At 71.7% G+C, this 805,634-nt stretch carries 735 protein-coding genes, 2 tRNA genes, 3 rRNA genes, 14 pseudogenes and 3 riboswitches (1 of these 757 running past the window's edge); of the genes and pseudogenes, 428 read left to right on the top strand and 326 right to left on the bottom strand.

The annotated features are described in order from the left end of the window. The 6 genes and pseudogenes from J2S55_RS47095 to J2S55_RS47070 all read right to left on the bottom strand — a co-directional run. A pseudogene (locus tag J2S55_RS47095) lies at positions 1-393 on the bottom strand (cytochrome P450); the annotation flags it as partial. A gap of 187 nt (positions 394-580) precedes the next feature. Next, complete coding sequence (locus J2S55_RS47090) at positions 581-2,818, bottom strand: heavy metal translocating P-type ATPase (RefSeq protein ID WP_306875267.1); 2,238 nt, start codon at positions 2,816-2,818, stop codon at positions 581-583. 31 nt (positions 2,819-2,849) lie between these two features. Further along, positions 2,850-3,317 (bottom strand): annotated as a pseudogene (locus J2S55_RS47085) (DUF8832 domain-containing protein); the annotation flags it as partial. A gap of 63 nt (positions 3,318-3,380) precedes the next feature. Continuing rightward, positions 3,381-3,593, bottom strand: a complete 213-nt coding sequence (locus tag J2S55_RS47080) for a heavy-metal-associated domain-containing protein (protein ID WP_306875265.1) — start codon at positions 3,591-3,593, stop codon at positions 3,381-3,383. Between the two features lie 110 nt (positions 3,594-3,703). Then, complete coding sequence (locus J2S55_RS47075) at positions 3,704-5,137, bottom strand: MFS transporter (protein WP_306875264.1); 1,434 nt, start codon at positions 5,135-5,137, stop codon at positions 3,704-3,706. Positions 5,138-5,306: 169 nt separating this feature from the next. Beyond that, positions 5,307-5,594: a heavy-metal-associated domain-containing protein gene (locus J2S55_RS47070; RefSeq protein ID WP_306875261.1), complete on the bottom strand. Its 288-nt coding sequence runs from the start codon at positions 5,592-5,594 to the stop codon at positions 5,307-5,309. 418 nt (positions 5,595-6,012) lie between these two features. Between J2S55_RS47070 and J2S55_RS47065 the strand changes: the two genes are divergently transcribed. Beyond that, complete coding sequence (locus J2S55_RS47065) at positions 6,013-7,686, top strand: heparinase II/III family protein (protein WP_306875259.1); 1,674 nt, start codon at positions 6,013-6,015, stop codon at positions 7,684-7,686. Positions 7,687-7,747: 61 nt separating this feature from the next. Here J2S55_RS47065 and J2S55_RS47060 read toward each other — a convergent pair whose 3' ends face one another. After that, a complete protein-coding gene (locus J2S55_RS47060) occupies positions 7,748-9,187 on the bottom strand; it encodes an amino acid permease (RefSeq protein ID WP_306875258.1) in 1,440 nt (479 codons plus the stop codon). A gap of 286 nt (positions 9,188-9,473) precedes the next feature. Between J2S55_RS47060 and J2S55_RS47055 the strand changes: the two genes are divergently transcribed. Further along, on the top strand, positions 9,474-11,192 hold the full coding sequence (locus tag J2S55_RS47055; protein WP_306875256.1) for a RyR domain-containing protein: 1,719 nt from the start codon (positions 9,474-9,476) through the stop codon (positions 11,190-11,192). Between the two features lie 28 nt (positions 11,193-11,220). Here J2S55_RS47055 and J2S55_RS47050 read toward each other — a convergent pair whose 3' ends face one another. Continuing rightward, entirely contained in the window at positions 11,221-12,276 is a 1,056-nt protein-coding gene (locus tag J2S55_RS47050; RefSeq protein ID WP_306875253.1) for an LLM class flavin-dependent oxidoreductase, read from the bottom strand. Between the two features lie 635 nt (positions 12,277-12,911). On the opposite strand from J2S55_RS47050, the gene J2S55_RS47045 reads away from it, so the two are divergent. Continuing rightward, the gene (locus J2S55_RS47045; protein WP_306875252.1) at positions 12,912-13,604 is read left to right on the top strand and encodes a hypothetical protein; all 693 of its coding nucleotides are present in this window, start codon (positions 12,912-12,914) and stop codon (positions 13,602-13,604) included. A gap of 359 nt (positions 13,605-13,963) precedes the next feature. On the opposite strand, the gene J2S55_RS47040 is transcribed toward J2S55_RS47045, so the two are convergent. Both J2S55_RS47040 and J2S55_RS47035 read right to left on the bottom strand, forming a co-directional pair. Beyond that, positions 13,964-15,034 (bottom strand): transposase domain-containing protein, encoded by a 1,071-nt coding sequence (locus J2S55_RS47040; protein ID WP_306875249.1) that lies wholly within the window; start codon positions 15,032-15,034, stop codon positions 13,964-13,966. 138 nt (positions 15,035-15,172) lie between these two features. After that, the gene (locus tag J2S55_RS47035) at positions 15,173-16,081 is read right to left on the bottom strand and encodes a helix-turn-helix transcriptional regulator (protein WP_306875247.1); all 909 of its coding nucleotides are present in this window, start codon (positions 16,079-16,081) and stop codon (positions 15,173-15,175) included. Positions 16,082-16,234: 153 nt separating this feature from the next. On the opposite strand from J2S55_RS47035, the gene J2S55_RS47030 reads away from it, so the two are divergent. Next, complete coding sequence (locus J2S55_RS47030; protein WP_306875243.1) at positions 16,235-16,648, top strand: hypothetical protein; 414 nt, start codon at positions 16,235-16,237, stop codon at positions 16,646-16,648. A gap of 196 nt (positions 16,649-16,844) precedes the next feature. On the opposite strand, the gene J2S55_RS47025 is transcribed toward J2S55_RS47030, so the two are convergent. Continuing rightward, positions 16,845-17,900, bottom strand: a complete 1,056-nt coding sequence (locus J2S55_RS47025) for an LLM class flavin-dependent oxidoreductase (protein WP_306875241.1) — start codon at positions 17,898-17,900, stop codon at positions 16,845-16,847. Between the two features lie 38 nt (positions 17,901-17,938). After that, positions 17,939-18,166, bottom strand: coding sequence for an ROK family protein (locus tag J2S55_RS47020; RefSeq protein ID WP_306875238.1), 228 nt, complete (start codon positions 18,164-18,166; stop codon positions 17,939-17,941). Between J2S55_RS47020 and fdh the strand changes: the two genes are divergently transcribed. From fdh to nrfD, 3 genes are read left to right on the top strand one after another with little or no spacing between them, the layout of a single operon-like run. Then, positions 18,160-21,351: a formate dehydrogenase gene (fdh, locus tag J2S55_RS47015; RefSeq protein ID WP_306875235.1), complete on the top strand. Its 3,192-nt coding sequence runs from the start codon at positions 18,160-18,162 to the stop codon at positions 21,349-21,351. The two genes, J2S55_RS47020 and fdh, sit on opposite strands and share 7 nt — an antisense overlap. After that, complete coding sequence (locus J2S55_RS47010; protein WP_306875232.1) at positions 21,344-22,144, top strand: 4Fe-4S dicluster domain-containing protein; 801 nt, start codon at positions 21,344-21,346, stop codon at positions 22,142-22,144. Before fdh ends, J2S55_RS47010 begins: the two co-directional genes overlap by 8 nt. A gap of 43 nt (positions 22,145-22,187) precedes the next feature. Further along, positions 22,188-23,267, top strand: a complete 1,080-nt coding sequence (nrfD, locus tag J2S55_RS47005) for an NrfD/PsrC family molybdoenzyme membrane anchor subunit (protein WP_306875229.1) — start codon at positions 22,188-22,190, stop codon at positions 23,265-23,267. Between the two features lie 146 nt (positions 23,268-23,413). On the opposite strand, the gene selD is transcribed toward nrfD, so the two are convergent. Then, on the bottom strand, positions 23,414-24,484 hold the full coding sequence (gene selD / locus J2S55_RS47000) for a selenide, water dikinase SelD (RefSeq protein WP_306875227.1): 1,071 nt from the start codon (positions 24,482-24,484) through the stop codon (positions 23,414-23,416). Positions 24,485-24,589: 105 nt separating this feature from the next. Between selD and J2S55_RS46995 the strand changes: the two genes are divergently transcribed. Beyond that, positions 24,590-24,685 (top strand) — tRNA-Sec (locus J2S55_RS46995). 50 nt (positions 24,686-24,735) lie between these two features. On the opposite strand, the gene J2S55_RS46990 is transcribed toward J2S55_RS46995, so the two are convergent. After that, the gene (locus J2S55_RS46990) at positions 24,736-25,410 is read right to left on the bottom strand and encodes a phosphonatase-like hydrolase (RefSeq protein WP_306875225.1); all 675 of its coding nucleotides are present in this window, start codon (positions 25,408-25,410) and stop codon (positions 24,736-24,738) included. 34 nt (positions 25,411-25,444) lie between these two features. After that, positions 25,445-26,242, bottom strand: a complete 798-nt coding sequence (locus J2S55_RS46985) for a GntR family transcriptional regulator (RefSeq protein WP_306875223.1) — start codon at positions 26,240-26,242, stop codon at positions 25,445-25,447. Positions 26,243-26,397: 155 nt separating this feature from the next. Between J2S55_RS46985 and J2S55_RS46980 the strand changes: the two genes are divergently transcribed. From J2S55_RS46980 to phnE, 4 genes are all read left to right on the top strand, one after another. After that, positions 26,398-27,531 (top strand): TIGR03364 family FAD-dependent oxidoreductase, encoded by a 1,134-nt coding sequence (locus tag J2S55_RS46980; RefSeq protein ID WP_306875220.1) that lies wholly within the window; start codon positions 26,398-26,400, stop codon positions 27,529-27,531. Between the two features lie 182 nt (positions 27,532-27,713). After that, positions 27,714-28,643, top strand: coding sequence for a phosphate/phosphite/phosphonate ABC transporter substrate-binding protein (locus J2S55_RS46975; protein ID WP_306875218.1), 930 nt, complete (start codon positions 27,714-27,716; stop codon positions 28,641-28,643). A 2-nt stretch (positions 28,644-28,645) separates the two neighbouring features. Continuing rightward, a complete protein-coding gene (locus tag J2S55_RS46970) occupies positions 28,646-29,569 on the top strand; it encodes a phosphonate ABC transporter ATP-binding protein (protein ID WP_306875216.1) in 924 nt (307 codons plus the stop codon). A gap of 2 nt (positions 29,570-29,571) precedes the next feature. After that, the gene (gene phnE / locus J2S55_RS46965; protein ID WP_306875214.1) at positions 29,572-30,390 is read left to right on the top strand and encodes a phosphonate ABC transporter, permease protein PhnE; all 819 of its coding nucleotides are present in this window, start codon (positions 29,572-29,574) and stop codon (positions 30,388-30,390) included. A gap of 145 nt (positions 30,391-30,535) precedes the next feature. On the opposite strand, the gene J2S55_RS46960 is transcribed toward phnE, so the two are convergent. Beyond that, positions 30,536-31,549 (bottom strand): LacI family DNA-binding transcriptional regulator, encoded by a 1,014-nt coding sequence (locus J2S55_RS46960; protein ID WP_306875212.1) that lies wholly within the window; start codon positions 31,547-31,549, stop codon positions 30,536-30,538. 61 nt (positions 31,550-31,610) lie between these two features. Between J2S55_RS46960 and J2S55_RS46955 the strand changes: the two genes are divergently transcribed. The 5 genes from J2S55_RS46955 to J2S55_RS46935 all read left to right on the top strand — a co-directional run bounded on the left by J2S55_RS46955 (position 31,611) and on the right by J2S55_RS46935 (position 36,904). Beyond that, a complete protein-coding gene (locus J2S55_RS46955; RefSeq protein ID WP_306875210.1) occupies positions 31,611-32,780 on the top strand; it encodes a trans-sulfuration enzyme family protein in 1,170 nt (389 codons plus the stop codon). A gap of 81 nt (positions 32,781-32,861) precedes the next feature. Further along, positions 32,862-34,151, top strand: coding sequence for an ABC transporter substrate-binding protein (locus J2S55_RS46950; protein ID WP_306875206.1), 1,290 nt, complete (start codon positions 32,862-32,864; stop codon positions 34,149-34,151). Beyond that, positions 34,148-35,089, top strand: a complete 942-nt coding sequence (locus J2S55_RS46945) for a carbohydrate ABC transporter permease (RefSeq protein ID WP_306875204.1) — start codon at positions 34,148-34,150, stop codon at positions 35,087-35,089. Before J2S55_RS46950 ends, J2S55_RS46945 begins: the two co-directional genes overlap by 4 nt. Positions 35,090-35,092: 3 nt before the next feature. Beyond that, a complete protein-coding gene (locus J2S55_RS46940) occupies positions 35,093-35,929 on the top strand; it encodes a carbohydrate ABC transporter permease (protein ID WP_306875201.1) in 837 nt (278 codons plus the stop codon). A gap of 264 nt (positions 35,930-36,193) precedes the next feature. After that, positions 36,194-36,904, top strand: a complete 711-nt coding sequence (locus tag J2S55_RS46935; protein ID WP_306875198.1) for an MBL fold metallo-hydrolase — start codon at positions 36,194-36,196, stop codon at positions 36,902-36,904. 584 nt (positions 36,905-37,488) lie between these two features. On the opposite strand, the gene tgmC is transcribed toward J2S55_RS46935, so the two are convergent. The 3 genes from tgmC to tgmA are packed head-to-tail and all read right to left on the bottom strand — an operon-like array spanning position 37,489 to position 39,851. Next, complete coding sequence (gene tgmC, locus J2S55_RS46930) at positions 37,489-38,619, bottom strand: ATP-grasp peptide maturase system methyltransferase (protein ID WP_306875196.1); 1,131 nt, start codon at positions 38,617-38,619, stop codon at positions 37,489-37,491. Continuing rightward, on the bottom strand, positions 38,616-39,566 hold the full coding sequence (tgmB, locus tag J2S55_RS46925) for an ATP-grasp ribosomal peptide maturase (protein ID WP_306875193.1): 951 nt from the start codon (positions 39,564-39,566) through the stop codon (positions 38,616-38,618). Before tgmB ends, tgmC begins: the two co-directional genes overlap by 4 nt. A gap of 27 nt (positions 39,567-39,593) precedes the next feature. Further along, the gene (gene tgmA / locus J2S55_RS46920; RefSeq protein ID WP_306875191.1) at positions 39,594-39,851 is read right to left on the bottom strand and encodes a putative ATP-grasp-modified RiPP; all 258 of its coding nucleotides are present in this window, start codon (positions 39,849-39,851) and stop codon (positions 39,594-39,596) included. A gap of 195 nt (positions 39,852-40,046) precedes the next feature. Here tgmA and J2S55_RS46915 point away from each other — a divergent pair, with 195 nt between their 5' ends. Next, complete coding sequence (locus J2S55_RS46915) at positions 40,047-41,423, top strand: helix-turn-helix domain-containing protein (protein ID WP_306875189.1); 1,377 nt, start codon at positions 40,047-40,049, stop codon at positions 41,421-41,423. 92 nt (positions 41,424-41,515) lie between these two features. Here J2S55_RS46915 and J2S55_RS46910 read toward each other — a convergent pair whose 3' ends face one another. Both J2S55_RS46910 and J2S55_RS46905 read right to left on the bottom strand, forming a co-directional pair. Further along, positions 41,516-41,656, bottom strand: a complete 141-nt coding sequence (locus tag J2S55_RS46910; protein WP_306875186.1) for a hypothetical protein — start codon at positions 41,654-41,656, stop codon at positions 41,516-41,518. Further along, positions 41,653-42,069: a DUF6221 family protein gene (locus J2S55_RS46905; protein WP_306875182.1), complete on the bottom strand. Its 417-nt coding sequence runs from the start codon at positions 42,067-42,069 to the stop codon at positions 41,653-41,655. Before J2S55_RS46905 ends, J2S55_RS46910 begins: the two co-directional genes overlap by 4 nt. Positions 42,070-42,347: 278 nt before the next feature. On the opposite strand from J2S55_RS46905, the gene J2S55_RS46900 reads away from it, so the two are divergent. The 3 genes from J2S55_RS46900 (at position 42,348) to J2S55_RS46890 (ending at position 47,711) form a co-directional block, all read left to right on the top strand. Beyond that, the gene (locus tag J2S55_RS46900) at positions 42,348-42,704 is read left to right on the top strand and encodes a hypothetical protein (RefSeq protein ID WP_306875180.1); all 357 of its coding nucleotides are present in this window, start codon (positions 42,348-42,350) and stop codon (positions 42,702-42,704) included. Continuing rightward, positions 42,646-46,551 carry a LamG-like jellyroll fold domain-containing protein gene (locus J2S55_RS46895; RefSeq protein WP_306875177.1) on the top strand — a complete coding sequence of 1,302 codons (3,906 nt, stop codon included), beginning with the start codon at positions 42,646-42,648 and terminating at the stop codon, positions 46,549-46,551. Before J2S55_RS46900 ends, J2S55_RS46895 begins: the two co-directional genes overlap by 59 nt. Before the next feature lie 92 nt (positions 46,552-46,643). Continuing rightward, a complete protein-coding gene (locus tag J2S55_RS46890) occupies positions 46,644-47,711 on the top strand; it encodes a DUF6461 domain-containing protein (protein ID WP_306875175.1) in 1,068 nt (355 codons plus the stop codon). Between the two features lie 441 nt (positions 47,712-48,152). On the opposite strand, the gene J2S55_RS46885 is transcribed toward J2S55_RS46890, so the two are convergent. Both J2S55_RS46885 and J2S55_RS46880 read right to left on the bottom strand, forming a co-directional pair. After that, positions 48,153-48,560: a PASTA domain-containing protein gene (locus tag J2S55_RS46885; RefSeq protein WP_306875172.1), complete on the bottom strand. Its 408-nt coding sequence runs from the start codon at positions 48,558-48,560 to the stop codon at positions 48,153-48,155. Between the two features lie 164 nt (positions 48,561-48,724). Beyond that, positions 48,725-48,955, bottom strand: a pseudogene (locus tag J2S55_RS46880) (WhiB family transcriptional regulator); the annotation flags it as partial. A gap of 73 nt (positions 48,956-49,028) precedes the next feature. On the opposite strand from J2S55_RS46880, the gene J2S55_RS46875 reads away from it, so the two are divergent. The 5 genes from J2S55_RS46875 (at position 49,029) to fdhA (ending at position 54,780) form a co-directional block, all read left to right on the top strand. Then, positions 49,029-49,120: transfer RNA gene (locus J2S55_RS46875), tRNA-OTHER, on the top strand. A 279-nt stretch (positions 49,121-49,399) separates the two neighbouring features. Then, a complete protein-coding gene (locus J2S55_RS46870) occupies positions 49,400-49,735 on the top strand; it encodes a hypothetical protein (RefSeq protein ID WP_306875170.1) in 336 nt (111 codons plus the stop codon). Between the two features lie 166 nt (positions 49,736-49,901). Next, complete coding sequence (gene selA / locus J2S55_RS46865; RefSeq protein ID WP_306875168.1) at positions 49,902-51,191, top strand: L-seryl-tRNA(Sec) selenium transferase; 1,290 nt, start codon at positions 49,902-49,904, stop codon at positions 51,189-51,191. Then, a complete protein-coding gene (locus J2S55_RS46860) occupies positions 51,191-53,047 on the top strand; it encodes a SelB domain-containing protein (protein WP_306875166.1) in 1,857 nt (618 codons plus the stop codon). Before selA ends, J2S55_RS46860 begins: the two co-directional genes overlap by 1 nt. 509 nt (positions 53,048-53,556) lie before the next feature. Continuing rightward, positions 53,557-54,780 carry a formaldehyde dehydrogenase, glutathione-independent gene (fdhA, locus tag J2S55_RS46855; RefSeq protein ID WP_306875163.1) on the top strand — a complete coding sequence of 408 codons (1,224 nt, stop codon included), beginning with the start codon at positions 53,557-53,559 and terminating at the stop codon, positions 54,778-54,780. A 177-nt stretch (positions 54,781-54,957) separates the two neighbouring features. Here fdhA and J2S55_RS46850 read toward each other — a convergent pair whose 3' ends face one another. Genes J2S55_RS46850 through J2S55_RS46840 form a run of 3 tightly spaced genes read right to left on the bottom strand, consistent with a single transcriptional unit; the run spans position 54,958 to position 58,573 of the window. Next, positions 54,958-57,045: a xanthine dehydrogenase family protein molybdopterin-binding subunit gene (locus J2S55_RS46850; RefSeq protein ID WP_306875160.1), complete on the bottom strand. Its 2,088-nt coding sequence runs from the start codon at positions 57,043-57,045 to the stop codon at positions 54,958-54,960. Then, on the bottom strand, positions 57,042-58,028 hold the full coding sequence (locus tag J2S55_RS46845; RefSeq protein WP_306875156.1) for an FAD binding domain-containing protein: 987 nt from the start codon (positions 58,026-58,028) through the stop codon (positions 57,042-57,044). The genes J2S55_RS46850 and J2S55_RS46845 overlap by 4 nt, the downstream gene beginning before the upstream one ends. After that, positions 58,025-58,573, bottom strand: a complete 549-nt coding sequence (locus J2S55_RS46840; protein ID WP_370879769.1) for a 2Fe-2S iron-sulfur cluster-binding protein — start codon at positions 58,571-58,573, stop codon at positions 58,025-58,027. The genes J2S55_RS46845 and J2S55_RS46840 overlap by 4 nt, the downstream gene beginning before the upstream one ends. Positions 58,574-58,738: 165 nt before the next feature. Between J2S55_RS46840 and J2S55_RS46835 the strand changes: the two genes are divergently transcribed. Both J2S55_RS46835 and J2S55_RS46830 read left to right on the top strand, forming a co-directional pair. Beyond that, positions 58,739-59,440 carry a phosphoribosyltransferase gene (locus J2S55_RS46835; RefSeq protein WP_306875153.1) on the top strand — a complete coding sequence of 234 codons (702 nt, stop codon included), beginning with the start codon at positions 58,739-58,741 and terminating at the stop codon, positions 59,438-59,440. Between the two features lie 109 nt (positions 59,441-59,549). Further along, positions 59,550-59,990 carry a DUF2267 domain-containing protein gene (locus J2S55_RS46830; RefSeq protein WP_306875151.1) on the top strand — a complete coding sequence of 147 codons (441 nt, stop codon included), beginning with the start codon at positions 59,550-59,552 and terminating at the stop codon, positions 59,988-59,990. On the opposite strand, the gene J2S55_RS46825 is transcribed toward J2S55_RS46830, so the two are convergent. The 4 genes from J2S55_RS46825 to J2S55_RS46810 are packed head-to-tail and all read right to left on the bottom strand — an operon-like array spanning position 59,982 to position 64,300. Further along, positions 59,982-61,052, bottom strand: a complete 1,071-nt coding sequence (locus tag J2S55_RS46825) for a PLP-dependent cysteine synthase family protein (RefSeq protein ID WP_306875150.1) — start codon at positions 61,050-61,052, stop codon at positions 59,982-59,984. The two genes, J2S55_RS46830 and J2S55_RS46825, sit on opposite strands and share 9 nt — an antisense overlap. 31 nt (positions 61,053-61,083) lie before the next feature. Beyond that, complete coding sequence (locus tag J2S55_RS46820) at positions 61,084-62,394, bottom strand: alanine racemase (protein WP_306875147.1); 1,311 nt, start codon at positions 62,392-62,394, stop codon at positions 61,084-61,086. Beyond that, positions 62,385-63,329, bottom strand: a complete 945-nt coding sequence (locus tag J2S55_RS46815; protein WP_306875145.1) for an ornithine cyclodeaminase family protein — start codon at positions 63,327-63,329, stop codon at positions 62,385-62,387. The genes J2S55_RS46820 and J2S55_RS46815 overlap by 10 nt, the downstream gene beginning before the upstream one ends. Continuing rightward, the gene (locus tag J2S55_RS46810; protein ID WP_306875142.1) at positions 63,329-64,300 is read right to left on the bottom strand and encodes a TauD/TfdA family dioxygenase; all 972 of its coding nucleotides are present in this window, start codon (positions 64,298-64,300) and stop codon (positions 63,329-63,331) included. Before J2S55_RS46810 ends, J2S55_RS46815 begins: the two co-directional genes overlap by 1 nt. 250 nt (positions 64,301-64,550) lie before the next feature. On the opposite strand from J2S55_RS46810, the gene J2S55_RS46805 reads away from it, so the two are divergent. The 5 genes from J2S55_RS46805 to J2S55_RS46785 all read left to right on the top strand — a co-directional run bounded on the left by J2S55_RS46805 (position 64,551) and on the right by J2S55_RS46785 (position 70,189). After that, a complete protein-coding gene (locus J2S55_RS46805; RefSeq protein WP_306875141.1) occupies positions 64,551-66,095 on the top strand; it encodes an ABC transporter substrate-binding protein in 1,545 nt (514 codons plus the stop codon). Beyond that, positions 66,080-67,102 carry an ABC transporter permease gene (locus J2S55_RS46800; RefSeq protein ID WP_306875139.1) on the top strand — a complete coding sequence of 341 codons (1,023 nt, stop codon included), beginning with the start codon at positions 66,080-66,082 and terminating at the stop codon, positions 67,100-67,102. The genes J2S55_RS46805 and J2S55_RS46800 overlap by 16 nt, the downstream gene beginning before the upstream one ends. Next, positions 67,099-67,899 (top strand): ABC transporter permease subunit, encoded by an 801-nt coding sequence (locus J2S55_RS46795; RefSeq protein WP_306875136.1) that lies wholly within the window; start codon positions 67,099-67,101, stop codon positions 67,897-67,899. The genes J2S55_RS46800 and J2S55_RS46795 overlap by 4 nt, the downstream gene beginning before the upstream one ends. Beyond that, the gene (locus tag J2S55_RS46790; protein ID WP_306875134.1) at positions 67,896-69,362 is read left to right on the top strand and encodes an ABC transporter ATP-binding protein; all 1,467 of its coding nucleotides are present in this window, start codon (positions 67,896-67,898) and stop codon (positions 69,360-69,362) included. The genes J2S55_RS46795 and J2S55_RS46790 overlap by 4 nt, the downstream gene beginning before the upstream one ends. A gap of 95 nt (positions 69,363-69,457) precedes the next feature. Then, entirely contained in the window at positions 69,458-70,189 is a 732-nt protein-coding gene (locus tag J2S55_RS46785) for a response regulator transcription factor (protein ID WP_306875131.1), read from the top strand. Here J2S55_RS46785 and pabB read toward each other — a convergent pair. From pabB to J2S55_RS46765, 4 genes are read right to left on the bottom strand one after another with little or no spacing between them, the layout of a single operon-like run. Then, positions 70,143-72,263, bottom strand: a complete 2,121-nt coding sequence (pabB, locus tag J2S55_RS46780; RefSeq protein ID WP_306875129.1) for an aminodeoxychorismate synthase component I — start codon at positions 72,261-72,263, stop codon at positions 70,143-70,145. The genes J2S55_RS46785 and pabB overlap by 47 nt on opposite strands. A gap of 54 nt (positions 72,264-72,317) precedes the next feature. Then, the gene (locus J2S55_RS46775) at positions 72,318-73,898 is read right to left on the bottom strand and encodes an AMP-binding protein (protein ID WP_306875126.1); all 1,581 of its coding nucleotides are present in this window, start codon (positions 73,896-73,898) and stop codon (positions 72,318-72,320) included. Next, the gene (locus tag J2S55_RS46770; protein ID WP_306875123.1) at positions 73,891-74,469 is read right to left on the bottom strand and encodes a hypothetical protein; all 579 of its coding nucleotides are present in this window, start codon (positions 74,467-74,469) and stop codon (positions 73,891-73,893) included. Before J2S55_RS46770 ends, J2S55_RS46775 begins: the two co-directional genes overlap by 8 nt. Then, complete coding sequence (locus J2S55_RS46765; RefSeq protein ID WP_306875121.1) at positions 74,448-75,176, bottom strand: Phenylacetic acid catabolic protein; 729 nt, start codon at positions 75,174-75,176, stop codon at positions 74,448-74,450. Before J2S55_RS46765 ends, J2S55_RS46770 begins: the two co-directional genes overlap by 22 nt. 297 nt (positions 75,177-75,473) lie before the next feature. On the opposite strand from J2S55_RS46765, the gene J2S55_RS46760 reads away from it, so the two are divergent. Genes J2S55_RS46760 through J2S55_RS46735 form a run of 6 tightly spaced genes read left to right on the top strand, consistent with a single transcriptional unit; the run spans position 75,474 to position 91,528 of the window. Then, positions 75,474-82,391, top strand: a complete 6,918-nt coding sequence (locus J2S55_RS46760; RefSeq protein WP_306875120.1) for a non-ribosomal peptide synthetase — start codon at positions 75,474-75,476, stop codon at positions 82,389-82,391. Further along, positions 82,388-88,033, top strand: coding sequence for a non-ribosomal peptide synthetase (locus J2S55_RS46755; RefSeq protein ID WP_306875119.1), 5,646 nt, complete (start codon positions 82,388-82,390; stop codon positions 88,031-88,033). The genes J2S55_RS46760 and J2S55_RS46755 overlap by 4 nt, the downstream gene beginning before the upstream one ends. Next, a complete protein-coding gene (locus J2S55_RS46750) occupies positions 88,030-89,208 on the top strand; it encodes a saccharopine dehydrogenase NADP-binding domain-containing protein (RefSeq protein ID WP_306875117.1) in 1,179 nt (392 codons plus the stop codon). Before J2S55_RS46755 ends, J2S55_RS46750 begins: the two co-directional genes overlap by 4 nt. After that, the gene (locus tag J2S55_RS46745) at positions 89,205-90,332 is read left to right on the top strand and encodes a Gfo/Idh/MocA family oxidoreductase (RefSeq protein WP_306875114.1); all 1,128 of its coding nucleotides are present in this window, start codon (positions 89,205-89,207) and stop codon (positions 90,330-90,332) included. Before J2S55_RS46750 ends, J2S55_RS46745 begins: the two co-directional genes overlap by 4 nt. Next, positions 90,329-91,108: a thioesterase II family protein gene (locus tag J2S55_RS46740; RefSeq protein WP_306875113.1), complete on the top strand. Its 780-nt coding sequence runs from the start codon at positions 90,329-90,331 to the stop codon at positions 91,106-91,108. The genes J2S55_RS46745 and J2S55_RS46740 overlap by 4 nt, the downstream gene beginning before the upstream one ends. A 39-nt stretch (positions 91,109-91,147) precedes the next feature. After that, positions 91,148-91,528, top strand: coding sequence for a nuclear transport factor 2 family protein (locus J2S55_RS46735; protein ID WP_306875111.1), 381 nt, complete (start codon positions 91,148-91,150; stop codon positions 91,526-91,528). Positions 91,529-91,746: 218 nt separating this feature from the next. On the opposite strand, the gene J2S55_RS46730 is transcribed toward J2S55_RS46735, so the two are convergent. After that, positions 91,747-92,463, bottom strand: coding sequence for a methyltransferase (locus J2S55_RS46730; protein ID WP_306875108.1), 717 nt, complete (start codon positions 92,461-92,463; stop codon positions 91,747-91,749). A gap of 83 nt (positions 92,464-92,546) precedes the next feature. Here J2S55_RS46730 and pdxH point away from each other — a divergent pair, with 83 nt between their 5' ends. The 4 genes from pdxH (at position 92,547) to J2S55_RS46710 (ending at position 96,723) form a co-directional block, all read left to right on the top strand. Next, a complete protein-coding gene (pdxH, locus tag J2S55_RS46725; RefSeq protein ID WP_306875106.1) occupies positions 92,547-93,197 on the top strand; it encodes a pyridoxamine 5'-phosphate oxidase in 651 nt (216 codons plus the stop codon). Positions 93,198-93,219: 22 nt separating this feature from the next. Next, positions 93,220-94,833, top strand: a complete 1,614-nt coding sequence (locus tag J2S55_RS46720) for a (2,3-dihydroxybenzoyl)adenylate synthase (protein WP_306875104.1) — start codon at positions 93,220-93,222, stop codon at positions 94,831-94,833. Further along, on the top strand, positions 94,830-95,996 hold the full coding sequence (locus J2S55_RS46715; RefSeq protein ID WP_306875102.1) for a 3-deoxy-7-phosphoheptulonate synthase: 1,167 nt from the start codon (positions 94,830-94,832) through the stop codon (positions 95,994-95,996). Before J2S55_RS46720 ends, J2S55_RS46715 begins: the two co-directional genes overlap by 4 nt. A gap of 94 nt (positions 95,997-96,090) precedes the next feature. Beyond that, complete coding sequence (locus J2S55_RS46710) at positions 96,091-96,723, top strand: DUF2461 domain-containing protein (RefSeq protein WP_306875100.1); 633 nt, start codon at positions 96,091-96,093, stop codon at positions 96,721-96,723. A 3-nt stretch (positions 96,724-96,726) separates the two neighbouring features. Here J2S55_RS46710 and J2S55_RS46705 read toward each other — a convergent pair whose 3' ends face one another. Then, the gene (locus tag J2S55_RS46705) at positions 96,727-97,713 is read right to left on the bottom strand and encodes a helix-turn-helix transcriptional regulator (protein WP_306875099.1); all 987 of its coding nucleotides are present in this window, start codon (positions 97,711-97,713) and stop codon (positions 96,727-96,729) included. Positions 97,714-97,944: 231 nt separating this feature from the next. On the opposite strand from J2S55_RS46705, the gene J2S55_RS46700 reads away from it, so the two are divergent. The 3 genes from J2S55_RS46700 to J2S55_RS46690 all read left to right on the top strand — a co-directional run bounded on the left by J2S55_RS46700 (position 97,945) and on the right by J2S55_RS46690 (position 99,932). Further along, positions 97,945-98,370 (top strand): VOC family protein, encoded by a 426-nt coding sequence (locus J2S55_RS46700; RefSeq protein ID WP_306875098.1) that lies wholly within the window; start codon positions 97,945-97,947, stop codon positions 98,368-98,370. A gap of 159 nt (positions 98,371-98,529) precedes the next feature. Further along, positions 98,530-98,826, top strand: a complete 297-nt coding sequence (locus J2S55_RS46695) for an aldo-keto reductase family protein (RefSeq protein ID WP_306875097.1) — start codon at positions 98,530-98,532, stop codon at positions 98,824-98,826. 5 nt (positions 98,827-98,831) lie between these two features. Further along, entirely contained in the window at positions 98,832-99,932 is a 1,101-nt protein-coding gene (locus J2S55_RS46690; RefSeq protein WP_306875096.1) for a winged helix DNA-binding domain-containing protein, read from the top strand. Positions 99,933-100,093: 161 nt separating this feature from the next. Here the strand turns inward: J2S55_RS46690 and J2S55_RS46685 are convergent, their stop codons facing one another. After that, a complete protein-coding gene (locus tag J2S55_RS46685) occupies positions 100,094-101,500 on the bottom strand; it encodes an alpha/beta fold hydrolase (protein ID WP_306875093.1) in 1,407 nt (468 codons plus the stop codon). A gap of 450 nt (positions 101,501-101,950) precedes the next feature. Between J2S55_RS46685 and J2S55_RS46680 the strand changes: the two genes are divergently transcribed. The 10 genes from J2S55_RS46680 (at position 101,951) to J2S55_RS46635 (ending at position 111,340) form a co-directional block, all read left to right on the top strand. Continuing rightward, complete coding sequence (locus J2S55_RS46680) at positions 101,951-102,850, top strand: inositol-3-phosphate synthase (protein WP_306875090.1); 900 nt, start codon at positions 101,951-101,953, stop codon at positions 102,848-102,850. Continuing rightward, positions 102,754-103,107, top strand: a complete 354-nt coding sequence (locus J2S55_RS46675) for an inositol-3-phosphate synthase (RefSeq protein ID WP_306875087.1) — start codon at positions 102,754-102,756, stop codon at positions 103,105-103,107. Before J2S55_RS46680 ends, J2S55_RS46675 begins: the two co-directional genes overlap by 97 nt. Next, on the top strand, positions 103,107-104,174 hold the full coding sequence (locus tag J2S55_RS46670; protein WP_306875084.1) for an SCO3242 family prenyltransferase: 1,068 nt from the start codon (positions 103,107-103,109) through the stop codon (positions 104,172-104,174). The genes J2S55_RS46675 and J2S55_RS46670 overlap by 1 nt, the downstream gene beginning before the upstream one ends. Then, complete coding sequence (locus tag J2S55_RS46665; RefSeq protein WP_306875081.1) at positions 104,171-105,076, top strand: sugar phosphate isomerase/epimerase family protein; 906 nt, start codon at positions 104,171-104,173, stop codon at positions 105,074-105,076. The genes J2S55_RS46670 and J2S55_RS46665 overlap by 4 nt, the downstream gene beginning before the upstream one ends. Next, a complete protein-coding gene (locus tag J2S55_RS46660; RefSeq protein WP_306875080.1) occupies positions 105,076-105,681 on the top strand; it encodes an EboA domain-containing protein in 606 nt (201 codons plus the stop codon). Before J2S55_RS46665 ends, J2S55_RS46660 begins: the two co-directional genes overlap by 1 nt. Further along, positions 105,681-106,532: a TatD family hydrolase gene (locus tag J2S55_RS46655; protein ID WP_306875078.1), complete on the top strand. Its 852-nt coding sequence runs from the start codon at positions 105,681-105,683 to the stop codon at positions 106,530-106,532. The genes J2S55_RS46660 and J2S55_RS46655 overlap by 1 nt, the downstream gene beginning before the upstream one ends. After that, positions 106,532-107,659 carry a metabolite traffic protein EboE gene (eboE, locus tag J2S55_RS46650; protein WP_306875075.1) on the top strand — a complete coding sequence of 376 codons (1,128 nt, stop codon included), beginning with the start codon at positions 106,532-106,534 and terminating at the stop codon, positions 107,657-107,659. Before J2S55_RS46655 ends, eboE begins: the two co-directional genes overlap by 1 nt. After that, positions 107,656-109,038, top strand: coding sequence for an alkaline phosphatase family protein (locus tag J2S55_RS46645; protein ID WP_306875073.1), 1,383 nt, complete (start codon positions 107,656-107,658; stop codon positions 109,036-109,038). Before eboE ends, J2S55_RS46645 begins: the two co-directional genes overlap by 4 nt. Positions 109,039-109,337: 299 nt before the next feature. Beyond that, entirely contained in the window at positions 109,338-109,535 is a 198-nt protein-coding gene (locus J2S55_RS46640; RefSeq protein ID WP_306875070.1) for a hypothetical protein, read from the top strand. Next, complete coding sequence (locus tag J2S55_RS46635) at positions 109,532-111,340, top strand: serine/threonine protein kinase (protein WP_306875069.1); 1,809 nt, start codon at positions 109,532-109,534, stop codon at positions 111,338-111,340. The genes J2S55_RS46640 and J2S55_RS46635 overlap by 4 nt, the downstream gene beginning before the upstream one ends. Positions 111,341-111,369: 29 nt before the next feature. Here J2S55_RS46635 and J2S55_RS46630 read toward each other — a convergent pair whose 3' ends face one another. After that, positions 111,370-114,438 (bottom strand): AfsR/SARP family transcriptional regulator, encoded by a 3,069-nt coding sequence (locus J2S55_RS46630; protein ID WP_306875067.1) that lies wholly within the window; start codon positions 114,436-114,438, stop codon positions 111,370-111,372. 420 nt (positions 114,439-114,858) lie between these two features. After that, the gene (locus J2S55_RS46625) at positions 114,859-115,077 is read right to left on the bottom strand and encodes a hypothetical protein (protein ID WP_306875065.1); all 219 of its coding nucleotides are present in this window, start codon (positions 115,075-115,077) and stop codon (positions 114,859-114,861) included. Positions 115,078-115,578: 501 nt separating this feature from the next. Between J2S55_RS46625 and J2S55_RS46620 the strand changes: the two genes are divergently transcribed. The 4 genes from J2S55_RS46620 to J2S55_RS46605 all read left to right on the top strand — a co-directional run bounded on the left by J2S55_RS46620 (position 115,579) and on the right by J2S55_RS46605 (position 122,897). Beyond that, the gene (locus J2S55_RS46620) at positions 115,579-115,917 is read left to right on the top strand and encodes a hydroxyisourate hydrolase (RefSeq protein ID WP_306875063.1); all 339 of its coding nucleotides are present in this window, start codon (positions 115,579-115,581) and stop codon (positions 115,915-115,917) included. Between the two features lie 43 nt (positions 115,918-115,960). Continuing rightward, positions 115,961-117,691 (top strand): 2-isopropylmalate synthase, encoded by a 1,731-nt coding sequence (gene leuA, locus J2S55_RS46615; protein ID WP_370879768.1) that lies wholly within the window; start codon positions 115,961-115,963, stop codon positions 117,689-117,691. Between the two features lie 268 nt (positions 117,692-117,959). Further along, positions 117,960-120,752 (top strand): helix-turn-helix transcriptional regulator, encoded by a 2,793-nt coding sequence (locus tag J2S55_RS46610; protein ID WP_306875057.1) that lies wholly within the window; start codon positions 117,960-117,962, stop codon positions 120,750-120,752. A gap of 375 nt (positions 120,753-121,127) precedes the next feature. Next, the gene (locus J2S55_RS46605) at positions 121,128-122,897 is read left to right on the top strand and encodes an acetyl/propionyl/methylcrotonyl-CoA carboxylase subunit alpha (protein ID WP_306875054.1); all 1,770 of its coding nucleotides are present in this window, start codon (positions 121,128-121,130) and stop codon (positions 122,895-122,897) included. A gap of 53 nt (positions 122,898-122,950) precedes the next feature. Here J2S55_RS46605 and J2S55_RS46600 read toward each other — a convergent pair whose 3' ends face one another. From J2S55_RS46600 to J2S55_RS46590, 3 genes are all read right to left on the bottom strand, one after another. Then, positions 122,951-124,618 (bottom strand): phospholipase D family protein, encoded by a 1,668-nt coding sequence (locus tag J2S55_RS46600; protein WP_306875051.1) that lies wholly within the window; start codon positions 124,616-124,618, stop codon positions 122,951-122,953. Between the two features lie 148 nt (positions 124,619-124,766). Further along, positions 124,767-126,614: an ABC transporter ATP-binding protein gene (locus J2S55_RS46595; RefSeq protein ID WP_306875048.1), complete on the bottom strand. Its 1,848-nt coding sequence runs from the start codon at positions 126,612-126,614 to the stop codon at positions 124,767-124,769. Next, positions 126,611-128,455, bottom strand: a complete 1,845-nt coding sequence (locus J2S55_RS46590) for an ABC transporter ATP-binding protein (protein WP_306875046.1) — start codon at positions 128,453-128,455, stop codon at positions 126,611-126,613. Before J2S55_RS46590 ends, J2S55_RS46595 begins: the two co-directional genes overlap by 4 nt. A gap of 548 nt (positions 128,456-129,003) precedes the next feature. Between J2S55_RS46590 and J2S55_RS46585 the strand changes: the two genes are divergently transcribed. From J2S55_RS46585 to J2S55_RS46540, 10 genes are all read left to right on the top strand, one after another. Continuing rightward, positions 129,004-130,173, top strand: a complete 1,170-nt coding sequence (locus tag J2S55_RS46585) for a globin domain-containing protein (RefSeq protein ID WP_306875043.1) — start codon at positions 129,004-129,006, stop codon at positions 130,171-130,173. A gap of 132 nt (positions 130,174-130,305) precedes the next feature. Then, on the top strand, positions 130,306-133,938 hold the full coding sequence (locus tag J2S55_RS46580; protein ID WP_306875913.1) for a nitrate reductase subunit alpha: 3,633 nt from the start codon (positions 130,306-130,308) through the stop codon (positions 133,936-133,938). After that, the gene (narH, locus tag J2S55_RS46575; RefSeq protein WP_306875040.1) at positions 133,938-135,488 is read left to right on the top strand and encodes a nitrate reductase subunit beta; all 1,551 of its coding nucleotides are present in this window, start codon (positions 133,938-133,940) and stop codon (positions 135,486-135,488) included. The genes J2S55_RS46580 and narH overlap by 1 nt, the downstream gene beginning before the upstream one ends. Further along, complete coding sequence (narJ, locus tag J2S55_RS46570; protein ID WP_306875037.1) at positions 135,485-136,207, top strand: nitrate reductase molybdenum cofactor assembly chaperone; 723 nt, start codon at positions 135,485-135,487, stop codon at positions 136,205-136,207. Before narH ends, narJ begins: the two co-directional genes overlap by 4 nt. Continuing rightward, on the top strand, positions 136,204-136,893 hold the full coding sequence (narI, locus tag J2S55_RS46565; RefSeq protein ID WP_306875034.1) for a respiratory nitrate reductase subunit gamma: 690 nt from the start codon (positions 136,204-136,206) through the stop codon (positions 136,891-136,893). The genes narJ and narI overlap by 4 nt, the downstream gene beginning before the upstream one ends. A gap of 34 nt (positions 136,894-136,927) precedes the next feature. After that, on the top strand, positions 136,928-137,542 hold the full coding sequence (locus J2S55_RS46560) for a hemerythrin domain-containing protein (protein WP_306875031.1): 615 nt from the start codon (positions 136,928-136,930) through the stop codon (positions 137,540-137,542). Further along, positions 137,535-138,956 (top strand): nitronate monooxygenase, encoded by a 1,422-nt coding sequence (locus J2S55_RS46555; protein WP_306875028.1) that lies wholly within the window; start codon positions 137,535-137,537, stop codon positions 138,954-138,956. The genes J2S55_RS46560 and J2S55_RS46555 overlap by 8 nt, the downstream gene beginning before the upstream one ends. A 103-nt stretch (positions 138,957-139,059) precedes the next feature. Continuing rightward, the gene (locus J2S55_RS46550) at positions 139,060-140,283 is read left to right on the top strand and encodes an MFS transporter (RefSeq protein ID WP_306875024.1); all 1,224 of its coding nucleotides are present in this window, start codon (positions 139,060-139,062) and stop codon (positions 140,281-140,283) included. Positions 140,284-140,475: 192 nt separating this feature from the next. Then, positions 140,476-143,016: a sensor histidine kinase gene (locus J2S55_RS46545; protein WP_306875021.1), complete on the top strand. Its 2,541-nt coding sequence runs from the start codon at positions 140,476-140,478 to the stop codon at positions 143,014-143,016. Next, entirely contained in the window at positions 143,013-143,681 is a 669-nt protein-coding gene (locus tag J2S55_RS46540) for a response regulator (protein ID WP_306875018.1), read from the top strand. The genes J2S55_RS46545 and J2S55_RS46540 overlap by 4 nt, the downstream gene beginning before the upstream one ends. 80 nt (positions 143,682-143,761) lie before the next feature. On the opposite strand, the gene J2S55_RS46535 is transcribed toward J2S55_RS46540, so the two are convergent. The 4 genes from J2S55_RS46535 to J2S55_RS46520 form a co-directional block, all read right to left on the bottom strand. Beyond that, the gene (locus J2S55_RS46535) at positions 143,762-144,403 is read right to left on the bottom strand and encodes a 4'-phosphopantetheinyl transferase family protein (RefSeq protein WP_306875015.1); all 642 of its coding nucleotides are present in this window, start codon (positions 144,401-144,403) and stop codon (positions 143,762-143,764) included. After that, a complete protein-coding gene (locus J2S55_RS46530) occupies positions 144,400-145,239 on the bottom strand; it encodes a metallophosphoesterase family protein (protein WP_306875012.1) in 840 nt (279 codons plus the stop codon). The genes J2S55_RS46535 and J2S55_RS46530 overlap by 4 nt, the downstream gene beginning before the upstream one ends. A 353-nt stretch (positions 145,240-145,592) precedes the next feature. Beyond that, a complete protein-coding gene (locus J2S55_RS46525; protein ID WP_306875009.1) occupies positions 145,593-145,730 on the bottom strand; it encodes a hypothetical protein in 138 nt (45 codons plus the stop codon). Then, positions 145,727-146,746 (bottom strand): LacI family DNA-binding transcriptional regulator, encoded by a 1,020-nt coding sequence (locus tag J2S55_RS46520; RefSeq protein WP_306875909.1) that lies wholly within the window; start codon positions 146,744-146,746, stop codon positions 145,727-145,729. The genes J2S55_RS46525 and J2S55_RS46520 overlap by 4 nt, the downstream gene beginning before the upstream one ends. Positions 146,747-146,810: 64 nt before the next feature. On the opposite strand from J2S55_RS46520, the pseudogene J2S55_RS46515 reads away from it, so the two are divergent. Then, positions 146,811-147,893, top strand: a pseudogene (locus tag J2S55_RS46515) (MFS transporter); the annotation flags it as partial. Positions 147,894-148,121: 228 nt separating this feature from the next. Here J2S55_RS46515 and hypF read toward each other — a convergent pair. Beyond that, the gene (gene hypF, locus J2S55_RS46510) at positions 148,122-150,488 is read right to left on the bottom strand and encodes a carbamoyltransferase HypF (protein WP_306875006.1); all 2,367 of its coding nucleotides are present in this window, start codon (positions 150,486-150,488) and stop codon (positions 148,122-148,124) included. A 169-nt stretch (positions 150,489-150,657) separates the two neighbouring features. On the opposite strand from hypF, the gene J2S55_RS46505 reads away from it, so the two are divergent. The 16 genes from J2S55_RS46505 (at position 150,658) to J2S55_RS46435 (ending at position 162,540) form a co-directional block, all read left to right on the top strand. Next, positions 150,658-151,290, top strand: a complete 633-nt coding sequence (locus J2S55_RS46505; RefSeq protein ID WP_306875004.1) for a D-sedoheptulose-7-phosphate isomerase — start codon at positions 150,658-150,660, stop codon at positions 151,288-151,290. After that, a complete protein-coding gene (locus J2S55_RS46500; RefSeq protein ID WP_306875002.1) occupies positions 151,287-151,520 on the top strand; it encodes a HypC/HybG/HupF family hydrogenase formation chaperone in 234 nt (77 codons plus the stop codon). The genes J2S55_RS46505 and J2S55_RS46500 overlap by 4 nt, the downstream gene beginning before the upstream one ends. Beyond that, positions 151,507-152,184: a D-sedoheptulose-7-phosphate isomerase gene (locus J2S55_RS46495; RefSeq protein ID WP_306874999.1), complete on the top strand. Its 678-nt coding sequence runs from the start codon at positions 151,507-151,509 to the stop codon at positions 152,182-152,184. The genes J2S55_RS46500 and J2S55_RS46495 overlap by 14 nt, the downstream gene beginning before the upstream one ends. A 124-nt stretch (positions 152,185-152,308) precedes the next feature. Next, on the top strand, positions 152,309-153,385 hold the full coding sequence (locus J2S55_RS46490) for an NADH-quinone oxidoreductase subunit B family protein (protein WP_306874997.1): 1,077 nt from the start codon (positions 152,309-152,311) through the stop codon (positions 153,383-153,385). A 1-nt stretch (position 153,386) separates the two neighbouring features. Beyond that, on the top strand, positions 153,387-155,195 hold the full coding sequence (locus tag J2S55_RS46485; RefSeq protein ID WP_306874995.1) for a nickel-dependent hydrogenase large subunit: 1,809 nt from the start codon (positions 153,387-153,389) through the stop codon (positions 155,193-155,195). 66 nt (positions 155,196-155,261) lie between these two features. Continuing rightward, positions 155,262-155,822 carry a NifU family protein gene (locus J2S55_RS46480; protein ID WP_306874992.1) on the top strand — a complete coding sequence of 187 codons (561 nt, stop codon included), beginning with the start codon at positions 155,262-155,264 and terminating at the stop codon, positions 155,820-155,822. Next, a complete protein-coding gene (locus tag J2S55_RS46475) occupies positions 155,819-156,460 on the top strand; it encodes a DUF5947 family protein (RefSeq protein WP_306874989.1) in 642 nt (213 codons plus the stop codon). The genes J2S55_RS46480 and J2S55_RS46475 overlap by 4 nt, the downstream gene beginning before the upstream one ends. After that, on the top strand, positions 156,450-157,085 hold the full coding sequence (locus J2S55_RS46470; RefSeq protein ID WP_306874986.1) for a DUF6084 family protein: 636 nt from the start codon (positions 156,450-156,452) through the stop codon (positions 157,083-157,085). Before J2S55_RS46475 ends, J2S55_RS46470 begins: the two co-directional genes overlap by 11 nt. Beyond that, a complete protein-coding gene (locus J2S55_RS46465; RefSeq protein WP_306874982.1) occupies positions 157,082-158,428 on the top strand; it encodes a hypothetical protein in 1,347 nt (448 codons plus the stop codon). The genes J2S55_RS46470 and J2S55_RS46465 overlap by 4 nt, the downstream gene beginning before the upstream one ends. Further along, on the top strand, positions 158,425-158,940 hold the full coding sequence (locus J2S55_RS46460) for a hydrogenase maturation protease (RefSeq protein ID WP_306874980.1): 516 nt from the start codon (positions 158,425-158,427) through the stop codon (positions 158,938-158,940). Before J2S55_RS46465 ends, J2S55_RS46460 begins: the two co-directional genes overlap by 4 nt. Further along, positions 158,934-159,038, top strand: a complete 105-nt coding sequence (locus J2S55_RS48600) for a DUF6893 family small protein (protein ID WP_370879767.1) — start codon at positions 158,934-158,936, stop codon at positions 159,036-159,038. Before J2S55_RS46460 ends, J2S55_RS48600 begins: the two co-directional genes overlap by 7 nt. Positions 159,039-159,129: 91 nt before the next feature. Further along, positions 159,130-159,522 (top strand): hydrogenase maturation nickel metallochaperone HypA/HybF, encoded by a 393-nt coding sequence (locus J2S55_RS46455; protein WP_306874979.1) that lies wholly within the window; start codon positions 159,130-159,132, stop codon positions 159,520-159,522. After that, positions 159,497-159,748, top strand: a complete 252-nt coding sequence (locus tag J2S55_RS46450; protein WP_306874975.1) for a HypC/HybG/HupF family hydrogenase formation chaperone — start codon at positions 159,497-159,499, stop codon at positions 159,746-159,748. Before J2S55_RS46455 ends, J2S55_RS46450 begins: the two co-directional genes overlap by 26 nt. Before the next feature lie 6 nt (positions 159,749-159,754). Continuing rightward, entirely contained in the window at positions 159,755-160,879 is a 1,125-nt protein-coding gene (gene hypD / locus J2S55_RS46445) for a hydrogenase formation protein HypD (RefSeq protein ID WP_306874972.1), read from the top strand. After that, positions 160,879-162,102: a hydrogenase expression/formation protein HypE gene (hypE, locus tag J2S55_RS46440; RefSeq protein WP_306874969.1), complete on the top strand. Its 1,224-nt coding sequence runs from the start codon at positions 160,879-160,881 to the stop codon at positions 162,100-162,102. Before hypD ends, hypE begins: the two co-directional genes overlap by 1 nt. 27 nt (positions 162,103-162,129) lie before the next feature. Beyond that, a complete protein-coding gene (locus tag J2S55_RS46435; RefSeq protein WP_306874967.1) occupies positions 162,130-162,540 on the top strand; it encodes a hypothetical protein in 411 nt (136 codons plus the stop codon). 204 nt (positions 162,541-162,744) lie between these two features. Here the strand turns inward: J2S55_RS46435 and J2S55_RS46430 are convergent, their stop codons facing one another. Beyond that, positions 162,745-166,188 carry an ATP-binding protein gene (locus J2S55_RS46430; RefSeq protein WP_306874964.1) on the bottom strand — a complete coding sequence of 1,148 codons (3,444 nt, stop codon included), beginning with the start codon at positions 166,186-166,188 and terminating at the stop codon, positions 162,745-162,747. Between the two features lie 354 nt (positions 166,189-166,542). Here J2S55_RS46430 and crtI point away from each other — a divergent pair, with 354 nt between their 5' ends. Genes crtI through plsX form a run of 3 tightly spaced genes read left to right on the top strand, consistent with a single transcriptional unit; the run spans position 166,543 to position 169,960 of the window. Then, positions 166,543-168,048 carry a phytoene desaturase family protein gene (gene crtI / locus J2S55_RS46425; protein WP_306874961.1) on the top strand — a complete coding sequence of 502 codons (1,506 nt, stop codon included), beginning with the start codon at positions 166,543-166,545 and terminating at the stop codon, positions 168,046-168,048. Beyond that, positions 168,045-168,944 carry a phytoene/squalene synthase family protein gene (locus J2S55_RS46420; RefSeq protein WP_306874958.1) on the top strand — a complete coding sequence of 300 codons (900 nt, stop codon included), beginning with the start codon at positions 168,045-168,047 and terminating at the stop codon, positions 168,942-168,944. The genes crtI and J2S55_RS46420 overlap by 4 nt, the downstream gene beginning before the upstream one ends. A 44-nt stretch (positions 168,945-168,988) precedes the next feature. After that, entirely contained in the window at positions 168,989-169,960 is a 972-nt protein-coding gene (gene plsX / locus J2S55_RS46415; protein ID WP_306874955.1) for a phosphate acyltransferase PlsX, read from the top strand. Between the two features lie 175 nt (positions 169,961-170,135). On the opposite strand, the gene J2S55_RS46410 is transcribed toward plsX, so the two are convergent. After that, positions 170,136-170,798, bottom strand: coding sequence for a spheroidene monooxygenase (locus tag J2S55_RS46410; protein WP_306874952.1), 663 nt, complete (start codon positions 170,796-170,798; stop codon positions 170,136-170,138). A 40-nt stretch (positions 170,799-170,838) separates the two neighbouring features. Between J2S55_RS46410 and J2S55_RS46405 the strand changes: the two genes are divergently transcribed. After that, positions 170,839-171,444, top strand: coding sequence for a glycerol-3-phosphate acyltransferase (locus tag J2S55_RS46405; RefSeq protein ID WP_306874950.1), 606 nt, complete (start codon positions 170,839-170,841; stop codon positions 171,442-171,444). Here J2S55_RS46405 and J2S55_RS46400 read toward each other — a convergent pair. The 5 genes from J2S55_RS46400 to J2S55_RS46380 form a co-directional block, all read right to left on the bottom strand. Beyond that, positions 171,374-172,522 carry a glycosyltransferase family 2 protein gene (locus J2S55_RS46400; protein WP_306874946.1) on the bottom strand — a complete coding sequence of 383 codons (1,149 nt, stop codon included), beginning with the start codon at positions 172,520-172,522 and terminating at the stop codon, positions 171,374-171,376. The genes J2S55_RS46405 and J2S55_RS46400 overlap by 71 nt on opposite strands. Further along, positions 172,519-173,949, bottom strand: coding sequence for a phytoene desaturase family protein (locus J2S55_RS46395; RefSeq protein ID WP_306874943.1), 1,431 nt, complete (start codon positions 173,947-173,949; stop codon positions 172,519-172,521). Before J2S55_RS46395 ends, J2S55_RS46400 begins: the two co-directional genes overlap by 4 nt. Continuing rightward, positions 173,937-174,740: a carotenoid biosynthesis protein gene (locus J2S55_RS46390; RefSeq protein ID WP_306874940.1), complete on the bottom strand. Its 804-nt coding sequence runs from the start codon at positions 174,738-174,740 to the stop codon at positions 173,937-173,939. The genes J2S55_RS46395 and J2S55_RS46390 overlap by 13 nt, the downstream gene beginning before the upstream one ends. 86 nt (positions 174,741-174,826) lie before the next feature. Next, positions 174,827-175,348 (bottom strand): shikimate kinase, encoded by a 522-nt coding sequence (locus tag J2S55_RS46385; protein ID WP_306874937.1) that lies wholly within the window; start codon positions 175,346-175,348, stop codon positions 174,827-174,829. 96 nt (positions 175,349-175,444) lie between these two features. Next, positions 175,445-176,023: a TetR/AcrR family transcriptional regulator gene (locus tag J2S55_RS46380; RefSeq protein ID WP_306874934.1), complete on the bottom strand. Its 579-nt coding sequence runs from the start codon at positions 176,021-176,023 to the stop codon at positions 175,445-175,447. A 90-nt stretch (positions 176,024-176,113) separates the two neighbouring features. On the opposite strand from J2S55_RS46380, the gene J2S55_RS46375 reads away from it, so the two are divergent. Together J2S55_RS46375 and J2S55_RS46370 are read left to right on the top strand one after the other, a co-directional pair. Next, the gene (locus J2S55_RS46375; RefSeq protein ID WP_306874931.1) at positions 176,114-176,632 is read left to right on the top strand and encodes a carboxymuconolactone decarboxylase family protein; all 519 of its coding nucleotides are present in this window, start codon (positions 176,114-176,116) and stop codon (positions 176,630-176,632) included. Next, positions 176,629-176,832 carry a hypothetical protein gene (locus tag J2S55_RS46370; RefSeq protein WP_306874928.1) on the top strand — a complete coding sequence of 68 codons (204 nt, stop codon included), beginning with the start codon at positions 176,629-176,631 and terminating at the stop codon, positions 176,830-176,832. Before J2S55_RS46375 ends, J2S55_RS46370 begins: the two co-directional genes overlap by 4 nt. 187 nt (positions 176,833-177,019) lie before the next feature. Here the strand turns inward: J2S55_RS46370 and J2S55_RS46365 are convergent, their stop codons facing one another. Continuing rightward, complete coding sequence (locus tag J2S55_RS46365) at positions 177,020-177,706, bottom strand: TenA family protein (RefSeq protein ID WP_306874924.1); 687 nt, start codon at positions 177,704-177,706, stop codon at positions 177,020-177,022. After that, positions 177,694-177,792, bottom strand: a riboswitch (TPP riboswitch). (Overlaps the previous gene by 13 nt.) Positions 177,793-178,199: 407 nt before the next feature. On the opposite strand from J2S55_RS46365, the gene J2S55_RS46360 reads away from it, so the two are divergent. After that, positions 178,200-179,330 carry an aromatic ring-hydroxylating oxygenase subunit alpha gene (locus J2S55_RS46360; RefSeq protein ID WP_306874921.1) on the top strand — a complete coding sequence of 377 codons (1,131 nt, stop codon included), beginning with the start codon at positions 178,200-178,202 and terminating at the stop codon, positions 179,328-179,330. Positions 179,331-179,409: 79 nt separating this feature from the next. Then, a complete protein-coding gene (locus J2S55_RS46355; protein ID WP_306874918.1) occupies positions 179,410-181,698 on the top strand; it encodes an FdhF/YdeP family oxidoreductase in 2,289 nt (762 codons plus the stop codon). Here the strand turns inward: J2S55_RS46355 and J2S55_RS46350 are convergent. After that, the gene (locus tag J2S55_RS46350) at positions 181,664-182,458 is read right to left on the bottom strand and encodes an IclR family transcriptional regulator (RefSeq protein ID WP_306874915.1); all 795 of its coding nucleotides are present in this window, start codon (positions 182,456-182,458) and stop codon (positions 181,664-181,666) included. The two genes, J2S55_RS46355 and J2S55_RS46350, sit on opposite strands and share 35 nt — an antisense overlap. Before the next feature lie 132 nt (positions 182,459-182,590). Here J2S55_RS46350 and betA point away from each other — a divergent pair, with 132 nt between their 5' ends. The 6 genes from betA (at position 182,591) to J2S55_RS46320 (ending at position 191,724) form a co-directional block, all read left to right on the top strand. Then, complete coding sequence (betA, locus tag J2S55_RS46345; protein WP_306874913.1) at positions 182,591-184,231, top strand: choline dehydrogenase; 1,641 nt, start codon at positions 182,591-182,593, stop codon at positions 184,229-184,231. 99 nt (positions 184,232-184,330) lie between these two features. Further along, the gene (locus J2S55_RS46340) at positions 184,331-186,757 is read left to right on the top strand and encodes a GcvT family protein (RefSeq protein WP_306874910.1); all 2,427 of its coding nucleotides are present in this window, start codon (positions 184,331-184,333) and stop codon (positions 186,755-186,757) included. A 30-nt stretch (positions 186,758-186,787) separates the two neighbouring features. Beyond that, positions 186,788-188,020, top strand: coding sequence for a sarcosine oxidase subunit beta family protein (locus J2S55_RS46335; RefSeq protein ID WP_306874907.1), 1,233 nt, complete (start codon positions 186,788-186,790; stop codon positions 188,018-188,020). Between the two features lie 14 nt (positions 188,021-188,034). Beyond that, positions 188,035-188,313, top strand: a complete 279-nt coding sequence (locus J2S55_RS46330) for a sarcosine oxidase subunit delta (RefSeq protein ID WP_306874904.1) — start codon at positions 188,035-188,037, stop codon at positions 188,311-188,313. Then, positions 188,310-191,162 (top strand): 2Fe-2S iron-sulfur cluster-binding protein, encoded by a 2,853-nt coding sequence (locus tag J2S55_RS46325; protein WP_306874901.1) that lies wholly within the window; start codon positions 188,310-188,312, stop codon positions 191,160-191,162. The genes J2S55_RS46330 and J2S55_RS46325 overlap by 4 nt, the downstream gene beginning before the upstream one ends. Beyond that, the gene (locus J2S55_RS46320; protein ID WP_306874898.1) at positions 191,155-191,724 is read left to right on the top strand and encodes a sarcosine oxidase subunit gamma; all 570 of its coding nucleotides are present in this window, start codon (positions 191,155-191,157) and stop codon (positions 191,722-191,724) included. Before J2S55_RS46325 ends, J2S55_RS46320 begins: the two co-directional genes overlap by 8 nt. 237 nt (positions 191,725-191,961) lie before the next feature. On the opposite strand, the gene J2S55_RS46315 is transcribed toward J2S55_RS46320, so the two are convergent. Beyond that, a complete protein-coding gene (locus J2S55_RS46315) occupies positions 191,962-192,156 on the bottom strand; it encodes a DUF5302 domain-containing protein (RefSeq protein ID WP_306874895.1) in 195 nt (64 codons plus the stop codon). 157 nt (positions 192,157-192,313) lie between these two features. Between J2S55_RS46315 and J2S55_RS46310 the strand changes: the two genes are divergently transcribed. Continuing rightward, on the top strand, positions 192,314-193,444 hold the full coding sequence (locus J2S55_RS46310; RefSeq protein ID WP_306874892.1) for an ROK family protein: 1,131 nt from the start codon (positions 192,314-192,316) through the stop codon (positions 193,442-193,444). Positions 193,445-193,685: 241 nt separating this feature from the next. On the opposite strand, the gene J2S55_RS46305 is transcribed toward J2S55_RS46310, so the two are convergent. Beyond that, entirely contained in the window at positions 193,686-194,858 is a 1,173-nt protein-coding gene (locus J2S55_RS46305; RefSeq protein WP_306874889.1) for a Gfo/Idh/MocA family protein, read from the bottom strand. 115 nt (positions 194,859-194,973) lie between these two features. On the opposite strand from J2S55_RS46305, the gene J2S55_RS46300 reads away from it, so the two are divergent. The 3 genes from J2S55_RS46300 to J2S55_RS46290 are packed head-to-tail and all read left to right on the top strand — an operon-like array spanning position 194,974 to position 197,970. Next, positions 194,974-196,230 (top strand): ABC transporter substrate-binding protein, encoded by a 1,257-nt coding sequence (locus J2S55_RS46300; RefSeq protein WP_306874885.1) that lies wholly within the window; start codon positions 194,974-194,976, stop codon positions 196,228-196,230. 5 nt (positions 196,231-196,235) lie between these two features. Beyond that, positions 196,236-197,165 (top strand): carbohydrate ABC transporter permease, encoded by a 930-nt coding sequence (locus J2S55_RS46295; protein WP_306874882.1) that lies wholly within the window; start codon positions 196,236-196,238, stop codon positions 197,163-197,165. After that, on the top strand, positions 197,158-197,970 hold the full coding sequence (locus tag J2S55_RS46290) for a carbohydrate ABC transporter permease (protein ID WP_306874879.1): 813 nt from the start codon (positions 197,158-197,160) through the stop codon (positions 197,968-197,970). The genes J2S55_RS46295 and J2S55_RS46290 overlap by 8 nt, the downstream gene beginning before the upstream one ends. 18 nt (positions 197,971-197,988) lie before the next feature. On the opposite strand, the gene J2S55_RS46285 is transcribed toward J2S55_RS46290, so the two are convergent. Then, a complete protein-coding gene (locus tag J2S55_RS46285) occupies positions 197,989-198,171 on the bottom strand; it encodes a hypothetical protein (RefSeq protein WP_306874876.1) in 183 nt (60 codons plus the stop codon). 81 nt (positions 198,172-198,252) lie between these two features. On the opposite strand from J2S55_RS46285, the gene J2S55_RS46280 reads away from it, so the two are divergent. Further along, positions 198,253-198,699 carry a MarR family winged helix-turn-helix transcriptional regulator gene (locus J2S55_RS46280; protein WP_306874873.1) on the top strand — a complete coding sequence of 149 codons (447 nt, stop codon included), beginning with the start codon at positions 198,253-198,255 and terminating at the stop codon, positions 198,697-198,699. A gap of 27 nt (positions 198,700-198,726) precedes the next feature. Beyond that, a complete protein-coding gene (locus tag J2S55_RS46275) occupies positions 198,727-198,951 on the top strand; it encodes an HGxxPAAW family protein (protein ID WP_306874870.1) in 225 nt (74 codons plus the stop codon). On the opposite strand, the gene J2S55_RS46270 is transcribed toward J2S55_RS46275, so the two are convergent. The 3 genes from J2S55_RS46270 to J2S55_RS46260 all read right to left on the bottom strand — a co-directional run bounded on the left by J2S55_RS46270 (position 198,952) and on the right by J2S55_RS46260 (position 201,628). After that, positions 198,952-199,296, bottom strand: a complete 345-nt coding sequence (locus J2S55_RS46270; protein WP_306874867.1) for an STAS domain-containing protein — start codon at positions 199,294-199,296, stop codon at positions 198,952-198,954. Between the two features lie 80 nt (positions 199,297-199,376). Then, positions 199,377-200,048 carry a response regulator gene (locus J2S55_RS46265; RefSeq protein ID WP_306874864.1) on the bottom strand — a complete coding sequence of 224 codons (672 nt, stop codon included), beginning with the start codon at positions 200,046-200,048 and terminating at the stop codon, positions 199,377-199,379. Beyond that, entirely contained in the window at positions 200,045-201,628 is a 1,584-nt protein-coding gene (locus J2S55_RS46260) for a sensor histidine kinase (RefSeq protein WP_306875907.1), read from the bottom strand. The genes J2S55_RS46265 and J2S55_RS46260 overlap by 4 nt, the downstream gene beginning before the upstream one ends. 132 nt (positions 201,629-201,760) lie before the next feature. Between J2S55_RS46260 and J2S55_RS46255 the strand changes: the two genes are divergently transcribed. Together J2S55_RS46255 and J2S55_RS46250 are read left to right on the top strand one after the other, a co-directional pair. After that, positions 201,761-203,155 carry a cation:dicarboxylate symporter family transporter gene (locus J2S55_RS46255; RefSeq protein ID WP_306874861.1) on the top strand — a complete coding sequence of 465 codons (1,395 nt, stop codon included), beginning with the start codon at positions 201,761-201,763 and terminating at the stop codon, positions 203,153-203,155. Between the two features lie 208 nt (positions 203,156-203,363). Then, entirely contained in the window at positions 203,364-203,732 is a 369-nt protein-coding gene (locus tag J2S55_RS46250) for a DUF2203 domain-containing protein (RefSeq protein ID WP_306874858.1), read from the top strand. 3 nt (positions 203,733-203,735) lie between these two features. On the opposite strand, the gene J2S55_RS46245 is transcribed toward J2S55_RS46250, so the two are convergent. Continuing rightward, positions 203,736-204,146 carry an organic hydroperoxide resistance protein gene (locus J2S55_RS46245; protein WP_306874854.1) on the bottom strand — a complete coding sequence of 137 codons (411 nt, stop codon included), beginning with the start codon at positions 204,144-204,146 and terminating at the stop codon, positions 203,736-203,738. 99 nt (positions 204,147-204,245) lie between these two features. On the opposite strand from J2S55_RS46245, the gene J2S55_RS46240 reads away from it, so the two are divergent. Continuing rightward, positions 204,246-204,674, top strand: coding sequence for a MarR family winged helix-turn-helix transcriptional regulator (locus J2S55_RS46240; protein ID WP_306875904.1), 429 nt, complete (start codon positions 204,246-204,248; stop codon positions 204,672-204,674). Further along, a complete protein-coding gene (locus J2S55_RS46235) occupies positions 204,671-205,018 on the top strand; it encodes an MmcQ/YjbR family DNA-binding protein (RefSeq protein WP_306874851.1) in 348 nt (115 codons plus the stop codon). Before J2S55_RS46240 ends, J2S55_RS46235 begins: the two co-directional genes overlap by 4 nt. A 74-nt stretch (positions 205,019-205,092) precedes the next feature. On the opposite strand, the gene J2S55_RS46230 is transcribed toward J2S55_RS46235, so the two are convergent. The 3 genes from J2S55_RS46230 to J2S55_RS46220 all read right to left on the bottom strand — a co-directional run bounded on the left by J2S55_RS46230 (position 205,093) and on the right by J2S55_RS46220 (position 208,282). Beyond that, positions 205,093-206,505, bottom strand: a complete 1,413-nt coding sequence (locus tag J2S55_RS46230) for a serine hydrolase domain-containing protein (RefSeq protein WP_306874848.1) — start codon at positions 206,503-206,505, stop codon at positions 205,093-205,095. A gap of 140 nt (positions 206,506-206,645) precedes the next feature. Further along, the gene (locus J2S55_RS46225; protein ID WP_306874845.1) at positions 206,646-207,632 is read right to left on the bottom strand and encodes a D-alanyl-D-alanine carboxypeptidase family protein; all 987 of its coding nucleotides are present in this window, start codon (positions 207,630-207,632) and stop codon (positions 206,646-206,648) included. A gap of 92 nt (positions 207,633-207,724) precedes the next feature. Continuing rightward, positions 207,725-208,282: a carboxymuconolactone decarboxylase family protein gene (locus tag J2S55_RS46220; RefSeq protein ID WP_306874842.1), complete on the bottom strand. Its 558-nt coding sequence runs from the start codon at positions 208,280-208,282 to the stop codon at positions 207,725-207,727. A gap of 118 nt (positions 208,283-208,400) precedes the next feature. On the opposite strand from J2S55_RS46220, the gene J2S55_RS46215 reads away from it, so the two are divergent. The 4 genes from J2S55_RS46215 to J2S55_RS46200 are packed head-to-tail and all read left to right on the top strand — an operon-like array spanning position 208,401 to position 213,074. Further along, positions 208,401-209,579, top strand: coding sequence for an LLM class flavin-dependent oxidoreductase (locus tag J2S55_RS46215; RefSeq protein WP_306874839.1), 1,179 nt, complete (start codon positions 208,401-208,403; stop codon positions 209,577-209,579). After that, on the top strand, positions 209,576-210,901 hold the full coding sequence (locus J2S55_RS46210) for an NtaA/DmoA family FMN-dependent monooxygenase (RefSeq protein ID WP_306874836.1): 1,326 nt from the start codon (positions 209,576-209,578) through the stop codon (positions 210,899-210,901). Before J2S55_RS46215 ends, J2S55_RS46210 begins: the two co-directional genes overlap by 4 nt. After that, on the top strand, positions 210,898-211,956 hold the full coding sequence (locus tag J2S55_RS46205) for an LLM class flavin-dependent oxidoreductase (protein ID WP_306874833.1): 1,059 nt from the start codon (positions 210,898-210,900) through the stop codon (positions 211,954-211,956). Before J2S55_RS46210 ends, J2S55_RS46205 begins: the two co-directional genes overlap by 4 nt. Next, complete coding sequence (locus J2S55_RS46200; protein ID WP_306874829.1) at positions 211,953-213,074, top strand: MsnO8 family LLM class oxidoreductase; 1,122 nt, start codon at positions 211,953-211,955, stop codon at positions 213,072-213,074. Before J2S55_RS46205 ends, J2S55_RS46200 begins: the two co-directional genes overlap by 4 nt. A 131-nt stretch (positions 213,075-213,205) precedes the next feature. On the opposite strand, the gene J2S55_RS46195 is transcribed toward J2S55_RS46200, so the two are convergent. Both J2S55_RS46195 and J2S55_RS46190 read right to left on the bottom strand, forming a co-directional pair. Continuing rightward, a complete protein-coding gene (locus J2S55_RS46195; RefSeq protein WP_306874827.1) occupies positions 213,206-214,366 on the bottom strand; it encodes a cation:proton antiporter in 1,161 nt (386 codons plus the stop codon). Positions 214,367-214,374: 8 nt separating this feature from the next. After that, positions 214,375-214,857 carry a cation:proton antiporter regulatory subunit gene (locus tag J2S55_RS46190; RefSeq protein WP_306875901.1) on the bottom strand — a complete coding sequence of 161 codons (483 nt, stop codon included), beginning with the start codon at positions 214,855-214,857 and terminating at the stop codon, positions 214,375-214,377. A gap of 134 nt (positions 214,858-214,991) precedes the next feature. Here J2S55_RS46190 and J2S55_RS46185 point away from each other — a divergent pair. The 3 genes and pseudogenes from J2S55_RS46185 to J2S55_RS46175 form a co-directional block, all read left to right on the top strand. After that, a pseudogene (locus J2S55_RS46185) lies at positions 214,992-215,135 on the top strand (alkanesulfonate monooxygenase); the annotation flags it as partial. A gap of 61 nt (positions 215,136-215,196) precedes the next feature. Continuing rightward, on the top strand, positions 215,197-216,357 hold the full coding sequence (locus J2S55_RS46180) for a saccharopine dehydrogenase family protein (protein ID WP_306874824.1): 1,161 nt from the start codon (positions 215,197-215,199) through the stop codon (positions 216,355-216,357). A 112-nt stretch (positions 216,358-216,469) separates the two neighbouring features. Beyond that, the gene (locus J2S55_RS46175) at positions 216,470-217,273 is read left to right on the top strand and encodes an SAM-dependent methyltransferase (RefSeq protein ID WP_306874821.1); all 804 of its coding nucleotides are present in this window, start codon (positions 216,470-216,472) and stop codon (positions 217,271-217,273) included. A 192-nt stretch (positions 217,274-217,465) separates the two neighbouring features. Here J2S55_RS46175 and J2S55_RS46170 read toward each other — a convergent pair whose 3' ends face one another. The 6 genes from J2S55_RS46170 to J2S55_RS46145 all read right to left on the bottom strand — a co-directional run bounded on the left by J2S55_RS46170 (position 217,466) and on the right by J2S55_RS46145 (position 226,026). Then, positions 217,466-218,974 carry an MFS transporter gene (locus tag J2S55_RS46170; RefSeq protein ID WP_306874818.1) on the bottom strand — a complete coding sequence of 503 codons (1,509 nt, stop codon included), beginning with the start codon at positions 218,972-218,974 and terminating at the stop codon, positions 217,466-217,468. A gap of 263 nt (positions 218,975-219,237) precedes the next feature. Beyond that, the gene (locus tag J2S55_RS46165) at positions 219,238-222,474 is read right to left on the bottom strand and encodes a M28 family peptidase (protein ID WP_306874815.1); all 3,237 of its coding nucleotides are present in this window, start codon (positions 222,472-222,474) and stop codon (positions 219,238-219,240) included. A gap of 138 nt (positions 222,475-222,612) precedes the next feature. Continuing rightward, the gene (locus tag J2S55_RS46160; RefSeq protein WP_306875898.1) at positions 222,613-223,563 is read right to left on the bottom strand and encodes a LysR family transcriptional regulator; all 951 of its coding nucleotides are present in this window, start codon (positions 223,561-223,563) and stop codon (positions 222,613-222,615) included. 211 nt (positions 223,564-223,774) lie between these two features. After that, a complete protein-coding gene (locus J2S55_RS46155) occupies positions 223,775-224,323 on the bottom strand; it encodes a hypothetical protein (RefSeq protein WP_306874812.1) in 549 nt (182 codons plus the stop codon). Between the two features lie 12 nt (positions 224,324-224,335). Further along, positions 224,336-225,325 carry an ankyrin repeat domain-containing protein gene (locus J2S55_RS46150; protein WP_306874810.1) on the bottom strand — a complete coding sequence of 330 codons (990 nt, stop codon included), beginning with the start codon at positions 225,323-225,325 and terminating at the stop codon, positions 224,336-224,338. A gap of 29 nt (positions 225,326-225,354) precedes the next feature. Beyond that, positions 225,355-226,026 carry an endonuclease V gene (locus J2S55_RS46145; RefSeq protein WP_306874807.1) on the bottom strand — a complete coding sequence of 224 codons (672 nt, stop codon included), beginning with the start codon at positions 226,024-226,026 and terminating at the stop codon, positions 225,355-225,357. 26 nt (positions 226,027-226,052) lie between these two features. Here J2S55_RS46145 and J2S55_RS46140 point away from each other — a divergent pair, with 26 nt between their 5' ends. The 3 genes from J2S55_RS46140 to J2S55_RS46130 all read left to right on the top strand — a co-directional run bounded on the left by J2S55_RS46140 (position 226,053) and on the right by J2S55_RS46130 (position 228,506). Beyond that, the gene (locus J2S55_RS46140) at positions 226,053-226,778 is read left to right on the top strand and encodes an MOSC domain-containing protein (protein ID WP_306874804.1); all 726 of its coding nucleotides are present in this window, start codon (positions 226,053-226,055) and stop codon (positions 226,776-226,778) included. A 187-nt stretch (positions 226,779-226,965) separates the two neighbouring features. Beyond that, on the top strand, positions 226,966-227,265 hold the full coding sequence (locus J2S55_RS46135; RefSeq protein WP_306874801.1) for an MTH1187 family thiamine-binding protein: 300 nt from the start codon (positions 226,966-226,968) through the stop codon (positions 227,263-227,265). A gap of 122 nt (positions 227,266-227,387) precedes the next feature. Continuing rightward, entirely contained in the window at positions 227,388-228,506 is a 1,119-nt protein-coding gene (locus J2S55_RS46130; protein ID WP_306874798.1) for an MBL fold metallo-hydrolase, read from the top strand. A 43-nt stretch (positions 228,507-228,549) separates the two neighbouring features. Here the strand turns inward: J2S55_RS46130 and J2S55_RS46125 are convergent, their stop codons facing one another. After that, a complete protein-coding gene (locus J2S55_RS46125; RefSeq protein WP_306874795.1) occupies positions 228,550-229,200 on the bottom strand; it encodes a nucleotidyltransferase domain-containing protein in 651 nt (216 codons plus the stop codon). A 314-nt stretch (positions 229,201-229,514) separates the two neighbouring features. On the opposite strand from J2S55_RS46125, the gene J2S55_RS46120 reads away from it, so the two are divergent. The 5 genes from J2S55_RS46120 to J2S55_RS46100 all read left to right on the top strand — a co-directional run bounded on the left by J2S55_RS46120 (position 229,515) and on the right by J2S55_RS46100 (position 236,539). After that, positions 229,515-231,227: a glycosyltransferase family 2 protein gene (locus tag J2S55_RS46120; protein ID WP_306874792.1), complete on the top strand. Its 1,713-nt coding sequence runs from the start codon at positions 229,515-229,517 to the stop codon at positions 231,225-231,227. Continuing rightward, on the top strand, positions 231,224-233,239 hold the full coding sequence (glxA, locus tag J2S55_RS46115) for a radical copper oxidase GlxA (protein WP_306874789.1): 2,016 nt from the start codon (positions 231,224-231,226) through the stop codon (positions 233,237-233,239). Before J2S55_RS46120 ends, glxA begins: the two co-directional genes overlap by 4 nt. Continuing rightward, positions 233,236-234,201: a glycoside hydrolase family 6 protein gene (locus J2S55_RS46110; RefSeq protein WP_306874786.1), complete on the top strand. Its 966-nt coding sequence runs from the start codon at positions 233,236-233,238 to the stop codon at positions 234,199-234,201. The genes glxA and J2S55_RS46110 overlap by 4 nt, the downstream gene beginning before the upstream one ends. Positions 234,202-234,303: 102 nt before the next feature. Beyond that, positions 234,304-236,259, top strand: a complete 1,956-nt coding sequence (locus J2S55_RS46105; RefSeq protein ID WP_306874783.1) for a Xaa-Pro dipeptidyl-peptidase — start codon at positions 234,304-234,306, stop codon at positions 236,257-236,259. Between the two features lie 109 nt (positions 236,260-236,368). Next, on the top strand, positions 236,369-236,539 hold the full coding sequence (locus J2S55_RS46100; RefSeq protein WP_306874780.1) for a hypothetical protein: 171 nt from the start codon (positions 236,369-236,371) through the stop codon (positions 236,537-236,539). Between the two features lie 62 nt (positions 236,540-236,601). On the opposite strand, the gene J2S55_RS46095 is transcribed toward J2S55_RS46100, so the two are convergent. The 4 genes from J2S55_RS46095 to J2S55_RS46080 form a co-directional block, all read right to left on the bottom strand. Further along, positions 236,602-238,128 carry an ABC transporter ATP-binding protein gene (locus tag J2S55_RS46095; protein ID WP_306874775.1) on the bottom strand — a complete coding sequence of 509 codons (1,527 nt, stop codon included), beginning with the start codon at positions 238,126-238,128 and terminating at the stop codon, positions 236,602-236,604. Beyond that, complete coding sequence (locus J2S55_RS46090) at positions 238,125-238,985, bottom strand: ABC transporter permease (RefSeq protein ID WP_306874772.1); 861 nt, start codon at positions 238,983-238,985, stop codon at positions 238,125-238,127. Before J2S55_RS46090 ends, J2S55_RS46095 begins: the two co-directional genes overlap by 4 nt. Before the next feature lie 113 nt (positions 238,986-239,098). Next, positions 239,099-240,040, bottom strand: a complete 942-nt coding sequence (locus J2S55_RS46085; protein ID WP_306874769.1) for an ABC transporter permease — start codon at positions 240,038-240,040, stop codon at positions 239,099-239,101. Next, the gene (locus J2S55_RS46080; protein WP_306874766.1) at positions 240,025-241,593 is read right to left on the bottom strand and encodes an ABC transporter substrate-binding protein; all 1,569 of its coding nucleotides are present in this window, start codon (positions 241,591-241,593) and stop codon (positions 240,025-240,027) included. Before J2S55_RS46080 ends, J2S55_RS46085 begins: the two co-directional genes overlap by 16 nt. An 81-nt stretch (positions 241,594-241,674) precedes the next feature. On the opposite strand from J2S55_RS46080, the gene J2S55_RS46075 reads away from it, so the two are divergent. Then, positions 241,675-243,009, top strand: coding sequence for an MATE family efflux transporter (locus J2S55_RS46075; protein WP_306874763.1), 1,335 nt, complete (start codon positions 241,675-241,677; stop codon positions 243,007-243,009). A 123-nt stretch (positions 243,010-243,132) separates the two neighbouring features. Here the strand turns inward: J2S55_RS46075 and J2S55_RS46070 are convergent, their stop codons facing one another. Further along, positions 243,133-243,549 (bottom strand): DUF2795 domain-containing protein, encoded by a 417-nt coding sequence (locus J2S55_RS46070; RefSeq protein WP_306874760.1) that lies wholly within the window; start codon positions 243,547-243,549, stop codon positions 243,133-243,135. Between the two features lie 159 nt (positions 243,550-243,708). Between J2S55_RS46070 and J2S55_RS46065 the strand changes: the two genes are divergently transcribed. Next, positions 243,709-245,082 (top strand): NADP-dependent succinic semialdehyde dehydrogenase, encoded by a 1,374-nt coding sequence (locus J2S55_RS46065; protein WP_306874757.1) that lies wholly within the window; start codon positions 243,709-243,711, stop codon positions 245,080-245,082. A 91-nt stretch (positions 245,083-245,173) separates the two neighbouring features. On the opposite strand, the gene glyA is transcribed toward J2S55_RS46065, so the two are convergent. Beyond that, positions 245,174-246,484: a serine hydroxymethyltransferase gene (gene glyA, locus J2S55_RS46060; protein WP_306874753.1), complete on the bottom strand. Its 1,311-nt coding sequence runs from the start codon at positions 246,482-246,484 to the stop codon at positions 245,174-245,176. Between the two features lie 104 nt (positions 246,485-246,588). Between glyA and J2S55_RS46055 the strand changes: the two genes are divergently transcribed. From J2S55_RS46055 to J2S55_RS46045, 3 genes are read left to right on the top strand one after another with little or no spacing between them, the layout of a single operon-like run. After that, positions 246,589-247,653, top strand: coding sequence for a PucR family transcriptional regulator (locus J2S55_RS46055; RefSeq protein WP_306874750.1), 1,065 nt, complete (start codon positions 246,589-246,591; stop codon positions 247,651-247,653). Positions 247,654-247,682: 29 nt separating this feature from the next. After that, complete coding sequence (locus J2S55_RS46050) at positions 247,683-247,826, top strand: hypothetical protein (protein WP_306874747.1); 144 nt, start codon at positions 247,683-247,685, stop codon at positions 247,824-247,826. A 19-nt stretch (positions 247,827-247,845) separates the two neighbouring features. Further along, complete coding sequence (locus J2S55_RS46045; protein ID WP_306874744.1) at positions 247,846-249,285, top strand: WS/DGAT/MGAT family O-acyltransferase; 1,440 nt, start codon at positions 247,846-247,848, stop codon at positions 249,283-249,285. On the opposite strand, the gene J2S55_RS46040 is transcribed toward J2S55_RS46045, so the two are convergent. Then, positions 249,169-249,699: an ATP-binding protein gene (locus J2S55_RS46040; RefSeq protein ID WP_306874741.1), complete on the bottom strand. Its 531-nt coding sequence runs from the start codon at positions 249,697-249,699 to the stop codon at positions 249,169-249,171. The genes J2S55_RS46045 and J2S55_RS46040 overlap by 117 nt on opposite strands. A 169-nt stretch (positions 249,700-249,868) precedes the next feature. On the opposite strand from J2S55_RS46040, the pseudogene J2S55_RS48710 reads away from it, so the two are divergent. From J2S55_RS48710 to J2S55_RS46030, 3 genes and pseudogenes are all read left to right on the top strand, one after another. Further along, positions 249,869-250,033 (top strand): annotated as a pseudogene (locus J2S55_RS48710) (IS701 family transposase); the annotation flags it as partial. 210 nt (positions 250,034-250,243) lie between these two features. After that, the gene (locus J2S55_RS46035) at positions 250,244-250,825 is read left to right on the top strand and encodes a helix-turn-helix domain-containing protein (protein WP_306871840.1); all 582 of its coding nucleotides are present in this window, start codon (positions 250,244-250,246) and stop codon (positions 250,823-250,825) included. Continuing rightward, positions 250,822-251,376: a transposase gene (locus J2S55_RS46030; protein WP_306871839.1), complete on the top strand. Its 555-nt coding sequence runs from the start codon at positions 250,822-250,824 to the stop codon at positions 251,374-251,376. Before J2S55_RS46035 ends, J2S55_RS46030 begins: the two co-directional genes overlap by 4 nt. Positions 251,377-251,387: 11 nt before the next feature. Here the strand turns inward: J2S55_RS46030 and J2S55_RS46025 are convergent, their stop codons facing one another. From J2S55_RS46025 to J2S55_RS46015, 3 genes are all read right to left on the bottom strand, one after another. Further along, on the bottom strand, positions 251,388-251,933 hold the full coding sequence (locus tag J2S55_RS46025; RefSeq protein WP_306874738.1) for a type 1 glutamine amidotransferase domain-containing protein: 546 nt from the start codon (positions 251,931-251,933) through the stop codon (positions 251,388-251,390). A 111-nt stretch (positions 251,934-252,044) separates the two neighbouring features. Next, positions 252,045-252,311, bottom strand: a complete 267-nt coding sequence (locus J2S55_RS46020) for a DUF4031 domain-containing protein (protein ID WP_306874735.1) — start codon at positions 252,309-252,311, stop codon at positions 252,045-252,047. After that, positions 252,308-252,856, bottom strand: coding sequence for a TetR/AcrR family transcriptional regulator (locus J2S55_RS46015; RefSeq protein ID WP_306874733.1), 549 nt, complete (start codon positions 252,854-252,856; stop codon positions 252,308-252,310). The genes J2S55_RS46020 and J2S55_RS46015 overlap by 4 nt, the downstream gene beginning before the upstream one ends. Before the next feature lie 162 nt (positions 252,857-253,018). Here J2S55_RS46015 and J2S55_RS46010 point away from each other — a divergent pair, with 162 nt between their 5' ends. Beyond that, a complete protein-coding gene (locus J2S55_RS46010; protein ID WP_306874731.1) occupies positions 253,019-254,557 on the top strand; it encodes an MDR family MFS transporter in 1,539 nt (512 codons plus the stop codon). A gap of 64 nt (positions 254,558-254,621) precedes the next feature. After that, complete coding sequence (locus tag J2S55_RS46005; protein WP_306874727.1) at positions 254,622-255,575, top strand: GNAT family N-acetyltransferase; 954 nt, start codon at positions 254,622-254,624, stop codon at positions 255,573-255,575. 38 nt (positions 255,576-255,613) lie between these two features. Here J2S55_RS46005 and J2S55_RS46000 read toward each other — a convergent pair whose 3' ends face one another. Beyond that, on the bottom strand, positions 255,614-256,975 hold the full coding sequence (locus J2S55_RS46000; protein WP_306874724.1) for an MFS transporter: 1,362 nt from the start codon (positions 256,973-256,975) through the stop codon (positions 255,614-255,616). Between the two features lie 108 nt (positions 256,976-257,083). On the opposite strand from J2S55_RS46000, the gene J2S55_RS45995 reads away from it, so the two are divergent. Then, positions 257,084-257,944: a helix-turn-helix transcriptional regulator gene (locus tag J2S55_RS45995; RefSeq protein ID WP_306874723.1), complete on the top strand. Its 861-nt coding sequence runs from the start codon at positions 257,084-257,086 to the stop codon at positions 257,942-257,944. A gap of 150 nt (positions 257,945-258,094) precedes the next feature. Here the strand turns inward: J2S55_RS45995 and J2S55_RS45990 are convergent, their stop codons facing one another. From J2S55_RS45990 to J2S55_RS45975, 4 genes are all read right to left on the bottom strand, one after another. Further along, positions 258,095-259,387 (bottom strand): AAA family ATPase, encoded by a 1,293-nt coding sequence (locus J2S55_RS45990; RefSeq protein WP_306874719.1) that lies wholly within the window; start codon positions 259,385-259,387, stop codon positions 258,095-258,097. A 22-nt stretch (positions 259,388-259,409) separates the two neighbouring features. After that, a complete protein-coding gene (locus tag J2S55_RS45985) occupies positions 259,410-260,879 on the bottom strand; it encodes a hypothetical protein (protein ID WP_306874716.1) in 1,470 nt (489 codons plus the stop codon). A gap of 183 nt (positions 260,880-261,062) precedes the next feature. After that, on the bottom strand, positions 261,063-262,163 hold the full coding sequence (locus tag J2S55_RS45980) for a hypothetical protein (RefSeq protein ID WP_306874713.1): 1,101 nt from the start codon (positions 262,161-262,163) through the stop codon (positions 261,063-261,065). Between the two features lie 133 nt (positions 262,164-262,296). Further along, positions 262,297-263,076, bottom strand: a complete 780-nt coding sequence (locus J2S55_RS45975) for a hypothetical protein (RefSeq protein WP_306874711.1) — start codon at positions 263,074-263,076, stop codon at positions 262,297-262,299. 129 nt (positions 263,077-263,205) lie between these two features. Here J2S55_RS45975 and J2S55_RS45970 point away from each other — a divergent pair, with 129 nt between their 5' ends. The 3 genes from J2S55_RS45970 (at position 263,206) to J2S55_RS45960 (ending at position 265,643) form a co-directional block, all read left to right on the top strand. Then, on the top strand, positions 263,206-263,652 hold the full coding sequence (locus tag J2S55_RS45970) for a PIN domain-containing protein (RefSeq protein ID WP_306874708.1): 447 nt from the start codon (positions 263,206-263,208) through the stop codon (positions 263,650-263,652). Positions 263,653-263,928: 276 nt separating this feature from the next. Then, complete coding sequence (locus J2S55_RS45965; RefSeq protein WP_306874706.1) at positions 263,929-264,603, top strand: hypothetical protein; 675 nt, start codon at positions 263,929-263,931, stop codon at positions 264,601-264,603. 179 nt (positions 264,604-264,782) lie between these two features. Next, entirely contained in the window at positions 264,783-265,643 is an 861-nt protein-coding gene (locus tag J2S55_RS45960) for a hypothetical protein (protein WP_306874703.1), read from the top strand. Positions 265,644-265,728: 85 nt separating this feature from the next. Here the strand turns inward: J2S55_RS45960 and gnd are convergent, their stop codons facing one another. The 3 genes from gnd to J2S55_RS45945 all read right to left on the bottom strand — a co-directional run bounded on the left by gnd (position 265,729) and on the right by J2S55_RS45945 (position 270,398). Then, positions 265,729-267,159, bottom strand: a complete 1,431-nt coding sequence (gene gnd / locus J2S55_RS45955; RefSeq protein WP_306874700.1) for an NADP-dependent phosphogluconate dehydrogenase — start codon at positions 267,157-267,159, stop codon at positions 265,729-265,731. Between the two features lie 206 nt (positions 267,160-267,365). Further along, on the bottom strand, positions 267,366-269,045 hold the full coding sequence (locus tag J2S55_RS45950; protein ID WP_306874699.1) for a serine/threonine-protein kinase: 1,680 nt from the start codon (positions 269,043-269,045) through the stop codon (positions 267,366-267,368). Between the two features lie 45 nt (positions 269,046-269,090). Next, entirely contained in the window at positions 269,091-270,398 is a 1,308-nt protein-coding gene (locus tag J2S55_RS45945) for a glycosyltransferase family 4 protein (protein ID WP_306874697.1), read from the bottom strand. A gap of 291 nt (positions 270,399-270,689) precedes the next feature. On the opposite strand from J2S55_RS45945, the gene J2S55_RS45940 reads away from it, so the two are divergent. From J2S55_RS45940 to rrf, 4 genes are all read left to right on the top strand, one after another. Continuing rightward, complete coding sequence (locus J2S55_RS45940; protein ID WP_306874694.1) at positions 270,690-271,274, top strand: TetR/AcrR family transcriptional regulator; 585 nt, start codon at positions 270,690-270,692, stop codon at positions 271,272-271,274. A 532-nt stretch (positions 271,275-271,806) separates the two neighbouring features. Further along, positions 271,807-273,329: ribosomal RNA gene (locus J2S55_RS45935) — 16S ribosomal RNA — on the top strand. Positions 273,330-273,743: 414 nt separating this feature from the next. Further along, positions 273,744-276,867, top strand: a 23S ribosomal RNA gene (locus J2S55_RS45930). A gap of 144 nt (positions 276,868-277,011) precedes the next feature. Next, positions 277,012-277,128 (top strand): 5S ribosomal RNA (gene rrf / locus J2S55_RS45925). Together the 16S, 23S and 5S rRNA genes form the textbook arrangement of a ribosomal RNA operon. A gap of 122 nt (positions 277,129-277,250) precedes the next feature. Here the strand turns inward: rrf and J2S55_RS45920 are convergent. The 7 genes from J2S55_RS45920 to J2S55_RS45890 all read right to left on the bottom strand — a co-directional run bounded on the left by J2S55_RS45920 (position 277,251) and on the right by J2S55_RS45890 (position 283,252). Further along, positions 277,251-277,934, bottom strand: a complete 684-nt coding sequence (locus J2S55_RS45920; protein ID WP_306874691.1) for a TauD/TfdA dioxygenase family protein — start codon at positions 277,932-277,934, stop codon at positions 277,251-277,253. 119 nt (positions 277,935-278,053) lie between these two features. Further along, positions 278,054-279,649: a monocarboxylate uptake permease MctP gene (gene mctP, locus J2S55_RS45915; RefSeq protein WP_306874687.1), complete on the bottom strand. Its 1,596-nt coding sequence runs from the start codon at positions 279,647-279,649 to the stop codon at positions 278,054-278,056. Positions 279,650-279,653: 4 nt separating this feature from the next. Beyond that, positions 279,654-279,869: a DUF3311 domain-containing protein gene (locus J2S55_RS45910; RefSeq protein ID WP_306874685.1), complete on the bottom strand. Its 216-nt coding sequence runs from the start codon at positions 279,867-279,869 to the stop codon at positions 279,654-279,656. 130 nt (positions 279,870-279,999) lie between these two features. Then, positions 280,000-280,641: a carboxymuconolactone decarboxylase family protein gene (locus J2S55_RS45905; RefSeq protein ID WP_306874682.1), complete on the bottom strand. Its 642-nt coding sequence runs from the start codon at positions 280,639-280,641 to the stop codon at positions 280,000-280,002. Then, positions 280,641-281,195, bottom strand: a complete 555-nt coding sequence (locus J2S55_RS45900; RefSeq protein WP_306874680.1) for a VOC family protein — start codon at positions 281,193-281,195, stop codon at positions 280,641-280,643. The genes J2S55_RS45905 and J2S55_RS45900 overlap by 1 nt, the downstream gene beginning before the upstream one ends. 117 nt (positions 281,196-281,312) lie before the next feature. After that, positions 281,313-282,530, bottom strand: coding sequence for an acyltransferase family protein (locus J2S55_RS45895; protein ID WP_306874678.1), 1,218 nt, complete (start codon positions 282,528-282,530; stop codon positions 281,313-281,315). A gap of 266 nt (positions 282,531-282,796) precedes the next feature. Next, positions 282,797-283,252: a MarR family winged helix-turn-helix transcriptional regulator gene (locus J2S55_RS45890; RefSeq protein WP_306874675.1), complete on the bottom strand. Its 456-nt coding sequence runs from the start codon at positions 283,250-283,252 to the stop codon at positions 282,797-282,799. A 92-nt stretch (positions 283,253-283,344) separates the two neighbouring features. Between J2S55_RS45890 and J2S55_RS45885 the strand changes: the two genes are divergently transcribed. Next, on the top strand, positions 283,345-283,803 hold the full coding sequence (locus J2S55_RS45885) for an SgcJ/EcaC family oxidoreductase (protein WP_306874672.1): 459 nt from the start codon (positions 283,345-283,347) through the stop codon (positions 283,801-283,803). A gap of 44 nt (positions 283,804-283,847) precedes the next feature. Here J2S55_RS45885 and J2S55_RS45880 read toward each other — a convergent pair whose 3' ends face one another. Further along, the gene (locus tag J2S55_RS45880; RefSeq protein WP_306874669.1) at positions 283,848-284,579 is read right to left on the bottom strand and encodes a FadR/GntR family transcriptional regulator; all 732 of its coding nucleotides are present in this window, start codon (positions 284,577-284,579) and stop codon (positions 283,848-283,850) included. Between the two features lie 117 nt (positions 284,580-284,696). Between J2S55_RS45880 and J2S55_RS45875 the strand changes: the two genes are divergently transcribed. Next, positions 284,697-285,431, top strand: coding sequence for a gluconokinase (locus J2S55_RS45875; protein WP_306874667.1), 735 nt, complete (start codon positions 284,697-284,699; stop codon positions 285,429-285,431). Position 285,432: 1 nt separating this feature from the next. After that, entirely contained in the window at positions 285,433-286,806 is a 1,374-nt protein-coding gene (locus J2S55_RS45870) for a GntP family permease (RefSeq protein WP_306874664.1), read from the top strand. Positions 286,807-287,110: 304 nt separating this feature from the next. Here the strand turns inward: J2S55_RS45870 and J2S55_RS45865 are convergent, their stop codons facing one another. Next, positions 287,111-288,370, bottom strand: coding sequence for an arginine deiminase (locus tag J2S55_RS45865; RefSeq protein ID WP_306874661.1), 1,260 nt, complete (start codon positions 288,368-288,370; stop codon positions 287,111-287,113). Between the two features lie 293 nt (positions 288,371-288,663). Between J2S55_RS45865 and J2S55_RS45860 the strand changes: the two genes are divergently transcribed. Further along, positions 288,664-289,584 (top strand): SDR family oxidoreductase, encoded by a 921-nt coding sequence (locus J2S55_RS45860; RefSeq protein WP_306874658.1) that lies wholly within the window; start codon positions 288,664-288,666, stop codon positions 289,582-289,584. 13 nt (positions 289,585-289,597) lie between these two features. Here the strand turns inward: J2S55_RS45860 and J2S55_RS45855 are convergent, their stop codons facing one another. Both J2S55_RS45855 and J2S55_RS45850 read right to left on the bottom strand, forming a co-directional pair. After that, positions 289,598-290,551: a helix-turn-helix transcriptional regulator gene (locus tag J2S55_RS45855; RefSeq protein WP_306874656.1), complete on the bottom strand. Its 954-nt coding sequence runs from the start codon at positions 290,549-290,551 to the stop codon at positions 289,598-289,600. 95 nt (positions 290,552-290,646) lie between these two features. Then, positions 290,647-292,236, bottom strand: coding sequence for a CocE/NonD family hydrolase (locus J2S55_RS45850; protein WP_306874653.1), 1,590 nt, complete (start codon positions 292,234-292,236; stop codon positions 290,647-290,649). Positions 292,237-292,575: 339 nt separating this feature from the next. Between J2S55_RS45850 and J2S55_RS45845 the strand changes: the two genes are divergently transcribed. The 3 genes from J2S55_RS45845 (at position 292,576) to thyX (ending at position 296,903) form a co-directional block, all read left to right on the top strand. Next, positions 292,576-294,717 (top strand): anthranilate synthase component I, encoded by a 2,142-nt coding sequence (locus tag J2S55_RS45845; RefSeq protein ID WP_306874651.1) that lies wholly within the window; start codon positions 292,576-292,578, stop codon positions 294,715-294,717. A 117-nt stretch (positions 294,718-294,834) separates the two neighbouring features. Beyond that, the gene (locus J2S55_RS45840; protein WP_306874648.1) at positions 294,835-295,995 is read left to right on the top strand and encodes an amidohydrolase family protein; all 1,161 of its coding nucleotides are present in this window, start codon (positions 294,835-294,837) and stop codon (positions 295,993-295,995) included. A 182-nt stretch (positions 295,996-296,177) separates the two neighbouring features. After that, positions 296,178-296,903, top strand: coding sequence for an FAD-dependent thymidylate synthase (gene thyX, locus J2S55_RS45835; protein ID WP_306874645.1), 726 nt, complete (start codon positions 296,178-296,180; stop codon positions 296,901-296,903). Between the two features lie 142 nt (positions 296,904-297,045). Here thyX and J2S55_RS45830 read toward each other — a convergent pair whose 3' ends face one another. Both J2S55_RS45830 and J2S55_RS45825 read right to left on the bottom strand, forming a co-directional pair. Further along, on the bottom strand, positions 297,046-298,125 hold the full coding sequence (locus J2S55_RS45830) for a WD40/YVTN/BNR-like repeat-containing protein (protein ID WP_306874642.1): 1,080 nt from the start codon (positions 298,123-298,125) through the stop codon (positions 297,046-297,048). 109 nt (positions 298,126-298,234) lie between these two features. Next, positions 298,235-299,350 (bottom strand): globin domain-containing protein, encoded by a 1,116-nt coding sequence (locus J2S55_RS45825; RefSeq protein ID WP_306874640.1) that lies wholly within the window; start codon positions 299,348-299,350, stop codon positions 298,235-298,237. Between the two features lie 497 nt (positions 299,351-299,847). On the opposite strand from J2S55_RS45825, the gene J2S55_RS45820 reads away from it, so the two are divergent. After that, a complete protein-coding gene (locus J2S55_RS45820) occupies positions 299,848-300,381 on the top strand; it encodes a MarR family winged helix-turn-helix transcriptional regulator (RefSeq protein WP_306874638.1) in 534 nt (177 codons plus the stop codon). A 514-nt stretch (positions 300,382-300,895) separates the two neighbouring features. On the opposite strand, the gene J2S55_RS45815 is transcribed toward J2S55_RS45820, so the two are convergent. From J2S55_RS45815 to J2S55_RS45795, 5 genes are all read right to left on the bottom strand, one after another. After that, positions 300,896-301,498: a class I SAM-dependent methyltransferase gene (locus J2S55_RS45815; protein ID WP_306874635.1), complete on the bottom strand. Its 603-nt coding sequence runs from the start codon at positions 301,496-301,498 to the stop codon at positions 300,896-300,898. 93 nt (positions 301,499-301,591) lie between these two features. Further along, complete coding sequence (locus tag J2S55_RS45810; protein WP_306874634.1) at positions 301,592-302,128, bottom strand: P-loop nucleotide/nucleoside kinase family protein; 537 nt, start codon at positions 302,126-302,128, stop codon at positions 301,592-301,594. A gap of 496 nt (positions 302,129-302,624) precedes the next feature. After that, positions 302,625-304,862 carry an Orn/Lys/Arg family decarboxylase gene (locus J2S55_RS45805; protein ID WP_306874631.1) on the bottom strand — a complete coding sequence of 746 codons (2,238 nt, stop codon included), beginning with the start codon at positions 304,860-304,862 and terminating at the stop codon, positions 302,625-302,627. Between the two features lie 14 nt (positions 304,863-304,876). Continuing rightward, entirely contained in the window at positions 304,877-306,271 is a 1,395-nt protein-coding gene (locus J2S55_RS45800) for a VOC family protein (protein WP_306874627.1), read from the bottom strand. Positions 306,272-306,332: 61 nt separating this feature from the next. After that, positions 306,333-306,773 (bottom strand): DoxX family protein, encoded by a 441-nt coding sequence (locus J2S55_RS45795; RefSeq protein ID WP_306874624.1) that lies wholly within the window; start codon positions 306,771-306,773, stop codon positions 306,333-306,335. Between the two features lie 100 nt (positions 306,774-306,873). On the opposite strand from J2S55_RS45795, the gene J2S55_RS45790 reads away from it, so the two are divergent. From J2S55_RS45790 to J2S55_RS45770, 5 genes are all read left to right on the top strand, one after another. Beyond that, a complete protein-coding gene (locus J2S55_RS45790) occupies positions 306,874-307,440 on the top strand; it encodes a TetR/AcrR family transcriptional regulator (RefSeq protein WP_306874622.1) in 567 nt (188 codons plus the stop codon). Between the two features lie 223 nt (positions 307,441-307,663). After that, positions 307,664-308,350: a gamma-glutamyl-gamma-aminobutyrate hydrolase family protein gene (locus J2S55_RS45785; protein ID WP_306874620.1), complete on the top strand. Its 687-nt coding sequence runs from the start codon at positions 307,664-307,666 to the stop codon at positions 308,348-308,350. Between the two features lie 69 nt (positions 308,351-308,419). Further along, the gene (locus J2S55_RS45780; protein WP_306874618.1) at positions 308,420-309,334 is read left to right on the top strand and encodes an alpha/beta hydrolase; all 915 of its coding nucleotides are present in this window, start codon (positions 308,420-308,422) and stop codon (positions 309,332-309,334) included. After that, entirely contained in the window at positions 309,331-310,113 is a 783-nt protein-coding gene (locus tag J2S55_RS45775; protein WP_306874613.1) for an enoyl-CoA hydratase/isomerase family protein, read from the top strand. Before J2S55_RS45780 ends, J2S55_RS45775 begins: the two co-directional genes overlap by 4 nt. A gap of 334 nt (positions 310,114-310,447) precedes the next feature. Then, a complete protein-coding gene (locus J2S55_RS45770) occupies positions 310,448-311,803 on the top strand; it encodes an APC family permease (RefSeq protein WP_306874611.1) in 1,356 nt (451 codons plus the stop codon). Here the strand turns inward: J2S55_RS45770 and J2S55_RS45765 are convergent. The 3 genes from J2S55_RS45765 to J2S55_RS45755 all read right to left on the bottom strand — a co-directional run bounded on the left by J2S55_RS45765 (position 311,745) and on the right by J2S55_RS45755 (position 314,142). Beyond that, positions 311,745-312,167, bottom strand: coding sequence for an SRPBCC family protein (locus J2S55_RS45765; RefSeq protein ID WP_306874609.1), 423 nt, complete (start codon positions 312,165-312,167; stop codon positions 311,745-311,747). The genes J2S55_RS45770 and J2S55_RS45765 overlap by 59 nt on opposite strands. 68 nt (positions 312,168-312,235) lie before the next feature. Then, on the bottom strand, positions 312,236-313,417 hold the full coding sequence (locus tag J2S55_RS45760) for an acyl-CoA dehydrogenase family protein (RefSeq protein ID WP_306874606.1): 1,182 nt from the start codon (positions 313,415-313,417) through the stop codon (positions 312,236-312,238). A 116-nt stretch (positions 313,418-313,533) separates the two neighbouring features. Further along, positions 313,534-314,142, bottom strand: a complete 609-nt coding sequence (locus J2S55_RS45755) for a class I SAM-dependent methyltransferase (protein ID WP_306874603.1) — start codon at positions 314,140-314,142, stop codon at positions 313,534-313,536. A 328-nt stretch (positions 314,143-314,470) separates the two neighbouring features. Between J2S55_RS45755 and J2S55_RS45750 the strand changes: the two genes are divergently transcribed. The 9 genes from J2S55_RS45750 (at position 314,471) to J2S55_RS45710 (ending at position 325,095) form a co-directional block, all read left to right on the top strand. Beyond that, positions 314,471-314,890, top strand: a complete 420-nt coding sequence (locus J2S55_RS45750) for a hypothetical protein (protein WP_306874601.1) — start codon at positions 314,471-314,473, stop codon at positions 314,888-314,890. Between the two features lie 252 nt (positions 314,891-315,142). Next, positions 315,143-315,739, top strand: coding sequence for a cardiolipin synthase ClsA (gene clsA, locus J2S55_RS45745; RefSeq protein ID WP_306874598.1), 597 nt, complete (start codon positions 315,143-315,145; stop codon positions 315,737-315,739). Between the two features lie 3 nt (positions 315,740-315,742). Next, positions 315,743-318,244, top strand: coding sequence for a mannose-1-phosphate guanyltransferase (locus J2S55_RS45740; protein WP_306874596.1), 2,502 nt, complete (start codon positions 315,743-315,745; stop codon positions 318,242-318,244). 324 nt (positions 318,245-318,568) lie between these two features. Continuing rightward, entirely contained in the window at positions 318,569-319,081 is a 513-nt protein-coding gene (locus J2S55_RS45735) for a double zinc ribbon and FHA domain-containing protein (protein ID WP_271217508.1), read from the top strand. Between the two features lie 26 nt (positions 319,082-319,107). Further along, positions 319,108-319,758, top strand: coding sequence for a transcriptional regulator FtsR (ftsR, locus tag J2S55_RS45730; protein ID WP_306874591.1), 651 nt, complete (start codon positions 319,108-319,110; stop codon positions 319,756-319,758). A gap of 79 nt (positions 319,759-319,837) precedes the next feature. Then, positions 319,838-320,308 (top strand): bifunctional nuclease family protein, encoded by a 471-nt coding sequence (locus tag J2S55_RS45725; protein WP_086012361.1) that lies wholly within the window; start codon positions 319,838-319,840, stop codon positions 320,306-320,308. 144 nt (positions 320,309-320,452) lie between these two features. Continuing rightward, entirely contained in the window at positions 320,453-321,073 is a 621-nt protein-coding gene (locus J2S55_RS45720) for a MerR family transcriptional regulator (RefSeq protein ID WP_306874588.1), read from the top strand. Between the two features lie 15 nt (positions 321,074-321,088). Beyond that, a riboswitch (glycine riboswitch) is annotated at positions 321,089-321,180 on the top strand. A 157-nt stretch (positions 321,181-321,337) separates the two neighbouring features. After that, the gene (gene gcvP, locus J2S55_RS45715; RefSeq protein ID WP_306874585.1) at positions 321,338-324,193 is read left to right on the top strand and encodes an aminomethyl-transferring glycine dehydrogenase; all 2,856 of its coding nucleotides are present in this window, start codon (positions 321,338-321,340) and stop codon (positions 324,191-324,193) included. A gap of 119 nt (positions 324,194-324,312) precedes the next feature. Continuing rightward, a complete protein-coding gene (locus J2S55_RS45710) occupies positions 324,313-325,095 on the top strand; it encodes a YfgM family protein (protein WP_306874582.1) in 783 nt (260 codons plus the stop codon). Positions 325,096-325,142: 47 nt separating this feature from the next. On the opposite strand, the gene J2S55_RS45705 is transcribed toward J2S55_RS45710, so the two are convergent. Further along, positions 325,143-325,502 carry a hypothetical protein gene (locus J2S55_RS45705; protein ID WP_306874579.1) on the bottom strand — a complete coding sequence of 120 codons (360 nt, stop codon included), beginning with the start codon at positions 325,500-325,502 and terminating at the stop codon, positions 325,143-325,145. A gap of 112 nt (positions 325,503-325,614) precedes the next feature. On the opposite strand from J2S55_RS45705, the gene J2S55_RS45700 reads away from it, so the two are divergent. Beyond that, positions 325,615-326,223 carry an alpha/beta hydrolase family protein gene (locus tag J2S55_RS45700; RefSeq protein ID WP_306874576.1) on the top strand — a complete coding sequence of 203 codons (609 nt, stop codon included), beginning with the start codon at positions 325,615-325,617 and terminating at the stop codon, positions 326,221-326,223. Here the strand turns inward: J2S55_RS45700 and J2S55_RS45695 are convergent, their stop codons facing one another. Then, entirely contained in the window at positions 326,224-326,415 is a 192-nt protein-coding gene (locus J2S55_RS45695; protein ID WP_012890661.1) for a DUF5999 family protein, read from the bottom strand. A gap of 387 nt (positions 326,416-326,802) precedes the next feature. Further along, on the bottom strand, positions 326,803-327,408 hold the full coding sequence (locus tag J2S55_RS45690; RefSeq protein ID WP_306874569.1) for a TetR/AcrR family transcriptional regulator C-terminal domain-containing protein: 606 nt from the start codon (positions 327,406-327,408) through the stop codon (positions 326,803-326,805). Between the two features lie 150 nt (positions 327,409-327,558). Between J2S55_RS45690 and J2S55_RS45685 the strand changes: the two genes are divergently transcribed. The 7 genes from J2S55_RS45685 to J2S55_RS45655 all read left to right on the top strand — a co-directional run bounded on the left by J2S55_RS45685 (position 327,559) and on the right by J2S55_RS45655 (position 334,157). After that, positions 327,559-327,960 (top strand): hypothetical protein, encoded by a 402-nt coding sequence (locus tag J2S55_RS45685; RefSeq protein WP_306874566.1) that lies wholly within the window; start codon positions 327,559-327,561, stop codon positions 327,958-327,960. A 447-nt stretch (positions 327,961-328,407) separates the two neighbouring features. Beyond that, positions 328,408-329,124: an urease subunit gamma gene (locus J2S55_RS45680; RefSeq protein ID WP_370879765.1), complete on the top strand. Its 717-nt coding sequence runs from the start codon at positions 328,408-328,410 to the stop codon at positions 329,122-329,124. A gap of 127 nt (positions 329,125-329,251) precedes the next feature. Next, a complete protein-coding gene (locus J2S55_RS45675; protein ID WP_370879820.1) occupies positions 329,252-331,063 on the top strand; it encodes an urease subunit alpha in 1,812 nt (603 codons plus the stop codon). 82 nt (positions 331,064-331,145) lie between these two features. Then, positions 331,146-331,820 (top strand): urease accessory protein UreF, encoded by a 675-nt coding sequence (locus J2S55_RS45670; RefSeq protein WP_306874561.1) that lies wholly within the window; start codon positions 331,146-331,148, stop codon positions 331,818-331,820. Positions 331,821-331,850: 30 nt separating this feature from the next. Beyond that, positions 331,851-332,546 (top strand): urease accessory protein UreG, encoded by a 696-nt coding sequence (ureG, locus tag J2S55_RS45665; RefSeq protein WP_306874559.1) that lies wholly within the window; start codon positions 331,851-331,853, stop codon positions 332,544-332,546. After that, on the top strand, positions 332,543-333,379 hold the full coding sequence (locus J2S55_RS45660; protein ID WP_306874556.1) for an urease accessory protein UreD: 837 nt from the start codon (positions 332,543-332,545) through the stop codon (positions 333,377-333,379). The genes ureG and J2S55_RS45660 overlap by 4 nt, the downstream gene beginning before the upstream one ends. A gap of 241 nt (positions 333,380-333,620) precedes the next feature. Beyond that, positions 333,621-334,157, top strand: coding sequence for a TetR/AcrR family transcriptional regulator (locus J2S55_RS45655; protein ID WP_306874554.1), 537 nt, complete (start codon positions 333,621-333,623; stop codon positions 334,155-334,157). On the opposite strand, the gene J2S55_RS45650 is transcribed toward J2S55_RS45655, so the two are convergent. Both J2S55_RS45650 and J2S55_RS45645 read right to left on the bottom strand, forming a co-directional pair. Then, positions 334,154-335,680 (bottom strand): MFS transporter, encoded by a 1,527-nt coding sequence (locus J2S55_RS45650; protein ID WP_306874550.1) that lies wholly within the window; start codon positions 335,678-335,680, stop codon positions 334,154-334,156. The genes J2S55_RS45655 and J2S55_RS45650 overlap by 4 nt on opposite strands. After that, positions 335,677-336,705 carry a fatty acid desaturase family protein gene (locus J2S55_RS45645; RefSeq protein ID WP_306874548.1) on the bottom strand — a complete coding sequence of 343 codons (1,029 nt, stop codon included), beginning with the start codon at positions 336,703-336,705 and terminating at the stop codon, positions 335,677-335,679. Before J2S55_RS45645 ends, J2S55_RS45650 begins: the two co-directional genes overlap by 4 nt. Positions 336,706-337,076: 371 nt before the next feature. Between J2S55_RS45645 and J2S55_RS45640 the strand changes: the two genes are divergently transcribed. Both J2S55_RS45640 and J2S55_RS45635 read left to right on the top strand, forming a co-directional pair. Continuing rightward, the gene (locus tag J2S55_RS45640) at positions 337,077-337,733 is read left to right on the top strand and encodes an FMN-dependent NADH-azoreductase (RefSeq protein ID WP_306874544.1); all 657 of its coding nucleotides are present in this window, start codon (positions 337,077-337,079) and stop codon (positions 337,731-337,733) included. Next, positions 337,730-338,044, top strand: a complete 315-nt coding sequence (locus J2S55_RS45635) for a DMT family transporter (protein ID WP_306874542.1) — start codon at positions 337,730-337,732, stop codon at positions 338,042-338,044. Before J2S55_RS45640 ends, J2S55_RS45635 begins: the two co-directional genes overlap by 4 nt. Positions 338,045-338,380: 336 nt before the next feature. Here the strand turns inward: J2S55_RS45635 and J2S55_RS45630 are convergent, their stop codons facing one another. From J2S55_RS45630 to J2S55_RS45620, 3 genes are all read right to left on the bottom strand, one after another. Beyond that, entirely contained in the window at positions 338,381-339,736 is a 1,356-nt protein-coding gene (locus J2S55_RS45630) for an RNA polymerase sigma factor (protein WP_306874540.1), read from the bottom strand. A gap of 185 nt (positions 339,737-339,921) precedes the next feature. Then, positions 339,922-340,269: a hypothetical protein gene (locus J2S55_RS45625; protein WP_306874537.1), complete on the bottom strand. Its 348-nt coding sequence runs from the start codon at positions 340,267-340,269 to the stop codon at positions 339,922-339,924. 50 nt (positions 340,270-340,319) lie between these two features. After that, on the bottom strand, positions 340,320-341,495 hold the full coding sequence (locus J2S55_RS45620; RefSeq protein WP_306875893.1) for an AMP-binding protein: 1,176 nt from the start codon (positions 341,493-341,495) through the stop codon (positions 340,320-340,322). 156 nt (positions 341,496-341,651) lie between these two features. Between J2S55_RS45620 and menB the strand changes: the two genes are divergently transcribed. The 11 genes from menB to J2S55_RS45565 all read left to right on the top strand — a co-directional run bounded on the left by menB (position 341,652) and on the right by J2S55_RS45565 (position 354,307). Further along, on the top strand, positions 341,652-342,479 hold the full coding sequence (gene menB, locus J2S55_RS45615) for a 1,4-dihydroxy-2-naphthoyl-CoA synthase (RefSeq protein ID WP_306875891.1): 828 nt from the start codon (positions 341,652-341,654) through the stop codon (positions 342,477-342,479). 129 nt (positions 342,480-342,608) lie between these two features. Next, positions 342,609-344,264, top strand: a complete 1,656-nt coding sequence (menD, locus tag J2S55_RS45610) for a 2-succinyl-5-enolpyruvyl-6-hydroxy-3-cyclohexene-1-carboxylic-acid synthase (RefSeq protein WP_306874534.1) — start codon at positions 342,609-342,611, stop codon at positions 344,262-344,264. A 118-nt stretch (positions 344,265-344,382) separates the two neighbouring features. Then, positions 344,383-345,018, top strand: coding sequence for a DedA family protein (locus J2S55_RS45605; RefSeq protein ID WP_306874531.1), 636 nt, complete (start codon positions 344,383-344,385; stop codon positions 345,016-345,018). A gap of 78 nt (positions 345,019-345,096) precedes the next feature. Continuing rightward, complete coding sequence (locus J2S55_RS45600; protein ID WP_306874528.1) at positions 345,097-345,600, top strand: YflT domain-containing protein; 504 nt, start codon at positions 345,097-345,099, stop codon at positions 345,598-345,600. A gap of 210 nt (positions 345,601-345,810) precedes the next feature. Next, positions 345,811-347,721: a molecular chaperone DnaK gene (dnaK, locus tag J2S55_RS45595; RefSeq protein ID WP_306874525.1), complete on the top strand. Its 1,911-nt coding sequence runs from the start codon at positions 345,811-345,813 to the stop codon at positions 347,719-347,721. Continuing rightward, positions 347,714-348,235: a nucleotide exchange factor GrpE gene (locus J2S55_RS45590; RefSeq protein ID WP_306874523.1), complete on the top strand. Its 522-nt coding sequence runs from the start codon at positions 347,714-347,716 to the stop codon at positions 348,233-348,235. The genes dnaK and J2S55_RS45590 overlap by 8 nt, the downstream gene beginning before the upstream one ends. Next, the gene (locus J2S55_RS45585) at positions 348,232-349,188 is read left to right on the top strand and encodes a DnaJ C-terminal domain-containing protein (RefSeq protein ID WP_306874520.1); all 957 of its coding nucleotides are present in this window, start codon (positions 348,232-348,234) and stop codon (positions 349,186-349,188) included. Before J2S55_RS45590 ends, J2S55_RS45585 begins: the two co-directional genes overlap by 4 nt. 94 nt (positions 349,189-349,282) lie before the next feature. Further along, positions 349,283-349,603, top strand: coding sequence for a chaperone modulator CbpM (locus tag J2S55_RS45580; protein WP_306874518.1), 321 nt, complete (start codon positions 349,283-349,285; stop codon positions 349,601-349,603). Further along, entirely contained in the window at positions 349,594-352,200 is a 2,607-nt protein-coding gene (gene clpB, locus J2S55_RS45575) for an ATP-dependent chaperone ClpB (protein WP_306874515.1), read from the top strand. Before J2S55_RS45580 ends, clpB begins: the two co-directional genes overlap by 10 nt. Positions 352,201-352,212: 12 nt before the next feature. Further along, positions 352,213-352,659, top strand: a complete 447-nt coding sequence (gene trxA, locus J2S55_RS45570) for a thioredoxin (RefSeq protein WP_306874512.1) — start codon at positions 352,213-352,215, stop codon at positions 352,657-352,659. Between the two features lies 1 nt (position 352,660). Then, the gene (locus J2S55_RS45565) at positions 352,661-354,307 is read left to right on the top strand and encodes an FAD-dependent oxidoreductase (protein ID WP_306874509.1); all 1,647 of its coding nucleotides are present in this window, start codon (positions 352,661-352,663) and stop codon (positions 354,305-354,307) included. Positions 354,308-354,396: 89 nt separating this feature from the next. Here J2S55_RS45565 and J2S55_RS45560 read toward each other — a convergent pair whose 3' ends face one another. Together J2S55_RS45560 and J2S55_RS45555 are read right to left on the bottom strand one after the other, a co-directional pair. Further along, on the bottom strand, positions 354,397-356,685 hold the full coding sequence (locus J2S55_RS45560) for a helix-turn-helix transcriptional regulator (protein ID WP_306874506.1): 2,289 nt from the start codon (positions 356,683-356,685) through the stop codon (positions 354,397-354,399). Positions 356,686-356,862: 177 nt separating this feature from the next. Then, positions 356,863-357,603 (bottom strand): GntR family transcriptional regulator, encoded by a 741-nt coding sequence (locus J2S55_RS45555; protein WP_306874503.1) that lies wholly within the window; start codon positions 357,601-357,603, stop codon positions 356,863-356,865. Positions 357,604-357,832: 229 nt separating this feature from the next. Here J2S55_RS45555 and J2S55_RS45550 point away from each other — a divergent pair, with 229 nt between their 5' ends. Together J2S55_RS45550 and J2S55_RS45545 are read left to right on the top strand one after the other, a co-directional pair. Then, a complete protein-coding gene (locus J2S55_RS45550; protein WP_306874501.1) occupies positions 357,833-359,155 on the top strand; it encodes a lanthionine synthetase LanC family protein in 1,323 nt (440 codons plus the stop codon). Between the two features lie 162 nt (positions 359,156-359,317). Then, on the top strand, positions 359,318-360,211 hold the full coding sequence (locus J2S55_RS45545; protein ID WP_306874499.1) for a hypothetical protein: 894 nt from the start codon (positions 359,318-359,320) through the stop codon (positions 360,209-360,211). A 127-nt stretch (positions 360,212-360,338) separates the two neighbouring features. Here J2S55_RS45545 and J2S55_RS45540 read toward each other — a convergent pair whose 3' ends face one another. Further along, a complete protein-coding gene (locus tag J2S55_RS45540; RefSeq protein WP_306874496.1) occupies positions 360,339-361,325 on the bottom strand; it encodes a sulfotransferase family protein in 987 nt (328 codons plus the stop codon). A gap of 403 nt (positions 361,326-361,728) precedes the next feature. Here J2S55_RS45540 and J2S55_RS45535 point away from each other — a divergent pair, with 403 nt between their 5' ends. The 4 genes from J2S55_RS45535 (at position 361,729) to J2S55_RS45520 (ending at position 365,183) form a co-directional block, all read left to right on the top strand. Next, a complete protein-coding gene (locus J2S55_RS45535) occupies positions 361,729-362,715 on the top strand; it encodes a sugar ABC transporter substrate-binding protein (protein WP_306874493.1) in 987 nt (328 codons plus the stop codon). Then, entirely contained in the window at positions 362,712-363,740 is a 1,029-nt protein-coding gene (locus J2S55_RS45530) for an ABC transporter permease (RefSeq protein WP_306874490.1), read from the top strand. Before J2S55_RS45535 ends, J2S55_RS45530 begins: the two co-directional genes overlap by 4 nt. Positions 363,741-363,871: 131 nt before the next feature. Beyond that, the gene (locus J2S55_RS45525; RefSeq protein WP_306875890.1) at positions 363,872-364,651 is read left to right on the top strand and encodes an ATP-binding cassette domain-containing protein; all 780 of its coding nucleotides are present in this window, start codon (positions 363,872-363,874) and stop codon (positions 364,649-364,651) included. A gap of 130 nt (positions 364,652-364,781) precedes the next feature. Continuing rightward, complete coding sequence (locus tag J2S55_RS45520; RefSeq protein WP_306874487.1) at positions 364,782-365,183, top strand: DUF6355 family natural product biosynthesis protein; 402 nt, start codon at positions 364,782-364,784, stop codon at positions 365,181-365,183. 220 nt (positions 365,184-365,403) lie between these two features. Here J2S55_RS45520 and J2S55_RS45515 read toward each other — a convergent pair whose 3' ends face one another. The 3 genes from J2S55_RS45515 to J2S55_RS45505 all read right to left on the bottom strand — a co-directional run bounded on the left by J2S55_RS45515 (position 365,404) and on the right by J2S55_RS45505 (position 367,874). Further along, complete coding sequence (locus J2S55_RS45515; RefSeq protein WP_306874483.1) at positions 365,404-366,981, bottom strand: lectin; 1,578 nt, start codon at positions 366,979-366,981, stop codon at positions 365,404-365,406. 164 nt (positions 366,982-367,145) lie between these two features. Continuing rightward, positions 367,146-367,457 (bottom strand): OmpA family protein, encoded by a 312-nt coding sequence (locus J2S55_RS45510; protein ID WP_306874480.1) that lies wholly within the window; start codon positions 367,455-367,457, stop codon positions 367,146-367,148. Between the two features lie 3 nt (positions 367,458-367,460). Beyond that, positions 367,461-367,874 (bottom strand): RidA family protein, encoded by a 414-nt coding sequence (locus J2S55_RS45505; protein WP_306874477.1) that lies wholly within the window; start codon positions 367,872-367,874, stop codon positions 367,461-367,463. A gap of 51 nt (positions 367,875-367,925) precedes the next feature. Here J2S55_RS45505 and J2S55_RS45500 point away from each other — a divergent pair, with 51 nt between their 5' ends. Continuing rightward, positions 367,926-368,375, top strand: a complete 450-nt coding sequence (locus tag J2S55_RS45500; RefSeq protein WP_306874474.1) for a MarR family winged helix-turn-helix transcriptional regulator — start codon at positions 367,926-367,928, stop codon at positions 368,373-368,375. Here the strand turns inward: J2S55_RS45500 and J2S55_RS45495 are convergent. Together J2S55_RS45495 and wrbA (J2S55_RS45490) are read right to left on the bottom strand one after the other, a co-directional pair. Then, positions 368,372-369,799: an MFS transporter gene (locus J2S55_RS45495; protein WP_306874471.1), complete on the bottom strand. Its 1,428-nt coding sequence runs from the start codon at positions 369,797-369,799 to the stop codon at positions 368,372-368,374. The genes J2S55_RS45500 and J2S55_RS45495 overlap by 4 nt on opposite strands. Before the next feature lie 25 nt (positions 369,800-369,824). Further along, complete coding sequence (gene wrbA / locus J2S55_RS45490; protein WP_306874470.1) at positions 369,825-370,496, bottom strand: NAD(P)H:quinone oxidoreductase; 672 nt, start codon at positions 370,494-370,496, stop codon at positions 369,825-369,827. 79 nt (positions 370,497-370,575) lie between these two features. On the opposite strand from wrbA (J2S55_RS45490), the gene J2S55_RS45485 reads away from it, so the two are divergent. From J2S55_RS45485 to J2S55_RS45460, 6 genes are all read left to right on the top strand, one after another. Next, positions 370,576-371,055, top strand: a complete 480-nt coding sequence (locus J2S55_RS45485; protein WP_306874467.1) for a MarR family winged helix-turn-helix transcriptional regulator — start codon at positions 370,576-370,578, stop codon at positions 371,053-371,055. A gap of 197 nt (positions 371,056-371,252) precedes the next feature. Further along, entirely contained in the window at positions 371,253-371,621 is a 369-nt protein-coding gene (locus J2S55_RS45480) for a nuclear transport factor 2 family protein (protein WP_306874464.1), read from the top strand. A gap of 134 nt (positions 371,622-371,755) precedes the next feature. Beyond that, a complete protein-coding gene (locus J2S55_RS45475; RefSeq protein ID WP_306874461.1) occupies positions 371,756-373,063 on the top strand; it encodes an MFS transporter in 1,308 nt (435 codons plus the stop codon). Continuing rightward, complete coding sequence (locus J2S55_RS45470) at positions 373,060-374,184, top strand: hydantoinase/oxoprolinase family protein (RefSeq protein WP_306874459.1); 1,125 nt, start codon at positions 373,060-373,062, stop codon at positions 374,182-374,184. The genes J2S55_RS45475 and J2S55_RS45470 overlap by 4 nt, the downstream gene beginning before the upstream one ends. 58 nt (positions 374,185-374,242) lie before the next feature. Next, positions 374,243-375,268 carry a DUF917 domain-containing protein gene (locus J2S55_RS45465; RefSeq protein ID WP_306874456.1) on the top strand — a complete coding sequence of 342 codons (1,026 nt, stop codon included), beginning with the start codon at positions 374,243-374,245 and terminating at the stop codon, positions 375,266-375,268. Positions 375,269-375,296: 28 nt separating this feature from the next. After that, a complete protein-coding gene (locus J2S55_RS45460; RefSeq protein ID WP_306874453.1) occupies positions 375,297-376,919 on the top strand; it encodes a PucR family transcriptional regulator in 1,623 nt (540 codons plus the stop codon). Here J2S55_RS45460 and J2S55_RS45455 read toward each other — a convergent pair. Together J2S55_RS45455 and J2S55_RS45450 are read right to left on the bottom strand one after the other, a co-directional pair. Beyond that, positions 376,892-378,565 carry a hydantoinase B/oxoprolinase family protein gene (locus tag J2S55_RS45455; RefSeq protein ID WP_306874450.1) on the bottom strand — a complete coding sequence of 558 codons (1,674 nt, stop codon included), beginning with the start codon at positions 378,563-378,565 and terminating at the stop codon, positions 376,892-376,894. The genes J2S55_RS45460 and J2S55_RS45455 overlap by 28 nt on opposite strands. After that, entirely contained in the window at positions 378,562-380,592 is a 2,031-nt protein-coding gene (locus tag J2S55_RS45450) for a hydantoinase/oxoprolinase family protein (RefSeq protein WP_306874448.1), read from the bottom strand. The genes J2S55_RS45455 and J2S55_RS45450 overlap by 4 nt, the downstream gene beginning before the upstream one ends. 98 nt (positions 380,593-380,690) lie before the next feature. On the opposite strand from J2S55_RS45450, the gene J2S55_RS45445 reads away from it, so the two are divergent. The 4 genes from J2S55_RS45445 to J2S55_RS45430 all read left to right on the top strand — a co-directional run bounded on the left by J2S55_RS45445 (position 380,691) and on the right by J2S55_RS45430 (position 384,606). Further along, complete coding sequence (locus J2S55_RS45445) at positions 380,691-381,320, top strand: YigZ family protein (protein ID WP_306874446.1); 630 nt, start codon at positions 380,691-380,693, stop codon at positions 381,318-381,320. A gap of 374 nt (positions 381,321-381,694) precedes the next feature. Then, positions 381,695-382,330, top strand: coding sequence for a DedA family protein (locus J2S55_RS45440; protein ID WP_306874444.1), 636 nt, complete (start codon positions 381,695-381,697; stop codon positions 382,328-382,330). A gap of 163 nt (positions 382,331-382,493) precedes the next feature. Beyond that, complete coding sequence (locus tag J2S55_RS45435) at positions 382,494-383,132, top strand: MerR family transcriptional regulator (RefSeq protein WP_306874441.1); 639 nt, start codon at positions 382,494-382,496, stop codon at positions 383,130-383,132. A 214-nt stretch (positions 383,133-383,346) separates the two neighbouring features. Beyond that, complete coding sequence (locus J2S55_RS45430) at positions 383,347-384,606, top strand: trypsin-like peptidase domain-containing protein (RefSeq protein WP_306874438.1); 1,260 nt, start codon at positions 383,347-383,349, stop codon at positions 384,604-384,606. A gap of 79 nt (positions 384,607-384,685) precedes the next feature. Here the strand turns inward: J2S55_RS45430 and J2S55_RS45425 are convergent, their stop codons facing one another. Further along, positions 384,686-385,915, bottom strand: a complete 1,230-nt coding sequence (locus J2S55_RS45425; protein WP_370879764.1) for an isochorismate synthase — start codon at positions 385,913-385,915, stop codon at positions 384,686-384,688. Positions 385,916-386,095: 180 nt separating this feature from the next. On the opposite strand from J2S55_RS45425, the gene J2S55_RS45420 reads away from it, so the two are divergent. After that, positions 386,096-386,944, top strand: coding sequence for an SGNH/GDSL hydrolase family protein (locus J2S55_RS45420; RefSeq protein ID WP_306874435.1), 849 nt, complete (start codon positions 386,096-386,098; stop codon positions 386,942-386,944). A 28-nt stretch (positions 386,945-386,972) separates the two neighbouring features. Here the strand turns inward: J2S55_RS45420 and J2S55_RS45415 are convergent, their stop codons facing one another. The 3 genes from J2S55_RS45415 to J2S55_RS45405 all read right to left on the bottom strand — a co-directional run bounded on the left by J2S55_RS45415 (position 386,973) and on the right by J2S55_RS45405 (position 389,491). Continuing rightward, on the bottom strand, positions 386,973-387,578 hold the full coding sequence (locus J2S55_RS45415; RefSeq protein WP_306874432.1) for a response regulator transcription factor: 606 nt from the start codon (positions 387,576-387,578) through the stop codon (positions 386,973-386,975). Continuing rightward, positions 387,575-388,627 (bottom strand): sensor histidine kinase, encoded by a 1,053-nt coding sequence (locus tag J2S55_RS45410; RefSeq protein WP_306874429.1) that lies wholly within the window; start codon positions 388,625-388,627, stop codon positions 387,575-387,577. The genes J2S55_RS45415 and J2S55_RS45410 overlap by 4 nt, the downstream gene beginning before the upstream one ends. 96 nt (positions 388,628-388,723) lie before the next feature. Beyond that, positions 388,724-389,491 (bottom strand): SGNH/GDSL hydrolase family protein, encoded by a 768-nt coding sequence (locus J2S55_RS45405; RefSeq protein WP_306874426.1) that lies wholly within the window; start codon positions 389,489-389,491, stop codon positions 388,724-388,726. Between the two features lie 171 nt (positions 389,492-389,662). Between J2S55_RS45405 and J2S55_RS45400 the strand changes: the two genes are divergently transcribed. After that, a complete protein-coding gene (locus tag J2S55_RS45400) occupies positions 389,663-390,178 on the top strand; it encodes a Pycsar system effector family protein (protein WP_306874424.1) in 516 nt (171 codons plus the stop codon). Between the two features lie 105 nt (positions 390,179-390,283). On the opposite strand, the gene J2S55_RS45395 is transcribed toward J2S55_RS45400, so the two are convergent. Continuing rightward, positions 390,284-391,003, bottom strand: coding sequence for a Crp/Fnr family transcriptional regulator (locus tag J2S55_RS45395; RefSeq protein ID WP_306874419.1), 720 nt, complete (start codon positions 391,001-391,003; stop codon positions 390,284-390,286). 261 nt (positions 391,004-391,264) lie between these two features. Between J2S55_RS45395 and J2S55_RS45390 the strand changes: the two genes are divergently transcribed. Further along, positions 391,265-393,436, top strand: coding sequence for a WD40 repeat domain-containing serine/threonine protein kinase (locus J2S55_RS45390; RefSeq protein ID WP_306874414.1), 2,172 nt, complete (start codon positions 391,265-391,267; stop codon positions 393,434-393,436). A gap of 585 nt (positions 393,437-394,021) precedes the next feature. Next, a complete protein-coding gene (locus tag J2S55_RS45385; protein ID WP_306874411.1) occupies positions 394,022-394,594 on the top strand; it encodes an AAA family ATPase in 573 nt (190 codons plus the stop codon). Positions 394,595-394,599: 5 nt separating this feature from the next. On the opposite strand, the gene J2S55_RS45380 is transcribed toward J2S55_RS45385, so the two are convergent. Continuing rightward, positions 394,600-395,127, bottom strand: coding sequence for an NADPH-dependent FMN reductase (locus J2S55_RS45380; RefSeq protein ID WP_306874408.1), 528 nt, complete (start codon positions 395,125-395,127; stop codon positions 394,600-394,602). 88 nt (positions 395,128-395,215) lie between these two features. Between J2S55_RS45380 and J2S55_RS45375 the strand changes: the two genes are divergently transcribed. From J2S55_RS45375 to J2S55_RS45355, 5 genes are all read left to right on the top strand, one after another. Next, on the top strand, positions 395,216-396,136 hold the full coding sequence (locus J2S55_RS45375; protein WP_306874405.1) for an AfsR/SARP family transcriptional regulator: 921 nt from the start codon (positions 395,216-395,218) through the stop codon (positions 396,134-396,136). Positions 396,137-396,139: 3 nt separating this feature from the next. Further along, the gene (locus J2S55_RS45370) at positions 396,140-398,107 is read left to right on the top strand and encodes an ATP-binding protein (protein WP_306874402.1); all 1,968 of its coding nucleotides are present in this window, start codon (positions 396,140-396,142) and stop codon (positions 398,105-398,107) included. Positions 398,108-398,153: 46 nt separating this feature from the next. Beyond that, positions 398,154-398,342, top strand: a complete 189-nt coding sequence (locus J2S55_RS45365; protein WP_306874399.1) for a hypothetical protein — start codon at positions 398,154-398,156, stop codon at positions 398,340-398,342. Positions 398,343-398,420: 78 nt separating this feature from the next. After that, positions 398,421-399,065: a TetR/AcrR family transcriptional regulator gene (locus J2S55_RS45360; RefSeq protein WP_306874396.1), complete on the top strand. Its 645-nt coding sequence runs from the start codon at positions 398,421-398,423 to the stop codon at positions 399,063-399,065. Positions 399,066-399,069: 4 nt separating this feature from the next. Then, on the top strand, positions 399,070-399,891 hold the full coding sequence (locus J2S55_RS45355) for a class I SAM-dependent methyltransferase (protein WP_306874393.1): 822 nt from the start codon (positions 399,070-399,072) through the stop codon (positions 399,889-399,891). A gap of 192 nt (positions 399,892-400,083) precedes the next feature. On the opposite strand, the gene J2S55_RS45350 is transcribed toward J2S55_RS45355, so the two are convergent. From J2S55_RS45350 to J2S55_RS45340, 3 genes are read right to left on the bottom strand one after another with little or no spacing between them, the layout of a single operon-like run. Then, positions 400,084-400,677 (bottom strand): GNAT family N-acetyltransferase, encoded by a 594-nt coding sequence (locus tag J2S55_RS45350; RefSeq protein WP_306874391.1) that lies wholly within the window; start codon positions 400,675-400,677, stop codon positions 400,084-400,086. Further along, the gene (locus J2S55_RS45345; RefSeq protein WP_306874388.1) at positions 400,674-402,146 is read right to left on the bottom strand and encodes an APC family permease; all 1,473 of its coding nucleotides are present in this window, start codon (positions 402,144-402,146) and stop codon (positions 400,674-400,676) included. The genes J2S55_RS45350 and J2S55_RS45345 overlap by 4 nt, the downstream gene beginning before the upstream one ends. A 28-nt stretch (positions 402,147-402,174) precedes the next feature. Further along, entirely contained in the window at positions 402,175-402,810 is a 636-nt protein-coding gene (locus tag J2S55_RS45340; protein ID WP_306874386.1) for a GOLPH3/VPS74 family protein, read from the bottom strand. Positions 402,811-403,322: 512 nt separating this feature from the next. Here J2S55_RS45340 and J2S55_RS45335 point away from each other — a divergent pair. The 3 genes from J2S55_RS45335 to J2S55_RS45325 all read left to right on the top strand — a co-directional run bounded on the left by J2S55_RS45335 (position 403,323) and on the right by J2S55_RS45325 (position 405,564). Further along, positions 403,323-403,601 carry a hypothetical protein gene (locus J2S55_RS45335; protein WP_306874383.1) on the top strand — a complete coding sequence of 93 codons (279 nt, stop codon included), beginning with the start codon at positions 403,323-403,325 and terminating at the stop codon, positions 403,599-403,601. Between the two features lie 145 nt (positions 403,602-403,746). Continuing rightward, positions 403,747-405,180: a hypothetical protein gene (locus J2S55_RS45330; protein WP_306874381.1), complete on the top strand. Its 1,434-nt coding sequence runs from the start codon at positions 403,747-403,749 to the stop codon at positions 405,178-405,180. An 87-nt stretch (positions 405,181-405,267) separates the two neighbouring features. Continuing rightward, complete coding sequence (locus J2S55_RS45325) at positions 405,268-405,564, top strand: hypothetical protein (RefSeq protein ID WP_306874378.1); 297 nt, start codon at positions 405,268-405,270, stop codon at positions 405,562-405,564. A gap of 27 nt (positions 405,565-405,591) precedes the next feature. On the opposite strand, the gene J2S55_RS45320 is transcribed toward J2S55_RS45325, so the two are convergent. The 4 genes from J2S55_RS45320 to J2S55_RS45305 all read right to left on the bottom strand — a co-directional run bounded on the left by J2S55_RS45320 (position 405,592) and on the right by J2S55_RS45305 (position 407,714). Further along, positions 405,592-405,768 (bottom strand): hypothetical protein, encoded by a 177-nt coding sequence (locus J2S55_RS45320; RefSeq protein WP_306874375.1) that lies wholly within the window; start codon positions 405,766-405,768, stop codon positions 405,592-405,594. Positions 405,769-405,817: 49 nt separating this feature from the next. Continuing rightward, positions 405,818-406,093, bottom strand: a complete 276-nt coding sequence (locus J2S55_RS45315; RefSeq protein WP_306875884.1) for a DUF1684 domain-containing protein — start codon at positions 406,091-406,093, stop codon at positions 405,818-405,820. A gap of 3 nt (positions 406,094-406,096) precedes the next feature. Then, on the bottom strand, positions 406,097-406,990 hold the full coding sequence (locus tag J2S55_RS45310) for a class I SAM-dependent methyltransferase (RefSeq protein ID WP_306874372.1): 894 nt from the start codon (positions 406,988-406,990) through the stop codon (positions 406,097-406,099). Between the two features lie 118 nt (positions 406,991-407,108). Beyond that, a complete protein-coding gene (locus J2S55_RS45305) occupies positions 407,109-407,714 on the bottom strand; it encodes an XRE family transcriptional regulator (RefSeq protein ID WP_306874369.1) in 606 nt (201 codons plus the stop codon). A 92-nt stretch (positions 407,715-407,806) separates the two neighbouring features. On the opposite strand from J2S55_RS45305, the gene J2S55_RS45300 reads away from it, so the two are divergent. From J2S55_RS45300 to J2S55_RS45290, 3 genes are all read left to right on the top strand, one after another. Next, on the top strand, positions 407,807-408,151 hold the full coding sequence (locus J2S55_RS45300) for an FAD-binding protein (RefSeq protein WP_306874365.1): 345 nt from the start codon (positions 407,807-407,809) through the stop codon (positions 408,149-408,151). Beyond that, positions 408,076-408,579 carry an FAD-dependent oxidoreductase gene (locus J2S55_RS45295; protein ID WP_306874362.1) on the top strand — a complete coding sequence of 168 codons (504 nt, stop codon included), beginning with the start codon at positions 408,076-408,078 and terminating at the stop codon, positions 408,577-408,579. Before J2S55_RS45300 ends, J2S55_RS45295 begins: the two co-directional genes overlap by 76 nt. A 134-nt stretch (positions 408,580-408,713) precedes the next feature. After that, positions 408,714-410,477, top strand: a complete 1,764-nt coding sequence (locus J2S55_RS45290) for an MFS transporter (RefSeq protein ID WP_306874358.1) — start codon at positions 408,714-408,716, stop codon at positions 410,475-410,477. A gap of 132 nt (positions 410,478-410,609) precedes the next feature. Here J2S55_RS45290 and J2S55_RS45285 read toward each other — a convergent pair whose 3' ends face one another. Next, positions 410,610-411,533, bottom strand: coding sequence for an NADP-dependent oxidoreductase (locus J2S55_RS45285; protein ID WP_306874355.1), 924 nt, complete (start codon positions 411,531-411,533; stop codon positions 410,610-410,612). Positions 411,534-411,538: 5 nt separating this feature from the next. Continuing rightward, on the bottom strand, positions 411,539-412,024 hold the full coding sequence (locus tag J2S55_RS45280) for a luciferase domain-containing protein (RefSeq protein WP_306874352.1): 486 nt from the start codon (positions 412,022-412,024) through the stop codon (positions 411,539-411,541). A gap of 85 nt (positions 412,025-412,109) precedes the next feature. Here J2S55_RS45280 and J2S55_RS45275 point away from each other — a divergent pair, with 85 nt between their 5' ends. From J2S55_RS45275 to J2S55_RS45265, 3 genes are all read left to right on the top strand, one after another. Then, complete coding sequence (locus J2S55_RS45275) at positions 412,110-412,493, top strand: winged helix-turn-helix transcriptional regulator (protein WP_306874350.1); 384 nt, start codon at positions 412,110-412,112, stop codon at positions 412,491-412,493. A gap of 450 nt (positions 412,494-412,943) precedes the next feature. Next, positions 412,944-414,179 carry a hypothetical protein gene (locus J2S55_RS45270; RefSeq protein WP_306874347.1) on the top strand — a complete coding sequence of 412 codons (1,236 nt, stop codon included), beginning with the start codon at positions 412,944-412,946 and terminating at the stop codon, positions 414,177-414,179. 852 nt (positions 414,180-415,031) lie between these two features. Next, positions 415,032-415,853: a nitroreductase/quinone reductase family protein gene (locus J2S55_RS45265; protein WP_306874344.1), complete on the top strand. Its 822-nt coding sequence runs from the start codon at positions 415,032-415,034 to the stop codon at positions 415,851-415,853. A 204-nt stretch (positions 415,854-416,057) separates the two neighbouring features. On the opposite strand, the gene J2S55_RS45260 is transcribed toward J2S55_RS45265, so the two are convergent. Then, positions 416,058-417,050 carry a hypothetical protein gene (locus J2S55_RS45260; protein WP_306874342.1) on the bottom strand — a complete coding sequence of 331 codons (993 nt, stop codon included), beginning with the start codon at positions 417,048-417,050 and terminating at the stop codon, positions 416,058-416,060. A gap of 126 nt (positions 417,051-417,176) precedes the next feature. Here J2S55_RS45260 and J2S55_RS45255 point away from each other — a divergent pair, with 126 nt between their 5' ends. Then, positions 417,177-418,277 carry a tyrosine-type recombinase/integrase gene (locus tag J2S55_RS45255; protein WP_306874339.1) on the top strand — a complete coding sequence of 367 codons (1,101 nt, stop codon included), beginning with the start codon at positions 417,177-417,179 and terminating at the stop codon, positions 418,275-418,277. Between the two features lie 692 nt (positions 418,278-418,969). Here J2S55_RS45255 and J2S55_RS45250 read toward each other — a convergent pair. From J2S55_RS45250 to J2S55_RS45220, 7 genes are all read right to left on the bottom strand, one after another. Further along, entirely contained in the window at positions 418,970-419,170 is a 201-nt protein-coding gene (locus J2S55_RS45250) for a hypothetical protein (RefSeq protein ID WP_306874337.1), read from the bottom strand. Continuing rightward, a complete protein-coding gene (locus tag J2S55_RS45245; RefSeq protein ID WP_306874334.1) occupies positions 419,170-420,624 on the bottom strand; it encodes a multicopper oxidase family protein in 1,455 nt (484 codons plus the stop codon). The genes J2S55_RS45250 and J2S55_RS45245 overlap by 1 nt, the downstream gene beginning before the upstream one ends. Positions 420,625-420,635: 11 nt before the next feature. After that, positions 420,636-420,983: a hypothetical protein gene (locus tag J2S55_RS45240; protein WP_306874331.1), complete on the bottom strand. Its 348-nt coding sequence runs from the start codon at positions 420,981-420,983 to the stop codon at positions 420,636-420,638. A gap of 9 nt (positions 420,984-420,992) precedes the next feature. Then, positions 420,993-421,196: a hypothetical protein gene (locus J2S55_RS45235; protein WP_306874329.1), complete on the bottom strand. Its 204-nt coding sequence runs from the start codon at positions 421,194-421,196 to the stop codon at positions 420,993-420,995. Positions 421,197-421,231: 35 nt separating this feature from the next. Beyond that, positions 421,232-423,409, bottom strand: coding sequence for an MMPL family transporter (locus tag J2S55_RS45230; protein ID WP_306874327.1), 2,178 nt, complete (start codon positions 423,407-423,409; stop codon positions 421,232-421,234). Between the two features lie 387 nt (positions 423,410-423,796). Then, positions 423,797-424,756, bottom strand: coding sequence for a Rieske 2Fe-2S domain-containing protein (locus J2S55_RS45225; protein WP_306874325.1), 960 nt, complete (start codon positions 424,754-424,756; stop codon positions 423,797-423,799). A gap of 2 nt (positions 424,757-424,758) precedes the next feature. Next, complete coding sequence (locus J2S55_RS45220) at positions 424,759-425,922, bottom strand: monooxygenase (protein WP_306874322.1); 1,164 nt, start codon at positions 425,920-425,922, stop codon at positions 424,759-424,761. A 403-nt stretch (positions 425,923-426,325) separates the two neighbouring features. On the opposite strand from J2S55_RS45220, the gene J2S55_RS45215 reads away from it, so the two are divergent. After that, a complete protein-coding gene (locus tag J2S55_RS45215; RefSeq protein ID WP_306872924.1) occupies positions 426,326-427,576 on the top strand; it encodes a sensor histidine kinase in 1,251 nt (416 codons plus the stop codon). Continuing rightward, on the top strand, positions 427,573-428,271 hold the full coding sequence (locus J2S55_RS45210; protein WP_306874318.1) for a response regulator transcription factor: 699 nt from the start codon (positions 427,573-427,575) through the stop codon (positions 428,269-428,271). The genes J2S55_RS45215 and J2S55_RS45210 overlap by 4 nt, the downstream gene beginning before the upstream one ends. Here the strand turns inward: J2S55_RS45210 and J2S55_RS45205 are convergent. Both J2S55_RS45205 and J2S55_RS45200 read right to left on the bottom strand, forming a co-directional pair. Then, entirely contained in the window at positions 428,238-428,894 is a 657-nt protein-coding gene (locus J2S55_RS45205; protein ID WP_306874316.1) for a DUF4158 domain-containing protein, read from the bottom strand. The two genes, J2S55_RS45210 and J2S55_RS45205, sit on opposite strands and share 34 nt — an antisense overlap. Beyond that, positions 428,895-429,278 carry a DUF4158 domain-containing protein gene (locus tag J2S55_RS45200; protein WP_306874313.1) on the bottom strand — a complete coding sequence of 128 codons (384 nt, stop codon included), beginning with the start codon at positions 429,276-429,278 and terminating at the stop codon, positions 428,895-428,897. 519 nt (positions 429,279-429,797) lie between these two features. Between J2S55_RS45200 and J2S55_RS45195 the strand changes: the two genes are divergently transcribed. Beyond that, positions 429,798-430,664 (top strand): phosphatase PAP2 family protein, encoded by an 867-nt coding sequence (locus J2S55_RS45195; protein WP_306874310.1) that lies wholly within the window; start codon positions 429,798-429,800, stop codon positions 430,662-430,664. 212 nt (positions 430,665-430,876) lie between these two features. Here the strand turns inward: J2S55_RS45195 and J2S55_RS45190 are convergent, their stop codons facing one another. Both J2S55_RS45190 and J2S55_RS45185 read right to left on the bottom strand, forming a co-directional pair. Further along, complete coding sequence (locus J2S55_RS45190; protein WP_306874307.1) at positions 430,877-431,200, bottom strand: hypothetical protein; 324 nt, start codon at positions 431,198-431,200, stop codon at positions 430,877-430,879. Positions 431,201-431,596: 396 nt separating this feature from the next. Continuing rightward, complete coding sequence (locus tag J2S55_RS45185) at positions 431,597-432,535, bottom strand: alpha/beta fold hydrolase (protein ID WP_306874304.1); 939 nt, start codon at positions 432,533-432,535, stop codon at positions 431,597-431,599. A gap of 88 nt (positions 432,536-432,623) precedes the next feature. Here J2S55_RS45185 and J2S55_RS45180 point away from each other — a divergent pair, with 88 nt between their 5' ends. From J2S55_RS45180 to J2S55_RS45165, 4 genes are read left to right on the top strand one after another with little or no spacing between them, the layout of a single operon-like run. Next, on the top strand, positions 432,624-433,214 hold the full coding sequence (locus J2S55_RS45180; protein ID WP_306874300.1) for a TetR/AcrR family transcriptional regulator: 591 nt from the start codon (positions 432,624-432,626) through the stop codon (positions 433,212-433,214). Positions 433,215-433,223: 9 nt separating this feature from the next. Further along, positions 433,224-433,586 (top strand): NAD(P)-dependent oxidoreductase, encoded by a 363-nt coding sequence (locus J2S55_RS45175; RefSeq protein WP_306875882.1) that lies wholly within the window; start codon positions 433,224-433,226, stop codon positions 433,584-433,586. After that, entirely contained in the window at positions 433,583-434,554 is a 972-nt protein-coding gene (locus J2S55_RS45170) for a DMT family transporter (protein ID WP_306874298.1), read from the top strand. The genes J2S55_RS45175 and J2S55_RS45170 overlap by 4 nt, the downstream gene beginning before the upstream one ends. Then, positions 434,547-435,191, top strand: a complete 645-nt coding sequence (locus tag J2S55_RS45165; protein WP_306874297.1) for an FAD-dependent monooxygenase — start codon at positions 434,547-434,549, stop codon at positions 435,189-435,191. Before J2S55_RS45170 ends, J2S55_RS45165 begins: the two co-directional genes overlap by 8 nt. A gap of 389 nt (positions 435,192-435,580) precedes the next feature. Here J2S55_RS45165 and J2S55_RS45160 read toward each other — a convergent pair whose 3' ends face one another. Next, positions 435,581-436,249, bottom strand: coding sequence for a TetR/AcrR family transcriptional regulator C-terminal domain-containing protein (locus J2S55_RS45160; protein WP_306874295.1), 669 nt, complete (start codon positions 436,247-436,249; stop codon positions 435,581-435,583). A gap of 88 nt (positions 436,250-436,337) precedes the next feature. Between J2S55_RS45160 and J2S55_RS45155 the strand changes: the two genes are divergently transcribed. Beyond that, positions 436,338-436,835, top strand: coding sequence for a hypothetical protein (locus J2S55_RS45155; RefSeq protein WP_306874293.1), 498 nt, complete (start codon positions 436,338-436,340; stop codon positions 436,833-436,835). Between the two features lie 411 nt (positions 436,836-437,246). Here J2S55_RS45155 and J2S55_RS45150 read toward each other — a convergent pair. The 4 genes and pseudogenes from J2S55_RS45150 to J2S55_RS45135 all read right to left on the bottom strand — a co-directional run. Next, a pseudogene (locus J2S55_RS45150) lies at positions 437,247-437,730 on the bottom strand (helix-turn-helix domain-containing protein); the annotation flags it as partial. Positions 437,731-437,899: 169 nt separating this feature from the next. Further along, on the bottom strand, positions 437,900-438,031 hold the full coding sequence (locus tag J2S55_RS45145; protein ID WP_306874290.1) for a zinc-binding dehydrogenase: 132 nt from the start codon (positions 438,029-438,031) through the stop codon (positions 437,900-437,902). After that, positions 438,019-438,399 carry an alcohol dehydrogenase catalytic domain-containing protein gene (locus J2S55_RS45140; protein WP_306874287.1) on the bottom strand — a complete coding sequence of 127 codons (381 nt, stop codon included), beginning with the start codon at positions 438,397-438,399 and terminating at the stop codon, positions 438,019-438,021. Before J2S55_RS45140 ends, J2S55_RS45145 begins: the two co-directional genes overlap by 13 nt. Before the next feature lie 73 nt (positions 438,400-438,472). Continuing rightward, a complete protein-coding gene (locus J2S55_RS45135) occupies positions 438,473-439,210 on the bottom strand; it encodes an SDR family NAD(P)-dependent oxidoreductase (RefSeq protein WP_306874284.1) in 738 nt (245 codons plus the stop codon). A gap of 93 nt (positions 439,211-439,303) precedes the next feature. Between J2S55_RS45135 and J2S55_RS45130 the strand changes: the two genes are divergently transcribed. Next, the gene (locus tag J2S55_RS45130) at positions 439,304-440,143 is read left to right on the top strand and encodes a LysR family transcriptional regulator (protein ID WP_306874281.1); all 840 of its coding nucleotides are present in this window, start codon (positions 439,304-439,306) and stop codon (positions 440,141-440,143) included. Positions 440,144-440,528: 385 nt separating this feature from the next. On the opposite strand, the gene J2S55_RS45125 is transcribed toward J2S55_RS45130, so the two are convergent. Next, complete coding sequence (locus J2S55_RS45125; RefSeq protein ID WP_306874278.1) at positions 440,529-441,650, bottom strand: FAD-dependent oxidoreductase; 1,122 nt, start codon at positions 441,648-441,650, stop codon at positions 440,529-440,531. A 63-nt stretch (positions 441,651-441,713) separates the two neighbouring features. Here J2S55_RS45125 and J2S55_RS45120 point away from each other — a divergent pair, with 63 nt between their 5' ends. Further along, entirely contained in the window at positions 441,714-442,166 is a 453-nt protein-coding gene (locus J2S55_RS45120; RefSeq protein ID WP_306874275.1) for a MarR family winged helix-turn-helix transcriptional regulator, read from the top strand. 369 nt (positions 442,167-442,535) lie between these two features. Here the strand turns inward: J2S55_RS45120 and J2S55_RS45115 are convergent, their stop codons facing one another. Further along, complete coding sequence (locus tag J2S55_RS45115; protein WP_306874272.1) at positions 442,536-442,727, bottom strand: hypothetical protein; 192 nt, start codon at positions 442,725-442,727, stop codon at positions 442,536-442,538. Between the two features lie 338 nt (positions 442,728-443,065). On the opposite strand from J2S55_RS45115, the gene J2S55_RS45110 reads away from it, so the two are divergent. Continuing rightward, entirely contained in the window at positions 443,066-444,082 is a 1,017-nt protein-coding gene (locus J2S55_RS45110; RefSeq protein WP_306874270.1) for a phenylacetate--CoA ligase family protein, read from the top strand. Positions 444,083-444,227: 145 nt separating this feature from the next. Next, entirely contained in the window at positions 444,228-444,818 is a 591-nt protein-coding gene (locus J2S55_RS45105) for a hypothetical protein (RefSeq protein ID WP_306874268.1), read from the top strand. Here J2S55_RS45105 and J2S55_RS45100 read toward each other — a convergent pair. Then, on the bottom strand, positions 444,796-445,467 hold the full coding sequence (locus J2S55_RS45100; RefSeq protein ID WP_306874265.1) for a TetR/AcrR family transcriptional regulator: 672 nt from the start codon (positions 445,465-445,467) through the stop codon (positions 444,796-444,798). The genes J2S55_RS45105 and J2S55_RS45100 overlap by 23 nt on opposite strands. A gap of 64 nt (positions 445,468-445,531) precedes the next feature. Here J2S55_RS45100 and J2S55_RS45095 point away from each other — a divergent pair, with 64 nt between their 5' ends. The 4 genes from J2S55_RS45095 (at position 445,532) to J2S55_RS45080 (ending at position 448,763) form a co-directional block, all read left to right on the top strand. Beyond that, positions 445,532-446,989: an FAD-dependent monooxygenase gene (locus J2S55_RS45095; protein ID WP_306874262.1), complete on the top strand. Its 1,458-nt coding sequence runs from the start codon at positions 445,532-445,534 to the stop codon at positions 446,987-446,989. A gap of 578 nt (positions 446,990-447,567) precedes the next feature. Then, positions 447,568-447,813 (top strand): hypothetical protein, encoded by a 246-nt coding sequence (locus tag J2S55_RS45090; protein WP_306874261.1) that lies wholly within the window; start codon positions 447,568-447,570, stop codon positions 447,811-447,813. Positions 447,814-447,951: 138 nt separating this feature from the next. After that, positions 447,952-448,311: a hypothetical protein gene (locus J2S55_RS45085; protein ID WP_306874259.1), complete on the top strand. Its 360-nt coding sequence runs from the start codon at positions 447,952-447,954 to the stop codon at positions 448,309-448,311. Further along, on the top strand, positions 448,308-448,763 hold the full coding sequence (locus J2S55_RS45080) for a MerR family transcriptional regulator (protein ID WP_306874257.1): 456 nt from the start codon (positions 448,308-448,310) through the stop codon (positions 448,761-448,763). Before J2S55_RS45085 ends, J2S55_RS45080 begins: the two co-directional genes overlap by 4 nt. Before the next feature lie 67 nt (positions 448,764-448,830). Here J2S55_RS45080 and J2S55_RS45075 read toward each other — a convergent pair whose 3' ends face one another. Beyond that, positions 448,831-448,962 carry a hypothetical protein gene (locus J2S55_RS45075; RefSeq protein WP_306874254.1) on the bottom strand — a complete coding sequence of 44 codons (132 nt, stop codon included), beginning with the start codon at positions 448,960-448,962 and terminating at the stop codon, positions 448,831-448,833. 66 nt (positions 448,963-449,028) lie between these two features. Between J2S55_RS45075 and J2S55_RS45070 the strand changes: the two genes are divergently transcribed. Further along, positions 449,029-449,529 (top strand): hypothetical protein, encoded by a 501-nt coding sequence (locus J2S55_RS45070; RefSeq protein WP_306874251.1) that lies wholly within the window; start codon positions 449,029-449,031, stop codon positions 449,527-449,529. A 22-nt stretch (positions 449,530-449,551) separates the two neighbouring features. On the opposite strand, the gene J2S55_RS45065 is transcribed toward J2S55_RS45070, so the two are convergent. Further along, a complete protein-coding gene (locus J2S55_RS45065; RefSeq protein ID WP_306874249.1) occupies positions 449,552-449,791 on the bottom strand; it encodes a hypothetical protein in 240 nt (79 codons plus the stop codon). Between the two features lie 169 nt (positions 449,792-449,960). Here J2S55_RS45065 and J2S55_RS45060 point away from each other — a divergent pair, with 169 nt between their 5' ends. Further along, positions 449,961-450,536 carry a hypothetical protein gene (locus J2S55_RS45060; RefSeq protein WP_306874246.1) on the top strand — a complete coding sequence of 192 codons (576 nt, stop codon included), beginning with the start codon at positions 449,961-449,963 and terminating at the stop codon, positions 450,534-450,536. A gap of 513 nt (positions 450,537-451,049) precedes the next feature. On the opposite strand, the gene J2S55_RS48595 is transcribed toward J2S55_RS45060, so the two are convergent. Continuing rightward, positions 451,050-451,364: an AbfB domain-containing protein gene (locus J2S55_RS48595; protein WP_370879763.1), complete on the bottom strand. Its 315-nt coding sequence runs from the start codon at positions 451,362-451,364 to the stop codon at positions 451,050-451,052. Continuing rightward, positions 451,274-452,020: an alpha/beta fold hydrolase gene (locus J2S55_RS45055; RefSeq protein ID WP_306874244.1), complete on the bottom strand. Its 747-nt coding sequence runs from the start codon at positions 452,018-452,020 to the stop codon at positions 451,274-451,276. The genes J2S55_RS48595 and J2S55_RS45055 overlap by 91 nt, the downstream gene beginning before the upstream one ends. An 80-nt stretch (positions 452,021-452,100) precedes the next feature. On the opposite strand from J2S55_RS45055, the gene J2S55_RS45050 reads away from it, so the two are divergent. Continuing rightward, positions 452,101-453,054 carry a helix-turn-helix transcriptional regulator gene (locus J2S55_RS45050; protein ID WP_306874240.1) on the top strand — a complete coding sequence of 318 codons (954 nt, stop codon included), beginning with the start codon at positions 452,101-452,103 and terminating at the stop codon, positions 453,052-453,054. On the opposite strand, the gene J2S55_RS45045 is transcribed toward J2S55_RS45050, so the two are convergent. Beyond that, entirely contained in the window at positions 453,026-456,184 is a 3,159-nt protein-coding gene (locus J2S55_RS45045) for a S41 family peptidase (protein ID WP_306874238.1), read from the bottom strand. The genes J2S55_RS45050 and J2S55_RS45045 overlap by 29 nt on opposite strands. 479 nt (positions 456,185-456,663) lie before the next feature. Between J2S55_RS45045 and J2S55_RS45040 the strand changes: the two genes are divergently transcribed. The 3 genes from J2S55_RS45040 (at position 456,664) to J2S55_RS45030 (ending at position 458,659) form a co-directional block, all read left to right on the top strand. Beyond that, entirely contained in the window at positions 456,664-457,098 is a 435-nt protein-coding gene (locus tag J2S55_RS45040) for a hypothetical protein (protein WP_306874235.1), read from the top strand. After that, positions 457,062-458,060, top strand: a complete 999-nt coding sequence (locus tag J2S55_RS45035) for a sensor histidine kinase (RefSeq protein ID WP_306874233.1) — start codon at positions 457,062-457,064, stop codon at positions 458,058-458,060. Before J2S55_RS45040 ends, J2S55_RS45035 begins: the two co-directional genes overlap by 37 nt. A 317-nt stretch (positions 458,061-458,377) precedes the next feature. Further along, positions 458,378-458,659, top strand: coding sequence for a DUF3040 domain-containing protein (locus tag J2S55_RS45030; RefSeq protein ID WP_306874230.1), 282 nt, complete (start codon positions 458,378-458,380; stop codon positions 458,657-458,659). Positions 458,660-458,705: 46 nt separating this feature from the next. On the opposite strand, the gene J2S55_RS45025 is transcribed toward J2S55_RS45030, so the two are convergent. Next, entirely contained in the window at positions 458,706-460,337 is a 1,632-nt protein-coding gene (locus J2S55_RS45025) for a penicillin-binding transpeptidase domain-containing protein (RefSeq protein ID WP_306874227.1), read from the bottom strand. Between the two features lie 70 nt (positions 460,338-460,407). Next, a complete protein-coding gene (locus tag J2S55_RS45020; RefSeq protein WP_306874225.1) occupies positions 460,408-461,058 on the bottom strand; it encodes a lysophospholipid acyltransferase family protein in 651 nt (216 codons plus the stop codon). A 493-nt stretch (positions 461,059-461,551) separates the two neighbouring features. Here J2S55_RS45020 and J2S55_RS45015 point away from each other — a divergent pair, with 493 nt between their 5' ends. Further along, positions 461,552-462,088, top strand: coding sequence for a GNAT family N-acetyltransferase (locus J2S55_RS45015; RefSeq protein ID WP_306874222.1), 537 nt, complete (start codon positions 461,552-461,554; stop codon positions 462,086-462,088). On the opposite strand, the gene J2S55_RS45010 is transcribed toward J2S55_RS45015, so the two are convergent. Next, positions 462,066-462,827 (bottom strand): TetR/AcrR family transcriptional regulator, encoded by a 762-nt coding sequence (locus J2S55_RS45010; RefSeq protein WP_306874219.1) that lies wholly within the window; start codon positions 462,825-462,827, stop codon positions 462,066-462,068. The genes J2S55_RS45015 and J2S55_RS45010 overlap by 23 nt on opposite strands. Before the next feature lie 118 nt (positions 462,828-462,945). Between J2S55_RS45010 and J2S55_RS45005 the strand changes: the two genes are divergently transcribed. The 4 genes from J2S55_RS45005 (at position 462,946) to erm (ending at position 466,728) form a co-directional block, all read left to right on the top strand. After that, positions 462,946-463,491 (top strand): MOSC domain-containing protein, encoded by a 546-nt coding sequence (locus tag J2S55_RS45005; protein WP_306874216.1) that lies wholly within the window; start codon positions 462,946-462,948, stop codon positions 463,489-463,491. A gap of 52 nt (positions 463,492-463,543) precedes the next feature. Beyond that, positions 463,544-464,341 carry a GNAT family N-acetyltransferase gene (locus J2S55_RS45000; RefSeq protein ID WP_306874214.1) on the top strand — a complete coding sequence of 266 codons (798 nt, stop codon included), beginning with the start codon at positions 463,544-463,546 and terminating at the stop codon, positions 464,339-464,341. Between the two features lie 133 nt (positions 464,342-464,474). Beyond that, on the top strand, positions 464,475-465,569 hold the full coding sequence (locus J2S55_RS44995) for a winged helix DNA-binding domain-containing protein (protein WP_306874210.1): 1,095 nt from the start codon (positions 464,475-464,477) through the stop codon (positions 465,567-465,569). 319 nt (positions 465,570-465,888) lie between these two features. Next, complete coding sequence (gene erm / locus J2S55_RS44990) at positions 465,889-466,728, top strand: ErmE/ErmH/ErmO/ErmR family 23S rRNA (adenine(2058)-N(6))-methyltransferase (protein WP_306874207.1); 840 nt, start codon at positions 465,889-465,891, stop codon at positions 466,726-466,728. Positions 466,729-466,794: 66 nt separating this feature from the next. Here erm and J2S55_RS44985 read toward each other — a convergent pair whose 3' ends face one another. Then, the gene (locus tag J2S55_RS44985; protein ID WP_306874205.1) at positions 466,795-467,259 is read right to left on the bottom strand and encodes an Lrp/AsnC family transcriptional regulator; all 465 of its coding nucleotides are present in this window, start codon (positions 467,257-467,259) and stop codon (positions 466,795-466,797) included. Between the two features lie 339 nt (positions 467,260-467,598). On the opposite strand from J2S55_RS44985, the gene J2S55_RS44980 reads away from it, so the two are divergent. Next, positions 467,599-468,249, top strand: a complete 651-nt coding sequence (locus tag J2S55_RS44980; protein ID WP_306874202.1) for a LysE family translocator — start codon at positions 467,599-467,601, stop codon at positions 468,247-468,249. A gap of 18 nt (positions 468,250-468,267) precedes the next feature. On the opposite strand, the gene J2S55_RS44975 is transcribed toward J2S55_RS44980, so the two are convergent. Both J2S55_RS44975 and J2S55_RS44970 read right to left on the bottom strand, forming a co-directional pair. Further along, the gene (locus J2S55_RS44975) at positions 468,268-468,855 is read right to left on the bottom strand and encodes a DUF4865 family protein (RefSeq protein ID WP_306874199.1); all 588 of its coding nucleotides are present in this window, start codon (positions 468,853-468,855) and stop codon (positions 468,268-468,270) included. A gap of 26 nt (positions 468,856-468,881) precedes the next feature. Next, positions 468,882-469,451, bottom strand: a complete 570-nt coding sequence (locus tag J2S55_RS44970) for a TetR/AcrR family transcriptional regulator (RefSeq protein ID WP_306874196.1) — start codon at positions 469,449-469,451, stop codon at positions 468,882-468,884. 169 nt (positions 469,452-469,620) lie between these two features. Between J2S55_RS44970 and J2S55_RS44965 the strand changes: the two genes are divergently transcribed. Further along, entirely contained in the window at positions 469,621-469,851 is a 231-nt protein-coding gene (locus J2S55_RS44965) for a hypothetical protein (RefSeq protein WP_306874194.1), read from the top strand. Between the two features lie 107 nt (positions 469,852-469,958). On the opposite strand, the gene J2S55_RS44960 is transcribed toward J2S55_RS44965, so the two are convergent. Continuing rightward, complete coding sequence (locus J2S55_RS44960) at positions 469,959-470,378, bottom strand: hypothetical protein (RefSeq protein ID WP_306874191.1); 420 nt, start codon at positions 470,376-470,378, stop codon at positions 469,959-469,961. Between the two features lie 408 nt (positions 470,379-470,786). Between J2S55_RS44960 and J2S55_RS44955 the strand changes: the two genes are divergently transcribed. Together J2S55_RS44955 and J2S55_RS44950 are read left to right on the top strand one after the other, a co-directional pair. Continuing rightward, positions 470,787-471,392, top strand: a complete 606-nt coding sequence (locus J2S55_RS44955) for a winged helix-turn-helix domain-containing protein (RefSeq protein ID WP_306874188.1) — start codon at positions 470,787-470,789, stop codon at positions 471,390-471,392. Then, positions 471,389-472,732, top strand: coding sequence for an MFS transporter (locus tag J2S55_RS44950; RefSeq protein WP_306874185.1), 1,344 nt, complete (start codon positions 471,389-471,391; stop codon positions 472,730-472,732). The genes J2S55_RS44955 and J2S55_RS44950 overlap by 4 nt, the downstream gene beginning before the upstream one ends. 147 nt (positions 472,733-472,879) lie before the next feature. Here the strand turns inward: J2S55_RS44950 and J2S55_RS44945 are convergent, their stop codons facing one another. Continuing rightward, positions 472,880-474,883 (bottom strand): HelD family protein, encoded by a 2,004-nt coding sequence (locus J2S55_RS44945; protein ID WP_306874183.1) that lies wholly within the window; start codon positions 474,881-474,883, stop codon positions 472,880-472,882. 73 nt (positions 474,884-474,956) lie between these two features. On the opposite strand from J2S55_RS44945, the gene J2S55_RS44940 reads away from it, so the two are divergent. Beyond that, positions 474,957-475,571 carry a TetR/AcrR family transcriptional regulator gene (locus J2S55_RS44940; protein WP_306874180.1) on the top strand — a complete coding sequence of 205 codons (615 nt, stop codon included), beginning with the start codon at positions 474,957-474,959 and terminating at the stop codon, positions 475,569-475,571. Between the two features lie 40 nt (positions 475,572-475,611). On the opposite strand, the gene J2S55_RS44935 is transcribed toward J2S55_RS44940, so the two are convergent. Together J2S55_RS44935 and J2S55_RS44930 are read right to left on the bottom strand one after the other, a co-directional pair. Beyond that, entirely contained in the window at positions 475,612-476,175 is a 564-nt protein-coding gene (locus J2S55_RS44935; RefSeq protein WP_306874178.1) for a carboxymuconolactone decarboxylase family protein, read from the bottom strand. Positions 476,176-476,300: 125 nt separating this feature from the next. After that, positions 476,301-477,470, bottom strand: coding sequence for a winged helix DNA-binding domain-containing protein (locus J2S55_RS44930; RefSeq protein ID WP_306874175.1), 1,170 nt, complete (start codon positions 477,468-477,470; stop codon positions 476,301-476,303). 180 nt (positions 477,471-477,650) lie between these two features. On the opposite strand from J2S55_RS44930, the gene J2S55_RS44925 reads away from it, so the two are divergent. Further along, entirely contained in the window at positions 477,651-478,616 is a 966-nt protein-coding gene (locus J2S55_RS44925; protein ID WP_306874171.1) for a helix-turn-helix transcriptional regulator, read from the top strand. A gap of 147 nt (positions 478,617-478,763) precedes the next feature. Here J2S55_RS44925 and J2S55_RS44920 read toward each other — a convergent pair whose 3' ends face one another. The 3 genes from J2S55_RS44920 to J2S55_RS44910 form a co-directional block, all read right to left on the bottom strand. Continuing rightward, the gene (locus J2S55_RS44920) at positions 478,764-479,456 is read right to left on the bottom strand and encodes a formylglycine-generating enzyme family protein (RefSeq protein WP_306874169.1); all 693 of its coding nucleotides are present in this window, start codon (positions 479,454-479,456) and stop codon (positions 478,764-478,766) included. A gap of 145 nt (positions 479,457-479,601) precedes the next feature. Next, positions 479,602-480,441, bottom strand: coding sequence for an SMI1/KNR4 family protein (locus J2S55_RS44915; RefSeq protein WP_306874167.1), 840 nt, complete (start codon positions 480,439-480,441; stop codon positions 479,602-479,604). Between the two features lie 191 nt (positions 480,442-480,632). After that, positions 480,633-481,592 (bottom strand): DUF5996 family protein, encoded by a 960-nt coding sequence (locus J2S55_RS44910; protein WP_306874165.1) that lies wholly within the window; start codon positions 481,590-481,592, stop codon positions 480,633-480,635. Positions 481,593-481,971: 379 nt separating this feature from the next. Between J2S55_RS44910 and J2S55_RS44905 the strand changes: the two genes are divergently transcribed. Next, the gene (locus J2S55_RS44905; protein ID WP_306874162.1) at positions 481,972-483,933 is read left to right on the top strand and encodes a right-handed parallel beta-helix repeat-containing protein; all 1,962 of its coding nucleotides are present in this window, start codon (positions 481,972-481,974) and stop codon (positions 483,931-483,933) included. 73 nt (positions 483,934-484,006) lie between these two features. Here the strand turns inward: J2S55_RS44905 and J2S55_RS44900 are convergent, their stop codons facing one another. After that, positions 484,007-484,555: a universal stress protein gene (locus J2S55_RS44900; RefSeq protein WP_306874159.1), complete on the bottom strand. Its 549-nt coding sequence runs from the start codon at positions 484,553-484,555 to the stop codon at positions 484,007-484,009. Between the two features lie 344 nt (positions 484,556-484,899). On the opposite strand from J2S55_RS44900, the gene J2S55_RS44895 reads away from it, so the two are divergent. Both J2S55_RS44895 and J2S55_RS44890 read left to right on the top strand, forming a co-directional pair. Then, positions 484,900-485,478: an Rv1733c family protein gene (locus tag J2S55_RS44895; protein ID WP_306874156.1), complete on the top strand. Its 579-nt coding sequence runs from the start codon at positions 484,900-484,902 to the stop codon at positions 485,476-485,478. Between the two features lie 135 nt (positions 485,479-485,613). Further along, complete coding sequence (locus J2S55_RS44890; RefSeq protein ID WP_306874153.1) at positions 485,614-485,817, top strand: DUF1918 domain-containing protein; 204 nt, start codon at positions 485,614-485,616, stop codon at positions 485,815-485,817. Positions 485,818-485,870: 53 nt separating this feature from the next. Here J2S55_RS44890 and J2S55_RS44885 read toward each other — a convergent pair whose 3' ends face one another. Next, positions 485,871-486,869: a zinc-dependent alcohol dehydrogenase family protein gene (locus J2S55_RS44885; RefSeq protein WP_306875879.1), complete on the bottom strand. Its 999-nt coding sequence runs from the start codon at positions 486,867-486,869 to the stop codon at positions 485,871-485,873. Between the two features lie 582 nt (positions 486,870-487,451). On the opposite strand from J2S55_RS44885, the gene J2S55_RS44880 reads away from it, so the two are divergent. From J2S55_RS44880 to J2S55_RS44865, 4 genes are all read left to right on the top strand, one after another. Further along, positions 487,452-488,774, top strand: a complete 1,323-nt coding sequence (locus tag J2S55_RS44880) for an ABC transporter substrate-binding protein (RefSeq protein WP_306874151.1) — start codon at positions 487,452-487,454, stop codon at positions 488,772-488,774. Positions 488,775-488,937: 163 nt separating this feature from the next. After that, positions 488,938-489,882 carry a carbohydrate ABC transporter permease gene (locus J2S55_RS44875; RefSeq protein ID WP_306874149.1) on the top strand — a complete coding sequence of 315 codons (945 nt, stop codon included), beginning with the start codon at positions 488,938-488,940 and terminating at the stop codon, positions 489,880-489,882. Then, the gene (locus tag J2S55_RS44870; protein WP_306874147.1) at positions 489,879-490,715 is read left to right on the top strand and encodes a carbohydrate ABC transporter permease; all 837 of its coding nucleotides are present in this window, start codon (positions 489,879-489,881) and stop codon (positions 490,713-490,715) included. Before J2S55_RS44875 ends, J2S55_RS44870 begins: the two co-directional genes overlap by 4 nt. Before the next feature lie 167 nt (positions 490,716-490,882). Then, positions 490,883-491,446 carry a PepSY domain-containing protein gene (locus J2S55_RS44865; protein ID WP_306874145.1) on the top strand — a complete coding sequence of 188 codons (564 nt, stop codon included), beginning with the start codon at positions 490,883-490,885 and terminating at the stop codon, positions 491,444-491,446. Between the two features lie 182 nt (positions 491,447-491,628). Here J2S55_RS44865 and J2S55_RS44860 read toward each other — a convergent pair whose 3' ends face one another. The 4 genes from J2S55_RS44860 to J2S55_RS44845 are packed head-to-tail and all read right to left on the bottom strand — an operon-like array spanning position 491,629 to position 495,056. After that, positions 491,629-492,423, bottom strand: a complete 795-nt coding sequence (locus J2S55_RS44860) for an ABC transporter ATP-binding protein (protein WP_306874143.1) — start codon at positions 492,421-492,423, stop codon at positions 491,629-491,631. Continuing rightward, positions 492,420-493,418: a FecCD family ABC transporter permease gene (locus J2S55_RS44855; protein WP_306874141.1), complete on the bottom strand. Its 999-nt coding sequence runs from the start codon at positions 493,416-493,418 to the stop codon at positions 492,420-492,422. Before J2S55_RS44855 ends, J2S55_RS44860 begins: the two co-directional genes overlap by 4 nt. Further along, the gene (locus tag J2S55_RS44850) at positions 493,418-494,443 is read right to left on the bottom strand and encodes an ABC transporter substrate-binding protein (protein ID WP_306874140.1); all 1,026 of its coding nucleotides are present in this window, start codon (positions 494,441-494,443) and stop codon (positions 493,418-493,420) included. The genes J2S55_RS44855 and J2S55_RS44850 overlap by 1 nt, the downstream gene beginning before the upstream one ends. Positions 494,444-494,498: 55 nt before the next feature. Next, entirely contained in the window at positions 494,499-495,056 is a 558-nt protein-coding gene (locus tag J2S55_RS44845; protein WP_306874136.1) for an MFS transporter, read from the bottom strand. Between the two features lie 279 nt (positions 495,057-495,335). Between J2S55_RS44845 and J2S55_RS44840 the strand changes: the two genes are divergently transcribed. After that, a complete protein-coding gene (locus tag J2S55_RS44840) occupies positions 495,336-495,914 on the top strand; it encodes a hypothetical protein (RefSeq protein ID WP_306874134.1) in 579 nt (192 codons plus the stop codon). Between the two features lie 130 nt (positions 495,915-496,044). Here J2S55_RS44840 and J2S55_RS44835 read toward each other — a convergent pair whose 3' ends face one another. Further along, entirely contained in the window at positions 496,045-497,040 is a 996-nt protein-coding gene (locus J2S55_RS44835; RefSeq protein WP_306874132.1) for an aminoglycoside phosphotransferase family protein, read from the bottom strand. Between the two features lie 135 nt (positions 497,041-497,175). Between J2S55_RS44835 and J2S55_RS44830 the strand changes: the two genes are divergently transcribed. Next, on the top strand, positions 497,176-498,045 hold the full coding sequence (locus J2S55_RS44830; protein ID WP_306874131.1) for a GNAT family N-acetyltransferase: 870 nt from the start codon (positions 497,176-497,178) through the stop codon (positions 498,043-498,045). 132 nt (positions 498,046-498,177) lie between these two features. On the opposite strand, the gene J2S55_RS44825 is transcribed toward J2S55_RS44830, so the two are convergent. Both J2S55_RS44825 and J2S55_RS44820 read right to left on the bottom strand, forming a co-directional pair. Next, the gene (locus J2S55_RS44825) at positions 498,178-498,825 is read right to left on the bottom strand and encodes a response regulator transcription factor (RefSeq protein ID WP_306874129.1); all 648 of its coding nucleotides are present in this window, start codon (positions 498,823-498,825) and stop codon (positions 498,178-498,180) included. After that, positions 498,810-500,069, bottom strand: a complete 1,260-nt coding sequence (locus tag J2S55_RS44820) for a sensor histidine kinase (RefSeq protein WP_306874126.1) — start codon at positions 500,067-500,069, stop codon at positions 498,810-498,812. Before J2S55_RS44820 ends, J2S55_RS44825 begins: the two co-directional genes overlap by 16 nt. A gap of 235 nt (positions 500,070-500,304) precedes the next feature. On the opposite strand from J2S55_RS44820, the gene J2S55_RS44815 reads away from it, so the two are divergent. Continuing rightward, the gene (locus J2S55_RS44815; RefSeq protein WP_306874124.1) at positions 500,305-500,745 is read left to right on the top strand and encodes a hypothetical protein; all 441 of its coding nucleotides are present in this window, start codon (positions 500,305-500,307) and stop codon (positions 500,743-500,745) included. Here J2S55_RS44815 and J2S55_RS44810 read toward each other — a convergent pair. Both J2S55_RS44810 and J2S55_RS44805 read right to left on the bottom strand, forming a co-directional pair. Then, entirely contained in the window at positions 500,737-501,147 is a 411-nt protein-coding gene (locus J2S55_RS44810) for a Tn3 family transposase (RefSeq protein WP_306874122.1), read from the bottom strand. The two genes, J2S55_RS44815 and J2S55_RS44810, sit on opposite strands and share 9 nt — an antisense overlap. A 444-nt stretch (positions 501,148-501,591) precedes the next feature. Next, complete coding sequence (locus tag J2S55_RS44805) at positions 501,592-502,389, bottom strand: NAD(P)H-binding protein (protein ID WP_306874121.1); 798 nt, start codon at positions 502,387-502,389, stop codon at positions 501,592-501,594. 76 nt (positions 502,390-502,465) lie between these two features. Between J2S55_RS44805 and J2S55_RS44800 the strand changes: the two genes are divergently transcribed. The 4 genes from J2S55_RS44800 (at position 502,466) to J2S55_RS44785 (ending at position 505,418) form a co-directional block, all read left to right on the top strand. Beyond that, positions 502,466-502,975: a TetR/AcrR family transcriptional regulator gene (locus tag J2S55_RS44800; protein ID WP_306874120.1), complete on the top strand. Its 510-nt coding sequence runs from the start codon at positions 502,466-502,468 to the stop codon at positions 502,973-502,975. 388 nt (positions 502,976-503,363) lie between these two features. Next, entirely contained in the window at positions 503,364-503,924 is a 561-nt protein-coding gene (locus J2S55_RS44795) for a cysteine hydrolase family protein (protein WP_306874118.1), read from the top strand. 420 nt (positions 503,925-504,344) lie between these two features. After that, positions 504,345-504,716, top strand: coding sequence for a hypothetical protein (locus tag J2S55_RS44790; RefSeq protein ID WP_306874116.1), 372 nt, complete (start codon positions 504,345-504,347; stop codon positions 504,714-504,716). Positions 504,717-504,860: 144 nt separating this feature from the next. Then, positions 504,861-505,418, top strand: coding sequence for an SET domain-containing protein (locus tag J2S55_RS44785; protein ID WP_306874114.1), 558 nt, complete (start codon positions 504,861-504,863; stop codon positions 505,416-505,418). Between the two features lie 62 nt (positions 505,419-505,480). Here J2S55_RS44785 and J2S55_RS44780 read toward each other — a convergent pair whose 3' ends face one another. The 3 genes from J2S55_RS44780 to J2S55_RS44770 form a co-directional block, all read right to left on the bottom strand. Continuing rightward, on the bottom strand, positions 505,481-506,707 hold the full coding sequence (locus J2S55_RS44780) for an MFS transporter (protein WP_306874112.1): 1,227 nt from the start codon (positions 506,705-506,707) through the stop codon (positions 505,481-505,483). Positions 506,708-506,885: 178 nt separating this feature from the next. Continuing rightward, positions 506,886-507,725 carry an IS5 family transposase gene (locus tag J2S55_RS44775; RefSeq protein ID WP_306858579.1) on the bottom strand — a complete coding sequence of 280 codons (840 nt, stop codon included), beginning with the start codon at positions 507,723-507,725 and terminating at the stop codon, positions 506,886-506,888. A 260-nt stretch (positions 507,726-507,985) separates the two neighbouring features. Further along, positions 507,986-508,366, bottom strand: a complete 381-nt coding sequence (locus tag J2S55_RS44770) for a winged helix-turn-helix transcriptional regulator (protein WP_306874110.1) — start codon at positions 508,364-508,366, stop codon at positions 507,986-507,988. Between the two features lie 142 nt (positions 508,367-508,508). Here J2S55_RS44770 and J2S55_RS44765 point away from each other — a divergent pair, with 142 nt between their 5' ends. Continuing rightward, complete coding sequence (locus J2S55_RS44765) at positions 508,509-508,916, top strand: RidA family protein (RefSeq protein WP_306874107.1); 408 nt, start codon at positions 508,509-508,511, stop codon at positions 508,914-508,916. A gap of 284 nt (positions 508,917-509,200) precedes the next feature. Beyond that, entirely contained in the window at positions 509,201-509,899 is a 699-nt protein-coding gene (locus J2S55_RS44760) for an SDR family oxidoreductase (RefSeq protein WP_306874105.1), read from the top strand. A 104-nt stretch (positions 509,900-510,003) separates the two neighbouring features. Here J2S55_RS44760 and J2S55_RS44755 read toward each other — a convergent pair whose 3' ends face one another. Next, a complete protein-coding gene (locus J2S55_RS44755; RefSeq protein WP_306874102.1) occupies positions 510,004-510,777 on the bottom strand; it encodes a GbsR/MarR family transcriptional regulator in 774 nt (257 codons plus the stop codon). A gap of 377 nt (positions 510,778-511,154) precedes the next feature. On the opposite strand from J2S55_RS44755, the gene J2S55_RS44750 reads away from it, so the two are divergent. Further along, complete coding sequence (locus J2S55_RS44750) at positions 511,155-512,384, top strand: serine hydrolase domain-containing protein (protein WP_306875877.1); 1,230 nt, start codon at positions 511,155-511,157, stop codon at positions 512,382-512,384. A gap of 114 nt (positions 512,385-512,498) precedes the next feature. Then, positions 512,499-513,227, top strand: a complete 729-nt coding sequence (locus tag J2S55_RS44745; RefSeq protein WP_306874100.1) for a carboxylesterase family protein — start codon at positions 512,499-512,501, stop codon at positions 513,225-513,227. Positions 513,228-513,477: 250 nt separating this feature from the next. Here J2S55_RS44745 and J2S55_RS44740 read toward each other — a convergent pair whose 3' ends face one another. After that, the gene (locus J2S55_RS44740) at positions 513,478-515,427 is read right to left on the bottom strand and encodes a serine hydrolase domain-containing protein (RefSeq protein ID WP_306874098.1); all 1,950 of its coding nucleotides are present in this window, start codon (positions 515,425-515,427) and stop codon (positions 513,478-513,480) included. Between the two features lie 102 nt (positions 515,428-515,529). On the opposite strand from J2S55_RS44740, the gene J2S55_RS44735 reads away from it, so the two are divergent. Further along, positions 515,530-517,227, top strand: coding sequence for a sensor histidine kinase (locus J2S55_RS44735; RefSeq protein ID WP_306874096.1), 1,698 nt, complete (start codon positions 515,530-515,532; stop codon positions 517,225-517,227). On the opposite strand, the gene J2S55_RS44730 is transcribed toward J2S55_RS44735, so the two are convergent. Together J2S55_RS44730 and J2S55_RS44725 are read right to left on the bottom strand one after the other, a co-directional pair. Next, positions 517,168-517,776, bottom strand: coding sequence for a response regulator transcription factor (locus J2S55_RS44730; protein WP_306874093.1), 609 nt, complete (start codon positions 517,774-517,776; stop codon positions 517,168-517,170). The two genes, J2S55_RS44735 and J2S55_RS44730, sit on opposite strands and share 60 nt — an antisense overlap. 303 nt (positions 517,777-518,079) lie before the next feature. Further along, the gene (locus tag J2S55_RS44725; RefSeq protein ID WP_306874090.1) at positions 518,080-519,807 is read right to left on the bottom strand and encodes a glycoside hydrolase family 35 protein; all 1,728 of its coding nucleotides are present in this window, start codon (positions 519,805-519,807) and stop codon (positions 518,080-518,082) included. Positions 519,808-519,905: 98 nt separating this feature from the next. Here J2S55_RS44725 and J2S55_RS44720 point away from each other — a divergent pair, with 98 nt between their 5' ends. Continuing rightward, complete coding sequence (locus J2S55_RS44720) at positions 519,906-520,784, top strand: helix-turn-helix transcriptional regulator (RefSeq protein ID WP_306874087.1); 879 nt, start codon at positions 519,906-519,908, stop codon at positions 520,782-520,784. Between the two features lie 48 nt (positions 520,785-520,832). Here J2S55_RS44720 and J2S55_RS44715 read toward each other — a convergent pair whose 3' ends face one another. Further along, positions 520,833-521,462, bottom strand: coding sequence for a TetR/AcrR family transcriptional regulator (locus J2S55_RS44715; RefSeq protein ID WP_306874084.1), 630 nt, complete (start codon positions 521,460-521,462; stop codon positions 520,833-520,835). Between the two features lie 57 nt (positions 521,463-521,519). On the opposite strand from J2S55_RS44715, the gene J2S55_RS44710 reads away from it, so the two are divergent. Beyond that, on the top strand, positions 521,520-522,257 hold the full coding sequence (locus J2S55_RS44710) for an SDR family oxidoreductase (RefSeq protein WP_306874083.1): 738 nt from the start codon (positions 521,520-521,522) through the stop codon (positions 522,255-522,257). A 28-nt stretch (positions 522,258-522,285) separates the two neighbouring features. Here the strand turns inward: J2S55_RS44710 and J2S55_RS44705 are convergent, their stop codons facing one another. Both J2S55_RS44705 and J2S55_RS44700 read right to left on the bottom strand, forming a co-directional pair. Continuing rightward, positions 522,286-523,683, bottom strand: coding sequence for an NAD(P)/FAD-dependent oxidoreductase (locus tag J2S55_RS44705; protein ID WP_306874081.1), 1,398 nt, complete (start codon positions 523,681-523,683; stop codon positions 522,286-522,288). A gap of 150 nt (positions 523,684-523,833) precedes the next feature. Then, the gene (locus J2S55_RS44700; RefSeq protein ID WP_306874080.1) at positions 523,834-524,475 is read right to left on the bottom strand and encodes a response regulator; all 642 of its coding nucleotides are present in this window, start codon (positions 524,473-524,475) and stop codon (positions 523,834-523,836) included. A 390-nt stretch (positions 524,476-524,865) separates the two neighbouring features. Here J2S55_RS44700 and J2S55_RS44695 point away from each other — a divergent pair, with 390 nt between their 5' ends. The 4 genes from J2S55_RS44695 to J2S55_RS44680 all read left to right on the top strand — a co-directional run bounded on the left by J2S55_RS44695 (position 524,866) and on the right by J2S55_RS44680 (position 528,891). Then, the gene (locus J2S55_RS44695) at positions 524,866-525,843 is read left to right on the top strand and encodes an oxidoreductase (protein WP_306874077.1); all 978 of its coding nucleotides are present in this window, start codon (positions 524,866-524,868) and stop codon (positions 525,841-525,843) included. A 97-nt stretch (positions 525,844-525,940) separates the two neighbouring features. Beyond that, a complete protein-coding gene (locus tag J2S55_RS44690) occupies positions 525,941-526,747 on the top strand; it encodes a hypothetical protein (protein ID WP_306874074.1) in 807 nt (268 codons plus the stop codon). 169 nt (positions 526,748-526,916) lie between these two features. After that, positions 526,917-527,759 (top strand): TetR/AcrR family transcriptional regulator, encoded by an 843-nt coding sequence (locus J2S55_RS44685; protein ID WP_306874071.1) that lies wholly within the window; start codon positions 526,917-526,919, stop codon positions 527,757-527,759. Between the two features lie 109 nt (positions 527,760-527,868). Beyond that, on the top strand, positions 527,869-528,891 hold the full coding sequence (locus J2S55_RS44680) for a hypothetical protein (RefSeq protein WP_306874069.1): 1,023 nt from the start codon (positions 527,869-527,871) through the stop codon (positions 528,889-528,891). Between the two features lie 16 nt (positions 528,892-528,907). Here the strand turns inward: J2S55_RS44680 and J2S55_RS44675 are convergent, their stop codons facing one another. The 3 genes from J2S55_RS44675 to J2S55_RS44665 form a co-directional block, all read right to left on the bottom strand. Continuing rightward, the gene (locus tag J2S55_RS44675) at positions 528,908-529,807 is read right to left on the bottom strand and encodes a GNAT family N-acetyltransferase (protein WP_306874066.1); all 900 of its coding nucleotides are present in this window, start codon (positions 529,805-529,807) and stop codon (positions 528,908-528,910) included. Positions 529,808-529,968: 161 nt separating this feature from the next. After that, complete coding sequence (locus J2S55_RS44670) at positions 529,969-531,225, bottom strand: relaxase domain-containing protein (RefSeq protein ID WP_306874063.1); 1,257 nt, start codon at positions 531,223-531,225, stop codon at positions 529,969-529,971. A gap of 228 nt (positions 531,226-531,453) precedes the next feature. Next, complete coding sequence (locus J2S55_RS44665; protein WP_306874059.1) at positions 531,454-531,936, bottom strand: nucleoside deaminase; 483 nt, start codon at positions 531,934-531,936, stop codon at positions 531,454-531,456. A 268-nt stretch (positions 531,937-532,204) separates the two neighbouring features. On the opposite strand from J2S55_RS44665, the gene atpB reads away from it, so the two are divergent. Together atpB and J2S55_RS44655 are read left to right on the top strand one after the other, a co-directional pair. After that, a complete protein-coding gene (atpB, locus tag J2S55_RS44660) occupies positions 532,205-532,978 on the top strand; it encodes a F0F1 ATP synthase subunit A (protein WP_306874055.1) in 774 nt (257 codons plus the stop codon). Between the two features lie 265 nt (positions 532,979-533,243). Then, entirely contained in the window at positions 533,244-534,062 is an 819-nt protein-coding gene (locus J2S55_RS44655) for a putative protein N(5)-glutamine methyltransferase (protein ID WP_306874052.1), read from the top strand. Positions 534,063-534,281: 219 nt separating this feature from the next. Here J2S55_RS44655 and J2S55_RS44650 read toward each other — a convergent pair whose 3' ends face one another. Then, a complete protein-coding gene (locus J2S55_RS44650) occupies positions 534,282-534,647 on the bottom strand; it encodes a hypothetical protein (protein ID WP_306874049.1) in 366 nt (121 codons plus the stop codon). Between the two features lie 79 nt (positions 534,648-534,726). On the opposite strand from J2S55_RS44650, the pseudogene J2S55_RS44645 reads away from it, so the two are divergent. Beyond that, positions 534,727-535,200: pseudogene (locus J2S55_RS44645) on the top strand (recombinase family protein); the annotation flags it as partial. Positions 535,201-535,366: 166 nt separating this feature from the next. On the opposite strand, the gene J2S55_RS44640 reads toward J2S55_RS44645, so the two are convergent. After that, entirely contained in the window at positions 535,367-536,713 is a 1,347-nt protein-coding gene (locus J2S55_RS44640; protein ID WP_306874047.1) for a serine hydrolase domain-containing protein, read from the bottom strand. Further along, complete coding sequence (locus tag J2S55_RS44635; protein WP_306874046.1) at positions 536,710-536,958, bottom strand: hypothetical protein; 249 nt, start codon at positions 536,956-536,958, stop codon at positions 536,710-536,712. Before J2S55_RS44635 ends, J2S55_RS44640 begins: the two co-directional genes overlap by 4 nt. Before the next feature lie 171 nt (positions 536,959-537,129). Between J2S55_RS44635 and J2S55_RS44630 the strand changes: the two genes are divergently transcribed. Next, the gene (locus J2S55_RS44630; protein ID WP_306874045.1) at positions 537,130-538,065 is read left to right on the top strand and encodes a GbsR/MarR family transcriptional regulator; all 936 of its coding nucleotides are present in this window, start codon (positions 537,130-537,132) and stop codon (positions 538,063-538,065) included. 483 nt (positions 538,066-538,548) lie between these two features. Here J2S55_RS44630 and J2S55_RS44625 read toward each other — a convergent pair whose 3' ends face one another. Beyond that, positions 538,549-539,202, bottom strand: coding sequence for a hypothetical protein (locus J2S55_RS44625; protein WP_306874043.1), 654 nt, complete (start codon positions 539,200-539,202; stop codon positions 538,549-538,551). 88 nt (positions 539,203-539,290) lie between these two features. After that, a pseudogene (locus tag J2S55_RS48590) lies at positions 539,291-539,488 on the bottom strand (DUF4158 domain-containing protein); the annotation flags it as partial. 253 nt (positions 539,489-539,741) lie between these two features. Between J2S55_RS48590 and J2S55_RS44620 the strand changes: the two are divergent. After that, on the top strand, positions 539,742-540,779 hold the full coding sequence (locus J2S55_RS44620) for an ASCH domain-containing protein (RefSeq protein WP_306874040.1): 1,038 nt from the start codon (positions 539,742-539,744) through the stop codon (positions 540,777-540,779). Between the two features lie 184 nt (positions 540,780-540,963). On the opposite strand, the gene J2S55_RS44615 is transcribed toward J2S55_RS44620, so the two are convergent. From J2S55_RS44615 to J2S55_RS44605, 3 genes are all read right to left on the bottom strand, one after another. Next, on the bottom strand, positions 540,964-541,953 hold the full coding sequence (locus J2S55_RS44615) for an IS481 family transposase (RefSeq protein ID WP_306874038.1): 990 nt from the start codon (positions 541,951-541,953) through the stop codon (positions 540,964-540,966). A gap of 119 nt (positions 541,954-542,072) precedes the next feature. Further along, positions 542,073-542,993: an alpha/beta fold hydrolase gene (locus J2S55_RS44610; protein WP_306874035.1), complete on the bottom strand. Its 921-nt coding sequence runs from the start codon at positions 542,991-542,993 to the stop codon at positions 542,073-542,075. Positions 542,994-543,223: 230 nt separating this feature from the next. Continuing rightward, the gene (locus J2S55_RS44605) at positions 543,224-544,102 is read right to left on the bottom strand and encodes an alpha/beta fold hydrolase (protein WP_306874032.1); all 879 of its coding nucleotides are present in this window, start codon (positions 544,100-544,102) and stop codon (positions 543,224-543,226) included. 124 nt (positions 544,103-544,226) lie between these two features. Between J2S55_RS44605 and J2S55_RS44600 the strand changes: the two genes are divergently transcribed. Both J2S55_RS44600 and J2S55_RS44595 read left to right on the top strand, forming a co-directional pair. Further along, a complete protein-coding gene (locus J2S55_RS44600; RefSeq protein WP_306874029.1) occupies positions 544,227-547,532 on the top strand; it encodes an ATP-binding protein in 3,306 nt (1,101 codons plus the stop codon). Between the two features lie 418 nt (positions 547,533-547,950). Next, entirely contained in the window at positions 547,951-548,214 is a 264-nt protein-coding gene (locus tag J2S55_RS44595) for a hypothetical protein (protein ID WP_306874027.1), read from the top strand. 366 nt (positions 548,215-548,580) lie between these two features. On the opposite strand, the gene metH is transcribed toward J2S55_RS44595, so the two are convergent. The 3 genes from metH to J2S55_RS44580 all read right to left on the bottom strand — a co-directional run bounded on the left by metH (position 548,581) and on the right by J2S55_RS44580 (position 553,773). Next, positions 548,581-552,321: a methionine synthase gene (gene metH / locus J2S55_RS44590; protein WP_306874025.1), complete on the bottom strand. Its 3,741-nt coding sequence runs from the start codon at positions 552,319-552,321 to the stop codon at positions 548,581-548,583. A gap of 14 nt (positions 552,322-552,335) precedes the next feature. Beyond that, positions 552,336-552,410: riboswitch (S-adenosyl-L-homocysteine riboswitch) on the bottom strand. A 138-nt stretch (positions 552,411-552,548) separates the two neighbouring features. Beyond that, a complete protein-coding gene (locus J2S55_RS44585) occupies positions 552,549-552,971 on the bottom strand; it encodes a DoxX family protein (protein WP_306874024.1) in 423 nt (140 codons plus the stop codon). A gap of 355 nt (positions 552,972-553,326) precedes the next feature. Beyond that, entirely contained in the window at positions 553,327-553,773 is a 447-nt protein-coding gene (locus J2S55_RS44580) for an Lrp/AsnC family transcriptional regulator (RefSeq protein WP_306874022.1), read from the bottom strand. Positions 553,774-553,866: 93 nt separating this feature from the next. Here J2S55_RS44580 and J2S55_RS44575 point away from each other — a divergent pair, with 93 nt between their 5' ends. Further along, entirely contained in the window at positions 553,867-554,736 is an 870-nt protein-coding gene (locus J2S55_RS44575; protein ID WP_306874020.1) for an LLM class flavin-dependent oxidoreductase, read from the top strand. Then, a complete protein-coding gene (locus J2S55_RS44570; protein ID WP_306874018.1) occupies positions 554,733-555,158 on the top strand; it encodes a nucleoside deaminase in 426 nt (141 codons plus the stop codon). Before J2S55_RS44575 ends, J2S55_RS44570 begins: the two co-directional genes overlap by 4 nt. A gap of 159 nt (positions 555,159-555,317) precedes the next feature. Here the strand turns inward: J2S55_RS44570 and J2S55_RS44565 are convergent, their stop codons facing one another. Further along, complete coding sequence (locus J2S55_RS44565; RefSeq protein WP_306874017.1) at positions 555,318-555,914, bottom strand: TIGR03086 family metal-binding protein; 597 nt, start codon at positions 555,912-555,914, stop codon at positions 555,318-555,320. A gap of 259 nt (positions 555,915-556,173) precedes the next feature. Here J2S55_RS44565 and J2S55_RS44560 point away from each other — a divergent pair, with 259 nt between their 5' ends. From J2S55_RS44560 to J2S55_RS44545, 4 genes are all read left to right on the top strand, one after another. Beyond that, entirely contained in the window at positions 556,174-556,731 is a 558-nt protein-coding gene (locus J2S55_RS44560) for a winged helix-turn-helix domain-containing protein (protein WP_306874014.1), read from the top strand. Positions 556,732-556,891: 160 nt separating this feature from the next. Continuing rightward, positions 556,892-558,106, top strand: coding sequence for an MFS transporter (locus J2S55_RS44555; protein WP_306874012.1), 1,215 nt, complete (start codon positions 556,892-556,894; stop codon positions 558,104-558,106). 241 nt (positions 558,107-558,347) lie between these two features. Then, positions 558,348-558,884: a hypothetical protein gene (locus tag J2S55_RS44550; RefSeq protein WP_306874011.1), complete on the top strand. Its 537-nt coding sequence runs from the start codon at positions 558,348-558,350 to the stop codon at positions 558,882-558,884. Positions 558,885-559,199: 315 nt separating this feature from the next. Then, positions 559,200-559,967, top strand: a complete 768-nt coding sequence (locus J2S55_RS44545; protein ID WP_306874009.1) for a hypothetical protein — start codon at positions 559,200-559,202, stop codon at positions 559,965-559,967. A 287-nt stretch (positions 559,968-560,254) separates the two neighbouring features. Here J2S55_RS44545 and J2S55_RS44540 read toward each other — a convergent pair whose 3' ends face one another. After that, positions 560,255-561,142: a hypothetical protein gene (locus J2S55_RS44540; protein WP_306874008.1), complete on the bottom strand. Its 888-nt coding sequence runs from the start codon at positions 561,140-561,142 to the stop codon at positions 560,255-560,257. 308 nt (positions 561,143-561,450) lie between these two features. Here J2S55_RS44540 and J2S55_RS44535 point away from each other — a divergent pair, with 308 nt between their 5' ends. Next, the gene (locus J2S55_RS44535; protein ID WP_306874006.1) at positions 561,451-561,819 is read left to right on the top strand and encodes a nuclear transport factor 2 family protein; all 369 of its coding nucleotides are present in this window, start codon (positions 561,451-561,453) and stop codon (positions 561,817-561,819) included. A gap of 311 nt (positions 561,820-562,130) precedes the next feature. Here the strand turns inward: J2S55_RS44535 and J2S55_RS44530 are convergent, their stop codons facing one another. Together J2S55_RS44530 and J2S55_RS44525 are read right to left on the bottom strand one after the other, a co-directional pair. Beyond that, on the bottom strand, positions 562,131-562,325 hold the full coding sequence (locus tag J2S55_RS44530; RefSeq protein WP_306874003.1) for a hypothetical protein: 195 nt from the start codon (positions 562,323-562,325) through the stop codon (positions 562,131-562,133). Between the two features lie 144 nt (positions 562,326-562,469). Then, positions 562,470-562,811 carry a hypothetical protein gene (locus J2S55_RS44525; protein WP_306874001.1) on the bottom strand — a complete coding sequence of 114 codons (342 nt, stop codon included), beginning with the start codon at positions 562,809-562,811 and terminating at the stop codon, positions 562,470-562,472. A 278-nt stretch (positions 562,812-563,089) separates the two neighbouring features. Here J2S55_RS44525 and J2S55_RS44520 point away from each other — a divergent pair, with 278 nt between their 5' ends. Further along, complete coding sequence (locus J2S55_RS44520) at positions 563,090-563,854, top strand: hypothetical protein (protein ID WP_306873999.1); 765 nt, start codon at positions 563,090-563,092, stop codon at positions 563,852-563,854. Between the two features lie 311 nt (positions 563,855-564,165). Here J2S55_RS44520 and J2S55_RS44515 read toward each other — a convergent pair whose 3' ends face one another. After that, the gene (locus J2S55_RS44515) at positions 564,166-565,542 is read right to left on the bottom strand and encodes an alpha/beta hydrolase family protein (protein ID WP_306873997.1); all 1,377 of its coding nucleotides are present in this window, start codon (positions 565,540-565,542) and stop codon (positions 564,166-564,168) included. A gap of 239 nt (positions 565,543-565,781) precedes the next feature. Between J2S55_RS44515 and J2S55_RS44510 the strand changes: the two genes are divergently transcribed. Continuing rightward, positions 565,782-567,170: a sensor histidine kinase gene (locus tag J2S55_RS44510; RefSeq protein WP_306873995.1), complete on the top strand. Its 1,389-nt coding sequence runs from the start codon at positions 565,782-565,784 to the stop codon at positions 567,168-567,170. Positions 567,171-567,341: 171 nt separating this feature from the next. On the opposite strand, the gene J2S55_RS44505 is transcribed toward J2S55_RS44510, so the two are convergent. Continuing rightward, on the bottom strand, positions 567,342-568,946 hold the full coding sequence (locus J2S55_RS44505; protein ID WP_306873993.1) for a fatty acyl-CoA synthetase: 1,605 nt from the start codon (positions 568,944-568,946) through the stop codon (positions 567,342-567,344). A gap of 214 nt (positions 568,947-569,160) precedes the next feature. After that, positions 569,161-570,861: a right-handed parallel beta-helix repeat-containing protein gene (locus tag J2S55_RS44500; protein WP_306873991.1), complete on the bottom strand. Its 1,701-nt coding sequence runs from the start codon at positions 570,859-570,861 to the stop codon at positions 569,161-569,163. A gap of 67 nt (positions 570,862-570,928) precedes the next feature. Here J2S55_RS44500 and J2S55_RS44495 point away from each other — a divergent pair, with 67 nt between their 5' ends. Next, positions 570,929-571,759 (top strand): TetR/AcrR family transcriptional regulator, encoded by an 831-nt coding sequence (locus J2S55_RS44495; protein WP_306873988.1) that lies wholly within the window; start codon positions 570,929-570,931, stop codon positions 571,757-571,759. Between the two features lie 145 nt (positions 571,760-571,904). Here J2S55_RS44495 and J2S55_RS44490 read toward each other — a convergent pair whose 3' ends face one another. Next, positions 571,905-572,837: a phosphotransferase enzyme family protein gene (locus J2S55_RS44490; RefSeq protein ID WP_306873986.1), complete on the bottom strand. Its 933-nt coding sequence runs from the start codon at positions 572,835-572,837 to the stop codon at positions 571,905-571,907. Between the two features lie 162 nt (positions 572,838-572,999). On the opposite strand from J2S55_RS44490, the gene J2S55_RS44485 reads away from it, so the two are divergent. Beyond that, positions 573,000-574,199, top strand: a complete 1,200-nt coding sequence (locus J2S55_RS44485; RefSeq protein ID WP_306873984.1) for an MFS transporter — start codon at positions 573,000-573,002, stop codon at positions 574,197-574,199. A gap of 6 nt (positions 574,200-574,205) precedes the next feature. Here the strand turns inward: J2S55_RS44485 and J2S55_RS44480 are convergent, their stop codons facing one another. Next, entirely contained in the window at positions 574,206-576,677 is a 2,472-nt protein-coding gene (locus J2S55_RS44480) for a family 20 glycosylhydrolase (protein WP_306873983.1), read from the bottom strand. A gap of 316 nt (positions 576,678-576,993) precedes the next feature. On the opposite strand from J2S55_RS44480, the gene J2S55_RS44475 reads away from it, so the two are divergent. The 6 genes from J2S55_RS44475 to J2S55_RS44450 all read left to right on the top strand — a co-directional run bounded on the left by J2S55_RS44475 (position 576,994) and on the right by J2S55_RS44450 (position 583,518). Continuing rightward, positions 576,994-578,181: an ROK family transcriptional regulator gene (locus J2S55_RS44475; protein WP_306873981.1), complete on the top strand. Its 1,188-nt coding sequence runs from the start codon at positions 576,994-576,996 to the stop codon at positions 578,179-578,181. A gap of 174 nt (positions 578,182-578,355) precedes the next feature. Next, positions 578,356-579,861, top strand: a complete 1,506-nt coding sequence (locus J2S55_RS44470) for a sulfatase family protein (RefSeq protein WP_306873979.1) — start codon at positions 578,356-578,358, stop codon at positions 579,859-579,861. 1 nt (position 579,862) lies between these two features. Next, the gene (locus J2S55_RS44465; RefSeq protein WP_306873977.1) at positions 579,863-580,672 is read left to right on the top strand and encodes an ABC transporter permease; all 810 of its coding nucleotides are present in this window, start codon (positions 579,863-579,865) and stop codon (positions 580,670-580,672) included. Between the two features lie 5 nt (positions 580,673-580,677). Continuing rightward, complete coding sequence (locus J2S55_RS44460) at positions 580,678-581,463, top strand: ABC transporter ATP-binding protein (protein WP_306873974.1); 786 nt, start codon at positions 580,678-580,680, stop codon at positions 581,461-581,463. After that, positions 581,460-582,461, top strand: coding sequence for an aliphatic sulfonate ABC transporter substrate-binding protein (locus tag J2S55_RS44455; protein ID WP_306873971.1), 1,002 nt, complete (start codon positions 581,460-581,462; stop codon positions 582,459-582,461). Before J2S55_RS44460 ends, J2S55_RS44455 begins: the two co-directional genes overlap by 4 nt. Positions 582,462-582,594: 133 nt before the next feature. Further along, a complete protein-coding gene (locus J2S55_RS44450) occupies positions 582,595-583,518 on the top strand; it encodes a formylglycine-generating enzyme family protein (RefSeq protein WP_306873968.1) in 924 nt (307 codons plus the stop codon). A 101-nt stretch (positions 583,519-583,619) separates the two neighbouring features. Here the strand turns inward: J2S55_RS44450 and J2S55_RS44445 are convergent, their stop codons facing one another. Continuing rightward, complete coding sequence (locus J2S55_RS44445; protein WP_306873966.1) at positions 583,620-583,901, bottom strand: hypothetical protein; 282 nt, start codon at positions 583,899-583,901, stop codon at positions 583,620-583,622. 189 nt (positions 583,902-584,090) lie between these two features. Between J2S55_RS44445 and J2S55_RS44440 the strand changes: the two genes are divergently transcribed. Next, on the top strand, positions 584,091-584,888 hold the full coding sequence (locus tag J2S55_RS44440; RefSeq protein WP_306873963.1) for an IucA/IucC family C-terminal-domain containing protein: 798 nt from the start codon (positions 584,091-584,093) through the stop codon (positions 584,886-584,888). Between the two features lie 194 nt (positions 584,889-585,082). Here J2S55_RS44440 and J2S55_RS44435 read toward each other — a convergent pair whose 3' ends face one another. Then, the gene (locus tag J2S55_RS44435) at positions 585,083-585,967 is read right to left on the bottom strand and encodes a F510_1955 family glycosylhydrolase (RefSeq protein WP_306873960.1); all 885 of its coding nucleotides are present in this window, start codon (positions 585,965-585,967) and stop codon (positions 585,083-585,085) included. Positions 585,968-586,391: 424 nt separating this feature from the next. Between J2S55_RS44435 and J2S55_RS44430 the strand changes: the two genes are divergently transcribed. After that, entirely contained in the window at positions 586,392-586,826 is a 435-nt protein-coding gene (locus tag J2S55_RS44430; RefSeq protein WP_306873958.1) for a DUF4396 domain-containing protein, read from the top strand. Positions 586,827-587,047: 221 nt separating this feature from the next. Here J2S55_RS44430 and J2S55_RS44425 read toward each other — a convergent pair whose 3' ends face one another. Beyond that, a complete protein-coding gene (locus J2S55_RS44425; RefSeq protein ID WP_306873957.1) occupies positions 587,048-587,680 on the bottom strand; it encodes a hypothetical protein in 633 nt (210 codons plus the stop codon). 150 nt (positions 587,681-587,830) lie between these two features. Between J2S55_RS44425 and J2S55_RS44420 the strand changes: the two genes are divergently transcribed. From J2S55_RS44420 to J2S55_RS44410, 3 genes are all read left to right on the top strand, one after another. Continuing rightward, positions 587,831-588,340, top strand: coding sequence for a sigma-70 family RNA polymerase sigma factor (locus J2S55_RS44420; RefSeq protein ID WP_306873955.1), 510 nt, complete (start codon positions 587,831-587,833; stop codon positions 588,338-588,340). Continuing rightward, positions 588,333-588,968 (top strand): anti-sigma factor family protein, encoded by a 636-nt coding sequence (locus tag J2S55_RS44415; RefSeq protein ID WP_306873954.1) that lies wholly within the window; start codon positions 588,333-588,335, stop codon positions 588,966-588,968. Before J2S55_RS44420 ends, J2S55_RS44415 begins: the two co-directional genes overlap by 8 nt. 136 nt (positions 588,969-589,104) lie before the next feature. Next, complete coding sequence (locus J2S55_RS44410) at positions 589,105-589,698, top strand: hypothetical protein (protein ID WP_306873952.1); 594 nt, start codon at positions 589,105-589,107, stop codon at positions 589,696-589,698. 204 nt (positions 589,699-589,902) lie between these two features. On the opposite strand, the gene J2S55_RS44405 is transcribed toward J2S55_RS44410, so the two are convergent. Beyond that, positions 589,903-590,238 (bottom strand): hypothetical protein, encoded by a 336-nt coding sequence (locus J2S55_RS44405; RefSeq protein ID WP_306873951.1) that lies wholly within the window; start codon positions 590,236-590,238, stop codon positions 589,903-589,905. Between the two features lie 118 nt (positions 590,239-590,356). Between J2S55_RS44405 and J2S55_RS44400 the strand changes: the two genes are divergently transcribed. The 5 genes from J2S55_RS44400 to J2S55_RS44380 all read left to right on the top strand — a co-directional run bounded on the left by J2S55_RS44400 (position 590,357) and on the right by J2S55_RS44380 (position 592,930). Further along, positions 590,357-590,650: a type II toxin-antitoxin system Phd/YefM family antitoxin gene (locus tag J2S55_RS44400; RefSeq protein ID WP_306873949.1), complete on the top strand. Its 294-nt coding sequence runs from the start codon at positions 590,357-590,359 to the stop codon at positions 590,648-590,650. A 59-nt stretch (positions 590,651-590,709) separates the two neighbouring features. Then, on the top strand, positions 590,710-590,886 hold the full coding sequence (locus tag J2S55_RS44395) for a hypothetical protein (RefSeq protein ID WP_306873946.1): 177 nt from the start codon (positions 590,710-590,712) through the stop codon (positions 590,884-590,886). A 203-nt stretch (positions 590,887-591,089) separates the two neighbouring features. Next, the gene (locus tag J2S55_RS44390; protein WP_306873944.1) at positions 591,090-591,359 is read left to right on the top strand and encodes a hypothetical protein; all 270 of its coding nucleotides are present in this window, start codon (positions 591,090-591,092) and stop codon (positions 591,357-591,359) included. Positions 591,360-591,587: 228 nt separating this feature from the next. Continuing rightward, positions 591,588-592,175: a TetR/AcrR family transcriptional regulator gene (locus tag J2S55_RS44385; protein ID WP_306873942.1), complete on the top strand. Its 588-nt coding sequence runs from the start codon at positions 591,588-591,590 to the stop codon at positions 592,173-592,175. After that, positions 592,169-592,930, top strand: a complete 762-nt coding sequence (locus tag J2S55_RS44380) for an alpha/beta fold hydrolase (protein WP_306873940.1) — start codon at positions 592,169-592,171, stop codon at positions 592,928-592,930. Before J2S55_RS44385 ends, J2S55_RS44380 begins: the two co-directional genes overlap by 7 nt. A gap of 94 nt (positions 592,931-593,024) precedes the next feature. On the opposite strand, the gene J2S55_RS44375 is transcribed toward J2S55_RS44380, so the two are convergent. The 5 genes from J2S55_RS44375 to J2S55_RS44355 are packed head-to-tail and all read right to left on the bottom strand — an operon-like array spanning position 593,025 to position 597,788. Next, entirely contained in the window at positions 593,025-593,840 is an 816-nt protein-coding gene (locus J2S55_RS44375) for a carbohydrate ABC transporter permease (protein WP_306873938.1), read from the bottom strand. Next, positions 593,833-594,711, bottom strand: coding sequence for a carbohydrate ABC transporter permease (locus J2S55_RS44370; protein ID WP_306873935.1), 879 nt, complete (start codon positions 594,709-594,711; stop codon positions 593,833-593,835). The genes J2S55_RS44375 and J2S55_RS44370 overlap by 8 nt, the downstream gene beginning before the upstream one ends. 3 nt (positions 594,712-594,714) lie before the next feature. Continuing rightward, a complete protein-coding gene (locus tag J2S55_RS44365; RefSeq protein WP_306873932.1) occupies positions 594,715-595,959 on the bottom strand; it encodes an ABC transporter substrate-binding protein in 1,245 nt (414 codons plus the stop codon). Positions 595,960-595,986: 27 nt separating this feature from the next. Continuing rightward, positions 595,987-597,591 carry a beta-N-acetylhexosaminidase gene (locus J2S55_RS44360; protein WP_306873929.1) on the bottom strand — a complete coding sequence of 535 codons (1,605 nt, stop codon included), beginning with the start codon at positions 597,589-597,591 and terminating at the stop codon, positions 595,987-595,989. Beyond that, the gene (locus J2S55_RS44355) at positions 597,588-597,788 is read right to left on the bottom strand and encodes a hypothetical protein (RefSeq protein WP_306873926.1); all 201 of its coding nucleotides are present in this window, start codon (positions 597,786-597,788) and stop codon (positions 597,588-597,590) included. The genes J2S55_RS44360 and J2S55_RS44355 overlap by 4 nt, the downstream gene beginning before the upstream one ends. Positions 597,789-597,922: 134 nt before the next feature. Here J2S55_RS44355 and J2S55_RS44350 point away from each other — a divergent pair, with 134 nt between their 5' ends. Next, complete coding sequence (locus J2S55_RS44350) at positions 597,923-599,089, top strand: ROK family protein (RefSeq protein ID WP_306873924.1); 1,167 nt, start codon at positions 597,923-597,925, stop codon at positions 599,087-599,089. A 60-nt stretch (positions 599,090-599,149) separates the two neighbouring features. On the opposite strand, the gene J2S55_RS44345 is transcribed toward J2S55_RS44350, so the two are convergent. Beyond that, on the bottom strand, positions 599,150-600,943 hold the full coding sequence (locus J2S55_RS44345; RefSeq protein WP_306873921.1) for a discoidin domain-containing protein: 1,794 nt from the start codon (positions 600,941-600,943) through the stop codon (positions 599,150-599,152). A 572-nt stretch (positions 600,944-601,515) separates the two neighbouring features. Between J2S55_RS44345 and soxR the strand changes: the two genes are divergently transcribed. Then, positions 601,516-601,983, top strand: a complete 468-nt coding sequence (soxR, locus tag J2S55_RS44340) for a redox-sensitive transcriptional activator SoxR (protein ID WP_306873918.1) — start codon at positions 601,516-601,518, stop codon at positions 601,981-601,983. Positions 601,984-602,055: 72 nt separating this feature from the next. Here the strand turns inward: soxR and J2S55_RS48705 are convergent. Next, positions 602,056-602,217: pseudogene (locus J2S55_RS48705) on the bottom strand (transposase); the annotation flags it as partial. A gap of 66 nt (positions 602,218-602,283) precedes the next feature. Between J2S55_RS48705 and J2S55_RS44335 the strand changes: the two are divergent. After that, positions 602,284-602,727, top strand: coding sequence for an HAD-IC family P-type ATPase (locus tag J2S55_RS44335; protein ID WP_442480501.1), 444 nt, complete (start codon positions 602,284-602,286; stop codon positions 602,725-602,727). Here J2S55_RS44335 and J2S55_RS44330 read toward each other — a convergent pair whose 3' ends face one another. Both J2S55_RS44330 and J2S55_RS44325 read right to left on the bottom strand, forming a co-directional pair. Next, complete coding sequence (locus J2S55_RS44330; RefSeq protein ID WP_306873913.1) at positions 602,728-604,836, bottom strand: glycoside hydrolase family 65 protein; 2,109 nt, start codon at positions 604,834-604,836, stop codon at positions 602,728-602,730. Continuing rightward, positions 604,811-605,569, bottom strand: coding sequence for an HAD family hydrolase (locus tag J2S55_RS44325; RefSeq protein WP_306873911.1), 759 nt, complete (start codon positions 605,567-605,569; stop codon positions 604,811-604,813). Before J2S55_RS44325 ends, J2S55_RS44330 begins: the two co-directional genes overlap by 26 nt. Positions 605,570-605,764: 195 nt before the next feature. On the opposite strand from J2S55_RS44325, the gene J2S55_RS44320 reads away from it, so the two are divergent. The 6 genes and pseudogenes from J2S55_RS44320 (at position 605,765) to J2S55_RS44295 (ending at position 609,631) form a co-directional block, all read left to right on the top strand. Then, entirely contained in the window at positions 605,765-606,616 is an 852-nt protein-coding gene (locus J2S55_RS44320; RefSeq protein WP_306873909.1) for a universal stress protein, read from the top strand. Positions 606,617-606,703: 87 nt separating this feature from the next. After that, positions 606,704-607,138 (top strand): hypothetical protein, encoded by a 435-nt coding sequence (locus tag J2S55_RS44315; RefSeq protein ID WP_306875936.1) that lies wholly within the window; start codon positions 606,704-606,706, stop codon positions 607,136-607,138. Next, positions 607,020-607,361 (top strand): annotated as a pseudogene (locus J2S55_RS44310) (HAD family hydrolase); the annotation flags it as partial. The gene J2S55_RS44315 and the pseudogene J2S55_RS44310, both read left to right, overlap by 119 nt. 97 nt (positions 607,362-607,458) lie before the next feature. Next, positions 607,459-607,839: a hemerythrin domain-containing protein gene (locus J2S55_RS44305; protein WP_306875873.1), complete on the top strand. Its 381-nt coding sequence runs from the start codon at positions 607,459-607,461 to the stop codon at positions 607,837-607,839. A gap of 117 nt (positions 607,840-607,956) precedes the next feature. Continuing rightward, positions 607,957-608,616 carry a CBS domain-containing protein gene (locus J2S55_RS44300; protein ID WP_306873908.1) on the top strand — a complete coding sequence of 220 codons (660 nt, stop codon included), beginning with the start codon at positions 607,957-607,959 and terminating at the stop codon, positions 608,614-608,616. A gap of 13 nt (positions 608,617-608,629) precedes the next feature. Beyond that, the gene (locus J2S55_RS44295; RefSeq protein ID WP_306873905.1) at positions 608,630-609,631 is read left to right on the top strand and encodes an Acg family FMN-binding oxidoreductase; all 1,002 of its coding nucleotides are present in this window, start codon (positions 608,630-608,632) and stop codon (positions 609,629-609,631) included. Between the two features lie 260 nt (positions 609,632-609,891). Here J2S55_RS44295 and J2S55_RS44290 read toward each other — a convergent pair whose 3' ends face one another. Further along, positions 609,892-610,566 carry a pyridoxamine 5'-phosphate oxidase family protein gene (locus J2S55_RS44290; RefSeq protein WP_306873902.1) on the bottom strand — a complete coding sequence of 225 codons (675 nt, stop codon included), beginning with the start codon at positions 610,564-610,566 and terminating at the stop codon, positions 609,892-609,894. A 635-nt stretch (positions 610,567-611,201) separates the two neighbouring features. Between J2S55_RS44290 and J2S55_RS44285 the strand changes: the two genes are divergently transcribed. The 3 genes from J2S55_RS44285 (at position 611,202) to J2S55_RS44275 (ending at position 615,800) form a co-directional block, all read left to right on the top strand. Next, entirely contained in the window at positions 611,202-613,646 is a 2,445-nt protein-coding gene (locus J2S55_RS44285; RefSeq protein WP_306873899.1) for a cation-translocating P-type ATPase, read from the top strand. Between the two features lie 196 nt (positions 613,647-613,842). Continuing rightward, complete coding sequence (locus J2S55_RS44280; protein ID WP_306873897.1) at positions 613,843-614,709, top strand: universal stress protein; 867 nt, start codon at positions 613,843-613,845, stop codon at positions 614,707-614,709. 344 nt (positions 614,710-615,053) lie between these two features. Then, positions 615,054-615,800: an IclR family transcriptional regulator gene (locus J2S55_RS44275; protein ID WP_306873894.1), complete on the top strand. Its 747-nt coding sequence runs from the start codon at positions 615,054-615,056 to the stop codon at positions 615,798-615,800. Here the strand turns inward: J2S55_RS44275 and J2S55_RS44270 are convergent. After that, complete coding sequence (locus J2S55_RS44270; RefSeq protein ID WP_306875870.1) at positions 615,751-616,689, bottom strand: IclR family transcriptional regulator; 939 nt, start codon at positions 616,687-616,689, stop codon at positions 615,751-615,753. The genes J2S55_RS44275 and J2S55_RS44270 overlap by 50 nt on opposite strands. Before the next feature lie 641 nt (positions 616,690-617,330). Between J2S55_RS44270 and J2S55_RS44265 the strand changes: the two genes are divergently transcribed. The 3 genes from J2S55_RS44265 to J2S55_RS44255 all read left to right on the top strand — a co-directional run bounded on the left by J2S55_RS44265 (position 617,331) and on the right by J2S55_RS44255 (position 618,922). Continuing rightward, entirely contained in the window at positions 617,331-617,633 is a 303-nt protein-coding gene (locus J2S55_RS44265) for a putative quinol monooxygenase (protein WP_306873892.1), read from the top strand. A gap of 85 nt (positions 617,634-617,718) precedes the next feature. Further along, a complete protein-coding gene (locus tag J2S55_RS44260; RefSeq protein WP_306873889.1) occupies positions 617,719-618,471 on the top strand; it encodes an AraC family transcriptional regulator in 753 nt (250 codons plus the stop codon). Positions 618,472-618,577: 106 nt separating this feature from the next. Next, positions 618,578-618,922, top strand: coding sequence for a hypothetical protein (locus J2S55_RS44255; protein ID WP_306873886.1), 345 nt, complete (start codon positions 618,578-618,580; stop codon positions 618,920-618,922). 237 nt (positions 618,923-619,159) lie between these two features. Here J2S55_RS44255 and J2S55_RS44250 read toward each other — a convergent pair whose 3' ends face one another. Both J2S55_RS44250 and J2S55_RS44245 read right to left on the bottom strand, forming a co-directional pair. Continuing rightward, positions 619,160-619,909, bottom strand: coding sequence for a phosphotransferase (locus J2S55_RS44250; protein WP_306873883.1), 750 nt, complete (start codon positions 619,907-619,909; stop codon positions 619,160-619,162). 180 nt (positions 619,910-620,089) lie between these two features. Next, complete coding sequence (locus J2S55_RS44245; RefSeq protein ID WP_306873881.1) at positions 620,090-620,614, bottom strand: hypothetical protein; 525 nt, start codon at positions 620,612-620,614, stop codon at positions 620,090-620,092. 207 nt (positions 620,615-620,821) lie between these two features. On the opposite strand from J2S55_RS44245, the gene J2S55_RS44240 reads away from it, so the two are divergent. From J2S55_RS44240 to coaD, 3 genes are all read left to right on the top strand, one after another. After that, positions 620,822-621,379: a transposase family protein gene (locus tag J2S55_RS44240; RefSeq protein WP_306873879.1), complete on the top strand. Its 558-nt coding sequence runs from the start codon at positions 620,822-620,824 to the stop codon at positions 621,377-621,379. Further along, positions 621,360-621,569, top strand: a complete 210-nt coding sequence (locus tag J2S55_RS44235) for a hypothetical protein (protein ID WP_306873877.1) — start codon at positions 621,360-621,362, stop codon at positions 621,567-621,569. Before J2S55_RS44240 ends, J2S55_RS44235 begins: the two co-directional genes overlap by 20 nt. Positions 621,570-621,771: 202 nt before the next feature. Further along, a complete protein-coding gene (gene coaD, locus J2S55_RS44230) occupies positions 621,772-622,206 on the top strand; it encodes a pantetheine-phosphate adenylyltransferase (protein WP_306873874.1) in 435 nt (144 codons plus the stop codon). A 74-nt stretch (positions 622,207-622,280) separates the two neighbouring features. Here coaD and J2S55_RS44225 read toward each other — a convergent pair whose 3' ends face one another. Further along, entirely contained in the window at positions 622,281-622,571 is a 291-nt protein-coding gene (locus J2S55_RS44225; protein ID WP_306873871.1) for a transposase, read from the bottom strand. A gap of 202 nt (positions 622,572-622,773) precedes the next feature. Here J2S55_RS44225 and J2S55_RS44220 point away from each other — a divergent pair, with 202 nt between their 5' ends. Both J2S55_RS44220 and J2S55_RS48580 read left to right on the top strand, forming a co-directional pair. Then, positions 622,774-623,682 (top strand): universal stress protein, encoded by a 909-nt coding sequence (locus tag J2S55_RS44220; protein WP_306873868.1) that lies wholly within the window; start codon positions 622,774-622,776, stop codon positions 623,680-623,682. 12 nt (positions 623,683-623,694) lie between these two features. Further along, positions 623,695-623,814 carry a CBS domain-containing protein gene (locus J2S55_RS48580; protein ID WP_370879762.1) on the top strand — a complete coding sequence of 40 codons (120 nt, stop codon included), beginning with the start codon at positions 623,695-623,697 and terminating at the stop codon, positions 623,812-623,814. On the opposite strand, the gene J2S55_RS44215 is transcribed toward J2S55_RS48580, so the two are convergent. Next, entirely contained in the window at positions 623,815-625,179 is a 1,365-nt protein-coding gene (locus J2S55_RS44215) for a bifunctional aminoglycoside phosphotransferase/ATP-binding protein (RefSeq protein ID WP_306873863.1), read from the bottom strand. Between the two features lie 116 nt (positions 625,180-625,295). Between J2S55_RS44215 and J2S55_RS44210 the strand changes: the two genes are divergently transcribed. The 4 genes from J2S55_RS44210 (at position 625,296) to J2S55_RS44195 (ending at position 630,291) form a co-directional block, all read left to right on the top strand. Beyond that, positions 625,296-626,246 (top strand): ATP-dependent metallopeptidase FtsH/Yme1/Tma family protein, encoded by a 951-nt coding sequence (locus J2S55_RS44210; RefSeq protein ID WP_442480497.1) that lies wholly within the window; start codon positions 625,296-625,298, stop codon positions 626,244-626,246. Positions 626,247-626,885: 639 nt separating this feature from the next. After that, positions 626,886-627,764 (top strand): universal stress protein, encoded by an 879-nt coding sequence (locus J2S55_RS44205; RefSeq protein ID WP_306873857.1) that lies wholly within the window; start codon positions 626,886-626,888, stop codon positions 627,762-627,764. A gap of 217 nt (positions 627,765-627,981) precedes the next feature. After that, positions 627,982-628,833, top strand: coding sequence for a universal stress protein (locus tag J2S55_RS44200; RefSeq protein ID WP_306873855.1), 852 nt, complete (start codon positions 627,982-627,984; stop codon positions 628,831-628,833). Positions 628,834-629,484: 651 nt separating this feature from the next. Next, positions 629,485-630,291, top strand: coding sequence for a hypothetical protein (locus J2S55_RS44195; protein WP_306873852.1), 807 nt, complete (start codon positions 629,485-629,487; stop codon positions 630,289-630,291). 215 nt (positions 630,292-630,506) lie between these two features. Here J2S55_RS44195 and J2S55_RS44190 read toward each other — a convergent pair whose 3' ends face one another. The 4 genes from J2S55_RS44190 to J2S55_RS44175 form a co-directional block, all read right to left on the bottom strand. Continuing rightward, positions 630,507-630,923 carry a hypothetical protein gene (locus J2S55_RS44190; RefSeq protein WP_306873849.1) on the bottom strand — a complete coding sequence of 139 codons (417 nt, stop codon included), beginning with the start codon at positions 630,921-630,923 and terminating at the stop codon, positions 630,507-630,509. A 36-nt stretch (positions 630,924-630,959) separates the two neighbouring features. After that, on the bottom strand, positions 630,960-631,406 hold the full coding sequence (locus tag J2S55_RS44185) for a hypothetical protein (RefSeq protein WP_306873846.1): 447 nt from the start codon (positions 631,404-631,406) through the stop codon (positions 630,960-630,962). A 361-nt stretch (positions 631,407-631,767) separates the two neighbouring features. Further along, entirely contained in the window at positions 631,768-632,913 is a 1,146-nt protein-coding gene (locus J2S55_RS44180; RefSeq protein WP_306873844.1) for an FAD-dependent monooxygenase, read from the bottom strand. A gap of 17 nt (positions 632,914-632,930) precedes the next feature. Continuing rightward, entirely contained in the window at positions 632,931-634,382 is a 1,452-nt protein-coding gene (locus tag J2S55_RS44175; RefSeq protein ID WP_306873841.1) for a CocE/NonD family hydrolase C-terminal non-catalytic domain-containing protein, read from the bottom strand. 162 nt (positions 634,383-634,544) lie between these two features. Here J2S55_RS44175 and J2S55_RS44170 point away from each other — a divergent pair, with 162 nt between their 5' ends. After that, positions 634,545-635,003 (top strand): GbsR/MarR family transcriptional regulator, encoded by a 459-nt coding sequence (locus J2S55_RS44170; RefSeq protein WP_306873839.1) that lies wholly within the window; start codon positions 634,545-634,547, stop codon positions 635,001-635,003. A gap of 125 nt (positions 635,004-635,128) precedes the next feature. Here the strand turns inward: J2S55_RS44170 and J2S55_RS44165 are convergent, their stop codons facing one another. Next, positions 635,129-636,340: an ROK family transcriptional regulator gene (locus J2S55_RS44165; protein WP_306873837.1), complete on the bottom strand. Its 1,212-nt coding sequence runs from the start codon at positions 636,338-636,340 to the stop codon at positions 635,129-635,131. A gap of 130 nt (positions 636,341-636,470) precedes the next feature. On the opposite strand from J2S55_RS44165, the gene J2S55_RS44160 reads away from it, so the two are divergent. Genes J2S55_RS44160 through J2S55_RS44140 form a run of 5 tightly spaced genes read left to right on the top strand, consistent with a single transcriptional unit; the run spans position 636,471 to position 640,900 of the window. Beyond that, positions 636,471-637,523, top strand: coding sequence for a sugar ABC transporter substrate-binding protein (locus J2S55_RS44160; protein WP_306873835.1), 1,053 nt, complete (start codon positions 636,471-636,473; stop codon positions 637,521-637,523). Between the two features lie 37 nt (positions 637,524-637,560). Beyond that, a complete protein-coding gene (locus J2S55_RS44155; protein ID WP_306873834.1) occupies positions 637,561-638,535 on the top strand; it encodes an ABC transporter permease in 975 nt (324 codons plus the stop codon). 8 nt (positions 638,536-638,543) lie between these two features. Further along, the gene (locus J2S55_RS44150) at positions 638,544-639,320 is read left to right on the top strand and encodes an ATP-binding cassette domain-containing protein (protein WP_306873831.1); all 777 of its coding nucleotides are present in this window, start codon (positions 638,544-638,546) and stop codon (positions 639,318-639,320) included. A gap of 30 nt (positions 639,321-639,350) precedes the next feature. Continuing rightward, on the top strand, positions 639,351-640,232 hold the full coding sequence (locus tag J2S55_RS44145; RefSeq protein WP_306873829.1) for a sugar phosphate isomerase/epimerase family protein: 882 nt from the start codon (positions 639,351-639,353) through the stop codon (positions 640,230-640,232). Continuing rightward, complete coding sequence (locus tag J2S55_RS44140) at positions 640,229-640,900, top strand: nucleoside/nucleotide kinase family protein (RefSeq protein WP_306873826.1); 672 nt, start codon at positions 640,229-640,231, stop codon at positions 640,898-640,900. The genes J2S55_RS44145 and J2S55_RS44140 overlap by 4 nt, the downstream gene beginning before the upstream one ends. A 201-nt stretch (positions 640,901-641,101) precedes the next feature. On the opposite strand, the gene J2S55_RS44135 is transcribed toward J2S55_RS44140, so the two are convergent. The 4 genes from J2S55_RS44135 to J2S55_RS44120 form a co-directional block, all read right to left on the bottom strand. Further along, positions 641,102-642,016 carry an LLM class flavin-dependent oxidoreductase gene (locus J2S55_RS44135; protein ID WP_306873823.1) on the bottom strand — a complete coding sequence of 305 codons (915 nt, stop codon included), beginning with the start codon at positions 642,014-642,016 and terminating at the stop codon, positions 641,102-641,104. 132 nt (positions 642,017-642,148) lie between these two features. Next, a complete protein-coding gene (locus J2S55_RS44130) occupies positions 642,149-643,141 on the bottom strand; it encodes an aldo/keto reductase (protein ID WP_306873821.1) in 993 nt (330 codons plus the stop codon). A gap of 13 nt (positions 643,142-643,154) precedes the next feature. Then, complete coding sequence (locus J2S55_RS44125; RefSeq protein ID WP_306873818.1) at positions 643,155-644,246, bottom strand: NAD(P)/FAD-dependent oxidoreductase; 1,092 nt, start codon at positions 644,244-644,246, stop codon at positions 643,155-643,157. A 99-nt stretch (positions 644,247-644,345) separates the two neighbouring features. Next, positions 644,346-644,828, bottom strand: coding sequence for a MarR family winged helix-turn-helix transcriptional regulator (locus tag J2S55_RS44120; protein WP_306873815.1), 483 nt, complete (start codon positions 644,826-644,828; stop codon positions 644,346-644,348). Between the two features lie 307 nt (positions 644,829-645,135). Between J2S55_RS44120 and J2S55_RS44115 the strand changes: the two genes are divergently transcribed. Then, positions 645,136-648,690, top strand: a complete 3,555-nt coding sequence (locus tag J2S55_RS44115) for a WD40 repeat domain-containing serine/threonine protein kinase (RefSeq protein ID WP_306873812.1) — start codon at positions 645,136-645,138, stop codon at positions 648,688-648,690. Between the two features lie 138 nt (positions 648,691-648,828). Here J2S55_RS44115 and J2S55_RS44110 read toward each other — a convergent pair whose 3' ends face one another. The 3 genes from J2S55_RS44110 to J2S55_RS44100 form a co-directional block, all read right to left on the bottom strand. Next, the gene (locus J2S55_RS44110) at positions 648,829-648,975 is read right to left on the bottom strand and encodes a hypothetical protein (RefSeq protein ID WP_306873809.1); all 147 of its coding nucleotides are present in this window, start codon (positions 648,973-648,975) and stop codon (positions 648,829-648,831) included. Between the two features lie 51 nt (positions 648,976-649,026). Beyond that, positions 649,027-650,265, bottom strand: coding sequence for a GNAT family N-acetyltransferase (locus J2S55_RS44105; protein WP_306873808.1), 1,239 nt, complete (start codon positions 650,263-650,265; stop codon positions 649,027-649,029). Positions 650,266-650,437: 172 nt separating this feature from the next. Next, positions 650,438-653,503, bottom strand: a complete 3,066-nt coding sequence (locus tag J2S55_RS44100) for an AfsR/SARP family transcriptional regulator (protein WP_306873805.1) — start codon at positions 653,501-653,503, stop codon at positions 650,438-650,440. Positions 653,504-653,597: 94 nt separating this feature from the next. Here J2S55_RS44100 and J2S55_RS44095 point away from each other — a divergent pair, with 94 nt between their 5' ends. After that, a complete protein-coding gene (locus tag J2S55_RS44095) occupies positions 653,598-654,458 on the top strand; it encodes an NAD(P)-dependent oxidoreductase (RefSeq protein WP_306873802.1) in 861 nt (286 codons plus the stop codon). Positions 654,459-654,605: 147 nt separating this feature from the next. Here J2S55_RS44095 and J2S55_RS44090 read toward each other — a convergent pair whose 3' ends face one another. Continuing rightward, positions 654,606-655,559 (bottom strand): S41 family peptidase, encoded by a 954-nt coding sequence (locus J2S55_RS44090; protein WP_306873800.1) that lies wholly within the window; start codon positions 655,557-655,559, stop codon positions 654,606-654,608. Between the two features lie 112 nt (positions 655,560-655,671). On the opposite strand from J2S55_RS44090, the gene J2S55_RS44085 reads away from it, so the two are divergent. Beyond that, positions 655,672-656,913, top strand: a complete 1,242-nt coding sequence (locus J2S55_RS44085) for an aminotransferase class V-fold PLP-dependent enzyme (RefSeq protein WP_306873798.1) — start codon at positions 655,672-655,674, stop codon at positions 656,911-656,913. A gap of 58 nt (positions 656,914-656,971) precedes the next feature. Here the strand turns inward: J2S55_RS44085 and J2S55_RS44080 are convergent, their stop codons facing one another. Beyond that, positions 656,972-657,754, bottom strand: a complete 783-nt coding sequence (locus tag J2S55_RS44080; protein WP_306873795.1) for an alpha/beta fold hydrolase — start codon at positions 657,752-657,754, stop codon at positions 656,972-656,974. A 395-nt stretch (positions 657,755-658,149) separates the two neighbouring features. Here J2S55_RS44080 and J2S55_RS44075 point away from each other — a divergent pair, with 395 nt between their 5' ends. The 3 genes from J2S55_RS44075 (at position 658,150) to J2S55_RS44065 (ending at position 660,324) form a co-directional block, all read left to right on the top strand. Then, on the top strand, positions 658,150-659,250 hold the full coding sequence (locus J2S55_RS44075) for a winged helix DNA-binding domain-containing protein (protein ID WP_306873794.1): 1,101 nt from the start codon (positions 658,150-658,152) through the stop codon (positions 659,248-659,250). A 93-nt stretch (positions 659,251-659,343) separates the two neighbouring features. Continuing rightward, entirely contained in the window at positions 659,344-659,832 is a 489-nt protein-coding gene (locus J2S55_RS44070; RefSeq protein ID WP_306873792.1) for a hypothetical protein, read from the top strand. 87 nt (positions 659,833-659,919) lie between these two features. Then, positions 659,920-660,324, top strand: a complete 405-nt coding sequence (locus J2S55_RS44065) for a nuclear transport factor 2 family protein (RefSeq protein ID WP_306873790.1) — start codon at positions 659,920-659,922, stop codon at positions 660,322-660,324. Positions 660,325-660,422: 98 nt separating this feature from the next. On the opposite strand, the gene J2S55_RS44060 is transcribed toward J2S55_RS44065, so the two are convergent. The 3 genes from J2S55_RS44060 to J2S55_RS44050 form a co-directional block, all read right to left on the bottom strand. After that, a complete protein-coding gene (locus J2S55_RS44060) occupies positions 660,423-660,959 on the bottom strand; it encodes an NUDIX hydrolase family protein (RefSeq protein ID WP_306873788.1) in 537 nt (178 codons plus the stop codon). 164 nt (positions 660,960-661,123) lie between these two features. After that, the gene (locus J2S55_RS44055) at positions 661,124-661,711 is read right to left on the bottom strand and encodes a glycerophosphodiester phosphodiesterase family protein (protein WP_306873786.1); all 588 of its coding nucleotides are present in this window, start codon (positions 661,709-661,711) and stop codon (positions 661,124-661,126) included. A gap of 232 nt (positions 661,712-661,943) precedes the next feature. Further along, positions 661,944-663,095, bottom strand: a complete 1,152-nt coding sequence (locus J2S55_RS44050) for an IS630 family transposase (protein ID WP_306863766.1) — start codon at positions 663,093-663,095, stop codon at positions 661,944-661,946. 42 nt (positions 663,096-663,137) lie between these two features. Here J2S55_RS44050 and J2S55_RS44045 point away from each other — a divergent pair, with 42 nt between their 5' ends. Together J2S55_RS44045 and J2S55_RS44040 are read left to right on the top strand one after the other, a co-directional pair. After that, complete coding sequence (locus tag J2S55_RS44045) at positions 663,138-663,491, top strand: hypothetical protein (protein WP_306863763.1); 354 nt, start codon at positions 663,138-663,140, stop codon at positions 663,489-663,491. Between the two features lie 25 nt (positions 663,492-663,516). After that, the gene (locus tag J2S55_RS44040) at positions 663,517-664,941 is read left to right on the top strand and encodes a serine hydrolase domain-containing protein (protein WP_306873783.1); all 1,425 of its coding nucleotides are present in this window, start codon (positions 663,517-663,519) and stop codon (positions 664,939-664,941) included. A 150-nt stretch (positions 664,942-665,091) separates the two neighbouring features. Here J2S55_RS44040 and J2S55_RS44035 read toward each other — a convergent pair whose 3' ends face one another. Then, on the bottom strand, positions 665,092-665,757 hold the full coding sequence (locus J2S55_RS44035) for an SDR family NAD(P)-dependent oxidoreductase (RefSeq protein ID WP_306873780.1): 666 nt from the start codon (positions 665,755-665,757) through the stop codon (positions 665,092-665,094). An 87-nt stretch (positions 665,758-665,844) separates the two neighbouring features. Here J2S55_RS44035 and J2S55_RS44030 point away from each other — a divergent pair, with 87 nt between their 5' ends. Continuing rightward, complete coding sequence (locus J2S55_RS44030; protein WP_306873778.1) at positions 665,845-666,342, top strand: MerR family transcriptional regulator; 498 nt, start codon at positions 665,845-665,847, stop codon at positions 666,340-666,342. 187 nt (positions 666,343-666,529) lie between these two features. Here J2S55_RS44030 and J2S55_RS44025 read toward each other — a convergent pair whose 3' ends face one another. The 7 genes from J2S55_RS44025 to J2S55_RS43995 all read right to left on the bottom strand — a co-directional run bounded on the left by J2S55_RS44025 (position 666,530) and on the right by J2S55_RS43995 (position 673,259). After that, complete coding sequence (locus J2S55_RS44025) at positions 666,530-667,528, bottom strand: hypothetical protein (RefSeq protein ID WP_306873776.1); 999 nt, start codon at positions 667,526-667,528, stop codon at positions 666,530-666,532. A 259-nt stretch (positions 667,529-667,787) separates the two neighbouring features. Continuing rightward, the gene (locus J2S55_RS44020; protein ID WP_306873774.1) at positions 667,788-668,336 is read right to left on the bottom strand and encodes a hemerythrin domain-containing protein; all 549 of its coding nucleotides are present in this window, start codon (positions 668,334-668,336) and stop codon (positions 667,788-667,790) included. After that, positions 668,336-669,241 carry an alpha/beta hydrolase gene (locus J2S55_RS44015; RefSeq protein ID WP_306873773.1) on the bottom strand — a complete coding sequence of 302 codons (906 nt, stop codon included), beginning with the start codon at positions 669,239-669,241 and terminating at the stop codon, positions 668,336-668,338. The genes J2S55_RS44020 and J2S55_RS44015 overlap by 1 nt, the downstream gene beginning before the upstream one ends. Before the next feature lie 608 nt (positions 669,242-669,849). Next, entirely contained in the window at positions 669,850-671,067 is a 1,218-nt protein-coding gene (locus tag J2S55_RS44010; RefSeq protein WP_306873771.1) for an MFS transporter, read from the bottom strand. Positions 671,068-671,209: 142 nt separating this feature from the next. After that, the gene (locus tag J2S55_RS44005) at positions 671,210-671,860 is read right to left on the bottom strand and encodes a TetR/AcrR family transcriptional regulator (RefSeq protein ID WP_306873769.1); all 651 of its coding nucleotides are present in this window, start codon (positions 671,858-671,860) and stop codon (positions 671,210-671,212) included. A gap of 129 nt (positions 671,861-671,989) precedes the next feature. Continuing rightward, complete coding sequence (locus J2S55_RS44000; RefSeq protein WP_306873766.1) at positions 671,990-672,826, bottom strand: nucleotidyltransferase domain-containing protein; 837 nt, start codon at positions 672,824-672,826, stop codon at positions 671,990-671,992. A 67-nt stretch (positions 672,827-672,893) separates the two neighbouring features. After that, entirely contained in the window at positions 672,894-673,259 is a 366-nt protein-coding gene (locus J2S55_RS43995; protein WP_306873764.1) for a YybH family protein, read from the bottom strand. A gap of 96 nt (positions 673,260-673,355) precedes the next feature. Here J2S55_RS43995 and J2S55_RS43990 point away from each other — a divergent pair, with 96 nt between their 5' ends. Then, a complete protein-coding gene (locus tag J2S55_RS43990; RefSeq protein WP_306873762.1) occupies positions 673,356-674,261 on the top strand; it encodes a LysR family transcriptional regulator in 906 nt (301 codons plus the stop codon). Between the two features lie 27 nt (positions 674,262-674,288). Here the strand turns inward: J2S55_RS43990 and J2S55_RS43985 are convergent, their stop codons facing one another. Further along, positions 674,289-674,858 carry a dihydrofolate reductase family protein gene (locus J2S55_RS43985; RefSeq protein ID WP_306873759.1) on the bottom strand — a complete coding sequence of 190 codons (570 nt, stop codon included), beginning with the start codon at positions 674,856-674,858 and terminating at the stop codon, positions 674,289-674,291. A 357-nt stretch (positions 674,859-675,215) separates the two neighbouring features. Between J2S55_RS43985 and J2S55_RS43980 the strand changes: the two genes are divergently transcribed. After that, on the top strand, positions 675,216-675,704 hold the full coding sequence (locus J2S55_RS43980; protein WP_306873756.1) for a hypothetical protein: 489 nt from the start codon (positions 675,216-675,218) through the stop codon (positions 675,702-675,704). A 76-nt stretch (positions 675,705-675,780) separates the two neighbouring features. Here J2S55_RS43980 and J2S55_RS43975 read toward each other — a convergent pair whose 3' ends face one another. Beyond that, positions 675,781-676,794 (bottom strand): ArsR/SmtB family transcription factor, encoded by a 1,014-nt coding sequence (locus J2S55_RS43975; protein ID WP_306873754.1) that lies wholly within the window; start codon positions 676,792-676,794, stop codon positions 675,781-675,783. A gap of 94 nt (positions 676,795-676,888) precedes the next feature. After that, a complete protein-coding gene (locus J2S55_RS43970; RefSeq protein WP_306873753.1) occupies positions 676,889-677,011 on the bottom strand; it encodes a hypothetical protein in 123 nt (40 codons plus the stop codon). A 351-nt stretch (positions 677,012-677,362) separates the two neighbouring features. Between J2S55_RS43970 and J2S55_RS43965 the strand changes: the two genes are divergently transcribed. Then, positions 677,363-677,734 carry a DUF4267 domain-containing protein gene (locus J2S55_RS43965; protein WP_306873751.1) on the top strand — a complete coding sequence of 124 codons (372 nt, stop codon included), beginning with the start codon at positions 677,363-677,365 and terminating at the stop codon, positions 677,732-677,734. Between the two features lie 33 nt (positions 677,735-677,767). On the opposite strand, the gene J2S55_RS43960 is transcribed toward J2S55_RS43965, so the two are convergent. From J2S55_RS43960 to J2S55_RS43945, 4 genes are all read right to left on the bottom strand, one after another. Beyond that, complete coding sequence (locus J2S55_RS43960) at positions 677,768-678,181, bottom strand: peptidase inhibitor family I36 protein (RefSeq protein WP_306873748.1); 414 nt, start codon at positions 678,179-678,181, stop codon at positions 677,768-677,770. Positions 678,182-678,343: 162 nt separating this feature from the next. Further along, entirely contained in the window at positions 678,344-679,120 is a 777-nt protein-coding gene (locus J2S55_RS43955) for an ABC-2 transporter permease (RefSeq protein WP_306873746.1), read from the bottom strand. Next, on the bottom strand, positions 679,117-680,694 hold the full coding sequence (locus J2S55_RS43950) for an ABC transporter permease subunit (protein WP_306873743.1): 1,578 nt from the start codon (positions 680,692-680,694) through the stop codon (positions 679,117-679,119). Before J2S55_RS43950 ends, J2S55_RS43955 begins: the two co-directional genes overlap by 4 nt. Further along, positions 680,691-681,623 carry an ATP-binding cassette domain-containing protein gene (locus tag J2S55_RS43945; RefSeq protein ID WP_306873742.1) on the bottom strand — a complete coding sequence of 311 codons (933 nt, stop codon included), beginning with the start codon at positions 681,621-681,623 and terminating at the stop codon, positions 680,691-680,693. The genes J2S55_RS43950 and J2S55_RS43945 overlap by 4 nt, the downstream gene beginning before the upstream one ends. Positions 681,624-681,758: 135 nt before the next feature. Between J2S55_RS43945 and J2S55_RS43940 the strand changes: the two genes are divergently transcribed. Then, entirely contained in the window at positions 681,759-683,042 is a 1,284-nt protein-coding gene (locus J2S55_RS43940) for a sensor histidine kinase (protein ID WP_306873739.1), read from the top strand. Then, positions 683,039-683,728 carry a response regulator gene (locus tag J2S55_RS43935; protein ID WP_306873736.1) on the top strand — a complete coding sequence of 230 codons (690 nt, stop codon included), beginning with the start codon at positions 683,039-683,041 and terminating at the stop codon, positions 683,726-683,728. The genes J2S55_RS43940 and J2S55_RS43935 overlap by 4 nt, the downstream gene beginning before the upstream one ends. A gap of 259 nt (positions 683,729-683,987) precedes the next feature. Here J2S55_RS43935 and J2S55_RS43930 read toward each other — a convergent pair whose 3' ends face one another. Further along, complete coding sequence (locus J2S55_RS43930) at positions 683,988-684,590, bottom strand: TetR/AcrR family transcriptional regulator (RefSeq protein ID WP_306873734.1); 603 nt, start codon at positions 684,588-684,590, stop codon at positions 683,988-683,990. 100 nt (positions 684,591-684,690) lie between these two features. Here J2S55_RS43930 and J2S55_RS43925 point away from each other — a divergent pair, with 100 nt between their 5' ends. Beyond that, entirely contained in the window at positions 684,691-685,641 is a 951-nt protein-coding gene (locus J2S55_RS43925) for an NAD-dependent epimerase/dehydratase family protein (protein ID WP_306873731.1), read from the top strand. A 100-nt stretch (positions 685,642-685,741) separates the two neighbouring features. Here the strand turns inward: J2S55_RS43925 and J2S55_RS43920 are convergent, their stop codons facing one another. The 3 genes from J2S55_RS43920 to J2S55_RS43910 all read right to left on the bottom strand — a co-directional run bounded on the left by J2S55_RS43920 (position 685,742) and on the right by J2S55_RS43910 (position 689,194). Further along, positions 685,742-687,214: a serine hydrolase domain-containing protein gene (locus J2S55_RS43920; protein ID WP_306873728.1), complete on the bottom strand. Its 1,473-nt coding sequence runs from the start codon at positions 687,212-687,214 to the stop codon at positions 685,742-685,744. A 78-nt stretch (positions 687,215-687,292) separates the two neighbouring features. Continuing rightward, positions 687,293-687,955, bottom strand: coding sequence for a response regulator (locus tag J2S55_RS43915; RefSeq protein WP_306873726.1), 663 nt, complete (start codon positions 687,953-687,955; stop codon positions 687,293-687,295). Positions 687,956-688,006: 51 nt separating this feature from the next. Continuing rightward, positions 688,007-689,194, bottom strand: a complete 1,188-nt coding sequence (locus tag J2S55_RS43910; RefSeq protein ID WP_306873723.1) for a sensor histidine kinase — start codon at positions 689,192-689,194, stop codon at positions 688,007-688,009. 332 nt (positions 689,195-689,526) lie between these two features. Here J2S55_RS43910 and J2S55_RS43905 point away from each other — a divergent pair, with 332 nt between their 5' ends. Beyond that, a complete protein-coding gene (locus J2S55_RS43905) occupies positions 689,527-690,447 on the top strand; it encodes an aminoglycoside phosphotransferase family protein (protein ID WP_306873720.1) in 921 nt (306 codons plus the stop codon). Positions 690,448-690,570: 123 nt separating this feature from the next. Here J2S55_RS43905 and J2S55_RS43900 read toward each other — a convergent pair whose 3' ends face one another. Both J2S55_RS43900 and J2S55_RS43895 read right to left on the bottom strand, forming a co-directional pair. Further along, entirely contained in the window at positions 690,571-691,389 is an 819-nt protein-coding gene (locus J2S55_RS43900) for an MOSC domain-containing protein (protein ID WP_306873716.1), read from the bottom strand. A gap of 293 nt (positions 691,390-691,682) precedes the next feature. Beyond that, positions 691,683-693,626: a glycoside hydrolase family 71 protein gene (locus J2S55_RS43895; protein ID WP_306873713.1), complete on the bottom strand. Its 1,944-nt coding sequence runs from the start codon at positions 693,624-693,626 to the stop codon at positions 691,683-691,685. Positions 693,627-694,026: 400 nt separating this feature from the next. On the opposite strand from J2S55_RS43895, the gene bioB reads away from it, so the two are divergent. Both bioB and J2S55_RS43885 read left to right on the top strand, forming a co-directional pair. Next, complete coding sequence (gene bioB / locus J2S55_RS43890) at positions 694,027-695,151, top strand: biotin synthase BioB (RefSeq protein WP_306873712.1); 1,125 nt, start codon at positions 694,027-694,029, stop codon at positions 695,149-695,151. After that, positions 695,144-696,439, top strand: coding sequence for an adenosylmethionine--8-amino-7-oxononanoate transaminase (locus tag J2S55_RS43885; RefSeq protein ID WP_306873710.1), 1,296 nt, complete (start codon positions 695,144-695,146; stop codon positions 696,437-696,439). Before bioB ends, J2S55_RS43885 begins: the two co-directional genes overlap by 8 nt. Before the next feature lie 308 nt (positions 696,440-696,747). On the opposite strand, the gene J2S55_RS43880 is transcribed toward J2S55_RS43885, so the two are convergent. After that, positions 696,748-698,865, bottom strand: coding sequence for a TerD family protein (locus J2S55_RS43880; RefSeq protein ID WP_306873709.1), 2,118 nt, complete (start codon positions 698,863-698,865; stop codon positions 696,748-696,750). Between the two features lie 155 nt (positions 698,866-699,020). Next, positions 699,021-701,105, bottom strand: coding sequence for a DUF4132 domain-containing protein (locus J2S55_RS43875; RefSeq protein WP_306873706.1), 2,085 nt, complete (start codon positions 701,103-701,105; stop codon positions 699,021-699,023). A 575-nt stretch (positions 701,106-701,680) separates the two neighbouring features. Here J2S55_RS43875 and J2S55_RS43870 point away from each other — a divergent pair. Next, positions 701,681-702,148, top strand: a complete 468-nt coding sequence (locus J2S55_RS43870) for a hypothetical protein (RefSeq protein WP_306873703.1) — start codon at positions 701,681-701,683, stop codon at positions 702,146-702,148. On the opposite strand, the gene J2S55_RS43865 is transcribed toward J2S55_RS43870, so the two are convergent. From J2S55_RS43865 to J2S55_RS43855, 3 genes are all read right to left on the bottom strand, one after another. Then, positions 702,135-702,269, bottom strand: a complete 135-nt coding sequence (locus tag J2S55_RS43865) for a hypothetical protein (RefSeq protein ID WP_306873701.1) — start codon at positions 702,267-702,269, stop codon at positions 702,135-702,137. The genes J2S55_RS43870 and J2S55_RS43865 overlap by 14 nt on opposite strands. 71 nt (positions 702,270-702,340) lie before the next feature. Beyond that, positions 702,341-703,219, bottom strand: coding sequence for an MFS transporter (locus J2S55_RS43860; protein WP_306873700.1), 879 nt, complete (start codon positions 703,217-703,219; stop codon positions 702,341-702,343). Then, positions 703,216-704,280 (bottom strand): alkene reductase, encoded by a 1,065-nt coding sequence (locus J2S55_RS43855; RefSeq protein ID WP_306873698.1) that lies wholly within the window; start codon positions 704,278-704,280, stop codon positions 703,216-703,218. Before J2S55_RS43855 ends, J2S55_RS43860 begins: the two co-directional genes overlap by 4 nt. A gap of 74 nt (positions 704,281-704,354) precedes the next feature. Between J2S55_RS43855 and J2S55_RS43850 the strand changes: the two genes are divergently transcribed. After that, on the top strand, positions 704,355-707,000 hold the full coding sequence (locus J2S55_RS43850; RefSeq protein ID WP_306873696.1) for a helix-turn-helix transcriptional regulator: 2,646 nt from the start codon (positions 704,355-704,357) through the stop codon (positions 706,998-707,000). 82 nt (positions 707,001-707,082) lie between these two features. On the opposite strand, the gene J2S55_RS43845 is transcribed toward J2S55_RS43850, so the two are convergent. The 3 genes from J2S55_RS43845 to J2S55_RS43835 all read right to left on the bottom strand — a co-directional run bounded on the left by J2S55_RS43845 (position 707,083) and on the right by J2S55_RS43835 (position 709,436). Next, a complete protein-coding gene (locus J2S55_RS43845; protein ID WP_306873694.1) occupies positions 707,083-708,048 on the bottom strand; it encodes an NAD(P)-dependent alcohol dehydrogenase in 966 nt (321 codons plus the stop codon). Between the two features lie 105 nt (positions 708,049-708,153). Beyond that, positions 708,154-709,104 carry a permease prefix domain 1-containing protein gene (locus J2S55_RS43840; RefSeq protein ID WP_306873693.1) on the bottom strand — a complete coding sequence of 317 codons (951 nt, stop codon included), beginning with the start codon at positions 709,102-709,104 and terminating at the stop codon, positions 708,154-708,156. After that, a complete protein-coding gene (locus J2S55_RS43835) occupies positions 709,101-709,436 on the bottom strand; it encodes a PadR family transcriptional regulator (protein WP_306873691.1) in 336 nt (111 codons plus the stop codon). The genes J2S55_RS43840 and J2S55_RS43835 overlap by 4 nt, the downstream gene beginning before the upstream one ends. A 342-nt stretch (positions 709,437-709,778) precedes the next feature. Here J2S55_RS43835 and J2S55_RS43830 point away from each other — a divergent pair, with 342 nt between their 5' ends. The 3 genes from J2S55_RS43830 (at position 709,779) to J2S55_RS43820 (ending at position 713,463) form a co-directional block, all read left to right on the top strand. Next, positions 709,779-711,203, top strand: a complete 1,425-nt coding sequence (locus tag J2S55_RS43830) for an FAD-binding oxidoreductase (protein ID WP_306873689.1) — start codon at positions 709,779-709,781, stop codon at positions 711,201-711,203. Between the two features lie 181 nt (positions 711,204-711,384). Then, entirely contained in the window at positions 711,385-712,503 is a 1,119-nt protein-coding gene (locus J2S55_RS43825; RefSeq protein ID WP_306873686.1) for an alkaline phosphatase PhoX, read from the top strand. Between the two features lie 114 nt (positions 712,504-712,617). Next, positions 712,618-713,463, top strand: coding sequence for an SGNH/GDSL hydrolase family protein (locus J2S55_RS43820; RefSeq protein ID WP_306873685.1), 846 nt, complete (start codon positions 712,618-712,620; stop codon positions 713,461-713,463). Here the strand turns inward: J2S55_RS43820 and J2S55_RS43815 are convergent. Together J2S55_RS43815 and J2S55_RS43810 are read right to left on the bottom strand one after the other, a co-directional pair. After that, positions 713,450-714,637 carry a PucR family transcriptional regulator gene (locus tag J2S55_RS43815; protein WP_306873682.1) on the bottom strand — a complete coding sequence of 396 codons (1,188 nt, stop codon included), beginning with the start codon at positions 714,635-714,637 and terminating at the stop codon, positions 713,450-713,452. The two genes, J2S55_RS43820 and J2S55_RS43815, sit on opposite strands and share 14 nt — an antisense overlap. A 145-nt stretch (positions 714,638-714,782) precedes the next feature. Continuing rightward, positions 714,783-715,643 (bottom strand): NAD(P)-dependent oxidoreductase, encoded by an 861-nt coding sequence (locus tag J2S55_RS43810; RefSeq protein WP_306873679.1) that lies wholly within the window; start codon positions 715,641-715,643, stop codon positions 714,783-714,785. Positions 715,644-715,736: 93 nt separating this feature from the next. Here J2S55_RS43810 and J2S55_RS43805 point away from each other — a divergent pair, with 93 nt between their 5' ends. Continuing rightward, the gene (locus J2S55_RS43805) at positions 715,737-716,318 is read left to right on the top strand and encodes a TetR/AcrR family transcriptional regulator (protein WP_306873676.1); all 582 of its coding nucleotides are present in this window, start codon (positions 715,737-715,739) and stop codon (positions 716,316-716,318) included. A gap of 72 nt (positions 716,319-716,390) precedes the next feature. Here the strand turns inward: J2S55_RS43805 and J2S55_RS43800 are convergent, their stop codons facing one another. Beyond that, a complete protein-coding gene (locus J2S55_RS43800) occupies positions 716,391-717,281 on the bottom strand; it encodes an NAD(P)-dependent oxidoreductase (RefSeq protein ID WP_306873673.1) in 891 nt (296 codons plus the stop codon). Positions 717,282-717,445: 164 nt separating this feature from the next. Here J2S55_RS43800 and J2S55_RS43795 point away from each other — a divergent pair, with 164 nt between their 5' ends. Then, positions 717,446-717,799: a winged helix-turn-helix transcriptional regulator gene (locus J2S55_RS43795; RefSeq protein ID WP_306873671.1), complete on the top strand. Its 354-nt coding sequence runs from the start codon at positions 717,446-717,448 to the stop codon at positions 717,797-717,799. Positions 717,800-717,901: 102 nt separating this feature from the next. Here the strand turns inward: J2S55_RS43795 and J2S55_RS43790 are convergent, their stop codons facing one another. Both J2S55_RS43790 and J2S55_RS43785 read right to left on the bottom strand, forming a co-directional pair. Then, positions 717,902-718,189 (bottom strand): hypothetical protein, encoded by a 288-nt coding sequence (locus J2S55_RS43790; RefSeq protein ID WP_306873668.1) that lies wholly within the window; start codon positions 718,187-718,189, stop codon positions 717,902-717,904. Positions 718,190-718,472: 283 nt separating this feature from the next. Beyond that, positions 718,473-718,676, bottom strand: a complete 204-nt coding sequence (locus J2S55_RS43785; RefSeq protein WP_306873666.1) for a YciI family protein — start codon at positions 718,674-718,676, stop codon at positions 718,473-718,475. Positions 718,677-719,189: 513 nt separating this feature from the next. On the opposite strand from J2S55_RS43785, the gene J2S55_RS43780 reads away from it, so the two are divergent. From J2S55_RS43780 to J2S55_RS43745, 8 genes are all read left to right on the top strand, one after another. Further along, positions 719,190-720,008 carry an endo alpha-1,4 polygalactosaminidase gene (locus J2S55_RS43780; protein WP_306873663.1) on the top strand — a complete coding sequence of 273 codons (819 nt, stop codon included), beginning with the start codon at positions 719,190-719,192 and terminating at the stop codon, positions 720,006-720,008. 32 nt (positions 720,009-720,040) lie between these two features. After that, the gene (locus J2S55_RS43775) at positions 720,041-721,372 is read left to right on the top strand and encodes an extracellular solute-binding protein (RefSeq protein ID WP_306873660.1); all 1,332 of its coding nucleotides are present in this window, start codon (positions 720,041-720,043) and stop codon (positions 721,370-721,372) included. Positions 721,373-721,383: 11 nt separating this feature from the next. Then, entirely contained in the window at positions 721,384-722,334 is a 951-nt protein-coding gene (locus tag J2S55_RS43770; RefSeq protein ID WP_306873657.1) for a carbohydrate ABC transporter permease, read from the top strand. Continuing rightward, positions 722,331-723,209, top strand: a complete 879-nt coding sequence (locus tag J2S55_RS43765; RefSeq protein WP_306873653.1) for a carbohydrate ABC transporter permease — start codon at positions 722,331-722,333, stop codon at positions 723,207-723,209. Before J2S55_RS43770 ends, J2S55_RS43765 begins: the two co-directional genes overlap by 4 nt. A 24-nt stretch (positions 723,210-723,233) precedes the next feature. Then, entirely contained in the window at positions 723,234-724,190 is a 957-nt protein-coding gene (locus tag J2S55_RS43760) for a carbohydrate kinase family protein (protein ID WP_306873650.1), read from the top strand. Next, positions 724,187-725,497: an alpha-glucosidase/alpha-galactosidase gene (locus J2S55_RS43755; protein WP_306873647.1), complete on the top strand. Its 1,311-nt coding sequence runs from the start codon at positions 724,187-724,189 to the stop codon at positions 725,495-725,497. Before J2S55_RS43760 ends, J2S55_RS43755 begins: the two co-directional genes overlap by 4 nt. A 136-nt stretch (positions 725,498-725,633) precedes the next feature. Beyond that, a complete protein-coding gene (locus J2S55_RS43750) occupies positions 725,634-726,524 on the top strand; it encodes an SDR family NAD(P)-dependent oxidoreductase (RefSeq protein WP_306873644.1) in 891 nt (296 codons plus the stop codon). Then, a complete protein-coding gene (locus J2S55_RS43745) occupies positions 726,514-727,137 on the top strand; it encodes a TetR/AcrR family transcriptional regulator (protein ID WP_306873642.1) in 624 nt (207 codons plus the stop codon). The genes J2S55_RS43750 and J2S55_RS43745 overlap by 11 nt, the downstream gene beginning before the upstream one ends. A 124-nt stretch (positions 727,138-727,261) precedes the next feature. Here the strand turns inward: J2S55_RS43745 and J2S55_RS43740 are convergent, their stop codons facing one another. Then, positions 727,262-728,824, bottom strand: a complete 1,563-nt coding sequence (locus J2S55_RS43740; protein WP_306873640.1) for an alkaline phosphatase family protein — start codon at positions 728,822-728,824, stop codon at positions 727,262-727,264. Between the two features lie 209 nt (positions 728,825-729,033). Here J2S55_RS43740 and J2S55_RS43735 point away from each other — a divergent pair, with 209 nt between their 5' ends. Next, positions 729,034-729,570 carry a DUF3841 domain-containing protein gene (locus tag J2S55_RS43735; protein ID WP_306873638.1) on the top strand — a complete coding sequence of 179 codons (537 nt, stop codon included), beginning with the start codon at positions 729,034-729,036 and terminating at the stop codon, positions 729,568-729,570. 158 nt (positions 729,571-729,728) lie between these two features. Next, positions 729,729-730,619, top strand: a complete 891-nt coding sequence (locus J2S55_RS43730; protein ID WP_306873636.1) for an HIT family protein — start codon at positions 729,729-729,731, stop codon at positions 730,617-730,619. Positions 730,620-730,763: 144 nt separating this feature from the next. Here J2S55_RS43730 and J2S55_RS43725 read toward each other — a convergent pair whose 3' ends face one another. After that, entirely contained in the window at positions 730,764-732,281 is a 1,518-nt protein-coding gene (locus J2S55_RS43725) for an alpha/beta hydrolase (protein ID WP_306873634.1), read from the bottom strand. 135 nt (positions 732,282-732,416) lie between these two features. On the opposite strand from J2S55_RS43725, the gene J2S55_RS43720 reads away from it, so the two are divergent. From J2S55_RS43720 to J2S55_RS43700, 5 genes are all read left to right on the top strand, one after another. Beyond that, positions 732,417-733,544, top strand: a complete 1,128-nt coding sequence (locus J2S55_RS43720) for a sensor histidine kinase (protein ID WP_306873632.1) — start codon at positions 732,417-732,419, stop codon at positions 733,542-733,544. A gap of 19 nt (positions 733,545-733,563) precedes the next feature. Then, a complete protein-coding gene (locus tag J2S55_RS43715) occupies positions 733,564-734,250 on the top strand; it encodes a response regulator transcription factor (protein ID WP_306873631.1) in 687 nt (228 codons plus the stop codon). Between the two features lie 3 nt (positions 734,251-734,253). Beyond that, entirely contained in the window at positions 734,254-734,436 is a 183-nt protein-coding gene (locus J2S55_RS43710) for a hypothetical protein (protein WP_306873630.1), read from the top strand. 162 nt (positions 734,437-734,598) lie between these two features. After that, a complete protein-coding gene (locus J2S55_RS43705) occupies positions 734,599-735,006 on the top strand; it encodes a YciI family protein (RefSeq protein WP_306875867.1) in 408 nt (135 codons plus the stop codon). Beyond that, the gene (locus J2S55_RS43700) at positions 735,003-736,148 is read left to right on the top strand and encodes an RNA polymerase sigma factor (RefSeq protein WP_306873628.1); all 1,146 of its coding nucleotides are present in this window, start codon (positions 735,003-735,005) and stop codon (positions 736,146-736,148) included. The genes J2S55_RS43705 and J2S55_RS43700 overlap by 4 nt, the downstream gene beginning before the upstream one ends. 509 nt (positions 736,149-736,657) lie before the next feature. Here J2S55_RS43700 and J2S55_RS43695 read toward each other — a convergent pair. The 3 genes and pseudogenes from J2S55_RS43695 to J2S55_RS43690 form a co-directional block, all read right to left on the bottom strand. After that, positions 736,658-737,671, bottom strand: coding sequence for a WD40 repeat domain-containing protein (locus J2S55_RS43695; RefSeq protein ID WP_306873627.1), 1,014 nt, complete (start codon positions 737,669-737,671; stop codon positions 736,658-736,660). A 191-nt stretch (positions 737,672-737,862) separates the two neighbouring features. Beyond that, positions 737,863-738,267: pseudogene (locus tag J2S55_RS48700) on the bottom strand (transposase); the annotation flags it as partial. Positions 738,268-738,867: 600 nt separating this feature from the next. Continuing rightward, entirely contained in the window at positions 738,868-739,476 is a 609-nt protein-coding gene (locus J2S55_RS43690; RefSeq protein WP_306873625.1) for a cupredoxin domain-containing protein, read from the bottom strand. Positions 739,477-739,786: 310 nt separating this feature from the next. Here J2S55_RS43690 and J2S55_RS43685 point away from each other — a divergent pair, with 310 nt between their 5' ends. Together J2S55_RS43685 and J2S55_RS43680 are read left to right on the top strand one after the other, a co-directional pair. Then, positions 739,787-740,515 carry a ChbG/HpnK family deacetylase gene (locus J2S55_RS43685; RefSeq protein ID WP_306873624.1) on the top strand — a complete coding sequence of 243 codons (729 nt, stop codon included), beginning with the start codon at positions 739,787-739,789 and terminating at the stop codon, positions 740,513-740,515. Between the two features lie 126 nt (positions 740,516-740,641). After that, positions 740,642-741,094 (top strand): hypothetical protein, encoded by a 453-nt coding sequence (locus J2S55_RS43680; protein WP_306873623.1) that lies wholly within the window; start codon positions 740,642-740,644, stop codon positions 741,092-741,094. A gap of 73 nt (positions 741,095-741,167) precedes the next feature. Here the strand turns inward: J2S55_RS43680 and wrbA (J2S55_RS43675) are convergent, their stop codons facing one another. Then, entirely contained in the window at positions 741,168-741,776 is a 609-nt protein-coding gene (gene wrbA / locus J2S55_RS43675) for an NAD(P)H:quinone oxidoreductase (protein ID WP_306873621.1), read from the bottom strand. Between the two features lie 208 nt (positions 741,777-741,984). On the opposite strand from wrbA (J2S55_RS43675), the pseudogene J2S55_RS43670 reads away from it, so the two are divergent. Beyond that, positions 741,985-742,098, top strand: a pseudogene (locus J2S55_RS43670) (IS5/IS1182 family transposase); the annotation flags it as partial. 4 nt (positions 742,099-742,102) lie between these two features. On the opposite strand, the gene J2S55_RS43665 reads toward J2S55_RS43670, so the two are convergent. Further along, positions 742,103-742,753 carry a TetR/AcrR family transcriptional regulator gene (locus J2S55_RS43665; RefSeq protein ID WP_306873619.1) on the bottom strand — a complete coding sequence of 217 codons (651 nt, stop codon included), beginning with the start codon at positions 742,751-742,753 and terminating at the stop codon, positions 742,103-742,105. Between the two features lie 107 nt (positions 742,754-742,860). Between J2S55_RS43665 and J2S55_RS43660 the strand changes: the two genes are divergently transcribed. After that, on the top strand, positions 742,861-743,478 hold the full coding sequence (locus J2S55_RS43660) for a TIGR03086 family metal-binding protein (protein ID WP_306873616.1): 618 nt from the start codon (positions 742,861-742,863) through the stop codon (positions 743,476-743,478). Continuing rightward, on the top strand, positions 743,472-743,876 hold the full coding sequence (locus J2S55_RS43655; RefSeq protein ID WP_306873614.1) for a hypothetical protein: 405 nt from the start codon (positions 743,472-743,474) through the stop codon (positions 743,874-743,876). The genes J2S55_RS43660 and J2S55_RS43655 overlap by 7 nt, the downstream gene beginning before the upstream one ends. A gap of 268 nt (positions 743,877-744,144) precedes the next feature. Here J2S55_RS43655 and J2S55_RS43650 read toward each other — a convergent pair whose 3' ends face one another. Together J2S55_RS43650 and J2S55_RS43645 are read right to left on the bottom strand one after the other, a co-directional pair. Beyond that, entirely contained in the window at positions 744,145-748,311 is a 4,167-nt protein-coding gene (locus tag J2S55_RS43650; protein ID WP_306873612.1) for a WGR domain-containing protein, read from the bottom strand. Between the two features lie 401 nt (positions 748,312-748,712). After that, positions 748,713-749,165, bottom strand: coding sequence for a hypothetical protein (locus J2S55_RS43645; protein WP_306873609.1), 453 nt, complete (start codon positions 749,163-749,165; stop codon positions 748,713-748,715). Between the two features lie 95 nt (positions 749,166-749,260). Between J2S55_RS43645 and J2S55_RS43640 the strand changes: the two genes are divergently transcribed. The 5 genes from J2S55_RS43640 to J2S55_RS43620 all read left to right on the top strand — a co-directional run bounded on the left by J2S55_RS43640 (position 749,261) and on the right by J2S55_RS43620 (position 753,693). Further along, on the top strand, positions 749,261-749,947 hold the full coding sequence (locus J2S55_RS43640) for a response regulator transcription factor (RefSeq protein WP_306873607.1): 687 nt from the start codon (positions 749,261-749,263) through the stop codon (positions 749,945-749,947). A gap of 10 nt (positions 749,948-749,957) precedes the next feature. After that, a complete protein-coding gene (locus J2S55_RS43635) occupies positions 749,958-751,235 on the top strand; it encodes a HAMP domain-containing sensor histidine kinase (protein ID WP_306873604.1) in 1,278 nt (425 codons plus the stop codon). A gap of 110 nt (positions 751,236-751,345) precedes the next feature. Beyond that, entirely contained in the window at positions 751,346-751,768 is a 423-nt protein-coding gene (locus J2S55_RS43630) for a PepSY domain-containing protein (protein ID WP_306873602.1), read from the top strand. Between the two features lie 124 nt (positions 751,769-751,892). Continuing rightward, positions 751,893-752,930, top strand: coding sequence for a serine hydrolase domain-containing protein (locus J2S55_RS43625; RefSeq protein WP_306873599.1), 1,038 nt, complete (start codon positions 751,893-751,895; stop codon positions 752,928-752,930). 253 nt (positions 752,931-753,183) lie between these two features. Continuing rightward, positions 753,184-753,693, top strand: coding sequence for a GNAT family N-acetyltransferase (locus J2S55_RS43620; protein WP_306873597.1), 510 nt, complete (start codon positions 753,184-753,186; stop codon positions 753,691-753,693). Positions 753,694-753,829: 136 nt separating this feature from the next. Here the strand turns inward: J2S55_RS43620 and J2S55_RS43615 are convergent, their stop codons facing one another. Next, positions 753,830-754,414 (bottom strand): TetR/AcrR family transcriptional regulator, encoded by a 585-nt coding sequence (locus tag J2S55_RS43615; protein ID WP_306873594.1) that lies wholly within the window; start codon positions 754,412-754,414, stop codon positions 753,830-753,832. Between the two features lie 66 nt (positions 754,415-754,480). Between J2S55_RS43615 and J2S55_RS43610 the strand changes: the two genes are divergently transcribed. The 7 genes from J2S55_RS43610 to J2S55_RS43580 all read left to right on the top strand — a co-directional run bounded on the left by J2S55_RS43610 (position 754,481) and on the right by J2S55_RS43580 (position 761,959). Further along, positions 754,481-755,326, top strand: a complete 846-nt coding sequence (locus tag J2S55_RS43610) for a class I SAM-dependent methyltransferase (protein WP_306873591.1) — start codon at positions 754,481-754,483, stop codon at positions 755,324-755,326. A gap of 308 nt (positions 755,327-755,634) precedes the next feature. Next, positions 755,635-756,429 carry a hypothetical protein gene (locus tag J2S55_RS43605; protein WP_306873589.1) on the top strand — a complete coding sequence of 265 codons (795 nt, stop codon included), beginning with the start codon at positions 755,635-755,637 and terminating at the stop codon, positions 756,427-756,429. Next, on the top strand, positions 756,429-758,126 hold the full coding sequence (locus tag J2S55_RS43600; RefSeq protein WP_306873587.1) for a peptidoglycan-binding protein: 1,698 nt from the start codon (positions 756,429-756,431) through the stop codon (positions 758,124-758,126). The genes J2S55_RS43605 and J2S55_RS43600 overlap by 1 nt, the downstream gene beginning before the upstream one ends. Then, positions 758,119-758,793 carry an ABC transporter ATP-binding protein gene (locus J2S55_RS43595; protein WP_306873584.1) on the top strand — a complete coding sequence of 225 codons (675 nt, stop codon included), beginning with the start codon at positions 758,119-758,121 and terminating at the stop codon, positions 758,791-758,793. The genes J2S55_RS43600 and J2S55_RS43595 overlap by 8 nt, the downstream gene beginning before the upstream one ends. Positions 758,794-758,795: 2 nt before the next feature. Next, the gene (locus J2S55_RS43590) at positions 758,796-759,971 is read left to right on the top strand and encodes an ABC transporter permease (RefSeq protein ID WP_306873581.1); all 1,176 of its coding nucleotides are present in this window, start codon (positions 758,796-758,798) and stop codon (positions 759,969-759,971) included. A 15-nt stretch (positions 759,972-759,986) separates the two neighbouring features. Continuing rightward, positions 759,987-760,676, top strand: coding sequence for a two-component system response regulator CseB (gene cseB / locus J2S55_RS43585; protein WP_306873578.1), 690 nt, complete (start codon positions 759,987-759,989; stop codon positions 760,674-760,676). A 41-nt stretch (positions 760,677-760,717) separates the two neighbouring features. Continuing rightward, on the top strand, positions 760,718-761,959 hold the full coding sequence (locus J2S55_RS43580; protein ID WP_306873576.1) for a sensor histidine kinase: 1,242 nt from the start codon (positions 760,718-760,720) through the stop codon (positions 761,957-761,959). A 147-nt stretch (positions 761,960-762,106) separates the two neighbouring features. On the opposite strand, the gene J2S55_RS43575 is transcribed toward J2S55_RS43580, so the two are convergent. Further along, a complete protein-coding gene (locus J2S55_RS43575) occupies positions 762,107-762,901 on the bottom strand; it encodes a patatin-like phospholipase family protein (RefSeq protein ID WP_306873574.1) in 795 nt (264 codons plus the stop codon). A 205-nt stretch (positions 762,902-763,106) separates the two neighbouring features. Continuing rightward, positions 763,107-763,706 (bottom strand): helix-turn-helix domain-containing protein, encoded by a 600-nt coding sequence (locus J2S55_RS43570; RefSeq protein WP_306873572.1) that lies wholly within the window; start codon positions 763,704-763,706, stop codon positions 763,107-763,109. A gap of 168 nt (positions 763,707-763,874) precedes the next feature. Between J2S55_RS43570 and J2S55_RS43565 the strand changes: the two genes are divergently transcribed. The 4 genes from J2S55_RS43565 (at position 763,875) to J2S55_RS43550 (ending at position 767,858) form a co-directional block, all read left to right on the top strand. Beyond that, a complete protein-coding gene (locus J2S55_RS43565; RefSeq protein WP_306873570.1) occupies positions 763,875-765,326 on the top strand; it encodes an MFS transporter in 1,452 nt (483 codons plus the stop codon). 132 nt (positions 765,327-765,458) lie between these two features. Continuing rightward, entirely contained in the window at positions 765,459-766,427 is a 969-nt protein-coding gene (locus tag J2S55_RS43560) for a phosphotransferase family protein (RefSeq protein ID WP_306873568.1), read from the top strand. Between the two features lie 284 nt (positions 766,428-766,711). Then, a complete protein-coding gene (locus J2S55_RS43555; RefSeq protein WP_306873567.1) occupies positions 766,712-766,927 on the top strand; it encodes a zinc-binding dehydrogenase in 216 nt (71 codons plus the stop codon). A gap of 172 nt (positions 766,928-767,099) precedes the next feature. Continuing rightward, positions 767,100-767,858, top strand: coding sequence for a peptidylprolyl isomerase (locus J2S55_RS43550; RefSeq protein WP_306873565.1), 759 nt, complete (start codon positions 767,100-767,102; stop codon positions 767,856-767,858). Between the two features lie 161 nt (positions 767,859-768,019). Here J2S55_RS43550 and J2S55_RS43545 read toward each other — a convergent pair whose 3' ends face one another. The 5 genes and pseudogenes from J2S55_RS43545 to J2S55_RS43525 form a co-directional block, all read right to left on the bottom strand. Then, positions 768,020-768,178, bottom strand: a complete 159-nt coding sequence (locus tag J2S55_RS43545; protein WP_306873563.1) for a hypothetical protein — start codon at positions 768,176-768,178, stop codon at positions 768,020-768,022. Positions 768,179-768,266: 88 nt separating this feature from the next. Beyond that, positions 768,267-769,280, bottom strand: a pseudogene (locus J2S55_RS43540) (RNA polymerase sigma factor); the annotation flags it as partial. A gap of 256 nt (positions 769,281-769,536) precedes the next feature. Continuing rightward, positions 769,537-769,950 (bottom strand): nuclear transport factor 2 family protein, encoded by a 414-nt coding sequence (locus J2S55_RS43535; protein ID WP_306873561.1) that lies wholly within the window; start codon positions 769,948-769,950, stop codon positions 769,537-769,539. A 290-nt stretch (positions 769,951-770,240) separates the two neighbouring features. After that, positions 770,241-770,693, bottom strand: coding sequence for a type II 3-dehydroquinate dehydratase (gene aroQ, locus J2S55_RS43530; RefSeq protein WP_306873559.1), 453 nt, complete (start codon positions 770,691-770,693; stop codon positions 770,241-770,243). A 253-nt stretch (positions 770,694-770,946) separates the two neighbouring features. After that, positions 770,947-771,690, bottom strand: coding sequence for an SDR family oxidoreductase (locus tag J2S55_RS43525; RefSeq protein WP_306873557.1), 744 nt, complete (start codon positions 771,688-771,690; stop codon positions 770,947-770,949). 81 nt (positions 771,691-771,771) lie between these two features. Between J2S55_RS43525 and J2S55_RS43520 the strand changes: the two genes are divergently transcribed. The 3 genes from J2S55_RS43520 (at position 771,772) to J2S55_RS43510 (ending at position 774,811) form a co-directional block, all read left to right on the top strand. Next, positions 771,772-772,245: an RrF2 family transcriptional regulator gene (locus tag J2S55_RS43520; RefSeq protein ID WP_306873556.1), complete on the top strand. Its 474-nt coding sequence runs from the start codon at positions 771,772-771,774 to the stop codon at positions 772,243-772,245. A 377-nt stretch (positions 772,246-772,622) separates the two neighbouring features. Continuing rightward, on the top strand, positions 772,623-773,837 hold the full coding sequence (locus tag J2S55_RS43515) for a cytochrome P450 (protein WP_306873554.1): 1,215 nt from the start codon (positions 772,623-772,625) through the stop codon (positions 773,835-773,837). 194 nt (positions 773,838-774,031) lie between these two features. Further along, positions 774,032-774,811 carry a class I SAM-dependent DNA methyltransferase gene (locus J2S55_RS43510; RefSeq protein WP_306873552.1) on the top strand — a complete coding sequence of 260 codons (780 nt, stop codon included), beginning with the start codon at positions 774,032-774,034 and terminating at the stop codon, positions 774,809-774,811. A 186-nt stretch (positions 774,812-774,997) separates the two neighbouring features. Here the strand turns inward: J2S55_RS43510 and J2S55_RS43505 are convergent, their stop codons facing one another. Next, positions 774,998-776,155 carry a cytochrome P450 gene (locus J2S55_RS43505; RefSeq protein WP_306873550.1) on the bottom strand — a complete coding sequence of 386 codons (1,158 nt, stop codon included), beginning with the start codon at positions 776,153-776,155 and terminating at the stop codon, positions 774,998-775,000. A gap of 201 nt (positions 776,156-776,356) precedes the next feature. Between J2S55_RS43505 and J2S55_RS43500 the strand changes: the two genes are divergently transcribed. After that, positions 776,357-776,845: a MarR family winged helix-turn-helix transcriptional regulator gene (locus J2S55_RS43500; RefSeq protein WP_306873548.1), complete on the top strand. Its 489-nt coding sequence runs from the start codon at positions 776,357-776,359 to the stop codon at positions 776,843-776,845. A 228-nt stretch (positions 776,846-777,073) separates the two neighbouring features. After that, complete coding sequence (locus tag J2S55_RS43495) at positions 777,074-777,649, top strand: hypothetical protein (RefSeq protein WP_306873546.1); 576 nt, start codon at positions 777,074-777,076, stop codon at positions 777,647-777,649. Between the two features lie 116 nt (positions 777,650-777,765). Here J2S55_RS43495 and cuyB read toward each other — a convergent pair whose 3' ends face one another. After that, the gene (gene cuyB / locus J2S55_RS43490) at positions 777,766-778,641 is read right to left on the bottom strand and encodes a cysteate racemase (protein WP_306873544.1); all 876 of its coding nucleotides are present in this window, start codon (positions 778,639-778,641) and stop codon (positions 777,766-777,768) included. Between the two features lie 132 nt (positions 778,642-778,773). Here cuyB and J2S55_RS43485 point away from each other — a divergent pair, with 132 nt between their 5' ends. Continuing rightward, positions 778,774-779,814, top strand: a complete 1,041-nt coding sequence (locus J2S55_RS43485) for an Lrp/AsnC family transcriptional regulator (protein WP_306873541.1) — start codon at positions 778,774-778,776, stop codon at positions 779,812-779,814. Between the two features lie 3 nt (positions 779,815-779,817). Here the strand turns inward: J2S55_RS43485 and J2S55_RS43480 are convergent, their stop codons facing one another. Then, positions 779,818-780,999 carry an amidase gene (locus tag J2S55_RS43480; protein WP_306873538.1) on the bottom strand — a complete coding sequence of 394 codons (1,182 nt, stop codon included), beginning with the start codon at positions 780,997-780,999 and terminating at the stop codon, positions 779,818-779,820. 168 nt (positions 781,000-781,167) lie between these two features. Continuing rightward, positions 781,168-782,043, bottom strand: a complete 876-nt coding sequence (locus tag J2S55_RS43475) for a LysR family transcriptional regulator (RefSeq protein ID WP_306873536.1) — start codon at positions 782,041-782,043, stop codon at positions 781,168-781,170. A 109-nt stretch (positions 782,044-782,152) separates the two neighbouring features. On the opposite strand from J2S55_RS43475, the gene J2S55_RS43470 reads away from it, so the two are divergent. From J2S55_RS43470 to J2S55_RS43445, 6 genes are all read left to right on the top strand, one after another. Then, positions 782,153-783,721 carry an amidohydrolase gene (locus J2S55_RS43470; RefSeq protein ID WP_306873532.1) on the top strand — a complete coding sequence of 523 codons (1,569 nt, stop codon included), beginning with the start codon at positions 782,153-782,155 and terminating at the stop codon, positions 783,719-783,721. A gap of 14 nt (positions 783,722-783,735) precedes the next feature. Continuing rightward, entirely contained in the window at positions 783,736-784,692 is a 957-nt protein-coding gene (locus tag J2S55_RS43465; protein WP_306873531.1) for an ABC transporter substrate-binding protein, read from the top strand. Positions 784,693-784,694: 2 nt separating this feature from the next. Continuing rightward, a complete protein-coding gene (locus J2S55_RS43460) occupies positions 784,695-785,603 on the top strand; it encodes an amino acid ABC transporter permease (protein WP_306873528.1) in 909 nt (302 codons plus the stop codon). Beyond that, on the top strand, positions 785,600-786,397 hold the full coding sequence (locus J2S55_RS43455; RefSeq protein WP_306873524.1) for an amino acid ABC transporter ATP-binding protein: 798 nt from the start codon (positions 785,600-785,602) through the stop codon (positions 786,395-786,397). Before J2S55_RS43460 ends, J2S55_RS43455 begins: the two co-directional genes overlap by 4 nt. Positions 786,398-786,419: 22 nt before the next feature. After that, positions 786,420-786,851 carry a Clp protease N-terminal domain-containing protein gene (locus tag J2S55_RS43450; RefSeq protein ID WP_306873521.1) on the top strand — a complete coding sequence of 144 codons (432 nt, stop codon included), beginning with the start codon at positions 786,420-786,422 and terminating at the stop codon, positions 786,849-786,851. Positions 786,852-787,083: 232 nt separating this feature from the next. Next, entirely contained in the window at positions 787,084-787,602 is a 519-nt protein-coding gene (locus J2S55_RS43445) for a serine hydrolase domain-containing protein (RefSeq protein WP_306873520.1), read from the top strand. Between the two features lie 305 nt (positions 787,603-787,907). Here J2S55_RS43445 and J2S55_RS43440 read toward each other — a convergent pair whose 3' ends face one another. Further along, entirely contained in the window at positions 787,908-789,161 is a 1,254-nt protein-coding gene (locus J2S55_RS43440) for an SMI1/KNR4 family protein (protein ID WP_306873517.1), read from the bottom strand. 501 nt (positions 789,162-789,662) lie between these two features. On the opposite strand from J2S55_RS43440, the gene J2S55_RS43435 reads away from it, so the two are divergent. The 4 genes from J2S55_RS43435 to J2S55_RS43425 all read left to right on the top strand — a co-directional run bounded on the left by J2S55_RS43435 (position 789,663) and on the right by J2S55_RS43425 (position 794,259). Then, positions 789,663-791,912 carry a metallophosphoesterase gene (locus J2S55_RS43435; protein ID WP_306873516.1) on the top strand — a complete coding sequence of 750 codons (2,250 nt, stop codon included), beginning with the start codon at positions 789,663-789,665 and terminating at the stop codon, positions 791,910-791,912. Continuing rightward, positions 791,864-791,968 carry a proprotein convertase P-domain-containing protein gene (locus J2S55_RS48575; RefSeq protein ID WP_370879761.1) on the top strand — a complete coding sequence of 35 codons (105 nt, stop codon included), beginning with the start codon at positions 791,864-791,866 and terminating at the stop codon, positions 791,966-791,968. Before J2S55_RS43435 ends, J2S55_RS48575 begins: the two co-directional genes overlap by 49 nt. 93 nt (positions 791,969-792,061) lie before the next feature. After that, the gene (locus tag J2S55_RS43430; protein WP_306873514.1) at positions 792,062-793,306 is read left to right on the top strand and encodes an MFS transporter; all 1,245 of its coding nucleotides are present in this window, start codon (positions 792,062-792,064) and stop codon (positions 793,304-793,306) included. Continuing rightward, positions 793,303-794,259: a TolB-like translocation protein gene (locus tag J2S55_RS43425; RefSeq protein WP_306873511.1), complete on the top strand. Its 957-nt coding sequence runs from the start codon at positions 793,303-793,305 to the stop codon at positions 794,257-794,259. The genes J2S55_RS43430 and J2S55_RS43425 overlap by 4 nt, the downstream gene beginning before the upstream one ends. Positions 794,260-794,262: 3 nt before the next feature. On the opposite strand, the gene J2S55_RS43420 is transcribed toward J2S55_RS43425, so the two are convergent. From J2S55_RS43420 to J2S55_RS43410, 3 genes are all read right to left on the bottom strand, one after another. After that, complete coding sequence (locus J2S55_RS43420) at positions 794,263-795,216, bottom strand: hypothetical protein (protein WP_306873508.1); 954 nt, start codon at positions 795,214-795,216, stop codon at positions 794,263-794,265. A 27-nt stretch (positions 795,217-795,243) separates the two neighbouring features. After that, positions 795,244-796,128 (bottom strand): helix-turn-helix domain-containing protein, encoded by an 885-nt coding sequence (locus J2S55_RS43415; RefSeq protein ID WP_306873506.1) that lies wholly within the window; start codon positions 796,126-796,128, stop codon positions 795,244-795,246. Between the two features lie 124 nt (positions 796,129-796,252). Then, positions 796,253-797,389, bottom strand: coding sequence for an ROK family transcriptional regulator (locus J2S55_RS43410; protein WP_306873503.1), 1,137 nt, complete (start codon positions 797,387-797,389; stop codon positions 796,253-796,255). A gap of 111 nt (positions 797,390-797,500) precedes the next feature. Here J2S55_RS43410 and J2S55_RS43405 point away from each other — a divergent pair, with 111 nt between their 5' ends. The 4 genes from J2S55_RS43405 to J2S55_RS43390 are packed head-to-tail and all read left to right on the top strand — an operon-like array spanning position 797,501 to position 801,793. After that, positions 797,501-798,775, top strand: a complete 1,275-nt coding sequence (locus J2S55_RS43405; protein WP_306873501.1) for an ABC transporter substrate-binding protein — start codon at positions 797,501-797,503, stop codon at positions 798,773-798,775. Further along, positions 798,772-799,614, top strand: coding sequence for a carbohydrate ABC transporter permease (locus tag J2S55_RS43400; RefSeq protein ID WP_306873499.1), 843 nt, complete (start codon positions 798,772-798,774; stop codon positions 799,612-799,614). The genes J2S55_RS43405 and J2S55_RS43400 overlap by 4 nt, the downstream gene beginning before the upstream one ends. Beyond that, a complete protein-coding gene (locus tag J2S55_RS43395) occupies positions 799,604-800,425 on the top strand; it encodes a carbohydrate ABC transporter permease (RefSeq protein ID WP_306873497.1) in 822 nt (273 codons plus the stop codon). Before J2S55_RS43400 ends, J2S55_RS43395 begins: the two co-directional genes overlap by 11 nt. Before the next feature lie 9 nt (positions 800,426-800,434). Beyond that, the gene (locus J2S55_RS43390; RefSeq protein WP_306873493.1) at positions 800,435-801,793 is read left to right on the top strand and encodes an alpha-L-fucosidase; all 1,359 of its coding nucleotides are present in this window, start codon (positions 800,435-800,437) and stop codon (positions 801,791-801,793) included. Between the two features lie 72 nt (positions 801,794-801,865). Here J2S55_RS43390 and J2S55_RS43385 read toward each other — a convergent pair whose 3' ends face one another. Both J2S55_RS43385 and J2S55_RS43380 read right to left on the bottom strand, forming a co-directional pair. After that, positions 801,866-803,077, bottom strand: coding sequence for an RNA polymerase sigma factor (locus J2S55_RS43385; protein ID WP_306873490.1), 1,212 nt, complete (start codon positions 803,075-803,077; stop codon positions 801,866-801,868). After that, complete coding sequence (locus J2S55_RS43380) at positions 803,074-803,445, bottom strand: YciI family protein (RefSeq protein ID WP_306873488.1); 372 nt, start codon at positions 803,443-803,445, stop codon at positions 803,074-803,076. The genes J2S55_RS43385 and J2S55_RS43380 overlap by 4 nt, the downstream gene beginning before the upstream one ends. Before the next feature lie 256 nt (positions 803,446-803,701). On the opposite strand from J2S55_RS43380, the gene J2S55_RS43375 reads away from it, so the two are divergent. Both J2S55_RS43375 and J2S55_RS43370 read left to right on the top strand, forming a co-directional pair. Beyond that, positions 803,702-805,195, top strand: a complete 1,494-nt coding sequence (locus J2S55_RS43375; RefSeq protein ID WP_306873485.1) for an MFS transporter — start codon at positions 803,702-803,704, stop codon at positions 805,193-805,195. A gap of 66 nt (positions 805,196-805,261) precedes the next feature. Then, on the top strand, positions 805,262-805,634 hold the 5' portion of the coding sequence (locus J2S55_RS43370; RefSeq protein ID WP_306873483.1) for a maleylpyruvate isomerase N-terminal domain-containing protein. Its footprint extends 284 nt past the window's final position; the window shows 373 of its 657 coding nt (coding positions 1-373); its start codon is at positions 805,262-805,264; its stop codon lies beyond the right edge, outside the window.

The raw sequence follows: 805,634 nt of genomic DNA, 5'->3' as shown, positions 1-805,634 counted from the left end.
TCCCATGTTTGATAGTACGACGATGCGCCTGATCCGCGGTTCCAGCCGCCGCATCCGGCGGATGGTGAACTCCGGCGTCAGGATCCGGCGCAGCCGGGTGTGCTCGGGAGGGTCGAACGCGAGCAGGTTGCCCGCCCGCATCGCGGCGATCTCCTCCGGGCTCAGCTTCGGCGCGTCCGGCATGCGGATGGCGCTCTGCTGGGCGATGCCGAACCGCTCGGCGTCGCCCAACACCGCGCGCACGTCCGCGTAGCGGGTGACCAGCCAGGCGTCGACGCCGAACGGCGTGCTGACGCGCCTGACCCCCTCCCCGTCGCGCAGCGCCGCCAGTTCCGGATCAGGATCGAACCCTGCCCGCCGCATGTGCAGCGGCAGAGTCGGAGACTCGCTCATGCAACCCCCTGGATGACTCGCCGTCCAGACCGCTCTCGCACAAAACGGTAGCAACCTATCGTTTATCTGCAAGGGATCTCCGCGAATTGGGAGGGTCGCCGCCTGCCCATACCCCGGACAGCGGCGTGACGGCCCCCGGCGTCAGGCTGGAGGCCGTCACGGCGCCTTGCTCGTTTGAACCGGCGGCTTACTTGAAGCCGCGCAGCCGCAGGCTGTTGGTCACCACGAAGACCGAGGAGAAGGCCATCGCGGCTCCGGCGATCATCGGGTTGAGCAGGCCGAGGGCGGCCAGCGGGAGGGCGGCCACGTTGTAGGCGAAGGCCCAGAACAGGTTGCCCTTGATGGTGCGCAGGGTGCGGCGGGACAGGCGGATCGCGTCGGCGGCCACCCGCAGGTCGCCGCGGACCAGGGTGAGGTCGGAGGCCTCGATGGCCGCGTCGGTGCCGGTGCCCATGGCCAGGCCGAGGTCGGCCTGGGCGAGCGCGGCGGCGTCGTTGACGCCGTCGCCGACCATGGCCACCGACCGGCCCTCGGCCTGCAGGCGCTTGACCACGTCGACCTTGTCGGCGGGCAGCACCTCGGCGATCACCTCGTCGATGCCCACCTCGGCCGCCACGGACCGGGCGACGGCCTCGTTGTCGCCGGTGAGCAGGACCGGGGTCAGTCCCAGGCCGCGCAGCTGCCTGATCGCCTCCGCCGAGGTCGGCTTGACGGTGTCGGCGACGGTGAGGACCGCGCGGGCCCGGCCGTCCCAGCCGACCGCGACGGCGGTACGGCCGGCCGCCTGGGCCTCGGCCAGCTTGCGCTCCAGCTCGGCGGGCAGGTGCTGGGACCACTCGGCCAGCAGGCGGGGGCGGCCGACGAGGACGGCGTGCCCGTCGACGGTGCCCTGGACGCCGAGCCCTTCGACGTTGGCGAAGTCCTCCGGCGCGGGCAGCTCGCCCACCTGGTCGGCGGCGCCCCGGGCGATGGCCTGGGCGATGGGGTGCTCGGAGGCGTGCTCCAGGGCGCCGGCCAGGCGCAGCACCTCGGCGCGGTCCTCGCCGTCGGCGAGGTGCACCTCGGCCAGGGTCATCCGGCCCTCGGTGACGGTGCCGGTCTTGTCGAGCACGACGGTGTCGATGGCGCGGGTGGACTCCAGCACCTCGGGTCCCTTGATCAGGATGCCGAGCTGGGCGCCGCGGCCGGTGCCCACCAGCAGCGCGGTGGGGGTGGCCAGGCCCAGGGCGCAGGGGCAGGCGATGATCAGCACGGCCACCGCCGCGGTGAAGGCGGCGCCGGCGCCGCCGCCGGTGCCGAGCCAGAAGCCGAGGGTGCCGAGAGCCAGCGCGATCACGATCGGGACGAAGATCCCGGAGATGCGGTCGGCCAGCCGTTGCACGGCGGCCTTGCCGGTCTGGGCCTCCTCCACCAGGCGGGCCATCTGGGCGAGCTGGGTGTCGGAGCCGACCCGGGTGGCGCGGACGACCAGGCGTCCGCCGGCGTTGACGGTCGCGCCGGTCACGGTGTCGCCGGGCCGTACCTCCACCGGCACCGACTCGCCGGTCAGCATGGAGGCGTCGACGGCGGAGGAGCCCTCCTCGACCACGCCGTCGGTGGCGATCTTCTCGCCGGGCCGGACCACGAACCTGTCGCCGACCTTGAGCTGGTCGGAGGGGATCCGGATCTCGCGGCCGTCACGCAGTACGGCGACGTCCTTGGCGCCGAGCTCCAGCAGGGCGCGCAGGGCCGCTCCCGCCCGCCGCTTGGAGCGGGCCTCGAAGTAACGTCCGGCCAGGATGAAGGCCGTCACGCCCGCGGCGGCCTCAAGATAGATGTTGCCGGAGCCGTCGGTGCGCTCGATGGTGAAGGCGAACGGGTGCGTCATGCCGGGGGTGCCCGCGCTGCCGAAGAACAGCGCCCACAGCGACCAGCCGAGCGCCGCGACGGTGCCGAGCGAGACCAGGGTGTCCATGGTGGCCGCGCCGTGGCGCAGGTTGGTCCAGGCTGCCCGGTGGAAGGGCCAGCCGGCGTAGACCACGACCGGCGCGGCGAGGGTCAGCGACAGCCACTGCCAGTTGGTGAACTGCAGGGCCGGGATCATCGCCATCGCGATCACCGGTACGGCGAGCACCAGGGAGGTGATCAGCCGGTTGCGCAGCGGCCGGAGCTCGTCCTGGGGCTCGGCCGGCGCGCCTTCGGCGCTGGGCGGAGCGGGCAGCTCGGCGCTGTAGCCGGCCTTCTCCACCTCGGCGACCAGCGCCTGGGGGTCGAGCCCTTCGGGGAAGGTGACCTTGGCCTTCTCGGTGGCGTAGTTGACGGTCGCGGTCACGCCGTCGAGCTTGTTCAGCTTGCGCTCGATCCGGTTGGCGCAGGACGCGCAGGTCATGCCGCCGATCGAAAGTTCGACCGCGCCTTGGGGTCTGTCGTCGGTGAGGGGGGACATCACCTGCTCCTTCCGTCCGTCATGCCAGGTGTCAGTGGTTGTGGCTGCCGTGTTCCGCGGACTCCGTGGGGTCCGGGGCGGGCTTCGGCGTAGCGCTCGGCGTGGGCGTCGCGGTAGCCGCCGTGGACGTCCCCGCGCCGAGGGTGAAGTCCGCGGTGCGCACGGTCCCCTCGTGCTGGAAGTCCAGGAAGAGACGGTAGTCGCCCCTGCTGGGCACCTCGGCGTAGAAGGTGATCTCCGGGCCCGGAGCGGTCCTGCCGTCGCCCGGCTCCCCGTCGGGGTGCACGTGCAGATAGGCCAGGTCTCCGGTGCGCAGCGCGACCAGGTGGCCGTAGGCGCCCAGGTAGGGCTGCAGATCGGTGACCGGCTTGCCGTCCTTGCTCACCTTGAGATTCAGCTTACTGGAGGCGCCGGGGACCAGGTCGCCGTCGAGGGTGACGGTGTGGCCGTCGACCGTGGCCGTACGGCCGGCCGCGGGCAGCGCCTTGGGCGCGTGGTCCCAGGGCTCCGCCGAGGATCACGGCGAGTCCGAGGGCGTAGGCTCCGAGCTTCGCGGGTGTGTTCATGACGGGGTCACCACTCCGTACCCCGCCTCCTCGACGGCGGCGATGATCGCGGAGCCGTCGATCCGGCCCTCGCTGTCGACGGTGAGCAGGCCGGTGGCCAGGTCGACCTCGACGTTGGTGACGCCCGGGACCTCGCTGACCTCTTCGGTGACCGAGCTGACGCAGTGGCCGCAGGTCATGCCCGTGACGGTGTATGTGGTGGTGGTCATGTCGATCACTTCTCCTCTGGGCCTTCGTGGTTCACGTGCTTGGTGTGCTGGTCAGGAGCGGATGAGGCGGGCGATGGCAGGGGTGCGCGCGGTGCGCGCACCCCGGATGACTACACGCCGAGCGAGTCCGCCTGTGTCCCGGCCTCCGCCGGGGCCGCCGACCTGGCTCTGCGCATGAGCAGCAGGGTGAGCGCGGCTCCCGCGGCCGCGACCGCTCCGGCGCCGATGAAGGCACCCTGGAAGCCCTCGGTCAGCCTGGGGAGATCTCCCAGCTCGGCGGCGCCCCGGGAGGTGGCGATCGCGGTCATGACCGCGAGCCCGAGAGCCGAGCCGACCTGGTAGGTGGTGTTGACGATGCCCGAGGCCAGGCCGCTCTCCTCCGGCCGCACCCCCGACATGGCCGACATCATCGCCGGGATGTAGGCCAGCGACATGCCGACCGCCGCGACCAGCGACGCCGGCAGCACGTCGGAGGCGAACGCCCCGTCCGGCCGCACCAGGGACAGTCCCGCCACGCCGGCGGCCAGCACGAGCAGGCCCAGGACGATGAGCGGCTTGGCGCCGAAGCGTCCCAGCAGCCGGGCGGTGATGCCGATCATGAAGATCATGATCGCGATGGTCATCGGCAGCAGCGCGGCCCCGCTGGCGAAGGCGCCGTAGCCCAGGACCTGCTGCAGGTAGAGGTTGAGGAAGTACCACATCGGGATCCACGCCGCGCCGAGCAGCGCCATCGCCAGGTTGGCCGGCGCCAGGCCCGGGGTGCGCCAGATGCCGAGCGGCATGAGCGGCTCTCGGACGGTGCGCTGGATCACCAGGAACAGCGCCAGCAGCGCGATCGCTCCAGCCAGCTCCAGCAGCGTGGCCGGTGAGCTCCAGCCCTGTTCGGGAGCGCGGACGATGGCGTAGACGGCCAGGGCGATCCCCGCGGTGACGGAGACGGCGCCCAGCACGTCGACCGAGCCGCGCCTGCCCTGGACGGCGGGCAGCAGGGCGGGGACGGCGGCCAGGGTGGCCAGACCGATCGGCACGTAGACGATGAAGACCCACGGCCAGCTCAGGTACTGCGTGATCACTCCGCCGAGGAACACTCCGGCGGTGCCGCCGGCCGGCGCGGCGGCGCCGTACAGGGCCATGGCCTTGCCCAGCTCGCGCGGGTTGTGCCCGAAGAGCATCATGAGCAGGGTCATCGAGGCGGGGGCGATGAGCGCGCCGCCGATTCCCTGGACGCCGCGGCCGACGATCTCGACCCAGGCGTTGCCCGCCGCCGCGGCGACGATCGAGCCGGCGATCAGGATGACCCAGCCGACGGTGAAGATCTTGCGGGCGCCGAGCAGGTCCGACAGCCGCCCGCCGAGCAGCAGCAGGCCGCCGAAGGCGATGACGTAGGCGTTGAAGACCCACTGCAGGTCGCCCTGGGAGAAGCCGAGGTCGCGCTGCATGTCCGGCAGCGCGACGCCGATGATGGAGGTGTCCATGATGACCATGAACTGCGCGGCGGCGAGCACGATGAGTGCCTGCCACCTGCGTGGATTGACGGCGTTCATGCCGCACTCCTGATTCCTCGCATCCTCGCCGGGTGGCAGGATGCGTCGTGGGGGTTGGTGTGATCGGAGTCGGACCGGCCCCGCGGGTGGGCGTGCACGCCGATGCGCGCCCACCCCCTGTTCTCCGGGACGCGCGTCCCGGGACGTTCTCCCAGGGACGCGCCTTTCTCTAGAAGGCGCCGACGGGTGCGGCGCCGGTCGGCGTGTAGCCCGCCCGCTCCACCGCCGCGCGGATGTCCTCGTCGGAGAAGCCCGCTCCGCTGACGGAGACCGAGCCGCTCGCCAGGTCGACCTGGACGCCGGTGACGCCGCCGACCTTGCCGATCTCGGAGGAGACCGACGAGACGCAGTGGCCGCAGGTCATCCCGCTGACCGTGTAGACGCTCGCGTCCGCGCCGACCGCCGCCGCCTGCGTGGAGGCGCTGTCCTGGGTGCCGCACGCACATGCCGTGCACATGGGATTCTCCTATCGCCTGTACCCCGGTGGGGTATCGCTGCGGCAGTAACATACCCCTAGGGGGTTTTATTTCTCAAGTCCGGTGCGGGGTGGATCTCCGGCGGGACTCCGCCGGGGTGGATGTCCCGCGGAGCCGTGCGGGCGGGCCGTTCCGGGGATCGGCGGCCCGGGCCGCGTCCGGCCCCGCCGGTCCCGGGGCCGAAAAGACCGTCCGGCGGAGAACAACTCCGGGGGATCGCGCATCTAACGGTTCATGATCAGAACGTCGGCCGGGCGTGCGGCGCACGGCCGTCCGGGGCCCCTCGGGGCTTCCTGAGACACCCGGCGGGGTGAGGGGCCTCGCCTCGCCGGGGATGTCGTCTTCTTTCCATGTCGCGAGCGCGCAGGGGCCGCTCGCGCCTATTAATGGAGCAAACGCTTGCTTGCTATACGACGGGGGACCATCGGCCTGGGTGTCCTCACCCTGGCCTTCCTGACCTTCCTGACCCTCCTGGCCTGCGGGCCGGCCAAGCTCTCCCTGGCCGAGAGCCGGGGCAAGGTCACCTGCCAGGGCGACCAGTTCTCCACCGTGCCGGCGACCGACGCGATGAGCGGACGGCTCGCCTTCGTCGGTCTTCCCCCGGTCGACCTGGGCAGGGACATCGACTGGCGCATCGACCCCTACGGAAACCGCTCGTGGGCGCTGAACCTGCACACGCTGCGCTGGATGGGGCGGCTGGTCGTCGACTACGAGGCCACCGGACGGCGCGACCGCCTCGACCGCGCCGTCGAGATCGCCGAGGACTGGGTGCGCGACAACCCGCGCGGCGGGCCCGGCACCAGCGAGTGGGCCTGGGCCGAGCACCCGGTCGCGCTGCGGGCCCCGGCCCTGGTCTGCCTCAGCGCCCACGTCAAGGATGACTGGCTGGCCGCCACGCTGGCCGAGCACGCCGAGATCCTGGCCGACGCCGCCCTCTACAAGGGTGGCCACAACCATGGACTGGACCAGGACATCGCGCTGCTGGCCATCGGCTGCCGCTTCGGCGAGCAGGACTGGACGGCCCTGGCGCTGCGCCGGATGAGCGCCTCGGCCAGGCTCGCGATCGACGGGCAGGGCGTGCTGCGCGAGCAGGCTCCCCGCTACGGGGTCTACGTCCACCAGCGGCTGGGCGTCGCGATGGAGGAGGCCCGCGACTGCGGGGTGGCGGTCCCCGCCGACCTCATCCGGCGCCGGCGGTCGCTGGAGACCTACGTCGCCCACGCCACCCAGCCCGACGGCCGCCTGGCGCCCATCGGCGACAGCCCCGCCGACCTGCGCCCGAAGGGATTCCCCGCCGAGCGGCAGACCGTGAAGGTCTTCGACGGCGGCTACGTCTTCGGCCGGACCGCCTGGAACGACGCCGGCTCGGCCTACTACTCGATCCGGTTCGGCCCCGGCCGAGTGCTCCACGGTCATGAGGACCACCTCGGCGTGACCTACCACGCACAGCGGCGCGACCTCCTGGTGGAGGCGGGCTTCCACTCCTACGAGAAGACGCCCTACCAGAGGTGGACGCTCTCGCCGCAGGCCCACAACGTCCCCGTCGTGGTCGGCGCCGGCTTCCGGGAGGGCACGGCCGCGCGCCTGCTGCAGGCGGCCACGGGCCCCGGCCGGCAGTCCTTCCGGCTCACCGACGACGCCTACGGCGTCAGCCGTACCCGGTCGGTGCTGGTCGAGCACGGCGGCGACCTGATGGCCGTGCTCGACACGGTGCCGCGGGGACGGCAGGTCCGCCCGCTGTGGCACCTGGGCCCCGGGCTCGACGCGACCGCCGTGGCGGGCGGGAGGGTGGTCCTGGCCGACGGACGGTGGAAGGCGTCGCTGCTCCAGCTCCAGCTGCCCGCGTGCACGCCGATCGGCGGTCAGTCGGTGCGCCCGGAGGAGATCTCCCCCGGCTACCTGAGGAGGGTCTCGAGCACGACGGTGCTCTCCCCGGCCGCGAGGTCCCTGCTGACCGTGATCGTGCCGGGCACCGCCGACCCGGAGATCTCCTGCTCCGGGGGGAGGGTGCGGGTCCGCACCGCCGCGGGCGTGGTCTCCTTCACGGCCGACCCGTCCAGAGGACTCGTCTGAGGCCTCCCCGCGCCTTCCCGGCCGGCCGTCCGCCCGCGTCCGCGGTCCGGCGGCCGGCCGGTCACACCCCGCCCTCGTGCGTCGCGGTCTGCGCCTTGGCCAGCTCGGAGTGGCGGTAGGAGTAGGTGAAGTACACGACCAGGCCGATCAGGAACCACACCGCGAAGCGCACCCACGTCTGCCACTGCAGGTAGGTGATCAGCCAGAGCGAGAAGACGACGCCGATCGCGGGCACCACCGGCATCGCCGGGCAGCGGAAGGTCCGCGGCAGGTCGGGCTGCCGGTAACGCAGCACGATCACCGCCGTGCACACGACCGCGAAGGCGAGCAGGATGCCGATGTTGGTCAGCTCCGCCGCCTCCCTGATGGGCAGGAAGCCGGCGATGAGGGCCGAGGCGATGCCGATGATCCACGTCACGCGCGTCGGCACGTGCCGCGTCGGGTGCGTCTTGGCGAACCACTTGGGCAGGAGCCCGTCGCGGCTCATCGAGAACCAGACGCGGCTCACGCCGAGCATGAACGTGAACATCACGGTGAGGATGCCGATGATCGCCCCGACCGCGATCACGTCGGCCAGGCGGTTCAGGCCCACCGACTGGAACGCCGTGGAGAAGCCGCTCTCCTTGTCGATCTCCGTGTAGTGCTGCATGCCGGTCAGCACCAGGCAGGCCAGCACGTACAGGACCATCGAGATGGCGAGCGAGTAGACGATCGCCTTCGGCATGTGGCGCTGGGCGTCCTTGGACTCCTCCGCCGCCGTGCTCATGGCGTCGTAACCGAAGACGGCGAAGAAGACCGTGGCCGCCCCCGTGATGGCGCCCCCGATGCCGTAGGGGAAGAACGGCGTGTAGTTGTCGGTGTTGATGTAGAAGAAGCCCACGATGATGACCAGCAGCACCACGGCGACCTTCAGCCCGACGACGGTCGTCTCGAACCGGGCGGCGTTCCGCATGCCGAGGTTCAGCAGGTAGGCGATCAGCAGGCACAGTATGGCGGCGAACAGGTCCACCCGGTGCCCCGCGCCCGTCCCCGGGGCCCCCAGCATCCAGGCGGGCAGCTGCGCGCCCAGGTCGCTGATCAGGAACGAGAAGTATCCGGAGATGCCGATGGCGACGACCGCGACGATGGCGGTGTACTCCAGCAGCAGGTCCCAGCCGATGAACCAGCCCGGCAGCTCGCCGAGGACCGCGTAGCCGTAGGTGTAGGCCGACCCCGCCTTCGGGATGAGCCCGGCGAACTCCGCGTAGGAGAGCGCCGCCGCCGCGCTCGCGACCCCGGCGATCAGGAACGACACCACGACGGCGGGACCGGCCGTGCCGTTGGCGACCGTGCCCGCGAGCGCGAAGATGCCCGCGCCGATGATGCCGCCCACCCCGATCGCGGTGAGCTGCCACAGCCCCAGCACACGGGTGAGCTGCTCGGTCTTGTCACCCTCCGGTTCTTCGATGTGCTCGATGGGTTTACGGCGCAGTACGCCTGATCCCGTCTGGAATATGGCCATGAAGCATCCCCCCGCACGGCCGCAGCGGATCATATGGACCGATATCGAACCTGCTGAAGGGCTCTTACCCCGTTTCACCTGCGCCGACGCTGCGCTTACCGGAGCCGGGCGGCCGGGCGGGTCCCTGCGGCCCGGGGGATGGCGTGAGGCCGGGCCGGAGGCCGCTCCTCCGTATCCCGGGCGATCGGCGGATCTGGCCGTTACTGTGGGAGAGCCGTTCCATTTCCGGTCCGGGGGCCATGAACGCGATCACGCAGTCTTCGACACCGTCATGAGCGAGGCATGAGTGAATCCACCGTTCGCCGCCTTCCGGCTCCGGATCGTGTTCGTCCTCCTGGCGGTGGCGGCCTCCGTGCTGGGCTGCGTCGGCATGCGGACCTACCTGCTCTCCAGGCCCGAGTTCGCGCGGTCGCCGCTGGACGTCCTCTACTACGTCCTCCAGCTGTTCGTCCTCGACCCCACCCCTCTCGACGGCACGGCCCCGCTGCCGTGGACGCTGGAGGTGGCCAGGTTCGTCGCGCCCGCTGTGACGATCTACGCCCTGTTCGAGGCGGCCCGGCTCATGCTCGCCGGTGAGATCCGGCGGATCCGGGCGCGGGAGGCGCGGCGGCACGCCGTGATCTGCGGTGAGAGCCCGATGACGCGGGGGTTGGTCGAGCGGCTGCGCGCCGCCGGGCGCGACGTCGTGGTGATCACCTCCACCCCCGTCACCCTCCTGGACGACCCCCGCGTGCTCCACGTGGTCGGAGACGCCCGCAACCCCGCCGTGCTCAAGGCCGCCGGGGTCGCCAGGGCCGAGGTGCTCTACGCCTGCGAGCAGGACAGCTCCACGAACACGGGGATCGCCCTGGCCGCCCACGGTGTCCGGCGGGCCGCGCCCGGCCCGCTGGCGGCCTACGTCCTCATCCCCGACCCCGACCTCTGCACCGCGCTGCGCGCCCGGCGGCTGGGTGTGGCCGATCCGCCCGGCCTCCGGCTCGACTTCTTCAACCGCGACGAGCTCGCCGCCCGGGTGCTGCTGGACCGTGACCCCGTCGGCGAATGCCTGCCGATCATGATCTTCGGCCTCGACGGCTTCGGCCACGCGCTGCTCATCGGGCTGGCCCGCCGGTGGCGGCTGCGCTCGCCGCAGCCGCAGCCGAGACTGCCGGTGACCGTCGTCGACGCCGACGCCGACGCGGCGCTGGCCACCATGCGCCGCAGATACGACTTCATCGACTCCGCCCTCGACCTGACGGCCGTCCACCCCAGCCGGCTCGACGCCGAGGGCTACCGGTTCCCCGGCGTGCCGCAGCGGGTGTACGTGTGCTACCCCGACGAGGACCTGGCCCTGAAGACCGCGCTGACCACGTTGCGGCTGTGGACCGGCACGCCGCGCTCGCTGGTGATCCGGGTCGAACGACAGGGGATGTTCGACCAGGCGTTTCAGGGGGTCAGCCTCCTGGAGAACCTGGCCGGCCTCCTGCAGGTGTTCGCCGTCACCGACGAGGCCGGTGATCCGCGCCTGATCGCCGAGGACCTCATCGAGCAGCTGGCGCGGGCCATCCATGAGAACTACGTCTACGACTGCCTCCAGAACGGCGACTCTCTGGAGACCAACGACTCACTGCTCCCGTGGCCCGAGCTGCCCGAGACCCTCAAGAAGGCCAACCGCAGCCAGGCCCAGGACATCGGCCGCAAGCTCAAGGCCGTCGGCGCCGTCCTCGCCTCGCGGGTCAACCCCGAGCTCGGGTTCACCTTCACCGACGCGGAGATCGAACGGCTGGCGGCCATGGAGCACCGGCGCTGGATGGACGAGCGCGCGGAGGAAGGCTGGACCCACGGCCCCTCCCGTGACACCGTCCGCAAGCGGCACCCCGACATGGAGGACTGGGCGCGCCTGCCCGAGTCGTCCAAGGAGAAGGACCGCAACGTCATACGCCACCTGCCCGCCGTGCTGGCCATGGCCGGCTTCCAGATCGTCCGCATGGAGGGGAGCCCTCAGGAGACCGCGCCCCACCGGTGACGAGGAGGAGGACGCGGCCGGGCCGCCGTCACCGCCGGCCGTCAGAGGCTCCCGCCCCCGCGGCGGCCGGGGTGGGCGCGGTGATGCCCGCCAGGTGGGCCAGGCGGCGATAGGAGTCGAGCCGCTCGCCGTGGTCGAAGGTGTTCATGGTGACGAGCACCTCGTCGGCGCCGCTCCGCGCCACCAGCCCCTCCAGCGCGGGCGCGACCTCCTCCTGCGTGCCGTGGATCTGCCCCCGCAGCGCCTCCTCGAAGAGGGCGCGTTCCCGGGCCGTCATGTCCGAGGAGAGGATCTCCCCGGCCGGGGTGAGCGGAGGGAAGACGCCGCGGGTGCGCGAGACGGCGGTCGCCCATGCCTCGGGCGCCTGCAGCCGCCGGGCCGCCTCGGTGGTCCCGGCGACCGCGATGCCGGCCGCGACGATGACGTACGGCCGCGCCGACCAGGCCGAGGGCCGGAAGCCCGTACGGTAACGGGTGATCGCCTCCAGCATCCGCTCCTGCCCGCCCGCCGCCGCGATCACCAGCGGCAGCCCGTGCCCGGCCGCGATGTCCGCTCCGGTGCCCGTGGCGAGCACGTACGCGGGCACCCGCAGCCCTTCGGACGGGAACGCGTGCACCCCCGGATGCGCCTGCTGGTCGCCGGTGAAGTAGCCGAGCAGCTCGGTGAGCTGGGCCCCGAAGTCCTCCGCGTCGCGCTTGTCGTGGCCCAGCGCGCGCCGTATGCCGCCGGTGAAGCCGACCGACCGGCCCAGGCCCATGTCGATACGGCCCGGGTAGAGCGACTCGAGGACGCCGAACTGCTCGGCCACGACCAGCGGTGGGTGGTTGGGGAGCATCACCCCGCCGGTGCCGATCCGGATGCGGGAGGTCGCGGCGGCGACGGCGGCGGCCAGGACGGTCGGCGCCGAGCCCGCGGCCCCGGGTACCCCGTGATGCTCCGACACCCAGAAGCGGTGGTAGCCGAGGGCCTCGGCCTCCTGGGCGAACCGTACGGTCTCGCGCAGCGCCTGCGCGTGGCCGTGCCCCCGCCGGGCGAGGGAGCGGTCCAGGATCGACAACCGTGTTGCCTGCGATGCTGCGTTCACCCTCACTCCAACACCTTCGCCCCCCGGGGATTCCCCGGCCGCCGTGCGGCCCGACCCGGCGGGTCCCGGGGCCATGGCCCGCACCCGCCCGGCCCGGAAAAGAATCGTTGATTCAAGCGCTTGGTTTTCGCATATGGTCCGACGAGAAATTCCGGCGCGATGGCCGGCGCCCGGACATGGCCGGTGGATATGTCCGCTGGTCGCATTGTTTACTGACTCGCGGAGCGGGTGTTTACGGCCGGAGCCGCAGGTGCCGACGTGACTGGAGAAGGTGTATCGAGCGGGCCGGGGTGCGCCTGTCATGATTTGACATTAACGCAGGACCCCGGGGCCGCGGCGGTCGTGGGCGGGGGGCCGCGATCCGGCCGCCGGTGCCGCAACCACTAGCTGAAAGCCTATCTGAACTGCGGTTTTGGGAGGCCGTGATGGCCTGCGTGCGGCGCTCCGGAAAGTGTGGGATTCCGCTTAATTCGCCGCCCGGCGGTTCCGGAGATGCAGCGCTTATCTCAACAGAATTCCCGTTGATTTGCGGCGCGAGATGGCCGTCTGACCAAAGTATTTGACATGAAGACATTGACTGATGATATGCGGCTATCTACTCTCGCGATGTCCGGTAAATTACAGAGGAGTGGCCGATGAAACGCCTCCGAAATCTCGTCCTCGCCGTGACCGCCGTCGTGCTGGCACTCACCTCCGTCCCGACCTCCGCCTGGGCGGCCACCACCAAGATCCACAGGAACGACCAGTTCGGCGCGCTCTACTCCGGCAAGGTCAGGGCGACGTTGATCGGCAACGTATCGATCAGCACCTCACTCGCCACCGCCACCTGTAACGTCGGCGTCATCGACGGCACCGTGCAGTCGGACGGCACCATGCTGAACGTCCTGGCCTACAACTTCAGCAACAGCCCCGGCCCGCAGTGCCCCAACAGCGCCGGCGGCCAGTCCACCGTGACCGCGGTCGGGCTCCCCTGGAACAACGGCAACGTCACCTACGCCCCGGTGCCCAACGGCCGCGACGGCACCATAGCCCTCAACAGTGTCAAGGTCACCTCGACGAGCACCGGCTGGTTCGGCACCATCAACTGCACCTACAGGGGATCCGGCGCCGGCAACAGCATCGTCCTGGACGCCTTCAACCCCACCAACACCAACCGCCCGCAGCCCGTGGTGCAGGCCCAGGCCAGGGCTGTCAACTACAGCCTCAACAAGGACAGCGGCAGCTTCCTGTGCCCCGGCACGGCCACCTTCAGCGCCACGTTCCAGCTTCTCGGTGAGACCACCGCCAACTCGGGCGTCTACGACCAGAAGCTCCACCTCACCTCCTGAGAACCCCTGAGCGGTCCCGTCCGCCCAGCAGGGCCGGCCCGCCTCTCCCGCACCCGCGCGAGAGGCGGGCCATGCCGTCCGCGTACCGCGCGGCCCGTGCGCACCGCACGGGCCGCCCTCCACCGCCGGGAGCCCCGATGCCACGAGGTCCGATGCCACGAGGTCAGGCGCCGGCAAGCGCGGTGCCGGCAGGCGTGGTGCCGACAAGTTCAGGGCCGGCAGGCGTGGTGCCGGGAAGCTCAGGACCGGCAGGTCTGGTGCAGAGAAGTCCGGTGCCGGCGGACATGATGCCGGGAAGTCCGGCGCCGGCGGACTCGGCGCCCGGCACGGGACGGGGCGCCCGCGGCGCGGGGGCCGGGCTAGACGCGGGCGCACGCGCACAGCGCCTCCGAGTGGCCCGCGGCCTGGCAGCTCAGCGCCCGCGCGGCCTGGTAGACGCAGAGCAGGGCCCAGATCTCCTGGGCCACCATCTCCGGGCTCCGCGAGCGCAACACGGCCGCCGGTCCCCGGCGGCCGGAGCAGAGCCAGGCCAGCGCGCTGTCCAGGACCCACCGCTCGGCATAGCGCGCCGCCAGCTCGGCGGCGGACGCCTGCTCCGGGTCGACCAGCGTGGTGATCAGCCATTCCGTGCCCGGCAGGGGGATGACCCGCAGGGGCGGGCCGCCCAGGCCGACCGGCCGGGACAGGTAGGAGCCGTCCTCGAAACCGCGCCCCACGGGGAGCGCGTCGGCTCCGGTCATCCCCCACAGCAGGTGCGTGCCGGTCTCGACCGCCTGGCACCACAGGTCGAACCCCAGCGAGCCCGAACGGGCGAGCAGCAACATGTCGGACTCCAGGCAGCGCAGCAGCCTCCGGGCCAGGGTGTCCTGCTCCACGGCCGAACCGCCGAACGTCGCGTCGATCAGCGCGTGCGTACCGTTCTCGGCCACGGCCACCACCCGGACGCGGGGGAGGCCGGCCGCCCCGTCAGGATGGCCGAAGGCCGAGTTGTCATGGGTCTCGGGGACGACCAGCGTCGTGCCGTCCATCGTGACCAGCCGGAGGCCGGCCAGCCACGACCTGGGGGCCTGGGGGTGCGCCACCGGGCCGCTCACCCGGTAGAAGAGCACGCGCAGGGGTTCGGCGCCGAGCCGTGCGCGGGCCCGGCTGATGGCCGAGGCGCTGGGCGGCTCCCAGGTGTGGACCCAGCGCGACCGCCACGCCAGGCCGTTCAGCAGCAGGCGCATGACCTGGTCGTAGTTCTTGTCGGAGAACAGGCACAGGGCCAGCACGTAGTAAATCGTCAGACGGGCCGGCAGCGCCCGCCGCCGCCGCTCCGCGCATCCGCAGACCTCTATCACCTCGTCGAGCAGCGATGTCGGAAAGACAGATGTGAGAAAACCGATCGACAGCTGATCTGCCAGCCGACCACCGCCTGACGGAGTCTTCACCTGCGTAACTCTGCCTGAAAGCGCGCCGTGCACGTTATAAGCAAGTGCCTGACTTTTCCGGTGAACCGCGTCGAGATTGACAAGTGACATGCGCTTGAGGAAAGCGCTGTCACAGGCGAAACACCGGCACCCCGCGGGCTACGTCCGGGAGTCCCGGACGGGCGGCCGGAGGCCGGCGGCGGAGGGCCGGACGGCCGGTGGCTGAGGGGCCGTCCAGTCGGCCAGGAGCCGGAGCGCCGTCTCCGAGGGACTGCCGGGTTCGGTGGTGTGGACGCACATGGTCTGGTCGGCGTCGCCGGGGAAGACGACCGACTCGTAGGACAGGACGAGCTCGCCCACGACGGGGTGGTGGTAGCGCCTGGTGCCGTGGGTGCGCTCGCGGAGGTTGCGGTCGGCCCACCAGGTCCGGAACTCCTCACTCTTGACGGCCAGCTCGCCGACGAGCTCGGCGAGCTGCGGGTCGTCGGGGTGGCGGCCGGCGTCCAGGCGGAGGGCGGCGACGGTCTCGGCGGCGACGGTGTCCCAGTCGAGGTAGAGGTCGCGCGCGGCCTCGTCGAGGAACATGTGGCGGGTCAGGTTGCGTTCGCGCTGCGGCAGCGCGTCGAAGTCGGTGATCAGGGCACGGGCGAGGCGGTTGGCGGCCAGCACGTCCGTGCGCCGGCCGAGGATGAGCGCCGGGGCCACGCCGGCGAGGGCCTCCAGTATCCGGTGCAGCCCGGGGCGCACGCGCTGCGGCCGCGCGGGCGTGCGGCGGCGGGTGGGCCGGGGCGCGGACCGGCCGAGCTCGAAGAGGTAGGCGCGCTCCACCCCGTCCAGGCGCAGCGCGCGGGCGACGGCGTCCAGGACGCTCTCCGAGACGTTGACGTGGCGGCCCTGCTCCAGGCGGGTGTAGTAGTCCACGCTGACGCCGGCGAGGCGGGCGAGCTCCTCCCGGCGCAGGCCGGGCACCCGGCGGGTGCCACCGGTGGCGGGCACGCCCGCCTGCTGGGGGCTCAGGCGCGCGCGGCGGCTGCGCAGGAACTCCCTGAGCTCGGCGTTGTGGTCCACGTTCTCCAGTGTGCGCCCGCCGCCGTCACCGGGCCGCCCCGAGGGCGGGCGAGGGGGCATGATCTGCGGCGCCGTACGGCAGGCGGCCCCTCCCCGCCGGGGCGCGGCGAGGTACCGTCGTCTTATCGGAACTCAGCCACCGGGGGAGCCGCTATGCCAAGCGATCCCGACCACGTGCTCGACGCCATCGACGGAGTCGTCGACGAGTGGCTCGCCATGAGCGAGGACTCCATGCGCTGGGCACCACCCGAAAAAGCCCCGCCGAGGCGGCAGCTGGCCTTACCGGCGCCGCCCCTGCCGGGGGTCTCCGCGGAGTTCATGCATGATGTCGGCATCGTGTTCGGCGCCCAGGCGCAGGCCGTGGTGGAAGCGGTGACGGAGGTCTTCCGCCCACTGGGCGAGGGGCTGGCCGGCGCCCTCGCCGCGGTCCTCGACAGCCCCGCCGTACGGCAGCTCGTCGAGCTGGTCGACCCGCCCGAGGAGCGCGCGTTCCCCGACCCTGTCGAGGGCGGCGAGCATCGGGACGGACCGTCGCCCGCGCCGCCGTCGCCGGACGGGTATCCATGACGGGTGGGTGCCCGCTGTACGGACGGGTGTTCATGATGGCCGGGCGTCCGCTGTCCGGGCAGGCATCCACGACGGGCGGGCGCCCGCTGTACGGTCAGGCATCCATGACGGGCGGGCGTCCGCCGTCCGGGTGATCCGTGATCCGTCGGCGGCGCGCCCGGCGCCGTGGCGTGCCCGCCCCGCTCCGCGCGGCCCGTCACAGGCTCCGCGGCAGCTCGTAGGTCTCGGCGATCAGCTCGTAGGAGCGGATCCGGTCCGCGGTGCTGTGGACCAGCGTGGTGATCATCAACTCGTCGGCCTCGGTGCGCTTGCGCAACTCCTCAAGGCCCGCCCGCACCTGGGCGGGGTCCCCGTGCACCACGTTGGACAGGTAGTCGTCCATGATCTGCTGCTCCACCGGGCTGTAAGGGTAGGCCTCGGCCTCCTCGGGGGTGGGGACCGGCTGCGGGGCCCCGCGGCGCAGGCGCAGCATGGACAGCCCGCCCGAGCGGGCCATGCGGAGCGCCTGTTCCGGGGTGTCCGCGGCGACGGCGGAGACGCCGATCATCGCGTACGGCCGGTCGAGCACCGCCGAGGGCTGGAAGGTCGAGCGGTAGAGGTCCAGGGCGGGGATGGTGTTCGCCGAGCTGAAGTGGTGGGCGAACGCGAACGGCAGCCCGAGCAGGCCGGCGAGCTGGGCGCTGAAGCCGCTGGATCCGAGGAGCCAGATCGGCGGCCGGCCCGACTCGGGCGACCGCGGAGTGGCGACGACCTTCTCGAGCGGATGGCCCGCCGGGAACGCGCCGTCCAGGAAGGCGGTCAGCTCGGCGAGCTGCTCGGGGAAGTCGTCGGCGTCCAGGCCGTGGCGGCGCAGCGCCCGGGCCGTGGCGGGGTCGGTGCCCGGAGCCCGGCCGAGCCCGAGGTCGATGCGGCCCGGATGCAGCGCGTGGAGAGTGCCGAACTGCTCGGCGACGATCAGGGGCGCGTGGTTGGGCAGCATCACGCCGCCGGAGCCCAGCCGGATGGTCGTGGTCGCCGCGGCCAGGTGGGCGATCAGTACGGCGGGGGAGGAGCTGGCCACCGAGGGCATCCCGTGATGTTCGGCGACCCAGATCCGGTGGTAGCCCAGCTTCTCCGCCCGCCTGGCCAGCTCGGTGCTCGCCCGCAGGGTCTCGGTGGCGCTCACACCCGAACCGACCGTGGCCAGTTCGAGGATCGACAGGGGGACGTCGGAGGTGCCGCGGGCCACGCCACGGATGTTGTCTTCAACCATGACAGCGGCAACCCCGGCTAAGCGGAGGTTTATTCCGGTTAGCCGGGACGGGCTGAGATCAGACCGCGGCCGCCGCACCGGCAGGGCCGGCCCCCCATAGTGATCTTCGTGTGCCCCCACTCGCCGGCGCTGCTGTTGACGCCGCGACAGGGGATGCCGTCGGTGATGATGCCGGCCCCGACCCCCGAGCCGATCAGCGCGACTGGTCTGTCCCCCGTGAGGCGATTAGACCAGATGGATCGGGGGCAGGAAACGCAACATGGCACAGGGGGGATGGATCTCCCGCTGGCCGGTGATCCGCCAGCTCAGGGGAGAGGACGGCAGGGGCGACGCCGCCCGGTCGGCACGGACCGACGCGCTGCGGCCCCGGACCGAGGAGGCGGACACGGTCGCCAGATCGGTCTGCCCCTACTGCGCGGTCGGCTGCGGCCAGCTCGTCTACGTCAAGGACGGCAGGGTCACCCAGATCGAGGGCGACCCCGACTCGCCGATCTCGCGCGGGCGGCTCTGCCCCAAGGGGTCGGCGAGCAAGCAGCTCGTCACCCACCCGGGCCGGCAGACCCGCGTGCTCTACCGGCGGCCGCACGGCACCGACTGGGAGCCGCTGGACCTCGAGACCGCGATGGACATGATCGCCGACCGGGTGCTGCGGACCCGGCGGGAGACCTGGCAGCAGGAGGAGAAGGGCAAGGTCGTACGGCGCACCATGGGCATCGCCGGCCTGGGCGGGGCGACGCTCGACAACGAAGAGAACTACCTGATGAAGAAGCTGTACACCGCCCTCGGCGCGATCCAGGTGGAGAACCAGGCGCGTATTTGACACTCCTCCACCGTCCCCGGTCTGGGGACCAGCTTCGGGCGTGGTGGCGCGACGGACTTCCAGCAGGATCTGGCCGAATCCGACTGCATCGTCATCCAGGGCTCCAACATGGCCGAATGCCATCCGGTGGGCTTCCAGTGGGTGGTCGAGGCCAGGGCGCGGGGGGCGAAGGTCTTCCACGTCGACCCGCGCTACACCAGGACCAGCGCGCTCGCCGACAAGCACGTGCCGATCCGCGCGGGCAGCGACATCGTCCTGCTCGGCGCGCTGATCAACCACGTGCTCGCCAACGGGCTGGACTTCCGCGAGTACGTCCTGGCCTACACCAACGCCTCGACGATCGTCTCCGAGCGCTTCCAGGACACCGAGGACCTGGACGGGCTGTTCTCCGGCTTCGACCCGGACACGCGCAAGTACGACCCGTCGAGCTGGTCCTACGAGGGCGCGCACGAGGAGGCCGCCGCCGGGCTGCGCGACGAGCAGCTGGAGGGCGGTCCCCGCCATGCCGAGGAGGCGGGGGCCGAGCAGTACGGCTCCGGCGGCGCCGCGATGCGCGCCAGGCCGCCCACCGACCCGACGCTGACCCACCCGCGCTGCGTCTACCAGATCCTCAAACGGCACTTCGCCCGCTACACCCCGGAGACGGTGGCCGAGCTGTGCGGCATCTCCCAGGAGGACTTCGCCGAGCTCGCCGGGGCGGTAACCGCGAACTCCGGCCGGGAGCGGACCACCGCGTGGGTCTACTCGGTCGGCTGGACCCAGCACTCGGTGGGCGTGCAGTACATCCGCACGGCCGCGATCCTGCAGCTGCTGCTGGGCAACATGGGCCGCCCCGGCGGCGGCATCCTGGCGCTGCGCGGCCACGCCAGCATCCAGGGCTCCACCGACATCCCGACGCTGTTCAACATCCTGCCGGGATACCTGCCGATGCCGCACGCCCACTGGCCCGAGGGGCTGGCGGAGTATCTGGCAAGGGTGGGCGCCGACACCGGTTTCTGGGGCCGAAAGCGCTCCTACATGGTGAGCCTGCTCAAGGCGTGGTGGGGCGACGCGGCCACCGAGGACAACGACTTCTGCTTCGGCCACCTGCCGCGCCTGACAGGCGACCACGGCCACTTCACGACCGTGATGAACCAGATCGACGGCACCGTGAAGGGCTACTTCGTGGTGGGGGAGAACCCGGCGGTCGGCTCCTCCGGCGGCAGGGCGCAGCGGCTCGGGCTGGCCAACCTCGACTGGCTGGTGGTGCGCGACCTGACGCTGGTGGAGACGGCCACCTTCTGGAAGGACGGCCCCGAGCTGGAGACCGGGGAGATGCGCACCGAGGACATCGGCACCGAGGTGTTCTTCCTGCCCGCGGCCAGCCACGTGGAGAAGGAGGGCACCTTCACCAACACGCAGCGGCTGCTGCAGTGGCGGGAGAAGGCGCTCGACCCGCCGGGCGACTGCCGTAGCGACCTGTCGTTCTACTACCACCTCGGCAAGCGCATCAGGCAGCGGCTGTCCGACGACGAGATCGACCGGCCGCTGCGCGAGCTGACCTGGGACTACCCGGAGGAGGGCGAGCACCGGGAGCCCTCGGCGGAGGCGGTGCTGCGCGAGATCAACGGCACCGGTCCCGACGGGCGGGCGCTGTCGGCCTACACCGAGCTCAAGCCCGACGGCTCCACCCGGTGCGGCTGCTGGATCTACTGCGGGGTCTACGCCGACGAGGTCAACCAGGCGGCCCGGCGCAGACCGCGCGGCGAGCAGAGCCGGGTCGCGCCCGAATGGGGCTGGGCGTGGCCGGCCAACCGGCGCCTCCTCTACAACCGGGCCTCCGCCGACCCCGAGGGCCGCCCGTGGAGCGAACGCAAGGCCTATGTCTGGTGGGACGCCGCCAGGGGCGAGTGGACCGGGGAGGACGTGCCGGACTTCGAGAAGGACAAGCCGCCGGACTACCTGCCGCCCGAGGGCGCCGAGGCCGAGGACGCGCTGGCCGGGACCGACCCGTTCATCATGCAGGCCGACGGCAAGGGCTGGCTGTTCGCCCCGGCCGGACTGGCCGACGGGCCGCTGCCGGCGCACTACGAGCCGCACGAGTCGCCGGTGCGCAACACGCTGTACGGCCGGCAGGCCAACCCCGCGCGCAAGATCTACCACGGCCCCGAGACGCCCTACAACCCGCCGTTCTCGCCGCGCTTCCCCTACGTGCTCACGACCTACCGGCTCACCGAGCACCACACCGCCGGCGCCATGAGCCGGCCGCTGCCCTACCTGGCCGAGCTCCAGCCCGAACTGTTCTGCGAGGTCTCCCCGCAGCTCGCCGCCGAGGTGGGGCTGGTCAACGGGGGCTGGGCGACGATCGTGACCTCGCGCACCGCGATCGAGGCCCGCGTCCTGGTGACCGAGCGCGTCCGGCCGCTGCGGATCGAGGGCCGGCCGGTCCACCAGGTCGGCCTGCCCTACCACTGGGGCTGGGGCAGCGGCGGCCTGGCCACCGGTGACGTCGCCAACGACCTGCTGCCCATAGTGCTCGACCCGAACGTCTACATCCAGGAGGGCAAGGCCATGACCTGTGACCTGCGGCCCGGTAGGCGCCCCCGGGGAGAGGCCCTGCTCGCCCTGATCGAGGAGTACCGCCATGACTGAGCGGATGGGGTTCTTCACCGACACGAGCGTCTGCATCGGCTGCAAGGCGTGCGAGGTCGCCTGCAAGGAGTGGAACGACGTCCCCGACGACGGCTTCGTCTTCCGGGCCACCTCCTACGACAACACCGGGAGCCTGGGGGCGAGCACCTGGCGCCACGTGGCCTTCATCGAGGAGCTGAGCCGGGTGCCGGCCGGTCCCGGGCAGAGCGGCGACGGCGGGTCCGAGGGGATCGAGGGCTGGCTGATGTCATCGGATGTGTGCAAGCACTGCACGCACGCCGCGTGCCTGGACGTCTGCCCGACCGGGGCGCTGTTCCGCACCGAGTTCGGCACGGTGGTGGTGCAGGCGGACGTCTGCAACGGCTGCGGCTACTGCGTGCCGGCCTGCCCCTACGGCGTGATCGACCGCAGGGAGCGCGACGGCCGGGCGTTCAAGTGCACGATGTGCTACGACCGCCAGCTCGGCGGGCTGGAGCCGGCCTGCGCCAAGGCCTGCCCGACCGACTCCATCCAGTTCGGGCCGCTGGAGGAGCTGCGGACCCGCGCCGAGGAGCGGGTGGAGCGGCTGCACGAGGAGGGCAGGCCGCAGGCCCGGCTGTACGGCGCGAGCCCCGGCGACGGGGTGGGCGGCGCCGGCGCGTTCTTCCTGCTGCTCGCCGACCCCGAGGTGTACGGCCTGCCCCCCGATCCGGTGGTGACCACCAGGGACCTGCCGACGATGTGGCGGTGGGCCGCGGGGGCGGCGCTCTCCCTCGTCGGCGCGGTCGCCGTGTCGTTCCTGGGGAGAGGCTGATGGGCGGGGCCGGCGCCCGCGGGCGCCGCCGGGGGTGGCGGCGGTGACGCGGGAGCGGGAGATGGTGCCGGAGGCGGAGTTCCGGTCCTACTACGGGCAGCCGGTGATCAAGCCCCCGGTCTGGCACGAACCCCACATGCCGACATATCTCTACCTGGGCGGCCTGTCCGGGGCGTCGTCGGTGATGGGGGCGGCGGCCCGGCTCTCCGGGTACGGCCGGCTCGCGCGCACCGCCGGGGTCACCGCGGCGCTCGGAGCCACCGCCGGAGCGGTCTTCCTGGTCGCCGAGCTCGGCAGGCCGGAGCGGTTCCTCAACATGCTGCGCGTTTTCAAGCCCACCTCGCCGATGAGCATGGGCTCCTGGATCCTGGCCGTCCACAGCGGGCTGACGGCGGTCGCCGCCGCCTCCGAGGTCGCCGGCGCGCGGCCCGTCTCCCGGCCCGCCGTAGCCCGGCCCGCTTTCCGGGTCACCGGCGCGCGGCCCGCCTCCCGGCCCGCCGCGCGGCCCGTCTCCCGGGTCGCCGGTTACCTGCCCTCCGCGGTCGCCGCCGTGCTGCCTCTCGCGGGCGGCGCCGCGAGCCTGATCGCCGGGGTGGCCACCGGGCCGCTGATGGCCACCTACACCGCGGTGCTCCTGGCCGACACCGCCGTGCCCGCCTGGCACGAGGCGCACCGGGAGCTGCCGTTCATGTTCGCCGGGAGCGCGCTGGCCAGCGCGGGAGCCGCGGGCATGCTGGCCACGCCCCGCGCGGAGGCGGGCCCGGCCCGTGCCGTGGCCGTGCTCGGCGCCGCCGTGGAGACGGCCGCCGGTGCGGTGCTGGAGCGTCGGCTCGGCCTGGCCGGCGAGCCGTACCACCAGGGGAAGGCGGGCCGCCGGATGCGGGCGGCCCGCGTCCTGACGGCGGGCGGCGGCCTGCTCGCCACGGTCGCCGGCCGCAGCCGCGCCCTCACCGCGCTGTCCGGTCTCGCCCTCACCGCGGGCTCGCTGCTGGTCCGCTTCGGCGTCCTGGAGGCCGGCAGGGCGTCGGCCGCCGACCCGAAGTACACGGTGGTGCCCCAGCGTCGGCGCCTGGCGGCCGGGGAGCCGGCCTCACTCCCGCCGCCGGCCCGGACGTGGCCGTAGCGGCCCGGCAGGCCCGCCCCACCCGGCCGGGTCGCCCCGCCTGCCCCGCCCGCCTGTCCGGCCTGGTCCGGTCGCCCCGCCCGGCTGCCCTGTTCTGCCCGCCCGGCCTGGCAACGGTCCGGCGCGGGTGGGCCCGCCCGGAGGGCTCAGCGCAGCCGCAGGGCCGGGCCGTCGAAGGGGACGAGCTCGCCGATGACCGGGGCGCCGGGGATCTCGCCCGCCACCAGCAGGCCGCCGGAGGTCTGGGCGTCGGCCAGCAGCAGCAGGTCCTCCTCGCCGGTGCGGCCGGGATCGAGGTGGGACTCCACCCAGGCCAGATTGCGCCGGGTGCCGCCGCTGACATAGCCGTCCCGCACCGCCTCGCGGGCCCCCTCCAGGTACGGCACGGCCGCCACGTCGACCACCGCCGTGACGCCGCCCGCCCTGGCCAGCTTGTACAGGTGGCCGAGCAGGCCGAATCCGGTCACGTCCGTGGCGCACCCGGCGCCGGCGGCGAGCGCCGCCCGGGAGGCGTCCCGGTTCAGCGTGGTCATCGCGGCAACCGCCTGCGGGAAGACCTCGCCGGTCGCCTTGTGCCGGGTGTTGAGCACGCCGACGCCGAGCGGCTTGGTGAGGGAGATCGGCAGCCCCGGCCGCCCCGCGTCGATGCGCAGCAGCCGGCCGGGATCGGCCAGGCCGGTGACGGCCATGCCGTACTTCGGCTCCGGGTCGTCGACGCTGTGGCCCCCCGCGACATGACATCCCGCGGCCCCGGCCACGTCCAGGCCGCCGCGCAGCACCTCCTTCGCCAGATCCATCGGCAGCCTCTCGCGTGGCCAGCCGAGCAGGTTGACCGCCACCAGCGGCTCCCCGCCCACCGCGTAGACGTCCGACAGGGCGTTGGCCGCCGCGATCCGCCCCCAGTCGTAGGGGTCGTCCACCACGGGCGTGAAGAAGTCGGCCGTGGCCACGATCGCCCGGCCCCCCTCGATGCGGACCACGGCGGCGTCGTCCCCGTCGTCGAGCCCGATGACCAGCTCTCCGGCGGGGGAGGGGAGGTCCCGGCCGTCCGGCCGTGGGCCGTCGAGCAGGCCCGCGACGACCTCCTCCAGCTCGCCGGGCGGGATCTTGCAGGCGCAGCCGCCCCCGTGGGCGTACCGCGTCAGCCGGACCGCCTCCCCCGCCGGTCCCCGTGAGGCTGGGGGAGCGGGGACCCCCCACTCCGCTGCTCTCGCCATGCGGCACTCCCTGGTAGGCCTGCGACGGTCCACGTGGGGAGCGCGGCGCGCCGTCCCCACACGTGCTGCCTGGGGCTTTACCCACCTGCTGTTAGGTTCTCCCCTGGAGGCGTGTGGGTGCCTGGTGGCCCCCGCGGTCTTCAAAACCGACGAGGCCGAGGTTCTCGGCCTGGCGGGTTCGATTCCCGTCCGCCTCCGCCACCCTGAATTGCCGGACGGGCCTCAGCGCTCCGGCGCGGAGCCCGAGATCGTCAGGCCAGGGAGAGCAGGCCCGGGATGTCGGCCACACCGGGCAGCAGGTGGGTGTGGCGGGCCGCGCCGAGCGCGGTGGCGTCCAGGCCGCCGGTGAGCACCCCGACCACGATGCCCGCGCCCGCGTTGGAGCCGGCTTCGAGGTCACGGACCGTGTCGCCCGCCGTGAGCACCCGGCTGACGTCACGGACGCCGGTCGCCTCCATCGCCCGGAAGATCATGTACGGTGCCGGGCGCCCGGCGGCGACGTCGTCCACGCACACGACCGCGTCGAGGACCCCGTCCCCCCAGCCGATCCGTGCCAGCAGCGCGTCGGTCACGCCCCGGTCGAAACCGGTGGTGAGGGCCACCTTGACACCGGCGGCGCGCAACGTGGCGAGGGCCTCGGGGACACCGGGCAGGGGCGCCGGCGGCCGGTCGGCGTACGCGGCGTCCAGGCGGTCGCGGAAGTCGGCGAAGACGGCGTCGACGGTGCTCCTTCCGGGAGCGCCGCCCGGCTCTCCGGTGAGCAGCGCGGTGATGGCTTCGCGCTTGTCGGCGCCCATCCAGCGCCGGATGTCCGCGGGGGTCGGACGGCCGCCCGCGGCGCGTACGGCCTCCTCAAGAGCGATGTAGACGGCGCCGTGCTCCTCGACGGTGGTGCCGGCGATGTCCAGAACTGCCAGTTCGATCATGACGTGTGTCCTCAGGGGTGTCGGGTGGGGCTGCTCAGCCGGCCGATGCCGGTGTGGGCGGGTCGTCGCGCCGCGAGTGAGGCGGCTCGTGCCGGTTCGAGCTGCGCAGCAGTGCCGGGTGGGCCTGCTGGGAGTTCTCGATGGTGAAGGAGACGATGTCGGGCCGGTAGCGGTCGTCGGAGTACTCGACGGGTTCGCCGGTGGCGGAGGAGGTACGGCGGCGCTCGCGCAGCAGGGGCGCCCCGGGGGAGATCTTCAGGAGCGCGGCGTCGGTGTCGTCGGCGATGATCGCGTCGATGACGTGGCGGGCCACGCTGAGGTCCACGCCATGGCTGCTCAGATAGGCGAAGACCGACCCGGAGTCGCAGTCGTGGTCGAAGAGCAGCCGGCCGACGGGCCAGACGAACGTGGTGCGTTCGATCATCGTGGGCAGCCCGTCCAGCAGTCGCAGCCGCAGGAGCTGGACGACCGGTTCCCCCTCCTCCAGCCCCAGTGCGTCGGCGGCCTCCGGCGACGCCGGCCGCCGGGCGATCTCCAGGGTGCGCTGGCCCGGCGTCCGACCCATCCCTTCGGCCCACCGGGAGAACGACAGGAACGTCTCGAAGGGCTGGGATATCGCCTGGCTGCGCACCACCGGAGGCTTGCCCCGACCGCCGTCGACCAGCCCTTCGGCGCGCAGCGCGGCAAGTGCCTGGCGGACCGGTCCGCGGGAGGCCCCCCACCCCTCGCACAACTGCGACTCGGAGGGCACAGCCGCGCCCACCGGTAGCTCACCGGAGACGATACGGCGGCGCAGATCAGATGCGATGCGCTCGTGCAGGGGTCCGTCCATGCGACTTGACAATACAGGAGCGCGAGCGAGGGCCGGAAGCGTCAGTGTCGAGAAAAAGCGCTTGGAGCTGCTGAAATGAAGTCCAGGCGAACAGCGGGTGACGTGTCTTCCGCCGCTCTTGACGGCGAGCCGCGACGCTGAGCATCTTACTTGTCATGACAAGTTATCTGCTGCGGAACCAGCCACTCGACTCCGCCGACCTCGTCATCGTCGGCGCGGGCATCGTGGGTCTCGCGCACGCCGTGGACGCGGTACGCCGCGGCTTGTCCGTCACCGTCGTCGAACGCGACGAGCGGGCCACCGGCGCCTCGGTGCGCAACTTCGGGCACGGCTGTTTCACAGTCCAGGACGGCGACGCCCTCCGGTACGCGACGACCGCCCGGACCACCTGGCTGCGCCTGGCCAGGGAGGCCGGGTTCTGGCTCCGCGACGGCGGCACCGTCGTCGTCGCGCGGGCCGAGGACGAGTACACGGTCCTGGAGGAGTTCCACGCCGCCCGCGGCGACCAGGTGGTGCTGCTCGACCCGGCCGAGGTGGCCGACAGGGTGCCCACCGGTCCGGGCGTGACCGGTGGCGCCTGGCTGCCGATGGACGTGCGCGTCGACCCGCGGGAGGCCGCGCACGCGATCGCCGGCTGGCTGGCCGCCCAGGGTGTTCGGTTCCACTGGGGCACCACGGTGCACACCGTCGAGCCGGACCTGGTGGGCACCAGCCGGGGGCGGATCCGGGCCGGGCGGGTGGTGGTGGCGGTGGGGCACGATGTGGACCGCCACTTCCCGGAGCTGGCGGAACAGGCCGCGGTGCGCCGCTGCGCCCTGCACATGCTGCGCGTTCACGACCCGCACGGCCGAGCGGTGGACCCCGCGGTGCTCAGCGGCTTCTCGCTCCTGCGCTACGACGGCTTCGCCGCCTGCCCCACCCTGCCGGCGCTCCGCGCGCGGCTGGAGGCGGACCACCCGGCCCTGCTCGCCGCCGGGCTGAACCTGATGTTCACCCAGCGCCCGGACGGCGATCTCGTCATCGGCGACACCCACGCCTACGCCACCACCCTCGAACCGTTCAACGCCGACGAACTCGACCGGCACGTCCTGGCCGAGACGGGACGCCTGCTCGGTGTCGACCGCCTCACGGTGCGCGAGCGCTGGCGCGGCGTGTACGCCTCGGCCGCGCGGCCGTTCCTGGTCGCCACGCCCATGTCCGGCGTCCGGGTGGTCTCCGTCACCTCCGGCATCGGGATGACCACCGCGCTCGGTCTGGCCCCGGAGGTCCTCGACGACCTGCTGGGCTGACCCCGGCCCGCGACCGCGGCCCCCCGCTCACCGTCCCTGCCCCTGTTCCCCGCCCCCCGCCCCTGTTCCCGCCCCCGGCTGTTCCCGCCCCCGGCCCGTCAATCGCGGCCCGCCGGACGTGCGCGGGACCGATCGCACCGTCTCCGCCGGTGAACGACCGACCCTCTAGGAAGAGAGAACCCATGCGTACACGACGTCTCCTGGCCGCCGTGGCGGCGGCCTCGGCCCTGCTCCCCCTCCTCTCCGGCTGTGGCGGCACCGGAGCGTCCGGCACCGCCGGAGCGTCCGGCACCGCCGGTGTGACCTGTCCCGGCGGCAGGGTCCGTTTCGGCATCGAGCCCTATGAGGACCCGGCCAAGCTCAAGCCCGCCTACGAGGTCCTCGCCGCCGCGTTGCAGCGCAAGCTCGGCTGCCCGGTGGAGCTGAAGGTCGTCGAGGACTACTCGGCCGAGGTGCTGGCGATGCGCAACGGCCAGCTGGAGCTGGCCCAGTTCGGGCCGCTCGGCTACGTGTTCGCCAGCCGGATGGCCGACGCGCGGGCCGTCGCCTCGTTCGCCGACGCGAAGGGCGCTCTGACCACCTACACCGGCGGCATCTGGGTGCCGGCGGAGTCGCCGATCACCTCGGTCAAGGACCTCGCCGGCAAGTCCCTCGCCCTGTCCAGCCCCGGCTCGACCTCCGGCGACGCCCTGCCCCGGTATGCGCTCAAGTCCGCGGGCCTCGCCGAGTCCAGCGTGCGGATCAATTACGCGGGCGGGCACCCCGAGGCGCTGCTCGCCCTGGTCAACGGCAAGGCGGACGCGGCTGAGATCAACAGTCAGCAGCTCGCGACCGCGCAGGCCGCCGGTACCTTCGACCCGTCGAAGTACCGCCGGATCTGGAGCTCCGAGCCGGTCCCGAACGACCCGATCACCGTGCACGGCAAGCTCGACCAGCGGTTCCGCGAGGCGGTCGCCAAGGCGCTGCTCGAACTGGACGCCGCCGACGTCGCCAAGGTCGGCGCCTTCCTCGACGTCGATCCGCCCGGTCCGTTGGTCGCCGTGACCACGGAGACCTACAAGCCGCTGTTCGATCTCGCCGCCACGCTCAACCTGACCGAGAAGGACGCCTGACGATGATGCCCACCGAGGAGGTCCGGCAGGTGCCGCCGCCCGCCGGCCGGACGGCACCGGGCGGGAGTGGTCCTCCCGCGCTCCCCTCCAGGAGCGGGGTCGCCGACCTTCCCGCCGCCCCCTCCGCCTCCCCCGTGGAGGGGGCGGCGGACCCGGGCGTCGCGCTCGCGGTCCGGGGACTGCGCAAGTCCTTCTCCGGCAGGACGGTGCTGGACGCGCTGGATCTGCGGCTCCGGTCCGGGGAGTTCCTGGCACTGCTCGGCGCCAACGGCTGCGGCAAGTCCACCGCGCTGCGCTGCGTCGTCGGGCTGGAGACGCCCGACGGCGGCACGATCCACATCCACGGCCGCGAGGTCGGCGCGGCGCGGGACGCCGAGTCGGTACGGCTGCGCCGGCGGACGGCCATGGTCTTCCAGCAGGTTCATCTCGTCCGCCGCCGCAGCGTGCTCGACAACGTCTGCGCCGGGGCGCTCGGACGGCTGCCGCTGCGGCACTCGCTCACGCCGCTGCTGTTCCCCCGCGAGCTCCGGGAGGAGGCCATGGCCTGTCTGGACCGGGTCGGCCTGGCCGACCGCGCGGCCGAACCCGCCGGGCGCCTGTCCGGCGGGCAGCAGCAACGGGTCGCGATCGCCCGCGCCCTGTGCCAGCGGGCGAGCATCGTCCTGGCGGACGAGCCGGTGTCCGCCCTCGATCCGGCGGCCGCCGAACAGGTGGTCGGCCTGCTGGCCGAACTCGCCCGTGACCAGGGCCTCGCCGTCGCCGCCGTGCTCCACCAGCCCCTCCTCGCCCGCCGGCACGCCGACCGCGTCGTCGGTCTGCTGGGCGGGCGGGTCGCCGTCGACGCCCCCGCCGGGGCCCTCACCGAAGCGGATCTGGAGGCCCTCTACGCCCCCGACCGCCGTACCGCCGAGCAGGAGTACCGCTGAGCATGGACGTCCTCACACCGAGTGGACCGCTCGTCCCGCCACGGCGACGCCGGCCCTCGCCGACGATCGGCGTCGTCATCACGGTCCTGGTGGCCGCGCACGTCCTCGCCTGGCAGGGCACCGAGTTCTCCCCGGCGGCGCTCGTGGAGGGCTGGCGGGGAATGGCCGACTTCCTCGGCCAGGCCCTGCCGCCGGACCTGTCGTGGTCGCGGGTGCTCTCTCCCGGCATCCACGCCGCGCTCGTCACGCTCTACATCGGACTGCTCGGCACCACGCTGTCCGTGCCCTTCGCACTCGGGCTCGCGCTTCTCTCGGCGCGGACGACGACGCCGAACCGGTGGGCCTACCAGGTCGGACGGTCGGTCCTGTCGTTCCTGCGGGCGGTGCCCGACGTCGTCTTCGCGCTGGTGTTCGTCACCGCCGTGGGGCTGGGCCCGTTCGCCGGCGTGCTCGCGCTGATCTTCCACAACACGGGGGTGATGGGCAAGCTGTGGGCGGAGGCGATGGAGGAGATCGACCTCGGTCCGCGTGACGCCCTGCGCACCAACGGCGCCTCCGGGCTCCAGGTGGCCCTGCACGCCGTGCTCCCGGCGGTGGTGCCGCAGTTCGTGGGCCTGCTGCTCTACCGGTTCGACGTCAACGTGCGCTCGTCCCTGGTGCTCGGCCTCGTCGGCGCCGGCGGCATCGGTTTCCTCGTCAACCAGTCGATCAAGCTCTTCCGGTTCGACGAGATGGCCACCCACCTCATGGTGGTGATGGTGCTCGTCGTCGCGGTCGACCAGCTCTCGGCCTATGTGCGCCGCCGGATCGGCGCCCAGTAGGGCCTGTTCGGGATTCGGACCCTCAGAGCGTGACTCGTCCGGAGAGCGGTCGCCAGATCATTGCCGTGGTGCCTGCAGGCGTTACCGAACGTAGTCCTCGACGAGGGAGATGACGGTTGCGGGCCGGCCGGCCATCAAGCGTCTCTCACGGCGGTGGCAGCTCTCCCGAGCCTCGGACGACGAGCTCCACCGGGACGGTCACCCGCTGCGGGGGGCGGCCCGGATCCCGCACCCGGGCGAGCAGCAGCTCCACCGCCATGCTGCCGAGGCGGGTGATGTCGTAGCGCACCACGGTGACTCCGGGCGTGAACACCCCCGCCATCTCGAAGTCGTCGAATCCGACGAAGGCCGGGAGCGGCCCCGGGTGGTTGCGCAGGGCCTGTATGAGCCCGATCGCGGCCCTGTTGTTGGTCATGAAGAAAGCGGTCGGCGGGTCGGGCAGCGCGAGCAGCCGCAGCACCTCCTGCTCCACCTGCCAGGGGTCGAACACGCCGGTCAGGCACAGCGCCGGATCAACGGCGACTCCGGCGGCGCGCAGTGCCGTACGGTGTCCCTCGGCCCGGGCGCGCACCGAGCTCAACGGGTCGTTGTCCGAGATGAGGGCGATCCGCCGGTGACCGTAGGCGAGCAGATGCCGGGTGGCGAGCAGGCCACCCGCCTCGGCGTCGAGCAGCACGGCGTCCGTGTCGGGCAGTCCCTCGGGCACGCGGTCGACGAACACCGCGGTGAGCCCGCTCGCGAGATATTCGGCCAGCCAGGTGTGATCCCCGGCGGTGGGGACGATGACCATGGCGTCGACGCCCCTGCCGTACATCGTGTTGATGAGCATGACCTCGCGGTCGGCCCGCTCTTCGTAGCTGCCGAACACCACCAGGGCCTCGTGGGCCGAGGCGGCCGTCTCGATGGCCTTGGCCAGGCGTGAGTAGAACTCGTTGGAGATGTTCTCGATCACCAGGCCCAGGGTGAGGACCGAATCGCCGCGTGCCAGTCGGCTGGCGGCCTCGTTGCGCCGGAAGCCCAGCGCGGTGATCGCGTCCTGGACGCGTCGCACCAGGTCCTGCCGTACGTGAGGTTCCTGATTCACCACCCGGGAGACCGTCTTGAGGCTGACCCCCGCGTGCTGGGCGACGTCAGCCATGGTGGTTCTTCGGCGACTCATCCCCGTCCTCTCCTGAATCGCCCGAGCGGGCTCCCCGGATCATGTTGTACCTTGCGCAGTCATGAACGGACACATCAACGACGACTGGATCTGCGGCCGGTACGGCGAGGACGAGCCCTGGATGCTGGGCGCGGTGAACCCGCCGGTCTTCGAGAACTCCCTGTTCACCTTCCCCACGGTGCAGGCGCTGTCGGAGAGCCTGGCGGACGAGGACGAGAAGTACGTCTACTCGCGCGGCACGAACCCCACCGTGGACCTGCTCCAGCGCAAACTCGCCGCGCTCGAACGGGGAGAGCGGGCCAAGTGTTTCGGGTCGGGGATGGGTGCCATCTCGGCGACGATCTCCTCGCTGGTCTCCGCGGGCGACCACGTGATCGTGGTGGGAGCGATCTACGGCCCGACCACCCAGTTCCTCCGCTACCTGGAGAAGTTCGGGGTGTCGCATACGACGGTGCACACCGATAATCCTGACGTACTTGACAGCGTTGTCAATCCGCGGACCAAAATGATGTACCTGGAGTCGCCGTCGTACATGCGTTTCGGGATCATCGACCTCCGCGCCTTCACCGGGTGGGCGCACGAGCGGGGTCTGACCACGGTGATGGACAACACCTGGGCGACACCGATCTTCCAGAAACCGCTCACCATGGGCGTCGACCTGGTCGTGCACTCGCTGTCGAAATACATCGGCGGCCACAGTGACCTGATCGGTGGCGTCGTGGTGGGCTCCACGCGGCTGATCCGGCCGATCGCGCTGACCGAATACCAGTTGTACGGCGCCGCCCTGTCGGCGCACGAGGCGGCGAAGGCGATCAAGGGGCTCCGCACCCTGCCCGTCCGCATGCCGGCGCACCAGGAGCGTGGCCTGCGGGTGGCGGAGTTCCTCGCCGAGCACCCGGCGGTCCGCGCGGTCAACCATCCTGGACTGCCAGGTCATCCAGGGCACGAGCTCGCCCGTGCGCAGATGACCGGCTTCTCCGGTCTCTTCAGCATCGAACTGGACACCGAGGAGATCGCGGAGGTGACCCGTTTCGTGGACGCCCTGCGCTGCTTCCGCGTCGGCGTCTCGTGGGGCGGATTCGAGAGCCTGGTCATCGCGCCCGCGCTCACCGTGCGGGAGTCCCTGCGGGCCACGATGGGCATTCCGCTGGGGCTGGTCCGGCTCTCGGTAGGGCTGGAGGACGCCGACACGCTGATCGCCGACCTCGCCGAGGCGCTGAAGGCATCTTGACGGATCGCGGACGGTTCCATGTAGCATCCCCGTCATTCAGCGCTGTGACAGCGCTGTCAACGGACCATCTCTGGGGAGACCATGAGAAGACTCCACAGGCTCGCCATCCCGCTGGTCGGTGTGCTGACCATGACACCGGTCGGCTGCGGTTCCGACAACGACGCCGGCACGGTCCGGCTGCGCATGATCGAGAGCCTCACCAGCCCGGACCGCACCAAGCTGATCAGACAACTGCTCTCCGACTTCGAGCGGCAGAACCCGGGGATCAAGGTCGAGCTGGTCTCGCCGCCCCTGGAGAACGCCGACCGGAAGATCACCCAGGTGCTGCAGACCAAGAAGGACCTCGACGTGCTGGAGGTCCGCGACCACACCGCCAAGTCGTTCTCCAACAACGGCTGGCTGGCCGAGATCCCGGTGCAGAGCTGGCCCGGCTGGAGCGGGCTGACCGAACTCGCCAGGAAGAAGGCGGTCGAGGTGGGCGGCAAGCCGTACCTCATCCCCTACGGCTTCTACGAGAAGGTGCTCTTCTACCGGTCGGACTGGCTGCGCGAGGCCGGCGTCGCGCAGCCGCCCACCACGTGGCAGGAGGTCTACGACACCGCCAAGAAGTTGACCGACAAGGGCAGGCGGCGCTACGGCTACTCCTTCCGAGGCGGCAAGGGCGGCTTCGACTACGCCGTCCTGATCGTCAGCGCGTTCAACGGCGACAAGGTGGACCCGGGCAGGTCGTTCTTCCTGAAGGACGGCAGGACGATCTGGTCCACGCCGGAGGCCGCGCAGGCCATGAACCTGTTCCTGAGCCTGTTCAAGGAGGCTTCCCCCGCCGACTCGGTCTCGTGGAGCTTCCCGGAGATGGTGCAGGGCTTCACCGCCAACGTCACCGGCATGCTCATCCAGGACCCCGAAGTGATCAAGACGGTCGAGGAGAGCGGCATCGCGAAGGACGGGTGGAGCACCGTCCCGATCCCCAAGGGGCCTGGCGGGTACGCGCTGCAGCCCGTCGGATACGCCGGCTGGGGCGTGACGTCCTTCAGCACGCACAAGGCCGAGGCGGTCAAACTCGTCGAGTTCCTCAGCGCGGACGCGCAGAGCACGAAGTTCGCCAAGGGCAACTCGCTCATCCCGATCGCCACGGCCGCCCAGCAGGACCCCCAGTTCTCGGGGGGAGCCTGGAAGGCGTACCTGGACGCCCAGCAGGACGACAAGCAGGTGATCACAGTTCGGCCGGTCGACTACCCGGGGTGGAGCGAGTGGCAGCAGGCCGCCGACAAGGACATCCAGTCCCTGCTGACCGGTGACAGGACGGTCGCGGACGTACTGAGCGCCTGGGACGCGTTCTGGACCGATCAGGCGAAGAAGAAGACGTCGTGACAGCGGTCAGGGAGATCGGCTCGCGCGGGCGGTCCGCCGCCCGCGCGGCCCGGCCGGCCTTCGACGGGCGGCGAGCCCGGTTCATCGCGCTCTGTCTGCTGCCCGGGGTCGTGTTCGTCGCCGTGTTCACGTACTACCCCATGATCCGGGGCGGTGTGATCGCGTTCCAGCGCTACAACCTGTTCGACCTGACGGCCACGCCGTTCGCCGGGCTGGAGAACTTCCGCGCGGTCCTCGCCGACGACCGGTTCTGGACCGCGCTCGGCAACACCGGGATCTGGGTGTTCGCGTCCCTGACGTTCCAGTTCGTGCTCGGCTTCGGCCTGGCCCTGCTGCTGCGGCGGCACTTCCGCGGTCGCGGGCTCTACCAGGCGTGGGTGTTCTTCCCCTGGGCCATGTCGGGCTTCCTCATCGGGCTGCTGTGGCGCTGGATGTTCAACGGCGAGTTCGGCGTCGTCAACGACCTGCTGATCAAGGCCGGCCTGGTCGACGAGCCGATCGGCTTCCTCTCCTCACCGGGGTGGGCGATGACCTCGATCATCGTCGCCAACGTCTGGTACGGCGTGACGTTCTTCGCCATCATGATCATCGCGGCCCTTCAGTCCGTGCCACGGGAACTGTACGAGGCGGCGGACGTCGACGGAGCCTCCCGGGTCAAGCAGTTCGTGCACGTGACGCTGCCGGCGATCCGGACCACCCTGGTGCTCATCGTGCTGCTGCGGATCATCTGGATCCTCAACTTCCCCGATCTCATCTACTCGATGACCGGCGGTGGCCCGGCCGGGAGCACGCACATCGCCACGACCTACCTCATCGAGCAGGTGCAGAACGGCGACTACGGGAAGGCGGGCGCGGTCGGCGTCTTCGTGCTCGGGCTGCTGCTGTCGTTCAGCGTCTTCTATCTCAACGCCACCCGATTCGAGAAGGCGAGGGACTGACCCGTGCACCGCCCGACCTCGCTGATCGCCCGGACCGCAAAGGCCGTCGTCCTCGGTATCTGGTTACTGATCACTGTCTTCCCGCTCTACTGGATCCTGGTCACCTCGCTGAAGCCCACCTCGGAGATCTTCGCGGTGCCGTTGCGCTACCTGCCCGGCAGCCCCACGCTGGACCACTACCGCGAGCTGTTCTCCTTCTCCTCGTTCGGCACGTATCTCGTCAACAGCCTGATCGTCTCGCTGGTGTCGGGCGTCGTGGTCACCGTGATCGGCGTGCTCGGCGGCTACGCGCTGGCCCGTTTCCACTTCCCCGGGCGTGGCGCACTCATGCTCGCCTATCTGGTCACCCAGATGATCCCGCTGTTCATCGCGCTGGGCCCGCTGTATCTGATGATGTCCGGCCTCGAACTGCTCAACCGGCTCAGCGGGCTGATGCTGGTCTACGTCGCCATGCTTGTGCCATTTTCGACGATCATCATGCGCGGCTTCTACGAACGCATTCCGACCGCGCTCGAAGAGGCCGCCATGGTCGACGGATGCTCGCGGCTGACGGCGATGGTGCGCGTGGTCGTGCCCGTCATGCTGCCCGGCATCGCCGCCACCTTCATCTTCGGCTCCGTGCAGTGCTGGAACGAACTCTTCCTCGCCATCGCCTTCATCGACAGCGAGGAGACCAAGACCATCCCGGTCGCGATGAACTCGTTCATCACGCAGTACGACATCGACTGGGGCCCGATGGCGGCGGCCACGGTGGTTTCGATCATCCCCACGCTGGTGCTTTTCTCGTTCGCCCGCCGCTACATCGTGGAGGGCCTCACATCCGGCGCGGTCAAGGGCTGAATGATCACCTGCCGGGGGCGCTCGACGCGCGGGTGGCCGCCGTTCAACCGGACCGGATGTGTCTGACTCCGGTCCACGCCCGGCGCAGGCGTCCCCGCAACGCCCCGTCCGTGTCCGGGTGTCACCACGCGTCATGTCCTGTGCTCTATCAGGCTCAGACGGTGCCACGCAGAAGAATCCGCGACTCGATGATCTGAACCCCGGACAGGCCCTAGATCACCACATAATCGGTGTGTGACTGTACATCACGTTAACTGTGGAACCATGCGTCCGCTCGGTGGGCCGGAGATGGTCTGCCACTGCCTGATCGTGCAGACCGGCGACGGTCTCACCCTGGTCGACACCGGGATCGGCGTCGGCGCCTTCCTCGGGTTCACGATGACGACCGGTGCGGCGCTGGATGTGTCAGAGACCATGCCCGCCCGGCTGCGCGCTCTCGGCTACGACCTCGGTGACGTACGCGACATCGTCCTCACCCACCTGGACGTCGACCACGCGGGCGCGCTGCGGCACTTCCCGCGGGCGCGGGTGCACCTGCACGCCGCCGAGCTGGAGGCGGCGCTGCGCCCGCCGTCGGCGGGTGAGCGGAGCCGTTACCGGCCCGTCCAGTGGGAGCACGGCCCGTCCTGGGTGACGTACGGCGAGGCGGGCGAGCCGTGGCTCGGCTTGGAGGCCCGCCCGCTGGACGGGGTCGACGGCGTGGCGCTGGTGCCGCTGGCGGGGCACAGCCGGGGCCATTCCGGAGTGGCGGTCCGTGACGGCGACGGCTGGCTGTTGCACGCCGGTGACGCCTACTACGTGCGGGGAGAGCTGGCCGACCCGCCGCGATGCCCCCCACACCTGCGGCTGGCGCAGTGGTCGGTCGCCACCGACCACCGCTCGCGACTGGCCAACGTGCGGCGGCTGAGCGAGCTGCCGCCCGGCGTCCGCGTCTTCAGCGCCCACGACGCCCAGGAACTGGCGGCCTTCGCCTGACCCGTCCGACCCGGTAGTGGCCCTCGCGACGTGAGCGCCGTCAGGCCGCCCATCGCTGAAAGGTATTACACGATGTTACTTCCATTCTGCGGCCAATACCTGAACGCCAATCCATGATTTCAAGATCGCCGTCGGGCATGTGAATGGCGCACAAAGCTGAGCATCTCTGCTTTGACCCGCGCAATCGCATGCGGTCAATCACTGCCCACGGCAGTCGATCGGCCCGGAAGGGGTCTTCAAAACCGACGAGGCCGAGGTCCTCGGCCTGGCGGGTCCGGTTCCCGTCCGCCTCCATCATCTGGGAAACGCGCGAAAACCGGGGAGAATGCCCCCGCCTATCCAGCCTTAATGATTTTCCTGAGACCCGATGGGAACAAAGTGGGAACAGCGCGTCATGAACGTTCCTGCGTGGACTCCTGCCGCTCCGGAATGAGTGCCACCACCTTCTCCGCCGCGCCGTCCAGCACGGCCTGGCGAACGAGCTGACAGAGGTCCCGGATGCTGCGGACAACTCCGTTCGAGGCCCACCTGTACAGCAGAACGCCCGCTCTCTTCCGGGAGGGCGGGCGTTCTGCTGTCTGGAGTCAGGCCGGCAGGTCCCAGCACAGGCCGCCCGGCTCACCCAGCCACACGTGTTGGCCGTCCCCGGTGACCGTGAGGCCGAATGCCGACTGGTGCGGGGAGCCGGCGTCCTGCCAGAGCAGGATGGCGTCCTCGACGGCGTCCCACAGCCGTAGGGGGCCGTGCTGGTGCACCGTCCACCCCCCGCCGGGGTTCGGCCGGGTGTCGGCGCGGGAGCCGGTGGCGACGTCCAGCAGGATCGTCGTGTCGCCGGCGGATGCCCGCTGGGCGGCCGGTGCGGCGAGCTGGGCGACGAACAGGGCGGCCTCGTCGTCCAGGATCGCCGGGTCGACGCGCGTCTCGCGGGCGTCTCCGACGCCGGTCCTGACCGGCGGCCGGGGCGGCGGCATGTGGGAGCGGGCCCGCATGAAGTACAGGTCATCCGGCAGGAACCGTCCGCTCGCCTCGCCGTCGCCGGTGAGGGTGAGGTGCGCGAACGCTACCCCGCCCATCCACCCCCACGTGGGGGTGGTGATGGTGCCGCCGACGCGGATCTGGTCCATCCACGCCGGCGGGATGGTCCGCACTGAGCAGGTGCCGATCAGCCGGTCGTACGGGGCGCCGTCCGGGTGGCCGCGCAGGCCGTCCCCGACTACGAGGGTCGGGGCGTACCCGGCCGCGGCGATGGCCTTGCGAGCTCGCTCGGCCACGGCGTCGTCGTATTCGATCGACGTCACCGCCTTGTCGTCGAGCCGGTGGCACATCAGCGCGGTGGAGTAGCCGGTGCCGGTGCCGATCTCCAGCACCCGGTCGTCCTCGCCGATCTGAGCGGCTTCCAGCATCCGCACGACCAGGCTCGGAGTGGTGGACGAGGAGCTGGGTGAGCCCGTCGTCGCGTCGGCCGCCTGTTCGGCGAGGACGCCGTCGACCTGGGTCACCCAGGTTCCGTCGGTGTAGACCAGGCGCAGCCATTCGTCCTCGTCCATGTCCGTGCGGCGAGCGGCTGTCCACGGGTCGCCGCGGGCCGCGTCGCCCAGGAGGACGGCGTCGCCGATGAACAGTTCCCGCGGCACCTCCTCCAACGCCGTGCGCCAGCCTGCGGATCCCACAGTGTCCGCCAGTGCGCGGCGGAGCTTCTCGGCGGTGTCGCTCACGACCACCATCCCTCCAAGATCAGCTCGGCGAAGGCGTGCGCCATCGCGTCGGCATCAGGTAACCAGGCCCACTGGCCGTTGGGGTTGCATTCGATGAAGGTCCAGCCGCCGGCGGCGTCGAGGGCGAAGTCGAAACAGCCGAACACCAGGCCGAAGACGGCGAGGTAGGCATGCAATGCACCCTTGATCGACTCGGACACGTCGATGGGCTCGTGGGCGAGCTGCTCCCAGTCGCCGCTACGCCAGTCCAGGCCGCTGCCGGGGGAGGTGATCCGGTGGCCGAACATCTTGCGACCGATCACAGTCACCCGGGCATCCGCGGTCTTGGGTACCTCCTGCTGGAACAGGTGGGCAGTCACCGCCACCGAATCATCCAGCTCGGCTGAGGTGACCTGCTGCGTCCAGATCGCCGACCGGCGGCCATCCGCTCCAGCCGGCACCCCGCGGAAGGACTTGTAGATGATCGGGCCGTGCTCGGCGGCGAACGCGCGGGCATGTTCGACGTCGTTGGTGATCAGAGTGCGGGGGATGGTCAGCCCGAGCTGGGCGGCCATCTGGAGCTGGGCGGGTTTGTAGTCGGCGCGGCTGATCGCCTCGGGGTGGTTGACGTACACCGCGCCGCGCAGGCTGCGCAGGATGCCGCCGAGCCCATGCTGAGCCTCGACGGCGGCGAACGTCTGCTCCACGGCAGGCAGGTGGGCGAACCGCGTGGAGTACGAGGTGGGGCGGCGGTAGTACACCGCTCCGACCTCCTCCAGCGCGATGTCACGGCTCGGTGTGCGGAGCCGGCCAGCCCACTCCTCACGGTCATCGCCGATGGAGGCGCTAAACACCAACCCGGCGCCGATGTCGGCGGGGTCGACCCGGACGACCCGCACCTGATGGTTGTTCAAGACCTCGATCACCAGGTTGGCGGTGACGTCCTCCGCCGAGGTGATGACCAGCACAGTCTGAGGGGAGGGCTGCATGAGCTTCTACCCGTCGGTGTTGGAGTCGTCGGCGACGTTCGAGCTTCCGCTTGAGCCGTCGGAGCCGCCGCCCTTGGACGTGGTGACGGTCGTCTTGGCCATGTCCACGATCAGGTCGGCCTCGTTACGGAAGGTGGTGAGCTGGGACACCGGGTCGAGGTCGACGGTGTCGTACAGCGCCTCGGCCTCCGGGAGAGGGGCGGTCGTCCGGCTTAGTCCCCAGGGGGTCTGGGCGAGGGGCGGGTGTTCTGCGGTGATGGTCATCGCGGTCCCTTCTCTGGTGGTGACGTGGCGCTTGCCTGTGCTCTCACGGTGGCCCTGGCCTTGGGGTGCTGTCATTGCCGGAATGGGGCGCCCAGCATTGAGGGTCGGTGTCAATCACGCTCGGATGGGCTGCACGGTAAGTACTGATGCGGTTACGGTGCTTGTGCTGGCGTTCGCGAGCGCGGAGGTCCCTCCATGGGGCAGATCACTAGATCACGGCGTGCACAGATCCAGCGTGAGGCGGCCATCATCCGCATGCGGGAGCAGCGGAACGGGGTCTCACTGGAGCGGATCGTCACCGTCATGCGCAGCACCCTGCCCGAACTGTCGCCGCTGGAGGCATGGCGGCTGGCCCTGGGCTGGTCCCGCGCCCAGACCGTCGCCCAGGTCGCGGACCTGTACCTCGCCGACGGGCTGAAGCCGCCAGCGTTATCGGAGCCGATGCTGTGCCGGTGGGAGCACGGCCCTGACCGACCGGGCCCGGAGTACACCGAAATGATCGCCCGCGCTTACGGTGCCCGTGTCGATCAGCTCGGGGTGAGGCCGCGGTGCGTGTGCGGCGCGGACCTCGGCGGTTATGGTCAGCAGACGGCCCCGCTGATAGTCCCTGGAGTAGAGATGACCGCAGCAGGACTGCCCGCCGTTCGAGAGTCGCTCCGCCTGGCCCTGCTGGACGCCCCATACGGTGGGCCGGTCGTGGTCGAGCTCGCGGAGGCGGCCGTCGAGCACTACGCGCTCCACTACTCCCGCCACGTCCCGGCTCACCTGTTCGACGAGGTGCACGCGGCCCGCAGCCTGCTCGGCGAAGCCTTGGCCGCACCGGTCAACGCCACGATCGGCGCCGAGCTGCGGCGCGCGGCCGGCTGGTTGTCAGCGCTGCTGGGCAACCTGGCTTTCCACCTGGCCGACCACGCTGGCGCCCGCGCGCACCTGGCCGTCGCCGCATCGTTCGGTGAGCACGTCGGCGACGCACGGCTGACCACGTGGGCCTACGGGGCGCAGAGCATGGTTGCCCGCGCCCGCGGAGACCTCCCCACCGCCCTGCGCCACGCTGAGGCCAGTGCCGCCCATGCTGTCGGACAGCTCGGCCACGCGCAGGCCCTGGGCTGGGCGCTACTACCAACCCTGGCGCGGCTCGGCCGAGCCGCCGATGCTGAGCAGGCCCTGACCGAGGCGACAACCGCACTGGATGCCGACCCCGCCGGCGGGGCGCCGGGCCGGTTCGGATTCGACGTCGCCGAGCTCGCCTTGCATGAGGCTGAGGCGTGGCTGGCGCTCGGCCACTCCGATCGGGCGCTGGTCCGGGCCAGCGCGTCCGCAGCGTCCTGCGTGGCCTACACGCCAGGCTGGGCGGCGGCGACGTTGGTGGTGGCTCAGGCTGAGGTTGGGGTGCAGCCGGGCGATGCAGCCGCCCGGGCGTTGGACGTGCTGGAGCGGGTCCCGGCCGAGCGGCTGCGCTCTACCGCCCGGAGCCGGTTGGGCGTGCTCACTGTGGCTCTGGGCGGCGCGGATGCTGCGTCAGCGCGGGATCTGCGCGAGCGGGTGCGGGATCTGCCGCCGGTCGCCCGGTAGGGCCGGTGGTCTGGCCTCCCCTCGCCGGAGGCGGGATCGGACATGACGAAGCCCCCGCCCGTGCTGGGCGGGGGCTGTCTCGCGTTGTACGGCTACCGCTCCTCGGGGGCCAGCCTGCTCATGATGGCCGCCACGTCCTTCTTCGGCGCTCCTGCGGCCTGTGCGAGCCGCGCTCGGGACGCGTCCAGGTCGAGGCGGGCCAGCGCTGCGAAGAGGCCGTCGTCACCGCTCACGGCTTCCATCTCTCCTGGTAGTCGGAGTAGGGCAGAGCGAGCACTTGCACGACGGCCTTGTGTGCGCCGCGCCGGACCCTCGTGCCGCCTGCGAGGATCGTCCCCTCGGAGACCTGCGCGGAGAGCTGGGCGCCTTCGTACAGGGCGAGGATCTCCCGCTTGGCTTCAATCTCGCGGAGGATGCGGTCGGGGTCGTTGCGGGCGGTGTGCGTGCCGACCTCGCTCCACACCTCAGCGACCGTTTCCTCACCGACAGCGAAGATCGATGTGGCCTCGCTGTCGTCCTGGTCGCCTTGTACCAAGCCGTAGGACGGGTTCCACCACCAGCTCTTGCCGTACACCTCGGAGGCGAGGCGAGCGGCCTGCTCGTCTTCGTCGAGGCGAACGTGTAGGAACGCGATCAGCTCATCCATGCGCTCATGATCGCGCCCTGGGCTGATCGGCCACAGGTGGATACCACAACGTGCGCCATCCACGGCGGTCTTCTCGCCGCTGAACGTCACGCCAAGTGCACCCTTATGTACAGAAAATGATCTTTACTTTTATATCGACCTTATGTAAAGATCACCCGGTTTGCTGCAAACGTTCGAGAAAGGTTGGAGTGAACACACACAGACCGAGATTTGGCGGGTTAGCCCACAGCTACCGCCGTACCTCTCTGATAGCCGTACTCGGGCTATCCACCTCCCTGATGGCAGTACCTGCCATCGCCGAACCCACCCCCACCGCTTCTGTAGCGAAAGCAACCACCACCCCCAACCCGGTGGAGACCGCCAAGCAGGAGGCCAAACGGCAGAACAAGCCGATCGAAATCGAAAGTCTGCACACCGAGAACTCCACCACAATTGCCAATCCTGACGGTAAGACGGTGGGCACCTACGTGTACACCGCGCCCATCCGGGTCAAAAGGGACGGCGCCTGGAAGGCAATCGACACGACCCTGGTGGAGGGACAACGGGGTCATCCGGCCCAGGGTCTCCAAGGCGGACGTGACTCTGTCGGCCGGCGGCAACAGCACCCTGGCCACGGCCAAGACCGAGAAGGGTGAAGCGGCCATCAGCTCCTCGGCCGCGCTGCCTAAGCCGGAGCTGTCGGGCAGCTCGGCCACCTACCGGTCGGCCTACGGCTCCGGTGTCGACCTGGTCGTCACCGCCACCCCCACCGGCCTGCGTCAGGAGATCGTGATCCGCCGGCGCCCCGCCGGCAAGCTGGACCTCCGTCTTCCGGTGAAGCTGCCCGGCAAGGTGAAGTACGGCAAGGACTCCTCGGGAAAACCCACTCTGCCGACCGCTGACGGCGGCAAGGCCATGGCTCTGGCGTCGGCGCTGCTGCTGGACGAGAAAGCCGCGAGCCCGGACGCGGCGCCGGACGCCGGGCGGATGAGCACCGTCCCGGTCACCGTCGAGCAGACCGCCAAGGGGCCGCAGCTGCGCCTGGCGCCGGACCAGGGCCTCCTGGCCGACCCGGAGGTGACCTACCCGGTCCGGCTGCTGATGGACTCCACCCCGTGGTACGGCCCCGGGATGCCCGCCGACACCTTCATCAGCACCACCTGGAAGGTAGGCAGCGCCAACCAGAACATGGACTCGCTGGTGGCCGGCAAGACCAACGACGGCGCGGTCTGGCGCAGCTACATTCGCTTCGACCTGTCCACCGCGCCCTTCTTCGGCAGACCGATCCTCAACGCCGACGTGCGGCCGTGGAACTACATCGCCCACGCCTGCGGAGCAGAGGTCGGTGACATCGCCGTGCGCCGCATCACCAGCGACTGGACGATGGACAGCCTGCGCTGGGACAACCAGCCCTCATTCACCACCACCGGCCAGGGCACCAAGGGCAGCGGCGTGGGCCGCGACGCCTACGGCAACCCCTGCCCGAACCTGCCCGCCCAGGAGGTCTACTACTCCATCGAGGGCATCGTCCAGGCCTGGTCCGACGGCGCCCCCAACTACGGCCTGCAGGTCGGCGCCCTCTACGAAGGCGGCCCGCTCAACTACCGCGAGTACCTCTCGGCGGAATGGGCCGGAACCGGGGGTCGTGGCCCGGTCCTCTTCGTCGAGTATGAGACTCCAGCGCCTGTGCCCGAGCCCATTTCCTGGTTTAAGGCCGGTGAGGGCTTCGCCGATGGCACGACCGATGAGGAGATTCGCGCCACCACTCACTCCTCCGCGTTGTCCATCGAGGCTGACGACATCTCCGATGCGGATGCCGATGCCCTGCAGGCGCAAGCCCCGGAGTTTTTGGAGAATCTGGGACGCGTACTTGTCCGTCCGTCCGATGTGAGCGAGGATCTATGGCACTCACTCAACCCCAACGTTCCTGATCCTGATCCTGACGAGCCGTCGGTAATTAGCACCGTGCCCTATCTGGGAGCGATAGACGTGCGGTCGGATACCCCGGTCCAGGCGCGATTCAGCGAGCTGGTGACTGGGGCGCAGATCACCGTCACCGACGGGTCCGGGCAAGCGGTCCAGGGGACGTCGGCGGTCAATGCTGCGGGCGATACCGTGACCTTCACACCGAGTGCCCCGCTTCCTCTGGACGCAGCCTTCACTGCAGAGGTTGCGGGGGCTCAGGATGCGGACGGCCATGCGATGGTGGCGCCGTACTCGTGGTCGTTCACCACTGCGCCAACGGTTCCTACCCCGACACCGACTCCGACCCCGACGTCTGGTTCAGGGCTGGTGGCGGCCTACGGCATGGACGAGGGCACAGGCAGCAACGTCGGGGACTCCTCCGGGCAGAGCAACACCGGAGCAGCCACCGGCACCAGCTGGGTGGACGGGAAGTTCGGCAAGGCCCTGTCATTCAACGGCAGCAACAGCCAGGTCCTGATCAATGACGCCGCTTCGCTGCGGTTGTCAACTGATATGACGCTTTCGGCCTGGGTCAGACCCAGCACAGCAATCGGGTCACGCGCAGTGATTGCTAAGAGCCTGTGGGCCGGTGAAGGCATCTCTTACGGCCTGAACACCTCTACCGAATACATCACACCATCGGGCCGGCTGCAGATAGGGCAAGGAAGTGCTTCTCGGGTCGACGGGACCACAGCCCTTTCGACCACTACCTGGAGCCATGTAGCTGTCACCTATGACGGCATTATCGCGCGATTGTATGTCAACGGCAACCAGGTCAAAGAGGCCTCGGTCAGTGGTAGCCTGAATGTCGATAGTGGCAAGCTTTATATCGGCAGCAATGAGTTCGGTTCATACTTCAGTGGCCTTATCGACGAGGTTCGCGTCTATAACCTCGCTCAAACCAGCGCAAAAATCCAAGTCGACATGAACACCCCCATCAGCACCACGCCGACGCCGACGCCGACGCCGACGCCGACGCCGACGCCGACGCCGACGCCGACGCCGACGCCCACCCCGACGCCGACGCCCGCGTGTACGTATCCGACGTGGAGTGCCAGCAAGTTCTATTCCTCGGGCAACCGAGTCACCTGGCAGGGACGCTCCTGGGAGGCCACCACCTTCTCGTCCGGGACCGCACCCGGTTCCAACGGAGACTGGCGAGACCTGGGCGCCTGCAGCGGCACACTCACCGCCACCTCCTCCCAGAGTCAGAGCGAACCGCCGGTTCTGAAGGGGGATGAGGCCGGAGAACGAGTCCAACAGGCCGCAGCCGACGACACCTTCACGTATGAACGCATCAATAATCCCGACGAGTGCCGGGCTCTAACCGGGCCGAAGGCGTATGCGGTGAAAAATTCCTACAACTGGTGCTTGTGGGGAGAGATCGGATCTCGAACGAAGTGGTACCAAAACGGGAAATTCGTCGGCTCCATCAAGTACACAGCGCGTATCACTCTAATCGCCCACTCCTTCACCGGAAATTCCAAAGACGATAATGCGCGAGAAGCCAACGCATATAAGAGCCGCCAGTTCAAGGTATTCTTCTACCTGGACAGAATCAACAGAAAGGGCATAGCCCCTCCGGCGTTGCAAGCGGCGGCGCAGGCGGCAGCCGAGGCTTTCCCGTTCACCCTCGGCGTTGGTTTCAAACCGAAGAATTGCTCGGTCCAGCCGGTGGGACTAAACGACTTTGTCTACAAGACCATCGAAAGCTGGAAAGATGAGGGTGGGAACTTTACCTTCACCTCAGAAAAAGCCAATTTCCCTGCCCCGGACCACGTAGGCCGATGCAGCCTGAAACCGCAAATGCACTTCCAAGAGCAGCTCAAGGATCCGTACGGATACCTGACGGAGGAGAACCCAGTCTTCCGGTGTGACAGCTCCCCCGCGATCAAGACGGCGCAGGGCGGCTGCGTGGTCTGGAAGGACGGCCGACCAGTATTCCAGCTAAGCAAGAGCGCACTGATCAGAGGTCCCGGGAACGTCTTGATGGTCAATCCGGTCCGGGAATCAGCACAGCACATCTGGGATGCATGGAACAACCCAGGAGCTACCGAGCCGCTGGACAGCAACAAGAAGATTCCTGGCTTCTCGTTCAGCAACCCGCTGGAGCGCAACACCGACACCTCCAAGCAAGGGTTGGGCGGACAGAACCGGAAGGTCGCCATCAAACAGTGTGACATCTCATTTAGCGATAAAAGGCCACGCCCACCAGGTATACGGTATACTAAAAAGCTCCGCGACCCTCGGGGAGCTATAATCCCGCGATCCTGCGATGAGTTCCCCTTTGCGGCCTCTCACCAAGGAGCTTCCTTGGCGGGCACCAACTACTCAGCGCGCCCGATCCTCGCTACCGACAACTCCACGTCTGGATCCTGGCTGGGGTGGTGGTTCGAGCGTAATCGGGTCTTGGAGAAACAGAAGTTCACGGTTACGATCCTCGATACCCAAACTCCAGGTATAAATGGGTATTATCCACCACCGGAGCCGAACCCTGTGAGCGACGAGTCACTCGTTCCTGACTCCGAAGCTCCGTAGCCAGAGCGAGACTTCGAATGACCAGGTGACTCACGCCGACCTCCGGGATTCTCTGGAGGTCGGCCCACTGAGCGGGTGAGACGGGAGAAGACGTGATAGACGAATTGCCGCACTATCGTTCACTGGTGGACGGTGTGCTCACCATGCCGCTATGCGTCACTTGGGTGGAAGGCCTATCGGTCGAGGAGGCGCTCCTTAGAGTCGGACGGCGGGAAGATGGAATGGCTGAGCGGACTTTCGCCCAGACAGTACGCGCTGCGTATGACGCGATGCCGACATACGCCGGAGCAGCCTTGGTGGGACGTCTGGGCAAGTGGGTTGCACTCATCGAGCCGAATGGCTTCCAAGGATCGCGTCTATCTGTCTTGTCGGAACTGTCGCGTAAAGGGCGAGCGCTGAGCGTGTTCTGGAACGTCAACAGCGAAGCGCAGATCGCCTACGCCGAGTGTGGGCGCGTACTGGCGAATTTCGATCCGTTCACCTTGGAAGACCTAGAGGACCTTCCAGTTGCGCTGTCCGCATGGCAGGATCTAGCCTTTGAAGACGATGTGCGGGTGGCAGGGTTGGCATTAGGCGAGACGTTCAGCGATCAACGCCTGGATGAGGAATGGCTGAGCGCGGAGCACCTGAGTGCGATCCTGGATCCACCGACGGATACGACTGGCGAGGAGCTAACCGATGAGGAAGTAGTCGACCAGCGTGCTTTTCTGGCGGGCGACCCGAAAGTGGCTGCAATCGTCGCCGATCCCTCTCCAGCCCGGCTCCGAGAGATTGCCGTTCTGGTGGCCGAGACCGCCTGCACGGCGTGTGGGCTCAGCGATCCGCTGGTAGAACGTGCTTTCACCGCCCTGTCGGAGCCGGATCCTGCCGTATTCGTCGGCCTCCGCAGTGAGCTGAGTCGCCTCCAGGAGGAACTGTCAAGGCGGGGAACGGCTGCCCGCGAAGCTGGTATGACCAGTCCGTCGGCAGAGCAGCTACACCATCAGTACCTTGCGGCTGGAGTCCTCACTGCAGCATTGGACCAGGATCCTTTTTCTGCGGCGATGAGTGCGATCTGGCAGATCGGCGTAATCCGACTGGACGACATGGGAAGTCGACGCGTGGGAGCACTCTGGTCGAGCTTCACGGAGATCGAGAAACAGATACTGGAAAGCTCCTAGAGGTTTATCAAACTTGACTAACTTTCCATTCTATGAATATCGCCTCGCCTGAAAGTTCTTCAGCTGTCCGCAATGCCTACGCCAAAACGGTAGTACACAGAAACAATGGCCGCCAGCAGTTCAGCATCCATAGGGCGGACAGGTTGGAACTTGGACGATCTTATAGGAGCAATGTTCACAACACCTTTCTATAGAATATAGTTCTACCGTCAGCTCGGACGAGCGCGGTGTCCCCGTTCAGGTGGTTTTATCGATCATGGCGACCGGCGCGTTGCCGTTGGAGTCCACGCACCTGCGGTTCGAGCAGCGCACCCGCCCCTCCCGGCGGCCGACCCGCAAGGAGAACATGCGGCAGTAGAAGTAGGCTGGCGGAAGCTGGCCGGCCCGGGAGGGCAAACGCCCCCACCCGAAGGGCAGGGGTGTGGAGGGATGTCAGCTGAACTATTCGCCGATCTTCTTCGCGTAGAGGGTGACCAGCGTGTCGATCGGCACCTTGCGGCCCGCAGCGGGGGTTTGCCGGGTCACCACCCAGTTACGGTCGAAGACCTGTAAGCGGTTCTGGCCGGTGGCGTCTTTGTCGTTGAGAACGTAGAACCCGGCGGCCTGCATCGTGTCTTGCCCCTTCTGCAGGTTCATCCCGACCACATTCGGCAGCGTCTTCTTCACCGCCTTCTCTACCACGGGGGTGGGCTCCTTGTCTTCCTGCGTGATCGGCTTGCGGGTCGTCTCCGCGGGTGCCGGCCGAGTCGTGGTGACGGTCACTGCTGGCGCCGAGCTGCCCGCGCCCGTGCTGCATCCTGCAAGGGCTGTGACGAACACGGCGGCGATGAAATGACGGGTAGTCCTCACGGTGATCACTCCTAGGATGGCGTGTGGTAAGGGGACGATCGGCGTGGGTGACGGGTTGGCTGGTGAGCTGGGTTCTGTTGGGGCTCCTGATTGCCTGTAGGGCCGAACGGCGTTCAGGGGAGCGCGAAGTCAAGATCGCCTAGACCGGCTGATAATCCGAGCTATCAGTCCGCTTGTAGGTAGCGGGGTAGACATCCGGCCGCCAGGCCGGGGCGCAGTCGGCGGCGCTCCCGCTCTGACCGGTCACCCCATACGCCGAACGCCTCGCCGTTGTCGAGCGCGTAGGCCAGACCGTCGGTCCGTACCTCACACGAGGGGCAGACCTGCTCCGCGTCGCGGACCGAGCCGCCCTTCTCCGGAAAGAACGTCTCTGGATCGGCTCCGGCGCATCGGGCGAAGTCCTACCGATCGTGTCCCCTGGCGGTAGCGGCAACAACGGGAAACTACGGGAGTCGTCGAGAGGTGACGGGAGATGCCCTTGGCGGACCTTTGGCGGACTTCGAAATCGACGCGGCCGAGGTCCTCGGCCTGGCGGGTTGGATTCCCGTCCGTCTCCGCCACCTGGGAAACGCGGGAAAGCCGGAGAGGGCGACCGCGCCGGTTCGACCGCCTGATGCGCATCCTCCGTGTGCCGGGCGGGGGCGTGCGGACAATGCCTCAGGGGCCCGCCTCCTACGGTGAATTGCCTCTTTCTGTCCTGATGGATAGCGGGAGTTCTTTCTGTCCATAAGTGGACAAATATGGATGAATCATTGCCGGTCCCATGGAGTCATATAAGGATGATCTCGACCTGGAGCGCCCATTCGGCGGCGGATCCACGGCAGAAGGGAACCCCCCACATGAGATTCAAAAAGTCCCTGACCATCGCGACGACCCTCGCTCTGTCGTCCGCCCTCACGCTCACCGTCACCGCGACTCCGGCTCAAGCTGTGACCTGCACCAGAGGGTGGTCCCCCGACCTGCACACCGCCTGGATCGACTGCGACAACGGCAACACCACGGGCCGGTTCCGGCTCAAGGCGCTGTTCTGCAGCGGTACCGGATGCGCCTGGAGATACGGGCCCGACAGGTACTACCAGGGGGGAGGCGCGTCCTCGCACACGGACGCCATCTGGGTGGACACGAACAACATCACCTACGAGGACCGCGGGCCGGGCTCGCTCACGTCCGACTGACGGGCTCGCTCACGTCCGACTGACAGGCGCCCCGCCCGTTCTTCTCGCGGGAGAGCGGGCGGGCACCTCGCGGCCGGAGCCGGACGCGTCCCGGGTGAGGGAGACAGGTCGAGGTCCTCGGCCCGGCGGGTTCGATTCCCGTCCGCCTCCGTTCTATTTTCGAACCATGGACTCACGCAGGCGCGTGCCCCGCACCGACCTCGTGCTCGCCGACCCGCGGCTGGCCGCGACGGTGGGGAGGCTGGGCCGGGCGGTCGTCAAGGACGCGGTGGCCCATGCCCAGCGGCGGGCGCGGCAGGGCGAGATCGCGCCCGAGGAGGTCGCGGACGCGGCCGTGGCGGCGCTGCCGCCGTACGCCGCCAGCATGCGGCCGGTGCTCAACATGACCGGCGTGCTGCTCCACACCAATCTCGGCCGCGCGCCCCTGTCGGCCGCGGCGGTCTCCGCGGCGGTCTCCGCCGCCGGCTCCGCCGACGTGGAGTTCGACCTGGCCACCGGCGCCCGTGCCCGTCGCGGGCGGGGCGCGGTGGAGGCGCTCGCCCGGGCCGTGCCCGCGGCCGAGGACGTGCACGTGGTCAACAACAACGCCGCCGCGCTCGTGCTGGTGGCCACCGCGCTCGCCGCCGGGCGGGAGATCGTGGTCAGCCGGGGCGAGCTGGTGGAGATCGGCGACGGGTTCCGCATCCCCGACCTGCTGGTCTCCACCGGTGCCAGGCTGCACGAGGTGGGCACCACCAACCGCACCTCTCACGCCGACTACGCGGCCGCCGTGGGACCGGAGACCGGGTTCGTGCTCAAGGTGCACCCGTCCAACTTCCGGATCGAGGGCTTCACCGGCGCGGTCGAGGTCGCGGAGCTCCGCGACCTCGGCGTGCCCGTCGTGGCCGACATCGGCTCCGGCCTGCTGGCGCACGAGCCGCTGCTGCCCGGGGAGCCCGACGCGGCGGGCGCGCTCAAGGCCGGCGCCGACCTGGTCACCGCCAGCGGCGACAAGCTGCTCGGCGGGCCGCAGGCGGGCCTGCTGCTCGGCCGCCGTGACCTGGTCGAGCGGTGCAGGCGGCACCCGCTCGCCCGTGCCCTGCGGGTGGACAAGCTGACGCTGGCCGCGCTGGAGGCCACCCTGCGCGGCCCGGCCACGCCCGTCCATGAGGCGTTGCACGCCGATCCGGCGGCGCTGGGCCGGCGCGCCGAGGCGCTCGCCGGGGAGCTGGCCGGAGCCGGGGTCGACGCGAGAGCCGTGCCGAGCGAGGCCGCCGTGGGCGGCGGGGGAGCACCGGGGGTGCGGCTGCCGAGCGCCGCGGTGAGCCTGCCCGAGCGGTTCACCGTACCGCTGCGGACCGGCGAGCCCCCGGTCGTCGGCCGGGTGGAGGGCGGCCGGCTCCTGCTCGACCTGCGGGCCCTCCCCCCGGACCGGGACGGCGACGTGGTGCGGGCGGTCCTGAGGGCGCGGGGCTGATGCACGTCGTCGCCACGGCGGGCCACGTCGACCACGGCAAGTCCACGCTGGTGCGGGCGCTCACCGGGATGGAGCCCGACCGGCTGGCCGAGGAGCGGCGGCGGGGACTGACGATCGAGCTCGGCTACGCCTGGACGGCGCTGCCCTCGGGGGAGCGGCTGGCCTTCGTCGACGTCCCCGGGCACGAGCGGTTTCTCGGCACGATGCTGGCCGGGGTGGGGGCGGTGCCCGCCGTCATGTTCGTGGTGGCGGCCGACGAGGGCTGGATGCCGCAGTCCGAGGAGCACCTGGTCGCCCTGGAGGCCCTCGGAGTACGGCACGGCCTGCTCGTGGTGACCCGCTGCGACCTGGCCGACCCCGGGCCGGCGGCCGATCAGGCCCGGGCCCGCCTGGCCGCCGGTGGCCTGGGCGGGGCCGGGACGCTGGCGGTGAGCGGGCGCACCGGGCAGGGCCTCGGCGAGCTGCTGCGGGCGCTGGACCGGCTGGTGGCCGCGCTGCCGGCGGCCGATCCGCGGGCGCCGGTGCGCCTCTGGATCGACCGGGTCTTCAGCGTGCGGGGCAGCGGCACCGTCGTGACCGGGACGCTGCCCGCGGGCACGATCGCGGTCGGGGACGAGCTGGCCCTCCCCGGCGGGCCGGTGCGGGTGCGGGGACTGGAATGCCTGAAGGAGCCGCTGGCCTCGGTGACCGGCGTGGCGCGGGTGGCGGTCAACCTGCGCGGGCAGGGCCTCCCCGGGCGGGGCGAGGCACTGGTCACGCCGGGCGGCTGGACGTGCACCAACCTGGTGGACGTGCGGATCTCCCCGGTGGGAGCGGCCGTGGGAGCCGGCGCGGGCGGAGCGGCCGGCGGCGGCCGGTGGGGGCGGGAGGCCCCGGCCCGGGAGCGCGGGCCGGCCGGCCGGGACGGGGCCGACCTGCCGCGGCGGCTGACCGCGCACATCGGGTCGGCGGCGGTGGTGTGCGCGGTGCGGCCGCTCGGCGGGCGGATCGTACGGCTCCGCCTGGCCCGGCCACTGCCGCTGCACCTGGGCGACGTGCTGCTGCTGCGCGACCCCGGCCGGGACCGCTCCGAGGTGCGGGTCCTCGCCGGGGCGAGCGTGCTCGATGTGCGCCCGCCCGCGCTGCGCCGCAGGGGCGCGGCCCGGGAGCGCGCGGCCCGGCTGGCCGGGGCCCCGCCGGACGCCGCCGCGCTGCCGGTCGGCCACCCGCTGCTGCGCGCGGGTGAGCTGCTGGCCATGGGGTGCGTCCCGGCGGGACGGCCGGTGTGCGGCGACTGGCACGCCGACCCGGCGCACTGGTCGGCGCTGGGGGAGCGGCTCGCCGAGGCGGTACGGCGCTACGCCGCCGGGCATCCGCTGGAGCCGGGTATGCCGGTCGAGGCGGCCCGCCACGGGCTCGGCCTGCCCGACCGGCGGCTGGTCGCGGCGCTCGTGCGGCCCCCGCTCGCCGTCGTCGACGGGCGGATCGTCAGCGGCCCCGCGGGCCTGCCCGCCCCGGTGGCCCGCGCGGTCGAGCGGCTCCGCGCGGAGCTGGCCGCGCGCCCCTTCCGGGCGCCGGAGGCCGGGCGGCTGGCCGAGCTGGGACTGGGGCCCCGGGAGCTGGCGGCGGCCGTGCGGGCGGGAGCCCTGTTCCGAGTGGCCGACGGGATCCTGCTGGCGCCCGGCGCGGAGACGCGGGCGGCGGAGCTGCTCGCCCGGCTGCCGCAGCCGTTCACGGTCAGCCAGGCCAGGCAGGCCCTGGACACCAGCCGCCGGGTCGCGGTGCCGCTGCTGGAGCACCTCGACCGCCGGGGGTTGACCGAGCGGGTGGACGAGGTCCACCGCCGGTGCCCGGCGCCGCACCCGGGCAGGTGCTGAGTGCCGGTGCGCGGAATGTGCCGGGCGGGTGCTGAACGCCGCCGGTGCGCGCCGTACGCCCGAGGAATCCCGGCCCCGACGGAGCCCGACGGAGCCCGACGGGGCCGCCCGCCCGGTCAGCCGGGAGGCCGGTGTCCGGCTCCGTGAGGAGATTGCCCGGTTACTGGAGTAGTCGTCGGGTATGTACTTTGACCTGGGGAAAGAACCACCGTCGTCGGGGGTTGCGATGGCCGGCTACCCGCCGGGAAGGCCGCTCGGAGGCCATGGAGGCCATGGAGGCCATGGAGGCCATGACCTCCCCCGCCCGGGCCCGGCCGCCGCCCCCCTCACGGGAAACGGCACGCCGGACCACGCCGGACTCGGCTCCGTCCCGTCCCCGTCCGCGGCGCCCGTCGCAGCCGCCGGTCACGTGTCCGGGGGTACCGGACGCGGGCAGGCGGCCCGTACGGCCCCGTGACAGCGGCGGACGGCCGTCCGGCCGGCGCTTCCGGCGAAGGAGGGGGAACGTCATGCCGGACAACAGAGGCGTCACCTACCAGGGACCCGGCAAGGTCGAGGTCCAGGAGATCGCCTACCCCGAATTCGAGCTCAAGGACGGCCCGGGGGTCAACCCGGCCAACGTGGGACGCAAGGTCCCGCACGGGGCGATCCTCAAGACCGTCGCGACGAACATCTGCGGCAGCGACCAGCACATGGTCCGCGGCCGCACCACCGCGCCGACAGGTCTGACCCTTGGTCACGAGATCACCGGCGAGATCATCGAGACAGGCCCGGACGTGGAGTTCGTCAAGGTCGGCGATCTCGTCTCCGTACCGTTCAACATCGCCTGCGGCCGCTGCCGCAACTGCAAGGAGGGCAAGACCGGAGTCTGCGAGAACGTCAACCCGGACCGGGCCGGTTCGGCGTACGGCTACGTCGACATGGGCGGCTGGGTCGGCGGGCAGGCCAACTACGTGCTCGTCCCCTACGCCGACTGGAACCTGCTGAAGTTCCCGGACAAGGACAGGGCGATGGAGAAGATCCTCGACCTGGCCATGCTCTCGGACATCTTCCCGACCGGTTTCCACGGCTGCGTCACCGCCGGGGTGAAGCCGGGGTCGACCGTCTACATCGCGGGCGCCGGTCCGGTCGGGCTCGCCGCGGCGACGTCGGCGTTCCTGCTCGGGGCCGCCGTGGTCATCGTCGGCGACCTGAACAAGGAGCGTCTGGCCCAGGCCGGCAGCTTCGGCTGCGAGACCATCGACGTGTCCGAGGGCGAGCCGAAGGACCAGATCGAGCAGATCCTCGGCGAACCCGAGGTGGACTGCGCCGTCGACGCCGTCGGTTTCGAGGCCCGCGGCCACGGTGCCGAGGCGGCCACGGAACACCCCGCCACGGTGCTCAACTCGCTCATGGACCTCACCCGCGCGGGCGGCGCGCTCGGCATCCCCGGCCTGTACGTGACCGGTGACCCGGGGGCCGCGGAAGAGGCGGCCAAGGTGGGATCCCTGTCGATCAGGCTCGGTCTCGGCTGGGCCAAGTCGCTGGCCTTCACCACCGGCCAGTGCCCCGTCATGCGGTACAACCGCCAGCTGATGATGGCGATCCTGCACGACAGGGTACAGATCGCGAAGGCGGTCAACGCCACGCCGATCTCGCTCGACCAGGCCCCGCGGGGCTACGAGGAATTCGACAAGGGCGCGGCGCGCAAGTACGTGCTGGACCCGAACGACATGCTGGCCAAGTCCACCTAGGCCGCGGCCCGTCACGAGGGCGCCGCCACGCGCCCCGACGAGGGAGCGCGTGGCGGCGCGGAGAGGAGTCCCCGGGCCCCCGGAGAGGGGTCCAGGGCGGCGAGGAGAGGAACCCCCGGGCGGCGCGGAGAGCGGAGAGGAGTCCCCGGGCGCGCGGAGATGAGTCCCCGCGCGGCCCTACCCGACCAGCTTGTCGAGGCGGATCGGCAGGTCGCGGATCCGGACGCCGGTGGCGTGGTGGACCGCGTTGGCGACCGCCGCGGCGGTGCCGACGATGCCGATCTCGCCGATGCCCTTGGAACCCATCGGGTTGAGGTGCGGATCGTCCTCCTCGATCCAGAACGCCTCGACGTCGCGCACGTCCGCGCAGGCCGCGATGTGATACTGGGCGAAGTCGTGGTTGAGGTAGTCGCCGAACTCGCGGTCCATGACGCTCTCCTCAAGCAGGGCCATCGACAGCCCCATCGTCATGCCGCCGACGAACTGCGAGCGCGCGGTCTTCGGGTTGACGATCCGCCCGGCGGCGAACACCCCGAGCAGCCGGAGCACCCGCGTCTCCCCAGTGTCGGCGTCCACCCCCACCTCGGCGAACTGGGCGCCGAAGGCGTGCCGCGCGAGCCGCCGCTGTCCGTTGATCTCCTCGGTGGTGTCGGCGTCCGCCTCGACGCCGCCGGCCGGGTCCCCGCCCCGCCGGTCGAGCTCCTCCCGCAGCGCCTCGCAGGCCCGCACCACGGCCGTGCCCCACGAGGCGGTCCCCATCGACCCGCCGGCCAGGGAGGCGGTGGGCAGCGCGCTGTCGCCGATCTCCACCCGGACCCGGTCCGCCGAGGTGCGCAGCGCGTCGGCGGCGATCTGGGTGAGCACCGTCCGGGCGCCGGTGCCGATGTCGGTGGCGGCGATCCGCACGGTGAAGCGGCCGTCCGGCTCGGCGCGGGCGCTCGCCCGGGAGGGGCTCCGGTAGACCGGGTAGGTGGAGGCCGCGACCCCGGTCCCGACCAGCAGCCGGCCCCGGCGCCGGATCCGCGGCGCGGGATCGCGCCCGGCCCACCCGAACCGCCGCGCCCCCTCGCGCAGGCAGGCCACCAGGTTCCGGGAGCTGAAGGGCAGCCCGCTCTCCGGGTCGATCTCCGGCTCGTTGCGGATCCGCAGCTCGACCGGGTCGAGCCCGCAGGCGATCGCCAGCTCGTCCATCGCCGACTCCAGCGCGAACATGCCCGGGGTCTCGCCGGGCGCACGCATCCAGGCCGGGGTGGGGACGTCGAGCCGGACCAGCCGGTGGCTGGTGCGCCGGCCGGGCGCGGCGTACATCATCCGCGTGGGCACGGTGGTCTGCTCGGCGAACTCCCGGATCGTGGAGCTCTGCTCGAACGCCTCGTGCACGATCGCGGTCAGCCGCCCGTCGGTGTCCGCGCCGAGCCGTACCCGCTGGATCGTGGGCGTGCGGTAGCCGGTCACCGCGAACATCTGCTGCCGGGTCACGGTGAGCTTGACCGGGCGGCCGGTCTGCTTGGCGGCGAGCGCGGCGAGGATCACGTGCGGGTGCGGGGCGCCCTTGGACCCGAAGCCGCCGCCCACGTGCGGGGAGATCACCCGGACGTTCGCCGGCGGCATGCCGAACAGCGACGCGACGGTGTCGCGGACCGCCGGCGCCCCCTGGGTGGAGTCGTGGAGCGTCAGCCCGTCGCCGTCCCAGACGGCGACCGTCGCGTGCGGTTCCATCGGGTTGTTGTGCTCGGCCGGGGTGCTGTAGGTCGCCTCCAGCACGATCGGGGCGGCGGCGAGGGCCGCGTCCGGATCACCCTGCTCGGTGTCGGTGGGGAAGGCCGGGTTGACGTGGTCCGGCCGGTACAGCCCCGGGTGGTCGGCGCGCAGCTCGACGTCGTGCGGCTCGACGGCGTACTCCACCCGCACCAGCCCGGCCGCCTCCCTGGCCCCCTGGAGCGTCTCGGCCACCACGACGGCGACGTACTGTCCGCGGTAGGCGACCCGCCGCGACTGGAGCACGGCCAGCTCGGCGTCGTCGGCGGGGGCCAGCCTGGGGGCGTTGCCGTACCAGATGGCGGCGATCACGCCCGGGTATTTGAGGACGGCGTCGACGTCCACGGACCGGATCTCGCCGCGGGCGACGGTGGCCTGCACCGGCACCGCGTAGGCCAGGTCCCGCGGGGAGTGCTCGGCGGCGTACCGGGCACGGCCGGTGACCTTGTCGAGGCCCTCCACCCGGTCCAGTGCCGAGCCGACGTACGACGGGGTCGTGGTGGTCATGGCGTCTCCACGAGTTCGGTGAGGGTGCGGACCAGAACGTTCCGGGCGAGCGGCACCTTGAATCCGTTCTCCCGCAGCGGCCGTGCCCGGGCCAGCTCGGTGTCCGCCGCCCGGGCGAACTCGGCCGCGGTGGCGGGGGCCCCACGCAGCGCCTCCTCGGCGAGCTCGGCCCGCCAGGGCACGTGGGCGATCCCGCCGAAGGCGATCCGGCAGTCGCGGACCGTGCCGTCGGCGACCTCCAGCGCCGCCGCCACCGACACCACCGCGAACGCGAACGAGGCCCGGTCCCGGACCTTGCGGTAGCGCGACCGGGCCGCGGCCGGCAGCGCCGGCAGCTCCACCGCGGTGATCAGGTCGCCCGGATCCAGCACGGTGTCGCGGTCCGGCTCGTCGCCGGGCAGCCGGTGCAGGCCGGGCATCGCCACCCGGTGGGCCCCGCGCCGTCCCTCCACCCGCACGCCCGCGCCGAGCGCGGCCAGCGCCACGGCCATGTCCGAGGGGTGGGTGGCCACGCAGGCGGGGGAGTGGCCGATGATCGCCAGGTTGCGGTGGTCACCCTCGACGGCCGGGCAGCCGGAGCCGGGCCGCCGCTTGTTGCACGGTTTGGAGACGTCCTGGAAGTAGGAGCAGCGGGTGCGCTGCAGCAGGTTGCCGCCGACCGTGGCCATGTTGCGGATCTGCCCCGAAGCCCCGGACAGCACCGCCTCGGCGAGCATCGGGTAGCGCCGCCGCACGGTCGGGTGGGCGGCCAGATCGCTGTTGCGGACGCCCGCGCCGATCAGCAGGCCGCCGTCCGGGGTCTCCTCGACCGTGTCGGGGGCGATCCGGGTGACGTCCACCAACGCCTCGGGCGAGGCGACGCCCAGGCGCATCAGGTCCACCAGGTTCGTGCCGCCGCCCAGGTACATGGCGTTGGGCTGCTCCTCCAGCGCGGCCACGGCCGCCCGCGCGTCCGTGGCCCGCCGGTAGACGAAGGGCCTCACCGCGCCACCTCCCCGATCGCGGTGACGATGTTGACGTAGGCGCCGCAGCGGCAGAGGTTGCCGCTCATCCGCTCGCGGATCTCGTCGTCGTCCAGGCGCGGCGTGGCGTTCAGGTCCGCGGTGACCGCGCTCGGCCATCCCGCCCGGACCTCGGCCAGCATCCCGGCCGCCGAGCAGAGCTGTCCGGGCGTGCAGTATCCGCACTGGAAGGCGTCGTGCTCGATGAACGCCGCCTGCAGCGGGTGCGGCGTGTCTCCCTCGGCCAGCCCCTCGACGGTGGTGATCTCCCGGTCGTCGAGGGTCACCGTCAGCGTCAGGCAGGACTTCACCCGCCGCCCGTCCACCAGCACCGTGCAGGCCCCACACTGCCCGTGGTCGCAGCCCTTCTTCGCCCCGACCAGATCGAGCTGCTCGCGGAGGGTGTCGAGGAGCGTCTCCCGGGTGTCCACGGTGACCGGATAGTCATTACGGTTGACCGAAAGCCGGATGTCCACCATAACCGGAGTCGGGACATCCCATCGTGTCGTATCGGCTTCGTCATTCATGGCGCTTCCCTACCCGATTGTCTGCCTGGGATTTCCCCGATTTCACCAACGGAGGTTTGACCTCTCCGTCGAATGTCCGGAGTGCTCTAATTTAGGATGGCGTTAAAAGTTTAGATTGCCACTAAATGGGAATAAAGGAATGCTCCAAATGGGGAGGCGGTAGCCATGACGGATCGCCTGTTTCAGGATCGCCGGGACGCCGGCCGCGTTCTGGCCGGTCTCCTCGCGCACTACCGGGACCGGCCCGGCGTCGTCGTCCTGGGACTGCCCCGGGGCGGGGTGCCGGTGGCCTACGAGATCGCCAGGGCCCTCGCCGCCCCGCTCGACGTCTTCCTCGTCCACAAGCTCGGCGTCCCGGGCCACGAGGAGCTGGCGATGGGGGCGATCGCCGACGGCGGCGTGATCGTGCTCAACGACGACATCATCGACGGCCGCGGCCTCTCACCGGAGACCGTCGAGAAGGCGGCCGAACGGGAGCGGCGCGCGATGCGCCGGCGGGAGCGGCTCTACCGGGAGGCGAGGACCATGCCCGACCTCGCCGGCAAGACCCTCATCGTGGTCGACGACGGTCTCGCGACCGGTGCGAGCATGCGCGCGGCCATCCACGCCCTGGGCTCGCTGCGGCCGGCGCGGATCGTCGCCGCCGTCCCCGCCGCGCCCGCCTCCACCTGCCGGGAGCTGGCGGAGCTGGTCGACGAGGTGGTCTGCGCCAGCACGCCGTCGCCCTTCTTCGCGGTCGGGCAGGCTTACGTGGACTTCACCCAGACAGGCGACACGGAGGTGCGGGAGCTTCTCCGGGCCGCGTCGGAGGCCGGCGGACCCGGCGCCGGCGCGCAGAGTCCCGGCGGGTCCGGCGCCGGCGCGTAGCGGCCGGGCGGGTCCGGCGCCGGCGCGCGGGGCCCGGCGGGCACCGGGGGAGGGGCCCGGCACCCGCCCGTCCGCCGCCCGAGCAGTTCAAGGGAGGGAGATGAGTCGGATGGTCGAAACGGGTTTCCCGGCCTTCGACACCGCCGTGGACAAGACGAACCGCGTTCTCAAGATGGTCGAGGACGCCTACGGATGGCCGAAGGCGCGCAGGAACCGCTCCTACACCGCGCTCCGGGTGGTCCTGCACACCCTCCGCGACCGCCTCACCGTTGACGAGATCGCCCGCTTCGGCTCCCGGCTGCCGATGCTGACCCGCGGCATCTACTACGGCTCCTGGGATCCCGGCCGCGCCCCGATCAGGATGGACGCCGCGGAGTTCGTCGCCCGGGTGCGCGGCAGGCTCCCGGACAAGATCCTGGAGGAGATCGGCGGCGACGCCGAGCGGCTGATCCACACGGTGGTCCACGCGCTGCGGGAGCACATCGGCGAAGAGGGGTGGGAGGACATCAAGTCGATCGTGCCCAAGGACCTGGCCGCCGTCCTAGCGTAGGCCGGACGGCAGCCCGGACGGCAGCCCGGACGGCAGCTCGGACGGCAGACCGGACGACAGCTCGGCCAGCAGCTCGCCCACCTCGCGCTCCACGCCGGGGTCGAGCAGGTCGTGCCCGGCCATCCACGCGTCGTCGAAGACGGTGTCGAGGTATTTCTCCCCGGTGTCGTTGACCACCGCCACGGCCGTGGATCCCGGCGGCACGGAGGTCATCAGGCGCAGCGCCTCGTGGACCACCCCGCCCGCCGACCCGCCGACCAGCAGGCCGGTACGGCGGGCCAGTGCGCGTGCGGTGCCGAACGCCCGGCGGTCGGAGACCTTGCGCCCCTCGTCGATCAGGTCGAAGTCGACCAGCGCCCCGATCGGCGCGCCCGGCGGGGTGCCGGTGCCCGACTGGTGGTAGGGGCCGCCGGGGCCGCCGAAGGCGATGGAGCCCACCGGCTCCACCCCGACGATCCGCGCGCCGGGCATGGTGCGGCGCAGCTCGCGGCCCGTCCCGCAGAGCGACCCCCCGGTGCCCACCGCGCCGATCAGGTAGTCGACGCCCTCCGGCAGCGCCTCGGCCAGCTCGCGGGCCAGCGCCCGGTAACCCCCGGCGTTGCTGGGATTGTTGTGCTGCTCGGTGAAGACCGCGCCGTCGGTGTCCTTGGCCAGCCGGGCCGCGAGCTCCTCGCGCGCCGCGGTGGCCAGCTCGCCGTCGCCGTCGCCGGTGACGTACACCAGCTCCGCGCCCATCGCCCGCATCGCCCGCAGCTTGTCGGGGCAGGCGTGCCCGTCCACCACGGCGGTGAAGCGGTAGCCGCGCTCGGCGGCCACCAGCGCGAGCCCCAGGCCGGTGTTGCCCGAGGTGGACTCGATGATGTGGCCGCCGGGACGGAGCGCGCCCCGGCGCTCGGCCTCGCGCACCATCTCCAGCGCCATCCGGGTCTTGGCGGTGCCGAGCGGGTTGAACTGCTCCAGCTTCAGCAGCAGCCGGCTGCCGGAGCGGCCCTGGCACAGCGACAGCAGGGGCGTCCGGCCGATCAGGTCGGTGACTTTCCGTACGATCCGCAGTGTGATCACTCCTCTGGTCGGGCTGGTCGGGCAGGTCCGGTCAGGCCGGCGGCCGGTCCAGCCGCCAGCTCCCGTCGGCGTTCACCACGACCTTGGGCGGCAGCGGCAGCCCGTGGAACGGCGACTCGTTGGAGTCCATCTGGTATCCGGCGGTGTTGGGGTAGACGAGCAGGTCCCCGCGCCTCGGCCGGCCGGGCAGGGTGATCCTGCGCCAGGTGAGCATGTCGGACTCCAGGCAGCTCGCCCCGCCCACGCAGGACTCCGACGCCGGCCCCTCCCGCGCCGGGACGGGGACCGGCTCGGGCAGGAACTCGCTGTTGAACCACTGCTCGGACAGGCTCAGGCTGGTGCCGTCCACGGTGACGATCCCGTACTCCCTGCCGTGCCGCGCGTCCTTGACGCCCTGGATCCGGAAGACCGTCAGGCCCGCCTGGTCGAGCAGGGCGCGGCCCGGTTCGAGGATCAGCGTGACCCCGGAGCCGCGCAGCAGGGCCGCCACGTCCGCGCTCCCGCCGCCGGGCCTGGCCGCCAGCACCGCGCGCAGCGCCGCCGCCCCGGCCACCGGCGAGTGGTAGGGGTAGAACCCGTCGAACCGCCTGCCGGCGTGGAAGTGCGCGGGATCGTCGGTGAAGCGCCGCCAGTCCTCGGCCGCAAGGTAGTCCACCGCGAACCCGCCGCCGACACTGATGCGGGTGGCGGGGATGCCCCGGGCCCGCGCCCGCTCGCACCAGCGCAGCAGCAGGGCGGCCATCTCGGCGCGGGGCCCCACCTCGTAGCCGGACAGGTGGCAGCTGAACCCCTCCAGGCGCGGCGGCCCGCACCGCTCCAGCGCCCGCTCCAGCTCCTGCGGCGTCATGCCGAACCGGCTGTGCGGCTGGCTCGGCGGCGTGACGCGCAGCATGATCCGCGCGCCGTCCAGCGCGGCGACCCGGTCCAGCTCGTCGAGGGCGTCCACGGTGATCAGACAGTCGTGCCGTACGGCCAGGCGGAGCAGGTCGTCCGACTTGGCCGGGCCCGTCACCACGATCCGCGTGCCGCGCACGCCGTGGCCCAGCGCGTCCCGCAGCTCCGGCACGCTGGCCACGTCCACCCCCGCGCCGAGCTCCGCGCAGGTCTCGATCCAGCACGCCGCCTTGTTGGCCTTCTTGGCGTAGTGGACCTCGCCGGTGACGCCGGTCTCCTCCAACACCTCCAGGAAGGCGGTCAGGTTGGCCGCGAACCGGTCGGGCAGGAGCACGTGGTAGGGGCCGCGCAGGCCGTAGGCGAGCTCCCGCAGCAGCCCGGATCCCTTGCCGAGCAGGGTGCGCGCCGGCTCCGACAGCCTGGCGGGCAGGGGCGCGCTCAGTCCCACAGGTCGATCACCTGCCCGAGCCCGCGCTCCCCGGCCACCCGCGCGTAGTGGTGGCCGAGCGCGATGTCGGTGATCACCAGGCCGCTGTTGTAGGCGAAGATCCGCTGCCCGCCGCCGGTCCGCGCCTCGGCCCGGCCGGCGAGCACGTCGGGCAGCTCGGCGTCCACCGGGCGCAGCACGCCGTGCTCGTCGGCCAGGTCGGTACCGGTCACCGCCATCTGCGCGGCGCTGGTGGCCAGCACGCGGCCGGCCCGGTGCAGGGTCGAGGGGGCCAGGCCGTACCCGACCAGGACGCACAGCGCGTCCGGCCGGAGCCAGTCCGCCTCCACCGCCGCGGTGGTGGCGGGGCCGGCGACGGCGAGCACCACGTCGGCCTCCGCCGCCGCGGCCCGCAGGTCCGGCACGGCCTCCACCTCGCGCCCGGGCACCGAGTCCCGTACGGCGCGCAGCCCGTCGGGGTGGGTGCCGAAGACCATGAGCCGTTCCAGCTCGGGCATCGCGGCCGTCAGGTACGGCAGGGCCTGCCGCCCCTGCACCCCGGTGCCGATCACCAGGGCGCTGCGGCTGCCGGGGGCGGCGCACTCGCGGGCGAGCAGCGCCGACGCCGCCGGGGTGCGCATCGCGCCGATCCCGCCGCAGTCCATCAGGGCGACGGGCCGCCCGGAGACGTCGTCGTAGAGCGTCAGCGAGGTGTAGTAGCACTCCCGCCGGGGGTGGAACCGGTATGAGGTCTTGAAGGCGACCACCCCGCGGGTGCCGTCCCGGCCGAGCATGGCGTAGGACACCGAGTGCCCGTCGGGCGGCTGCAGCGTCAGCTTGCTCGGATTGGCCGACAGTCCGGCGGCCAGGGCGCGGTAGGCCTCCTCCACCACCGCGATCACCTCGGCCGGCCCGAGCTCCACCTTGGCCAGGTCGCTCCTGCTCAGAACCCGCATCACCGCTCCTGGCAGGGATCGATCGGCCGCTGGCCGTACCCGTGCTCGGTGGCCTCGGCCGGCGGGCGGGCGCGGTCGGGCAGGCGGACGTTGACCCGCTTGAGCCAGCGGTCGGTGCCGTCGTAGCGGGCGCGGAACGGCTCGCGGCCGTGCACGACCGCGTCGTTGTCGATGACGAGCACGTCGCCGGGGTCGAGCCGCACGCCGGTCCTGACCCGCTCCAGCTCGCGGCCGAGCCGCCCGTAGGCGGCCCGGTAGCCGGGGCCCGCCTGCTCCAGCGGCGTGTAGGCGGGGTCGAAGCGCAGGCACAGTCCGTCCTCGCCCTGCCACAGGGTCGGGACCCTGGGGGGCTCGAGGGCGGAGCCCCGGGCCTCGTCGTAGGCGTCGTCGGGGAGGATGGGCAGGACGGGGGCCGACAGCGTCTCGATGTCGGCCCCGTCGAGATCGGTGTGGCGCACGGCCGCGGCGCTGGTCGCCACCCGGTCGGGGTTGCGCAGGCAGCCCAGCAGCATCAGGTGGGCGCGCCCGTGGTGGAAGGCGTCCTCGTTGTGCGCGGCGAGCGTGACCGTGCTGCTCGCGCCGGTCTGCCCGTGCTCGTGGCCGCGGCTCGGCACGATGTCGTGCACCAGCCGCCCGTCCTGCTGTCCCTCCCAGCCGAACGGCCGGCCGGCGGTGGCGGCCAGCAGCAGCATGGCGACGTCCCAGACGGCCGTGCGTTCGGGGGAGGCGTCCGACCAGTGCGGCGGGGTCGCGCCGAGGCCGGCGTCGTCGACGGGCAGGCCGCGCAGGACGTACAGGCCGGTGGCCGGGGCGGGCGGGGGGCAGAGGTCCCCGAGGTCGGCGGCCGCCTCTGGGAGGTGCTGGATCAGTTCAGGGTTCGACGCCGTTTCATACGTCGATACAAGGGCAGTTGCCCGGCTGATGAGCGTGTCAGGTCCGATTTCTCGGACAGGGGTCGGGTTGGAGCACACCTGGATTACCGCCTTGGTCCGTCGAGAGATGACGTTCCGGTCCCGGAGTTCATGGGTGTCGATCGATGGAATGGGACGCTAGTCCACCAAGAATTGATAAGGCAAGCCTTGCCTAAGTTATAAAAATATAATCTCTCCGTCATAAGCTCGTGATCTGCAAATACGCATCGAAACGGACATTTCCGGCCTTGAGTTGGCGAAAAAATTAGGGTAGGCAAACCTTAATGACGCCGTAAGGGAGGAGCCGGAGGTGGAGCTGACGAGGAGACGGATCCTGGCGACCGGAGGAGGACTGGGGGCGGCCTTGCTGCTGTCGGCCTGCGGCTCCGGACCCCGGCGGGCCGCCGCCGGCGCCACGCCCCCGGCCGGTCCGCCCAGACCCGGCGGCACCCTGCGGGTGGGAGCCGTCGGCAAGGCGTCCGCGGTCACCCGCGACCCGCACGGCGTCCAGGTCAACGAGAGCGACTACCTCATCCTCGCGCTGGTCCACGACGCGCTGACGGTCCCCGGGGACCGGCCCAACGTGGCCCCCCGGCTGGCCGCCCGCTGGGAGTCCGACGACCTGAAGCGGTGGCGCTTCACGATCGCCGAGGGCGCGACCTTCCACGACGGGACGCCGGTCACGGGTGCCGACGTGGCCTGGTCGCTGCGGAGGCTGCGCGCCACACCGGCCGGCGCGACCCGGCTGCCCGGCGTCGAGGCCGGCGGGATCAGGGCCGACGGCCGCGACGCCGTGACGCTCACCAGCGCCTACCCCAACAGCGAGGTGCCGCTGCTGCTCCGGCTGACCACCTTCGTCCTGAAGGAGGACACCAAGGACGTGGCGAGGGCGCCGGGCACCGGCCCGTTCCGCCTGGAGTCCTTCCGGAACGGCAGCGCCCGCCTGGTCCGCAACGACTCCTGGCACGGCGGCGAGGTCCCGCTGGACGCCATCGAGGTGCGGATGTTCGAGTCGCCGCAGGCCATGGCCAACGCCATGCTGACCGGCCAGATCGACCTGGCCTCCAACGTGGGCGCGGTCGCCGCCCGCACCGCCGAGGGCAGGGACGGTGTCCAGGTGATCCGCCGCCCCGACGACATGGCCATGCCGATCGTGATGCGCACCGCCGACGGCCCCTTCGCCGACGAGCGCGTACGGCTGGCGCTGCGCCTGGCCGTCGACCGGGAGGCCATGGTCAGGCAGGTGCTGTCCGGCTACGGCGCGGTCGCCAACGACGTCCTCGGCACCGGCGATCCGGCCTACGCCAAGGACATCCCGCAGCGCGCCCGCGACCTGGCACAGGCCGAGCGGCTCCTCGGCCAGGCGGGCCTGGACCTGTCCCAGACCTACGAGCTGTTCACCACCGAGGACATCCCCGGCCTGGCCGAGTCGGCGACCCTGTTCGCCACCCAGGTCCGCGAGGCCGGGCTGAACATCAAGGTCGTCAAGCAGGACCCGAGCGTCTTCTGGGAGAAGACCTGGCTCAAGGCCCCCCTCTACACCACCTACTGGGGCACCAACGACTCGGTGGTCTTCTTCGCCGGCAAGACCCTCAGCTCCGACGCCGCCCAGAACGAGGCCGGCTGGAAGGACCCGGCCTTCGACGCGGCCTACCGCAAGGCCGTCGGCGCCCCGGACGGCGCCCGGCGCGCGGACGCGCTGCGCGAGCTCCAGCGGCTGGAGCACGAGCGCTCCGGCTACCTGCTGTGGGGCATGGCCGACGGCGTCGACCTGGCCGCCGCGGGGGTCGGCGGCCTGCCCAGGCTGCCCGGTTACGGCAGAGTCCAGCTGGAGCGGGCATGGTTGAGCGCCTGACCGCCGGCCGCGCCGTGGCCAGGCCGTCCGCGCGGCGGGCGGCCCGGCCCGCCCCGTCCGGGCCGGCGCCCCTCCTCCTGCGGGGACTGGGCGTGCTGGCCCAGCGGGTCGCGCTGCTGGCCGCCCTGCTCGTCGCGGTCTTCGCGGCGATGGAGTTCCTGCCCGGCGACGCCGCGCGCGCAAGCCTCGGCCGGGGCGCCTCGGCCGAGGCCGTCGCCGCCCGCAGCGCGGAGCTCGGGCTGGACCAGCCCCTCTGGATCCGCTTCCTGCGCTGGATGGCCGGTCTGCCGGCCGGTGACCTGGGCGTGACGTCCCGGGGCGAGCCGGTGGCCGAGGTCCTGGGCCGCCATTTCCCCAACACGCTGCTGCTCGGCGGCCTCGCCTTCGCCGTCACCGTGGCGGCCGCGCTCGCGCTGGCCGGAGCCGCGGCGCTCCGCCCCTCCTCGGCGCTGGACCGCGCGATCTCGGGGACGTCGACGATCGTGGCGGCGCTGCCGGAGTTCGTGGTCGCGAGCGTCCTGGTCCTGGTCCTCGCGCTCTGGGCGGACCTGCTGCCCGCGGTCACCGTCACCGCCGCGGGCGGCGGCGGGCCCGCGTCGGCGGCCATGCTCGTGCTGCCGGTGCTCTCGCTCGCCGTGCCGCAGATCGGGTGGAACACCCGCATCGTCCGCGCCGCGCTGGCCGACGAGTGCACCGCGCCCCACGTCGAGGCGGCCGTCCTGGACGGGCTCCCGCCCCGCCGGGTGCTGCTGCGGCACGTGCTCCCCGGAGCCCTGCCCGCGATCGCCGCCGGCGCGGCGACGTCGGTGGGCATGCTGCTCGGCGGCGCCGTCGTCGTCGAGACGATCTTCAACTACCCGGGCGTCGGCAGCGTCCTCGCCGGAGCGGTCCGCGACCGGGACACCCCCCTGGTGGCGGGCGTGGTGGTGGCGACCAGCGTGGCCGTCCTCGCCGTGCTGCTGGCCGCGGACCTGGTGCGGGGCTGGGCCTCGGTGAGGCGCTCATGAGGACCGTGCTCCGCCTCGTGCCGGCCGGCCTGATCGCGGCGATCGCGCTGGTGGGGCCGCTGCTCGCGCCGCACGCGATCGACGCCCCGGTCGCCGCCCCCTACGCGCTGCCCGGCCCCGGCGTCCCGCTGGGCGCCGACGAGCTCGGCAGGGACGTCCTCAGCCGCCTGCTGGCCGGAGGCCGCGACCTGCTGCTCACCTCGCTCGCCGTGGCGTGCGCGGTCACCGTCGCCGCCGCGGCGCTGGGGACGGCGGCCGCGCTGCGCCCCGCCCTCGGCCGGCTGGTCGAGCGGCTCGCCGACCTCATGATCCTGCTGCCCGCGGTGCTGGCCGTGCTGCTGGTGGTGCTCTCCTGGCGGGGCGGCGGCCGGGTGGCGCTGGTCACCGCGGCCGTCGTGGTCTCCCTGCCGTACGCGGTCCGCATGGTGGCGGGGGCGGCGGCGCCCATAGCCGGGTCGGGGTACGTCGAGGCCGCCGCCGCCGGGGGAGAGCGGCTGCCCCAGCTCATCTGGCGCGAGGTGCTGCCCAACCTCCGTGCCACGCTGCTGGTCCTGCTCGGCCTGCGCTTCGTGGCGGCCGTGTACGTGGTCACCACCGCGGCCTTCCTGGAGGTCGGACCGGAGCCGCCGGCCGCGGACTGGGCCCTGATGGTCCGCGAGAACGCGCCCGGCATCCTGCTCAACCCCTGGGCGGTCGTCGTCCCCAGCCTGGCCATCGGAGTGCTGGCGCTGAGCGTGCAGGCGGCCGCCGAGGTGCTCGCACCGCGGCCCGGACGGCGGGCGGTGACCAGGCTGTGAGCTCCAGGACGGCGGTGGTGGAGATGGACGGCCTCGTCCTGACGGACCCGGCGGGCGGCGTCGTGGTGGACGTGCCCCCGGTGACCGGGGAGCGGGGCGCCGTCGTGGCCCTGACCGGGCCCTCAGGGATCGGCAAGTCCACCGCGCTCCGCGGCATGCTGGGGGCGCTGCCGGAGGGCCTGACCCACCGCTCAGGGCGGGTGCGCGTGCTGGGCCAGGAGGTCCTGGGCCTTGATCCGGTACGGCTGCGCCTGCTCCGCCGCCACCACATCGCCCTGGTGGACCAGGACCCGGCCGCGCGGCTCAACCCCCGCATGCGCGTCCGCCACCTGCTGGCCGAGCTCGCGGTCCGGCCCGGCCTCGACGAGCTCCGCCGGCTGCTGGCGGAGGTGCGCCTGCCCGCCGGGGACGAGCTGCTGGCCCGCCGCCCCCACCAGCTCTCCGGCGGTCAGCAGCGCCGCCTGGCCCTGGCCCGCGCCCTCGCCCGCCGTCCGGACCTGCTGCTCCTCGACGAGCCGACCGCGGGTTTGGACCCGTCGCTGGGAGGGGAGATCGGCCTGCTCGTCCGGGAGCTCGCCGACCGCCACGGCATGGCCGTGATCCTGGCCTCCCACGACAGGGACCTGGTCGGCCGGGTCGCCGACCGGGTGATCGAGCTGGCCCCCCGGACCCCGGCCCCGGCCCCGGGTCCGGCCCCGGTCCCGGGAGTTGGCGCCGGCTCGGGGCGGACGGCTCCGGGGACGGCGCGGAGCTCGCCGGCGCTGGCCATGCGGCGGCTGCGCGCCCGCGCGGGCAGGCGCGGCCGGACCATCCTGCACGACGTCGAGCTGGAGCTGGGCCAGGGGGTCGCGCACGCGGTCATCGGGCCGTCCGGCGCGGGGAAGACCACCCTCGCCAGGGCCATCACCGGCCTGCACCCGCACGCCGAAGGCGTCGCCGAGCTGGCCGGCCGGCCGCTCCCGCTCCGGCTCGCCCGCCGTACCGGGGAGCAGCGCAGGCTGGTCCAGCTCGTGCCGCAGGACCCGCTCGGGGCGCTCAACCCCGTCCGCACGGTCGGCGCGGTCCTCGCTCGCCCGATGCGCCTGCACCGGCGCGCCGATCCCGCCGACGTCCCGGCCCGGGTCGAGCGGCTCCTCGCCGACGTGGCGCTGCCCGCCGAGACCGCCGGCCGCCTGCCGCACGAGCTGTCCGGCGGGCAGCGCCAGCGGGTCGCCCTCGCCCGCGCGCTCGCGGCCGACCCCGCCGTGCTCGTCTGCGACGAGGTGACCTCGGCGCTGGACGCCCGGACCGCGCACGCCCTCATGGAGCTGCTGATGCGCCTGCGCGAGGAGCGCGGCCTGACGGTCGTCCTGGTCAGCCACGATCTCGACCTGGTCGCCCGCCACTGCGACACCGCCTGCGCGATCGACGAGGGGCGGATCAGCTGGGCCGGCCAGGCGGGCGCGGTCGCCGAGCGCCGGTGAGACGCTCCACGATGCCGGTGACACCGGGGAATACTCGGTTCCTCCGTGGGTAGGCGCCCTCGGGTCGGGGGGCCGACTGCGACGACGGGACGAGGATGACTTCACTGCGCCACCTCTCGGATCAGGCTGATCTCCCCGGCAGGGTCGTGCTGGTGGCCATGGGGAACGAGGTGATCCGCTGCGGGCTCTGCACGATGCTCGACGATCTCTCCATGGTCGACGAGACCTGCGCGACCGACGACTTCGACCACGGCGTCGAGCTGCTCCGCTCCCGGCGCCCCGACATCCTGGTGCTGCCCACCCCGGGCGAGCAGCACGTGGCCGAGAAGCTGGCGCGGACCGCGGTCGAGCACGACGTGCGGATCCTGCTGCTGCTCCGCGCGGCCAGCGACGGGGCCCTGGTCGAGGCGGCGGCACTGCCGGCCGACGGCTTCCTGCTCGAGAACGACCTGACGCGCGACTCCCTGGGCAGCGCCCTGGCCGACCTCGACAGCGGCCTCATGCCGATGCCCGGCCCGCTGGCGCGCAAGCTGCTGGCCCGGGTCAGGCGCGCCGAGGCCGCTCGGGAGAGGGAGGCCGAGCGGCACCCCGGGGCCGACCGCGCCGCCTCGCCGCTGACCTCACGCGAGCGGGAGACCCTCTCCCTGATGGCGGAGGGGCTCAGCAACAAGCAGATCGCCCGCCGCCTCGGCATCTCCGAGCACGGCGCCAAACGTCACGTCGCCAACATCCTGGCCAAGCTCAACTGCTCCAACCGGACGCTCGCGACCGCCGTCGCGCTCAACCGCGGGCTGCTCCCCGACCTGGAGCGGGGACCGCGCGACTGACCGGCGCGCCGGGCAGGCCGCTCAGGCCCCGCAGCGGCGCCCTGGCCTTCAGCAGCATCTCCTCGTACTCCTCGACGGGGTCGGAGTCGAGCACGATCGCCCCGCCCGCGCCGACCGTGAGCCTGCCGGAGTGGGCGACCGCGGTCCGTATGACGATGTTGAGGTCCGCGGTGCCGTTGAGCCCGAAGAAGCCGATCGTGCCGGAGTAGAGGCCCCGCGCCCGGCCTTCGAGCCTGTCGATGATCTCCATCGTGCGCAGCTTCGGCGCGCCGGTCATCGACCCGCCGGGGAAACAGGCGCGCGCGGCCGGCACCGCGCTCATGCCCTCGTGCAGCCGGCCGCGCACGGTGGAGACAAGCTGGTGCACCGTGGTGTAGGACTCCACGGCCATGAAGCGCGGCACGTCCACCGTGCCGATGTCGCAGATCCTGCCGAGATCGTTGCGGAGCAGGTCGACGATCATCAGGTTCTCCGCGCGGGTCTTGTCCGACGACGCGAGCCCGTCCCTGAGCGCCTGGTCGCTGCGCGGCTCGGGGTGGCGCGGGGCGGTGCCCTTGATCGGCTTGGACTCCGCGACCCCGTCCCTGCCGACCTTGAGGAAGCGCTCCGGTGACGAGCACAGCACCTCGTGGTCGCCCAGGCGCAGGTAGGCCGCGTACGGGGCGGGGTTGAGGCGGCGCTGGCGCAGGTAGAGCGCGCGCGCGGACCCGTCGAACGGGATCTCCGCCGCGTTGGTCAGGCAGATCTCGTAGCTCTCCCCGGCACGCAGCAGCCGCAGGCACTCCTCGACGTCGGCGAGGTAGTCCGCGCGGGACCGCACGAGCCACGGCTCCGGATCGAACTCCTCCCCGGCCGGCGGCCCCTCCCCGGCCGGCGGCCCCTCCTCCGCCGCGGGACTCCCGGCCGCCCGCCGGCACGCCTCGGCCGCCCCGGCCACCCAGCGCCTGGCCAGGGCCCCGCTGCGGGGCCCGCCGTCGGTGAGCGCCACCGCCCACGTCTGCCCTGCCTCGTGGTCGATCGCGACGAACCGGGTGGCCGACATCCAGACCGCGTCGGGGAGCGGGGAGACGTGCGGCGAGGCCGCGCCGCAGTCGCGCTTCAGCTCGTAGCCGAAGTGCCCCACGTAGCCGCCGTTCAGGTCGAACGGCAGCGCGGGATCGGCGGGTACGGCGCGCGCCCGCACGCGCTCGTCCAGCACGTCGAAGATCGAGCTGTGGATCGCCGTGCCGATCCCCGAGGCGTCGTGGACCTGGACGCTGCCCGCTCCCGGACTGCAGGACAGCACCTCCCCGTGGGGGCCGCCCGCGTCACCGAGGAAGGAGAAACGCGCCAGCCCCTGGCCGGTGCGGCTGCTGTCCAGCCAGAACGCGTACGGCTGCGCGCCGAAGAGCTCGGTGAAGGTCTGCTCGGCGTCGGCGGCGCCGGGGACGCGCTCCACCTCCAGCGACCACCGGGGGCCGTGCGCGCGGCGGGTCCCGCCGTGCTCCCGGCGCCGCGCCGGCAGGGCGAGCTCACGGAAGTTGCGCAGCAGCGCCGGGCCGTACTCCGTCGAGATCGACTCGGGGTGGAACTGCACCCCCCACCACGGCATCGTCCGGTGCCGCAGCCCCATGACGACGGAGTCCCCGGTCCACGCGGTGATCTCCAGGTCGTCCGGGGCTGGGGTGGCCACGCACAGGGAGTGGTAGCGCACGGCGTGGAAGCCCTGCGGCAGGTCGCGGAACAGATCGCGGCCGCAGTGCCGGATCTCCTCGACGTAGCCGTGGATCGGGGCCGGGGCCGGCACCACGTCGGCGCCCGACAGCCAGCCGAGCGCCTGGTGGCCCAGGCACACCCCCAGCACCGGCAGCCCCGACTCGCGGATCACGTCGAGGCAGGCCCCGATGTCGCGCTCCACCTGCGGCCGCCCGGGACCGGGGGAGATGATCAGCGCGTCGAACCGCTCCAGGTCCATCCGGTGCCAGCCGTCGTCGTCGTTGGCCAGGACGACGGGTTCGACCCCGTAGGTCTCCGCGATGAGCTGGAAGAGGTTGTAGGTGTAGGAGTCGTAGTTGTCGATGATCAGAGTGCGCACGGCGGTTCCCCGGGTCGGTCTGCGGGAGGCGGCGGGCTGCCCGCCGTCATGTGGTCACCAATCCCCGTTGCGGACGGCGAAGCGGCGGAGCTTGCCGGTGTGCGTCCGCGGCAGCGCCCGGCACAGCCGCACGCTGCGCGGGACCTTGAACGGGGCCAGCCGGCTGCGGGCCAGCGCGATCAGCTCCTCCTGCAGCCGCGCCGGATCGGGGTCGGCCACGGCCGGGACCACGAAGGCCCGCAGCTTGCTCGCGCCGCGCTCGTCGGCGACGACGGCGACCACCACCTCGGCGACGGCCGGGTGCCCGGCCAGGACCGCCTCCACCTCCACGGGCGACATGGTGATGCCGCCGACCATTTCGAGGTCGTCGCGCCGGCCGCGGTGCACGTAGGCGCCGTCGGGGCGGCGCTCGGCGCGGTCCCCGGTCCGCAGCCAGCCGTCCACCAGCGTCCGGGCGGTCTGCTCGGGCCGGTTGAGGTATCCGCTCATGACGGAGGCGCCGCGGACCCAGAGCTCTCCCACGCCGTCCGCGACGGGCCCGCCGTCGTCGTCGCGGACCTGCAGCTCGTAGCCGGCCAGGGGGCGGCCGATCGTGCCCGCCTCGTCGGAGCGGAAGGTGTTGGAGCAGAACGCGTGCCCCGCCTCGGTCGAGCCGAGCTGGTCGAGGACGGGAGCCGCGAGCAGGTCCCGTGCCCGTGCCGCGAGCGTCTCGTTGAGCGCCTCGCCCGCCGACACCGCGATCCGCACGGAGGCGAAGGACGCGCCGGCGCATTCTGCGGCGAGGTTGGCGTAGGCGGAGGGCACCGCGTACAGCACGGTGACGCCGTGCCGCTCGACGGCCTCCTCGATCTGCCCGGGGCCGGGCCGGTCGGCGAGCAGGACCGCCGACGAACCGGAGAACAGCGGGAACACCAGCGCGTTGCCCAGGCCGTAGGCGAAGAACAGCTTCGACACCGACAGCGTCACGTCGCCGCGCCGGATGTCCACCACCCCCTGCCCGGCCGCGCGGTGGTAGCGGGCGAGGTCGGCGTGGCGGTGCAGCGCGGCCTTGGGTGCCCCGGTCGTGCCGGAGGTGTACTGGGCGTACAGGGCGGTGGCGCCGGTGACCCGCGTGACCGGGCCGGGGGCCGCCCCGTCGGCGAGCGCGAGCAGGCGGTCGCCGGTGAGGCAGGGCAGGCCGTCGAAGTGGCCGGCCACCTCCTCCCCGGCGACGACGAGGGCGGTCTGGCAGTCCTCGGCCATGAAGGCGTGGTCGGCGGCGGTCAGCTCCGGGTTGACCGGCACGACCGTCGCGCCGAGCCGCGCCGCGCCGAGGAAGGCCGCCACCCACGCGATGCCGTCGCCGTGCGCCACCATCACCCGGTCACCCGGCCGCACACCCAGCCCGACCAGGGCCGAGGTGGTCCGGGCGGCCAGGTCGTGGACCTCTCCGTGGCTCCAGACGCGGTCACCGGTGTGGAAGGCGGGCGCCGGGCCCCAGCCGTTGCGCCGCGCGAGCCCGGCGAGCTCGGCCGCGACGTTCGTCCGGCCGGCCGGCGCCCCGTCCGCCGGGGCGGCCCCGTCACCGCCGACCCGGACGCCGGTCGCGAGGCCGTCCCGGCGGACGGCCGGGCGGACGGACGGGAGCTCAGTCACGTGGCTCACCTCGGTCGGCGGTGTAGGGGGTGATCAGGAAGCGGCCGTTCACACGGCCGATCGGCCACCACCCGTCCGTCAGCAGGTCGGTGAGCTCGGCGAGCGTGCCGTCCTCGTCCTCCTCGCCGTCCCCGTCGGCGAGAGCGCCGGCCACGACCGTTCCGATGAGCCACAGCAGGGCGCCGGAGACCGCGCGGGCCCCGGGGTCCGTCTGGTCGGCCGGGTCGAGCCGGGGGGTCGCCACCAGCATGGCCACGTGCTCGGCCAGTTCGAGCTGCTCCTCGCGGCCCGCGTCGAGCAGCCGCGACCGGGCCGCCGCGCGCCGGCGGTCGAGATCGGCGAGCCAGCCGGGGTCGACCAGGTCCATGGCCGCCGTGGCGGTGGCCCGGTCGCGCACGACGGTGAAGCGGGTGGCGGGCCGCGCCGGCGCGGGGGTGGTGAAACCGGGCGCCGTGCTCGGCCGGGTGGCGTCGCAGACGCCGCGCAGGAGCCGCTCGACGCGGTCGCCGCCCGGCCCCAGCTCCGTGGCCAGGCCGGAGGGCGGCGCGCTCAACTCGAAGTGCCGTGCCATCGCACGTCCACTTCCGGGTGATCGAGCTCCAGTTCCTCTTCGAGGAGCGCCCGCGTCCGGCGGACGAACTCCGCGCGGCACTCGTCGTTCGTCATCCGCTTGATGCCCCAGCGGCGGAAGGTCTCGTTGTTCCTGGAGTCGCTGCGGCCGAAGAAGGGGAGCGTCATCGTGATCAGCTCGTGCGCCGCCCGCCGTACCTCGTCGCGTCCGGCGGGGTCGGCCGCCAGCTGCCGCGCGGTCGTGGTGCCGAACCCGACGTGGAAGCGCTCCTCCGGCATCAGCGACCGGCAGAGCTTGCGGAGGGGGAGGTAGGAGCAGTGGGCGAGGTCCTCCATCAGGACGACCTCGGCGAGGTCGACGATCGCCTTGGTCATGACGTATTCGGTCCAGGTGGTCACCTCGTATTCGAATACGGAAAGGGGGGACCGCGCGTGCGGGTCCTCCACGCCGAGCTCGGCGGCGAGTTTGTTGAATTTCAGATGGTGCCCGTATTCCTCCATCGCCATTCTGCAGGCCAGCCACTTCTCCCGGGGCGTCGGCGCGAGCGCGATCGACGGCTCGTCGAATATCGCGGCCCCGGCCGCCTCGTTGCGGACATGGCTGTTGAGAATCTTGCCGACCGCGGTGACGTAATCGTCTCCGAGCGCGCGGGCCTCCTCCGGGCCGGAAACCACCTGGTTCGCGAGAACCCCGAGCGTGTTGGACATCTGTCGCCTCCTCTCCAGAGCCGGCCATGCCGAAGCTAGGACGGTCCGCGGAGGGGGTCAAGTGCCCGATCGGGCACCTCGAAATAGGTGGTGAATTATTTCCGACGGGCCCGTGGATGGGGCCGAACGGATATACCGTTCACATTGTCGCAGGACACGGCGGCGCCTTCCGTGACTTAGGCAAGCCATACTTAATCACATATCGGCTACCCTGCCCGCCCGCTTTCCCCGGCTCAGGTCATTCCGTTGATTGCCTGTTCTCCGAGGCCCGTGTCAGGGTGATTCGCTATGTGGGACATGGCGACGCGGCGACACGATCTGACCGTTCAGGATCGCATTCATCGCCCGGAGGATCTGGAACGCACGCTGGCGGAGGCCACCGGGCGCCCGTGCCGTGTGCTGCAGCCGATCTCCGGCGGCGGCCTGCTGCTGACGGCCGAGACGGAGCGGGATCTCCCGCCTGCTCGGCTGGCCGAGCTCGCCGGCCGGATGCGCGCCGCCGTGGCCGAGGAGCACGAGGTGGTGGCCGAGACCGTCGTGCTTGTCGCCCCCGGGCAGCTCGGCCCGGACACCGGGGACGGGCCAGGACGCGCCGCCCTGCTCAACCGCTACCGCCACGGCGAGATCGAGGTGCTGCGGGCCGACTCTCTCTCCCCCGCGCCCCGGCCCGCCGCGGGGGAGTGGGCGGCGGGCACCCCCGGCCGGACGCCCGCCCCGGCCGGCGCCGGGCCGCTGACGCCCGACGCCGTCCGCCTGACCGTCGCCGCCGTGCTCGGCATGGACCCCGCGGAGCTGGGCGACGACGACGACCTGGTCCGCCACGGCCTCGACTCCATCCGCACGATGCAGCTGGCCGGCGAGTGGCAGCGCGGGGGCGCGGAGGTCAAGTTCGCCGACCTTTTCGACCAGCCCACGCTCGCGGCCTGGTGGGCGCTGCTGTCGGCCCGCACGGGCGGGCAGCGGCCGGCGCCGGAGGCGGTGCCGGAGGTGGACGAGAGCGCCCCGTTCGGACTCACCCCCGTGCAGCACGCCTACTGGATCGGCCGCCAGGACCGCCAGGTGCTCGGCGGCGTCGGCTGCCACTTCTACGCCGAGTTCGACGGCGCCGGCGTGGACGCGCCGGCGCTGGAGGAGGCCGTCCGCGCGCTGCTGCGGCGGCACGCGCTGCTGCGCACGCGCTTCCTCGACGACGGCACCCAGCAGATCCTCGACCGCAGCCCGTGGCCCGGCCTGACCGTGCACGACCTGCGCGAGCAGCCCGCGGAGGCGGTCGCCGGACGGCTCGCCGCGCTCCGGGAGAGGCTCTCCCACCGCCGCCTGGAGGTGGAGCGCGGCGAGGTGTTCGACCTGTGGCTCACCCTGCTGCCCGGCGGCGCCCACCGCCTGCACGCCGGCTTCGACCTGCTCGTCGCCGACGTGCGCAGCATCCAGATCATCCTTGAGGACCTGGCCGCTCTCTACTCCCGGCCCGATGACCCGCTGCCCCCGCTCACCTACGGATTCCCCACCTACCTCGCCGAGCAGGAGGCCCGGCGCCGGCAGGACCGCCGTACGGACCGGGAGTACTGGCAGGAGCGCCTCGCCGACCTGCCGGCCGGTCCCCGGCTCCCGCTGGCCGTCGAGCCGGAGCGGGTCGAGCGGGTGCGCGTGGTCCGCCGCGACCACTGGATGCCGCCCGAGGTGCGGCAGCGGCTGGCCGAGCGGGCCCGCGGGCACGGCCTGACGCTGCCGATGGTCCTGGCGACGGCGCTCGCCGAGGTGGTGGGCGCGTGGAGCGGCCGGCCCCGCTTCCTGCTCAACCTCCCGCTGTTCGACCGGCAGACGCTCCACCCCGACGTGCCGCGGATGGTCGCCGACTTCACCAACCTGCTCCTGCTCCAGGTCGACCTGTCGGAGGAGATGTCCTTCGCGGACCGGGCCAGGACGCTGCAGAGCCGCTTCCAGGCCGACGTCGCGCACTCGGCGTACTCGGGGGTGGAGGTGCTCCGGGACCTCAGCCGCGGCCGCCGCGCCGGCCAGGTGACCGCCCCCGTGGTGTTCACCAGCGCCGTCGGCATGGGCGACCTGGTGGGCGCCGACGTCCAGAAGAGCCTGGGCGACCTCGGCTGGATGCTCTCCCAGACGCCCCAGGTGTGGCTGGACCACCAGGTGGTCGAGGTGGCGGGCGGGCTGCAGTTCAACTGGGACGCCGTCGAGGAACTGTTCCCGGCGGGTGTGCTGGACGGGATGGCCGGAGCCTTCTCCCGCCTGCTCGGCTGGCTGGACGGGGACGGCTGGGACGGGCCCGTCCCCGACCTCCTCCCCCAGGAGCAGCATGCGGTCCGTGGCCGGGTCAACGACACCCGGGGGCCGGTGCCGCCGGGACTGCTGCATTCGCGTTTCTTCGCCCTGGCCGCGGCGGAGCCGGAGCGGACCGCGCTGGTCCGGGACGGCGGCGCCCTGACGTACGGCGAGCTCGCCGGCCGGGCGCTGCGGGTGGCGGCCTCGCTGCGCTCGCGGGGCGTCGGGCCGGGTGACGCCGTGACCGTCTCCCTGCCGAAGGGGGCCGACCAGATCGTCGCCGTGCTCGGCGTGCTGGCGGCCGGCGGCGTCTACGTGCCGGTGGGCGTGGACCAGCCGCGGGCCCGCCGGGAGCGGATCGCCGCGCTGTCGCGGGCGGTGGCCTCCGTCGACGACGTGGCCGCCCTCTGCGGCGACGACCGGCTGGTGGGGCCGGTGGAGGTGGATCCGGGTGCGCCGGCGTATGTGATCTTCACGTCGGGGTCGACGGGTGAGCCGAAGGGTGTGGAGGTGTCGCATCGGGCGGCGTTGAACACCGTGGTGGATGTGGGTGAGCGGTTCGGGGTGGGGGCCGGTGATCGGGTGCTGGCGCTGTCGGCGCTGGACTTCGACCTGTCGGTGTGGGACGTGTTCGGGCCGCTGTCGGCGGGCGGCGCGCTGGTGCCGGTCGCCGAGGACGAGCGGAAGGACGCGGCCCGCTGGGCGGAGCTGGTGGCGGCGCACGGGGTGACGGTGTGGAACACGGTCCCGGCGCTGCTGGACATGCTGCTGGTCGCGGCCGAGACCACGCCGGGAGCGCTGGACGGCCTGCGGCTGGCGATGGTCTCGGGCGACTGGGTCGGGCTGGACCTGCCGGGCAGGCTGGCCGCGGCGGCGCCGGGCTGCCGGCTGGTCGCCCTGGGCGGGGCGACGGAGGCGGCCATCTGGTCCAACTTCTCCGACGTGCCGGTGACGGTGCCGGCGCACTGGACGTCGGTCCCCTACGGCAGGCCGCTGACCAACCAGTGTTTCCGTGTGGTGGACGCCAGGGGGCGGGACTGTCCGGACTGGGTGCCGGGTGAGCTGTGGATCGGCGGGGCGGGGGTGGCGCTGGGCTACCGGGGTGATCCGGAGGTCACGGCGGCCAAGTTCGTCGAGCGTGCGGGGGTGCGCTGGTACCGGACCGGTGATCTGGGCCGTTACTGGCCGGACGGCACGTTGGAGTTCCTCGGCCGGGCCGACCACCAGGTGAAGGTGGGCGGCCACCGGATCGAGCTGGGGGAGGTGGAGAGCGCGCTGGCGGCGCACCCCGAGGTGGGCCACGCGGTGGTCACCACGGTGGGCGGCGCGGCCCGCCGCCTGGCGGCGCTGGTGACGGCGCCCGGCGGCACCGTCCCGGCGGGGCTGCGCGACTGGCTCGCCGGACGCCTGCCGCCCTACATGATCCCCGAACGGTTCGCGGCACTGCCGGAGCTGCCGCTCAGCGCCAACGGCAAGGTCGACCGGGAGGCCGTGCGGGGCATCCTCGACGGGGAGTCCGCCGGGCGCGCCGAGCCGGCCGTGCCGCCGCGCGGCGCGACCGAGACGGCCGTGGCGGAGATCTGGGCCGAGCTGCTCGGACTGCCCGCCGTGGGCCGGGACCAGAACTTCTTCACCCTCGGCGGGGACAGCTTGCTCGCGACGCGGCTGATGACCAGGTTGCGCGCGGCGGGCATCGGGGGCGCGGAGCTCTCCCGGCTGTTCGAGACACCGGTCCTGGCCGACTTCGCGGCCACCCTCGACCCCGGCGGCTCCGCCCCCGCGCAGCGGACGCTGACACCCGACCCCGCGCACCGGCACGACCCGTTCCCGCCGACCGACGTGCAGCGCGCCTACTGGGTCGGGCGGACCGACGACTTCGCGCTGGGCGGCGTGGGCTGCCACTTCTACACCGAGTACGACGTCACCGGGGTCGACCTCGCCCGGCTGGAGGAGGCGTGGAACCTGCTCATCCGGCGCCACGAGATGCTGCGCGCCGAGTTCCTCCCCGACGGCCGCCAGCGCATCCTGCCCGAGGTGCCGAGATTCCCCATCCCGGTCACCGACGTGCCCGGCGCCGACGGCGACCGGGCGGACCAGGCCCTGGCGGAGCTGCGGGAGGCCATGTCGCACCAGCTCATCGACGCCACCCGGTGGCCCCTGTTCGACGTGCGGGCCGTGCGTTACGCCGGGGACCGCACCCGCATCGGGATCAGCTTCGACAACATCATCCTCGACGCGCTGAGCTCGATGACCGTGCTGCGGGAGCTGGAGGCCCTCTACGCCGACCCCGGCGCCGAACTGCCCCCGGTCGACATGTCCTTCCGCGACTACGTGCTCGGCGTCCGGCCCGACCCCGCCTCACTTGAGAAGGCGCGGGCGTACTGGTCCGACCGGGTGGCCGAGCTGCCCCCCGCCCCCCAGCTCCCGCTGGCCGCCGACCCCTCGCGGATCGGCCGTCCCCGCTTCGTGCGGCGCCAGGCCCGCCTGTCGCCCGAGCGGTGGCGGGCCGTCAAGGAGACCGCGAGGAAGCACGCCCTCACCCCCTCCACCGTGCTCGCCACCGCCTTCGCCGAGGTGCTGGGGGCGTGGAGCGCGCGGCAGGACCTGACGATCAACCTCACCCTCTTCGACCGCAGGGAGGTCCACCCCGACATCGGCAACGTCCTGGGCGACTTCACCTCCCTGCTGCTCGTCGCCTACCGGCCCGCCGCCGGGGAGACCTGGCTCGACAGCGCCCGGCGCCTGCAGCGGCAGGTGGTCGCCGATCTGGAGCACAGCGACGCCTCGGCCATCTGGGTCATGCGGGAGCTGGCCAGGCGCACCGGTTCGGCCGAGGTCTCCATGCCGGTGGTGTTCACCAGCACGCTCGGCGTGACGGGCGACGACCCGTGGGACGCCGGCGCGCGGCTGTTCGCCGAGCCCGTCTGGGGCGTCTCCCAGACCCCCCAGGTGTGGCTGGACCACCAGGTTGTGGAGTCGGCGGGCGGGCTGCTGTTCAACTGGGACGCCGTCGAGGAGCTGTTCCCGGCGGGCGTGCTGGACGGGATGTTCGGCGCCTTCGCCGAGATGCTGGAGTGGCTGGCCGGGGGCGCCTGGGACGCGGTGGCGCCCTGCGCGGTGCCGGCGGGTCAGCTCGTGGTCCGCGCCGAGGCGAACGGCACGGCGGGGCCGGTGCCCGAGGGGGCCCTGCATTCGCGTTTCTTCGCCCTGGCCGGGGCGGAGCCGGAGCGGGCCGCGCTGGTCCGGGACGGCGGCGGCCTGTCGTACGGCGAGCTCGCCGGCCGGGCGCTGCGGGTGGCGGGATGGCTGCGCTCGCGGGGCGTGGGTCCGGGCGACACGGTCGCGGTGACGGTGCCCCGGGGCACGGACCAGTACGTGGCGGCGCTGGGCGTGCTGGCCGCCGGGGCGGCCTACGTCCCGGTGGGCGTGGACCAGCCCCCGATCCGCCGGGACCGGATCTACCGGCGGGCCGGCGTGCGGCTGGTGCTGACGGGCGACCCCGGGATCTCCCCGGACGGCGTGGAGCACGCACCGGTGACGGCGGCGGTGGCCGACGGGACTCCCCTGGTGGGGCCGGTGGAGGTGGATCCTGGTGCGCCGGCGTATGTGATCTTCACGTCGGGGTCGACGGGTGAGCCGAAGGGTGTGGAGGTGTCGCATCGGGCGGCGTTGAACACCGTGGTGGATGTGGGTGAGCGGTTCGGGGTGGGGGCCGGTGATCGGGTGCTGGCGCTGTCGGCGTTGGACTTCGACCTGTCGGTGTGGGACGTGTTCGGGCCGCTGTCGGCGGGCGGCGCGCTGGTGCTGGTGGAGGAGGAGGACAGGCGGGAGGCGCACCGGTGGGCGGAGCTGGTGGCGGCGCACGGGGTGACGGTGTGGAACACGGTCCCGGCGCTGCTGGACATGCTGCTGGTCGCGGTGCCCGAGGGGCTGCCGCCGGGTCTGCGGCTGGCGATGGTCTCGGGCGACTGGGTCGGGCTGGACCTGCCGGGCAGGCTGGCCGCGGCGGCGCCGGGCTGCCGGCTGGTCGCCCTGGGCGGGGCGACGGAGGCGGCCATCTGGTCCAACGCGTTCGAGGTCACCGAGGTGGATCCAGGGTGGCGGTCGATCCCCTACGGGTTCCCGCTGCGGAACCAGTGTTTCCGTGTGGTGGACGCCAGGGGGCGGGACTGTCCGGACTGGGTGCCGGGTGAGCTGTGGATCGGCGGGGCGGGGGTGGCGCTGGGCTACCGGGGTGATCCGGAGGTCACGGCGGCCAAGTTCGTCGAGCGTGCGGGGGTGCGCTGGTACCGGACCGGTGATCTGGGCCGTTACTGGCCGGACGGCACGTTGGAGTTCCTCGGCCGGGCCGACCACCAGGTGAAGGTGGGCGGCCACCGGATCGAGCTGGGGGAGGTGGAGAGCGCGCTGGCGGCGCACCCGGGCGTGGAGCACGCGGTGGTGACCGCGGCCGGGCACCCCACCCGCCGACTGGCCGCGCTCGTGGTGGCCGCCGGCACCGGCCCGGAGGAACTGCGCGACTGGCTCGCCGGGCGTCTGCCGCCCTACGCCGTGCCGCCCACCATCACGATGCTCGACCGCCTGCCCCTCAACGCCAACGGCAAGGTGGACCGCGGGGCGCTGGCGGAGCTCGCCGGACGGGACGGGCAGGGGAGTGACGAGGACGCGCCGCCGTCCGGCCCCGTCGAGGAGGCGCTGAGCCGGATCTGGTGCGGGCTGCTCGGCCTGGCCCGGGCCGGCAGGCACCAGAGCTTCGTGGCCCTCGGCGGCGACAGCATTCTGGCGGCCCGCCTCGCCGAGGAGATCCGGGCCGGGTTCGGCGCCGAGCTGGCCCTGCGGGAGATCTTCGCGGGCCCGACCGTCGCCGAGCAGGCGGCCCTGATCGAGCAGCGGACCGAGACCGAGACAGCGGCCTTCGAGGAGGGCGACATATGACCGAGCGGACCGAGCGCACCGACAGAGACGGCGCCGCGGCCGTGCGGCCGGAGGAGCCTGTGCGGGCGGAGGAGCCGGCGCGGCCGGAGGAGACCGCGCGGGTGGAGGAGACCGCGCGGGCCGGAGAGAGCGCGCGGCCGCCGGAGCCGGGCGGGACCGGGGCGGGGCGGGGCGTGAGCGCCGGACGGCTCGTCGCGGAGCTCGAACGCCAGGGGATCCAGCTCTGGGAGGAGTCCGGGCGGCTCCGCTTCCGGGCGCCGCAGGGCGTGATGACCGATGAGCGGCGGGCACTGCTGTCGGCCCACAGGGGCGCCCTGCTCGACCACCTGCGCCGGCCCGGCCCGGAGCTGACCCCCGCACCCGGGGAGCGGCACGAGCCGTTCCCGCTGACCGACGTCCAGGCCGCCTACGTCCTCGGCCGCAGGGACGCCTTCGACTACGGAGGCACGGCCTGCCAGGTCTACGCCGAGCTGGCCTTCCCCGACCTGGACCCGCCCCGGCTGGAGGCCGCCTGGCGCGCCCTGGTCCGCCGCCATGACATGCTGCGGGCGGTCGTCCACGTCGACGGCTACCAGCAGGTGTCGGCCGAGGTCCCGGACTACCGGATCGAGGTGACGGACCTGCGCGGCGAGCCCGCCGGACGGGTGAGCGCGCACGTCGACGGGGTCCGCGCCGAGATGGACCACCGGGTCTACGACGCCGGCGCCTGGCCGCTGTTCGAGCTGCGCGTCACGCGTGCCGACGGACGGGCGCTGCTGCACGTCTCGATCGACTTCCTGATCGCCGACTACCTGAGCATCCAACTGCTGCTGACCGAGCTCAAACGGCTCTACCTCGATCCGGAGCACGTCCTGCCGCCTCTGGAGATCAGCTTCCGCGACTACCTGCTCGCGGCCCGCCGGCTGCGCGACGGCGCCGCCTACGAGCGTGACCGCGACTACTGGGAAGGGCGCGTCGAGGAGCTGCCGGGGCCGCCCGAGCTGCCGGTCCGCGACAACGCCGCCGCCGGGGCCGGCCGGAGCTTCACCCGCCACCGGATGACCCTCGACGCCGGGGAGTGGGACCGGTTCCGGAGCAGGTCGGGCGCCCACGGCGTGACCCCGTCCACAGCGGTGCTGGCCGCCTACGCCGAGGTGGTGGCCAGGTGGAGCCGGCGTCCCCGGTTCTCGCTGAACCTGACCCTCCTCAACCGGCAGCCGCTCCATCCCCAGGTGGGAGGGCTGGTCGGCGACTTCACGACGGTCAGCCTGCTGGCCGTCGACGGCGGTTCGGACGCGACGTTCCACGGGCGGGCCCGCGCGCTGCAGGAGCGGCTCTGGGAGGACCTCGACCACCGGCTCTACTCCGGCGTGGAGGTCATGCGGGAGATCGCCCGCCGCCGCGGCCGGGGCGCCGCGCTGATGCCGGCCGTCTTCACCAGCACGATCGGGCTCAGCGACGAGGCGTCGGGCCACGAGGGCATGCGCGGCCTGGCCGAGGTGGTGTACGGCAGGAGCCAGACGCCGCAGGTGTGGATCGACTGCCAGGCGGTGGTCGAGGGCGGGGCGCTGGAGATCAGGTGGGACGTGCGGGACGGGGTGTTCCACGACGGGGTCGTCGAGGACGCCTTCGGCGCGCTGGAGGGGCTGCTGCGCGCCCTGGCCGCCTCGGACGGGCCGTGGGAGAGCGCCTGCCCGGTCGGGCTGCCCGCCGTACAGGCCGACCGGCGTGAGCGGGTGAACGCGACCGCCGCTCCGTCGCCGCGCGGGCCGCTGCACGGGGAGGTCGTCGCCCAGGCGCGCCGCGCGCCCGGCAGGGCGGCCGTCGTGACGGACGGGCGGACCCTCACCTACGGCGAGCTGCTGGCCAGGGCGGCGGGCGTGGCCCGGACGCTGAGGACCCGGGGGTTCGCGCCGGGCGACCTGGCCGCGGTCATGATGGACAAGGGCTGGGAGCAGGTCGTCGCCGTGCTCGGCACGCTCCTGGCCGGCGGCGCCTACCTGCCGGTCGACACCGGCCAGCCGCCCGCCAGGCGCGCGCGGATCCTCGCCGACGCCGGCGTCCGGCACGTGCTCACCCAGTCGTGGGTCCGCGACCGCCCGGAGGGGGCCCGGCTCGTCGACGTCGACCTCCTCCCGCCGTCGGAGCTCCCGCCCCCGGAGTCGGAGGCGGACCCGGGCGACCTGGCCTACGTGATCTACACCTCGGGCTCGACCGGCGACCCCAAGGGAGTGATGATCTCCCACCAGGCGGCCCTCAACACCGTGGCCGACGTCAACCGGCGCTACGCGGTGACGGAGGAGGACCGCGTCCTCGGCCTGGCGGGGCTGGGCTTCGACCTGTCGGTCTACGACATCTTCGGCCCCCTCTCCCTGGGCGGCGCCCTCGTGCTGCCCGACGCCGCGGGCCGCGGCGACCCCGCGCACTGGGCCCGGCTGATCGCCGAGCACGGCGTCACGGTCTGGAACTCCGTGCCCGCGCAGCTGCAGATGCTCGACCACTACCTGGGCTCCCAGCCGGAGATCGACCTGCCGTCACTGCGGCTGGCGATGCTCAGCGGCGACTGGATCCCCGTCGCGCTGCCCGACCGGGTCCGGGGACGCCTGCCGGGCCTGGAGCTGGTCAGCCTCGGCGGCGCCACCGAGGCGGCGATCTGGTCGATCCACCACCCGATCGGCGAGGTCCGGGACGGCTGGCGGAGCATCCCGTACGGCACGCCGCTGGCCAACCAGACCTTCCACGTCCTCGACGAGGCCCTGCGCCCCTGCCCCGACTGGGTGCCCGGCGAGCTGTACATCGGCGGCGCGGGCCTGGCGCTGGGATATCTCGGCGACGAGGAGAAGACCGCCCAGCGTTTCATCCGCCATCCCGCCACCGGCGAGCGCCTCTACCGCACCGGCGACCTGGGCCGCTACCACGGTGACGGCACGATCGAATTCCTCGGCCGGGCGGACCGGCAGGTCAAGATCCGCGGGCACCGCATCGAGCCGGCCGAGGTGGAGGCGGCGATCCAGTCCCACCCGTCGGTCGCGGCGGCCCACGTCCTGGTCGACGGCACCGGCATGGAGCGCAGGCTGGCCGCCTTCGCGGAGCCGGTACGGCGGGCCGCCGCCGGCGGCGACCCGGCCCCGGAGCTGGCCGCCGCGGCCGCCGCGGCGGCCGGCCCGCACACCGCCCACATCGACCGCGCCGAGCTCATGGAGTTCATCGGCAGGCTCGACCGGGCCGCGGTGCTCGGCATGATGTGGGCGCTGCGGCGGCAGGGCCTGTTCGGCTCCACCGAGGAGACGGTGACCACCGAGGAGGTCCTGACCGCGACCGGGGCGGCGCCCCGCCATCACCGGCTCGTCCGGCGGTGGCTGCGGGTCCTGGAGCGCGAGGGCCTGGTCCAGGACGACGGCGACGGCCTGCGCGCCCTGCGGGTGATCGAGGCCGGCGACCTGGCGCTGGCCTGGCAGGCGGTGGCCGAGCTCCAGCGCGAGGACAGCTACAAGGCCGTGCTCATCGACTATTTCAAGGACAGCACCGAGCGCCTGCCCGAGCTGCTCCGCGACGAGCTGGACCCGCTGCCCCTGCTGTTCCCCGAAGGCCGGCTGGAGATCTCCGAGGCGGCCTACCGGGAGAACATCATCAGCCGCTACGTCAACCACGCCGCCATCGAGGTGCTCCGCGGGATCGCCGCCCGGCACGACGGCCCCCTGCGCGTCATGGAGGTCGGCGCGGGCGTCGGCGGCACCAGCGCCCAGATGATCCCCGCACTGGCCGAGTTCGACGTCGACTACCTGTTCACCGACGTCTCGCCGTTCTTCCTCAACGAGGCCCGTGAGCGGTTCGGTGACCGGCCCTGGGTGCGCTACGGGCTGTTCGACCTCAACGAGGACTACCGCGAGCAGGGCTACGCCCCCAACGACCGCGACGTCATCCTGTGCGCGAACGTGCTGCACAACTCCCGGCACGCGGGCCGGGTGCTGGCCCGGCTCCGCGAGATGCTGCGGCCGGGCGGCTGGCTGGTCTTCATCGAGACCACCAAGGACAGCTACCAGATCATGACCTCGATGGAGTTCATGATGCCGGACAAGGACCCGCGCAAGTGGGACTACGAGGACCTGCGCAGGGGACGCGACCGGACCTTCCTGGACCGCGGGGAGTGGCTGGGGCTCCTCGCCGAGGCCGGTGCCGACACCACCCTGTGCCTGCCGGGGCCGGACGACGTCACCGGCCCGCTCGGCCAGAACGTCTTCGCCGCCCGGTTCAAGAGCGACCGAGCCCCTCTCGACGTGGCCGGCCTCACCGGGCACCTGGCCGACCGGCTGCCCGAACACATGATCCCCGGTCACACGCAGGTCGTGGACGCCCTGCCGCTCACCGCGAACGGCAAGGTCGACCACGCGACGCTGCGCTCCTGGCTGCCCCGCGCGGCGTCCGGGCGCGCCACGGCGGGCGGCAGTCCCCGTGACGACCTCGAACGCCGGCTCGCGGCGGTGTGGGCGGAGGTCCTGGGCCTGGCCGAGGTCAACCGGGAGGAGGACTTCTTCGAGCTCGGCGGGGACTCGCTGGTCGTCGCGAAGCTGGCGGCCCGCCTGCGCGAGGAGGTGGCCGAGACCCGGGAGCTGTTCTGGGACGACCTGGTCCGCCAGATCCTGCACCGGCCCACCGTGGCCGCGCTGGCCGAGCACGTCCGGCAGGCGCACGCCGAGGAGGCTCCCGGCGCCGGCGGCGAGACCTCCCCGCTGATCCCGCTCGGCGGCGCGGAGGACGGGGGCGACGGCGCCCTGCGCGTGCTCGTCCACGAGGGCAGCGGCACCCTGGCGCCCTACCGCGCGCTGGCCCGGCTGATGGCCGCCAAGGGCGGGCCGCTGACCGGCCTGGCGATCACCGAGGTCGAGCGGTATCTCGCCGAGGAGCCCGAGGGCCTGATCGACCGGCGCGCCGCCCGGTACGCCAGGTCGCTGCTCGGCACCGGCTCCACCCGCTTCCACGTCGTGGGCTACTGCATGGGCGGCCTCCTGGCCACCGAGGTCGCCCGCCACCTCACCGAGGCGGGCGCCGCCGTGGAGAGCCTCACCGTGATCAGCAGCTACACCCTGCCGCGGATCATCGAGGACGAGCTGGTCGTCGAGTACGTCTTCGCCCGCGTGATGGGGATCGACCCCGCCGACGCCGGCTACCCGGGTGACGAGGCCGCCATGTCACGGGTGTTCGAGTCCCTGCTCGGCCAGGACCCCGACCGCGTGCCCGCCGGCCTCGTGACCGGGCTCACCGGGGACCCGGCCCTGGAGTCGGCCGCCGCCGCCTTCCGGCGGCTCGCCGGGCGCCCCCAGCGGGAGCGGCTGGCCGCGATCGGCCGCGCCGCCGCCGCGACCCGGTCCGACCCCGAGGTCGAGCGGCATGTGAGCTCCCTTTTCCGGGTGGTACGGCACAGCCTCCTCGCGGTCGGCACGCACACCCCGGAGCCGTACGCCGGGGACATCACCTTCCTGCGGCAGCTCGGCGACACCCGCTTCCTGCCGTGGCTGCGCGACGACATGACCGGTCTCTGGCGCGAGCTGTGCCTGGGCGACCTGGAGGTGGTCGACATCCCCGGCGACCACTTCACCTGCCTGCAGCCGCCCAACGTCGACGAGGTGGCGACCTTCCTGTCCACGGCTCGGGCGGCGCGATGAGCGGCGACCGCCGGGCACCCGTCGTCGGAGTCCTCGGCTGCTACGGGGCCGTGGGCGGGGCGGTCGTCCGCCGCCTCCGGGGAGCCGGGGCGGGCCCGCTGCGCCTGGGCGGCAGGGACCTGGGCCGGGTCCGCGCGCTCGCCGCGGCCCGGACCGGGGCGGACGCGGCCGTCGCCGTCGACATCCGCGACGCCGCGGCGCTCGCCGCGTTCTGCGAGGGCTGCCACGTGGTGGTCAACTGCGCGGGGCCGTCCAGCCGGGTCCTCGACACCGTGGCCCGCGCCGCGCTGGCCGCCGGCGCCCACTACGTCGACGTCGCCGGCGACGCGGCCGTGCGCGACCGTCTGTCGGCGGGCTCCGCGGCCCGCCCGGACCGGGATCAGGCGGGGCGGGAGCGCGGAGGGTGGGAGCGCGCCGGGCGGGTCGTCATCCTCTCGGCCGGGATGATGCCCGGCCTGTCGGCCCTGCTGCCGAGGCATCTCGCCGGGCAGGGATTCGACCGGGTCGACCGCCTGACCGCCCACGTGGGCGGCGTCGACAGGTTCACCCCGGCCGCCGCGCTCGACTACGTGGCCTCGCTGTCCGGCGGGTACGCGACGCCGCTGGCGGTCTGGCGGGGGCACCAGGTGATCCCCGGCGCGTCCAGGCCCCGGCACGGCGTCGAGGTGCCGCACTTCCCCGGCCGGGTCAACGCCTACCCCTACCTCAGCGCGGAGGCCGAACGGCTCGCCCGCTCGCTCGGCATCGCCGAGGTCGAGTGGTCGAGCGTCTTCGACGGGGAGCTGACGCTCGCCGCGCTGGCCCGCCTGCCCGAGCTGGACCCGGACGCCGCGGCCGACGAGCTGGTGCGGGCCTCGCGCCTGGAGTCCCTCGGGCGCACGCCGTACTTCCAGATGGTCTTCGAGATGGCGGGGGAGACGGGAGGCCGGCCGGTCACCCGGACGCTCCTCGCGCGGGCCGCCGACAGCTACGAGCTGAGCGCGGCGGCCGCCGTGCCGGCGGTCGGGGCGGTCCTGCGGGGGCTCGTCCGCCCGGGACTGCACGAGGCGGCCGACGTGCTCGACGCCGGCGCCGTCTTCCAGGCCCTCCTCGACGACCCGGCGGTCACCCGGCTGGAGATCGTCGACGGCGCGGCGCGGGCCGCGGAGATGGAGATGGAGGAGGGAGTCCTGTGAGCCGACGGCCACGTGTCATCGTCTGCGGCACCGGCTTCGGACGGGTGCACCTGGCGGCACTGGCCAGGCCCGGCGTGCCGTTCGAACTGGCGGGGGTACTGGCCAGGGGCGGCGAGCGCTCGCGGCGCTGCGCGCGGCAGGCCGGGGTCCCGCTGTACACGCGGGTGGCGGAGGTGCCGGACGGCGTCGACCTCGCCTGCGTGGTGCTCCTGGGCGAGGTCAACGGCGGCCCGGGCAGCGCCGTCGCGGCCCAGTTCATGTCCCGCGGCGTGCACGTGCTGCAGGAGGGGCCCCTGCTCCACGACGAGCTCGCCGCCTCGCTGCGCGCGGCCCGCCGGGAAGGCGTCTTCTACCAGGTCAACACGCACTACACGCACCTGCCGCCGGTACGCAGGTTCACGGCCGCCGCGCGGGTGCTGCTGGCCCGCCAGCGCCCCCTGTTCGTCGACGCCGTCTGCGGCGTCCAGGTCTCCTACAACCTCTTCGACATCCTGGGTCGGGCCCTGGGCGGGCTGCGGCCGTGGCGGTTCGCCGACCCTCCGGACGTGCCGGAGGAGATCCGCCGGCTGTCCGACGTCGAACCGCCCTTCCGCACCCTCACCGGAGTCCTGGCCGGGGTGCCCCTCACCCTGCGGGTGCAGAACCAGCTGAACCCGGCCGACCCCGACAACCACGCGCACTTCCTGCACCGGATCACCCTGGGGACGGAGGGGGGGACGCTCACGCTGGCCAACACCCACGGGCCGGTGCTGTGGTCCCCCCGCCCGCACCTGCCCGCGCAGGCCAGGCTGCTCGCCACGCTGGACGGCGCGGCCGACGAGCACCTCGACTTCCCCAGCAGTGCGCCGATCGGGCCGGCGCGGGCGCCCAGCTACCGCGAGATCCTCGGCGACATGTGGCCGGCGGGGGTCGAGCGGGCCCTGCGCGCCACCTGGGAGGCGCGGCGCGATGGGGTCGATCCGCTCCGCGACGGCCAGTACCACCTCTCGGTCTGCAAGGTGTGGCAGGCGATGGCGGGGGCACTGGGTTTCCCCGAACGCCTGCTCGGCCCGGCGCCCCGCCCGATCTCCGCCGACGAGCTGATCTCCGCCATGAGATCGCAGCACGAGGAGCTGCTCACATGACGATCATGACGACCGAGATGCGCGACCGGTGGCTGCGGTGCCAGCGCGCCGATCCCGCGCCGAGACTGCGGCTGGTGTGCTTCCCGCACGCGGGCGGCGCGGCCGGCTTCTTCCGGACCTGGGCGGGGCGGCTGCCGTACGGCGTCGAGCTGTACGCGGTGCAGTATCCCGGCCGCCAGGACCGCATCGGGGAGGAGCCCGCCGCGGACATGGACGGGCTCGCCGGCCCGGTCGCGGCGGCGCTGGAGGAGTTGCCGGACGTGCCGATCGCGCTGTTCGGTCACAGCATGGGCGCGGCGGTGGCGCACGAGGTGGCACGGCGGCTCGAAGAGCGCGGGAGGGGTCCCCTGGCCGGCCTCGTCGTCTCCGGACGGCCCGCGCCGGACCGCCTCAGGGCCGCCGGGGTGCACCTCGGCGGTGACGCGGCCCTCCTGGCCGACCTGCGCAGGCTCGGCGGGACGAGCGAGGAGACGCTCGCCGACCCCGCGCTGCGCGCGCTCGTCCTGCCCACGCTCCGCGCCGACTACCGGCTGGTCGAGACCTACGAGCCGCGGCCCGGCGCGCCGATCCGGACGCCGATCTGCGCCTGCCTCGGAGACGCCGACCCCGAGGTCGACGTGGACGAGGCGGCGGCGTGGGCCGACCAGACAGCCGGGGCCTTCGGGCTGCGCGCCTTCCCCGGGGACCACTTCTATCTGGTCGCCCACGAGGGCGAGCTGGTCAGGGAGGTGCTGCGCCACTGCCGCCTGTCCGACCCGTGGCCGTCGGCTCCGTGACACGTCATGACCCGTGACCCCCTACGAGAGGAGACCACAGTGGATGCCAAGGCGATCGAGAGGGAACTGCTCGCCCTTGAGGAGCAGGGCTGGGCGGCGATATCGGTGGGGGACGGCGACTTCTACCGCCGGCTGGTCACCGACCGGACGCTGTGCGTCGAGCCGGACGGCCTGCAGACCGGGGCGGAGCTCGCCGACGACATCGACGCCAGCAAGTCGCCCTTCGACGACTACGCGCTGCACGACGTCAAGGTCGTGCCGCTCACCGACGACAGCGCGGTCATCACCTACCGGGCGGCGGTGAGCCTCAAGGAGGGCGGCGTCGCCTTCCAGCTCTACATGAGCAGCGCCTACGTCCGCCGCGACGGCGCGTGGAAGCTCGCCTTCCACCAGCAGACGCCGGTGAAGCAGGACGGCTGAGCCGCCGGGGCGTCCCCGCCGTCGGCGGCGGGGGCGCCCCGGGGGAATCTCCGTCCCCGGGAATCCGCCGTCCCGGGGAATTGCCGGGGACGTCCCGGAGTTTTCCGCGATCGCGCCTCTCCGGCCGTCCCCGCCGATATTCCGGACGGCGGCGGCGCTTTTCCGTCGCGCCGCCGTCACCGGTCGTTCTCATGGACGGGAAGGAATTCCTCCGGCATTCATCGGTCCCGGAGGAATTCGACGAGCTGGTAATTTATCTCCCCTTCCGGGGCCGCGCAGCGGGCCGCCCGGAGAACGGCCGGCCGCCAGCCGTGCCGGGCGGCGATCTCGCCGATCCGCGCCGGGTTCCCGAGGTCGGTGAAGCCGAGCATCAGGCGCCCGCCGGGGTTCAGATGGCCGCCGGCGTCGCGCAGGAAGGCGTCGTGCGCGACGTAGCCGGGGTCGAAGAACGCCCGCTCCAGGTCGTCGGCCGTGCCCTCGTCCGAGGGCGCCTCGACGAAGTTGGAGTTCCAGTAGATCAGGTCGAAGCGGTCGCCGGCCTCCAGCGGGGCGAACATGTCCCCGCAGGCCACGCGGACGCGGTCGGCGACGCCGTGCCGTACGGCGTTGAGCCGGGTGTTGTCGGCGGCGGCCCGGCTCATGTCGATCGCGGTCACCGCGTCGCATCCGCGCAGGGCGGCGGTGACGGCCACGTAGCCGGTGCCGCTGCCGATCTCGCAGAGGGAGCCGTGCACCGGGTAGGGGATCCACTCGGCGTACAGCGCCGAGGACTGCGACAGGTGCGGGGCGTAGACGCCGGGAAGAAGGTCCCAGTCGAGGCCGAGCAGCCGGAAATTCCGCCGCAGCGTGATTTCCCGGTGGCGGGCGAGAAGATTTCCGGCGGCCTGCCGGGCGCGAGCATTCATCGTCTCTCCGGTCTCTGATCGACGTTGCATTAGATAATTATAGGCATTAGCGTTTAAATCATGCCACGCACGGCATATGACTATAAAATTTGTAATGGTGGATGGAGAGGCCGATGTCGACGACCACCGATCTCATCCGGCTGGGCGCCTCCTGCAGAAGGGACGGGATCGACCCCGAGAGGCTGGAGCGCGACCCGCTGGCCCAGTTCCGGAGCTGGCACGAGGAGTGGCTGGGCACCGGCCCGGCCGCGGGCCGGGCGGCCGTGCTCGCCACGGCGGACATCCACGGCCGTCCGTCGGCGCGCTGGATCGACCTGGCCTACGTCGACCACGGATTCGTGTTCTTCACCAACTACGGCAGCCGCAAGAGCGCCGACCTGGCCGTCAACCCGCAGGCCGCGCTCTGCTTCGGCTGGCTGGAGGTGGGCCGCCAGGTGCGGGCCGAAGGCGGCGTCGCCCGGCTCACCGACGTCGAGTCCGACGCCTTCTTCGCGGGTCTGCCCCGCGGTGTCCAGCTGCTGTCCTGGGCCAGCGACCAGCGCCGGGTGGTGGGGGACCGGAGCGTGCTACAGACGCAGCTGGCCCAGGCCGGCGACCGCTTCTCGGGACAGGAGGTGCCGCGCCCCGTCCACTGGGGCGGCTACCGGCTGACCCCCGAGGAGGTCGAGTTCTGGCAGCGCCGGACCGACGAGGTCCAGGACCGCTTCCGCTACCGCCGGGAGATCGCCGGTGACGGCTGGCGGAGCGTGCGGATAGCCCCATGAGGCCCTGAGGAGGGAGAAGCCGATGATGCCCGGATGTGTGGAGTGGCCGGAAGAGGTGGCCGAGCGTTACCGGAGGGAGGGCTACTGGCGCGGCGAGACGCTCGGCGACCTGCTGCGCCGCCTGGCCGGGACCCACGGCGCGAAGACCGCCCTGGTGTCGGGGGACTCGCGCTGGAGCTACGCCGAGCTCGACGCGCGCGCCGACCGCCTCGCGGCGGGCCTGCGCGAGCTCGGCGTCGGCCGCGGCGACCGCGTGCTGGTCCAGCTGCCCAACATCCCGGAGCTGGTGTTCCTCTGCTTCGCGCTGTTCCGCGTCGGGGCGGCGCCGGTCCTGGCCCTGCCGCCCCACCGGCACAGCGAGATCGGCCCCCTGGCCGAGGCCGCCGGCGCCGTCGCCTACGTCGTCCCCGACACCTGCCAGGGCTTCGACCACCGGGAGCTCGCCCGGCAGGTGCGGGCCTCGACGCCCTCCCTCCTCCACGTCATCGTCGTCGGGGATCCGCAGGAGTTCACGGCCCTGGCCGACGTCGAACGGGATCCCGTGCCACTGGCCCCGCCGGATCCCGGGGACGTCGCGCTGTTCCTGCTGTCGGGCGGGACCACCGGCCGCTCCAAGCTCATCCCGCGCACCCACGACGACTACGTCTGCAACATCCGGGTGAGCGCGGAGAACGCGGGCCTGAACGAGACCTCGGTGTATCTGGCCGCGCTGCCCGTCGCGCACAACTACGCGCTCGGCTGCCCCGGGGTCCTCGGGACGCTGCACGCGGGCGGGACGGTCGTGCTGACGCCGACGCCGAGCCCCGACGACGCCTTCGCGTTGATCGAGCGCGAGCGGGTCACCGTCACCGGTCTGGTCCCCTCACTCGCCCAGCTGTGGGTGGAGGCGGCGGGCTGGTCCCGGCAGGACCTCTCCAGCCTCCGCCTGGTCCAGGTCGGCGGCGCCGCGCTCTCCGGCGAGCTGGCCCACCAGGTGGGCGGGACGCTGGGCCGGCTCCAGCAGTCCTTCGGCATGGCCGAGGGCCTGCTCAGCCAGAGCCGCCCCGACGACCCCAGGGAGGTGCTCGTGTCCACCCAGGGCAGGCCGCTCACCCCCGCCGACGAGGTGCGCGTCGTCGGCAAGGACGGCCGTGACGTCCCCAGGGGGGAGGTCGGCGAGCTCCTGGTCCGCGGCCCCTACACCATCCGCGGCTACTACCGGGCGCCGGAGCACAACGCCGCCGCCTTCACCTCGGACGGGTTCTTCCGCAGCGGCGACCTCGCCCGGCTGACGGACACCGGCCATCTCGTCATCGCCGGCAGGGTCAAGGACGTGATCAACAGGGGCGGCGACAAGGTGCCCGCCGAGGAGGTGGAGGACCACCTCCTCGCCCATCCCGAGGTGCACGCCGTGGCGGTGGTCGCCATGCCCGACCCGCTGCTGGGGGAGCGGACCTGCGCCTACATCGTCCCCCGCGGCGGCGCGCCGAGCCTGAAGACGATCCAGACGTTCCTCCGCAAGCGGGGAGTGGCCGCCTACAAGGTCCCCGACTGGGTCGAGGACGTCTCCGCCCTGCCGTACACCCCGGTGGGCAAGGTCGACAAGGCCCGCCTGCGCGCCGACATCGCCCACCGGCGGGGCGGCAGGCGGCCGTGACGGCGCTGACGCCGGGGCACGCGCCCCAGCAGCCCGACTGGAGCGACCCCGACCTGCTCGACGAGGTCAGGCGGCGGCTGGCCGCGCTGCGGCCGCTGGTCACCGAGGAGGAGTGCGCGCGGCTGGCGGAGTCGATGGGACGCGCCGGCGACGGCCGGGCGCTGGTGCTCCAGGGAGGCGACTGCGCCGAGCGGTTCCGCGAGTCGAACCCGTGCGACGTCGGCAGGAAGCTCGACCAGCTCTACCACCTGGCCCGGGGGCTGGGCGCCGCCGCCGGCGTCCCGGTCGTGCCGATCGGGCGACTCGCCGGCCAGTACGGCAAGCCGCGCTCCGAGGCGTGGGAGCGGGTCCCCGACGGAACGGTCATGCCCGCCTACCGAGGTGACGCGGTCAACAGCCCGGACGCCGACCCCGGCGCCCGCTTCCCCGACCCGCTGCGGCTGCTGCGGGCCTACGAGTGCGCCGAGCGGGTGCTCGCCACCGTGCGGGCCTCCTGGGAGGGGCGGGAGGCCGTCGAGCGGGCGCACGTCTCGCACGAGGCGCTGCTGCTGGACTACGAGCATCCCCTCGCCAGGCAGGGGAGCGCCGGGCGGTTCGCCTCCTCGGCGCACTCGGTCTGGATCGGCGACCGCACCCGCTCCGCCGACGGCCCGCACGTGGCGTTCGCCGCCTCGATCACCAACCCGATCGGACTGAAGATCGGCCCATCGATCCGCCCGGCGGACGCCGTACGGCTCAGCCGCCTGCTCAACCCGGAGGCGGTCCCCGGCCGGCTGACCTTCATCGTGCGGATGGGCAGCGCGCGGATCCGGCGGCTGCTGCCGGAGGTCGTGGGCGAGGTCGCCAGGCGGGGCACCCCGGTGGTGTGGCTGTGCGACCCCATGCACGGCAACACCATGCGGATCGGCACCGGCCGCAAGACCCGGCCCATGGGGGCGGTCCTGGAGGAGGTCGGGGCGTTCGTCCGAGTCCTGCGCTCCCTGCGGCGGCACCCGGCGGGACTGCATCTGGAGATGACGCCCGAGGACGTGACCGAATGCGTGCCGACCCCGCTCCCCTTCTCCGCGCTGCCTCCCCTGTCGCGGTACCGGACCGCGTGCGACCCCCGGCTCAACGCCGAGCAGGCCGCCGAGGTGGTCGAGCGCTTCGTGAGCGTGCTGTGAGGGCGGGCGTGCCGCGGGCGTGACGACGGGCGTGCCGCGGGCGTGACGGGGAAGAGGGGCGGAGAAGAGAAGAAGGGGAAAGGGAAGGAGCGGCATGGGTTTCGACGGCATTCCGGCCAGGGCGTTCGCCTTCTACGAGGGGCTGGCCGCCGACAACTCGCGCGACTACTGGCACGGCCACAAGGAGGTCTACGAGGGCTCCGTCCGGGAGCCGCTGCTCGCGCTGCTCGACGAGCTCGAGGAGGAGTTCGGGCAGGCCAAGCTGTTCCGGCCGCAGCGTGACACCCGGTTCGCCAAGGACAAGTCGCCCTACAAGACCTACCAGGGTGTCACGGTCGGCGCGGGCGGGAGCGTCGGCTACTACCTCCAGCTGGAGGCCGACGGACTGTTCCTCGGCGCGGGCTTCCACGCCTACGACCCCGCCGAGACCGCCCGCTACCGCGCCGCGGTCGACGACGGGCACACCGGCGGCGGGCTCGTCAAGATCACCGACCGTCTGGTCAAGGACGGGTTCGAGCTGGTGGGCGACCGGGTCAAGACCCAGCCCCGCGGCTACCCGGCCGATCACCCGCGCATCGAGCTGCTCCGCCACAGCTCGCTGGGGGCCGAGCGCCGCGTGCCCAGATCGAAGGCGCGGGGGCGCGGGGCGCTCACCGAGGTCCGCGACGGCTGGCGCCACCTCCGCCCGCTCGTCGACTGGCTCCTCGGTCACGTCGCCAAGGGATGAGTCTCAGGCCGCGGCGTCGGCGTAGCGGCGGGCCAGGTGCGCGAAGGCGTCCTTGAGCTCGGCCGGGCCGACGACCTCGATGTCGGCGTCGAACCTGCCGATGGCGGCGGCCAGGCCAGGCCATGACCACGAGCCCAGGACGAGCCGGCAGCGGTCCGGGCCGAGTTCCTCGACGATTCCGTCTCGGGTGTAGCGGGACACGGCGGCGGCGGGCAGGTCGAGGATCACCTCGCCGCGGCAGGGCCAGTCGCCGGAGCCGTCGGAGCCCCGGAACCTGCCGGCCACGAAGGCGGCCACCTCACCTCCGGGCAGCTCGCGCGGAGTGAAGCGGGGACCCGTGGGGGTGCGCGGGGTGATCCGATCGGCACGGAAGGTGCGCCAGTCCTCGCGGTCGAGGTCCCAGGCGACGAGATACCAGCGCCCGCCCCAGGTGACGAGGTGGTGGGGCTGCGCCCGGCGCGGCGGGGCCTGCACGCCGTTGTCGTCCACCTCCGGCGGGGACGCGGGGGCGTAGTCGAAGCGCAGCACCTCGCGGGCGTGGAGGGCGGCGCTGAGCGCCATGAGCACGCCGCTGTCGACCTGTGGGGCCGGCCTGAGGTCGGGCCGTTCGACGGCGGTGACCTGGAAGGTGTCGATCCGGCGGCGCAGCCGTGCGGGCATGACCTGCCGGACGGTGTTCAGCGCGCGCGCCGCGGCCTCCTCGATGCCGGCACCGGTGGTGGCGGCGATCTGGAGCGCGACGGCGAGGGCGACCGCCTGCTCGTCGTCGAACAGCAGCGGGGGCAGTTCCGTGCCGGCGTCGAGCCGGTACCCCCCGTCGGGGCCTTTGGTGGTCAGTATCGGGTAGCCGAGCTCGCGCAGGCGGTCGACATCGCGGCGCACGGTGCGTGGGCTGACCTCCAGCCGCTCGGCCAGTAGCGCCCCCGGCCAGTCCCGGCGCGCCTGGAGCAGGGAGAGCATTGACAGCAGTCGCGCTGATGTCTTCGGCATGACGCCAATCTTGCCCCAAGAAGCGGCCACAACCTGGCCGCTTCTCCTGCGACTGTGGTCACCCGGCAGGGCCGGGCGGGCCGATCCTCGTGACCGTCGTCAGGCGGCGGGGGCACCGAGCTCCCGCTGTCACAGCGGACCGGCCCCGCGGCCGACGCGCCCTGCCGGCCGCCGGACCTGGATGCGCGGGACTGCCCGAACAAGATCGATCGAGAGACGAAGGAGCCGATCATGTCCGTCAACGCCGTGACCCACCTGAACTTCCGAGGTGACGCCCGCGCGGCACTCACGTTCTACCAGTCCGTGTTCGGCGGGGACGTGATCACGATCACGTACGAGGACGCCGGGAACGTCCAGGACCCGTCCGAGGCGGACCAGGTGATGTGGGGCCAGGTGGCCTCCGGCGGCGGTTTTCGCGTGATGGCCTACGACGTGCCCTCGCACCTGCCGTGGAACCAGGGCGAGAACGCGTTCTTCATTTCGCTCCGCGGCGAGACGGCCGAGGAGGTCACCGCGTACTGGGGGAAGCTCTCCGGCGGCGCGACCGTCCTGCGGCCGCTGGGACCCGCGCAGTGGGCGCCCCTCTACGGAATGCTGAAGGACCGGTTCGGCGTCACCTGGGTCGTGGACGTCGTCAGCGGATACGACGCCTCCTGACCACCGGAGCCCGGCCGGCCGGCACCCGCCGCCCGGCCGGCGCTCCGGCGGAGGCGTCCGGCGACGGCCTTTGCCCGCCGGCCGGTGGCAGGCCGCAGCGGCCGGTCCGGCCGGCGCTGCCGGCTCCCACCGGAGCGACACACAACTCGAAGGAAGGACGTGGCAGTGAGGATTCGCGCGCTGGGCCGGACCGGGATCCAGATCGGCCCCCACCGCCCGGGCACCATGATGCCCGGACCGGCCGGTGACACCGGCCGCGACGACCGCGTGCGGATCATCCACCGGGCCCCGGACCCGGGGATCGACCCCGTCGGCACCGCCGACGTGTACGGACCCCACGGGGAGTCGGAGGAAGTCGCGGGCAGGGCCCCGAAGGGCCGACGCGACGACACCGTGCCGGCCGTCACCCGCGCGGCGCCACGCCGACGGTCGGCCGACGAGCGCGCCGCGGCGTGACCCCGATGACTGTTCTCGACACCCGGGCGCTCAACCGCGCGACGCTCGCCCGGCAACTGCTGCTCGACCGCGCCGACATGCCGGTCCTCGACGCCGTCGCGCACCTGTGCGGCCTGCAGGCGCAGGAACCGCAGGAACCGTTCGTCGGGCTCTGGTCCCGGCTGCGCGCGTTCGACCCGGCGGCGCTCTCGGACCTGCTGACCCGGCGGAGCGTGGTGCGGACCCACCTCATGCGCCGCACCGTCCACCTCCTCACCGCCGACGACGCCCTGGCCTGGCGGGCCCGTCACGACACCATGCTGCGCCAGCGGGTGCTCGGGACCTACCGCCGCGAGCTCGCCGGGGTGGATCTCGACGAGCTCGCGACGGCGGGCCGGGCGGTGATGGCCGACGACGAGCCCCGCTCGATGGCCGAGCTCGCGCGGGCGCTGGCCGGGCGCTGGCCGGCGCCGGGCCCGCGGGCGCTGGGCGAAATGCTGGTCGCCGCCCTCGTCCCGATGGCGCAGCTGCCACCGCGCGGGCTGTGGCGCACGAAGGCGGGGGTGCGCAACGTCCTGCTCTCCTCCTGGCTGGGGCGCGAGATCGACCCGCCGGCCCCGGCGGGCTCCGATCCGGTGGGCGGAGCGCTGGTACGGCGCTATCTGGCCGCGTTCGGCCCCGCCGCCGCGGCCGACCTGCGCGCCTGGTGCGGCCTGGCCGGACTGCCGGCCGCGGTGGCCGCGGTACGCGAGGAGCTGGTCACCTTCCGCGACGAGCGAGGCCGGGAACTGCTGGACCTCCCCGACGCGCCGCGCCCGGACCCCGACACACCCGCCCCGGTGCGGTTCCTGCCGGCGTTCGACAACGCGCTCCTCGGTTACCACGACCGCAGCCGGATCGTCGACGACGCCCACCGCGGCCTGTCGGTCGCCGGCGCACGCGTGGTGCTGGTCGACGGCCGGGTGGCCGCGACCTGGGACGTCAGGGCCGGCACCGTGACGGTCACCCCGCTGCGCCGCTTCTCCCGGGCCGACCGCACCACCGTCGCCGAGCAGGGGCGGGCGCTGGCGTCGTTCCTGTCCGACGACGACAGCCACCGCGTACGGATCGCCGCGTCTCCCCACTGAGCGACACACCCGCGGACCGCTTCCCCCGGGCCTGGGCCCGGACGGCGCGCTCCGGCTCACGCTGTGGCAGGGCCCGCACGGTCAGCGGGTCCGGCGCTGCGCGTCGATGCCGTGCCCGGCCCATGCGCGACGTCGGCGGCGAGAGCCGTACGCGCCCGACGTCAGCATGCGGTGCCGGGCGGGGGCAGCGTCCGGTCGGTGAGGTAGCGGTCGATGCGCTCGCGGGCGCAGGGGTTGTCGCCGTAGAGGGTGTGGCCGGGGCCGTCGTGGCGGATGGTGACGCTGCCCGGGACCAAGGCCAGGGCGCGTTGCACCGCGTCCGATTCGCCCCACGCGCCCGCGCCCAGGATGGGGGGCAGGCCCGCGGGAAGGGGGGCGGGCGGGTTGGTCACCGGCACGGGCCAGCCGATGCAGCTCAGGGTCGCCGAGGCCATCGTGTTGGCGCTGCCCGTGAGGGGGGCGATCCGGCGCAGCCGGTCGGTGGCCGCGGTCAGCTCCTTGAGGCCGGCGTAGCGCGGCCAGTCGGCGCATTCCGTGACACCCGTGGCCTGGTCGGGATAGCGGCTGCCGCGAGCGGGCACGAAGTCGGAGGCGTCGCCCTCGGCCGCCTTGCGGATCGCCCGCACCAGCGAGGGCCAGCCCGGCGTGCCCTGCCGGGCCATGGCCAGGGCGAAGGACTGGAGGTCGCGGGCCTTGTAGGCCACGTCGGGGGTCGTCGTGGGAATGGGGGCGCGCTCCGCCCGGTCGATCACCTTGCGCCAGAGGCCGGGCACGTCCCGGCAGTCGTTGGCGGCGCACCAGGTGAAGACGCGTCGCATGAACTCCTCGTTGGACCTGGCCATCTCCTCCAGCTCGCGAGGCCAGTCGGCGGCGCTGTGGTTCCACGTGCCGTCGAGGACCATCGTGCGGACCTGGCCGGGGAAGAGGCGGGCGTAGGCCTGGCCGTAGAAGCCCGCGTAGGAGGCGCCGTAGTAGTTGAGCCTGCCGCCGCCCAGGGCCTCCCTGATCGCCTCCATGTCTCTGGCCTGGTCCGCCGAGGTCATGTGGGCGAACAGCTCGGGATCCTTGAGCCGGCAGGCTTCGGCGTAGCCTCGGTTGGTGTCGGACAGGCGGCCGAAGTCGGCGTCGTCCTCGGGGACGTCCGGAACGGGGACGCGGGTCCAGGCGCACGGCAGGCCGGTGCTGAGGCCCCGGAACTGCTCGCCGTAGCCGCGGGTGTCCCACGTGACGATGTCCATGCGCTCGCGGAGCCCGGTCCACCAGCCGGGGACGGACTGCGTGATGGCGATGCCCGGGCCGCCGGGGCCGCCGTAGGCCACCAGGACGGAGCCCTCTGAGGTGCCGGTGGCCTTCAGCCTGCCCAGCTTCAAGGTGATCTTGCGGCCGCCGGGCTTCTGCCAGTCCACCGGGACCTGGAGGTCGGCGCACTCCATGCCGATCTTGTCGCCGGGGCAGGTCCGCCACTCCTGAAGGGGCGTCCCGGACGCGGCGGCGGGGATGGCCGCCGCGGCGGACGGGCCGCCCACGGCCAGCAGGGTGGCCACGACGGTGGCGAGGGATTTCGACATGGCGTTCACGATCGCGGAGCGGGGGGTGGGAGCGCGTCGGACCGGGGTCTGGTCCTGGGGCGGGAGGTCCTACCAGGGGTCGTCAGACCACGGGCGGTGCTTGGGCTCAGGGACGGTCAGCTCCCTGAGCTCAGGCTCCCGCTCGGATTCGAGTCCTGACTGTTGACATCGGGGTCGGCATGGTGGGTTATGCGTTCATGGGACAACAGGTGTGCTCCCAGGCCCGGCGTGGCGCCGGTGCGCTCGACGACGCCTTCCCAGCCGAGGGGACGCCGCCCTCTCCGACGGCCGGAGGGCGTTCCCCGGATCTCCGCCGTGGCGGGACCGGCCGGGTGACCACGGCAGGAGGAAGATCCCACAACCCGCCCTGACCCCGTCGCCGACCCCGGGCGGCGACCGGGCACCCGCGCCGCCGCTCCCCACAGGAACCGAATCTGACAGGAGGCCCGGATGCGTACAGGAGTGTGGCTGGTGGGAGCGCGGGGATCGGTCGCCGCCACCAGCGTGATCGGGGCCCTCGCGCTGCGCGCGGGCCTGGTCGGTCCGACCGGCTGCGTCACCGAGCTGCCCGGACTGCGCCACCCGGGGATCCCCGGTCCGGGGGATCTCGTCTTCGGCGGGCACGACGTCTCCTCGACGCCCCTGGCCAAGAAGGCCGACGCGCTGGCCGTCGCCGGGGTGGTGCCGGCGTGGCTGGTCAGAGCGCTCCACGACGAGCTGCCGGCGGTCGAGCGGGAGCTGCGGCCGGCGCCCGAGGCCGGCGACCAGGCGGGGACGGCGGAGCTGATAGGCGCCGACCTGACCGATTTCCGGCGGCGGCACGGCCTGGACCGGGTCGTCGTGATCAACGTGTCGACCACCGAGCCGGCGCCCGAGCCGCACCCCGCGCACGCCGACCTGGCGGCGCTGGAGGCCGAGCTGCCCCGCTCGCGGACGCTGCTGCCCGCGAGCGCGCTCTACGCCTACGCCGCCTTCGGCAGCGGCTGCCCCTACGTGGGACTTCACCCCGTCGACCCGGTGGCCCGGCTGCCCGCCCTGGACCAGCTCGCCAGGCGGCAGGGCCTGCCGTACGGCGGGCACGACGGCAAGACCGGTGAGACGCTGGTCAAGTCGGTGCTCGCCCCGATGTTCGCCCTGCGCAACCTGCGGGTGCGGACGTGGTCGGGGATCAACCTGCTGGGCGGCGGGCGGGACGGCGGCCAACCTCGCCGAGCCGGCGCCCAACGCGGCCAAGACCGCCCAGCAAGCAGCGGGTGCTGGCCGAGACGCTCGGCTACACCCCCCAGGGCACCACCCGCATCGAGTATCTGGAGGACATCGGCGACTTCAAGACCGCCTGGGACCTGGTGACCTTCGAGGGGTTCCTCGGCGTGCCGATGCGCATGGAGTTCACCTGGCACGGCTGCGACTCCGCGCTCGCCGCGCCCCTGGTGCTCGACCTGGCACGGCTGACCGCGGCGGCGCACCGGTCCGGGCGGGTCGGCCCGCTCACCGAGCTCGCCTTCTTCTTCAAGGATCCGCTCGGGCCGCAGCCGCACGCCCTGGCCGAGCAGTGGCGGGTGCTGTGCGACTTCGTCGCCGGGCTCGAGCCGCGGGAGCGGTCCTGATGGCGGCGGTACGCGACCTCCTGGAGCTGGTGCGCGGGCCGGCCGTGCTGTCCGTGCCGGGTGACGTCGTGGCCGGCGGCTCGGCCGCCGGGACGCTCGGCCGCCGGACACCGGCACTGGCAGCCGCGTCGGTCTGCCTGTACTGGGCCGGGATGGCGGCCAACGACTGGGCCGACCGCCACCTGGACGCGGTGGAACGCCCGCGGCGGCCGATACCGTCCGGCCGGGTGTCTCCGGGGCTGGCGCTGGCGGCCGCCGCCGGGCTGACCGGCGCGGGCCTGGCGGCGGCCGGGCTCGCCGCCGGCCGCCGGGGGCTCGCCGTGGCCGTGCCGCTCGCCGCCGCCATATGGACCTACGACCTGCTGGCGAAGGACACGCCCGCCGGTCCCGCCGTGATGGCCGCCTGCCGTGCCCTGGACGTGCTGCTCGGCGCGTGTCCCGCCGCCGGCCGTCCGGACTCCAGGGACGGGACGGGCTTCAGGGGCGGGACAGGCTTCCGAGCTGGGACGGACTCCAGGGGCGGGACGGGCTTCAGGGGCGGGACGGGCTTCCGAGCTGGGACGGACCTCAGGGACGGGACGGGCTTCCAAGGCGGGACGGGAGCGCCGCCGGGCGGGGGGCCGCGGGCGTGGCCGCCGCCGCGCACGTTCGCCGCCGCGCTGCCCCCCGCCCTCGCGGTCGCCGCCCACACCTACATGATCACCTCGCTGTCGCGGCGCGAGGTGTCCGGCGCCGACCGCCTGCTGCCCACGGCGACCCTGGCCGCTACGGCGGCGCTGGCCGCGGGGGTCGCCGCCGCCGGACGCGGGCGGGGCGCCGGCCGGGGACCGGCCCTCCAGGCGGCGCTCGCCTCCTGGTATCTCGCGCGGTTCGGATCCGCCCAGGCCAGGGCCGTCGCCGACCCCTCCGCGCCACGGATCCGCGGCGCCGTCGGGACCGGCATCACCGTGCTGCCCGCGCTGCAGGGCGCGCTCGCCGTCCGCGCCGGCGCCGTCCCCGCAGGACTGGCCGTGGCGGTGGCCGCCCCGCTCGGCCGGCGGCTCGCCCGGAAGGTCTCACCGACGTGAGCGCCGCCCTCAGGTTCGGCTACGGGACCAACGGGTTCGCCAACCACCGGCTGGCCGACGCCTGCGAGGTCATCGCTGACCTCGGCTACACCGGCGTGGCCCTGACGCTCGACCACGGCCATCTCGACCCCTACGCCGGCGGGCTGGCCCGGAGGGTGGCGGCGCTGGCCGACCGGCTGCGCGGCCTCGGCCTCGCGGTGGTGATCGAGACCGGCGCGCGCTACCTGCTGGACCCCCGGCGCAAGCACGCTCCCACCCTGCTGCACGACGAGCGGCGGACGCGGCTGGACTTCCTGCGCAGGGCGATCGCGATAGGCGCCGACCTGGGCGCCGAGGCGGTGTCCTTCTGGGCGGGCGTGCGCCCGGCCGGGGTGGCGGAGGGGGTCGCCTGGGAACGCCTCGTGGACGGCTGCGCCCAGCTCGTCGGCCCCGCCGAGGCCGCGGGCCTGCCCCTGGGCTTCGAGCCCGAACCGGGGATGCTCGTCGAGACGGTCGCCGGGTGGCGGCGGCTGCGTGCGGCGCTCGGCGCGCCGGCTGTCTTCGGCCTGACCCTCGACATCGGCCACTGCCGCTGCGTCGAGCCGGAGCCGGTGCCCGCCTGCGTGCGGGCCGTCGCCGACCACCTGGTCAACGTGCAGATCGACGACATGCGCCGGGGCGTGCACGAGCACCTGGAGTTCGGGGAGGGGGAGATCGACTTCCCGCCGGTGCTGCGCGCGCTCGGCGAGATCGGCTACCGCGGGCTGGTCGCGGTCGAGCTCCCCCGCCATTCGCACGCCGCGCCGGCCGTGGCCGCCCGCTCGATCGACTTCCTGCGCGCGGCCGGAGCGCAGGGCGCCGGAGATCGCACCACCGGAGGGGGCGCCGCCGCGAGGACGGCCGCCGGAGGGGAGGAGCCGTGATGGGACCGGAACGACTGCGGGCCGCGCTGCCGGCCGTACCGGCGCGGGGATGGCTGGACGGCGCGCTGGCGCGCCTGGCGGAGCGGCCCGAGACGGTCGGGCGGTCCTTCGCCGCCGCCGGGCGCAACGCCGGGCGGGCGCCGCTGCCGGACGCCCCGGGCTGGACGGCGGACGAGGCCGTCAGGGCGCTGCTGCTGGCCGCGCTGCCGCCGGACCGGGCCGCCGAGGAGGTCACCGCCCTCTACCGGTACGGCGACCCCGACGAGAAGCGCGCGGTGCTCAAGGCGCTGCCGATGCTGGCGGTCGGCCCGGCGGCCCCACCCCTGCTCCACGACGCGATCCGCACCAACGACGCCCGCCTGGTGGCCGCGGCGCTCGGCCCCTGCGCCCGCGACCTCGACCAGGCGGCGTGGCGGCAGGCGGTGCTCAAGTGCGTGTTCATGGGCGTCCCGCTGGCGGCGGTGGACGCCCTGGCCGAGCGGGCGGACCCGGAACTGGCCGTGATGCTGGCCGCGCTGGCCGAGGAGCGCGCCGCCGCCGGGCGCTCGATCCCCGCGGACGCGACCGCCCTGCTCAACCGGCTGACAGCCGAGAAGGAGGCTTGATGCGCATCTTCGACCCCCACATCCACATGACCTCGCGCACCACCGACGACTACACGAGAATGGCGGCCGCCGGAGTCCGCGCGGTCGTCGAACCGGCCTTCTGGCTGGGCCAGCCCCGCACCAACCCCGGCTCCTTCACCGACTACTTCGACTCGCTGATCGGCTGGGAACCGTACCGGGCCGGCAACTTCGGCATCCGCCACCACGCCACGATCGCGCTCAACCCCAAGGAGGCGGGTGACCCGCGCTGCCGGCCGGTGCTCGACCTGCTGCCCCGCTACCTCGACAAGGACGGCGTCGTCGCGGTCGGCGAGATCGGCTACGACTCGATGACCCCGGAGGAGGACGAGGTGTTCGCCGCGCAGCTCGCGCTGGCCGTCGAGCACGACCTGCCCGCGCTGGTGCACACCCCGCACCGGGACAAGGCCCGCGGCACCCGGCGCAGCCTGGAGGTCGTCGCCGAGTCCGGCATCCCGCCGGGGCGCGTCGCCATCGACCACCTCAACGAGGTGACCGTGGACCTCGTGCACGACTCCGGCTGCTGGATGGGGTTCTCCATCTACCCCGGCACCAAGATGTCGCCACCCCGCATGGTGGAGATCATGCGGACCCACGGGCTGGAGCGGATGCTGGTCAACTCGGCCGCCGACTGGGGCGTCTCGGACCCGCTGCTGACCCTGGAGACCGGGAAGGCGATGCTCGCCGCGGGCTACACCGACGACGACGTCGACCGGGTGCTCTGGCGCAACCCGGCGGAGTTCTACGGCCAGTCGGGACGGCTCGACCTGTCCGCCGTCGGCGACGCCGGGCCCGCCTTCGAGGGCAGCTCGATCCTGCGGGGAGGCAGCTGATGCGCCTGCGGCACCCGGGAGGACGCCTGCTCCACCTGAGCTACTGCACCAACGTGCACCCGGCCGAGGACCTCGCCGGCATCGTCGGGCAGCTCGACGAGTACGCGCTGCCGATCCGCGAGCGCCTCGGCAGCGAGGTGCTCGGGCTCGGGCTCTGGCTGGCCGCGCCGGTGGCCGAGGCGATCGCCGTCGACGGCGGCGCGCGCAGGCGCTTCCGCCGCGAGCTGGACGTGCGCGGCCTGGAAGTGGTGACGCTCAACGGCTTCCCCTACCGCTCGTTCCAGGACCCCGTGGTCAAACAGGCGGTCTACCACCCCGACTGGACCACCCCCGAACGCCTGCGCTACACCCTCGACCTGGCGCGCGTCCTGGCCGACCTGCTCCCGGACGACGCGGCGCGGGGATCCATCTCCACGCTGCCGCTGGCGTGGCGGCACCCCTGGGACGGCGCCCGCGCCGCCGCCGCCGCGTTCATGCTCGACGAGCTCGCCGCGGGGCTGGCCGACATCGAGCGCCGGACGGGGCGGGTCATCAGGGTCGCCTTCGAGCCGGAGCCCGGCTGCGTGGTCGAGACCACCGGCCAGGCCGTCGCCGCGCTCTCCGGCGCCGACACCGACCGGCTCGGCGTCTGCCTGGATCTCGCGCACCTCGCGTGCGCGTGGGAGAGGCCCGCCGACGCGCTGCGCGCGCTCGGCCGGGCACGGGTGCCGGTGGTGAAGGTCCAGCTCTCCAACGCGCTGGAGACCGACGACCCCGACGCGCTGCGGGAGTACGCCGAACCGCGTTTCCTGCACCAGACCCGCAACCCCGCGGGAGGCGCCGCCGACGACCTGGACGAGGCCTTCGCGGCGGGACTGCCCGGTCCCTGGCGGGTCCACTACCACGTGCCGCTGCACTCCTCCCCGGCCGCGCCGCTGGCCACGACCGCGCCGCTGCTGCGTGACGCGCTCGGCGAGCTGGTCGGCGCCGCCGACGCGGCCTGCGACCACTTCGACGTGGAGACCTACACCTGGGGTGTGCTCCCCGCGGCGCAGCGCCCGCGCACCCCCGGCCAGCTCGCCGACGGCATCGCCGCCGAGCTGGCCTTCGCCCGTGCCGAACTGTGCGGTCTGGGGATGAGCGCATGACATCACTGCTGGTCCTCGACGTGGTCGGGCTGACCCCGCGGGCGCTGGAGCACATGCCCCGGCTGCGCGCCGTCGCCGACGGCGGCTTCCAGGCGTCGCTCGGGACGGTGCTGCCCGCCGTCACCTGCTCGGTACAGTCGACCTTCCTCACCGGACTGCTCCCGGCCGGCCACGGCATCGTGGGCAACGGCTGGTACTTCCGCGACCTGGGGGAGGTGCTGCTGTGGCGGCAGCACAACGCGCTGGTCGCCGGGGAGAGGCTCTGGGAGGCCGCCCGGAGGGTCCGCCCCGGCTACACGGTGGCCAACGTGTGCTGGTGGTACGCCATGGGCGCCGACGTCGACTGGACCGTCACCCCGCGGCCGATCTACCACGCCGACGGGCGAAAGGACCCCGACTGCTACACCGACCCACCGGAACTGCACGACGCGCTCACCGCCCGGCTGGGGGACTTCCCGCTGTTCAGCTACTGGGGAGCGGGGGCGGGGATCGCCTCGTCGGAGTGGATCTGCCGGGCCACCGAGCAGATCATGAGAACGCACGGTCCCGACCTCACCCTCGCCTACGTGCCGCACCTGGACTACGACCTGCAGCGCCACGGCCCCTCCGATCCGCGCGCGGCCGCCGCGGCCGCCGACCTGGACCGGGTGCTGGCACCACTGCTGGAGGCGGCGGCCGCCCGGGGGAGCACGGTCGTGGCGCTGTCGGAGTACGGCATCACGGAGGTCTCCCGCCCGGTCGACGTCAACCGGCTGCTGCGCGCCGAGGGGCTGCTGCGGGTGCACACCCAGGCGGGTATGGAGTATCTGGACCCGTGGACGTCACGGGCGTTCGCCGTGGCCGACCACCAGGTGGCCCACGTCTACGTGCGCGACCCGGCCGACGTGCCGGCCGTGGCCGAGCTGTGCGCGGCCCTGCCCGGCGTGGCCGAGGTGCTCGACGGCGGGGGCAAGGCCCGGCACGGGCTGGACCACCCCCGCGCCGGGGAGCTCGTCCTGGTCGCCGAGCCCGACGCCTGGTTCACCTACTACTACTGGCTCGACGACGCCCGGGCGCCGGACTTCGCGCGCCTGGTCGACATCCACCGCAAGCCGGGCTACGACCCGGCGGAGCTGTTCTTCGACCCGGCGGGGCCGGGCGCGGCCAAGCGCCGCGCCGCCGCGGCGCTGCTGCGCAAGAAGCTCGGCATGCGCTACATGATGAGCGTGGTCGGGCTCGACGCGGGGGCACGGGCCGTGCGGGGATCCCACGGGCGGCTCCCGGCCGACCCGCGCGACGCGCCGGTCCTGCTCTGCTCCGATCCCGCCGCGGCCAGGGAGCACTTCGCCGCCACCGAGGTCAAGGACCTGCTGCTCGGCCTGGCCGGCGCGGGCGGGTAGCGGCGGCGCGGGCGGGTAGCGGTGGCGCGCCACCCGCGGCCGTCCGCGCCGGACCCGCCGGTGGTCACCGGCGGGGCGGATCGCCCCGCGGCGGGAACGGCCGCGGGGCGATCGCGGTCTCAGTACCGCATCACGCCCGGGACGGTGGGAGGCCGTCCCGGGCCGTCCCGGGTGGTCGCGGTTCCATGCCCGCGGGCGTGGGCCCGACGCCCGGCGACAGGTGCCTCGCGTGGAGTGCCGCGGCCGAGCCGGCGCTGTGCCCAGAAGCGCCAGGCGGCTTTTTGGCTAGAATCCGCAGGGTGAAGAGCGACGCCCCCTGGTGGATTCTGGAGCGGAGAGCCGCTCACGGCGCCGATGTGGAGAGCGTCCCCGGGCGTGGCAGGAGCGCGCCCACTCCGCTCCCGCTGCTGCGCCTGCCCGCCGCCTCGTCCGTCCCGCTCGGGCCGGGCGCGCACGCGCCGCTGTCCTTCCCCGGGCTGCCGGAGGGAGGAGCATGATCCCGCGCGTCTCCGTCCCCTGGGCCCTCACCGGGAAATACCTCATCGAGCGGCTCCTGCTCCAGAACGACGAGTGCGATCTCTATCTGGCGCGTCCCCGCAAGGGTGACGCCACGCCGGTGACGCTCAGGGTCTACCGGCCGGGACTGAGCCTGGACCCGGCCCTGCTGGAACGGCTGAGCGGCCTGATCACGGGGGAGCCGTACACCACGAGGCTGATCGAGCACGACCGGGTGGGGGCGGCGTGGCTGGTCCAGGAGTTCCTCCCGCTGGGGACCCTCCGCGACCTGATGAGCACCGGGCCGCTGCCGGAGGAGCGGTCGCTTGAGATCGTGGCCGCCGTCGCGCGCTGCCTCGACATCTGGCAGGGCGCTCTCGGGCACGTGGTCGGCGACTTCGGCCCCGACGACCTGCTGGTCAGGCAGACCGGCCCGCTGGTGCTGGCGCTGGGCCACCACCGTGCCGCGCAGTGGGCGGCCCTGCCGGCCGGCACGTCCTGGCCGGTGCCGCCCGAGACCGTCGAGGGGGTCCGCGGGGCCCCCGCCGCCTGGTGGACGCTGGGCGTCGTCGTCCACGAGCTCCTGACCGGCCGCCCCCCGGTGTTCGGGCCCGGCGACGCGGCCGTCGACCTCGGAGCCGTCGGCGAGGAGCGCTGGGAGCGGCTGCTGGCCGGACTGCTGAGCGTCGACCCGGCCACGCGCTGGGACGGCGAGGCGGTCCGGTCGTGGCTGGCCGGCGCGGCGCCCGAGGTCGCGCCCGTCCGCCGGTACGCGCCCCTGGAGTTCGCCGACCGCTCCCACGCCACCCCGGCCGCGCTGGCGATCGACCTGACGGCCCGGCCGGGGGCCGCCGAGTCGTGGCTGCGCGAGGGCGGCCGCGCCCGGCTCGCGACCTGGCTGGACCGGGAGGTCCGGGACGGGCGCTTCGACCGCGCGTGGCTTGAGGAGACCACGCCCGGACCCGTGGCCGTCGCCGCCTTCGCCGCGGCCTTCACGGCCGGGCTGCGGCCGAGATACCGGGGGATGGCGATCGACGCCGACGGCCTCCTCGACCTGGCCAGGGGCGGGTCGTCCGGCCACCACGCCGTCGCCGAGACGGTGGCGGCCGGCGCGCTCGCGCACGCGGCCCGGCACCGCTGCGCGCATCCGGAATGCCCGGAGGGTACGGCGGGCGGGTGCGCGCGCCTGCTCAGGGCCGAGACCGAGGTCCCCGTCATCATGGCCGAGGTGCGGGGCGTGCTCGACCGGCTGTACGACGTCGTCGGCGAGGTCTCCGAGGAGACCTGGGAGCGGGGCGTGGCGGCGGCCGTCGAGCTGTGCCTGGTCCCGCAGGCGGCCCGCACGCACCGGTGGCGGCTGCGCGCCGGCGGCCTGCATCCGATGCGGCGGGCCGCGATCGGACGGGTCACCTGGTGGTCGGAGCAGCGCGGGCGCGCCCTGAAGGGCAGGCCCGAGGAGCTGGAGACCCGCGCCGCCATCGTGTCGGTGCTCCTGCTCACCTCGAGCGCCGACGCGGCCGGCCGGCAGCTCGCCGAGGAGAGCCGGGAGGAGCTCCGGCGCCGGCGGCAGGAGCTCGCCGACCAGGGACGCTCGGTCGCGGTGCGGGTCGCCAGGGGCGCCGAGTCCCTCTGGCTGGAGCTGCGGGTGCGCTACCCGTCGATCAGGGCGGCGGTGACACGGACGCTGGTGGACCTGGCCGAGAGCGGGTTCTCCCGCGGTCAGGAGATCTGGCGCGGCGTGCGGGCGCGCCGGCAGCACCGCCGGGCAGCCGGTCAGCAGGAGCGGCGGCGGGTGGGGCGGCCGTAGCTCCGGCGGACGGCTCCCGGCCTCACCGCTCACCCCTCCCGATCACGGGCCTTCTCGGCCAGCTGCGCCCGTATCTGCTCGGCCACCGGGGGATCCAGCTTCTCGGCCAGGGCGTGCGCCTCGGCCAGCGCGTCGTGCGCGGCGGCGCTGTTGCCTGCGGCCAGGTGCGCGTCGCCGAGCATGATCAGAGTGCGGGCCTCGTGGACCGGGACCTGTATCCGGCGGAACAGGGACAGCGCCTGCTGGAAGTAGGGCACGGCCTGGGCCGGTCCGCCGGAGGCGATGGCCAGCTCGCCCAGGCCGACCAGCACCCGGGCCTCCGCCAGCCGCTGGTTGGAGGTGCTGGCCATCATCAGGGCATGGCGCAGCGCCCCCTCCGCCTCGGCGAGCATGCCCTGGCGCAGCCGCGCGGTGCCCAGCCCGTACAGCGCGTACGCCTCACCCGTGGGGTCGCCGATGTCCCTGACGATGGTCAGCGTCTCGTCGAACATGCGCGCCGCGAGAGCGGGCTCGCCCGACTGCAGATGGGCGCGGCCCATCCGGTTGAGGACCTGGGCCTTCATCCTTCTGCTGCCGCCGTTCCCGCTGAGCTGCAGCGCCTCCGACAGCAGCCGCTTGGCGCCGTCGAAGTCGTCGAACTCCAGCCGGAGCTGGGCCAGGTTGTGGAGGGCGTAGGCGGCGGCGACCTGGTCCCCGATGGCGCGGAAGGTCGTCAGCGCCCATTCGTAGTGCGCCTCGGCCTCGTCGAAGCGGCCGTTCATCCGGTCGAGGAAGCCGATGTTGCGGATGGCCATGGCCACCCCGCGGTCGTCGCTGACCTCCCGGAACAGCCGGACCGCCGATTCGAAGTCGCGCTGGGCGTCGTCGAAGCGCTGCTCGGTGATGGCCAGCGAGCCCATCGAGTGGAGCACCGCCGCCTGGCCGCGCTTGTCCCGGGCGTGCCGGGTGGCCGCCAGCGCGATCTCGTGGGTCTCCCGCCAGTCGTCGAGGTAGACCCGCGCCTCGAAGAACGTCACCGCGTTGATCGTCAGGCCCCAGCAGAGCTCGACGAAGCCTGCCTGCGCCGCCTGTCGGATGCCGGAGACCAGGATCATGCGCTCACGCTCGAACCAGGCGAGCGGCACCGCGATCAGCTGGTCGACCAGCTCCCTGGGCAGCGACCAGAGGGAGGCGTCGCTGTGGATCATGACGTCGGGGCCGTACTCACGGCGGCGGGCGGCCTCGGCGAGGAAGAGCAGCCCGCCGAGCACGCGGGCCAGGGCCGCGCTCCGCTCGCCGGCGGACTCCTCCGCGGCCAGCCGCTCCCGGGCGAAGACCCGGATGAGGTCGTGGAAGCGGTACTGGGTGTGCACCCCGCGGCCGACCCCCGTGGTCTCGACGAGCTGCGCGTCGGCCAGGTCGTCCAGCAGGTCCTGCGCGTCGGCGAAGGGCAGGTCGAGCAGTGCCGCGCTGATCCAGGCGGAGAAGAGCTGCGACTCCAGGATCGCCAGCCGGCGGAAGAGCCGCCGGGCGTCCTCGCCGGCGCTGTCATAGGTCAGCGAGATGCTGGCCCTGATCCCCATGTCGCCGTGCTTGAGCTCGTCAAGCCGGCGGGTCTCGTCCTCGAGCCGTCCCACCAGCTGCTCGATGCTCCAGTGGGGGCGTGCCAGCAGCCGCGCGCCGGCGATGCGGAGCGCCAGGGGGAGCTGGCCGCAGAGCTCGGCCAGCGCCGCGGCCGACTCCGGCTCCGACTGCACCCGTTCGACCCCGGCTATCCGGGAGAGCAGGTCCATCGACTGGCTCGAATCGAAGACGTCCACATCGACGTGGATCGCACCGGCCAGTCCGGCGAGCCTGCTCCGGCTGGTGATGATCACGGCGGAGGCGGGATTGCCGGGCAGCAGCGGCAGGACCTGGCTCTCGTTGCCCGCGTCGTCCAGCACGATCAGCATCCTGCGGTCGGCGAGCAGGGCGCGGTACATCTCCGCCCGCTCCTCCAGGCCGTCGGGGAGCGCGGTGCCCGGCACGCCGAGCACGCGCAGGAACCGTTCGAGCACCTGCATCGGGCTGGTCGGACGGGACAGGCCCCCGTGCAGGTCGGCGTAGAGCTGCCCGTCGGGGAAGTGCTCGGCGACGCTGTGCGCCGAGTGCACCGCGACGGTGGTCTTGCCGATCCCCGCCTTCCCGACGATCGCGATGATCGGTACGGCGAAGCGGGACCGGTCGCCGGAGGCGAGCGTCAGCCGCTGGCGGATGTCGTCGATCTGCTTGGTGCGGCCGGTGAAGTCGGCGATGTCGGTGGGGAGCATGCCGGGGACGTGCGGCACGCGGGCCGGCGGCTCCTCGGCGACCTTGACGGGCTGCGCCGGCAGGTCGAGGCTCTCGTCGGAGGTGAGGATCGCGTATTCCAGCTGCTGCAGGCGCTCGTTGGGCTCGATCCCGAGTTCTTCGATCATGGTCTGCCGGGCGAGCCGGTAGACCTGGAGCGCCTCCGCCTGACGTCCCGATCGGTATAGCGCCAGCATCAGCTGGCCGCGGAGCCGCTCACGCAGCGGATACTCCTCCACGAGCTCGCTGAGCTCGCCGACCAGTTCGTGATGCCTGCCCAGATCCAGCTCAAGCTGGAGGCAGTCCTCGTTCGCCGTGATCCGGTGCTCGATGAGCCTGCCCGCCGCCGACTGCACGAGCCTGCTCTCGATGCCGTCGAGGGCGGGGCCGCGCCAGAGCGCGAGCGCCCGGCGGTAGTGCTTGATGGCCTCTTCGGGGCTGCGGTCCTCGCGGGCGCGCCGGGCCTGGAGGAGGAGGTTCTCGAAGCGGTGCGAGTCGATCCGGCTGCTGTCGGCCTGGATCGCGTAGCCCTGGGACTGGGTGGCGATGAGATCGGCGCTGCCCTGGGCGGCGAAAAGGCGCCGGAGGGCGGATATGCAGATCTGCACCTGGGCCCGGGACGTGGTCGGCGGGTCGTCTCCGTAGATCGCCTCCATGAGCCGGCCGGTGGTGACCGCCCGGTTGGCATCGAGGAGGAGGACGGCGAGCACGGTCTGCTGCCTTATGCCTCCAAGGTCCAGCCGTTGGTCGCCGTTGGTCACCTCCAGAGGTCCAAGAACGAGGAAGTCCACCCGCATCTCCTTGAAGAAAACCCGCAACCCCGGCCCATGCGAAAGTCCCTACACTTCCCGATGCGAGAGAAGCGTCGGTTGTACAACCTCATTGTCAGGCGTGCGTCCTCAGGGAGACCAGGAAAGTCTGTCTGTAACGGCAATTGTCGTCGATGTTCGCGATATACGCGGTCGCTGAATCTTACCGATACTAGAGTCACCCCGTGTGCAATGTGTCACTTTGGTGTGGAGTGTACTACTTGGAGTGATGCCTTGCCAGAGTCTGGGCCACCCCGATGAGTTCATCCGCCGTTTGTGGCCGTAAGTCCATTGTCAAGAGAACGGAAAACGGCCGGAGACGTAATGTCTCCGGCCGTCTGGGTGGCCGCTGGCGACCCGCGACACTCAACCCGTGCGTCCGTCTTTCAGGAGTTCACCGGCTCACGAACCGTCCCACGGGTCACCGTCGGTGTGCGGGGGCAGGGTCGGGGTCGGGGTGGGGGTCGGCTGGGTGTCCGAGGCGCTCACCATCGTGACACCGGAAGCGCCCGCGGCCGCCGTGCCCGCGATGGCGACGGTGCCCGTGGCCGCCACCCCCGCGGTGATGACGATGGCGGAGAAAGCAAGGCGGAAGATGCGGCTGCCGGTGTAGTCGCTCATTTTGCTGCCCTTGTCTGTCGCGGTGGCCCGTGGTCGCCGGCCGGTTGGCTGAGGCACTTTCAACGTCGCAGCCGCCGCCATCCGGTCATTATCGGATCGCTTCCGGTATGCCATCAGCGCAGGTCAAAGAGGGTGTTGACGCATTTCTCAGCTCATATCAAGAAGGGTCCGCCAATTGTGAGGCCCATCGCCGCGGCGGACGCCGGCGGATCCGCGGTGTCCGTCCCGCCGGCGCGGTCCGGAGGACGATAGCGGGACGAAGGCGGCCGATAGCCGGACGAAGCCAGAACGATAGCGCGCTCCGGAAGCCTGGTTCGGAGGCCCGGACCGGCCGGTGTCCGTCGTGTGCGGCGGTCAGCCGACACGCGGCGGACCGGGAGCCGGGGCCCTCGTGAGACCGTCCGCGGGCTCGCGAGGGCCCACCCCCGGCGGCCGGGCGTGAACCGCGGAGATAGTCAAGCTGGTCCGCCATGGCGGGCCTTGTAGATAGGTGTCGCTGACATGGGCATTAGTGCACAGGCGCTGGACGGCGTCCATGGGCGGTACGCCGCCGGCGTGCGGGCGCGGCTGGAGCGGGCCGAGGACAGCCAATGGAGCGCCATCGCCGACGCCGAGACCGATGACGAGGGCTGCATCACGGAGTGGTGGGGGCAGAAGTTCGAGCGCGGCCTGTATCGCATCGTCTTCGAGAGCGACTACTACTTCGTCGGCCTCGGCCTCAGTGCCGCATATCCCGAAATAGCCGTCATATTCCGCATGAAGGACGAAACAGATTCATATCAGATAAAAGTAGTTATTTCCCCTTACTCTTACTCGACGTATTTCGGCTCCAACAACTGACGGCGGACGTGCAAGCATAGAAGGGAACCAGCCAGTGAGGAACGTGAGACGACAGGCCGGGCGCTACGGCGCGTTCACACCGGTGGATCTTCCTGGGCGCACGTGGCCGGACAGTGCCATCGTCTCCGCGCCGCGCTGGCTGTCCACCGATCTCCGCGACGGCAACCAGTCACTGGCCAGCCCCATGTCCCCCGACCGCAAGCTGGCGATGTTCGACCTCCTGGTGGGCATGGGCTACAAGGAGATCGAGGTGGGGTTCCCGGTCGCCAGCCAGGACGACCACGACTTCCTGCGCGTGCTGATCGACCAGGACCGGATCCCCGACGACGTGCGGATCTCGGTGCTCGTGCAGGCCCGGGACGAGCTGATCAGGCGCACCGTGGAGAGCCTCGAAGGGGCGCCGCGCGCCACCATCCACCTGTACAACGCGACGTCGCCGCTGTTCAGGCGCGTGGTGTTCGGCATGAGCCGCAACGAGTGCAAGGACCTCGCGGTGCAGGGGACCCGGCTGATGATGAAATACGCCGAGAAGACGCTGGGTGACTGCGACCTCGGCTTCCAATACTCTCCCGAGCTGTTCAGTGACACCGAGCTGGATTTCTCCCTGGAGGTCTGCGAGGCCGTCATGGACGTCTGGCAGCCGGAGCCGGGCCGCGGGATCATCCTCAACTTCCCCACGACCGTCGAGCGCTCCCTGCCCAACGTCTTCGCCGACCAGATCGAATGGCTGAGCCGCAACCTCTCCAGGAGAGAGCACGTCTGCCTGTCCATCCATCCGCACAACGACCGGGGCACGGCCGTCGCCTCCGCCGAGCTGGCCCTCCTGGCGGGCGCGGAGCGGATCGAGGGCTGCCTGTTCGGCAACGGGGAGCGGGCGGGCAACGTCTGCCTGGTCACGCTCGGGCTCAACATGTTCACCCACGGGGTCGATCCCGGCATCGACTTCTCCGACATCAACGAGATCCGCCGCACGGTGGAGCGCTGCAACGGGCTGCCCGTCCATCCGCGGCACCCCTACGGCGGCGACCTCGTCTACACCTCCTTCTCCGGCTCCCACCAGGACGCGATCAAGAAGGGGTTCGACGCCCTGGAGCGCGAGGCCGCCCGGCGGGGGACCGCCGTCGGGGACCTGCCGTGGGAGATGCCGTACCTGCCGCTCGACCCCGAGGACGTGGGCCGCACCTACGAGGCCGTGGTACGGATCAACAGCCAGTCCGGCAAGGGCGGGGTCGCCTACGTCATGAGCGCCTGGCACGGGCTGAACCTGCCGCGCGAGCTGCAGATCGACTTCGCGCACGTGGTCCAGTCGCAGGCCGACGCGGAGGGCGGGGAGATCACGCCGGACCGGGTCGGGCGGCTCTTCGAACGCGAATACCTCCTGAACGCCGAGCTGCCCGTCCCCCTCGCCTCCGGCACCGAGCTGGTGACGACCTCCCTGCACGTCGACGGGGAGAGGTTCGACGTCGGCGCCGGCCGTACGGACGCCGTCCAGGCCGTCCGCGCGGCGCTGTCCCGCTGGGGCTTCGACGTGCGGGCCGTGCACCGGACCGGATTCGCCGGCCAGGACCGGGGGCCGGACGCGGAGGTGGCCGTCTACGCGGAGTGCCGGGTCGACGGCCGGCCCTCCTGGGGGGTGGGCATCGACCGGGACGTCGAGGCGGCCTCACTGGCGGCGGTGCGTTCGGCCGTCATCAGGGCGCGGCTGAAGCACCTGCCCGCCAGGAGCGAGGAGAACGCCGGTGCCGCCGCACCGCTGATCGCCGCGGGCAGGTAGCGGGCGGGCGCCGCGGCCGCCGCGGGCGGGCGATGACCGCACAGCGCGGGGAATAGCCATCCGATAACAGACGGAAACCGGGCAAGCCTAGCGTCGTCATCGTCATCCCATCGGAGAACAGCCGAGATCGAAAGGTACGGCGACCATGCGGAGAGTCCAGCTCAAAAAGCAGAAGGCAAAGACGCCGGGTCCACTGGACCTGCGTACTCCGTCCGGCCGTAAGTTGCGGTTCTGAACCGCCTGATCCATTGCTCGAAGAGGGAGGCTGATGATGAGCTTGGTCGAAAGAGATGAGGCGTTGGCCTCCCTCGAGGGGCTCCTGGCCAACGCGGTGATGGGCAAGGGGAGGGTCGCGCTGGTGAGCGGCACCGTCGCGACCGGCAAGAGCGAGCTGCTGCACCGCTTCGCCGAGCAGGCCCTGGAGCTGGGCGCGCTGCCCGTCACGGCGACCGGGTCGCGGGTCGAGCGCGATCTGCCGCTGGGTGTGCTGCGCCAGCTGATCCAGGACTCGCCGCTGGTGGCGGAGGAGCGCGAGCGGGCCATGGCCCTGCTGGAGGAGGGGGCCCGGACCGTGACGTCGTCCGGCTCCGAGGCGGAGCCCCTCGACCAGGTCGACGCCCAGATCGTCCACGCCCTGTGCACGCTGCTGCTGGAGCTGTCGGAGCGGTATCCGCTGATGATCGTCGTCGACGACGTGCAGCACGCCGACCGCGCCTCCCTGCTCTGCCTGTCCTACCTGTCGCGCCGGGTGAGGTTCGCCAGGATCGTGGCGGTGTTCAGCCACTCCGACCACGGATGGTCCAGCGAGACGTTCTTCCAGACCGAGCTGCTCCGCCAGCCGCACTGCCGCCGCATCCAGCTCGCCCCGCTCTCCCGGGCCGGTGTGATGTCCCTGGTCGCCGAGCGGGTGGGGCGGGAGACGGCCGAGCGGTTCGCCGACGGCTGGTACGCCGTCAGCGGCGGCAACCCGCTGCTGGCCGGGGCGCTGGTGGACGACTACGAGGACTCCGTGCGGACCGCCGGCGGGGAGGCTCCGGCCGAGCTCGTCGTCGGCGACCGGTACGGCCAGGCCGTCCTGTCGTGCCTGCACCGCGGCGAGCCGCAGATGCTCCAGGTGGCACGGGGGCTGGCGATCCTCGGCGGCCCCGACTCCCTGGCCCGGCTGCTCGGAGTCGGTCCCGCCTCCGTGATCCGGTCCCTGCACTTCCTGACCGTCGCCGGCCTGCTCGCCCTGGGCCGCTTCCGGCACGAGGCGGCGCGCACCGCCGTACTGGCCGAGGTGGGGGCGGGGGAGTGGGCGGACCTGCACCGGCGCGCGGCGGAGCTGGCCCACGAGAGCGGCGCCTCCACGACGACGGTCGCCGACCACCTCCTCCAGGCGGGCCGGGCCGACGCCCCCTGGGGGGTCTCCGTCCTGGAGGACGCGGCCAGGAACGCGCTGCGCGAAGGACGCGTGGAGTCCGCCGTCGCCTATCTCCGGCTGGCCTGGCGCGAGTGCGCCGACGAGCAGCGCCGCATGAAGATCACCACGATGCTCGTGCGGGCCGAGTGGCGGATCAATCCGGCCGCGCCCGCCGGGCACCTCGCCGAGCTGGCCGAAGGGATGCAGCGCGGCCATCTCCGGGGGAGCGACGCCGTGGTGCTGGCCCGGGCGCTGCTGTGGCACGGCCGGTTCGAGGACGCGCGCGACGTGCTGGAGCATCTGAACGAGTCGGGCGGCGCGATGGACCCCGAGACGGTCACCGAGCTCGTCATCGCCCGCCCGTGGCTGCGCTCCACCCACCCGCCCTTCCTGGCCCACCTCCAGCGGGCGGCCGGCGGGCGCGACCGCGCCGCCGTCGTGTCGGTGACGGCGAACCGCCGGCTGGACACCGCGCTCGCGCTCGCCGACGTGCTCGCCAGGGGGCCGCGCGCGGAGGTCCTGGACGCGGTCGAGCGGATCCTGCGCGGCTGCCGCCTGGACGAGATGTCGATGGACACCGTGGAGAGCGCCCTGCTGGCGCTCACCTACGCCGGGCGGCCCGACCGGGCCGCGCCCTGGTGCGACCTGTTCAGCGCGGAGGCCTCCTCGCTGCACGCCCCGAGCCGCCAGGCCAGGCTCGCCGCCATCCGGGCCGAGATCGCGATCCGCCAGGGGGACATGCCGGGCGCCGAGCAGCACGCGCGCGCCGCCCTGGAGATCATCCCGCTGAGCAGCTGGGGCGTCGCCGCGGGCGGGCCGCTGAGCAGCCTCATCCTCGCCCTGACGGCGATGGGCAAGTACGACGCCGTTCACGAGCACCTCGACCAGCCCGTGCCCGAGGCCATGTTCCAGACCCGGTACGGCCTGCACTACCTGCACGCCAGGGGCCGCTACAGCCTGGCGACCGGTCACGCCGCCCTGGCGCTGCGCGACTTCCGGCTCTGCGGTGAGCTGATGGGCAGGTGGGACCTGGACGTGCCGGGACTCGTCGCCTGGCGGACCGACGTCGCCGAGTCCTGCCTGAGCCTGGGCCGGCCGGAACAGGCGCGGCAGCTGGTCGAGGAGCAGATCAGGCGCTGCGGCCCCGAGACGCCCCGGGTCCACGGCATCGCCATGCGCCTGCTGGCCGCCACCGGCGAGGTACGGCACCGCCCCATGCTGCTCCGCCAGGCGGTGGAGCTGCTGCAGGCGGCCGGCGACGGGTACGAGATGGCCAGAGCGCTCTTCGACCTCGTCAAGGCATACCAGGAGCTCGGCGAGTACCGGCGCGCGGCGATGATCGCGGGCCGGGCGCAGGCCATGGCCCAGGTGTGCCAGGCCGGGCCGCTGAGCAGGGCGCTGTCCAAGGACGGGGACGGTGACGGGGACGGCGCCGGGATGCGGGTGGCGACGGAGCTGGCCGCCGTCCTGAGCGACGCCGAGCGCAGGGTCGCCGTCCTGGCGGCCGCCGGATACACCAACCGGGAGATCGCCGGCAAGCTCTACATCACGATCAGCACGGTTGAGCAGCACCTGACCCGGACCTATCGCAAGCTGAACATCACCCGGCGCGCCGACCTGCCGTCGAGCCTCGAATTCGGCAGCCCCGTCACCGCCTGAGCCGTCCCGGACGGGTGGTCCCGGGCGGGTTTGTAGGGGTGTCTGGAAAAGGACATCCCTGACTAACCTTGCGGCATCGGTGTATTGCATATCTCTGGAGCGGCGTAACCAGGTAATCCGGTGAGGAGATCGCGTGCACGTACAACAGAAGGCCGGAGACGCTCCGGCGCCGGGGACCGATCCGCCGGGGGAGACGGCGCGCGGTCGGGAGCCGGCCGGGCCGAGCGTCCATCACGGCCCCGCCCCCGAGACGGCGGCCGTCACCCGCGCGGCGGGGGACGCCTCCGGCTCCCGCCCGGAGAGCTCCCGCCGGAGACTGCACGGCCACCGGCCGCCCTGCCCCTGGTCACCACCCTCCACGCTGCGAAGGCCGCTATGAACCGTCGTTTCCACAAGGTCCTGATCGCCAACCGTGGTGAGATCGCCGTGCGGATCGCCCGCGCCTGCAAGGACGCCGGACTGGCCAGCGTCGCCGTCTACGCCGACCAGGACCTCGACGCCCTGCACGTCCGCCTGGCCGACGAGGCCCACGCCCTGACCGGCACCACCCCCGCCGACACCTACCTCGACATCCCCAAACTCCTCGCCGTCGCCACCGCCACCGGCGCCGACGCCGTCCACCCCGGCTACGGCTTCCTCGCCGAGAACGCCACCTTCGCCCAAGCCGTCCTCGACGCCGGCCTGACCTGGATCGGCCCACCCCCGGCCGCGATCACCGCGCTCGGCGACAAGGTCGCCGCCCGCCACATCGCCCACCGCGTCGGCGCCCCGCTCACCCCCGGCACCCCCGACCCGGTCACCGGCACCGAACAGGTCCTCGCCTTCGCCGCCGAACACGGCCTGCCCATCGCGATCAAGGCCGCCTACGGCGGCGGCGGCCGCGGCCTGAAGGTCGCCCGCACCCTGGATGAGATCCCCGACGCCTACGACAGCGCCGTCCGCGAAGCGACCGCCGCCTTCGGCCGCGGCGAATGCTTCGTCGAACGCTACCTCGACCGGCCCCGGCACGTGGAGACCCAGTGCCTGGCCGACGCCCACGGCAACGTCGTGGTGGTCTCCACCCGCGACTGCTCGCTGCAACGCCGCCACCAAAAACTCCTGGAGGAGGCACCCGCCCCCTTCCTGACCCCCGCCCAGCGCGAGCAGCTGTACACCGCCTCCAAGGCGATCCTGCGCGAGGCCGGCTACATCGGCGCCGGCACGTGCGAGTTCCTCATCGGCCACGACGGCACCGTCTCCTTCCTGGAGGTCAACACCCGCCTGCAGGTCGAACACCCCGTCACCGAGGAGGTCACCGGCATCGACCTGGTGGCCGAGATGTTCCGCATCGCCGACGGCCAGCCGCTGGGCTACGACGACCCCGCCCCCCGCGGCCACAGCATCGAGTTCCGCATCAACGCCGAAGACCCCGGCCGCGGCTTCCTGCCCGCCCCCGGCACGCTGACCGCGCTCCGCGCCCCGGCCGGCCCCGGGGTCCGGCTGGACGCCGGCTACGAGGCCGGCATGACCGTGCCGGCCGCCTTCGACTCCCTGATCGCCAAACTCGTCGTGACCGGCGCCGACCGCGCCCAGGCGCTGCGCCGGGCCCGCCGCGCGCTGGCGGAGTTCACCATCGAGGGCATGCCGACCGTGCTGGACTTCCACCGCGCGGTACTGACCGAGCCGGCCTTCACCGCCGAACCGTTCGCGGTGCACACCCGCTGGATCGAGACCGAGTTCGTCAACACCCTGCCCCCCTACCCCACCACCGCCGCCGACGCGGCCGCCGGGGAGGCGGCGGGCCGGGAGCGGATCACCGTCGAGGTGGGCGGCAAACGGCTGGAGGTGGTGCTGCCGGCCGGGTTCGGCGCCGCCGGCGCCCGGCCGGCCGCGGCCCGCCCGCCGCGCCGCGCCGCCACCGCGGCCGGCCGCAGGGCCGCCGCCGGCGGCGACGGCCTGATCAGCCCGATGCAGGGCACGATCGTGAAGGTCGTGGCCGCCGACGGCGACGTGGTGGCCGCCGGCGACGTGATCGTGGTGCTGGAGGCGATGAAGATGGAACAGCCGCTGACCGCGCACAGGGCGGGCACCGTGACCGGGCTACGGGCCGGGGTGGGCGAGAGCGTCACCGCCGGCGCCACCGTCTGCGACATCAAGGACACCTGACCACCCCCCACCTCAACAGCCCCGACGATCGGCGGCCGGGGCGCCGGCGGTGATCAGTAGGTGCCGCTCCGGCGCATGGCGCGGGGCCGCCCGTCGGGGTCGCACACGATCCGGTAGAGCGGGGCGGCCCAGACGGTGGTCAGGGGCGACAGCGGCGACGGCTCGTACAGCCGGAGCCGTCCATCCGGCCGCGGCCCCCGGCGGCCCTCGGCGTGCCACCGTTCGAGGGCCTCGGCGGAGGCGGCGAAGGCGGCGAAGAACGACTCCGGGGCCAGCAGGTCCGCGTCGGGCAGGTCGGGACGGTCGAGGTGCTCGCGCGCGAGGGTCAGCCGCAGGTCGCGGGGGAAGCGGCGAGCGCCGTCCCCGTGGCCCGCCGGGTCGGCGGGCTCCCGGCCGTCCGGGGTCCCGTCGAGCACCGCGCAGGTCAGCTCGGAGTCGTAGGTCCAGGACCGGCGGTTGAAGTTGTCCGAGCCGATCGTCGCCCACACGTCGTCGATCACGCAGACCTTGGCGTGGACGTAGACCGGAGTGCCCTGCCGGTTCTCGAGGCCGTACACCGCGAAGCGGTCTCCGCCCGCCTCCTTGAGGATGGACAGGGCCTGGTTGCGGCCCAGTATCTGGGGGGTGCCGTTGAGCGCGCCGTCCTGGTCGGGGTGGAGCGGGAGGACACTGATCATCAGCAGGTCCGGGTTGACCTTGAGTGCCTCGGCGAAGGACTCGGCGATCTGCGGCGACCACAGATACTGGTCCTCGATGTAGATGAGGGAGCGGGCCCGGCGCAGCGCCTTGAGATAGCCGCGGGCGACGCTGCGTTCTCCCCGCGGGGCGAACGGGTAGCGCGTGCGCCGGTGGGCGTAGGTCCGCAGGAGCTGTACGGCGTGCGGGCCGCAGGCGGGCGGGTCGGGGAACTGCGGCGGCAGCGGATCCGGCCGGGTGTCCTCCCGCCGCACCAGGTCGGCGAGGCGGTGCAGGGGGTTGCGGGTCAGCGGCCCGGGGTCCTCCCAGCGCTCCCGGAACACGGCTTCGACGTCGCCGACGGCCGGTCCCTCGATCGCGGCCTGCACGTCGTGCCAGGGCGGGCGCGCGCCGTACACCTCGGCCATGGGGGCGGCCTGGGTGTCCCCGGCGTGGGAGGCGTCGTCCCGGCGGCTCCAGCACAGGTCGATGCCGCCGACGTAGGCGATGTCGCGCCGGGGGTCGGCGCGGTGCCGCAGCACCACGAGCTTCTGGTGGTGCGAGCCGCCGGGTGGGACGCGCATGTCACGCAGGCACTCCCCGCCGGCGGCCTCGATGGCGTCCCCCAGGTGGCGGTTCTCGGCCTCGCTGAAGAGGAGCCGGTCCCAGTGCGAGCGCCACAGGAGACCCTTCACCACGACACCGCGCCGCGCGGCCGCGGCGAACACCTCGGCGACCTCGGTGCCGGGGCCGTCCAGCCGCTCGCCGGGATCGCCGCGCCAGTCGGTGAACAGCAGCAGGTCTCCGGCCCGCAGCTCGCGGACGCGGGCCAGCAGCTCGGTGAAGTACGGCGCGCCGTGCGGGACGGGGCGTACGGCGTTCCCGCTCGACCAGGCGGTGTCGCCGTCGTGCCGGGCGTCGATCCGGGACGCCGGGTTGCCGCGTTCGGCACCGGTGAGGAACCAGTCATCTGCCTTCATCCGGTGCGGGCTGCGCTTGAAGTCCAGGCTCGCCCGGCTGGTGGACGATGAGTAGTCTGCCTTCATCCGGTGCGGGCTACCCCTTTTTACCTCCGTTTCACGTTGCGCGCCGGCGGGAACGGGCTCCACGCGTGTGGAGCCCGTCCGTATGCCCGTCCGTGCGCCGGGCCGTATGCCCGCGGCCCCGTGCCCGGCCTCTGCCCGGCCGTCCGGTCTAGCCGGGGGTCCTCGGGAGATCCGAGATGCTCTCCAGCCAGGCCCGGTGCAGGCCGGCGAAGCGGCCGTCCCGTGCGACGAGCTGGTCGGGCGGGCCGTCCTCCACGATCCCGCCGCTGTCCATCACGAGCACCCGGTCGGCGATCTCGATGGTCGACAGCCGGTGCGCGATGATCAGGGCGGTCCGTTCCGCCAGGATCGTCCGCATCGCCCGCTGCACCAGCCGCTCACCGGGGACGTCCAGGCTGGAGGTCGCCTCGTCGAGGATCAGCACCGCCGGATCGGCGAGGAAGGCCCGGGCGAACGCCACGAGCTGCCGCTGGCCGGCCGACAGCCGGCCGCCGTGCTTGGCGACCTGGGTGTCGTAGCCCTCGGGAAGCGCCGAGATGAAGTCATGGGCGCCGATGGCCCGGGCGGCCTCGACCACTTCGGCCATGGTCGAGCCGGGCCGGCCGAACCTGATGTTGTCGGCGACCGAGCCGGTGAACAGGAAGTTCTCCTGCGTCACCATGACCACCGCGCCGCGCAGCGAGTCCTCGCCGAGATCGCGCAGGTCCACCCCGTCGAGCAGCACGCGGCCGGCCACCGGGTCGTAGAACCTGGAGACCAGCTTCGCCAGCGTGGTCTTCCCCGCCCCGGTGGTACCGACCACCGCCACGCTCTGGCCCGCCGGGATCACCAGGTCCATCCTGGACAGCACCGGGGTGCCGTCCAGGTAGGAGAACTCCACCTCCTCGAACCGGACCTCCCCGCGTGGCCGCTCCAGCGTCACGGGATCGCGCGGCTCGGCCACCGCGGGCCGTTCCTCCAGCACGCCGGAGAGCTTCTCCAGGGCGGCCCCCGCGGACTGGAAGGTGTTGTAGAACTGCGAGATCTCCTGCATCGGCTCGTAGAACTGGCGCAGGTAGAGCAGGAACGCCGCGAGCACGCCCACCGTGACGTCACCGCCGATGGCCAGCCAGCCGCCGTAGAACAGGACGGCGGCGACCGTGACGTTCCCGATGAGCTTGACTCCCGGCATGAAGACCGAGATCAGGTGCATGCTCCGTACGTTGGCGTCCCGGTAGTCGGCGTTGAGCTGGGCGAAGATCTCCTGGTTGCGCGGCTCCCTGCGGAACGCCTGGACCGCCCGTATGCCGGTCATCGACTCCACGAAGTGGACGATCACCAGCGCCACGGTCTCCCGGGTCCTGCGGTAGGTGATGCTCGACTGCCGCCGGAACCAGCGGGTGAACAGCAGCAGGACCGGCAGCGGCAGCAGCGCGACCACGGCGAGGTGGACGTCGAGGACGAGCAGCACGACCGCGGTGCCGGTCAGCGTCAGCACGGCCGTGACGAGGCCGTCGAAGCCCGACTGCAGCATCTCGGAGATGGCCTCGATGTCGGAGGTGAGCCTGGCGACGACCCGGCCCGAGGTGTAGTCGTCGTGGAAGGACAGCGACAGCCTCTGGAAGTGGCCGAAGACCCGCCGCCGTAGCTCCAGCAGGATGTTCTGGCCGATGCGGCCCGCCATCCGCAGGAACACCTGCCGGGTGGCCGCCTGGATGACCGCCGCGGCCAGCACCGCCACGACGACCGTCACCAGCGTGGCCGGCCCCTGGCCCGCCACCATCGGCGGGATGCCGGTGTCGATACCCACCTTGATCAGATAGGGGATGGCGAGGGCGGCGGCGTTGCAGATCACGATGACCGCGACGAGCAGGACGATCTCCCTGCGGTAGGGCCGCAGCAGCTCGCCGAGCAGCCGCCGTGACCGGGTGCGGAGCAGGAACGACACCTGCTCCGACAGGTCGTCCTGGTTCTCGGCGGCGACGCCGCGCCAGCCCTGTGCCGTGCTCTGGCTCATCGCAGTGCCCCCTCGCTGTCCAGGCCGCCGTCCAGCTCGCCGTCCAGGTCGTCCAGCTCGCCGTCCAGGCCGTCCAGGTCGTCCGGGGCGCCGTCCGGTCCGTCCGGGCGGGACGGCCCCTCCGGGGTGTCGTCCAGGTCCGCCGACAGCAGCGACCGGTACTCCGGCACGCTCGCCATCAGCTCGTGGTGGCGGCCGACGTGCGCGATCGTGCCGTCCAGCAGCAGGGCCACCTTGTCGGCGAGCAGGACGGTGGAGGCGCGGTGCGCGACGACGATCCCGGTGGCGTCCCGCAGGACGTGCCGGAGCGCCTCCTCCACCAGTGCCTCGGTCTCGACGTCCAGCGCCGACAGGGTGTCGTCCAGCACGAGGACCTTCGGCCGGCTGAGGACCGCGCGGGCCAGGGCGAGGCGCTGACGCTGGCCGCCGGACAGGGACATGCCCTGCTCGCCGATCCTGGTCTCCAGCCCCCACGGCAGCTGGTGGACGAACCCGGCCTGGGCCACCCGCAGCGCCTGCTCGATCTCCTCCTCGGTGGCGTCGTGCCGCCCGAGGGTGAGGTTCTCCCTGACGCTCATGGAGAACAGGGTCGGCTCCTCGAAGGCCGTGGCGACCATCGAGCGCAGGGCGGGCAGCGACAGGTCCCGCACGTCGTGCCCGTCGATCGTCACCCGGCCCGCGCTGACGTCGTACAGGCGGGGGACGAGGGCGGTCAGCGTGGTCTTGCCCGAACCCGTCGCGCCCACGATCGCGACCGTTTCTCCCGGCCGCACCTCCAGCCAGACGTCGCGGAGCACCGGCTTCTCGGCGCCCGGGAAGCGGAACTCTACGCCCTCGAAGCGCAGGTGCCCGCGGGGGTGCTCGATCACGTCCGTGCCTCCGGCGATCTCCGGGTCGGTGTCGAGCACCTCCATCACCCGGTCCGCCGAGGTCATCGCCTCCTGGGCCATCACCAGGATGAAGCCGAGGGCCGAGACGGGCCACACCAGCTGCAGCATCAGCGTGGTGAAGGCCACCAGCGTGCCCAGTGTCAGCGACCCCGAGCCGACCGCGAGCGCGCCGAGCAGCAGCACGCTGGCGAGCGTGACGTTCGGGATGACCTCCAGGAAGGTGAAGAACCTGGCCGAGAGCCGTACCTTCTCCATCGAGGTCCGGTAGATCTTGCGGGCCCCGTCGTCGAAGACACCGGAGACGTGGCGGCCGCGGCCGAAGGCCTTGATCGTGCGGATGCCGACGGCGGACTCCTCGATCACGGTGGCGAGGTCGCCCTGCTCGTCCTGGACCTGGCGGGAGACGGTGATGTAGCTCCGCTCGAAGCGCAGCGAGGTGACCACGACCGGGACCGCCGACACGGCGACCAGCAGGCCGAGCGGCCAGTACATCTGCAGCAGCAGCCCCGTCACGGTCACGATCTGGACGATGATCAGGACGAGGAAGAGCAGCCCGAAGCCGAGGAAGCGCCGGATCGCCGACAGGTCGGTGGTGGCGCGGGAGAGCAGTTGGCCGGACTGCCAGGCGCCGTGGAAGCTCATCGGCAGCCGCTGCAGGTGCCGGTAGAGGTCGTCGCGGATCGTGGTCTCCAGGCCGAGGACGGCGTCGGCCAGGAACCATCTGCGCAGGAAGATGAGGAGCGCCTCGATCACGCCCAGCGCCAGGGCGAGCAGTGCCAGGGGGAGGAGCGCTCCGGTGTCACCGCGGGCGACGGGGCCGTCGATGATCTCCTTGCCGATCAGCGGGATGACGATGCCGATGGCGATCCCGGCGAAGGCCGGTATCCAGATGAGCAGCAGGCGGGTGGTGTAGGGGCGGAGGTAGGACTTCATCCGCCACAGCGAGTCCATCCTGCCGCGGTGCGGGCGGGGGGTCGGGGACTGACGGGTTGCGGTATCTCGCCCGGGGGCGTCGGTATCAGGGGGCATCAGCAGGCAGCACACTCCTCACGGGTTCCGTTGAATTGATCACCGTTCCTGGGCAGAAGCCCAATAAGGCTAAGACTCCCGTCAACCGGTTTTCCGCGCCGTGAACATCCGGCGGTGTCGCGCTGAGCGGCGTCCCCCGCCCGGCCGTCCGGCACCGGGTGACGGTCAGAGTCTCCCGAGCGGGCGGGGCGCCGACAATTATCCCCAGAGTGTCCGTTCTGTAACTCATGGTGTCCGCAGGCTGGGGGGCCGGGCCGGACCCCTCCTGTCCCCGCCGTGCCCCGGCCACGCCGTGGCCGCCCACGGCGGCGTGGCGGCCGCGCTCCTCCAGCCGGAGGAGATCTGTGTCTTGCTAGGGACTTTCGGCCCTGGAAGTGCGGACATTCGCCTCGGTGAACGGCCTGCCGGGTCCTTCTAGCCTGGTCCGGGCCGCAGTCGCGCGTCCCCTTCACCGTGCTTCTGGAGGCTTCATGCTGTCCGCGGAATCAGCCGCCATCGTCCGTGCCACGCTGCCGGTTGTCGGCGCCTCGCTCGACGCCATCACCACGCGGTTCTACGAGACGATGTTCAGCGAACGGCCGGAGCTGCTCGACGGCCTGTTCAACCGGGGCAACCAGGCCAACGGCGAGCAGCGCAGGGCGCTGGCCGGCTCCATCGCCTCGTTCGCCACCGTGCTCCTGGACCACCCCGACGAGCGGCCCGACGCCCTGCTCGCCCGCATCGCCCACAAGCACACCGCGGTGGGCGTCACCGACGACCAGTACGTGATCGTTCACAAGTACCTGTTCGGCGCCATCGCCGAGGTGCTGGGCGAGGCCGTCACCGCGGAGGTCGCCGCGGCCTGGGACGAGGTGTACTGGCTGATGGCCGGCGCGCTCATCGCGATGGAGGCCCGCATCTACGCCGAGGCCGGCGCGCGCGGCGGCGACACGTGGCGGCGGTGGCGGGTCGTCGCCCGCCGGGACGAGACCCCGGACGTGGTCTCGTTCCTGCTGCGCCCGGCCGACGACGACCCGGTCCCGCCCGCGCGCCCCGGCCAGTACGTCAGCGTCCGCGTCCGCATGCCCGACGGCGTGCACCAGCTGCGCCAGTACACGCTGTCGAACGCCGGCGAGGACAGGCTGCGCAGGATCACGGTCAAGCGCGTGGACGGCGACCCCGCCGGCGAGGTGTCCACGCTGCTGCACACCACCGTGCGGCCGGGTGACGAGCTCACCCTGTCGGCGCCGTTCGGCGAGGTGACGCTGGAGGACGGAGACGCGCCGCTGGTGCTGGTGTCGGCGGGCATCGGCTGCACGCCCATGGTGGCGATGCTCGATCACCTGGTCGCCACCGGCTCGAACCGCCGCGTCCTGGTGCTGCACGCCGACCGCTCGCCGGCCGAGCACGCGCTGCGCGAGGACATGCTGCGGCCGGCCGTCGAGCGGGTCTTCTGGTACGAGAGCGGCGCGGCCGCCCCCGACCGCGACGGCCTGATGGACCTGGACGGGATCGAGATCCCGGACGGCGCGGTCGCCTATCTGTGCGGTCCGATGCCGTTCATGCGTGACGTGCGCGCCCGGCTGATGCGGGCCGGGGTGGCGGCCCGCGACATCCACTACGAGGTCTTCGGCCCGGATCTGTGGCTGGGGGCGAACTGATGGTCCATCGGGCCGGCGGTCAGGGACTTTGGTCCCTGCCGCAGCCGGGTGGTCAGCCCGAATCATGATCTATGTCCGCTGTTACCCCTGGGGCGAGGAAGACCTGTGACTGATATTGACTCCACCCCCGGCATGGGGCCGTTGCTCGCCGCCCGTGCGTTCTTCACCAAATCGGAGGTGTCGGCCGACGGCCGCACCCTGCATCAGATCAACCCCAGCGGCTGGGACCGCTTCTACCGGGACCGGTGGGCGCACGACAAGGTGGTGCGCTCGACGCATGGCGTGAACTGCACGGGATCGTGCTCGTGGCAGGTGTTCGTCAAGGACGGCCTGATCACGTGGGAGCACCAGGCGACCGACTACCCGTCGGTCGGCCCCGATTCGCCCGAGTACGAGCCGCGCGGCTGCCCCCGCGGCGCGTCCTTCTCCTGGTACACCTACTCCCCCTCGCGGGTGCGCTACCCGTACGTGCGGGGCGTACTGCTGGAGATGTGGCGCGAGGCCAAGGCCAGGCTGGGCGACCCGGTGCTGGCGTGGGCGGAGCTGACCGGCGACCCGGAGCGGGCGCGGGCGTACAAGCGGGCGCGCGGCAAGGGCGGGTTCGTCCGCTCCGACTGGGACGAGGTCCTGGAGCTGATGGCCGCGGCGCACGTGCACACGGTCAAGCAGTACGGCCCCGACCGGGTGGTGGGGTTCTCGCCGATCCCGGCCATGTCGATGGCGTCGTTCGCGGCCGGCACGCGGTTCCTGTCGATGATCGGCGGCACGCTGCTGTCCTTCTACGACTGGTACGCCGACCTGCCGATCGCCTCCCCGCAGGTGTGGGGCGACCAGACGGACGTGCCGGAGTCGGCCGACTGGTGGAATTCCCGCTACCTGATCATGTGGGGTTCCAACATCCCGGTCACCCGCACCCCGGACGCTCACTTCATGACCGAGGCCCGTTACCAGGGCACCAAGGTGGTCGCGGTCAGCCCCGACTACGCCGACAACGTCAAGTTCGCCGACGACTGGCTGGCGCCGCACCCGGGCACGGACGGCGCGCTCGCCATGGCCATGGGGCACGTCACGCTGACGGAGTTCTTCCGCGACCGCCAGGTCCCATACTTCACCGACTACGTCCGGAAATATACGGACCTTCCGTTCCTGGTGACGCTGGAGCCGCGCGGCGACGCGTACGTGCCGCGCCGCTTCCTCACCGCCGCCGACCTGCTTGAGGACGGGGGCGACACCGGCGAGAACGCCGAGTTCAAGACCGTCTTCCTGGACTCCGAGACAGGCGAGGCCGTGGTGCCGAACGGCTCGCTGGGCTTCCGCTGGGGCCAGGAGGGCGAGGGCCGCTGGAACCTCGGCCTGGACGGCGCGATCCCGGAGCTGACGCTGCTGGACCGGTCGGAGCGGGCGGTCGCCGTCGACCTGCCGCGCTTCGACGAGGGCGCCACCGAGGGTGGCTCGATCATGCGCCGTGGCGTGCCGGTCACCGAGGTGGGCGGCAAGCTGGTCACCACGGTCTTCGACCTGCTCATGGCCCAGTACGGCGTCGCCCGCGACCTGCCGGGCGAGTGGCCGCAGTCGTACCTGGACGCGAGCCAGCCGTACACGCCCGCGTGGGCGGAGGAGATCACCTCGGTGCCCGCCGCGACGATCGCCAGGATCGCCCGCGAGTTCGCCCGTAACGCCGAGCGGACCCAGGGCAAGTCGATGATCGCGATGGGCGCGGGCACCAACCACTGGTTCCACTCCGACCAGATCTACCGCTCCTTCCTCACGCTGGTGCTGCTGACCGGCTGCCAGGGCGTCAACGGCGGCGGCTGGGCGCACTACGTCGGCCAGGAGAAGGTCCGCCCGATCACCGGCTTCCAGCACCTCGCCTTCGCCTTCGACTGGCAGCGGCCGACCCGGCACATGGCCGGGACCGCGTTCTGGTACCTGGCCACCGACCAGTGGCGTTACGAGCAGTTCGGGGCGGCCGAACTCGCCAGCCCGCTCGGCTCCGGCACCTTCGACGGCAAGTCGTTCGCCGACTGCAACGCCCAGGCCGCGAGGCTCGGCTGGCTGCCCTCGCACCCGACCTTCAACCGCAATCCGCTCACCCTCGCCGACGAGGCCGACCGGGCCGGCGTCCCGGTGGCCGAGCACGTCGTGAACGAGCTGAAGTCCGGAGGTCTCCGCTTCGCCGCTGAGGACCCGGGCGACCCGGCCAACTTCCCCCGCGTGCTGACCGTGTGGCGGGCCAACCTGCTCGGCTCCTCGGGCAAGGGCAACGAGTACTTCCTGCGGCACCTGCTCGGCACCGACGCCGAGACCCGTAACCAGGAAGGGCTGCACCCGACCGAGGTGACCTGGCGCGAGGAGGCCGCCGAGGGCAAGCTCGACCTGCTCACCGCGATCGACTTCCGGATGACGTCCACGGCGCTGTTCTCCGACGTCGTGCTCCCGGCCGCCACCTGGTACGAGAAGCACGACCTGTCCAGCACGGACATGCACCCGTTCGTGCACGCGTTCAACCCGGCCATCGCCCCGCCGTGGCAGACCCGCAGCGACTACGACGCCTTCCTCGCCCTCGCCGACCGCTTCTCCGAGCTGGCCGCCGATCACCTGGGCAGGCGCACCGACGTGCTGGCCGTTCCGCTCACGCACGACACCCCCGACGAGCTCGCCCAGCCGGGCGGCCGGGTGCGGGACTGGAAATACGGCGAGTGCGAGCCCGTACCCGGCAAGACGATGCCGAAGATCGTGACGATCGAGCGCGACTACGCCGCCATCGGCGAGCGCATGCGCTCCATCGGGCCGCTCTTCGCCGAGTTGGGACTGACGACCAAGGCCGTGACCTACCGGGTCGGTCCGGAGCTCGACTATCTGGCCAGCAAGAACGGCACCACCGGCGAAGGACGCGTCTCGCTGGACACCGCCGACCGGATGTGCGAGGCCATCCTCGCGCTGTCGGGCACCACCAACGGCCGCCTGGCCACCCAGGGCTTCGAGAGCCTGGAGCGGCGCACCGGCACGGAACTGGCCGACCTGTCGGCCGAGCACGAGGGCAAGCGCATCACGTTCGCCGACACGCAGTCCAGGCCGCAGCCGGTGATCACCTCGCCCGAGTGGTCCGGGTCGGAGACCGGCGGGCGCCGCTACTCCGCCTTCGTGATCAACGTCGAGCGGGACAAGCCCTGGCACACCTTGACGGGCCGCCAGCAGTTCTTCCTCGACCACGACTGGATCATCGAGCTGGGCGAGCAGCTGCCCGCCTACCGGCCGCCGCTCAACATGCGCCGCCACTACGGCGACCAGGGCGAGGGCGGGGCGGCCGAGGTCACCGTGCGCTACCTGACCCCGCACTCGAAGTGGTCCATCCACTCCGAATACCAGGACAACGCCTACATGCTCGCCCTCTCGCGAGGCGGACCGACGATCTGGATGAGCGTCGAGGACGCCGCCGCGATCGGGGTCGCCGACAACGACTGGATCGAGGCGTACAACCGCAACGGCGTGGTCGCGGCCAGGGCGGTCGTCTCGCACCGCATGCCGGCCGGGACCGTGTACATGTACCACGCCAAGGACCGCAACGTGAACGTGCCGCTCACCGAGAGATCGGGCCGGCGCGGCGGCGTGCACAACTCCCTCACCCGGCTGCTGCTCAAGCCCAGCCACCTCATCGGCGGGTACGCGCAGTTCACCTATGCCTTCAACTACTACGGGCCGACCGGCAACCAGCGTGACGAGGTCACCGTGATCCGCCGCCGCGGCCAGGAGGTGACCTACTGATGCGCGTCATGGCACAGGTAGCCATGGTGATGAACCTGGACAAGTGCATCGGCTGCCACACCTGCTCGGTCACCTGCAAGCAGACGTGGACCAACCGGGACGGCGTGGAGTACGTCTGGTTCAACAACGTCGAGACCAAGCCGGGTGTCGGCTACCCCAAACGCTACGAGGACCAGGAGCGCTGGCACGGCGGCTGGGAGCTCGACCGGCGCGGGCGGCTCAAGCTCCGCGCCGGCGGCCGGGTCAAGCGGCTGCTCAACCTGTTCGCCAACCCGGACCTGCCGGACCTGGACGACTACTACGAGCCGGCCACCTACGACTACGACACCCTCATCAACGCCCCCGCCGGGCCGCACGTCCCGGTCATCCGCCCCAAGTCGGCCATCACCGGCAAGGACATGAACATCACGTGGGGCGCGAACTGGGAGGACGACCTCGGCGGCGCCCCCGAGCACGCCCACGGCGACCCCAACCTCGCGGCCATGGCCGAGAAGGTGAAGATGGAGTTCGACCAGACCTTCATGTTCCACCTGCCGCGCATCTGCGAGCACTGCCTCAACCCGGCCTGCGTCGCCGCCTGTCCCTCCGGCGCGATGTACAAGCGGGAGGAGGACGGCATCGTCCTGGTGGACCAGGACCGCTGCCGCGGCTGGCGCATGTGCGTCTCGTCCTGCCCGTACAAGAAGGTGTACGTCAACCACAAGACCGGCAAGGCCGAGAAGTGCACGTTCTGCTTCCCCCGCATCGAGGCGGGACAGCCGACCGTGTGCGCCGAGACCTGCGTCGGCCGGCTGCGCTACATCGGCCTCATCCTGTACGACGCCGACGCCGTCCTCGACGCCGCCCGCGTCGCCGACCCGCGCGACCTGCTGGAGGCCCAGCGCCAGGTCTTCCTCGACCCCGACGACCCCGAGGTGGCCGCGGCCGCCCGGGCGGGCGGGATCAGCGAGGACTGGATCGAGGCCGCGCGACGCTCGCCGATCTACCGGCTGGCCATGCGCTACCGGGTGGCGCTGCCGCTGCACCCCGAGTACCGCACGCTGCCCATGGTCTGGTACATCCCGCCGCTGTCGCCGGTGCTCGACGCCGTCACCGGCATGGGCGCCGACGCCGACGACCCGGACAACGTCTTCCACGCCATCACCGACCTGCGCATCCCGCTGGAGTACCTGGCCGGCCTGTTCTCGGCCGGGGACACCGAGGTCGTGGCCGGGGTGCTGATGAAGCTGTCGGCCATGCGCTCGTACATGCGGGCCCGCACCCTCGACGGCAGCGTGGCCTCGGACCTGCTGGAGTCGGCCGGGATGACGGCGGAGGACATGGAGGAGATGTACCGGCTGCTGGCCATCGCCAAGTACGACGAGCGCTACGTCGTGCCCGCCGCCCACCGCGAGGACGCCGCCGCGCTGTCCGCCCAGATGGACGGGTGCAGCCTGGACGGTGACGGCGGGCCCGGGATGAGCGAGTTCCACCCGACCGGCGTGACCGGGCGCCGCGGCGACGGCCGCATGGGGCTCAAGCTCTTCGTCGGCAAGGGAGGCACGGCGTGAAGCTCAGCACCTGGCCCCGCCGCCCCGCGCCCGCCATGCCCGGCCCGCACAGCGAGCCCGCCCGGCGCGCCGGGCGCGCGCTGCCCGAACTCTGCCCGCAGGACCGGGCGACGCTGCTCCGGCTGGTGTCGCTGCTGCTTCAGTATCCCGACTCCGGCCTGATCGCCGCGCGTGAGGAACTGGCCGCGGCCGTGGACCGGTTGCCGGAGTCGGCGGCGCGCGAGTCGCTGACGGGGTTCGTCGAGTGGTTCCGCGCCACCGAGCCGATGGCGCTGGCGCGCGCCTACGTCGAGACGTTCGACCTGCGCCGCAAGTCCAGCCTCTACCTCACCTACTACCTGCACGGCGACACCCGCCGCCGCGGCATGGCCCTGCTGACGATCAAGCAGCGCTACCGGGTGGCCGGGCTCACCCCGCCGGAGGGCGAGCTGCCCGACTTCCTCCCCGTGGTCTGCGAATTCGCCGCCCTGGCCGGGCCCGCCGCCGGCGAGGCGGCGCTGCGCCAGCACCGCAAGGGCCTGGAGCTGATCCGCACCGCGCTGCACGAGGGCGGCTCGCCGTACGCGCGCGTCCTCGACGCGCTCTGCGCCGAGCTGCCCGACCTGTCGGAGGCCGAGCGGGCCGCGGTGGCCGATCTCGCCCTGGCGGGACCGCCCGCCGAGGATGTGGGGCTGGCCCCGTTCGGCCCGCCCCTGAACGGATTGGAGGTGCGGCCGTGAGCGTCGCGCTCTGGGTGGTCGTGCCCTACATCGCTTTGACGATCTTCGTTGTCGGTCACGTCTGGCGCTGGCGCGTCGACCAGTTCGGCTGGACGACGCGTACCACGCAGGTGCTGGAGAGCCGGCTGCTGCGGCTCGGCTCCCCGCTGTTCCACCTCGGCGCGTTCGCCGCCATCGGCGGTCACGTGCTCGGCCTGCTCGTCCCGAAGAGCCTGACCGAGGCGGTCGGCGTCGACGAGCACCTCTACCACCTGGTGTCGGTGAGCGCCGGAACCGTGGCCGGGATCATGGTGGTCGCGGGACTGGGGCTGCTGCTGGCCCGCCGCTTCACCAGCCCGCGGGTGCGCCGCACCACGACCCGCGCGGACAAGGTCCTGTTCACCGTGCTGGCGGCGGTGATCCTGCTCGGCATGACCGCGACCGTGGGCAAGAACCTGCTCGGCGGCGGCTACGACTACCGCGCCACCATCGCCGTCTGGTTCCGCGGCGTCCTGACCTTCCGCCCCGACCCCGACCTGATGGCGGACGTGCCGCTGATCTTCCAGCTGCACGCGCTGTCGGCGTGGGTGCTCACCGCGATCTGGCCGTTCACCAGGCTCGTCCACGTGTGGTCGGCGCCGCTCGCGTACCTGTGGCGGCCCTACGTCGTCTACCGGCGACGCACCCCGCTCGGCGCGCGTCGATGACCGGCATCCAGCGTTTCACGGCAAGGAGCGAGGAATGAGCGTTGTCCAGGTGGCGGTGCCGCCGGACGGCGGACCCATGCGGACCGGCACTCCCGTCACCGCGCGAGCGCCCATCCCACAGCTGGAGGACTGCGTGCTGTCCATCGCCGATCACTTCACCGAAACGTTCCACGCCGAGCATCGCGAGGTCAGGGATCTGCTGCTCGCGCTGATCGACGCCTTCAAGGGCGGTGACTCGGCGCGGATCAGGAAGCTGGTCGAGACACTGTCGGCGGCCATCGGGCCGCACTTCCGCTACGAGGAAGAGGCCATGTACCCGGGCCTGCTGCCCATCTTCGGCGGAGATCACGTGGACAAGCTGCTCAGCGACCACGACGACACGATCCGCAGCATCCGCGAGCTCGCCGAACTGGCGGAGGTGGCGATGCTCAACGACCTGGAGGAGGTCGGCGAGGACCAGGCCGCGCGGGGAATCGAGCTGGTGCGCGCGATCCTGCCGCACGTGAGCGACTGCGACGGCCTGTCGATCATGGTGGAGACGCTGCCGGAGGACGACGTCGTGCACATCCTCGCCACCCGCGACGTGGCCAGGGAGACGGACGCCGACCTGCTGACCTGGGCGCGTACGATGCGGGCGCGTCGTGTCTGAGGCCGCGCTCCCCGTCCTGATCCAGGGTGGCATGGGCGTCGCGGTGTCCGGATGGCGGCTGGCGCGCGCAGTCGCCCGGACCGGGCAGCTCGGCGTGGTGTCGGGCACCGCGCTGGACGTCACCCTGGCCCGCCGGCTGCAGCTCGGCGATCCCGGGGGGCACCTGCGCCGGGCGCTGGCCTGCTTCCCGGTGCCCGCGATCGCCGAGCGGGTGCTGGGCCGCTACTTCGTGCCCGGCGGGACGGAGCCCGGGCAGCCGTACCGGCCGGTGCCCCGGCTCGGGCTGCGGCCCAACCGCGCCCGCGACGAGCTGATCGTGGTCGCCAACTTCGCCGAGGTCTTCCTCGCCCGGCAGGGGCACGACGGCCTGATCGGCGTCAACTACCTGGAGAAGATCCAGCTGGCCACGCCGGCCGCCGTCTACGGGGCGATGCTGGCCGGCGTCGACTACGTGCTGATGGGCGCCGGCATTCCGGCGGAGATCCCGTACCTGCTCGACGAGTTCGCCGCGCACCGCCCGGCCGAGATCACGGTCGCCGTGGCCGGCGCCGACGACACGCGGCACACGATCGGCCTCGACCCGGCCGCGCTGTCGCCCCGCCCGGCCGAGCCGCTGCGGCGGCCGAAGTTGCTGGCGATCGTCTCCTCCCACGTGCTGGCCACCTACCTGGCCCGCTCCCCGCAGGCGCGGCCCGACGGGTTCGTCCTGGAGACGCCGGTGGCCGGTGGGCACAGCGCGCCGCCGCGCGGCCGCCTGCAACTGGACGCGGCCGGCGAACCGCTGTACGGCCCGCGCGACGAGGTCGACACCGACAGGGTCGCGGCGCTCGGGTTGCCGTTCTGGCTGGCCGGCGGCTACGGCACGCCCGACGGGATGGCCCGGGCGCTGGCCGCGGGGGCCACCGGCATCCAGGTCGGCTCGGCGTTCGCGCTGTGCCGCGAATCCGGACTCGACGACGGGCTCAGGCGCCGCCTGCTGCGCGAGGCCGCCGCCGGGACCCTGGAGGTCCGCAACGACCCGCGCGCCTCGCCGACCGGCTTCCCGTTCAAGGTCGCGCAGATGCCCGGGACCCTGTCCGAGCCCGGGGTCCACGAGCAGCGGCCCCGGCTGTGCGACCTGGGCTACCTGCGCACCCCGTACGTCAAGCCCGACGGCGCGATCGGCTACCGCTGCCCCGCCGAACCCGTCGACACCTACGTGCGCAAGGGCAGGCCCGCCGAGGAGGCCGCGGGCCGCCAATGCCTGTGCAACGGTCTGACCGCCGCCATCGGCCTGGGCCAGCACCGCGGCGACGGCTATCGTGAGCCCGCCCTGCTCACCCTGGGCCAGGACGCCGCCTTCCTCGACGGGCTGCCCGAGGACCACTCGGCCGCCGACGTCGTGCACCGCATCCTGCTGGGGGCACCCGCATGACCGGCACCTCACCGAGGGCCCTGGCCGGCACCCCGCACCGGACCCCTGAGCCGGGATGTAACAGACAGCACGCGCTGATGCGTGATGACAGCAATGAGGGAAGATGACGATGACCGACAAGAAGGACCCGGCCGCCGTCGGCGGCAGACCCGCGCTCATGCTCGGCCTGGCGACCCTCGGATTCGCGCTGAACTTCTGGGCCTGGGCGCTGCTCAGCCCGCTGGGGCCGCGGTTCAAGGACCTGCTCGGCCTGTCGGCCGCCCAACAGGCCCTGCTGGTCGCCGTCCCGGTGATCGTCGGCTCGCTGGGCCGTATCCCGGTCGGCGCGCTCACCGACCGTTTCGGCGGCAGGGTGATGTTCCCGCTGATCTCGGCCGCCACCATCGTGCCCGTCGTGTTCATCGGCGTGGCCGGGCAGAACTCGCTGCCGATGCTGCTGGTCGGCGGCTTCTTCCTGGGCATCGGCGGAACGGTGTTCGCGGTGGGCGTGCCGTTCGTCAATGCCTGGTTCCCGCCGCACCGCCGTGGCCTGGCCATCGGCATCTTCGGCGCGGGCATGGGCGGCACCGCGATCAGCGCCCTGACCACGGTCAAGCTCGTCAAGGCCGGCGGCTCGGCCACCCCCTTCCTCATCACCGCGGTCGCGCTGGCTCTCTACGCCGCCGTCGCCTGGCTGGTCATGCGCGACGCGCCAGGCCGCGCCGTCTCGGCGCAGCCGCTGTCGGGACGGCTCGCGGCCACCGCCAAACTGGCGATCACCTGGCAGGCCTGCGTCCTGTACGCCGTGGCGTTCGGCGGCTACGTCGCCTTCTCCGTCTACCTGCCCGCCTACCTGCAGACCGGCTACGGGCTGGAGCAGGCCGACGCCGCCGACCGCATGGCCGGATTCGTGGTCCTCGCGGTCGTGATGCGGCCGATCGGCGGCTGGCTGTCCGACCGGATCGGCCCGATCCCGGTCCTGGCCGGCGTGTTCGCCGTGGTCGCGATCGCGGCGGCGGTCCAGGCCCTCACTCCCGGTCTGATGCCGGTGGGCACGATCGCCTTCCTGACCATGGCCGCCGCGTTGGGCGCGGGCAGCGGCGCCACCTTCGCGCTCGTCGCGCAGGCCGCGCCGGCCGACAGGGTCGGCGCGGTCACCGGGCTGGTCGGCGCCGCGGGCGGGCTGGGCGGGTTCGTGCCGCCGCTGCTGATGGGCTTCCTCTACGGCGAACTCGGCTCCTACGGGTTCGGCCTGGCGCTGCTGGCCGCGACCTCGGCGCTGACCGTGGTGCTGACGATGACCGTGGTCCGCCTGACCGCCTCGCGACGCCTCACCCCGGTGACGTAGCCGTCCGGGTATGTGGAACAGCCGTCGGCGGTGAGAAGATCTCACTTCTCCCTCGGTCCCGCACAGGGCACCAGGCGCCGGAGAGCGGAGGTCCGGCTGCTCACCCCGGCCCCGGACAGGGGATGATCGGAACAGGGGACCGTCCGCCGGGGGCGGGCGGCCCGCGGGGTGAGCGATGCGAAGGGGCGGCCGATGAACAGGGCACGCGGTCGGCTGCGCGTCTATCTGGGCGCGGCCCCCGGTGTCGGCAAGACCTTCGCGATGCTCGACGAGGGGCACCGGAGGCTGTCGCGGGGCACCGACGTGGTCGTGGGCCTCGTCGAGACCCACGGCCGCCCCCGCACCGCCGAGCTGATCGAGGGCATCGAGGTCGTCCCCCGCAGGACCATCCCCTACCGGGGGACGACCTTCACCGAGCTCGACGTCGAGGCAGTCGTCGCGCGCGCGCCGAAGGTGGCGCTGATCGACGAGCTGGCGCACACCAACGTGCCGGGCTCGAAGAACGCCAAGCGCTGGCAGGACGTCGAGGAGATCCTCGACGCCGGCATCGACGTCATCTCCACCGTCAACATCCAGCACCTCGACTCGCTCAACGACGTCGTCCAGCAGATCACCGAGGTGCCGCAGCGCGAGACCGTGCCCGACGAGGTGGTGCGGCGGGCCGACGCGGTGCAGCTGGTGGACATGCCGCCGGACGGGCTGCGCCGCCGGATGGCCCACGGCAACATCTACGCCCCGGAGAAGATCGACGCGGCGCTGTCCAACTACTTCCGGGTGGGCAACCTGACCGCCCTGCGCGAGCTGGCCCTGCTCTGGCTCGCGGGCAAGGTCGACGACCAGCTCGACCAGTACCGCGCCGACCACGGCATCGCCGGGACCTGGGAGGCCCGCGAGCGCGTCGTGGTCGCGCTGACCGGCGGCCCCGAGGGCGACACGCTGGTACGGCGGGCCGCCCGCATCGCGGCCAGGACCAAGGGAGCCGACCTGCTGGCGGTGCACGTCACCCTCTCCGACGGGCTGGGCGGGGGCGACCCGGCGCACCTGGCGCGCCAGCGGGCGCTGGTGGAGAGCCTGGGCGGGACCTACCACCAGGTGATGGGGGAGAACGTGCCACGCGCGCTCCTCGACTTCGCCGGCGGCGTGAACGCCACGCAGCTGGTGCTCGGCGCCTCCCGCAGGGGCCGGTTCGCCCAGCTGTTCTCCCGGGGAGTCGGGGTGACCGCCACCGCGCTGTCCGGCTCCATCGACGTCCACATGATCACCCATGCCGAGGTGGGCAGGGGCGGGCGGGCCGGCCGGCCGAGGGCCGCGCTCACCCGCACCCGCAGGCTCGCCGGCTGGGCCATGGCGCTGCTGGGCATCCCGGCGTTCACCGCCGCGCTGCTCCCCTTCAGGGCCGACCTGACGCTGCCCGGCGCGATCCTGCTGTTCCTGCTCACGGTCGTCGGCGTCGCGCTGGTGGGCGGCATGTGGCCGGCCCTCACCGCCGCCGTGGCCGGCTTCCTCCTGCTCAACTACCACTTCACGCCGCCCTTCGGCCGGTTCACCGTCTCCGACCCGCACAATCTGCTCGCGCTGAGCGTCTACGTCCTGGTGGCCGCCATGGTGAGCGCGGTCGTGGACCTGGCGGCCCGGCGCACGCGGGAGGCGGCGCGGGCGCGGGCGGACGCCGAGGTGCTGTCGACCCTGGCGGGTCACGTGCTGCGCGGCGAGGCGGCGCTGCCGTCCCTGCTGGCGCGGCTGCGCGAGACCTTCACCCTGACCTCGGTGACGCTGCTGGAACGCGCCGGCGAGCCCGCCCCGGACGACCAGTCCGTGCCGGGGGCGTGGCGGATCGTGGCGACCTCGGGCGGGCCGCCCTGCGGCTGCCCGGGGGACGCCGACACCGACGTGGCGATCGACGGGGACCTGGTGCTCGCCGCGCGAGGCCGGCTGCTCGACGCCGCCGACCGGCGGGTGCTGGAGGCGTTCGCCGCGGAGGCGGCGGTGGCGCTGCGCCAGGAGCGCCTGCGCCGGGAGGCGGACCTGGCCGGGCCGCTGGCCGAGGCCGACAAGATGCGCACCGCCCTGCTCGCCGCGGTCAGCCACGACCTGCGCAGCCCGCTCGCCTCGGCCAGGCTCGCCGTCGGGAGCCTGCGCGGCACCGAGATCGAGTGGAGCGCGGAGGACCGCGAGGAACTGCTGGCCACCGCCGAGGAGTCCCTGGTCAAACTCGACCGGCTGGTCGCCAACCTGCTCGACATGAGCCGCCTGCAGGCGGGCGTGCTCGGCCTGACCCTGCAGCCGGTCGCGCTCGAAGAGGTCATCCCGCGCTCGATCGACGACCTCGGCCCGCTCCGCGACCGCGTCGAGGGCGACATCTCCGTGGACCTGCCCGAGATCCTCGCCGACCCCGCGCTGCTGGAGCGGATCCTGGTCAACGTCATGTCCAACGCCGTGCGCTACAGTCCGGCGGGCAGGAAGGTCCTCATCACCGCCAGCCGGCACGGCGACCACGTCGAGATCCGGGTCGTCGACCGCGGCCCCGGCATCCCGCCCGAGGCGCACGACCGCGTCTTCATGCCGTTCCAGCGGCTGGGCGACCGGGACAACCATACGGGCGTCGGGCTGGGGCTGGCCCTGTCCCGGGGGCTGGCGGAGGCGATGGGCGGGATGCTTGTTCCGGAGGAAACGCCAGGGGGAGGTCTCACCATGATCCTTACGCTGTCCGTCCCCTCGCGGGCACGCACATGACGCGCGTCCTCGTCGTCGACGACGAACCGCAGATCCTGCGGGCCATGCGGATCAACCTCCTCGCCCGGCACTTCGAGGTGGCGCTGGCCCCGGACGGGGGATCGGCCCTGCGGCAGGCCGCCGACTGGCACCCCGACCTGATCGTTCTCGACCTCGGGCTGCCCGACATCGACGGCGTGGACGTCATCCACGGGCTGCGCGGCTGGACCGCCGTGCCGATCATCGTGCTCTCCGGGCGGGCCGGGAACCAGGACAAGATCGAGGCCCTGGACGCGGGCGCCGACGACTACGTCACCAAGCCGTTCAACATCGAGGAACTGCTGGCCCGCATGCGGGCGGTGACCCGCCGCACCGCCGTCCAGGACGCCGAGCCCGCCCAGGTCCGGATCGGCGGCCACACGGTGGACCTGGCCAACAAGACGATCTCCGGGGGAGTGCGGCTGACCCCCACCGAGTGGCGCATGCTCGAACTCCTGCTGCGCAACCCGGGCAAACTGATCAGCCAGCGGCAGATGCTCACCCAGGTGTGGGACAGCAGGCACACCACGGAGACCAACTACCTGCGCCAGTACATGGCCCAGCTCCGCCGCAAGCTCGAACCCGACCCCGCGCGCCCGGTCCACCTGCTCACCGAACCGGGGATGGGCTACCGGTTCCAGCCCTGACCCCCGCCGCCCGGCCGTCCTCGCCGGGCCGCCGCCCCCAACCCGGCCGCCGTCACCGGGCCTCCACCGCCCGGCCGCCGTCACCCGGCCGGCAGGGTGACGGCGGTGACGGCCAGGCCGTCGGCGACGAGCCAGCGTCCGGTGAAGCCGGTCAGCCGCCGGCCCGCGACCAGCGGCCCGGGGACGAGAAGGCGGGCGGTGAAGGTGCCGGAGGGCTCGAAGGCGACCAGGGCCTCCTCGAAGTCGAGCCAGCGCCGGGCCAGCGGGAACCACGCCTTGTAGACGCTCTCCTTGGCGCTGAACAGCAGCCGGTCCCAGTGGACCGGGCCGCCGAGCCGTTCCAGCGCGTCCCGCTCCCGGTCGAGGGCGATGGCCTGCAGGACCCCCGGGGGCAGCGGCCCGTGGGGCTCGGCGTCGATGCCGACGGCGACGGCTTTCAGGGAGACGGCCGCCGCCCGGTATCCGGCGCAGTGGGTGATGGCGCCCGCCACCCCGTCGGGCCACATCGGGGCGCCGTCCCCGTCGGCCGGGATCGGCGCCGGTGGCAGTCCGAGCCGGGACAGGGCCTGGCGGGCGCAGTGACGGGCGGTGGTGAACTCGCGCCGCCTCTTGTCCACCGCCCCGGCGACGACGGCCTCCTCCTCGGGGAACAGCGCCGCGCCGGGCGGGTCCCGGAAGGCGTCCGCGCAGGCGACCCAGGACGGCAGGATCCTCTCGATCACGGAACGGCCCGCGGGGCGGGCAGGATCACGCGCGGCCGGCCGGGCGGGGTGGAGCGGGGCCGCCACTCGCGGGGGTAACCCAGCGAGACCTCCTCGAAGCGCACGCCGTCGTGCCAGGTGGTGCGGGGGATGTGCAGGTGTCCGTAGACGACCGCCTGGGCGTTGAAGCGCACGTGCCAGTCGGCCGTCTGCTCGGTGCCGCACCAGATCGCGAACTCCTGGTGGTGCATGACCAGAGTCGGCTCGCGGACCAGCGGATAGTGGTTGACGAGCACGGTCGGCATCCCCGGGGGGCAGGCCGCCAGGCGGCGCTCGGTCTCGGCGACCCTGGCCGAGCACCAGGCCGGGCGGGAGGGATGGGGGTCGGGGTGCAGGAAGACCTCGTCGGTGCAGACCACGCCCTTGTCGTAGGCGAGGGCGAGCGCCTCCTCCGCCGTCGCGACGCCGGGCACGCGGAAGGTGTAGTCGTACAGCACGAACAGCGGGGCGACGGTGACCGGCCCGCCCGGCCCGTCCCAGACCGGGTAGGGGTCCTCGGGGGTCGTCACCCCGAGGTCGCCGCAGATCTTCACCAGGTGCCGGTAGCGTTCCTCGCCGCGCAGCTGGACCGGGTCGGAGGGGTGGGTCCACAGCTCGTGGTTGCCCGGGACCCACACCACCTTGGCGAAGCGCTCGCTGAGCAGGCCCAGCGCCCACTCGACGTCGGAGACCTTCTCGGAGACGTCTCCGGCCACCAGCAGCCAGTCGGAGGCGGAGACGGGCCGCAGCTCCTCGACGATGCGCCGGTTCTCCTGGTAGCCGATGTGCAGGTCGCTGATGGCCAGCAGCGACGTCATGCCCGGACCTCCCCGGCCGCGACGGTCTCCGGGCCGGGTACGGCGAGCGGCCCGGCGGACGGCGGCAGGACCCCGGACGGCGCGGTCCCTCCTGGCCGGGGGAGACGGCCCCCCCGGGCGTCGCTCCGTGGCGCTGGGTGGAAGCGCCGGATCGGGGAACGGGCTGCCGTCAAGGTCCTTCTCCTTCGGTCGGGCCTGTAAGGATGTCGCCGTGCCGCCCCACCTCCGGGGCGGGGGCCAGTTTCTTGCTATGAGCGATGTTTGTCCAGGATCCGCTGGATCGGTGGCGCACGTCCACCGCCGAGCGGGACGAGGGCCCGCGCGGTCCGTGCGGCCCGCGTCCGGGGGTCTCTCTACCAGCGGTGGTGGACCAGGGGCCGCAGGAGCTCGTCGTGGACCTCCCGCACGCCCGCGAGCGTCTCCTCCGTCAGGGGAGCGGACCCGAGGGCGGTGCCGGCCCGCGCCTGGCCGGTGCGCGCCCCGCGGCTCACGGCCGCCGGGTGGAGCCGCGCTGGACCACCCTCCACTCGACCGGCCCGCCACCGCTCTCCTCGTCGAGGACCAGCCGGGCGCACCGGGCGCCCTGGTCGCGCAGGGACTGCGCGACGGTCGTCAGGTCGGCGGCGGCGGCCGCGTCGGTGTCGTCCCAGCCGGTGACGGCGAGGTCGCCGGGCACGGCCAGGCCCATGCGGCCGGCCGTCCGCAGCAGGCCCAGCGCGAGCTCGTCGCTCATCGCCGCGACGGCGTCCGGGACGTCCGGGCCGGCCAGCAGGTCGGCGGCGAGCCGTTCGGCCTCCCGGGCGCTGTTCCTGGAGCAGACGGCCACGCGCACCCGCGACCACGGGCCGCCGGTCTCCGCCCACGCGTCGCGGAACCCCCGCAGGCGCTGGCGGGTCACCCGGAAGCTCGCCGTGGCCGGATCCAGCGCCCGGTGCACGCCGGCGGCCCGCGCGCGGTCGAGGGGGAAGCTGAGCACCATCGGCCGGTGGGCGCCGGCGAAGGCCGCCGAGGCCACCGCGCGGGCCGCCGCCCGGTCGTCGACGGCCACGAACGACAGGTCGTCGCGGCGCGGGCCGCCGTGCACGACGGCGGGGAGACCCGTGGCGGCGACCGCGTCCACCACCGGGTCGTCGTCGGAGGTGGTCCACACCACGAAGCCGTCCACGGCCGCCTCGGCCACCCGGTCGACGTCGCCCGGAGCGCCGGTGACGGGCACGATCGTGAGCCCCAGGCCGTGGCCGGCGCACACTTCGGCGACCCCCGCCAGGAAGCGGGCGGCCTGCGGGTCTTCGAAGGCGTAGGTCAGGTGCTCACCGAGGATCACCCCGAGGCTGCCCGCGCGGCCCCGCCGGAGCGAGCGCGCACCCGGGTGGGGGCCGGGGTATCCCAGCCGCTCGGCGGCCTCGCGGACCCTGGCGCGGGTCTGCTCCGAGACCCGCTCCGGCCGGGCGTAGGTGTAGGAGACGGTCATCACCGACACCTCTGCCGCCCTGGCCACCTCCGCCATCGTCGGCCGCCGACGCGATGCAGCTCTTGTCATCCCTCACTTTAACGTGTGTATCGTTACACACATGTCTCTCCAAGCGGCCGGAGCGCGGGTCAGGGCGGCCTACTGCGGGTTCGCCGTCTTCGGAGCCTTCTGGGGGGTGTGGGGCGCGTCCGTCCCCGCGATCCGGGACCAGGCCGGGCTCACCGACGGGGAGCTGGGCACGGCGCTGCTGTACATCGGCGCCGGGGCGCTGCCGGCGATGCTGACCGCCGGACGGGCCGTCGACCGGTGGGGGCACCGGCTGACCGCGCTCCTGCTCGTCCTGCTCGGCGCCGCCGGCCTCGCGGTGGCCGTCACCGCGAGGGACCTGCCGAGCCTGTCCGTCGGGCTGGCGGTGCTCGGCGCGGTGTCGGGCGCCGCGGACGTGGCCGTCAACGCGGCCGCCGGTTCCGCCGAGAGCGCCGCCGGCCGGCCGGTCATCACCCGGGCGCACGGCGTCTTCTCCACCGCCGTGGTCGTGGCCAGCCTCGCCACCGGCCTGCTCGGCGGCGTCGCGGCGTCCGTGGTGGTGCCGTTCGCACTGGTCACGGCCGCCGCCGTGGGGGCGGGCCCGGTCATCGCCGCCGTCGCCCGCGACCGCTCCGGCGCCCCCGGCCGGTACGGCCGGCCACCGGGGTCCGGTGCCTCCGACGGTCATGGCCGGCGGCCGGGGTCCGCCGCCCGCGGCGGCCCGGCCCTGCGGGCGTATCTGCCGCTCCTGCTGGTCGCCGGCACGCTGGGCGCGCTCGCCTTCGCCGTGGAGAACGCCCACCAGAGCTGGAGCGCGGTCTACCTGGCGGACATGCTGCGCGCCGACCCCGTGCTCGCAGCCGCGGGACCCGCGGTCTTCGCCGCCGTCGTCGCCGCCACCCGGTTCGCCGCCGGCTCCCTGCCGGCCGGCCACGCCATGACCGTCCTGATCCTCGGCGCGGTCACGGCGGCGGCGGGGACGGCCGTGCTGGCCGTCTCCGCGTCCGTCCCGGCGGCGCTGCTCGGCCTCGCCCTGGCCGCCGCCGGCACCGCCGTGCTGTTCCCGACCCTGCTCGGCGTGGCCTCCGCCGGTATCCGGGACTCCGTGCGGGGAGCCGCCACGTCGGTCGTGAGCACCGTGGCCTACCTGGGCTTCCTCGCGGGGCCGGTATACGTGGGCCACTGGGCCCAGGCCGCGGGGCTGCCGGGCGCGATGCTGGCGGTGTCCGTGCTCGCCGGGGCGCTGGCCCTGCTGACGTGGCCGGCGCTGCGGGCCGTCGCCCGGCCGGGGACGGGCGGCGGCCGTCCGGCCGGGGGGCCTCCCGGGAAGGTCGGCGGGTCCCGGCCGGGGTCCTGGGACGGTCGGCCGGCCGGAGCGCCGTCCTCAGCGGAGGTCGCGCGCGGCGGCCACGACGGCCTGGCCGAGGCTGAGACCCCCGTCGTTGGGAGGGACGCGCCGGTGGGTCAGCACCCGGAAGCCGCGCAGCCGGAGCGCCTGGACGAGCCTGCCGAGCAGTAACTGGTTCTGGAAGACGCCGCCGGACAGGGCGACCGTCCCGATGCCGGTGCCGGAGCGGAGCCGGGCGCAGCTCGCCGCGGTGGCCTCGGCGAGCCCGTTGTGGAAGCGGGCGGAGACGGCCGCCGGGCCGGTCCCGGCGCGCAGGTCCTCGACGACGGCCCGGACGAGGTCGCCGGTCCGGATCGTCAGCAGTCCGCCGTCGCCGTGGAGCCGGACCGGGTAGGCGGACTCCTCGCCGGGATCGGCCCGCTGCTCCAGCGCGATCGCGGCCTGTCCCTCGTAGGTGACGGTGTCGCGGAGCCCGAGGATCGCCGCGACGGCGTCGAACAGCCGTCCGGCGCTGGAGGTCAGCGGGGAGTTCACCCCGGACCTGGCCAGCGCCACCACCTCCGCCCAGCCCCGGTGGCGGGAGCTCACCGCCAGACCGTCGGGTGGCGCGCCGTCGTAGGCGTCGTCCAGGTGCGCGGCGGCCATCCGCCAGGGCTGCCTGATCGCCGCCGTGCCGCCGGGCAGCGGCACCGGCGTCAGGCGGCCGGCCCGGGTGAAGCCGGTGAGGTCGGCCACCAGGAGCTCGCCGCCCCACAGGGTGCCGTCGGTGCCGTAGCCGAGGCCGTCGAAGGCCACGCCGATGACGGGCCCGGTCTCCTGGTTGTCGGCCAGGCAGGAGGCGATGTGCGCGTGGTGGTGCTGGACCCCCACCAGGTCGGCCCCGTCCACGTCGTGGGCGTATTTGGTGGACAGGTACTCCGGGTGGAGGTCGTGCGCGACGACCAGCGGCGTGATGCCGAGCAGCCGCCGGAAGTGGTCGATCCCCTCCGTGAACGAGCGGAGCGTCTCGTAGTTCTCCAGGTCGCCGATGTGGTGGGAGACGAAGGCGCGCTCGCCCTCGGCGAGGCAGAAGGTGTTCTTCAGCTCCGCCCCGCACGCCAGCACCGCCCGCCGTACGGGGCACGGGAGCCGCAGGGGCTCGGGGGCGTATCCCCGTGACCTCCGCAGCGGGATCGCGCGCCCTCCGGCCGCGAGGACCACCGAGTCGTCGGCGCGGACGTGGATCGGGCGGTCGTGGATGAGGAAGCGGTCGGCGACGCCGGCGAGCCGGGTGAGCGCCTCGCGGTCCCGGTGGGCGATGGGCTCGTCGGAGAGGTTGCCACTGGTCAGGACGTACGGCCGGCCGACCTCCCTGGCGAGCAGGTGGTGCACGGGCGTGTAGGGCAGCATGAGGCCGAGCCGGCGCTCGCCCGGCGCCACGGCCCCGGCCACCGGGGCGCCGGGGCGGCGGGGCAGCAGCACGATCGGCCGGCGGGGGCCGGCGAGCAGCCGCTCGGCGTCACCGTCCAGCTCGCACAGCGCGCGTGCGGCGTCGAGGTCGGCGACCATGACGGCGAACGGCCTGTCCTCGCGGTGCTTGCGCGAGCGCAGGGCCCGCACCGCGTCCTCATCGGCGGCGTCGGCCGCCAGGTGGTAGCCGCCGAGGCCCTTGACGGCCAGGACGCCGCCGGAGCGCACCAGCTCGGCCGCGAGCCCGACCGGATCGCCGCCACCGCCATCGCCGCCACCGCCATCGCCGCCACCGCCATCGCCACCACCGGCGCCGCCGCCTCCGCCGTCACCGACGACGGGGCGGCCGTCCGCGCCGAGCAGCCGCAGCGCCGGGCCGCAGGCCGGACAGCAGATCGGCTGGGCGTGGAACCTGCGGTCGTGCGGATCGAGGTATTCGGCCGTGCACTCGGCGCACATGGCGAACCCGGCCATCGTCGTGGCCGGCCGGTCGTAGGGGACGTCCCGGACGATGGTGAACCTCGGCCCGCAGTTGGTGCAGTTGATGAAGGGATGGCGGTGGCGGCGGTCGGCCGGGTCGAACAGCTCGGCCAGGCAGTCGGCGCACGTCGCGACGTCGGGGGAGATCAGCGCCGTCCTCCCGCTCCCCGCCCGGCTGGCGGCGATGCGGAAGCCGCGGTCGCCGCGCGCGGGTATGGCGGTGACGGTGACGCGGTGGATCACCGCCAGCGGCGGAGGATGGCCCCGCAGGTCCTCCTGGAAGCGCGCCACGTTCTCGCGCGTCCCCTCCGCCTCGATGAACACGCCCTCGCCGTCGTTGCCCACCCACCCCGACAGGGCCAGCCGCCGGGCCAGGGAGTGGACGTGGGGGCGGAACCCCACCCCCTGCACGATCCCCTCGACCCGGATCCTGATCCGCGTCCGGGACGCGGCCCGGGTCCCTCCGGTGCTCATCCGGCCATCTTCCCGGCCTTCCCCGGGCCGGTGGCGGCGGACGCGCGCGGTCCCGGAGAGAAGGTTGCGCCCATGATCAGACCTTTACTCCGGTTTGTAGCGGTGAAGGTGTCGAGTCCGCGAACACTCACCGTAATCTGACGACTACCGTAAATAACGGAGTGTCTACATGTCAGTGACATCGACCATGCAACTAGCCGTCGGTGAGGCCTTCGCCCGGCGCGAGCGTGCCGGACTCGCCCTCGCCGAGGACTCCGCGCGCATCGCGCGGGCCTGCCAGGACATGGCGGCCCGCTTCCACCGGGGCGGGAAGCTGATCGTCTTCGGCAACGGCGGCGGCGGCACGGACGCGGCCCACATCGCGGTCGAGTTCATGCACCCGGTCATCGTGGGCAAGAGGGCCCTGCCCGCCGTGGCGCTGAGCAACGACGCCGCCACGGTCAGCGGGGTGAGCAGCCGTGAGGGACTGGCCGAGACCTTCGCCCACCAGGTGCACCGCTGGGCGGACCCGGCCGACATGGCGCTGGGCGTCTCCCGCGACGGCCGGTGCGCGAACGTCCTGCGCGGCCTGGAGATGGCCAAGACGCTGGGCCTGTTCACCCTCGCCCTGACCGGCGGAGACGGAGGCCCCATCGGGCGGAGCCCGGCGGCCGACCACGTCCTGACCGTCGCCTCGGACGACCCCGCCGTGGTCAAGGAGATCCACGTCACCGCCTATCACGTGCTGTGGGAGCTGGTCCACGTGTTCTTCGAGCAGTCCGGCCCGCTCGCCGACGGGGCGCGCAGCGGGGCGACCCCATGACCGGCCCCGCTGACTGTCCGGCCGGCACGTGCCTCACCTGCTCCGACGAGGCCGTGCCGATGACGGTGGTCCGGCTGATGGACCCCGACCTGGCGGTGGCCCGCACCGGCGCTGTCACCGAGGAGGTGAGCGTGGCGCTGGTCGACGCGGCGGTGGGCGACACCGTCCTCGTGCACGCCAAGGAGGCCATCGCCGTGATCGCGAAAGGAGACGGCGATGAGCACGCTTGAGGAGCCGCGGGCCGAGGGAGTGCGGGACCTGTACCCCTTCCTCTACGAGAGCCGGGCCGACGTCGAGTCGGTGCTGGCGCAGGCGTGCCGGTCCACCGAGGAGAAGGCGGCCGAGATCGTACGGCTGCGCTGGCAGGTGGCCGAGGCGTCGGCCGACGCCCTCATGGAGTGCGCCGAGGAGATGGCGCTCCGCTTCGCCTCCGGCGGGCGGCTGTTCGCCTTCGGCAACGGCGGCAGCAGCACCGACGCCCAGGAGATGGCCACCGCCTTCCTCCACCCGCCCTACGGACTGTCCCTGCCCGCCCTCTCCCTGACCAGCGACGTCGCCGTGGTCACCGCCCTCTCCAACGACGTGGGGTTCGACGTCGTCTTCGCGCGCCAGCTGGCGGCGCTGGGGCGGCACGGTGACATCGCCGTCGGCCTGTCGACGAGCGGCGGCTCCGCCAACGTCGTCCAGGCGTTCGAGGAGGCCACGCGCAGGGGCATGCTCACCATCGGCCTGACCGGGGAACAGGGGGGCCGACTGGCCGAGCTCGACCTGCTCGACTACCTGTTCGCGGTCCCCTCGTCGTCGGTGCACCGCATCCAGGAGGCCCAGACGACGGTCTACCACGTGCTGTGGGAGCTCACCCAGCACGCGCTGGGGGCGGTCCCCGACTCATAGGCCCGCCGCACCGGCCGATCCGCCGCCGGTGATCCCGGCAGAAGGGACGCGTCATGACCCGTACCGCACAGGCCCCCCGCACCGAGAACGACCGATCGCCATCGACGAGGAGTGGGGAGGCGGGATGACAGCGCCGACGGAATCAGCGGGCGGCAGGCCGCGGGAGCAGGAAGAGCCGGTCGTCCACATTCTCTGGATCAACGCCGGGCTGAGCTGTGACGGCGACTCCGTCGCCCTCACCGCGGCGATGCAGCCGAGCATCGAGGAGATCGTGCTGGGCGCGCTCCCCGGGCTGCCCCGGATCGCGGTGCACTGGCCGCTGATCGACTTCGAGTCCGGCCCGATGCAGGGCGCGGACGTGTTCATCGAGTGGTTCTTCAAGGCCGACCGGGGGGAGCTCGACCCCTTCGTGCTGGTGGTGGAGGGCTCGATCCCGAACGAGTCGATCAAGCAGGAGGGTTACTGGTGCGGGTTCGGCAACAACCCGGAGACCGGCCAGCCCATGACCACCAGCGAGTGGCTGGACCGGCTGGCGCCCAAGGCGACGGCGGTGCTGGCGGCCGGCACCTGCGCGACCTACGGCGGGATCCACGCGATGGCCGGCAACCCCACCGGGGCCATGGGCGTCGCCGACTACCTGGGCTGGGACTGGAGGTCGAAGGCCGGGCTGCCGATCGTCAACGTCCCGGGCTGCCCGATCCAGCCGGACAACCTGTCGGAGACGATCCTCTACCTGCTCTACCAGGTGTCCGGCCAGGCGCCCATGATCCCGCTGGACGACGCGCTCCGCCCGACGTGGCTGTTCGGCCAGACCGTGCACGAGGGCTGTGACCGGGCGGGCTACTACGAGCAGGGGCAGTTCGCCACCGAGTACGGCTCGCCCAAGTGCCTGGTCAAGATCGGCTGCTGGGGGCCGGTGGTCAAGTGCAACGTGCCCAAGCGCGGCTGGATGAACGGCATCGGCGGCTGCCCCAACGTGGGAGGGATCTGCATCGCGTGCACGATGCCCGGGTTCCCGGACAAGTTCATGCCGTTCATGGACGAGCCGCCGGGAGCCCGGGTGTCGTCGACGATCAGCGGCGCCTACGGCGGTGTGATCCGCACCCTGCGCTCGATCACCCTCAAGACAGTCGACAAGGAGCCGAAGTGGCGCAAGAAGGGCCGCGAGCTGCTCACCGGTTACAAGGCGTCCTGGAGATGAAATGAAGACCTCACCGAGACCAGGGCAGCCCGGCCCGCAGGGCCAGCCGCGCGAGCTGGTCGAGATGTCCTGGGATCCCATCACGCGGATCGTCGGGAGCCTGGGCATCTACTGCAAGGTCGACTTCAAGAACCGGCAGGTGGCCGAGTGCTACAGCACCTCGTCGATCTTCCGCGGCTACAGCATCTTCATGAAGGGCAAGGACCCGCGGGACGCGCACTTCATCACCAGCCGGATCTGCGGGATCTGCGGCGACAACCACGCCACCTGCTCGGTCTACGCCCAGAACATGGCCTACGGCGTCCGGCCGCCGGCGCTGGGGGAGTGGATCCTCAACTGCGGTGAGGCCGCCGAATACATGTTCGACCACAACATCTACCAGGAGAACCTGGTGGGGGTCGACTACTGCGAGAAGATGGTGCGCGAGACCAACCCCGGCGTGCTGGCCCAGGCCGAGCGGACCGAGGCCCCGCACGCGGCCGACCACGGCTACCGGACCATCGCCGACATCATGCGCTCGCTGAACCCCCTGGAGGGGGAGTTCTACCGCGAGGCGCTGGCGATGAGCCGCACCACCAGGGAGATGTTCTGCCTGATGGAGGGGCGGCACGTGCACCCCTCCACGCTCTACCCCGGCGGGGTGGGCACGGTCGCGACGGTGCAGCTGTTCACCGACTACCTGAGCCGGCTGACGCGCTACGTGGAGTTCATGAAGCGCGTGGTGCCCATGCACGACGACCTGTTCGACTTCTTCTACGACGCGCTGCCCGGCTACGAGGAGGTCGGGCGCAGGCGCGTGCTGCTGGGGTGCTGGGGCACCTTCCAGGATCCGGCGCACTGCGACTTCACCTACGAGAACATGAGCGCCTGGGGGCGCGAGATGTTCGTCACCCCGGGTGTGATCGTCGACGGCAGGCTCGTCACCAACGACCTGGTGGACATCAACCTCGGCATCCGGATCCTGCTGGGCAGCTCCTACTACGACGACTGGCAGGGGCAGGAGCCGTTCGTCACCCACGACCCGCTGGGCAACCCGGTCGACATCCGCCACCCGTGGAACCAGCACACCATCCCGCGCCCGCAGAAACGCGACTTCAACGACAAATACAGCTGGGTGATGTCGCCCCGCTGGTTCGACGGGCAGGACATGCTCGCCCTGGACACCGGCGGCGGCCCGATCGCCCGGCTCTGGTCGACCGCGCTGTCGGGCAAGGTGGACATCGGCTACGTCAAGGCCACCGGCCACAGCGTGCAGATCAACCTGCCGCGCACGGCCACGCGGCCGGAGAAGACGTTCGAGTGGAAGATCCCCGAGCGCAACGGCGAGCTGCTGTCCAACGCGCTCGAACGCAACCGGGCCCGCACCTACTTCCAGGCCTACGCGGCGGCGTGCGCGCTGCACTTCGCCGAGCAGGGCCTGGCCGAGGTGCGCGCGGGACGCACCCAGACCTGGGCGCCGTTCACCGTCCCCGACGAGGCGATCAGCTGCGGCTTCAGCGAGGCGGTCCGGGGCGTGCTCTCCCACCACATGGTGATCAGGGACGGCCGGATCGCCAACTACCACCCGTACCCGCCGACGCCCTGGAACGCGAGCGTCCGCGACGTCAACGGCGTGCCGGGGCCGTACGAGGACGCGGTTCAGAACACCCCGATCTTCGAGGAGAACCCGCCGGAGAACTTCAAGGGCATCGACATCATGCGCGCCGTGCGCAGCTTCGACCCCTGTCTGCCGTGCGGGGTCCACATGTACCTCGGCGGCGGCAAGGAACTGCGCAAGCTGCACACCCCCCATGCCGCCAGCACCCTGTGATCGATCGGCCGCCGGGGAGCCGTCGGCTCCCCGGCGTGAGGACTGAGGAAAGGTGGCCCGGGCACAATGCTGCAAGCCCATGACGTCCAGGCGGCCGGCGGCCGCGTCGAGGCGCTGATCGCCGAACTCGCCACGCTCAGCGATCCCGCGACACGCGCCAAGGCCGAGGAACTCGTCCGGGTCCTGGTCGAGCTGTACGGCGCCGGTCTGGAACGCGTCGTCGAGATCGTCACCGAGACCGAGGCGGCGGAGGTGCTCCACCGCCTCGCCGGCGACGACCTCGTCTCAAGCCTGCTCGTGCTGCACGACCTGCATCCGCTGAGCACCGCCGAGCGCGTCCGCGAGGCGCTCGACGGCGTCCGGCCCCGCCTCGGGCTGGGCGAGGACGGCATCGAGCTGCTCGGCGTGGACGAGGCCGGGGTCGTCCGGCTGCGGCTGCGGGGCACCGGCCACGGCTGCCCCTCCTCGCGCTCCGCCGTCACCGACGCCATCGAACGCGCCGTCGTCCAGGCCGCGCCGGAGGTGTCCGGGGTGGACGTCGAGGAGCAGGCCGGCGACCGGGCGCCGCTGCTGCAGATCCAGCGGCACCGGCCCGGCCCGTGCCCGGAGCCGGAGAAGATCCCGTGACGGCCACCGGGCTGCGCCGCTTCCGCGGGCCCCGGCAGGCGCGGGTGGCGCGGTGCGAACTGTGCGCCGAGCCGGCCGGCGAGGACCACGGCCACGTGGTGAACCTCGAGAGCCGGGCGCTGCTGTGCGCCTGCCGGGCCTGCCGCCTGCTGTTCGACCACGGCGCGGGCGCCCGCGGGCGCTACCGCGCGGTGCCGGAGCGCTACCTCTACGCCCCGTCGTTCAGCGTCGGCGCGGCCGACTGGGAGGAGCTCCAGATCCCGGTCCGCACGGCGTTCTTCTTCCGCAACTCCGCGCTCGACCAGATGGTCGCCTTCTACCCGAGCCCTGCGGGGGCGACGGAGTCCCTGCTCCCGATGGAGACCTGGGAGCGCGTCATGAAGGCCAACCCGATGCCGGCCGACGTCCTGCCGGACGTCGAGGCGTTCCTGGTGGACCGCCGGCCCGAGGGCGGCACCGCCTGTTACCTGGTGCCGATCTCCGCCTGCTACGAGCTCGTCGGCCTGGTGCGGCTGCACTGGAAGGGCTTCGGCGGCGGCCAGGAGGCGTGGGAGGCCATCGAGGGCTTCTTCGCGGAGCTGCGCGGCCGCAGCCGCGTCGTGCCGGCCGGAGCCGGAGGGCAAGACGATGACCGATGAGCTCCGTTTCGCCTGCGTGGGCGCGAGGGCCGAGCCGCACGCGGCCTTCCCGACGCTGGTCTTCCGGCTGCGGATCACCGAGCCGTCCCCCGGCGGGGTGCACGCCATCGCGCTGCGCTGCCAGATCCGGGTGGAACCGCACCTCAGGCGGTACGTCCCGGCGGAGGCGGAGCTGCTGGAGGACCTCTTCGGAGACCCCTCGCGCTGGGGCGACACGCTGAAACCCCTGCAGTTCGCCAACGTCTCGGTCACCGTCCCCGCCTTCACCGGGACCACCGAGATCGACCTGCCCGTGCCCTGCAGCTACGACCTGGAGGTGGCCGCGGGCAAATACTTCGCCGCGCTGGACGGCGGCGAGGTCCCCCTCCTGCTGCTCTTCAGCGGCACCGTGTTCGCCCGGGCGGAGAACGGTTTCGCCGTGGGACAGGTGCCGTGGCACTGCGAGGCCCGCCACGGGCTGCCGGTGACCGTCTGGCGGGAGCTGATGGACCGCTACTTCCCCGGGACCGGATGGCTGAGGCTGCGCCGGGACACCCTGCGGGCCCTGCACCGCTTCAAGACCGGACGCGCCCTGGCGACGTGGGACGCGGCGGTGGAACAACTACTCAAGGAGACGCCGGGGTGAGCGTGCCGATGGAGATTGCCCGGCGGGTGGCCGACGCGGTGCTGTACGAGGGCTACCTGCTCTACCCCTACCGGGCGTCGGCGGCCAAGAACCGGGTGCGCTGGCAGTTCGGGGTGCTCGTGCCCCCGGGGTTCTCCGCCACCGCCGAACCCTCCTCCAGCGTGACCGAATGCCTCCTCGAACGGGCCGACGACGCCGTGGTCCGCCTGCGCCTGCGGTTCCTGCACGTCAGGACCCGCAGCGTCGAGCGGGCCGAGGACGGCGGCCACCGGCCGGTGGAGGAGCTGACCAGCGGCGGCCGGACCTACCTCACCTTCGAGGAGGCGACCGAGCGCGAGGTGGAGGCCGTACTGCCCGTCGCCGCCCTGCTCGGCGCCGAACGGACGGTCGAGGTGCGCCTCCCCGGAGACCGCTCGGCCGAGCTGATCCTCGCCCCGTCCGGCGAGCGGGAGGGCCGCGTCGTCTCCGAGCACCTGCCGCTGCAGGCGGTGCTCAGAGCCGGGGCCGAGCGGGTGCCGGGCCCGTACGGCCTGATCAGGCTGCGCGTCCGGGTGGAGAACACCTCCGGCTGGACCGGGCCGGACGCGACGCGCGAGCAGGCGCTGCGGCGCTCGCTGATCTCGGCACACCTGCTCGTCGGGGTGACCGGAGGCGCCTTCGTCTCCCTGCTCGATCCGCCGGAGTGGGCCCGGCCGGCCGCGGAGGACTGCCGCAACGAGCACACCTGGCCCGTGCTCGTCGGCGAGCCCGGCCACCGCGACGTGGTGCTGTCCTCGCCGATCATCCTGTACGACTACCCGGACATCGCCCCGGAGAGCCCGGGCGAGCTGTTCGACTCCACCGAGATCGACGAGATGCTCCACCTGCGCACCATCACCCTCACCGAGGAGGAGACGCGGCAGGCCAGGGCGACCGATCCCCGGGCGGCCCGGCTCATCGACATGGTCGGTGACATGCCGCCCGAGATGGTGGAGCGGCTCCACGGCGTGATCCGCTACCTGGGCGCGCCCGCGCGGGAGGCCGGCACGCCCTGGTGGGACCCGGGGGCCGACCAGGGCGTGTCGCCGGACACCGACAGCGTGGTCGTCTCCGGGGTGGAGGTCGCCCGGGGGAGCCGGGTCCGGCTGGTCCCCGGCAGGCGCCGCGCCGACGCCCACGACATGTTCCTGGCCGGCCGGACCGCCCGGGTGGAGGCCGTGCTCCTCGACCTCGACGGGGCCCGGCACCTGGCCGTCACCCTGGAGGGGGACCCGGGCGCGGACCTGCACCGATCCCACGGCCGCTTCCTCTACTTCGCCCCCGACGAGGTCGAGCCGCTGGAGAACGGGGAGGCCATCGCATGAGGATCCTCGTCGCGGGGGTCGGGAACGTGTTTCTCGGCGACGACGGCTTCGGCGTCACGGTGGCCAGGCGGCTGGCGGGCACGGAGCTGCCCGACGGGGTCCTGGTCACCGACTTCGGCATCCGCGGCGTCCACCTCGCCTACGAGCTCACCGGCGGCGGCTACGACGCCACGATCCTCCTCGACGCGGCCTCGCGCGGCAGCCCGCCCGGCACGCTGTACGTGCTGGAGCCGTCGCCCGGCGAGTGCCCGGGGTCCTTCGTCGACGCCCACGCCATGACGCCCGAGTCGGTGCTCGCGCTGGCGGACACGCTCGGCGGCGTGACCGGTCGGGTCCTGCTCGTCGGCTGCGAGCCCGCCGACCTGTCGCCCGGCATGGAGCTGAGCGCCCCGGTCGCCGGCGCCGTCGGCGCGGCGGTGAACCTGGTCCGGGAGCTGCTCCTGGAGCTGGTCGGGCAACAGACCGCGCCGGTGCGCGCCGGCACGGGTCACGAGGAGGAACGGACATGCTGAAACGTCTGATCGTCGGAGCGCTCGTCGCCGGGGTGGCGGTGCTGGTCGTCCAGTCGATCCCCGACATCAAGCGCTATCTGCGGATCAGGAAGATGTGACGGCCCCGACGCCTGCGCATCTGACGGCGGGCCGTGCCACGGCCCGGTGGAACGACAAGTGGGACCGAACGGAACGAGGTGAAGTTCAGCCATGCATGAATTCGGGATCGCGGAGGCGATCCTCGACGCGGTGGAGAGACGGGCGGCCGGCCGGCGGGTGGAGCGGGCGAGGGTGCACGCGGGTGCCCTGCTCCGCATCACGGAGCCGGTGATCAATCAGGCGTTCGCCATGGTCGCGGACGGGTCGCTGGCCGAGGGCGCGAAGGTGGACCTGGTCATCGTCCCGGTGCAGCTGCTGTGCCGCTCCTGCGGGCAGACGGCCGCCTCCGTCGACCCCTTCGCCACCTGCCCCGAATGCGGCGGCACCGATATCGACACCGAGGGCGGCGACGACCTCGTCCTCGAATCCATCCAGATGGCGGAGGCCGCTCATGTGCCTGGGGATCCCCGGCGAGATCGTGGAAATCCTGTCGGACCGTCCTGACCTGGCGATGGTCGACGTCAGCGGGGTACGGCGGGCGATCAACATCGGCCTGCTGGAGGAGGAGTCCCTCATCCCCGGCGACTGGATCCTCATCCACGTCGGGTTCGCGCTGTCGAAGATCGACGAGGAGGAGGCACGGGCCGCGCTCGACTTCCTCGAAAGCATCGGCGAGGCGTACGAGGACGAGATCGCGGCTCTCCGCGAATCCATGATCGAGCAGGGGTGAGGTCGGATGCGCTTCGTCGACGAATACCGCGACGCCGCCAAGGCCCGGGTGCTGGCCGAGCGGATCGCCGCGCTGTGCGAGCCCGGCCGCGCCTACAAGTTCATGGAGGTGTGCGGCGGGCACACCCACACCATCTACAAGCACGGGCTGGAGGACTACCTGCCCGAGGCCGTCACGCTCGTGCACGGCCCGGGCTGCCCCGTCTGCGTCATCCCGATGGGAAGGGTGGACGACGCCATCCACATCGCCGGGCAGCCGGATGTGATCATGACGTCGTTCGGCGACATGATGCGCGTCCCCGGGGGGAAGGGCTCCTTCCTCGATGCCAAGGCGCGGGGGGCCGACATCCGCATGGTCTACTCCCCGCTGGACGCCCTGAAGATCGCGCGGCAGAACCCCGGCAGGCGCGTGGTCTTCATGGCGATCGGATTCGAGACCACCGCCCCCTCGACGGCGATGACCGTCCTGCGCGCGGCCGCCGAGGGGATCGACAACTTCTCGATCTTCTGCAACCACGTGACGATCATCCCGGCGATCAAGGCGATCCTGGACTCGCCCGACCTGCGCCTGGACGGCTTCGTCGGGCCGGGCCACGTCTCGGCCGTCATCGGCTGCCGGCCGTACGGGTTCATCGCGCGCGAGTACGGCAAGCCCCTGGTGGTGGCCGGTTTCGAGCCGCTCGACGTGCTCCACACGGTCTACCGGATCCTCGCGCAGCTCGCCGAGGGCCGGGCGGAGGTGGACAACCAGTACGCCCGGGTGGTGCCGTGGGAGGGCAACCCCAAGGCCCTGGGCGTCATCAACGAGGTGATGGAGCCGCGGCCGTACTTCGAATGGCGGGGACTGGGGTTCATCTCGCACTCGGCGCTCAGGGTGCGGGAGCGGTACGCCGCCTTCGACGCCGAACGGATCTTCCAGATCCCCGGCGGGCGGGTGGCCGACCCCAAGGCATGCCAGTGCGGCGAGGTGCTCAAGGGCGTGCTCAAACCCTGGGAGTGCAAGGTGTTCGGCACCGCCTGCACCCCGGAGACCCCGATCGGCACCTGCATGGTGTCGTCCGAGGGCGCGTGCGCGGCGTACTACAACTTCGGCCGTTTCTCGCGCGAGCGGGTCAAGGAGGCGACCCACTGATGGACACCGAGGAAGGCGCCGCCCTCCGGGCGGAGGGCGCGGCACCCGAGAACGGTCTCGCCGGCCTCACCGGCCTCACCGGCCAGGAGAGGCCGGCCCCTCAGACGCCCACCTGCCCGGCGCCCGGGCAGCGGGTCCGGCGGGGCGGCGCGGCGGTCCCGGGCCGCGAGCAGGAGGTCCTGGACCGGATCGAACGGGTGCGCCGCGGCAGGGCCCGGGTCCGGGAGGACCTGATCACCCTCGCGCACGGCGCCGGCGGCAAGGCCACCCACACCCTGATCGAGGCGGTGTTCCTGGAGGCGTTCCGCAACCGGCTGCTGGAGCCCCTGGAGGACGGCGCGGTCGCCGACGGGCTCGCCTTCACCACCGACTCGTACGTGGTGACGCCGCTGTTCTTCCCGGGTGGGGACATCGGAGACCTGGCCGTCAACGGCACCGTCAACGACCTGGCGATGTGCGGGGCGCGCCCCCGCCACCTGTCGGCCGCCTTCATCATCGAGGAGGGCTTCCCCGTCGCCGACCTGCGGCGCATCACCGCCTCCATGGCGGCGGCGGCGCGGGCGGCGGACGTGTGGATCGTCACCGGCGACACCAAGGTCGTGGAGAAGGGCAAGGCCGACGGCTGCTACATCACCACCTCGGGCGTCGGGACGGTGGAGCGGCCGGTCCGGCTGAGCGCCGCCGCCGCCCGGCCCGGCGACGCGGTCATCGTGTCCGGCCCGATCGGCGAGCACGGCGTCACCGTCATGCTGGCCAGGGGAGAGCTCGACATCCAGGCCGACCTCACCTCCGACACCGCGCCCCTCAACACGCTGACCGCCCGGCTGCTGGACGCCTGCGGCGACGGGCAGGTGCGGTGCCTGCGCGACGCCACCCGCGGCGGGGTGGCGACGGTCGTCAACGAGATCGCCGCGGCCTCCGAGGTCGCGGTCGTGCTCGAAGAGGACGCGATCCCGGTGTGCCCCGCCGTACGCGGGGCATGTGAGCTGCTGGGGATCGACCCGCTCTACGTGGCGTGCGAGGGCCGGATGGTCGCGGTGGTGGCCCAGCGGTCCGCCGAGGCCGCACTGGCCGCCCTGCGCTCCCATCCGCTCGGCTCCGCCGCGGCCGTCATCGGGCGGATCGCCGACGACCCGCCCGGGCTGGTCCTGCTGAAGACCTCCTTCGGTGGCACCCGCATCGTCGACCTGCTGGTCGGTGACCCCCTGCCGAGAATCTGCTGAAAATCCGAAATCCCATGGGGGCTGGACATGAACGAGCCACGTGAATCAGAGGACGCGGGCCGGTTCGAGGGAGAAGAGCACGGTTACTCCCCTGACGTGGGGCACGCGAGCGAAGAGGTGGTGCAGGCGGGCAACCGGGCGTGGGGGCCGCCGCCGGAGGACAAGGGACCCGGCCGTGAGGTGTCGGAGGAGGAGCGCGAAGGGGTCTCCGCCACCGACACCGAGCCCGAGGGCCCTTCCGGCGTCGGCGTCAGCACGTCCCGGCGGGGCGAGGAGATCGCGGCCAAGGAGGGGGAGGAGGGCCGCGGGACGGCCGGTGTCGACGAGAGGACGGGACGCCCCTACGGCGCCTCCGGCCCCGAGGACGCCACCGGCGTCGCCCCCCAGGAGACCGTCGAGGAGGAGAGCCCGCACCTGCCTCCGGGGGACACCTCCTGAACCCGTCCGGATGCCGGACCGAGAGGGACGCCTTCCGAGCCCACCCCGCGTGGCGGGCCGCCGGGCCGCAGAAGGGGCCCGCCGCCCGGCGGGGCGCCGATCAGCCGGTCACCCTCAGCGCCGCCCGGTCACGTCGAAGGGCACCCGGTCGTGTCCGAGGCCGGTCACGTCGAGGGTCGCCCGGTCATCCTCAGCGTCGCCCGGTCATGTTGAGGGTCGCCCGGTCGTGTCCGAGGCCGGGCACGTCGAGGGTCGCCCGGTCGTGTCCGAGGCCGGCCGGTCACGCTGAGGGCCGGTTCCCGATCCCGGACCCGCGGTCATCGCCCGGTCGCGCCAGGCCATCAGCCCGGCCTGGCTGGCCAGCCGCGCCACCGCCGCCAGGTGCCAGGAGGCGGCGGTGTGGTCGCCGACGGCGGAGGCGAGCAGGGCGAGGAACCAGTCGACGGGGCCCACGCAGATCACCGCGGACAGGGCGGCGACGCGTCCGCTGTAGGGCAGCAGCGCCGAGTAGCTCACCTGGCAGGCCGAGACGTCGCCGACGGCCGCCTGGGCCGCCGCCTGCAGGCAGCTCGTGCTCAGCCACGACCAGTCCCGGGGCGGGGGGCACCAGCCCTCCTCCGCCAGCCGCCCGGCCTCCTCGGTGCGGCCCTGGGCACACAGTTGCAGCACCCGGGCGTCGTGATCCAGGGAGGGGTGGATCCCGCTGATGGCGTCGATGAGCGGCCCGGTCCCGGCCATCGTGTCCCGCTGGTAGTTCAGGGCCAGGCGGCCCATGGCCACGAGCCCGCCCGCGTGCCACACCCCGACCCGCTCGGCCTGGCGCCCGGCCTCGCCGAACAGCGTCTCGGCCTCGTCGAACCGGCCGGCCAGGGCCAGCCGGTGGGCCCGCCACATGGTGTGCTGGAAGCGTGGCCAGGGCAGCGGCAGCCGTTCCAGCATGGCCTCGCAGCGCGCGGCGGCCCGGTCCGCCCCCGCGAGGTCGGCCAGCTCCAGCCTGAAGTGCGTGTACAGCATCTGGGCGAGCAGCGTGAAGCCGGGCACCCGGGTGCGCAGCGCCAGATCCTCCAGCTCGTCGGCGATCTCCAGCAGCTCGGGGATGTGCAGCGGCTGGGGCAGCGACAGGTGCCGGGCGTTGAGCATCCGCATCAGCAGCTGCGGGTCGCCCAGCCGGCGGGCCATCTCGACCGCCTCGGCGGAGAGGGAGCGGCAGCGCGGGTCGTCGGTCCCGTCGTAGAGCTCCTGGGCCAGGCCGCCCAGCAGGCGGGCCCGTTCGGGGCTGTCGGTGGCGGGCAGCTCGCGCAGGGCGGCCTCGAAGCGGTGCACGAGCCGCAGCTCCACCGCCTCGTACGGGTTGCGGAGCGTCCAGATCGTGGGGGCGTCCAGCGCCGTCAGCGCGCGTGCGGTCAGCTCGGGGCCCGCCCCGGCGCGGTCGGCGGCCCGTACGGCCTCCGCCCGCGCCTGCCGCGCGCCCAGCGCGTCCCCGGCCTCCAGCAGGGCGCGGACCTGCCGCAGCAGCAGCTCCACGTGGTCGATCGGGTCGCCCGCCGAGGCGCCGTGCGCGGCGACGGCCCGGCCCCACCAGACGGCGGCCTCCTCGTAGGCCAGGCGCAGGCTCGCCTGCTGGGCGGCGGCCACCGCCCAGCGCGCGGCGGCGGTGTGCGCGGCCGGGCCGGCCTCCACCGCGTGATGGGCGATCACGGCCACGTCGGTACCCGGCCGGGTGGCCAGGACGGCCATCGCCTCCCGGTGGACCATCGCCTTGCGCAGCGGCGGGATCCCGCCGACGAGGGTCTCCCTGACCAGGTCGTGGACGAAGGCCATCCGGTTGCCGCGCGGGACCGTCAACCCGGCCCGGGCGGCCCGGTCCAGCGTGTCGTAGACCTTCGCCCGGCACGCCTCGGGCAGGGCGCCGGGACCGGATCCGTCCCGCGGCGATCTTGGGTCGAAGACGGCCTGGCACACCTCGGCGACCACGCCGGGATCGAAGTCCCGGCCGATCACCGCGGCGACCCCGAGCACCCCGCCGGTCCACCACCCCAGCGCGGCCAGCCGGCGGCGGATCAGGTCCGCCACCGCGTCGGGCACCGCCTCCAGGTCCTGGCCCTGGGCCAGCAGCCGGACGCTCTCGCGCACGAAGAACGGGTTGCCGCCGGTCCGCTCGGCCAGCCGCCCGGCGGTGGACTCGTCCACCTCGATGCCCATCCCGGCCGCCAGCTCCCGCACCGGCCCGCCCCCCAGCCCGGCCAGGCCGACCCGGAGCAGGTCGTGGCGGGCCAGCCGACCCAGCACCTCCTGCAACGGGGGCCGCTCCTCGCTGTCGCGGAAGGCGACGACCACGGTCAGCCGGACGCCGCGCGCCGGCCCGGCGGTGAGCGTGGCCACATCGCCCAGCAGCCCGAGCGAGGCCGGGTCGGCCCAGTGCAGGTCGTCCAGGACCACCACCAGCGGCCGGATCCGGGCGGCCTGGACCAGCCAGCGGGCCACCGCCTGATGGCGGCGTAGCAGCGCCGCCTCGGTGGAGCCGGCCGGCGTCTCGTCGTCCAGCAGCCCGGCCAGCGCCCCGCGGTCCGGCGGCGGCACGCTCTCGGCGAGCGCCTGCAGCACCTGCAGCCACGGCCACAGCGGCGGGGCCCCCTCGGCGTCGTGGCAGCGGCCCCACAGCACCAGGTGACCGCGCTCGGCGCAGCGCTCGCCGAACGTCTCCAGCAGCCGGGTCTTGCCGATGCCCGGCTCGCCGCTCACCGCGGCCATGCCCACCGTCCCGCGTCCGGCCAGCGCCTCCAGCTCCGCGAGCTGCCGCTCCCGGCCGGGCAGGGCGTCGCCGCGTGGAGGGGGCGCCGGGCAGGGAGACGGCGCCGGACAGGCGGCGGGCGCGACGGCGGGCGCCGGCACGCGGGGCGAGAGGAGGAGCGAGTCGGCCTGCCGGAGGATGTCGTCCTCCAGCGCCCTCAGCTCGGGCCCGGGGTCCAGGCCGAGCTCCTCGGCGAGCAGCTCCCTGGCATAGCGGAGCGCGGCCAGGGCGTCGGCCTGGCGCCCGGTGCGGTACAGGGCCAGGGTGAGCAGGCACCACAGCCGCTCGCGCAGCGGATGCGCGGCCGTCTCGTCCTCCAGGAAAGTGATCACGGCCTGGGGCCGGTCGCAGGCCAGCAGCGCCTGGGCGCGCCGTTCGATCGCCACCAGGCGCAGCTCCTGGAGGCGGCGGACCTCCATGACGGCCCACGGCTCGTCGGCGAACTCGCCGTAGGGCGGGCCGTGCCAGAGCTCCATCGCCTCGTCCAGGCAGGCCAGCGCCTCGTCGGGGGAGCGGGACTCGGAACGGGCGACCAGTTCGCCGAAGCGGATCGCGTCGACGTCCGTGGCGGCGAGCAGGTAGCCGGGAGGCCGGGCGAGGAGCAGCCGGGCGGGGGTGCGCGGGGCCCGGCCGGGCTCGATGACCCGGCGCAGGTTGGAGACGTAGGACTGCAGCGTGGCGAGCGCGCTCACGGGGGGCGCGCCGCCGTACAGGTCGTCGATCAGGGTGTCCGTGGAGACGACCGCCCCGCGCGCGAGCAGCAGCCGGCTCAGCACCGCACGTTGGCGCGGGCCGCCGAGCTCGACGGGCACCCCGCCGTCACGGACTCCGACCGCACCGAGAACCCGGAACTCCATCCCCACCCTCCCGGTCCCGCCACGGTGACAGGCCGCCGTGGTGGGACGGCTGCCGTATGCGTGACGCGCCACCGTTGTGCGGCGCGCCGGCGCGGGGAGCCCCTTCGGGGCCACTCCGCTCCGGGGCGTCACCCCCCAGCCTGGAACCATAGGTCCGCGTCCCGCCGGACCTCGTCCGCCGCCAGGGTGATCTCACCTCCGCCGACCAGGTGACTGCCCCGTCACCGCGGGCGCGTGAGACAGGTCCGCGGCCTTCCGGGGAGCCGCCTGCCGGTAGATCAACCCGGCCTTTACCTCTTCTTGCAGGCCGGGTTGATTTACCGGCAGGCGGCCCCGGGGATGGATCGCCCAAGCATGTCGATCATCGGCCTGCGTGCGTGCGGCGGCGAGGAGGAGCTCATGAGCCCGATCGTGGTGATCGGAGCGGGGCTCGGCGGCCTGGCCGCGGCGGTCCGGCTGGCCGCGGCCGGACGGGAGGTCACGGTCGTGGAGGCCCGCGAGGTCCCGGGCGGCTGCTGCGGGACGGCGAGCGTGGGGGACTACCGTTTCGACACCGGCCCGTCGGTGCTGACCATGCCGGACGTGCTGGCCGAGGTCTTCGCCGCCGCGGGCGAGGAGATGGCGGACGTCCTCCCGCTACGGCGGCTGGACCCCTACTACCGGCTGCGCTACCACGACGGCTCCCACCTGGACATCGTGCCCGGCGAGGAGGCGATGATCGAGCAGGTGCGCCGGCTGTGCGGCGGCGCCGAGGCGGACAGGTACCGGCGGTTCCGGGCCACGATCGGCGGGCTGTTCGCCTGCGAATGGCCCTCCTTCATCGACCGCGACATGACGCGGCTGCGGAGCCTGGTCCAGCCGGGAGTGCTGGCGCGGCTGGCCGCCCTGGGCGGGTTCCGGCGGCTCGACCGCCTGGTGAGAAGCCACCTCACCGACGCGCGGCTGATCAAGGCGCACACCTTCCAGTCCCTGTATGTGGGGCTGTCCCCCCAGCGGGCGCTCGGCGTCTACGCGGTGATCGCCCACATGGACACGGTCGGCGGGGTCTTCTTCCCCCGCCACGGCGGCATGCACGCCATCCCGCGGGCCATGGCCGCCGTGGCGGAGCGGGCCGGAGCGCGGATCAGGTACGGCGTGCGGGCCGTCGAGGTCGAGACCGGCTCCCACGGAGTCAGCGCGGTCCGGCTCGACACCGGCGAGCGCCTCGCCGCCCGGCACGCCGTGGTCGCCTGCGACCTGCCCCGCGCCCACGCCGGGCTGCTGCCCGCCGGGGCGCGCGACTGGCGGCTGCGCCGCCCCCGGTACTCGCCCTCCTGCCTGGTCCTCCACTTCGGCCTCGACCGGCGGCTCGCCGGGCAGGCGCACCACACCCTGCACTTCGGCCGGGGATGGAGCTCCACCTTCTCCGCCCTGAACGCCGGCCGGCCGCAGCCCGACCCGAGCCTGCTGGTCACCTACCCCGGGTCCGACGCCGGCGCCGCGCCTCCCGGCCACGCCACGCTCACCGTGCTGGAGCCGACCGCCAACCTGAGCGGCGCGGACGGCTGGGACGGGCTCACCTCCCGGCTGGAGGAGCGCCTGCTGGGCAGGCTGGCCGGGCTCGGGTACGGCGACCTGACCTCCGCCCTCCGCCTCACCGTCGACCCGCCCGCCTGGGCGCGGCTCGGACACTCGGCGGGCACCCCGTTCGCGATGGACCACCGCTTCACCCAGACGGCCTGGTTCAGACCGGCCGGGGCGGCCCGGCGCGTCCCCGGCCTCCACTTCGCGGGCATGTACACCGCGCCGGGAGTAGGGGTGCCGCCGGTGCTGATCTCGGGGAAACTCGCGGCCGAACGCATCCTGGAGACCTCCCGATGACGCTGACCGGAAGTTACGAGTGCTGTCGCAGGCTCAACGCCCGCCACGGCCGGTCCTACTACCTGGCGACCCTGCTGCTGCCGGCCTGGAAGCGCCCCCACGTGCACGCCCTGTACGGCTTCGCCCGCTACGCCGACGAGATCGTCGACTCCTTCACGGCGACGGGTGACCGCGTGGCGGCGCTCGACGGACTGGCCGGCCGGACGGCCGGGGCGCTGGCGGGCGGCGCCGTCGACGACCCGGTGCTGCCCGCGTTCGCCCACACCGTGCGCTCGTTCGGCATCGACCGCGCCGACATCGACGACTTCCTCCGGGCGATGCGGGCCGACCTGACCGTCAACCGCTACGCCACCTACGACAGCCTGCTCGGCTACATGGAGGGCTCGGCGGCGGCCATCGGGACGATGACGCTGCCCGTCCTCGAACCGCTGCCCGGCATGGCGGAGGCGGCCCGCGGCCCCGCCCGCGAGCTCGGACTGGCCTTCCAGCTCACCAACTTCCTGCGTGACGTGGCCGAGGACCTGGCGCGCGGCCGGGTGTACCTCCCGCTCGCCGACCTGGACAGGTTCGGCGTGGCCGAGGCCGACCTGGGAGGCGGCCACCCCACCGCCGCCCTGCGCGAGCTGCTGGCCTTCGAGATCGAGCGGGCACGGGGTCACTACCGGCTGGCGCTGGAGGGCGTCGAGCTGCTGACCCCGTCCTCACGGCCGTGCGTCCGCGCGGCCTACGAGCTGTACGGCGGCATCCTCGACCGGATCGAGGCCGCGGGCCACGACGTCCTCGGAGCCCGGGCCACCGTGCCCCGGCGCCGCAGGCTGGCCGTCTTCGCGCGGCACCTGCTCGCGGCGTCGGTGGCCGACCGGGCCGAACGCCGGGTCACGGTCCAGGTGCCCTGAACCGCGCGAGCGCAATCGTCTGTCACTGCCGTCAGGAGGATGTGATGCCGGAGCCGGTGGTCGTCGACGCGATGGGTGGAGACCACGGACCAGCCGAGACGGTCGGCGGAGCCGTCCTGGCCCGGCGGGAGCACGGCGTCCCCGTCGTGCTCGTCGGCCGGGCCGGGGAGATCCGCGCGGAGCTGGCGCGCCACGGCGCGGTGGACGAGATCGACGTGGTGCACGCCGAGGAGGCCGTCCCGATGGGGGAGCGGGGCACGGGGGGCGCCGCCTCCGGAGCCTCCAGCCTCCGGGTGGGCTGCGAGCTCCTGCGGCAGGGGGCCGGCTCGGCGCTCGTGTCGGCCGGCTCCACCGGCGCGGTCGTCTCGTGCGCCATCCGCGGCGTCGGCCGCGCGCCGGCCGTGCTCCGGCCGGCCCTGGCGATCGCCCTGCCCGCGGTGACCGGCGGCGCCACCGTGCTGATCGACGCCGGGGCGACCTCCGACCCCACGCCCGAGATGGTCGCCCAGTTCGCCCTGCTCGGCGCCTCCTACGCCCGTCTCGTGCTCGGCGCGGCCGACCCGTCGGTCGGCCTGCTGTCGATCGGCGCGGAGCCGGGCAAGGGCAACCGGCTGACCCGCAGGGTGGCGGAGCTGCTGCCGTTGCTGCCGTTGCGCTTCCACGGCAACGTCGAGGGCCACGACGTGCTGGCCGGCGCCGTCGATGTGATCGTCACCGACGGGTTCACCGGCAACGTCGTGCTGAAGAACGTCGAGGGAGCCGTCCGGGCCGTGCTGACCCTGGTGGCGCGCTCGGGGACCGCCGCGCCGGAGGCGCTGCGGGAGGTGGCCCGCCGCTACGGGCCGGAGACCCACGGAGGGGCGGTGCTGCTCGGCCTGAGCGGCACCGTCGTCGTCGCGCACGGCTCCTCCCGCGCCGCGACGGTCGCGCGGGCCTGCGCGGTCGCACACGACCTCGCCGGCGGCGGGGTCGCCGCCCGTCTCCGGGACCATCTCACGGCCGAGCCGGTGAATTGAACCGGTGCGCGATGCGCGTGGTGCGCGGTACGCGGTGCGCGTGGTGAGCGCGCACCCGCGCCCGGGACAGGGCCCGGACCCGGCTCCGGAGCGGCGCCCGGACCGACGATCGGCGAGGCCGGCGGCCGCCCGGCCCGCCAGGTCCGCCCGGTCCGCCGGGGCGGCCGGGGACGGGTCACGGACGGTGGCCGCCGTACCTGGCCAGGGGGTCGATCCCGTCCCAGGTCCCCTCGCTGCCGTACGGAACGAACCGGGCGAACAGTTCTTCGGAGTACCAGCCCTCCGCCCGTGTCCGCCCGATCGCCTCCCGGTGCGCCTGCCCCCGGTAGGCGAAGTCCCGCACCGCGCGGGAGTCGCGCCACAGCGAGAACGTGGCCTGCCGGGCCAGCGGCCACTCCCCGACGCCGACCGAGGCCAGGCAGCCGTCCTGCTCCCGCAGCAGGCGCTCCACCTGGGGGACCGACCGGTAGAACGGCACCAGCAGGGAGGGGCGGATCGACGCGCGGGTCAGCACGGCGACCGGCCCGCCCGTGTTCCGCCGGGAGATCTCCTCGATCGGCCCGAACGGCTCCACCCCGCCCCACCGGCCGCGCGAGGCCAGCGGCGCCAGCCGTACCTGCCAGGACTCCTCGGCACGGCCCCGCCAGCGTGCCGCCACGGGGGAGCTCTCCAGGAAGTCCTCCAGCGCCCGCTCTCGGTCCCAGACGGCCAGCAGCGCCCAGCGCCGCAGGTCCGCGCCCAGGCTCATGGAGGCTCCGCGGCCGGAACCCAGCAGCCGCCAGAACAGCAGTCCCGCGGTGCCCGCCAGCACCGGCCGGTCGGCGGCCATGTACCGCATGGCCCCCAGGTCCGCATACCTCGTGAGGTGGAACGAAGCGATGATTCTCCTGCCCGTCGTGGTCATCGGCGGCTACCTTCTCGGGTCCGTGCCGGTCGCGGTGCCGATCGCCCGGACGCACGGCTTCGACCCCCGTGAGGTCGGCGACGGCAACCCCGGCTTCTGGAACGTCAAGGAGCGGCTCGGCTGGCGGGCCGCCGCACCCGTGTTCGCGGGCGACACGCTCAAGGGCGCGCTCGCCGCGCTGCTCGCCCTCGTGGCCGGCGGCCCGCACACCAACGGGCCCGGGGCCGGCGCCGTGCCGGTGTATCTGGCGGTGGCCGCCGCGATGGTCGGGCACGCCTGGCCGCTGTTCGCCGGCTTCCGGGGCGGCCGGTCGGTCCTCGTCTTCGTGGGCGGCTCCGCCGTCATCTGCCCGCCCGGATTCCTGCTCGGCGTCGCGGTCCTGATCGCGGGGGCCATGCTGACGCGCTCCTTCGCCGTCGGCGCGCGGGCGGGCGTGTTCTGCCTGCCGCTGTTCCAACTGCTCTTCGCGCCGGTGGAGCACGTGGCCGGGACGGGAGCGCTGATGTGCCTCATCGGGCTGCGCTTCCGGCAGGCGGCGCGGGCCGGGCGGGCGGGCCGGCCGCTCCCGCGGGAGCCGTGAGCCCGCGGGCCGCGGTGGGATAGGTACGGCCGCGCCAGCCGCGCACCGGGCGGAGCGTCGCCTGCGTCAGCCGTACGGCGGTCAGCGGGTCCAGCAGGGGTGACAGCAGCACGCCGGGGCCGGGCCGGGTGTAGCTGCCGCGCAGCGCGCCGGTCAGCGACAGCCGTACGGCCAGCAGCCCCAGGTCGAGCCGGGTGGGCCGGCCGGCCGCCAGCCGCAGGACGGGCAGCGCGGCGGTCAGCCAGATCACGGCCAGGTCGGCGGCCTGTCGGCCGGGGCCGGTGACGTCGCACAGCGGCAGCGACCGCCCCCACTCCCGCCACACCTCGGCCGCCGACTCGTGCATGTCGACCTCCAGCAGGCCGCCGGAGTCCAGGAAGCCGACCGCCCAGCCCGCGGCGGCCAGGTTCCGGGCCAGCGCCACGTCGTCGGTCATGTGCCCGCGGACCCGCGCGAACCCGTCGGTGGCCAGCATCGCCGTACGGCGGAAGGCCATGCACTGGCCGTTGGCCAGGACCCGGTGCGGAGCCGGGGCGACGGACGGCCCGATGGGGCCGGACCGGTAGACCAGCGTCGCCAGGAACGAGGCGTGCAGCGCCTGCTCGGCGGTCCCGCCGCAGACGAACCTGGGACCGGCGCTGACCAGGTCGTAGCGGTCCAGGGCCGCGGCCAGCGAGCCGAACAGGCCCGGCGCCGGCCGGGTGTCGGCGTCGAGCGTCACCACGATGTCGCCGCGGGCCGCCTCGACCCCCTGTCGCAGCGCCCACTGCTTGCCCACCCAGCCCTCCGGGAGGGGCGCGCCCGCGACGACCCTGGCGCCGAGATCGGCGGCCAGCCGCGCCGTGCCGTCGCCCGACTCGTCGTCGACGACGACGACCTCCGCGACGGCCGGATCGGCGAGCACGGCCGACAGGCAGGGGCCGATGCGGCGCTCCTCGTCGCGGGCCGGGACCACCACCGAGATCCGCCCGGCGGCCGTCTCGACGGGGGCCAGCGGGGGCAGCCGGCCGCGGCCGCGGGCCAGCCGTACCCCCACGGCGAGGGCGGCGGCGGCCTGGAGCGCGGTGAGCGGTCTCATCGGCGGAAGTCCGCTGCCACGAGCGAGGCGACGATGCGGCCGCCCATCGCCACCAGCGGCAGCCCGCCGCCGGGGTGCACGGAGCCGCCCACCAGATACAGGCCCCGCCGGGGCCCTCGGTTGCCGGGGCGGCGGAAAGGGGCGAACGGGCCGGCGTAGGCGCCGCCGTAGATCGCCCCGCCCCACGCGCCGTACCGCTCGCGCAGGTCGGCGGGGGTCAGCAGGTCGACGAAGCGCAGTCGCCCCGACAGGTCGTGGCCCCGGGCGGCCAGCCGCTCCAGCACCAGGTCGCGGTAGGAATCGGGGGAGATCGGCCACCGGCCCGGGTCGCGGGCCGGGACGTTGACCAGCATGACCCAGTTCTCGGCGCCGTCGGGCGCCTGCGACGGGTCGTCGACGGCCGAGCAGCCGACGTAGACGGTCGGGTCCACCGGCGGCCGGCGGCGCTCGAAGATGTCGGCGAACTCCCGCCCGTAGTCGGCGGAGAAGACGACGGAGTGGTGCGCCAGCCCTTCGGTCCGACCCTCCACCCCGGCCAGCAGCAGGAACGCCGAGGAGGAGGCGCCCAGCGCGGCGATGCGCCGCAGCCGCCGCCGGTCCGGCAGCAACCGCCCGTAGAGGGCCGCCGCGTCGGTGTTGGCGATCACGACGTCGGCGCCTTCGCGCTGCCCGCAGGCCAGCCGTACCCCCCGGACGCGGCTGCCGTCGGCGAGCACGTCCGTCACCTCGGCGCCGAGGGCGACCTCCACCCCCGCCTCCTCCAGCAGCAGGGCCAGGGCGTCGGCGACGCGGGGCAGCCCGCCCGGCACGTACCAGCCGCCCTGCCCGTGCTCGATCGCCGGGATGCAGGCCAGGGCCGCCGGCGCCCGGTACGGGCTGGAGCCCGCGTAGGTGGCGTAACGGCCGGCGTACTGGCGCAGGCGCCGGTCGGTGAAGAAGCGCCGGGCCAGGCCGTCGAGGGTCCGGCCGGGCGCGACCGCCAGCAGGTCCGACAGGCGCGCCCGCGCCGGCGGCCGGGTGAGCGGCCCGGCGAAGAACGTGCGGCACGACGCCTCGAAGCAGGCCCGCGCCCACCGGTGGAAGGCCAGCCAGTTGCGGCCCTCGCCCGGCGAGAGCCGGTCCACCTCGGCGGCCATCCTGTCCGGGGCGCGGTGCGCCGTCAGCGTCGAGCCGTCGGCGAAGCGGTAGCGGCACAGCTCCCGCGGCTCGACGAGGCCGAGCTCCAGGCCGAGATCGGCGAAGACGCCGGGCAGGGTCAGCAGGGACGGCCCGACGGAGAAGGTGAAACCGTCGCGCGCGTGCTCGGCGAGCTTGCCACCCAGCCGGTCCCGCCGCTCGTACAGGCGGACCCGGTGCCCCTGGCGGGCCAGCAGCAGGGCGGAGACCATGCCGCCCACGCCGCCGCCGACCACGATCACCTCCGCCACGCACGCCTCCAGGCGAGTACGGAGAACAGGCCCATACAGGCTCCTCCCACGCCGGCGACCAGCGGATCCGGCGGGTCGAAGACGGCCGCGAACCCCAGGGTCTCCATGAACGCCATCGCCGTGTAGATCGCGACCAGCCCGGCGCTCCTGGCGCCCGGGTCGGTCAGGGCCGCCTCGATCACGGCCATGACCAGCAGCGAGACCACCAGCCAGCCGGCGAAGTTGCCGGCCGGCACCCCCCGGTAGAGGCCCGGGTCGTGCCAGGTCCACAGGCCCAGCCGGACCATCTGCGGATCGAGGAACAGGTCCCACGCGGTCAGCGCCAGGGCCCCCAGCCCGATCCGCGCCGCCCGGCTCCCCGGCGCCGCGGCCGCGGCCGTCGCGTGGGCCGCCAGGCCCATGCCGCCCCACGCCAGCGCCACCACCACCGGCACCCCGCCGAGCTGCGGCCGCAGCAGCCCGGTGTAGCCGTAGTCCCCGAAGGGCAGCCCGGTCCTGACGCCGACCCACTCGGCGGCGTACCCGGTCACCGCCGCGGCGCCCAGCGCCGCGGCCGCCCGGGGGAGGGGATGGGCCCGTGCGGCGAAGGCCAGGGCGCTCGCCGTCAGCAGCAGCACGACCACGCCGGCCAGTCCGATCGGCCGAGGCTGCAGCCCCGACGCGACCTGCGCGGCGATCACGGCCAGCAGCAGGCCCCCGCCGAGCACACCGAGGACGTCGAGGCCGCCCGGGGACGGCCCGCGCCGCACCGCGTCCCTCACCGCGCCGGGGGCGGGGCGTCCGCTGTTCACCCCATGGCTGTGCCCTGCCGACGGTCATCGGAGCGGCGGGCCTCGGTCAGATTCGCTTTGACCTCCCGCCGCCGCGGCCGCCCGTCCTACGTGGCCGACGCCTTCAGATGGTCGAGTACGGCCCGCGCCACCTCGTGCTTGGACATCTCGGGCCGTTGGAAGCGCAGGTCGGCCACCTCGGCGAAGGAGGCCGCCCGCCGCTCGTGCAGTTCGGACGCCAGCGCGAGCGGCTCCTTGCCGAAACGCGGCCGGTGGGACCTGGCCTTGATCTTCTCGGCCAGGAACTCGGGTGTGGCGTCCAGCCACACGACCAGGGCCGGCTTCAGCTCGGCCCGGGAGCGCGGGTCGTCGAGCACGCTGGCCGCGGCGGCGATGACCGGCGCGGGCCGTTCGGCGAGAGCCTCCCGCAGGTGGGCCGCCTCCCTGGCGTGGAGCACCTCGGCGCCGTCACCGGCGGCGATCTCGGCGGCCGTGGCGCCGTAGCGCTGTTGGAGATATTCGTCGCTGTCGCGCACGGGCCTGCCGAGGGCCTCGCCGAGCAGCCGTGACACGCTGGTCTTCCCCGCGCCCATCAGACCGATCACGACGATCGGGATGTCGGCCGTCATGCGCGTCACCTCCTGAGGTTCGTGGAACGGAGTGTCCGTCCCCTGCCCGCGAGGATCGGCTCTAGCCCTCCGCTCCAGCCCTCGGAGCCCTCCGCGCTAACCCTCCGCCGCGTCGGCGTTCCGGTTCTCCGCCGCGTCGGCGAGCAGGGCGGCGGCGACGGCGCGGGCCTGCCCGGCCGGGGCGGCCGACCGCTCGCGCAGCGCTGTGACGATCGCGCCGTCCATGAGCATGACGAGCTGCCGGGCGAGCACGGCGGGGTCGTGGTGGCCGGCCGCGACGAGCAGGGACTCGACGTAGCCGATCACCCTGTTCTTGTGGCCGGCCGCGACCCGGTGGGCCGGGCTGTCGGGGTCGGCGCTCTCGACCATCGTGTTGATGAAGGCGCACCCGCGGAAGTCGGCGCGGGCGAACCGTTCGGCCAGCGCGTCGAAGACCGCCAGCGGCCCGCCGCCGTGAGCGGCGACCCGCTCGGCCAGCCACTGGCGCCACCGCAGGTCACGGCGTTCGAGCATGGCCACGACGAGGTCGTCCTTGCTCGGGAAGTGCCGGTAGAAGGAGGCGCGGCCGACTTTGGAGACGGTCAGGATCTGCTCCACGCCGACGGCCCGGACCCCCTCGGCGTAGAAGAGCTCCTCGGCGGTGTCCAGCAGGCGTTCACGGGCTCGGGTCGGCATGCAGGGATTCTATCCATTCTTGACGGAAATGGAACCGATCAGTACCGTTACCGCAGACGGAACCGATCAGTACCATTTTGGGGAGACGCCATGCCTCGGCTGCCGCAGTTGACCGATGACCCCGAGGGCCTGCTGGAGGAGACACAACGCCAGCTCGGCCGGGTGCCCAACCTGTACGCCGCGCTGGCCAACGGCCCCGCCGCGCTCCGCGGTTACCTGGCGATGCGCGACGCGCTCACCCGGGGCGTGCTGCGCGCCAGGCTGCGCGAGCAGATCGCCCTGCTGGTCGCCCAGGAGAACCGCTGCACCTACTGCGTCAGCGCGCACACCATGCGCGGCACCCGTATGGGCCTGAGCGAGGAGGAGCTGAAGCTGACCCGCGACGGCCACGACGCCGACCCGCACGCCGACGCGGTCCTGCAGATCACCCGGGAGGTCGTCCAGGCGGGCGGCAGGGTGGGCGACGAGAGCCTGGCGCGCGCCCGGCAGGCCGGTGTGACCGACGCCGAGCTCGCCGAGATCGTCGCCCACGTCGCGCTCAACACCCTGTCGAACTACTTCAACCACCTGGCCCGGCCCGACCTCGACTTCCCCGAGGTGACCGCGTGAACCTCACCTGGCGCACCGCCTCCGTCGAACTCGTCGAGGGCTACCGGATGACCGGCCCCGACGGCGCCCCCACCGGCCGCGTCGAAGAGGCCCGGGTCGCCTTCGAGGGTGGCTTCGCCCACATCGAGGTGCCGGGCACCGGCCACATCGACGTCGTCTCCGCCCCCGCGGTCCGATTGATCACCTACCGGCCCGCCTGAGGCGCCCGAGCGTCCGCCGGGCCCAGCGGTTCTCCCGCCCGCGCAGACCGCCGTGGGCACACACCTGCGCGAGCGGGAGAACCCTTCCGATCGTGCCCGGTCCCGGCCGGCGCCGACCTGCGTGCCGGCCGCCGCGCCCGGTTCGCTCCGGCCCGACGGGCCGACCGGCCCGGTACGGCGGCGGAGGTCAGCCGCCGGGCCGCCACTGTTGCGTGGGCCACGTCTCCTGCTTCCAGGCGCTGTCCCAGAACATCCACTCGTACTCCGTGGCCTGGACGAACGCCTCGGTCATGGCCGCGCGCGTCTCGCCGTCCGCCCCGGCCGCCAGCCGGTCGGCGATCTCCTTGGCCCGCTCGACCGACTTGGCGAAATCCGGATCGGCGTAGGTGGAGATCCACGCCTGGTAGGGGTGGCCGGCGACGTCGCCCACCTGCTTCACCAGCGCCGCTCCCACGTCCTGGTAGACCCAGAAACACGGCAGGACGGCGGCGACGAGCACCGGGTACGGCGCGGCCAGCGCGACGGCCTGGAGGAAGGAGGAGTAGCCGAGGCAGGTGGGCGAGGTGCGGATGCCCGAGAGGTCGGCCGCGCTCAGACCGTACTCCTCGATGTAGCCCTCGTGCAGGGTCCGCTCGGCGGCCAGCGCGGCGTGCGCGCTGCTCGACCAGAACGCGGCCTCCTCGGAGTCGCCGGCCCGCACCGAGGCGGTGGCGAGCGCCTTGGAGAACGCCTCGAGGTATCTGGCGTCCTGCACGATGTAGAAGGCGAAGCGCCGGCGGTCGAGTGTGCCCTCGCCGAGTGCGGCGTTGAAGGGGTGCTCATGGATGGCCCGTAGCAGTGCGGTGGAGCGTGCCCAGACGTCGTCGCAGAACATGACGTCCCTTCGCTAGTTCGAACTAGATCAGGTTCGACGGGTGTGATCTCAGCCCCGGATCCGCCGGGGCACCCCGCGTCGCGAGTAGGGTAACAGCTCGCCGGGCTCCGTCCCCTGCCGGCCGCCGTCGACCGCCATGGATCACAGGGCACGCCTGTCACGGCCCCGGCCGCCCCGCCACCGGCCGGTCGCCCGGACCCTCGGCGCACGCGGTCCGCGCCTGACCCACCACCACCGGCGACGTCTTGAGAGGGTCAGGGTGGCCCCGCCGGGTCCGCCGGGAGGGACGGGCGGGGATCGGGGGCGGTCCCACGCTCCGTGTCGGCTCTTGACAAGAGAGACTCGCGGGTTCACGTTGTTGCGTATAGCGCTGGCCGTTCCGTTTTGCGAAACCCTGCTGGTCGCGATGGTCCCTGCGCGCTCCTCGCCGCCCTCCCCGGCGGTGAGGCCCGCCGGCTCGGCATCGGACGGCCCGCCGCCAGAAGGAGGCATCGTGACCGCGAGCAGCCCGCCCCCCAGCCTGATCGCCACCCTGCCCGGCGGTCACTACACCGACGAGCGCGTCTTCGCCCTGGAACAGGAGCGCATCTTCGAGTCGATGTGGTTCTGCGCGGTCCGCGCCGCCGACCTGGGCAGGCCCGGCGCCTTCAGGACGGTCCAGGTGGGGCGGGAGAGCGTCCTGGTCACCCGGGCCCGGGACGGCTCCGTCCGCGCCTTCCTCAACGTCTGCCGCCACCGGGGCGCCCGGCTCCGCACCGAGGAGTCCGGCGAGGTGAGGCGGACCTTCCGGTGCCCCTACCACGCCTGGACCTATGACCTCGAAGGCCGGCTGGTCGCCGCCCCGAACCTCGCCGCGATGCCCGACCTCGACCGGGCCGCCTACGGGCTGGTCGGCGTCCACGTGCGGGAGTGGCTCGGCTACGTGTGGCTCTGCCTGGCCGACGATCCACCGCCGTTCGAGGCGGACGTGGTCGGCGCGGTGGTCACCCGGCTGGGCGAGGAGGGACTGATCGAGAACTACGGCGTCGGCGACCTGGAGGTGGGCCGCAGGATCGTCTACGACGTGAAGGCGAACTGGAAGCTCCTGGTGGAGAACTTCATGGAGTGCTACCACTGCGCCACCATCCATCCCGAACTCGTCGGGGTGCTCCCGGAGTTCGCCGGAGGCTACGCGGCGCAGTCCTTCGTGGGGCACGGCGCGCGCTTCGGCGCGGAGGTCCGGGGCTTCACGGTCGACGGGTCCCAGGGCGTGGACCGGATCCCGGGCGTCAGCGAGGACCAGGACCGCCGCTACTACGCGATCACCATCAGGCCGCAGGTGTTCGTCAACCTGGTGCCCGACCACGTGATCATCCACCGGATGTTCCCCCTGTCGGCCGGCCGGACGGTCGTCGAGTGCGACTGGCTCTTCCACCGGGACGTCGTCGAGCGGGGCGCGGATCTGGGCCCGTCCGTCGAGCTCTTCCACCGGGTCAACGCCCAGGACTTCGCGGCCTGCGAGCGGTGCCAGCCGGCGATGGCCTCCCGCGCCTACGCCCGCGGCGGGGTGCTGGTGCCCAGCGAGCACCACATCCGGGCCTTCCACGACTGGGTCCTCGCCCGGCTGGGACCGGCGTCGGCGTAGATTGGGGAGCCGCCCGGCCCGGCCGGGGCACCAGGAAGAGCACCGGGAAGCCGGGGCACCGGGAAGAAGGGAGCGCCGGATGGCCAGGAAGGCCCCGCGCGAGGACGTCACCGAGGAGGGCCTGGAGGTCGGCCCGCCCAAGCAGTGGGCGGCGGGCATGCCGGGAGTGGCCCGGTCGCTGCTGACGTCCTACGCCCAGATGGGCGCCGGCCGCACGCTCCTGACCCTGGCCCAGGTCAACCAGAAGGACGGCTTCGACTGCCCGGGCTGCGCGTGGCCCGAGGGGGAGCACCGCAGCCCGGCGGAGTTCTGCGAGAACGGCGCCAAGGCGGTGGCCGAGGAGGCCACCACCCGCAGGGTCACCCGCGACTTCTTCGCCGCGCACACCGTGGCGGAGCTGGCCGGGCGCACCGACTACTGGCTGGGCCAGCAGGGACGGCTCACCGAGCCGATGCACAGGCCCGCCGGGTCCGACCACTACGTGCCGGTGACGTGGGAGGAGGCGTTCGCCATCGTCGCCCGGGAGCTGCGCGCCCTCGGCGGCCCGGACGAGGCGGTGTTCTACACCTCCGGCCGCACCTCCAACGAGGCCGCGTTCGCCTACCAGCTCCTGGTGCGCCGCTTCGGCACCAACAACCTGCCCGACTGCTCCAACATGTGCCACGAGTCCAGCGGCTCGGCGCTCAACCAGACGCTGGGCATCGGCAAGGGCACGGTGTCGCTGGAGGACCTGCACCACGCCGACCTCGTCCTCGTCGTCGGCCAGAACCCGGGCACCAACCATCCGCGCATGCTGTCGGCGCTGGAGCGGGCCAAGCGGAACGGGGCGCGGATCATCGCGGTCAACCCGCTGCCCGAGGCGGGCCTGCTCCGCTTCAAGAACCCGCAGCGGCCCTCCGGGGTGCTGGGGCGCGGCACGACGCTGGCCGACCGCTTCCTGCAGATCCGGCTCAACGGCGACCTCGCGCTCTTCCAGGGGCTGTCGCGGCTGCTGCTGGAGGCCGAGGACGCCGCCCCCGGCTCGGTGGTCGACCGCGAGTTCGTCGAGGAGCACACCCACGGCTTCGACGGCTGGGCCAAGAGCGTCCGCGACCTCGACTGGGCGGAGGTGGAGGAGGCGACCGGGCTGGACCGCCCGGCCATCGAGGAGACCGCGCGGGAGGTGCTCGGGGCGCGGTCGGTGATCGTGTGCTGGGCGATGGGGCTCACCCAGCACAAGAACTCCGTCGCCACCATCCGGGAGGTGGTCAACTTCCTGCTGCTGCGCGGGAACGTGGGGCGGCCGGGCGCCGGGGTCTGCCCGGTGCGCGGGCACTCCAACGTCCAGGGCGACCGCACCATGGGCATCAACGAGAAGCCGCCGCAGTCCTTCCTCGACGCCCTGCGCGAGGAGTTCGGCTTCGAGCCGCCCCGCCGTCACGGCCTGGACACCGTGGAGGCGATCAGGGCGCTGCGGTCGGGACAGGCCAAGGTGTTCTTCGCGATGGGCGGCAACTTCGTGGCGGCGACCCCAGACACGGCGGTGACGGAGGCGGCGATGCGCCGCGCCCGGCTCACCGTGCAGGTCTCGACGAAGCTGAACCGCTCCCACGCCGTCTGCGGCGAGCAGGCGCTCATCCTGCCGGCGCTGGGGCGCACCGAGCGCGACGGCGACCGGTTCGTCACGGTCGAAGACTCCATGGGCCTGGTGCACGCCTCCCGGGGCCGGCTCCGGCCGGCCTCGGCGGAGCTGCTGCCCGAGGTGGCGATCGTCTGCCGGCTGGCACGGGAGCTCTTCGGCGCCGACCCCCACGTGCCCTGGGCGGAGTTCGAGACCGACTACGACGCGATCCGCGAGCGCATCGCGCGGGTGGTGCCCGGGTTCGGCGACTTCAACGCCCGCGTCCGCGTCCCCGGCGGCTTCGCCCTGCCCAACGCGCCGCGCGACGAGCGGCGCTTCCCGACCGAGACCGGCCGGGCCAACTTCACCGTCAACCCCCTGGAGGTGCTGCGCGTCCCGGCGGGGCGGCTGCTGCTGCAGACGGTCCGCAGCCACGACCAGTACAACACCACGATCTACGGCATGGACGACCGCTACCGCGGCGTGCGCGGCGGCCGCCGCGTCGTCTTCGTCCACCCCGACGACCTGGCCGAGCGGGACCTGGCCGACGGCGACATGGTGGACCTGGTCGGCGAGTGGCCCGACGGGGAGCGCCGGGCCGAGGGGTTCCGCGCGGTCGCCTACCCCACCGCGCGGGGCTGCTGCGCGGCCTACTTCCCCGAGACCAACGTGCTCGTCCCGCTGGACTCGGTCGCGGAGACCTCCAACACCCCGACCTCCAAGAGCGTCGTGGTCAGGATCGAGCGGTGTAGCCCAGCCGGCGGCTGATGTCCTCGGCCCCCGCGGTCAGCACCGGGGCGAGCCCGTGCATCCGCTCCTGGCTGAGGCGGTAGGCGGGTCCGGAGGCGCTGACCGCGGCGACGATCTCGCCGTCGTGGGACCGGACGGGGGCGGCGATGGCGTTCAGCCCGATCTCCAGCTCCTCGACGGTGACCGCGTAACCCCTGCGCAGGGCCTCCTCCAGCTGCTCCTCCAGCACGGCGGCCGAGGTGATCGTGGCGGGGGTGTAGCCCTCCAGCCCGGCGGCGGCGATGAGCCGGGCCCGGTGGCGGCCGTCGAGGTGGGCCAGCAGGACCTTCCCGCTCGACGTGGCGTGCAGGGGGGTGAGCTGCCCGACCCAGTTCTGCGTGGTGACCGCCGACGGCCCGCGCACCTGGTCCAGGTTGACCGCGTAGTGGGAGCGGAGCACGGCGAGGTTCACCGTCTCGCCGATCTCCTCGGCCAGGCGGCGGCAGACGGGACGGCTCTGCTGGGTGAGGTCCAGCCGGGCGGCCACACCGCCCGCCAGGCGGATGATCCCGAAGCTGAGGCGGTATTTGCCGCGGTCCTCGGCCTGCTCGACCAGGCCGCGGGTCTCCAGCGCCCCGAGCAGCCGGAAGGCGGTCGACTTGTGGACGCCGATCTCCCCGGCGACCTCGCTGACCCCCGCCTCCCGGCGCCGGGAGAGGATCTCCAGGATGCTGATGGCCCGGTCGACCGACTGCACCCCGCCGCCGTCGGCCCGGTCACCGGAGGAATCGTTGCCCATAGCGGGACTGTAGGCGCTGCGCGGAACGCGCGTCCAACGCGTCCGGCGGAATTGGTTGCGTATAGTGCGACTTATTGCGCTATTCACTACGATCTCTGCTATCACCCCTGCTGTGAGCGAGACGAGGCAGACATGTACGACTTCGTCATCGTTGGGGGCGGATCGGCCGGGAGCGCGCTGGCGAACCGGCTGTCCGCCGACCCCGCCAACCGAGTGCTGGTGCTGGAGGCCGGCCGCCCGGACTCCCTCTGGGACGTGTTCATCCACATGCCCGCCGCGCTGACCTTCCCCATCGGCAGCCGCTTCTACGACTGGAAGTACGAGTCCGAGCCCGAGCCGCACATGAACGGCCGCCGGATCTACCATGCCCGGGGCAAGGTGCTGGGCGGCTCCAGCAGCATCAACGGGATGATCTTCCAGCGGGGCAACCCCCTGGACTACGAGCGCTGGGGGGCCGACCCGGGCATGGGCACCTGGGACTTCGCGCACTGCCTGCCGTACTTCAAGCGCATGGAGAACTGCCTGGCCGCCGATCCGGACGACCCCCTGCGCGGGCACGACGGGCCGCTGGTGCTCGAACGCGGGCCGGTGCGCAACCCGCTGTTCGCGGCCTTCTTCGAGGCGGTGCAGCAGGCCGGCCACCGGCTGACCGACGACGTCAACGGATACCGGCAGGAGGGATTCGCCCGCTTCGACCGCACCATCCACCGGGGGCGCCGGCTGTCGGCCGCCCGCGCCTACCTGCACCCCGTCAGGCGGCGGCCCAACCTGGAGATCAGGACGCGGGCCTTCGTCACGAGGATCCTGTTCGAGGGCGGGCGCGCCGTCGGCGTGGAGTGCGACGGCCGGACGGTCCGGGCGGGCGAGGTCATCCTCTGCGGCGGCGCGATCAACTCGCCGCAGCTGCTCCAGCTCTCCGGCGTCGGCGCCGCCGCGGAGCTGGGCGCGCTCGGCGTCGAGGTCGTGCACGACCTGCCCGGCGTGGGGGAGAACCTCCAGGACCACCTGGAGGTCTACATCCAGTACGGCTGCAGGCGGCCGGTGTCGATGCAGCCCGCGCTGAAGTGGCGCAACCGGCCGTGGATCGGCGCGCAGTGGCTGTTCCTGCGCAGCGGCCCCGGGGCGACCAACCACTTCGAGGCGGGTGGCTTCGCCCGCGGCAACGACGACGTCGCCTACCCCAACCTGATGTTCCACTTCCTGCCCGTCGCGGTCCGCTACGACGGCTCCGCACCGGTGGGCGGGCACGGCTACCAGGTGCACATCGGGCCGATGTACTCCGACGCGCGCGGCTCGGTGAAGATCAGGAGCACCGATCCCCGGGTCCATCCGGCGCTGCGGTTCAACTACCTGTCCACCGCGCAGGACCGGCGCGAGTGGGTGGAGGCCGTCCGGATCGCCCGCGACATCCTGACCCGGCCCGCCATGGACGACTTCAACGCGGGGGAGCTGTCGCCCGGGCCGGAGGTCCGGACAGACCAGGAGATCCTGGACTGGGTCGCCCGGGACGGCGAGACCGCGCTGCACCCCTCGTGCACCGCGCGGATGGGCACCGACCCCCTCTCCGTCGTCGACCCGCTGTCCATGCGGGTCCACGGCCTCCAGGGGCTCCGCGTCGTGGACGCCTCGGTCATGCCCTACGTGACCAACGGCAACATCTACGCGCCGGTCATGATGGTGGCGGAGAAGGCGGCCGACCTGATCCTGGGCAACACCCCGCTCGCGGCCGAGCACGCCGCCTTCTACCGGCACCGGGAGGATCCGGCCCGCTGACCCGTCCGGCCCGCCCGTTCCTTGACAGTCCTGCCACCCCGGGAGAATCTGTTGCGGGAGGCGCTCCATGTTCTGGATCGCGCAACGGCGGAGGTGGGCATGGCAGGCCGGCGCGTCGTCGTCATCGGAGCCGGAGTCGTCGGGGCGGCCCTCGCCGACGAGCTGTCGGCCAGGGGCTGGAGCGACATCACCGTCGTCGACCAGGGCACCGTGCCGGTCACCGGCGGATCGTCGTCCCACGCGCCGGGGCTGGTCTTCCAGACCAACCCCGCCAAGACCATGACGGAGCTGGCCCGCTACACGGTCGGCAAGCTCGGCGCGCTCGGCTGCTTCCACCAGGTGGGCGGACTGGAGGTGGCCACCACGCCCGGAAGGCTCGCCGAGCTGCGCCGCCGCCACGGCTGGGCCACCGCCTGGGGCGTCGAGGCGCACCTGCTCACCCCCGGGGAGTGCGTGGCACGGCACCGCCTGCTCGATCCCGGCAAGGTGCTGGGCGGGCTCTTCGTGCCCACCGACGGCCTGGCCGACGCCGTGCGCGCGGTCGAGGTCCAGCTCCGGCTGGCGCGGGAGCGGGGCGTGCGCGTGCTGGAACGGCACAAGGTGCTGGAGATCCGCGTCGAGGACGGCCGGGTCGCCGCCGTCGTCACCGACCGGGGTGAGATCCCGGCGGACCTCGTCGTGTGCTGCGCGGGCATCTGGGGGCCGAAGATCGCCGGCATGGTCGGCATGGCCCTTCCGCTGACGCCGCTGGCCCACCAGCTCGCCTGGACCGGCCCCGTCCCCGCGCTGAGCGGGCGGACCGGGGAGGCCGTCCGGCCGATCCTGCGCCACCAGGACGCCGACCTCTACTACCGGGAGCGGGCCGGCCGGCTGGGCATCGGCTACTACGGCCACCGTCCGATGCCGGTCGAGCCCGCAGCGATCCTCCCGCCCGGGGCGGCGGAGGGGATGCCGTCGGTGCTGCCGTTCACCGCCGGCGACTTCGCCCCGGCCTGGGCCGAGACCCGGTCGCTGCTGCCCGCGACCCGGGAGGCGGAGATCGAGGAGGGCATCAACGGCCTGTTCTCCTTCACCACCGACAACATGCCGTTGCTCGGAGAATCATCCCTGGTCAAGGGCTTCTGGGTGGCCGAGGCCGTGTGGGTGACGCATTCGGCGGGCGTGGCCCGGGCCATGGCCGAGTGGCTGACCGACGGCCGCTGCTCCTCCTTCGACCTGCACGAGTGCGACGTCAACCGCTTCGAGCCGCACCAGCTCGCCCCGGAGTACGTGCTCACCCGCGGCTGCCAGAACTTCGCCGAGGTCTACGACATCATCCACCCGCTGCAGCCGCCGGAGAACCTGCGCCCGCTCCGCACCAGCCCCTTCCACCCGCGCCAGCGGGAGCTGGCGGCGTACTTCCTGGAGGCCGGCGGCTGGGAACGCCCCCAGTGGTACGGCGCCAACGAGCCCCTGCTCGCGGGCCGGGACATCCCCGGGCGGGACGGGTGGGCCGCCCGTCACTGGTCGCCGATCGTCGGTGCCGAGGCCCAGCTCTCGCGGGAGTCCGTCGCGCTGTACGACATGAGCGCGCTCAAGCGGATCGAGGTCGCCGGCCGCGGGGCCGCCGCCTTCCTGCGGCGGATCTCGACGGGCGACGTCGGCAGGCCCGTCGGATCGGTGGTCTACTGCCTGCTGCTGGACGAGGGCGCCGGCATCCGCGGCGACATCACCGTCGCCCGGCTCGGCCCGGACCTGTTCCAGGTCGGCGCCAACGGCAACCTCGACCTCGACTGGCTCCACCGCCACCTCCCGGCCGACGGATCGGTCACCGTCCGCGACATCACGGCCGGGACCTGCTGCGTCGGGGTCTGGGGGCCCCGCGCCCGCGACCTCGTGGCGCCGCTGGCCGGCCCCGCCTTCTCCCGCGACGGCTTCGGCTACTTCCGGTGCGGACGCGGCCACGTCGGCACGGTGCCCGTCACCGCGCTCCGGCTGTCCTACATCGGAGAGCTCGGCTGGGAGCTCTACACGACGGCCGACATGGGCGCCAAGCTCTGGGACACCCTCTGGGAGGCGGGACGGCGCCACGGGGTCATCGCGGGCGGCCGTGGAGCCTTCGACAGCCTGCGGCTGGAGAAGGGCTACCGTTCCTTCGGCACCGACATGACCCACGAGCACGACCCCTACGAGGCGGGCCTGGGCTCCGCCGTGCGCGGGGCCGGCCCGGACGACTTCATCGGCCGCGCGGCCCTGGCCGAGCGCCGCGTCTCGGTGCGGCGCCGGCTGACCTGCCTGACGATCGATGGTCCCGCCGCCGTCGTCATGGGCAAGGAGCCCGTCTACGACGGCGACCGCTGCGTCGGATACGTCACCAGCGCCGCCTACGGCTACACGGTCGGCAGGGGCATCGCCTACGCCTGGCTGCCGGCCGCGCTCTCCACCTCCGGGCGGGTGCTCCACATCGGCTACTTCGACCGGCGGATCGCCGCCGTCGTCGCCGAGGAACCGCTCTACGACCCGGAGATGAAACGCCTGCGCGGCTAGCGCCGCGGCCGGACCGAGGAAGGGATCACGGTGAGCACCGAGCAGCCGGGCGCAGTCCCGCCCGAGCACCCCGACCGGCTGTGGGACAGCCCCGAGCCGCGCGGCTCCTACGACGTGGTGATCGTCGGCGGGGGTGGCCATGCCCTGGCCACCGCCTACTACCTGGCCAGGGACCACGGGATCACCGACGTGGCCGTGCTGGAGAAGGGCTGGCTGGCGGGCGGCAACATGGCCCGCAACACCACGATCATCCGCTCCAACTACCTCCTGGAGGAGAGCGCGGGCATCTACGAGCACTCGCTGAAGCTGTGGGAGGGGCTGGAGGAGGATCTGGGCTACCCGATCCTGTTCAGCCAGCGCGGGGTGCTCAACCTCGCCCACAGCCTCCAGGACGTCCGGGACGGCGTGCGCCGGGTCAACGCCAACCGGCTCAACGGCGTCGACGCCGAGTGGCTCGGCCCCGAGGAGGTCAAGGAGGTCTGCCCGATCGTCGAGGTCTCCCCGGACGCGCGCCACCCGGTGCTGGGGGCGACCTACCAGCCGCGGGCCGGCATCGCCAGACACGACCACGTCGCCTGGGGCTTCGCCCGCGCCGCCGCCGCGCTGGGCGTCCACCTGATCGAGCACTGCGAGGTCACCGGGGTCGAGGTCGCCGGCGGGCGGGCGCGGGCCGTACGGACCACCCGGGGGCGCATCTCGGCGGACCGGGTCGCGCTGTGCGCGGCCGGCCACTCCTCCGTCGTGGCCCGGACGGCGGGGCTGGCGCTGCCGCTGCAGAGCCACGCGCTGCAGGCGCTGGTCTCGGACCTGCTGGAGCCCGTGCACCCCACCGTGGTCATGTCCAACGCCGTGCACGTCTACGTCAGCCAGGCCCACAAGGGCGAACTGGTCATGGGCGCGGGCGTCGACGCCTGCAACTCCTACCGCCAGCGCGGCGCCTTCCACGTCATCGAGCGGCAGATGGCGGCGGCGCTGGAGCTGTTCCCCGTCTTCGCGCGGGCCCATGTGCTGCGGACCTGGGCCGGGGTGGTGGACGTCAGCCCCGACGCCTCGCCGGTCGTCGGGCTCACCCCGGTGGACGGGCTGTACGTCAACTGCGGCTGGGGCACCGGCGGGTTCAAGGCCACGCCGGGGGCGGGCTGGTGCTACGCGCACACGATCGCCCACGGCGAGCCGCACCCGCTCAACGCCCCCTTCTCCCTCGAACGCTTCACCACCGGCGCGCTCGTGGACGAGCACGGCGCCGCCGCGGTGGCCCACTAGGAGGAGCCCGACCGATGCTGCTGATCCCCTGCCCGTGGTGCGGGCCACGCGACGAGACCGAGTTCCGCTACGGCGGGCAGGCGCACGTCGCCTACCCCGGCGACCCCGCCGCGCTCTCCGACGAGGAGTGGGCCCGCTACCTGTTCTTCCGCGACAACCCCCGAGGGCCCTTCGCCGAACGGTGGAGCCACGCGGCCGGCTGCCGCCGCTGGTTCAACGCGGTCAGGGACACGGCCAGCGGCGAGATCCACGCCGTCTACCGTCCGGGCGAGCCGCGGCCGGTGACCCCGTGACCTCCCAGCCGTTCCGCAGGCGGGACCACCAGGGCGGCGAGACGCTGCGCTTCCGCTTCGACGGCCGGGACCTCGAAGGGCGCGGCGGCGACACGCTCGCCTCCGCCCTGCTGGCCAACGGCGTCCGCACGGTGGCCAGGAGCGCGCGGCTGGGCCGTCCCCGGGGCGTCTTCGCCGCCTGGACCGAGGAGCCCGGCGCGATCGTCCAGATCGAGCACCCCTTCCCCGAGCCGATGCTGCAGGCCACCACCGTCGAGCTGTACGACGGGCTGGTCGCCCGCGGCCTGCCGGGCAAGGGCCGCCTGGCCACCGGGCCCGACCCGGCGCGCTACGACGGCGTCTACGCCCACTGCGACGTCCTGGTGGTCGGGGCCGGGCCCGCCGGGCTCGCGGCCGCGGTGGCCGCCGCGGACTCGGGCGCCCGGGTCGTCCTGGCCGACGACCGGCCCACGGCCGGCGGCAGCCTGCCCGACACCGCCGAGACCGTCGACGGTGTCCCCGGGGCGCGGTGGGCCGCCGCCGTGTTGGCCGGGCTGGCGGCCCGGCCCGAGGTGCGCGTGCTGGGACGGACCAGCGTGTTCGGCTACTACGACGACAACTACCTGGTCGCCGTGGAGCGCAGGGGGGAGCGGGCCTCCTCCCGCGAGCGCCTCTGGCGCATCCGGGCCCGCCGCGTCGTGCTGGCCACCGGCGCGCACGAGCGGCCGATCGCCTTCGCCGGCAACGACCGGCCCGGTGTGATGCTCGCCGGGGCCGCGCGCGCCTACGTCAACCGGTACGGGGTCCTGCCGGGCCGCCGCGCGGTGGTCTTCACCGCCGACGACAGCGCCTACGCCGCGGCCCGCGACCTGGCGGCCGCCGGTGTCGAGATCGCGGCCGTCGTGGACGCGCGGCGGGACGCGCCGCCGGGCGGCCGGTCGTGGCAGGGCGCCGAGGTGCTGGCCGGGCACCTGGTCACCGGGGTGGGCGGCCGCGACGGCGTCCGCTCGGTGACCGTCTCCGGCGGTCCCTTCCCCGACCCCGGCGGGCGCCCCTCCGGCGATCCTCCCGGCCCCCGCCCCGGCGGACTCCCCGGGGACCGGGAGATCGAGGCGGACCTGCTGCTGGTCTCGGGCGGCTGGAACCCCGTGCTCCACCTGTTCGGCCAGGCGGGCGGGGAGCTCCGCTACGACGGGGCGCTCGGCTGCCACGTCCCCGGCGCCGCCCGCCAGGCGGTGGAGGTCGCCGGGGCGGCCCGGGGGATCGGCACGACGGCCCGCTGCGTCGAGGACGGGGCCGGGGCCGGGGCCCGGGCGGCCGAGGCGGCCGGGTTCCGCGCGGGCCGCCGCAGGCCCCCGCCCCGCACCGAGGACGTCCCGGCGCCCCCCGCCGAGCACGTGTGGCTCGTCCCCGCCGACGACTACCGGACCCACTTCGTCGACCTGCAGCGGGAGGTGACCGTCGCCGACATCATGCGCGCGACCGGGGCGGGGCTCCGCTCGCTCGAGCACGTCAAGCGCTACACCACCGCCGGGACCGCCCACGACCAGGGCAAGACCTCGGGGATGCTGACCGGCGGGGTCGTCGCCCACATCCTCGGGGTCGAGGTGGGCGCGCTCGGCACCACCACCTTCCGCCCGCCGTACACGCCGGTCAGCTTCGCCGCCCTCGCCGGGCGCGACAGGGGGGCGCTGCACGACCCCGTCCGGGTCACCCCGCTGCACGGGTGGCACGTGGCGCGCGGGGCGGTGTTCGAGAACGTCGGCCAGTGGAAGCGGCCCCGCTACTACCCCCGTCCGGGCGAGGACATGGAGGCCGCGGTCCTGCGGGAGTGCGCGGCCGTGCGGCGGGGCGCCGGGGCGATGGACGCCTCCACGCTGGGCAAGATCGACATCCAGGGGCCGGACGCCGCCGAGCTGCTCGACCGCCTCTACGTCAACATGATGAGCACACTCAAGGTCGGCTCGATCCGCTACGGCGTGATGTGCCGCGCCGACGGGACGGTCTTCGACGACGGGACGGTGATCCGCCTGGCGGAGGACCGGTTCCTGGTGACCACGACCACGGGCAACGCCGCCGCCGTCCTGGACTGGATGGAGGAGTGGCTGCAGACCGAGTGGCCGTCCCTGAGGGCCTACTGCACCTCCGTCACCGAGCAGTGGGCGACGGTGGCGCTGGCGGGGCCCGGCGCGCGGGACGTGCTGGCCGGGCTCGCCCCAGACCTGGCCGTGGACAGGGCGGCCTTCCCGTTCATGACCTGGCGGGAGGGCCGGGTGGCGGGCGTCGCGGCGAGGGTGTGCCGGATCAGCTTCTCCGGCGAGCTGGCCTACGAGATCAACGTCGGCGCCTGGGACGGGCCCGCGCTGTGGGAGGCGGTCCAGGGGAGCGGCGCCGTCACCCCGTACGGGACCGAGGCCATGCACGTGCTCCGGGCGGAGAAGGGCTACCCCATCGTCGGCCAGGACACCGACGGCACGGTCACCCCCGCCGACCTCGGCATGGAGCGGCTGATGTCGAAGCGGAGGTCCGACTACGTCGGCAGGCGCTCGCACGCCCGCGCCGGCGACCTCAGGCCCGACCGCAAGCACCTGGTCGGGCTCCTGCCGGTGGACCCGCGCCTGCTGCTGCCCGAGGGCGCCCACCTGGTGGCCGCCGACCGGCTGCCCGAGCCGCCCGTCCCGACACTCGGCCACGTCACCTCCAGCTACCGCAGCGCGGCGCTCGGCCGGACCTTCGCGCTCGCCCTCGTCAGCGGCGGGCGCCGGCGCGCCGGCGAGCGGCTCCACGTGCCCGTCGGGACCGGGCTGGTCCCTGTCACCGTCACCCACCCCGTCCTCTACGACCCCGAGGGAGCGCGCCGCGATGGCTGAGCGACCGGGCCCGCCGCCCCGCTTCGAGCCGGTGCGGGAGGAGTGCCTGCGCATCGCGGAGCTGCCGTTCCTCACCCGGGTCAACCTGCGGGCGGACCCCGGGAGCCGGGCCGCCGGCGACATCGGGGCGGCCCTCGGCGCGTCGCTCCCCACCGAGCCGGGCACATACGTGACCTCCGGCGTCGACGTGCTGTGGCTCGGCCCCGACGAGTGGCTCGTCGTCGGCGAGCCCGGCGCGGAGCGCGACCTGCCGGCCCGCCTGCGGGCCGCGGCCGGGACCGGGCACGTCGCGGTCACCGACGTCTCGGCGCAGTGGACCACGCTGGTCCTGGCCGGACCGAGGGCACGTGACGTGCTGGCCCACGGCTGCTCCCTCGACCTGCACCCGCGGCTGTTCGGCCCCGGTCGGTGCGCCCAGACCATGCTGGCCCGCGCCCAGGTCCTGCTCGCCGCCCACGGCGGCGAGGAGTTCCGGGTGTCCGTGCGGCCGTCGTACGCCGGCTATCTCGCCGACTGGCTGCTCGACGCCGCCGCCGAACACCTCTCCGGACGGCCCGGCTGACCGCCCGGATCCGCCGCCGGACATCTCTCCGGACGGCCGGGCAGGTCCCGCCCGGATCCGCCGGCGCCGGGCGGGACCTGCCCGGGCCGCGCCGAGCATGCGGCGGCCCGCCCGCCGGCCGGGTGGCCGGTGGGCGGGGTGACCCGGACCGGGCGGGACGACCGGCTCAGGCGCGCCCAGCCGGCCGCCCGCTCGGCGGCCGGCACCGGTGTGCGGCCCGGCCGATCCCGGGGGTGCTCAGCCGCCGCTCTTGCGGCGGAAGGAGCGCTTGCCTCCGACCGGGCCGTGCGCACCGTGGATCTTCGAGGCGTTCTTCCCCTTGCCCCCGGTGTTGGCGTCCGTCTGGGCGGTCTTCTTGCGCTCCAGAGCCTCACGGAACTTGCGCTTCAGCTCGTCCTCGGAACTCTCGGGTTCCGGCGTGACGTCAGACATACGGACCTCCTGATCTGGGCGGGCAGTCCAACTCCGGCCAACCGGATCATCATCCTCTCACGTCCGAAATGGGGAGTTGGCTGGCCGGATATATGTAAGACTCTTATGTAAGTAGGATAACCGTCTGAAGTGTCTCCGAGCGAGGTCGAGAGGTGCAATGAGACAGGAGAGCGGCGACGCGTCCCTGCTCCGCAAACTGAACTCGGCGGCGATCCTGCGGATCCTGCGGGACGGGCAGATCGTGACCCTCACCGAGCTCGCCCGGGCCGCACGCGTGTCCCGGCCCACGGCCGAGGGGATCGTCGAGGATCTGCTGGCCAAGGAGTGGGCCGAGGAGTGCGCCGAGGAGCCGGGGGACCGCCAGCGCGGCCGGCCGGCCCGGCGCTTCCGCTTCCACGGGACGGCGGGCCACGTGATCGGCGTGGACGTCGGCGGTTACAAGCTGCTGGCCGTCACCGCCGACCTCAACGGGCAGATCCTCGCCACCCGCAGGGTCGCGGTCTCCCCGGAGCTGCCCGCGGCCGAGCGGATCAAGGCCATCGTCGCGCTCGTCGAGGAGAGCGTCGTCGACCGCGGGAAGCTGACGGCGGTCGCGGTCGGCACCACCGGAGTGGTCGACGAGGCGGGACGGGTGGTCAAGAGCGTGGCCATCCCCGAGTGGAGCGGGGTCGCGCTCCAGGCCGAGCTGGCCGGCCGGATCCCCGTGCCGGTCCTGGTGGAGAACGACATGCGCTTGGCGGTGCTCGCCGAGCACTGGCGGGGCGTCGCCAAGGGCTACCGGGACGTCGTCTACCTGTTCACCGGCAACAGGATCGGCCTGGGTCTGCTGATCGGCGGGGCCCTGCACCGGGGCAGCCACGCCGCCTCCGGGGAGATCGGCGACCAGTCGAGCGGCTACCGGCTCGCCTTCCGCAACGTGATCGACTACGCCATGTCCGCCGACCCCGGGGAGCTGCGCTCGCCCGGGCAGTCGGCCGAGTTCGCCGTCGCCCGGGCGCGCGACGGGGACGAGGCGGCGGCGCGGGCGGTGGAGGCGTTCGCCACCCGCCTGGCCGAGGGGCTGGTCACCATCGTCAACCCGCTCGACCCGGAGCTGGTCGTGGTCGGCGGCGGCCTGTCCCAGGCCGGCTCGCTGCTCGTCGAACCCATCCAGCGGCACCTGAACCGGGTCACGCTCTACCCGCCCGAGGTCGTGGCCTCCCGGCTCGGCAACGAGTCCGTGGCGCTGGGCGCGGTCCGGCTGGCCCTCGACCACCTCGACCGGACGCTGTTCGGCGCGACGTCCTGACCGCCCGGGGAGCCGGACCGTCCACGCCCCGGCTCCCCGCCTGCCGTCCGCCGGTCCGCCTGCCGCCCGGCCGGTCCGCCCGGGGTCCGTGCCGTCCGCCCGGGTCTGTGCCGTCCGCGTCCCGGCTCCCCGCCTGCCGTCCGCCCGGGTCTGTGCTGTCCGCCCGGTGCCCCGGCCCGCGGGACGGCCCGTGCCCGTGGTGCGGGCGACGGGCGCTTTATCCAAACAGGTTCCGAAATTATCAGACCTGGCCGGCGGCGAAGTACGCGGCCAGGTCGGGGGAGACGGGCGGGACGTGGCGGGGCGTCGAGCCGTCCCGCAGGGACTCGGTGGCGTGCAGCCCCGCCGCGATGCTGTCGCGCGCGGCGACAGGGGAGGTGTCGGTCGCTCCCCCTTCGACGGCGAAGCGGACGAACTCGCTGATCAGACCCTCGTCCGCGCCGCCGTGGCCGCCCACGCCCGCCGTGATCGGCACCTGGAGGTCCCCCTCGGGGTCGTAGCCGCGCCGCCCGCTGTTCCAGACCCGCACGACGGCGCCCTCGCCGTGGTCGCCGAAGTTCTCCAGGCGGCCGGCCGTGCCGATGACGGTGTAGTTGCGCCAGTAGTCCGGGGTGAAGTGGCACTGCTCGTAGCTGGCGTGGACGCCGTTCTCCAGGCGCATGTGCACCATGGAGAGGTCCTCGACGTCCACCACCGGGTTCAGGCCGCGCTGGGCGAGCGGCGGCCAGTTGGTCGCCGGGCTGAACCAGTCCGCCGGGAGCCCCTCGGAGCGGTCGGTGACCTGCCCGTAGACCGTCAACCCGCCCATGCCGGTGACCAGGCTGGTCCGCGAGCCCGCCAGCCAGTGGATGACGTCGATGTCGTGGGCGCCCTTCTGCAGCAGCAGCCCGGTGGTGTTGCGCCGGTCGGCGTGCCAGTCCTTGAAGTAGTAGTCGCCGCCGTGCCCGACGAAGTGACGGCACCACACGGCCCTGACCTCGCCGATCGCCCCCTCCATGATCAGTTGCCGCATGGTCCGGACGACCGGCATGTGGCGCATGTTGTGCCCCACGTACAGCCGGGCACGCTGCTCGCGGGCGGTGCGCAGGATCAGGTCGCAGTCCTCGACCGTGATCGCCAGCGGCTTCTCCACCAGGGTCGCCTTGCCCGCCTTCAGCGCCGCGACGGCCAGCTCCACGTGGGTGTGGTCGGGAGTGAGGATCATCACCGCGTCCACGTCGTCGTTCAGCAGCATCCCGAAGTCGGCGGTAACCTGCAGGTCAGAGCCGATCTCGTCGCGGGCCCGCTGCTGGGCGGCGGGATCGGGGTCGCACAGCGCCACCACCCGGCTGCCGTTGCCCGGACGGTGTGCCTCGCGAGCCAGTGACCTCCTCAGGCCGTATCCCGCTACTCCGATGCGGAGGTCGTTCCTCACAGTCGCTCCTGTTCGCCACGCTTCTGCTCACTGTTGCTCCATTTACCCTAGTTATTTTCATAAATGGGCGCTAGCCTCCGTACTCACTCGTACAGCTCGGACAGATAGGGACGACATGAGCAGGAAGGTGTGGGCGCTTCTGTGCGCCGGCGCGATCGTGGCTGGAGCGGCGGCGTGCTCCTCGTCGGAGGGCGAGTCAGCAGGCGGCAAGGTCACCCTCACCTACGGCTACTGGGATGAGAAGAACCAGGGTCAGGCGATGGACAAGATCGCCAAGGAGTTCACCAAGACGCATCCGAACATCGAGGTGAAGATCCAGTTCACCCCGCTGAAGGAGTACTTCACCAAGCTCCAGACCTCCGCGGCCGGCGGCAGCGCCCCCGACGTGTTCTGGATGAACGGCCCCCGGTTCGGCGTCTACGCCTCGCAGGGCGCGCTGCTCCCGATCTCCGACAAGATCGCGGCCGACAAGGTGGACACCGCCAAGTTCCCCAAGTCGCTCAACGACCTCTACACCCTCGACGGCAAGCAGTACGGCCTGCCCAAGGACTACGACACCGTCGGCCTCTGGTACAACAAGGACCTCTTCGACAAGGCCGGGGTGAAGTATCCCGACGCCACCTGGACCTGGGACGACCTCCGCGAGAACGCCAAGAAGCTGTCCGACCCGGCCAAGGGCGTCTACGGCATCGGGGCGGCGCCGTGGGGTCAGGAGGTCTTCTACAACACGATCTTCCAGGCGGGCGGCTACGTGGTCTCCCCGGACGGCAAGAAGTCCGGCTACGACGACCCGGCCACCATCGAGGGCCTGAAGCTCTGGTCGGACCTCATCGAGGAGAAGTCCTCGCCGACGGTGCAGCAGATGACCGACACCTCCCCGGTCGAGCTGTTCCAGAACGGCAAGCTGGCCATGTGGACCGACGGCTCCTACGACGCCACCACCTACAGCGGCACCGAGGGCCTCAACGCCGACGTGGCCCCGCTGCCGGCCGGCCCCAAGCGCAAGGCCACCGTCATCCACGGCCTGGCCAACGTGATCTACGCCAAGACCGAGCACCCGGCCGAGGCGTGGGAGTTCGTGAAGTTCCTCGCCTCCGAGCAGGCCAACCGGATCCAGGCCGAGACCGGCGCGGTGATCCCCGCCTACGAGGGGCTCGCCGACACCTGGGTGAAGTCGATGCCCAAGTTCAACCTGCAGGTCTTCGTGGACCAGGTCGACGACAGCGTGCCGTACCCGATCTCCAAGAACACCGCCGCCTGGTCGACGGCGGAGCTGGACGCGATCACCAAGGCGTTCTCCGGCGGCCAGGACCTCGAAGCCGGGGCAAAGGAGCTCGCCACGGCCATGAACGCCGCGCTGGCCAAGGAGTGAGTGGCGTGGAGGGGGCGGTCGCACGCGCGGCGGCCGCCCGCGCCGAACCCCGCCGGCGGCTGCGGGACCAGGAGTGGTTCTGGGGCTACGCGATGATCGCGCCGCTCGTCCTCGGCCTCGGGGTGTTCTACCTGTGGCCGGTCGTCCAGTCGGTGTACTACAGCTTCACCGAGTGGACCCTGTTCGGGGACAGCACCTGGGTCGGGCTCGCCAACTACCGCGAGCTGTTCACCGGCCCGGAGAACGCCAAGGCGTTGAAGAACACCTTCGTCTACGCCGTCTGGAGCCTGGCCGGGATCCCGCTGTCGATCCTGGTCGCGGCCCTGCTCAACGCCCGGGGCCTGCGCCTGGTGTCGTTCTACCGGACGATCTACTTCCTGCCGGTGGTGACGATGCCCGCGGCGGTGGCGCTGATCTGGCGGTGGCTCTACAACGGCGACTACGGCCTGATCAACTACCTGCTCTCCCTCGTCGGGGTCCAGGGCAAGTCGTGGATCGCCGAGCCGTCCACCGCGCTCTACGCGGTCGTCGTGGTCGGGATCTGGATGTCCGTCGGCTACAACGCGGTGATCTTCATGGCCGGGCTGCAGGGCATCCCGCGCCACCTGTACGAGGCCGCCTCCATCGACGGGGCGGGGCCGGTGCGCCAGTTCTTCCGGATCACGCTGCCGCTGCTGTCGCCGAGCATCTTCTTCGTGTCGGTGCTCACCGTCATCGGCGGCCTGCAGATGTTCGACCTGATCTATCTCATGTTCGGCAAGGCCAACCCCGCCTACGCCGACAACAAGACCGTGGTCCTGCTGTTCTTCAACAAGGCGTTCGAGGAGGGGGCCAAGGGGTACGGCGCGGCCATGGCGGTGGTGCTGATGCTCATCACCCTCGTCCTCACCGTCGTCCAGTTCCGGATGCAGAAGAAGTGGGTGCACTATGCGTAGCGGCCGGCTGTGGCCCGTGCACCTGACGCTCGGGATCGGCGCCGCCGCGATGGTGGCCCCGTTCTTCTGGCAGGTGCTCACCTCGCTGAAGTCCTTCACGGAGTCGACCAGGACCCCGCCGACCTGGATCCCGTCGTGGCAGTGGTCGAACTTCGCCAAGGTCGTCGAGGACACGCCGTTCCTCCAGCAGTTCGGCAACACGGTCGTGATGACCACCGGGCGGACGCTCGCCCAACTGCTGTTCTGCTCGATGGCGGCCTACGCGTTCGCCCGGCTGCGCTTCCCGGGCCGGGACGCGATCTTCATCGTGCTGCTGTCGGTCCTGATGGTGCCCAGCCAGCTCTTCCTGATCCCGCAGTACCAGATCGTCCAGGAGTTGGGCTGGCTGAACAGCCTGCCGGGGCTCATCGTGCCGGGCATGTTCAGCGCGTTCGGCACCTTCATGCTCCGGCAGTTCTTCCTCAACCTGCCGGGGGAGGTCGAGGAGGCGGCCAGGATCGACGGGGCCAGCCCGTTCCGGATCTTCTGGAGCGTGATGCTGCCGCTGGCCAGGCCCGGCCTGCTGGCGCTCGGCGTGCTGACCGTGCTCTGGTCCTGGAACGACCTGATGTGGCCGCTCATCGTCAACACCGATCCGGAACGGATGACCCTGTCGGCGGGCCTCTCGGCCCTGCAGGGCGAGCACTTCACCGAGTATCCGGTCCTGATGGCGGGGTCCCTGCTGGCCAGCGCCCCGATCATCGTGGTCTTCGTCGTGCTGCAGAAGCAGCTGATCCAGGGGATCGCCTTCACCGGGTCCAAGTGACGCCCGGGCGGGCCCGGGTCAGTGCAGGTCCAGGGCCATCAGCAGCAGCAGGCCGGCGAGGTGACCGATCACCACGAACACGATGACGAAGATGAAGATGAACTTCGCCGGCCCGTGCTCGAAGTGTTTGCCCTCCGCGAGCGACGGACGCCGGGCCTCTCGCTCGGCGATCCGTTCCTCGATCGGCTTGCGATGGAACATGAGACTCCTTTTGCGGACCGATGCTTGGCGCCATAATAGTTTGTGCACCAAATATCATACTATGTCGGCTGGGAGGGGTGTGTGAGCGATACGACTGATCTACTTGACCTGGAGCGACAGGTCTGTTTCGCCCTGGCCGTTGCCTCGCGCAGCGTCATCGGGGTCTACCGGCCCCTGCTGGAGCCTCTGGGCCTGACCCATCCGCAGTATCTGGTGATGCTCGCGCTCTGGAAGCAGGCGCCGCTGTCTGTGAAGGAGCTGAGCAAGCTACTGCAACTCGACCCCGGTACGCTGTCCCCGCTCCTCAAACGACTTGAGGCGATCGGCTACATCCGGCGGCAGCGCGACAGCCGGGACGAACGTGTCCTGGCGGTCACGCTCACCTCGGCGGGCCGGGAGCTGAGGAGCGAAGCTGAGAGGATTCCGCCGTCCGTCGTCGAGCGCCTGGGTATAGAACTGGAGGAGCTGCAGGAGCTCCACCGGTCGCTGACCAGGGTGATCGCCGCCGCGAACGGCGCGCATCGCTGATCCACACAGAGAGGACAGGAAAGGCTCATGGCTGGAAGCCACGGAGGAAGCCCCAAGTCTTGGCTTGCGGTGATCGTCATTCTGATCGGGTTCACCATCGGCGGCGTGGCCCTGTGCGTCGGCCCCAACTGGACGCTGTTCTGGGCCGGGGCAGGGGTCGTCGTCGTCGGTGGCGTGATCGCCATGGTGGTCGACATCTTCTCCGACGTGATCGTGGACGCGCCCCGGGTGCCGCTGGACCGCACCAGCTGATCACATCCCCCGCAGGGCTTCCTCGGCTGAGGGGGAGAGCTCGAAGGCGGAGCGCAGACCGGTGATGGTCAGGATCCGTTCCAGGGTGCCGTGAACGCCGGCGAGGACCAGGCGGGTGCCCGCGGCCCGGCTCCGCCGGAGGCTCACGATCAGTTCTGCGACACCGGTGGAGTCGCAGAAGGTCAGCGCCGCGACGTCGATGACGATCGTGGAGGGGGCTTCGGGCTCCCACACCTTGGTCATCTCGTCGCGGAGGACGGAGGCGTTGCCGTAGTCGAGCTCCCCGCTCGCCTGGACGACGCACACCGTGCCGTGCCGGCTTGTCGAAACCGTGAAAAAGGCCATGCTCTGCTCCTCCGCCCGCGGGTGGCAGGGCGGGCTGCCTCTGTCCTATCAGGTCCACGGCCCTGCTGACGCATCGGCGTTCAAACGATTCGATAGAGCAGCTCGGGCCGCCCGACCCCACCGTACTGCGGGATCCTGCGGGCGACGCCACTGTCGGTCAGATGCTCCAGATAGCGGCGGGCGGTCACCCGTGAGATGCCGATCGCGGCCGCCGCCGCCTGCGCCGACATCCCCGCCGGGGCGCCGCGCAACTCCGCCAGCACGGCGTCGAGGGTGGCCGGGGTCATCCCCTTCGGCAGCGGGCTGCGCACCGGGCCGCGCAGGGCGGCCAGCGCGCGGTCGACCTCGCCCTGGCCGCCGGCCTCGCCCGAGCCCTCCACCGACGACCGGAACTCCGCGTAGCGCGTGAGCTTCTCGCTCAGCGAGGCGAAGGTGAAGGGCTTGAGCAGATACTGCGCCACGCCGACGGAGACCGCGGACCTGACGACCGACAGGTCGCGCGCCGAGGTGACCGCGATGACGTCGGACAGGACGCCCGCCGCCCGCAGGGCCCGGCACACCTCCAGCCCGTGCATGTCGGGCAGGTAGAGGTCGAGCAGGATCAGCTCCACCGGACGCCGCCGCAGGTAGCGCAGCGCCTCCCCGCCGGACCTGGCCATCCCCTCCACCCGGAAGCCGGGCACCCGCTCCACGTAGAGGCGGTTGGCCTCGGCGGTGATCTCCTCGTCCTCGACGACCAGCACCGAGATCATGAAAGTCCCTCCGCGCGCAGCGGCAGCCGTACGGTGAACACCGCTCCGGGCCCGCCACCGACGTCGATCGCGCCGCCCAGGCGGCGGACCGCCTGTCCCACCATGGCCAGCCCGAGGCCGCGGCCGTCGCCCTTGGTGGTCCAGCCCCGCCGGAACGCCTCCCGCGCCGTCACCGCGTCCAGCCCCGGGCCGCTGTCGGCCACGCTGATCAGGAAGGTCGTCTCGTCGGCCAGCAGGCGGACGTCCACCCGGGCCGGGGGGACCCCCGACACGGCCGCCTCCACCGCGTTGTCTATCAGGTTGCCGAGGATCGTCACCAGATCCCGGCCGTCCAGGCCGATGTCGTCGAGCCCGGTGTCCGGGCTGATCGCCAGCTCCACGCCGCGCTCGGCCGCCTCGGCGCTCTTGCCCAGCAGCAGCGCCGCGAGGACCGGCTCGCGGACCGCGCCCATCACCCGGTCGGTGAGCTGCTGCGCCGCCCTCAGCTCCGCGGTCGCGAAGGCCACCGCCTGCTCGGTACGGCCCAGCTCGACGAGGGTGATGACGGTGTGCAGCCGGTTGGCCGACTCGTGCGCGGCGGCGCGCAGGGAGTCGGCGAAGCCGCGCTCGGCGTCGAGCTGCCCGGTCAGGGCCTGCAGCTCGGTGTGGTCGCGCAAGGTCACCACGGTGCCGAGCGAGCGGTTGCCGGAGCGGACCACTGCGACGTTCACCACGAGCGTCCGCTCCCCGGTCAGGTGGATCTCGTCGCTCCGGCTCTCCCCGCTCGCCAGCAGCCCGGCGAGGGAGGCGGGCAGGCCCAGCTCGCCGACGTGCCGTCCGTCCGCATCGCCGGGCAGGCCGAGGAGCTCCCGGGCGCCGTCGTTGCACAGCGTCAGCCGGCCCGCGCCGTCGACCAGCAGCAGCCCCTCCCGTACGGCGTGCAGGATCGCGTCGTGGTACTCGTACATCCGGCTGAGCTCGGCGGGGCCCATCCCGTGGGTCTGGCGGCGCAGCCGGCTGCCGACCAGGTAGGCGCCCGCGCCGCCGGCGGACAGGCCGAGCAGCCCGATGAACACGGCGCCGGCGACCTGCCCGCGGAGCCTGACACTGATCTTCTCGACCGTGATTCCCGCGCTGACCAGGGCCCGCACCCCGCCGCCGGCGTCGCGCACCGGGGCGACGGCGCGCACCGAGGAGCCGAGGGTGCCGGTGTAGGTCTCGGTGAAGGTCCGGCCCCGCAGGGCGGGCCCGGTGTTGCCGAGGAAGCGGCGGCCGATCTGGGCCGGATTGGGATGGGTGTAACGGAGCCCGCCGGTGCTCATGATCGTGATGAAGTCGACCCCGGTCTCCCGCCGGACCCGCTCCGCGTACGGCTGGAGCGTGGCGGAGTCGCCGAGGGCGGCCAGGACCGAGGGGGAGTCGGCCACGCTGACGGCCACCGCCTCGGCCCTCCCGGCGGCCTCGTCGGTGAGCAGGTCGCCGGCCTGGAGGGCGGCCAGCGCCGTGCCTCCCGCCGCGGTGATCCCGACGACGACGATCTGCAGTGCCAGCATCTGCCCGGCCAGGCTCCAGCGCCGCATCCGCTCCGGCAGCTCCCTCATGTCCACGACCAAAATGTACGCAATGGTGACCCAGATCACACCGCCGACGCATAGTCGCTCGACCGGAGTTTCCGTCTAGACCGGGAAGACTGAGTGTCCACTATGTCCAGAGATCGCACTAAATATCTCTATATGGCGGTAATTCTTGCCGTGGCCGCCGGGGTCGTCATCGGGCTCGCGGCCCCCGAGCTCGGCAAGGAGCTGAAACCCCTGGGCACGGCGTTCGTCGCCCTGATCAAGATGATGATCAGCCCGATCATCTTCTGCACCATCGTGCTCGGCGTCGGATCGGTCACCCAGGCCGCCAAGGTCGGCCGGGTCGGTGGCCTGGCGCTCGGCTACTTCCTCGTCATGTCGACCGTCGCGCTGGCCATCGGCCTGGTCGTGGGCAACCTGGTCGACCCCGGCCAGGGCCTGCAGCTCACCGACGAGCTGCGCAAGGCCGCCGAGACCGAGGCGGCCAAGGGCGGCGAGAACGACACGGTGACGTTCCTGCTCGGGATGATCCCCACCACGCTGGTGTCGGCGTTCACCGAGGGGCAGGTGCTGCAGACCCTGCTGGTGGCCCTGCTCGCCGGATTCGCCCTGCAGGCCATGGGGGCGCGGGGCGCGCCCGTCCTGGCCGGCGTCGCGCACATCCAGCGGCTCGTCTTCCGGATCCTCGCCATGATCATGTGGGCCGCCCCGGTCGGCGCCTTCGGCGCGATGGCCGCGGTCGTCGGCGCCACCGGCGTGGACGCGCTCAAGAGCCTCGGCGTCATCATGCTCGCCTTCTACACGACCTGCCTGCTGTTCGTGCTGGGCGTGCTCGGGCCGATGCTCCGGCTGGTCGCCGGGGTCAGCCTGGTGTCCCTGTTGCGCTACCTCGGCCGGGAGTTCCTGCTCATCCTGGGCACCTCCTCCTCGGAGTCGGCCCTGCCGCGGCTGATCGCCAAGATGGAGCACCTCGGCGTGAGCCGTCCCGTCGTGGGCATCACCGTGCCGACCGGCTACTCCTTCAACCTCGACGGCACCGCCATCTACCTGACGATGGCGACCCTGTTCATCGCGAGCGCCACCGGCGCCCCGCTCTCGCTCGGCGAGCAGATCTCCCTGCTGCTCTTCATGATCATCGCCTCCAAGGGGGCCGCCGGGGTCACCGGCGCGGGCCTGGCCACCCTCGCCGGCGGCCTGCAGTCCCACCGGCCCGACCTCGTCGACGGCGTCGGCCTGATCGTCGGCATCGACCGCTTCATGTCCGAGGCCCGGGCCCTGACCAACTTCGCCGGAAACGCGGTCGCCACCGTCCTGGTCGGCACCTGGACCGGCGAGTTCGACCGGGAGCGCGCGGCCGAGGTGCTGGCCGGCCGCATCCCCTTCGACGAGACCACCCTGCTGGACGAGGACGCGCCCGGCCGGGACGCATCCGGCCCGTCGGCCGGACGGCCCGATCCGGAGACATCCACCCCGCCGGCCGGGCGTTCCGGCCAGGACGCGTCCGCCGCGCCGGCCGGGCGTTCCGACGACCCGGAGACGTCGCCGGTGTAGCCGTCGCCCTCCGCGCCGGGGTCGCCGGTGCGGGGCGCGGGGGCTCCGGCGGGCCGTGTCGGGCCGGTCGGCGCAGGAAGTCGAGCTCTCCGGCCGGCCGGCACAGGTCGACGCCCAGGCGGGACAGGATCCGGACGGAGGTGTTCGAGCCGGGGCGGGACCGCGCGGCCCGCGGGCCGGACCCGCGGCGAGGCGCTAACGTTCAGGGGTGGACAGGACCTTCACCGTCGAGGAGGCGCGGGCGCTGATGCCGGCGCTGCTGGAGCGGGCCGACGAGTTCGTGAGCCTGCGGGGCGACCTCGCCGTGCTCGCGCGGGACCTGCGCGAGCACGGGGCCTCGGAGTCCGGCGGTCTGCCGGAGGCGAAGGCGCTGGAGGCGCGGCTGGATGAGATCCTCGGCTGGTTCGAGGCGCGGGGGATCGAGATCAAGGGGGTCGCGCCCCTGCTGCTGGACTTCCCCTCGGTGCTCGACGGGGTGCCGGTCCTGCTGTGCTGGCTCGAAGGGGACCGCGACCTGGCCTGGTATCACCGCGAGGATCTCGGCTTCGCCGGCCGCCGCCCCCTCCTCCGGACGTGACCGTCACTCGATCACCAGGTTGACCGGGATGTTGCCCCGGGTGGCGTTGGAGTAGGGGCAGACCTGGTGGGCGGCCTCGACCAGGGCGGTGCCGGCCTCGCCCCGCAGGTCATCGGGGAGCTCCACGCGCAGCGTCACGGTCAGCCCGTAGGCCCTGCCGTCGGGCACCAGGCCCACCTCGGCCGTCACCGAGGCGTCGGAGGCGTCGAGCCTCTCGCGCTTGGCGACCAACTGCAGCGCGCCGGCGAAACAGGCGGCGTAGCCCGCCGCGAACAGCTGCTCGGGGTTGGTGCCCTCGCCGGAGCCGCCGAGCTCCTTCGGTGGGGCGAGCGTCACGTCGAGACGGTTGTCCGAGGACACCGCCCGTCCCTCGCGTCCGGAGGCGGTGGCGGCGGCCGTGTAGAGCGTGCTCATGGGTTCTCCCGGGGGATCGAGGGCATATTGATTGCCTGCAACTGAATTGTGCGCAATCAAATTGGATGCAGTCAAGTTGATATACTGCGTGCCGTGACGATGCTGCTGCTGGAGAACCAGTTCTGCTTCGACGTGCACGCCGCGTCGCGGGCGCTGGACGGTGTCTACCGCAAGGAGCTGCGCGAGCTCGGCCTGACCTATCCGCAGTATCTGGCGATGATGGTGCTCTGGGAGCGCCAGCCGGTGACGGTCAAGGAGCTCGGTACGGCCCTGCGCCTCGACTCGGGCACGCTGTCGCCGCTGCTCAAGAGGCTGGAGGCGGCGGGGCTGGTGCGCCGGGAGCGCAGCGCCGACGACGAGCGCTCCGTGCTGGTACGGCTCACGCCCGAGGGGGCCGGGCTGAGGGAGCCGGCGCTGGAGGTCCCCGGCAGGATCTTCGAGGCCACCGGTCTCGACCTCGCCGAGCTGCTCGATCTGCAGCGCACGCTGCGCCGCCTCACCGCCGCCCTCGACGGGGCGTCCCGATGATCACAGGTGACGACGTCCGCCGCGTGGCCATGGAGCTGCCCCGGACCGAGGAGAGGCTCGTCAGGGACCGGGTGACGTTCCGGGTGGGCAGGATCGTCTACGTCGCGATCTCGCCGGACGAGACCTCCATGGGGTTCGCCTTCCCCAAGGAGGAGAGGGCCGCGCTGATCGCGGCCGAGCCGGGGAAGTTCCACCTGCCCCGGCCCTCCGACGAGCGCTACAACTGGGTCCAGGTGTGGCTGGAGGCGATCGACGGGCCCGAGATGCGGGAGCTGGTCGAGGAGGCGTGGCGGATGGCCGTGCCCAAGCGCATGCATTCACTCCTTGGCCGGCGGACCGCCTGACGGTATGGCTTTCCGGCAGGCCGTGCGACCCGTGATGACCATGTACCACGGCGACGACGGCATGTCGGACCGCATCACCTGGTGGTGGTGGGGGATGGTGCGGGCGACAGCGACAGCCCGACGTAGATCTCGTCGAGAACCGTTGGCAGCAGGGCGTTCGCCGTGGTCCTGCCGTCCGGCGACAGGGTCAGGTTCGTCCAGATCACGAGCGTCACGTCGTTGTCCGCGTCGTAGCCGATGAACGAGTTGAAGCCCGGAAGTTCACCGCCGTGGTAGTACATCGAGGCGTTCGGCCCGAAACGTTGATAGGCGATGCCGTAACCGTATCGCCGCCCATCCGGTGTGCCCGTGTCCTCGGGTTGCAGGCTGTGGAGCCATTGTCGCTGGTATTCGGCGTTCAAGACCTTGCCGGAGACCAGTGCCCGGATCCACGTGGCCAGATTGTCCGCGGTGGAGACGGCGCCACCGGCGGCGGTGGCGTAGGAGGGGTTCTGGTCGGTGTAGTCGACGGGCCGGAGTGTTCCGTTCCGCGCGGCGGTCCGCATGTCGGCGGGGTACCGCTTGTCGACCAGCGCGTAGGAGGACCCGCCGTACATGTAACCGTGCGAGTAGCGATCCGGGATGGAGCTGTCGTCGGCGGCGGGAAGCGAGGTCTGCCGCAGCCCGAGCGGGCCGAACAGTCGGTCCTGCAATTGCTGGGCCAATGAGCGCCCACCGGCCTTCTCGGCTGTCAGACCCAGCAATGCGTAGTCGGTGTTGCTGTAGTCGTAGGACGTGCCGGGCGGGAACCGGGGCGGGTGCCGGAACGCGATGGCCAGCACCTCCTGCGGTGTCCAGACCTTCGTCGGGTCGGCGTCCAGGGCCGCCGCCAACTCGGGCGCGTCCGTGTAGTTGTAAAGCCCGCTCCGCATCTTCAGCAGCTCTGCGATGGTGATGTTCTTGCCGTTGGGCACATCCGGGACGTATTTGGACACCGGATCGTCGAGCCGGAGCTTGCCCTCCTGGGCAAGCAGCACGATCAGCGCCGATGTCATGGTCTTGGTGTTCGAGGCGATCCGGACATGGGTGTCCGCATCCGGCGGCGTCTGCGTGCCCAGCTCCGTGGTGCCGACCATCGCTTCGAAGTTCCCCTGCGGGGTGCGTAGCAGGACCACCGCCCCGGGGACCAGCAGCTTCTTGGCGGCGGCGTCCACGGCGGCCTGGAACGCGGCCGGATCGACGGGCTTCAGCGCCGGCCGCCTCGGTGCGGAGGGGGGTGCGGTCGGCGTGCCGGGCCGTGATGAACGGGCCGGCCCGATCGCCGTGTCCGACAGTGCCGTGGCCGTCGGCCCGGAGGTGAGTGAGCAGCTCGCGATCAAGAGGGCGGCGCAAGGCACGAGCCCGGCGATGCGGGTGAGGCGCGACTTCCGGGGACGACGTCCTCCGTGGCGCGCGCTCGGTCCGTTCTTCGCCTGGGAAACCCTCATCGTCGGCATCACGGCCTTCACCCCAGGAGCTGAGCACCGCGCCGATGAGCGGTACCGGGGGAACCAGCCATTTCAGCATTCTCGCGGTCTCGTGGATCAGGTTCACCGGGGGCGTTGCCAGGCTGGGGGCCGGCCGGCGGGCCGGCCCGGCGACCCCGGGATCACGAGGTCCCGCTGCGATGGACCTCACCGGCCAGCCTGGTCACCTGGCCGGTGGAGCGCTGCCAGGTGGTCCCGGTGGGGTGGGCGGTGAGCAGGACCATGATCCACCGTTCTCCCGGGCCGACGAGCCCGGTGGTGTGCAGCACCGGATGGCCGAAGTCGGGGACCCCGGCGCCCCCGGCCGACGCCGGCGAGGTGGCCGGGGCCTGTGTCGTGCTCCCGGCCTGCGCGGCCGTGATGTGCGCCGAGAACGAGGACGCCCCGGCCGCCGCCGTGGTCTGTGCCGTGTCCGTGTCCGGCGTGTTCTGGGCCGTGCCCGCGGCCGGTACGGATCCGGGAGCGCCGCTCTGCCGGCACCGGACCGGGGGCGTCGAGCCGTACCCCGACCAGCCCTGCTTGACCGCCCACGGGCGGGCGACCCCGCGGGGGATGCCGAAATACTGGTCGAAGCCGTCGGAGCCGCACTGGCCGGCCTTGCGCAGGTGGCCGAGGACGAGGCCGCTGACCTCCGGGTCCGCCTGGTCGAGCAGGTAGCGGTAGGTGCGGACGATGTCCAGCGCGCTGATCGAGGTGTAGCCCCAGAACCCGGGCCAGCCGGCCGGCGGGGGAGTGGTGTCGGTCAGCCGCAGCTTGCGCGCCATCCGCTTGATGATCTGTCCCTTGCCGCCCCGGTCCCAGAAGGAGCTCGCCGCGTCGTCGTCGCTGACCCGCAGCATGACCTTCAGGAGCGCCAGGTCGCTCTTGGGGACGTTCTTGTGCGACTCCAGGTAGTCGATCGCGATCAGGATCTTCACCACCGACGCGGACCGGAACTTCCGGTGCACGTTGCGGTGGGCGGTGACCTTGCCGGCCTGCCGGTCGAAGACCGCGTATCCGGCGGTCATCCCGGCCGGGACGTGCGGCCTGGCGGGGGAGGCGGCGGACACCGGGCCGGTGGCCGCCAGGAGGGGGAGGGCCGTCGCGAGGATTGTCAGGAAACGCGTCACGCGCAAATGCCTACCAGATCCCGGCGGCGGCGCCCCCCTGGTGGCCGGGAGCCCCGCCGCCGGGGCCGTGAGATCGAGGACCGCCGGACCCCTCAGCCGGTGGGGCCGGCGGGTGCGATGGTCATGTATCCCCTGTTCACGATGCGGTCGGCGATCGTCTTGTAGACGGCGGGCTCCTCGGGGGTGAGCGCGGCCAGGCCGTCGACGTAGCGGTTGTACATGCAGAACGCGGCCGCGATCAGCACGGTGTCGTGGATCTCCAGGTCCGTGGCCCCGGACTTCCGCGCGGCCTCGACGTGGTCGGGGGTGACCTCCAGGCCGCCGCGCTGGACGGCGCCGGCGATCTCCAGCAGCGCCTTCAGCTTGTCGGAGACGGGGGCGCCGTCCGGGTCGTCGGCGACCTGGCAGACCAGGTCCATGCCGCCGGGGAGCTGCGCGGCGGCGAACGCCGCGTGCGAGCGGCTGCAGAACCCGCAGTCGTTGAGCGAGGACACGTACGTCGCGATCAGCTCGCGTTCGCCCCGGGACAGGGAGTGCTCGCCGCGCAGCAACACCTCGGCGAGCTGGGACATGGGGAGGGCGGTCTGTGGCCGGTAGCGGAACAGGCCGCCGATTCCGGGGGCGTCGGTGGGCAGGTCGATGTGCGGCATGGGCCTCCTGTCGATCGGCTCAGACGCAGCGTGGGTGAGAGGGGCCCGGTTGGTCAATCCCCTCCACAAATCCAACTAAACATGTAGGAATTTCGGGTTTTAGTGTTATCTTCAGGACATGTCGGCAGCTCCTCTCCATCTCGCCGTCGCACTCGACGGCGCCGGATGGCATCCGGCGGCCTGGCGTGACCCCGCCGCCACCCCGAAAACACTGTTCACTGCCGCCTACTGGGCCGGCCTCGTGGCCGAAGCCGAGCACGGCCTGCTCGACTTCGTCACCATCGAAGACTCCCTGGCCCTGCAGACCACCCGCCTGGACGGCGCCGACGGCCGCACCGACCAGGTGCGGGGCCGGTTCGACGCGGTCCTCGTGGCCTCGCGGGTCGCCCCGCTGACCCGGAGGATCGGGCTGGTGCCCACGGTCACGACGACCCACACCGAGCCCTTCCACGTCGCCAGCGCCCTGTCCACCCTGGACTACGTCAGCGCCGGGCGGGCCGGGTGGCGCGTGCAGATCTCCGGCCGCCGCGCCGAGGCCGCCCACTTCGGCCGCCGCGACATCCCCGAGCTCCGGCCGGACAGCTTCGACCGCCCCGAGAGCGTCCGCCTGATCCAGGAGCTGTTCGACGAGGCCGCCGACGCCGTCGAGGTGGTCCGCCGCCTCTGGGACAGCTGGGAGGACGACGCGGTGATCCGCGACGTGGCCACCGGCCGTTTCGTCGACCGCGACAAGCTGCACCACATCGACTTCGAAGGCCCCCGGTTCAGCGTCAGGGGCCCCTCGATCGTCCCGCGGCCGCCCCAGGGGCAGCCGCCGGTCACCGCGCTGGCCCACTCCCGGATACCGTACGAGTTCGCCGCGCGCAGCACCGACGTCGTCCACGTCACCCCGCACGACGGCGAGCAGGCGCGCGCCGTCGTGCGGGAGATCCGCGGGCTCGCCCCCGGTCCGCTGAAGGTCCTCGCCGACCTGGTCGTCTTCCTGGGACAGGACGCCGGGGAGCGCAGGGCCCGGCTCGACGGGCTCGACGGCGCGGTGCACGCCTCCGACGCCGCGATCTTCGCCGGCACCCCCGAGCAGCTCGCCGACCTGCTCCTGGACTGGCGCCGGGCGGGTCTGGACGGCTTCCGGCTGCGCCCCGCCGTACTGCCGGCCGACCTGAGCGCGATCACCCGGGGCCTGGTCCCGGAGCTGCGGCGGCGCGGCGTCTTCCGGCGCGCCTACGAGGCGGCCACGCTCCGCGGCCACCTCGGCCTGCCACGTCCCGCCGGCCGCTACGCGGGGAGCCGACGATGAAGCAGGTCATCCTCGCCGCCCACTTCCCGGGCGTGAACAACCAGACCGTCTGGAGCGACCCGGCCTCGGGCAGCCAGATCGACTTCGCCTCCTTCGCCCACCTCGCGCGGACGGCCGAGCGCGGCAGGTTCGACTTCTTCTTCCTCGCCGACGGCCAGCGGCTGCGCGAGCAGCGCGGCAGGATCCACGACCTCGACGTGGTCGGCCGCCCGGACTCCCTCACCGTGCTGTCCGCCCTCGCCGCGGTCACCACCCACCTGGGGCTGGCCGGGACGGTCAACGCCACCTTCAACGAGCCCTACGAGCTCGCCCGCAAGCTCGCCAGCCTCGACCACCTGTCCGGCGGCCGGGCCGGATGGAACGTCGTCACCTCCTCCGACGCGTTCACCGGGGAGAACTTCCGGCGGGGCGGCTACCTGGACCACTCCCAGCGCTACGAGCGCGCCGAGGAGTTCGTGCGGACGGTCCGCGAGCTCTGGGACTCCTGGGCCGCCGAGGACCTCGTGGCCGACCCCGCGACCGGCACGTTCGCCGCCGCCGGGGCGGGCGCGTTCGCCCACCGGGGCGCCCACTTCGACATCGGCGGGCACTTCACCGTGCCGCGCAGCCCGCAGCGGCACCCGCTGACCATCCAGGCCGGCGACTCCGAAGGGGGCCGGGAGTTCGCGGCGGCCACCGCCGACGCCATCTTCTCCCGGCACGGCAGGCCGGAGGAGGGGCGGGCCTTCTACCGCGACATCAAGGCCAGGGTCGCCGCGCACGGCAGGGACCCCGGCTCGCTGAAGATCCTGCCCGGCGCGACCTTCGCCCTCGGTGACACCGACGCCGAGGCCCAGGAGAACGCCGACCACATCCGGCGCCAGCAGGTCAGCCCGCAGACGGCGATCCTGCTGCTGGAGCAGCTCTGGAACCGCGACCTGTCGGCCTACGACCCCGAGGGCCCGCTGCCGGAGATCGACCCGGACGTCTCGGAGGAGTCCATCATCAAGGGCCGCACCCGCATGTCCAGGGACCCGCTGAAGACGGCGGCCGAGTGGCGGGCCCTGGCCGAGGCGAAGAAACTCGGCATCCGCGACCTCGTCATCGAGGTCACCGGCAGGCAGTCCTTCATCGGCTCGCCCGCGCGGGTCGCCGAGGAGATCAACGAGTCCGTGCAGAGCGACGCGGCCGACGGCTTCATCCTGGTGCCGCACCTGACGCCCACCGGGCTGGACGAGTTCGTGGACAAGGTCGTCCCGCTGCTGCAGGAGCGCGGGGTGCTGCGCGCCGAATACGGGACGACCACGCTCCGCGGCCATCTCGGACTGGAGGGCGACGTATGAAGTTCCTGGCCATCACCCTGATCGTGCACGGACCGGACCCCATCACCGGCGAGCTGAAGTCCACCGGCGCGCGCCTGCGCGAGGTGGTGGACAACGCGGTCCTCGCTGAGGAGCTCGGCTTCGACGGCTTCGGCGTGGGGGAGCGGCACGAGCGCCCCTTCATCTCCTCCTCCCCGCCGGTCGTGCTCAGCCACATCGCCGCCAGGACCTCCACCATCAAGCTGTTCACCGCGGTGACCACGCTGAGCCTGCTCGACCCGGTCCGGGCCTTCGAGGACTACTCCACCCTCGACCACCTCTCCGGCGGCCGCCTGGAGCTGATCATCGGCAAGGGGAACGGGGCCGCGCAGGCCCAGCTCTTCCACGTGACCGGTGCGGACCAGTGGGACCGCAACCGGGAGAGCTACGAGCTGTTCCGCCGCCTGTGGCGCGAGGACAAGGTCACCTGGTCCGGCCGGTTCCGGCCGCCGCTGGTGGAGGCCGAGACCTGGCCGCGCCCGCTGCAGCGGCCCATCCGCGTCTGGCACGGCAGCGCCACCAGCAGGGAGTCGGTGGACCTCGCCGCGAGCTACGGTGACCCGCTCTTCTCCGCCAACGTCACCAACCCGGTCGAGCCCTACGCCGAGCTGGTCGACCACTACCGGGAACGCTGGGAGTTCCACGGCCACGACCCCGCCGACGCCCTCGTCGGCGCGGGCAGCGCCGGCTACTACGCGGCCAGGAACTCCCAGGACGCGATCGAGACCTACCGGCCGATCTTCAACGCCCGTCTGGCGCTGTTCAAGAAGGTCGGGGTGGACCCGGTCTTCCACACGCTGGAGGACGCGATCGAGCGCAGCTCGATCCTGGTCGGCAGCCCCCAGCAGATCATCGACAAGGTCCACCGCTACCATGAGAGGCTCGGGCACGAGGTCATGCATCTGCACGCCGACGCGGACGGCCTGACCGACAAGCAGCACCGGGCCGCCCTCGAACTCTTCCAGAGCGAGATCGCCCCCGTGCTGCGCAGGGAGATCCCCAGCCGGCCGTTCCCCCGGTACGGAAGGCAGTCATGACCTCCCTGTCGATCCTCGACCTTTCTCCCGTCCCCTCCGGGGGGACGGCCGGCGACGCGCTGCGCAACACACTGGACCTGGCCGGGCGCGCCGAGGAGTTCGGCTACCGCCGCTACTGGCTGGCCGAGCACCACTTCGCGCCCGGCGTCGCGAGCGCCGCCCCCGCCGTGCTCATCGCCCTGGTGGCGGCCGCGACCAGCACGATCAGGGTCGGCTCCGGTGCCGTGCAGCTCGGCCACCAGACGGCCCTCGCCGTGGTCGAGCAGTTCGGCCTGATCGACGCGCTGCATCCGGGCCGCATCGACCTGGGGCTCGGCCGGTCGGGCCGGCGCAAGGCCGAGTTCGCCGAACTCGCCGAGAAGCCCTCGCGGCCGTCCCCGCCCGCCAGGGTCGTCGACGGGCTGCTCATCCCGGAGGGGTTCTCCTTCGCCGCGCTCGCCGCCTCGCCGATCCTCACGCTGTACGGCTCGCTGTTGCAGCAGCCGGGCGCGCGGAGCCCGGACTTCGCCGACCAGGTGGACGACATCATCGCGCTGCTGGCCGGGACCTACCGGTCGGCCGACGGGCTGGCGGCGCACGCCGTACCGGGTGAGGGCGCGGACGTGGAGCTGTGGGTGCTGGGCAGCAGCGGCGGGCAGAGCGCGCAGGTGGCGGGGGAGCGCGGGCTGTCGTTCGCGGCGAACTACCACGTCAGCCCGTCCACCGTGCTGGAGGCGGCCGAGGCCTACCGGGAGGCGTTCAAGCCCTCGGCGACCCTGGCCGCGCCCCGTCTGATCGTCTCCGCCGACGTGGTCGTCGCCGAGGACGACGACACGGCCCGCGAGCTCGCCTCGCCGTACGGGCTGTGGGTGCGCAGCATCCGCACCGGCGCGGGCGCGATCCCGTTCCCGACGCCGGAGGAGGCCGCCGCCCACGAGTGGACCGAGGAGGACCGCGCGCTGGTCGCCGACCGGGTGGCCACCCAGTTCGTCGGCTCGCCGCGGACCGTCGCCGAGCGGCTGCGCGTCCTGCGCGACGTCACCGGCGCCGACGAGCTGCTCGTCACCACCATCACCCACGACCACGCCGACCGGGTCCGCTCCTACGAGCTGCTCGCCGCGGAGTGGGCCACCGGCTGAGCGCGCGGCCGGCCCGGCCTCCTCACACGCCCCTGACAGGCTCCGGAACGCATCCGGCAGGCAGGGCCCCGGGACGCATACGGCGCGTGGCCCGGCGAGGGACCACGCGCCGCAGGCGACCGCCTGACCGGTCAGGTGCGTTTGGCGATGGCGGTGATGAGGGGCTGGACGAGCCGGGCGGCCAGCGGGCCGAACGCGGCGAGGATGAGGACGTAGGCGGCGGCCAGCGGGCCGAGGTCGGGATGGACCCCGGCGGCCACGGCCAGGCCCGCGATCACGATGTTGAACTCGCCGCGGGGGATGAGCGCGATGCCCGCCCGCGCCCGTCCGGCCTTCGCGATCCCCGCCCGGCGGGCGGCGTAGGCGCCGGTGAGCAGCTTGGTGACCATGCTGACCAGGGCGAGCAGCGCGGCCAGCCCGGCCACCGGGCCGATCTTGGTGGGATCGGTCTGCAGGCCGAAGAAGACGAAGAACACCGCGGCGAACAGGTCGCGGAGCGGGGTCAGCAGCGCCTGGGCGTCCTCGGCCAGCTCGCCGGAGACCGCGATGCCGACCAGGAACGCGCCGACCGCGGCCGAGACCTGGAGCTGCTGGGCCACTCCGGCGACCAGCAGCGCGAGCCCGACCAGCTTCAGCAGCAGCACCTCCGAGTTGGGGCTGGAGATGAACGCCTCGATGAGGCGGCCGTAGCGCAGGGCGAGCAGCAGGACGACGCTGACGGTGGCCAGCGCGATGCCCACGGTGACCGCGCCGCCGACGAAGCTCACCCCGGCCAGCATGGCGGTCAGGATCGGCAGGTAGACCGCCATGGTCAGGTCCTCGAAGACCAGCAGGGACAGCACCACCGGGGTCTCCCGGTTACCGATCCATCCCAGGTCGGACAGGACCTTGGCGGTGATGCCCGAGGAGGTGGCGTAGGTGACGCCGGCCATGGCGACCGCGGCCACCGGGCCCCAGCCGAGCAGCAGCGCGGCGACCGCGCCGGGGGCCGCGTTGAGCACCAGGTCGACGACGCCGGCGCGGGCGTTGCCCTTCAGGCTCGTCACCAGCTCGTCGGCGTTGTACTCCAGGCCGAGGGTGAGCAGCAGCAGGATGACGCCGAGCTCGGCGCCGACCGAGATGAACTCCTCGCTGGTGGCCAGGGGCAGGATGCCGCCCTGCCCGAAGGCCAGTCCAGCGACCAGGTAGAGGGGGATGGGGGAGATGCCGACGCGCATGGCGAGGGCCCCGAGAATGCCGAGCCCGAGAAGGACGGCGCCGAACTCCAGGAACAGGATCGCTGTCGAGTGCACCCGCTGCCCTAACCGTTGGTCAGGATGTCGGCGACGGCGGCGGTGCTCTCCGGGCTGCCCACGACGACGACCACGTCGCCGTCGGTGAACACGAAGTCGGGGCCGGGGCTGGCGAAGACCTGGCCGGCGCGGACCACGGCCACGATGGAGGCGCCGGTGCGGGTGCGCACGCGCGCGTCACCCATCGGGCGGCCGGCGTACGGCGTGCCGGACAGGATGGGGAGCTGCAGGCTGACCAGCCCTTCGACCTCGCGGTGCAGGGCGTTGAGACGCTGCACGATGCGCGGGGCGCCGAGGAGCTCGCAGAGCGCGTCGGCCTCCTCGTCGTTCAGTTTTATCGTCTCGCACGCCCGGTCGGGATCGGCAGGGTCGTATATCACTAAGTCGCGGCGGCCGGTCCGGTGGGAGACGATCCCGATGCGCCGGCCCGAGCGGGTGGTGAACTCGTGCCGTAGTCCGATTCCGGGCAGCGCCGTCTGCTCGACCTCCACCGTACGGTCCTCCATCTGGTCATATGTCGGTTGTTTACCTGAACCTACCAATCAGTGCACGGAAGGGCGGGCAAGGAATAACCGCTATTACCGATTGGCTTTATAGGTTATTGGGCCGGCGATGGGTGGGACCCAAGCCCCAGGTCGCCGAGCGGATCGAGGAGTGCGCCGCGCTCGGCATCGAGGAATCCGTGCTGTCCGGCTACCCCCACCTGGAGGAGGCGTACCGGTCCGGCGAGGGCGTCCTTCCCCGGGTGCTCGCTCCTGTGGCAAGGTGAACAGAATCACATTCGGTCCGTACGGCTTGCGCGCGGCCGTGCCGGGGAGGAGTCCCAGCCCATGCCTGACGACCGCCCGTACGACATCGTGCTCTTCGGCGCCACCGGCTTCACCGGCGAGCTGACCGCGCGGTATCTGGCCCGCAGTGCCGGTCCCGGCTGCCGCTGGGCGCTGGCCGGCCGCAACCGGGCCAAGCTCGGAGCGGTCCGGGACCGCATCGGCCTGCCCGAGCTGCCGCTGCTCCACGCGGACGTGACGGACCCGGCCTCGCTGGCGGAGCTGGCCCGCCAGGCCAGGGTCGTCGCCACCACCGTGGGCCCCTACCTCTCCTACGGCGAGCCGCTCGTGGCCGCCTGCGCCGACGCGGGCACCCACTACGCCGACATCACCGGCGAGCCGGAGTTCGTCGACCTGATGTTCACCCGCCACCACCACCGGGCCGAGCGGACCGGGGCGAAGATCGTGCACGCCTGCGGGTTCGACTCCGTCCCGCACGACCTCGGCGCCTACTTCACCGTCAACCGGCTCCCCGAGGGGGTGCCGATCGAGGTGGACGGGTTCGTGCGGGGCAACGGCAAGCCATCGGGCGGCACCGTCCACTCCGCCCTCACGGCGATCTCCCGGCCCCGGCAGACCGCCCGGGCCGCGCTCGCCCGGCGCGCGGCCGAAGGGCGGCCCACCGGCCGCCGCGCGCGCGGCATCGCCGGACCGCCCCGCTACGTGGGAGGCTGGGCCCTGCCCCTGCCCACGATCGACCCGCGGATCGTGGCGCGCTCGGCCCGCGCGCTGGAGCGCTACGGCCCCGACTTCACCTACCGCCACCACGTCGCCGTCAGGCGGCTGCCCGCCGCGCTGGGGCTCGTGGCCGGCACCGGCGCCCTCGTCGCGCTCGCCCAGCTCCCCCCGGTCCGCTCCTGGCTGCTCGGCCGGACCGCCTCCGGCGACGGACCCACCCCCGAACAGCGGGCCAGGAGCTGGTTCAAGGTCACCTTCCTCGGCCGGGGCGGCGGCGAGCGCGTCGTCACCGAGGTGGCGGGCGGCGACCCCGGCTACGACGAGACCGCCAAGATGCTCGCCGAGTCGGCGCTCTGCCTGGCCTTCGACGACCTGCCGCCGGTCAGTGGCCAGGTCACCACGGCCGTGGCGATGGGCGGGGCGCTGATCGAGCGGCTCCAGCGGGCGGGCATCACCTTCACGGTGCTGAGCGGCCCGTCGAAGTAGACCTCGCCGGAGCGAGGAATCGGTCATCCGTTAACCGTCAAATATGCATATCGGAGTCCCTTCACCACTTATGATCATTTGAACTGCCCCGGGATGACGAGGAAGGACCCCTGTGGCCGACAATCGGAGCGAGCGGAACGCCGGCATCGACACGACCCGGCCCAGCATCGCCAGGGCTTACGACGTCGTCCTCAACGGCAAGGACAACTTCGAGGTCGACCGCGCCTTCGTCGCCGAGATCGTGAAGGTCGTCCCGGAGATCTACGACGTGGCGGCCTACAACCGGCAGATCCTCGGCCGGGGGGTGCGCTTCCTGTCCGGCCAGGGCATCACCCAGTTCGTCGACCTCGGCTCGGGGCTGCCGACGGAGGAGAACACCCACCAGGTCGCGCAGCGCGCCAATCCGGAGTCGCGGGTCGTCTACGTCGACAACGACCCGATGGTGCTGGCCCACGGCCGGGCGCTGCTCGCGGAGAACGACCGCACGGCGGTCATCACCTCCGACCTGCGTGACACCGAGGCCATCCTCTCCGACCCGGCCTTCAAGAACCTCATCGACCTCGGCCGCCCGGTGGCCGTGATGCTGGTCGGCATCCTGCACCACCTGCACGACGACGAGGACCCCCGGGCGATCGTCGAGGCCTACATGGCGGCAGTCCCGCCGGGCAGCTATCTGTTCATCACCCACTTCTGCGCCTCCACCCAGGAATCGCGCGACGCCGAGCGGAAGTACCTCGCGCTGCTGGGCACCGGCCGGTTCCGCACGCCGGAGGAGATCACCGCCTTCTTCGACGGCTTCGAGCTCCTCGACCCGGGCGTCGTCCCGCTGCCCCTGTGGCGGCCAGACGGACCCGTCCCCAGGAAGCTCACGGTGGGCCAGCAGCTCATGTACGGCGGCATCGCCTACAAGCGTTGAGGTCCTCCGCCGGACCGCGCCGGACACGCGGTTGATCAACCGGCCGGGTCCGGGGAGCAGGCCCCGCCCGCCCGCCGCCTCGACGGGTGGTACGGCGGGCGGACCCCACAGCCACCCGCCGTACCGGCTCGTCGGCCCGTCCTCCGACGGGTGGTACGGCGGGCAGGCCCCACACCCGCCCGCCGTACCGGCTCACTCGGGCGCCCCCGGAGCCCGCTCCGCCCCGGTGACCCCGCGGGCGCCCGCCCGGCGTCCGGCGCGGCGGGCGGCGACCACGTCGGTGAGGGCCACGGCCAGCGCGACCAGCACGAAGCCGATGGTGACCAGCAGCGCGCGCCGGAACGCCAGGGCGTAGTCGCCGTGCGAGGAGGCGACCTCGGCGAAGAACACCGAGCCGACCACCGCGATGCCGAGGGCGGTGCCGATCCGCTGGCCCGTCTGCAGCACGCCGCCGGCGGTGCCGGCCTCGGCCACCGGGACCTCCGACAGGGTCAGCGTCTGGTTGGGGGAGATCACCAGGCCGCTGCCGAGCCCGGCCACCAGCAGCGGCAGCGCGATCGCCCAGGCAACCTGCTGGCCGGGGACCAGGCGCACGGCGAGCTCCGTGACGGTCAGCCCGACGGCGACCAGTACCAGACCCAGCACCACCAGCGGGCGGCCGAGCCGGGTGACGACCCGGCCCCCCAGCACGGAGGCCGCGGCCGAGCCCGCCGCGAACGGCATGCTCGCCAGGCCCGCTTCCAGGGCGGGGTAGCGCAGGCCGTCCTGCAGGTACAGGGTCAGCACGAAGAAGATCGCGGTGAAGCCCGCGAAGTAGAGCGCCGCGATCAGGGCGCCCAGGGCGTAGGAGCGCCTGCCGAACAGCGACAGGTTGACCACCGGCTCGCGGCGCCGCCCGTACCGGCGCTCCCACTCCACGAAGCCGGCGAGGACGGCGAGCCCGGCGGCCGGCGGCAGCCACCTGTCCCGGCCGTGCCACTGCTGCCCCTCGACGAGCGGCAGCAGCACCAGCACGACGCCGGCGGCCAGCAGCAGCACGCCCACCGGGTCCATGCTCTCCCGCCGCCGTCCGTCCCGCGCCCGGGGCGGGATGTAGCGGTATGCCAGGACCATGGCCAGGACGCCGATCGGCACGTTGACGTAGAAGACGAGGCGCCACCCGTCGTGCCCGCCGCCGAGATGGATGAGCAGCCCGCCGAGCAGCGGGCCGATCGCGGTGGAGATGCCGATGGTGGCGCCCAGCAGCCCGAACGCCCGGCCCCGCTCCGCACCCCGGAAGAGCTGCTGGATCAGGCCGCTGACCTGCGGGTTGATCACCCCGCCCGCCACCCCCTGGACGAGCCGCGCCACGACCAGCCAGGTCGGGTTCTGGGCGACTCCGGCTGCCGCGCTGGCCAGGGTGAACAGGGCGACGCCGGAGACGAAGACGTCGCGTCGGCCCCGCATGTCGCCGAAGCGCCCGGCGGGCACCAGCACCAGCCCGAAGGTGAGCGCGTAACCGGACACCACCCACTGCAGGGCGCTCTGCGGGGAGTCCAGCCCGGTGCGGATGGAGGGCAGCGCCACGTTGACGATGCTGACGTCCAGCAGGGTCATGAAGCCGGCCACCAGGCAGACGGTCAGCGCCTTCCACCGGCGCGGGTCCGTCCCCTCCGGCCGCTGCGCGGTCGACGTCCCGCCCGGCCGGGGTCCGGTGCTCATCCGGCCGGACGCCGTCCGGCACGTCCCCGTCCGGCGTCTCCCACGTCTCCGGGCAGCGCCGGTGGCCGGCTGGTGATCATGATGACCGCCTCGTCCTCGACTCTGGCGAAACTTCCGGTGATTCAGCAGCGCATACCTACCCTTTTCGGATAGTCCAATCACAACGCGCGGAGCGGCCCGTGGAGAAAGGAGCACGGCGGGCGGCCATGCCCGCCCGCCGTGCTCCGTCAGGGGTCGTACTCCGCTGAGCGGTTCTCAGCCGATCAGATCGGCTGCCACAGGGCGGGGACGTTCGGCGGCTCCCAGCCGGGCAGTGAGGTGTGACCCTGCAGGCATCGGTAGCTGACACCGTTGTAGGTCACCGTGTCCCCGGCCGCGTACGGGGTCCAGACCTCCCAGGTCGTGCCGCCCTGCCCGCCGCTGACGGTGAGGCTGAAGGAGGCGGAGCGGTCGGAGCTCGCGCCGTCGGCGTTGAGGTTGATCGTGTAGGTCCCGGCGGGCGTGTTCGCCGAGGTGGCGACCGTGACCGCGGAGGACTGGCCGGAGGTGATGTTCGCCGGGTTGAAGGAGACGGTCGTGCCGGCGGGCAGACCGGTGGCGCTCAGCAGGACGGCCTGCGCGTTACCTGAGGTCACCTGGGTGCTGAGCGTCGCACTGGCCGACTGGCCGGGCTGTACCGAGGCCGAGGACGGGCTCACCGAGACCGAGTAGTCGTCCGTGGGAGGAGGGGTGTTCCCCACGGCGAGCTTCCACAGGGCGTTGGCGATGGCGTCGCTGTTGCGGTCCAGCGCGGTGCTGTTGATGTTGGAGGTGGTGTCGCAGGCGGAGTGGTAGCAGCGGTCGAAGGCCTGGCCGGCGGCGCCGCCCCACTTGGTGGCCTGGGCCGAGCTCTTCACGCTGGAGGCGCCGGTGAAGACGCCGCCCACCTTGACGCCCGCGTTCTTGAACGGGGCGTGGTCGCTGCGGCCGTCACCCTCGGTCTCGATCTCGGTCGGGACACTGAGCGTGGCGTAGTAGTCCTTGAAGATCTTCTCCAGGGCGGTGTCGTCGTCGTAGACGAAGTAGCCCGGGTTCGGCGAGGCGATCATGTCGAAGTTGAGATACGCCTCGACGCCGGCGGCCCCGCCGTTCTGGACGTAGTGGGTCGAGCCGCGCATGCCGAGCTCCTCGGCGCCCCACCAGCCGAAGCGGACGTGCTTGGTCAGCGTGGGGTTGCGGTCGGCCAGGGTCAGCGCGACCTCCAGCAGCGCCGCCGAGCCGGAGCCGTTGTCGTTGATGCCGGGGCCGGCGCTCACGCTGTCGAGGTGGCTGCCGAGCATGACCGTCGGGCCGGTGGGGCCGGCCGGCCAGTTGGCGATCAGGTTGGCGTGGGTCTGGCCGTTGTAGGTGAAGTTCTGCACCGTGGTGGTGTAGCCGGCCGCGTCCAGCTTGCCCTTGATGTAGTTCAGCGAGGCGGTGTAGCCGGAGGTGGCCGAGGCCCGGTTGCCGCCGTTGCCGGAGGCGATCGACTGCAGCTGGTTCAGGTGCGCGCTCACGTTGGCCACCGGGATGTCCGGCGCTCCGGTCGGCGGGTTGCCGGTGCCGACGGTCAGCGAGTAGCTCGCCGTCTTGTCCGCGTCGGCGCCGTCGGCGGTGACCGTCACCGAGGAGGTGCCGGCCGGGGTGTTCCCCGAGGTGGCCAGCGTCAGCGTCGACGTCTGGCCGGCCGTGATGGTGGCCGGGCTGAAGGACGCGGTCGCGCCCGCGGGCAGGCCGGAGGCCCGCAGCGCGATGGACTGGGCGCTGCCGGCGGTCACCGTGGTCCGCACGGTGGTGGTGGCGGACTGGCCGGCCTGCACGCTGCCCGAGGTCGGGCTGAGCGAGAGCGAGAAGTCGTTGCCGGGCGGGTTCACCGTGCAGGTCGGCTCGCCGCTCTGCGCCGGGACGTTGACGGCGGTCCAGGCGGCCTTGGTCGCGTTGATCTCGACGCAGCTGTTGGGGAAGAGCTGCTTGGCCGCGGCCACGGTGGTCGAGCGGGCCTTGGCGTGCGTCCACGGGGTGGTCTTGCTGTTCAGGCCGGACATGAAGATCTGGCCGGCCTTCTGGATGCCGATGCCGGTCAGGCTGGAGGGGCCGGAGCAGACCGGGCTGGTGGGCTTGCCGGGCGGGTTGGTGCCCTCGGCCAGCAGGTAGAACCAGTGGTTCTGCGGGCCGGCCGCGGCGTGCACCTCGGTGTTGGGGATGGAGGAGCTGTAGCAGTTGGGGTCGCCCAGCGCGCCCGGGTTGTACATGTTGCGGATCGGCCCCTGGCCGACCAGGTTGACCTCCTCGCCGACGAGGTAGTCCGGCGGGTCGGAGGCGTTGGCCGCGAAGTGCTCGGTCAGTGCGCCGAAGATGTCGCCGGTCGACTCGTTCAGGCCGCCGGCCTCGTTGCCGCTGCCCGCGCCGCCGGAACCGGAGAACTGGAAGATCGCGTGGCCGTACTCGTGTGCCACCACGTCCATCGGGGTGGCCTGCTGGGTGTTGGCCTGGTTGTGGCCGAAGTTGGTGTAGGAGCCGTTCCAGTAGGCGTTGACGTCGGAGAGGCCGACGCGGGCGGGGAAGGCGCCGCCGGAGCCGTTGAAGCCGTTGCGGCCCAGCCAGTCGCGCAGCATGTTCCACTCCTGCTGGGCGGCGTACAGCGCGTCCACGCAGGCGGTCTCCAGGTTGGTGCCCTGGCCGTTGCCCCAGGAGTCGTCGGTGCCGGTGTAGGCCGAGCCGTTCTGGCCGCCGCAGCGCAGGCCCGACCGGGTGGTGTCCGTCATGGAATACGAACCGCCGGAGCCGGAGGTCTGGATGGTCACCGGGTTGCCGTTGTAGAAGCTGTTGCCGGTACCGGCGCGGACGTCGTCGTAGGAGTCCACGACCGACCCGTCGAGGGCGTCGACGAAGACGTGCAGGACGCTCGGGGCCTCCTTCGTGGCGCCGGTGACGACCACCTCCCAGGCGAGCTTGGCCTGCTTGCCGGCCGCGTGCACGACCAGCCGGGGGGTGCTCACGCTCTCCACGGTCGCCAGCCTGCCGCGGGCGGTGACGGCCGCGGTGGCGGCGTCGATCTTGCTCTTGACGCCCACCTTGATCTCGGCGCGCTGGCCCGAGGCCACCGAGCCGACCTCCTGGCCCGTCCTGTCGGTGGTGACGACCACGTCACCGCCGTAGACGGGCAGCCCGCGGTGGGTCCGCGAGTAGGTCAGGTACTGCAGGCCGCGGGTACCCGCGACGGTGTTCGTCAGCGTGAACTCGTCCTGAGCTCCCTTGAACAGGGCCTCGGACCTGGCGGCGAGGGCGCCGTCGGCGCTGGAGATCGCGCGCTTGCGGGATTCGGGGTCCGGCGGCGCGAACGCCGGCGGATCCAGGGATATGGTGCGGGCGGCGGTGCCCGCGGGGGCTGTGGCGGCGCCGGCGGCGCTCACCACCGAGGTCGCGGTCATGGCGACGGCAGCCAGTGCGGCGACGGCGCCCAGTCTGACCTTGGGATTCACGCGGGGTGACTCCTCTCGGTGTCCCTTGGGGGGTTAGAGGGATGCAAGGAGCCCTGACGGTTTGGGCTGGACCAAAGCTGACACCGTGACTGCGGGGCGAGTACCCCACGAAATTGCATAACTTCGCGATATAGGCGGCTACACAGGTGGTGACAGCGGCAGATGGCGCCTCAGCCATGACGCGTAGACGGGGGCCCGCCGTACCTCGGCCCAGTAGGTCTTGGTGACCGCCTGGACCAGGTCGGGACCGTGCCGGGCGACCGGCCCGTGCTCGGTCCACCCGATCATGTGGCGGAAGCGCAGCGGGGTCCCGGCGAGCGGCCGGATGACGATCCCCGGGTAGCCCTTGCTGGTCGCCTGGAACATGCCCACGCACCGGGCGGAGGAGATGAGGTCGATGGCGAGACTGAGGTCGGCGGAGTAGGCGATCTTCGGGGCGAAGCCCTGCCGGGCGCAGGCGGCCCAGAAGTGTTCGCGGTGCCCGGACTCGGCCAGCGCGTGCAGGCTCCAGTCCTCGTCGGCGAGGTCCCGCAGCTCGATCTCCTCCCGCTGGGCGAGCGGGTGGGACACGGCCAGCCCGACGAAGATCGGCTCTACGGCCACGCCCGCGTAGACCACGCCGGGGGGCGGTGAGAGCTCGTGCCCCGGATAGTCGCCGAGGGTGGCGAGTTCCAGGCGCTCGGACTCCAGCAGTCCGGGCAGCAGGTCCATCGCCTCTTCGGTGCGGACGGTGATGTCGGCGCCGGCCAGCAGCTCGTTAAGGCATTTAATAACATTTATCGCTAGATGGCTGGACATACAGCCCAGCCGAATCCGGAGCTTCTCCGCGGTCTGCTCGGCGTAGCGCATGCCGTCCCGTCGCAGCTCGTCGAAGGCGGGCAGCAGTGACCGAGCCCTGATCAGCACCCAGGTGCCGAGCTGTGTGGGCTGCGCCCCCTGCCGGCCCCGCTCGAACAGTGGCCCGCCGAACATCCGCTCGATGCGGCGCAGCTGCGTGGCGAGCGCGGGCTGCGACATCTTGAGTGCGGTTGCCGCCTTGGAAATGCTGCCCGAGTCGGCGATCGCACAGATTGCTCGTAAATGACGCACTTCTAGGTCCACACCGAAAGGTTAATAGTAAAGAATCTTTCCGGTAAGACCCAAGTTTTGGGATGCCCCCCACGGCCCGGCACCGGTACCCGTGGTCCGTCACCGACGCGGTGAACGTGCCGGGAGCGGAGGCGGGCGACCTGGCCGAGCGGGTGATCCGGGCGCGCGGGATCCTCCGGAGGAGCTCAGGGCCCGTCCGGAAGGGCGTCCCTCACCCGGAGGCGTGCTGCCAGTAGGGGTCGCGGTAGAGCACGACGGTGGTGCCGCGGAGCAGCTCGTCCGGGGCGGAGACCAGGACCAGCTCGCCTGCGGCTTCGAGCTGGCGCAGGACGTCGCGTACGCGGGGGCCCACGGGCAGGCGGCCGACCGGCAGGCCGAGGGCGGCGCGGACCGTGTCGGCGACCCGGGAGAGCTGGAACGGCCCGGTGAAGGGGGCGATCAGCGTGCGGACGAGGTCGACGGTGATCATGGCCTCGGCCTCGACGTAGGCGAGCTCCCAGGTGAGCTGTGCCTTACGGCGGCCGGTCCCGGCGCAGGCCGTGCACTCCTGGGAGAAGCCCGGCACGATCTCCTCGGTGGTCGAGCCCAGGCACGTGGTGCACTGGTTGGTCTCCGCCGCGTGCGACTCCGCGGCCTCCCGGTCCGCCAGATGCTTGCCGCACAGGCACAGGTAGAGACGGAATCCGCCGCGGACCAGGGTGAGATCGTCGGCGTCGTCGGGGATCTCTTCCCACAGCGCGGTGATCGTGTGCTTCATCATGGTTGTGCGACTCTATCCATCCTGGCCGCCGCCGCGCAGTTCGACCGGGACCAGCCGCATCGGAGCGCTCCACAGCCATTCCTCGGTGACGTAGGTGGCGGTCAGGAGCGTCATCAGGGCCAGGATGCGCTCCATGGAGGTCGAGGGGTGCGCGCCGCAGTCGCCGAAACGGCACATCCACAGCTCGAACAGGCTGTCCTCGCTGAGCTGGTCGTAGACCGAGGGGCGGGCGACGCAGAAGCCGTCCCGCCAGATGTCGACCGAGGTGCCGGCGAGCGGGAAGGCGCCGGCCAGGACCCCGCCGCCGGTGGTGGCCAGCCGGGCGACGCCGTCGTGGACCGGTAGGACGCCCTCGGTCTGGATGAGCGCCACCCCGCCCCCGGGCGGGGTGGCGACCCGCAGGAGCTCGACGGGCGAGGCGTGCTCGGCCTCCCGGAGCGCGCCGGCCTCCACCGGCGGGCAGCGCCCGGGGTCGGCCCCCAGGCGGCGGATGACCTCGTCCTCCTCCACCCCGCCGACGAAGGCGATGCAGAACCCCTCGCTGTAGTCCTCGTAGGAGAACATCATCTCGTCGACGGTGTCCTGGAGCTCGCGGAGCCGCGGGCTGACGCGGGGGGCTCCCGGGAGGGGGACGAACAGGTCCGCGAGGTCGGTGAAGAGAGCCTGGAGACCGGCGGAGCGCCCGGCGATGCACGGCCGCCAGGGGTCGGCGCCCGCGGCGAGCAGGAGCCGGACGGCCTCGTCCTGACCGTGGCGCACGGCCTCCCACAGCGGGGTGGCGCCGTAGCTGTCGGCGGGGTCCACCTCGGCACCCGAGGCCAGGAGCAGCTCGATCACCTTGACCGCTCCCTCCTGGGCGGCCTGGTGCAGGGGCGTCGAGCGGAGCCAGAACAGCCGCTGGCCGGGGTCGAACCCGTCGGCCAGCCGTTCCCGGATCTCCGCCAGGTTGGTGTCACTCCAGGCGCCCGTGCCGCCGACCCACTCGTTGTCGCTCACAGTCATCCCAATCTTGTTGTGCTGAGTGGATCAAATCAGTCGAAGGTGACATTTTCGATCAAAGCCATACGTGACAGCCGGTCGGAGACGCGGGTCGTCTCCGGGAGGCGGTAGTGAGGGGTCAGGGCGAGGACGTTGTGGCAGGCCGTGTCGAGGTCGACGCGGTGGCCGACGGAGACGAAGACCGGTTTGACGCCGTGCCGGGTGCGGAGCACGCGGCCGACGACGTCGCCGTCCAGGGTCAGATCGGTCCACGAGCCCCGCTCGGGCGCGGGGTCGGGGTAGGAGCCGACGAAGGCGGTCTTGCCCACGCCGATCGTGGGCAGGCCGGTCAGCACGCCCAGATGGCAGGCCAGGCCGAAGCGGCGGGGGTGGGCCAGGCCGTACCCGTCGCAGACGATCAGGTCGGGGGCGGCGGTCAGGCGTCCGAGGGCTTCGAGGAGGGCGGGGACCTCCCGGAAGGCCAGCAGGCCGGGGACGTAGTCGAAGGCCACCCTCCCGCCGACGGTCACCTGCTCGACGACCTCCAGCGTGGCCCCGTCCAGTACGGCCACCGCCGCCGCGAGCCGTTGCCCGTCGTAGGCCACGTCCACCCCCGCCACCCTGGCCGGCCGGCGGGGACCCGGCCCTGTCAGGTCGAGCAGCGGCCGGAGCTCGTCCTGGATCGCCTCGGCTTCCTGGATGGTGCGGGGAGTTTGTGCCTTCATATACACATGATCGCTATTTTTAGAGCATGACGACACATAGCGGGAGTTTGCGGCGTTTGCTGAGGTGGCCGGTGAAGTCGCTGCGGGGCGAGGAACTCCAGGAGGCGCTGCTGGACCACCGAGGGGTGGCCGGCGACCGGGCCTACGCGCTGATCGACGGGCGGGACAACCACGACGGCAAGGTCCTGACCGTGCGGCAGCGCCCGGAGATGCTCCACTGGCGCGCCGCCTACGGGGCGGACGACGCGCCGGAGCTGACCGCTCCGGACGGGACCGTCTGGCGGTGGCACGATCCCGGGACGGCCGGCGAGCTGGCGCGCTCGCTCGGGACGCCGCTGCGCCTGCGCGCGGCGGACGGGCAGCAGGACCGGGCGCTGACCGTGCTGGTCACGTTCGAGGCGTCCCTCGCGGCGCTGGAGGAGGAGCTCGGTTCCCCGGTCGACCTGCTCAGGTTCCGCCCCAACCTGCACCTCGGACTGGACGCGCCCGCTTTCGCCGAGGAGAGCTGGGGGGCCGGCACCACGATCACCGTGGGCGAGGCCGAGCTCGCGGTGACCGGGGCCCACACGGGCCCGTGCATCCGCTGCGCCGTGCCCAGCTGGGATCCCGACGGCCGGCAGCGCTGGCCCGAGCTGCAGAAATGGTTGATCGGGGAGCACGAGAACAAGTTCGGCATGATCATGCGGGTGACCCGGCCCGGGGCCGTCCGGCCCGGCGACCCGGCGGCTGTCAGCGCGCGGCACGGCTCCTGACCCGGGGGCCGTCCGGTGCGGGCCCCGAGCGGACCGGCCCGCCGTACCCGGCCCGCCGTACCCGGCCCGCGTGCCGGACGCGGCCCGCCGTGCCCGGCCCGCCGCCGCCCGCCCGCATGCCGGGGCTCCGGGGAAACTAGGGTGCGGTGAGCGGAGAGCTTCGGAGATTCGGAGAAAGGGGCCGGACATGTCGGTTCTCGTGGCGTTCAGCGTGACCCCCGTCGGAGTGGGGGAGGACGTCGGTGAGTTCGTCGCCGAGGCGGTGCGGGTGGTGCGCGCCTCGGGGCTGCCGAACCGTACGGATGCGATGTTCACCACGGTCGAGGGTGACGACTGGGATCAGGTGATGAGCGTCGTCAAGGACGCGGTGGCGGCGGTCGAGGCGCGGTGCGGGCGGGTCAGCCTCGTGCTGAAGGCCGATCTGCGCGCCGGTCAGGGCGGCCGGCTGGAGGCCAAGGTGGCCACCGTCGAGCGGCATCTGGCGTAGCCGCCGCGGGGGAGTCCGCCTCCGGCGCGCGGCCCCGGAAGCCCGGTGGTCCACGGGCGGAGGAGGCCGGCGGATCGTGAGTAGTTTGCGCGGATCATCCGACTTTGAAGGAGTATTGCGGGATGGCGGACAAAGGATCGGCGGGACGTCTTCTCGCGGGCGGGCTGGCGCTGGCCGCACTGGGATGGGCGGTGCGGGAGATCCCGGCGGAGCTGGGCGGCCGGGCCGCGGGGGAGCGGCTGGCCCGGATGCGGCGCTCCCCCCGGTTCCGTGACGGCGTCTTCCACAACGCCGTGCCCGGCTCGTACACGCCCCCGGTGGGCAGCCTCCCGGAGATGCTCCGGGAGATGGTCCTCAACCGCGACGGCCGCCGGCCCGTCGGGCCGGTCCCGCTGGTGACCTCCCCGGTCACCCCGCCGTCCGCGGCCGGGCTGAGCGTCGTCTGGTACGGCCACGCCACCACGCTGGTGGAGATCGAGGGGCGGCGCGTCCTGTTCGACCCCGTGTGGAGCGGGCGCGCCTCGCCCTCGCGGCTGGTCGGCCCGCGGCGGCTGCACCCGCTGCCGGTCCCGCTGGCCGACCTTCCGGCGCTCGACGCGATCGTGATCTCCCACGACCACTACGACCACCTCGACCGGGCGACGGTCCGCGCGCTCACCGCCCTGCAGGGCGCGCCCTTCCTGGTCCCCCTGGGCATCGGCGCTCATCTGGAGCGCTGGGGCGTGCCCGCCTCACGGATCGTCGAGCTCGACTGGGAGGAGGAGGCGAGCGTCGCGGGTCTGCGGTTCGTCGCCACCGCCGCCCGGCACTTCTCCGGACGCGCCTTCACCCGCAACGTCACCCTCTGGGGCTCCTGGGTGGTCGCGGGGCGGGCCAAGCGGGTCTTCTACGCGGGAGACTCCGGCTACTTCGACGGATACGCGGGCATCGGCGCCGCCCACGGCCCGTTCGACCTCACCCTGATGCCGATCGGCGCCTACAGCCCCGCCTGGCCCGACATCCACATGGACCCGGAGGAGGCGGTCAACGCCCACCTCGACCTGGGCGGCCGGCTGTTCCTGCCCGTCCACTGGGGGACCTTCACCCTCGCCCCCCACCCGTGGGCCGAGCCCGTCGACCGCCTGTGGCGCGAGGCGAAGGCCCGCGACGTCCGTCTCGCGGTCCCCCGGCCGGGAGACCGGGTCGACGTCGACGACGTGCCCCTGGTGGACAGCTGGTGGGAGCTGTTCGGCGCCCCGTGAGCTCAGGCAGCCCGCCCGGCCGGCCGGGCGGGCGGGGTGAGGGTCAGAGGGCCGCCCTTCTCGTGGCCGCCAGATAGTCGTCGACGCGCCGCCGGTCCGGTCCGGCCGGCAGCGCGTCGGCGGCCTCCAGGCCCGCGGCCAGCTCCGTGCGCCATCTCTGGACCTCGGCCCAGGAGACCTCGCCCCGCCGTACGGCCAGCAGCCGGTCGCGGTGCTCGTCCATCCGGACCAGCGGCTCGCCGTGCCGGGCCAGGTGCAGGCCGCTGATCAGCAGCCGGATCATGTGCATGGCCTGCTTCCAGTTGGGGCGCTCGGGGTCCAGGCGGCGGAACTGGGCCTCGGCGTATCCGGTGAAGCTCTGGCGGGCGCGTCTGGACACGAAGGCGCTCCGGAGCGCGAGCAGGTCCGCCCCGGCGGGGGAGACGTGCTCGACGATCGGCGACCACAGGCATTCCAGGACCGTCGGGTTGGCCTCCAGCGCGAGGCCGCAGAACCGCTCGACCTCCCAGGAGAACTGCTCCGGCAGCGGCCCCTCGACGTGCGTGGGCGGCTTGGCCAGCCGCCAGAACAGCGGGGTCGGCGCCACGAAGACCCCGCGCCGGTCGACGTCGGAGTCCTCGGTCTCCAGCCCGTAGGCACGGGAGCCGACCACGACCGACAGCACCAGGTGATCGGGGACGAACCGTACTTCCATCCGTCAAGCGTGCCAGCCCGGCCCCCGCCCCGGACACGGGTTTTCCGGCGCCCGGTTTAGGGCGATAGTTCGGTTAATTAATGCTTGTCCCTATTTGCCCTTCGATGATTTGGTTGAAAGCTAAATCAAGTCCTCACGAAGTGGTCCCAGGGTGCGAAAGTGATGAGATCCGGCCTACTGCTCCCAATATGATGTTTCCCGGTTTACCGATCCGCGGGCCGGGCTTGACCGTCGCTTTGCGCGGGTGGCCGGGGTGATCCATCTGGGGGGACAGTGCTGGTCTTCGTCGTGCGGGTTGTGAGGTCACCGGGCCCATGAGTTCACCAGCCGACAGCACGAAGATCACCCTCTACGACTACGAACGGTTCAGCCAGCTCGCCGGGCCCATGACCGAACCGGAGCCGGGCCGGCCGTACCGCGTCCAGTACCGCTCCATGCTCGCCAGCGAGCCGCACCGCGTGCGGGCGGTACTGCTGATGGTCGCCGCGCTCGTCGTGGAGTTCACCATGATGGCCTGGCTGTTGATGCCCGGCCACTGGACGGTGCGGGTCGACCCCTACGGCATGCTCCCGTGGTACATCCCGGTCGCCGACAAGGTCATGCTCGTGGCGATCGCCCTGATCGAGATCTTCCGCCTGGTCAGCGTGGTCTCCAACGTGCACGCCATGCTGGCGGCCAGGGACCCGGTCCCGGTCCCGCCCGAGCGCGGCAGCCGGGTGGCCTTCATCACCACCTGCGTGCCCGGCAAGGAACCGCTGGAGATGGTCCGGGAGACCCTGTCGGCGGCCCTGCAGATCCGCCATGACGGCGTGCTCGACGTGTGGCTGCTGGACGAGGGCGACGACCCCGACATCCGCGAGCTCTGCGACTGGCTGGGCGCCCGCCACTTCAGCCGCAAGGGCGTGCCCGAGTGGAACCGGCCCAAGGGCGCCTTCCGGGCCAGGACCAAGCACGGCAACTACAACAGCTGGCTGTCGGCCCACGGCGACGACTACGACTTCTTCGTCTCCGTCGACACCGACCACGTGCCGCTGCCGGAGTTCTGCGAGCGCATGCTCGGATACTTCCGCGACCCGCGGGTGGCCTTCGTGGTCGGCCCCCAGGTCTACGGCAACTACACCGCCGGGGTCACCAAGGCCGCCGAGAGCCAGCAGTTCCTCTTCCACTCCCTGATCCAGCGCGCCGGCAACCTGTACGGGGCGCCGATGTTCGTCGGCACCAACAACGCCGTGCGGATCCGGGCGCTCAAGCAGATCGGCGGCCTGTACGACTCGATCACCGAGGACATGGCCACCGGCATCGAGTTCCACCGCTCCCGCGACCCGCGGACGGGGGAGCGCTGGATGTCGGTCTACACCCCGGACGTGCTCGCCGTGGGCGAGGGGCCGTCGTCGTGGACCGACTTCTTCAGCCAGCAGCTCCGCTGGAGCAGGGGCACCTACGAGACGCTGCTCACCCAGTTCTGGAAGGCGGCGTTCCGGCTGTCGCCCGGACGGCTGTTCAACTACAGCCTGATGGTGACGTTCTATCCGATGTCCGCGCTCAACTGGCTGCTGGCCGGGCTGAGCGCGACCCTCTTCATGGCGGTGGGCGGCTCCGGCGTGACCGTGCCCATGGACGTGTGGCTGATGCTCTACGGCGACGCGGCGCTGCTGCAGGTCATGCTCTACACCTGGAACCGGCGGCACAACGTCAGCCCGCACGAGCCGGAGGGCTCCTCCGGGGTGGCCGGGATGGTCATGTCGGCGCTGTCGGCGCCCATCTACGTGGCCTCGCTGATCGGGGCCGCGCTGCGGCGGCCGAGCAAGTTCGTGGTCACCCCCAAGGGGGACTCGGCCAGCCCCGACCAGCTCGCCACCTTCCGCATCCACCTGTGGTGGGCCGTGATCTTCGGTGGTGGGCTGCTGCTCACCCTCTTCTGGACCGGGCACGTGCACCTGGTCATGACCCTGTGGGTGATTCTCGCCCTTGTGATCTGCCTGGGGCCCCTGGCGACCTGGGCGTGGACCAGCCGAGGTAACCGTTGAGCCGTCTACGCAAGAACCTGATCGCCGCCGCGGTGATCGCCGCGATCGTCGGGGTCAACCTGCCGGCCGTCGCCGGGTTCGCCTCCCGCAAATGGCACGACTACCAGATCAACCGGGACGACTACAAGGCGCGCTACGGCCACTGGAGCTTCCTGAACGTCCCCAACGAGTTCAAGGTCAACGCCATCCACGCGGCCCTGCTGCGCACCGGCAAGGTGCTCATCGTCGCCGGGTCCGGCAACAACGCCGCAAACTTCGCCAAGGGCACCTTCAAGACCGTGCTCTGGGACCCCACCAAGCCGGGACAGGCCGGCGAGTTCAAGATGATCGACACCCCGGTCGACTTCTTCTGCGCCGGCCACGTGCTGCTGCCCAACGGCAACCTTCTCATCGCCGGCGGCACGCTCCGCTTCGAGGTGCTCAAGAGCAAGGTGAAGCGGGCCGGAGGGGCCCTGGTGGTGAAGAACGAGAGCCCGCACATCCGGCGGCAGCTGCACCCCGGCACCCTGATCGCGGCCCCCAACGGGCGGCTCTACCGGACCACCGCGCACATCACGGTGCCGCCCGCCGAGAAGGTCGAGAGCGGCGTGCCGGGCAAGGTCCGGATCAAGCCCAGCGAGACCAAGGTCTTCGCCGAGTCCGTGGTCGAGGGCGCGCCCGGCGTCTTCACCTCGCCGGGCGGCTACGTCAAATACGAGATCCAGGGGCTGACCGGCCGGGACAAGCGCAACCTGTACGCCATGGGCGCGGACATGACGCTGGAGAAGCAGGACTTCCAAGGCATCAAGGACGCCTACGAGTTCGATCCGATCGCCGAGCGCTACATCAAGGTCCAGGACATGGCCGAGGGCCGCTGGTACCCGACGATGACCGCGCTGCCCGACGGCAAGGTGATGACGGTCTCCGGCCTGGACACCGTGGGGCAGATCACCAGGGACAACGAGTTCTACGACCCCGCCACCCGGACCTGGATCCCCGGGCCCAAGCGCTTCTTCCCCAGCTACCCGGCGCTGTTCCTGCTGGACGACGACACCCTCTTCTTCTCCGGCATGAGCGCCGGATACGGTCCCGGCCAGCTCGCGCTCCGCCCCCCGGGCATCTGGGACTACCGCCACGACACCGACCGCCTGGTGAAGTCCCCCGGCGGCGTCGGCGGCGTGGCGCCGGACGAGATGGAGGCCTTCACCCCGGTCCCCGGGCTGCCCGAGCCCGAACTCAACGAGACCGGCGCCTCGGTGCTGCTGCCCCCCGCCCAGGACCAGCGGATCATGGTGATGGGCGGCGGCCCGGTCGGGGAGCGCCAGCCGGGCCTGCCGAACGCCACCGCCCGGACCGCCATCATCGACCTCAAGCAGCCCGCGCCCCGCTACGTCCGGGGTCCGAACCTGTCCGACCCGGTGCGCTACCCGTCGGCGGTGCTGCTCCCCGACGACACCGTGTTCTCCTTCAACGGCTCCAGCGACTACCGCGGCCGGGGCGACAGCGACGTCCTGCGGGCCGAGGTCTACCGCCCGCAGAGCAACAGCTTCCACGAGGCCGCGGCGCCCGCGGTGGGCCGCAACTACCACGCCGAGGGGCTGCTGCTGCCCGACGGCCGGGTGCTCAGCATGGGCTCCGACCCGCTCTTCGCCGACGAGGCGGGCACGGTGCCCGGCACCTTCGACCAGCGGATCGAGATCTACACCCCGACCTACCTGCACAACGGCGAGAAGCGGCCGATGATCACCGACGGCCGGCGGATGCTGACCCTGGGCTCCCGGGCGGGGTTCAAGACCCCCGACGCCGAGCGCATCAAGGAGGTCCGGCTGATGCGGCCGAGCGCCGTCACCCACGTCACGGACGTGGAGCAGCGCTCCATCAAGGTCGACTTCACCCGGGTGCCCACCGGCATCGTCGTGACGGTCCCGACCAACCCCGCGCTGGTGCCGCCCGGCTGGTACATGATGTTCGGGGTCACCGAGAAGGGGACCCCGTCCCCGGCCCGCTGGGTCCACATCGAAGGAGCTCGATGAACAGCTACGGCCGCGCCGCCGCCGCACTCGCCTTCGCCCTCGTGACGGCGGCCTGCGGGGAGGCCCCGGCCGCTCCCGGCGCGGCCGGCTTCTACGTCGACCCCGAGGGCACCGCGGTCAACGAGGTCCGCAGGCTGGAGGCGGAGGGGAAGACCGAGGACGCGGCGCTGATCCGCAGGATCGCCGACAGGCCGAACGCGATCTGGATCGGCGACCAGGAGCCGTACGCCAGGGTCGCCGACATCACCACCAAGGCGCAGGAGGCCGGCCAGGTGCCGGTCCTGGTGGCCTACCACATCCCCGACCGCGACTGCGGCCGGTTCTCGGCGGGCGGCGCCGCGAGCGCCGACGAATACCGCTCCTGGATCGGCCGCTTCGCCGAGGGCATCGGCGACCGGCCCGCCTGGGTCGTCGTCGAGCCCGACGCGATGGCCCACATCCTCGACAGCTGCACCCAGGGCGGCCGGGCGGCCGAACGCCTCGGCCTGCTCCGCGACGCGGTGCGGGCGCTGAAGAAGCAGCCCAACACCAAGGTCTACCTGGACGCCGGGAACGCCGGCTGGATCGCCGACGCCGGGGCCTGGGCCGAGCCGATGCGGCAGGCCGGGGCGACCGAGGCCGACGGCTTCGCCTTCAACGTCAGCAACTTCTTCACCACCGAGGAGAGCGTCGCCGCCGCCCAGCGCCTGTCGGACGTGCTCGGCGGGGCGCACTACGTGATCGACACCTCGCGCAACGGCAACGGCCCGCTCCACGGAGCCCAGGGCGACGACACCTGGTGCAACCCCAAGGGGCGGGCGCTGGGCGCGGAGCCGACCACCCGGACCGGGCACGAGCGGGTGGACGCCTTCCTGTGGATCAAGCGGCCGGGGGAGTCCGACGGCGACTGCCACCGTGGCGAGCCCCGGCCGGGTGAGTGGTTCTCCCACTACGCGCTGGAGCTCGTCCGAAACGCCGGGTGACCGCTTGATTCGTTACATCCTGGATCTTGCATGTGAAGATTGCCACGCAGGAGATTGACCGGAGCAGTCAGATTTTCATCGACCCTCTCGGAGTCCCCCTCGATGAACAGATGGAAGACAGTCCTCATCGCCGTGGCGGTGGCCGTACCCTCCGGCGCCCTGCCCGCCGCGGCCGCGCAACCCGCGCCCGCTCTGATCGAGAACAACGAGACCCAGCCCATCTACTCGCGCGCCGACGCCCTGACCGAGACCGTGTTCGTCGAGGTCGCCGGGGTCGACAGCGACCGTGACGGCCGCCCGGACCGGGTGGCCGTCGACATCATGCGGCCCAAGGAGACCGCGTCCGGGCTGAAGGTCCCCGTCATCATGGAGGCCAGCCCCTACTACGCGGGCGGCAACGACGTGCCCAACCACGTCGTGGACCTCGACGGCTCCGACCCGGCGGGCATGGAGTACCGGCGCAACAAGTTCGACGACCTGCGTGACGAGATGTTCGGCCTCGACGAGAGCGGGCCCACCTCCCGCGCGGTCGCGCCGCCCTTCCGCGGCTACTACGACAACTACTTCGTCCCGCGCGGCTACGCGATCGCGCTGGTGGAGAACCTCGGCTCCGGCCGCGCGACCGGCTGCCCGACGACCGGCCTGGACAACGAGACCGCCGGGCCCAAGGCCGCCATCGACTGGCTCAACGGCCGGGCCCGCGGCTTCGACGCCTCCGGCAACGAGGTCCGGGCCGACTGGTCGACCGGGAACGTCGGCATGACCGGCGTCTCCTACAACGGGACGCTCCCCAACGCCGTCGCCGCCACCGGGGTCAGGGGGCTCAAGACGATCGTGCCGATCGCGGCCATCTCCTCCTGGTACGACTACTACCGGGCCAACGGCGCGGTGCTCGCCCCCGGCGGCTACCAGGGTGAGGACGCCGACGTGCTCGCCCGCTACGTCCTCACCCGCGAGAACGCCGAGCAGGCCTGCGGCGCGCTGGTGGACCAGATCGAGCGCGACCAGGACCGCGTCACCGGCGACTACTCCGCGTTCTGGGACGGGCGCAACTACCTCAACGACGTGAACAAGGTCCGCGCCAGCGTCTTCCTGGTCCACGGCCTCAACGACTGGAACGTCAAGACCAAGCAGGCCGTCCAGTGGTGGGACGCGCTCGCCGAGCGCGGCGTGCCGCGCAAGATCTGGCTCCACCAGGGCGCCCACTTCAACCCCTTCTCCTTCGCCCAGCGCAACGCCGAGTGGCTGCGCCAGCTCCACCGCTGGTTCGACTTCCACCTGTACGGCCTGCGCAACGGCATCATGGACGAGCCGCAGGCGGACGTGGAGTCGGGTCCGGGCCAGTGGGCCCAGCACGCCTCGTGGCCGCTGCCCGGCACCGCCGACGTACGGCTGCGCCTGGCCGCCGGGGCGGACGGCCGCAACGGCACGCTGAGCCGGGAGCGCTCCGGCGGCCGCGCCGTGGAGTCCTTCACCGACCAGAACACCCGCACCGCCGAGCAGCTCGTCGAGAACGTCGCGGCCACCGACCCGAACCGGCTGGCCTACCTGTCGTCCCCGCTGGCCAAGGACGCCCGGCTCTCCGGCACCCCGAGCGTCTCGATCAAGGCGGCCTTCGAAGGCGGGCGCTCGCCGTACCTGACGGCCCTGCTGGTCGACTACGGCACCGACACCCGCGCCTACGGCGGCGTCAGCTACGGCCCCGACCAGGTCTGCTACGGCCAGGGCGTGCCGGGTGACACCGGCTGCACCCGCCTGGCCCAGCACGTCACGGTGACCGCCCCCTACAAGATCATCACCAGGGGCTGGCTCGACGTCCGCAACCGCCACTCCGCCTCCCGGACCGACCTGCTCCGTGAGGGCCGCTTCTACGACTTCGACGTCGACCTCCAGCCCAGCGACTACGTCATCAAGGCCGGTCACCGGATCGGGGTCGTGCTCATCTCCACCGACCGCGACTTCACCCTCCGCCTGCCCGCCGGGACCGCCGTCTCGGTCCAGCCCGGCGCCGGCTCGGTCGAGCTCCCCCTCGTCGGCGGCCGCTCGGCCCTCGGCTGAGCGGTGCCCGCCACCTCACCGGGGTGTCCCTGAGGGATGACCCTGGCTTGTCCCTGACTTCGCCGCCCGGCCCTGCCGCCGGGCGGCGCCGGCGAATAGCGTTGGACACATGGGACGAATTCTGTTGATCGTGGCGGCCGTGGTGCTCGCCTTCATCCTGTTCGGCTGGCTCCTGGGCATCGTCTTCACGCTGCTCAAGTGGGCTCTGATCATCGGCGTGGTCGCCGTGGTGGCCATGTTCGTGGCCAAGCTGTTCCGCTCCTCCCGCGTCCGCGACTGACCGCCGGCCCGGGTCCGCGAGATCCTCGTGGACCCGCGCCGCCCGGGGCCCGGCCGGCCGCCTCAGCAGGGCCTGCTCACCCGCCCCCCGGCGACCACACACGACAGCTCGCAGTGCCGCGCGGCCAGGGCCACGTCATGGCTGATGACGACAAGGGCGAGACCGCGTCCGCGGCGCAGCCCGCTCAGCAGCTCCATGATCGACTCCGCGGTCGCCGGGTCGAGCGCGGACGTCACCTCGTCGCAGATCAGCACGTCCGGGTCGGCGGCGAGTGCGCGGGCGACGGCCACCCGCTGGCGCTGGCCGCCGGAGAGCTCGTGCGGCAGGCGCCGGGCGGTCTCGGCCGGCAGGCCGACGTCCTCCAGCAGCCGGCCGACCCGCGCGGCGCCGCTCTCGGGGCGCCGGTGGAGCCGCAGGGGGCGGGCGATCGCCTCGCCGACCGTGCGGACCGGGTTGAGGGTGCCCAGCGGGTCCTGTGGGACGAGCTGGATCCGGCGGCACTGCTCGCGGTCGCGCCGGGCGGCCCGCAGCGGGAGCGGGCGGCCGTCGAGCTCGACGGCGCCCTCCGCCTGGGAGTGCAGCCCGCTGAGGACCCGGGCCAGGGTGGTCTTGCCCGAGCCGGAGATCCCGCTCACCGCCAGCGCGGCACCCGGGCGCAGGTCGAGGTCCACCCCGGACAGGATCGTCCGTGACCCCGCCCACGCCGACAGACCCCGCACGGTGAGCAGCGGCGGCCGCTCCGGGGACGTCCCGCGGCGCGGGGAGGGCGTGGCGCGGGGCCGCCGGGGCGTGCCGGACTCCACCACCTCGTCGGCGATCCTGGCCACCAGGTCCGGATCGTGGGAGGCCAGCACCACGGCCATGCCGCGCCGGTCGGCCAGCTCCCGGATCAGCTCGCCGACCTCCGCGCACAGCGCCGCGTCCAGCCCGGCCGTCGGCTCGTCCAGCAGCAGCAGGTCGGGGCGGCGGGACAGGGCGCGGGCGATGGCCAGGCGCCGCTGCTGCCCGCCGGACAGCTGGTGCGGGCGGCGGGTGAGCATCTCGCCGGTGCCGGGCAGCCGGACCTCGGTGAGGAGCCGCCGCAGGGCGTCCGGCGACGGACGCGCGGGGGAGAGCTCGCCGAGCAGCCGCCGCACCCGCATCCGGGGATTGAGGCGTGCGGCCGGGTCTTGGTCCACGTAGCCGACGTGGTCACGGCGGACCGCGCGCAGCCGCACCGGGTCCAGCCCGAACATGTCGTGGCCGAGCACCCGCGCCCGCCCGGAGCGCAGGACCAGGCCGCCGGGCAGGGCGCCGAGGAAGGCGCGCAGCAGCGTGCTCTTGCCCGCCCCGGACGGTCCGACGAGCGCCACGACCCGCCCCCGGACGGCGGTGACGGCGGGCCCCGTCACCACGGCCGTGCCCTCGTGGTCGGCCAGCACCAGCGCGTCGAGCTCGGCGACGGTCGCGCCGGCCCGGCCGTCCGGGGAGGCCGGGCCCCGGGACCCGGGGACGCCCGGGACCGCCCCGGCCGGCCCCGGCGGGTCCGGGAGCGGGCCGCCGGGTTCCACGACCTTCGTCGCCGGGGCGCCCGGGTCCGGGATGCTCATCGCCGATCCACCACCTGTCGTCCGGTCCGCGGCGCGAGCGCCGAGGCCGTCACCTGCACCGCGCCGGCCAGCAGGCCGATGGCCAGGCTGGGCGCGATCACCGCCCACGGGTTGAGCATGACGCCCGGGCCGTTCTCCCGGATCATCAGAGCCCAGTCGGCGGCCGGCGGCTCCGGGCCGACCTCCAGGAACGCCGCCGTGGACACCACATAGACCGCCGCCACGAAGCGCAGGCCCAGCAGGGTCAGCAGGGTCGAGCGCAGGTTGGGCAGCACCTCGCGCCAGACCAGCCGGGGCAGCCGTTCGCCCCCCGCCACCGCCGCCTCCACATAGCCCGACCCGGCGATCGGGGCGGCGGCCCCCGCCACGACCCGGACGGCGTACGGCAGGCCGACCGCGGTGGCCGCGGTGACCAGCGCGAGCCGGCCGCCACCGTCCCAGGAGAGGACCACCAGCAGCACGGCGAGCACGGCCGGCAGCAGGATCATCACGTCGCAGGCCCACTCGACGGCCCGCCCGACGGCCGGGCGCAGCGCCGCGACGGTGCCGAGCGCCGCGGCGAGCAGCGTGACGAGACAGGCGACGAGGGCGGAGGTGACCAGCAGCTCGCCGCCCCCGGCCAGCAGGCGGCTCAGCACGTCCCGGCCGAGCTGGTCACCGCCCAGGGGGAGGCCGGGGGCGGGAGAGGCGTAGGGGATGGCGACCGGGGTGTCGACGGGGTGGGGCGCGAGCAGCGGCCCGGCGAGCGCCAGCCCGATGACCGCGATCGAGGGGACGGCCGACACCGCCGCCCGGACGCGGCGCCGCGCGGGCCCCGTCCGGCCCGCCGGGGTTCCGTCCGCCGGGGTTCCGTCCACCGGGGTTCCGTCCACTGCGGTTCCGCCCGCCGGGGTTCTATCCGTGGCCGGTCCGCCCCGGCCGGATCCGCCCGGTGCCGGGTCCTCCGCCGCCGGGGCGGGCCCTCCGGGACTCATGGCCGCCGCACCGAGGTCCGGTCCCGGATCAGGTCCGAGGCGACGAGCACGGCGAGGATCACCGCTCCGGTGACCGCCACGACCCCCGCGACCAGCGGGGTGTCGCGGTCCCGCACGGCTCCGGCGAGGACCGTGCCCAGTCCCGGGTAGTTGAAGATCGTCTCCACCACCACCGCGCCGCCGAGCAGCATGCCGGCCGAGGTGGCGGCGCCCGCGGCGATGGCGGGCAGGGCGCCGGGGAGCACGTGCCACAGGAGCACCCGGGCCGGCGGGAGCCCGTCCAGGGTCGCGGCCTCGACGTGCGGGGCGGCCGCCTCGTCGGCCAGCGAGGCGCGGACGATGCGGGTGTTCCACCCGATCTGCGGCACGGCCAGCGCCAGGACGGGCAGGACGAGCATGTTCCAGGAGGCCGGACGGCCCGTCGTGCCGGTCAGCGTGACCGCCGGCAGCAGGCCGGTCCAGAGGGCGAGGACCAGCACCAGGACGCTCGCGACCACGAACTCCGGAAGCGCCATGACGATCGTCGAGGTCCCGGAGACCGCCCGGTCGAGCCACGACAGGGGCCGCAGCGCGGCGCCGCCGCCCAGGACGAGCGCCGCGGCCATGGTCAGGACCAGGGCGAGGCCGCCGAGCAGCAGTGTGTTGGGGAAGTGGCGGCCGATGACCTCGGAGACCTGTTCCCCGCGTGCCGTCACGCCCAGGTCGCCGGTGGGCAGCGCGGTCATCCAGTCCGTGAAACGGCTCCAGAGCAGCCGGTCGAGCCCGAGCTCGGCCCGCCGCGCCGCGACGTCCGCCGCCGAGGCGCCCCGGTCGACCGTGGACCTGGCCGCGTCGCCCGGCAGGAACTCCACCGCCGCGAAGACCAGGGCGAGCAGCACCGCCAGCAGCGCCACCCGCCCGGCCAGGAACACGGCGAGGCGCCTCAGGTGGCCAGCCACGCGCGCTCGAGCTGGACGCGGCCGTAGCCGGGGAGGGTGGGCAGGTCGTGGACCTTGGGGGAGGCCAGGTCCAGTCCGTCGGCCATACCCCACAGCAGGTAGCCGGAGCGCTCGTGCTCGATCCTCTGCATCTCCCGGAGGAACGGCGCACGTTCGGCGGTGTCCACGGTGCCGACGGCCTTGCGGTAGGCCGCGTCGAAGGCCGGGTCCTTCCAGCCGGCCTCGTTCTGGGCGGCGTCGGAGCCGAGGGTCTTGCCGGCGAAGAAGACCACCGAGTCGTTGGTGCCCCAGTAGGTGGTGTAGAGGGGGGCCTTGAGCCAGGTCTTCTCCCAGAAGACGCTCGGGTCCTGCTTGACGACCTTGACGTTCAGCCCGGCCTCGCGGACCTGGGTGGCGAACAGGGTCGCCGACTCGGCCAGGCCGGGGATGTCCTCGGTGGTGAACAGCTCGTAGGTCTGGGACAGGTCCAGGCCCGCCTGGCCGAGGAGCCGCTCGGCCTGTGCCAGGTCGCGGGCGCGCTGCGGGATGTCCTTGGCGTAGGCCGGATCGCCGGTGCCGAGGACGTCGTTGGCGACCGCGCCGTAGCCGGACAGCACCTGCCTGACCATGGCCTCCCGGTCGACGGCCAGGCGCAGCGCCAGCCGTACGCGCTCGTCGGCGAAGGGGCCGTCGGCGGTGCGCATCACGATCGGCATGGCCATGTCGTCGGGGCGGCGGATCACCTGGACACCGTCCCTGCCCTCGGCGGTGCGGGCGGCGACCGCGCCCACGTTGGAGGCCAGGTCGATCTGGCCGGTCAGCATGGCGTTGGCCATGGCCTGCGGCGACTCGAACATACGCACCTCGATGGCGTCCAGCGGGACCTCGCCGCCGTGCCAGGAGTCGTTGCGGACCAGGCGGGCGCTGCCGTTCCGGAAGGACTCCAGGCGGAACGGGCCGGTGCCCGGCGCCTCCGCCACGTCCTTGGTGTCCTCCTTCAGGACGAAGGTGGTCAGCCGGAGCAGCAGCGGCACCTCGCTGTTGGGGTAGGCGCTGGTGAGCGTCACGGCGTCGCGGCCGTCGGCCCTGATCCCGCCGGCCTCGATGCCGGGCAGCCGGGTCGCGCCGGCCGGTGTGGCGCGCAGCCTCCGCAGCGACCAGACGACGTCCTCGGCGGTGACCGGCGTCCCGTCGTGGAAGGTCGCGCCCTCGGCGATCGTGAAGCGCCACCGCTTCAGGTCGTCGCTGGGCTCCCAGGCGCTGGCCAGGCGCGGGGCCACGTTGGGAGAGGCGCCGGGGACGGTCAGCGCGTCGTGGACCAGGGCGAGGATGAGGTAGTCGCTCTCGTTGACCTGGACGCCGTGCGGGTCGCGGGTGATCGAGGACGCCTTGCCGAGCGCGCCCACCCGCAGGACCCCGCCGCGCACGGGTCCCGCCGCCACGGAGCCGGAGCCCGAGGGCACGGGGGTGGCGGAGGCGGGGGCACCCGACGGGGAGGACCCGCACGCGGCCAGGAGCAGGCCGGCTCCCACTCCCGCGCCGGTCCCGAACAGCTGCCGCCTCGTCAAACTCACGACCATCCCACTTCCGCGTCCGCGATTCAAGGTAAGGTATGCCTATCCTAAAGCTAAAGCCATGGCAAATGGGGAGTAAAGGTGTTTCACGAGAGCCGGAAGCTTGCGGCGCTTGCGCTGCCCCTGGCCCTCACCCAGCTCGCCCAGGTTGCGCTGACGACCACCGACACGGTGATGATGGGCCTGCTCGGCACCGAGGCGCTCGCCGCCGGCGGCCTGGCGATCGTGCTGTTCAACCAGCTCAGGACCATGGGTGTGGGGCTGGTGACGGGTCTGGGCAACCAGGTGGCCGCGGCGGCCGCGCGCGGCGGCCGGCGGTCGGAGCTGCGTGACCTCGTACGGGCGGGCATGGCGCTGGCCACGCTCGCCGGGGTGGCGGGCGCGCTGCTCATGGTGGGTCTGGGGCACCTGCTCGCCTGGCTCGGCCAGGACCCCCGGGTGATCGAGCTCGCCCGGCCGATGCTGCTGGCCCTCGCGCCCGGCCTGGTGCCGTGCCTGTGGTTCCAGGTGATCCGCCAGTTCACCGTCGGCATGCGGCGGCCCAAGGCACTGGTGTGGATCACGGTGGCGTCCATCGCCGTGAACGCCGGCCTCAACTGGACGCTCATCCAGCTGACCGGTCTCGCCGGGGTGGGGCTGGCGACCGCGCTGGTCTACCTGCTGTCCTTCCTGGCGCTCTACGCGATCACCCGGCGGGATCCGGTGCTCGCCCCGATGCTGGCCCTGGACGCCTGGCGGGTCCGCCCCGAACGCCTGCGCGGGCTGACCCGGCTCGGCGTGCCGATCGCGGCGACCTACGGCTCCGAGGCCGGCTTCTTCTCGGTGGTCGCGCTCCTGATGGGCAGCTTCGGCGCCGCCGCGCTCGCCGCCCACACGGCCGTGAACCAGCTCGTCTACATCGTCTTCCAGGTGAGCGTCGGGCTGTCGCACGCCGCCTCGATCAGCGTCAGCGGACAGGTCGCGGTCGGCGAGTACGGCTCCGCCGCGCGGGTCGGCCGGACCGCGCTCGTCCACGGGGCCCTGGCCGTGACCGTCGTCGGCGCCGCCTACCTGCTCCTGCCCGGCGCCGTCCTGGGCCCCTTCCTGGACGGCGACCCCGCGGCGCTCGCCGTGGCCGCCGACCTCCTCGTGGTGGCCGCCGTGCTGCAGTATTTCGACAGCGCCCAGAACATCGGCGTCGGCCTGCTGCGCGGCCTCGACGACACCACGTCGGGCTTCCGGATGACCCTGATCGGCTACTGGGCCGTCGGCCTGCCGGCCGCCTGGCTGCTCGGCCGCGCCGCCGGACTCGGACCGGTCGGCGCCTGGGTGGGCCTGCTGGCCGGGCTGGCCGTCACCGCGCTCCTGCTCCTGACCCGTTTCCGCCGCGCCCTCGGCGGACGCGGCGGCGCGGCCGTGCGCGGCGCGGCCCGCTGACCTCACCCTCCGGTGGCCCGCGGGGTCCCACGGCGCCGGCCGCCGGGCACAGTCCGGCCCGTGTCGGGCACAGTCCGGCCCGTGCCGGGCGCGGTGGAGCGGGTCCGGCCGGGGCGGGGCGCCTTACCAGCGGCGGCGTTCCGCGCCGAGCCCGAGGGCCCTGGCCACCTCGCCGATGTTGTGGAACTCGCCGTCGGGCAGGTCGCGCAGGCTCTCGACGATGGCGTCGGGTGCCAGCTTCGTCTCGGCGTGGGCCAGGAGCTCGTCACGGTCCGACGGCCAGTGGGCGTCGCTCAGCCATTTCGCGAGGGCGCTGCGGCGCTCGACGGCCGTCGGGGTGATCCCCTCGGGGGTGCCGGGGGCGTGCCCCGGTGGATACCTCCTGGGGGCCGCCTCCTCCTCGGGGTCGACCATCCCTCCGGGGTCGGCCCACTCCTCGGCGTGGGTGGGGCCGGTGCCGCGGACGACACCCTCGGTCTCGTGCTTCTGCTCCTCGTCGACGCGCGGGCCGTGCTTGGCGCTGCCACGTTCAGCAATCATTACCTTGACCTCCCGAAACAGGGTCGTCAGGTGTCCCGTACCCATTACCGGCGTCCCCAACATCCCCTGCGCTCCGGCCGGACCCCACCCCTCCGGACGGCCGTGTAAACCACCCGGAAGGGGGCACGTGGCCGGTAAAGGGTTGCCGAGGAGGCATCGATGGCGATCGCAACGGTCAACCCCGCCACGGGGGAGACGCTGAAGACCTTCGAACCGCTGAGCGAGCACGAGGTGGACGAGCGGCTCGCCCTCGCCGCCGCGGAGTTCCGGACCTACCGGGCCACCGACTTCAAGCAGCGGGCGGCGTGGATGCAGAGCGCCGCCGGCCTGCTGGAGTCGGAGCAGGAGGAAGTGGCCCGGCTGATGACCACCGAGATGGGCAAGACGCTGACCGCGGCCCGGAGCGAGGTGGCCAAGTGCGTGAAGGGGATGCGCTACTACGCCGAGCACGCCGAGGAGTTCCTGGCCGACGAGCCGGTGGACGCGCCCGCCGTGGCCGCGCGGCGGGCGTACGCGCGCTACCAGCCGCTGGGGCCGGTGCTCGCGGTGATGCCGTGGAACTTCCCGCTGTGGCAGGCGGTCCGGTTCGCCGCGCCGGCGCTGATGGCCGGCAACGTGGGGCTGCTCAAACACGCCTCGAACGTGCCGCAGACCGCGCTCTACCTGGGCGGGCTGTTCGCCAGGGCGGGCTTCCCCCCGGGCTGCTTCCAGACCTTGCTGATCGGGTCCGGGCAGGTCGAGGCGGTGCTGCGGGACCGCAGGGTGGTGGCGGCCACGCTGACCGGCTCCGAGCCGGCCGGCCGGTCGGTGGCCTCGATCGCGGGGAGCGAGGTCAAGAAGACCGTCCTGGAGCTGGGCGGCTCGGACCCCTACGTCGTGATGCCGTCCGCCGACCTCGACGCCGCCGCCGCCACCGCGGTCACCGCGCGGGTGCAGAACAACGGCCAGTCGTGCATCGCCGCCAAGCGGTTCATCGTGCACACCGAGGTGTACGACGACTTCACCGGCCGGTTCGTGGCGCGGATGGAGGCACTCCGGGTGGGGGACCCGATGGACGACTCGACCGATGTGGGGCCGCTCGCCACCCGGCAGGGACGCGACGACGTGGAGAAGATCGTGGCCGACGCGGCCGGGCGCGGCGCGCGGGTGCTGTGCGGGGGATGGAGCCCCGACCTGCCCGGCTGGTTCTACCAGCCGACCGTGATCGCCGACATCACCCCGGAGATGAGGCTGTTCGGCGAGGAGGTGTTCGGCCCGGTGGCCTCGCTGTACCGGGCCGGCGACATCGACGAGGCCCTCGCCCTGGCCAACGCCACCTCCTTCGGGCTCGGCGCCAACGCCTGGACCACCGACCCCGTCGAGCAGGAGCGCTTCGTCACCGAGCTGGAGGCCGGTCTGGTCTTCGTCAACGGCATGGTCACCTCCTACCCCGAGCTGCCCTTCGGCGGGGTCAGGAACTCCGGGTACGGCCGGGAGCTGTCGGCGCACGGCATCCGCGAGTTCTGCAACCTCAAGGCCGTCTGGATCGGCTGAGCCGCCGGCCGGCCCGGGGGGAGGGCGGAGTTGTCGCGGACCGGCCCGCCAGGGGGCGGGGCCCCAGGGGGTCGAGCGGGCCGGTCCGGGATCAGGGGGTGGTGGAGCGGCGCAGGGCGACGGTGTCCTGGAGGACCTTGACCGGGTCGTGGCCGTCGATCAGCAGGCGGCGCATCAGCACCGCGATCTCGCGCATGGTCTCCGTGCCGAGGCCGCGGCGGGTCACCTCCTGGGTGCCGATCCGCAGGCCCCGCATGGGCTCGCCGGGCGCCTGGTCGGGCAGGCCGATGCCGCTGAGATAGACGCCGCCCTCGGCCAGCAGCCGGGCCGCGTCGTCCCCGCCGCCGAACGCGGCGGCGTCCACCGCCACGTGGTGGGAGACGGTCCAGCCCAGGTGGGAGGCCGCGACGGCGAAACCCTCGCCCTCCAGCGCCGCGGCCAGCGCCTTGGCGTTGGCGATGCAGCGGTCGGCGTAGGCGGGGCCGCCGACGGCGTGCTCGGCGGCGGCGACGGCCAGCGGGGCCAGCCGGGAGGCGTCGTAGTTCGCGGTCAGACCGGGGTAGGCGGCCGTGGAGACCCGGCGCGCGAGGTCCTCCTCGCGGGTCACGATGGCCGCGCCGGGCGGGCCGCCGAAGGACTTGTAGGTCGACATGGTCACCACGTGCGCGCCCTCGTCCAGCGGCCGCTGGAACCGGCGGCCCGCGATCAGGCCGGCCATGTGCGAGGCGTCGTAGACCAGGACCGCGCCCACCTCGTCGCAGGCCGCCCGGACCCGTCCGACGTCGTGCGGGAAGAGCATCAGGCTGGCGCCGACCACCACCAGCGCCGGCCGCTGCTCCCGCAGGAACGCCGGCAGCGCGTCGTAGTCGATGTCGAAGCGCCCGGCGTCGTAGGGCAGGTCGACCACCCGCAGCCCCCGGATCCCGGCCGCGCCCTGGGAGTGGTGGCTGGCGTGGCCCCCGGCGGCCTCCGGCAGCACCGCGACCGTGTCGCCCGGCCGGGCGAAGGCGGTGTAGCAGGCGAGGTTGGCCATCGTCGCGCTCTGCAGCCTGACCTCGGCGAACTCGCCGCCCATCAGGGCCGCGACCTGGAGCGGGGCGAGAACCTCCAGCACGTCCAGCTCGTCCAGGCCGGTCTGGAACTTCTCCCCGGGCCAGCCCATGGACGGGCGGCTGCCCAGCGAGATCTCGTGGGCGGCGCGGGCCCGCTCGCTCATCGTGTTCGTGCCCGCGTACAGGACGATCCCGTCCTCGTCGAGGCGGCCCCGGTGCTCGGCCAGCACCGCGTCGACCAGGCGGCTGACGTCGTGAAGGCCCAGGCCGTCCAGCTCCGACTCCAGCTCCACCAGGCGCCGCTGCGCCCGGGGTGATGCCCAGGGGGCGACTCGGCTGCGCGTTTCCACGGCGGCTCCTTCCGGAAGGGGATTGATGCGACGGTACGGCCCGTGCCGGAAAGCAGTCATCGTCCGGCCGGTGGAGATCATTCCTACATCTGTAGGATTCGCGGGTGATCGCGGATGATGTCCAGGACCTTCTCGACTCCCTGGCCACGGCAGTGGGACGGGGCATGGCCGTGGACGACCCCGAGGGCAGGGTCGTCGCGCACAGCGTCCACCACGGCGAGGTCGACCAGGTGCGGGCCCAGGCCATCCTGTCCAGATCCGTCCCCGCTGAGGTCGGGGCCTGGCAGGAGGCCCACGGGGTGGCCACGACCAGCGAGCCGGTCAGGGTCCCGGCCAACCCGGCGCTGGGCATGGCCGCCCGGCTGTGCGTGCCGCTGCTCCACCACAACAGGCGCGTCGGCTCCCTGTGGGTCATCGAGGGGGAGGGGCCGCTGACCTCGGAGCAGGAGGCCAGGACCGTCCGGGACGCCGCGGCCATCGCCGCCCTGCTCGACGACGGCGGGAGCTCCCACGCCCTGCGCCGGCTGCTCGGCGGGGAGATCACCACGGGGCGGGCGGCCGGGGTGCTCGGCGAGGGGCCGCTGCGCCTGCTGGCCGTACGGGGCGATCAGGCGGGTCTGGGCGAAGCGGTCGGCGACGAGCTCGCACGGATGCGCCGTCCCCCCGCCTTCACCGTCCTCGACCGGCACGCCGTGCTGCTGCTCGGCGGCGGCGAGGACGCCCGGGCGCTGGGGGAGCTGCTGGCCGCCAGGGCGGCCGGCCACGCGGGGGTGAGCGCGCTCCACCCCGGGCTCGAGTCGATCCGCCGGGCACACCGGGAGGCGGCCGCCGCGGCCAGGGCGGCGGCGGCCGAGCCGGCACTCGGTCCGGTCGCCCGCTGGCCGGAGCTGGGCGTCTACCGGCTGCTCGCCGAGCCCGGACCCGAGACCGGTCGGCCCGGCCCGCTCGGCCCGCTGCGCGAGCATCCAGCGCTCGCCGTCACGCTGGAGACGTATCTGGACCACGGGGGGGACGCGCAGGAGACGGCCCGCCTGCTCCACCTCCACCGCACCAGCCTCTACTACCGCCTGGCGAGGATCGAGGAGCTGACCGGGCGGAGCCTGAAGGATGGATCCCACAGGTTAGAACTCCATCTCGCGCTGAAGCTCGCCCGCTGGAATGCGGTGTAGAAGCGGATGAATCCGGGCACAGCTCTGCGGTGCTGCAGTTGATCAGCGAGCTCGTCACCATCGTGGTCGTGCTGGTGCTCGCCTGGCTGGCGATGCTCGCCGTCTCCGTGGTCGTCCTTCTCGCCCTGGCCGCGTTGGCCCTGTCGACCTCCCGGGAGCAGGATGGAGCATAAGACTCCTGGAAGGCGGACGATGCGGCAGCTCAGCGCGGTGGACACCCAGTTCCTGAACTTCGAGACCTCGACGAACGTCGCCAACATCGCCGGGCTGGCCATCCTGTCCGGCGGGCTGACCCGCGGGGACCTGCTCACCCTGCTGGCCAGGCGGCTGCACCTGGCCGCGCCGTTCCGGCGCCGGCTCGCCCCCGTGCCCTTCGGCCTGGACCGCCCCTACTGGACCGAGGAGGGCAGGATCGACCTCGACTACCACGTGCGGGAGATCGCGCTGCCCGCGCCGGGCGGCGACGAGCAGCTCGGCGAGCAGGTGGCGCGGCTGCACGCCCGCCGCCTGGACCGGCGCCACCCGCTCTGGGAGATGTATCTGATCCACGGCCTGAGCGGCGCCAGAACGGCCCTCTACATGAAGGTCCACCACGCCGCGATCGACGGTGTCACCGGCGCCGACGTCCTCGCCGCCCTGCTGGACACCTCTGCCGAACCCGCCGAGATCGCGATGGCACCCGAGCGGGAGCCCGAAGAACGGATCGACACGGGCGAGATGATCATCAGGGGTGTCGCCGGCGCCGTCCTCAACCCGGCGAACACGGTGAGGTTCCTGGTCAACGCGGTCCCTCATCTGGACGAGATCCCGGTGCTCTCCCAGCTTCCCGGGGCCGGGCTGGTCTCCCGGGTCACCCGGGACGTGGCCCAGCGCCTGTCCGGCGGGGCCCCGGTGCCCGCGCTGCCCCGGCTGACCGTCCCCCGCACGCCGTTCAGCGGCCGGATCACCGCCCACCGCCGCTTCGCCTTCACCGCGCTGCCGCTGGAGGACGTCAAGCAGGTCAAGAACGCCTTCGGAGTCACGGTCAACGACGTGGTGATGACCGTGTGCGCGGGGGCGCTGCGGCAGTGGCTGCTCAAGCACGACGCCCTGCCGGACCAGCCGCTCGTCGCGGGGGTGCCGTTCTCGCTGCGCGTCTCCGGCGACGAGGGCGAGGGCAACCAGGTCACCATAATGATCACTACGCTCGCCACGCAGATCGCCGACCCGGTGGAGCGGCTGCTGGCCGTACGGGACGCGATGGCCCTGATCAAGGACCGCTCGTCGCTGGCCCCGGCCCGCTGGATCCAGGAGATCAGCGACATGATGCCCTCGGCGCTGACCGGCCTGGCCGCCCGCGCCGCCTTCAATCTGTTCGCCGAGACCGCCGGGCCGATCAACGTGGTGATCTCCAACGTCCCGGGCCCGCAGCTTCCGCTCTACGTGAGCGGCGTCCGGCTGCTCTCCTACCACCCCGTCTCGGTGATCACCGACGTCAGCGGTGGCCTCAACATCACCGCCTTCTCCTACGACGGCTCACTTGACGTGGGCGTGATCGCCTGTCGGGAGATGGTCCCCGACGTATGGGTCGTCACCGACTATCTCCGGGACGCCCTGTCCGAACTCAAGCTCCTCGTTGAGCAGGAGCGATAGCCCCGGAGCGTCCTTGACGAAGCGCAACTTCTTCTCCAGGCAGACGACCGAGCCCCGCTCCGGCCGGTTGACGAAACGGATGTCGTCGGCCAGGGCCTTCATGATGAGCAGGCCGCGGCCGTGCTCGGAGGTGGGAGGGGGCGCCGGATGCGCTCCGGCGAAGTCGAAACCGTTCCCCGCGTCCACCACCTTGATCACGCAACGGTCACGGTGAAGCTCGGTACTGACCATGTAGTCGTCGCTTGGCGCGGCGTGCTGGATCACATTGGAACACGCCTCCGAGAGCATGAGCTGGATGTCCTCGCGGATGGGCGGCTCCACGCCCAGGGCGCGGAGCGAGGCGTCCAGCAGCTGCCTGATGACGGGAACACTCGCGGCGTCGCGCGGTAGGCGCAACGCGATCGTGGCCTCCACAGTTCCTCCTTCAACAGATGACCTCTAGAGCCTTGCCCCGCCCGACCCGTCCTAATCGAAGGGCGGCGATCGTGTCCGGGCGCCGGACCCCGCCCCGGCACGCTCCGACGATCTCACCCATGTGGTCGCCTCCCCCGGAGGCGCCGTCCGGGTGGTCGGCGGCCACAGCTTGGACCACCACCAGGTCCGCCGCTATGACGCCTGGTACCGGCACATCACCTTGGCGATGCTCGCCCACGCCTGTCTGGCCGCCACCGCGGCAGGCCTCCCAAAAGCCCTGACGGCCTCGTCCCCCTCAGCCCCGGCGAGATCCGCCGTCTGCTGGCACACCTGACCCACGCCCTGACCTTCGCCTGCCCGATCGAGCGCATCCTGGCCTGGTCACAGCGCCGAAGGCGCTACCAGCACCGCGCCCGTACCAGCCACTATCAACGGCGACATCTTCTACACAACGAAATGTTGTTGTAGTACTAATGCTCCATTCCTGAATGGGAGTGGAGATCCCTATCGACCTGGGGTGATGATGGTCTCAGGGGGGATTGCCATGCCGAAACTGCTGTACGCGCGTCCGCCGGTGGACGCCGAGGAGGACCGGCAGATCCGCAAGCTGGCCGGCGCCCGTCATGCCCCGGCCGACTGGATCATGAGAGCGCAGATGATCGTGTTCAGCTGGCAGGGCCTGCGCACCAGCGCCATCGCGGCCAAGCTCGGCTGTCACATGCAGACCGTGCGCGAGCGGATCGAGCGATTCAACGCCGAGGGCCTGGCCGGACTGGGCGACCGGCCCGGGACGGGTCGCAAACCACGGATCACCGAGGTCGAACGCGGACAGCTCATCGCGTTGGCGCGCTCGACCCCGCCCGGACGCCTGACCCGCGACGCGGCCGGCGACCTGGCCGCCACCGACGACAGCGGCCCGGCGCAGTGGACGCTGGACAGCCTGACCGCCGCCGCCCGCGCGCAGGGCATCGTCATCGCGCGCAGCCAGGTCCGCCGGATCCTGCGAGCGGAGAAGGTCCGCTGGCGACACACCCGCTCCTGGACCGAATCGACCGATCCGGACTTCGCCCCAAAAGAGCCACGATCATCGGCCTCTACACCCAGCCGCCGGCCGCGACCACGGTGATCTGCGCCGACGAGCTGGGGCCGGTGACCCCGCGCACCTTCGCACCCGCGCCCGCCTGGTCTCCCGACGGGCACCGGATCAAAGCCAGGTTGGAGTATTCACGCGGCACCGACAAGACCTGGGTCTACGGCGCGCTGCGCATCCGTGACGGCACCGAGCTCACCTTCTGCGCGCCCTCACGCAACAGCGACGGCTGGATCCAGTTGCTGGCCCGCATCGCAAAAGCCAACCGGCGTGGCGCGATCGTCGTCATCACCGACAACCTGTCCAGCCACTTCAGCTGGAAGGTCCGCCAATGGCTGGTCCGTCACCCGCGGATCCGTCAGGTGTTCATCCCGGTCAAGGCGTGCTGGCTGAACCTGGCCGAGGGCTGGTGGCGACTGCTACGCAAGGCGGCGTTCGCCGGGCAGACCTTCGCCGACGCCGTCGAGATCGCCCACGCGGTCGCCCTTGCCACCGCCCAGCTCAACGCCCACGCCCAGCCCTGGATCTGGGGGCGACCACCGCCACGGCCCCGGATCCTGCGCCGCAAGTTCGTCTACCTGCTTTGAGGAACGCAGCACTAACCCGCGAACGCGTCCACGGCGGCCTGGCAGAAGGCCTTGAGGTCGTCCGGCTTGCGGCTGGTCACCAGGGTGTTCGGACCCGCCGTACAGATCACGACCTCGCGGTCCTCCCAGTCCGCCCCGGCGTTGCGCAGGTCGGTCCGGAGGCTGGGCCAGGAGGTGAGCTTGCGGCCCCGCACCACGTCGGCCTCGATCAGGGTCCAGGGCGCGTGGCAGATGGCCGCCACCGGCCTGCCCGTGTCGAAGAAGTCCTTGACGAACTGGACGGCGCTCGGCACGGTCCGCAGGAGGTCGGGGTTGGCGACGCCGCCGGGCAGCACCAGTCCCTCGAAGTCGGCCACCAGCACCTCGTCGACCGTCTCGTCCACCGGGAACCGGTCGGCCTTGTCGAGGTGGTCGAACGCCTGGACCTCGCCCGGCCGCGTGGAGATCAGCCGGGGTGTCGCCCCCGCCTGCTTGACGGCCTGCCACGGCTCGGTGAGCTCGACCTGCTCGATCCCCTCCGGGGCCACGAGGAACGCGATCGTCTTGTCGTTGAGCATGGTTTCCCCTTTGACGTGCGACGATGCCTTTCAAGGGGCGGTCATGCCCGGCACGTCGAGATCCATGCGGAATCTCGCGCATCGGGGACGGGATCCGTGCGGGGCGTCGACTCAGGGACGTCTCTTGCGCCGGCGCAGACCTGAGGCGATGAGCCGGGTGAGCAGCTCGCGCGATGACACGGCCTCCGCCCCCAGTTCGAGCGCCCTGTCGTAGACGGTCTGGGGGACGTCGTAGTGGTCGCGGTCGAACGCCCGGGGCGGCACGCCCAGCAGGGCGGCGAAGGCGTGCAGTTCCTCGGTCGAGCTGTCGCTGACCAGATGCGACCAGAGCATGCCGTGCGGACCCGGCCAGTCCGGCGGGTCGATGAGCACGCTCACCGCTGGAGGAGTTCGAGCGCGACCTCCAGGGCGGCGGCCCTGCGTTCGTCGTCGGAGATGTCGTCCTTGAGGATGAACCAGGCCGCGTGCAGGGCGAACAGGGCCATCGAGTTCTTCAGCCGGACGGCCGTCGGATCGGCGGGGTCGGCCAGGAAGGCGAACAGCTCGAACATCCGGCCGCGGGTCTTCTCCATCACCGGATGGTGTTTCAGCGCGGTCTGGTTGCGCTCGAAGAAGCGCATGATCTCGTGGTGCCGGCCCCGGTGCAGGTCCTCGGAGTAACGGCGGACCAGTTCCCGGCGGGTCTCGTCGGTGCGGGGCTGGGAGGCGGCCCAGGCGGCCAGCTCCTCGACCGCGTGCAGCCGGTTCTCCGCCAGGCTGGTGACGATCTCGTCCTTGCTCTTGAAGTGGTAGTAGAGGGCGGCCTTGGTCACGCCGAGAGCCTCCGCTATCTCGCGGAGCGAGGTCGCCTCGTACCCCTGCTCGACGAAGAGCTTCAGGGCGGTCTCCTGGATCCGGGTGCGCGTATCGGCGTTTTCCCTCATGGTTCCCTTTGCAGCGAAATCGACTTGACGGCCGGTAAGTGATCGGCCTACATTCCCAGCATATCCGACACTAGCCGGTCGGCAAGTAAGTAAGATCATTGTCTTAGGGGGCGACAAGAAGTGAAGGAGACCGCAGCCGCACCAGTGCGGCGGCGTGAGGTCATGGTAGTGCTGCCTGGCCTGATGCTCGCGATGGTCCTGGCCATGCTCGACAACATGATCGTCGGCACCGCCATGCCCCGGATCGTCGGTGAGCTGGGCGGGCTGACCCACCTGTCCTGGGTGGTGACGGCCTACGTGCTCGGCACCACCGTTTCCACCCCCATCTGGGGGAAGATCGGCGACCTGTACGGCAGGAAGAACATCTTCCTCGCCTCGATCGTCATCTTCATGATCGGTTCCGTGCTCTGCGGCATGGCCGGATCCGAGATGCTGGGCGGTCCCGGCGACGGCATGGCCCAGCTCATCGCCTTCCGCGCGCTCCAGGGCCTCGGCGCCGGCGGCCTGATGGTCAACGCGATGGCGATCATCGGTGACCTCGTCCCGCCCCGCGAGCGCGGCCAGTACCAGGGGATCATGGCCGGCGTGATGTCACTGGCGATGATCGCCGGTCCGCTCGTCGGCGGGTTCATCACCGACCATCTCGACTGGCGCTGGGCCTTCTACGTGAACCTGCCCGTCGGGTTCATCGCGCTGGCGCTGCTGGCGACCAAGCTGAAGCTCCCCAAGTATCGCACCGAGCACCGCATCGACTGGCTCGGCGCGGCCCTGCTGTCCATCGGCATCACCGCGCTGGTCCTCATCACCACCTGGGGCGGCAACGACTACGAGTGGGGCTCGCCGCAGATCCTTGGCCTGGCCGCGCTCGCCGTGGTCACGCTGGCGCTGTTCATCCCGGTGGAGCGCCGCGCCGCCGAACCGATCATGCCGCTCAACCTGTTCCGCAACCGCAACTTCACACTGATCTCCCTGGTCGGCTTCCTGCTCGGTTTCGCGATGTTCGGCGCCATCAACTTCCTGCCGCTGTTCCAGCAGACGGTCCAGGGCGCCTCGGCCACCAACTCGGGCCTGCTGCTGCTGCCGATGATGGGCTCGGCCATGGTGGTCTCGCTCTTCGTCGGCCAGGCCATCACCAAGACCGGCAAGTACAAGGTCTACCCGGTCCTCGGCGGCGTCATCATGGCGGTCGCCATGTGGCTGCTGTCGCTGATGGACGTCCACACGCCCGCCTGGCAGACCGGCGTGTTCATCGCGGTGCTCGGCCTCGGCATGGGCTTCCTGATGCAGACCACCATGCTGATCGCGCAGAACAGCGTGGAGCAGAAGGACCTGGGCGTCTCCAGCAGCGCCTCCACCTTCTTCCGCTCCATCGGCGGCTCGTTCGGCGTCTCGCTGTTCGGCGCGGTCTTCAACAACCAGCTCACCTCCAACCTGGAGAGCAAGCTGGGCCCCGTCGGCGACAAGCTCGCCTCCAGCGGCGGCCAGTTCAACCCCGCCGCCCTGCACGAGCTGCCCGCCAACGTCCGGACCGGCTTCCTGGAGTCGCTGGCCGCCTCCATCTCCAGCGTGTTCTGGTGGGCGATCCTGTTCGCCGTCGTGGTGCCGCTGCTGGCCGCCTTCATCAAGGAGATCCCGCTGCGCGGGGCCCCCGAGCAGGGCGCTGACGCCGAGGCCCCGGTCCCGGCCCCGGTCCTCGACTGACGCCGGGCGCCGAGACCAAGCCATGACCCAGCCGGCCCCAAGTCACCCCGGACAGGCTGTGCCCATGGAGACAACCACCACCGCCGCCGGGTACGTCACCCGGCGGCCTCGGGCCGAAGACGCGCACGACATCCACGAGCTGATCTCCCTGTGCGACACGCAGGTGATCGGCAAGGGGGACATGACCTTCGACGACGTCGTCGACCAGTTGAACGACCCTTCCTTCGACAGGGAGACCGACGGCTGGGTCGTCCACGACGGGGCCGGGCGCCTGGTCGCCTGGGCCTGGGCCTGCCGCAAGGGCACAAGTGACAACGTCGACATCGACGTGGCCGTGCATCCCGACGCCCCCGGGCTGACCGGCGGGCTCTGGGACACCGTGACCGAGCGGGCCAGGCAGATCACGGCCGGGCTCGGTCACGACAGGGCCGTGCTGGACATCGGCCTGTACCGGGAGGACAGCGGCAAGCGGGCCATCGCCGCCGCCCGCGGGTTCAGCGCGGCGACCAGCTTCATCCGGCTGCTGGTCGACCACGGGACCTCGGTCCCCGAGCCCGCCCTCCCGCCCGGCCTCTCGGTCCACCAGGGGATCACCGACGAGGTCCGCCGCCAGGGACACGCCGTCCAGCAGGCCGGCTTCGCCGAGCACTTCGGGTTCACCCCCAAGGACTACGACAAGTGGCACGAGGAGCTGGACTCCTCGGCCAGCGGCGACTGGTCGCAGCTGACGGTCGCCCGGATCGACGGCGAGCCGGTGGCGATGCTGCTGGGCACCAACGCCTTCGCCGGTGACGAGAACTGCGGCTACGTGCGCCAACTGGCCGTGCTGCCGGCCTTCCGAGGCCGCGGGCTCGGCCGGTTCATGCTCCGCAGGGCCTTCGCCGACGACGCCCGGCGCGGCCGGGTGGGCACCTATCTCCACGTGGACGCCAACAACAGCACGCCCGCGCTGGAGCTGTACCTGTCGGTGGGCATGCGCCAGGTGCTGGCCATCGACGTCTGGCGGCGGACGGTCTGACCGGTCCGGGTACGGCTGCGCGGGCCGTACCCGGGGACTCACCGCCGCAGCAGCGGCAGCGCGCACACCCCGGTGACCAGCGCCGTGACCGCCAGCGCCACGCCGGTGCCCGGCGCCGAGCCCAGGCTCAGGTACAGCGTGCCGAACGTGGCCACGCCCACGACCTGGCCGAGCTGGGTCATCATGACGAACAGCCCACTGGCGTCGGGGGCGTCCCCCGGGGCGACGTGGGTGAGCGCGAGTGCGAGCACCGGGCTGAACGCCCCGCCCAGACCGGCCCCGACCACCGCCAGGGCCACCCACAGGAGCGGCTCGCCGTGCCCGCCGCCGCCCAGCGCCAGGGACAGCCCCAGATAGCCCAGCGCCGCCACGCCGAAGGAGACGATGATCATACGGCGGTGCAGCCGCTCGGGGACCCGCCGCCAGTTGAGGCTGACCACGGCGAAGGCCGCCGCGCCGGGGACGAACGTCAGGCCGGCCCGGAGCGGGCTGTCGCCCAGGGCTCCCTGCAGGTGCAGGGCGAGGGTGAACAGAAACCCGCCGTAGGTCGCCATCGCCCCGAAGACGGCCAGCGCGGAGACGGCCACCCCGGGGGCCCGCAGCACCCGCGCGGGCACCAGCGGCGCGGGTGCGCCCCGCTCCACCAGCACGAAGAGCCCCGCGGCCGCCACGCTCGCCGCCATCGCGGCCCAGCCCCACAGCGGCCAGTCCTGCTCGTGGCCCAGCACCAGCGGCACCACCAGGAGGCTGACCGCCAGCGAGAGGGTGACCAGGCCGGGCAGGTCCAGGGCGCGGTGGCGCAGCGGGCCGTCGGCCGGCAGCAGCCTCGCGCCCACGGCGAGCAGCCCGATCCCGATCGGCACGTTCACCAGGAAGACCGGCCGCCACGCCGTGCCGTACAGGTCGGCGGAGACCAGCACGCCGCCCAGCACCTGGCCCACCACGGCGGCCCCCGAGATCACCGTCGCGTAGAGGCTGAGCGCGCGGGCCCGCGCGGCCCCCTCGAAGTTCATCTGGATCATGCTCAGCACCTGGGGCACCATCAGGGCCGCCCCCGCGCCCTGAAGCAGCCGGAAGGCGACGAGCTGCCCGGTCGAGACGGCCAGACCGCAGGCGAGGGAGGCGGCGGTGAACCCCGCCAGGCCGTACAGGAACAGCCGGCGCCCGCCGTACCGGCCGCCCAGCCGGGCACCGGTGATCAGCAGCATGGCGTAGGCGATGGTGTAACCCGAGATGACCATCTGTAGTCCCGAGCCGGACGCGCCGAGGTCGGAACGGATCACGGGAGAGGCGACGTTGACGATGGAGACGTCCAGGATCGCCATGAACTGCCCGGTGAGGACCACCGTCAGCAGCCAACGGGTGCGCAGAGCCGGGGCCCTGGTGGATATCGCGGTCATGGGGACGAGCTTGGGGGCGCACCGATACCGGTAACGAGAGCCTGCTGATCCTGGTACTGCCGGTACCTGGCAGCCGGTCCGCCCGTCGGCCAGCATGGGGGAGTGACCATGACCCACCCGCGTGCCCGCCGTGCCGAGCTGGCCTCCTTCCTGCGCAGCCGCCGTGACCGCCTCACCCCGGCCGAGGTGGGGCTGCCACCGGGGCTGCGCCGTCGCACCCCGGGCCTGCGGCGTGAGGAGGTCGCCCTGCTCGCCGGGGTGGGCGTCACCTGGTACACCTGGCTGGAGCAGGGGCGGCCGATCAACGCCAGCGTGCAGGTGCTGGACGCGATCTCCCGGACGCTCCGGCTGGACGACGCCGAGCGCGAGCACCTCTACCGGCTCGCCGACGTGCCGGGCGTGTCCGTCTCCGACGCCGGAGCCGCGCTGGAACCCGAGACCCAGATGATCCTGGACCAGCTCGCCCCGATACCCGCCGCCGTCTACAACGGCCGCTACGACCTGCTGGCCTGGAACCGCGCCTACGCCGCGCTGTTCCCGTCCATGACGGCGCAGTCTCCCGCCACCCGCAACGCGCTCTGGCAGCTCTTCGTCACCAAGCAGTGCTGCACCCCGGTGGTCAACCGGGAGGAGGAACTGCCGCAGATGGTCGCCACGCTCCGCGCGGGCTTCGGCCGGCACCTGCGGGAGCCCGCCTGGACCGGCTTCGTCCGGCGGCTGTCGGCCGCCAGCCCGGAGTTCGCGGCCATGTGGGCCACCCACGACGTGGCCAGGCCGGGGAACCGGATGAAGATCTTCCAGCACTCCGCGGTCGGGCTGGTGCGCACGGTCTCGACGAGCCTGGCGCTGCCGTCGCCGCCGGAGACGCGGATGGTGGTCTACACGCCGATGGACGAGGAGAGCCGCGAGCGCATGGTCTGGGTCACCGCGCACCCGGAGATCGAGCCGGTGCCGGCCCACACCCACTGACCGGCGCCCCCGTCCCGCAGGCACCCGGCCCGCGGGGCGCCAGTTCGAACAGCAGGCTCGGAGGCCCGGCGATCGCCCGCGCGCACCCGGCGGGCGGGGCGTCCGGGGCTCCGGACGGCGCCCGCCCGCACCGGTCCCCGGCGGGGCGGCTCAGTGGGCGGCCACCCGGTGCTTGGCGAGATGGGCCAGCACGGCCTGGTTGGCCTCCCACCCGTCGGGAAACTTCACCGGCACGCCGAGCTGGACCGGCTCGGCCGACGGGTGGGCGTCCAGCAGTTCGGGGATGCCCGCCCGGGCGACCACGACGCAGGCGTGCCGGTGGCGGGAGGTGAGCACGCACAGCCGCCCCGACTCCAGGTGGAAGGCCGTGGCGTCGCGGCGGCCGGAGAGGGGGTGGAGCACGATCGTCACGTCGTACTCGCGCCCCTGGAGGCGGTTGGCGGTGTCCACTGTGATCTCCTCCGGCACCCCGGCCGCGCGGATCGCGGCGACCTGGTCGCGGTGGGCGGCGCCGATGGCGATCCGGTCGGCCGTGACACGGTGGCTGCCGCGCTCGGAGTGGGCGACCGGCGCCCGCTGCAGCAGCCGTACGGCCAGCACCGCCACCGCCTGCACCGCCTCGGCGTCGGTGCGCACGGTATGGCGGCTCGGCAGCTCGTACAGCGCCCAGCCCGAGGCCGCCGCCTCCTCCAGCGCGCGGTCGTAGGAGGTGCGCATGCCGTTGACGGTGAGCTCCAGCGACCGGTCCGCGTGCCCGGTCCCGGCCCGGAACCCGGTGAACGGGTAGAACGCCTCGGAGACCACCGGGGCCGCCGAGGCGGGCAGCCGCCAGGAGACGGGCAGCCGGTGCACCGGCAGGTCGGGATTGTGCCGCAGCAGCACCGAGACCGCGCTCTGCACCGGATCCCACGACAGACCCGCCCAGCGGTCGCCGTCGACGATCGAGAACGGGTCGAGCTGGCCCGGGTCGCCCACGAACAGCGACCGCTCGAACAGCGAGGCGATGCGCAGCAGCTTGTCCGAGCGCATCTGGTACGCCTCGTCCACGATCGCCCAGGGCCAGGTCCGGTCGCCGATCCAGGCCCACTTGTCGGCGGTGGCGACCACCACGGCCGGGTCGCCCAGGTCGGGCAGCTTGCCGGCGACCGAGACGTTGGTGTGGGCGAGGACGCGGCCCGGGGTGACGTAGCCGCCGGCCGACAGGCGGCCGATCGTGAGGTCGGGGTGCTCGGTGGCGAGCCGTTCCACCAGGTCGTCGACCTGCTCGTTGGTCTGGGCGACGATCATCAGCGGCTCGCCGGTCTCGGCGATGTGCCCGGCGGCCCTGACCACCAGGGTGGACTTGCCCGCCCCGGGAGGGGAGTCGACCACCACACCCCGGTTGCGGGGCAGGTCCGCCAGGACCGCCTCGACGACGGCCGCCGCCTCCTGCTGGGGCGTCATGCCGCGCCCGCCTGCTGACCGTTCACGACCATTCCTCCTGCGCGTCGTCGTCGCTGGGCACGTACTCCTCCGGCGGGCCGCCGTGGGTCCACGGCGTCCGCTCGGGGTCGGGGAGCGCCGCCGAAGTCTGGAAGTCGTCGGTCAGCGAGGTGTAGGAGACCCGCTCACCCGGCTCGGGCACCGCGCCGGGGGCGGGCGTCCTGCCCCGGCCCATCCCCTTGGTGATCTTCAGAGTGATCTCGTCGCCGGCGATCTCGACGATCTCGGCGGCGTGGCCGCGCCGGTCGGGGCTGCCGACCGTGGCGCCGGGGGCCAGCCGTACCGGGTCGTCGGTCCGGACCGTGATCAGCGGCCGCAGCTTGCGCGAGCGGCCCTCGCCCTCGGTGTGCTCGGGGTCCGCGTCCGTCACCGTCCCGGCGAACGCCTCACCGGTCAGCCGGTATTCGGCCATGATCAGCGGGTCGTCGTAGGCCCGCTGCACGTCGTAGCTCGCCCGGGCCCGCTCCAGCCCCGCCAGCCGTGCCGCGGCGCCGACCGCGCCGTCCCTGCGCGCCTGCGGCGGCCCGCCTTCGGCCAGCCGCTCGACGAACCTGGTGAACGAGCCGCGGTCGGCGTCCCAACGGTCCTTCACCCGCCCGTCCTCGGGCAGCGCGCGCAGCAGGCCGGCCGCCTGCCACATCAGCCGCCAGGTCGGTTCGAGCTGGGTCCGCAGCGCCTGGGTCAGGCGCTCCACGGCATGGTCGGTCGGGGCCTCCTCGTAGGCCCGCACGGCGGGGCCGAGCACCTCGTTGTCGAAGCCCGGGTCGGTGGCGGGGCCGGCCGGCGGCCAGAGCAGCGGGTCCTCGGCCTCCTCGGCGGCCCGCCGGCCGCTCATCCCCGGGGGAGGGGCGATCCATCCCAGCAGCGCCGCCAGGTTGGCGTCCTCCAGGCCGCTCTGCCCGGTCGCCCAGTGCATGCTCAGCGCCTCGGTGGCCACCAGCAGCAGGCAGGAGCCCGGCTGCCGCGACCGGTCGGCGAAGTAGGTCAGCCACCGCCCCAGCAGCGGCACCGACGGATGCACCGGATAGGGCCCGTCGGCCCTGCGGAAGCGGGTGGAGCGGCCCAGCAGCCCGGTGAAGGCGGCCGCCGGCCGGTTGGGCACCAGGAGCTGCGGCGCGTCCAGGCACCGCTCGTACGGCTCCCCGCCCTTCCTCTCGACCGTCTCGGTGGTCTTCTCGAACCCCTCGACGTACGGCAGGAGCACCTCGGCCAGCTCGGCGGCGAAGGCGAAGCGCAGGTCCCGGTTGCGGGGCTGGGGGACCACCAGCAGCCGGGGGTGGTCCGGATCGGTGCCCACCATGGCGGCCAGCGGCGCGGCGGCCTCGCCGGCGAGCTTGAGCGGGATGAACACCATCGGGTGCGGGGCGATGTGGCAGTGCCGGACTGTGGTGATCGGCTGGGCGGCCCCGTCCCGGATGGCGCGCAGCCGCGCCAGCGCCGTCAGCGTGCTCACGTCGCCTCCTCCGTCGGCTCCGCGAGCGCTGCGCTGCGATGCTTGTCGGTTCGCCCGCTCACGCCGCCTCCTCCCTCGGCCCGGTGGGCGCTGCGCTGCGGTGCTTGTCGGTTCGCCCGCTCACGCCTCCTCCTCCGCCGGCCCGGTGGGCGCCGTGCCCGCCGGGCCGCTCGCTCCGCCGGCTCATCGCAGGCACTCCTCGCGCAGGCGCTCCGCCAGGCGGAGCAGGCGGGCGATCTCCTCCTGGCCCTCGGCGGGCTCGACGGTGCCCTCGGCCAGGCCCAGTGCCTCCGTCATGCCGCAGACTCCGCCGAGCTGGTCGCGGATCTGCCGGCCGAGCAGATCGGTGGAGCCGCTGCCGCGGGCCTCGTCGCGGCAGAACATGCACATGTCGCAGGTGGACAGGCAGTCGGGCGCGTAGCGGGCGGGCACCCGGGCCAGGGCCTGGGCCAGCTCCTCCGCCGAGCGGGTGGGCACGCCGTCCCCGTCGGGGGCCAGGTCGAAGGTGACCCCCTGGGGGAGCCCTTCGAGCAGGCGGTCGACCCTGGTCATCCGGGTGAGCTGCCGTTTGAGGACGGCGAGCTGCTTGCGCACGTCCACCAGCGTCGCGGTCGGCCGGTTGGCGAAGTTCTCCGGGCAGACGAGCACCACGTCGTGGGAGACGCGCTCGGGGTCGTGCCCGAGGTCGGCCAGGAGCGTGCGCATCGCCAGCACGTAGACCGCGGCCTGCCTGGCCGCCGCCGCGACCTTCTCGGGCTCGGCCTGGCCGTCGATCACGCTGAACGACTTGATCTCCACGATGTGGAAGCGCCCGCCGACCTGGAAGGCCACCACGTCGGGCTCCAGGTAGGAGGTGTGTCCGGCGATCTCCAGGCTGAACAGCGGATGGTCGTAGAAGACCGCCGTGTCGCCGTGCTCGCGAGCCGCCCGGTCGACCAGTGTCCGGGTGTGGGAGTGGCGCAGGTGGGAGCCGACGCTCTCCACGTCCTGGTAGCCGACCTGGGCGACGGGCAGGCCGAGCAGCTCGCGCAGGAGCCGTAGCAGCTCGGCGCAGCCGTTCTCCTTCACCAGCGACTCGAACACGTTCCCGCGGGTGATCGCGAACTGGGACTGGCCGAAGGGGGCCGGGAAGCCGAGGTGCCGGGCCGTGCGGTCCTTGTCCACCCCGGCGGCGTCCATCAGCGCCCGGCGGGCGCAGCCCGGGTTGGCGGCCAGAGCCGCGATGGCCCGGGCGTCGTGCGCGCGGGGCGGCACCGGCCCGCGCAGCTCGTCCAGCCGGTTCACCGGCCACCCCCGGTGCCGCCGGCGCGTGCCGTGCCCCGGCCGCCGATCAGCCGGCCGAGGCACGTGGCGCGCCCCGCCCGGCCGGCGGGCGTCTCCGGTGGACCGGCCGTCCACGCCGTGTTCCGCCTGTCCATCAACAGGCCCCTCTCAAGTTGCTCATCGCGGCGGCGCCGAACAGGCGCTCCACGTCCGGTAGTTGCCTGCTCGCCCGCGCCGCCACCTCGGCCCGGTGCGCGGCGTCGGCCGCCCGGTGCACCTCCAGCTCGGCCCGGGCCGCGCGGAGCGCGGTCACGGGGTCGGCCTGGACGGGGCCCTCGACGGCACCGGGGATGTTGTGCGCCATCCGCGACAGCAGCCGCAGCGCCCCCGGCGGCGGCTCGGCCAGCCGGGCGAGGTGCTCGGCGATGCGCATGGTCGAGGTGAGGAAGTCGACGCGGGGGCTCAGCGGTCCCAGCACCCGCAGCTCGGGCGCCCAGGTGCTGTCGGCGAGCAGCCCGCGCGCGGGGGAGAGGCGGTCGGTCAGCGCGGCGCACAGGTAGTAGGGCCGGGCGTAGGGGGCGCTGCGGAAGGAGCGCTCCTCGTCCCTGCGCAGGCTGGTCAGCTGGGGGCCGCGCAGCGCGCCGGAGAAGAACGCGTCGTTCACCGCCACGATCAGCTTGGCCGCGGTGGGCACGCCGAGCAGGGCCAGCGCCTGGTGCACCTGCTCCCGGATCGGCAGCAGCGAGGTCTCGGGCTCGGGGGGCGGCGGCACGGGCTCCTCGGCGCCGACCGCCGCGTCCCACGCCTGTTCGGCCCGGCGGAGGTCACCGCGCAGCGACCGGGCGAGCGAGTTCTCCTTCGCCTTGACCGCCCGCCGCACCTCGGCGCGGAGCTCGGCTATCCGCCGTTCCAGCGCGTCCAGTGATTCACTCACGGCCCGGAGCGTAACAGGAGTTCCACCAGTCTCCCTGGAATTCCAGCGAATCTCCCTTGAGTTCCAGCGAATTCCAGTATTAAAGTGCAGGCCATGGCGCGGTAATACTGGGCCGAAAGGGGGCATTTGGTGCGCAACCTATCGGAAGGTCGGGCCGTCCACCTGCTGGACGTGGAGAACCTCGTGGGAAACGCGCGCCCCGCCACCAGAGACGTCCAGGCCATGATGGACCGCTACCGCGAACGCGTCCCCATCGGCGGGATGGACCAATACGTCGTCGCGGTCAACCACGGCGCCATGCTCCCCGTCGGCCTGGCCCTGGCCGGGATCCAGCTCCTGGTCCGCTCCGGCCCGGACGGGGCCGACGCGGCGCTGGGCGAGGTGATCCGCCTCGACCACCTCGCCGACCGGTTCGAGCGCGTGGTCATCGGCTCCGGCGACGGCGTCTTCGCCGAGTCCGCCGACTGGCTGTCCGGCCGGGGCGTCCTGGTCGTGGTGGTCTCCCGCCCGGGAGCCCTCAACCGCCGCCTGCGCCGTACGGCGGGCCAGGTCATCCCGCTGGACCTGGCCGCCTGACCGCCGGTGGTGCCCGGCGGGCACGCCGCCGGGTGGGACCGGCCCGTCCCGGCGGCCCACGGGCAGGCCCGCCCACCGGCCTCCGCGTCCGCCGGACACGCCGTCCCGATCTTCTTCGCGCCGCTCTTCCCCTTTTCCCCGACACCGGCACGTTTTCCCCGACACCGGCCCGCCGCTCCGGCGGGCGAGATGTGAGTATCCCCCTACTCAACGTGTTCCCGGCGAGATCCTTGTTTGTCATGCTGTGGCCATCACTTCTCTGGAACGGAGAGAACGGTGAATCTCGGCCTCAGAAGACTGCTCCCCGTCTTCGTCGCCCTGACGCTGGTATGCGGCTGCGGCAACAGCGTGCTGGACGGTTCCCCGGATGACGGCGGGCAAGGTCAGGCACAGGAGGAGAAGACGGCGGGAGGTGGGGACGACCCGCACTACGGGCCGCTCGACCTGCCGATAGGCAACACCGGAGTCAACAGCGGTCCCGGCGGCATCTACGACCTCCTGCTGGAAAAGGACTGTTCCGGGGCCCGCGCGCAGCTCGACGAGCGTCAGAGCGACCCCGTGTACGCGATCGACGACAAGAACACGGTCCTGCTGCTCCGCGTCGGCATCGCGCTGTGCGAGGGCAGGGGCGCGGCCGCCAAGAAGGCGTTCGCCGGTGCCGTCAGGACGGACGCGCCTCAGTTCATGTGCTTCCTCTACGTGGCGGAGGCGAGCCTCATCCGGCGGAAGCCCAAGTCCTCCTTCGCCGCCTGCCCGCCTGACGTTTCCGACAGCCCGCCGCCGGCGGACCAGGAGGAAACGGACGATCCGCCGCCGACGGACCAGGGAGAAACCGACGATCCCCCGCCGGTGGACCAGGGAGACGGCGACAACCCGCCGCCCGGCGACCCCACCTCTCCCGACGGCACGTCCTCGGCTCCGGCCGGCGAGCCCACGGGAGAGACCGGTTGACCACACCCGCAGAACCGACGCCGCCGGGGCCGTCAGAACCGGCACCGGCGGACCCGGCACCGATGGACCCGGCACCGGTGGACCCGGTACCGGCGGACCCGGCACCGGTGGACCCGGTACCGGCGGACCCGGCACCGGTGGACCCGGCGCAGTCAGAACCGGCACCGGCGTTTCCGCCGGTGCCGGCGGAACCCGCGGAGGGGCTGCAGGCCGTGGCGGGGAACTCCACCCTGCTGCAGTGGGTCTCGGCCATCCTCGCGAACGCGACGGTCGTCACCGCGCTGCTGGTCTATTTCGGCTGGGAACGTAGCGACGTGATGGCGCGCAGGCTCGGCATCAACGAGAGCATCCTCGGCATGTCCACCAGCGACTACGTGCTGCGCAGCGTCCGCCCGGTCCTGGTGCTCCTCCTGATCGTCGGAGCGGCCGGCTTCGCGTGGCTGTATCTCGACCACTGGCTCACCCGGGTTCTGCGCGCGCCGAACAGGCTCACCACCTACGTCCTGCGGACGCTGTCGCTGGCCTGGCTGGTGCTGCCCGCCCTCGTCTGGCTGCTCGGATACGTCCCCGCGTGGCGCGCGTTCATCTATGTCGCTTTCCCGTTCAGCATCGGCGCGGGTGTTCTGCTGGCGTACTACGCCGCTCATGTCCGCGCCTCACTCCCCGGCGGCGCGCCGCCCGCCCGCGAGACGGCGCTGCGCGCCTTCGTCGCGCTCAGCGTCGGCTTCTCCCTGTTCTGGGGCACCTCCCACTACGCGACGGTCCTCGGCAACACCCTGGCTGACGGAGTCAGGCCCGGCGCCCTCACCAAGGTGACCGTCTACAGCCCGCAGCGGCTCCACCTGACCGCTCCAGGAGTCGTCGAGACACCCCTCCAGGACGACAAGAGCACCTACCGGTACCGGTACACGGGCCTGCGTCTCCTGGACCACACCGGCGGACGCTACTTCCTCATCTCCGACGCCTGGACGCGCACCACGGGTGTCGTCGTCGTTCTCGCCGACAAGGACCCCGTCCGCATGGAGTTCGCCCACGCCTGAGCTCCGCGCATCTGCCTGAGCTCCGCGCATCGCCGGTGGCAGGCGCACGGACGGCGGCTGCCACCGGCACGACGGGAGCGGGTCCTCAGGCCCCGACCTCCGAGCGGTCACCGGACCAGAGGGTGTGGAAGGAGCCCTCCCGGTCCACCCGCTGGTAGGTGTGCGCGCCGAAGAAGTCCCGCTGCCCCTGGATCAGGGCCGCGGGCAGGCGCTCGGCCCGCAGGGAGTCGTAGTAGGCCAGCGCGGTCGAGAAACCGGGCGCCGGGATGCCCAGCTCCGCCGCCTTCGCCACCACCCGCCGCCAGGACTCCTGGGCCAGGCCCAGGGCCTCGGCGAACAGGGGGGCGGTCAGCAGGGTCACCGGCGGGGTCTCCTGCTCGTAGGCCTCGCGGATGCGGTCGAGGAAGACCGCCCGGATGATGCAGCCACCCCGCCAGATCGTGGCCAGCGCGCCCGGGTCGACGTCCCAGCCGTACTCCGCGCTGCCCGCCCTGATCTGGTCGAACCCCTGCGCGTACGCGATGATCTTCGATGCGTACAGCGCCCGCCGCACGTCCTCCGCGAAACCCTCGCCGACCGGCCCGGCCGGCGCCCCCGAGGGGCCGGGCAGGCCGCGCGCGGCCTGCCGCAGCTCCGCGTGACCGGAGACCGAGCGGGCGAACACCGCCTCGGCGATGCCGCTCACCGGGACCCCCAGGTCCAGCGCGATCTGGACGGTCCACCGGCCGGTGCCCTTCTGCTCGGCCCGGTCGGCGATGACGTCCACGAGCGGCCTGCCGGTGGCGGCGTCGACCTGCCTGAGGACCTCGGCGGTGATCTCGATGAGGTAGGAGGACAGCTCCCCCTTGTTCCACTCCTCGAAGACGTCCGCCAGCTCCGCGGGGCTCAGGCCGAGCCCCTGCCTGAGCAGGTCGTAGGCCTCGGCGATGAGCTGCATATCGGCGTACTCGATACCGTTGTGCACCATCTTGACGAAATGTCCGGCGCCGTCGGGGCCGATGTGCGTGCAGCAGGGCACGCCGTCCACCTTCGCGGCGATGTCCTCCAGGAGCGGGCCCAGCGCCTCGTAGGACTCCCGGGAACCGCCCGGCATGATGCTCGGTCCCAGCAGCGCGCCCTCCTCGCCGCCGGACACCCCGGCCCCGACGAAGTGGATGCCCCGCTCGCGCAGTGCCGCCTCCCGCCGGCGGGTGTCGAGGAAGTGCGCGTTCCCGCCGTCCACGAGCATGTCGCCCGGCTCCAGCAGGGGGGCGAACTCCTCGATCACCGCGTCGGTCGGCGCGCCGGCCTTGACCATGATGATGATGCGCCGAGGGCGCTCAAGCGCCGCGACGAACTCCTCCGGAGTCTCGCAGGCGACGAACGCGCCCTCGTCTCCGTGCTCTTCGATCAGTGCCTTGGTCCTGGACTGCGACCTGTTGTGGACGGCTACCGTGTGCCCATGCCTGGCCAGGTTGCGGGCGAGGTTAGCCCCCATTACCGCCAGCCCGGTCACGCCGATCTTTGCCTCAGCCATCGTCTGACACCCCCTTCGTGTCCAAGAATGTCAGTTTGTATCCAGAGATGGTCGTCGGCGGGGTGCGGTGGAGCCGTCTCGCCGGCTCAGAAGGAGAGCGGCTGCGGGGAGAGGGGAGAACTGCGGGGAGAGCGAGGTGAGGGCGGCCCAGGCGGAGACCGGGTCAGAGAGGTCAGGGAGGGGAGGCGGACACCGGGTCAGGAAGGTCAGGGACGGAAGAAGGTGCCGGGAGCCTCCGAACCCAGCACGCCTCCCAGGCAGCGGTAGGTCCGCACGCCCAGGCCGAACTGCTCCTTCGACGGCGGCAGGACCGTGCTCTGCCACTTGCCGGCGGGCGCGGCGGTGCGGGCGTCACCGTGCCGGGAGGCCAGCATCACCTGCGTCGCGCACACCTTCTTCACCGACGGGTGTTTCTCCAGAGCGGAGGTGTCGTAGGTGAGGGAGTCCGTCGGCAGAGGGGCGATCGCGAAGGTCTCCCAGGAATGGGACTCCTCGCAGCCGATCCGCTTGGCCGTCGAGTCGCCCGAGATGCTGACGATCCCGCCCCAGCACTCGGCCTCCTTCACGCAGGCCGCCCGCGCGCCGGGCACCGCCGCGGCCGGGCAGCCGGCTGTGACCGTGGCGACCTGCCCGACTCCCTCCGTGCCGGCCGGTCGGCTGTCGGCGCCGGTCTGCTGACCGGCGGGCGGGTCCGGATCGCGGTTCTCCAGGAACATCAGCCCCACCCCGGCCAGCAGCAGGATCGTGAAGGCCGCGGCCACCGCGGCGAACACCCGGAAGTTCGACCCGCCGGTGGCCGCGCCGCCCACCGCGGCGGGGGCCTGGGTGTCCGTCACACCGCGCAGGCCCGGCGAGGTCAGGTGCGCGCGCACCGGCTCCCCGCCCCGCACGGGCTGGGCGGTCGGCGCGCCGTACGGCGCGGGCGACCCGGTGAAAGGCCCCGAGTGCCCCGAGGCGAAAGGCCCCGAGCGCCCCGAAGGAGGAGTGGGGGAGGGGCCCACGGCGGGGCCGGCGGCGGAGGAGACGGAGGGCGGGGCGACCGGTCGGGGTGCCTGGGCACCGCGGTCCAGACGCAGGTCGGTGAGGGCGTCCCGCAGCGCCGCCACCGAGGGGGTGCGCTGGGCCGGATCGCTGGCCATGGCCTGCCGGAGCAGCGCGGTGAGCTCCAGCGGCACGCCCGGGATGTCCGGGACGGGCAGCCGGTGCAGGGCCATGATGACGGCTATGTTGGCCACGCCGCTCTCCGGGAACCTCGGCGGGCGGCCCGACAGCAGCGCGTAGAGCGTCGCGGCCAGGGAGTAGACGTCTCCGGCGGCGGCGGGCTCGCTCAGCTCGAACGCCTCGGGCGGGGCGTAGGCGGGGGTGAGCGAATCGCGGGTCACCGACGCCTCACCGCCCGCGGACGGCATGGTGGCCAGGCCGAAGTCGGAGAGCACCACGTTGCCGTACCGGTTGATCAGGATGTTGGCGGGCTTGATGTCGCGGTGCAGCACCCCCGCGGCATGCGCGGCCGCCAGCGCGTCCGCGATGCGGATGCCGATGTCGGCCACCTCGGCCGGCGCCAGCCGCCCCTCGGCCCGCATCCGGTCCAGCAGCGACCCGCCGGGGCACAGCTCCAGCACCATGTACGGCCGGCCGTCGGGCAGCACTCCGGCGTCGTAGACGTGGGCGACATGCGGATGCCCGGAGAGGGCGCCCGCCGAGGTGACCTCACGCATGAAGCGGCGCCTGTCCCGCTCCGAGACCAGCACCCGGTTGTCGACCTTGAGCGCGACCTCGCGGTCCACGGCCAGCTGCCGGGCCCGGTAGACGATCCCGAAACCACCTTGACCGAGGACGCCGGACACCTCGTAGCCCGGCACCGCCACGGCACTCGATCCGGCCACCCGTCACCTCCTGGAGATGACGGGCAGATTACCGGATCTTTGCCTTCATCCCGCTTGTATCCGCCCACCCGTGACCGCCCGGGGAAGACCCGCGAACGCCGGGGAGGCCGCCGGGGAAGGAGGACGGGGTGCGACCGTGACGGCCTGCTCCTGCCCGAGGTCGGCCAGGAGCGCGTCCCACCGGGCACCGACGGCGTTCAGGTCGTAGCCGGCGGCCGTGCACACGGCGTTCGCGCCCAGCGTGCCGCGCAGCTCCCGGTCCTCGATCAGGCGGCAGACGGCCCCGGCCAGGTCCTGGGCCTTCTTGGAGCGCACGAGCAGGCCGTCGTGCTCGTGGGTGATGATCTCGCGGGGGCCGTGCGGGCAGTCGAAGCTCACCACTGGCACGCCCTTGCTCATCGCCTCCAGGATCGTCATGCCGAACCCCTCGTAGCGGGAGCTGACCACGTAGACCGACGCCTTGGCCAGCTCCACACCGATCTCCGGGGAACTGCCCATGAGGAACACCTTGTCCTGGAGGCCCGCGTCCTCGATCCTGGCGCGGAGCCTGGCCTCGGCCTTCGCCGCGCCGCGGCCGTAGATGCGCAGCACCCAGTCCGGATGCGCCGCCGCCACGTGTGCCCAGGCCCTGACCAGGCGGTCGAAGCCCTTGGCGTGCACCAGCCTGCCGATGGCGACGACGGCCTTCTCCTCCAGCGGCGAGACGTCACCGGCCAGGTCGGGCACGGCGTTGGGGATGCGCAGCAGCCGTCCCGGCGGATCGGCCCTCAGCGTCTTGGCGTACTGGCGCAGATCGGCTTCGGTGAGGGTGACGAAGGCGTCCAGCCTGCCGTACCGCCGCTTGACGAGCCGCCGGATCTCGGGGGAGTGGACGTCGAGAGCCACGTGCTCCTGGCCGACGGTCAGGACTCCTGGGGGCGCGAACAGCGCGGTGACCAGGTTGAACCCGGGCCGGGTGGAGATCACCACACCGGTGCGCATGGACCGCAGGAAACCGACCAGCCGCAGGTCAGTCCAGAGCGTGACCGAGCGGTAGACGTTCTCCTGCTCCGGGATCAGCACGCTCGGAAAGCGTGACAGCAGCCGGGGGATCCAGCCACGGGGCCTGGTCCTGTCGTCCAGGAACGACACCCGCACGCCGGGCGGGATCGGGAAGAACGGCTCCTCCGCCGTCCGGATCATGCTGACGATCTCCACATCGCGCTCCCGCGCCAGGTATCCCGCGAGGTTGAGCACGGTCCGGATGGTGCCGCCCATCCCGTAGGCATGCTGCAGCAGGATCCGGACCGTCCCCGTGTCCGGCGCGGGCGCGCGGCGGGCCCGTCTCTCGTTGACCCGCCTCAGCAGCCACAACGCCCCGCGTCTGGCTGCTCCGCGCACTGTCCCCGGCAGTTGTCTCCCCTGCCTCTGTCTCCCCTGTCTCCCCGTTGTCTCCGACAATTGAGATCCCCCTGCTCAACTGGTCTCCGGCCGTACGGCGCGCTGCCGGACGGAGCTCTCACCCTGCCCTGAAGCACGTGGGATATGCGTAAATGCGCCGTTATGGCGCTTCTAGTCCTGTCGGCGCACCAGCGGCCCCGTCCGCCTTCACGTCTCTCCGCCGGGCGAGACCTATGCTGTTTCCCTCTGAGAGGGGAAGAGACGGTGAGCGGACGGGATCCCGACAGGCGGCGAGCGCTGCTGGACGCCGCGGACCGGGTGATCCGGCGGGAGGGGCCGGAGGCGTCGATGGCCTCGATCGCCTCCGAGGCCGGGATAACCAAGCCCATCCTCTACAGGCACTTCGGCGACAAGAGCGGGCTGTACCAGGCCCTGGCCAACCGTCACGTCCGCACCGTGGTCAGCCTGCTGCGCCCGGAGTTCGACCGGGACAGGACGGATCTGCGCAGCCGAGCCCGGTCGACCATCACCGCCTACCTCGACATGATCGCCGCCAACCTCAACCTCTACCGCTTCCTGTTCCACCGGGCCGGAGCAGAGGACAGCCGGACCCACTCCCAGATGACCGCCATCGTGCGCAGCCTCGGTGAGGAGCTCGGTGCCGTCATCGCGGCGGAGTCGGCGGTCCCCGACCCGGTCCGGGCCCAGGTGCTGGGACACGCCTTCGTCGGCATGGTCCAGGCCACCGGAGACTGGTGGCTGGAGCACCCCGAGGTGGACCGGGCCGAGGTCGTCGAGGGACTGGTCAGCGTGATCGTGGCGACGATGTCCGCCACGCTGCCCCGCTGACCTGCGGGACAGCGACCTCCACGGCAGGTGGACACGGTTGATTTGACGAGGTGGGGCGCGGTCCATAAAGTTCACCAAGCCCGAGAGAGTCGGCGGCAACGCTGGGACCTCGGGGACCCTCCCTGATGAACTCCACTCATTGAGATCGTTATGTCTCGATGAGGCTCGATTCGACACGAACCGGACAACGGAGTAGGTTAGAAGGGTTGCTCCGGAAACGGGGCGGCCGGAATTCCGGTAGGGCCAGCTAGATCAAGTCAAGCCGCTTCAAGCGGGCGGGTTTGACACGGAAAAGCGGGCCTGAAAGAATAAAGGCACAACGGAACGAACGAAACGCCCCGGAGCCGGGACCATGGTCACGGTGACGGAGAACGCGTCCGTTTCTTGAGAACTCAACAGTGTGTTAAAAGCCAGTGCATGAAGCACAACCCCGTCCCACCCACGTGTGTGGGAGGACGGATTCCTTTGGTTGATGACACCTCCACCTTTGCCGGTGGTGGGTGCTTTCAGCCGGGAGCAACTCTGTAGACATTGTTTGGAGAGTTTGATCCTGGCTCAGGACGAACGCTGGCGGCGTGCTTAACACATGCAAGTCGAGCGGAAAGGCCCTTCGGGGTACTCGAGCGGCGAACGGGTGAGTAACACGTGAGTAACCTGCCCCTGACTCTGGGATAAGCCCGGGAAACTGGGTCTAATACCGGATACGACCACTTCCCGCATGGGATGGTGGTGGAAAGTTTTTTCGGTTGGGGATGGACTCGCGGCCTATCAGCTTGTTGGTGGGGTAACGGCCTACCAAGGCGACGACGGGTAGCCGGCCTGAGAGGGCGACCGGCCACACTGGGACTGAGACACGGCCCAGACTCCTACGGGAGGCAGCAGTGGGGAATATTGCGCAATGGGCGGAAGCCTGACGCAGCGACGCCGCGTGGGGGATGACGGCCTTCGGGTTGTAAACCTCTTTCAGCAGGGACGAAGTTGACGTGTACCTGCAGAAGAAGCGCCGGCTAACTACGTGCCAGCAGCCGCGGTAATACGTAGGGCGCAAGCGTTGTCCGGAATTATTGGGCGTAAAGAGCTCGTAGGTGGCTTGTCACGTCGGGTGTGAAAGCTTGGGGCTTAACTCCAGGTCTGCATTCGATACGGGCTGGCTAGAGGTAGGTAGGGGAGAACGGAATTCCTGGTGTAGCGGTGAAATGCGCAGATATCAGGAGGAACACCGGTGGCGAAGGCGGTTCTCTGGGCCTTACCTGACGCTGAGGAGCGAAAGCGTGGGGAGCGAACAGGATTAGATACCCTGGTAGTCCACGCTGTAAACGTTGGGCGCTAGGTGTGGGGACCTTCCACGGTTTCCGCGCCGTAGCTAACGCATTAAGCGCCCCGCCTGGGGAGTACGGCCGCAAGGCTAAAACTCAAAGGAATTGACGGGGGCCCGCACAAGCGGCGGAGCATGTTGCTTAATTCGACGCAACGCGAAGAACCTTACCAAGGCTTGACATCGCCCGGAAACACTCAGAGATGGGTGCCTCTTCGGATCGGGTGACAGGTGGTGCATGGCTGTCGTCAGCTCGTGTCGTGAGATGTTGGGTTAAGTCCCGCAACGAGCGCAACCCTTGTTCAATGTTGCCAGCACGCTCCCTTGTGGGGTGGTGGGGACTCATTGGAGACTGCCGGGGTCAACTCGGAGGAAGGTGGGGATGACGTCAAGTCATCATGCCCCTTATGTCTTGGGCTGCAAACATGCTACAATGGCCGGTACAGAGGGTTGCGATACCGTGAGGTGGAGCGAATCCCAAAAAGCCGGTCTCAGTTCGGATTGGGGTCTGCAACTCGACCCCATGAAGTCGGAGTCGCTAGTAATCGCAGATCAGCAACGCTGCGGTGAATACGTTCCCGGGCCTTGTACACACCGCCCGTCACGTCACGAAAGTCGGCAACACCCGAAGCCCGTGGCCCAACCACTTGTGGGGGGAGCGGTCGAAGGTGGGGCTGGCGATTGGGACGAAGTCGTAACAAGGTAGCCGTACCGGAAGGTGCGGCTGGATCACCTCCTTTCTAAGGAGCATCGGCCACATCCTCAGCTTGAGGGTCTGGTCCAGGTCATGTCTGCAGGCGCGTGTTCTGCACATGACGCGCTCATTAGTGGAGCACTGGCTAATCGGTTCAGCGGGATCGCTGACCGGCTAGTACCGCCCATCCTCCTCGTGAGGGTCGGGAGTGGGAACGCGGGTCGAGGGGTTCCGGGGTTCCGGACACACTGTTGGGTCCTGAGGAAACGGACCGGATGCGGAGCCTGCCTGTGGCGGGCTTCGTGGTCTGTGTGACCTCGTGCGGGACCGTCCTCCTGTCATACCGGCCTGGCCGGGGTTGGGGTTTTGCCTCAGCTTCTGGTGTGGGTGTTTGGTGGTGGGGTGGGTGCGGTCGCTGTTTGTTGTTTGAGATTTGCATAGTGGACGCGAGCATCTTTGTGGCCAAGTTTTTTAGGGCACACGGTGGATGCCTTGGCATCAGGAGCCGATGAAGGACGTGGGAGGCTGCGTTAAGCCCCGGGGAGTCGCCAACCTGACTTTGATCCGGGGATGTCCGAATGGGGAAACCTAGCACCAGTCATGTGGTGTTGCCTCCGCCTGAATGTATAGGGCGGTTGGTGGTAACGCGGGGAAGTGAAACATCTCAGTACCCGTAGGAAGAGAAAACAAATTAGTGATTCCGTGAGTAGTGGTGAGCGAAAGCGGAAGAGGCTAAACCGTATGCGTGTGATAGCCGGCAGGCGTTGCGTGTGCGGGGTTGTGGGACCCTCTGGGAGGAGCTGCCGCTCCTCCAGGCAGTGAGAAATCGATGGGATAGTCGAAGCTTCTGGGAAGTTGCGCCGGAGACCGTGAGAGCCGGGTAGGCGAAATCTTGTCGACTGTTTGAGGGGATCCCAAGTAGCACGGGGCCCGAGAAATCCTGTGTGAATCTGCCAGGACCACCTGGTAAGCCTAAATACTCCCTGATGACCGATAGTGAACAAGTACCGTGAGGGAAAGGTGAAAAGCGCCCCGGTGAGGGGTCGTGAAATAGTACCTGAAACCGTGTGCCTACAAGCCGTAGGAGCGTAGACGTCTTCGGGCGTCTGTGATGTGACTGCGTGCCTTTTGAAGAATGAGCCTGCGAGTTATGGTGTGTGGCGAGGTTAACCCGTGTGGGGGAGCCGTAGCGAAAGCGAGTCTGAATAGGGCGTTTGAGTCGCATGCTGTAGACCCGAAGCGGAGTGATCTAGGCATGGGCAGGTTGAAGCGCGGGTAAGACCGCGTGGAGGACCGAACCCACCAGGGTTGAAAACCTGGGGGATGACCTGTGTTTAGGGGTGAAAGGCCAATCAAACTCCGTGATAGCTGGTTCTCCCCGAAATGCATTTAGGTGCAGCGTTACGTGTTTCTTGCCGGAGGTAGAGCACTGGATGGCCGATGGGCCCGACAAGGTTACTGACGTCAGCCAAACTCCGAATGCCGGTAAGTGAGAGCGTAGCAGTGAGACTGCGGGGGATAAGCTCCGTAGTCGAGAGGGAAACAGCCCAGACCACCGACTAAGGCCCCTAAGCGTGTGCTAAGTGGGAAAGGATGTGGAGTCGCAGTGACAACCAGGAGGTTGGCTTAGAAGCAGCCACCCTTGAAAGAGTGCGTAATAGCTCACTGGTCAAGTGATTCCGCGCCGACAATGTAGCGGGGCTCAAGTACACCGCCGAAGTCGTGGCATTCACACATGTGTCCGAGCCTTTGTGGTTTAGGTGTGTGGATGGGTAGGGGAGCGTCGTGCGGCCGGCGAAGCAGCAGAGTGATCTAGTTGTGGAGGCCGTGCGAGTGAGAATGCAGGCATGAGTAGCGAATCAGAAGTGAGAAACTTCTGCGCCGGATGACCAAGGGTTCCTGGGGCAGGCTAATCCGCCCAGGGTAAGTCGGGACCTAAGGCGAGGCCGACAGGCGTAGTCGATGGACAACGGGTTGATATTCCCGTACCCGCTACGATGCGCCAATACTGAATCCAGTGATACTAAGGGTCCTTAACTCGGTTGCCCCTTCGGGGGCGGCGTCAGAGTGAACGCCTGGCCTGATCTGGTAGTAGGTAAGCGATGGGGTGACGCAGGAAGGTAGCCCAGCCCAGGCGATGGTAGTCCTGGGGTAAGCATGTAGGGAGGACCGTAGGCAAATCCGCGGTCCATGTATCCTGAGATGTGATGCCGAGCCGATTGTGGCGAAGTGGGTGATCCTATGCTGCCGAGAAAAGCCTCTAGTGAGTGTCGTGGCGGCCCGTACCCGAAACCGACTCAGGTGGTCAGGTAGAGAATACCAAGGCGATCGGGTGAACTGCGGTTAAGGAACTCGGCAAATTGCCCCCGTAACTTCGGGAGAAGGGGGGCCTTCGCTGGTGATGGGACTTGCTCCCTGAGCTGGTGGGGGTCGCAGAGGCCAGGGGGAAGCGACTGTTTACTAAAAACACAGGTCCGTGCGAAGTCGTAAGACGATGTATACGGACTGACGCCTGCCCGGTGCTGGAACGTTAAGGGGACCGGTTAGCTGCAGTAATGTGGCGAAGCTGAGAACTTAAGCGCCAGTAAACGGCGGTGGTAACTATAACCATCCTAAGGTAGCGAAATTCCTTGTCGGGTAAGTTCCGACCTGCACGAATGGCGTAACGACTTCCCCGCTGTCTCAACCGCAGACCCGGCGAAATTGCACTACGAGTAAAGATGCTCGTTACGCGCAGCAGGACGGAAAGACCCCGGGACCTTCACTACAGCTTGACATTGGCGTTTGGAACGGTTTGTGTAGGATAGGTGGGAGACGGTGAAGCTGTCACGCTAGTGATGGTGGAGTCATTGGTGAAATACCACTCTGGTCGTTTTGGACGTCTAACTTCGGTCCGTGATCCGGATCAGGGACAGTGTCTGGTGGGTAGTTTAACTGGGGCGGTTGCCTCCTAAAGAGTAACGGAGGCGCCCAAAGGTTCCCTCAGCCTGGTTGGCAATCAGGTGTCGAGTGTAAGTGCACAAGGGAGCTTGACTGTGAGACCGACGGGTCGAGCAGGAGCGAAAGCTGGGACTAGTGATCCGGCGGTGGCTTGTGGAAGCGCCGTCGCTCAACGGCTAAAAGGTACCCCGGGGATAACAGGCTGATCTTCCCCAAGAGTCCATATCGACGGGATGGTTTGGCACCTCGATGTCGGCTCGTCGCATCCTGGGGCTGGAGTAGGTCCCAAGGGTTGGGCTGTTCGCCCATTAAAGCGGTACGCGAGCTGGGTTTAGAACGTCGCGAGACAGTTCGGTCCCTATCCGCTGCGCGCGCAGGAGACTTGAAAGGAGCTGTCCCTAGTACGAGAGGACCGGGACGGACGAACCTCTGGTGTGCCAGTTGTTCCGCCAGGAGCACGGCTGGTTGGCTACGTTCGGAAGGGATAACCGCTGAAAGCATCTAAGCGGGAAGCTCGCCTTGAGATGAGGTCTCCCACCCGTGAGGGGTAAGGCTCCCAATAGACGATTGGGTTGATAGGCCGGAGGTGGAAGCACAGTAATGTGTGGAGCTGACCGGTACTAATAGGCCGAGGACTTGACCACAAAGCATATTCTTGGTCACTGCAGCGCTTTGGTCCCTTCGCCGGGTCCGGAGCAGCGCGTGATCAGGGTTGTTGCCCGCGTCCACTATGCGATTCTGAAACAGCGAACACCGCGACACGTGTGTGTTTGACAGTTTCATAGTGTTACGGCGGTTATGGCGAAGGGGAAACACCCGGTTACATTCCGAACCCGGAAGTTAAGCTCTTCAGCGCCGATGGTACTGCACCGGGGACGGTGTGGGAGAGTAGGTCGCCGCCGGACAATCATTCAGGAAAGGCCATCCCTTCGGGGGTGGCCTTTCCTGCGTTCCGGGGGCTTTTTGGGCCTTTCCCCGGAAAGCCCGCCCGGCGGAGGAGACCGGGCGGGCTGGATCGGGAGGTCTCTCAGGCGGCGACGAGCGAGGAGTATGACGAGGCGTCGCCGGACAGGGCCGTGCTCGGGCGGCCGTCCACGCCTACCGGGACGTCACCCGCGACGGTGACCCGGTGCAGGCGGCGGGGCCGGCCGTCGAAGTCGTGCACGACCCGGTGCTGGGTCGCCCGGTTGTCCCAGATCGCGACGTCGCCCGGGGACCACCGCCAGCGGACGGTGTTCTCGACCTGGGTGACCTGCTCCTGGATCAGGCGGATCACGGCGGCGGAGATGTCCGTGGGCAGGCCGACGACGCGTTTGGCGAAGTCGCCCAGCAGGATCGACCACTCACCCGTCTCCGGGTGGACCCGGACGACGGGATGCTCGGTCTCGAACACGGTGGAGGCGAAGACCTCGGCGTATTGACGGGTCCGCTCGGGATCGGCGGAGGCGGCGATTCTGGCGTAGTCGAACTGGTTGGTGTGGACGGCGCGCAGGTTCTCGACCAGGTCGGCCAGCTCCCGCGGCAGGTTCTCGTAGGCGGTCACCGTGTTGGCCCACAGGGTGTCGCCGCCGGCCGGAGGGACGGTCACGGCGCGCAGCACCGAGGCCAGCGGCGGGCGGTCGACGAAGGTCACGACGGAAGGACACAGCGCGCTGGCCACGCGGCAGAGGTCCACGTGGTGGCGTGTCGTGAGGTACAGCCGGAGGGTCACGCGTTCAACGTAGGTCTCCCCATCGATAATTGTCAACTAATCAAGTAGGAAATGCATGTTTTGTGGCCGGGCTCTGTACGGCCCGCATCCGTCTACGCGGGTGCGGGCCGTACGGGAGGTCAGGGGGTGGTGAGGTCGAGCTCCTTGATGCGGGGGTCGCCCTCGTCGGCGAGGTAGTGGTCGGCCCGGGTGGCGTCGTCGCCCTCGGCCACCTTGAGGCCGCGGGCGATGAACGTGCCGGCGACGGCGACGATCAGGTTGACGCCCAGGGCGAGGACGCCCGCGTAGATGGTCATCTTGGTGTCCAGGCCGAGCTTCTCCAGCGGGAACGCCGACCCGGCGAAGTGCAGCTTGCCGGTGACCGGGTTGCCGATGTTGTAGAGCAGCAGCACCCCGGCGGCCATGCCCGCGACCCATCCGGCGACGAGGCCGCCGCGGTGGAACCAGCGGGTGTAGAGGCCGAGCGCCACCGCCGGGAGCGTCTGAAGGATGATGACGCCGCCGATGAGCTGGAGGTCGATGGAGAAACCGGTGTCGAGGAACAGGATGCACAGCACCGCGCCGACCTTGACGAGCAGCGAGGTGATCTTCGAGACCCGGGCCTCGTCGGCCTCGTCAGCGTCCGGCTTCAGATACTCCTTGTAGATGTTACGGGTGAACAGGTTCGCCGCGGCGATCGACATGATCGCGGCGGGGACCAGCGCGCCGATGCCGATCGCGGCATAGGCGACGCCGGTGAACCAGTCGGGGAACATCCTGTCGAAGAGCTGGGGCACGATCGTGTTGTTGTCGGTGCCGATGGGCTTGACCCCGGCCGCGATGGCCATGTATCCGAGCAGCGCGATCAGGCCGAGCAGCAGGCTGTAGGCCGGGAGCGCGGACATGTTCCGTTTGATCACGTCACGGTTCTTCGAGGCCAGCACGCCGGTGATGCTGTGCGGGTAGAGGAAGAGGGCCAGCGCCGAGCCCAGGGCCAGGGTGATGTACTGCAGCTGGTTGTTGGCGTTGAGCAGGATGCCGTCACCCGGTGCGGGCGTGGCGTCGAACTTGGCCTGGGCCGCGCTGAAGATCCCCGACCAGCCGCCTTCGATCTGGGCGGGGATCGCGAAGATCGCGACCAGGATCACGATGTAGATCAGCGTGTCCTTGACGAAGGCGATCAGTGCCGGGGCGCGCAGGCCCGACTGGTAGGTGTACGCGGCCAGGATGGCGAACGCGATGATGATCGGCAGATGGCCGGTCACCCCCATCGACTTCAGCACGGCCTCGATGCCGATGAGCTGGAGCGCGATGTAGGGCATCGTCGCGACGATTCCGGTGATCGCGATCAGCAGTGCCAGCGTGGGGGAGCCGAAGCGGGCTCGGACGAAGTCGGCGGGGGTCACGAAGCCGTGGACGTGCGAGACCGACCAGAGCCGCAGCAACACCAGGAACACGATCGGATAGACCACGATCGTGTACGGCACGGCGAAGAAGCCCATCGCGCCCGCGCTCCAGAGCAGGGCGGGCACGGCCACGAAGGTGTAGGCGGTGTAGAGATCGCCGCCGATGAGGAACCAGGTGATCCAGGCGCCGAAGTTCCGGCCGCCCAGCCCCCACTCGTCCAGGGTGGCCAGGTTGTCCGGACGGCGCCAGCGTGCGGCCACGAAGCCCATGCCGCTGACGAGCAGGAACAGCACGGAGAAAATGATGATCTCAGTCAGGTGCTCGCTCACGGGGTCACCGCCTCCGCTTGGTCATCTGGTAGACGACCGTGGTGCACACGACGCCGACCGCGATGAAGGCGAACTGGAGCCAGTAGAACCGTGGGAAACCGAAGATCCGGGGCTCGTCGAAGTTGAAGAGAAAAGGCAGCAAAGGTAGGATGATCGGTAGGATCAGCAGCCAATTCCATGGACTGCGATCGCCCCGGTCCCTGTCGGGAGTGGTCAACACGCTCTCCTCAAGTTGGAGAGAGGGCGGCTGGCTGGAGCCGCCCCCTTAGCTGACCGGCAGCGTAATTATGCGAGTGTCGCATTGCGGTCACCGATCGCCGAGCGGAGTGGTTGGCGCGACGAACGGTAGATCAGCCTCCGACATGGAGGTCGTCCGCGATGTCGCGGGTGCCGTAGCCGTCAGGAGCGTCCACTTCGACGACCTGTTCGGGCCGGTCGTCGAATTCCAGGCGCAGCGCTCTTGACATCGTGGCATGCATTTCATACAGGCACGTGATGTAGGTGAGCTCCAGGATCTGCTGGTCGGACAGGTGGGCCTTGAGCACCGCGAAGATCTCGTCATGCACCCGGCCGCCGTCGAGCACCAGACCGTCGGTGTAGGCCAGCACGGCCCGTTCGATCTCGTTGAAGAGTGGGCTGACCTGCCAGTAGGCCACTGCCTGGACCTTCTCGTCCGGCACCCCGAGCGCCCGCATCTGCTTGCAGTGCTGGGAGAAGACGAACTGGCTCCCCCGCGCCCATCCGGCCCGCGACTGGCCCAGCTCGCGCAGCACGGGGTCGAGCCCGGCCTCCCGGTAGAGCTGGAAGCCCTTCACGCAGTGTTTGAGGATGGCGGGGTCCAGGGCGAAGACCGTCCACCAGTCGCCGGGGGAGCCGGTCGCGGTGCCGGGATCGGCCGCCGGGTCCCGGTCGGGGCCGAACAGGCGGTCGTAGAAGAACAGTGTCAGCGGATCGGTCACCTCGTCGCGGGGGACCTGGCGCAGCCGCGGCATCACACGGTCCTGTCCGCCGCGGTCCTGGGCTCGTGCCGGACGTCGCCGGGCCGGCCGACCTCGCGGGTCCAGGCGGCGAACTCCACCAGGATCCCGTCGGGATCCTTGAAGTAGATCGACCGGACGAACACCCCCTCCTGCATCGTGGGCGCGATGCCGAACTCGCTGTCGTCGTGGTTGAGGAGCACCCCGACGTCGACACCCTTGGCGATCAGCTTGTCGCGGTATTCCTCGATCTTGTCCGGAGCGACGTCGAGGGCGATGTGGTTCATCGAGCCGACCGCCGACAGCAGCTCCCCGCGGTCGGGCAGGTTCTTCGGCGCCGAGACGCCGGGCACCGCCTCCGGGGCGTCGGGGAACCAGAAGAACGCCAGCGCGTTGCCGCCGCCGCAGTCGAAGAAGAAGTGCTGGCCCCAGCCCATCGGCAGCTCGATGGTCTTGATCAGCGGCATGCCCAGGACGCCGGAGTAGAAGTCGACCGTCTGCTTCATGTCCGAGCACACCAGCGCGAGATGGTTGACCCCGCGCAGCTCGAACTCGGTGTTGTCGCCCATGGCCCCTCACTTGTCGAAGTAATGAGTTACTTATCACTCGTGGGGGCACCCGAAACATGGCCGGAAGCGGTAATGCGGCAGCAGGGTCGCGGAGGGGGCGACGCCGGGGCGGCCCGCCTAGCCGCGCATCCCGAACAGGGACCGGGTCACCCTCGTGCGGCGCACCAGCAGGTCGTAGGCGGCCACGGTCAGGGCAAGGGAGGCCGCGACGATCACGGCGTATTTGACCGCCATCGGCGCCTGCCGGCCGACCACGCCGTAGGCGACCCCGACGACGATCGGCTGGTGCAGGATGTACAGCGGCAACGCGGCGAGGGCCAGATAGCCGTACAGCCGCCGGCCCCGGCTCCGTGGCGGGTCCTGCGCCGCGGCCGGCGCCGGCCGTCGGCGGTCGAGGAGTCCCGTGATCGCGACCAGCCAGCACCAGCCCGCCGCGCCGTACAGCGTGCGGACGCCGATGGCGAGCGCGGTCATGTCCGTGAAGGGGTCGCCGCCGGGAATGTCGCTCACGGCCAGGAAGCCCACCATACCGATCAGGAACAGGGCCAGGCCGAGCACGGCGGCCGGCACCGCGTCGCGGCGCACCGCCGCCCGGAGCCGTTCATCGGAGGCGAGCACGAATCCGTACAGGAAGAACAGCAGGTACGCCCATCGGCTCCACCCGGCGTACGCCTCCTCCAGGCCCAGCAGCGCGCTGACGGCCGCGACCGGGGCGGCCGGCAGCAGCGCCGCGCCGCGCCACCGTGCCGCGGTGACCAGCCGGTCGCGGATCCGGCGGCCGCGGTCACGGGGGAGCCGGCCGGCCAGCGGCGCCAGCAGGAGTGAGAACGCCAGCAGCAGCACCACGAACCACAGATGCCCGGTCTCGAAATACCTGCCCTGCACGACGAAGGGGAACTCGGCCGGCTCCAGGTGCACGTCGAAGAACTGTGGCAGGAATCGCAGGTAGGACTCGTGGTATCCGGGGTCGGCCCGCAGCCGCAGCCACTGCGGCACCGGGATGATCGTAAGTGTCGCGAACACCAGCGGCACGCCGAGCCTCCGCAGCCGCTCGGCGGCGAACCCGGCGGGGCCGCGCCGGCGCAGCGAGTGCCAGGAGCCGAGACCGGCGATGAGGAAGAGCATCGGCATCGCCCACACCACGCCGAGACCGGCGACGACCGTGGTCGCCTCGGTGGTCTCGGCGTTCTTCACGTAGAAGTCGTCGCGAGTGTCGAACACCAGCGCCGAATGGAAGAACACCAGCCCGACCACCACCAGGGTGCGGATCGCGTCCAGTTCGGGCCGTCGCCCCGGCCGCGCCGCCTGGGGCTCTTCGATGTGCTCCGTCGTCATCCCGCCTCCGCCGCCTCCGTCGCGTCCGCCCGTCGCCGCGCATGACAGGACCAGTCTCGGCCCGCCCGGCGCCTGGCGCCAGACCGTCCGGCGGTCACGGGCCGGGATCCGCCGGCCGGAGCGCTCGGCCGTGGGACCCGGCCCCACGGACGCGCGCCGGTCTGCCGGCCGGTCCATGATCCTCTGCCGGATCGGGGGCCAGGGGGTGCCGGGGCCAGGTGTCGGGGGACGGGTGCCGGGGTCAGGTGTCGGGGACAGGTGTGGGGTCAGGTGTCGGTGCGCAGGTCGTCGGTGGCCTCATGGTAGGCGTCGGTGGCGCGGGTGAAGTAGTCGAAGAGCACTTCGAGCTGTTCGGGGGAGTAGCCGCGGAGGATCTCGCTGATCCTGTGCCGGGCGGGGGCCATGACCTCGTCCAGCTTGGCGGGCTTGGCGACCGGTTCGACGATCACTTTCCGTCGGTCGTCGGGCGAGGGGGCCCGGTGCACGTATCCGGCCTGTTCCAGCCGGTCGACCAGCCGGGTGGTCGGACCGGTCGTCAATCCGGTGCGCGTGCCCAGCTCGCCGGGCGTCATCGGTCCGGACAGCTCCAGGATGTTGAGCGCGTACAGGTCGGTGGCGCCCAGCTCGCAGGCCTTGGCGCTGGCGTGGCCGTGCAGCATGACCGCGCTCAGGTAGCGCCGGTAGACCGCGCCGGCGTCCGGTCGCATCGCAGATGTTGACATCGGTTGACCCTCTCCCTAATCTCTTCCTTAGAGAAGATAAATCCTCAATGAAGAAGTTTTATTGAGGAAGCTATCATGGAAGGGTTGGGATCATGGACCACATCGCCGGCGTCGAGGCCGACACCGCCGCCATCCGCGCCCTGCTCGAGCGGGCCCGCGACGCCTGGGACCGCGGCGACGGCGCCGCCTACGGCGCGGCCTTCGCCCCTGACGCCACCGACGTCACCTTCGTCGGCACCGTCTACCGCGGCTCCGCCGAGATCGGCCGCGCCCACCAGGTGCTGTTCGACAGCTTCCTCAAGGACACCCGGCTGGCCATGGAGATCGTCGACATCCGCTTCTACGGCGCCGACACCGCCGTCGTGGTCACCCGTGGCGACACCTACAAGGACAGGCCGAAGAAGCTGGGCAAGGTCCAGACCTACACGATCGTCCGTGGCGCCGACGGCGACTGGCGGATCGCCGCCATCCAGAAGACCAAGCGTCAGGGCCTGATGGAGGCCATCTCCTTCAAGTTCCAGCCCGCCACCAAGCCCTCGGCCCGCCACTGAACCCCATCAGTCCGGTCTCCCAGCCCGGACCCGCCGCTCGGGTTTCACTCGGGGGCGTCGCCCAGCATCGCCCGGGTCGCTTCGTCGACGATGTCGCGCATGGCGCGCTCGGCGGCCACGGCGTCTCCTGACTGCACCGCCTGCGCGACCTCCGCGTGCCACCGGATCGCCGCCGGCTCGGGGTGGGCCGGCATCAGGTGATGATGCGTCCGGCCCGACAGCACCTCGGCGACCACGTCGGTGAGCGCGCCCAGCATCTCGTTGCCGGAAGCCTCCAGCAGCGTGCGGTGGAAGAGGATGTCGGCCGCCAGGTAGGCCTCCAGATCGCCGGACCTGCCGTGCACGGCCATCTGCATGACGGCGCCGGTCAGCGCGCCGCACTGTTCGGGGGTGGCGTACCGCGCGGCAAGGGCCGCGGCCACCGGCTCGACGCCGCGGCGCAGCTCGCCGAGGGACCGGAGCTGTTCGGCGCGGCCCTCCCCAGCGAGCCGCCAGCGGATGATCCGTGGGTCGAACAGGTTCCACCGCGCCCGCGGGGCCACGATGACGCCGACACGACGGCGGCTGCTCACCAACCCCATCGATTCGAGAACGCGGATCGTCTCGCGGATCACCGACCGGGACACCCCGAAGCGGAGCTCCAGCTCCTCGATCGTCAGCACCTGGCCGGCGCTGAGGCCGTCTGAGGCGATCAGCATGCCGAGCTTGTCGAGGACGCTCTGGTGCAGCCCCCAACTGGTCTGGTCATTGACGCCCACGGCGACCAATCTTCGCACGACTCTCCATCCACACCTCCATCGAGCGTTAAAGATATGATTTATTGCCGTTAACTCTTGATTGCATATGACTAAACGTGTCACGCTGTCGCAAAGCTCGACACGAGAGGCTTTCCCATGGATCCCGCTCAGAACCCGGCGGATTCACTTTCCGCCCCGTTGCTCGTCGTCATGGGCGTGACCGGTTCGGGCAAGACCACTGTGGGCGCCGCCCTCGCCCAGCGGCTGCGGGTGCCCTTCGCGGACGCCGACGACTTCCACAGCGAGGCCAACGTCGCCAAGATGTCGGCCGGCGTCCCGCTCGACGACGACGACCGGCTGCCGTGGCTGCGGGCGATCGGTTCCTGGCTCGCCGGGCACGCCGCCGGCGGTGGCGTGGTGAGCTGCTCGGCGCTCAGGCGCGGCTACCGCGACGTCCTGCGGCACTCGGCGCCGGCGGTGGGCTTCGTCCATCTCGCCGGCGACATCGAGGTCGTACGCAGGCGGGTGTCCGGCCGGCCGGGGCACTTCATGCCGGCCTCACTGGTCGCCTCGCAGTTCGAGACCCTGGAGCCGCTGGAGCCGGACGAGCACGGGATCGTCCTCGACCTCGACAGGCCCGTCGACGAGCTCGTGGAGGCATATCTCGCCGCGGCCCCGTCCTCCCAGGAGCGGTCGCACACGGCGGCCCCGTCCTCCCAGGAGCGGTCGCACACGGCGGCCCCGTCCTCCCAGGAGCGGTCGCACACGGCGGCCCCGTCCTCCCAGGAGCGGTCGCACACGGCGGCGCCGTCCTCCGGGAGGCGGTCGCGCGCCGCGGACCCCACCGGCCCGCAACCGGACGCCGAAACCCCGGAAAGTCGAGGAGAGTGAAATGAGCACCGCCCTGATCGCCCTCGCCGCCCCCGCCACGGCCTCCCCCGGCCGGCTGCTCCCCGCGGCGCTCGTCGGCATCGCGCTGATCGTCTTGCTGATCACCTATTTCCGGGTGCATCCCTTCCTGAGCCTGACCCTCGGGTCGCTGGCCGTGGGGGCCATCGCGGGGCTGTCGATGGCCGACACCATCACCAGCTTCACCACCGGGTTCGGCAGCACGGCGGCCGGTGTCGGCACGCTCATCGCGCTCGGTGCGATGTTCGGCAAACTGCTCGCCGACTCCGGCGGGGCCGACGAGATCGTCGACACGATCGTCGGCCGGTCGAGCCCCAGATCCCTGCCCTGGGCGATGGCCGCGGTGGGCGCGCTGATCGGCCTGCCGATGTTCTTCGAGATCGGCCTCGTCCTGCTGATGCCGGTCATCTTCCTCGTCGCGCGCCGCTCCGGACTGTCCCTGATCCGGGTGGGGATCCCCGCGCTGGCCGGCCTGTCGGTGATGCACGGGCTCGTGCCTCCCCACCCGGGACCGCTGGTCGCCATCGACGCGCTCAAGGCCGACCTGGGCATCACCCTGGCCCTCGGCGTGCTGGTCGCCATCCCGACGGTGGCGGTCGCCGGGCCGCTGTTCTCCAAGTACGCCGCCCGCTGGGTGGACGTCCCGGCGCCGGACCTCTACACCACCAAGCCCGAGGCGGAGGACGCCCGGCGGCCGTCGTTCCCCGCCACCCTGGCCACCGTGCTGCTGCCGGTCGTGCTGATGATGGGCAAGGCCCTGGCCGCCATCTTCGCCCCCAAGGACAACGCCGCACGCATGGTGCTCGACTTCCTCGGCACCCCGCTGGTGGCCCTGCTGATCGCCGTCATCGTCGCGATGTTCACCCTGGGCGGCGGCGCCGCCATGGACAAGAAGTCGATCGCGAAGTCCCTGGAGCAGTCGCTGCCGCCGATCGCGGGCATCCTGCTGATCGTGGCCGCCGGCGGCGGTTTCAAGCAGACACTGATCGACACCGGTATCGGCGGGCTCATCGCGGGGTGGGTGGAGAGCAGCGGGCTGTCGGTGCTGCTGCTGGCGTGGCTGGTGGCCGTGCTCATCCGGCTCGCCACGGGGTCGGCGACCGTCGCGACCGTCACGGCCTCCGGGATCCTGGCGCCGCTGGTGGCCGACCTCGGCACCGGGGAGACCTCGCTGCTCGTGCTGGCCATCGGGGCGGGCTCGCTGTTCTTCTCGCACGTCAACGACGCGGGTTTCTGGCTGGTCAAGGAGTATTTCGGTCTCACCGTTGGCCAGAACATCAAGACCTGGTCGGTGATGGAGACCGTCATCTCGGTGACCGGCCTGGTGCTGGTCCTGCTGCTGAACCTGGTCGTCTAGGTCGTGTCCGGAAGCGGCGTCCTTTCAGGGCTGTGACCGGGAAGGTTCGCCCGGTCACAGCCCGCGCGCCCTCACAAGCTGCCGCTGCCGACACGGAACGCTCCCTTCAGAACAGAGCGCGTCACGACGGCAGGACAGAACGTGTCACGACGGCAGAAAAGAGCGCGTCACGACGGCAGGACAGAGCGCGTCACGACGGGCCCTGAAACCCCACCGGCGCCGTGCGCCGTGCTCCGCCGAGCTCCCGCGCGGAAGGTCTTCCGCGCTCATCCAGGCGGATCACGCGGTCGCCGGTGGGCGGGCCTCAGATGCCGTCGCGCAGGATGGGGCAGGTCATGCAGTGGGTGCCGCCGCGGCCCTTGCCCAGCTCGAAGCCCTCGATCTCGATGACCTCGACGCCGTGCTGGCGGAGCTTGCGGTTGGTGAACTGGTTCTTGTGGTACCCGACGACGACGCCGGGCTCCAGGGCGAAGAAGTTGTTGCCGGAGTCCCACTGCTCACGGGCCTGCTGGCTGTCGTCCCCGCCGGTGGGGATGATGTTCAGCTCGGGGATGGCCAGCGCATTCTCGACGGCGTCGACGAAGCTCCTCTCGGCGCGGACGTCCAGCGTCCGGGCCCGGTCGCCGGGGCGCAGCGAGTGGGTGGTGGCCGTCTCCAGGAAGGGCAGGTAGGCGGAGGCCTTGTCGACGTCGAGGAAGGTGAACACGGTGTCCAGGTGCATGTAGGAGCGGCGCTTGGGGACGTTCACCGCGATGACGCGCTCGGCCGCGCCGGCGGCGAAGGTCGCCAGGGCGATGTGCTCGATCATCTGCGGGGTGCTGCGCTCGCTGATGCCGATGACCACGGTCTTGTTGCCGATGGGCATCATGTCGCCGCCCTCCAGCGCGGCCTTGCCGTAGTCCTCCTCGTCGAAGTCGGCGTCGTCGCCGCTCGGCGGGTACCAGTAGGAGAAGTCCGCGCCGGTGAACATGGGGTGGTGGTGGTAGATCGTGCTCTGGTTCATGGTCTCCAGCAGCCGCGCGTGCCAGAACATCGGGTTGAGCGAGACGCCGCCGTACAGCCAGGCGGCGGGATCCCTCTGGTAGAGGGAGTTGGGCAGCGGCGGGAGCACGAACTGCTGCAGGCCGGCCGAGGCCGCGACCAGGGAGCGGGTGTCGAAGCCGCGGACGTCGAACTCCTCCTTGGTGAGGCCGCCGATGAGGTGGGCCGCCAGGTCCTTGCCGCTCCAGGTGGACAGCTCCTCGCGGACGGCGTCGACCAGGGCGGGGCCGACGGTCAGATGGGTGACGGCCTGTTCGACGGCCCGCCGCTTCACCTCGGGGGCCGCCTCCAGGGCCTGTGCCAGCAGTTCCTGGTGGAAGAACACCTCGACGCCGCGTTCGCGCATCACGGTGACGAACGCGTCGTGCTCCTTCTGCGCGTGCTCGACCCACAGGATGTCGTCGAAGAGCAGCCTGTCGTTGTTCGTCGGCGTCAGCCGTTTCAGGCTCATGTCGGGCCGGTGGACGATGACTTTGCGGAGTGCGCCGACCTCGGAGTGCACGCCGAAGGCTGGAGTGGTCATGGTGATGTCTCCGTCCGTGTGCGGTGATGCTCCGTTCCATCGAGTCCATCGAGGAGGGGCGACACCTGGGTCGATCGGCCGCTGCCCCGTGGGCCCTGGCGGATGGCCGTCAGCGCGATGGTGGTGATCCTCTCCGCCGGCCGAAGAACATATTGGCGTTTTCCCCTGTATGTGAGCTTTGAACACCCACCGTTCGCGCGTCCCTGGGAAGAAGCGCTCGCGCCGTCCCCGGCGTGAAATGAGCCGCGAAAACATGACATGAGATGTCCTCTTTTCTTGCCAGCATCGTCGGCATGCACACCACACCGAAGTTGAAGGGGAAGGTCGCTCTGGTCGCCGGGGCGACGAGGGGGACGGGACGGGCGATCGCGGTCGCGCTGGGCGGCGCCGGGGCCACGGTCTACTGCACCGGGCGGAGCACCCGGGAGCGGCGCTCGGAGATGAACCGCCCGGAGACCATCGAGGAGACCGCCGAGCTGGTGACGCGCGCGGGCGGGGAGGGGATCGCGATCCAGGTCGACCACCTGGACCCCGAGCAGGTGCGGGAGTTGGTGGAGCGGATCGACCGCGAGCAGGGGAGGCTCGACCTGCTCGTCAACGACATCTGGGGCGGCGAGACGCTGGCGGCGTGGGACACCCCGCTCTGGGAGCACTCGCTGGAGGACGGCCTGCGGCTGCTCCGGCTGGCGATCGACACCCATCTCATCACCAGCCACCACGCCCTGCCCCTGCTGATCAGGAACCCCGGCGGCCTGGTCGTCGAGGTGACCGACGGAACCGCGGAGTACAACGCCGCGAACTACCGGGTCTCGTTCTTCTACGACCTGGCCAAGGTCTCGGTGAACCGCCTGGCGTTCTCCCAGGCTCACGAGCTCCGCCCGCACGGCTGCACCGCGGTCTCGCTGACGCCCGGCTGGCTGCGCTCGGAGGTGATGCTTGAGCTCTTCGGCGTCACGGAGGAGAACTGGCGCGACGCCACCGCCGAGCAGCCGCATTTCGTGATCTCGGAGTCGCCGGCCTACACCGGCCGCGCGGTCGTCGCGCTGGCGGCCGACGAGGACCGGGGCCGCTGGTCGGGGCAGTCCCTCTCCAGCGGGCAACTGGCCCAGGTGTACGGCTTCACCGACGTCGACGGCAGCCGGCCGGACGCCTGGCGCTACATCGTGGAGGTCCAGGACAGGGGCGGGCCCGCCGACGCGACCGGATACCGCTGACGGGCCGGGGCCGTCAGGCCGGGCCGTACAGGGCGTGCAGCCTCGCGGCGGCCCGGGCCAGGGCGGCGCGGAGCTCGGGCGGGTCGAGGACCTCGGCCTCCGGGCCGAACCGGAGGATCTGCGCGTGGGCGACCTCCAGCGACTCCACGGGCAGCGAGAGCGTGACCCAGCCCTGGCCGTCGGGCTCTCCGGCCGAGGCCAGCGCGTCGTCGAGGGCCGCGGGGTCGGCGACGTGGGGGAGCCCGCGACGGCCGGCGGGGCTGAGCCGTACGGTGACATGCATGGTCAGCAGGGAGTGGGCGAACTCGGCGGCGCGCCCACCCCAGAACGCGGCCAGGTCGAAGCCGCGGTCCCGCTCGAAGCGCCGGCCGGAGTGGATCTCGACCCCGGCGAAGCGGTCCACCCGGTAGATCGCCGACCGGGTCGCCAGATACCACACCCCGGCCTTGAGCACGAGCCCGTACGGCTCCAGCGTCCGCTCCGCCCCCCGGTAGAGGGCGGTGACCGGATGGTCGCCCCACACGGCCCTGGCCAGCGGGGCCAGGGCCTCCGGTGGCGGTCTCTCGCTCGCGAACCAGCCGGGGGCGTCGAGATGGAAGCGCTGCGCGGCGGTCGCCGGTGCGTCGCGCAGGCCGGGTGAGAGCGCGGCCGAGGCCTTCAGCCGGGCCGTGGCCGCCACCTCGCTCAGGCCCATCTCCCGCAGGGCCTCCGGCACGCCGGAAAGGAAGAGCGCCTCGGCCTCCGCGCGGTCCAGCCCCGTCAGGCGGGTGCGGTATCCGTCGAGCAGCCGGTATCCCCCGCCCCGGCCGCGGTCGGCGTATACCGGCACCCCGGCCTCCGCCAGGGCCAGCACGTCCCTGTGGACGGTCCGCTCGGAGACCTCCAGCTCCCGCGCCAGCTCCACGGCGGTCATGCCCCCCCTGGCCTGCAGCAGCAGCACCAACGACATCAACCTGGCGGCGCGCATCCCCCGACCCTAACCCGTCCGCCCCGCGGGGCCGGACGCCGCGACGGCCCGGCCCCGGGAGCCGCCCTCGATCGGGCCCCGCCCGCCGGGCCCGCTCATCCGGGGACGAGGGGGAGCACGACCGCGGAGGGACGGGCCGGGTCGTGGAAGACCTCGTGGTCGGCCGCGACCATCGCGCGGCCGGTGCCGAGCGGCTCCCCGGTACCGAGGTTGCGGGCGATGCGGGGATAGGCGCCCCCGGCCACGTGCAGGCGGATCCGGTGACCGCGCCGGAAGCGGTGGCCGATCGGCCACAGGTCCACCCGGACGCGGCGGACCCCGTCGGGACCGGCCGGGGGAGCGCCGGGCGCCAGGCGGCGCACGCCCTCGCACACGTTGTAGGACGCGCCGTCCGGGTGCACGTCGCAGACCCGCACCACCAGGTCGGCGTGCTCGCCGCTGGAGCGGACGTACAGGTCGGCGGAGACCGGGCCGATCATGTCCGTGTCCTCGCGGAGCTCGGGGCCGGTGTAGACCAGCACGTCGCGCCGGGCCTCCAGGCGGCGGTTGTCGCGCGGCTCGGAGTTGCCCAGCAGGACGGGGCCGCCCAGCGCGGGGGTCGGGTGCGCGGGGTCGTAGCGGTAGCGGTCGGGCCCGCAGTCCTGGGGGTTGTCCGGCGAGAGGGCGGAGCCCGGCTGCAGGTGCCAGCGCTGCTCCCGCATGCCCGGCACCGGCCAGTCGGGATAGTCGCGCCACTCGCCGGCGCCGGTGACGTACAGCCTGACCGGCTGCTCCCGCAGCCCCGACGGGTCGCCCAGCAGATGCGCCCTGAACCAGGCCAGCGCGTCGGCGTTGGCCACCCGGCCGTGCCGGACGTCGGCGTGGTACCACGGGCCGATGGTCAGGTACGGCCGCCGCCCGGCGGCCCGCATGGCCGTGTAGTCCTTGACCTGCCACGGCAGGAACACGTCGTACCAGCCGCCGACCATGGTGACCGCCGCCTCCACCCGGCCCACCGCGGCCGAGAAGTCGCGCCTGCCCCAGTAAGGGGCCGGGTCGGCGTGGTGGGTCAGCAGGTCCTGGAAGAACGGCAGGCCCCTGCCGGCCGACAGGACGTCCAGCTCCCCGAGCGGGCGTCCCGACAGCGCCGCGCGGCGGGTCCTGCGGGGGGCCAGCAGCGCGCCCGCCCCGCCGAACCGGGTCTCCAGCGAGGCGGTCAGCGTGGTCCAGATCAGCGAGGACTCCAGGGCGAACGCCCCGCCCACGTAGGCGGCGTCGCGGAACTGGGAGGCGGTGACCGAGGTGGCCATGGCCTTCAGGTCGGGGCCGGCGAACGGGGCGATCGCCCACTGGGTGTAGCCCAGGTAGGAGGGGCCGTGCATCGCCAGGCTCCCGCCGTACCAAGGCTGCCCGCGCAGCCAGGCCAGCGTGGCCAGCCCGTCCTCGTGCTCGTCGCCGAGCGGGTCGAGCAGGCCGCCGGAGCCGAAGCCGCCCCGGCAGCTCTGCAGGAGGACCTGGAAACCCCGCCGGGCGAACGCCCGGCCGAAGGCCAGTCCGAACACGCCGCGCCTGCCGTACGGCGAGCGGACCAGGACCGTGGGCGGCCGCACGGCGCCGACCGGCACGTAGCGGTCGGCCAGCAGCGTGACCCCGTCGCTCATCGGCACCGGCAGGTCACGCTGGACAAGAACGCGATACGGGGGCATCCATCACTCGTAACAGATCACCCCCGGGTGGGCCAGAGGCGGCCGGTGTGAGCCCGGTCATGCGGTCCCCGCCCGGTGGGCCGCGCCGTCCGGCGGGGGCGTCCGGGCCGGTCACGGCGCCGGGCCGCGAATCGCCGTCCTTCCGGTCACGTTGCATGATCACGGTTTCCGCCGGTACTGTGGGCGGTATGCGATACCCCGACACCCTTCAGTGGTGGCGTCGCTTCTAGGCGGCGCAGGTTTCGCATTCGCGAGCACACAGACGGCCGCCCGGACAGGCGGCCCTCTCCATGTCCGCCTCCTCTGGGCACAAGTAACGACTAAGGGGCGAGGCTGCAAGTGGAGACGAGCGGATATACCACCGCCGGTGGCATCAAGGTCGAGGTCACGGTGTCCGATGTGCCCGAGACGGTGCTCGAAGACGTCGTCACGACGCTCGGCGAACGTCGCGGAGGCGTGCTCTCCTCCGGGATGGAGTATCCCGGCCGCTACAGCCGGTGGCACCTGGCCTACGTCGACCCCTGCCTGGAGATCGTGGCCAGGGGCCGCAGGATCGCCGCCCGCGCCCTGAACGCGCGGGGCAGGGTCGTGCTGCCGGCCGTCACGTCCTGCCTGCTGGCCGCGGGCAAGCCCATCGGGGAGGTGAGCGCCGACCACGTCGAGGTCTACGTCGCCGAGTCGGAGGACATCCTCCCCGAGGAGATGCGCAGCCGCCGCCCCACGGTCTTCACCGCGATCCGCGAGGTCATCGCCGCGTTCAAGGGTGAGGACGAGCACCTTGGGCTGTACGGCTCCTTCGGATACGACCTGGCCTTCCAGTTCGAGCCGGTCCGGCAGGTCCTCACCCGGGCGGACGACCAGCGCGACCTCGTGCTGCACCTGCCCGACCGGGTGATGGTGATCGACCGCAAGCGGGAGACCAGCAAGGAATACCGCTACGAGTTCACCGTGGACGGGGCCTCCACGCACGGCCTGACCCGTGAGGGGGAGAGCGTCCCGCTGCCCGCCGCCCCCACCGAGCTGCCCGCCGATCCGGAGAAGGGCGCCTACGCGAAGGTCGTGGCCGCGGCCAAGGAGAAGTTCGTCCGCGGCGACCTGTTCGAGGTCGTCCCCGGCCAGGTCTTCCACGCCCCCTGCACCGACCCCGCCGCCTTCTACCGGGGGCTGCGCCAGGTCAACCCCGCGCCGTACGAGTTCCTGTTCAACCTCGGCGAGGGCGAGCACCTGGTCGGCGCCTCCCCGGAGATGTACGTCCGGGTCAGCGGCGACCGCGTCGAGACCTGCCCGATCTCCGGCACGATCGCCCGCGGCGGCAACCCGATCGAGGACGCCGAGGCGATCCGCACCCTCCTGTCCAGCGTGAAGGAGGAGTCGGAGCTGACCATGTGCACCGACGTGGACCGCAACGACAAGTCCCGCATCTGCGTGCCGGGCAGCGTCCAGGTCATCGGCCGGCGCCAGATCGAGATGTACTCCCGGCTGATCCACACCGTCGACCACATCGAGGGCCGCCTGCGGCCGGAGTTCGACGCGCTGGACGCCTTCCTCACCCACATGTGGGCCGTCACCGTCACCGGCGCCCCCAAGTCCTGGGCGATGCAGTTCATCGAGGACCACGAGGCCACCACCAGGCGCTGGTACGGCGGGGCGGTCGGCTACATCGGCTTCGACGGCTCGATGAACACCGGCCTCACCCTGCGCACCGCGCAGATCCGCGGCGGCGTCGCCACCGTCAGGGCCGGGGCCACGCTGCTGTTCGACTCCGACCCGGAGGCCGAGGAGCGGGAGACCGAGCTCAAGGCCAGCGCCCTGCTCGGCGCCCTGGCCGCGGTCGGCGCGGCCCCGCAGGCGCAGGCCGCGCCGGAACCGGCCCGGGAGCAGCCGGGCGAGGGGATGAAGGTGCTGCTCGTCGACCACGAGGACTCCTTCGTCAACACTCTGGCCGACTACTTCCGTCAGCAGGGGGCGGAGGTCGTCACGCTCCGGCACGGCTTCCCCACCGGCATGATCGACGAGATCGCGCCGTCGCTCGTGGTGCTGTCGCCCGGCCCCGGCTGGCCGTCGGACTTCGGCCTGACGGAGCTGGTCAGGGCGCTCTACGAGCGCGACCTGCCGGTGTTCGGCGTCTGCCTGGGCCTGCAGGGCATGGTCGAGCAGGCGGGCGGCACGCTGGAGCTGCTGTCCCACCCCGAGCACGGCAAGCGCGGGAGGGTGCGCCGGATCGGCGCCAGCGCCCTGCTGGACGGGCTCCCGGAGGAGTTCACCGCCGCCCGCTACCACTCGCTCCACGCCAAGCAGCCGGGGGTCACCGGCTTCACCGCCACCGCACTGACCCCCGACGGCGCGGTGATGGCGATCGAGGACGTGGCGAACAGGCGCTTCGCGGTGCAGTTCCACCCCGAGTCCATTCTCACCGCCGAGGGCGGAGCCGGAGCCAGGATCATCTCCAACGTCCTGCGGCTCTGCCGTACCTCTGCGTAGTGGCACGCGTGCGTAAAGGCACACGAGATCACGCTCGGTAGCCATAGAGTGCTCCTGCCGTAGGACCGCGGGCGGGCCGGCCGAGCCGGCCCGCCCGCAGCCGTGGGAGGAGCCGACATGAGAGCGCGGGACACGCTGCCCGTCGAGCTGCCCGGCCCGGTCCGGGAGGCCCTGCTGGCACCGCTGGTCGACCACCACTGCCGCGGGGTCCGCCGCGACGACCTGACCCGCGCCCGCTTCGAGAGGCTGATCACCGAGGCCGGGACCCCGGCGCCGCCCGGTACCACCCACTTCGACACCCCCGCCGGGGCCGCGGTCCGCCGCTGGTGCGCCCCGGTCCTCGACCTGGACCCGCACGCGCCGCCGGCCGTCTACCTGGCCCGCCGGACCGAGCTGGGGCCCGCCGAGGTGAACCGGCGGCTGCTGCGCGCGGCCGGGATCGTGGCCTTCCTGGTCGACACCGGCCCCGACGGCCCCGAACTGCTCTCGGCGGCCGAGATGGGCCGGCTGGGCGACGCGGCGGCGGACGAGATCATCCGGATCGAGCAGATCGAGCAGGACGTCGCCGAGAAGGCGTCCTCCCCGGTCTCCTACATCTCCGCCCTCGGTCAGGGGCTCGCCGACGGGGCCGCCCGCGCCGTCGGCCTCAAGTCGGCCATCGCCTACCGGCACGGCCTGGACTTCGACCCCGCGCGGCCGGGCCGGGGCTCGGTGATCGCGGCGGCCGGCCGGCGGCTGGCCCGCCCCGGTGCGCGGCTCACCGATCCGGTGCTGCTGCGCCACCTGCTCTGGGCGGCCGTGGACGTGGCCAGGGAGCGCGGCCTGCCGCTGCAGTTCCACACCGGCTATGGTGATCCCGGCCTGGACCTCCACCGCGCCGACCCGGCGCTGATGACGGGCTTCGTCCGGGCGCTGCAGCCGATCGGCGTGCCGGTCGTCCTGCTGCACTGCTACCCCTTCCACCGCCAGGCGGCCTATCTCGCCAACGTCTTCCCGCACGTCTACGTGGACATCGGCCTCGTGCTGACCCGCACCGCCGCGGGGTCTGCCGCGGTCATGGGGGAGCTGCTGGAGCTCGTCCCCTTCCACAAGCAACTGTTCGGCTCCGACGGCCACGGCGTGGCCGAGACCTGCCACCTGGGCGCCCTGTACTACCGGCGGAGCCTGGCCAGGGCGCTGGCCGTACGGCTGGCCGACGACGAGTGGAGCGTCCCGGACGCGGCCCGCGTGGCCCACCTGATCGGCTCCGGCAACGCCCGCCGGCTCTACCGGCTGTAGCCGCGCCACCGTCGCGCGCCGCGTGGATCCGTCCTCCGGCGCCCTCCGTCCCGCCGGACCCGCTCCGCCGTGCCGCGCGCAGCCTCGTCCGGGCCCGCTCCGCCGCGCCGCCCGCGGCCTCCGCCGGGGGCGGCGCTAGGCTTGCCTGGATCCCGTCCCCTTCACCGGAAAGGTCTGCGCCCATGGACCTGAGTCAGCCGCGTTTCCTCGACGACGTAACCGTCGAGCTGGTCAAACACAGCGCCTCGGACTCCGACGTGCTCTGGGCGGCGCGGGTGTCGACCGCGGGGGAGCAGTCCCTGGAGGAGATCCACAAGGACCCCGAGCGGTCCAAGGGGCTGATCAACTTCCTGATGCGCGACCGGCACGGCAGCCCCTTCGAGCACAACTCGATGACCTTCTTCGTCAGCGCCCCGATCTTCGTCTTCCGCGAGTTCCACCGCCACCGGGTCGGCTGGTCCTACAACGAGGAGAGCGGCCGCTACCGGGAGCTGCAGCCCAACTTCTACGTCCCGGGCGCGGAGCGGAAGCTGGTTCAGGAGGGCCGTCCGGGCAAGTACGTCTTCGTCGAGGGCAGCGAGGAGCAGCACAAGATCACGACCGAGGCGATGGAGGCGGCCTACCGGCAGTCCTACGCCGCCTACCAGGAGATGCTGGAGGCCGGGATCGCCCGCGAGGTGGCCAGGGCGGTGCTGCCCGTCGGCCTGTTCTCCTCGATGTACGCCACGTGCAACGCCCGCTCGCTGATGCACTTCCTCTCCCTGCGCACCAAGAACGAGCAGGCCAAGGTGCCCTCGTTCCCGCAGCGGGAGATCGAGATGGTGGCGGAGAAGATGGAGGCCGCCTGGGCGGCGCTCATGCCCCTCACCCACGCGGCCTTCGTCGCCAACGGCCGGAGCGCTCCCTAGCCTTCCCGCCGCCCCCGGCCCTCCCGGCCTCCCGCGGGCGGGGCCGGGAGGCCGGCGCGGGGAGCGCCGAGGGCCGGGGCGGCGGTCTCCCGGCCGGTGCGACCGGCCATCGGGAGACCTCCCCGGCCGGAGCGCGCCCGGCTCAGAGCGCCGCCGCGCGTACGGTCAGCACGTCCGGCAGGTGCCGGGCGACGGAGAACCAGCTCTCCCCGTCGTCGCGCGAGCCGTACACCTCGCCGTCGCGGGTGCCGAAGAAGATCCCCGTCCCCGAGGCGCACATCGCGTCACGCAGCACGGCGGCGTGGACCGGGCCCTCGGGCAGCCCGTCGGCCAGGGCCCGCCACGACGCGCCCGCGTCGTCGCTGCGGAAGACCCGGTAGCGATGGTCGACGGGCGTGCGGTCCACGTCGGCCTGGAGCGGGAAGACATACAGCGTGTCGGGCCGGTCGGGGTGCACGACCAGCGGGAAACCGAAGTCGGAGGGGAGCGGGTCGCCGACGGAGGTCCACGAGCCGCCGAAGTCGTCGCTGCGGTAGACGCCGAAGTGGTGCTGGAGGAAGAGCCGCTCCGGCCGGGACGGATGCATGTCCACCTTGTGCACGCACTGCCCGAACTCGGGGTACTGCGACCCCTCGGGGAGGAATGGGGCGCGGATCCCCCGGTTGGCGGCCTCCCAGGAGACTCCGCCGTCGGTGCTGCGGTAGAAGCCCCCGGAGGAGACCGCGACCGCCATGGTCTTGGGGTCACTCGGGTGGAGGAGCACCGTGTGCAGGCACAGACCGCCGAAACCGGGCGCCCACTGGGGCCGGTGCGGATGGTTCCACAGCCCCTCCACCAGGGAGAAGGTGACGCCGCGGTCATCGGAGCGGAACAGGGCCCCCGGCTCGGCCCCGGCCCACACCACCTCCGGCTCGGACGGGGAGGGCTGGAGCTGCCAGACGCGGGTGAGCGCCGCCCCGGTCTCCTCGGGGAAGGCGATCGGGGCCTTGCCCGCCTCCTGCCAGGTCTCGCCGAGGTCGTCCGACCACATCACCGAGGGGCCGAAGTGGCCGTATTCGATCCCGACGAGAATGCGGGGCACCGGACCGCGGGTGTCGATCGCGACCGAGTGCACGCCGATGGTGGAGAAGCGGACCGGCTCGACCTCGAACGGTCCGCCCCCAGCTGAGCGGGCCAGGAACAGGCCCTTGCGGGTGCCTATGGCGAGGAGCGTGTCGTGCATGACGGGTCTCCCTTCGGATGTGGCCTCATGCTGTCACCTCATGAGGTGCCCCGCCCGGATCTCGGTGGATCTCCGTGGGTTGCGCCCGTCCCCGGGCCGTGGACGCCGTTCAGGGCTCGCCGTGGACGACGTCCCTGCGGATGTCGGCCAGGGGCACCCCGCCCCGCTGCAGCCTGCGGACGGTCTCGTTGACCATGGCCGCCGGGCCGCAGACGTAGACGTCGTGGTCGGTCCAGGAGTGGAAGCGCTCCATCACCTCGGGCACCCGGCCCCGCAGGCCGTCGTAGCCGGGCTCGTCGGAGACCACGGGCAGCACCCTCAGCCAGGGGAAGGACGACTCCATCCGGATCAGGTCGGGCAGGTCGTAGAGCTCCCGTGAGTGCCGCGCGCCGCACAGCAGATGGATGCCGGGCCGCCGCCCCGAGGCGATCACGTGCTCCACGACGGCCTTGAGCGGGGCGAGCCCGGTGCCTCCCGCGACACACAGGATGTCGCGGCCGGAGTCGGCGGGGACCATCGAGCCGACCGCCGGGCCGAGCATCAGGGTGTCGCCGATCCTGGTGTGCTCGACCAGCGCGGTGGAGACCCAGCCACCGGGGACCGCCCGCACGTGCAGGCGGATGGTGTTGTCCTCCCGTGGCGCGTTCGCGATGGAGAACACGCGCCAGACACGCGGCCAGCGTGCGGTCTGCACGTTGACGTACTGGCCCGGCAGGTAGGGCAGGTGCTGGCCGGGACGCAGGGTGATCACCGCGATGTCCGGAGTGCGGAGCTCGTGGTCGATCACCTCGGCCAGCCACCACGCGGGCGAGACCCCCGAGTCGGACTCGGCCGACTCGATCATGAGATCGGCGGCGACGGTGTACGCGGCGACCCACGCCGCCTCGATCTCGGCGGTCCAGATCTCGGCGGCGAAGCGCCTGACCGTGGCAAGCAGCGCGTTGCCGACCGCGGTGTAGTGCTCGGCGATCACCCCGTACTTGCGGTGGTCGCGGCCGAGCTGCCCGAGGAACGACGACAGGCTGCCCGGGCTGTCGAGACTCCAGACGATCCTGGTCAGGGCGCTGAACAGGCGATCGCGCTGGACGTTCATGGCCGGGGGGAACATCCCCCGCAGATGCGGGCTCTCGGCGAACAGGCGGCCGTAGAAGTATGCCGCGGCCTTGTCGGCGACAGGCTCGACGACGGCGAAGCTCTCCTTGACGAGTCGCGGATTCAAAGACATGTGATCGAACCCACCCTAATTGATCGGACCAAAGTCCGATCACGCTGATCCACCTCCCTGACGGCTCCGGGTGACGAGCGTCCAACGGCCCCGGCACACTTGGTCGCTCAAATTTGAGTCTTCCATCACCATGTGCACGTCACAACCGTTTCTCCATAATATAGTGGGAATTGCAACTATCAGTAATTGACTTGTTATTCTCCGTGACTACGCTACTTGCATTCGAAGGGATAAGTGAATAAGAATCGCATTTACCCGAAGTTGACGGTTTACCCGTTCTGTGGATTCCTGTCATGGTCCACACCTCGGGCCTCGGGGGCGGCCTCCGCTGGAGGGGGCGTGCGGCCCCGGCCGGCCGGGTCGCCCGGACCCGGGGCGGGTGTCCCCCGTGGGGGGCAGGCGGTGACCTGTGAAAACGCCGCACTTCGCGACTGGGGCGGCTTCGGGGAAACTGATCTGTGTGAGTGCATTTATATAAGTGCTGTTATATTAGCGCTATGGCATCTTTGGACCCCACCGCGTCGCCCGGGCGATGGCAGGCGCTCCACCTCCTGCTGGCCGCCATGGACGCCCAGATCGAATCCGTATACACCGAGCGGGGCATCGAGGGCGTCCGTCCCCGGTTCGCCTACCCCTTGATCCGCCTCGCGCATACCGGGCCGCTGACGATCCGTGAGCTGGCGGATTCGCTGGACCGCTCGCACTCCGCGATGAGCCAGACGCTCGCAGCGATGCGGCGTGAGGGCCTGGTCGATTCCGAGCTCGGTACCGACGCCCGCACGCGCCGCATCACCCTGACTGACCGTGGCCGAGCCCTCGTCCCCTTCCTCGAGGCCGAGTGGCGCGCGACCGAGGCGGCCGTCGCGGAGCTCGACGACGAGATCCCCCATGCGCTCAGCGCTGTCGTCACCGAGCTGCAGCGCGCCCTGGAGCGGCGGCCCATGCGGGATCGGATCGTCGCCCACCTCGATGAGCCTCATGCCGGCCCGGCGCCCACGGACACGTCCACGCCGACGCAGCCGCGCCCGTGACCTGGCACGGCGCACCTTCCCCGGCCGGTTGCTCCCGGTCGACCAGGTCGCCGCCGGGCTCGCCCCGCAGAACGTCGCCTTTCAGGTCGCCATGCTCGTCGGGTCCGCACTCGCCGGTCTCGTGCTCGCGCAGTGGCACTACCCCGCCGCATACGCGTCCCAAGCCCTTGCCGGCCTCGCCTCGCTGGTCGCCGTCATCCGACTCCCCCCGATGCCCGCCCCGCGCGCCGACGGGGACCGGCGGCCCGTGCGCGGCGCCCGCCGAAGCCGCGGTCCGACTCCGGGGGCCGGCGGATCATCCTTCAGCGCCCCACCCCGTGGGGCTCCTTCGCGACCGATCTCGCCGCCACCGTCCTGGCCATGCCGATCGCGCTCTTCCCTCTGATCGACGAGCTCCGCTTCGGGGGGTGCCCCAGAGCCCGTTGAGCCGCAGACGCCGCTGCCCCATCTCGGGCAACGGCTGCGCGGCGAAGATCAATGAAGTGGACCAGGGCGGGCCCCGCCGTCCCTGGGGTCATCCGACCGGCCTGGTCCAGGTGAGCGAGTAGCGCCAGAGCAGGTGCCGGCGGTAACGACTTCCGGGAAGGATCCGCGCGGCGAGCTCCTTCATCGTGGCGTATGTCACCGGAGGTGACGCCATCGGCGACGGGTGCTCCCAGTGATTCTTGGTCAACCCGTGGAGGCGGTTGGCGGCTATGCCGAGCAGCTCGAAGGGGAGATCATTCGGCAAGCGACTGCGGGCCAACCCGATGATCACCAGATTTCCGCCAGGCCGCAGGAGCTCACGCATCCGCTCCAGACCCATGGCGGCATCCATGTGATGGAGCGTGGCGACCGAGACGATCAGGTCGAACGAGTCTCGTTCGAACGGGTGAGTCAGGAAATCCGCGAGCACGTAGTCGATGTCGGCGCCGTCGTCGTGCGCCCGGGCAAGGTCGATGCTGACCTCGTCGAGGTCGACGGCTACCACGTCCGGCACGACGCGGCGGAGTTTCCTCGCCAGCATGCCCTCGCCGCAGCCGATGTCGAGTGCGTTCTTCGCGCCGCGAGGGACGGCGCCGAGGACCAGCGGATGGTAGTGGATGTTGTGGTTCCACCGATGATCGGTGACCGTCATGTTTGATCCTTCCGCAGTACGGCGGAGCGACGCTTTCCCGACCGCCTTCCGACCGCCTTCTGCCCGAGAGGCGGCGACCGAGCGTCTTCGGAGTCACTGACCGCCTGCGCTCCTCGCCTCGACGCCGGCCGCGACGGCTCGGGCCACCTGTGCCGGCGGGGTCCCGGTCGTGTCGATGATCTCTGCCTCCCGGCTCAGCCAGGACAGGGCGGTGTGATAGTCCGGGACATGGTCGAGCCGCCATTGCCGGGCTCCGGTCTCGACGGTGTCCGTCTCGATCCGGTGAACGAGAGTGTCCTGGTCGGTGTGGAGCAGGAAATGGTGGACGGGGATGCCGGCCTTCTCGAGTCCGGAGTGGATCTCCGCCCAGTACTGCTCGACGAGGACCGTCTGCGGGACGACGAGAACACCGCCGACATAGTCGAGCAGCTGCGAAGCCGTCTCCACGACCAGGCCGCGCCATGGCCGCCAATCCTGGAAGTCGCTGACCTCGGGCAGGCCGGGGACGTGTCGCAGCATGAATCCGACCTCTTCGGGGTCGAAGATCCGTGCTTTCGGGATCAGCCTGACGAGCTCCTTGGCAGTGGTCGTCTTGCCCGCGCCGAAGGTGCCGTTCAACCAGATGATCATGATGGCGAGTGTATCCACGCCGATGAGGTCGCACATATGAATCGATCTCGTTGACCGTCTGGACGCTCGGCCGTACAGCCGCGAGTGGTCACCTCCGCGGTGCACGTGTCCTTGTCGCACCGGATGATCCCGCTCATCCTCGCGTGCCGGATCTCCTGAGTGCGGTCCGCACGGGACGGTCCGGTCTGGGCGGGGTCGCTGGTGACCTGCCCGGCAGTGGACCGCGCGTGAAATCCGGCAGCCGTGAGATCCACGGAGCCGTGCACCGCTCCGCGGCCCGCCCGGTGGCCGCCGCGGGCGGAGACATGCGGGTGGCGGTGTTTCCGGCCGGTGGTCTCTGCGATCGTACGGGCCGGTGGTCTCTGTGACCGGATGAGGGCCGCGTCACCCGGAGCGGCTCAGACGATCGGGGGGCGACCGGCGCGGGTCAGCCGCAGCACGGTGGTCCAGGACATCGGTCGGCGCGGCGCACGAGGGCCGCACATGGGCGCCGAGCTCAGTCCTTGACGACCTCCACCCGGTAGCGGCCGTCGCCGTCACGATGGGCGCCGTGGATGTCGGTGGCCAGATCGGGGAAGGCCCGGTCGAAGTCCTCCAGGGCCTGCAGGTATGCCATCAGCGGGCCGTCGGCCGGGCCGGTCGCCTCGCCGGGCATCAGCATGGGGATCCCGGGTGGGGTGACCACCACCGTGGCCGCGGCGACCCGGCCCGGCAGGTCGGCCAGCGGGACGCGCTCGGTGCGGGCCCGGATCATGGCCTGGTAGCAGTCGGCGGGAGTCGACACCGGCTCGGGCAGGGTGGTGAAGACCTGGTCGAGAAGCTTCCCGACCCCGGAGTCACGCAGTTTCTCGTGGACCAGGGTGCAGAACTTCTGCAGCGAGATCGCGGGCGGTCCGAAGCCGGGCAGCGCCTCCGCCAAGGACAGATCTCCGTCGTAGGCGTTCTTGAAGTCGGTGAGGGCGTCGATCAGCGTGCCCCACTTGCCCTTGGTGATCCCCATGGAGAACAGCACCAGCAGCGTGTGATCGCCGGTCTTCTCCACCACGATGCCACGCCGCTGCAGGTAGGCGGCCACGATGCGGGCCGGGATGCCCCAGTCGAGCGTGCCCGTGGCGGCGTCGGCACCCGGGCAGGTGATCGTCACCTTGACCGGGTCGAGCAGGCAGTAGCCCTCGGACATCCCGTCGAACCCGTGCCACGCGGCCCCCGCCTCCAGGGTCCAGCACCGGGGCTCGGTGCACAGCAGCGCCAGGTCGGCGTCGGCGAACGAGACGGGCTGGCCGGTGCGCGGGTCGGTGACCGTGGAGGGCTGCCAGACGCCGAAGAACCAGTCGGGCCGCAGGCCGTCCTCGCGGATGCGGGCGGCCAGCCGCACCATCGCCTTCCGGAACCGGACCGCCTCAACGATCGCCTCCCCGGTGAGGAACGGCCCCGACGGGCCGTCCATCATCGCCGCCGCGACGTCCAACGAGGCGATCATCGGGTAGAGCGGCGACGTGGAGGCGTGCATGAGGTAGGTCTCGTTGAACGCGTCGTAATCGACCGGCGCCCGCTCCGCGGGGCGGACGTGCAGCATCGCCGCCTGCGACAGCGCGGCCAGCAGCTTGTGCGTCGACTGGGTGGCGAACACGGTGGGGCGGTCCGGGCCCGGCAGCGTGCGCTCATCGACCGCCATGCCGTACCGGCCGGCGTAGAGCGGGTTGAACCGGCCGTAGGCGAACCACGCCTCGTCGAAGTGCAGCCGCGGCACGCTGGCGCCCAGCAGTTCGCCGACCCGCACCGCGTCGTAGCAGATGCCGTCGTACGTGGAGTTCGTGATCACCGCGTACGTCGGTTCTCCGGCGGCGAGGGGGTGAGCGGCCAGCCGCTCACGGACCGCGCCGGCCTCCAGCGCGGCGGGCGGGATCGGGCCCGCCAGCCCGAGCCCGTTGCGCTCGGGCACAAGGTAGACCGGGCGGGCGCCGCTGATGGCCAGCGCGTGCTGGACCGACTTGTGGCAGTTGCGGTCCACCAGGACGGTGTCGTCGCGGGCGATCGCGTGGTGACCGACGATGCGGTTGGCGGTGGAGTTGCCGTTGACCACGAAGAACGTGCGGTCGGCGCCGAAGACGCGGGCGGCGTTGCGCTCGGCCTCGCCGATCGGGCCGGTGTGGTCGAGCGGCGACCCCAGCTCGGTGACCGAGATGGACAGGTCTGTGCGCAGCAGCCGTTCGCCGTAGAAGTCGAAGAACGCCCGCCCCACCGGCGACTTGAGGAACGCCACCCCGCCGGCGTGCGCCGGGGTGTGCCAGGAGTAGCGATGGTGATCCTGAAGGCGCCGCAGCGCGCCGAAGAAGGGAGGAAGGAGCTTTTCGGCGTACTGGTCGGCCGCGTAGGCGATGCGCCCGGCGATGAACTGCGGGGTGTCCTCCAGCGGGAAGACGTAGCCCTGGATGACCTCGTACACCCACAGCGGAAGCTCCTGCTCCCGCGTCATCAAGAAGACGGGCAGGCCGCGGAACCGCCTGGCCACCGCCTCCAGCAGCTCCTCGGCTCCTGGCGCCTCCCACGCCACCAGCACCGCCGTCAGCGACGCGTCCGACCCGACCACCGCCAGGGCGTCCTCGGCCCGGTGGGTCCAGCGCACCTGGAGCCCGAACTCGTCCATCGCCGCGCACACGCGGCGGAGCTGTTCGGCGAGTGCCGAATCGGCGTCAGGACGTTCGGTGACGGCGGCCAGAACCGTTCGCTCCATGCGGCACTCCGAGATCAGGGGAAGGGGCGGGAAGGTCCTACCGGCCCCACGCAATAGTAGCGGTGAGCAATTGAATTGCAACACTCCGTAATGGCCGTGGTGGCCTGGTGGCCCATGAGGTAAAGGGGGCGCCATGGTGGCGGTCGAAAATCGGGCGGATGCGAGAGGAGGCCCGCAAGGTGATCGAGCTGATCCGCGCCGGGAGGGCCCCGCACTCCCCGGACGGTCACGCCGCCGCCCTGGTCCAGCCGTCGCATCCGGCGGCCGCGAAGGGGTGGGCCGGCAGGCCGGCTCGGCCGCATCGGCCACGGGGCGACGCGTTCCGAGACGTGGCGAAGCTCCGAAGGGACGCGGCCCGAGCGTGATGCGCGCGGCGCAGAGACTCGGCGAGGCCCATATGCGCGGTCCGGGCCTGCCGCCTGTCCGGGATCCGGGTCCCCGGGCCTCCGCATGGCTGATCCTCGACCATGGTCACGGAGCCGACGCGAGAGCCCGAGGGCGTTTTCCGCCGGGAGGGACCTGTCAGCTCTGCGTAAGGCGAGAGGCACGCCGCAGGCGTCCTCGCCGGCGACGTAGAAGCCGTCAGGCGTGGTGTGAGTGGCGATTCCGTTGCTCTCGACGAGCGCGCGGGCCGCGGCCGCGTCGGTCACGGCGACGGTGTGGGCGGCCAGCAGAGGCGGAGCGGGCAGGGTGTGTCCGGGCAGCAGGCTGTCGAGTGCGGACTGCGGGGCGATCTCCACCTGCCCGTGCCTGAGAGACAGCACCCTCTTGGGGCCTTCGATCCACACGTCGGCGTCCAGTATCCGCACGTAGCGTTCCTCGTAGGTGTCCACGTCCTCGTCCGGGACGACCAGCAGCACGCTGTGCAGGCCGCGCGCGCCGTTGGGGTGGTCGAGGTAACGGGGTTGGTGCACGTATTGAGGGGTGAAGTGCTGAGTGGCCTGGAGCGCGCCCTCGGGCGTGTGGACCGCGTCGATGCGGACGCTGTCGGCCCGGACGGTGCGGGCGCCTTCCGGGGTCGACACGTCCCGCTCCAGCGCGCGGACTCCTGTGGAGGCCAGGCCTTCGGCGTGCAGCCGGTGGGCGGTGGCCCGCACGTCGCGGGAGCCAAGCGTCATCAGTAGACCGCGGTAGGTCTCCCGCAGCTGGTGAACGCCCCAGGGGTCGGGGGCGGTGGGGTCGACGACGCCGAGCAGTTCGATGAACGACCTGCCGAAGTAGGCGCACCGGTTGGCGGTGCAGGTGCGGGTGAGCGGGCCGCCGGGCCGTCCGGCCAGCAGGTGCGGCGAGGCCGGGCTGAGCGTGAAGCCGAGAGCCTCGTAGCGGGCGGAGGCCGCGTCGAGGTCGGTGGTGATGAGCACGGTGTGGTCGATGCGGTCGATGTCGGCGATCTTCTCGGAAGAATTCACGGCCGTTCTCCTTCGGTCGGTTCCCTGGGCGCGGTGGGCTGAGAGGCGATCGAGCGGCGGGTCACACGGCCGCTGCGATGGCGGCGGCGACGAAGAGCACCTGTAGGGCGGTGCGTGCGGGCAGCGGGGTCACCGGTCTGCCCGCCAGGGTGAGGCCGCGGCGGGCCGCTGAGACGTTGGCCGGGAACATGGCGGCCATGAGCAGCGCGAGCCCGATCGCGGCGAACGGCGCCACCGGTGGGAGCAGCAGTCCGGCGGCGCCGGCCAACTCCAGTACTCCGGTGACGGTGACCAGCAGGGCTGGGCGCGGGAACGCCGGCGGGATCATCGCGACGAAGTCGCGGCGCCACGAGGGCAGGAAGTGCGGCACGCCGGTGAAGACGAACATCAGGGCGAGAGCGCCGCGCAGCGCGGGCTGCCACCCGTCCAGCATGTCGACCCCCGCTACGCCGAGCAGCCGCAGGACCACGAAGCCACCGGTCAGGGCGATGAACGGAACCATCCGTCCTCCAATCTTGTCGCCGACAAGATTGGGCGATGTCCCCCATCTTGTCAACGTCAAGATAGGCTGAGTCCGTCACGTGGGATCATTGAGCGCGGAGGTGAGACAGATCGACCAGCCGACCTACCACCACGGCAACCTGCGGCGCGCCATCATCGACACCGCCCTGAAGGCGATCGGCGAGTCCGGCCCGGCCGGGTGGAGTCTGCGCGAACTGGCTCGCCGGGCCGGCGTCTCGCATGCGGCCCCGGCCCATCACTTCGGGGACAAGACAGGGCTGCTGACGGCCGTGGCCGCCGAGGGGTTCGAGCTGTTCGCCGACAACCTGGAGCAGGCGGCCGGGGACGCCTTCGAGGTCGGCGTGGCGTACGTCCGCTTCGCCGTCGACCATCGGCCCTACTTCGAAGTGATGTTCCGCCCCGAGCTGTACCGCGCGGACGACCCCGGCATGCAGGCGGCGCGCGAGCGCGCGGCCGACGTGCTCGTCGCCAGCGCGGGCACACTGTCACCGAGCCCGGCGCAGGCCCGGTTGACCACGATCGCCGCCTGGTCGCTCGCCCATGGTTTCGCCGGCCTGTGGCTCAGCGGCAACCTTCCCGAAAGCGCCCACGACGATCCGGAGACCACTGCCCGCTCGGTGATCCAGCTCATCTTCGGCCGGCCCTGAACCGCGGTACGGCGAGATCCTGGATGCCCGTCCCGTCTCCCGCGGGGGCATGTCTCCCGCGGGCCCGCCGTACCAGGCCATCGGGATGAAAAAGCCTCACTGATACCTCAGATGCATGACACAACCGAAATCGCGTGCGTCATGATAGGGATCCTGCCGGAGATGGGATGGGTGCCGCCCGAAACGGGGGACACCGCCTTCCGCATGGCCCCCTGGAGAACGCATGTCCCGACCCCTGATCGGTATCACCGCCTACCTCGAGGCCGCCCGCTGGGGCACCTGGGTCCGTGAGGCCGTCCTGTCGCCGCTCTCCTACGCCCGCGCCGTCGAGAAGGCGGGCGGCCTGCCGGTGCTGCTGCCGCCGCTGAACGTGGGCGGCGTCGACGACTACGTGCGCGATCTGTCCGGAGTGATCTTCGCCGGCGGCGGCGAGCTCGACCAGGCCCTGTACGGCGCGGCCCGCGAGGAACGGGTCGAGGAGCCCCAGCCCCACCGCGACCGCTTCGAGCTGGCGCTGGCCCGTGCCGCCGTCCAGGCCGACCTGCCGCTGCTCGCGATCGCCCGGGGCATGCACGTCCTGAACGTCGCCCAGGGCGGCAGCCTCATCCCCTGGCTCCCCGAGGCGGTCGACCACGACCGCCACGCCGCCGGACGCGCGCACGTCATCCAGATCAGCGTGTCCAGCAAGCTGGGCAAGGCGGTGGGCGACCGCGCCGAGGTGACCGCGCCCCACCACCAGGCGGTCAAGCGGCTGGGCGCCGGCCTGCTCGCCGTGGCCTGGGCCGACGACCAGATCGTCGAGGGGGTCGAGCTCCAGGGACACCGCTTCGCCGTCGGCGTCCAGTGGCACCCCGAGCGCGGGGAGGACAACCGGCTCGTCGAGGCGCTGGTCGAGGCTGCGGCCGGCTGACCCGGTCGGGCCGCCGATCCGGCCGAGGCGTTGCCGGCCGGTCCGGGTGCCGCCGGGTAATGTGCGGTCATGCCGTTGCACCCCCAGGCCGAGGCCTACGTGAAGCTGTTCCCGACGGATCTCGACACCCCCGTCTCCTTGCTCACTCCCGAACTGATCGCCCGGATGCGGACCATGGACGGCTTCGCCGAGCAGCGGGGGCCGGCCGTGCCGCTGCCGTCCGTCAGGGACGAGGTCGTGCGCGGAGTGCCGGTCCGGATCTACCGGCCGGAGGAGGGCGAGCACCCGCTGCCCGCGATCGTCTACTTCCACGGCGGTGGCTGGGTGTTCGGCAGCGTGGCCCGCAACGACGCGCTCGGCCGGGACCTGGCCGCGCGCACCGGGGCGGTCGTGGTCTCGGTGGACTACCGGCTCGCCCCCGACCACCCCTTCCCGGCCGCGGCCGACGACGCGTGGACGGTGGTCGAGGACGTCTTCGCCCGCCCCGAGGCGTATCTCGCCGACCCGGAGCGGATCGCCGTCTGCGGCGACAGCGCCGGGGGCAACGTGGCCGCCGTGGCGGCCTGGAGGGCCCGTGACGCGGGCCTGCGGCTGGCGCACCAGGTGCTGGTCTACCCGGTGACCGACGTCGCCATGGACACCCCGAGCTACCGTGACTACGCCACCGGTTTCGGGCTCGCCGCCCACGAGATGGCCTGGTTCGTCGAGCAGTACGGCGGGGACCCGGCCGACCCCGCGCTGGCCCCGGTCCGGCTCGCCGACAAGGCGGGGCTGGCCCCGGCGACGGTGATCACCGCCGAGTTCGACCCGCTGCGCGACGAGGGCGAGACCTACGCCGCCCAGCTCGCGGCGGCGGGGGTCCCGGTCGAGGTCAGGCGCTACGAGGGGGCGATCCACGGCTTCTTCGGCCTGCCCGGGTTCTTCGACCAGGCGGCCGAGGCGCGCGACTACGTCGCCGCGCGGCTCGGGGAGGCGTTCGGGTGAGGGACTACGAGAAGCTGAAGATCGACTGGGCCGCCGACGGGGTGCTCCGGATCGTGATCAGCGAGCCCCGCAGGCTCAACGCCGTGGACATGACCGGCCACCGCGAGCTGGCCGAGGTATGGCGGGACGTGGACCGCGACGACGACGTGCGCGCGGTCGTCGTCCGCGGTGAGGGCGAGGTGTTCTCCGCGGGCGGTGACCTGTCGATGATCGAGGAGATGACGCGCGACCACGGCACGCGCATGCGCATCTTCACCGAGGCCCGCGACATCGTCTACAACGTGCTCAACTGTTCCAAGCCCGTCGTGTCGGCCATCCAGGGCCCCGCGGTGGGCGCGGGACTGGCGGTCGCGCTGCTGGCCGACATCTCCGTCGCCGGCCGTACGGCCCGCATCATCGACGGCCACACCCGGCTGGGCGTCGCGGCCGGCGACCACGCCGCCATCGTCTGGCCGCTGCTGTGCGGACTGGCCAAGGCCAAGTATCACCTGCTGCTGTGCGAGCCGGTCAGCGGTGAGCAGGCCGAGGCGATGGGCCTGGTCAGCCTCTGCGTCGACGACGGCCAGGTGCACGCGAGGGCGGTGGAGATCGCCGCCCGGCTGGCCGGCGGCTCGGCCGAGGCGATCCGCCTGACCAAATACTCCCTCAACAACTGGCTCCGCCTCGCCGGTCCCTCCTTCGACGCCTCCCTGGCCATGGAGTTCCTCGGCTTCACCGGCCCGGACGTGACCGAGGGAGTGCGGGCCGTCCGGGACAAGCGCCCGCCCAGGTTCGGCTGACCGCGGGTCCGAGGCAAGCGCCCGCCCAGGTTCGGCTGACCGCGGGTCCGAGGCAGGTGCTCGACCGGGGCCGGCCGTATGGCCGGTGGCAGGCGCTTGACCGGGGTCGGCCGGCCGTATGCCCAGTGGTAAGGCACACGCCCCGGTCCGGCCGGCCGGAGATCCGCGATCCGGCCGGACATCCGTCCGGAAGGGGCGGGCGGTATCCGTACGATGTTCGCTCCTGCCCGGAATAACGCCATATTTCCGACCATGTGCACATCATGGGATAATTTCGGACAGTCATCTGGCTACCTTCATCGGCATGTCACCGGCCGATCGGAAGGAAGCGCTGATGGCGAAGACACAGATGGTGACGGCGGGGCCCGCGGAGGCGGCGCCCGGTCATCGGCTCGGACTCGGCCAGGGCACGGCCCTCTTCCTGGGCGCCGTGCTCGGGCCCGGTGTGCTGGCGCTGCCGCACCTGGCCGCGGCGGTCGCGGGCCCGGCCTCCGTCGTGGCCTGGGCCGCGCTGCTGGCGCTCAGCGTGCCGGTCGCGCTGACCTTCGCCGCGCTGGGCGGCCGCTTCCCCGACGGCGGAGGGGTGGCCACGTTCGCCGCCCGGGCCTTCGGGGGCCGGGTGGCGGCGGTGACCGGCTGGTGGTTCTACTTCGCCGTCCCGATCGGCGTGCTGGCCGGGGCCATGGTCGGCGCCCGCTACGTCGCCTCGGGCCTGGGTCTCGGCCCGGCCGGGACGGTGGCGGTGACCTGCGCCCTGCTGGCCGCGGCTTTCACCGCCAACTACGCCGGCCTGCGCTTCTCCGGGCGCCTGCAACTGGTCCTGCTCGCCCTGCTGACCGCGCTCCTGGTGGCCGCGGTCGTGGTCGCCGCCCCCGCCGTGCGGCCGGGCAACTTCACCCCCTTCGCCCCCCACGGCTGGAGCGGGGTCGCCCACGCGGCGGGGGTGCTCTTCTTCGCCTTCGTCGGGTGGGAGGCCGCCAGCCACCTGTCGGCCGAGTTCGCCGACCCGCGCCGCCACCTGCCGCGGGCCACGGCGCTGACGCTGGCGATCGTGGGCGTGCTCTACCTGGGGCTGGCCGTCGTCACGGTCGGCGTGCTCGGCGGCCGGGCCGCCTCCTCGCCGGTCCCGCTCGCCCTGCTGCTGGAGGAGGGCGTGGGTGCCCTGGCCGGGCCGCTCACCGCGGTGGCGGCCGTGCTGCTGAGCTTCGGCGCGGTCAACGCCTACATCGCCGGGGGAGCGAGGCTGGGCGCCGCGCTGGCCCGCGACGGCGCCCTGCCCCGCCCCCTGGCGAAGGGGGCGGCGCCGGGAGAGGTGCCCGCCCGCAGCCTCACCCTCCTGGCCGTGCTGACCGCCGCCCTCACCGCCGCGGCGACGGTCGGCGAGCTCGACCTCGACACGCTCATGCGCGCCACATCGGCCTGCCTGGCGGCCGTCACCGCGGTCGGTGTCGCCGCCGCGACCCGGCTGCTGCCCCGGCCGGGGCGCCAGGTCGCCACCGCGGCCACGGCCCTCACCCTTGTCCTGCTGGCCTCCTGCGGGCCCTACCTCCTCGTGCCCGCCGTACCGGCGGCGGCCGGTCTCCTGGCCGCCGTGCGGCGGCCGGGCGCGGTGCGGGGCGCGGCGGGCGGTCTCAGGGCCGCAGGCGCTCGCGCAGGCCGGCCAGGCCCGGCTCGAAGATGGCGCGGGTGAGGATCCTGGTCATCTTCGCCTCGTCGTCGGCCTCGAAGGCGGCCGACCACTCGACGAAGGCCCGGCCGCTGTCGGTGACCGGCGAGACGCGGTAGGAGCCCCGGTAGTCCCGCAGCGGCAGCGGGCTCTCGACGATCTCGTAGGTCGCCGAGCGGGCGCCGTCGTCGAGGGTGAGCAGCCGCTCCCGGAAGAGGCCGCCCGCGCCCTCGACCCTGCGCACCGCCCCGGGCCGGGAGCCGTCACCTTCCTCGATCTCGCAGAGCGCGACCCCGGGCAGCCACTCGGCCAGGTTGCCGAAGTCTCTCAGATAGGCCCACACCTCGTCGGCTGAGGCGTTGACCACGGTGCTGGCATAGGCGGACATCGGCCACTCCCTCGTGTGCGTCCCGACCTGCCTACGGTCCTGCCCGTACGGCCCGCCCCGCAACCGGCTCAGAAGCTTCTGGGCAGCCCCAGGACCTGGGTGGCGAGGTAGTTGAGCAGGAGCTCCTCGGTGACCGGGGCGACCTTGCCGATGCGGGCGTCGGCCAGCAGGCGGGCGACCGGATACTCCAGCGAGTAGGCCATGCCGCCGTGGGTCTGGAAGGCGTGGTCGGCCGCCTCCCAGGCCGCCTGGGAGGCGGTCAGCTTGGCGATGTTGGCCTCGGTGCCGCACGGCCGGTGGTTGTCGAACAGCCAGGCGGCCTTGTAGAGCATCAGCCTGGCCAGTTCGATCTTGGCCTTGACCTGGGCGAGGGGGAAGGCGATGGCCTGGTTGGCCCCGATCGGGCGGCCGAAGACCTCACGCTCCTTGGCGTACTGCACGGCCACCTTCAGCGCGACCTCGGCGCCGCCCAGGGCGGAGGCCGCCAGCAGGACGCGCTCGGGGTTGAGGATGTCCCACAGCACCAGCGCGCCCTGGTCCACCTCGCCCACCACGTTCGCCGCCGGCACCCGCAGGTCGTCGACGAAGACCATGTTGGACGGGGTGGTGTTGGCGCCCATCTTCGGGATCGGCCGGAAGGAGAGCTGCCCGGCGGCGACCGCCTCGGGCACGTTCACCAGGAAGACCGTCAGGCCGTTGGTGCGGGGTCTGGCCTCGGCGGCCGGGACGGTCCGGGTGACCAGCAGCATCCAGGTGGCGCGCTGCACGCCGGTGATCCAGATCTTCTGGCCGTTGACGACGTACTCGCCGCCGTCGCGCCGGGCGAAGGTGGAGATGCCCAGGGCGTTGGACCCGGCGTCGGGCTCGGTCAGGGCGAAGCAGGTCTCCAGCTCGCCGGTGGCCAGCTTGGGCAGCAGCTCCTCGCGCTGCCACCGGCTGCCGTGCCGGGCCAGGGTCATGGCGCCGAAGCCCGGCGTCAGGACGTAGGTGAACGCCGACCCCCCGGCCGAGCCGGAGGCCGACAGGGTCTCGGTGGCCACGGCCAGCTCCAGCAGGCCCTGGCCGCCTCCGCCGTACTCCTCGGGGACGGCCAGGCCGAGCCAGCCGCCCTTGGCCAGCTCCGCCCAGACCTCCTCGGGCCAGCGCTTCTCGGTCTCGCAGCGCTGCCAGTAGTCCAGGTCGTAGCGTGCGCAGATGTCGGCTATGCCGCGCTGGACGGCGAGGGCGCTGTCGGGAAGCGTGAAGTCCACCGTGATCAACTCCGTTCAGTTGCGTGCGCAATGGTAGAACGGAGTTCTGTTCGGGTTCCAGCCCCGCCGCGGGACGGCCTGCCGCGGCCCGGCCACGGCAGGCGGCCCGCCGCCGCTCAGCCCTGGCCGGCGACCTGCTCCCGCGGCCTGCGCGCGTGGTAGACGAAGGCCGGGGGGAGGTTGCCCCACACCGTCCGGCCCACCACGACCTCCTCGAAGGTGTCGAGCAGGCGCTGCCGGAAGCGCTGCGCGGGGGGCAGGCGCTTGGCGAAGCTGTAGGCGAAGGTGGTGAAGGCCGTGTTGGAATCCATGATCGCGACGACGGCGTCCATCAGGCGGGTCTGCGTCTCCTCCGAGAAGGCCGCCCAGGGGAGCCCGCTCACGACCGCGTCGGCCCGGTGGAAGCCGCGCTCCTGCAGCAACTGCGGCAGCCGTGCCGCGTCCTCGACCACGACGTCGACCTTCGGGTGCCGGGCGGAGAGGAACTCGGCCAGCCTGGGGTTGATCTCGACCGCCATGTGATGACCCCGGCCGCCCAGCCGCCGCTGGATCTCCGCCGTGAACGCCCCGGTGCCGGGACCGAGCTCGACGACCACGGGATCACCCCGATGGGGGACCGGCGTGGTCACCGTCTCGGCGAGCCGACGCGAGCTCGGAGCCACCGCCCCGACGGTTCCCGGGGAACGGATCCACTGCCCCAGGAACAGCGTGGTGTCATTGGTCATGCTGTGAAGAGTAAATGCTCTCCGAGTCGTGTGGCTCAGTCCTTCGGCCGATCTTTCGGCCACTCGCAGGAGGAGATCCCCCTCCTACAGGAGGAGGAGCCCCGGCGGGCCCGCCGGCTTCCGGCCGCCACGGACAGGCCGGGCCCGCGCGACCGCACCCGGATCGCGGTGGCCGCCCGCCGGACCGGCCCGGTCGGCGTGGACTCCCGCCCGGTCGCGAATCCGCCACGCGGCGGATCGAGGAGTCACCCCCCAGGCTGACGACCCGGTACGTCCGCCGCGGCCACGATGTGCTTCCAACCAGTCACCCGAGGAAGGACAACATCCCATGCAGGAGGTCGTCGCCCCGCCGTCCACAGCCCAGGGCCGCCCCGTCTCCGCCGGCCTGCTCTACAGCCTGCGCATCCTGGTCACCGCCCAGGCGGCCGGCCTGGTCGTCGCCGCCTCGTTCGCCGGCCAGGCCGTGCAGAGCGGGGGAGAGCTGGGTGAGACCCACGTCATGGCCGGAATGGTGGTGCATCTGATCGCGCTGCTGCAGATCGTCGCCGCCGTGCTGCTGTGGCGGCCGGGCCGGGGCGCGGGGTGGCCCGCGCTGGCCAGCCTCGGCCTGTTCCTGGTCGGCATGGGTCAGCACTTCAGCTGGGAGATGCTCGGCACCCACGTGCCCAGCGGCCTGGCCCTGTTCGGCCTGACCGTGGCCGTGCTGATCTGGGCCTGGTCGCCCCGCGCAGCCGTACGCCGCTCCTGAGAGCCCCGCCGCGGGCGTCACCGGACCCACCTGGGCCCGGGGGCGCCCGCGGCGCCGTTTCCGGCCTTCGGCCGGGTGGAAAGTCCCTCGCGGGGGCCTGAGGGCCGCAGCGGCCCCGTGGGCCGTCCGTGAGACCCCGCGTCCCGGCGCGGGCCCGCCGGCCGGGGCGATGGGTCCGGAACGGGCGGTACGGCCCGTGCGCGCCCCGCACCGGTAGGGTCGGCATCAAGTGCGGGGACGGGAGACATGCGGGTGAATCCGGAAGCATCGGGGGCCGAGGACCGAATCTGGACGGTTCCCAACGCGTTGAGCCTGGCCAGACTGCTCGGCGTGCCGGTCTTCCTCTGGCTGGTGCTGGGGCCCAGGGCCGACGGCTGGGCGGTCGCGCTGCTGATGCTGGCCGGCTTCTCCGACTGGCTCGACGGCAAGATCGCCCGGGCCTGGAACCAGACCAGCAGGCTCGGCCGGCTGCTCGACCCGCTGGCCGACCGGCTCTACATCCTGGCCACCCTGTTCGGCCTGGCCATGCGGGACATCATCCCCTGGTGGCTGGCGCTGGCGATCCCGCTGCGCGACGTGATGCTGCTGGGCATCCCGCCCGTCCTGCGCCGTCTCGGATACGGCCCCGCGCTGCCGGTGCACTTCCTCGGCAAGGCCGCCACGGCAAACCTGCTCTACGCCTTCCCGCTGCTCTTCCTCGCCCACCACGACGTCTGGTACGCGGATGTGGCCGGAATCGTCGGCTGGTCGCTCGCGATCTGGGGCACAGGTCTGTACTGGTGGTCCGGGGTGCTGTATTGGGTACAGGTGCGGCAGCTCGTCAGAGGAGCCAGACGCCTTAAGAGGTGATGTGTGAAGGCCGTTGTGATGGCGGGCGGGGAAGGGACACGGCTCCGGCCGATGACCGCGAACCAGCCCAAACCCCTGTTACCTGTGATCAATCGGCCGATCATGGAGCATGTGCTGCGTCTGCTGAAGCGGCACGGGCTCACCGAGACCGTGGTGACCGTGCAGTTCCTGGCGGCCCTGGTCCGCAACTACTTCGGCGACGGCGACGAGCTCGGCATGAGCCTGCACTACGCCACCGAGGACGTCCCGCTCGGCACCGCCGGCAGCGTCAAGAACGCCGCCGACAAGCTCCGCGACGACCGCTTCCTCGTCATCTCCGGCGACGCGCTCACCGACATCGACCTGACCGACATGATCCGCTTCCACCGGGAGAACGGCGCGCTGGTCACCATCGGGCTCAAGCGGGTGCCCAACCCGCTGGAGTTCGGCATCGTCATCGTCGACGACCAGGGCCGGGTGGAGCGCTTCCTGGAGAAGCCCACCTGGGGCCAGGTCTTCTCCGACACCGTCAACACCGGCATCTACGTGATGGAGCCGGAGGTCCTCGACGAGATCGCCGCCGGCGAGGCGGTCGACTGGTCGGCGGACGTCTTCCCCCGCCTGCTGGCCCGCGGCGCCCCCCTGTACGGCTACGTCGCCGAGGGCTACTGGGAGGACGTCGGCACCCACGAGAGCTACCTCAGGGCCCAGGCCGACGTGCTGTCGGGCCGCGTCAAGGTGGACATCGACGCCTTCGAGGTCTCGCCCGGCGTCTGGGTGGCCGAGGGCGCCTCGGTGGACACCGACGCCACGCTCAAGGGCCCGCTCTACGTCGGCGACTACGCCAAGGTCGAGGCCGGGGCCGAGCTGCGCGAATACACCGTCCTGGGCAGCAACGTCGTGGTCCGCGAGGGCGCCTTCCTGCACCGCGCCGTCGTCCACGACAACGTCTACGTCGGACCGCGCGCCCACCTGCGCGGCTGCGTCATCGGCAAGAACACCGACCTGATGACCGGGACCAGGATCGAGGAGAGCGCCGTCGTCGGCGACGAGTGCATCATCGAGGCCGAGGCTTACGTCTCCTCCGGGGTCAAGGTCTACCCGTTCAAGACCATCGAGGCGGGGGCGGTGGTCAACACCAGCGTCATCTGGGAGCCGCGCGGCCAGCGCAACCTGTTCGGCCCGCGCGGGGTGTCCGGGCTGGTCAACGTGGAGATCACCCCCGAGCTGTGCGTACGGCTGGCCAGCGCCTACGCCACCACCCTCAAGAAGGGCACCTCGGTCATCACCTCCCGCGACTCCTCGCGCGCCGCGCGGGCGCTGAAGCGGGCCGTGATCAGCGCCCTGAACGCCAGCGCGATCAACGTGCTCGACCTGGAGGCGGCCCCGCTGCCGGTCTCCCGCTTCCACACCGCCAGGGAGAACGCCGTCGGCGGCATCGCGCTGCGCACCACCCCCGGAGACCCGCAGAGCGTCGACATCGTCTTCATGGACGAGCGCGGCGCGGACCTGTCCCAGGCGGCCCAGCGCAAGCTGGACCGGGTCTTCTCCCGGCAGGAGTTCCGCCGCGCCTTCCCGGGGGAGATCGCCGAGCTCAGCTTCCCCGCCCGGGCGGTCGAGGACTACACACACGAGCTGCTGCGCTGCGTCGAGATGACCGGGGTCCGCGACGCCGACATGAAGGTCGTGGTGGACTGCGCGGGCGGCACCTCCTCGCTGGTGCTGCCCAGCCTCCTCGGCCGGGTCGGGGTGGACGTGCTCACCGTCAACAACAGGCTGGACGACGCCTCGCCCACCGAGACCCTCGCCGAGCGCCGCCGCGACCTGCAGCGCCTGTCGGAGCTCGTCAGCTCCTCCAGGGCGGCCTTCGGGGTGCGGTTCGACCCCGTGGGGGAGCGGGTCGCGCTGGTGGACGAGATGGGCCAGCTGATCAGCGAGGAGCGCGCCCTGCTGGTGGTGCTGGACCTGGTGGCGGCCGAGCGGCGCGGCGGCAGGGTGGCGCTGCCGGTCACCACCACCCGGGTGGCCGAGCAGGTCTGCCGCTTCCACGGGGTGCAGGTCGAGTGGACCTCCACGGCCGTCGACGCGCTCACCGCCGCCGCGCGGGGACGGGACATGATCTTCGCCGCGGACGGGCGGGGCGGCTTCGTCGTGCCCGAGTTCGGCCCCACGGTGGACGGCCTGGCGGTGTTCCTGCGCCTGCTCGGCCTGGTCGCCAGGACGCGGCTGTCGCTCAGCCAGATCGACGCCCGGATCCCCGAGGCCAGGCTGCTGCGCCGCACCGTCCCGACCCCGTGGGCGGCCAAGGGGGTGGTGATGCGCTCGGTGATCGAGGCCGCCGAGCACTACCGCATCGACACCACCGACGGGGTGCGGGTGGTCGCCGAGGACGGCAGCTGGGCACTGGTGCTGCCCGACCCGGCCGAGGCCGTCACCCACCTGTGGGCCGAGGGCGGCGACGTCGACTCCGCCCAGAGCCTGCTCGAACACTGGGCGCGGGTCGTGGAGGAGGCGGCGGCCACGTGAGCGGGCGGCCCCGGGCGGCGGGTGACGGCGTGAGCGGGCGGCCCCGGGTGGCGGGTGGCGGCATGAGCGGGCGGCCCCGGGCGGCGGGCGCCGGTGCGAGCGGACCGGCAAACCCAGCGCGGCGGCATGGACCGGGGATGCCGCGCGGCTGTAACTTTGTCATCGACCGAACCCGCGGTCGAGCGTCTGCCTTGATCTCTGCTTCTCAACGGTGTATGTTGCGGCATTCGCAGTCTGAGAAAATACACCTGAGAAGCGAAGAAGCGAGGCGCGCATCCCTGAGCACCGTTGCCGCGTCTTCGCGGTAGGAGGCCGAGCCGATCGATGCCGAGCGTCTACTGCACGCAGTGCGGTCATGCCAACCCTGAGGATGCCCGTTTCTGTTCACGATGCGGGTCGCCGCTGACCAGGTCCGAACCACCCGGAGACAGCACTTCCACCATCTCCCTCTCCGGGATCGAGGCCTACGAGGCGGAGACCGGAGAGACGCTTCTCGCCGAGCGGCAAGCCGTCGAGCAGCTGCCCCCGGGCACCGCTCTGCTGGTGGCCATGCGTGGCCCCAACGCCGGCAGCCGCTTCCTGCTGGACAGCGATCTCACCACGGTGGGCCGCCACCCCGAGAGCGACATCTTCCTCGACGACATCACCGTCTCGCGACGCCACGTGGAGTTCTACCGGCGTGGCGGCGGGGTCTTCACCGTCCGCGACGTCGGCAGCCTGAACGGCACCTACGTCAACCGCGAGCGGATCGAGGAGGTCCCGCTGTACGGCGGGGACGAGGTCCAGATCGGCAAGTTCCGCCTGGTCTTCCTCACCCGTGGCGCCGCTGGAGGATGATGAGCTCGCAGGCCGCTCGTGCGCACATGAGCATCGGGGAGGTGCTCGCCCTCCTGCAGGGCGAGTTCCCCGATGTCAGCATCTCCAAGATCCGTTTCCTGGAGGGCGAGGGGTTGATCGAGCCGGAGCGCAGTCCCTCCGGTTACCGCAAATTCTCCTACGCCGACGTCGAGCGGCTCCGCTACATCCTCAGCGAGCAGCGTGACCGCTACCTGCCGCTGCGCGTGATCAAAGATCATCTCGAGGCCGCCGACCGTGAGGAACGGCCGGTGGCCCGCCCGCGCGCCGTCCCCGACGACGCGCCCTCCCAGGTCCGCCTCACCCGTGAGGAACTGCTCGCCGCCGCCGAGCTCAGCGAGGAGGCCCTCACCGAGCTGGAGGACTACGGCCTGCTGGCCGCGGTCGCCCGCTACTACGACGCCGAGGCCCTGGCCGTGGCCCGCAGCGTCGGCGCGCTGGCCGCCTTCGGACTGCACGCCCGCCATCTGCGGGCGGTCAAGGCCGCGGCCGAGCGCGAGGCCGGGCTGGTGGAACAGGCCATCGCCCCGCTGCTGCGCCGCCGCGGGCCGGGCGCCATCGACCAGGCCGACGAGACCGCCCGGGAGATTTCCGGCCTCCTGCTGGAATTGCACGCCTCGCTGGTACGTTCCGGCGTGCGTGGGGTGCTGGGCCGGTGACAACCTGACCAGGCACTCGTACCCCCACGAGTGTTACGTTGAACAAACCGGTCGGAATCCAGCGAAGACGGAGCAGCCCGTGTTGCAGATGGAGGTCGTGGGCGTTCGGGTTGAGATGCCCTCCAACCAGCCAATTGTTCTGCTGAAGGAGGCACATGGGGAGCGTTATCTGCCAATCTGGATCGGCATGACAGAGGCGACCGCGATCGCCATGGCTCAGGCCGAGGAGCCGCCTCCGCGGCCCCTGACCCATGACCTGTTCCGTGACGTTCTCGACGCGCTCGGCGTCCGGCTGAGCACGGTGAACATCGTCGCCCTCCGCGACGGGATCTTCTTTGCCGATCTCGTGTTCTCCAACGGGGTCGAGGTGAGTGCCCGCCCCTCGGACTCGATCGCCCTGGCACTGCGCACCGGTGCGCGCATCTTCGCCAGCGAGGACGTGGTCCGGGAGGCCGGGGTGATCATCCCCGACGACCAGGAGGACGAGGTGGAGAAGTTCAGGGAGTTCCTTGACACAATCACGCCCGAGGACTTCGGTCGCGCAGGGTAGGAATTTCGGTGCATTTACGCTTCACGACGCGCCGGGTGGGGTCGTTGACTGAGCTTGGCCCCAGTCCTACGGTGCAAGTGAAACCCACGGCTGTGCGTAAACCCCCAGATCAGGCCGCGGGATGAGAGAAAGCCGGAGGTCCGCGTGGCGGTCAGCAGCGGCGAGGGTAGAAACGCCGATCAGGATGACCCGGAACGGCGCCAGTCGGCACGTCAGCGCGCGGGTGAAGAGGGTCTGCTGTTCGACGGGCAGCCGGTGAAGACGCCCGCCGACATCGGATATCGAGGCCCCACCGCCTGCGCGGCGGCCGATATCACCTATCGGCAGCTGGACTACTGGGCGCGCACCGGACTGGTCGAGCCCACCGTGCGGGCCGCCCACGGTTCCGGCTCCCAGCGACTGTACGGCTTCCGCGACATCCTGGTGCTCAAGGTCGTCAAACGGCTGCTCGACACCGGTGTCTCCCTCCAGCAGATCCGCATCGCCGTACAGCACCTGCGCGACCGCGGCGTCAGCGACCTCGCCCAGATCACGCTGATGAGCGACGGGGTGAGCGTCTACGAGTGCACCTCGCCCGACGAGGTCATCGACCTGCTCCAGGGCGGGCAGGGAGTCTTCGGCATCGCCCTGGGCCGGGTGTGGCAGGAGGTCGAGGGCTCGCTGGCGGATCTCCCCGGTGAGCGGGCGGAGGCCGGCCAGGGCCCTTTAGGCGATCACCACGCAGATGAGCTGGCCCGTCGTCGCAGGGCTCGGCGCACGGGGTAAAGTTAGCTCTGCTGCTGACCCTGTGCGGGAGAGACCCCGACATGATCGGGGCGCCGAAGGAGCAACCTCCCCGGAATCTCTCAGGCACCCTGTACCGCACGGACGAGGCGACTCTGGAAAGCAGGTGCGTCCGCCAGACGTATCTCACCGACGGTGAAAGCCTCCCCGCTGGGGAGGTGAAGCTCTCAGGTCGAGATGACAGAGGGGGAGATCCGGCATACGCCCGCGCCCAGCGCCGGTCTCCACCGCCTCGGGAGGCTTTCCATGACCGATCTGTCACCGCTCAGCGAGCTCACCCCTCCGCCGTTCGCCACCCGCCACATCGGGCCCGCGGACGCCGACCAGACCCGCATGCTCGAGGCGGTCGGATTCGCCTCCACCGCCGACCTGGTCGCGGTGGCCGTGCCCGAGGCGATCCGGGCCAAGGACCGGCTCCGCCTGCCCCCGGCGGCGAGCGAGCCCGAGGCCATCGCCGAGCTGCGCACCCTGGCCGGGCGCAACGCCGTGCTCACCTCGATGATCGGCCTGGGCTACCACGACACGATCACCCCGGCCGTCATCCGGCGCAACCTCCTGGAGAACCCGGGCTGGTACACCGCCTACACGCCCTACCAGCCGGAGATCTCCCAGGGCCGGCTGGAGGCCCTGATCAACTTCCAGACGGTCGTCTCCGACCTGACCGCGCTCGACGTCGCCGGGGCCTCCCTGCTGGACGAGGCCACCGCCGCCGCCGAGGCGATGACGCTGGCCCGCCGCGCCGGCCGCGCCGCGTCGAACGTGTTCGTCGTGGACGCCGACGCGCTGCCGCAGACCAAGGCCGTGCTGCGCACCAGGGCCGAGCCGCTCGGCATCGAGCTGGTCGACAGCGACTTCACCGGCGAGCTGCCCGAGTGCTTCGGCGTGCTCGTGCAGTATCCGGGCGCCAGCGGCCGGGTCAGGGACTTCCGCTCCATCGCCGAGGCCGCCCACGCGCGCGGCGCCCAGGTGGTCGCCGCCGCCGACCTGCTCGCCCTCACCCTGCTCACCGCGCCCGGCGAGTTCGGCGCCGACATCGCGATCGGCTCCTCGCAGCGCTTCGGCGTCCCGCTGGGCTTCGGCGGCCCGCACGCGGCCTACATGGCCGTCCGTGACGGCCTGCAGCGGCAGATGCCGGGCCGCCTGGTGGGCGTCTCCCAGGACGCCGACGGGCGCCCCGCCTACCGGCTCGCGCTGCAGACCCGCGAACAGCACATCCGCCGCGAGAAGGCGACCAGCAACATCTGCACCGCGCAGGTCCTGCTCGCGGTGATCGCGGGCATGTACGCCGTCTACCACGGCCCCGAGGGGCTGCGCCGGATCGGCCGGCGCATCCACCGGCACGCCGTCGTGCTCGCCGCGGGCCTGCGCCACGGCGGCGTCGAGGTCGTGCACGACGACTTCTTCGACACCGTGCTCGCCCGCGTGCCCGGCCGCGCCGCCCAGATCGTCGCCGCCGCCCGCGACAACGGGGTCAACCTGCGCCTGGTCGACGCCGACCACGTGGGCGTCACCTGCGACGAGAAGACCGAGCTCATCCACCTGGAGCAGGTCCTGGCCGCCTTCGAGGTCAGCGGCGCGGTCCTGACCGACCTCGACGCCGCCGCGCACGACGCGCTGCCCGTCGAGCTGGCGCGCACCAGCGACTACCTGACGCACCCGGTCTTCCACAGCCACCGCTCCGAGACGGCCATGCTGCGCTACCTGCGCAGGCTCCAGGACAAGGACATCGCGCTCGACCGGTCGATGATCCCGCTGGGCTCGTGCACCATGAAGCTCAACGCGACCACCGAGATGGAGCCGATCACCTGGCCGGAGTTCGCCGGGCTGCACCCCTACGCCCCGGAGGAGCAGGTCGGGGGCTACCTGGAGCTGATCAAGGAGCTGGAGGGCTGGCTGGCCGAGGTCACCGGCTACGACGCGGTGTCGATCCAGCCCAACGCCGGCTCCCAGGGCGAGTTCGCCGGTCTGCTGGCCATCCGCGCCTACCACAAGGCGCGTGGCGAGTCCGGACGCGACGTCTGCCTGATCCCGTCCTCGGCGCACGGCACCAACGCCGCCAGCGCCGTCATGGCGGGCATGCGCGTCGCCGTGGTCGCCTGTGACGACAACGGCAACGTCGACCTCGCCGACCTCGACGCCAAGATCGACAAGCACCGCGACCAGCTCGCCGCCATCATGGTGACCTACCCCTCCACGCACGGCGTCTACGAGGAGACCATCACCCAGGTGTGCGAGCGGGTCCACGAGGCCGGCGGCCAGGTCTACGTCGACGGCGCCAACCTCAACGCGCTGGTCGGCCTGGCCAAGCCGGGCGAGTTCGGGGCCGACGTCTCCCACCTGAACCTGCACAAGACCTTCTGCATCCCGCACGGCGGCGGCGGCCCGGGCGTCGGGCCCGTCGCGGTCCGCGCGCACCTGGCCGACTACCTGCCCGGCCACCCGCTGCGCGACGGCTCGGCGGTCGGCCCGGTCTCGGCCGCGCCGTACGGCTCGGCGGGCATCCTGCCCATCTCCTGGGCCTACATCCGGATGATGGGCGCCGAGGGCCTCACGGCGGCCACCGAGCAGGCCATCCTGTCGGCCAACTACCTGGCGCGCAGGCTGGCCCCGCACTACCCGGTCCTCTACACCGGCCGCGGCGGCCTGGTCGCCCACGAGTGCATCGTCGACCTGCGCCAGATCACCAAGGAGACCGGCGTGACCGTGGACGACGTGGCCAAGCGCCTGGTCGACTACGGCTTCCACGCGCCGACCATGTCCTTCCCGGTGGCCGGCACGCTGATGATCGAGCCGACCGAGAGCGAGGACCTGGCCGAGCTCGACCGCTTCTGCGACGCGATGATCGCGATCCGGGGTGAGATCGAGAAGGTCGCCTCCGGGGCCTACGACAAGACCGACAACCCGCTGCGCAACGCCCCGCACACGGCCGACTGCCTGCTCACCGGCGAGTGGGACCACCCCTACACCCTGACCGAGGCGGCCTACCCGCTGCCGTCGGTGCGCGAGGGCAAATACTGGTCGCCGGTCCGCCGCATCGACCAGGCCTACGGCGACCGCAACCTGGTGTGCTCCTGCCCGCCGCTTGAGGCCTACGAGGACTGACCGATACTCCCGCGGCCCGCGCCCCTCCCGGCGCGGGCCGTATTCGTCCCATATGTGGGGGACGGGTGCGGCCCCGAGTCGTTAGGCTCGGGGCATTCCTTTACCCGGGAGGACCCTGCATGCCAGAGGTGGACACGCACCCCTTGGACACCGCGCGGAGACTGGCCGAGAGCGGCGACCTGGACGGCGCGGCAACGATCTTCACAGCGCTGGCCGCCGACCCCGCCGAGCCCGACCGGGCGCAGGCGGCGGTGGGTCTGGCGGTGGTGCTCCAGGAGCGCGGAGACGTGGCGGGAGCCCGGGCCGCGGCCCGCACCGCGCTGGTGACCGGGCATCCGGAGTTCGCCGCGCAGGCCGCCTGCCTGCTCGCCCGCAGCTTCGAGCGTGAGGACCTGCCCGACCAGGCCCGGGCCGCCTGGCAGGCCGCCCTCGGCGTCGGGAACCCCGCCTACCTCCCGCTGGCGCACATGGCGCTGGCCAGGCTCGCGGAGGGGCGGCAGGAGGCCGAGGAGGCCCTGCGGGCCGCGCTGGCGACCGCCCACCCGGAGATCGCCTCCCACGCCGCCCAGGGGCTGGCCGAGCTGCTGATGGAGGAGGGGGAGGCGGGTGAGGCCGCCGAGGTGCTCCTGGAGGCGCTCTCGGTGGCCGAGGTGGCCGACGTGTCCAGGCTCCGGGTCCTGCTCGGCATCGCGCATCTGGAGCTGGCGTGCGCGGAGTTCGCCGGGGCGGTCGAGGAGGGCGGCGAGGCCGAGACCGGTGCGCTGGCCATCGAGCTGCTGGCCCGCACCCTCCCGCTGCGGGGCCGCGACGAGGACGCCGAACAGGTCTGGCGCTACGGTCTGGACAGCCCTGACGAGCGGCTCGCCGAGGACGTCCGCCTCAGGCTGAACCGCGGCGCCTGATCCCCCGCCGACCTCTTGCCGGGCCGGCCCCCGCCGGCCCGCCGGGCTCAGTCGCGGCCACGCCAGCGGCTGATCGCGTGGGCGATGTTGATCACCACGATGCCGCCCCAGGCCAGCAGCAGGCCCGCGGTGCCCGCCTCGCCGGCGGCGATGGCGGTCAGCGGGATGCCGATGCCCATCGAGCCCAGCGCGATCGCGGTGGAGGAGCCGCCCTTGCGCTGCCGGGGCCGGTGCCCGGGGTGGGGCTCCGGGTAGGGGCCCGGGTGGGGGTGGCGGCCTCCGGCGAGGTGCATCTCGGCCCGCACGCGGGCGGCGATGCTCGCGTCGAGGCGCTCGACGAACGCCTCCACCAGCGCGGTCTCGTACTCCGGACCGAGCTCCCGCCGGGCCTCGATGGTGGCGCGCATGTCCTGTCGGATATCTTGGTGATCCTGCACGTCCCGATTCTCCGCCCGCACGCGGCCGCTGGCATCAGCCGTTAGGACTAGATCTGTGTCCATCCGGAGCACGGCCCCTGCCATGGAGATCATGACCCCGCACGGCCCGGCCCTGGCGGAGCTGGACGAGGTCACCGACCCGCGTTTCCTGCTGGTGCTCACCCACGGCTCGGCCGGGGGAGTGGACGCCCCGGACCTGCTGGCCGTACGGGAGGCCGTGACGGGGATCGGCGGGACGGTGGCCCGCGTGCTCCAGCCGTTCCGGCTGCGGGGGGCCCGGGCCCCGGGCTCGGCGGTCAAGCAGGACGAGGCCTGGGTGGCGCTGGTCGCCGGACTCCAGGAGCGCTGTCCGGGGCTGCCGCTCGTCCAGGGAGGGCGGAGCAACGGGGCCCGGGTCGCCTGCCGTACGGCCCTGGAGGTCGGGGCCGAGGCGGTCGTCGCGCTGGCCTTCCCGCTCCATCCGCCGGGCAGGCCGGAGCGCTCCCGCGCCGGGGAGCTGCGCGCGGCGGGCGTGGACGTGCTGGTGGTGAACGGAGATCGCGACCCGTTCGGCGTGCCCGAGGCGGCGGACGCCGCGCGCCTGGCGGTGCTGCCGGGGGAGGGTCACGATCTCAAGAAGGACCCCGCCCGCGTGGGCGAGATCGTCGCGGAGTGGCTCGGGGCGAGGATGCGGCCGTGCCCGGCGCGATGATCAGGCGACGCCGGCCAGGGGCCGGTGCGGCTCGATGACGGCACCGTCGGGCAGGAGCTCGCCGGTGTCCTCGAACAGCACCACACCGTTGCAGAGCAGGCTCCAACCCTGCTCGGGGTGGGCTGCCATCGTGCGGGCGGCTTCGCGGTCCAGCGCCTCGGCGGACGGGCAGGACGGCTGGTGCGGGCACATCGGCGTGCCTCCGGATCTCTCTTGTCGGCTCACCGGAATCCGCATCGAAGGCCGGCGGGCACCGTCCCGATGGGTTCCGTTCCCACCTGTGACGGGGGGAGGAGCATCTGGATTGACATATGGCCATGCGCGCCTCGGGCTGGGTGAGGCCCGCACATCAAGCAGATCAAACATACGGTCGGATCACACCCTTGAGCGTGCGATCTGACCGCACGCACAAGTGTGGGATCTGGTCGCACCCGGCGACATAGCCCGTTAGGACTGTTTGCGGACGTGAAAAGGGTGAGTCCTGAAGGGGATCTTCGGGGGTGTGACCTATAGCACAGCATGCCTCATAGCCGGATAACCGGCCAAGTGCGACACGCCGCCGGGCCGGTAAACGATCGGTTACGACTTTCTGACGCCACCTGACCTGGTCAGACCTGCCAGGAGCGCCTCCAGGCCCAGCTCGAAGTCGTCGTCGGCCGCCGGGCTGCCGCCACCCTGCGACGGCGGGCGCCACGGCTCGTCGTCATCGCCCGCCGGCTCGGCCCAGCCGGACTGCTGCACCTCCACCGCCACCGCGCCGAAGACGTAGGCCCGCATCGCCCGCACGGCCCGTGCCGCGTCGGGCAGCCCCGCGTCGGCGAGCTGGTCGGTCTGCTCCCGCACCGCGACCGCCGCGCGGCCCTTGGCCGGCTTGGTCAGCGCCAGCGCCAGCACCCCCGGATGCTCCCGCAGCGCGGCCCGGCTCGCCCGGCACCACGCCCGCGCGCTGTCCTGCCAGGTCTGGCCCGGCTCGGCGTGCACGGTGGTGACGTGTTCGGCGAGCGCGTCCATGAGGGCGTCCTTGCCCCGCGGCAGATGGTGGTAGATGGCCATCGCCTCGACCTGGAGCGCGTCGCCCAGTCGCCGCATCGTCAGCCGCCGCAGCCCCTGGCTGTCGGCGATGTGCAGGGCAGCCTCGATGATGCGCTCTCTGGAGAGCGGGATGGGCGGTCGCTTGGCAGGCATGGGGACATCCTGCCACCCCGAACCTTACTGCGTAAAGGCGGGCGCGCCGGGCAGGGCGCCGCCTGAGTGTGTGGGGTGGGAGCGGACGGCGTAGGCTACGGGCTGTGATCTGCCGGGGAATGCCCGGCGATGGATGGGAGAGGGCAGACGATGGCGTTTTTCCGACCGAGCGTGAGCCGGGAGGCGGAGGTCCGTTACCACGCTGACCAGGAGGTCGGGAAGGGCTTCCCCGAGCTCCTGGAGAAGGCGCGCGCGGCGGAGGTCGAGCTCCGCCGGGTCCAGGCCGCCGCGGCCTCCCCCGAGGAGCTCCGGGCCGCGGGCCGGGCCTTCGACAAGGCCCTGACCGATGCGCTGCGCGCCGCCGAGGCCGGCCAGCGGGCGACGTTCGGCGTGAAGTCCTACGAGGACCGGATCCGCCGCCGCAAGGGCAGGGCCACCCCGAAGGGCGCCGAGTGGACCGCCGAGGTCGACCGCCTGCGCACCCTCCGCGAGCAGAACCGCCTGACCGGCATCGCCCGCGTCCCGCGTCCGGTCACCGCCGCCGCGCGCTGACCGAGCCCCCTCGGGGCGACCGTTTCTCCACGACACCCGCCACGCGGCCGCGCGGCGGGTGTCGTGCTTCCCGGCCTGTCGCCAACGGAGCTGTCACCAGGTTCCCGCGGGCGCGTCTGCCCTGGTCAGGGACCCTTCTAGTGATCCTTCGCGGGTTTCTGGGACGACGCCGTCAGCCGGAGCGGGCGGCGAGCCGGGTGAACGGCATCGGCGGGCCGAGTGTGTGGCAGGTGATGCGAATTCTGTGCCACGGGTGACGCACGCCTCACCGTCACGCCATATCACTCTGGGCACTTGTGCAACTACCTTCGGTGAGCGGCGGGAAAGTGATCACCCAGCCCCTCGTGGCGTCCGAGCCGGACGCGCCCGGCAAGGGCGATCATCTCTCGGCCGAACAGCGGATGGCGACATGATCGAAGGCCGGTCGTCGCCGCGCGATCCGCGCCGGTGGCAGACCCCCCGGAGACGACGCGTCGGGGCAGAGCGAAGGCGAGGTGGCGGGTGCATCTGACTCCGCACGAACAGGAACGCCTGATGATCCATGTGGCCGCGGACGTGGCCCGCAAGCGCAAGGAACGGGGGGTCCTGCTCAACTACCCGGAGGCGGTCGCGCTGATCACAGCGCACGTGCTGGAGGCGGCTCGCGACGGCAAGTCGGTCCACGAGCTGATGTCCGCCGAAGAGAAGATCCTTTCCCGTGACGACGTCATGGCGGGTGTCCCGGAGATGATCTCCGACCTCCAGATCGAGGCGACGTTCCCCGACGGCACCAAGCTGGTCACCATCCGCGCCCCCTTCGCCGAAGCCGACGAGAAGGCGGCAACCGAGGCCGAGGCGGAGGCGATGGTTCATCCGGGGAAGATCGACCATCCGGAGGGCGCCACGCCGGTGGCCTTCAACGAGGGCCGCGAGATCACCATCGTGACGGTCACCAACGGTGACGACCGACCCATCCAGGTGGGCTCCCATTACCACTTCTACGAGGCCAACCCCCGCCTCGACTTCGACCGAGCCGCCGCCTACGGCAAGCGCCTGCACATTCCCGCCGGCAGTTCCGTCCGGTTCGAGCCGCGGTGCACCCGGACGGTGACGCTGGTGCCCATCGAAGGCAGGCGCGTAGTCGCCGGCCTGCGCGGCCAGGTCGGAGGGCAGCTCGATGGATGAGTCCGTGACAGACGCAACGGCGGACGCGTCCGCGGACACCTCCGCGGCGCCGGCGATCGACCCACTCGCTGAGCCCGCGGCAGGACCGTCAGCGCAAGAGGGTGGGCCGGGACCGGAGATCCTGCCGATCGAGCAGCCGCTGACCCGCGTCGAGTACGCCGACCGGTACGGCCCGACGCTCGGCGACCGCATCCGGCTGGCCGACACCAACCTGCGGATCGAGATCACCGAGGACTGGGCCGGCGGCCCCGGACGCAGCGGCAACGAGGTCATCTTCGGCGGCGGCAAGGTGATCCGCGAATCGATGGGGCAGTCCTGCGCGCCGCGCGACCCGACCAGGTTCGGCGCTCCGCAGCCACCCGACACGGTCATCACCGGCGCGGTCGTCCTGGACCATTGGGGCGTCGTCAAGGCGGACGTGGGCATCCGTGACGGCCGGATCGTCGCGCTCGGCAAGGCCTACAACGACGAGACCATGGACCGGCTGCACGACGGGCACGAGCGGGCCGGTGACTTCCTGATCGGCCCGGAGACCGAGGTCATCGCGGGCAACGGCAAGATCCTCACCGCGGGCGGCATCGACACCCACGTGCACTTCATCTGCCCCGAGCAGGTCCACGAGGCTCTCGCCGCCGGGGTCACCACCTTGATCGGCGGCGGCACGGGCCCCGCGGAGGGCAGCACCGCCACCACCGTCACGCCCGGCGCCTGGCACATCGCCCGGCTGTTCGAGGCGCTGGACGCCTTCCCGGTCAACATCGGGCTGCTCGGCAAGGGCAGCACCATGTCCACCGAATCCCTCTACAACCAGGTGGAGGCGGGCGTCCTCGGGTTCAAGATCCACGAGGACTGGGGGGCCACCCCGGCCGTGCTGCGCCGGTGCCTGGAGGTGTGCCGGGCGACAGGCGTCCAGCTGGCTCTGCACGCCGACTCGCTGAACGAGGCGGGCGCGGTCGCCGACACGATCGAGGCCATCGGGGACCACCCGATCCACATCTTCCACGTCGAGGGCGCCGGCGGCGGTCACGCCCCCGACATGATCACGATGGCGGGCCTGCCGAACGTGCTGCCCGCCTCCACCAATCCCACCCGCCCCTTCACCGTCAACACGGTCAAGGAGCACATCGACATGGTGATGGTCTGCCATCACCTCAACCCGCTGGTGGCCGAGGACCTGGCCTTCGCCGAGTCGCGGATCCGGCCCTCCACGATGGCCGCCGAGGACATCCTGCACGATCTCGGCGCCATCTCGATCATGTCGTCGGACGCCCAGGCGATGGGCCGCATCGGGGAGATGATCATACGGACGTGGCAGACCGCGCACGTGATGAAGGCCCGGCGCGGCCCGCTGGAAGGCGACCAGGCCGGCGACGGCGGAGCCGACAACCACCGCGCCCGCCGCTACGTCGCCAAATACACCATCAACCCGGCCGTCGCGCACGGCATCGATCACGAGGTCGGCTCGGTCGAGGTGGGCAAGCTGGCCGACCTGGTGCTGTGGGAGCCGAAGTTCTTCGGCGTCAAGCCGCACCGGGTCATCAAGGGCGGCCAGATCGCCTACGCGCAAGTCGGCGACGCCAACGCCTCCATCACCACCCCGCAGCCGGTCCTGCCCCGGCCCATGTGGGGAGCGACGGGCCGGGCGCCAGGCGCCAATGCGGTCAACTTCGTCACGGAGCAGGCGATCCGGTCCGGGCTGGCCGGCCGGGTCAACGTGCGTAAGCCGTTCCGGGCCATACGCGACACCCGCAAGGTGTTCAAGGCCGACATGCGGGAGAACAACGCCTGCCCCGACATCCGAATCGATCCCGACACTTTTGAGGTCGAGATCGGTGGCGCGGAGGCCAAGGACGTCAAGACGGAGATCGACGACCGGCTCGTCGACGGCCGTCAGTTCGCCGACACGCTGCCCATGGCCCAACGCTACTTCCTGTTCTGACCACTGCCGGTCACACTTCAGGGGCGCGACGCATGGGCAGGCTCCATGAACGCCCCATGTCAACGAAGGGGAGCCACGCACGATGAACCGTGCCGCCCTGCTCGTCCTGGCCGACGGCCGGTTCCCCGCTGGAGGCCACGCTCACTCCGGCGGGGCCGAGGAGGCCGTCACGGCCGGACGCGTGCGGGACGTGGCGAGCCTGGAGGAGTTCAGCCGCGGCCGGCTGCACACCAGCGGCCTGGTCGCGGCCGGGCTCGCGGCCGCGGCCGCCGCCGGACACGACCCGCTGCTGCTGGAGGAGGCGGCCGACGCCCGCACGCCCGCCCCCGCCCTGCGGCACACCTCGCGCAGACTCGGCCGGCAACTGCTGCGGGCCGCCCGGGCCACCTGGTCCTGCGCCGAGCTCGACGCCCTGGCCGCGGCCCGGCCGCGCGGCGCCCACCAGCCCGTGGTCCTCGGCGTGACCGCCCGGTGCGCGGGACTGGCCCCGCTGGACGCCGCGTACGTGGCGGCATATGAGAGCATCGGCGGCCCGGTGACCGCGACCGTCCGCCTGCTCAGGTTGGACCCCTTCGACGCCGCCGCCGTCCTCGCGCGACTGGCCCCCGACATCGACCACGTAGCGGCCGCCGCGGCCGAGGCCGCGCAGCGCGTCCACACCGACGGGACCGCCGCGCTGCCGGCCGCCTCCGCACCGCTGCTCGACATGGCCGCTGAACAGCACGCCGTCCGGAGCGCCCGCCTGTTCGCATCCTGACGACTCCTTCGATCCTCCTCTGGAGCAGCCATGCACCTGCACCACAGCGACACCTTCCCCGACGGCCACGCCCGTGGCCCCGGCGGCTCCGGCGAGCGTCCCGGCGCCCGCCGCGCCCTGCGCATCGGCCTGGGCGGGCCGGTCGGCTCCGGCAAGACCGCCACCGTCGCCGCCCTGTGCCGCGCGCTGCGCGAGGAGCTGTCCATCGCGGTCGTGACCAACGACATCTACACCCGCGAGGACGCCGAGTTCCTGCTGCGCGAGGCTGTCCTGCCCACCGAGCGCATCACCGCGGTCCAGACCGGCGCCTGCCCGCACACCGCCATCCGCGACGACATCTCCGCCAACCTCGAGGCCGTCGAGGACCTGGAGGGCCACCTCGCCCCCCTCGATCTGATCCTGGTGGAATCGGGCGGCGACAACCTCACCGCCACCTTCTCCAAGGGCCTCGTCGACGCCCAGATCTTCGTCATCGACGTCGCCGGTGGCGACGACATCCCCCGCAAGGGCGGTCCCGGCGTCACCACCTCCGACCTGCTCGTCATCAACAAGACCGACCTCGCCCCTCACGTCGGCGCCGACCTGGAGGCCATGGCCCGCGACGCCAAGGCCCAGCGCGGCGACCTGCCCACCGTGCTGACCGCGGTCAAGGCCACCGGCGGCATCACCCCCGTGGTCGGCTGGATCCGCGAACGCCTGGCCGCCTGGACCGCAGGCCCCGCATGAGCCGAGCGGCCCTTCCCCCCACACCGACCCCCGTCCCCGACTCCACGCCGGCCTCCAGGCCGGCCGAGCGAGCCGTGCCGGGCGTGCACGCCACCGCCCGCATCAGGGCCGCCCGCGCCGGAGGCACCACCGTCCTGCCCGTGCTCGCCGGCGACGGCCCCTTCGACCTGCGGCGCGGCCACACGCACGGCGACCGGGCACGGGTGTGCATCCTCGGCGTCATGAGCGCCCCCCTCGGCGGCGACCGGCTGCGCATCGAGGCCGCTACCGACCACGGGGCCCACCTGCACATCACCACCGCCGCCGCCACCATCGCGCTGCGCGGCCCCACGACCGAGCATGCCACCTATGACGTGCACCTGCGCGTGGCCGAACACGCCAGCCTGCACTGGCTGCCCCAGCCGCTCATCTCGGCCGCCCGCAGCAACCTGCGCCAGAGCTGCACCATCGACCTGGCCTCGACCGCCCGGCTCCTGCTACGCGAAGAAGTCGTGCTCGGCCGCTCCGGCGAGCCGCCTGGCCGGCTGTCCACCCGCCTCACCGTCCACCGCGACGCACGCCCCCTGCTGGAGCAGCAGACCATGTTCGGGCCCGGCGCACCCGGCTGGGACGGCCCCGCCGTCCTGGCCGGCCATCGCGCCGTCGGCCAGATCCTCATCGTCGACCCCGCTCTGGACCAGCACCCGCCCCGCGCCCGCCTGTTCGGCGACGACCCGGCAACCGGCCAGGCCGTGCTGACCCCGCTGGCCGGCCCCGCCGTCCTGATCACCGCTCTGGCCCCGGACACCCTGCACCTGCACCGCCTGCTGAACGCGGCGCACCCCATTGCCTGAACATCCCGCGGCACCGCCACCCGCCTGAAGCGTCACGACATCGCTCACGCCTGCGGCGGCGACGGCGGCCCGGTCATGTCCAGGCGCCGGTCGCGGTGCAGCTGCACCGTCCCGTACGGATGGAGGGCAAGGCCAATGCCGTTTGGGGCTTATGGCGCGTTTCTTGCCGGCACCCCGACTGGTATCAGCAGTCAAACGAGTGTTTGAAACGCTTGTTTGCGGTGCTGGTAGGATCGCCCGCGTGGGAGTTCCTGAGGATTTGCTGGCCGCGGCCAAGCAGTGCCTGTCCGAGCGCGGATATGCCCGCACGACGGTCCGGGACATCGTCGCCGTCTCCGGCAGCAACCTCGCCGCGATCAACTATCACTTCCGCTCCAAAGACGCCCTGCTCACCCAGGCGATGATCGAGGTGACCGGGGAAGCGGTCGCGGAGGTCCTCAAGGCGTTCCCGGACGACTCCAAGGAGTGGTTCGAAGCGTTCTGGGCAGAACTGATCGAATCCTTCCGAGCCAATCCGATGGTGTGGCGAGCCAACGTCGAGACGCTGGCGCAGGCACCTCATCTCCCCGAAGTGCGAGCCCGCCTGGCTGAAGGGCAGGCGCTGGCCCAGCGTGAGCTGGCCCAGCGCCTGCCACGCCAGGACGAGGCGGGTGCGCAGGTGCTGTTGACGCTGTTCATCGGCCTGCTGGTGCGATGGCAGATCGATCCGGACAACGCCCCGACGGCTCACGACCTGGCCGCCGGTATCCGGTCGGTGGCCGAAGTGGTCGCCGGCTAACGCATCACGTGCCGTCCGGAGTGGTCCGGGCGAGGTCGCGGCCGGCTCGCACGCCGTACGGAACGCAACATGACCGGCGCGAGCAGCGCCATCAGGCACAGACCCACGGCTGCGGCGATCATGGCGTGGTGCTGGCCTTGCGTGAAGGCCTCGCGGGCCGCGGCGGTCAGAGTGGTCCCAGCCGGTTCCGGCAGGTGCCGCGCCGACTCCAGGGCGCCGCCGAGGGTGTCCAGCGCCGATGCGGGAGCGCCGGCGTCGCTGAGGTGTCCCCGGTAGACGGCGGTGCCGATGCTGCCGAGCAGGGAGATGCCGAGCGCGCCGCCGAACTCGGTGGCCACCTGCGACAGTCCGGCGACCGAGCCCGCCCGCTCCGGCGGGGCGGCGGTGATGATCAGGTCGGAGGAGACGGTCAGGACGAGGGTGACGCCGCCGGCCATCAGCATGATCCCGGCGATCAGCAGGCCGCTCTGGCCGGTCACGTCCAGCCTGGACAGCAGCGCGAACCCGCCGGCGCCGACGAGCAGTCCGGCGCAGACCACCAGCCCGGGACGGATCTTGCGGACCAGGACGGGGGCCAGCCCCGCGGCGAGCATCGCCATCCCCGCCGAGGGCAGCGCGTACAGGCCGGCGATGAGCGGCCGGGCTCCCATGACCATCTGCAGGTACTGGGTAGTGAAGAGGCTGGAGCCGACCATGGCGAAGACGCCGAGGGTGTTGGCGCTGATGGCGGCGGTGAAGGCGCGGCTGCTGAACAGGTGCACGTCCAGCATCGGATCGGTCGTCGAGCGCTGGCGGCGGACGAAAGCGGCTCCCAGCGCCAGGCCGGTCACGATGGCCAGCACCGGCGGCCAGCCGAAGCCCTCCTGGGCGATGTGCTGGATCCCGTAGATCATGGGCAGGATCGCGCCCAGCGACAGGACCACGCTGAGAAGGTCGAGCCGGCTCGGGTGCGGGTCACGCGATTCGGGGAGCAGCAGTGGCGCCAGGATCAGCAGCAGCGCCATCACCGGCAGGTTGACCAGGAACACCGAACCCCACCAGAAGTGCTCCAGCAGCGCGCCGCCCATCAGCGGACCCAGCATGGCGCCGCCGGCGAACGCGCCGGTCCAGATGGAGATGGCGATCCGGCGCCGGCCGTCGTCGTGGAACATGTTGCGGATCAGCGACAGCGTCGAGGGCATCAGCGTGGCGCCGCCCACCCCGAGCAGGGCCCGCGTGGCGATGAGCAGGTCCGCGCTGGGGGAGAAGGCGGCGACCGCGGAGGCGGCGCCGAACGCTGCCGCCCCGGCCATCAGCAGCCGTCGCCGTCCGACCCGGTCGCCCAGCGTGCCCATCGGCAGCAGCAGTCCGGCCAGCATGAACGGGTAGATGTCGATGATCCACAGCAGCTGGGAACCGCTCGGCGCCAGGTCGGCGCTGATGAACGGCAGCGCGTACGACAACACGTGCAGGTCGACGGAGATCAGAAGTACGGGCAGGACCAGGACGGCCAGCCCGATCCACTGCTTGCGTCCGGCTTTCATGGGCGGCCTTTCTCGCGGAGGGGGGCACCGGCGTGGTGCAGGTGACGGAGGGCCTCGCTGTGCGAGGTCAAAAAACTGACTTCGTGGTACGGCAGGCCGAGCCGGCGGCAGTAGGCCCGCACGATGGGTTGCGCCCGGCGCAGGTTGGGGGCGGGCATGTTGGGAAACAGGTGGTGTTCGATCTGGTAGTTGAGCCCGCCCATGGCGATGTCGACGAAGCGGCCGCCGCGCACGTTGCGGGTGGTGAGCACCTGCTTGCGCAGGAAGTCCTGGGTGGCTTCCCCGGTCAGCGTCGGCATGCCCTTGTGGCCGGGGGCGAAGACGCAGCCCATGTAGAGGCCGAACAGCCCCTGGTGCACGGCGAAGAAGACCAGGGCCTTGCCCGGTGACAGGACCCAGGCCAGCGCGCCCAGGTAGAGCACGGAGTGGGCGAGCAGCAGCGCGCCCTCCAGGACGCGGTGTTTCATCCAGGGCCGGCGCAGCGCGCGGATGCCGCCCACGTGCAGGTTGAGCCCCTCCAGCAGGAGCAGCGGGTAGAACAACAGCGCCTGCCGGCCGCCGATGAGCCGGGCCGGCCCGCGGCTGTCACGCGCCTGCTCCTGTGACCACACCAGGACGTCGGGCACGACGTCCGGATCGAGGTTCTCGTGGTTGGGGTTGGCGTGGTGGCGGGTGTGCTTGTTCATCCACCAGCCATAACTGAGGCCGATCCCGAGATTGCCGCCGAGGCGTCCGAGGGCCTCGCTCGGCCCTCGGGCAAGGAAGATCTGCCGGTGCGCCAGGTCGTGCAGCACGAGGGCGACCTGGGCGAAGACGATCGCGGAGCAGGCGGCCAGCGGCACCTGGAGCCAGGAGTCACCGAGCCGGAAGAACGCGGCCACGCCCGCCAGGTAGAGACCTGCCACCGTGCTGAGCCGTACCAGGTAGTAGCGGGGGCGGCGGTCGAGGAGCCCGGCCTGTCTGATGCGTCTGGACAGGCGGCTGAAGTCGCTCGCGGCCGTGGCCGTTGCGGTTGCTTGTGCCATGTCGCCGACCATACACACGTTTTGAACATATGTGCAAAACATATGTTTGTGACAAATGTTTGGATAGGGTGGCGGCATGAAGGGGCGAGACAGGCTGATCGAGGGTGCCGAACGCTGCCGGTAGGAGGCGCCCTTGTGTCTGAACCGCGAGCCCCGGACCGGCGAGTCACCGAGGTCGGCTGTACGGCGAGCTCCGCCGCCGCCGCGACCACCTGCGTCACGCAGGGTGAGGCCGTGATCCCGTTCTACGCCTTCACTCCATGTCTGGCCGGCGGAGGAGCGGTCTTCGGGCGGCCAAATGGACATGATGTCCGCTTGGCGTTACGATGTTAAGCGGACATCATGTCCACTTATTGATGGAACGGAGAGCCATGAGCCACCTGCTGCACCTGGACGCCAGCGCCCGCCGCGCGTCCTTCTCCCGCGAGCTGTCGGAGGCGTTCGCCGGGGCATGGCGCGCCGCCAACCCCGGGGGCGGATACTCCTACCGGGACCTCGCGGCCGACCCCGTCCCGCACATCGGGCAGGCCTGGACGGAGATCTGCGACAACGTCATGGCCTACGGCATCACCGACATCGGCCGCTACCGGGAGGCGGTGCGGACCCCGGCCCAGGAGGAGGCCTGGGCGATCATCGAACCGCTCCTCGCCGAACTGGTGGCCGCCGACGTCGTGCTGATCGGCACGCCGATGTACAACTACTCGCTCCCTTCGGCGCTGAAGGCCTGGATCGACCAGGTGACCTTCCCCCGGATGAAGCTGACGGGCCGGAGGTTCGTCGTCACGGGCGCGCGGGGAGGGGCCTACGGCCCCGGCACGCCCAAGGAGCCCTTCGACCACGAGGAGCGTTACCTGCGTGACTTCTTCCTCGGGCACTTCGGCGTCGAGGACGTCACGTTCGTCCACGCCGAGCTGACCAACTCGCTGGTCGACCCCCTGCTGGCCGGCGCGCGGGGCGAGCACGAGGAGTCCCTCGCCGCCGCCCGCAAGCTGGCCGTGGAGCTGGCCGCAGAGCCGGTCCGGCAATGAACTGGGTCCTGCTCGTACTGGCGGGGCTGGTGGAGATCGCCTGGTCGCAGAGCATCAAGCCGACCGAGGGGTTCACCCGGCCGATCCCCACGGTGATCTGCTTCGCGCTGGCGGCCGTCGCGGTCTGGCTGCTGTCGAAGTCCATGCAGACCCTCCCCGTCGGCACGGCCTACGCCGTGTTCACCGGCATCGGCGCCATCGGCGCCATCGGGCTGGGGGTCGCGCTGCACGGCGACCCGCTGAGCGCCGGGCGTCTGGCGGCGCTCGCGCTGATCGTCGGCGGGATCGTGCTGGCCCGGCTGGCCGGCTGACCGGCCTGTGGGCCGCCGTCGACCGGTCGACCGCCTGACCGGTTGACGGCTTATGAGCCGGCAGTGGCCTGCTGACCGGTCTGCGGGCCGACCGGTGGTCGGTTGACCGGCTGATCGGTCCATGGGCTGATGGTGGCCGGCATGGGTCGGCGGTGGTCGGTCGGCCGGTTGCCGGGCTGACCGGCCTGTGGGGGATCCGCGGGCGGGCCGGTGGCACGGCCGGCGTCCGCCGGCGCGGGAGCGGCTCCCGGCGGAGCCGTCAGGGGCCGCCGGGCCCGGCCGGGGCCGGACATGGCGAGGCGCCGCCGCGGACGGTCGCGGCGGCGCCTGAGAAGGTCAGCTGGCCCAGTCGAGCAGCGGACGGGTGTTGCTGGGGTGGCGCAGCTTGGAGAGGGACTCCTTCTCCAGCTGACGGATGCGCTCGCGGGTCAGGCCGAGGTGCTTGCCGATCTCGTCGAGGGTGTGGGGCTTGCCGTCGACGAGGCCGAAACGCAGGGCCATTATCTTCGCCTCCCGGGGAGAGAGGTTGCCGAGCACGCCGCGCAGCTGCTCGCCGAGTAGCTGGCGGTCCACCACCTCGGAGGCCTCGGGCGAGTCGACGTCCTCGATGAGGTCGCCGATGGTGGTCTCGCCGTCCTCGCCGATGGTGGCGTTGAGGCTGATCGGCTGGCGGCTGGTGCGCAGCAGCTCCTCGATCTGGTCGGGAGTCTTGTCCAGCTCGACCGCCAGCTCCTCGGGCGTGGGCTCGCGGCCGAGACGCTGGTGCATGTCACGCTCGACGCGCGACAGCTTGGACAGCATCTCCAGCACGTGGACCGGCAGCCGGATGGTGCGGGCGGAGTCGGCGAAACCGCGCTGGATGGCCTGCCGGATCCACCACATGGCGTAGGTGGAGAACTTGTAGCCCTTGGTGTAGTCGAACTTCTCCACCGCGCGGATCAGGCCGAGGTTGCCCTCCTGGACCACGTCGAGCAGGGCCATGCCGCGGTCGGTGTATTTCTTCGCCACCGAGACGACCAGCCGGAGGTTGGCCTCCAGCATGTGGTCCTTGGCGCGGCGGCCGTCCTCGGCCACCCACTCCAGGTCGTCGCGCATGGCGGCGGACAGGCCCGGCTCGGCCTCCAGCTTGGACTCGGCGTACAGGCCCGCCTCGATCCGCTTGGCGAGCTCGACCTCCTGGGCGGCGGTCAGCAGCGTGCGGCGGCCGATCGACTTGAGGTAGGTGTGCACCGAGTCGCCCATGACCGAGGACTGGTCGTCCAGGTCCAGGGTCGGCTCGGCCTCCAGCTCGGCCTCCTCGGCGGCGGCCCACTCATCCTCGTCGATCTCGGAGTCGACGTTCTTGACGTCCTTGGCGGCGGGCTCGGTCCGGGCGACGGCCGCCTTCTTGTCCTGGACGGGCCTGTCGGGCGTGGCCTTCGTCTTGCGGGCGGCGGTCTTGCGGGTGGCGGTCTTGGCGGCCGACTTCTTGGCGGAGGCCGCGAGCGTGGGCTCGTTCTCGGCGGCCAGGCTGACGCCCGCCTCGGTGAGCTCCCGCAGGATCGACCTGCCTTCGGTCGGGCTGATCCCTGCCTCGGCGAAGGCGTGGCGCAGCTCCGCGAGTGAAAGGTGACCCTGGACTCGCCCTCGGTCAAGGAGCTGTTCGAGGGTCGTCGGGGCCTCAGGTGAGGGCACCACGGCGGTTTGGGGCATGAGGACACCTCCTCCATCACGGAGTCTTCTGCTTACAGGTTGTGGGGTGGGGCGGCGAGGGAGCCGCTCTGCGCACCAGTACCAATAACCCCAGCCAAGAACTTTCTGTTCCCGACTTGACGGGGAAAATATGATGGGTGGACCGCCATTACCGCGATCCACCCCTCCTGAGCGGCTGGTATGGCCTATTCAGTGACGTTCACAGGTCCTTCGACCACGGGCATGGGTAACGGTTGGGCGTCTTCCAGCCGCTGCTCGGTCCAGTAGCGCGTGACCTTCTCCGGGTCGGGGTTGACCTCCCTGGAGACCACGTAGTCCTCCGCGGGCGGGACCGTCCCCTGGGAGGCCGCCGGGTCCGGCGCGGGGGTGGCCGACGCGCCCTCGGAGGCGGGCCGGTTGCCCTCCAGCGCGGGCACGGGGTCGCCGTTCTTGCTGATCCTGCCCGTCGCGGCGGCCGCCGCGACGGATATGCCGCCGGCGAGGACCACGCTGACGATGCCGGCGGACACCCACGTCTTGCGGGTTATGTTCATCGGGCTCGTCCTTCCTGCTTCGGCTGTCTGTTTGACGTGCGGAGCCGTCCCTATGGTTCCCGTCGAAGACCATAACGGAGGGTCGCGAGGTCTGGCTTGCCATTGGGCAAAAGTGGTATTTCGGGCAGGACGATCAGCTCGGCGGGGGCGGCGTAGGCGGGCAGCCGCTCCTTGGCGAAGGCGCGGAGCTCGGCCAGCGACGGGGGAGCGGCCGAGACGACGACGGCGACCACCCGCTCGCCCCATTCGGGGTCGGGGCGGCCGACCACGGCGGCGTCGGCGACCGCCGGATGCTCGGCCACGACGGCGGCCACGGCCGCCGCGACGACCTTCTCGCCACCGGTGTTGATGACGTCGTCGGCCCGGCCCAGGACGCGCAGCCGCCCGCCGGTCAGGGTGCCGAGGTCGGAGGTGAGGAACCAGTCGCCGTCCCGGGTGGCGGCGGTGAGGTCGGGGCGGAGCCGGTAGCCGGAGAACAGCACGGGGCCGGCGAGACGGATCCGGCCGTCGTCGCCGATCTTCAGATCCACGTCCCGCAGGGGCTCGCCGTCGTAGACGCACCCGCCGCAGGTCTCGCTCATGCCGTAGGTGGTGACCACCCGGGCGCCGGCGGCGCGGGCCGCCGCGAGCAGGTCCGCGGGGGCGGCGGCGCCGCCCAGCAGGATCGTCCTGAAGACCGACAGGTCCGCCGGCAGCAGCCGGCGCAGCTGGGTCGGCACCAGGGAGACGTGGTCAGCGCCGCTGGCGAGCACCGCCTCGGGGGAGAAGCCGTCGTGCACGATGGGCGCGGTCTCGCTCAGCAGCGACCTGACCAGCACCTGCAGGCCCGACACGTGGGAGGGCGGCAGGCAGCAGAGCCAGCGCTCGCCGGGCCGGGCGCCCAGCCGGCGCAGCGAGGCCGAGGCGGAGGCACGCAGGGCCGCGGCCGACAGCTGGACCCCCTTGGGGACGCCGGTCGTGCCGCTGGTGGCGATGACCACGGCCACCTCGGAAGGGACCCCCACGCCGTGCGCGTGCCGTACGCCGTTGACGTGGGTGGGGCGCAGCGCCTCCAGCGTGGCCCGCAGCGCCGGGGCGGGCAGGGCGGGCGACAGGGGCAGCACGGCGGGGCCCCGGCCGTCGAGCGCCGCGGCGACGGCCTGGAACAGCTCGGGCCCGGCTGGCAGCACGACGGCGTGCAGCTCCCGTTGCGGTCGAGGCTGCTCCGGGTGCACGGAACCGGTCATCACAGTCGTAAGGTTAGTGCCGACAAGCCGGACAACAGCCGAGGGGCACCTCGGCACAGCGGAAGGGGCCAGACGATCGTGAGCACGGAGCGAGCCGAGCCGGGCACGGACGAGCGAGTGGCGGGCGAGGCGGGTCCCGTGCCGGCGAGCGTCCAGGTGCGCGCCGCCGACTGGGAGCGGTCGGGCGAGTACGAGGACATCGTCTACGAGACCGCCGAGGGCATCGCCAAGATCACGATCAACCGGCCGGAGCGGCACAACGCCTTCCGCCCGACGACGCTCTTCGAGCTCAGGCACGCCTTCAACGTCGCCCAGGAGGACCCCGGGGTCGGCGTGATCATCTTCACCGGCGCGGGGGACAGGGCCTTCTGCTCCGGCGGCGACCAGAAGATCCGCGGCGACGACGGCTACGTCGACAAGTCCACCCCGCACGTGGGCCGGCTCAACGTGCTCGACCTGCAGGTGCAGATCCGCCGATGCCCCAAGCCGGTCATCGCGATGATCGCGGGCTACGCCATCGGCGGCGGCCACGTGCTGCACGTCTGCTGCGACCTGTCCATCGCCGCCGAGAACGCGGTCTTCGGCCAGACCGGTCCCAAGGTCGGCTCCTTCGACGGAGGCTACGGCTCCTGGCTGCTGGCCGAGACCGTCGGCCTGAAGCGGGCCCGCGAGATCTGGTACCTGTGCCGCCAGTACGACGCGCAGACCGCCCTGAACTGGGGCCTGGTCAACGCGGTCGTCCCCCTGGAGCGGCTGGAGGAGGAGACGGTCGCCTGGGCCCGGGAGATGCTTGAGAAGTCGCCGCTGGCGCTGCGCATGCTCAAGGGCGCGCTGAACGCGGTGACCGACGGGGCCGCCGGCATGCAGCAGTTCGCCGGTGACGCCACCCTGCTCTACTACATGAGCGAGGAGGCGCAGGAGGGCCGCGACGCCTTCAAGGAGAAGCGCGCCCCCGACTTCGGCAAGTTCCCGCGCCGGCCGTGACGAGCCGGCCGCGATGAGGCAGAGGGGCGCCGGCCCCCGGGCGCCCCGCCCCCCGATGGGCGGGGCGCCCCCGGCAGGGCGTGAGAGGCAGTCACCTTCCGGGGTGCGACGGCTAGAGGAGGCAGTGCGGTGAATCCCGCCACCGCGCTCGCGACGGTGCTGGTCGACGAGCTCGTGCGCTGCGGTCTCACGGACGTGGTGCTCGCACCCGGCTCGCGCTCGGCCCCGCTGGCCCTGGCCGTGCACGCCGACAGCCGGATCCGGCTGCACGTGCGCATCGACGAGCGCTCGGCCTCCTTCCTCGCGCTGGGCCTGGCCCGGCGCGGCGCGCGCCCGGTCGCGCTGATCTGCACCTCCGGCACCGCCGCGGCGAACTTCCACCCGGCGGTCATCGAGGCGCACGAGTCGGGGGTGCCGCTGCTGCTGCTGACCGCCGACCGGCCGCCCGAACTGCGCGACACCGGCGCCAGCCAGACCATCGACCAGATCAAGCTGTACGGCACCGCGGTCCGCTGGTTCAGCGAGGTCGGCGTGCCGGAGGAGCGGCCCGGCCAGGTCGCCTACTGGCGGTCGCTGGCCTGCCGCGCCTACCAGCGCTCGCTGGGCCCGTCCGACCCCGGCCCGGTCCACCTGAACCTGGCCTTCCGCGAGCCGCTCATCCCCGACGGCGACGCCTCCTGGTGCGAGTCCCTGGAGGGCGACGCCAACGGGCCCTGGATCCGGGCCCGGGTGGCGCCCCCCGCGGTGGCGCTGCACCTGCCGCCGACCAGGCGGGGCGTGCTGGTCGTCGGCGACGGCGCCGCCAACGTGCGCAGATACGTCGCGGCGGCGGGCATGGCCGGCTGGCCGGTGCTGTCGGAGCCCAACGGCGGCGCCCGCTACGGCGACCACGCCATGTCGGCCTACCACTTCCTGCTAGGCACCCCGGAGTTCGCCGACCGGCACCGGCCCGAGGTGGTGGTCACCCTGGGCCGCCCCGGGCTGTCCAGGCCGCTGCTCAACTGGCTCAGGCACGCCGACGAGCACATCGTGGTCGCCCCCGACCTGACCCGCTGGCCCGACCCGACCCGCTCGGCCACCCAGGTGGCCCAGGCGGTGGAGATCCCGGTCGCCGCCGGAGACGACGCCTGGCTGCACTCCTGGCGCCGCGCCGACGGCGCGGCCAGGGCCGCGATCGACGAGGTGCTGGACGGCGCCGGGCTCAGCGAGCCGCGCCTGGCCCGTGACCTGGCGGACCTGCTGCCCAACGGGTCGCTGCTGCTGTCGGCCTCCTCCATGCCGATCCGCGACCTGGACCAGGCGATGCGCCCCCGCCGGGGCCTGCGGATCCTGGCCAACCGGGGCGCCGCCGGGATCGACGGCGTGGTGTCCACCGCCATGGGCGCGGCCCTGGCGCACAACGGTCCCGCCTACGCGCTGATGGGCGACCTGACCTTCCTGCACGACCAGAACGGGCTGATCCTCGGCCCCCGCGAGCCCCGCCCCGACCTGTGCCTGGTGGTGGTGAACAACGACGGCGGCGGCATCTTCTCGCTGCTGCCCCAGGCCGCGCTGCGCGACCCGTTCGAGCGGGTCTTCGGCACCGGGCACGGGGTGGACCTGGCTCACGTGGCCGCCGCCACCGGCACCCCGTACACCTACGTCGGCGAGCCCGAGCAGCTGTCCAAGGCGCTGCGCGGGGAGGGCCTGCGGATGGTCGAGGTCCGCACCGACCGGGAGTCCAACGCCGTCCTGCACGCCATGATGCGCGACGCGGCCCACGCGGCGATCCGCCAGGTCGGGTGAGGCCGAGGCGGAGGGCGGACGCCCCCGTGGCGGGCACCGCCCGCCACGGGGCGCGGCCCCGCCCGGGAGCCTGACGACAGGGCGGGAGCGACCCGGCCGACGGAATAAGGTGTCCGTCATGCATGTCGACGAATGGCTCCAGGCGATCCCCCCTGTGTGGATCTGCGCCCTGGTCGGACTGGTGATCGGGCTGGAGAGCCTGGGCATCCCGCTGCCCGGGGAGATCGTCCTGGTCAGCTCCGCGCTGCTGGCGGCACAGGGCGTGGTCAGCCCGGTCTGGGTCGGCGTCTGCGCCACCGTCGGGGCCGTCGTCGGCGACTCCGTCGGCTACGCCATCGGCCGCAGGGGCGGCAAGCCCATGTTCGACCGGCTGGGCCGCAGGTTCCCCAAGCACTTCGGCCCCTCCCACATCGCCAAGGCCGAGCGCTACTTCGAGCGCTACGGCATGTGGACGGTCTTCTTCGGCCGGTTCATCGCGCTGCTGCGCATCCTGGCCGGTCCGCTCGCCGGGGCCCTGCGCATGCCGTACTGGAGGTTTCTGACCGCCAACGTGCTCGGCGGGATCGCCTGGGCGGGCGGGACCACCGCGGTCGTCTACTACCTGGGCAGGGTCGCCGAGCAGTGGCTCAAGGGCTTCTCCTGGGCGGGGCTGGGCCTGGCGGTGCTGTTCGGCGTCGCGACCACGCTGTTCGTCAAGCGCCGGGCGGCCAAGATGGCCGCCGAGGAGGCCGAGGAGCCCGCCGGCACGGCGTGACTACCAGACCTGGGGATGTGCGGTCCGCAGTGACGCGGTCACGGTGAGGAGGTAAGACTCATCGTGAAGGGAAGCGCCATGCGACCTGAGCCCACGTCGATCGCCTACGAACCGGTGGCCTCCTACAACACCTACGAAGAGGCCCAGAGGGCCGTCGACTACCTTTCCGACCAGAAGTTTCCGGTCGAGCACGCCAAGATCGTCGGAACGGACCTCCGGCTCGTCGAGAGAGTGCTCGGCCGGCTGACCTATCTGCGCGCCGCCGGCATGGGCGCGGCCTCGGGTGCCTGGATCGGCCTGCTGATCGGCCTGTTTCTCGCGATCTTCACTCCCGGGCGGTTCCCCTTCCTCCTGGTGCTGTGGGCACTGGTCTGGGGCGCCATCGCCGGAGCGATCTTCGGCCTGATCGGTCACGCGCTGACCGGCGGCAAACGGGATTTCCTGTCCTCCAGCGCGATAGTCGCCAACCGCTACCAGGTGCTGGTCACGGTCGACCGCGCGGCCGAGGCGCGCAGGCTCCTGGAGGTCGGCACCCCGCAGGTCGCGCAGGCCCCGCAGACCCCGCAGGCCCCGCAGTTCTAGACGCGCGGGTCCCGGCCGCGCGCTCCGGTGGCGGGAGAGCGCCTCCAGGCGATGGAGGCGCGGGCCGGGGCCGCCCGCCTCTCCCGCCCGGCGGGCCGCCCGCCGTCCCGGCCGGCCCACGGCTCACGGGGGCGGGATCACCAGCTCTGAAGATGTGGCCGGCCCGCCGCAGGACGAGTGTCGGCTGTAGTGCCCACACTGGAGGTCAGCATGGCAAGAGCGGTCGGGATCGACCTTGGCACCACCAACTCGGTGATCGCCACGATGGAGGGCAACCAGCCCACGGTGATCCCCAACGCCGAGGGTTCCCGGACGACGCCGTCGGTCGTGGCCTTCACCGAGGAGGGCGAGCGCCTGGTCGGGCAGCTGGCCCGCAGGCAGGCGATCCTCAACCCCAAGGGAACGATCTACTCGGCCAAGCGCTTCATCGGGCGCCGTTTCGACGAGGTCACCAGCGAGATGAACGCCGTGTCGTTCGACGTGGTGCCCGGACCGGACGGGGCGGTGCGCTTCAAGGTCCACGACAAGCTCTACGCGCCGGAGGAGATCGCCGCCCAGGTGCTGCGCAAGCTCGTCGACGACGCCTCGAAGTTCCTGGGGGAGAAGGTCACCGAGGCGGTCATCACCGTGCCCGCCTACTTCAACGACTCCCAGCGCCAGGCGACCAAGGACGCAGGGAGGATCGCGGGCCTGGAGGTGCTGCGGATCGTCAACGAGCCGACCGCGGCCGCCCTGGCCTACGGTCTGGACCGCAAGGAGAACGAGACCGTCCTCGTCTTCGACCTGGGCGGCGGGACGTTCGACGTCAGCATCCTCACCATCGGCGAGGGCGTCGTCGAGGTACGGTCGACCTCGGGCGACACCCATCTGGGCGGCGACGACTTCGACCGGCGCATCGTCGACCACCTCGCCGACGAGTTCCAGCGCGACACCGGCATCGACCTGCGCAACGACCCCCAGGCGCTGCAGCGGCTGTTCGAGGCGGCGGAGAAGGCCAAGGTCGAGCTGTCGGCGGTCACCCAGACGCAGATCAGCCTGCCCTTCATCACCGCGGACGCCTCCGGCCCCAAGCACCTGAACACCACGCTGCGGCGGGCGACGTTCGAGGAGATCACGGCCGACCTCCTGGAACGTTGCAAGGGGCCGGTCGAGCAGGCGATAGCCGACGCCAGGCTCACCCCCAACGACATCGACGAGGTGATCCTGGTGGGCGGCTCGACCAGGATGCCCGCCGTGCAGAACCTGGTGCGCCGCATGACCGGCGGCAAGGACCCGAACATGACGGTCAACCCCGACGAGGTCGTGGCGCTGGGCGCCGCGGTCCAGGCGGCCGTCATCAAGGGTGAGATGCAGGACGTCGTCCTGCTCGACGTGACGCCGCTCTCGCTGGGCATCGAGACGCTCGGCGGGATCATGACCAAGGTCATCGACCGCAACACGACGATCCCGGCCCGCCGTACCGAGGTGTTCAGCACCGCCGAGGACAACCAGAGCGCCGTCGACGTCGTGGTCCTTCAGGGGGAGCGCGAGCGCGCCGCCGACAACCGGGTCCTCGGCCGGTTCCGGCTGGAGAACATCAGGCCCGCGCCGCGCGGCGAGCCCCAGATCGAGGTGACCTACGACGTCGACGCGAACGGGATCGTGAACGTCTCGGCCCGGGACAAGGACACCAACGCCGAACAGCGCATCACCATCAGCGAGAGCTCCAACCTCGACCAGCGCGAGGTCGAGCGCATGGTCGCCGACGCCGAGCAGCACCGGGACGAGGACGCGCGGCTGCGGCAGGTGGTCGACGCGCGCAACGAGCTCGACAGCGCCGCCTACCAGGTGGAGCGGCGGCTGAAGGAGCTGGGGGAGGCGGTGCCCGTCCACGAGAAGGCGCGTGCCGAGATGCTCGTCAACGACGCCCGTGAGGCGGTCAAGCAGCAGGAGACCCCGCTCGACCGGCTCCGCTCCCTGACCTCGGAGCTGCAGCAGGTCTACCAGAGCCTCGCCGTCGCCTCCGCCGGGCAGCCGGCGGGCAGCGCCCAGGGGGCTCCGGGAGCCCAGGGCCCGCAGGGCGGCCAGCGGGCGGGCGGGGACGACGACGTGATCGACGCGGAGTTCACGACCGATGAGTGACGCGCCCGGACCGGAGGACGTCCCCAGGGAGGGCGCCGAGGCCGCCCCGGACGTGGCGGAGCTCCAGGCCCGCGCCGCCGGGCTCCAGCGGCAGAACGAGGAGCTGGAGGGCAGGTGGCGGCGCGCCCTGGCCGACCTCGACAACCTGCGCAAGCGGGTCATCCGGGACACCGGGCGGGTGGGGGCCGAGGAGCGGGCGCGGGCGGCCGCCGAGTGGCTGCCCGTGCTGGACAACCTGGAACGCGCGCTGGAGCACGCCGAGAGCGATCCGGCCTCCATCGTCGAGGGGCTGCAGGTGATCCGGGACCAGGCGCTGGAGGTGCTCGCCCGCCTGGGCTTCCCGCGCCGGGACGACGCCGGGACGGTGTTCGACCCGGCGCGGCACGAGGTGGTGGCCACGCTCGCGCAGGAGGACGTGCCCGAGGGGACGGTCCTGCACGTGGTACGGCCTGCCTACGGAGACGGTGAGCGGCAGCTGCGGCCCGCACTGGTCGTGGTGGCCAAGGGGGAATGATGGCCGCCCCGCCCCGCGACTTCTACGAGATCCTCGGGGTGCCGAGAGGCGCCGGCCAGGAGGAGGTCCAGAGCGCCTACCGCAAACTCGCGCGGGCCTACCACCCCGACATCAACAAGGACCCGGGCGCCGAAGACCGCTTCAAGGAGATCTCGGAGGCCTACAGCGTCCTGTCCGACCCCGGGACGCGCCGCCGCTACGACGCGTTCGGAGCGGACTTCCGCCAGGTGCCCGAGGACGTGGACCCGGAGACCTGGGCCCGTGCCAGGGCCGGGCGGGGCAGGCGGGCCGGGTCCGGGGCCAGGGCGGGAGCCGGGGCTGGTCCGGGTGGACCGGCGGGCTTCGGGGAGGGCGCCGACTTCGAGGAGCTCCTGGAGGGGCTGTTCGGCGGCCGGGCCGGCCGGGCGGGCCGGGGCTGGGGACCGATCCCTGGTGCCGACCAGGAGGCCGAGATCGAGCTGACCGTGGAGGAGGCGTACCGGGGCGGACGCCGCTCGATCACCGTGGGCGGCCGCCGGATCGAGGTCAACATGCCGGCGGGGGTGACCGACGGGCAGCGCATCCGCCTGGCGGGACAGGGGGGCCGGGGCAGTGACGGGGCCGCCGCCGGAGACCTCTACCTGATCGTCAGGATCGCGCCGCACCGCCGCTACCGGGTCGAGGGGCGCGACATCCACGTCCACCTCCCGGTCAGCTCGTGGGAGGCGGCGCTCGGCGCGTCCGTCGCCGTCGACACCCCGGGCGGCGAGGCCAAGGTCAAGGTGCCCGCCGGGACCTCCAGCGGCCGGCGGCTGCGGCTGCGCGGCCGGGGGATGCCGAACCCGAGAGGCACGCCGGGTGATCTGTTCGCCGAGGTGCGGATCATGGTCCCGCCCACCCTGTCGGAGCAGGAGCGGAGGCTGTTCGAGCAGCTCGCCGCGGCCTCGGAGTTCGATCCCAGGAGAGGACGATGACCCGCCCGCCGGCGAGGTCCCGGCGGCCGGCTCCGGAGGCGGTGCCGGCCCGGCCGTCCGTGAGGTCCCGGCGGCCCGTTCCGTGGAGGCGGCGATGAGTTACGCACTGACCCGACCCCGGCGCCTGGACCTGGAGGCGTTCGCCTGGGCCACCGGGACCCACCCGGACCTGGTGCGCCGTCTCGTCACCCTCGGCGTGCTCGACGCGCAGCGCGACGCGGCCGGGGCCCTGTGGTTCCCGCTGTCCCAGGTGTACGCCATGGCCCGGATCCAGCGCCTGCGCGCCGGTTTCGCGCTCAACTACGCCGCGCTCGGCCTCGTGGTGGACCTGCTCGACCGGATCGCGGAACTGGAGGCGGCCCAGCGCAGCCGTCCCGGCACTACAGGCACTACAGGAGGACCGCAGTGGACGTGAACGAGCTGACGCAGAAGTCGCAGGAGGCGCTGCACGACGCGCAGACCAAGGCGCTCCGTTTCGGGCACACCGACGTCGACGGGGAGCACCTGCTGCTGGCGCTGCTGGATCAGCCGGACGGCCTGATACCTCGTCTGCTCCTCAGGTCCGACGTCGACGTGGAGCGGCTCGTCGCCGACCTGGAGGCCGAGCTGAGGCGCCGCCCCCGGGTCGGCGGCCCCGGGGTCGATCCCGGCCAGGTCCGGGTGACCCAGCGCCTGTCACGCCTGCTGGAGGCGGCCAAGCGGGAGGCCGGCCGGCTCAAGGACGAGTACGTCTCGGTGGAACACCTGCTCGTCGCCCTGCTGGAGGAGGGCAGCGAGAGCTCCGCCGGACGGCTGCTCCACCAGCAGGGGCTAAGCAGGGACGCCTTCCTCCAGGCGCTCACCGCGGTCCGCGGCCACCAGCGGGTCACCTCGGCGATGCCCGAGGTCGCCTACGAGGCGCTGGCGAAGTACGGCCGGGACCTGGTCGCCGACGCCGCCGCGGGCAAGCTCGACCCGGTCGTCGGACGCGACAGCGAGATCCGCCGCGTCATCCAGATCCTGTCGCGCAAGACCAAGAACAACCCGGTCCTGGTCGGCGACCCCGGAGTCGGCAAGACCGCCATCGTCGAGGGCCTCGCCCAGCGGATCAGCAACGGTGACGTGCCCGAGGGGCTGAGGGACAAGACGATCTTCAGCCTCGACATGGGCGCCCTCGTGGCCGGCGCGAAGTACCGGGGCGAGTTCGAGGAGCGCCTCAAGGCGGTGCTCAACGAGGTCGTGGCCGCCGAGGGGCGGATCCTGCTGTTCGTCGACGAGCTGCACACGGTCGTGGGCGCGGGCGCGGCCGAGGGCGCCATGGACGCGGGCAACATGCTCAAGCCCATGCTGGCCCGCGGCGAGCTGCACATGATCGGGGCCACGACCCTGGAGGAGTACCGCAAGCACATCGAGAAGGACGCCGCCCTGGAGCGCCGCTTCCAGCCCGTGATGGTCGACGAGCCCTCGGTCGAGGACGCCATCTCGATCCTGCGCGGCCTGCGTGAGCGGCTGGAGGTCTTCCACGGGGTGACGATCCAGGACGCGGCGCTGGTGGCCGCCGTCGTGCTGAGCCACCGCTACATCTCCGACCGCTTCCTGCCGGACAAGGCCATCGACCTGGTGGACGAGGCCTGCGCGATGCTCCGCACCGAGATCGACTCGATGCCCGCCGAGCTCGACGAGCTCACCCGCAGGGTGATGCGGCTGGAGATCGAGGAGGCCGCGCTGGCCAAGGAGGAGGACCAGGCGAGCAGGGCCCGCCTGGAGGAGCTGCGCAAGGAACTCGCCGACCTGCGGGCCGAGGCCGACGCCATGCGGGCGCAGTGGGAGGCCGAGCGGCAGGTGCTGCGCAGCGTCCAGGCCCTGCGCGAGGAGATCGAGCGGGTGCGTACCGAGACCGAGCGCGCCGAGCGCGACTACGACCTCAACCGCGCCGCCGAGCTGCGGCACGGCAAGCTGCCCGAGCTCGAACGGCGACTGCGTGCCGAGGAGGAACGCCTGCGCAGCAAGCAGAGCGCCGGGCGGCTGCTGCGCGAGGTCGTGACCGAGGACGAGATCGCGATGATCGTCTCCAGGTGGACGGGCATCCCGGTGAGTCGCCTGCAGGAGGGGGAGCGGGAGAAGCTCCTGCATCTGGACAAGATCCTGCACGAGCGGGTGATCGGCCAGGACGAGGCGGTGCGGCTGGTGGCCGACGCCGTCATCAGGGCCCGCTCCGGCATCAAGGACCCGCGCCGTCCGATCGGGTCGTTCATCTTCCTCGGGCCGACCGGCGTGGGCAAGACCGAACTGGCCAAGGCACTCGCGGCGGCGCTGTTCGACACCGAGGACAACATGATCCGCATCGACATGAGCGAGTACCAGGAGCGTCACACGGTCAGCCGTCTCGTCGGCGCCCCTCCCGGCTACGTCGGCTACGACGAGGGCGGCCAGCTCACCGAGGCCGTACGGCGCAAGCCGTACTCGGTGGTGCTCTTCGACGAGGTGGAGAAGGCGCACCCCGACGTCTTCAACACGCTGCTGCAGGTCCTGGACGACGGCCGGCTCACCGACGCCCAGGGCCGGACCGTCGACTTCCGCAACACCGTGCTGATCATGACCTCCAACCTCGGCTCGATCTACCTGCTCGAAGGCGTCACGTCGAGCGGGGAGATCAAGCACGACGCGCAGGAGCAGGTCATGGCGGAGCTGCGCTCGCACTTCCGGCCGGAGTTCCTCAACCGCGTCGACGACATCGTGATCTTCAAGCCGCTCACCCCTCAGGAGATCGAGCACATCGTCGAGCTGATGTTCGGCGAGCTGCGGGTGCGGCTCGCCGAGCGGGGGATACGGCTGGAGGTCTCCGAAGCGGCGCGCCGGTACATCGCCGAGCGGGGATACGACCCGGTGTACGGCGCGCGCCCGCTGCGCCGCTTCATCGCCAGGGAGGTCGAGACCCGCATCGGCCGTGCGCTGCTCACCGGTGACGTGCACGACGGCGCCGTGGTCCGGGTCGGACTGGCCGAGGGCGAGCTCGTCGTCACCTACGAGTGAGGAGAAGCGGGCATGTCATCAAATATCGTGCAATGTAAGAACTGCGGGCAGAAGAACAGGGTCCCAGCGGCCGCGCCGAGCGCTCCGCGCTGCGGCAGGTGCCACCGGCCACTGCCGTGGCTGGCCGAGGCCGGCGACGACGACTTCGCCGAGGTGGCCGAGGGCTCGCCGGTCCCGGTGATCGTGGACTTCTGGGCGGCGTGGTGCGGGCCCTGCCGGATGGTCAGCCCGGCGCTCGACCGGGTCGCCGAGGACCTCGCGGGCACGGTGAAACTCGTCAAAGTCGACGTGGACCGCTCGCCCAAGCTCGCCGAGCGCTTCACCGTCCGCAACATCCCCTACCTGATGGTGATGAGCGGCGGGCGGGTCGTGGCCGAGCGGGCGGGCGCCGCTCCGGCCGCCGAGCTGCGCACCTGGGTGGACGGGGCGATCGCGACGGCGGGACGGGAGGGCGGCTGAGATGGACGCCTTCGCCGAGACCCCCGACCACCACGGGGCCTTCCCCCGGCTGAGCGACGAGCAGACCGCGAGGCTGGCACCCCACGGGGTCCGGTGGCCCACCCGGCCAGGCGACGTCCTGTTCCGCGAGGGCGAGGACTGCCCAAACCTCTTCGTCGTCCTGGCGGGCAAGGCGGCCGTCATCCAGGACGAACGGGTGGTGCGGGTCCACGGGCCGGGCCGCTTCCTCGGCGAGCTCGGGCTGCTTGTCGGCCAGAAGGCGTTCACGACGTCGGTCGTCTGCGAGGCGGGCGAGATCCTGGCGATCCCCACCCGGCGCCTGCTCCAGATCGTCGCCCACGATCCGGAACTGGGGAACCTGATCCTGCGGGCCTTCCTGATCCGCCGCTCGCTGCTCATCAGCAGCGGGGCGGGCCTGAGGATCATCGGCTCCCGCTACTCGCCGGACACCCGGCGGCTGCGGGAGTTCGCCGCCCGCAACCGGCTGCCGCACCGGTGGATCGACCTGGAGGAGGACGAGGAGGCCGAGGCGCTGGTGCGCAATCTCGGCATAGCGCCGGACGAGACGCCCGTGGTGATCCTGGGCGGGACGCAGGTCCTGCGCAATCCCGGCAACGCCGAGCTGGCCCGCGAGATCGGCCTGCCGGTGCCGTCGGCGCCGAAGGACGTCTTCGACCTCGTCGTCGTGGGAGCGGGTCCCGCGGGCCTGGCCGCCGCGGTGTACGGAGCGTCGGAGGGACTGCGCACGGTGGTGCTCGACGCGGTCGCCGCCGGCGGCCAGGCGGGCACCTCGTCGTGCATCGAGAACTATCTCGGCTTCCCCACGGGGATCTCCGGCGGCGAACTCGCCGAGCGCGCCGTCATCCAGGCCAAGAAGTTCGGCGCGCACCTCGGCGTGCCCGCCGAGGCCACCTCGCTCAAGCGGCGGGACGGGCACTACACCGTGGGGCTGCGCGACGAGCCGCCGGTCGAGGGCCGCACGATCGTCATCGCCACCGGAGCGCGCTACCGCAAGCTCGGGGTGCCACGGCTGGAGGACTTCGAGGGCAACGGCGTCTACTACGCCGCGACCCTGGCCGAGGTCGCGTTCTGCCGGGGGGAGCCGGTCGTGGTCGTGGGCGGAGGCAACTCGGCGGGGCAGGCGACGATCTTCCTGGCCGGGCACGCCGGCTCGGTCCGCCTGCTCGTCCGCGCGGACGACCTCGCCCAGGACATGTCGCGCTATCTCATCGACCGGATCGAGAACAATCCCAAGGTGGAGGTGATGCTCCGCACCGAGGTGCGCGAGCTGGCCGGTCCCCACGTCCTGGAGGCCGTCGTCGCCGAGGACACCCGCACCGGGGAGCGGCTGCGCATCGACACCCGGGCCATGTTCGTGTTCATCGGGGCCGACCCCTGCACGACCTGGCTCGCCCCCGAGATCGCCCTCGACGACAGGGGATTCGTCCTCACCGGCTTCGACGACGGCCTGCCCCTGGAGACCAGCCTGCCGGGCGTCTTCGCGGTGGGCGACGTCAGGAGCCGCTCGGTCAAGCGGGTGGCCTCGGCGGTGGGCGAGGGCTCCATGGCGGTCCGGCTGGTGCACGAGCACTTCGCCCGGCAGGAGGCGCCCGCGGTCCGGGCGGGCGTCCAGGAGGCGTCCCGGTGATCCGGGCGAATGCTGAGCACCCGCCTGCGGTCCGGGGGGCGTTCAGGAGGCCGCCCCTGCGGTCCGGGCGGGTCCGGGCGGAGGCTCGGTCAGGAGGCGCCGCGGCGGTCCGGGCGGACGCTCTCCTGCACGGCGAGCCGGGCCAGCTCGACACGCGAGCGGATGCCGAGCTTGCGGAAGACCTGGCGCAGGTGGAAGGCGACGGTGTGCTCGCTGATGAACATCTGCTCGGCCGCCTGGCGGTTGGTCACCCCCTGGGCGACGAGATCGCAGACCGCGCGTTCGGTGCCGGTCAGGCTGGACCACCCCGACACGGGATGGTCGGTCCGGACCCAGTGGCGGCGCCGCTCGCCCAGCGCCCGCAGCCGGCCCCGCACCCGTGCCGCGTCGCGGATCGCGTCCACCGACCCGTAGCACAGCAGCGCGCTGTTGAGGCTGGAGACGGCCAGGTCGCGGGCGCCGGCGTCGGCGCCGAGCAGCACGCCGAGGTCCTCCGCGGCCGAGGCCCTGGCCCACGGGTCGGTGTGCTCGGTCATGGCGCGGACCAACGCGTCCGGATCGCGCTCGCGCACGCCGCGCGCGTGGGCGGCGGCCACCGAGGGGTTGGGCAGGCGGGGGTTGCGCCAGGCGATGCCCTCGGCCGCGTCCACCACGGCGTCGGCCCGGCGCTCGTCCCGCACCGCCATCGCCACCCGCACCAGCCACGCCGCCGCCGTCGGGTCGCTGGTCAGCGCCCCGGTGTGCCTGGGCAGCGCGTCGTAGACCTGGCTGAGCGAGCTCATCCCGCTCGCCGCGCCGCCGCGCGCCTCGCTGATCCGCCCGGCCGTCAGCTCCGAGCGCAGCCGCGCGTACGGCGGCGCGTCCCGCACCCCCCTGGCCAGGTCGCTCTCCAGATACCTGACCGCCCGGGGAAGGTCGCCCGCCCGCAGTGAGGCGGTGCCGAGCACCGACAGGGCCGAGGAGACGAGGACCGGCACGCCCAGGCTGCCGGCGGCGGTCAGCCCGGCCTCGGCCTGTTCGATCGCGCTGCCCAGCCGGCCGGCGGCGAGGTCGAGGCGGGCGCGGAGGACGGGTATCTCGGCGGCCCACTCGGGCTGCCCGGCGGCCTCCTCCACGGCGCCGGCCAGCACCGTCTCCGCCTCGTCGAGCAGCCAGAGGTCGGTCAGCATCGTCGTCAGGACGGCCCGCGGCTGCGGGTGGCGCCCGCTGCCGGGCAGCTCCACGGCCTCGCGGGCCAGCTCCAGGCCGCGCGCGAGCCTGCCCTCGTCCCAGGCGAGCAGGGACAGCAGCACGAGGGTGTCGGCGGCCGCGCCGTCGGCGCGCTGGTGCCGGGGGAGCCGACGGGCCGGCGGGCCCTGCCCGATCTGCTGGCGCAGCGCCTGCCGTACCGGCGCGGGCACCGTGTCGACGATCGACCGCCACACCAGCTCGTTCCGGAAGGCCAGCTTGTCGGAGGCGACCACGAGCACGCCGGCCGCGAGCGCCTCCTCCAGGGAGGGGAGCAGCGCGGCGGGCGGCTGGCCGAGCATCTCGGCCGCGTACCCCGGGGAGAACGAGCGGCCGAGCAGCGCGGTCGCCTCCAGCAGGTGCCTGGTCCTGGCGCTCACCTCGTCCAGGCGCCGCCGGACGGCGGCGTGGAGGCGCCGGGGCAGCGCCGTCCCGGTCAGCAGGGCGACGCCCGAGCCCACCCGCACGGCGTTCTCCTCACGCAGCCCGGTGAGGAGCGCCAGCAGCAGGGACGGGTCCCCGCCCGCCTGCGCCGCCAGCTCCGCCAGCTCCTCTCCCGGGGCCGCGTTCAGGGTGTCGGCGACCACCTCGGACACGGTCTCCTCATCGAGCGGGCTCAGCAGGATCCGGGTGGCCCCCTCCTGTTCGAGCAGGTCGAACAGGAGGCCGGAGTCGCCGCCGCCGGAGGTGGTACGGCGGGCCAGCAGCCACGCCAGCGGGTGGGAGGCCAGCCGCGACGGCAGCGTCCGCAGGGCCATGAGCGTGGCGGGGTCGGCCCACTGGAGGTCGTCCAGGGTCACCAGCAGCGGTCCCGGCCTCGCCCGTCTCTCCAGCGCGGCCCGCACCCGCTCGGCCAGCCACATCAGCAGGCCCGGCCCGTCGGGGAAGTCGCTCCTGGTGACGGCCACGGGGGCCGGTGACTCCTCCAGGGCCGACAACAGCGGTCCCAGCGGCGTCAGCCGTCCCAGCTCGTCGGCCCGGCCGGTCGCGACCGCCGTGCCCCGCGCGGCCGCGACGGTCGCCGCCTCGGCGAGCAGGAGGCTCTTGCCCATCCCGGGCTCGCCCTCCACGAGCACCACGTTCGCGGTCGTGTCCGCGGCGGTCCCCAGCAGTTTGAGGATCGCCGCCCACTCAGGCTCCCGGCCGCGCATCGGCGTCCCCCGTATTTGAGGTCATACGCCTAGCTCTTTCCCGGCCGTTCCCTCCCGGCACGTCCCAAGAGGACAAAACACCCTAAACAACTGTCCAGGTCGATACCTTTTTCAGGATTTTTGTCGTTGTAGGGCGGTCAGGGGGCTGGCCCGCCCTCCCGGGACCGTTCCGAGGGCTCAGCGCTCGATGAGCGTGACCTCCAGGGAGTAGTGCGAGGCCCGGTAGACGTGGGAGCCGTGTTCCACGGCCCTGCCCTGGTCGTCGTAGGTGGTGCGGAGCATCGTGAGCAGGGGCGCGCCGCGCCGCTCGTCGAGCAGCCGGGCCTCGGTGGCGGTGGCCGCGCGCGCCCCGATGCGCTGGTTGGCCACGCGCATCCGCACCCCGGCGGAGCGGAGCAGCTCATACAGCCCGCGCTCCTGGAGGCTCTCGGCGGTCAGCGGTGCCAGGCCGACGGGCAGCCAGTTGTGCAGCAGGGCCAGCGGCTCCCCGGCGGCGTAGCGGATCCGCTCCATCCGCAGCACCTCGGTGCCGGCGGCGACGCCGAGGATGGCGGCGATCTTCTCGTCCACGGGCCCGGACTCCAGGGCCAGCACCCGGGTGGCCGGCTCCTGGCCCGCCCTGCGCAGGTCGTCGTAGAGGCTGGTGAGCTCGACCGAGCGCTTGACCTGGCCGTGCACGACCTGGGTGCCGACGCCCCGCTTGCGCACCAGCAGGCCCTTGTCGACGAGGTATTGGATCGCCTGGCGGATGGTCGGCCGGGACAGGCCGAGCCGGTCGGCGAGCAGGATCTCGTTGTCGAGCCTGGATCCGGGCGGCAGGTCGCCTCGCTGGATGGCCTCGGAGATCTGCTCGGCCACTTGGAAGTAGAGTGGCACCGGGCTGGACCGGTCCAGATCGATGGCGAGCTTCGCGGTCATCTGCCCTCCCGTGGATACGCTCCGTGATCAGGCTAGCGGACATCAGAATGTCATGACAAATCATGCCCAACGCTCCGGATGTGCCGTTGCTCCGGCGGGTCGCCGGTCGGCGTAGTAACCTGCCCGTATGCTCGGGCGATCGTCGCCGACGCTGCGGACACCAATATTACCTATTGATCCTGTAGGAAATGGGGGTAAAGTGGTGGTCTGGTCACATGAAGGAGCCGCCATGAGCCCGGAACCGGGGGCCGAGACCCCGCTGAGCGCCGCGGTCAGGGCCGCGCGCTGGATCCGCTCCGCGGCCGTGGACGACGGACACGGGCGGCACTGGCGGGCCAACCCCGACACGCGAGGCCGCTCGGCCATGCCCGGCCAGCCGCTGTCGCTGTACTCCGGGGCGGCCGGCATCGTCCTGTTCTTCCTCGAACTCGCCGCCGCCACCGGGGACGAGGGCTACTTCGACGACGCCGTGGCCGGGGCCCGCTACCTCGCCGCCACCTGGCGGGAGCAGGCCGACCTCTCCCTCCACCACGGTCTGGCGGGAGTGATGTTCGCCCTCGCCGAGGCGGGGTGGGCCACCGGCGAGAGCTCCTTCGAGGCGGAGGCCGGGGCCGTCGCCGACCACATCGTGCGCAGCGCCCGTCCCGTCGACGGAGGGCTCGGCTGGACCGGCGACCCCGCGCAGCGCGGCGACGGCGGGATCATCCTGGGGCTCCTGCACGCCGCCGGCATCCTGGGCGTCCCCGCCTACCAGGAGATCGCCGTCGAGGCGGGCACGCGCATCGCCGACCTCGCCGTCCCCGGCCACCGGTTCGGCGACGGCGCCTGCGCCGACCTGCCGCTGGACGCGGTCACGCCCGGTTTCCTGTCCGGCACGGCGGGCACCGCCTTCCTGCTCGCCCGCCTGTACGGCCTGACCGGGCAGAGCGGCTTCCTGAAGGCCGCCAGGAGGGGGTCCGACTTCGTCCGCGCGATCAGCGTCGTGACGGACCGGTGCGCGATGGTCCCGCACCACATCCCGCAGGGCCGCGACCTGCACTATCTGGGGTTCTGCTCGGGATCGGCCGGGGTCGCGCGGATGTTCTACGAGCTGTACCGGGTGGCGGGCGACGCCGGGGACCTCGACTGGGTGGAGCGGCTGGCCCGGGGGATCGTCCGCAGCGGCACCCCGGGCCGCCGGACGGACGGCTACTGGAACGTGGCCTGTCAGTGCTGCGGCGCGGCCGGCCTGGTGGAGCTGTTCGTCGGGCTCTGGGCGGCGACCGGCCGCCAGACCCACCTGGAGTTCGCCCACGAGCTGGGGACGGACCTCATCGGCCGGGCCACCCGGCACGACGGGCGGGGTTGGCGGTGGTATCAGGCCTATCGCCGGCTGCGGCCCTGGGAGGTCACCGCCGACACGGGATACATGGTCGGCGCGGCGGGGATCGGGGCCGCCCTGCTCCACCTGGACGCCACCACCCGCCCGCAGGAGATCCGGCGGCTCATGCTGCCCCCCGACAACCCGTTCCCGGCCATCCCGCTGCCCGCCGCGACGCTCCGCCACTCCTGAGCGCCATGGGAACGTCCCGCCGGGGAGGCCGGCGCCGCGGGCGGTCGCGGGCCGGGACCCTCGGCGACCTGAGCCATGCGACCGCCAAAAGGCGATCAAACTCGTGACCACGATTGGTGATCCTCCATGACTACCACGCAGACCTTGCCTACCGTCGGTGCCGTGTTGACCCTTGACGACTTTCTTCCCGACCCGGAGCGTTCGGTGGTGGCGGTCGAGCCCGCCGTGCCGGGCGCGGGCCACTGGGCGGGCGCCCCGAGCGCGGTGGCGGGCGACGGAGTGATCTACCTGGCCTACCGGCTGCGCCGCCCGGTCGGGGAAGGGCGTGGCTACGCTGTCGTCGTCGCCCGGTCGGCGGACGGTGAGCGGTTCGAGCCCCTGCTCACGATAGACAGGCAGGAGATGGACGCCGAGTCGCTGGAGCGTCCCACCCTGGTCCGCACCCCCGAGGGGCGCTGGCGGCTCTACCTGAGCTGCGCCACCCATGGGAGCAAGCACTGGCGGGTGGAGGTGCTGGAGGCCGGCGACCCGGCCGGGTTCGACCCCCGGCGCCGCCGGACCGTGCTCCCCGGAGATCCCAAGACCGGCGTCAAGGACCCGGTGATCGTACGGCGGGGCGACGTGTGGCACCTGTGGGCCTCCTGCCACCCGCTGGCCGAGGCCGAGGAGGCCGACCAGATGGTCAGCGACTACGCCACCAGCGCCGACGGGCTCGAGTGGATCTGGCAGGGCACCGCGCTCAGCGGCCGGCCCGGCGCCTGGGACGCCAGGGGCACGCGGATCGCCGCGGTCCGTTTCCTGGACGACGGGATCGTCGCCTTCTACGACGGCCGGGCCACGGCGGCGGAGAACTACGAGGAGAAGACCGGCGTGGCGGTGGGCACCGACCCGGCCGAGCTGGCCCCGGCCGGGGACGGCCCCGCCGCGTTCTCGCCGCACGCCGGCGGCGGCCTGCGCTATCTGGACATCGTGGACCTGCCGGAGGGGGGACGGCGGCTCTACTACGAGTACACCCGCCCGGACGGGGCCCACGAGCTCCGCACCGAGCTGCGCTGACCCCGAGGCGGCGGGGCCGGGCCGCTCCGGTCCGCAGCCGCCCGGGGCGGCCCGGCCCGCGCGGAGGGCCGGTCCCACGCCATGCCGCGTCGCGCGTCCGTCCCTGCCCGCCCCCGGGCCGCCGCGCCTATGTCTGCGGCCGCCCGTTGCGGGCCTGGCGCTGGCCGTTGGGGCGGGTGCCCACCAGGCCGCCGGAGCGCTCACGGGGGCGTAGCCAGTCGCTGAAGTCCTCGCCGGTCGTCTCCTGCAGCAGCGCCACGTCCTCGGCGAAGTAGCCGATCAGCCGCTCCCGCTGCTCCCAGGTGAGGGGCCGGCGGGAGCGGGCCCGCTGCTGCAGCCGCCGCTCCAGCGGGTCGGTCAGCGCCACGCTCGCCCGCGCCGGGAGGAACCGGCCGACCGCCGCCCCGGTCCGCAGCGCCCGGGACAGCAGCCGGTGGCCCCGCGTCGGCTCGGGGTGGGCGGTGACGTTCTCCCGGGGCACCTCGGTGACGACGCCGGTCTCGACGCCGAGGAAGCGGCAGATCCGGTCCAGGGTGTCGGCGGGCCGGTCGACCAGGTCGCGGTAGCGGAAGACCAGCACCTGCTCGCGGGGGAACAGGGTGTACAGGTGCGCCAGCTGCTCGCCGTACCGGCCGAGCCCGCGATAGTGCCAGAACGGCGCCCAGCCCGCCCTGATCCGCCGCTCCTCCTCCTCGCACGCCCGCACCACGTCGCCGACCGGTTCCAGCCCGGCCGACCACAGATGGGTCCAGTTGGAGTGGGCCCGCTCCACCGGGTCACGCAGCACCACGATCAGCCTGACCTCGGGGATCGCGGCCCGGATGCGCCGCTGCGCCTCCAGGTCGTACAGGTAGAACGGGGTGGACTCGCCCCTCAGCGTGTCCGGCGGCGCCGCGCCGAACAGGGCCTCGTAGTCCGCGCGCCGCCAGACGTGCTCGCGGTAGGTCTGGGCGTCGCCCGGCCCGCCCCCGGTCGGCGGCGGGCCGTCGGTGAGGAAGAACTTCGGCTCCTTCACCGGCGACAGGAAGAGCTCCGGGTGGCGGGCCAGCGCCGCGTGCAGCGCGGTCGTCCCGGCCTTGGGGGCGCCGATGGTGAGGAAATCCGGTAGCGGCATCGTCATTCCCCTTAATTCCTACTTTTATTGGGGAAAATATAGGCTTCCCAGGACAAAAGCAAGGGCCCGGCGATGGGTGATCGGCGGGCGCCGGGGGCGTCGGTGGCGGGGCTCCAGCCGTCGGCGTCAAGGTCGTGGAGGCCGGCGATGCCGCCCCGCTCCACGGATCTGAAGTTGACCGTCGTGCCACTCCTCGCGGCCGGGACCTCGGCCCGCCGCGGACCATCAGGATACCCTCGCCGCTTCTCCGCCCCAGGTGCACGGCCCGCGCCGCCGGCGGCCCCGGTGCGACGACATCGTCAACTCAGGTCCTAATGTCACGACAAACCATTGACAGCGTGGTAATGCGGTGGTTACAAACCAGGGACGGGGGATCCGGCGAGTCGACGCACGGAGGTTACCGATGAAGTGGACGAAAGGGCTGGTCGTCGCGGCCGCTCTGGGCCTGACCGCCCTGACCGGCTGCTCAGGCGGCCCGGCCGGGCAGAGCGGCGGCGAGCCGGCGGGCGCCTCGGCTCCGGCGGCGGCCGAGGCGGGCGCCTTCGCCGTCATCACCCACGCGGGCGCGGGCGACGCCTTCTGGGACGTGGTGAAGAACGGCGCCGAGGCCGCGGCCAAGCGGTACGGCGTCACGGTGAGCTACCAGGGTGACGGCGACCCTGCGCGGCAGTCCCAGCTCATCGACCAGGCCGTGAGCCAGAAGGTCGACGGCATCGTGGTCTCCATGGCCAACCCGGACGCGCTGAAGGAGGCCGTCGGCAAGGCCGTGGCCGCCGGGATCCCGGTGATCACGATCAACTCCGGCGGGGACAGGTCCCGGGAGTTCGGCGCGATCACCCATGTCGGCCAGTCCGAGGACGTGGCCGGGCGGGGCGCGGGGGACAGGCTCAAGGCCGAGGGCGTCGGCAAACTGCTCTGCGTCATCCACGAGGCCGGGAACGTGGGCCTCGACCAGCGCTGCAAGGGGGCGGCCGAGGGCCTGGGCGGCACGGTCGAGCGGCTCCAGGTCGAGGTGGGGAACCTCGCCGACGCCACCTCCAAGATCAAGGCCAGGCTCCAGTCGGACACCTCCGTCGACGGCGTGCTCACCCTGAACCCCGCCGTCGCCATCGCCGCCCGTGACGCGATCGCCGACGGCGGCTCCAAGGCCAAGCTCGCCACCTTCGACCTGTCGGCCGACGTGGTCACCGCCGTCAAGGACGGTGAGATCCTGTTCGCGGTCGACCAGCAGCAGTATCTCCAGGGCTGGCTGCCGATCACCTTCCTGATCCTCTACCGCGACAACCTCAACACCGTCGGCGGCGGCCTGCCGGTCAACACCGGTCCCGGTTTCGTCACCAAGGACAACGCCGGACAGGTGGCCAGGCTCGCCGAGAGCGGCACCCGGTGACGGTGGCCGACGAGCGGCTCGCCCGGACGGGGACGGCCCGGCGGCTCCTGCTCCGGCCGGAGCTCGGCGCGGTGGTCGGCGCGGTCGCGGTCTTCACGTTCTTCGCCGGCCAGTCGGCCACGTTCCGCTCGGTCGAGGGCGTGGCCAACTGGCTGGATCCGGCCTCCACCCTCGGCATCATGGCGGTGGCGATCGCGCTGCTGATGATCGGCGGCGAGTTCGACCTGTCGGCCGGGGTGCTCACCGGCACCACCGGCCTGATCACGGTCGTCCTCGCCACCCGCTACGGCCTGGCGGTCTGGACGGCGATGCTCGTCGCGCTCGTGGCGGCCCTGCTGGTCGGCTACCTGAACGGGCTGATCGTGGTCCGCACCAAGCTGCCGAGCTTCATCGTCACGCTCGGCACGTTCCTGATGCTGCAGGGCGCCAACCTGGGCGTCACCAAGGCACTGACCGGGACCGTCCAGGTCGGCGGGCTCCGCAGAGCCGAGGGCTACGAGAGCGCCCACGCCGTGCTGGCCGGGACCGTCCCGGTGGCCGGGACCGACTTCCGGGTGGCCATCCTCTGGTGGCTGGGCGTCACCGCGCTGGCCACCTGGGTCCTCATGCGGACCAGGGCCGGAAACTGGATCTTCGCGGTGGGCGGTGACGACCAGGCCGCCCGCGCCGCCGGAGTCCCCGCCGAACGGACGAAGATCGCCCTGTTCATGACGACCGCGGGGGCCGCCTGGCTGGTCGGCTCGGTCATGGCGCTCCGCTTCACCTCGGTGCAGGCCAACTCGGGCATCGGCCAGGAGTTCGTCTACATCATCGCGGCGGTGATCGGCGGGTGCCTGCTGACCGGCGGGTACGGCTCCGCGATCGGGGCCGCGATCGGTGCGGTGATCTTCGGCATGGCCGACAAGGGCATCGTGTTCGCCGGCTGGGACGCCGACTGGTTCAAGTTCTTCCTCGGCGCGATGCTGCTGCTGGCGACCCTCGCCAACCGGCTCGTCCGCCGCTACGCGGAGGAGGTGAGACGTTGAGCGGGACCGGCGCGCCCCCCGCGGGCGCCACCCCGGAGCGGCCCTCGCCCGGCGGGCCGGGCGAGGGCGTGGCGGCCGCCTCCGGCGCGGATGCGGCGCGGGCGGAGGGCACCGGGCAGCCGCCCCCCTGCCTGCTGGAGGTCCGCTCCGCGGGCAAGACGTTCGGCGGCGTGATCGCGCTGCGGGAGGTCTCCATGCGGGTGCGCGCGGGGGAGGTGACCTGCGTCCTGGGCGACAACGGCGCGGGCAAATCCACGCTGATCAAGATCCTGGCGGGCGTCCACGCACCCGACTCCGGGCAGTATCTGGTGGACGGGGCGCCGGCCGCCTTCACCAGCCCCCGTGACGCCCTGGACCGGGGCATCGCCACGGTCTACCAGGACCTGGCGATGATCCCGCTGATGTCGGTCTGGCGGAACTTCTTCCTCGGCGCCGAGCCGCGGCTCGGCCGGGGTCCGTTCCGCCGCTTCGACGTGGCCGGGGCCAGGCGCACCGTCCGCGAGGAGCTGCGCTCCATGGGCATCGACATCCGCGACGTCGACCAGCCGATGGGCACCCTGTCCGGCGGCGAGCGCCAGTCCGTGGCCATCGCCCGCGCCGTCCACTTCGGCGCCCGGGCGCTCATCCTGGACGAGCCGACCTCCGCCCTGGGGGTCAAGCAGGCCGGGGTGGTGCTCCGCTACATCGCCCAGGCCCGCGACCGGGGCCTGGGGGTCGTCTTCATCACCCACAACCCCCATCACGCCTACCCGATCGGCGACCGGTTCCTGCTGCTGAACCGGGGGACCAGCCTCGGTGAGTACGGCAAGGCGGACATCACCCGAGAGGAGCTGACCGCCCTGATGGCGGGCGGGGCAGAGCTGGAGCAGCTCGCCCACGAGCTGGGCCGGCCTGCTCGGCCCCGGAGGTGACCATCTCGATTTTCGCGTTCAGCAGCCATCTCATAATTCCCCGCAAAGCTAATTGTATCGGCCCAATCCGCGGAATTATTATGGTCGGAATTCTCCGCGCATCCGGAAACTCTCGCGTACATTCGAATCCATGGCGCTCCTGGCTTCCACCATTGATCAGTCACGACTGCGGGCCGTCTCCGCGGTGGCCTCGGCCGTGCTCGTCGCGGGCATGATGGCGACGTCCGCGAGTCCGGCCCACGCCGCGTCGGCGAACGGCCCGGCGGCCCGGCAGGAAAGCGCGGACGCTCCCCGGTGCGGATTCTTCGTCAATCAGGTAAGACAGACGCGATTCGCCGTATACGGCCATTGCGGGCCGACGACCATTCTCGTGCATGTCGACGTCAGTGGGGGCGGTAGTACGAACGACTACCACCTGTGCGTCGGCCCCGGAAACACACTCCTGGGTTTTTACGGCAACATACTGAACGCGTACTACATCGGTGGAGCAGGGTGCCGCCGGGGCGACCGGACGGGGCACACCCCTCACTGAGGCTCTCTCCACGATCACTCCAGGGTGGCTCGATCCATAGACTGATCGCATGTCAGCCACCGATCTCCAGCGCATCGCGGCCTCGTGACGGTCCGGTGTCGTTGCCGAGGGACGCAGAGCCTCTGGTGGGGACGGGCGTCAATCCGATGATGAGCGGCAGGCCGGCGGTCACTCGTCGCCGGGGCACCGCGGGCGCCCCGGCGACGGTGGACACGGTGGGTCAGACGCGGGTCCAGCGCTGGTTGGCCTGGCCGTGGCAGGTCCAGATGATGACCTTGGTGCCGTTGGCGGTGCCGTTGGCGTACACGTCCAGGCACTTGCCGGCACCCACCGCGGTGATGGAGCCGTCGCTGTTCAAACTCCACTTCTGGTTGTTCTGTCCGTTGCAGTCCCAGATGATCACATTAGTGCCGTCGGCCGTGCCCTGGTCGTACACATCCAGGCACTTGTTCCCGTACACCCGCAGCTCGCCCGCGCCGGTCAGCGTCCACTTCTGATTGGCCTGGCCGTTGCAGTCCCAGATCTCCGTCCGCGTGCCGTTGGTCTGCGAGGCACCCGTCACGTCCAGGCACCGGGCCGAGCTCAGACTCTTGAGCGCGCTCGTGGTCGGCTCGGTGATGCCCCCTCCGGTCACGACGTACATCTGGGCCCCGTGGGCGGGCACCGACGCGCTGATCGTCCCCGGCGAGGAGCCGGTCGTGTGCGCCCACAGGTCGCGCACGGAGTAGGAGGAGGCGGAGCCGAGCCCGATGGCGGCGGCGGTGGTGGACACCGTCGCCGTGGAGTTGCCCCGGTTGAGCAGCACGACCGCGACCGAGTCGTCCGACATCGGCTTGCGCCACACCTCGAGGCCGCCGTTGTCGCTGATCTTGTGGCCCTGCTTGCCGCCCCAGTCCTGGTTGACGGCGATGACCTCGGTGTTGGTGAGGATCGTGCGGGTCTCGGCGCTCATCGAGCGGATGTCGTTGCCCGCGATGAGCGGCGCGTTCAGCAGCGCCCAGAGGCTGAAGTGGGCCCGCGACTCGGTCGCCGTCATCGAGCCGACACCGACCTCCAGCATGTCGGGGTCGTTCCAGCCGCCCGGTCCCGAGTACGCCTCGAGCCCGACCTGCTGGTCCAGGATGCTCGTGACGGAGCCCCAGTCCGCCTGGATGTCGCCCGTCGTGCGCCAGAGGTTGCCCGTCGACATCCCCCAGGTCCAGACGCTCTCCTCCCCCCAGTTGCACAGGCTGTACACGATCGGGCGCCCGGTGGCCGCCAGCGCGTCACGCATGGCGGTGTACCGCTGCTGCCCGTTCTTGCCCTGGTGGTCGCCGCAGTTGTCGTACTTCAGGTAGTCGATCCCCCACGACGCCCACAGCGCCGCGTCCCGCTGCTCGTTGCCGAGGCTGGCCGGATACCCCGCGCAGGTCGTGAGGCCGGCCGAGGAGTAGATGCCGAGCTTCAACCCCTTGGAGTGGACGTAGTCGGCCAGGGCCTTGATGCCGCTGGGGAACTTCGCCGGGTCCGCCACCAGGTCGCCGTCGGCGTTGCGGGACCGGGTCGACCAGCAGTCGTCGATGTTGACGTACTTGTAGCCCGCGGCCGCCATGCCGCTGGAGACCATGGTGTCCGCGGTCTGCCGGATGAGCGACTCGCCGACGTCGCAGCCGAAGCTGTTCCAGTCGTTCCATCCCATCGGGGGCGTACGGGCCAGCCCGTTGTCCAGCGCCGTGGCGGGCGACGTCGCACCGTCGACCGCGATCAGAGAGCCGGAGGCCAGCACCGCCGCCAGCGTCCATCGCAGGATCCTACGCATCTGACTCCTCGCGGGTGGGTCATCCGGATGATCCAGAATCAAACACAAGCCATCGAGATCCATCAGGATGGTGCGCCTGAATACCACACGAGTCAATGGAGTTGTGGGCGCTTTTGTTGCTATATGTGGCCCCTGCTGGCCGCCCGGTGCCGGATGACCGCTCGTCACCGGACCGGCACCTCGAGCTCGCCCGCCTCCGGCGCGAGCGTCCGCGCGAGGTCCTCGGCCGGGTCCGCCTGCTCGGACTTGGGTCGGGGCTTGGTGAAGGTGACGTTCACCGGGCGGTTGCGGCGCTTGCCCTCGTCGGTGTCGTTGCCGTACAGGGGGCGGCGGGAGCCGTACCCGCGAGCCTGGAATCGCACGCCCCCACGTGTCAGCAATGCCGCCAGGGCGCTCTGTACCGCCTGGGCGCGGCGCTGCGACAGCGGGTCGTTGACGGCGTCGGTGCCGGAGGCCCGCAGGATCCGGTCAGGCATCCATCAGCCGGGAATCACCGCCGTGGCCTCGACCTCGACCAGTTGGTCCTTGTAGCCGAGGGCGGCGACGCCGAGCAGCGTGCTGGGCACGTCGTGCCCGCCCATGTACTCGCGGTAGACCTCCCAGGCGGCGACCAGGTCGGCCTGGCGGGAGGAGGCCACGTACACGGTGGTCTTGGCGACGTCGGTCAGTGACGCGCCGGCGTCCTCCAGGGCGGTCACGAGGTTGCGCATCACCTGGTGGGTCTGGCCGGCGTAGTCGCCGACGGCGACGGTGTTGCCGTCGAGGTCGAGGGGGCACGCACCGGCCACCCAGATGGAGCGCACGGGCGCGTCCGCGACGGCGGCGTAGGCGTAGTCGACCGCCTGTGTGAGGCGGCTTTCGCGGATCAGGCGGACGCCAGAATTAGTAGGCATGCGCATATGATCTACATTGGCTTATAATCTGTCAACGCATATAATTACTCCATGACAGACCGTCGCGACCTCGCCGCGATGCTCCACCCCCTGGTGCAGTCGCTCATCGCCGCCGAGCAGCCCGTGCTGGCCGCGCACGGGATCTCCATGTGGGCGTACGCGGTGCTCGCCGCCCTTGAGGACAACGCCGTGCGCACCCAGGCCGCTCTGGCGGAGGCGATCGGCGCCGACAAGACCCGTATCATCAGCACCCTCGACAGGCTGCAGGAGGCGGGGCTCATCACCCGCGATCCCGACCCCCGGGACCGGCGGGCACGCGTCCTCGCGATCACCGCTCGGGGCGGCGAGGTCTGCCGATCGGTACGGGCCGGCATCCAGGCCAACGAGGACCGCCTGCTCGCCCGGCTGCCCGAGGGTGAGCGCGAGAGCTTCCTGCGCGCCGTACGGACGCTGTCGCGGCTCACCCGCGAGGAGATCGTCAGCGGGACCGATCCGCGTTAGCCGCGCCGGTGCCGCGGCAGCAGCAGGCTGACCGCCGCGATGGCCAGGCCGAGCCCGGCCGCCATGAGGAAGACCAGGCCGTAGCCGGCGGCGAGGGCGTCGGCCGGGGAACTCCCGCCGGCCTCCGACGCGGCTCTGGCGCCGGCGGCCGTCGCGAGCACCGCCAGGCCGATCGACCCGCCCACCTGGCCGGCGGTGTTGGCCAGGCCGCCGATGATCCCCGCGTCGCCCTCGGGAACGTCGGCGGTCGCCGCGGCCATGAGGGTGGGGAAGGTCAGGCCGATGCCGACCGCGACGAGCAGCGTAGGACCGAGCACGCTGGTGACGTAGCCGCTGTCGGCGTGGGCCAGGGAGAGCCAGCCGAAACCGGCCAGGAAACAGGCGCTGCCGGCCAGCACCAGGGGCCGCACGCCGGTCCGCGGCAGCAGGGCGGCGGCCCATCGCGCGACCACCATGAACATCACTGCCGCGGGTGTCTGCCCGAGCCCGGCCTGAAGCGCGCTGAAGCCGAGCACGTTCTGCAGGAAGAGCGAGGTGAAGTACCACATCGCGATGGTGATCGCGCCGAACAGCAGCAGCATGCCGTTGCCGACGGCCACCCCACGGATCCGGAACAGCCGCAGGGGCATCATCGGCTGGGCGGCGAAACGCGCCTCCACCACGGTGAAGACGGTGAGCAGGAGCAGGCCCGCCACCACTGGCCCGACGACCAGCCCGGACGACCAGCCGTGATCGGCGCTCTGCATGACCCCGTAGATCAGCGCGGCCAGCCCCGCCGTCCCCGTGACCGCGCCGGTGAGGTCGAGCGATCCCCGCCGGCCGGTCCGCGCGCCGGCCAGCGACATCACGGCCACCACGATCAGCACCGCGCCGATCGGCACGTTGATGAGGAAGACCCACCGCCACGACAGGCCGGTTGTGAGGGCACCGCCCGCGACCGCGCCGGCCATCCCGCCCACACCGCCCGAGGCGGACCACGCGCCGAACGCCCTGGCGCGCGCGCCCGGCTCGGTGAAGAAGGTGTTGATCACGGCCAGCGTCGCCGGGGCCATCATGGCCGCTCCGACGCCCTGCGCGACGCGGGCCGCCACCAGGACCTCCGGAGTGGTCGCCAGGCCGCCGACCAGACTCGAGGCGGAGAACAACAGCAGCCCGGCGGCCAGCATCCGGCGCGGGCCGGCCAGGTCGGTGGCGCGGCCGCCCAGCAGCATGAAGCCGGCGAAGGCGAGCAGGTAGCCGTTCACCACCCAGGCCAGGCCGGTCGGTGTGAAGCCGAGGTCCTCGCGGACCGAGGGCAGGGCGACGTTGACGATGGACGCGTCCAGGATCACCATGAACTGGCAGGCACACGCCAGCGACAGGACCAGCCAGGCGGGGCCGGCGTGCGGCCTGGCCCGCTGGGGTGCGGTGCTGGTGCTTGTCATGACTTCCTCCTTGTCGATCCGCCGCTCACGCGGTGCGGGAGGTTGTCCCGGCCATGGCTTCGCGGGGGTTCCCGTCGTCCGCGGCGGCGCGGCCGTCCCCCAGCAGCCGGATCGTGATCCGGGCCAGCCGCCGTCCCTGGTACCTGGCCGCCTCCAGTGCCGCGGCGTCCGGGCCGTCTCCGGTCGGGCCGGTCACGAACGACGTGCCGTAGGGGTTGCCGCCGGCGGCGTACACAGCCGGATCGGTGAATCCGGGCGGGACGATCAGTGCCCCCCAGTGGTAGAAGACATTGCCCAGCGACAAGATCGTGGCCTCGCTGCCGCCGTGCCGGTTGAACGCCGAGGTGAATGCCGTCACCGGCTTGTCGGCCAGTCCCCCTTCCTGCCACAGCCCGCCGGCCTGGTCGATGAACTGCTTGAGCTGCGCGGCCGGCGCGCCGAACCGCGTCGGCGTCCCGAACGCGAACGCGTCGGCCCACGCCAGGTCCTCGACCGAGGCCTGAGTGATCGACGTGGTGGCGTCGACGTGCCGCCGCCACTGCGGGTTCTGGGCGATCGCGCTGTCGGACGCCAGTTCGGCGACCCGCCGCAGCCGCACCTCGGCCCCGGCCGAGGCGGCGCCCTCGGCGACGGCCTGCGCGAGTGCGTGCACACTGCCTGTCGCGCTGTAGTAGATGACGGCGACCTTCGCGGTCATATCGGCTCCCTCGATGTCATGTAAGATTAGTTACGCGGATAAATATTACGCACATAACTAATCTGGTCAAGGAGAGCCCATGGACTTCGAGCAAGCCGACGCCCTCAACCAGGCCATCCGCCTGCTGAGCCTGCGCCACCGGGCCAGGGCCGCCACGCTGCTGGCCCCGCTCGGCCTGCACCCCGGGCAGGAGGCGCTCCTGCTCGAACTCGCCCGGACCGGCCCGATGATCCAGGCCCAGCTCAGCGAGGCGCTCGGCTGCGAGCCGCCCAGCGTCACGCTCATGACGCGCAAGCTCGAAGCCGCCGGCCACATCCGCCGCGGACCCGCCCCCTCCGACAAGCGCGCCAGCGTCGTCGAACTCACCGACAGCGGCAAGGCGCTCGCCGACCAGGTCAAGCAGCTGTGGTGCGCCCTGGCGGAGGAGACCGTGACCGGCCTGCCCGCCGAAACGGTGGCGGAACTACCCGGCGTCCTCAAGACCTTGACCGGCAACGTAGACACCAGGCGCCCCGCCCCCCGCACGGTCGCCGGCACGGTCCAGACGGGTGAGTCCTGAGCCGTTCGGGGTGCGGGAACGGCGGAGGGTGTTGGCGAGCTGTCTGCGCCGGCAGGCATCGGCGGGCGTCGGCGGGCGTCGCGTGGAGCCGCCCGGGTGCCGGACCTCCTACGATGGATCTACTTTGTAAAGGGCAGGGGGTGCTCCGGTATCCCCATACCGTATGAAGACAACCACTCTGCAAGGGAGACGTGAAAGTGGCACGCGAAGCCGCCTGGGCGGTCATCACCGCGATGTACGACGCCTACGGGCGTGGTGACCGGGCCGGGATCGACCGGCTGCTGCACCCGGAGGCGACGATCTGGGACTCGGCGGACCCCGCGCTGATCACCAGCCTGGCGCAGCTGGACAAGGTCCGGGACGCCCGGCCCGCCGACGGCCCGCAGGAGACCGGGGTGCGCGCCCACGACGAGGTCGTCGACGTCTGGGGGGAGACGGCCCTGGCCCGCTACCTGCTCCGTGTGGACTTCGCCGAGGGCGAGCCGGAGATCGTGCGGACCACCGCGGTGCTGCGGCTCGTCGAGGGGGAGTGGCTCATCGTGCACATCCATGAGAACACGATCTGACCTGCGGATATCCTGAAGCGGCAGGGCCTGCTGCACGCCTGGTGCCGGGTCCGGCGGGCGGAGTGCACAGTTCTTCCGGAGGGGGCTGGACCTATGGTGCGGCAAGACTTCGCGCCCCCCTCCCGAGGAGCCCCATGACCGCCACCGAAACCCGGACGCTGCCCATCGGCGCCGCCTTCGACCGGATGCCGTTCACCCGCAGACACATCCTGATCGCGCTGGCGCTGTTCGTCGCGTTCGTCATCGAGTCCTGGGAACAGCTCGCCCTCATCTACGTGTCCGGAGACCTCGGCACGGCCTTCGGCGTCAACGAGGCCGGGATCGGACTGGTGCTGTCGGCCGTCGCGTTCGGCATGATCCCCGGCGCGCTGGTGTGGGGGCCGGTCGCCGACCGGATCGGCCGCCGGCCCGCCTGCTTCTGGTCCCTGGCCGCCTACGGGGTGATCGCGCTGGCCTCGGCGTTCGCGCCGAACGTGGAGACCCTGATCGCGCTGCGGGTGGCCTCGGGGCTCGCCCTGGCGGGTGTCTACACCGTCACCTTCCCCTACTTCCTGGAGCTGCTGCCCACCAGGAGCCGGGGCCGGGCGGCGGTCTACCTGTCGATCGGCTGGCCGATCGGCATGCTGGCCGCCATCGGCGCCTCGGTCTGGCTGGGCGACCTCGGATGGCACGTGGTCGTCGTCGCCAGCGCGGTGGCGGGCCTGTGGGCGTTCGCGATCAGGGCCTGGATGCCCGAGTCGCCCTACTGGCTGGCCGCCAGGGGCCGCCAGGACGAGGCGCGGGCGGTGCTGCGCGCGCTGGGCAGTCCCGACGCCGACGCGGTCTTCACGGTCACCACCGAGCGCGCCGGCCACCCGCTGGACCTGCTGCGCGGCAGGCTCCGCATGATCACCGTGGTGATGCTGCTGCTCAACTTCTCCTTCAACTGGGGCTACTGGGGCCTGCAGACCTGGCTGCCCACGTTGCTGCAGCAGAAGGGCCTGAGCATGGACGCGAGCCTCGGCTTCGCGGCGCTCAGCGCGCTCATGATGATCCCCGGCTACGTCAGCGCGTCGCTGCTCACCGGACGCTTCGGCCGCAAGAAGGTCTTCCTGGTCTACGTGGTGGCCGCGGCCCTCGGCGGGCTGGGTTTCGCCACCGCGTCCACGATGACCGGCCTCTACGTGGGCAACTTCGTCCTGTCGTTCTTCAGCCTGGGCGCCTGGGGCGTGTGGAACACCTGGAACGGCGAGTTCTACCCGACCGCGCTGCGCGGCACCGGCTACTCGTGGGCGACGGCCTCCCAGCTGGTGGCCACCACCGTCGCCCCGTCCGCGGTGGGGGTGCTGCTGGCCCACGCCACCGGCTTCACCGCGACCATGCTGGTGATCAACGCGTTCATGGTGGTGACGGCGCTGCTGGCCGTACCGCTGCCGGAGACCGAGGGACGCGGCCTGGAATGATCCTCGGTGTCGATCTCGGAGGGCACGCGCCGGTGGTGGCGGCCGTCCGGGACGGTGCCCTGACGGAGCCGGTCGGCGCGGCCCGGGCGGTGTCGGTCGCGGTGGACCTCGACACGGTACGGCGGGCCGGGGTCGCGGCGATCAGGGTCGCCGGGCCGTGCCCGCCGGGCCTCGGCCCCCTGGTGGGCTGGCCGCCGGATTCGGGGACGGCGACGGTCGTCCGGGGCGGCCACAGCCTCACCGGGCGGCCGATCGCCGAGCTGGACGCCGGCGCGGTGGCCCGCTTCGCCGCCGGATGCGGCCTGACGGACTTCGCGGTGACCGCGACCGGCTCGCCGGTGGTGGCCGATCACGAGCTGGCCGTCGCGGAGATCATCACGGCCGAGGTGCCCGGGGCGCGGATCACCCTGTCGTACGAGTTCGGCCGGGCCGGGCTGCGGGAGCGGGAGAACAGCGCGATCCTGAACGCGGCGCTCGGCCCGGAGGCCGACCGGATCGCGGACCGGATCACCGGCCGGATGGCCCGTGACTTCCCGGGGACGCCGCTGCTGTTCGCCAGGACCGGGACGGGCCTGGTCTCCGCCCCCTACTTCCGCCGCTACCCGCTGGTCTGCTATCTGGGCGCCTTCACCTGCGCGCTGCGCGGCGGCGCGGCGCTGGCCGGGCTGGCCGACACCGTGGTCCAGGAGCGGGGGACGAGGGTGCGCACCGGTCTCGTGGCCGGGGGAGTGCCCAGGACCGGGGGGCGGCGCGACACCGGCGTCCCGGTCAACGTGCCGCTGCCGATGTCCGTGCAGGCTCCGGGGGGCGTCGCGGTGGGGCCCCGCGCGCGGGAGGCGGGCCCGGGCTGGCAGGTGCCGGAGCGGGCGGAGCTGGCCGTGGCCTACGGGGCGGCGCTGGCCGGGCCCACCGCCGAGGTGGAGCGGATCGTGCACGCCCGGGGCCGCGCCGAGCTCGACCGGGCGATCGACGACGCCCGCGACGAGGCGCTGACCCGCGTGGTGAGCGCCGGAGCGGCCCCCGGATCCGCCCGTGTCGCCACCACGGTCGTGAACCCGCTCTCCTACCTGCCCGACGGCCTCTACCGGGTGCAGGTGAAGGCGGAGGGAGCGCCCCCATGAGTTACCGTCCGCGTGGTGATGCCGGGAGCTCCGTGGTGACGCCGGGAGGGGGATCGGCGTGATCGACTCCGGCTCGCTCGCCGCCTTCGCCGCCGGGTCGCGGCTGTTCGCCACCGGCGCGGCCGATTCGTCCTTCCAGGTCGCGCTCGACTGGGCCGCGTCGGTGCTGGGCGCCGGGGTGCCGGTGGTCGACGCGGGAGCCCTGCCGCCGGAGACGCTCTGCGTCGCGGTCAGCCTCTACGGCTCCACCACGGCGCTCGGCGAGCAACTGCCCCGGGGGGACGAGCCCCGCCGGGTGGTCCACGCGCTGGAGCGCCGGCTCGGCCGGCGGGCCGGCGCGGTCGTGGCGCTCAACCTGGCCGCGGAGAACGCGCTGCTGCCGGTGATCACCGCGGCGCTGCTGGGCGTGCCGCTGGTGGACGGCGACGGCACCGGGCGGGTGTTCCCGCTGATCGAGCAGACCACCTACACCCTGGGCGGGGTCGCCGCCACGCCGCTCGAACTCGCCGGTCCCACCGGGGACCTGGTCGGGCTCGACACCGGGTCCGGCCGGGTGGAGGAGCTGGCCCGCCCCCTGGTCCTGGCCCTGGGCGGCTGGGCGCTGGCCGCCTGTTACCCGATGTCCGCCGAGGTCCTGTCGCGCGTCCTGGTCCCCGGCACGGTCGGCCGCCTGCTGGCGGCGGGCGTCCCGGGCGCCCCGCGTTCCCTCGCCGCGCCGTACGGCGTGCGGACCCTGTGCAGGGGCCGGATCGCCGAGGTGGGGGGAAGCACCGGCTACGGCGGGGACCGGTCGCTGCCGTCGCTGCCGTCCAGCATCGTGGTCCAGGAGACCGAGGGGCTGGGCAGGCTGGTCCGGCTGGAGGCGCACAACGAGGTCGTGCTCGCGCTCGCCGACGGCGCGGTGGCGGCCATGGCGCCCGACCAGATCTGCATGATCTCGACGCTGGACGGGGTGGTGGTGGACGTCGACAAGGCGTATCCGGGCCTGGAGGTGGAGGTCATGGTGGTGCGGGCCGCGCCGGTCTGGCACACCGAGGAGGGCCGGGCGCTGGGCGGGCTGCGGGCGTTCGGGGTGCCGTTGTGAGGCGGGACGGGCGGTCGGGGGAGGCGCGATGGCCGAGCTGAGGGAGCGTCCGGGGTGGGCCACCCCGGTCACGGTGGCCGAGTTGGTCAACGGCGGCCCGCTGGCCGGGGCCCGGATGTACGGCACGGGCGAGAACCCGGTGCGCCAGGTCCGCATCGTCGACGACCTGGCGGTGTTCGGGGCGGTGCTCCCGCACACCGCGGTGGTGCTGATCGGCGCCGCCGCCAGCGGCGGCTGGGCGGTGGAGATGGCCATGCGCCGGGCCTGGGAGCAGGCCGCGGCGTGCGTGATCACCTCGTCGGCGGGAGGGCTGGCCGGGTCCGGCGCGGTGCTGGCCGAACGGCTCGGCGTAACGGTGATCTTCGTTGACGAGGACCCGCTGGTGACAGCGGTGCGGGTGGCGTCGGCCGCGGCCCGCCCGGAGGCGGCCAGGACCCAGCTGGTGGCCCGCTGCGCCACCCGGCTGGCGGAGGCGGGAGGGTCGGCCCGGCGGGTGCTCGGGGTGCTCAACGCCGAGCTGTCCGGGACCGCCGTGGCATTCCTGGACCCCTACGGTTCGCACCTGGCCGGCCGCCGGGGACAGGGGAGCCCGCTCGCGGAGGTGGAGGTGCCCGACGCGGAGGGCAGGCCGCTGGGGGTGCTGGTGGCCTACGGCCCCTTCCGCTCGCCCGGCTGGCCGTCCGTGGTGGGCGCGGTCCTGTCCCTGGCGGCCGCCCCGCTGGCCGCCTGGGCCGCCACCGGACGGCTCGCCGCCGAGCGGGACGCGGCCGTCCGGTCGGCCCTCGCCACCCGGCTGCTGACCCAGGCCGCCTCGCGGCCGCAGGCCCCCGCGGTGGCCGGGGGCGGGACGGCGACCGGCCAGGACGCGGGGACGGCCGGGCCCGTCGGCGACGGGCCCGGCCCGGGCGAACCGGGTGAAGCGGCCGGTGATGAGAGGGCGGCCGGTCAAAGGGCGGGCGGACCGGCCGGCGGCGCGGGGAGCGCGGGCGACGGGCCCGGTGCGGAGGCGGACGGGGCGCTCGCCCGCGCGGTCGCCCTCGGCTGGCCGGTCGGTGGGCCGCTCACCGGATACGCCGTCCGACCCGTCGGCGGCGGGCGGGACGAGACCGGGACGGCCGGATCGGTCATCGCCACGATCCTCGGCCCCGGCCCCGTGCTGTCGCGGGGCGGGAGCTGGGCGGGCTGGTCGGACCTGCCTCCCGACCGGCTCGCCGGCCGCCTGGCCGAGTGCCTCGCGGCCATGCCGATCCCCTGCTCGGCGGGGGTCGGCGCCCGGGTGCCCGATCTGAGCGGCATGCAGGAGTCACTTCTCGGGGCGGAGGCCGCCGCGGCCGCCTCCCCGGCCGGCGAGGTCGCCCGCGCCGACCGGCTGGGGCCGGCCAGGCTGCTGGCCGCGCTGCCCGCCGGGGTGCTCCGCGCCCAGGCGCGGGTGACCCTCGGCCCGCTGCTGGAGGTGGACCGGGAGGGGACGCTGCTGGAGACCCTCGCCGCCGTCCTGGACGAGGGAGGGGCCTCCCGCGCGGCCGAGCGCCTCGGCGTCCACCGCAACACCGTCACCACCCGCCTCGACCGGATCCGCGCGGCCGGCTTCGACATCGACGACCCGGCCTCCCGTCTCGCCCTTCACCTGGCCTGCCACGTGCTGCGCTGACGGCCCCGGGACGGGCCGGCGGCGGTGACCACGCCCTCGGCGAGGTCGCGGGCCGTGGCCGAGCGGTCGCGGAGTCCGGCCGGGCCGTACCCGCCGCCGCCGCCCGACTCGCAGCGCAGCACGTCGCCCCTGCGGACCGGCAGGGCGTTGACCTTGAGCATCTCGCGCTCGCCGGAGGTGCCCGGGTTGAGGGTGACCCGCGGCGGGGCCCCGGCACCGCCGCCGGCCAGACCCCAGGCGGGCGTGACCGAGCGCTCGAACCACAGCGACAGCGAGGTGTCCGCGCCGAACTCGTACTCCCGGACGACGCCGTGGCCGCCACGCCAGCGGCCGGCGCCACCGGTGTCCGGACGGATCTCGTACCGGGTGACGCGGACCGGGAAGAGGGTCTCCAGGACCTCGATCGGCATGTCGCGCAGGGAGCCGTTGACGCTGTTGATCAGGCAGGTCTCGCCGTCGCCGCCCTCCCAGGCGCCCCAGCCGCCGACGGTCGCCTCCTGGGAGACGTACAGCTTGCCGGTGCGTGGGTCCACACCGGACATCTGGACGATGAGGGAGTCGCCGTAGCTGGCCGCCGCGGCCCTGCCGGGCAGCGCCGGGGCCAGGGCCCTGACCACCAGGTCGATGACCAGGCCCAGGTGGGAGTAGTAGTACTGGCAGGCGGCGGGAGACTCGGCGGCGAGCATCGAGCCGGGGCGGGTCGCCACCGACAGCGGGCGGAAGGAGCCTCCGTTGAGCGGCACCTCGCCGCTGACCAGGAGCTTGTAGGCGACCCGGACGGCTGCCACGGCCTGGGCGGCGCCGCAGTTGACCGGGCCGGTGGCCTGGTCGGCGCAGTCGGTGAGGTCCACCGTGACGTTCTCGCCGGCCACGGTCACGGTGACGTTCACCGGCAGCGGGGTGGCCAGGTCGATGCCGTCGTTGTCCAGGAACCCGCCGGCCCGGTAGACGCCGTCGGGGACGGCGGCGATCGCGGTCCGTTCCAGCCGCTCGGTCTGCGCGAAGATCTCATCCCGGGCGACCGTCACCGTGTCGAGGCCCCAGCGGGAGACGATCTCGGCCAGGCGCCGCCGCCCGGTCGTCACGCAGGCCACCTGAGCCCGCATGTCGCCGAGGGTGGCGTGCGGGAAGCGCACGTTGCGGGCGATCACCTGGTGCAGGTCCGCGCAGGCCGCGCCGCCCTCGTAGATCTTGACCGGGCCCAGGCGCAGCCCCTCCTGGAAGATCGAGGTGGAGTCCATCGACCCGCCCGGGTCCTTGGAGCCCATGTCCAGCCAGTGCGCGCGGGAGGCGGCGAAGCCGGCCAGCTCGCCGTCGACGAAGATCGGTCCGTAGACGGTGACGTCGTTGAGATGCGTACCGCCGATGTAGGAGTCGTTGAGCATCCACACGTCGCCCTCGCGCCACACCTGGCGGCCGTGCAGGCGCTCGGTCTCGCGGGTGCAGACCTCCAGGTTGCCCAGGAAGATCGGCAGGCCGGAGGACTGGCCGAGCACGTTGTGGTCGCGGTCCAGCAGGGCGACCGCGCAGTCCTTCGCCTCGTAGATCACCGGGGTGTAGGAGGACCTGATCAGGGTGGTGTTCATGTCCTCGGCCGCCTGCAGCAGCGCGCAGCGGATGATCTCCGTGGTCACCGGGTCGATCATTTGGCCCCTCCCACCTTGATGACCAGAAATCCGTTGTCGTCCACCGAGGCCACGCAGCCCGGCGGGATCACCGTGGTCGCCGTCTCCTCCACGACGATCGCCGGGCCGGTGAGCTCCCCCTCCAGCGCGCCGCGGCGCAGCACGGGGGTGGGATGCGCCTCGCCGTCGAAGATCACATCCCGTACGGTCCGCGGCCCGTCGTCCGGCTGGGCGGCGTGGGTGGCGGCGGCCCGGGGGAACACGCCGAAACCGGTGCTGCGCAGCGCCACGAACTCCACCGGCGCCTCAGGGGTGGCATGGCCGTACCGCCTGGTGTGCGCCTCGGCGTAGCGGGCCGCGATCCGCTCCGGGAAGCCGGGCGCGCCCGGCTCGTCCGCGCCTTCCAGGGGGATGGTCAAGGTGTAGTCCTGGCCCTCGTAGCGCATGTCCACCGCGTGCTCGACCCGCATCCGGCCGCCCGCCACCCCCTGCCCGGCCAGCGCGTCGAGCGCCTGGGCCTGCAGGTCCGCCAGCCGGGCCGCCATGTCGGCGCCGTCCAGCTTCTCGCCCGCGCGGAAGTAGGGGTGGCTCAGGTCGCGGCGGACGTCGGCCTCCAGCATGCCCCAGGCCGAGAACGCGCCGGGGAAGCGGGGGATGACCACCTCGGAGACGCCGAGCTCGCGGGCGATGAAGACCGCGTGCATGGCGCCGGCGCCGCCGAAGGCGACCAGGGCGAACTCGCGCGGCTCGACGCCGTGCTCCACGGTGAGGGTCCGGATGGCCTGGGCCATCTTGGCGTTGGCCACGCTGCAGACGCCCTCGGCGGTCTGGAGCGTCTCCAGGTGGAGTTCGTCGGCCAGGCCGGCCACGGCCCGGTGGGCGGCCTCGACGTCCAGGGTCATCAGCCCGCCGGCGAACCAGGCCGGGTCCACCCGGCCGAGGACCACGTTGGCGTCGGTGACGGTCGGCTGGACGCCGCCCCTGCCGTAGCAGGCCGGCCCGGGGACGGCCCCCGCCGACTCGGGGCCGACCCGCAGCGCGCCGGCCTCGGCGTAGGCGATGGAGCCGCCGCCCGCGCCGATCGTGTGGAGGTTCACGATCGGCATCAGCACGGGGAAGCCCTCGACGCGTGCCTCGGCGCTGATGTCCGGCCTGCCGTCGACCACCAGGGACACGTCGAAGGAGGTGCCCCCCATGTCCACGCAGATGGCGTTGGGCCGGCCCAGGAGCCGGGCCGCCGCGACGCCGCCCATGGTGCCGCCGACTGGACCGGACAGCAGGGTCTGCAGCGGCCGCCGCATCGCGTAGGAGGCGTTGACCAGGCCGCCGGAGGACTGCATGACGTGCACCGGGACCGTCAGGCCCCGCTCGGCGAACCGTTCCTCGATGCCGGCCAGGTAACGACGGACCACGGGCCCGGTGTACGCCTCCAGCACCGCGGAGGAGGTCCGCTCGTACTCGCGCCATTCGCGGGCCACCTCGTGGGAGAGGACGACGAGGACGTCCTCGCCCAGTTCCTCGGCCAGGATCTCGCCCGCGCGGATCTCGTGGGCGGGGTTGACGTAGCTGAACAGCAGGCAGAGGGCGACCGCGTCGAAGCCCCCGTCGCGGGCGCGCCGGCCCGCGGCCCTGACGGCGTCCTCGTCCAGGGGGACGATCTCCTCCCCGCGCCAGTCCAGCCGCCCGGCGACCTCCACCACGTCCGAGCGGGGGACCAGCGGCTCGGGCTTGCGGTAGCGCAGGTCGAACATCCGGTCCCGGTTGCCGCGGGCGATGCGGTAGACGTCCCGGGCGCCCTCCCCGGTGACCAGCAGCACCCGGGCGCCCTTGCGCTCCAGCAGCGCGTTGAGCCCCTGGGTGGTGCCGTGCACGAAGAAGGAGATCTCGGCCGGGTCGTCCACGACCCGGCCGAGTGCGGAGAACACGCCCTCGGCGAGGTTCCCCGGCGTGGTCGGCGCCTTGGAGGCCACCACGCCGCCGGTCCGTTCGTCGTAGCGGACGACGTCGGTGAAGGTGCCGCCGATGTCCATGGCGGTTCGGAAGCTCATGCGGCGAAGGTATGCCAGGACGCCGCGCCGCCCCTGGGCGCTCCGCACAGCCCGGGCCGTCCGCCCGGGCGATCCGCCCTCGCCGGTAGCCTGTCGGGATGGCCGCGCCGTACCTCACGTTGGAAGACGTCATGGAGCACGAGATCGAGATCAAGCGGTCCCGCTTCATCTGCGCGCTCGCCCCGGCGGCCTCGGAGGAGGCGGCCCGGCGGTTCGTGGCCGGGCGCAGGCGGCTGTACGGCGACGCCACGCACAACTGCTCCGCCTACGTGATCGGCGGGGACCGGCTGGTCCAGAAGGCCGACGACGACGGGGAGCCCGGTGGCACCGCCGGGACCCCGATGCTGGAGACGCTGCTGCGCCGCGGGCTCGGCGACGTGGTGGCGGTGGTCACGCGTTACTTCGGCGGGGTCAAGCTGGGCGCGGGCGGTCTGATCCGGGCGTACGGCTCGTCGGTCGGCAAGACACTGGACCTGACGCCCCTGGTCGAGATGGTGCCGGCCAGGGTCATGTCGGTGACCGTGGACCATGTTCAGGCCGGGCGCCTGGAGAACGACCTGCGCGCCTCGCCGTACGAGGTCAGGGAGGTCGTCTACGGCGCCGAGGTCGGTTTCCGGATCGCGGTGCGGGAGGCGGAGCTGCCCGTCTTCCCCGGCTGGGTCGCCACGCACACGGCCGGCCGGGCAGAGGTCGGGGCCGGGGAGAGGGTCTACCTCAGGAAGATCTGAGCCTCCCCGGCGAGGGCCGGGGCGGCCTTCCGCCGACCGGCCGCCTCCCGGGCAGCCGCCCGGCCCGGCGGAAAAATATGGGATGGATCACAGGCGATCGCGGAACTTTACGGCGACCGGCCGGTCGGGGCCCGCCCGGCCGGGGCCGGCGCCCGGTCCCCGGTCCGGCCCGCCGTCCGGCCGGTGGCGGCAGGTGGGGCGCTGACGTGCGGGAACCCCGGGGACCCCCTGATCACCTGCGCGGACGGTCCGGATATCGGGGCCGCGCGGCCGGGACCTGAGGTTTTCCGCACCCCGCGTGGTGGGGTGCTGCGGGGCGGGTCCGACGGTCGTCCTCATTTCTGGCGTATTCAAACCTCTTTAGCCTTGTCGCCATGAGTGCAACCAACGTTGGCGGGATCGCCGGGTGGGCGATCAATCTTATGGAGACCCTGGGCGCGCCCGGGGCCGGGGTGGCGATCGCGCTCGAGAACCTGTTCCCGCCGCTGCCGAGCGAGGTGATCCTGCCGCTGGCCGGGTTCACCGCCAGCAAGGGGAACATGACGTTGTTCGACGCCGTCCTCTGGACCACCCTGGGGTCCGTCGTCGGCGCGCTGGCACTCTACGGGATCGGGGCGCTGCTGGGCCGCGAACGGGTGGTGGCCATCGCGGCGAAGCTGCCGCTGATCAGCGTCTCCGACATCGAGAAGACCGAGGCATGGTTCGCCAGGCACGGCAGGAAGACGGTCTTCTTCGGCCGGATGATCCCCATCTTCCGCAGCCTCATCTCGATCCCGGCGGGGGTCGAGCGCATGCCGATCACGGTCTTCACCCTCCTCACCACGCTGGGCAGCCTCATCTGGAACACGGCCTTCGTGATGGCCGGCTACCTGCTCGGGGAGAACTGGTCGTTGGTCGAGGACTACGCCGGGATCCTGTCCAAGGCCGTGCTGGGCGTCGTGGTGCTCGCCGTCGTGGTCTTCGTCGTGGTCCGGCTGACGGACCGGCGCAAGGGGAAGCACCACGCGTAGCGACGAACGGAGTGACAAGGGGCCGCCGGGCGTCGGCCGGACCGGCGCCGGGGGTCCCGGCGGCGCCGGCAGGCCACCGCGGCGCCCGTCCGGCCCGATCCGCACTCCATCGGAACCGGTAAGCAGTAATACTGATAACCGCGGACGAGGCAGAGGGAGAATCATGCGGATCGGCGAGCTGAGCCGGCGGAGCGGGGTCCCGATCCCCACGATCAAGTTCTACATGCGCGAAGGCCTCGTCTCCCAGGGCGAGCGCACCGGCCCCAACCAGGCGCAGTACGACGAGGACCACCTCAGGCGGATCAAGCTGGTGCGGGCGCTGGTCGAGGCCGGCGGCCTGTCCATCGCCGCGGCCCGCGAGGTGCTCGTGTTGATGGACTCCCAGGTCACCGACCTCGGGGTCCTCGGCAAGGCGCAGTACGCGCTGACCCCGCGCAAGGAGGAGCCCGCCGAGCCCGACGAGGCGGGGCGGTGGGCGGCCGGCCGGGTGGAGGAGCTGATCGACGGACGTGGCTGGGCGGTGAAGCCGACCAACCCCGCCCGGCGGACCCTCGCCGACGCGCTGGCCGCGCTCCACCGCCTCGGCCAGGAGGACTTCGCGCCGATCCTGCGGGAGTACGCCGAGGTGGCCGAGCGCCTGGCGGCCGTCGAGGTGGAGGCCATCCTGCGCCGGCCCGACCCGGCCGCGATGGCCGAGGCGGTCGTGGTGTGGACCGCCGTCGGCGACACGGTGCTGGGCTCCCTCCGGCGGCTGGCACAGGAGGCCGAGTCGGCCAGGAGGCTCGGCCCGGCGGAGGGATGAGCGGCGGCTGTTTCAGCGGCCGGCGGTCAAAATATGTGAATACAACGTGATTTCGCCGGCCAAAAAGCCTTCCCGGGCCGTTCAATATCCCACGCCGGCAGGCCGTGGGCCCGGGGCCGGGTGAGAGGATCTAAGAGGCCACGAGCCGGTGGCGGTGGAGGGCGACGGGAGGGGGAGAGCTCATGGGTCGGCCGGAGAAGGAGGCTGGCATGCCATGGACGGCCCCCTGCGCGTAGTCGCCTCGGCGCTGGCCGCGACGTCGCTCGCCGCGGCGGGATGCGGCAGCGGCGCCACCTCGCAGGCCCCACCGGCGCCGCGGACCTCTCGGGTCACCGGGACCTCTCCGGCCACCGGGACCTCTCTGGCCACCGGGACCTCTCTGGCCACCGGGACCGCGCCGGCCGCTCCGTCATCTCCGGCGCCCTCGGCCGCACCCGGCCGTCCGGTCCCCGGCCGCTCCCTTCCGGCGATCACCCCCGAAGAGCGCACTTCGGCCCTGGTCCGCCCGTCCATCGTCTACATAAAGACGAACTGGTCCGGTTATCTCCGGAACCTGTCGACCGGGAAAATATGGAAGAGCCGGCTCATCGGGTTCACCTCCACCTGCACCGGATTCGTGGTCAACCCCGACGGATACATCGTCACCGCGGGCCACTGCGTCGACCCCGGTATCGATGGCGCTTCCCGCATATTCTTCGACACGGTGATAAAAGAGGAACGGAAAGAGGGGAACAAGCACACCAAAGAGGAGCTGGACAGGGAGCTCGTCGGCGACTGGGTCGTCGAGGGACAGACGGCGGGGACGCCGGCGGACCGGGAGGTCCGCGTCCAGCAGGGCGTCGACTCCCTGGACGCCAGCGACTACGTGCAGAAACGCGCCCGCGTGCTCATGTTCGAACCCGTCGGCGAGGGAGACGTCGCGCTGCTGAAGATCGAGAGCGAGAACCTGACGGGTATCGAGGTCGCCCCGGAGGGCGTGGTCGAGATAGGGATGCCCGTCCTCGCGATCGGCTACTCCGGCAGCAAGAGCAGGGTGACGGACCGGACGCTGGAGCCGAGCAACAAGGACGGAAAGGTCAGCGCGCGGGACACCAGGGGAGGGGTGCCCGTCTACGAGATGAGCGCGCCGGTCTCGGACGGCATGAGCGGGGGACCCGTCGTGGAGACGTCCTCCGCCAGGGCGATAGGGCTGATCAGTTTCAACCTCTCGGAGGAGAGGCAGCCGTTCAACTTCGTGGCCTCCTCCGCGCTCATCCGGGAGCTCCTCGGCCGGAACGGGGTGCGGAACGACATCGGCGCCACGGGCAGGCACTACCGCACCGCGCTGGAGGACTACTGGGCCGGCGACTACGCCGGGGCGATAAGGGAGTTCGACGCCGTCCTCACCCTGGTCCCCTCGCACCGGCAGGCCCAGGAATACCGGACCAGGGCCGTGACGCGCATGGCGGAGCGGTCCGGCCCTTCCCCCTCATGACCCGGATCCCCTCCCGCGCGGGAGGGGGCAGGCGTCCCCGGCTCCGTCCGCCCGCGCCGCATCCGCGTGCGCGTGGCGCTCAGCCCTCCAGGGCGTACTGCATCACCCGGAGCTTGGCCTGGGCCTCGGCGAGCTCCGCGGCCGGCACGGAGTCGCCCATGATGCCGCAGCCGGCGAACAGGCGGGCCCGGCGGCCCTCGATCTGGGCGCAGCGCAGCGCGATGCCCCACTCGCCGTCGCCCCGGGCGTCGATCCAGCCGACCGGGCCGGCATAGCCGGCGCGGTCCATGCCCTCCAGTTCGCGGATGACGTCGAGCGCCGTCCCGGTGGGCGTGCCGCCGACGGCGGCTGTCGGGTGCATGGCGGCCACCACGTCCAGGACCGAGGTGCCGGCCGACAGCCGCCCGGTCACCGGGCTGGCCAGGTGCTGGACGTTGGACAGGACCAGGAGCTCGGGCTCCTCGGGCACCTTCAGCTCCGAGCAGAGCGGGGCCAGTGCCTCCCGGACCGACTCCACCGCGCAGGTGTGCTCGTAGCGGTCCTTGTCGGAGGCGAACAGGGCGGCGCCCCGCGCCATGTCGTCGGCCTCGTCGGTGCCCCTGGAGACCGTGCCGGCCAGCACCAGGGAGTCGACCGTCTCACCGGTGCGCCGGACCAGCAGCTCGGGGGTGGCGCCGACCAGCCCGGCGCAGGAGAAGGTGTAGCAGCCGGGATAGCGGGCGGCCAGGCGCGACAGCAGCAGGCGGACGTCGATCTCCCGCTCGGCCGTGGCGGTCAGGTCACGGGCGAGCACGGCCTTCTCCAGGCGCCCCGACCTGATCTGCCGGACGGCCCGCGCCACGGCGTGCTCCCACTCGGGAGCGGTCAGGCTGCCGTCGCCGTAGCGGATCCTGCCGGGGTCGCGGAGCGGGGCGACCAGGTCGAGCCGCTCCTCGCCGAGGGTGGTCAGCCAGGCGCGGCCCTCGCGGCGGGCGAGGACGACCTGCGGCACGACGAGGACCGAGCCCGGGGCGTCCGGGTCGAAGGTGAACGAGCCGAAGGCGAGCGGGCCCGAGCCGGGGGCGCCCACGTCGTCGTCGACGTGGGCCTCGCCGAAGGTGGCCGACAGCCAGTCGCGAGCCCACTCGAAACGCCTGGGGCCGGGTGGCACAGCCACACGTGCGGCCTCTCCCCAGGCCACCAGACCCTCACCGTGCCTGATCCAGGCATAGGGGGCGGCCTCGGGAAGTCGCGCGAGCAGGTCGCCGGGGTCGCCGACGAGGGTGGTTCTCACCACGAGGGGACGGTTCAATCCGAGCGCGACACTCACCCGGAACACTCTATGCGGGAAACTGAACGTGTTCGGCGGGTGTCCCCCACTCTGCACGCCCGCCACGCTCTGTCAAGAAAGCCAAGGCACTCGGTCAATGGAGGGCACCGCGCTGTCCTGCGGTGATACATCCGATGCAGACCCGATCTCTCAGCCGGAGGTGCCATGGCCTGCAAGACTGTGACCGCATTCACAGGGATCGTGGTGTCCACGGTCACCTGGGCGATCCCTCCGGCGGCGCTCGCCGCCGAGCCGTGGCACCCGGTGGTGATGGCCGCGGTCGGAGACTCGATCAGCGCCGGGTTCAACGCCTGCGGCTGGTACGTCCCCTGCCTCGACCGCTCCTGGTCCTCGGGTGACAGCCGGTCCGTCCAGAGCCACTACACCAGGCTCCGGAGCCTGGACGACGGCATCGCCGGGCACAACGTGAACCTCGCCGTCCCCGGCGCGACCAGCGCCGACCTCCCCGGGCAGATGGCCAGGGCCGTCGCCGCGCGCGCCGACTACGTGACGGTCCTGGTCGGCGCCCAGGACGCGTGCATGTCCGACGAGCAGCGGATGACCCCGGTGGCGCTCTACCAGAGCCGGGTGGCCGCGGCGCTGCAGCGGTTCCGGGAGGGGCGGCCCGCGGGCAGGGTGTTCCTGGCCAGCGTCCCCGACCTCAAGCGGTTGTGGCGCGTGGGCAAGGACAACCTGGTGGCACGCGGATTCTGGGCGATCGGCCGGATCTGCCCCACCATGCTGGCCAAGCCCACTTCGACCGCCCCGGCCGACCGGGCCCGCCGCCAGCGGGTGCACGACAGGGTCGCCGCCTACAACGCCGCCCTGGCCAGGATCTGCGCCGCCTACGGCCCGACCTGCAGGTTCGACGGCAACGCCGTCTTCACCGCCCCGTTCACGCTGAGCCACGTCAGCAAATGGGACTTCTTCCATCCCAACGCAGCCGGCCAGGAGCTGATCGCGGAGCGGACCTTCCAGGCGATCCGCGACTGGGCCGAGGGGCCCGTGTGGGAGCCGGCGGAGCCCTGAGCCCCAGCCGGATGACCGCGGCGGCGGCCTACAGCCAGCCGTTGTGCCGGGCGCTGCGGGCGGCCTCGATGCGGTTGCGGGTGCCGGTCTTGCCGATCGCGGCGGACAGGTGGTTGCGGACCGTGCTCTCCGCCAGGTGGAGCCGGAGCGAGATGTCGGCGATCGTCGCGCCATCGGCCGCGGCGGCCAGCACGTCCCGTTCCCGGCCGGTCAGGGGGTTGGCGCCGGTGCTCAGCGCGGCCGCCGCCAGGGCGGGGTCGATCACCTTCTCGCCCGCCAGGACCCGGCGGACCGCCGTGGCCAGCTCCTCGACCGGCCCGTCCTTGACCAGGAACCCGGCTGCCCCGGCCTCCATCGCCCGGCGCAGGTAACCGGGCCTGCCGAACGTGGTCAGGATCAGCACCCGGCAGCCGGGCAGCCGGTCCCGCAGCTCGGCGGCGGCGTCCAGGCCGCTGATCCCCGGCATCTCGATGTCCAGCAGCGCCACGTCGGGACGTGTCCGCAGCGCGGCGGGGACGACCTCGTCCCCCGTGCCGACCGTGGCCGCCACCTCGATGTCCTCCTCCAGCTCCAGGAGCATGGCCAGTGCGCCGCGCATCATGCCCTGGTCCTCGGCCAGCAGTATTCTGATCATGGAATCGTCACCCTCAGCAGGAAGCCGTCCCCGGCGCTCGTCTCCAGCGTCCCGCCCAGGGCCACCGCCCGTTCGGCCAGGCCGCGCAGGCCGTTGCCGGAGCCGGAGCCGCCGGGTCCCCGGCCGTCGTCGTGGATCTCCAGGATGGTCCCGTCCAGCCTGATCTCGCAGGTGCGGGCGGCGCTGTGGCGGATGACGTTGGTCACCCCCTCCCGTACGGCCCAGCCCAGCAGGGCGTCGGCCTCCGGGGCGAGCGCCGCCGCGGGAACGGCCACCGTGGCGGCGATGCCCGCCTCGGCCAGAGCCGTGCGCGCGGCGGCCAGCTCGGCGGACAGGCCGCGGCCGCGGTAGCCGGTGACCGCGGCCCTGACCTCGGTCAGCGCCTGCCGGCCGATGGTCTCGATGTCGGCGGCCTGCCGTGCCGCCGCCTCCGCGTCACGGGGGGCCAGGCGCCGTACGGCCTCCGCCTTCACCACCATCACCGACAGCGTGTGCCCGAGCAGGTCGTGCAGGTCCCGGGAGAAGCGGAGCCGCTCCTCGGCCACCGCCGCGCGGGCCAGCTCCTCACGGGCCTCGTGGAGCTCGGCGATCACGGAGAAGAGCTTCAGGACGACGCTGACCACCAGGCCGCCCGCGGCCGCCCCCCAGACGGCTACGGAGATCTGCTCCCCACCGGCCCCCGCGCGCCACATCAGCAGGACCATCGCGGCCGTCAGCGCCACGAGGACGGTGTAGGCCGCCCTGCCCCGGACCACCACCCCGCAGGCGATGGTCGTCAGCGGCGCCAGATAGAACCAGCTCTCCACGGACCGGGCCAGCAGGAAGGTCACCAGGAGGAGCGCGGCGAGCGCGACCGCCGCCGCGCCGCGACGGTCGCGGAAGGACAGGGCGACCGACAGCGCGTAGAGGGCGGCGAAGGCGGCCAGGCACAGCGCTGCCGGGACCACCGGCCGGGCCGTCCCCTCGACGAGGTCACGGACCGGCGGATAGGCGAGCAGCAGCCACGGATAGAACGCGAGCTCGCCCGGTCCCCGACGCTTGCTCTTCACCGGTCATCCTTATCACGTGAGGCGCCACCGTGTGAGGCGCCGCTGTGTGTGGCGCCACCGTGTGAGGCGTCCCGCGCGACCGGGCGGCCGGTGGGGTCAGCGGGCCGCAGGGCGCGCGGGCCCCGGACGCCGTCTTGCCGGTGGGGCGCCGTCCTCCCCGGCGCTTCCGGGTACGGAGGACAGCGCGGCGTACCACGCCGAGGCCATCCTGTCGTAGCCGGTGCGGTTGGGATGCACCCCGTCGGCCAGGTCGGCGGTGGTGACGGCGGCGTGCATGTCGACCAGGTGCACGTGCCCGCCCGCGGCGGCCTTGCTCCGGACGATGCCGGGGATCGCGGCGTTGTAGGCGACGGCCCGGGCCTCCAGCACGGGATCGGCCAGCGGGATGATCGTGGCGACGAACAGCTCGGCCTGCGGGGCCGCCGCGGCGATGCGGTCGATGAGAGCGGAGAGCCTGGCGGGTGCGCCGCCCAGGTCTCGGTTCTGGACGATGTCATTGGTGCCGATGTGCAGCAGCACCGTCCGCGGTGACGCCGCCCCGATCCACCCGGAGACCTGGGCGTCGATCTCGTCGATCCGCCATCCGGGGTGACCCTCGTGGTCGTGGTCGGCCAGCTCGGCGGGCCCGTTGAAGCCCGAGCCCACGAAGTCGACGAGGTGGTCGGCGTCGGCCAGCGACCTCCACAGGTTGACACGGTAGCCGCCGGGGACGTTGAAGCCGTCGGTGATGGAGTCGCCGAGCGGCATGATCCGCACGCCGCCGTTGGACTCGTCCGGGGCCGCCACGGGATGGGGGAGGGCCGGGACGGCGCTGAGCGCCACCATGAGCAGCGCGGCCGTCAGCCGTATGAACCGAGAAGTCATGATGGGCTCCGTCGTGGGGGCCGGCGGTGACCGCCGGGCGCCGGGGTGGGGTCAGGGTGGAGAAGCAGTTCACCAAGAAAAGGCGGAAAAGCAGCGGAAATGCGGATCCGCCCGCCACGGGAGACCTGAAGCTGGAGGTGTCCGAGCAGCCCTGCTTCCGCGGAGGTCCCGATGGTGCGACGCAAAGCGAACAACGAGTTGAGCGCGGCCGAGTCCCTCAATGTCGCGCTGCAGACACTCACCATCTTCCACGGCTACGTCCAGCAGGCCGACACCAAGCTGGCCACCACGGCCACCGTCCATCTCGGCTTCACCGCCGTCGCCGCCACTCAGATCGGCAGCATGGGCAAGGCCTGGACGGGCGGTCCGCCACTGGCGGTCGCCGCGGTCATCGTGGTCCTGCTCTTCACGGCCGGGTTCCTCGTCGCGGGCCACCATCTCGTCGCCGCGCTGCGTCCCCGCCTCACCGGCCCGGCCGGGCCCAACAGGTTCGGTCTGGTGCGGACGGACGGGGTGCCGTCGCCGGCCGACGCGGTGAGGCAGCAGCGCGAGGTGTGGTCACTGATCTCCACTCTCGCCGACGTCGCGCTGCACAAGCACGAGCGGATCCGGCGGTGCCTGCCCTGGATGGTTCTGATGCCCATCGCCACCGTCGCCTGGCTGGCGCTGACGGCGCTGACCGGCTGACGCCCGCGGAGCGCGGAGCGGATCGCGGAACCCCGCTCCGCCCTCACCGGTCTCCCGGAGCCCCGCGCCCTGTCCCGTGCCTGCCGGTCGGTCTACGCCTGACCTTCACCCGGGGGGAGGCGGGCCGAGGTCGGCGAAGGCCGCCAGGCCCGGAAGGTCGGTGACGGTGACTCGCCGGTGGCCGGTGCGGACCAGCCCGCGCGCCGACAGGTCACGCAGGATCTTCTGGACGGTGCTCTCCTTGGCGCCGATCAGGCCGCCGAGCTCGACCTGGGTCAGCGGGACGCCCAGGTCCGTGCCCTCCGGTCCGGTCCGGCCGTGCCGGGCGAGCACGGCCAGCAACAGGCGGGCCAGGCAGATGTCGCTGTCGTATCCGGCGAACTCCAGCCGCCGCTGATTCGCCCAGCGCAGCCGGTCGCCCATCAAGGTGCTGAGGGTGAGCGCGGCGGAGGGATGCCGCCGGAGGTAACCGAGGAAGACCTCACCCTTGATCAATCGGACGACGGTCACTCCGCAGGTGACCACGTCCGCCGAGCGCGTCGACCCGTCCAGCACGGCCATGTCGCCGACCACGTCCCCCCTGACCTGCACCGCGAGCAGGGACTCCCGGCCGTTCTCCGTACGGGCGGTCACCTTGACCAGGCCGTGCACGACGACGGAGACGAGGTCCGCGGACTCGCCCTGACGGACGATCACGTGATCGGCGGGATAGGTGTGGATGACCCCCAGCGCGAGCAGCGTCCGCCTGGACGGCTCCGGCAACCGCGCCAGGAAGGTCTCCGCCGGCCAGGGGGACGCTCCCGATGAAGCCGGAACCCACCGCATAGGAGCCCTCCCGGAGGCATGGGGCGGAAACTCTGCCAGCGCGAGAAATGCTATCCGCGGAAGGCTTCCAGCGCCCTGAGGGGCGGGGCGGCGGCATGGAGATCCCGGCTCTCCGGCGGGCGCGGGCGTCGATGTGAAGGCTCCTTGACGCGGTGCCGGTGGTGCGACATGCTCGGCTTCCGCCTCGGCGTCAAGGAGCCTTCACATGAGGTGGCAGCACGGAAGGGTCCGCCCGCCCGCGACGCGGTCACGGAGTGAACGGTGGCCGACCTGTTCCCGCTGAGTGAGACCGACCCCCGCCGGATCGGCGACTACCGCCTGAGCGCCGTCGCGGGAGAAGGCGGTCAGGGCGTGATCTACCTGGGGCACTCCCCGTCGGGCGCCCGGGTCGCGATCAAGGTGCTGCACGCCCGGATGGCCCGCGACCCCGGCGTGCGCCGGCGTTTCCTGCGCGAGATCGGCCTGGCCCGTAAGGTGGCGCCCTTCTGCACGGCCCGGGTGCTCGACACGGGCATGACCGGCGATCGCCCCTACGTGGTCAGCGAGTACGTGCCCGGCCCCTCCCTGCAGGACCTGGTCACCGGCGACGGGCCGCGCACCGGGGGCGGGCTGGAGCGCCTGGCGGTCACCACGCTCACCGCGCTGGCCGCCGTCCACCGCGCCGGCATCGTGCACCGCGACTTCAAACCGGCCAACGTGGTGATGGGCCCCGAGGGTCCCGTCGTCATCGACTTCGGCATCGCCCAGGCACTGGAACAGGTCACCACCCGCTCCGGCCCCGTCGGCACCCCCGCCTACATGGCCCCCGAACTGTTCGCCTCCCAGCCGGCCACCACGGCCTGTGACGTGTTCAGCTGGGCGGCCACCATGGTGTTCGCCGCCACCGGCCGCCGCGCCTTCCCCGGCGACGACGCCACGGCGGTGATCGGCGCCATCGTGCTGGGGCAGGCCGACCTGAGCGGCGTGCCCGCCCCGCTGGACGACCTGCTGGCCGCCTGCCTGGACAAGGACCCCGCCGCACGCCCCACCCTCACCGCCGTGCTGGGCGTCTTGACCGGCGAACACGCCACCCCCGGCCGGGCGGCACCCGCCGGGGCGCCGGCGGGTGCCGCTGGCTCCGGAGACTCAACCGGTCGCGTCGTCGCTCGTCCCCCCGATCCCGTGCCGCCACCGGCACGCGGCGACCTCGACCAGTCGATGGCCCCCTCCCGCCGACCGTCCACGATGCCCGCCGGCCCGGCCCGGCGGCGTGTCCTGCTCTCCCTCGCGGCGGTGGGAGTCGTCGGCGGGGGCGCCGCGATCATCCGCACCCTGCAGCAGGAGACCCCCGCGACGCAGCGGGAGACCCCCGCGACGGGATCGCCGGCCGTGGGCCGATCCGGCCGGCCGGCATCCGCTCCCGCGACGCCTCATGCCCGGGCGCAGACCTCCGCACCGTCGCCGAGCACGGCGCAACCGCCGTTCGGGACCCCGCTCAGCCCCCCGCTCACCGGGCACACCCGCGAGATCAGCGCCGTGGCGATCGCCGCCGTGGACGGCAGGACCGTCGCGATCTCCGGCACCGACTACGACTACACGCTGCGGATCTGGGACCTGGCGGCGGGCCGGCAGATCCGCAGGGTCCGGGTCCCCGGCTCCGTCTGGACGATGGCCACCGGCACGGTGAACGGCACACCCGTCGCCGTCACCGGCGACAACGCGGGCAGCGGCGGAGACAACGGGGGCGCGCTCAACGTGTGGGACCTGACCTCGGGCAGGCAGATCGGCGAGCCGGTCACCGGTTACACCGACGCGGTCAGCGCGCTCGCGCTGGGCACGATGAACGGCAACGCCGTCGCCGTCTTCGGCGACGACGACCGCTACACGATGTGGGTCTACGACCTGACCGCGGGCCGCCGGATCGGCCGGCCCCTCACAGGTCACACCGGCGCGGTGACGGGAGCGGCGATCCATCCGCTGGGGGACAGGACCATCGCCGTCACCGGAAGTTACGACAGAACCCTGCGCGTGTGGGACCTGGCCACGGGCCAACGCGTCGGTCGCCCCCTCACCGGTCCCGACCCCGTCCAGTCGCTGGCGCTCGGCACGTTGGACGGCAAGGTCGTCGCCGTCACCGGCGGCTCCCGCAAGGTCCGGATATGGGACCTGGCCGCCGGCGAGTTGATAGGGTTGCCGCTCACCGGCCACACCGATTCCGTCACCTCGATGGCCTTCGGCACCCTGGAGGGACGGCCCATCGCCGTCTCCGGCGGCGCCTACGACCGCACCGTGCGGGTGTGGGACCTGGCCGCAGGACGTCAGATCGGCAGAGCCCTCGTCGGCGGCACCGGATGGGTCCACTCGGTGGCGGTCGGGACCCTGAACGGCGCGACCATCGCCGTGGCCGGCGGCGACGACCGCAAAGTCCGGGCGTGGAGTCTGGGCGCGACGTGAGTGGAGACACCGGCCCCGCAGGTCGAGGACGGGATCGACCCCTGGCCGTCGAAGCCGCGCACACCCGTTGAGGACATCCGCCCAGGGGCCCCGCCGACATGGCCCGTTGAGGACATCCGCCCAGGGGCCCCGCCGACATGGCCCCGCTGAGGACATCCGCCGCGGGGCCCGCCGGCATGGCCCCGCTCGCCCGGCACGCGTCCGGCGACGGCCGCGCCCGTGCTGAGCCCGCTCCAGGGCGGAGTGCTACGGCTGGTCGCCGCGGGCGCGTCCGGCGGGTAGACCCAGCGCGGCGATCGGCTGTACACCCCTCCCTTTTGCGCGCCCCGGCGGCGTGCCGGTGCGCTCGGGCGACTCTCGGGCGACTGCGGAATCAGCCGACACGTCCCAGATGATCGACCCGGCCGGGTCCGGGCGCGCCCGCGGACCGGTCGCGATCCCCGTCCGGGTGCCGTCCTCGGTGGCCGGCCCGCTTTCCCGCCCGGACGGCAACGGTTCCGGTGCCGCCCACTGCGACCCGGCCGGATCCCCACGCCCCACAACCGAGATCGTTCGATGTGTGACCAGAAAGGCGGACAGACGACAATGAGGCGCTACATCCTCACCGGCACCCCCGGCGCCGGCAAGACCACGATCCTGCGGAGCCTGGCGGCCCTCGGATACGCGACGGTCGAGGAGGCGGCCACGGCGGTCATCGCGGACGGGCAGGCGCGCGGCGACGCCGAGCCGTGGACCCGGCCGTCCTTCATCGACAAGGTCGTGGCCCTGCAACGGCGGCGGCAGCTACGGCCGGTCATCACCGCGCCGCCCGTGCAGTTCTTCGACCGTTCGCCTGTCTGCACCCACGCTCTCAGCACCTATGCGGGGCAGCCGATCTCCTCGGCCCTGTCCGCCGAGATCGACAGGATCACCCGCGAGAAGATCTACGACCGGCACGTGTTCTTCGTCCGTAATCTCGGCTTCTGCGAACAGACCGCGGCCCGCCGGATCAGCTTCGAAGACTCGCTGAGGTTCGAACACATCCACGAGCAGGCCTACCGCGCGTTCGGCTACCAGCTCATCGACATCCCCGCCGGCCCCCTGCCCGAACGGGTGACCGCGATCCGGGCCGTGATCTCCCGGCTCGCGGACTCCGACCGGCCGCCGACGCTCCCGTGACGACGTCACCGGCGGACGTCAGCGGACATGGCGGTGCTCACGGCCGTGGTGCTCCTTGAGGGCGTCGAGCAGGCGACCGGCGGAGGAGTCCGGAGGGGGCCGGTGAAACGGGAGGGTGACGGGCTCGCCGACGCACACCGCTCCGAGGGCGGCGAACACCGGCCGGAGCTGTTCGAGGGCTCGCAGACCGCCTGAGGCCTGTCCGTAGGAGCGAGCTTGCCCCGCCACTCCTCCTGGTACCAGTCGATGGCGTTCTTGAGCGAGGCGGGGAAGCTGTGGTTGTACTCCGGCGTCACGATCACGAACGCGTCGGCCGCGGCCGGCCAGGGCCGCAGATCCTCCACGGCGGCCGGCCCGGGGGCGCGCCGCGCCGGGAAGTCCGCGGGGAGTACGGCCGGCAGCCAGGCCTCGGCCAGGTCGATGAGGTCCACGTCGAGGTCGCCGCGGCGACAGGCCCTGGAGTGGAGCCAGGCCGCGGCGGTGGGGCCGAATCTGCCCCGCCGCACGCTGCCGATGACGATCGCCACTCGCATTCCGCCTCCTGCCGTCCCGTCGGTGGATCCCACTGTGTCGGTGGCCGCGCACGATCGGCTGGGGATCGGCTGGAGATAGCTTTGTCCGGTGCGATTTGGAGTGCTTGGTCCGCTTTCGGTGTGGACCGCCGACGGGACGCCCGTCCGGGTCCCCGAGTTGAAGGTCCGCGCGCTGCTCGCCGACCTGCTGGTGCACGAGGGGCGGCCGGTGCCGGCCGACCGGCTCCTGGACGATCTGTGGGGCGAGGACCTGCCGGGCAACCCCTCCAACACGCTGCAGACCAAGGTTTCCCAGCTACGCCGCGCGCTGGGCGATCGGGAGCTGGTGGCCTACCAGCCGACCGGATACTCCCTGGTCAGCGACTCGGTGGACGCCATCGAGTTCGCCCGGCTGCTCGCCGGGGCGCTGGCGAGCGATGACCTGCGGGTGAAAGCCGACCTGCTGTCCGACGCGCTGGCGCTGTGGCGCGGTCCAGCCTACGCCGACTTCCGCGACTCCTTCGCGCACGCCGCGGCCTCCCGCCTCGACGGACAGCGCCTGACGGCGCTCGAGGAGCAGGCGGAGGTGCGGCTGGCGCTCGGCGAGCACAGCCGCCTGGCCGACGAGCTGGGAGAGCTGGTGGCGGCCCACCCCCTCCGGGAGCGGCTGCGAGCGGCTCATCTGCGCGCGCTGTACCGCGCCGGGCGGCAGGGCGCGGCCCTGGCCGGATACGCCGAGCTCCGTGCCCTGCTGGCCGACGAGCTGGGTCTCGATCCCGGTCCCGAGCTGGCCGCGCTCCACCAGGCGATCCTGGTGCAGGACCCGGCGCTGACGCCCGCGCCCGTGTCCTCCTCGACGAACCTTCCCGCGCAGGTCACCTCGCTCCTGGGCAGGGACGGGGCGGTGGCGGAGGTCCATGCACTGATCGCTTCCTCCCGGCTGGTCACGTTGACCGGTCCGGGCGGGGTGGGCAAGACCCGGCTGGCGCTGGCCGCCGCGTCCTCGCTCGCCTTCCCCGACGGCGTGTGACTGGTGGAGCTGGCCGGGGCCACCGGGCAGGTGGCCGAACTGGTGGCCGCCGCGCTGGGCGTCCGGGACGAGACCTCCTCGCCTCCTCAGGTGCCCGTGTCCGGCCTGGCGGATCGGCTGGCCGCCGCGCTGCGCGGGCAGCGGCTGCTGCTGATCCTCGACAACTGCGAGCACCTGGTCGAGGAGGCGGCCGCGCTGGTGGAGCTGCTGCTGAGGACGGCTCCGGCGGTGCGCGTGCTCGCCACCGGCCAGGAGTCGCTGGCCCTGCCCGGGGAGATGCTCTTCGTGGTGCCGCCGCTGGACCAGGCGAGCGCGGTCGCGATGTTCGCCGACCGCTCGGGCACGTCGCTGGACGCGGAGAGCACCCCGTGGGCCGAGGCGATCTGCCGGCGGCTGGACGGACTGCCGCTGGCGTTGGAACTGGCGGCGGCGCGGGTGCGGGCGCTGGGCGTACGGGGGGTGGCCGAACGGCTCGACGACCGGTTCCGGCTGCTGGGGGGCGCGGGCCGGGGCCGGCCTGCCCGGCAGCAGACGCTACGAGCGGTGATCGACTGGAGCTGGGAGCAGCTCACCGAGCCGCAGCGGGCCGCGATGCTGGCGCTGGCGGTCCATCCGGGCGGGTGCACGCTGGAGGCGGCCGAGGCGGTCGGGGTCGATCTCGACCTGCTCGACCAGCTCGTGAACAGATCGATGGTGACGGGCGCGCCCAGATACCGGCTGCTGGAGAGCGTGGCCGCCTACTGTCTGGAGCGGCTCGACCAGGACGATCCGGTGGTCGGGCTCAGGGACGCCTACTACACCGAGCTCGCCGTACGGGCCGCGCCTCACCTGTACGGCAGCGCCCAGCGGCGGTGGCTGTCGCGGCTGGACGAGGAGGCGCTCAACCTCAGGGCGGTGCTGGACTCGGTGGAGTCACCTCGACTGGTCGAGGCGCTGACCTGGTACTGGTATCTGCGGGGCAGGTATCAGGAGGGGTATCGGCACACCAGGGGGACGGCCTGGGGCTCCGGGTTCGCGCTGCTGGCCGGCGCCGGCCGTACCGGGGGGACGGAGTTCCCCGACGCGAGGTCACGCTGGTTCCTCGCCCACGCCTGCATGAACTTCGGGGACGTGAGCACGGCGGCCGGGCTGCTGGAGGAGGCGCTGGCACAGTTCAGGGCGCTGGACGATCGCTGGGGTGAGGCGGCGGCCCTGGCCGGCCGCGCCAAGCAGGCGATGTTCCAAGGCGACTTCGACCTGGCCGCGCGCAGCGGCGCCGAGAGCATGGCGATCTTCGGTGAGCTCGGGGACCGGTGGGGGCGGCTCCAGGCCTCCGACATCCTCGGCTACCTGGCCGAGGTCACCGGCGACTACGCGCGCGCCGGTCGGCTGCACCGCGAGGGGCTGCGGATCGCCGAGGACCTGCGGCTGTGGACGGATGTGTCCTACCGGCTGTCCAGCCTGGGGCGGATCGCCCTGCTGACCGGCGAGCTGGAGCGTTCGGCGGAGTTCCACGAGCGGGGGATGCGGCTGGCCGGCGAGCAGGCGAACAGGTTCGCCGAGGAGTTCGCCAGGGTGGGGCTCGGGCTGGTGGCCCGTCGGTCCGGTGACCTCGACCGGGCGGAGGAGTTGCTGCTGGAGTCGCTGGCCTGGAACCGGCGGCTGAGGACGGAGTTCGGTGTGCCGTTCTACGGGGTGACGTTGATCCTGGCCGAGCTGGGGTTCATCGCCTCGGGGCGGGGGGAGGCGGCCGCCGCCCGTGCGCTGCATCTGGAGGGGCTGGCCGCCGCCCGCGAGGTCGGCGACCCGCGCTCGGTGGCGTTGGCGCAGGAGGGGCTGGCGGAGGTGGCGGCGCTGGAGGGCTCCTTCGAGGAGGCGGCCCGGCTGCTGGCGGAGGCGGCGGCGCTCAGGGAGTCGGTCGGCGCGCCCCTGCCGCCGTCCGAACGCGGCGATGTGGACCGCGTCCTTCGAATGATCGCTTCGGGGCCGTAGGCCGACCATCAGCCGATCGTGTGTGGCGGTCGGCACAGTGGGACGCATGAGAGCACTGATCCTCAGCCCTGACCTGTCCTCCGGCGTCGTCCCCGACCCGGTTCCCCCGCCCTCGCGGGTGCTGATCCAGGTGTCGGCCGTTCCGCTCAACTACGGGGAGATCGCCTACCGGCCCGCCCGGCCGCCGATCCCACCGGTCACACACCGCACCGGGTCCTGTTCCGTGGATCACTGAACGTTGGGTGGCGCGCCGCCCCCTCCGGTGCGGGGCTCTCCCTTGCCAGGCATTGAACGAATGTATAGCATCCTAAACATGTGTTCAGCATCGTCGGACCTGACCGCCCAGGCCAAGATCCGCAACGCGGCCATCGCGCACTTCGCCCGGGACGGCTTCCAGAAGACCAATCTGCGTGCCATCGCGGCGACCGCGGGAGTGAGCGCCGGCCTGGTCATCCACCACTTCGGCAGCAAGGACCGACTCCGGAGCGTCTGCGACGACCACGTCCTGCGCATCTTGGTCCAGCGGGCCGACAGCGCCCGCCCGAGCGGCATGCAGGACCTCTTCCGCGAATATCTGTCCAACCCGGAGGAATACCGCCTCCAGGTGCAGTACATGCTGCGCGCGATCGAGGAGGACACCCCCACCGCGGCCACGTTCGTCAACACGCTGGTGGACGAGTCCGAGGAGATCCTGCGGGCCGGGATCGCCGACGGCTCCATGCGGCCGTCCTCGGACGTGCGGGCGCTGGCGGTGCTGAGCGTGCTCAACAGCGTGGCCACGCTGACCATGCCGCCGGCCCTGGCGCGGGCGCTGGGCTACGAGCGGTTCGGCCCCGACGCGCTGCGCCGCCTCGCACTGCCCACGCTGGAGCTCTACACCCACGGGCTGTTCACCGACGACGCCGCGCTGAAGGCGGCCAGGGCCGCACTGGACGGATCACCACAGGAAACGGAGTGACACGATGGCCATCACCTTCCCCGACCTCACGCCACTGGAGAGCACGCTCTGGCTCACCCTGGCGGGCAAGGCGCTCGACTACCAGGCCAAGCACCCGATCCTGCGCGACAGAACGGCCTACGACGTCGTCAGGAAGCTCGACTACGACGCCGGGCAGTTCAAGCTCTCCGCCAGTCCCATCGTGGGCATCGCGCACCGCTCGCTGGTCATGGACAACATCGTGCGGCAGTTCGTCGTCAAAAATCCCGACGCGGTCGGGCTCGACCTGGGCGCCGGCCTCGACACCCGCGTCTACCGCGTCGACCCGCCCGCCACCGTCGAGTGGTACGACGTCGACCTGCCCGGTGTGGCCAAGGCCAGGCAGCTGCTGCTCCCCGAGCGCCCCCACGCCCACACCATCGGCTCGGACCTCAACGACCCCGACTGGATCGACGAGATCCCCGCCGACCGCCCCGCCGTGATCGTCGCCGACGGCCTGATCGGGTTCCTGTCCAAGGAGGAGCTGGCCACCCTCCTCGACCGCCTCATCCGCCACTTCCCCACGGGGGAAATCTGCTTCAACGGCTACACGCGCTTCCACGTGTGGGCGGCCAGAAAGTACGCCGGCACCCGGTCCGTCGCCCCCTACCTGAGGTCTCCCGGCTTCGACACCCCGCAGGACATCGAGCGCATGGAGCCCCGCATGAAGTTGGTACGCGAGATCTTCCTGGGCCGCGAGCCCGAGGTCGCCGACTATCCGTGGACCACCCGCCTGGCCGGCTTCCTGACCGCCTGGAGCACCTCCATCTCGCGCAAGGGCACCGCCGTCCAGCACTACCGTTTTTAGGGCCTGTACGGACTCGGATCTTCAGATGGGCCGACGGCTCCGGATCCACATGACGGCACCACGTAGGTGGAGGCCGGCGAGGTGACTTTCGGGAGCCTTGTCGAAGCGGAAGGCCGGGCCGCGAGCACAACGGGGCCGGAACCGCCCCCGCCCCCGGCCCACGACGGGCCGGGGGCGGGAGCGGCACTCGGGTCAGGGGTTGGACGGGCGCCACATCGGGTACATCGGCGGGCCGTCGGGCATGAATATCGGGTCGCCGAGGTCCTGATAGCCGTGGCGCAGGTAGAGCCTGCGGCTGCGGGTGCTGCTGGCCTCCAGGTAAGCGGGTATGCCCGCCTCGTCGAGCCCGCGGTGGTACTCCTGGAGCAGCCGGGTCCCCGTCTTCCGTCCCTGGTGCCCGGGGAGCACAGCGAGGAACGCCAGGTAGTGGTGCGGGTCGTGGGGATGGCGCTTGTCCATCTCCTCACCCATCTGCCCGATGCGCTCCGCGTGGGGACCGGCGAACGCCTCCACCCGGGCGTCCCGGTCGGGGATCTCGGGAAGCGGCTCGGCGCCCTTGTGGAACCACACGGCCACGGCGGACATGTCGGCCGTCGCGTGGACCACGCCGTGGATGAGGGCGCTCTCGGTGGTCATGGAGAAGAAGGGGGGCATCACCCGGCGGCGGTCGTCGTCCGGCGGGATCATCCAGGCCGAGATCTCCTGCTCGTGGAAGGAGGTGGCGATGATCGCGCCGATGGTCTCGGCGGCTCCGGGAGCGTTCTGAACGCGAATGATCTCTGTCATTCGGTCCCTCCCACGGCAGCCCGGGCGCCCCGCCCGATGTTCGCGTACACCTTCGGCCGGTTGGCCCGCAGGGCGAGTCCCCACATGACGCCGAGCCCCACGGCGACGAAGTAGACGGCGGGCATGATCCAGCGCAGCGGGGAGTCGGGGGCCACGCCGAGCACGGTGTCGAAGTTGGCCATGACGAGCATGATGACCACGACCAGCAGGACCGAGGAGATACCCGGGGCGATCCTGGTCCGCCAGGCGTTCTCCTCGGTGAGGTTCTTGGTGAAGAAGACCAGCACGGAGATCGAGGTGGCCGCCAGCATCATGAGCAGTCCCAGGCCACCGAACGATCCGACGGTGAAGAACAGTTGGATGACCGGATCCAGGCCGAAGACCGCGTATATGACGATCGTGACCAGCCCGATGACACTCTGCGCCAGCGAGCCGTTGATCGGGGCACCGGTCCGGGGGGAAGTACGACCGAAGGTCTCGGGCAGCACCCTCTCCCTGCCGAGGGCGAAGATGTAGCGGGAGATCGTGTTGTGGAAGGCGATCAGCGCGGCGAAGAGGCTCGTCACGAAGAGGAGGGAGCCGATGGTGGCGATGGTCGCCCCCAGGTGCTGCCCGGCCAGGTTGAACAGGAGGGCCGAACTCTGCTCGCGCGAGGTCTCGATGATCTTGTCCGAGCCGATCGGCACGGTCATCGCCCAGGATGACAGGGCGTAGAGCCCGGAGATGACGGCGAGTGCGACATAGGTCGCGATCGGCACCGTACGCCTCGGGTCCTTGCTCTCCTCGGAGAACACCACCGACGACTCGAAGCCCGCGAAGGACGCGATGCAGATCGCGACCACCGCACCGACCCCGGGGACGAAGAGGTTCGACGGGTCGAAGACGTCGAGGCTGTAGCCCGAGGCCGCCGGGTTGATCAGGTCCGCGAGGTCGAACACGACGACGACGGCTATCTCCGTCAGCAGCAGGACCGACAGGACCTTCCCGTTTACGTCGACCCGCATGAGGCCGAGCACCCCGGTCAGCACCCAGGCGCCCAGCCCGATGACCCACCAGGGCGGGGAGCTTCCGAACCAGTCGGTGATCAGCGGCTGGGCGGCCGCACCGATCATGCCGTAGAGACCCACCTGGAGCGCGTTGTAGGCCAGCAACGCGACCCACGCGGTCGCCACCCCCACCGGCCTGCCGAGTCCTTTCGCGGTGTACGCGTAGAACGCCCCGGCGTTGACGACGTAACGGGCCATCGTCACGTAGCCGACGGCGAACAGGCCCAGGATGGCTCCGAGCAGGATGAAGGCGAGCGGCACGCCGGTCACGCCGGTCGCGGCGTAGGCGGCGGTCACCGAGCCACCGATGACAGTCAGCGGCGCCGCCGCCGAGATGACGAAGAACACCACCGACGGCACACCGAGGCGGTCCTGGGCGAGCGCGGCGGAAACGGCGCTGGCCCTTCGTTCTGTCACGGACATTGGGATCCTTGGAATGAGGGGGGTGGGTTCACCGGCGGCTGATGACGGAGTCACCTACGGCAGCCTCGGTCTGGGCGATCAGTTCCTGGAGCGGCGCCGGGAGGGCGGTGATCGAATCGGAGAGGTATCTCGGGTTCTGCTCCCACAGGACGAGCTGGCTGCCGCCGGTCGCGACGAGCAGCCCCAGCAGGACGCTGTCCTGGACGTTGAGTGGCTCACGGCGCTGGATCGCCAGGTTGACGCGTCCACCGGGCCACGCCGCGATGTTCACGTCGACCGGTGCCTGCCTCCGCGACAGGCGTCTGCCGGGCGGGCGCAGCAGCCCGTCGGCGGTCATCCGGGCCGCCACGTCGGCGAGTGCCGTACGGGCGAGGAACTGCAACCAGGTATGGAGGCGATGCGAGGGTTCGGCGATGATGTGGTCCAGAGCGGTCCTGGTGAGCGCGTCTCCGGGCGGCGTCGCGTCGAGAACGACGAGCCGTATCTGCCCCGCCGCCAATCCCACGGTTGTCCGTCCGGCGAGCATCAGTTCTCCCAGGATGGCGGCGGCCAGCCCCAGACCGGTCAGGCGGGCATGAAGCCTCATCCGGCCGGTCGCGTTGTCATGCATGGCAAAGAACAGGTCGTTGGCCAATCGGGTTCTTGAGAGATCAACTCCAACCACGAACGGCGATCGTATAGCTAAGTCATTAAATTTGTCATTACGCGAACGGAGTTCCGGCACCGAACATAGGTCGGCCAGACGAGAACCGAGGAAACGGACAAATGGCCAACAATCTGGAGCTATGTCGAGAGGCGTCCCGAAGATTTCGGCGAATCCAAGAATTTACATATTTTCGGCCAGTGGCGGGCGGGTGCCGGGAAGCGGCCCGCAAGGCTCGCCGAGCCGGAACAACCCCGGTCAGACGGTTCCCGAAAGCGCGGCCCCGTGAGTCCCGATGAATCTCCATGGGATTTTAATGCAGGGATTTTTGGCAGTTTGAGACTGGCGTAATACCGCGCAGGCTTCCTCGCCCCCCGACGCAGTGCTAGCGGGCGTCGTACGCGTCCGCGTGGAGCAGCACATCGACGCGCTGTTCGGCGACAACGCCGTCGACTGGGGCCTGATCGAGGAGCACTGAGCCTTCTCCAGCCTGATCTTGCAGGTGAGGGCGGGTGTGGTAGACCCGGACATCGATGAGGGCGAGGCTCCAGGTAAGAGAGCAGCCGACCGAGACCCGATGCCCCCACCTGGAGCCTCGCTGTGCTGTCTCACCCCGCCACGATCCCGCTGTCCGGTCGGACCCCGAACCACCTCGCCAGCCCGCCGTCGCCTTCTACCTCTGGCGGAAGCGGGAGGGCGCGTACCTGTCGCTGACGATCGACGTCCTGCGCGTCACCGGTGGGGCGATCACCGGGATCGTCACGTTCCACGACGACAGCCGGCGCGTTATGCCGGTCGTCGAGGACCGGTAGATAGACAGAGCCGGCCCAGCCGGCTTCGAGAACGGACACTCCCAGCCTGCGTCACCATCGAGACCGGCTGCTGTCTGCCTGCTGGGCGAGGACCGCTCCGAGACTCGGCCCAGGCCGACCGTCAGGTGCCCTAGTGTTCGCTGTCGTGCCTCAACGATCATCGATCCTCTGGGCCGCGGCGCTGCTGACCGCGCTGTTTCCCGCCCTCCTGTTCTGGATCGAAACACTCCTGTCCGGGAACGACGGCAGCCAGAGCTACGTGTGGATGTCCTCGGGACAGTGCCTGGGCAACCAGATCAACGACCTGCTCCGATCCCCGCAGCGTACGCTCGAGGACTTCCCTCTTCTCGAGTACGGCGGCGCACCGATGATCGCCCTGGCCTTCACGGGCTGGTGCCTGAGCCTCCGATCCGGCCGTGCCCGGCTCGGCCGGATCATCGCCCGCTGCGCCGCCGCGGCACTGCTCCTGTCCCCCCTCTGCGGACTCCTGCTGGTCACGCTCGACGCCGCACTCGATACCCACTGCCTGGAGGCATGGGGTCCACCGGCCCTGCTGAACGGGGCTGTGGGAACCGACCTCTACCGTCTGGCACCCCCGATTCTGGTCCTGGCCGCGGTCCGCGCCCCCCGGCGCGCGTTCATACGACGAGGTCGCCCCGCCCGCACGGCACTCGCGATCCTGGCACTGAGCGTGACAGTCCTGGCCCTGGCGGAGGCGGCCCCCGCCGGCACGGTGAGCAGCGAGGGGGAACTCGACTGTGCGGGATTCGGCGACGGCACGGTCAGGGGGCTGAGCACGGGAGAGAAGGGCTTCCTGTGTCAGGTACGCGGCTACAACTCCTTCTACGCCGAGGGGGGCATCGAGGGATGGGGGCAGGCACCCGACCGAGTGGTCCTGGCCCATGGACACCACCTGTGCGGCCTGGCCACCCGGCAGGGCGGCAACCTCGAAGCGCGAGCCGTACAGCAGGCACCGCACGCCTCCCTGGGCCGCGCGCTGGCACCGCTGTGTCCGGCGGTGGCCCGATGGCAGGAACAAGAGGGCAAGCGGAAGCAAGAAGAAGAGGCGGCGTACGTCGCGGAGAAGGAGAAAGCCTGTGCCGCGCACCGCACACACCGCCCGAAGATCAAGCCGGTACGCCAGCGCCGCGCCACCATGTGGACCGAGTTCTGGACCATCAACGCGTGGGAGGACGGGTATGAGGGCACTGTCCCCGAGACGGTCGAAGACCTGGTCGGCAGCGAGCGAGGCGCACTGACGATCTGGGCGGCCGACGAGATCGGGCACGCCTGTGTGACCGTCGAGTCCTACACCCGACGGCCGCCCCTGGAGATCAGGGGGGGGGAGGAGGTGGTCGAGGTCGGCTACGACAGCCCGAAGGGTTCGCTGGCCCTCGTCGATGGTTGGGGCAACCGCCTGCCTGCGCTCACACCCGCCGGCCCGGGGTCCTACCGCGTCCGCGTCCACCTGCGCGGACGCAAGCTCGTCCACCAGAATCCCGACGCTCCGGACGGCGCGGTGCAACTGTTGATCATGGTGTTTCCCGGCGAGCAGAAGAAGCCGACGGTCTACCGGTGAGTCCGGTCACGTGCAGGTCCTCGGCCCGGGCGGTGACCCAGGACTGGCGCGGGCCGGTGGAGTGCCCGCGAAGCATCCATCCAGGAGATGACTGCGGTATCGGATTTTCCGGAGTCCCCGGCGAAGGACCCGGAGCAGGTGATCGGGATCGGTGAAGGCCACGTTGGCCAAGGGGCCGCGACGCAGCAGGGACTGGACGAGTGGTTCCGGATACTGACGTGCCAGGTCATACACGTCGCGCTCGAAGAGCGGCGTGAGCGTGCGACAGTCGGGCTGCTGTTGCAGCCGAGGCAGAACGAACTCCTTGACCAGGTGCCTGGCGGAGCCGCGAGCCGCTCCGACTGGATGGGGCCGCACGGCGCATCGGCTTCCGTGGCGCGGTGACGACGGTGGACGGACGCTTTCGCCGTCTTAGCTGTCTTGGCCGGCGGGGATGAAGTTCACGTATTCCTCGATGCTCTGCTCGCCCTTGCCGTCGTTGTGCCAGACGGTGGCCGTCTCGGCGCACAGGGCGCGGACGCGCTTCCAGTCGCGCGACTCGAGGGCACGGAGGTAGGTGACTGCCTTGTCCTTGAGGTCCTGGCTCATGCTGGTCTTCTTCCTGTACGGATGGGTTGTGGCAGGGGGGCGGGGCGGGTCAGCTCCGGTCGGTGGTGTTGTGGATCAGGGCACGCTCGCCGACCTCGATGCGCATCGGCAGGTGGTTGCCGGGCGGCGCAAGGGGGCAGACGAACACCTCCGGGTTCAGGTGGTGACAGGAGAGCGCGGCCTGGTTGAAGTCGACGGTCAGCGTGCTGCCGGGCTCCAGGAGGGGCAGTACGAGCCGGCGGCCGATCTCGGGGGTCTGGTCCCCGTTGGCCTCGTCGGTGAAGATCACTAGCCGGCGGCCGGGGAATTCCTGGAGGGCGGCCAGGGTTCAGGCGCGGCGGGCTGCCCAGACGGTGCGCTCGGTGCGTACGGCGAGGTCGTCGCGGCGCAGGATGCTGTGCGGGCTGTTGGTGTCGAGCAGCTCGTCGAGTGCGGCGAGGTCTTCGGGGCTGAGCGCTGGTGCGGCGGCGCCGCGGATGCGCTGCAGGCCCCCGTGGGCGTAGCGGCCGACGGCTCCGCCGCGGTCGCCTTCGATGTTCACGGCGATGGTGCGCTCGTCTTCGACGGTGAAACCGGCGGCCGACAGCATCGGTCCCCAGTCGGCGCCGCGGTGCGGGACGTGCTCGGCGTGGAAGCTGTCGGTCGCCCTGTGGCAGCGTTCTTCGAGACCGGGCCGATTCTCGGGGGCGTCGGCGGGCAGGAAGCGGGGGAAGCCGTCCAGCTCGACGACGGCGAACAGGCCGCCCGGGGCGAGCAGGTCGTGGACGCTGGTCAGGGCGCGGTGGGGGTGGGCCATGTGGTGCATCGAGGCCGAGGCCCACACCAGGTCCGGCGTCCCGAGATCGGGCCAGTCAGCAGCGTCGAGGTCGGCCTGCACGGTGCGCACGCGCTCCTCCACTCCACGGGCGCACGCCTTCTCGCGCAGGCGCTGCAGGTGCCCGGCCGAGGTGTCGACGGCGGTGACGTACGCCTCAGGGAAACGCTCGAGGAGCGCGAAGGTGCCCGCCCCCGTGCCGCAGCCCAGATCCACGATCTGGCGCGGCTCGGTCTTCAGCGGCAGCCAGGCGGTGATGAATGCGATGTGCTCGGCGAGCACCTCGGCATCCAGGTCAAGGATCTCCGCCTTGCCGCCGTCATCGTGCGCCTGGTGGTGGCCGCCTTCGCTGGGACCGTGGCGGTGGCCGCCTTCGCCGTGGGGGGTGTGCTGGTGCGCTTGGGTCATGGCAACACCGTAAGACGCTCATGCGTCTACAGCACAGCCACTTGCGGTTTACGCAAGAAGGTCGCTTCGTCTGCTGCCCATCACGCAAGATCCCGCGTGCGCCGGGCCTCTGGCGTCGTCACTCACAGGGGGTCTGGGCGTCGCCGCGGTCGCCGGCCTCGGCGACGTCGCGTTGGTGGCCGCGGCGGGCGTCGCGGTCGAAGATGCCCATGATCTCGCACGGCCCACCCTCGGCGCCGATCGCGTGCGGCATCATGGTGGGGAACTCGGCGGCCTGGTTGGTCTCGATGCGGAACCGGCGATGGCCGAGCATGAGGACGGCGGTGCCGGACAGGACCACAAGCCATTCGCGGCCGGGATGGGCGCGCATGCGGGCAGGGTTGTCGGGCGGCGGTCCGGTCATCCGCTGACGCATCACGCTCATGCCGGGGTCACCCTTTATGGGCCAGCGCATCAGACCGTGGGTGCCGTCGATCATCGGGCTGATGACGACATCGTCGGCGGCGTTCTCCACCAGCTGGTCCAGGGTGGTGTCCAGAGCGCGGGCGAGGGTGACGAGCTGGTCCAGGGCGAGGCGGCGCCGGCCGTTCTCGATGCGGCTGAGCGAGGACTGGCTGAGGTTGGCGCGGGTGGCCAGTTCTTCCAGGGACCAGCCCTGGGCGACCCGCAGGGCGCGGATCCGTTTGCGTACGAGGCTGTCCAGCTGCCCATCTTCTTGCGTCATGGGCAACATGGTATGCCTCTGCTGCAATGCGGGCTTAACGTCGACCACAGGTGGTCCGGAACGGGGGGCCACGCACGACGAGAGGGCGCGACATGTCTGCGCAGACTTCCCGCTACGAGAGCGACGAACTGCCCGCTGAGACCGGGACCGTGGAGGTGGTGGTGATCGGCGGCGGCGCCGCGGGCCTGAACGGGGCCCTGATGCCGGCCCGCTCGCGCCGCTCGGTCGTCGTGATCGACAGTGGCACCCCGCGCAACGCCCCCGCCGCAGCCATGCACGGCCTCATCGTCCTGGACGGCACGCCGCAGGCCGAGATCCTCAAGCGGGACGGCAGCAGGTACGCCAGTACGGCGGCCAGATCGTGTCCGGCGAGGTGGCCTCGGCCGGACCGGCCGCCCCGTCACCCGAGGGTGATCTGCGGTTCACCGTCGGCCTGACGGACGGCCGCACGGTGACGGCGCGCCGGGTGCTGGTGGCCACCGGCCTGCGCGACGTGCTGCCCGAGGTGCCCGGCCTGGCCGGGCACCGGGGTCACGGCGTGGTGCACTGCCCCTACTGCCACGGCTGGGAGGTACGCGATGAGCCGATCGGCATCCTCGCCACCGGGCCCGCCTCGGTCCACCACGCCTGGGTGTTCCGCCGGCTGACCGACGACCTCACCTACTTCACCCGCGGCACCGAGCTGGACGCGGACACCCGCGCCCGCTCCGCCGCCCGCCACATCCGCGTCATCGAGCCCCCCGTGCAGGAAGTCGTCAACGACGAGGGCGGCGCCCTGGCCGGCTCCCACATCAACGCCCTCCTGGCCGCCCCGGACACCGACGCGGCCCGCGCTGCGGCACAGAGCGAGAACACCACCGCCTGAACCCCTCCGCCGCTGAGCTGCGCGGCCACACCCAACGGTCCGCGCGGTGAGCGAGTACGGGCCTTCACCTCATCAATTCGGCGACCGGCCCTGCTCCGGCGCTGATCCCGCATGCCCTCTATCGGAAGGAAGACATGAGTACGGACCAGCCTCCCCAGACGGCGGCACCAGCGAGCGGCGGGGGTGCGCCGGATGCGCGTCAGCTGCGCACGATCCTGATCGCCGTCTCCATCGCGCTGATGGCCGTCATCGCGTCGGTGTCAGGGCTGAACGTCGCCCAGACCCACATGGCTGTGGAGTTCGGCGCTTCGCAGAACACCGTTATGTGGATCATCAATATCTACACCCTGGCCCTGGCCGCGCTGCTGCTGCCGCTCGGCGCCATCGGTGACCGGCTGGGCCGTAAGCCCATGCTGATCACCGGACTGACCATCTTCGGTGCCGCTGGCATCGTCGCGGGGCTGGCTCCGTCGGCCGGGGTGATGATCGCCGCGCGCGTGGCCGCCGGTGTGAGCGCTGCGATGATCATGCCGATCACGCTGGCCGTCATCACGAGTACGTTCCCTGAGGAGCAGCGGGGCAAGGCGATCGGTGTGTGGACCGGTGTCGCCGGGGGCGGCGGCATCCTGGGCATGTTCCTGTCCGCGCTGCTGGTCGATGTCGCCGACTGGCGCCGGCTGTTCGTCCTGCCCGTGGTCCTGGCCGTCGTAGCTCTGGCGATGACGCTGAAGTCGGTGCCCAACTCCCGCGAGCACTCCACTCATCCCTTCGACACCACGGGCGCATCGCTGTCCGCCGTCGCTGTGATCGGTCTGATCTTTGTTCTGCAGGAAGGCCCCGAGCGCGGCTGGGCCGCCCCGGTGACTCTGATCAGCCTGATCGTCGGTGTCATCGCCGCTGTCGGATTCGTGGCCTGGGAGCTGCACCGCCGCGACGCCTCGCTGCTGGATGTGCGCCTGTTCCGTGAGCGCGGCCTGGCCGGCGGCTCGATCACGCTGCTGGTGGTCTTCGGGGTCCAGGCGGGTATCGCCGTGGTTCTCTTCCCGTTCTTCCAGGCCCTCCTGGGCTGGTCCGGGCTGCTGTCCACCGTGGCGATGATGCCGATGGCCGTCATGATGATGATGGCGTCCGGCCTGGCCCCCAAGATGGCCGCACGCATCGGTGCCCGCTCCACCATGACCGTGGGCGTCGCCCTGGCCACCCTCGGCCTGGCATCGATGGCTCTGTTCGTCTCCGTCGACGGCGGATACCTCTCCATCCTGGCCGGCATGCTCGCCATGGGCGTCGGTATGGGTCTGTCGATGACGCCCTCCACCGAGGCCATCACCAGCTCCCTGCCGCGGGAGAAGCAGGGCGTTGCCTCCGCCCTCAACGACGTCACCCGCGAGTTCGGCACCGCTCTCGGTGTCGCCCTGCTCGGCGCGCTTCTGTCCGCCGGCTACCGCAGCGCCGTCGACGGCAGGCTGCACGGCATCCCGCAGGGGACCGCGGACACCGCTCGGGAAGGCATCGCCAACGCAGTCGAGGCTGCGGGGGCGCGGGCTCGCACGCACAGGACCTGGTCCGCGCCGCCCAGCTGTCCTTCGTCGACGGCTGGCAGCAGGCCATGTGGGCAGGCGTCGCCGTCATGGGCGTGCTGCTCGTCCACATCGCTTTTCGCGGCCCGAAGGACTCGGCTTCCGCCACCGCGGACGAGACGGAGACCACAGAGACCGTCGCCGCCCGATGACCGCGTGACAACTGGGCGGATCATCCGTCAGGCGTCAGGCATCGCGATATCGCGATGCCTGACACCCCAGCTCGGCAGTGCACGCCGCAACCGGGACATCCATGCCGAACGAGCACCCGGACACCTTCGTCACCGGACTGTAGGTGAAGCATCACCGGACTGTACGTGAAGATCGACGAGGAGATCAGGGAGACCCGATCCTGGTGTGCACGCCGTCCGGGACGCCGAGTCACTCCGCCCGTCCTTCAAGCGGGAGAAGCACCGAGACCCCGATTCGGCGTTGGTGGTCACGGCGCCTCCTTCAGATCGTGACGGCGAGCTTGCCGACGGTTCCGGCGGTGAAGTCGGCGATCGCGCGCGGCACCTCGGCCAGCGGGTAGGAACGGGCCACCGGCACCCGCAGGCGTCCTTCGGCAGCGTCGGCGGCGAGCCGGGCGAGGGTGACCGGGTTGGGGTCGGCCATCACCGCCGTGGCCTTGATGTCGCGGCCGGGCTCGTCGGGCAGGTAATGCAGGGTGGAGGCCAGCCGCCCGCCGTCGGCCAGCAGGGCGGCGACGGTGCGGCCGTCGCCCGCCAGGTGCAGCGCGGCATTCACCCCGTCGGGCGCGATCGCGCGTACCTGCGCCTGCAGGTCGGTGTGGTCGACGGCCCAGGTGGCGCCCAGGCCGGTGACGAAGGCGGCTTCGGCCCCGGGTCTGGCGGTGGCGATCACGCCGGCGCCGCGCGCGGCGGCCATTTGGACGGCGAACGCGCCCACGCCGCCGGTCGCACCTGAGATCAGGACGGTTTCCCCCGGTGCCGGGGCGACGGCGTCGATGGCGTTGAGCGCGGCGCTACCGGCCAGTCCCAGCACACCCGCGCGGGTGCGGTCGAGCCCGTCGGGGATCTTGGCCAGGCCGTACTGCCCGCTCACCACCACGTACTCGGCGAAGCCGCCTTGCCCCAGGGTCGGGCGCACGACCACGCCGAACACGTCCTCACCCGGCGTCAGGCCGGTCACGCCGGCGCCGACGGCCGCCACGGTGCCGGCGAAGTCCTTGCCGAGCACGACGGGGAAGTCGTAGTCGTACACGCCCTTGAGGTAGCCGCCCAGCACGCCCAGGTCAAAGCCGTTGACCGAGGAGACCAGCACCTGGACCAGCACCTCGCCGGGACCGGGCTCGGGCACGGGCAGGTCGGTGGCCGCCAGATCGGCGCCGAAGTCGGTGAAAGCCATGGCACGCATAAGGATCACTCCGTTTCCGTAGAAGATGCGGTGGCCTGCCGCCAGGAGGCGCGCAGGACGGCGCGGGCGACGGCCAGTTCGGCCTCGTCGCGGGGGGCGTACAGCATCACGATCGTGTCCGGCCACTCAGGACGACGGCTGATCGGATGCGGCTCGATCCACCCCGCGCGCCCAAGCGGCTCGATGAGCGGCACGGGCACGGTGAGATGGAGGAAGCCCGAGCGGTGGATGTGCCCGAACTCGTCGCGGCTGGGGTGCAGGAACGCCGCCCATGGCCCGGCGGGCTCGTGCAGCCGCAGCGCCAGCGAGGCGGGCTCGGACACCTGGCTGGGGCCGGTGAACACGCCCGCCAGCGCCTGTGCGTCCGCCACCAGGGCGGCCCTGATGTGCGGCGGGGAGAACTGGTCGAGCTGGTCGTGCGGGATCTCCAGGCCCGTGGTCCGTGGGCGAGGGCCGGATCGGAGTGGGGGATCGGTCAGGTCGATGCTCATCGCAACAGCACTTTCTGTGCGCTGGTTACTTCTTGTGCGCTCATGGAGTCTGGTCCACAATGCCGCCATGACGGAAGAAGGCACTTTGACCCGCGCAAGGCACACCGATGTGCGCGAAACGATCGGCGAGGATCACCCGACCTGCCGGCTACGCGACATCCTCGACCGCGTCGGGGACAAATGGAGTGTCCTGGTGATGAACCTGCTCGGCAGCGGGCCCAAGCGCTACTCCGAACTGCAGCGCGCCATCGAGGGCATATCCCAGCGGATGCTCACCCTGACCCTGCGCAGCCTGGAGCGCGACGGCCTGGTCGAGCGGACCGTCACCCCCACCTCCCCGCCCCGGGTGGACTACGCCCTCACCCCCGTCGGGCAGACACTCTCGGCCCAGGTCTCTGGGCTCATCACATGGGCCGAGCAGCACCGCGAGCACGTGGCCGCCTCCCGCCTGCGCTACGACGCGTCGTGACCCGCCGAACCGGCGTCGCCCCCCCGCGCGCCTGCAGTCTCCGGGAGGGCTTTCTGCGGTGTCCGCCGGGTCGAGTCGGCGCAAGGCGCTCTGCCGTGATTGCTCACGGCGGGGCTCCGGCGTCCCCGGCGACCGCATAGGGCCCTCCGCTCGGTCGGTGCGATGAGCCGCAAGGTGGAGCGTCCGCCCAGTCAGACCGTCACGGCCTTGTGGCTTGCTCGCGTGGGCCTGGCGCCGGGAACGGTGCAAGGACCAACCCACGATCGCCACGCCCGTCCGGTATTCTCCGTGACGGAGCTGAGAGCGTCGGAGCCCGCGCAACGTCCGGACATGCCGATGAGCGGATGGTCGAAAACTCATCCGCAAGGATTCCTTGCGCCCCGGCCGTACCATCGCTGCTGTTGTCGCGCCTGGCGGTCGTCGGCGTGGACGTCGCGCCGGGAGGGGCCAATGAGCGATCTGGACCGCTACGTTGAGGCGCTGTTCGACGACGACGCCGACGTGCCGGAGGGCATGGGCCGGGTGTGGGCGCCTGAGCTCCATAGATCGGTGATGGCCCGGCTGCGGGCCGGGTCCGGGCCGAGGACGCGCACCGTTCACGAGTACGTCTCCGGTATCCACAAGACGCCCGGGACGTATCGGTCGGGACGGCGGACGGAGTCGCGCAACGATCGGGAGGTCATGGAGGCCACCGATCACTGGGTTGAACGCTGGGTGGAGGGGACCGACTCGGAGCTGGCCGTACGCATCCTCGGGCACGGGGTCGAGGCCGCGACGCGTCGGTACGACCGAGGCCGGGCGGCCGCGTGGTATGCACTGTGGCGTCGGTACAAGACCGGCCGGCCGCTCCGCAAGCACCGTGGGTTCCACACGTTCATGGAGGGCGGCGTCGACGACTGCCCGGACTGCGTCCGCGACATGGACCGGCTCGCCGGTGGCGAGTTCGACCGGGCCGCCGCCGCCTTGCTCGACGCGGGTGGTCCGGCCGCCGACTGGCCGGAGCAGGCGGTCAAGCTGGTCGCGTGGGTCACCGAACAGCGCCATCCGTCCTTTCGGCTGTTCGCCCAGCGCGCCGCCGACCGGGTCTGGTACATCGACCTGTTTCGCGCAAGCGTGGTCGTGTTCGACGGCCGGTCCGTCGCCGCCTCGCCCGTGCCGTTCACCCTGAGCCCCGCCAGCGACGTCGACTTCGTCGCCGACGCGACCAGATGTGACCAGCAGACAGTGGCCTTCTCCGGCAAGCACAACTACCGAGCGGCGCAGCGCTACGGGCGCCACGTGCTGCTCATGGAGGGCACCTACTACACATCTCGCGGTCAGGCCGAGATGAACTACTCGGTCTGGCTGTCCCCGCCGACAGCTGAGGAAGCGGCCGGACTGGTCGAGGACTTCGCCGCCTCCCTGCCGCGGTCGTTCCGGCGGGTCCCGATCTGGTCAGACCCCAGACGCGGCTCCGTCATGCGCAAGTACAGCGGCGAGTTCGCCGTCGGGGTGTGGGGCAGCAGCTGGGCGACCGGACTCCAGGGCGCCCGGCTCGACCGCGAGTTCGCCGGCGAGCAGGAAGCGATCACCGCGCTGGAGGCGCAGGAGCTCGACTGGCTCAAGGCCGGAAAGGTGCTTACCAACCTCTACCTACGGATGCCCGAACCGAAACCCAGCCAGAACGACACCAACGGATCACACTGATCGCCGAGCCCTGAGCACAGTGGATCGGCCGCCCACCCCGTATGGCCTCCTGCACTGGCGGATGGCCCTGCAGGCCGACCGAGGTGGTGATGGTGGAGACGACCAGTCGGGTGATGGCGGGAGCCATCGCGGGTGACGGGGCGGCCAGGATCGGTGCGAACTCCGGCTCGTCCAGGATGGGCACGGATCTGACCGAGGTCTGTCCACTCGTTCCAGGCGATGTTGAACCATCCGGCTTCGTCGGCGGCAGCCATGGCACTCCTTGAGGGGACCGTACGGATACATGAATGCTGATCATGGCGTGCGGGTTGACAGATTCGGGCCGGGACCGTGTTCGATACGTGGGAGGGCGGAGTCCTCCGACGGTCACACCGGTTGGTGAGAGGCTGACGAGAGTCAGCGAAAAGTCAGCGAACCCGCTGACACGAGGACGTGGCCGAGATCATCGGGCGGCACTGACACGGCACCTGACGGCACCTGACGGCACCTGACGGCACCTGACGGCATCCGATGAGTCGGTCCGGAACGCCCTACCAGTGTTCGCATCGAAGGGGTTAGGGGTTCGAATCCCCTCATCCCCCCAAGGCCTTCACCTTGGCTGGGTGTCCGGACCGGCGAAATGCGGGGCTGGGATGAACGGTTCGACAGCCTGGACAGAGACCTGACATCCCTACATCCCTGGCGGGCAATCCTGGCGCGTGATGAAGTAACATGATCTCCGTGACTGCCGGGTCGGCCTTGGGCCACGCACCAGAGAGCAGCCCGGCTGACGCTTGATCGCCGGGCGGGCCCGCGGCCCGCCGTCTTCTTCTCCATTCAGTACGGCACGGCAGGAATCACCAATGGAGAAGAATGGATTTCAACAAGCAGGTCATCGACGAGTTCCGCGCCAACAACGGCCAGGTCGGTGGCTCTTTCGAGGGAGCGAGGCTGCTCCTGCTCACCACCACGGGCGCCCGCTCGGGCAAGCCGCACACGACCCCGCTCGCCTACCTGCCTGACGGCGTCGAGCGCATGCTGGTCATCGCCTCCGCCGGGGGAGCGTCGAACAACCCGGCCTGGTACCACAATCTGAAGGCCAACCCGCGCGCCACCGTCGAGACCGGCGTCCTCGTCTTCGATGTCGAGGCGGAGGTCCTGGAGGGCACCGAGCGTGACGCGGCGTTCGCCCGCGCGGTGGAAGGCGATCCTGGCTGGGCCGACTACCAGGCCAAGACGGCGCGCACCATCCCGGTCGTCGCACTTCGGGTGATCGGCCCGCCTCGGGACAGCGCACCGTCGGGCGGTGCGTATCTCAAGCTGGTGCACGACGGCTTCCGCCGTGAACTCGCGCTGATCCGCAAGGAGCTGTCCGGTTCAGGTGGGCCAGGCCTGGGCGTGCAGCTCCGGATCAACTGCCTGACCGTCTGCCAGGGCCTGCACCATCACCACACGGGCGAGGACACCATGATGTTCCCCGGCCTGGCCGAGCGGCATCCCTCGCTCGCCCCGACCTTGGAGCGGCTGGCCAAGGAGCACGAGCGCATCACCGTACTCCTGGAAGAGCTGAAGCAGGCCCTCTCCGGTGAGGATCCGCTGAAGGTACGGGCCGAGATCGAACGGCTCGTCGATGAGCTCGAAGCGCACCTGACGTATGAGGAGGAGCAACTGATCCCGATTCTCGACCTCGCCTGAAGTCCGAGGAGTTGGGAACGATCTCGGACCAACTGGGAAGCGATCTTCTTTGCCCTGCTGAACACACAGCTCGCTGAGTAGGCCCGGGAACACCCCACCCAGGTCAGAGGCCGCTTCCGAGAGATCGGGAGCGGCCTTCTGCGTTGCCGGGTGACTGGCTGAGTGACTATGAGCCCCTGAGGCACAGGGGCGAGCTCTTCCTGCTCATGAATTCCAGCCCTCCAAGAGGAACAGGAGACCGGTCAGATCGTCGCCGTGGGGCGCGGCCGTGCAGGCTCCGCGTGCGATGAGCTGTTCGGTGATCTCCCAGATCAGTTCGTGGGAGATCACCACGGTGGCCACGGCCCGATCATCGGCGGGCACGTAGCCGCGCGCCTCTTCGGAGGCGCGACTCATGAGGAAGGCCGAGACCGGGGCCGCGACTGCGGCGGCCAGGTCGTCGAGGACATCGCCCACGCCGACGAGCGGTATCGCGGAGCGGCCGTCGTCGAGCCGTAGACGCCAGCCGTGTCCATCCGAATCCGTGACCGAGGACACGCGGTGATCTCGCAGCGCCTCCGCCGTCCCGGGGGTGATGGCCAAGGTGTGGAGGCGGCTCAACGTCTCGTCCGACCAGACGGTCACCAGGGTGAGGTCGTCGGCGAAGCGGTAGAAGTTCGTGCCCGAGCTGCCCGCGCGCGGTGGGTGGATGGCCCAGAAGGCACCGTTCCACCATGGACGCTCGGTGGTCAGCGCTGTGTCGGGAACGGCCTCTTCGGCGCGTAACTGTCGCCACAGCACCAGGTCCAGCGCGTAGCCGAACACCATGGCGTACAGACTGTGACCGATCCCGCGCCGATGCAGTTCCACGGCGATGTCGTGCACCGGCTTCTCGACGGCGTCCACGAGGGAGCTCGCCGGCCACCGTAGAGTTGCCCGCAGCGGGGCCGTCTCGGGTGAGCCCAGCACGGGGAAAGCGGTCCGGACCCATTCCCCGTCGCGTTCCAGGAGCCGGAACTCCAGGAGCTGGGAGAGCTGTGCGTCGGAGACGTCCAGATGGTCTCTCGGGGCACCGTGACGTGCCGCGTACAGAACGCGCCCGTTGTTTCCGTCGGCTACCACGTCATGGGGCGTGCGTTTCGCGTTCGGGCAGTAGCAGTGCAGGGCCCAGAGGGCGAGGTCCTCGGGATCGGACATCCCGTCCGCTGCATGATCCATACAGCGAGTATCCGGCGTTTTTTTGATCTTTGTCATTACATCGGAAACTTCGCTGCATCCCCTGTCGCGAGTTGTCGTTCCCGCGGCCCGGCCCACACCGGAGCGGGCTGAATTAGTGTGATCTCCGTGAGCCCGCCCGAGGTGGATGCCGGCCGGTTGTCGCGCCTGGCCGCCCGTGCCCGGTCAGCCGTACTGGTCGGAAGAGAGGACGGACGCCCCGCCCCGCTCGTCGAAGTGGCCGGTCTGCTGCTCGTGATCCTGACCTTCTCGCGGCTGCATGCCGCCGCCGGGAAGGACGTCGCGGCGGCCGCCACCGCACGGGAGGTGGCCGCTTGGCGCGACCACCTCGCCGCCGCCGGCAATGTCAGCCGCGACGGCAAGGCCGCACCGATGGCGGCCGCGACGGTCAACAACCACCTGGCTCATCTCTCAGCGCTGTTTTCCTGGATCGCCACGCACGCTTCGGCCGAGGTGCTGCGCCACGGCGACCCGACCAAGAAGGTGGCCCCGCTGCGTCTGCCCGCCCCCGAGGTGCGCGCCCTGGCCGCCGCACAGGTGCGCACGGTCAAGAACGTGGTGGACCGGATCGAGACCTTCCACGAGCTCAAGGGCCGCCGCCACCGCGGCACTGGCCCGCGCCTGCACGCCCACGCCCGCCCGCTGCGTGACCGGGCCATCGTCTACCTGCTGTTCGGCACCGGGCTACGCCGCGCCGAGGTGGTCGCCCTGGACCTGGAGCAACTGCAACCCGCCGACCCCGAGCAACTGCGCCGGGCCAAGACGGCCTGCCTGGTCGGCGTGCGCGGCAAAGGCCGCACCAACCGCACCGTCTTCGTCGGCCGCGACGCCCGTCTGGCACTGGCCGACTATCTCGAGGCTGAGCGGCTCGGCGACGCCGCCGCGAGCACCTCGCCGACGGCCCTGTTCTTGGCGGCGGCCTCGATCGCCGCCCGCCGGCCCGACGGGCGCATGTCCCCACGCTCGATCAACACCATCGTCGAGCAGATCGGCCGGTTGCACGACGCCCAGATCAGCGACCCGGGCCGCAAGCTCGGCCGGTTGCGGCCGCACGACGCCCGTCACACCTTCGCCTTCGAACTGTCGCAGCGCTCCAGCCACAACCGGGCCGAGCTCGAACGCCGCCTCGGCCACGCCAACGACCGCTACCTGCGCGTCTACACCAACCCACCCGACGAGGTCGCGGCCGGCTACGTCGAGGACATGTGATCGCCGTCCACGCATGTCACGGTCGACGGCGAGCCCCGTTCGATGAGGGGCGAGGCCACCGCACCGCACGCAGGAGATGAGCGGCTGACCGAAGGAGCGCCTGATGAGGCTGTCCCAGTTGGGCCCCCGTCGCAATCCAACGGATATGGGGCGCGCAGGTAGGCCGGCTCAGCGCGTGCCTCCGCCGCCACCACCGCCAGCGGCGGCGCATGGCCTGCAGACGCTCCACCCGCGCGTCCAGGTCATCCAAGCGGGCCTGCATGGTTGCTCCAGCCAGTTGCCGCACCTGACCGGCCACGCGCACGCCCCGCGGGCGCTGATCGGCCTCCCCTGCGGCCGTGGCCGCGGCGATGAGGCGGGCCAGGTCATCCAGCAGGTGTATCCCCTACGCCAAGGCGCCAGCAGAAGCCGAACCGCTACGGCAGACCTCCTGATACGGCACGTCCGGGACCAAGCACGGACCAGGCGGTGGTGTCGTTGGTGAACCGCACGGGCACTGGCCCGGCGCCGGGGCCGGGTCAGGCGGTGCGGCGGGAGCGGGCCAGAGCCAGCCCACCGAGGACCGTGGCGATCAGCCCGATCGCCACGGTCCACGACGTTGCGCGCCTTGTGGCGTACGGTGTCGAAGCCGGTGGGCCGTCCTCCCAGCTCACCCGCCGCTTACCCCGGCGGCACACGCTCCCGCCCGTTGCCTAACGCTCAGCCGTTCCACCACCAGGGGCAAACCGGGCCGGGCCGACGTGGTCGATCAGCCGCTGCCGGTCGAAGGTGATGCCGTCGTTGCGGTACTCGAGGTCGGGCGTGTAGTAGCGGTCCACGATCGTGGCCGGGTCTTCCTGGCTGAAGGCCGGCTCGTACGGCAGGCGCGTCAGGAACGCGTGGAAGCCGGGCATCAGACCACCTCGAACGTGCTCATCATGGCCATGTCCTCGTGTTCGAGGTTGTGGCAGTGCAGGACGTATCGGCCCCGGTAGCCGGTGAAGCGGGTGATGATCTCCACGGTCTGCGCCTCCCGCAGCTCGACGGTGTCCTTCCACTCCAGCGGCCCGCTCGGCCGCTCGCCGCCGGCCGACAGCACCTGGAAGGGCGCCAGGTGCAAGTGGACGGGGTGGGCGACGTCGCTGGTGAGCCGCCAGATCTCGACCTGGCCGAGCTTGGGCCGGGCATCGACGCGGCGGGCGTCGAAGGGTTTGCCGTTGATCAGCCAGCCGGTGTGGCCGTGCATGTCGCCGCTGGTGAACTCGAAGTCGCGGGTCACCGCAGCCGTGGCCGGATCGAGAGGCTCGATGCGCGACAGCGTTTTCGGGATCGCCGAGTCGTCGCGGGCGTCGCGCTCGACGGTGAAGCGCATCACCCTGGCCTGTGGCCCTTCTCCCAGCAGGTTGCGCAGCTCGATGTGGTCGCCGAGCCGGTAGGCGGCGAAGTCGGCGATCACGTCCGCGCGCTCGCCCGGCGCCAGCCGTACCCGATCGACCGTCTGCGGCGCGGCCAGCAACCCGCCGTCGCTGCCGATCCGGGTCAGGGCGCCGCCGGGGGAGAGGGCCAGCTCGTAGGTGCGGGCGTTGGAGCCGTTGAGCAGCCGCAGCCGGTAGCGAGCCCGATCGACCCCGAGCTGTGGCCAGGGCGCGCCGTTGACGAGGATGACGTCGCCGAGCACGCCGCCCATGAACGCCTCCCGCGCGCCGGGACCGTCGTGCCTGGCCGGATAGGGCATGGTGCCGTCGGCCTGGAAGGACCGGTCGCAGATCAGCAGTGGCACGTCCCGTTCGCCCGACGGGAGCGGCAGCGCCTCTTCCTCGTCGTCGCCGACGAGGAAGAACCCGGCCAGGCCGCGCCAGACCTGCGGCCCGGTGAAGTCCATGCGGTGGTCGTGGTACCAGAGCGTGGCCGCACGTTGCTCCAGCGGGAAGACGTAGTCGCGGTGGGTGCCCGGCTGTACCAGGTCGGTGGGGTACCCGTCGGATTCCGGCGGGGTGTGGCCGCCGTGCAGGTGGGTGACGGTCGGCGCGCCGAGGCTGTTGGTGACGCGCACGACGGTCCGCCGGCCGCTGCGCGCGCGGATGGTGGGTCCGGGGAACTGCCCGTCGTACCCCCAGATCGGGGTGCGCAGGCCGGGCAGGATCTCCACCTCGGCCGTCCGCTGGACGAGTTCGTAGTAGTCGGTGGTCGTGTCGGTCCGGTGCGGCTTGGCCACCGCGGGCAACGGGAGCGGCACCGTGTACGGCTTGGGCAGCGGCGCGCCGCCGGCGAGGAGCCGGGGCGACGGGGTACGGCCCAGCAGCGAGCAACCGGAGACGCTGAGCGCCGCACCCAGGCCGAGCAGCCGCAGCGCCTGCCGTCTGGTCATCGACATCATGGTCATGCCGATGCGGTCTTGGTGCGGCTGACGGACCAGACCCGTGCCAGCTGCACCATGCTCACGCCGAACATCAGCACGCCGAGGGGGACGTGCAGGCTCTTCATGTGCGCTATGCCCAGCGCCATCTGGGCCAGCGTCATCACCAGCATGCCGGCGGCGGACAGGATGGCGCTCGACCGCCGCGACACCAGCGCGGCGCCCAGGTTCAGCAGCACGGTGACCACGACACCGACGGCTGCGGCGCTGTGTGCCGTCCGGCCGCCGGGCGAGGCCAGCAGCAGCCCGGCGGTGACCGCCTGGAGCAGCAGGGCGACGGTCTGCGCGGTGATCGCGATACGCAAGAACATGATTCTTCCTTAGCGGGTAGAGGGCCGGGCAACGATGGCGACAGTGACGAATAGGACGAAGGCAGCCAGCGCGGTCAGGGCGCGCAGGGTGTGGAACAGCTCCCACCGCTGGAACATCTCGGTGTAGCCGACCGGGACCGGGCTGGCGGCCCACTCCCGGTCGGGGTGGGTGGCCTTGTGCATGTTCACCCAGCTGAGGGCGCTGGCGTTCATGCCGAGATCGTCGGCCACTCCGGCTCGGTGAGGGGTCAGACCCTGACCTCTTCCACGATCTTGGCCGGGGGAGCCGAGGTCACCTTCGGTGCCCGGCGTCCGGGCATCCACCAGTTGGCCTTGCCGAACAGTTCCATCACCGCGGGGACAAGGATCATCCGAATGATGGTGGCGTCGATGAGCACAGCGACGGCCATGCCCAGACCTCCCTGCTTGACCGCGACGTCGGGGCCGAGCAGGGAGGTCGTGAAGACGGCGACCATGATGGCGGCCGCGGCCGTGATGACCCTGGCAGTCTGCGCCATCCCGCGAGCGACGGCCGTCCGGGTATCGCCGGTGCGCTCGTACTCCTCACGGACCCGTGAGATCAGGAAGACCTCGTAGTCCATGGACAGGCCGAACAGGACTGGGAAGATCATCATCGGCACCCAGGTCGAGATCGGCATGGCGGTGGGGAAACCGAGGGCCCAGCCGAGCCATCCCCACTGGACGACCGCGACGAGTACGCCGTATGCGGCGCCGATCGACAGCAGGTTCATGACGGCGGCCTGCAGCGCGATCGTGACCGACCGGACCAGCGCGATCAGCAGCACCACCGACACCGCGATGACGACCGCGATCATCAGAGGTAGGCGCGAACCGATGTCATCGGCCATGTCGATCGTGCCGGCGTTCGGGCCGCCGACGTAGACCCCTTCGCCGCCTGGCGCCTTGGGTAGCACGTCGTCGCGGAGGTGGTGCACCAGGTCCGCGGTCGCCTCGTCCTGATATCCAGTCTTGGGGAAGGCCATGAAGATCGCGGCCTGCCCGTCCTTGCTGACCTGAGGCGGCGTGGCGTAGGCGATGCCCTCGGTCTTGCTGACCGCTTCGGTGACGGTACGCAGATCGGTGCGGTTGGAACCGACCTCGGTGGCGAAGATCAGGGGTGCGCCGTAGCCGGGACCGAAGCCCTCGGAGAGAATCTCGTATGAGAGGTAGCTGCTCCTATCGTGGGGCTGGACACTGGCGTCGGGGTTGCTCAGCCGCATCGACAGCGTGGGGACGGCCAGCACCAGCAGCGCCCCACCGGCCAGCATCGCGGAGACCAGCGGCTTGCGCTGCACCACGCCGACCCAGCGCTCGGCGATGGTCCGACGCTCTTGGGACGCGGCGCCCGTGGCCTTCTGACGGCGGGACGTGCGACGGGGCAGGCGTAGCGAGTTGATCTTGTGGCCGGTGAAGCCCAGGAATGCCGGCAGCAAGGTCACCGCGGCGATCATCGTGACCAGCACGATCACCGACGTGGCGACGGCTACTCCGGTCATCAGCCGCTGTCCCATGATGGTCAGACCCATCAGCGCGATCACGACCGTCGTGCCGGCGAACAGGACCGCGTGACCAGCTGTTGTGATCGCCTTGACCGTGGCGGCCTCGGGCTCGTCGCCGGCTTGCAGGCCGTCCTTGTAGCGGGTCACGATGAAGAGGGCGTAGTCGATGCCGACACCCAGCCCGATCATCGCGGCGAGGATCACGGTGAAATCCGGTGAAGGGACCAGGTACCCCACCAGCTTCATCAGGGCGATGCCTGCGGCGATCGCCAGCAGCGCGGTCACGATCGGCAGACCCATCGCCACCAGTGACCCGAAGGCGATGAACAAGATCACCGCTGCCGCCACGAGGCCCACGACCTCGGACGAACCCTGCGGGGGTGTCTCGGCCTTCTCCGCCTGAGCCCCGCCCAGAGCCAGCTTCACGCCGTCACCGGAGGCGTTCTTGACAATGTCCACCAGAGGCTTGACCGCGGTCTTGTCCACCTCCTTCTGGGTCAGCGGGATGGTCGTACGGGCGATACGACGATCCCGCGTCACCAGACTCTTGTCCTGGTACGGCGAGGTCACCGGTCCTACGACCGGTGAGGCCGCCAGATCGGCGAGGACCTTCTCGATCTTTTGGCGGGTGGCAGGGGCGTCGATCCCCTTCTCTGCCTTGATCGCGAGAGTAAGCGTGTCCCCTTGCCGCTCGGGGAAGTGCTTCTCGATCAGCGCCTGTGCCTTGACGGAGTCGGAGTTTCCGCCGGAGAAGTCGTTGTCTGGGGCCGCGCCGTAGCCGAAGCCGGCGAACGCCACGGCGATCACGCCAACGATCCAGGTCAGCAGGACCAGACGGCGGCGCCGGTAACAGAACCGGGCCAGCCTCGCCAGCGCTCCATCAGTATTGGAAGTCTCGGTTCTCAATTCTTTTCCTCAAGTCGTTTCATTCATGGGCTAATTCCATCCTGAAATTGCCGGTCACACCCCTTTGTCCGAGTTCGGCTGGTGGTGCTCGGGCGGGTGACGACCCCTGATCAGGGCGAATGATGATCTGTCACCGGGCGATCTCGTTGTTGGTCAGCACCAGCTGAACTACGTCCATACGGAGCTCGGTGGTAACTGAAGAACCCGCCGGTTCTTCAGTTACCACCGGGGACCTGAGCCAGTCGCTTCTACGTCATCAACGAACGCGAATGGTGACCTTCTGTCATCATCGCAGTCAGGCCGGCCCCTTTCACCTGCGAGAACAGGATGGGGCTATTTCATTGGTGGTTGGTTCTTCACCTCATGTGCTCTCGTGGCACGCTTGGATCAGGTAGTCGTGACCTGGCCGTCGATGACCTTTACTGGGATTTCGATCAGCGGTGCGCGTGCAGGCCCTCCGGTCACCTGTCCGTTCTCATCGAAGGTGGAGCCGTGGCAAGGGCAACGAAACCCGGGTCCGATGTAGGAGATTGGGCAACCCTGATGGGTGCAGGTGGCGTTGAACGCCAGGAACGTGTCCGGGGCTGGGCGCAGGAGATAGGCAGGTGCCCCGTTTGGCGCGGTGAAGCTCTTCGACGATCCGACGGCGATGTCGGCGGCGGCAGCGATCACCGGCCCGCTCCCGACCCCTAGGCTTGCTGAGTCTCTCGACGAGACCACGGGGCGCCGTGTGAGTGCCAGCGCGCTCCCCGCGGCCACTCCCACAGCGGTCGTCGCTGCCGCGATCAGACCGCCCCGCAGCATGGTACGTCGCTTGACGTCGTTCTGTACGGCCATACTTTCGTCCGGCATGCTGCGCATCGGCAGACCGAGCTTGTGACGCACCTTTGCACGCAGCCAGGCGCTCAATGACAACGCCCCGGCGTCGCCCATTATCAGCAGCGGGGTCCAAGCGAAGGCGAAAACAATGTCGGCCCCGTAATAGTACGGACGGGTCGTCCAGCTCACCGTCAGGAAGAAGCTGACCGATAGGAGGACGCCGCCGAGGGCGGCGAGCCGGGTGAACAGTCCGAGGATGGCACCGAGTCCGACCGCGATCTCCCCGAAGGCGATCGTCAGGCCTGTGACGATCGAGTGGTCGGCGACCAGCGTTACCAGTGGGCCGATCGGGGAGATCTCGGCGGCGGCCAGCATCTGGGCGTGGACTCCAAGCGGCGCGGTGTCATCCAAGTAGTGCGGGTCGAAGAGCTTGGAAAGACCGGCGTACACAAGGGTGCCACCGAGAAAGGCGCGGAGCGGCAGCAGTGCCCAGCGCGGTGGCTGTATCGGGAAATCCCAGTGCATCATGGTCATTCAGTAGCTGAGGTGATCATGAAGCCGGTGCACATTTCGTCGCTTGAGCCGTCGCCCCACACCACGTATCGCGGTGGGAGCTTGCGCAGCGCCGGTATTTGCTGCCGCAGGGTGGCGTCGTGGGTACAGGTGACCCGCAGCGTGTCTCCTGGCTTGACGTCGACAGGGGTGGGCAATGGCTGGGTTTTCTGATTGTCGAAGTCGAAGTTGGGGACGTCGAGCAAGGTCTGGGCCCGGGCGGTGCCGGGATTGAGTTCGACCTTGATCGAGCGTCCGAGCATGTGCATGTGTCCCAATGCCGCGTACACCGCCATGGGCTGTCGTATCGGATAGTCGCAGTGCTGGGTGTTGCCGGGGACTGGCTTGCCGTTGCCGCAGAGTTGCAGCAGTTGCTGCGCAATACCCCCGACTCTGTCACCGAAGCGCTTGGTGACATCCGCGACCGACGCGGCGCGGTCGCACAGCGCACCGGACTCACTGCTGGCGCAGGGCAGTTCGATCGGTGCCTGCAGGGGGAGAGTGCGTAGCGGTTTGGTGGCCGCTGTGCCGTCGGTCAGTCGCAACCGGACGCTGGACTGGTCCGTTTCGCCCGTGCGGCCGTCGGCGGCCAGCAGGTTGTAATGGGCCTGAACGACTATCAGGCTGCCGGGCTTGATGGGGAAGCCGACATCCTGCTTGAGGACGGTCTCCGTGCCGTTGGGGGTCCAGGCGCTGGCATAGGTCCCCGCTACCCGGCCCAGCCCGGTATCGCCGAAACAGGTCCAGCCCGGGCCCGGCGTCTCGGCGTCCTTGGCGTGCGCCTGTGTTGCGGCCTCGGGTGCGACCACCTGGACGACGGCGTGGTGCACGATCTTCGCGTTCTGGGGCTGGAACAGGGCTCCGGTCAGGAACATCGGTTTGGTTACGTGTGGATCGATCAGCAGGCACCGGTAGTCATCGGTGCCGCCGTTGGGAGCGGACGGGGTATAGGACTCCGGCATGGTCAGGTTGAGGAACCGCTCGCCGGTTCGCAGCGGCTGCGATGCCACGGGCGAGGATGTGCCATGGCCGGCGTGCGGCGCGTCCGCCTCAGATTCTGCGGAGTCCGACGCACAGGCGGTGAGCCCCATCGCCATGGCCACCGAACACGTTGCCAGGGCAGTCATTCGCCGGTACTTCATCCGTTTCCTCATGATGACCTTTCGTGTCTGGCGGTTTTCCAGGAGATTCCTGGCTTCACGGACTCGCCCATCCCGGCAGCGAACTGTGCTGCGACGGCCAGCAGCAGCGTCGCCAGGCTGGTGAAAGCTCTACGCATGACACGCTCCTTCAAGTTGTCCGGATCCACGACCTGTGCCTGCTCGGCGATGGCGATCCAGCTGACGGGCTGTACTCATGGAGGTGTTCGTAGGTCTTTCGCGGAATCGATCATCGCGCCGTCGGGGCGGCCGCGGCCTCCGCCGGCGGATGGCAGCGGCTACGCAGTTCTGCGTAGAGCACCTCGTGCCTCGGTACGCCCGTTGTCGTAGGCCACCGCGCGTCTGGGCGGAGTGTTCTCACGCGTGGGAACCGTAGGATCGCGGCATGGAACACCGCGTGGTGCCGTGGCGCCTGCCTGTGCCGGCGCAGGACGTGTTGCTCGCGCTCTTCATCACCGTGATGCAGGTTCAGGGCACGATCGTCCGCAATACCGGCGAGGTGGTACAGCGGCCGCTGAGCGACCTCGGAAACCTGGGATATGTCCTGCTGATCGCCAGTGGCGTGGTCGTGGCCGTCCGCCGCCGATGGCCGGTGCCGGTGTTCGTCACCGCCGCGCTCGCCAGCTTGGTGTACTTCGGCCTCGACTTCCCGGACGGGCCCGGCTGGCTCGGGCTCTTCGTCGCCCTGTACACCCTTGCCGCCTACGGAGACGGGCGCCGGTCGCTGGTGATCGCCGGCGTGGGCACCTCGGTGCTGGCCATCGGCTGGCTGGTCGCCGCGGCCGACATCGAGCCGCGCGCCGCCATCGGCTGGGTGTTCTTCCGGATCGGCGCGTCGGTCATGAGCGCGGCCCTCGGCGAGTCCGTCCGGTCCCGACAGGTCATCGCGGCCGAGGCTCAGCAGCGCGCCGAGTTGGCCGAACGGACTCGCGAGGAGGAGGCGCGGGCGCGTGTGGACGCCGAACGGCTCCGGATCGCGCGCGAGGTCCACGACACCGTCGCGCACGCCATAGCGATCATCAACGTCCAGTCCGGCGTCACCGCGCATGTGCTCGACAAGCGGCCGGAAGTGGCGCGCGAGGCGCTGCGAGTCATCGAGCAGACCAGTTCCCGGGCGCTGCGGGAGATGCGGGCCATCCTCGGGGTACTCCGTGACGACGACGGTGACGACGGGCGGGTGCCGTACCCCGGGCTGGGGCAGATCGACGAACTGGCCGCCAAGGCGCGCGAGGCGGGACTCGACATCAAGCTCGAGGAGGCCTCGCCCGCGGCGCCGTTGCCCAGCGCGGTGGGAAGCGCCGCCTACCGAATCCTTCAGGAATCGATCACCAACGTGATCCGCCACGCCGGCCCGACCCGGGTGACGGTGGCGCTGAAGGCCGGCATCGACGCCTTGGAGATCCGCGTGACCGATGAGGGCCGCCGTGCCGCCCCAGGTCATGACTCCGCGGATCCGCGCCTACCGGCCCGGCATCCGAGCGGCACGGGCAGTTCGGCCGCGTCCGGTCGCGGGATCGTCGGCATGCGCGAGCGCTGCCGGCTGCTGGGCGGAGACCTCGACGCCGGGCCGCTTGCGGGTGGCGGGTTCGAAGTCAAGGCACGACTGCCCCTCACACCGACCGGGTCAAGCCTGTGAACGCGGCGGCCGCCTCACCGTCGACCAACGCTCCGATCAAGGTGCTGCTCGCCGACGACGAGGGTCTCGTGCGATCGGGGTTCAGGGTCCTGCTCGACCTCGAGGACGGCATCACCGTGGTGGGAGAAGCCGCCAACGGCGCCGAAGCCGTGGAACGGGCCCGCGCCACCCGCCCCGACGTCGTCCTCATGGACATCCGCATGCCCAGGCTGGACGGGATTCAAGCCACCGCCCAGATCGCCGAGACGCACGGGTTGGAGCAGGTCCGCGTCCTCATCCTCACCACCTACGACACCGACGAGTACGTCTTCGACGCCTTGCAGGCCGGTGCCAGCGGCTTCCTGCTCAAGGATGCCGGCCCGGCCGAACTCCTGCATGCCATCCGGGTGGTCGCTGATGGAGAGGCGCTGCTCGCACCGCGGGTCACCCGACGCCTCATCGCGCAGGTCACCACGCGACGGACAGCCGCGCAGGCCGGAGAGGGCCGGCTCGCGGTGCTGACCCAGCGTGAGCGCGAAGTGCTGGCCCTGGTGGGCCGGGGGTTGAGCAACGACGAGATCGGCGGGGAGTTGTTCCTCAGCCCGGCCACCGCGCGCACCCATGTCAGCCGCGCGATGACGAAACTGGGTGCGCGCGACCGTGCGCAACTGGTCGTCATCGCCTACCAAACAGGACTGGTCGGCCCGGCGATGTAGGGCACGGCCAGGCCGTGCTCGCGCAGCGACCGGGCGTAGATGATCATGTCGTTGTCGAACACCTGGGACGCCCGCCGTGGCGGCCCCGCTCGCGGCCGGCGGATGAGAGAACACCAGCGGCACGCCGTCTCCGCCACTGTCGGGGTAGCGGATGGTGCAACCACGTAGCGAGGGCGCCGACGACAGATTCCCCATCCCATCTCCGCATGTAGCGGACGCCTTGTGTATGCCGTTCCTGCTTTGAGACGCGACGGCACAAGCCAACCAGGGGCCGTCACGGCCGGCCGGATGCCCAGCTCAGCGATCTCCATGACGCGCTTGAGCGCCTTTTCCAGGGCAGGCCCGGACACCTTGGTGGGGCCCTTGCGCAGTCGCTCCAGCTCCGAGACCCGCGCCCCCTCCGGCGCCTTCAGCAGCAGGTCCAGCATCCGGCGCTGCTCGATGGTGAGCAGGTCATACAGGATCTGCCGCAACCGCTCGTACGCCTCATCGCGCACCCGGGCCACGGACCGGGCCGGCGTGGTCACCCCGGGCAGCAGCACGCCGTGTTCGCGCAGCCGGCCCACCGCGTCGGTGAAGATCGCCCGCAGCCCGTCGCCGGTCGTCCAGGCCCGGTCGCCCACTCACGCCTTGAGCTCGGCCGCCGCCTCGCTGAAGTCCCTCAGCCCGTGCGCGTCCTGGATCTGCCCGGCGTGCTCCCGGTGGGTCTCGGCCCGCTGGGCGTACCGCTTGACGCAGGAAGCGTCCACGATCCCCAACCGCTCGGCGACATAGTCGATGACCGCGACCGGGATTTCCACCGGACCGGGCAGGAACCTGCCGAGATAGCGCACTGTCACCAGCTGTAACGCGAACCCGAGCCGGTTGTGCTCCCCACGCCGCTTGGCGATCAGCTTCCGGTCGGCGTCGTCGAGGAAGAAGAAGCGCTCCAGCTCCGCCTGGGTGGGCACACGGGTGAACCTGCCGTAGGCCGCAGCCTGTTCATCAGTGAGGAACTCAACGGGCACAGCCCCACAAACTATGACCTACATCACATCTGTCGCGGCAATGTCACCAATCTGCGACCTGGACGATCGCACAGCGAGACCGGGAACCCCTGCCGAACGCAGGGGAACGAGAACCTGCGCCAAGCACACCGCGGCAGGCCGCCCGACGCCCTCCGCAGCAATCAAGATCGTTCCTTAGCGTACGTTCTCGTTCCGCTGTTCCTCACGGGCCTGTGCGTCGGAGACGTCCAGATGGTCTCTCGGGGTACCGTGACGTGCCGCGTACAGAACGCGCCCGTTGTTTCCGTCGGCTACCACGTCATGGGGCGTGCGTTTCGCGTTCGGGCAGTAGCAGTGCAGGGCCCAGAGGGCGAGGTCCTCGGGATCGGACATCCCGTCCGCTGCATGATCCATACAGCGAGTATCCGGCGTTTTTTTGATCTTTGTCATTACATCGGAAACTTCGCTGCATCCCCTGTCGCGAGTTGTCGTTCCCGCGGCCCGGCCCACACCGGAGCGGGCTGAATTAGTGTGATCTCCGTGAGCCCGCCCGAGGTGGATGCCGGCCGGTTGTCGCGCCTGGCCGCCCGTGCCCGGTCAGCCGTACTGGTCGGAAGAGAGGACGGGCGCCCCGCCCCGCTCGTCGAAGTGGCCGGTCTGCTGCTCGTGATCCTGACCTTCTCGCGGCTGCATGCCGCCGCCGGGAAGGACGTCGCGGCGGCCGCCACCGCCAACGCACATACCGTGCAATCCATCGAGCGCGCCCTCCACCTGGACATCGAGTTGGGGGCGAATCGGTGGCTGACCGACCATCCGGCCCTGATCATGCCGGCGGTGTACTACTACCGCCTGTACTACATCGTGATCATCGGTGTGTTGGTGTGGGTCTTCGTCCGGCACGCCGAGTCCTACGCCAAGGTCCGCCGGACCCTCGTCGTGATGGCCCTTCTCGTCCTCCCCGTCTTCTGGGCGCTGCCCATGTCGCCCCCGCGGTTCGCCCTACCGGGCATCGCGGACGTCATCGCCGAGTACGACATCCTGGGCAGCGGCCATGCCACACGAGACGTCAACAGCGGCCGGAATCTGTTCTCGGCGATGCCCAGCATGCACGTGGGATGGTCGTTGTGGTGCGGGTATGCCGGGTGGTCCGCTCTACGGGGCTCACGCCCGCGATTGGCGTTGCTGCCGTGGGCCTTCCCGCTGGGTATGGCGGTGGTCGTGCTCGTCACGGGGAACCACTACGTGCTCGATATCGCCGGAAGCGTCGCGTTGCTCGTCGTCTCCATCGCTGTTGTCTCAGCCCTGGGCCGCCTCGCCAAGCGCCGGCGAACAGCCGCAGGGAGGTCGCGGGAACCTGTGCCCCTTCATCCTGCGGGCAACCAAGCTCATCAGACAACTGCCGAGTGACTGCGGCTTCTGGCCTCGCACTCCCGTGGAGCATGGCCGGGAGACCTTCGGGGATGGCTGACTCCGCATGGTTGTCTGCGACAACGATCTCGTTTGCCGTGCGAGCGATCACGCAGAGTACAGCCGCACGATCCGGTTCCGATGTTCCTCAGTCCCGGGCTCCAAGGCGCTGCTCGGCTACATGGACGGAGCGACCTCCGCCTTCGATACACCTACCGATCACAGACAGGTTGATCGTGCTCGCCTGGCGGGGTGTCAGGGGTGAAGCTGTTTCCGGTCCCACTCGGGTCGCAGTTGGTGCCGACCGGGCAGCCCTCTCGCGAGGCCGCCGCCAGGCTCGGCTCCCGGCCGTCGTCCGGGCAGCCCTCATCCGTCCGCAGGCGGAAGGGACGGTCCGCGCCTCCGTGCTGGGCGGCGCAGGCGCGGATCTTCAGGAGCCCTTCGGTTGTGACCACCGCCTTCCCCGACCCGCTCATCAGGAGGCCGGCGACGACTCCGACTGTCGCGTACGCCACCCACATCGATCTCGATCCCATCGCTTCCCCTCCGTGCGCCTGTGGTGTCCGGCGCCGACGATGGCAGACGCCTCTTGGGAATGAGCAGTGACTCACAAGGAGGGGTCCCGGCCGCGAGGCGGACATGTCACCGGCGTCCGGGTCGGCTCGGACGTCCACCTCGGCGGTGCGCCGGCATGCCGTTCGAAGAGAGGTTCGACTCCGTCTACCGAGTGTGCGCCCAGGCCTGTGTCTCCGAAGGGGGCCGCCCGGAGTGCGGCCACCTCGTTAACGCGGTTCCCGCAGGTCAGGGGGCCCTGCTTCACTCGCCCGGACGAGTTCTCGGACGCGTCGTCTCCCCGGCTCGAGCCGTTGCGGATCGTCCGTCCGCGATGAACGCCTGCGCCGTTCGGGAGCGCGCTTCACCGGCTCGTGTCATCACGGCGTGTCGCCGGCGCGGTCGATCTCGTCGACAAAGGTGAGGACCCGGGCGTTGACGCGCTCGGGGAACTCGCCGTTGATGGCGTGGGAGGCGTCCGGCCACAGTTCGACGGCGCCACGGGCGAGCAGGCGGCGGGCACGCAGGGTGGCCTTGCGCGGATCGTGGATGATGCTGCGCCCGGCGATCAGGGCGAGCACCGGCACGCCGACTCCGGCCACCTGGTCGTCCGTGGGGTACGTCGGTGGCGGCAGGAATGCGGTGAAGTCCCGCATCCCGGCCGATATCAGGTTGGCGACGGGTTCGTCGTCGGAGGCGTCGGCTCCGCCGGAGATCCAGCTCAGCAGCCTCCGGCGCCACGACTCGGGGAAGAACGGCACCACCGAGCCCAGCGAGACGACGACGACCTTCCAGGTGATCCGGCCGAAAAGGCTGGCGGGATCGAGCAGGCTCACTGAGGCGATCTTCTCTGGGGCACGCAGGGCGAGGTGAAAAGCGCTCCACCCGCCGATGGACACTCCGACGAGGTGCACCCGGTCAAGGCCGAGCCGGGCCAGTAGTTCCGCCAGCCAGTCGGCCTGGTCGGCCGCGCTCGCGAACGCCCGGGTCTGTACCGAGAGGCCGGGCTCGCCGAGCAGGTCGACCGTGTAAACCGGCCGGTGGGCGGTGAGGCCGATCAGGTTCGACTCCCACATCGGGGTGGACGCGGTGCGGCCTGGCAGCAGGAGAAGCGGTGCGCCGTCGCCGGTGCCGAAGCGATAGACCCGGACGGTCCCGAAGCGGGTCGCCACGTCCTGGATCTGATCGGGTTCGGGAAGCTCGGCCATGGCCCGGTCGTAGGCGTTCCGGTAGCGCGCGAAGGCGGACGCGTCGCGGAAGTGGCCGAGCCGCCGTCGGCGGAACGCGGCTCCGATGTTGGGCTCCACGATGTCGTTCACGTACGGGATCCTCCGTTCACCTTCGCGATACGATCGTATCGCATCAATATCACGATACACTCGTATCGCGAAGAGGGGAGGCCGGGCCGTGCCGAAGCAGGTTGACCACGCGGCGCGGCGGGCGGAGATCGCCCATGCCGCACTCAGGTTGTGTGCTCGGGACGGCCTGGCCGGTGTGAGCATCGGGGGGGTCGCCCAGGAGGCCGGCGTCTCCAAGGGGCTCGTGCAGCACTATTTCGCGGCGAAGGCCGACCTGCTGCGCGCGAGCGCACATCTGCTCAGGCAGGAGATCGAACGCCATGTTCGCGCGGCGCTGCGGGACGCCGACAGCCCGGCCGACACGCTGCGGCGCGCGCTGCTCGCCGTCGTCGAGCTGGGCGCGCGCGCTCCCGTGCTCCTGCTCGCCGGGCATGCGTTTCTGGCCAGGGCCGTCGCCGACCCTGATGTACGCGGGCTGTACCGCGCGGGAGGCGACGCGGTCCATCGCGAGATCGCCGCGCTCGTGGCCGCCACCGCTCCGGAACCCGGCGTCGATGCCGGCGCCGAGGCCCACGTGCTTCTCGGGCTCGCGCGCGGCCTGGCCGACGGTGTGCTGGTCGGGGAACTGGACGTCGCGGAGGCGGTCGCGGTCCTCGACCACCAGCTCGGCCGGATCGGCTTGCCGGCGGACCTGGGATGAGACGGAAAGATCATCGGTATCATCGGGGCCTCGCGCACAGGGCGCCGCGTGATCGCCCGCCTGGTCGCGGCGGGACATCAGGTACTGCTCCACGATCCCTGCGTGAACGCCAAGGAGTCGGCAAGTATGAAGGTGGAGGGCGTCACCCTCGACGAGTTGTGCCGACGTTCTGGCATCCGCAGCGTGCACGCCCCTGACCTGCCAGAGACCAGGCATCCGCTCGACCCGTGGCGGCTCGGCCTCATTCATGACGGCGGGGAGGATCGTGGCGCAAGGATGGCCGGCCGCGCGCGCGACCAGCACCAGGAGCTGTACACGGCCGCGCGGATGGCGGAAGGCACCTGCGCCGTCTACGAGACCGTCGCGCGGTGAACGGGCGCGGTGGCAGGGGGAGGTTGATCTGGCAGTCCGCCGGGCTGGTCGTCCTGCTGGCCTCGACCTGGCTGATTGTGGAGGCTTCCCTGCGCGACGCGAGCACCGCGATCGTGTCGGGCGGCCGTACCGGTTTCACCGTCCTGGGCCTGCTGGCGCTCACCTGGTGGTCACCCGCCGGCGCCGCACCGGTCACGAAAGACACGCGGGACACCGGGTACCGGTGGTGGCAGGTCGTGCTGCTCGCGCTGACGGGCGTAACCGCGTACACGGTGCTCTCGACCATCGCGATCAGCCTCGCCGGACCGGCGCTGCCCGCGCTGGCCCTCTCCCTCACCCCGGCCGTGGTCCTGATCGCCGAGAGCGTCCTGCTACGCACGTGGCCTGCGCCGCGCACCATCGCCGGAACGGTGATCGCGGTCGCCGGCGCCGCGATCTACGCGATCCCCAGGCTGGCGGGGACGCTGGGCGACGACGTCGCGCTCGGGTCGCTGGTCGCGCTCGCGGCGATGTTCTCCATGGCCTTCTACGGCCTGTACTTCAGCAGGACGAACCGCGGCTACCAGGGGGCGATGGCGCCACGCATCCTGCCGATCTTCGCGGTGGGGACGATCCCGCTCGCCGCGTGGGCGGCGGCGGACGTCGCGGCGGGCGAGCGGATCAGCTGGTCGGCGCTGGGCATGCTCGTCATGCTCGGGATCGTGATCTACGTGCCCGCCTACCTCCTGCAGCACCGCATCCTGCTGACCGGCGGGCCGTCCTACTCCGCCCTGCTCGGCCTCGCCGTACCGCCGCTGGTGGGGGCCGGCTCGGCGCTGTTGCAGCTCGTGGGTGCGCCCGCGCCGATGCAGATCGTCGGCATGGGGCTCACGCTGGCCGGGATGGCTCTCGTCATCCGGAGCAAGCTCACGCGGACGGACGAGGACAGGCCCGCCCGCGTCACGCTGTCGCGGCCTTCAGATGCCTGATCTCCGACCGCTGCCCGGCAGGCTCTTCGTGCAGTACCCGCTGCGGGGCGCAGAGACGTTCAACCAGGTCGCCGTGTTCGAGTCGCCGAAGGCGCTGGCCGGCGAGGACGACTGGGGAACCCCCGACGAGCTGGACGCGGCGTTCGCGGGGACCTGCGATCAGGTTCAGCAGGGCTTGCCGCTGATGTGGCGCGACCGATGGTGGCGGATGTTCGACCGTGACCCGATCATGACCTGGGTCACCGGCCGGATCGCGCTGCTCGGCGACGCCGCGCACCCGCCCCTGCAGTACATGGCGCAGGGGGCGATCATGGCGATCGAGGACGGCTGGGTGCTCGGCGAGCACGTCGCCGCTCAGCGCGCCGAGGACGGCCCAGGCGTGGACTGGGACCGGACGCTCGCCGCCTACCAGGCGGTACGGCCCGAGCACTGCCGCCGGGTCGTCACCACCGCTCGGGCGTGGGGCGCGTTGTGGCACCTCGAGGGCGTCCGGAGACTGCAGCGCAACGCCCTGCTGCGCGGCCGCGACGTCCACGACTACTCGTTCGTCGACTGGATCTTCGGTCCCACGGCGCTGACCCCCGAGGACGAGCCGGAGACGTTCCGCCCGATCCCCCTCGATGCCGCGCCACTGTGACCGGCCTCGGGAACGACGGGACAGCCGTTGGCGGGATCCGCCGGTAACCGGGTCGGCCGGACAGCTCTCATGTTCTGTCGGTCTACCGATCCGCATCGCCCCAGGTCAACGCAGTGACCGTGGTACGGCCGGCAATCCGGTCCCACGGACCGTGCGGCAACCCGCCGCCGAAACCTCAGCACGGCGCGCCCCGGCCCACGGTGTCCTTCTGGCGTACTCCGGCCGCCCCCCGTCCTGGGGGCGCCGGACCTGCGGCACGCCCTGGGGTTCCGGCTCGGGGTCCGGGAGGCGTTCCCGGCGGCCGAGCCCCGCTCGGCGCGACGCTCGCGGAACTCACCTTCTGCGCGCCCTCGCGCAACAGCGGCGGCACTGAGGTGCCATGACCGTCGTCACGGAGCCGACGATGTCGGGGAGTGGATGCGCGATTCCAGCCCGGCCAGAAGTGTGTGGAGTCCGAACTCGAACGGGTCCCCGGGCGGGGTTATGGCGGCGGAGTCGATGCGGGCCCGCAGCCGGGGGAGGTTCTGGGTGACCGCGAGCATCTCAGCGGTGATCCCTTGGAGCTCTTTGTCGGCGTCGGCGCCGTTCCGTCGTAGGTGCGCCTGCCAGGCCGCTTGTGCCGCCTGGCCCTGCGCGGCGCCGATCACGAACATGAGCACGGTGGCGGCTGCCTGGTCGGCCTCGGCTTGGATGAACCCCGCCGACTCGTAGATCATCAGAGATCGTTCGTCGAAGCGGGCCTTGTTGGGGCCGTAGATGAGGTGCGTGCTCATCGCCGGGATCAACCAGTAGTGCCGCACGACCATGACATACGCTCCACGCGCCAGCGACGCGGCGGCTTCCTGCCACCCGACTCCGGCGGTGTCGGGCAGCGGGATCTCGGCGAACACATGGTCGGCCGCGAGGACTACCAGCTTGTCCTTGCTCTTGACGTGGTAGTACATCGCCGACGCGGCCGACCCGAGCTGCGTGCCCAGACGGCGGATGTTCAGCCCGTTCACGCCTTCGGCGTCGAGTACCTCGACGGCTGCCCGGACGATCTGCTCCTTGGTCAGCATGTCGCCCAGCTTAGCGAGCGTTGAACTTAGATCAAAACGTGCGCTACGTTGTCGAACAAAGTTCAAAACCCTGGCTGAGGAGATCCCCGTGTTCCTCGTTGTCGCCCTGCAGTTCCTGCTGGCCCTGACGTACCTGATCGTTCCGTTGATCGGTCACAGATACGGCCTCGCTGCCCAGAGCGCAGCCGATGCCGAGATCCACCGACAGGGCCACAGCCCAGCCGTATTGACCAAACACGGCCTCGACTTCACCGCCAGCACCGCCAGCGTGACGGTGTCCGTGGCGATCGCCGCGGGCCTGGCGACGCTTGGCGTGCTGAATCTGTTCGATCAGCCAATGCTCACCTGGATCCTTCAGCCCATCCTGCTGATCGCCGGCGGCTCCGTCACCACCTCCCAGGTTTTCGTCGTCCGCTATGCGGGGGCTGCCTTGCGCAAGTCCGGCACAACTGACATCGACGCCAAGTCGCTGATCGAGGCGGCGAAGGTGGCCTTCCCCGGCTGGTTCCATCCGCTCGTCCTGGCGCGGTTCCTCCTCACGACCGCGGGCTCGCTGGTCATCCTCCTCTTGCTTGCTGTTTCCTGACCTGGCAACAGAGCCAGTGTCTTCAGCAAACGATGACACCCTCAATCCCGGACGGTGATGATCCTGACAGCCTCGCTCATGCCGCCGCCGCCTGCCGATCGGCGAGCCTACGGCCGCCGCGGCGCTCACGCGGACGGCTCGCCCACCGCCGGTCCCGTCTCGTGCGCGCACGTGACCCTGTCGGAAAGTCGGAAAATCCCCCGACCGGCCGGTGCCGGCCCCAGGGGCCTCGCGGCTCTCATTCCGCGCTGGGCGCCCCTGAGGAAGAATCTTCGGACTCCTCTACGCGCGCACGCGTGCCGGACAGTACGTCGCGCTGCTCGGTCATCGTGATGGTCGGTCGCTCCCCGCACCCGTGGGCCGGACCCTCGGCGCGACCTAAGCCCGTGGCGGTGGCGGCCGGCCGGCTCACCGGCCGCCAGCCGCCGCCGTCAGGGATCCGGCCGACCTTCTTCACGTCGATATGGACCATGTGGCCTGGCCGACGGGCCACGATCTGCTGAGGCTCGCGATTGCTCTCACCGCTCGGGTCGATGAACCGTCGCCGATTCAGTTGGAGCTGTGCGAGCACCCGGCTGACCGTGCGCCGGCTCACTGGGACCTCCTGCCGGCTGAGTTCGAAGGCGGTCCGTGCCGCCGACCACTTGTGGCTGCGGCGCATAGTTTCGATCTGTACGACAACGTCGCCTGGGGTCGCGGTGGGTTGCCGGTGCGGCGTCGAGGGCCGGTCGACTAACCCGAGGGCGCTGAACTGCCGGTATCGATTCACCCATTTCGACGCCGTGGCTCGCGAAATGCCCATTTCGGTGGCCACGTGGGAAATCGGTCGGCTCCGGCACCGCTCCACCGGTCGCCGCCTGCCTTCGACCGACAGTGGCGAGTTGCGGTGCGTCATCCTGCGTCCTTCTGTCTGAACTTCTTGCGAGGTTTGCTTGCGGATCTGCCGAATATCGGATGTGTCGTCCGGGTTGTCGCGGCCAATCAGGCGGCCGACCGGACAGTCCCGACGGGGATCATCCTGCGGTTGAGCAGAGCCTTGAGCGCGTTGCGTCGCATGGTGCCGGTCAGGGTCTGAGCACGATCTTGCCGTGGGTGTGTCGGCGTTCGAGTTCGGTGTAGGTCTGGCCGACCTGCGTCAGCGGGTAGACGTTGGCGATCGGGACTTCGAGGTGTCCGTCGGCGATCAGGGCGGCCAATTCGGCAAGTACCTCAGCGAGATGCTGTCCGGCTTGGGTGTGAGGTTGTCGACGTCGACCAGGACCAGCTCGGCCTGTGCTGCCCGCCGCTCGGAGAACCCAATCACCTCGTCACCGACCACGAATCGGTCGACTCCGGCGCCGACCTCGGCGACAACTCCGGCGAGGTCGCTGCCCTGCCCGGACGGAAAGGTCGAGGGAAAGATGTCGGCCATCGCGCCGGTGCGTATGGCCGCCTCACCGGGGTTGACGCCTGCGGCCTTGACCCGCACGAGGACCTGCCCGCTCTCGGGCACTGGCCGGTCGACCTCGTCGACCCGCAACACCTCGATTCCACCGAACTCGTCGTATCTGACTGCCTTTGTCATTGTCTTGCTTCTCCTGTGGCGCGCGATGCGCGGCTGACGTCGAGAACGGGAACGGTCCGTGCTGGTGTGGCTGTTACCAGGGCACCGTTCCGGCGTCGTCGAAGAATCCGCCGGTCGGTCCGTCGTCGGGCAGGGTTGCGAGGTGAATCGCGATGGCCGCACCCTGTTGTGGTGTGCGGACGCCTTGGAAGCCGTTGAGGTCGGTGGCGGTGAAGCCGGGGCAGCCGGAGTTGATCAGGATGTTGGTGTCGCTCAGTTCCTTGACGTATTGGATGGTGAGGGCGTTGAGGAAGGTCTTCGAGGCCAAGTAGGCGGCGGGAACCTGGCCCATGTCGATGCCCGGTGTGGTTTGCAGGGCGAACGAGCCGACGCTGCTGGACATGTTGACGATCCGCGGTGATGCCGAGTTGCGCAGCATCGGCAGCATCGCGTTGGTGACCCGGATGACGCCGATCACGTTGGTTTCCACGACAGCTCGCACGGTCGCGGGCTCGACCGTGGTCGGTGTCTGTGGCATACCGCCGGTGATCGCGGCATTGTTGACCAGGACGTCGAGCCCTCCGGCATGGCCGGCGATCAGCTCGGCCGCGGCGGCGACACTTTCGTCGTCGGTGACGTCGAGCGGCACGCCGAACGCATCGGTCCCGGCCGCGCGCAGCTTCTCGACCGCGGTGTCGCGGCGTTGTTGATCCCTCGCGCCCACACCGATTCGCCAGCCAAGGGCGCCCAGGCCTGCGGCGATCTCGTATCCGATTCCCTTGTTCGCGCCGGTCACCAGCGCGATCGTCCGTTCACTCATGCCGTCGATCATGTTGCGGACTCGGGTGGGGCGTCCAAGACCGGTCGGGTGGGCGGCGATACCGCACGGGTATTGGTCGTGGTCAGCGCTGGATACGATGAGCGGGTGGAGACGCGGGAGTTGCGATACTTCGTCGCCGTCGCCGAGGAGTTGCACTTCGGGCGGGCGGCACAACGGCTCGCGATGGCGCAACCACCACTGTCGCGGGCGATCCAGCAGCTGGAACGGCGGCTCGGAGTCGTTCTGCTGCACCGCACCGCTCGCGCCGTCGCCTTGACCGAGGCCGGGTCGGTGCTGCTGCGGGAGGCCCGGCTCGCGCTCGACGCGGTCGAAGCCGCCGAGCGCCGCACCCGCCGTGCCGCGGCTGACCAGCCGGGTGTGGTGCTGGCCGCCAAGGCCGGAGCGTCCAGGGAACTGTTGTCGAAGCTTCTGCACGCCTACGCCGCTGAACCGGGCGCCGTGGCAGTCGAGGTGATGCTGTGCGGGCCGGGCGAGCCGGAAAGTCTGCTGCGCAACGGGCGTGCCGACGTTGCTCTGCTCCACCGGCCTTACGACACGACAGCCGGATTCGACACCGAGGATCTGCACACCGAACAGCAGGTCGTGGTCCTGCCCAAGGGTCATCCCCTCGCCAACCGGGCGTATCTGTCGTTAGTCGAGGTCAACGCCCAGGCGGACCTGCCCCTGCCGCGCTGGCCTGGACGGGATGGCGGCCATCCGGACGGCCCCGGCCCGCAGGTGCGCGACCATACCCAACTGTTCCAACTGATCGCGCTCGGACTGGCCTGCGCCGTCGTACCCGAGTCGCTCCGAGACCAGCTAGGCGACGACCACGCCATTGTGCCGGTGCCGGACGCACCGGCCGTCACGACCGTCATCGCCTGGCCGCCACACAGCAGATCCAAAGCCGTCGCCGACCTCGTCCGCACCGCGACACGCCTATAGCCAATACCCGCTGCAGCACCGCTGTTCGCAGGCCGCACGACTGTACCGAGCATCACCAATGTTTCGGGACACATCCGGATTCGGGATACATCCGGAAATGCCGCGTGGAGTTCGCGGGTTAAGGGTGAGGGCCCCGCGAATACGCGGTGATCGCACCAGCGATTGCCCCCACGATCGTGCCAACAGCCGCGCTCGGCGCGCCTAGTTCAAAACCCACTGACCAGCTCTTTTCGTGGAGAGAAGCGGCCACTGCCCCTCTCAGGCGCACTTGGTCTGCCCTCTGGATTCGTCGCCTGGCCGAACAGTGCCGTGCCTACGCGGCCGCCTCGCGCCTGGACTACGACGCGTCCTGATCGGCCAAGCAGCCGTCTTCTGACGCCCGCTCTCAGTGGGGGAGGGCGGTGAGGCGGTTGCTGAAGCGGGCGAGCATCCCGCTCTGGGACGTCTCGGAGAACATCCGGCCGATGAGCGGGGGGATCCGCCAGTTGGCGGGGCTGTGCCTGGCCAGCCTGGACACCAGGTTGACGTGCGGGTAGCGGGCCCGCTCGTAGGCGCGTAGCCGTTGCGCCGGGTCGCCGCCCTTGGCGAGCTCGCGCCCGAGCACCCACACGTCCTCCAGGGTCTGGTTGGCGCCCTGGCCGAGGGTGGGCGGCATGAGGTGGGCGGCGTCGCCGAGCAGGGTGACGCGGCCCTTGCCCCACTCCCGGCGCACCTTCTGCCAGTGGTGGCCGAAGAAGTCGAGATCGTCCTCGGACGCCTGGGCGAGCAGCTCGGGGACGGGGGACGCCCAGTGGCCGAAGCGGCGCCTCAGCTCGGCTAGGGGCGCGACAGGGCGCGGCTCGCCGGGGGACCAGCGCACGTCGAACCACCACTGGAGCTTGCCGTCCCCGGCGGGGATGATCCCGCACGCCCCCTCCCTTCCGGTGATCATGAGGTGGAGGTGGGCGCGGGTGAGGTCGATGTCGATCCGGCTCAGGGCCTGCCAGGTGCCGAAGGTGGCCGTCCGGATGGGGAGGTCGCCCCACAGCTCGCGCCGGACGACCGAGTGATGGCCGTCGGCTCCGATGAGCAGGTCCCCTGTGATCATCGAGCCGTCGTCGAAGGTCGCCGTGACCCGGTCGCCGTCCTGGGTCACTTTCCGGCAGCCCGTGCCGTAGCTGATCAGGTCGCCGGGCAGCCCCTCGGACAGCCGCTCCAGCAGAAGGCGGCGGGAGATCGACTTGTTCGGGAAACCGTAGAGCGTGGCCGCATGGGCCATGTCGGAGCTGAGCCGTAGTCGGCCGTCCGCCGTCAGCGCGTCGATCCGGTCGAACCGGCCGCCGACGCCGTCAAGGCTGACACCGAGATCATGCAGCACGGCGGCGCCGTTGCTGAAGATGCTCAGTCCCGCGCCGCCCGTCCGCATGGTCGGCGCCTGCTCATAGATCCGCACCTGGTGCCCGGCGGCCAGCAGACTCCGCGCGACGGCCAGGCCGCCCACGCCGGCACCGATGACAAGAACATCCATTTTCTCTCCATATCGAAGTAACTTCGTTTTAAAGATACATCGATGCGAAGTACATTGGGTCGAGTGACCGACAAGCACCAAGAAGAGGACGTCTTCCGCGAGTTCCTGATCGCGGTCATGCTGCACATCGAGGCGATCGCCGACCGGCTCGGCGTGCACCATGTGGACGTGGCCGCCCTCATCCTGCTGGAGATGCGCGGCCCGCTCCCCGTGGGAGTCATCTCCGAGGAGCTGGGGCTGCCGTCCGCCTCCGCGACCCGGCTCACCGACCGCCTGGAGAAGGCCGGCTATGTGCGGCGGGTGCGCGGCGAGCGCGACCGGCGCATGGTCACCGTGGAGCTGATAGAAGGTGGCATGGCCGAGTACCACGCCACCCGCATCACCTCCGAGCGGCACCTTGGAGAGATCCGCGGGCATTACACGCCGGAGCAGGTGCCGTTGATGCTGGGTATCCTCACCGGCGTCGCCCGGGCCTACCGCTCGGCGACCAGGGAACTGCGCGAGCAGTCCGGCTGAAGCGCTACGGTGAACACTCTATTTATGGCGCTGTAAGTGTGAGATTTCCGCTTTCGCGGCCGTTCCGCATGCCCCCTCCGGACGATTGCTGTATCGAGGAGGACACGGCGCTGTCGGCCGCCCTGGCCGCCGAGCCACCCCTCGGCGAGGCCCCGAAGCGGCGGCGGGGGGAGGACGGCTGACGGCCGCAACCGGTCACGAGAGCCGCCTCCCGCCGTCTACGGCACCGTCGCGTCCGGGGCGGGCGCAAGCACGCGGGCGCGGTCGTCGTCGACCGCACCAGTCGGCGGAGCACCCCGCACTCCGTCGAGGAGCACGACCGGGAGGAGGCCGTGCGGCTGCACCGCTTCCGGACGACCACACCTGGGACTACGAGCTCCAAGGCACTTCGATCTCCCCTTCTGCGGTCAAGCCAAAACAGACAAGGCGCTCGGCCTCCTCCCGGTCCCCCGCCTCTTCCCGCATCCGGGCCGGCAAGTTCAGCGCGTCGAAGTCACCGGCGTCGACGGCCTGCCGGTACAGGCGTCGGGCCTCCTCCCGGTTCCTCGCCGGCTCCTCCACTTGAACCAGTATCCGCAGGGCGCCGAGGTCACCGGCGTCGACGCCCCGTTGAGCGAGACGGGCGGTATGCCGGTAACCTCCCCGCACGAGTGCCTGGGCGGCTAGGGAAGTCAGGTCTGCCGGTGTGTGAGCCGCCTCCCAGAAGGTCGTGGGCGGGCACAGCAGGACACGTTCGCGGCGGCCGTGCTGTTTGAGGTAGTCGGCCGGCCGGTACAACGGCTGCGCTGGGGGCGGCTCACCGGAGCGAGGCTGATGTTCGATCAGCGGGCCAGGCAGGCGCCGGTGCTTGGCGGTCAGTCGATCCCCGCATCTTCCTGCAAGATGCCCGCGCGACAGCGGTGACCTCCGCGATGATGGCGCGGATGCCGGCCGGCTGGCTGGGCCTGCGGGACGTAGTCCGGATCGCGCGCGGCGGCGCCCGGATGGCGCTGGTGATACCCGAGGGCGGGCATTTCGCCTCCACCGTGGCCGCCGCCCGGCTGCGCGGCCGCTCCCGCGTCGCCGCCTTCAGCGTGCACCAGCCACTGCAGGACCTGGTGGCCGAGCTCAACGCCTTCCGCCCGGCGGTGCTGGCCCCCTACGCCAGCATCGGCGCGCTGCTGGCCGGCGAGGCCGAAGCCGGACGGCTGCACATCAACCCCGCCCTGGTGATGCTCACCGCCGAAGGCCTGCCCGTCGGCGAGTACGCGCGCATCGCGGCCGCGCTGGGGGCGAAGGTGCGCACCAGCTACGCCTGCAACGAGTGCCCGTTCCTGTCCTGCAACTGCTCTGAGAGCTGGATGCACCTCAACGCCGACTGGGCCATCCTCGAACCCGTCGACGAGCAGTGCCGGCCGGTGGCGCCGGGCGAGCCCTCGCACACCGTGCTGCTGACCAACCTGGCCAACCACGTGCAGCCGATCCTGCGCTACGACCTCGGCGACAGCGTCGTGCTCCGGCCCGATCCGTGCCCGTGCGGCCACCCCGGCCCGGCCGTCCGCGTCCAGGGCCGCGCCGCCGACCTGCTCACCTTCCCCGGCCCAGGACCGGCGCAGGAAAAAGCGCCGGTCACCCTCGCCCCGCTACCGCTGGCCACCCTGCTGGAGACGGTGCCCGGCCTGGAGCTGTTCCAGATCGTCCAGGCCGCGCCGACCACGCTACGCATCCGGCTGCATCCCGCACCCGGCGCCGACCCCGAAACCCTCTGGCGCCGGATCGAGACCCGCATGCGCGACCTGCTGGCCCGCCACCACCTCGGCCATGTGCGCCTCGAACGCGCCGGCGAACCGATCCAGCACAGCACGGGCGGCAAGGTACGCGCCGTCATCCCGCTCTCGGCCACCGGCAGGGACCCGGCCGGTTCCAGACGTCCCTGACCACCACGGCCCCACCCACGGCCGCACCACCACCGCCGGGGTGGTCGCCCACCACTGTCATTCCCCCACGGCTCGCAGGGAAGGGCGAGGCGATTACCCCGCCCTTCCCTGCCTCCCCCTACTTCGAAGAACCGGAGACGTCTTCGTGCTGCCCGACCTCCTGGCCTACGGCGTCCGGATCCTGCCCGGCCTGCTGCTCATCGGCGCATGCTTCGCGCTGGCGCGCGCCGAGCAGAACCCGCTGCTGCGCATCCTGACCCTCATCTTGGGCTCTGTGCTGATCAGGGATGCGATGACACCGCTCGGGCTCTGGCGGCTGGGCGCCGCGGGAGGCGTGCCGTGGCTGCGCTTCACCGACCAGGCGGGCATCCTGCTGCTGTTCGCCCTGGGCACGGTGGCGCTGACGGCCGCCGTGCTGAAGCTGGACAGCGGGCTGCGCTCGCTGGTGCGCTGGGCACGGTTCACCCCGGTCACCCTCACCTTAGGCATCGGCGGTGGGATGCCGGCCGCCGCGCCGGTGCTGCTGTTGTTCAGCCTGGCGCGTGAGTATCTGATGGCGGCCAAGGTGATCCGGCCCGGTGTGCTCATCCTGGCCAAGATGGTCGGCGCGGCGCGCAAGGCGGCCTCTGATCTGACCTCGCAGCTGGTGGGACACCTGCTGACGGAGAAGGTAACGCTGCTGATCCAGGGCGGGGCCGGTTCATCGAGCGGCGTCACTCACCGGCCAGTCCTTTGATGATCAGGTTCAGGCCGTGGGCGAAGTGGCCGACGAAGTCGGTGCTGGTCAGCGTGGCCTCGGCGGCTGCCAGGTTGGGGTAGGTACCCGGGTCGAGGGCCGCGTGCAGCAGGGTCAGTGTGGCGGGCAACTCGGACTCGGCGAGAGCCTGGGCGGCCTGTTCCTCCAGCGTGTGGCCGACGATGAAGTGGACGATTGTGAGTGCCGTACGGGTGGCCGCCTCAGGGCTCAGGCATGTCTCACGCAGCACGCCCACGAGGGTGTCGGTGTAGCTCAGCGTGTTGGGGCCGACAGAGTGGGTGCCCGCGTAGACACGTGCGCCGTCGCGGTGACGCAGCAACGCCATACGCAGCCGCCCGGCCAGTTCGGTGACCTGTTCGCGCCAGGTGAGCCCGTCGGGCAGCGGGCCGGCGCAGCCCGCGAGCATCTCCTCGGCCATGGCGGCGAGCAGCGTCTGCTTGGTGGCGAAGTGCCGGTAGAGCGTGCCCACCTGGACGTCGAGGGCCGCGGCCAGGCGGCGCATGGTCAGCGAGTCGAGCCCGTCCTCGTCCACCAGGCGCAGGGCGGCGGCGACCGCCTCCGGCACGGCCATCTTGCGGGGGCGGCCTCGGGAGCGCTGGGCGGACGGGGAGGTTGACGTGGGTCCCATGCCCAGTGATACTAGTGACCTCGATTTTATGAACGATGTTCATTTAATAGGAGGGGCACAAACCGTGCACACCGACGTGATCGTGGTGGGAGCCGGCCCCACCGGGCTGCTGCTGGCCGCGGAGCTGGCCCTGGCGGGCGTGGGGGTCCGCGTACTCGAACGGAACGACGCGCCCACCAGCCAGTCGCGGGCGCTCACGCTGCACCCGCGCAGCATGGAGATGATGGACCTGCGCGGCATCGCCGACCGTTTCCTGGCCCGCGGTCACACCCTGCCCGGGTGGCACTTCGCGGGCCTGAACACCCGCCTCGACTTCACCGCCCTGGACACCCGGCACGGCTACACCCTGTTCCTGGAGCAGGCCCGTACCGAGGAACTACTCGACGCCCGCGCCCGCGAGCTGGGGGCCGAGATCGTCCGCGGCTGTCAGGTCACCGCCGTGCGGCAGGAGCCGGACGGCGTCGTCGTCGAAACAGCCCGGGGAGAGACGCTACGCGCCTCGTACGTCGTGGGCTGCGACGGCGGACGCAGTATCGTCCGGCAGGCGGCGGGCATCCCCTTCGACGGCACCGACGAGACGCTGTCCGGTATGCTCGGCGACTTCGCCGTCACCGGTCCGGACGCCGCGCACTCGGCCGAGGCCCACGGCGTGCTGGCCGTGCCGCTGGAGGGCGGGCTGACCCGGTTCGTGGTCATCGATCCCGAACGCATGCGGGTGCCGTCTGACCGGCCCCTGACGTACGAGGAGTTCCGGCAAGCTCTGACGAACATCGCCGGCACGGACTTCAACGTCGCCGAGCCGCACTGGTTGTCGCGGTTCGGCAACGCGACCCGCCTGGCCGGGCGGTACCGGCAGGGCCGGCTCCTGGTGGCGGGAGACGCGGCCCACATCCACTTCCCGGCGGCGGGACAGGGCCTCAACACCGGTCTGCAGGACGCCATGAACCTGGGCTGGAAGCTCGCCGCCCAGGTCAAAGACTGGGCCCCGGAGGGGCTGTTGGACTCCTACGACGCCGAGCGTCGGCCGGTCGGCGCGGCCGTCACCGCCAACACCGAGGTGCAGACGCTGCTGATGGAACTGACGCTGGTGCCGCAGTACCACCGGCCGGTCATGGCGCTGCGCGGCATGCTCGACGGCCTCCTGCGCATCGGGGAGGTCAACCGCAACCTGGCCGCGTCGGTCTCGGCGATCGGCACCCACTACGGCGACGGCTCCCCGGCCGGGGCGCGGATACCGGACCTGCCGATCAGCGTCGCGGAGCGGCCCGGGGTCGAACGCCTGTACCAATTGCTGCACGACGGGCGGTTCCTGCTCGTCCATACGGGGAAGCAGGCTGGCGCGTCCGGCCGGGACGACCGCGTGGAGACGGTCACCGCCACGGCCTGGCAGCCCTCGCCCGACCTGGAGGAGGCCGAGGCGCTACTCGTCCGGCCGGACGGGCACCTCGCCTGGGCAGGGCCGATCGAGGCCGAGCAGCAGGCGCTGCTGGACTGGACCGGAGCGGCGGCGGTAGCGCCGTGATGATGCTCCATCGGCTCAGCGGCCGCCGGCTGTATCGCCGCTACCGCACCCGGCGCTACCGGCTGCCCAACGACGCGCCGTGGACCGACACCCCCTCCTACAACCGCCTCACCTGGCGCACCAGCGCCGCCGCTGGCGCGGCTGCACAAAGAAGCCGCCTTCCACCTGGTGCTCATCGACCACAACGACAACGGTGACGCCCCGGCCAACGGTCATCGTGACGATGTAAGACGCCTGCCCCGCTCGTCCTCTGGAGGCCAGTTCTCACGTGTCGCCGAAAACGGCGTCGCCGATGAACGGAGGGGCATGAGTCACCACTTCTAGGATTCCGGTGTGCGCAGGCGGTGGGACAGAATGCCTGCCCGCCCGGTGCCACCCGCATCAGAACGGCCAGTGGCGGTAACCCAGGTCCGACGACTCGCTAACGTCACTGGCCGTTCGGTTGCTGCTCGACCCCCGAGACACGAAGAGATCGCCAGGACGGCAAGCGGCATCACCACCGAAGCAAGACCAACCAGCAGTGCTAAGGCATCGTCACGAAAGTGACGATGCGTCCGGGACGAAAAGAAGGGAACGCGGTGTCCGTCGCACCGCCGTCCACCAAGGTGATCACGGCGACCACGGCGCCGTCGGCGACGGCGACCGGATGGCCGACACTGCTGCAGGAGCTCACCGGGCAGGTACGCGAGGGCGAGTTGGGCCGCCGGCACTGGCACCACGTCAAGCTCTACAACGCCTTGCTCGACGCCTTGGTCGAGCTCGGCGAGGCCTACCCGGGTGGCCTGACCTGCTTGGAGCGTGCCGCCGGCCGACGCAAGCGTTGACCGCGGCGCCCGGTTGAGCCGACCCATCGCACTGCTCGCCGTGAGCAAGATAGGCATTCGGGGAGGACCGGACCGGATTCTGGCGGTACGCCATAAGGGCTTGCATTCGGTACCCAGGTACAGGTTTACCGTCGAGACATGACCCAAGACATCACCCTTGACCAGGGATGGGCGCCCTCAGCGTGCACCCTGCCCACCGCCGAGCAGCCGCTGCGCGTGGCCGAGTTCGACGCCTTGTTCACCGAGGCGGTCCAGGCGGTGCAGCGCCCCGAGCAGACACGGCTGCGCCTGGAGCTCGTCTTCAGCCCTGGCAACGCCGGCCGGGCCGCCGAGCTGACGGCACGAGAGAACGGCTGCTGCTCGTTTTTCACCTTCACCCTCACCGTCGCCGACAGCAGCCTGGCGCTGGAGGTGACAGTGCCGCCGCGGCAGGTCGAGGTGCTGGACGCGCTGCAAGAGCGCGCCGCCGCGGCGGCCATAGCGGGACGGCCGGTGTGAGACAGGACCTCGACGGGCCGTACCTGCGCAGCGGACAGGTGGCCGAGCAGGCCGGGGTCAACCCGCAGATCCTGCGCTACTACGAGCGCCGCGGGCTGATCACCGAACCGCGGCGCAGCCCCGGCGGGCATCGCGCCTATCCGCCGGAGACCGTCACCCTGCTGGCGGTGATCAAAGCGGCGCAGCGGCTCGGTTTCACCTTGGAGGAGGTGGCCGAGCTGATCGACACCGGCCGGCGCGGTCACCCCACTCCGGACCTGCGTGCCCGCGCCCAGGAAAAGATAGCTGAGGTGGACGCGCGGATCGCCGACCTGACCACCATCCGGCGCGCGCTCAGCGCGGTGGTGAGCGCCGGCTGCGACAGCCTGACCCACTGCACCTGCCCCGACTGCCCACTGCCCTTCGCCGACCTGGCCGGCGACCGCGCCCCCGAGGAGAACCGACCGCTGTGAGCATCCACCATGACCATCGCGCATCCGCCGGACCCGTCCCGGTGACTCTGCCGGCTGCCGTAGTTCGTCAGCTCAGGACGGGTTCGAGCAGGGCCAATCCGAGGCGTACCTCCTGCTCGATATCGAGATCACCCAGATTCGCCGCCTCGGCATAGCCGCGTTCGACGCCTTCCTCCCCGAGGAGGTCGAGGCTGGCCACAAGCACCTGGTCGAGACCAACCGCCGGAGCAGGCAGGAACTTGCCGAGTCACTGGGCTACCCCAGCATGGCCGACTTCATCGGCGGCGCCGCCCACGCCGCGGGCCTGCCGCTACCGTCCTCCACCGAGGATTACGACGACGGCCAGGAGCAGCCGGCCATCGAGGACAACGCGCTCGCCGCGGTGCTGCTGGTATGCGCCCGGCTCAGTCTGGCCGGCCGCCAACCGCATCGCGTCGGCGGCCCAGACTCCGGCACGGTGCTCGGATCGATCCCGGCGAAGAAGCTGGACCAGGCCGCGGCCGAGGTGATGATGGGACAGGTCGGCTCCCACCACCACGACATGTTCTCGCGGCTGCTGCACTACCTGTCCAGCTCGACGCTGACCCAGGTGGATCTACGGACTGTGGCCGCGCTCGCCTACGCCGTCCCCGACCGTCAGCGGGAGCTCTACAGCAATCCGACCGGGCACTACCGGCACCGGCTCGGACCTGAGAGCGGGACAAGCCGGTGGTGGCCGGCGCTCGACTTCGCGCAGTCGTTCTGGCGCACGCGTCCAGCTGGGTAGTAATCGCCGAACAACGGGCAAGCTACAGCATGCCGCCGCGTGTGAATGCCTCGATGCCGAGCTCCAAGTCGCTCTTGGCCAGGACCGTCTCGGTCGTTCCCTTGGCGAGTTCGTCAGCGAGGGCGAGGATCGCGGTGGTCTCGCTCTGCAGGCATCGGCGCCGGTCATCGCTCGAATGCTCGGCTACACCGACCAGCAGACCAGTCGCATCGCCATCGCCGCCGGGAGCCCCTGGAGCCGCTATGCCCCAGGCGAGGACCACATTCTGTGACGCTCACATGGCTGGCGACAGCGATGCCGCCTCACCCCCCGCCGGAACGAGACGAGAACGAGAATGGTGCGCTATGCCAACATCTCCTGGACCACGCTCCTCAGCTGAGATCCGCTCCTACCTCATAGACCAGCTCAACCAGGCACTTCGCCGTCCTGGCATGTTCGGTGGGGAGATAGCCCTGCGACTGCTGCTCGATCACCTGGCCTATGCCGAACACGACGAGGAGGCATGGGCGCAGGAACTACGGGTGCTGGAATCTCGGGGCGCCTTCAACTCGCTCGGCGTGACCGGAGCGTTCAAGACCGTGGTACCAGGTGACCACGAGTACGGTGTCGCCTCGATCTACGCGGAGTTCGCCCGCGATCGCGGCTGGCTGGACCTCGACCGAACGCTGACGGCTGAGGAGTACGCGTCCATACGCCAAGATGTGAACGCCTGGGCTGCTCAAGATCGCACGCTCACCGAAGTACACGAGGCATTCGGTCCGCCCTCCGTTCTCTTCGGCGGCAGCAATCCCCTCTACGGCAAAACACTCGCCTACACGACCGAGCGGGTGACGGAGCCGATGATCTGCTTCCATCTCTGGAACGGAACCGACCCGGGAACCCGGTCGAGCTGGCCCCCGGCCCACAACGAGCCCATCCTCTTGGCCGTCCGCTGCGGAAGGGGACCGTTCAAGGACACGTTCACCTTCACACCGCAAGGAAGCATGCGCCGTCCCGGCACCGCATAGCCCCGCACGATTCTCGGGGTTCCCTTGAAAGACCATAGGTCGACGACCGATGCCTCATCCGATGCCCGGTATGGGCGAATAGTGATCTTTCCATCCATTCCGGTCACCATAGATCCCTCGTTCACCTTGGGCAAAGCGACAGCACCTGGCTCTTACGGCCGTCGAGGTGCTGGCCTGTCTGGAGCCGGTCCACCAGGCCAGCCCTGGTCTGCAGGAGGCTGCCACCGCGCGGCCGCCCAGGCTCCGCCGCGCAGGCAATGGCCGACCATCGAGCGTCGGCACGCCCAGCTCGGCGATAACACTGTGCGCACCGCCCGCCAGGCCGGCATCGTCGACGCCGCCATCACCGCGCGCCGTATCGACATGTTCTGCTCCTTCGATCCGGGGTCCGCTGTCCCCACTCTCCCGGGCACCGCTGACGGCCGACTGGGGGTCCGCTGGGGGTGGACGTCGGCGCGCCCCCGGGCGGGCCCGGCCGACCACAGCGCGCCGCCCTCATCCGGTCTCCCGGCCTCAATCGTGGGACTGCCACGACACGCCCTGCCCGTTGTCGCCGTCGGTGGCGCAGAAGGTCGCGTCGGCGGCGGACGGGGCGGTGGTCTGGCGGGGGGCCGGCCGGACGCGGAAGTCCTGGTGGCGCAGGAACGGGCCGGGCCGGTCGCGGGATCCGAAGGAGTAGCGGGAGGCGCTCGGCCCCGGCGGGCGGTGGGGGCGGACCGTCCGCCCCCACCGCGATCTCAGTGCCCCAGCGCGGCGAGCGCGGCCGCGGTCTCCGCGGGCTTGGAGAACATCGGCCAGTGGCCGGTGGGCACCGCGTCGAAGCTCCACTCCGGCCCGGCGAGCGCCGCGAAGAGCGGATGGCCGGCCGCGATCATCGCGTGGACCTGCTCCAGCGGCAACGAGCAGGCGAGGAGCGTCTTGGGCAGCCCGTCCACGCCGCCCTTCAGCGTCAGCGGCTGGGTCATGGTGCCGTACGGCTGAGCCGCCGCGCGGGAGGCGAACCACTCGCGTTCGGCCTCGCCCAGCCCCTCCAGGCTCGCTCCGGCCTGTTCCTGCTCCTCCCAGGAGATCAGCGGATAGCTCGTCCCGCCCCCCTGCTCGGCGACCCGCGTCTCGATGAACGCCTTCCAGTCGGGCTCGTTGAGGTCCATGAACGTCATGCCGTCGGGCACGGGGCCGCAGTCGAGGTAGACGAGCCGGGCGACGCGCTCGGGGATCCGGTCGGCCGCGCCCGTGACCGCGGCGCTGGCGCCGCTGTGGCCGACGAGGATCACCTCGCGCAGGTCCGCGGAGACGATGGTGCCGACGATGTCCTGGATGTGCGTCTCCAGGTCGACCTCGGGGCCGGCCAGGTGCGCCCGGTCGCCGAGCCCGGTGAGGGTGACCGGGCGGACGTCGTGGCCGGCCTCGCGCAGCGCCGGGACGACCTTCTCCCACGCCCATGCGCCGAGCCAGAAACCGGGGACCAGAACATATGTGCTCATCGCGTTCTCTCTTCTTTCGACTGGTTTCAACATAAGATCGAATCCGGACAGAACCCGTCCTGATTTCTGAGGAATCTCCGATGACCGTCACCCGCGTGCTCGCGCTACTGGAACTCCTGCAGGCCCGGCCGGGTCTGACCGGACCCGAGCTCGCCGCCCGGCTGGAGGTGGACGAGCGCACGGTGCGCCGCTACGCGGTGCGGCTGTCCGAACTCGGGGTCCCGGTGGAGGCCGAGCGCGGGCGCCACGGCGGCTACCGGCTCCTGCCGGGCTACAAGCTGCCGCCGCTGATGCTCACCGACGACGAGGCCACCGCCGTGGTGCTGGGCCTGCTGGCCGGACGGCGGACCGGCCTCGCGGTGGGGGAGACGGCGACCGAGAGCGCGCTTGCCAAGATCCAGCGGGTGCTGCCGCAGGCGCTGCGCGAGCGGGTCGCCGCGGTGTCGGCGACGCTGGAGCACACCCGGGAGCCGGCGCCCGCGAGCGCCCCGAAGGCCGGGCCGCTGCTCGCGCTCGCCGACGCCGTCCGGCGCGGGCAGACGGTGCGGCTGGCCTACCGGTCCTGGCGGGGCGAGCCCTCCGAGCGCGACCTGGACCCCTACGGCATCGTCTTCCACTCCGGCCGCTGGTATGTCGCCGGGTTCGACCACGGCAGCGGGGAGGTGAGGACCTTCCGGGTGGACCGGGTGGCGAGCGCCGCGGGGACCGGGCGCTCCTTCGACGCCCCGGACGGCTTCGACCCCGTCGCGCACGTGGTCGGATCGCTGTCGGCGGTGCCCTACCGGCACGAGGTGAAGGTGCTGCTGGCCACCACCATGGAGGAGGCGCGGGGGAGGATCCCCGCCTCGACGGCGACGCTGACCGAGACCGCCGACGGGATCCTGCTGGAGACCAGGGCCGAGCGGCTGGACGGGATGGCGCAGATGCTGGCCGGGCTCGGCTGGCCGTTCACCGTGATCACGCCGGACGGGCTGCGCGGGGAGATCAGGGCGCTGGCCGGCCGGCTCAGCGAGGCGGCAGGCGCGGGACCGTGAGCCGCGGCCGGTCGGCCGGATCGGGCGTGTGCGGGGGGTGGAGGAGCAGGCGCCCAAGGGCCACCTCGATCGCCCTGTCGAGCTGGGTGTCCACGCCCCGGGCATAGTCCTGGGGGGTGATGTCCACCTCGATGTCGGGGTCGGTGCCGTAGTTCTCCACCCGCCAGCCCACGTCGTCGAAGGCGAAGGAGAACTCCGGCTGGGTGGTCACCGTGCCGTCGGCGAGCTGGTGCCGGGGCCAGATGCCGACCACCCCGCCCCAGGTGCGCTTGCCGATCAGCGGGCCCAGGCCCAGCAGTTTGAAGGTGTGGCTGAAGATGTCGCCGTCGGAGCCGGCCCACTCGTTGGTGATCGCGACCATCGGCCCCCGCGGCGACTCGTCGGGATAGGGCTCGGGCATGCCCCAGCGGGGGAAGTTGTAGCCGAGGCGGCGGCGGGCGAGCTTCTCCAGCAGCAGGGCCGACACGTGGCCGCCGCCGTTGAAGCGGACGTCCACGATCAGGCCCTCGCGGTCGTACTCGGTGAGGAAGCCGCGGTGGAACTCGGAGTAGCCCTCCGGGCCCATGTCGGGGATGTGCAGGTAGCCGATCCGGCCGCCGCTGCGCTCGTGGCAGTGGGCCCGGTTGGCCTCCACCCAGTCGCGGTAGCGGCCCGGCTGCTCGTCGCCGATGGCCTTGACGTTGAAGGTCAGCCTGTCCTCACCGCGCCCGACGGTGAGCTGGACCTCCTCGTCGGCCTGGTTGACCAGCCGCTCGTCAGGGCCGGCCAGGGGCCCGACCGGCTGGCCGTTGATGGCCAGCACGGTGTCGCCCGGCCGTACGTCCACTCCGAGGCGGTTGAGCGGCGAGGTGGCGCCGGGGTCCCAGCGGTCCCCGCTGACGATCCGGGCGATCCGGTAGTGGCCGTCCTCGAAGGACCAGTCGACGCCGAGCTTGCCCTGCCGGTAGTGCGGCCGGGACCGGTAGGCGCCGCCGCTCTCGTAGGCGTGGGAGGTGCCGAGCTCGCCGAGCAGCTCCCACAGCAGGTCGGAGAACTCCCCCCGGGTGGTGACCCGGTCCACCAGAGGGAGATAGCGCTGGTAGACGCCCTCCCAGTCGATCCCGGCCATGTCCTGGGTCCAGAAGTTCTCCCGCTGCAGCCGCCAGGCCTCGCGGAACATCTGCCGCCACTCGGCCTCCGGGCGGATGGACACCTTGACCCGTGACAGGTCGACCCATCCGCCGGCCCGGCCCGGCGTGTCGTCGTCCTCGGGCGCCTCGCTCGCCTTGATCACCCGTAGCCGCTTGCCCGACTGGTAGAGCAGGGTGGCGCCGTCGCGGCCGAGCTGGAACTCCGAGACGTCCCCGACCAGGGTCTCCTGCTTCTGGTCGGCGAAGTCGTAGACCTGCAGCGTGCCGTCGGAGGAGTCGGCGTAGTCGTCGCCGAGGCTGCCCTCGACGGGGAAGGTCAGGTAGACGGCCTTGCCCTTGATCCCGGCGATGCGGTCGTAGCGCCCCTCGGGGACGGGGAAGACGACGACGCGGTCCTGGATGCCCTCCAGGTCGATGACCACCTCGATCTCTTCTTCGTCGTCGTCCTCGTCGTCGTCCTTGAGCGGCCGGGGCTCGGGGACGAAGGGGGAGCCGACGTCGGCGCGGAGCCCGATGGCGTAGGGGCGGGAGCCGAGGGGGAAGCCCAGGTCGAACTGGAGCTCGTCGTAGACCGGGTTGAAGACCCGCTGGCCGATGAAGTAGAGGTAGTCGCCACCCGGGTCGAAGGCGGGGCAGGTGTCCCACAGCACCGGGCGGGTGGCGGTGAAGGTCTCGCCGGTCTCGGCCCGGCACAGCTTGACGGCCATGGTCTGCGCGGTCTCCCGGCAGGCGTAGGCGAGCCAGCGGCCGTCGGGCGACCAGGCGAGGTCCTCGATCGCGCCGAACCTGCTGGAGTCGATCACCGTGCTCCCGGCGCCGGCCGCCGTGCCCCCGGTGAGGTCGATCATGAGCAGTTCGTTGCGGTGGTTGGCGATCGCGACCCGGTCCTCCTTGGGGGAGACCTCCAGCGCGGTGACGCGCCCGGTGTCGAGATGGCCGAGCCCGACCGGCTCGGCGCCGCCGTCGGCGGTGAGCACGGTCAGCACCTCGCGGTCGCCGTCGTCGCTGGCCGCCGCGATGAGCCGCTCGCCGTCGTTCAGCCAGGTCAGCAGGCGGTAGCGGACGCCGTAGGGCGCGCCGTGCTGGCGGACCGGGCCCTCCCAGGCGGCGAAGGAGAACGCCTTGCCCCGGGTGGTGATGGCCAGGCCGCTGCCGTCCGGGCTGAGCGTCGCGCTGTCGAGGAAGTCCTCGGCCGGGGCGAAGCGGCGGTTGCGCTGGGTGCGGGAGCTGCGCAGGCATACCCCGATGTGGTGGGACTCCCCGTCCTCGATCAGGTAGAGCTCGGCCCCGGCGTGGTAGACCAGCCGGCGGCCGTCGCCGGAGAGGTTGCGGGCGTAGTAGTCGGCGTGGTCGGAGTGCCTGCGCAGGTCGCCGCCGTCGGCGGTGCAGGAGTAGACGTTGCCGACGCCCTCGTGGTCGGAGATGAAGTAGACCCGGTCCCCCGCCCAGCAGGGCGAGGCCAGGTTGCCCGGCAGGGCGATGAGCCGCCGGAACCGCTCGGCGCCGATCCACAGGTCGCCCACGGTGCCGCCCCGGTAGCGCTTCCAGCGGGCGGGGTCGGCGGTGTTGCGGCCGAGCACGATCTGCGGGCCGTAGGAGATGGAGTTGGCCGGGCCGTACGGCAGGCGCTCGGGGATCCCGTCCGGCTGGACGCGGTGCAGCCACTTCTGGCCCTCGAAGGGCTGGGCCTCGTCGCTGGCGTACAGGATGGCGCCGTCGGGGTCCCAGCCGGTGACGGTGGAGCGGGCCCCGTGGTAGGTGACCCGCCGGGCCGCCCCGCCGTCGGCCGGCATCACGTAGACCTCTTCCGGGCCCTCCTCGCGTCCGGCGAAGGCGAGCTGGTCGCCGCGCGGGGAGAAGCGGGGGTAACCTGCCTCGGCCACCCCGGCGGTCAGCCGGAAGGCCCGCCCGCCGGTGGCGGGCACCATCCACAGATCGTCCTCGGCGGCGAAGACGACCGTCTCGCCGAGGATCGTCGGGAATCGCAGGTAGGCGGACATCGTGTCACTCCATGATCGGGTGACCGGGGGGCGTGCTCCGGTCGCCCGATCATGATTTCACGGTTGCGGGCACCCGGTCCGTTCCGAGCACCTTGACCGGTTTATGGGTTTTCGGAGTGTTTATCCTTCCGTTTGGCCTGCTTGGCCGTGCGCACCGCCTTGATCGCGGCCTTCTTCTGCTTGCCCGAGGCTTTGGCGGATTTCTTCTTGGCGTCTGCCACGGTCCCCCCAATTGCTAAGTCAGACAATAAGCCTGTTTATTCGTATCAGGGTGGTTAGTACCCTTTAGGGGATTAACCACCCGTCCTCCGTGACGGGTGAGCCGCACCGCCGGGCAGGCGGGAGCGGGGATGCCCGGGGGGATGGGGTGCACTCAAAGCCTGGCTGGAATGCTTGTGACATGCGGGTACGCATCGTCGAAGCCGCCTGGGCGCCGTGCGGGGCGGTGGCCGGCGGCTCTGTGACGGCCCGGGCGGCCGATGGTGGCTAGGTGGCGGCGGCTGCTGCGCTCGGTGCGCGGCCGGGCCGTGAGCGTCAACATGGCGATCACGGCGGTGATCCTCGGGCTGACCTTCGCGGTGCTGGTGGCCCACATGCGCGACGACGCGGGAGACCGGGCCACCGCGGAGGCGGCGCAGGCCGCGCGCATGACCGGCGTGCACCTCTACAGGAACCCGGCGCCGGATCCGATCCCCACCGGGCCGGGCGGGGTGTCCCTGATCCAGGTGGTCAGGCCGGGTGACGGCCGGGTCATCGCGGCCGGCGCCGAGTTGGCGGGCGTCCCGCGGATCTCCCACCTCGTCCCCGTCGCCGGCGACAGCCGGGTGGACGGCGAGCTGTGCGGCCCCTACCTCACCCCTGCGGCAAGCTCGTCGGAGTGCTCATCAGGACCGCCTACTACGGAGAGGTGCTGATCTACGCGGCGGCGCCGGTGCCCTACTTCACGGGATGGATCCTGCCGTCGGTCCTGGCACTGCTGCTGCTGTTCGTCCTCCTGTGCGGCATCGTGGGCACCTGGCGGACCGTGGGCCGGGCCCTGCGCCCGGTCGAGGCGATCAGGGCCGAGACCGCCGAGATCACCGCGACGGGCCTGGGCCGGAGGGTCCCGGTGCCGGACACCGGCGACGAGGTGGCGGCGCTGGCCAAGACGATGAACTCCACGCTCGACCGCCTCCAGCACGCCGTGGAGAACCAGCGGCGGTTCGTCTCCGACGCCTCCCACGACCTGCGCAGCCCCATCACCGGGCTGCGCACCCGGCTGGAGGTGGCCCTGGGCGCTCCCGGCGAGGAACCCTGGGAGAAGACCGCGCGTGCGGCGCTGAGCGATGTCGAGCGCCTGCAGGAGGTCGTCGGCGATCTGCTGGAGCTCGCCAGACTCGACGCCGGGGCGCTCTCGGACCGGGTGGAGCCGCTCGACCTCGGCCGGTTCGTCGAGGAGGAGGTCACCGGCCGTCGCGGGCACGTGCCGATCAGGATCGAGCGGGCGGACGGGGTGGTCGTGCGCGCGGACCGTCTCAAGATGGCGAGGTTGCTGACCAATCTGCTGGCCAACGCCGAGCGGCACGCGGACCGGGAGATCGTCGTGAGGGTCTGCGCGGAGGAGGGGGAGGCGGTCCTGGAGGTGATCGACGACGGCGACGGGATCGCGCCGGCCGACCGGGAGCGGGTGTTCGACAGGTTCACCCGCCTGGACGCCTCCCGCAACAGGGACGCCGGAGGGAGCGGCCTGGGGCTGGCGATCTCCAAGGGGATCGCGTCGGCCTACGGCGGGCGCCTGTACGTCGCCGACAGCCCGCGAGGGGCCCGGTTCGTGTTACGGCTCGCGCTGGCCGGGACCCGAGGCGGCGGCCTGGGCGCACCGGAGGCGACCGCCTAGCGGACGCCCCGCCGGGCGCGGCCGGGCACTCCGCCGTGCGTGGCCGGACGCCCCGCCGGGCGTGGCCGGACGCTCCGCCGGGCGTGGCCGGACGCTCCGCCGTGCGTGGCCGGACGCTCCGCCGTGCGTGGCCGGACGCTCCGCCGTGCGTGGCCGGACGCTCCGCCGGGCGCGGCCGGACGCCCCGCGGGGACGGCCGCGCCGGGGCAGGTGGTGGGCGCGGAAAGAAGCGGTAAATCGCAGGGCTCGGAATGGATAACGATCTTCACGATTGGGCAGGAAACCCGCACACGCCTTGCGTTCCGGGGAGGTACGGCATGGCCTGGTCGCAGGACGAGGAGCGACTACTGCTGCAGATCGAGCGGCACCTCATCGATGAGGACCCGCGGCTGGCGGCACGGCTCGAGTCGTTCAACGAGCGTGTCCAGCGCAAGGAGCACGGCCGCCGCAGGCGTGACGCGAAGAAGGACAGGGGGTCCGGCCGGGCCCCCCGCCGCTCGACGGTCATCATCATGGTCAGCTGGGTGCTGATCGCGACCTTGATCACCACCCTGCTCGTCCTGGTCCTGCGGCACGAGGCCGCCGCGCTCCCGCTGTAGCGCTCCCGCCCGGCGGTGCGACGGCCGGGCGGGCCGCCGTGGGGCCTCAGCCCAGAGCGCGCAGGAAGTCCGCGGCCACCGGGGCGGCGACCGCGCCACCGCCCGAGCCCTCCTCCACGATGACCGCGAAGGCCAGGTCGCCCCGGAAGCCCATGAACCAGGCGTGGGTCTTCAGCGCGTCCTGCGCGCCGTACTCGGCGGTGCCGGTCTTGCCGCGGGTGCCGGACGGCAGGCCCGCGTCCTTGGCGGTGCCCTTGGTGACCACCGCGGACATCATCTGGTGCATCGGGGACGTGACGCCCTCCGGGAGCTCCTGCGGCTCGGCCTTCTGCTCCATGGAGGGGACCAGCGTCGGCGGGCGCCAGGTGCCGTCGGCCAGCGCGGCGGCGACCGAGGCCATCAGCAGCGGGCTGGCGGTGATCCGGTCCTGGCCGAAGGACTGCGCGGCGAGCTCGGCGTCGTTGCGGGCCTTGGGGATGCTGCCCTTGGCCGCCGGGACGCCGATGCCGAGCGGCTTGTTGAAGCCGAACAGCTCCGCGGTGCTCAGCAGCTTGTCGGCGCTCAGCCGCTGCCGGGCCAGCGGGGCGAAGGTGGTGTTGCAGGAGTAGGCGAAGGAGTCGGAGAAGGTCACCGAGCCGTATCCGGCGTGATGGGAGTTGCGGATCGGCAGGCCGCCGACGTTGACGTCCTTGGGGCAGGTGGTCCGCTCGCCGGGGGTCATCCCCTCGGCCAGCAGGCCGACGGCGGTGATGGCCTTGAAGGTCGAGCCGGGAGGGTAGGCGCCGTCCAGGGCGCGGTTGAAACCACCCTGGTTGTTCACTACGGCGAGGATCTCGCCGGAGGACGGCTTGATCGCGACCAGGGAGGCGGTCTGCTTCAGGTCGCGCACCGCGTCGGCGGCGGCCCGCTGGACCCGCAGGTCCAGGCTGGTCTCCACGGCCTCGCCGCTCTCTCCCTCGATCTTGCCCAGGGACTTGACGGTCTTCTTGTCGGCGCCGACGAGCTGGATCTCGGTGGTGGGGCTGCCCGCCAGGCGCTGCTGGAAGGTCTCCTGCAACCCGCCCCGGCCGATCGCGTCACCCACCTTGTAGGAGGAGCCGAGCGCCTTGACGTCCTTGGCGGTGGCCTTGTCGAGGTAGCCGACGAGCTGCTGCACCGAGCCGCCCGCGTCGCCGCCGTCGATGCGCTCGCCGCCGGCGGCGACGATCCCCGCCCGCGCGGGCCATTTGGTCTTCAGCGCGAACGTGCCGCCGTCGGTCAGGTCGGGGTGGACGGCCTTCGGAGACCACTTGACCCGCCAGTTGCGGTCGACGACGGCCAGGTCGAGGACGCCGGAGTAACTCCACTCGCCGATGTTCTTCAGCTTCAGCGTGGCGGTGTAGGCGGCCTGGCCGGTGTCGTCGCCGGTCTCGCGCACCGAGTCGAGCCGCACCGTGGTGGCCTCGACCGCCAGGCTCTTGCGCATGTCCTCGTACGGCCGGCCGAAGGCGGGGTCGGCCACGCCGAGCTCGGCGCGCATGGCGGCCAGGTCGGCGCGCTGCCACGCCTGGGTGAAACGCTGGGCGGTCTCCAGGGGGGTCCCCCGGGTGTGCAGGAACCACCAGGCCCCGCCCCCGGCGGCCCCCGCCACCAGTACGGCCGTCACCGATGTGATCGCGATCGTCCTACCACGTGGCACCTGACTACCCCCAGTCTCTAGTCCAAGGGCGCAGCCTAGCGCGGCCCCCGCTGCGCACTCCGGAAAATGATCATTTGGCCTGGCCGCGGGCGGGGGTGTAGCTCGGTACGTACTCCTGCCCGGACAGGTCCCGGATCGCCGCCATGATCTCGTCGGTGACCCGGCGCCGGTCGCGCGCGCTGGTCTCCGAGCCGGTGAACGTCATCGGCTTGCCGATCCGCACCCCGACCCGGCCCAGCTTGGGCACCGAGGCGCCGATCGGGAGCACCTTGTCGGTGCCGGTCATCGCCACCGGTATCACCGGCGCCCCGGTGGCCAGGGCCAGCCAGGAGACCCCGACCTTTCCCCGGTAGAGGCGGCCGTCGGGGGAGCGGGTGCCCTCCGGGTAGATCCCGAACAGCTCGCCGTCCTTGAGCACCCGCGCGGCCGTGTCCAGCATGTCCTGGGCCGCGGTGGGGCTCTGCCGGTCGATGCTGAGCTGGCCGGTGGCCCGCATCCACGCCGCGGTGACGGGGTTGCCGGTGAAGTATTCGGCCTTGGCGACGAAGCGGACCTGGCGCGGCAGCACCAGAGGCAGGAAGGTCGAGTCGAGGACCGACAGGTGGTTGGAGGCCAGGATGGCCGGGCCCGAAGAGGGCACGTGCTCTGCCCCGGTGACCTCGGTGGGCCACAGCAGTTGCAGGAAAGGAGTGCTGACGATCTTGGTCAGGCGATAGAGCACGGGCTCTCCTCATGAGACGGGTTCACCACACTAGGTGGTGGCTCGACGGGCGGCAGGTGTGCGCAGCCGCACAAGCGGAGCCCCCAGCTTTGTAGCCCTCCTCCAAAGTCGCGCCCCTTTTCTGGGCGGAGCCGGAGAAACAGAACGCCCCACGGGTGCCGGAGCACCCGTGGGGCGGACGTCTAGTGCCGATGTGGCGGTCGCCTCCTCGGCGAGAGGCACAACACGGCTCCAGCCGAACGGTATTCCGTGAAGGCGGTAATTTGCGGCCCGGGGGACACAAACCACATCGGCACGATTACTCTAACTGACGTCCGCCGGTAGTTATTCCACCCCTGGGCCCCGGCGTGTCGGATGTGGCCGGGCGGTTCGGCCGCCCCGCAGGTCACGGCCCTCCGGCGCGGCCGGCCGCCCGTTTCCGTATGCTCCCGTGGCGCGGTCCCCACGCGGCCGCCGCGGGGGCCGACGACCCGAGGACCCGAGGAGAGGTGCGGTGGAGACCGAACGTCTGATCATGCGCAGGTGGCGCGAGGCCGATCGGGAGCCGTTCGCGGCGATGAACGCCGATCCCGAGGTGATGGAGCACTTCCCCGAGCCGCTGAGCCGTGAGCGGTCCGACGCGATGGTGGAGCGGATCGAGTCGGCGTTCGACGAGCACGGCTACGGGCTCTGGGCGCTGGAGGTGCGTGCCACGGGGGAGTTCATCGGGTTCACCGGGCTGGCGTGGCAGAGGTTCGAGGCGCCCTTCACCCCGGCGCTGGAGGTCGGCTGGCGGCTCGCCCGCTCCGCCTGGGGGCGCGGCTACGCCGGCGAGGCGGCCCGGGCGGCGCTCGACCACGGCTTCGGCCCGGCGGGGCAGGAGGAGATCGTCTCCATGACGGCCGTGGTCAACCTGCGCTCCCGGGCGGTGATGGAGCGCCTCGGCATGACCCGGGACCCGGCCGACGACTTCGACCACCCCCGGGTCGCGGCCGGCAGCCCGCTCCGGCCGCACGTGCTCTACCGGATCAGCCGCGACGCCTGGCGATGAGCATCTCGACGCCGTCGAGCACCCGCTCCAGGCCGAACTCGAAGAGCTGCTCGGACGGGACGTAGGCGGCCTGGTAGATCTGGCCCACCGCCCCGCCGACCCTGACCGCCGTCGGGTAGCTGGCCGGGTTGAAGATCTTCTCGAAGACCGGCCGGTGGGCCTGCCACCACTGCTCGTCGGTGACGCCGGTGTCCTGCTCGACCCGCGCGGCCGACACCGCGCCGCGCACGGTGCTGTGCACGTGGCCCAGGACCAGGCTGAGCACGGAGTCCATCTCGATCTCGGTCAGGCCGGTGCCGGCGATCGCGCCCAGCTCGTAGTCGTATTTCGCCATGAGGTTGGGGCCCAGCGGCGGACGCCCGATGTCGACCTGCAGCATCCACGGGTGGCGGCGGCACAGCTCCCAGTTCTCCCGGGCGACGAGCGTGAGCCTGGCCCGCCAGCCCCCGACGACGTCCTGGGGGCGGGCCGTCTCGCCGTACACGGTGTCGAGCATGACGTCGAGCAGCTCGGCCTTGCCCGGCACGTAGGTGTAGAGGGACATGGTGCCGACCCCGAGCCGCTCGGCGACGCGCCGCATCGACAGCGCGGCCAGCCCCTCGCCGTCGGCGATCTCGATCCCGGCCCGCACGATCCGGTCCACGCTCAGGTCGGGCTTGCCCTTGCGGCTGCTCCGCTCGCTGGTCCGCCAGAGCAGCGCCAGGCTGCGTGCAGGATCCCCCTTGCCGCTGTGTTCCATCGTGGTGAGCCTATCGGTCGCGGCGGCCCGGGGCGGGCAGGGCGATTCTGGTGGGAACGGCGATGAAGACGCGGATCGCGGCTATGACACGGCAGACAGGACAGGGCAGGATCGTCTCATGAATGACGGACGAGTGACAGCAGTGAGCCGTAGCGCCACGCACACCTTCACCAAGACCCGCGAGCCGGGTATCCGATTGCTGGCCGGGCTCGGTGTCGAAGGTGACGCGCATCTCGGGGTGACGGTCAAGCACCGCTCCCGGGTGGCCCAGGACCCGACCCAGCCCAACCTGCGCCAGGTCCACCTGATCCAGGCCGAGCTCCACGACGAGCTGGCGGGCGCGGGATTCGCCGTGGCGGCGGGCGAGCTGGGGGAGAACGTCACCACCCGGGGCGTCGACCTGCTCGGGCTCCCGGCGGGGGCGCTGCTGCGGCTGGGGGAGGAGGCGGTGGTCGAGATCACCGGGCTGCGTAACCCGTGCGTGCAGATCGACGTCTTCCAGCCGGGCCTGCTGAAGCAGGTCGTGGGCCGGGGCCCGGCCGGCGAGCTGGTCCGCAGGGCCGGGGTGATGGGCATAGTGGTGGCCGGCGGCGAGGTGCGGCCCGGTGACGCGATCGAGGTGGAGCTGCCGGCGCCGCCGCACCGGCCGCTGGACCGGGTCTAGTCCGGCGGCCGCGGGTCCCCCCGGCGGCCGGTGCTGTGATTGGGTGGTCGCAATGGACATCTCATCGCGGGCTCAGGCCTATCTCCACGCCTATGACGCACAGCTGCGGGGCAGGCCGGTGCCCGGCCGTACGGTCGAGAGGGTCGGGCCGGTGCTGCGGATCGTCTCCGACGGGCACGGGCAGGGCTCCCTGACCTACCGGGACCTGGGCGGGCTGGAGGGCGCGGAGCTGGACGCGTTCATCGCGGCCCAGCGCGACTTCTTCACCGAGATCGGCCGGCCGGTGGAGTGGAAATACCATGGCTACGACCTGCCGGCGGACCTGCCCGTCCGGCTGGCCGCGGCGGGGTTCGAGCCGGAGGAGCGCGAGACCGTCATGGTGGGCGAGGCGGCCGGGCTGGCCACGGTCCCCGTGCCGCCCGAGGGGGTGCGGCTGCGGGAGGCGGCCGGCCGGGCCGACCTGGAGCGGATCCGGGAGATGGAGGAGGCGGTCTGGGAGGCCGACCGGGGCTGGCTGCCCGACCTCCTGGAGCGGGACATGGCCGGGCCCGGTGACCGGTGCGCGGTGGTGCTGGCCGAGGCGGGGGAGCAGGTGGTCTGCGCGGCGTGGATGCGCTTCCACGAGGGCACGGACTTCGTCTCGCTGTGGGGCGGCTCGACGCTGAAGGAGTGGCGGGGGCGGGGCGTCTACCGGGCGATGGTGGCCCACCGGGCGGGGCTGGCGGTGGCGCGGGGGTTCCGCCTGGTGCAGGTGGACGCCTCCGAGGACAGTCGGCCGATCCTGGCCAGGCTGGGCCTGGCGGCGGTCGCGACGACGACGCCCTACGTGTGGGTGCCTCCGACCGCCTGACCGGGGGGGACGACGTGTCCGGCGGGCGGTCCGCGGAGGTCGCGCACGCGCCGCACTGCCGGGACTGCCTGGAACGGACTGTTCCATTCTGTTAAGGTGGATCCCCGAGGAAGATCTTGAGAAGAGGAGACGCATGCCCGAGGTGCTCAGCAGGCGCGCGCTCAACCGAGCCACCCTGGACCGCCAGCTGCTGCTGAGCCGGGCGGAGCTGCCGGCCTTCGAGGCGGTCCGGCACCTGTACGGCATGCAGGCCCAGGCGCCGGACCCGCCCTACATCGGGCTGTGGAGCCGCCTGGCGGCCTTCGGCCACGAGGACCTGTCGCGGCTGCTGCACGAGCGCAAGGTGGTGCGGCTGGCCCTGATGCGCTCCACCATCCACCTGGTCGCCGCGGACGACTGCCTGGCCCTGCGCCCGCTGCTGCGGCCGATGCTGGTGCGGGCGCTGCTGGGCTCGCGCGGCAAGGGGCTGGCCGGGCTCGACCTGGACGAGCTCGCCGCCGCCGGCCGGGCCCTGGTGGAGGAGGGGCCGCTCACCTTCGGCGAGCTCGGGGAGCGGCTGCGGGAGCGGTGGCCGGAGCGCGCGCCGGCCGACCTGGCCAACGCCGTGCGCAACACGGTGGCGCTGGTGCAGGTGCCGCCCCGGGGCATCTGGGGCGTGGGCGGGCAGCCCGCCCACACCAGCGCGGAGGTGTGGCTGGGCCGCCCCCTGGACGGGCGGGCCTCCCTTGAGGAGATGATCCGCCGCTATCTGGCCGCCTACGGCCCCGCGGCGGTGATGGACATCCAGCAGTGGTCGGGCATGACCCGGCTGGCCGAGGTCGTCAAGGGCATGGAGCTGCGGACCTTCGTGACCGAGGAGGGCGCGGAGCTGGTGGACCTGCCCGAGGCGTCCAGGCCCGGTCCCGACACCCCCGCGCCGGTGCGCTACCTGTCGGAGTTCGACAACATGCTGCTGTCGTTCAGCGAGCGGACCCGGACCCGGATCATGGCCGACGAGCATCGCGCGAAGGTCTTCACGGTCAACGGCATCATCAAGGCGACCGTGCTGGTGGACGGGTTCGTGCGGGGCAGGTGGAAGGTGGCCCGCAAGCGGGGCGAGGCGGTGCTGGAGGTGGAGCTGTTCCAGCCGGTGACGGCGGAGGAGCGGGCCGCGCTGGAGCGGGAGGGGATGCGCATGCTGGACTTCGTCGCCGGGTCCGCGGCGGTCCGGGACGTCCGGTTCGGCTGACGGTGCCGGGCCGCCGGGGCCGTGGTCAGGCCTCCGCCGCCGGGCGCGCCTCCTGAAAGCCGCCCGCGCGCCCGGCGCGGGACGGGCGGGTCCCACCGCGAAAACACGTTGCGCGGGCGGTGAGACGATCCGTATCGTCTGTGCCATGTGCATGTGCTTCGCCCCCTTCATGGGTGGCTTCGTGACGCGTCCCCGCTGCGGCCAGGCTCTGGCCCGCTAGGACGCGCTCCTTCCCCTTTCTCTTTTCTCCGCGTGTCCCCGATGCGTGCGCCCAGGGCCTCCGAGACCTGTTCACCTCGGACCCGAAAGGGCAACAGCTGTGGCGAAATCCTTCGCGCACGGAGACCATTCACACACCCAGAAGCAGGTCAGGAACGCCGGTGGCCGTACCGACCGTGACCGGGCCAGGCGTGTCCTCTCACAGAACTTCCTGATCGATCCGCACGCCGTACACCGGGTGGTCCAGGCCGCCGGGCCGCACGGGCTGGTCCTGGAGCCGGGTGCGGGAGAGGGCGTCCTCACCCGCGCGCTGACCGCGACATGTAAGGAGATCGTCGCCTATGAGATCGACCCGCGGCTGGCGGGCAGGCTCGCCGGAAGCATCCGCGGCGAGGACGCGGTCAAGGTGGTCAGAGGAGACTTCCTGAGGGCCCGCGCCCCCCGGGAGCCGTTCGCGGTCGTCGGGAACATCCCCTACGCGATCACTTCCAAGATCGTGTCCTGGTGCCTGGCCGCGCCCGCGCTGACCTCGGCGACGCTCGTCACCCAGTTGGAGTACGCGCGCAAACGCACCGGAGACTTCGGCCGGTGGAGCCTGCTGACCGTGCTGACCTGGCCGGAGTACTCCTGGCGGCTGCTGGGACGCATCGGCAGGGAGAGCTTCCGCCCGGTGCCGCAGGTCGACTCGGCGATCCTGGGCGTCGAGCGGCGGCCCGAGGCCCTGCTGCCCGGGGAGGCGTCGGCCGCCTACCGGGCGTTCGTCGAGTACGGCTTCGCCGGGGTGGGCGGCTCGCTGCACGCCTCGCTGAGGCTGCGCCACCCGGCCCGCCGGGTGGACGCCGCGTTCGAGGCCGCGGGAGTGCGGCCCGACACGGTGGTGGCGTTCGTCCACCCCGAGCAGTGGCTGACCCTGTTCGGCCACCTCCACCCCGTGGGGTGACGGTGGCCGCACCGACGGTGCGGCAGTGTCCGGGGCCGGTCCGCGAGGGCCGGCCCCGGGCACGGCTCACGCCGGATCGGGCAGGCGGGTGAGCACGGTGTTGTGGACCCGCTGAAAGATCACCGAGGTGCGGAAGCCGGAGATCTCACGGCGCTGGCTGAGCTGGTCCAGCAGGAAGGCGTGCAGGTGGTCCAGGTCCTGCACGGCGACATGCAGCAGGAAGTCGTCGCCGCCGGCCAGGACGAAGACGCTCAGCACCTCGGGCAGGGCGCCGACCGAGTCCTTGAAGGTCTCGATGACGGCCCGGCTCAGCGGGCGCACCTGGACCGAGACCATGGCCTGCACGCCGCGGTTGAGCGCGGCGTGGTCGATGTCGGCGTGGTAGCCCCGGATCACGCCGCGCCGGGTGAGCGTGCGGACCCGTTCCAGGCAGGTGGAGGGGGCGACCCCGAGCTTGCGGGCCAGTTCCCGGTTCGACTGCCGCGCATCTGTCTGCAGAAGTCGGATGATCTCCGTATCAAGTTCGTCCATGGCCGGGATAATGGCACTCGTCCCAGTCAAACGTGCGCCTGATAGCAAGATTTGACGGCTACATGGCTACTTTGTCCCTTGCTGAGCCGTCTGTTTGAAGGAGCACGGAGATGGGGCTGACGGCCAAGCTGGTCCTGGTGATCCGCGAGGGGCTGAGCCGGCGCCGGCGGTGACAGCCGCCGCCGACGACGTCGACCACGTCGCGGTGGCCGTTCTCGGCCCCCGCGACCGGGGCACCGCGCTGACCGAACGGCTGCCGCTGCACGGTGGCACAGCTGTACGGAGGCGTAGTTGCACGGCGGCGGATACCGCCTTTCGGCGGGAATCTACACTTCTGGGGTGATCGCCTCCGCTCTCGCCTTCATGCTCGTCGCGTTGATACTCACCGTCTCTCCGGGGCCGGACACCGTGATCGTGCTCCGCACCACGATCTCCTCGGGCCGTAGAGCCGCCTTCCTCGCCGGGCTGGGGGTCACCCTCGGCTGCTACACCTGGGGGGTGGCCACCGCGCTCGGCCTGACCGCGCTGCTGGCCGCCTCCGACGTCGCCTACACCGCCGTGCGGATCGCCGGCGTCGCCTACCTGGTCTGGCTCGGGGTGCGCGCGCTCTGGAACGCCCGCCGTCCCGCCGGCCCGGACGGAGCCGCCGGCCCGGACGGCCTCGCGGACGGGCTCCCCGGTGCTCCCGCCCGGGCTCTGGCGCTCATGCGGACCGGGTTCGTGACCAACCTGCTCAACCCCAAGGTGGGGGTCATCTACATGACCCTGCTGCCGCAGTTCATCCCCGCGGACGTCCCCGTGCTGCCCGCGACCCTGCTCCTGGTCACCCTGCACAACCTGCTGGGCATGGTGTGGTTCGCGTCCGTGGTCCTCGCCGCGAGCCTCATGCGGCGCGGCCTCACCCGGCCGGCCGTCCGCCGTCGCATGGAGCAGTTGACCGGAGTGGTGTTCATCGGCTTCGGCGTCCGCCTGGCGGCCGAGTCCGGCTGACGCGCGGCCGGCGGCGGCCTACCACTGCCGGCCCGTTCCGATGTCGGCGAGGTGCGGGGCCGACAGGTGGAGCACCTCGTAGCGGGTGTCGGCCGTCTCCGGGGCGGCGTGCTCCCAGAGGGTGAAGTGGACCAGCTCCCAGCTCCGGGGGTCGACCGCCAGGGCGCCAGTGTGCACGCCCTCGGCGCGGGCCTGCCGCCGGAACTCGCCCAGCGCCCGCTCCACCACCGGGGCCGGGTCGGCGCCGGCCGGGATCGGCTCGGTGCGGCGGGTGGCCGCGCGGGGGACGGCTCCGTGCGCGGGGCCCCGCTCCAGGGCGACACCCGTCCAGTGCCGGACTTCGGGGCGGCCGAAGTCGTCGACGATCCCCCCGAATCCGGCGCCGCCCCACAGGAAGCGGTTCATCCCGCCGATCCCGGCCCACAGGTAGAACGGGGCGTACTGGTTGACCGGCGAGCCGCCGCTGCCGCGTTCGCGGATGACGAACGCCTTGAGCCCGAGCCCGGGGAAGGCGTCGAGGGCCGAGCCTCTCGTCGCCACCCGGCGGCGGATGACGTCCATGTCGTAGTCGGCGGGCAGCGTGATCTCGTACTGCATGGCGTACATGGGAGAGGACCTCTCCTGCGGGGCCGTCAGGCGGCCGTGGTGCGGGCGGTGAGCAGGCCGAGCACGCCGTTGACGGCCCGGTCGAACGGCTCGGCCGAGCCGGCGGCCCTGGCCAGGACGTAGCCTCCCTGCAGCACGGCGACGATCGTGGCCGCGGTGTCGTCCGGATCGAGGCCGGCGGCGAGTCCGTCCCGGGGCCGGTCCTCGGCGAGGATCCCCGCCAGCCGGCCGCGCAGCCACGCGAAGGTCTCCTCCAGCGGCTGCCGCAGGCTCGGGCTGGCGACGACCTCGGGATCCTGCGTCAGTCGCCCGATCGGGCAGCCGCGCAGCACGTCCCGCTCCCGCCGCAGATAGGCCGAGATCCGCTCGACCGCGGTCCCGGGGCCGGACAGCTGTGCCTCGGCCGTGGCGCGCATCTCCTCGGCGGTGCGCCGTACGGCCGCCAGCGCGAGGTCGGGCTTGCCGGAGAAGTGGTGGTACATGCTGCCTTGGCCGGCACCCGCCCGCTGCTGGATCGCCTTGGGGCTGGTGCCGACGTAGCCCCGTTCCCAGAGCAGTTCTCGGGTGCTCTCGATCAGACGTTCCGGAGTGCTCATGCCATGACTGTACATACTAGTAGGTACAGTCTCAAACGCCCTGGCGGCGACCGGGTCCCCGCGCCGGCGGAGATGCCGGGAGCGCCGGAAACTTTACGGCGCGCGGGGGTTACCCGGCGCCGGAGGTGATCAGGGAGACCCTTGGGAGTGCTGGTGGAGGGCCGATGTCATGAACAGGTACGTCGAACTGGCCGCGGTCTGGAAGGTCATGGTGACCGGGGTCGGCGGTGGCGTGGGCCTGGTCGCGATCTACGCGCTCGGTCTCGTGGAGCTGTCGGCCGGCCTCGGTAGAGGCGGGCCTGGCGACCGGCGGCCGCTCCCCCTTCTCCTCGCCGGGGTGTGCTTCCTGATCGTCGTCGCGGGGGTCGGTCTCGGGCTGTACACGCTGCTGGCGAGGTGAGCCCGCGGCCGGTGGGGCCCTCGTGCGTGAAGGGCCGGGCCGTGCGGGGGTGGGCCGGATGCGCCCGGTCGGCTCGGTCGCGGGGCCGGCTCGGTCGCGGGGCCGGCTCAGTCGCGGGTGAGCTCCTCGACGACCAGACCGGTGCCGATCCCCAGGAGCCAGACGTCCTTGGCGACGCTGAGCCCTTCCTGGGTGGGACGCAGGCTGCCCTCCTGCCGCAGGCCCGGCGTCCGCAGGTAGAGGCCGACCAGGCCGCCGGCGAAGGCGGTGAGCGCGGCGCCCGCCAGTAGTGACGGCACCAGCGGGACCAGCAGCGCCGTGCCGACGGCGATCTGCCCCTTGGCGAGCCATCGGGTGAACTGCTCGGGGTCCATGTCCTTCAGGAAGGGGTAGGCCGTCGCCGCCATCCCGTGGATGTGGGCCGCGCTGTCCTTGTAGGAGTCCGCCAGGGTCAGCCCCGAGTTCAGGATGAAGGCGCCGGCGGCGAGCCGGACCGGGAACTGATGGGGACGGGTCAGGATCCGCATGAGTCCTCGCAGTGGTCGACGGGGCAGAAAGCATGCTCTTTCCCCGGTTCTCACAGGTCATCCGCTTATTGATCGTTTCTTGAACCTCGCGGGGCCTTCCATGGCCTTCCGGGTCCGGGAGAAGGGGCGGCTGTGGTGCGGGCGGGGAGGGGTCTCGGAGGGCCTCGGAGGGCCTCGGAGGGAGGGGTCTTCAGGACGGGGTCTGCGGGAGAGCGCGGCCGCCCGCCTGTCCGGCTGATCCGTTCTGGCTGATCCACCCCCGGCCGCCGCCCGGCCGGCCGTACCCGTGCGCCGGGCCCCGCCGCTCCCGCTCGATCTCGCCGGAGGCGCGGACCGGACCCCAACTTGCAGAGGACACTCTGCCAACATCACTATGCAGAGGACCCTCTGCAAGTTATGGTGGCGGGCATGATCGACGACCCTGGCCCCGCGGCCGGAGCCTCCCGGCCCGTCCGGACAATCGACGCCCGTAGCCTGCGCGGGCTGGCGCACCCACTGCGCATGCAGCTGCTGGAGCTGCTGAGGCTCGACGGTCCCGCGACCTCCGCGGTCCTGTCCGAGCGGCTGGGGGAGAAGACCGGGACCGTCAGCTGGCACCTGCGCCACCTCGCCGAGCACGGCTTCATCGAGGAGGAGGCCGGACGCGGCACCAGGCGCGAGCGCTGGTGGCGGGTGGCGAGGGACCGGACGGTGCTCAACACCGCCGAGTTCCGCGACGACCCCGACACCCGGGGCGCGCTCTCTGTCTACCTGCACGAACTGGTGAGCCAGCACTTCAGCCGGGTCGTCGACTCCCTCACCGAGGACTGGGACGACCGGTGGCGCGACGCCCGGACCATCTCCGCCTGGAGTGAACTGCGGATGACGCCGGCTCAGCTCGCCGCGCTGAACGAGGAGCTGACCGCCGTCGTCGAGCGGTGCCTCCCGGGCCCGGACGCCGAGCCCGATCCGGACGCGCTCCCCGTCATCGTGCAGCTCCAGTCCTTTCCCCGCAGGGAGCGTGGCGGCGCGTGAGCCAGGACACGCGCGGCGGCCTGCTGCGCCGCCACCGCGACTTCCGGCTGCTGTGGTGCGGCGAGGTCGCGGGCAAGTTCGGCGCCTCCGTGACGGGGGTGGCGATGCCGCTGGTCGCCGTCTCCGTCCTGCACGCCGGCACCTTCGAGGTCGGCCTGCTGACCGCCGCCGCCTGGCTGCCCTGGCTCCTCGTCGCCCTGCCGGCCGGGGTCTGGGTGGACCGGCTGCGCCGCAGACCGATCATGCTGACCGCCGCGGCCGTCTCCTTCCTGCTGTTCGCCTGCGTCCCGGTCGCGGCGTGGTCCGGCGTCCTGAGCATCGGGCTGCTCGTGGCCGTCGCCCTGCTGGCGGGCACGGCGGCGGTGTTCTTCCAGACCGCCTACAGCGCCTATCTCCCCTCCATCCTGGAGCCCGGCGACCAGTCCGAAGGCAATGCCAAGCTGCACGGGAGCGCCTCGGCCGCGCAGATCGCCGGGCTCGGGGCGGGCGGCCTGATAGCGCAGCTGGCCGGGGCGGTGAACGGGCTGACCGCCAACGCCGCGACGTTCCTGGTGTCCCTGCTCTGCCTGGCCGGCATCCGGCACCGCGAGCCGCGCCCGGCCAGGACGGAACGGCGGCCCAGGGCGCTGGCCAGGGAGATCGGCGAGGGGCTGCGCCTGGTCGCCGGAGATCCCTGGTTCCGGACGCTGACGCTCTTCGGGGCCACCTCCAACCTCGCCCTGATGGGCTACCAGTCGATCCAGGTGGTCTTCCTGGTCCGGGACGTCGGCCTGGCCCCCGGGACCGTCGGCGGGTTGATCGCGGCCGCCGGTGCCGGCGGCGTCGCCGGGGCCTTCGCCGCCCGCCGGGCCGCCGTGAGGATCGGCACCGCCCGTGCGACGCTGCTGTTCGAGCAGGGGTTGGCCGTCTTCGCCCTGCTCATCCCGCTCACCTTCGACGGGGCCGGTCTGCTGCTGTACGTCGTCGGCGGCTTCTGCGTCTCCGCCGGCGTGGTGGCCGGCAACGTCATCAAGGCGAGCTTCCAGCAGAGCTACTGCCCGCCCGGACTGCTCGGCCGGCTCACCGCGAGCACCGCGTTCCTCAACTACGGGACCATCCCGCTCGGCGCGCTGCTCGGCGGCACGCTCGGCACCGTCCTGGGGGACCGCCCGGCGATGTGGGTGATGACGGCGGGGGTCCCGCTGGCCGGGCTGATCCTGTGGTTCTCGCCGATCCGCCGCCACCGCGACCTGCCGGCCTCGCCCCGGCAGGCCGCCGCGCCCCCGGCGCCGGTGACCGCCGACGGCGCGGACGTGCCGGCGGGAGCCCCGGGCGGGCGGAAGGAGCAGCAGGAATCATGATCAAGATCGCGGTGGCCGGTGTCTTCGTCGAGGATCAGGGCAAGGCTCTCGCCTTCTACCGAGCGATCGGCCTGCACCGGGTCGGCTGAGCGGGCCGGGCCCGTGCGGCCGCCGGGGGAGGGGCCCCTCCCCCGGCGGCGGGCCGTCTCACGCCCCGGCCAGCTGCGGCGGCAGCGGGCGGCGGTGCAGCACGTCGAGCCGTGAGACGGCGCGGGTGAGCACCACGTACAGCCGGTTGAGGCCCCGCGCCCCGGCCTCCACGATCTCCGCCGGCTCGACCACCACCACGTGGTCGTACTCCAGCCCCTTGGCCACCGTCGCGGGTACGACGGTCACCCGCGCGTCGCCCGCCTCGCCGGCCTCGGTGATCGTGACGCCCGCGTCCCACAGCGCCGCCGCCAGCCCTTCGACGGCGGCGTCGGCGGCCACGACGGCGATCGAGCCTTCGCGCAGGAGGGCCTCGCGCACCGCGGCGACGGCGGCCCGCGTGAGATCGGGCACCTCCTCGACGCGGAGCCGGCCGTCGGACCGGAAGGAACGGGTCGGTGGCACGTCCACCTCAAGCTCTCCCAGCAGGCGGTTGGCGAGCGCGACGACGGCCGCGGGCACCCGGAAGCCGGTCGTCAGCGCGATCACCTGGGCTCCCGGCTTGCCCAGATGGGCCAGCCGGTCCCGCCAGTCGCGGGCGGCCCACGGCGTCGTGCCCTGGGCCAGGTCGCCCAGCACGGTGATCGAGCCGTGCTCGCTCCTGCGGGCGACGGCCCGGCACTGCATCGCCGACAGGTCCTGGGCCTCGTCGACGATCACGTGCCCGTAGCTCCGCGGGCGCTCCAGCAGGCCGGCGACCTCGTCGATGAGCACGGCGTCGGCCGCCGACCATCTGGCGCTCTTGAACGTCCGCGGCGGTCTGGCCCACCCGATCGCCGCCTGCTCCTGCGGGGTCAGCGTCCCGTCCGCGGCGCGTGCCAGCGCCGCCGGGTCGCCGAGCAGCTCCGCCACCACCTCCTGCGGCCGTACGGCGGGCCACACCGCGTCCAGGAACGGGGTGACGGCCCTGCCCATCTTGCGCGTCCAGGCGGCGTTGACGGTCCGTCCCCGCGCTTCGGCCTGCCGTTGCAGCATGGTGACGGTGCGGGAGAGCACACGTTCGCGTCCGACGGCGTAGGGCGGAGCCTCGCGCCGGGTGTCGTCGACGATGCGGCGCAGCTCCTCCTCGGCGACGCGCCAGCGGTAGGAGCCGTCGGGGACGGTGACCGGCCCGGTGGGCCTGCGCACCCGCCCGTACAGCGCCCGGCGCAGCACGTCCGCCATGCGGGCGTCGTGCTTGACGGCCGCGGCGGCGTCGCCGTCCACTCCCTGTACCGGTCCGGGGGCCAGCAGCCGTTCCAGGGTGGTCTGCTCGACGTCGACCTCGCCCAGGGCGGGCAGCACCGCCGAGATGTAGCCGAGGAACGCCCGGTTGGGGCCCAGGACCAGCACGCCTCCGCGTTCGAGCCGCTGCCGGTGGGCGTACAGCAGGTAGGCGGCCCGATGCAGGCCGACGGCGGTCTTGCCGGTGCCGGGGGCTCCCTGGACGCAGATCGACTCCTCCAGGTCGGCGCGGACCAGCTCGTCCTGCTCGGGCTGGATGGTGGCGACGATGTCCCGCATCGGGCCGACGCGGGGGCGCTCGATCTCGGCCGCCACGATCCGGCTCGTGGCCCCCAGATCCTCGCCGTGGTCGAGCCGCTCGTCCTCGAAACCGGTCAGCGTCATGCCCGCCCAGCCGAACCGGCGGCGTACGGCGACGCCCTGGGGGTCACGGGCGCCGGCCCGGTAGAAGGCCCTGGAGACGGGGGCGCGCCAGTCGATCACCATCGGCTGCTGCCCCACGTCGCCGGAGATGTGCCGCCGGCCGATGTAGTAGCGCTGGGCGCGGTGGTCGCCGGCGGCGGCGTCCGAGCCGAAGTCGAGGCGGCCGAAGAACGGCGGGCCTCCGGGCTCCTCTCCCAGCTCCTTGGCGAGGCTTTTGAGGTGCCGCCCGAGCCGCTCGGCGCTGTAGCGGTCGCCCGCCACCCGCTCGCCGATGACGACGTTCAGGCGGGCGCCGTCGAGCATCCTGCGCAGCGCCGCCTCGCAGCGTGCGACGTAGGCCTTCTCGTCGTCGAGCACGGTCCCTCCAACCCATCAAGCGTTAACTCGGTTAAGATATTAACTAGGTTAACAGCATTGGTAGGATGGAGGCATGACGGGACTCCGGGACATCAAGCGACAGCGGGTTCATGAGGCGATCTCCACGGCGGCGATCACGCTGTTCCTGGAGCGGGGGTTCGGGGAGGTTTCCGTCGCCGAGATCGCGGCGGCCGCGGAGGTCTCCAAGCCCACCCTGTTCAAATACTTCGCCACGAAGGAGGACCTCGTCCTGCACCGGATCGCCGACCACCAGGGCGAGGCCGCGCGCGTCGTCCGGCGGCGCCGGCCGGACGAGGGGCCGCTGGACGCGCTGGAGCGCCACTTCATGGCGGGTCTGGACCGGCGCGACCCGGTCACCGGCCTCAACGACCACGCGGAGGTGCTCGCCTACCACCGCATGGTCTTCTCCACCCCCAGCCTGGCGGCCCGCCTGTTCCACCACATGGCCATGGACGAGGAGGCGCTGGCCGGGGCGCTCGCCGAGGACGCCGACGATCTCACCGCGAGTCTCCTGGCCGGCCAGGTGCTCGCCGTGCAGCGCGTGCTGGCCCGCCGGAACTGGCTGCGGCTGGCCGAGGGGGAGACGGCCGCGCGGCTCCATCCCGAGGCCGTCCGCGCCGCCGCGCACGCGTTCGCCCTGCTGCGCCGGGGCCTGGACGCCGCGTGAGCCTCCGCGCGGTCCACGGCGCGGCCCGGGCGGAGGGCCGCTAGAGGGCGTCTCCGTCCCAGGCGAAGGCCGCCAGCGGCGGGTCGAGAGGGGCATCGATCATCCGGTTGGCGAAGGTCGAGATCGTGTAGGTGCCGATCCCCAGGACGACTTCGAGGGCGTTCTGCGGGGTGTAGCCGGCGTCGAGGAAGGCCCGCAGCTCCTCGTCGCCGACCGCGCCGCAGCGGTCCATGACGGCATGGGTGAACACCCGCAGGGCCTCCAGCCGCGCGTCCGGGAGGGGCTTGCGGGACCGCAGCGCCTCGACGAGCTCGGGCGCGGCCTCCTGCCGGACCAGTGTGGCGGTGTGCATCGCCACGCAGACGTGGCAGCTGTTGCGGGTGGCGACGGTCAGGATGAGGACCTCGCGGTCGAGGGGGGCGAGGGTGGTCTGCTCGAAGATGCCGTTGACCGTGAGGAACCCCTTGAGCGTCTGCGGGGAGAGGGCCATCCGCCCGACCGCCTCGGGGAGGTAGCCGAACTTCTGCTCCGAGGCCTCCAGGATCGGGCGGGCGGCGGCCGGTGCGCTCTCGGCGGTAAGGGTGACGAAGACGTTCTCGGACATCGGACCTGCTTTCGGGGACGGGCGTGCCTGCGCACGCCGCGACATAATGGTCAACGTGGTTGTCCAAATGGTAAACCTGGTTGACGATTATGGCAACGGGGCGCCGGAGCCCGGCGGGGCCCGGCCTACGCGTGAGCGCCCACGGTCACGGTGCCGATCGTCAACCGGGGCTCCCCTTCGAGGAACTCCCCGACCCGCTCCACCTGGTCGTCGAGCTCGCCGCGCCGTGCCGCGGTGAGCGGGGCGAACGGCTCCACCGTGATGTCGAGCCTGCGGCCGGAGCGTCGCTGGTGCCAGACCCCGGCGGCCGTCCCGTCGACGAGCAGCACCGGGAAGTTCCCCGCCTGGCCGCCGGCCAGGGCGCGGCCGGCGGCCGGGCCGGGGAAGAGCAGTTCGCGCGGGTGGCAGCCGACGGTGTAGGCGTCGAAGTAGGGCAGCAGCCGCACCCCCCGGGGCGGTGCGGAGGGCATCGCGCCGTCCCCGGCGGCCAGCCATGCCGGGGCGCCGTCGACCTCCACCCGCTCGAGCTCGCCGGCCAGGGACTCGAACAGCTCCGCCGCCCACCGCCGCGGTACGGCCAGCCACTGGGCGAACTGGGCGGGCGTGGCCGGGCCGTACGCGTGCAGGTAGCGCTTCAGGACGCCGGCGAGGGCGGTGGCCCCGTCGGCGGGCCGGAAGCCGGGCAGCCACCGGCGCGGGCTGGTGTAGGTGACCTTGCGGCCCCGGTTGGGGCCGAAACACAGCGCGCCCCGGTCCGCCGCCGTGGCGAGGGCCTGGCGCCAGCGCGGCCACATGTCCTGGAATCCGGGCATGACCAGGTCACCGGCCCAGGGGCCGGTGGCGGCGATGACCTCCTGGCTCAGCTCGTCGATGGTCAGCTCGGCGTCCTGCAGCACGGCCGCGATCGCCTCCACGACCTCATCGGTCTGCCCCGGTGTCAGCCGTACGTTCTTGGCATGGCTGTTGCGCAAGGGCAGCGCCGACAGCGCGCCGGTCCACATGGGCAGGTCGCCGGTGGGCAGCAGGTGCACGGTGCCCCGCGGTCCGAACGTCTTGACCAGGCTGCGCTCCTCCCACAGCGCCCGGCGGACGTCCGCGCGGGTGAGGCCGGCGACGCGCAGCCCGATGGACAGCTCGGCGGCCGACAGCACCTGGGCGTGCGCGCCGCACATGGCGGCGACGACGTCGGCGGGCCGGGCGTCGCGGGACGGGACCGACAGGGCATGCCGCTCCAGGCGCCTGGCGCAGACCTCGCTCCATGACAGGTGTGACATCTGGCCCGTGCGGATGCTCATTCGGTGGTGCTCCTTCGATGGTCGCGCTCCGTGAGGGCGGAGCCGTCCGGAAGTCGGATACGGCCACCGGGGCCACGGTCCGTTCCGCGACGCGACGCGATGAGGTGATGAGGTGAGGTGTCCGACCCTAGAACCTATGTAGGTCCGTTCCTGTCCCATATGACTGGCATCCTGGACTGCATGAGCGACACTCCCGCCCGGCTGTTCACCCTCCTGTCCCTGCTCCAGACCCCGCGCGAATGGCCCGGCAGCGAGCTCGCCGACCGCCTGCAGGTCAGCCCGCGCACCATCCGCCGCGACATCGACCGGCTGCGCGAGCTGGGCTACCCGGTGCAGGCGACGATGGGCGCGGTGGGCGGCTACCGCCTGGTCGCGGGCGCGGCCATGCCACCGCTGCTGCTCGACGACGAGGAGGCCGTGGCCATCGCGGTCGGCCTGCGCACGGCGGCCGGACACCCCGTGGAGGGCATCGAGGAGGCCTCCGTGCGGGCCCTCGCCAAGCTCGAACAGGTGCTGCCCTCCCGGCTGAGGCACCGGGTCGGCGCCCTGAACACCGCCACCGTCCAACTGCCGGTCAGCGGCGGCCCGACCGTCGCCCCCGAGGACCTGACCGTGCTGGCCGCGGCGATCGCCAACCGCGAGCGGCTGCGCTTCGGCTACCGCGCGGGCGACGGGACCGAGACCAACCGCCTGGCGGAGCCGCACCGCCTCGTGGCGGCCGGACGTCGCTGGTACCTGGTCGCCTACGACAACGACCGCGACGACTGGCGGATCTTCCGCGTCGACCGGATCCGGCAGCCGAGGCCGACCGGCGCGCGGATCACCCCACGCGAGCTGCCCGCCGACGACGCGGCCGCCTACGTCAGCCGCAAACTCCGCAGCCTGGCCCCCACCTATCGGGCGGTGGCGACCCTGTACGCGCCGGTCGAGGAGGTCGCGAGGCGTCTCGGCAGCGCCCCCGGCGACCTGGAGCCGATCGACGAGCACAGCTGCCGGCTGCACAGCCACACCGACACGCTGGAGTGGCTGGCGTTCCGGCTGGCCATGCTCGGCTGCGAGTTCGAGGTTCACGGACCGCCGGAGCTCGCCGAATGCCTGCGCGCCCTGGGAGGCCGGGCGTCACGCGCGGCGGGCGCGGTCTCCTAGCGCTCCAGCCGTGGACCGTGATCAGGCCGCCGGTCGACGGCAGGGGCCGGTCCGGGCGCCGCACCGGTGGCACCGGCAGGCCCGGCTCGGCGGCGGGTCAGCCGGCCCCCGCCGGGAACGGGGCGGACCGGCGATGGGGTGCGGCGCTCACCGCGACCGGGCGAGCCGGAAGCCGAGATCGTCGACGCGGAAGGTCGGATGGCTCTTGCGGCGGCACGACGCCCGGCATCCTCGGGGCCGATCGGACCAGCCCCCGCCGCGGAACACACGGTAGGGGCCGTAGACCGTGGGATCGTAGACGTCCCAGCACCACTCCCACACGTTGCCGATCATGTCGTAGAGGCCCCACGCGTTCGGCGCCTTGGCCGCGACGTCGTGCACCTCGCCGCCGGAGTTGTCGCGGTACCAGGCGATCTCGTCCAGCTCCCCGTAGCGGACGCCGGAGGTCCCCGCCCTGCACGCGTACTCCCACTCCGCCTCGGTCGGGAGGCGATAGCCGTCGGCCTCCCCGTCGTGGACCACGTCTCGCCCGTCGGGGTCGTCGCCCATCGCGTAGCAGGGTTCGAGCCCCGCCGCCCGCGAGAGCAGGTTGCAGAAGCGGACGGCCTCCTTCCAGGAGACCTCGGTGACCGGGGTCCGCGGCCCCGCCGGGCTCGCGGACCTCTCGCCCCGGACGGCGTCGTACAGCTCGCGGGTCACGGGGCAGGGCGCCAGCAGGAAGGCCCCGACCTCGACCTTCCAGTCCGTCTTCGTGCCCTCGTCCCGTAGGACGATCTCCCCGGCAGGGATCTCGATCATGGGCTCGGCGGGCGACCGGCGCAGCGTCGATTCAGGTCTCATCGCGGGCCCGAGCCTACATGATCGATATGTGGCGGTGACATGCGGGCACACCTGCGGCCGGGGCGGCTCGGCGTCCAGGGCACGCGCCATACCTGCGCGCCGGTGGTGGGGCCGCCTCGCGACCGCCGATGATCGTCGACAGGCTTCAGGTCCAGACGGGTTCGCCGAGGTGTGTCGTCGTCGACAGCACCTGGCAACCCATGCGGCGGGCCGCGTCGAGCAGCGTGACACGGGCCCGCTCTCCGTCTTCGGGCGGGAAGGCGGCCCGGATCTGGTGACCGTAGGCCGTCTCGTAGGTCAGCAGCCAGCCGAGCTCCGTGGCGGCGAAGTGGTCCTGCCGGTCGCCGTCCTCGTCGCTGTAGCCGCCCCGGTCGGCCGTGGGCGCGAGCGCCTCGCGCAGGATCCGCAGCCGCTCGTGATAGGGCGACTCGCCCTCGGACAGCTTGATGTAGACGTGTTCGCGCTCGCGGAACGGCTCGAACCACGGCGACGCCTCGACCCCGTCGGGCAGTATCGGCGTGGTGATCCGCCCGCTCAGCCAGCCGTGCAGGAACTCCACGGCGCTGACGTCATATGCGGCGTAGGCGACGCTGCGCGGATTCCAGACCACGACGCGCCAGCTGTCCGGTTCCCCCTCGGTCAGCCAGCAGAGCGAGTCACCGTTGTCGGTGCCGGCCCACTCCAGCAGCCCGCCGGGCTCCGGGTGGAACGGGTAGGGGCACTCGTCGGGATACTGCTCGCGGAAGGACCGCTCCCTGTCCAGCAGCCGCCGAGCGTGCTGGATCAGCAGCTCGTGAGTACCGAACGGGGTCAGCGGCGTGATGAGGTCGACGAACTGGCCGCGCCCGTACCGCTCGACGAGCGCTTTGAAGTCGGTGGGCAACCCAAGCCCGAGGGCGGCCTCGACCTCACTCCAGTCGCCTTGCGCATCGACCGGTTCCGTGGGCGGCGGCACGAGGCGGATCAGTCCGTCAATCACTGTCATGGCCCGCGAGTGTAACGAGCCGGCGCGGCCGGAGGTCCGTCCCGGTCCCGTCGGGCCGGGTGAAGGCCGCGGCCGCCACGCGGTGGCGTGGCGCGGCCCGCGGGAGAGCCGGCAGGTGGGGGAGGGGCATTCCCGGAAAGCCCCGTGCCGCCGGAGGATCGACGGCTCGGGACAGGCCCGGGGCAGTACGGCTAGGGCTGCTCCGGCGGTTGCTGCGGGGCCTCCTGCTCGACGAGCGGGTCGGTGGTCCCGGGCAGGCTGACGAGCAGGGCCCTGTCCCAGCGGGCCCGCCGGGCGCCCGCCTGGTAGGCGCAGTCGAGGAAGTCCAGCACGGTGGCGACGGGATCGTCGTGGGCGCGCGCGTCGTCGTAGCGCAGGACGGCCAGGTGGCTGCCCCGCTGCGGCAGCCAGGCCGCCTCCTCGGGGCGGAGCGGCTCCTCGGCGAGACCCGCCGGTTCGGGCGCGGTGTAGGAGTAGAACGCCGGCCAGGGCATCGCGTCGTCGCCGAACCAGAATCCGCTGCTGATGACCTCCCGGGAGTAGGCCTCCCTGGTGACGGGATCGGCCTGGGGCTGCGCGCCGACCGAGCGGCCCGAGAAACGGGTCACGGCGATGTCGAAGGTGTGCCAGAAGTGGTGCACCGGACTGATCTTGCCGCAGAACCTCGCCGCGAAACGTTCCAGCACCAGGTTGACCTGCGACAGGACCTGCCAGTACCGGTTGACCAGCACCGGGTCGTAAGCCGCGTGCTTGGTGTCCTGGGCGAACGGCGTGCTGTCGGCGAGCCCGAACGGCTCGGCCTCGATCGCCACCTCGATGCCCAGGTCCTCCAGCGCGGCGAAGAAGGTCCGGTGGAAGGAGGAGACCGACTGGCCCGTCAGGCCGAACGACACGCTGTGCCCGTCCAGCCGGTTGACGATCAGCCGGTGGGCGACGAAGTCGAAGTCGACGGTGAAGACCGGCACGCCGTCGAAGCCGCCTGACGGGCGTGTGGTGATGCCCCGCCCGGTCAGGTGGAAGGGGACGTTCCACCAGTGGTTGCGGCGGACGCTCGTGGCCAGCCGTACTTTGCCGACGATCTGCGTGAACCGGTGCACGGTCTCCTTCGTGTCGGCCCACCCCTCCAGCGGCATGGCGGGAAACCACTCCATCGCTGCCCCTCCCCTCGTCCGGCGCCGCGGCCCCTGACCGGCGCCCCCGGGGAGCCGGGGCGCAGCTCCCCGAGCATTTCCACTAAAAGTAGTCATATCATGGCTTAAAGTGATCATTCGCTGTGGAGGTCCCGGGCGGACCGTACCGCAGGGGGGCGCGGCCGGCCGTGGGGAGCCCTGTTGATCTGCGCTTACTTCGCCGGGAGGGGGGAATCCAACCCCTGACCGGCCGTCCGGACCGGTCGGTCCTGGGGCGGGTGCGCCGGGGACCGTCACCCGCCTGTACCGACGCGGCCGATGTGACGCCCGCCTCCGCGGTCCCGGCCCCTCGCCCCTCGCGTCGCACCGGCGGGCCCAGTTTCGCCGAGAGGAGCCCGGGATGCATCTGCCCGGAGACCTGCAGACCGTCGTCGTGACCGGACAGTATCTGAACCCCGACGGCGAGCCCCGCCGCGGCAGCGTGCTCATCGAGCCCGAGCCCGCCACCCTCACCAGCGCCGAGCACGGCCTCATCGTCCTCGGCGGGACGGAGGCCCAGCTCGACGAGTCCGGCCGCTTCAGGCTCGAACTGCTGGCCACCGACGCCGCGGGCGTGACCCCCTCCCACTGGGTCTACCGCGTCACCGAGCGGTGGCCCGACGCCCCCGGCCGCACCTACTCCCTGGCGCTGCCCGCCGCCGAGCCGGTCGTCAGCCTGCCCGCGGCCGCCGTCCCGGTGGACCCCCTCGTCTACGACGCCCGCGAGTACGGCCTGGCCGGCGACGGCGTCACCAACGACCAGCCGGCCCTGGCGGAGTTGGTCCGCCGGGCCGGGGACGGCTGCGCCGCCGACGGCCGGGCGCGTGTCATCTACTGCCCGGCCGGTGTGTATTCGATCCGGGACGCGGGCACCGTGTGGAGGAGCGGGGTGTCGCTCGTCGGCGCGGGTCCGGCCGCGACCCGGTTCGTGCTGTCGAACCCCGGCGATCCCACCGATCCGACACCGCTGGCCTTCTTCACCGCCATCCAGCACGGCGCCGGCCGCGACAACCACATCGCCGACTGCACCTTCGCCGGCTTCGAGATCGACGGCTCCGGTGTCGAGCTCGGGGAGTACGACGTGCTCGCCAAGGGGCTGGGCCTGCAGTACGTGCTCCGGGGCCATTTCCACGACCTGTACATCCATCACACCGCCGCCTCGGGCTTCGGCTGCGACTTCCTGCAGGACACGGTGGTGGAGAGCGTCATCGCCGTCGGCTGCGGGCGGCTGGACAGCGGCACGCAGATGGGCGGGGCCGGTCTGGGCATCGGGATCGGCGGCTGGGGCGCCGTCGAGCGCCTCACCATCACCGGCTGCACCGCCGTCGGCAACGGGACCAACGGCGTCTTCCTGGAACTCCAGGACCGGGATTGGACCCCGCCCCGCGGCATCCGCATCACCAACTGCCACGCGGAGGGCAACCGGTACGGCATCTCCGACTGGGGCGCCGACGGGCTCATCGTCGCCGCCTGCACCATGATCGGTAACCACGAGGCGGGCTACGACGTCTCGGGCCTGGGCACGACCTCCGTCGCCGGCCGGGGTGGCATCGTCACCGGCTGCGTCGTCGACGGCAACGTCCTCGACGGCATCAGCATCGGCAATACGCCCGGCCGTTACAGCGTCCAGGGCAACCGCGTCAGCCGCAACGGCCGCTACGGCTACCGCCAGCACAACATGCCCGGTGGCCCCGCGCACGCCTCCACCGAGATGGTCCTCGACGGCAACGACATCTGGGGCAACGCCCTCGACGGCGTCCGTGTCGACGGCACCCTCGTCGACGCCGCCCTGCTCGACAACCGGATCCGCGACAACGGCGAGCAGACGGCCCCCGCGGCCTCCGGCGAGGGCGACGGCGTCACCTACACCGCCACGTCCCTGACCGACACCGCCGCCGCCTGGCTCCCCGGAGGTCACCGCGGAAAGACGCTCACCGCCGGCGGGTGCAGGGCGATCGTCACCGCCAACACCGCCACCGAGCTGTTCCTCGCCCCCTTCCACCCCGGCGTGGCGACGGCCTGGGAGGGGGAGCCGCCCGCGGCGGGCACCCCGTACAGCCTGCCCGACCGTCCCGCCGTCCGCGCCGGCCTCACCCTGAACGCGCCGACCCTCAGCCCGACGGTCCGCGGCAACCGCGTCTGGGACAACCAGGACCCCAAGACGCAGACCCATGGTCTGTGGATCACCGGCAGCGGCAATTGTGTGTCGGGCGCGGTGCAGGACAACGATCTGGCGGGCAACGCCGCGGCCGCCGTCTGTTTCGACACCGCCCCCTCCGGTGGGCGCTGGGAGCGCAACTACGGGGTCGCCGCCCGTCCCTGACCGCCCGCACGGGGTGACCACCTGGTCCGGGACGGGCCCGCCGCCGTGCCGGGGAGGGCCTGGACCCGCGGGATCAGCGGGACGCCGGGTCGCGCGGCCGCGCCGGCAGCCGGACGGTCCACGACAGGCGTCCCGCCGTGTCCGGGGAGGAACAGATCAGGATCGGGCACGGGCCCTCCCGCAGGACGGGGTCGAGGGTCGAGCCGTCCAGGGGTGTCCCGCCGGGCCTGGCGCCGATGATCAGCAGCTCCGCCTGCCGGGCGTGCTGGATGATCACATGGGCGGGGTCGCCGTGGGCGATGATCGTGCGGGCCGCCGCGGCGGCCCCGCCCGGTACGGTCGCGGCGACGAGCGCGTCCACCTCGCCCGCTCGGAGGCGGTCCCGGTCACCGGGGCCGTCCGGCCCTCCGGCCCCCTCTGTCCCGCCCGGTCCGAGCGGCCCGTCCGGAAGGACATGGACGACCACCAGTTGCGCGCCCGTCGCGCCCGCCTCCGCCGCCCCGCGGCGGAGTGCGGCGATGGAGCCCGGTGAGCCGTCAAGGGCGACGACGACATGGCGTGATGCGGGGAGGGGCATCTCGGTCAGGTCTCCGTTCCTGGGATGGGTGGCGTGCGTAGCCACTCTTGCGACGTCGAACGGGCCGTTTCCAGAGGCGCACGGCCCTTCTGTGGCCGGTCTTTGGTCCCTATCCGGGTACGGCTCCGCATAGCGCGTAATACGCGCAAGCCGTACAGAGCGCAGCAGGAGGGGCATCTCGCTCGCGGGTGACCATGACGGCGGGCAGGTCCCCGCCACACGGTGTGGGGGAGGAAAGCCGGGGAAGGACTCCCTGAGAAGGACCCAAGGTACCGGCCGGCGAGCGATGAGGCCGAAGGTCCCGGGTGGCCACGTCCAAAGACCCTGGCAGCACCGGGCGCGCGGGCCGGACCGTGAAGATGTGCATATCGGCGGCAGGAGGTGGCCCGATGCGTTCCCTTGCCCGTTGGGCGATGCGCTGCCTGAATCTTCACCGCTTCGACGGCAACCCGTTGCGCAGACGCTCGGACCGGATCGACACGGTGATCGTGCTGGTGAGCTTGATGATCTTCGTTGCCTTCCTGTGGCCCGCGGCCGCGTTCGGGCGGCAGGTCTACGCGAGCGGCCTGCGGGCTGAGCTCACCGGCCCCGGCCACCGGCAGACCGTCGCCGCGGAGGTCGTGGACGCGGCGCACGGCGCGGGATGGCGGACCCGGACGGTGCGGTGGACCACCCCGCAGGGCGGCACGCGGACGGGCCAGGTGGTGCTCTCGCCGAGCACACCGGCCGGCTCCCACACCCAGATCTGGCTCGATGGGAGCGGCCGGATCACGGCGCCCCCGCAGCGTCACGTGAAGACGATCACCGACAGCGCGGTCGCCGCGATCGCGGTGGCGGGAGGGGGCGGGGCGGTCCTGCTGCTCTGCCTCGCCGGTGCCCGGGGGCTGCTGAACCGGCACCGCGACGCCGAGTGGGAGAGGGCGTGGGTCCTCGCCGACCAGCGGTGGCGCCGGCCACGGCAGACCTGACCGCGCGGCCCCGGCAGGGGAGGGCCTCCGGCCGGGCCGCCCGGCCGGGCGGGCCCCTCCGGTCGGCAGGTCGCAAGCGGCGGATTCTCCCCCCTCGGGCGGCGATGGCGGCCGCGTGAATGAAAGGAGAGTGCTATGAAGGCAGCGATAGGTGACAAGCTGGTCGTCGAGGGCACCCGGCACGGTGAGACCCGGCGGATCGGTGTGATCGTGGAACTGCGCCACCCGGACGGCTCCCCGCCCTACGTGGTGCGGTGGATGGACGCCGACCACGAGAGCCTCGTGTTCCCCGGCCCTGACGCGCACGTGATGACCGAGAGGCACATGCCGGCCGGGTGACCGCGCCCGGCCCCGCGGCCGGCGCGCCACGGGCCGCCCGGAGCCGCCTGAGGCTATCTGAGGAGTACGGCGGCGCCTTCGACGCGGTCGGTGGCCAGGTCCTCCAGCGCCTGGTCCGCCGCGTCGAAGGGATAGGGGACGGTGGTGACCCGCGGGGGACGGGCCGTGGCGAGATCCAGATATCCCCGGCCGTCGGCGCGGGTGTTGGCGGTGACGCTGCGCAGCGTCCGCTCCTGGAACAGGTGGCGCTGGTAGTTCAGCACGGGGATGTCGCTGAGGTGGATGCCCGCCACCGCGAGGGTGCCGCCCCGGTCCAGGGCGGCCAGCGCGACGGGCACCAGCTCGCCGGCCGGGGCGAACAGGATCGCGGAGTCCAGCGGCTCGGGCGGGGCGTCGGCCGCGCCGCCGGCGGAGGCCGCGCCCAGCGCCATGGCCAGCTCGCGGGCCTTGGCCGACCGGGTGAGGACGTGCACGGTCGCGCCCTGGGCGACGGCGAGCTGGGCGGTCAGGTGAGCCGAGGCGCCGAAGCCGTAGACGCCCAGCCGGCCGCCGGGGGGCAGATCGCAGCGGAGCAGGGCGCGGTAGCCGATGATCCCGGCGCACAGCAGCGGCGCCAGCTTCTCGGCCGGAGCGTCCTCCGGGAGCGGGTATACGTAGTCCTCGGGGGCGGTGAGATATCCGGCGTAGCCGCCGTCGGCGTCCCAGCCGGTGTAGGTGGAGGCGGGGCAGAGGTTCTCCACGCCCCGGCGGCAGTAGCGGCAGAGCCCGCAGGTCGAGCGGAGCCAGGCCACGCCCACCCGGGTGCCGGGCGCGAGCCGCGTCGCGTCCGGGCCGCTCGCGGCGACCCGGCCGACGACCTCGTGGCCCGGCACGGTCCTGGGACGCCGGGGGAGCAGGTCGCCCTCGGCGAGGTGGAGGTCGGTGCGGCAGACGGCGCACGCCTCGACCTCGACGAGCACCTCACCCGGCCCCGGCGAGGGGATCGGGAGCCGGGTCCGCTCCAGCGGGCGCGAGGCGATCGGTCCCGGGCGGGCGACCACCCAGGCGTCCATCCTGCCGGTCCCGCCGGCCCCGCCGGTCACCCGGCGCACCGGGCGCGGCGGCGGGTGATCCCGACGGGAGGGAACCCGGCCCGCGGCCCACGGCCGCCGGGCACGTCGTCGGTGGCTGTCACGCGTTCGGTCATCGAAGTCACGCCGGATCTCTCATACCTGCGCCTCCCATTACGGGGAAGGTTACCCGGGCGACGGCCGGAAATCCCTGAGGACCGGGCCTCCGGCCTTCAGGATCGGCTCCCTCGTCTCCGGCCTCCGCCGGACCGCCCCTCGTCGCATGGCGGAGCGGTCGGCTCCAGCATGAGCAGCGGGTTCACGGCCCGGTAATGGACAAAGGGGCGCGGCACTTGGACGTTTGACCGGCACTCCCGCGGCGGCCGGTCAGCGCCCCGCGGGGCCGCCTGTCCGGGAGCGCGCGGGGCCGCGGATCGGGAGTGCGCGGGGTCGTCTGCTCGGGAGCGCGCGGGGCCGCGGATCGCAAAGTGCAAGAATCCGGCGCCGTTTGTCCATGGAGGGGAGGGGTGCCGACGGCGGAGGGTTGCCGCCACGGAAAAGGGTGCGCGGAAGGATATCCACGTCATGCGTAACGCACGAGCGGTCGCCGGGGCGGCGACCGCACTGATCACCACTCTCGCCGCGGCGGCCTGTGGTGGCGGCGACGGGACACCGCGGCCCGCGGCCGCGTCCGCCTCCTCGGCGGGACCGGTCACGATCGAGTGGTGGGGCTGGGCCCCCGGATACGACAGGGCCGCCGCCGCCTGGAACGCCTCCCACCCGGACATCCAGGTGAAGTACACCCAGGTCGAGCCGGGCGCCAAGGGCGGCTACCAGAAGATGCTCGGCGCCGTCAAAGCGGGCAACGCGCCGTGTCTGGCGCAGGTGGGCGCGGAGACGATGGCCAGTTTCCTCATCGAGGGGGCGCTGGAGGACATCACCGACCTCGCGAAGGACGTCAACTCCAAGATCCAGCCGTGGGCGGTCAACACGGTGACCTTCGGTGGCCGTCAGTTCGGCATCCCCGTCGACACCGGCCCGATGGGGATGTTCTACCGCAAGGACCTGTTCGACAAGTTCGAGATCGAGGTGCCGAAGACCTGGGACGAGTTCGCGGCGGCGGCCGAGAAGATCCACAAGGCGGACCCGGACGTCTTCCTCACCTCCTTCAACCCCGACGACATGTACGGCTTCAGCGGGTTCGCCTGGCAGGCCGGTGCCCGGTGGTTCGCCACGGAGGGGGACTCCTGGAAGGTGAACGTGGCCGACGCGCCGACGCTCAAGGTCGCCGGCTACTGGCAGGGCCTGCTGGACAGGAAACTCCTGGACGTCAAGCCCGGCTGGTCGGACGCCTGGTTCAAGGACTTCAGCGACGGGAAGATCGCCTCGCTGGTGTCGGCGGTCTGGATGACCAAGGTGCTGGAGGACTCGATCCCCAAGACGAAGGGAAAGTGGGCGGTCGCGCCCATGCCCCAGTGGGAGGCGGGCCGTACCGTCACCGGCAACGTCGGCGGCTCCCCGAACGCCGTGCTGAAGGGGTGCGCGGCCCCGCGGGAGGCCGTGGAGTTCGCCGGGTGGCTGTCCACCGACGCGGCCGCGGTCGACGGCCTGATGGCCGACGGCGGCCTCTTCCCGGCCGGCGTCGCGGGAGGGGCGTCGCCGAGCATGCAGGCCGGGCGGCCTTTCTACGGTGACCAGCCGGTCTTCCGGACCTTCGCCGACTCCGCCGGGACCGTGGCCCCGGACTTCGGCTGGGGCCCGACCACGCCGGCGCTGAACGACGCCTTCGTCGCCGCGGTCGGGCGGGCCGTCTCCGGCGGCGGCACCCTGCAGGAGGCGCTCAGGACCGTCCAGGAGAAAGCCGTGGCCTCGATCAAGGACAAGGGGCTGAACGTCTCCCAGGGCTAGGCCGGTCCGCGTGATCCCAGGGGCCGGGCCGGTCGCCGGGACCGCGGGGCCGAGCCGGTCGCCGGAATCCCGGGGCCGGCCGGAAACACACGCGGCCACGCGGCGGCCGGCGGGCCCCGCCTGGCCTCCGCGTGGCACAGACGTCAGGAAAGGCGATCACCTCATGACAGTCTCCGAGCCGGAGGCTCCCCCGGGACAGGCCGTGGCCGGGGTGCGGCCGCGGCGGTGCGGCACGCGCGGGCGCAACCAGGCCGCGCTGATCTTCCTGCTCCCCTTCGGCGCGCTCTTCGCGGTCTTCTTCCTCCTGCCGATCGGCTACGCGATCGACGAGAGCTTCTACCAGGTCAAGCGCTCAGGGCTCGGGTTCGGCACGCCCGAGCGGGTCTTCTCCGGGATCGGGAACTACCTGGCGGTCTTCCGGGACGACACGTTCGTGGACGGTCTCGGCCGGCTGCTGGCGTTCGGTGTCGTACAGGTGCCGGTCATGCTCGGCGTGGCCCTGGTGCTGGCACTCCTGCTGGACAGCCAGTCCGCCCGGTTCGCACGGTTCTTCCGGTTGGTGTATTTCCTGCCCTACGCCGTCCCCGGGGTCATCGCGGCCATCGTCTGGTCGTTCCTGTACACCAAGGAGATCTCACCCCTGGCCTTCCTCGGGATCGACTTCCTCGCCGACGGCGTCGTCCTGTGGTCGATCGGCAACATCGTCACGTGGACCTGGACGGGCTTCAACATGCTCGTCGTCTACGCAGCGCTCCAGGCCATCCCGCGCGACCTGTACGAGGCGGCGTCCCTGGACGGGGCCGGCGCGTGGCGGATCGCCTGGTCGGTCAAGATCCCGCTGGTACGGCCCTCGCTGATCCTGACCGGCGTCTTCTCGATCATCGGGACGCTCCAGCTGTTCAACGAGCCGACCGTGCTGAGCGGGGTCACCACCGCCGTCTCCAAGAGCTACACCCCGCTGATGTGGTCGGTGCAGGTCGCCCTGGACAACAACGACTACGGGCAGGGCTCGGCCATCGCCATCGTGCTCGCGATCGTCGCCGGCGGGCTGTCGGCGGTGTTCCTGCGCCTGTCCACCTGGCTGACCACCCGAGGAGTGCGCCGATGAGGGCCACCATCCGCTCGCAGGTCCTCACCACGGCCGTCCTGTGCGTGGTGGCGGCCTACGTCCTGCTGCCCCTGTGGTGGCTCGTCGTGTCGGCCACCAAGTCGGGCGCCGACCTGTTCGACACGCCCGCGCTCTGGTTCGGGAGCGTCGACATCGGCGGCAACCTCGACCGGCTGATGTCGCAGGACAACGGGCTGTATCCCCGGTGGCTGCTCAACACCCTGGTCTACGCCGGGGGCGGGGCCCTGGGCGCCACCCTGCTGGCCGCCATGGCCGGATACGGGCTGGCGAAGTATCCCTTCAGGGGGCGCGGGGCGGTGTTCGCGGTCATCATGGGCGCGGTCCTCATCCCGACGCCGCTGCTCACCCTGCCCCTCTACCTCCTGCTCAGCAAGGTGGGGCTGCTCAACTCCATGTGGGGGATGCTGCTGCCGTGCATGGTGAGCCCGTTCGGCGTCTTCCTGGCCAGGGCCTACGCCCAGGCGGCCGTCCCCGACGACCTGCTGGAGGCGGGCCGCATCGACGGCGCCGGTGAGCTGCGGATCTTCTTCACCGTGGCGGTACGCCTGATGGCCCCGGCGCTGGTCACCCTGTTCCTGTTCCAGGCCGTCGCGATCTGGAACAACTTCTTCCTCCCGATGATGGTGCTCAACGACCAGTCGCTCTGGCCGATCACCCTGGGGCTGGCGAAGTGGAACGGCATCCGGACCGGTTTCCTCCGGGACGCCGTGGTGATGGGCTCCCTCATCTCGGTCATCCCGGTGATCCTGGCCTTCGTCGCGCTGCAGCGCTTCTGGAAGGCCGACCTGGCGGCCGGGAGCGTCAAGCTGTAGGCGGCGGGCCCGCCCCCCGGCCGGGGGCCGCCGCCGCGCGGTCTCCCGGGACGGTCGTGGAGCGAATTGCCCGACTTCCGGGCGTGCCTTTGTAGGGCTCCGGGCAGTGCCACCGTATGAATGATGGAAAACGGACAAAGGCCATCATCAGTGCCATCTTCCCGGGCTTGGCCCTGCTCGCGGCCGCGGCCTGCGGGAGCGCCCACACCCAGTCCGGTGCCGTCAGGGCCGCGCCCGCGGGCGGCGCCGTCGCCGCTCCGGTGTCACCGCCGGGGGCGCCGGGCGACCCCAGCGGGGAGCCCGGCGGCATGGCGAGCCTCGAGAAGGTGGCCACCGCGGCCATGGACGCCGTCAAGGGCTCCACGGTCCTGTCGGTCCAGGCGGAGAACGGCGGCCGGATCTGGGAGGTCCAACTGGCCGGCCCCGACGGCACGGAGCGGCTGCTGGAAGTGGACGCGTCAGGAAAGGTGGTCTCGGGACCCAGGGTGAAGGACGCCGGCGACAAGGAGAAGGCCAGGGTCATGGGCATGGTCAAGGACTCCGAGCTCACCTTCGGGGCGGCGGCGGAGAAGGTGGCCTCCTCGATGCCGCAAGGAAAGATCGTCCACATGAGCCTGGACAGGTACGAAGACAACCTCCTCGTCTGGGACGTCGATGTCGTCACCCCGGACGGCACCTGGCACGAGGTCAAGGTCGACGCCAAGAACGGCACCGTGACCAAGAACGGCTAGCGGAGCCGGGCGCGCGTCCGACGCCGCGGACCCGCCTGCCGTCGAGCGGGCCGGCGTGAACGCCGGCCCTCGGTGCCCGGTCACCGCCTCGGCCGCCGCCGGCCGGCCTGCCCGGCACGGCGGACCTCTTCCGGCAACCGCCGCGCCGGGCATGCCCGGCGCGGCGGCTCATGCCGGAGGGATCACCTCTGCGGAGTGAGCCGGTCGCCCGCCAGGGGTCGGGCGGCGTAGGTGATACGTATGATCCCGTCGGGGTCGCGCGCGGCCCGGGCGTGCACGCCGAACACGCGGCGCAGCACCTGCGGTGTCAGAGCTTCGAGCACGGGCCCGGCCGCGGCGACCCGTCCGCCATGGAGGACGACGAGCGAGTCGCACACGCGTGCGGCGAGGTCGAGTTCGTGCATGACGGCGAGCGTGGTGGTGCCGAGGTCCCGGACGAGGTCGAGCAGCTCGAACCTGGCTTTGATGTCGAGGTGGTTGGTGGGTTCGTCCAGGATGAGCAGGCACGGCTCCTGGGCGAGGGCGCGGGCGAGCTGGGCGCGCTGCCGCTCGCCGCCGGACAGCGACCCGAACCGGCGTCCGGCCAGGGCGAGAACCCCGGCGCGCGACATCGCCTCTCGCACCACCGCCCGATCGCCGGGGCCGTTGCGGTCGAACAGCCCGTGGTGCGGGGTCCGGCCGAGTTCGACCACTTCGGCGACGGTCATGGTCGCCGGTGTGGTGTCGTCCTGAAGCACGGCCGCGATCTGGCGGGCCGCCGTACGCGCCGGCCAGGCCCACACGTCGTGCCCGCCGAGCCGTATGCCTCCCGAGTCCGGGCGCAGCGAGCGGTAGACCGTGCGCAGCAGGGTGGACTTGCCGCTGCCGTTGGGGCCCACCAGCCCGACGACCTCGCCCGCTTCCGCGGCGAGAGAGGCGTCGCGCAGGATGGGGACCCCGCCGAGCTTGACGCTGACGTCGTGGACGCGCAGTCTCATGCCTCCTCCCGGCGTAGCAGCCAGATGAAGAACGGGGCGCCGAACACCGCGGTGAAGATGCCCAGCGGCAGCTCCGCCGGGCGGTCCACGGACCGCGACAGCAGGTCGACCAGCACCATGTAGATCGCCCCCACGAGCGTCACCAACGGCAGCAACCGGCGGTGATCGGTGCCGAAGGCCAGCCGTACCAGGTGAGGGATCATCAGCCCGACGAACCCGATGCCGCCCGCGACCGCCACGACCGCGCCGGTGAGCAGGGAGGAGACGACCAGCAGCCCGATGCGGGTCCGCCGCACGTCAAGGCCGAGGGCCGTCGCCGACTCCTCCCCGGTGACCAGGGCGTTGAGCCGGCGGCCGTACAGCACCAGACCCAGGGCGCAGGCGGTCACGGCGACCGCCACCGCGGGGAGCTGGTGCCACTGCGCGCCGGCCACGCTGCCGAGCATCCAGAACATCACTTTCCTCAGCTCGTCGGGGTCGGCCTGGAGCTGCAGGTAGCTGGTGGCGGCCAGGAGCACGTAGCCCACCGCCACCCCGGACAGCACCAGCCGCGTGGGGGTCAGGCGCCCTCGGCGCTGGCCGAGGGCGAACACGATCAGTGCGGCGGTCATCGCGCCGGCGAACGCGGCCGAGGAGACGCCGAGGCCGCCCGCGGCGGCCGAGCCCATCGTCATGACGAGGACCGCGCCGACGGAGGCCCCGGAGGAGATCCCGAGGACGTACGGGTCGGCGAGCGGGTTGGTCACCAGGGCCTGCAGGACGGCGCCGGCGATGGACAGGCCCGCCCCGGCGAGCGCCGCGAGCAGCACACGGGGGATCCGGTAGTCCAAGATGATCTTGGCGTTGACCGGGTCGCCCCCCTGGCCCGTCACGACGCTCCAGGTCTCGGCGAGGGGCACGTTGACCGATCCGATGCCGACGGCGACCAGCATGCCGGCCAGCAGCGCGGCGGTGAGGACGGCCACGCAGGGGATCAGGGGGAGACGGCGCAGCATCAGAATCTCCCCGGGTGGAGCAACCTGGCGATCTTCTCCACGGCGACGGCGTTGTCGGGACCCAGGTAGGCGGAGTCGGAGAGCACGACGTAGCGCCTGTCCCTGGCCGCCTGCCAGTGCGGGAACTGGGCGAAGAGCTTCGCGGCCTCGGCGTCGGGGTCGGGATTGCGCCAGTTGATGATCACTATCGCATCGACGTCGGCCCTGGCCACCCGTTCCTTGCTGAGGTTGGCGAAGATCTCATCGGTGACGCCGCCGAACGCGTTGACGCCGCCGGCCCTTTCGAAGATGTCGTTCCAGATGCCGTTGGCGCCGATCGAGCTGAACTCCGCCGAGCCCATCTCCATGCCCGGGATGATGTACATCACCTTCGGCCTGGACGCGCCCCGGACCCTGGCCTCGATCTCCTCGATCCGCTGTTCCGACCGCTCGATCAACTTCTCCGCGCGGCTGCCGACCCCGTAGAGCTTCCCGAAGTCACGGAGCATGTCGTAGCTGTCCTCGATCGTCTGGGTGCCCCTGACGGTGCCGGGGCCGCCGCAGGTCGAGTCGGGCAGCCAGGAGTTGGCGCCGATCTCGAGCAGCTCCTGCCGGGTCGCGTAGCCGTTCTGGGCGTCGAAGTCGTAGCCGGTGGTGCCGATGACGAGGTCCGGGCGGAGCGAGAGCATCTCCTCGCGGGAGATGTCCCAGGCGCCCTCCCGGATCCTCGCCCTGGGGAGCCCGTCGATCGCCTCGGCCCGGCCGGGCACGTCCGAGGAGCCGTACGACTGGGCGTTGCCGACGATCCGGCCCTCCACCCCAAGGGCGATCAACGTGGACACCTGGCCGACCGCCCCGCCGCTCATGAGGACCGTACGGCTGGGCGCCCTGTCGAAGGTGTACGGCCGGCCGCAGTTGGTGATCGTGACGGGATAGCCGGGAGCGGGGGGCTGCGTGGCCGAGGCGGGTCGGGGCGGTTGCCCGCCGCACCCGGTCGCCGCCAGGCAGAGCACGGCGAGCAGGGGCAGGGCATGCGTGAGACGCATGAGAGAAGTCCTTTCAAGGCACGCCAAACAGGCGCTTTCTGGCAGAAGCAGGGATTCAGCGACAGAAAGCGGCCGTGGGCGGGCCTCGCCTGCTGACCACGGATCGGAGCAGGACGGACCGTAGCCGGAGGACCCCGGGGAAGCTGGGAACGGGCCCGCGGCCGACCGCCGGCTCCGGTGCCAGCCAGGCGAAGATCAGACGGATGGCGCGAGCGCCGATCAGCCGCAGCAGCGCCCACATGCCCGCCTCACCCCTGGCCAGCCAGATGGCGGTCAGCGTCACGGCGGCCCCGTGCAGGATCGTCATGCCGGGGCCGGGCGTCGCGCAGTGGAGATGCTGGATGAGGCTGTCTCCGGAAGGCGTGGCGTCCACGAGCGCGAAGATCACATGCATCCCGGCCTGCACACCCGCCAGCAGCGGAAGTATCACGGGCAGACCGCGCTCGCGCCTGGTCAGCGGCAGTGCGGCAAGCAGCGACAGCCCCTGCCCCCACGCGGCCGTCCCCACGGTCACCGTGCCTCCGGCGAACACATGGGCGAGCACCCCGAGCCCGACGCACACCGTCGCGAAAGCGGTGGCGCGGGCCAGGCGTAGAAGGGGGGCCGCCAGCATGATGGGGACATCATGGCACGGGCGCCGGCCGCCCTCCCCTGAGCCCTGTGGCTCACCGCGACCCGGGGCCATGGATCTTCCCGGACGGAAATGGCGTTTCGGATGATCGGTGCCCTTTCTCGTCCGACCTGATGCGCCTTCGTCGGATACGGCCCGTCCGCCCGCGTCGCATCATCAGGTCCCGATGACATCCGGTCGGAATGTCGATGGACACGCGTCGGTCGCGTGTTCACGATTCAAGGTGCCGCGGGCTGTTCGCCGACGCGATTCGGAGGAATCATGAACGGGCTGATCCGCAGGTCGAGATCATTCAGAGCGTTGGCCTCGCTGGTCGCCATGGTCGTCTTCTCCGTCGGAGTCGTGACAGCCACCGCCACCGAGGCGCGGGCGGGTATGGTCGAGATCATCGACAGCCTTGAGGGCAGCACTCCTTGGACCAGATGGCAGGGCGGCGGCTCCGGCGACGGGATCGCCGGCTACGACATCAACGGAGGCGTGGCGCATTCGGGGGCGAACGACGGCTGGCTCCACGTCGGCAACGGCTGGGCCGCCAACCGGATCCCGGTGAACCTGAACGCCGGCTTCTACTACCGTTCCAACTGCGTGGTGGCCGTGTGGTTCAACGTCTTGTACTCCGGTGCGGCGGTCGGCCTGCAGGTGTGGAATCCGAACGGATGGCACATCGTCGCCGAGACCTACCCGTGGGTGGCCGGGGGCGGCTACAGACAGGTGTATATCAGCGGGCTCAACCTGCAAGGTTACTCCGGTGACATCTACCTCCAGGTCATATACGGCAATGACAACGGCGTCAAGACATGGGTCCGCTTCGACGACATGCAGCTTCGCTGCTACTACTGACGCCCCGCCGCTCACGGCGGCCGCCGGTGACCTGGTCTTCGATGTTCGCCATGAGATGTTCACGGTGAATGGACGGGCCGTATTGGTGACGGCGCGGCGCCAGTGCTCTATCGGGTGCTGCGTAACATCTCTAGGCGAGAAGCACCTGGTCGAGGACGTGATCGCCAACGGCCGCCATGCTGGGGTTGTCGGCCGAATGGGTGGCCAGAGCAGTGCCCATGGCAAGGGCCCAGCCCCGGGCGCGCTCCCAGGTCATCTCGTCGGCGTCCACGCGTGATCGGAATACCTCGCGCGCGTTCTCGTCGAACACCAGCCACGCGGCGGCCAGGTCGGTGGCGGGATCGCCGCTGGTGAGATCGCCGAAGTCCAGGACAGCCGCCAGCCCTTCCCCGTCGAGCAGGAGGTTTCCCGGGTGCGGGTCGCCGTGGAGCCAGAGCGCGGGGCCCTGCCAGGGTGGAAGGGTGACCAGTTTCTCCCAGAGGGGGAGGAGCTCAGCTGATCGGGGAATGGACTGCAGGCGTTGCCGTACCGCTCCGTCGCGGGCGGCGAGTGGGACGCCGCGGACGGGATTACGCGGTGCGTCAGGCGGTGCGGGCCGGTGGAGGCCCGTCATGAAGTCGGCCAGCGGGACGGCGATGCCGGAGCGGTCGGACGGCGGCACGTCGGCGGCCGTGCGGCCTTCGAACCAGGGCGCGATCGTCCACGGCCACGGGTAGCCCTCGCCGGGCACGCCGGCCCTGACGGGTACGGGCAGCGCGACCTCGACGTACTCGGCCAGGACCGGCAGCCAGCGTTGCTCGTTGACGATGAGGTCGACGGCGACCCGGCGGCGCGGCAGCCGTACGGACAGGTCCGTCCCCAGGCGGTAGATGACGTTGTCCCAGCCGTTGGCGACGGGGGTGAGCGGGCCCATCAGATCCGGGTACTGCGTGCGGATCAGACGGTTGACAAGGTCGTCGTCGATGTCGGCTTCCGCCGCCGGGGTGTTCATGCCACAACGATAGTGCGAGATGACCTTACAGACGTGGGCGCTGGTTGTCCTCATGATGCGCTTGACGACCAGGATGAGGACGTATCCGGCGATCGGGGAGGCGCCCTGCTCGGTGATCCCGGTGTCTCGGTACACCTCGCCGTAGGCGTCGTCTCCCAGCCCTCGGCTCCGTCGCGATGCTCCGGGAACGTCATCACGGCGGCGCCGACTACTGGCTGACGGCGGGAAATTCGGGTGCGGAGGGCCGGTGGGGTGGTGTGTGATCGGGAGATGGTGATCGAGATGGGCAGGCCGGGGGCCGACGGGCTCGGTGACGTGGTGCGGGTGTTGAGGCAGTGGCAGCACGACGGAGGGCCCGTGCAGCTGCATCCGGGGGATGTGGGGTGGTTCTGGCGGTTCGGTGCGGAGCGGACGGCGGAGGCCACGCGGACCTGGAGCCGGGCCGGGGAGGTTCTGGCGGTCGGGCTGCTGGACGGTGCGGAGTTGCTGCGGTTGGCGTTCGCGCCACAGGCGTTGCGGGACGAGGAGCTGGCGCGGCGGGTGGTCGAGGACGTGTCGGCGCCTGAGCGTGGTGTGCTGCTCGAGGGCAAGGCGTACGTCGAGGCGCCGATGGGCGCGCTGGTCCAGGACCTGCTGTTCAAGGACGGCTGGGAGAGCGGCGAGCCGTGGACGCCACTCCGGCGTGACCTCGGCGCCCCTGTGCCGGATCCCGGCGTACGCGTCGAGGTGATCGGGCCGCAGCAGGCGCACGAGTGGGCCGCGGTCCTGCGGGCGTCGTTCGACGGGTCCACGTTCACCGAGGAGCTCTGGCACGCGATGGCGGCAGGTAGGCCGTACGTCGACGCGCGGTGCCTGGTCGCTCGCAACGAGCGGGGCGAGGCGGTGGCGGCCGTGACGGTGTGGTCGGCGGGTGCGGGCAGGCCCGGGCTGATCGAGCCGATGGGGGTGCACCGGGCACATCGCGGTCACGGCTACGGCAGAGCGATCACGGTCGCCGCGGCGCGCGCACTCCAGGAGCTGGGTTCGTCCAGCGTGGACGTGTGCACGCCGAGCTCCAACGTCGGCGCTGTCGCCACCTACCGGTCGGCCGGCCTTGAGCGGTTGCCCGAGAGGCGGGACCTGTACCGCAACGCTTCCTGAGGCTTTCGGTGCGGGGCCGGGGCGTGGCCGGTGGTCTTCTTTCAGAATCGCCCGTTCATGAGAATCGCGACATGCCCGAGACCTGGCGTCTCCGGTCTGGGATGTGTCCCGTCTCTGGGCCCGAGAAGTGCGTCAGGGATTGTTCAGGTAGGTGAGGACGGCGAGGACGCGGCGGTTGCTGTCGTCGTCATCGGTGATGCCGAGCTTGCCGAACAAGGAGGTGGTGTATTTGCTGATGGCGCTCTCACTGAGGAAGAGTCGCCGGCCGATGGCCTGATTGGACAATCCCTCGGCCATGAGGCCGAGCACGGAGTGTTCACGTTCGGTGAGTTGCCCGAGCCGCCGACTGGAGGATCCGCTGGACAGCAGTTTGACGACGACGGCCGGGTCCATGGCGGTCCCCCCACCGGCGACGCGTTCCAGCGCGTCGATGAACTGGTCGGCGTCGAACACGCTGTCCTTGAGGAAATAGCCGATGCCACCGGAGCCGTCGGCCAGGAGTTCGCGGGCATACAGCTGTTCGACGTGCTGGGAGAGGATCAGGATCGGCAGTCCGGGAACCTCGCCGCGGGCGGCCAGAGCCGCCCGCAGGCCCTCGTCCGACTGGGACGGCGGCATGCGGACGTCGACGATGGACACATCCGGCCGCCACCTCAGCAGCGCGTCGAGCGTCTCGGGTCCGGTAGCGGCCGTCGCCACGACCTCGTGCCCGTACGCCTGGAGGAGGCGGACCATCCCGTCGCGCAGGAGGTAGAGGTCTTCGGCTACAACGATTCGCATGGCAGCATCATCCTCACACGGGTCGGACCGCCCGCCGGGCTGGTGATCTCCACGGTGCCGTCGAAGACCGTCAGGCGGCGGCGTAGCCCATCGAGTCCACCGCCGGCCCGCATGTCGGCTCCACCCCGGCCGTCGTCCTCGACCTCGACGAGGATGCCGGTGTCGTCCCGGGCGATGGAGATCCGCGCCCGGGTCGCGTGGGCGTGCTTGAGCGCGTTGGTCAGCAGTTCGGCGATCCCGAAGTACACGGCGGACTCGATCGGCGGGTCCAGGCGTAGCTGAAGGTCGGCGTCGACAGTCGCTTCGAGCGGGCTGTCCAGGGCGAGAGCGCGGACGGCATCGATGAGCCCGCGCTCGTTCAGCACCGGTGGGCTGATCCCCCTGACCAGGTCACGCAGTTCGGTCAGCGACGTGGCGGCGCCGGCTCGCGCCTCCCGCAGCAGCGTCCTGGCCTGGTCAGGGGCGGTCTCCATCAGCTTCTCCGCAGTGGCCAAGGACAGCCCGAGCGCGACCAGGCGTGCCTGCGCCCCGTCGTGCAGGTCCCGCTCGATCCGACGGATCTCGGCGGCCTGCGCGACCGTGGTGTCCGCGCGCTGGGCCGTCAGCTCATCCACCCGGTCCGCCATCGTCATCGCAGGCGACGGGCGCAGGAAACGGACGGCTACCGGCTCGACGGACCGCCAGGCGTACGGGGCGCCGCCGATCGCCACGGCCAGGCCGAGCACGCCGGCAAGGCGCGCGGACAGCACCGGCTGGGACAGCCCGAAGCCCGCCGCCCCGACCCCGGCGAGCGGGACCGCGCAGATCACTCCCACGGTGATCGGTGCGATCGCCGTGAACCGCAGGTCACGCCAGATGGCGGGATCGCGCCACCGGGTCCGCCACTGCTGGTCCAGGCGGGCGTCCCGGCTGGTGCGCTCGTAGGAGTGGCCGTTCCACCAGTATCCGGTCGACATCTGTGTCACCGGTCCGGCCTGCCGGTATCCGGCGGGAATGACGGTGCCCGTCCACTTCGCGACGAGGGAGCGGAACATCCCGCAGACAGGACGGGACAGGGCGAGCGTGCCGATGCACGCCCACAGGAACGGTACTGTCCCCGACCACGGGTCCCCGTCCCACCACCAGATCCACAGCGCCACGGCGGCGGCCCACACGGCCGGGACCAGCATGGCGACGGCCACCGCGACGCACGCGCGCACGAACCCCACGCCGGCGCTCGCCACCCATGACACCAACTGCCTCATGACGCTCCTTCTTAGTCCATGACCCGGCCGTGGGCGTCCGCGGGTCCCCGCGCTGTGCCGGACCGGCCGGAAACGATGTGGCGGGACCACTGTGCACGGCATGGAGCCCGATTCCCGTCGGATCCGCGCTGGAGTAGGTCCAGACCCACCCAACCGTGCGTCCAGCCCCATACCGCCCCACCCGCGCACTCCCTAACTTCGAGTCACACCGCACAGCACGAGGGAAGAAGCAGACATGGAAACCCCCAGCCGCACCACCATCGAGACCGGTCACGTCGACCACTCGCACACCCGGCGAGCCTTCGACAAGGTGCGGAAACTCGTCGCGGCCTACGGCGCGTCCAGTGTCGCGGTCCTCGTCGTGGTCGTCATCCTCTCGGTCACGGGCCGCGAGGTGACGTCGTTCATGTGGGGCCGGGCCGGCGGAATGCTCGCGAGCGCCGCGGTGACCTACTGGCTGAGCGTCCGCGCCTCACGGGGAGCACGATGGGCCTACGTACGCGTGCGCATCATCTCCGTCATCGTGCCGATCGCGGTCATCGCCGTCGACAGCATCCCCGGCGCCCTCCCGCCGTGGTTCGTCGCGATGCAGATCGCGGGTGCCCTCACCCTCGTACCAGCCGCTTTCGTCGTCAACCGATCCCAACTGCGTGCCGCCTTCCCCCGGTCACGCTGATCCCGTCAGTCCCGCACGCTCCCTGAACCCGGAGAAAGCCGATGTTCTCGCGGTGGCCGGGGCGGTGAACGACAGCAGTTCGTCGGGGACGTCGCGGCCCTGGGCGCGGAGCTCGCCGATCGCCTTGCCGTAGTACTCGGCGGTCCAGGTGGTCACGGCGTTGGTGAGCAGGGTGAGGCACCAGGCCTGCTCGGTCTGGTCCTGCGAGTGGGGCCGGACGATGGTGCCCTGCGGGGCACAGCGCAGGTCGCGGCGCAGAGCGTGCAGGCTCTCGCCCTTGTCGAGCCGCCGGGAGATCTTGCGGCGGTAGACCGGATCGGACAGGTGACGAGCAGCTCGTCCAGGGTGTAGTGGCCCTCGCGAGCGGCCGGGACGATCTGCTCGGTCCCGTACGCCGACCACTGGTCGGACACGTGAGTGTAGGTCGGCAGGGCCCGGCCGCCATGGATGACCATGTCACGGCCGGTCAGCGACTCGCCGCGGACGGGAAACCGCTACCCGTCGGAGGACGACATGGTGCCGCCGCCGAACTTCCCGGCCGGCTCCAGTGAGTGGTGGCCGTCACCAGAGACCGGCGCCGCTCGGTCGGCGGCATCGACAGATCCAGATGGTGAGCGTCCATCCCGCGCGGATACACCAGCCTGGCGATCGCGCCCTTCGCCGCCGCAGGCGTCACCTCCACCGCCGGCACCGGTGTGCTGCGCGAGGATCTGGCCGCCCTGACCGCCGTGCTGACCGCACACGCCGACCGTGTCGAGGTGTGCGCCAGGCCGCCGTGACCCGTATCCGGGCCGCCGAACAGGAGTGACGGCCGGGTTCCTGTCCCTCGGCCGCCGCTGCGCACGTCTATCCAAGGAACTCCTGCAGCGAACGCGGTCCGCGACCCAGGATGTCGGCCACGGTCGTGGTCGTGCTCGCCCAGCGCCCATCCCCGATCTGCGACATGAGTTCGGCCAGGTCACGGGCCGCTTGGGTGGGCATGCCGCGCTTCTCCAGGTGAACGGTGGCTTCCTCTACCGACTGGTCCACGTAACGTACGGTCCGGCCGAGCGCTCGGGTGAGCTCGGCGGCGACCTCGTCATGCGTAGGCGCCACCGGCCCGGTGAGCTCGTACGTGGCGTCGGCGCCGACGGGACGCGTGAGCAGCACGGCCGCGACCGCCGCGATGTCACGCGCATCGATGTAGCCGACCCTGCCCCTCCCGTACGAGCCGAAGATCCGCCCCTCCTCGTCGACGTCGCCCGCAAGATTCTGCATGAAGCCGACGGGCGCCAGGATCGACCACGGCACTCCCGACGCCTTCAGATGCTCGTCGACCTGCCCGTGCATACCGAACCCGAGCAGGCTGCCGGACATAACGCCGCGCACGGACACCGTCACCACCTGCGCCACATCCGCGGCCGCCGCATGATCGATGACCGCTCTGTGCGCTCGCACAAAACCGGGCCACAGCGCGCTGTTGAGAAAGAGCCTGTCACCCGGCTCGAGCGGGATGCTCCCAGGCCGCTCCAGGTCGCCGACCACGTAGTCGCATCCCAGCTCCTCGCCCTGTTCCGCGCGCCGTACCAGGGCGCGCGCTGCACAGCCGAGTTCCTCGATCAGTGCGCGCCCGATCGTGCCTGTCGCACCCGTCACCACGATCATCGCAACCCCCTAAGCGGAATGTCAGCTTCCTCTTCTATACTAAGCGGAAGCCTGTCGTCCAGTTCGGGGGAGTTCAATGCGCGCCGATGCCCGCCGCAATCGGGACAGAATCCTGGAAGCGGCACGCGATGCGGTGGCCGAGCGTGGCGCGGACGCGCCGATGGAGCTGATCGCCCGCCGAGCGGGCGTCGGCGTCGGCACGCTCTACCGCCGCTTTCCCGACCGCGGCGTGCTGCTCGCCGCCCTGGCGGAGCAGTACGTTCACGAACTCCTGGACGCCCTCGACCGCGCCGTGGCGGCCGAGCCTGACGCGTGGGCGGCCGTCCGCGCCTTCGTCGTCTACAGCGTGGAGAAGGGCCGCGGTGCCATCGCGGCCGCGCTGGCCGGGACCTCCGCGCCGCAGGCGAGGCAGGCGCTGGTGCAGCGACTCGACGAGCTGGTACGGCAGGCGCAGGCGGACGGTGCGATGCGTTCAGATGTCGGCACCGACGACCTCATGGAGCTGCTCAACGTGTTCGCCTGCCACCCGGGCGTCGTCCCCGAGCGATTCCTCCCCCTCATGCTCGACGGCCTCGACCGGCGTTAGCCTTGCCGTCTTGGTAGGTGATCGAGGCCGGCACCGTGCTCCTCCTGCGCCGGGACCGGCTTGTCGGGGTCAAGGCGGCGGTGGATCGTGGCGCGGCTGACGCCGGCCCGAGCGGAGGGCCGTAACCAACGGCCTGCCGTCCAAGCTTCTCCGGCCGATGCGCCGCCGGCGCCGGTTCGATCGTTAACCGTGGCCGCCCATCCCGGTGGCGGACCACACCTACGCCCGGAATCTGACCGAGAAGCCGGTGTGCCGGGCACGGCGTCTGGTCGTAAGGCCCTGCCGATACCCGGATCTGTCCCGCTATCGTCGTACCGGATCGACGACAACAACGCCAAGGACACGACAGTGGAGGACGGCGGATGGCGCGCCGTCCGGACAGGAAACCATGACCACCACCGCGCTCATCATCGGCGATCTGCAGGCCGGCATCGTTGACAACCACCCCTTCGTCGCCGACCTGCTGCCCGTCACGGAGACAGTTCTGTCCGCGGCCAGGGCTGCCGGAATCCTCGTGATCTTCGTACGGACCGGCCTGCGGACCTCGGGCCTGGATGTGGCAGCGGGAAATCCGCTGGTCGCCGCCCTGAACAGGGCGGGCGCGCTGTTCCACGAAGAATCCTCCGAGACGTTCGTGCACCCGCGTATCCATCCGCTGCCGGGCGAGGCCGTCGTCCTCAAGCGCCGCACCAGCGCGTTCACCGCCACTGATCTCGATCTTCTTCTGCGCGCCCAGCGCATCGACTCGATCGTGCTGACCGGTGTTGCGACCGGGGCGATGGTCGCCGCCACGCTCTACGACGCCGCCGACCGCGACTACCGTCTCACCGTGCTCAGCGACGCCTGCGCCGACGGGGAGCCAGACGTGCACGACTTCCTGGTCAGCCGCATTTTTCCGGCCAGAGGCGCTGACGTCCTCACGAGCGAGGAGTGGATCTCCCGCCTGTGACAGCCGGCAGGAGTGAGGACCGAGGGCTCTGTCCGTGTGCAGGTTCACCGAGACGGCCGCCGCGCGACGCGGGCTCGTTGTCCGGTACATCGCGATCAGATGTGGGTCCTGGGCATATGCGGGCCGGCCCCTTATCGGATGGACCGCCCCATATCCTCAGAAAATTTCCCGGAGAACACCGGGCCGCCCTGGAGGGGCGGGCGACGCCGGTCCGGACGTTGGCGGCTCTCCAGCCGTCCGTACTCCACCCCCGGAGTGGGCCGCCTACGCGATCAGCTTCGACACGTTCTCCCACGGTGGCCCCCTGTCCATGTGAGGCAGGACGGCAGCCGGCACGATGAGCTGAACGGGGATCCCGCCATGGGCAAGGTCGGTCTCCGCGCATATCGTGATCGTATGACGCTGATCATGACATGTCGTTTGATCAACAGGTCTAGGGTTGTTCGGGCGGCGATCACCGGGCTGGCCGCGACGGCGGGAGTCCTCGCCCTCCTCATGCTGTCCACCACCATCCCCACGCTGAACTGGCTCACGCTCCCCTTGATGCCGCTCTACCTCCTGCTGGCGTTGCCGCTCGGCGCGCTCGCCGGTCGCCTCGCGGGGCTGTCCCGTCCCTGTCTGACGGTGGCCAACGGCTGGCTTCTCGCCCTGGTCGCCGGGGAGGTGCTCGCCTGGCTGCCCTCCGGCTACGACGCCGGCGCCAGAGTCTTCGTCGTAGGTCCCTACCTGGCGCTGTTCGCTCTGCCGGTCGGGCTCGCCGTCGTGGCCGGGCTCACGTCCGGGTCCGAGTGACCGGCGTGCGCCCTCTCAGCCCGGATATGTGATTGGCCCGGGTGCTGAACGCGCTCGCACGACGAGCACGTACGGCTGAGCCTCGGACGCGGACCGGTCACCATGCCCGAACCCCTCGACGACCTCATAGGGAGAACATCTACGATGAGCACGGCCTACGCGACTGAATGCTGGCTCACACCAAGCGCCCAGACCCGGTCCTCTCCGATCCAAGGCACCGGACTGTTCGCCATCGAACAGATCCGTCAAGACGAGGTCGTCATGCGACTCGGCGGACAGGTCATCAACGATGAGACCCTGGCCTCACTCGCCCCGCCCTACAGCAGTCTGACCGTCGCGCAAGGCCGCCACCTGCTGCTCGATCCCGCTCATCCAGTGCGCTACGGCAACCACTCCTGCGACCCCAACCTCTGGCACCGCGACGCGACCACCGTGATCGCGCGCCGTGAGATCAACCCCGGGGAAGAACTGACCATCGACTACGCCACCCACACCGGCGTTGAAGCATGGTCGATGCCCTGCCATTGCGGCAGCACCCTCTGCCGCCGCAGCGTGACCGGCAACGACTGGCGACTGCCCCAGCTCCAGGCTGCCTACGGCACCCACTGGAGCCCGCCCCTGCTCGATCGCATCAGAACCGCCACCGGACACGGGCATTCAGACAGGGGTCCCCGAGTTTCGGCCGTGGAGCCCACGAACTAGCGAACAGGCCCGGCGGCAGCTCAACCAGGGACTACGGCCGGTGATGCCGATACGTCAGCGGCTCAGTCGTCGTGGGCGATGTGCATGAGCTGCCGCCACAGCAGCACCACGAACACCGCGGAACCGGCGAAGGCGAACCAGAACGGCGCCGCGACGCCGAAGCGGGTGGCCAGAAGACCGCCGATCAGCGAGCCGACCACCAGACCGGCGTAGACGCAGATGGTGTTGACGCTGCCCACCCGGCCCTGCAGCTCGTGCGGGACCGCGCGCTGGCGGACGGTGACCGAGGTCGTGCCCCAGATGAACGCGTGCGCGCCGAAGACCAGGAAGATGCCCCCGGCGACCCATGGCGAACGGGTCAGGGCCAGGCCCAGGTGGGTGAACGTTTCGATGATGAGCCCGATCCGCATCAGGGCGCCGAGGCTCACCCTGCGGGTGATGGCCCCGTACAGGCCGGTGCCGATCAGGCCGCCGATCCCGCCGATGGTGGTCATCAGGCCGAAGCCGATGCCGCCGAGGCCGAGCTGCTCCTGGGTGTAGAGGACGAGAACCGACCAGGCCGCGCCGAAGGTGAAGTTGAAGATCAGGATCGTGAGCGCCAGCGTGCGGACCGCCGCGTGCCGGATGGTCCAGCTGAACCCGGCGATGAGTTCCCGTACGGTGTCGGGCTTGGGATCGGCGTCCTGCCGGCCGTGCGGCGGCAACGTGAGCCGGGAGACCAGAACCATCCCCGCCACCACCAGGAGCAGCTGGCCCGCGAACGGCCAGGTGAAGCCCAGGCCGAACAGCGCCGCGCCGACCGGCGGCCCGGCAAGCTGATTGAGCGTGATGAACCCCGTGCCCAGGCGGGCGTTGGCGATGACGAGATCGTCCTTGCTGACCATCATGGGCGTCAGCGTGGCCGTCGCGCTGTCGGCGAACACCTCGGCGATGGACCGGAGCGTGAGCGCCACCAGCGCCGTCACCACGGTCACCGTGCCGGTCACCATGAGCACGACGAGCGCCGCCAGCACCAGAGCCCGCACCGCGTTCGCGACGAGCACGATCCTGCGCCGGTCGTGCCGATCCGACAGCACGCCCGCGTACAGGCCGAACAGCAGCGGCGGCGCCCAGCCCACCAGGGCCGACAGCGAGATCATCAATGGATCGCGGGTCAACGTCGCGATCAGCAGCGGGCCTGCGGCGGCCGCGACCCCGTCACCGAGATTCGTCAGCCAGCTCGACGCCAGCAACCATCGGAATCCTGTCCCCAGCCGGGCAGGCAGGACCCTCTCCATCACTGTGACCACGAGCGCAAAACCATACGTTCCGGAGGGATCTGCGGCAACACGTTTTCACGGCCACGCGCGGTGCCGGACGGTCGCGACGGGCGCGCGGAAATCCAGCGGTATGCGCGGACGGCCTCCGTCTGTCGCGCTGGAGCGCTGAGTGGGTGTTTGATCCCGTGAGTTTCGTTTGGTTTGGCTTTCAGGTGTTTCGCCAGGTCGGGGTGGATTCGCGGGTGAGTCGGCGGGTCATGAGGTCGATCATGGCGGTGTGGATCATGGCTTCGGAGCGGGTGGGCAGGGCCTCGTAGTCACGGGTCAGGCGGCGGTGGAGCATCAGCCAGCCGAAGGTCCGCTCCACGACCCAGCGGCGGGGAAGAGGGGTGAACCCCCTGGTGGCGGGATCGCGGCGGACGACCTCGACATCGATGCCGAGGGCGGCGCCGTGCTCGATGACGGTGGTGCGGTAGCCGCTGTCGGCCCAGGCTTTGGTGATGGTCGGGTTGTCTGCGGCGACCTGGGTCAGCAGGGGCAGGCCGGCGGCGCCGTCGGAGACGCCGGCGGCGGTGACCAGCACCGCGAGGAGCAGGCCGAGGGTGTCGGTGACGATACTGCGCTTGCGGCCGGCGATCTTCTTGCCGGCGTCATAGCCCTGGCCGGTGGCCGGCACGTTGGCTGAGGTTTTGACGCTTTGGGCGTCGATGATGCAGGCCGTCGGTTCGGGATCGCGACCTTCTGTGGTGCGGGCCAGGCGGCGCAGCAGGGCGCTGAGCTGGATGAAGATGCCGTCGGTCTGCCAGTGGGCGAAGTATCCGTAGACGGTCTGCCAGGGCGGATACTCGTGTGGCAGGTAGCGCCAGGGGATGCCGGTGCGGTCGACGTACAAGATTGCGTTCATGATGGCGCGCAGGTCGTGCTCGGGTGGGCGTCCGATGTCCAGGCCCTTTCCTCTGCGTTCGGTGCGCCAGGCGGTCAGCACGGGTTCGAGGAGCTTCCAGCGGGCGTCGGACAGGTCACTGGGGTACGGTCGCTGCTCGGCCATGTCCTGGACGTATCGTGTGGCGCGCCGGCCGCCCAGCCCTTCGGAGATGTTCGTCACCGGGTGGTAAGGACAAAGCCTCAGGTCATGGAATGAGACGGGATTTTCCGGTACGAGACCGGCGCCTGGCGGGTGCTTAACCGAACGCGCTGGCTCGCGTATCTACCGAAAACCATACGAGACTGGCAGCCTCTCGAGGAGGCAAAATGGGGCGATAGCTCATAGAGAGGGATAAAACACCCACTGAGTGGTCGTTTGGCCCCTTAGGCGTCGAAGCGGCGGCGGGAGGCCTCGATGTGACCGAGGTACCGGTGGGTCCAGTCACACATTCCGTGGACCGTCCCCCGTAGGGCTCGGCCCGCCTCGGTGAGGGTGTATTCGACCCGCGGCGGCACGGTGGGGTGCACGCTCCGCTCGACCAGGCCGTTGCGCTCCAGCATGCGCAGGTTCTGGGTGAGCATCTTGTGGCTGATGCCCTCGATCCCGTTCCGCACCTCGCCGAAGCGCAGGGTGCGTTCCCCCAGAGCCTCGATGATCAGAAGCGCCCACTTGTTGGCGACGTCCGAGAAGATCTCCCGCGCCAGAGAGTCCGCGCGCCTCAGGTCCGCTTCCTCGGGTGAGCCCCCGAACTGCTTGGTCACCATAAGGTTCCCCAGTCACTAAAAAGTGCGTTCTTCCATGTCAGCGAACACTCTCCTACAGTTCCTAAGTAACCACAAGAGACCAAGGGTGTCTTGGTTCAGGGAAAGCGAGCCAACGGGCTCTCATGACGAGGAGGCAGGCGACATGGCCATCACCCTGGTTGACCCCAGCGGATTGCCGGAGATCAGCGCCTACCGGCAGGTGTCGATCGCGACCGGGTCGAAGTTGGTGTTCGTCGCCGGGCAGGTCGCCTGGGACGCCGATGGGGTCACGGTCGGCGAAGGCGATCTCGCCGCTCAGGTCGAGCAGTGCTACCTCAACATCGGCACCGCCCTGGCCGAGGTCGGCGCCTCCTTCGACGACGTGGCGAAACTGACTGTCTACGTCGTCGACTGGACCCCCGACAAGCTGCCCCTGTTCCTGGAGGGGGTCGCTCGGGCGGCCGCGAAGCTGGGGGTCACCCCGGTGCCGCCGGGCACGCTGCTGGGCGTTGCGGCACTGGACGTCCCCGACCATCTGGTCGAGGTCGAAGCCACCGCGATCATCGACTGAACACTCCTCGCTGTGCGAAGTCGCGGCCCGCCGTACGGCGGGTCGGCTCCGTACGGCGGGTCGGCCGGCCTCGACCCCGCTTGGCGGCGGCCGTCGCGAGCGGCCGCGTCCGGAGGTCGCGCACGGCCCGCCCCGCGACTGGGACGGGCCGGCGCCTCCCGGGTGAGCCGGACGGAGCCTTGGCCGCCCGACCGGTTGGGTTGGAATTTCCAACTTACATGCTCCCTGGTAAGTTGGAAATTCCAACCCACTATCGCTTGGGGCGAGATATGCAAGATCAGGGCATGGATCTCCAGGGCTGCACCGCCTTGGTGACGGGCGCCAACCGCGGGCTCGGCAGGGCCTTCGCGCTGGCACTGCTGGAACGGGGCGCGCGCACGGTCTACGCCGGCGCCCGTGACCCGGGCTCGGTGACCGACCGGGACCTTGTCCCGGTCGAGCTCGACGTCACCGATCCGGCCTCCGTCGCCGCGGCGGCCCAGCGGTGCGGCGATGTCACGCTGCTGATCAACAACGCCGGCATCGGGCTGCGCAGCGGGCTGATCGCGGCGCCTTCGCTTGAGGCGGCACGTGCCGAGATGGAGACCAACTTCTTCGGCGCGCTGGCGATGTGCCGCGCCTTCGCCCCCGTCCTCGGACGTAACGGCGGCGGAGCGATCGTGAACATGTTGTCGGTGCTGTCCTGGGCCACGCTGCCGGCGGTGGCCTCGTACGCCGTCTCCAAGGCCGCCGCCTGGTCGATGACCAACGGCATCCGCCTGGAGCTTCGAGGACAGGGCACCTTGGTGGTCGGCGTGCACGCCGCCTTCATCGACACCGACATGGCCGCCGGGATCACCCTTCCCAAGACCGCTCCGGCCGAGGTGGCCGCTCAGGCTCTGGACGCCGTCGAGAAGGGGCACCACGAGGTCCTCGCCGATCGCATCACCCGGCAGACCAAGGACGGGCTCTCTTCGGCGGACTTCGGCCTGCCCGCCGTATGACCCGCACGGCATCGCGTGGAGCAGGTGTGGTGAAAGCAGTCCGGCGGGCGACCGCTTGTGAAACACCCTCCGCCCCCGAGGCGGGCCTGTCAGGGCGTTGCCGATCAGCCGCCGGCTGCCCGCTCGTCTTCCCGGTCCAGTGCGTGAGTCCGTCCCGGGTGGTCGGCGTGTCGGGGTGCTGGGCGCTGCCGCCACTGCTCGATGGCCTTCCGGTGGGCCTCGCTCACCAGGAGAAGGAATTCGGCGGAGGACTCGAAGCGGGCACCCGCCGGGGTCGCGGCCCCGAGGATCTCGGCTCCGCGCTGCGACGCGGCCGTCAGGGCGTCGTTCATCTGCAGAGATGCGAGGAGAGACCGGAGCCAGATCTCATCGTCGACGACATAGCGTTCGCGGCGCGCGCCGGGAGGCCGTTCCCGCCTGAGCATTCCCTGCTGTTCGAGGAAGGCGACGGCGTGCGAGACGGACGCCGGGCTGACGCGGAGCCGCTGGGCCAGGTCAGAGGCGGTCAGGGTGCCGGAGTCGGTGATGTACAGGCAGGCCAGCACCCTGGCCTCCATCCGGGGCAGGCCATGCTGAACGAGGAGGGCGGTGAAGGACTCGGTGAAGTCCCGCACCGCTTGGGGGTCACGCCCATGGCCGCCGTCGGGGATCGGTGGCGCCGGAGGCTGAGCCTGCTTGTGCCGGCGCGCACGGTGCCGGGTGGCCTCGTGCGCCCGGTCCGCCCCGTAGCCGTCGGGTCCGCCGTTCCGGGTGACCTCCCGCATGACGGTCGATGCGGGCCGCTCCAGCCGCCGGCCGATCTCTGCGTATCCGAGTCCCTCGGCCAGCCCCGCAGCGATGCGCCGGCGGTCCTCATCGGTGAGTCTGCCTCCGGGCATCGGTGCTCGTCTCCTGTCTGTCGGCATACGCGGAGCTCTGTGCCCGCCCACCCGCTGCACAGTATGCATTCACTCGGAACCCATTGCAATGCAAATTCGATCATCCATTGCATTCAGCTCCACGGTCATTGCAAAGCAAGCCCTGTTCTCTATGAGAAACAGGCAAGTTGAGCCTTCATCGTTTGTTGACTGATTTGTGAATGCAATGTAGCGTCGCAGCGTTCAGAGATTCCCGAACGGTGGCGGATGCGGGTGACGCCGCAGAGGAGTCTCCGTGACTAAGCTCACCCCGCCCCCGTGCGTCGCTCGTCGAAGCCATGGGCGCCGGGCCGGGACGGGTCCTGCGAGATCGAAAACTGTATGCAAGGAGATTCATGATGGGGACTGGCAACACCGGCTTCTCCGAAGCGGGGCTGCGCAGACTGCGCGAGGTGCTGGCACGGCATGTCGAGTCCGGGAAGATCCCCGGGCTGGTCGCCCTGGTCGGCCGGGGCGGTCAGACGCATGTCGAAGCGCTCGGGACGATGCGCCATGACGGTGGCGCGCCGATGCGGCGGGACACGATCTTCCGGATGGCGTCCACGTCCAAGCCGGTCGCGGTGGCGGCGGCGATGGTCCTGCTGGACGAGTGCCAGGTGCGGCTGGATGACCTGGTGGATCCGTGGCTGCCGGAACTCGCCGACCGGCGGGTGCTGAAGCGGATCGACGGCCCGCTGGACGACACCGTGCCGGCGCGGCGGCCGATCACCGTACGGGACCTGCTGACCTCCACGTTCGGGCTCGGCATGGACATGACGGCGCTGGGCTCCCCGATCATGGGCGCGATCTTCGAGCAGGGGCTCACGCCCGATCTGCCGGAGCCGATGCCCGAGCCGGATGAGTGGATGCGCCGCCTCGGCGCGCTGCCGCTGATGTACCAGCCCGGCGAGCGCTGGCAGTACCACATCAGCGACGATCTGCTCGGCGTGCTCGTCGCCAGGGTCACGGGCCGGCCGTTCGAGACGTTCCTGCGCGAACGCGTCTTCGACCCCCTGGGGATGAAGGACACCGGTTTCCACGTGCCCGCCGGCAAGATCGACCGGCTGCCGCCCCTCTACGCCCCCGACCCGCAGACCGGCGAGTTCCACGTGTGGGACGAGGCGGCGGGGGGAAGGGTCAGCCGGCCCCCGGCGTTCCAGGGCGGTGGCGGCGGACTGGTCTCCACCGTCGACGACTACCACGCCTACTTCCGGATGCTGCTGAATCACGGTATGCACGGGACCGAACGGATCCTGTCCCGGCCCGCCGTCGAGCTGATGACCACCAACCGCCTCACGCCCGAGCAGCAGGCCGCCCGACACGCCATGGCCACCGACAACGTCCATATGTCATTCGGCCAGGGGCAGCACGGCGGCTGGGGCTTCGGGATGGCGGTGCGCACCTACCGCGGCGACTACGCGCCCATCGGCCAGTTCGGCTGGGACGGCGGAGCCGGCACCTCGACCTACGCCGACCCGGACAACCAGCTCACCGGAATCCTGCTCACCCAGGTCGGGATGTCGGTCCCGGATTCGGCGCGGCTCATCCACGACTTCTGGACCACGCTCTACCAGGCGATCGACGACTGACGCCCGGCCGGGACCCGGACTCGCGGGACCGGCCACGCCGTCGCCCGCCCTGCTCCGCGCGTCGGACATCCTCGCCCGCAGCCTGTCCCGCACACCGGCCAGGGAGCACACGCGATGACCCGGCACGTGACCGTACGGCTGAGCGGCGGCGCCATCCGCGGCCGCCGGCTCGACGGACACCTCTCGTTCCGGGGGATCCCCTATGCCGAGGCCCCGGTCGGAGAGCGGCGATGGCGGCCGCCCGTGCCGGTCGCGCCGTGGCCCGGGGTCCGGGACGCGACCGTGCCGGGGAACCCCGCGCCGCAGTCGGCTCAGTCGTTCGCGGACGTCACCTCCGTCGACGAGGACTGCCTGACGCTGGACGTCACCGTGCCGGAGGCCCCGGGCACCGGGCGCCCGGTGATGGTGTGGCTGCACGGCGGCGGCGGGACGAACGGGACCGCCGCCGTCTACGATCCCCGGCGGATCGCCGTCGCCGGCGACGTCGTCGTCGTGGCGCCGAACTTCCGGCTCGGCGTGTTCGGGTGCTTCGGCTATCCGGGCCTCGCCGACGGCGGGACCTTCGGCCTGCGGGACCAGCAGGCCGCACTGCGCTGGGTGCAGCGGGAGATCGCGCGATTCGGCGGTGACCCGGCGAACGTGACCCTGGTCGGAGAGTCGTACGGGGCTCTTACGATCGCGGCGCACCTGGTGTCGCCCGCATCGGCCGGGCTGTTCCACCGCGCGATCCTGCAGAGCGGGTTCGCGATAGCGGCACAGTGTGAGCTCGCCGACCGGATGAACCGGTACTGGGCGGCCTTCGCCGCGCACGGTGATCCCGCCTGTGCCGACCTGCCGGCCTGACCCGGCGTCGGCACCGGCCACGTCCAGTCCCTGGCACCCGGACGGATCGGTGGCACGGACTACGTGGCCGAGCACCGCCTCGACTTCTGGGCGCGGATGCCCTGAGCCCGGGGCTGCCCGTCGTCGTCCGTCTGGACGGCCCTCCGCCCGGGGCCGTGCGATGAGCCCCGAGGTGGAGCGTTGTCGCGGGCCGGAGCGGGCGACCGTGGCGATCCGCACGGTCGGTCGATCAGTCGGCCGAGTCGGTTGATCAGTTGGTCGGGAAGGGCAGGGCGAGAAGGTTGTAGGTCATGGCGATCTTGAAGAACGCCACGCCGGCCAGCGCGAGCGCGGTGTAGCACAGCCGTCCGGGCCGGCCCCACCAGCCCTTCACCCAGGCCGGCACCGTGGCGGCGGTGACCAGGACGGCGGACAGGAACCCGGCCGTGGCGAGGACCGGCAGCGCGGCGAGCCGGGGCGCGTTGAGAGCGGTCAGCTCCATGACCACGTTCGGGTCGGACATGGTCGTCGCGATCCCGGTGACGAAGACGGTTACCAGCGCGGCCGTGATCCAGGCCAGGAGCCGGGCGACACGGGCGCCGGTCGGCTGCCGCGGGGCACCGGCGCGGGAGCGCCGCCGCAGGAGGCGCACCGAGGCGCTGATCGGCAGGAGGAGGAAGGCCGACACGAACACCAGGGTGCTGAGGCCGAGCATGATCATGTGCGGCATCGGGGTGTCGTACCAGGCCAGCTTCTCCAGGGCCTCGGACGGGTTCATCGAGCTGGACAGCGTTCCCTCGCCGTCGAAAACGATCCGTGCCTGGCCGTCGCGCTCCTGGAAGAGACCGGGACCGGCCGGCACCCAGTGCTGGGCCGTCCTGACCGGGTCGGGCGACAGCCCGGTGGTCGTCAGGGTGCCGTCGGCGTTGGCCCGCACGGTCGGCGCGGCGAACAGGGAGCTCACCTTCATGAGGCTGGTACGGCTGGTGCGGGTGGAGCGGTAGGTGCCGGCGTATCGCGTCACGTCGCCGTCCCCGGCGCCGGCACGCGCGGTCCCCGCGGTGGTCGATTCCGCGGGGAGGTAGCGGTCGACGATCCGGTCGACGAGGCTCTGGCCGTCCCAGTTCGCGACGGTGCCGACGCCGTCACCGTTGTAGACGACGTAGACACCGATGTTCTTCTCGGGGAGCAGGGCCATGACGTTGTGGTGGCCGGGCACGTCGCCGTCCTTGTAGACGAGCCGGTGACTGTTGCGTGAGCGCTGCTCGAAGACGTAGCCCATGCTCGGGACGCGGGGGTCCTGGGCGTAGTGCGGCTCCTGCAGGCGGCGGGTGAGGTCCCTGCCCAGGCGAGAGTCGTCGCGGAGCTGGGCGAGCATGAAACGGCCCATGTCGGCGGGGGTGGAGACGGGGCCGGTTCCCGTGGGGGCCCACGGCGCGTACTGACCCTTGACGGCGGCGTAGCCGTCTCCGCTCGGGCGGTAGGCGCCGGCGAGGTCCGCGTTCAGCGCCGCGGCGTGCGGCACGGCCATGCTGGTGGCGTTCATCCCGAGCGGCTTGAGGATGTGCTGCTCGACGTACTGCGCGAACGGTTGCCCGGAGGCGGCCTCCACGAGATGGCCCGCGAGCGCCATGCCGTAGTTGTCGTAGGCGACGCGCGTGCCCGGAGGGCGCACGCGTCGCGGTTGCCGGTCGGCCAGGCTGCGCGCCAGCGGGCCGACGTCCTCGGGATCGGCCTCGGCGAGCCCGACGATGTCGTCGTCGAAGCCCGCGGTGTAGGTCAGGAGGTGCTCCAGGGTGACGGGCCGGCCGGGATAGGAATCCTTGATCTTGAACGAGGTCAGGTACCGGTTGACGTCCGCTCGCAGATCGAGCCTGCCGTCGTCGACGAGTTGCAGCACGGCCGTGGCGGTGAACAGCTTGGCGAGCGATCCGGTGAAGAATCCGGTGGTGCCGGGGTCGACCGGCCGCCCCGTGGTCACGTCGGCGACCCCGTACCCCTTGGCGAGGACCGTGCGCCCACCGGAGACCACGACGACCGCCGCGCCGGGGATGCGGTCCCGGGCCAGCTGCTCGGGGACGACACGGTCCACCAGCTCGGCCAGTCCCGGCAGGCCGGCCCGTGGCGGGGGCGGCTCGGCGGCCGCCAGGGCCGGTCCCGAGGCGAGGAGCACGGCGCCGGCCAGCGCGGTCGCCAGGATGCGGGTGAGGCGGGTTTTCATGAGGTAGACCCTGCCGACCTGGGGCGATACCGGGCCAGTGCCAGGAGCACCGGCACCGCATGCAAAATCCACAATCAGTACATATCGCTAAAATCCTCCGCTGTGACGGTCATCCTGGTGGTCCTGGCAGGCGTGATGTTCGACCCTCTGGCCCCACTGCCCGGCGTCCCGGCGGCCGCCATGCTCGCCCTGCAGATCGTGCACAGCCTGCGCCGCCTGCGCGGTCCGTGGACGCTCGCCGCCCAGGCCCTGCTGTTCCCGTGGGCCGGGCCGGGCGCCCCCGGGTTGCTCGCCGCCTCCGTGCTCCTGATCGCGCGAGGCCCCCTGCGCCGGGTGCTGTTCTGCGCCGTCGTGGCCGTCGCCGGCCTGCTCAACACGGCCGACGCCTACGCCTGCGTGAACGCCATGGTGAACGCGCTCACCCAGGGCCTGGTCGTCTTCGGCGTCACCCGGCTGAACGAGCTGCGCATCGAACTGCACGCCGCCCGCCACGAACTGGCCGAGGCGTCGGTCGCCGAGGAGCGCGAGCGTGCCTCCCGCGACCTCGAAAGCGTCCTGGGCTCCAGCCTGTCGGCCGTCATCGCCCTGGCGGCGCAGGGGCGCACCGGCGAGATCCTTACCCTGGCCCGCCGTGCCGCCGCACGTGCCCGGCAGGCTCCCCCCGCCCCGGCGCAGCCGTCCTTCGACGACCTCACGCCCCGGCTCGCGCTCCCCATCCTGGTGACCGCGCACCTGGGTTTCCTGATCGTCTCGGCGGTGTTCCTGTGGCGGGCGGCCCCGCCTCCCGCGGTCCTGGCCGTCGGCCTGCCGACCGTGGTCGCCGTCACGGTCCTGCAGCTTCACCACTCGCTGCCCCGGCCGCCCGGCGTCCGGCCCCGGCACGCCGGGTGGACGCTCGCACTGCAGTCCGTCCTCGTCCTGGCGCCGCTGTTCTTCCCGGACCGCCCCTACCCGCAGTTGATCGGCTTCACCGCGGGCTCGATCCTCATCCTGTGGACACGCCGGGCGGCCTTCCCCGCGGTCGGCGCCGTCCTGCTGGCCACGGCCGCCACGATGGCGCTGCGCGGCACATCCCCGGCCGAGAACCTCTACTGGACGTTCAACGCGCTGGCCATAGCGGTCATGTTCCATGGCCTGGCCCGGCACACCGACATGGTCACCGAAGTGCGCCAGGCACGCCTGGCCCTGGCCGGGATCGCGCTGGCCGGGGAACGCCGCCGGATCTCCCGGGACATCCACGATCTGCTCGGTTACAGCCTGTCGGCCATCGTGGTGAAGGGGGAGCTGGCCGCCCGCGTCCCCGAGCGGGCCGCCGAACAGCTCGCCGACATCGCCCGCATCGCCGAGCGCGCCCTCGCCGATCTGGCCGCCATCCCCCGCGACAGCGGCCACCCGCTGTCGCTGGGGACCGAGCTGGCCTCCGCCCGCGAGGTGCTGTCCGCCGCGGGCGCGACCGTCCACGCGGATCCCGTCGTCGAGCTGCCGGGGGAGGTCGACGCGCTGCTGGCCACCGTACTGCGCGAGGCGGTCACCAACGTCCTGCGGCACAGCCGCGCCCGGCACTGCCGCATCGAGCTCACCCGGCAGAACGCCACCGCACGCCTGCGGATCACCAACGACGGCGTCGGCGAGGCCACCGCGCAGCCCGGTCAGGGCCTGACCAATCTGGCCCAGCGGGTGACCGCCCTGGGCGGTGTCCTGCGGACCTCCCGCGTCCCCGAAGGGTATGAGCTCCTCGTCCTACAGCCAACCGGCCTCGGTCGCGATCCGGACGGCGTCAAGACGGTTGCGCGCGTCTAGCTTGGTGACGATCGCCCCCAGGTAGTTACGTACCGTCCCCTTGGACAGGAACAACGTCGAGGCGATGGCGGCCGGCTCCAGGCCGCCGGCCGCCATCCGCAGCACCTCGACCTCCCGGGCGCTCAGCGGGTTCGGCCTGCCCATGATCGCCTGCGCGGCCAGATCCGGGTCGAGCACGCGCTCTCCCGCGGCCACCCGCCGGATCGCCTCCGCCAGTTGCGCGGGCGGCGCGTCCTTGAGCATGAACCCGCTGACCTCGGACGCCAGCGCCTTGCGCAACGTCTCCGGACGCCCCAGCGACGTGAGGATCACCACTCGGCACTCGGGAAGCCGCTCCGCCAGCACACCGGCCGCGGCGAGCCCGTCCATCTCGCCTGGCATGTGCACATCGAGCACCGCCACGTCCGGCCGGTGCTCCAGGGCCGCCGCCACCGCCGCTCTCCCCGACGCGACCTCCGCCACGACCGTCAGGTCGCCCTCCAACCCCAACAGTGCGACGAGGGCGCCGCGGATGAGTTCCATGTCCTCCGCCAGCAGTACTCGAATCACGCTCGCTCCTTCATCTCGCCGCACCGGCAGGGCGGAAGCCTCATCATCCGCCCTGCCGCCGGACCTCGGCGCGGCGGGGCCGGCCCGCGCGGTCGTCCGCGTGGAGTCGGGTCAGCCGGCCGCGACGCCGGTCCTCGGCGGCCCAGGGGACGGTGACGGGGGAGCCGCTCCGTCGCTACTCTCCTTCGCGGACGACGGTCCGGCAGCCGCTCGCCCTGGTGGCCGAGGAGACGGCGCGGTTGCTGCTGACGTTGATCGACGGGGCCGGGCAGGTGGATCCGGTGATACTGCCGACGGAGATCGTCAGGGGCGCTCCGGCCGGCCGAGGTCGGGCGAGGCGCGGATCTCGACGACCGGCTCGCCCACGGCGTCGAGTTCGAGGACCACGACCTCGTTGGCGCCCGGCCGCAGCACGGGGCCGGGCAGGTACAGGGTCCGCTGCGGGCCCCGCGACCAGTATCGGCCCAGGCCGAAGCCGTTGACCCACACATAGCCGTGCTCCCACCCGGGCAGGGCGAGGAAGGCGTCGGCGGGCTCCTCCACCTCCAGCGAGCCGCGGAAGAAGGCCGGCACGGGGCTGCCCGTGCCCTCCCGGAACGGGACCGGGGGGAGTTCCTCCAGCGACAGGGCCTGGGCGGTCACGCCGTGCAGGTACTGCCGCTCGTGCAGGATGCCGCCCACGATGCCCTTGCACTCCCCGAGCCGGGTGCCGTAGTTGACCCGGCCGAGTGATTCCACCAGCAGTTCGACCCGGGCCGGGCCGGCGACGTCCACCGACTCGCCGCCGTCCCGCGACAGGGTCGCCACGCGGACACCGTCCACGTACACGTGGGCGCGGTCGTGCAGCCCGTCCACGGTCAGGGGGTACGGCTGCCGCGGTCCGGGCACGTCGACCCGGTAGCGGACCAGGCCGTGGACGAGACCGAGCTCCTCGAAGGTCGGCGGCACCGGAGCCGTCACCGACTCCGCGGGAAAGGCGTCGGCGAGGGCGGCCGAACCGGTCATCCTGACGCGGGACGGGGGCAGGACGGGCGGGGCCGGCGGGGGCTCCGGCGCGCTGTTGTAGCGGCTGAGGATCTCCCGGAACCGCCAGTACTTCTCGGTGGGCCTGCCGTCCTCGGAGATCGGCGCGTCGTAGTCGTAGGAGGTGACGGTGGGCCGGTAGGTCCCCTCATGGTTGGCCCCGGCCCAGGTGCCGAAGTTGGTGCCGCCGTGAGCCATGTAGATGTTGACCGAGCCGCCCTCCTTGAGGAGGCGCTCCAGCACGTCGGCGGCGTCGGCCGCGGTGCGGGTGACGTGCTCGCTGCCCCAGTGGTCGAACCAGCCGAGCCACAGCTCCATGCAGGTGGCCGGGTCGTGCGGGCGGTGGCGGCGGAGGGTGGCGAAGGCGGCCTCCGGCTCGGAGCCGAAGTTGGCGGTCGCCAGGATGCCGGGGACGGCGCCGCCGGTCAGCATGTGGTCCTCCGGCCCGTCGGAGGTGAACAGGGGGACCTCGATCCCCGAGTCGCGCAGGAGGTCCACGAGGTGGAGCAGGTAGCCCGAGTCGGATCCGTAGGAGCCGTACTCGTTCTCCACCTGCACCATGATCACGTTACCGCCCTGGGTGATCTGATGCTCGGCGATCCTGGGGATGAGCTGGTCGAACCAGTGGTCCACCCGTTCCAGATAGGCGGCGTCGCCCGTGCGGACACGTCTGCCGAGGGTGTGGGTCAGCCAGGAGGGGAGACCGCCGTTCTCCCACTCCGCGCAGATGTAGGGACCGGGGCGGACGATCGCGAGCAGGTCGTGGCGGGCCGCCGCCTCCAGGAAGTCCGTGAGCTCCTCCAGCCGCCTGAAGTCACCCGGCCGTGGCTCGTGAAGGTTCCACGGGACATAGGTCTCCACCGTGTTCAGGCCCATCGCGCGCAGCATCGCCAGCCGGTGATCCCATTGGCCCGGATGTACGCGGAAATAGTGCATGGCTCCTGACAGGAGCCTGAAAGGCGCACCATCCAGGCGGAACTCCCCGTCCGCCGCCGAAAATTCACGCATCAACCGGTCCCTTTCATCCTGTGATGGGATCGTCATCCTGAACTATTACGATCCCCAGGTCAGCACAGCAAGCCTGCCGACCGCAGGCGGGGGAGGCCATGGACAATTCGCGGCGGCCTGTTGGACCGATCGAGTGGATCGAGGGGCAGGAGCACTGGGATCACTGGTGGCGTTACCTGACGCCCAGCCCCGCTCACCAGCGGCTGGGCCTGACCTGCCTGGGCGTTGGCATGCAGCAGGGCCGGCTGCCGGCCGTCGGCCCGCGCACCCTTGACCACTATGTCGCCGTGGTCATCACCTCCGGTGAGGGCTGGTTCTCCTCGGACGGGCGGCCTCCCGTCGACGTGCGGGCCCCCGTCCTGCTGTGGCTGTATCCGGGGGTCGTCCACCACTACGGCCCGTACGAACCGGGCTGGTCGGAGTGTTTCGTGGACTTCACCGGCTCCGCCGCGGCCGCCTACCAGGAGCTGGGCTTCATCGACAGGCAGGAGCCCGTCGTCCCGCTCTCCTCGGCCGAGGCCGTACAGCACCTGATCAGGAAGATGGCGACCGTCTGCCGGCAGGGCGGCCCGCACGTGGAGGTCGAGACCTCGGCGGGCGTGCACGAACTGCTCGTCACTCTCCGCCGAGGCCGGGCCGACCAGGACCCGAACGGCCACCCGGTGCTGGACAACCTGGCCAGGGACGCCTGCCTGCCGCTGACCATCCCCGAACACGCGCGGCGGATGGGCATGACCGTCGCGGAGCTGCGCGACTCCGTCCGCAGGAGCGCCGGCTGCAGCCCGAAGGACTACATCCTGTCGATCAGGCTGACCCGGGCCAAGGACCTGCTCGCCGGCACCGACCTCGGTGTCGCCTCCGTCGCGCGGCGCGTCGGCTACGACGATCCGGCGTACTTCACGCGCCTGTTCACCCGGCGCGTCGGATCGGCGCCGAGCGCCTTCAGGGAGCAGCAGACGCGGGGGCTCACCGGCTGAGCGCCCGGCCGCCGCGCGCGGAGGTGGCCGGTGACCCGGGAGCGGGGCTCAGGGGCGGCTGATCCCGGTGAGCAGGTTGGCGACGAGCGCCTCGGCGAACTCCTCGGTCAGCGGCTGGTCGGGGATGAGCAGGCGGTGGTAACAGGCGCCCCAGAGCTGGTCGACGACCACCTCGGGGTCGACGTCGGCCCGTATCTGACCCCGCTGCTTGGCCCGCTCCAGGGCCTCGACGGCCAGCTCCCGGCGCGGGGCCGAGTAACGCTCGCGGTAGAGGGCCGACAGTTCGGGGTCGGTCTGGGCCTGGCCGATGAGCTCGGGCATGACACGTCCCGCCCGGGTGTCGCGCATCAGGCGGACGAACGCCCGCACCTGCCCGGTGAGGTCGGCGGCGATGTCGCCGGTGTCGGGGAAGGCCAGGGTGGGACCGACCACGCTGAAGTAGCCGTCGAGTGCCAGCGCGCCCCTGGACGGCCACCACTTGTGGAGCGTCACCCGGCTCGCGCCCGCGAGGGCGGCGACCTTCTCGATGGTGAAACCGGCCATCCCCTCCGCGAGCAGGAGCTCACCGGCCGCCCGAAGGATCTCCCGTCGCACCTCGTCGGCCGGGCGCCGTCCACGCCCCCGGCGGACCGGCTGGGCGGACTCGGTCACGCTCACCTCCGGTGAATATATGGACACTGTGTTCATAATACTATATATGTACATAGTGTATACAGATTTTCCAGGGGGATGATCATGAACACTCCAGCAACCCGCGTCGCGGTCGTCACCGGAGGCTCGCGCGGCATCGGCCGTCAGGTGGCCGAACGCCTGGCCGCCGACGGGTTCGCCGTCGTGGTGAACTACGTCGGCAACCAGGCCGAGGCCGAGGCCGTGGTCACCGCCGTCACCGGGGCCGGGGGCCGGGCGATGGCGGTCCGCGCCGACGTCGCCGACGAGGCCGCGGTGGCCACGCTGTTCGACGCGGCCGAGGAGACCTTCGGCGGCGTCGACGTCGTCGTGCACGCCGCCGGGGTGATGCGCCTGTCCCCGGTGGCCGAGCTGGACCTCGACGACCTGGACCGGATGCACCGCACCAACATCCGCGGCACCTTCGTCGTCGACCAGCAGGCCGCCCGCCGGGTGCGCGGGGGCGGGGCGATCATCAACTTCTCCTCGTCGGTGCTGGGCCTGGCCCTGCCCGGATACGCGGCCTACGCGGCGACCAAGGGCGCAGTCGAGGCGGTGACCCTGGTCCTCGCCCGCGAGCTGCGCGGCCGTGACGTCACCGTCAACGCCGTCGCCCCGGGGCCCACCGCCACCGCGCTCTTTCTGGACGGCAAGGACGAGGAGACCATCGCCAGGATGGCGGCCCAGCCGCCGCTGGAGCGCCTGGGCACCCCCGATGACATCGCCGAGGTCGTCGCCTTCCTCGCGGGCCCCGGCCGCTGGGTAAACGGCCAGGTCATCCGGGCCAACGGCGGCATCGTCTGACCCGCGCCCGGTGCTCCCCGCCGGCCGTTCAGGCGGCCGGGCCGCCCGGAGCGCGGCCCGCCCCGGCGGAGGCGCCCGCCTCGGGCGGGGCGCCGGTCGCGGCCGGGGCGCCGTCCCCGGGGGAGGGGGAGGCGCTGGTCCCGGGGGAGGTGCTGGCGAGGGGCACCTCCTGGCCGTGGACCAGGTCGAGGTGGACCGTCTGGCGCGGCAGCAGCGCGTCCAGCAGCCAGTTCCCGGCGATGCGCGCCCGGCCGCCGGGCACGGCCAGCAGGTGGTATCCCCGGGTGACCGCCTTGGCCGGGAGGCCGGACAGCGGCACGCCCAGCGGGTTCGCCGCGGCCTTGGCCCCGCCCAGATCGACGACGAACCCCAGGTCGTGGTGCTCGTACGGCAGGCGCTCCGCGCGGCCGTAGGAGGCGGCGACGTTGTGCGCGGCGCGCTTGCCCTGACGGCTGGCGTGCTGGGCGGTCATCGGGGTGTATTCACCCGGCCTGGTCAGGTCCGGCACGGCGGCCGCGTCCCCGCAGGCGAAGATCTCCGGGTGGCCGGGGACGTTGAGATACTCGTCCACCAGCAGCCGCCCCTTCTCGGTGGCCAGCCCCAGCGACTGCACGAGGGGGTCGGGCCGTACGCCCACGCACCAGATCAGCGAGCGGGTCGGCACGGACTCCCCGTCGGAGAGTGTGACCCCCTCCGAGGTCGCCTCGGCCACGCTGGTGCCGGTGCGGACCTCCACCCCGCGCTCGGCCAGAGTGTGGTGCGCGGCCTGTGACAGGCGCTCGTCCAGCTCGGGCAGGATGCGCGGGGCCAGGTCGGCGAGGATCCAGCGGACGGGCTGCTCGCGCAGGCCCGGCCGGCGCTTGCGCGCGTCGAGGGTCAGCAACTGCCCCTGCGCGGCCACCTCGGTGCCGGTGTATCCGGCGCCCACGACGACGAAGGTGCAGCGCGCCTGCCGTTCCTTGGGGTCGCCGGTGGCGTCGGCGAGCTCGATCTGGCGGATGAGATGGTCGCGAAGGTAGAGGGCCTCGGCGATGCTGCGGAAGCCGTGCGCGTGCTCGGCCACCCCGGGGACGGGCAGGAGCTTGTTGACGCTGCCGACCGCGAGTATCAGGCGGTCGTAGCCGAGGTCGCGGGGCCTGCCCTCGGGATCGGTGCACCTCAGCCGCCGGCTCCGCACGTCCACGGAGTCCACCGTGGCGAGCAGGTGCCGCACCCCGGGGCAGCTGCCGGACAGCGGGATCGCGACCTTGCGCGGGTCGAGGATCCCGGCCGCCACCTCGGGCAGCAGCGGCAGGTAGAGGAAGTAGTCGGTCGGGTTGATCAGGACGATCTCGACCGCTCCCCGGGCGATCCGGGAGAGGGTCCGCGCCGCGGTGAAGCCCGCGAACCCCCCTCCTACGACGACGACTCTCTGCCGTTCGGCCATGCCCGTGGTCCTTCCCGGTCGCGGAGTTCCAGCTCATAGCCGCGTGCCCTTTTTACGACGGATCAAGCATCCGTCCGAGGGGCTCCGGTGTCACCGCGTCCACGCGCGCCGTCCGGCCGCTCCGGTGTCACGCCGTCCGGCCGCCCGGTCTCATCTCCAGCGGTCGGCCTTCAGCCGTGCGGCCAGGGCCGCCGCCTGGGTGCGGCGCTCCATGCTGAGCTTGGACAGCAGGTTGGAGACGTAGTTCTTGACCGTCTTCTCGGCCAGGTAGAGCCGCTCGCCGATCTGCCGGTTGGTCAGGCCCTCGCCGATCAGCTCCAGGATGTGGCGCTCCTGCTCCGACAGCGCCTGCAGCGGGTCCTTGCGGGTGGCCTGCTCGCGCAGCCGCGCCAGCATGGCGGCGGTGGTCTGGGGGTCCAGCAGCGACTGGCCGGCCGCCACCGTCCGTACGGCGCCGACCAGGTCCGAGCCGTGGATCTGCTTGAGCACATAACCCGACGCGCCCGCCATCACCGCGTTGAACAGGGCCTCGTCGTCGGCGAAGGAGGTCAGCATCAGGCAGGCCAGCTCCGGTGTCATGGAGCGGACCTCGCGGCAGACGTCCACCCCGCTGCCGTCGGGCAGGCGCACGTCCAGGACCGCGACGTCCGGCCGCAGGGCGGGGATGCGGGCCATGGCCGACTCCGCGGTGCCGGCCTCGCCGATCACCTCGATGTCGCCCTCGGACTCCAGCAGGGCGGCTACGCCCCGGCGCACCACCTCATGATCATCGACGAGGAAAACGCGAATCATGTCCTGAACGCTAGCGCTCCCGCGGGAGCGCCGGTAGGGACCAAGGTCCCGGGTCTCACCACCCGATGCGGCGGCCGGTGAGTCGCGGCGCCGATTCTCCCCATCCTCCCGATGCCCACCGGGTGGCGCGTCGCCGGCGGCGGCGTGCCGCGCGCCGGCCTATCGCAACTATTAGTTGCGATGGAGGGCGGCCTGTGGCAGGCTCGGCCCATCGCAACAAGGAGTTGCGATAACGGGCGGCCCTGCCGCGGGTACGGCCGGCGCGGCGTCGTCCGCGAGAAGGCGCCCGCCGCGCCGGCCCGGCATCCGCCCACGGAAGGAGACAGCCATGCAGACCGCCCTCACCGGCGCGTTCGCCGTCGGACCCGCAAGCTCGGGGGAGGGCCGGGCATGACGACGGCATCCCGCGCCGCGCGGCACGGGCACGGCGCCTCCCCGGCGTGGACCTTCGGCTCCATCCCCGACCAGTCCGGACGCCTGGCCGTGGTGACCGGCGCCAACAGCGGCATCGGTCACGTCACCGCCCGCGAGCTGGCCCGCCGTGGCGCCCACGTGGTGCTTGCCTGCCGTGACCCCGGACGCGGGCGGCTCGCGCTCGACCGCCTCCGGGACGAGGTGCCGGGCGCGCGGGCCGAGCTGCGCCGTCTCGACCTGGGCAGCCTGGAGTCGGTCCGCGAGTTCGCCGCCGCGTGGGACCATGACCGGCTCGACCTGCTGGTCAACAACGCCGGCGTCGCGATGGTGCCCCTCGCCCGGACGGCCGACGGGTTCGAGTCGCACTTCGGCGTCAACCATCTGGGCACGTTCGCGCTCACCGGCCTGCTGCTGCCCCATCTGCTCGCCGCGCGGGCTCCCCGGGTGGTCACCGTCAGCAGCGAGGGCCAGCGCTTCGCCCGCTTCGACCTGGCCAACCTCAACGCCGAGCGCGGCTACAGCGCGATCTTCGCCTACGTGCAGTCCAAGCGGGCCAACCTCTACTTCGCCGTCGAGCTGCAGCGCCGGGCCGCGGCGGCGGGCCCGGCGCTGCGCAGCATGGCCGTCGCGCCCGGCCTCACCCGCACCAACGTGCTCACCGGAGGTGCCAACACCGGCCGGGGCAGGCTGTATCGGACCCTCGTGCCGCTGCTCGTGCGTTCCCTGTTCCGGCCCACCCCCGAGGGTGCCAGAACCTCCCTGTACGCCGCGACGGTCCCCGACCTGCCGGGCGGCTGCTACGTCGCCCCCGACGGGTTCCTGGAGCTGCGCGGCGACCCCGTGACCCGCAACGGGCACCGGGCCGTCCACGACGCCGCCACCGCGCGCCGCCTGTGGGAGATCTCGGAGAGGCTCACCGGCGTGCGCTACCGGTGGCCGGCGGACGCCGCGTGATCCGCTTCACGCGGTCGTGGTGATGATTTATCAAATCATGATCTTAGGTGTCATGAAATGAGTAAAGCCGAGGTAGATCAATAAATATCATCCTTCCATGAAGAATCACGGGGTGGCGAGGATGGCGTTGGCGGGATGCCTGGCGGCGACGCTGACGGGGTGCGGGGTGCTCGGGGAGCTGGCCGCCGACCAGGCGGTGATCACCGCGAGCCAGCCGTTCCGGGGGTCGCCCGCGGAGAAATTCGCCGAGGGGATCGGCGGCATCGTCGTCCCCGAGGCCAGGCCGGTGAAGAACTTCTCCGCCAAGGACGTCCGCTCGGCCTTTCTGACCAGCAGGCGGATGTTGGGGGCCGCCCACCTCGACAGGCGGACTCTGCTCGGCGGGAAGCCGGAGGCCTTCGCCGAACTGCTCGACGCCGAGCAGCGGAAGTTCTTCCTGCGCGATCTGGACCACAAGGACCAGAAGAAGAACACCCGCAGCTGGGTGACCAGTTTCGCCCCTGGCTCGGCCGAGTTGGTCGGTGAGGCGGTCAAGGTGCAAGGGAAGATGGCCGCCGAGTCGGCCGTCGACGAGGACGGCGGGCCCCAGCTCCGGGTGAACTACGAGGCCCGGTTCGTCTACGCGCTCCGCCCGGCGGCCAAGAGCGGCCCCATCGTCCGGGTGATGGTCTACGTCAAGGCTCGGCACGAGTTCTGGCGGGATGAGCCGGGCGCCCGGCTGCGCAACTGGGACGGCGAGAGCGTCGAATTCTGGTCGGCGGGGACGGAGTGCGAATCTCCCGACGGGTTCCTACGGCCTGACTACACGGGCGAGGGAGGCGGGGGCGGCCCGGTGGACGACGCCTACGACGACAAGGCCGCCCCGCTCAAGGAAGGTGAGTGCGGGACGGTCGACGAGGTCTGACCCTCCACGCCGCGGTACGGCTCCCGCCTGCCGGCGCCGCGGGTCCGGGGCGCGGCATGATCGGCGCCGCCCTGGCCGGTGACCCGGTGGCGGGCCCGTCCTCCCTGATATCTTTAGGGCATAAGGAGATGGCTGGGGAGAGCCGGTCCAGGCCGTAAGGAGCTGCGAGTTGGTCGTCTTCGCCGGCCAGGGCGACGCGCGCCGTTCGATGGCCCTGCTGTGGCGTGTCGCCAAACCCGAGGGGGCGCGGACCGCTCCCGGGCCCAAACCGGGGCTGAGCGTGGACGTGATCGTGGACGCGGCGATCGCCGTCGCGGACGAGCAGGGGATGGCCGCGCTGTCCATGCGCGCGGTGGGGGAGCGGCTCGGGCGTACGGCCATGGCCCTCTACACCTACGTCCCCAGCAAGAGTGAGCTGGTCGACCTGATGTACGACCGGGTCCTCGCCGAGCTGCCCGCCGACTACGGGCGGGCGGCCGGCTGGCGGGCGGCCGTGACGGCGTGGGCGGACGACGTCTGGGCGTTCTACCTGCGGCACCCGTGGGTGCTGCAGGTGTCGCAGGCGCGGCCGGTGCTGGGGCCCAACGAGTACGTCATGCTGGAGACGGTGCTGCGGATCCTCCACGGGGCCGGGCTGGAGGCCGGGACCGTGCGGCGCGTCGTCGGGACGCTGTTCCACTTCGTGCGCGGTGCGGCGCAGACGATCGCGGAGGCGCGGCAGGCACCGGCGGCGACCGGGGTGTCGGACGAGGACTGGTGGTTCGCCCGGGCGGCCCTGCTGCAGGAGGTCGCCCCCGACTTCGCCGGGCGGTTCCCGATGGTGGCCGCCTTCGAGAGCGCGTGGGCGCGCCGGCGGGACGACGAGGACGAGGACAGGGACGAGAGCGTCCCCTACCTGGAGCGTGAGGCGAAGGAGACCTTCCGGATCGGGCTCACCGTCATCCTGGACGGGATCGAGGCGGCCAGGGACCGGGCCGGGGCCGCTCCCGAGGTCGGCGCCGGCGGGCGGTAGCCGGAGGATCCCCGCCCGGCCGCCGGGGCGATGATCTCCCCCGCGTGGGGGAAGGGCGTCCCTCCGGGTGGGGAGGCGCCCGCCGTACGGCCGCCGCAGGATTGTGATCATGTTGAGTCGAACAGTGCGTGGACGGCCGTCGGCGGCCGGCGGGCCCGCGCCGGGTGCGCCCGCGCGGGCGGACGGGCTGACGGGGGCCGCCCTGGGCCTGGTGGTCCTCTACGGCGCCCTCCGGGTCCACTGGCAGTCCGGCCACATGCCGGAGCATCTGTCCCCGGTCGGTCCCGACCTCGTGGTCTTCACCGGATGGTGGGCCGTCGTCCTGTGCGCGCTGGCCGCGCTGGCCCTGACGGTCATGATGACGGCCCGGCTGAGCGGGCTGCCCCGGCGGTTGCTGCTGGTGGGGGCGGGGGCGGTGAGCACCGCGCTCGTCGCGGCGGGGGCGCTGCTCCTCCTCGACGTGGTCGGCGGGATCCTGCCGGGGCTCGGGGTGGGGTTCTACCCGCTGGGCGCGCTGAGCAGGGCGGCGTGCGTCGGCTCGGGGATCCTGCTCGGGCGGGCGGCGCGGACCTACCGGCGCGGGACCCGCCCGGGCTGCGCCGGGTGCGGGAGTACCGAGACGTCGGCGGGCCGGCTGGACCGCACCCCGGGCTGGGCGTTCTGGGCCGCCTACGCCGCGGTCGCCGGGTGCCTGGTCAGGATCATCGCGCAGGTCTGCGTCGGGTTCGACGAGTCCCCGTTCGCCGGTGGCGTCTCGATGGTGCTGTTCGAGATCGGGTTCCTCCTCGGCGGCCTGCTGCTGCCAGCGGCGCTGGTGCACGGCTGGGGGCGGGTCTGGCCGCGCTGGGTGCCGGGTCTGGCCGGACGGCCGGTCCCGCGCCGGCTGGTGCTGTGGCCGGCCGTCGGGGTGTCGGGCGGGCTCGTGGTGTATTTCGGGCTGATGTTCCTGACCATGGTTTTCGAGCGGCTGAACGGCCGCGCCCCGTTCCCGCCGGAAGGCGGGCTGGACCTGCCAGAGATCTTCTTCTGGGCCGCTGTGCCGGGCTATCTGATCTGGGGCGCCGGGATGGCCGTCGCGGCGCTGGCCTACGCGCGCCGTACCCGTCTGCCCTGTGGGACCTGCGGCCGGTGAGCCGGGCCGCCGGGCCTCAGTGGTCGCGCACGAAGGAGACGTTGCGGGCGTAGGGGCGGAACCCCAGGGCCTGGTAGGTCGCCCGGGCTGAGGGGTAGTCATCGTCGCCGCGGGCGCAGACGCGTGCGGATCCGGCTCCGAGCCGCCGGGCGGCGTGCAGGGCGGCGAGTGTCGCTGCGCCGGCCAGGCCGAGACGGCGGTGTTCCGGAGCGGTCCCGACCGGCTCCAGGACGGCGCAGTGGTTGTGCCCGTCCAGCCAGACGAGGCAGAAGGCCGCGGGCGTGCCGTCCGGTGCTTCGACGAGCCAGTCCAGCTCCGTGCGGTAGGGCCAGGCGCGCATGACCTGGAGGTAGCTGTCGGCGGTGACTCTGGAGGGGGGCAGGCCCGGCAGTGAGAACGCGGCCCGGTGAACGGCGGCACGGGCCTCGGCGTCGTCCTCGCCGCGCACCGGGCGCAGCGTGTATCCGTCCGGGACCCGGGGCCGCGGAAGGTCGTCGAGGCTCCGGCGGAGGTGGATGAAGAACGGCCCCGCGGCCCGTTCCCGGTATCCGTGCTCGCGCAGGGTGTCGATGAGGGCCGTCTCGGCGTCCAGGAGCGTGACCGTGCGCTCTCCGTCGTGAGGCGTGCCGTCGAACCAGCGCAGGATCTCGCCCGCCAGCTCCGGGTGCGCGGGGTCGAGATGCAGGTCGAGGCGGCCGGGTGGGCGGGCCCACGCCCAGGCGACGACCTCCGGCCCGGCCTGCCACAGGGATGTCCGCCACTCCGGCTCCCGGCCGATGTGCTGGAGGCGGAGCCAGGCGAGCTCGCCGGCATGCCACCGGCTGGCCGGCGACCACAGCCGCTGGGTCAGTGACTGCATCGAGCGCAGGTCGGCCGGGCCGGTGTAGAGCCGCTGCTGGTATCGCGTCTGTCGCATTGGTGGACGATAGCCGAATGATCGTCGGCCGTGGCGCCGCCCGTCCGGGAGGACGGCCGGGCCGTCGGCGGGCCTGCCGTACGCCCCGCCGCCGGAGGCCGGCGATGGAGCGGGGGCGGTGACGTCCCGGGACGGGCCGCGCGGGCTGGGACCGCCTGCCGTCAATGAGATGTGCGGTGGGGAGGGATGAGGTAACACTGGCTGTTGCTGAGGACGGAGGGCCGGTCGGCCGGCACCGGTACGGCGCGCAGATGGGTGAGGACCTCGTCGGTGAGGCGCTCGGCGTCGGGCAGGTCGGCGACGCCGTCCGGCATGGCCTGCAGCACCTCGCGCAGGACGTTGACCCGGGCGGCCTCGTCGTGGTGCGCGGTGACCCCCCGCTCGGGCCGTACCACCCACCGGGTGATCTGTGCCGTGCCGGGGCGGCGCGGCGGCCGGAGGGCGGTGCTGAGGCACTGGGTGACCAGGCGGGCCGGATCGACGCCCAGCTGCCGGACCTGGCGGCGCCAGGCCGCGCGCACGTCGCAGAAGTGAAAGGACGTGCTCGGCGTGGCGGGCGCGTCGCCGGGGGCGGGCTCGATCGTCCCGTCGTCCTGGCCGGTGCCGTCGGGGTCCTGGGGCCGCGCCTGCCGGTGGGCCGGCGGCGTGTGCTGCTCGGAGAACAGCTCGCGCACGTGGGCGGGGACGGCGTCGACCTCCCACAGACCGCGGTGCGGATCGAGGGCCCAGCCGAACCCGAAGCGCTCGGAGGTCATGCGGCGCACCCGGGCCTGCAGGTAGGCCTGCGCGAGCAGGGCGTGGCGGCGCAGGTCGCGGCCGCCGCCGCCGGCGACCGCCGACCACCGGCCGTCGCGGCCGCGCACCATGTTGGCGATCATGAGTTTGGCGTGCAGCCGGGGGGCGGGCAGGATGCGGCCGGCGGGCAGGGTGAGATATCCCCACACCACCCACCCCAGCAGCCCGCTGCCCTGGATCCGGGCGGCCGGCCGCCCGGCGCCGTTGCCGCCGCGCAGTCCGTAGGCGGTCCACTGCTCCAGGACCGCCACGGTCTCGGTCACCGCGGCCGCCACCGCGTCCTCCAACTGCAGGGCCAGGTGGTGCGGGGCCAGCCCGTGCAGCACGCTGACGGACCGCGGAAGCCCAAGAGTGACCTGATGGCCGTGGTTGCCGGCGCGGACCAGCCGCCGCCCGGTGCGCGGATCGCGGCCGTCCATCAACGCCCGGGCGATCGGGCGCTGCTCGGCGCTCAGGACGGTGCCGGGCTGTAGACCGAGATCGCGCAGGCCGTTGCCGGCCCAGTTCAGGGTGCGCTGCCCCGGCTGGCGTCCCTGGCGGGTTTCGTGCAGGAGCAGGTGGCTCTGCCGGAGCCGGTGCTCGACGCTCCGCATGGATCCTTCGATGGCGTGCAGGCGAGCCATGGCGAATCCCCCCAAGATCACAGAAGATTGTCGGATATTTTTACTTCATCCGTCAATGTTGTGTCTATGGGCGTATCCGGCAGGGCCGTCTCGCGCTGTCACGGGTGGAGGCGGGACGGCTGCTCTGAACACGCGGGGGAGCGCGGAGGTCCGCGGACGCGGGTGGTCCGGACGGGGGCGGGGCCGGACGGGCCCCGCGTCCCTCGGGGCGGCCTGCCGCCGCCTCCCTCAGGACGGGCCGGTGTGGAAACGGCGGTGCAGGTCACGCACCTGCTCGGCGAGATCGGGGACCGGTCCCTCGACCACGAGACCGGGGACGATCTCGTTGATGGGCAGGGTCCGCACCGGAGGCGCGGGGACGCCCAGTTCGGTGAGCCAGGCCGCCAGCTGCTCGGAGGAGCTCACGTACACGATGCGGCCCAGGCCGACCCAGCCGTGCGCGGCGGCGCACATCGGGCAGTGCTCGCCCGAGGTGAAGACGGTCGCCGCCGCCCGCTCCCCGGGGGTCATGTTCGCCGCGGCCCAGCGCGCCAGCTCGAACTCCGGATGGCGGGTCCGGTCGCCGGAGGCCACGCGGTTGTGGTCCTCGGCCATGACGGTGCCGTCCGCGGCGACGAGCACGGAGCCGAACGGCTCGTCGCCCACCCGCAGGGCCTCGGCCGCCAGTTCCACGCAGCGGCGCAGGTGCCGCAGGTCGGCGTCGTTCACCATGATGACCTCCCTGAATGTGATCTTCAGCGCAATGCTAGGCCCTGGGCCCGTCCGGTCGCCCGCACCGGGGAGGCGGTGCCGGGCGTGGTCCGGTGCCGCGCCCGGCACCGCCGGCGGGGTACCCGCGCGGTGCCGCGCGTCCGCCGGGCCGCCGGCGGGCGCGGCGCGCCGCAGCCCCATGATCATGATGTTGACCCGCAGGGGAATAGCCGGGCGGCAGGCTTTGTGAAAGCTTTCACAAAAGGTCATCCCTCCGAAGGAGCCGTCAATGAGGCCGTCCGACGACTTCCAGGCCCCAGGTCTCGACCTGTTCCACTTCCCCCCGCTCTGGCCGGGCGCGCCGTACTGGCTGACCAAACCGATCCTGATGGCCGGGGTGGGGATCATCCTGATCTGCGCCCTGCTGTGGGCGGCCTTCGCCAGGCCGGCGCTGGTACCGCGCGGCCTGCAGAACATCGCGGAGATGGGCTATCTGTTCGTCCGCGAGCACGCGGCCAGGCCCTTCCTCGGCAAGGACGCCGACCGCTGGATGGGCCTGCTGCTCAGCATCTTCCTGCTGACCTGGATCTGGAACCTGATGGGCGTGATCCCGCTCGTCCAGCTCCCCGTCACCTCCTTCCTGGCCTTCCCCGCGGTGATGGCTCTCACGGTCTACGTCATCAAGATCTACGTGGGCGTCCGCAAGTGGGGAGCGGGGGCATACGTCAGCAACCTCATCCCCCGCGGCCTGCCCAAGCTCGCCTACGTCCTGCTGATCCCGCTGGAACTGCTGCAGAACTTCGTGACCTCGCTGTTCACCCACATGCTCCGGCTGGCCGCCAACATGTTCGCCGGACACCTGCTCCTGGCGTTCTTCAGCGCGGTGGGCTTCTGGTTCCTGTTCGAGCGGCCCACCCCGCTGGGTGTCCCGGTGGGCGTGCTCGGCGTGGTCATGGCCATCGTGATGACCGGTTTCGAGATGTTCATCCAGTTTCTCCAGGCATACCTCTTCGTGCTGCTCACTGCCATGTTCATCGGCGACTCGCTCGATCCCGAGCACTGAGGAGGCCCCGGCGAGCGCCCCGGGGCGGTGGGAGGCCGGCGGGCGCCGCCGGCCGCTCGCCGCGCCGGCCCCTCCCCGGGCCAGGCCGGGGGCCGTCCGCGCGGTGGCCGGGCTCTGGTAGCGTTTCGGTCCTCAGCAGTGAACGATCGAGGAGGTGAGACCCATTACCGCTGTATCAGTCTGGGTGCTCCCATCTCACAGCCGTGCGGTCCCTCTGCCATAGGTGACCGCGGGAGCGCCCATCGGCATCCCGAAAGGTCTTCCTGTGTCGGTCTCTCCCTCCCCGCTGCCTCGATCCGCCGTCATCACCAGACTCCGCTCCGCCGGCTGTGTCTTCGCCGAGGACGAGGCGGAGTTGCTCATCTCCACGGCCCGGACGCCGGCCGACCTCGCCGACATGGTGGACCGGCGAGTCGCCGGCCTGCCCCTGGAACACGTCCTCGGCTGGGCGGAGTTCTGCGACCTGCGGATAGCCGTGGACCCCGGGGTCTTCGTCCCCCGCCGCCGCACCGAGTTCCTCATCGACCAGGCCGCCGGCCTCGCCCGCCGGACCGCCGGGTCCCGGGCCGTCGTCGTCGACCTGTGCTGCGGCTCCGGCGCGATGGGCGCCGCGCTGGCCGCGGCCCTGGACGGGGCCGAGCTGCACGCCGTCGACATCGACCCCGCCGCGGTGCGGTGCGCCCGCCGCAATCTCGCCGCCGTCGGCGGCCAGGTGTACGAGGGCGACCTCTACGGGCCGCTGCCCGCCACGCTGCGGGGCCGCGTCGACGTGCTGATCGCCAGCCCGCCCTACGTGCCCACCGAGGCGATCAGGCTGCTGCCCCCGGAGGCCCGCATACACGAGCCGCGGGTGGCGCTCGACGGTGGCGCGGACGGGCTTGACATCGTGCGGCGGGTGGCCGCCGCGGCGCCGCTGTGGCTGGCGCCGGGCGGCCGCCTGCTGGTCGAGACGGGCGAGCACCAGGCGCCGCAGACCGTCGAGGCCATCGCCGGCAACGGGCTGATCCCGCAGGTGGTCGGCTGTGACGAGCTGAACGCCACCGTCGTCATCGGGACCATGGGCCGGTCTTCCACGCCCTCCTGACCTGTGGACGCCACTGTCGTCATCGGGGCCGTGGGCCGGTCTTCCGCGGCCTCCTGACCTGTAGCGGTGTGGTCTCCTGGCGGCGTACGGCGGGCCGCACCCGCCGTACGCCGCGGCCCGCCGGACCGGTCCCCTCCGGTGGGGAGGCGGCCGGAGTACGCCGGAAAGACACCGCCGAGGCTGTGTGCTGCCCGGGAGTGGCGTCTGAAGTGCTGAGACTTAGATCTCAATAGGTGCATGGCCTCCTCGCCGCGTAAGCCGTTGACCGCAGGTCCCGTCCGGACTGCCCTGCGCCGCTTTTTGCGCGAGCGGGCGGCCGAGACCCGCGCTTTCCCCGATGATCCGGTCCTCGCCCGGCTTGCCGCTGTCCGCTGGCTCGCCGCCGAACTGGACCTTGTCACCCGTGAGCTCGTGGTGACCGCCCGACGGGGCGAGCGCCGCTACTCCTGGCGGCAGATCGGCGAGGCGATGGGCACCTCCGGCCAGGCCGCCGGTAAATGGGCGCGATCGCGCGGTCTTCCCGTCGAGGAACCCGCCGCTGGCCACGCCGTTGAGGAGGGGCGGGCGCTCGTCGCCGCGCTCCATACCCGTCATCACCTCGGACGGCCCCCTGGTATGGCAGAAAGGGGCCGCGGAGGTGTGATCGGCTGAGGCGTCTGACGACCGGCCCGCACTGCTGAACGCGCTGTCCCACATCCGCGACGGCGACCTGCTGACCGTCCAGGAGGTCGACCGCCTCGGCCGCAACCTCCTCGAAGGGCTCATTGTCCTCAACGACCTGTTCCAGCGCGGCGTCGGCGTCAAGGTGCTGGAGGGCATCGCGGCCGGCGAGCACACCAAACGCTCCCTGATTCTCGACCTGGCCCTCGCCCTGGCTGAAGACCGCCGCCGCGACATCACCCGCAAGACCAAGAACGGCCTGGAGGCCGCCCGCAAACGCGGCAGGGTTGGCGGCCGCCGACCGGTCGTTGACGACGACAAACGCGCCGCCATCCTCGCCCGCCGTCAGCGTGGTGAATCAATCCGCACCATCGCCGCCGGCGTTAAAGTCTCGATCGGCGTCGTCCATAAGACCATCACGGACGCACGGCTCGACACTCAGCGCGCCGTCGCGGCCGACGAGGACACCGTTCGGTGACCAGGCCCGACGCCTCTGGAGGAGCGCCGTGCCGCTGCCGCAGATCCCGCTCGTCGACCCACGTGACCTGGCCGAGCGGGCTGCAGCCGCTACGAGACTCCTCCGGGCATGGAGAAGAAGAGGGCTGATTCCTGGATCGCGCAAGCCGTACACATGCCCCTCGAACTCACTCGCTCCGGGGGTGTACCCGGCAGTTCGTGTGAAGATACTGCGCCTGCCCATCCACGAAGTCGTAGATCGCCACAGTCTGGGTGTCCTCCAGAGGATCGCTCGGCGGCATCAGGAAGTGCGTCTCACTGACCGGCAACAGCTCGTAGGTGATGCGCTCCGGCCGCCCGAAGAAAGCCGCCTGCACGGGGTCGAGGAAGGTGGCCAGCCGAAGCCCGGCACTATCGGCACTCACCTCGAACCGAGTCCCCGGCCGCTCATAAACACCCACGTAGCGAGCCGGGTCGAGCCTGAGCCCAGGATCCGGGTCAGGTAGGCCGGGAATCTCGCCGGCACCCAAGTCCCCCAGAAGCTCGTTGAACACCTTGTGGTACATGCTCTCCCGGGGCCCGCCGTTGGTCAGCATCACCAGGGCAAGACCCGAGTCCGGCAGGATGCGGAGGCGAGCGTTCTGACCGATGGTGCTGCCGTCATGCGCGTAGACGGTCTCGCCGTACCAGTCGCACACGATGAGGCCGAGTGCCCACTGCGGGCCGAACATGTAGGGATCGGGGACGGGGACACGGGAGGTCATCATTTCGCGGACGGCGGAGGCCGAGACGATGCGCGCGCCGTTCGGCGCCTGTCCGCCGTTGAGAAGGACGTGCGCCAGCGCGAGCACCTCGCGGGCCGTGGAATTGATGTTGCCGCCGGGACCGAAGGAGCGCGGCAGGTAGTCCACGGGCGTGACGATGGGGCCTTCCTCCAGGGAGCGAATCAGGTGTCCTGTCGCGGCCCGCGCCGGGTCCACCTGCTCGCGCCAGCTGGTCGTGCTGGTCAGCCCCATGGGGGAGAAGAGACGCTCGTGCATGATGGCGTCCCAGCGGCTGCCGTCGAGCACCTCCATGACGCGCGCGAGGATCGCGTAGCCGAGGGCCGCGCTGTAGCCGTGGGTGTGGCCGAGCGGGGCGAACTGGGGTGCGTCGGCGATGTTGGCGACCACGTTCTCGTAGACATCCTCGTCCTCGCCGGGGTCGCCGATGTTCTCCTCGATGCCGTTGGTGTGGTTGAGGAGGTGTCGGGGGGTGACACGCGCGGTGACGTCGGGATCGGCGACGTGGAAGTCTGGCAGGTAGGTGCGCACCGGCTCGTCCAGGTCGACCTTGCCTTCGTCGAGGAGTTGCATGAAGGCCAGCGCGGTCCAGGTCTTGGTCAGGGAGCCGCACTGGAAGATCGTGTCGGTGGTGGCGGGCTGCCGGGTGGTGACGTCCTTGATGCCGTACGCGAAGTCGGTGATCTCTCCGTTCCGCAGGATGCCGATCGTGGCGCCCGGGACCTGGTAGTCCGTCAGGATCTCCTCGATCATCGTGCCAGACCCACCGCGTTGGCCGCGTCGGCCTGGAGATACTCCGTTCTGGCGGCGGAGCCTGCGTAATCGTCGAAGAAGGTCCGTACGGCGTCGATGGAGTCGTGGACGATGATGTTGACTGCTCTGGTCCCGTCAGTGCTGGCCACCGCGAGCGTCCACTTCGCTCCCTTGGGCAGGCGGCCGTGCGCCTTCTTCAGCGCATCCCAGAACCGCTTCTCGTCGGTGATCGTGGATATGGCCATGACGTGCATTTCACCCTCCAATGACGTTTCCAACAGAGTGAAAGCTATGTTGCATTTTTGGTCTCGTCAACACAATGACCTGGATCTGTGGCTATTGTTGCAACAGGTATGGCGGGAAATGCAATGCCGTTCGTTGCAATGAGATGCTCGTGAAAGTACTGGAGGCCAACAATGCCCGGGAGCAGGCTGACCCACGATGAGCGTCAGCAGATCGCGCTGTGGCTGGCAGAGGGGGTGGGCTACGCCGAGATGGGCAGACGGCTGGGCAGACCGACGTCCACGATCTCGCGGGAGGTGGCGCGCAACTCACGCTCCGGCGGCTACCTCGCCGATCGTGCCCAGCAAGCCGCCGCGAAGCGCGCGCGCCGCCGTAGGATCACCCAGCCCGAGCCGCCGCCGTCGGCCGACGAGCGGGTGCGTGAGTTCGTAGAGGAGTTCGCGGTCCTGCTGTCAGGGACCGGCCTGCAGCGGATGGCCTCTCGGGTCTTCGCCAGCCTGCTCACCGCGGAAGCCGGCGGCCTCACCGCGGCCGACCTGGTGAAACGGCTGCGGGTAAGCCCAGCTTCGGTGTCCAAGTCCATCGGCTACCTGGAGACGATGGAACTGGTGGGGCGGACCGCCGCCCCCGGCGGGCGGCGGGAGCGCTACACCGTCCACGAGGACGCCTGGCTGCGGGCTTGGCAGGCCGACACCAGGGCGCACGCGAACGTCACGGAGGCCACCCGGCGCGGGATCGAGCTCTTCGGCGCCGACACGCCCGCCGGGGTCCGGCTCGCCCAGATGAATCACTTCTTCGCCAGGCTCAGCGAGCAGATGCACGGCAGCAGCCTCACAGACGCCGCCGTGCGTGACGCCCTGACCGTCATCGCCGCACTGGTGTACGGCGCGCGAGCGCTCACCCTGGACGAACTCGCCGCACCCCTGGAGTGGCCACCCGAGCGCGCGGCCGAGGCTCTCGACACGATCGATCGGCATCCGGCCCTGGCCGACCCGCTCATGCTCCAGGCCGGGGGCGGCACCTACACGATGGAGCCCAGCCCCGACCGGCTGACCGCCGCCCAGCGCGAAGCGCTCCAGGCCCGCTTGCTGGAGCAGCCTCAGCCCTGAAAATGCTCCCCGGGACTGGTGAGATGAGGGGGCCGCTCGCCACTGGAAGGAAGACGCGGCGGATGTTGCCACCATCGCAGGGCACGTCCCAGCCGTGGAGTTGATCCACCACGGTCCGCCCGCGGACTTGGCAACATCAATCGGGAGATGGAACGGCAGGCTACCACCATGGCCTCCTCAGCCGCCGGCCTCCCGCTGCTGCTCTACCGATTCCTCACCCCCCACCGGCGACATGAGCGCTGGGACCGTCCTGAGCAAACTGGCCGAGATCGCCGGACACGTCGGTGAGCTCGCCGGCCAGAACTGGGTCGGCATGGACGAGGGACGAGACCGCCGGCCGGCGCAAGGCCCTCGCGGATCTGGAGGCCGCTGCCACCTTCCGCCGCACCGTGACCCTCACCGACTGACCGGGTTTGTGGATACCTCGACAACACCAGCCGCATCAGAACGGTCAGCGGCAATAGCCCGTGCCCCAACGGCTCGCTAACGCCACTGACCGATTGGTTGCTGCTCAAAGCCCGAGACCGCCTCGTGCGCGCTGGCCAGCGTGTCCACACCACCGGACTGCTCCAGGGTCTTCAGCACCAGCCGTCCGGCCCGCTCAGCCACATCCTGCACCGTCGGCGCCGCAACCACCACCGGGGCCACGGCGTCCGGCGCGACGGTGCCGCCATCGCCTGTCGGGGCAGTGGCCGGTGTCATGGCCTCCGGCACCACCGACAGCACGTCACCGAACACCACCAGCAGCCGCTCGGACTCGGCCCGGTGCGCCGCCCGCAACGCCTCCAGATGCTCGCGGCCCTTCTTGTGGATGGCCGCGATCCGTTTGCAGAACATCGTCACCACGTCGTCGCGGACCCCGGTCGCGGCCGTGTGCACGAAGCTGGCCGGCAACGTCAACTGCTTGTCGGTGCCCACCTTGCGCATGTCGGCGACGTCGGTGACGTGCGCCTCCCCTGCGAAGTGCCCGACCTTCCCCGGCGGCACGCCCTCCAGCCAGCCCCGGGTCGGCCCGATCGCCTCGATGTCGGCCAGCAGCGCCAGCCGCTGTTTGAACTTGCTCAGCGACGCGGCCTTGGCCACGTCCTTCAGCCGATCGAACTCGCTGCGCCGAGTCACCGGGTCCACGACCAGCAACCGGGCCAGCCGCGCCCGCGTCCAGCCGTCCCGCCACGGTCTGGAAGAACCCGATGTTCACCTCGGTGTGGATCGACACGGCCATCGCGTCCAGTGTGGTGTAACCCGGCAGCTCACACCGCTGCCGGATCAGCTCCTCCAGCGCCACGTTGATCAGGTCGGCCGGGTCGTCCTTGGACCGCACCGCCTCGCGGATCGCTTCCTCGGCGATCCGCCGGATCCGGGGCGCGTCGTACACCACGCCCAACCGCTCGCGGACGAACGTGCGATGTCGACTGGCCGACATCGGCGCCGCCCCACGACGACGATCACTCTAACGACCGGCTTTCAGGCCCCGCGGTGTCTTTCCGGCGTATTCCGGCCGTCCCCCCGGTGCGGCGGCGCCGGGCCGGGGGTGCCGAAGGCTGTCGTGCCGGGGCCGGCGGGTGCGCGCCCGGGCGGGGCGGTGCCGCGTGTTTTTCACGGATGACGGTCGCATTGTCCGCCGCCGCGACTTGCCGCCCGAATTTTGTCGGATAGCTGCCGTAGCGTGATGTCTCGTGAGTGATCTGTCGGCAAGTCAGATATTGAGCTCTCGAGAGGAAACGCGTCTCCGGTTCAAAGAGGCGCGCCGTGAATTGGATTGGGCCAAAGGCCGCTACGGCCGGGCCCAGGACGCGGTCGAGGCCGGTAAGGGATCGGCGTTCGAGCTCAACCAGGCGCGCCAGTCGTGGAGCTGGGCGCAAATGGAATGGGTCCGTGCGCTGATCGCCCGTGAATCGTCCCAAGACGGATTATGGTGGCCGGACATGCCCGGAGCCGAGGATTCAACGCCGGGTGCCAGGTGGCCCGCGGGCATTCCCGTCGCGCTTTCCGAGGCCCGTCACCAGGTCGAACAGGCCACCGACGGATACGAACGGATCCGCCGGGGCAACGGATCACGCGCCGATCTCATCCGGGCGCGCCGGGTCTGGGCCATGGCATTGACGGCATGGGCCCAGGCGTTGATCGCCCGGGAAGAAGCGCGCGACCGTCTACGGCTCGTGGTGTGTGATGACTGGGAAATGGGCGGTTCGCAGATCGCCCTCGACGACGTATCCGGGAGCGACGGTATTCCGTGGCCGGATGCGCCGTTCCCGACAGCGGCGGATGCGCCGCCCCGGATACATGAGCTCGTCCCTCATGCCCGGGAAAGCTCCCGGGCCGATAACTCCGCGCTCCGCGATCATCTGCCCCGGGGCAAACCCATGCCCCCCGGACGGGTGAGCCGCTCGCCGTTCGTGATGAGCGTTTCCGAGCGCCGTTTCCGGCTGATCGTGGCCGGCCGGGTGACGGTGCTGCCCGAGATCGCCTCACCCCCGGTGCGCCGGCTCCGCGCCGGTGACTACCTGCGGATCTCCTGCGGCACGGTGGTGGAGCACTGCGAGCAGGTCCGGCGGGTGGAGCTGTACACCGACTTCGACAGCCTGCTGGCGTCCGAGGGGCCGATCCGGCTCGATCCGGACCAGTCCCACCACCAGCAGCTGGCCATGCTGCGGGGCCGCTACGGCTCGGGCAAGGAGGCCCGGGGAGTGCTCGCCATCGACATCGGTCCGTGAACGAGATCGGTCCGTGAGGGGCGTCGGTCCGTGAGCGACATCGATCCGTGAACGCGGGGAGACGGACGCTCCCTCCGGGCCTCCGGGCTTCGGGCTCCGCGGGCCCCGTCCGGAATGTCCCGCGGCCGCCGGAGGGAGGTTCCCAGCCGCCGGAGGGAGGCCCCCGGCGGCCGGTGACCTGTGGCTAGCTGTATTGACCTGAGAGGTTAGGAACGCGGCTGGCGGGTGGGTGGCCGCCGAGTGCGGTGTGTGCTCGGTGGTGATTGTAGGCGTGGAGCCAGGGCTCGAACGCGTGCCGGCGTTCCGGTTCACTGATGTAGGGCCGGGCGTAGGCCCACTCGTCGGCCAGGGTGCGGTGGAAGCGCTCGACCTTGCCGTTGGTCTGGGGCCGGTAAGGGCGGGTGCGTTTGTGGGTGATGCCCAAGCCGGTGAGGGTGTCACGCCACAGGAAGGACTTGTAGCAGCTGCCGTTGTCGGTCAGGACCCGGCGGACGGTGATGCCCAGGCCGGTGAAGTGGGCGTGGGCGCGGTGCCAGAACGCGGCGGCGGTTTCCTTGGTCTCATCGGGCAGGATTTCGGTGTAGGCCAGGCGGGAGTGGTCGTCCAGGGCGGTGTGCAGGTAGCTGTAGCCGATCTTGGGTTTGCCGTGCTTGTAGCGGGCGGTGGTGGTGGCCTTGCGGTGGTGGTGGCCGGTCTGCCGGTCGGTGACGCGGTGGCCGCCGCCGTCGGGGATGTTGCCGAGTTTCTTGACGTCCACGTGCACCAGGTCGCCCGGCCGGTCGTGTTCGTAGCGGCGGATGGGAAGGGCGGTGGCGCGGTCCAGATGCCGCAGCCGGGCCAGCCGGTAGCGCGACAGGACCCGGTGCACGGTGGAGGGGTGCAACCCCAGCAGGTAGCCGATGCGGGCCGGTCCCCACCGGCGTGTCACCCGTACCTTGATGATCCGACGTTCGGTCCGCGTGGGCAGGCGGTTAGGACTGCGACGCGGCCGGGAGGATCGGTCTGCCATCCCGGCGCGACCGTGTGTGCGGTAGCGGTCGGCCCAGCGTTTTGCCGTGCTCACCGCTACCTGGAAGCGCTCGGCGGCCCGTCGCAGGGGCCAGCCGTCCTCCACGACGCAGCGGGCCAGGCGAAGCCGCCCGAGTTCGGTCAGCGGAGCGTTACGGTGGGGCATGAAGGGCCTCCGAGGCTCGGCGTAGATGTCGCAATCCACACCGAACCCGCAGGCCCTTCACTTTTCAACGATCCACAGACCGTGTCGCCCTGCGTTCTCAACGTCCGTGGTCATTACAGCTAGCGGCTCCCCACCTGGGAGGCGAGCCACGGGCGCAGTATCGGCAGGACGCGCGCGGCCTGCATGGCCTGCATGTGGTCGAGCCCGTCCAGGATGTGCACGTCCCAGCCGAGGGCTTCGAGCTCCCCGCGCCGCTCCATGATCCTGCCGCCCAGGCTCACGTGCACGCCGCCCCAGCGCTCGCTGTAGTCAATTTCGTCCGCCGAACCCGCGAAGCAGAGGCGGGGACAGCCGATCCGCGCCTGGGCGGCCCGGTCGTCGAACTCCTGCAACGCCTGATACAACGTGACGAACTGCATGGTCTGCGCGGTCGTCATGGTCACCTCCACCGACGACCAGTCGGGCCCGTCCGACGTCTGCGGAGCCTCACCGGTCATCGCCTGCGGGGCCTCGTCGTCCGATGTCCGCGGGGTCCCGCCGGTCGCCGTCCGCGGGGCCTCAGGGGTTTCCTGCGGAGAGACGGCCATCTCATGGGTCGCCATGGTCACGCGCAGCATCTCCTCGTACGGCCCGTCGAGCGGCGGGAAGCCGCCCATGACGAGCGCCGAGAGACGGTCGGTCCGGATCGCGAGCTGGAGCCCGCTCAGCGCGAGCCAGGAGTAGCCGTAATAGGCGAATCGGTCGGCTCCCACGGCGTCGGCCACGGCGAGCAGGTCGGCGGCGACGTTGGCGGGTGTCAGCGTGTCCGGTCGGGGGTTGCCCAGGACATGCCCCTCGTAGTCGAAGGCGGCCACCTGGAAGGCGTCGCTGAGGCCCTCGATGAGGGAGCGGCCCAGGGCCGGGTCGGTGCCCCATTTGCGCATCTCGTCGGCCTGCGCTCCCTCGATCGGTCTGGGGTTGACCGGGAGCAGCAGGGTGGGGCCGGTGCCGTGGACCTCCACGTCGACAGTGGTTCCGTCATGCAGTTCTGCCTTGGTCATCGAGTCGTCTCCAGCTCCGGGGCGGATAATTCCGTATGGCGTAAGGTATTGCTGTGGACACAATAACTTATGCCGTAAGGAGTTGTCTCCGCGGCGCTCGCCGCCGGCCCGTGCCGGAGATCGTCAGGGAAGGCCGATGGCGAGCTCCTCCCCACCACGGCGCCGGGCCCGGCACCCGTCGCCCGGTCGCGGGCGGCCGGCCGCCCGCGACCGGTGCCGCGGCGGGGCCGCTACCTGGCGAGCAGGTCGCGCAGGGCCTTGATGACCTCGGCCGGGGCTTCTTCGGCCATGAAGTGCCCGTAGGGCACGGAGTTGTGCTCCAGGTCCGGTGCCCATGCCCGCCAACGGGCGGCGGCGTCGAAGCCGAGGGCGGCACCCCAGTCCTGCTGCAGTACGGTCACCGGCATCCGCAGCCGGTTGCCCGCCTGGCGGTCGGCCCGGTCGTGTTCGACGTCGACGGCGGCTGAGGCCCGGTAGTCGGCGACGATCGAGGGGATGGCCTCACGGGAGGCCTTCAGGTAGGCGGCGCGGACGTCGGCGGGGATCGCGTCCGGGTCGACGGCCCAGATGTCGAGGAAGTGGCCGAAGAACGCGTCCGCCGAGCCGCTGATCATGGTCTCGGGCAGTCCGGGCGGCTGGGCCATCAGGTAGAGGTGGAAGCCGACGGCGGCGGAGGCGCCACGCATCACGTCCCACATGTCGAGGGTCGGCAGGACGTCCAGCGAGGCCAGGTGGGTGACCGCGCCGGGGTGGTCGAGCCCGGCGCGGACGGCGACCAGCGCGCCCCGGTCGTGGCCGGCCAGCGCGAAGCGGTCGTGCCCGAGGGCCCGGGCGAGGGCGACGACGTCGGCGGCCATCGTGCGCTTGGAGTAGGTCTGCCCGTCGGTGTCGGCCGGCTTGTCGCTGTCGCCGTAGCCGCGCAGGTCGGGGCAGATCACCGTGTGATCGGCGGCCAGGTCGGCGGCGACGTGCCGCCACATCAGGTGGGTCTGGGGGAATCCGTGCAGCAGTACGACGGGGCTGCCCGAGCCGCCCACCGCGACGTTGAGCTCCACGCCCTCGGCGACGGCGACGCGCCGCCGGGCGAATCCAGTGATCTTCGGTGCCATCTCGGCTCTCCCTTTAGGTCTGGTCGGTGGTGGCCCCCAACCTGCCGTCCGCCGATCAGCACGCGGTCAGCGGCGGCTCAGCGGGGCGGCGGGGAGGGCCACGTGGGCGGATAGGTTGGTGCCGATGGTGCGTTTTGGTGTGCTGGGCCCGCTGGAGGCCGAGAACGAGCACGGCCCGGTCAACCTCAGGGGCCTGCGGCACCGGGCCGTCCTGGCCCGGCTGCTGGTCGCCGGGGGCCGGGTCGTGCCGGCCACGTGGCTGATCGGCGACCTCTGGGACGACCCGCAGGAGGGTGCCCTCGGCGCCGTCCAGACCTTCGTCGGCGCGCTGCGGAAGGCTCTCGAACCGGACCGCCCGCCCCGCACGCCCTCCCGGCTGCTGGTCACGGCGTCACCCGGCTACGCGCTGCGCGCCGAGCCCGAGGCGGTGGACGCCTGGCGCTTCGAGGCCATGGTCGCCGAGTCCGCCCGGCTGCTGGCCGGGGGCGAGGCCGAGCCGGCCCGCGTCCTGCTGGACGATGCGCTCGGGCTGTGGCGGGGGCCGGCGTACGCGGAGTTCGCCGAGCAGGACTGGGCGCGTGGTGAGGCCGCCCGGCTGCACGAGCTGCGGCTGCTGGCCGTGGGACGCCGTGCCGAAGCGGCGCTGGCCTTGGGGCGGGCAGCCGAGTCGGTGCCCGACCTGGAGGCCCATGTCGCGGCTCATCCGCTGCGCGAGGACGGCTGGCGGCTGCTGGCGCTGGCGCTCTATCGGACAGACCGGCAGGGCGACGCGCTGGCCACGCTCCGCCGGGCCCGCGAGGTCCTGCGCACCGAGCTCGGCGTGGACCCCGGCCAGAGCCTGCGGCAGCTGGAGGCGGACATCCTCGCCCAGGCCCCGCACCTCACCGCCCGCCCCGCTGTACAGCCGCGGGGTCCGGCACCGGCGCCGGCCGGCCGGTCCCGGGCGGTCGAGCACCCGTTCGTCGGCCGCACCGGGGAGCTGGCCGGGCTGGAGGAAGCCGCCACGGCCACGGCGACGGCGGGCCGGCCGCGGCTCGCGCTGCTGTCCGGAGCCGCCGGCGCGGGCAAGACCGCGCTGGCCAGGATCCTGACCACACGCCTGGAGGCCGCCGGCTGGACCACCGCGTGGGGCAGCAGCCCCGAACTCCCGGGCGCGCCCGCGGCGTGGCCGTGGACACAGCTGCGCGAGAGCCTCGCCGCGGCCGGACACGGGCCCGCGCCCACCGGCACCGCCGGCGACGAGGCCCCGGGGGACGATCCCGTCGCGGCACGGTTCCGTCGGCACCGCGCGATCGGCTCCCACCTGGCCGCGGTCGCCGCGAAGAGCCCGGTCCTGCTGGTCTTCGACGACCTGCACTGGGCGGACGAGGAGACCCTCGCCCTGCTGGGCGCGCTGGCCACCGACCTCGACGCCGGGCCCGTGCTGATCGTCGGCACCTACCGTTCGACCGAGATCTCCGCCGGCCTGGCCGAGGCGCTGGGCCGTGTCGCCCGCGCCGAACCGGCCCGGATCTACCTGGGCGGCCTGACCGAGCCGCAGGTACGGGAGATGGTCCAGGCCGTCACCGGCCGCGAGACGGCCCCGCGCGACGCACGCGTGATCCACGCGCGGAGCGCGGGCAACCCGTTCTTCGTCCGGGAGCTCACCCGGTTCTGGGAGAGTGAGGGCGAGGCGGCCCTGCACGCCGTGCCGGCAGGCGTACGCGACGTCATCCGCCACCGGGTGGCCAGGCTCACCGAGACGGCGCGGAGACATCTGCGCCAGGCCGCGGTCGTCGGCCAGGAGGTCGACCTCGACGTGCTGATCCCGCTCGCCGGGGACGAGGACCTGGTCCTGGACTCCGTCGAGTCCGCCCTCCTCGCGGGCTTCCTGGTCGAGCAGGACGCCGACCGCCTGCGGTTCGCCCACGCCCTGGTGCACGAGACGCTCTACGACGACATCGCGCGCGCCCGCCGGGCCCGGTGGCACGCCGCGGCCGCCGAGATCATCGAAGGGGCACGGCCCGGCGACGTGGAGGCGATCGCCCACCACTACCTGCGGGCGGGGAGCCGGGCCACCGCGGCCCGTACCGCGCATTACACGCGCGCCGCGGCCGAGCGCGCAGAGCACCGGTCCGCCCCGCACGAGGCGGCACGCCTGTGGCGGGAGACGGTCGCGGCCCTGGACCGCTCGGGCGACGGCGACGCCCGCGCCCGTCTTGAGGCGGTCATGGGCATGGTCCGGGCCCTGGCGGTGACCGGCGACCTGCGGCGGGCGCGGCGCCACCGGGCGGAGGCGATCACCGCGGCCGAGGCCCTCGGCGACCCGGTGCTGACCGCCGGTGTGATCGGCTCCTTCGACGTGCCCGCGATCTGGACGGCCAACGACGACGAGGCCCTGTCCGCCCGTCTCGTCACGGCCGCCGAACACGCGCTGGCCACCCTGCCCTCCGGCCACGAGGCCGAGCGCGCCCGCCTCCTCGTCACCATCGCGATGGAACGGCGCGCCGACGCCGGGCGACGGGGTGACCAGGCGGCCCGGGAGGCCGAGAGCATAGCCCGCGGCCGGCCCGACCCCACCCTGCTGGCCTACGCGCTCAACGGCCGTTACATGCAGACCTTCCACCGGGCCGGGCTCGCCCCGCACCGGGCCCGGATCGGCGAGGAACTGCTCGACCTGGCCACCCGGCACGGCGGCCTGGTGACCTTCGAAGTGCTCGGACACCTGATCCTCCTCCAGTCCCGCGCCGCGCTCGCCGACCTCGAGGCGGCCGACCGGCACGCCGCCGCGGCCGACCTCCTCGCCGAACGCTACGGACTGCCCCTCGTCGGCGTGTTCACCGGCTGGTACGCCGCGCTCCGGCTCGCGGTGACCGGCAGGCACGATGAGGCGCGGACCGCCTACCGCGCCGCCGCCGCCCGGCTCACGGGCACCGGAATGCCCGGCGTGGAGGAAGGGATCCTCCCGCTCGCACTGCTCTGTCTCGACGCCTCCGACACGGGGCCGGTCGGCGTGACGGACGCCGACTGGGGTCCGTACGAGAGCTGGGCCCGCCCGCTGGTCCTGCTCGCCCAGGGCGACCGCGACCAGGCGCTCACCGCCGCGCGCGCCATCCCGGACTCCCCGCGCGACCTGCTCTTCGAGGCACGGACCTGCCTACACGCCATGATCGCGATCCAGGCCGGAGACCGGCCGAGCATGGAACGCCTCTACACCCGGCTGCTCCCCGCGGCCGGGGAGCTCGCCGGAGCCGGCAGCGGCCTGCTCAGCCTCGGCCCCACGGCACACCACCTCGGCCACCTGTCCACCGCCCTCGGGCGACACCGCCAAGCCGCCGAGCACTACCGGCAGGCACAGGCGGTCGCCGACAGAGCCCGGGCGCCGCACTGGTCCGCCGCCGCCCGCGACGCGCTGCACCGCCTCGGCGAGCAGTCCGCGACGGCGGGCTGACCGGCGGAGGCGGACCCGGGTCGAGGATCGAGGTGGTTCACGGCTCGGTCCAGCGTGACGGTGAGCTCGATAATCGCGGCTGTGGTCGTCCTGGAGGCGCTCGATGTCGTCCTCGCCGAAGTAGGCGCTGGTAGGACGCCAGGGCGCCGGCGATCTAGGTGCCGCCGATGTCGATGGCTGCGGCGGGCCTCATCCCTTCAGCCCCGTGTGCGCCAGGCCCTCGATGAACTGGCGCTGGGCGATGACGAACACCACGAGGATCGGCAGTGCCGTCAGTGAGGCCGCCGCGAGCTGGGTTGGCAGGAAGCTGCCACCGGCGGGGAACTTGCTGACTCCGTTTCACCTGGTTCACGGGTCCGCCGGAGCGCAGAGTTGGTTGTGCGAGGACAGAACAACCACTCAAGAAACGAGAAAAGAAATGCAGAACTCCGCCGCCTACCCGGTCAAGAACACTTTCGCCGCCAAGCTGTCGACCGCGATCGTCACCGGGATCATCGCCTGCACCGCCGTCATCGGTGGCTACTCCGTCACGGGCGCGGCGGGCACCACGTGGGACTCGGCGTCGGCGGTCGTGGCGGGCACCACCTGGGACTCCACGGACGGCACCACCTGGGACAGCACCGACGGCACCACCTGGGACAGCACCGACGGCACCACCTGGGACTCCGCCGGCAGGCTGTGAACCACTCCGGTAAAACAATTCAGAGAACGGAAAAAGGGCACATAAAAACGCCGGCCGGGCCGTACAGACGGCAGGCCGCATCGGAAACACCGCGTTAATTCACCGATCGGCGGAGTGCGGGTGATGACCCTCCCGCCCGGACCGCGGCACAGGAGCTCACGACAGCCGCCGCGGACAGCCTCGACCGGACGCACGCCGACGGGGACGCCTCCACCGCACAGACCCGCGTGACGACGACCGCGGACCCCCTCCAGAGCCTCCTCCGCCCGGCTCACCACGACCGCGCCCGGTTCCCTCCACGATCGAAGATCTCCGCGGGCGTGCCCCGGACGTGGCCGGCCCCGCGGACGGCGCCGGCCGCCCGGGTCACTGGGGGTCGTAGGCGAGATTCGGGCGCAGCCAGCGTTCGACCACGGAAAGGTCGAGCCCCCGCCGGAGGGCGTAGTCCTCGGTCTGGTCCTTGCCGACGCGCCCCACGGTGAAGTATCGCGACGACGGGTGGGCGAACAGCAGCCCGCTGACGCTGGCGGCAGGGGCCATCGCGAAGGACTCGGTCAGGGTCATGCCGAGCTGCCCCGCGTCGAGCAGGTCGAACAGGACCTGCTTCTGACTGTGGTCCGGGCACGCCGGATAGCCGAGCGCGGGACGGATGCCGCGGAAGCGCTCAGCGTGCAGATCCGCCAGTGAGGGATCGGCGTCCGGCTCGTACCAGTCACGCCGCGCCTGGAGATGGATGTGCTCGGCGAACGCCTCGGCGAGCCGGTCGGCGAGGGCCTTCACCATGATCGCGCGGTAGTCGTCGTGGCGGGCCTCGAAGTCGGCGGCCAGGGCTCCGGCTCCGTGGACGGCCACGGCGAACCCGCCGAGGTGGTCCCCGGCCGGGGCCACGTAGTCGGCCAGGCACCGGTTGGGCCGTCCCTCGGGCTTGGCCGTCTGCTGGCGCAACATCGGCAGACGGAGGCCGCCGCGCTCACCCGCTCCCGGTGACCCGGCCTCGATCAGGATGTCGTCGCCCTCGGACCGGGCCGGCCAGAAGCCGTAGGCGCCCCGGGCGTGGAACGAGCCGTCCGCGATGATCTGGTCGAGCAGGGTGTTCGCGTCGTCGTAGAGCTCACGGGCCACCGGCTGGTCGAGGATCGCCGGATACTTCCCCTTCAGCTGCCAGGCGAGGAAGAGGAACTGCCAGTCGATCATCCCGCGGAGGGTGGTCAGGTCCGGCTGGACGGTGCGGACACCGGTGAAGGGAGGGACGGGCAGGTCGTCGAACGGGACCCGCTCCCGGTTCGCGCGGGCCTGCGCCAGGGTCAGCAGGGGACGGCGCTCCTTGGTGGCGTGCTGCTCGCGCAGGCGCTCCTGCTCGGCGCGGTTGGCGACGGCAAGTTCCTCGGCGCGCTGGGGGTCCAGCAGATCCGCGACCACGCCGACGACGCGGGAGGCGTCGAGCACGTGAACCGTGCTGCCGTCGTAGGCGGGGGCGATACGGACCGCGGTGTGCTGGCGTGACGTCGTGGCGCCGCCGATCAGCAGGGGCAGCTTCAGCCCGCGGCGCTGCATCTCCGCGGCGACGGCGACCATCTCGTCCAGCGACGGGGTGATCAGCCCGGAGAGCCCGATGGCGTCGGCGCCTTCGGTGACCGCGGTGTCGAGAACGCGGGCGGCGGGGACCATGACACCGAGGTCGATGACCTCGTAGTTGTTGCAGCCGAGGACGACGCCCACGATGTTCTTGCCGATGTCGTGCACGTCGCCCTTGACGGTCGCGAGCACCACCTTCCCGCTGCCGCGACCGGTGTCGGCGCGTCCGGCCAGCCGCGCCTGCTCCTTCTCGGCCTCCATGTAGGGCTCGAGGTAGGCGACCGAGCGCTTCATCACCCGCGCGCTCTTGACCACCTGCGGCAGGAACATCTTCCCGGAGCCGAACAGGTCGCCCACGGTCTTCATGCCGTCCATGAGCGGTCCCTCGATCACGTCGAGGGGGCGGGCCGCCCGCTGCCGGGCCTCCTCGGTGTCGGCCTCGATGAAGTCGACGATGCCGTGCACGAGCGCGTACGCCAGCCGCTCCTCCACCGGAGTGTCGCGCCAGGACAGGTCCACGCTCCGGCGGGTGCCGGCCCCGCTCACCGTCTCGGCGAACGCGACGAGCCGGTCGGTGGCGTCGGCCCGCCGGTCGAAGATCACATCCTCGACGAGTTCGAGCAGGTCCGCGGGGATGTCCTCGTAGACCGCGAGCTGCCCCGCGTTGACGATGCCCATGTCCAGCCCGGCGCGCACGGCGTGCAGCAGGAAGGCCGAGTGCATCGCCTCGCGCACGACGTCGTTGCCGCGGAAGGAGAACGACAGGTTGGAGATGCCGCCGCTGGTCCGTGCCCCCGGGCACCGCTGCTTGATGAGCGGCAGCGCGTCGATGAACGCCTTCGCGTAGCCGTTGTGCTCGGCGATGCCGGTGGCGACCGCGAGCACGTTGGGGTCGAACACGATGTCCTCGGCCGGGAAGCCGGCCTGCTGCGTGAGCAGGTCGTAGGCGCGGGCGCAGATCGACACCTTGCGCTCGACGGTGTCGGCCTGCCCCTGCTCGTCGAAGGCCATGACGACCACGCCGGCGCCGTAGTCCCGGATGCGCCGGGCCTGCTCCAGGAACGGGCCCTCGCCCTCCTTGAGGCTGATCGAGTTGACGACGCCCTTGCCCTGCACGCACTTGAGCCCGGCCTCCAGCACGCTCCACCGCGAGCTGTCGATCATGACTGGGATGCGGGCCACCTCGGGCTCGGTCGCGATCAGGTTCAGGAACGTGGTCATGGCCCGCTCGCTGTCGAGCAGGTCGGCGTCCATGTTGACGTCGAGCAGGTTGGCCCCGCCGCGCACCTGCTCCAGCGCGACGTCGACGGCGGCCTGGTGGTCGTCCGCCTCGATCAGGCGCCGGAAGCGCGCCGAGCCCGTGACGTTGGTGCGCTCGCCGATCATGACGAACCCGGTGTCCGCGCCGATCTCGAAGGGCTCCAGACCGCTGAAGCGGGTGCGCGCCGGCGGCGCCGGGACCGGGCGCGGCGGGAGGGCGGACACGGCGGAGGCGATCTGCGTGATGTGCGCGGGCGTGGTCCCGCAGCAGCCGCCGACGATGTTGACCATTCCCGACGCGGCGAACTCACCGAGCATCCCCGCGGTCTCCTGCGGCGTCTGGTCGTAGCCGCCGAACGCGTTGGGCAGACCGGCGTTGGGATGGCAGGCCGTGTAGACGCCGGCGAGCCGAGACAGCTCGGCGACGTGGGGACGCATCTCCTCGGCGCCCAGCGAGCAGTTCACGCCGACCACCAGCGGATCGGCGTGCTCGATCGAGTTCCAGAACGCCTCGACGGTCTGCCCCGACAGCGTGCGCCCGCTCAGGTCGACGATCGTCACCGAGATCCACAGCGGCAGGTCCGGCGCGACGTCGCGGGCGGCCGCGAGCGCGGCCTTCGCGTTGAGCGTGTCGAAGATCGTCTCGATCAGCAGCAGGTCGACCCCGCCGTCGGCCAGCGCCTGGATCTGCTCGGCGTAGGCGGCGTAGACCTCTTCGAACGACACCGCGCGGAACGCGGGGTCCTCCACGCGCGGGGACAGCGAGAGCGTGACGTTCAGCGGGCCGATCGAACCGGCGACGAAACGGCCGCCCGCCTCGTCGGCGGCCTGGCGCGCCAGCTGGGCTCCCCGCAGGTTCATCTCCCGCACCAGCGGCTGCAGCAGGTAGTCCGACTGGCCGATGCTCGTCGCGGTGAACGTGTTCGTCGTGGTGATGTCGGCACCCGCAGCCAGGTACTGCCGGTGAATGTCGAGGATGACATCCGGGCGGGTCAGGTTCAGCAGGTCCGGGTCGCCGGTCACGTCACACGGATGGTCCGGCAGCAGCTGTCCGCGGTAGTCGGCCGGGGTGAGCGCGGCGCCCTGCAGCATCGTGCCCCAGGCTCCGTCGAGCACCGCGACCCGCCGGTCCAGAAGCTCCTTCAGGGCCTGCGTCCGGCTGCCGGCCCCCGCCGTCGGGCTCGTCTGCCGCGCTGGGCCCGCCCCGACGCCGGGTGCGTGCCGGACGGTGTCACGCCCGTGTCCGTCACTGTGGTTTGAAGACGACCTCACCTGAGCACCTCCGCTGCCGGAGGCGCCCTTGGGGAACAGTCCAGACCGAGCGTGGCGGGCCTGAGCCCGTCGCAGCGCCTCTCGGTCTGGAGGCCGAGAATATCAAGAGGAACGGCTCGCCGGAACGCCTCCACGCCATGCCGGGCCGTACCGCCGCGGATGCGGGGAGCCGCGGGCGGCCGCCGATCCGGCCGCGGGTGGCGCCCGGCGAGGCGGCTGCCGCCTGGTCAGGCCGCCCCGACCGGTGTGGCGGACGCCTGCCCGCGGGTACGGCCCAGCCATGTGTCGAGCGCCCACGCTCCGGGACCGGTCACCGCGATCAGCAGGAACGCCCAGGAGTAGACGGCGGCCAGCTCGCCGTCGTTCTCCAGCGGCCACAGGGCCTTCGGCTGGTGGACGACGAAGTACGCGTAGGCCATCTCACCCGAGCAGATCAGCGCCGTGATCCGCGTACCGAGGCCGAGAATGAGCAGGATGCCGCCGAAGAGCTCGATGACGCCCCCGTACCAGTGCGGCCAGGAGCCGACGCTGACCGCCTCGGCGCCGAACGCGCCGAAGATCTTGGCCGCGCCGTGGCAGGCGAAGAGCAGCGCGACGACGATGCGGAACACCGACAGGACGTACGGCGTGGCCGGCTCGACGGATTTCATGGTGGCTTTCCTCTTCTGCTGCGCCCCGCCCCGGATGGGAGCGCGGAGGCGGAATGGGAGACGGCGTCCTCCGCACAGGCGTCGGCTCGCCGGAACCACCACGGTGTTCAGGCGCAAGCCGCCGATCTGCCCCTTCTCACCCTTTCGGGGCTGGTGACAAGCCTGCCCGCCTGGCGGGCGGCTTCCCGGTAGCTCAGGGAAATTTTGACTGGATTTCGCTGACCTGCGGAAAACCGGTGGGTCGGCGGCCCCGGGCCGTCCGAGAGCCAGGTCGGATCGGCGGCCCCGGGCCGTCCGAGGGCCAGGTCGGATCGGTGGCCGTCATATCCGGCCCCGGCCCCGGCCCCGGCCCCGGTCAGGGCCCCTGGGGGCCGCGGTAGGGCAGGGTCTGGCTGTAGACGATGTTGGTGGTGGTGCTGCCGAACTGGGCCAGTTCGTTGACGAGCTGTTCGAGGTGGGCCATGGACGCCGCGGCCACCTTGAGCGTGTAGCAGTCGTCGCCGGTGGTCCGCAGGCATTCCAGGATCTCGAAGCGCTCGCCCAGGAGCTGGTGCAGGGGCTGGTGCCGGCTGCCGGGATATTTGAGGCGCACCACGGCGAGCACCGCGAAACCGGCCTTCGCCAGGTCGACGGTGGCCTGGTAGCCGGTGATGACACCCGTCGCCTCCAGCCGCTTGACCCGCTCGGTCGTCGCGGAGGCGCTGAGGTTCACCCGCCGTCCCAGCTCGGTGAGCGGGATGCGGCCGTCTCGCTGGAGTTCGACCAGGATGGACCAGTCGGTCGCGTCAAGATTCTCGGCCATCTGGCAAAGATACCGGCAGATCCACGGCCGATCAGTCGATGAGCCGGGAAAACTCTCTTCCGGCCGGGGATGATCGCTGGATAGCCTGAAATCGTGCAAATAGGAGTTAACGTCCCGAATTTCGGGCCTGGCACCGATCCCGGCGTGCTACGGCGCTGGGCGCAGACGGTGGAGGGTCTCGGCTTCGACCTGCTGATGGTCTCGGACCACGTCGTGGTGACACCCGATGTCGCCGAGCAGTATCCGGGGCCGTTCTACGAACCCTTCACCACTCTCGCCTGGCTGGCCGGCATCACCGACCGGATCCGGCTCGGGACCACGGTGCTCATCGTGCCGTACCGGCATCCGCTGCTCGTCGCCCGCATGGCGGCCAATCTCAACCAGCTCAGCGGGGGGCGGCTGGTCCTCGGCGTGGGCGTCGGCTGGGCGCGGCAGGAGTTCGACGCGCTCGGGGTCCCGTTCCAGCAGCGCGGGAAGCTGACCGACGACCACCTCCGGGCGATACGTGCCGCCTGGGACGACGACGGGGACTACCGCAGCGGGCGGATACCGATCTGGATCGGCGGCAACAGCGACGCCGGCCTGCGCCGGGCGGTACGCCTCGGTGAGCCGTGGCATCCGCTCCGGTCCACCCTCGCCTGGCTGCGCGAGGCGCCGGCGCGGATGAAGGCCGCCGCGGATGAGCAGCGGCGGCCGGTGCCCGCCCTGGTCCCCCGCATCGCCCTGCGGTTCACCGACTCACCGATCACCGACCCCGGACGGCTCGCCGGTGAGGGCACGGTCGACCAGGTCCTCGACGACCTCGAACAGCTACGCCTCCTCGGAGCCGACACCGTCGTGCTCGACCCGTTCAACGGCGACCCGTACGAGACCTGCCGCCCGCAGGTGGCGTGGCAGGCGCTCGCGACCCTGGCCGCCCACTGGGACCTGGGCACCCATCACACACAGACGGAGCAGCCGTGACACACGACGACGAACGCTTTCTCCGCAGGGCCATCGAGCTCGCCGCCAGGTCACGGGCCGCCGGGGACGCGCCGTTCGGATCGCTGCTGGTGGGACCGGACGGCACGGTGCTCGCCGAGGACCACAACACGGTTCTCAGCGACGCCGACATCTCCGCCCACCCCGAGCTGAAGCTGGCCAGATGGGCGGCCCGGGAACTCGACCCCGGCACCGCGGCCGCCACCACCATGTACACCAGCTGCCAGCCCTGCGGCATGTGCGCGGGCGCCATCGAACGGTCCGGCCTCGGCCGTGTCGTGTTCGCGCTCTCCAACGAGCAGCTCGCCGCCCTCAAGCCGGGCGGCGGCTGGCCGCACGTGCCCCAGGAGGGCCCCGCGCTGCTCGACGAGGCGCGCGTCCCGATCGAGGGCTACTACCACTGATCCACCACGGCGGAACGGATCCCCGCGCGGGCGTCCCGCCCATACGCCCCATGTGCCGGCCGGGGCCGTACCCCTCGCCCGGAGCCGGAGCCGGAGCGGATCCGGGTCGGACCCGCGGTCCCCTCCGGACGGCCGCCGGGGGATGAGGCGGATCGCCGGTCAGGCGGTCCAGTCGGGGCGGCGGCCGAGGTAGCGCAGCAGCGCGGCGACCTCGTCGTCCCCGTCCTCGGCTCCAAGTGCCGGCGCGTAGGCGCCGAACGCCCTGAGCGGCTCGACGATGGCGGTGGCGACGGGCATCAGCTCCCGAGCGAGCTCCGGGGTGAGCGGTGAGGGCCGGCCGGTGGCGACGGCGATGTCCCAGGCGTGGACCGCGGCGTCGAGGGCGCAGGCGCCGGCCCCGAGCGGGGCGGGCAGCTTGCCGGGCGGCACCGGGACCGAGACCTCCTGGACGTCCTCGCCGACGGTCGCCCAGGCGTCGGCGGCGGCCTTCATCGCCTCCTCCGCCATGTCCAGGGGGGAGCCGTCCAGCTTGCCGGAGGGCGCGAACGGGTTCTCGGACGGCCCCGGACCTCCCGTGATGAAGGAGGCGAAGCCGATCTGGTCGCCCGCGGCGTGCTGGAGCACCTGGGTCACGGTCCACCCCGCGCAGGGGGTGGGGAGGTCCCAGTCTTCGGCGGCCACGCCGCGGACGGCCGTGCGCAGTGCCTCATGCGCGTCGTTCAGCACGGCCCACTCGGTCACGGTGTTGTCGCTCATCGCTTCCCCGTCTCTCGGTCCGGTCGGAACCGCCACCCTCCGGCGCGGTCCGTCATGTCTTCATCATAGCAGAACGGAATCATCTATTCCATAATTCTCGGCCGGGCGTTCCCGGGCCGGGGACCGGCTGCGTCCCGGGGTGTTGGAGCCCGTCCCGGCCGCCCCGCGCCGACGGCCCCCCCGGGGCGGTCGGCTCCGGCCTCACCAAAAGCCAAAGAGTTGTTTGACGCTTGACATATGTCAAAGATATCTTTGATATATGAAGATCACCGACCCGCGCGCCATGCGTGCGCTGGCCCACCCCCTCCGGCTGGACCTGATGGACCTGCTGGGCCGGATCGGCCCCGCCACGGCGGCGGTCTGCGCCCGGCGCCTGGGCACGACCCAGGCCTCCTGCTCCTTCCACCTGCGCCAGCTCGCCAAGTACGGCTACGTCGTCGAGGCCGAGAGCGAGGACCAGCGGGAGCGGCCCTGGCGGGTCGCCGACATGGAACAGAGCTGGTCGTCGAGCACGGGCGGCGTCGCGGCCGCCGAGCTGGAGCGGGTCTTCGTCGAGCGCGAGGCCACCCGGCTCCTCGACTGGACCCAAGCCCGCCCGCACACTCCCGAGGAGTGGCGCGCGGCCGCCTTCCTCAACGGCGTCACCGCGCCGATGACCGCGCAGGAGCTCGACGGACTGGGCGAGCAGCTCGCCGCGGTGCTGGCCCCCTACATCGAGCGGGCGACCGGCCGCGCCGCCGTCCCGCAGGACGCCAGATACGTCCGGATCCTGCTCTCCGGGACGCCGCTCCCGGACTCCCCGCCCGTCCCCGACTGACCGCTCCGGAGCGCCACCCCGGGCCGCCCCACGCCCGGTGATCGCGGACCGGTGTCGCCCAGGCCGCCCCCGGCACTCCGCCGTCCGGGGCGACCGGTCCCGGACTCACTCCGCCGTCCTCCCCTTCCCCCCGCTTTCCCCCGCCCGCGAAAGGTCGACCGTGACCGCCCTGCGCAACCCCCTCTTCCGCCGGCTCCTGGTCGGCGAGGCCGTCTCCAGTTTCGGGGACAGCGCGCTGTACCTCTCCCTGGGCATCTGGGCCAAGGACCTCACCGGCTCCGACGCCGCCGCCGGACTGGTCTTCCTCTTCCTCGCCCTGCCCGGGCTGATCTCCCCGCTCTACGGCCACGTCGTGGACCGTGTCCGCCGCAGGCCGCTGCTCGTCGCGATGTACGGCACGATGGCGCTCGTCGTCCTGGCCCTGACCCTGGTCCGCTCCGCCGACCAGATCTGGATCCTCTACGCCGTCGCCCTCGCCTACGGGGTCACCTTCTCCGTCCCCGCGCACGGCGCGCTGCTGAAGGACATCCTGCCCTCCGCGGCGGCGGTGAGCGCCCGTGCGGCCCTGATCACGGTACGGCAGGGCGTGCGGATCGCCTCGCCCGTCGCCGGAGCCGGCATCTACCTGGCCTTCGGCGGCGGGACGCTCGCGGTCGTCGACGCCGTGACGTTCGTGGTCGCGATCCTCGTCCTGGCCTCGCTCAAGATCGTCGAATCCGAGCCGGAGCCCGCCGGCCAGCTCTTCCTCCCGGCCGTCACCGCCGGATTCCGCTACCTGTGGCGGGTGCCGCTCCTGGTCAGGCTGGCCCTCGCCTCGACGATCTTCATGGCGACCGTGGGCCTGATGGACACGGCCGTGTTCATCGCCATCGACCGGGGCCTGGGGCAGCCCGCCGCCTTCTTCGGCGTCCTCACCACGGTCCAGGGCGCGGGCTCCGTCGTCGGCGGTCTGCTGGCCGGGACGCTGGTCCGGCGCCTCGGCGAGGCGCGCGGGTCGAGCGTCGGCTACGCGGTCTTCGCCCTGGGCGCCGGGACCTTCCTGGTGCCCTCGCCCGTGCTCTTCCTCGCCGGGGCGGCGATCTACGGCCTGGCCATCCCCCTGTTCGACATCGCCCTCGGCACCGCGCAGCACCTGTACGTCCCCGCCCGGCTCCAGGGGCGCGTGGGCGCGGCCATCGGCATGCTCTCCACCGTGGCCCAGTCGGTCTCCATCGCCGCCGGAGCGGCGCTGGCCGGAATCGTCGACTACCGCATCATGTACGCCCTGATCGCCCTGACGGCTCTGGCCTGCGCGGCGCTCATCCTGCTCCGCCCGGCTCCCGTCCCCGAGGTCGTCCCCTCCGTCGCCGACGAGCGGGCCGTCGAGCACGCGTGAGCCGTTCGCCGGCGGGGGCTACCGCACGGCACGGGCGGTGCTCCTCGCCGCCGCCCGGCGCGCGGTGGAGATCAGCGCCCTGACCTCGGGTTCGGCCGTCGGCCACGGGGGAAGAACCCCTCCGACGGGCAGACGCATCCGGGCGGAGAGGTTGCGCGACAGGCGAGGGACCCGCCGCCGGGCGGTCCGGTGGATCGCCTGCGATGGCGGGTCTCGTCCTGTGAGCCTTCGGGGGGATGCCATGCGGACCAGATCGCCCGTGCCCGCCGGTGCCGGGCGGGTCCGGTCCGCCGCCGTCGTGGTGGCCGTGTTGCTCGCCGGCTGCGACCCGGGCGGGGCGCCGGCACCGTGGACCGCCGCGGCGCCGGGCAGTGCGGCGCTCGCACCCGGGACGGTCCGGGACTCGCCGGCGTCGCCGCGGGCCTCCGACGGGACCGACCTGGCGGCCTGTCAGGACGCCGACTGCGAAGTGGAGGTCCGGCCGGGTGACCGGCTGAGGATCGATGCCGGATTCGGCGTGGATGAGATCACCGTCAGATCCCTCGGCGGAGAGGAGATCCGGCTGGGTCTCAGAGGCTCCTCGGGCGACCTCCACATCGAGGGGGAGAGCGTCAGTGTCGAGGACGACTGCACCGACGGCCGCTGCCGGAGCGTAGGAGAGCTGTCGCTGGCCACCGGCGATCAGGGCCGGATCAACGGAGTCCGGCTGCGCCTGGCCGGGTTGGCCTCCGGCCGTGCCGTCCTGGTGCTCTCACCGCACATAAGAGCTGTCCCGTAACTCGGCGGGCGGACTGGCGTCGACCTGGTGTGCAGGTGCTGTCGGCGGAGCGTCGTGAGCTCATCGAGGTGTTCACCGGGCCGCGTCCGGCCCGGTCCCGGTGACCGCACCCGCCGCCACCCGTAGGCAGGCGAGGTCGTCATCGTCGACGGCACCGGGTTCCCGTCCGCGACCGCATGGACAGGGCGCTCGCTGAGGGGAGCACCGCCCGCCATGGAGGTCCAGGACCGAACACCTTCATGCGCACCCACGGGTCCGGTAAAGTAGCGATCTTCGGCTGGCGCGAGCTCCCGGAGTCCTTGAAGGCGAACGCCCATGATGAGCTTCGACCAGACGCCCACCCGGATCCGTCTCGACGCCGCGCTGAACCGCGTGGCCATCACCTTCCGCGGCATGACCGCCCGTCCCGACGAGGACAACTGCGAGTGCCACTGGGGCAGCGCGGAAGAGCTCGTGCAGCTGAAGGTGCCGGATGTGGAGCTGGACCCCGACCTGCTGCGTCGCACCTGGGAGGCCGTCGACTGGGATGACCATGCATCCGTGCTGCGCCGCATTCTGCCGCAGTTCTCCAGGGCCCTCGTCCACGGCCTCGTCGAGCCTTTCTCCGGCATGGAGAAGGTCGGACATTCACTCGCTCGCGGTCACTGGCAGCAGTGGCCTGCCGAGCAGGCCGCGGCGGTACGGGAATTCCTGCACGCCTGGTGGGCCCACACTCTCACCGACCCGGATCCCGCCGTGCCCGCGCACGAGGTCCTCGCCCTGTGTGCCGAAGCCTCCGCCACGCTCAGCCCATGGCTGCACGCCTGGGAAACGCAGACGCACACCGTGGCTGACCAGCACCTGGTCGGAGCGGCGGCGCACTGGGAGTACGACCTGCTGGGAGATCAACTCCCTTGGGAGGCGCGGAACTGGGACGACCAGGAAGAGACGCGTACCGAGTTGACGGCCTGGCTGATCCGTCATGCCCCTGCCCGGCTCCACACTCGGAACGCCCCCGCGGAACTGCTCCACCGGATACGGCTGCTCGGCCTCGACGGCCCCGCCCGCTGGGAGGACCCGCACTGGCCCGGCCACAGATACTGAGCCACCGCCCACCGCTGATCTCCGCACTCAACCTTCTCGAAGGCCACATGGTGGCGTCGGCGTTACGAGACAGCCTTTGGCCACCGGGAGGGCGCCCGGCCGCTCAGGTGAGTCGCCGTACCGTCCGTGGGACGCGGTGATCCGGCTGACGTAGGCCGGGAGCGGCCGGCCTGACGCCGGCCGCTCCCGGGACGGACGGTGACGTCGACCACGGGCCGGCGGTCGCCGGGATCCTCCTGAGCGGCGCCGATCGACATGCCGGTCACGCGTTGCACGATGGGCGGCCGTCAGCCTCTGGCGTTGCGGCGCAGGATGTCGATGGCGCGCACGGTGGTGTGGCCGCGCCAGTCGAGGGCGCCGCCCGGTGAGATCTCGGCGTAGTCGGCCGTCCATCCACCGTCGTCCTGTTGCAGGCCCGCCAGGCGGTCCAGGTCGGCGGAGATCACCTCCGGGGCGAACAGCGCCCGCGCCGGGCGGCCGGGGAACGGCGCGAAGTCGAGCGGGTGCAGCGTCTCCTCCTCGGTGCCGCCCTCGACGTGCAGCCGCCCGTCGGCGGGGATGTGCCCGCCGAGACGGCTCAGCAGGCCGGCCGCCTCGGGGTGGACGTCGTACACGCTGTCGAGGAAGCGCACCGCGAAGGCCAGCACGTACGCGTGGGGCGTCCGGTCGATCGCCTCGATGGCGGCCAGGCAGTAGCGGGTGACCCGGTCGAGCCAGGGATGGGCGGCGACGGCCGGATCGTGGGCGGCGACGCGGCGGGCGGCGGCCGCGGTCACGGCGCTGATCTGCAACGAGGAGACCGTGGGGTCGGCGCTGCTCCACCAGGGGGCGGTGCCGGCGCCGGTGGTGAGGGGCAGCGCGAACGGCAGGCCGCCGTCGGGCAGGGAGACCGACTCCAGCCAGTCGCACAGGGCGGCGGCCTGCGGGGCGGTGGCCGGGGCGATGTCCTCGAACACCTCGAAGGCGTGCAGCGCGGTCCCCGGCTGGCTCTCGGGGGAGCGCAGGTCGGGCTCCAGCCCCCAGCCGTAGCCGCCGTCGGGATTGCGGTAGCCGTCCAGCGCGGTCAGCGCCGGGGCGGGGTCGCCGTCGCCCATCAGCAGGTGGAAGCGGCGGCGGTCCAGGACGCGCGCGTGGCCGGCCATGAATGAGGCGGCCGCGGAGAGATCGATGTTCATGCGTTCGTGTCCTGGCCCGTTCATGTGTTCATCCTGTCCCGGTCGTGGAGGTGCGGGCCCGCGGGTTCCGGCCGTCGCCGGACGCCGGCGGGCGTCATGGACGGTCGCCGCCGGTGGTGATCCGATCCCCGCCCGTCTGTCACCCATCTTCTCGACGGGGCCGGTGGGGCGTCTTGCAGATTCCGGACACGCCCGGCCCGGAGCCGCCGCGTGGGCGGAGGGCAGTCCGTTGACCAGGAGTTCCCAAACACCTCCCACCGGACGGGTCGCGGGCCCCGGCCCGCCGGCCGGTGAAGTAGAACGGCTCCATGACAGATCTCAGCCGTGTCACCACGTGGATCGACGGCTACGTCCAGGCATGGAACTCCAACGATCCGGCTCACATCGGCGCCCTGTTCACCGAGGACGCCACGTACTGCACCGCACCGTTCCAGCCGCCCTGGCGCGGCCGCGGGCAGATCGTCGAGCGCTGGCTGGAGGCCAGGGACGAGCCTGGCGAGACCACGTTCGACTGGCGTCCGGTGACCGTCACCGACGAGGTGGCGATCATCCAGGGGACCACCGCCTACCCGGACCGCGCCTACAGCAACCTGTGGGTGATCCGCCTCGACCCCGAGGGCCGCTGCCGCGAGTTCACCGAGTGGTGGATGGAGCACCCCGCCTCTCCGGCCGGCTGAAGGGCGGCAGGGGAGGCGGGCCCGTCATACGGGCGGCCGAGGGGGCACCGCCCGTATGACGGGCGACGTCGTAATCTGTCGCTTAGGTTCTGATCTCTGTGTTCGCGGTGTTCGGGACATTCTGGATGGTGGCTGTGTGTAGCCAGTCAGGTTGTGCGGCGGGGGCCGGTGCCTTTACGGCGGTGAGCCGGATGACCGTGCCTTGATGATGGACTGGCCTGACATTCAGGAACCGGCAACCCTCATGGCCAGACGGCGGGCGGGGGCGCACGGCTGCCCCCGACGTTCGCAGTATTCCTCTAGCTTGTCGTTCAAGTTCCATTCTTCGCGATTGTCGCGTTCAGCAGTGATTGTGATGTTTTCCCGCACAGTGGATTGTTGCGGTCTGTGATCGCGACATCTTTATCGTCCTCGACGCCGGCTATGATTGCCCCGCCGCACAACCCGACCGGATACACAGCCATCACCCAGAATGTCCCGAACATCGCGGACACAAAGATTGGCACCTGAACGACAATCTCAGGACCTGTCTTCGAGCCGGATCGGCTGTCGAGGGCGGGACCTGCGACCGGAGAACTGCCGTCAGACGGGCATGGTCCACCGGGGGAGAGGACCCGGTGCGGCGGGGACGGGCCGCACCGGGCGATGCCCTACTCGCAGGTCTTCGTCTCCGGAGCGCAGAGCTTGACCTCGGGGTAGCGTGCTGACGGTCTGTCCAGCAGGGGCTGCGCCCGCTTCAGCAGGTGCAGGTCGAAGAAGGCGCGGACGTACCTTCGGGTGATCTCCAAGGAACGGACCCCGGACAGCTCGGCGCCGGTGTCGATGCCGAGCTGGTCGGCCAGCGGCATGATGTCGGTGAAGGACTCGTGTGCTGCGCCGGTCAGCAGCAGCCAGCGCTTCCATCCGGTCAGGAGCTTCCAGTCGCGCTCCCAGGTGTCGGCCGGGCCGCCGGCCGCAGCGTGACCATCAATATCGTCTGCGACCTGATCCACGTCCTGGAGTACTGCTGGCGCGGGGCACGCTGCCTGCACGCCGCTTTGAAGCTACACGCCGTGATCTCCAACGGCGACCTGGACGCGTACTGGACCTATCACCTCGACCGCGAACAACACCGCGTTCACCAAACCCGCCACCAGGAGAAGCACACCCTCACAGCTTGAAACGCAGTGACTCAATGCGAGTTGCCCAGCCGTTGGAGGTGGTCGACACCGCGACGTCCGGCCCATGAAATGTGGTGATTGTGGGCCGCTGCCCGATCTAGGGTGCGGGCATGTCCTATGTGCTCCACGGTGTTGTCGGTGATTTTGACCATCTCCGCTCCCTGTCGGACGATCTGCCACGGGCTGTGGTGGCGCCCCTCCGGCAATGCCTGGGGCTGCTACCGGTGACTGACGAGATTTTCAACGAGCTGACCGACGCGCGACGGGAGAGCGGGCCGTTCATGCTCATGTCCCCGGGGTTCGCCGAGAGACTGAAGAACTGGTCACGCGGCGGCCATATCGCTTACGTGGAAGCGGACTTCTGGGGTGGTGACGGCAGCCAGGCCGCTGCCCTGTGGGAGAACGGCTGTCAGGGCTGGGGTCCCGAGTACGCATCGATCCGGGCCGGACTGCCACACGAGGACTGGCCGATCAACGCCGTGCTCGCGCGCCTCGGAGTGGTCGGAGCGGGTGCGTCGGACCTCTTCGACACGGTCGGCTTTGGGCAGGAACGCGACATGGAGGGGTGGCGCTGGGCGGGCCTACATGCCCTGGACGCCGCCGACTACGACGTGTGGGAGGCCGCGTGCCGTGCTGAGGAAGAGGCCGATGCCCGCGCCGCCGCCGAACGTGACAGGTACACCAGGCGTGACGATGTCCCCGTCGTACTCGACGGCAGAACGGTGATGCAGATGCTCGACATTCCGCCCTCCCCAATGGTGGGGGCGGCGATCCGGCATCTCCAGGAGGTTCACCTGGAACGTGGCTCCCTCACCCGCGACGAGGCCGCCTCCGAACTTCGCCGCTGGGCCCAGAGCTTCCGAAGCACTCGATGAGTCGCGAGCCGCCGGGATATGACACGCGGTGAACGTAGTGGCACTGACGTTCGAGACGGAATCGCCCAGTTGGCGACCGAGACGCCGCCGACACGCGGTTGACACCAGCGGCGATCGAGCGCTGTATGCCTCTGAGCCTGGTCCTGCAGCGGCTGACCACCACCCGCCGGTCCCCGCAGGAACGAGGGCCGTCAACACAGCTACCGGCGCCTCACATGCCGGCACCCACGGGTAAAAGCCGGTCCCGCGATCCAGCGATCACGACGAGAAAGGCAGATCGACAAGTCGCTGCGGAAGAGCTGCACCCTGCGCTACTCGCAGGTCTTCGTCTCCGGAGCGCAGAGCTTGACCTCGGGGTAGCGTGCCGACGGCTTGTCCAGCAGGGGCTGCGCCCGCTTCAGCAGGTGCAGGTCGAAGAAGGCGCGGACGTACCTTCGGGTGATCTCCAAGGAACGGACCCCGGACAGCTCGGCGCCGCTGTCGATGCCGAGCTGGTCGGCCAGCGGCATGATGTCGGTGAAGGACTCGTGTGCCGCGCCGGTCAGCAGCAGCCAGCGCTTCCATCCGGTCAGGAGCTTCCAGTCGCGCTCCCAGGTGTCGGCCGGGCCGCCGGCTCCCGGGGTGTAGGTGGCGGGCTTGCCCAGGAACATGAACGGCCTCGACAGCCTGCTGTCGAGGATCCCGGTGGGCGTGGTGCCGTCGATGTCGATCCCGGCGCGGAGCCGGGAGTCCTTGACCATCGCGGCGATGGTGCTCGCGCCGCCCGCGGAGTGGCCTGCCATCGCGATCCGGGACGGGTCGATCAGTGAAGCGCCCTTCCACCTGGGGCGCGGCCCGGTCAGTTGGTCGATCACGAAGGAGACGTCGGCCGCCCGGCCCTTCGACAGCTTCGTGAAGAGCGACGGGTCGTGGTCGCCCTCGCAGGGGACGCAGGTGGTGACCCGTCCGTCGGGGAAGGTCGTGGCCACGTTCTCGTAGGTGTGATCGATCCCGGCCACCACGTAGCCCCTGCTCGCCAGATCCTCGGCGAGCGCGGTCAGCGTGCTGCGGGGCTTGGTGAAACCGGGGGAGAGCACCACGAGGGGCAGACCGCGCTTGCGCCCCGCCGGTTTCACGTCGGTGAAGGCGTTGGTGCGCGTCCTGCTGAGCACCTCAAGCGGTACACCGGTTATCTTGCCCTCCTTGAGAAGGAGCTCCGACTCCTTCGGCGTCATGTACTGCGCCCGCCGACGGCCCGGTGACTCCGCCGGATACCACAGGGAGACCATGAGCTCCCGGGCCTTCACGGTGGGGACCCATGGATCGGGGCGGGAGGTGTCCTTCAGGTACAGGGACGTGGTGCCGACCGGATGGGAGCCGGTCGGCTCGGGCAGGAACGGCGTGCGGCTCGGCGCGGCCGAGGAGGCGGCGGAGGCCGGCGCGGGCGCGGATCCGGGCGCCGCGGAGGCGGTGGAGGGGGATCCGGACGCAGAGGAGGCGGGCGCGGGCGCGAGGGACGCCGACCCCGCGAAGGCGAGCAGTCCGGCGACGGCGACCACGCCGCCACGCAGGACCGGATTCCGCCGCCTCGGCTCTCCGCGGCCGGAGGGCCCCGTCACGGCGGCGGCCTCGCCTTCTCCGGCGGGGAGCGTCGGTACGCCTCCGTCGTACCGCCTGGCCGCGCCTTCCGGCTCTGTCACACGACGCATGGGATATCCGTTCTTCCGGTCGGGAGGGCTGCCTCGACGGGGAAGCCCCGCGGCGGCCCGGTGGCGGGAACGAAGCTAGGCGCAGCCGATCTTCACGCGCATCGGCCGCCGCGCCGACATCGGATACTTCCCGGGAACGACCCGCCCCGATGTCATCCCTGCGATGTACTCCCGACGGGCACCGCCCCGGTCACTCAGGACGATGCGCGGCCGATCACGCGGACGCGACAATGTTGCCGGTGACAGCAGATGAACGACGGCTCCGGCGGCGGTACACGCTCGGCATGCTGCGACCGGAGGCGCGGACCGCCCGGCCGTCCCGCGGAGCACTCGTCGCCGACGCGCTGCTCGCGGCCGTCCTGACCGTCGCCGCGGTTTTCGCGGCGACGGGCTTCCAGAGCCCTGACCGTCACGTCGGCGAGGGGCCGCACCCGGTGTTCGAGCTGCTGCAGCTCCCGTCCGGCCTCCGGGCCTCACCTCCCGCACTTCCCCTGCCGCCGCCCTTGCCGGCCCTGCCGCCCCCGGGCGGGAGCGTCGGCACGCGGTCGCCCGAGCCGGTCCGGCCCGCTCCGCCCGCGGAGGCCGGCCCCGACGGGTACGGCCCGCCTCTGCTCCTGGTGGTGCTCACCGCGTCACCGCTGGCGGCCCGGCGCCGCTACCCCCTCACCACCTTCTGGGTGGTGCTGTCCGCGACGCTGGCCACGAACGGGGGAGAGACGTGGATCACCGTGCTGACCTGTGCGATCGCCGCCTACAGCGCCATCGCCCACAGCCGCAACCGGGTGCCCGCGGTGGCGGGCATCCTGCTCGCCGCCGTGCTGGCCGGTGCGGTGGACCGAGACATCGTCCCCAGCCTCCCCAGTTGGCTGGGGCCCTACGTGATCCTGCTCAGCGCCGGAGCTTTAGCGAGCTTTGTCCGGTTCTGGCGGCACAGCCGGAGCCGGCTCGCCGAACTGCAGCAGGCCCAGGAGGACGCCATGCGCAAGGCGGTCCAGGCCGAGCGTTCCCGGATCGCGAGCGAACTCCACGACGTGGTGACCCACAACGTCAGCGTGATGGTGATCCAGGCCGGTGCCGCGCGCAAGGTGATGGACATGCGGCCGGAGCAGTCCAAGGAGGCCCTGATCGCGATCGAGGCCAGTGGCCGGGCGGCCATGGCCGAACTGCGCAACGTCATGGGCCTGCTCGCCGGCCCGGAGAGCGGGCGCTCCGACGGCTCGGGCGACGGACTCGAACCGCAGCCCGGTCTCGACCAGCTCGACGGCCTCATCGAGCGGGTCCGCGCCGCCGGGGTGGCTGTGGACGTCAAGGTCTCGCCGCCGCGCGGCCCCCTTCCTCCCGGGGTCGACCTGGCGGTCTACCGCGTCGTGCAGGAGGCCCTGACCAACACGATGAAGCACGCCGTCGGCGCGGCGGCGTCCGTCGCGATCGGCCACGACGGCGACTTCCTGGAGATCGAGGTCACCGACACCGGAGGCACGCAGACCGCCCGGTCACGGAGCGGCGACGGCCGCGGGCTGATCGGCCTGCGCGAGCGGCTCGCCCTCTACGGCGGAACCCTGGACGCCACCCGCGGAACCGGCGGCGGATACCGGCTCAGGGCCCGCATCCCGTGGAGGGCCGCGTGAGCCCGCCGCGTGGCGGACCGCCCGTCGGACAGGGGCGGGCGTCAGCACGTGACCGGCGCGGCGGCAGGCCGCCGCGGCTCGGCCGACGTCGGTCCGCCCGCTCCGCCACGGTCTCCTCCCACGCCGTGGCGTGATCCCCGAGAAGGCTCCGGAAGCTCAAGCGACGGCCGCTCAGCGTCCGGCGCCCGCGTCGGCGATCCGGTCCGCGAGCCCGCCGTGCAGCTCCCGGAGCTCGCGCTTGAGGATCTTGCCGCTGGGGTTCTTCGGGAGCGCGTCGACGAACGCGAACGCCTTGGGAACCTTGAACGGCGCCAGCCGTTCACGGGCGTGCGCCCGCAACTCCTCCTCGGTGAGGGCCGCACCGGCCCTGGTCACCACGATCGCGACGACCGCCTCGATCCAGCTCGGATGGCTGACTCCGACGACCGCCACCTCGGCGACGGCGGGGTGCAGGTAGAGCGTCTCCTCGACCTCGCGGCTGGCGACGTTCTCCCCACCGGTCTTGATCATGTCCTTGATCCGGTCGACGACCGTGAGGTAACCCTCCTCGTCCATCGTCCCCAGGTCGCCGGAGTGGAACCAGCCGCCGCGGAACGCTTCGGCGGTCTTGCCGGGGTCGTCGAGGTATTCGAGGATGGCGTGCGGGCTCCGATGGACGATCTCCCCGATCTCACCGGCGGGCACGTCCCGGCCCTCCGCGTCCACGACGCGGGTCTCCACGTTCAGGGCGGCCTGACCGGCGGATCCGGCCTTGCGGATCTGGTCCTCGGGCTGGAGCATGACGGCGACGGGCGCCATCTCCGTCTGGCCGTAGAAGTTCCACAGGCGCACGCCGGGCAGCCGCTCGCCGATCTCTCGGAGCACCTCCACGGGCATGATCGCCGCTCCGTAGTAGCCCTTGCGCAGGGAGGAGAGGTCGCGCTTGTCGAAGTCCGGATGGCGCAGCAGGCCGATCCACACCGTCGGCGGCGCGAAGAACTTGGTCACCCGGTGGCTTTCGATGGCGGCGAGCACCGCGGCCGGGTCGGGGCCGGGCAGGATGACGCTGGAGGCTCCGAGCTGTATGTCGGGCACCAGGAAGCAGTGCTGCTGCGCGCAGTGGAACAGCGGCATCGAGTGCAGCTCCACGTCATCGCGGTCCATGCCGCCGTCGATGATGCAGCTGCCGTACTGGGCGATCAACGCGGCGTGGGACAGGACCGCGCCCTTGGGGCGTGACTCGGTGCCCGAGGTGTAGAGGATCTGGGCCGGCGCGTCCGGCGCGATGGGCACCGCGGGCTCGCGGGAGTCGGCGTGCTCCAGCAGCGCCGAGAACGGCTCCCACCCCTCCGCCGCCGCGCCGTACACGATCCGGGTCCGCGGACCCTCTGTCCCCTCGATCGCCGCTCCGGCGACCGGCAGGAGCGCGTCCTGCACGAGCAGGGCGACAGCCGAGGAATGACGGACGACGTATCCGACCTCCTCACTCCGGAGCATGAAGTTGATCGGCACCAGCACGGCACCCGCCCGGGCGACGGCGAAGATCGTCTGGACGTACTCGACGCTGTTGCGCGACAGCACCGCCACCCGGTCGCCGGCGCCCACACCCCTTTCGGCAAGCGCGTTGGCGATCCGGCCGGCGTCCTCGTCGAGCTGGGCGTAGGTCCGGCTGCTCACGCCGTCCGACACGGCGAGCCGGTCGGGGTGGCGCCGGGCGGACCGGCGGAGCAGGTCGGCCAGCGATTGACGACGGGCAAGCGCGACATCCGCCTGTTCCGAGGCTCCGGCAAGAGGCATGGGCTTCTCCAGAATGGTCGCCACAGACAAAACTTCTGGTAAGAGTAGCGATATCCACCCTTGTCGCGTCCAGTGGTGATCCGACCTGGATGACGCTCCGCGGGCCGTCATCGCCCGCGTCTCCGCCCGCCGCCTCCGCGGGCCCGCACCACCCGCCGCCTCCGCGTCCCGGAGGCATGCCGGCGCGCGTCCCGGACGCGCGCCGGCCGGGCCGTTACGGAGTGACGGAACGGAGGGGCTCGCTCCGCCCCGCACCGGCCACGATGTCGGCGACCGCCGGATCGTCGCCGAGCGCCCCGTCCGGCAGCGTCGTGTTGCCGGCCAGCGTCACGCCCGCGGGGGGATCGCCGGGATCGGCGTCCCAGAAGTTGCCGAGGAACGCCACCTGCTCCAGCGGCGGCGAGACGTTCAGCACCACCGGGGCGTCGGCCCGGTGGACGAGGTTGCCCTGGACCGTGACCCAGGCGGCGCCGTAGTCGGTGTAGAGGCCGAAGTTGTAGGGGGTGATCGTGTCGCGGACGACGTTGCCGCGGACCAGCGCGCCACTGGCGTGCGAGGTGCCCTGGCTGCCGGACAGGTAGATGCCGCCGCCGTCGGCCAGCACCTGCATCGTGTCGTGCACCAGGTTGTTCAGCACCTGGGCGCCGCGCCCCTCGTAGACCACGATGCCCGCGTGCGGCACGTTGTTGACCTGGTTGTGCGCCACGACGGTGTCGCGGGTGCCGCTCAGCAGGACGGCCGGTGAGCCGTGGTAGTCACGGCCGACGTGGTGGATGTGGTTGTTCTCGACCCGGTGGCGGCGCGCCCCCGCGCCGATCACCACGCCTCCGCCGGACACCTCGTCGACCACGCTGTCGCGCAGCACGTTGCCCGTGCCGTCGCCGCGGAACTCCAGCGCGACCGCGCCCAGCCGGGTGAACCGGCATCCCTCCAGCGTGACCCGCGAGGCGTTCTCGAAGATCACGTTGCCGGGCATGGCCGCACTGTCGCCGGGGATCGTGACCTGCCCCTGGCCCTCGGCGAAGGTGACCGTCCGCAGCGGGCCGCCGTCGTGGTAGCCGTTGCCGTGGTAGTGCAGGAACCCCTCCGGTGTGCTGGGCCGCAGCCAGGTCGCCTCGGCGAAGGTGATGCCGCGGAAGGCGACGTCGTGCACGTCCCGGGCGTGCAGCAGCGTCTCCAGCACCGGCGCCACCACGTCGTCGAGGTCCTCGCCGGGGAGCGGCAGGTAGTGCAGGACGCCGCCGCTCAGCGCGAAGGTGCCCTCGGTCAGGAACGCGGGGCTGTTCTCGGCGAAGGTCGGGGCGTCGACGCCGTTGAACTCCCCGGCGCCCGGGCCGTCCCAGGTGATGACCGACCGGTAGAGCCGCGCCGCCCAGCCGAAGGCGGGCTGCGCCATGGTGACGGTGGTCGAGCGCCCGTCCCCGGAGATCCGCGCCACCTGGCAGCGGGCCTCGGACCAGGGGTAGGCGCCCCGGTAGACGAACTCCACCTCGCCCTGCCAGGAGCCGGGCGCGGGGTCGTCGGTGACGTAACCGGTCTCGGTCCTGGTCAGGCCGTGCTCCAGGGGGACGGCGGCCCGTACGGCGCGGCGTCCGGAGACGTAGAGCTGGCGGGTGGCCAGGCCGGGGACCTCGGCCAGGCGGACGCCGCCGGCGCCCTCGCGCCAGCCGGTGATCCTCCGGCCGCCACTGATCACGACCTCCTCCTGGGCGGCGGTGCCGTAGCCGTGGGCCTGGTAGACGACGCCGGAGTCGGCGGCGGCCAGCCGGAACGGCTCGGTGAGGCGGTAGGTGCCGGCCCTGAGGGTGACCACGGTGCCCGGCGCCGCCGCCGCGCGGGCCCGCTCCAGTGTGGCGAACGGCCGCTCCGGGGTGCCCGGGCCGGAGTCGTCACCCGACGGGTCAACAAAGAGCATTGAGATGTCCTCTCATGTGTATGGCGTACACATCTGGTATACAGCATATACAGGGAGGGGAGTCAAGATGGCGGATCCGGAGCGCAGCACCGAACTGCTGTGGGGGACGGGCTCCAGGCGCGGCCTCAGCCTGGAGCGGATCGTGCGGGCCGCGATCGAGCTGGCCGACGCGGAGGGCCTGGCCGCGGTCTCCATGCGGCGGGTCGCCGAGCGGCTCGGCTTCACCACCATGTCGCTCTACCGCCATGTGCCGGGCAAGTCGGAGCTGGTCGCCCTCATGCGCGACGAGGTGCTGGGCGGGCCGGGGGGCTCCGGTGCCGATCACGCGGGAGGCTGGCGGGCGGAGCTGGAGGCGTGGGCGCGGGACGGGCTGGCGCGCTACCTGCGGCACCCGTGGCTGGTCGAGTCGTCGGAGCCGCGGCAGGTGCCCGGGCCCAACGCCGTGGCCGGCTTCGAGCGGGCGCTGGCGGCGGCGTCGCGGGCCGGACTGCCGCCCGCGCAGGTGGTGGCGGTGGTGACCCTCGTCGGCGGGTTCGTCGAGAGCGCCGCCCGGCAGGTGGTGCGGACCGAGCGGACCGAGCGGCGCACCGGTGTCGGCGAGGAGGAGTGGTGGGGGGGTCGCACCTCGCTCTTCCAGCACCTGGACCGGTATCCGACGCTGAGCCGCATCTACCGGGAGGGGGGGTACGACGCGCCGCTGGACCCGTTCGAGTTCGGCCTGCAGCGGGTGCTCGACGGGATCGAGGCTCTCATCCATGACGGAACCAGTGACGAAAGTCGTGACGAAACACGGTGCACGGTGTGCGGTAAGCCGGTTGCCCCGGCGGCCACCGGCCGGCCGCGGGACTACTGCTCCCGCGCCTGCCGGCAGCGCGCCTACCGGATGCGCAAGGGCTGACCGGGCCGCCGACGCGCCGGGCACGCCGCCGCGGGGCGGGCGTCTGCGGCCCATGACGGCCGTGACCGTCGCCGGAGCCCCGCCGGTCGGGACGGAGCGGGTCAGGAACGGGGGCAGGTCAGGGGTGGAGCGGGTCAGGGGCGGGTCAGGGGCGTAGCCGGTGGAACAGCTCGACCCGGTCCCGGTGGTAGTCGCGGTCCTCTTCGTCGTGCACCACACCACGGGCGACGGCCCTGTGGAAGTAGGCGGCCTCCCTGCGCAGCTTGTGGCGGATCAGCTGGGCCAGCGTCTCCTCGTCGAGTTCCCCGGCGGTGCCGCCCGCCTCCAGGTAGACGTCGACGAACTCCTTGGCGGGACCCGGCCCGTCGTCACCCCATTCGATCGCGGCGGCGGCCAGCTCCACCTCCGGTGCGCCGACGAACGCCTCGTCCCAGTCGAGCACGGCCCGGATCACGCCGTCGCGGGCCAGCGTGTTGCCGGTGTGGTAATCGCCGTGCAGCGGATGCCGTCTCGGACGAGTGCGGTGGAAGTCCGCCAGCCAGCGATCGAGCCCGGGGTCGGCGAGCTCGGGCAGGTCGGTGGGGTGCTGAGCCCCCTCCGGCGAGGGCGTCCCCGCGGCGGCGGGCACACCGGGCACGCCGTACAGGCCGAACTCCTGGTAGGCGGGGACAGGGCGGGGCCCGGGGCGGGCGGTGGCCAGCGCCTCGTGGAGCCGGGCCAGCAGCCGCGCGCCCTGCGCGCGCTGCCCGGGCAGCGCGGGATCGGGCCAGGTGCCCTCGACGTACGGCCAGAGCGAGACCGGACGGCCCTCGACCCGCGTGACGGTCGTGCCCTCGGGGGTGGACACCGGCGCCACCGCCTCGGGCAGCCGGGCGGCGGCGTGCAGGCCGATCGCGTGGCACCATTCGGCCTCGGCCGTGCCCCACGACCGGGGGCCGATCCGCACCACGTGGTCGCCGAGCCGGTAGGCCGAGGACTCCTCGCCCCCGTGCAGCCGCTCTCCTTCTCCGCGGACCCCCCACACCTCGGCGACGGCCCGCCGTACGGCATCGGTCAGCGGGGTCTCTGCGTAGATCATGAGAGCACCCTAACCGGATCCGCCCGCGGCATCCGTCCGTGAGGACGGCTCTCCGCCCGCCTCCAGAAGGTGCGAGGCGGGCGGTGAGCCGGGCCGTCCGGCCCCGATGGTGAGGTCTCAAACCCGCCAGCCGACGGCTGCGACGGCTGCTGGACTGGGCGCATGTCCGTAATCACCTCTCCTACCTCCCCTGCCGCCGCTCCGGCGCGATCACCGCTGATCGGCTGGCTGGCCGTCGTCTCAGTGATGCTGGGGATCTTCTCGATCGTCACCGCCGAGATCCTGCCGATCGGCCTGCTGACGCCCATCGGGTCCAGCTTCGACGTCTCCGACGGCGCGGCGGGCCTGATGATGACGGTCCCCGGCGTCCTGGCCGCGGTCGCCGCCCCGGTGGTCACCGTCGCGACCGGACGGCTCGACCGGCGCCTGATGCTGTGCGCCCTGATGCTCCTGCTGGCGGTCGCCGACTTCCTCGCGGCCGCCGCGCCGGCCTACTGGGTCATGGTGGTCTCCCGGGTCCTGGTCGGGCTGGTCATCGGCGGCTTCTGGTCGATCGGCGCCGGTCTCGCCGGACGGCTGGTGCCGGCGGGGCAGGCCGGCACCGCGACCGCGGTGATCTTCTCCGCCGTCCCGCTGGGATCCGTGCTCGGGGTGCCCGCGGGCACCTTCATCGGGCATCTCGCGGGCTGGCGGACGGCCTTCGTCGTCATGGGGGTGCTGGCGCTGGGGGTGCTCCTCGCGCTGATCGTGCTGGTGCCGCCGCTGCCCGCCGTCCAGGTGACGCGGTTGAAGGTCCTCGGCGGCCTGTTCCGCAGTCCCGGCGTCCGGGTCGGGCTCGTTCTGACGGTTCTCATAGTGACGGCCCATTTCGGCACCTACACCTATGTGACCCCTTTCCTGCGGCAGGTCACCGGGGTGAGCCCCGACCTGATCACCGTGTTCCTGCTCGTGTACGGCGTCGCCGGCATCGTCGGCAACTTCGTCGCGGGCGTGACGGTGACCCGCCGCCTGCGGGCCACCTTCATCACCAGCGGCTGCATGCTCGCCGGCGCGACCCTGCTGCTGCCGGTCCTCGGCACGGGAGACATCGGCGCGGTCGTGCTGCTCGTCGTGTGGGGGCTGGCCTACGGCGCCGTCCCGGTCTGCTCGCAGATCTGGTTCGCCACCTCGGCGCCGCACGCGACGGAGGCGGCCTCCATCCTGTTCACCTCGTCCTTCCAGGCCACCATCGCCATCGGTGCCCTGCTCGGAGGTGTCGTGGTGGACGCCGCCTCCCCGTCGGCCGTCATGGTGCTCGGCGGCGCGGTCGCGGTCCTCATGGTGCTGACCGCCGCCGTCGCCGGCCGGGCCGTACGGGACTGATCGACGTCAGTCGTGGTCGCCGACGGTGACGGTCAGCCGCCCTTCGACCGGTGAGCGGCCGGGCACGCGGACCGAGAGCGTCCCGGTGTACTTCCCCGGCTGGTCGAAGACGCGTCCGGACTCCGCGGTGAACGCGTCGTTGACCTGCATGCCGGGGATGCTCGCCGGGCGCGCGGTCGTCAGCGCGACGTCCTCCTCCACCCCGTCGCTCCAGGTGACGGTGGCCGCGAGGTCACCGGACGCGTGTCCCGGAGCGGTGACGGTCCAGGTGGCGCGGGCCGGCTCGCCGCTCCTGGCGGTCGTCGGCGCGCCGAGCACGTCCATCCGCCAGGCGACGTCGGCGGTGGGGAAGAAGTTCGTCCCCTGGACCGTCAGCCGGCCGCCGGCCTTGGACAGGCGCGTGGTGAAGTCGCCGTAGTCGCGCCGCGACTGCGGGCTCCAGCCGACCTCGGCCGTGGCGATGACCCGCGGGAAGCTGTAGTACTGCGCCTGCCCGACGCGCCGGATGAACTCCCCCCACAGGGCCGACTCGACGCCCAGCACGCTGCTCTCCTGGATGCCGGGGACGAACGTGCCGGGATCCCAGTTGTAGTGGCGGTCCAGCCCGCACGGCCCGCCGCACGCCCACGTGCCGCCCTGAGGCTGGCGGGAGTCCTGCTTCTGCGGCACGTAGGTGTTGGCCGCGGGGGAGAGGATCACCTTGGCGCCGCGGTTGTTCACCGCCGCGGCCACGGCGCTGCGGTTGCCGTTCCAGAACTGGACGACGGCCTTGCCCTGCGGGAGCGCGGTCCCGGCGTATTCGTTCCAGCCGACGACGGTCTTGCCGAGGGAGGCGACGTCCCGCGTGAACGCGTCGACCATCGTCGTGTAGTCGGCGTGGTCGGTGACATGCGCCTCGTCGCCACCGATGTGCAGATACGGCCCCGGGGTCATCTCGGAGATCTCGGTGAGGACGTGCCTGACGAACTCGTACGTCACGTCGCTGCCGGCGTCGAACGACGAGTAGCCGACCGAGCCGGTGCCGTTGTGCGGCACGGTCGCCTGCCCCGGTTGCGGCCGTGGCCGGGCACCGGGGGTGTTGAGCTGCGGGATCGCGTGCAGCGCGGCGTTGGTGTGGCCGGGCATGTCGATCTCGGGGATCACCGTCATGCCGTTCTCGGCGGCGTGACGGACTATCTCGGCGTAGTCGGCCTTCGTGTAGTGGCCGGTGATGCCCAGCTCGGTGCCCATCAGCTGGCCACTGGCGTTGTACGTCATCGCGGTGGCGCCGCTCACCCCGGTGAGCAGGCCGTAGTCGATGCCGGACGGGTTGTCCCGTGGGTCGTCGATCGCGATGCGCCACCCCTGGTCGTCGGTCAGGTGCAGGTGGAGGCGGTTGATCTTGAACTGCGCCGCGGCGTCGATGGTGGCCTTGACCTCCTCCACGGGGTAGAAGCTGCGGGCGACGTCGAGCATCACGCCGCGGTGCTCGAAGCGGGGGTAGTCGGTGATCGTCACCGCGGGCACCGTCCAGTCGGCGGCGACGACGGTGTCGGACTCCACCCACTGGGGCAGCAGTTGGCGCAGCGTCTGCACGCCGTTGAGCGCGCCGTTGGGAGTGGCGGCGCCGATCCTGACGCGGTCGGCGGTGGCGGTGAGCGTGTACCCCTCGGCCTCGTGACCGGCGGGCCCCTTCCCCGGCCCGACGTCGATGACGATCGGCGCGGGTCCCCATCCCCGGCCGGCGACGGGCAGGCGGTGCCCGGTCGACCGGCGGAGCACACCGGCCAGATACTCCGCCGGCGCCTTGGCGCCGTCGCCGAGGGCGACGATGCGGGTGTTGGCGTGCAGGGTGAACGGCGTGCCGCCGTGCTCCTGGACCGACACCGGCTCGGGCAGCAGGCCGAGCGTCGGCTCGGGCGGCGCGGCCGGGCGGTCCCAGATCTCGAACTCCGAGACCGAGTATCCGTAGGCCGCCCAGCGCTGGCGTCCCTGCATCCGGACGAAGGACACCGGGTCCTTGGACCCCACCTCTATGACGTCGGTCCGGGGACAGGTGTCGCGCCGCAGGTCGGCGACGTCGGTCCAGGTGGCACCGTCGGCCGAGGTCTGCAGGACGAACTCACGGGCGCAGGCGTTGGGCCAGGAGATCTTGACATGGTCGACCGCGGCCGGCCTGGCCAGCGCGACCTGCACCCAGTTGTCGTCCTGGTACTTCGACGACCAGCGGGTGCCCGGGGCGCCGTCGTTGACGTGCGCCGCGACGAAGTCGTCGCGGTCGAGTTCGACGCTGGAGGCGGTGGCCGTGCCGGTCAGGGCGAGGTTGACCGGGGTGGGGGAGGAGGTGGGGGAGGCGGCGGACGCCTGCGCGGCGCCCGGTGGCGCGAGCAGCGCCGCGGCGAGCAGCGCCGGGAGGGCTGCGGTGAGCAGGGCAGGCAGGGCGGCGGAGATCGGGCGGCGTCGCGGCCGCAAGGGGGGACGGGACGGGGCATCCGGCATGGGGGGCTCCTTCGCGGCATCCGCCCGGTACCGGCCGGGCGTGCTTCCGATGTGGCACTCGGTAACGCCAGAGTGTGGGCGCCGCGCCCTATTACGTCAATGCTTCGGACATAAATGGGTCGGATGGTGGTCCAGGTTCTGGGGCGTTCCTGTCTGGAGGGCGGCCGGCTGTCGGTGCGGGCGTCTTTCCATCAACGGATCGGAAAATATCGAGGGGGCGGGAGCCGGTGGCCCGGCATCCCGGACCGGGTGCCCTCTTGACGTCATTTATTCCGAAGAGTTGACTATATTGGTCCGGGGGCGCCATCATGGCTCCATGACCAGGCCCACCGACGCGCTGCAGCGACTCCGCCGGGTGCACGAGGAGGCGGTGCTCGACGCATTGCGCTCATCGGGGGCGCTGAGCCGTACCGAGCTGATCAATCGTACCGGCCTGTCCCGCACCACGCTGTTCGCGATCATCTCCGAGATGGTCGAGCGGGGCGCGGTCGTCGAGGTCGAGGCGCCCGTCTCCGGCGCGCGCGGGCGCGGCCGCCCCGCGACGCTTGTGGCGCTCAGCCCGGAGGCGGGCCAGCTCGTCGGCCTCGACCTGGCCCGCCACCGGGTCCACCTGGCCGTGGCCAACGTCTCGCACCAGATCATCGCCACCGGCATGGAGGACGTCCCCGAGGACGCCGGCGTCACCGAGCAGGCGGAGGCCGCGGTGCGGCTGATCCGGCGGGTGATCGGGGAGCGGGGGGTGCGCCTCGGCGCGCTGGAGGCGATCGGGCTGGGCCTCGTCGGGGTCATGGACGACCCGGCCCTGCCCGCGGGCATCGTGCCCGCGCGCTACACGCCGGTCACCGAGCGCCTGGAGCGGGAGTTCGGCGTGCGCGTCGCGGTCGACAACAACGCCAGGCTGGCGGCGCTGGCCGAGAACACCTGGGGCGCGGCCCGGTCGGTCGACGACATGGTCTACGTGCGCTGGTCGGTCGGGGTGGGGGGCGGCTTCATCGTGGGCGGCCGGCTCGTGCGGGGCGCGCACGGCGCGGCGGGGGAGATCGGCCACGTCTCGCTGGACCCCGACGGCCCCGCCTGCCACTGCGGCAGCCGGGGCTGCCTGGAGCGGCGTATCGGCGGCCGGGCACTGCTAGAGTCCTGCGCGGCGCGGGGCGTCCGCCTCGCCGACCTCGACGCGCTGGTCGGCGCGGCGCAGGACCGGGTCCCCGAGGTGTGCGAGCTGATCGCCGCGGCCGCCGCCGACCTGGGGCGGATCCTGGCCGACACCGTGGTCCAGCTCGATCCCGAGCGCGTGGTGGTGGGCGGTGAGCTCGCCTCGCTCGGCAGCCTGGTCCTGGAGCCGATCCGTGCCGCGATCGCCCGGCTCTCCCTGCCGAACTCCTCCCGCGCCATCGAGGTGACACCCGCCGATCTCGGCGTGAACGCCTCGGCCATGGGCGCCATCGCCCTCCTGCTCCACGAGGAGCCCGCGATCCCCGCGCATCTGCGCCCCGCCAGCGGCTGATTTCCGCCACCCTCCGGAAGATCCACGTTCCCTTCCCGGGCCGCCGCGCGCCCTTTCGGGCGGGCCCGCCCGGGGCTGAGCAGGTGCCATCCGGGTGGACGGTCGCTGCAAAGGATCATGTCCTGCCTCTTGCCGCACCCTTTCGCGGTCATTAATGTAAAGCCTTGGGAATAAATGATGATCGGAGAGAGTGTGACCACCCCACGCAACGTCCTCTTCCTGATGACAGACCAGCATCGGGTCGACACCCTCGGCTGCTATGGCAACCCCGTGGCGCGCACGCCGGCACTGGACGGTCTGGCCGCGGAGGGCGCCCGCTTCGACCGCTTCTACACGCCGACGGCGATCTGCACCCCCGCGCGGGCGTCGCTGTTCACCGGCCTGCACCCCTTCAGGCACGGCCTGCTGGTCAACCCCGAGCGCAACGGCGGCGCCCGCGACGAGGTCGCCGACGGCCACCCCGTCCTGTCGGCGCCGCTGCTGGCCGCGGGCTACAACCTGGGCCACGTCGGCAAGTGGCACATCGGCCGTGAGCGCGGCCCCGAGTTCTACGACATGGACGGCGAACACCTGCCGGGCGCGCTCAACCCCTTCCACCACCCCTCCTACGAGCGCTGGCTCAAGGAGCACGGCCACCCGCCCTTCGCGGTGCGCGAGGCCGTCTTCGGCCGGGCGCCCAACGACTCCGGGCGCGGCCACCTGATCGCCGGCCGGCTCGGGCAGCCGGCCGAGGCGACCGTCGAGGCGTTCCTGGCCGACCGTACGCTGGAGCTGCTGGAACGCTACGCCCGCGACTTCCACGACGGCGGCCGCCGCTTCGTGCTCTCCTGCCACTGGTACGGCCCGCACCTGCCGTACCTGATCCCCGACGAGTACTACGACATGTACGATCCCGAGCTGGTGCCGCTGCCCGCCTCGATGGCCGAGACCTTCGCCGGCAAGCCGGACGTGCAGCGCCGCTACGCCGAATACTGGTCGGCCGACCACTTCGACGCCGACGCCTGGCGCAAGCTGATCGCGGTCTACTGGGGCTACGTCACGATGATCGACGACCAGGTCGGCCGCCTGCTCGGCGCGCTGCGAGAGCTGGGCCTGTGGGAGGAGACCGCGGTGGTGTTCACCGCCGACCACGGCGAGTTCACCGGCGCCCACCGGCTCAACGACAAGGGTCCGGCGATGTATGAGGACATCTACCGCATCCCCGGCATCGTCCGCGTCCCCGGCGCGCCGCCGCGGGTCGTCGAGGAGTTCGCCACGCTGATCGACCTCAACCCGACGGTCCTCGACCTGGCCGGGCTGCCCCCGCAGGAGCCCTGCGACGGCCGGAGCCTGCTCCCGCTGGTCAACGGGGAGCGGGTGGACGGGCGGTCACAGGTGGTCGCCGAGTTCCACGGCCACCACTTCCCCTACTCCCAGCGCATGCTCAGGGACCGCGGCCACAAGCTGGTGTTCAACCCCGAGAGCGTGCACGAGCTCTACGACCTGGAGGCCGACCCGCACGAGCTGCACAACGTCTACGAGGCCCCCGCCTACGCCGGAGTGCGGCGCGACCTGACGGCGCGGCTCTATCAGGAGCTGCTGCGCCGCGGTGATCCCGCCTACACCTGGATGAGCTACATGGCCGACATCGGCGGGGAGCGCGCCCCCGACGTCGACGGCGTCGCCGACGAGGTGGCCTGAGATGACCGCCGTGCAGAAGCGGTCCGCCGCGCGGACCTCGCCCGAGGCGGGGCGGGGCGGGGGCGGGGCCCGCTCGACGCTGGCGCTCACCGTGGGATCGGGCATCCTGGGGCTGCTGGTGTGGGTGGTCCTGGCGGGCAGCGGGATCCAGGGCTTCCCCGGGCCGGTCGCGGTCGTCGAGCGCGCCGTGCAGTCGATCGGCGACGGCACGCTGCCCGGTGATCTGCTGGCCAGCCTGCGCCGGGTCCTGACCGGTTTCGTGCTCGGTGTGGCGCTGGCCGTACCGGTCGGGTTCCTGATGGGCTGGTACCGGCCCGTGCGCGGGCTGGTCGAGCCCTGGCTGCAGTTCTTCCGCATGGTGCCGCCACTGGCGATCATCCCGCTCGCCATCGTGCTCATGGGCATCGGGGAGACCCCCAAGATCTTCGTGATCTTCCTGGCCTCGTTCCTGTCGTCGGTGGTCTCCACCTTCCAGGGGGTGGTCTCGGTCGACTCCACCCTGATCAACGCCGCCCGGGTGCTCGGCGCCAGGGACCGCACGGTCTTCACCGGGGTCGTGGTGCCGGCCTCCACCCCGTTCATCCTCGTGGGCATGCGCATCGGCCTGGGCGCCTCCTGGGCCACGGTGGTCGCCGCCGAGCTGATCGCCGCGCAGGAGGGGCTGGGCTACCGGATGCAGCAGGCCCAGCTCTACTACGACCTTCCCACGATCTTCGTCCAACTGATCGTCATCGGCCTCGTCGGGCTCGTCATGGACCGCGCCCTGCTGCTCGCGGAACGTCGCCTGACGAGCTGGCAGGAACGGAGGTGAACGCGGTGGCTCCCAAGATCGAGTTCCGCGGGGTCTCGCACCGGTTCGACCTCGGCGGAAGCGACTTCGCCGCGCTCGACCGCGTCGATCTGGACATCGCCGACGGCGAGTTCGTCACCGTCGTCGGGCCTTCGGGCTGCGGCAAGAGCACGCTGATGAACGTCGCGGCCGGCCTGCTGGAGCCCGCCGAGGGCTCGGTGCTGGTCGACGGGGTCCCGGTGCGCGGACCGAGCCCGCAGCGCGGAGTGATCTTCCAGCAGTACGCGCTCTTCCCCTGGATGAGCGTCCGCAAGAACGTCGAGTTCGGTCTGAAGATCGCCGGAGTCGGCGCGGCCGAGCGGCGCGCCAGAGCACAGTACTTCATCGACGTGGTCGGGCTCACCGACTTCGCCGACGCGCTCCCCAAGACGCTGTCGGGCGGCATGAAGCAGCGCTGCGCCATCGCCCGCGCCTACGCGGTCGACCCCACCATCCTGCTGATGGACGAGCCCTTCGGCGCCCTGGACGCGCTCACCCGGGTGCAGCTCCAGGACCGGCTCCTGGACACCTGGAGCCGGGAACGGCGCACGGTGCTGTTCATCACCCACGACGTGGACGAGGCGGTCTACCTGGCCAACCGGGTGATCGTCATGGCCGCCCGCCCCGGCCGCGTCCACCGCGTCATCGAGGTGGACCTCCCCTACCCGCGCACGGAGGAGATCCGGCTGTCGGCGGAGTTCGCCGAGCTCCGCGGGCAGGTCTGGCACTCCGTCTACCATCAGCCCACCCCCCTGGAAAGGACCTCACCATGAGGCGTCCCCGCAGGCTGGCCGCGGTCCTCACCGCCGTGCTGGCCCTTGTGCTCCCCGTCGCCGCCTGCGGCTCGTCCGCCGACGGAGCGGGGGCGGAGAAGGTGCGTTTCGGCTACATCGCCGACTTCTCCGGCGCCGCCGTACTCGCCGCGGCCGACAAGCAGGGACTGTGGGCCAAGCACGGCCTGGAGCCCGAGCTGAAGGTCTTCACCAACGGTCCTCTGCAGATCCAGGCCCTCGGCTCCGGCGACATCGACTTCGGCTACATCGGCTCCGGCGCGGCCTGGCTGCCGGCCAGCGGCAGAGCCCGCATCATCGCGCCCAACATGCTCGGCCAGGCCGACCGCGTCATCACCCACGCCGATTCCGGCATCACCTCCGTCGCGGGGCTGAAGGGCAGGCGGATCGGCGTGCCCGAGGGGACCTCCGGCGACATGATCCTGGAGCTCGCGCTCAAGAAGGCGGGACTGACCGGCAAGGACGTCGAGAAGGTCAACATGGACCCGAGCACGGTGGTCACCGCCTTCTCCTCCGGGCAGATCGACGCCGCGGCCATCTGGTACCCGCTGATCGACACCATCAAGAAGAACGCCCCCGACCTGGTCGAGCTGACCAAGAGTGAGGACTACTACCCCGAGCTCAGCTTCCCCAGCTCCTTCGTCGCCCGCAACGACCTGGTCAAGGACGGCCCGGCGACGGTCTCCAAGGTGCTCAAGGTCATCCAGGAGGCCAACGACTGGGTCGCGGCCCACACCGCCGAGGCCGAGCAGCTCACCGCGGCGTTCGTCAAGGCCCCCGCCGAGCAGTTCAAGGGCGCCTCCGCCGTCACCAAGATCCTTCCTACCGCCGAGCTGGCCAGGCTGACCGAGGACGGATCGGTCGCCGGCTGGTACAAGGGCCTGGCCGACATCTTCGTCACCATGGGTAAGCTGACCGAATCGCCCGACCCCGCCACCTACTACACCGCTGACCTGTACCGCTCGGCCGCCTCCGGATGACGCCGGGCGGCCACGGTCGGCCGGAGCGGTCTCCGCGCCCCGGCCCGGCCGGGGCCGGGCCGGGCGGCGGGAGGCGTCCCCGCCCGCGGGGACACCCGTGGACGTGCCGGGGCACATCGGAAAGGACTGAGCGATGCCCTCATGCTGTGGCGGTGGCCGCGGCGACCTGCCGGCCCCGGCCGTGGCGCCGGCCGACCGGCCGCAGGCGCCGGACGGGGTGACCGTACCGGGATGGCACCGGGAGGCGGTGGCACTGGACGGCGGCCGGTTCCTGATGGGCACCGAGGACGCCGACGGTTTCCCCGAGGACGCCGAGGGGCCGGTGCGCCCGGTGGCGGTGGAGCCGTTCGCGGTGGACCGGTACGCGGTGACCAATGCGCGGTTCGCCAGGTTCGTCGAGGCCACCGGCCATCTCACGGAGGCCGAGCGCTTCGGCTGGTCGTACGTGTTCGCGGGGTTCCTGCCGGGCGCGCTGCGGCGGGTGTCACCGCGCCCGCCGCAGACACCGTGGTGGTGCGGGGTGAGCGGGGCGGACTGGCGCCATCCGGAAGGGCCGGACTCGGACCTGGAGGGGCGCTGGGACCATCCGGTGGTGCACGTGTCCTGGAGCGACGCGGTGGCGTTCTGCGCCTGGGCGGGCGGGCGCCTGCCGGCCGAGGCGGAGTGGGAGTACGCCGCCCGCGGCGGCCTGGAGCAGCGGCGCTACCCCTGGGGGGATGAGCTGACCCCGGACGGCGAGCACCGCTGCAACATCTGGCAGGGCCACTTCCCGACCCGCAACACCGCCGAGGACGGCCACCGGGGGACGGCGCCGGTCGACGCCTACGCCCCCAACGGGTACGGCCTGCACAACTGCGTGGGCAACGTGTGGGAGTGGTGCGCCGACCCCTGGGGCGCAGGGGAGGGGTCCAAGGTGATGCGGGGCGGCTCCTACATGTGTCACGACTCCTACTGCAACCGCTACCGGGTGGCCGCCCGCACCCGTAACACCCCCGACAGCAGCGCCGGCAACATCGGCTTCCGCATGGTGTCCGCGAGCGTGCCGCAGAAGGTCTGACCCGTCCCCGCGCGCCGGAGGCGGTGGGACCGCGGGCGGCGCCGCCCCGCCGAGGGGCTGTCGACGACGCCTGGCGGTCACTCCCGCGCTGAGCGGGCGCCTCAGCCGGCGAGGCCGGGGGCCTCCTCCTGGCCGAAGGTGATCACGATGTATCTGCCGTTGGCGTAGCTGACCACAGGCCGTCCGAGCAGGTCACCCACCCTGCGGGCGACCGCCTGGAACAGCTCCGCCATCTCCGGCGTGTCGGCGCTCACCCTGAACCGCCCGTCGGCGGCGAGTCGCTGGGCGACAAGGGGGACGAAGTTCGCCTCGGCCCGGACCCTCTCCTCCGCGCTGAGAGGGGTGTGCCGAGTCGCGGGCTGCGTGCCGAAAGGGTGGGTCATCACTGGTCTCCTCGTGATCGCGATCGTCCCAGGGTGCCATCCGCGCACCCCTTCTGACGACACTCCCCGGCACGGCTGTCTTCGAGTGCCCGGCGGCCACCTGGAGCGGCCGGCAGATCGGGTCAAGTGTCGCGATAGCGCAGAATTGTCCGCGGCCACCGCCGTCTGTTACCCAAGGAGCTGCAGCCCGTGACGCACCCGTCCGCCGACCCCACTGCCGTGCTTGAGACCCTCGCGGGGCACGGCGAGCGCTACCGGCTGGAGGCCGGCCTGAATCCGGAGGAGGACTGGATCGCCGCAGACAGGTTGCTGGACCCCACTTCCACGGAGTTGACCCAAGTTCTCGAAGCCGAACGCGTGGGCAGTGGGCAGGTGTCCGCACACGCGGTGGCCCTCACGGTCATGGCGGTCTACGCCGGCACCGTGACCGCTCCCGCGCTGCTGGCCTGGGCGTTGTACGGGGTGGTGCTGGACGTCCGGCCGGAGAACGTGGCGCTCCGGCTCGGTGACCACGGTTTCAAGGCCGTCGCGCTGCGCAGGCCGCGGCTGGTCGACGTCTCGGGCATGACCGGCGACGAACGGCTGGGGCTGCTGGTGAAGCAGGTACTCGACGATCACCTTTTCCCGCTCGCCGACGCGATGCGCGTGTGCAGCCGGGCGGGCAGGCGCCAGCTCCACGGCGGCATCGCCCAGGGATGTGCCGCGGCGTTCAGCGCCGCGAGCAGGTCGTCGGGCGCCGAGGTGGATGTGCTGCAGCGCGCCTATGACGAGTTCCTCGCGGCCTGCCCGCAGGAGCTGGGCAGGCTCGGCGAGATGATCCGGCTCGCCGAGGGCGGCCGGGAGGGGCTGTTCTATCTACGCCGGACGTGCTGCCTCTTCTACACCGCGGACCATGGCGAGAAGTGCGCCAGTTGCTGTCTCGACAGCGTGGAGGACCGCGTGACCAACTATCGCCGGATCCTCGCGGGCGGCGCCATCCCACACTGATCCGGCTGCGTGATCCTCAAGGCCCCGCCGCAGACCGACCGCCCGTGTCCGGAGAGTCAAAGAGCCGATCCGAGCTTTCAAGGCGACGGCCACACCTTGTCCGCGACCGTTCCACGATCCACCACCGTGACACCCTGTCGGCCGGACAGGGCTCTGGCCGGCCTCCGTGTTGACCGGTGGTGGATCGTCGAAGATCAGTTCGAAGCGGGCCGGTAGACGACGGAGAACTGCCGCCCTCCGTCTGACGACTCCATGACGGTCCCGTCATCCATGGCCGCGAGGAGACGCTGCCGGTTGACGGCGGTGAAGGCAGCGGCCTGGCCAGGCAGGCGGCCCGATGCCTGCCAGGTCCTACCGCCGTTCTTGCTGGCCTGCACCTGGCCGTCGACACCGACTCCGATCAACTCGTCCTTGCTGAGAGAGTCCACATGGGAGAGGAGGGGGACACCGGTGAGCGCGGTGAAATTCATGCCGCTGTCATGGCTGACCTGGAGCCCGTCCGGTGTGGTCGCGTATACACGGTTCGGCTCTTCCGCGTGACCGGCTAGGTCGATCACCTGTGCCTCCGCTCCCGGTGTCCAGGTCCGGCCCTCATCGCCGCTACGCCGTACCCGCTCCGTCTGACTGTCGTAGGCATAGAGAGCCGTTCCCGCCGGCTGGATCGAGTGGAAGTCGGCACTGCCCGCCTCCGATACCGAGGTCCAAGTGGTGCCGGCGTCCGTCGTACGGATCAGGCCCAGGTGCGGGGAGCCGCCGGGTGGGACGTCGGCCGCCGCGGGGTGCCCGCTTGCGAGGAAAGTCCTCGGGCCGACGACGGTGAACCCCATGTGATCTTGGACGCGGTCGGCGATGCGCCGGGCGGTGTCGGTGGACCGGACCTGGAACAGTCCGTAGTGCCCCGCGATGTAGATCGTGCCGTCGGCAGGGTCGACGCCGAGGCCGTGGACGTGACCGATCCCGGGATCGGCGGGATCAGCGGCCTTCCCCGGTGACTCCTCGGCGCATGCCGTACCGAGAAGAGCCAGGAGTGCCAGGGCGGCGCTTGCGCGCAGGCGGAGACGCTGATCGATGGAGGCCATGGCGGTAGCTTAGCCAGCTCTACTACTAGCTATCGTAGGTCATTCGGTGGCTGGAGGATCGAGATGTTTTGGCAGGGGAGGCCCATCAGCTCTACGCCGATCGACCATAGTAGAGTCGCGGCTTGCCGGGGTGCTCTGGGGTGAAGTGGATCATTCGTGAAGATCCAGCACTTTTGGGGCTTTACGGGGAAAAAGTCATTGATGTATACCCCCCTTAGGTATATTGTGGCCGGGGCTAGTGTGACGTGCGAGTCAGGAGATTGTGATGTCGGAACCGATGCACCACATGGATCACGCCGGACATGAAGGGCACGGAGAGCACCACGGGCATGAGCAGCACGGGCACGCGGGTCCCTCTCACGCCGGTCACTCTCATGCCGACCCTTCTCACGCCGGTCACTCTCACGCGGGCCACTCCGGGAAGGTGACGTGGCGGGCGGCGGCGTCGGCGACCCTGCACTGCCTCACCGGATGTGCCATCGGCGAGGTGCTCGGCATGGTGATCGGCACGGCCCTGGGCTGGTCCAACACGCCGACCATCGTCCTGGCCGTCATCCTGGCCTTCTTCTTCGGTTACGCGCTCACCATCGTGGGACTGCGCAAGTCCGGTCTCGGCTGGCGCGAGCTCGTACGGCTGGCCCTCGCCGCCGACACCGTGTCCATCATCGTCATGGAGATCGTCGACAACGGAGTGATGATGGTGGTGCCCGGCGCCATGGACGCCGGCCTCACCTCGGTCCTGTTCTGGGGCGCTCTCGCGTTCTCCCTGCTGGTGGCCTTCCTCGTCACCACCCCGATCAACAAGTGGATCATCGGCAAGGGCAAGGGACACGCGGTGGTCCACGCCTACCACCACTGACAACCCGCCTCACCGGCGGGAGGCGGAGGTCTCCCCGGGCCGCACCTGGCGGCTCCCGGACCAAGGCGATCGATTCCTCCCCGGCCCGGGTCCACACGACCGGGGAGGAGTCGGCCGTCCACCTGGAGATCTCATGTCCGTGCACCTGGACATCCGATGCGGGACCTCCTCGGCCCGGCCGCACGGACGCCACCGGTGACTGCCGCGGGACTACCCGCCGGTCAGGCGGCCGCGCCGCTGATCCGGAACGGCAGCACGGCGACGTTCGACGCCACGCCCAGCTCGCGCAGGTCACGGGCGTCGACCGTGCCATCGCCCGTGACGTCCTTGACCACGTCAGGGGCGTCGTCGAGCACGCCGTTGCCGTCGAGGTCCTTCACGACCGCGACGGTCACCACACTGTCGACGTCCTTGCCGAACAGCGCCTTGCCGACCAGCCAGGAGTCCCAGATCCTGATCCCGCTCCGGTCCCGCTGGGCCACCCCGGTGACGTTGAACAGGTTCGCCAGGTTGGTGCCAGGCCCGGAGAAGCCTGTCGTGGTGGAGAGCAGGACGACAAGGCCGGGCAGCTTGTCGTCCTTGCCGGGCCCGAACGTGCCGGTGCCACCCTGGGGCCCGGTGACCTGCGGCCCGCTCCACCCCGCCGCCTTGAGGCCGTCGCGGTAGTGGACGGACAGCTCCATCGTCCAGGCCGCTCCCTCCACCCCGGTCAACGCGCCGGCCCTCGGCGACTGGATGCGCACCTGGGCGCGCTGCTCGGACCCGGACGCCGTGTCCGCCAGCGCGGGAACCGCTGACACCGCGGTCACCGAGAGCGCCGCCCCGAGCGCCGCCGTCCAAACACCTCTACGCATGTCGTCTCCTCCGTCGGTTGCTGATGTCGCTGGTGACGGGAGGGAGTACGGTGCCACCGCGCGTCGCGTTCACGCGAAAATGGATGAACGCCACAGAGATCCGTTCCGTATGCCCCAGGAAACATGCCCCAGGAAACGGGAGGAGGACGCGTGCGGCTGGATGACGAGGCCACGTTGCGGACGGTCTACGACGATCACGGAGGCGAGCTGTTCGCCTTTGCCAGCAGGTCGCTCGGCGACCCTGGGCTGGCCGAGGACGCGGTGCAGGAGACCTTCGTCCGCGCCTGGCGTACCGCGGCCCGCTACGACCACCGGCAGTCGTCCCCGCGCACCTGGCTCTTCGCGATCTGCAGGAATGTGGTGATCGACCTCATGCGGGCGCGGTCCGTGCGGCCGCAGCTCTCGGCCGAGCAGGAGAAGGACCTGCCGGCGGGCAACGATCTGGAGGGGCTGCTGCTCGGCATGCAGGTCGAGGAAGCGCTGCGACGCCTGTCGCCGGAGCAGCGGCACATCCTGGTGGAGGTCCATCTGCGTGACCGGGCGCCCGCCGAGGTCGCCGCCGAACTGCGCATTCCTCCGGGTACGGTGCGCAGCAGGGTGTTCTACGCGCTCAAGGCGCTCCGCCTGGTCATGGAGGAGATGGGGTGGGACGGTGATTAGCTGCCGCGACTATCAGTCCCTTCTCGGGATGCATGCACTCGGCCGCCTGCCGAAGACCGAGACCGCCACGCTGCTCGCGCACGCCGACGGCTGCCCAGGCTGCCGGGCCGAGCTGGACGGGCTGCGCGCGATGGCCGGCGCGCTCGGCCACGCCGACCCCGACCGCGTGTCCCGGCTGCCCGCGCCGCCGCCCTGGCTGCGCGAGAGCGTGCTGACCGCCGTCGGCACCCGGCACGCGCGCAGGCGCCGGCGCAGGCTGGCCTGGGCCGGAGGGCTGGCGGCGGCGGCCGCGATCGCGGGGGTGACGTTGCTTTCCGGGCTGTCCGGCACGGACAGGCCCACGGTGGCGTACGGATCGGGCGGTATGCGGGTCTCCGCCGAGTTGGACGCCCGCCAGTGGGGCACGGCCGTGGATCTGTCGGTCAGCGGCCTGACCACCGGCCAGCGCTACCTCGTCTGGCTGGAGCACCGCGACGGCAGCCGGATCCCGGCGGGGAGCTTCACCGCGAGGGGCATGGGCCTGACCATGGAGCTGTCGGCGGCCGTGCAGGGCGACGAGGTGGTCGCGCTCGGCCTGAGCACCGTACCCGGCGGCCCGGCCGTGCTCCGCGCGCTGATCAGCCGTTGACGGCCCGCGCCCGATGGGACGCGGGCCGCCAACGGTTCCGCGGTAGACCTTGCAGCGGTGCCGGAACCGGCGGTCCGGGGTCGAGGAACAGCGGAATCCAAGCCGATGACAAGTAATGATCAGTAGCTTGCCCGGCATGAGAAAGCGATCTTCTGTTCTCGCCGTGTCGGCCGCGGCCGCCGTACTCGCCGCTCCCACCGCCGCGCCGGCCGCGGCGGACTCGCCGGCGGCGGCGTCGGCTTCGGGGACCAAAGCCTTCTCCTTCCGGGGGATGAGCCTGAAGATTCCCGCCACTTGGAAGGTGTACGACTACACGGACCGGGTCCTGGTGGCGACCGGTAGCTGCAAGATCCCCGAGCCCTTCGCCCCGAACTGCCGGGGGTTCTGGCTGTACGGCCCGAAGGTGATCGCCTACGGCGCCGAGGGCCGCCGTTACACCGGTGAGAAGCCGTTCGTCCCGGCCAGTGGGGCGCCGGTGGGCTGCCCCTTCGAGTACGGAAGTATCCAGGTGATCGGCAAGGCCACCTCGACGGGGCCGCGCCAGGTCGGGCGCGGGCACAAGGCGAAGTACACCGCCTGGGCCGGCCGGTGCGTGAAGCAGAGGAGCGGCCGGCAGACGGAGAGTTTCATCCAGCGGGAGTGGTTCCTGCCCGAGTCGAAGATCGTCATAGTGGACGTGTGGGGCGACCGGCAGCTGCCGGGCCTGCTGAAGAACGCTGTTTGGAGCTGACCTGAGGGCGGGGGAGTGAGCCGGACCTCCCGCTCCCCTCACCGGCCAGCAGCAGTATTCCGGCGCGGCTCGTGATCGAGGCGCTCGGCCGGTAGGGCGGCGCGGCCCTCGTCGTTCGGATCTGTCGCGGACCGGATGCCACCTCGACATGCCGGACGACTCGCAGGAGATCCCGCGAGCGCACAGTCCGCACTCGAACAGGTCCTAGCCGGAGAACCTCTTCGCGCGGTCCCGGGCCCATTGCGCGGCCTTGGCCGCCTGGTCGCCGGTGACGGGCGCGCCGGGCATCCGGCTCAGGCGCTCCACCTGATCGGCGAAGCGCAGGTGCTCCCGGTGAGCGTGTTCCCGGCAGGCGAGGCAGGTGACGCTCTCCGGACGGGGAGAGGTCATCACATAGGGCGCCTGGAGCCCGCAACCGGTGGTGACGACACTCGGCGCGTCGGGTACGAGCCCCAGCGACGACACGATCACATTGCGGAAGGCGGCACCGGCCTGCACCGCCTTCTGCTCGACGTGGATGTGCGGATCGGTATCGCTCATCTGCCCCCACGCCTCCGTCCGAGTCGTCCCGGAATCAGATTAATACGTTTGATAAAAAACGGCGGTTGTTCATCTGGCCCATCATGTACATCATGTACATGCGGCGTAGGGTGGCCGTATGACCATCGACTCGCTGGGCATCGCCGAAGCCCGATCGCAGCTCGGCACCCTCGTGGCCCGAGCCGTCCACGGCCACCAGCCCACCACGATCAGTCGCTCCACCAGCGAGCGCGCCGTCCTCATCTCCGAAGCCGACTACGAGGCGCTGCTACGGGCCCGCCAGGAGCTGGAGGCCGGCCAGGTCCGTGAGGCCATCGCCGCTCGCGAGCGGGGTGAGTCGACCATGCACCGCTACGAGAGCCGCGACGAGCTGTACGCCGACTTCGGCCTCGCGCCCGGCGATCGATCTTGAAGCGGCCGCTCGATCTCGCCGACGCCGTCCGCAGAGCACTGCACCAGGCTGCCCCTGGCTTGCGCATCGCGATCATCGACACTCTGCTCGACCTCACCGAGGAGCCCGAACCGCTGGGCGCCCGCCCCTACGGCGGCATCCCCGGCGCATCCGAGCTGCGCACCGACACCTTCCGCGTCGTCTACACCCATGGGGTGGATCACGTGTCGGTGTGGGTCCTGCAGATCAACACCTGATCCAGAAGGGGCCCGGAGCGGGCCGAAGACGCTGCGGACGTCCGACGTGCCGCCGTGACCGGCGGCGCCTCCGCCCACGGCCGGGTCTCCGGCCAGGCCCGCTCCGACGACGGCCTCCTCTCCCCGGATACGGATGATCGCTTCCGGAACCGCCGCCCGCACCTGGTAAGACGGAAGCCCGCACCTCCGATCGAGGACGCCGCATGTTCATCGATGGCAACGAGATGTTCGTCGACGACACCGAGTGCGACAGATATCTCGACGCGCTCTACCCCGGGAAGAGAGCGGCCGACCCGCGTGACCCCGGCGAGACGTTCCTCCATGAGGACGGGTTCTACCGCTGGGACAGGATGGGCGGCCACCGCGAGACCTACGCCGGGCTGCCCGTCGCCGGATTCCGTATGCTCACCGGCCGCGACACCACCCCCGACCCCTCGCGCTGCGCCGGCTCGACCTGCACCATCACTTCCTGAGTGAGGACATGGGCAGACGGATCCGGCGCGCCCTGCCCGGTGTCGAGATCGACCTCTCCGAACCTCAGGCACATCTGAGGACATGGCGCTACGTCGCCGTCGCGGAGTGAGAAACGTGATGCCGCCGCCGAACAGCCGAAGGAACGGGTGAGACCCGCGGCTTGCGCCGGTCGGGCACTCGGAGGGTATTCTATGAACAAAAAATCAGATTGTTCATATGGAGATACTATGCCGCCGGCGTTCTCCGAGGAGGAGCGGGCGCGGATCACCGAGCGGTTGCTCGACACCGCCACCCGCCTCTTCTCGACCCAGGGCCTGCGCAAGACGTCACTGGAGGAGCTGACGACCCCCGCGGGCATCGCCAAGTCCTCGATCTACGCCTTCTACGACTCCAAGGAGGACCTCTACTTCGAGGCCATGCTGCGGCAGTACGAGGGGGTGCGGCGGCGCGTGATCGACGAAGGGCTCAACCGCGGCACCGACACCCGCGACCGCCTGCGGCGCTTCCTGCGCGCCACGGTCGCCGAACTCGACACCAACCCGCTCTACCGGCGGCTGATGTCCCACCCCGAGGAGATGGGCGCGGTCGCCGCCAAGCTCACCCCCGAGCGGATGGCCGCCGCCGAGGGTGGCCCGATGGCCGATCTGCTCCAGTTCCTCGGCACCCATCTGGAAGGCGATCCGCAGGTGCTGCTCGGCGTGCTGCGCGCGGTCCTGCTGACCCCGCTGTACGCCGAGCACCTGGACGCCGACATCTACCCGGCCGTGATGGACCGCCTGATCGACGCTGTCACAGAAGGGCTCACCCCATGCTGAACGACCTGCCGTACCTGTCGGCCGGTGCAGGACCACCCCTGGTTGTCCTGCTCTACACCCCGCAAGCGGCCAACCCGAGAGGCTTGGCACGCTGGTCCACGATGCGCATGGTGCGACCGTTCACCGAGCATTTCACCGTCTACGTCGTCAACCGCCGACCTGGGCTGCCACCGGGCACGACGATGACCGACCTCGCCGCCGTCTACGCGCAGGCGATCAGAAGCACCTTCGAGGCCCCGGTGAACATGCTGGCCATCTCCACCGGCGGATCCATCGCCCTCCAACTCGCCGCCGACCATCCCGGCCTGGTCGACCGCCTCGTCCTGGCCGGCACGGCCTGCACCCTCGGCCCCGTCGGCAGGCGAGCCCAGCGCGCCTACATCGAGCGCGCACGCCAGGGCAGGCGGCCGAGCCCCGCGCTGGCCGAGGTCGTCACGGAATCGACGACCGGCCGAAGACTGCTCGAAGGCCTGCTGTGGCTGTCCGACAGCGGCCACGAAGACCACACCGACGCCGTCATCGTCCTCGACGCCGAGGACGGCTCCGACCTGAGTGGACGGCTGCACGACATCAAGGCGGCCACGCTGCTGATCCAGGGCGACAGGGACCTGGTCTACCCGCTGGAACTGGCCCGGCAGACGGTGGAAGGCATCCCGGACGCCCAGCTCGTCGTCTACCCGGGCCGGAGCCACAGCGGCACGTTCACCGACAGACGGTTCGCCCCGGACGCCCTGGCCTTCCTGACGGACAGTTGATCAACGCAAGCGGGGTGCTCCCGGCCGGGTCCGGCGAGGCCATCCCGACCGCCGTCGCCCTGGTGGCCGTCCACCTCGGCATCAGCTGCCGGGATCACCCCTTCGAGCCGGTGAAGGCGATGCCGGCGATGAGCTGACGTTGCATGACGGCAAAGAGAACGATCACCGGCAGTGAGGCCACGACCGACCCGGCGAACAGGATGGGGAAGTTGGTCAGGAACTGGCCGCGCAGCGAGGCGAGGCCGGCCGACAGCGTCATCATCTCCGGGTCGGTATTGACCACCAGGGGCCACAGCAGGCTGCTCCACGACCACATGACGGTCAGCATGCCGAGCGCCAGCAGGCCGGGTCTGACCAACGGGAGCAGGATGTGCCAGTAGATCTGCAGCGGGCTGGCCCCGTCGATCGAGGCCGCCTCGTCCAGCTCCCTGGGCAACGACAGGAAGAACTGCCGGAGCATGAAGGTGCCGAACGCGCCGAACACGCCCGGCGCTATCAGCGCCTGAAGAGAGTTCAGCCAACCGAGCCCCTGCATGATCTCGTACCGCGGGATGAGGAACAGCTCTCCAGGCACCATCAGCACGGCCAGGAAGAGCAGGAACAAGGCGCCCCTGCCGGGAAAGCGCAGCCGCGCGAAGGCGAACGCGGCCAGCGAGCACAGCAGCAACTGTCCGGCGGTCACGGCGGCGGTGACCACGACCGTATTGAGGAACTGCCTGGCCAGCGGCACCGACCGGAACACGTCGGCGAAGTTCGACCACTGCCAGGAGGGCGTGAACTTCGGCGGCACCCGCAGCGAGTCCGGCAGCGTCTGCAGTGAGACCACGAGCTGCCATGCGAACGGTGCGAGCATCACCAGCGCGCCGGCGGCCAGGAACACATGCGCCGGCCAGGTCCTGGGCTTACTCATAGTGCACCCACTTCTTCTGCAGCCTGAACTGGATCGCGGTCAGCACCAGGATCAGCACGAGCAGGATGACGGCGATCGCCGCGGCGAGCCCGCGCTGGTTCTGCACGAAGCCCGTCTCGTAGAAGAGGTAGACGATCGTGCGGCTGCCCTCCAGGGCCGGGCTCTTCAGGTCGATCATGAGGTAGACGAGGTCGAAGACCTGCAGCGCGTTGATCATCGTGATGACCACGACGAAGAACGTGGTGGGCGTGAGCAACGGCAGCGTGATGCGGAAGAACTGCCGCAGCCGCCCGGCTCCGTCGATCTCGGCGGCCTCGTAGTAGTGACGCGGAATGCCCTGCAGCCCGGCCAGGAACAGCACCGCGTTGTAGCCGATCGAGCTCCAGATCCCGACGACCGCGATGGCGTAGATCGCGAAGTCGGGGTCGCCGAGCCAGTACGGCCCGTCGATCCCCACCGTGCCCAGGACGTGGTTGATCGCCCCGAAGTCGCCGTTGAACAGGTAGCTCCAGGTCAGGCCCACCGCGGCGGGCATCGTGACCACGGGCAGGAAGTAGAGGGTCCGGTAAATGCTCAGCCCGCGCAGCCCCGGCACGTTCAGCAGCGCTGCGACGACGATGGACAGCGGCACGCCCGCCAGCACCAGCACCGAGTAGAGCAGGGTGTTGCCGAGCGCGCCGTACATCTCCTCGTCGGTGAACAGGTCGGCGAAGTTGGCCGTCCCCACCCAGGTGTAGCCGCCGAAGACGCCCGACTCGGTCATGCTGAGATACAGGGTCTGGGCGATGGGCCACAGGTAGAAGACGGCCAGACCCAGCGCCATCGGGGCGATGAGGAGATACCCCCACGCCCACTCGCGCCTGGAGTGCATCGGTTACTCCTTGGCCAGGATCTCGTTCATCTGCGTCGCGATCTCCTTGGCGACGTCGGCCACCGGCCGCTTGCCCGCCCAGGCCTCGGCGAGCAGTTTGTTCTGCACGTCCTGCCACTGCGCGGTGTTCAGTGACACCGGGTACGGCACGCCGTACGGCATCGAAGCGTTGTAGGTCTCCTTCAGGTGGAAGGAGGGGAAGGCCTTGAACCAGCCCTCCTGCGTGCCGTCACGGAGTGAGAGGGAGCCGCCGCCGGTGTCGCTGAGGATCTTCTGGGCCTGCTCGGAGGTGACGAACTCGGCGAAGGCCGCCGACTCCTTCGGATGCTCGCTCTTGGCCGAGACGGCGTTGGCCAGGCCGAGCAGGATGACGGCTTCCTTACCGGGGCCCGCGGGCAGCGGGGCCACGTCGATCCGCTCGCGGATCTCGGGGTTGGCCCAGAAGGTGGGGGCGAACCAGACGCCGCCGTACAGCATGCCGTACTTGCCGGACTGGAAGAGCGTGATGGGGTCGGTGTCGGCGTAGACCTCCGCCACGGGGCCGACCTTGTCCTTGATCATGCCGGTCCAGTACTCCAGGCCCTGGATCGAGGCGGGGTCGTCGAAGCCGCTCTTCTTGCCGTCCTGCGACAGCACGTGGCCGCCCGCCTGGAGCATCGTGGGGTAGAAGGCGCCCTGGTCCCACATGTGGGCGAGGATGCCGAACTGCTTCTTGGACGGGTCGGTCAGCTTCTTGGCCGCGGCCTTGACGTCGTCCCAGGTCCAGTCGGCGGTGGGGTAGGCCACTCCGGCGGCGTCGAAGAGCTTCTTGTCGTACCAGAGCGCCGGGATGCTCACGTTGTGCGGCAGGCCGTACAACTTGCCGTCGTAGCGGTATCCGTCGACGACCGCCGGGGGAAGGCCCTGGGCCTTCGACTCCTCGATCGGGGTGATGATCCCACCCTTGGCGTACATGCGGACGTTGAGGCTGTTCATCCAGAACACGTCGGGTGCGGCACCGCCGGACGCGGCCGTCTGGAGCTTGGTCCAGTACTGGTCCCACGGGGTGATCTCGAGCTTCACCGTGACGTCGGGATTGGCCTGCTGGAAGGCCGAGATGATCTTCTCCGCGCTCGCCTGGTCGTTCTTGTCCCAGATGGCGTAGCTGATCGTGGCCTTTCCTGAGGCTTCCGGCTGGCTGGAGGAACCGCAGCCGGCAGCCATGACGGTGAGGCCGGCGAGGCAGGCAAGGGGTAGGCGGAAACGCACGTTTGTCTCCAGGGGGGTGGGGGGTGTTCAGAGCCGCAGGTTGGCGGTCCAGTCGGCGAGCTCTCGGTCGATCTCGGCCCTGGTCCGGGGATGGCCGGGAGCGTCAGGGCGTTGCTGCCAGGGGTGCGGGCCGGTGGCCGGGCGATATTCCACACCCAGGGCGTCGAGCCGCTTCTCGTGTACGGCGAGCCGTACGAGAAAGTCCTCGAAGTCGCGCTCGTCGCTCCACATCGCCTCGGCGAAGGCGGCCAGTCGCGGGAAGGCCATGTAGTCGAGGAGCCGGGGCGAGTCGATGTGCTCGGTCCACAGCGCCGCCTGCGCGCCGAGGATCCTGCTCCGCTCCTCCCCGGTGAAGCCGGGGGGGACCGGATCGAAGGCGTGGACAGCGCGCAGGGAGGTCACGCTGCCGATCGGCACCGGCTCCTGCTCGCCCTCCGCCTGGCGGAAATCCAGGTACGTCTCGGCGAACGGGGAGACGACGACGTCGTGGCCGGCTCGCGCGGCCATCGCCGCGCACCTGTCGCCGCGCCAGGCGGCGACGGTGACGCCCAGTGGCAGGCCACCCTCCATGAGTTCGTCCCAGCCGAGCGGCTTGCGCCCGCGCGCCAGCAGGTAGTCGGTGAAGTGCCGCATGAGCCAGCTCTGCAGCTCATCGGCGTCGCGCAGGCCGAGTTCACGGATGCGCTCCTTGGCGGGAACGCTCTCGTTCCACTGGGTCTTGGGGGTCTCGTCGCCGCCGACGCAGACGTACTCGCCGGGGAAGAGTTCGAGGACCTCGTCGAGGACATCGGTGAAGAAGGCGATCGTGTCGTCGGAGACGTTGAGCACGTTCTCGCCGACGCCCCACTCGGTGCGCACCTCCAGGGGGACGTCGAGGTTGCCGAGCTCGGGGTAGGCGGCGATGGCGGCCTGGGTGTGGCCGGGAAGGTCGATCTCCGGGACGACCGTGACGGAGCGGTCGGCGGCGTAGGAGACGATCTCCCTGATGTCGTCCTGGCTGTAGAAGCCGCCGTGCGGGCGCCCGTCGAACAGGCGATGCCGCCTGGCGCCCAGCGGGGACTCGCGCCGCCAGGCGCCGATCTCCGTGAGCTTCGGGTACTTCCTGATCTCCAACCGCCAGCCCTGATCGTCCGTCAGGTGCAGATGGAGGACGTTGAGCTTGTGCGCGGCCAGCAGGTCGATGTACCTCAGCAGGTCGTTCTTGGGCAGGAAGTGCCGCGCGACGTCGATGATGCAGCCGCGCCAGCCGTACTTGGGGGCGTCGACGATCTCGACCGCGGGGATGCTCCAGGTTCTGTCGCCGGTACGGCCGGCGCGGAAGGCGGCCGGGTCGAGCAGCTGGCGAAGGGTCTGCGCCCCGTAGAAGGCGCCTGCCTGGGCCGAGGCCTCGATCAGCACGGACTCCGTCGTGGCGGTGAGCCGATATTCCTCGGGCCCGAGGCCCACGGTGTGGCGGATCTCGACCCCGCCGGGGCCTTCGCGCAGCGGTAGGCCCGTAGCCGGGGTGAGGGCCCGGCGGAGCCACGTCGCGGCGCCGGCCAGCACCGGGTCGGCGGTCAACGGCGTCGCGGCGGTGAAGGTGAACCGCTGTTCTCCGAGTGTGCAGCGGGAAGGCGCCGGGATCGGGGTCACAGTGCCCGCACCGTCCGGGTCGCGCGGGCGCGTTCGGCGGCCCGGACGACGAGGTGCCCGGACAGGGCTCCGGCCGGCGCGGCCCGCCTCGCCGGGTCCGGGTCGGCCGCGATCCGCGCCCGGCCGCCGGCAGCCGCCGCCCTGGCGTAGATCTGGCCGCGCGCTCCTGACCCGACGACGGCTGTGGTCACTGTCATTTTCGGACCCCCTTTATTACAGAGTCCATAGATATTCACAGAAACGGCCTTGCCGTCAAGACCTTCTGTACTGGATGATCCAGCCGGACACCGGCGATATAGTTCAGAGACCATTGATAGTGAGGAGCAAGCCCGTGCGGGTCAGCGGTGGGGACCTTCAGTGGCTGCGACAGCAGAACATTCTGAACAGTCTTCGGGCCCTGCGTGAGGCGTGCGCACCACTGACGCTCACCGAGTTGGTCGCGCGGACCGGGCTGTCGCGAGCCTCCGTGGGCGACGTCGTCGCCGAGCTCCAGCAACGTGGCTGGATCGCCGAGGTCGAGCCCGCGCCGGGCACCTTGGGCAGGCCCGCCAAGCGCTACCGTTTCCGCACCGACGCCGGGCACGTGCTGGGCATCGACATGGGAGTTCACAAGGTCCTGGCCGTGGTCACCGACCTCGCGGGCCGGACTGTCGCCAGCGGCCGGGTCGCCGTCGACCGGCACACCGCCCGGCATGAGCGGCTGGAGGCCGCGTGGCGGGCCATCGACGCCGCGCTCGTCGCCTCCGGCCTGGCGGTCTCCGACATGTGGGGCGCCACCGCGGGGAGCACCGGCGTCGTCAACCGGGAAGGGGTGGTCACCCGGGTCAACGACCTCCCCGACTGGCCCGGAGTCGACCTCGCCGGCCATCTCGGGCAGCGGCTGTCCTGCCCGATCACCATCGAGAACGACAGCAAACTCGCTGCCCTCGCCGAGCAGCGGCTCGGCGTCGCGGCAGGCGTTCGAGACCTTGTCTACCTGCACGTCGGCCGCCGGCCCGGCGCTGCGCTCATCCTCGACGGCCGGCTTCACCACGGGTTCAGCGGGGCCACCGGCGAGGTCGGCCTCATGGAGATCACCGGGTGGCGCACCATGGCCGGCCACCTGGAGAGCTGTCCCGCGGCCGCAGGCGCATCACCCCAGGAGGCCGCGCGGCTCGTCTTCGACGCGGCCCGCGCCGGAGACCCCGGAGCCCAGGCTGCCGTCGATGCCTACGCCCGCCACCTCGCCCTCGGCGCCGCCGCCATGGTGCTGACGCTGGATCCTGAGCTGGTCGTCCTGGGCGGTGGTTTCTCCCGCTCGGCCGACGTCCTGCTTCCCGCTCTCAAGCGGGCCCTCGAACCCCACTGCCTGCGCCTTCCCGAAATCCGCCCCTCGACGCTGGGTGAGGAATGCGTCGCCTTGGGCGGAGCCTGCCTGGCGCTGGACCATGTGGACGAGTGGCTCTTCTCGCTGGAAGGGACCATCTCCGGCCCCGCAGCCCCTCAGCGTCTCCCCTGACACCGCTGCTCTCGAAGGGGCGGCCGAGCAGGATTCACCTTGCTCGGCCGCCCCTCGTCGTCAGGCCTTCTCGTAGGGGATGATCTCGGCGAGGGCGGAGGCGCCGCCGATGCCGTAGTCGGAGCGCAGCCTGATGTATCGGGCCGAGACGCCCTGGAGGCTGACGTCGTTGGGCGCGGTCATGCGGGGCCACTCGACGGCCGTGACGTCCCTGAACGTAGTGCCGTCGTCGCTGACCTGCACCATCCCCTTGAGGATGGTGCCGTTCATGTTCGTGCGCAGCTTGGGCTGGAACCGTACGGCCGACAGTTCCCTGACCCGGCCGAGGTCGACGGTGATGGTGTGCGGCTGCGGCGGGACCACGGGGTAGTCGGAGTGGAAGTCGGTGGTGAGCTTGCCGTCGACGGCATTGCGCGGGTCGCCGATGCCGGGTTTGAAGGTGCTGGCGGTGGCCTTGAGCTCGGCGGGCGGGATGCGGCGCCCGACGGGCTCCGTCGGCCAGATGTGGCGTCCCTTACCGGGCTCTTCGGTCACGGGTTCCCGGTCGGGCCCGGTGCCCTTGCCGCGGATCAGGACGTCGGTGATGACGGAGCCGTGGTCGGAGTAGAAGGGGTACTGCGGGTCGAGCGGGGTCTGCTGGTGGCGGGGCAGGCGCCGGACGTCGGCGCGGGAGCCCAGGACGCGGACGTCCTTGCCGCGGGCGAAGACGTAGTCGATGCGGCCGGGGATGGCGCCCATGCCGTGGAAGGGGCTCCACGTGCGGCCGGGGTACATGCCGGCGTCGGCGTTGGCGTAGCGGAAGGTGTCCATGAAGCCGGCGTCGGTGTAAAGCTTGGTGTACGGCCAGGGCAGGACCACACCGCCGTGGCCGGGGGCATTGGCGAACTGCTCGCTCCAGTCCAGGTGCGACTGCGCGTTGAGGTCGCCGCCCATGAGCACCGGCGCGTCGTCGTCGCCGATGAAGGACGGGATCGCCTTCTCGAGGATGGCCTTGCCCATGGCGACCCGGCGGAGGTTGTCGCCCTCCAGGATCTGTCCGTCGGTCTTGGTGCGCGGGAGGCCGTGGGTGTTCTGCACCGCCGCGTCGTGGGTGTCGCCGTAGGCCCAGCCGTCGTGCCAGGTCCAAAGGCTGAAGGCGTGGACGTGCTTGCCGTTGGGCAGGCCCAGCCGGGCGCCGCCGATGTTGAAGGAGTCGATGTCGGCGTCGGCGTAGCGCGGGTACACCTTCTCGACCTTGAGCTTGGTGTACAGCCACAGGTTGTCGCCGTTGTGGCTGTAGTCCTCGGGCGTGGTGAGCTGCACGCCCGTGAAACGGTCGCCCTCGGCCCGCCCGGCGTTGAGCCCCTCAAGGATCTTCTGACCGGACCCGTACCCCTCGACCACGAAGAGGATGTCGGGGTTGACCTCGTTCATGTAGTCGATCATCTGGGTGAGGTTCTCGCCGGTGGTCTCCTTGCGGTCGAACGTGCCGCCGACGAAGAGGTTCCACGCCATCAGCCGGAGCGGTGAGCCCACGTGCTTCTCCGGCAACGAGGTCACGGAGACGTCGACCGTCACGTCCTTGTCGGGGAGCACGAACGGGCGGCTGCGTACCTGCCCTTCACGGCTGTAGAGGGTGTCTCGCGCCCATACCTGGTCGCCGCTCCTGACCGTGGTGACGAACTCCTCGACGCGGTGGGGTCGTGGTTTGCCGGTGGCGACCACGGTGCAGGTGCTGCCCGGGCCGTTGCCGTCGCAGTCCAGCCGGTAGCTCGGTCTGGTGCCGCGGTCGGCGGCGGCTGCGGTGGTGTTCGTGGCGGCGAGCAGTCCGGTCAGGGCCACGGCGACGGCGAGGGGAGGGGTCAAGAGGCGCATGGCATTCCTCCAAAGCGAGATTTCTGTGGGAGATGGCGCCGAGTAGGCGCGGCTGACGTGACCTCTGCGGGCCGTCACGGCTGGTCGGCACATGGTCGCCCATTATTGACAAGCTCCAGAGGAAGTTCTTCCAGGTACAGGATCTCCTACCGGGATCATTCCCGCAGGAGTGTCGCACCGCAAGGTCTCCAAGGTTAATATTTATAGAGTCTGCAATAAAGAGCCGGGTTCATGGCCGTCGGCGGCACGGGCCCGCTGATCCTTTCGAACCGCGGACCGACCTGGATCTCCGAGCTGCCCGGAGGTGAAGTGCGGGCCGGCGCGATGATCTGCGAGCGCCCGGCTCCGTCGCGGACCGGGGCGCCCTCGATCAGGTGCTCCACCTCGCCCCAGACCCCGTTCTCCACGGGCTCGCGATCGTCGGGCACGGAGAAAGCGGAATGGACACCAGATGCCGGCCTGCGTTGCCGGTCGCACCCGTGACCGGAATCGTCTTGCTCTCGTTCGGATCAGCCATGCCGGCCATGCTCGGACTTAAATCGATGTTTAAGTCAAACCATAGGATCTGGGACATGAGCACCGTGCCCTGGAACACCAAGGAACTGACCATCGGCGAGCTCTCTGAGCGCAGCGGCGTGCCCGCCTCGGCGCTGCGCTTCTACGAGCGCCAGGGCCTCATCCACAGCCGCCGCACCACCGGAAACCAGCGCCGCTACCACCGCACGACACTGCGCGTGGTCGCCTTCATCCGCGCCTCGCAGAACGTGGGCATCCCGCTGTCGGTGATCGGCGAGGTCCTGGCCATCCTGCCCGAAGGCGCCGCCCCGACCGAGCAGTTCTGGATCCGAGCCTCCGACTGCTGGCGCGAGGAGCTCAACGCCCGTATCGAACGGCTGGAGCGGATGCGCGACCTGTTCACCGAATGCATCGGCTGCGGCTGCCTGTCCTTCGGACAGTGTGCCCTGGTCAACCCTCGCGACCAGCTCGCCGAGAAGGGTAGCGGACCCCACCGCCTCACCTCAGAAGCACCGGCCCGGTAGTGCTCTGTCAGGTGGTGGGGTCTGCGGCCGGCTGTACGGACCGGCACGATCACGGACTGCGATGTCAAGCTTCAGCGGGCAGGAGGCGAGATCGGTCACGGCGTGCACGCTGACGCCGATCCGGCAGTTGCCGGCCTTGCCCAGCGTGCCGCACTACTGCCGGGTCACCCCCGGTGAGGCGCTGCCGTCCCGGGGGAAGCCGGTGTCGTCGATCACCCACGCGTGCGGGGCGATCACCTGGGAAGGACCGAGACCGCCTCTGCGCCAGAGGCCGACCTCGGCCTGACCTCGGGCGGCACCATGACCGGCACCGACATCGCCGCACTGGACGACGACGTCCTCGCCGCCGTCGCCGAGACCACCACGATCTTCGCCCGGGTCTCTCCGGAGCAGAAAGCGCGGCTGATCCGGCTGCTGCGCCGCCGCGGACGGGACGTGGGATTCCTCGGCGACGGGGTCAACGACGCGCTCGCGCTGCACGCCGCCGACGTCGGGATCGCGCTGCCGTCATCGCCGCTGTCACACGCGCTGGGATTCACCACACTGCCGCCCGTGTTCTTCCTCACCCTGACCGGAATGGTCATCGCCTACCTGATCCTGGTCGAGTCCGCCAAGAAGGTGTTCTTCGCAGGCCCTGTCGACAGGCCGCCCACTGTCCGCCGCCGCGACCATGTCCATCACATGCAGCGCCGGGCCTCCCGGTTCAGCCACCAAGGTCCGCTGCCCGGCCGCACCGGCCGGTGATCACGGTCGAGCCTGTGCCTCGAACAGGCAGACGACCCCGGCCATCGCGCCGAGATGGATCCCCTCGGCGGTGGTGCCTCCCTGGAGGTCTTTCACGTCGTTGTTCAGCGCCTCCACCAAGAAGGGGTGGGAGGCGCCGGGGCGCAGGCGTGCCAGCACCCCGGCGTGGACGACCGCGCTCAGCGTGGAGCCGTGGCAGGTGCGGGCCAGGTAGTAGTCCACCGTCCGTGCCGCCATCTCGGCGTTCCACTCGTAGCCGAGGCCGGTCAGGATCTCGCCGACCCCTTCCTGTCCCAGCAGGTGCAACAGCATGAGCACGTCGGCCTGCTTGGAGACCTTGTACCGGTTCGGGGTGTCCCCTTCGGCCTCCAGAATGCGATCCAGCCGCCGGATGTCTGTGTATTTCTCCCGGTAGGCGGCCCAGTCCAGCTCCTCCAGCGCCGCGTATCCCTCGAACTGGCTGATCACCCCGTCGTGGAAGTCCACCCGCATCCGCCGGGACATGTCGGTGAAGAGGTCGAGCTCCTGTCGGCTGACCCCTGCGGCGCCGACCAGGTCGATCATGTCCAGGACCCGGCGCATCAGCCACGCGGTCATGACGTTGGTGTAGGCGTTGTTGTCCAGGCCCGGCTCGGCACGGCCCGGGTAGCCGTCGTGGTATTCGTCCGGGCCCATCACGCCGCGGATCGCGTAACGCCCCTCCTCGCGGGTCGCGATCGAGGCGAAGAACCGGGCCACCTCCAGCAGCAGCTCCCCGCCGAAGCCCGCCAGGAAAGCGGTGTCCTTGGTCGCCCGGTAGTGCTGCCACACGTTGTAGGCGACGGCCAGGCCGACATGGCGCTGCAAGTGTGAGCGGTCGGGCAACCAGCGGCCGGAGCGGGGGTTGAGGTGCAGGTCCGGTGTCTCCTCCCGGCCGTCGCTGCCGCTCTGCCAGGGGAACATCGCGCCGGTGCGCCCGGCGGCGTGGGCGGCCCAGCGCGCCTCGGGCAGGCGCCGCCACCGGTACCTGAGCAAGGCCTGGGTGATGTCCGGAAAGCGGGGTGCGAGAAAGGGGAAGGCGAACAGCTCATCCCAGAACACATGGCCCCGATACGCCTCGCCGTGCAGGCCCCGGGCCGGCAGCCCGGCATCGAGTTCCGCGAGGTGCGGGGAGGCCGTCTGCAGCAGGTGGAAGAGGCACAGGTTGAGGATCTGCTGCGCCTCGACGTCCTCGGCGGTGACGTGCGCCCGCTGCCACAGCCGGTCCCAGGCTCGGGCGTGCCGCTTGAGCAGGGACGAGAAGCCGCCCGCGCGCACGACCGCGGCTCTGGCCGCGGCCTCGCTCTCGGTGATGGCCCGGTCCCGGGAGGTGTACAGGGCGACGACCTTCTCCACGGTGACCGCCTCGCCCGCTTTCACCTCGACGGTCCGCTCGTCGCTCACCCAGCCCTCCTCCACGCCGGTACGGCAGGGCCCGCCGGCCAGCGTGGTGCGAGCGGCGAGCGCGATCTCCACACGGGAGGTGGCGGTGCGTGCCAGCAGTTCGATCACGCCGTGGGCGGCGTGCCCACAGATCGGCACCAGGTGCTGGTCGGCCAGCCCGCGGTAGCGGGCGACGCCGGCGTTGGTGACGCGCCCGTCAAGCACCGAGCGGATCTCCAACGGTCCGCTCCAGTTCTCCGCGACGACCGTCATGGTCAGAGCCGCCAGGTGAGGGTCGTCCATCGAGACCAGGCGACGCTGCTCCACCCGGGTGATCCGCCCCCGGGAGTCGCGGACGCGCAGCAGCCGGGTGAGAACCCCCTGGCGCATGTCGAGCGTATGACGCTGGGCCAGGATCTCGGCGTCGCCGGGAGCGAACCAGTCACCGCCGTCGGCGCGGAAGGTCAGCGGCAGCCAGTTCGGCACGTTGACGAGATCTTCGTTCTCCGTCGAGCGGCCCGCGACCTGGGAGACGAGCCGGTCGTAGCAGCCGGCGACGTAGGTGCCGGGATAGTGCACCCCGTCGGCATGTGATTCCGGCACGGCGCCCCGGGTGGCGAAGTAGCCGTTGCCGAGTGTGGTCAGCGCCTCCCTCAGCCCCTCCCGCGTGGGATCGGAGCCGTCATAGGTGAGGAGCCAAGGGTTCACATCTTCTCCCGTGAAGTTGTAGTTGGGCCAGGTCGGCGACGACGAGATCGGCGCCGGCGGCCTGCAGGGACTCTCCGTTCCCGCGCCGGGCGACACCGATGACGACGCCGAAGCCTCCCGCCCTGGCCGCCTGCACACCAGCGAGGGAGTCCTCCACCACCGCCGCCTCGCCCGGCTTGACGGCGAGCCGCCGAGCCGCCCGCAGGAACAGCGCCGGGTCGGGTTTCCCCGCCAGTCCCAGCCGGGCGGCGTCCACGCCGTCGACCCGGATGTCGAACAGATCGGTGACTCCGGCCGCGCGAAGTACCTCGGCGCAGTTACGGCTGGCTGAGACAGCGGCCGTACGCACGCCGCGGCGGCGTAGCTCGCGTGCCAGTTCGGCGGTCGCCGGGAAGGGGGCCACGCCGTGCTCATGGATCTCCGACAGGAAGGAGGCGTCCTTGCGCGCAGCGAGATCGGCCACCGTGCCCGGGTCCGGCACGATGCCGCGGGAGCCGAGGAAGTCGCGGACACCGTCGGTCCTGGACTTTCCATCGACGTGACGAAGGTAGTCCTCGCCCGTGTCGAACGGCCGCAACCACTCCCCGGACCGCTCGGCGCGCTCGCGCAGGAAGGCGTCGAACACCCGTTTCCACGCGGCGGCGTGCACCATGGCCGTGTCGGTGATGACCCCATCGGTGTCGAAGATCATCGCGGCTGTCCGTTCAAGGTCCACGACTACGGAAGGCGCCATCGCGAATCTCCCTTCCATCTGCACGGTACGGTGCTGCTCACCGCCGTCGGCAGGGCTGATCGGCCCTAGAAACCAGGGACCTTCGTCGGTAGATCAGGTCTCACATCCGGGAGAGGGCGAAGGTCTCCCTGCCTTGGGACGATCGCCTCTGGCGAAACCGCCCGTGCCGTGCTCCGATGGGCGGCGGGGGAAGTCATGACTGAATCGATCGCCGTCGGAACGGACGGCTCGGCCGCCGCGACCGCAGCCCTGGCCTGGGCGGTCGATGACGCCGTCCGCAGGGGCTTGCCCTTGCGGATCGTTCACGCCGTGGACCGCTGGCCGCACGACGTCGCCGAACTTCCCGCACCGGGTCGGCCCGACCACTTGTCGCGCCTGGGTGAGCAGGTGCTCGCCGAGGCGCTCACGGCCTCCGCCGAACGCGGGCCGGAGGTCTGCGTGACCACCGAGTTGATCGAAGGGCCGCCGGTCGAGGTCCTGCGCGAGCAGGCCGGGGCGGCCGTCGAGTTGGTGATCGGCAGTCGTGGCCTGGGGGGTTTCGCCGGATCACTCCTCGGTTCGGTCCCCATCCGTGTGGCGGGTCACGTGCCCGGTGCCGTGGTGGTCGTCCGGCCGGGTGGCGGACAGACACGCGGTGAAGTGGTCGTGGGCATCGACGGTTCCGCCGAATGCGAGCCCGCTCTGGGCTTTGCCTTCGAACAGGCCGGACTGCGCGGATGCCCGTTGCGGGTGGTCTACGCCTGGCAGGCACCGGTTCACGGGGTCACGCCTGAGGGCGCCCGCGACATGGACGAGATTCGGGAGGGACAACGCCGGATGGCCGCGGATCGGCTGGTCGAGTGGAGAGAGGCGTTCCCCGCGGTCGATGTCGTACAAGAGGTGACGTGCGCGCACCCGGTACCGGCTCTCGTGGCCGCCTCGGCACGAGCCGACCTGCTCGTCATGGGGTCCCGCGGCCTCGGCGCCGTCGGATCGGTCCTTCTGGGCTCCGTCAGCCGGGGCGTGCTGCACCACGCGCACGGCCCGGTGGCGGTCGTCCGATCCTGACCGCCGAGCCGTCCATGGGCCGGAGGCCGTGATCAAAGCGGATCTCCGGCCCATGGGCGACTCAGGCCGCCGCGGGAGGCCGAGAACATGAGGCGGTTCGCCACCATTGCCCTTCTCGTAGTCACCACGACCGGATTGCTGGCCGGACTCATACTTCACCTGGCCGGTGACATCGTGTGGACGGTGGTCACCGGCGCGGCCGTGGTGCCCGCGACCGGATGGGTGATCTCGGCGCTGCGCAGCGGCCGGCTGGGCGTGGACGCCATCGCCGTACTCGCCTTGGCCGGAGCGCTCGCCGTACGGGAGTACCTTGCCGGCGCATTGATCGGCGTGATGCTTGCGACCGGCCGGGCGCTGGAGGACTACGCTCTGCACCGGGCCAGGCGTGACCTGAATGCCCTGTATGAACGCGCGCCGCATTCGGCCCGGCGCTTCGAGGACGGGGTGCCTCGCCGTTGCTCGCCGCACCCGCGGCCATCGCCTCCGGGCTGTCTCATACGGCGCGACACGGGGTGGTGGTGAAGGGGGCGGAGCCTTGGAGAGGCTGGGCCAGGCCCGTACCTTCATCCTGGACAAGACCGGCACGCTGACCGCCGGACGGCCGCAGGTGGTCGACGTCGTGGCCGCCCCCGGTGCCCGCGCCGACGACGTGCTGCGCCTGGCCGCCGCGGTGGACCAGATGTCCTCTCACGTGCTCGCCGCCGCGATCGTCGAGGCCGCCCGCGCGCACCGGGCCGTGCTGCCGCAACCGGCTGAGGTCCGGGAGAAGCCGGGCATCGGGACCACGGGGCTGGTGGAGGGGCACCGGATAGAGGTCGGCAAGGCCACGGCCCCCTCCCGCACTGATCCGCGAGACAGCCGACGAACTGGGCGGAACTCCCTCTGCGGCGTCCCTGGACCGGCTGCGGGAGGTCCACCGCTTCCTCACCGAACGCCTGCTGCCTCACGAACGGGCCGAGGAACAGCGGCTGTATCCGGCGATGGGACAGGTGCTGGGCAGCCTCGAGGTCACGATGACCATGAGCAGGGCGCACGCCGAGATCGAACGCCTCGTGCGGCGTCCGGGAAATCACCTTGCCCTCGCCGAGGCCGCCGGGATGCGGCTGGAGCAGCTGGACGACCTGCGTGCCTGCCTCTACGGTCTGCACGCCGTCTTGGTCCTCCACTTCGACCAGGAGGAGGAGGCCTACTTCTCCCTGGCCGCCGACTCGTCGGCAGCCTGAAGCCGGACTATTAGTGAGAAAACAGGCATAAGTCCTATGCGAGGGGGACTTTCGCCGCTGACGCCCTCGACATCACGGGGGGATCGTCGTGACTGAGGGTCTTTGAGGAGGTCAGTCATGAAGATCTCAGATGTCATGGGCACCAGAGCGGTCGCGGTGCGGCCGGAGGCGTCCTTCTCCGAGATCGTCGAGGCCATGCGGCGTTTCAAGGTCGATGCGCTCACCGTCATCGACGCCGATGGGCACCCCATCGGCGTGGTCTCCGATGATGACCTGCTGCTCAAGGAGACCGACCCCGTGTCTGCGGGCAGTGTCTTCGACAGCCATCGCAGACGCCAGGAGCATCATAAAGCCGCAGGCATCACGGCCCGAGAGGTGATGACCACCCCAGCGATCACGGTCACGAAGGACACCACCGTCCGGGACGCGGCACAGCTGATGCACCGCTACCGGATCAAGCAGCTTCCCGTGATCGAGCCGGCCACCGGACGTCTCGTCGGAACCGTGCACCAGAGCGATCTGCTGAAGGTCTTCACCCGCCCCGCCGAGGAGATCGACCGCGAGATCACCGAGATCTGCGACCGCCTCTACGTCGACCGGGAGCACCTGACGGTCGACATCGAGGCGGGTGTGGTCACGCTGACGGGTCATGTCGGCTTCCGCTCGCAGATCTCCCGCCTGGTCGCGGCCGTCCACGGGATCGACGGTGTCCTCGACGTGGACAACCGCCTGGCCTACCGATCCGACGACCTGGCCCCCTTCCCGCCCCTTCTGTGACGGAGGTGCAATCATGAGCGCCCGCACGAGCGAGGAGATCGCCTCGGCGATCCACACGGCGGTGCAGGCCGCCGTGTGGGCGCCGTCGGTGCACAACACCCAGCCGTGGTCCTTCGCCGTCGACGGCGAGGAGATCTCCCTGCGGGCCGACAGCGACAGGAAGCTGCGGCTCGGCGACCCCGCGGGCCGGGAGCTGCTGATCAGCTGCGGCGCCGCCCTGATGAACCTGCGGCTCGCGCTGCGCGTGCTCGGCTGGGAGCCGCGGGTGCGGGTGCTGCCCGACCCCGACCGCCCCGCCCTGCTGGCGACGGTGCGGATGGGGGAGGCCGCCGTCGCCGACGAGCACACCCGGCTGCTGCACGGTGAGATCGAGCGCCGCCGCACCCACCGCGCCGGCTTCACCGAGCTGCCCGTGCCGGACCGTCTGGTCGAGGCGCTGGTGGCCCAGGCGGAGGCCGAGGGGGCGCGGCTGACGCCGGTCCGCTCGGAGGCCGCGGTCCGGGTGCTCGCCGCCCTCACCTGCGCCGCCCAGGACGTGCAGGCCCAGGACCGGCTGTTCACCCTGGAGATGATCAGCTGGGCCCAGCCGCCGGGAAGCTCCCGCAAGGAGGGGGTCCCGGCCGAGGGCTATCCCCGCGAGCCCCGACGGACCGACCCGCACTTCGCCCAGCGCGACTACGCCCACGGCCACCCCTGGGGCAGCGGTGCCGACCAGTTCTTCTCCGCCTCCACCGGGACCGTGGCGGTGCTGACCACGCCGGCCGACACCCGCGAGGACTGGATCGCGGCCGGTCAGGCGCTGCAGCGCGTCCTGCTGCACGCCTCCGCCTACGACGTCGGCGCGGCCTTCCACACCCAGGCGCTGGAGACGTTCCACCTGCGGGAGTTCCTACGGCAGGAACTGCTGTCCGGCCGGCACCCTCAAATGATCATGCGTCTGGGCTACACCTCCGACGACAGCGCGGGCGTCCGGCGGCCGGTCACCGACGTGCTGCAAGAACGCCGACCCAACTGATCTGAAGGGGGTGTCGGTAAGACTCACGCCCCCAGGTACACGCGAGCTCGTCGGCGCAGGCGACGACCGCGCCGGGCGGCGGGTCGGTGTACAGGCCGACGACCGTCGTTCTTCTGCGGCGGAGTCCGGGGCCTTGCTCGTGGTCCAGGACCGGGTGCGGCGCCGTCTCACCCCCTCCGCTCACAGGATCCGGCGTATCTGGGAGCGGGCAATGTCGATGCCCTGCTCACGGGTGGCGGCGGTAAGAGCATCCCGGACCCTCACGGGCCGTGCCAGATGCGGCGGCCGGTGATCTCGGCAGGAGTGATCTTGACGTAGAGTTCGCGGTCGCCGCCGGCCCAGGGCCGGACATTCAAGGTCATCACGGCCGCCTGTTCCTCGGCGGTGGAGACGTGGTGGACGCCACCCCGGATGAGCACGCTCCAGCCTTCGCTGTTGGCATCGTCGATCCGATCGACCTCGAAGGCGATTTTGAACTCGACGCCGTTCACGCCGGTGCTCAGGTTCGCGTCGAACGGGCCGCCGAAGGCGGTGCGGAAGATCACGGAGCCTTCGTGGAGGACGTAATTGACCGGCAAGATCATCGGGCCGCCGAGGTCGTTGAAGGCCAGTCGGCCGACCCCGCCGGGGGAGATGAGCCGTAGGCACTCCTCCGTGTCCAGCTTTTCCAGCTCAGGATGACGGGCGGCGGTGCCTCGCCCGGGCGGGAGGTCGATGGTTCCGCCGAGCAGCTCCGCGGTGCTGGTATCCAGAGCGTAGGCCAGGCGATTTATGGTCTCGATGGCAGGTGCGGCCGCCCGCTGCTCCACGTAGGCGAGGTAGGCGGGGGCGATTCCGGCACGGTTCGCCAGCTGCTCCCGGTCGAGGCCGAGGCTTTCACGTCGCCTGGCGATCCGGCGGCCGAGGTCACCAGGAGCATTGAGGCGTTCAGTCATGGGCTTCTCCCAACAAAAGGCGGAAATCGTCGGCGGAGACCAGGTGCGCGGCGGTGGTCGGCGCTCCTTGCTGCAGCAGCGTTCTTGAACTTCTCTCATACGGTGGGTCTGCTTCGGATACGACGCCGAGCCTTCACGGCCGGCCCCTGAGGATGTCCTTTCGTCAAGAACGCCATGGTGAGTCGTCAAGAACGCCATGGTGAGTCATCAAGAACGCTATGGCGAGGGGAAGCGGAGAGAACAGGGCCAAACGTCCTGTCCATTGCGGCCGGGCGACCTAACTTGTTCAGGTGCTTGACTCGGGTGATGTCCGCGGCCTGTGCGGGAAATCTGGTCGGACTGCCCGCCACAATGGCCGTACGGCTCTGTCCTGGGGCTTGAGCAGCAACCGGACGGTCAGTGGCGTTGGTGAGCCAACCGCAGGTCAGTCCCACCCGCACGCCAACGGCACTTCCTCCGCCTGCGGAACGGCCCCATCGCCCTGGTGGTTCCCGCCGTCATCGGCGGCAGACGCGTTCCGCAGGGCAGCCCTGATCAGCCACGGTTGACAAAGGCCGAAGGTCCCTCACCTCGATGGCCTTCGCCTCCCGCTCCGGCCGCCGGCTCGATGATCTGCTGAACGTATGCAGGCCGACATGGACACCCTGCCGGGCCTCAGCGAGGCTGAAGCCGCCCGACTGCTGGACGGATACGGACCCAACGAGCTGCCACGGTCACGACCTCCCACCTTGCTCGCCCGCTCGGCCAGGCAGCTCGCCGATCCGCTGTCGATCCTGCTGCTGATCGCCGGACTGGTGACGCTGGTGGTCCTGGCCGAGGTCCCCGAAGGCGTGGCGATCCTGACCATCCTGCTGGTGAATGTGGTCATCGGGGTCAGCCAGGAGGTCAAGGCCGACCAGGCGGTCCGTGCGCTGCGCAACCTCACCGCGCCCATGGCCAAGGTACGGCGCGGCGGCATCACCCGGCGCCTCCCCGCCGCAGAGGTCGTGCCCGGCGACGTGATCGAGGTCGCGGCCGGCGACCGGGTGCCCGCCGACGCTCGCGTGGTCAAGGCGAGTGTCCTGGGCGTCGACGAGGCCATGCTGACGGGGGAGTCACAGTCGGCCGACAAGCGGGCCGGCGGCGCCACCGGCCTCGGCACCCTGCTCGGCGACCGTGATGGGGAACTGTTCTCCGGCACCCTCGTCGTCCGCGGCGGGGGGATGGCCGTCGTGGAGCGGACCGGCGGCGCAACCGAGATGGGACGTATCGCCAGCGCCCTCGAAGGAGGGTCGAAGGGACCGTTGGAGATGGATCTGGCGCAGGCGTCCCGGCGGATCGGCCTGCTCGCCGTGGCGGCGGGTGTGGTCATGGTGTTGATAGGGCTGACCCGGGTCGGCCGGGGCGAGGCCGCGCTGCTCGACATCGTGCTGGCCGGGGTCGCGCTGGCCATCGCCGCCGTCCCCGAGAGCCTCGCCGCCGCGGTCACCACCGCCCTGGCTCTCGGTTCGCAGCGGATGGCGCGGCTGGGCGTGATCGTCCGCCGGCTTCCGGCGATCGAGGCTCTCGGCGCCACCACCGTCATCGCCTCCGACAAGACCGGCACGCTGACCACCGGGCGACTTACGGTCGTCGACCGGGTGCCCGTTCCCGGCGCGGACCTGTGGCGGGCCGCGCTGCGCTGCAACGACGCCCGTGACGGGCTCGGCGACGCGGTCGACGTGGCGCTGTGCGCAGCGGCCGAGCGCAGCGGGGCCCGGCTCGCCGACGGCGAGGCGCGGCTGGCGACCCGGCCCTTCGACGCCGAGACCCGGTCCATGGCCGTGGTGACCACCGGGCCGCTGCTGACCGTGAAAGGAGCGCCGGAAGTCGTGCTGGCCCGCTGCACGGCCGGCGAGCAGACACAGCACCTGACGGACGCCGTGGCAGGCCTCGCCCGGCAGGGATTGCGCGTGCTCGCACTGGCCGAGGCGGACACCGCGGATCTGGACACCGACGGGTTGCGCCCGCTCGGTCTGGTGGGGTTGCGCGACGAGATCAGGCCCTCGGCCCGTCAGGCGGTCGCCGACTGCCGCGCGGCAGGCATCCGGGTCGTGATGGTGACCGGAGACCACGGCGACACCGCCCGGGCCGTGGCAGAGGAGGTCGGCATCCAACCTGACCCCGTGGTCACCGGCGTCTCCCTCGACGGGGACGACAGGAGCGCGCGGCTGCGCGGGGCGGCCGTGCTGGCCCGCGTGGACCCGGCCACCAAACTCGATCTGGTCCACGCGCTGCGCGAGCACGGTGAGATCGTCACCATGACCGGCGACGGCGTCAACGACGCACCCGCGCTGCGTCACGCGGACGTGGGCGTGGCGATGGCGGGCGACGAGGGAACCGACGTCGCCCGGGAGGCGGCCGCGGTCGTCGTCACCAACGGTGAGCTCGGCACCATCGTCACCGGGGTGCGCGAGGGACGGCGCCTGCACCACAACGTCGCCTCGATGATCGGCTATCTGCTGACCGGGAACCTGGCGGAGATCATCCTGGTGCTCGTCGGCCTGATCATCTGGCCAGACCTGATCATCCCCCTGCTCCCCGTGCACCTGCTCTGGATCAACCTGGTGCTGGACGGCATCCCCGCCATCGCCCTCGGCGTCGACAGGCCCGCCGGGGACCCTCTGGCACTCCGTCCACGGCGGGGCGGTCTGCTGTCCGGTGCTGTGCTCGGCCGCGTGGCGGTGCGATCGCTGATCGTCGGTCTGCTCGTGATCGCCGCGGTCGAGGCCACCCGGAGGATGGGCTGGAGCGCGGAGCAGGTCCGCACCCAGGCGGTGCTCACGCTGGTCTTCGCCCGGCTGACCCTCGCCTACGTCGTGCGGGCCCGCAGGTGGACCTTCGAACACGGCTGGTGGCGCGGCCGCACGGTCCTGGTCGCGGTCACCGCCACCGCGCTGCTCCAGGCGCTCGTCACCCTCGTGCCCCCACTCGCCGCCCCGCTGGCCCTGGTGCCGGTGCCTGCGGCCGGGTGGGCGATGGCCCTGGCGGCAGCGGCGCTCACCCCGCTGCTCTGCGACCTCGCACGGCCACTCGGCAGAAAGGAAGCCGACGTCGGCTGACAGCAGAACCCCACGGCGGGTTCAGCCGCTCGGCGCCCTCCGCTTCACGACGGCGACAGCAGGCCGCCGGTTGTTCCGGCGGTGATCGGCAGAGGGGGCTCCAATGGTGACCGGAGGTCCCATGGAGAAAGGACCTTTGCCGGTGTCGCCGCCATGCCGTCCAACGATGTGATGAGAGCGAGGAAGGGAGAACATCATGATCCTGGTAGGAGTCGACGGCTCACAGGCCGCGCTTGAGGCCGTGAGCTGGGCGGTACAGGAGGCCCGGCTCCGCGACGCCGGGATGCGCATCGTGCACGTCATGCCGGCCTGGCCGCTGGAGATGGCCGAGGACGCCCCATACGCCGACGTGGGCCGGTGGATGCGCGACGGGGCCGCTTCCATGCTGACGGACGCGGTGGAGCGAGCCCGTGAACAGGACGACCGCGTCGAGGTGGAGTCGCTGCTGCTGCCGGGCGACCCCCGGCTCGCCCTGACCGAGGCCGCGGAGGACGCCGACCTCCTGGTGGTCGGCAGCCACGGGCTGGGCGGGTTCTCCGGCATGCTGCTCGGATCGGTCGCGCTGGACGTGGCCGGACACACCTCCTGCCCGGTCGCCGTCATCCGGAACCTGCCCACGCAGGAACGCAACGAAGTGGTCGTCGGCGTCGACGGCTCCCCGGCCGGCGCGGCCGCCATCGAACTCGCCTTCGCCGAGGCGTCCCTGCGCGGCGCCGGTCTGCGGGCGGTTCACGCCTGGAGCCGGCCCATCGCCGGCTGCGGCCCCTTTGCCCTGGAGTCCGCGCAGGAGACGGCCGAAGGCGAGCGGCGCCTACTGGCCGAGGCGCTGGCGGGCTGGAGCGAGCGCTATCCGGATGTCAAGGTCACCGAGCAGGTGGAGCACATGCACCCGGTGGAGGCACTGAGGAACGCCTCGGCGCACGCCGACCTATTGGTCGTGGGATCACGCGGACGCGGCAGCCTCGCCGGGCTGCTGCTGGGCTCGGTCAGCCACGCGCTGCTGCACCACGCCGCCTGCCCGCTGATCGTGACACCCGCTCCGGCGACGCCTCGGCACACCTGATCAGAAAGATCACCCTGTGGGCGATCGTACGAATGGGCGGAGACACTTCCCCCTTGTCGCCGGCCAATCCAGAGCCGTTGCCCGGCAGAGGCCTGAGAGCATCAGAAGCGGACCACGGCAAGGCGGCGCTGCGCGCCGAGGTGAACCAGCTACGCACGCGTGTCGACCCCGGCTCCGATCGAGCCGGGGAAGACCGGGGAAGAAAGGTGAACCGGGATTCGAATTCCATCGCACTCCCCGAGCGGGGGAGTTGCGACGACCACTGGAACGGAAGCGGCAAGGCCGCGCCGCAGAGGCCCTGTCCGGCATGCCGGAGGCGACCGCGACCTCGATATCCTCTGCGGGTGAGCGCTGGAACCGTTAAGAGCATGGGCAGGGGCCTGAACGTGCTGTTCGCGGCGGCCGCCGCCGTCGAGCCGTCGACCTCGACCCAGATCGCGGACCGGCTGGGGCGCAACCGGGTCCAGGTGTCGCGGAGTCTGCAGAGTCTGGAGACGGCGGGCCTGCTCACCCGCGACCCGAGCACTCGTGTCTACAGCCTGAGTTGGCGACTGCGCACCCAGGCGACACGGGCGGCGAGGGCGCGGCTACTGGTGGAGGGACCCGCGATCCTGCGGGAGGCGGTGGAGGCGACCGGGGCGAGCGCGTTCCTGGCCGAAGTACGCGGGGACGGCTCGGTGGCCTTGCTGGAAGATGTTCCGGCGGGATTGTCCTGGGTGGGCCGCTCGTACCCGCTGTACTGCGACGACGCCGGCCAGGCCCTGCTGTGGGACTGCACCCGCGAGGAACTGGAGGCCGTGTTCGCGGGCACCGAGTTCATCGCCTACGGCCCGGCGGCGCCACGTGGGGTGGCCGAGTTCGAGGCACGGCTGCTGGCCGCCCGGGAACGCGGCTACGCGGTCGTGGACGGCGAGTCGGAGCCGGGAGTGTTCGCGGTCGCCGCTCCCGTGCGGGACTTCTCCGGCCGGATCGTCTGCGCTCTGCACACCGAGGGCCCCTCCGCGGTCCTGGCCCCGCTGGTCGAGCGGCACGGGGAAGTGATCAAGGGGCTGGCCGACCGTCTCTCCGCCCTCCTCGGCTGGCGGCCCTGACCCCCAGCTTCTTCGCGGCCTCCACCACCGACGCCGCGATCTCGCCGGAGCGGTCGCCCAGCCGGAACCGGGGCACGGCCACGCTGAGCGAGGCCACGATGGCTCCGGGCCGGTCGCGGACAGGCGCCGAGAAGTCGACCACGTCGTGTTCGAACTCGCGGTCGGCGACCACCACTCCGGCGGCCCGGTCGGCGGCGTTGCGGACCGCCAGCGCGCGGACGTTCCGTACGGCGAGCGGACCGCCGCCGACGAACTCCACCGCCTTGAGCAATTCGGCCAGTTCCTGCTCGGAGTGGTCGAGCAGCAGCGCCCGGCCCGGCCCGGTGCACCAGAGCGGCGTCACCGCTCCGGGGGCCGCCACCACATAGGACGACCAATGGCTGGACTCGACCTCCACCGTGAGCGCCACGCCCTCTGAGCGCACCGAGAGCCACGCCGGTTCGTGCCAGCGGGTCACCAGCCCGCGCAGCAGCGGCCGCGCGGCGGCCGCCAGGCCCGCGTCGCCCGCCGCCGCGGCGAGCGCGAAGTATCCGGGACCGACGCGCCACCCGCGTCCCTGCCCGTCCCGCTCGGCCAGCCCCAGGGCGGCCAGGTCCTTGAGCATGCGGGAGATCTGAGCCTGGTCGAGCCCGAACTGCTCGGCAAGCTGGGCGTTGCCGGGGTAGCCGGTCGAGCCGAGTTCCGCCCGCGGCGCTGCTGCGCGGCGGGCTGGGCTCCGCGCTGCTGTACGGCGTGCCGATCCTGGGCATGCTGCTCGTCCTGCCGCGCGACCAGCTCGGCACGCCCTCGCACGGGGACACGAGCCGCAGTACCGCTGCCGGCTCGACAACCACGCCTCGGTGGCGGCGGCCGGATCGGCCGGCCTGACCCGATTCGGGGCCTGGGACATCGTCTCGCCGGACTCAGCCGTGTAGGGGGACAGGGCCCAGATACGACAGAAACCCGCCATGGGAAGTCGAGCACCGCGACCTGAAGGCCCGCGTGGAGGATCGGACCGGATTCTGGCGGTAGCGAAGGTGCGGCCGGAAGACGCGGATGGAGGCCTCCGAGGCCGCTGGTAGAAGGAGCAGCGGGGGACCGGATCCGGCGCTACGGAGCGATTGTGCTCTGAGCGCCGGATCCGGTTTCTCAGCGTCGGCAGCGGCCTTGGCCGCAGCCCAGACGATGCGCTCGGTCAGCAGCGCCTTCACGGGCAGGTAGGGCCTTCGGCGCCGCAAGCGACGTGGTGTTCAACCTTGCTGTCAGGCCCGGCCGCGTGACGCGTGCTGATAGGACATGCTCGGCGTCATCGGGGTTGAGGAACCCAGGAACAGCCGTTGGCGCTGAGAATGATCTTGCGCGGACCGCGACGTCCAGCGTCGGCTCGATGACGGCCCCGGTAAGCGGGCCGCCGAGGGCGTGGATGCTGCGAGTGGGCGTGTCCGTTGGAAGCGTGAACGCGTCCGGCTCGCGGAAGCCGGCCAGGCCTGGTCGGTGTGAGGATCGGGACATCCCCGGGCGGCAGTCGCCGCCCCGATCCAGGAGGTCCTCATGATCATTGCCATTGTCGACTTCGACACCGCCGCTGCCGACCGTGTGGCCGCCCTGGCCCATCTCGACAGCGTCTGCGACGAGGTGCGCGCGATGCCGGGCAACGTTGCCTTTCGGGCGTACGCCTCCCGGGAGGACGAGACCCGGGTAACCGTGATCCACGAGTGGGACGACGAGGAGTCGTTTGTCGGCTACCTGAAGTCGGACTCCTTCGCACGCTCCGGTGAGATGCTTCAGCCGATGATGGCCGGGGCGCCGGTGAGCCGGCGCTTTCGCGCGGAGTCGCTGGAGACCGTGGCCTGACCGGTGTCATGGCGGCTGCCTACGATTGGCTCATGCGAGGCTGGTGTCATGGTGGCTCCTACGATTGGTTCATGCGAGGCTGCGGATGAACCGGAAGGCGTACAGCTTCGTCCGCACGTTCTCGCAGGAGCCCGCTCGCACGCTTGAAGTGGACCGCCACTACCTGCTCTGCGCCTCGGCCGGTGCCCTCCGGCTCGAGGCGCAGGGCCAGGCGTGGCTGCTGCCGCCGGCACGGGCCGCCCTGATCGAGGCGGGCCAGGCGATAAAGGTGAGCATCCCGCAGCCGGTCACGACCGCGTCCGTGCTGTTTGACCCCCGATTCACCGCGGCCCCGCCGGCGCCGTTGACCGTATTCGACCTCAGCTCTCTGGCACGCGCACTGGTCAACGAGTGCGGCACCTGGGGCGAGAGCGACGAGCCTCTTACGGCGTACGCCGAGACGCTTTTCGCCGCGCTCGGCGCGGTGTGCTGGCGGCTCGCCGAGCGGCCGAGTCCAGTCGTCGTGCCGGCGGGGCGATCACCGGAACTGCGTCGAGCCCTGCAGTTGACCGAGGAGCGGCTCGGCGGCGAGCTCCGCTTCGAGGACGTGGCTGAGGAGGTGGGCCTGGCGCCACGGTCGCTGGCCCGGCGCTTCGAGGATGAGACCGGTATGACGTGGCGGGCAGTCCTGCGCCGGATGCGGGTCCTGCGTGCGATCGAAGAACTGGCCGCGGGCGATACTCCGATCACCGAGATTGCGTTCACGGTCGGCTACACCTCACTGTCGGCGTTCAACGCCGCGTTCCGACAGCTGACCGCCCGTACACCCACGGAGTACCGAGCCAGCTTCCGGCCCTGACCAGATAGTCGCCGGCACAGTTCTCTCGCGGATTTCGCGGGACGGTGACGGGCTGGACGGGCCGGAGTCCGTGCCGGCTCCAGCTGATGCCGATCCGGAGACTCAGTTGCGGGCACCCAAGCCGGTGTTGGACGAGTATGGCGGCGCCGCGATCCGCTCGGTGTGGAAGCTGGCCGAGGAGCGGGGGCAGACGTCGGGGACCGCATTGACGCAAGCCGCGATCGACCTGGACTGTCTGCCCGCACTCGAAGCTGCCGCTGGATCGGGATCGAAGCAAGCCGAGCTTGTGTGGCCTCGACATGAGCCGGTGATGCGAGTGCTGGACGACTTCCGCGGTCTTCGACAGGTGGCGGCCGAGGCGCCGGAGCGGGCGCGTCTGCTCGCGGCTGAGCTCCGGCAAGCAACTGCCGAACTGGAGGCCGATCTATCTCTGGAGAACGATCTGAGTTGATCTTGTGTACCAGAACGCGGATTGGTGTACAAGATCAACTCAGCTGGGGCGCGGGCATACAGCTCGCGCCCGCTATTGCCGGAACGGCTCGTGTTTTACCCAGAAGGCTCTGTCCGCGGTGGCAAGGCCCGACGAAGGAGGGCCGCGGCAGTTTCCTGAGTCAACCTAGGTGGGCTTCCTCCGTAGATTGCTCCTGTGTAAGCGGCCACGGAAACCCTAGTCGGCGGACATGTAGGTCTAGGTGGGCGGACATCGGAAATTCTGGTCGATGGCTACGTAAATCTCTCGATCTTGACCGGCCTTCAGCCTCTGCGATCTGCCATGTGGCCGATCGCAGGCAGGGTGCAGGGAGCTCACCAGCGCCACGGCCTCGTCGAGGAGTTGTCTCTCGGCCTGACTCAGCGTCGGGTTGGCGGCCCGTATTGCCAGAGCCTTTTCGAGGTCGATCGCGTGGTCGACGTCGCTGAGCAGGGAAACCAGGATCGTGCGGGCCAGGGGCGCCTCGGCCCGCGGGCCCACCGCGACCTCCGCCAGGATCAGAACGGACATCCCCCAATCCAGCGCGGGCGGGCCCTCCCTGGTATCGGCCCAGTCGATCACCACTGGTCCCTCGGGCGTAAGCATCACGTTCTCCGGGTGCAGATCGAGGTGGAGAACACGATCCGTTGGATCGGTCGAGACCCGTGGCGGGAGAGCGTGCAGGCGACGCAGCAGCCCCGCGAGAATCGCGCCGGCTTCTGCTGGAGTGATCATGCCCTGCTGGAGCGCCTCGACCATGGTCGGGCCGGACAGCCGCTCCATGATCAGGTCCCCGCCTGCAATCGGTCCGACACGCGGCGCCGGATAACCCTGGCTGGAAAGGTGAGACATCACGGCCGCCTCGGCGGAGGCGTCACCGCCGTCCCGATAGCGGCGCAACACCCATGCGTCGTCGACCACGAACACGTCCGCAGTGCGGCCGGAACCGAGTAAAGGACCGGGTTGCATGCCAGGAGCATAGGGCGCACGACGGTATGAACGGCAACCGCCTCTTTGGTGATGTGCACCCTTCCGCTCAGGCCACTCACCACGACACCACCTGGCCACCCATCAGGAAGTTTCGGGTTCTGGTACAAAAGTCGTGAAGCGGTGACGGAACGTGCTCTTCTTCTAGATCGCGGTCAAGGTCTACTGTCCGGCGAGCCCAGTCTCGCGGGCGTAGCCGGGCGACAGGACGACCGGGCCGGTCCACTCGCGAACGACGGCTACCAGCTGGGAACGATCAGGCTTGGTGGGAAGGACGCCGATACCCCGCGCCCAGTTCTCCAGCAACCCCTCGGTCGTCGCGATGCAGGTAGTGACGAGAGTGTGGGGTTGGTGCTGGTTGTTCCAGGTGTGCCACAGGGCCCAGCCCTCGGCGCGCGCTTCGACCCCAAGACGGCCGCAGAGCTCTGCATAGGAGTTTGAGTCCGGCCCGATCAGCCCGGCACCCGCGATCCGGTACAACGGCCGTTCGTCGACGCACCCGTCGCCATCGAAGTGGTAGTGGCGCAAGGTTCGCGCGAGTTCATTGATCGCACGTTGGAGTGGATTTGCATCGTCTAGGTCGGGCGAGTAACTGAGCCGGTCTTCACCGAAGGCATGCTCGACCAGGTCGCGGGCGAGCAGTTCGACGCGGCGCAAGTAGTCAAGTTCATCAAGATCAGATGACACGCGGATCAGTCTGCCAGTTGCCCATGCGAGGGGCTCTCGAATATTCCCGGGGTGATCGCGATTCCGTAACAGACTGCGTATGGATGCGGCCGCACCGTAATGATCAGGTTCGGCCAAGAATCCGATCATCCACGAGCGGCCGCGAGGGCTATTGTGCTGCGCTTCCAAGTGGGCGGCGAGAGTTCCCACTTCGATCTTCTCCCACTCTTGTTCCTCCACCTGGCGGTCGTCCAGGTAGAGAAAGCGACGGAGGACGGAGGCGGCCTGCTGGTCAGCGCACGAGTGAAGACCTCCGAGGCCGGATGCGGCGCCTGCGGCACGCTCAGCCAGCGGATCCACAGCCGCTATCGTCGCCGTCTACAGGACATGACCTGCGGCGAAGTGCCCGTGACCATCGAACTGGAAGTGCGGCGGTGGTTCTGCGTCAACCTCGACTGTCCGGTCCGCACCTTCGCCGAGCAGGTGGCCGGGCTGGCCCGGCCGTACGCACGGCGGACTTCGGCACTGCGTCGGCTGCTGGAACACATCGCGCTGGCGCTGGCCGGGAGAGCCGGGGCACACTTGGCCAGCCAGTTGGGCATCACCGTGTCCCGATCCCTGCTGATCCGGGCGCTGCCCGACCCCGAGATCGGCTCGATCGCCCCGACCGCCGGTCGGGGGCACCATCGCCGGCGATCGTCACGGCCTGGCCATGATGGCGCCGATCCGTGGACGCGGACCTGGTCGACAAGGTCAGGCGGCGCTCATGACCACATCACCCGATGACCTGCCGGTGCTGCAGGTGCGCGGCGGCATCACCTGCACCGACGACGAACGCCCCCTGGTCGACGGCGGGCCCGTGCCTCCGGGCCGGTATCGGCTGCAGCTCGGCGACGAGGACGGGGAGATGCCGGTGCTGACCGTGGCCGGCGATGACGAGGGGCTCGTGGTGATCAGCGCGGCTGAACTGTCGTAGGGCGTCGTGGGCGGCGGCCCGTGTCCGATCGGCGGAGCGCGCCGGGCGGCGCGGGCCGGGACCGGCCCCAGGCCGCATGCCCGGTCGGCCGGCCACCGGGCGCGCGGCGGGACGCGCGGGCGCGGGCCGCCCTTGATCTTGGTGGTCTGGCTGCCCTGGCACTTCATCACCGGGGATCGGCCGCTTGTTAGTCTTTCCGATCATGCGAGCCCTCTTCCCAGGATCCTTCGACCCGGTCACTCAAGGGCACCAGGACGTTCTCCGCCGTGCCGCGCTCCTGTTCGACGAGGTCGTCGTCTGCGTGATGTTCAATTCGAACAAGACCGGCCGCTTCCCGATCGCCGAGCGGCTGGACCAGCTCCGCGCGGCAGCAACCGGCCTGAGCAACGTCACGATCGACTCCCACACCGGCGGCCTGCTGGTCGACTACTGCCGCCGAGTCGGAATCGACGTCGTCATCCGCGGAGTCCGCAACGTTCACGACCTGGACTACGAAATGCCGATGGCCCACATGAACCACGAACTGGCCGGAGTCGAAACGTTCTTCATCGCTGCAGACCCCGCCCACGCCCACATCTCCTCCACCCTCGTCACCGCGATGAGCCGACAAGCCCTTGGATCGTGTCCTGAACGATGATTTGAGCGAGCTTCTTTCTGCAGGTGAGGGCGGCTGCGAGGGTGAGGAGGGCGGCGAACAGGGGGCCGTGGCGTTCATAGCGGATGGTGAGGCGACGGCAGCCAAGCAGCCAGGCATCCGGTGATGAGGTCGCTTCGGTACTGGATCTCGCGGAGTCCTCGGCGAAGGGAGCGGAGCAGTTGGCCGGGCTCGGTGAAGGCGAGGATGGTCTGGCTGCTGCGTCGCAGCATGGACCAGACGCTCTCCACCGGGTTGAGGTCGGGCGCATACGGCGGCAGACAGTAGACGGTGAGCCGATCGCGGGCGTCGATGAGGGCGCGCAGCCGGACATCGCGGTGCACGTTGAGGTTGTCCCCGACGAGCACGGTCGGGGCGCCGAGCCGGCAGTGGGCCGCGATCAGCAGATCCCGGTAGTCGCTCCAGCAACTTCGTTAACTGCCGGCCGTCTCAGGAACGGCCCGGCTATGGCCATGGCGGAAACCAAGGCGGAAGGTCCTACGCCGGTGGGACCTTCCGCCCTGCCACGCTGAGGTCTTTGCCGCCGATCCTGGGAAGGGGGTGGAAGGGATGACTGATTCCCGCGACGTCGTCGTCGGCTATGACGGCTCCGACTTCTCCATGCAGGCCTTGGAGTGGGCGATGGACGAGGCCGAGCTGAGGAAGCTGCCGTTGACGGTGTCCCACGCCTGGCGATGGCCGTACGGCGAGGCCGACGAGGAGGCCAGAGGCCACCTGCGCAAGGCCGCCGAGCACGTGCTGTACCACGGCGGCGAGTGCGCCCGCTCGTGCAGCACGATCACCGATGTCGCTACCGATCTGTATGAGGGAGCCGCCGCCGAGCGGCTGGTGGAGCTGTCGGCCCGCGCGGAGCTGGTCGTGGTGGGCTCGCGCGGGATGGGCGCTCTGGCCCGGGCCGTTGTGGGGTCGGTGGCCGGCTACGTGGCGGCGCACGCGTGCTGCCCGGTGGTCGTCGTGCGTGGGCCCGGCCCGATTCCCGTTCCGCGGCACCGTGGGTCGGTGGTCATGGGGATGACCGGGCACACGCCCGACGCGGCGATCGAGTTCGCCTTCGCCGAGGCCGACATCCGGAGGCTGCCCTTGGTGGCGGTGCACGTCGGACATCTGCAGCCGATGGCGTGGAGCGCGCCGATGCCGCTGGTGCCCGACACGCAAGCCATTACGACGGCGGCCGAAGACGACATGCTCGAACGGTTGCAGCCGTGGCGGGCCGCCCATCCCGCGGTGTCGGTGCGCACCTACTTTGTCGCCGCATCACCCAAGGACGCCCTGCTGGATCTGTCGAAGGAGGCCGCTCTGATGGTGGTCGGCGGCGCACGCGGGCACGGCAGGCTCGGCTCGGTGACCGCCTCGATCCTTCAACATGCGTCCTGCGCCGTCGCGGTCGTCCCTGTTCTGAAGGAGAAGCCACTGCAGGCCGAGGCTTCACTTTCCACCTCCCACACCGTCGAAGGCTGATCAGAGATCTCCATGTTGGTGGCGACCATGCGCCGGTTCAAGGTGAGCGCTGTCGCCGTGATCGACACCGACGGACGCGCAGTCGGGATGGTGTCGGAAGACAACCTGCTGTTACCTGAACAATGCAGATGATCAGCCGGGTTCCATTTGAGGGCGTCGGAACCGCCAGGACACAGGGGCCGGAGAAGCGTTGATCACGGTCAACGCCCGCTGCAATGCCTGTTCCGGGGAGGCGCTGGTGTCGATCTCGGCCGCGTCGGGCCAAGGGGCCATCCTCGCCGCGATGGCCGCGCCGATCGCCTGATCGGCGTCTGAGACGGCGCCGGTACGGCGGGCGAGGCGTTCGGCGGCGACCTGCGGCAGAGCGGTGCAGTGCAAGGCCACCAGGTCGCTGGAGGTGCGCTGGGCGAGGCGCTCGGCCGCTGCCCGGTGCCCGGCGTCGCCCCATGAAGCGTCGAGGATGACCGGCTCGCCATGCTCAAGCAGCTTCCCGGCTCGCGACAGCAACTCGTCGTAGGTGCGTTCGGTGTGCTCATGGGTGTAGATGCCTTCGCCGAAGGGAGCGGAGGCGGACTGGTCAGGCGAGATGCCGGCCAGTTCCTTACGGACGCGGTCGCTGTTCAGCAATGTGTAACCGAGACGGTCGGCGAGGGCGGCGGCCAGGGTCGATTTGCCGGTTCCCGGGGCTCCGCCGATGAGGATCAGGGTTATCGTGCCTGCCCGCAGGTGGCGCAGTGTGAGCTCGGCGAACTGGCGAGCCTCCCCGGCCGCACCGGAGTCTCCCTGCCCCTGTCGGAAGCAGGCGACCTTGGCGCGGACGAAAGCTCGGTAGGCGACATAGTGATGCCACAGCGAGGGCGGGGCGGGGTCGCCGGTGAACTCGGTGTAGTGGTGCAAGAACACCTCCGCCAGCCGCGGTGCTCCCAGCCGTTCCAGGTCCATGGCCAGGAAGGCCGCGTCGTCAAGGCCGTCGACAAAGCGCAGTCGTTCGTCGAATTCCAGGCAGTCCAAAATCCGCGGTCCGTCGTCCAGGCAGAAGATGTCCTCTGCGAGCAGGTCGCCGTGGCCGTCCACGATGCGGCCCTCATCGGTACGGACGGTGAACAGGGCATCACGGCCGTCGAGGAAGCGCAGCGTGAGCCGTTCGATCTCCCCGACGATCTCGGGGCCGAGGACCGGCTCGGGAAGCGCCCGGACCTGATCGAAGCTCGCGCTCCACCGTGAACGTAGCGCCTGCTCGCTTCCCTGCTGGTCGATCTGGGGGCTGTGGCGGGAGCGTCCGTGCATGCTCGCGACCATCCGGGCGATCTGTCGCAGGTGTTCCTCGACCGGCTTCCCCGAATCGATCATGGCGGCGAGGCGGCGTTCTTCGGGCATGCGCCGCATCACGACGAGATGCTCACAGACCTGCCCGTCCGGGCCGAGCACGTCGGCGACTCCCTCGTAGACATCCGGAGCCAGCCGCCGGTTCAGCTCCACCTCCTCATGGCAGCTCATCTCCCGGGTCTTTCGGCCCTGCTGCGCCTCTGTCGTGTGGTTGAAAGCTGGCGGTGAGCAGGGAAACCGATGGGGAGACCGGCTGATGATCACGCGAATTCGACTGCGCGGCCGGCATGCGACGGGTAAAAGCGAAGCCAGGACCACCGAACGAGCCCCCACCTCCGCCGACGACCCCGCCGCCTCCCAACTGGCGGAGTTGGCTGCTACCGGCGGCGATGACGATCTTCCTGTTGTGGCTGCTGATACCCATCATGTTCACCGGGTCGGCGGCCACGCCGTACTCCTACAGCGACTTCGTGACGAAGGTGAGCGCCGGGCAGGTCAAGGCGGTGACGATTGACGATCAGGGTGCGGTGTCCGGCGACCTGAAGGATGGCGCGAGCGACGCCCATGACCTCGACGCGGCACGCGACCGGGTACTGCTGGGCCGCCGGGAGACCTCCAACGCTCTGCTCCCGCAAGAGCGCCACGCGGTGGCCGTGCATGAATCCGGGCATGCGCTGCTCGCCACGTTGTGCGAGCACGCCGACCCGGTCGCGAAGGTGACCATCCTTCCCGCCGGTCTGACACTCGGCGTCACCGAGCAACTGCCCGAGGCCGAGCGGCACCTCTACAGCGAGAGCTATCTGGCCGACCTGCTCGCCGTACGGCTCGGCGGCCGGGCCGCGGAACTGGTCGTCTTCGGCGAAGGCTCCACCGGCGCCGCCAACGACCTGGCGGCCGCCACGCAGATCGCCACTCGCATGGTGCGTGACTTCGGCCTGTCGCCCGCGCTCGGCCCGGTCGGCTACTCCTCGGCCACTCCCCAGTATCTGGGCGAGGACGCCGAGAACTTCCAGCGCAAGCCGTACTCCGAGCGGACCCAGAAGATCATCGACGAAGAGGTGGCCCGGCTTCTCAGCGGGGCGGAGAAGCGCGCGATCGACCTGCTGCGCGCCCACCGCGGCGCTCTCGACCGGCTCGCGGCGATCATGGTGGAACACGAGACCATCGCCGGTGACGTCGTCGGTAGCGTGTTGCAGGCTGAGCGGCCTGCGGCTACCGGCCTGGGCGTCACCGCGTGACGGGCGGGTTTCCCGACGGCGCCCGGACGACCAACCCGATCCGGCCGACCTGTCCCAGGAAAAGCCGGTTCATGAGTGGCGGTGATGGGCGACGGACCCGAGATAGGCATGTCCGTGCCGAGAGTGCGCAGCGGCCACGATCTTCACCGGCCGTTACGGTGGAGACGAAGAGGAACGGTCCTGAGCCGTTCTTCGGGGCGGCCCTTCGCCTTCGTCCGGGAATATCGCGCGGACCAGGCCGGGCAGCGCCTGCTGGAACTGATCCCCGCCGAGGTCAGGGCCGTCCGGGACGGACGCCGCGTGATTGGGCGCCGGCGGCGCCGGCCGTGCCCGTGGTCGTGGCGACCGATACGCTGCAAAGGCGATTCAGGCCCGGAGCGGCCCACGATGAGCGGCTCCTTCCTGCTTTCCGACGGCAGGCGCCGAAGCCGGTGCGGACAGGCTGGACGTCCTCGCCGAGCAGACCTGTCGAACCTGAGATCGCCAATGGCGGCAATCACGGTGGACGTGGTTCCGGCCCGATCGGTGATCATAGGGGGAGCGGCCGGGATCGGTCATGACCGCTGAACCCGCGTCCGTCCGCAACGACATCCAGGGCGCCTGGACCGCCTGACACACCGACGTCTGAGGAGCCCCGTCATGAACAGATCCGTAATCGCCGGCACCGATGGCTCTCCCGCCGCGTCGGAGGCGGTGCAATGGGCCGCGCGTGAGGCCGTACTGCACGCCAGGCCCCTGAGGATCGTTCACGTTCGCGAGCAGTGGGCCGGCGACGTCCCCATCCACACGATGAAGAACTACCGGGATCCAGAGGCGAAGCACTGCCGTGCGATGCTCGCGGATGCGGCCGAGGCGGCGCGGGCGAGTGCGCCTGGCCTGCAGGTCACCACCGCACTCGTTGACGGGGACCTCGTCCAAAGGCTCCTGGAGGAGTCCGAGGCGGCCGATCAGATCGTGATCGGCAGCCGAGGCCAGGGCGGGTTCGCCGGGCTGCTGCTGGGCTCGGTCGGCATGGGCGTCGCGGGCCACGCCGGCTGTCCCGTCGTCGTCGTCCGCGGTGACTCCGCGACACGCCACGGCCGGATCGTGGTCGGGGTCGACGGATCGGAGGGTGCGGAGGCCGCGCTCGCTCACGCCTTCGCCGAGGCCGAGATCCGAGATGCCGTCGTGCACGCCGTCCACGCCTGGCAGCCCCCTGGCCTGTCCACGCCGGCCGTCGAGAGCGGATCCGTGGGGGAGAGGATCCTCGCTGAGAGAGGCGCGTTCTTCCGGCAGGTGCTGGCTCCGTGGCGGGAGCGGTTCCCCCGTGTCACGGTGACCGAGTCGATCGTCTGTGGTCACCCGGTCGGAGTCCTCCGCGACGCCTCCACCGAGGCCGACATGGTCGTCGTCGGCTCCCGGGGTCACGGCCTGCTCGCCTCCGCCGTCTTCGGCTCGGTCAGCCACGGCGTCCTTCACCACGCCCACTGTCCCGTCGCCGTCGTCCGTCCGAAGAGGGCGGCTCCGGAGCCGGCGTAATCCTCCGGACGGAGCAGGCGCCCGAACGCGGTCGGCGGGAAAGGCGGTGCGGTGGCGCGCCTGATCGGCCGCGGCGCCGGAGAATCCTCAGCTGCGCGTCCGGACTCTCCGCCGGGGGAAAGGGCGAAGGTCCTGTTCATGCCGGGACGATCGCCCCTGGGGAAAACGCCGACGCTGCGGTCGGATGGAAGCGCAGCAGAAGCGAGAGGAACATGTCATGACCGAATCGATCACCGCTGCGACGGACGGCTCGCCCGCCGCCATGGCGGCCGTGAAATGGGCGGCTGATGACGCCGCCCGCAGAGGGTTGCCGTTGCAGATCGTCCACGTCGTGGAGCGCTGGCCGTATGGCGTCGCCGCGTTCCCGCCGCCCGACTGGGCCGAGCTCGCGGCGCGCGCCGGCGAGCAGGTGCTCGTCGAAGCGATCACCGTGGTCACGGAATACCGGCCGGACGTCCGGGTGAGGACCGAACTGATCGAGGGATCACCGGCCAAGGTTCTGCGGGAGCAGGCCGGCACGGCCACCGAGATCGTGATCGGCAGCCGCGGCCTGGGCGGCTTCGTCGGCGCCCTGCTGGGCTCAATGGTCCTCCACGTGGCCGGTCATGTGCCCGGCACCGTCGTAGTCGTCAGGGGGGACGCCGGCGAGCCGCACGGTGAGATCGTCGTGGGTGTCGACGGCTCCGCCGAATGCGAGCCCGCGCTGGCCTACGCCTTCGAGCAGGCCAAACTGCGCGGCTGCGCGTTGCGCGCCGTCCACGCCTGGCAGCGGCCGGTGTACGGCCTCATACCGGAGATCCCCGCCGACATAGAAGAGGTTCACCGTTCCCACCAGCGTATGGTGCGAGACAAGCTCGCTGCCTGGCGGGAGAAGTTTCCCGAGGTGGAGGTGGTGGAGGACGTTCGGGGCGCGCATCCGGTCGAGGCTCTGGCCGATGCTTCGACCAGGGCCGACCTGGTCGTCGTGGGCTCGAAGGGGATGGGGGCGGTCGGCTCGGTGCTGCTGGGCTCCGTCAGCCGCGGCGTGCTGCACCACGCCCACGGCCCGGTGGCGGTGGTCAACTCGTGACCACCGGCCTCGTACGGCAGGCCTGACGAGCCGTCGGCGTGAGCCGCTGACCGTCCGCTCACGCCCATCAGCCGCGGTTCGACCGGGGAAGAAAATCTCATGATCGTCGTTGGAGTCGACGGTTCGCCAGGCGTGCCGCCGCGATCGAGTTCGCGTTCGCCGAGGCCGGCGCCGACTGCGCCCGCGCGCGCGGCACGATCGTCAACGTGGTGACCGATCTTTACGGAGGCTCTGCCACGCAGCGGCTCGTCGAGGTGTCGGCCGGCGCGGCTCCCTCGGTGGCCGGCCGCCGAAGTTCGACGCGGCCGACTATGAAGAGCGCCACGCGGTGGAGTGCGGCATCAATCGCCTCAAGCGCCACCGCGCGGTCGCCATGAGATACGACAAGCTCGCCGTCCGCTACGGGGCGACCGTGCTGGCCGCAGCCATCAACGAGTGGCTGTGACCAGCACTTTCGAAACCCAGCCCGGTGCTTCAGCCGGCACCGGAGCGGTGCAGTCGGCGAAAGTGAGTCCTCACGCGACGGAACGATCAGGCTGCGGAAGACTTCGTCGGCGACAGGGGAGGGAGCCGTGATGGTGGGCGATGGTGCTGCGGCGGCCACCGGTGCCCCATGGTCGGCGCATCCGCAAGTGAGGGTGGGGAACCGAAATGAGTCTGCGCCTCTATCTGGACAGCGCCCGGCAGCCCCGTATGCCGGACGGGTCGGCGGGTGAATGGGCCGATTTCTTCGACGGGGCGATGGAGCTGGAGGCCAAGAACTGGCCGCCGCTGCTGTGGTGGGCGATGTTCAGCCCCGGAGACCTCGTGGATGCGAGGATCGCCGACACCGAGGACGCCGGTACCGATGAGCACGCGGAGTTGCTGAGCGAGTGGGGCGAGGCCACCTACCCGTACCTGGTGGTCGACCAGCGGACGGCGCTGTCGCGACTGCACGCCCGGCGGCAGGGACTGACCGGTCGGCTCGGCGCGCAGTTCTCGCCCCTCTACGATGAGTTCGTTGCGCTCATCGACGCCCGGTTCGGCCCCTACGTGCTGCTGCGGACCGAGGCGTTGGCCGATGGCGGTGAAGGCGGCATCCGCCCGCTGTTCGAGGAGACCCTGGCCGACCTGGAGCGCCTCGACGTCGGTCGTTCCACAGCGGCCGGCGGGCGAGTGGACGGACTGATCTCGGATTTTCAGCGGTGGAAGCACACGGATCCGGTCTGGATACTGTCAGGTGCTGGCGACGGATGGCCGAGCGTCGCGCTGCGGGAGCGCTACGCCGTCACTGCGGTCAGGCGGTCATCCAGCCGGAGTGCCGAGCGGTCCGCCGTTGTGGGCTGGGTGGGGGGCGTTCTCGTCGTGGTCTGCAGCATCGGTGCGTACTGGCTCACCGGGAGTGTCTGGCCGATCGTCGTCGCGTTCGGCGTGGTCCTGGCCGTGCTGGTGGCAGGTTCCGTCCGGCGGCGGGGGTGAGTGGGCAGGCCGGTACGACGGGTCAGGTGACCAGCACGTGATCACCGCACGACCTTGATCCACATCTGGAACACGCCTTGGTAGTGCTCTGTCAGGTCAGCCTGTTGTGGCTGGTCGGGTCGGTCGGGTGGTGGTCCGATGCGGGCGTGACCCCCGAACAGCTCGCTCATGTTCGCCGGCGACCGGAAAGGTGTTTCGCACGTCCTCCCGGCGCGCTACTCCTCCGCTGAGGGTTGATCCATCGGGCGCGGCTCACTCACCGCGCTACTTGTTCTGCGCAGATGCACGCCATCGGCCCAGATCCAGGTCCGCACGGTCCGCCCGTCGTCATCGGCCCGACTCACCCACGCCTCAGCCACCCCCGGAAGCTGGGACTGCACCACCGCCCAGTCCGACGCCTGCGCCCACGTGGAATTGAGTACCCCGCCGATACCCTCCGTGCCGTCCACCATGGTGGTACCGACCGCATACATCACCGATGCCTCAGGCGAGATCATCCCCATGGGCCGCTGCCCCAGGTAAGCACCGCTGTATGCCTTCTCGTCACTGGTCGACCACCCAGCCCGCAGCATGAGGCCCAGCAGACCAGCCAGTAACGCGATGGCAGTCGCCAAAATCCCTACCGTGCTCATGACACCTCCGAGAGTCGTGTTACCGCTTGCCGGCTGCTACTTACGCGCCCGCAACCTGCCCTGCCAGTTCCATGGCAACGCCGTCTTGCTCGTCTGCCTGCCCCCGGCCCAGGTCCACGCCGTGGTCATCCGGGTCGCCGGGTCGTCATAGGTCACCCACGCCTCCCGGACGTCCGGCCGCGCGGAGATCTCCTCCGCCCACGCGCGCACCTGTGGCCAGGGCAGCGCCCATTCCTGCGCATCGCTTCCCCGCCCGTCCGTACTGACCGTGCTGACCAGATAGGTACGCACCGGCCACGGCGCGCCGTTCTCGCGTGTCTCGTGGCTCGCCCCGCTGTCCGGTAGGACCAGGGCCTCTTTGCGCTTCAGCGCCCGCCGTGCCAGATCCAGCCGGACCAGCCAGCCCACCAGCAGCACCGCCAGAGCCGCCCCCAGCAGCAGCATCCACAACTCCAACGGCACCACGACCCGAACGAAACCCATGAACCCTCCAGCCTGTTGACCTGCCGCGTGGGCCGCCGGCCTCAACCTCTTCGAGGCCCTTCGGGTGCTCCGCATTGACGCCGGCCGCCCACGCTCCCGGACCCACTTTCCCGCCGACAACCAAAGTGCCTTTGGCCCGTTTCTCAGCGCGCGAAATCTCCACTGACCGCTGATCTGCCGGGCGCGGCATCCGGCGATTGGCCGTATCCCGTTACCTCGCGGATCTGCTTACCGTCCTGCCATGTCCATGTGGTCACACCCCACCAGGCGTTACAGCGGATCACATACACCTCTCCATGCGATCTTCCAGTTGCCAGGAACGTGACACCTGGCCGCCCGCCCGGCCAGGTGTCACAGGACCTCAGCCTTTGATGAAGCGGCGGGTCATGTACCGGCGCACAGGTGGCAGGGAGGCCAGCCGCAGCGGGAGCAGGCTCAGCCACAGCAGCACGGGGTTGGCCGGGGCGTAGACGCCTTTGACCCGGCGGCCGAGCTTCTGTTTGCGTTCGGCTTCGGGGCGGATGGCGGCCTCCCACGCGGCCAGCGCGGCGGGGATGTCGCCGGGGTGGGCGGCCAGTTCGGTGCCGAGCCGGTCGGCGCCGCCAACGGCCAGCGCTGAGCCGTACCCGGCGAACAGGGTGACGCACCAGGCGGCGTCGCCCAGCAGCACCACCCGGCCGCTGCTCCAGTGCGGCGCGACGACCTGGCTGATGGTGTCGAAGTAGACCGAGTCGGCCCGCGCCAGCCCGGCGAGGGCTTCGGGGATGACCCAGCCGAGGTCGCCGTAGACGCGTTCCAGCTGGGTGGTGACGTCCTCGCCGGGGCGGGCGTGGTCGGCGCGGTAGCCGAAGAAGGCGACGTTGCGGCCGTCGCCGACGCTGATGACCGCCGCGGTACGGCCGCGCGATGACAGGGTGCCGGTCGCGCCGGGCTCGATGGTCGCGGGCCGGTGGTCGAGCATGTAGACGGCGACCTTGTGCTCCAGGTCGAGCAGGAAGTCCTCCTCCGGGCCGAACAGCAGGGCGCGGGTGGCCGAGTGCAGGCCGTCGGCGCCGATCAGCAGGTCGGCCTCCTCGATGGTGCCGTTGCTCAGGGTGACGCGGACGGCGTGCTCGTCCTGGCCGATGGCGGTGAGGGTGGCGCCGAAGCGGATCTCGGTGTGGTCGCGGACCTTCTCGTACAGGACGGCTTCGAGGTCGCCGCGCAGGATGGTGATCGAGCGCGGCCCGGTGGTGGCGGCGATGGTGGCGCGGTCGAGCGAGAAGCGGCGCGAGCCGTCGCTCCTGTGGTAGACGAGCTCCTGGGTGTCGAAGGCTTTGGCTCGCAGGTCGGGCAGGATGCCCATGCGTTCGGCGGCGTCGTAGCCGATGCCGCCGAAGGTGACCGCGTAGCCGCCGCCGCGGCGGGCGGGCGCGCGTTCGACGATGAGGCTGTCCCAGCCGATCTGGTGCAGGCGCAGGGCGGTGGCCAGGCCGGCGATGCCGGCTCCGATGATGATGGCGCGCATGAAAGTCGTCGAGTTCCTTAGTGGGAGAGCTGGTCGAGCAGCCGCTGTTCCGCGGCGGCATCCAGCCAGGTGTCGGGGGAGGGCGCGTCCGTGCGGGGCGCCGGGTCGCCTTCGGCCTGCAGCCAGGCCCAGGTGTCGGCGAGGGTCTCACGCAGCGGGCGCGTGGTGAGCCCTTCGGCCAGGGCGGCGCTGACGTCGGCGTCGTGCATGCCGCTCGGCGCGCTGCCGTCGGGCATGCGTAGCCCGAGCTCCATGCCGAGCGGCAGGCCGTGCCGTAGCAGCAGCTCCGGCTGGGCCCACACCAGTTCGGTGTCGAAGCCGGTGACGTCCAGCGCCGTGGTGAGCAGGTCGCCGAGGGTGATCGCGCCCGGCGGCCCGGTCACGGTGAAGGCGCCGCTCAGGCCGCGTTCAGCGGAGGAAAGCATCCAGGCGGCCAGGTCCCGGACGTCCAGGTACTGCAGGGGCGTCTCGGCCGGTGCGGGGGCCAGGACCCGGCCGCCCTTCTCCAGACGGCGCAGCCACCACGGGATGCGGCCGACGTCCTCATACGGGCCCAGGATCATCCCGGCTCTGGCCAGCAGCGCCGCTCCGGGGAAGGATTCCAGGACGGCGAGTTCGCCGCCGCGCTTGGCCGCGGCGTAGTCGGCGTCGTCCGTGCTGCCGGGGTCGCCGTCGACCAGGGGCGCCTGCTCGTCGGCGCCCGCAGGCCAGGGCCAGCGGTGCACGCCTCGACTGGAGACGTATCCGTAGTGCCCGGCCCGGCCGGACAGCAGGCGGGCGGCCTCGCGCACCACCCGCGGCGCCCAGGCCCAGGTGTCGACGACCGCGTCCCATTCCTGGCCGCCCAGCGCCCGGCGGACAGCCTCGGGGTCGGTGCGGTCGGCGATCAGCGCCCGTACCCCGGGCGCGGGGTCGCGGCTGAGGCCGCGGTTGAGCGTGCTCACCTCATCGCCGCGCTCCAGCGCGGCCTCGACGATCGCGCGGCCCACATGGTGGGTGCCGCCGAGAACAAGTACTTTCACGATGCTCCTGGAGTAAGAGGAAACCAGAGGGCTGACGGATGCTGGTGGTCGTGGAAGATCTCGTGCTGCGAGCCGGACGATGCCGTCGCACACGTTGACCGATCGGCAGCGCGCGTCCACCGCGCACACCCGGGCGAAGTAGTCGACGTTCGGGTTGGCCGAGCGCGCGTGCAACCGCACGCGGACCGGGCCCACAGCCTCGACGTCTTCGACCGGAGGCGCGGTGGTGAAGGTGAGCATGTCGGCTCTGGCCTCGATGGCGCGGTTGTCCTTCGCCCCCGCCGAAAGGCCCACCTGCGTGCCACCGACCGTGGGGGTGGGGTCGGTGGGGTCGGTGGGGTCGTAGCGGTAGCGGCTGGGATCTCTACGTTCCGCCGGGCGCGCACCCGGTGACGAAGGGCGGGGCGCACGCCGTACAAACGGCTGAGCAGGGTCATGGCCGGTCAACTTCCTGTCGAGGCTGATGAGATGTCACATCGCCGACCAGGCTTCCCGGCACACCATCGAACCTCTCGCGAGAGGTTCGATGCCAGCAATATACCGACTTTTCAGAAATTTCTGAAGTGTCATGGTGTTCGGTATCCTGTTTCTCCTCAAGGAGGCGAACACATGGACGACCGGCATGAGCAGTGGCAGGCGGCGGAACGGCTGGCCCTGACGTTGATCGAGGGCGGGCTCCAGCGCATGGCCGCGCGCACCCTGGCGGTCTTCCTGTTCACCGACCAGGACAGCGTCACCGCCGGCGAGATCGCGACGCGGCTGGAGGCCAGCGCAGGCTCGGTCTCGGGCGCGATCAAATCCCTGCTGACGGTCGGGCTGATCGAACGCCTGCCATCGCCCGGCAGCCGACGCGAGCACTACCGGCTCCGTGACGACGCCTGGGCCACCCTGTTCACCAGCCAGAACACCGTCATCCAGGCCATGCTCCAGGCTGCGGCCGCCGGGATCGCCGCCACTGATGAGGACGATCCCGCCCGTCAGCGCCTGACCCAGATGCACGCCTTCTACGGATTCCTGCTTGGTGAGCTCCCCGCCCTGCTGCACCGCTGGCACCAGCAGACCGGCTGACCCCAGCCCGAGACGCGAGAAGCGGCAGCCGCGCTCAGCCTGCGGCGAGGAATTCGCGGATCCTCAGGGCGATGCGGGGGTGGTCAGGACCGGACCAGATCATGTGGCCTGTCTGTCCGGAAGCACTACTGGGCCATGGCGCGGTCGATGAGCTCCTGGACCCGTTCGGGGGAGTAGAGCCCGTCCACCAGGAGTTGCGCGAGCCCGAGAACGCCCGTGCGCGGGTCCAGATCGCTGCGGACGATCTGCAGGTTGCGGGTCGCCAGCGGGAGGGACCGCCGGTAGACGATCTCCCGGATGCCGGCGAAGAGGAGTTCGTCGGTGTGGGCGAGCTGGCCGCAGATCGCGATGACGCGGGGGTTGAACAGGTTGACCGTGTCCGCGAGGGCGCCTCCGAGGATGCGGGCGGCCCGGCGGGCGAGCCGTACCGCGACGGGGTCGCCGCCGCGGATCAGCCGCACGGCGTCGTCGACGGTGGTGACCTCACGGCCCGCCGCCCGCAGGTCGCGTACCAGAGCCCAGCCGCCGGCGTAGGACTCCAGGCAGCCGGAGTTGCCGCAGCGGCAGACGGGCGGTTCGGCCACTCCCTCGGCCATGACCTGGATGTGGCCGATGTCTCCTGCCGCGCCGTCGGCGCCGCGGTGCACCCGCCCGTCGGCGATGAGGCCGGTGCCCACCCCGGTGCCGATCTTGACCATGAGGAGGTGCGGGACGTCGGGATGGCGCAGGCGCTGCTCGCCGTACGCCATGGCGTTGACGTCCTTGTCGACCAGGACGGGGCAGTCGTACTGGGGTCTGAACCATCCGGGGATGTCGAAACCATGCCAGCCGGTCATGATCGGTGGGCTGACCACGCGTCCCGTGGCGAAGTCGACGGGGCCGGGAACGTCGAGCCCGACGCCGAGCACCGCGTCGGGGGTCTGTCCGGCGTCGTGGAGGATCTCCGTGAAGAGCTTCTCGACGATCCTGAGGACGGTCTCGGGGCCCGCGGTGACGTCGGCCCACGTCGCCCGCTCGATCCGCACCCTCCCGCCCAGGTCGCAGAGCGCGGTCCGCAGCGCGGTGGCACCGATGTCGGCGACGAGCAGGACGCCGCGGTCGCGGTTGACAACGAACTGGCCCGCGGGCCTGCCGCGGGTCTTGGCCTCTCCCGGGCCCGGGATCACCAGCCCGGCGGTCAGGAGGCCCTCGAGCCGTTGGTTGACCGTGGTGCGGGAGAGGCCGGTAAGACGCACCACGTCGGACTTGGTGAGGCCGTCGGGGACGTCCCGGAACAGGCTGAGGATCTCGCCGCTGCTCGCTCCCATCCTCGGCGTGGCGAGGGGTGTGGTGCGCATAGCCCCACTGTAGCTATGCCGGTAACTAGGCGTAAGTCAAGAATCTTTCGACCAGATAAGTCGAAAGACAGGTTTTTGGACGTCAGAAGAGAGGTTACGTTTCGGACATCTACGCCGAAAGGGGCATCCGATGTACGTCAACGCCAGACGCCGTCGCGTGGCGGCAGCCGGCGCGCTCGCCGCCGTCGGCGCCCTCGTGCTGGGGGCCTACGGCTCCGGCCTGCCCGCCGGCTCGGCCGCCGCGACCGGAGAACGGGCCGCCGCGGCTCCCCGGATCGCCGCAGTGATCAAGGGCCTGGACAACCCGTTCTTCCAGACGATGAAACAGGGCATCGACGATCAGGCCCGCGCGGCCCGGGCCACCGTCACGGTCCAGGCCGCCAACTCCATCACCGACACGACCGGCCAGGCGGACAAGCTGAACAGCCTCAGCGGCCAGGACTTCTCCTGCTACGTGGTCAACCCGATCTCGGGCACGAACCTCATCCAGGGGCTCGCCAGGCTGTCCGCGATGAACAAGGCCATCGTCAACATCGACAGCCCGGTCGACCCCCAGGCCGCCAAGAGCGCCGAGGTCAAGCTCGCCACCTACATCGGCACCGACAACACCGAGGCCGGCAAGATGGCCGGGCAGCGGATGACCCAGCTCCTGCCCTCCGGCGGCAAGGTCGCGTCCGTCGGCGGCATCGCGGGCGACGTGACCAGCGGCGCCAGGCTCGGAGGCTTCCAGCAGGGGATCGGCCCCAACCTGAAGATCGTGCAGACGGTCGCCGCCAACTGGGACCGCCAGACCGCGCTGACCGCCGCGACCGACGTGATGCAGGCGCAGCCCGACCTGGCCGGCTTCTTCGTCGCCAACGACGACATGGGGCTGGGCGTGGCACGTGCCGTGGCCAACGCCGGCAAGGCCGGCAAGGTGAAGGTCATCAGCGTGGACGGCATCAAGGACGCCCTGGAGGCGGTCAAGGCGGGCACCCTGGACGGCACCGTCGCCCAGTACCCGTATGTGATCGGCGTGATGGGCATCGAGGCGTGCCAGGCTGCGACGAGCGGCAAAACGCTGCCCTCCCATGTGAAGGCCCCGGTCGAAGTCGTCACCAAGGACAACGCCGACAAGGCCTTGGCGGCCACGCCGAAGCCGTTCGGCGCCTACAGCGACCCGATCAAGAACCTCATCAAGTAGCCGCGGACACCGTCCCGCGGAACGAGGGGTGACACGCATGGCAAACACCACACTGACGGCCGGCGAAGGGCAGGCCTGGCCCGCGCGGCTGAAGGACGCGAGCTTCTGGGCCGAATGGGCGGCCCTCGTCGGGCTGATCGTGCTCGTGATCGTCTTCCAGGCGCTGAACCCCACGTTCCTGAGCATGGGCAACATCTCCTCGATGCTGGTCGCCGCCGCGATCCTGATCATCCTCGCGGTGGGGCAGACCTTCGTGATCGCCACCGCGGGCATCGACCTGTCGATCGCCTCGGTGATGACCCTGGGCGCGGTCGTGTTCGGCCAGGCGTACGCGGCCGGCCTCGGCCTGGCGCCGGCGTGCCTGCTGGCGGTGCTCGGCGCCGGGGCGGCCGGCGCGCTCAACGGGCTGATCATCGCCTGGGGCAGGATCGCCGACTTCATCGTGACCCTCGGGATGCTGTCGGCCGCCTCGGGACTCGCCCTGATCCTGTCCGACGGGAAACCCGTGACGATCATCGATCCGAAGTTGCTGAAGCTGTCCACCGGAGGCGTCGGGATCTTCGGCTGGTCGTTCGTCATCGCGGTGGTGGTCGCGGTGGCGGCGCACGTGGCGCTGTTCCACACCCGCTTCGGCACCCACCTGTTCGCCACCGGAGGGGCGCCGGAGTCCGCGACGGCCATGGGCATCAGCACCAGGCGCATCAAGCTCGCCGTCTACCTGATCAGCGGCCTGCTCGCCGGTCTGAGCGCGATCCTGCTGGTCGCCAGGATCGGCGCGGCCGAACCCGCCGCCAACACCGCCTTCCTGCTCAACTCCGTGGCCGCGGTGGTCCTCGGCGGGGTCAGCCTCTTCGGCGGGCGGGGAACCGTCATCGGCCCGTTCTTCGGCGCGCTGCTGCTGGTCGCGCTGGTCAACGGGCTCACCCTGCTCGGCGTGTCGCAGTTCTACCAGCCCTTGGCCGTCGGCATCGTCGTGGTGCTGGCCGCACTCCTCATGAGGTTCCAGCAATGACCGGACAGATGACTCAGCGGCCGACGCCCGGCACGCCCACCGGCGAGGTGCTCCTGGACTGCCGGAACGTCTCCCTGGCCTTCGGCAGTGTCCAGGCGCTCATCGACGTCTCGCTCACGCTGCGCCCCGGCGAGATCACCGCCCTCGTCGGCGACAACGGAGCCGGCAAGTCCACGCTGGTGCGCTGCATCTCCGGGGTCCACCGGCCCGACAGCGGGCACATCTACTTCGACGGCGCGGAGATCGCCTTCCACTCACCCGAGGACGCCCGCGAGGCCGGGATCGAGACCGTCCACCAGAACCTCGCGCTCGTCGAGGACCTCACCGTGTGGCAGAACCTCTTCCTCAACCGCGAGATCGTCCGCAGGCTGGGTCCCCTCGCCTTCCTCAACCGGCGCGCCATGCAGGCCCGCTCCCGCGAGATGGTCTCGACACTGGCGGTCAACGTGCCCGCGGTGGGATCCCGCGTCCGGCGGCTCTCCGGCGGCCAGCGCCAGGCGGTCGCCATCTGCCGAGCCACCGGCTTCAGCTCCAAGCTCGTCATCATGGACGAGCCCACCGCGGCGCTCGGCGTCCAGGAGACGGCCCGCGTCGAGGAACTCATCGTCAGACTGCGCGACGAGGGGCACGCCGTGCTCATCATCAGCCACAACTTCGCGCAGGTCATGCGGCTCAGCCACCAGGTGTGGGTGATGCGTGCGGGCCGCTGCGTGGGCGGGCGCCGCACCGCGGAGACCACCGGCGAGGAGATCGTCGCCCTCGTCACCGGCGCCCTCGCCACCTGACCACGTCACGAGACCTAAGGAAGTCCTCCGATGCCCACTGACACCGCGACCAACCCGATCGGCGTGCACGCGCTGGTATGGGTCGGCGACACCAGCCCCCGCTCGGTGGCCTACGCCGTCGAGAAGACGGAGGCCACCGGCTTCGACCTGCTGGAGATCTCCCTGCACGACTCGGGGAACCTCGACGTGGCCGCCGCGCGTGAGGCCCTGCGGTCGGCGGGCCTGGGCGTCGCCTGCTCCCGCGGCCTCGCCTTCGACGCCGACGTCTCCAGCGAGGACCTCGCCGTGGTGGAGCGCGGCGAGAAGCTGCTGCACGACTCCCTCGCCATCACCCGCGCGCTCGGCGGCACCCACTTCACCGGCGCGCTCTACAGCGCGCTGGGAAAGTACGGCAGGCCGCTCACCGACGCAGGACGCCGCAACGTCGTGACAGTGCTGCGCCGCCTGGCCCAGGAGGCCGCGGGCGAGAGCATGACGCTCGGGCTGGAGATCTGCAACCGCTACGAGACCAACGTCGTCAACACCGCGCACGACGCGTTGCGCCTGGCCGAAGACATCGGAGAGGACAACGTGCTCATCCATCTCGACACGTATCACATGAACATCGAGGAGGACGATCTCGTACGGCCGGTCCACGAGGTCGGGGACCGGCTCGGCTACGTCCACGTGGGCGAGAACCACCGCGGCTACCTCGGATCGGGGCACCTCGACTTCACCGCCTTCTTCCACGCGCTCGGCGACATCGGATACAGTGGGACGATCACCTTCGAGTCCTTCTCCTCGGCGGTCGTGATGCGCGGCCTCTCCAACGACCTGGCCATCTGGCGCAACCTGTGGTCGGACGGCGAGGACCTGGCCCGCCACGCCCGCGCGTTCATCGGCAACCAACTCCACACGAGCCGCTCTCGATGACCCTCGACGACCTGGCGGACCGGGCCCGCGCGCTGGCCACGCGGCATGAACGAGTCCTGCTCGGAATCACCGGAAGCCCGGGTTCCGGCAAGTCCACGCTCGCGGAGTACCTGATGCGTCTGCTACGGCAGGCGGCACCCCGCGGCCACTCGGCGGAATGGGTGGCACACGTGCCGATGGACGGCTTCCACCTCGCCGACGTCGAGCTCGACCGGCTCGGACGGCGCGACCGTAAGGGCGCACCCGACACCTTCGACGCGGCGGGCTACGCGGCCCTGCTGCGCCGGCTGCGCGACAACGAGGACGACGTCGTCTACGCGCCCGCCTTCGAGCGCGATCTCGAACAGCCGCTCGCCGCCAGCATCCCCGTGCCCAAGGCCGCCAGGATCGTCATCACCGAGGGGAACTACCTGCTTCTCGACCAGGGCGACTGGGCACGCGTCCGGCCCTGCCTCCACGAGGTCTGGTACTGCGCCCTCGACTCCGCCGAGCGGGTGCGCCGCCTCGTCTCCCGCCATGAGAGGTTCGGCAAGGACCATGAAGCGGCCGTGGCATGGGTGATGGGGACCGACCAGCGGAACGCCGACCTGATCGCCACGACCAAGGACCGGGCGGATCTGGTGGTTCCCGACGCGATCCTGCGCTCGCTCGGCGATGACATCCCCTGACGACGACAGACCTGGACGAAAGGGGTTCACCCAGCGCAGGCGGGCTCACCCGGCGCGGGCGTGTCCCCCGTCCGGCCTGTTCAGGGCAGCACGCCGGCTCAGCCAAGAGGTGACGCCGGTCCACGGATGGCTCTGAGCAACTGCCGGCCACCCGTGTGCGGCGTCACATACATTGCGGTTCGGCGTGAGCCGGAGTGCGGTTCAGCCGTTCTCCTCCGCGATCGCTCCGCGTACGGCCGGGGCGATCTCGCCGGCCCACCGGCCGAGGAGGACGGGGTCCGGCGCGCCGTGACCGGAGGAGAAGAGCGTGAAGCCCGACGCGCCGTGCTCCAGCACGGCGCCGGTCAGTTCCTCGACCCACTGGTCGACGGAGCCGCCGATCCAACGGCCGTCGTGGTCGCGCGTGGCGGGCAGCGGCCGGTCGGTGATGCGTCCGGGGAGATTGAAGACCGTGCGGATCTCGCGTGGGTCGCGGCCTACGGCGGCCGCCGCTCCGTCGATGACCGGCCGCGACGTCCGGTATCGCTCGCTGAGCCAGTCCGCCGCGTGGCCCGGGATCCAGCCGTCGGCCACGCGGCCGGTGGCGGCCAGGGACTTCCGGCCCACCGATCCGGTCCACACGGGAGGCGCGGCCACCGGAGCCGGCTCGATCTGGTCCACCCGGTAGTGGCGGCCCTGGTAGGTGACCGGCGGACCACCCCCCGACAGCGCCTTGACCAGGACGATCGCCTCCTCGAAGGCGTCCACCGCATCGCTCGGTGACAGCCGCGGCACCCCCATGTCGGAGATCCGGTCCCACAGTCCCCCTGCACCCATGCCGAGCACGATGCGGCCGCCGGACAGCGCCGACAGCGACGTCACCGTCCGCGCCAGCATGGGAGCGGGCCGGGTCGGCAGGTTGGTGACGTTGGCGAAGCCGGAGATGCGCTGCGTACGCCCGAGGATGAACGCGAGGGAGGCGTAGGCGTCCAGGCGGTCGCCGATGTAGGGATGGTCCGACAACGAGAAGTGGTCGAGCCCGTCACGGTCGGCCTGCTGAACCATGTGCAGCAACTCCGGCGCCTGGTCGATGCCGCTGTGCGCACCGAAACCGAAGACGACTTCTTGAACAGACAATGGTCTGCCTTTCTTCTGAAGGGGTTGGTCAACCGTTCGGCCCGCTGCGTCCGCCGAAGCGTCGCGACACGGTGCCTCCGGCGACGGGCCGGACGTGACGGCCGGCGTGCGGCCGCCCGGCGCTGGGGTTGATCACCAGGCGTACGCCTCGGGGGCGGGCCTGGCCCCGTTCGGCGCGGGCGGCGGGAACAGCTCCTCCAACCTGGCCAGCGTGCCGTCATCGAGCGTGATCGCCAGCGCGCGCAGCGAGCCGTCGAGCTGCGCGGCCGTCCGCGGCCCGATGATCGGCCCGGTCACACCGTCCTGCGCGAGCAGCCACGCCAGTCCGACGTGGGCCGGGTCCTCGCCGATGTCGGCGCACAACTTCTCGTACGCCTCGATGGTCTCCCGGTGTTCGGCGAGCGTGTTGGCCGCGCGTCCCGAGCTGCCGCGGGAGGCGGCGCCCTGCTCACGCTTGCGCAGGGCGCCGCTGAGCACTCCGCCGTTCAGCGGCGACCACGGGATCACGCCCAGCCCGTAGTGCCGTGCCGCGGGCAGCACCTCCAGCTCGATCCAGCGGGTCATCAGGTTGTAGATGGACTGTTCGGTGACCAGTCCGAGGAAGTGCCGCGATCGCGCGGCCTCCTGCGCCTGCGCGATGTGCCAGCCGGCGAAGTTGGAGGAGCCGAAGTAGAGCACTTTTCCCTGCTGGCGGAGGACGGTGAACGCCTCCCAGATCTCCTCCCACGGCGTGTTCCGGTCGATGTGGTGCATCTGGTACAGGTCGATGTGGTCGGTCTGCAGCCGTCTGAGTGACGCGTCGCACGCGCGCCGGATGTGCAGCGCGGACAGCATGTTGTCGTTGGGCCAGTGGCCCATCGGGAGAGCGAGCTTGGTGGCCAGCACGGTCTTCTCGCGCCGGCCGCCGCCCGTGGCGAACCACCGGCCGATGATCTGTTCGGTGACGCCTTCGCCCAGCTTCGCGCCGTACACGTCGGCGGTGTCGAAGAAGTTGATACCGTGCCCGTGCGCCCGGTCCATGATCGTGTGACTGTCCTGTTCGGAGGTTTCCGTTCCGAAGTTCATGGTGCCGAGCACGAGCCGGGACACCGAGAGGCCGCTCCGGCCGAGGTGGGTGTATTCCATGTGTTCCAGCCCTTCAGGCGGTGCCGAACTGTTCGGTGAAGCGGCCGGTGAACAGGTCGGCGCCCTTGTACTGGGAGACCGTCTCGGCCGTGACGACGGCCGGGCCGTCGGGTGTGGGCAGTTGGCCGACGCCGCCACGCGGTCCGAGCGGGAGCAGGATCATGGGGTGGGGCAGGGGCCGGTAGGTGGCCGTGGGCCGCTCACCGTTCAGCTGGGCGGTGATGTTGCGCGCCACCACCTCGGCGTGCTGCATCGCGTATCCGGCCATCTTGGCCTCGGCCACGTCGGTGATGTCGCCGATCGCGTAGACGTGGTCGTAGCCGTGGACGTTGAGGGTCTCGGTGACGGGGACCTGTCCCTGCGGGGTGCGGGGGGTGAGGCGGCCGTCGGCGAGGTAGTCGCTGTTGACGCGCCCGCCGTAGGCGCGGAACCAGATGTCGGCGGTGATCTCCTCCCCGTCGGTGGTGGTGACGGTGAAGGTGTCCGCGTGGCCGGGCTCGACCGGCGGCGGCACGGCCAGGCCGGTGCCCAGCCGTAGCCGGACGTCCAGTCCGTCGAGCTGGCGGTACAGGTCCTGGCGCAGCTCCGGCCGGAAGTCGGCCAGGTGCTGCTCGGTCGGGTCGACGATGGTCACGTGCTTGTGCGGCCAGACCTCCTTGATCTCCCCGGCCAGTTCCAGGCCGACCGGCCCGGCGCCGAGGATCAGCACCCGCTCGGCGCCGGCCAGTTCCTTGTGGGTGCGGCGGAGGTCGTCCAGGACCTCACCGGTGGAGTCGGCGTTGGGCTTGGCCGGGTAGGTGTAGCTGGAGCCGGTGGCCAGGACCAGGTAGTCGGCCTCGACGCGCCGGCCTGAGGCCAGGATGACGCCGCCGGGGTCCACCGAGACCGCGCGGTCACGGATCACCGTGCCCCGCGTCAGCCACCTGTCGTAGGGGAAGAACATGTTGTCTCCCCAGTCGGGCTGGGTCAGCGCCCGGAGTGACCCCGCCGAGTTGATGAACGCGTCCCGGGGGTCGATGAGGATGACGTCGGCCTCGGCGTCCAGCGCCTTGGCGAGCGCCGAACCCCCGTAACCTCCGCCGACGACCGCGACCGTACGACTCATGATTTCACGCCCTTACCGACAGAAAGAGTTGCAGTTCGTGCTACGAACAATATTAGTTCGTGGCACGAACTGCAACTCCCGTCCCGAGAGCGGGCGGTCTCAGCGCCTGCGATCGGCGAGGGCTCCTCCGTCGGGCCCCAGGAAAACCGCCGGAACCTTGTTGTCCAGCACGACCCGGCCGAGCAGCCCGGCGAGCGTGTCGCGTTCGGCGGCGGCGAGCTCCGTCGTCAGCCGCTCGACGCGCCGGCAGGTCTCGACGTAGAACTCCTCCGCGAGCCCGCTGCCCCGCCGGGTGAGCGCGACCCGCACCGCACGCGAGTCCTGCGGGTCGGGTCCGCGCTCGACCAGGCCGTTGCGCTCGGTGCGGTCCACCAGGCCGGTCAGGCTCGACTTCGCCAGCCCCAGCGTCGCACCCAGCTCGCTCATCCCGTACGGCCGCGCCATCAGCACACACAGCAGCTGGCCCTGCTGCGAGGTGAGGCCGTACTCCCGGGCGGAATCGGCGTACACGGCATTCACCAGGAACGTCGACCGCACCAGCGCGGCCACGACCCCGATCTGGCCATCATCATCTTTAACCACTCGGCCATGCTACATTCAAGCGCCGCACAATTCGTGAGGCGAACTAGCCAGGGCCGGTCGCCGGCGGATCCGCCGGGGCGCGAGCACGGCGGCCGGGCCGCCCAGCAGGCGTTCGAGGCCGGAGGTGGGCGGCGACTCCAGGTCGAGCTCCGTGCCCGGCTCCGTGACCAGGTCGACCATGGCCGAGTCCAGGCGGCGGCCGTCGAGCTCGGCCGGGATGTCCTCCGGCGTATTCCGGCCGCACCCTTATTGCGGATGAAGGCATTGAGGTGGCAGCACAAACAAACAATCTTGTATATCTGATGCCATGGTTACGCCGCTCCTGCCCAGTGACCCTCGGCAGCTCGGTCCCTACTGGCTGGCCCGACGGCTCGGGGCGGGAGGTCAGGGCGTGGTCTACGAGGCGTACGACAGCCTGGGCGGCCGGGTGGCGGTCAAGGCGCTGCGCGAGGACTTCATCACCGACGCCTACCGCGACCAGCTACGCAGGGAGGTGGCGGCGCTCAGCCGGGTGGCCTCCTTCTGCACCGCGCGGATCATCGAGGCCGACCTCGACCACGTCCTGCCGTATCTGGTCAGCGAGTACGTCCCCGGGCCCGATCTGCAGAACCGCGTGGACAAGGACGGACCCTACCGCCCGGACGACCTGCACCGTCTCGCGGTCGGCATCGCCACCGCGCTGTCGTCCATCCACCAGGCCGGCGTGACGCACCGGGACCTGAAGCCGGCGAACGTCCTGATCGGTCCGGACGGTCCCCGGGTCATCGACTTCGGCATCGCGCGCACCGAGGAGATGTCCCGGAGCGCGACCGGGCAGCTGAAAGGCACCCCGCGGTGGATGGCCCCCGAGCTGTTCGGCGGCCACCGCGCCTCACCGGCCGTCGACATCTGGGCGTGGGGCGCCGTCGTCCTGTTCGCCGCCACGGGCAAGTCGCCCTTCGACGGTGACAGCATGCCTGCGCTGATCTACCAGGTCCTTCATCACCAGCCCGAGCTCGACGCGGTGCAGGAGCCGCTGCGCTCCCTGGTGGCGCGGGCGCTGTCCCGCGACCCGGCCCGGCGCCCCACATCGCGGGAGCTGCTGGAAGGCCTGATCGGCGGCCGGGGCGCGCTCGAGGAGGCCACCGCGGTCGCCGGCGCTCTTTCGGCCACGGCGCTCCCCCCGTCGCTGGCGCAGGTGGCCGAGCAGGTCTACGCCGAGCTCACCCCGCACGAGCAGGCCACCGTTCCGCGCATCCTGCTGCGGATGGTCGCCGCGGAGCCGGAGGCCCGGCACACGCTGCGCAAGGTCGCCGCCGCCGAGTTCCTGGACATCGAGACGGCCGAGCAGAGCGTCTGGCGCATCCTCGACCGGCTGGGCGAGGCGGGGCTGGTGGTCCGCGACGGCGACCTCTTCACGCTCGCCACCCCGGCGCTGGTGCGGGCCTGGCCTCGGCTGCGCGACTGGGTCGCCGACGAACGTGAGGTCCTCGACGCCCACCACGAGCTCGCCGACGCCGCGCGGCGCTGGCAGAGCCACGGACGTAAGAGCGGTGACCTGCTGCAGGGCAGCTCGCTCGACGAGGCGCTCACCCGCGTTGCGGCCGGTCGCCGGCACCTCACCCTCAACCTGGTCGAACGCTCGTTCCTCGACCGGTCGGTGCGCGCCGCGCAGCGCAGGCGGCGCTACCGTACGCTGCTGAGCGCCGTCCTGACGGTCCTGCTCGTCGTGTCCACCGTGACGGCGGCCACCGCGATCGTCCAGGGCATCGAGCTGGCGGCCACGAACGAGACCATCTCCCGGCAGCGGGACGCGGCCGTCGGCGACCGGGTGGCCAACCTCGCCACCACGATGCGGCGCCTCGATCCCGCCACCGCCAAGCAGCTCGCCGTCGCCGCCGCGACCCTGGCGCCCGACGGCCAGCCGGCCAGGAACGCGCTGGCCACGCTCTACAGCCAGTGGGAGCAGTACACCTACCGGCCGCCGGGCGTCGATGGCGACTGGCGGATGAACGGAGACGGCACCTACCGTCTGACGGCGTACGCGCGCGGCCACGAGGTGAAGCTCGCCGACGTCGACTCGCGCCGGGTGATACGGACGATCACCCTGACCGGAGAGCCGGTCGACGACCGTGCGCTCGGCCACGTCCTGTCCCTCACGGCGGACGGCAAGACCCTCTCGCTGGTCAGGAAGGACGGCACGGTCGGCATCTGGGACACGGCGACCGGCCGGCCGCGGCCGGTGTCGATCCGCATCCCCGAGCCGTACGCGGCGCTCGATCCCACGGGCACCCGCCTCCTGAGCTTCTCGGCGACGCAGGCGATCGTCTGGGACATCGGATCGGGCAAGCCCCTTCTCACGATCCCGCACCAGCTCCTGGCCGCGACCTTCACCCCGGACGGGCGGTCGCTGGTCAGCCTCCGGGGAGGGAAGTTCGAGTACTGGGACGTCGGCCGGGGCACGAAGAGGCCCCTGCCCCGGCTCGGTGCGGACTCCGAGAGGATCAACGGCATGGAGGTCAGCCCGGACGGCAGACGCCTCGGTGTGATCAAGGGCGACCGGCTGTGGGTCGTCCGCCTGGACAAGGAGGACGTGAGCCGGCGGCAGCTCCCGAAGAACGACGACAACACCGGGATCGCCTTCAGCGACGACGGCAGGTTCGTCGCGGTCGGCGGCACCGTCTGGGGCACCGAGGGCGTCCACGACCAGTCATGGGACCTGGTGGGAGAACGCGACGAGCCCGTCTTCAGGAACTCCGGCGGCTGCGCCAACCCGGTCTTCGGCCCGGGAGACCGCACCCTGCGCTGCACGGATCGCTCCACGAACACCACCACCGTCCTGTCCCTCGCTCCCATCGCGGACTCGGTCAAGCTCACCGACGCCTTCGTCGGCTCCACGGCGGTCCTCAGCGAGGACGGCTCGACCCTCGCCGTCGAATCCCGCCGTGACCTGGAGATCTGGGACCCGGTCAGGCGGGTCAAGCGGGGGGCGCTGCCGCTCAACGGTGTCAAGGGCACCAGCGAATCGCTGTTCGCGCTGTCGGCGGACGGAAAGCTCCTGGCGAGCAGCTTCCGCCGCAGCGGGAAAGTCGAGATCTGGGACGTCGCCTCGGCGACCAGGAAGACCACCCTGCAGACCGGGCACCCGATCAACGACCGGCTGCCCCTCAGGTTCTCGCCTGACGGCAGGACGCTCGCGGTGCTCACCATCCCCACCAGCCTGACCTCGCTCGAACTGTGGGACGTGGCCTCGGGGACCCTGCGGGTCAAGTCCGCCGGAGCCCAGGTGGAGCCCGGCCAGTCCGTCGGCGGCGAACCGCGTGTCCTCTTCAGCCCCGACGGACGGACCGTGATCTCCGGGCCGGACCAGGGCGTCGTCGACGTCGCCACCGGCAAGAGAGTCCTCGCCCCCAACCTCGAGCTGGACCCCGCCATGGCCCGCAGCCGGGACGGGCTCGTCGCCGTGGTCGACAGGGACAAGGTCGGGTTCTGGGACGCGCGGACCCTCCGGCACAGGTATGACGTGCTCCCCGGCGTGGAGCTGGGCAGGGCCGTCGCCTTCGCTCCCGACGGAAAAGTGCTCGCGCTGGCCGACACGACCGGCCGGATCCGCCTGTGGGACGTTCCCAACCGGCGCGCCCTCGGCCTTCCGCTCTCCGGTTTCCTGACGTCGAAGGCCGACGCGGGCCCGGACGAGATCAGGACCATGGCCTTCTCGGCCGACGGCACGGTGCTGGCGGCCGTTGACGACGACGGCCGCCTCCGCACCCACCTCGTCGCCCTCGACAAGGTCAAAAGTGCCCTCTGCCGCCTTTTCGGCCCGCTCTCCGAGGCGGACTGGAGAACCCACATCCCGGAGATTCCCTACCGCCGCACCTGCTGAGCGGCGTCGGACGCAGACCCTCCGGACGCTTGCCGCCGCGACGTCACGCTTGGAGGTCTGCCCGCGTGTCCCGGCCCGGGCCCGGCGGCGGAACAGCCGGCCCGGAACGGTCCCGACCCCTCATCGGTGCCGGCGGACTCACCCGCCGAAAGCGCCGACCAGGGCCGCTACGCGGTCGCGCCTGGCATACAGGTCCCAGAAGCTCCCGGCGGACACGTCGGGGTGGATCACCTCCGGCTCGGACCCGGGCGGCTCGGTGGACGACCTGACCGCCTGGTGCGGCACGCTGCCCTCGACCGGCGCGCCGGACCCGGCGTCAGTACGGCAGGCGGTGACTCAGTACGGCAGGTAGTAACTGAGCACGTCGGCGGTGAGCGGCGGGAACAGCGCGTGGAACAGCTCGCTGTCGGGACCGGGGTAGACATCGGGCCGGATCCGGGACAGCCCGTCGATCCCGTGCGGGCCGAACAGCAGCGCCGGCAGGTAGTCGGGCGCCACCCCGGCGCCGCCCGCGGCTCCGGGCCCCTGCATCGCGCCGCCGGCGGTGACCGCGCCCAGGCCGTCGGCACGGACCGGTATCCGGTAGTGGGCGCCGAAAGTGGAGATGACGATGTCACGGCCGGTGCGGTCGATCCCGGCCGCGACAAGGCGGCGCCACAGCACCGGCCGCAGCCGGTCCAGCAGTGCCGCCACGTCCGGGACACGGATGTAGTACTGCTCCGCCTCCGCCCGTCGCTCGCCGGGGAGGAGGTCGCTCCAGGCCGCCGCGGCCACCGTGCCGGCCCGCTCGACGGCCCGCACCTGCCCGCCGGGGACGAGGGCGGCCACGCCGCGGAGCAGGTCCAGCGCCGCCGCCCGATCGAGCGCGGCGGCCTCGGCCAGGAGCACCTCGTCGTCGTCCGGCGGTGTGGTGCGCCCGGTGGCGACGATGTCGGCGCCGCGCTCCACCACCCAGACCGTGCTCGCCTCGTGGGCCAGCAGCCATCGCCAGCGCGCCGCCGGATGCGACACGGCCACGTCGAACCGGCTCTGCGTCATGTCCTGCAGCGCGGCCATCGCCGGGATGTCCGAGGGCCGGGCGGCCCGTAGCACGGGTGTCCCGTCACCGGCCGGCGGGGTGCGCACGACTGGCGCGGGCGGGATGTCGACGGCGTACTCGTAGCCGAACAGCCGGTAGAAGTAGGGGATCCCGATCATTATCTGCAGGAGGTGACCCCGGGCGGCGGAACGGTCGTGCGCCCACCGCATCAGCGCCCGCACCAGCCCACGGCCCTCGTACTCCCGGTCCGTGGCCACCAGCTCGATCTGGCCGGCGGGGAGCCGCACGTCGGCCAGGCGCAGCTCCTCGTCGAGGAGCGTCGCGGTGGAGACGACCCGGTCGCCGTCGACCACCACGGCGCAGGCCGGCCACCCGGTGTCGGGATCCGTCACGACCAGCCGGTGGTCGAGGGCGTCGGCGGGCTCACCGCGTTCGGCCAGAAGCGCACCGATCTGGTCAAGGTCCGCCGGACGCGCCTGTCTCAGGACGAGACCGTCAGCCAGCGGGACCGGCGGGGGAGCGGCAGTCACGATCACGCTGGGGACTATTCCACCGCCCGGGCGACCCGTCCATCCATTTTCGCCGCCCGCCGCCCGCCGCTTGTCATCCGCTGCCCGCTGCCTGCCATCCGCCGCCCCCCGGCAGAGGCACGGCGGGGAAGGACGGGCGTCCGATCGAGTTCCTCGTCGCACCGCCGGCAGCGGCGGCTCAGCGAGTATCGCGGCGCCGTTCCCCCAGGGCGGCGTGGATCCTGGCGGCGATGCGGTCGACGTCGCCGCGTTCGGCCGGCGGCAGCGGGGCGCCGGCCGAGCGCCTGGCCGCGGCGGCGTCGTCCAAGAGCCTGGCGGCGTGCTCGTGGTCGCCGGCCAGGGAGTGCGCGCCGGCCAGCCCTTCCAGGGCGAGCGCGATCGCGCGGGGGTCGCCGGTGGCGCGGGCGATGGCGTGCCCCTCCGAGTGCAGGGCGAGGGCGGTGCCGGCGTCGCCGCGCTGCTCGGCGACGAAACCGAGCTCGGCCAGGGCCAGGGCGGTGCCGGGGTTGCCCTCCAGCTGCCGCATCCAGCCCAGCCACCTGCGCAGATGGGCTTCGGCGGCGTCGAGCCTGCCCTGCCGTCTGGCTCCCAGGGCGAGACCCATCTCGGCGAACTCCTCGGCCGGCCGGTTGGCCTGCTCGGCCGCCAGCCGCCGGGCGCGCTCGTGGAACTCCCGCGCGCCGTCGTGGTCGCCGGACAGCAGGGCGAGCCTGCCCAGACCGGAGAGGCGCCAGGAGACCTCGCCCCACAGCCCCAGCTCCTCGGCCATCCGCAGGCCCTCGCGGCGCAGCCGGGCGGCCTGGCCGTAGTCACCGGTGATCTCGGCGAGCACGCTGAGGCTCTCGCCCGCGCGTAGCCGGCCCCAGCGGTCGCCGAGCTCGCGGAACAGCGCCATGCTCTGCTCGCCGTGCTGTCGCAGCGCCGTGAGGTCACCTCTGGTCAGGGCCTTGGACGCCAGGGTGCTGAGCGCGGCGGCGACGCCCCAGCGGTCGCCGAGGTCGCGGAAACCGTCGAGCGCGCGGGCGGCCAGGTCCTCGACGGCGGCCGGGTCGCCGATGCCGCGCTGGACGTGGGCGAGCAGCCACTGCGCCTCGGCCAGCGCCGCCGGGTCGTCGAGGTCGTCGTGGAGTCGCAGGGCCGCGCGCCCGGCGGCGACCAGGTCGCTCCCCTCGCCCGCCAGCATCGCCAGCGCCGCCTGCCAGGTGACCGCCTTGACCCGCTCGGCCCCGGCGGGGGCCTCGGCCAGGACGGTGTCGAAGGAGCGCCGGGCCTCGGTGAGGCGGCCGCGCAGCAGCCAGTACCAGGCCAGGGCGTTGACCAGTCTCAGCGCGGTCCCGCTCGGAGCGTGCTTGAGAGCGAGGCGCAGGTTGGCGCCCTCGGCGTCGAGACGTGCCAGCCACTCTCGCTGGCCGGGCCCGCGCAGGTGCGGGGCGGCCCGTCCGGCCAGCGTGAGGTAGTAGGCGGCGTGGCGCTCGCGGACGGCGCCGAGCTCGCCCGCCTCGCCCAGGCGCTCCAGGCAGTAGGCGGCCACCGACTCCAGCAACCGGTAGCGGCCGTCGCCGGTGACCAGGACCAGGGACCGGTCGACAAGCCGGGCCAGCAGGTCGACGACGTCCAGTCCCGGGTCCGCGCAGACGGCCTCGGCGGCTTCGAGGGTGCACCCGTCGGCGTGTACGGCGAGCCGGCGCAGCACCGTCTGTTCGGGCCCGTCCGCCAGCGACCAGCTCCAGTCGATCATCGCCCGCAGGGTCCGCTGGCGCGCCGGAGCCCCCCGTCTGCCGGAGGTCAGCAGCCGGAACCGGTCGTCGAGCCGGGCGAGCAGCTCGTGGACGCCCAGCGCCCGCACCCGGGCGGCGGCCAGCTCCAGGGCCAGCGGGATCCCGTCCAGACGGCGGCAGATCAGGGCCACGGCCTCGGCGTCGTCGTCGCCGAGGGTGGAGCCGGGGGCGGCCGCGGCGGCCCGGGCGACGAACAGGTCGACGGCGTCGGAGCGCCACCCGGACACCGGCAGGGCCAGGGGCGGGACGCTCCACAGGGTCTCGCCCTGGATGTCGAGTGGTTCCTGGCTGGTGGCCAGGATGCGCAGCCCGGGCGCGCCGCGCAGGAGGCGCTCGCTCAGCGCGGCGGCCGCGTCGATGACGTGCTCGCAGTTGTCGAGGACGAGCAGCAGCCGTTTCGCCCCCAGGGCCTCGGCGAGCCGCTCGGCCGGCGGGGACGCCGGCCCCTCCTCGCGGATGCCGAGCACGGTCATGAGAGATTCGGCGGGGTCTCCGCCGGCGGCCAGTTCGGCGAGCCACACCCCGTCCGGGTAGGCGGCGGCGGCCTGGTGGGCGGCCGCGATCGCCAGCCGGGTCTTGCCGACGCCGCCGGGCCCGGTGAGCGTCACGAGCCTGTTGCCCTCCAACAGCGTGCGCACCGAGATGACGGCCCCGTCCCTGCCGATCAGCTCGGTGAGTGGCGCGGGCAGGTTCGTGCGAGGGGCGGGCCGCGCGGGCGCGGAGGTCAGGGACGGGTCCTGGCGCAGGATCGCCTGGTGGAGGGCGGCGAGCTCGGGGCCGGGGTCGAGACCCAGCTCCTCGGCCAGCCGCGAGCGGAACTCGGTGTAGCCGGCCAGCGCGTCGGCCTGCCGCCCCGCCCGGTAGAGGGCGAGAAGGTGGGCCGCGCGCAGCCGTTCGCGCAGTGGGTGGCGGGCCACCAGATCCCCGAGCTCGCCGATGAGCATCCCGTGCTCACCCAGCGCCAGCCGCGCCTCCGCCTGCTCCTCCAGAGCGGCCAGCCGCGACTCCTCCAGCCGCTGGACGGCCGCCCTGACGAACTCCTCGTCGCCGAAGTCGGCGTAGGCGGGCCCGCGCCACAGGCCGAGCGCGTCGGCCAGCAGCCGGACCCTGGTGTGCGGGTCGTCGTGGTCGCGGGCCTGTCCGGTCAGGGCGGTGAAGCGTCCGACGTCGTCGGGCACGGCGCGCAGCAGGTAGCCGGCCGGGCCGGACACCACCAGGTCGCGGCCGCCCGGCTCGGCCGACTCGAGCGCCCTGCGCAGGTGCCACACCTTGTTCTGCAGGGCGGCCGCCGGGTTGGCGGGCAGCTCGCGCCCCCACAGGTCCTCGGCCAGCCGGTCGGCGGACACCGGCCGCCCGCCGTGGATGAGCAGGTCGGCCAGGAGCGCGCGCACCTTCGTCTCGGGGACGGTGACCGGCTCGCCTCCGGTGGTCTCCACCAACAGTGGACCGAGCACCCCGAAACGCATGCCGATCACGCTAACGCACCCGTGCGAGAGCCCGTCGAGAGGGGGACGAGAGCGGCCTCGGGCAACGTGGAGCCCATCGAGATGGGAGTAGGACATGGACAACAAGACACCCGTCACCGTCGTCGGGCTGGGGCTGATGGGACAGGCGCTGGCCGCGGCGTTCCTGGCGGCGGGACACCCGACGACCGTGTGGAACCGTACGGCGGGCAAGGCCGACGACCTGGTCGCCAGGGGAGCGGTGCGCGCGGCGACGGTGGCCGAGGCGGTCGCGGCGAGCCCGCTGACCGTCGTGTGCGTGGTGACCTATGAGGCGGTGGACGACGTCCTCGACGCGGCGGGCGGCGGCCTGGCGGGCCGGGTGCTGGTCAACCTCACCAACGGCACGCCCGGACAGGCCCGCCGGACCGGTGCGCGCGTCGCCGGGCTGGGCGCGGACTACGTCGACGGCGGGATCATGGCGGTGCCACAGATGATCGCCGGCCCCGGGGCGCTGATCCTCTACAGCGGCGCGCGGGCCGCCTTCGAGACCCACCGGCAGGCGCTGGAGGTCCTGGGCGAGGCCAGATATCTGGACGGCGACCCCGGCACCGCCCCGCTCTACGATCTGGCGCTGCTGACCGCGATGTACGGCATGTTCGGCGGTTTTTACCAGTCGCTGGCCATGGTCAGGGCGGCGGGGATCAAGGCGGAGGAGTTCACGCCGATGGTGACGGCCTGGCTGGCGGCCATGGCCGCGAGCATGCCCGCGGCCGCGGCGGAGGTCGACGCGGGGGAGTACGCCACCAAGGTGTCCAACCTGGCCATGAACCAGGCGGCCTTCCCCAACTTCATCGACGCCAACAGGGCGCTGGGACTCAGCCCCGACCTGTTGCTGCCCATCAAGGCGCTGATCGACAGGGCGGTGGCCGAGGGACACGGCGGTGACGGCCTCGCCCGGCTGGTGGAACTGATCTAGCGCCGCCTCCCTCGGGGGGAGCGGGCGGACCGGCGGCTCGGCCGCCCGAGGACCGCCCGAGGACCGCCCGCGCCGGCCGGTCGCGGGCGGCGGTCCCCGCCCGCGCCGGCCGGCGCCGGCGGGTCCGGCGTCACCCGGTCCGGAGCCTCAAAGGGCGGCGAGGGCCTGGCGGGCCTCGGCGGCCACCGCGCGGCGGGCACCGTTCTCGCCCAGCGTGAGGACGTGCCGCAGCGCCAGGCCGTAGGCCCGGCCGAACGCCTCCTCGGCCGTCACCTCGATGTCCGGCGCCACGCCGACGCCCTCCCAGTTGTCGCCCCTGACCGGGTTGACGGCGCGGCCCGAGGGGACGGCCGACTTCAGGTGCGGACCGACACGGTAGCGGGTGCCGGGGTTGGCGCCGCCCCTGGTGCGCTCGCCGATGATCACGGCGCGGTCGCGGGTCTGCAGGTCGTAGGTGAACTCCTCGGCTGCGGAGAACGTCAGCGAGCTGGTCAGGACGTAGACCGGCCGGTCGGGGCCGAAGCGCGGGCCGGGGACGTAGGGCAGGGTCCAGGACTGCTCGGTGCCGCCGGTCTCGCGCCGGTAGATGGAGTTGAGGTGGGTGAGCTCGTCGGAGCCGAAGAGGTAGCTGCAGATCAGCGCCACCATGCCGGGGGAGCCGCCCCGGTTGCGGCGCACGTCGAACACGAGCGCGTCGGCGTCGGCCACCAGCGTCATCGCCGCCACCGCCCTGTCGCCGGCCACTTCGGGCCAGTGGAACGCCGTCGTGTCGATGTAGCCGATGTTCCCGGGCAGCCGCTCCACGCGGGCGAAGCCGTACCCGGACAGCGAGACCTCCGCCCGGTACAGGGCGGCGTCGAACGGGTCGTCGACCGGCACCTCGTCGATGCTGTGGATCAGCCGCAGGTGCTTGTCGCCGTTGACCGACTGGAGGTCCTCGGTCACGGCCGCGGCGAAGGCCTCATCCTCCGAGATCCCGGCGTAGGCGCCCGCGGCCAGCCGCTTCCGCAGGATGTCCGCGATCTCCACCCCGATCTCGGGGAAAACGTAGTGTTCGACCAGCTGTGCGCAGAGTGCTGCGATCTGTGGTGACCAGTCCATGGTCACGGACTCTAGTGTTCCGGCGACATCTTCGGATCTTCCGGACGGCCAGATCTTCCGGGCGGGCAGTAGGCGGGCTGGTCACCAATGAGCAGAAGTGCTACCGTAATTCATGAGAATTGATAGTAGCACTACCGGTGACAGTCGAGAATCACTACTGGACGTCGCGGCCCTGCGGGCCGACACCCCCGGCTGCCGGGAGGTGGTGCACTTCAACAACGCCGGCTGCGGCCTGCTGGCCGCACCGGTGCTGGCCACGATGCTCGACCACCTGAACCTGGAGGCGCGCGTCGGTGGCTACGAGGCGTCGGCCGCCCGCGCCGAGCAGGTCCGCGGGTTCTACACGGAGATCGCCGCGCTGACCGGCTGCACGCCGGACAACATCGCCTTCGCCGGCAGCGCCACCCACGCCTACTCCACCGCCCTGTCGGCGATCCCGTTCGAGGCCGGCGACGTCATCCTCACCACCCGCAACGACTTCATCTCCAACCAGATCGCCTTCCTGTCCCTGCGCAAGCGGTACGGCGTGCGGATCGTGCACGCCCCCGACACGCCGGACGGCGGGGTGGACGTGGCGGCGATGGCCGCGCTGATGCGCTCGCACCGCCCCCGGTTGGTGGCCGCCACCCACATCCCCACCAACTCCGGCCTGGTCCAGCCGGTCGCGGAGATCGGCCGGCACTGCCGCGAGCTTGACCTGCTGTATCTGGTCGACGCCTGCCAGTCGGTCGGTCAGTATCCCGTCGACGTCGCCGAGATCGGCTGTGACCTGCTCACCGCCACCTGCCGCAAGTTCCTGCGGGGTCCCCGGGGCTCGGGCTTCCTGTACGTGTCCGACCGCGTCCTGCGCGCCGGCTACGAGCCGCTGTTCATCGACATGCACGGCTCTCGCTGGGTCGAGCCGGGCCGCTACCAGCCCGTCGAGTCCGCCGCCCGGTTCGAGGAGTGGGAGTTCCCCTACGCCACCGTGCTCGGCTGCGCGGCCGCCGTGCGCTACGCCCGCCAGGTCGGCGTGGACGCCATCGCGCGCCGCTCCCCGGCGCTGGCCGCCCGGCTGCGCGACCGGCTCGCCGCCGTCCCCGGGGTGCGCGTGCTCGACCGCGGACCCCGGCTGGGCGCCCTGGTCACCTTCGCGATCGAAGGCTGGCGGCCGGAGCCGTTCAAGGCGGCCCTGGACGCGCGGAACATCAACTCGGCGCTCAGCTTCCGCGAGTTCGCCCAGTACGACTTCGGCGACAAGGACGTCGACTGGTGCCTGCGCCTGTCGCCGCACTACTACAACACCGAGGACGAGGTCGAGGAGGTCGCCGCCGCCGTCGCCGAGCTCGCCGGCCGCCGGGCGGGTGCCCGCTGATGCCGGAGACGACCCTGCCGGCCGCACCGGCCGCCCCGCCGTCCCGGGTGGACGGGGCTCAGCCGGCGCGGTCCCCGGACGCGAGGAACGCCAGGACGGCGGGGCCCGCGAGGTGGCGGAACTCTTCGAAGTAGGCGTGGCGGGCGCCCGGTATGAGGTGCGTCAGGGCGCCCGGGACGCGGCCGGCGAGGAGGGGCGCGTTGGCGGCCGGGTTGAAGAGGTCGTCGGTGCCGTGGATGACCAGCGTGGGCGCGGTGATGCGGGGCAGCGCGTCCCAGGCGTCGTGGCCGGCGCTGGCGGCCAGGTGGCGCCGTCGCGCGTGATCCGGCATGCCGGGGTCTCCGACGGTGTTGTGGGGGCCGGGGTGGTCGGCCAGCCAGGCAGGGGTGTACATCAGCTCCAGCAGCGCCCGCCGGGCGGCCTGCCGGTCGGGCTGGGCCAGCGACTTCCTGACGGTGTTGTCGCGTTCGACGCCGTGCGCCCCGCCCGGTGAGCTGCATCCCAGGATCAGCGACCCGACCCGGCCGGGGTGGTCGGCCGCCAGCCACTGGGCGACCCGCCCGCCCATCGACGTCCCGTAGACGTGGGCCCGGCCGACGCCCAGGTCGTCGAGGATCGCGATGACGTCGGCGGCGAAGCCCCGGGTGCTGTAAGGCACGTCGGGGCTGTCGCTCGCGCCCGTGCCGCGGTAGTCGAAGGTGATCGTGCGGTAGTCGTCCTCGAAGTCCTGCCGGACGCCGTCCCACCAACGGTGGCTGTTGGCCTGGCCGGCGAGCAGGACGAGAGGCTCGCCCCGGCCGCGGGTCTGGTAGGAGACGGCCGTGCCATCCCGGGTGGTCACCGTCGGCACCGTACGGCCCCCATCATGCCTCCAACCTGATCGCCCGCTCCTGACCGTCGCCTGACCGAGGTCCGGTCGCGGAGACTACCGCACCCGTCGGGGCCCGAGGGAGACGTGGACGGCCGGCCGGACGGAACAGCCGTACGGCGGTGCTCGACGGCCCGGCCGGAGCGGGTTCCGGCAACAGGTCCGGGCCTGCCGGTCGCGCCCTGATATAGGCCGGGAATTGACCTATATCAGCCATAGGCTGGTCCCCGGAGCAGGTCGAAGATCCGGCCGTGTTCCGCTGAGCCGATCGGCACGAGGAGGACGATGGACACCGGCATGACCCCGAAGAGCCCGCCCGGGGCTCGGGAAGTACGGCCGGCCGGACGCACGGAGGGGGCCCGCCGGCGATGACTGACGCGTCCGTGCTCTCCCAGCGCACCCTCAACCGCACCCTGCTGGAACGCCAACTGCTGGTGCGCCGCGCCTCCCTTTCCCCGCTCCAGGCCGTCGAGCACCTGGTCGCGATGCAGGGGCAGGAGCCCAACTGGCCATATGTGGGCCTGTGGACCCGGCTGGCCGCCTTCCGGCACGACGACCTGACGGCCCTGCTCCACGACCGCCGCGTGGTGCGCTCCACGGTGCTGCGCAGCACCCAGCACCTGGTCAGCGGCGACGACTACCGCTGGCTGCGGCCGGCCGTCCAGCCGGTCCTGAACCGTACGGCGCGGGCGGCGTACTTCGCCCGGGAGGCCGCGGGGCTGGACCTCGCCGAGCTCGCCGCCGCCGGACGGGAACTGCTGGCGGGCCGGACGCTCTCTCGCCGACAGCTCGCGCGGCTGCTCGCCGAGCGCTACCCGGGCCGGGACGGCCGGGTGCTCGCCGGGGCGGTGGAGCTCCAGGTGGAGCTGGTGCACCCACCGCACACCGGCGCCTGGGGCGGCTGGGGCAACCGCCCCGCCATCTCCGTCACCCTGGCGGAGGCGTGGCTCGGCCGGCCCCTGGAGGCGTCACCGCACGTCGAAACGGCGATCGGCCGCTATCTGGCGGCGTTCGGTCCGGCCGGCGTCATGGACGTCCAGGCCTGGTCCGGGCTCACCCGGCTGCGCGAGGTGATCGACGGCATGCGGTCCCGGCTGCGCGTCTTCCGCGACGAGCAGGGCAAGGAGCTGTTCGACCTGCCCGGCGCGCCGTTGGCCGAGGCGGACATGCCCGTCCCGGTGCGTTTCCTGCCGGCCTTCGACAACATCCTCCTCGGCCACGCCGACCGGACCCGGGTGATCAGCGACGAGGACCGTAAGCGGGTGATGCCCGGCGGCGCGATGGTACGGCCCACCTTTCTCGTCGACGGTTACGTCCGCGGCATCTGGTCGATGAAGGACTCGACGCTGCTCATCTCCCCGTTCCGGCCGCTGTCCGCGGCGGATGCCACGGCGGTGCTGGGGGAGGCGGAGAATCTGCTCGCCTTCGTCGTGCCGGACGCCTCCGGGTGGGACATCGCGTTCGCCTGAGTCCTTGAGTCCGGCTGGGCGCGGGGGCCGGTCCGGCGTGAGGTGTCCGGCGGAGCCGAGGGCGAGGACGGGTGGGTACGTAGGATGGCCCCCGTGACGGAGACACCTGCCACGGGCTACGACGGCCTGTCGTCCCGGTCCGTCCCGGAGGCCGAGCTGCGGGAGTTCCTGCTCGACTGCTTCGGGATCGCCGAGCACGAGCTGTTCATCGGTCACCGTGACCGGGTCGCCGAGGACCTGCGGGACGTCCCGCCAGAGGTGGTGTTCGCCGCGTTCTGCACCTACCAGCAGGTCACCGGCCACTTCGCGATGGACTTCGACGTCGGCATCGAGGGACGGCTCGCCGACCGGGTGGGCCGCCGGGAGTTCGCCGAGAGGTTCGCCGCGCGCTTCGGGGCGTACGTGCTGTACGGCGAGGCCGAGCCGCCGGGACTGTGGACGGTGATCCTGGCGGACGGCAGCCGTCTCCGTGTCGCGATGGAGGAAAGGGAGGACGACCGGTCGGTGCTCCAGGCGGCCACGGCGCCGGTGCCGGGCCTGCCCGGGGTCCGCGTGGACGAGAGCCTCTGGCGGATCCGGTGAGTCCGGATGCTCCCCGACCCCGCGGGGGGTGGCCCGTACGGACCGGGTGATGTAGTTTCTACGCCCGCCCGAGCGAAGGAGTTCACCGTGCCCGCGACTCCGCAGGAGATCTTCGAGCGTTACATCTGGTCCGGGATGACCCGGAACGCCACCGCACTGGCCGAGATGTTCACCGTGGACGGTGTCCTCGAGGCGCCGCTCGTCCCGGCCGGCCGCGCCTTCCCCCGGCGGCTGGAGGGACGCGAGGAGATCCGCGAGGCGATGGCCGCCTACTACGAGAGGTCGGCGGACGCCGACCTCTCGGTGAACGTGGAGGGGTCCCGGTACGTACTGCACGCCACCGCCGACCCCGAGGTGTTCATCGCCGAGATCGACACCGCCCTCGACGGGCCCGGCGGGGCCACGGTCATGTCACTGGTCCAGATCTTCCGCCTCCGCGACGGGAAGATCGCCCAGCTGCGTGACTACTTCGCGCCCGAGCAGGTGGACTGAGACCGGGGGAGTGCCGGCGGCGCCCCGCCCCCGCGGGGGAGGCGTCACCGCCGGCGTCCGTCGCGCCGGACGCCCCGGCGCTCCTGCTCCCGCGGAGCTCAGGGGAGGCAGCCGACGTGCGCGAGGGCCTGCTTCAGCAGGACGCCGTGGCCGCCGGACATCTCCTGCTGCACCAGCGGCGACGCGGCCTCCTGCGGGGTGAACCAGACGAGGTCCAGGGCGTCTTGCCGGGGCCGGCAGTCACCCGCGACCGGGACGACGTAGGCGAGGGAGACCGCGTGCTGCCGGGGGTCGTGGTACGGGGTGACGCCGAGCGTCGGGAAGTATTCGGCGATGGTGAACGGCTGCGGAGAGACCGGGACGTGGGGGAGCGCCACCGGGCCGAGATCCTTCTCCAGGTGGCGCATGAGCGCGTCGCGGACGCGTTCGTGGTGGAGCACGCGGCCGGAGACGAGGGCGCGGCTGACCGTCCCGTCCGATCCGATGCGCAGCAACAGGCCGACATGCGTGACCACTCCCTTGTCGTCGACCCGCACCGGTACGGCGTCGACATAGAGGATCGGCATCCGCGCGCGCGTGGATTCCAGCTCTTCAGGGGAGAGCCAGCCGGGCCTGGCTTCGGTCATTTCGGTCATTGATCGATCGTACTTCCCGCCCGGCTCCGGAGTCGCGATCACTCTCCGGAGTCGCGGTCACTTTCCGCAGTCGCGGCGGGAGGGGGAGATCGCTGACCGACCCCGGAGGCGGACGCAGCCGGGTCCCGGGGCCGGCGGTCCGGAGCAGGCGGCCCGAGAGGCCGTCACGGCCGGTCGCCGGACGGGCCGAGGGCGTACCGCCTGGGGAGCTTGAACCCGCGCTCGGACAGCAGCAGCCGCAGCCGGTCGGGGTAGTCGGTGATCATTCCGTCGACGCCGTCGTCGATGAGCTTGTTCATCGTCGGCACGTCGTCGACGGTCCACGGGATCACCTTGATGCCCAGGCTGTGCGCCTGGTCGACCATCTCCCCGGTGACGTAGGGCTGGTAGCCGGGGTCGGTCACCTTCCCGTTCTGCGGGAAGCCGTGCACGGGCGAGAACGCGTCGGCGCCGAAGGACTTGACCGCCTTGAGCGGGTCCCCGCCGAAGTCGTCGATGTCGATCCCGCCGAGCCAGGGCGAGGCCCCGGGCCGGCCGGTCTGCAGGAAGTCCCGCTTGGTCAGGGCCACGATCGGCAGGCGCGGTTCCAGCTCCCGCATCCGCATCAGCGAGCTCCAGTCGAAGCTCTGGACGGTGACCTGTCGCAGCAGGCCGGCCCTGCGGATCTCCTCCCGGGTGACCTGGACGAACTGCTCCCTGGGGGCCGTCTCCTGCGGGGCGCCGGCCTCCACCTTGGTCTCGACGTTGAGCATGACGCGGCGCGGTAGCCACCGTGACCCAAAATCGGTGGCGGGCACGGCCGGAAGGCGTATGGGAGTTGAGCGTGAGACGAAGGTTCCGTGAGTAACCGGGGTCACCTATGGGCGTCCCGTCCGGCGGGGCCCGGACCGAGATGGCGGTTTTCCGCAAGAAATGCAGAGGAATTTCGCAATAGCCTGGAAATTGGGCGGTAACTAGTGGTCGCGCCCGTTAATTCGTCGGGGATCATCCGGCCAGCGGGTGCGGTGCATGCCGGTCGTGCTGTCTGATGCGTGCCAGGAGGCGGTTGAGGTCGGTGCGGGTGAACTTCCAGTCGAAGGGCCTGGCTGCGGCGTTGTAGTGGTTCTCGAAGGCGAGGATTTGGGCGGCGAGCTCATCGAGGTCCTCAAAGTCGTCGGGGCTGAGGAGCTTGCGCTGGATGACGGAGAAGTAGACCTCGATCTGGTTGAGCCAGGAGGCGTGGACGGGCAGATGGACCATCTGGGCGTTCGGGTAGGCGTCGCTGAGCCGGGCTGCCGCCGCCCAGTTCCGGTGCGAGGAGCCGTTGTCCACGACCCAAAAGACCCGCCTGGCCGAAGCGTATGGCTCGCTCTGCATCACCTGGTCCACGAGCGCGGTGAACGGCCTGATGCCAGTGGTTGGCTCGCACCGACCCATGACCCGGGCATGATGGACGTCGTAGGCGGCCAGGTAGGCGAGGGTGCCGAAGCGGTGGTACTCGCTCTCGATCCGCATCGCCCGCCCCGGCCCCGGTGGGAGCGGGAGGTGGATGCGCATGCGGGCCTGGACGCCGGGCTTCTCGTCGGCGCTGAGCACGTACTCGTCCTCACCGAGCGGCTCCCCTTCCCATTCCCGCTGGTAGAGGTCCAGGACGCGGGATGCCTTGAGGGCGAAGTGCGGGTCACGAGGAAAGATCCACGACCGGTGCTGCCAGGGCTTCAGGGCGTCGTCGGCGAGCCAGCGGCGCACGGTGGACGCCGAGGGCGCGGGAGCGATGCCGCTGGCTGCCGTATGGCGGGCCAGCTCGGGGCAGGTCCATCGGGCCAGGGGAGTTCCGCTCGAGGTGGGCATCTCGCACGCGAGGGCCTTGACCCCGGCCACGATGCGGGCGGAGAACACGCGCGGCCTGCCGGGGCGCGGCGCGTCGGCCAGCCCCTCGATGCCCTGTTCACAGTACCGACGCCGCCATTTGCGGGCCGTGTCCTGGCAGATGCCCAGTCGCTCCGCGATCATCCGGTTCGCTGTGCCCGCCGCGGCGAGCAGCACAATCTGTGATCGCAGCACCAGGCGAAACGGCGCTGAGCCGCGCCGGGACAGGGACTCCAGCTCAGCGCGCTCAGCGTCGCCAAGGCATATGACATAGGGACTGGAGGGCATGCCCTCCATGGTGCAGCCAGGCGGGTAGGGCACGATGGCCGTATGGCAAGGCCACCTGAGTCGACCATGACCTCGCTACGCCAGCGCCTGGCCGCCAGGGCACGCGAGCGCTGGCCTCAGCTCGCCGGCATCACCGTCCGCTATCACGGCGAGTTCGCCTATGTCGCCGGCCGGCTCCCCGATGGCACCACCCTGCCGCTCTGCCGGCTCCGCTACGCTGGATCCGCCACCAGCTGGGGGTTCGCCATTTACCGCGCCAGCCACGACGACTACGAGAAGTCCGTCCTGTCCACCGGCTACCCGGCCGGCACCCCGCAGGAAGCCCTCGACTGCGCCTGTGGCCTCTACCTCGGCGACACTACGGCCTGGCTCAACCCGCCATCCCCGACGAATTAACGGGCGCGACCACTAGCGTCGACGGGTGCTCAGGAACACTCTTGCCGCGATCTTCCTCGCCCTGCTCCCCCTGCCTGGCCACGTCCAGGCAGACGACATCACCCCTGCGGCAGTGGACGCGTTCGTCGAGCGCTACCGCGAGGCGACGGGGCTGCCCGGGGTCGCGGTGGCGATCACCAAGGGGGCGGAAGTCGTCCATGCCGCCGGGTACGGCGAGACCGCTTCCGGTGATCCCGTGACGGCGGACGTCCCCATGGCCGTCGCGTCGGTCAGCAAGTCCTTCACCTCCCTCGCCGTCATGCAACTGGTGGAGCGGGGCCAGGTCGGACTCGACAGACCGGTGCGCGCCTACCTGCCCGAGTTCACGATGGCCGATCCCCGGGCAGCGGAGATCACCGTACGGCAGCTGCTCAACCAGACGTCGGGCATGGCCGACTCGGCCTTCCGGGAGAAGAGCCTGCCCCAGCCCGGCACGTTGGAGGGCGCCGTGGCACGGCTCAGGACGGCGGAGCTCGCCGCGGCCCCGGGGACCGCCTTCAGCTACCACAACACCAACTACCAGGTCGCCGCGCGGCTCGTCGAGGTGGTGAGCGGAGAGCCGTTCGCGGCCTACCTCGACGCGCACGTGTTCACGCCGCTCGGCATGCGCGACAGCATGACGATCGACACCGACCGGGACCTGCCGGACAGCGCGCGCGGCCATCTGTACATCCTCGGACAGGCGGTCGCCCTGCCGGAGCCGACCGGGTTCGGCAACGGCTCCGGCGGGGTCCTCAGCACCGCCGCCGACATGGCCCGGTGGCTGATCGCGCAGAACAACGGCGTCCTGTCCCCCCGGAGCGTCACGGAGATGCGCACCCCCTCCGAGCAGAACGGGCACTACGCCCTGGGCTGGTCGCTCGGCGAGACCAGGCGTGGCACGCCCGTCGTCGAGCACGGCGGCGACCTCTTCACCTCCACGGCCCATCAGCTGCTGATGCCAGGGTCCGGGTACGGCGTCGCGGTTATGGCGAACACCGGTATGGCCTTCGCCGACGCCGGCGCCCTGATGGACGGCCTGGTCGCCATGATCGAGGGAGACGCGCCGGAGATCCCCTCCGCGCCGCCCGTCCTCCTCACCGACGTCATCTTCGTGCTGCTGACCCTGGTGACCATCGGGCTGGCGGCGCGCGGGGTGGCCCGCTCCCGGCGGTGGGCCGCCCGCCGTACGGGGTGGCAGCGGTGGCGGCTGCTGCCCTGCCTGGCGCCGCTCGCGCTGTGCGCGGCGATCACCCCGGTCTTCCGGGTGCTCGCCCGGGGCGCCGACATCATGTGGATCCAGGTGGTCTACCTCTACCCGACGTTCATGATCTGGCTGGTGACGGCCGCGACCGCGGGTACGGCGGTGGTGGTCGCACGGGTCCGCGGCGGCGCGCGCCGGCTGTCCCCGCGCCTGTCCGGCACCGGCTGACCCGCCGGGCCCGGGGATCGGCCAGGCCGGCGACCATGCCCGGCCGCACCGTCGCCTTGACGGATCGATCGGTGATCGGCCGCGTGATACTGGCGGATGAGCCACGCGTCCTCGACGCGCTCCGCGACGACACGGTGCCGGTGACGCCGGTCAACGCCGGCCCTCCAGCCCGCTGTGGAGGGCCTGGTGCTCCCATTGGTGTCGCGGCTGGGTGTGCAGCCGCCAGTAGTGTTCGGCGATGTCGTCGGGGTCGAAGTCGGTGCCGGGGGCGACGGGACCGGCCACGGTGACGCTGGCCACGTGCACGCCGGAGGCCCCGTAGGCCTGGTCGAGCAGCGTCACCAGGGTGCGGACCCCGGCCTTGCCCAGCGAGAGGCTCACATACTCCACTTCGGGCTCGGGCATGCCTCCGGTGATGAGGAACGAGCCGCCGCCGCGCCGTGCCATCACGGGCGCGACGTGGGCGGCGGCGGTGAGCGCGCCGACCACGTTGACCGCCCAGGCGTCCAGATGGGCACGGACCGACAGTTCGCCCGGCGCGTCGGCCTGGATGATCGCGGCGTTGTACACCACGGCGTCCGGCGGACCGAGTTCTCCGGACGCCGCGTCGAGGGCGTCGCGCAGCGCGGTCTCGTCGGTGCTGTCGGCCGTCAGGGTGACGACCGGCACGCCGCTGGGAGCGACGGCCTTGGCCGCGGCCTCCAGCGTCCGGTCACTGCGTGCGATGAGGGCGATCGGAAATCCCTCCCTGGCGAACCGCCGGGCGACCGCCTGCCCGATCCCCGGGCCCGCTCCGATGACCACCGCTCCAGACATCCCTGGCTCCCTCTGCTCTCCGTGATCGGTAACAATGGGGACGTTAAGGGGTCACATCAATGTGAGGGTCAATCCCGGAGGAAGCGCATGCGGATCGGCGACCTTGTCCAGGAGACGGGGGTGAACCGGCGGTTGCTGCGTTACTACGAGGAGCAGGGCCTGCTCAGGCCGGTACGGCTGGCCAACGGCTACCGCGACTACTCCGAATCCGACGTCGCCGCGGTGGGCCACATCCGCACCCTGCTCGCGGCCGGCCTGCCCACCACGGTCATCGCCCGGTTCCTGCACTGCGTCCACGACGAGGACGGGCAGATGGTGACGTCGGCCTGCCCGGCCGTGATCTCCAACCTGCAGCGGCAGCGCGCCCGCATCGCCGAGACGATCACCCAGCTCCAGACGTCCCAGCGGAAGCTGGACTCGGTGCTGGCCGTCGCCCTGCGGCGGCCCGCGCGCGGGCCGGATGAGGCCGAGGACAGGACAGGGGACAATCTTTCCGGCGGACCCGCCCCGGATCGACGGTTGGTGACACACCCTTCGACGGCGGCCCCGTCCGTCGGACGGGGCGCCGCAGCAACGCCTTTCTGATTCATGGTTCTGTCACGGAGACGGACCGGTCGATAAAGAAGGCGGAGAATCGCCGCGAGGATTTCTTACCCGGCGACGGCTCCGGCCGTCCTGGTCGGGGACGGCGCCGGCACGTGCGAGGAGCGCGGCGCCCGGGCCGGGACCGCCGCGCGCGGGCGCGTCACGACCACGGCGTCGTCGGATACCGTCACGACCACGGCGCCGTCGGATACCACGGGATGATCTCTCGGCGGGCCAGCATCCGCACGTCCCAGTACAGGAAGGTGAACACCCCGGCGACGATCAGCGACGACGCCGTCAGGACCGCGATCCGGCTCGGCTTGGCCATCAGCCACCGCTGCAACCGGCTGCCCGCGACGGACGACAGGATCAAGAACAGCAGCGTCATGATGACGATGTTGCCGACCGACTGCAGGACGAAGGCCGCCGCGCCGTACAGGGGGTTGCCGCTCTCCGCCGCCTCCCGGAACATCTGCCGGAACAGCGCGAACGGCCGTCCGATCAGGAACCCGCCGATCAGCGCGCCCATGAACACCATCGGCGCGTTGGGGAAGCGCCGGGAGACGCGGGCGAACGGATCACGGACGACGCCGAGCGCGGCCAGCCCCAGGTAGAGCATCGCCAACCCGATCAGGCCGTAGACCACCATCGACTGGATGCCGCGCGGCGAGAGGGTCCCGGGGGTGTTCTGCACGGTCGAGAACTGCGGCATGCTCGTTCCCACGGCCCCGACGATCGCGCCGTAGACGGCGGATACGGTGATCATGCCGATCGACAGCCAGCCCAGCGGCTTCAGCGTGTGGGCCAGCCGGCCCCACCGGCTGCCGGCGCTGCCCAGCAGGGGGGCCACCGCGCTGAACGCGGCGATGTTGCAGGCGGTGAACGAGCCGGCGAGCCCGCTGACGAACGCGAACGCGATACCGGCGGCGATGCCGGCGATCGGGGTTTCCTTCGCGTCGTGTCCGAGCAGCGTGTTGGCGACGTTGTCGCCGATCGTCTGGTCGACGAACTCGGCCGACCAGACGATCGTCAGCAGAAAGCCCACGAGACCGCTGATCAGGATGATCAGCCCCCGTCTGCGCGGGAACTGCCCGTTGACGAAAGTGGAGGTGGCCGCCTGCGGGGCAGGTGCCCCTGCGCGGCCGAGGGTCCCGGTGGGGCCCTGAATGGTGTCGTCCTGCGTCATGGCCATCTCCTCAAAGGCGCGACGGCAACCTTACGAAATGTGGCTTAAACGATCAGAACTTTAGCTCTGTATCCCGTATAGGGACACTCTTGACTTGGCTTCTAAATAGCCACAACATGCGGCTATGGGGCGGGTGATACTTTTTTAGAATTTCGTGGCCGCCGAAATAGTCGGATATTCCGAAAATCCGTGCCCGGCACCCGCTGGCGCCGAGAGTTCTTCGGCCCGGTGGCGAGGAAGACCGCGGGCGCGACCGGCCTCAGCCGCCGGTGTTCACCGAGATGCCCAGCAGCTCCGCGGCCGTCCAGGATCGGGCGTTCAGCGAGTTGAGGGCTGAGACGATCCGCCTCTCCTCGTAGCCGAAGTGCGACTCCAGCAGGGCGGCCAGGCCGTCCAGCTCGGCTCGCACCTGCCGGCCCCCTGCCGGATCCGCCTCAAGGCGGTCGAGCAGTCCCTCCAGACTGCGCAGGATCTCCGCCACCAGATGGTGATCACGCTCCAGTTCCTCGAGCACGGGGCGCAGTTCGGGGAACTGCTCCGCCAGGACCGGGAACGCCCCGCCGTCCTCGCCGGAGTGATGCCGGCTCAGTGCCGAGCAGAACGTCAGGCAGTGCGCCCGCAGCTCCCGCGGCCGCCCGCCGCGGCCGTCGAGGTAGGAGTCGACGTCCTCGCGGAGCCGGGCCAGCTCCTCGCGGAGCCAGAGGTGAATGTCGATCAACTGGGTGCCGAACGCGGTAAGGCGGTCGTCGGGGCCGGGAGGCGTCTGCGCGGAGGCCGAGGACGCGTGGTCCGGAGCCGGGGTGGTCATCAGGTCCGGTCCTGCGCGACGGGAGCTTGGCTGATCCACTCCGAGACGCGGCGGAGCAGGGTGGTGGCGACGGGCAGCGGGGTGGTGGACAGTACGGCCGCGTGGAAGGCGTGGGGCATGCCCTCGTAGATGTCGAGGTGGACGCTTCCGCCGGCGGCCGAGACGGCTCCGGCGAACCGCCGCGCGTCGTCGAGGAGCACCTCCTTCGAACCCACCATGAGCAGGAGCGGCGGCAGGCCGTGAAACTCGCCGTGGAGGGGGGACTGAGGCGCTTGGTCCGGACGTGCCCCAGCCAGATACTGGGTGCGGACGTGGTCGAGTACGGCCCGGTTGACGACATCCTGGCCGTCGTTGGCGTCGATGGACGGGCTGGACAGGGTGAGGTCGGTCTGCGGAGAGACGACCACCGCCGCCGCGGGGAGGGGGACGCCCGCCTGCCTGAGCACCAGCAGCGCCGACAGCACCAACGTGGCACCGGCGGACTCACCGGCCAGAACGATCCGTGAGGCGGGCACGCCCTGGTCGAGCAGGCTCCGATAGGCGGCCACCACGTCGTCGAGCGCGGCCGGATACGGGTGGGCGGGGGCGAGCCGATAACCCACCGCCAGGACAGGGCGGCCGGTCATCTGGGAGAGGCGGTAGGCCATGATCCTCTCCAGGTGAGGGTTGGTGTACTCGAATCCGCCCCCGTGCACGTAGATCGTCACCCCCGTCTCGGCCGCCGTCGGGCCTGCCGCATGGCGGGAGGCGGTGACCCACTCGCCGGGAACGCCGCCGGTGTGCGGCAGGACGGGCGTGCGGTCGGCGTCGACGGGCAGGACGGGGGGACTGGACTGCAGGGTCCTCATCTCCGCCATGACCGCGGCGCTGTCGTCGGGGGTGGCGGGGATGTGCGTGACGTTCAAGCTGTGATCCGTTCTGTTGGGCAGGCAGCCGGGCATGCTCCATGCATGGGGGAGACCTGCGGGTGTGTGCGGCGATGCTGGTGTGCGCGGTGATGGTGAACGACTGCGATACGGGCAGGGGGAGCCGTCGCATGCCGGCCCCGCGGGGTGGGGAGACCTCGATGAGCACGCGGGGCGGCGGACCGTCAGCCGGTCACTGATCGGTCGGATCCGACGGGAGCTCGCGTGCGGGAGCGGTGCTCAGCACCATGGTGCACGGGGACGACGCGCGGGCGCCGATGCGGTCAGGCGCGGCCTGTGAAGTATGAGTTCACGACATTATCCCCTGCTACGTTGCCTCCATGCCGCCGCCGTCCTCCCGGCCGGCGGCACGCGACATGCAGATCATTACAGACGCTCACGCCGGACGCTGTCAAGGCGGGCGTTCTTCGACCTCCCCGACCTGCTCGGAGGATCACGGCCGCCGGGCGGACCGGCCGATGTCCACGGCACGGGCCGCTGGGGTCCGCCCCGCGTGGCAGCGGTCCCTGGGCGCGCCGTCCCCAGGGGAGGGGGTCGTGGCGCTCGGCGACCCGGTGGCCCTCCCGCACATGATCTTCGCCGGCCGGCTAGACCACCTGCTTCTCGGTGCCGGCGGCGGCCCCTCCGAGGGTGCCGGGCGCGTTGGGCGCGGCTGTCGGCCGGGGGGTGGAGCGGTGAGCGAGCTCGGGGAGAAGGGTCAGGGCGCCGAGCGCGGCCAGCGCGGCGCCCAGCCACAGCGGGGCTCGCAGGCCGAAGTCGTCGATGGCCACCCCTCCGGCGAAGGAGCCGATGATGACGCCGAGGGTGATGAAGGAGGAGTGGACGGTGTTGACCAGTGGCCCGGCGTTGCCGGTGCGCTGGACGCGGGTCACCATCGCCGGGTTCATGGTGACGCCGACCAGGCCGATGCCCAGCATGAACACCACCGTGAGGACGCTGAGGTGGGCCAGCAGGGCGAACCCGGTCAGGAAGACCAGATTCAGGGTCAGCCCCCACAGCTGGACGCTGACGGTGTGCCGGTCGGCGAGGCGTCCGACGATGTTGTTGCCGATCACGGTGGCGGCGCCGTAGGCGATGAGCAGAAGCGGGACGGTCCCGGCGCTGAACCCGGTGACCTGGGTGAGGATCGGGCTGAGGTAGCTGAAGGCGGAGAAGGTCGCGCCGATGATGAGCGTGCTGGTCGCGAACGCCAGCCACAACTTGGGACGGGCGAAGACGCGCAGCTCCTTCCGGAGGTCGCCGCCGCCTTCTCCGGCGTGCTCCAGCCGGGGCATACCGATCATCGTGGCGAGCGCGGCCAGGACGGTCAGGGCGCTGACGGCCCAGAAGGTGGCACGCCAGCCCAGGTGTTCCCCGATCAGCGTGGACAGCGGCAGCCCCAGCAGGGTGCCCACCATCAGCCCGTTCATGACCACCGCGATGGCCCGGCCGCGCACGTGCGGAGACGTCAGCTGGACCGCCAGCGAGACGGCGACTCCGAAGAACGCCTGGGCGGCGATGCCGGTGATGACGCGCGCCGTCATCATGACCGGGTAGGAGGGAGCGGTCGCGGCCAGCAGGTTGCCGGCCAGGAAGATCGCGAACAGCACCATGAGCGCCGGCCGGGGACGCGCTTTCAGCACCGCGATGGTGAGGAACGGCCCACCGGCGGCCATGGCGGCCGCGAAGGCGGTGATGAGATAGCCGATCTGCGGGATGGTGGCATCCAGCCCGTCGGCCATCTGCGGCATCAGACCGGCGACGGCGAACTCACTGGTCACCATGGCGAAGATGCCGAGGGCCAGCAGATATACAGCACGGTGCATGGCGGGTGCTCCTGTGTCGGCGAATTTTGCATCGATCGGTGTAAAATTCGGGCAGGCGGAGGCGCCGCGGAAGGGCCGCGGTGCGTCAGCGAATGTGGCAGGTCAGGACGTCAATGCGTCAAGGCGTTAAGACGTCGAGGCGTCAGGACGTCAACGCGTCAAGGCGTCGGGGCGTCGGGGCGTCAGGGATGAAGGTGTCAGAGGTGAGGGCGTCTATCGCCGTTGCCGCGATGGCCTCCAGGATGGCGCGGTCGGCGCCGCCCTGGGCGGCCACCCGGATCCCGGCGATCACCGCGTTGAGGAACCGGGAGAGCGAGTCCGGGTCCCGTGGGGAGGTGATGTCGCCATCGCGCCGCCCGGTCGCGATGACGGCCTTGAGGGACTCCAGCCGCCGGGCCATGTCCCGGTCCAGCAGCAGGGCGATCTCCGGGTCGCGTCCGGCGAGTTCGACCGTGGTGTTGACGGTCAGGCAGCCGCGGCCGTAGCCGTCCCGCCGGTTCGCGGCCTCGACCTCGATGATCTCGGCGAACAGTGCGCGGATCCGCTCGACGGCCGGCCGTCCTGGGTTCTCCAGGATCTCCAGCTGGGTGGCGGTCGTGGTGTCGATGTAGCGGGTCAGCGCGCGGATGAACAGTCCGTGCTTGCTCTTGAAGGTGTTGTAGACGCTGCTGCGGTCCAGGCCGACGGCGTCGCACAGGTCCCGGGTCGAGGTGGCCTCGTAACCGTTCTCCCAGAAGGTGTGCATCGCGGCGTCCAGGACCCGGTCCTCGTCGAATGTCCGCGGTCGAGCCATGTGGACACGCTACAGGTTTTGCATCGATCGATGCAATACGGCGTGCTGGCCTCCGTGCCGCACGGGTCCTTCCGGAGCGCCGGGGCGCTCAGCGGCCGACAGCCGTCCGCACTTCTCCCATCAGGGCGGTCAACCGTCGACAGCCGTCCGCACTTCTCCCATCAGGGCGGCCGCGTCGGCCACGGTCCGCTCGATCTGCCGCGCCGACCCGCCGACGTGCCCGAGCAGCCTCCGTGCCCGTGCGGCGAAGTCCCGCGGGGCCAGGGGCAGCCGGCCGGCCGAGGCCACCATGCCCTTCTCGTTGATCAGCCACTGGCCTGCGTGGCCGTGCAGTGCCTGGCAGGCGACGCCGACAGCGCGGAACAGGCAGCCGGCCGCGTAAGCGGGATCGACGCCGGCCGCTCCGTACCGCGCCAGCTCCACGGAGAAGTCCGCCTCCCACAGCCCGTCCACGAGCGCGGCGCTCAGCGCCGCGGGATACGCCTGGGTGCTCTCCCGCAGCTCGGTGAGCTCCCCGTCGGGATCGGCCAGCACCCGGCACAGCGCCACCTCGCCGGCGTAGGCGTGGGAGTAGAAACCCAGCGGATGGCCGGCCTGGGCTCCGACTTCGTAGCGGCCCTCCCGGCAGCCGGCCCAGACCCGGCGGACCCGGTCCAGGTCGCGGTAGATCCAGTCGACCCGCCGGCCGTCGATGGTCAGCCAGCCGCCGCCGTCGACCCATGGCCCCCAGCCGCCCGGCGCGGTGATCTCGACCTGCTCGCCGGTCTCCTGTACGGCCAGCGCGCGCAGCGCCGTCACGTCCAGGTCACCCCGGTAGTACAGCCCCAGATCGATGTCCGAGTCCGGGCGGTGTGTGCCACGGGCCCGGCTGCCGCCGAGCACCACCGCGACCACCCCGGGGATCCCTGCCAGCCGCCGGGCGAGCGCCTCCAGCGCCAGATCGTCCACAAGGTCGTATTCGATCACACCCGACGCTCCACCCGCCTCCGGATTCCGCGCGGGTCCACCGGGCTGTGGAGCCGGACCGGCGGGTTCAGCGGGTGGGAGGGACGAACTCGGGCTGGTCGAGCAGGCGTAGCCAGCTCCCGTCGGGCTGGCGCCGGACGACCTGCGCGCGGGCGCCGGACCCGTCCTTGGGCGGGGTCGAGGTGAGGGCGATGTCTCCGCTCACCAGCGTCGGCAGCGGCTGTTCCGGCTCGAAGCGGGGACGGCCGGCCAGCACCTTCTCCCACAGTGCGCGGATCGCCTCCCGGCCCACCGTCTGGCCGCCGGGCGGATAGGCCAGCACCGCGTCCTGCTCGTAGAGCGCGGCGACTCCGGCCGCGTCACCGGCGTTGGACCGCTCGACGAACAGGCGGGTGATGTCTTCGGGCCGCATGGCCTTCTCGTACTCCGGCATGGATCCTCCTGAGATCGATTTCGGCACTCCCCAGCCTCGCCGCCCGCCGACCAGAAGTCCAACAGATTGAACTACTGGTAACTAGAATCTCTGGTTATGGAACTGAGGCAGCTGGAATACTTCGTCGCGGTGGCCGAGGAGCAGAACTTCACCCGGGCGGCCGAACGGGTCCACATCAGCCAGTCCGGTGTCAGCGCCCAGATCCGCCGGCTGGAACGCGAACTCGGTGCCGAGCTCTTCGACCGGTCGGCGCGCACCGCCACCCTTACCGTCGCGGGAAAGGCCGCGCTCGAACACGCCCGCGCCGCGCTCGCCGCCGCCGGGGCGGTCGGCCGGGCGGTGGGTGAGGTGACCGGCCTGATCCGGGGCCGGATCACGGTCGGGATGGTCATCGGCTGCACCGTCACGCCGCTGTTCGACGCCCTCGCCGCCTTCCACCGGGCGCATCCCGGTGTGGAGATCTCGCTGCTGGAGGACAGCTCCGAACGGCTCGTGGAGGGGGTGCGCGGCGACACCGTCGACCTGGCGCTCGTCGGCGCCGCGAGCGCTGCCCCCGACGGGCTGGAGGCAATGACGATCATCAGTGAGCGGCTCGTCGCGGCGGTTCCGGACGGACACCCCCTGACGCGGCGGCGCCGGGTCGTCCTGCGCGACCTGGCCGCCTACCCGATCGTGTGCATGCCGCCCGGCACCGGCCTGCGCGCGGTGTTCGACCAGGCGTGCGCGGCGCAGAGCCTCCAACCGGTGATCGCGCTGCAGGCCAGCGCCGCCGACGCCATCGCCGACCTCGCCGCCCGCGGGCTCGCCGTCGCCGTCCTCAGCGACTCGATGGCCGAGCGCTACCGCGACCGGCTCACTGCCCTCACCGTCGACGACGTCGAAATCCCCGCCCTGCTGGCGCTGATCTGGAAGGGCACGCACAACCCAGCGGTGCGCGAGCTGCTCGTGTACGGCCGGCGAGCGTTCGCCCAGCCCGGCCCTGACCGGGGAGAGACCGGCTGAGGGGCTGTCCGGGTCGCCGGCCGACGATCACCCCTGGGCGGCGGCGCGCTGCTGCCGCAGCAGCACGACCTGGGAGTCGAAGGTCCGTGACTCGACGAGTTCGAGGCCGACCCGGTGGCGCTGCTCCTGGAAGACCGGCTTGCCGCCGCCCAGGATCACGGGGTGGACGAAGATCCGGTATTCGTCGATCACGCCGTGCTCGGTGAGATGGGCGGCCAGCGCGGACCCGCCGAACAGCACCAGCGTGGCGCCGGACTCCTTGAGCGCGGTCAGCTCCTCGACGACGTTGTCGCGGATCACCCGGGTGTTCCAGGCGGCCTTCTCCAGCGTGCGGGAGACCACGATCTTGGGCGCCTCGCGCCAGATCGGGGCGAATGCCAGGTCGTGCTCATGCGTCGAGTGCTGCTCGGCCTGCGGCCAGAAGCCCGACATCATGTCCCACACCACACGTCCGTAGAGGAACACCTTGTCGCCGCTGGTCAGTTCCTGGGCGTAGGCGGACAGCTCCGGACCCATCTGAGGCCAGTCGAACTCGCCGTCAGGGCCCTCGATGAAACCGTCGAGGGACTGGTGCACGAAGTGGATGAGCTTGCCCATGATGGCGTCCCGTCTCTGTGGATCTCTCACGCCCTCGGGCGCGCTGTCACCGGGGAGTCGGAGCCGCCGCCGGGTCCTCGACATCCGGCGGCAACTTTTTTCCTGTGTTCCCGCTCCCTCCGGCCGAGCGCTCCGGCCGGCGTGCTCGCGGGTCCTGAGCCGGGCCGGCCCGTCGCCGTTGAAGGGGGGCCTGACCGCGGGGACGGTCTTGTCGCCGTCCCGGGAGAGGCTATGACGTGGGTGTTTTCCGCCTGGGTGGAACAGGGTGACCGGCCGGGGCGAGGGCCGGTGAAATGACACCACCAGATCGGAGCCGGGCAGAAGGCCGGGGCCGGAGAATCGGAAGGATCCATCCGTATGGTCAGCACGACATCAGTCCGTCGGTCCGTCACAGTGGCCGCTGTCGCCACCCTCGCGGGAGCCGCGCTGTCGGGCCCTGCCTCCGCCGATCCTGTCGAAGCGCCGGTCAACGACTCCGGCGCGGTCACCGCGGCCGCCACCTGCGGCGACTGGCCATGGCCCACCAGCGCCACTGGCAGCTGGACCGAGACCAGAGTCTCTCTGGGCGTCGGTACGAAGGCGGCGGAACTCCGCTTCGGCTATATCGGAGGCAAGCAGGCCGGGTGGGCGCGCCTGGCCGGCGGCTACGAGGCCGGAGACATGTTCTGGTTCGACGTGTCTCACGACAAGGGCAAGGGCTGGTACCAGTGCGGTCCTTTCACATTCGTGGACGGCGGGCACAACTACACCCGCGCCCACTACAGCAGCGCCGATCCCAACCTCGTCTTCCGCGCCTGTGGCAGGGCGAAGAACTCCTCCTCCACGCACTGCACGGCGTGGCGCTGAGGAAGGCCAGAGGCCGACCGCCTGCCCGTGAGCCGCGGGCCGGGGCTTGGGCTCCGGGCCGCGGCTCACCCGCGGGTCAGCCGGGCGGGTGCTGCGCCCGGTGGCGGCGGAGGAGGCCGGCGCCCAGATCGCTCAGCTGATGCAGCACCAGGTTGGCGTGGCGGGTGCTGGTGATCAGGCCGGCGTGATGGAGCACCTGGGCGTGTTTGCTGGCGTTGGACAGCGACGCTCCGATGCGGCGGGCCAGCTCGCTGGTGCTGCAGCCCTGGTCGGCGGCGATGGTGTGCAGGACGGTGGCGCGGGTGGCGCCCAGCAGATCGACCAGGGGATCTTTGTGGCCGGGGGCGGGGCGGGGCCGGCGGGGAGCGGGGTAGACCAGGACGGGAGGGAGCCGCTGGTCGACCAGGGCGACGGGGGTGATCTGGCAGAAGTAGGAGGGGATCACGGTCAGGCCGCGTCCGTGCAAGCGGATCTCCCGGTCTCCCGCGGGGTAGGCGGCCTCCAGGACGGGGGGCCGCCAGCGCAGCACCGGAGCCAGCCGCGCGAGCATGGTGTCCACGCCGTCGTCGGCGAGATGGCGGACCAGGCTGCCGCGCTCATGGCCGAGGGCGGCCTCCATCATCTGCTGGTGGGAGGCGAAGGCCGTACGGCAGTAGCCGTCCACCAGGCGGCTGAGGCGGCGGACCGAGCATAGGTCGCCGCGGGCCAGATCCTCCAAGGTGGAGGGCAGGCCGGCGTGGCCGCGCAGCACGTCCAGCTCCGCGCGGACACGCGCCCGCGGAGTGCCGGCCAGGGCGTCGATCCCGGCCTGGAGCCCGCTCTGGGCTTCGATCGGTGTCAGGAAGTCGGGAAAGTAGGCTCCCTTCGGGACCAGCGGGAGGAGCACCTCCCGCACCCGGGGGAGCAGCCCCGCTGACGCCAGGTCGTCGCGGACCCGCCGCCGCCAGCCGGTCATCGCCGTGCCGCCGCCGCGTTCTTGCAGGCGGCACAGGCTCATCACCATCTCCCACATCGGATCGGCCCTGGAGGCGATCCGGACACGGGCGAGATCCTCGGCGGTGAAAACGATCCTCAGAGTGCCCCCGGTCATGTCCTCAGCCTGGCCGTCGCCGATAGCAGACAGATCAATGCCGGGTTGAAGGACGGCGGGAGGGCCGCCCGCCATGCCCTCCCGCCTCCGGGGATCAGCTTGAGAAACGCCTGATCAGGAGCGCCGGCCGGCGCTGGTGAACCTCGGGGCGGAGCCTGCCGCTGCGCATGAGCGTGAGGAGCCCGTGCGGCCCGCTCCAGAAGGTCTCGATGAGCATCGCCAGACCGTCGCCCCCGGCGAGCGGCCGCACGGTCTCGCGCAGCTCGGCGAAGGCCTCGTGCAGCGCGGCCGGTGCCTGGGGACTGGCGTCCTTGCCCTTGAAATGGCGGTAAGGACCGGCTGGCTGTATTCGATCTCCTCGGCGAGCCGCCGCGTGGTCACCGCGTCCCAGCCCTCCGAGTCGGCCGGCTCCCGCGCGGCCGTGACGGTCAACCGCTCCCGCTCTGCTCGCTCGCGCTCTCGGCGCGTCTGGATCGACACGACTCTGACTCTAGCGGCGCTAGCACTTCTGTCGAAGCTATGTTAGTTTCGCTCTCGATTCTAGCGCTGCTAACACAGAGAGAAGATCATGCTCACCGCCATCGCCTACGGACTGGCCGTCCTGCTCAATCTTTTCATCATCTTCATCGGCGTCCGGTTCTTCCTGGTGCCCCGGGCCGCGGCCGCCGGCTACGGCGTCCCCGCCAAGAAGGACGGGGACGCCGCCTATCTGACCATCAAGGGCCTGCGCGACTCCAGCTACGGCGTCCTCGGCCTTGCCCTGCTCGCCTTCGTGGGCGCCCACGCCGAGGCCTGGTACATGCTGGTCGTGGCCCTCGTCCCGCTCGGCGACACCGTCATCGTCCTGCGCCACGGCGGCACCAAGGCGGTCGCCTTCGGCATCCATTTCGCCACCGCCGTGGTCGTGCTCATCAGTGCCGCCCTCTTGTTCGCCGTCTGAGAGTCTGGGGCTGGCGTGGCCGGCGGGTCTCCGTCAGCCGTGCGAGTCGGCCCGCGAACCCGAGAAGGTGTAGCAGGACGGGCCGTTCGGACCGCCGATCCGGACAGAATTGAAGAAGTCGCGGTAGGTGGTGAAGAAATTGCCCTTCCCGCCGGGGGTGGTCAGGGCCGAGCAGCCGCCGTAGTCGGCTTCGGAGTAAAGGTGGATGTAGGAATCTGTGCGGTTCCAGTCCGACTTGGCCCGGCCGGCCATGTTGAGTGCGGCGAGATCCGGCGTATCGCTCTGGATCCCGATCATGTCGCCCGTGCCGTCGAGGCCGGAGAACAGGCAGTAGTGGTCGTCAGGGCATCTGTTGTAGCCATCGGCCGCCTGGGCGGGAACGCTCGCCAGGGTGGCCAGCGTGACGGCCGCGATCGGTAGTGCCAGCATCTGAAGCTTCTTGCCCAATGTTCCTCCATTGGTGAAACTTTCTTTCGATGACCGGACAAACATACATGTTTCGATCTTGCCGAGGAAGGGGCGATCACCTCCGACTTCGACGCCGCGCCGGCGCCCTCGCGCTCCACGGCGCCCGGCCGGATCGGCCGGGCGCCGCCGGGGAGGCGCCGCTCACGCGTCGCGCAGCCGTAGCAGCACCCCGCCGCCCAGCAGCGCCGCGGCGGTCCAGGCGGCGAGCACGCCGAGGCCCGCCCACGGGCTGAGGGGCAGATCGGACAGACCGGTGGTCGCCTGGATGGCGAGTCCCGCGTTCATCGGCGAGATCCGCCACAGGAGCAGCTGCCAGTCCGGGTCGGAGATCATGAAGGGGAGCACCGAGAGGACGTAGAGCAGGCCGAACACGGTCCCGATGGCCGTTGCCGAGTCCCGCACGACGGTGGCGACGCCGAGGCTGAACAGGGCGATCAGCGCGAGGTAGAGCACCGAACCGGCGGCCGCGCGGAGCGTCGGCCCGTCGGCCAGGGACAGCGGTGGCTGGCCGTGCGCGGCGGTGAAGCCGTTGCCGGGCAGGATGAGCCGGCCGGTCAGCACGGACCCGAGCACGGCGACGGTCCCCGCGGCCGTCGTCAGGCCGGTGAGGACGGCCGCCTTGGCGGCCAGGACGGTGGTCCGGCGCGGCATCGCCGCCAGGGTGGTGCGGATCATGCCGGTGCCGTACTCGCCGCTGACCGCCAGCACGGCCAGGACGGCGACGGCCGCCTGGCCCAGCTGGACCCCGATGAGGCTCAGTTTGGGGGCGTCGTAGCCGCATCCCGCCGGCGGGCAGGACGCGGTGGCCGCCGCCGCCGCGCTCGCCGCCGTGGTCAGCGCGATGAGGGCGAGCAGCAGCCAGCCGGTGCCCGGCACGGTACGTAGTTTCGTCCACTCCGCGTGCAGTTGTTGTCTCATGCGTCCCTCCGGCGGAACCGGAAGACGGCCAGGCCGAGGGCGAGCGCGGCGTAGCCGCAGAGCACGGCGAGACCGGCCCACGGCGCCAGCGGGTAGTAGCCGGCCTGCGGCACGTAGTTGCCGAGCACGTGCGAGTACTCGGGAATGCTCTGCTGGATCGCGAATCCGGCGGCCGGGGTGAGCCGCAGCAGCCACTGCGCCACGCCCGTGGGCAGCACGGAGGCGGTCGCGAGGATGTGGGGCAGCACGATCATCGCGATGGCGGCGGTGACCGCCGGGGCGCTGCGCCGGAACAGGGCGCCGAGGGCGAGGGCGAAGACGGCGGCGACGGCGAGCAGCGCCGCGAAACCGGCCACCACACGCACCTCGGTGAGCGCGCTCACCGGAAGGACGTAGTTGCCGTTGGCGCGCAGGATCCGTGTGCCGATCGCGACCGACGCCGCGGCGGCGGCCAGCCCGGCGACGAAGGTCACCGCGGCGACCACGACGGCCTTGGCCGCCAGCGTCCGGCCGCGCCGGGGGCCGGCGAGCAGGGTGGTGCGGATCAGGCCCCGCCGGTACTCGGCGGTGATGAACAGCACCGCCACGACGATCACGACGATCAGCCCGGCCAGCGCGCCGGAGAGGGTGTTCTCGATGCTCCGGCCCTCCTCGTCCGGCCCTATGTCGCCGACCCCGGTCACGGTGAACCTGCCGCCGGACTGCTCGGACCCGCCCGGATGGTGGGACGATCCGTCGAGCTCGGTGGTGACTCCGATGTCGTCGCGGCTCCACGCGCCGCCGGATGTCCGGCCCTCCAGGCCGACCTGGTCGAAGACGGCGGTGGCCTCGGCGAAGCGCGCTGCCGCGATGGTCCCGCCGAAGTCGCCCTGGGTCACCGTCAGGTCCCCGGGGGAGGCGGTGAACAGCCCGATGCGCACCGTGGAGGGCAGACCGGCCAGGCGGACCGTGCCGACCCTGGTCCACCGCCTGCCGTCGGCCGATTCGTAGCCGGTGAACGTGTCACCGGAGCGGACCAGCCGCAGCCAGCGCGGGGACCGCGCCGAGACGCCGCCCGGGCGTCCCGCCGTGTCGTGGACGTAGTTGTGCTGCATCCGCACCCCGTGCTCGCCGGTGACCATCACCGCCGCGTACGGGGAGCCCTGCCGGGTGCTCTCCTTGATGATGACCCCGGCCTTCGCCCACGGCACGACCCCGGGGACGACTCTCCTGACCCCCGGCGTGAGGTCGGCCAGCCGGATCTGGCCGGTCATGGAGGTCACGCGGACGGTGATGCCGCCGTCCCCCTCCAACTGCCGGTGCACGAAGTAGAACTTGTCGCTCACCGCCTGGCCGTCCGGTCCCAGCGGGGGAGTGGGGCAGGCGACCTCGACCGGACCCTTGCTGCAGGACGTGTGGCTGCCCGAGGCGGTGAGCAGCCCGAGCAGCACGGTGACCAGCGCCGCGGCCACCATGCCGAGCACCCAGCCGCGGACCGTCCGGAACTTGGTCCACTCCGCGCGCACCAGCTGCGCCATGCCGTCGCGCCCGGCCCGCAGGTCCGAGCGGTAGGGGGTGGTGGTGCCGGCGGTCATCGTGCAGTCTCCTGCTCCGCGGCGGCGCGGAACTCCACCGCGTCCCGGGTCAGCTCCATGTAGGCCTCCTCCAGCGTCGCGCGATGGGCCGCCACCTCGGAGAACGGCACCGCGTTCTGGCCGAGCAGCGCCACGATGCGCTCGGCCGCCGGCCCGGAGACGGTGAGCGTGTCCCGGCCGTTGACGGCCACGGTGGCGCCGGCACGCGCCAGCACCGCCATCGCCTCCGACCGCGCCGAGGTCCGCAGCGTGACCCGGCCGCGGGACGCGGTCGCGATCAGCTCGGCCACGCCCGTGTCCGCGACGACCCGTCCCCGCCCCACCACCACGAGATGACCGGCGGTGTCCTGCAGTTCGCTCATCAGGTGGCTGGAGACCAGGACGGCGCGCCCCTCGGCGGCCAGCGACCGCAGGAGACCGCGCATCCACACGATGCCCTCGGGGTCCAGGCCGTTGGTCGGCTCGTCGAGCATGAGCACCGGCGGGTCGCCGAGCAGCGCCGCGGCGATCCCGAGCCGCTGCCGCATGCCCAGGGAGTAGCCGCCCGCCCTGCGCCGGGCCACCGGACCCAGGCCGACCCGCTCGATCACCTCGTCGACCCGCTTCGCGCCCAGGCCCTGGGAGTGGGCCAGCCACAGCAGGTGGTTGCGGGCGGTACGGCTCGGCTGCAGCGCGGCGGCGTCCAGCAGCGCCCCGACATGGCGCAGCGGCCGGCGCAGGCTCCGGTACGGCAGGCCGCCGACCAGCGCGCTGCCCTCGTCGGCCGCGTCCAGGCCCAGGATCACCCGCATGGTGGTGGACTTCCCCGCGCCGTTGGGGCCGACGAAGCCGGTGACCTGCCCCGGCGTCACGGTGAAGGACATCCCGTCCAGGGCCGTGGTCTGGCCGAAGCGCTTGCGCAGCCCGGCGACTTCGATGGTTGCTTGCATGCCAGGAAGATTAGGCAGCGGGCGAGGGCGCGGTCGTCCCGCCATCGAGCCATCTTCGCCGTCGCTGGCGTGGGGGACGTCCCGTCCCTCACGTGAGGGATGCCGGAACGCCGGACAGCCGGGACAATGGCCTCTGTGAACTCAGCGGACGACCGGCTCGGCGGATGGGCCACCGGATGGCGGCGGATCGCCGCGGCTCCGCACGCGCCCGTCGTGGCCGGCGTGCTGCCGGCGCTGCTCGCGCTGGCCGAGTCGATCGCGCACGCCCGGGGCACACCGGCGGCGCATCCGTTCGGACACACCGTGAGCCGGCCGGTGAGCGAGACGATCGTGCACCTCGGGAGCACGCCTCCGGCCGGTAACACCGGCACCGCGCTGTATCTCGTGGTGTTCGGCCTGCTCGGCCTGGCCACCACGCTGCCGATCGCGCTGCTGTGGGGGCAGCCGGCCGCGGCCGCCGTGGCCGTCTCGGCGTCGGTCGTGCTGTCCCTCACGGCCTTCCAGACGCTGACCGTGGCGGGCCTGGGGGCGCAGCTGATCGCCGGGTACCGGATCGGCCGCGGCGGACCGTGGCTGCCGGCCGTACTTCTCGCCGCGCCGTTCCCGCTGCTGGCACTGGCCGGCCCGGCAGGCGGCGAGGTGGGGGTCCTCACCCTGCTGCTGGCCTCTCTGGCGCCGGCGGCGGCCCTGGCCGGGATCGCCCGGCGCGCGCACGGCGAGGCCCTGGAGAACACAGCCGCCCGGCAGGTCATCGCCGACACCCTGCTGGAGCACACCGCGCGCGGCGAGCGCGCCCGCATCGCCCGCGAACTGCACGACGTCGTCGCCCACCACATCTCCATGGTCGCGGTGCAGGCGGAGACGGCCCGGCTGGCCGTGCCCGGGATGCCGGCCGCCGGTGCGGACCGGCTGTCCGCCATAGGCGACACCGCCCGGGCGGCGCTGACCGAGATGCGGCGGCTGCTCGGCGTGCTGCGCGAGGACGCGGCGGCGGACGCGGCCGACCGGCAGCCCCAGCCGGGCCTGCGCCTGGGGGAGCTCAACGAGCTGCTCGACGAGTCACGGGACGCGTCGGGGACGGGCGTCCGCCTCATCCTCCACGGCGCGCCGGTCGTGCTCGACCCCGGTGTCGAGCTCGCCGCCTACCGCATCGTCCAGGAAGCTCTCACCAACGCCCGGCGGCACGCGCCGGGCGCCGCCGTCGACGTGGAGCTGCACTACACCGACGACGCCCTGCGGCTGTCCGTCCGCGACAACGGACCCGGCCCGTCCACGCCGGCGCCCGCCGGCGGTCACGGCCTGTCCGGCATGCGAGAGCGCGCCGTGGCCGTCGGCGGCGAGCTGCGCACCGGCCCCGCCGCCGGCGGCGGCTTCCTCGTCGAGGCCCGCCTGCGGGGAAGGGCCGAGGCGGCCGGATGAGCGCTCGGTCCCCGATGGTCCGGATCGTCGTCACCGACGACCATCCGGTGGTCCGCACCGGATTCGCCGAACTGCTCGGCACCCAGCCGGACTTCACCGTCGTCGGCACCGCCTCCGACGGGGCCGAGGCGGTGCGGATCTGCCACGAGCTGTCCCCCGACGTCGTCCTCATGGACGTCCGCATGCCGGGCATGGACGGCATCGAGGCCACCAGGCGGCTCGCCGGCTCCGCGGCCGCCGGTCCGCGCATCCTCATCCTGACGACCTTCGACCTGGACGAATACGTCTACGACGCGCTCCGCGCCGGGGCCAGCGGATTCCTGCTCAAGGACGTCACCGCCGAACGGCTCTTCGACGCGGTGCGCGTCATCGCCGCCGGCGAAGCGCTACTGGCCCCGGCGGTCACCCGCCGCCTCATCAGCGAGTTCGCCCAACTGTCCCGGAGACCCGACACCTCCTCCGCCGCCGCGCTCACCGCCCTCACCCCTCGTGAAACGCAGGTCCTGCGGCTCATCGCCGAGGGCCTGTCCAATCCGGAGATAGCAGGCCGGTTGACGGTCACGGAGGAGACGGTGAAGACGCATGTGAGCCGCGTGCTGAGCAAGCTCGGGCTGCGCGACAGGACGCAGGCGGTCGTCACCGCCTACGAGACAGGACTGGTCGTGCCGGGCTCCCGGACCCGGTGACCCCCGCCGCTCGCGGACTCGGCGTCCACGGGTCCGGCGCACTCGCCGCCGCGACGGCCTGCCCCGGCGTGCCACCGATCCGCCGCTCAGGGACGCGCGGCCGTCAGCACGGGCCCCACGAGGCCTACGGCAGTCCCGCGTCGGCGGCCAGCCGTACCGCGCTCTGGTGGACGTGGGGGAGAGGAGTCCGAGGTCGCCTCCGTGCGGGGTGGGGGCGCACCGGGGCTCCTGCCGTCCGGCGCCGGTGCGGATCCCGAGGTCACGGTGGCGTGGTGCGGTGGCCGCGGAAGGCGGCCTCCAGGGCGATACGCCAGTGGCGGTCGGCCTGATCGCCGTCGGCCAGGGCGCCCCGCAGCTCCAGGCTCGCCAGCCCATGCACCAGGGCGTTGAAGTGGACCGCGACATCGTAGGGGTCGGACGGGACGAACCGGCCCGTGTCGATGCACCGCGCGACGGCGTGGACCAGGGTTTCGAACGTCCCCTGGATCTGCGCCAAAGCCGCGTCGCCGGGCCGGAAGTCCGCGATGGGGCGTCCGAACATCAACTCGTACAGATGGGGGTTGGCCAGGGCGGAGGCCCGATAGGCGTGTCCGAGTGCCATCAGATCGGCCTCCGGATCGCCGTCGTGAGGCACCGTGGCGAACTCCCGGGCGAGCCGGGCGAACCCCTCCAGGAACATCGCCTGCAGCAGGCCGGCCTTGTCGCCGAATAGGCTGTACACGGCGGTCGTCGAACTCCCCACCTCCTGGGCCACCCGCCTGGTGCTCAGCGCCTGCGGGCCTTCCTCGGCGAGCAGCTGTCCAGCGGCGTCCAGCAGATCTCGGCGCAGCTCTTCGTAGTCACGTGTGCGGGGGCGTCCCATTTGACAAGCTTACCGTAACGCTGTTTTATAACGGCGTTACGAAATAACTCCTCTTCATGGACGCCGATGCGCCGTAGAGGGAACCACATTGGAGGCCCCCGTGCCCGCTGCGTCCGAACTGCACGTCGTCCTCGGTGGCGGAGGCGCCATCGGCGGCTCCGTGGTGCGCGAGCTGGTCTCCCGCGGACTCCGCGTCCGCGCGGTCAACCGTAGCGGCCGGGTTCCGGCGCTGCGCGGTGTCGAGGTCCATCAGGGGGACATCACCTCGACCGTCGGCGCCAAGACCGCGTGCGAGGGCGCCGACGTCGTCTACCACTGCGCCACCCCCGCCTACGACCGGTGGACGCAGGAGTTCCCCCGCATGACCGACGCGGTGCGCAAGGGTGCGGCCGCCTCGGGCGCCAAACTGGTCTTCGCCGACAACCTGTACATGTACGGCCCCGTCGGCATGCCCATGACCGAGGACATGCCGTACGCCGCCCGCAATCCCAAGGGCCGCGTCCGGGCGGAGATGGCCGAGGCACTCCTGGCGGCACACCGCTCCGGCGAACTGCGTGTCGCCATCGGCAGGGCGTCCGACTACTACGGTCCCGGCGGTGTCAACACCATCGTCGGCGCGGCGGTGTTCGGTGCCGCGCTCCGCGGGAAGGTCGCCCGCTGGGTCGGGCCGCTCGACCAGCCCCACTCGTTCAGCTACCTGCCCGACATCGCCAGAGGACTCGTGACGCTCGGCGGCGACGCGCGGGCGGACGGCCAGGCCTGGCACCTTCCGGCGGCAGAACCCCTGACGGGCGAGCAGTTCCTCGACCTGGTGTTCGCGGAACTCGGCCGCCCCGGCAGGTCCGCGTCCGTCGGGCGCCTCATGCAGCGCGCCATCGGACTGGTGAATCCCACCGTCCGCGCCCTCGGTGAGACCTGGTACCAGCGCGACCGCCCCTTCGTGACCGATGCCTCGAAGTTCGTGAACACCTTCGGCCCGTCCGGCACCACGTCGCACCCCGACGCCATCGCCGCCACCCTCGACTGGTACCGCGCGGCCGCCACGCCGTGACCGGGACGGCCCCCCGGACTGCTCACGGTGTTGTGGCCCACGGGGGGCCATGTCGATCAGGATGGTGCCGTGGCGGGCGGCGGAGTCGTTCCCGCCCAGGTCAGCTGTCCGCCGTGGCCGGCCGTACCGGTGCGGAGATCGCCTGACCGGCGCGGCGGTAGCACCAGATGCGACGGCCGAGCGCGACCGCCCCGAGCACGCAGCAGGTGAGGCAGAAGAGGGCCAGCAGCGGCAGCAGCCAGACGGTGACGATCCAGTACTGGACGTTGAACGCCCCCCAGACCGGCGTCGGCAGCACCACGCCCAGCACCGTCACCAGGGCGAGGGGCACGAGCCGCAGGACCAGCCTCGGCCGGCGCGCCGCGCGGCGGCGCGTGGCCCAGCGGCGCGCCCGGACGGCCGCGGTGACCAGCAGGGCGGCCATCCCCACCGTGAGCCCGAGCAGGACCGCGTTCACGACGGTGAGCGGGTTGCTCATCGGCGTCGCCGGCGCCCCGATCCGTTCGGCGAGCAGGTTGGTCGAGAGCAGGCCGGGGTCGCCGACGCTGTTGGTGAGGACGAGGGCGGCCACACCGGTCTTGGGCGAGAAGACCATGTCCCCGGTCCACGTCGCCAGTGTCCCGCCGTGGCCGATCAGCGACGGCGGCGCGCCTGCCGTGACGGGACGGGACTGCCAGCCGAGGGCGTAGTTACCGGCCTTCGGCTGGACGGTGTGCAACTCGGCCAGGGAGCCGGCACTCAGCAGGTCCGCCCCGAGCGTTCCCTGGTTGAACCGCAGCCACCGCACCATGTCGTCCAGGGTCGAGATCACCCCGCCGTTGCCGACGCACATCCCCGGCATCTCCGGCACCGCGACGGCGACCCCGAGTACGACCTCGTACCCGGACGGCAGGCCCTCGGCGCGATCGGAACACCCCAGCGTCGAGCTGGTGCCGGCCATGCCCAGCGGCGCGAACAGCTCGGTGTGGAGGAAGGCGTCGAAGGACTTCCCCGACACCACTTCGACGATCCTCGCCGCGATCGAGTAGTTGGTGTTGTGGTACTCCGGGCGGGTGCCCGGATCGGCGGCCAGAGTCTTGTCGGCCAGCTTGGCCACGATCTCCCGCGCGCTGCGCGGAGGCGGGAACACGTACTCGTTGTTCGTGCTGTTCGACAGCCCCGAGGTGTGGCTGAGGAGCTGGCGCACGGTGATCCCGGTGAAGCGCGGATCGGTCATCCTGAAGTCGGGCAGGACCTTGATGACCGGGTCGTCCAGGGAGACTCGGTCACGGTCGACCAGCAGCATGATCGCCGCAGCCGTCATCGACTTGCTCATCGACGCGATCCGGAACCGAGTCCGCGCCGTCACCGCGTTGCCGTCCCCGTCCCGGCCGCGGACGGTCGTCTCGACCGACGACCCGTCGATCACGGCCGCCGCGACCCCCGGCGCACCGTAGACGGAGCGGTAGTCGTCGACCAGCCGTCCGCCGGTGGCATGGGCCGGTGCCGTCCAGCCGAGCAGCACGGCGACGAGCACGCCGCCGAGGACGAGGAGGGAGGTCACACGAGGAAAGCGCAGAGGTAGGAGATGCACGACGTCGAACCTAGGCCGGGCGTCACCGGCCGACATCACCCCAAGGGGTGAGACGGCACCACCCGGCAGGATGGAATCTCAGTCAGGCAGATCGTTGCGCCCCACAAGCCCGTTCTCGTAGGCGTGGATCACCGCGTGCACGCGGTCGCGCAGGTCCAGTTTCTGCAGGATGGCCCGGACGTGCGACTTCACCGTGTTCTCGCTCAGCACCAGTTCCGCGCAGATCTCGCTGTTGGACCTGCCGCGGGCGAGCAGGCCGAAGATCTCGACCTCGCGTGGGGTGAGGCCGTCCAGGGCCGCCGTCCTCCGCATCGGCACCTGCCGTACGAGATCGAGGATCGTCGCGGCCACCCCCGGGGCCAGCGCCGCCGTCCCGGAGGCGACGTCACACACGGCCTGGGCCAGGGCGGCGGGCCGGACGTCCTTGGTCAGGTAGCCGCTCGCGCCGGCCCGGATGGCAGCCACGACCAGTTCGTCGTCATCGAACGTCGTCAGCATGAGCACCCGGGTCGCCGGTGCGATCCTGACGATCTCCGCCGTGGCGGCGACCCCGTCCATACGTGGCATGCGGATGTCCATCAGCACCACGTCGAGGCGGTGCCGCCGGACGACCTCGATCGCGTCGCCGCCGTTCGCGACGTCGTGGGTGACCTCGATGCGTTCGTCGGCCGACAGCACCGTACGGAGCGAGGCCCGCAGCAACTCCTGATCGTCGACGAGCATGACACGGATCCCGGTCACGAGACCTCCTTCGTCGGCCTCATGACCAAGGTGCTGTGCTTGCTGATTCCCTCACTCCGTTCGGTCATTCCCCTCCTTCGTGGGGAGCCGCGCGCGCAGCACCCACCCGTCGTCCCCGTCGTCGATCGACAGGGTGCCACCTGCGGTACGCACACGTTCCTCGATCCCCATCAAGCCGGTCCCCTGACTGCCGACGTCGCGAAGCGCCTTGCCGCCGTCGTCGCGTACCTCCACCACCACCTCGGCCGGGGTCCAGCGCAGGCGGACGGTCACCTCGACCGGTGGTTCGAGGTGGCGCAGCGCGTTGGTGATGCCCTCCTGCACGGTCCGGACCGCCGCGACCTCGGCACTCAGGCTCAGTGGCCGTCGCTCACCCACCTCCGCGAACGTCACCGCATGGAGCGGGCTCGCCGCCGAGGCCACGAGGTCAGGGAGGGCGTCGAGCGAGATCGGGACCTTTCCGGGCCGGGAACCGGCGCGCGGCGCCACGGTGGCCGGGCCCAAGGTGGCCAGCATCGCTCGCAGGCCTTGGTGGGCGTCCCGGCCGGCCTCGGCGATGTCGCCGAGTTCGCGGCGGGTCGCCGGATCCGCCGTCGTCACCGCCGCGGCCTCGATCCGCGCGACCATGACGGTGACCGTGTGGGCGATCACGTCGTGCAGGTCGCGGCGGATGCCGGCCCGTTCGTCCGCGACCGCCGCGGCCAGTCGTCCGCTCTCGGCCCGTCGGCCGGCCTCGTGCCTGCGACGTACCAGCAGGGCAGCGAGCCACACACCGCCGACCACGAGCATCAGCAGCCCGCCCTCGACCAGGCGGGTCCACCCAGGGGTGTCAGGGGGCAGCCGGGCCCACGCCACCAGCTCGGTGAGGACGATCCCGAGCGCGGCGACGGCCAACGCGACCACCGAGGACCTGACCGGGACCAGGCTGGTCAGCCGCCACAACGTGAGGGGGAAGCACACAGCCGAGGGCAGCATGTTCGGTGACCAACCCAGGAAGGGCATCGTCACCAGGACGAGCATCGCCAGCGCGCCGATCGCGTACCCCACCCACGGCCGTCGACGGGCCACCACCGCTCCCACATGGAGCAGGGCGGCAGCACCCGCCGCGGCGAAGATCTGCCACAGGTCCGCGCCGAGGTGCCGGACGCCCGCCAGGATGATCACCGTCAGGAGAGCCAGGACCACGTGCGCCACCACCGTCGTCACCGGCCATGTGCTCCGGCGCTGGGAGGCTGTCACGGTCGTCGCCTCCCGGTGGGCTCGTGGTGGGGAGCCGTGCCTGGCTCGACGTGCCACAGGATAGCCAGCAGCGGGCAGGCCGATTCCGGCGCCCCGCCACGGACCCGCCGGCGAGCCCTCGCCGAGCTGATCAACCCGTGCGCGCAGGAGGAGACCGACCCCGAGCGGCGGCTGACAGCCCGGGAAAGGCCCGGACCCCTGGATCTCCTGGTCTGAGGGCATGGGCGTTCGGGGACACCGTCTGAGCGAGGCCCGGACGCCTGCGCCTTCATGACCCGGTCCCCTCCAGCAGTTGGAGCGGGTCGGCCGCCATCCGGCTACTGTTGCTCCGCATGACGCACACCGAGATCGAGATCAGCGCGGAGCTGGTGCGGGATCTGCTCCGCGACCAGCACCCCGACCTGGCCGATCGCCCGGTGCGGCTCGGCGCGCGGGGCTGGGACAACCAGCTCTGGCGGCTCGGCGACGACCTCGCCGTCCGGTTGCCCTGGGCGACGCAGGACGCGGACGAGCTGTTGCGCAAGGAGCACACCTGGCTGCCCGTCCTCGCCCCGCGCCTTCCCCTGCCGATCCCCGTCCCGCAGCGCCTCGGCGAGCCCTCCGCGCTGTTCCCGCACCCCTGGACCGTCACCACCTGGGTGCCGGGCGAGCCCGCCGACCGCGCCCCCGTCGCGCGCGGTGCGGAGGCGGCCACCGCCCTGGCCGCCTTCCTGACCGCTCTTCACCGACCCGCCCCCGAAGAGGTGGACACCGACGGCCGGGGCCGCGGAGGGCCGCTGGCCGGCTCCTCCGAGTGGGTCGCCCAGCAGCTCGCCTCGGCCACCGAGCTGGGGCTGATCCCCGACCCGGACGCCGTCCGCGCGGTCTGGGACGACGCCGCCGCCGCGCCCGGCTGGGCCGGCCCGGCGCTCTGGCTCCACGGCGACCTGCATCCGGCCAACGTCCTCACCGCGGACGGCACCATCTGCGGCGTGATCGACTTCGGCGACCTGTTCGCCGGCGATCCGGCCGTCGACCTCGCCGCCGCGTGGACCCTGCTGCCGGACGACACCGCCGACCGCTTCCATGCCGCCTACCGGCCGGCCCCGGACGCCGCGACCCTTCGCCGCGCCCGTGGATGGGCCGTGATCCGCGCCCTCGTCGGCCTCCACGTCGGCGACGCCGGTGTCCACGGCCGGCCAGGCGGCAAGGCCACGTGGGGCCCACCCGCCCACGCCGCACTGCGACGCCTCATCGCGACGGCCCATCGCTGATCGTCTCGGATTCGGAGCCGGGACCGGGCCCGGTGAGACCGCCTGGCGGGCGGCGTGACGGTGGTCCGCCACATGACGTTGGTGTCCGCGCGCGGCGCCCGCGGCCCTGAAGCGCCTGACCGGCTAGCCTGGCCGGACTCCGTCGCCGACTCTCAGCTCGCCGAGGTTCCTGGGCACCAGGCGGATGCCGAACCAGGTCTTTCCGTCCCAGCGGCGGTGTCTGGCCAGAGTTCTCAGGGGTTCCTTGCCGCGCTCCTGAGTGGCCGGGTCCCAGAGGGTGGCGGCGCAGCGGTCGCACAACTCCGAGACGCGGAAGTCGATCTCGCCGATGCGGACCGACGTCCAGGCGTCCTCCGCGAAGGGTTCCGCGCCGTCGATGATGGCGTTGGGCCGGAAGCGGGCGACGTCGAGGGGGTCCGGGGGATGCTCCTGGCGTTCCATGGCGCCTTCGGCGATCCAGTCGTCCAGGCGCTGGAGCGAACTCCTGGAGACGAGCAGGAGGGGTGCCTCCCAGATGAAGCTGACGATCTCTCCGGGGAGGCCGCCGTGTTCCTCGGTGACGGTCCGGCGTCCGGTGTCGTCAAGCCAGACGAGGCGGGCGGGCCTGCCGAGCAGGCGGGTGAACCATTCATGGGCGTCGGCGTGGGCGAGCACGGCTCGGTCGAGGTTGGAGAGACCTACCGGGGTCGTGTCGCCTGTGGCCGGGGGGACCTTGAGTTCGCCCATGCCCTTCGCCGACAGGCGGAGGCCGCCTTCGGGGGTTTCCGCGGCCGAAACCGAGAGGAACCGGGGGTGTTCGCCTACCCAGATCACTTCTCCCAGCGGGTCCACCACGGCCCAGCGGCGGTCGCCTTCCAGACCCCAGGGGAGGATCTGGGCGGACGGGCGGGGGATGCCGCTGACGGACTTGATGGGGTAGGTGCGGATCTCCGCTAGTTCCATTGGGCAAGGATAGGAAAAAGCGCTCTCTCAGGATATGGGAGCGTGCCCACGGGGCGTCCGGAGCGGGGTACCGAGCCCCTCCGGGAGGTGCGTTCCGCATGCTCCTCGATGAGGTGGCGGGGTCCGTCCGCCGGAAGCCCTGTAGCGGCTTCCGGTGAAACATTCATCGCGGGTGCCGTCGGAGGACGCGGCTCGGCACCTCCTCCCCAAGCGGGCCCGGCGGCATCGCCCAGGTCCGCCGCCCGCCGGGCGTCGGACTTCGCGCCCGCCCGGTCCGAGCGGGCGCGAAGGGCTCACTTACGGCCGCTGCTGACCGCGTTGTACTGCAGGTCCTGCACGGAGAAGCTGCTCTTGACCTCCCACGGCGACGCGACCGTCACCGCGCCCACGGACGCCTTGTTCAGGCCGTAGGCCAGGGGGAAGAGCTGTGCCTGGACCCCGGCCTTGGCGGCGTAGCTCTGCTCCTTGCCGCCCACGGTCGCCTTCACCGTGGCCGCCTTGGTGAGGAACGACAGCACCTCCACCTTGTCGCGCGGCGTGGACGTGCCACCGCGCGGGTTCATGAACTTGGTCTGCGAACCCGACGTCGGCCTGGCCGCGACGTACTGCGAGCGGTGCGTCAGATAGAGCGTGTCACGCACGATCGCCGGGGCCTTGCCGGTCTTCAGCCAGGTCAGGTAGTAGGACGAGATGTCCAGATAGGCCGAGCCGTTGTGCACGGAGGGGACGAACTGGGTGCCCTCGGAGAAGTCGTTCCACGTGGTGAGCTGGATCCAGTCGGCGTCGCCCGAGATGGACTTCTCCCACGTCGTACGCAGGTTCTCGGTGTTGTTGGCCTCGTCGTAGATGCCCTGGTTGGGCCGCTCGTCCTGGACCGAGACCGGCTGCATCCAGATCTTGTTCAGGCTGTGCGCCTTGGAGATGTTGGACTCGATGCCGCCCTGCTGGGCCGGGCTGCGGTTGCCCCAGTTGGAGAAGCCGTAGCTGATCGGCGCGAAGGCCGAGGCGTTGGAGGAGAAGTTCAGGAAGACCGGGACCAGCGCGACGTTGATGCCGTGGGAGCTCTTCATGATGTTCATGAAGTCCTTCCACCAGGCGGCGCTCTGCTGCTCGGCCTTGAACGGCGAGATCACCAGGCGGTTGTCGCCCAGGCGGTGGACCGACTTGGACGCGGCCAGGCCGGCCATGGCCGAGGCGAGCGTGCCGGCGTCGGTCTTCAACGACGTCATGTCCGGCATCAGCACGATCTTGAAGCCGGGGTCGACCGCCTCCGCGGCCTTGATCAGGGTCTTGAGCCGGTCCCAGTGGGCGCTGGTGAGGGAGAGCACGTCCACGGTGAAGCCGTCCAGCCCGGCCTTGGCCGCGATCTGCACCTCCTTCTTCATGTCGGCCAGCTGCCAGTCGCCGGACAGCACCTCCCGGGGGAAGGGCCGGTCACGCAGCAGCCCGCCGTACGCCGCGTGCTTGCCACTCTCGCCGGCGGGGTTCAGGTAGTTCTTGGTGTAGTAGTCGTCGGCCCCGGCCTTGTTGTTCAGCGAGATCGGGTACGGCGTGAAGTAGTGCGCGAACACCTTGTGGGAGGACGCGCGCAGCGTCGAGGTCGACGGCAGCTCGAACGGCAGCGGACCGGCCGGGACCGTCGGGGCCGCCTTGCCGTACGTCACCGTGAGCTTGGGCCCCTCGCCGCCGGTGGCCTGCGAGGAGTGCAGCACGCTCTGGATGTTCGAGGGGGAGGTGATGGCGAACGAGTAGTCGCCGTTGCCGGTGAAAGCGGAAGACACCTCCAGCTTGACCGTCTGCCCGGCGGTCAGGCCCTTGGCGGTGGCCAGCACCGCGCCGGTGGCCGGCTGGTTGTTCCAGTTCAGGGTGGACTCAGACCATGCTCCGGTGACCGGACGCACCTCCAGGACGGTGTCGGTCGTCCTGACCGACTGCAGCTCCAGCGTCAACTTGACGTCGGAGGCGTCCTCCGGCAGGTCCTTGAGGGTGAAACGGACGTAGGAGCGGCGCTCGGTGTCGGTCGCGCCGTCGGACGTGGCCGCGTTGGCCGAGAGCCAGGTGTGGCTGCCATGCGGTTTCGTGGGGCCGGCCTGGCTGACGTAGGTGTCTTCGGCCGCCTCGACGGTCACCGTCTGGCCGATGGGGGCCGCCGCGGCGGGTGCGGTCACCGCCGCCAGGTTGGTGGCGGTGGTCAGAGTCGCTATCAACAGCGCCATCGCACCTAAGCGGGATCGCATGGCGTCCTCCAGTAGTGACATGTTATGACATATCGACAAATCGCGATCATCATAGACAACGGAGGGTGTCCTTCATCCCGGTTTGCATATTCGAGGGACGGCGATGGCGCTGACCAGCCGATCTCCGCGAAAAGGGGGGGACGGGAGCCGGAGCCGTCGGGTGCCGGCGGCCGGACGGTTTCGGACATCGGCCATGGCCGGAATTGGACCGATGCATGCCCGCGCCGCAGGCGGCCCCCCGGACCACCGGAGCCACCCGGGCGCAGGCGCGGGCGCCCGTGGGCGCCCGTCCCCGCGTGGCTCGGTCCGGGCCGCTGCAGGCCGTTCTACAACTTTCACTGAATGATCTTGTCCGGATCGGTGATTCGGTACCGCCGCGGCCTTGACGGAGGATCGAGGCATGGAACTGTTGACCACGCTGGTGGACAAGGGACTGCGCGGGCAGTCACCGACGCGACAGGAGGCACTGGCCGTCCTGGCGACCTCCGACGACGAACTGCTCGACGTGGTGGCCGCGGCCGGGAAGGTGCGGCGGAAGTGGTTCGGCCGCCGGGTCAAGCTCAACTACCTCGTCAACCTGAAGTCGGGCCTGTGCCCTGAGGACTGCTCGTACTGCTCGCAGCGGCTGGGGTCGAAAGCCGAGATCCTCGCCTACAGCTGGCTCAAACCACACGAGGCCGCCGCCGCGGCCGAGGCGGGGACGGAGGGCGGCGCCAAGCGTGTGTGCCTGGTGGCCAGCGGCCGCGGCCCCACCGACCGGGACGTCGAGCGGGTCGTCGGCACCATCGAGGCGATCAAGGAACGCAGTCCCGACGTGGAGATCTGCGCCTGCCTGGGCCTGCTGTCGGAACGGCAGGCCGCGCGGTTGCGCGAGGCCGGCGTCCACGCCTACAACCACAACCTCAACACCTCCGAGGGCGAGTACGGAAAAATCTGCACCACACACGGATTCGCCGACCGGGTGGACACAGTCCTGCGTTCACGTGGGGCGGGCATGTCGGCCTGCTCCGGCCTGATCGCCGGTATGGGGGAGAGTGACGCCGACCTGGTGGACGTGGTCCTCACGCTGCGGGAGCTCGATGTGGACTCGGTGCCGGTGAACTTCCTGATCCCCTTCCAGGGGACCCCGCTGTCGCAGACCTGGGAGCTCACCCCGCAGCGGTGCCTGCGGATCCTGGCGATGGTGCGATTCGTCTGCCCGGACGTGGAGGTCCGCCTCGCCGGGGGCAGGGAGATCCACCTGCGCGGCCTGCAGCCCCTGGCCCTGCACATCGTCAACTCGATCTTCCTCGGCGACTACCTGACCAGCGAGGGGCAGCCGGGCAGTGCCGACCTGGAGATGATCAAGGACGCGGGCTTCGTGGTGGAGGAGCCCGGATCCGCTACGCTGCCCGAGCACCGCGGCGCAGCCTCGCCCGCCCAGCCCGAGCGGCGCGGAGACGCGCCGGCCGCCGGGCCCGCACGTACCGACCTGGTGGCGCTGCGCCGCCGCGGCGCCGGTACCGACCTTGCGCCCAATGCCTGACCCGCGGCGGTCCCTGGAGCTGGACCGGGCCCACGTGTGGCATCCGTACGCGCCGATGCCGGGCCGCGAAGTCCCGCTGCTGGTGGAATCGGCCTCCGGAGTACGGTTGCGCCTGGCAGAACCGGTCGAGGGCCAGGTGGAGCTGGTGGACGCGATGTCCTCCTGGTGGGCCGCCATCCACGGGTACGGGCACCCCGTACTGGACGCCGCGGTGAGCGACCAGCTGAGCCGGATGAGCCACGTGATGTTCGGGGGGCTCACCCACGAGCCCGCGATCCGCCTCGCCACCCGCCTCGCCGAGATCACCCCGGAGCCGCTGGAGCACGTCTTCCTCGTCGACTCGGGATCGGTCGCGGTCGAGGTCGCGGTCAAGATGTGCCTGCAGTACTGGCGGTCGCTCGGCCACCCGGGCAAACAGCGCCTGCTGACCTGGCGTGGCGGTTATCACGGCGACACCTTCCAGCCGATGTCCGTGTGTGACCCCGAGGGGGGCATGCACTCCTTGTGGACCGGTGTGCTGCCGCGGCAGGTCTTCGCCGACGCCCCGCCCGCAGGCTTCGGCGCCGGGCCGGATCCCGCCTACACCGCGCATCTGGCCGGGCTGATCGAACGGCACGCGCACGAGGTGGCGGCCGTCATCGTCGAGCCGGTGGTACAGAACGCGGGCGGCATGCGCTTCCTGTCCCCCGGTTACCTGCGGGTGCTGCGCGAGCTGTGCGACGCGCACGGGGTCCTGCTCGTGTTCGACGAGATCGCCACCGGCTTCGGCAGGACCGGCGCGCTGTTCGCCGCGGACCACGCGGGTGTCACGCCGGACGTGATGTGCGTGGGCAAGGCGCTCACCGGCGGCTATCTCAGCATGGCGGCCACCCTGTGCACGCCCCGGGTGGCGCACGGCATCGGCCGCGGCGACTTCCCTGTGCTCGCCCACGGCCCCACTTTCATGGGAAACCCGCTTGCCGCCGCCGTGGCGGTCGCCTCGCTCGACCTCCTGGCGGACGGGGCGTGGGAGGAGCAGGTCAAACGCATCGAGACGGGATTGCGGTCCGGGCTGGCCCGCGCGCGCGGGCTGGACGGGGTGCGCGATGTCCGCGTGCTCGGCGCCATCGGCGTCGTCCAGCTCGACCACGAGGTCGACAAGGTCGCCGCCACCCGCGCCGCCGTACAGCACGGTGTGTGGATACGCCCCTTCAGGGATCTCGTCTACACCATGCCGCCCTACGTCGTCGACGACGCCGACCTCGGCCGCATCACCACCGCGATCGTCGCGGCGGCCGCGGCCGGCTGACACCCCCGGAGCGACTTCTTCATGTACGTGCTGATCATCACCGGCACCGGCGGTGAGATCGGCAGGACCGTCGGCACCGCCGCAGTCGCGTCCCTGGCGGCCGCGGCGTTGCGGCAGCCGACCGGTCGTGAGGGAGGCTCGGGGGCTAGACATGCCAGTGGGCCCATGGGGCCCACCTGGAATCGAACCAGGTAAGAAGGAAGCCCTCGAATGGCCTCACGACCGGAACGCGAGGAGAGCGGGAAGACTAGATTCAAATGAGGAGTTTGAGAAGGAAGCCCTCCCATGGCCTCGCGGTCCCAACCGTATCAGGCAGGGATCAGCTCGTGCAGCGTCTCAGGCGTATACACCCGCGATCCCGGCGGGAGATCGGCCGGAGCCTCCAGTCCGATGTAAGTGGTGTGCTCAGCCGAAGAACCCTTCATGCGCAGCAGGTCGGCCAGATGGCGCACGCGCAGGTAGTCGCGTTCCACGATCGAGCGCACCAGCAGGGAGGTGGTGACCCGGTTGCCCTCCACCCGGTTGAAACCGGGATGCCCCTTCAAGTAGAGATGCAGCCATTTCACCCGCCAGGCGCCGTCGTCGCCGCGCAGGAAGACCAGGGGAAGGGCGGTCCGGCCGGAGCCGCGCAGGTCGGACTTCATCCGTACGGTGCGTGGCTCGAACGGCCGGCCTCCCTGCCCGGCCTCTCTGGTCATGTAGCCGAAGAATGCCTCGGCGGCCTCGTCGAACCGCTCCCCGGCGTAGATGTTGACCTGGGGAATGATGATCGGCTGGGCCGCGTCGGCGAGACGGATGTCGATGAACTCCGACGCGCCATGGGGCGCCGGCGCCTCGGTGAGGTCGCCGGAGTATTCGGCGGAGCCGTTGGCGTAGTTCGTCCACGAGATGTGCGTGGGATTGTCGTAGGAGGCGTCGAGCATGAGCGCCGACAGGTCGTAGTCGGTGCGCCGCTCGGCCTGGCGCCAGTGGACGAAGAACCTGAGCGACTCGCCGTCGACCGCCGAGAGCGAGCCGCGGGGCAGCATGCCGAGCCCGGGGGAGACGGCCTTGCCCGACAGCGGCAGGGCGACGTCGAGCACGTCGGGATCGACGATCAGCTCGCCGGTGTCGGGCAGGCGGCGGGTGATCTCCTCGTCCAGGATGGCCACCGCCCGCCGCAGGACCTTCTCCTCAAGAGGCGGGCGGGAGTCGGGCGCCGCCCATGCCCTGCCGTACCGGTTGGTGAAGACGCGGCCGGCGGCGGGGGCGAGCCGGTTGTGCAGGTGTTCGCGCAGAGACAGCAGGACGCGGCCGGAGGCGCCCGCCACGGCTTTCTCCGCGGCGTCCAGCACGGCCGGCGCGGACAGGCCGGTCCGCAGCAGGTGGTCCAGGCGGCGCAGCAGCGCGCCGGGCGCGTTCCCCAGCAGCTCGACGGCCTCAGCGGTACGGCCCGCTGACAGGGCGGCCTCGACGCGGCTGTCGAAGCCGGCGGTCCCGCGCGCGCCCCTGGCCACCTCGAAGACGCGGGCGGCACGCGGGAACTGCGGGTACTCGTGGGGATGCAGCCGCTCGCCGAGCCGCTTCCACTGCTCCCGGTGGCGCGGCACGTCGCCGAGCTTGGCCGGGGTGGCGACGGTGTCCAGGGCCTGCAGCAGGGCGCGGCGCTCGGCGCGGCGCAACGGGCGGAACCTGGTGGGGGTGGCCAGCGTGACGTCGCCGCCGGAGCAGCCGCAGGCGAGCCGGAGCACATCCGTCACCGTGTCGACGAGCAGTGGTCGGCCGGCGGCCAGCCGTATCTCGTTGACGACGGCGCGGTTCTCGCGCACGGGGACGCGCTCCGGTTGATCGGCGCAGAACGACGCCAGGGACCGCAGGGCCGCCAGGTCCTCGGCGGCCAGTGGCGTCTCGGAGCCCGCCAGTGAGAAGTAGAGCTCGCGCGCCTCGGCCTCCAGGCTCCCGCCGAGCTCCAGCACGGTTACGCGGTCGGCGGCCAGCGGGATCAGCTCGGCGTGCGCGGCCAGCAGGTCGGCGTAGGTGTGCCGGTAGCGGCCGTAGCCCGGCAGGGACAGCAGGTTGAGCGTCAGCGGCTGGAGGCGGGTGGCGGCGACCGGGTCGAGCAGGGTCTCACGTAGCAGGCCGGCCCAGAACTCCAGGGTGTCGGGCACGTTCTCGGGGAAGTCGATGAAGTAGGCGTTGTGCTGGACGTGGTCGCCCACCAGGCCGCGGACGGCGGCCAGGACCCGCACGCCGAGATCGACCACGCTCTCACCGCGCAGCCGCGTCAGGCGTTCGAGCAGGGCCGCCGAGCACGTGAAGCCGACGCTCAGCAGCGCGGCGTCGAGCTGGCGGGCGGCCACCTCGCCCCGGCCCGGCGCGGAGTCGATGGGGGCGTCGACGGGAACTCGTAGCCGTCGGGTGATGACGAGGCTTTCCAGACTGTCCACGAACGCACCTTATAGCCGGAACATGCCCGCACGCTGTGGGTTTTCCGGGTATGTGATCGCCGGCCGGTCCCGCCCACCGGCCGGTGACTCTTGGCCGGACCGGATCGCGTGACGGGCGACAGCACGCGACCGCGGAGGTGTCCTTCCCGCGTGGATCAGGCCCGGAGCTGGCGGGTGATGGAGGGATCGGTGATGGCGGTGTCGTCCGCCAGCAGGAAGGCCTTGCTGAGGATGAGCGCCAACCGGCCGTCCTCCTCGAACGGGAGGAACAGCCCGGCGTGGGGGTCGCGCGCGGAGACGATGCACAGGTAGGCGTCGTTGGGTTCCATCAGGATGTTCGCCGACCCCAGATGGATCTTGTAGGTGCGTATGTCGCCCCGCACCACCAGGAAACGGTCGGTCACGGTGCACCGGTCGGCGATGGCCGTCCGCCCGATCAGCCGGGACAGCGCGTCGCGGCGCACCTCGGCGGAGGGCTGCAGCGCCGCGAACGAGCCGGTCCGCCAGTAGTCCCGCAGCCGGTCCGGACCGTGGTCGGCCCACCGGGGATCGGCCGTGATCGAGGTGACGGCCACGAACAGGTCGACGTCCCGCATGGCCTCGCTGAACACCAGCGCCGGGACCTCCGTCAACGGCGCCTGGTGCCACCTGCCCTCGGACAGCCGGTGGAAGCGGACCTGGCCGGTGGCCGCGTGGCTCTCGTCGTACAGACCGTGGTCAAGTGTCGCCCGCCACCGTCCGCCCGCCATCACCCGCTGGGCCTCCCCCTCGTGGCCGCCGTCCCACTGCCCCAGGAAGTCGGAGTGCCAGCCTCGCTGTTTGAACAGCGCGCGGAGCTTGCGGTAGTCCACCACGTGCCCGGCGAACCGGTTGGAGCAGGTCCCGGTCGCCTCCTCGGCGGGGGTGAGCAGGTAGACCTCGCGGAAGGCCTGCTTGTACGGCTGGCGCAGCTCCTTGCCCTGCACCACCTCCCGCCAGGCGCGCACCTCCTCCAGGGACGCGCGGGCCGGATGCCACAGCCGCACCGGCACCTCCGGCACGGTCAGTCCCAGCTCGCTGCGCCACACGCCGGGCGAGACCTCGAACTCCCAGATCAGCCGATCGGTGACCGAGTGACCCTCCAACTGCCGGTACGGCGGAGCCGTCTCGCTGGTGTAGGCCGCTTCCAGTGCCCTGATCAGGGTGGCCTGCTGCTGCAGGGTCTGCTTGGCCAGCTCGCGCAGCCGCTTGACCTCCTCGGGGTGCTCCCGCCTGACCGCCGCCGGGACCGCCTTCAGCTTCTTGTCCCCGTGCCACCACGACAGCTCGACCCCGCCGTCGGTCGAGATCACCGCCGTGTGCTCGCCGACGGCCTGCCGTACCCGCCCGTCGGGCAGCCGGAACGCCACCTCCAGCCGGTTGCCCAGGGCGGGCTCGATGCGCTTGAACATGCGGTCCAGCTGCTTGGGCACCCCGGCGTGCCGGGTGGCCCGGCGGGCGGCGCGCAGCGCGGAGATCGCCTCGGGAGTCGGGTGCTCCTCCACCGCACGGGCGATCGCGAACAGCACTCCCTGGGAGGGCAGGGTCTTGGCCTGGGTGGGAGCCACCGCGATCCCGCGCAGCAGCCTGTCCAGCAGATCGGGCAGCCAGGGCTCGTCCCGTAGGAGCGCCAGCCGTACGGCCCGGCCGATGCTCGCCTTCTCCCCGTCGTCGAAGGCCTTCTCCGCCCTGTACGGGATCTCGCCGGCGTGGATCGCCGAGACCCGGGCCTCGGCCGCCTCCAGAGCCGCCCGGGCGAAGTCCAGATAGCCGGGCTGGCCGCCGAGCCATTCGAGCACGCCCGATGGCGGCGGGACGGCAAGGTTCGACCGCTCCCGCATCGCCTCGACGAACAGCGCCCGCCGCTCCACGTCCCAGTCGAGCAGCACCTCCATCTCGGCGACCGCGATCGGCCCGCGCCCCTCGGCGGACCGGGCGCCCACTTCGGCGTCCATGCCCGCCAGTCCCGCCGCCACCAGCACGGAGAAGGGGTGGCCGCCCCGTCTCCAGTCCGGCAGCAGGAACTCGACCAGCTCGCGGGCCGACGCGGCCAGCCGCCGCTCGTCGACCGCGTACCATGCCGGTGCCGAGCCGCCGTCGCGGGCCCCGACCGGCGCGCCCAGCCCGGTGCTCAGCTGGGAGAGGTCGGGCCAGTGCGTGGGGTCCTTCGCGGCCCCGGTGATCAGGTCGAGCAGGCGCTGCGCGAGGGGGGAGAGGTGCATGCCGGTGATTCCTGTCAGAGGTGGATCTGGCGGGTGATGGAAAACCGTATTTCCGGGAAATGTCAAGTGGTGCCGCAATCTATAGCAGCAGCGAATGACAGAACGTCGATGGACGGCGGGCACCCATGCCAGGCGGGGGCGTCGTCCGGCGTGAAGGATCCGCGCCCTTCCGGCCCGCCCGGGGAGACCGGCCCCGATCGGGACGTCCGGTCGCGGCCGGCGCCGGAGGCGGTACGGCCCGCGGTGCCGCGCCGGACGGTGGACGCCGAGCAGCCTCCAGGTCCCCACGGAAACCGGATCGGTTCAAGGACGAAAAACCCTCGCTGTCGGGAAGGGCTTTCATGCCTTCATCCGGCAAGGCTGACTATGTAAACCGAAAGCCATCTGGTCGCCATGGGGACGGCCCCTGTTCGGGCGGTGAAACAGGTGGCCGTGTATCCGATCGAATGTTACGCAGGGCGCTTGAATGGTGATTCCCCGTCCGTTCCCGTCGAACTCCAAGCCATCCGCAAGTCCCCTCCAAGGAGGCTGCGGAAATCTCGGTCGTGACCGATCGGACGAGAAAAGGGGAAACTGTGCTCGTGCGTTCCAAATCCGGCTCTCTTCTGCTGGCAGGCATTCTCGGGTCGCTGGCCCTTGCCGGCGCGACCCCTGCGAATGCCGCAACCGAAGCCGGAATCGGCCTTACCCTGAATGTCCGCGACGTGGACGAGGAGGGAACCTGGAGCAACGGCGACGAAGTCTTCATCAGCGTCGTACGCGATGGATCGACTCAGCGCTATGCCCCGACCGAAGGCACGATCGACGTCAACGAATCCGACGAGGGCCATCAGGTCGAAATCCCGTCGTCGAACCCCCTCAAGTTCCCGGTGGGCAGCAAAGTGACAATCCAGGTATGGGAGGACGACGTCTCCGGGGACGACCTCCTCGCCGAGGCCAGGGACGTCGTCGTCGAGTGCGACCGCCCGTTCAGCGGGGTAACCGAGATCACAAAGCGGAAGTATTACGATTACGCGTTCGACGGTAAGTTCACCTGCTGGTGAGCACTGGCCTGGCGGGGGAGGCCGGCGCGGGGCCGGGTGTCGCCCACAGGCCGGTGAGCAACAGCAGGAACGCCGTGGCGGCCGTCGTCGGCGTCTCGTCGGCGGCGGTCAGCCGGCACACCGCCGTTCTGCTTCCGGGGTGCCACGCAGAGCGTCCTCGACGCCGGTCGTGCGGTCCCGGACGGAGGGCCGTCAACCGGCCGGCAGCGCCACGACAGCGGGGCCGAACGCCGTCCCCAGCAGGTAGCACAGGTTGAACAGGCCGATCGCGGCCGGCCTGTGCTCCTCGGGGGCCGCCGAGACGGCGCGGACCGCCAGCACTCCCTGGCCCGAGGCCGCCGCGATCGAGGCGGCGGCCTGGGCGAGCAGCAGGCCGGGCGCCGCCGCCGCGGCGACCGCGCACAGTCCGGCGGCCACGGGCTGGTGCGGCACGGACACCAACGCGGTGACCAGCCCGGTCAGCACCACCACGCCGATCACGTCGAACCGGCCGGGGGACGGTGCGGACCGGACCGCCTGCCGTGACACCGTCTGCCGTGACACGGCGGGTACGGCCAGCACGGCCACGACCGGCAGGGCGAGCACGGCCCGCCAGGACAGCAGGTCGCTGATCAGCGACCCGGCCAGCGGGGAGACCGATCCGACCACGGCGAGCGAGGCCGTGGCCACGCCCATCCGGCGGGGGGAGTCGGCCAGCTGCATGGCGATCGCCGTCAGCCCCGCGGCGCCCAGCGCCTGCGCGGCACCGGTGAGCAGCAGGACGGGCAGGTCGGGGGCGAGGAGCACGAGGCCCGCCCCGGCCAGGGCGAGCAGGGCGCACACCGTCACCGTGGCACGCATGCCGCGGTGGCCGACCAGCCCTGACATCAGCGGCGTCCCCACCGCGATGCCCCACCCGAACACCGTCACCAGCCAGGCCGCCGATCCCGGCGGACCCCCGAGGTCGCCGGCCACCTCGTCCAGGATGAGCGCCGGCCCCGCGATCCCGAACGACATCGGCCCGGCCAGCACCGCCAGTGAGAACGCGGACACCCCGGCATGCCGCGCCGTACCCGCGGCCGGAGCGCTCACCGGGCCTCCAGCGTCGGGTAGTCGGTGTAGCCGCGGTGGTCGCCGCCGTAGAAGGTGGCGGGGTCGGCCTCGTTGTAGGGGCCCCCGGCCCTGACGCGCTCGGGCAGGTCGGGATTTGCCAGCCACAGGGAGCCGAGGCTGACCGCGTCGCACAGGCCCGCGCGGAGCGCCTCCACCGCCGAGCCGAGCTTCCCCTCGGCGGTGCCGTGCGGGTTGAGGATCAGCGTGCCCGGCCACGCGGCCCGGACCAGCTTGGTGATCTCCCGGTCGAACTCCATGATGTGCACGTACGCCGGCCTGAACGGCGCCAGCGCGCGCATCAGGGCCGGATACACCTCGGCCGGGTCATGTTCCCGGATGCCGTTGTTGGGGTTGGCCGGGGAGATGCGGATGCCGACCCGCTCCGGCCCGATCGCCTCGGTGACCGCCGTGGCGACCTCGACCGCGAAGCGGATCCGGTTCTCCATCGGACCGCCGTAGGCGTCGGAGCGGACGTTGGCGCTGCCGCACAGGAACTGATGGAGCAGGTAGCCGTTCGCGGTGTGCAGCTCCACCCCGTCGAATCCGGCCGCCGTCGCGTTCCTCGCGGCGGCGACGAAGTCCGCGACCGTCGAGGTGATGTCCGCCGGCGTCATCGCGCGTGGAGTGGGGTGGTCGAGCATGTCCTCGGCGGTGAAGATCTGCCCGCCGGAGGCGACCGCCGAAGGGGCCACGGGCAGGGCCCCGTCCGGGTAGAGACAGGGGTGGCCGATCCTGCCGGAGTGCATGAGCTGCGCGAAGATCCGGCCGTCCTGGCCGTGGACGGCATCGGTGACCCGGCGCCACGCCTCCACCTGCTCCGGCGAGTGCAGCCCCGGGGTGTCGATGTATCCCTGGCCGATCACCGAGGGCTGGGTGCCCTCGGTGATGATCAGACCGGCGGCGGCCCGCTGTGCGTAATACTCGGCCGTCAGACCGGTCACCAGCCCGCCGCTCGCCCGGCTGCGCGTCATCGGCGCCATCACCAGACGGTTGGGGAGGGTCAGCTTGCCTACGCTGACCTGCTCAAATAGCTCGTTCATGGAGATGAAGGTATGAGCGATGACGTGCATGGCGAATCAGTAGGATTTACTGTTTCCGGGTACTTGGAGGTTGCGTGCTGTACGGGCGGTCCACTGAGCAGACGGAGCTCGAAACCCTGGTCGCCGCAGCGCGGGAGGGGCGCAGCGGCGCCCTCGTGGTGCGCGGCGAGGCGGGCATCGGCAAGACCGCGCTGCTGGAGTGGACGGCCCGGACGGCGGCCGGGCACGGGATGCGGGCGGTGCGGGTAACCGGCATCGAGCCCGAGGCCGACCTGGCGTTCGGCGGGCTGACCCAGCTGCTGTGGCCGCTGCGGGACCATCTCGACGCACTGCCGGGACCGCAGGCCGCCGTGCTGAAGGCCGTGCTCGGGGCCGAGCCGGCAGCCGGACGGGACCGCTTCCTCACCGGGCTCGCCGTACTCACGCTCCTGGCCGACCTGGCGGAGGACGTCCCGGTGCTCTGCCTGGTCGACGACGCTCAGTGGCTCGACCAGGCCAGCGCGGAGCCCCTGCTGTTCGCCGCCCGGCGGCTCGCGGCCGAAGGGGTGGCGATGGTGTTCGCCACCCGGGAGGACGGCTTCGCCGCGCCCGGGCTGAGCGAGCTGCGGCCGTCCCGGCTGGACAGCCAGGACGCGGCCCGCCTGCTGGCCGAGCACGAGGTGGCGCCGGTCCTGCGGGAGGAGATCATCGCCGAGTCCGCAGGCAACCCCCTGGCGCTGATCGAGTTCGCCGCGGGGCAGCGCGGCCGACCGGCCGGGCCGCTGCACTCGCAGATCGCCGACCGGGTGCTGGCGTCGTTCCGGACCCAGATCGGGCGGCTGCCCGAGCGGACCCGGCTGATGATGCTGATGGCGGCCGCCGAGGGGAGGGGCGACCTGGCGCTGTTGCTGCGGGCGGCGCACCTGATGGGCGTCGGTCTCGACGACCTTGAGGAGGCGGAACGGGCCGGGCTGATCCAGGTGACCGGATCGGCCGTCGTCTTCCGGCATCCGCTGATCGCCACCGCCGCCTACCAGGGGGCCGCGCTGGCCCGGCGTGTCGCCGTGCACCGCGCTCTCGTCGAGATGGCCGAGAGCCCGGACTGCCGCGCGCACCACCTGGCCGCCGCGACGATGGAGCCCGACGCGGGCGTCGCCCTCGAACTCGCGGCCGCGGCCGAGCGGGCCGGTGCCCGCACCGCCTACGCGGCCGCCGCCCGCCTGTACGGACAGGCCGCCCGGCTCGCCACCGCCGGGCAGGACCAGGTCGGCTGGCTCGCCCGAGCGGCGGCCGCGGCCCTGTCAGGCGGCCACCCCGGCCAGGCCGCCGAACTGGCCGCAAGGGCCGAAGAGCTCGCCGCGGAGGAGTCCGCCCAGCCGGGCCGTCCTTCCGGAGGGGAGCGCCGCGACGTCGTGGCGGAGCTGACCTCGGTGCGCGCGGCCGCGATGTTCGAGCTCGGCGAGGAGGAGAAGGCCGTCGGCCTGCTCCTGGACCGCGCCGATCGAGTTGCTCCGCACCAGGGCGCCGCCATGCTCCGCACCGGTGTGACCTACGCCTGGTTCACCGGCGACGAGACCTCCGTGCGCGCCGCCTCCCGGAAGCTGGCGGCCCTCGGCCACTCCGACCGGATGGCCGAGGGGCTGGCCCACCTCATGCGCGCCGACTACGCTCGCGGCCTCCCGCTGCTGGTGGACTCCCTGGCCCGGGCTCCCGGCACCGAGCGCGCCCTGTTCACCGCGATGATCATAGGTGACGACGCCTCGGCCATGGCGCTGGCCGCCGCCGAGGTGGCCCGCTGCCGCGAGCAGGGCCTCATCGGCGCCCTGCCCCAGGCGCTGCAGGTCCTGGCCCAGACACAGGTCTGGGCCGGCCTGCACCGCGAGGCCGAGGCCGCCGTGGCCGAGGCCGTCGGGATCGCCTGCGACGCCGGCCTGCAGCAGCGCATCGCCTGGCTCAACGGCGTCCCCGCCCGGATCGCTGCGATCGAGGGCGACGAGTCCCGCTGCCGCCGCCTGGCCGACGCGACCCCCCACCTCTACCGGCCGACCGGCGACGCCGTCCTGGGCCTGCTGGAGCTGTCCATGGGCGACCACGAGTCGGCCCTGAACCGCCTGGAGACCGCCTGGTCCAGCCCGGGCCGCAACGCCGCGGTGCTCCTGCCCTCCGCTCCCGACCAGATCGAGGCGGCGGTACGGCTGGCCCAGCCGCACCGCGCCGAGGAACCGCTGCGCCGCCTCCAGGCCTGGGCCCGGGCCTCCGCGCAACCGTGGGCCCGGGCCGTCGCCCTGCGCTGCCAGGCCCTCACCGGCGACGACGAGACCTCCTTCCAGGAGGCACTCGCCCTCCACGAGCAGGGCGGTCGCCCCTTCGAGCAGGCGCGCACCCAGCTCCTCTACGGCGAATGGCTCCGCCGCGCCCGCCGCCCCGGCGACGCCCGCGCTCCCCTGCACGCGGCCATGGAGACCTTCGCCCGCCTGGAGGCCGCCCCCTGGACCGCCCGCGCCCGGTCCGAGCTCCACGCGACCGGCGGATCCCCCAGGGCCGTCAACCCCGCCCCGGCCACCCCGCTCACCCCGCAGGAACTCCACGTGGCACGGCTGGCCGCGGCCGGCCACAGCAGCCGGGAGATCGCCGCCCAGCTCTTCCTGAGCCCCCGTACGGTCGAATACCACCTGTACAAGGCCTATCCGAAGCTGGGTGTCACCTCCCGCCGCGAACTCAGCCGCCTCAACCTCTCCTGACCGCGCCCGCCCGGACGGCGCGCCGTCCGGAGCCGGAGAGCGTGCCCTCCGCGGGGTGGCCACCGGCGGGGGCGGGCCGGGTTCACACCGTGAGCACGATCTTGCCGCGGGCGTGCTCCGCCTCGAGGAAGCGGATGGCGTCGGCGGTCTCGCTCAGGGGGAACGTCCGTTCGATCACCGGGGTGATCTTTCCCTCCGCGACGAGTCCGGCCAGGAGGGTCAGGTCCTCGGCGCTGCGCCTGGCGACCAGCCCGCGGAGCTTCTGGCTCAGGAACGGCGTGGTCACGGCGGCGGCGAGCAGCCGTGGCAGGGGGCCGAGCAGCGCGCCGCCGGCGCCGCTGGAGGAGACGTAGACGCCCTTCGGCGCGAGCACCCGGCGGAACCCGGAGAGCTGGTGGTTGCCCACGAGGTCCACGATGACGTCGAAGCGGCCCGCGCCCCGGGTGAGGTCCTCGCGGGTGTAGTCGATCACATGGTGGGCGCCGATCGAGCGCGCCAGATCCGCGTTGCGGGTGCTGCAGACGCCGGTCACCTCCGCGCCGAGCGTCTTGGCGAGCTGCACGGCGAAGGTGCCCACCCCGCCGGAGGCCCCGTTGACGAGCACCGTCCGGCCGGGTCCGGCCCCGCCGAGCCGCAGCGCCTGCAGCGCGGTCGTCGCCGCCACCGGCAGGGTGGCCGCCTGCTCGAACGTCACCTCCGCGGGTTTCGGGGCCAGATGCGCCTCCGGCGCCGCCACGTACTCGGCGAAACCCCGCTGGTTCATCTCGCCGAACACCTCGTCGCCGACCTGGAGGCCCGTCACCTTCGGCCCGACCGCCTCCACCGTCCCGGCGACGGCGCGGCCCAGGATGGTCTTCTTCGGGCGCCGGAGCCCGAAGGCCAGGCGCAGGATGCCGGGGGAGCCGTGCATGACGGCCAGGTCGCCGTGGTTGATCGAAGCGGCGCGGACCCGCACGAGCACCTCGCCGTCGCCGGCGGCGGGCCTGTCGACATCGGTGTGGCGCAGGACCTCGGCGGGGCCGTACTCCTGGTAGACGATCGCTTTCACGGCTGTTCCTCATCTCGGTGGCGGACCGGGGCGGTCTCCGGGCAGGGGGCATCACACCGGCGACGTCCGCCCGGCGTGGGTGTTGGGAGGGGGATCGGTGACCTTTCAGCGCCGGCGCGCCCGGGTGATCCCCTCGACGACGGTGTGGATGAGCGTGCCGACGGAGATCACGATGAGCCCCGTGTTGATCCACTGCGGTACGCTCGGCGGCCACCCGGCCGCCGTGACGAAGACCGGGTTGAGCAGCCTGTCGTCCACGGTGAGCCAGATCAACATGATCGGGCAGGCGATGCCGACGAGCGTCCCGGCGGCGGCGAGGGGAACGCTCCAGCGCGCGTAGTGCTTGGCGAAGGAGAAGCCGAGGTCGGCGATCACCAGGGCGATGAAGAGGTGGATGACGCCGGTCTCCCACAGCTGGGGCGAGAGCACGCCGATGGGGGCGCCGCCCGCGTCCGTCTCGGTGCTCACCAGCGGTGAGAGCAGTATGAAGGTCGTGAAGAGGACCAGCAGCACGGTCTCGGTGACCAGCTCGCCGTACCGGGCGCGGCGGCTGGGCGGCTCCGGGAGCGCGGCGGGGCTCCAGGGCCGCGCCGCCGTCCGGCGCAGGACGGCGACGCGTTCGATGAACACGAAGACGAGCGTCGTCCAGAAGGCGATGTGGACGGCGGCCGTGAGCGCCGCGCCGAGGGTGTCGCCGATCACGCGGAGGGCGGTGCCGCCCTGGAGGCCCCGCACGAGTCCGACTGCCGCGGCGACGGCGGGCACGACCGTCACGAGCAGGGCCGTCAGCAGCCGCGTGTAGTCGAGGTAGAGCGCGGGGCCGATGAGATGGAGCGGGCGGTCCGCGTAGCCGGCGGCCAGCCGCGCCGGGTCGCCGAGTTCGGTGAGCACCGCGAGCTCCGCGTCGGCGGGGTCGCTCCCGGCGTCGAGACGGTCGTCGACGGCGTCCGCGATCGAGGCGCGGAGCTCCTTCTCGATGTCGGGGCGCTGTCTTTCGGGCAGGCGGCGCAGGATCGCCTCGACGTAGCGGTCGGTGAGGGCGCTCGTGGTGATCATGACTTGCCTTTCAGGGCACGGAATGCGGTGTCGAGCTCGTCCCATCCGCGGCTCAGGGTCTCGGCGAGTGCCAGGCCCTTGCCGCTCGTGCGGTAGAACTTGCGCGGCCGGGACTCCTCGGTGTTCCAGTCGCTGGTCAGCAGCTCCTGCTTCTCCAGGCGGCGCAGGAGCGGGTAGAGGGTGTTGGCGTCGACGGCGAAGCCCTGCCGGTCGAGCAGGTCGAGCAGGGCGTACCCGTAGTTGGGCTGCTCCAGGATGAGCAGGCAGGCGAGCACGACGGTCCCCCGTCGCAGTTCCTGCAGGTGCGTGGAGAGCAGCTCATCGTCCAGCATGAAGGCACAATATTGTGTGCCACACAGTAATGCAACAGGGGCCGTGGAGTCCGGGGTCCGATGTCCGGGATTTATTGATCTACGTTGTAAAGGCATCCGGCCGGTGGCCACCGGATGAGGAAGATCGAAATGACCGGGTTACTGTTGGAGTCACGGGTGATTCCGAAACGGCGCCGCCGGACGAAGCGGTGGCTCCACGTGGTTCGCGGCAGGTGACAGAGCCGACAGGGCCGCCGCGTGCCGTACATCTCGACAATGTCCAGGTCCCCTGCCACCAGGGAAAAGCCTCGCGCGAGGAGAGGGCCGCTCGGGGACCGCCCACCGTTCCGGAGGGAGCAGCCGATGCCGATCAAGGTCGAGACACTCTCGGGCGAGAGCGCCACGCTGGATGACGACAAACTCGAAGAGCTCCGGATGACCTTCCGGGGCCCGTTGATCACGCAGCAGGACGACGGCTACGACGCGGCGCGGGCCGTGCAGAACGGGCTGATCGATCGCCGCCCCGCGCTCGTCATCAGGTGTTCGGGCACCGCCGACGTCATCGACGCGGTCAACCTGGCCCGTGAGCACGGCCTGCTGGCGGCGGTGCGCGGGGGCGGGCACAGCGTCGCGGGCCACTCCGTCCGTGACCGTGGCCTGCTGATCGACCTGTCGGGGATGCGCGGGGTCTGGGTCGACCCCGACGCCCGGCTGGTCCGGGTCCAGGGCGGCGCGACGTGGGGCGATGTCGACCGCGAGGCCCAGGCGTTCGGTCTCGCGGTCCCGGGCGGGATAGTGTCGACGACCGGCGTCGCCGGGCTGACCCTGGGCGGCGGGATCGGCTGGCTGCACCGCAAGTACGGGCTGTCCTGCGACAACCTGCGGGCCGTCGAGATCGTCACCGCCGACGGGCGGCTGCTGCGGGCCGACCGGTCCGAGAACGAGGACCTGTTCTGGGCGCTGCGGGGCGGGGGCGGCAACTTCGGGGTGGTCACCTCCTTCGAGTTCACGGCCCATCCTGTCGGGCCGACCGTGATGTGCGCGGTGCCGATATACGCCGAAGATCCTGGCGAGGTCTTCCGGGCGTGGAGCGACTGGGCGGAGACGGTGCCGGACGAGGTCACCACCAGAGCCATCTTCTGGACGATTCCGCAGGACCCGCACATGCCCCCGCAGATCCACGGCAGGCAGGTGCTCATCACCGGCGCCCTCTACGCGGGGCCTCCGGAGGAGGGCGAGAAGATTCTCCAACCGGTACGGCGGCTCGGCACCCCGCTGGCCGATCTGAGCGCCCCGATGCCGTATCGGATGTTCCAGTCGGCCTTCGACTTCTTCTTCGCCAAGGGCGCCCTGTCCAGTTACTGGAAGTCGCTGTTCATGAGCGGGCCGCCCGGCCGGGCGGCGGACCTGATCGTGCGCTACGGGCTCGAGCGGAACGCGCCGCAGTCCATGGTCCACGTGCCGCTGCTCGGCGGGGCGGTCAGCCGCGTGGGCCCGGACGAGACAGCGTACGGCGACCGCGACGCGACCAGCATGCTGAGCGTGGACGGCAACTGGGTCGACGGCGACCCGGCGGAGCATGTCGCCTGGGTGCGCCATGTCATCAGCCAGGCCGAGGAGTTCTCGACCGGCGGGACCTATCTCAACTTCGACGGTGACGGCCCGGGGGAGGGGCCCGAACTGGTCCAGGCGGCCTTCGGTGACAACCTCCGGCGGCTGACCGAGATCAAGCGGCGCTACGATCCGCAGAATCTGTTCCGGCTCAACGCCAACATCTCACCCGCGTAACCGCCCCCTGTTCACCGGCACATCGGCCCGGCCGCCGTCAATGCGCTGCACGGCGGCCGTCCGAGGTTTGTGATCTGTCACAGGTTTGACAGCTCAGATTTACTGCCTTTTCCAATTCCCAGAAGACCGCCGCCAGCCCATGGTTTGGGGGGGAGAAATGTAGGCGATCACTGGAGCCCCTATGCAGCGCCGCACCTTCATCGTGTCCCTCTCCGCCGTCGCTCTGTCCGGCACCCTGTGGCAGGACGCCGCGCTCGCCTCCTCGGTGGTCGCGGGCGAGAGCCCGTACGGCCCGCTCGGCGGGCCCGACGCCAACGGCGTCGCGCTGCCGGCCGGGTTCAGCAGCAGGGTGGTGGCCAGGTCGGGCCACTCCGTCGGCGGCATCCTCTGGCATCCGGCCCCGGACGGCGGCGCCTGCTTCGCCGACGGCACCGGCTGGATCTACGTGTCCAACTCCGAGGTCCCGCTGGTCGGGGGCGCTTCGGCGATCAGGTTCAGGGCCGACGGCTCGATCGAGCGGGCCTACCGGATCCTGTCGGGCACCAACCTCAACTGCGCGGGCGGGCGCACGCCGTGGAACACCTGGCTGTCGTGTGAGGAGATCTTCCGCGGCAAGGTCTACGAGACCGATCCGTACGGCGCGCGCGAGGCCCAGCAGCGTCCGGCGATGGGCAAGTTCAAGCACGAGGCCGCCGCCTGTGACCCCGATCACGGGGTCGTCTACCTGACCGAGGACGAGGACGACGGTTGCTTCTACCGCTTCGTCCCGAACGTCTGGGGCGAGCTGTCCAGCGGCCGTCTCGAGGTCTTCTGCGCCGACAACCTCTGGCGGCCGGTACCCGACCCGGCGCCCGGCGTCTTCCAGAAGCAGACCAGGCACCAGGTGAGCGTGGCCAGGCACTTCGACGGCGGCGAGGGCTGCCACTACGCGGACGGGATCTGCTACTTCACCGCCAAGGGCGACCGGAAGGTGTGGGCCTATGACGCCGTCCGCCAGACGGTGACGGCGATCTATGACGGCGCCGGCACGCTCGACGGCGTCGACAACATCACCGGCACCCAGGGCGGTGATCTCTACGTCGCCGAGGACGGCGGCAACATGGAGATCAACATCATCACCCCGGGCCGGGTGGTCGCGCCGGTCCTGCGGCTCGACGGCCAGGGCGGGTCCGAGATCACCGGCCCCGCTTTCTCTCCCGACGGCACCCGCCTGTACTTCTCCTCCCAGCGCGGCACCAGCGGCGAACGGGCGGGAACGGGCGGCATCACCTACGAGATCAGCGGCCCCTTCCGCCGCTGATCCCCAAGGAGCGCCCCGTGGCCGCGGCGTGCCGACGTCCTTCACCGCCGCGGAGGCCGGGCTCCTGCTCAGATCCCGTACCGCAGAGCCGATGCTTTTCGAAGGGAGTTCAGCGTGATCCGATCAGTGATCGCCGCGATCGTCCTGGTGGCCGCCCTCGCCCCGCCCGCCCACGCCTCGGCCGGTGAGGTGTATGTGGCCCTGGGCGACTCGGCCGCCTCCGGGCCGCTGGTGCCCGACCAGGTGGTGCCCGACCTCGGGTGCTGGCGCTCCGACCGCAACTACGCCCACCTCACCGCGCAGGCCATCGGGGCCGCCAAGTTCCGTGACGTCACCTGCTCGGGCGCCGACACCAAGGACATGTACAGCGCGCAGGGCACCGACCTCGGTTCGGTGCCGCCGCAGCTGGAGGCGCTCAGCCAGGACACCACGCTGGTCACCGTACAGATCGGCGCCAACGACGTGGGGCTGACCGGGTTCATCGAGGACTGCCTGAACCTTCTGCCGCCGCCCGTCGGCGACGCCTGCAACGACGACTACATGGAGAACGGGCAGGACACCTGGCGGGTCAAGACCGACGCGCTGCGTCCGAAGCTGACCACTTTGGTCGCCGACATCCGTGCCCGCTCGCCGCAGGCCAGGATCTTCGTGGTGGGCTACGGGACCTACGCCCCGCTCAACGGCTGCTACCCGAGGGTGCCGATCATCAAGCAGGACGCCAACTACATCCGTGCCACCCTGCAGTACTTCAACCAGGCGTTGGCGGAGCAGGCGGCGGCGGCGGGCGTCGCCTTCATCGACCTGCAGACGCCGAGCGTGGGCCACGATCCGTGCGCCTCGGCGGGGACGCGGTGGATCGAGCCCTACGTCCCCGCTTCGCCGGCGGCGCCTTTCCACCCCAACGCGCGTGGGATGCGCGGTTTCGCGGACGTGGTGATCCCCGCTGTCAGCGGGGCGTGATCCTTCTGGCCGCCAGCGCGGCTCCGATCTGCTGGAGCTGCGCTGGGTCGGCCGGGTCGAGCCCGCTCAGGCTCACCACCCGCCGTAACCGGTAGTCGACGGTGTTCGGGTGCACGTGCAGCAGCTCGGCCGTGCGGCGGCGGTCGAGCCCGGTCTCCAAATAGACCTTGAGCGTCCTGAGCAGGTCGGGGTTCTCCAGCAGCGGGTCGAGGAGACCCGCGAGCCGGGCGGTGGCCCTGCTCGGCCGGGTGAGCTGGTACTCCAGGAGCACGTCGGTCAGCCGGTAGGCGCCCGGCGGATGCCCGAAGATCCGCGCCACCTCCAGAACCTCCTCGGTCACCCCCGCGGCGGCCGGGACCTCGGCGGGCGTCGCCTGCTCGGCCGCCGCCCAGATCGGTACCCCGGCCGCCCTGGTCATCGCCTCGACGACCTCGGCCGGGTCCGGTGTCTCGCCGCTGCACGGCAGCAGCACGAGCCCGCCCGCCGGGTCGAGCACGGACAGGACCTGCTCGGTGGCGTAACGCTGCACGGCGGCCCTGATCCTGGCCAGCTTGCGCCGCGCGGCGATCGATCCGCCGGGCTCGTCCTGCTTCTCGTCGGGGTGGGCGTCCACCGCGATCGCCATGACCAGGTATCCGGGTGCCAGCCGTACCGCGGCCAGGGCCGTGTGGTCGCCGCCGAGCAGCGCGGCGACGGCGGCGTGCATGGCGTGTTGCTCGTGGCTGAGCATGCCCTCGCGCTCCCCGAGGTAGGCGGTGCACACCGCGGAGGTCACCGCCTCGATGTAGACGAGGATGAGGCGGTTCATGTCGAGTACGGCCGCGAAGTCGGCCGGTGTGGCGGTGGCGATCAGGCGGTCCCAGACCCAGCGGGCGCCCAGGTGGTAGGCGGCCAGCAGGGCTTCGAGCGGGACCCGTTCCTGCGCGCGGCGCGCGGCCGAGGCGCGCAACGGAGCCAGCTCGGCGGAGGCGGGCGGGCGCCCGTGGCGGAACATCTCGCAGATCATCCGCAGGTTGTGCTCGGTGATCCTGGTGATGTCGCCGTCGAGCTCCTCCCTGGGCAGCCGCCGGTAGAGGGGGATCTCCTCGACGAAGACGTGCACGAGCTGCCTGGCCAGGCTGGTCGCCTGGCGTCCCAGCAGCTCGTGCACGGGGCATCCAGCCAGGATGAGCACGTCTGCCACTGTCTCACACCAGGTTGTGATCTACCCGTCAAGTGGGACAGCGGGCAGGAAATGCCGCCGTTGCCCGCCGCCACCGGGCCGGGTGTGCCGTCTGACGGGGTTCCCGGACCCGTGACGGTCGGCCGTACGCGCTACGTCAGTGTCGCTTCAGTACGCCGATCAGGCTCGTGAGGCTGTTCTGGCCGTGGCCGGCGGTGACGCCCTGGCGGAAGATCTTCAGGACGGCGGCCGGGAGCGAGCCGTCCACGCCGGACGCCTGCGTGGTGCGCAGCACGTGTTCCATGCTCGCCACACCCATGGAGATCCGGTCGACGTCCCCCTCGTGGTTGCCCGCGGTGATCCGGGGCGCGTAGAACTCCAGGAAGTAGCGGAGGTCCATGAACTTCACCGCGTGCGGCAGGAAATCCTCGGCCGGGATCCCGTTGGCCTCCGCCACCGCCTGGCCGTGCAGGTAGCCGGTCAGCGCCGTCCAGAACATGTCGATCCCGATCTGGTAGTACAGCGCCGCCAGCCCGTGGTCCTCGCCGAGGTATTCGATCCCGGTCAGCACCTCAAGAGCAGGCCTGTGCGCCTCGATCACGTCCTTGGGGCCGCTGTAATACGTCATGGCGTCCGGCGTGCCGATGCCCGGAGGCGGCACCTGCACGCCGCCGGTGAGCTGTACGGCCCCGCGCTCGGCCAGCCACGCGGCCGCCTGACGTGCCCTTTCCGGAGTGTCGGAGGTGAGGTTGGCCAGGGTGCGGCCGGCCAGGGCGGTCTCCGGGGCCTGGGCCAGGACGGCGTCCATCGCGTCGTAGTCGGTCAGGCTCAGCACCACCAGCTCGTTGGCGGTGAGCGCCGCCTCGACGGATTCCGCCCTCCTCGCCCCCCGCGCCACCAGCTCGTCCGCCCTGGCCGGCGTGCGGTTCCACACGGTCACCTCGTAGCCGCTGCCGAGGTAGGCGCCGGCCATGGCCTGCCCCATGGGGCCCAATCCGATCACGGTCACGGACTTCATCCAGCTCTCCTCATCACTAGAACGAACGCTCTATCTAGAGCGTAACGGTAGCACGCGACTAGAACGAACGCTCTACCAAGTACGATGAGAGCCATGCGGACCCAGCACGAGATCGGCACCCGGGAGCGGATCATCCGGACGACCTCCCGCCTGATGCAGCGGCAGGGATACGAGGCGACGGGCCTCAAGCAGATCTCCCAGGAGGCCCAGGCCACACTGGGCTCGGTCTACCACTTCTTCCCCGGCGGGAAGCGGGAGCTGGCGGTCGAGGCGGTCCGCCACGGGGACCGGGACTTCGCGGAGTTCCTGCGCGCGGCCTTCGACCAGGAGGACGATCCGGCCGCGGCGGTTCTCGCCTGCACCCGCGAACTGGCCAGGGGGCTGCGCGAGTCCGGCTGGCTGGACGGCTGTCCTGTCACCACCACGGCGTCGGAGAGCGTGGGCCGGGTGCCCGAGATCCAGCAGGCCGCGGAGGAGGCCTACGAGAACTGGCGCGCGCTGGTCCGCGACAAGCTCAGACGCTCCGGCTTCGCCGACGAGGTGGCGCACGACCTCGCCCACAGCGTGATCAACCTGCTGGAGGGCGCGGAGCTGTCGGCGCAGCTGTCTCAGCGCGAGGCGCCACTGGAGATCGCCGGCAGGCACCTCGCACGGCTCATCGACTCCTACCGGTGAGCCGGACCGCCCCGGCCGGGTCGTCGGGGCGCGGCGTCGGCGGAGGCGCCGTCCGGCCCGCCCCCGTCGGGCTCACGACTGTCGCGCCGGCTTCCTGAGCACCTCGGTGAGGGCCGAGATGCTGTGGTCGCCGTGGCCTGCCTCGGCCGCCCGCCTCACCAGCTCGTACAGGGGGGCCAGCCAGGCCGTGTCGACGCCCGTCTCCCTGGCCAGGTCCGCGTCGTGGGCCTCTCCGGCGAGGAAGAGGTTCACGGAGGAGGCGGCGTCGGTGTAGTCGCCGCTGTCGATCTCCTCGGCGTAGGTCGGCAGCAGGGACGTGATCATGTCCAGCCACTTGCCGGCGAACCGCACCATGGAGGCCGCCTCGAGCCCGCGTGCCTGGACGGCGGCGGCGCCCTGGAAGAAGCCGACGAGCGCGGGCAGCAGCATGGCGCCCACCGCCATCTCGTACAGGGCGGCGAGGTCGCTCTCGTCGCCGAGGTGGACGGTGTCGCCGCCCAGCACCTTCAGGGCCGTCTCGAACTCGTCGAAGACCGTCTTGTCGCCGCTGTAGTAGAGCAGGGTGTCGGGCAACCCCACGGCCGAGGGCACGTTCTTGACCGCCCCGGCCAGGGACCGGGCGCCATGACAGATGGCCCAGGCGGCCGTCTCACGGGCGCCGGCCGGGGAACCGCTGTTCAGGGTGACCAGAGCCCGCCCGCGCAGTGACGTGGTGGCGGGCAGCAGCGCCGACCGGGTGTCGTCGAAGGAGGTCAGGCAGGTGATGATCAGGGGGCTCGCCGCCACCGCGTCCTCGATGGCCTCCGCATGCTCGGCGCCCATGGCGACGAGGGGTGCGGCCTTGGCGGCGGTCCTGTTCCAGACGGTGGTCGGGTGCCCGGCCTTGATGAAGGCCTCGGCCAGTGCCCTGCCCATCGAGCCCAGGCCGATGACGGTCACCGGTGTCGCGTTCTTCTCGGTCATATGAATACTCCAGCCACAGAGATAGGGACAAGGATGCGAGCGCGCTGCCTTGGAGACCCGTCGTGGTCGTGGCGCGGCGTCTGGTCCATGCTGGCTGGATCACTGAAATTTCTACAAGTACCTACAATTTTGCCGGGTACTGATAGAAATGTAAGTATAGGTCGATGAAGGAGACCAAGAAACGGACATTCACCTGCGGTCTCGACGCTGCCATCGCCGTCATGGGAGGCAAGTGGAAGGGACTGATCCTGTTCGCGCTCCAGGACGGCCCCTTGCGCTTCGGGGAGTTGCGGCGCGCGGTCCCCGGCATCAGCGAGCGGGTGCTGATCCTGCAGCTGCGGGAGATGGAGACCACCGGACTGCTGCATCGCGAGGTGTATCACCAGGTCCCACCGAAGGTGGAATACTCGCTCACCGAGTTCGGTCATTCGCTCAACACCGCGATGGCGCCGCTCGGGGAGTGGGGCGAGGAGCACATCGGGCGCATCGAAGCCATCCTCTGGGACCAGGTCGGGTGAACCGGCGCGGCGGCCCGGGGAGTCGATGTGGTCGTACCGGGGCGGTGACGGCCGGGCGCGCAGGTCGCCGGTGACACGGGAACCCCTGTTCACGTAGCCGTTCTACCGCGGCGTCCGGGTGCGGGGTGGTCCAGCTGCGTGGAGCAGCTCGTCGGCGCGCTCGAGCAGTGCGCGGTGTTCGGCTCCGGGACGGAGGGCGGCGGCGGCCTGCCGGAACAGGGCGGCGGCCCGGGCGCGGTCGCCGTGGCGGGCCGTGAGGTCGGCCTCCGCGGCGACGGCCAGCGGGTAGCCGTCCAGCGCGCCGCCGGCGCGGGCCCGGGCGAGCAGGGCCAGCCCGGCCGCCGGCCCGTGCGCGTAGCCGTGCGCCACGGCACGGTTCAGTTCGATCACCGGTGAGGGCTGGATCCGGGCGAGCCGGTCGTACCACGTGGCGATCGCCGGCCAGTCGGTGGTGTCGGCGGAGGCGGCGGTGGCGTGGCAGGCGGCGATCCGGGCCTGCAGCGCGTACGGGCCGTCCTGCGGCGTCCCGGCGAGGACGCGCAGGCCCTCGGCGATCGCGGCGTGGTCCCAGCGGAGCCGGTCCTGCCTGTCCAGCCCGCGCGATGTCGGAGGTGGGCACCCCGCCGACCGTCCGCAGGGTCAGCGCCACGCCGAAGGCACCCCGGTCACGTCGTCAGCCGTCCAGGTCGACCAGCGGGCGCAGCTCCAGCCGTCCCCTTCGGGCCATCGGGTGGGCGCGGGCCACCTCGATCGTCTCGTCCAGATCGGCGCACTCCAGCAGGTCGTAGCCCACGATCACCTCCGACGAACCGGCGGCCCGGTTCCGGACGCAGTCACGTCCGAAATATTCCAGGTCCTCAACCGGTCGAGCGGTCATCCGTATCAGCGGTCGAGGACGGGCCCGCCGAAGAGGTGAACGGGCTGCCCGGGAGCATCGGAGGCGGGACGCCGCGGCCCGCGGAAGGTCCCCGACGGTGCGCCACCGCCGGTGCGGGGCCGGAGCGCGATCACCACTTTGCAGGCCTTCCCTCCGCCCGGCCCGCCCGCCGGCGTCCCGGCGGTCGGCCGTGCCCGCGCGGGCCCGGCCGCCGGACACCCCGTGCGTCCTGCTCACGCCCCTGACCGCCGTCTCGGGGACCGGCGGCTGCGGCCCCGGGGAGACCCGGCGGCCGATGTGCAATGCTGCACTTTATCGGCCTTTTTTGAGCATGTCTACGCTCTTGACAGGGGAGTTCCCGCTCGATTTACTCCGATGCACGCCAGGTCGAGCACCCGGCGTCAGAGGTACGCCTAGCCGGTATGTGGCCCCCGCCATGAGCCCGGACTAAGTCGCCAGGATCGCCGTCGGCGTCCGAGGCGGGGACGTACCCTCTATTATCTGGAGCCGACGATGAGAACGAATCGTCACCCCATCCGTGGATCTCTCGGCGCCGCCGTGGCCCTCACCGCCGCGTTGACCGCACCGCTCCTCGCCCCGCCCGCCGCTTCGGCCGGCACGGTCGCGCCTCCCCCCGCGCACGCCGGGTTCGACTACCAGATCGGCGGCGCCTACACCCCGCCCTCAGGGGTCAAGGTGGTCAGCCGCGACCGCGGGGCGAGCCCGGCGGCCGGCCTGTACAACATCTGCTACGTCAACGCCTTCCAGGTCCAGACCGGCGCCGAGGGCGAGTGGGACGCCGACCTGCTGCTGCGCGACGCCAACGGTGACGTGGTGGTCGACGAGGACTGGGACGAGGTGCTGCTGGACCTGCGTACCGCGGCCAAACGGCAGCGTATCGCCGCGAAGGTGAACGGCTGGATGGACGGCTGCAAGGCCAAGGGGTTCCAGGCGGTCGAGCCCGACAACTACGACAGCTATGACCGTTCGCGCGGCCTGGTGAGCAAGGCCGACGCCCAGGCGTACATCCGCCTGCTCTCCTCGCACGCCCATGCCCGGGGCCTGGCGATCGCCCAGAAGAACACGGTGGAACTGGCCGGTGCGCGCCGGCGGAACGGGCTGGACTTCGCGATCGCGGAGGAGTGCGGCGCCTACCGCGAATGCGGGGACTACACCGCGGCGTTCGGCGACGACGTGATCGTGATCGAGTACACCGCGCGGGGCCTGTCGACGGCCTGCTCGGGCTGGGGCGGCCGGCTGAGCATCGTCCGGCGCGACGTGGACGTCTCTCCCCGGGGGAGCGGCGGATACGTCCGGCAGACCTGCCCGTAGCGTCAGATTCCACTGTTATCACGGAGGTACGGATGGACACGATCCATCGCGCCGCCCCCCTGCCCTCCCGTCGCGAAGTCCTGCGCGGCGCACGCGCCCTGGCCCTGTCGGCGGTCGGGAGCATGGCCGCGGCAGGGTGCGCCGAGGGCGCTGACGGCGGCGTCGGCGCCGATGGGCGGGTCACGATCGAACTGTGGCACGGGCAGACCGACACGGGCAGGAAGGCCATCGAACATCTGGTGGCCGACTTCCAGCGCACGCATCCCGGCATCCGGGTCGACATGGGCGGGGGAGTGCTGGCCGACGCGATGCTGCAGAAGGTCACCGCCGCGCTCGCGTCAGGCTCCTATCCCGACATCGCCTACATCTTCGGATCGGACCTGGCGAGCATCGCGCGCAGTCCGCAGGTGGTGGACCTGACCGGCACCGTCGGCGCCGGCGCCACGCCGTGGCACGACTACTGGGCGCCGGCACGGGCGGCCGTCACCATCAACGGCCAGGTCCGGGCCACTCCCGCGGTCGTCGACTCGCTGGCAGTGGTCTGCAACAAGAAGCTGTTCCGCGAGGCCGGGCTGCCCCTGCCGCAGCCGGGCTGGAGGTGGCGGGAGTTCGTCGAGACGGCCCGGCGGCTCACCGACGCCGGACGCGGCACGTTCGGCACGGGATGGCCGGGCGTGGGCGACGAGGACACGGTGTGGCGGCTGTGGCCGCTGGTGTGGGACCTGGGCGGCGACGTGATCGCCCGCGACGGGCGCGGCATCGGGTTCGCCGGCGTGGGCGTCCAGGCCCTGCAGGTGGTGGAGGCGCTCGCGCAGGCGTCGAGCGTCTACATCGATCCCCAGCCCGGCAGCGAGAAGATGTACCAGGTGTTCGCGTCCGGCCGGATGGGGATGGTGATCACCGGCCCGTGGCAGCTGCCCGACATCGAGGAAGCCGGGATCGACTACCACGTGGTGCCGCTGCCCAGCTTCAGCGGCCGGCCGATGACGATCTCGGGGCCCGACACGTGGACCATGTTCGACAACGGCGGCCCGCGTGTCCGGGCGGCCCGCACCTTCCTGAGCTGGCTGATGCAGCCCGCTCAGGACGTGCGCTGGGACGTCGAGGCGGGCAGCCTGCCGCTGAGCAGACCCACCCAGGCACTGCCCGCCTGGCGGGACCACTCCGCCCGGACCGAGGGTCTCGAGGTGTTCACCCGGGCACTGGAGTCGGCGCGGGCACGGCCGGCGCACCCGGCCTACCCGAAGGTCTCGCAGGCGCTCGGGCAGGCCGTCGTCGCCGTGCTGCTGCGCAGGAGCACCCCCTCCGAAGCGCTCCGCAGCTGCGCCGACGAGGCCGATGCCGCCCTGCTCATACCGCGTTGAGGAGTTCTTCCATGCCAGGTCCCCCCACACCGTTCACCCTCTCCGAGCACGAACTGCGTCAGCGTGCCCTGCGCCGGGCACGCCGCCGGGAGTCGAGGACCGCCTGGGCGTTCGTCTCCCCCTCCATCCTGGTCATCCTCGGGCTCAGCGTGGTGCCCGTGATCTGGTCGCTGCTGCTGTCCTTCCGGGCCGACGACCTGGTCACGCCGGGCCGCTGGGTGGGGCTGGACAACTACTACGCGCTGAGCAGGGATCCGAACTTCGGCCAGGCCGTACGTAACACGCTGACCTACACGGCGCTGTACGTCCCGCTCAGCATCGTCCTGGGGCTGGCGCTCGCCCTCGTCCTGAACCGGCGCATCAGGCTGGTCGGCCTGTACCGCACGCTGATCTTCGTGCCGTTCGTCGTCTCGGCCACGGCGCAGGGCACGCTGTTCGCCTTCATCCTCGACCCGCAGTTCGGCGCGGCCAACTCGGTGCTGCACGCGCTCGGCGTCTCCCCGCAGGGCTTCTTCACCGACCCCGCCCAGGCGCTGTTCCTCCTGGTGGCCATCACGTTGTGGAGCGGCCTGGGGTTCTGCGTGGTGGTGTATCTCGCGGCCCTCCAGGACGTGCCGCGGCCCCTGATCGAGGCGGCGCGGCTGGACGGCGCCGGGCGGTGGCACCTGCTGCGCCACGTCACCCTGCCCACGCTCACCCCGGTCAGCGTGTTCCTGGTGCTGTGGCAGACCATCAACGCCCTGCAGGTCTTCGACCTGGTGTATGTGACGACCAAGGGCGGCCCGCTGGGCGCGACCACCCTGATCGTCTACTTCATCTGGGAGCAGGCGTTCAAGAACTTCACCGCCGGCTACGGCGCCGCGGCCGCCTACGTCCTCGCCGTGGCCCTGTTCGTGATCGCCGCCGGCCTGCGCGTGGCCCGGGGGCGCGAGAGCCGGCGTCTCGAAGGAGCGACCCGATGACGGCGACCGTGACCACCCCTCGACAGGCCGCGCAGGCCGATGTGTCCCGGCGGGGCCGCGCGCGGCTGCCGTTCAGCGCCTGGCACCTGCTGCTCGCCCCGCTCGCGCTGATCTTCGCGATCCCGCTGGTCTGGCTGCTGCTCAGCTCCGTGATGAGCAACGCTGAGATCAACCGGTTCCCTCCGGCGCTCTGGCCCTCCCGCGTCGACCTGGGGGGATACCGGTACGTCCTGGGCAACGCCCTGTTCCCCCGCTGGTTCGCCAACTCGCTGATCGTCTCCACCGTCGCGGTCGCGTCCAACCTGCTGTTCGGCGCGTTCGGCGGCTACGCCTTCGCCCGCATGCGATTCTCCGGCTCCCGGAGCCTGCTGGTGCTGATGCTGGCCACGATGGCCATCCCCTTCCAGCTGACGATGATCCCGACGTTCCTCGTCATGAAGCGCCTGGGACTCATCGACACGCTGGGCGCGCTGATCGTGCCCTCGCTGGTCACGCCGTTCGCGGTGTTCCTCCTGCGGCAGTTCTTCCTCTCCCTGCCCAGGGAGCTGGAGGAAGCCGCCTGGATCGACGGGTGTTCGCGGCTGCGGGTGCTGTTCCGCGTCGTGCTGCCGCTGTCGCGTCCCGCGCTGAGCACCGTGGCGATCCTGACGTTCCTGTCGACCTGGAACGACCTGACCTGGCCGCTGATCGCCATCAACCACGACAACCAGTACACCCTGCAACTGGGGCTGGCGACCTTCCAGGGGCAGCACCACACCCAGTGGGCAGCGGTCATGGCCGGCAACGTGATCACGGTCCTGCCGGTGCTGCTCGCCTTCGTCGGCGCGCAGAAGGCGTTCATCCAGTCCATCACCTCCAGCGGCCTCAAGGGCTGACTGCCGACCGACCTACGGATACCGATGCCGCACACTTTCGACCTGCTCGTCATCGGGGACGCCAACCCCGACGTCATCCTCGGCCCGCTGGAGGCTCCGCTCGCCTTCCACCAGCGTGAACAGCTCGTCGGCGCCGGCGCGCTCACCCTCGGCGGGTCCGCCGCGATCATGGCCTGCGGCGCCGCGCGCCTCGGCCTCAAGGTCGCCTTCGCCGGGCGGGTCGGCGACGACGACGCCGGCCGCTACGTCCGCGACGCCCTGACCGCCCGTGGAGTCGACACCCGGGCCCTGCGCCTGGATCCGGAGCTGCCCACCCCCCTCACCGTGGTGGTGACCCGGGGGGACGACCGCGCGATCCTCACCGCCCCCGGCACCCTGGCGGCCACCACCGGCGACGACGTCCCCGAGTCGTTGCTCGCCGGCAGCAGGCACGTGCACGCCGCCTCCTACTTCCTGATGCCCGCACTCGCGCGGGCGCTGCCGGTCCTGCTGCGCACCGCGCGCGCCCACGGCGCCACGACCTCGCTCGACACCAACGACGACCCGGCCGGCGAATGGGACCCTCTCGGCCTGCCCGCCGTCCTCGCCGAAACCGACATCCTGCTCCCCAACGCCCACGAGGCCCTCCACCTCGCCGGGCCCGCCGCGGACTCGCCGGAGGCGGCAGCCGCCCTCCTGGCCGCGCGCGGACCGCTGGTGGCCGTCAAGAACGGCGCCGAGGGCGCCCTCTGCCACGACGGCCGCACCCTCACCACCACCGGCGGCGTCACCGTGACGCCCGCCGACACCGTCGGCGCCGGAGACAGCTTCGACGCCGGCTTCGTCGCCGCGCTCCTCGCCGGCCTGCCCCCCGCCGACGCCCTCGACGTCGCCGCCGCCTGCGGAGCCCTGTCCACCCGTGCCCACGGCGGCACCACTGCCCAGGCCACCTGGGACGAGGCCGTCTCGCACGTCACCCGTACCGGAAAGAACCTGTCATGAGCACTCCCAAGATCGCGTTCATCGGCGCCGGGAGCGTCGTCTTCACCCAGGGTCTGCTCGCGGATCTGTTCGCCTTCGCCGAACTGAAGGACATCCACGTCGCCCTGCACGACATCGACGCCGAACGCCTGGCCACCGCCGAGCAGGCCGCCCGGCACATCGCCGCCCACTGCGGGGCCCGCCCCCGCGTCACCGCCCACGCCGACAGGCGGGCGGCGCTCGACGGGGCCGACTTCGTCATCAACATCGTCCAGGTCGGCATGGGCGAGGCGACCCGCACCGACTTCGACGTCCCCGCCCGGTACGGCCTGCGCCAGACCATCGGCGACACCCTCGGCGTCGGCGGCATCTTCCGCGCGCTGCGCACCTTTCCCCTGCTGAGTTCCCTGGGCGAGGACATCGCCGCGCTCTGCCCTCAGGCGTGGCTGCTCAACTACACCAACCCGATGGCGATGAACGTCCAGTACCTCGCCCAGGCCACCGGGCTGACGCGGGTGGTCGGCCTGTGCCATTCGGTGTACTGGACGATGCGCGACCTGTCCGATCTCCTGAACGTCCCCTACGAGGAGGTGACCTACCGAGCGGCGGGCGTCAACCACCAGGCGTGGGTGCTGCGGTTCGAACACGACGGCGCCGACCTCTATCCCCGCCTGGACGCCATGATCGAGGCCGACGGGCAGCTGCGGCGCCGGGTCCGCGTCGACATGTACCGGCGCCTCGGCTACTACCCGACCGAGACCAGCGAGCACTCCTCCGAGTACGTGCCCTGGTACCTGCGCCACGACAGCGAGATCGAGCGGCTGCGGCTGCCCGTGGGCGCCTACCTGGGCATCGTCGAGCAGAACGTGGCCGCCTACGAGAAGACGCGTGACGCCCTGGCCGCCGGGGACCCGCTGCCGGTGGAGGGGACCATGGAGTACGCCCCCCAGATCATCCACAGCATGACCACGGGCACGCCCCGCACCGTCTACGGCAACGTCCCCAACCACGGTCTGATCGACAACCTTCCGGCGCACGGCGTGGTCGAGGTGCCCTGCCTGGTCGACGCGCTGGGCGTACAGCCCACCCGGGTCGGCGCGCTGCCCGCCCAGCTGGCCGCGCTCAACCGGACCTACCTGAGCGTCAACGACCTCGTCGTACGGGCCGCCGTGGAAGACGAGCCGCGCCACATCCGCCACGCCGCCATGACAGACCCGGCGACCGCCGCGACACTGACGGTCGAACGCATCTGGGAGCTGTGCGACGACATGGTGCGGGCCCACGCCGGCCGCCTGCAGCCCTCGCTGCGTGCCACCCTCGGCACCTGAACGGCCCGGCCGCGAGCACCGCCCGCGCGGCGCGTCCGTCCCGGCGCCGGCGGGCGGTCTCCATGGATACCTCGGGATCCGGAAAACCAGAGACCCTCTCTAGAGGATCTCTCTGGATTTCTCTAGACTCCCGGCCATGGACAACGCGGAGACGCACCATTCGGCCCCTGCCCGGATGGCCGTGGTGACAGGTGGCAACCGTGGCATCGGATACGCCGTCGCGGCACGGCTGCTTCAGGGCGGGTGCGACGTGGTGCTGGTCGCGCGTGACAGACAGCGGGGGGAGGCCGCGCGGGTGTCGCTCGCCGGGTCCGGCGGGACCCGGGTGCGCCTCGTCGTCGGCGACCTGTCCAGCGTCCGCAGGGCGCGCGCGGTCGCCGAGGCGCTCAGCGAGACCTGCCCGCGCATCGATGTGCTGGTCCACAACGCCGGTCTGTGGCCGAGCCGGCGGGTGCTGGACGAGGACGGGCTGGAGCAGGCATTCGTCACCAACCATCTCGCGCCGTTCCTGCTCAACCACGAGCTGGAGCCGTTGCTGACCGCCTCCGGGGCACGGGTCGTGCAGGTCAGCGCCGGGCTGTACGTCAAGGGGCAGGCCGACCCGGAGCGCACCCCCACCGGCCTGGACTTCCACCCGATGCGGACCTACGCCGACACCAAGCTGTGCAACCTGCTGCTGGTGCCGCGGTACGCCGAACGGTGGAAGGATGCCGGGGTGACCATCAACGCCGTCCACCCCGGAGTGATCCGCACCGGGCTGGGGGACCGCGGCGGGCCCCTGGGCTACCTGCTCAAGGCGGTGAAACTGCTGTGGAAGAGTCCGGACGTGGGCGCCCGGCCCGTCGCCAGGCTCGCGCTGGACGCGGAGGTGGCGGGGCTGACCGGCCGTTACTTCCACATCGAGGCCGAGCAGCCGCCGGCCCCGGTCGCCGCCGACGCCGCGCTCGCCGACCGGCTCTGGACGCAGGCGCTGGAGCTCACCGGCCTTGAGCGGACCCCGCCGCCGGTCCGGCGCGATGTCACCTAAGCAGCGGCGAGGCGAGGCGACCGCCGACAGGGTCCTGGCGGCGGCGCTCGATCTCTACGCGGCCGAGGGGCCCGGCGGGCTGACCATGACCGCGTTGATCGCCGCGACCGGTGTCAGCAGCGGCAGCCTCTACCACCACTTCGGCAGTTTCGACGGACTCGCCGCGGCCCTCTACAGCCACTGCATGTCCGAACTGCTCGACACGCTCGTCGCCGCGCTCGAGCGCTCCAGGACGGCCCGCACCGGCGTGCGGGCCTTCGTCGGAGCGTATCTGCGGTTCGTCCAGGACAACCGGGCGGCGGCGCACTTCATCCACGCCTCGTCCTACGCCGGCTTCCTGCCGGCCCACGCGGGGCGCATCGCGGAGGCGAAGGCGCCCAGGATGCGCCGGATCGCCGACTGGCTCCGCCCCCACGTGGAGGCCGGGCATGTCATCGCCCTGCCCGACCCCCTCACCGAGATGCTCGTGATCGGCCCCGTGGCGGAGATCTCCCGCCGCTGGCTGGCCGGAGCGCCCGACGTCGACCTGGCGGTCGCGGCGCGCCTGCTGCCCGAACGCATCTGGCAGTCGGTCCGCGGCGAACGTCCCCTGCCTGCCGGCACGGACCTGTGACCCGCCTTCCCGGATGAGCGGACCGGGCCGCCACGGGGGCGGCCGGCAGGGGCCGACGGCTTGGGCGTGCCGGCAGGGGCGCGGGCCGCGCTGGGCGCCGGTCCCGCGGCGGCCCGCGCGGGTCTCACGACACGCGGACGTCGTCGACGGCCCAGTACCAGTTGTTGGCGGCGTCGAAGTATCGGAAGCGGACGGCCATCGTGGTGGCGCCGGGCGGTACGGTGACGGCCAGCGCCTCCACCGTGGAGACCGCTTCGGAGCCGTAGGCCTTCACGGTGGTGAACGCGCCGCCGTCGAAGGAGACCTGGACGTGCGCCTTCTGGTTGCCCTCCGGCCGGTAGAGGGTGGTGTAGTTGATCACGGCCGAGGTGCGGCCGGCGACGTCGTAGGCAGGTGAGATCAGGCTGGAGGCGTAGGTGCCAGCGCCATGGGAGCGGTCGTCCCACTCGTCGGAGTCGGCGACGGCGAAGACGCCGCGGCCGCGGACGAACAGCTCGCGCCATTGGTCACGCTCGGCGCGCGACCAGAACTCGTCGGTGGTGAAGGACCAGCCGCGCCACTCCTCCACGCCACCGGAGGGCAGAGCGGTGCTGTCGACGGCCCAGCCGGCCGGCGGGAGGTGGGTGAAGCCGGTCACCCCGGCCGGGATGCCGGTCTCGTGGACGCGGGGCGACAGGGCCACGGTCTCGAACGGGTCGGCCGAGCGGACCGTGACGGACGTGCCGTCCAGGCCGGCCGGGCGCGGCAGGCCGAGCCGGGCGAAGACGGTGGCGGCGACGTCGACCAGGCGGGTGTCGGCCGGTCTGGCCCCCGCCGGGATGCCGGGGCCGCTGGCCAGTACGAAGGTGCGGCGCTCCTCGATGGTGGAGCCGCCGTGGCCGCCGATGCCGGTGTGGCCGTGGTCGGTGGCGACCACGACGGTCCACCGCTCGCTCGCGTAGGTCGGCCGGGCGCGCACCGCGCTCAGGAGGCGGCCGATCTGGGCGTCGTTGGCCTTGACGGCGTTCAGGTAGGCCTGGCTGCCGGCGCCGCTGTTGTGCCCGGCGATGTCGATCTGGCCCAGGTAGACGAAGGCGATGTCGGGATTGCGGTCGCGCAGGACCTGCTCGGAGACCTGTGTGATCCGCTCGTCCTCGGCCGGGTAGCCGGCGCTGTCGCCGTCGAGTACGACCCGGGCGTCGATGCCCGCGCCGAAGGTGCCCTGCTCGCCCAGGGGCTTCCAGTCGACGGCGGCGTAGGTCGAGTAGGCCGGGTTGACCCCCTCGATCCGGGTCAGGAAGTCGGGGTAGAGGTCGTAGCGCTTGCCGGTGAAGCTGTTGTCCTTGACCTTGTGCCTGTCCGGCCAGACACCGGTGGCGATCGTGGACCAGCCGGGGCCGCTGGAGGTGGCGGCCATCGGGTTGGTGTACAGGAGGCTGGTGCCGAGCGTGCCGCCGGAGATCAGCGCGTCGAGGTTGGGGGCGTCGGCGGGGGCGATCCGGTCGTGGCGCAGGCCGTCCAGGCCGATGACCAGGACTTTGTCGGTGCTGATGCCGCTGGGTACGGCCGGGACCGGCACCGGGGCGGCGGCCGCTGTCCGGCTGTTCAGGATCTTGTGCTCGGCCGGGGGGCCGGAGTCGGGGTCGGCGGCGGCCGCCGTCAGGGGGATCAGCGCGATGATCACGGTCAGGGCGATGCGTAATCGCATGGACGTCCTCCTCGCTCGTGCCGGTTGTCCGGCTCCTGGGCGAGGATCTCCGCTGGGGGTGATCCGGTAAAGACCCGGGGGCAACAGCTTCGCCACGGGTCATCGCGTTTTTCGATGACCGCCACAGCCGGCCGCCGACTCCGGCGAGGCGGCCCGGATCCGGGGACTGTCCTGGGGATCAGCCGTCCCGTACCGGGATAATGCGTCCGGTGCGTCTGTGGACAGTCCAGCATCGAGCGGTTCTCGGACCGCTGGAGGACATCGGTGAACTGGTCGGGGACTGGGCCAGGGTGATGAGCCCCTCATTCCGTCCTGCCTACGAGGAGATGGTGGCGGAGATGGCGCGGCGCGGCATCGACTGCGCAGGCCGGCCGCCGCTGTGGGCATGGCCGGGACCGGACACCCGCGATGACCGGGTGGCGTTGACGGCCGAAATGCTCCTCAACCCTGAGGGGCCGGAGGAGTACGACCGCTACGTCGTCCTTGACCTGGATGTGCCCGACGAGTCCGTGGTGCTCAGCTCGTACGGGCGCTGGAACGACTTCCTGGAAGCGGTCTTCATGGGCGGGAGTCCGCCGAGCATGGACTGGTCGATCGACCAGGACGAGCTCGACGGACCGACCTACGCCCGCGTCCAGGCGTGCTTTCCGCGCCTGGCGGGCCCGTGGGTGCTGGGTGTCCGCCCGTTGGAGCCGTCGTCGGATGAGCCTGAGGAAGCGCCGTGCGTGGTCGAGGCCGGTGAATAGGCCATGCGTGGTCGAAGCCGTGAATAGGCCGTGCGCGGTTGGTGCTTGCGGCGGCTGCCGGTCTGCCCGGGAGGCGACACGGAGATCAGGGGTGCACTCAACATAATGGACTGATCGCCGAGGGTGGTGTTGGCCGCACGGCCCGGTGGCCGCTGCTGGTGCGCACCTACACCACCATGTGGGACCTGTCGTCCCTGCTGGCCAACGCCGATGTCGTCAGCCAGTCGGGGGCCGGCGCCATCAGCGGCAACACCCTGTCGATCACCTCGCCGGGCACCAAGACCGACCCGGCCGCGAAGGTCATCACCTTCCGGGTCAGGCAAGGCGCCGTCGGGCGCGGCATGACCATCCGGCCGACCGGGATCAGCAGCGTCATAGCCTTCCCGGGCCAGCTCGGGAACAACACACCCGCCCCCCGATCCAGATCGTCGACGGACAGTCCGTCTCGCCCACCAGGGCCGCCGCTCCCCGGCGTCGGTGCCGGGCCCGCGCTGTCGGCCGGCCGGCGCACCGGCCAGGGGATACGGGAGAGCCGGACGAGGACGCCGGCGCGGCCGGGGCCGGTCCGCGGGTGGGATGATGGGCGCATGGGCGTCCCGGACGGCCTCTCCTGCGTGTTCTGCGACATCGTCGCGGGACGGGCTGAGGCCAGTGTGCCCTACGAGGACGAGGCCGTCGTCGTGATCATGGATACCCATCCCGTGGCTCCCGGCGACGCGCTGGTCGTACCGCGCGCGCATGCCGTAGGGCTCGAAGACCTCGACGAGGAGACCAGCACACGCATGTGGCGGATCGGCCACCGTCTGGCCCGTGCGCTGCGCCTTTCACGGCTGCGTTGCGAGGGCGTCAACGTCTTCCTCGCCGATGGCGGAGCGGCCTGCCAGCAGGTGTTCCACGTGCACCTGCACGTGTTCCCGCGGCACCGCGGGGACGGGTTCAGGCTTCAGGTGGACCCGATCAGCAGGGAGCGGCGGCTGCTGGACCAGGACGCGTCCGCGCTGCGCGCTGCGCTGTACGCGCTCTGCCCCGGACCACCCTCCACCGGCTGACGTCACGGATGCCGTCGGCCTGGGCGAGGGGACGGTTCCGTTGTCCGCGCGATCGACGTAGGGGCCTCGCCGCTTGGCACGGTCGGCCTCAGCTCCTGATGCGTGAGGCCGCGATGGAGGGTATCGCGGCCTCGGGGTGGCGGGTCAGGGGTGGCAGATCGGGTCGGCGGCGGGGAGGGTGCCGGTGGCCAGGTAGGCGTTGACCTTGGCGTCCACGCAGGTGTTGCCGTATTCGCCGTAGATCCCGTGGGCGGTGGTGTCGCGCAGGGTGAGCAGGCGGGAGCCGGTCAGCGCCCGGTGCATGGCCTTGCTGCCCTCGTAGGTGGTGGCGGTGTCGCCGGTGGCGGACACGATCAGCGCGGGGGTGGGGTTGGCGACGTGGGTGAGGCGCTCGCGCGGGCCGTTCGGCCAGAAGGCGCAGGGCCAGATGTTGTTCTTGAGGGGGCCGAAGAGGGGGTGGCGCGTACGGCTGCGCTGGACGTCGTTCCAGTAGGTGTCGGGGTCACGCGGCGCGGCGCGGTCGCCGCAGATGATCGCGGCGGCCGGGCCGGCGAACGGGGAGCCGGCGCTGGTCAGGACGGACGTGAGGAATCCATCGAGTTCGGAGCCGGGGGCGGCCGGGCGGCCGTGCGCGGCCTCGTTCAGGGTCCGAACGGTGGAGGTGAACTGCGCGCGGGCCGCGGGGCGGTCGTCGCCGGAGCCGACGGAGAGGATGTACGGGACCGTCTGGTCGTCCACCTCGTACGCTCCGACGCGCAGCGGGCGGTCCTGCGCGGCGGCGACGATCGCGTTCACGGTGGCGAGCACGCGGGCGGTGGTGGCGCCGAGGCCATAGGTGCCGTGACGTTCGGCGGCCCAGGCCGCCCAGCCGCGCAGCGCGCGTTCCGCCTCGTCTTCGGTGCCCCGCGTCGCCCTGGGGCCCCACTTGTCCGGGTCGCCCGCGCTGTCCAGGACCACGCGGTCGGTGCGGCCGGGGAACATCTGGGTGTAGACCGCGCCCAGGTAGCTGCCGTAGGAGTAGCCGAGGAAGGAGATGCGGCGCTCCCCGAGGACACGGCGCACGAGGTCGATGTCGCGGGCCGTGTCGCGCGTGTTGGCGTACGGGAGCACGTCGGCGTGACGCCGGGCGCAGCGCTCGGCCAGGTCGCGCTGGACCGCCACCTGGTGATCGAACCGGGTGCGGGTCGGACCGGCCGAGCGGAGCCACAGGCCGATGGGCCAGCCGCAGTCGAGCGGCGTGCTGCGCCCGACGAAGCGCGGGTCCAGGCCGACGAGGTCGTAACGGGCGGCGACGTCCTTCATGGCCGTGCGCGTCCGCAGGGGCATGCCCAGCGTGCTCTCGCCGGGGCCGCCGCTGTTGAGGACCATGGTGCCGATGCGATGGGCGCGGTCGGTGGCGGGGAGGCGGGACAGCGCGAGTTTGATGGTGCGGCCACCGGGCCTGGAGTGGTCGAGCGGGACGGTGAGCTCCGCGCACCGTGCGCCTGCCCGGTCGAGCTCCTTGCCGAGGGCGTCGTCGGGCCCCTGGGCACAGGGCTTCCAGTCGAGCGGTGGGGGCGGGCCGACGTCGGCTGTGGCCGGGGGTGCGACGGCGGCGGACAGGGCGATCAGGGCGAGGGCCGGGACCAGGCGTCCGAGGGCCCGAACACATGTCGGTTTCATGGTGGGGGACGCTATTCCGGCCGGACGTCCGGCACGATACAGCCGGCCGCACGCGCGTTGGTACAGCCCGCTGTAGTGTCCGGCGGGGACCGATGGCGGATAATGATCTCCGTACGGCGTCGTGAGGAGGGGCACATGCGTGACCGTGCGTTCTCCGGTTCGGTCTACCTGCTGGGCACGTTGGCCACCGCTGTGGTCACGGCGCTCGCGCTGCCGGTGCTGCTCGCGCCGCCGGCGGCGCGGGGCTGGGCGGACTGGCACCGTCAGCGGGCCGGCAGGCTGCTCGGTGTTCCGGTCGACGGGCGACCGGGCGGGCGGCGGAATCTCGCCTGGGCGCTCGCGCACGTCGCCGTCGGGTTCCCGCTCGGGCTGGCCGCCCTGCTGTGCCTGGGCAACATCCTGGTCGCCGCGGTGGCGTTGCCATTGTGGTGGGCGTTTCCCGTCGACGCGCGTCCCACCCTGCTCTCGTTCTTCGATGTCCATGTGGGCGATTGGGAGACCGCGCTGGTCGGGGGATCCGTTCAGATCGCCGTCCTCGGTGCGGCGGCCTGGTGGGTGCTCCCGGCGCTGGCGCGACTCCACGCGCGGCTGTGCCTGGCGGTGCTCGCGCCGTCGGCCCGCGAGCGGCTCACCGAGCGGGTCGACGTGCTGACCAGAAGCCGGGTCGGCGTGGTCGACGCCCATGGCGCGGAGCTCCAGCGGATCGAACGCGATCTGCACGACGGGACGCAGGCGCGCCTGGTGGCCATCGCCATGCAGCTGGGCATGGCCCGGGAGTCGCTCGCCGACGATCCGGACACGGTGGCGGCGCTGCTCGCGCAGGCGCACGAGACGGCGGAGGAGGCGATGGTCGAGCTCCGCGCGGTGCTCCAGACGATCTACCCGCCGATCCTCGCCGACCGCGGGCTCGACGGGGCGCTGACGGCGCTGGCCGCCCGGTCGAGCGTGCCGGTCCACATCGAGCCCGCCGATCTGGGCGCGCTCCCGGCGACCGTGGAGGCGGTGGCCTACTACGTGATCGCCGAGGCGCTGACGAACGTGGCCAAGCACGCCGCCGCCACGCGGGTGGCCCTCCGGATCGAGCGCGCCGACGACGTGCTGTCCATCGAGGTCATCGACGACGGAAGGGGCGGCGCCGACGAGGCGCGCGGCACCGGGATCGCCGGAATATGCCGGCGGGTCGCCGCCCTGGACGGCACGGTCCGCCTCGACAGCCCGCCGGGCGGCCCCACCACGCTCGCCGTCCGGATACCGTGCGTGTAGTGATCGTTCAGGAGGTCCCGTGCGGGTCGTGATCGTCGAGGACAACGTCCTGCTGTCCAGCGGCCTGGAGCTGCTGCTGACGGCGAAGGGCTGCGAAGTCGTGGCGGTCGTCGGCGACGGCGAGGCGTTCCTCGACGCCGTCACCGAGCACCGCCCCGACATCGCCATCGTCGACGTGCGGCTGCCACCGTCGTTCCGCGACGAGGGGATCCACGCCGCGCTGCGGGCCCGCCGCGAGCACGGCGCGCTGCCGATCCTGGTGCTCTCGCAGTACGTCGAGCGCGAGTACGCCGGCGAGCTCCTCTCCGACGGCCGCGGCGGCATCGGCTACCTCCTCAAGGACCGCATCGGCCGGGTGGCCGAATTCGTCGACGCCCTGCGCCGCGTCGCGGCCGGCGGCACCGCCATGGACCCCGAAGTGGTCGCCCAACTCCTCGTCCGCCGCGCCGGTGACCCCCTGGACACCCTCACGCCCCGCGAGCGAGAGTCGCTCGCACTCATGGCGCAGGGCCACGACAACGCCACCATCGCCGAGCGGATGCGCATCTCCGACAACGCCGTCCACAAGCACATCGGCAACATATTCGCCAAGCTCGGCCTGGCACCGGACGACTCCGGCCACCGCCGCGTACGCGCAGTACTCACCTACCTGGACGGCACGTTCCGGCCGGCCGAGCCAGACCCCGGCCGCGGGAACCCGCGCTGATCCGTGTTCAGACCTCTTCCGGCCCGCGAGGAGGCGTGGGAGGCGGAGGTGCGCTCCCTATACCACGACGGCATGGTCCGGGCCGTCGTGACCCCGACCTGGGCGAAGCTGATCGACTTCGAGACGACCCTGCCGAGCCCGGTCGAGGAACTGGTCCGGCAGCGGGAGGGGCGTCAGCACGGCTGAGCGGCGTGCGGTCGCCCGGGTCGGGTGGATCGCCCACGCCGTATCCCCACCCCGGTACGCGGAGTCTGTGAAGTCCGCCAGGAAATGTCGAGAACCCGCGTGTGGTTCCGTCCCCGCGGTGAACACGGCCACAATGGGCCGTGCCGTACGGAGGAGAACATGATGGCCAAGTACCTGCTGCTCAAGCACTACCGGGGCGCGCCGGCAGCGGTCAACGACGTGCCGATGGACCAGTGGACGCCGGAGGAGCTCTCTGCCCACGTGCAGTACATGGCGGACTTCGCCGCCCGGCTGGAGGGCACGGGCGAGTTCGTCGACGCCCAGGCGCTCTCCCCGGAGGGGACGTTCGTCCGCTACGACGGCGAGGGGCGGCCGCCGGTCACCGACGGCCCGTTCGCGGAGACCAAGGACCTGATCGCCGGCTGGATGGTGATCGACGTCGACGGCTACGAGCGGGCGCTCGAGCTGGCCGGCGAGCTGTCGGCGGCACCGGGCGCGGGTGGCAAGCCGATCCACGAGTGGCTTGAGGTGCGCCCGTTCATGGTCGAGCAGCCAACGGTGATCGAGTGAACGAGTCGCTGCTGCGGGAGCTGGTGCCCGTGGTGATCGGTGTTCTCGTCCGCCGCGGAGCCGACTTCGCGGCGGCCGAGGACGCCGTGCAGGACGCCCTGGTCGAGGCCGTACGCGTGGGGCCGGACGACCCGCTGCGAGATCCCAAGGGCTGGCTGATCACCGTGGCCTGGCGCAAGTTCCTCGACGCCGCCCGCGCCGAAACCTCCCGACGGCACCGCGAGATACGCGTCGAGAGCGAGCCGGTGCCCGGCCCGGGTGAGTCGGCCGACCACACGCTCCAGCTGTACTTCCTGTGCGCGCACCCGTCCCTGACGCCGGCCTCGGCCGTCGCGCTCACGCTGCGCGCGGTCGGCGGCCTGACCACGCGTCAGATCGCGCAGGCCTACCTCGTGCCGGAGGCGACCATGGCCCAGCGGATCAGCAGGGCCAAGCGCACCGTCTCGGGCGTACGGTTCAACCAGCCGGGTGACGTCGCCACGGTGCTGCGCGTGCTCTATCTGGTCTTCAACGAGGGCTACTCCGGCGACGTCGACCTCGCCGGTGAGGCGATCCGGCTCACCCGCCAGCTGGCCGCGATGACCAAGCATGAGGAGGTCGCGGGCCTGCTCGCGCTCATGCTGCTCCACCATGCCCGGCGTCCGGCGCGGACCGCTCCCGACGGGAGGCTCGTGCCCCTGGCCGAGCAGGACCGCGGCCGGTGGAACACCCGCCTGATCGCCGAGGGGGTCGACGTGCTCCAGGCAGCCCTCGCCCGCGACCGGCTGGGCGAGTTCCAGGCCCAGGCCGCCATCGCCGCGCTCCACGCCGACGCCAGGACGGCCGCGGAGACCGACTGGGTGCAGATCGTCGAGTGGTACGACGAACTGGTGCGCCTCACCGGCAACCCGGTGGCCCGCCTCAACCGGGCCGTCGCGGTCGGTGAGGCCGACGGCGCGCGGGCCGGTCTGGCCGCGCTGGCTGAGCTCGACCCCGCCCTGCCCCGCCATACCGCCGTCGCGGCCTACCTGCACGAGCGCGACGGCGACCCGGTGACCGCGGCACGCCTCTACGCCGAAGCCGCCCGACAGGCGCCCAGCCTCCCCGAACGCGACCACCTCACGCGACAGGCCGCACGGATCAACGCGCAGCTGCGCGGCTGAGCGCCGACGCGATCGACCAAAGGCGAGCTCGACAAACCGAGGCCGGAGCCAGCCAGCCTCAACCGGCTCGGCACCACCGAGGAGACCGCGCAGGTGCGTGACGGCGGCGTCGATGTAGAGGCTGTTCCGCCCGCCTGCTCGGCGCCTGCCACGGCCCGGCAGGTCCGGGAAGGTCGGCCGGGTCGCGCGCCGCACACCCGCACGTGGACGCCTCGCAAAACTCCGGCCGCCACGCCTGCGCCGCCATCGCGCCACGGATGCTTACCGTCAATGATCGACTACTCTGTGTGTTGATCATGCTGGTCGACGACCGAGCGCCATGACCCCATTCCGTCTACCGAGGAGAACGAGCATGCGCATGAAGCTCACCACCATCGCCCTGGCCTCCGCCCTGACCGGTGGCGCCCTCTGCGCCGGCGTCCCCTTCCACGTCATCGTGCCCTGAGGCCGAAGAGCACCTCGCCAAGACGCGGATGAGCCGGCGCGGGGCTGCGGAGCGGACCGGCGCTTCAGGTCAGGTCCCACAGCCGCACCGTCCCGTCGATGCTGCCGGTGACGACCTGGGGGTTGCCGTCGATCACCACGGCCAGCGCGAACACGGCGCCATGGTGATCGGTGAACGGCTCGCCGATCTGCTGACCGCTGGTGAGGTCCCACAGCCGCACCGTCCCGTCGTGGCCTCCGGTGACGGCGACGGGACGGCCGTCGATCAGCACCGCCGCCACCGCACCCACCCCGCCGTCGTGCCCGGTGAGGGGGCCGCCGATCTGCCGACCGGTGGTGAGATCCCACACCAGCACCGTCCCGTCCTCGTCGCCGGTGACGACGTGGGGGCGGCCGTCCACCACGACCGCCGCCACCTGACCAACCTCGTCGGGGTGTCCGGTGAGGGGTTCGCCGATCTGCCGACCGGTGGTGAGGTCCCACAGCCGCACCGTGCCGTCGGCGCCTCCGGTGACGGCGACGGGGCGGCCGTCCACCACGACCGCCGCCACCGCCCACAGCTCGCCGTAGTCGACGGTGAGGGGTTCGCCGATCTGCCGACCGGTGGTGAGGTCCCACAGCCGCGCCGTCCCGTCGGCGCCGGCGGTGAGAACGCGGGGCCGACCGTCGATCAGTGCCGTCGTAACCGCCTCCACCCCGCCGGTGTGGCCGGTCAGGGGATCGCCGATCTGCTGACGGGCGGTGAGGTCCCACAGCCGCACCGTCCCGTCGTGGCCTCCGGTGACGGCGACGGGACGGCTGTCGATCACCGACGTCGCCACCGCGCGCACCCGCTTGGTGTGGCCGGTCAGGGGTGCACCGATCTGCTGACGGGCGGTGAGGTCCCACAGCCGCACCGTCCCGTCGTGGCCTCCGGTGACGGCGACGGGACGGCCGTCGATCACCGCCGTCGCCACCGCCTGCACCGGGCTGTCGTGGCCGGTCAGGGAATACCGAAGTCGGAGGCCGAGCCGGAAGCCGGTGGCCCGCAACCACTCGTCGCCGGTGGGGAGGAGTGCTGGATTCTTCTCAGAGGGCATGGGACCTGCTCCTGTACGTTCTGTCGATCAAGGTGCCCTGAGCCGGATCGCGCCGGTACCGGTAAGAGGTGGCCCGGACCGCCAGATCCACTCCTGACGTACCAAGCCTGCACGAGCCCGAAGTGTCGGCAAACGACGGCGTGCTCAGAGGATCAATGCATTGCCGCTGTTCAGGATCTCAGCGTAGATCTCTGGCCGCGATCCCAGGCCGACGCGCGCCGCAGCCGGACCGGGATGGCCAAGATACCGCGAGTGAGATGGGGCCTGACCTGCTCAGCCTTGATGCCGTCCGGTAACGCGACCAAGGTCGTGCAGCGGCTGGCGCGCTCGACCGGTGTGCCGATGGCGGACGGGCGCGCGCCCATGATGAGATCACCTTCCCCGTGACCGGCAACCGCCCGATTCTCGGTCTCGGCGGGACGGGCGGTGATCGGGACCATGTCCCGCAGGACCCCGCGGCCGGTGGCCCGGCCGGCGCATCGAGGGTGGTGCATCGGACGCGCGGTGCGCAGAGGCTGAGAAAGAGCTCCGTCGACGGCCCGCCGGCGGCGCGGATCACAGAGCGACAGGTGGATCGCCTCGTGGGAGACCTGCGTGCCGGCCTCCTGCGGGTGATGTCGCCGGCCGGCGTGGGAGGCCCTGCGGTGTCGTTATATGCGGCAAACGCGGGCTGGGCAGTACGGGAGCTCGTGCCGAATGCACAGTTCTACGGACTTACGGTCGATGCATTCTCTCTCACCGCCAAGAGATTGCCCCAGCTCACGACTCCTGCGTGGGTACTGGCCGGGACCGCGATCGCAGCCGGAGCCGTCATCGGCAAGGCGCTTGCGGAACGAGTGCCGGAGGGGCGGGATCGGCGGATAGTGCCTCTGCTTGCGCTGGCCGGTGGGCTCGCCACAGCAGGCAAGGGACTGGCCGGCCTGTGAAACCTCCCCCATGGGGGAAGGGTTCAGGGACGGTCCGTCGGGGGATTCGGCCCGTGTTTCGGCAGTGCCCAGGCGGAGCGTGGTGGCGTACTTGACCCTCTGACCGTACTGCTGGCTGATCAACTTCCAGCGGATCGGGCGTGTCAGTGAGCCGCCGAGTGCGGGCCGGCCAGGCGGGGTGCCGTCGGGGCGGTACAGGCGGACGCTGCCGATGTTCTTCTGACCGTCGTGCGGCACGCGGCGGCGGTCCCAACGCCCGGCCGGCGTTCGCTATCGCCCGGTGACGTCGAGCTCGCCGTACATGCCCCTGTCGTAATGATCGGGGAAGTTGCACACCAGCTCGTAGTGGCCAGGGCGCAGCGTCAGTGTGATCCAGCCCTTGGAGCCCGGGGCGATGCCTTCTCCCTTGCCCGCGGCGCAGTCGCGTGACGCCTCCCCCAAGCTGTCCGACTCATCGACGCGCTGATCGGAGCCCACCTCCCGTTTTCCGATGGTCTGCCCTGACGGAAGTGGCAGTACCAGGACCTCATGGGCGAGGGCCCCCTTGTTGGACACCCGCAGCGACACGGTCCCCGCCGGAACCGTGGCAGGGGTGACGGACAGGCGCATCCTCGTGTCCTGCGGTCCGGGGCCGCTGCTCATCATCCCGTGCGGGACAGGACTGCTGGACGGACCGGGACTACGGCTCATCATGCCCGATCCCATGTCGGTCAGGGTCACATCCACCACGTGACCCGGCAGTGACGGTACGGTGCACTCCGGCCGATGCTGTGCCCCCGTCGCCGTCGTCACGCCCATCGCCGCCGGTTCACCGACGGCGACCGCGGCGAGCATGACCGCGCTCACCATCCCGGCAAGCCGTACATCGTGAAGCCACATCGGCCCCACCCCCGCAACTATGCGAGCCGTGCCCCTGCTCACCCATCTCCCGCGGACGAACCCGCGCTCGATCTGCGAGCCCTATCCTCCAGCGTACGATCTGTCTGATGACCATGACCAACTGAGGTGGGCCCCGCGGTCCTGGCGAAATTTCCAACGGATGTGCAGGTCAGAGCCCACATAAGGGTCTTCGAGCCGATTGGGCGGCCTGGTTCGACACCTAGAGCCTCTCCGATCTCAACCATGATCTCCTTGTGGAGGAGCCGGTGGGAGTCCTGAGCCGTCACTCCCCGAGCTTTACGGCAGAGCGATGTCAGTGCTCTCGCCAATGGTGCCGTGTCCGTCGGCGCCGCAGGCCATGCGCCTGCTACGCCGACGGCCGGAGATCCCGTTCGGGATCCACCTCACGCTGGTCTGCGACCTGCCCGGCTACCGGTGGAGAGCGCTGGCCGCGGAGGACAGCGTGCCCTCGCTGCTCGACGACGCGGGCGAGCTGTTCACGGTCACGCCCGCCGGGCGTTCCGAGTTCCTCGCCCAGGCCCGGCTCGACGAGATAGAGCTCGAGCTCCGCGCGCAGATCAACGCCGTGGCCGACGCCGGCCTCACGCCGACGCACCTGGACTTCCACTGCCTGGCCGACGGCGGACGCGACGACATTCTCGATCTGACCGTGGCGCTGGCCGCGGAGTACGGCCTGGCCGTGCGGGTCTGGCTCGGACCCGGGCGTCAGAGGATGCGGCGGCAGGGCTTGCCGGTCGTCGACAACGGATTCCTGGACAGCTTCTCCCTTAGCGTCGAGGATAAGCCGGCCCGATACGCCCAACTGCTACGCGACCTGCCGGCCGGGCTCAGCGAATGGGCGGTGCACCCCAGTACCGGCGGCGAGGAGTCGCGGGCGATCGACAGCGGCTGGCGCGTGCGCCGGACCGACTACGAGTTCCTGACCTCGCCGGAGGCCCGCGAGCTCCTCCAGCAGGAGGGCATCGTTGTGATCGACTACAGGACTGTCCAACAGGCCTGGTCCAGCGTCCTCCGGTAGGCCGGCAGCGCGCCTTCCCGTCCGGCGCCGGTTCAGGGGGAGTCGCCCGGTGCTCCCTCTCGGAGGGGAGGCGCCTCCCTCGCTGTGGGGAGGGAGGCCGGGTGTGCGGTCTCTACGGTTGCGACCATGGTTGATTCCGCTTCTCCACGCCGCTGGCCGGCGTACGCGCTGGCGCTGCTGTTCCTCGGTTACGCCGGGGGGAAGGCCGCCTTCGCCCTGCAGGCCCGGCTCGGCTTCCCGGGCGGCCCGCCCGTGTCGGCCGCCGAGGCCGGAAGCTACTTCATGGACGCGGCCTCGGCACAGTGGCTCGCGACCGCGTCCGGCGTGCTGGGCGCGTGCGTCGCCGTCGCCACGGTCACAGAGCTGGGCCGCAGGGTGCCGAGAGCGCTGATGCTGCTGATACTGGCGGGGATGCTGCCGGCCGTCGGCGGCGGCGCGGGGATCATGATCCTGGACGGGATCATCGGCATCGGCGTGGGCTGGCGGTGGTACCACGCTGTCCTTGGGGCGGTCGTGATCTGGCTGTCGGTGGAGATGGCCCGCTCCTACATGACGGCGACCAGACGTGTCGCGAGCTGATCGGGCGCGGCCGGCCCGCCGCCGCTTCCGGGCCAGGCCCAGGGTGGCCCGTCCCTCAAGGAGACGGGCTGGATCAGGCGGCGCGGCCGGCCTTGAGCGAGGCCGCGGTGGCGACGACGCGGCGGGCCTGGTGGCGGGCCGCTTCCAGGGACACGTCGTTGGGCGGGCCGTCGCCGGTCACGTGGGAGGTGCCGTAGGGATTGCCCGACCGGAACTGGATGGGGTCGGTGTAGCCGGGGGGCACGATGACGCCGCCCCAGTGGTAGAAGGTGTTCCCCAGCGCCAGGAGGGTGGATTCCTGTCCGCCGTGGGCGGTGTTGGAGGCGGTGAAAGCCGAGTACACCTTGTCCGCGAGCTTGCCGTGGAACCACAGCGGGCCGGTGGTGTCGATGAACGCCCTGAGCTGGCTGGCCGGGTTGCCGAAGCGGGTGGGAGTACCGAACAGCACCGCGTCGGCCCAGGCCAGGTCGTCGAGGCCGGCCTCGGCGACGTCGGCGGTGTCCTGGAGGTGCTGGGCCCAGGCCGGATTGGCGCTGATCGCCTCCGGTGGGGCCAGTTCGGCGACCTTGCGCAGTCGCACGTGTGCGCCGGCCTTCTCCGCGCCCTCTGCGGCGGCCTGCGCCAAGGCGTGCAGGGTGCCCGTGGCGCTGTAGTAAATGATCGCGACGTTAACGGGTTCCATGATCGATTTCCTTCCTTCGCGTCCGTCTGAGCAGTACGACGACACAGCCCGTCGGGATGTGAGGCGCGCGTCAACCTCACGATCCGGGGAGCTGTCTCGTCGAACCGGGTGAGGACGGATACGACCGAGGGAGCCGGCGACACCGTGACCCCCCCCATCCGGGCCAGGAGACGGCCGGCTCGACCCATCCGGGCCGGGGCATGGCCGAGTCGATCCCTGCCTCCACTCGGCCGCCGCGTCCGTCACCGTCCGCGCACTCATCCGCCGGGCAGGGCCCCGCCACCGCCGGGACGCCCGGCCTCCATCGGGCCGGCCCCGGTAGCCGGCTACTGGTGACCGCTCTGGAGTGCGGAATCGAGCCCGGGTAGGGCCGCGGAACCGGTGGCGGCGGCGTGCAGGCGGTTCCGGATGGCGGTCCTGGCCCGCTGGTAGGCGACGGGATCGTCGTGCAGCAGTGATACGGCGTTGGCGGTCTCCAAGAACGCGATCAGCTCGAAGGCGAGCTGATCGGCTCCGGTGTCTTCGGTGAGCTCTCCGAGCCGGCGCGCCTCCTCGACGGTGCGCGTGACCAGGCGGCTCCACTCAAGGGCGGCGGCGGCGACGGCGTCCCGCACGCGCCCCGGGCGGGCGTCGAACTCGGCGGTGACCGTGAAGAAGAAGCACCCGCCGGGGAAGACCCGCCGCTGCGAGTAGCTCAGCCAGCTGTCGCACAGCCGCCATACCCGTCCCAGGCCCGGCGGCAGTGCCAGCGCGGGCTGGACGACCTCGTCGAGATAGACGCCCGCCGCGGCCCGGACCGTGGCGAGCTGGAGCTCTTCCTTGGAGCCGAAGTGGCCGAAGAGCCCGCTCTTGCTCACGCCGAGATCGGCGGCCAGCCGCCCGATGGACAGGCCCTCCAGCCCGTCCTTGGAGGCGATGTCCGCCGCTCGGCGCAGGATCGCGTTCCGCGCCCGGTCGTCTCGTGGCCGGCCCGCCATCGCAGCCCCTTTCGTGGACGAACGTTCGTTTAATTATGCCGCACGTGATAACGTCCGATTCAAGCACGAACGTTCGTGCTTGAATTCGTGCTCGAAAAGGAGTGATCATGAGTGCGATCTCCGTCGACCTGGGATCCGTGGACCTGCGCGACCTCGACCGGCGGGCGCTGGAGGCCGCCGGTCGGCTGGTCGCCCAGGCCGGCCCTGAGCACCTCACCGGGCCCACCCCCTGTGCCGCATGGAATCTGGGCGAGCTGCTGCGTCACATGGTGAGCGAGAACCGCGGCTTCGCCGCCGCGGCCGCCGGCCTGCCCGCCGACCGGTCCACCTGGGACAGCGGCGAGCTCGGCACCGACCCGCACCGCGCCTACCAGGAGTCCGCGGCCGCGGTCACCGCCGCGTTCGCCGCCCAGGACGTTCACGACCGGCAGGTCGAAGTACGCGAGTTCGGCGTGTTCCCCGGCCGCGCCGCCATGGGCATGCACTTCGTCGACTTCCTCGTTCACGGATGGGACATCGCCGCCTCCGTCGGCGCGCCGTACTCGCCCGATGAGGAGTCGGCGGCCGTCGCGCTGGCGATCGCCTCTCGATGGGCGGACGCCCCGGGCCTCCGCGGCCCCGGCGGCCCGTTCGGCGTCCGGGTTCCGGTGCCCGCCGACGTCTCCGACTTCGAGCGGCTGCTCGGGCTGCTCGGCCGTTCCCCGGCGTGGGCGCCGTCATGCTGAGGAGTTCCTGGACGCCCGGGCCGGCCGCGGACGTCACCGGTCCCGTACTGGTCGCCATCACCGAGTTCCGGGCCGACAGGGCGCGCGACCTGCCCGGTATCTACCGGTCCGGGCGCGCGCTGGGCCGGGGCTGGCCCGGGCTGGACGGCGCGGTCGGGATGTGGCTGTGGGCGGAAATGCTGGAGCGCAGGTGCGGCTCGGTGTCGATCTGGCAGAGCGAGCAGGCCCTGAAGCGGTTCGTGGCGTGGCCGGAACATCTGACGATCGTGCGACGCTACCGCCGGAGGGGGCGGCTGACATCCGTCACCTGGCAGGTCGCCCGGTGCGAACCCGCGGCCATCTGGGCCGGTGCCCGGCTGTACCTGTCCGGCCGAGAACTCCCGGGTGAGGACGCGTAGGCCCGCCGGTCACGGCCTCCGCTCCCGGCGGGCCGACAGTCCGGCCTCCGCGCCGGTGATCGTGGCGGCGCGCGGCCACTGGGAACTCAGCAATACGAGAACCTTTTCATCCAAACCGGACGTCGGCCTGGTCCGATGGCTGCGGGCCTTCGGCGGGAACGGTTGGCTCCGTCGTCATCCCTCCCGGTCCGCCATGATCCGATGATCAAGAAGTTTCCGGCAGGCCGGAGGCCCGGCTCTCGGCGGAGCCGGGTCCTCGCGGGTCCGGTCAGGGGGTGTCGGCCCGGGTTTTGACGGGTACGGCTTCGTGGTAGCCGTCCTTCTCCCTGGCGGCGATCAGCTTGGCCACCTTGCGGGCCGCGCGGGCCGGGTCGTACCGTCTGGTACGTACGGCACCGGCCGCGCCGACCTTTCCGGAGCGGGTGGAGACCGAGCCGAACGTCTCGTCGTACAGGAGCTCCCAGAACCTGGGGGTCTTGCCCTGCTCCCTCAGCTCGAAGTAGCGACGCTGCGCGTCCGGGTTCAGCCGCTGGCCGTGGTAGAGCCGCGCCACCACGGGTGCGGCCTCCTCGATCGCGTCGGCGAAGCCGTCGAGAAAGCGCGTCGCCAGCATCCACGACAGGGAGTTCTCCCACCAGAAACTGCGTGGATCGTAGTCGGTATGGGTGAAGACCCGGCCCTCCTTGGCCTCCCGGTCGGCGAGCACGGTGAAGATGACAGAGCCGTCGAGCGTCTCGACCAGCACGTCCAGCGCGCTCATCAGCGGCCGGGCGGCGTCGGCTTCGGCAGGAGTCAGCCCTCGAAGGAAGTCCTCTCCCAGCTGCCGCGCGGCCGGCCGGCGGGGCAGCACCTGCGACGGCGGCAGGACCCGCATTCCCACCCCGCCCACGGACCAGCGGGCGTGGCCGATCTCGCGCCAGAAGGCGCGCAGCACCTCGGGGACCGGGTGCCGGCGCTCGGCCTCGTAGGCGGCGATCTCGTCGTCGGAGACGCCCGAGCCCACCTCGACCTCGATCGAGCCGATCAGGTCACCGTAGCCGTGGCTCCTCAGGTAATCGACGATCTCGGTGAGCGCCCGGGCGTGCCAGGCCGCGTCGCTGGGGTCGTCCCGGATCCGGTCCCTGATCCATTCCCCCACGGTCATGTCCTCGGGCCGGAGTCGGTTGTCCTGCCACTCCAGGCAGGTCAGGCCCGCGTCGCGGTCCCGTTGCGCCTCCAGCTCCCACCGTTCGTGTGCGGCGACCGCCTCCGCCTCGGTGGCGAAACGAGGGCCGGCGTTGATCCTCCTGTCGAACACGCGGCGATGGTTGCTTGAGCTGCTCGGGCCGTCGGGGTCCGGCGTGCGGAAGGTGCGCAGGACCGCGCCCTTGCCCGGCACGTACCAGGGGCTCGTCTCGGTCATGTCGGCCGCGGCGACGCTGCTCTTCACGCGGGCGAACGCGTCGGCTGCCGCGTCGACGTCGGGGAAGGAGAGGCCGAGACCGTCGAGCGCGCCGTTGCTCCGGCCCCACACGTAGGTCATCCGGTCGCCATAGCGGATGACCTCGACGAATTTGTGTGCCCGGCGGTCCCAGAACAGCGCGCGCTCGGACAGTTCGGTCACGCCATCGAGAAACGCCCGCATCCGGCCGTAACCGATCGCCCGGGGCTCGAAAGGGAGGCCGGTGATCTCGTATCCGTCGAAGGCGTGCACCGCCCCGTCGATGTCGAGGAACCAGACCTCCCCGGTCGTCCTGTCATGCAGCAGCCGTCGCCGGACGGTCGTACCGGCCAGGATGCCGAGTTTCTTGTCGGAGATCTTCAGCCGTGGCGTGCCCTGGAGACGGGCGGCCGCGCCTTTCTCGACGAGGCGGCGGCGCTTGTCGTCAGCGGCTCCGGACAGGACCGCCTCCAGCTGCCTGGCCAGCTCCTCCGTCTCCAGCGGGTTGTCCCACCGGATGGCGCGCGCGTGCTCGTCGGGCTGCAAGGGCGGTTCCGCGATGGAGGAGGCGAGGGCGTGCGCGGCGCGGACCAGGTCGTATTCCTTCGCGGCCAGGGCCGCCTCGATCCCGACGACGAGGGCGTACTTGAAGAAGCGGCGGGAAAGCTCCTCCGCCGGCACCGGCCAGCCGGCCAGCTCCTGGAGCAGGTCCACCTTCGGCGGCCCCTGCTTCACGAAGTCGGCCAGGGCGTACGCGTAGCAGCCCGCGCCCATTCCGTCCCGCCGCTCGCGCACCATGGCCAGCGCCTCGCGGTGGACCTCGGCGGAGAAGACACCGCCGATCGCGTTGCCCATCCACCAGAACGCGCGCCGCTCGGTGAAGAGCCGCTCGATCAGCGCGGTCCGCGACCGGGGCGTCCCCATGTTGCCGACCGCGGAGTAGAGGTTCGCCACCAGGTCCTTGAGGAGGTCGTCCTCGGTCTCGCCGCGGTCGAAGACCTTCCCGCCCTTTTCCACGGAATCGGCGAGGCGCCTGCCGTACTCGTTGAGCGCCTCGATCAGGAATTCCTCGGCGCCCGTGTGGGCGAAGTGGTAAAGCTGCTGCCCGGCGGTGTTGCGGGCGAGGATGACCGGATGCGTGAGCCGGGTGGCGATCATCGCCCTGGCCACCCGCACCGCCTGCTCGTCCGAGAGCCGGGGCAGGACGTAGGTCTCCTCGCTGAACGGGTTGAACAGCCGGCTCCACAGCGAATCGACGGTCGTATGGCCGGCGGGCAGCTCTGCCAGGCGCATCAGCTCGTCGAAGATCTCCGGCTCGTGCGCGAACGGTGCGAGCGCCGTGAGGACCTCCTTCTTCATCTGCTTGGCCGTGTAGGTCGCCATGAAGCCGGCGTCGTCGGGTTCGGCGGCGTGCTCCAGCACCCGCAGCATGACGCGGACGAGAGGGTGGCCGGGGGAGGTGATCTCACCGGCGATGTCGGCGAGCACCTGCTGGTGGGACTGGAACGGCAGAGCCTCGAAACCCCGGGCGGCGAGTTCCCCCCGGTCGGGGTCGTCACCCGCGAGGACGGCGCGGATCGCCCACGAGCTCACCTCGGCCGCGTATTCGTCCACGTCCGCACGGTGCAGGACGCGGCGCGCGACCGCCCGCGCCAACGCCGGGTCGGCGATCCTCGCGATGATCGCCGAGTGGTCGTCCGGCGTCGCCAGTTCTTGCAGGATCGGTGCGGACGCCTCCGCCAGCGCCAACGCCCGCTCCAGTCCGTCGGCGGGCATCAGGAACTCGCGCCCGGCCAGCCCCTGAGCGTGCTGGAGTATGGCGAGGACGCGCCGATGGTACGGATCCTTGTCCAGCAGGAAACCGATCACCGTCTCCAGTGCGTCCAGGTCGCGGACCAGCGAATGGACCTGCCACAACGTCGCCAGCACCCACGGCCAGGTCTCGCCGGTGGTGGTCGCCGTCCGCGCGAACTCGTCGGCATGGGGGCTGACCTCCATCCCGGCGCGCCGGTCGAGCAGGGCGCGCAGCGCCGCGGAGCCGGGCACCGCATCCATCCGTGTCGCCGCCGCGGCGACCTCGGCGTCCGTCAGCGTGCCCTCCTCCAGGCCGTCGTGGACGAGCACGAACTTCATCAGCGACCTCGCCCGGGGCTCGATCTCCATGGAGACCAGCGCGGTGCGCGCCCTTTCCGTCTCGGGTGCGTCGTCGCCGGTGTACAGGAGCGCGAGCGAGCGGCGCGTCCTGAAGCCCGGCACGATCGTCACATCCCCGTCCAGCGGCAGCGACCCGAAAGCCGCCGCGAACGCGTCGACGAGCGGCGTACGGCACGGCGCCCGCCCGATCGCCGCGAGCACCCGTGTCCGCTGCGGCTCCATCGCCAGCAGCGACGTGTGCAGCAGCCAGTAGATCGCCAGATGCGGGTCCCCGGCCAGCAGCGGCAACTCCGCCAGCAGGCTCTTCTCCGCGGCCTCATCTGTCGGCCAGATGGCGCGGAAATGCCCGATCGCGGTCCGTGTCAGCTCGTCGTCGTCCTGGGTCACCCGGCCCTGGCGGTCGCGCAGCGGTTGCGCGAGCAGCCAGACCAGCCACTGGTACCTCGTGGCCAGTGCGGGCGTGCCGGGCGCCTCGCCGGGCCGGGCCGCCGGTCGTTCCTTGGTCCGGAAGGCGTCGCGAAGCTCGTCCTCGTCGCCGCCTCTGTCCACTTCCTCCTTGAAGGCGCGCCAGTCGTCCAGCGAGTCGAAGTGGAGGTGGAGCTCGCGGGTCTCGTGGTCCTGCCACCACACCCGCCCGTCCCCGCGGACGTCCAGCAGCGTGTAGTTGTCGCCTTCGTCATCAAGGACGAAGAAACCCGCAAGTGTCTTGTCGATCGCCCCGAAGTACGGATAGTTGCTCCCGAGATGCGCCTTGACGAGATCGTCGGCAAACGGGTCGGTCAGGTGCTCCACCGACGCCGTGGCCGTCTCCGGCGTGATCGGCAGTCCGTAGAACCGGCTGATCGGGTCATGCTCGTCCATCGACTGTTCCTCTTGCTCATGTGTCAACGGAGGCCGAACCGCTTCTCCGCCTCCGCGGCACCGATGACGCGATGCCGGGGAGGTGAGATCACGGTGTTGTTCATGCCGCGGATGCTAGAGCCTGCGCCGGACATTCCTGTGATCCCGCTCACCGGTCCGGTCCGGTACGGCACGGCACGGGCCCGCCGGCCGGGCACGGCCGGACGGAGCCCGCCGGCGAACCTGGTCACCCCGCCCAACCAGGTGTGGCAGCACTACGAGAACACCTACCCGCAGCTGCACACCTTCAGGGACTACGGCGGGACCAGGTCATGGCCGTCGGGTGGGCAGCGAGTACTTCGTCGGCGCGCTCGGCCCCGCGCCCCGCGGCCTCTCACCCCTGGTCACGGGCGCCGGCGCCCTCAGTCCTCGTCGTGTTCGGTCACGGAACGGACCGTGGCGGCGGGTTTCCCGGAGGGGCAGGTCAGGCTGATGGCGGTCTTGCGGTCGTCGGACTCGAAGACCACCGAGACGGCGGCGGCGGGACCGCGCTCGACCTCGTCGACGCCGTATCCGGGGGCGGGACTCCACGACAGCAGGAGGGCCTGGCCGGCGTCGCAGGCGGCGGTCACCGACCCCTCGGCGTAGGAGAAGTTGCCGGTCTCCGCGTACGGCCCGGCGGAGGCGGGGGGCGCGACGGCCGGTCCCGCGGAGGTGGTGATCAGGGCCCGCTCGACCTCCTCCAGCGTCATGGAACGCACGACCTGCCCGGTGATGTCGGTGCCGATCAGGGACACCGCCCAGGTGCCGGTGGCCGTGGTGAGGACGGCGGCCGCGAGCCAGCCGCCCAGGCCCAGGAACGCACGCCGGCGCATCGATCGACCACCCTTCGGTGTCCTTTACGATTCATGGGGAACTTTCTACCTTTGCCAGCATAATTATCCAGTTCAAGAGAGGCTGGCGCGTTGCCGTGGCCCACCTGCTTCTCGTCGAGGACGACGCCCAGGTCCGGTCCGCGCTGACCCGGGCGCTCACCGAACGCGGGCACGCCGTCATCTCGGCCGCCGCGGGCATGCCGGGGCTCACCCGGGCACTGGAGGACCGGCCCGACCTGGTCGTGCTCGACCTGGGCCTGCCCGACCTCGACGGCTGCGAGGTGCTGCGCATGCTGCGCGCCGTCAGTGCCGTCCCGGTCATCGTGGCGACCGCGCGCGACGACGAGCCGGAGATCGTCCGGGCGCTGGACGCCGGGGCCGACGACTACGTCGTCAAGCCGTTCAGCGCGGCCCATCTGGACGCCCGGATCCGGGCCGTGCTGCGCCGTAGCCGCGACGACGACGCGGAGACGGGGCCGGTGCGGGTCGGCGGGCTGCTCATCGAGCAGGCGGGCCGGGAGGCGTCCCTCGACGGCGTCCGCCTCGACCTGACGCCCAAGGAGTTCGACCTGCTGCACTATCTCGCGGTCCGCCCCGGCCAGGTCGTCACCAAGCGCGAGCTGCTCACCGAGGTGTGGCGGATGGCCTACGGCGGCGCCGACAAGACCGTCGACGTGCACCTGTCCTGGCTGCGCCGCAAGCTCGGCGAGAGCGCCCAGCGCCCCCGCTACCTGCAGACCGTCCACGGTGTCGGCGTGAAGATCGTCGACCCGGGAGCATGAGGGCCGCCGGATGAGGCGACGGCTGGCCCTGCTCGCGGTGGCGACCACCTCGCTGGTCCTGGTCGCCTTCCTCGTGCCGCTGGCCATGCTGGTGAGCACGCTGGCCGCCGAGCGGGCCACGGCCGCCGCCACCACCTGGGCGCAGTCGGTGGCCACCGCGGCGGCCCTGGGCGACCAGGACACCCTCGACGCCACCGTACGGCAGGCCAACGGCTCCGGCGGCACACCGACCACGGTCTTCCTGGCCGGCCACGAGTTCCTCGGCGTGCCCGCGCCCCGCGGTCCCGGCGTCGAGCTGGCCGCGCGCGGGCGCAGCGTCACCGTCGAGACTCCGACCGGCCGGGAGATCCTGGTGGCCGTCCAGGGCGGGGAGCGCGGCACCATGGTCGTCCGCGCGTTCGTGAGCACCGAGCGGCTGCGCCAGGGAGTGGGGCGGGCGTGGCTGGTGCTGGGCCTGATCGGGTTGGTGCTGCTCACGGTCGGCATCGTCGTCGCCGACCGGCTCGCCCGCTCGCTGATCCAGCCGGTCGGGCAGGTCGCGGGGGTCTCCCGGCGGCTGGCCCGCGGCGACCTGGACGCGCGGGTGGAGGCGGCGGGCCCGCCGGAGATCCGCGAGGTCGGCACCGCGCTCAACCACCTGGCCGCCCGCATCCGCGAGCTGCTCACCCGCGAGCGCGAGGCGGTCGCGGACCTGTCCCACCGGCTGCGCACGCCGGTCACGGCGCTGCGGCTGGAGGCCGAGACCCTGCGTGACAAGGACGAGGCGGCCCGGGTGGGGGAGGCCGTCGACAGCGTCGAGCGCATGGTCACCCAGGTCATCCGGGAGGCACGCCGGTTCGACCGGGGCGGCGCGCCGAGCTGCGACGCCGCCCAGGTGGTCGGCGACCGCGTCGCCTTCTGGTCGGCGCTGGCGGAGGACCAGGACCGGCCGCTACATCTCGACCTGGCCGACGGCCCGATCACCGTGGGGGTGAGCGGCCCGGAGCTGGCGGCCTGCGTCGACCTGCTGCTGGAGAACGTGTTCGCCCACACTCCCGACGGGACCCCGTTCGCCGTCGAGCTGGCGGCGGGGCCCGAGGGCGGGGCCCGGCTGGTGATCGCCGACGAGGGGGCCGGTTTCGCCCTCCCGGACCCGGTCGGCCGCGGGGCGAGCGGCGGGTCCTCCACCGGCCTGGGCCTCGACATCGCCCGCCGTACCGCGGAGGACTCGGGCGGGTGGCTGCGGGCCGGCTCGTCGCCCTCGGGGGGAGCCGAGGTCACCCTCGAACTCGGCCCCGGCCTGACTTAGCGTTTCCTTAGGAACCTCGCAGCATCTCGCTATCGCCCGGACGGGCAGTCTCGAAGAGTCATCGCGATTGCCCGCAATCGCGGCTTCCCCCGGACAACGGAGCACCCCTGATGCGCAAGCCAATGATCATCTTTACCGGAATCGCCCTCGCCGCCCTCACGGTCGGAGGCGGCGTCGCCTTCGCCGACCGGGACGAGACCGGCCCGGCTCTCTCCTCGCCCGCCGGCACGGCCACCCCCACCCCCGGCACGGCCACCCCCGCCCAGGACGCCGACGACGACGCGGACGTCACGCGCAAGCCCGCCGTACTGGCGGAGCAGGCCCAGCAGACCGCGCTCGCCAGGGTGAACGGCGGATGGGTCACCTCCTCCGACCTGGAGACCGAGGGCGGTACCACCTCGTGGCAGATCGAGGTCGCCGACGGCGCGGGAGCCGGACGGGAGATCGTCGTCGACGCCACCACCGGCAAGATCCTCTCCGAGGCGGCCGACACCGACGACGGCCAGGAGAACGACGGGCAGGACGACGACTGACCGGCCCCGGACGGCGGGCCGGCGGAGACCGGCCCGCCGGGCGCTGTCGCGGACACGGACACGCGCTCGTCGAGGGACCAAGGGCGGTCCGGATCACACGTTCGGACGCCCATAATGACCAGGTATGACAGATCTAGACGGCCTCGTGCAGGAGACAGCCGATCGGCTGGTGGCCGAACACACCGGCGTGGTGGTCGTTGCGCTCGTCCCCGGCTCGGTGGAGATCCGGGGCGCCGGGCGCGTGGGTGGCGAGAACGGCGGCACGCCCGGTGCCGACACGGTGTTCGAGATCGGCTCGGTGACCAAGGTGTTCACGGCCCTGGCCCTGGCGCGGCTGGCCGTGGTGGGCACGGTCGATCTCGATGAGCCCCTGGCCGCGCTACTGCCCGAGGGAGCGAGTGTGCCTTCACGGGATGGTGAGGAGATCACCCTCCGGCATCTGGCGACCCACACCTCGGGTCTGCCCCGCCTGCCCAAGGGCATGCTGCTGGAGGCGCTGCTACGTCCGTCGAAGCCGGATCCCTACGCCGGATGCAGCACCGAGTTCCTGCTGCGGGGGCTGGCCCGGACCCGGCTGGGTGGCACGCCCGGACGCCGGTTCCGTTACTCCAACCTCGGCGCCGGACTGCTGGGACTGGCGCTCGCCCACCGGGCCGGCACCGACTACGAGACACTGATGAACCGGGAGATCTGCACCCCTCTGGGCTTGGCCGACACCGGCATCACCGTCGACAGCGGCCGCTCGGCGCGCCTGGCTCAGGGGCACACCCGGCGTGGCGGCCCCGCCGCGGCCTGGCACATGGCGGACATGGCCGGTGCGGGCGGGCTGCGATCGACGCCGGCCGATCTGGCCGCCTTCGTCCGCGCCCAACTGGACGGCGGCGCCGGCGGGGTCGCCGACGCGATCCGGCTCAGCCGCCGGATCGAGCACCGGATCAATCCCTTCACCTGGGCGCATCTCGGCTGGACGGGGCAGCGTCTGCACCCTCGACAGGGTGCCCACCTTCAGATCTGGCACAACGGGATGACCGGAGGGTTCTCCTCGTTCGTGGGCTTCGATCCCGAGAAGGGCGTGGCCGTCGCCATGCTCAGCAACACGCAGCGGTCGCTGGATCGCCCCGCCTTCGACCTGCTCCGTACCCTGCAGGCGGAGCACTCTTAGCCGGCGGCCGGCGGCCGGCGGCCGACAGTCGGACCGGGCACGCCGTCGAAGCGGCCCGGCTCGATCGTGCCGCCCTCTGATCATCGTGTCTGTTCCGACGGCGAGGTGGCTTGAGGAGGGGCCGGATCTCCGTTCTCCGTGTCCACCGCTCGGACGTGTGTCCCCGTCGCCTATTGCAAGTAGATTGCAAATACTAAAATCAAGCAAGTGCGTAATAATTGCAGAAGGTGCCAGGGTCCACTACTGTGATCTTGTGACCAGAGTCTTCACGGTGTTCCAGGCCTCTCCGGAGGACGGGGACGCGATAGGTGAGATCCACGCGGAGTCCTGGAAGGCCGCCTACGGCTCCTTCTTCGCTCCGGAGTTCTTCACCGAGGCGCTGCGGCGGCGGCGCAACAGATGGCCCGGCGTGCTCGCCGAGGACGAGGGCACCGCCATGCTCGCCGCACTGGACGGGCGGCGGCTGGCCTTCTCCTACTTCGGCTCCTCGCCGGCGCGGCCGGAGACGGCGGAGATCTTCGGTTTCTACGGTCACCCGGACGGCTGGGGGACCGGCGTCGCGAATGCCCTGATGGCCGCCTCCCTGCACAGGATCCGCGAGCAGGGCTTCGGGCGGGTCCATCTGTGGACGCTACGTGACACGCCTCAGTCCCGTCGCTTCTACGCCAAGAGCGGTTTCGTGGAGTCGGGCGCGGTCCGCGGCCACGACTTCGGCGACGGCAACCCCATCGAGCAGGTCGAGTACGAGCTGATCTTTCACTGATCCGGCCCACCCGTGGCGCCGGGGCGCCGACAGACGGCGGCGCGCCCAGAAGGGCGGCGCCTCACCGCTGTCGAGGATCCCGGCGTAGATCTCCGGACCGCCCCGGGCCCGGGGCGGCCGTCCGTGGCGGTGGCGCTCACCCGGCGCCGGGAAGGACCGTGGTCACGACCTTGTGGACGGCGCCGGCCTCCGGCGGGCTGCCTTTCCGGTCGGCGAACAGCATGTGCGCGGCCCCGATCAGGGTGGGAGCGAGCGTGTCGACGTCGGCGTCCGCCGCGACGCGGCCCAGTTCCCGCTCGGCGGTGAGATAAGAAGCGATCATGGCCGCTGCCTCCGTCAGGACCGGGACGCCGGTCGGCCTGGCCTGGCGCAGCCGGGCGCGCAGGTCGTCCCGGGAGGTGACGAGGCCGACGATCGCCACGGCGACCGACCCGAACAGGGCCGTCAGCGCGTCGGTGAGATTGCCGGCGACGGTGCCGGTCCCGGCGGAGTCGCGCAGGGCGGCGGCCTGCTTGTCGAGCCGGGCGATGCGGTCCAGCACGAGCTCGGCGAGGAATGCGTCGAAGTCGGCGAAGTGCCGGTGCAGGACGCCCTTGGCGCAACCTGCCTCCGTGGTGACCGCCCGGCTGGTCAGCGCGCTCGGTCCGTCCTGGAGCAGGACGCGTTCGGCGGCGTCGAACAGCTGCTCGCGCGCGTCGCGGATGGCTACCCCTGTCGGCACGTGTGTCTCCTTCGCTCGCCAGGCCCACCGTTGACGAGTGGGCAAGTGCCCATTTATGGTGGGCACATGCCCACTATACCCCCGGAGCGATCACTTCCCTCCGAACCCAGACCTCACCTGGCCCGCCGGATAGCGGAGTCCTTCGGCTCGGACCCCGAACGCTACGACCGGGCCAGGCCCCGCTATCCCGACGCGATGGTGGAGCGGATCGTCGCCGAAAGCCCCGGGCCCGACTTTCTCGACGTCGGCATCGGCACCGGCATCGCGGCCCGGCAGTTCCAGGCGGCCGGCTGCAGGGTGCTCGGGGTCGAGGTCGACGCGCGGATGGCCGAGTGGGCGCGACAGCGCGGGCTCGAGGTCGAGGTGGCCGGGTTCGAAGCCTGGGACCCCGCCGGCCGGGCGTTCGACGCCGTCGTCTCCGGGCAGACCTGGCACTGGGTGGAACCGGTCGCGGGAGCGGCGAAGGCGGCCGAGGCGCTGCGGCCCGGTGGCCGGCTGGCGGTGTTCTGGAACGTGGGCCAGCCTCCGCCCGATGTGGCCGGCGCCTTCTCCGAGGTCTACCGCCGGGTGATGCCCGGCTCGCTCGCCTCCCGCCAATGGACGGTCAGCTCGGACGGATACTCGGCGCTGTCCGCCAAGGCGGCCGACGGCATCCGGGAGGCGGGCGCGTTCAGCGAGCCGGAGCAGTGGCGGTTCGACTGGGAGCAGGTCTACACCCGGGACGAGTGGCTGGACCAACTGCCCACCACCGGTGGCCACACCCAGCTCCCGCCGGCCACGCTGGAAGCGGTGCTGGCGGGCGTCGGCGCCGCCATCGACGCGGTGGGAGGCGGCTTCACGATGCGCTACGCCACGGTGGCGGTCACCGCGGCGCGCACCGGTGCCGCGCCGACCCCGCCGGTGGGCCCGTGACGCACCGGGGTGTGCCCGATGCCGACCGGCCGGGGCGAGGCCACGGTGGACACACCGATGACGCCGCTCGCCACGGGGGCGGCCGAGCCGGTGCGGGTCCCGCGCCCGCGCCCTGAGAAACAGGTCGGGACCTCCGGCGGGGAAGATCCCGCCGAGCGCCATCGCCGGACGGCCTGTGACGTTGATACCTGGCGGATACACGGCTGAGCGCGTACGGACACCCGGCGGATGCGGAGCGGAGGAAAGCGGCCTCCAGAGTGGCCACGGCGCCGCGAGGGCGGCGCGATCCCACCGTGAAGGAGTCCTCTGTGCGTGTGTTGACGCGTGGTCTGCCCGGTCTGCTCGCCCTGGCGGTGCTGACCGGCTGCGGGGGGAACACACCCCCCGCGGCCGGCGGCGGCAGCGCCCCGGTGGACAAGGCCCGCGAGCGGGAGAACGTCATCGCCACCTGCATGAAGCAGAAGGGTTTCTCCTACACCCCCTCGGTCAGCCGGCCCAAGAGGTCCGACGCGGGCACCGGCGACTACGCGGCGATGAAGGAGGCCCGCGGCAAGTACGGCTTCGGCGTCTTCTCCGCCTTCGTCTACCCGGACCCGGCGGCCAAGCAGGATCCCGACCCCAACCGGGCGACGATCGACAGCCTCCCCGCCAACAAGCGGCAGGCCTACACCAAGACCATGAACGAGTGCCGGGTCGACGCGCTCCGGCAGGTGAACGGCCTGAAGGTCACCTCGCTCGATGACTACCACGAGCAGATGAGCAAGGAGATCGAGCGCATCGACAAGGATCTCGACGGCGACCCCAAGCTCGTGGAGCTCGCCGCGCCCTTCGCCGAGTGCCTGAGGTCCAAGGGGGAGCGGGTGACGTCCGCGAGGCCGCTGGCGCTGGGTGGACGCGGCTTGGAGGTGTGGTACGAGCAGCTCGAGAAGCTGCGCAAGGCGGGCAAGGTCACGGCGGAGGCGGCCAGGCCGTACCTCGCCAAGGAGATCAAGTCGGCGCTGGCCGACTTGGAGTGCGGCAAGGACTTCTACGCCGCCTTCATCCCCCTGAGCACCCGGCTCAACAACGAGGCCAGGGTGAAGTTCGGATACACAGAGCAGTGATGCGCACCCCGCGCGGCAAGCTGCTGCTGGTGCTGGCCGTGGTCCTGATGGTCGCGGGGGCCGGCTGGGGAGTGAGCACGTTGCTGCGCTCCCCAGCCGACGAGGCGGCGGCACGCAAGCCGCCCAGACCGTCGCTGGTCACGGTCGAGGTCGAGCGGCGCAAGCTGGTCAGCACCGTGGTGATCAGCGGCGCCCTGGAGTACGGCTCGCCGTACCCGGTGTCGCTGGCCGGGGTGGTGGGCGGCGACGACGCCGCTCAGCGGGCCACCCGTGCTCCCCGGCCGGGCACGATCACGGAGGGCACAGTGGTGATGGAGGTGAACGGGCGCCCGGTGTTCGTCTTCACCGGCAAGGTGCCGATGCACCGCGGCCTCCTCCCCGGCGCCAAGGGGGCCGACGTCAGGCAGTTGCAGAGAGCGCTGCGCGGGCTTGGCCACCACGCGCCCATGACCGGGGTGTTCGACCGGGCGACCATCGCCGCGGTGTCGCGCTTCTACGCCAAGCGGGACTATGAGGCGCAGCAGCCCACCTTGGAGCTGCGGCAGAAGCGCGACGACCTGCGCAGGGCCGTACGGGCCGCGCAGGAAGTGCTCGCGACCGAGCGCAGGGCGCTTGACCAGGGCCTGGACGTGCTCCCGCTGAAGGTGAAGCTCGCCAACGCTCGGCGGGATCTGAAGGAGGCCGGACAGGCGCTGGAGAGCGCGCGGGCACAGGAGCACACCACCGAGGACGAGACCAGGGTCGAGGCCGCCGAGAGCGCCGTGCGAGCGGCCGAGGAGAGGTTGCTGGCCGCCGAGCAGGAGCTCGCCCAGGCCCGCGCGGTGCCCACCCCCGCGCCCACTCCCAGCCCAGGCGCCCCGGCCGGGCCGCCTGCCGACACCCGCCTGCTCGAACTCCGGGTCGCCAACGCCGGAGCCGATGTGGCCGCCGCCCGGTCGGCGCTGGAGCGAGTGCTGGAGGAGGCCGGGATCGCGCGGGACAGGCGGCTGACCGAGCTGGGGAAGAACCTCCGGCTGGCGCGCGAGGCCGTCGTCACCGCCGAGCAGACGCTCAGGCAGGCCAGACAGCTCTCGCCCACCAAGCTGAGGGTGGCCAACGCCCAGCGTGACCTGGCCGCGGCACAGGCGCTGCTGGCCGAGTTCTCCCGGACCTACGGCACCACCGTCCCGCCGGGAGAGATCGTCTTCCTGCCCAGGCTGCCGGCCCGCCTCCACAAGGCGACCGTCAAGGCGGGTGAGCTGGTGGACAGGCCGATCGCCACGGTGACCAGCTCCACCTTCGTGGTCTCGGGCTCGGTGGACGCGGCTGAGGCCGGGCGGCTGAAGACGGGCCTGGAGGCGACCATCGAAACCGAGGACGGCAGGACCGTCCCCGGCACGGTGACCTCCCTCGGCGGGCGCGACGCGAAGGGCGCCGTGCCGGTGATGATCACTCCTGCCTCGATGAAGGGCCTCAGGAAGCTCGCCGGTGCCCCCGTCACCGTCCGCGTGACCATCGGCGCCACCGGCAAGGAGGTGCTCGTGGTCCCCGCAGCGGCGGTCGTCACCGCCGCCGACGGCAGGGCCCGGGTGCAGGTGGAGACCGCGCCCGACCGGACCAAGGAGGTCGAGGTGCGCACCGGCCTGGCCGCCGACGGAGCCGTGGAGGTGACCGGCGACCTCAGGCCGGGAGACCTGGTGGTGGTCAACGGTGCCTGAGCCGGTCATCCTGCTCGACGACCTGACCAAGGAGTTCCCCACCGAACCCCCCGTCAGGGCGCTCTCCACCATCAACCTGAGAGTCGAAAAGTCGGACTATGTCGCCATAGTCGGCCCCTCGGGGTCCGGCAAGTCCACCCTGCTCAACATGCTCGGCCTGCTCGACCGGCCGACCAGCGGCGGCTACCGGCTCGACGGCATCGAGACCACCACGCTGAAGGACGGCGCGCGGACCACGGTGCGCGGCAGTCGTATCGGCTTCGTCTTCCAGTCCTTCCACCTGCTGCCGCACCGCAGCGTGCTGGAGAACGTCATGCTGGCCGAGATCTACGGCGCAGGGTCGCGCAGGGGGCGGCGGGAGCGCGCGATGCGGGCGCTGGAGCGGGTGGGGCTGTCGCACCGGGTGGACTTCCTGCCCGGCAGGATGTCCGGCGGCGAGCGGCAGCGCGCCGCCATCGCCCGCGCCCTGATGGGCGGACCGTCGCTGCTGCTGTGCGACGAACCCACCGGCAACCTCGACAGCAGGAACACCGACGCCGTGCTCGACCTGTTCGACGAGCTGCGCGCCCAGGGCATGACCATCGTGGTCATCACCCACGAGAACGAGGTGAGCGACCGGGCCGGGCGCCGGGTCCGCATCACCGACGGCATCCTCACGGAGGAGTAGATGTGCACCCGCGCGACCTGCTGAACGAGGCCATGGCGGGCCTGCTGGCCCGCCCGGCGCGCTCGGCGCTGACCACGCTGGGCACCGTGCTGGGCATCACCACACTCGTGGTCACCCTGGGCGTCGCCGCGACGGCGGGCAACCAGATCGTCGGCCGCTTCGACGAGCTGACCGCCACCTCCGTCACGGTCGAGGTCCCGGACAACCCGTTCCCCCTGGTCGACTGGGCCGACGTCAGCCGGGTGGCCCGGCTGCGCGGGGTGGTCTCCGCCGCCGCCCTCGCCGAGTCGGAACAGAGCGCCAACCTCAGCGTCCGCTCCAACGACGTCGTGGACCCCACCCGGGTCACCGACCAGACCCTCACGGTGGTCGCCAGCAGCCCCGGCCTGCCCGCCGCGGTCAAGGGCAGAATGGTCGAGGGCCGCTACTTCGACGCCGGGCACATCGCCCGCGGGGACAAGGTCGTCGTGCTGGGCCGGCACGCGGCCCGGATGCTGGGCATCACCCGGCTGGAACGGGCCCCGGCCATCTTCATCGGCACCCAGGCATACACCGTCATCGGCGTGCTCGACGACCCGAAACGCGAAAAGAGCCTCGCGAGCGCCGTCCTGCTGCCACCGGCGATCGGCAAGCGCTACGGCCTGAGCACCGTGACCCGGGTCCTGGTCAACACCGGTCTCGGCGCCGCGGAACTGATCGCCAAGCAGGCGCCGACCGCGCTCAGCCCCGGCAACGAGGGCCTTCTCCAGGTCATGTCGCCGTCCAGCCCCACCAGGGCGCGCGATGCGGTGGAAGGCGACGTCAACGCCCTCTTCCTGATCCTCGGGCTGGTCTCCCTGGTCGTCGGCGCGGTCGGCATCGCCAACGTCACGCTGGTGACCGTGATGGAGCGCGTCGCCGAGATCGGCCTGCGCCGCGCCCTGGGCGCCGCCCGCCGCCACGTCGCCGCGCAGTTCCTGCTGGAGTCCACCCTCACCGGGCTGACCGGCGGCATCATCGGCGCCTCCGTGGGGATCGTCGTGATCGTCGCGGTCTGCGCCGCCAAGCAGTGGACTCCGGTGCTGGATGTACGGCTGGCCGCCGCGGCACCTGCCGCCGGCGCCGTCGTCGGGCTGCTCGCGGGCCTGTACCCGGCCCTGCGTGCCGCCCGCATGGAACCGGTCAACGCACTTCGCTAGATATGGTGCATTTTCATGACATCCCTGCTGCTCGTCGAAGACGACACGGTGATCCGCACGTCGGTCGGCCTGGCTCTGGAACGCTACGGCTATCGGATGACGACCGCCGCTGACGGGTTGACCGGTCTGGAGGCAGCCCAGGCGGGCGGCCACGACCTGCTGCTGCTGGATGTGATGCTGCCCGGCCTGGACGGCATCAGCGTGTGCCGCAGGATCCGGGAGACCAGCCAGGTGCCGATCCTCATGATGTCGGCGCGCGGTGACGGTCTGGATGTCGTCGCCGGGCTGGAGGGCGGCGCCGACGACTATGTGGTCAAACCAGTCGACCTGCCGGTGCTGGTGGCCAGGATCCGGTCACTGCTGCGCCGGGCCACCATCGCCCGGCCCGAGCCCGCGACCGGCCAGGCCGCCGCGAGCGCTGTGCTCGCCTTCGGCGAGCTGAGCATCGACACCGGCGCGCTGGAGGTACGGCGGGCCGGGCAACGCGTCGAGCTGGCCCCGAGCGAGCTGCGGCTGCTGCTGGAGTTCGCCGCCCACCCGGGCATCGTGCTGGAGCGGGCGACGCTGCTGCGCACCGTGTGGGACTACGGCTGGGACGGCGACAGCCGCGTGGTGGACCTGTGCGTACAGCGCCTGCGCAAGAAGATCGGCGCCGAGCGCATCGAGACGGTCCGCGGGTTCGGCTACAAACTGCGTATCACCTGATTCGGTTACAGACTGCGCACTACCTAAAAGGGGCCCCGGTGATGAATCCGGCTTCGCTGCGATGGAAGATCGCCGCGCTCGTCACGACCGCCTGCGTCGTCGTCGCGGCCGTGGTCGGCCTCCTGGTGCACCGGGCGACCTGGCAGCGCACCCTGGACGGGGCCGAGAGCCAAGCCCTGGAGGCGCTCGAACAGTCACTGGCCCGCGCCGGCCTGCCCGAGGACGTGGTGACCGTCCAGGAACTCCCCGTCGCCCTGGCCGCCCGGCTGCGGCCCGGCCGGCCGGCGACCTGGTACGGGCTCGATCACCGGGACGAGCCGTGGATGTGGGCCGCCCAACCGTATGGCGGCGACGGCGGCCGGGCGGTGAGCGTACAGATCTCGGTGGGCTCGGAGCTGCGCAGCCTGTACGCGCTCGACCGCGACATGGTCAAAGCCGCGCTGCTCGCCCTGGCCGGGGTGGTGCCGCTGTCGGTGCTGGCGGCCGAACTCCCCAACCGGCGGCTGCGGCGCGTCGCCCGCACCGCCCGCCAGATCGCCGACGGCAACCTGGACGCCCGGACCGACGCGAGCGGCCGGGACGAGATCGCCGACATCGGTGCCGGGCTCAACTCCATGGCCGCCAGCCTGCAGCGGCGGCTGCTGGCCGAACAGCGCTTCACGGCCGATGTCGCGCACGATCTGCGTACCCCGCTGATGGGCCTGCTGACCGCCGGCCAGCTGCTGCCCGACGGGCAGGCCACCGACCTGGTCCGCGACCGGATCGGCGTGCTGCGCGGCCTGGTCGACGACCTGCTGGAGATATCCCGCCTGGACGCCGGCGGCGAGCAGCCCGACCAGCAGCCGGTGCCGCTGGCCGACCTGGTGCGGGAGTCGCTGCACCGTCTCGGCGTGCCCGCCGACCTGCATGCCGTCGGCGAGCAGGGCCACGCGACAGCCGTCACCGACCCGCGCCGCCTCGAACGGATCGTCGCCAACCTGGTCCTCAACGCCCACGCGCACGGCGCCGCCCCGGTACAGATCACCGTGCGCCCCCATCAGATCGTCATCCGCGACCACGGACCCGGTTTCCCGCCCGACCTGCTTGCCGACCTGGGCAACGGGCAGGCGCAGCGCTTCCGCACCGGACGGACCGAGCGCGGCCGCGGGCACGGGCTCGGCCTGACCATCGTGTCCGGCCACGCCCGCGTCATCCGGGCCGCCCTCCAGTTCGCCAACCTTCCTGGCGGCGGCGCGAGCGTCACCGTCACCCTGCCCGGCACACCACCGGCACCGGATCGATAGCCGGCCCCGGGCCGTACGGGCCCAGCCAGACCCGGACAGCCCGCTGCGATCCCGTACGGCCTGCTGCTCGGTCCACCTGAGAGCGGCCGCGCCTCAATCTCAAGACCGAAAGCTGGTCGCGCTTGCGCCGCGACGCGAGCGGGCTCATCAGCCGGCGGTGCCGTTCCACAGCCCTCCGACGCGTTCCGCGGCCGGCGCCGCTTGCCGTACGCCCGCCTGGTAGGACGCCTCCCAGGCCGACCTGTCGTGGAGGTCGGAGCCGAAGGCATCCAGAGCTTCCTGGTCAGGGGCGATCGAGAGGGGAGAACCGCTGGGGAAGACGTGGGCCAGGGGCTCGATGACGATCACTACGTCGGCGCCGGCCGCCAGATCGGCGCTGGCGCCCGCGCGAAAGGCGCCGTCCATGTAGCGGTGCCCGTTGATCGTGACGGGCGGGTAGAGGCCGGGCACCGCGTAGCTGGAGGCGACGGCGGACAGCAGCGGCGCATCCCCGTCCTGGTCCCAGACCACAGATTCGCCGGTCTCCGTGTCGACCGCGGTGATCAGGAGAGGCCGTCCGGGCCAGTCACGGGCGTTGATCAGGGCGGCCGTCCGGTCGAGGTGGGCCCGCTCGGGGGCCACGTCGGCGGTGAGAGCCACCCGCCCGATCCTGCGCAGCTTCTCCTCCCGGTCCAGCGCGGGATCGCCGAGTGTCGCGAAGACTTCGGCCAGCCTGGCCGGGTCGGTGGTGGTGTCGCCGTCCCGGGGGCCCGGGAGGCTGGCCAGGCGGTCGAGATCCTCACCGACGGCGAGCATGGCGCCGACGATGGCGCCGGCCGACGTGCCGACGATCAGGTCGGCGTCGGCCAGGTCCACGCCCGTACGGCGCAGGCCGACGGCGAGCCCGGCCAGCCATGCCGTACCGACGACGCCGCCAGGACCGAGTACGAGAGCACGTTTCATGCGATCATCCTGTTACCTCAACCAAACTTGAGGTCAACGGCGTGGCCGATCCGATGCTCCAGGTCCTCGCGGCCCTGCCCACGGTGGTCACCATGGGCGCCATCGCCCATGGCTCGGCTCCGCCGGCGCGGGCGGCCTCGGCGGTGGCGTCGAGCCCGGACACCGGCAAGGGCACGACCTCCAGACGTGGGCTGGGAGGCGGAGCTCAGTCGGCCTGGTGCTCCGGGAGGGCGGCTGGGCGCGCACGGACCCGGGCCTTGTCGCCTTGCCTGCCGAAAATGTGGAGGATCTCGACGGGGCGGTCGCCACTGGGGCCGAACCAGTGCGGCTCGGCCGTGTCGAACTCGGCCACCTCGCCGGGACGGAGCGTGAGCTCGCGCTCCCCGAGGACGAGCAGCAGTTCTCCCGCGAGGACGAAGAGCCACTCGTAGCCGGTGTGGGTGACGAGCCGGCGAGGGCAGGGCGGGATCACCTGCTTGAAGACCTGGAGGCGGCCCGGGTACTGCGTCAGGGGCACGAGGACGCTTCCGCGGCGGTGGCGGTGCCGCAGCGGGGTCAGGTGAACCCGTGGGTCGCCGGTCGCCGGGGCGGCGATGAGCTGATCGAGCGCGACACGGTGCGCCCGCGCGAGCGGTATGAGCAGTTCGAGGGTCGGGCGTCTCTTGCCGGACTCGATCCGGGACAGGCCGCTGACCGAGATGCCGGTCGCCGCCGACAGCGCCTCGAGGGTCATGCCGCGGTCGCGGCGCAGTGAGCGCAGCCGAGGCCCGATGGTGGCGAGCAACTGCTCCAGTTCGGCATCCACGCCCACCAGTCTGGCCCGACCGGGCACCGGTCCGACCAGGCCGGGCCGGTTTTTTGCAGTTTCCGCAAAATTCCTACCCGATCGACACCCGATGGCCCGACATTGCTGTCCTGGCCCCGCGAGGCCTCGATTCCGCGAGTGCCCGCCAAGCGCCACGAAGGAGCAACCATGGACCCCCGACCCGCCACGTCCAGACGCTGGACGGTGCTGGCGATCTGCTGCCTGAGCCTGTTCCTGGTCGGACTGGACACGACGATCGTGAACGTCGGCCTGCCGTCGATAGGCGCCGGCCTGGGTGTCGGAACCCGCGGTCTGGAGTGGGCGGTCGACGCGTACACGCTTGTACTGGCCAGCCTGCTGATCTCCTCCGGCGCGCTGGCCGACCGCATCGGACGGCGACGTGTGTTCCGGCTCGGGCTGGTCGTGTTCGGCGCCGCGTCCGTGGCGTGCGCGCTCGCGCCGACCATCGGCGCGCTGGTCGCCGCCCGCGTCGCGCAGGGGGTCGGCGCCTCGATGCTCAGCCCGGTGGCGCTCGCCATCGTCGTCAACGTGATCAGCGAGCCGAAGGAGCGGGCGCGTGCGATCGGCGTGTGGGCGGCCGTCTTCGGCGTCAGCATGGCCGCCGGGCCTGTCGCGGGCGGTGCTCTGATCTCGGCTGTCGGCTGGCGGTCGGTCTTCTGGATCAACGTGCCGGTCGTCGCCGCGGTGCTGGTGCTGACCGCGGTCTTCGTCCCGGAGTCGCGCGCGCAGCGTCCGCGTCGGCTCGACGCTCCGGGGCAGCTGCTGCTGACCGTGGTGGTCGGCTGCTCGGTCGCCGTACTGATCGAGGGACCGCACATCGGGTGGGACTCGCCCGCGGCGATCGCCGGCTACGTTATCGTCGCCGTCTCCGCGGCCACGTTCGGGTGGGTCGAGTCGCGACGGGCCGAGCCGCTGGTGGACCCCCGGCTGTTCCGCCGGCCGCCGTTCGTCGCGGCCGTCGTGGGCGCGGTCGTGGTGTTCGTCGCCCTCAGCGCGACCCTGCTGCTCAACACCCTCTACCTCCAGCACGCCAGAGGCATGACCCCGCTGGCGGTAGGGATGGTCACGCTCCCGATGGCCATCGCCGCGACCGTGTGCGCGCCGCTCTCCGGGGTGCTCGTCGGACGTTTCGGCCCGCGCCCACCGCTGGCGCTCGCCGGGGGTTTCATCACGGCCGGTGGTCTCTGCCTCGTGGGCATCGGCGACCACACCGACATCCGGTCGCTGTCGTCGGCCTACCTGCTCGTCGGCATCGGGTTCGGGTTCGCGAACGCGCCGATCACCAACACCGCGGTCAGCGGCCTGCCGCCGGCCCGCGCCGGCGTCGCCGGTGGGATCACCTCCACCGCCCGCCAACTCGGCTCGGCCCTCGGCATCGCTGTCGCGGGCAGCGTCGTCGTCGACGCCTCACCCGCACATTTCGCCCAGGCGCTACGTCCCGGCTGGCTCCTCGTCACCGGCTGCGGCCTGATCGTACTTGTCGCGACCCTGATGGCGCCGGCTGCCGGCCGGCACCAGAACCCGCAGGTGGGCGGAGAGCCGGGTGGCGGTAGGCGGACGGCGGGGGTGGGGGTGGGCAGGCAGCCGGGCGGAGGCTGACGGACCGTCAGGGACTCCACCGGCATAGGCCGCACGACAGAGTGGTACGTGTCGGGGATGAGAAGGCGACCCGCTGCACGCCGGTGATCCGTCGCAGTCGCCGTCGAGTGCGATTTTCACCAAGATGTCAGGATGAACGCCCCCGCAACCGGGACGCGCCTGCCGTGGCATGCCGTACCCGAACAGGTCCGCCGAGCCGTCGAAACCCGGCTGGGTGCCCCGGTCGTCAAGGCGGTGACACAGACCGGCGGGTTCTCGCCGGGCGCCGCCGTGCGGCTGAGGCTGGCCGACGGCCGGCGCGCGTTCGCCAAGGCCGTCGGTCCCGAGCCGAATCCACTCACCGCCGACATCTATCGAGCCGAAGCTCGCATCGCCGCTGCGCTCCCCGCTGGAGTGCCCGCACCCAGGATGCTGGCCTCGTTCGATTCCGGAGGCTGGGTCGCGCTGCTGTTCGAAGACGTGGACGGTCACCCGCCGGCCGCTCCATGGCGGACCGATGAGCTGGGACGCGTTCTGGATGCCCTGGCCCGGCTGGCCACCGCGCTGACCCCCGCCCCGATCCCCGCCCCGCCCGCGCGACAGCGCTTCGGTGAGCAGTTCCAGGGATGGCGGCGCCTGGTCGCGGACCGTGAAACAGGCGGTGATGAGCTGGTCGGCCTTGACACGTGGGCAGCGCGCCATCTGGATGCGCTGGCGGATCTGGAGGCGCGCTGGCCGGACGCCGTCGAGGGGGACAGCCTGGTGCACGGTGACATCCGGGCGGACAACCTGTTGCTTACCGCTGAGGAGGTGGTGGTCGTCGACTGGCCGTGGGCGTCCGTCGGAGCCGGCTGGTTCGACCTGCTGCAGATGCTGCCCAGCGTGAGGATGCAGGGAGGTCCGCCGCCCGAGGAGGTCTTCGCCGCCCATCCGGTCGGGCGGGACGCCGATCCCGCGGCGGTGACCGCGGTGCTGGCCGCACTCGCCGGGTATTTCATCCGGCAGTCCCGTCAGCCCGATCCACCAGGTCTGCCGACACTACGCGCCTTCCAGGCGGCCCAGGGCGGAGCCGCCCTGGAGTGGCTGCGCACGCGCACGGGATGGGTCGGAAACCCGTCATGACCACCCCTTCTTCACGGCCGGCCTGACGCCTTGGGCGGAGCGGATACCTGCGCGTGCCGTACGGCCCGTCCCAGGGACAGGACCGGCAGGGCGGGATCCGCAGGAGACCGCGTGCTGCCCGCACCGGATCCACCGACCGGCCCGCCGGCCCCGCGCGGCCCTCACATCAGGTTTTCCGGCGCGGCTCAGGTCGACAGGGGGTGCTGGGATGTCGACCTGGCGGGACGGGGGGTCTGTTCGATCAGAGTTTCGGTGGCTCGATCGAGGAGGTCGCAGAACTGCCTGTGCTCGGCTGGGTCACCTCCACCGCCTACGACCTGATCAACCAGCCCCATCCCGAGCGGCCCGCCGACAGCGTACGCCGCGCGCTGGAACTGGTCGGGGACGGCAGAGTCGGCGTCGACATCACGGCCGAGTACGAGCTGGCCGACGTCGAGGCCGCCATCGCCGGTCTCGCCGGCGGAGCGACCCACGGAAAGAGCGTCGTCCGGATCGGATGACGCCGGCCCCGGTCTGCCCGGGGCGCTGTCGGCCAGGCCGCCGTCGACGCCCCGGCGTGACCGTCGCCCGGTCCGCCGCCGAAGATCTCGGCGGCCCCGTCCGCCCTTGACGGCGCCGGTCAGATCGATTAGACCACAGGGAGCCCGTTGATCATCCCCCATGGAGGACGCCATGTCTGACAGAGCCTTGTTGCGACTCGCGGCACGAGCCGCGGTAGCCGCGGCCACGGCGGGTTCACTGGTCGCGTTCGGAGCCGTACCCGTCTCGGCGGCCGCGGACGCGACCGGGGACAGGCCGCCGAGGACGACGAAAGGCCCGTGCCGCTACACCGAGACCCCGGACGAGCCGGCCGCACGCAAGGTGCCGCTGCCGCCGGACCCGCGCCGTACGCCCACCCGGCGGGTCTCCGCGGTCCTCAAGACCAACCACGGTGACATCGGGCTCGCCCTCGACCCGGCCAAGGCGCCATGCACGGTGCAGAGCTTCGTGCACCTGATCCGGCACAAGTTCTACGACGTCACCTCATGCCACCGGATGACCGCCTACGACCGGCTGAAGGTGCTGCAGTGCGGCGACCCCAGCTTCACCGGCGAGGGCGGACCGGGCTACCGGTACAAGGACGAGCTGCCCACCGATCTGCCGCCGTGGCCGGGCACCCCCACCGGGGAGCGCAAGACGTACGCGCGCGGCGTGCTGGCCATGGCCAACGCCGGACCGGACACCAACGGCAGCCAGTTCTTCCTGGTCTACGGCGACTCCGGGCTGTCACCCAATTACACGATCTTCGGAACGGTCGACACCGCCGGGCTCGCCACCTTGGACCGCATCGCGGCCGGCGGCATCCAGCCCGTTCCGGAGGGCCCGACGCCGCCGGTGGACGGCAGGCCCGCCCTCCCGGTCGACATCGACGACGCCCGGGTCCGCCGCTAGCCGGTCACCCGCGGCGCCCGATCCGTGGGCGGTCCGCCACGGAGGCGCCGTCGAACGGCACCTGTCCGAGGAGGAGCGGTAGCCGCGCCGCGCGCCGGCGGGCGCGGGCGCGTCTACCGCCGAGGACGGTCTCGGACCGCGGCGTTCAGGGGCCCGGCGGGTCAACGGCCCGCCAGAAGGATCTTCAGTAGGTCCTCCGGCGCGTCCCGCATGAGGTTGTGCCCGCTGTCCAGCGCGTGCGTGGCCCACGAGGGGTCCTCACGCAGCCGCTGGTGGACCGGGGTGAACGGGGGCCGGCCGTCCCATCCCGCCGCGTACACGTAGTCCCTGCGCCGGACCCGCGCGAGGTCGCCGGTGAGCCGGAGCGGCGGCGGCCCGGTCGCGCGTCATGGGGAGCGCGTCGCGGTTTCACTCCATGTAGTCGCGCAACGCCTGGGCACGGACGGGGTGGCGGAGCTTGGCCATGGTCTTGGACTCGATCTGCCGGATCCGCTCCCGGGTCACGCCGTACACCTTGCCGATCTCGTCCAGGGTCTTCGGCTGCCCGTCGGCCAGGCCGAACCGCAGGCGCATCACGCCGGCTTCGCGTTCCGGCAGCGTGCCCAGCACCGCGTGCAACTGCTGCTGCAGCAGGGTGAAGGCCACCGCCTCCTCCGGGGCGATCGCCTCGGAGTCCTCGATCACATCGCCGAACTCGGTGTCGCCCTCGGCGCCGAGCGGGGTGTGCAGGGAGATCGGCTCACGGCCGTACTTCTGCACCTCGACGACCTTGTCGACCGGCATCTCGAGCTCGGTGGCGAGTTCGTCCGGGGACGGTTCGCGGCCGAGGGCGACCAGCATCTGGCGCTGCACCCGGGCCACCTTGTTGATCACCTCGACCATGTGCACCGGAATACGGATGGTGCGGGCCTGGTCGGCCAGTGCGCGGGTGACGGCCTGCTTGATCCACCAGGTGGCGTAGGTGGAGAACTTGAACCCCTTGGTGTAGTCGAACTTCTCCACCGCGCGGATCAGCCCGAGGTTGCCCTCCTGGATCAGGTCGGCGAAGGCCATGCCGCGGCCGGTGTGCCGCTTGGCGATCGAGACGACCAGGCGGAGGTTGGCCTCCAGCAGATGGTCCTTGGCCCGGTGACCGTCGTCGCTCAGCCACTGCAGCTCCGCCCGCATGTCGGCGGGCATCTCGGCGGGCGTCGCCCTGCCGTCCGGGCCGCCGTGCAGGCCGAGCCGCTCGGCGGCGAACACCCCGACCTCGATCCGCTGGGCGAGCTCGACCTCCTGCTCGGCCGACAGCAGGCCGACCCGGCCGATCCGCTGGAGGTAGTCCTTGACCACGTCGGCGCTGGCGCCCGCGCCCGCGGTGGGGGAGATGGGGGAGTGGTCGTCTTCCTCGTCGTGGTCGGACAGGATCAGCACATCGTCATCGGCGGTGATGGTCACGGCGGCGCACCTTCCCGGAGGTGAAAGCTGTGCCGATCACCGTACGTCCCGCGCGGGCATGCTGCGACCATCTCCCGCACATACGGGTGACCGGCCGGACCCCGGCGGGGCCGCTCGCGCCGACGGAGGGGCGTCACGGAGCGCGCGGGCGCGTGGCCGGCCGCGGTGTTCTCCGTACCTGCCGCTCGCAGTCGCTCCGTGCCTGGTGACGCGGGCCGAACGGAGGACCGGGAACGTGGTCTCAGGAGTCCGCGAACGCCTCGGCGACCCCGAGGCTGTCCTCGTACACATGGTGGCGGGTGATCAAACCGTCGTCCACGGTGAGGTGCAGCGCGAACCGTATGGTGAACCGCTTGCCGGTGGACTTCACCGTCTGCGAGGTCTCTCCCATCACCACGGCGTCCGCTCCCTCGGTGAGGACGGCCGTCACCGTCGCCGACCCCTGTCCGGGCACGCAGTGCGCCGACAGGGTGCGGTGGTGGTCGGCGACGTCGGCCCGGGTCGACCGGGGGCGGATCCAGGGCACCGTCCCGGAGGGGACGGCCGGCCAGTCGACCTGCCAGTCGACCCGCTCCGCGTACAGTTCGGCGATCTTGTCGGGGTCTCCTTCGCCGATCCGGCGGAGGAGTTCTTCAACGGTGGCACGGATGGTCATGTCGTCCTCACGGGTGTTTCCGGCCGCTGGTGGCGGAGGGCGTACGGGGGATGGCCGACCGAGGTCGGCCGGTGTGCTGGAAACGCTGTCGGGAGGCCGCGGGCGTTTCGGGCCCCGCTGCCGGTCATGACGTTACGGAAAACCGGAGGAGGCGGAATCTGGCACGGATAGGTAGTCCGGCCGCTCTCCTCGCCGCGCATTAGGTAACGGGCGGGCGTGCCCGGCTCCGAGCGGGCCGGCTTCAGCGCCTCAGCGCCCCTTGATGTGGCTGGGGCAAGGCTCCTGTCCGGCTACGCCAGGGACATCCTGTGGAGGGCGTCGATGGCGAGGCGGTAGCCGTCCACGCCGAGGCCGACGATGGTGCCGCGCGCGACGGGGGAGATGTAGGAGTGGTGCCGGAACGCCTCCCGGCGGTGCACGTTGGAGATGTGCACCTCGATGACCGGGAGCTCGGTGCCCTCGATGGCGTCGTGCAGGGCGATCGAGGTGTGGGTGTAGGCCCCGGGATTGAAGACCGCGCCGATGACCTCACCGGCCTTGACGCGCGCCCCGGCCTCGTGGATCCAGTCGATCAGCCGGCCCTCGTGGTTGGACTGGCGGAAGACCACGTCCAGACCGAGCCGGGCGGCCTCCTCGTGGCACAGGTCCTCGACGGCCGCGAGTGTCGTGGTGCCGTAGACCTCGGGCCTGCGGGTGCCGAGCAGGTTCAGGTTCGGGCCGTTGAGTATGTGGACGCTGGTCATGGGGGATCATTATCGCTCATTCGCGGGGCCGGGAGCGGCCCTGCCGGGGGTGATGTCCTGAGCGGCGTCTGCCGGATTTATTGATCTACACTGTAAAGGCATTCGGCCGGTTTCAAGTTCCGTCGCGGGCAGCCCCCATCCACTCCGCGGGCGGACGGGGGCTCGGCGGATGCCCGGAGGCCGTCCCGGTCGCCGTCCCGCTCGCCGTCCCGGTCGCACCGGCTCCGGGTGGCGGCGGCTTACGGCGGTGGCCCTATCGCTGTTCGGCGAGCCACTCGTCGAAGGTGGTCGGTGCGATGCGGGCGCCCTCGCCGGGCAGCAGCGCGTTGCCGGCCATCGCCAGGCCGAACGGCCCCGACCACGTCGGCACGAGCTTCACCGTGCGGCCGCGTGCCTCGTTGGTGCGCCGGGCCATGTCCACCAGATCCTGCGGTTCGGGTCCGGCGACGTCGGCGTGATGTCCCTGCGGCGGGCCCACCGCGATCTCGGCGAGGACGTCGGCCACGTCCGCGGGTGCGATCGGCTGTACGAGCAGGGGTGCGATCGTGGCGACACCGTCCTGTTCGGTCCAGCTTGCCACCATCGCGGCGAAGTCGTGGAACTGTGTGACCGGGACGATCGTCCACGGCACCGGTCCCGCGGCCACGAGGCGCTCCTGTTCCCGCTTGCCGGCGTAGTGCGCGTTGCCTTCGATGTGATGGATCCCGGTGATCGAGAGCAGCACGTGGTGGCGGACGCCGGCCCGTTCCTCGGCGGCGAGCAGGTTGCGCGTGGCGGTGCCGAAGTAGGCCACCGTCTCGGCCCGGTCGGTCGCCGGTCCGTTGGTGGCGTCGATGACCGCCTCGACGCCGGCCAGGGCGTCGTCGAGTCCGTCGCCGGTCGACAGGTCGACGCCGAGTGAGCGGCTGATGCGCACGACGTCGTGTCCGTCCCGTTGGAGGGCGGTGACGGTGAGGGCTCCGATGTTCCCGGTCGCGCCGGCAACTGCGATCCGCATGATGGTCTCTCCTTCTTCTGTTGCGGTGCGGACGCTATCATGGACTAAACAGGTCCACAATGTCTGCGATAGACTCGGGCCGTGAAGCTGCCTGTGAGCACTGAATGGGTTCTGCACTGCGCCACGACGCTGGCACAGCTCGATCCGGGAGCCGCGGCGTCGGCGGCGCAGCTGGCGCAGTATTACGATCTGCCGGCGGCCTATCTCACCAAGCAGTTGAAGGCGCTCGTCAGGGCCGGCCTGTTGGCCGCGACCACGGGCCCGCGGGGAGGGTTCCGGCTCGCGCGGTCCGCCTCCGAGATCACGCTCCTGCAGATCGTCGAGGCCGTCGACGGCACGTCCTCGCCGTATGAGTGCCGTGAGATCCGCCAGCAGGGGCGGGGGGCGCTGCCTCCGGAGGAGTGCCGCCGCACCTGCATTCTCGCCGAGAAAATGGCCGAGGCGCATGAGGCGTGGCGGGGGAGTCTTGCCGGGGTCACCCTCGCCGACGTCCTCGCCGCGCTGCCTCCGTCGGCGCCGTCCCGTACCCGGCTGCGTCTGTCGGGGACGGGGTAGTCCGTGCGCCGCCATGGCCGGATGCTGTCGGCTCCGGCCTCGGCCGGGCGAGGCCGGCTCCCGTCCCGGCGGGGACGGTGCGGGAGCGGGTGGCCCGCTCCCGGGGTGCGCTCACCGTTGCATTCCGTCAATTCTGTAAATTAAATGCCGATATTTCCCATTGTTCACTCAATAAACAGTAAGGATGATCTAAAGGTATAAGCTGCCGCTGTTCCTGATTTGGTGTCGTCTTTTCATCGTCGCCGCGCACCGGCAGGCCTGCGGGTCCGGTCGCCTGCCCGGTGAGGTGGCGGGCGACGCTGTTCTCCTGGCGGGGCGCGCGGACGGCACCTCCTGCGCGTGCATCTGAGATCGCGGACGGCGTGAGGCAGGTGGGGATGGCGACGCTCGGAGAACCGGATCAGGCCGCTCCCGGCGGGAGGCTCCCGGGGGCGGGCGTGGCCGGGGGCCTGCCCGGCGGGGCGGCGCGATGGTATCGCCGGGACCCGCTGGGGTTCGTCGAGCAGGCGGCCCGCGAGCGGGGTCCGGTGTTCCGACTGCCCGACGACGGGTCGCTGTGCGTGGCCGACCCGGTGGAGGCCATGCGGGTGCTGCACGACGACGAGGGCCACTACGGCGAGGTGTCCGACTTCTTCCACGTCCGCGGCGGCCGGCTGGGGCCGCGGGCGACGCAGGTCGCGATCGGGCGGGCGGCGCGCACGACGTTACGCGCCCACCTGGCCGCCCACCGCGGACGGCTGCCCGCCCTCGTGGCGGAGCTGGGGGAGGTCAGCGAGTGGCCGTCGGCCGGGCGCGCCGTCGCCTACCGGTTCCTGGCCGAGGCGCTGCTGCGCCCGGACAGCCCACCGGCGCTGCGGGAGCTGATGGCACAGGTGGTGCGGCGCGATGTCCTGATCCGTTCCGGCGGCCGGCTGGCGGGCGCGGCGCGGCGGGCGCTGTGGGCGCGCGTGGTGCGGACGGTCGCCGGCGAGGTGCGCGCCCGCCGGGCCGACCCGCGGCCCGGCCGGCTCGGCGACCTGCTGGACGCCGTGATCGGGGCGACCCCGCCCGACACGCCCGCCACGCACATCGCCCAGGTGTACCTGCTGCTGTTCCGGACCTCGGTGGCGCCGGTGGGCCACGTGGTCGCCTGGGCGCTGCTGGCGGCCGCCACCCACGGCGTCGACCTGGCGGCCGTGCCCGCGGAGTCGGCCGTACGGGAGTCGCTGCGGCTGTGGCCGGTGGCGTGGCTGCTGGGCCGCCCGGTGCACCATGCCCACCAGGTCGGCGGCGTGCTGCTGGAGCCGGGGGAGAGCGTGTCGGTCTGCGCCTACCTGCTGCACCGCGACGAACGGCACTGGCCGCGGGCCACCCGGTTCGAGCCCGGCCGGTGGGACGGCCCCGGCCCCCACGGGCCCTACCTGCCCTTCGGTGGCGGTCCGTTCACCTGCGCCGGCGCCGCCGTCGCCCAGACCCTGGCCACCGATCTGCTCGCCGCTGTGACCGACGGCGCCCGCCTGGAGGTGCGCGGCGGCCATGGACGTCCCCATGCCGCGGGCATCATCACCCCTCCCCGCTTCCAGCTGCGCCGGACCCCACACCAGACCCCCTGACCACCATCGGTCACCAGGAAAGGAGGTGAACTCCATGAGGAAGCTGCTGCGCCGGGTTACCGGCCGCCGGGTCAACCGGCAGGCATGGCACATCTGGTAAGCCTTCTCCCGCCGGCCGCGCCGGGCCCGACAGCCCGGCGCGGCCTTCTGACCCGGCGCGAGTCCGACGGGACAGCCGCGCCCAGGAGGCGCACATGTCGCATGTGGACGAGACGCTGGCGGCCTACGAGACCATCGCGGCCCGGTACGACGAGCTGAACGCGCAGATGGACACCGCCGCTCTGGTGGACCGCTACGTGGAGGCGGCGGATCGGTACGGGTCGGGTGGGCGGCGGCTGCTGGACGCCGGGTGCGGGACCGGCCGCAGCAGCGTGGCCTTTCGCGAGCGAGGGTTCGAGGTGACCGGCTACGACCTGTCCCCGGCGATGGCGGCGATGGCCCGGCGCCGGCCCGGGGCCGAGGGGATCGAGTTCCTGGTGGGACAGCTGCAGGAGCCCCCACCCGGGCTGAGCGGCTTCGACGTGGTCGCCTGCGTGGATCTGCCGATGGCGTACCTGACCGCCACGGACCAGCTGCGGCGGGCGTTGGCGGCCGCGCGCGACCAGCTCGCCGAGGACGGGGTGCTGGTCTTCGACCTGATCACCATCGGCTACTACCGGCGCGCGTTCGGCGTCCCCGCGATCGCCGACCGGGGGGACCGGTACGTGGCGTGGTTCGCGCTGTCCCCGCCGATCGAGGCCGACACGGTCGTGGTCACTCAGTTCGACCTGTTCGAGCGGGCCGGTACGGGCTGGGAGCGGGTGTCGATGCGGCACGTGCAGCGGCACCACTCCGACCGGACGGTGCGCCGGGTGGCCGAGCGGGCCGGGCTGCGCGTCGTGGCCACCCGCGGGCTGGTGGGGACGGCGGCGCGGGAGCCGGCCGACGAGGACGACCACGACCGGATCCTGTACGTCGCCCGCCGGGCCTGCTGAGCACGCCCGCGCCCCGCGCCGCCGGGTGGTGGAGCGCACGTTCATCCCGGCCGGACGGCTACCGCCGCCCGGCCGGGGACGGCGGACACCCGTCCGCCGCCCGGGAGAGCACGATCCACCCGGCCGTGGTCATCGCGCTGCTTCCTGGCCTCGCCCGAGTGCCCGCCCGAGGTTCTCCGACATCCTCTACGCAGCGCCGAGCGTGACCGGGAGGGCGGCCAGCCGGCTCCCCTGGATGCCGCCGACGGTGATCTGCCGCAGGTCGGCGAAGGGCACCGCCAGGCGTGCGTCGGGGAAGTCGGTCCGCAGGACCTCCACGATCGCGCTCAGCTCGAGGTGGGCGAGCTGGGCGCCGGTGCAGTAGTGCGGGCCGGCGCCGAAGGCGAGGTCGGGCCCGGCGGGCCGGCCCGGGTCGGTGTTGATGCCCCGGATGTCGACGAGCACCGGGGAGCGGGCGGGCAGCCCTACCCCGGCGAGCTCGACGTCGGTGGCGGTGAATCGCCAGAGGGTGAAGGGGGCGGGCGGGTGCAGGCGCAGCGTCTCCCGGACGAGCTCGTCGGTCGGGGGCCTGTCCGCGGCGCGGTCGGGGTCGAGGAGGTGGGCGAGCAGGAAGCCCAGCACCGCGTCGGTGGTGAGCTGCCCGGCGTAGATCAGCGTGAAGAGCAGGTAGTGCACCTGCTCCTCGGTCATCTCGGCGGGGACGCGATCGCGCAGCTCGACGGCGATGCCGTCCTGGCCGTCGCGGAGTGCGGCGGCGGCCAGTTCCGCGAAGGCGGCCATGGCCGCCGCCACATCCTGGGGGCGGTTGCTGTGCATCCCCCGGCAGGCCGCCATGGCCTGGTCCACCATGTCCAGCGGTATGCCGAGGACTTCTGAGACGACGGTGAGGGGGAAGCGCGTGGTGAGGTCGGCCATCAGGTCGACCGTTTCGCCGGTGGCGGCGAGTTCGGCGAGCAGTGTGCGGGCGATCGTCGTGATCGGCCCGTGGTGGTCCCGCATCCGCCGGGCGGTGAACAGCGGGGCGTGCGCGCGGCGTAGCCGCTCGTGCGGTGGGCCGTCGAGGGTGGTGAGCGACGGCTGCGCGGCGGCGGTGGGTTCGAGGCCCGCGCTCCGGGGGTCCCAGTGCGCCGGCGCGTAGGCGGGGTCCTTCACGATGTCGGGATGTGCGAGGACCTCGCGGGCCAGCGCGTAGTCGGTGACGATCCACACCGGGCCGCCCGCGGGGGCGTCAGCGTGGACGATCGGGCCCAGGGCGCGCAGGGCGGCGTGGGCGGGATGGGGCTCGCCGATGCCGCGGACGGTGGCGGCGAAGGGGTCGAGCTCGGCGTGGGGCGCGTTCGGCATCGGGGCTCCTCGGGGCGCTTCTGGATCTTGGCGGGTGGGGCGAGGACGGGTCATCGGCGGGCGGAAGGCGGGGGGATGGAGCAGATACTTCCACCATGAGTTAATTCCATGGCAATGTAATTCCGCCGTAAAATATTCTTGTGGCGGTAGATTGTCAACACGGCCGCCGGCGCGGATCGCCGCCAGGAGAGGGAGGACCTGATGGAGGAGCAGATGCTCGGCGCTGTCGCGGCGCAGCGCGAACGGCTGGCGGAAGAGCTCAGGGCCTACGGGGCGAGCTTCACCGAGCTGGGCCGCCGCTTCGCCACCGTGCTGGGCGTGCACGCCACCGACGCCTTCGCTCTCCTGGAGATCGCCTCCGCCGAGGAGAGGGGCGCCCCGCTGTCCCCGGCCCTGCTCAGCAAGCGCATCTCACTGTCCCTGGGGGCCATGAGCGCGCTGCTGAACCGCCTCGAACAGGCCGGCCACATCACCCGCACCCGCGAACACGCAGACCGGCGGATCGTCACCCTGCGCAGCTGCGGGCACGTCGGCAAGCTCGCCGGCGAGTTCTTCGGGCCGGTCAACGGACGCCAGGACGCCATCCTGTCCCAGTACCCCCCCGAACTGCTTCGGCAGTTCGAGACCTTCCTGACCCAGCTGCGCACCAGCCTGGAGGCCGAGCTCGCGCAACAGGGGCGGGACGCCTGAGGGTGCGTGTGCCGTCCCGGGCGGGGTTCCGGTGCCGGCGTCGAGCACGATCTCACCGACGTCGGTAGCCGGGCCGTACTTGCCTGCAGAGAATGTCAAGCGGCATTAGATCATGACAAAAGAGTTGTCAGATGCTCGTACATGCCGTTTCCGGACTCCGCTTGCCGAGCACGATGTGATCACATGCCGGGACCCCGTCCAGGCCGGGGCGCGCTGAGGGAGATCGCAGTGTTGAAGAGCCGTTTCTGCGCCCTGTGGGCGGGGGCCGCCGTTGCCATCGTGTCCACGGTGCCGGCCGCGCCCTCGGCGGCCGACACGTGCGCTCCGTCGACCACGTGCGCCACGACGGTGACCTTCACCGTGATCGCGGACGACGGGCTGGAGATCACCGTGCCCGACGGCCCGGTCGCCATCGGCAGCGGCCCGCCGGGCACGCAGATCAGCGGGCCGCTCGGCGCGGTCACGGTGTCCGACGAGCGGGCTGCGCTCAGCGCCACCTGGACGGCGACCGTGTGGGGCACGGCTTTCACCACGGGCGGCGGAACGGGCTCGGAGACCGTCCCGACCACGGCGGTCTCCTACTGGTCGGGTCCGGCGACGGCCACCACCGGCACCGGTACCTTCGTCCCCGGTCAGCCCGACGCCGCCGACGCGGAGGTGCTGGACGTGCCCTACACCGCGTTCAGTAAGACGACCGGGTCGGGCGACAACTCCGCCACCTGGGACCCCACCATCGTGATCGACATCCCCGCTCAGGCGGTGGCGGGCACCTACACCGGCACGATCAGCCACTCCGTGGCCTGATCCGCGCTCGGCGAGGGAGTGGGGCTCGCCGGAGCCGCAGGCGGCCGGAGGGGCTGTCACCGGTGGGCCCGGCCAGGGGAGCCGGGCGCGCTCGGGGCTCGGCCCGCTTCGGCGGATCACCTCCTGCCTCGGCCGAACGCCACCTCGACGACCCGGCGGGCCAGCAGGCGGGCGGGGTCGAGAACCGGGACGGGGACGCGGGAGCCGTCCAGGGCAAGGACGAGCTCGGTGCACGCGGTGACGATCCGCTCCGCGCCGCGATCGGCGAGGGAGCGGGAGACCTCCGCCAGCGCCCGCCGGTGGGCCGGTTGGACGCCGCCGCCCTTGACGGCGCCGATGGCGGCCATGACGTGCTGCTGGCCGGGCCGGTCCGGCTCGACCACCGCCACGCCGCGCCGTCGCAGAGCCCGCGCGTACAGGCCCGCGTGCAGGGTGCCCGAGGTGGCCAGCACGCCGGCCGCGCGGACGCCGCCGGCGGCGAGGGCGTCGGCGGTGACCTCGATGATGCTCACCAGCTCCAGCCCGGCCTCCTCCGCCAGGTGCGGGACGAAGGCGTGCGCGGTGTTGCAGGGTACGGCGAGCACCTCGCACCCGGCCCGCTTCAGCGCCTCGATGCCGCGCCGCAGGTACGGGGTCGGGTCCTCGCCGCCGCCGAGCAGGCTCAGGGAACGGTCGGGGACGCGGGGGTCGCCCCAGATGACGACGGGCACGTGCCCCTGGTCGCAGGCGGCGGCCGTCTCCTCCACGAGCTTGCCGTAGAAGTCGACGGTGGCCGCCGGGCCCATGCCGCCCAGGACGCCGACCAGCCGGGCCCCGCTCGCCGGGCTCCCGCGACGGCGGCGCGGCCGGGCGGCGCGCAGGGCGGGGGCCCCGTCGGCCGCCGCGGCCGTGCCGCCGCTGACGGGGGCGCCGGCGAGCGGGTCCAGGCCGGGTCCGGGGTCGACGCCCCGCCCTCCGGCCGGTATCAGGTCGCGGTCGCGGGAGCGAGCCATCGAAAAGCGTCCTCTCCTTCGCGGCGGGTCGGAAGGCGGGCCCGGGGGTCGGGGACGGCCGCCGGCACAAGGATCGAGGGATAAGGTGAGCCCGCTGTCCGGATGCAGCAATCCGTCATCAGAGGAGTAGTCGTGCAGGATTCCGGCATCGAGCCCCAGCGGTTGCTGTCGGAGGCCGACCTCGAACTCATCGACGCCCTCCAGATCAACCCGCGGGCCAGCTGGGCCGACATCGGGGCGGCGACCGGCGCGGACCCGGTGACGGCGGCGCGGCGCTGGCGGCGGCTGAACAGCGCGGGGGAGGCGTGGACCACCGTCGCTCTGGGGCAGCGCCAGATGCACGCGATGAGCATGGCGTTCCTGGAGATCGACTGCGCGGCCGGGGCGGCGGTCGAGGTCGCGGACACCCTCGCCAGGGCGGGGCACCTCATCACCGTGCAGCACGTCGCCGCCGGTCACGACCTTTTCGTGATCGCCGTCGCCGCGTCGATGCCGGCACTGGCGGACTACGTGCTCACGGACCTGCCGCGGGTGCCGGGCGTGGCGAAGGTGCGCACCCATGTCGCCACGCGCGTCTTCGAGGCCTCGTGCCGTTGGCGGCTGCGCGTACTGCCGCCCCGGTCGGCGGGGGCGCTGGCCAGGCGAGCCGGGCCGGCGGAGTCCACCAGGCCGATGGACGAGGTCGACCGGCTGCTGTTCAAGGCCCTGCTCGCCGACGGCCGCGCCGGTTACTCCGAGCTGGCCGCGGCCGTCGGCGTCTCCGAACGCACGGTGCAGCGCAGGCTGTCACGGCTGGTGGCGACCGGCGACATCGACTTCCGCTGCGACCTGGCGCGCTCGCACGCGGGCTGGCACTCCTCGGCGGTGCTGTGGCTGCGGATGCCGGACGGGCTGCTGGAGGAGACGGGCCGGGCGCTGCTCGACTGGCCGGAGACGCGGACGTGCGCGGCGCTGGCGGGGGCCCGCAACCTGCTCCTCACCGTCGGCCTGCACGGCGTCTGGGACCTGCACCCGCTGGTGGTGCGCCTTGAGGAGCGGTTCCCGTACGTGAGCGTCGTCGACCGGCAGATCGTCCTGCGGCAGTCGAAGCTCTACGGGCGGATCCTCGACCGCCTCGGCCGCTGCACGGGCGTCGTCGCGGTGGACCCGTGGAGCCTGTCGCCGCGCCTGTGAGGTTCAGCGCGGCACGGGGATCGCGCCTCCCCGGGCCTCCCAGCACAGGCCGGCCCGCAGCACGTCGGCCTCGCTGCGCCCCACCACCTGCAGGTCTCCGGCGGCCAGCGCGGGCAGGCCGAGCGCGGACACGACGGCGGTGAGCCGGCCGACCTCGCCGCGGACGGCGGCCTCGTCGCACCCGGCCCGCGGCGCGGGGCCGCCGAGCGTCGGTGTGATCAGGACGTCGAGGCCGGACATCTCCGCGGAGAACCCGGCCCGGAGGGCCGAAAGCCGCTCGACGGCCCGGCGGTACTCCCGGTGGCCGATCCCGGCGGCGTCCTCCAGCTTCCGCCGCACGCCCGCGCTGTAGTCGGCGGCGTTCCTCGGGTAGGTGGCCTCGTGGGTGCGCCGGGCCTGCGCGCCCACGATCGTCCAGTACGGGGCGAGGATCTCGTACGGCAGGGCGATCTCGCGGACCGTGGCGCCCAGGTCGGCGAACTCCCCGGCCTGCGCGCATCCCTCGGCGACGCCGACGACCAGTCCCGACAGCGAGCTCGGCGGCTCGACGGCCTGTCCGCCGAGCACCCGCCACACGCGTGCGCAGTCGGCGACCGAGGTGGCCATCGGCCCGACCACGTCGAACATCGGGGCGAGGGGCGCGACCCCCTCGGCGGGCAGGGCGCCGACCCTCGGGCGCAGCCCGACCACGCCGCAGCAGGCCGCCGGGATCCGTACCGAGCCGCCGGTGTCCGTGCCGAGGCCGATCCGGGCGATCCCGGCGGCCAGCGCCGCCGCCGTGCCGCCGCTGGACCCGCCGGGAGCCAGGTGCCCGTGGCGCGGGTTGCGTACATCCCCCCAGTGCGGGTTCTCACTGGTGACGCCCCAGGCGAACTCGTGCTGGTTGGCCTTGCCGACCAGGAGCGCCCCGGCGCGCTCCAGCAGTTCGACACAGGGGGCGGTGGTCAGCGCCTCCTGGCCGCCGTACAGGGCGGACCCGCGGGTGGTGCGGAGCCCGGCGACATCGATCATGTCCTTGACCACGAACGTCCAGGCCCACAGCTCGGGCGGGGCGGCGGGCACCGGCCGGTCGCGGCGTGCGAGCCGGTCGATGACCGGCTCGGCGCCGGACTCGATGAGGATGTTGTGCCCGCTGTGCAGGCGGATGGCCTCGGCGGATCTGGCGATCGCCGCCTGGTGTTCCACGGTCAGGGACCTCCTAACGCCCGCCCCAGCCGACGTGGGGCCGGCCGGTGACGGCCGGCGCGACGGGGTCGTCGCCGGCCGCGCCCATGATCCGGCACATGCTGGCAGATCCGCCGTTGTCCGTCGAGTGCGGGGCCGGCGCCGTCACCGGGCGCGGGGCCGTACCGGTCAGAGCGCCAGTGCGTCCAGCAGGGACCGCAGGCGGGCGGTCTCGCGGTCGGGGCGGATGAGGGTGAAGATGCTGCGGCTGGTGTTCAGCCACGGCACGTCGGCGACCACGACGTCCGGGCTGTGCCCGCGCAGCGCGAGGTCGGGGACGAACGCCGCGCCCATCCCCGCCTCGATCATGGCTATTGTGATCTTGAAGTCGTCGGAGTGGCCGGCCACCCGGGGGTGCAGGCTCCAGCGGGCGAACACGCCGTCGAAGAAGGAGGCGTCGCTGCTGGCCGGGTGGTGTGTGATCCAGGGCAGGTCGGCGAGCTGCTCGGCCCGGTAGGGCGCCAGGTCGGGCCAGCCGCGGGGCAGGACGACCTTGTAGCGGTCCTCGGCGATCCAGCGCCGGTCCAGCGTCGACGGCCATGACAGGCCCGCGTTCCCCACCTGGTAGACGATCGCCGCGTCCATCTCGCCACCGGCGCCCAGACGCGGGATGAGCTGGGAGGACTCGGCGACCGAGACCCTGATGCCGGCGCGCTCCTGCGGTTGCATCCGCCGCAGGACGCCGGTCAGCACGTCGGCGAAGCTGGGGAAGATGCCCAGGTGGATCTGCCCCTCGCTGTTCCTGTGCACGGCCTGGACGGTGGCGACCATGCGCTCGATGTCGATGAGCACGCTCTCCGCGTGCCTGGCCAGCACTTCGGCGGCGTCGGTGGGCAGCACGCTGTGGGCTGAGCGGTCGAACAGCTTCACTCCCATCTGCCGCTCCAGCGCGGCCATCTGCTGGGAGACGGCTGAGGAGGTGTAGCCGAGCCGGTTGGCGGCGGCGGCGAAGGAGCCCAGGTGAACGACCTCACGCAGGGTGCGCAGGTGCTCGGGCTTCAGCATCAGGGTTCCTTGCTCTCAGGGTTGCTAAATGTCGTGTTTATAGCGCTTCCGACTTCTTTTCGCCACTCCTACAGTGATGGCCACCGTCACTCGAGCCCTAGAGAGTCACATGAGCATCCGCGTGTACCGAAACGCCGTCATCCGCACCGGAGACAGCGGCAATCCGCTGGCCCAGGCCATGGCCGTGGACGGCGGGCGGCTGCTGGCCGTCGGCACGGAGGCGCGGGTGCGCGAGGCCGTGGGCGGGGCGGCGGAGCTGATCGACCTGGAGGGCGCCGCGGTGCTCCCCGGGTTCTACGACGCCCACATCCACACCGCGCAGTACGCCCAGAGCCTGGACGCGGTGGACCTGCGCGAGGTGCGCTCCCTGGAGGAGGCGCTGGCCAAGGTGGCCGCGCACGCGGCGCGGCTGAGACCGGGCGCCTGGCTGTTCGGCGGCCGGTGGAACAGCAACACCTGGGATCCGCCGGCGCAGCCCGACAGGTACGCGCTGGACTCGGTCTGCCCCGAGCTGCCGGTCGCGCTGCCCAGCGTGGACGGCCACACGGTGTGGGCCAACTCCGCGGCCCTGCGGCTGGCCGGCATCGACGCCGGCACTCCCGACCCGGTGGGCGGTGAGATCGTCCGGGACCCGGGCGGGGAGCCCACCGGCATCCTGCGCGAGTCGGCCTCCTACCCGCTGCGCGACCTCATGGTCTCCGCCGACCTGCGCGAGCAGTTGCGCGCCGGGCAGGAGGAGCTGCTCGCGCTCGGCCTGACCAGCGTGCACGACATCGACGGCGAGGACTGCCGGGCCGCCTACCTGGAGCTGCGCGAGGCCGGTGAGTTGAAGCTACGCGTGCACAAGGCGATCCCGATGATCCATCTGGAGGCGGCCATCGCCGAGGGGCGCCGTACCGGGCAGGGCGACGACTGGTTCCGCACCGGGCCGGTGAAGATCTTCAGCGACGGGGCGCTGGGCTCGCACACCTGCCACATGAGCGAGTCCTTCGCCGGCCAGCAGGGCAACGTGGGCATCGCGGTCACGCCGTACGAGGACCTGGTCAGGCTGTTCGGCGCGGCCGCGGGGGCCGGCATCGCGGTGGCCACGCACGCCATCGGGGACCAGGCCAACCACCTGGTCATCGACGCCTACGAGGCCGTCGGCCGCACGGCGGGGCTGCGGCACCGCATCGAGCACGCCCAGCACCTGCGGCCCGGCGACCTGGCCAGAATGGCCAGGCTGGGCATCGCCGCCTCGATGCAGCCCGTGCACTGCACCAGCGACATCGACCTGGTCGACTCCCTGCTGGCCGGGCAGGAGCTGGCCTCCTACGCCTGGCGCGGGATGCTGAACGTCGGCGTCGCGCTGGCCTTCGGCTCCGACGCCCCGGTCGAGCACCCCAACCCCTTCGCCGCGCTGTACGCCGCGGTGACCCGCACCCGCGCCGACGGCACGCCCGCCGGCGGCTGGCAGCCCGAGCAGCGGCTGAGCATGAGCGAGGCCCTCACCGCCCACACCCTCGGCGCGGCCTACGCCGCGGGCGAGGAGGACCTCAAGGGTGTCCTCGCGCCCGGCAAGCTCGCCGACTTCATCGCGGTGGACACCGACCCCTTCGTGGAGTCACCGGATGCGCTGCTGCGCACCAAGGTCATGACCACCGTCGTCGGCGGCGAAGTCCGCTGGCAGCAATCCTGAAGGAGCACCCCCCGTTGAACACCCGGATTCTCACCGCGCTCGCCGCCGGCGCGCTGCTGGCCGCCACCGCGGCCTGCGGCGCCCAGTCCCTCGACGGCGGCGGCGCGTCCGGCACGTCGGCCGCGGCGCCGGCCGTCGTCCTCGACCAGGCCCCCGCCGAGGAGAAGGCGGCCGACGTCATCAACGCCATCACTCCCGACGAGAGCCTCGCCGCCAAGGCGCCGGCGAGCCTGAGAGCCGACGGTCTGAAGGTCGTCTCCTCCATCGGCTACCCGCCGATGGAGCTGTTCGCCAGCGACGGCAAGACGCCGATCGGGTTCGACCCCGCCCTGGCCAGGGCCATCGCCAGGAAGCTCGGCGTCAAGGTGACCATCACCGACGAGGAGTTCAACTCGCAGATCCCCGGCGTGCTCACCGGCCGCTACGACTTCGTCATCTCCTCGATGACCGACAACCCCGAGCGGCAGGGCCAGGTCACCTTCGTCGACTATGTGCAGGCGGGTTCGGGGATGCTGGTCAAGGCGGGCAACCCGGCCGGCATCTCCGGACCGAAGGACCTGTGCGGCAAGACGGTCTCCGTCGTCGACAACGGCTCCTCGATGGAGCTGGCCGAGAGCTACGACGCCGACTGCAAGAAGGACGGCAAGGCCGCGGTGGACATCCTGAAGTTCCCCGGCGACACGGAGGCCATGCTCCAGGTGAGCAACGGCCGCGCGCAGGCCACCGTCACCGACTACGTGGTGGCCGCCTACAAGTCCGCCGATCCCAAGCTCGCCATGGAGGCGATCACCCTCGAAGGCACCGAGAGCCCGTGGGGCATCGGGATGAAGCCGGACAACAAGGAGCTCATCGAGTCCGTCAAGGGCGCGCTGGACGCGCTCATCCAGAGCGGCGAGTACGGCAAGCTGCTCGCGGCGTGGAACCTCGACAAGCTGGCCGTCCAGTCCGCTGTGATCAACGGCGGTAAGTGACCGTGCGGACCGAACCGATCACCGACGCGTCGGGCAGGCCGATCCCTGTCGCGCGGACCTGGCACTGGGGCCGCTGGCTGGCCGCGGCGGTCGCGCTGGCGGTCGCGGCCCGGCTGGCCTACCTCCTCGTGGCCAACCCGAACCTGGACTGGGGCAAGGTCGCCGAGTACCTGTTCAACGAACGGATCCTGAGCGGGGTCTGGGTCACCATCGAGATCTCGGTGCTGGCCACGGCCCTCGGGCTGGTCCTGGGCGTGCTGGTCGCGATCATGCGGCTGGCGCACAACCCGGTGCTGAGCGGGCTGGCCACGCTCTACATCTGGTTCTTCCGCGGCACGCCGGTGCTGGTGCAGCTCATCTTCTGGTACAACCTGGCCTTCCTGTTCCCCGAGCTGGTGCTCAAGATCCCGTTCACCACGATCGGCCTCAAATGGGACACCAACCAGGTGATGACCGGCTTCACCTCGGCCATGCTGGGGCTGGGGCTGAACCTGGCGGCCTACTTCGCCGAGACCGTGCGCGCCGGGATCCAGGCCGTCGACCACGGCCAGACCGAGGCGGCGTACGCGCTGGGCATGACGCCGGCCAGGCGGATGCGGGTCATCGTGCTGCCGCAGGCGCTGCGCATCATCATCCCGCCGACCGGCAACGAGTTCATCTCCATGCTGAAGACCACCTCGCTGGTCTACGTGGTCGCCGGGCACGACCTGATGACCAACGCCAGCCAGATCTACAAGGCGAACAATCTGATCATGGAGCTGCTGATCGTGGCGAGCCTGTGGTACATGCTCATGACCGCCGTGGCGACCTTCCTGCAGGGCAGGCTGGAGCGCCGCTTCGGCTCCGAGGCCGTACGGCTGGTGCGCGGCGGCGGCCTGGCCGCCAGGATCCTGCCGAAGGCGGCCGCATGAACGCGCCGGGCGAGCAGGTCGTGTGGGCCTCGGGCGTCCGGATGAGCTACGGCGAGACGCAGGTGCTCAACGGCGTGGACCTCACCGTCGCCTCCGGCGAGGTGAACTGCGTCATCGGCCCGTCGGGCTCGGGCAAGTCCACCTTCCTGCGGTGCATCAACGGCCTGGAGCCGGTGCTCGGCGGCAGCCTGCGGGTGCTCGGCGAGGAGGTCGGCCACACCCTGCGCGGCGGCAGGTACCACCCCTGGACGCCCAAGGAGTTCGCCGCCTTCCGCAGGAACATCGGCATGGTCTTCCAGCGCTTCAACCTGTTCGCCCACCACAGTGCGCTGGAGAACGTCGCCTGCGGTCCCGTCCATGTCCTGGGCACCCCGGCCGACCGGGCGCGGGCGCTGGCCATGGAGCACCTGGAGCGGGTGGGCCTGGCCGACCACGCGCACAAGCGGCCCCACCAGCTCTCCGGCGGCCAGCAGCAGCGGGTGGCCATCGCCAGGGCGCTGGCGATGAACCCGGCGCTGATGCTGTTCGACGAGCCGACCTCCGCGCTGGACCCGGAGCTGGTCGACGAGGTTCTGGAGGTCATGAAGGGCCTGGCCGCCGAGGGGATGACGATGGTCGTGGTGACCCACGAGATCGCCTTCGCCAGGGAGGTCGGAGACTGGCTGACCTTCTTCGCCGACGGCGTGGCCGTCGAGCGGGGCCGGCCCGGAGAACTCCTGGCCAACCCGGGCCACGGGCGGACCAGGGCGTTCCTGTCCAGTGTGCTCGGCCCGGAGGAACGCCGGCAGTCCTAGCGGGGCGCGCCGGCGCCGGCCCGTGCCCGCTCCGGCGTCGCTGTCGGCCGGCCACCCGCCGGACGGCGCCGGGGCGATCGCCGCCGGACAGGAGACCACCACCCACCGGGTCCTGAGGTCGGCCGGGCTGGACCGCCAGGCGATCCGCGACGCGCTGGACCGGGAGTTCGAGCACAGCCCGAACGCGGCCGGAGTCTCTCTCGCCGCCTTCGACCTCCCGCGGCCGAGCACCGCCTCCGCCCCTCCCACGCAGCTGGGGGCCTCGGCCAAGCTCGCGCTCGAACGAGGCTTCGCCTCCGTCGCCCGGAAGAAAGACCTGCAGCCGGCGCATCTGCTGCTGGGCATCCTGCGGGCCCAGGTCGGCACCGTGCCGCGCGCGCTCGCCCTGGCCGGTGTCGACCAGGACGACCTGATGGCGCGCCTGCTGCGGACGCTCACCGACGCCGGCCGGTAACGGGCAGCCGCCGCCGAGACCGCCCCACCTCCCCGGCGTCCCCCGGCGCCAGGCCCACGACCTTCCCTGGCTTTCCCCGGCTTTTCCTGGCCTTCCCGGCGCAGGGCCCGCGCGGCGACACGCGGCGGATCCCTGAACGCCGGCCGTGAAGCCCAGCGCGATCGGCGTGCCCATGCCCGCCGCCGCCCCCTCTCCGCCGAGCCGAGGTCCGCGACGGCGGTGAACGGTGGGAGTGGCCGACACCAGGACCGGTCGCAAGCGGAAGCCGCAGCACCGCTTCCGCATCGGCAGCACCACCAAGACGTTCGTGGCCACCGTGGCCCTGCAGCTCGTGGCCGAAGGCACGGTGAGCCTCGACGACACCGTGGAGAAGTGGCTGCCCGGCGTGGTCGGCGGCAACGGCAACGACGGCCGCGAGATCACCATCAGACGGCTGCTCGACAACACCAGCGGGATCTTCGACTACCTCCAGGACCAGGCGGCGGTGAACCGCTACGACTACCCCACCCCCCGGCAGCTCGTGCAGATCGCCATGTCCCGGCCGCCCGCCTTCGAACCGGGCACGAGCTGGGGATACTCCCAGACCAACTACGTCCTGGCCGGAATGGTCATCGAACGGGCGACCGGCAGGACGCTGGCGGGGGAGATCTCACGGCGCATCACCCGCCCGCTCGGCCTGACCGGGACGTATTTGCCACGCGGCGATGACCTGAAGCTGCGGGACCACACTCGCGGCACTACTCCAAGCTGAACCTGCCCGACTCCGGCGCCGAGATGAACACCTCCCCGTTCTGGGCGGCCGGGGCCATCTTCGGTTCGTGGTCGTACGCCTAAGGCACCCGCGACGGCAGACGCCTGGTCGCGGTCAACGTCAACGGCGACTGGGCCGGGGGCGGATGGAAGGACCCGATCGGCATCTTCACCGATGTGCTCCAGACGGAGTTCTGCCCAGGCGGTTCCCGGAGGCCGTAGCCGGCCTCGGCGCCCGGCCCCGGAGGATCTCCCACGCCCAGGGTGTCAACGGCCGCCCCCGGTAGCACCCGGTAACCGAACTCCTCAGCGAGCATCGACGTCCTCGGTTCCCGCGCCCGGCCCGGTGGCCTGGGCGCTCGATGCGGCGGCGATCACCTCGAAGCGGGACGCGTCGCCGGGGTGTCCCCAGCGGCGGCACTCCCAGGCCAGACGCCGGGCGCGCAGCCGTAGGGCGGCCGGGGCGCGGTCGGCGGGACACAGGTGGCTCGCCGGCCCGAGTCCTCTCCCGAGCGGGGCGTCGGCGCGCAGGACCTCCTCGGCGGCCGAGGGGTCGCCGGTCAGCACCCGCAGGAGGGCGCGGCGCACGTAGCCGAAGTCGTCGTCGGGACAGTACGCGATGTGCTCCTCGGTCGCCGCGCACGCGTCGTCCAGCCGGCTCTGCGTCAGGAGCAGCTCGACTCGCAGGCGGCGCAGCCACGCGCTCTCGAACGGCTGGCCGCACCGCGGGATCGTGTGTTCCACGGTGGTCAGGGCGTCGGTGATCCTGCCTTCCTCGCGCAGGAGCACGGTCTCCGCGAGCGCGATGCGCACCTCGTAGTCCGCCGCGGCGCCGACCGCGCGGGCCCGGGAGAGGAGGTCGCGGGCGTCGCTGTGGTGGTGCCGGTAGAGGGCGGGGTAGGCCCGCCTGAGCAGCCGTAGGACCTTCACCTCCGGCTGTCCGTCACCATCGGCGGGAGGAGGCGGGAGGAGGCTGAGCAGCCGCCGGTCAACGCTCCAGCCGGCCTCGTCGCGCACGGTGGCCTCGATCCGCTCACCCAGCACCTCGCGCAGCGAACTCTTCAGCCAGTCGTGGTACCACGCGCCGAACGACTCGGCCTCGGGGGCCAGCACCTCGCCGACGCACGTCCAGTCGCCCCAGACCTGGCCCGCGGCAGGGCCGTTGACGACGAGGTGGGAGCGGTAGCCGCAGCCGTGCTCGGCGACCGGCAGCAGCCCTTCGAACGCGGCTTCCATGACGTCGTCGTAGTCCTCGTCGTCCAGGTCGGGCGGCTCCCACTCCTCGGTGAACGGGAACGGGCCGGACCGCGCCCAGGCGCCGTCCGGCCCCAGTCCGTGAACCCCGTAGTACGGGCCGGCGCCGCCGTTGCCGAGCCGGGTCAGGAACGTGCGGTAGTCGGCCGGGAAGCGCACCCCGATCCGGGCCTCGACGGCCTCCAGCGCGGCCTCGTCGAGCGGCGGCTCGAACCGGTAGCGGTGCCGGCGGGCGCCGAAGAGTCCGAAGTCCGTGTCGTACTCGCTGAGCGCGTCGATGCCGCGCCGGATGACGTCCAGATCCACAGCGGCACCCTATTCGGTGTGCCGGATGTTCACGGTGACCTCGGTGGTGGCCGAGCCGCTGCCGGGGCGGTCGCCGACCGTGACGGGGCGCTCGACGGGGCCCGGTCCGCCGGCCCGGTGGCGGCCACGGTGACGGCGGCCTCGGCGCGGCTGGGTCGTCTCATGGGATGAAGGTTCTGCTCCGGCACCCTCATTGTGGGGGAAGCAGTGCCACTGGCACTAATGCGCCATGATTCCAGCGACAAACAGCCATAAATGCCGTTAACAGTGACATAGCGCGTGGTGTCAAGGCGTCAATTCACGGAACAGCAAGCGTTGGCAGGGCCGCTGGCCAGGGGAGACTCCGGCTGACCTGCCCGCGCGCCGCCCGGCCATTCACTGAATGCTGTCACGGTGTCCGACAGGACCATTGACTCCGCGCGTACGGCAGATAGCTTTCCGATCGCCGTGGGGCCCACGGAGAGGCACGACTCTTGACCCCATCCGAGAGGAACACCGTCCGTGATCCCTTCTCAGACTCAGAGACGCCACAGACTCCTGTCCGGTACGGCGTGCCTGGCGATGCTGGCCGCGCTCGGCGCCGGACCGGCCCAGGCCCAGGCAGCCGGAACCCAGGCCCAGGGCCGGCAGGCCCAGACCACGAACGTACGGACGGCCCAGGCCGCGGCGCAGGCGGCTCCCGCCGACGACACCGTGCCGCAGCTCGCCGAGAGCGCCGCCGGTACGGGCAGCGTCGCCGTGTCCGGGTCGGCGGCCAAGGCCCCCGCCCGCGAGGTGTGCAGCTCCGGAGCCAAGTGGCTGCGCCTGCGCTTCACCCGGCTCGACCTACGCGGCAAGGACAGCCTGACCGTGACGGGCTCGGCCGGCGGCAGCTCCCGGTTCACCGGGGACGCCTGGCGCGACAGGGTGTTCACCACCCGCGCCCTGCAGGGCGACTGCGTCAAGGTGGAGCCCCGCTTCAGCGACCCGGCCAGCGCGTACGCCGTCGACGGCTACCAGGCCGGCACCCGGTCCCTCGCGGCCGCCGACGTCGTGGTGGCCGGGGCCGGCGACATCTGCGGCAGCGCCTGCGCCGACACCGCCGAGCTCCTGACGGGCATCAACCCCGCCGCGGTCTTCACCACCGGCGACAACGCCTACGAGAGCGGCACGCTCAGCGAGTACAACGGCGCCTACAGGCAGACCTGGGGCCCCTTCTTCGGCAAGACCTACCCCACCCCCGGCAACCACGAGTACAAGACCAGCGGCGCGTCCGGCTACTTCGACTACTTCGGCGCCCGCGCCGGCGCCCGCGGCAAGGGCTACTACAGCTGGGACATCGGCGACTGGCACTTCATCGCGCTCAACAGCAACATCTCGACGAGCGCCGGCTCGGCCCAGGAGCAGTGGCTGCGCCAGGACCTCGCCGCCAACACCAAGCCGTGCACCGCGGCCTACCTGCACCACCCGCTCTTCAACGTCGGCAACCACGGCGCGGCCACCGGCACCCGGCCGCTGTGGAAGGCCCTCTACGATCACAAGGCCGACCTGCTGCTGGCCGGCCACGACCACAACTACCAGCGGTGGGCGCTGCAGGACCCCGACGGCAGGGCCGACCCGAACGGCATCAGGGAGATCCTGGTCGGCACGGGCGGCCGGAGCTTCTACTCGCTCAGCTCCAGCAACCCGGCCAATCTCCAGGCCAAGAACGCCAACACGCACGGCGTGCTCAAGCTGACCCTGTCCAGCACCGGTTACCGGTTCGACTTCGTGCCAATCGCCGGCCGCACGTTCACCGACAGCGGCACCGCCACCTGCCACAGGGCGGGCTCGAACACGCCCGACTTCGCGCTGGGCACTCAGCCCTCCTCGCTGAACGTCGCCCCCGGCGCCTCGGCCACCTCCACCGTGCAGGTGGCCAGCCGTGACGGCTTCGCCGGCACCACTCAGCTCGCCGTCTCGGGCCAGCCGTCCGGCGTGACCGCGACGATCTCACCGTCGTCGGTGACGGTCGGCAGCGGCACGAGCGCGGACGCCACGCTCAACGTCTCGGTGGCCGCGGGCACGCCCACCGGCACCCACACCCTGACCGTGACCGGCGCCTCCGGCTCCCTCAGCCACACCGCGGCCGTTCAGCTCACCGTCGGCGGCGGGGGAGGCACGACCGCCTTCTCCGACGACTTCGAGACCGAGCGCGGCTGGACCGCCGACCCCGCCGGCAGCGACACCGCCACCAGCGGGCGCTGGGAGCGCGGCGACCCCGAGGAGACCGCCGAGTCGGGCGTCAAGCAGCTCGGCACCACGGTCAGCGGCGTCAACGCGCTGGTCACCGGCAAGCTGGCCGGCTCCGGGCCGGGCGCCGACGACGTCGACGGCGGTGTCACCAGCGTCCGCTCCCCGGCCATCACGCTGCCGGCCGGCGCCTCCACGCTGACCTTCTCCTACAACTTCGCCCACCGGGACAACTCCGGTCCCGACGACTACCTGCGCGTCAAGGTCGTCGGCACCAGCACCGTCACCGTCCTGGAGAAACTCGGCACCGCCTCCACCGACCTGGACGGCGCCTGGAAGACGGCCACCGCGGACCTGAGCGCCTTCGCCGGGCAGAGCGTCCGCATCCTCGTCGAGGCGGCCGACCTCGGGACGGCGAGCCTCGTCGAGGCCGCCGTCGACGACGTGCGGATCACCTCCTCCGGCGGGGGAGCCACCCTGTCGACACCGCCGTGGACGGCTCCGGCACGGCCGCGGACGGGCAGTGGCGGCTCCGGGTGAAGGACACGCTCGACCAGGACAACGGCGTCCTGAACTCCTGGAGCCCGACCTTCTGACCTTCTGACCGGTGCCCCGGGGGCGCGGGACGGAGCCGCCGTCCCGTGCCCCCGCTCGGCCCGCCAAGCCCTCCGCCCCAGAGAAGGTGAACCGTGTATCTGTCCACAACCAGGGCCACCGGGACGCCCGCGGCCGCCGGGCGGCTGAGATCCGCCCGCGTGCCCGCCACCGTGGTCGCCCTCGGCATGGTGAGCTTCTTCACCGACATCTCCGCCGAGATGGTCGCGGCGTTCCTGCCCATGTACCTGCTGTACGGCCTCGGCGCCGGTTTCCTGCACCTCGGTCTGCTCGACGGCCTCTACACGGGCGCCAGCGCGCTGCTGCGGCTGGCCGGGGGCCATCTGGCCGACCGGTCCGCGCGGCCGAAGGCGGTGGCCCTGGCCGGTTACGGTCTGTCGGCCGCGAGCAAGCTGCTGTTCCCGCTGGTGGGCGGGGCGGTCTCGGCCATCGGCGCGGCGGTCGCCGTGGACCGGGCGGGCAAGGGGCTGCGGGCGGCCCCGCGTGACGCCCTTATCACGGCCGCCACGTCCCCGCACGCGCTGGGCGCGGCCTTCGGCGTCCACCGGGCGCTGGACACGGCGGGTGCGCTGCTCGGCCCCGTGGTGGTGTTCGCGCTGGTGGCCGCCGTCGGTGACGCCTACGACGCGGTCTTCGTCACCAGTTTCTGCCTGGCCATGATCGGCGTGGTGATCCTGGCGTGCTCCGTGCGCGACCGGCGGATCGCCCCGGCCGTCCGCCCGCGGGTCTCCTTGCGGGACGGTTGGGGGCTGTTGGCGCGGCACCCGCTGCGCCGGGCGGCGGCCTACGCGACCATGCTGGGGCTGGTCACGGCCGGGGACGCGTTCGTGTTCGTCGGCGTCCAGCGGCAGACCGGGCTGGGCGCGGCCACGCTGCCGCTGCTGCCGCTGGCCACCTCGCTGGTGTTCCTTCTCGCTGCGGTGCCGCTGGGCAGGCTGGCCGACCGGGCCGGCGGCTGGAAGGTGTTCGTGGCCGGCCACGCGCTGCTGGCGGCGGCCTACGCGCTGCTGGCGGCCGAGTGGCAGGGCCCGGTGGCGGCCGCGTGTGTGCTGCTGCTGCACGGGCTGTTCTACGCCGCCACCGACGGGGTGCTGATGGCCCATCTCGCGCCCCACCTGCCCGAGCACCTGCGCGCCAGTGGCCTGGCCATCACCCAGACCGGCCAGGCGCTGGCCCGCACGGGCGGCACGGTCGGCTTCGGCGCGCTCGCCACGGGCTGGGACCTGCGCGTCTCGTTCGTGGTCTTCGCCGTGCTGCTCACCGTCGGCCTCCTGCCGGCCTGCGTCTTCCCGCCCGACGGAAAGGAGACCCCGTCGTGAGCGCCCGCCGCCGGATCGTCGCCGGAGTCTGCTCGATCGTGGCGCTGGTCTGCGCGGGCGGCGGCTACGTGGCCTGGGCGATGGCCGGGAACGAACAGCCGCTCACGCGGGCCGCGGCCGAGGCCGGGCCGGGCACCCTCGTGTTCCTGGACCGCGGCCGGACCCTCGCCCAGGTGCCGGTCACGGACGCCGGCGCGGAGCCGGTCCGCCGCGCCCGGACCTGCCTGCGCGCCTACACCTCCGGGGGCACCACGGTGTGCCTGCGGACGGTCGCCGTGCCCGCCGGTTTCGAGGCGGCGTTCCTGCGCGGTGACAAGGAGATCGCCGAGCCGGTCCGCGTCGACGGCACGCCCAGCAGGGCGCGGGTCTCCCCGAGCGGCCGCCTGGCGGCCTGGACGGTCTTCCGCTCCGGCGACTCCTACGACCCGGGCGGGTTCGCCACCACCGCCGGCATCTACGACACGCGGTCCGGGACGCTGCACGGCTCGCTGGAGGACTTCGCCGTCGTCGTCGACGGCGAGCCGTACCGGCGGGAGGACCGCAACTTCTGGGGCGTGACGTTCGCGGCCGACGACCGGACCTTCTACGCGACGATGGGGTCGGGCGGCCGGATCTGGCTGCTCCGCGGCGACCTGGCCACGCGCACGCTCACCGCGGTCGCCGGCGGCGTGGAGTGCCCCTCGCTGTCGCCCGACGGGACGCGGATCGCCTACAAGAAGTGGGCCGGCACGCGCTGGCGGCTGCACGTCATGGACCTGCGGACCGGGCGTGAGACCCCGCTCGCCGAGCGGGCCGAGGTGGACGACCAGGCGGCCTGGGTGGACGGCGCGACCGTGGCCTACGCCCGGCCCGACGGCGAGGGGCGGATCTCCCTGTTCGCCGTGCCGGCCGACGGCACGGGGGCGCCACGGCTGCTGCGCCGGGACGCCTCCTCGCCGGCGGTGATCCAGTGATGGTCAGTTCCACTCCCAGGCCACGCCGTGGATGCCCGGCTCGGGGTCGAAGAGCGTGTAGGCGGCCGTGCCCGTGCCGCCGGTCAACAGCTCCTCCGTCGCGGTCCGCGGGTGCGCGATCGACGGCTGGTAGAAGCCGCGGCACAAGGGGGGCAGCGCCGCCGGGTCGAAGACCACCTCGATGGTCAGCTCCCGCGTGCCGGGCACCACCCGGTGGGCGGTGTGCGGGTCGAGGTGGCCGGGCGGGAAGGCGAGCGTGTACTCCGTCACCGCGGTCGCGCCCTGCGGGAGGATGCGGTCGAGGATCATCTCGTGGACCTCGAAGCCGGTCTCCGGATCGCTCCTGACCCGGCCGGGCCGCCATCCCCGGGGCTGCTCGATGGCCGGGCCGGGCACCCCGGCCATGTGGAAGTGGTGGACCATGAGCGCGCGGTGCACGTGGGGACGCTGCGCCTCCAGCACCACCTGCATGAAGACCGAGCGGATCTGCCGGTGCGCGTCGAGCCGTACCAGCGTGCTGCGCCGCCGCTGGAGCAGGTGGGCCATGGTCTCGGGGGCCGCCTCCACCTGGGCGAGCACCCGCAGCAGCCCCTCCGGCCTGGCCCACGACCGGTCGGGCCGGGTCGGGCGGGGGACGTGGTGCCCGGTCCAGCGTCCCCGGGGCCTGGGCGGTCCGAGCAGGCCGACGAGCGACCCGGCCGGCACGTCCAGCACCTGCTCCAGGGCGCGCAGCGCCCGGATCGACTCGGCCCGTTCGGGCTGCGTGCGGCCGGACTGCCAGTAGCTCAGCGCCGTCCTGCTCACCGAGATCCCCTGCTCGCGCAGGCGGTGCTGGAGGCGGTCGAGGCTCAGGCCGCCCACCTGGATGGCCAGCCTCAACGCGACGCTGAACGGCCCGGCGGCCAGCGCCTCGTCGAGGGACCTGCGCAACTCCTCAGGCGGCTGCTGCTGGTTCACCCCTGCGCTCCCTTCCGTCGAGCACGCCTACAGCCAGCCCCGCCGGGCCGCCGCGGCGGCCAGCTGGAACCTGCTGGTCGTGGCCGTCAGGGCCATCAGCTGCTCCAGCCGGCGGTAGAACGTCCTGCGGCTCATCCCCAGGCTCTGGGCCGCGCGGGCGTCGCTGACCCCCGCGTTGAGCAGGACGAGCAGCCTGCGGTCATCGGCGCGGATCGACGGCCCCGTCCCGGCCGCCAGGTGCAGGGGGACGGCGCTCTTCCAGCAGATCTCGAACAGCCCGGCGAGCGCCTCCAGCAGGCCCCCCGGGTAGACGATCGTCAGCGCCCCGTCCTGGCCGTTCTCCGGCCTGGCGAGCCACGCGAGGTCCTTGTCGAGGATGGTCATGTTCACCGGCAGGTCCGCGGCGACGCGTGCCCGCTCCCCGGCCTCCACGCACGGCGTGACGTTCTCCTCCAGATAGCCGGGCAGCTCCAGGGACTCCCGCGCGTAGACCACCCGGTAGCTCACACCCCGGGTGAGCTGCTCGATCTCCGCCCTGTTGACGGCCCCGAACAGGTGCGGCGGCCGGTCGAGCCGCCGGATCCCGTGCCGGACGCCGTTGACGAGCTGCCGGATGCGCAGCTTCACCGCAGGGCCGGTCACCACCTCGACCGGCGAGTCGACGTCGGTCCTACGGGCGGACCTGCGCTGCGTCTCGAAGGCGTGGCCCACGGCGATGCGCGCCTGCTCGACATCGGCCTGCCGCCGCCGGACCAGCGCGTCGAGGCCGACCTCCGGCACCACCGCCCGGAAACCGCTGGCGTCGTGCCGGCCCGCCAGGCCCCAGGTGGTGAGCTCCTTCAACGCCGAGCGCGCCTGGTCGGCCCGCAGGTCCAGCGCCTCGGCGAGCGCCGCCTCGGTCGCCTGCTGCATGGAGAGCAACTGTACGTAAACACGGGCGGTTTGGGGGCGTAAGCCGAGAATGACCAGGTGACTATATAGATCATCCGGTTCCACGCGATCACTATAAGTAATCCGGTGGCTGTCTGTCGGCATTTCACGAGGCGAGACTGGCGGCCAGCACCAGGCTGGCCGCGCCGCGGGCGTGACCGCTGTCGTCCCACGGTCTCAGGGTGATCTCCAGTCCGGGCAGGGCCGCGATGACCCCCTCGTCGACCGCGCGGTGGAAGCCGGGCGCGATGTACGGCCAGAGCACGTGGCTCTCCCCGATGACGGTCAGCGCCCGCACGGCCAGCACGTTCACCACGCCCGCCACGGCGCGGCCGAGGATCTCGCCGGCCTCGGCGAGCAGGTCGCGCACGCCCGGAGTGTCGTCGGCGGCCAGGCGGCGCAGTCCCTCCAGCGGCGGCGGCACGTCGACGAGGCCGCGCGCCACGGCCTCGGCGGCGAGCGCGTAGTCCGCGACGTAGGCGTCGACGCAGCCGCGCCGCCCGCACACGCACTTCGGGCCGCCCGGACCGGTGGGCACGTGGCCGAACTCGCCGGCCACCCCGTCGGGGCCGCGATGGACCCGGCGGCCCAGCACGATGCCCATGCCCACGCCGTCGCCGATGGCCAGCACCAGGAAGTCGTCGTGGTCGCGGCCGGTGCCGTAGAGCAGCTCTCCCGTGGTGGAGGCGCGGGTGTCGTTGTCGATCAGCACGGGCACCGGCAGGCGCGCCGCCAGTGGCGGCTGGAGCGGCAGGTCGGTCCAGCCCATGCGCGGCGACAGCCGCACCGTGCCGGTGCCGGGGTCGATGACCCCCGGGACGGCCAGCCCGATGCCGAGCACCCGCGAGCCGGTGTCGGGATCGCGCAGCACGTCCTCGCACGCGGCCGCGAGCTGCCGCACGGGGTCGCCCGTGGGTGAGAACGGCCGGGTGAAGCGGGCCACCTCGCCCCCGTCGAGCCGGGCCAGCACGCCCATCAGGTGGTCGGAGTGGACGCGCAGGCCCAGCGTGTAGGCGGCGTCGGGGACGACCTCCAGCGGTACTTTCGGCCGTCCTCTGCCGCTGACCTGCGGCGGCAGTTCGCGCAGGTAGCCCAGCTCGATCAGGCGGCGGGTGTGCTCGGTCACGGTGGCGGCGCCGAGGCCCAGCCGGGCGGCGATCTGTGACCGGTTGAGCGGCTGTGGCCCGAGCATGGCGAGGATCTCCGCCTTGACCAGGTCTTCCCGGTACGGAGGTGGGGGCATGTCGGTCATTCTGCCTCTCTTGACGGCCTGCGCGTCCCGACCCTAAGGTCAGCCACCATAATAAATTCGTCCCCGAAAAATATCACGGGCGGCGTCTAGGAGGGAGCGCAGATGCGCATGCGCAGAAGCGTCCTGCCGGTCCTGTGCCTGGCAGGCATGATGGTCTCCGCCGCGTGCGGCGGCGGAGGCTCCGGCGCGTCGGGCGGCGCCCGCGACACCGGAGGCACCGTCACGCTGGACTGGGAGATGTGGGCCGGCAGTGAGGATGAGAAGGCCCAGCTCGACCATCTCGCCGCGCTCGTCACCCAGAGACACCCCACCATCAAGGTGAATCTCCGCACGGCGCCGTTCAACGACTATTTCACCAAGCTCCAGACCGAGTTCGCGGCCGGCAAGCAGCCGTGCGTGGTGTCCATGCAGAGCCTGCGCCTCAGCGCCTACGCCGACCTGCTGGAGCCGCTCGACGGCAAGGCCGACACCCAGGGCTTCGCCCCCGCCGCGCTGGAGGCGCTCAAGCTGGACGGCAGGCAGCTCGCCCTGCCGTACGACCTGGCCTCGATGCTTCTCTACTACAACAAGGACGCCTTCGCCAAGGCGGGCGTGGCCGAGCCGAAGAGCGGTTGGACCGTCGCCGACTTCGAGCAGGCGGCCAAGAAGCTCTCCACCGGGGGCAAGGCCGGGTTCGGCATGTCCTTCGCCGACCTGCACTCGCTGTCGCTCATGCTGTCCTACAACGGGGCCCAGCCGGTCACCCCGGACGTGAAGCTGGGGTTCGACAGCCAACCCATGGTGGACGCGCTCACCTGGTACGCCGGCCTGGCCGCGAGCAAGGCGGCGCTGGTGCCGGCCAGCTCGTCCGACGTGGGCTGGGGCGAGACGCAGTTCGTCAACGGCAACGCCATGATGGCGGTCGACGGGTCGTGGAACATCGGCTCGGCGGTCAAGGACGCCAAGTTCGCGGTCGGCTTCGCGCCGCTGCCCGCCGGGTCCGGCGGGTCCAAGACCTACCTCGCCGCCTCCGGCTTCGGCGTCGCCAAGGGCTGCCCCTACCCGCAGGAGGCCGCCAAGGCCGTCTCGGTGCTGACCGGGCCGGACGCCCAGGCCTACCTGGCCGGGCAGGGCCGCAGCCTCCCCTCGCGCACCGACCAGCAGGCCACCTACGAGGAGTTCCTCGTCAAGCAGGACCCGCGCAACGCCGAGGCGGTGCGCGGCGCGATCGCCTCGCTCAAGGACGGCCTGGCCGGCGGGGTCCCCCTCTTCACCACCAAGAACTGGGACAGCGTCAGCAAGCTCATGGCGCAGTACCTCATCCAGGTCTACACCGGCGACCAGTCGCCCAAGGACGCGCTCGGCACGATCCAGCAGCAGAGCGTCCGAGGCCAGTGAACCCGCGTACGACAGAGCAGTGGAGCGCGCTCGGCTTCGTCACGCCGAGCGTGCTCGGGCTGGGACTGTTCACCCTGTTCCCGGTCGGGATGGCCGTCGTCATGAGCTTCTTCGAGTGGCCCATGCTCGGCACGCGGGAGTTCGTCGGCCTGGAGAACTTCCGCTACCTGCTCGGCGAGGATCCCGACTTCCTGACCGCGCTGCGCAACACCTTCGTCTTCACCGGCCTCTACGTGCCGCTCAACCTCCTGCTCGCGCTCGGCCTGGCGTTCTGGATCAACCGGTCACGCTGGGCGAACCTGTGGCGGGTGCTGTTCTTCGTCCCTGCCATCACCCCGATGGTGGCCAACGCGGTCATCTGGAAGCTGCTCTTCCAGGCCGTGGGCGGGGAGCCGAACCTGCTGGCCGACGGCCGTACCGCGCTGCTGGCCGTGGTCGCGATGAGCGTGTGGCAGGGGTTCGGCTACAACATGATCGTCTTTTCCGCGGCCATCAACGAGATGTCGCCCAGCGTGCTGGAGGCCGCCTCGCTCGACGGGGCGACCGGGCTGCGCAGGCTCCTCAGCGTGCAACTGCCGCTGATCTCGCCGGCGCTGTTCTTCGCGGCGACCATGACAATGATCAACGCGCTGCAGGTGTTCACCCAGCCCTACATCCTCACGGCGGGCGGGCCGGGCAACGTCACCGAGACGCTGGTCATGAACATCTACCAGGCCGGCTTCGAGTCACGCGACCTCGGCCTGGCCGCGGCGGGCGCGTGGCTGCTGTTCGCGATCATCCTCGGCGTCACGGCCGTGCAGTTCCTGGGCCAGAAACGGTGGGTCCACTATGAGAGCTAGCCGCCTGCTGTCGCACACCCTGCTGGCCGGCGTCGCCCTGGCGTTCCTGTATCCGCTGATCTTCGCCGTCGCCACGGCGCTCAAGCCGCCGGGCGAGACGTTCGGCTCGCCGACCGCGCTGATCGGCTCCGAGCTGCGCTGGCGCAACTTCGCCGACGTCTTCGACTACGTGCCCTTCGAGCGCTACATCGGCAACGGCGTGCTCGTGTCGGGCGCGGGCACCCTCGTCGTGCTGGCCGCCTCGGCGCTGTCGGCCTACGCCTTCACCGCGCTGCGCTGGCGCGGCCGGGACGGCGTCTTCCTCGTCTTCCTGGCCACCATGATGGTGCCGCAGGAGGTGCTGGTCGTGCCGATGTTCCTGCTCATGCAGGGGCTCGGCTGGGTGGACAGCTACCAGGCGCTCATCTTCCCGTGGGCGTTCACCGCCTTCGGCACGTTCCTGCTGCGGCAGTTCTTCAAGAGCGTGCCGGGCGAGCTGCGCGAGGCGGCGCGCCTCGACGGCGCCGGAGAGCTGCGCGTCTTCCTGCGCGTCATGCTGCCGCTCGCCAGGCCCGCCCTGGGCGTGCTCGCGGTGTTCACCTTCATCGGCTACTGGAACAGCTTCCTGTGGCCGCTCATCATGATCAACGATGTGAACGCCAGAGGCACCGTGCCGCTCGGCCTGCAGCTCTTCTTCGGCCAGAACGGCAACCAGTGGCACCTGGTCATGGCCGCCTCCGTCATCTCCGTCCTGCCCACCCTGCTGCTCCTCGTCGCGCTGCAGAAACACCTGGTGAAAGGGATCGCCACGGCCGGGCTGGCCGGGCGCTGAAAGGAATCCATGCTCTTCTTCGATCGCCGGACCGGTCCCGACCTCGGCGCGGACACGCCGGACTATCCCGACAGACCGGTGCCCGACTGGTACCGGGACGCCAAGTTCGGCGTGTTCGTCCACTGGGGGCTGTACTCGGTCGCCGGATGGGCGCCGCCGCGCGGGCCGGGCCAGGACGTGCCCGCGGAGCTCGAGTACAGCCACCACCAGTACGCCGAGTGGTACGCCAACACCCTGCGCATCCCCGGCTCGCCGACCAGCGCCCACCACGAGAGCGCCTTCGGCGTCGGCACCTCCTACGAGGACCTGGCCGACGACTGGGCGGCCGACAGGTACGACCCCGACGGCTGGATGCGGCTCTTCGCCGCGTGCGGGGCACGCTACGTGGTGCCGACGGCCAAGCACCACGACGGCTTCTGCCTGTGGGACACCGCCACCACCGGCTTCTCCAGCGTCCACCGGGGACCCCGCCGCGACGTCGTCGCCGAGCTGGCGGGCGCCGCCCGGTCGGCAGGACTGCGTTTCGGGCTCTACTACTCCGGCGCGCTCGACTGGCACGTGTCGCACTTCCCGCCCATCCGGTCGCTGACCGACCTGTTCACCTACCGGCGCAACGACCCGGCCTTCGCCCGCTACTGCTTCGACCAGGTGCGGGAGCTGGTCGAACGGCACCGGCCCGACGTGCTGTGGAACGACATCGACTGGCCGGACTCCGCCAAGGCCGCCGGGCCGCACAGCCTGGCCGCGCTGTTCGAGCACTACTACGAGCGCGTCCCCGAGGGGGTGATCAACGACCGGTGGGGCGTACCGCACCGGGGCTTCCGCACCCGCGAGTACCGCACCGAGACCACCGCGCCCGAGTGGACGTGGGAGGCGACGCGCGGCCTCGGCGCCTCGTTCGGCTACAACCGCGCGGAGGACGACACCCACCTCATCGGCGCCACCGAACTGGTCCACCTCCTTGTCGACACCGTCGCCAAGAACGGCAACCTGCTGCTCAACATCAGCCCACGCGGCGACGGCTCCCTGCCCGGCGCGCAGGTCGACCGGCTGCGCGACCTCGGCCGCTGGCTGGCCGCCCACCCGCACGCCGTCTACGGCACCCGCCCCTGGCACCGCCACGCCGAGCCGGTGGGCGCGCCACTGCGCTACACGGTCCGCCCCGACGGGACGCTCAACGTGATCGCGTTCGACCCGGCGCACGGCGGCTTCCGCCTGCCCGCCGACCTGCTCGACCACCCGGGCGCCCACTGGGGCGAGGACCCGGCGCGGATCGACCGGGACGGCACCGTCACCGTCCCGCCGGCGCTGCGCCACCTGCCCGCCGCCGTCCTGACCCTGCCGCCGTCCTCGGCCTTCCGGCCGTGACCACCGCCCGTCCGCTGCTCCGGCCCGGACGAGATCCACGGAGCACCACCGGTGAAGGGGCTGGGGCGGAACCTATGTCCTCACCCGGCTGGCCCGGGCCTCCAGGTAGCGTCGCTCGGCGATGCTGGCGGTGGACTTCGCGGCGCGCCGGTAGTGCTCGTACGCCCCGGCCGTGTCGCCGGTCTTCTCCAGCAGATGCGCCCGTACGGACAGCAGCCGGTGATGCCCGGCCATCCGCTCGTCACCGTCCAGTGTGGACAGCAGGGCCAGCCCGGCCGGCGGGCCCTCGGTCTCGGCGAGCGCGATCGCCCGGTTGAGGGTGACCATCGGGTTGGGCGCGATCCGTTCCAGGATCAGGTAGAGCGCGTGCACCTGTAGCCAGTCGGTCGCCGCGGCCGTGGCCGCGGCGGCGTGCGTGGCGGCGATGGCGGCCTGCAGCTGGTAGGGGCCCAGCGCCGGGCCGGCCAGTGACGCCTTGACCAGCTCGATGCCCTCTTCGATCAGCCCGCGGTCCCACCTCGCACGGTCCTGCTCGTCCAGCGGCACCAGGTCGCCGGCCGCCGTCGTGCGCGCCTCCCGGCGGGCGTCGGTCAGCAGCATCAGCGCGAGCAGCCCGGTCACCTCGCCGTCCTCGGGCAGCTGCGCGTGCACCATCCTGGCCAGCCGGATCGCCTCGTGCGCGAGGTCGGCGCGGTGCAGCTCGCTGCCCGAGGAGGCGGTGTAGCCCTCGTTGAAGATCAGGTAGAGCACGTGCAAAACGACCCGTAGCCGCTCCTCGCGGTCCGCGCCGTCCGGCAGGCCGAACGAGCTGCCGGCGGCCTTGATGCGCTGCTTGGCCCGGCTGATCCTGGCCGCCATCGTGGCCTCCGGCACCAGGAACGCGCGGGCGATCTCGGCCGTGGTCAGGCCGCCGACCGCCCGCAGCGTCAGGGCGGTCTGGGAGGCCGCGGTCAGCGTCGGATGGCAGCACAAAAACAGCAGGACGAGCGTGTCGTCGGTGTCCGGTACGTCCTCGGGCACCACCTCGTTGGCCGTCGCCGACTCCCGCTCGCGGCGCGCGTGGTCGCTGCGCATCTGGTCGATGAGCCGACGGGACGCGACAGCCACCAGCCAGCCGCGCGGGTTGTCCGGCACTCCCTCGGCCGGCCACTGCAGGGCGGCGGCGAGGACGGCCTCCTGCACGGCGTCCTCGCACCCTTCGAACTGGCCGTGCCGGCGTATCAACGCGCCGAGGACCTGCGGCGTGAGCTCACGCAGCAGGTCCTCGATGACTGGTGCTGTCATGCCTCCAATTGTCCGTCAGCGAACATCACCTGTCGCACCTCGACCCCCAGACCCTCGATCGCGGTGTCCGGGATCTGCGACGCCAGCTCGATCGCCCGCTCCTTGTTCTCGCAGTCGATCAGGTAGAAGCCGCCCAGATACTCCTTCGACTCCAGGAAGGGCCCGTCGGTCACCACCGGCTGGCCGTTGCGTACGGACACCACGGCGGCCTGTGACGGGTCGACCAGTGCCTGGGTGGTGATCAGTTCGCCGGACTTCTTCAGCGCCTCGATGAACTTGCCGTGGCCGTCGCCGATCGCCGCCTTCTCCTGGTCGGTCAGCGCGTCTATCACGGCCGGGTTGATGTGCATGCTGATCAGGAACTTCATCTCGTACTCCTCGTGGTCCGCGAGCCCCGGCTGGGCCCTTCGAGTGGTTGGTCGGAGCCGCCGCCGCCGTCTTGACATCCCCCGCCACAAATTTCGCAGAGTTTTTCCCCCATCACCCCGCCCGGACCGCGAGGCCGTCATATCTGGTGACGACCCACCGTGGCAGACGCGTGAGATTTCCTCCGTACCGATGTCAAGAACCTCTCGACCGCTCCGACCAACCGGCGAAACGTCGAGAGAACAAGGAGTCCCGGATATGCGAGTCAACCGGGCATGGCTGGGACTGGGCGTCCTGGCGCTGCCGACATTGCTCGTCGCGATAGACACGACGGCGTTGCTCCTCGCGCTCCCACAGCTGAGCGCCGACATGGGCGCCACCAACGTCGAGCAGCTGTGGATCAGCGACAGCTACGGGTTCATGGTGGCCGGCATGGTCATCACGATGGGTACGCTCGGTGACCGGATCGGCCGCCGACGGCTGCTGATGATCGGCGCAGCGGCGTTCGCGGTGCTGTCGGTCGTAGCCGCCTTCGCGGTCAGCCCGCTGATGCTGATCGTCGTGCGTGCGCTGCTGGGCGTCGCCGGCGCGACCCTGGCGCCGTCCACACTTTCCTTGATCACGAACATGTTCCGCGACGAACGGCAGCGCGGGCAGGCCATCGCGATCTGGGCGACCTGCCAGTTCACCGGCGGCGCGCTCGGACCCGTCCTCGCCGGGTTCCTGCTCCAGCACTTCTGGTGGGGGTCGGTGTTCCTGGTCGCCGTGCCGGCGATGGGGGTGCTGCTGCTCGCCGGGCCGGTCCTGCTGCCGGAGTTCCGCAGCGACCAGGCCGGCCGGCTGGACCTGGCCAGCGTCGGGCTGTCGCTCGTGGCGGTGCTTTCGACGGTCTACGGCATCAAGCAGCTGACCGTCGAGAGCGTGCCGGCCGTGCCGGCGGTGGCCCTCGTCGTCGGCGCGGCCATGGGACTGCTGTTCGTCCGCCGGCAGCTCCGGCTGGAGACGCCGCTGCTGGACCTGCGGCTGCTCCGCAACCGCCCGTTCACGGCCGTACTCGTCGCGCTGGTCTTCGCCGGCATCGCCATGGCCGGTACGGGCCTGCTGGTGACCCAGTACCTGCAGGGCGTGCTGGGCTTCTCGCCGCTCATGTCGGCGGTGCTGTTCGCCCCCATGGGCCTGGGCGTGGCGGTCGGCACCATGGCCGCGCCGGCGCTCGCTCGGCGGATGAAGCAGACGACCGCGATCGCCGGGGGACTGGTGGGGTCGGCGCTGGGCAGCCTGCTGCTGGTCGGCGTCGGCGGTGCGGGCGCCCTGCCGCTGGTGATGATCGGCATCGCCGTACTGGCGCTGGGCACCGGCCCGCTGTTCGCGCTGGGCACCGGGCTGGTCGTCGGGTCCGTACCGCCGGAGCGCGCCGGCTCGGCGGCGTCGATGTCGGAGACCGGCAACTACTTCGGCGGTTCGCTCGGCTTCGCGCTGCTGGGTGTGGTGGCCGCGGTGGTCTACCGCAGCCGGATGGACGGCACGTCCGACTCGCTGGCCGGCGCGGTCGCCGCCGGCCGGCACCTCCCCGCCGGCCAGGGCGCGGAGCTGCTGCACGCCGCGCGGGAGGCGTTCACCGCCGGCCTGCACGTCACCGGTGTCGTCGCCGCGGTCATCTTCGCCGGGCTGGCCGCGCTGATCCTCACCATGCGCCCGGCAGCCCGGACCACCCCGGCCGCGCTCCCCGACTACGAGGCGACCCGCTCGTAGAACCCCGCGGGGCCGGCCGTCCGAATGCGCTTGTCCACCATGGCGGCACGGAACTACCTTGCCGCTGTGGATCTCTTCTCACGCTCTTGGACGGCGTTGCGCACAGCGGTCGCCGGACTCCCGGACGAGGACTTCGCGCGGCCGTCCGGCTGTGCCGGCTGGCTCGTGCGGGACCTGGTGTGCCATCTGGTCATCGACGCTCAGGACGTCCTGATCACCCTCGTGACCCCCACCGGAACGGAACCGACCCGCGACGCGGTGACCTACTGGGAGGTCACCGGAACGCCGCCGACCGGCGACGACCCGCTCGACGCGCTGACCGTACGGCTGGCCGCCGCCTACGAGGAGCCTCGGCTGCTCAAGTTCCACCTCGACGACGTCGGCTCCGCCGCCGGCCGCGCCGCCGAACTCGCCGACCCGGACCTCCGGGTCGGCACCC

This window comes from Streptosporangium brasiliense (assembly GCF_030811595.1).
In the GTDB taxonomy this organism is placed as follows: Bacteria; Actinomycetota; Actinomycetes; order Streptosporangiales; family Streptosporangiaceae; genus Streptosporangium; species Streptosporangium brasiliense.
The sequence above is the reverse complement of the archived record's forward strand: the minus strand, read 5'-3'. Positions and strand labels throughout refer to the sequence as shown.

What these genes read in the sequence shown, in the direction of transcription:
- J2S55_RS43455 (WP_306873524.1), top strand. Translation starts at nt 785,600, where the DNA reads ATGAACGCGCCGGGCGAGCAGGTCGTGTGGGCCTCGGGCGTCCGGATG.
- J2S55_RS45750 (WP_306874601.1), top strand. Translation starts at nt 314,471, where the DNA reads ATGCAGGAGGTCGTCGCCCCGCCGTCCACAGCCCAGGGCCGCCCCGTC.
- J2S55_RS45485 (WP_306874467.1), top strand. Translation starts at nt 370,576, where the DNA reads ATGGACTTCGAGCAAGCCGACGCCCTCAACCAGGCCATCCGCCTGCTG.
- J2S55_RS44060 (WP_306873788.1), bottom strand. Translation starts at nt 660,959, where the DNA reads ATGACCGAAATGACCGAAGCCAGGCCCGGCTGGCTCTCCCCTGAAGAG.
- J2S55_RS46430 (WP_306874964.1), bottom strand. Translation starts at nt 166,188, where the DNA reads ATGGAGTTCCGGGTTCTCGGTGCGGTCGGAGTCCGTGACGGCGGGGTG.
- hypF (WP_306875006.1), bottom strand. Translation starts at nt 150,488, where the DNA reads ATGAGCACCGGAGGGACCCGGGCCGCGTCCCGGACGCGGATCAGGATC.
- J2S55_RS45190 (WP_306874307.1), bottom strand. Translation starts at nt 431,200, where the DNA reads ATGGGATCGAGATCGATGTGGGTGGCGTACGCGACAGTCGGAGTCGTC.
- J2S55_RS46290 (WP_306874879.1), top strand. Translation starts at nt 197,158, where the DNA reads ATGCGTAGCGGCCGGCTGTGGCCCGTGCACCTGACGCTCGGGATCGGC.
- J2S55_RS44260 (WP_306873889.1), top strand. Translation starts at nt 617,719, where the DNA reads ATGAACCGGAAGGCGTACAGCTTCGTCCGCACGTTCTCGCAGGAGCCC.
- J2S55_RS44325 (WP_306873911.1), bottom strand. Translation starts at nt 605,569, where the DNA reads ATGGCGCCTTCCGTAGTCGTGGACCTTGAACGGACAGCCGCGATGATC.
- J2S55_RS43770 (WP_306873657.1), top strand. Translation starts at nt 721,384, where the DNA reads ATGCCAGGTCCCCCCACACCGTTCACCCTCTCCGAGCACGAACTGCGT.
- J2S55_RS46700 (WP_306875098.1), top strand. Translation starts at nt 97,945, where the DNA reads ATGTCCGTCAACGCCGTGACCCACCTGAACTTCCGAGGTGACGCCCGC.
- J2S55_RS46200 (WP_306874829.1), top strand. Translation starts at nt 211,953, where the DNA reads ATGACCTCCCTGTCGATCCTCGACCTTTCTCCCGTCCCCTCCGGGGGG.
- J2S55_RS46495 (WP_306874999.1), top strand. Translation starts at nt 151,507, where the DNA reads ATGAGCACGCTTGAGGAGCCGCGGGCCGAGGGAGTGCGGGACCTGTAC.
- J2S55_RS45300 (WP_306874365.1), top strand. Translation starts at nt 407,807, where the DNA reads ATGTCTGCGCAGACTTCCCGCTACGAGAGCGACGAACTGCCCGCTGAG.
- J2S55_RS44725 (WP_306874090.1), bottom strand. Translation starts at nt 519,807, where the DNA reads ATGCGTGAATTTTCGGCGGCGGACGGGGAGTTCCGCCTGGATGGTGCG.
- J2S55_RS46125 (WP_306874795.1), bottom strand. Translation starts at nt 229,200, where the DNA reads ATGGAAGTACGGTTCGTCCCCGATCACCTGGTGCTGTCGGTCGTGGTC.
- J2S55_RS44710 (WP_306874083.1), top strand. Translation starts at nt 521,520, where the DNA reads ATGAACACTCCAGCAACCCGCGTCGCGGTCGTCACCGGAGGCTCGCGC.
- J2S55_RS46540 (WP_306875018.1), top strand. Translation starts at nt 143,013, where the DNA reads ATGACGCGCGTCCTCGTCGTCGACGACGAACCGCAGATCCTGCGGGCC.
- J2S55_RS45895 (WP_306874678.1), bottom strand. Translation starts at nt 282,530, where the DNA reads ATGACGACGGAGCACATCGAAGAGCCCCAGGCGGCGCGGCCGGGGCGA.
- J2S55_RS44960 (WP_306874191.1), bottom strand. Translation starts at nt 470,378, where the DNA reads ATGCGGATCCTGACCCGTCCCCATCAGTTCCCGGTCCGGCTCGCCGCC.
- J2S55_RS44805 (WP_306874121.1), bottom strand. Translation starts at nt 502,389, where the DNA reads ATGATCGTGGTGACGGGTGCGACAGGCACGATCGGGCGCGCACTGATC.
- J2S55_RS46155 (WP_306874812.1), bottom strand. Translation starts at nt 224,323, where the DNA reads ATGATGAAGCACACGATCACCGCGCTGTGGGAAGAGATCCCCGACGAC.
- J2S55_RS44280 (WP_306873897.1), top strand. Translation starts at nt 613,843, where the DNA reads ATGATCCTGGTAGGAGTCGACGGCTCACAGGCCGCGCTTGAGGCCGTG.
- J2S55_RS43410 (WP_306873503.1), bottom strand. Translation starts at nt 797,389, where the DNA reads ATGCCCCCACCTCCGTACCGGGAAGACCTGGTCAAGGCGGAGATCCTC.
- J2S55_RS45345 (WP_306874388.1), bottom strand. Translation starts at nt 402,146, where the DNA reads ATGTCCGTGACAGAACGAAGGGCCAGCGCCGTTTCCGCCGCGCTCGCC.
- J2S55_RS44670 (WP_306874063.1), bottom strand. Translation starts at nt 531,225, where the DNA reads ATGGCTCGCCTGCACGCCATCGAAGGATCCATGCGGAGCGTCGAGCAC.
- J2S55_RS45630 (WP_306874540.1), bottom strand. Translation starts at nt 339,736, where the DNA reads ATGCCCCAAACCGCCGTGGTGCCCTCACCTGAGGCCCCGACGACCCTC.
- coaD (WP_306873874.1), top strand. Translation starts at nt 621,772, where the DNA reads ATGCGAGCCCTCTTCCCAGGATCCTTCGACCCGGTCACTCAAGGGCAC.
- J2S55_RS45320 (WP_306874375.1), bottom strand. Translation starts at nt 405,768, where the DNA reads ATGAGCCAGGACCTCAAGGACAAGGCAGTCACCTACCTCCGTGCCCTC.
- J2S55_RS46960 (WP_306875212.1), bottom strand. Translation starts at nt 31,549, where the DNA reads ATGAGTCGCCGAAGAACCACCATGGCTGACGTCGCCCAGCACGCGGGG.
- J2S55_RS46955 (WP_306875210.1), top strand. Translation starts at nt 31,611, where the DNA reads ATGAACGGACACATCAACGACGACTGGATCTGCGGCCGGTACGGCGAG.
- tgmA (WP_306875191.1), bottom strand. Translation starts at nt 39,851, where the DNA reads ATGACCATCACCGCAGAACACCCGCCCCTCGCCCAGACCCCCTGGGGA.
- J2S55_RS44145 (WP_306873829.1), top strand. Translation starts at nt 639,351, where the DNA reads ATGCCCACTGACACCGCGACCAACCCGATCGGCGTGCACGCGCTGGTA.
- J2S55_RS44860 (WP_306874143.1), bottom strand. Translation starts at nt 492,423, where the DNA reads ATGAGACTGCGCGTCCACGACGTCAGCGTCAAGCTCGGCGGGGTCCCC.
- J2S55_RS43810 (WP_306873679.1), bottom strand. Translation starts at nt 715,643, where the DNA reads ATGAAGTCCGTGACCGTGATCGGATTGGGCCCCATGGGGCAGGCCATG.
- J2S55_RS43565 (WP_306873570.1), top strand. Translation starts at nt 763,875, where the DNA reads ATGGACCCCCGACCCGCCACGTCCAGACGCTGGACGGTGCTGGCGATC.
- J2S55_RS45875 (WP_306874667.1), top strand. Translation starts at nt 284,697, where the DNA reads ATGGATCCCGCTCAGAACCCGGCGGATTCACTTTCCGCCCCGTTGCTC.
- J2S55_RS46170 (WP_306874818.1), bottom strand. Translation starts at nt 218,974, where the DNA reads ATGAGCACCGGACCCCGGCCGGGCGGGACGTCGACCGCGCAGCGGCCG.
- J2S55_RS46710 (WP_306875100.1), top strand. Translation starts at nt 96,091, where the DNA reads ATGGGTTTCGACGGCATTCCGGCCAGGGCGTTCGCCTTCTACGAGGGG.
- J2S55_RS46655 (WP_306875078.1), top strand. Translation starts at nt 105,681, where the DNA reads ATGCGCATCTTCGACCCCCACATCCACATGACCTCGCGCACCACCGAC.
- J2S55_RS46275 (WP_306874870.1), top strand. Translation starts at nt 198,727, where the DNA reads ATGGCTGGAAGCCACGGAGGAAGCCCCAAGTCTTGGCTTGCGGTGATC.
- J2S55_RS46015 (WP_306874733.1), bottom strand. Translation starts at nt 252,856, where the DNA reads ATGAGGGAAAACGCCGATACGCGCACCCGGATCCAGGAGACCGCCCTG.
- J2S55_RS48580 (WP_370879762.1), top strand. Translation starts at nt 623,695, where the DNA reads ATGTTGGTGGCGACCATGCGCCGGTTCAAGGTGAGCGCTGTCGCCGTG.
- fdhA (WP_306875163.1), top strand. Translation starts at nt 53,557, where the DNA reads ATGCCGGACAACAGAGGCGTCACCTACCAGGGACCCGGCAAGGTCGAG.
- J2S55_RS44690 (WP_306874074.1), top strand. Translation starts at nt 525,941, where the DNA reads ATGAAGAATCACGGGGTGGCGAGGATGGCGTTGGCGGGATGCCTGGCG.
- J2S55_RS46975 (WP_306875218.1), top strand. Translation starts at nt 27,714, where the DNA reads ATGCGTACACGACGTCTCCTGGCCGCCGTGGCGGCGGCCTCGGCCCTG.
- J2S55_RS44550 (WP_306874011.1), top strand. Translation starts at nt 558,348, where the DNA reads ATGCGGACCAGATCGCCCGTGCCCGCCGGTGCCGGGCGGGTCCGGTCC.
- J2S55_RS43575 (WP_306873574.1), bottom strand. Translation starts at nt 762,901, where the DNA reads ATGAAACGTGCTCTCGTACTCGGTCCTGGCGGCGTCGTCGGTACGGCA.
- plsX (WP_306874955.1), top strand. Translation starts at nt 168,989, where the DNA reads ATGCCGGAGCCGGTGGTCGTCGACGCGATGGGTGGAGACCACGGACCA.
- eboE (WP_306875075.1), top strand. Translation starts at nt 106,532, where the DNA reads ATGCGCCTGCGGCACCCGGGAGGACGCCTGCTCCACCTGAGCTACTGC.
- J2S55_RS45140 (WP_306874287.1), bottom strand. Translation starts at nt 438,399, where the DNA reads ATGACAAAGGCAGTCAGATACGACGAGTTCGGTGGAATCGAGGTGTTG.
- J2S55_RS46270 (WP_306874867.1), bottom strand. Translation starts at nt 199,296, where the DNA reads ATGGCCTTTTTCACGGTTTCGACAAGCCGGCACGGCACGGTGTGCGTC.
- J2S55_RS46065 (WP_306874757.1), top strand. Translation starts at nt 243,709, where the DNA reads ATGGCGATCGCAACGGTCAACCCCGCCACGGGGGAGACGCTGAAGACC.
- crtI (WP_306874961.1), top strand. Translation starts at nt 166,543, where the DNA reads ATGTCGATCATCGGCCTGCGTGCGTGCGGCGGCGAGGAGGAGCTCATG.
- J2S55_RS45850 (WP_306874653.1), bottom strand. Translation starts at nt 292,236, where the DNA reads ATGCCCCCGTATCGCGTTCTTGTCCAGCGTGACCTGCCGGTGCCGATG.
- J2S55_RS46045 (WP_306874744.1), top strand. Translation starts at nt 247,846, where the DNA reads ATGCGGCAGCTCAGCGCGGTGGACACCCAGTTCCTGAACTTCGAGACC.
- J2S55_RS45670 (WP_306874561.1), top strand. Translation starts at nt 331,146, where the DNA reads ATGAACCGTGCCGCCCTGCTCGTCCTGGCCGACGGCCGGTTCCCCGCT.
- J2S55_RS45590 (WP_306874523.1), top strand. Translation starts at nt 347,714, where the DNA reads ATGAGTGACGCGCCCGGACCGGAGGACGTCCCCAGGGAGGGCGCCGAG.
- J2S55_RS43500 (WP_306873548.1), top strand. Translation starts at nt 776,357, where the DNA reads ATGGAGGAGCAGATGCTCGGCGCTGTCGCGGCGCAGCGCGAACGGCTG.
- J2S55_RS44465 (WP_306873977.1), top strand. Translation starts at nt 579,863, where the DNA reads ATGACCGCCGTGCAGAAGCGGTCCGCCGCGCGGACCTCGCCCGAGGCG.
- J2S55_RS43955 (WP_306873746.1), bottom strand. Translation starts at nt 679,120, where the DNA reads ATGAGACAACAACTGCACGCGGAGTGGACGAAACTACGTACCGTGCCG.
- J2S55_RS44205 (WP_306873857.1), top strand. Translation starts at nt 626,886, where the DNA reads ATGAACAGATCCGTAATCGCCGGCACCGATGGCTCTCCCGCCGCGTCG.
- J2S55_RS43995 (WP_306873764.1), bottom strand. Translation starts at nt 673,259, where the DNA reads ATGCCGGAGTACGAGAAGGCCATGCGGCCCGAAGACATCACCCGCCTG.
- J2S55_RS46025 (WP_306874738.1), bottom strand. Translation starts at nt 251,933, where the DNA reads ATGCTCAACGACAAGACGATCGCGTTCCTCGTGGCCCCGGAGGGGATC.
- J2S55_RS46685 (WP_306875093.1), bottom strand. Translation starts at nt 101,500, where the DNA reads ATGTCGAAATCCCTCGCCACCGTCGTGGCCACCCTGCTGGCCGTGGGC.
- J2S55_RS46435 (WP_306874967.1), top strand. Translation starts at nt 162,130, where the DNA reads ATGAACGAGCCACGTGAATCAGAGGACGCGGGCCGGTTCGAGGGAGAA.
- J2S55_RS46240 (WP_306875904.1), top strand. Translation starts at nt 204,246, where the DNA reads ATGCTGCTGCTGGAGAACCAGTTCTGCTTCGACGTGCACGCCGCGTCG.
- J2S55_RS44170 (WP_306873839.1), top strand. Translation starts at nt 634,545, where the DNA reads ATGGACGACCGGCATGAGCAGTGGCAGGCGGCGGAACGGCTGGCCCTG.
- J2S55_RS44055 (WP_306873786.1), bottom strand. Translation starts at nt 661,711, where the DNA reads ATGCTCAACGTCGAGACCAAGGTGGAGGCCGGCGCCCCGCAGGAGACG.
- J2S55_RS46420 (WP_306874958.1), top strand. Translation starts at nt 168,045, where the DNA reads ATGACGCTGACCGGAAGTTACGAGTGCTGTCGCAGGCTCAACGCCCGC.
- J2S55_RS44215 (WP_306873863.1), bottom strand. Translation starts at nt 625,179, where the DNA reads ATGAGCTGCCATGAGGAGGTGGAGCTGAACCGGCGGCTGGCTCCGGAT.
- J2S55_RS46635 (WP_306875069.1), top strand. Translation starts at nt 109,532, where the DNA reads ATGATCCCGCGCGTCTCCGTCCCCTGGGCCCTCACCGGGAAATACCTC.
- J2S55_RS45220 (WP_306874322.1), bottom strand. Translation starts at nt 425,922, where the DNA reads ATGAAGTACCGGCGAATGACTGCCCTGGCAACGTGTTCGGTGGCCATG.
- J2S55_RS46760 (WP_306875120.1), top strand. Translation starts at nt 75,474, where the DNA reads ATGGCGACGCGGCGACACGATCTGACCGTTCAGGATCGCATTCATCGC.
- J2S55_RS44290 (WP_306873902.1), bottom strand. Translation starts at nt 610,566, where the DNA reads ATGACTGAACGCCTCAATGCTCCTGGTGACCTCGGCCGCCGGATCGCC.
- J2S55_RS45365 (WP_306874399.1), top strand. Translation starts at nt 398,154, where the DNA reads ATGAGAGCACTGATCCTCAGCCCTGACCTGTCCTCCGGCGTCGTCCCC.
- J2S55_RS44345 (WP_306873921.1), bottom strand. Translation starts at nt 600,943, where the DNA reads ATGCGCCTCTTGACCCCTCCCCTCGCCGTCGCCGTGGCCCTGACCGGA.
- J2S55_RS45695 (WP_012890661.1), bottom strand. Translation starts at nt 326,415, where the DNA reads ATGTGCCCGCACCAGCCGTCCTGCCCGTCCGCCGAGGCGCTGGACCGC.
- J2S55_RS44195 (WP_306873852.1), top strand. Translation starts at nt 629,485, where the DNA reads ATGAGTCTGCGCCTCTATCTGGACAGCGCCCGGCAGCCCCGTATGCCG.
- J2S55_RS43980 (WP_306873756.1), top strand. Translation starts at nt 675,216, where the DNA reads ATGGTCAGCACGACATCAGTCCGTCGGTCCGTCACAGTGGCCGCTGTC.
- J2S55_RS46130 (WP_306874798.1), top strand. Translation starts at nt 227,388, where the DNA reads ATGGCGGACAAAGGATCGGCGGGACGTCTTCTCGCGGGCGGGCTGGCG.
- J2S55_RS45640 (WP_306874544.1), top strand. Translation starts at nt 337,077, where the DNA reads ATGAGCCACCTGCTGCACCTGGACGCCAGCGCCCGCCGCGCGTCCTTC.
- J2S55_RS44605 (WP_306874032.1), bottom strand. Translation starts at nt 544,102, where the DNA reads ATGGCACCGAAGATCACTGGATTCGCCCGGCGGCGCGTCGCCGTCGCC.
- J2S55_RS47080 (WP_306875265.1), bottom strand. Translation starts at nt 3,593, where the DNA reads ATGACCACCACCACATACACCGTCACGGGCATGACCTGCGGCCACTGC.
- J2S55_RS43825 (WP_306873686.1), top strand. Translation starts at nt 711,385, where the DNA reads ATGCAGCGCCGCACCTTCATCGTGTCCCTCTCCGCCGTCGCTCTGTCC.
- J2S55_RS47045 (WP_306875252.1), top strand. Translation starts at nt 12,912, where the DNA reads ATGAAACGCCTCCGAAATCTCGTCCTCGCCGTGACCGCCGTCGTGCTG.
- J2S55_RS45825 (WP_306874640.1), bottom strand. Translation starts at nt 299,350, where the DNA reads ATGTCTTTGAATCCGCGACTCGTCAAGGAGAGCTTCGCCGTCGTCGAG.
- J2S55_RS46560 (WP_306875031.1), top strand. Translation starts at nt 136,928, where the DNA reads ATGAGCGTTGTCCAGGTGGCGGTGCCGCCGGACGGCGGACCCATGCGG.
- J2S55_RS44770 (WP_306874110.1), bottom strand. Translation starts at nt 508,366, where the DNA reads ATGGTGACCAAGCAGTTCGGGGGCTCACCCGAGGAAGCGGACCTGAGG.
- J2S55_RS44825 (WP_306874129.1), bottom strand. Translation starts at nt 498,825, where the DNA reads ATGCGAATCGTTGTAGCCGAAGACCTCTACCTCCTGCGCGACGGGATG.
- J2S55_RS44010 (WP_306873771.1), bottom strand. Translation starts at nt 671,067, where the DNA reads ATGCACCGTGCTGTATATCTGCTGGCCCTCGGCATCTTCGCCATGGTG.
- J2S55_RS46585 (WP_306875043.1), top strand. Translation starts at nt 129,004, where the DNA reads ATGCTGTCCGCGGAATCAGCCGCCATCGTCCGTGCCACGCTGCCGGTT.
- J2S55_RS46135 (WP_306874801.1), top strand. Translation starts at nt 226,966, where the DNA reads ATGTCGGTTCTCGTGGCGTTCAGCGTGACCCCCGTCGGAGTGGGGGAG.
- J2S55_RS46310 (WP_306874892.1), top strand. Translation starts at nt 192,314, where the DNA reads ATGAGACAGGAGAGCGGCGACGCGTCCCTGCTCCGCAAACTGAACTCG.
- J2S55_RS44855 (WP_306874141.1), bottom strand. Translation starts at nt 493,418, where the DNA reads ATGCTGCGCCGTCTCCCCCTGATCCCCTGCGTGGCCGTCCTCACCGCC.
- J2S55_RS45455 (WP_306874450.1), bottom strand. Translation starts at nt 378,565, where the DNA reads ATGATCGACCCGGTGACCACGGAGATCATCCGCTGCGCGCTGCTGCAG.
- J2S55_RS46815 (WP_306875145.1), bottom strand. Translation starts at nt 63,329, where the DNA reads ATGCGGGTTCTGAGCAGGAGCGACCTGGCCAAGGTGGAGCTCGGGCCG.
- J2S55_RS44560 (WP_306874014.1), top strand. Translation starts at nt 556,174, where the DNA reads ATGAAGATCACCGACCCGCGCGCCATGCGTGCGCTGGCCCACCCCCTC.
- J2S55_RS43930 (WP_306873734.1), bottom strand. Translation starts at nt 684,590, where the DNA reads ATGGGACGCCCCCGCACACGTGACTACGAAGAGCTGCGCCGAGATCTG.
- J2S55_RS45135 (WP_306874284.1), bottom strand. Translation starts at nt 439,210, where the DNA reads ATGATCGACGGCATGAGTGAACGGACGATCGCGCTGGTGACCGGCGCG.
- J2S55_RS45710 (WP_306874582.1), top strand. Translation starts at nt 324,313, where the DNA reads ATGCCAGAGGTGGACACGCACCCCTTGGACACCGCGCGGAGACTGGCC.
- J2S55_RS43560 (WP_306873568.1), top strand. Translation starts at nt 765,459, where the DNA reads ATGAACGCCCCCGCAACCGGGACGCGCCTGCCGTGGCATGCCGTACCC.
- J2S55_RS46405 (WP_306874950.1), top strand. Translation starts at nt 170,839, where the DNA reads ATGATTCTCCTGCCCGTCGTGGTCATCGGCGGCTACCTTCTCGGGTCC.
- J2S55_RS45505 (WP_306874477.1), bottom strand. Translation starts at nt 367,874, where the DNA reads ATGCCTACTAATTCTGGCGTCCGCCTGATCCGCGAAAGCCGCCTCACA.
- soxR (WP_306873918.1), top strand. Translation starts at nt 601,516, where the DNA reads ATGAGCACCGTGCCCTGGAACACCAAGGAACTGACCATCGGCGAGCTC.
- J2S55_RS44850 (WP_306874140.1), bottom strand. Translation starts at nt 494,443, where the DNA reads ATGCGTCTCACGCATGCCCTGCCCCTGCTCGCCGTGCTCTGCCTGGCG.
- J2S55_RS47090 (WP_306875267.1), bottom strand. Translation starts at nt 2,818, where the DNA reads ATGTCCCCCCTCACCGACGACAGACCCCAAGGCGCGGTCGAACTTTCG.
- J2S55_RS44185 (WP_306873846.1), bottom strand. Translation starts at nt 631,406, where the DNA reads ATGGGTTTCGTTCGGGTCGTGGTGCCGTTGGAGTTGTGGATGCTGCTG.
- J2S55_RS44800 (WP_306874120.1), top strand. Translation starts at nt 502,466, where the DNA reads ATGCGCGCCGATGCCCGCCGCAATCGGGACAGAATCCTGGAAGCGGCA.
- J2S55_RS46625 (WP_306875065.1), bottom strand. Translation starts at nt 115,077, where the DNA reads ATGAGCGACTACACCGGCAGCCGCATCTTCCGCCTTGCTTTCTCCGCC.
- J2S55_RS45805 (WP_306874631.1), bottom strand. Translation starts at nt 304,862, where the DNA reads ATGGAGCGAACGGTTCTGGCCGCCGTCACCGAACGTCCTGACGCCGAT.
- J2S55_RS44100 (WP_306873805.1), bottom strand. Translation starts at nt 653,503, where the DNA reads ATGCGTTTCGGGGTGCTCGGTCCACTGTTGGTGGAGACCACCGGAGGC.
- J2S55_RS44885 (WP_306875879.1), bottom strand. Translation starts at nt 486,869, where the DNA reads ATGGACGCCTGGGTGGTCGCCCGCCCGGGACCGATCGCCTCGCGCCCG.
- J2S55_RS44180 (WP_306873844.1), bottom strand. Translation starts at nt 632,913, where the DNA reads ATGCGCGCCATCATCATCGGAGCCGGCATCGCCGGCCTGGCCACCGCC.
- J2S55_RS45585 (WP_306874520.1), top strand. Translation starts at nt 348,232, where the DNA reads ATGATGGCCGCCCCGCCCCGCGACTTCTACGAGATCCTCGGGGTGCCG.
- J2S55_RS44610 (WP_306874035.1), bottom strand. Translation starts at nt 542,993, where the DNA reads ATGACCAAGGCAGAACTGCATGACGGAACCACTGTCGACGTGGAGGTC.
- J2S55_RS43610 (WP_306873591.1), top strand. Translation starts at nt 754,481, where the DNA reads ATGCCCACTATACCCCCGGAGCGATCACTTCCCTCCGAACCCAGACCT.
- J2S55_RS44615 (WP_306874038.1), bottom strand. Translation starts at nt 541,953, where the DNA reads ATGCCCCACCGTAACGCTCCGCTGACCGAACTCGGGCGGCTTCGCCTG.
- J2S55_RS43975 (WP_306873754.1), bottom strand. Translation starts at nt 676,794, where the DNA reads ATGACCGGGGGCACTCTGAGGATCGTTTTCACCGCCGAGGATCTCGCC.
- J2S55_RS44815 (WP_306874124.1), top strand. Translation starts at nt 500,305, where the DNA reads ATGGAAACCCCCAGCCGCACCACCATCGAGACCGGTCACGTCGACCAC.
- J2S55_RS46320 (WP_306874898.1), top strand. Translation starts at nt 191,155, where the DNA reads ATGGCTGAGCGACCGGGCCCGCCGCCCCGCTTCGAGCCGGTGCGGGAG.
- J2S55_RS45440 (WP_306874444.1), top strand. Translation starts at nt 381,695, where the DNA reads ATGAGTGCAACCAACGTTGGCGGGATCGCCGGGTGGGCGATCAATCTT.
- J2S55_RS44955 (WP_306874188.1), top strand. Translation starts at nt 470,787, where the DNA reads ATGATCGACGACCCTGGCCCCGCGGCCGGAGCCTCCCGGCCCGTCCGG.
- J2S55_RS46355 (WP_306874918.1), top strand. Translation starts at nt 179,410, where the DNA reads ATGGCCAGGAAGGCCCCGCGCGAGGACGTCACCGAGGAGGGCCTGGAG.
- J2S55_RS46870 (WP_306875170.1), top strand. Translation starts at nt 49,400, where the DNA reads ATGAGATTCAAAAAGTCCCTGACCATCGCGACGACCCTCGCTCTGTCG.
- J2S55_RS44335 (WP_442480501.1), top strand. Translation starts at nt 602,284, where the DNA reads ATGACCGGCACCGACATCGCCGCACTGGACGACGACGTCCTCGCCGCC.
- J2S55_RS44910 (WP_306874165.1), bottom strand. Translation starts at nt 481,592, where the DNA reads ATGGAGTGGTTTCCCGCCATGCCGCTGGAGGGGTGGGCCGACACGAAG.
- J2S55_RS45860 (WP_306874658.1), top strand. Translation starts at nt 288,664, where the DNA reads ATGCACACCACACCGAAGTTGAAGGGGAAGGTCGCTCTGGTCGCCGGG.
- J2S55_RS44675 (WP_306874066.1), bottom strand. Translation starts at nt 529,807, where the DNA reads ATGCGACAGACGCGATACCAGCAGCGGCTCTACACCGGCCCGGCCGAC.
- J2S55_RS45395 (WP_306874419.1), bottom strand. Translation starts at nt 391,003, where the DNA reads ATGCGGTGGGTTCCGGCTTCATCGGGAGCGTCCCCCTGGCCGGCGGAG.
- J2S55_RS43755 (WP_306873647.1), top strand. Translation starts at nt 724,187, where the DNA reads ATGAGCACTCCCAAGATCGCGTTCATCGGCGCCGGGAGCGTCGTCTTC.
- cuyB (WP_306873544.1), bottom strand. Translation starts at nt 778,641, where the DNA reads ATGGCTCGCTCCCGCGACCGCGACCTGATACCGGCCGGAGGGCGGGGC.
- J2S55_RS44300 (WP_306873908.1), top strand. Translation starts at nt 607,957, where the DNA reads ATGAAGATCTCAGATGTCATGGGCACCAGAGCGGTCGCGGTGCGGCCG.
- J2S55_RS44545 (WP_306874009.1), top strand. Translation starts at nt 559,200, where the DNA reads ATGATGAGCTTCGACCAGACGCCCACCCGGATCCGTCTCGACGCCGCG.
- J2S55_RS45055 (WP_306874244.1), bottom strand. Translation starts at nt 452,020, where the DNA reads ATGAGCACATATGTTCTGGTCCCCGGTTTCTGGCTCGGCGCATGGGCG.
- J2S55_RS44190 (WP_306873849.1), bottom strand. Translation starts at nt 630,923, where the DNA reads ATGAGCACGGTAGGGATTTTGGCGACTGCCATCGCGTTACTGGCTGGT.
- J2S55_RS45620 (WP_306875893.1), bottom strand. Translation starts at nt 341,495, where the DNA reads ATGACCGGTTCCGTGCACCCGGAGCAGCCTCGACCGCAACGGGAGCTG.
- J2S55_RS44830 (WP_306874131.1), top strand. Translation starts at nt 497,176, where the DNA reads ATGGTGATCGAGATGGGCAGGCCGGGGGCCGACGGGCTCGGTGACGTG.
- J2S55_RS44880 (WP_306874151.1), top strand. Translation starts at nt 487,452, where the DNA reads ATGCGTAACGCACGAGCGGTCGCCGGGGCGGCGACCGCACTGATCACC.
- J2S55_RS44200 (WP_306873855.1), top strand. Translation starts at nt 627,982, where the DNA reads ATGACCGAATCGATCACCGCTGCGACGGACGGCTCGCCCGCCGCCATG.
- J2S55_RS46210 (WP_306874836.1), top strand. Translation starts at nt 209,576, where the DNA reads ATGAAGCAGGTCATCCTCGCCGCCCACTTCCCGGGCGTGAACAACCAG.
- J2S55_RS46100 (WP_306874780.1), top strand. Translation starts at nt 236,369, where the DNA reads ATGGGACGAATTCTGTTGATCGTGGCGGCCGTGGTGCTCGCCTTCATC.
- narH (WP_306875040.1), top strand. Translation starts at nt 133,938, where the DNA reads ATGCGCGTCATGGCACAGGTAGCCATGGTGATGAACCTGGACAAGTGC.
- J2S55_RS46915 (WP_306875189.1), top strand. Translation starts at nt 40,047, where the DNA reads ATGGGGCAGATCACTAGATCACGGCGTGCACAGATCCAGCGTGAGGCG.
- J2S55_RS44970 (WP_306874196.1), bottom strand. Translation starts at nt 469,451, where the DNA reads ATGAGCACTCCGGAACGTCTGATCGAGAGCACCCGAGAACTGCTCTGG.
- J2S55_RS43775 (WP_306873660.1), top strand. Translation starts at nt 720,041, where the DNA reads ATGGACACGATCCATCGCGCCGCCCCCCTGCCCTCCCGTCGCGAAGTC.
- J2S55_RS46740 (WP_306875113.1), top strand. Translation starts at nt 90,329, where the DNA reads ATGACGATCATGACGACCGAGATGCGCGACCGGTGGCTGCGGTGCCAG.
- J2S55_RS46670 (WP_306875084.1), top strand. Translation starts at nt 103,107, where the DNA reads ATGGCGGCGGTACGCGACCTCCTGGAGCTGGTGCGCGGGCCGGCCGTG.
- J2S55_RS46400 (WP_306874946.1), bottom strand. Translation starts at nt 172,522, where the DNA reads ATGAGACCGCTCACCGCGCTCCAGGCCGCCGCCGCCCTCGCCGTGGGG.
- J2S55_RS44840 (WP_306874134.1), top strand. Translation starts at nt 495,336, where the DNA reads ATGAACGGGCTGATCCGCAGGTCGAGATCATTCAGAGCGTTGGCCTCG.
- J2S55_RS45855 (WP_306874656.1), bottom strand. Translation starts at nt 290,551, where the DNA reads ATGCGCGCCGCCAGGTTGATGTCGTTGGTGCTGCTGCTGCAGGCCAGG.
- J2S55_RS45865 (WP_306874661.1), bottom strand. Translation starts at nt 288,370, where the DNA reads ATGACCACTCCAGCCTTCGGCGTGCACTCCGAGGTCGGCGCACTCCGC.
- J2S55_RS44595 (WP_306874027.1), top strand. Translation starts at nt 547,951, where the DNA reads ATGCAGAACTCCGCCGCCTACCCGGTCAAGAACACTTTCGCCGCCAAG.
- J2S55_RS43415 (WP_306873506.1), bottom strand. Translation starts at nt 796,128, where the DNA reads ATGCAGCAGGCGACCGAGGCGGCGCTCGCCGAGGCGCTGGACCTGCGG.
- J2S55_RS44480 (WP_306873983.1), bottom strand. Translation starts at nt 576,677, where the DNA reads ATGCCGGATGCCCCGTCCCGTCCCCCCTTGCGGCCGCGACGCCGCCCG.
- betA (WP_306874913.1), top strand. Translation starts at nt 182,591, where the DNA reads ATGTACGACTTCGTCATCGTTGGGGGCGGATCGGCCGGGAGCGCGCTG.
- J2S55_RS43725 (WP_306873634.1), bottom strand. Translation starts at nt 732,281, where the DNA reads ATGAAACCGACATGTGTTCGGGCCCTCGGACGCCTGGTCCCGGCCCTC.
- J2S55_RS46095 (WP_306874775.1), bottom strand. Translation starts at nt 238,128, where the DNA reads ATGAGCATCCCGGACCCGGGCGCCCCGGCGACGAAGGTCGTGGAACCC.
- J2S55_RS44165 (WP_306873837.1), bottom strand. Translation starts at nt 636,340, where the DNA reads ATGCGCACCACACCCCTCGCCACGCCGAGGATGGGAGCGAGCAGCGGC.
- J2S55_RS44090 (WP_306873800.1), bottom strand. Translation starts at nt 655,559, where the DNA reads ATGGACTGGTCACCACAGATCGCAGCACTCTGCGCACAGCTGGTCGAA.
- J2S55_RS45460 (WP_306874453.1), top strand. Translation starts at nt 375,297, where the DNA reads ATGGCCGAGCTGAGGGAGCGTCCGGGGTGGGCCACCCCGGTCACGGTG.
- J2S55_RS46470 (WP_306874986.1), top strand. Translation starts at nt 156,450, where the DNA reads ATGACCGATGAGCTCCGTTTCGCCTGCGTGGGCGCGAGGGCCGAGCCG.
- J2S55_RS44320 (WP_306873909.1), top strand. Translation starts at nt 605,765, where the DNA reads ATGACTGAATCGATCGCCGTCGGAACGGACGGCTCGGCCGCCGCGACC.
- J2S55_RS45350 (WP_306874391.1), bottom strand. Translation starts at nt 400,677, where the DNA reads ATGACAGAGATCATTCGCGTTCAGAACGCTCCCGGAGCCGCCGAGACC.
- J2S55_RS45515 (WP_306874483.1), bottom strand. Translation starts at nt 366,981, where the DNA reads ATGCGTAGGATCCTGCGATGGACGCTGGCGGCGGTGCTGGCCTCCGGC.
- J2S55_RS45690 (WP_306874569.1), bottom strand. Translation starts at nt 327,408, where the DNA reads ATGCCTGCCAAGCGACCGCCCATCCCGCTCTCCAGAGAGCGCATCATC.
- J2S55_RS46720 (WP_306875104.1), top strand. Translation starts at nt 93,220, where the DNA reads ATGATGCCCGGATGTGTGGAGTGGCCGGAAGAGGTGGCCGAGCGTTAC.
- J2S55_RS44125 (WP_306873818.1), bottom strand. Translation starts at nt 644,246, where the DNA reads ATGAGTCGTACGGTCGCGGTCGTCGGCGGAGGTTACGGGGGTTCGGCG.
- J2S55_RS47010 (WP_306875232.1), top strand. Translation starts at nt 21,344, where the DNA reads ATGACTGAGCGGATGGGGTTCTTCACCGACACGAGCGTCTGCATCGGC.
- J2S55_RS45890 (WP_306874675.1), bottom strand. Translation starts at nt 283,252, where the DNA reads ATGTCAACATCTGCGATGCGACCGGACGCCGGCGCGGTCTACCGGCGC.
- J2S55_RS44870 (WP_306874147.1), top strand. Translation starts at nt 489,879, where the DNA reads ATGAGGGCCACCATCCGCTCGCAGGTCCTCACCACGGCCGTCCTGTGC.
- J2S55_RS48600 (WP_370879767.1), top strand. Translation starts at nt 158,934, where the DNA reads ATGCTGAAACGTCTGATCGTCGGAGCGCTCGTCGCCGGGGTGGCGGTG.
- J2S55_RS43900 (WP_306873716.1), bottom strand. Translation starts at nt 691,389, where the DNA reads ATGGAACTAGCGGAGATCCGCACCTACCCCATCAAGTCCGTCAGCGGC.
- J2S55_RS46035 (WP_306871840.1), top strand. Translation starts at nt 250,244, where the DNA reads ATGCCGAAACTGCTGTACGCGCGTCCGCCGGTGGACGCCGAGGAGGAC.
- J2S55_RS43470 (WP_306873532.1), top strand. Translation starts at nt 782,153, where the DNA reads ATGAGCATCCGCGTGTACCGAAACGCCGTCATCCGCACCGGAGACAGC.
- J2S55_RS45520 (WP_306874487.1), top strand. Translation starts at nt 364,782, where the DNA reads ATGGCGCTCCTGGCTTCCACCATTGATCAGTCACGACTGCGGGCCGTC.
- J2S55_RS46770 (WP_306875123.1), bottom strand. Translation starts at nt 74,469, where the DNA reads ATGGCACGGCACTTCGAGTTGAGCGCGCCGCCCTCCGGCCTGGCCACG.
- J2S55_RS46350 (WP_306874915.1), bottom strand. Translation starts at nt 182,458, where the DNA reads ATGGGCAACGATTCCTCCGGTGACCGGGCCGACGGCGGCGGGGTGCAG.
- J2S55_RS43965 (WP_306873751.1), top strand. Translation starts at nt 677,363, where the DNA reads ATGCTCACCGCCATCGCCTACGGACTGGCCGTCCTGCTCAATCTTTTC.
- J2S55_RS44285 (WP_306873899.1), top strand. Translation starts at nt 611,202, where the DNA reads ATGGACACCCTGCCGGGCCTCAGCGAGGCTGAAGCCGCCCGACTGCTG.
- J2S55_RS43750 (WP_306873644.1), top strand. Translation starts at nt 725,634, where the DNA reads ATGGACAACGCGGAGACGCACCATTCGGCCCCTGCCCGGATGGCCGTG.
- J2S55_RS44760 (WP_306874105.1), top strand. Translation starts at nt 509,201, where the DNA reads ATGGATCTCCAGGGCTGCACCGCCTTGGTGACGGGCGCCAACCGCGGG.
- J2S55_RS44410 (WP_306873952.1), top strand. Translation starts at nt 589,105, where the DNA reads ATGAGAAAGCGATCTTCTGTTCTCGCCGTGTCGGCCGCGGCCGCCGTA.
- J2S55_RS45270 (WP_306874347.1), top strand. Translation starts at nt 412,944, where the DNA reads ATGAGCGATCTGGACCGCTACGTTGAGGCGCTGTTCGACGACGACGCC.
- dnaK (WP_306874525.1), top strand. Translation starts at nt 345,811, where the DNA reads ATGGCAAGAGCGGTCGGGATCGACCTTGGCACCACCAACTCGGTGATC.
- J2S55_RS44160 (WP_306873835.1), top strand. Translation starts at nt 636,471, where the DNA reads ATGTACGTCAACGCCAGACGCCGTCGCGTGGCGGCAGCCGGCGCGCTC.
- J2S55_RS44425 (WP_306873957.1), bottom strand. Translation starts at nt 587,680, where the DNA reads ATGCGTAGAGGTGTTTGGACGGCGGCGCTCGGGGCGGCGCTCTCGGTG.
- J2S55_RS43645 (WP_306873609.1), bottom strand. Translation starts at nt 749,165, where the DNA reads ATGCGCCGGCGTGCGTTCCTGGGCCTGGGCGGCTGGCTCGCGGCCGCC.
- J2S55_RS47070 (WP_306875261.1), bottom strand. Translation starts at nt 5,594, where the DNA reads ATGTGCACGGCATGTGCGTGCGGCACCCAGGACAGCGCCTCCACGCAG.
- J2S55_RS45290 (WP_306874358.1), top strand. Translation starts at nt 408,714, where the DNA reads ATGAGTACGGACCAGCCTCCCCAGACGGCGGCACCAGCGAGCGGCGGG.
- J2S55_RS46285 (WP_306874876.1), bottom strand. Translation starts at nt 198,171, where the DNA reads ATGTTCCATCGCAAGCCGATCGAGGAACGGATCGCCGAGCGAGAGGCC.
- J2S55_RS46980 (WP_306875220.1), top strand. Translation starts at nt 26,398, where the DNA reads ATGACAAGTTATCTGCTGCGGAACCAGCCACTCGACTCCGCCGACCTC.
- J2S55_RS43665 (WP_306873619.1), bottom strand. Translation starts at nt 742,753, where the DNA reads ATGGCGGGCCGGCCACGAGACGACCGGGCGCGGAACGCGATCCTGCGC.
- J2S55_RS43970 (WP_306873753.1), bottom strand. Translation starts at nt 677,011, where the DNA reads ATGCTCATCGAGACCTTCTGGAGCGGGCCGCACGGGCTCCTCACGCTC.
- J2S55_RS45885 (WP_306874672.1), top strand. Translation starts at nt 283,345, where the DNA reads ATGGACCACATCGCCGGCGTCGAGGCCGACACCGCCGCCATCCGCGCC.
- J2S55_RS46850 (WP_306875160.1), bottom strand. Translation starts at nt 57,045, where the DNA reads ATGACCACCACGACCCCGTCGTACGTCGGCTCGGCACTGGACCGGGTG.
- J2S55_RS45415 (WP_306874432.1), bottom strand. Translation starts at nt 387,578, where the DNA reads ATGATCAGAATACTGCTGGCCGAGGACCAGGGCATGATGCGCGGCGCA.
- J2S55_RS43680 (WP_306873623.1), top strand. Translation starts at nt 740,642, where the DNA reads ATGGTTGATTCCGCTTCTCCACGCCGCTGGCCGGCGTACGCGCTGGCG.
- thyX (WP_306874645.1), top strand. Translation starts at nt 296,178, where the DNA reads ATGGACCTGAGTCAGCCGCGTTTCCTCGACGACGTAACCGTCGAGCTG.
- J2S55_RS45550 (WP_306874501.1), top strand. Translation starts at nt 357,833, where the DNA reads ATGAGCCCGGAACCGGGGGCCGAGACCCCGCTGAGCGCCGCGGTCAGG.
- J2S55_RS45085 (WP_306874259.1), top strand. Translation starts at nt 447,952, where the DNA reads ATGACCCAAGACATCACCCTTGACCAGGGATGGGCGCCCTCAGCGTGC.
- J2S55_RS43840 (WP_306873693.1), bottom strand. Translation starts at nt 709,104, where the DNA reads ATGATCACCACGAGCGCCCTCACCGACCGCTACGTCGAGGCGATCCTG.
- J2S55_RS45820 (WP_306874638.1), top strand. Translation starts at nt 299,848, where the DNA reads ATGGCATCTTTGGACCCCACCGCGTCGCCCGGGCGATGGCAGGCGCTC.
- J2S55_RS43380 (WP_306873488.1), bottom strand. Translation starts at nt 803,445, where the DNA reads ATGAAGTTCCTGATCAGCATGCACATCAACCCGGCCGTGATAGACGCG.
- J2S55_RS44075 (WP_306873794.1), top strand. Translation starts at nt 658,150, where the DNA reads ATGACTGACGCGTCCGTGCTCTCCCAGCGCACCCTCAACCGCACCCTG.
- J2S55_RS43535 (WP_306873561.1), bottom strand. Translation starts at nt 769,950, where the DNA reads ATGACCATCCGTGCCACCGTTGAAGAACTCCTCCGCCGGATCGGCGAA.
- J2S55_RS43785 (WP_306873666.1), bottom strand. Translation starts at nt 718,676, where the DNA reads ATGACCGCTCGACCGGTTGAGGACCTGGAATATTTCGGACGTGACTGC.
- J2S55_RS46835 (WP_306875153.1), top strand. Translation starts at nt 58,739, where the DNA reads ATGACGGATCGCCTGTTTCAGGATCGCCGGGACGCCGGCCGCGTTCTG.
- J2S55_RS46600 (WP_306875051.1), bottom strand. Translation starts at nt 124,618, where the DNA reads ATGAAGGCAGACTACTCATCGTCCACCAGCCGGGCGAGCCTGGACTTC.
- J2S55_RS45705 (WP_306874579.1), bottom strand. Translation starts at nt 325,502, where the DNA reads ATGCGCGCCACCATCGAGGCCCGGCGGGAGCTCGGTCCGGAGTACGAG.
- J2S55_RS46990 (WP_306875225.1), bottom strand. Translation starts at nt 25,410, where the DNA reads ATGATCGAACTGGCAGTTCTGGACATCGCCGGCACCACCGTCGAGGAG.
- J2S55_RS45360 (WP_306874396.1), top strand. Translation starts at nt 398,421, where the DNA reads ATGTGTTCAGCATCGTCGGACCTGACCGCCCAGGCCAAGATCCGCAAC.
- J2S55_RS45660 (WP_306874556.1), top strand. Translation starts at nt 332,543, where the DNA reads ATGAGCCGAGCGGCCCTTCCCCCCACACCGACCCCCGTCCCCGACTCC.
- J2S55_RS45325 (WP_306874378.1), top strand. Translation starts at nt 405,268, where the DNA reads ATGACTGCGGTATCGGATTTTCCGGAGTCCCCGGCGAAGGACCCGGAG.
- J2S55_RS45840 (WP_306874648.1), top strand. Translation starts at nt 294,835, where the DNA reads ATGAGAGCGCGGGACACGCTGCCCGTCGAGCTGCCCGGCCCGGTCCGG.
- J2S55_RS44455 (WP_306873971.1), top strand. Translation starts at nt 581,460, where the DNA reads ATGAGGCGTCCCCGCAGGCTGGCCGCGGTCCTCACCGCCGTGCTGGCC.
- J2S55_RS44085 (WP_306873798.1), top strand. Translation starts at nt 655,672, where the DNA reads ATGAGAATTGATAGTAGCACTACCGGTGACAGTCGAGAATCACTACTG.
- J2S55_RS45265 (WP_306874344.1), top strand. Translation starts at nt 415,032, where the DNA reads ATGGATTTCAACAAGCAGGTCATCGACGAGTTCCGCGCCAACAACGGC.
- J2S55_RS46380 (WP_306874934.1), bottom strand. Translation starts at nt 176,023, where the DNA reads ATGCCGACCCGAGCCCGTGAACGCCTGCTGGACACCGCCGAGGAGCTC.
- J2S55_RS45235 (WP_306874329.1), bottom strand. Translation starts at nt 421,196, where the DNA reads ATGAACGCCAGCGCCCTCAGCTGGGTGAACATGCACAAGGCCACCCAC.
- J2S55_RS43510 (WP_306873552.1), top strand. Translation starts at nt 774,032, where the DNA reads ATGTCGCATGTGGACGAGACGCTGGCGGCCTACGAGACCATCGCGGCC.
- J2S55_RS45240 (WP_306874331.1), bottom strand. Translation starts at nt 420,983, where the DNA reads ATGTTCTTGCGTATCGCGATCACCGCGCAGACCGTCGCCCTGCTGCTC.
- J2S55_RS46150 (WP_306874810.1), bottom strand. Translation starts at nt 225,325, where the DNA reads ATGACTGTGAGCGACAACGAGTGGGTCGGCGGCACGGGCGCCTGGAGT.
- J2S55_RS43985 (WP_306873759.1), bottom strand. Translation starts at nt 674,858, where the DNA reads ATGGGCAAGCTCATCCACTTCGTGCACCAGTCCCTCGACGGTTTCATC.
- J2S55_RS45070 (WP_306874251.1), top strand. Translation starts at nt 449,029, where the DNA reads ATGGCCGACTTCATCGGCGGCGCCGCCCACGCCGCGGGCCTGCCGCTA.
- J2S55_RS46905 (WP_306875182.1), bottom strand. Translation starts at nt 42,069, where the DNA reads ATGGATGAGCTGATCGCGTTCCTACACGTTCGCCTCGACGAAGACGAG.
- J2S55_RS45635 (WP_306874542.1), top strand. Translation starts at nt 337,730, where the DNA reads ATGAACTGGGTCCTGCTCGTACTGGCGGGGCTGGTGGAGATCGCCTGG.
- J2S55_RS46220 (WP_306874842.1), bottom strand. Translation starts at nt 208,282, where the DNA reads ATGCCGCACATCGACCTGCCCACCGACGCCCCCGGAATCGGCGGCCTG.
- J2S55_RS45285 (WP_306874355.1), bottom strand. Translation starts at nt 411,533, where the DNA reads ATGCGTGCCATGGCTTTCACCGACTTCGGCGCCGATCTGGCGGCCACC.
- J2S55_RS43385 (WP_306873490.1), bottom strand. Translation starts at nt 803,077, where the DNA reads ATGACAGCACCAGTCATCGAGGACCTGCTGCGTGAGCTCACGCCGCAG.
- J2S55_RS46795 (WP_306875136.1), top strand. Translation starts at nt 67,099, where the DNA reads ATGAGGACCGTGCTCCGCCTCGTGCCGGCCGGCCTGATCGCGGCGATC.
- J2S55_RS45685 (WP_306874566.1), top strand. Translation starts at nt 327,559, where the DNA reads ATGGCGTTTTTCCGACCGAGCGTGAGCCGGGAGGCGGAGGTCCGTTAC.
- J2S55_RS45100 (WP_306874265.1), bottom strand. Translation starts at nt 445,467, where the DNA reads ATGGGACCCACGTCAACCTCCCCGTCCGCCCAGCGCTCCCGAGGCCGC.
- J2S55_RS46255 (WP_306874861.1), top strand. Translation starts at nt 201,761, where the DNA reads ATGGCGGTAATTCTTGCCGTGGCCGCCGGGGTCGTCATCGGGCTCGCG.
- J2S55_RS46455 (WP_306874979.1), top strand. Translation starts at nt 159,130, where the DNA reads ATGCATGAATTCGGGATCGCGGAGGCGATCCTCGACGCGGTGGAGAGA.
- J2S55_RS43580 (WP_306873576.1), top strand. Translation starts at nt 760,718, where the DNA reads ATGAATCCGGCTTCGCTGCGATGGAAGATCGCCGCGCTCGTCACGACC.
- J2S55_RS45165 (WP_306874297.1), top strand. Translation starts at nt 434,547, where the DNA reads ATGCCTGATCTCCGACCGCTGCCCGGCAGGCTCTTCGTGCAGTACCCG.
- J2S55_RS45770 (WP_306874611.1), top strand. Translation starts at nt 310,448, where the DNA reads ATGGCGAAGACACAGATGGTGACGGCGGGGCCCGCGGAGGCGGCGCCC.
- J2S55_RS44355 (WP_306873926.1), bottom strand. Translation starts at nt 597,788, where the DNA reads ATGACAGTGACCACAGCCGTCGTCGGGTCAGGAGCGCGCGGCCAGATC.
- J2S55_RS43475 (WP_306873536.1), bottom strand. Translation starts at nt 782,043, where the DNA reads ATGCTGAAGCCCGAGCACCTGCGCACCCTGCGTGAGGTCGTTCACCTG.
- J2S55_RS46105 (WP_306874783.1), top strand. Translation starts at nt 234,304, where the DNA reads ATGAACAGATGGAAGACAGTCCTCATCGCCGTGGCGGTGGCCGTACCC.
- J2S55_RS43635 (WP_306873604.1), top strand. Translation starts at nt 749,958, where the DNA reads ATGAGGCGACGGCTGGCCCTGCTCGCGGTGGCGACCACCTCGCTGGTC.
- gnd (WP_306874700.1), bottom strand. Translation starts at nt 267,159, where the DNA reads ATGGCTGAGGCAAAGATCGGCGTGACCGGGCTGGCGGTAATGGGGGCT.
- J2S55_RS43780 (WP_306873663.1), top strand. Translation starts at nt 719,190, where the DNA reads ATGAGAACGAATCGTCACCCCATCCGTGGATCTCTCGGCGCCGCCGTG.
- J2S55_RS44115 (WP_306873812.1), top strand. Translation starts at nt 645,136, where the DNA reads ATGGTTACGCCGCTCCTGCCCAGTGACCCTCGGCAGCTCGGTCCCTAC.
- J2S55_RS44600 (WP_306874029.1), top strand. Translation starts at nt 544,227, where the DNA reads ATGGTGCGTTTTGGTGTGCTGGGCCCGCTGGAGGCCGAGAACGAGCAC.
- J2S55_RS44370 (WP_306873935.1), bottom strand. Translation starts at nt 594,711, where the DNA reads ATGCACTCCAGGCGCGAGTGGGCGTGGGGGTATCTCCTCATCGCCCCG.
- J2S55_RS45510 (WP_306874480.1), bottom strand. Translation starts at nt 367,457, where the DNA reads ATGCCTGACCGGATCCTGCGGGCCTCCGGCACCGACGCCGTCAACGAC.
- J2S55_RS46300 (WP_306874885.1), top strand. Translation starts at nt 194,974, where the DNA reads ATGAGCAGGAAGGTGTGGGCGCTTCTGTGCGCCGGCGCGATCGTGGCT.
- J2S55_RS46590 (WP_306875046.1), bottom strand. Translation starts at nt 128,455, where the DNA reads ATGGACTCGCTGTGGCGGATGAAGTCCTACCTCCGCCCCTACACCACC.
- J2S55_RS43885 (WP_306873710.1), top strand. Translation starts at nt 695,144, where the DNA reads ATGCCTGACCCGCGGCGGTCCCTGGAGCTGGACCGGGCCCACGTGTGG.
- J2S55_RS44820 (WP_306874126.1), bottom strand. Translation starts at nt 500,069, where the DNA reads ATGAGGCAGTTGGTGTCATGGGTGGCGAGCGCCGGCGTGGGGTTCGTG.
- J2S55_RS45700 (WP_306874576.1), top strand. Translation starts at nt 325,615, where the DNA reads ATGGAGATCATGACCCCGCACGGCCCGGCCCTGGCGGAGCTGGACGAG.
- J2S55_RS44665 (WP_306874059.1), bottom strand. Translation starts at nt 531,936, where the DNA reads ATGGTGAACGACGCCGACCTGCGGCACCTGCGCCGCTGCGTGGAACTG.
- J2S55_RS45990 (WP_306874719.1), bottom strand. Translation starts at nt 259,387, where the DNA reads ATGACGCCCCAGCAGGAGGCGGCGGCCGTCGTCGAGGCGGTCCTGGCG.
- J2S55_RS45755 (WP_306874603.1), bottom strand. Translation starts at nt 314,142, where the DNA reads ATGACCAATGACACCACGCTGTTCCTGGGGCAGTGGATCCGTTCCCCG.
- J2S55_RS44920 (WP_306874169.1), bottom strand. Translation starts at nt 479,456, where the DNA reads ATGAGACCTGAATCGACGCTGCGCCGGTCGCCCGCCGAGCCCATGATC.
- J2S55_RS44630 (WP_306874045.1), top strand. Translation starts at nt 537,130, where the DNA reads ATGCCCGGGAGCAGGCTGACCCACGATGAGCGTCAGCAGATCGCGCTG.
- J2S55_RS43695 (WP_306873627.1), bottom strand. Translation starts at nt 737,671, where the DNA reads ATGCCCTCTGAGAAGAATCCAGCACTCCTCCCCACCGGCGACGAGTGG.
- J2S55_RS46705 (WP_306875099.1), bottom strand. Translation starts at nt 97,713, where the DNA reads ATGCCGAAGACATCAGCGCGACTGCTGTCAATGCTCTCCCTGCTCCAG.
- J2S55_RS46005 (WP_306874727.1), top strand. Translation starts at nt 254,622, where the DNA reads ATGGAGACAACCACCACCGCCGCCGGGTACGTCACCCGGCGGCCTCGG.
- J2S55_RS43835 (WP_306873691.1), bottom strand. Translation starts at nt 709,436, where the DNA reads ATGCTGGACGATGAGCTGCTCTCCACGCACCTGCAGGAACTGCGACGG.
- J2S55_RS44635 (WP_306874046.1), bottom strand. Translation starts at nt 536,958, where the DNA reads ATGGCCATATCCACGATCACCGACGAGAAGCGGTTCTGGGATGCGCTG.
- J2S55_RS44150 (WP_306873831.1), top strand. Translation starts at nt 638,544, where the DNA reads ATGACTCAGCGGCCGACGCCCGGCACGCCCACCGGCGAGGTGCTCCTG.
- J2S55_RS44315 (WP_306875936.1), top strand. Translation starts at nt 606,704, where the DNA reads ATGAGGCGGTTCGCCACCATTGCCCTTCTCGTAGTCACCACGACCGGA.
- J2S55_RS45245 (WP_306874334.1), bottom strand. Translation starts at nt 420,624, where the DNA reads ATGACCAGACGGCAGGCGCTGCGGCTGCTCGGCCTGGGTGCGGCGCTC.
- J2S55_RS44405 (WP_306873951.1), bottom strand. Translation starts at nt 590,238, where the DNA reads ATGAGCGATACCGATCCGCACATCCACGTCGAGCAGAAGGCGGTGCAG.
- J2S55_RS43705 (WP_306875867.1), top strand. Translation starts at nt 734,599, where the DNA reads ATGGCCAAGTACCTGCTGCTCAAGCACTACCGGGGCGCGCCGGCAGCG.
- J2S55_RS44295 (WP_306873905.1), top strand. Translation starts at nt 608,630, where the DNA reads ATGAGCGCCCGCACGAGCGAGGAGATCGCCTCGGCGATCCACACGGCG.
- J2S55_RS44650 (WP_306874049.1), bottom strand. Translation starts at nt 534,647, where the DNA reads ATGGAGCGCGGCGACGAGCGCCCGCCCCTCCTCAACGGCGTGGCCAGC.
- J2S55_RS45780 (WP_306874618.1), top strand. Translation starts at nt 308,420, where the DNA reads ATGCCGTTGCACCCCCAGGCCGAGGCCTACGTGAAGCTGTTCCCGACG.
- J2S55_RS43935 (WP_306873736.1), top strand. Translation starts at nt 683,039, where the DNA reads ATGAGCGCTCGGTCCCCGATGGTCCGGATCGTCGTCACCGACGACCAT.
- J2S55_RS46950 (WP_306875206.1), top strand. Translation starts at nt 32,862, where the DNA reads ATGAGAAGACTCCACAGGCTCGCCATCCCGCTGGTCGGTGTGCTGACC.
- J2S55_RS44565 (WP_306874017.1), bottom strand. Translation starts at nt 555,914, where the DNA reads ATGAGCGACAACACCGTGACCGAGTGGGCCGTGCTGAACGACGCGCAT.
- J2S55_RS43655 (WP_306873614.1), top strand. Translation starts at nt 743,472, where the DNA reads ATGCTGAGGAGTTCCTGGACGCCCGGGCCGGCCGCGGACGTCACCGGT.
- J2S55_RS46680 (WP_306875090.1), top strand. Translation starts at nt 101,951, where the DNA reads ATGCGTACAGGAGTGTGGCTGGTGGGAGCGCGGGGATCGGTCGCCGCC.
- J2S55_RS45160 (WP_306874295.1), bottom strand. Translation starts at nt 436,249, where the DNA reads ATGCTGACCAAGGAGCAGATCGTCCGGGCAGCCGTCGAGGTACTCGAC.
- J2S55_RS43760 (WP_306873650.1), top strand. Translation starts at nt 723,234, where the DNA reads ATGCCGCACACTTTCGACCTGCTCGTCATCGGGGACGCCAACCCCGAC.
- J2S55_RS46010 (WP_306874731.1), top strand. Translation starts at nt 253,019, where the DNA reads ATGGTAGTGCTGCCTGGCCTGATGCTCGCGATGGTCCTGGCCATGCTC.
- ftsR (WP_306874591.1), top strand. Translation starts at nt 319,108, where the DNA reads ATGAGCATCGGGGAGGTGCTCGCCCTCCTGCAGGGCGAGTTCCCCGAT.
- J2S55_RS44450 (WP_306873968.1), top strand. Translation starts at nt 582,595, where the DNA reads ATGCCCTCATGCTGTGGCGGTGGCCGCGGCGACCTGCCGGCCCCGGCC.
- cseB (WP_306873578.1), top strand. Translation starts at nt 759,987, where the DNA reads ATGACATCCCTGCTGCTCGTCGAAGACGACACGGTGATCCGCACGTCG.
- J2S55_RS44095 (WP_306873802.1), top strand. Translation starts at nt 653,598, where the DNA reads ATGGACAACAAGACACCCGTCACCGTCGTCGGGCTGGGGCTGATGGGA.
- J2S55_RS44740 (WP_306874098.1), bottom strand. Translation starts at nt 515,427, where the DNA reads ATGAAAACCCGCCTCACCCGCATCCTGGCGACCGCGCTGGCCGGCGCC.
- J2S55_RS44495 (WP_306873988.1), top strand. Translation starts at nt 570,929, where the DNA reads ATGGCGGATCCGGAGCGCAGCACCGAACTGCTGTGGGGGACGGGCTCC.
- J2S55_RS44500 (WP_306873991.1), bottom strand. Translation starts at nt 570,861, where the DNA reads ATGCTCTTTGTTGACCCGTCGGGTGACGACTCCGGCCCGGGCACCCCG.
- hypD (WP_306874972.1), top strand. Translation starts at nt 159,755, where the DNA reads ATGCGCTTCGTCGACGAATACCGCGACGCCGCCAAGGCCCGGGTGCTG.
- J2S55_RS43950 (WP_306873743.1), bottom strand. Translation starts at nt 680,694, where the DNA reads ATGACCGCCGGCACCACCACCCCCTACCGCTCGGACCTGCGGGCCGGG.
- gcvP (WP_306874585.1), top strand. Translation starts at nt 321,338, where the DNA reads ATGACCGATCTGTCACCGCTCAGCGAGCTCACCCCTCCGCCGTTCGCC.
- J2S55_RS43905 (WP_306873720.1), top strand. Translation starts at nt 689,527, where the DNA reads ATGACGCACACCGAGATCGAGATCAGCGCGGAGCTGGTGCGGGATCTG.
- J2S55_RS44380 (WP_306873940.1), top strand. Translation starts at nt 592,169, where the DNA reads ATGCTGAACGACCTGCCGTACCTGTCGGCCGGTGCAGGACCACCCCTG.
- J2S55_RS46750 (WP_306875117.1), top strand. Translation starts at nt 88,030, where the DNA reads ATGAGCGGCGACCGCCGGGCACCCGTCGTCGGAGTCCTCGGCTGCTAC.
- J2S55_RS47060 (WP_306875258.1), bottom strand. Translation starts at nt 9,187, where the DNA reads ATGGCCATATTCCAGACGGGATCAGGCGTACTGCGCCGTAAACCCATC.
- J2S55_RS45040 (WP_306874235.1), top strand. Translation starts at nt 456,664, where the DNA reads ATGGTGGCTAGGTGGCGGCGGCTGCTGCGCTCGGTGCGCGGCCGGGCC.
- J2S55_RS45000 (WP_306874214.1), top strand. Translation starts at nt 463,544, where the DNA reads ATGGACATCTCATCGCGGGCTCAGGCCTATCTCCACGCCTATGACGCA.
- J2S55_RS45900 (WP_306874680.1), bottom strand. Translation starts at nt 281,195, where the DNA reads ATGGGCGACAACACCGAGTTCGAGCTGCGCGGGGTCAACCATCTCGCG.
- J2S55_RS43800 (WP_306873673.1), bottom strand. Translation starts at nt 717,281, where the DNA reads ATGACCGAGAAGAACGCGACACCGGTGACCGTCATCGGCCTGGGCTCG.
- J2S55_RS46985 (WP_306875223.1), bottom strand. Translation starts at nt 26,242, where the DNA reads ATGGACGGACCCCTGCACGAGCGCATCGCATCTGATCTGCGCCGCCGT.
- J2S55_RS45555 (WP_306874503.1), bottom strand. Translation starts at nt 357,603, where the DNA reads ATGACCGCGAAGCTCGCCATCGATCTGGACCGGTCCAGCCCGGTGCCA.
- J2S55_RS45260 (WP_306874342.1), bottom strand. Translation starts at nt 417,050, where the DNA reads ATGGATCATGCAGCGGACGGGATGTCCGATCCCGAGGACCTCGCCCTC.
- J2S55_RS44915 (WP_306874167.1), bottom strand. Translation starts at nt 480,441, where the DNA reads ATGACAGTGATTGACGGACTGATCCGCCTCGTGCCGCCGCCCACGGAA.
- J2S55_RS44270 (WP_306875870.1), bottom strand. Translation starts at nt 616,689, where the DNA reads ATGTCCCAGGCCCCGAATCGGGTCAGGCCGGCCGATCCGGCCGCCGCC.
- J2S55_RS46595 (WP_306875048.1), bottom strand. Translation starts at nt 126,614, where the DNA reads ATGAGCCAGAGCACGGCACAGGGCTGGCGCGGCGTCGCCGCCGAGAAC.
- J2S55_RS45400 (WP_306874424.1), top strand. Translation starts at nt 389,663, where the DNA reads ATGGTGCGACGCAAAGCGAACAACGAGTTGAGCGCGGCCGAGTCCCTC.
- J2S55_RS43650 (WP_306873612.1), bottom strand. Translation starts at nt 748,311, where the DNA reads ATGGACGAGCATGACCCGATCAGCCGGTTCTACGGACTGCCGATCACG.
- J2S55_RS45450 (WP_306874448.1), bottom strand. Translation starts at nt 380,592, where the DNA reads ATGAGCTTCCGAACCGCCATGGACATCGGCGGCACCTTCACCGACGTC.
- J2S55_RS45645 (WP_306874548.1), bottom strand. Translation starts at nt 336,705, where the DNA reads ATGGCACAAGCAACCGCAACGGCCACGGCCGCGAGCGACTTCAGCCGC.
- J2S55_RS43685 (WP_306873624.1), top strand. Translation starts at nt 739,787, where the DNA reads ATGTCAGTGCTCTCGCCAATGGTGCCGTGTCCGTCGGCGCCGCAGGCC.
- J2S55_RS45355 (WP_306874393.1), top strand. Translation starts at nt 399,070, where the DNA reads ATGGCCATCACCTTCCCCGACCTCACGCCACTGGAGAGCACGCTCTGG.
- J2S55_RS44050 (WP_306863766.1), bottom strand. Translation starts at nt 663,095, where the DNA reads ATGCCCTCCAGTCCCTATGTCATATGCCTTGGCGACGCTGAGCGCGCT.
- J2S55_RS45380 (WP_306874408.1), bottom strand. Translation starts at nt 395,127, where the DNA reads ATGCGAGTGGCGATCGTCATCGGCAGCGTGCGGCGGGGCAGATTCGGC.
- J2S55_RS44265 (WP_306873892.1), top strand. Translation starts at nt 617,331, where the DNA reads ATGATCATTGCCATTGTCGACTTCGACACCGCCGCTGCCGACCGTGTG.
- J2S55_RS44045 (WP_306863763.1), top strand. Translation starts at nt 663,138, where the DNA reads ATGGCAAGGCCACCTGAGTCGACCATGACCTCGCTACGCCAGCGCCTG.
- J2S55_RS44535 (WP_306874006.1), top strand. Translation starts at nt 561,451, where the DNA reads ATGACAGATCTCAGCCGTGTCACCACGTGGATCGACGGCTACGTCCAG.
- J2S55_RS46365 (WP_306874924.1), bottom strand. Translation starts at nt 177,706, where the DNA reads ATGTTCTGCGACGACGTCTGGGCACGCTCCACCGCACTGCTACGGGCC.
- J2S55_RS43390 (WP_306873493.1), top strand. Translation starts at nt 800,435, where the DNA reads ATGCTCTTCTTCGATCGCCGGACCGGTCCCGACCTCGGCGCGGACACG.
- J2S55_RS46140 (WP_306874804.1), top strand. Translation starts at nt 226,053, where the DNA reads ATGACGACACATAGCGGGAGTTTGCGGCGTTTGCTGAGGTGGCCGGTG.
- J2S55_RS46545 (WP_306875021.1), top strand. Translation starts at nt 140,476, where the DNA reads ATGAACAGGGCACGCGGTCGGCTGCGCGTCTATCTGGGCGCGGCCCCC.
- J2S55_RS46530 (WP_306875012.1), bottom strand. Translation starts at nt 145,239, where the DNA reads ATGACGTCGCTGCTGGCCATCAGCGACCTGCACATCGGCTACCAGGAG.
- J2S55_RS44250 (WP_306873883.1), bottom strand. Translation starts at nt 619,909, where the DNA reads ATGCAACCCGGTCCTTTACTCGGTTCCGGCCGCACTGCGGACGTGTTC.
- J2S55_RS44765 (WP_306874107.1), top strand. Translation starts at nt 508,509, where the DNA reads ATGGCCATCACCCTGGTTGACCCCAGCGGATTGCCGGAGATCAGCGCC.
- J2S55_RS43525 (WP_306873557.1), bottom strand. Translation starts at nt 771,690, where the DNA reads ATGCGGATCGCAGTTGCCGGCGCGACCGGGAACATCGGAGCCCTCACC.
- J2S55_RS46145 (WP_306874807.1), bottom strand. Translation starts at nt 226,026, where the DNA reads ATGAAGGCACAAACTCCCCGCACCATCCAGGAAGCCGAGGCGATCCAG.
- J2S55_RS45765 (WP_306874609.1), bottom strand. Translation starts at nt 312,167, where the DNA reads ATGTCCGCCTATGCCAGCACCGTGGTCAACGCCTCAGCCGACGAGGTG.
- J2S55_RS44695 (WP_306874077.1), top strand. Translation starts at nt 524,866, where the DNA reads ATGACGACGGCATCCCGCGCCGCGCGGCACGGGCACGGCGCCTCCCCG.
- J2S55_RS46000 (WP_306874724.1), bottom strand. Translation starts at nt 256,975, where the DNA reads ATGACCGCGATATCCACCAGGGCCCCGGCTCTGCGCACCCGTTGGCTG.
- J2S55_RS46460 (WP_306874980.1), top strand. Translation starts at nt 158,425, where the DNA reads ATGAGGATCCTCGTCGCGGGGGTCGGGAACGTGTTTCTCGGCGACGAC.
- J2S55_RS46070 (WP_306874760.1), bottom strand. Translation starts at nt 243,549, where the DNA reads ATGATTGCTGAACGTGGCAGCGCCAAGCACGGCCCGCGCGTCGACGAG.
- J2S55_RS44785 (WP_306874114.1), top strand. Translation starts at nt 504,861, where the DNA reads ATGAGCACGGCCTACGCGACTGAATGCTGGCTCACACCAAGCGCCCAG.
- J2S55_RS45335 (WP_306874383.1), top strand. Translation starts at nt 403,323, where the DNA reads ATGAGGGCGAGGCTCCAGGTAAGAGAGCAGCCGACCGAGACCCGATGC.
- J2S55_RS44400 (WP_306873949.1), top strand. Translation starts at nt 590,357, where the DNA reads ATGACCATCGACTCGCTGGGCATCGCCGAAGCCCGATCGCAGCTCGGC.
- J2S55_RS45305 (WP_306874369.1), bottom strand. Translation starts at nt 407,714, where the DNA reads ATGACGCAAGAAGATGGGCAGCTGGACAGCCTCGTACGCAAACGGATC.
- J2S55_RS45030 (WP_306874230.1), top strand. Translation starts at nt 458,378, where the DNA reads ATGGCCTGGTCGCAGGACGAGGAGCGACTACTGCTGCAGATCGAGCGG.
- J2S55_RS44965 (WP_306874194.1), top strand. Translation starts at nt 469,621, where the DNA reads ATGAACAGGTACGTCGAACTGGCCGCGGTCTGGAAGGTCATGGTGACC.
- J2S55_RS43375 (WP_306873485.1), top strand. Translation starts at nt 803,702, where the DNA reads ATGCGAGTCAACCGGGCATGGCTGGGACTGGGCGTCCTGGCGCTGCCG.
- J2S55_RS45815 (WP_306874635.1), bottom strand. Translation starts at nt 301,498, where the DNA reads ATGACGGTCACCGATCATCGGTGGAACCACAACATCCACTACCATCCG.
- J2S55_RS45250 (WP_306874337.1), bottom strand. Translation starts at nt 419,170, where the DNA reads ATGCCCGGCTTCCACGCGTTCCTGACGCGCCTGCCGTACGAGCCGGCC.
- J2S55_RS44505 (WP_306873993.1), bottom strand. Translation starts at nt 568,946, where the DNA reads ATGCCTCTTGCCGGAGCCTCGGAACAGGCGGATGTCGCGCTTGCCCGT.
- J2S55_RS43765 (WP_306873653.1), top strand. Translation starts at nt 722,331, where the DNA reads ATGACGGCGACCGTGACCACCCCTCGACAGGCCGCGCAGGCCGATGTG.
- J2S55_RS44140 (WP_306873826.1), top strand. Translation starts at nt 640,229, where the DNA reads ATGACCCTCGACGACCTGGCGGACCGGGCCCGCGCGCTGGCCACGCGG.
- J2S55_RS44385 (WP_306873942.1), top strand. Translation starts at nt 591,588, where the DNA reads ATGCCGCCGGCGTTCTCCGAGGAGGAGCGGGCGCGGATCACCGAGCGG.
- J2S55_RS45540 (WP_306874496.1), bottom strand. Translation starts at nt 361,325, where the DNA reads ATGCCGCTACCGGATTTCCTCACCATCGGCGCCCCCAAGGCCGGGACG.
- J2S55_RS44940 (WP_306874180.1), top strand. Translation starts at nt 474,957, where the DNA reads ATGACGGGACTCCGGGACATCAAGCGACAGCGGGTTCATGAGGCGATC.
- J2S55_RS45125 (WP_306874278.1), bottom strand. Translation starts at nt 441,650, where the DNA reads ATGGATGTTCTTGTCATCGGTGCCGGCGTGGGCGGCCTGGCCGTCGCG.
- J2S55_RS46900 (WP_306875180.1), top strand. Translation starts at nt 42,348, where the DNA reads ATGGCAGTACCTGCCATCGCCGAACCCACCCCCACCGCTTCTGTAGCG.
- J2S55_RS43405 (WP_306873501.1), top strand. Translation starts at nt 797,501, where the DNA reads ATGCGCATGCGCAGAAGCGTCCTGCCGGTCCTGTGCCTGGCAGGCATG.
- wrbA (WP_306874470.1), bottom strand. Translation starts at nt 370,496, where the DNA reads ATGACCGCGAAGGTCGCCGTCATCTACTACAGCGCGACAGGCAGTGTG.
- bioB (WP_306873712.1), top strand. Translation starts at nt 694,027, where the DNA reads ATGGAACTGTTGACCACGCTGGTGGACAAGGGACTGCGCGGGCAGTCA.
- J2S55_RS45500 (WP_306874474.1), top strand. Translation starts at nt 367,926, where the DNA reads ATGACAGACCGTCGCGACCTCGCCGCGATGCTCCACCCCCTGGTGCAG.
- J2S55_RS45605 (WP_306874531.1), top strand. Translation starts at nt 344,383, where the DNA reads ATGCATGTCGACGAATGGCTCCAGGCGATCCCCCCTGTGTGGATCTGC.
- J2S55_RS43945 (WP_306873742.1), bottom strand. Translation starts at nt 681,623, where the DNA reads ATGCAAGCAACCATCGAAGTCGCCGGGCTGCGCAAGCGCTTCGGCCAG.
- J2S55_RS44485 (WP_306873984.1), top strand. Translation starts at nt 573,000, where the DNA reads ATGTCCGTAATCACCTCTCCTACCTCCCCTGCCGCCGCTCCGGCGCGA.
- J2S55_RS44540 (WP_306874008.1), bottom strand. Translation starts at nt 561,142, where the DNA reads ATGAACATCGATCTCTCCGCGGCCGCCTCATTCATGGCCGGCCACGCG.
- J2S55_RS44030 (WP_306873778.1), top strand. Translation starts at nt 665,845, where the DNA reads ATGCGGATCGGCGACCTTGTCCAGGAGACGGGGGTGAACCGGCGGTTG.
- J2S55_RS46120 (WP_306874792.1), top strand. Translation starts at nt 229,515, where the DNA reads ATGAGTTCACCAGCCGACAGCACGAAGATCACCCTCTACGACTACGAA.
- J2S55_RS46480 (WP_306874992.1), top strand. Translation starts at nt 155,262, where the DNA reads ATGCTGCAAGCCCATGACGTCCAGGCGGCCGGCGGCCGCGTCGAGGCG.
- J2S55_RS46315 (WP_306874895.1), bottom strand. Translation starts at nt 192,156, where the DNA reads ATGTCTGACGTCACGCCGGAACCCGAGAGTTCCGAGGACGAGCTGAAG.
- J2S55_RS45795 (WP_306874624.1), bottom strand. Translation starts at nt 306,773, where the DNA reads ATGGTTCCGTTCATCGCCCTGACCGGTGGCTTCGTGGTCCTGCGGCTG.
- J2S55_RS43395 (WP_306873497.1), top strand. Translation starts at nt 799,604, where the DNA reads ATGAGAGCTAGCCGCCTGCTGTCGCACACCCTGCTGGCCGGCGTCGCC.
- J2S55_RS43625 (WP_306873599.1), top strand. Translation starts at nt 751,893, where the DNA reads ATGACAGATCTAGACGGCCTCGTGCAGGAGACAGCCGATCGGCTGGTG.
- J2S55_RS44585 (WP_306874024.1), bottom strand. Translation starts at nt 552,971, where the DNA reads ATGAAATCCGTCGAGCCGGCCACGCCGTACGTCCTGTCGGTGTTCCGC.
- J2S55_RS45905 (WP_306874682.1), bottom strand. Translation starts at nt 280,641, where the DNA reads ATGCCGCGGCTGCGCCAGGTCCCCCGCGACGAGGTGACCGATCCGCTG.
- atpB (WP_306874055.1), top strand. Translation starts at nt 532,205, where the DNA reads ATGAGGCCGTCCGACGACTTCCAGGCCCCAGGTCTCGACCTGTTCCAC.
- J2S55_RS46580 (WP_306875913.1), top strand. Translation starts at nt 130,306, where the DNA reads ATGGGGCCGTTGCTCGCCGCCCGTGCGTTCTTCACCAAATCGGAGGTG.
- J2S55_RS44020 (WP_306873774.1), bottom strand. Translation starts at nt 668,336, where the DNA reads ATGACCACCCCGGCTCCGGACCACGCGTCCTCGGCCTCCGCGCAGACG.
- wrbA (WP_306873621.1), bottom strand. Translation starts at nt 741,776, where the DNA reads ATGGAACCCGTTAACGTCGCGATCATTTACTACAGCGCCACGGGCACC.
- J2S55_RS44490 (WP_306873986.1), bottom strand. Translation starts at nt 572,837, where the DNA reads ATGATCTACGCAGAGACCCCGCTGACCGATGCCGTACGGCGGGCCGTC.
- selD (WP_306875227.1), bottom strand. Translation starts at nt 24,484, where the DNA reads ATGGCGAGAGCAGCGGAGTGGGGGGTCCCCGCTCCCCCAGCCTCACGG.
- J2S55_RS45310 (WP_306874372.1), bottom strand. Translation starts at nt 406,990, where the DNA reads ATGACCCAAGCGCACCAGCACACCCCCCACGGCGAAGGCGGCCACCGC.
- J2S55_RS44935 (WP_306874178.1), bottom strand. Translation starts at nt 476,175, where the DNA reads ATGTCCGAGAACGTCTTCGTCACCCTTACCGCCGAGAGCGCACCGGCC.
- J2S55_RS45475 (WP_306874461.1), top strand. Translation starts at nt 371,756, where the DNA reads ATGACCGCCACCGAAACCCGGACGCTGCCCATCGGCGCCGCCTTCGAC.
- trxA (WP_306874512.1), top strand. Translation starts at nt 352,213, where the DNA reads ATGTCATCAAATATCGTGCAATGTAAGAACTGCGGGCAGAAGAACAGG.
- J2S55_RS44985 (WP_306874205.1), bottom strand. Translation starts at nt 467,259, where the DNA reads ATGGACGAACTTGATACGGAGATCATCCGACTTCTGCAGACAGATGCG.
- J2S55_RS46860 (WP_306875166.1), top strand. Translation starts at nt 51,191, where the DNA reads ATGCACGTCGTCGCCACGGCGGGCCACGTCGACCACGGCAAGTCCACG.
- pdxH (WP_306875106.1), top strand. Translation starts at nt 92,547, where the DNA reads ATGTCGACGACCACCGATCTCATCCGGCTGGGCGCCTCCTGCAGAAGG.
- J2S55_RS44580 (WP_306874022.1), bottom strand. Translation starts at nt 553,773, where the DNA reads ATGGCCGAGAATCTTGACGCGACCGACTGGTCCATCCTGGTCGAACTC.
- J2S55_RS44995 (WP_306874210.1), top strand. Translation starts at nt 464,475, where the DNA reads ATGCCCGAGGTGCTCAGCAGGCGCGCGCTCAACCGAGCCACCCTGGAC.
- J2S55_RS43690 (WP_306873625.1), bottom strand. Translation starts at nt 739,476, where the DNA reads ATGTGGCTTCACGATGTACGGCTTGCCGGGATGGTGAGCGCGGTCATG.
- aroQ (WP_306873559.1), bottom strand. Translation starts at nt 770,693, where the DNA reads ATGACCAGCGTCCACATACTCAACGGCCCGAACCTGAACCTGCTCGGC.
- J2S55_RS46935 (WP_306875198.1), top strand. Translation starts at nt 36,194, where the DNA reads ATGCGTCCGCTCGGTGGGCCGGAGATGGTCTGCCACTGCCTGATCGTG.
- J2S55_RS46260 (WP_306875907.1), bottom strand. Translation starts at nt 201,628, where the DNA reads ATGAGGGAGCTGCCGGAGCGGATGCGGCGCTGGAGCCTGGCCGGGCAG.
- J2S55_RS45625 (WP_306874537.1), bottom strand. Translation starts at nt 340,269, where the DNA reads ATGAACATAACCCGCAAGACGTGGGTGTCCGCCGGCATCGTCAGCGTG.
- J2S55_RS46690 (WP_306875096.1), top strand. Translation starts at nt 98,832, where the DNA reads ATGACTGTTCTCGACACCCGGGCGCTCAACCGCGCGACGCTCGCCCGG.
- J2S55_RS43740 (WP_306873640.1), bottom strand. Translation starts at nt 728,824, where the DNA reads ATGCGATTACGCATCGCCCTGACCGTGATCATCGCGCTGATCCCCCTG.
- J2S55_RS45735 (WP_271217508.1), top strand. Translation starts at nt 318,569, where the DNA reads ATGCCGAGCGTCTACTGCACGCAGTGCGGTCATGCCAACCCTGAGGAT.
- J2S55_RS45060 (WP_306874246.1), top strand. Translation starts at nt 449,961, where the DNA reads ATGTTCGGTGGGGAGATAGCCCTGCGACTGCTGCTCGATCACCTGGCC.
- J2S55_RS45560 (WP_306874506.1), bottom strand. Translation starts at nt 356,685, where the DNA reads ATGCGCGGCCGGGAGCCTGAGTGGGCGGCGATCCTCAAACTGCTGGGG.
- J2S55_RS46505 (WP_306875004.1), top strand. Translation starts at nt 150,658, where the DNA reads ATGTCAGTGACATCGACCATGCAACTAGCCGTCGGTGAGGCCTTCGCC.
- hypE (WP_306874969.1), top strand. Translation starts at nt 160,879, where the DNA reads ATGGACACCGAGGAAGGCGCCGCCCTCCGGGCGGAGGGCGCGGCACCC.
- J2S55_RS46205 (WP_306874833.1), top strand. Translation starts at nt 210,898, where the DNA reads ATGAAGTTCCTGGCCATCACCCTGATCGTGCACGGACCGGACCCCATC.
- J2S55_RS46840 (WP_370879769.1), bottom strand. Translation starts at nt 58,573, where the DNA reads ATGAATGACGAAGCCGATACGACACGATGGGATGTCCCGACTCCGGTT.
- J2S55_RS43990 (WP_306873762.1), top strand. Translation starts at nt 673,356, where the DNA reads ATGGAACTGAGGCAGCTGGAATACTTCGTCGCGGTGGCCGAGGAGCAG.
- J2S55_RS46500 (WP_306875002.1), top strand. Translation starts at nt 151,287, where the DNA reads ATGACCGGCCCCGCTGACTGTCCGGCCGGCACGTGCCTCACCTGCTCC.
- J2S55_RS44720 (WP_306874087.1), top strand. Translation starts at nt 519,906, where the DNA reads ATGGACAATTCGCGGCGGCCTGTTGGACCGATCGAGTGGATCGAGGGG.
- selA (WP_306875168.1), top strand. Translation starts at nt 49,902, where the DNA reads ATGGACTCACGCAGGCGCGTGCCCCGCACCGACCTCGTGCTCGCCGAC.
- J2S55_RS46180 (WP_306874824.1), top strand. Translation starts at nt 215,197, where the DNA reads ATGCCTGACGACCGCCCGTACGACATCGTGCTCTTCGGCGCCACCGGC.
- J2S55_RS46765 (WP_306875121.1), bottom strand. Translation starts at nt 75,176, where the DNA reads ATGTCCAACACGCTCGGGGTTCTCGCGAACCAGGTGGTTTCCGGCCCG.
- J2S55_RS44745 (WP_306874100.1), top strand. Translation starts at nt 512,499, where the DNA reads ATGACCCGGCACGTGACCGTACGGCTGAGCGGCGGCGCCATCCGCGGC.
- J2S55_RS44235 (WP_306873877.1), top strand. Translation starts at nt 621,360, where the DNA reads ATGACCACATCACCCGATGACCTGCCGGTGCTGCAGGTGCGCGGCGGC.
- J2S55_RS45650 (WP_306874550.1), bottom strand. Translation starts at nt 335,680, where the DNA reads ATGAAAGCCGGACGCAAGCAGTGGATCGGGCTGGCCGTCCTGGTCCTG.
- J2S55_RS43795 (WP_306873671.1), top strand. Translation starts at nt 717,446, where the DNA reads ATGAAGGAGACCAAGAAACGGACATTCACCTGCGGTCTCGACGCTGCC.
- J2S55_RS45050 (WP_306874240.1), top strand. Translation starts at nt 452,101, where the DNA reads ATGACCGTCACCCGCGTGCTCGCGCTACTGGAACTCCTGCAGGCCCGG.
- J2S55_RS46660 (WP_306875080.1), top strand. Translation starts at nt 105,076, where the DNA reads ATGGGACCGGAACGACTGCGGGCCGCGCTGCCGGCCGTACCGGCGCGG.
- J2S55_RS44005 (WP_306873769.1), bottom strand. Translation starts at nt 671,860, where the DNA reads ATGGCTCGACCGCGGACATTCGACGAGGACCGGGTCCTGGACGCCGCG.
- J2S55_RS44705 (WP_306874081.1), bottom strand. Translation starts at nt 523,683, where the DNA reads ATGGCCGAACGGCAGAGAGTCGTCGTCGTAGGAGGGGGGTTCGCGGGC.
- ureG (WP_306874559.1), top strand. Translation starts at nt 331,851, where the DNA reads ATGCACCTGCACCACAGCGACACCTTCCCCGACGGCCACGCCCGTGGC.
- J2S55_RS44875 (WP_306874149.1), top strand. Translation starts at nt 488,938, where the DNA reads ATGACAGTCTCCGAGCCGGAGGCTCCCCCGGGACAGGCCGTGGCCGGG.
- J2S55_RS45005 (WP_306874216.1), top strand. Translation starts at nt 462,946, where the DNA reads ATGAATGACGGACGAGTGACAGCAGTGAGCCGTAGCGCCACGCACACC.
- J2S55_RS46610 (WP_306875057.1), top strand. Translation starts at nt 117,960, where the DNA reads ATGATGAGCTTGGTCGAAAGAGATGAGGCGTTGGCCTCCCTCGAGGGG.
- J2S55_RS43805 (WP_306873676.1), top strand. Translation starts at nt 715,737, where the DNA reads ATGCGGACCCAGCACGAGATCGGCACCCGGGAGCGGATCATCCGGACG.
- J2S55_RS45580 (WP_306874518.1), top strand. Translation starts at nt 349,283, where the DNA reads ATGAGTTACGCACTGACCCGACCCCGGCGCCTGGACCTGGAGGCGTTC.
- J2S55_RS46265 (WP_306874864.1), bottom strand. Translation starts at nt 200,048, where the DNA reads ATGATCTCGGTGCTGGTCGTCGAGGACGAGGAGATCACCGCCGAGGCC.
- J2S55_RS45810 (WP_306874634.1), bottom strand. Translation starts at nt 302,128, where the DNA reads ATGATCATCTGGTTGAACGGCACCTTCGGCGCGGGCAAGACGACCACT.
- J2S55_RS44795 (WP_306874118.1), top strand. Translation starts at nt 503,364, where the DNA reads ATGACCACCACCGCGCTCATCATCGGCGATCTGCAGGCCGGCATCGTT.
- J2S55_RS43875 (WP_306873706.1), bottom strand. Translation starts at nt 701,105, where the DNA reads ATGCACCTCTCCCCCCTCGCGCAGCGCCTGCTCGACCTGATCACCGGG.
- J2S55_RS45600 (WP_306874528.1), top strand. Translation starts at nt 345,097, where the DNA reads ATGCGACCTGAGCCCACGTCGATCGCCTACGAACCGGTGGCCTCCTAC.
- J2S55_RS46235 (WP_306874851.1), top strand. Translation starts at nt 204,671, where the DNA reads ATGATCACAGGTGACGACGTCCGCCGCGTGGCCATGGAGCTGCCCCGG.
- J2S55_RS46490 (WP_306874997.1), top strand. Translation starts at nt 152,309, where the DNA reads ATGACAGCGCCGACGGAATCAGCGGGCGGCAGGCCGCGGGAGCAGGAA.
- J2S55_RS45010 (WP_306874219.1), bottom strand. Translation starts at nt 462,827, where the DNA reads ATGGAACACAGCGGCAAGGGGGATCCTGCACGCAGCCTGGCGCTGCTC.
- J2S55_RS45830 (WP_306874642.1), bottom strand. Translation starts at nt 298,125, where the DNA reads ATGCACGACACGCTCCTCGCCATAGGCACCCGCAAGGGCCTGTTCCTG.
- J2S55_RS46730 (WP_306875108.1), bottom strand. Translation starts at nt 92,463, where the DNA reads ATGCAACGTCGATCAGAGACCGGAGAGACGATGAATGCTCGCGCCCGG.
- J2S55_RS45435 (WP_306874441.1), top strand. Translation starts at nt 382,494, where the DNA reads ATGCGGATCGGCGAGCTGAGCCGGCGGAGCGGGGTCCCGATCCCCACG.
- J2S55_RS46830 (WP_306875151.1), top strand. Translation starts at nt 59,550, where the DNA reads ATGGTCGAAACGGGTTTCCCGGCCTTCGACACCGCCGTGGACAAGACG.
- J2S55_RS46485 (WP_306874995.1), top strand. Translation starts at nt 153,387, where the DNA reads ATGAAGACCTCACCGAGACCAGGGCAGCCCGGCCCGCAGGGCCAGCCG.
- J2S55_RS46215 (WP_306874839.1), top strand. Translation starts at nt 208,401, where the DNA reads ATGTCGGCAGCTCCTCTCCATCTCGCCGTCGCACTCGACGGCGCCGGA.
- J2S55_RS44775 (WP_306858579.1), bottom strand. Translation starts at nt 507,725, where the DNA reads ATGGCCGAGCAGCGACCGTACCCCAGTGACCTGTCCGACGCCCGCTGG.
- J2S55_RS45785 (WP_306874620.1), top strand. Translation starts at nt 307,664, where the DNA reads ATGTCCCGACCCCTGATCGGTATCACCGCCTACCTCGAGGCCGCCCGC.
- J2S55_RS45565 (WP_306874509.1), top strand. Translation starts at nt 352,661, where the DNA reads ATGGACGCCTTCGCCGAGACCCCCGACCACCACGGGGCCTTCCCCCGG.
- J2S55_RS46970 (WP_306875216.1), top strand. Translation starts at nt 28,646, where the DNA reads ATGATGCCCACCGAGGAGGTCCGGCAGGTGCCGCCGCCCGCCGGCCGG.
- J2S55_RS46755 (WP_306875119.1), top strand. Translation starts at nt 82,388, where the DNA reads ATGACCGAGCGGACCGAGCGCACCGACAGAGACGGCGCCGCGGCCGTG.
- J2S55_RS46340 (WP_306874910.1), top strand. Translation starts at nt 184,331, where the DNA reads ATGGCAGGCCGGCGCGTCGTCGTCATCGGAGCCGGAGTCGTCGGGGCG.
- J2S55_RS44025 (WP_306873776.1), bottom strand. Translation starts at nt 667,528, where the DNA reads ATGACGCAGGACGACACCATTCAGGGCCCCACCGGGACCCTCGGCCGC.
- J2S55_RS44445 (WP_306873966.1), bottom strand. Translation starts at nt 583,901, where the DNA reads ATGACCCACCCTTTCGGCACGCAGCCCGCGACTCGGCACACCCCTCTC.
- J2S55_RS46410 (WP_306874952.1), bottom strand. Translation starts at nt 170,798, where the DNA reads ATGCGGTACATGGCCGCCGACCGGCCGGTGCTGGCGGGCACCGCGGGA.
- J2S55_RS44515 (WP_306873997.1), bottom strand. Translation starts at nt 565,542, where the DNA reads ATGCGTCGTGTGACAGAGCCGGAAGGCGCGGCCAGGCGGTACGACGGA.
- J2S55_RS46110 (WP_306874786.1), top strand. Translation starts at nt 233,236, where the DNA reads ATGAACAGCTACGGCCGCGCCGCCGCCGCACTCGCCTTCGCCCTCGTG.
- phnE (WP_306875214.1), top strand. Translation starts at nt 29,572, where the DNA reads ATGGACGTCCTCACACCGAGTGGACCGCTCGTCCCGCCACGGCGACGC.
- J2S55_RS43720 (WP_306873632.1), top strand. Translation starts at nt 732,417, where the DNA reads ATGCGTGACCGTGCGTTCTCCGGTTCGGTCTACCTGCTGGGCACGTTG.
- J2S55_RS43855 (WP_306873698.1), bottom strand. Translation starts at nt 704,280, where the DNA reads ATGAACGAGCTATTTGAGCAGGTCAGCGTAGGCAAGCTGACCCTCCCC.
- J2S55_RS45995 (WP_306874723.1), top strand. Translation starts at nt 257,084, where the DNA reads ATGACCCACCCGCGTGCCCGCCGTGCCGAGCTGGCCTCCTTCCTGCGC.
- J2S55_RS44640 (WP_306874047.1), bottom strand. Translation starts at nt 536,713, where the DNA reads ATGATCGAGGAGATCCTGACGGACTACCAGGTCCCGGGCGCCACGATC.
- J2S55_RS46620 (WP_306875063.1), top strand. Translation starts at nt 115,579, where the DNA reads ATGGGCATTAGTGCACAGGCGCTGGACGGCGTCCATGGGCGGTACGCC.
- J2S55_RS44435 (WP_306873960.1), bottom strand. Translation starts at nt 585,967, where the DNA reads ATGGCCTCCATCGATCAGCGTCTCCGCCTGCGCGCAAGCGCCGCCCTG.
- J2S55_RS47025 (WP_306875241.1), bottom strand. Translation starts at nt 17,900, where the DNA reads ATGGTTGAAGACAACATCCGTGGCGTGGCCCGCGGCACCTCCGACGTC.
- J2S55_RS44390 (WP_306873944.1), top strand. Translation starts at nt 591,090, where the DNA reads ATGTTCATCGATGGCAACGAGATGTTCGTCGACGACACCGAGTGCGAC.
- J2S55_RS44035 (WP_306873780.1), bottom strand. Translation starts at nt 665,757, where the DNA reads ATGTCTGGAGCGGTGGTCATCGGAGCGGGCCCGGGGATCGGGCAGGCG.
- J2S55_RS44755 (WP_306874102.1), bottom strand. Translation starts at nt 510,777, where the DNA reads ATGCCCGGAGGCAGACTCACCGATGAGGACCGCCGGCGCATCGCTGCG.
- J2S55_RS44375 (WP_306873938.1), bottom strand. Translation starts at nt 593,840, where the DNA reads ATGAGTAAGCCCAGGACCTGGCCGGCGCATGTGTTCCTGGCCGCCGGC.
- J2S55_RS43660 (WP_306873616.1), top strand. Translation starts at nt 742,861, where the DNA reads ATGAGTGCGATCTCCGTCGACCTGGGATCCGTGGACCTGCGCGACCTC.
- J2S55_RS46645 (WP_306875073.1), top strand. Translation starts at nt 107,656, where the DNA reads ATGACATCACTGCTGGTCCTCGACGTGGTCGGGCTGACCCCGCGGGCG.
- J2S55_RS45215 (WP_306872924.1), top strand. Translation starts at nt 426,326, where the DNA reads ATGGAACACCGCGTGGTGCCGTGGCGCCTGCCTGTGCCGGCGCAGGAC.
- J2S55_RS46330 (WP_306874904.1), top strand. Translation starts at nt 188,035, where the DNA reads ATGCTGCTGATCCCCTGCCCGTGGTGCGGGCCACGCGACGAGACCGAG.
- J2S55_RS43550 (WP_306873565.1), top strand. Translation starts at nt 767,100, where the DNA reads ATGTCTGACAGAGCCTTGTTGCGACTCGCGGCACGAGCCGCGGTAGCC.
- J2S55_RS46385 (WP_306874937.1), bottom strand. Translation starts at nt 175,348, where the DNA reads ATGACGGCCGACATCCCGATCGTCGTGATCGGTCTGATGGGCGCGGGG.
- J2S55_RS47030 (WP_306875243.1), top strand. Translation starts at nt 16,235, where the DNA reads ATGCCAAGCGATCCCGACCACGTGCTCGACGCCATCGACGGAGTCGTC.
- J2S55_RS45280 (WP_306874352.1), bottom strand. Translation starts at nt 412,024, where the DNA reads ATGAGCATCGACCTGACCGATCCCCCACTCCGATCCGGCCCTCGCCCA.
- J2S55_RS46375 (WP_306874931.1), top strand. Translation starts at nt 176,114, where the DNA reads ATGCCTCGGCTGCCGCAGTTGACCGATGACCCCGAGGGCCTGCTGGAG.
- J2S55_RS44975 (WP_306874199.1), bottom strand. Translation starts at nt 468,855, where the DNA reads ATGTACGCCATGCAGTACGAGATCACGCTGCCCGCCGACTACGACATG.
- J2S55_RS44930 (WP_306874175.1), bottom strand. Translation starts at nt 477,470, where the DNA reads ATGAGCATCCGCACGGGCCAGATGTCACACCTGTCATGGAGCGAGGTC.
- J2S55_RS45430 (WP_306874438.1), top strand. Translation starts at nt 383,347, where the DNA reads ATGGACGGCCCCCTGCGCGTAGTCGCCTCGGCGCTGGCCGCGACGTCG.
- J2S55_RS46245 (WP_306874854.1), bottom strand. Translation starts at nt 204,146, where the DNA reads ATGAGCACGCTCTACACGGCCGCCGCCACCGCCTCCGGACGCGAGGGA.
- J2S55_RS44750 (WP_306875877.1), top strand. Translation starts at nt 511,155, where the DNA reads ATGGGGACTGGCAACACCGGCTTCTCCGAAGCGGGGCTGCGCAGACTG.
- J2S55_RS45385 (WP_306874411.1), top strand. Translation starts at nt 394,022, where the DNA reads ATGAGGCGCTACATCCTCACCGGCACCCCCGGCGCCGGCAAGACCACG.
- J2S55_RS43515 (WP_306873554.1), top strand. Translation starts at nt 772,623, where the DNA reads ATGGCGACGCTCGGAGAACCGGATCAGGCCGCTCCCGGCGGGAGGCTC.
- J2S55_RS44905 (WP_306874162.1), top strand. Translation starts at nt 481,972, where the DNA reads ATGCATCTGCCCGGAGACCTGCAGACCGTCGTCGTGACCGGACAGTAT.
- J2S55_RS46550 (WP_306875024.1), top strand. Translation starts at nt 139,060, where the DNA reads ATGACGATGACCGACAAGAAGGACCCGGCCGCCGTCGGCGGCAGACCC.
- J2S55_RS44130 (WP_306873821.1), bottom strand. Translation starts at nt 643,141, where the DNA reads ATGGAATACACCCACCTCGGCCGGAGCGGCCTCTCGGTGTCCCGGCTC.
- J2S55_RS43600 (WP_306873587.1), top strand. Translation starts at nt 756,429, where the DNA reads ATGCGCACCCCGCGCGGCAAGCTGCTGCTGGTGCTGGCCGTGGTCCTG.
- J2S55_RS45225 (WP_306874325.1), bottom strand. Translation starts at nt 424,756, where the DNA reads ATGATGCACTGGGATTTCCCGATACAGCCACCGCGCTGGGCACTGCTG.
- J2S55_RS46800 (WP_306875139.1), top strand. Translation starts at nt 66,080, where the DNA reads ATGGTTGAGCGCCTGACCGCCGGCCGCGCCGTGGCCAGGCCGTCCGCG.
- J2S55_RS43505 (WP_306873550.1), bottom strand. Translation starts at nt 776,155, where the DNA reads ATGCCGAACGCGCCCCACGCCGAGCTCGACCCCTTCGCCGCCACCGTC.
- J2S55_RS43630 (WP_306873602.1), top strand. Translation starts at nt 751,346, where the DNA reads ATGCGCAAGCCAATGATCATCTTTACCGGAATCGCCCTCGCCGCCCTC.
- J2S55_RS44845 (WP_306874136.1), bottom strand. Translation starts at nt 495,056, where the DNA reads ATGCTGGCGGCCCCCCTTCTACGCCTGGCCCGCGCCACCGCTTTCGCG.
- J2S55_RS46605 (WP_306875054.1), top strand. Translation starts at nt 121,128, where the DNA reads ATGAACCGTCGTTTCCACAAGGTCCTGATCGCCAACCGTGGTGAGATC.
- J2S55_RS47075 (WP_306875264.1), bottom strand. Translation starts at nt 5,137, where the DNA reads ATGAACGCCGTCAATCCACGCAGGTGGCAGGCACTCATCGTGCTCGCC.
- J2S55_RS44890 (WP_306874153.1), top strand. Translation starts at nt 485,614, where the DNA reads ATGAAGGCAGCGATAGGTGACAAGCTGGTCGTCGAGGGCACCCGGCAC.
- J2S55_RS44475 (WP_306873981.1), top strand. Translation starts at nt 576,994, where the DNA reads ATGACCAGGCCCACCGACGCGCTGCAGCGACTCCGCCGGGTGCACGAG.
- J2S55_RS43895 (WP_306873713.1), bottom strand. Translation starts at nt 693,626, where the DNA reads ATGCGATCCCGCTTAGGTGCGATGGCGCTGTTGATAGCGACTCTGACC.
- J2S55_RS45405 (WP_306874426.1), bottom strand. Translation starts at nt 389,491, where the DNA reads ATGACTTCTCGGTTCATACGGCTGACGGCCGCGCTGCTCATGGTGGCG.
- J2S55_RS45535 (WP_306874493.1), top strand. Translation starts at nt 361,729, where the DNA reads ATGAAGTGGACGAAAGGGCTGGTCGTCGCGGCCGCTCTGGGCCTGACC.
- J2S55_RS46785 (WP_306875131.1), top strand. Translation starts at nt 69,458, where the DNA reads ATGACTTCACTGCGCCACCTCTCGGATCAGGCTGATCTCCCCGGCAGG.
- J2S55_RS45045 (WP_306874238.1), bottom strand. Translation starts at nt 456,184, where the DNA reads ATGTCCGCCTACCTGCGATTCCCGACGATCCTCGGCGAGACGGTCGTC.
- J2S55_RS44680 (WP_306874069.1), top strand. Translation starts at nt 527,869, where the DNA reads ATGTTGAGTCGAACAGTGCGTGGACGGCCGTCGGCGGCCGGCGGGCCC.
- J2S55_RS45870 (WP_306874664.1), top strand. Translation starts at nt 285,433, where the DNA reads ATGAGCACCGCCCTGATCGCCCTCGCCGCCCCCGCCACGGCCTCCCCC.
- J2S55_RS44210 (WP_442480497.1), top strand. Translation starts at nt 625,296, where the DNA reads ATGCGACGGGTAAAAGCGAAGCCAGGACCACCGAACGAGCCCCCACCT.
- J2S55_RS44220 (WP_306873868.1), top strand. Translation starts at nt 622,774, where the DNA reads ATGACTGATTCCCGCGACGTCGTCGTCGGCTATGACGGCTCCGACTTC.
- J2S55_RS44155 (WP_306873834.1), top strand. Translation starts at nt 637,561, where the DNA reads ATGGCAAACACCACACTGACGGCCGGCGAAGGGCAGGCCTGGCCCGCG.
- J2S55_RS44700 (WP_306874080.1), bottom strand. Translation starts at nt 524,475, where the DNA reads ATGATTCGCGTTTTCCTCGTCGATGATCATGAGGTGGTGCGCCGGGGC.
- J2S55_RS44925 (WP_306874171.1), top strand. Translation starts at nt 477,651, where the DNA reads ATGAGCGACACTCCCGCCCGGCTGTTCACCCTCCTGTCCCTGCTCCAG.
- J2S55_RS44895 (WP_306874156.1), top strand. Translation starts at nt 484,900, where the DNA reads ATGCGTTCCCTTGCCCGTTGGGCGATGCGCTGCCTGAATCTTCACCGC.
- J2S55_RS44520 (WP_306873999.1), top strand. Translation starts at nt 563,090, where the DNA reads ATGTCCTATGTGCTCCACGGTGTTGTCGGTGATTTTGACCATCTCCGC.
- J2S55_RS46520 (WP_306875909.1), bottom strand. Translation starts at nt 146,746, where the DNA reads ATGGCGGAGGTGGCCAGGGCGGCAGAGGTGTCGGTGATGACCGTCTCC.
- J2S55_RS45495 (WP_306874471.1), bottom strand. Translation starts at nt 369,799, where the DNA reads ATGACAAGCACCAGCACCGCACCCCAGCGGGCCAGGCCGCACGCCGGC.
- J2S55_RS44470 (WP_306873979.1), top strand. Translation starts at nt 578,356, where the DNA reads ATGATGATCGGAGAGAGTGTGACCACCCCACGCAACGTCCTCTTCCTG.
- J2S55_RS43830 (WP_306873689.1), top strand. Translation starts at nt 709,779, where the DNA reads ATGCCGATCAAGGTCGAGACACTCTCGGGCGAGAGCGCCACGCTGGAT.
- J2S55_RS45470 (WP_306874459.1), top strand. Translation starts at nt 373,060, where the DNA reads ATGATCCTCGGTGTCGATCTCGGAGGGCACGCGCCGGTGGTGGCGGCC.
- J2S55_RS45445 (WP_306874446.1), top strand. Translation starts at nt 380,691, where the DNA reads ATGGCCGCGCCGTACCTCACGTTGGAAGACGTCATGGAGCACGAGATC.
- J2S55_RS43745 (WP_306873642.1), top strand. Translation starts at nt 726,514, where the DNA reads ATGTCACCTAAGCAGCGGCGAGGCGAGGCGACCGCCGACAGGGTCCTG.